General features: G+C 44.6%; 734 protein-coding genes, 54 tRNA genes, 23 pseudogenes and 1 CRISPR repeat array (1 of these 812 cut by a window edge). Of the genes and pseudogenes, 340 read left to right on the top strand and 471 right to left on the bottom strand.

Going from position 1 to position 922746, the window contains the following annotated elements; genetic code table 11:
- A protein-coding gene (locus tag FJQ87_RS09300; RefSeq protein WP_168195169.1) for an FUSC family protein crosses the window boundary here: on the bottom strand, positions 1–845 show its 5' portion. It extends 265 nt beyond the left edge of the window; 845 of the gene's 1110 nt are visible here — the first part of the coding sequence; the start codon lies at positions 843–845; its stop codon lies beyond the left edge, outside the window.
- Between the two features lie 234 nt (positions 846–1079).
- Here FJQ87_RS09300 and FJQ87_RS09305 point away from each other — a divergent pair, with 234 nt between their 5' ends.
- The 8 genes from FJQ87_RS09305 to rnd all read left to right on the top strand — a co-directional run bounded on the left by FJQ87_RS09305 (position 1080) and on the right by rnd (position 11572).
- Positions 1080–2573, top strand: coding sequence for a DEAD/DEAH box helicase (locus tag FJQ87_RS09305; RefSeq protein WP_140932403.1), 1494 nt, complete (start codon positions 1080–1082; stop codon positions 2571–2573).
- 210 nt (positions 2574–2783) lie between these two features.
- Positions 2784–4646 (top strand): TIGR00341 family protein, encoded by a 1863-nt coding sequence (locus tag FJQ87_RS09310; protein WP_140932404.1) that lies wholly within the window; start codon positions 2784–2786, stop codon positions 4644–4646.
- Between the two features lie 156 nt (positions 4647–4802).
- Complete coding sequence (tsaB, locus tag FJQ87_RS09315) at positions 4803–5516, top strand: tRNA (adenosine(37)-N6)-threonylcarbamoyltransferase complex dimerization subunit type 1 TsaB (RefSeq protein WP_140932405.1); 714 nt, start codon at positions 4803–4805, stop codon at positions 5514–5516.
- 360 nt (positions 5517–5876) lie between these two features.
- The gene (locus tag FJQ87_RS09320) at positions 5877–6563 is read left to right on the top strand and encodes a M50 family metallopeptidase (protein WP_140932406.1); all 687 of its coding nucleotides are present in this window, start codon (positions 5877–5879) and stop codon (positions 6561–6563) included.
- A 224-nt stretch (positions 6564–6787) separates the two neighbouring features.
- Complete coding sequence (locus FJQ87_RS09325; protein WP_140932407.1) at positions 6788–7600, top strand: class I SAM-dependent methyltransferase; 813 nt, start codon at positions 6788–6790, stop codon at positions 7598–7600.
- A gap of 2 nt (positions 7601–7602) precedes the next feature.
- A complete protein-coding gene (locus FJQ87_RS09330) occupies positions 7603–8559 on the top strand; it encodes an alpha/beta fold hydrolase (RefSeq protein ID WP_140932408.1) in 957 nt (318 codons plus the stop codon).
- A 157-nt stretch (positions 8560–8716) separates the two neighbouring features.
- Positions 8717–10396, top strand: coding sequence for a long-chain-fatty-acid--CoA ligase FadD (gene fadD / locus FJQ87_RS09335; RefSeq protein WP_140932409.1), 1680 nt, complete (start codon positions 8717–8719; stop codon positions 10394–10396).
- Positions 10397–10450: 54 nt separating this feature from the next.
- Entirely contained in the window at positions 10451–11572 is a 1122-nt protein-coding gene (gene rnd / locus FJQ87_RS09340; protein ID WP_140932410.1) for a ribonuclease D, read from the top strand.
- 70 nt (positions 11573–11642) lie between these two features.
- Here rnd and minE read toward each other — a convergent pair whose 3' ends face one another.
- From minE to minC, 3 genes are read right to left on the bottom strand one after another with little or no spacing between them, the layout of a single operon-like run.
- Positions 11643–11903 (bottom strand): cell division topological specificity factor MinE, encoded by a 261-nt coding sequence (minE, locus tag FJQ87_RS09345; protein ID WP_140932411.1) that lies wholly within the window; start codon positions 11901–11903, stop codon positions 11643–11645.
- A 2-nt stretch (positions 11904–11905) separates the two neighbouring features.
- Entirely contained in the window at positions 11906–12715 is an 810-nt protein-coding gene (gene minD, locus FJQ87_RS09350; RefSeq protein WP_140932412.1) for a septum site-determining protein MinD, read from the bottom strand.
- A gap of 26 nt (positions 12716–12741) precedes the next feature.
- Entirely contained in the window at positions 12742–13407 is a 666-nt protein-coding gene (gene minC, locus FJQ87_RS09355; RefSeq protein WP_140932413.1) for a septum site-determining protein MinC, read from the bottom strand.
- 135 nt (positions 13408–13542) lie between these two features.
- Between minC and FJQ87_RS09360 the strand changes: the two genes are divergently transcribed.
- The 3 genes from FJQ87_RS09360 to FJQ87_RS09370 all read left to right on the top strand — a co-directional run bounded on the left by FJQ87_RS09360 (position 13543) and on the right by FJQ87_RS09370 (position 15355).
- Complete coding sequence (locus FJQ87_RS09360) at positions 13543–13824, top strand: YcgL domain-containing protein (protein ID WP_140934057.1); 282 nt, start codon at positions 13543–13545, stop codon at positions 13822–13824.
- Between the two features lie 62 nt (positions 13825–13886).
- The gene (locus tag FJQ87_RS09365; protein ID WP_140932414.1) at positions 13887–14873 is read left to right on the top strand and encodes a lytic murein transglycosylase; all 987 of its coding nucleotides are present in this window, start codon (positions 13887–13889) and stop codon (positions 14871–14873) included.
- 41 nt (positions 14874–14914) lie between these two features.
- Positions 14915–15355 (top strand): YcgN family cysteine cluster protein, encoded by a 441-nt coding sequence (locus FJQ87_RS09370; RefSeq protein WP_140932415.1) that lies wholly within the window; start codon positions 14915–14917, stop codon positions 15353–15355.
- A 92-nt stretch (positions 15356–15447) separates the two neighbouring features.
- Here FJQ87_RS09370 and FJQ87_RS09375 read toward each other — a convergent pair whose 3' ends face one another.
- From FJQ87_RS09375 to nhaB, 3 genes are all read right to left on the bottom strand, one after another.
- The gene (locus FJQ87_RS09375) at positions 15448–16296 is read right to left on the bottom strand and encodes an alpha/beta hydrolase (protein WP_206194337.1); all 849 of its coding nucleotides are present in this window, start codon (positions 16294–16296) and stop codon (positions 15448–15450) included.
- Positions 16297–16336: 40 nt separating this feature from the next.
- Positions 16337–16870: a disulfide bond formation protein DsbB gene (gene dsbB, locus FJQ87_RS09380; RefSeq protein WP_240778679.1), complete on the bottom strand. Its 534-nt coding sequence runs from the start codon at positions 16868–16870 to the stop codon at positions 16337–16339.
- Positions 16871–16945: 75 nt separating this feature from the next.
- Positions 16946–18538, bottom strand: coding sequence for a sodium/proton antiporter NhaB (gene nhaB / locus FJQ87_RS09385; protein ID WP_140932417.1), 1593 nt, complete (start codon positions 18536–18538; stop codon positions 16946–16948).
- A 287-nt stretch (positions 18539–18825) separates the two neighbouring features.
- On the opposite strand from nhaB, the gene fadR reads away from it, so the two are divergent.
- Positions 18826–19545 carry a fatty acid metabolism transcriptional regulator FadR gene (gene fadR / locus FJQ87_RS09390; RefSeq protein WP_140932418.1) on the top strand — a complete coding sequence of 240 codons (720 nt, stop codon included), beginning with the start codon at positions 18826–18828 and terminating at the stop codon, positions 19543–19545.
- 132 nt (positions 19546–19677) lie between these two features.
- Here fadR and FJQ87_RS09395 read toward each other — a convergent pair whose 3' ends face one another.
- The 4 genes from FJQ87_RS09395 to sodB all read right to left on the bottom strand — a co-directional run bounded on the left by FJQ87_RS09395 (position 19678) and on the right by sodB (position 25274).
- Positions 19678–21213 (bottom strand): SpoVR family protein, encoded by a 1536-nt coding sequence (locus FJQ87_RS09395; RefSeq protein ID WP_140932419.1) that lies wholly within the window; start codon positions 21211–21213, stop codon positions 19678–19680.
- A 9-nt stretch (positions 21214–21222) separates the two neighbouring features.
- Complete coding sequence (locus tag FJQ87_RS09400; RefSeq protein WP_140932420.1) at positions 21223–22491, bottom strand: YeaH/YhbH family protein; 1269 nt, start codon at positions 22489–22491, stop codon at positions 21223–21225.
- A 46-nt stretch (positions 22492–22537) separates the two neighbouring features.
- The gene (locus FJQ87_RS09405) at positions 22538–24472 is read right to left on the bottom strand and encodes a PrkA family serine protein kinase (protein WP_140932421.1); all 1935 of its coding nucleotides are present in this window, start codon (positions 24470–24472) and stop codon (positions 22538–22540) included.
- Positions 24473–24689: 217 nt separating this feature from the next.
- Positions 24690–25274 carry a superoxide dismutase [Fe] gene (sodB, locus tag FJQ87_RS09410; protein ID WP_140934059.1) on the bottom strand — a complete coding sequence of 195 codons (585 nt, stop codon included), beginning with the start codon at positions 25272–25274 and terminating at the stop codon, positions 24690–24692.
- Between the two features lie 223 nt (positions 25275–25497).
- On the opposite strand from sodB, the gene FJQ87_RS09415 reads away from it, so the two are divergent.
- Complete coding sequence (locus FJQ87_RS09415; protein WP_140932422.1) at positions 25498–25839, top strand: Grx4 family monothiol glutaredoxin; 342 nt, start codon at positions 25498–25500, stop codon at positions 25837–25839.
- 110 nt (positions 25840–25949) lie between these two features.
- Positions 25950–27275, top strand: a complete 1326-nt coding sequence (locus FJQ87_RS09420; RefSeq protein WP_140934060.1) for an IS4 family transposase — start codon at positions 25950–25952, stop codon at positions 27273–27275.
- Positions 27276–27359: 84 nt separating this feature from the next.
- Here the strand turns inward: FJQ87_RS09420 and FJQ87_RS09425 are convergent, their stop codons facing one another.
- Positions 27360–28592, bottom strand: coding sequence for a uracil-xanthine permease family protein (locus FJQ87_RS09425; RefSeq protein ID WP_140932423.1), 1233 nt, complete (start codon positions 28590–28592; stop codon positions 27360–27362).
- Positions 28593–28931: 339 nt separating this feature from the next.
- Here FJQ87_RS09425 and FJQ87_RS09430 point away from each other — a divergent pair, with 339 nt between their 5' ends.
- The 3 genes from FJQ87_RS09430 (at position 28932) to FJQ87_RS09440 (ending at position 32442) form a co-directional block, all read left to right on the top strand.
- Complete coding sequence (locus tag FJQ87_RS09430; RefSeq protein ID WP_140932424.1) at positions 28932–30173, top strand: DUF2066 domain-containing protein; 1242 nt, start codon at positions 28932–28934, stop codon at positions 30171–30173.
- A 109-nt stretch (positions 30174–30282) separates the two neighbouring features.
- Positions 30283–30993: a DnaA inactivator Hda gene (gene hda / locus FJQ87_RS09435; RefSeq protein WP_140932425.1), complete on the top strand. Its 711-nt coding sequence runs from the start codon at positions 30283–30285 to the stop codon at positions 30991–30993.
- Between the two features lie 123 nt (positions 30994–31116).
- Positions 31117–32442, top strand: a complete 1326-nt coding sequence (locus tag FJQ87_RS09440) for an IS4 family transposase (RefSeq protein WP_140934043.1) — start codon at positions 31117–31119, stop codon at positions 32440–32442.
- A gap of 73 nt (positions 32443–32515) precedes the next feature.
- Here FJQ87_RS09440 and FJQ87_RS09445 read toward each other — a convergent pair whose 3' ends face one another.
- The 4 genes from FJQ87_RS09445 to FJQ87_RS09460 form a co-directional block, all read right to left on the bottom strand.
- A complete protein-coding gene (locus tag FJQ87_RS09445) occupies positions 32516–34441 on the bottom strand; it encodes a hypothetical protein (RefSeq protein ID WP_140932426.1) in 1926 nt (641 codons plus the stop codon).
- Between the two features lie 122 nt (positions 34442–34563).
- A complete protein-coding gene (locus FJQ87_RS09450) occupies positions 34564–34938 on the bottom strand; it encodes a DUF2069 domain-containing protein (protein WP_140932427.1) in 375 nt (124 codons plus the stop codon).
- 56 nt (positions 34939–34994) lie between these two features.
- Positions 34995–35348, bottom strand: coding sequence for an arsenate reductase (glutaredoxin) (gene arsC / locus FJQ87_RS09455; RefSeq protein WP_140932428.1), 354 nt, complete (start codon positions 35346–35348; stop codon positions 34995–34997).
- Between the two features lie 68 nt (positions 35349–35416).
- Entirely contained in the window at positions 35417–36841 is a 1425-nt protein-coding gene (locus tag FJQ87_RS09460) for a M48 family metalloprotease (RefSeq protein WP_140932429.1), read from the bottom strand.
- Between the two features lie 177 nt (positions 36842–37018).
- On the opposite strand from FJQ87_RS09460, the gene FJQ87_RS09465 reads away from it, so the two are divergent.
- The 5 genes from FJQ87_RS09465 to FJQ87_RS09485 all read left to right on the top strand — a co-directional run bounded on the left by FJQ87_RS09465 (position 37019) and on the right by FJQ87_RS09485 (position 45507).
- Positions 37019–37237: a sulfurtransferase TusA family protein gene (locus FJQ87_RS09465; RefSeq protein ID WP_140932430.1), complete on the top strand. Its 219-nt coding sequence runs from the start codon at positions 37019–37021 to the stop codon at positions 37235–37237.
- 42 nt (positions 37238–37279) lie between these two features.
- Positions 37280–38356 (top strand): AI-2E family transporter, encoded by a 1077-nt coding sequence (locus FJQ87_RS09470; RefSeq protein WP_140932431.1) that lies wholly within the window; start codon positions 37280–37282, stop codon positions 38354–38356.
- A gap of 755 nt (positions 38357–39111) precedes the next feature.
- Positions 39112–40200 (top strand): OmpA family protein, encoded by a 1089-nt coding sequence (locus FJQ87_RS09475; RefSeq protein ID WP_140932432.1) that lies wholly within the window; start codon positions 39112–39114, stop codon positions 40198–40200.
- A gap of 2 nt (positions 40201–40202) precedes the next feature.
- Complete coding sequence (locus tag FJQ87_RS09480; protein WP_140932433.1) at positions 40203–44045, top strand: Ig-like domain-containing protein; 3843 nt, start codon at positions 40203–40205, stop codon at positions 44043–44045.
- Between the two features lie 142 nt (positions 44046–44187).
- Positions 44188–45507 carry an IS4 family transposase gene (locus FJQ87_RS09485; protein ID WP_140930149.1) on the top strand — a complete coding sequence of 440 codons (1320 nt, stop codon included), beginning with the start codon at positions 44188–44190 and terminating at the stop codon, positions 45505–45507.
- Positions 45508–46126: 619 nt separating this feature from the next.
- Here FJQ87_RS09485 and FJQ87_RS09490 read toward each other — a convergent pair.
- The 3 genes from FJQ87_RS09490 to FJQ87_RS09500 all read right to left on the bottom strand — a co-directional run bounded on the left by FJQ87_RS09490 (position 46127) and on the right by FJQ87_RS09500 (position 48718).
- A complete protein-coding gene (locus tag FJQ87_RS09490; protein WP_140930426.1) occupies positions 46127–47554 on the bottom strand; it encodes an IS4 family transposase in 1428 nt (475 codons plus the stop codon).
- Between the two features lie 142 nt (positions 47555–47696).
- Positions 47697–48170 carry a thioredoxin-dependent thiol peroxidase gene (gene bcp / locus FJQ87_RS09495; protein ID WP_140932434.1) on the bottom strand — a complete coding sequence of 158 codons (474 nt, stop codon included), beginning with the start codon at positions 48168–48170 and terminating at the stop codon, positions 47697–47699.
- Positions 48171–48190: 20 nt separating this feature from the next.
- Complete coding sequence (locus tag FJQ87_RS09500; RefSeq protein ID WP_140932435.1) at positions 48191–48718, bottom strand: ACT domain-containing protein; 528 nt, start codon at positions 48716–48718, stop codon at positions 48191–48193.
- A 172-nt stretch (positions 48719–48890) separates the two neighbouring features.
- Between FJQ87_RS09500 and dapA the strand changes: the two genes are divergently transcribed.
- The 7 genes from dapA (at position 48891) to FJQ87_RS09535 (ending at position 58337) form a co-directional block, all read left to right on the top strand.
- Positions 48891–49775: a 4-hydroxy-tetrahydrodipicolinate synthase gene (gene dapA, locus FJQ87_RS09505; RefSeq protein WP_140932436.1), complete on the top strand. Its 885-nt coding sequence runs from the start codon at positions 48891–48893 to the stop codon at positions 49773–49775.
- Positions 49775–50866: an outer membrane protein assembly factor BamC gene (gene bamC / locus FJQ87_RS09510; protein ID WP_140932437.1), complete on the top strand. Its 1092-nt coding sequence runs from the start codon at positions 49775–49777 to the stop codon at positions 50864–50866. Before dapA ends, bamC begins: the two co-directional genes overlap by 1 nt.
- Before the next feature lie 277 nt (positions 50867–51143).
- A complete protein-coding gene (locus FJQ87_RS09515; protein ID WP_240778680.1) occupies positions 51144–52268 on the top strand; it encodes an efflux RND transporter periplasmic adaptor subunit in 1125 nt (374 codons plus the stop codon).
- Positions 52265–55378 (top strand): efflux RND transporter permease subunit, encoded by a 3114-nt coding sequence (locus FJQ87_RS09520; protein ID WP_140932439.1) that lies wholly within the window; start codon positions 52265–52267, stop codon positions 55376–55378. Before FJQ87_RS09515 ends, FJQ87_RS09520 begins: the two co-directional genes overlap by 4 nt.
- Before the next feature lie 120 nt (positions 55379–55498).
- Positions 55499–56416, top strand: a complete 918-nt coding sequence (locus FJQ87_RS09525; RefSeq protein ID WP_140932440.1) for a M14 family metallocarboxypeptidase — start codon at positions 55499–55501, stop codon at positions 56414–56416.
- Between the two features lie 178 nt (positions 56417–56594).
- Complete coding sequence (locus tag FJQ87_RS09530) at positions 56595–57068, top strand: NlpC/P60 family protein (protein ID WP_140932441.1); 474 nt, start codon at positions 56595–56597, stop codon at positions 57066–57068.
- 141 nt (positions 57069–57209) lie between these two features.
- Entirely contained in the window at positions 57210–58337 is a 1128-nt protein-coding gene (locus FJQ87_RS09535) for an agmatine deiminase family protein (RefSeq protein WP_140932442.1), read from the top strand.
- A gap of 165 nt (positions 58338–58502) precedes the next feature.
- Here FJQ87_RS09535 and FJQ87_RS09540 read toward each other — a convergent pair whose 3' ends face one another.
- The 10 genes from FJQ87_RS09540 to FJQ87_RS09585 form a co-directional block, all read right to left on the bottom strand.
- A complete protein-coding gene (locus tag FJQ87_RS09540) occupies positions 58503–58796 on the bottom strand; it encodes a DUF2897 family protein (protein WP_240778681.1) in 294 nt (97 codons plus the stop codon).
- Between the two features lie 49 nt (positions 58797–58845).
- Complete coding sequence (gene kdsB / locus FJQ87_RS09545; protein ID WP_140932443.1) at positions 58846–59583, bottom strand: 3-deoxy-manno-octulosonate cytidylyltransferase; 738 nt, start codon at positions 59581–59583, stop codon at positions 58846–58848.
- 375 nt (positions 59584–59958) lie between these two features.
- The gene (gene can, locus FJQ87_RS09550) at positions 59959–60564 is read right to left on the bottom strand and encodes a carbonate dehydratase (RefSeq protein ID WP_140932444.1); all 606 of its coding nucleotides are present in this window, start codon (positions 60562–60564) and stop codon (positions 59959–59961) included.
- 59 nt (positions 60565–60623) lie between these two features.
- Positions 60624–61433, bottom strand: coding sequence for a M15 family metallopeptidase (locus tag FJQ87_RS09555; protein WP_240778682.1), 810 nt, complete (start codon positions 61431–61433; stop codon positions 60624–60626).
- Complete coding sequence (gene dapE, locus FJQ87_RS09560) at positions 61424–62557, bottom strand: succinyl-diaminopimelate desuccinylase (protein WP_140932445.1); 1134 nt, start codon at positions 62555–62557, stop codon at positions 61424–61426. Before dapE ends, FJQ87_RS09555 begins: the two co-directional genes overlap by 10 nt.
- The gene (locus FJQ87_RS09565; protein ID WP_140932446.1) at positions 62554–62895 is read right to left on the bottom strand and encodes an ArsC family reductase; all 342 of its coding nucleotides are present in this window, start codon (positions 62893–62895) and stop codon (positions 62554–62556) included. The genes dapE and FJQ87_RS09565 overlap by 4 nt, the downstream gene beginning before the upstream one ends.
- A gap of 322 nt (positions 62896–63217) precedes the next feature.
- On the bottom strand, positions 63218–63727 hold the full coding sequence (crr, locus tag FJQ87_RS09570) for a PTS glucose transporter subunit IIA (RefSeq protein WP_140932447.1): 510 nt from the start codon (positions 63725–63727) through the stop codon (positions 63218–63220).
- A 15-nt stretch (positions 63728–63742) separates the two neighbouring features.
- Entirely contained in the window at positions 63743–65494 is a 1752-nt protein-coding gene (ptsP, locus tag FJQ87_RS09575; RefSeq protein ID WP_140932448.1) for a phosphoenolpyruvate--protein phosphotransferase, read from the bottom strand.
- Positions 65495–65628: 134 nt separating this feature from the next.
- Positions 65629–65886 (bottom strand): HPr family phosphocarrier protein, encoded by a 258-nt coding sequence (locus FJQ87_RS09580; RefSeq protein ID WP_140932449.1) that lies wholly within the window; start codon positions 65884–65886, stop codon positions 65629–65631.
- Between the two features lie 40 nt (positions 65887–65926).
- Positions 65927–66316 carry an ACT domain-containing protein gene (locus tag FJQ87_RS09585; protein WP_140932450.1) on the bottom strand — a complete coding sequence of 130 codons (390 nt, stop codon included), beginning with the start codon at positions 66314–66316 and terminating at the stop codon, positions 65927–65929.
- 392 nt (positions 66317–66708) lie between these two features.
- On the opposite strand from FJQ87_RS09585, the gene FJQ87_RS09590 reads away from it, so the two are divergent.
- Both FJQ87_RS09590 and FJQ87_RS09595 read left to right on the top strand, forming a co-directional pair.
- Complete coding sequence (locus tag FJQ87_RS09590; protein ID WP_140932451.1) at positions 66709–67341, top strand: DUF3334 family protein; 633 nt, start codon at positions 66709–66711, stop codon at positions 67339–67341.
- 120 nt (positions 67342–67461) lie between these two features.
- Entirely contained in the window at positions 67462–68685 is a 1224-nt protein-coding gene (locus FJQ87_RS09595) for an RsmB/NOP family class I SAM-dependent RNA methyltransferase (protein ID WP_140932452.1), read from the top strand.
- A 109-nt stretch (positions 68686–68794) separates the two neighbouring features.
- Here FJQ87_RS09595 and FJQ87_RS09600 read toward each other — a convergent pair whose 3' ends face one another.
- The 18 genes from FJQ87_RS09600 to FJQ87_RS09685 form a co-directional block, all read right to left on the bottom strand.
- Positions 68795–69679 (bottom strand): GGDEF domain-containing protein, encoded by an 885-nt coding sequence (locus FJQ87_RS09600; RefSeq protein WP_168195170.1) that lies wholly within the window; start codon positions 69677–69679, stop codon positions 68795–68797.
- 185 nt (positions 69680–69864) lie between these two features.
- Positions 69865–70275, bottom strand: a complete 411-nt coding sequence (gene gloA / locus FJQ87_RS09605) for a lactoylglutathione lyase (RefSeq protein ID WP_140932454.1) — start codon at positions 70273–70275, stop codon at positions 69865–69867.
- Between the two features lie 276 nt (positions 70276–70551).
- Positions 70552–71193, bottom strand: coding sequence for an endonuclease III (gene nth / locus FJQ87_RS09610; protein ID WP_140932455.1), 642 nt, complete (start codon positions 71191–71193; stop codon positions 70552–70554).
- The gene (locus FJQ87_RS09615) at positions 71190–71885 is read right to left on the bottom strand and encodes an electron transport complex subunit E (protein WP_140932456.1); all 696 of its coding nucleotides are present in this window, start codon (positions 71883–71885) and stop codon (positions 71190–71192) included. Before FJQ87_RS09615 ends, nth begins: the two co-directional genes overlap by 4 nt.
- On the bottom strand, positions 71878–72513 hold the full coding sequence (gene rsxG / locus FJQ87_RS09620; protein ID WP_140932457.1) for an electron transport complex subunit RsxG: 636 nt from the start codon (positions 72511–72513) through the stop codon (positions 71878–71880). The genes FJQ87_RS09615 and rsxG overlap by 8 nt, the downstream gene beginning before the upstream one ends.
- Before the next feature lie 18 nt (positions 72514–72531).
- Complete coding sequence (gene rsxD, locus FJQ87_RS09625; RefSeq protein WP_140932458.1) at positions 72532–73575, bottom strand: electron transport complex subunit RsxD; 1044 nt, start codon at positions 73573–73575, stop codon at positions 72532–72534.
- Between the two features lie 2 nt (positions 73576–73577).
- On the bottom strand, positions 73578–76169 hold the full coding sequence (rsxC, locus tag FJQ87_RS09630; RefSeq protein WP_140932459.1) for an electron transport complex subunit RsxC: 2592 nt from the start codon (positions 76167–76169) through the stop codon (positions 73578–73580).
- Positions 76163–76744, bottom strand: coding sequence for an electron transport complex subunit RsxB (gene rsxB, locus FJQ87_RS09635; protein WP_140932460.1), 582 nt, complete (start codon positions 76742–76744; stop codon positions 76163–76165). The genes rsxC and rsxB overlap by 7 nt, the downstream gene beginning before the upstream one ends.
- A 1-nt stretch (position 76745) precedes the next feature.
- Positions 76746–77324, bottom strand: coding sequence for an electron transport complex subunit RsxA (rsxA, locus tag FJQ87_RS09640; RefSeq protein ID WP_140932461.1), 579 nt, complete (start codon positions 77322–77324; stop codon positions 76746–76748).
- Between the two features lie 145 nt (positions 77325–77469).
- Positions 77470–79359 (bottom strand): EAL domain-containing protein, encoded by a 1890-nt coding sequence (locus tag FJQ87_RS09645; RefSeq protein WP_140932462.1) that lies wholly within the window; start codon positions 79357–79359, stop codon positions 77470–77472.
- Positions 79360–79622: 263 nt separating this feature from the next.
- Positions 79623–79698 (bottom strand) — tRNA-Asn (locus FJQ87_RS09650).
- A gap of 39 nt (positions 79699–79737) precedes the next feature.
- Positions 79738–79813: transfer RNA gene (locus tag FJQ87_RS09655), tRNA-Asn, on the bottom strand.
- Between the two features lie 39 nt (positions 79814–79852).
- Positions 79853–79928: transfer RNA gene (locus FJQ87_RS09660), tRNA-Asn, on the bottom strand.
- 39 nt (positions 79929–79967) lie between these two features.
- A tRNA-Asn gene (locus FJQ87_RS09665) sits at positions 79968–80043 on the bottom strand.
- 38 nt (positions 80044–80081) lie between these two features.
- Positions 80082–80157, bottom strand: a tRNA-Asn gene (locus tag FJQ87_RS09670).
- 39 nt (positions 80158–80196) lie between these two features.
- Positions 80197–80272, bottom strand: a tRNA-Asn gene (locus FJQ87_RS09675).
- Between the two features lie 39 nt (positions 80273–80311).
- Positions 80312–80387 (bottom strand) — tRNA-Asn (locus FJQ87_RS09680).
- Between the two features lie 73 nt (positions 80388–80460).
- Positions 80461–80536: transfer RNA gene (locus FJQ87_RS09685), tRNA-Asn, on the bottom strand.
- Positions 80537–82031: 1495 nt separating this feature from the next.
- On the opposite strand from FJQ87_RS09685, the gene uvrB reads away from it, so the two are divergent.
- Positions 82032–84065, top strand: coding sequence for an excinuclease ABC subunit UvrB (uvrB, locus tag FJQ87_RS09690; RefSeq protein ID WP_140932463.1), 2034 nt, complete (start codon positions 82032–82034; stop codon positions 84063–84065).
- A 180-nt stretch (positions 84066–84245) separates the two neighbouring features.
- Here the strand turns inward: uvrB and rrtA are convergent, their stop codons facing one another.
- Positions 84246–84830 carry a rhombosortase gene (gene rrtA / locus FJQ87_RS09695; protein WP_240778683.1) on the bottom strand — a complete coding sequence of 195 codons (585 nt, stop codon included), beginning with the start codon at positions 84828–84830 and terminating at the stop codon, positions 84246–84248.
- A gap of 1 nt (position 84831) precedes the next feature.
- Positions 84832–85509: a 7-cyano-7-deazaguanine synthase QueC gene (gene queC, locus FJQ87_RS09700; protein WP_140932464.1), complete on the bottom strand. Its 678-nt coding sequence runs from the start codon at positions 85507–85509 to the stop codon at positions 84832–84834.
- 136 nt (positions 85510–85645) lie between these two features.
- Here queC and queE point away from each other — a divergent pair, with 136 nt between their 5' ends.
- On the top strand, positions 85646–86314 hold the full coding sequence (queE, locus tag FJQ87_RS09705; RefSeq protein ID WP_140932465.1) for a 7-carboxy-7-deazaguanine synthase QueE: 669 nt from the start codon (positions 85646–85648) through the stop codon (positions 86312–86314).
- A gap of 156 nt (positions 86315–86470) precedes the next feature.
- Here queE and FJQ87_RS09710 read toward each other — a convergent pair whose 3' ends face one another.
- From FJQ87_RS09710 to FJQ87_RS09730, 5 genes are all read right to left on the bottom strand, one after another.
- The gene (locus tag FJQ87_RS09710) at positions 86471–87547 is read right to left on the bottom strand and encodes a PLP-dependent cysteine synthase family protein (RefSeq protein ID WP_140932466.1); all 1077 of its coding nucleotides are present in this window, start codon (positions 87545–87547) and stop codon (positions 86471–86473) included.
- A gap of 166 nt (positions 87548–87713) precedes the next feature.
- Positions 87714–87798 (bottom strand) — tRNA-Tyr (locus tag FJQ87_RS09715).
- A 78-nt stretch (positions 87799–87876) separates the two neighbouring features.
- Positions 87877–87961: transfer RNA gene (locus tag FJQ87_RS09720), tRNA-Tyr, on the bottom strand.
- 29 nt (positions 87962–87990) lie between these two features.
- A tRNA-Tyr gene (locus tag FJQ87_RS09725) sits at positions 87991–88075 on the bottom strand.
- Between the two features lie 32 nt (positions 88076–88107).
- Positions 88108–88192 (bottom strand) — tRNA-Tyr (locus FJQ87_RS09730).
- A 127-nt stretch (positions 88193–88319) separates the two neighbouring features.
- Here FJQ87_RS09730 and FJQ87_RS09735 point away from each other — a divergent pair.
- The 3 genes from FJQ87_RS09735 to FJQ87_RS09745 all read left to right on the top strand — a co-directional run bounded on the left by FJQ87_RS09735 (position 88320) and on the right by FJQ87_RS09745 (position 91570).
- Positions 88320–88802 (top strand): VC2046/SO_2500 family protein, encoded by a 483-nt coding sequence (locus tag FJQ87_RS09735; RefSeq protein WP_140932467.1) that lies wholly within the window; start codon positions 88320–88322, stop codon positions 88800–88802.
- A gap of 75 nt (positions 88803–88877) precedes the next feature.
- Positions 88878–89153 (top strand): DUF406 family protein, encoded by a 276-nt coding sequence (locus FJQ87_RS09740; protein WP_140932468.1) that lies wholly within the window; start codon positions 88878–88880, stop codon positions 89151–89153.
- A 224-nt stretch (positions 89154–89377) separates the two neighbouring features.
- The gene (locus FJQ87_RS09745) at positions 89378–91570 is read left to right on the top strand and encodes a bifunctional diguanylate cyclase/phosphodiesterase (RefSeq protein ID WP_140932469.1); all 2193 of its coding nucleotides are present in this window, start codon (positions 89378–89380) and stop codon (positions 91568–91570) included.
- A gap of 34 nt (positions 91571–91604) precedes the next feature.
- On the opposite strand, the gene FJQ87_RS09750 is transcribed toward FJQ87_RS09745, so the two are convergent.
- Both FJQ87_RS09750 and FJQ87_RS09755 read right to left on the bottom strand, forming a co-directional pair.
- Positions 91605–92066 (bottom strand): YchJ family metal-binding protein, encoded by a 462-nt coding sequence (locus tag FJQ87_RS09750; RefSeq protein ID WP_140932470.1) that lies wholly within the window; start codon positions 92064–92066, stop codon positions 91605–91607.
- A 13-nt stretch (positions 92067–92079) separates the two neighbouring features.
- Positions 92080–92667, bottom strand: coding sequence for a DUF4440 domain-containing protein (locus tag FJQ87_RS09755; protein WP_140932471.1), 588 nt, complete (start codon positions 92665–92667; stop codon positions 92080–92082).
- Between the two features lie 460 nt (positions 92668–93127).
- On the opposite strand from FJQ87_RS09755, the gene FJQ87_RS09760 reads away from it, so the two are divergent.
- Complete coding sequence (locus tag FJQ87_RS09760; protein WP_140934063.1) at positions 93128–93760, top strand: TetR/AcrR family transcriptional regulator; 633 nt, start codon at positions 93128–93130, stop codon at positions 93758–93760.
- Between the two features lie 175 nt (positions 93761–93935).
- On the opposite strand, the gene pyk is transcribed toward FJQ87_RS09760, so the two are convergent.
- Together pyk and FJQ87_RS09770 are read right to left on the bottom strand one after the other, a co-directional pair.
- A complete protein-coding gene (gene pyk, locus FJQ87_RS09765; RefSeq protein WP_140932472.1) occupies positions 93936–95375 on the bottom strand; it encodes a pyruvate kinase in 1440 nt (479 codons plus the stop codon).
- Positions 95376–95613: 238 nt separating this feature from the next.
- Positions 95614–96468, bottom strand: a complete 855-nt coding sequence (locus FJQ87_RS09770; protein ID WP_140932473.1) for a MurR/RpiR family transcriptional regulator — start codon at positions 96466–96468, stop codon at positions 95614–95616.
- A 321-nt stretch (positions 96469–96789) separates the two neighbouring features.
- Between FJQ87_RS09770 and zwf the strand changes: the two genes are divergently transcribed.
- The 4 genes from zwf to FJQ87_RS09790 are packed head-to-tail and all read left to right on the top strand — an operon-like array spanning position 96790 to position 101461.
- Positions 96790–98250 (top strand): glucose-6-phosphate dehydrogenase, encoded by a 1461-nt coding sequence (gene zwf / locus FJQ87_RS09775; RefSeq protein ID WP_140934064.1) that lies wholly within the window; start codon positions 96790–96792, stop codon positions 98248–98250.
- Between the two features lie 8 nt (positions 98251–98258).
- Positions 98259–98963: a 6-phosphogluconolactonase gene (gene pgl, locus FJQ87_RS09780; RefSeq protein ID WP_140932474.1), complete on the top strand. Its 705-nt coding sequence runs from the start codon at positions 98259–98261 to the stop codon at positions 98961–98963.
- Between the two features lie 10 nt (positions 98964–98973).
- Positions 98974–100800 carry a phosphogluconate dehydratase gene (edd, locus tag FJQ87_RS09785; RefSeq protein WP_140932475.1) on the top strand — a complete coding sequence of 609 codons (1827 nt, stop codon included), beginning with the start codon at positions 98974–98976 and terminating at the stop codon, positions 100798–100800.
- A 19-nt stretch (positions 100801–100819) separates the two neighbouring features.
- A complete protein-coding gene (locus FJQ87_RS09790; protein WP_140932476.1) occupies positions 100820–101461 on the top strand; it encodes a bifunctional 4-hydroxy-2-oxoglutarate aldolase/2-dehydro-3-deoxy-phosphogluconate aldolase in 642 nt (213 codons plus the stop codon).
- 583 nt (positions 101462–102044) lie between these two features.
- Here the strand turns inward: FJQ87_RS09790 and gap are convergent.
- On the bottom strand, positions 102045–103055 hold the full coding sequence (gene gap, locus FJQ87_RS09795; RefSeq protein WP_140932477.1) for a type I glyceraldehyde-3-phosphate dehydrogenase: 1011 nt from the start codon (positions 103053–103055) through the stop codon (positions 102045–102047).
- A gap of 1009 nt (positions 103056–104064) precedes the next feature.
- On the opposite strand from gap, the gene FJQ87_RS09800 reads away from it, so the two are divergent.
- The 4 genes from FJQ87_RS09800 to FJQ87_RS09815 all read left to right on the top strand — a co-directional run bounded on the left by FJQ87_RS09800 (position 104065) and on the right by FJQ87_RS09815 (position 106056).
- Complete coding sequence (locus FJQ87_RS09800) at positions 104065–105507, top strand: glyceraldehyde-3-phosphate dehydrogenase (protein ID WP_140932478.1); 1443 nt, start codon at positions 104065–104067, stop codon at positions 105505–105507.
- Positions 105508–105759: 252 nt separating this feature from the next.
- Positions 105760–105835, top strand: a tRNA-Gly gene (locus tag FJQ87_RS09805).
- Positions 105836–105857: 22 nt separating this feature from the next.
- A tRNA-Cys gene (locus FJQ87_RS09810) sits at positions 105858–105931 on the top strand.
- A 39-nt stretch (positions 105932–105970) separates the two neighbouring features.
- Positions 105971–106056, top strand: a tRNA-Leu gene (locus tag FJQ87_RS09815).
- Positions 106057–106173: 117 nt separating this feature from the next.
- On the opposite strand, the gene rnhA is transcribed toward FJQ87_RS09815, so the two are convergent.
- On the bottom strand, positions 106174–106644 hold the full coding sequence (gene rnhA / locus FJQ87_RS09820) for a ribonuclease HI (protein WP_140932479.1): 471 nt from the start codon (positions 106642–106644) through the stop codon (positions 106174–106176).
- A gap of 68 nt (positions 106645–106712) precedes the next feature.
- Between rnhA and dnaQ the strand changes: the two genes are divergently transcribed.
- The 3 genes from dnaQ (at position 106713) to FJQ87_RS09835 (ending at position 108962) form a co-directional block, all read left to right on the top strand.
- Entirely contained in the window at positions 106713–107441 is a 729-nt protein-coding gene (dnaQ, locus tag FJQ87_RS09825) for a DNA polymerase III subunit epsilon (RefSeq protein WP_140932480.1), read from the top strand.
- Position 107442: 1 nt separating this feature from the next.
- Positions 107443–108783, top strand: coding sequence for a TIGR03503 family protein (locus FJQ87_RS09830; RefSeq protein WP_140932481.1), 1341 nt, complete (start codon positions 107443–107445; stop codon positions 108781–108783).
- Positions 108784–108885: 102 nt separating this feature from the next.
- Positions 108886–108962: transfer RNA gene (locus FJQ87_RS09835), tRNA-Asp, on the top strand.
- Positions 108963–109346: 384 nt separating this feature from the next.
- On the opposite strand, the pseudogene FJQ87_RS19030 reads toward FJQ87_RS09835, so the two are convergent.
- From FJQ87_RS19030 to FJQ87_RS09850, 4 genes and pseudogenes are all read right to left on the bottom strand, one after another.
- Positions 109347–109487 (bottom strand): annotated as a pseudogene (locus FJQ87_RS19030) (IS3 family transposase); the annotation flags it as partial.
- Between the two features lie 15 nt (positions 109488–109502).
- Positions 109503–109913, bottom strand: a pseudogene (locus FJQ87_RS19035) (group II intron reverse transcriptase/maturase); the annotation flags it as partial.
- A gap of 664 nt (positions 109914–110577) precedes the next feature.
- Positions 110578–111281: pseudogene (locus FJQ87_RS09845) on the bottom strand (IS3 family transposase); the annotation flags it as partial.
- A 133-nt stretch (positions 111282–111414) separates the two neighbouring features.
- Entirely contained in the window at positions 111415–112014 is a 600-nt protein-coding gene (locus FJQ87_RS09850) for a hypothetical protein (RefSeq protein ID WP_168195172.1), read from the bottom strand.
- A 53-nt stretch (positions 112015–112067) separates the two neighbouring features.
- Between FJQ87_RS09850 and FJQ87_RS09855 the strand changes: the two genes are divergently transcribed.
- Positions 112068–112415, top strand: coding sequence for an IS66 family insertion sequence element accessory protein TnpB (locus tag FJQ87_RS09855; RefSeq protein WP_140932484.1), 348 nt, complete (start codon positions 112068–112070; stop codon positions 112413–112415).
- Positions 112416–112543: 128 nt separating this feature from the next.
- Here FJQ87_RS09855 and hypA read toward each other — a convergent pair whose 3' ends face one another.
- The 12 genes from hypA to nikR form a co-directional block, all read right to left on the bottom strand.
- A complete protein-coding gene (gene hypA / locus FJQ87_RS09860) occupies positions 112544–112900 on the bottom strand; it encodes a hydrogenase maturation nickel metallochaperone HypA (RefSeq protein ID WP_140932485.1) in 357 nt (118 codons plus the stop codon).
- Positions 112900–113916 carry a hydrogenase expression/formation protein HypE gene (gene hypE / locus FJQ87_RS09865; protein WP_140934065.1) on the bottom strand — a complete coding sequence of 339 codons (1017 nt, stop codon included), beginning with the start codon at positions 113914–113916 and terminating at the stop codon, positions 112900–112902. The genes hypA and hypE overlap by 1 nt, the downstream gene beginning before the upstream one ends.
- The gene (gene hypD, locus FJQ87_RS09870) at positions 113906–115051 is read right to left on the bottom strand and encodes a hydrogenase formation protein HypD (protein ID WP_140932486.1); all 1146 of its coding nucleotides are present in this window, start codon (positions 115049–115051) and stop codon (positions 113906–113908) included. Before hypD ends, hypE begins: the two co-directional genes overlap by 11 nt.
- 2 nt (positions 115052–115053) lie before the next feature.
- A complete protein-coding gene (locus FJQ87_RS09875; RefSeq protein ID WP_140932487.1) occupies positions 115054–115296 on the bottom strand; it encodes a HypC/HybG/HupF family hydrogenase formation chaperone in 243 nt (80 codons plus the stop codon).
- Between the two features lie 2 nt (positions 115297–115298).
- Complete coding sequence (hypB, locus tag FJQ87_RS09880) at positions 115299–116081, bottom strand: hydrogenase nickel incorporation protein HypB (RefSeq protein ID WP_140932488.1); 783 nt, start codon at positions 116079–116081, stop codon at positions 115299–115301.
- 83 nt (positions 116082–116164) lie between these two features.
- Positions 116165–118573 (bottom strand): carbamoyltransferase HypF, encoded by a 2409-nt coding sequence (gene hypF, locus FJQ87_RS09885; protein ID WP_140932489.1) that lies wholly within the window; start codon positions 118571–118573, stop codon positions 116165–116167.
- Between the two features lie 8 nt (positions 118574–118581).
- Positions 118582–120330: a NiFe hydrogenase gene (locus FJQ87_RS09890; RefSeq protein WP_140932490.1), complete on the bottom strand. Its 1749-nt coding sequence runs from the start codon at positions 120328–120330 to the stop codon at positions 118582–118584.
- Positions 120331–120497: 167 nt separating this feature from the next.
- Positions 120498–121046 (bottom strand): HyaD/HybD family hydrogenase maturation endopeptidase, encoded by a 549-nt coding sequence (locus tag FJQ87_RS09895; RefSeq protein ID WP_140932491.1) that lies wholly within the window; start codon positions 121044–121046, stop codon positions 120498–120500.
- Positions 121047–121151: 105 nt separating this feature from the next.
- On the bottom strand, positions 121152–121832 hold the full coding sequence (gene cybH, locus FJQ87_RS09900) for a Ni/Fe-hydrogenase, b-type cytochrome subunit (RefSeq protein ID WP_140932492.1): 681 nt from the start codon (positions 121830–121832) through the stop codon (positions 121152–121154).
- 13 nt (positions 121833–121845) lie between these two features.
- Positions 121846–123549: a nickel-dependent hydrogenase large subunit gene (locus FJQ87_RS09905; protein WP_140932493.1), complete on the bottom strand. Its 1704-nt coding sequence runs from the start codon at positions 123547–123549 to the stop codon at positions 121846–121848.
- A 5-nt stretch (positions 123550–123554) separates the two neighbouring features.
- Positions 123555–124694 (bottom strand): hydrogenase small subunit, encoded by a 1140-nt coding sequence (locus tag FJQ87_RS09910; protein ID WP_140932494.1) that lies wholly within the window; start codon positions 124692–124694, stop codon positions 123555–123557.
- 255 nt (positions 124695–124949) lie between these two features.
- On the bottom strand, positions 124950–125369 hold the full coding sequence (gene nikR / locus FJQ87_RS09915; protein WP_140932495.1) for a nickel-responsive transcriptional regulator NikR: 420 nt from the start codon (positions 125367–125369) through the stop codon (positions 124950–124952).
- Between the two features lie 192 nt (positions 125370–125561).
- Here nikR and FJQ87_RS09920 point away from each other — a divergent pair, with 192 nt between their 5' ends.
- The 12 genes and pseudogenes from FJQ87_RS09920 to FJQ87_RS09970 all read left to right on the top strand — a co-directional run bounded on the left by FJQ87_RS09920 (position 125562) and on the right by FJQ87_RS09970 (position 135796).
- Positions 125562–127178, top strand: a complete 1617-nt coding sequence (locus FJQ87_RS09920) for an ABC transporter substrate-binding protein (protein ID WP_240778684.1) — start codon at positions 125562–125564, stop codon at positions 127176–127178.
- Positions 127154–128155 (top strand): ABC transporter permease, encoded by a 1002-nt coding sequence (locus FJQ87_RS09925; protein ID WP_240778685.1) that lies wholly within the window; start codon positions 127154–127156, stop codon positions 128153–128155. Before FJQ87_RS09920 ends, FJQ87_RS09925 begins: the two co-directional genes overlap by 25 nt.
- Positions 128155–128973 (top strand): ABC transporter permease, encoded by an 819-nt coding sequence (locus tag FJQ87_RS09930; protein ID WP_140932496.1) that lies wholly within the window; start codon positions 128155–128157, stop codon positions 128971–128973. Before FJQ87_RS09925 ends, FJQ87_RS09930 begins: the two co-directional genes overlap by 1 nt.
- Positions 128970–129728 (top strand): ATP-binding cassette domain-containing protein, encoded by a 759-nt coding sequence (locus FJQ87_RS09935; protein ID WP_240778686.1) that lies wholly within the window; start codon positions 128970–128972, stop codon positions 129726–129728. Before FJQ87_RS09930 ends, FJQ87_RS09935 begins: the two co-directional genes overlap by 4 nt.
- Positions 129712–130323: an ATP-binding cassette domain-containing protein gene (locus tag FJQ87_RS09940; protein ID WP_140932497.1), complete on the top strand. Its 612-nt coding sequence runs from the start codon at positions 129712–129714 to the stop codon at positions 130321–130323. Before FJQ87_RS09935 ends, FJQ87_RS09940 begins: the two co-directional genes overlap by 17 nt.
- Before the next feature lie 155 nt (positions 130324–130478).
- Positions 130479–130908, top strand: a pseudogene (locus FJQ87_RS09945) (transposase); the annotation flags it as partial.
- Positions 130909–131198: 290 nt separating this feature from the next.
- Positions 131199–131444: pseudogene (locus tag FJQ87_RS18760) on the top strand (transposase); the annotation flags it as partial.
- 100 nt (positions 131445–131544) lie between these two features.
- Positions 131545–131778 carry a hypothetical protein gene (locus tag FJQ87_RS18765; protein WP_240778687.1) on the top strand — a complete coding sequence of 78 codons (234 nt, stop codon included), beginning with the start codon at positions 131545–131547 and terminating at the stop codon, positions 131776–131778.
- Between the two features lie 428 nt (positions 131779–132206).
- Positions 132207–132491, top strand: a complete 285-nt coding sequence (locus FJQ87_RS09955; RefSeq protein WP_140932499.1) for a hypothetical protein — start codon at positions 132207–132209, stop codon at positions 132489–132491.
- Positions 132492–132503: 12 nt separating this feature from the next.
- Complete coding sequence (locus FJQ87_RS09960; protein WP_140932500.1) at positions 132504–134066, top strand: amidohydrolase family protein; 1563 nt, start codon at positions 132504–132506, stop codon at positions 134064–134066.
- A 162-nt stretch (positions 134067–134228) separates the two neighbouring features.
- Positions 134229–134432: pseudogene (locus FJQ87_RS09965) on the top strand (transposase); the annotation flags it as partial.
- Between the two features lie 161 nt (positions 134433–134593).
- Positions 134594–135796, top strand: a complete 1203-nt coding sequence (locus tag FJQ87_RS09970; RefSeq protein WP_140932501.1) for an IS256-like element ISSod4 family transposase — start codon at positions 134594–134596, stop codon at positions 135794–135796.
- Between the two features lie 105 nt (positions 135797–135901).
- Here the strand turns inward: FJQ87_RS09970 and ptsG are convergent, their stop codons facing one another.
- The 4 genes from ptsG to FJQ87_RS09990 all read right to left on the bottom strand — a co-directional run bounded on the left by ptsG (position 135902) and on the right by FJQ87_RS09990 (position 143771).
- Positions 135902–137674: a PTS glucose transporter subunit IIBC gene (gene ptsG, locus FJQ87_RS09975; protein ID WP_140932502.1), complete on the bottom strand. Its 1773-nt coding sequence runs from the start codon at positions 137672–137674 to the stop codon at positions 135902–135904.
- A 46-nt stretch (positions 137675–137720) separates the two neighbouring features.
- A complete protein-coding gene (gene ptsP / locus FJQ87_RS09980) occupies positions 137721–140303 on the bottom strand; it encodes a phosphoenolpyruvate--protein phosphotransferase (RefSeq protein WP_140932503.1) in 2583 nt (860 codons plus the stop codon).
- Between the two features lie 521 nt (positions 140304–140824).
- Positions 140825–142027, bottom strand: a complete 1203-nt coding sequence (locus FJQ87_RS09985) for an IS256-like element ISSod4 family transposase (protein ID WP_140932504.1) — start codon at positions 142025–142027, stop codon at positions 140825–140827.
- 316 nt (positions 142028–142343) lie between these two features.
- Positions 142344–143771: an IS4 family transposase gene (locus tag FJQ87_RS09990; protein ID WP_140932505.1), complete on the bottom strand. Its 1428-nt coding sequence runs from the start codon at positions 143769–143771 to the stop codon at positions 142344–142346.
- Positions 143772–143897: 126 nt separating this feature from the next.
- On the opposite strand from FJQ87_RS09990, the gene FJQ87_RS09995 reads away from it, so the two are divergent.
- From FJQ87_RS09995 to FJQ87_RS10010, 4 genes are all read left to right on the top strand, one after another.
- On the top strand, positions 143898–144500 hold the full coding sequence (locus FJQ87_RS09995) for a class I SAM-dependent methyltransferase (protein WP_140932506.1): 603 nt from the start codon (positions 143898–143900) through the stop codon (positions 144498–144500).
- 135 nt (positions 144501–144635) lie between these two features.
- On the top strand, positions 144636–145043 hold the full coding sequence (locus tag FJQ87_RS10000; protein WP_140932507.1) for a GFA family protein: 408 nt from the start codon (positions 144636–144638) through the stop codon (positions 145041–145043).
- 33 nt (positions 145044–145076) lie between these two features.
- Positions 145077–145574, top strand: a complete 498-nt coding sequence (locus FJQ87_RS10005; RefSeq protein WP_140932508.1) for a GNAT family N-acetyltransferase — start codon at positions 145077–145079, stop codon at positions 145572–145574.
- Positions 145575–145695: 121 nt separating this feature from the next.
- Positions 145696–146163, top strand: a complete 468-nt coding sequence (locus FJQ87_RS10010; RefSeq protein WP_140932509.1) for an OsmC family protein — start codon at positions 145696–145698, stop codon at positions 146161–146163.
- 365 nt (positions 146164–146528) lie between these two features.
- On the opposite strand, the gene FJQ87_RS10015 is transcribed toward FJQ87_RS10010, so the two are convergent.
- The 3 genes from FJQ87_RS10015 to FJQ87_RS10025 form a co-directional block, all read right to left on the bottom strand.
- The gene (locus tag FJQ87_RS10015) at positions 146529–147317 is read right to left on the bottom strand and encodes a DNA-binding domain-containing protein (RefSeq protein WP_140932510.1); all 789 of its coding nucleotides are present in this window, start codon (positions 147315–147317) and stop codon (positions 146529–146531) included.
- Positions 147314–148210: a DUF692 domain-containing protein gene (locus FJQ87_RS10020; protein WP_140932511.1), complete on the bottom strand. Its 897-nt coding sequence runs from the start codon at positions 148208–148210 to the stop codon at positions 147314–147316. The genes FJQ87_RS10015 and FJQ87_RS10020 overlap by 4 nt, the downstream gene beginning before the upstream one ends.
- Positions 148211–148318: 108 nt before the next feature.
- On the bottom strand, positions 148319–148780 hold the full coding sequence (locus tag FJQ87_RS10025; protein WP_140932512.1) for a hypothetical protein: 462 nt from the start codon (positions 148778–148780) through the stop codon (positions 148319–148321).
- Positions 148781–149259: 479 nt separating this feature from the next.
- Here FJQ87_RS10025 and FJQ87_RS10030 point away from each other — a divergent pair, with 479 nt between their 5' ends.
- Positions 149260–151224 carry an LTA synthase family protein gene (locus FJQ87_RS10030; protein ID WP_140932513.1) on the top strand — a complete coding sequence of 655 codons (1965 nt, stop codon included), beginning with the start codon at positions 149260–149262 and terminating at the stop codon, positions 151222–151224.
- Between the two features lie 144 nt (positions 151225–151368).
- On the opposite strand, the gene FJQ87_RS10035 is transcribed toward FJQ87_RS10030, so the two are convergent.
- On the bottom strand, positions 151369–152751 hold the full coding sequence (locus tag FJQ87_RS10035; protein WP_140932514.1) for an L-cystine transporter: 1383 nt from the start codon (positions 152749–152751) through the stop codon (positions 151369–151371).
- Positions 152752–153544: 793 nt separating this feature from the next.
- Positions 153545–154762 (bottom strand): multidrug efflux MFS transporter EmrD, encoded by a 1218-nt coding sequence (emrD, locus tag FJQ87_RS10040; protein ID WP_140932515.1) that lies wholly within the window; start codon positions 154760–154762, stop codon positions 153545–153547.
- Positions 154763–155077: 315 nt separating this feature from the next.
- On the opposite strand from emrD, the gene FJQ87_RS10045 reads away from it, so the two are divergent.
- From FJQ87_RS10045 to FJQ87_RS10060, 4 genes are all read left to right on the top strand, one after another.
- Positions 155078–155854 carry a tRNA-uridine aminocarboxypropyltransferase gene (locus FJQ87_RS10045; RefSeq protein ID WP_140932516.1) on the top strand — a complete coding sequence of 259 codons (777 nt, stop codon included), beginning with the start codon at positions 155078–155080 and terminating at the stop codon, positions 155852–155854.
- Positions 155855–156033: 179 nt separating this feature from the next.
- Positions 156034–157698 carry a BCCT family transporter gene (locus FJQ87_RS10050; protein WP_206194394.1) on the top strand — a complete coding sequence of 555 codons (1665 nt, stop codon included), beginning with the start codon at positions 156034–156036 and terminating at the stop codon, positions 157696–157698.
- 2 nt (positions 157699–157700) lie between these two features.
- Positions 157701–159581 carry a putative nucleotidyltransferase substrate binding domain-containing protein gene (locus FJQ87_RS10055; RefSeq protein WP_140932518.1) on the top strand — a complete coding sequence of 627 codons (1881 nt, stop codon included), beginning with the start codon at positions 157701–157703 and terminating at the stop codon, positions 159579–159581.
- 2 nt (positions 159582–159583) lie between these two features.
- The gene (locus tag FJQ87_RS10060) at positions 159584–160291 is read left to right on the top strand and encodes a 3'-5' exonuclease (RefSeq protein WP_140932519.1); all 708 of its coding nucleotides are present in this window, start codon (positions 159584–159586) and stop codon (positions 160289–160291) included.
- 57 nt (positions 160292–160348) lie between these two features.
- On the opposite strand, the gene FJQ87_RS10065 is transcribed toward FJQ87_RS10060, so the two are convergent.
- Positions 160349–160993, bottom strand: coding sequence for a hypothetical protein (locus FJQ87_RS10065; protein WP_140932520.1), 645 nt, complete (start codon positions 160991–160993; stop codon positions 160349–160351).
- A gap of 232 nt (positions 160994–161225) precedes the next feature.
- Between FJQ87_RS10065 and FJQ87_RS10070 the strand changes: the two genes are divergently transcribed.
- Together FJQ87_RS10070 and FJQ87_RS10075 are read left to right on the top strand one after the other, a co-directional pair.
- Positions 161226–161717: a hypothetical protein gene (locus FJQ87_RS10070; protein ID WP_140932521.1), complete on the top strand. Its 492-nt coding sequence runs from the start codon at positions 161226–161228 to the stop codon at positions 161715–161717.
- A gap of 85 nt (positions 161718–161802) precedes the next feature.
- Positions 161803–162150 (top strand): hypothetical protein, encoded by a 348-nt coding sequence (locus FJQ87_RS10075; RefSeq protein ID WP_140932522.1) that lies wholly within the window; start codon positions 161803–161805, stop codon positions 162148–162150.
- A 40-nt stretch (positions 162151–162190) separates the two neighbouring features.
- Here FJQ87_RS10075 and FJQ87_RS10080 read toward each other — a convergent pair whose 3' ends face one another.
- Positions 162191–163393 carry an IS256-like element ISSod4 family transposase gene (locus FJQ87_RS10080; protein WP_140930175.1) on the bottom strand — a complete coding sequence of 401 codons (1203 nt, stop codon included), beginning with the start codon at positions 163391–163393 and terminating at the stop codon, positions 162191–162193.
- Between the two features lie 117 nt (positions 163394–163510).
- On the opposite strand from FJQ87_RS10080, the gene FJQ87_RS10085 reads away from it, so the two are divergent.
- On the top strand, positions 163511–164209 hold the full coding sequence (locus tag FJQ87_RS10085) for an SDR family oxidoreductase (RefSeq protein WP_140932523.1): 699 nt from the start codon (positions 163511–163513) through the stop codon (positions 164207–164209).
- A 122-nt stretch (positions 164210–164331) separates the two neighbouring features.
- On the opposite strand, the gene FJQ87_RS10090 is transcribed toward FJQ87_RS10085, so the two are convergent.
- Complete coding sequence (locus FJQ87_RS10090; RefSeq protein WP_140932524.1) at positions 164332–165009, bottom strand: tRNA/rRNA methyltransferase; 678 nt, start codon at positions 165007–165009, stop codon at positions 164332–164334.
- A gap of 314 nt (positions 165010–165323) precedes the next feature.
- On the opposite strand from FJQ87_RS10090, the gene FJQ87_RS10095 reads away from it, so the two are divergent.
- Both FJQ87_RS10095 and FJQ87_RS10100 read left to right on the top strand, forming a co-directional pair.
- Positions 165324–166937 carry a phosphoethanolamine--lipid A transferase gene (locus FJQ87_RS10095; RefSeq protein WP_140932525.1) on the top strand — a complete coding sequence of 538 codons (1614 nt, stop codon included), beginning with the start codon at positions 165324–165326 and terminating at the stop codon, positions 166935–166937.
- A gap of 75 nt (positions 166938–167012) precedes the next feature.
- Positions 167013–168068: a GGDEF domain-containing protein gene (locus FJQ87_RS10100; protein WP_140932526.1), complete on the top strand. Its 1056-nt coding sequence runs from the start codon at positions 167013–167015 to the stop codon at positions 168066–168068.
- On the opposite strand, the pseudogene FJQ87_RS10105 reads toward FJQ87_RS10100, so the two are convergent.
- From FJQ87_RS10105 to FJQ87_RS10120, 4 genes and pseudogenes are all read right to left on the bottom strand, one after another.
- Positions 168048–168536 (bottom strand): annotated as a pseudogene (locus FJQ87_RS10105) (IS3 family transposase); the annotation flags it as partial. The gene FJQ87_RS10100 and the pseudogene FJQ87_RS10105 overlap by 21 nt on opposite strands.
- Positions 168537–168616: 80 nt before the next feature.
- Positions 168617–170140 (bottom strand): group II intron reverse transcriptase/maturase, encoded by a 1524-nt coding sequence (gene ltrA, locus FJQ87_RS10110; RefSeq protein ID WP_140932527.1) that lies wholly within the window; start codon positions 170138–170140, stop codon positions 168617–168619.
- A gap of 664 nt (positions 170141–170804) precedes the next feature.
- Positions 170805–171508: pseudogene (locus FJQ87_RS10115) on the bottom strand (IS3 family transposase); the annotation flags it as partial.
- A 494-nt stretch (positions 171509–172002) separates the two neighbouring features.
- A complete protein-coding gene (locus tag FJQ87_RS10120) occupies positions 172003–174744 on the bottom strand; it encodes a bifunctional acetate--CoA ligase family protein/GNAT family N-acetyltransferase (protein ID WP_140932528.1) in 2742 nt (913 codons plus the stop codon).
- 279 nt (positions 174745–175023) lie between these two features.
- On the opposite strand from FJQ87_RS10120, the gene clcA reads away from it, so the two are divergent.
- Positions 175024–176568: a H(+)/Cl(-) exchange transporter ClcA gene (clcA, locus tag FJQ87_RS10125; protein WP_140932529.1), complete on the top strand. Its 1545-nt coding sequence runs from the start codon at positions 175024–175026 to the stop codon at positions 176566–176568.
- A gap of 201 nt (positions 176569–176769) precedes the next feature.
- On the opposite strand, the gene FJQ87_RS10130 is transcribed toward clcA, so the two are convergent.
- From FJQ87_RS10130 to FJQ87_RS10140, 3 genes are all read right to left on the bottom strand, one after another.
- Positions 176770–179562: a methyl-accepting chemotaxis protein gene (locus tag FJQ87_RS10130; RefSeq protein ID WP_140932530.1), complete on the bottom strand. Its 2793-nt coding sequence runs from the start codon at positions 179560–179562 to the stop codon at positions 176770–176772.
- A 471-nt stretch (positions 179563–180033) separates the two neighbouring features.
- The gene (locus FJQ87_RS10135; RefSeq protein WP_140932531.1) at positions 180034–182847 is read right to left on the bottom strand and encodes a methyl-accepting chemotaxis protein; all 2814 of its coding nucleotides are present in this window, start codon (positions 182845–182847) and stop codon (positions 180034–180036) included.
- Between the two features lie 31 nt (positions 182848–182878).
- Positions 182879–184453, bottom strand: coding sequence for an ABC transporter substrate-binding protein (locus FJQ87_RS10140; protein ID WP_140932532.1), 1575 nt, complete (start codon positions 184451–184453; stop codon positions 182879–182881).
- Positions 184454–184835: 382 nt separating this feature from the next.
- Between FJQ87_RS10140 and FJQ87_RS10145 the strand changes: the two genes are divergently transcribed.
- From FJQ87_RS10145 to FJQ87_RS10155, 3 genes are all read left to right on the top strand, one after another.
- Positions 184836–185159: a chemotaxis protein gene (locus tag FJQ87_RS10145; protein ID WP_140932533.1), complete on the top strand. Its 324-nt coding sequence runs from the start codon at positions 184836–184838 to the stop codon at positions 185157–185159.
- Between the two features lie 137 nt (positions 185160–185296).
- Positions 185297–186730, top strand: coding sequence for a putative metalloprotease CJM1_0395 family protein (locus tag FJQ87_RS10150; protein ID WP_140932534.1), 1434 nt, complete (start codon positions 185297–185299; stop codon positions 186728–186730).
- 397 nt (positions 186731–187127) lie between these two features.
- Positions 187128–187463: an FKBP-type peptidyl-prolyl cis-trans isomerase gene (locus tag FJQ87_RS10155; RefSeq protein WP_140932535.1), complete on the top strand. Its 336-nt coding sequence runs from the start codon at positions 187128–187130 to the stop codon at positions 187461–187463.
- A 112-nt stretch (positions 187464–187575) separates the two neighbouring features.
- Here the strand turns inward: FJQ87_RS10155 and FJQ87_RS10160 are convergent, their stop codons facing one another.
- From FJQ87_RS10160 to cmoA, 7 genes are read right to left on the bottom strand one after another with little or no spacing between them, the layout of a single operon-like run.
- Positions 187576–188727 carry a DUF3541 domain-containing protein gene (locus tag FJQ87_RS10160; protein WP_140932536.1) on the bottom strand — a complete coding sequence of 384 codons (1152 nt, stop codon included), beginning with the start codon at positions 188725–188727 and terminating at the stop codon, positions 187576–187578.
- The gene (locus FJQ87_RS10165) at positions 188663–190501 is read right to left on the bottom strand and encodes a M3 family metallopeptidase (protein WP_140932537.1); all 1839 of its coding nucleotides are present in this window, start codon (positions 190499–190501) and stop codon (positions 188663–188665) included. Before FJQ87_RS10165 ends, FJQ87_RS10160 begins: the two co-directional genes overlap by 65 nt.
- On the bottom strand, positions 190498–191451 hold the full coding sequence (locus tag FJQ87_RS10170) for an alpha-L-glutamate ligase-like protein (RefSeq protein ID WP_140932538.1): 954 nt from the start codon (positions 191449–191451) through the stop codon (positions 190498–190500). Before FJQ87_RS10170 ends, FJQ87_RS10165 begins: the two co-directional genes overlap by 4 nt.
- Positions 191452–191453: 2 nt before the next feature.
- Positions 191454–192959: an inactive transglutaminase family protein gene (locus FJQ87_RS10175; RefSeq protein ID WP_140932539.1), complete on the bottom strand. Its 1506-nt coding sequence runs from the start codon at positions 192957–192959 to the stop codon at positions 191454–191456.
- Positions 192960–192968: 9 nt separating this feature from the next.
- Positions 192969–193718, bottom strand: coding sequence for an ATP-dependent zinc protease (locus FJQ87_RS10180; protein WP_140932540.1), 750 nt, complete (start codon positions 193716–193718; stop codon positions 192969–192971).
- 52 nt (positions 193719–193770) lie between these two features.
- The gene (cmoB, locus tag FJQ87_RS10185) at positions 193771–194763 is read right to left on the bottom strand and encodes a tRNA 5-methoxyuridine(34)/uridine 5-oxyacetic acid(34) synthase CmoB (RefSeq protein WP_140932541.1); all 993 of its coding nucleotides are present in this window, start codon (positions 194761–194763) and stop codon (positions 193771–193773) included.
- Positions 194760–195491, bottom strand: a complete 732-nt coding sequence (cmoA, locus tag FJQ87_RS10190; RefSeq protein ID WP_140932542.1) for a carboxy-S-adenosyl-L-methionine synthase CmoA — start codon at positions 195489–195491, stop codon at positions 194760–194762. Before cmoA ends, cmoB begins: the two co-directional genes overlap by 4 nt.
- A gap of 475 nt (positions 195492–195966) precedes the next feature.
- On the opposite strand from cmoA, the gene aspS reads away from it, so the two are divergent.
- The 6 genes from aspS to FJQ87_RS10220 all read left to right on the top strand — a co-directional run bounded on the left by aspS (position 195967) and on the right by FJQ87_RS10220 (position 202117).
- Positions 195967–197745, top strand: a complete 1779-nt coding sequence (aspS, locus tag FJQ87_RS10195) for an aspartate--tRNA ligase (RefSeq protein ID WP_140932543.1) — start codon at positions 195967–195969, stop codon at positions 197743–197745.
- Positions 197746–197804: 59 nt separating this feature from the next.
- Positions 197805–198551, top strand: coding sequence for a YebC/PmpR family DNA-binding transcriptional regulator (locus tag FJQ87_RS10200; RefSeq protein ID WP_140932544.1), 747 nt, complete (start codon positions 197805–197807; stop codon positions 198549–198551).
- Between the two features lie 8 nt (positions 198552–198559).
- On the top strand, positions 198560–199081 hold the full coding sequence (gene ruvC, locus FJQ87_RS10205) for a crossover junction endodeoxyribonuclease RuvC (protein ID WP_140932545.1): 522 nt from the start codon (positions 198560–198562) through the stop codon (positions 199079–199081).
- Positions 199078–199695, top strand: coding sequence for a Holliday junction branch migration protein RuvA (gene ruvA / locus FJQ87_RS10210; RefSeq protein ID WP_140932546.1), 618 nt, complete (start codon positions 199078–199080; stop codon positions 199693–199695). The genes ruvC and ruvA overlap by 4 nt, the downstream gene beginning before the upstream one ends.
- An 8-nt stretch (positions 199696–199703) precedes the next feature.
- Positions 199704–200714 (top strand): Holliday junction branch migration DNA helicase RuvB, encoded by a 1011-nt coding sequence (gene ruvB, locus FJQ87_RS10215; RefSeq protein ID WP_140932547.1) that lies wholly within the window; start codon positions 199704–199706, stop codon positions 200712–200714.
- 209 nt (positions 200715–200923) lie between these two features.
- The gene (locus FJQ87_RS10220; RefSeq protein ID WP_140932548.1) at positions 200924–202117 is read left to right on the top strand and encodes an amino acid aminotransferase; all 1194 of its coding nucleotides are present in this window, start codon (positions 200924–200926) and stop codon (positions 202115–202117) included.
- A gap of 112 nt (positions 202118–202229) precedes the next feature.
- Here FJQ87_RS10220 and yvcK read toward each other — a convergent pair whose 3' ends face one another.
- On the bottom strand, positions 202230–203144 hold the full coding sequence (yvcK, locus tag FJQ87_RS10225; RefSeq protein ID WP_140932549.1) for a uridine diphosphate-N-acetylglucosamine-binding protein YvcK: 915 nt from the start codon (positions 203142–203144) through the stop codon (positions 202230–202232).
- Between the two features lie 167 nt (positions 203145–203311).
- Here yvcK and FJQ87_RS10230 point away from each other — a divergent pair, with 167 nt between their 5' ends.
- On the top strand, positions 203312–204133 hold the full coding sequence (locus tag FJQ87_RS10230; protein ID WP_346763949.1) for a glucosaminidase domain-containing protein: 822 nt from the start codon (positions 203312–203314) through the stop codon (positions 204131–204133).
- Between the two features lie 2 nt (positions 204134–204135).
- Positions 204136–204765 carry a DUF2987 domain-containing protein gene (locus FJQ87_RS10235; protein WP_140932550.1) on the top strand — a complete coding sequence of 210 codons (630 nt, stop codon included), beginning with the start codon at positions 204136–204138 and terminating at the stop codon, positions 204763–204765.
- Positions 204766–204924: 159 nt separating this feature from the next.
- On the opposite strand, the gene ttcA is transcribed toward FJQ87_RS10235, so the two are convergent.
- The 11 genes from ttcA to ccoN all read right to left on the bottom strand — a co-directional run bounded on the left by ttcA (position 204925) and on the right by ccoN (position 215095).
- Positions 204925–205881, bottom strand: a complete 957-nt coding sequence (gene ttcA, locus FJQ87_RS10240) for a tRNA 2-thiocytidine(32) synthetase TtcA (protein ID WP_140932551.1) — start codon at positions 205879–205881, stop codon at positions 204925–204927.
- An 83-nt stretch (positions 205882–205964) separates the two neighbouring features.
- Positions 205965–206900, bottom strand: a complete 936-nt coding sequence (uspE, locus tag FJQ87_RS10245) for a universal stress protein UspE (RefSeq protein WP_140932552.1) — start codon at positions 206898–206900, stop codon at positions 205965–205967.
- A 135-nt stretch (positions 206901–207035) separates the two neighbouring features.
- Entirely contained in the window at positions 207036–207788 is a 753-nt protein-coding gene (etrA, locus tag FJQ87_RS10250) for an electron transport transcriptional regulator EtrA (protein WP_140932553.1), read from the bottom strand.
- Between the two features lie 69 nt (positions 207789–207857).
- The gene (locus FJQ87_RS10255) at positions 207858–208550 is read right to left on the bottom strand and encodes a sulfite exporter TauE/SafE family protein (protein WP_140932554.1); all 693 of its coding nucleotides are present in this window, start codon (positions 208548–208550) and stop codon (positions 207858–207860) included.
- 34 nt (positions 208551–208584) lie between these two features.
- The gene (gene ccoS / locus FJQ87_RS10260) at positions 208585–208866 is read right to left on the bottom strand and encodes a cbb3-type cytochrome oxidase assembly protein CcoS (RefSeq protein WP_140932555.1); all 282 of its coding nucleotides are present in this window, start codon (positions 208864–208866) and stop codon (positions 208585–208587) included.
- Positions 208863–211295 carry a heavy metal translocating P-type ATPase gene (locus FJQ87_RS10265; protein WP_140932556.1) on the bottom strand — a complete coding sequence of 811 codons (2433 nt, stop codon included), beginning with the start codon at positions 211293–211295 and terminating at the stop codon, positions 208863–208865. Before FJQ87_RS10265 ends, ccoS begins: the two co-directional genes overlap by 4 nt.
- Positions 211296–211298: 3 nt before the next feature.
- Positions 211299–211778: a FixH family protein gene (locus FJQ87_RS10270; RefSeq protein WP_140932557.1), complete on the bottom strand. Its 480-nt coding sequence runs from the start codon at positions 211776–211778 to the stop codon at positions 211299–211301.
- A 105-nt stretch (positions 211779–211883) separates the two neighbouring features.
- Positions 211884–212852 (bottom strand): cytochrome-c oxidase, cbb3-type subunit III, encoded by a 969-nt coding sequence (gene ccoP, locus FJQ87_RS10275; protein WP_140932558.1) that lies wholly within the window; start codon positions 212850–212852, stop codon positions 211884–211886.
- The gene (locus FJQ87_RS10280; protein WP_140932559.1) at positions 212849–213025 is read right to left on the bottom strand and encodes a cbb3-type cytochrome c oxidase subunit 3; all 177 of its coding nucleotides are present in this window, start codon (positions 213023–213025) and stop codon (positions 212849–212851) included. The genes ccoP and FJQ87_RS10280 overlap by 4 nt, the downstream gene beginning before the upstream one ends.
- Before the next feature lie 12 nt (positions 213026–213037).
- Positions 213038–213643 carry a cytochrome-c oxidase, cbb3-type subunit II gene (gene ccoO, locus FJQ87_RS10285; RefSeq protein WP_140932560.1) on the bottom strand — a complete coding sequence of 202 codons (606 nt, stop codon included), beginning with the start codon at positions 213641–213643 and terminating at the stop codon, positions 213038–213040.
- A 12-nt stretch (positions 213644–213655) separates the two neighbouring features.
- Complete coding sequence (gene ccoN, locus FJQ87_RS10290; protein ID WP_140932561.1) at positions 213656–215095, bottom strand: cytochrome-c oxidase, cbb3-type subunit I; 1440 nt, start codon at positions 215093–215095, stop codon at positions 213656–213658.
- 269 nt (positions 215096–215364) lie between these two features.
- Between ccoN and FJQ87_RS10295 the strand changes: the two genes are divergently transcribed.
- Positions 215365–215811, top strand: a complete 447-nt coding sequence (locus FJQ87_RS10295; RefSeq protein ID WP_140932562.1) for a hypothetical protein — start codon at positions 215365–215367, stop codon at positions 215809–215811.
- A 68-nt stretch (positions 215812–215879) separates the two neighbouring features.
- Here the strand turns inward: FJQ87_RS10295 and FJQ87_RS10300 are convergent, their stop codons facing one another.
- Positions 215880–217421 (bottom strand): DUF3369 domain-containing protein, encoded by a 1542-nt coding sequence (locus FJQ87_RS10300; RefSeq protein ID WP_140932563.1) that lies wholly within the window; start codon positions 217419–217421, stop codon positions 215880–215882.
- A 143-nt stretch (positions 217422–217564) separates the two neighbouring features.
- On the opposite strand from FJQ87_RS10300, the gene FJQ87_RS10305 reads away from it, so the two are divergent.
- The 4 genes from FJQ87_RS10305 to FJQ87_RS10320 all read left to right on the top strand — a co-directional run bounded on the left by FJQ87_RS10305 (position 217565) and on the right by FJQ87_RS10320 (position 222046).
- On the top strand, positions 217565–217786 hold the full coding sequence (locus FJQ87_RS10305) for a hypothetical protein (protein ID WP_140932564.1): 222 nt from the start codon (positions 217565–217567) through the stop codon (positions 217784–217786).
- Between the two features lie 100 nt (positions 217787–217886).
- Entirely contained in the window at positions 217887–219176 is a 1290-nt protein-coding gene (locus tag FJQ87_RS10310) for a site-specific integrase (RefSeq protein ID WP_140932565.1), read from the top strand.
- A gap of 1335 nt (positions 219177–220511) precedes the next feature.
- Complete coding sequence (locus FJQ87_RS10315; protein ID WP_140932566.1) at positions 220512–220784, top strand: hypothetical protein; 273 nt, start codon at positions 220512–220514, stop codon at positions 220782–220784.
- 59 nt (positions 220785–220843) lie between these two features.
- On the top strand, positions 220844–222046 hold the full coding sequence (locus FJQ87_RS10320; protein ID WP_140929975.1) for an IS256-like element ISSod4 family transposase: 1203 nt from the start codon (positions 220844–220846) through the stop codon (positions 222044–222046).
- A 622-nt stretch (positions 222047–222668) separates the two neighbouring features.
- Here the strand turns inward: FJQ87_RS10320 and FJQ87_RS10330 are convergent.
- The 15 genes and pseudogenes from FJQ87_RS10330 to FJQ87_RS10400 form a co-directional block, all read right to left on the bottom strand.
- Positions 222669–223125: pseudogene (locus FJQ87_RS10330) on the bottom strand (GNAT family N-acetyltransferase).
- A 151-nt stretch (positions 223126–223276) separates the two neighbouring features.
- A complete protein-coding gene (locus FJQ87_RS10335) occupies positions 223277–223885 on the bottom strand; it encodes an HD domain-containing protein (RefSeq protein ID WP_140934071.1) in 609 nt (202 codons plus the stop codon).
- Between the two features lie 69 nt (positions 223886–223954).
- A complete protein-coding gene (locus FJQ87_RS10340; protein WP_140932567.1) occupies positions 223955–224443 on the bottom strand; it encodes a GNAT family N-acetyltransferase in 489 nt (162 codons plus the stop codon).
- Between the two features lie 118 nt (positions 224444–224561).
- Positions 224562–224714 carry a GNAT family N-acetyltransferase gene (locus tag FJQ87_RS19040; protein ID WP_346763950.1) on the bottom strand — a complete coding sequence of 51 codons (153 nt, stop codon included), beginning with the start codon at positions 224712–224714 and terminating at the stop codon, positions 224562–224564.
- Between the two features lie 312 nt (positions 224715–225026).
- A complete protein-coding gene (locus FJQ87_RS10350) occupies positions 225027–225254 on the bottom strand; it encodes a hypothetical protein (protein ID WP_140932568.1) in 228 nt (75 codons plus the stop codon).
- Positions 225255–225273: 19 nt separating this feature from the next.
- Positions 225274–226011: a DNA-binding protein gene (locus tag FJQ87_RS10355; protein ID WP_140932569.1), complete on the bottom strand. Its 738-nt coding sequence runs from the start codon at positions 226009–226011 to the stop codon at positions 225274–225276.
- A 16-nt stretch (positions 226012–226027) separates the two neighbouring features.
- Complete coding sequence (locus FJQ87_RS10360; RefSeq protein WP_140932570.1) at positions 226028–226570, bottom strand: core component of ECF transporter; 543 nt, start codon at positions 226568–226570, stop codon at positions 226028–226030.
- Positions 226563–227243 (bottom strand): energy-coupling factor transporter transmembrane component T, encoded by a 681-nt coding sequence (locus tag FJQ87_RS10365; RefSeq protein ID WP_140932571.1) that lies wholly within the window; start codon positions 227241–227243, stop codon positions 226563–226565. The genes FJQ87_RS10360 and FJQ87_RS10365 overlap by 8 nt, the downstream gene beginning before the upstream one ends.
- Positions 227233–228621 carry an ABC transporter ATP-binding protein gene (locus FJQ87_RS10370; protein WP_140932572.1) on the bottom strand — a complete coding sequence of 463 codons (1389 nt, stop codon included), beginning with the start codon at positions 228619–228621 and terminating at the stop codon, positions 227233–227235. The genes FJQ87_RS10365 and FJQ87_RS10370 overlap by 11 nt, the downstream gene beginning before the upstream one ends.
- Before the next feature lies 1 nt (position 228622).
- A complete protein-coding gene (locus FJQ87_RS10375) occupies positions 228623–230641 on the bottom strand; it encodes a TonB-dependent receptor (RefSeq protein WP_140932573.1) in 2019 nt (672 codons plus the stop codon).
- Between the two features lie 221 nt (positions 230642–230862).
- Positions 230863–231801 (bottom strand): EAL domain-containing protein, encoded by a 939-nt coding sequence (locus FJQ87_RS10380; protein ID WP_140932574.1) that lies wholly within the window; start codon positions 231799–231801, stop codon positions 230863–230865.
- Positions 231773–233776, bottom strand: a complete 2004-nt coding sequence (locus FJQ87_RS10385) for a hypothetical protein (RefSeq protein WP_168195173.1) — start codon at positions 233774–233776, stop codon at positions 231773–231775. The genes FJQ87_RS10380 and FJQ87_RS10385 overlap by 29 nt, the downstream gene beginning before the upstream one ends.
- A 3-nt stretch (positions 233777–233779) precedes the next feature.
- Positions 233780–234472: pseudogene (locus FJQ87_RS10390) on the bottom strand (efflux RND transporter periplasmic adaptor subunit); the annotation flags it as partial.
- Positions 234473–234668: 196 nt separating this feature from the next.
- Positions 234669–234761, bottom strand: a pseudogene (locus tag FJQ87_RS10395) (helix-turn-helix domain-containing protein); the annotation flags it as partial.
- Between the two features lie 1758 nt (positions 234762–236519).
- On the bottom strand, positions 236520–239456 hold the full coding sequence (locus FJQ87_RS10400; RefSeq protein ID WP_140934072.1) for a DUF6701 domain-containing protein: 2937 nt from the start codon (positions 239454–239456) through the stop codon (positions 236520–236522).
- Between the two features lie 1335 nt (positions 239457–240791).
- On the opposite strand from FJQ87_RS10400, the gene FJQ87_RS10405 reads away from it, so the two are divergent.
- The 3 genes from FJQ87_RS10405 (at position 240792) to FJQ87_RS10415 (ending at position 244212) form a co-directional block, all read left to right on the top strand.
- Positions 240792–241607 carry a glycerophosphodiester phosphodiesterase gene (locus tag FJQ87_RS10405; protein WP_140932577.1) on the top strand — a complete coding sequence of 272 codons (816 nt, stop codon included), beginning with the start codon at positions 240792–240794 and terminating at the stop codon, positions 241605–241607.
- Between the two features lie 74 nt (positions 241608–241681).
- Positions 241682–243229 carry a phosphoethanolamine transferase gene (locus FJQ87_RS10410; RefSeq protein WP_206194338.1) on the top strand — a complete coding sequence of 516 codons (1548 nt, stop codon included), beginning with the start codon at positions 241682–241684 and terminating at the stop codon, positions 243227–243229.
- A gap of 59 nt (positions 243230–243288) precedes the next feature.
- Positions 243289–244212, top strand: a complete 924-nt coding sequence (locus FJQ87_RS10415; protein WP_140934073.1) for a putative sulfate exporter family transporter — start codon at positions 243289–243291, stop codon at positions 244210–244212.
- A 547-nt stretch (positions 244213–244759) separates the two neighbouring features.
- On the opposite strand, the gene FJQ87_RS10420 is transcribed toward FJQ87_RS10415, so the two are convergent.
- Positions 244760–244850: transfer RNA gene (locus tag FJQ87_RS10420), tRNA-Ser, on the bottom strand.
- A 106-nt stretch (positions 244851–244956) separates the two neighbouring features.
- Positions 244957–246183: a purine nucleoside transporter PunC gene (punC, locus tag FJQ87_RS10425; RefSeq protein ID WP_140932579.1), complete on the bottom strand. Its 1227-nt coding sequence runs from the start codon at positions 246181–246183 to the stop codon at positions 244957–244959.
- Positions 246184–246300: 117 nt separating this feature from the next.
- On the opposite strand from punC, the gene punR reads away from it, so the two are divergent.
- The 6 genes from punR (at position 246301) to FJQ87_RS10455 (ending at position 249459) form a co-directional block, all read left to right on the top strand.
- Positions 246301–247203, top strand: a complete 903-nt coding sequence (gene punR, locus FJQ87_RS10430) for a DNA-binding transcriptional activator PunR (protein ID WP_140932580.1) — start codon at positions 246301–246303, stop codon at positions 247201–247203.
- Between the two features lie 182 nt (positions 247204–247385).
- Complete coding sequence (locus tag FJQ87_RS10435) at positions 247386–248045, top strand: Bax inhibitor-1/YccA family protein (protein WP_140932581.1); 660 nt, start codon at positions 247386–247388, stop codon at positions 248043–248045.
- 59 nt (positions 248046–248104) lie between these two features.
- Positions 248105–248494, top strand: coding sequence for a sulfurtransferase complex subunit TusD (tusD, locus tag FJQ87_RS10440; RefSeq protein ID WP_140932582.1), 390 nt, complete (start codon positions 248105–248107; stop codon positions 248492–248494).
- A gap of 1 nt (position 248495) precedes the next feature.
- A complete protein-coding gene (gene tusC / locus FJQ87_RS10445; RefSeq protein WP_140932583.1) occupies positions 248496–248846 on the top strand; it encodes a sulfurtransferase complex subunit TusC in 351 nt (116 codons plus the stop codon).
- Positions 248846–249127 carry a sulfurtransferase complex subunit TusB gene (tusB, locus tag FJQ87_RS10450; RefSeq protein ID WP_140932584.1) on the top strand — a complete coding sequence of 94 codons (282 nt, stop codon included), beginning with the start codon at positions 248846–248848 and terminating at the stop codon, positions 249125–249127. Before tusC ends, tusB begins: the two co-directional genes overlap by 1 nt.
- Entirely contained in the window at positions 249121–249459 is a 339-nt protein-coding gene (locus tag FJQ87_RS10455) for a TusE/DsrC/DsvC family sulfur relay protein (protein ID WP_140932585.1), read from the top strand. The genes tusB and FJQ87_RS10455 overlap by 7 nt, the downstream gene beginning before the upstream one ends.
- A 64-nt stretch (positions 249460–249523) precedes the next feature.
- Here FJQ87_RS10455 and FJQ87_RS10460 read toward each other — a convergent pair whose 3' ends face one another.
- Positions 249524–250444 (bottom strand): manganese-dependent inorganic pyrophosphatase, encoded by a 921-nt coding sequence (locus FJQ87_RS10460; protein ID WP_140932586.1) that lies wholly within the window; start codon positions 250442–250444, stop codon positions 249524–249526.
- A 476-nt stretch (positions 250445–250920) separates the two neighbouring features.
- Here FJQ87_RS10460 and FJQ87_RS10465 point away from each other — a divergent pair.
- Positions 250921–252476 (top strand): IS3 family transposase gene (locus FJQ87_RS10465; protein WP_140932587.1). Its coding sequence is split into 2 segments (ribosomal slippage): positions 250921–251383 and positions 251383–252476, totalling 1557 coding nucleotides; the frame shifts between segments, so codons are not numbered across the junction.
- A gap of 239 nt (positions 252477–252715) precedes the next feature.
- Positions 252716–253777, top strand: a complete 1062-nt coding sequence (locus tag FJQ87_RS10470) for a tyrosine-type recombinase/integrase (protein ID WP_140932588.1) — start codon at positions 252716–252718, stop codon at positions 253775–253777.
- A gap of 166 nt (positions 253778–253943) precedes the next feature.
- Here the strand turns inward: FJQ87_RS10470 and serS are convergent, their stop codons facing one another.
- The 6 genes from serS to lrp form a co-directional block, all read right to left on the bottom strand.
- Entirely contained in the window at positions 253944–255230 is a 1287-nt protein-coding gene (gene serS, locus FJQ87_RS10475) for a serine--tRNA ligase (protein ID WP_140932589.1), read from the bottom strand.
- Positions 255231–255247: 17 nt separating this feature from the next.
- On the bottom strand, positions 255248–255622 hold the full coding sequence (crcB, locus tag FJQ87_RS10480; RefSeq protein ID WP_140932590.1) for a fluoride efflux transporter CrcB: 375 nt from the start codon (positions 255620–255622) through the stop codon (positions 255248–255250).
- Positions 255615–256946 carry a replication-associated recombination protein A gene (locus FJQ87_RS10485; RefSeq protein ID WP_140932591.1) on the bottom strand — a complete coding sequence of 444 codons (1332 nt, stop codon included), beginning with the start codon at positions 256944–256946 and terminating at the stop codon, positions 255615–255617. The genes crcB and FJQ87_RS10485 overlap by 8 nt, the downstream gene beginning before the upstream one ends.
- The gene (gene lolA / locus FJQ87_RS10490; RefSeq protein WP_140932592.1) at positions 256946–257578 is read right to left on the bottom strand and encodes an outer membrane lipoprotein chaperone LolA; all 633 of its coding nucleotides are present in this window, start codon (positions 257576–257578) and stop codon (positions 256946–256948) included. Before lolA ends, FJQ87_RS10485 begins: the two co-directional genes overlap by 1 nt.
- Before the next feature lie 13 nt (positions 257579–257591).
- Complete coding sequence (locus FJQ87_RS10495) at positions 257592–260231, bottom strand: DNA translocase FtsK 4TM domain-containing protein (RefSeq protein WP_140932593.1); 2640 nt, start codon at positions 260229–260231, stop codon at positions 257592–257594.
- Between the two features lie 161 nt (positions 260232–260392).
- Positions 260393–260896, bottom strand: a complete 504-nt coding sequence (gene lrp / locus FJQ87_RS10500; protein ID WP_140932594.1) for a leucine-responsive transcriptional regulator Lrp — start codon at positions 260894–260896, stop codon at positions 260393–260395.
- Between the two features lie 173 nt (positions 260897–261069).
- On the opposite strand from lrp, the gene ald reads away from it, so the two are divergent.
- The gene (gene ald, locus FJQ87_RS10505; RefSeq protein ID WP_140932595.1) at positions 261070–262185 is read left to right on the top strand and encodes an alanine dehydrogenase; all 1116 of its coding nucleotides are present in this window, start codon (positions 261070–261072) and stop codon (positions 262183–262185) included.
- A 150-nt stretch (positions 262186–262335) separates the two neighbouring features.
- Positions 262336–263286, top strand: a complete 951-nt coding sequence (trxB, locus tag FJQ87_RS10510) for a thioredoxin-disulfide reductase (RefSeq protein WP_140932596.1) — start codon at positions 262336–262338, stop codon at positions 263284–263286.
- A gap of 348 nt (positions 263287–263634) precedes the next feature.
- On the opposite strand, the gene rplT is transcribed toward trxB, so the two are convergent.
- The 4 genes from rplT to thrS all read right to left on the bottom strand — a co-directional run bounded on the left by rplT (position 263635) and on the right by thrS (position 266767).
- Positions 263635–263994 carry a 50S ribosomal protein L20 gene (gene rplT, locus FJQ87_RS10515; RefSeq protein WP_140932597.1) on the bottom strand — a complete coding sequence of 120 codons (360 nt, stop codon included), beginning with the start codon at positions 263992–263994 and terminating at the stop codon, positions 263635–263637.
- A gap of 17 nt (positions 263995–264011) precedes the next feature.
- On the bottom strand, positions 264012–264206 hold the full coding sequence (gene rpmI / locus FJQ87_RS10520; protein ID WP_140932598.1) for a 50S ribosomal protein L35: 195 nt from the start codon (positions 264204–264206) through the stop codon (positions 264012–264014).
- A gap of 89 nt (positions 264207–264295) precedes the next feature.
- A complete protein-coding gene (infC, locus tag FJQ87_RS10525) occupies positions 264296–264835 on the bottom strand; it encodes a translation initiation factor IF-3 (RefSeq protein ID WP_140932599.1) in 540 nt (179 codons plus the stop codon).
- A gap of 3 nt (positions 264836–264838) precedes the next feature.
- A complete protein-coding gene (gene thrS, locus FJQ87_RS10530) occupies positions 264839–266767 on the bottom strand; it encodes a threonine--tRNA ligase (protein WP_140932600.1) in 1929 nt (642 codons plus the stop codon).
- A gap of 418 nt (positions 266768–267185) precedes the next feature.
- On the opposite strand from thrS, the gene FJQ87_RS10535 reads away from it, so the two are divergent.
- Together FJQ87_RS10535 and FJQ87_RS10540 are read left to right on the top strand one after the other, a co-directional pair.
- The gene (locus tag FJQ87_RS10535; protein WP_140932601.1) at positions 267186–267929 is read left to right on the top strand and encodes an SDR family oxidoreductase; all 744 of its coding nucleotides are present in this window, start codon (positions 267186–267188) and stop codon (positions 267927–267929) included.
- A gap of 26 nt (positions 267930–267955) precedes the next feature.
- Positions 267956–268156, top strand: a complete 201-nt coding sequence (locus tag FJQ87_RS10540; RefSeq protein ID WP_140932602.1) for a CPXCG motif-containing cysteine-rich protein — start codon at positions 267956–267958, stop codon at positions 268154–268156.
- 149 nt (positions 268157–268305) lie between these two features.
- Here FJQ87_RS10540 and FJQ87_RS10545 read toward each other — a convergent pair whose 3' ends face one another.
- Entirely contained in the window at positions 268306–268914 is a 609-nt protein-coding gene (locus FJQ87_RS10545; protein WP_140932603.1) for a riboflavin synthase subunit alpha, read from the bottom strand.
- A gap of 28 nt (positions 268915–268942) precedes the next feature.
- On the opposite strand from FJQ87_RS10545, the gene FJQ87_RS10550 reads away from it, so the two are divergent.
- From FJQ87_RS10550 to FJQ87_RS10570, 5 genes are all read left to right on the top strand, one after another.
- Positions 268943–270310: an MATE family efflux transporter gene (locus FJQ87_RS10550; protein WP_140932604.1), complete on the top strand. Its 1368-nt coding sequence runs from the start codon at positions 268943–268945 to the stop codon at positions 270308–270310.
- Positions 270311–270512: 202 nt separating this feature from the next.
- A tRNA-Val gene (locus FJQ87_RS10555) sits at positions 270513–270589 on the top strand.
- A 36-nt stretch (positions 270590–270625) separates the two neighbouring features.
- Positions 270626–270702 (top strand) — tRNA-Val (locus FJQ87_RS10560).
- A gap of 36 nt (positions 270703–270738) precedes the next feature.
- Positions 270739–270815: transfer RNA gene (locus FJQ87_RS10565), tRNA-Val, on the top strand.
- 249 nt (positions 270816–271064) lie between these two features.
- Positions 271065–272492 (top strand): IS4 family transposase, encoded by a 1428-nt coding sequence (locus FJQ87_RS10570; RefSeq protein ID WP_140932605.1) that lies wholly within the window; start codon positions 271065–271067, stop codon positions 272490–272492.
- 679 nt (positions 272493–273171) lie between these two features.
- Here the strand turns inward: FJQ87_RS10570 and FJQ87_RS10575 are convergent.
- Positions 273172–273699, bottom strand: a complete 528-nt coding sequence (locus FJQ87_RS10575; protein ID WP_276613170.1) for a transposase — start codon at positions 273697–273699, stop codon at positions 273172–273174.
- Positions 273700–273709: 10 nt separating this feature from the next.
- On the opposite strand from FJQ87_RS10575, the pseudogene FJQ87_RS10580 reads away from it, so the two are divergent.
- A pseudogene (locus FJQ87_RS10580) lies at positions 273710–274807 on the top strand (IS3 family transposase).
- On the opposite strand, the gene FJQ87_RS10585 reads toward FJQ87_RS10580, so the two are convergent.
- From FJQ87_RS10585 to FJQ87_RS18965, 6 genes are all read right to left on the bottom strand, one after another.
- Positions 274778–275569: an IS256 family transposase gene (locus FJQ87_RS10585; RefSeq protein ID WP_276613138.1), complete on the bottom strand. Its 792-nt coding sequence runs from the start codon at positions 275567–275569 to the stop codon at positions 274778–274780. The pseudogene FJQ87_RS10580 and the gene FJQ87_RS10585 overlap by 30 nt on opposite strands.
- 233 nt (positions 275570–275802) lie before the next feature.
- Positions 275803–278907, bottom strand: coding sequence for an AAA family ATPase (locus tag FJQ87_RS10590; protein ID WP_140932606.1), 3105 nt, complete (start codon positions 278905–278907; stop codon positions 275803–275805).
- Positions 278897–279436 (bottom strand): ABC-three component system middle component 1, encoded by a 540-nt coding sequence (locus FJQ87_RS10595; RefSeq protein ID WP_140932607.1) that lies wholly within the window; start codon positions 279434–279436, stop codon positions 278897–278899. Before FJQ87_RS10595 ends, FJQ87_RS10590 begins: the two co-directional genes overlap by 11 nt.
- Positions 279420–280730 carry an ABC-three component system protein gene (locus FJQ87_RS10600; protein ID WP_140932608.1) on the bottom strand — a complete coding sequence of 437 codons (1311 nt, stop codon included), beginning with the start codon at positions 280728–280730 and terminating at the stop codon, positions 279420–279422. The genes FJQ87_RS10595 and FJQ87_RS10600 overlap by 17 nt, the downstream gene beginning before the upstream one ends.
- Before the next feature lies 1 nt (position 280731).
- Entirely contained in the window at positions 280732–281784 is a 1053-nt protein-coding gene (locus FJQ87_RS10605) for an MBL fold metallo-hydrolase (protein ID WP_140932609.1), read from the bottom strand.
- A gap of 89 nt (positions 281785–281873) precedes the next feature.
- Complete coding sequence (locus tag FJQ87_RS18965; protein WP_140934074.1) at positions 281874–282098, bottom strand: helix-turn-helix transcriptional regulator; 225 nt, start codon at positions 282096–282098, stop codon at positions 281874–281876.
- 122 nt (positions 282099–282220) lie between these two features.
- Between FJQ87_RS18965 and FJQ87_RS18835 the strand changes: the two genes are divergently transcribed.
- Genes FJQ87_RS18835 through FJQ87_RS10625 form a run of 3 tightly spaced genes read left to right on the top strand, consistent with a single transcriptional unit; the run spans position 282221 to position 284529 of the window.
- Positions 282221–282457 carry a hypothetical protein gene (locus FJQ87_RS18835; RefSeq protein WP_140932610.1) on the top strand — a complete coding sequence of 79 codons (237 nt, stop codon included), beginning with the start codon at positions 282221–282223 and terminating at the stop codon, positions 282455–282457.
- Positions 282450–283673 carry a DUF3596 domain-containing protein gene (locus FJQ87_RS10620; RefSeq protein ID WP_140934075.1) on the top strand — a complete coding sequence of 408 codons (1224 nt, stop codon included), beginning with the start codon at positions 282450–282452 and terminating at the stop codon, positions 283671–283673. The genes FJQ87_RS18835 and FJQ87_RS10620 overlap by 8 nt, the downstream gene beginning before the upstream one ends.
- Positions 283666–284529, top strand: coding sequence for an HD domain-containing protein (locus tag FJQ87_RS10625; RefSeq protein ID WP_168195174.1), 864 nt, complete (start codon positions 283666–283668; stop codon positions 284527–284529). Before FJQ87_RS10620 ends, FJQ87_RS10625 begins: the two co-directional genes overlap by 8 nt.
- An 869-nt stretch (positions 284530–285398) precedes the next feature.
- Here the strand turns inward: FJQ87_RS10625 and FJQ87_RS18770 are convergent.
- On the bottom strand, positions 285399–286121 hold the full coding sequence (locus FJQ87_RS18770; protein ID WP_206194339.1) for a hypothetical protein: 723 nt from the start codon (positions 286119–286121) through the stop codon (positions 285399–285401).
- A gap of 321 nt (positions 286122–286442) precedes the next feature.
- A complete protein-coding gene (locus FJQ87_RS10635; RefSeq protein WP_168195175.1) occupies positions 286443–286934 on the bottom strand; it encodes a hypothetical protein in 492 nt (163 codons plus the stop codon).
- Between the two features lie 154 nt (positions 286935–287088).
- Here FJQ87_RS10635 and FJQ87_RS18840 point away from each other — a divergent pair.
- Positions 287089–287306, top strand: a pseudogene (locus tag FJQ87_RS18840) (IS91 family transposase); the annotation flags it as partial.
- Between the two features lie 253 nt (positions 287307–287559).
- Here the strand turns inward: FJQ87_RS18840 and FJQ87_RS10645 are convergent.
- The 5 genes from FJQ87_RS10645 to FJQ87_RS10665 all read right to left on the bottom strand — a co-directional run bounded on the left by FJQ87_RS10645 (position 287560) and on the right by FJQ87_RS10665 (position 295649).
- Positions 287560–288063 carry a DUF4236 domain-containing protein gene (locus FJQ87_RS10645; protein ID WP_140932612.1) on the bottom strand — a complete coding sequence of 168 codons (504 nt, stop codon included), beginning with the start codon at positions 288061–288063 and terminating at the stop codon, positions 287560–287562.
- Positions 288064–288128: 65 nt separating this feature from the next.
- Complete coding sequence (locus FJQ87_RS10650; protein WP_140932613.1) at positions 288129–289529, bottom strand: hypothetical protein; 1401 nt, start codon at positions 289527–289529, stop codon at positions 288129–288131.
- Positions 289522–292284, bottom strand: a complete 2763-nt coding sequence (locus FJQ87_RS10655; RefSeq protein ID WP_140932614.1) for an NERD domain-containing protein/DEAD/DEAH box helicase — start codon at positions 292282–292284, stop codon at positions 289522–289524. Before FJQ87_RS10655 ends, FJQ87_RS10650 begins: the two co-directional genes overlap by 8 nt.
- A complete protein-coding gene (locus FJQ87_RS10660; RefSeq protein ID WP_240778688.1) occupies positions 292285–294267 on the bottom strand; it encodes a DUF262 domain-containing protein in 1983 nt (660 codons plus the stop codon).
- Positions 294267–295649: a DUF262 domain-containing protein gene (locus FJQ87_RS10665; RefSeq protein ID WP_140932615.1), complete on the bottom strand. Its 1383-nt coding sequence runs from the start codon at positions 295647–295649 to the stop codon at positions 294267–294269. Before FJQ87_RS10665 ends, FJQ87_RS10660 begins: the two co-directional genes overlap by 1 nt.
- A gap of 874 nt (positions 295650–296523) precedes the next feature.
- On the opposite strand from FJQ87_RS10665, the pseudogene FJQ87_RS10675 reads away from it, so the two are divergent.
- Positions 296524–296907: pseudogene (locus FJQ87_RS10675) on the top strand (transposase); the annotation flags it as partial.
- A gap of 21 nt (positions 296908–296928) precedes the next feature.
- On the opposite strand, the gene FJQ87_RS10680 reads toward FJQ87_RS10675, so the two are convergent.
- Positions 296929–298484, bottom strand: a protein-coding gene (locus FJQ87_RS10680) for an IS3 family transposase (RefSeq protein ID WP_140932616.1) whose coding sequence is annotated in 2 segments (ribosomal slippage) — positions 296929–298022 and positions 298022–298484 — 1557 coding nt in all. Because the reading frame shifts where the segments join, the coding sequence is not laid out codon by codon here.
- A 119-nt stretch (positions 298485–298603) separates the two neighbouring features.
- Positions 298604–299706 (bottom strand): IS3 family transposase gene (locus FJQ87_RS10685; RefSeq protein WP_206194397.1). Its coding sequence is split into 2 segments (ribosomal slippage): positions 298604–299442 and positions 299442–299706, totalling 1104 coding nucleotides; the frame shifts between segments, so codons are not numbered across the junction.
- A 7-nt stretch (positions 299707–299713) separates the two neighbouring features.
- On the opposite strand from FJQ87_RS10685, the pseudogene FJQ87_RS10690 reads away from it, so the two are divergent.
- Both FJQ87_RS10690 and FJQ87_RS10695 read left to right on the top strand, forming a co-directional pair.
- Positions 299714–300727, top strand: a pseudogene (locus FJQ87_RS10690) (reverse transcriptase domain-containing protein); the annotation flags it as partial.
- Positions 300728–300807: 80 nt separating this feature from the next.
- Positions 300808–301275: pseudogene (locus tag FJQ87_RS10695) on the top strand (IS3 family transposase); the annotation flags it as partial.
- Between the two features lie 6 nt (positions 301276–301281).
- On the opposite strand, the pseudogene FJQ87_RS10700 reads toward FJQ87_RS10695, so the two are convergent.
- The 3 genes and pseudogenes from FJQ87_RS10700 to FJQ87_RS10710 form a co-directional block, all read right to left on the bottom strand.
- A pseudogene (locus FJQ87_RS10700) lies at positions 301282–301830 on the bottom strand (transposase); the annotation flags it as partial.
- On the bottom strand, positions 301827–302615 hold the full coding sequence (locus FJQ87_RS10705) for an IS3 family transposase (RefSeq protein WP_240778690.1): 789 nt from the start codon (positions 302613–302615) through the stop codon (positions 301827–301829). The gene FJQ87_RS10705 and the pseudogene FJQ87_RS10700, both read right to left, overlap by 4 nt.
- 44 nt (positions 302616–302659) lie before the next feature.
- Complete coding sequence (locus FJQ87_RS10710) at positions 302660–302956, bottom strand: transposase (protein WP_140932619.1); 297 nt, start codon at positions 302954–302956, stop codon at positions 302660–302662.
- A 585-nt stretch (positions 302957–303541) separates the two neighbouring features.
- Here FJQ87_RS10710 and FJQ87_RS10715 point away from each other — a divergent pair.
- Both FJQ87_RS10715 and FJQ87_RS10720 read left to right on the top strand, forming a co-directional pair.
- The gene (locus tag FJQ87_RS10715) at positions 303542–305197 is read left to right on the top strand and encodes a M10 family metallopeptidase C-terminal domain-containing protein (protein ID WP_140932620.1); all 1656 of its coding nucleotides are present in this window, start codon (positions 303542–303544) and stop codon (positions 305195–305197) included.
- Positions 305198–305313: 116 nt separating this feature from the next.
- Positions 305314–306467: pseudogene (locus FJQ87_RS10720) on the top strand (IS3 family transposase).
- Positions 306468–306543: 76 nt separating this feature from the next.
- Here FJQ87_RS10720 and phnR read toward each other — a convergent pair.
- The 4 genes from phnR to FJQ87_RS10740 form a co-directional block, all read right to left on the bottom strand.
- Entirely contained in the window at positions 306544–307248 is a 705-nt protein-coding gene (phnR, locus tag FJQ87_RS10725; RefSeq protein ID WP_140932621.1) for a phosphonate utilization transcriptional regulator PhnR, read from the bottom strand.
- A gap of 9 nt (positions 307249–307257) precedes the next feature.
- Complete coding sequence (locus tag FJQ87_RS10730) at positions 307258–308982, bottom strand: putative 2-aminoethylphosphonate ABC transporter permease subunit (protein ID WP_140932622.1); 1725 nt, start codon at positions 308980–308982, stop codon at positions 307258–307260.
- Positions 308983–308994: 12 nt separating this feature from the next.
- Complete coding sequence (locus FJQ87_RS10735) at positions 308995–310140, bottom strand: putative 2-aminoethylphosphonate ABC transporter ATP-binding protein (protein WP_140932623.1); 1146 nt, start codon at positions 310138–310140, stop codon at positions 308995–308997.
- A 208-nt stretch (positions 310141–310348) separates the two neighbouring features.
- Positions 310349–311389 (bottom strand): putative 2-aminoethylphosphonate ABC transporter substrate-binding protein, encoded by a 1041-nt coding sequence (locus tag FJQ87_RS10740; RefSeq protein WP_240778692.1) that lies wholly within the window; start codon positions 311387–311389, stop codon positions 310349–310351.
- A gap of 250 nt (positions 311390–311639) precedes the next feature.
- Between FJQ87_RS10740 and phnW the strand changes: the two genes are divergently transcribed.
- Together phnW and phnX are read left to right on the top strand one after the other, a co-directional pair.
- The gene (gene phnW / locus FJQ87_RS10745) at positions 311640–312743 is read left to right on the top strand and encodes a 2-aminoethylphosphonate--pyruvate transaminase (RefSeq protein WP_140932625.1); all 1104 of its coding nucleotides are present in this window, start codon (positions 311640–311642) and stop codon (positions 312741–312743) included.
- A 141-nt stretch (positions 312744–312884) separates the two neighbouring features.
- Entirely contained in the window at positions 312885–313706 is an 822-nt protein-coding gene (gene phnX / locus FJQ87_RS10750) for a phosphonoacetaldehyde hydrolase (protein WP_140932626.1), read from the top strand.
- 500 nt (positions 313707–314206) lie between these two features.
- On the opposite strand, the gene FJQ87_RS10755 is transcribed toward phnX, so the two are convergent.
- From FJQ87_RS10755 to FJQ87_RS10790, 9 genes are all read right to left on the bottom strand, one after another.
- Complete coding sequence (locus FJQ87_RS10755; RefSeq protein WP_140932627.1) at positions 314207–316258, bottom strand: PhoX family phosphatase; 2052 nt, start codon at positions 316256–316258, stop codon at positions 314207–314209.
- A 608-nt stretch (positions 316259–316866) separates the two neighbouring features.
- Positions 316867–317169: an AzlD domain-containing protein gene (locus FJQ87_RS10760; protein WP_140932628.1), complete on the bottom strand. Its 303-nt coding sequence runs from the start codon at positions 317167–317169 to the stop codon at positions 316867–316869.
- Complete coding sequence (locus FJQ87_RS10765) at positions 317166–317882, bottom strand: AzlC family ABC transporter permease (RefSeq protein WP_140932629.1); 717 nt, start codon at positions 317880–317882, stop codon at positions 317166–317168. The genes FJQ87_RS10760 and FJQ87_RS10765 overlap by 4 nt, the downstream gene beginning before the upstream one ends.
- 469 nt (positions 317883–318351) lie before the next feature.
- Positions 318352–319461, bottom strand: coding sequence for a response regulator (locus FJQ87_RS10770; protein ID WP_140932630.1), 1110 nt, complete (start codon positions 319459–319461; stop codon positions 318352–318354).
- A 45-nt stretch (positions 319462–319506) separates the two neighbouring features.
- The gene (locus FJQ87_RS18970; RefSeq protein WP_276613139.1) at positions 319507–319629 is read right to left on the bottom strand and encodes a hypothetical protein; all 123 of its coding nucleotides are present in this window, start codon (positions 319627–319629) and stop codon (positions 319507–319509) included.
- A 1-nt stretch (position 319630) separates the two neighbouring features.
- Entirely contained in the window at positions 319631–322903 is a 3273-nt protein-coding gene (locus tag FJQ87_RS10775) for a response regulator (protein ID WP_140932631.1), read from the bottom strand.
- Positions 322887–324203 (bottom strand): urea ABC transporter substrate-binding protein, encoded by a 1317-nt coding sequence (locus tag FJQ87_RS10780; RefSeq protein WP_240778694.1) that lies wholly within the window; start codon positions 324201–324203, stop codon positions 322887–322889. The genes FJQ87_RS10775 and FJQ87_RS10780 overlap by 17 nt, the downstream gene beginning before the upstream one ends.
- On the bottom strand, positions 324200–327685 hold the full coding sequence (locus FJQ87_RS10785; RefSeq protein ID WP_140932632.1) for a CHASE domain-containing protein: 3486 nt from the start codon (positions 327683–327685) through the stop codon (positions 324200–324202). Before FJQ87_RS10785 ends, FJQ87_RS10780 begins: the two co-directional genes overlap by 4 nt.
- A gap of 472 nt (positions 327686–328157) precedes the next feature.
- Complete coding sequence (locus FJQ87_RS10790; protein ID WP_206194340.1) at positions 328158–328757, bottom strand: MarR family transcriptional regulator; 600 nt, start codon at positions 328755–328757, stop codon at positions 328158–328160.
- A 113-nt stretch (positions 328758–328870) separates the two neighbouring features.
- Between FJQ87_RS10790 and FJQ87_RS10795 the strand changes: the two genes are divergently transcribed.
- From FJQ87_RS10795 to FJQ87_RS10810, 5 genes are all read left to right on the top strand, one after another.
- Positions 328871–329158, top strand: a complete 288-nt coding sequence (locus tag FJQ87_RS10795) for a DUF2024 family protein (RefSeq protein WP_206194341.1) — start codon at positions 328871–328873, stop codon at positions 329156–329158.
- A complete protein-coding gene (locus tag FJQ87_RS10800) occupies positions 329159–329413 on the top strand; it encodes a Rho-binding antiterminator (protein ID WP_140932634.1) in 255 nt (84 codons plus the stop codon).
- Positions 329414–329625: 212 nt separating this feature from the next.
- On the top strand, positions 329626–329796 hold the full coding sequence (locus FJQ87_RS18700) for a hypothetical protein (protein ID WP_168195177.1): 171 nt from the start codon (positions 329626–329628) through the stop codon (positions 329794–329796).
- Positions 329797–329804: 8 nt separating this feature from the next.
- The gene (locus tag FJQ87_RS10805; RefSeq protein WP_140932635.1) at positions 329805–330554 is read left to right on the top strand and encodes a hypothetical protein; all 750 of its coding nucleotides are present in this window, start codon (positions 329805–329807) and stop codon (positions 330552–330554) included.
- A 637-nt stretch (positions 330555–331191) separates the two neighbouring features.
- On the top strand, positions 331192–331878 hold the full coding sequence (locus FJQ87_RS10810; protein WP_140934081.1) for a hemolysin III family protein: 687 nt from the start codon (positions 331192–331194) through the stop codon (positions 331876–331878).
- Positions 331879–331931: 53 nt separating this feature from the next.
- Here FJQ87_RS10810 and FJQ87_RS10815 read toward each other — a convergent pair whose 3' ends face one another.
- Together FJQ87_RS10815 and def are read right to left on the bottom strand one after the other, a co-directional pair.
- Complete coding sequence (locus FJQ87_RS10815; protein WP_168195178.1) at positions 331932–332444, bottom strand: tRNA-uridine aminocarboxypropyltransferase; 513 nt, start codon at positions 332442–332444, stop codon at positions 331932–331934.
- Positions 332445–332449: 5 nt separating this feature from the next.
- Positions 332450–332941, bottom strand: coding sequence for a peptide deformylase (gene def / locus FJQ87_RS10820; protein ID WP_140932637.1), 492 nt, complete (start codon positions 332939–332941; stop codon positions 332450–332452).
- A gap of 246 nt (positions 332942–333187) precedes the next feature.
- Here def and FJQ87_RS10825 point away from each other — a divergent pair, with 246 nt between their 5' ends.
- On the top strand, positions 333188–333541 hold the full coding sequence (locus FJQ87_RS10825) for an MGMT family protein (RefSeq protein WP_140932638.1): 354 nt from the start codon (positions 333188–333190) through the stop codon (positions 333539–333541).
- 13 nt (positions 333542–333554) lie between these two features.
- Positions 333555–334304, top strand: coding sequence for a DUF3108 domain-containing protein (locus FJQ87_RS10830; RefSeq protein ID WP_140932639.1), 750 nt, complete (start codon positions 333555–333557; stop codon positions 334302–334304).
- On the opposite strand, the gene FJQ87_RS10835 is transcribed toward FJQ87_RS10830, so the two are convergent.
- Positions 334257–335048 (bottom strand): class II glutamine amidotransferase, encoded by a 792-nt coding sequence (locus FJQ87_RS10835; RefSeq protein ID WP_140932640.1) that lies wholly within the window; start codon positions 335046–335048, stop codon positions 334257–334259. The genes FJQ87_RS10830 and FJQ87_RS10835 overlap by 48 nt on opposite strands.
- A gap of 231 nt (positions 335049–335279) precedes the next feature.
- On the opposite strand from FJQ87_RS10835, the gene fadE reads away from it, so the two are divergent.
- Positions 335280–337727 carry an acyl-CoA dehydrogenase FadE gene (gene fadE, locus FJQ87_RS10840; RefSeq protein WP_140932641.1) on the top strand — a complete coding sequence of 816 codons (2448 nt, stop codon included), beginning with the start codon at positions 335280–335282 and terminating at the stop codon, positions 337725–337727.
- A 260-nt stretch (positions 337728–337987) separates the two neighbouring features.
- On the opposite strand, the gene pssA is transcribed toward fadE, so the two are convergent.
- Complete coding sequence (gene pssA / locus FJQ87_RS10845) at positions 337988–339301, bottom strand: CDP-diacylglycerol--serine O-phosphatidyltransferase (RefSeq protein WP_140934082.1); 1314 nt, start codon at positions 339299–339301, stop codon at positions 337988–337990.
- A 292-nt stretch (positions 339302–339593) separates the two neighbouring features.
- Between pssA and FJQ87_RS10850 the strand changes: the two genes are divergently transcribed.
- Both FJQ87_RS10850 and dacB read left to right on the top strand, forming a co-directional pair.
- Positions 339594–339779: a hypothetical protein gene (locus FJQ87_RS10850; protein WP_140932642.1), complete on the top strand. Its 186-nt coding sequence runs from the start codon at positions 339594–339596 to the stop codon at positions 339777–339779.
- On the top strand, positions 339776–341272 hold the full coding sequence (gene dacB, locus FJQ87_RS10855; RefSeq protein ID WP_140932643.1) for a D-alanyl-D-alanine carboxypeptidase/D-alanyl-D-alanine-endopeptidase: 1497 nt from the start codon (positions 339776–339778) through the stop codon (positions 341270–341272). The genes FJQ87_RS10850 and dacB overlap by 4 nt, the downstream gene beginning before the upstream one ends.
- Positions 341273–341350: 78 nt before the next feature.
- Here dacB and FJQ87_RS10860 read toward each other — a convergent pair whose 3' ends face one another.
- A complete protein-coding gene (locus FJQ87_RS10860; RefSeq protein WP_140932644.1) occupies positions 341351–343096 on the bottom strand; it encodes an acyl-CoA dehydrogenase family protein in 1746 nt (581 codons plus the stop codon).
- Positions 343097–343418: 322 nt separating this feature from the next.
- Between FJQ87_RS10860 and FJQ87_RS10865 the strand changes: the two genes are divergently transcribed.
- Entirely contained in the window at positions 343419–344621 is a 1203-nt protein-coding gene (locus FJQ87_RS10865) for an IS256-like element ISSod4 family transposase (RefSeq protein ID WP_140931638.1), read from the top strand.
- Positions 344622–344712: 91 nt separating this feature from the next.
- Here the strand turns inward: FJQ87_RS10865 and FJQ87_RS10870 are convergent, their stop codons facing one another.
- From FJQ87_RS10870 to aroA, 8 genes are all read right to left on the bottom strand, one after another.
- The gene (locus tag FJQ87_RS10870; protein WP_140932645.1) at positions 344713–345258 is read right to left on the bottom strand and encodes a DUF2058 domain-containing protein; all 546 of its coding nucleotides are present in this window, start codon (positions 345256–345258) and stop codon (positions 344713–344715) included.
- A 91-nt stretch (positions 345259–345349) separates the two neighbouring features.
- On the bottom strand, positions 345350–346051 hold the full coding sequence (gene pyrF / locus FJQ87_RS10875; RefSeq protein WP_140932646.1) for an orotidine-5'-phosphate decarboxylase: 702 nt from the start codon (positions 346049–346051) through the stop codon (positions 345350–345352).
- 26 nt (positions 346052–346077) lie between these two features.
- Positions 346078–347238 carry a lipopolysaccharide assembly protein LapB gene (lapB, locus tag FJQ87_RS10880; RefSeq protein ID WP_140932647.1) on the bottom strand — a complete coding sequence of 387 codons (1161 nt, stop codon included), beginning with the start codon at positions 347236–347238 and terminating at the stop codon, positions 346078–346080.
- A gap of 1 nt (position 347239) precedes the next feature.
- A complete protein-coding gene (locus tag FJQ87_RS10885; protein ID WP_140932648.1) occupies positions 347240–347554 on the bottom strand; it encodes a LapA family protein in 315 nt (104 codons plus the stop codon).
- Between the two features lie 121 nt (positions 347555–347675).
- Complete coding sequence (gene ihfB, locus FJQ87_RS10890; protein WP_140932649.1) at positions 347676–347963, bottom strand: integration host factor subunit beta; 288 nt, start codon at positions 347961–347963, stop codon at positions 347676–347678.
- Between the two features lie 72 nt (positions 347964–348035).
- Positions 348036–349703, bottom strand: a complete 1668-nt coding sequence (rpsA, locus tag FJQ87_RS10895) for a 30S ribosomal protein S1 (RefSeq protein WP_140932650.1) — start codon at positions 349701–349703, stop codon at positions 348036–348038.
- 100 nt (positions 349704–349803) lie between these two features.
- Positions 349804–350499 (bottom strand): (d)CMP kinase, encoded by a 696-nt coding sequence (cmk, locus tag FJQ87_RS10900; protein WP_140932651.1) that lies wholly within the window; start codon positions 350497–350499, stop codon positions 349804–349806.
- 193 nt (positions 350500–350692) lie between these two features.
- Entirely contained in the window at positions 350693–351976 is a 1284-nt protein-coding gene (gene aroA / locus FJQ87_RS10905; RefSeq protein ID WP_140932652.1) for a 3-phosphoshikimate 1-carboxyvinyltransferase, read from the bottom strand.
- A gap of 367 nt (positions 351977–352343) precedes the next feature.
- Between aroA and FJQ87_RS10910 the strand changes: the two genes are divergently transcribed.
- Positions 352344–353534, top strand: a complete 1191-nt coding sequence (locus FJQ87_RS10910; RefSeq protein WP_140932653.1) for an amino acid aminotransferase — start codon at positions 352344–352346, stop codon at positions 353532–353534.
- 230 nt (positions 353535–353764) lie between these two features.
- On the opposite strand, the gene serC is transcribed toward FJQ87_RS10910, so the two are convergent.
- Both serC and gyrA read right to left on the bottom strand, forming a co-directional pair.
- Entirely contained in the window at positions 353765–354856 is a 1092-nt protein-coding gene (gene serC / locus FJQ87_RS10915; protein WP_140932654.1) for a 3-phosphoserine/phosphohydroxythreonine transaminase, read from the bottom strand.
- A gap of 92 nt (positions 354857–354948) precedes the next feature.
- Positions 354949–357636: a DNA gyrase subunit A gene (gyrA, locus tag FJQ87_RS10920; RefSeq protein WP_140932655.1), complete on the bottom strand. Its 2688-nt coding sequence runs from the start codon at positions 357634–357636 to the stop codon at positions 354949–354951.
- A 321-nt stretch (positions 357637–357957) separates the two neighbouring features.
- On the opposite strand from gyrA, the gene ubiG reads away from it, so the two are divergent.
- From ubiG to FJQ87_RS10950, 6 genes are all read left to right on the top strand, one after another.
- Entirely contained in the window at positions 357958–358665 is a 708-nt protein-coding gene (gene ubiG, locus FJQ87_RS10925) for a bifunctional 2-polyprenyl-6-hydroxyphenol methylase/3-demethylubiquinol 3-O-methyltransferase UbiG (protein WP_140932656.1), read from the top strand.
- 2 nt (positions 358666–358667) lie between these two features.
- Positions 358668–359339: an HAD-IA family hydrolase gene (locus FJQ87_RS10930; RefSeq protein WP_140934083.1), complete on the top strand. Its 672-nt coding sequence runs from the start codon at positions 358668–358670 to the stop codon at positions 359337–359339.
- A gap of 408 nt (positions 359340–359747) precedes the next feature.
- Entirely contained in the window at positions 359748–362036 is a 2289-nt protein-coding gene (nrdA, locus tag FJQ87_RS10935) for a class 1a ribonucleoside-diphosphate reductase subunit alpha (protein WP_140932657.1), read from the top strand.
- A gap of 51 nt (positions 362037–362087) precedes the next feature.
- On the top strand, positions 362088–363218 hold the full coding sequence (nrdB, locus tag FJQ87_RS10940; RefSeq protein ID WP_140932658.1) for a class Ia ribonucleoside-diphosphate reductase subunit beta: 1131 nt from the start codon (positions 362088–362090) through the stop codon (positions 363216–363218).
- Entirely contained in the window at positions 363187–363588 is a 402-nt protein-coding gene (yfaE, locus tag FJQ87_RS10945; RefSeq protein WP_140932659.1) for a class I ribonucleotide reductase maintenance protein YfaE, read from the top strand. Before nrdB ends, yfaE begins: the two co-directional genes overlap by 32 nt.
- Before the next feature lie 106 nt (positions 363589–363694).
- Positions 363695–364036, top strand: a complete 342-nt coding sequence (locus tag FJQ87_RS10950; protein WP_140932660.1) for a PBPRA1643 family SWIM/SEC-C metal-binding motif protein — start codon at positions 363695–363697, stop codon at positions 364034–364036.
- A gap of 131 nt (positions 364037–364167) precedes the next feature.
- Here FJQ87_RS10950 and FJQ87_RS10955 read toward each other — a convergent pair whose 3' ends face one another.
- Positions 364168–365571: an endonuclease/exonuclease/phosphatase family protein gene (locus tag FJQ87_RS10955; RefSeq protein WP_140932661.1), complete on the bottom strand. Its 1404-nt coding sequence runs from the start codon at positions 365569–365571 to the stop codon at positions 364168–364170.
- 547 nt (positions 365572–366118) lie between these two features.
- On the opposite strand from FJQ87_RS10955, the gene FJQ87_RS10960 reads away from it, so the two are divergent.
- On the top strand, positions 366119–367432 hold the full coding sequence (locus tag FJQ87_RS10960; protein ID WP_140932662.1) for an IS4 family transposase: 1314 nt from the start codon (positions 366119–366121) through the stop codon (positions 367430–367432).
- Positions 367433–367509: 77 nt separating this feature from the next.
- On the opposite strand, the gene FJQ87_RS10965 is transcribed toward FJQ87_RS10960, so the two are convergent.
- On the bottom strand, positions 367510–369528 hold the full coding sequence (locus FJQ87_RS10965; RefSeq protein WP_140932663.1) for an NADPH-dependent 2,4-dienoyl-CoA reductase: 2019 nt from the start codon (positions 369526–369528) through the stop codon (positions 367510–367512).
- Positions 369529–369690: 162 nt separating this feature from the next.
- Here FJQ87_RS10965 and sppA point away from each other — a divergent pair, with 162 nt between their 5' ends.
- Together sppA and ansA are read left to right on the top strand one after the other, a co-directional pair.
- Entirely contained in the window at positions 369691–371541 is a 1851-nt protein-coding gene (sppA, locus tag FJQ87_RS10970; RefSeq protein ID WP_140932664.1) for a signal peptide peptidase SppA, read from the top strand.
- 353 nt (positions 371542–371894) lie between these two features.
- A complete protein-coding gene (ansA, locus tag FJQ87_RS10975) occupies positions 371895–372905 on the top strand; it encodes an asparaginase (protein WP_140932665.1) in 1011 nt (336 codons plus the stop codon).
- 163 nt (positions 372906–373068) lie between these two features.
- Here the strand turns inward: ansA and FJQ87_RS10980 are convergent, their stop codons facing one another.
- From FJQ87_RS10980 to FJQ87_RS11020, 8 genes are all read right to left on the bottom strand, one after another.
- Positions 373069–373350, bottom strand: coding sequence for a DUF1315 family protein (locus FJQ87_RS10980; protein ID WP_140932666.1), 282 nt, complete (start codon positions 373348–373350; stop codon positions 373069–373071).
- Positions 373347–373664 (bottom strand): zinc ribbon domain-containing protein, encoded by a 318-nt coding sequence (locus tag FJQ87_RS10985; protein ID WP_140932667.1) that lies wholly within the window; start codon positions 373662–373664, stop codon positions 373347–373349. The genes FJQ87_RS10980 and FJQ87_RS10985 overlap by 4 nt, the downstream gene beginning before the upstream one ends.
- Positions 373665–373676: 12 nt before the next feature.
- Positions 373677–374804, bottom strand: coding sequence for a M14-type cytosolic carboxypeptidase (locus FJQ87_RS10990; RefSeq protein ID WP_140932668.1), 1128 nt, complete (start codon positions 374802–374804; stop codon positions 373677–373679).
- Positions 374805–374887: 83 nt separating this feature from the next.
- Positions 374888–376687 (bottom strand): DUF885 domain-containing protein, encoded by a 1800-nt coding sequence (locus FJQ87_RS10995; protein ID WP_140932669.1) that lies wholly within the window; start codon positions 376685–376687, stop codon positions 374888–374890.
- Positions 376688–376903: 216 nt separating this feature from the next.
- The gene (locus FJQ87_RS11005; RefSeq protein ID WP_140932671.1) at positions 376904–377791 is read right to left on the bottom strand and encodes an endonuclease/exonuclease/phosphatase family protein; all 888 of its coding nucleotides are present in this window, start codon (positions 377789–377791) and stop codon (positions 376904–376906) included.
- 90 nt (positions 377792–377881) lie between these two features.
- The gene (locus FJQ87_RS11010) at positions 377882–379189 is read right to left on the bottom strand and encodes a kynureninase (protein WP_240778696.1); all 1308 of its coding nucleotides are present in this window, start codon (positions 379187–379189) and stop codon (positions 377882–377884) included.
- Between the two features lie 60 nt (positions 379190–379249).
- The gene (locus FJQ87_RS11015; RefSeq protein ID WP_240778697.1) at positions 379250–380269 is read right to left on the bottom strand and encodes a tryptophan 2,3-dioxygenase family protein; all 1020 of its coding nucleotides are present in this window, start codon (positions 380267–380269) and stop codon (positions 379250–379252) included.
- A 439-nt stretch (positions 380270–380708) separates the two neighbouring features.
- Positions 380709–381245: an RNA methyltransferase gene (locus FJQ87_RS11020; RefSeq protein ID WP_140932672.1), complete on the bottom strand. Its 537-nt coding sequence runs from the start codon at positions 381243–381245 to the stop codon at positions 380709–380711.
- A gap of 395 nt (positions 381246–381640) precedes the next feature.
- Between FJQ87_RS11020 and cls the strand changes: the two genes are divergently transcribed.
- Positions 381641–383110: a cardiolipin synthase gene (gene cls / locus FJQ87_RS11025; RefSeq protein WP_240778698.1), complete on the top strand. Its 1470-nt coding sequence runs from the start codon at positions 381641–381643 to the stop codon at positions 383108–383110.
- Positions 383111–383193: 83 nt separating this feature from the next.
- On the opposite strand, the gene FJQ87_RS11030 is transcribed toward cls, so the two are convergent.
- From FJQ87_RS11030 to astE, 10 genes are all read right to left on the bottom strand, one after another.
- Positions 383194–383754 carry a prepilin-type N-terminal cleavage/methylation domain-containing protein gene (locus FJQ87_RS11030; protein ID WP_140932673.1) on the bottom strand — a complete coding sequence of 187 codons (561 nt, stop codon included), beginning with the start codon at positions 383752–383754 and terminating at the stop codon, positions 383194–383196.
- A gap of 379 nt (positions 383755–384133) precedes the next feature.
- Positions 384134–385066, bottom strand: a complete 933-nt coding sequence (locus FJQ87_RS11035) for a glycoside hydrolase family 16 protein (protein WP_168195179.1) — start codon at positions 385064–385066, stop codon at positions 384134–384136.
- Between the two features lie 320 nt (positions 385067–385386).
- Positions 385387–385605, bottom strand: a complete 219-nt coding sequence (locus FJQ87_RS11040) for a DUF6500 family protein (RefSeq protein ID WP_140932675.1) — start codon at positions 385603–385605, stop codon at positions 385387–385389.
- Between the two features lie 268 nt (positions 385606–385873).
- A tRNA-Ser gene (locus FJQ87_RS11045) sits at positions 385874–385961 on the bottom strand.
- A 111-nt stretch (positions 385962–386072) separates the two neighbouring features.
- A tRNA-Ser gene (locus FJQ87_RS11050) sits at positions 386073–386160 on the bottom strand.
- 284 nt (positions 386161–386444) lie between these two features.
- Entirely contained in the window at positions 386445–387512 is a 1068-nt protein-coding gene (gene nadA, locus FJQ87_RS11055) for a quinolinate synthase NadA (RefSeq protein WP_140932676.1), read from the bottom strand.
- A gap of 153 nt (positions 387513–387665) precedes the next feature.
- Positions 387666–389429, bottom strand: a complete 1764-nt coding sequence (locus FJQ87_RS11060; RefSeq protein ID WP_140932677.1) for a dihydrolipoyllysine-residue acetyltransferase — start codon at positions 389427–389429, stop codon at positions 387666–387668.
- Positions 389430–389439: 10 nt separating this feature from the next.
- Positions 389440–390417, bottom strand: a complete 978-nt coding sequence (locus FJQ87_RS11065) for a transketolase C-terminal domain-containing protein (protein WP_140932678.1) — start codon at positions 390415–390417, stop codon at positions 389440–389442.
- Between the two features lie 2 nt (positions 390418–390419).
- Positions 390420–391604, bottom strand: a complete 1185-nt coding sequence (locus FJQ87_RS11070; RefSeq protein ID WP_140934087.1) for a thiamine pyrophosphate-dependent dehydrogenase E1 component subunit alpha — start codon at positions 391602–391604, stop codon at positions 390420–390422.
- A 148-nt stretch (positions 391605–391752) separates the two neighbouring features.
- Positions 391753–392799, bottom strand: a complete 1047-nt coding sequence (gene astE / locus FJQ87_RS11075) for a succinylglutamate desuccinylase (RefSeq protein WP_140932679.1) — start codon at positions 392797–392799, stop codon at positions 391753–391755.
- Positions 392800–393032: 233 nt separating this feature from the next.
- Here astE and msrA point away from each other — a divergent pair, with 233 nt between their 5' ends.
- Positions 393033–393515 (top strand): peptide-methionine (S)-S-oxide reductase MsrA, encoded by a 483-nt coding sequence (gene msrA, locus FJQ87_RS11080; protein WP_140932680.1) that lies wholly within the window; start codon positions 393033–393035, stop codon positions 393513–393515.
- A gap of 175 nt (positions 393516–393690) precedes the next feature.
- On the opposite strand, the gene pgm is transcribed toward msrA, so the two are convergent.
- The gene (gene pgm / locus FJQ87_RS11085) at positions 393691–395367 is read right to left on the bottom strand and encodes a phosphoglucomutase (alpha-D-glucose-1,6-bisphosphate-dependent) (RefSeq protein WP_140932681.1); all 1677 of its coding nucleotides are present in this window, start codon (positions 395365–395367) and stop codon (positions 393691–393693) included.
- Between the two features lie 9 nt (positions 395368–395376).
- Positions 395377–395943, bottom strand: coding sequence for a replication initiation negative regulator SeqA (gene seqA, locus FJQ87_RS11090; protein WP_140932682.1), 567 nt, complete (start codon positions 395941–395943; stop codon positions 395377–395379).
- A gap of 242 nt (positions 395944–396185) precedes the next feature.
- On the opposite strand from seqA, the gene FJQ87_RS11095 reads away from it, so the two are divergent.
- From FJQ87_RS11095 to efp, 6 genes are all read left to right on the top strand, one after another.
- A complete protein-coding gene (locus FJQ87_RS11095) occupies positions 396186–396962 on the top strand; it encodes an alpha/beta fold hydrolase (RefSeq protein WP_140932683.1) in 777 nt (258 codons plus the stop codon).
- 261 nt (positions 396963–397223) lie between these two features.
- Entirely contained in the window at positions 397224–397445 is a 222-nt protein-coding gene (locus FJQ87_RS11100; protein WP_140932684.1) for a DUF2788 domain-containing protein, read from the top strand.
- 12 nt (positions 397446–397457) lie between these two features.
- Complete coding sequence (gene ybfE / locus FJQ87_RS11105) at positions 397458–397730, top strand: LexA regulated protein (protein WP_140932685.1); 273 nt, start codon at positions 397458–397460, stop codon at positions 397728–397730.
- A 56-nt stretch (positions 397731–397786) separates the two neighbouring features.
- A complete protein-coding gene (gene fldA, locus FJQ87_RS11110) occupies positions 397787–398314 on the top strand; it encodes a flavodoxin FldA (RefSeq protein ID WP_140932686.1) in 528 nt (175 codons plus the stop codon).
- 87 nt (positions 398315–398401) lie between these two features.
- Positions 398402–399595, top strand: coding sequence for an elongation factor P maturation arginine rhamnosyltransferase EarP (earP, locus tag FJQ87_RS11115; protein WP_140932687.1), 1194 nt, complete (start codon positions 398402–398404; stop codon positions 399593–399595).
- Positions 399596–399640: 45 nt separating this feature from the next.
- Complete coding sequence (gene efp, locus FJQ87_RS11120; protein WP_140932688.1) at positions 399641–400204, top strand: elongation factor P; 564 nt, start codon at positions 399641–399643, stop codon at positions 400202–400204.
- 647 nt (positions 400205–400851) lie between these two features.
- On the opposite strand, the gene FJQ87_RS11125 is transcribed toward efp, so the two are convergent.
- On the bottom strand, positions 400852–402234 hold the full coding sequence (locus FJQ87_RS11125; protein WP_140932689.1) for a Na+/H+ antiporter NhaC family protein: 1383 nt from the start codon (positions 402232–402234) through the stop codon (positions 400852–400854).
- 598 nt (positions 402235–402832) lie between these two features.
- Between FJQ87_RS11125 and FJQ87_RS11130 the strand changes: the two genes are divergently transcribed.
- The 3 genes from FJQ87_RS11130 (at position 402833) to FJQ87_RS11140 (ending at position 406046) form a co-directional block, all read left to right on the top strand.
- On the top strand, positions 402833–404047 hold the full coding sequence (locus tag FJQ87_RS11130; RefSeq protein ID WP_140932690.1) for a pyridoxal phosphate-dependent aminotransferase: 1215 nt from the start codon (positions 402833–402835) through the stop codon (positions 404045–404047).
- An 81-nt stretch (positions 404048–404128) separates the two neighbouring features.
- The gene (gene yfbR, locus FJQ87_RS11135; RefSeq protein WP_140932691.1) at positions 404129–404716 is read left to right on the top strand and encodes a 5'-deoxynucleotidase; all 588 of its coding nucleotides are present in this window, start codon (positions 404129–404131) and stop codon (positions 404714–404716) included.
- Between the two features lie 7 nt (positions 404717–404723).
- Positions 404724–406046 (top strand): anti-phage deoxyguanosine triphosphatase, encoded by a 1323-nt coding sequence (locus tag FJQ87_RS11140; protein WP_140932692.1) that lies wholly within the window; start codon positions 404724–404726, stop codon positions 406044–406046.
- A 130-nt stretch (positions 406047–406176) separates the two neighbouring features.
- Here FJQ87_RS11140 and FJQ87_RS11145 read toward each other — a convergent pair whose 3' ends face one another.
- The 5 genes from FJQ87_RS11145 to FJQ87_RS11165 all read right to left on the bottom strand — a co-directional run bounded on the left by FJQ87_RS11145 (position 406177) and on the right by FJQ87_RS11165 (position 412463).
- Positions 406177–406809, bottom strand: coding sequence for a YchE family NAAT transporter (locus FJQ87_RS11145; protein WP_140932693.1), 633 nt, complete (start codon positions 406807–406809; stop codon positions 406177–406179).
- A gap of 255 nt (positions 406810–407064) precedes the next feature.
- Entirely contained in the window at positions 407065–407973 is a 909-nt protein-coding gene (locus tag FJQ87_RS11150) for a sensor domain-containing diguanylate cyclase (protein WP_140932694.1), read from the bottom strand.
- Between the two features lie 139 nt (positions 407974–408112).
- A complete protein-coding gene (locus tag FJQ87_RS11155; RefSeq protein ID WP_140932695.1) occupies positions 408113–408637 on the bottom strand; it encodes a GNAT family N-acetyltransferase in 525 nt (174 codons plus the stop codon).
- Between the two features lie 91 nt (positions 408638–408728).
- Entirely contained in the window at positions 408729–410780 is a 2052-nt protein-coding gene (locus FJQ87_RS11160) for a S9 family peptidase (protein ID WP_140932696.1), read from the bottom strand.
- Positions 410781–410933: 153 nt separating this feature from the next.
- Positions 410934–412463, bottom strand: a complete 1530-nt coding sequence (locus tag FJQ87_RS11165; RefSeq protein ID WP_140932697.1) for a fumarate hydratase — start codon at positions 412461–412463, stop codon at positions 410934–410936.
- 107 nt (positions 412464–412570) lie between these two features.
- On the opposite strand from FJQ87_RS11165, the gene pabB reads away from it, so the two are divergent.
- From pabB to asnS, 3 genes are all read left to right on the top strand, one after another.
- Positions 412571–414040 carry an aminodeoxychorismate synthase component I gene (gene pabB / locus FJQ87_RS11170; protein WP_140932698.1) on the top strand — a complete coding sequence of 490 codons (1470 nt, stop codon included), beginning with the start codon at positions 412571–412573 and terminating at the stop codon, positions 414038–414040.
- Between the two features lie 109 nt (positions 414041–414149).
- Positions 414150–414737, top strand: coding sequence for a CoA pyrophosphatase (locus FJQ87_RS11175; protein ID WP_140932699.1), 588 nt, complete (start codon positions 414150–414152; stop codon positions 414735–414737).
- 279 nt (positions 414738–415016) lie between these two features.
- Positions 415017–416417, top strand: coding sequence for an asparagine--tRNA ligase (gene asnS, locus FJQ87_RS11180; protein WP_140932700.1), 1401 nt, complete (start codon positions 415017–415019; stop codon positions 416415–416417).
- A gap of 86 nt (positions 416418–416503) precedes the next feature.
- On the opposite strand, the gene FJQ87_RS11185 is transcribed toward asnS, so the two are convergent.
- The 5 genes from FJQ87_RS11185 to FJQ87_RS11205 all read right to left on the bottom strand — a co-directional run bounded on the left by FJQ87_RS11185 (position 416504) and on the right by FJQ87_RS11205 (position 422339).
- Positions 416504–418072, bottom strand: coding sequence for a S8 family serine peptidase (locus tag FJQ87_RS11185; RefSeq protein ID WP_140932701.1), 1569 nt, complete (start codon positions 418070–418072; stop codon positions 416504–416506).
- Positions 418073–418711: 639 nt separating this feature from the next.
- Positions 418712–419914, bottom strand: a complete 1203-nt coding sequence (locus tag FJQ87_RS11190) for an IS256-like element ISSod4 family transposase (RefSeq protein ID WP_140932702.1) — start codon at positions 419912–419914, stop codon at positions 418712–418714.
- 99 nt (positions 419915–420013) lie between these two features.
- Positions 420014–420520, bottom strand: a complete 507-nt coding sequence (locus FJQ87_RS11195; RefSeq protein WP_140932703.1) for a GNAT family N-acetyltransferase — start codon at positions 420518–420520, stop codon at positions 420014–420016.
- 132 nt (positions 420521–420652) lie between these two features.
- Positions 420653–421546, bottom strand: coding sequence for a LysR substrate-binding domain-containing protein (locus FJQ87_RS11200; protein WP_140932704.1), 894 nt, complete (start codon positions 421544–421546; stop codon positions 420653–420655).
- A gap of 73 nt (positions 421547–421619) precedes the next feature.
- Positions 421620–422339 carry a methyltransferase domain-containing protein gene (locus tag FJQ87_RS11205; protein ID WP_140932705.1) on the bottom strand — a complete coding sequence of 240 codons (720 nt, stop codon included), beginning with the start codon at positions 422337–422339 and terminating at the stop codon, positions 421620–421622.
- 151 nt (positions 422340–422490) lie between these two features.
- On the opposite strand from FJQ87_RS11205, the gene gloB reads away from it, so the two are divergent.
- Positions 422491–423255 carry a hydroxyacylglutathione hydrolase gene (gene gloB / locus FJQ87_RS11210; RefSeq protein WP_140932706.1) on the top strand — a complete coding sequence of 255 codons (765 nt, stop codon included), beginning with the start codon at positions 422491–422493 and terminating at the stop codon, positions 423253–423255.
- Positions 423256–423352: 97 nt separating this feature from the next.
- Positions 423353–424909, top strand: coding sequence for a LysM peptidoglycan-binding domain-containing protein (locus FJQ87_RS11215; RefSeq protein WP_140932707.1), 1557 nt, complete (start codon positions 423353–423355; stop codon positions 424907–424909).
- 106 nt (positions 424910–425015) lie between these two features.
- Here the strand turns inward: FJQ87_RS11215 and FJQ87_RS11220 are convergent, their stop codons facing one another.
- The 3 genes from FJQ87_RS11220 to FJQ87_RS11230 are packed head-to-tail and all read right to left on the bottom strand — an operon-like array spanning position 425016 to position 427931.
- The gene (locus FJQ87_RS11220) at positions 425016–425522 is read right to left on the bottom strand and encodes a BsuPI-related putative proteinase inhibitor (RefSeq protein ID WP_140932708.1); all 507 of its coding nucleotides are present in this window, start codon (positions 425520–425522) and stop codon (positions 425016–425018) included.
- Positions 425522–427399: an AsmA family protein gene (locus tag FJQ87_RS11225; protein WP_140932709.1), complete on the bottom strand. Its 1878-nt coding sequence runs from the start codon at positions 427397–427399 to the stop codon at positions 425522–425524. Before FJQ87_RS11225 ends, FJQ87_RS11220 begins: the two co-directional genes overlap by 1 nt.
- Positions 427400–427445: 46 nt before the next feature.
- Positions 427446–427931, bottom strand: coding sequence for a putative 4-hydroxy-4-methyl-2-oxoglutarate aldolase (locus FJQ87_RS11230; protein WP_140932710.1), 486 nt, complete (start codon positions 427929–427931; stop codon positions 427446–427448).
- A gap of 235 nt (positions 427932–428166) precedes the next feature.
- Here FJQ87_RS11230 and FJQ87_RS11235 point away from each other — a divergent pair, with 235 nt between their 5' ends.
- Positions 428167–428481, top strand: coding sequence for a hypothetical protein (locus tag FJQ87_RS11235; protein ID WP_140932711.1), 315 nt, complete (start codon positions 428167–428169; stop codon positions 428479–428481).
- A 164-nt stretch (positions 428482–428645) separates the two neighbouring features.
- On the opposite strand, the gene msrQ is transcribed toward FJQ87_RS11235, so the two are convergent.
- Both msrQ and msrP read right to left on the bottom strand, forming a co-directional pair.
- Positions 428646–429254 carry a protein-methionine-sulfoxide reductase heme-binding subunit MsrQ gene (msrQ, locus tag FJQ87_RS11240; RefSeq protein WP_140932712.1) on the bottom strand — a complete coding sequence of 203 codons (609 nt, stop codon included), beginning with the start codon at positions 429252–429254 and terminating at the stop codon, positions 428646–428648.
- The gene (gene msrP, locus FJQ87_RS11245; RefSeq protein ID WP_140932713.1) at positions 429254–430282 is read right to left on the bottom strand and encodes a protein-methionine-sulfoxide reductase catalytic subunit MsrP; all 1029 of its coding nucleotides are present in this window, start codon (positions 430280–430282) and stop codon (positions 429254–429256) included. Before msrP ends, msrQ begins: the two co-directional genes overlap by 1 nt.
- Before the next feature lie 186 nt (positions 430283–430468).
- Between msrP and rmuC the strand changes: the two genes are divergently transcribed.
- The 10 genes from rmuC (at position 430469) to FJQ87_RS11295 (ending at position 448902) form a co-directional block, all read left to right on the top strand.
- A complete protein-coding gene (rmuC, locus tag FJQ87_RS11250; RefSeq protein ID WP_140932714.1) occupies positions 430469–431950 on the top strand; it encodes a DNA recombination protein RmuC in 1482 nt (493 codons plus the stop codon).
- A gap of 24 nt (positions 431951–431974) precedes the next feature.
- A complete protein-coding gene (locus tag FJQ87_RS11255) occupies positions 431975–433879 on the top strand; it encodes a transglycosylase SLT domain-containing protein (protein ID WP_140932715.1) in 1905 nt (634 codons plus the stop codon).
- A gap of 55 nt (positions 433880–433934) precedes the next feature.
- Positions 433935–434843: a MoxR family ATPase gene (locus FJQ87_RS11260; RefSeq protein ID WP_140932716.1), complete on the top strand. Its 909-nt coding sequence runs from the start codon at positions 433935–433937 to the stop codon at positions 434841–434843.
- Between the two features lie 92 nt (positions 434844–434935).
- The gene (locus tag FJQ87_RS11265; RefSeq protein ID WP_140932717.1) at positions 434936–435961 is read left to right on the top strand and encodes a DUF58 domain-containing protein; all 1026 of its coding nucleotides are present in this window, start codon (positions 434936–434938) and stop codon (positions 435959–435961) included.
- A complete protein-coding gene (locus FJQ87_RS11270) occupies positions 435954–438035 on the top strand; it encodes a DUF3488 and transglutaminase-like domain-containing protein (protein WP_168195180.1) in 2082 nt (693 codons plus the stop codon). The genes FJQ87_RS11265 and FJQ87_RS11270 overlap by 8 nt, the downstream gene beginning before the upstream one ends.
- Positions 438036–438158: 123 nt before the next feature.
- Positions 438159–441635 (top strand): exodeoxyribonuclease V subunit gamma, encoded by a 3477-nt coding sequence (gene recC, locus FJQ87_RS11275; RefSeq protein ID WP_140932719.1) that lies wholly within the window; start codon positions 438159–438161, stop codon positions 441633–441635.
- On the top strand, positions 441632–445363 hold the full coding sequence (gene recB / locus FJQ87_RS11280) for an exodeoxyribonuclease V subunit beta (RefSeq protein ID WP_140932720.1): 3732 nt from the start codon (positions 441632–441634) through the stop codon (positions 445361–445363). The genes recC and recB overlap by 4 nt, the downstream gene beginning before the upstream one ends.
- The gene (gene recD, locus FJQ87_RS11285; RefSeq protein WP_140932721.1) at positions 445360–447255 is read left to right on the top strand and encodes an exodeoxyribonuclease V subunit alpha; all 1896 of its coding nucleotides are present in this window, start codon (positions 445360–445362) and stop codon (positions 447253–447255) included. The genes recB and recD overlap by 4 nt, the downstream gene beginning before the upstream one ends.
- 82 nt (positions 447256–447337) lie before the next feature.
- Complete coding sequence (locus FJQ87_RS11290) at positions 447338–448345, top strand: D-alanine--D-alanine ligase (protein WP_140932722.1); 1008 nt, start codon at positions 447338–447340, stop codon at positions 448343–448345.
- Between the two features lie 308 nt (positions 448346–448653).
- Positions 448654–448902, top strand: coding sequence for a DUF3297 family protein (locus FJQ87_RS11295; RefSeq protein ID WP_140932723.1), 249 nt, complete (start codon positions 448654–448656; stop codon positions 448900–448902).
- 221 nt (positions 448903–449123) lie between these two features.
- On the opposite strand, the gene FJQ87_RS11300 is transcribed toward FJQ87_RS11295, so the two are convergent.
- The 10 genes from FJQ87_RS11300 to FJQ87_RS11345 form a co-directional block, all read right to left on the bottom strand.
- On the bottom strand, positions 449124–449546 hold the full coding sequence (locus tag FJQ87_RS11300; RefSeq protein WP_140932724.1) for a DUF1801 domain-containing protein: 423 nt from the start codon (positions 449544–449546) through the stop codon (positions 449124–449126).
- A gap of 276 nt (positions 449547–449822) precedes the next feature.
- On the bottom strand, positions 449823–450881 hold the full coding sequence (gene ansB, locus FJQ87_RS11305) for an L-asparaginase 2 (protein ID WP_140932725.1): 1059 nt from the start codon (positions 450879–450881) through the stop codon (positions 449823–449825).
- Between the two features lie 509 nt (positions 450882–451390).
- A complete protein-coding gene (locus tag FJQ87_RS11310; RefSeq protein ID WP_140932726.1) occupies positions 451391–452164 on the bottom strand; it encodes a class I SAM-dependent methyltransferase in 774 nt (257 codons plus the stop codon).
- A 192-nt stretch (positions 452165–452356) separates the two neighbouring features.
- On the bottom strand, positions 452357–452731 hold the full coding sequence (locus FJQ87_RS11315; RefSeq protein ID WP_140932727.1) for an MmcQ/YjbR family DNA-binding protein: 375 nt from the start codon (positions 452729–452731) through the stop codon (positions 452357–452359).
- Positions 452732–453020: 289 nt separating this feature from the next.
- Entirely contained in the window at positions 453021–453530 is a 510-nt protein-coding gene (locus FJQ87_RS11320; RefSeq protein WP_140932728.1) for a hypothetical protein, read from the bottom strand.
- Positions 453530–453922, bottom strand: coding sequence for a cytochrome C (locus FJQ87_RS11325; protein WP_140932729.1), 393 nt, complete (start codon positions 453920–453922; stop codon positions 453530–453532). Before FJQ87_RS11325 ends, FJQ87_RS11320 begins: the two co-directional genes overlap by 1 nt.
- A complete protein-coding gene (locus FJQ87_RS11330) occupies positions 453922–455148 on the bottom strand; it encodes a molybdopterin-dependent oxidoreductase (protein WP_140932730.1) in 1227 nt (408 codons plus the stop codon). The genes FJQ87_RS11325 and FJQ87_RS11330 overlap by 1 nt, the downstream gene beginning before the upstream one ends.
- Before the next feature lie 2 nt (positions 455149–455150).
- Positions 455151–455474 (bottom strand): cytochrome c, encoded by a 324-nt coding sequence (locus FJQ87_RS11335; protein WP_240778699.1) that lies wholly within the window; start codon positions 455472–455474, stop codon positions 455151–455153.
- A 788-nt stretch (positions 455475–456262) separates the two neighbouring features.
- Positions 456263–460135 carry an ATP-dependent RNA helicase HrpA gene (hrpA, locus tag FJQ87_RS11340; protein WP_140932731.1) on the bottom strand — a complete coding sequence of 1291 codons (3873 nt, stop codon included), beginning with the start codon at positions 460133–460135 and terminating at the stop codon, positions 456263–456265.
- A gap of 194 nt (positions 460136–460329) precedes the next feature.
- Positions 460330–461352: an isoaspartyl peptidase/L-asparaginase gene (locus tag FJQ87_RS11345; protein WP_140934089.1), complete on the bottom strand. Its 1023-nt coding sequence runs from the start codon at positions 461350–461352 to the stop codon at positions 460330–460332.
- A gap of 152 nt (positions 461353–461504) precedes the next feature.
- Here FJQ87_RS11345 and FJQ87_RS11350 point away from each other — a divergent pair, with 152 nt between their 5' ends.
- Positions 461505–463349 carry an autotransporter assembly complex family protein gene (locus tag FJQ87_RS11350; protein ID WP_140932732.1) on the top strand — a complete coding sequence of 615 codons (1845 nt, stop codon included), beginning with the start codon at positions 461505–461507 and terminating at the stop codon, positions 463347–463349.
- Positions 463346–467341 (top strand): translocation/assembly module TamB domain-containing protein, encoded by a 3996-nt coding sequence (locus FJQ87_RS11355; protein ID WP_140932733.1) that lies wholly within the window; start codon positions 463346–463348, stop codon positions 467339–467341. The genes FJQ87_RS11350 and FJQ87_RS11355 overlap by 4 nt, the downstream gene beginning before the upstream one ends.
- Before the next feature lie 137 nt (positions 467342–467478).
- Here FJQ87_RS11355 and rplY read toward each other — a convergent pair whose 3' ends face one another.
- The 3 genes from rplY to FJQ87_RS11370 form a co-directional block, all read right to left on the bottom strand.
- Positions 467479–467766 (bottom strand): 50S ribosomal protein L25, encoded by a 288-nt coding sequence (gene rplY, locus FJQ87_RS11360; protein WP_140932734.1) that lies wholly within the window; start codon positions 467764–467766, stop codon positions 467479–467481.
- Positions 467767–467883: 117 nt separating this feature from the next.
- Positions 467884–468432 carry a DUF882 domain-containing protein gene (locus FJQ87_RS11365; RefSeq protein WP_140932735.1) on the bottom strand — a complete coding sequence of 183 codons (549 nt, stop codon included), beginning with the start codon at positions 468430–468432 and terminating at the stop codon, positions 467884–467886.
- A 190-nt stretch (positions 468433–468622) separates the two neighbouring features.
- The gene (locus FJQ87_RS11370; RefSeq protein ID WP_168195181.1) at positions 468623–470044 is read right to left on the bottom strand and encodes a L,D-transpeptidase family protein; all 1422 of its coding nucleotides are present in this window, start codon (positions 470042–470044) and stop codon (positions 468623–468625) included.
- Positions 470045–470342: 298 nt separating this feature from the next.
- Here FJQ87_RS11370 and FJQ87_RS11375 point away from each other — a divergent pair, with 298 nt between their 5' ends.
- Positions 470343–470618: an HU family DNA-binding protein gene (locus FJQ87_RS11375; RefSeq protein WP_140934090.1), complete on the top strand. Its 276-nt coding sequence runs from the start codon at positions 470343–470345 to the stop codon at positions 470616–470618.
- Positions 470619–470902: 284 nt separating this feature from the next.
- Here FJQ87_RS11375 and FJQ87_RS11380 read toward each other — a convergent pair.
- The 9 genes from FJQ87_RS11380 to FJQ87_RS11420 all read right to left on the bottom strand — a co-directional run bounded on the left by FJQ87_RS11380 (position 470903) and on the right by FJQ87_RS11420 (position 475374).
- A tRNA-Leu gene (locus FJQ87_RS11380) sits at positions 470903–470988 on the bottom strand.
- Between the two features lie 84 nt (positions 470989–471072).
- Positions 471073–471158 (bottom strand) — tRNA-Leu (locus FJQ87_RS11385).
- Between the two features lie 85 nt (positions 471159–471243).
- A tRNA-Leu gene (locus tag FJQ87_RS11390) sits at positions 471244–471329 on the bottom strand.
- A gap of 42 nt (positions 471330–471371) precedes the next feature.
- A tRNA-Cys gene (locus tag FJQ87_RS11395) sits at positions 471372–471445 on the bottom strand.
- A 24-nt stretch (positions 471446–471469) separates the two neighbouring features.
- A tRNA-Gly gene (locus tag FJQ87_RS11400) sits at positions 471470–471545 on the bottom strand.
- 322 nt (positions 471546–471867) lie between these two features.
- Positions 471868–472416 carry a CDP-diacylglycerol--glycerol-3-phosphate 3-phosphatidyltransferase gene (pgsA, locus tag FJQ87_RS11405; protein WP_140934091.1) on the bottom strand — a complete coding sequence of 183 codons (549 nt, stop codon included), beginning with the start codon at positions 472414–472416 and terminating at the stop codon, positions 471868–471870.
- 46 nt (positions 472417–472462) lie between these two features.
- Complete coding sequence (gene uvrC / locus FJQ87_RS11410) at positions 472463–474295, bottom strand: excinuclease ABC subunit UvrC (RefSeq protein WP_140932737.1); 1833 nt, start codon at positions 474293–474295, stop codon at positions 472463–472465.
- Between the two features lie 17 nt (positions 474296–474312).
- Positions 474313–474957: a UvrY/SirA/GacA family response regulator transcription factor gene (gene uvrY, locus FJQ87_RS11415; RefSeq protein WP_140932738.1), complete on the bottom strand. Its 645-nt coding sequence runs from the start codon at positions 474955–474957 to the stop codon at positions 474313–474315.
- Between the two features lie 326 nt (positions 474958–475283).
- Positions 475284–475374 (bottom strand) — tRNA-Ser (locus tag FJQ87_RS11420).
- Positions 475375–475790: 416 nt separating this feature from the next.
- On the opposite strand from FJQ87_RS11420, the gene FJQ87_RS11425 reads away from it, so the two are divergent.
- Entirely contained in the window at positions 475791–476543 is a 753-nt protein-coding gene (locus FJQ87_RS11425) for a hypothetical protein (RefSeq protein WP_140932739.1), read from the top strand.
- 2 nt (positions 476544–476545) lie between these two features.
- Positions 476546–479404, top strand: coding sequence for a methyl-accepting chemotaxis protein (locus tag FJQ87_RS11430; protein ID WP_168195182.1), 2859 nt, complete (start codon positions 476546–476548; stop codon positions 479402–479404).
- A 162-nt stretch (positions 479405–479566) separates the two neighbouring features.
- On the opposite strand, the gene FJQ87_RS11435 is transcribed toward FJQ87_RS11430, so the two are convergent.
- The 5 genes from FJQ87_RS11435 to FJQ87_RS11455 all read right to left on the bottom strand — a co-directional run bounded on the left by FJQ87_RS11435 (position 479567) and on the right by FJQ87_RS11455 (position 482000).
- Positions 479567–479836, bottom strand: a complete 270-nt coding sequence (locus FJQ87_RS11435) for a helix-hairpin-helix domain-containing protein (RefSeq protein WP_140932741.1) — start codon at positions 479834–479836, stop codon at positions 479567–479569.
- Between the two features lie 35 nt (positions 479837–479871).
- A complete protein-coding gene (locus FJQ87_RS11440; protein ID WP_140932742.1) occupies positions 479872–480537 on the bottom strand; it encodes a DUF4386 family protein in 666 nt (221 codons plus the stop codon).
- 319 nt (positions 480538–480856) lie between these two features.
- Positions 480857–480947 (bottom strand) — tRNA-Ser (locus tag FJQ87_RS11445).
- Positions 480948–481277: 330 nt separating this feature from the next.
- Positions 481278–481368: transfer RNA gene (locus FJQ87_RS11450), tRNA-Ser, on the bottom strand.
- Between the two features lie 541 nt (positions 481369–481909).
- Positions 481910–482000: transfer RNA gene (locus tag FJQ87_RS11455), tRNA-Ser, on the bottom strand.
- Positions 482001–482218: 218 nt separating this feature from the next.
- On the opposite strand from FJQ87_RS11455, the gene FJQ87_RS11460 reads away from it, so the two are divergent.
- Both FJQ87_RS11460 and fabA read left to right on the top strand, forming a co-directional pair.
- The gene (locus FJQ87_RS11460) at positions 482219–483811 is read left to right on the top strand and encodes a S16 family serine protease (protein WP_140932743.1); all 1593 of its coding nucleotides are present in this window, start codon (positions 482219–482221) and stop codon (positions 483809–483811) included.
- 71 nt (positions 483812–483882) lie between these two features.
- Positions 483883–484398, top strand: a complete 516-nt coding sequence (gene fabA / locus FJQ87_RS11465) for a bifunctional 3-hydroxydecanoyl-ACP dehydratase/trans-2-decenoyl-ACP isomerase (protein WP_140932744.1) — start codon at positions 483883–483885, stop codon at positions 484396–484398.
- Between the two features lie 64 nt (positions 484399–484462).
- Here the strand turns inward: fabA and rmf are convergent, their stop codons facing one another.
- The 5 genes from rmf to rlmKL form a co-directional block, all read right to left on the bottom strand.
- Entirely contained in the window at positions 484463–484639 is a 177-nt protein-coding gene (rmf, locus tag FJQ87_RS11470; protein ID WP_140932745.1) for a ribosome modulation factor, read from the bottom strand.
- A 257-nt stretch (positions 484640–484896) separates the two neighbouring features.
- Positions 484897–486795, bottom strand: a complete 1899-nt coding sequence (locus FJQ87_RS11475; protein ID WP_140932746.1) for a DUF3466 family protein — start codon at positions 486793–486795, stop codon at positions 484897–484899.
- A 29-nt stretch (positions 486796–486824) separates the two neighbouring features.
- Positions 486825–488762 carry an ABC transporter ATP-binding protein gene (locus tag FJQ87_RS11480; RefSeq protein WP_140932747.1) on the bottom strand — a complete coding sequence of 646 codons (1938 nt, stop codon included), beginning with the start codon at positions 488760–488762 and terminating at the stop codon, positions 486825–486827.
- 1 nt (position 488763) lies between these two features.
- Positions 488764–488991 (bottom strand): glutaredoxin family protein, encoded by a 228-nt coding sequence (locus FJQ87_RS11485; protein ID WP_140932748.1) that lies wholly within the window; start codon positions 488989–488991, stop codon positions 488764–488766.
- Entirely contained in the window at positions 488984–491116 is a 2133-nt protein-coding gene (rlmKL, locus tag FJQ87_RS11490; RefSeq protein WP_140932749.1) for a bifunctional 23S rRNA (guanine(2069)-N(7))-methyltransferase RlmK/23S rRNA (guanine(2445)-N(2))-methyltransferase RlmL, read from the bottom strand. Before rlmKL ends, FJQ87_RS11485 begins: the two co-directional genes overlap by 8 nt.
- Positions 491117–491526: 410 nt before the next feature.
- Here rlmKL and FJQ87_RS11495 point away from each other — a divergent pair.
- The 10 genes from FJQ87_RS11495 (at position 491527) to FJQ87_RS11540 (ending at position 492636) form a co-directional block, all read left to right on the top strand.
- A tRNA-Met gene (locus FJQ87_RS11495) sits at positions 491527–491603 on the top strand.
- A 37-nt stretch (positions 491604–491640) separates the two neighbouring features.
- Positions 491641–491717, top strand: a tRNA-Met gene (locus tag FJQ87_RS11500).
- Positions 491718–491754: 37 nt separating this feature from the next.
- Positions 491755–491831: transfer RNA gene (locus tag FJQ87_RS11505), tRNA-Met, on the top strand.
- A 38-nt stretch (positions 491832–491869) separates the two neighbouring features.
- A tRNA-Met gene (locus FJQ87_RS11510) sits at positions 491870–491946 on the top strand.
- Between the two features lie 38 nt (positions 491947–491984).
- Positions 491985–492061 (top strand) — tRNA-Met (locus tag FJQ87_RS11515).
- A 38-nt stretch (positions 492062–492099) separates the two neighbouring features.
- Positions 492100–492176, top strand: a tRNA-Met gene (locus FJQ87_RS11520).
- A 38-nt stretch (positions 492177–492214) separates the two neighbouring features.
- Positions 492215–492291 (top strand) — tRNA-Met (locus FJQ87_RS11525).
- 38 nt (positions 492292–492329) lie between these two features.
- Positions 492330–492406: transfer RNA gene (locus tag FJQ87_RS11530), tRNA-Met, on the top strand.
- Positions 492407–492444: 38 nt separating this feature from the next.
- Positions 492445–492521, top strand: a tRNA-Met gene (locus FJQ87_RS11535).
- Positions 492522–492559: 38 nt separating this feature from the next.
- Positions 492560–492636, top strand: a tRNA-Met gene (locus FJQ87_RS11540).
- 481 nt (positions 492637–493117) lie between these two features.
- Here FJQ87_RS11540 and FJQ87_RS11545 read toward each other — a convergent pair.
- Positions 493118–493687: a VF530 family DNA-binding protein gene (locus FJQ87_RS11545; protein WP_140932750.1), complete on the bottom strand. Its 570-nt coding sequence runs from the start codon at positions 493685–493687 to the stop codon at positions 493118–493120.
- A gap of 237 nt (positions 493688–493924) precedes the next feature.
- Between FJQ87_RS11545 and FJQ87_RS11550 the strand changes: the two genes are divergently transcribed.
- Positions 493925–495526, top strand: a complete 1602-nt coding sequence (locus tag FJQ87_RS11550; protein WP_140932751.1) for an ABC-F family ATPase — start codon at positions 493925–493927, stop codon at positions 495524–495526.
- A gap of 55 nt (positions 495527–495581) precedes the next feature.
- On the opposite strand, the gene FJQ87_RS11555 is transcribed toward FJQ87_RS11550, so the two are convergent.
- The 11 genes from FJQ87_RS11555 to FJQ87_RS11605 form a co-directional block, all read right to left on the bottom strand.
- Complete coding sequence (locus FJQ87_RS11555; RefSeq protein WP_168195183.1) at positions 495582–496151, bottom strand: hypothetical protein; 570 nt, start codon at positions 496149–496151, stop codon at positions 495582–495584.
- 235 nt (positions 496152–496386) lie between these two features.
- Positions 496387–497658, bottom strand: a complete 1272-nt coding sequence (gene gabT / locus FJQ87_RS11560) for a 4-aminobutyrate--2-oxoglutarate transaminase (protein ID WP_140932753.1) — start codon at positions 497656–497658, stop codon at positions 496387–496389.
- Positions 497659–497679: 21 nt separating this feature from the next.
- Positions 497680–499122, bottom strand: coding sequence for an NADP-dependent succinate-semialdehyde dehydrogenase (gene gabD / locus FJQ87_RS11565; RefSeq protein WP_140932754.1), 1443 nt, complete (start codon positions 499120–499122; stop codon positions 497680–497682).
- A 26-nt stretch (positions 499123–499148) separates the two neighbouring features.
- Positions 499149–500435: an FAD-binding oxidoreductase gene (locus tag FJQ87_RS11570; protein WP_140932755.1), complete on the bottom strand. Its 1287-nt coding sequence runs from the start codon at positions 500433–500435 to the stop codon at positions 499149–499151.
- Between the two features lie 198 nt (positions 500436–500633).
- Positions 500634–501446, bottom strand: a complete 813-nt coding sequence (locus tag FJQ87_RS11575; RefSeq protein ID WP_140932756.1) for an ABC transporter permease subunit — start codon at positions 501444–501446, stop codon at positions 500634–500636.
- Entirely contained in the window at positions 501446–502342 is an 897-nt protein-coding gene (locus FJQ87_RS11580; RefSeq protein ID WP_140932757.1) for an ABC transporter permease subunit, read from the bottom strand. Before FJQ87_RS11580 ends, FJQ87_RS11575 begins: the two co-directional genes overlap by 1 nt.
- On the bottom strand, positions 502339–503469 hold the full coding sequence (potA, locus tag FJQ87_RS11585; RefSeq protein ID WP_140932758.1) for a polyamine ABC transporter ATP-binding protein: 1131 nt from the start codon (positions 503467–503469) through the stop codon (positions 502339–502341). The genes FJQ87_RS11580 and potA overlap by 4 nt, the downstream gene beginning before the upstream one ends.
- Positions 503470–503614: 145 nt before the next feature.
- Positions 503615–504715: a polyamine ABC transporter substrate-binding protein gene (locus FJQ87_RS11590; protein ID WP_140932759.1), complete on the bottom strand. Its 1101-nt coding sequence runs from the start codon at positions 504713–504715 to the stop codon at positions 503615–503617.
- A 319-nt stretch (positions 504716–505034) separates the two neighbouring features.
- Positions 505035–506390, bottom strand: coding sequence for a glutamine synthetase family protein (locus FJQ87_RS11595; protein WP_140932760.1), 1356 nt, complete (start codon positions 506388–506390; stop codon positions 505035–505037).
- Positions 506387–507157 carry a gamma-glutamyl-gamma-aminobutyrate hydrolase family protein gene (locus FJQ87_RS11600; protein WP_140932761.1) on the bottom strand — a complete coding sequence of 257 codons (771 nt, stop codon included), beginning with the start codon at positions 507155–507157 and terminating at the stop codon, positions 506387–506389. The genes FJQ87_RS11595 and FJQ87_RS11600 overlap by 4 nt, the downstream gene beginning before the upstream one ends.
- 410 nt (positions 507158–507567) lie before the next feature.
- Positions 507568–508116, bottom strand: coding sequence for a cupin domain-containing protein (locus FJQ87_RS11605; protein ID WP_140932762.1), 549 nt, complete (start codon positions 508114–508116; stop codon positions 507568–507570).
- Positions 508117–508328: 212 nt separating this feature from the next.
- On the opposite strand from FJQ87_RS11605, the gene FJQ87_RS11610 reads away from it, so the two are divergent.
- A complete protein-coding gene (locus tag FJQ87_RS11610) occupies positions 508329–509639 on the top strand; it encodes an FAD-binding oxidoreductase (RefSeq protein ID WP_140932763.1) in 1311 nt (436 codons plus the stop codon).
- An 82-nt stretch (positions 509640–509721) separates the two neighbouring features.
- Here the strand turns inward: FJQ87_RS11610 and FJQ87_RS11615 are convergent, their stop codons facing one another.
- Positions 509722–511218, bottom strand: a complete 1497-nt coding sequence (locus FJQ87_RS11615; protein WP_140932764.1) for an aldehyde dehydrogenase — start codon at positions 511216–511218, stop codon at positions 509722–509724.
- A 217-nt stretch (positions 511219–511435) separates the two neighbouring features.
- Between FJQ87_RS11615 and FJQ87_RS11620 the strand changes: the two genes are divergently transcribed.
- The 3 genes from FJQ87_RS11620 to FJQ87_RS11630 are packed head-to-tail and all read left to right on the top strand — an operon-like array spanning position 511436 to position 514719.
- Positions 511436–512773, top strand: coding sequence for an aspartate aminotransferase family protein (locus FJQ87_RS11620; protein WP_140932765.1), 1338 nt, complete (start codon positions 511436–511438; stop codon positions 512771–512773).
- 30 nt (positions 512774–512803) lie between these two features.
- Complete coding sequence (locus FJQ87_RS11625) at positions 512804–514285, top strand: CoA-acylating methylmalonate-semialdehyde dehydrogenase (RefSeq protein WP_140932766.1); 1482 nt, start codon at positions 512804–512806, stop codon at positions 514283–514285.
- A 59-nt stretch (positions 514286–514344) separates the two neighbouring features.
- Positions 514345–514719 carry a cupin domain-containing protein gene (locus FJQ87_RS11630; RefSeq protein ID WP_140932767.1) on the top strand — a complete coding sequence of 125 codons (375 nt, stop codon included), beginning with the start codon at positions 514345–514347 and terminating at the stop codon, positions 514717–514719.
- Positions 514720–514782: 63 nt separating this feature from the next.
- Here FJQ87_RS11630 and FJQ87_RS11635 read toward each other — a convergent pair whose 3' ends face one another.
- From FJQ87_RS11635 to FJQ87_RS11645, 3 genes are all read right to left on the bottom strand, one after another.
- Positions 514783–515403, bottom strand: coding sequence for a 2OG-Fe(II) oxygenase (locus tag FJQ87_RS11635; protein WP_140932768.1), 621 nt, complete (start codon positions 515401–515403; stop codon positions 514783–514785).
- 194 nt (positions 515404–515597) lie between these two features.
- Positions 515598–516632: a porin gene (locus FJQ87_RS11640; protein WP_140932769.1), complete on the bottom strand. Its 1035-nt coding sequence runs from the start codon at positions 516630–516632 to the stop codon at positions 515598–515600.
- Positions 516633–516673: 41 nt separating this feature from the next.
- Positions 516674–518011 carry an FMN-binding protein gene (locus tag FJQ87_RS11645; RefSeq protein ID WP_140932770.1) on the bottom strand — a complete coding sequence of 446 codons (1338 nt, stop codon included), beginning with the start codon at positions 518009–518011 and terminating at the stop codon, positions 516674–516676.
- Positions 518012–518203: 192 nt separating this feature from the next.
- Here FJQ87_RS11645 and FJQ87_RS11650 point away from each other — a divergent pair, with 192 nt between their 5' ends.
- The 4 genes from FJQ87_RS11650 to FJQ87_RS11665 all read left to right on the top strand — a co-directional run bounded on the left by FJQ87_RS11650 (position 518204) and on the right by FJQ87_RS11665 (position 523357).
- Positions 518204–519319 carry an FAD:protein FMN transferase gene (locus FJQ87_RS11650; protein ID WP_140932771.1) on the top strand — a complete coding sequence of 372 codons (1116 nt, stop codon included), beginning with the start codon at positions 518204–518206 and terminating at the stop codon, positions 519317–519319.
- A gap of 149 nt (positions 519320–519468) precedes the next feature.
- Entirely contained in the window at positions 519469–521289 is a 1821-nt protein-coding gene (locus FJQ87_RS11655; protein WP_240778701.1) for a PhnD/SsuA/transferrin family substrate-binding protein, read from the top strand.
- Entirely contained in the window at positions 521286–521927 is a 642-nt protein-coding gene (locus FJQ87_RS11660) for a response regulator (protein WP_140932772.1), read from the top strand. The genes FJQ87_RS11655 and FJQ87_RS11660 overlap by 4 nt, the downstream gene beginning before the upstream one ends.
- A gap of 110 nt (positions 521928–522037) precedes the next feature.
- Positions 522038–523357: a sodium:proton antiporter gene (locus FJQ87_RS11665; protein ID WP_140932773.1), complete on the top strand. Its 1320-nt coding sequence runs from the start codon at positions 522038–522040 to the stop codon at positions 523355–523357.
- 129 nt (positions 523358–523486) lie between these two features.
- Here the strand turns inward: FJQ87_RS11665 and FJQ87_RS11670 are convergent, their stop codons facing one another.
- The 5 genes from FJQ87_RS11670 to FJQ87_RS11690 form a co-directional block, all read right to left on the bottom strand.
- Positions 523487–524476: a TIM44-like domain-containing protein gene (locus tag FJQ87_RS11670; protein ID WP_140932774.1), complete on the bottom strand. Its 990-nt coding sequence runs from the start codon at positions 524474–524476 to the stop codon at positions 523487–523489.
- Between the two features lie 160 nt (positions 524477–524636).
- Complete coding sequence (locus FJQ87_RS11675) at positions 524637–525464, bottom strand: CLCA_X family protein (RefSeq protein WP_168195184.1); 828 nt, start codon at positions 525462–525464, stop codon at positions 524637–524639.
- A gap of 70 nt (positions 525465–525534) precedes the next feature.
- The gene (locus FJQ87_RS11680) at positions 525535–527811 is read right to left on the bottom strand and encodes an acyl-CoA dehydrogenase (RefSeq protein ID WP_140932775.1); all 2277 of its coding nucleotides are present in this window, start codon (positions 527809–527811) and stop codon (positions 525535–525537) included.
- 413 nt (positions 527812–528224) lie between these two features.
- Positions 528225–528626: a DUF4156 domain-containing protein gene (locus FJQ87_RS11685; RefSeq protein WP_140932776.1), complete on the bottom strand. Its 402-nt coding sequence runs from the start codon at positions 528624–528626 to the stop codon at positions 528225–528227.
- A gap of 59 nt (positions 528627–528685) precedes the next feature.
- Entirely contained in the window at positions 528686–529684 is a 999-nt protein-coding gene (locus tag FJQ87_RS11690; RefSeq protein ID WP_140932777.1) for an EAL domain-containing protein, read from the bottom strand.
- A 102-nt stretch (positions 529685–529786) separates the two neighbouring features.
- Here FJQ87_RS11690 and FJQ87_RS11695 point away from each other — a divergent pair, with 102 nt between their 5' ends.
- Positions 529787–531055: an IS4 family transposase gene (locus FJQ87_RS11695; protein WP_140933972.1), complete on the top strand. Its 1269-nt coding sequence runs from the start codon at positions 529787–529789 to the stop codon at positions 531053–531055.
- Positions 531056–531063: 8 nt separating this feature from the next.
- On the opposite strand, the gene FJQ87_RS11700 is transcribed toward FJQ87_RS11695, so the two are convergent.
- Positions 531064–531729 carry a GGDEF domain-containing protein gene (locus tag FJQ87_RS11700; RefSeq protein WP_168195185.1) on the bottom strand — a complete coding sequence of 222 codons (666 nt, stop codon included), beginning with the start codon at positions 531727–531729 and terminating at the stop codon, positions 531064–531066.
- A gap of 581 nt (positions 531730–532310) precedes the next feature.
- Between FJQ87_RS11700 and FJQ87_RS11705 the strand changes: the two genes are divergently transcribed.
- The 6 genes from FJQ87_RS11705 to FJQ87_RS18975 all read left to right on the top strand — a co-directional run bounded on the left by FJQ87_RS11705 (position 532311) and on the right by FJQ87_RS18975 (position 538024).
- The gene (locus tag FJQ87_RS11705) at positions 532311–533699 is read left to right on the top strand and encodes a lytic polysaccharide monooxygenase (RefSeq protein WP_240778705.1); all 1389 of its coding nucleotides are present in this window, start codon (positions 532311–532313) and stop codon (positions 533697–533699) included.
- Between the two features lie 571 nt (positions 533700–534270).
- Positions 534271–534552, top strand: a complete 282-nt coding sequence (locus tag FJQ87_RS11710; protein WP_140932780.1) for a J domain-containing protein — start codon at positions 534271–534273, stop codon at positions 534550–534552.
- Positions 534553–534631: 79 nt separating this feature from the next.
- Positions 534632–535132, top strand: coding sequence for a hypothetical protein (locus FJQ87_RS11715; protein WP_140932781.1), 501 nt, complete (start codon positions 534632–534634; stop codon positions 535130–535132).
- Positions 535132–535887: a hypothetical protein gene (locus FJQ87_RS11720; protein WP_140932782.1), complete on the top strand. Its 756-nt coding sequence runs from the start codon at positions 535132–535134 to the stop codon at positions 535885–535887. The genes FJQ87_RS11715 and FJQ87_RS11720 overlap by 1 nt, the downstream gene beginning before the upstream one ends.
- An 8-nt stretch (positions 535888–535895) precedes the next feature.
- Entirely contained in the window at positions 535896–536789 is an 894-nt protein-coding gene (locus FJQ87_RS11725) for a hypothetical protein (protein ID WP_140932783.1), read from the top strand.
- Positions 536790–537028: 239 nt separating this feature from the next.
- On the top strand, positions 537029–538024 hold the full coding sequence (locus FJQ87_RS18975; RefSeq protein ID WP_140932784.1) for a HAMP domain-containing sensor histidine kinase: 996 nt from the start codon (positions 537029–537031) through the stop codon (positions 538022–538024).
- A gap of 56 nt (positions 538025–538080) precedes the next feature.
- On the opposite strand, the gene FJQ87_RS11735 is transcribed toward FJQ87_RS18975, so the two are convergent.
- From FJQ87_RS11735 to FJQ87_RS11805, 15 genes are all read right to left on the bottom strand, one after another.
- Positions 538081–538671 carry a HupE/UreJ family protein gene (locus tag FJQ87_RS11735; protein ID WP_140932785.1) on the bottom strand — a complete coding sequence of 197 codons (591 nt, stop codon included), beginning with the start codon at positions 538669–538671 and terminating at the stop codon, positions 538081–538083.
- Between the two features lie 162 nt (positions 538672–538833).
- Entirely contained in the window at positions 538834–539289 is a 456-nt protein-coding gene (locus tag FJQ87_RS11740; protein ID WP_140932786.1) for a YaiI/YqxD family protein, read from the bottom strand.
- 124 nt (positions 539290–539413) lie between these two features.
- Positions 539414–539959: a cell division protein ZapC domain-containing protein gene (locus FJQ87_RS11745; RefSeq protein WP_140932787.1), complete on the bottom strand. Its 546-nt coding sequence runs from the start codon at positions 539957–539959 to the stop codon at positions 539414–539416.
- 187 nt (positions 539960–540146) lie between these two features.
- Entirely contained in the window at positions 540147–541169 is a 1023-nt protein-coding gene (pyrD, locus tag FJQ87_RS11750) for a quinone-dependent dihydroorotate dehydrogenase (RefSeq protein WP_140932788.1), read from the bottom strand.
- 64 nt (positions 541170–541233) lie between these two features.
- Positions 541234–546075 (bottom strand): NAD-glutamate dehydrogenase, encoded by a 4842-nt coding sequence (locus tag FJQ87_RS11755; protein WP_140932789.1) that lies wholly within the window; start codon positions 546073–546075, stop codon positions 541234–541236.
- 259 nt (positions 546076–546334) lie between these two features.
- Positions 546335–548653, bottom strand: coding sequence for an MMPL family transporter (locus tag FJQ87_RS11760; RefSeq protein ID WP_140932790.1), 2319 nt, complete (start codon positions 548651–548653; stop codon positions 546335–546337).
- A gap of 41 nt (positions 548654–548694) precedes the next feature.
- Positions 548695–549732, bottom strand: a complete 1038-nt coding sequence (locus tag FJQ87_RS11765) for a YCF48-related protein (RefSeq protein ID WP_140932791.1) — start codon at positions 549730–549732, stop codon at positions 548695–548697.
- Between the two features lie 48 nt (positions 549733–549780).
- Positions 549781–551145 (bottom strand): DUF1329 domain-containing protein, encoded by a 1365-nt coding sequence (locus FJQ87_RS11770; RefSeq protein ID WP_140932792.1) that lies wholly within the window; start codon positions 551143–551145, stop codon positions 549781–549783.
- Between the two features lie 13 nt (positions 551146–551158).
- Entirely contained in the window at positions 551159–553198 is a 2040-nt protein-coding gene (locus FJQ87_RS11775) for a DUF1302 domain-containing protein (protein ID WP_140932793.1), read from the bottom strand.
- 602 nt (positions 553199–553800) lie between these two features.
- Positions 553801–554016: a DUF2835 family protein gene (locus FJQ87_RS11780; protein WP_240778707.1), complete on the bottom strand. Its 216-nt coding sequence runs from the start codon at positions 554014–554016 to the stop codon at positions 553801–553803.
- 26 nt (positions 554017–554042) lie between these two features.
- A complete protein-coding gene (gene pepN, locus FJQ87_RS11785; RefSeq protein ID WP_140932795.1) occupies positions 554043–556595 on the bottom strand; it encodes an aminopeptidase N in 2553 nt (850 codons plus the stop codon).
- A 68-nt stretch (positions 556596–556663) separates the two neighbouring features.
- Complete coding sequence (gene prc, locus FJQ87_RS11790) at positions 556664–558712, bottom strand: carboxy terminal-processing peptidase (protein WP_168195186.1); 2049 nt, start codon at positions 558710–558712, stop codon at positions 556664–556666.
- 25 nt (positions 558713–558737) lie between these two features.
- Positions 558738–559367, bottom strand: a complete 630-nt coding sequence (gene proQ, locus FJQ87_RS11795; RefSeq protein WP_140934095.1) for an RNA chaperone ProQ — start codon at positions 559365–559367, stop codon at positions 558738–558740.
- 271 nt (positions 559368–559638) lie between these two features.
- Complete coding sequence (locus FJQ87_RS11800; RefSeq protein WP_140932796.1) at positions 559639–560106, bottom strand: GAF domain-containing protein; 468 nt, start codon at positions 560104–560106, stop codon at positions 559639–559641.
- A 41-nt stretch (positions 560107–560147) separates the two neighbouring features.
- On the bottom strand, positions 560148–560447 hold the full coding sequence (locus FJQ87_RS11805; protein WP_140932797.1) for a YebG family protein: 300 nt from the start codon (positions 560445–560447) through the stop codon (positions 560148–560150).
- Between the two features lie 224 nt (positions 560448–560671).
- On the opposite strand from FJQ87_RS11805, the gene FJQ87_RS11810 reads away from it, so the two are divergent.
- Genes FJQ87_RS11810 through FJQ87_RS11820 form a run of 3 tightly spaced genes read left to right on the top strand, consistent with a single transcriptional unit; the run spans position 560672 to position 564531 of the window.
- Positions 560672–561271, top strand: coding sequence for a paraquat-inducible protein A (locus FJQ87_RS11810; protein WP_168195248.1), 600 nt, complete (start codon positions 560672–560674; stop codon positions 561269–561271).
- Positions 561264–561905: a paraquat-inducible protein A gene (locus FJQ87_RS11815; protein WP_168195187.1), complete on the top strand. Its 642-nt coding sequence runs from the start codon at positions 561264–561266 to the stop codon at positions 561903–561905. The genes FJQ87_RS11810 and FJQ87_RS11815 overlap by 8 nt, the downstream gene beginning before the upstream one ends.
- Entirely contained in the window at positions 561874–564531 is a 2658-nt protein-coding gene (locus FJQ87_RS11820) for an MlaD family protein (protein ID WP_140932800.1), read from the top strand. Before FJQ87_RS11815 ends, FJQ87_RS11820 begins: the two co-directional genes overlap by 32 nt.
- Positions 564532–564600: 69 nt before the next feature.
- On the opposite strand, the gene FJQ87_RS11825 is transcribed toward FJQ87_RS11820, so the two are convergent.
- Positions 564601–567165 (bottom strand): Calx-beta domain-containing protein, encoded by a 2565-nt coding sequence (locus FJQ87_RS11825; protein ID WP_140932801.1) that lies wholly within the window; start codon positions 567163–567165, stop codon positions 564601–564603.
- A gap of 424 nt (positions 567166–567589) precedes the next feature.
- On the opposite strand from FJQ87_RS11825, the gene FJQ87_RS11830 reads away from it, so the two are divergent.
- Positions 567590–568390: a glycoside hydrolase family 16 protein gene (locus FJQ87_RS11830; protein ID WP_140932802.1), complete on the top strand. Its 801-nt coding sequence runs from the start codon at positions 567590–567592 to the stop codon at positions 568388–568390.
- A 49-nt stretch (positions 568391–568439) separates the two neighbouring features.
- Here the strand turns inward: FJQ87_RS11830 and FJQ87_RS11835 are convergent, their stop codons facing one another.
- The gene (locus FJQ87_RS11835) at positions 568440–569666 is read right to left on the bottom strand and encodes a nucleoside recognition domain-containing protein (protein WP_140932803.1); all 1227 of its coding nucleotides are present in this window, start codon (positions 569664–569666) and stop codon (positions 568440–568442) included.
- A gap of 68 nt (positions 569667–569734) precedes the next feature.
- Here FJQ87_RS11835 and rsmF point away from each other — a divergent pair, with 68 nt between their 5' ends.
- On the top strand, positions 569735–571171 hold the full coding sequence (rsmF, locus tag FJQ87_RS11840; RefSeq protein WP_140932804.1) for a 16S rRNA (cytosine(1407)-C(5))-methyltransferase RsmF: 1437 nt from the start codon (positions 569735–569737) through the stop codon (positions 571169–571171).
- A 231-nt stretch (positions 571172–571402) separates the two neighbouring features.
- On the opposite strand, the gene FJQ87_RS11845 is transcribed toward rsmF, so the two are convergent.
- From FJQ87_RS11845 to apbC, 9 genes are read right to left on the bottom strand one after another with little or no spacing between them, the layout of a single operon-like run.
- On the bottom strand, positions 571403–572191 hold the full coding sequence (locus tag FJQ87_RS11845) for a YchF/TatD family DNA exonuclease (RefSeq protein WP_140932805.1): 789 nt from the start codon (positions 572189–572191) through the stop codon (positions 571403–571405).
- 46 nt (positions 572192–572237) lie between these two features.
- Entirely contained in the window at positions 572238–572564 is a 327-nt protein-coding gene (locus tag FJQ87_RS11850) for a PilZ domain-containing protein (protein WP_140932806.1), read from the bottom strand.
- 8 nt (positions 572565–572572) lie between these two features.
- Positions 572573–573496 (bottom strand): DNA polymerase III subunit delta', encoded by a 924-nt coding sequence (gene holB, locus FJQ87_RS11855; RefSeq protein ID WP_240778709.1) that lies wholly within the window; start codon positions 573494–573496, stop codon positions 572573–572575.
- Positions 573490–574119, bottom strand: a complete 630-nt coding sequence (tmk, locus tag FJQ87_RS11860) for a dTMP kinase (RefSeq protein ID WP_140932807.1) — start codon at positions 574117–574119, stop codon at positions 573490–573492. Before tmk ends, holB begins: the two co-directional genes overlap by 7 nt.
- Entirely contained in the window at positions 574116–575123 is a 1008-nt protein-coding gene (mltG, locus tag FJQ87_RS11865; protein ID WP_140932808.1) for an endolytic transglycosylase MltG, read from the bottom strand. The genes tmk and mltG overlap by 4 nt, the downstream gene beginning before the upstream one ends.
- Positions 575117–575908 (bottom strand): aminodeoxychorismate lyase, encoded by a 792-nt coding sequence (gene pabC, locus FJQ87_RS11870; protein WP_140932809.1) that lies wholly within the window; start codon positions 575906–575908, stop codon positions 575117–575119. Before pabC ends, mltG begins: the two co-directional genes overlap by 7 nt.
- Positions 575909–575910: 2 nt before the next feature.
- A complete protein-coding gene (gene dcd / locus FJQ87_RS11875; RefSeq protein ID WP_140934097.1) occupies positions 575911–576492 on the bottom strand; it encodes a dCTP deaminase in 582 nt (193 codons plus the stop codon).
- 29 nt (positions 576493–576521) lie between these two features.
- A complete protein-coding gene (gene udk, locus FJQ87_RS11880) occupies positions 576522–577160 on the bottom strand; it encodes a uridine kinase (protein WP_140932810.1) in 639 nt (212 codons plus the stop codon).
- A 10-nt stretch (positions 577161–577170) separates the two neighbouring features.
- Positions 577171–578283 carry an iron-sulfur cluster carrier protein ApbC gene (gene apbC, locus FJQ87_RS11885; protein ID WP_140932811.1) on the bottom strand — a complete coding sequence of 371 codons (1113 nt, stop codon included), beginning with the start codon at positions 578281–578283 and terminating at the stop codon, positions 577171–577173.
- A 224-nt stretch (positions 578284–578507) separates the two neighbouring features.
- Between apbC and metG the strand changes: the two genes are divergently transcribed.
- A complete protein-coding gene (gene metG, locus FJQ87_RS11890) occupies positions 578508–580529 on the top strand; it encodes a methionine--tRNA ligase (RefSeq protein WP_140932812.1) in 2022 nt (673 codons plus the stop codon).
- 149 nt (positions 580530–580678) lie between these two features.
- Here metG and FJQ87_RS11895 read toward each other — a convergent pair whose 3' ends face one another.
- Positions 580679–581179 (bottom strand): malate synthase, encoded by a 501-nt coding sequence (locus FJQ87_RS11895; RefSeq protein WP_240778711.1) that lies wholly within the window; start codon positions 581177–581179, stop codon positions 580679–580681.
- A gap of 125 nt (positions 581180–581304) precedes the next feature.
- Between FJQ87_RS11895 and FJQ87_RS11900 the strand changes: the two genes are divergently transcribed.
- Positions 581305–582834 carry a DUF3612 domain-containing protein gene (locus tag FJQ87_RS11900; RefSeq protein WP_140932813.1) on the top strand — a complete coding sequence of 510 codons (1530 nt, stop codon included), beginning with the start codon at positions 581305–581307 and terminating at the stop codon, positions 582832–582834.
- A 23-nt stretch (positions 582835–582857) separates the two neighbouring features.
- Here the strand turns inward: FJQ87_RS11900 and FJQ87_RS11905 are convergent, their stop codons facing one another.
- A complete protein-coding gene (locus FJQ87_RS11905; RefSeq protein ID WP_140932814.1) occupies positions 582858–583610 on the bottom strand; it encodes a Nif3-like dinuclear metal center hexameric protein in 753 nt (250 codons plus the stop codon).
- A gap of 223 nt (positions 583611–583833) precedes the next feature.
- A complete protein-coding gene (locus FJQ87_RS11910) occupies positions 583834–584286 on the bottom strand; it encodes a glycine zipper 2TM domain-containing protein (RefSeq protein ID WP_240778919.1) in 453 nt (150 codons plus the stop codon).
- Positions 584287–584354: 68 nt separating this feature from the next.
- On the opposite strand from FJQ87_RS11910, the gene aat reads away from it, so the two are divergent.
- The 3 genes from aat to infA all read left to right on the top strand — a co-directional run bounded on the left by aat (position 584355) and on the right by infA (position 586097).
- Positions 584355–585065, top strand: coding sequence for a leucyl/phenylalanyl-tRNA--protein transferase (gene aat, locus FJQ87_RS11915; RefSeq protein WP_140932816.1), 711 nt, complete (start codon positions 584355–584357; stop codon positions 585063–585065).
- Complete coding sequence (locus FJQ87_RS11920; RefSeq protein ID WP_168195188.1) at positions 585055–585762, top strand: arginyltransferase; 708 nt, start codon at positions 585055–585057, stop codon at positions 585760–585762. Before aat ends, FJQ87_RS11920 begins: the two co-directional genes overlap by 11 nt.
- 116 nt (positions 585763–585878) lie before the next feature.
- Positions 585879–586097, top strand: a complete 219-nt coding sequence (gene infA / locus FJQ87_RS11925; RefSeq protein ID WP_026959988.1) for a translation initiation factor IF-1 — start codon at positions 585879–585881, stop codon at positions 586095–586097.
- A 205-nt stretch (positions 586098–586302) separates the two neighbouring features.
- Here the strand turns inward: infA and clpA are convergent, their stop codons facing one another.
- Both clpA and clpS read right to left on the bottom strand, forming a co-directional pair.
- Positions 586303–588561 (bottom strand): ATP-dependent Clp protease ATP-binding subunit ClpA, encoded by a 2259-nt coding sequence (gene clpA, locus FJQ87_RS11930; RefSeq protein WP_140932817.1) that lies wholly within the window; start codon positions 588559–588561, stop codon positions 586303–586305.
- Positions 588562–588609: 48 nt separating this feature from the next.
- Positions 588610–588918, bottom strand: a complete 309-nt coding sequence (gene clpS, locus FJQ87_RS11935) for an ATP-dependent Clp protease adapter ClpS (protein WP_140932818.1) — start codon at positions 588916–588918, stop codon at positions 588610–588612.
- 193 nt (positions 588919–589111) lie between these two features.
- Between clpS and cspD the strand changes: the two genes are divergently transcribed.
- A complete protein-coding gene (cspD, locus tag FJQ87_RS11940; protein WP_140932819.1) occupies positions 589112–589318 on the top strand; it encodes a cold shock domain-containing protein CspD in 207 nt (68 codons plus the stop codon).
- Between the two features lie 81 nt (positions 589319–589399).
- Here the strand turns inward: cspD and FJQ87_RS11945 are convergent, their stop codons facing one another.
- Positions 589400–591622, bottom strand: a complete 2223-nt coding sequence (locus FJQ87_RS11945; protein WP_140932820.1) for an NADP-dependent isocitrate dehydrogenase — start codon at positions 591620–591622, stop codon at positions 589400–589402.
- A gap of 321 nt (positions 591623–591943) precedes the next feature.
- Between FJQ87_RS11945 and FJQ87_RS11950 the strand changes: the two genes are divergently transcribed.
- From FJQ87_RS11950 to FJQ87_RS11975, 6 genes are all read left to right on the top strand, one after another.
- Positions 591944–592579, top strand: coding sequence for a pseudouridine synthase (locus FJQ87_RS11950; RefSeq protein ID WP_240778920.1), 636 nt, complete (start codon positions 591944–591946; stop codon positions 592577–592579).
- A gap of 3 nt (positions 592580–592582) precedes the next feature.
- Positions 592583–593038 (top strand): NUDIX hydrolase, encoded by a 456-nt coding sequence (locus FJQ87_RS11955; RefSeq protein ID WP_140932821.1) that lies wholly within the window; start codon positions 592583–592585, stop codon positions 593036–593038.
- 256 nt (positions 593039–593294) lie between these two features.
- Positions 593295–594407 (top strand): tRNA 2-thiouridine(34) synthase MnmA, encoded by a 1113-nt coding sequence (gene mnmA / locus FJQ87_RS11960; RefSeq protein WP_140932822.1) that lies wholly within the window; start codon positions 593295–593297, stop codon positions 594405–594407.
- A 6-nt stretch (positions 594408–594413) separates the two neighbouring features.
- On the top strand, positions 594414–595031 hold the full coding sequence (gene hflD, locus FJQ87_RS11965; protein ID WP_140932823.1) for a high frequency lysogenization protein HflD: 618 nt from the start codon (positions 594414–594416) through the stop codon (positions 595029–595031).
- Positions 595032–595061: 30 nt separating this feature from the next.
- A complete protein-coding gene (gene purB, locus FJQ87_RS11970; protein ID WP_140932824.1) occupies positions 595062–596429 on the top strand; it encodes an adenylosuccinate lyase in 1368 nt (455 codons plus the stop codon).
- Between the two features lie 92 nt (positions 596430–596521).
- The gene (locus FJQ87_RS11975) at positions 596522–597652 is read left to right on the top strand and encodes a cupin domain-containing protein (RefSeq protein WP_140932825.1); all 1131 of its coding nucleotides are present in this window, start codon (positions 596522–596524) and stop codon (positions 597650–597652) included.
- 126 nt (positions 597653–597778) lie between these two features.
- Here the strand turns inward: FJQ87_RS11975 and FJQ87_RS11980 are convergent, their stop codons facing one another.
- On the bottom strand, positions 597779–598228 hold the full coding sequence (locus tag FJQ87_RS11980; protein WP_140932826.1) for a DUF4826 family protein: 450 nt from the start codon (positions 598226–598228) through the stop codon (positions 597779–597781).
- 276 nt (positions 598229–598504) lie between these two features.
- Here FJQ87_RS11980 and FJQ87_RS11985 point away from each other — a divergent pair, with 276 nt between their 5' ends.
- The 3 genes from FJQ87_RS11985 (at position 598505) to FJQ87_RS11995 (ending at position 601442) form a co-directional block, all read left to right on the top strand.
- Entirely contained in the window at positions 598505–599536 is a 1032-nt protein-coding gene (locus FJQ87_RS11985) for a Glu/Leu/Phe/Val dehydrogenase (RefSeq protein ID WP_140932827.1), read from the top strand.
- A 164-nt stretch (positions 599537–599700) separates the two neighbouring features.
- Positions 599701–600717, top strand: a complete 1017-nt coding sequence (locus FJQ87_RS11990) for an IS110 family transposase (protein ID WP_140932828.1) — start codon at positions 599701–599703, stop codon at positions 600715–600717.
- 374 nt (positions 600718–601091) lie between these two features.
- On the top strand, positions 601092–601442 hold the full coding sequence (locus FJQ87_RS11995) for a hypothetical protein (protein WP_140932829.1): 351 nt from the start codon (positions 601092–601094) through the stop codon (positions 601440–601442).
- A gap of 65 nt (positions 601443–601507) precedes the next feature.
- Here the strand turns inward: FJQ87_RS11995 and FJQ87_RS12000 are convergent, their stop codons facing one another.
- A complete protein-coding gene (locus FJQ87_RS12000) occupies positions 601508–601951 on the bottom strand; it encodes a PliI family lysozyme inhibitor of I-type lysozyme (RefSeq protein ID WP_140932830.1) in 444 nt (147 codons plus the stop codon).
- Between the two features lie 170 nt (positions 601952–602121).
- Here FJQ87_RS12000 and FJQ87_RS12005 point away from each other — a divergent pair, with 170 nt between their 5' ends.
- Positions 602122–603324, top strand: a complete 1203-nt coding sequence (locus FJQ87_RS12005; protein WP_140932831.1) for an IS256-like element ISSod4 family transposase — start codon at positions 602122–602124, stop codon at positions 603322–603324.
- Positions 603325–603362: 38 nt separating this feature from the next.
- Here the strand turns inward: FJQ87_RS12005 and FJQ87_RS12010 are convergent, their stop codons facing one another.
- From FJQ87_RS12010 to ppsA, 3 genes are all read right to left on the bottom strand, one after another.
- Positions 603363–603782 carry a MarR family transcriptional regulator gene (locus tag FJQ87_RS12010; protein ID WP_140932832.1) on the bottom strand — a complete coding sequence of 140 codons (420 nt, stop codon included), beginning with the start codon at positions 603780–603782 and terminating at the stop codon, positions 603363–603365.
- Between the two features lie 207 nt (positions 603783–603989).
- Positions 603990–607052: an FAD-binding and (Fe-S)-binding domain-containing protein gene (locus tag FJQ87_RS12015; protein ID WP_140932833.1), complete on the bottom strand. Its 3063-nt coding sequence runs from the start codon at positions 607050–607052 to the stop codon at positions 603990–603992.
- A gap of 179 nt (positions 607053–607231) precedes the next feature.
- Positions 607232–609601: a phosphoenolpyruvate synthase gene (gene ppsA, locus FJQ87_RS12020; protein ID WP_140932834.1), complete on the bottom strand. Its 2370-nt coding sequence runs from the start codon at positions 609599–609601 to the stop codon at positions 607232–607234.
- A gap of 125 nt (positions 609602–609726) precedes the next feature.
- Here ppsA and FJQ87_RS12025 point away from each other — a divergent pair, with 125 nt between their 5' ends.
- The 4 genes from FJQ87_RS12025 to FJQ87_RS12040 all read left to right on the top strand — a co-directional run bounded on the left by FJQ87_RS12025 (position 609727) and on the right by FJQ87_RS12040 (position 613310).
- On the top strand, positions 609727–610539 hold the full coding sequence (locus FJQ87_RS12025) for a pyruvate, water dikinase regulatory protein (RefSeq protein WP_140932835.1): 813 nt from the start codon (positions 609727–609729) through the stop codon (positions 610537–610539).
- A gap of 225 nt (positions 610540–610764) precedes the next feature.
- Positions 610765–611838: a 3-deoxy-7-phosphoheptulonate synthase gene (locus tag FJQ87_RS12030; protein ID WP_140932836.1), complete on the top strand. Its 1074-nt coding sequence runs from the start codon at positions 610765–610767 to the stop codon at positions 611836–611838.
- Between the two features lie 175 nt (positions 611839–612013).
- The gene (locus FJQ87_RS12035) at positions 612014–612436 is read left to right on the top strand and encodes an acyl-CoA thioesterase (RefSeq protein ID WP_140932837.1); all 423 of its coding nucleotides are present in this window, start codon (positions 612014–612016) and stop codon (positions 612434–612436) included.
- Positions 612437–612650: 214 nt separating this feature from the next.
- A complete protein-coding gene (locus FJQ87_RS12040) occupies positions 612651–613310 on the top strand; it encodes a response regulator transcription factor (protein ID WP_140932838.1) in 660 nt (219 codons plus the stop codon).
- A 6-nt stretch (positions 613311–613316) separates the two neighbouring features.
- On the opposite strand, the gene FJQ87_RS12045 is transcribed toward FJQ87_RS12040, so the two are convergent.
- The 5 genes from FJQ87_RS12045 to FJQ87_RS12065 all read right to left on the bottom strand — a co-directional run bounded on the left by FJQ87_RS12045 (position 613317) and on the right by FJQ87_RS12065 (position 621603).
- On the bottom strand, positions 613317–615218 hold the full coding sequence (locus FJQ87_RS12045; RefSeq protein WP_140932839.1) for a monovalent cation:proton antiporter-2 (CPA2) family protein: 1902 nt from the start codon (positions 615216–615218) through the stop codon (positions 613317–613319).
- Positions 615215–615817 carry an NAD(P)H-dependent oxidoreductase gene (locus FJQ87_RS12050; RefSeq protein ID WP_276613140.1) on the bottom strand — a complete coding sequence of 201 codons (603 nt, stop codon included), beginning with the start codon at positions 615815–615817 and terminating at the stop codon, positions 615215–615217. Before FJQ87_RS12050 ends, FJQ87_RS12045 begins: the two co-directional genes overlap by 4 nt.
- A gap of 119 nt (positions 615818–615936) precedes the next feature.
- The gene (locus FJQ87_RS12055) at positions 615937–617202 is read right to left on the bottom strand and encodes an APC family permease (protein WP_140932840.1); all 1266 of its coding nucleotides are present in this window, start codon (positions 617200–617202) and stop codon (positions 615937–615939) included.
- Between the two features lie 100 nt (positions 617203–617302).
- Positions 617303–618112, bottom strand: a complete 810-nt coding sequence (locus FJQ87_RS12060; RefSeq protein WP_140932841.1) for an alpha/beta hydrolase-fold protein — start codon at positions 618110–618112, stop codon at positions 617303–617305.
- Positions 618113–618183: 71 nt separating this feature from the next.
- The gene (locus tag FJQ87_RS12065; RefSeq protein WP_140932842.1) at positions 618184–621603 is read right to left on the bottom strand and encodes a PAS domain-containing hybrid sensor histidine kinase/response regulator; all 3420 of its coding nucleotides are present in this window, start codon (positions 621601–621603) and stop codon (positions 618184–618186) included.
- A gap of 185 nt (positions 621604–621788) precedes the next feature.
- On the opposite strand from FJQ87_RS12065, the gene acs reads away from it, so the two are divergent.
- The 3 genes from acs (at position 621789) to FJQ87_RS12080 (ending at position 625980) form a co-directional block, all read left to right on the top strand.
- Positions 621789–623744 (top strand): acetate--CoA ligase, encoded by a 1956-nt coding sequence (gene acs / locus FJQ87_RS12070; RefSeq protein WP_140932843.1) that lies wholly within the window; start codon positions 621789–621791, stop codon positions 623742–623744.
- Between the two features lie 201 nt (positions 623745–623945).
- Positions 623946–625670, top strand: coding sequence for a DEAD/DEAH box helicase (locus FJQ87_RS12075; protein ID WP_140934102.1), 1725 nt, complete (start codon positions 623946–623948; stop codon positions 625668–625670).
- Between the two features lie 52 nt (positions 625671–625722).
- On the top strand, positions 625723–625980 hold the full coding sequence (locus FJQ87_RS12080; protein ID WP_140932844.1) for a GrxA family glutaredoxin: 258 nt from the start codon (positions 625723–625725) through the stop codon (positions 625978–625980).
- 76 nt (positions 625981–626056) lie between these two features.
- Here FJQ87_RS12080 and FJQ87_RS12085 read toward each other — a convergent pair.
- From FJQ87_RS12085 to FJQ87_RS12190, 22 genes and pseudogenes are all read right to left on the bottom strand, one after another.
- Positions 626057–627186: pseudogene (locus FJQ87_RS12085) on the bottom strand (DcaP family trimeric outer membrane transporter).
- A 264-nt stretch (positions 627187–627450) separates the two neighbouring features.
- Positions 627451–627526, bottom strand: a tRNA-Lys gene (locus FJQ87_RS12090).
- A gap of 37 nt (positions 627527–627563) precedes the next feature.
- Positions 627564–627652 (bottom strand) — tRNA-Lys (locus FJQ87_RS18705).
- A gap of 37 nt (positions 627653–627689) precedes the next feature.
- A tRNA-Lys gene (locus tag FJQ87_RS12095) sits at positions 627690–627765 on the bottom strand.
- 37 nt (positions 627766–627802) lie between these two features.
- A tRNA-Lys gene (locus FJQ87_RS12100) sits at positions 627803–627878 on the bottom strand.
- Between the two features lie 37 nt (positions 627879–627915).
- A tRNA-Lys gene (locus tag FJQ87_RS12105) sits at positions 627916–627991 on the bottom strand.
- Positions 627992–628154: 163 nt separating this feature from the next.
- A tRNA-Lys gene (locus tag FJQ87_RS12115) sits at positions 628155–628230 on the bottom strand.
- Between the two features lie 37 nt (positions 628231–628267).
- Positions 628268–628343, bottom strand: a tRNA-Lys gene (locus FJQ87_RS12120).
- A 37-nt stretch (positions 628344–628380) separates the two neighbouring features.
- Positions 628381–628456, bottom strand: a tRNA-Lys gene (locus tag FJQ87_RS12125).
- A 37-nt stretch (positions 628457–628493) separates the two neighbouring features.
- A tRNA-Lys gene (locus FJQ87_RS12130) sits at positions 628494–628569 on the bottom strand.
- A gap of 37 nt (positions 628570–628606) precedes the next feature.
- A tRNA-Lys gene (locus FJQ87_RS12135) sits at positions 628607–628688 on the bottom strand.
- Between the two features lie 37 nt (positions 628689–628725).
- Positions 628726–628801 (bottom strand) — tRNA-Lys (locus tag FJQ87_RS12140).
- 37 nt (positions 628802–628838) lie between these two features.
- Positions 628839–628914 (bottom strand) — tRNA-Lys (locus FJQ87_RS12145).
- A 259-nt stretch (positions 628915–629173) separates the two neighbouring features.
- The gene (gene ybgF / locus FJQ87_RS12150) at positions 629174–629944 is read right to left on the bottom strand and encodes a tol-pal system protein YbgF (RefSeq protein ID WP_140932845.1); all 771 of its coding nucleotides are present in this window, start codon (positions 629942–629944) and stop codon (positions 629174–629176) included.
- 17 nt (positions 629945–629961) lie between these two features.
- The gene (gene pal / locus FJQ87_RS12155) at positions 629962–630498 is read right to left on the bottom strand and encodes a peptidoglycan-associated lipoprotein Pal (protein WP_140932846.1); all 537 of its coding nucleotides are present in this window, start codon (positions 630496–630498) and stop codon (positions 629962–629964) included.
- 31 nt (positions 630499–630529) lie between these two features.
- The gene (gene tolB / locus FJQ87_RS12160; protein ID WP_140932847.1) at positions 630530–631858 is read right to left on the bottom strand and encodes a Tol-Pal system beta propeller repeat protein TolB; all 1329 of its coding nucleotides are present in this window, start codon (positions 631856–631858) and stop codon (positions 630530–630532) included.
- A 9-nt stretch (positions 631859–631867) separates the two neighbouring features.
- Positions 631868–632890, bottom strand: coding sequence for a cell envelope integrity protein TolA (gene tolA, locus FJQ87_RS12165; RefSeq protein WP_140932848.1), 1023 nt, complete (start codon positions 632888–632890; stop codon positions 631868–631870).
- Positions 632887–633327, bottom strand: a complete 441-nt coding sequence (gene tolR / locus FJQ87_RS12170; RefSeq protein WP_140932849.1) for a protein TolR — start codon at positions 633325–633327, stop codon at positions 632887–632889. The genes tolA and tolR overlap by 4 nt, the downstream gene beginning before the upstream one ends.
- On the bottom strand, positions 633324–634016 hold the full coding sequence (gene tolQ, locus FJQ87_RS12175) for a protein TolQ (protein WP_140932850.1): 693 nt from the start codon (positions 634014–634016) through the stop codon (positions 633324–633326). The genes tolR and tolQ overlap by 4 nt, the downstream gene beginning before the upstream one ends.
- Positions 634006–634404: a tol-pal system-associated acyl-CoA thioesterase gene (gene ybgC, locus FJQ87_RS12180; RefSeq protein WP_140932851.1), complete on the bottom strand. Its 399-nt coding sequence runs from the start codon at positions 634402–634404 to the stop codon at positions 634006–634008. The genes tolQ and ybgC overlap by 11 nt, the downstream gene beginning before the upstream one ends.
- Before the next feature lie 128 nt (positions 634405–634532).
- Positions 634533–636587, bottom strand: a complete 2055-nt coding sequence (locus FJQ87_RS12185; RefSeq protein WP_240778921.1) for a prolyl oligopeptidase family serine peptidase — start codon at positions 636585–636587, stop codon at positions 634533–634535.
- Positions 636588–637360: 773 nt separating this feature from the next.
- Positions 637361–638239, bottom strand: coding sequence for an OmpA family protein (locus tag FJQ87_RS12190; RefSeq protein WP_140932853.1), 879 nt, complete (start codon positions 638237–638239; stop codon positions 637361–637363).
- A 138-nt stretch (positions 638240–638377) separates the two neighbouring features.
- On the opposite strand from FJQ87_RS12190, the gene rnt reads away from it, so the two are divergent.
- The 3 genes from rnt (at position 638378) to FJQ87_RS12205 (ending at position 641475) form a co-directional block, all read left to right on the top strand.
- Entirely contained in the window at positions 638378–639103 is a 726-nt protein-coding gene (gene rnt / locus FJQ87_RS12195) for a ribonuclease T (protein WP_140932854.1), read from the top strand.
- 379 nt (positions 639104–639482) lie between these two features.
- The gene (locus FJQ87_RS12200; protein WP_140932855.1) at positions 639483–640802 is read left to right on the top strand and encodes a Na+/H+ antiporter family protein; all 1320 of its coding nucleotides are present in this window, start codon (positions 639483–639485) and stop codon (positions 640800–640802) included.
- A gap of 97 nt (positions 640803–640899) precedes the next feature.
- Positions 640900–641475, top strand: a complete 576-nt coding sequence (locus tag FJQ87_RS12205; protein WP_140932856.1) for a TspO/MBR family protein — start codon at positions 640900–640902, stop codon at positions 641473–641475.
- A gap of 55 nt (positions 641476–641530) precedes the next feature.
- Here FJQ87_RS12205 and FJQ87_RS12210 read toward each other — a convergent pair whose 3' ends face one another.
- The 3 genes from FJQ87_RS12210 to upp all read right to left on the bottom strand — a co-directional run bounded on the left by FJQ87_RS12210 (position 641531) and on the right by upp (position 643329).
- Positions 641531–641776, bottom strand: a complete 246-nt coding sequence (locus tag FJQ87_RS12210) for a Rho-binding antiterminator (RefSeq protein ID WP_206194342.1) — start codon at positions 641774–641776, stop codon at positions 641531–641533.
- 230 nt (positions 641777–642006) lie between these two features.
- Positions 642007–642498 carry a hypothetical protein gene (locus tag FJQ87_RS18775; protein ID WP_206194343.1) on the bottom strand — a complete coding sequence of 164 codons (492 nt, stop codon included), beginning with the start codon at positions 642496–642498 and terminating at the stop codon, positions 642007–642009.
- Between the two features lie 204 nt (positions 642499–642702).
- Positions 642703–643329 (bottom strand): uracil phosphoribosyltransferase, encoded by a 627-nt coding sequence (upp, locus tag FJQ87_RS12220; protein WP_140932858.1) that lies wholly within the window; start codon positions 643327–643329, stop codon positions 642703–642705.
- 362 nt (positions 643330–643691) lie between these two features.
- Here upp and purM point away from each other — a divergent pair, with 362 nt between their 5' ends.
- The 4 genes from purM to asnB all read left to right on the top strand — a co-directional run bounded on the left by purM (position 643692) and on the right by asnB (position 648264).
- The gene (gene purM / locus FJQ87_RS12225) at positions 643692–644729 is read left to right on the top strand and encodes a phosphoribosylformylglycinamidine cyclo-ligase (protein WP_140932859.1); all 1038 of its coding nucleotides are present in this window, start codon (positions 643692–643694) and stop codon (positions 644727–644729) included.
- Entirely contained in the window at positions 644729–645373 is a 645-nt protein-coding gene (gene purN / locus FJQ87_RS12230; protein WP_140932860.1) for a phosphoribosylglycinamide formyltransferase, read from the top strand. Before purM ends, purN begins: the two co-directional genes overlap by 1 nt.
- 124 nt (positions 645374–645497) lie before the next feature.
- A complete protein-coding gene (locus FJQ87_RS12235) occupies positions 645498–646244 on the top strand; it encodes an HAD-IIA family hydrolase (RefSeq protein WP_140932861.1) in 747 nt (248 codons plus the stop codon).
- Between the two features lie 358 nt (positions 646245–646602).
- Positions 646603–648264, top strand: a complete 1662-nt coding sequence (gene asnB, locus FJQ87_RS12240; RefSeq protein WP_140932862.1) for an asparagine synthase B — start codon at positions 646603–646605, stop codon at positions 648262–648264.
- A 163-nt stretch (positions 648265–648427) separates the two neighbouring features.
- Here the strand turns inward: asnB and FJQ87_RS12245 are convergent, their stop codons facing one another.
- Positions 648428–649747: an IS4 family transposase gene (locus tag FJQ87_RS12245; RefSeq protein ID WP_140932863.1), complete on the bottom strand. Its 1320-nt coding sequence runs from the start codon at positions 649745–649747 to the stop codon at positions 648428–648430.
- Between the two features lie 221 nt (positions 649748–649968).
- Here FJQ87_RS12245 and FJQ87_RS12250 point away from each other — a divergent pair, with 221 nt between their 5' ends.
- Positions 649969–650598: a DUF2238 domain-containing protein gene (locus FJQ87_RS12250; RefSeq protein ID WP_240778715.1), complete on the top strand. Its 630-nt coding sequence runs from the start codon at positions 649969–649971 to the stop codon at positions 650596–650598.
- 121 nt (positions 650599–650719) lie between these two features.
- On the opposite strand, the gene FJQ87_RS12255 is transcribed toward FJQ87_RS12250, so the two are convergent.
- The 3 genes from FJQ87_RS12255 to FJQ87_RS12265 all read right to left on the bottom strand — a co-directional run bounded on the left by FJQ87_RS12255 (position 650720) and on the right by FJQ87_RS12265 (position 652878).
- Positions 650720–651070 carry a VOC family protein gene (locus FJQ87_RS12255; RefSeq protein WP_140932864.1) on the bottom strand — a complete coding sequence of 117 codons (351 nt, stop codon included), beginning with the start codon at positions 651068–651070 and terminating at the stop codon, positions 650720–650722.
- A 15-nt stretch (positions 651071–651085) separates the two neighbouring features.
- Positions 651086–651793: a DUF445 domain-containing protein gene (locus tag FJQ87_RS12260; RefSeq protein WP_140932865.1), complete on the bottom strand. Its 708-nt coding sequence runs from the start codon at positions 651791–651793 to the stop codon at positions 651086–651088.
- An 80-nt stretch (positions 651794–651873) separates the two neighbouring features.
- Positions 651874–652878: a 2Fe-2S iron-sulfur cluster-binding protein gene (locus tag FJQ87_RS12265; RefSeq protein ID WP_140932866.1), complete on the bottom strand. Its 1005-nt coding sequence runs from the start codon at positions 652876–652878 to the stop codon at positions 651874–651876.
- A 167-nt stretch (positions 652879–653045) separates the two neighbouring features.
- Between FJQ87_RS12265 and FJQ87_RS12270 the strand changes: the two genes are divergently transcribed.
- On the top strand, positions 653046–653402 hold the full coding sequence (locus FJQ87_RS12270; RefSeq protein WP_140932867.1) for a glutathione S-transferase N-terminal domain-containing protein: 357 nt from the start codon (positions 653046–653048) through the stop codon (positions 653400–653402).
- Positions 653403–653587: 185 nt separating this feature from the next.
- Here FJQ87_RS12270 and FJQ87_RS12275 read toward each other — a convergent pair whose 3' ends face one another.
- Positions 653588–654277 (bottom strand): energy-coupling factor ABC transporter permease, encoded by a 690-nt coding sequence (locus tag FJQ87_RS12275; protein WP_140932868.1) that lies wholly within the window; start codon positions 654275–654277, stop codon positions 653588–653590.
- A 97-nt stretch (positions 654278–654374) separates the two neighbouring features.
- On the opposite strand from FJQ87_RS12275, the gene FJQ87_RS12280 reads away from it, so the two are divergent.
- A complete protein-coding gene (locus FJQ87_RS12280; RefSeq protein WP_140932869.1) occupies positions 654375–654803 on the top strand; it encodes a hypothetical protein in 429 nt (142 codons plus the stop codon).
- Positions 654804–654827: 24 nt separating this feature from the next.
- On the opposite strand, the gene yqfB is transcribed toward FJQ87_RS12280, so the two are convergent.
- The gene (yqfB, locus tag FJQ87_RS12285) at positions 654828–655145 is read right to left on the bottom strand and encodes a N(4)-acetylcytidine aminohydrolase (protein ID WP_140932870.1); all 318 of its coding nucleotides are present in this window, start codon (positions 655143–655145) and stop codon (positions 654828–654830) included.
- A gap of 186 nt (positions 655146–655331) precedes the next feature.
- Here yqfB and FJQ87_RS12290 point away from each other — a divergent pair, with 186 nt between their 5' ends.
- From FJQ87_RS12290 to FJQ87_RS12330, 9 genes are all read left to right on the top strand, one after another.
- Positions 655332–655526, top strand: coding sequence for a DUF2986 domain-containing protein (locus tag FJQ87_RS12290; RefSeq protein ID WP_140932871.1), 195 nt, complete (start codon positions 655332–655334; stop codon positions 655524–655526).
- A 357-nt stretch (positions 655527–655883) separates the two neighbouring features.
- Entirely contained in the window at positions 655884–656360 is a 477-nt protein-coding gene (locus FJQ87_RS12295; RefSeq protein ID WP_240778922.1) for a L,D-transpeptidase family protein, read from the top strand.
- A gap of 7 nt (positions 656361–656367) precedes the next feature.
- The gene (locus tag FJQ87_RS12300) at positions 656368–656934 is read left to right on the top strand and encodes a VOC family protein (RefSeq protein ID WP_140932873.1); all 567 of its coding nucleotides are present in this window, start codon (positions 656368–656370) and stop codon (positions 656932–656934) included.
- 4 nt (positions 656935–656938) lie between these two features.
- Positions 656939–657547 carry a DUF938 domain-containing protein gene (locus tag FJQ87_RS12305; protein ID WP_140932874.1) on the top strand — a complete coding sequence of 203 codons (609 nt, stop codon included), beginning with the start codon at positions 656939–656941 and terminating at the stop codon, positions 657545–657547.
- A gap of 51 nt (positions 657548–657598) precedes the next feature.
- On the top strand, positions 657599–658444 hold the full coding sequence (locus FJQ87_RS12310) for a D-hexose-6-phosphate mutarotase (RefSeq protein WP_140932875.1): 846 nt from the start codon (positions 657599–657601) through the stop codon (positions 658442–658444).
- A gap of 250 nt (positions 658445–658694) precedes the next feature.
- Positions 658695–662321: a YdbH domain-containing protein gene (locus FJQ87_RS12315; RefSeq protein ID WP_168195189.1), complete on the top strand. Its 3627-nt coding sequence runs from the start codon at positions 658695–658697 to the stop codon at positions 662319–662321.
- Positions 662318–662503 carry a YnbE family lipoprotein gene (locus tag FJQ87_RS12320; RefSeq protein WP_140932877.1) on the top strand — a complete coding sequence of 62 codons (186 nt, stop codon included), beginning with the start codon at positions 662318–662320 and terminating at the stop codon, positions 662501–662503. Before FJQ87_RS12315 ends, FJQ87_RS12320 begins: the two co-directional genes overlap by 4 nt.
- Positions 662504–662515: 12 nt before the next feature.
- On the top strand, positions 662516–662833 hold the full coding sequence (locus FJQ87_RS12325) for a YdbL family protein (RefSeq protein WP_140932878.1): 318 nt from the start codon (positions 662516–662518) through the stop codon (positions 662831–662833).
- Between the two features lie 312 nt (positions 662834–663145).
- Positions 663146–664231 (top strand): AI-2E family transporter, encoded by a 1086-nt coding sequence (locus tag FJQ87_RS12330; protein WP_240778717.1) that lies wholly within the window; start codon positions 663146–663148, stop codon positions 664229–664231.
- A gap of 229 nt (positions 664232–664460) precedes the next feature.
- On the opposite strand, the gene yejK is transcribed toward FJQ87_RS12330, so the two are convergent.
- Positions 664461–665489, bottom strand: a complete 1029-nt coding sequence (gene yejK, locus FJQ87_RS12335; protein WP_140932879.1) for a nucleoid-associated protein YejK — start codon at positions 665487–665489, stop codon at positions 664461–664463.
- A gap of 72 nt (positions 665490–665561) precedes the next feature.
- Between yejK and FJQ87_RS12340 the strand changes: the two genes are divergently transcribed.
- The 3 genes from FJQ87_RS12340 to FJQ87_RS12350 all read left to right on the top strand — a co-directional run bounded on the left by FJQ87_RS12340 (position 665562) and on the right by FJQ87_RS12350 (position 667840).
- The gene (locus FJQ87_RS12340; protein ID WP_140932880.1) at positions 665562–665780 is read left to right on the top strand and encodes a YejL family protein; all 219 of its coding nucleotides are present in this window, start codon (positions 665562–665564) and stop codon (positions 665778–665780) included.
- Between the two features lie 63 nt (positions 665781–665843).
- Entirely contained in the window at positions 665844–667625 is a 1782-nt protein-coding gene (locus tag FJQ87_RS12345) for a DUF3413 domain-containing protein (protein ID WP_140932881.1), read from the top strand.
- 138 nt (positions 667626–667763) lie between these two features.
- Positions 667764–667840 (top strand) — tRNA-Pro (locus tag FJQ87_RS12350).
- A 134-nt stretch (positions 667841–667974) separates the two neighbouring features.
- Positions 667975–675262: direct repeats of the CRISPR family, unit length 28 nt; unit sequence TTTCTAAGCTGCCTGTGCGGCAGTGAAC.
- Positions 675263–675416: 154 nt separating this feature from the next.
- On the opposite strand, the gene cas6f is transcribed toward FJQ87_RS12350, so the two are convergent.
- From cas6f to FJQ87_RS12410, 12 genes are all read right to left on the bottom strand, one after another.
- On the bottom strand, positions 675417–676055 hold the full coding sequence (cas6f, locus tag FJQ87_RS12355; protein WP_140932882.1) for a type I-F CRISPR-associated endoribonuclease Cas6/Csy4: 639 nt from the start codon (positions 676053–676055) through the stop codon (positions 675417–675419).
- Positions 676056–676064: 9 nt separating this feature from the next.
- Positions 676065–677084, bottom strand: a complete 1020-nt coding sequence (gene csy3, locus FJQ87_RS12360) for a type I-F CRISPR-associated protein Csy3 (RefSeq protein WP_140932883.1) — start codon at positions 677082–677084, stop codon at positions 676065–676067.
- Between the two features lie 11 nt (positions 677085–677095).
- Positions 677096–678160 (bottom strand): type I-F CRISPR-associated protein Csy2, encoded by a 1065-nt coding sequence (csy2, locus tag FJQ87_RS12365; RefSeq protein ID WP_140932884.1) that lies wholly within the window; start codon positions 678158–678160, stop codon positions 677096–677098.
- Positions 678157–679689, bottom strand: a complete 1533-nt coding sequence (gene csy1, locus FJQ87_RS12370) for a type I-F CRISPR-associated protein Csy1 (protein WP_168195190.1) — start codon at positions 679687–679689, stop codon at positions 678157–678159. Before csy1 ends, csy2 begins: the two co-directional genes overlap by 4 nt.
- Entirely contained in the window at positions 679676–683023 is a 3348-nt protein-coding gene (cas3f, locus tag FJQ87_RS12375) for a type I-F CRISPR-associated helicase Cas3f (protein ID WP_140932886.1), read from the bottom strand. The genes csy1 and cas3f overlap by 14 nt, the downstream gene beginning before the upstream one ends.
- Positions 683020–684009: a type I-F CRISPR-associated endonuclease Cas1f gene (cas1f, locus tag FJQ87_RS12380; protein ID WP_140932887.1), complete on the bottom strand. Its 990-nt coding sequence runs from the start codon at positions 684007–684009 to the stop codon at positions 683020–683022. The genes cas3f and cas1f overlap by 4 nt, the downstream gene beginning before the upstream one ends.
- A gap of 135 nt (positions 684010–684144) precedes the next feature.
- Positions 684145–684978: a WYL domain-containing protein gene (locus FJQ87_RS12385; RefSeq protein WP_206194344.1), complete on the bottom strand. Its 834-nt coding sequence runs from the start codon at positions 684976–684978 to the stop codon at positions 684145–684147.
- Between the two features lie 324 nt (positions 684979–685302).
- Positions 685303–686175, bottom strand: a complete 873-nt coding sequence (locus FJQ87_RS12390; RefSeq protein ID WP_140932888.1) for a class II glutamine amidotransferase — start codon at positions 686173–686175, stop codon at positions 685303–685305.
- Positions 686176–686456: 281 nt separating this feature from the next.
- Positions 686457–687818 (bottom strand): carbohydrate porin, encoded by a 1362-nt coding sequence (locus FJQ87_RS12395; protein WP_140932889.1) that lies wholly within the window; start codon positions 687816–687818, stop codon positions 686457–686459.
- Between the two features lie 283 nt (positions 687819–688101).
- Positions 688102–689283, bottom strand: coding sequence for a mannonate dehydratase (gene uxuA, locus FJQ87_RS12400; RefSeq protein ID WP_140932890.1), 1182 nt, complete (start codon positions 689281–689283; stop codon positions 688102–688104).
- Positions 689284–689480: 197 nt separating this feature from the next.
- Positions 689481–690227 (bottom strand): GntR family transcriptional regulator, encoded by a 747-nt coding sequence (locus FJQ87_RS12405; protein ID WP_140932891.1) that lies wholly within the window; start codon positions 690225–690227, stop codon positions 689481–689483.
- A 119-nt stretch (positions 690228–690346) separates the two neighbouring features.
- Positions 690347–691324, bottom strand: coding sequence for a TRAP transporter substrate-binding protein (locus FJQ87_RS12410; protein WP_140932892.1), 978 nt, complete (start codon positions 691322–691324; stop codon positions 690347–690349).
- Positions 691325–691598: 274 nt separating this feature from the next.
- On the opposite strand from FJQ87_RS12410, the gene FJQ87_RS12415 reads away from it, so the two are divergent.
- The 6 genes from FJQ87_RS12415 to FJQ87_RS12440 all read left to right on the top strand — a co-directional run bounded on the left by FJQ87_RS12415 (position 691599) and on the right by FJQ87_RS12440 (position 698035).
- On the top strand, positions 691599–692084 hold the full coding sequence (locus FJQ87_RS12415; RefSeq protein ID WP_140932893.1) for a TRAP transporter small permease: 486 nt from the start codon (positions 691599–691601) through the stop codon (positions 692082–692084).
- A 26-nt stretch (positions 692085–692110) separates the two neighbouring features.
- Positions 692111–693418, top strand: a complete 1308-nt coding sequence (locus FJQ87_RS12420; protein WP_140932894.1) for a TRAP transporter large permease subunit — start codon at positions 692111–692113, stop codon at positions 693416–693418.
- Between the two features lie 19 nt (positions 693419–693437).
- Positions 693438–694910 carry a fructuronate reductase gene (locus FJQ87_RS12425; protein ID WP_140932895.1) on the top strand — a complete coding sequence of 491 codons (1473 nt, stop codon included), beginning with the start codon at positions 693438–693440 and terminating at the stop codon, positions 694908–694910.
- A gap of 16 nt (positions 694911–694926) precedes the next feature.
- Positions 694927–696363, top strand: coding sequence for a glucuronate isomerase (uxaC, locus tag FJQ87_RS12430; RefSeq protein ID WP_140932896.1), 1437 nt, complete (start codon positions 694927–694929; stop codon positions 696361–696363).
- Positions 696360–697316, top strand: coding sequence for a sugar kinase (locus tag FJQ87_RS12435; protein WP_140932897.1), 957 nt, complete (start codon positions 696360–696362; stop codon positions 697314–697316). Before uxaC ends, FJQ87_RS12435 begins: the two co-directional genes overlap by 4 nt.
- A gap of 74 nt (positions 697317–697390) precedes the next feature.
- Positions 697391–698035, top strand: a complete 645-nt coding sequence (locus tag FJQ87_RS12440) for a bifunctional 4-hydroxy-2-oxoglutarate aldolase/2-dehydro-3-deoxy-phosphogluconate aldolase (protein WP_140932898.1) — start codon at positions 697391–697393, stop codon at positions 698033–698035.
- A 134-nt stretch (positions 698036–698169) separates the two neighbouring features.
- Here FJQ87_RS12440 and FJQ87_RS12445 read toward each other — a convergent pair whose 3' ends face one another.
- The 10 genes from FJQ87_RS12445 to FJQ87_RS12490 all read right to left on the bottom strand — a co-directional run bounded on the left by FJQ87_RS12445 (position 698170) and on the right by FJQ87_RS12490 (position 708984).
- Positions 698170–698433 carry a hypothetical protein gene (locus tag FJQ87_RS12445; protein WP_140932899.1) on the bottom strand — a complete coding sequence of 88 codons (264 nt, stop codon included), beginning with the start codon at positions 698431–698433 and terminating at the stop codon, positions 698170–698172.
- A 91-nt stretch (positions 698434–698524) separates the two neighbouring features.
- On the bottom strand, positions 698525–700015 hold the full coding sequence (locus FJQ87_RS12450; RefSeq protein WP_140934106.1) for a hypothetical protein: 1491 nt from the start codon (positions 700013–700015) through the stop codon (positions 698525–698527).
- A gap of 282 nt (positions 700016–700297) precedes the next feature.
- Entirely contained in the window at positions 700298–700702 is a 405-nt protein-coding gene (locus tag FJQ87_RS12455) for an NUDIX domain-containing protein (RefSeq protein WP_140934107.1), read from the bottom strand.
- Between the two features lie 119 nt (positions 700703–700821).
- A complete protein-coding gene (gene phaC, locus FJQ87_RS12460; RefSeq protein WP_140932900.1) occupies positions 700822–702603 on the bottom strand; it encodes a class I poly(R)-hydroxyalkanoic acid synthase in 1782 nt (593 codons plus the stop codon).
- A 50-nt stretch (positions 702604–702653) separates the two neighbouring features.
- Entirely contained in the window at positions 702654–703001 is a 348-nt protein-coding gene (locus FJQ87_RS12465) for a phasin family protein (RefSeq protein ID WP_140932901.1), read from the bottom strand.
- Between the two features lie 31 nt (positions 703002–703032).
- A complete protein-coding gene (locus FJQ87_RS12470) occupies positions 703033–704238 on the bottom strand; it encodes an acetyl-CoA C-acetyltransferase (RefSeq protein WP_140932902.1) in 1206 nt (401 codons plus the stop codon).
- Positions 704239–704250: 12 nt separating this feature from the next.
- Positions 704251–704991 (bottom strand): SDR family oxidoreductase, encoded by a 741-nt coding sequence (locus FJQ87_RS12475; RefSeq protein ID WP_140932903.1) that lies wholly within the window; start codon positions 704989–704991, stop codon positions 704251–704253.
- 465 nt (positions 704992–705456) lie between these two features.
- A complete protein-coding gene (locus FJQ87_RS12480) occupies positions 705457–707415 on the bottom strand; it encodes a RecQ family ATP-dependent DNA helicase (protein WP_140932904.1) in 1959 nt (652 codons plus the stop codon).
- Between the two features lie 234 nt (positions 707416–707649).
- The gene (locus tag FJQ87_RS12485) at positions 707650–708408 is read right to left on the bottom strand and encodes a class I SAM-dependent methyltransferase (RefSeq protein ID WP_140934108.1); all 759 of its coding nucleotides are present in this window, start codon (positions 708406–708408) and stop codon (positions 707650–707652) included.
- A gap of 210 nt (positions 708409–708618) precedes the next feature.
- Positions 708619–708984: a GFA family protein gene (locus tag FJQ87_RS12490; RefSeq protein WP_140932905.1), complete on the bottom strand. Its 366-nt coding sequence runs from the start codon at positions 708982–708984 to the stop codon at positions 708619–708621.
- 64 nt (positions 708985–709048) lie between these two features.
- On the opposite strand from FJQ87_RS12490, the gene FJQ87_RS12495 reads away from it, so the two are divergent.
- Complete coding sequence (locus FJQ87_RS12495) at positions 709049–710476, top strand: IS4 family transposase (protein WP_140932906.1); 1428 nt, start codon at positions 709049–709051, stop codon at positions 710474–710476.
- A 213-nt stretch (positions 710477–710689) separates the two neighbouring features.
- Here FJQ87_RS12495 and FJQ87_RS12500 read toward each other — a convergent pair whose 3' ends face one another.
- On the bottom strand, positions 710690–711061 hold the full coding sequence (locus FJQ87_RS12500) for a DUF3192 domain-containing protein (protein ID WP_140932907.1): 372 nt from the start codon (positions 711059–711061) through the stop codon (positions 710690–710692).
- A 345-nt stretch (positions 711062–711406) separates the two neighbouring features.
- Between FJQ87_RS12500 and umuD the strand changes: the two genes are divergently transcribed.
- Together umuD and FJQ87_RS12510 are read left to right on the top strand one after the other, a co-directional pair.
- The gene (umuD, locus tag FJQ87_RS12505) at positions 711407–711811 is read left to right on the top strand and encodes a translesion error-prone DNA polymerase V autoproteolytic subunit (RefSeq protein WP_140932908.1); all 405 of its coding nucleotides are present in this window, start codon (positions 711407–711409) and stop codon (positions 711809–711811) included.
- Positions 711799–713055, top strand: coding sequence for a Y-family DNA polymerase (locus FJQ87_RS12510; protein WP_140932909.1), 1257 nt, complete (start codon positions 711799–711801; stop codon positions 713053–713055). Before umuD ends, FJQ87_RS12510 begins: the two co-directional genes overlap by 13 nt.
- Positions 713056–713338: 283 nt before the next feature.
- On the opposite strand, the gene gltS is transcribed toward FJQ87_RS12510, so the two are convergent.
- The 5 genes from gltS to cobB form a co-directional block, all read right to left on the bottom strand.
- Complete coding sequence (gene gltS / locus FJQ87_RS12515) at positions 713339–714565, bottom strand: sodium/glutamate symporter (protein ID WP_140932910.1); 1227 nt, start codon at positions 714563–714565, stop codon at positions 713339–713341.
- A 596-nt stretch (positions 714566–715161) separates the two neighbouring features.
- Positions 715162–715770 carry a hypothetical protein gene (locus tag FJQ87_RS12520; protein WP_140932911.1) on the bottom strand — a complete coding sequence of 203 codons (609 nt, stop codon included), beginning with the start codon at positions 715768–715770 and terminating at the stop codon, positions 715162–715164.
- Positions 715771–715963: 193 nt separating this feature from the next.
- On the bottom strand, positions 715964–716344 hold the full coding sequence (locus FJQ87_RS12525; RefSeq protein WP_140932912.1) for a VOC family protein: 381 nt from the start codon (positions 716342–716344) through the stop codon (positions 715964–715966).
- 75 nt (positions 716345–716419) lie between these two features.
- Positions 716420–716911, bottom strand: coding sequence for an AAA family ATPase (locus FJQ87_RS12530; RefSeq protein ID WP_140932913.1), 492 nt, complete (start codon positions 716909–716911; stop codon positions 716420–716422).
- A 46-nt stretch (positions 716912–716957) separates the two neighbouring features.
- Complete coding sequence (gene cobB, locus FJQ87_RS12535) at positions 716958–717680, bottom strand: Sir2 family NAD+-dependent deacetylase (RefSeq protein WP_140932914.1); 723 nt, start codon at positions 717678–717680, stop codon at positions 716958–716960.
- 235 nt (positions 717681–717915) lie between these two features.
- On the opposite strand from cobB, the gene fur reads away from it, so the two are divergent.
- On the top strand, positions 717916–718347 hold the full coding sequence (fur, locus tag FJQ87_RS12540; protein WP_140932915.1) for a ferric iron uptake transcriptional regulator: 432 nt from the start codon (positions 717916–717918) through the stop codon (positions 718345–718347).
- 130 nt (positions 718348–718477) lie between these two features.
- Here the strand turns inward: fur and FJQ87_RS12545 are convergent, their stop codons facing one another.
- The 11 genes from FJQ87_RS12545 to sdhC form a co-directional block, all read right to left on the bottom strand.
- On the bottom strand, positions 718478–719044 hold the full coding sequence (locus FJQ87_RS12545; protein ID WP_168195191.1) for a hypothetical protein: 567 nt from the start codon (positions 719042–719044) through the stop codon (positions 718478–718480).
- Between the two features lie 249 nt (positions 719045–719293).
- The gene (locus FJQ87_RS12550; RefSeq protein WP_140932917.1) at positions 719294–719809 is read right to left on the bottom strand and encodes a GNAT family N-acetyltransferase; all 516 of its coding nucleotides are present in this window, start codon (positions 719807–719809) and stop codon (positions 719294–719296) included.
- 15 nt (positions 719810–719824) lie between these two features.
- Entirely contained in the window at positions 719825–720724 is a 900-nt protein-coding gene (locus tag FJQ87_RS12555) for an AEC family transporter (RefSeq protein WP_140932918.1), read from the bottom strand.
- 55 nt (positions 720725–720779) lie between these two features.
- Positions 720780–721652: a succinate--CoA ligase subunit alpha gene (gene sucD / locus FJQ87_RS12560; protein WP_140932919.1), complete on the bottom strand. Its 873-nt coding sequence runs from the start codon at positions 721650–721652 to the stop codon at positions 720780–720782.
- Positions 721652–722818 carry an ADP-forming succinate--CoA ligase subunit beta gene (gene sucC, locus FJQ87_RS12565; protein ID WP_140932920.1) on the bottom strand — a complete coding sequence of 389 codons (1167 nt, stop codon included), beginning with the start codon at positions 722816–722818 and terminating at the stop codon, positions 721652–721654. Before sucC ends, sucD begins: the two co-directional genes overlap by 1 nt.
- 90 nt (positions 722819–722908) lie before the next feature.
- Positions 722909–724093: a 2-oxoglutarate dehydrogenase complex dihydrolipoyllysine-residue succinyltransferase gene (odhB, locus tag FJQ87_RS12570; RefSeq protein ID WP_140932921.1), complete on the bottom strand. Its 1185-nt coding sequence runs from the start codon at positions 724091–724093 to the stop codon at positions 722909–722911.
- Between the two features lie 15 nt (positions 724094–724108).
- Complete coding sequence (gene sucA, locus FJQ87_RS12575; protein WP_140932922.1) at positions 724109–726946, bottom strand: 2-oxoglutarate dehydrogenase E1 component; 2838 nt, start codon at positions 726944–726946, stop codon at positions 724109–724111.
- A gap of 312 nt (positions 726947–727258) precedes the next feature.
- Positions 727259–727966 carry a succinate dehydrogenase iron-sulfur subunit gene (locus tag FJQ87_RS12580; RefSeq protein WP_140932923.1) on the bottom strand — a complete coding sequence of 236 codons (708 nt, stop codon included), beginning with the start codon at positions 727964–727966 and terminating at the stop codon, positions 727259–727261.
- A 12-nt stretch (positions 727967–727978) separates the two neighbouring features.
- Entirely contained in the window at positions 727979–729745 is a 1767-nt protein-coding gene (gene sdhA, locus FJQ87_RS12585; protein WP_140932924.1) for a succinate dehydrogenase flavoprotein subunit, read from the bottom strand.
- A complete protein-coding gene (gene sdhD, locus FJQ87_RS12590) occupies positions 729746–730093 on the bottom strand; it encodes a succinate dehydrogenase, hydrophobic membrane anchor protein (RefSeq protein WP_140932925.1) in 348 nt (115 codons plus the stop codon).
- Positions 730087–730482 (bottom strand): succinate dehydrogenase cytochrome b556 subunit, encoded by a 396-nt coding sequence (sdhC, locus tag FJQ87_RS12595; protein ID WP_140934109.1) that lies wholly within the window; start codon positions 730480–730482, stop codon positions 730087–730089. Before sdhC ends, sdhD begins: the two co-directional genes overlap by 7 nt.
- A 451-nt stretch (positions 730483–730933) precedes the next feature.
- Between sdhC and FJQ87_RS12600 the strand changes: the two genes are divergently transcribed.
- The 4 genes from FJQ87_RS12600 to FJQ87_RS12615 all read left to right on the top strand — a co-directional run bounded on the left by FJQ87_RS12600 (position 730934) and on the right by FJQ87_RS12615 (position 739833).
- The gene (locus FJQ87_RS12600) at positions 730934–732220 is read left to right on the top strand and encodes a citrate synthase (protein WP_140932926.1); all 1287 of its coding nucleotides are present in this window, start codon (positions 730934–730936) and stop codon (positions 732218–732220) included.
- A 254-nt stretch (positions 732221–732474) separates the two neighbouring features.
- A complete protein-coding gene (locus FJQ87_RS12605; RefSeq protein WP_240778923.1) occupies positions 732475–733536 on the top strand; it encodes an efflux RND transporter periplasmic adaptor subunit in 1062 nt (353 codons plus the stop codon).
- A 25-nt stretch (positions 733537–733561) separates the two neighbouring features.
- On the top strand, positions 733562–736789 hold the full coding sequence (locus FJQ87_RS12610) for an efflux RND transporter permease subunit (RefSeq protein ID WP_140932927.1): 3228 nt from the start codon (positions 733562–733564) through the stop codon (positions 736787–736789).
- On the top strand, positions 736786–739833 hold the full coding sequence (locus FJQ87_RS12615) for an efflux RND transporter permease subunit (protein WP_140932928.1): 3048 nt from the start codon (positions 736786–736788) through the stop codon (positions 739831–739833). Before FJQ87_RS12610 ends, FJQ87_RS12615 begins: the two co-directional genes overlap by 4 nt.
- A gap of 99 nt (positions 739834–739932) precedes the next feature.
- Here FJQ87_RS12615 and FJQ87_RS12620 read toward each other — a convergent pair whose 3' ends face one another.
- Genes FJQ87_RS12620 through FJQ87_RS12635 form a run of 4 tightly spaced genes read right to left on the bottom strand, consistent with a single transcriptional unit; the run spans position 739933 to position 745349 of the window.
- A complete protein-coding gene (locus FJQ87_RS12620; RefSeq protein WP_140932929.1) occupies positions 739933–740109 on the bottom strand; it encodes a Trm112 family protein in 177 nt (58 codons plus the stop codon).
- Positions 740099–741097, bottom strand: coding sequence for a tetraacyldisaccharide 4'-kinase (gene lpxK, locus FJQ87_RS12625; protein WP_140932930.1), 999 nt, complete (start codon positions 741095–741097; stop codon positions 740099–740101). Before lpxK ends, FJQ87_RS12620 begins: the two co-directional genes overlap by 11 nt.
- A gap of 2 nt (positions 741098–741099) precedes the next feature.
- On the bottom strand, positions 741100–742920 hold the full coding sequence (msbA, locus tag FJQ87_RS12630; RefSeq protein ID WP_140932931.1) for a lipid A export permease/ATP-binding protein MsbA: 1821 nt from the start codon (positions 742918–742920) through the stop codon (positions 741100–741102).
- 32 nt (positions 742921–742952) lie between these two features.
- A complete protein-coding gene (locus tag FJQ87_RS12635; protein WP_140932932.1) occupies positions 742953–745349 on the bottom strand; it encodes a DNA internalization-related competence protein ComEC/Rec2 in 2397 nt (798 codons plus the stop codon).
- A gap of 32 nt (positions 745350–745381) precedes the next feature.
- Here FJQ87_RS12635 and FJQ87_RS12640 point away from each other — a divergent pair, with 32 nt between their 5' ends.
- The gene (locus FJQ87_RS12640; RefSeq protein WP_140932933.1) at positions 745382–745909 is read left to right on the top strand and encodes a DUF2062 domain-containing protein; all 528 of its coding nucleotides are present in this window, start codon (positions 745382–745384) and stop codon (positions 745907–745909) included.
- Positions 745910–746001: 92 nt separating this feature from the next.
- On the opposite strand, the gene lolE is transcribed toward FJQ87_RS12640, so the two are convergent.
- Genes lolE through FJQ87_RS12655 form a run of 3 tightly spaced genes read right to left on the bottom strand, consistent with a single transcriptional unit; the run spans position 746002 to position 749166 of the window.
- Complete coding sequence (gene lolE, locus FJQ87_RS12645) at positions 746002–747240, bottom strand: lipoprotein-releasing ABC transporter permease subunit LolE (protein WP_140932934.1); 1239 nt, start codon at positions 747238–747240, stop codon at positions 746002–746004.
- Entirely contained in the window at positions 747237–747926 is a 690-nt protein-coding gene (gene lolD, locus FJQ87_RS12650) for a lipoprotein-releasing ABC transporter ATP-binding protein LolD (protein WP_140934111.1), read from the bottom strand. The genes lolE and lolD overlap by 4 nt, the downstream gene beginning before the upstream one ends.
- Before the next feature lie 19 nt (positions 747927–747945).
- The gene (locus FJQ87_RS12655; RefSeq protein ID WP_140932935.1) at positions 747946–749166 is read right to left on the bottom strand and encodes a lipoprotein-releasing ABC transporter permease subunit; all 1221 of its coding nucleotides are present in this window, start codon (positions 749164–749166) and stop codon (positions 747946–747948) included.
- Positions 749167–749364: 198 nt separating this feature from the next.
- Here FJQ87_RS12655 and FJQ87_RS12660 point away from each other — a divergent pair, with 198 nt between their 5' ends.
- From FJQ87_RS12660 to FJQ87_RS12670, 3 genes are all read left to right on the top strand, one after another.
- The gene (locus FJQ87_RS12660; protein WP_140932936.1) at positions 749365–749955 is read left to right on the top strand and encodes a hypothetical protein; all 591 of its coding nucleotides are present in this window, start codon (positions 749365–749367) and stop codon (positions 749953–749955) included.
- A 65-nt stretch (positions 749956–750020) separates the two neighbouring features.
- Positions 750021–753479, top strand: a complete 3459-nt coding sequence (gene mfd / locus FJQ87_RS12665) for a transcription-repair coupling factor (protein WP_140932937.1) — start codon at positions 750021–750023, stop codon at positions 753477–753479.
- 119 nt (positions 753480–753598) lie between these two features.
- Positions 753599–754525, top strand: coding sequence for a peptidoglycan binding protein CsiV (locus FJQ87_RS12670; RefSeq protein ID WP_140932938.1), 927 nt, complete (start codon positions 753599–753601; stop codon positions 754523–754525).
- A gap of 183 nt (positions 754526–754708) precedes the next feature.
- Here the strand turns inward: FJQ87_RS12670 and FJQ87_RS12675 are convergent, their stop codons facing one another.
- Both FJQ87_RS12675 and FJQ87_RS12680 read right to left on the bottom strand, forming a co-directional pair.
- Positions 754709–755179, bottom strand: a complete 471-nt coding sequence (locus FJQ87_RS12675) for a hypothetical protein (RefSeq protein ID WP_140932939.1) — start codon at positions 755177–755179, stop codon at positions 754709–754711.
- A 44-nt stretch (positions 755180–755223) separates the two neighbouring features.
- Positions 755224–756009: a helix-turn-helix transcriptional regulator gene (locus FJQ87_RS12680; RefSeq protein ID WP_140932940.1), complete on the bottom strand. Its 786-nt coding sequence runs from the start codon at positions 756007–756009 to the stop codon at positions 755224–755226.
- Positions 756010–756256: 247 nt separating this feature from the next.
- Here FJQ87_RS12680 and FJQ87_RS12685 point away from each other — a divergent pair, with 247 nt between their 5' ends.
- The gene (locus FJQ87_RS12685; protein ID WP_140932941.1) at positions 756257–757147 is read left to right on the top strand and encodes a DMT family transporter; all 891 of its coding nucleotides are present in this window, start codon (positions 756257–756259) and stop codon (positions 757145–757147) included.
- A gap of 34 nt (positions 757148–757181) precedes the next feature.
- Here the strand turns inward: FJQ87_RS12685 and FJQ87_RS12690 are convergent, their stop codons facing one another.
- The 4 genes from FJQ87_RS12690 to FJQ87_RS12705 form a co-directional block, all read right to left on the bottom strand.
- Positions 757182–757892, bottom strand: coding sequence for an exonuclease domain-containing protein (locus tag FJQ87_RS12690; protein WP_140932942.1), 711 nt, complete (start codon positions 757890–757892; stop codon positions 757182–757184).
- Between the two features lies 1 nt (position 757893).
- Positions 757894–759747, bottom strand: a complete 1854-nt coding sequence (locus FJQ87_RS12695; protein ID WP_140932943.1) for a DUF294 nucleotidyltransferase-like domain-containing protein — start codon at positions 759745–759747, stop codon at positions 757894–757896.
- Positions 759748–759894: 147 nt separating this feature from the next.
- Positions 759895–761613 carry a sodium:solute symporter family protein gene (locus FJQ87_RS12700; RefSeq protein WP_140932944.1) on the bottom strand — a complete coding sequence of 573 codons (1719 nt, stop codon included), beginning with the start codon at positions 761611–761613 and terminating at the stop codon, positions 759895–759897.
- Between the two features lie 10 nt (positions 761614–761623).
- The gene (locus FJQ87_RS12705) at positions 761624–761890 is read right to left on the bottom strand and encodes a DUF4212 domain-containing protein (RefSeq protein ID WP_140932945.1); all 267 of its coding nucleotides are present in this window, start codon (positions 761888–761890) and stop codon (positions 761624–761626) included.
- Positions 761891–762302: 412 nt separating this feature from the next.
- On the opposite strand from FJQ87_RS12705, the pseudogene FJQ87_RS19045 reads away from it, so the two are divergent.
- From FJQ87_RS19045 to FJQ87_RS12720, 3 genes and pseudogenes are all read left to right on the top strand, one after another.
- A pseudogene (locus tag FJQ87_RS19045) lies at positions 762303–763442 on the top strand (thioesterase); the annotation flags it as partial.
- Positions 763443–764559: 1117 nt separating this feature from the next.
- A complete protein-coding gene (locus tag FJQ87_RS12715) occupies positions 764560–765987 on the top strand; it encodes an IS4 family transposase (RefSeq protein ID WP_140932605.1) in 1428 nt (475 codons plus the stop codon).
- A gap of 599 nt (positions 765988–766586) precedes the next feature.
- Positions 766587–768521 (top strand): radical SAM protein, encoded by a 1935-nt coding sequence (locus tag FJQ87_RS12720; protein ID WP_140932946.1) that lies wholly within the window; start codon positions 766587–766589, stop codon positions 768519–768521.
- A gap of 108 nt (positions 768522–768629) precedes the next feature.
- On the opposite strand, the pseudogene FJQ87_RS18855 reads toward FJQ87_RS12720, so the two are convergent.
- Positions 768630–768860, bottom strand: a pseudogene (locus tag FJQ87_RS18855) (hypothetical protein); the annotation flags it as partial.
- Positions 768861–769084: 224 nt separating this feature from the next.
- On the opposite strand from FJQ87_RS18855, the gene FJQ87_RS12725 reads away from it, so the two are divergent.
- A complete protein-coding gene (locus FJQ87_RS12725) occupies positions 769085–770821 on the top strand; it encodes a methyl-accepting chemotaxis protein (protein WP_240778720.1) in 1737 nt (578 codons plus the stop codon).
- A 179-nt stretch (positions 770822–771000) separates the two neighbouring features.
- Here the strand turns inward: FJQ87_RS12725 and FJQ87_RS12730 are convergent, their stop codons facing one another.
- Positions 771001–771210, bottom strand: a complete 210-nt coding sequence (locus tag FJQ87_RS12730; RefSeq protein ID WP_140932947.1) for a hypothetical protein — start codon at positions 771208–771210, stop codon at positions 771001–771003.
- 377 nt (positions 771211–771587) lie between these two features.
- Entirely contained in the window at positions 771588–771797 is a 210-nt protein-coding gene (locus tag FJQ87_RS12735) for a cold-shock protein (RefSeq protein ID WP_012156476.1), read from the bottom strand.
- An 849-nt stretch (positions 771798–772646) separates the two neighbouring features.
- On the opposite strand from FJQ87_RS12735, the gene FJQ87_RS12740 reads away from it, so the two are divergent.
- On the top strand, positions 772647–773924 hold the full coding sequence (locus tag FJQ87_RS12740; RefSeq protein ID WP_346763951.1) for an NCS2 family permease: 1278 nt from the start codon (positions 772647–772649) through the stop codon (positions 773922–773924).
- Positions 773925–774087: 163 nt separating this feature from the next.
- Here FJQ87_RS12740 and FJQ87_RS12745 read toward each other — a convergent pair whose 3' ends face one another.
- Positions 774088–774552 carry a hypothetical protein gene (locus FJQ87_RS12745; protein WP_140932949.1) on the bottom strand — a complete coding sequence of 155 codons (465 nt, stop codon included), beginning with the start codon at positions 774550–774552 and terminating at the stop codon, positions 774088–774090.
- 125 nt (positions 774553–774677) lie between these two features.
- On the opposite strand from FJQ87_RS12745, the gene FJQ87_RS12750 reads away from it, so the two are divergent.
- Positions 774678–775853, top strand: coding sequence for a sugar transporter (locus tag FJQ87_RS12750; protein WP_140932950.1), 1176 nt, complete (start codon positions 774678–774680; stop codon positions 775851–775853).
- 98 nt (positions 775854–775951) lie between these two features.
- On the opposite strand, the gene FJQ87_RS12755 is transcribed toward FJQ87_RS12750, so the two are convergent.
- Positions 775952–776791 carry a 2OG-Fe(II) oxygenase family protein gene (locus tag FJQ87_RS12755; protein WP_140932951.1) on the bottom strand — a complete coding sequence of 280 codons (840 nt, stop codon included), beginning with the start codon at positions 776789–776791 and terminating at the stop codon, positions 775952–775954.
- Between the two features lie 141 nt (positions 776792–776932).
- Complete coding sequence (locus tag FJQ87_RS12760) at positions 776933–777364, bottom strand: MAPEG family protein (protein WP_140932952.1); 432 nt, start codon at positions 777362–777364, stop codon at positions 776933–776935.
- 221 nt (positions 777365–777585) lie between these two features.
- Here FJQ87_RS12760 and FJQ87_RS12765 point away from each other — a divergent pair, with 221 nt between their 5' ends.
- A complete protein-coding gene (locus tag FJQ87_RS12765) occupies positions 777586–778299 on the top strand; it encodes a tRNA (adenine(22)-N(1))-methyltransferase TrmK (RefSeq protein ID WP_140932953.1) in 714 nt (237 codons plus the stop codon).
- Positions 778300–778351: 52 nt separating this feature from the next.
- Here FJQ87_RS12765 and FJQ87_RS12770 read toward each other — a convergent pair whose 3' ends face one another.
- From FJQ87_RS12770 to smc, 6 genes are all read right to left on the bottom strand, one after another.
- Positions 778352–779179 (bottom strand): SDR family oxidoreductase, encoded by an 828-nt coding sequence (locus FJQ87_RS12770; protein WP_140932954.1) that lies wholly within the window; start codon positions 779177–779179, stop codon positions 778352–778354.
- A gap of 170 nt (positions 779180–779349) precedes the next feature.
- A complete protein-coding gene (locus FJQ87_RS12775) occupies positions 779350–780558 on the bottom strand; it encodes an HD-GYP domain-containing protein (protein WP_168195193.1) in 1209 nt (402 codons plus the stop codon).
- Between the two features lie 215 nt (positions 780559–780773).
- Positions 780774–781250, bottom strand: a complete 477-nt coding sequence (locus FJQ87_RS12780; protein WP_140932956.1) for a DUF2919 domain-containing protein — start codon at positions 781248–781250, stop codon at positions 780774–780776.
- A gap of 146 nt (positions 781251–781396) precedes the next feature.
- Positions 781397–783412 (bottom strand): NAD-dependent DNA ligase LigA, encoded by a 2016-nt coding sequence (ligA, locus tag FJQ87_RS12785; protein ID WP_140932957.1) that lies wholly within the window; start codon positions 783410–783412, stop codon positions 781397–781399.
- A gap of 61 nt (positions 783413–783473) precedes the next feature.
- Positions 783474–784466: a cell division protein ZipA gene (zipA, locus tag FJQ87_RS12790; RefSeq protein ID WP_140932958.1), complete on the bottom strand. Its 993-nt coding sequence runs from the start codon at positions 784464–784466 to the stop codon at positions 783474–783476.
- Between the two features lie 17 nt (positions 784467–784483).
- Positions 784484–787921, bottom strand: a complete 3438-nt coding sequence (smc, locus tag FJQ87_RS12795; RefSeq protein ID WP_140932959.1) for a chromosome segregation protein SMC — start codon at positions 787919–787921, stop codon at positions 784484–784486.
- A 181-nt stretch (positions 787922–788102) separates the two neighbouring features.
- On the opposite strand from smc, the gene cysZ reads away from it, so the two are divergent.
- Together cysZ and FJQ87_RS12805 are read left to right on the top strand one after the other, a co-directional pair.
- Complete coding sequence (gene cysZ, locus FJQ87_RS12800; RefSeq protein ID WP_276613171.1) at positions 788103–788867, top strand: sulfate transporter CysZ; 765 nt, start codon at positions 788103–788105, stop codon at positions 788865–788867.
- A 160-nt stretch (positions 788868–789027) separates the two neighbouring features.
- Positions 789028–790131, top strand: coding sequence for a S41 family peptidase (locus tag FJQ87_RS12805; RefSeq protein WP_168195194.1), 1104 nt, complete (start codon positions 789028–789030; stop codon positions 790129–790131).
- A 28-nt stretch (positions 790132–790159) separates the two neighbouring features.
- Here FJQ87_RS12805 and FJQ87_RS12810 read toward each other — a convergent pair whose 3' ends face one another.
- The gene (locus tag FJQ87_RS12810; protein WP_140932961.1) at positions 790160–791311 is read right to left on the bottom strand and encodes a beta-ketoacyl-ACP synthase III; all 1152 of its coding nucleotides are present in this window, start codon (positions 791309–791311) and stop codon (positions 790160–790162) included.
- Positions 791312–791528: 217 nt separating this feature from the next.
- Here FJQ87_RS12810 and cysK point away from each other — a divergent pair, with 217 nt between their 5' ends.
- Positions 791529–792497 carry a cysteine synthase A gene (cysK, locus tag FJQ87_RS12815; RefSeq protein WP_140932962.1) on the top strand — a complete coding sequence of 323 codons (969 nt, stop codon included), beginning with the start codon at positions 791529–791531 and terminating at the stop codon, positions 792495–792497.
- Between the two features lie 41 nt (positions 792498–792538).
- Here cysK and FJQ87_RS12820 read toward each other — a convergent pair whose 3' ends face one another.
- On the bottom strand, positions 792539–793231 hold the full coding sequence (locus FJQ87_RS12820) for a TetR/AcrR family transcriptional regulator (protein ID WP_140932963.1): 693 nt from the start codon (positions 793229–793231) through the stop codon (positions 792539–792541).
- 234 nt (positions 793232–793465) lie between these two features.
- Here FJQ87_RS12820 and FJQ87_RS12825 point away from each other — a divergent pair, with 234 nt between their 5' ends.
- Positions 793466–794428 (top strand): TDT family transporter, encoded by a 963-nt coding sequence (locus FJQ87_RS12825; protein WP_140932964.1) that lies wholly within the window; start codon positions 793466–793468, stop codon positions 794426–794428.
- A gap of 78 nt (positions 794429–794506) precedes the next feature.
- On the opposite strand, the gene yfcC is transcribed toward FJQ87_RS12825, so the two are convergent.
- The 3 genes from yfcC to FJQ87_RS12840 form a co-directional block, all read right to left on the bottom strand.
- Positions 794507–796045 carry a putative basic amino acid antiporter YfcC gene (gene yfcC, locus FJQ87_RS12830; protein WP_140932965.1) on the bottom strand — a complete coding sequence of 513 codons (1539 nt, stop codon included), beginning with the start codon at positions 796043–796045 and terminating at the stop codon, positions 794507–794509.
- A 156-nt stretch (positions 796046–796201) separates the two neighbouring features.
- Positions 796202–797629, bottom strand: coding sequence for a sodium/pantothenate symporter (gene panF / locus FJQ87_RS12835; RefSeq protein WP_140932966.1), 1428 nt, complete (start codon positions 797627–797629; stop codon positions 796202–796204).
- Positions 797626–797865, bottom strand: a complete 240-nt coding sequence (locus FJQ87_RS12840; RefSeq protein ID WP_140932967.1) for a DUF997 family protein — start codon at positions 797863–797865, stop codon at positions 797626–797628. Before FJQ87_RS12840 ends, panF begins: the two co-directional genes overlap by 4 nt.
- Before the next feature lie 183 nt (positions 797866–798048).
- Between FJQ87_RS12840 and ycaO the strand changes: the two genes are divergently transcribed.
- Positions 798049–799803, top strand: a complete 1755-nt coding sequence (gene ycaO, locus FJQ87_RS12845; RefSeq protein WP_140932968.1) for a 30S ribosomal protein S12 methylthiotransferase accessory factor YcaO — start codon at positions 798049–798051, stop codon at positions 799801–799803.
- 353 nt (positions 799804–800156) lie between these two features.
- Positions 800157–801065: a LysR substrate-binding domain-containing protein gene (locus FJQ87_RS12850; protein WP_140934114.1), complete on the top strand. Its 909-nt coding sequence runs from the start codon at positions 800157–800159 to the stop codon at positions 801063–801065.
- Positions 801066–801173: 108 nt separating this feature from the next.
- Here FJQ87_RS12850 and FJQ87_RS12855 read toward each other — a convergent pair whose 3' ends face one another.
- Together FJQ87_RS12855 and focA are read right to left on the bottom strand one after the other, a co-directional pair.
- Complete coding sequence (locus FJQ87_RS12855; protein WP_140932969.1) at positions 801174–801671, bottom strand: CBS domain-containing protein; 498 nt, start codon at positions 801669–801671, stop codon at positions 801174–801176.
- A 1-nt stretch (position 801672) separates the two neighbouring features.
- Complete coding sequence (gene focA, locus FJQ87_RS12860) at positions 801673–802539, bottom strand: formate transporter FocA (protein WP_140932970.1); 867 nt, start codon at positions 802537–802539, stop codon at positions 801673–801675.
- 772 nt (positions 802540–803311) lie between these two features.
- Here focA and FJQ87_RS12865 point away from each other — a divergent pair.
- The 3 genes from FJQ87_RS12865 (at position 803312) to pflA (ending at position 808422) form a co-directional block, all read left to right on the top strand.
- Positions 803312–804796: a DUF3360 family protein gene (locus FJQ87_RS12865; protein ID WP_140932971.1), complete on the top strand. Its 1485-nt coding sequence runs from the start codon at positions 803312–803314 to the stop codon at positions 804794–804796.
- Positions 804797–805339: 543 nt separating this feature from the next.
- Entirely contained in the window at positions 805340–807622 is a 2283-nt protein-coding gene (pflB, locus tag FJQ87_RS12870; RefSeq protein WP_140932972.1) for a formate C-acetyltransferase, read from the top strand.
- Between the two features lie 62 nt (positions 807623–807684).
- Positions 807685–808422 carry a pyruvate formate lyase 1-activating protein gene (gene pflA / locus FJQ87_RS12875; protein WP_140932973.1) on the top strand — a complete coding sequence of 246 codons (738 nt, stop codon included), beginning with the start codon at positions 807685–807687 and terminating at the stop codon, positions 808420–808422.
- A gap of 12 nt (positions 808423–808434) precedes the next feature.
- On the opposite strand, the gene yfbV is transcribed toward pflA, so the two are convergent.
- Positions 808435–808878: a terminus macrodomain insulation protein YfbV gene (gene yfbV, locus FJQ87_RS12880; RefSeq protein WP_140932974.1), complete on the bottom strand. Its 444-nt coding sequence runs from the start codon at positions 808876–808878 to the stop codon at positions 808435–808437.
- Positions 808879–809051: 173 nt separating this feature from the next.
- Between yfbV and ackA the strand changes: the two genes are divergently transcribed.
- The 3 genes from ackA to FJQ87_RS12895 all read left to right on the top strand — a co-directional run bounded on the left by ackA (position 809052) and on the right by FJQ87_RS12895 (position 813518).
- Positions 809052–810251 (top strand): acetate kinase, encoded by a 1200-nt coding sequence (ackA, locus tag FJQ87_RS12885; RefSeq protein WP_140932975.1) that lies wholly within the window; start codon positions 809052–809054, stop codon positions 810249–810251.
- Positions 810252–810328: 77 nt separating this feature from the next.
- Positions 810329–812467: a phosphate acetyltransferase gene (gene pta, locus FJQ87_RS12890; RefSeq protein WP_140932976.1), complete on the top strand. Its 2139-nt coding sequence runs from the start codon at positions 810329–810331 to the stop codon at positions 812465–812467.
- Positions 812468–813092: 625 nt separating this feature from the next.
- On the top strand, positions 813093–813518 hold the full coding sequence (locus tag FJQ87_RS12895) for a hypothetical protein (RefSeq protein ID WP_140932977.1): 426 nt from the start codon (positions 813093–813095) through the stop codon (positions 813516–813518).
- A gap of 446 nt (positions 813519–813964) precedes the next feature.
- Here the strand turns inward: FJQ87_RS12895 and FJQ87_RS12900 are convergent, their stop codons facing one another.
- Positions 813965–814873, bottom strand: a complete 909-nt coding sequence (locus FJQ87_RS12900; RefSeq protein WP_140932978.1) for a class I SAM-dependent methyltransferase — start codon at positions 814871–814873, stop codon at positions 813965–813967.
- Positions 814874–815166: 293 nt separating this feature from the next.
- On the opposite strand from FJQ87_RS12900, the gene FJQ87_RS12905 reads away from it, so the two are divergent.
- From FJQ87_RS12905 to FJQ87_RS12915, 3 genes are all read left to right on the top strand, one after another.
- Positions 815167–816096: a TIGR01777 family oxidoreductase gene (locus tag FJQ87_RS12905; protein WP_140932979.1), complete on the top strand. Its 930-nt coding sequence runs from the start codon at positions 815167–815169 to the stop codon at positions 816094–816096.
- 223 nt (positions 816097–816319) lie between these two features.
- Positions 816320–817699: an RNA-guided endonuclease TnpB family protein gene (locus FJQ87_RS12910; protein ID WP_140932980.1), complete on the top strand. Its 1380-nt coding sequence runs from the start codon at positions 816320–816322 to the stop codon at positions 817697–817699.
- Positions 817700–817873: 174 nt separating this feature from the next.
- Positions 817874–818728: a PA4780 family RIO1-like protein kinase gene (locus FJQ87_RS12915; RefSeq protein WP_140932981.1), complete on the top strand. Its 855-nt coding sequence runs from the start codon at positions 817874–817876 to the stop codon at positions 818726–818728.
- Positions 818729–818921: 193 nt separating this feature from the next.
- Here the strand turns inward: FJQ87_RS12915 and FJQ87_RS12920 are convergent, their stop codons facing one another.
- A complete protein-coding gene (locus FJQ87_RS12920; protein WP_140932982.1) occupies positions 818922–821378 on the bottom strand; it encodes an FtsX-like permease family protein in 2457 nt (818 codons plus the stop codon).
- Entirely contained in the window at positions 821375–822097 is a 723-nt protein-coding gene (locus FJQ87_RS12925; RefSeq protein WP_140932983.1) for an ABC transporter ATP-binding protein, read from the bottom strand. The genes FJQ87_RS12920 and FJQ87_RS12925 overlap by 4 nt, the downstream gene beginning before the upstream one ends.
- 61 nt (positions 822098–822158) lie before the next feature.
- Here FJQ87_RS12925 and FJQ87_RS12930 point away from each other — a divergent pair, with 61 nt between their 5' ends.
- From FJQ87_RS12930 to FJQ87_RS12945, 4 genes are all read left to right on the top strand, one after another.
- Positions 822159–822716: an arylesterase gene (locus tag FJQ87_RS12930; protein WP_240778924.1), complete on the top strand. Its 558-nt coding sequence runs from the start codon at positions 822159–822161 to the stop codon at positions 822714–822716.
- A gap of 78 nt (positions 822717–822794) precedes the next feature.
- Positions 822795–823877: a DUF481 domain-containing protein gene (locus FJQ87_RS12935; RefSeq protein ID WP_140932985.1), complete on the top strand. Its 1083-nt coding sequence runs from the start codon at positions 822795–822797 to the stop codon at positions 823875–823877.
- Between the two features lie 242 nt (positions 823878–824119).
- A complete protein-coding gene (locus FJQ87_RS12940) occupies positions 824120–825169 on the top strand; it encodes a DUF3083 family protein (protein WP_140932986.1) in 1050 nt (349 codons plus the stop codon).
- Positions 825170–825412: 243 nt separating this feature from the next.
- Positions 825413–828052, top strand: coding sequence for a parallel beta-helix domain-containing protein (locus FJQ87_RS12945; protein ID WP_140932987.1), 2640 nt, complete (start codon positions 825413–825415; stop codon positions 828050–828052).
- Between the two features lie 136 nt (positions 828053–828188).
- Here FJQ87_RS12945 and FJQ87_RS12950 read toward each other — a convergent pair whose 3' ends face one another.
- From FJQ87_RS12950 to FJQ87_RS12965, 4 genes are all read right to left on the bottom strand, one after another.
- Positions 828189–829190, bottom strand: a complete 1002-nt coding sequence (locus tag FJQ87_RS12950; RefSeq protein WP_140932988.1) for a helix-turn-helix transcriptional regulator — start codon at positions 829188–829190, stop codon at positions 828189–828191.
- Positions 829191–829498: 308 nt separating this feature from the next.
- The gene (locus FJQ87_RS12955; protein ID WP_140932989.1) at positions 829499–830527 is read right to left on the bottom strand and encodes an IS110 family transposase; all 1029 of its coding nucleotides are present in this window, start codon (positions 830525–830527) and stop codon (positions 829499–829501) included.
- Positions 830528–830641: 114 nt separating this feature from the next.
- Complete coding sequence (gene sohB / locus FJQ87_RS12960) at positions 830642–831661, bottom strand: protease SohB (protein WP_140932990.1); 1020 nt, start codon at positions 831659–831661, stop codon at positions 830642–830644.
- Between the two features lie 155 nt (positions 831662–831816).
- A complete protein-coding gene (locus FJQ87_RS12965; RefSeq protein ID WP_140932991.1) occupies positions 831817–834297 on the bottom strand; it encodes a VolA/Pla-1 family phospholipase in 2481 nt (826 codons plus the stop codon).
- A 261-nt stretch (positions 834298–834558) separates the two neighbouring features.
- Here FJQ87_RS12965 and FJQ87_RS12970 point away from each other — a divergent pair, with 261 nt between their 5' ends.
- Entirely contained in the window at positions 834559–835296 is a 738-nt protein-coding gene (locus FJQ87_RS12970) for a YciK family oxidoreductase (RefSeq protein ID WP_140932992.1), read from the top strand.
- Positions 835297–835330: 34 nt separating this feature from the next.
- On the opposite strand, the gene FJQ87_RS12975 is transcribed toward FJQ87_RS12970, so the two are convergent.
- The 7 genes from FJQ87_RS12975 to FJQ87_RS13005 all read right to left on the bottom strand — a co-directional run bounded on the left by FJQ87_RS12975 (position 835331) and on the right by FJQ87_RS13005 (position 841026).
- Complete coding sequence (locus FJQ87_RS12975) at positions 835331–835918, bottom strand: pseudouridine synthase (protein ID WP_140932993.1); 588 nt, start codon at positions 835916–835918, stop codon at positions 835331–835333.
- A gap of 115 nt (positions 835919–836033) precedes the next feature.
- Positions 836034–836954 (bottom strand): exo-alpha-sialidase, encoded by a 921-nt coding sequence (locus tag FJQ87_RS12980; RefSeq protein ID WP_140932994.1) that lies wholly within the window; start codon positions 836952–836954, stop codon positions 836034–836036.
- Positions 836955–837192: 238 nt separating this feature from the next.
- Positions 837193–838065, bottom strand: coding sequence for a 23S rRNA pseudouridine(2605) synthase RluB (rluB, locus tag FJQ87_RS12985; RefSeq protein ID WP_140932995.1), 873 nt, complete (start codon positions 838063–838065; stop codon positions 837193–837195).
- A 15-nt stretch (positions 838066–838080) separates the two neighbouring features.
- A complete protein-coding gene (gene scpB, locus FJQ87_RS12990; RefSeq protein ID WP_140932996.1) occupies positions 838081–838665 on the bottom strand; it encodes an SMC-Scp complex subunit ScpB in 585 nt (194 codons plus the stop codon).
- A gap of 7 nt (positions 838666–838672) precedes the next feature.
- Positions 838673–839467, bottom strand: a complete 795-nt coding sequence (locus FJQ87_RS12995) for a ScpA family protein (protein WP_140932997.1) — start codon at positions 839465–839467, stop codon at positions 838673–838675.
- 72 nt (positions 839468–839539) lie between these two features.
- Positions 839540–840160, bottom strand: a complete 621-nt coding sequence (locus FJQ87_RS13000; RefSeq protein WP_140932998.1) for an L-threonylcarbamoyladenylate synthase — start codon at positions 840158–840160, stop codon at positions 839540–839542.
- Complete coding sequence (locus FJQ87_RS13005) at positions 840157–841026, bottom strand: PHP domain-containing protein (RefSeq protein ID WP_140934115.1); 870 nt, start codon at positions 841024–841026, stop codon at positions 840157–840159. Before FJQ87_RS13005 ends, FJQ87_RS13000 begins: the two co-directional genes overlap by 4 nt.
- A 375-nt stretch (positions 841027–841401) precedes the next feature.
- On the opposite strand from FJQ87_RS13005, the gene FJQ87_RS13010 reads away from it, so the two are divergent.
- From FJQ87_RS13010 to FJQ87_RS13060, 11 genes are all read left to right on the top strand, one after another.
- Positions 841402–842979 carry an anthranilate synthase component 1 gene (locus tag FJQ87_RS13010; RefSeq protein WP_140932999.1) on the top strand — a complete coding sequence of 526 codons (1578 nt, stop codon included), beginning with the start codon at positions 841402–841404 and terminating at the stop codon, positions 842977–842979.
- Positions 842976–843572: an aminodeoxychorismate/anthranilate synthase component II gene (locus FJQ87_RS13015; protein ID WP_140933000.1), complete on the top strand. Its 597-nt coding sequence runs from the start codon at positions 842976–842978 to the stop codon at positions 843570–843572. Before FJQ87_RS13010 ends, FJQ87_RS13015 begins: the two co-directional genes overlap by 4 nt.
- On the top strand, positions 843562–844635 hold the full coding sequence (gene trpD, locus FJQ87_RS13020) for an anthranilate phosphoribosyltransferase (protein WP_140933001.1): 1074 nt from the start codon (positions 843562–843564) through the stop codon (positions 844633–844635). The genes FJQ87_RS13015 and trpD overlap by 11 nt, the downstream gene beginning before the upstream one ends.
- Positions 844632–846020, top strand: coding sequence for a bifunctional indole-3-glycerol-phosphate synthase TrpC/phosphoribosylanthranilate isomerase TrpF (trpCF, locus tag FJQ87_RS13025; RefSeq protein WP_140933002.1), 1389 nt, complete (start codon positions 844632–844634; stop codon positions 846018–846020). The genes trpD and trpCF overlap by 4 nt, the downstream gene beginning before the upstream one ends.
- Before the next feature lie 13 nt (positions 846021–846033).
- On the top strand, positions 846034–847236 hold the full coding sequence (gene trpB, locus FJQ87_RS13030; RefSeq protein WP_140933003.1) for a tryptophan synthase subunit beta: 1203 nt from the start codon (positions 846034–846036) through the stop codon (positions 847234–847236).
- On the top strand, positions 847233–848033 hold the full coding sequence (trpA, locus tag FJQ87_RS13035; RefSeq protein ID WP_140933004.1) for a tryptophan synthase subunit alpha: 801 nt from the start codon (positions 847233–847235) through the stop codon (positions 848031–848033). Before trpB ends, trpA begins: the two co-directional genes overlap by 4 nt.
- Positions 848034–848301: 268 nt before the next feature.
- Complete coding sequence (locus tag FJQ87_RS13040; protein ID WP_140933005.1) at positions 848302–848847, top strand: septation protein A; 546 nt, start codon at positions 848302–848304, stop codon at positions 848845–848847.
- Positions 848847–849146, top strand: a complete 300-nt coding sequence (locus FJQ87_RS13045) for a YciI family protein (RefSeq protein ID WP_140933006.1) — start codon at positions 848847–848849, stop codon at positions 849144–849146. Before FJQ87_RS13040 ends, FJQ87_RS13045 begins: the two co-directional genes overlap by 1 nt.
- On the top strand, positions 849146–849955 hold the full coding sequence (gene xthA, locus FJQ87_RS13050; protein WP_140933007.1) for an exodeoxyribonuclease III: 810 nt from the start codon (positions 849146–849148) through the stop codon (positions 849953–849955). The genes FJQ87_RS13045 and xthA overlap by 1 nt, the downstream gene beginning before the upstream one ends.
- Before the next feature lie 268 nt (positions 849956–850223).
- Positions 850224–851189, top strand: coding sequence for an ABC transporter substrate-binding protein (locus FJQ87_RS13055; RefSeq protein WP_168195195.1), 966 nt, complete (start codon positions 850224–850226; stop codon positions 851187–851189).
- A complete protein-coding gene (locus tag FJQ87_RS13060; protein ID WP_140933009.1) occupies positions 851189–852553 on the top strand; it encodes a diguanylate cyclase in 1365 nt (454 codons plus the stop codon). Before FJQ87_RS13055 ends, FJQ87_RS13060 begins: the two co-directional genes overlap by 1 nt.
- Here FJQ87_RS13060 and FJQ87_RS13065 read toward each other — a convergent pair.
- Entirely contained in the window at positions 852550–853194 is a 645-nt protein-coding gene (locus tag FJQ87_RS13065; RefSeq protein ID WP_140933010.1) for an MBL fold metallo-hydrolase, read from the bottom strand. The genes FJQ87_RS13060 and FJQ87_RS13065 overlap by 4 nt on opposite strands.
- A 265-nt stretch (positions 853195–853459) precedes the next feature.
- Between FJQ87_RS13065 and FJQ87_RS13070 the strand changes: the two genes are divergently transcribed.
- Complete coding sequence (locus FJQ87_RS13070) at positions 853460–854437, top strand: rhodanese-related sulfurtransferase (protein ID WP_140934116.1); 978 nt, start codon at positions 853460–853462, stop codon at positions 854435–854437.
- Between the two features lie 180 nt (positions 854438–854617).
- Here FJQ87_RS13070 and FJQ87_RS13075 read toward each other — a convergent pair whose 3' ends face one another.
- The 10 genes from FJQ87_RS13075 to fabB all read right to left on the bottom strand — a co-directional run bounded on the left by FJQ87_RS13075 (position 854618) and on the right by fabB (position 869373).
- Positions 854618–856579 (bottom strand): DNA topoisomerase III, encoded by a 1962-nt coding sequence (locus FJQ87_RS13075; protein WP_140933011.1) that lies wholly within the window; start codon positions 856577–856579, stop codon positions 854618–854620.
- A gap of 267 nt (positions 856580–856846) precedes the next feature.
- The gene (purF, locus tag FJQ87_RS13080; RefSeq protein WP_140933012.1) at positions 856847–858361 is read right to left on the bottom strand and encodes an amidophosphoribosyltransferase; all 1515 of its coding nucleotides are present in this window, start codon (positions 858359–858361) and stop codon (positions 856847–856849) included.
- A 39-nt stretch (positions 858362–858400) separates the two neighbouring features.
- Entirely contained in the window at positions 858401–858889 is a 489-nt protein-coding gene (locus FJQ87_RS13085; protein ID WP_140933013.1) for a CvpA family protein, read from the bottom strand.
- A gap of 126 nt (positions 858890–859015) precedes the next feature.
- Positions 859016–859672: a cell division protein DedD gene (gene dedD / locus FJQ87_RS13090; protein WP_140933014.1), complete on the bottom strand. Its 657-nt coding sequence runs from the start codon at positions 859670–859672 to the stop codon at positions 859016–859018.
- A gap of 1 nt (position 859673) precedes the next feature.
- On the bottom strand, positions 859674–860960 hold the full coding sequence (gene folC / locus FJQ87_RS13095; protein ID WP_140933015.1) for a bifunctional tetrahydrofolate synthase/dihydrofolate synthase: 1287 nt from the start codon (positions 860958–860960) through the stop codon (positions 859674–859676).
- 1 nt (position 860961) lies between these two features.
- Positions 860962–861744, bottom strand: coding sequence for a tRNA pseudouridine(38-40) synthase TruA (gene truA, locus FJQ87_RS13100; RefSeq protein ID WP_140934117.1), 783 nt, complete (start codon positions 861742–861744; stop codon positions 860962–860964).
- Between the two features lie 103 nt (positions 861745–861847).
- On the bottom strand, positions 861848–865639 hold the full coding sequence (locus FJQ87_RS13105) for a FimV/HubP family polar landmark protein (RefSeq protein WP_168195196.1): 3792 nt from the start codon (positions 865637–865639) through the stop codon (positions 861848–861850).
- Between the two features lie 250 nt (positions 865640–865889).
- A complete protein-coding gene (locus FJQ87_RS13110; protein WP_140933017.1) occupies positions 865890–866906 on the bottom strand; it encodes an aspartate-semialdehyde dehydrogenase in 1017 nt (338 codons plus the stop codon).
- Entirely contained in the window at positions 866907–868061 is a 1155-nt protein-coding gene (locus tag FJQ87_RS13115) for a 4-phosphoerythronate dehydrogenase (RefSeq protein WP_140934118.1), read from the bottom strand.
- A 100-nt stretch (positions 868062–868161) separates the two neighbouring features.
- A complete protein-coding gene (fabB, locus tag FJQ87_RS13120; protein WP_140933018.1) occupies positions 868162–869373 on the bottom strand; it encodes a beta-ketoacyl-ACP synthase I in 1212 nt (403 codons plus the stop codon).
- Between the two features lie 144 nt (positions 869374–869517).
- Between fabB and mnmC the strand changes: the two genes are divergently transcribed.
- Complete coding sequence (gene mnmC / locus FJQ87_RS13130; RefSeq protein WP_168195197.1) at positions 869518–871482, top strand: FAD-dependent 5-carboxymethylaminomethyl-2-thiouridine(34) oxidoreductase MnmC; 1965 nt, start codon at positions 869518–869520, stop codon at positions 871480–871482.
- Between the two features lie 129 nt (positions 871483–871611).
- Here the strand turns inward: mnmC and FJQ87_RS13135 are convergent, their stop codons facing one another.
- From FJQ87_RS13135 to prmB, 5 genes are all read right to left on the bottom strand, one after another.
- Positions 871612–871884 (bottom strand): YfcL family protein, encoded by a 273-nt coding sequence (locus tag FJQ87_RS13135; protein WP_140933021.1) that lies wholly within the window; start codon positions 871882–871884, stop codon positions 871612–871614.
- Positions 871885–871897: 13 nt separating this feature from the next.
- Complete coding sequence (locus FJQ87_RS13140; protein ID WP_140934119.1) at positions 871898–873016, bottom strand: ATP-NAD kinase family protein; 1119 nt, start codon at positions 873014–873016, stop codon at positions 871898–871900.
- An 87-nt stretch (positions 873017–873103) separates the two neighbouring features.
- A complete protein-coding gene (locus FJQ87_RS13145) occupies positions 873104–874282 on the bottom strand; it encodes an MFS transporter (RefSeq protein WP_140933023.1) in 1179 nt (392 codons plus the stop codon).
- Complete coding sequence (aroC, locus tag FJQ87_RS13150; RefSeq protein WP_140933025.1) at positions 874279–875376, bottom strand: chorismate synthase; 1098 nt, start codon at positions 875374–875376, stop codon at positions 874279–874281. The genes FJQ87_RS13145 and aroC overlap by 4 nt, the downstream gene beginning before the upstream one ends.
- 105 nt (positions 875377–875481) lie before the next feature.
- Positions 875482–876426: a 50S ribosomal protein L3 N(5)-glutamine methyltransferase gene (gene prmB / locus FJQ87_RS13155; protein WP_140933026.1), complete on the bottom strand. Its 945-nt coding sequence runs from the start codon at positions 876424–876426 to the stop codon at positions 875482–875484.
- 169 nt (positions 876427–876595) lie between these two features.
- Between prmB and smrB the strand changes: the two genes are divergently transcribed.
- The gene (gene smrB, locus FJQ87_RS13160) at positions 876596–877120 is read left to right on the top strand and encodes an endonuclease SmrB (RefSeq protein ID WP_140933028.1); all 525 of its coding nucleotides are present in this window, start codon (positions 876596–876598) and stop codon (positions 877118–877120) included.
- Positions 877121–877245: 125 nt separating this feature from the next.
- Here the strand turns inward: smrB and sixA are convergent, their stop codons facing one another.
- Positions 877246–877731, bottom strand: coding sequence for a phosphohistidine phosphatase SixA (gene sixA, locus FJQ87_RS13165; protein WP_140933029.1), 486 nt, complete (start codon positions 877729–877731; stop codon positions 877246–877248).
- 220 nt (positions 877732–877951) lie between these two features.
- On the opposite strand from sixA, the gene FJQ87_RS13170 reads away from it, so the two are divergent.
- Together FJQ87_RS13170 and FJQ87_RS13175 are read left to right on the top strand one after the other, a co-directional pair.
- Entirely contained in the window at positions 877952–880756 is a 2805-nt protein-coding gene (locus tag FJQ87_RS13170) for an insulinase family protein (protein ID WP_140933030.1), read from the top strand.
- Between the two features lie 353 nt (positions 880757–881109).
- Positions 881110–885375, top strand: coding sequence for an EAL domain-containing protein (locus tag FJQ87_RS13175; protein ID WP_140933031.1), 4266 nt, complete (start codon positions 881110–881112; stop codon positions 885373–885375).
- Positions 885376–885448: 73 nt separating this feature from the next.
- Here FJQ87_RS13175 and FJQ87_RS18980 read toward each other — a convergent pair whose 3' ends face one another.
- Positions 885449–885580 carry a hypothetical protein gene (locus tag FJQ87_RS18980; protein ID WP_276613141.1) on the bottom strand — a complete coding sequence of 44 codons (132 nt, stop codon included), beginning with the start codon at positions 885578–885580 and terminating at the stop codon, positions 885449–885451.
- Positions 885581–885768: 188 nt separating this feature from the next.
- Between FJQ87_RS18980 and FJQ87_RS13180 the strand changes: the two are divergent.
- The 3 genes and pseudogenes from FJQ87_RS13180 to FJQ87_RS13190 all read left to right on the top strand — a co-directional run.
- A pseudogene (locus FJQ87_RS13180) lies at positions 885769–886679 on the top strand (transposase); the annotation flags it as partial.
- A gap of 55 nt (positions 886680–886734) precedes the next feature.
- Positions 886735–887937 carry an IS256-like element ISSod4 family transposase gene (locus tag FJQ87_RS13185; RefSeq protein WP_140929975.1) on the top strand — a complete coding sequence of 401 codons (1203 nt, stop codon included), beginning with the start codon at positions 886735–886737 and terminating at the stop codon, positions 887935–887937.
- 33 nt (positions 887938–887970) lie between these two features.
- A pseudogene (locus tag FJQ87_RS13190) lies at positions 887971–888120 on the top strand (DDE-type integrase/transposase/recombinase); the annotation flags it as partial.
- A gap of 103 nt (positions 888121–888223) precedes the next feature.
- On the opposite strand, the gene istB (FJQ87_RS13195) reads toward FJQ87_RS13190, so the two are convergent.
- Positions 888224–888970, bottom strand: coding sequence for an IS21-like element helper ATPase IstB (gene istB / locus FJQ87_RS13195; RefSeq protein WP_140933032.1), 747 nt, complete (start codon positions 888968–888970; stop codon positions 888224–888226).
- Positions 888971–888980: 10 nt separating this feature from the next.
- Positions 888981–890519 (bottom strand): IS21 family transposase, encoded by a 1539-nt coding sequence (gene istA / locus FJQ87_RS13200; RefSeq protein WP_140933034.1) that lies wholly within the window; start codon positions 890517–890519, stop codon positions 888981–888983.
- A gap of 305 nt (positions 890520–890824) precedes the next feature.
- Here istA (FJQ87_RS13200) and FJQ87_RS13205 point away from each other — a divergent pair, with 305 nt between their 5' ends.
- The gene (locus tag FJQ87_RS13205; protein ID WP_240778721.1) at positions 890825–891265 is read left to right on the top strand and encodes a PIN domain-containing protein; all 441 of its coding nucleotides are present in this window, start codon (positions 890825–890827) and stop codon (positions 891263–891265) included.
- 214 nt (positions 891266–891479) lie between these two features.
- Here the strand turns inward: FJQ87_RS13205 and FJQ87_RS13210 are convergent, their stop codons facing one another.
- Positions 891480–892682 (bottom strand): IS256-like element ISSod4 family transposase, encoded by a 1203-nt coding sequence (locus tag FJQ87_RS13210; RefSeq protein ID WP_140929975.1) that lies wholly within the window; start codon positions 892680–892682, stop codon positions 891480–891482.
- A 246-nt stretch (positions 892683–892928) separates the two neighbouring features.
- On the opposite strand from FJQ87_RS13210, the gene istA (FJQ87_RS13215) reads away from it, so the two are divergent.
- Both istA (FJQ87_RS13215) and istB (FJQ87_RS13220) read left to right on the top strand, forming a co-directional pair.
- A complete protein-coding gene (gene istA / locus FJQ87_RS13215) occupies positions 892929–894431 on the top strand; it encodes an IS21-like element ISSba11 family transposase (protein ID WP_140930934.1) in 1503 nt (500 codons plus the stop codon).
- Positions 894421–895167: an IS21-like element ISSba11 family helper ATPase IstB gene (istB, locus tag FJQ87_RS13220; RefSeq protein ID WP_011839978.1), complete on the top strand. Its 747-nt coding sequence runs from the start codon at positions 894421–894423 to the stop codon at positions 895165–895167. Before istA (FJQ87_RS13215) ends, istB (FJQ87_RS13220) begins: the two co-directional genes overlap by 11 nt.
- Positions 895168–895243: 76 nt before the next feature.
- Here the strand turns inward: istB (FJQ87_RS13220) and FJQ87_RS13225 are convergent, their stop codons facing one another.
- Both FJQ87_RS13225 and FJQ87_RS13230 read right to left on the bottom strand, forming a co-directional pair.
- Positions 895244–896869, bottom strand: coding sequence for an MCR-4 family phosphoethanolamine--lipid A transferase (locus tag FJQ87_RS13225; RefSeq protein WP_140933035.1), 1626 nt, complete (start codon positions 896867–896869; stop codon positions 895244–895246).
- Positions 896870–896928: 59 nt separating this feature from the next.
- The gene (locus FJQ87_RS13230) at positions 896929–897597 is read right to left on the bottom strand and encodes an IS256 family transposase (RefSeq protein WP_276613142.1); all 669 of its coding nucleotides are present in this window, start codon (positions 897595–897597) and stop codon (positions 896929–896931) included.
- Positions 897598–898052: 455 nt separating this feature from the next.
- Here FJQ87_RS13230 and FJQ87_RS13235 point away from each other — a divergent pair, with 455 nt between their 5' ends.
- The gene (locus FJQ87_RS13235; protein ID WP_140933036.1) at positions 898053–898508 is read left to right on the top strand and encodes a hypothetical protein; all 456 of its coding nucleotides are present in this window, start codon (positions 898053–898055) and stop codon (positions 898506–898508) included.
- 477 nt (positions 898509–898985) lie between these two features.
- Here the strand turns inward: FJQ87_RS13235 and fadJ are convergent, their stop codons facing one another.
- Both fadJ and fadI read right to left on the bottom strand, forming a co-directional pair.
- A complete protein-coding gene (gene fadJ, locus FJQ87_RS13240) occupies positions 898986–901109 on the bottom strand; it encodes a fatty acid oxidation complex subunit alpha FadJ (RefSeq protein WP_140933037.1) in 2124 nt (707 codons plus the stop codon).
- 5 nt (positions 901110–901114) lie between these two features.
- The gene (gene fadI, locus FJQ87_RS13245) at positions 901115–902425 is read right to left on the bottom strand and encodes an acetyl-CoA C-acyltransferase FadI (RefSeq protein ID WP_140933038.1); all 1311 of its coding nucleotides are present in this window, start codon (positions 902423–902425) and stop codon (positions 901115–901117) included.
- A 265-nt stretch (positions 902426–902690) separates the two neighbouring features.
- On the opposite strand from fadI, the gene FJQ87_RS13250 reads away from it, so the two are divergent.
- The 11 genes from FJQ87_RS13250 to FJQ87_RS13300 all read left to right on the top strand — a co-directional run bounded on the left by FJQ87_RS13250 (position 902691) and on the right by FJQ87_RS13300 (position 915657).
- Complete coding sequence (locus tag FJQ87_RS13250) at positions 902691–903647, top strand: MoxR family ATPase (protein WP_140933039.1); 957 nt, start codon at positions 902691–902693, stop codon at positions 903645–903647.
- A 2-nt stretch (positions 903648–903649) separates the two neighbouring features.
- Complete coding sequence (locus FJQ87_RS13255) at positions 903650–904582, top strand: DUF58 domain-containing protein (protein ID WP_140933040.1); 933 nt, start codon at positions 903650–903652, stop codon at positions 904580–904582.
- Between the two features lie 4 nt (positions 904583–904586).
- Positions 904587–905093: a DUF4381 domain-containing protein gene (locus tag FJQ87_RS13260; RefSeq protein ID WP_140933042.1), complete on the top strand. Its 507-nt coding sequence runs from the start codon at positions 904587–904589 to the stop codon at positions 905091–905093.
- Positions 905087–906070, top strand: a complete 984-nt coding sequence (locus FJQ87_RS13265) for a VWA domain-containing protein (RefSeq protein WP_140933043.1) — start codon at positions 905087–905089, stop codon at positions 906068–906070. The genes FJQ87_RS13260 and FJQ87_RS13265 overlap by 7 nt, the downstream gene beginning before the upstream one ends.
- 2 nt (positions 906071–906072) lie before the next feature.
- Positions 906073–908277, top strand: coding sequence for a VWA domain-containing protein (locus FJQ87_RS13270; protein WP_140933044.1), 2205 nt, complete (start codon positions 906073–906075; stop codon positions 908275–908277).
- Positions 908271–909965: a BatD family protein gene (locus FJQ87_RS13275; RefSeq protein WP_140933045.1), complete on the top strand. Its 1695-nt coding sequence runs from the start codon at positions 908271–908273 to the stop codon at positions 909963–909965. Before FJQ87_RS13270 ends, FJQ87_RS13275 begins: the two co-directional genes overlap by 7 nt.
- Positions 909966–910157: 192 nt before the next feature.
- Complete coding sequence (locus FJQ87_RS13280; protein ID WP_140934121.1) at positions 910158–910721, top strand: sigma-70 family RNA polymerase sigma factor; 564 nt, start codon at positions 910158–910160, stop codon at positions 910719–910721.
- Entirely contained in the window at positions 910714–911415 is a 702-nt protein-coding gene (locus tag FJQ87_RS13285; RefSeq protein WP_140933046.1) for a DUF3379 family protein, read from the top strand. The genes FJQ87_RS13280 and FJQ87_RS13285 overlap by 8 nt, the downstream gene beginning before the upstream one ends.
- 190 nt (positions 911416–911605) lie before the next feature.
- The gene (gene putP, locus FJQ87_RS13290; protein ID WP_140933047.1) at positions 911606–913054 is read left to right on the top strand and encodes a sodium/proline symporter PutP; all 1449 of its coding nucleotides are present in this window, start codon (positions 911606–911608) and stop codon (positions 913052–913054) included.
- 469 nt (positions 913055–913523) lie between these two features.
- On the top strand, positions 913524–914777 hold the full coding sequence (locus FJQ87_RS13295; protein WP_140933048.1) for an outer membrane protein transport protein: 1254 nt from the start codon (positions 913524–913526) through the stop codon (positions 914775–914777).
- A gap of 169 nt (positions 914778–914946) precedes the next feature.
- Entirely contained in the window at positions 914947–915657 is a 711-nt protein-coding gene (locus FJQ87_RS13300) for an SIMPL domain-containing protein (RefSeq protein ID WP_140933049.1), read from the top strand.
- A 125-nt stretch (positions 915658–915782) separates the two neighbouring features.
- On the opposite strand, the gene FJQ87_RS13305 is transcribed toward FJQ87_RS13300, so the two are convergent.
- The 3 genes from FJQ87_RS13305 to FJQ87_RS18860 all read right to left on the bottom strand — a co-directional run bounded on the left by FJQ87_RS13305 (position 915783) and on the right by FJQ87_RS18860 (position 917019).
- A complete protein-coding gene (locus tag FJQ87_RS13305; protein WP_140933050.1) occupies positions 915783–916280 on the bottom strand; it encodes a GNAT family N-acetyltransferase in 498 nt (165 codons plus the stop codon).
- Entirely contained in the window at positions 916277–916549 is a 273-nt protein-coding gene (locus tag FJQ87_RS13310; RefSeq protein ID WP_140933051.1) for a DUF1778 domain-containing protein, read from the bottom strand. The genes FJQ87_RS13305 and FJQ87_RS13310 overlap by 4 nt, the downstream gene beginning before the upstream one ends.
- Before the next feature lie 314 nt (positions 916550–916863).
- Positions 916864–917019, bottom strand: a complete 156-nt coding sequence (locus FJQ87_RS18860) for a helix-turn-helix domain-containing protein (RefSeq protein ID WP_240778722.1) — start codon at positions 917017–917019, stop codon at positions 916864–916866.
- Positions 917020–917094: 75 nt separating this feature from the next.
- On the opposite strand from FJQ87_RS18860, the gene tnpA reads away from it, so the two are divergent.
- From tnpA to FJQ87_RS13340, 5 genes are all read left to right on the top strand, one after another.
- Positions 917095–917544 (top strand): IS200/IS605 family transposase, encoded by a 450-nt coding sequence (tnpA, locus tag FJQ87_RS13320; RefSeq protein WP_140933052.1) that lies wholly within the window; start codon positions 917095–917097, stop codon positions 917542–917544.
- A 200-nt stretch (positions 917545–917744) separates the two neighbouring features.
- Positions 917745–918851 (top strand): efflux RND transporter periplasmic adaptor subunit, encoded by a 1107-nt coding sequence (locus FJQ87_RS13325; protein ID WP_168195198.1) that lies wholly within the window; start codon positions 917745–917747, stop codon positions 918849–918851.
- A 7-nt stretch (positions 918852–918858) separates the two neighbouring features.
- Positions 918859–922077: an efflux RND transporter permease subunit gene (locus FJQ87_RS13330; protein WP_140933054.1), complete on the top strand. Its 3219-nt coding sequence runs from the start codon at positions 918859–918861 to the stop codon at positions 922075–922077.
- Position 922078: 1 nt separating this feature from the next.
- A complete protein-coding gene (locus tag FJQ87_RS13335) occupies positions 922079–922303 on the top strand; it encodes a DUF2892 domain-containing protein (RefSeq protein ID WP_140933055.1) in 225 nt (74 codons plus the stop codon).
- 4 nt (positions 922304–922307) lie between these two features.
- Positions 922308–922685, top strand: coding sequence for a rhodanese-like domain-containing protein (locus FJQ87_RS13340; RefSeq protein ID WP_140933056.1), 378 nt, complete (start codon positions 922308–922310; stop codon positions 922683–922685).
- Positions 922686–922746: the final 61 nt, after the last annotated feature.

Here is a 922746-nt window from a genome sequence, read left to right on the forward strand (position 1 = left end):
AAGGTAAACATCAACTGATTAAGTTGTAACTGCGCTGCGCATGCCGGCGCTAATTGCTGCCATTGAGTTTCAGTTAAGGTTTGCAGGCTATGGAGCATACGTTTATGAGCTTCGGTGATCTTGGCGAAATGCTCGTTTTTTACGCCACTTTCTTTAATGGCGTGGGGCAAGATGCTGATTTGCTTGGTTAGTAGGGTTTTAAGCTCAGCTAACAACACGCTTGCTGCCGCGCTAGTTTGTTGATTGGTGATTTGTTCTAGCTGAGTTTGACGTAACTGGGTATGCGCTAAGTGCGCTTGATAAGCCTTGGCAGCGCTTTGCAAAATTTCGGCATTGAGCACATGAAAATGATGCAATGCCCGAATAGGAAACAACACACGACTGGCAAGCATGGCAAGCAGCGCGCCCCAAATCACATTGAAAGTACGCTGCCAGGCAACGTCTAGATTTCCAGGTCCTGCGGTGGCCACTAAGGTAATAGTTAACGCACATAGCAACATGGCATAACTGTATTTACCGCGGGTAAAGTAAATGCTGGTGGCTAACATCAATAAAAACAGACTGGTGTGGAGCACCATGTCGCTATTAGGCAATAAATACAAAGATAAACCTAAGGCTGCGCCGGACAAGGTACCAATAATCCGCTGCTTGGCTTTACTTAACACTTCACCTAAGTAAGCGACTGAGCCCATCACCATGATAATGGTAATTAATGCCCATACGCCGTGAGGCACTTGGGTGAAGGTTATGATGAGCATGGCAAGTGCTGTGGTAAAGGTTACCCTAAAGGCATGAAACCAGGCTGGATAGCGTAAAATTAGAGGTTCTAAGTTAGGTAACGTCATGAAGAGGCTCATCATTTATCGTGGGTACTGCGTCTATCCAATAGTAGCAATAACTGTTAAACCAAGTGCTATTAAATAAAATGAATCAAAATTTATCCGCGCTTTTTCATTAACAAGAAAATCAACAGAGGAAGCCATGGCGCTATGCTGATATAATCGTTAAGCATTTTGTCATTAGGTCGACATAGGTCGGCATGACTGACTTAATTTTCTTCTTTCTTTTCAGAGATAACCATGTCATTTACACAACTTGGATTAAGCCCAGAAATTACTCGCGCCCTGAGCGAACTTGAATATAGTCAACCGACTGAAATTCAAGCTCGAGCCATTCCAGAGGTGTTAGCCGGTGAACATTTAATCGCGGCAGCCCAAACTGGCACAGGTAAAACGGCGGCGTTTATTCTGCCATTACTCCAAATGTTTAAAGATTTACCGGCGATTAGACCTAAGCGTATCCGCGCCTTGGTATTAACCCCGACCCGTGAATTAGCATTGCAGATAGCCAATAACATCAACCAATACAGCCGCTATTTGTCACTCACCAATTTAGCCATGTATGGCGGCGTAGATTCACTGCCGCAAAAGAAAGCGCTGATTAACGGCGTTGATATTCTGGTGGCAACCCCTGGGCGCTTACTGGACATGTATACTCAGCGCGCTGTGCATTTTGATGAGCTAGAAGTCTTAGTATTAGATGAAGCCGATAGAATGCTGGATATGGGCTTTATTGATGACATCAATCAGATTTTAGATAGATTGCCGCAAAACAGACAAAACCTGCTGTTTTCTGCGACTTTATCTAAGCAAGTGCGTCAATTAGTTAAAACCGTAGTGGCGCATCCCAAAGAGATTGCTATTACTCGTAAACAAGCCAGTAAAGACACCATTGAGCAGTGGTTGATCACGGTTGATAAAGATAAAAAGTCAGCCTTATTAAGCCACATGATCAAAGAAAACGATTGGCAACAAGCGTTAATCTTTATTGAAACTAAGCAAGGCGCGGCCAAGTTAGTGAGCCAGTTAGAAAAGCGTGGCATTTATGCTGAAGCCTTTCATAGCGGCCGCAGTCAAGCCTCGCGCGAGCAAGTATTAGCCGACTTTAGCGCTGGTAAAGTGCCATTTTTGGTGGCGACGGGTATTGCCGCCCGTGGTATTGATATCGCCGAATTATCGCGAGTAGTTAACTATGACTTACCGCATCAAGCCGATGATTATATTCACCGTATTGGCCGCACCGGCCGCGCTGGCTTAAGCGGTGAGGCGATTTCATTTGTCTCTATGGATGATTTTAAGAACCTGTGCAGTATTGAGCGCCGCTTAGAGCAGTTAATTGAGCGCCGTGAAATAGAAGGTTTTGCGCCGCGTAAAGTAGTGCCTGTCTCGGTGCTGAATTTTGAGCCGAAAAATCAGGCGCCGCGCAAACCTAGTGCCAATCAAGAACGCCCAGTGCTGTCTGAATCTAACGGTACTCGCTCTAAAAGAATTACCAAGACCACAGGTCGCCAAGGTAAACCGGTAGCTGCGGCTTCAAGCACGCCTTATGCAAACAGCAATGAGCGTCGCAGTAACCCATGGGCAAGTACTCAGGCTGAAAGCGCTCGTCCTGAGCGAACCCGTTCTGATAAGCCGCGCCCAGCAAAGCCGGCTACGCCATCATCTAGCTCAAGCAATAACAGTGCTGGAATGAACCCATGGCAAGCCGCCAGCGATAAGTTTACTAAAGAGTAAACTTAAGTTTGCGCGACTCGTAATCACAAACACCGCCCTGTAGGCGGTGTTTGTTTTTATAAGGCTTTATGACAATAGGCCAGCTAAGCGCCAATCACATGCCAACAACAGGCTTAAACCATTAATTAACCTCTTGGTAGCATTGTTGCCTCAACAGCCATAACTCTTCATAATGACTTATTAGTTAGCTACTTAATGACGAATATACCTATGTCCGACAGTTTTTTATTGTTTAATGCCGATGACAAACAAGATGTTACTCATAAAGTATTACCTTGCTTTGACATAGATATTTTACCCAAAGCATGGGTTATCGAAGAGCCTGCAGAGTTTCCTCCTGAGAGCCGCGTGTATGCCTATGTTGATGATCAATTGGCACCGAGTATTATTGAGGCGGCCGTGGCTGGTGGCTGGCATTTAGCCATTTTACCGCACCCTAACGCCAATCATGCTCGGCGCGGTTTTTGTTTGCAAAACAATCTTGAAAAAGCCGTCAATGGGGCAAAAGCCGCTAAAGCTAAAAAAGTCGATGTGCTGCGTTGTAACGGTCAAGTGGTGTTAAGTTCTGTGCTGCTCGGGCGCGGTTTTAACTTACGCCCAGGGGGGCAAAGTAGCCTCTGGCAAGAGCGTTTAACTAAGGCGTGGGATAACATTATTCATGTCAATAACTTATTGCCGCAGCGCTTTACCTTTACCACGGCCAATGACAGCAGTTTTACCACAGCAGCCATTGGGGTGGTTGTGGTTGAACACGCCATCGGATCTATGTTGTCGCGTAATATTTTGCCCGACACCCATATTAATGATGGCATGTGTCACGCCATGATTTTAGCCCCCAGAAGCGTGATGGAAATGATTAGCTTTTTTATCACAGCGCCATTTAATCGGGTGATGAAACAACCTGAGTTTCTGGGGTTAGTGAAAACCAAAGCCCTCACAATCACCAATGGCAAAGTAATGAGCTTTGATATTGATGGCCGTAATCAAGAAGCTGAGCAATTGGTATTAGAAACCGATTCGCGCAGCCTTAACTTGTTAGTTGGCGATTCACTGCCCGTATCTGACAGCGCAATTAGCAGTAAAGAGCAACGTAAAATCGACCGCTTGCCCGCTGGTGAAGCAATAATGGCGATGGCTGCGAAACATCTGCCATTAATCGCGCACGCTGCCACCGAAGAATTTAAGGACTTGTATCAACTGCTTCGGGAAAATGCGACGGCGTCCCCAGCGTTTTTAACCTTAATGGTGCTTTCAACCTTACTTGCCACCATAGGTTTGTATGCGAGCTCTGCCCCTGTGATTATTGGCGCTATGATTTTAGCGCCCTTGATGGCGCCGATTATTTCATTGGCCATGGCGCTCACTCGCCAAGATACCAACCTTTTAACCGGGAGCTTAAAAACCTTAGGCACAGGCTTAGTGATGGCGCTTGGCTTTTCGAGCTTTGCCTGTTTTATTATGCCGATGGAAGTGATTACCCCTGAAATTGCCGCCCGTTTAAGTCCGAATTTATTAGATTTGGGGGTGGCAGTAATATCAGGTATAGCTGGGGCTTATGCGCACGCACGCATAGATGCCGCCAAAAGCTTAGCTGGGGTTGCCATTGCTGTGGCCTTAGTACCGCCACTGGCGGTTACTGGTATTGGTCTTGGTTGGCTTGACCTGCATGTTGCTTGGGGTGCGTTGCTGTTATTTTTAACCAACTTAGCGGGTATTGTGTTTGCAGCGGCCATTACCTTCCTCGCCTTAGGTTTTGCGCCTTTTACGCGCGCTAAGAAAGGCTTGGGCGTCGCCTTGATTGCCGTGGCTGTGGTCAGTATTCCATTGGTGTTCAGTTTTATGCGTTTATCTGAAGAAGCGCGCATAGTCACCAGCTTAGAAGGGGAAAGTGTTGGTGATGTGACGCTGCGCCATATTAAAGCGCGCGCGGGCAATCCGGTGGAATTGTCACTGCAACTGGTCTCGCCTGAGGCATTAACCAGTAGCGATATTGATGCCATTAAAGACGTGATTGAGACCCAGCTTAAGCGTGACGTTACCCTAGAAGCGCAGATCATAGTGCGTCGCCAATAACATCAATTTGCCGCTTTTATTATTGTTAACTCGTTAAATACAGGTTTTCGCAAGTGCTTAACCTAGCAAAAGGCTGCAAGCGCTGCCGCGCCTCATAGTTTGATGATATGATTGCAGTATACCGGGTGATGATGCCCAAGACGGATGTTGAGATACATGACTAGACTTTTTTCTGCTTTACCACCAAAAACTATTCTTGCGCTAGATACTTGTACCGAAGGATGCTCGGCGGCATTACTGATTAACGGTCAGCGTATAGCACGTTTTGCTGATGCTCCAAGAGAACATAGCCAGCGGTTATTACCTATGGTGGATGAATTATTGGTTGAAGCTGGCATTCGATTGGCGGACGTTGACGTGATTGCCTATGGCCGCGGCCCTGGCAGTTTTACCGGTATTCGTATTTGTACCAGCATGACCCAAGGCTTAGCTTTAGGGGCTGACTTACCTGTAGTAGGTATTTCTACCCTGCAGACCATGGCGCAGCAAGCCATTGAAAAAAATGGTGGCACTCATGCGCTGGTGGCTATTGATGCCAGAATGAATGAAGTGTATTGGGCTGAATTCGTGGCTGAAAATGGTGTTGCCGTATTAATGGGCACTGAGCAAGTGAGCGCGCCAGAGATGGTGACTTTAACTGCGGCTATTGAAGACACCCAAGTGTGCGGTACAGGTTTTAGCGCCTATCCACAGTTAAGCGAGCGTTTTGGCGTACCGGCAGAAACTGGGGTGTTATTTCCTGAAGCTCAATATATGTTGCCACTAGCCCTTAAGGCTTGCGAGCAAGGGTTAGCAACCAGCGTCGATGATTTAGCGCCTGTGTATTTACGCGATACAGTGGCGTGGAAAAAGTTGCCTGGGCGCGAATAATTAATTTCAGTCATAGCCAGCCATACTTGCCAGTGAGGCATAGCTAGTGAGGCATAGTTAGTGGCGCTAAGTAAGTGGTGCTAAATAAGTGGCGCGTTAAGGAGGATTGAATCATGTTATCGCTTCAATCCTTATTTTACATAGGTCAGGCGCGCCGCGTTAGCTTATTGACCGCCACAGCTTTAGCCCATTTTATCCATTTTCCTATACCTGCTATATCCCCAATATCCCTTGTATCCACTTTGTTCACTTTAGGCTTAATATCCTGCCGCCATCTAATATTTGATGTCCGTTCAACTGTTTTGTGTCCGCTTAGTTCACACTTAGGATCAGCAGACTCTTTACTCGGACTTGACCTCAATGGCTATTAGTGTGGTGCCTAAATACGCTGTAGTGTCACGCGGCCGCTTTTTAGTGGAATTAGGCGTTGCATTATTGCTGGCCAGATTACCTATTATCGGCGTGCCATTTAACTGGTTAGAAAGTTATTTTCATGAATTGTCACACGCCTTAATGACAGTGCTAACCGGCGGGCAGGTGAGTCATATTCAATTATTTGTTAATGGCGCGGGCTTTTGTTTTAGCCACGGCGGCGCCCCGATATTAATTGGACTCAGCGGTTATCTTGGCGCCTCGTTATGGGGGTTGCTACTGTATCAACTGACCTTATGGCCTAAAGGCATTCGTTGGTGTTATAGCCTAATGTCGCTATTAGTGATTGGCAGCGCAGTATTATGGGCGCGTGATAGTCTCACTTGGCTTATTTTAGTGCTCTTAGCTGGACTGTTTATTTTACCCAGTCGCTTTGCCAATGCGGCGTGGTTATTAATGAAACTGCGCATTATCGCGTTAGTGGTGATGCTAAACGCCATTTTAAGCCCGCTAGTATTGTTGCAATACGATGGTCAAGGAGATGGTCAGCTGTTAGCAAGTCTTACTTGGGTGCCAGCCATAGTGTGGGTGTGTTTGTGGATTAGCGTGAGTATCGCCGCTGTCTATTGGTGTTGGCGGCGAATTGGGGCATTTAGGGGGAAAGGCTCAGCCTAAACCTACGCCTAAACCCTAAACCAAAACCCTCTCGCAACGCTTGCAAGGCAAAGCCTTGTTTATTAGCGCCCATCAGCAAGTCCATTTGTAGTTAGCTACATACATGCTATGCACTAAATATGGCGAACAAATACCGCGCTTGGGATTTGCAAAATGTTTGCAAATTCGTGCGGGCTTGTTAGTTTAGTGGCGGTTAATTCATCTTTTCTACACAGGACGTGCTCATGAAATTGCTTAAGACTTTAATTGCCGCCACCTTGGCGTTAACCTTGTTCCCCGCGAGTGCCAATGATGCCATTAATGCGGCTGTGAGTAGTGACTTTAGGCAAGAGGCTAACGCTGCCCGTGATGGCGCGCGCCATCCTGCGCAGACCTTAAGTTTCTTTGACATTTCACCTGAGATGACAGTGATTGAACTCTGGCCTGGGGCGAGTGTGTGGTACGCCGAAATATTAGGGCCACTATTGGCGCAAAAGGGTCAATATATTGCGGCGAACTTTAATACTCAAGGTACAGCCAATAACAAAAGTGAGGAGTTTTATCAGCAAGCGGGTAAAAAAGTTGAGCAATGGCTTAGCGACAATAGTGCTACTTTAGGTAAGGCGAAAACTGTCACCCTGCAACCCCCTGTGATTGAACTTGGCGCCGATAATAGTGCTGATAGAGTGCTGACTTTTAGAAATTTACATAATTGGCAAATGGATCAGCAGTTAGATGCCGTATTCGCCGCTGTGGCCAAAGTGCTTAAACCCCAAGGGATTTTTGGGGTGGTTGAGCACAGAGCTAACCCTGGCATGTCAATTGACACTGGCTATATGCTGCAAGATGAGGTTATCGCCTTAGCGGCAAAACATGGTTTAGTGTTAGTGGCCGCCAGTGAAATAAACGCCAACCCTAAAGATACTAAAGATACTAAAGATTATCCTAAAGGGGTGTGGACCTTACCGCCGCGCTTAGCCTTGGGCGAGCAAGATAAAGATAAGTACCTTGCCATAGGTGAAAGCGACCGCATGACTTTAAAATTCGTTAAAAAATAACTATGTCGATACCTATCTGGCGAGCATCTGCTCGCCTGCATCCAGATGAAGTAAGTTTAACTCTGCCACATATCACACTTGCCGGCTGTTATTGGCGCGGTAAATCTGGCCCAGAGTTGAGTGTTGCCGCACTTGGGCAAGAGTGCGCTCAAACCAATATGAAGGGCGAGGTGCTGCTCATTGCCTTACATGGCTGGTTAGATAATGCCCATAGCTTTTATCCGTTAGCTCAGTATTTAGATGACTATCCAATCCTTGCCATCGATTGGCCAGGGCATGGCTTATCGCAGCATAGAAGCCTGGGCTATCCTTTGCACTTTTTTGATTATCTTTATGATCTTGCAAAGGTTATTGAGCATTGCCGCCATCAATTTACCCATATTGTGGTCATGGGGCATTCTCTTGGTGCCATGATAGCGAGCACCTATGGCGCGGCGCAAACAGACACTCTAGATGCCGCCATTTTACTTGAAGGTTTGCTGCCCATGGCAGAATCTAGTCAGCATGCCAAGGCGCGTTTACAACAGAGCTTATCTGCCCATCAAAGTGTCACTAAACCCATAGGTTATCAAAGTATTGAGTCAATGGCGGCCGCGCGCAGCAAGCTTACTGGTCTGTCCAGTAAATGGAGTCATCTGTTGGTGACAAGAAATGCGGTAGAATGCGCAGGAAAATTTTATTGGCGCACCGATCCACGCTTAAAGCGGGATTCCCCATGGCGCATGACGATAGAGCAACGCGAGCAGATTTTAGCCAACACTGAGTTACCTATGCTTTTAGTGCAAGCCGAGCAAGGGTATCACCAACTGAATGCGCAATTAGCCGAGGCTAAGCGCTGGTTTCCGCTGTTGGAGTCATCTTGTTTGCCAGGCTGTCATCATTTTCATATGTCTGCTGCTGAACTTGTGGCGCAAAAAATTAGTGATTTCATCCGCCAACATTTTGAAACCCCTCACTAATGTTTGAGGGCTAGGCAGCTTGTTAAATTTGTGTGATGATGATCAACATTAAAACGACTGTATGATTTTACCGTCGTCATAATAACAAATAGCACTCGGTGGATCTCAAGGCGCCTAGTAACGCCTCTCACCGACGATTGATTAGGAGATACATTTAGTGAACCAACCTTGGATTCATCATTTACCGGCCGATGTGCCTGCGAATATTAACCCTGAAGTGTATAGCTCTCTGGTCGATATGTTTGAAAAATCAGTTCACACTTATGCTGATCAAAGCGCCTATGTGAATATGGGCGCCAATTTAACCTACCGTAAGTTAGAAGAGCGTAGTCGCGCCTTTGCCGCTTATTTACAAAATGAGCTAAAGCTTGAAAAGGGCGATCGCGTGGCGATTATGATGCCCAACTTGCTGCAATATCCGATAGCCTTGTTTGGTGTGCTGCGCGCAGGTCTAGTGGTTGTCAACGTTAATCCACTGTACACGCCACGTGAGCTTAAGCATCAGTTAATCGATTCTGGCGCTAAGGCCATAGTGGTGGTTTCTAACTTTGCCCGCACTCTTGAAGAAGTGGTTGATGAAACTCCAGTAAAGAGCGTCATCATTACTGGTCTTGGGGATTTATTAAGCCCACCTAAACGCACCTTAGTGAATTTTGTCGTCAAATACATTAAGAAATTAGTCCCTAAGTATTCGCTGCCGCACGCGATTTCAATGCGCCAAGCGCTCACTAAAGGTCGCCGGATGCAGTATGTTAAGCCTGTACTTGGCCTTACCGATCTCGCCTTGCTGCAATATACAGGTGGCACTACCGGTGTCTCTAAAGGCGCTATGCTGACCCATGGCAACGTGGTGGCTAACGTGTTGCAAGCCGATGGCGCCTATTCACCAGCATTAAAAGATGGCGAAGAGACAGTGGTTACTGCCTTGCCGCTTTATCATATTTTCGCGTTTACCGTAAATGCCATGCTGTTTTTAAAGAAAGGCGCGAACAATGTGCTGATCACCAATCCGCGTGATATTCCTGCTTTTATTGACGATCTTGAGTCGCACCCATTTACTGCCTTAACCGGGGTCAATACCTTGTTTAATGCCTTAGTGAATAATCCTAAGTTTGCTGAACTAGATTTTAGTAAACTGAAATTATCCATAGGTGGCGGTATGGCTGTGCAGCGCGCTGTCGCTGATAAATGGCAAAACATTACTAAAACCCGATTACTTGAAGGTTATGGCTTAACTGAAGCCTCACCATTAGTGACTTGCTGTCCTTATAATCTTGATGGTTATAACGGCTCCATTGGTTTCCCAGCGCCTTCAACTGATATTCAAATTCGCAGTGAAGAAGGGCAAGTATTGCCACAAGGCGAGCGCGGCGAATTGTATGTCAAAGGCCCGCAAGTGATGCAAGGTTACTGGCAGCGCCCAGAAGAAACGGCAGAAGTCATCGGCAGTGATGGTTATTTAGCCACAGGCGACATAGGTTACATGGATGAAAAAGGTTTCTTCTTTATCGTCGATCGCAAAAAGGACATGATTTTAGTGTCTGGCTTCAACGTTTTCCCCAATGAAGTGGAAGATGTGGTGGCCATGCATCCTAAAGTGCTAGAAGTCGCCGCAGTTGGCGTTCCTCATGATGTTAGCGGCGAATTAGTGAAAATATTTGTGGTCGCTAAAGATAAATCGCTGACCGAAGATGAAATCATCAAGCATTGTCGCCATCTTTTAACGGGATATAAGATCCCTAAGCTGGTAGAATTTAGGGATGAATTGCCTAAGACCAATGTGGGTAAGATCTTACGGCGACAGCTTCGTGATGAAGTGCAGCCTAAGGCTCACTAGATTGGCAAAACCGGCAATAGCCGGTTTTTTCTTTTCCGCTAACAGGAGTGTGTTTTGTTAGATTATTTGTATATCAGTGACCAAGTCAGTATCGATGCTTTAGTGGCACAATATCGTCATGCCCCATTACTGGTACTAGACACTGAATTTGTTCGCACCCGAACCTATTATGCCAAGCTGGGTCTCATTCAGGCCTATGATGGTAAGACGTTAGCGTTAATTGACCCGATTGCCGTGCCAGATTTATCGGGCTTCTGGGCGTTATTGCAAGACACTAACATAGTGAAATTAGTGCATTCATGCAGTGAAGATCTAGAAGTGTTTGCCCATTATGGCCAGTGCCAACCGGCGCCATTATTTGATAGCCAATTAGCCGCCGCGTTAAACGGTATGGGCCATGGACTTGGCTACGCTAAGTTAGTGCAATCTTGCTTAGGGGTTGAGCTTGATAAAGGTGAGTCGCGTACCGATTGGTTAAAGCGTCCCCTCAGTCAGGCACAATTACAATATGCCGCCAATGATGTGTATTACTTATATCAGTTGTATCCGCAATTATTGGCGGAATTGAATAGTAAACAGCGACTTGACTGGTTATTTGAAGAAGGCCAGCGCTTAACCCAAGGGCGATTAACGCCAACGGATCCGCAATTAGCCTATCTTAAAGTCAAGAATGCCTTTCAGCTGAGTAGTGAAGAGTTGGCGGTATTGCGTGACTTAGCCGCTTGGCGTTTACATCGCGCCATTGAGCGTGATTTAGCCTTAGGCTTTGTGGTGAAAGATCATGTGCTCTTAGCCTTGGCTAAACGTCAGCCGAAAACGCTGGAAAGCTTATTAAGAATGTCTGAGCTGACTGACCATGAAAAGCGTGTCTTAGGGCAAGGGTTAGTCAATATCATCAATAAGGTCGATTTTAGCGATTGCCCTGAGCCGATTGATATTCTAGCGCTGCAATCTGGCTATAAACCTGCATTTAAAGCCATTAAGACTGAGTTGCTGCAAGTGTGCGAGGCGCATCAAGTGCCAGAGGAGTTACTGGCCTCAAAGCGTCATATTCATGAATATTTAGCCTGGATTTGGCATCATAAGCAATTGGCTGAGCCTTTGCTGCTGCAAGGCTGGCGCGCGCAATTATGCGCTGAGAGCTTGCAACAAGTGAAAGTACAGTTTATTCGCTAAGTGCTTGATACTTGGCTGCTAAGTTTGAAGTAAACTGGCATAAAAAAAGGCGCATTAAGCGCCTTTTTTATTAGTTTTTATCGGGCAAGGTGACGTTTAACTCTAATACTGAGAGGTTTTCGTCATTTTGATCTAACTGAAAACTGACTTGCTCGTCAGAGATAGTGATGTATTTACGAATAACATCGATAATCTCTTGCTTCATTTGTGGGAAATAATCTGGCATACCACGATCTGAACGTTGGTGGGCCACGATAATTTGCAGTCTCTCCTTGGCGGTTACCGCGGTATTCGCCTTTTTACTGCTTTTGAAGTAATCGAGTAATGACATAGTTAGCTACCAAATATACGTTTCAAGAAGCTTTTCTTGGCTTCAGTGACAAATCTAAGCGGGATATCTTGGCCAAGTAAGCGGTTAATAGTGTCGGCATAGGCCATGCCAGCATCACTTTGATCATCCATGATGACAGGCACGCCAGAGTTTGATGCTTTTAAAACCGCTTGCGACTCCGGAATCACTCCCAGTAACTCGATGGCCAGAATTTCTTCAACATCTGACACACTGAGCATTTCGCCTAATGCCACTCGGCTTGGCGAATAGCGGGTTAATAGCAGGTACTCTTTAATCGGCTCTAAGTTTTGCTCAGCGCGGCGTGATTTACTTTGCAGCATGCCTAAGATGCGATCAGAATCGCGCACTGAACTCACTTCTGGGTTAGTAGTGACAATGGCAATATCGGCATAATACAGGGCCATCATGGCGCCATTTTCAATGCCAGCAGGAGAATCACAGATGATGTAATCAAAATCTTGCGATAATGCATCTAATACCTTACCGACGCCTTCTTTGGTTAAGGCTTCTTTATCACGAGTTTGCGATGCCGGTAAAATAAACAACTTGTCACAACGCTTATCTTTAATGAGCGCTTGATTAAGATTCGATTCGCCATTGATAACGTTAACGAAGTCGTAAACCACTCGACGTTCACATCCCATGATCAGATCAAGATTTCGTAAACCGATATCAAAATCAATAACAACGGTTTTATGCCCAGCGAGAGCTAGTCCTGTGCCAATCGCTGCGCTGGAAGTGGTTTTGCCCACCCCACCTTTGCCGGATGTGACAACAATAATTTGTGCCATGTATTTATCCTTTATTTGCCTGCGTCCTACACAGGTATTGATTCAACTATCAGTGATTCGCCATCAAGACGAATACAACCGCTTTTAATATCGCTGTACTGCTGCAAGTTTTCTGATAACCAATATTGCCCAGCAATAGAAACTAATTCAGCTTGTAGATCATGGGCGAGAATAATGGCATGGCGATCGCCATTGGCGCCTGCCATTGCCTTGCCTCGCAAGCTGCCATAAATATGGATATTGCCATCAGCAATGACTTCAGCCCCATTACCGACAGCGCCAAAGACAATTAAATCGCCGTCTTTGGCATAAATTTGTTGGCCAGAACGAACATTCTGTCTGACTATTTTGGTGGTTCTTGGCGGTGGCGGTGGGCAAAATGCATCTTTACCGGCTTTAACTACCGCCACACCTAAATCTTTAGCTTCTAGATTATGGTTATTAGAAGCTGCACTTATACCAACGATAATAAAATCATGCGCCCGAATAACGTTAAATAAACTGCTTAAGTCGAGGGCATGAGCCAATGGGTGACTTAAATTAACTATGATGGGCGCTTGCGCAAAAAACTGCGGAGCTTGAGCCACTTTAGCCGTTAATTCATCGGCTAATTGATTCAAGTCACTGCTATTTATATAGAGCACCGAAAAAGTGAAAGTCGAGCCTTTTAATTCCAGGCTAGGTGTCGGCATCAAGATCGATTGCTCCCAAAAAACATTAGCTAGGCTAAATTTCTAGCCTTGCATTATAGCTTTATCATTATGATGTCATGTTATAGTGTGGGCCTTAGCCTGACAAGGTTTGTTAAACTGGAATTTAATGAAAATATGCTCTGTGCCGTATATAAAAGCAGCCGTAAGGCCGATAGCTATCTCTTTGTAAAAAAAAGGGATGATTTCAGCGATGTTCCCGCTGAATTAATGACAATGTTTGGAACTGCTAAATTAGTCATGGTCATGTCACTTGATAAACGCGATCATTTGGGGATGGCTGATATTCATAAGGTTAGAGAGCAGTTAACTAGCAAAGGATATTATTTACAGTTACCGCCGCCACCAGTTGATTTACTTAAAGAATACAAGCAAGGCCTAGCGCCAGCGAGTGACTAATAAAAGCGAGTATCTCGACTAGAATTGGTTAAAGGTACTCATGTTGATAACAAGGATGTTTAATGAAACTATATGTGCGTGCAGCAGTGTTATTAATTGGCATCACATCTGGAGTTTCTGCTAATTCACAGGCAAATCAGCCTGCTGAACAACAATTCTCATCGCATCTTGCGCAGTTAACATCGGCGGTATTAGCTGACCCTCGCCATTCATTAGATAGCCGCGCGTTAGATAAGATCATGGTGGGTATTAAGCCTTACTTCCGCTACTCGGTAGCGCCTGCGCAGCAAACCACTGTTAATCTTGATACTTATCTTGCAACTCAAGTGCCTAATCACAAGGTTGAACGGGGCTTAGCCTTATTGCAAGAGCACCAAGGGCTGCTAGATAAAATCGGCGAGCGTTTTGGGGTGCAGCCAAGGTTTATCTTAGCGCTCTGGGGCATTAGGTCTAATTATGGTGAGCAAGCGGGGCAGTTTCCGGTGTTAACTATATTAGCCAGTCAAAGCCAGAGCGATGAGGCGCAGCAAGCAAGCTTTATCGATGCTGTGGTGGCATTAGCGCAATCAGGGCTAAGCCCGCAAGATTTTGTGGGCAATAGAGACGCGCGCCTTGGACAAGTCGCTTTAACGGCATCGCAATACTTATCCCATGGTGTTGATGGCGATGACGATGGCAAAGTTGATATTTGGCAAAATCATGCCGATATATTCGCGACCATAGCCAATATACTCAAGCAGCAGGGTTGGCAGCAAGAAGCCACTTGGGGACGCCAAGTGCAATTGCCCGTGGATTTTGATTTAAGCCAAGCGCAAGCACCGCAAGCCTTTAGTTACTGGCAACAACAAGGCGTGCGCCGTTTTGATGGTACTGACTTACCAAACGTCGATAGCATACGCGCTAATGTAATAGCGCCTGATGGTAAAAAAGGGCGCATTTATCTGGTGTATGACAACTATCGAGCCATCAATGCATGGCTTGATAATCACTATGACAGTATTTCAGTGACCTATTTATCAGAGCGGATCAAGTTTCCTCAACTAAAATAGTGTAAACTAGCCGACTTTTCTCAAGTATCAAGTGGTCATGTATGTCGTTTTGGAAGCAAAAAAAGCTAGCTGAGTTTACCCATGAAGAGTGGGAGTCTCTGTGCGATGGCTGTAGTAAATGTTGTTTGAACAAACTTATCGATGATGAGACTGAGCAACTCTATTATACCAATGCGGCTTGTAAGCTTCTTAATACGGCGTCAGGCGGCTGTCAAAAGTATGCCGATCGCTTTCAAGAAGTGCCTGAATGTACTCGCATTACCCCTGAGAATATTGCTGAGTTGACTTGGTTACCGGATTCTTGTGCGTATCGCCGTATTTATCAAGAACGTGATTTGCCAAGCTGGCATCCGTTATTAACTGGTTCAAAAACCGCCATGATTAATGCGGGTATGTCAGTGTCTGGTAAAGTGGTTTGTGAAAGCAAAGTCATAGATATTGAAGATCATATAGTGCTTTGGCCATTGCAAGACGTTGAATAACTACTCATTTTGGACTAGCGCCGCCGTTGTATTTATCGCGACACAGATAAACAGGTAACGAGTTAGCCCAATGCCAAGTGCCATAAAAATGCCTAGCCTATGCGCTGGGCTTTTTTATGGCGACAGGTTTGTAGCTCTTGCTGAGTGACTACCTGCGCGCCGATAAACTGCTCAATTAATTCACGAATTTTATGGGTTAGCCATGGCGGTCCATCATCTGTCATGTCATTGTGTTTTGCATCGATTAAGGTAACAACACATATAGCTTGGGACTGACTATTTGTTTTTGTGGGCAATACACCCTCATCCGCCGCAAAATCACTGGCTCTAATCGATAATATGTTAATGGCTGTAGTCGTTGGCAATGGCATTCTGCGATGATCTAAGGTGATCAACCGACTGATATAGTCATTTGGTTGGTTGGCAAGCCATGCAGATATATCGCCGCCATTGGAATGTCCTACTAACGTCAGATGGTCAAAATCAAACTCAGGCAGGCGCTTTTTCAACGTATCTCGCACAAAAGTTAAGGTTTGCGCGCCGCGTTGCCAATTTTCCTGACGGGTGACAAAAAAGTTACCTTGGGTGGCGAGCATAGGGTCGCTGGCTAATTCATGGGCTATTTCAACTACTAAGTAGCCTTGCTGATTAAATAGCTGGCGAATAAAGGTATATTTAAGATGAGGTACGCCGTAACCGGCACTGATAAACACCACAGGGCAGGGCTTGAGTGCACTGCATTGTGATGCGCTCTGCTGCGAGTGATGCAAAGGTTTAGTAATATTAATCGGGATAATGCGCTCTCGACTGCTATCAACTAATTGCTGTTGGTTAAGGCCAACATCAGCCTCAACCACAACCTCTATATCCGCACTATAAGCTCTTGCACTATAAACATAAGAACCAGTGATAAATAGCAGGGCTATCAATACTTTTATCATATGCATTCCTTTGCCTTTTTATATCAGTAGGATTTTTACATCAGTCTGAGTGATGGCTAGTAATATTTGCCCTGTATAACGGCTTGGCCATAATGACCCAGGCGATTAAATAGAGACTGAAACACACTTGCATCCACTGCGCCATGCTTAACCCTAACATGCTCCACACTGAATCTGTGCACATGCCCGTTGGCATAAGAACGGCTGGGAACCAGTCATGCAGCGGCATGAAACTTGGGAAGTTAGGTAAAAAATCACAAGTGGCAAAAGGGGATGGGTCTGATTGAATCGCGACTAATTCGGTCGCAATTTGTAATCCCCAGCCAGCACTCACCAGCCAAAGTAGGCCGCCTACGATTCTCACTGTGCGCACTGGATAAATAATATTAATTAACGCCGCTACACCTATGCCAAATACGGCGAGGCGAATATAGACACACATGACGCAAGGCGTGAGTCCAAGACCATATTGAAAAAATAAGGCGGTGATTTCAAGGGCGAGGGCCGTTAGGCCAAGGATGGCCCATGAACGACGAGAATGGCTAAATTGGGTTAGCTGGTTTTCGGTGATCACAACAACTCCTATCAATAAAAAACGCCCTGAGATCAGGGCGTTTGACTTTACTCGATAGTTATTAGGGCGGTCAACTTAATGTGAGGCAGCGCCGCTATTCATCACTTCTTGCACACTATGGTGAATTAAGAAGTTATTGTCATAAAAGTACTGAGTCATCTCCACTAAGAAACCTGTCTCAATGGTCACTAGGCCAACGACAGACAAGATGATGGTATATGGCAGCGCCATCCACACCATGCGTCCGTAAGATAAGCGGATGAGTGGCGCCAAGGCTGAGGTTAATAAGAACAAGAAGGCTGCTTGTCCGTTCGGTGTAGCTACCGAAGGTAAGTTAGTCCCAGTGTTAATAGCAACCGCTAATAAGTCGAATTGTTCACGGGTAATTTGACCATTTAATAAAGCAGCTTTCACTTCGTTAATATAAACAGTACCCACAAACACGTTGTCAGACACCATAGATAACACGGCATTAGCAATGAAGAACACCACTAATTGTATATTACCTTCAAAGCTCAGAGCCCACTGAATAACAGGCGCAAACAATTGCTGGTCAATAATCACGGCCACAACTGCAAAGAATACGGCCAATAATGAGGTGAAAGGCAGCGCTTCTTCGAAGGCTTTACCTAAGGCATGCTCATCGGTGACGCCATTGAACGCAGTACACAAGATAATGACAGTTAAGCCGATTAAGCCTACAGAGGCTAAATGCATGGCTAAACCTACCACTAGCCATACACCCACTATGGCTTGCACTATCAGTTTCATGTTGTCGCGATTAGTGCGGTGAGCATCTTCATGGTCGGCGTATTCACACAAAATTTTATGTACTGCTTCGGGCAACTGGGCGCCATAACCGAAGATTTTGAATTTTTCAACGGCCAAGCAAGTCAATAAACCCGCGAAAAATACAGGCACTGTCACAGGTGACATGCGAATAGCAAACTCAGCAAAGTTCCAATTAGCTTGCGCTGCAATAATCAGGTTTTGCGGTTCCCCCACCATAGTGCAAACACCACCTAAGGCGGTACCAACACCAGCATGCATTAATAAATTACGTAAATAACCCCGAAAGGCTTCTAATTCATTTTCATGTTCATCTAAGGTTTGGTTGTTATTTTGTGGCTGGTCATGGCTTTCACCAAAAGACATGCCAGAGGCAACCTTGTGATAAATGCTATAAAAACCAACGGCAACGGCAATGATTACCGCGATAACGGTCAATGCATCTAAAAAGGCTGATAAGAAGGCGGCGGCGGCACAGAACATTAGCGATACCGCTGTTTTGCTGCGCACCTTAGTGATTATCTTAGTGAAGCCAAATAGCAGCAACTGCTTCATGAAGTAAATGCCGGCGACCATAAACACCAGTAATAAAATGACCTCGAGGTTGGCTTCGATTTCATGCATGACTTGGTTAGGCGTTGTCATTCCTATAATGACGGCTTCTATGGCAAGTAAACCACCAGGTTGTAATGGGTAGCATTTTAATGCCATGGCCAAGGTGAAAATAAACTGTATAACTAATGCCCAACCAGCAACAAATGGGTCGAAATAAAACAGGATCGGGTTAATTAGTAAAAATGCGAGGATTGTTATCTTATACCACTTAGGCGAACTGCCTAAAAAGTTTGAGATAAACGCCTGACTTAAGGTCACAGGCATGGCTTCCGTACTCCTAAATAATTTAAATATAACTAGCGGCTAAACATGTGTTTGTTATCGCTAAATTCTAACGTAAAGTGCAAACTAATGTCATGTCAATGACGGGATAATTAGTCTAAACCTGATCTATACAACATAATGGCAGTATTTTAAAGATAAAGCCCATTTATCATAATTGTTAACTTTTAATTTATGATTTTTATGCATTTACGCTTTGGGTTTTCATTTTTGTCCCTTCTGGTATGATAAGCGCCAATATTAATGCAAGACCAAAGGATAGTGGGCTGATGATTATCGAAGCCAAAGGACCTGCAAGTTTTGCAGAAAAGTATATTGTGCGATCCATTTGGGAAGAAAAATTCCCACCTGGCTCAATATTGCCAGCTGAACGTGAGCTGTCAGAACTGATAGGTGTGACTCGCACCACGCTTCGAGAAGTATTACAACGTTTAGCGCGTGATGGTTGGTTAACTATCCAACATGGTAAACCGACTCGTGTTAACAATGTCTGGGAAACCTCAGGTCTTAATATTTTAAGTACCATAGCAGATCTAGACCCCGAAGGTTTTCCTACCTTAGTCGACCAATTACTGTCTGCTAGAACCAATATCAGCGCCATTTATTTCCGTGGCTGTATTCGCATGAACCCTAAGATTGCGACCGAAGTCTTGAGCGGTATTCATGAGCTTGAAGATACGGCTGAGGCTTATGCTGAATTTGACTATCAATTGCACCATACCATGGCGTTCTCTTCTGGTAATCCATTGTATGTGTTGATCCTTAATGGCTTTAAGAAGCTGTATAGTGGCGTTGGCCGTTATTATTTCAGCAGCAGCGAAGCGCGTTTATTAGCGCTAAATTTTTATCGCAAGCTGGAAATGTTAGCCCAAGAAAGCAACTATATGGATGTGCCTATGTTGATGCGCCATTATGGTATGGACAGTGGCAAAATGTGGTTAAAGCTTAGAGATGATATGCCTGCTGATGTTGCTCAGGAGCTGAAATAACTACCGATGAACTACCCTAACAACCACTAGACTCAGTGTTATGTTAGACAGTTATCTTGAGTGGACTTATCAAGAAAATGCCCCAAAATGGGGCATTTTTTGTATTTGCAGTTTTCGATTAGTCTTAAGCCATTATGGCTGCGAGCGATGGGGCTTATCAGAAATCGGGCAACTGGCAATGATTTGGCGGCTACCATCGTCATTATGTTGCTCAATTCTCACGTCAAACTGCCACAACCTATGCAGATGACGCACCACTTCTTGGCAAGAATCCGCTAACGGAATACCTTGATGAGGCACGTATCTTAAGGTGATTGACCTATCTCCCGCGACATCCACTTGGCAGACCTGAATGTTGGGTTCCAAATTCGACAAGTTATATTGCTGCGATAAAGTATGACGGATATCACGATAACCTTGCTCGTCATGGATGGCCGACACAGATAAAAACTGTTTATTGGTGTCATCATGCACACCAAAAAACTTAAATTGGCGAATTAAGCGTGGCGATAAGTACTGGCTGATAAAGCTTTCATCTTTAAAGTTTTCCATGGCAAAGTGTAACGTCGTTAACCAATCGGTATCGACTATGTCAGGAAACCAGTGCCTATCTTCATCGGTCGGTTCTTCACAAATCCGTTTGATGTCCATAAACATATTAAAGCCTAACGCATAAGGATTAATGCCACTGTAATAACGGCTGTTGTAGGCCGGTTGCGCGACTACACCTGTATGGCTTTGCAAAAACTCCAACATAAAGCGGTCTGTCACTACGCCATCATCATAAAGATGATTCAATATGGTGTAATGCCAAAATGTCGCCCAGCCTTCGTTCATGACTTGAGTTTGCTTTTGCGGATAAAAATATTGCGACATCTTGCGCACAATGCGCACTAGCTCGCGCTGCCATGGCTCGAGCAGCGGGGCATTTTTTTCCACGAAGTATAAAATATTCTCTTGTGGCTCAATCGGAAAGCGTTGCTTCTGGCGGCGCTCGGTCTTGGAGCTATCGGTTTTTGGTATAGTGGTGCGCCATAAATCATTGACCTGACTTTGCAAATAGGCTTCGCGCTCACGTTGACGCGATTGCTCTTCTCGGAATGATATTTCCGCCGGGCGTTTATAGCGGTCCACACCATAATTCATTAAGGCATGACACGAGTCGAGAATGTCTTCAACCGCACGCACGCCATGGCGCTCTTCACATTCGGCGATGTAATTTTTAGCGAACACTAAATAATCTATGATGGAACTAGCATCTGTCCAAGTTTTAAATAAGTAATTATTTTTAAAGAAACTATTGTGACCATAGCAAGCATGGGCAATCACCAGTGCTTGCATAGTAATCGTATTTTCTTCCATTAAGTAGGCAATACACGGGTTGGAGTTGATCACAATTTCATAGGCTAGCCCCATTTGGCCGCGTTTATAACCTTGCTCGGTTTGAATAAAGCGTTTGCCAAAAGACCAATGGGTATAACCTATGGGCATGCCAATGCCGGCATAGGCATCCATCATTTGTTCCGCTGTGATCACTTCAATTTGGTTGGGGTAGCTGCTTAAGCCGTAATGAGCGGCAACTCGTTTAATCTCTTTTTGATATTGCTCGATTAAGTCAAAGGTCCATTCAGGGCCATCACTTAACGGTGTTAGCATTGTTTTAGTCATAAGCCCCCCTTAAACCGCTTGTTTCTTAAATAATTCTCGAAACACTGGGTAAATATCTTCTACTTGTCGAATATGCTGGACCGCCATATTGTCGTAGCTTTGTTGCAGCGCTTCATATTCACGCCATAAGGTTTGATGCGCCCGATTAGTGATTTCGATATAACTGAAATAACGCACTAATGGCAGGATGTTATCTTCTAATAAGGTTTTGCAACCTGGCGAGTCATCAGCCCAATTGTCACCATCCGAGGCCTGGGCTGCGTAGATGTTCCACTCATGAGCTGGGTAGCGTTCTTGCTGCACTTCATACATGAGTTTAAGAGCGCTTGATACTATGGTGCCACCGGTTTCTTGTGAGTAGAAAAACTCATGTTCATCCACTTCTTTGGCTTGGGTGTGGTGGCGGATATAGACCACTTCTAAGTTCTTATAAGTTCGAGTTAAAAATAGGTATAGCAAGATATAAAAGCGTTTAGCCATGTCCTTAGTGGCTTGATCCATTGAGCCTGATACGTCCATTAAACAGAACATCACGGCTTGACTGGTAGGAATTTCGCGTTTGGCAAAGTTATTGAACTTCAAATCGAAAGTATCAATAAATGGCACTTTATCAATGCGTTGTTGCAGTAGAGCTATTTCTTCTTTCAGCGCTAAAATCTTCTCAGCTTGTGAGCCTGGCGTGTTTTCTAAGGCGGCAAGTTGCTCAATGAGTTCATTGAGTTGGCGTTTACGCCCTGAAGTCATAGCAATGCGCCGCGCCTGCGAGCCGCGCAGTGAACGCACTATGTTGATGTTGGCTGGCACGCCGTTATTGGTAAAGCCAGCGCGATAAATCTGATATTCCACTAATTTATTGAGGCGGTTTTTTTGTAAATTGGGCAGTTCTAAATCTTCAAACAATAACTCCAAGTATTCTTCTTGGGATATTTGAAACACAAACTCATCTTGGCCTTCGCCAGAATCTGAGGCATCACCTTTGCCGCTCCCTTGGCCACCACCGCCTTGGGGACGTTCAATTTGATCGCCGCGAATAAATTGGTCATTGCCCGGATGCACGCGATCACGCACGCCACCTTTACCTTGATGAAAACTTGGCTCAGTAATATCGCGGGTCGGAATACTGATTTTTTCGCCTTTATCCACATCGGTGACGCTGCGGCGGGTGACGGCCTCACTGACTGATTTTTTGATTTGGTTTTTATAGCGGTCAATAAAACGCTGGCGGTTGACTGTGCTTTTTCCTTTAGCATTTAACCGTCTATCGATGAAATTAGCCATAGCGCACCTCCCATAGGCTGGAGGGGACTAAGCCCCTCCAGTAGGACTAAGATGATTTACGCACTCTGAGATACCACTCAGACAGTAAACGTACTTGTTTCTTGGTGTAGCCTTTCTCCATCATGCGATTGACAAAGTCATCATGCTTACGCTGATCATCGGTCGATGTCTTAGCGTTAAAGGAAATGACAGGCAGTAAATCTTCTGTGTTGGAGAACATTTTCTTCTCAATCACAGTGCGCAACTTCTCATAGCTAGTCCACTGCGGATTATTGCCTTCATGATTCGCCCGTGCACGCAGCACGAAGTTAACGATTTCATTCCGGAAATCCTTAGGGTTTGAAATGCCCGCTGGCTTTTCAATTTTCTCCAGTTCAGAGTTAAGCGATGAGCGGTCAAATAATTGGCCAGTTTCTGGGTCGCGATATTCTTGATCTTGGATCCAGAAGTCAGCATAAGTGACATAACGGTCAAAAATGTTCTGGCCATATTCTGAATAAGACTCGAGATACGCGGTTTGAATTTCCTTACCAATAAACTCCACATATTTAGGAATGAGGTAGCCTTTTAAGAACTCCAAGTAACGCTCCGCGGTGTCGCTTGGGAACTGGGCTTGTTCAATCTGGCGTTCAAGTATGTAGAACAAGTGCACTGGGTTGGCGGCAATTTCAATGCTATCAAAGTTAAAGACTTTCGATAGAATTTTGAAAGCAAAACGGGTTGATAAGCCCTGCATGCCTTCATCAACGCCGGCATAATCGCGATACTCTTGATAAGACTTAGCTTTCGGGTCGGTATCTTTTAAGCTTTCACCATCATAAACCCGCATTTTTGAAAACAAGGAAGAGTTTTCTGGGGTTTTTAAGCGTGATAGCACAGTAAATTGTGCCAAGGTTTCTAAGGTGCCAGGGGCGCAAGGCGCTTTGACCAACTCAGAATTGACCAGTAATTTTTCATAGATACGAATTTCTTCAGAGACTCGTAAGCAATAAGGCACTTTGACTATGTAGACTCGGTCTAAGAAAGCCTCATTGTTCTTGTTGTTACGAAATGCTGACCACTCAGATTCATTCGAGTGCGCCAAGATGATGCCGCTATAAGGCAGTGCGGATAAACCTTCGGTGCCGTTATAGTTGCCTTCTTGAGTCGCCGTTAATAGGGGATGCAGCACTTTAATCGGCGCCTTAAACATCTCCACGAATTCCATTAAACCTTGGTTAGCGCGGCACAAGGCGCCTGAATAGGCGTAAGCGTCGGCGTCATCTTGGGAGTAATGTTCAAGCTTGCGAATATCGACTTTTCCCACCAAGGCGGAAATGTCTTGGTTGTTTTCATCCCCAGGCTCAGTTTTGGCGATGGCAAGTTGATCCAAAATTGACGGATACACCTTCACCACTTTAAAGCGACTAATATCACCACCAAATTCGTGTAAGCGCTTGACCGCCCATGGCGACATAATGGTTTTTAAGTAGCGTTTTGGTACTTGATATTCATTGGCTAAAATCGCGCCATCTTCATCAACATCAAATAAACAAAACGGATGGTCATTGACTGGGCTACGCACACCATCAGCACTTAAAATGTATACAGGTACTTTTTGCATCAACGCTTTGAGCTTTTCGGCTAATGACGATTTACCGCCGCCGACAGGGCCCAGTAGATAGAGGATTTGTTTTGATTCTTCAAGCCCTTGGGCTGAATGTTTTAGATAAGCAACGATTTGCTCTATGGCTTCTTCCATGCCATAAAAATCTTTAAACGCTGGGAACCTTGAAATCAGACGGTTAGAAAAAATGCGGCTAAGAATGGGATCTTTTGAAGTGTCAATCACTTCAGGATCACCAATGGCCATTAGCAGGCGTTCTGCTGCTGATACATAGGCACTGCGATCGTTTTTACAAATATCTAAAAACTCCTGCAAGCTATACTCTTCGTCGAGCTTCCTTTCGTAGCGTTGTTGGTAGTGCTCAAAAATGCTCATATTGACCCCCTGAAGCGCTGACTTAACAATACGATGATTATCATCCCATCCCTTAGTTAAGAATAGACACTATATTTACATAAAGGTCAAAAATATTTAATAAAAACAACGACAAATAGTTGCAAACGCAACAGTTGCAAACGCATTGTCGACGCTGTTAATAAACGCTAACCATAAAAAAGGAGCTCTAAGAGCTCCTTATTATCAAGGCTGATGATTAGCCTTGCAGATTCTCGTTTACAAAGTTCCAGTTCACTAATTTCCAGAAGTTAGCTAAGTAATCTGGACGCAAGTTACGGTAATCGATGTAATAAGCGTGTTCCCACAAATCAACGGTCAGCAGAGGCGTTACACCAGCTTGAGTTAGTGGGGTAGCAGCGTTGCTAGTGTTAACAATGGCTAAACTACCATCAGCATTCTTAACTAACCAAGTCCAAGAACTACCGAAGTTGTTAACAGCGCTATCGTTAAACTTAGCTTGGAATTCAGCAAAAGAACCGAACTGCGCCTTGATAGCGTCAGCCACAGCACCTGTTGGTTCGCCGCCAGCGTTAGGGGCTAAACAATGCCAGTAAAAAGTGTGGTTCCATACTTGAGCGGCGTTGTTAAATACACCAGCAGTAGAAGTCTTAACGATTTCTTCTAAAGTTTTGTCAGCAAAATCAGTCCCTTCAATCAAACCATTCAGTTTGACTACATAGGTATTGTGATGCTTGCCATAGTGATATTCTAAGGTTTCTTTAGAAATGTGTGGCTCAAGTGCATCCATAGCGTAAGGTAAAGCGGGTAAGGTAAAAGCCATGCGATTCTCTCCGTGGATTGTATTGGTCATTATCTTGACCGTGCTGATGTCTCTATTGTACTGATTAATTGTGTGAAGTGAATCATCAATTTACCGATTGGCTAGATAGTCATCATCGAAATAAGCCATTAAGTAAAAGACTTACAATCTGTGGGATTTTGTTCTTGGATGGCTTAGCGTACAATATTGGATAAGTTCAGCATGTATTAACTTAGGAACAAGCATGGAAACCGTAGAAAAGATTAAGCAACAAATTGCCGAAAACCCAATCATTGTTTACATGAAAGGGTCACCTAAATTGCCAAGCTGTGGTTTTTCATCTCAGGTTGCACAGTTAATGATCAATATGGGTGAGCAGTTTGCTTATGTTGATATTTTACAGCATCCAGATATCCGCGCCGAATTACCAAAATATGCAAATTGGCCAACCTTCCCACAACTGTGGGTTGAAGGTGAATTAATCGGTGGCTGTGATATTTTGACTGAAATGTACCAAAAAGGTGAGCTGCAGACGTTAGTTAAAGACGTTGCCGCCAAGTACAAAACCGATGAGCCAGAAGCTTAATCGTTAATAAAAAACCCGCATTTGCGTAATGCCGATCAGTTAAGACAGATCGCTTGACGATCTCACTGAAAGGATCAAAATCCGATGACCCCATGTCATCGGATTTTTTTATGCAACTTTCAGAAGCTTTGGCGCGTACTCATATCAATCGCCATACCGAATTCACCTGTCTGGCCGATGTGCTTGAGCCTGATTTAATTCAGTCGTGCCTTGATTCTCATGGTGTTGCCAGTTTACGGCGACGTAAGTTACCTATGGATGCCATGATTTGGGCGGTGATTGGTATGGCTCTGTTCAGAGGCGAGTCCGTCCGCTCTCTCATCAATAAGCTTGATATCGTCTTACCTCAAGAGGTGGATTACGTGGCTCGCAGCGCTGTTACACAAGCGCGCAAGCGGCTGGGCTCTGACGTTGTTCAGGATGTGTTTAAGCGAAGCGCCAAGACTTGGCATGAGAGAGCAGAGCATCCACATTGGTGTGGACTCAACCTCTACGGTGTCGATGGTGTCGTGTGGCGAACACCTGATAGTGAGCAAAACAACCAGGCCTTTGCCAAAACCGCCAACGCTGCTGGTGATGCTGCCTATCCTCAAATTCGTATGGTTTGCATGATGGAATTAAGCAGTCACTTGGTATTGAACAGTGCCTTTGATTCTGTTGCTGTCAGTGAAATGAATTTAGCCGCCGAACTGATATCCAGCATACCCAATAACAGCCTAACTCTGTTTGACAGAGGCTTCTATTCGTTGGGGCTTTTGCACGCTTGGCAACAGGCTCAACCTAACAGCCACTGGCTGCTGCCGTTGAAGAAAGGGACACAATATGAAGTGGTACGCTCTTTAGGAAAACACGACCAATTGGTGCAGTTAACCACCACACCTCAAGCCAGAAAGAAATGGCCTATGCTGCCTGACAATATTGAAGCTCGCTTACTGACGAAGACGGTAAAAGGTAAGTTGGTTGCCATTTTGACCTCATTAACTGACCCCTTGCGTTATCCGGGGGCTGAGATAGTGGATTTATATGCCCATCGATGGGAGATAGAAGTGGGCTATCGGGAGATGAAGCAGCATCTGCTGGAGAGTCGCTTTACGTTACGCAGTCAATTGCCAGAGCTGGTTATCCAAGAATTGTGGGGGGTACTGTTGGCCTATAACCTCATCAGATACAAGATGGTGTTGATGGCTAAAAGCTTACCGTCGTTACATCTGAACCAATTGAGCTTTAGAGATGCGTCGAGTTATATCATTTTAAAACTGACTCAGCTGTCATCTCAAACGCCAGGGAATGTCCCGAGAGATGTTTTGGACATAGTGCGTAATGCAAGGCAGTTCAAGCTTGATGGGAAACGGGATAGGGCCTATCCACGTGCGTTAAAAATGAGTAAAAACAAGTATCCCATTAAGCCTAAGAAAAATGCCGTTCACACTAAGTGAACGACATTACGCAATTGCGGGCTTTTTTGATGCACTAATCGCCAATGTAGTAGGGATAGTTGCCGACTTTATAATGCACTAGTTTTACTGCGCTTTGCTCTCCACAGTAAAGTGCGCTGGCAGTAATAGATTCATTAAGATAGCTACAATACCGCACAAACTAATGCCGCTCAGGCTAAACTCGCCAATACCAAATGCCATACCGCCAATACCAAAGACTAAGGTCACGCCAACAATACATAAGTTGCGCGGAATATTAAGATCAACTTGATTTTTAATTAACGAGTTAAGCCCTACGGTCGCAATCGAGCCAAATAATAAGCACATAATGCCGCCCATCACAGGCACTGGAATGGTTTGCATCATGGCGCCTAACTTACCCACAAACGCTAACACTATGGCGGTAATTGCAGTCCAAGTCATCACCACAGGGTTAAAGTTACGGGTCAGACTAATAGCACCGGTGACTTCGGAATATGTGGTGTTGGGTGGTCCGCCAAAACTTGCCGCCGCAATTGTCGCGATACCATCGCCCATTAAGGTGCGATGTAACCCTGGCTTTTTCATGTAATCTTTTTGTGCCACGTTGGAGATAGCTAAGATATCACCTATGTGCTCAACCGCTGGGGCAATGGCCACGGGGATCATAAACATGATGGCTTGCCAGTGAAATTCTGGGGCTACGAAGTGGGGGATAGCAAACCATGGCGCGGCAACGACGGCACTGAAATCGACAATGCCAAAATATAAGCTCAGTAAGTAGCCGACGGTAATGCCAGATAAAATAGGCATTAATTTCAGTATGCCTTTGGCAAATACCGCCACCAAAATCGTGGTGAGTAGTGAGGCGATAGAGATAAATAAGGCTAAGTCTTGTTGCACTAACACGCTTGAGCCATCGCCAGTTTTACCTAAAGCCATATTGACGGCCGTAGGCGCTAAGCCTAAACCAATCACAATGATGACCGGGCCCACAACTACAGGTGGTAATAGTCTATGGATAAAGGTAACGCCATTGATTTTAACGGCAGCGCCTAGAAGCACATACATGCAGCCGGCGGCCATTAAGCCGCCCATAGTGGCAGGTATACCCCAAGTTTGTACGCCGTAAAGAATGGGCGCAATAAAAGCAAACGAGGAAGCGAGGAAGATAGGTACTTGGCGTTTGGTCACTAACTGGAACAATAAGGTGCCAAATCCAGCGGTGAACAGCGCCACGCTAGTATCAAGCCCGGTGATCAGTGGCATTAGCACGAGCGCACCAAATGCGACAAACAGCATTTGTGCTCCTTGTAATGGTAGAGTGTACTTACTCATAAACGGTCTCATTATTGTGATTCATTATTGAAGGGAACATTAATATTTGAGCAATATTGAATCGAATAGGGATCTTTTATACTGAGGAGGGCGCTCCACAACACAATCAATGCGATTCGATGCTTGTATGCATGAAGGCTTAGTTAAGCTACGTGCAAAACCCACAGATTTTATCATGAAAATTAATGATTAAATTTTGATTAATTTGGGGTTTATCACACTAATGCTAATGAAAGCGTTATTCGAGAACTTCAAATCATCCAAGGGGATAGGATCGCGAACTTAAGTTTCTGTGGTACACTTTGGCCATTATATTGTCATTGGGATTATTGCGGATAAATGCGTAAATTATTTATTCTGTTCATCGTTTTGAACACTTATGTGTGGTCAAACTTTGCTAATGCGGTGGTAGTTCAACAACTTAATCAGGCTGTTGTCCCTGTCACTGATAGAAGTGTGGATGCCCGCAAAGTGGCCTTAGCGGATGCACTTAAACAAGTCATCATCAAAAATACTGGCAATCCTAATGCATTAACTAATCCGCTTGTTCAGGCGCAAATTAACGATCCCGATGCGATATTGCGCCAATTTGGTTACCTGCAAATTGAAGGTCAATTAGCTGTGATGGCAAGCTTTGATGAACGCAGATTAATATCGTTATTGCGCGAAGCTAATGTGCCGATATGGGGTAAGCAACGCCCCCTCATTTTAATGTGGCTGGCCAATGATGATCAACAAGCGACACTGGACCCGCGCCGACTGGTGGGCGATGAAAGTAGCTTAACCATACGCAAAGATTTTAAGCAGCAAGGCCAAGATGCTGGCGTGCCATTATTATTCCCAGTGCTTGATTTAGACGACATGATGTTAGTGAGTGTGACCGATGTGGCTGGCGGTTTGACTGGCAATATTGCGCAAGCATCACTGCGCTATGGCGCCGATTACTTTGCTATTACTTCTGTGTTGGCTGATGCTACGGGTTGGAAATATCGTCTTGCTTTATATAAGCAGCCAAGCGCCGATGAAACTCAAGGTGCCATAGTGCCTTTACTGTCTGATAGTGGTAGTGCGGTCACTGAGCTTGAAGCCAGTCAAGCCATCATAAGTAAAATCAGTCAGTTCTTAGTTCAACGTTATGCGGTTGCAGATAATGGCGAGGGCACTCGTTTGCAATTGCAGGTGGGCGGCTTATCTAACTTGGAAGATATGCATAAACTGCAAACCTATCTGCAGCAACTGAGTGTGGTTAAACAAATTACCTTAAGTGAGCTCAAGCCTTCAGCGGCGATTTATCAGATAAGCTTATTCTCTAATGAGCAAGATTTTCAGCGCTTATTGGCGTTAGAGGCTCGCTTGTCACCTGTGAGCCCATTTAAAACCACAAACTCGCCAGCCAGTGTTAATGCTCAAGTTGATATGAATGTGGCAGGGGATGTGAATGCTGCAGGGACTAATACTCAGACCGATGTAAATACCGGAGTAAGTATGGCGCCATTAACCGGTGCCGCTGTTACCCCTGTGCCAAATCCGGTGGCAGCGCCTAACGAAGCGCTAACGACCTTGTACTATTTGTGGCAATAATCACCGCTTGACGTTCAAATCGACGTCAAACTAGGTGAAATTGATATTTTATCCGGCGTACGTGGTAAACTGTACGCCTTATAACGGCTCGGTGATTGAGAATTTTTGATTGACACAAAACTCACCTATACAGTTATCTTTACCGGTACATTTACCGGATGACGAAACATTCAACAGTTATTATCCTGCCACCGGCAACGATGAACTGATCCAAACCCTGCAAATATCTGCGGCCGGGGAAGGCGCTCACATCATTTATTTATGGGGGCCTATCAAATCTGGTCGTACCCATTTGTTGCATGCCGCTTGCGCTTACGCCAATGATAAAGACAGGCGTAGTTTTTATTTACCTATGGGAATTCATGCCAGTATCTCTCCAGCCTTGCTTGAAGGTTTAGAGCAGCTTGATTTGATTTGTATCGATGATGTTGATGCTATTGCAGGCCACCCATTATGGGAAGAGGCTTTATTCGATTTATATAATCGTGTCACTGAACATGGTCGTTGCTCCTTAATAGTGAGCGCCGCTAAGCCCATTAGTGACATAGGTATTTTACTGCCAGATTTGTTATCGCGGATGCAGTGGGGCATTAACTATCAATTGCAACCAATGGCCGATGATGAAAAGTTAGCAGCATTGCAGCGCCGTAGCGCTATGCGTGGCTTGCATTTGCCTGATGATGTTGGTCGTTTCTTGTTAAATAGAATGGCGCGCGACTTACGCACCTTGTTTGATGTGCTTGATAAGTTAGATAAAGCCTCAATGATCCATCAGCGTAAATTAACTATCCCATTCGTGAAAGAAACGCTTCGCCTCTAATCTATGCTATCTAATCAATAAAAAGCACAGCCGAGGCTGTAATGCCGATCAGTTAAGACAGATCGCTTGACGATCTCACTGAAAGGATCAAAATCCGATGACCCCATGTCATCGGATTTTTTTATGCAACTTTCAGAAGCTTTGGCGCGTACTCATATCAATCGCCATACCGAATTCACCTGTCTGGCCGATGTGCTTGAGCCAGATTTAATTCAGTCGTGCCTTGATTCACATGGTGTTGCCAGTTTACGGCGACGTAAGTTACCTATGGATGCCATGATTTGGGCGGTGATTGGTATGGCTCTGTTCAGAGGCGAGTCCGTCCGCTCTCTCATCAATAAGCTTGATATCGTCTTACCTCAAGAGGTGGATTACGTGGCTCGCAGCGCTGTCACGCAAGCGCGCAAGCGCCTGGGCTCTGACGTTGTTCAGGATGTGTTTAAGCGAAGCGCCAAGACTTGGCATGAGAGAGCAGAGCATCCTCATTGGTGTGGACTCAACCTCTACGGTGTCGATGGTGTCGTGTGGCGAACACCTGATAGTGAGCAAAACAACCAGGCCTTTGCCAAAACCGCCAATGCTGCTGGTGATGCTGCCTATCCTCAAATTCGTATGGTTTGCATGATGGAATTAAGCAGTCACTTGGTATTGAACAGCGCCTTTGATTCTGTTGCTGTCAGTGAAATGAATTTAGCCGCCGAACTGATATCCAGCATACCCAATAACAGCCTGACGCTGTTTGACAGAGGCTTCTATTCGTTGGGGCTTTTGCACGCCTGGCAACAGGCTCAACCTAACAGCCACTGGCTGCTGCCGTTGAAGAAAGGGACACAATATGAAGTGGTACGCTCTTTAGGAAAACACGACCAACTGGTGCAGTTAACCACCACACCTCAAGCCAGAAAGAAGTGGCCTATGCTGCCTGACAATATTGAAGCTCGCTTACTGACGAAGACGGTAAAAGGTAAGTTGGTTTCAATTTTGACCTCATTAACTGACCCCTTGCGTTATCCGGGGGCCGAGATAGTGGATTTATATGCCCATCGATGGGAGATAGAAGTGGGCTATCGGGAGATGAAGCAGCATCTGCTGGAGAGTCGCTTTACGTTACGCAGTCAATTGCCAGAGCTGGTTATCCAAGAATTGTGGGGGGTACTGTTGGCCTATAACCTCATCAGATACAAGATGGTGTTGATGGCTAAAAGCTTACCGTCGTTACATCCGAACCAATTGAGCTTTAGAGATGCGTCGAGTTATATCATTTTAAAACTGACTCAGCTGTCATCTCAAACGCGAGGGAATGTCCCGAGAGATGTCTTGGACATAGTGCGTAATGCGAGACAGTTCAAGCTTGATGGGAAACGGGATAGGGCCTATCCACGTGCGTTAAAAATGAGTAAAAACAAGTATCCCATTAAGCCTAAGAAAAATGCCGTTCACACTAAGTGAACGGCATTACAGCCGAGGCTGTGCTTTTTGATTTAATCAATTCATCCTGCAATACCAGTTTTACTCTCTAGCGTTAGTAGTTAGCGCCTTTGATAGTTAAGCCTTGGTGGCGACCATGGACATTTACTTCCGGTAAGCGCAGTGGCGATGCCATGCTGCGATTACTTGGCGCTATGGTATTTGGTGAAATGGCAAGATTCGCGGCCCAGCTGCGACCTGGCGTCATTAATATTGGCTCAGGTAAACTGCTGATCAATTTGTCACCAGTTTGTTCTGGCAGCATAGCATCAATCACAAAAGCGGCGCGGCTTGCTAAGCTATTATCGCCAATCCGGCCTCTTTGGCCCCATTCCACCACAATACTGTCTGCGGTTAAACTGGCCGGTTTGTCTGTTACGGCCACATCCCTTAGTACGCCAAGGCGATAGCTCATCATCGCCTCTTCAAATAACATGGCTGCATCTTCGCGTATGGTAGAATAATTGTAAAAATCATTGGCAACATCTTGATTGAAAAACCCGCTGATATCTGCCGGTAAATATTGCTTTTGCGCCGCGCTAACGCTGGCGCCTCTAAATCTTACTTGAGCTAAGCCTTGCATCGCATCACTTTGCAGTGGGTAGGCTTGGGTCAACACACTGCTGACTAAAGTGCCTGCGTCGTTGCGGGCATTATAAGCATCAATAAAGGTATCTCCAACCAACTGCTGATGCACGCTGCGCGGGAAAAAATCATTGGCATGAGCCAGTTCATGGTAAAGCAGCGAGGCAAAATCCGCTTCAATATCCGCTAAACTTCGCGATTCTCGAACATTGATAGGGATATTACTGCTCGCGTATTGGTTGTTTTTAACGTAACGCCATGGCATATAAAACTGCAGTTCATCGCCAAAACCTGAACGATAATCTGGCGCTTCGTTGATAGTATCGCGCTCACTTGGCGTTAACCATAAATCACTGGGGTCGAGATAAATCGCGCCTGTGACTACCCAGTAAAAAGATGGCCTAACATCATAACTTATGATGATGGCACTGACCGATTGCAGTAGATTTACAAAATCACTGTTAGGGTCCATTTGCCTAAGAAATAAGGCAAAATTATCACCCATCCAAGGGTGTGACACTAATACCCGCTCTAAAATCGCGTCAATATTGTTGGCATTTGATGTTTGGCCAATTAACGGCAAGCGCGCGATAGTGCAAGTGTTTACTAAGCTATTGGAGTAAATGCAGCTTTCTAGCGCTTTTTGATAATTAGAGGCGCGATAAGCATGCACTCTGGCGACGGGTTCATCAAAATAACTGGAGCTGATGGTAGGCTCTTGGGTTATTAAGGCATAAGCTCGGTCGGTATGCACTTGACCATTGACGCTCGCTTGTACTTTTAGCACGCTTAAGGTATCAGCATTAACCTGTGGTGCAGTAAACAAGGGGCGAAGGGGCTGCGACACATCAAGTCCTAGATCTGGGCCACTTTGAATACACCAACTGACTTGGGTTGGCGTTGCTGCGCCATCTAAACGAAAACTGACATTATTACCTTCAACTACTTGATGATCTAACCGCGCTAATAACGCTGGGGTTTCATCAATAATTTCTATGGTGACTTGTTCAATGCTGGTATTGGCGCCTGGTAATTCAATGCTTACTTCAAACTGATAACTGCCTGCTTGTGTGGCTTCAAAGGCTAATACTGGGCTAGTGGGGCTTAATAACGTTAGGGCAGGGCCTGCAATTTGGCGCCATTGGTAACGCCATTGTTGACTATGGCTTTTGGATTGAATGATGAGGCTATGATTTTGATTGCGATAATAATTAGCTTCTGTGAGTAAGCGATATTGGCTGCGATCGATTGCTGTCACGAGCGATAAGGGCGCCTCACAGCGAGTCAGATTATCGATAGGAGGCTGTGGCGGAGCTGGTTCGGCAGAATCCGAGCCACAGGCTGAAACGAACAAACTGGCCAAGAGAGCAAGATAAATATTAGGGTTCTTATCCATAAAGCCTCGTTAACAATAGTCGTTTTTTTTGTTACGAAACGACTATAACACGGCTTGTTTATCTTAAAAACTACTCAATTGAAAAGGTTGGCAACGCTACCGAGTGCAATTGCCAACCCCATTTAGGCTTTATGTTTTTTTAATCCTAAGCCAAGTTCTCGACCCTTTAGGCGCGCAAACAACGAAAAAGTGATTAAACAAAACATGAGTAAGGCACTTTCTATGCTGGCAAATATTCTCAGTTCTGGGCTTACCCACCATAACGTTAAGCTGTGCAGTAGGTATAAGCACAAGATAAATCCTGCCCAAGCGAAGGTATAAGGTCGCCCTTCAATGATCCCTTTCATGGGGAGCAATATAGGCAGCAAACCAATAAGACTAAACCAAGGAGAATAACCATTGCCCGCAAAAGCGGCGCTAATAAAATAGTAGCTAAGTAGTATTATCAGGCCGGCATAGCCAATGCGGCTTGCCAGTAATAACCCTTGGGTCGACATAAAACCTCCATTTAAAACATGCGACTAGCGAGTGCCAATGATGAACTGCAGCCAACTTACGCTAACAAGGTCAGTAATTGCTCTGGCGGACGGGCGATAATAGCGCGATCGTTGACAATAACAATCGGGCGCTCAATCAGCTTGGGATAATCCACTAAGGCTTGACGCAATACGCTCTCATCATTGCTATCAGCCAGGGCTAACTCTTTATATTCAGCTTCTTTGGTGCGCATCAACTGACGCGCACTATCAAATCCTAATAATGACAAGAGCTTAGCTATATCTGCGAGAACGGGCGGTTGCTGCAAATACAACACCACCTCAATATCACAATTATGCTGTTCTAGCAGCGCCAGCGCTTCGCGACTTTTTGAACATCTAGGGTTATGATAAATAACAACTTTGCCCATACATACCTCTCCTAATTGGGAAGGCGCAGTCTAGCATTTTGTGATCTATCCCGCTATTTGAATTCATCCTATTTAAATTCATCTAAGGTACGCTCAAGCTGCTTAAATTGCCGAATTCTGGCGTCAATCCGTGCTTGCTCTAAAGGATCATTGACCGCCGCGCGATAAGCGTAATTTAGCTGATCGATAGCACCTGCATAATCGGCGACTAAACCTAAAGATTCTGCGCGGGTATAAAACTCCATTGCTTTGTTATTTAAGTCTTTATAGGCTTGCGTTAACAACTGCAGCGGCAAGGCATTCTTTCTATCTAGAAAGATCATTTCTTGCAGCAACGGAATGGCTTTAGCAGGTTGCTTGGCTTCAATATAGGCATTGGCTAGGTTAAGAGTCACCACTTGCGAGGTCGGTTTTAAGGCGCGCTCAGCAAGCAACATCGCAATGGTTTGATCAAAAGCTTTACGCTGCAACAATAAATCCGTTTTGGTATCTAGATAAAAGAGGTTGTTGGCATCCTTGGCCAAGAGTCCATCTATGATGGCTTCGGCCTCCTGGTACTTTTTATTACGAAATAGCGCCAAGCTTTTGCCATAAAGCGCGGCTTCTTTTACTTGATAGCTGTTCTTTTTCAATTGGTCGTTAAACATAGTCAGCACAGCATCATCGCTGTAACTTGAAAATCTAACCTGTACCCGCGCGCGCGCCAATTCGTAATTTAAGCTCACAGGTAAGCGCACTGGTGCATATTGAGCGGCGCGGCTGCGCGCTTCTGAAATCCGCGACTCTGGTAAGGGGTGGGTTAGCAACATTTGCGGCGGTTTAGTGGTAAAGCGATAGCGAGTGGCTATTTTATTAAAAAAATCGGCTGCGGCTTCAGGGTCAAATCCGGCATCAACCATGACTTGGGTACCAATACGGTCAGCTTCTTTTTCATGTAAGCGAGTGAAGTTGATAGAGCTTTGCTGCGACATGGCTTGCGTGGTCATTAATGCCGCCATACCGGCTTGAGGCGCGGCAATGGCTAATAGAATGCCGCCTAAAATACCAGCCACAGTGGCAGGCGTTGCTTTTTGCTGCGCCTCAATACCGCGGGCTATATGACGCTGCGTTACGTGAGTGATTTCGTGGGCGAGCACTGAAGCTAACTCACTTTCATTATCAGCATTTAAAAATAGGCCGGTATGAACGCCAACATGGCCGCCAAAGAAGGCAAAGGCGTTAATTTCATCATTATTTAATAAGAAGAAATAGAAGGGCGTTTTAACGCCTGTGGCATTGGCCACTAAACGATTGCCAAGTTCAGTCAGATACTGACTCAATACCGGATCGTTAATCACAGGGGCCGAACCGCGGATAATCCGCATGTAAGTGTCACCGTAAAGTTGTTCTTTTTCTAAACTGAAGGTATTAATCGCCGCAGTGCCGAGTTCTGGCAAATTTTGGCTGTCAGAAGTTAATGTCTGATTCGCCGATGCGACAGCAAAATTGGACATAGCCAAGGTCAGACTTAAGACTGAGGCGATACAGGTTACCCTTAGGTGATATGGCAGTGACTTAGGCAAGATGATCCTTATTTTTCTGTGATTTATCTTCTGCGCTAGCGGTGCAAGTCTTGTGCATCCGAGGGCAAGTTAGCATAATAGTCTGCACTTATAGAAGGCAAGCGGATTATGGAATTTATTGACTTAACTGACCACCGTTGTCCATACCCGTTAGTGACAGTAAAAATGGCACTAAAACAGATGTCTGTGGGAATGCAGTTGCACGTTTTGTTATCAGACAAGCAATCTTGCAAGGATGTTCCCGCTTATATAAAAAAACAGGGCCATACAGTGAGTACAGCCCCTACAGAGTTGGGATTTTTGGCGGTTTGGATCACCAAAGCCTGATTTATTCTCACTCTTTACTCAAAAGTTTTGATGGAAGTAACAATGCTGAGTTTTGTCAATAATTGGTATAAAGATCGTTTCAGTGACCCGCAAGCTGTCACTCTGGTATTTATATTAGTGGTGCTGGCTTCATTAATTTATTTCGGTGGCGGCTTACTGGCACCTATTTTGGTGGCATTAGTACTGGCGTTTTTGCTGGAATGGCCGGTTGCACAAATGAGTCGGCTTGGAATTAACCGCGTGGCTGGGGCTTCATTAGTCTTAGTGTTATTTATTGGACTAATGGTGTTACTCACCTTCGGTTTGCTCCCAAGCTTATGGCGCCAAGGCGGCGCATTACTGACCGAACTGCCGCGCATGGTCGATAAAGGCTTGTTATTAGCTGAATCGCTCGTGACTCAATACCCACAATATATGTCATCCGAGCAACTAAGTAGCATGATTGACTCAGTCAGGGCCTTACTTGATACCCAGCATTTGCTTGATTTTGGTAAGCATTTATTAGGTTATTCGGCCTCTTTATTGGTGTGGATGGTGTACGCGATTTTAGTGCCGTTATTAGTGTTTTTCTTTTTAAAAGATAAACAAGAGTTAATTAATGGCGCCAAGCGTTTCTTCCCCAATAATCGCGAATTAGCGGGTCAAGTCTGGTCGGAAATGCACCAGCAAATCTTCAATTACATTCGCGGTAAAGTGATTGAAATTGTGATTGTAGGTATCGCCAGTTACATCTTTTTTGCGGTCATGGATTTACGTTACGCGGCGCTGCTTGGAGTATTAACCGGTTTATCTGTGTTAATTCCTTATGTTGGCGCCACCTTAGTGACCTTACCGATTGCGCTAGTGGCTTTTTTTCAGTGGGGATTTAGCGCTGAATTTGGTTATTTAATGTTAGGGTACGGCATTATTCAAGCCATAGATGGTAACGTGTTGGTGCCCGTATTATTCTCTGATGCCGTGGACTTACACCCGGTCATGATTATTGCCGCGGTATTAGTGTTTGGCGGCCTGTGGGGCTTTTGGGGGGTATTTTTTGCAATTCCGTTAGCGTCACTCATTAAAGCGGTAATCAATGCTTGGCCTAAATCAAGCGTGAACACTAAGGTCAATGCGCCCTAAGCTGAACCGAAATAACCGCAATAAGAGTAATAGCATAAAACAAAGGCGCCGATGGGCGCCTTTACTTTATGCGCATCATAAAGGCAACTTAGGCGTTGAATTCGCAGGTATTAAATTGGCGAACACTCATGCTCAATTCTCGAATGAATGATCCAGACTCCATTCATTGCTCTATATGAGTACAAGGTAATAGCGATATAAGTGCTTTATATTTTAATGTGGCTGACATAGCGTTTTATATAAATGACCGGATTAATCTGGCAATAACAATGCCTCATTGCACTCTGTTATTGTGCGCTGCTATATAAGGGGGAATGCTGAATGTCTCGAGTAAATGGCAGGCTTCTTTCATTAAAATCAATTAATGTTAATTATTCCTCTGTCTTGGAATAAGATTTCCGAATAATCATCTGTGAAATGTTTTCATACAAATATTTTTCAACGAAAATTAAATGGATATTTTATGGCTAAAACCCTGAGCAGATAAGCAGTAGCTTAAGTGAATGGTGATATTTGATATTGATTTTGGCCATGATGACTCAGTGCACTTAAGTATTTAATCTTGCTTATGGCTTTAGTCTATTGTTAGGATGCGGGTAATTAATCTTTTAGTAATCGCTCTTTATTGGGCTGAATATGGAGTAAAGGTGTTGCTATAAAATGGCGTTAGAAATACATCATGACCACTCTATAGCTGTAGTTTTACTATAAATTCATGCCATTGGACTTTTTACTTAATTACCATGGATGACAATATGTTGCCTCATCGAATACTCAGTCGGAGTAACCTTGCAAAACAGTGTATCCTGCTTGCTTTATACGCTAGTGGCTCAGTCTACGCCGCCGAACAATTAACTCCACAAGCGTTTAATTCAGCTAATTATCCTGCGAATGTACAAGGCCCAAATACTTTGCCTACTAGCTATTTCTATATGGGCGGTGAGTTAGGCATTAATCATTATCAACATGGCTGCGACTCTGGAAGCCTGGATTGCGATAAAAACGCGACCATGGCAGGATTTTTTGCGGGTTATCAGTTTAATCAATATCTTGCCCTGGAGGCTGCCTACATTGATTTAGGTAGCGCTAAGGCCGCTTATTTAGAAGGCGGCAAAAACCAAGCCTACGAAGGCACTATGCAGGGGGTTAATTTATCTGCCGTGGCGTCAATGCCAGTGTATGAAGATTTCACTGTATTTGCCAAGGCTGGGGTATTTAATTGGTATGGTGAAAACAAAGGCCCTTTTGCAACTTTAAAGGCCGATGACTGGGCGCCATCTGTGGGCCTTGGTATGACTTATCAAATCAGTGACGCTTGGCAGGCAAGGATGCAATACCAGTATTTTCATCATCTCGGTAATGATGATATTGGCGGCACTAACGCTCATGCCACCAGTGTAGGTATTAGTTATCAATTTGGCCGCGCTCGACCTGAAATCATCACTCAGATTGTCACTAATACCGTTATCACTGCTGCGCCCACAGAATTAGAGCCAGTGACTTTCCCGGTATTATTTGATTTTGACAGTAGCAAACTGTTATTTGTGGATTCACTGCAGATTGTGGTTAAGCGCTTAACTCAATATCCAGACGCTAAGGTTGTTTTACAGGGGTTTAGCGATAGCCAAGGTGAGCGCGAATATAACTTAGGATTAGCGGCAGAGCGCACCGACGCTATTAAGCAATATTTGCTGGAGCGTGGCGTTAAACCTGAGCAAATGATTACTGAAAATTACGGCGAGCAATATCCGGCCGATACTGCCATCAGCGAAGATCAAAAGTATTTAAATCGTCGCGTGCAAGTAGTATTGCCGTCAATGACCTTGCAACCGCAGGAACAATAATAATGACTTATCTCTCTCAAATTAAATTCGCCTTATTATCCATCTTGCTGTTATTAAGTGGGTGTGGTGATGGCAGTAATTCAGGTTTCCCTAGTGGTTGTGGTAACGCGGGTAATTTATGTGTTAGCGCCTTAACTATTAGCCCTAATGCCTCTGGAATATTAGTGGGCGGTCAACAAAGTTATCAAGCTATGGCAACGTTAACTGATGGTAGTGAAGTTAATATTACCGATAAAGTGACTTGGTCCGTGGATAAGCCTAATGTCGCGACCTTAATGGTTGCTGGTAATAATGTGGCTGCCACTGGGGTTGCTGATGGTGTTGCCACTGTAATCGCTCATTATCACGACTTACAAGCGAGCGCCGAACTGGTGGTGGGCGCTATTAGCGTGAGTATCATGCCATCGACGAGCACCATACTGACTAACATGGAGCAAAGTTATCAAGCCTTTGCCATTTTTTCTAATGGCTTACAGCTAGATGTTACGCCGCAAGTGACTTGGCAAAGCGCTAATGCCGCGGTTGCGACTATTAGCGTGACCGAAGATGGCGTACTGGCCAAAGGTGTCGCGGAAGGCGTGGCCTCTATTAGTGCAAGTTATCAAAATAAGTCGATTTATGCGCAGCTTAATGTAGTTAATAGTACTCCAGAAACCTTAGTGATAACCCCTGCGAGCGATGTGCTGCCAAAAGGAGCCGCTAAACAATACAGCGCGTTTTTAACGACTAGCAGCGGTGATGTGATTGATGTGACGACTAAAGTCACCTGGCAAGTTGCCAATAGCGCGATAGCGAGCATAGATGCCGATGCCTGGTTAAGCACACTATCTGTCGGCTCAAGCCAAATTTCAGCCACCTTGGTGTATAACGCTAAGACGTTGACGGCTAGTTCCAGCTTAACAGTGAGTAATGCGCAGCTTAGCTCAATTGCGATTACGCCAGTGGATGGAGTCTTTCCTGTTGGCAAAATGGGGGTTTATCACGCTCGGGGCAATTTCTCTGATGGTAGTGTGATTGATATTACCCGCGCATCTACTTGGGCGATTGCCAATCCCAAGGTTGCCAAAATCATAGCTACAGGTATTTTTGCCGGCGATACTATCGCCACCGCTGCAGGAAAAACCAGTGTCAGCGCCACTTTTAATAACATGACAGCCTCCACCAGTTTAGAAGTCAGTGACGCGAAACTGGTTAATATCAGCATGAACCCGCAAAATGTTACCGCGCCGCTCGGAACCAAAGTCGCTTATAGCGCTTATGCCCGTTATTCCGATGGCTCAAAGCAAGACATTACTAAATTGGCCGTTTGGAACAGTAGTGATACCAGTGTTGCGGCCATTGAATTTAGCCGCGCATTATCTGGCGTCACGAGTAACCTAGCCGAAGGTCAGACCGATATTTCTGTTAGCTTTGGCGGGCTTAGTCAGTCAACGCCGCATACAGTCAATGACGCTGTGATTGAGTCCTTACAAATTACTCCACAAAACCCGAGCGTACCTGTGGGCGTAGACGGTCAATTTACGGCGATTGCTTATTATTCTGATAAGAGCACGGCCGATGTCACCGATAGTGCCAACTGGCTAGTGGATGATTACAGTGTGGCGGCGGTTATCCCCAATGGGGTTAACGCAGGTTATGCCAAAGCCTTAAAAGAAGGTACCACACCATTAGTGGTTACATTTGCGGGGCAAACGGCAAGCACGCTTATAACTGTATCGGCCGCGACCTTAGAGTCTATCTCGTTAACGCCAACCATTGCTGAAGTTCCCGCGGGCACCACGCAGCAATATCAGTTATTCGGTGTGTTTTCTGATGGTAGTAATCATGATTTAAGTGCCTTTGCTCACTATCAAACCAGTGATAGCGCGTTAGTCACTATTGATAGCAATGGCTTAGCTAGCGCTCATCAATACAATGTTAAACCTGTTACAGTAACGGCAAGCTATAACGGCTTGCAGGCAAAGGCGACACTTAAAGTGACCGCAGGTTTACTTGATCATATTGAAGTGACGCCAGCGACACAGAACATAGCCATTGGCCATAAAGGGGAGTTGCAAGCCCGCGCGTTTTATTCTGACAACACTAGCGCCGATATTACTGCGCTGGCCACTTGGAGTGTGAACGATGGCAATGTGGCTTCGGTTGATAATACCCAAGCGAATAGCGGCGCTGTGTTGGGGATTAGCCAAGGTGTGGTAACAGTCACTGCCAACTTTGGTGGCAAAACCGCCAGTAATACTACGACGGTAACAGCGGCCGTGCTTGAAAGCGTGACTATTTCGCCAGTTCAAGCAACGTTGGTCGCAGGTTTAACTCAGCAGTATGCGCTTACAGCGCAGTTCTCTGATAACAGCAGTATTGATGTGACTAAGCTCAGCGCTTGGCAGTCGAGTGATGTCGCAACCGCTGCGATTGATAACTCGGGGCTTGCGCACACTTATAAAGATGGAAGCGTAAGTATTACTGCTAGCTATCAAGGGCAAAGCGCTAGCGCCAATTTATCTGTGCTCGCGGTTACCTTAACTGAGCTTAAGATCACCCCTGAAAATCCCAATGAGCCAGTCGGCAGTCAGGGGCAGTTCAGCGCCACCGGCTATTTTAGTAACGGTTTAACGGCTAACGTTACCCGCGGCGCCACTTGGAGCTCATCGGACTCAAGCGTGGTCAGCATAGTTGCCAGTGGCACGAAAGCCGGCCAAGCCAGTGCTGATAAGGTCGGGACTTCGACTATTAGCGCTAGCTTTGGCGGCGTAAGTGATACCAGCTTAGCGACAGTCACACAAGCGGAGCTGGTGAGCATAGTTATCACCCCTGGCATAGCTAGTGTGATGCAAGGCATGCAATATCAATTTAAAGCAACCGGCATCTATTCAGATAATGTCAGTAAAAACATTACTAATGCTGTGAATTGGCAAACATCTGATGCGAGCGTCGCTAGCATCACCAGCCAAGGTTTAGCCAAAGGCGAAAACAAAGGCACTACTGAGATAACGGCTAAGTATCAAGGTAAGCAGGCGCGCGCGACCTTAGTGGTGGCTGTGCCTGTGATCACCCGCTTAGACGTCATCCCCACGTTCACTGAATTACCTATAGGCAGCAGCATGTATTATCAAGCCATTGCTTATGATGCGACAGGGCAAGATTATGATGTGAGCAAGGCTGCTGATTGGCGTATGGTCAACCAGACTATTGCCCATGTGGATAATACTGTGGCTAATGGCGGCTATGTGACGGCATTATCTAAAGGGACAACTCAGATAGTGGTGAGTTTCGCTGGCAAGTCACAAACCGTGAGCGTACAAGTAACGCCAGCAGAAGTAACATCATTGATAATAACGCCAAGTGATATCACGATTCTTGATGGTGAAACCCAATTCTATGTGGCCACCGCGCAGTTTAGTGATGGTAGTAGTTTAGTGGTGACTAAGGAGAGCAGTTGGGTAAGTACCAATCCTGAGATTGCGACTATCACCACTAATGGTAACGCTATCGCCGCAGCTAAATATCATGGTGTCACTAATATTCAAGCGACTTATCAAGGTATTACGGCGCAAACAAGCTTAACAGTACAAGAGCGGGAAATTAAGGGCGTACAAGTTATTCCCCATGTTAAGTATCTTGACGTCGGTGAACAGTTGCAGATGAAATGCATGGTTGACTATGTAGATTACTCGGTTAACGATTGTACGGATGAAGCTTTGTGGACCATAGGTGATGATACTATTGCCCATGTTGAGCCTGAAGGCGGCTTAGTCACAGCCATAAAATCGGGGACGACTCGGGTGTTTGCCACCTACAAAGGCGTATCGAGTAAAAGTGATGATGGACAAGTGTCGGTAAGATAAGCCTCTTAAATTTGTTATTGCTAATAATGTGTTGTTGATAATAAAAGGTCACCTTAGGGTTAATGCCGATCGTTTTAAGTAGTTGAACGATCTTTCAAGGGCTTCATAATCAGCCGCAACCTAAGTTGCAGCTGATTTTTTTATGTCTGAATTTTCTAAAGAGCTACTCGTTACCGCTGAATTTTTCCAAGCGCAAGATATTGATGTATTCGCCAAACATGTTCCCATGGATTGGGTGGCTGAGGCTGTGCAACAAACTGGCAGGGCCTCGCTTCGAACCCGCCGTTTCCCTGCAGAGCAAGCTGTTTGGTTGGTTCTAGGCATTGGTTTGATGCGTAACCGCTCGATTCAGCAAGTCTGTGATACGCTCTCACTGGCATTTCCCGACTCCAAGGGGGAGCTCCCGCCACTGGCGACCAGTAGTATCATCAAAGCCAAAGAAAAGTTGGGTTCAGAGCCCATGCGTTATCTGTTCAAAACAACCGCTGCACAGTGGGAAACACAGTGCGAATTTGATGAGATAGCGGGATTGAAATTGCTCAGTGTTGATGGGACGTATTTTAAGACGCATAACACTGAAGAAAACCATCACTTTGGCTTTGCACAAAGCACGGCTTCTTTTCCCTCTGTGCTGGCGGTCACCTTAATGTCTACTCGTAGCCACTTACTTTCTGATGCGGCTTTCGGGCCTGTTACCCACAGTGAAATTCACTATGCACAGCAATTGGTTGGCTCAGCTCCCGAGAATTCGCTCACGTTGTTTGACCGTGGGTTTATGTCTGCCGAATTGCTCATCAGCTGGCAAGAAAGCGGTGCAAACACCCATTGGTTAACCCCGATAAAGTCTAAGACCCGCTATCAAATTATCGAGTCATTCTCAGAGTATGACCATCTGGTTGAGATGCCGGTATCACCCCAAGCTAAACAGCAAGCGCCTTATCTGGGGGAGAGCTGGCAAGCCCGCCTTATTCTTATTCCGTCACCCAAAGGTGATATCAAAGGGTTTATCACGTCCTGCCTATGCCCCAACAGCTATCCAGTGAACGATTTACTCAAGGTGTATTGGCAGCGATGGGAGATAGAGAGGGGTTATAGTGAGCTAAAGCAATATCAACTGGAAAATAAACCAGTCCTGCGCAGTAAGAAGAAGGATGGGGTGTATCAAGAATTATGGGGGATCTTAACGACCTACAATATTGTTCGGCTAGAGATGGCCGCAATGGCAGTGCAGCATAAAGTTGAGCCACAGAGGATAAGTTTCATTAATGCCCTGTTTTTAATACAGGATGAGTTTGGTTGGAGTGACAGAGGGAGTCCGGGAGCGATCCCACAGCACTTAAAACGACTGAGGGAAAATGGCAAAAGGTTGATTTTACCCCCAAAGAGGAAGCGGCCCAGCTACCCGCGTGTGGTGCTAAAGAAAACAGTGAAATATCCAAGTAAAAATGCCACTCGCTCTTAAGCGAGTGGCATTAACCTTAGGGTGGCCTTTTTATATGGAATAAATTTAAATGAAGATGTTATTTACCGCGGCTAAAAATATAAGCCAATACAGATGTTTTGAATATACCAATTTTGATTGTTAGGCATTAACTAATGTAATGCTTTAGAAATATACTGGCCGCGGCACTAATAGTGACTCAGTCAAAGACTTGTTATGTTAAATTCTTAAAAAAGCAACGACCCATAGAATAGCGGCATAATGTAGTGACCGGATTAGGGAGCAGGGCGAGAGCAGGAGTGTTTGGTTTTTGCTCACACCGTTAATCCCAGCCAAAATTACTTGCTCTAAATAGTTACTTTTCATTGCTGCCAATCAATGGCAATTTCCGTAGATATGTGAACGCCAATGGATTGATACGCTCAATACGTTGGAGATATTTCAATTTAAAAACAATTGCTTACAACTGTTTTGGTAGGGTGGCTATCAGTTCGGAGCTAAGGATTTTTATCGGTATATAGCTAGGCTTTGTAAGGGGGAACAAACTCGCGCGAATAAATTAAAGGCGCCCATGGGCGCCTTAGTTATTTGTCTGTATTACTTGCCGACTTAACTATCAGCCCTGTCTCTTGATCAGATCTCATAGCGTTTCTCCGGCTTCAAATAGGGCTTTGGCTAAGCGATACCCCTTTACCTGAGCCTGAAGATCATCCCATCCCTCCCAAATCGTGGACCAGCTGGCCATTCCCGTGCGCTTGCTATCATTAAAGCCTCCTAGTTTGGCCAAGGATTGATAAGCCCACTTCATATTTGGGGCTTCTTTGCCTTTATGTCCCCTTGGCTTGTAGAGCTGCATCAGTACTCGCCATTCATCATTCTCTAAGACATTGCTGCAGCTTTGATTTTCCATGCTTTGCGCTGCTTCGATTTGCCCTCTTTTTCTCAGATAAATTGGCAGGCTCATCACTTCCCGAAGTTGCAGTAGCCGCACACCAATAAAGCAAAGTATCGAGGCCGCTCGCTCAAGGTTGTCTGGCGATGTCATGCGTAACCTTTCAACCCCCGCGCCGGTTTTCCACGCCTTATGAAAGTCCTCAATGCGCCATCTAGTGGTATAAATATCAATCACATGAAGTTGCTGCGCCAACGTGTCAATCGGCTCACTGGTCAGTAGCATCCAAGATAGTCCATCTTCACCTTGGGGAGGATTGAGCTCTTGTGCGTACACCACATTAATCGCATGCTGCTGACGATTATGTTTGATGTTAACCGCACTGGCTTTGAGGGTGAGTTTGGCTGTTCGCGAGGGACGATTCTTGCTTTTCCCACTGGCTTCCTTTATGCCTTTTTGTGGGATGGCGATGGTGTATCCGCCGGTAACGGGATGACTATCCATGTGCTCAAACAGCTTAGCCTCGTATTCTACTAGGTTTCTTGCATGTTTTGCCCGCACCACAAACCGTTCACTATGTGATTGTTTATCCGATAAATAATGCATGATATCCGCTTCTCTATCACACACTGAGATCACTCGCGACATGTGAGCCTGCAAGCGTTGCCGCGTAAAATAGGATGCATCGGCCCATTTACCGCTCTCTTTTTCATCGGCCTCGTTGGGATTATCAGGTCGACACCACCAATCTTGGTGGATCAAGCCCAAGGTCCGAGAAGTATGGCTATCCAGTAGCAAGACAGAATGAACCCACCAACCACGAGACTTATCGGTAGGTTTGCCTAATTTCCCTAATTCAGACGCCACACTGTGCTTATAACTCAGGGCTGTCGTGTCTTCGAGAGCAAGTATTTCATTTATATTTTCAATCGCTTGGGCGGTGCGAGCAAAACCGGCGGCTCTGATCATAGATGGGCTAACATTATCATTGCGGATCAATCGATAGGCTCCTTCGAGTTTGGCATCTTCACCATTACAAGATCTGGCAACCGATTTACCGCTGCCAACCGCCATGTGTTCAGCGACGACGGTTAACCTTGCCGCTCGTCGTTTATCACCTAGCTCAGCATGATGAAAGTGATCATATGCCCATTTGTTCGGGTTAAAAATTGACATTAAAAATGATGAAGTGAGTGAATTTGCATGATCTGATCATCGCCAGTCAAGAAAGTTCCATTTTTTGCTAATAATTTGTGTAGAAGAGACAGCTATCAGCCTTCACTGTTGGCGTTAACATCACTATTAACGCCGCGGTTAATTAAGCCTGCGCTGATAATTGCTGCAATACCACTTGATGGTGATCTTTGGTTTTGAATTTATCAAAGACATGGCTGACTTTGCCATCTTGGCCAATCAGGAAACTTAATCTATGAATGCCGTCATACACTTTGCCCATGAATTTTTTCTCGCCCCATACGCCAAAGGCGTCAGCGATTTGATGATCTTCATCACTGACTAAATCAAAGCTGAGTTGATACTTTTCGCTGAATTTTAAAAGCTTAGCTACAGGATCTGGGCTAATGCCAATTACGTTTACATGTTGCTGGGCTAATTGCGGTAATACCTCATTGAGTCCACAGGCTTGCACTGTGCAACCTGGCGTCATGGCTTTGGGATAAAAGTACACTAACACTGGGCCGTGACTGAGCTTATCGCTTAAATTAATCGCGGCTCCGTGTTGGTTAGTTAAGGTAAACAGGGGGGCCATATCGCCTGTGGTTAAGGTATTCATTACTTGTCCTTTAATTAGGTTTAGTTGCCTTGCATGCGCTTAATTGTCAGTATTAGCGACATCTCTTGGGCTAAGAGTTGTAACTGCGACTCTAATTTATCGAGTTCAACTTTTTCAGGAATATTAATAGCGAGCGACATTTTTTGAGTCACATTTCCTGTGTCTGAATCCGAGCATGAACGCAGTGAAGCAATATCAAGGCCGCGTTCGGCGAGAAACTCGGTAATACGTTTTATTGAGCCGCGCTCATCTTTACCTTGAAAATTAACTTCAATTCGCGACACATAATTTTGCGGAATATGCTTGCTCGTGCGCTTCATTATGGTCAGTAAATCTAACTGCACACTGAGCTCAGGTAAGCTGGATTCTATTTTAGTAATCGCGCCCCAAGAGCCTGCCATCATCATGATCAGGGTGAACTCATTGCCAAATAATGCCATGCGGCTGTCAATAATGTCACAGTCACAATCGGCAGCAAGCCGTGAGAGTTTGCTGACCAGACCAGGCCTATCAGCACCCATGGCTGTGACGACCAGATAGTTGGTCATGGAATCTCCTCGAATAATTCATCATTTTTGTAAGCAAAACCGAGAATTGAGCGGATTTGCTAAGGGAACTAATGCTACCATAACTTATCCTATTTTATAGCCTTAGCAGTGCTTGTCATTCGCTAAGTGCATTAGTACCATAGCCTTTGCAATTTTCTTGGGGACAAGTCAGATGATTAATGGAAGTATTGTCGCATTAATTACTCCTATGTTGAGTGATGGCACAGTGGATTATGCCAGTCTTGAGCGACTCGTAGCATTTCACATCGAACAAGGAACCGATGCCATAGTGGCTGTTGGTACCACAGGGGAATCAGCGACGTTACCGGCCGATGAACATGTTGCTGTGGTAGCGCAAACCGTTCGTTTTGTGGCGGGTCGTATCCCAGTGATTGCCGGTAATGGCGCCAATGCCACGGCCGAAGCGATTTCGTTGACTAAAGCGTTAGCCTCCACTGGCGTTGATGCCATGCTGGGAGTCACGCCTTATTATAATAAGCCGACTCAAGCAGGGTTAGTGGCGCATTTTAAAGCCATTGCTGCTGTAACTGATATTCCGCAAATTCTTTATAACGTGCCAGGGCGCACTGGCGTAGATTTATTGCCAGCGGCCACGAGCGAGTTAGCTAAAGTGAGCAATATTATTGGCCTTAAAGATGCCACTGGCCAAGTGTCACGTTTGCCACAACTGCGCGAGCTATGTGGCCCAGACTTCTTATTATTCAGTGGCGATGATGCTACCGCTTGTGAGTTCATGTTATTAGGCGGTAATGGCGTAATTTCTGTGACTAATAACGTGGCACCAGCGCAATTTAAAGCTATGTGTGACGCTGCCTTAGCGGGTAATGCTGAACTTGCCAATCATTTAGATGCGCCAATGCGCGGGTTATATTCGTCACTCTTTTGTGAAGCTAACCCTATCCCAGTGAAATGGGCTGTTGATCGTATGGGCTTAATTAGTCATGGTCATTTACGTTTACCGCTAACCCAACTTTCTGACAATTTCCACGAGGAAGTTGTTAATGCAATGATAAAAGCCCGAATAGAGGTTCTTTAATGTATAAACCCTTAACCAGTGTGCTGTTGTTAAGTCTGATTAGTGCTTGCTCTAGTCCCTTAGATAGACGTCATGCCAATGGCACTGATGACTATGTCAGTGCGCAAATTGTCCCTATGCTGACTGTGCCTGCGCCGTTAGTTACGCCGCGCTTTAGCCGTGAGTATGACATCCCGGCGCTCAGTGCCAAGGTTGACCCTAACATGGTGGGGCTGGCTTTAGATATTCGCCCGCCATTGCAAATTTTGCCTATGGCAGAAGGTACGCACGTTGAAGAGGGCGCTGACACCATTAAAGTTGTGGTGGAAAGCATAGATAATAATGTTGATTTAAAACAAGAAATCTTTAGCACCCTTAAAGAGTACTTAACACTTAAAAATATAGGTATTGCCGCTGAAGATTTTCAAGCCGGTAAGTTAGATACCGATTGGATTGAAAATAGTGAAGTGCTAGATACCAGTTTTTTTGGTAGCGATAAGATTTATACCTTAAAACAAAGATACCGTTTTGATGTTGAAGTGCGCTCGCACGGCCGTACCGGTTCATTGGTGATTAGCCTGATTGATCATGAAGAATCTTATGATGGTGATATTAAGCGCATTGAGTTAACGGCAGCTGATAAACAGCGCTACACCATTGATATGCTTAACTCTGCCGTGGCTTATCTAAGCCTTAAGCGTACTGAAGCGGCGCAAGCTAAGCGTGTGGAGCAAAGCCAAGGCATTGAAATTGGTTTAGTGGAAGCTGAACATGATTACTTCTTAGCTAAGGCCTCTTACGATTTAGTGTGGGAACGCCTGCGGATCATTCTGCCAGAAATGGGCTTAGAAATTGCGGATATGGATCGCTCTAAATCCTTGTTCTTTGTTAACTTTGACAATGAATCAGGTTTCTGGAGTTCACTGTGGGGCAATAACAGCCTGCCGCTGAAAAAAGGCAGTTATCGCGTGCAGTTATCAAACGCTGACGATCCGCAAGAAACCGCCATTAAGCTTAGCGATATCTCTGGTGAGCCATTAAGCAACGACATGATGGAACAGATTTATCAAGGCTTCTCTAAGATGATGTCTGAGAAACGCAAAGTCCGTTAATGTGCCTTATATCGCCGTTGATTATTGCGACATAGGAATGCTTAAGCCTTATTTAAAACGCCCTGATGGGCGTTTTTTTTTGGTTTAAAATCCACCACTTAGTTTTAGTGAGGCTTAATTGTAAGGATAAGTAAAACAACTTGATACCAAGGTGTTAACGGTTACACTGGCAGCAATTCCAAGTGCAAACCGTTGACGACTGAATTTTTACTCCGTTCTGTAGCGCTGCACTTAACGCACAAAAACACAGTACAGTAGATGCCCAATGAAAAAAATAATGTCACTTGTGGTAGTTGCAGCAGCGATTGCTGGCGCCTTGTGGTTTAGTCAAGGTCCGGCGCCATCAGAGTCGCCGCCCAAAGGCGCGAAATTAACACCCAATGTGGTGGTGGCTAATGTCACATTTGTAAATGTCCGCGATGAAGTGGAAGCCTTAGGCAATATCGGCGCGAATGAATCAACCACTATCACTTCAAAAATATCCGAAGTGATAGAGCGTATTTATTTTGTCGATGGCGAATATGTCAAGCACGGCCAACTGTTAGTGCAATTGCGCAGTGCAGAGCAGCAAGCCCAAGTGACTGCCGCCAAAGTTAAACTGAGCGAGCAAACACGGGAATTAGCCCGAATTAGCACCTTAGTGACTAATAAAACTGTGGCGGAATTAGAGCGCGATCGGCTGCAAAGTTTAATTGAAACCGCCAAGGCTGAACTGGATCAAGCCTTATCCGCACTTAATGAACGTGAAATTCGCGCGCCATTTTCAGGGCGCTTAGGTCTGCGCAATGTTAGCCAAGGCGCCTTGGTATCACCTGCTACCGTCATCACCACCTTAGATGATATCGCTCAGGTGAAACTTGATTTTACCGTGCCAGAGCGCTTCATCCCGCTATTATCCAAAGGCCAAGTGATTGAAGCTTCTGCGGTGGCATTTGATAACGAGCTATTTACTGGCAAAGTTACCCTGATTGATAATCGCGTTAATGCCAATACTCGCGCGGTGACGGTGCGAGCCATAGTGCCCAATCCCGATGGTAAGTTATTACCCGGCATGCTCATGACGGTTAAATTAATTAAGGAGCAGCGCCAAGCCATTATGGTGCCAGAAGGCGCGATTATCCCACAGCAAGACCGGCATTACGTTTATCTCGTGAACAGCCAAGGCGTGATTGAACAAAGACAAGTGAAGCTAGGCCTGCGTCAACTCGGCGCAGTAGAAGTGATAGACGGTTTAGCGCAGGGTGAAGTGTTAGTCACGCGCGGCATACTCAAAGTGCGCCCAGAGATGGCGGTCGAGGTGCAAGCGCAAGAAAGCTTTAGCGCTGTAAAAGGTGACACTAACACGCCTGAAAAACCGAGTGTAAAGGGCGCGGTTAAGACTCTCGGGGAGGCTGCGCTATGATGTTGACCGACATTTCAGTCAAGCGCCCAGTATTAGCCTCGGTAATTAGCATCCTTTTGGTACTCTTTGGCTTAATGGCCTTTGATAGATTACCGCTGCGCGAATACCCAAGTATCGACCCACCGATAGTTTCTATCGAAACCACCTATCGCGGTGCCAGTGCCTCAGTGGTTGAAAGCCGTATTACACAAGTGATTGAAGATAGGGTGAGCGGTATTGAAGGCGTGCGCCATATTAGCTCATCGAGCAGTGATGGCCGCTCGAGCGTGACCTTAGAATTTGATGTTAGCCGAGATATTGAAGCGGCGACCAATGATATTCGCGATAAGATTGCAGGCTCCCTTGAAAGCTTGCCGCAAGAAGCCGATGCCCCTGAAGTGCAAAAAGCCGGCAGTAATGATGACACTATCATGTGGCTTAATTTAGTGGCCGCCAACATGGATACCTTGCAGCTCACGGATTACGCTAATCGCTATTTAGTCGATAGATTGTCTGTGGTTGATGGCGTCGCCCGTATTCAGTTAGGTGGCGGCAAAGTGTATGCCATGCGTATTTGGGTCGATAGACAAGCGTTAGCGGCGCGGCAACTGACAATTAGCGATATAGAAAATGCACTTCGCAGTGAAAACGTGGAACTGCCCGCAGGTTCGGTGGAGTCGCAAGACCGTCATTTTAGTGTGCGCTTAGAGCGCGGCTTTCATACTCAACAAGACTTTGCCAATCTAGTGTTAAAAGAAGGCAAAGATGGCTACTTGGTGCGTTTAAGCGATGTGGCGCAGGTGGAAATTGGCTCGGAAGAAGAGCGCATTATGTTTCGCGGTAACCGTGAGTCCATGATTGGCCTTGGGGTATCTAAGCAATCTACCGCCAATACCTTAGATGTTGCCAGACAAATTAATGCCTTAGTGGATGTCATCAATCCAACCTTACCGCCAGGGATGGAGATTAAGCGCTCTTATGACAGTTCGGTGTTTATTGAAGCCTCGATTAACGAGGTCTACAGCACCTTATTTATGGCCATGATCTTAGTGATAGTGGTGATTTATCTGTTCCTTGGCAGCGTGCGCGCCATGCTCATTCCTGCTTTAACTGTGCCAGTCTCCTTGCTGGGCACTTTTATTGTGTTATACGCCTTGGGTTACACCATCAACCTTATTACTTTGTTGGCCTTGATTTTAGCCATAGGCATGGTGGTGGATGATGCCATTGTGATGCTGGAAAATATTCATCGGCGCATTGAATTAGGTGAAAGCCCGTTAAAGGCCGCTTTTCTTGGTGCTCGAGAGGTGTCATTTGCGATTATTGCCACCACCTTAGTGCTGGTGGCTGTGTTTATGCCTATTACCTTTTTACAAGGAGATATTGGTAAATTATTCAAAGAGTTCGCCGTTACCATGAGCGCGGCGGTGATTTTCTCGAGCCTAGTTGCCTTAACGTTAAGCCCTATGATGGGCTCCAAGATATTAAAGCCCGCATCTCATGACTCCAAGCTGATTAAATCGATTGATAGCCTGATGTCTACCCTTGAAAATAGCTATCGCCAGCTATTGTCGCGCCTATTTAAAGTACCAGTGTTTACGGCAATCATAGTCATAGTGGCGATTGCGGCTAGCGTTTACTTGTTTAAACACCTACCTGGTGAATTTGCGCCGAAAGAAGACCGGGGATCGTTATTTTTAATGGTCAACGGCCCGCAGGGCGCGAGCTTTGAATACATGAAAGAATACATGGATGAGATTGAAGAGCGTTTAATGCCGCTGGTCGATAGCGGCGATATTAAACGCCTGCTCATTCGCGCGCCGCGCGGTTGGGGCGGTAGTGCCGATTTTTCTGGTGGTATGGCGATTATCGTCTTAGAAGATTGGGGGCAACGTAGGCCTGCTAACGCCATTATTGGCGATATTCAAACTCGCCTTGCGGATCTTACTGGGGTGCAAGCTTTTCCTATGATGCGCCAAGCCTTTGGTCGGGGTATGGGTAAACCGGTGCAATTTGTATTGGGGGGCGGCGATTATCAAGAAATCGCTCGTTGGCGCGATATTTTACTGGAGCACGCGGCTAAAAACCCTGGGTTGGTTGGGCTTGATCATGACTATAAAGAAACCAAACCGCAATTTAGGGTGGTCATTGATAACGAGCGCGCCGCCGCCCTTGGGGTGAGCGTATCCCATATCGGCAGAACCTTAGAATCTATGCTGGGCTCGCGCTTAGTCACGACTTTTATGCGTGATGGCGAAGAGTATGACGTGATAGTCGAAGGGCGCCGTGATTTACAAAATACCGCCACAGATCTTACCAATATTCATGTGCGTTCAAGTCGCACCGATGACTTGATCCCGCTATCTAACTTAGTGGAAGTGACTGAATTTGCAGATGCTTCCGATCTTAAGCGCTATAACCGTATGCGCGCCATTACCTTAGAAGCTAACTTAGCGCCAGATTACAGTCTCGGTGAAGCCTTAACCTTTATGAATGAATTAGCCGCCACTCATTTACCCGCGCAGGCCATTATCAGTTACAAGGGGCAATCTCTTGATTATCAAGAGTCGAGTTCAGCCATGAATTTTGTGTTCATCTTGGCGTTAGCGGTCGTGTTTTTAGTGTTAGCGGCGCAGTTTGAGAGCTTTATTCACCCGTTAGTGATTATGTTAACTGTGCCGTTAGCTACCTTAGGCGCTTTATTAGGGCTGTATTTTTCTGGGCAGACCCTAAACATTTACAGCCAAATCGGCATAGTCATGCTGGTGGGCTTAGCGGCTAAAAACGGTATTTTGATTGTGGAATTTGCCAATCAGTTGCGTGATAGGGCAGTGCCTTTTGAAGAAGCCATTTTGCAAGCCTCGATGCAGCGATTAAGACCGATTTTAATGACAGGCATTACTACGGCCGCCGGCGCTGTGCCCTTAGTGTTATCCGCCGGCGCAGGCGCCGAAACTCGCTTTGTGATTGGCGTTGTTGTGCTTGCAGGTATTTGTGTGGCCACAGTGTTTACCTTGTGGGTGGTGCCTGTGGCTTATGCCTTTGTGGGCCAGTATGGCAACTCACCGCAACATGTTGCCCTTAAGTTAGAGGCCGAACTTGCTGACGAAAACGGCGTGGTTGAAAAGTAAATATCACTAGGCTTAACGCCGTCATCACACTTAATCAGCAATGAATTTTGGCATTTATGATTGTCCCTTGGCCGCTCTATGGGTATGCTCAGGGACAGTTTTTTTAAGGAATTCATTTATATGACTCAAGTGTTTTTTTATCCTATTGGTACTGTCAATATCCCTTGGGGCGCCGCTGAGCGCCAAGCTTGGCTAGCGTCATGTCAAATTAAACGCGCGTATAAAGACGTGCTTGATGAAATAAGTCAATTAGGTGCAGACTTTGACTTGATTAATTATGGCGCTCTGTCCATTGATGTTGAGCGCTATCCCTTATGGGCGATTAAGAGTCGCCACTGGCAAGCCGATAAGCCGTGCGTACTGATCACCGGCGGCGTTCATGGTTATGAGACTAGTGGTGTCCATGGCGCCTTAGCATTTGTCGCCGAACATGGCCTGAGCTATGGCACTCAGGTTAACTGGTTAATGTTCCCATGCATCAGCCCATGGGGTTATGAAACCATTAATCGTTGGGCGCCCAATGCCGTTGACCCAAATCGCTCATTTAGCCAAGACAGCCACAGTGAAGAAGCTAAGGCGGTGATGGCGCTTTTGGCACAATTAGGTCATGAATTTACTATGCATATTGACCTACATGAAACCACAGATACCGATGAATCTGAGTTTCGCCCAGCATTAGCGGCGCGCGATGGCAAAAACACTGAGCCTGGCACTATCCCAGATGGTTTTTATTTAGTGGGGGACAGTGAAAATCCTCAGCCTGATTTTCAAGCGGCCATCATTCAAGCGGTACGCGCCGTTACCCATATAGCTCCAAGTGATGAACACGGGCAGATTATTGGCGCCGATGTTGTGCAGCCTGGCGTGATTAATTATCCGGTGAAATCCTTAGGGCTGTGCGCTGGCGTAACTAATAGTCTTTTTTGCACAACCACCGAAGTGTATCCAGATAGCCCAAGTGCTACGGCCTTAGAGTGTAATCAAGCGCAAGCGGCTGCCGTTAAAGCTGCCATAGATTTTGTGCTGGCACGCCGTTAAGTCGTTAACCTGTGGAGACTGTCATAAGCACGCATTAATGCGTGCTTTATTTTTATCTGTCATAGTAGACTTAAGCTTGTTAACCTACTGAAAATAATCTGATAACCCTTAACCTCTCTATCTGTGGTATTAGCCATTAGATAAGGGTATGGAATGGCTCAAGGTGAAGATGGACTCGATGAAAAAAATATTAATAGTTATCTTAGCCTTAGGTCTTGGCGCATGTGCTAGCGCACCAGAACCTAAGCCTAAGCTCAAACCCGTAGCGCCAGTATCAGTATGGAATGATAACAATATTTCGCAGTTGCATTCAGAGTGGCATGGGGTGCCTTATCGATTAGGCGGCGGCACTAAAAGTGGCATAGATTGCTCAGCTTTTGTCTCAGTTGCCTATGAGAAAATGGTCGGCATGACCTTACCGCGCACAGTGCGCGAGCAGCAAAGATTGGGGCATACAGTGCCGCGTAATCAACTGCGTAAAGGGGATTTAGTCTTTTTTAAGACAGGTAAAAGCACTCATCATGTGGGAATTTATGTGGGTAGCGATAACTTTTTGCATGTATCCACCAGTCAAGGCGTGAAAATTTCAAGCCTGCATAATGTCTATTGGGCATCTAAGTATTGGAATGCCAAGCGAATTTCACGCATCTAGCGGCATAGATATCATGGCCTGTTAGCGAGTCACTAAAGCAAGCATTCGCCCGCGAGTGCTATGTTTGCCACTAGTCCTTACATTTATCCCTTCGCTTATCCTAACTCGCTACTTTCAATCACAGTTAAGGAGGCTCATAGCATGGCCACTCGGCGCCGCTTTATTCAATCACTCGGTATTATCAGTGCGGTCACTATGTTCTGTGGCCCAAAGGAGTTGTGGGCTATGAGTAACAACAAGGCTTGGTTTATGCCAGATGAGAGTGCGCCGCACTTACGTACTTGGATGGCTTTTGGCGCGAGCCGCAAAATTTGGGGCAAAAAGTTATTGCCAGAAGTGCAGCGCAATTTAGCGACGATAGCGCTTACCATAGCTAAGTTTGAGCCAGTATCTATGCTAGTGCGCCAGTCAGACTTTGCTGTAGCTAAGCAATTAATGGGTGATAAGGTTGAGTTAATAGTATGTCCCCTTGATGACTTGTGGATGCGCGATATTGGCCCTGTATTTGTGCTTAATGATAGTGGCTATGAAGCAGCCATTGATTTTAACTTTAATGGCTGGGGGAAGAAGCAAGATTTTGATGTAGATGCGGGTGTTGCCGCTTTTGTGGCGGATAACGCTGATGTGGATTTAATAACGACTCAGTTAATCCTTGAAGGCGGCGGTATTGAAGTTGATGGTGAAGGTACCGCTATTATTACGCAAAGCTGTGTGCTTAATGATAATCGCAATCCAGCATTGAGTAAGGCGCAGGTTGAGGCTGAGCTTAAACGTCTATTAGGACTGGATAAAATTATCTGGTTACCAGGCATTAAGGGACGGGATATTACCGATGGTCACACGGACTTTTATGCAAGATTCGCGCGCCCTGGCGTAGTTGTGGCGGGATTTGATCCAGATGTTGAGTCATTTGATCATGCCGTTACTACTAAAAACATTGAGATTTTACGCGCTGCGACGGATGCTGCGGGACGCAAGTTAGACGTAGTAGTATTGCCCGCGCCGCAAGATATTCGCGAAACTTATGCTAATGATGATTTTGCCGCAGGTTATATCAATTTTTATGTGTGTAATGGCGCTGTCATCGCCCCTGAATTTGGCGATGTTAAAGCCGATGCGCTGGCATTTAATGAATTACAGCGATTGTTCCCTGAGCGCCAAGTCGTACAAATCAACATAGATGGTATAGCGGCGGGGGGCGGTGGTATTCACTGCACTACTCAGCAACAGCCCTCAACAACAGCCATCAGTAGCAAGCTTGATGAGTAAGCTAAAGGGATAATAAGCTAATTCAACACCTTAACATTAAGCTTAAGCCAAAAAACATAAAGCCCCGAACGGGGCTTTATTGGATACGGATGTCGGTCAAGCGGCTATCGAACGGTTAGCGAACGACTAGCTAACGACAACCAATGGTTCGCGGATAAGCAGTCTTTAGTGGTTTTGCTTACCATCAACTGACTTAGTGCCATCTTTGCTAACGCCGTCATCTTGGGTCGCGGCGTCCTTGTTGTCAGCGTCAGAGTTGTCAGTCGCTTTTTTTTCAGTCACTGCCTTTTCGGTATCGTTTTCAGGCTCATTGGGGCGCAGCAAGTTAACTTGCGTGCCCTTAGGCTTATGTCCAAATTGGGTCATCTTGAATTTGGCACTGTATTTAAGTACGGCGAGATTGCTAGCAATAACACCTATCACCAGTGCAATAATTAAAATGACTTCCAAATCAGACATAGTTCATCCTATTTACCAACATCTAACATCCAGATTAATACTTGCGATATTAATCAATGGCTAACAGTTGCTCACACTTGCGAATATCCGCTGGAGTATCCACTTCTGGCGAATCAAAAGCGCCAATGGCGATTTTGATTTTGTGGCCATTTTCAAGAGCGCGCAGTTGCTCTAATTTTTCCAAATCTTCTAAACGGCCGACAGGCAAGGTCGCGAAGGTGTGTAAGAAACGGCGGGTATAGGCATAAATACCTAAGTGCTTATACACAGGATAGTCGTTGGTGTCGCGGCCATAAGGAATACGATTGCGCGAGAAATAAATGGCATGGTGCTGATTATCAAATACCATTTTTACCAGCATAGGGTCGTTACGCTGCTCTTCACTGAAAATTTCAACGCCCAAGGTGGCCATTTCAAATTCACCTGGATTGGCGTTAAACAGGCTAATTAGCTGCTCAATACAGATAGGGTCTATCATAGGCTGATCGCCCTGTAGATTGATGATCAGCTCATCTTCTGCAAGATTCAGAATTTGCGCTGCTTGCTCTAATCTATCGGTACCTGATGCAGCATTACTGTCGGTCATCACGACCTTGCCGCCAAAGCTTTCTACCGCTTGTTTAATGCGCTCATCATCAGTGGCCACATAAATATTATCTAATCCTTTGGCTAATGAGGCGCGCTCGTAAACGTGTTGGATCATAGGCTTGCCGCAAATAGGGGCCAGAGGTTTACCTGGAAAACGACTTGAGCCGAAGCGTGCAGGAATTATCAGTGTGACTGCCATACAAATACCTTTGTACTGAATGAAAGGACAATAATGCCCTGTAAAAATTTGCCCAGAGCGTAAACTGCTTTGCGCTCTGGCGCAAGTAGTGCGGGATTACATTCGCAGATAGAAAGACTTAACTCTTTCATCTGTGATCTTGCTCTCCCAACCATACCACAGACACAGAATTAGCCATATTGCATGAGATAGGCGGCGCTTTGCATGTGTAACCATTTTTCTATGTCGGTACTACCAAACCCTAGGAGCACGGCTGTTGGTAAGCTTAAGTTGGGCTTACCTTACCGCGCCAATAAAAAACCTGCACTAGGCAGGTTATTAGAACACGCGAATAAACATGAAATCACAGTCAGTTAATGGCTTAGCAAGCACCCGTTAGAGAGTTTGTGCGCTATCGACAGTCACATCTAAATCTGTCAACAAACCATTGTCTATGCCATAAATCCAGCCATGTACACTGACTTCTTGGCCGCGGCGCCAAGCATCACGCAATATCGATGAACTGGCAACGTTAGTCACTTGTTCAATCACATTGAGCTCACACAGACGGTTAACTTGCTGCTCTGGACTCAAGGCTTGGATTTCGTCTTTATAAATGCGATGAATATCGCGAATATGACCTAACCAGTTATCAATTAAGCCTAAGCTAATTGGGCTTAATGCGGCCTTAATGCCACCACAGCCATAATGACCCACCACCATGATGTGTTTTACTTGTAATACTTCCACGGCATATTGAATCACAGATAAACAGTTAAGATCAGTATGGATCACCATATTAGCGATATTGCGATGTACAAACACTTCACCAGGTAATAAGTCGATGATCTGGTTTGAAGGCACTCGACTATCAGAACAACCTATCCATAAATACTGCGGGTTTTGTTGCTGCGCCAGTTGTTCAAAGAAGTTTGGATGTTCTTTACTCAGGCGTTCAGACCAACGTTTATTATTATCAAATAAGGCTGTTAATGACTTCATTGTTCAACTTCTATCAGTGAGTTGGCTCGAGTATAACACTCGTATTAGTGTTAGCTGGTTTAACCATTGGGACCGTTGTTGAGCCTTAGTGACGCTGGAATTGGCGCAATTTTGCGAACATAGTGCGCAACTATGTGCTCAAGTTTGGGCAAAATCGCTGCTTTAAGACAAATATCGTGCTGGCTTAATACTTGGTATAAAGCGTGGCTTGAGAACTGACGTAATAGCAGCGTCGATTCTGGCGCATAACTTATGTGCCAAGGCTCAGGGCTGACCCCCGACAAACCTTGCTGAAAGGGTAAGAAAAAGCCAAATTCATGGGCGTGCTGCGCTAACCATTCACTTAATTTGGCGCAAGGACCGCCGGCGTTATATTCGCTCTGCACTAATTGCAGCTGCTTAACATCAAGGGTGGCGGCATCATAAACATCGACATCGCAGCCCCAATGATGACGTGATGCCCCTGGTAACGCTGACCAAAGTAATATGGTATCAACTAGCTCATCATCGGTTAAATCACAGTAGTTAAGCGGCTGTTCATTGGCATCAAGTAACGGCCTTAAGCCGCGCGCCTTATTATTCCAAATGGTTAGCTGGCGCTCAAAACTGCGATAGCCAGAGCAGGGCATTAGGTCTATGCCATCGCTTGCGGCTGAGGTTTTCATGGTGCTAAATGCTTGCGCGCAGGCTTTTGATAATTGCACCCCAAAGCAGGGCGTGAGCCATGAAGGCTCAGTTAATGCTGGCGATAAATCGTTGTTCATTGCCAAATTATTATTAATTGCCAAGCCATAGAGGCGATGATCACTGCGCAGTGCCTCATGGTTTGATGAATTATCGCCGCTCTCAGGCGCTGAGATTATCGACACAGGAGTTTTTCCAGTAATCTTTGATACACAAGGGCTAATTGCTCAAGATCATCGACATTAACGCATTCATTGACCTTATGAATGGTGGCATTGACTGGCCCTAATTCAATAACCTGCGCGCCCGTAGGTGCAATAAAGCGACCATCTGAGGTTCCGCCTGTGGTTAAGGCTTGGGCTTGGCGCTGACACACCTCAGAAATAGCATCAAGGGTTGCGGTTAACAGCGGCCCATCGGCAGTTAAGAAAGGTAAGCCATTGAACACCCAATCAATACTAAAATCGACGCCATGCTTAGTCAGTACTGCTTCAAGCCGTTCAATTAATTGCTCAGCCGTCACTTCGGTGGAATAGCGAAAATTAATCATGACCTCTAATGTGCCAGGAATGACATTGGAGGCACCGGTGCCGCCATTGATGTTAGCGATTTGCATGCTGGTGGGCGGAAAGAACTGATTGCCGTTATCCCAAGTGATCCCAACTAATTCATTGATAGCTGGCGCCATTACATGAATAGGATTGAGTGCTAAATGCGGGTAAGCCACATGACCTTGAATGCCCTTAACCGTGATATTGGCAGTTAAACTGCCACGGCGCCCATTTTTAACTACATCACCAAGATGCGTAGTTGATGAAGGTTCACCGACTAATGCCCAAGTGATTTTTTCATTCCGCGCTTCTAGAGTTTCTATGACTTTCGGGGTGCCATTAATAAACGGGCCTTCTTCGTCACTGGTGATTAAAAAGGCAATCGAGCCTTGATGATCGGGATACTCTTTTATGAAACGCTCGGTCGCGATAATCATGGCGGCTAATGAGCCTTTCATATCGGCGGCGCCGCGCCCATAAAGCATGCCGTCTCGCACGGTTGGAGTAAAAGGTGCGCTATGCCACTGAGCCACTGGGCCGGTCGGTACTACGTCAGTGTGGCCCGCAAAACAAAAGACTGGCGACGTATTGCCACGGCGTGCCCACACATTGGTGGTATCGGCAAAAATCATAGGTTCAATGGCAAAGCCGCACTCACTGAGTCTGTCAGCCATTAATTGCTGACAGCCTTCATCAAGAGGTGTGATAGATGGTCGAGCAATTAATTCTTTCGCTAACGCGAGAACATCTTGTTTCATTGGGCAAACCACTCTTGGTAAGAGGCATCACTAAAACCGACTAACACACCTTGCTTGGTATCTAGCACAGGGCGTTTTATCAAGGTAGGGTTATCAAGCATCAAACGTAACGCTTTGGCTTGGTCGATATCTTGTTTATCTTCAGGGCTTAGGGCGCGAAAGCTAGTGCTACGTTGATTAAACAGGACTTGCCAGCCTAAGGCATCGACCCAGCGACTTAAGGTGTCTTGGGTCAGTGGTTGCTCGCGATAATCGATAAACTCCATGGATTGACCATGAGCTTCCAACCATTTGCGTGCTTTTTTTACTGTGTCACAATTTTTGATGCCGTATAACATAGGGTATTCCTCGATAAGCAAATTAACTTATTGTGACCATTAATAACTGCTGACTCAAGGGTTAAGCTAAGCTGTTAACAAAAAAGGCTATAAATTTAGCGGCTTGTAGTAGGACTCAGTGGGGACTTGGAGGATGTTGCTGGGCTTATTGCTTACGCTTAGCTGATTGGACTAATTATTCGAGCTTAACTGAATGAGAGCGGTTAAGCACCTCTAGCGCTAGGCATTGGCGTGGACACAGGGATTATTGGCTGACAAGCCATACAAGATGTCAGCAAATTATGTGTATCGGCCAATGTAGCCTAATTGCAATTGAAACGGATTAACTAAATACGTGGAATATGATGGTTTTACCTGCTTTGACTTGACCTTCGCTGCACTGGATATAATCAACATCTTCCATATTGGCAACGACTACAGGCGTGAGCAAGCTTTCGACCTTGCCGTCAATTTTTGAAAAATCCACCGATAAAATCGGCGTGCCGACTTCCACTTTAGCGCCTTCTTGCTGCAAGCGCTCAAACCCTTTGCCACCTAATTCAACCGTACCTATGCCAACATGCACAAATAACTCTAAGCCTTGGGTCGATTCAATACTGAAGGCATGATTACTGTCAAATATTTTTCCTATGGTGCCTGATATAGGGGCACACACTAACGAGCCTGTTGGTTGAATAGCTATGCCATCACCGACAATTTTATCGGCAAAGACTCTGTCTGGAACCGATGATAAAGCAACCAAGGTGCCATCCATAGGCGCAACGACAGCTATGGCACCGGCAACAGGGGTATGGCCTGCTAACATTCTACGGAACCGACTGAAAAATCCCATTATTGATCCTTTTTATTATTGTGACAGGTTGCTAAGGCCTGCTTGGTGATTGAAATTATTCAGACAAGCAGTCAAGGCATTCAAACTGGGTAATGATAACGCTGAACTGGCTAAATCTCGACAATCCTCGAGTCGTAAACTTAAGATATTCGACTTTATAGCGCCAAAGCAATCAAGACTGACAGAAAACTCGCTAAATCCCATTCCCATTAACAGCGCCGTGGCTTGAGGGGCGCTGGCAAGCTCACCACAAATTCCGCAATCCACCCCAGCGTGCTGAGCTTGTTGTAAAATGGTGTTCATCAGTGCTAACAGGGCGGGGTTGAGTATTGGGAACTGCGCACTTAACTGTGGGTGACCGCGATCGGCGCCGTGTAAGTATTGATTAAGATCGTTAGTGCCTATGCTAATAAAAGCTAATTTGGGTAAGAGTGCCGGTAACATCATTGCTGCCGCTGGCGTTTCAATAACAAGCCCAAGCCTAAGCTCGCCAAAGGGGTGCTTGAGAGCAGTTAATTGCGCTTTGGCAAGTTCAAGGCAATCAAGTAAATCATCGAGCTCTTCAAATTGCGACAGCATAGGAAACATGACACTTATGGGGCCAAAATGGGCGGCGCGCAGTAACGCCCGCAGTTGCGGCATTAATACCTCTTGATGCCTTAAGGTGTAACGTATGCCGCGCATGCCTAATGCCGGGTTATCTTCATGCCCGAGGGAGATGGCTTTTAAGGGCTTATCGGCGCCAACATCTAAGGTGCGAATAGTGAGCATAGCGCCTTGCAAACTCATGACCGCCTGATAGTAAGCATCAAACTGCACGGTTTCATCAGTAAGCGATAAGGCATTAATAAACATTAATTCAGTGCGTAGCAGGCCTATGCCTTCGCTTTGCAGCTCACGGCTATTATCAATATCTTGCTGATTGCCGACATTGGCGCGTAATTTTATGGCGTGACCATCTAAGGTTTGACATGGAATAAGGCGCTCATGCTCATAACGTGCTTGATTGGCTAGTTGCGCGGCTCGCCACGCAATATTGTCCTGTTGTCGCCAGTCTTCAGGCTCAATAATCAGCTGTTGATGCTGACTATCTATCATGATGTTTTGACCTGAGCTCAGGCCCTCGGCGATAAAATCGCAATTAATTAAGCAAGGAATGCCAGCGCTTCTGGCCAAAATAACTGTGTGGCTGGTTAAGCCGCATTGGCGCAAAACTAACCCCATGATGTTAGTTAAGTCCAACAACATGAAGTCCCCTGGGGATAGGTCTTGGCAACATAAGATGACCGGACTTTCAATGTCAGTAATATCTGTAGTTTGCCCCGATAAATACAGACACAGTCGTTGGCCTAAGGCGCGAATATCATGGCTACGAGAAGCAAGATATGGGTCAGCAATCGCCGCAATTTCAGCCGCGTGGGTCGAATAAACATGGTCAATGGCCGCCACTGCGGTTAGCTGGTATTGCTCAATGGTATCGAGTACGCATTGCTGCATATCTTCATCATCAAGCCATAACAAGGTAGCTTCCAATAATTGCGCTTGAGTCTGTAATTTCACGCTATCAAGCGGTAACTGCGATAGGCGTTTTTCATAGATAGCGATTAAATGAGCGATAGCATCCAGAAAGCGTTGTTGCTGCTGCGGAATATGAGCACGCGAAGCTAATGAACCTAAAGTTTGTTTAGGTAATTGCTGTAAATACACTAATGCCGGCCCAACGGCGACACCACTACAGACACTCATCCCAGTGACACTTCGGCTCATAGGTTCTCCATCATAAAAGCATTAAGGTGGCGATTTATCATTATTGTTATCATTACGCCTGAATGTCGTCTTATGCTTAGACATTAATTACTTGGACATTAGGCTCTTGGGTCATGGCGGACGGTCACGACCATTTATTCGAGAGTATCCAGTAAGGCGATTAAGTGCTCAACGGCGAGCTTTGCGTCAGGGCCATGAGCTTCTATGGTAATGTCACTGCCATGAGACAGCCCAAGGGTTTGCAGTTTAAATAAACTTTTAGCGCTGGCTTGCTTGCCTTGACTGTGCACTAGTATGTCGCCACTAAATTGCTTGGCGGCTTTGACAAATTGCGCCGCAGGTCTGGTATGTAAGCCGTGCGGGATCAAAATACAGGTAGTTTGTTTATACATGGATACATTTTATCTTATGGCTATGTAAGGAACCTTGGCATTATTGTTCATATTCAATGATCTGATAACCTTTCTTTTTCAGTGCTGCGACCGCGACAGCTAATTTGTTTTCTTTTATTAAAATATAATCAGTATCAAAGGTCGATATTGAAAAAATACTGACCTGGGCATCTGCTAACGTGGCTGCAATGCGCGCCAGTATTCCCGTCATAGAAAATCCTAATGGCCCCATGACTTCTAAGCAACACCAACCTTGCTCTTGTTCTAGGCTATCAAGTTCAACATCAGCGGGGACGACAATTGATAATTCTTCTTGGGTTTTACCAATAAAAAAAATGTCTTGGGTTAACACGGCTGCAGGAATAGTGGTGAGTGGGCTGAAGCTATGCACAGTATATTGCTGACAATGAATGGCTAAGGTCATTCTCATGGGCTTCGCTCCTGCAAGCTAATGGTGGTATTTGTCTAATTAACTATGCCGACCTGCGGCAATAAGACATAGACCCGTATTTTTGTTCATGCTTACTATTACAGCAGTCCACACTAGCATGTTTATCTGAATCCTTGGTGACAGCCATAGGTCATCAAGCAATATTATTTACATTATGGCTGATTTAAGCATAAAAATGGTTGAAAGGTGATTGTTTTAGTGAAAACAAATGAGAGTAGCCATTAAGAGGTAATTGTTTGATTGTTAGCGTTTATTATCAATTATTCTCTGGCTGTGGCGTGGGTGTGTTTGGCTGTTATTCGGTACTGATTTGCAATTTTGGCTATTGAGATACAAGCTTAAATTAATTATTAGAACACAAGGAAGTTATTATGCACCCAGTCGAAGCCGCTCCTTCGAGTCGTAAAATTGTCACCTTTGACGATATTCTATTAAAGCTATGCCACAGTATGCAAAGCGTCTTATCAAAAGCCTCCAACAGTGAGATCAGTCATTCTGGAATGGTGCAAGTGATACATCAAACTCGATTACGTCCAGATTTAGGCTGTTTTTCTATTTTTGATGGCGGCTTTTCAGGATTAGTGGTGCTTAATTATACCGCGGATGCTGCGGTGGAGTTATACCGCAAATATATGCTTAATATGGGTATTCCAGAAAGTGAACTCGTGTTTTCTCACACCTCTGATGAAGTCGGTAATGTGTTAGGTGAACTCACTAACCAAATATTGGGTGATTTCATTTTGACTGTCTCGAAAGAATTAAAAACTTCGATTGGTCAAAGCCAGCCCAAAATGTTAACCATCAATAAAGAATTAACAGTCTCAATTGATGCCAATCTAGATAACCCTATCTTTAGGCGCGTATCCTTCAGAACGGCAGATTATCATTCTTTTTATCTTGAATTTGCTATGGATAATACTGAGTTCTTGCAGCTTAAAGATGAAATAGATGAAGAATTTGATCCTGATAAGTTAATGGAAATACACGCCAGCCAAGCCAGTTAATCGCAAATGCCATCAAACAGCCTGACTCAAGTGTTTTGGTGGCATTAAATCGGCTTTTCTATTGCGCATATTAGCCTAAGCACCTATGATCCGACGGCTTTTCATTGCCGGTAACCCTGAATGACCCATACACCATTAAATGCCGTCCAAGCCAATATGGCGACGACCATCCTCAGCAGTGTGCTGCAGGATAATAAACCTTTAGATCGCGCTTATTCGTTAGCCTTTGCTAATCAGCAAATGGCCCCTGCACAGTTGGCCCAAATTACGCGCTGTGTTGGCGAAATTATGCGCCGCTTAAATCTGTTCGCCTTCTTAGTCACAGGTTCAGATGAATTTGAGTTAGCTGAACTTGGCAATGCCAGTACCCAACTTGTGAGTGCGTGGCATTTATTGCATGAACTGCCGCTACCTAAATTCCCTTATTGTCGTCCCCTTGATGAAGATGATTTTGCCCAGCGTTTAGCGCTAGCTAAAGAGGACTTGGTGTTGTGGGATGGCTGTCCTGCTTGGCTTGAAGCCTTCGGCGTACAAAGCCTTGGTGATGCATGGCCAGCAGAGCGCCAAGCATTGGCACAAGGTGCTAAACGTTTTATCCGAGTGAATTTATTAAAATGCACTCGCGCCGAGTTACAGCAGAAATTAGCTGGCGAAGGCATTGAAACTCAATTTGTTGAAACTGTTGATAGCAGCTTAGAAGTGCTTAATGATTCGGCTTTGTTTAAATCACAAGCATTTAAAGACGGTTGGTTTGAGCAGCAAGATGCCGGCTCGCAATTAGTTGCCGATGCACTTGATGTAAAGCCCGGTATGCGAGTGATTGATGCTTGCGCTGGTGCTGGTGGTAAAACCTTGCATTTAGCTGCGCACATGCAGGGTAAAGGCCGTTTGTTGGCCATGGATGTCGAGACTTGGAAACTTGATAATCTCAAAATCCGTGCTCGTCGCGCCGGTGCTCATAATGTTGAAACCCGATTAATCATCGGCAGTAAAACCATTAAGCGATTGAAAGAGTCCGCCGACCGTTTGTTATTAGATGTGCCGTGTTCAGGCCTAGGGGTACTTAAACGTAATCCAGATACCAAATGGCGTGATGCTCAAGACCGCTTACCTGTGTTGATGGAACTGCAAGCCCACATTATTGATAGTTATAGCCGTATGCTTAAGCCTGGTGGCGTGATGGTATACGCAACATGTTCAATTATGCCTTGTGAGAACCAAGAGCAAGTGCAGTTGTTTTTAGCTAATCATCCAGAATTTAGCTTAGTGATGGAAGAAACCATTCTGCCATCAGTGTCAGGTTTTGATGGATTTTATCTGGCTAAACTGACTAAAAACGCATAACGCATTTTCGCCTAATCAATACTTATTTATCCGTTGATTAGGCGATTTATCCTCATTCTAGTTGTATTCGCTGTGCCTGTTTATTTCTCCTTAGTACACTGTCTATGATTTAACTTGCCTCTTGCTGCGCGCGATGAATAACGCGGTTGCGACCATCTTTTTTAGCCTGATATAAGGCGTTGTCACACGCTTTAATCCACGTTTCACAATTCTCATCATTATACAGTGCACCGACACCCATACTGCAGGTAATTTGCTGGTGGAGTTTAAGCAGACACACCTCATGAGCACTGGTTTTTAGTTGCTGGGCGCGGGCGTAGGCTCTAGGTTGGTCGCATTGGCGCATAATAATCAAAAATTCTTCACCACCATAACGATATAAAATTTCATTGTCGTCGAGATTCGCCATCAAATGCTCAGCAAAGGTTCGCAGTACCTTATCCCCAAATAAATGCCCTTGTTGGTCATTTATCTGTTTGAAATGGTCAAGATCCATCATCACTAGACTCGAAGGAACTTGTTTGTTGAGCCAAGCTTGGCGAGCATTTTCTAAATTGGCATACATGGTTTTACGATTGCGGGCACCAGTGAGATCGTCGGTGGTGGCAAATAGATAGAGATTATTTCTTTGGTATTCTAAGACATAAGCCAAAATGGCTAAAAAGGTGAGGGAGGTCATTCCTGAAATTAAAAATCTGATTGAACCCCATTGATTATCACCGGACCAGCTTCCGAGTAAATTAATCAATAAGAATACGAAGGCGATTAAGGTAGCGATTTTCAGATTGAAGATGAAGAAGTATATAGGCAGCAGAGCAAACAAATAGATAGCTGTTTCAGGTATTTGATAACTGCTGTAGGCCTGCATGATGCTGGCACAGATGAGTGATACTTGCTTTTGAGTAATAGTGCCTTGATGGCGATAATCTTTGAAAAATGAATAGCATAGAATGATTAAGCTTGCGCCTAACATCACTACTAAAGCGACATCCATTAAAAACAGCCTAAGCACCAGAAATAGTGAAATTAGAAATATGGCTATTCCTTGAAACCACAAAGAGGCAGTTCTCGGCAAATAGGTCAAGATATCTGGCGCAGGCAAAGACATGTCCTTATGGTCAATACATGTCTTTATTTTAGTGGAAAAGCCAGAATTCTTCTGGCTTTTTGCAATAAGGCTTAGCCAAGACCGTGAGTAGCTGAGCTCATTTGAATAAACTCGATTTTATAGCCATCCGGATCTTCAACAAACGCAATATGGGTATTGCCACCGGCTACTGGTCCTGGTTCGCGGGTTACTTTGCCGCCGGCGGCTTTAATTTGCTCACATCGTAAATAAATGTCGTCATCGCCAATAGCCAGATGGCCAAAACCTGTGCCTAGATCGTATTCACTGGTGCCCCAGTTGTAAGTTAACTCGACAACTGCGGCGCCGCTCGCTTCAGTATCAAAACCAACGAATGCTAGGCTGTATTGATATTGGCTATTTTCCGAAGTACGCAGTAATTTCATCCCTAATACTTGGGTATAAAATTCGATACTACGCTCAAGATTTCCCACGCGGATCATGGTATGCAGTAGTTGAGACATCAATTATTCCTTAGAGTATGTTTTTGGTTGTTATATCAACAGTGTGAAATGTCGCTAAGACTGTCGTTGTTAATGAAATTTAATTAAATTGTGGTTATTTGTTTTGAAGAACTATCATTTATGAGTTATTGTTTTTATTAACGAAAGGGAGGTAGTGTATGTCAACCGAGTTAAAAATGTCGTTAGGGATCACGGTCGTGGTTGCGTTAATCCTCAGTATATTTTTTACTATGTTATTTTTATAAAAATAAACCGCGCCAATCAGCGCGGTTTTTGTTATTCCTCGGGATACACCTTGTCGTTAAACTCACAGAGGTCTTCCACTAAACAACTGCCGCAGCGCGGTTTTCTGGCTATGCAGGTATAGCGCCCATGCAAGATTAGCCAGTGATGCACATCCACCATAAACTCTTTTGGCACCACTTTCAGCAGTTTATGTTCAACTTCATTGACGTTTTTGCCTGGGGCAAAGCGCATGCGGTTACATACTCTAAAAATATGAGTATCCACAGCAATCGTCGGCCATCCAAAAGCGGTATTTAATACCACATTAGCGGTTTTTCTACCTACGCCAGGTAAGGCTTCTAAGGCATCTCTATCTTCCGGGACTTGGCCATTATGTTTATCAATTAACATTTGGCAGGCATTCACTACATTCACTGCCTTGGTATTGAATAAACCAATGGTTTTAATGTAGGTTTTTAGGCCTTCACCCCCTAATGCCACTATCGCCTCTGGAGTATTAGCAATCGGGAACAGTTTATCTGTGGCCTTATTGACGCTGACATCCGTAGCTTGTGCTGACAAGGTTACAGCCACTAACAATTCAAATGGACTGGAGAAGTTGAGCTCAGTTTCAGGCTTTGGGTTGTTATCTCGAAAGCGCGTGAGGATTTCTCGCCGCTTAAGTGCATTCATACTTTGGTCACTCGGGCGCGCGTAATACTGGTGTCTGTAACCACTTGCGCTTGTTTTTGTTCAAGTTTGCTGTCGATGATATTTTTGCCAGCGATTAATAGTCCCATGGCTAAAAACGCCCCAGGTGGCAACATTGCCAGCAAAAATGGGGTTTCCACTTGCCATAAATGTATGGTCAAGTGCTGCGCCCAAGGACCGAGTAATTGCTCAGCTCCTGCAAATAAGGTGCCTTGGCTTAAGATTTCGCGGCAGGCGCCTAACAAGGTTAGAACTAAGGTAAAACCTACACCCATCATTAGTCCATCAAAGGCGGCATGACCAACGTTATTACGTGAAGCAAAAGCTTCAGCGCGGCCAATAATGACGCAGTTAGTCACAATCAAAGGTAAAAATATGCCTAAGGATAAATACAAGCCGTAGGCATAAGCGTTGATCAGTAACTGCACTGTGGTCACTAAGGCCGCAATAATCATCACAAACACAGGTATGCGGATTTCTTTTGGCACCCATTGGCGGATTAACGACACCAGAATATTAGAGCAAACCAACACCACTAAGGTGGCTAACCCTAAGCCAAGAGCGTTAGTGACTGTAGCTGTGACCGCAAGTAATGGGCACAATCCCAATAATTGCACTAAGCCTGGGTTATTTTTCCACAGTCCTTGCCAGGCAATCTCAGATAATTTAGTCATGGCTTACCTCACATTGGCGAACTTGGTTAAAAATAGCGTCTTGATTGGTATCAAAATAATGTATGGTACGGCGTAATGCACCAACGTAAGCCCTAGGCGTAATAGTCGCGCCAGTGAATTGATCAAATTCACCACCATCTTTTTTGACTCGCCATTTAGGATCATCTTCCCCGCTTACCATTTTGCCGATAAATGCATTGAGCCAATTAGATTTTTTAATCTCGATTTTATCGCCAAGCCCTGGGGTTTCTTGATGATTTAAGGTGCGAACGCCAAGCACCTGACCTTTAACATCTACCGCCACTATGATTTTAATTGCGCCGCTATAGCCATCGGGGGCAATAGTTTCCATGGCAATTGCCGTAGGCTTGCCATTTAACGTGGCGATATAAGCCGGCATGGGCTCATTAGTACCAAGGGCGGGTGATGATAATAATGTACAGGCTTGCGACAAGTCATTGTCATGCCAATCGGTAGGTATGATTTGCTCTAATATGCTCAGTAATTGACGTTGCTGTTGCAATAAAATGTCATCTTTAGTGACATAGTCAACCAGACTCACGACTGCCGTACAAACTAAAGCAAACAGGCCTAAGATAGCGGCATTTTTAGCCATGGATTTTTTCACAACTCTGCTCCTAAAGGCTTAATGGCCACTGCGATGTCCATAAGCACGAGGGCGGACATAATAATCAATAAACGGGGCGCACAAGTTGGCCAGTAATACCGCAAAGGCCACGGCATCGGGATAACCACCAAAACTGCGAATAAGGTATACAAGCAAGCCTATCAAGACACCAAAGATAATACGTCCACGTGGGCTACTCGCGGCAGTGACCGGGTCGGTAATGATAAAAAACGCAGCGAGCATAGTCGCGCCAGAGAATAAATGGTACCAAGGCGTGCCGTGAGTATCAGGACCCATAACAAAGCCCATGGCACTGAACAAGGTTAAGCTGGCCAAAAAGGCGACCGGTAAGTGCCATCGAATGACCTTAAGCTTTAACAGCATTAAGCCGCCAGCTAAGTACATAGCATTAACCCAAAACCAACCCACACCAGCGCCATTGGCAAAAATGGATTTTGACATGGACTCAGTGACGGTAAGACCCATAGATAAATCCGTTTTTAAGGCATCAAGAGGGGTTGCCATGCTGATGCCATCAAAACCTAGGCGATAAGCACTGATATCCGTTTGCAAGAAGATAGCTTGTAAACTCGATAAAATATCGGGGATATGAGCGGCAATAGGTGCTGGCGCTACCCAACTGGTCATTTGCACTGGAAATGAAATCAGCAATAACACATACGCGGCCATGGCTGGGTTAAAGACATTGTTACCCAGTCCACCATAGACGTGTTTAACCATTAAGATGGCAAACAAGGTACCAATCACTATTAGCCACCACGGAGCTAAAGGCGGTATGGCGACGGCTAATAAGAAGGCGGTAACCACAGCGCTGTAATCGCTCAGCGCAGTTTTGATACTGCGGCCACGCAGTTTCATCACTAAGGCTTCAGCGGCGATGGCAACAACGACTGCTATGGCTAATTGGATGAGTGTGCCCCAGCCAAAGAAGACGCATTGGGCAATTATGCCCGGGAAGGCGCACATTAACACCCGCTGCATCACAGTTGAGGTGTGCAACTTATTAATGATATGGGGTGAAGTGGCAATTTTAAACGCCATAATTAATCCTTGTTCTCATCGACAGAGTGTTGTTTTTTGGCAAGAGCCTTGGCTTTCGCTTTGGCCACGGCGGCGGCCACTCTGGCTGCTTTATCATCACGTGCATCTACAGGCTTAGCTTCGGTAGCTTCAGTTTTGGCAACTTCAGTGAGTGATGCTTGGTTTTCAACGGTTTGATGCTCAACGAGTTGAATTTCAGCTGCTTGAGTCTCAATAGCTTGATTTTCAATAGACTGAGTATTATTTGCCCCAGTGCCAGTGCCAGTACCAGTCGCATTAGCACCGGCTAACTCAGCAGCCTTAGCCGCTTTCTTGGCTTTAGCGCGCGCCACGGCCGCAGCAACTTTCGCTGCTTTGTCGTTGGCAAGGCTATCTTCAAGGTGCGCGTTAGCTATGGCATTTGATGCCGATGATGCTAATTCTGGCGCTGGCGCCATATTCAGTTGTTCGTTAGAAGAGTCTTGCTCAGCGGCGAATGCGGCTTTCTTAGCTTTAGCGCGGGCAACGGCAGCCGCAATTTTAGCGGCTTTAGTGTCAACTGAGTTATCAGCACTACTTACCGTGTTAGTAACAGCCTCAGAGTTGGCATCAACACCAGCATCAACGGTCTTGTTTGCGGCAAGTTCAGTTGGACTTGTTGCTAGACTCTTTGCTTGGCGCAGCGTGTCGCTCTCATTCGCAGTTGAGTTCGCCATGGCAGCTTTTTTAGCTTTAGCGCGGGCGATTGCGGCCGCGACTTTATCAGCTTTGCTTTCTGCTTGAGTCACAACGTGATTGTCGGCATCATTTTGCAGATTACTTGCAGCAGCTTGAGCCTTATTCTGGTGATTTGATTCCACCAAAACCGCACCATTTACTGAACTGGCAGCTGCTAATGCCGCTTTTTTAGCTTTGGCGCGCGCGATTGCGGCACTGACTTTATCAGCATTGCTAGTACTCGCTGGCTCACTTGTATTTGAGCTTGTGCTGACATTGACTCTTGCATTGGGGCTTGGCACAAGCTTTGTGTCATCGTTTGTAAGCGCGACTATCTTAGCTAAAGGTTCAGCGGCTTGCGCTTTTTGCGCCTGCTTAGCTTTCACTCTTGCCATAGCCTCAGCAATGGCATCTTTCTCATTGCTTGACATAGTCTGCTGACGCTTAGCACTGGCTGCTTTAGCCTTAAGCTCACGGGCTTCTTTTTCTGCCGCTAAGCGCTTGTCTCGGGCCTCAAAGCGCTGTTTAGCGCGCTCCGCTTGCTCTTTTTCATGGGCCACTTTTTTAAGTGCCGATTTAGCAATGCGGAAATATTCCACAAGGGGAATATCACTTGGGCACACGTAACTGCAGCAACCACACTCGATACAATCGCGTAAATTAAAACTGCTGGCTTTGTCATACTCTTCAGCTTTACTGTGCCAATAGAGCTGTTGTGGCAGTAGCATAGCAGGACAGGCTACTGCACATTCGCCGCAGCGAATACAGGCTTGCTCAACCGGGGCCATCATTTCTTGTTGCGCCGGTAATAAAATGCAGTTGGTGCCTTTGAGCACAGGCACTTGGGTGACAGGCAAGGTATAACCCATCATAGGGCCACCTATGATCACCATTTGCTCTGCTTGAGGGCGGAAATTGAGCTGCTGCAATATATCGTGCACGCTCATGCCAATAGGTACCCAATAATTGGCAGGTTCTGATGCTTGTTGTCCCGTGACTGTCACTACGCGCTCAATGAGAGGCTTACCCTCGCTCACGGCTTGATGGATAGCAAAACAGGTACCGACATTGTGAATTAGCATGCCAAGCTGCGCAGGGATAGCGCCTGATGGAATTTCTTTGCCAGTCAGAAGTTGCACTAGCTGCTTTTCACCACCAGATGGGTATAAGGTTGGCACCACTGTCACGCGGGCTAATGGGCTTGGCAGTGTGCTACTCGCTAAGGCTTGCTGCATAGCAGCAATAGCCTCGGGCTTATTATCTTCAATAGCAATAACAATGCGCTGCGGCTTAAGTAACTGCTCAATAATGGCGACACCTTTCATGATGTCGTCGCTGTGATGGCGCATTAACGCATCATCGGCTGTGATATAAGGCTCGCACTCCACGCCATTAATAATCACTAGCTCAATTTTACTGACAGACGCTAATTTTATATGGCTAGGAAAGGCGGCGCCGCCTAGGCCCGCAATGCCTGCTTGCTGAATTTTTGCAAGGATTTCATCTGTGCTAAGTGCAGCAGGATTGGCCGCTTGATAGTTAACGCTAGTATCCAAGCCATCTGAGTCAATCACGCAGGTGAGTACGGGTAAACCTGAGGCATGATTACTTGGGCGCGGCTCAATAGCACTGACTACACCCGATGTAGGGGCGTGTACGGGCAGATAGAGCTGGCCTTGGCCTTGAGTAAGACTTTGGCCTTTACTGACTTTGTCACCCACGCCTACCGTAAGTACAGCGCTGTCATTCACTTGTGGAATAGGAACCAAAAAACGTGATGACAAAGGTAAGTGTTTGAGGAATGTCGCTGGCGCAATATCTTTCATTTGCGGCGGATGAATACCACCATGAATTGGCCAGACAAACCCTTGATCAATTTGATCTAACATAGTCAACACGGCTTATCCTCTTCGATAAATTTGACCGGTATTTGTGATGAAATTTGATTTAGCTTCCAATCCCAATTATTTATGCCCTGAACCACTGGGATCATATCGATACAATCAACTGGGCAAGGCTCTACGCATAAATCGCAACCAGTACAATCTTTGCTAAGCACGGTATGCATTAATTTGCCGCTACCGATAATGGCATCCACAGGGCAGGCTTGAATGCATTTGGTGCAACCAATACATTCAAGTTCGCGGATAAAAGCGACTTTTTTGATGGGTTCTGCGGTGGTAGCACTCATAGGTTCAGGTTCTACGCCCATGAGTTCTGCTAATTTTTCCATGGTAGCACTGCCACCAGGTGGGCAGCGGTTGACTTTCTCACCGTTAGCTATGGCTTCAGCATAAGGGCGACAGCCAGGATAACCACATTGGCCACATTGAGTTTGCGGCAGTATGGCTTCAAGTTCATCAACAATAGGGTTGCCTTCGACTTTAAATTTTTGGGCGGCAAAACCTAAAATCAGACCAAAAAGCATAGCCAGCAGGGTCAATAAGATGACCGCAACAAGAATAGTGGACATATTACTTAACCAATCCAGTGAAGCCCATAAAGGCCAGTGACATTAAACCTGCGGTGATCATGGCAATCGCGCCGCCGCGAAAAGGAGAGGGAACATCGGCCGCGGCGAGTCGTTCACGCATAGCAGAAAACAGGATTAACACTAACGAGAATCCTAATGCAGCGGAAAAACCATATACGGCAGATTGTAAGAAGTTATGCTTTTCATTGATATTGAGTAATGCCACCCCAAGTACTGCGCAATTGGTGGTGATCAAAGGCAAGTAAATTCCCAATGCTCGATATAACGAAGCACTGGTTTTTTGCACTAGCATTTCAGTAAATTGCACGACGACAGCGATCACCAGAATAAAACACATGGTGCGCAAGTAGCCTAATTGAAATGGGTCCAGTAAATAGGTGTTGACCAAATAGCTAAGAATTGACGCCAGTGTCAATACAAAAGTCGTCGCCATTGACATGCCTATGGCAGATTCGAGTTTGCTCGATACCCCCATAAATGGACATAAACCGAGGAATTTAACTAACACGAAGTTATTGACTAGCACAGTACCAATCAACAACAGTAAATATTCGCTCATCGCAATATAAATTTTTAGGCTGGGAATAGCACTATTATCGGTGGTTTGATCCTGATTAACAACCGATAGAATGCAGGGTTAAAGCAATTGAAGATGATAATATCTTCATTTTGTGGCATTTATTCCACCATCCAGCCCACAGTGACTAAGGCGTCTTATCAAGGGCTAAGGGTTTGGCAATATAGTAACCCTGCAGTCCATCCACCAATAATTGCTCGAGTGCTAATTTTTCTTCTTGGACTTCTACGCCAGTAGCAATGATTTTGACATTGAGTCGTTTGGCAATATCGACAATCATTTTGATAAAGAAGCGATTGCTGCTGTCCAAGTGTACTTGATTGCTAAAACTACCATCGAGTTTGACAAAGTCTGGGCGTAATTCTTGAAAGAATTTAAATGAGGTAAATCCCATGCCAAAACGCTCAATAGAGACTCGCGCTCCGGCGCTATGTACGGCTTTGACAAAATGAGCGCTTGAAACCAGATTTTTCTGAATGCCGATTTCATTAACTTCGATAACTAAGCGCGCGGCTATTTCTGGATAACGGTTTAGAGTGTCTTTAAGCCAAGCCACAAAGTCAGGTTGTAACACTGAGTTGCCGCTGATATTAACCCCGTACCAGCCAGTAAGTAATGGGTCTTTTATTAAGCGCTCTATTACCATTTGAACTATGAGTTTGTCCATTTCAAGGTTTTTACCATGACGTTCGGCCATGGCAAACACAGTGGTTGTCGGTAATAACTTGCCATTGCTGTTATAAAAGCGCGCCAATAACTCGCGATACATATCAACATTGTGACGACAAGGCTGAATAGACTGTTGATAAAACTCAATATTGCGGTGATCTAACAAAGACTCTATGGCTTTTTGCCAGCGATTATCACCTTGTTCTTCTAGGTCATCTTGATGCTCAAGGGTATGGAATTGGTTTGGGCCCAATGTTTGCGCAATGCTGATCGCAGAATCAGCCAAGGCCAACAGTGATGCCGGGTTGGATTGCTCGGTAAAAGGCACTATACCCATATAAGCAACGCTATCTGAGCCTAATTGTTGCTGATAATCATCAAATTGATGCTTCAATGAAGTAAATATTCTCGGGGCGTCTTTTATCGAAAGATCCGGGATAAACATAGCAAAATCAGCGCTGCTTATTCGAAAACACTGACTAAAGCTAAATTCTCTTAACGAATGCTTGATGGTTTTACTGATGGTAACTAAGTATTCATCACCGGCCTGACGGCCATATAACTGATTGATAGCACCAAGTTCGGTGGCTTTAACCAGTGCGAGAGTTCCTAGTTGCGACGTGCCAGCGCTCGTCAGTTGCGCTAATGTTTGAGTAAATTGTTGGCGATTACCAAAACCTGTAATCGTGTCTTGCAATGATTCTTGGTTTAATTGTTCGTGTTTGCTAACTAGGTTTTTATGATGAGCTTTGATATCAAGTCTTAATTGCTCTAATGCCTTGGCCAGAGGCTTGCATTCACCACCGAGTTTTGATGCTTGTAGTGGCGGATAATTATCGGCAATGAGTTGCGACATATAAGTTACGCTGTAAGCAATGCTGTTTTTTATTCTCGATTGTAACCATAGCAAGCTAATGACGAGGAACAGGTACATTGCCAGTAGCATCAAGGTTTGCGTCATTATATTGGTTTCAATGACACCATACCAAGAGCGAGTATCCGCACTTAATTGCAAACGGGCATTGGATAATTGAATATCTTGGGTAATTTTTACTGGCAGTAAATGCTGCAACCAATGCTGGCTTTGATGTAATTCGCCGAAGGTATAGTTTTGCTGTGGGTTTAAGTCAGTGATGTATTGAAAAAATTGTAAGGGTTGAATGGCATTAATCGTTGCGAATAATTGCTGGCCATCACCTTGATAGTCTTTATATTGATGAACGAGTTGCACAAACTCAGTTTGATGTTGGCTAGCACTGACAGTTAATTGATTTTTTTGAAGCCAAAACTGAGCCAATATTCCTATAGCAAATGTAATAAATAACAATAATTGATATAGCTTGGTCATGACCCGTCCCTGAGTTCTTCATATATTACCAATATAAGATAACGCATTTATATACATTGGAGAAGAAGTATACGGAATTGGGTTATAGAAGCATGACTTAACTCTGTTCTTGGGCGTATTTATGATCTGAAAATTAAAATAGCAAGATTGAGATGAGGAATAATGAAAATTGTGGGTATATGGCCTATCAAAATATGACAAAAGGCGTATATCTAAGGGATATTAACAATAATCGGGGAGGGGGTAACGCTTTAGCGGTGAAGTGGCTCCCCAGACTGGACTTGAACCAGTGACATACGGATTAACAGTCCGCCGTTCTACCAACTGAACTACTGGGGAATCGATTTACTTCATTGTTCTCATTTAACCACAGAGAAGTGGCTCCCCAGACTGGACTTGAACCAGTGACATACGGATTAACAGTCCGCCGTTCTACCGACTGAACTACTGGGGAATCGTATTACTTCATTGTTCTCATTTAACCACCGAGAAGTGGCTCCCCAGACTGGACTTGAACCAGTGACATACGGATTAACAGTCCGCCGTTCTACCGACTGAACTACTGGGGAATCGCATTACTTCATTGTTCTCATTTAACCACCGAGAAGTGGCTCCCCAGACTGGACTTGAACCAGTGACATACGGATTAACAGTCCGCCGTTCTACCGACTGAACTACTGGGGAATCGTGTTACTTCATTTTCTCATTTAACCACCGAGAAGTGGCTCCCCAGACTGGACTTGAACCAGTGACATACGGATTAACAGTCCGCCGTTCTACCGACTGAACTACTGGGGAATCGTGTTACTTCATTTTCTCATTTAACCACCGAGAAAGTGGCTCCCCAGACTGGACTTGAACCAGTGACATACGGATTAACAGTCCGCCGTTCTACCGACTGAACTACTGGGGAATCATGTTACTTCATTTTCTCATTTAACCACCGAGAAAGTGGCTCCCCAGACTGGACTTGAACCAGTGACATACGGATTAACAGTCCGCCGTTCTACCGACTGAACTACTGGGGAATCGTTTTTCAACAGCTTATTGATTTAGCAACAAGCAACAAAAGTAGGCAAGACATTTATTTATAATAAATGATGGCTCCCCAGACTGGACTTGAACCAGTGACATACGGATTAACAGTCCGCCGTTCTACCGACTGAACTACTGGGGAATCGTTTGCGACTTCTCGTTGAGAACGGAGCGCATAGTAAATCGCTCAGCCACATGAGTCAACTCGCGTTCCTAAAAAAATGCCAAATAGTGAATCAAGTGTTTATCTTACAAACAATCGGGGATGATATTTAGTCATTGCGGGTTAAAAAAGAACGATTTAGCTATGGCTTCACTTTTGAAAATGGCTCGTTTTTTTAGACGTGTGACCATGATTAGCTAAATTTTTCAGGATAATGACTCGACTTTGGCATCATACGCTTAAGATTGGCGGCTAAACATTGATGGTTTTTTTAGCAATGCTTGCTAGTAGCTTGATTTAATTTGTGCACATTGGAGTTTTAAACCTGCTTAATAGTTAGTTTTTAGCCGCACAGGCACTTCGCGTTGGCAAGTTCCTAAGATGATTGCGTAGATCTTATTCACTCAATACATTAGCTAAATACTCACTATGGAGATTGAATGACTGAGCATGGACTAATGGCCGTTATGGGGAGATTCGCTTGTGTTGATTAGCATTTATGAAACTAAGCTATTAGTGGCAGGTCACAGGTTGACATTGATGACCTTAATTAATCATAGCTAACGCTAGATGAAATTTAGCAACAGGCTAAAGGGCAAGTTGCAAAAAACACAGCATAAAATGCTGATATACAGATTTCGTACTAACTATCGGTCTGAATACTGAATTTATCCCTTGCCGCTTTTTGTACTGCCATGTGCTGAAGAGTCGCAATCCCAGGGCATGCTTGCTTTATGTTTCAGCTTGCAATTGCTAGTATGCGTAAGAGGGAATACTCAGTCTGTCTGCGGCGTGCTTAGGCAACTAAGCTAACATCAGTAGTGCTGCGTTTGGCCGATTTCGTCGTTTTATTTAATGTCTACTTAACTCGGCTCTAACTGATTTGATTCGAAGGCTTTGATTCAAGGTGACCGAATTTATCACTGTGCAATATCACGCTACATTCACGGCTCGCAGCCATAGCGAGTAGGCAAGCAGCTATCAATTCAGCCAATAGTTTTATCTTGCAGGCTCAGCAATGTGAGTCAGTCGGTACGAATAGTTACGGCTTAGATTCAAATGTCATAAAATTACAACTTTTGCGATGCCTCACTCTTATTCGCTGGTGCGAGAGCAAACCCTTATGAGTCAAGGTTCCCAATCACTTATCCACTGTTTCTGTGGATAAACTTGTGGGTTACTGAGTATAGTACCCCGCAAAGTCCGATCTAGACTGGGTTGGACTTAAAATGTCCAAATCTAATTGCATTTTTTAAATGTGTTTATAAACAGTGACTTAATCATGGCGCTTTTGGCTGATAGATAGGTTGCCGAATGTCGCAACTTTGTAATAATTGCTCGTCATTTGTTTGTGAATTAAATTGTTATTTTGTTGGGTTTTTTAGCATAAATCACTGCGATAAGTTGAAACTAGTACTAATGTGCCAGTGTAGTTTCAGTAAAAAACCACTAACGGGTAAAAAGAGAGGATACAGTGTCAAAGTTGTTTGAACTGGTTGCGCCTTATCAAGCGGCAGGCGATCAACCTAAAGCGATCGCTCAATTAACAGACGGGCTCGAAAGTGGCTTGGCTCACCAAACTCTATTAGGAGTTACTGGCTCAGGTAAAACTTTTACTATGGCCAATGTCATTGCCAATTTAGGTCGCCCGACTATTATCATGGCGCCCAATAAAACCCTCGCGGCGCAGCTCTATGGGGAAATGAAAGAGTTCTTTCCTAATAATGCCGTCGAATATTTTGTCTCTTATTACGACTATTATCAGCCCGAAGCTTATGTGCCGGCGTCTAATACTTTTATCGAGAAAGATGCCTCGGTCAATGCGCATATTGAGCAAATGCGTCTCTCTGCCACCAAAGCCTTATTAGAGCGGCGTGATGTGGTGCTGATTGCCTCAGTGTCAGCGATTTATGGTCTGGGTGATCCTGAGCTGTATTTAAAAATGCTGTTGCACCTGCGCCAAGGTGACACTATGGGGCAGCGCGATATTTTAAAGCGCCTGACTGATTTGCAATATAAGCGTAATGACATGGCGTTTGATCGTGGCACTTTTCGGGTGCGCGGAGAAGTGATTGATATTTTTCCGGCAGATGCTGAAAATCACGGCGTTCGTGTCGAATTATTTGATGACGAAATTGAGCGCATCAGCGAATTCGATCCTTTGACGGGCCAAGTCAATCGGCGTTTAGCTCGCACCACTATTTATCCCAAAAGTCATTATGTGACGCCAAGAGAAACCATACTGGCGGCGACTGAGCTGATTAAAGTTGAACTTGTCGAACGTAAAAAGCAACTACTCGAAAACCACAAGCTTATTGAAGAACAAAGAATTTCTGAGCGAGTGCAATATGACATCGAGATGATGGTGGAGCTAGGTTATTGCTCTGGCATTGAAAATTATTCACGCTACTTATCTGGGCGTAACCCGGGTGAAAGTCCGCCGACCTTGCTGGACTATCTACCTGCCGATGGCTTGATGATCATTGATGAATCTCATGTCACAGTGCCGCAAATTGGTGCCATGTATAAAGGCGATAGATCGCGCAAAACCACCTTAGTAGAATATGGTTTTAGACTGCCATCGGCACTGGATAACCGGCCGTTAAAGTTTGAAGAGTTTGAGGATTTAATGCCGCAAACGATTTATGTGTCAGCAACGCCCTCTAAGTATGAGCTTGAAAAAAGTGGTACTGATATTGCCGAGCAATTGGTGCGGCCAACGGGATTACTCGATCCCGAGCTTGAAGTTAGGCCAGTCGGTACTCAAGTGGATGATTTGTTATCCGAAGCCCGCAAGCGCATCGCCATTAATGAACGGGTGTTAGTCACTACCTTAACTAAGCGGATGGCCGAAGATTTAACGGATTATTTGGATGAACATGGCATTCGGGTGCGCTATTTACACTCAGATATAGATACAGTGGAGCGCACTGAGATTATTCGCGATTTAAGATTAGGTGTTTTTGATGTATTAATTGGCATCAACCTATTACGCGAAGGCTTAGATATGCCAGAAGTGTCGCTGGTGTGTATTTTAGATGCTGATAAAGAGGGCTTCTTGCGTTCTGAGCGCTCGTTAATTCAAACCATAGGCCGAGCCGCCCGTAACATTAACGGTAAAGTGATTTTATATGCTGATAGGATCACTGACTCTATGGCTAAAGCGATGGGAGAGACTGAGCGGCGCCGCGAAAAACAGCATGCCCATAACATTGCCAATGGCATAGTGCCAACGAGTTTAACCAAGCGCATTACTGATGTGATGGATATGGGCGATGGCAGTGAGGGCGATGATCGCCGCAATCAGACGAGTCAGCGTTATTCAAGAGCTAATCGCCCTGGAGTCAGAGCTTCCGATTTACCGAGTCGCAGCGTTAAAGACATCAGTCAAGAGATTGAGCGGCTAGAGAAACAAATGCATCAACATGCGCGCGAACTTGAGTTTGAGCAAGCGGCGAGTGTTCGCGATCAAGTGCAGTTATTAAGGCAACAACTGCTAAAAGCTTAATGTTTGAATTGTTTGTCGCATAAATTGAATTATTCAGTGTAAGGCGTGAATGTAATTGCTGAGTAACCGCTCCCCAAACCATTTTTGGGGAGCAGTTGCCTAGACTAACAATATCGCTAAAGGGTTAACAGCGGCGCTTTTTAAATGATTATTAAATGACGTTTTATCATAAGACAGTTCTTAAAAGGGCGTTTTTAAAATGCCTTTCTTAAAAGGTAATAGCAGCCCTAAAAACAAGCCTGCAATCGCGCCAATCAAATGGGATTCATCGGCAACTCGGGCGCCAATCAACTGACTCGACAAGGCTTGTGGGCCTAATGTTTGCTCCGCGATGATTTTTGCCGCCAGTGCCATCAGTAAAATCACTCCCCATTTATCTTTTCGCCGCAAGTCTTGCACTACGGCATAAGCAAATAAGCCATGCAAAATGCCACTTAAGCCGACAAACCCTAAGGTAGTGGGGTAAAACCAGAATAAGCCAATGCCTTGAATTAATGACAACAGCAAAAACAAAGTCCATAGGTTTTTTAGGCTTAAACGCCAAGGAAACAGCGTCATAATAATCACTAGCCCAGCGAGATTCATCGCCAAATGCCAAGCGTTGGTATGCAGTATGTTAGCGCTGAATATCTGCCACCAAGCGCCCGCTGCAACGCTAGAGCGCTGATAGCTTAACTGGTTAGGATCGATAACATAAGTCAGCAGCATTAAGCAGGCTAAGGATAAACAAAATCCCCAGTGATTATTTAAGCGCTTATGCTCCATCTTACTTAGGTAAACTGGCTAAGATTTCAGGACTATTGGCTTGGTATTGAGCTAAGCCCTTGCTTCTGAGTAAGCAGGCTGGGCATTCTTTACAACCCGCGCCGATAATGCCGTTATAACAAGTCAGGGTATGATCGCGCACTAATTCTAGCGCGCCCAAACTGTCGGCTAGTGCCCAGGTTTGCGCTTTATCTAACCACATCAGCGGCGTAACTAAGGCTAACTCTCTATCCATGCCTAATACTAAGGCGTTAGCCATAGCTTGAACAAAGTCATTGCGGCAATCTGGATAGCCAGAGAAATCGGTTTCGCATACCCCAGTGATCACAGCCTCGGCGCCCAACTGATAGGCATAAATGCCGGCTAAGGTTAAAAATAAAATATTGCGACCAGGAACAAAAGTATTAGGTAAGCCGTTATCCATGAGCTCATTAGAGACGGCAATGGAATCACGGGTGAGGGCACTGATGGCAAGCTCATTGAGCATAGTCACATCCAGCACTTTATGGCTGGCGACACCTAATTGGGCTGCTAAGGTTTTAGCCACTTCAATTTCTTGACGATGGCGCTGGCCATAATCAAAGGTAATGGCGTGCACTTGTTGGTACTTTTGCTGGGCCTGAATAAGACAAGTTGTTGAATCTTGACCACCACTAAAAACCACCACGGCTGCAGACATAACGAAAACCTTACTATTAAATAAAGACGATATTGTAACTGACTGCGGCAGGATTTAAACCGAAACTTGACGCTAAGCTTGTAGTTACAGCCTAACTTAGTTATAACAGCAGCGCTGTTTAAGCCGGAGAAAAGAAGTGCAGTATCCAGTTAATGAAGTATTTGAAACAATTCAGGGTGAAGGCTTTTATACCGGTGTTCCCGCCATTTTTGTGCGGTTACAAGGTTGCCCTGTGGCTTGTAGTTGGTGTGACACCCGTCATACTTGGGAGCGCCAGCCAACGTTAGAAGTTAAAAGAGATGTGGTTATTGCCGTCGACGGGGTTAAAGGCCATTGGGCTTGGCATGACGCCGCCAGTTTGTTGGCCGCATTTAGTGCTAAGGGCTTTACTGCTAAACATGTAGTGATCACCGGCGGTGAGCCGTGTATTCACGACTTAACTGAGTTAACCCAAACCTTGCATGATGCGGGGTACCACTGTCAAATTGAGACCAGTGGCACTTATACCGTAGCGTGCGCGGTCGACACTTGGGTCACAGTTTCGCCAAAAATCAACATGAAAGGTGGGATGGCGGTTCTGGCGCAAGCGTTAAACCGTGCCAATGAAATTAAACACCCGATAGCACAGCAAAAGCATATCGATCAACTCGATGAAGCGCTTAATGGCATAGATATCAGCGCGAAAGTTATGTGTTTACAACCTATTAGCCAACAGGCTCGGGCTACTGAGCTGGCCATGGCGACTTGTATTGCCCGCAATTGGCGCTTATCGGTGCAGACTCATAAGTATCTGAATATTGATTGAAGCCCGCCAATCGCTTGAGTATTAAATGCCATAGCCGCTTGGCTTGACTGCATGCTTTACTGCTATAGATAAAAAATCCGAGTCGCTTAATTGGCCTCGGATTTTTTGTGGCATTTAATTGGATTGGCGCGGGTTTATTGGCTGTTAAGCCGTGCATTATGGGCAAGTGGTCAGCGACAATTGACCATCTTGGTTAAATTGAACCAGTTTATCTGCATAAGCTTGATAACAACCTATGTTGGCGGCAATCCAATCCTTATCAAAATAAGTATCTAAATAGCGCTCACCCGAATCGCAAAGTAGGGTCACTATACTGCCGTGCTCGCCGCGTTGCTGCATATCACTTGCTAACACTAAGGCACCAAATAAATTGGTACCGGTCGATGGTCCAGTTTTGCGGCCAATCACTTGCTCTAACCAATGAATCGTTGCTATCGCCGCCGCATCGGGGATTTTGAGCATAGCATCCACCACTCCGGCAATAAATGAAGGTTCCACGCGCGGGCGACCTATGCCTTCAATCTTACTGCCGTTCTCGCTGGTGATTTTGGCATTGCCTGTGTTGAAATAGTCAAAGAACACCGAGTGCTCTGGGTCAACCACACATAGCTTACTATCAAGTTGTTGGTAGCGAATATACCGGCCTATGGTTGCTGAAGTGCCGCCAGTTCCTGGGCTCATCACTACCCAAGTCGGAATAGGGTGCGGCTCCATGGTCATTTGACTAAAAATAGAATTGGCGATGTTATTGTTACCGCGCCAGTCGGTCGCACGCTCAGCATAAGTGAACTGATCCATATAATGGCCATTAAGCTTTGCAGCTAGGCGCTCCGATTCGGCATAAATCTGATTACTGTGATCCACAAAATGGCATTGGCCGCCATAGAATTCGATTTGTTGGATTTTTTTCTTAGCGGTACTTTTGGGCATAACGGCAATAAAGGGCAGGCCAAGCAATTTAGCAAAATAGGCTTCTGAGACCGCTGTGCTGCCAGAGGAGGACTCTATGACAGTCGTGCCTTGTTTTATCCAGCCATTACATAAGGCGTATAAAAACAGTGAGCGGGCGAGGCGATGCTTTAAGCTGCCGGTCGGGTGGGTACTTTCATCTTTTAAATAAATATCTATATGGGTTAAACAGGGAATGTCTAACTTAATCAGATGAGTATCTGCGCTGCGTTGGAAATCAGCTTCTATCTTAGCTATGGCTTGTTTGACCCAAGTTTGCGTCATAATCGGACTCTTGACTGAGGGATAGTCGAAGCAAAGATGATAAATAACTTTAGTGGGTAAGTATATGTAAGATAACAATGAGAACAGTGTAAGTAGTTATTGGGGGTATAAAGAAGGTAACGAAAAATGATCTTGAATGTCTTGAATGACAACTAGGAGGTTTAGATGGTGGAGGGAGAAGGATTCGAACCTTCGAAGGCTGAGCCGTCAGATTTACAGTCTGATCCCTTTGGCCACTCGGGAACCCCTCCATATCTAAATTGTTATAACTTGTTGTAGCAACACTTCTTGGCCAGAAGTGTTATTCGTTCAATGAGCAAACGAAAAAATGGTGGAGGGAGAAGGATTCGAACCTTCGAAGGCTGAGCCGTCAGATTTACAGTCTGATCCCTTTGGCCACTCGGGAACCCCTCCACGAGTAAACGCTAGATAATAAGAAAGAATGGTGGAGGGAGAAGGATTCGAACCTTCGAAGGCTGAGCCGTCAGATTTACAGTCTGATCCCTTTGGCCACTCGGGAACCCCTCCCTTTCTTATTGTCTGTTGTTTGCCGCAATTGATGGTGGAGGGAGAAGGATTCGAACCTTCGAAGGCTGAGCCGTCAGATTTACAGTCTGATCCCTTTGGCCACTCGGGAACCCCTCCTCTCAATTGCGGGCTGAATAGTATTCATAAAGTTTAGGCTTGTAAAGTGCTTACATGCAATTAATCCTTAAGTTATGACTCAACTGGTCGATTAAGTATCAACGGCTTGTTTTTGTGGTGTTTTTTTATGCTGATTGATGTCAATGTCATCAACGAGTTAGACCTAGGTAGTCGCTTAAATTTCGCCATCGCCGCGCAGAGGCGGGGGGAATTTGCGTTATTACTGAGTTTACTGTCGGCTGATATTCGCGATATGGCACAATTTGGCCTCAAGAAAGAACAAGGGGAGGCGCAATTACGGCGACAATTTGATGTTAGTGAACCGCAAGCCTTAGTTGTTGATATGACGAGAATGACAGGTTGGGATCATAGTCAAAGTTTTTTTAACGATTCAATGGCAGGATTTAGATTACGCCACAGTTTATTGCCTGAGCCGTTGTTATTTGCTGGTCATTGGCCTGGTGATTTACTCGATGTATTAAATAATTGCAGTCATACGGTTAAACAACGCAGCCTTAATCAAGAAACTGAGTCAACAAACGTACGAGAAGTGCCACATTTATGTGATCAACTGCACGCGCAGCGATTAATGATTAATTCTTCGCTATAAGTTAAGGCTTATGCTTGGAGACTCGCGCTAGCCCTCTTATAATAGCTAAGTCTAAATTTAGCATAGAGAAATGGTATGAAATCTATTCGTGAAGCTCAATTACAATCGGTCAATGATACTTGTACTGATTGCGGTAGTTATATTGATATCGGTGCAGTGATTGATGCTGATGATAATCACTTGGATATGATAGTGACTGAAGAGCGCGCAAAAGTATTAGCCGACAGCGCCAAAGCCCGTTTTGCTGATGTAGAAATTAACATGGCACCACAAGATGATGCCGTGAAATTAAGTTTAACCTTTGGCATCAGCGCTGAAAAAATGATTTTCCAGTTACAACACGGACTATAACCATAATTGTTTGGTCATCTGTAATCATAGTCGCGTGATTAACAATAATGAGTCATAGGTTGCTGCCTTGTTAGCTTCTTCGTGACTCTTTTTTATTGGTATTTTTACGTGCTGCGTATAAATAGGAAATTGCACTCGCAGAGCTATTACTCAATTAATAAATAGCTAATAGTCAATTTAATAATCATAAGTCAGACATACTGACATTTTATGTAGGGATAAGAGTGGACACTCGTCATTTTCAGTTATTACTGGGGTCAGTGGTTAACTCAACAGCTAAGGCGAAAGGTGATTTTTTAGCCGTAGCGGAACTAATTGCTGACACTTTAAGCCAAACCTTGGCGGTAGACTGCCTAACTATTTGGCGATTAGATCAACTGCAATCAGTGCAACAGCCTATTTGTCAGCGTTTTTTAAATCAAACGCTGCCATTTCCATGCGCATCCATTCGACCTAACGACTTAGCGACTATCCCTGCTTATTTAGACTATTTACTGCAACATTGTTTTATTAATGCCAGTACCGCCAATTTTGATGATCGAGTATCTGAGCTCTATGGTCAATTTTTAGCGCCACGCGCGATAACATCGACGCTTGATGTCGCGGTAAGAATTAATGGTCATTTAGAAGGGATCATTTGTCTTGAATCTTTAGTGCCTGGCGCTTGCTGGCAACAGGAAGAAATTAATTTTGTTAGTCAATTAGCCGACCAGTTAGCATTAACGTTAGCAACGCAGCAAAGTTATCAGCAACAAGACTTATTAACTCAATTTCGCAGTGCGTTAGCGCAATCCGATCAAATTACCTTGTTGGTGGATTTAGAAAACCTAACCATCAGTTATGCTAATTGTGTCTATCTCAACTTTCCAGGTTTATCGAATGCAGTGATAGATGGCAAAAGTGTGACTGACACTGAGTCATTTAAACAGCATCCTGCCATCATAAAGCAAGTTATTGAGAATTTACGCCAAGGTAAGCACGCAGAAGGTGAGTTGGCATTAACCTTAGATGCGAAAAAGTGTTATTACTTTGCCTATCATGCGAGTCCGTTTATTACCGAACAAGGTCAGTATGTCGCTTTAATAACCGCTAAAGATAATACCCACGACATATTTATTCGCTCAGAACTTGAGCGCCTTGCATGGCGTTGCAGTTTAACGAATTTATATAATCGCTCACATTTCAACCTTGCGCTTGAGCATTGTCAGCAAGGTTATTTGATTTTAATCGATTTAATCGGTTTTAAACGTTTTAATGATACTTATGGCCATGAACAAGGCGATGATTTATTAATTGAAACCGCGCGGCGATTAACGACTTTTGCCGATAATTACGGCGCAAAACTGATTGCTCGAGTGGGGTCAGATGAATTTGCCATCGTTATTGATGATAATAACGCCATTGATATCGAATCTGTGGCGGCAAGTTTATTAAGCCATTTAAGTCAGGTCATTTATATTGGCTCAGAACAAGTTAACCCAAAGCCGGCGTTGGCTGTGGTTAATTTAGGTGATATGACCCACAGCATGTCTCCCATAGCTTGCGTTGATATTGCCGTGCAACATGCAAAAAATAAAGTGGGTTTAGCTATTCAATTCTTTAGTCAAAGTCTGTTGGAAAACTTTCAGAAGGCAGCGGATATAGAACGCGATTTACGCCTTGCTATTTGCAATCACCAATTTGAGATGTATTACCAGCCATTAATGCATTTACAGCAACAGCGTTATATTGGCGCTGAAGCTTTGCTGCGTTGGCATCATCCGACTAAAGGCACTGTGTCTCCTAATTGCTTTATGGCAATAGCCGAGCAAACAGGGCTCATTATTGAAATTGGTGCTTGGGTATTGGCCTCGGCATGTAAGCAATTATATCTATGGCAGCAACAGGGCCTAGATTTATGCATGCACGTTAACGTGTCAGCTCGGCAGTTTTTCAGTGGCAATTTATTTGAGCAAGTGTGGCATTTAATAACTCGTTATCAATTACAGCCACAACGTTTGATTTTAGAAATCACTGAAACCGAGTTAATGGAAGACATTAAGTTCGCCACTAAATTATGCGAAGAGTTGACTGATATCGGCGTAGGTCTTGCTATTGATGATTTCGGTACTGGTTATTGCTCGATGCGCTACCTTAAGCAGTTCCCCATTAGTAAGTTGAAAATCGATCAGTCTTTTATTGCTGATATTACTAGCAGTCACGAAAGCCGTGAGATAGTCAGTGCCATTATCGCCATGGCAAAGGCATTGAATATTTCATTGACGGCAGAAGGGGTGGAAACCTTAGCGCAAGAAAAATTCCTTATGGATAACGCATGCCATCATGCGCAGGGATATTTATACAGCCCTGCGCTGCGACAAAAAGACTTTATGCAGTTTATTGTTCAGCACCAACAGGCTTATGCAGTAAATGCCTAGTTGTTGGCGTTGTAAAACCCAGCAAGGTTGATAGTTAACGCCAGCAGCATTGTTTACTTTTTTTACCACTTAAGCAGACACAAGGATCGTTTCGTTTCGGGAAACGTGTCGCTAAGTGATCGCCATCGGTATAAAACCAGCGTTGATTGACGAGTTCAAAGCGCGAGCGTTCATGAATGGCATCTATTTCCCCATCACTGCGATACCAGGCACTAAAAGTCACAGTGGCGCGTGTCGCTTGCTGCTCTTCTTGTTCAATCTCAAGGCTTAACCACTCTACAGGATCTTGGGCTAAACGCTCTAAAGTGAGATTACCAAGGAAATCTTTATGGGTGGTCGCTAATAAATAGGGATATTGCTGGCGGGCAAAAGCACAAAAACGTGAGCGCATTAGTTCAACTGCGGACTCGGCATAGCGAGTTTGCATATGCAGTGGTTGACAGCAAGCGCTATAAGGTTTGCTGCTACCACAATTACAACGGGAAATATCTGACATTATCTTGGCTAAACTAGGGCTGAAATTGGCGGCCATGATACCAGTTTTGCTGTTGTGTTGTCTGGTAATACAAACTGGAATCGGCGCGTAAACTTGCTTCGGTTTGTATTAACCATTGTTGTTGCTGCAAAATAAATTGCAAAACAAACTTACCCGCAAAATGGGTTGGAGCATCACCGGTTTCTGGTGCCGGAATATAGCTCACCAAATAATAGCCATTATCAGTAATGCTGCCCGTTTGGTATTGGCGCATGAGTACGCGAAAATCAATTTCTACCTTGGCATTTTTTTGGGTGACTTTATTAAAAAAATCTTGGTAATGTGCGCTGATAGCCTGTTGGCCTATCATGATAGACGTACTGCTATTTTCTGGAATGAATACAGCATCTTGCGTATACATAGTAGCGACAGCCTTAGAATCTAAACGCTCAAAGGCTTGGGTTAGGATCTGATAATGCTGATTAAGCTTATCATCTAAGTCAATAGTGCTGGCATTTACTGGTGACGCTCCCTGCTCGGTTTGTGCATAAGTTGGCAAAAAAAACAGCGCACCAATTGAGAAACAAGTTAAATACAACAACGACTTAGAAAGATATTTCATGGATAAACTGGTAAATGGCAATCATGCGTTCACTATAAACAAGCTGAGCAATACTTGATAGCGTTAGAGTATTACAAAATGTGTAATACCTCTGGTTTTGCGCTATTTAAGCGTGAATAGATAGTATTTCCGTATCATGTAGGTGCTATTTGGGCAGATGATGGCATCTCCTGCGCTTAACTGCGGGCGAATATACAAATAGTAAAGACTTGTCTTCAACATTCGCTGCGATATTTGCAAGATAATTATGCCGCAATAATTGCAAAATGAGCGCAGCACAATAAACGGCAAATGCATTCACTATGAGTGTTTGAAACGGATAACATTATCAGCTTAATTTGTAGGCACACCTAAATAACGATAAAAGCGCTGTGGAAGCACCTTAACTGCTATCTAATGTTTGACAACTTGTTAACCAATGTTTAATTTAAACGCGTGTTTAAATTTGGGGAGCAAAATGATGGTCAGTCGAACCGATACCAAAACCAGAATATTAGATGCGGCTGAAAAATTGTTCGCAGAACGTGGCTTTTCTGAAACATCGCTTCGGCTTATCACCAGTAAGGCTGAAGTTAATTTAGCGTCAGTTAATTATCATTTTGGTTCCAAAAAAGAATTAATTCGCGCTGTGCTGGCGCGCTACTTAGATGTTTTTATGCCCAAAGCGTCTGCGCAAATTGCCTTATGCCAGCAGCAACATGACAACGCTAGCTTACGGCAAATATTTACCTCGTTAGTTCGGCCATTATTAGATCTTAATAAATTACGGGAAGAAGGCACCACTATCTTCTTGCAGTTGTTAGGCCGCGGTTATATTGAAAGTCAGGGACATCTTCGTTGGTTTATTACCACTCACTATGCGGAACACTTGCAAAGTATTGTGGCTGCCATCTCTAAAAGTGCGCCGCATATTCCGCCTGAAGAAATGTTTTGGCGCTTACATTTCACTTTAGGTACGATTGTGTTCACTATGGCGTCAGCCGATGCCCTGCGTGAAATTGCTGCCGCTGATTTTGATGAGAAGATAGATATCGAAGGCGTATTGCTTCGGGTCATTCCGTATATGGCTGCCGGTGTTGCTGTCACCACTTAAGATGAGATGGTTGTTTGGATGTCTTTGCCGGTGACTGGGTTTATTGACTCCTGCAGTTAAATGAGGCGAGCAAATTGAGCAACCAAACATGACCTCATCACCACTTAACATACTGCAGATAATAAAAAACCCGCCGATTGGCGGGTTTTATTAAGCCTTAAGGGCTCTAATTACTTTAAGCTACAATCAGCACTTTACAAGTGTTGGTGCCGCCGACAGTTTCCATGGCATCACCTTTAGTCAGTAATACCATATCGCCAGACACTAAATAACCTGCAGCCGTTAATTGCTCAAGGGCAACGCGATGCACTTGGCCATCAGTGGTAGTTGTTGAGTCAAAGTACACAGGTTGCACGCCGCGGTACAGTGCCATTTTTGCTAAGGTGGTGTCATGACGAGACAGACCGAAAATTGGCAGTGATGAGCTAATGCGTGACATCAGTAATGGCGTAGCACCTGATTCGGTTAAGGCTATGATAGCTTTAACACCTTCCAGATGGTTGGCTGCATACATGGTTGATAACGCGATGGTTTCTTCCATAGAAGTGAAACGAGAATCTAAGCGGTGCTTAGATGATTTTACGCTTGGGTGCGACTCAGCGCCAACACATACGCTGGCCATGGCCTTAACGGTTTCTTCTGGGAAGTCACCAGCCGCAGTTTCAGCCGACAGCATTACTGCATCGGTACCATCGAGTACGGCGTTTGCTACGTCCATCACTTCAGCGCGAGTTGGCATTGGGCTGGTAATCATCGACTCCATCATCTGAGTCGCAGTGATCACAACCTTGTTCAATTGACGTGAACGACTGATGAGTTTCTTCTGCACAGCAACAAGCGCAGCATCACCAATTTCAACACCCAAATCACCGCGAGCAACCATGACAACATCAGAGGCTAAAATCACATCATCCATAGCTTCATCAGTGGCAACGGCTTCGGCGCGTTCAACTTTAGCTACGATTAAGGCATTGCTACCGGCTTCTTGCGCTAAGCGGCGAGCATAATCTAAATCAGCGCCGCTGCGTGGGAACGACACAGCTAAATAGTCAACCTTGATGGCTGCCGCTGTTTTAATGTCAGCGATATCTTTTTCAGTTAAAGCAGCGGCAGACAGTCCGCCGCCTTTCTTGTTGATGCCTTTATTGTTTGATAATGGGCCTGCAACAACTACGCGGGTTAATACTTTACGACCAACGACTTGCTCAACTTCTAACTGCACGCGGCCGTCATCCAGCATGAGGATGTCACCAATCTTGACATCATCAGGCAGGGCTTTGTAATCGATACCGACTTGGTTTTCGTCGCCTTCACCTTTGCCAAGCTCGGCATCTAAGACAAATTGGTGGCCAAGTGGCAAATGAACTTTTTTGTTGTCTTTGAAGGTAGAAACGCGAATTTTTGGGCCTTGTAAATCGCCAAGAATGGCTACGTGAACGCCTAAATCACGAGCGATAGCACGAACTTGTTCAGCACGTAATAGGTGATCTTCTGCTGAGCCATGGGAAAAGTTCATACGTACGACATTGGCGCCAGCAGCAATAATGCGGCGTAAGTTGTCATCACGATCGGTGGCTGGGCCTAGGGTGGTTACTATCTTGGTTCTGCGGAACATATGTCACTCCGGTGGTTTCTTAAATTAATAAAAACTTCTGAATCAATAGTATCAGACTCAAATCCAAAATGTAGTAAAATTACATCAGTTATATGACGGCCGTCAGGCTTGAAATTGTGACGCAGCGCTAATTTTAGTTAGGTAATAGTGTTTTGATGTCAAATTTTAGCTTGGACCATAAAAAACCGCGAAGTCACGGCGCGGTTTTGTTGTTAATCATTACAGCATTGAATGTTGCTTAAAGATGTTGATCAATATGAATACGAGATTCTTTTAACGCTTCTTTGACACGCTTTAAACTGTCGCGAAAACGTGGGCCGCGGCGTAAGGTAAACCCAGTGGCTAACACATCAATCACCACTAATTGCGCTAACCTCGATGCCATAGGTAAATACATGTCAGTATCTTCTGGCACTTCTAGGGTGACTGGCAGAGTGCATTCATTGGCAAGCGGTGAATTACGGGTGGTAATGGCAATGACAGCGGCGCCATTTTCACGGGCAAGTTTTGCCATATCGACGAGCGAGCGAGTGCGGCCGGTGTGGGAGATTAATACCACCACATCGCCTTCGGCACTATTAATACAGCTCATGCGCTGCATTAATACATCATCAAAGCACATGACTGGCACATTAAAGCGGAAAAATTTATTTTGAGCATCGTGAGCCACTGAGGCTGATGCGCCTAAACCAAAAAATGAGATTTTTTTCGCTTGGGTTAAGATATCAACAGCTTTATTAATGGCGGCGATATCTAGGCTTTGGCGAGCGGTATCTAAAGAGGCCATCGAAGATTCGAAAATTTTAGTGGTATAAGACTCAGGTGAGTCATCTTCTTCGACATGGCGGCTGACATAAGGCGTGCCATTGGCCAAGCTTTGCGCGAGATGTAATTTAAAATCAGGGAAACCTTTGGTATCTAAACGGCGACAAAAACGGTTAACCGTAGGTTCGCTGACATCAGCCATCTTAGCGAGCGTGGCTATGCTTGAATGAATAGCGGTTTGTGGTGATGCCAGGATAACTTCTGCGACTTTACGTTCTGATTTGCTAAAATGACTGAGGTTTTTTTGAACCTTTTCTAGTGTATTCATGGGCCAGTATCCGCTTGAATTTCATTTATGTAATTTTATTTTTTCATGACGGTCAAAATTGGCAGGATTATTTTGTTTTACTTTCAGAACAGCAAGTTTGCCAAATAGTTGTAGTCGTCAATAGGGCTTGCTGACTCAGTGAGTTAGCAAGGAAAAGCATATCAGATAAGTATGGTAACTGACCAGTTGCGCTATGCCTGATTATTGAAAAAATCTTGGTGCAAATACTAAATTCTGTTGTTATATTACAACAAAACAGTGGGTTTCCTCACAGTTTGATTTGGGAACTCGGTGACTTAAGGAGAGTTTGTTGCAATGAGCATATCAAAATCCACCAAAGCTTGTGACTTCGTGTTATTTGGTACCAAAGGTGATTTAGCTCGACGTAAGCTGTTACCGTCTTTATATCAGCTAGATAAAGCTAAGCTGCTAAATGCCAATACCAGAGTTATTGGTGTTGCTAAAGATGATCTCAGGGACGAAGATTTTATTGAGTTAGTCAAAACGGCTTTAACAACGTTTGTTAAAGAGCCTTTATGTGAAGCTACCTTGGCGCGCTTTATTAAGCGTTGTCATTATATCGGCACTAATTTTACTGAGTCAGAAGGGTATAAAGCCTTTCATGACCTGCTGCATCCTGACCATGTGATGGTCAACTATTTCGCGACCCCCCCTTCAATTTTTGGCGATATCTGCCGAGCCCTTAACGAACAAAACTTGATTAAGCCTGATACCCGTGTGGTGTTGGAAAAACCGATTGGCTCGGATTTAGCATCATCAAAAGTAATTAACGATCAAGTTTCTGCCTACTTTAATGAAAATCAGGTGTACCGGATTGACCATTACTTAGGTAAAGAAACTGTACAAAACTTGATAGCACTGCGTTTTGCCAACTCGTTATTCGCCTCTAAGTGGGATAACCGTACGATTGATCATGTCCAGATCACTGTGGCAGAAGAAGTGGGGATTGAAGGTCGCTGGGGCTATTTTGATAAAGCCGGCCAGATGCGCGACATGATCCAAAACCATTTACTGCAAGTCTTGACCTTAGTAGCCATGGATCCGCCAGTGAATCTTGATGCCGATTCGATTCGTGACGAAAAAGTGAAGGTATTAAAGTCATTGCGACCTATTAATACCGACAATGTCTATGAGAACACAGTACGCGGTCAATATACCGCTGGTTTCTTAAAGGGCAGTCCAGTGCCAGGCTATCTTGAAGAAGATGATGCCAATGTTCATTCCAACACTGAAACCTTCGTCGCGCTGCGAGTCGATATCGACAACTGGCGTTGGGCTGGCGTTCCTTTTTATCTGCGCAGCGGCAAACGTATGCCGTTCAAAAGCTCAGAAATTGTGGTGTATTTTAAAAACCCACCACACAACCTATATCGCGCCAGCTGCCGTAATCTGCCACCGAATAAATTAACCATTCGTCTGCAACCTCATGAAGGGGTTGAAATTCAAATGATGAACAAGGTGCCAGGTCTTGAGCAAACCACTCGCCTGCAAACCACTAAGCTCGATTTAAGCTTCACCGATACTTTCAAAAATGAACGTATTGCTGATGCCTATGAGCGGTTATTGCTCGAAGCCATGTTAGGTAATCAAGCATTATTCGTGCGCCGCGATGAAGTGGAACAAGCATGGAAGTGGGTTGATGGCATTATTCAGTCGTGGGAGTTGAGTAATGAAAAACCAAAATCTTACCCTGCTGGTACTTGGGGACCTGTTGCTTCGGTCGCGTTAATTACCAAAGATGGTCGTTCTTGGGACGAGTGAGGTCAATCATGATAGCTGAAACCGTATTTAAGTCGTTTGATTCAACCGTTGAATTAGAGACTCAGTTAGCTAAGCGCATCGCTAATCAATTGCAAGATGCGGTTGATATTCGCGGCCGCGCCAGCCTCGTGGTATCGGGCGGTTCAACACCATTAAAGTTGTTTGAGCGTTTAAGCGAGCAAGCCATTGATTGGAGTGATGTCTATATCACGCTAGCGGATGAGCGATGGGTTGAGCTGTATGATAAAGATTCAAATGAAGCCTTAGTACGTGCCAATTTACTGCAAGGTTTGGCATCAAATGCCAAATTCTGCGGTCTAAAAAACATGTACACCAGCCCGGAAGAGGGCGCTGCCATGACGAGTGAGTCATTAGCGCATTTTCCGCGGCCATTTGATGTGGTGATTTTAGGCATGGGCAATGATGGCCATACCTGCTCTTGGTTCCCGTGCGCCAAAGAGGCTGAACTTAGCCAAGCGCTTGAATCAAGCGCCATGTGCTGCGCTGTTAATCCAGTGAGCGCGCCGCATCCACGAATTACTTTGACTCGCGCCGCTGTACTAAATAGCCGTCAGATTTATTTGCATTTAGTGGGCGACAGTAAACTTTCAGTGTATCGCCAAGCGCTTAGCAGTGACGATATACACGCCATGCCAATTCGCGCTGTTTTGGCACAACACAAGACTCCAGTAGATGTGTACTGGAGTGCTTAAGGAGGCAAGAATGCACTCAGTAGTATCCGCGGTAACCGATAGAATTATCGCCCGTAGCCAGCAAACTCGCGCTACCTATTTACAAGCGTTAGAAGAAGCCAAGGCTCGCGGTGTACACCGCTCGAGCTTAAGTTGTGGCAACTTAGCCCATGGTTTTGCGGCCTGTAGCCCAGCTGAAAAGCATAGTTTGCAGCAATTTACTAAGGCTAACATTGGCATTATCACGTCATATAATGACATGTTGTCTGCCCATCAACCGTATGCTGATTATCCGCAGTTATTGAAAGATGCCTGTCAGGAAGTCGGTAGTGTGGCGCAAGTTGCCGGCGGCGTTCCGGCCATGTGTGATGGCGTGACTCAAGGTCAGCCTGGCATGGAGCTGAGCTTACTCAGCCGTGAAGTGATTGCGATGGCAACTGCCGTTGGTTTGTCGCACAACATGTTTGATGGTGCTTTGCTGCTGGGTATTTGTGACAAGATAGTTCCAGGTTTATTGATTGGCGCCTTAAGTTTCGGCCATTTACCGACCTTATTTGTGCCAGCAGGCCCAATGCGCTCAGGTGTTCCGAATAAAGAAAAAGCGCGTATTCGTCAGTTATTTGCCGAAGGCAAGGTCGGACGTGATGCTTTACTTGATGTTGAATCAAAGAGTTATCACAGTGCTGGTACTTGTACCTTCTATGGCACCGCGAACTCTAACCAGTTAATGCTCGAAGTCATGGGCTTACAGTTACCTGGTTCATCATTTGTAAATCCTGATGATCCACTGCGTATGGCGTTAAATAAAGCGGCAGCACGTCAAGTATGTCGTTTAAGCGAAATGGGCACTCAATACACGCCAATTGGTCATATTGTCAGTGAAAAATCCATTGTTAACGGCATTGTGGCATTACTGGCAACTGGCGGTTCCACCAACTTAACCATGCACATGGTAGCTGCTGCTCGCGCTGCTGGCATTATCATCAATTGGGATGATTTCTCGGAATTATCAGATGCCGTGCCTTTACTGGCGCGAGTGTATCCAAATGGTCAGGCGGATATTAACCATTTCCATGCTGCAGGCGGTATGGCGCTATTAATCCGTCAATTACTGGATGCTGGCTTATTGCATGCCGATGTTAAAACTGTGGCAGGTGATGGCCTTGAGCTTTACACCATGGAGCCTAAGTTAATTGACGGTGAGCTCACTTGGGTAGATGGTCCGACGTCATCATTAGATACCGATGTGATCGCAAGCGTTGATAAAGCCTTCCAAAGTAATGGCGGTTTAACCTTAATCAAGGGCAACCTTGGCCGCGCTGTGATTAAAGTATCAGCAGTGGCGCCTGAGCACAGAGTTGTTGAAGCTCCAGCCGTAGTGATTGATGATCAAAATCAATTAGAAGCCTTGTTTAAGGCTGGCGAATTGAATCGTGATTGCGTGGTTGTTGTTAAAGGTCAAGGGCCAAAAGCCAATGGCATGCCAGAGCTGCATAAGCTGACGCCGATTTTAGGCAGTCTGCAAGATCAAGGCTTTAAAGTGGCACTATTAACAGATGGCCGTATGTCTGGCGCATCAGGCAAAGTTCCTGCCGCCATTCACTTAACGCCTGAAGCCCTTGATGGCGGCATGATCAGCAAAATTCAAGCTGGTGATTTAGTGCGTATTAATGCCAATACCGGTGAATTATCACTGCTGGTTAATGCAGAAGAGTTAGCGGCCAGAGAATGTCAGTTACCGACTCTGCGTCATTACAGTTTTGGTATGGGACGCGAATTATTTGGCGCGCTGCGCAGTAATCTGTCTAGCCCAGAAACCGGTGCTCGTTGCACTCAAGCCATAGATGAAAAGTATTAATTCCAGAGGACACAAAGCAATGCCGAGCAACAATTGGACTTTACAACCACAAGATGTCTTTTCTCGCAGCCCGATAGTGCCTGTGATGGTAATTAATAAAATCGAACATGCTGTGCCATTAGCCAAAGCTTTAGTAGCGGGCGGGATCAGCGTGTTAGAAGTGACGTTACGTACACCGTGCGCGCTAGAAGCCATTCGTAAAATTGCTGAAGAAGTGCCAGAAGCCTTAGTGGGCGCGGGTACCATCTTAACTGAGCTGCAATTGCAGCAAGCGGTTGACGCAGGTTCGCAGTTTGTTATCACTCCAGGCGCTACTCCTGCGTTACTGAAAGCGGCTATGGCTGGAACTGTGCCATTAATTCCTGGTGTTGCCAGTATTTCTGAAGTGATGGCGGGTATGGACTTAGGTTATACCCACTTTAAGTTTTTCCCAGCGGAAGCCTCAGGTGGCGTTAATGCCCTTAAAGCTTTTGCCGGTCCATTAGCTGATATTCGTTTTTGCCCAACGGGCGGCATTACGCCTAACAGCTATCGCGATTATCTGGCATTAGCCAATGTTGATTGCATCGGTGGCAGCTGGATTGCACCAACAGATGCAATGGATGCCGGTGATTGGCAGCGTATTACTGATTTATGTAAGAGCGCATTAGCGGGTCTGTAAATCAAGACGCTTGCAGGGCTAGCTCCTAGCTTGGTCATTGCAAGCTAATGGCTAAGTCATAGATGCACTAATAATCCGAGTTCTCTAGTAGAACTCGGATTTTTTATCGGTTTTTTTAGGTGTGGAATAAGGTTTTAACAAGGGTTAACTCATCAAGCTTGCTTGTTAGCTGCTGGAGCTTACTCATCGATTAGCAAAGTATCATCAAGCAACAAGGCTATGTCATTGCTGCATAGTTAGCGATAGTGTGTTTAAGGTTGTCTGAAAGGTGGCTCGGTTGCATGGCAAAGTGTTAACTTGAGGTGAACAGGCTTAATGCTAACGGGTTAATAAGCGAGATGATTGATAAGCTTGAGCAAACATTAGCTTTGAGTTGAGGCAAGGGGCGAGATAGAGAGGTTGTTCTGGTTTAATTGCGGTTGAGTTAAGGATAGAGCCTGTATGCACCAATAATGCCAGCGTTTACAGCGTTGGATTTACATCTATAAAAACCGCGTGCGACAGCTATAAAAAATGCCAATCAGCTTAACTGATTGGCATCATAGCCTTAAAAGGCTTTATGGATTTAATGAACTAGGGCTAATTACTTAGCGTTCATCAATGCCACAGTATTGTCTAACATGCGGTTGCTGAAACCCCATTCGTTATCATACCAAGACATTACTTTAACTAACCGACCACTGACGCGAGTCTGAGTGGCATCAAAGTTAGAAGAGTAAGCATTGTGGTTGAAGTCGATAGATACCAGTGGCTCTTTGTTGATAGCTAAGGCTTCAGACAATGGGAACTGCTTAGAAGCACGTTCAACGATGGCATTTACTTCTTCAATCGTCGTGTCGCGAGCAGCGATGAACGACAAGTCAACCAAAGATACGTTAACAGTCGGTACGCGTACCGCTAAACCGTCAAACTTACCTTGCAGTTCTGGAACCACTAAACCTACGGCAGCAGCTGCACCAGTTTTAGTTGGGATCATAGACATTGCAGCGGCGCGAGCACGACGTAAATCAGTGTGGTACACATCTGATAAACGCTGATCGTTAGTGTAAGCATGAATAGTGGTCATTAAACCAGATTCGATACCTAACTCATCATTTAACGGCTTAACAAAAGGTGCTAAACAGTTAGTGGTGCAAGATGCGTTTGAGATCACTGTCATATCAGCGGTCAACACATCTTGGTTAACACCGTAAACTACAGTAGCGTCAACGTTTTTGCCTGGAGCTGAAATGATAACTTTCTTGGCGCCAGCGTTCAGGTGTGGTTGTACAGCTTCTTTAGAAGTAAAGATACCGGTACATTCGTACACTACATCAACGTTTAATTCTGCCCATGGCAGTTTGGCTGGATCGCGCTCTTGGAAAGTCAGGATTTTATCCTGATTAACATAAATCGCTTCTGCATCGTGTTCAACTTTAGCGTTGAAACGACCATGCACAGAATCGTACTTAGTTAAGTGAGCATTAATAGCAGCATCGCCAAGATCATTGATAGCAACGATTTGAATTGGGTAGTTTTTTTCGCTTTCGTATAAAGCGCGTAAAATATTACGACCGATACGGCCATAGCCGTTAATTGCAACGCGGATAGTCATCTCATATCCCTCTGGTGATTAGAAAATACTTCTGGTTGTAAACTTACCAAATTAGTGGCGATGGTCAAGCTAAATCCACCTATTTGTGGCCTAATTGGCATTAATGAGGTAATTTTTTTACAAAATGATGACTAGCCCTCATATTTGGCAATCAATTTAGTGCTTTTATCGACGCCAGTTCGTGCGCTAGATCACACTGCGTTTTTTCTATTCTTGGGCTCATCCGAGCTTTTGTCGTGGTTATTACGGTTTTGACATAGCGTCTTTCAGCGCCGCCGCATATAACTTAGGCTCGATTACCTATTATTTATTACTGACTATTTATTAGTTACAACTAGGTCTTGTTAGTACTTTGCGTTAATCATATTCCCAGATATAGGCCGTTACAGCATTGGCATAAGCGCCCAAGTTAAGGCGAGGGGAGGCGCGAGGGTTTTGTTAAGAATAACTGTGCCTGGACACTTAAGTGAAATGCTATCTGCAGCCTTATAAGCATGATTCAATGAGTGTTGTGATAGTCAGTCTCACAGTTTTTATCGTGTCTTGCTGATGATGGCTCTGTGGTGCTTATGCTGTATTAATACTGCTAATGCAGCATTAGTGGCGTTTAAAACACCATTAGCAGCGTTCTGGCGTGATTATTGCCGTAAAAATAGCAATTTTTTTGAGGATTATTCTTACAGAACCTGCTTGAGCTTTGGGGTGTTTTCGACGCACTCACCCATCACTCGGGTTAGATTGTTGTAAACATTACAACATATAGGTGCAAACCCGCATGTAATGCGTATTTTCACTAATAAAATTACATATTTAGCCATAATATCTTGCTGGATTGCCACTCCTGAATTCATTACACTATCGGCGACCAAGGATAGGCTGTAACAGTCACGCAACCTGTTTCTGTACCCTTAGCCACCGCATTACGCGCATTAAATAACGCTTGGTTTCTTCTCTGCTACTTTAGCTATTCATCTAAGCATTATAAAAAGTGAGATTAAAGGATCTGTCAATGAGCGCTGATAAACATCTACAAAGCTGGCAAGAACGATTTGAATTAGCCGAGGCCATGCAGCCTCTGTTAGGTAAGCTTTACCGTAATCAAGGCGTTGAAGTGGTTGTCTATGGACGACCATTACTCAGTGCGTCAACCATAGAGATTATTAAGGCTCACCGTTTAGTTCGTCGCCATGTGGGCGATAAATTACGCTTACGCGAAAGTTTTCCTTTTTTAGAAGCCTTAAGCAAGTTAGACGTTAAACACTGCAAGGTTGATATCGGTAAATTAGCGGTTAAATATTGGCGTAATCATCAAGATATCGATGAAATTGAAGCGTATATGGCCCATGAGCTCAAAGAAGTGATCCACCACACGGGTGATACCGCACCAAGAGATGTGGTGCTGTATGGTTTTGGTCGTATCGGCCGCTTATTAGCGCGTCTGTTAATTGAACGCAGTGGTAAGAGTAACCGTTTACGCCTGCGTGCCATTGTATTGCGCGGCGGCCGTAAAGGCGATTTAGAGAAACGCGCGAGCTTATTGCGCCGTGATTCAGTCCATGGTCCATTTAACGGATCTGTTGAAGTCGATACTGATAACAATGCCTTAATTGCCAATGGTACTTATATCCAAGTGATTTATGCCGATGGCCCAAGTGAAGTGGATTACACCAAATACGGCATTGAGCGCGCACTCGTGGTTGATAACACGGGCATTTGGAAAGATGAAGCCGGGTTAGGGCAGCACTTAGCCTGTCCTGGTGTAGAAAAAGCCTTGTTAACTGCGCCAGCCAAAGGTGACATTAAGAACATAGTCTTTGGCGTCAATGAAGATGATATTCTGCCTAATGATCTAATAGTGTCAGCTGCGAGTTGCACAACGAATGCTATAACGCCGGTACTCAAAGCAATTCATGATGAGTTTGGGATTGAGAATGGCCATGTGGAAACTATCCACTCTTATACCAATGATCAAAACCTGATTGATAACTACCACAGTGCCGATCGCCGTGGTCGCAGCGCGCCATTAAACATGGTGATTACAGAAACGGGCGCTGCCAAGGCAGTGGCTAAAGCATTGCCTGCCTTAAAAGGGCGTTTAACCGGTAATGCTATCCGCGTACCTACGCCTAACGTGTCGTTGGCGATATTAAGTTTAAACCTTAATCGTGAAGTCTCTAAAGACAGCGTCAATGACTATATACGTCATGTGTCTTTGCACTCAGGCTTACAAAATCAAATCGATTACACTGAATCGACGGAAATCGTATCTAGCGACTTAGTGGGCTCACGCTACGCTGGTGTGTTTGATTCGCAGGCCACGATAGCTGAAGATAAGCGCGTGACTTTATATGTATGGTATGACAATGAATTTGGTTATAGCTGCCAAGTAGTAGGCGTAATGCAGAAGATGTTAGGTCTGCAATACCCATCATTACCCTTAGGTGATGATTAATTAGGTAGTAAAGGGTTAACCAACAATGCTTAACGCGAAACCAATAACGTTTTAGGGTCTTAGTTTTGCCATTAGCCGCATAGAAAAAGGCGCTCTGAGCGCCTTTTTTGTTTGCTTTGACAGCAGTTTGCTGGATAATTCGGCATTCAGTTCGGGATTGCAATTTTATTGGGTATTTACGATTGACTGGTGAGTCGATTCAGGTAGAATGCGTCTCGTAGTCAAGGGGAAGCTCCTGATTAACAAGTGAATGCGGCATTAGCTCAGTTGGTAGAGCGATACCTTGCCAAGGTATAGGTCATCGGTTCGAACCCGATATGCCGCTCCAATCTTTGATTGGGTCACAATTTGGCGCGATGGCAGAATGGCTATGCTGCGGATTGCAAATCCGTCGATCTCGGTTCGACTCCGGGTCGCGCCTCCACTCATTTGAAACCTAATGCTTAGGCGTTAAGTTAAAAATGCCCGAGTGGTGGAATCGGTAGACACAAGGGATTTAAAATCCCTCGCTGAATAAGCGTGCCAGTTCAAGTCTGGCCTCGGGTACCATCTTTAGATGACAAAAAAGCCTCAACTATGTTGGGGCTTTTTTGTATCTGTAAATTACTGTGTAAATGATAAAAAAAAGCGGCCGTAGCCGCTTATATGAATAGAATCGTTTAATGATTACGGGTTATAGCCTTCATCAATGTCTTGAGGCTTAGCCTCAGCGGCTTGGCGAGCTAAAATGTCGCAGCGTTCGTTTTCAACGTGACCCGCATGGCCTTTAACCCACTGCCAGTCGACGTCATGAATTTGTCTTGCGGCATCAAGGCGCAGCCATAGGTCGACATTTTTAACCGGCGCCTTGTTCGCAGTTTTCCAGCCTTTAGCTTTCCAACCGTGGATCCACTGAGTGATCCCTTGGCGCATATATTGGCTATCGCTGGTGAGCACAATTTTGCAAGGTTCTTTTAAGGCTTCTAACGCCACAATCGGCGCTAATAGCTCCATACGATTATTGGTAGTTAATTGATAGCCATGTGCCAGCTCTTTGGTGTGCTGGTTGAACTTAATGACAATCCCATAACCACCGGGACCTGGATTACCTAGGCACGAACCATCAGTAAAAATATGAACAAGTTTTCGTTGAGGCATCTGCTTGCTATGATAAGAAATCTTGAGTCGATTATAACCCCATCCCTTGATAGAGGCTGCAAGTTATTATGAATATTATCTCCAGTGCAAGTCGTCAGATTATTCTGGATACCGAAACCACAGGTATGAACCAAGGCAGTGGTCCTATCTATAAAGGTCACAGGGTAATTGAGATTGGTGGCGTGGAAATGATCAACCGTAAGCTAACGGGGCGTCATTACCATCAATATATTAATCCACAGCAACTAATTGATATTGAAGCGATTGGTGTTCACGGCATTACCGATGCGTTTGTGGCGGATAAACCTAAATTTGCCGAAATTGCGGCAGATTTTCTAGCTTTTGTGGATGGTGCGGAAATCGTCGCTCATAACGCGTCGTTCGATATTAGCTTCCTCGATCATGAATTATCCATGCTGCACCCGCAAGGGCCAAAAATCGCCAGCATGTGCGGCGTGCTCGATTCACTGGTTATTGCCAAGTTTTTACACCCGGGGCAGAAAAATAATCTAGATGCCTTATGTAAGCGTTATCATATAGATAACAGTCGTCGTGATTTACACGGCGCCTTACTCGATGCTGAAATTCTGGCAGATGTTTATCTTGCCATGACAGGCGGCCAAACTAAGCTGGAATTATCTACCGAAGAGCCTGGCCAAGAGCGCGGTGATGTGATGCGTCTTAGTAAAACGCGCAATGCACTTAAAGTTATCTGCGCCGCTGCCGATGAACTAGCTATACATGAGTCCCGTCTTGACCTAGTGGCCAAATCAGGGAAATGCCTCTGGAGAGGGTAATTTGCAAAAATCACAGGGATGCTTGTTACTGGGGCTAATGTTCTTTGTAGCCCTAACAGCCAATGTAACCAAGGCGCAGGAGACGAGCAGCGCAGATAAGGATAACTCTGCGCCACTCAGTATTATTGAGCCAACAGCCACCGCAGGCCTGAATAATCGATTTCGCATCGATTATATGGTTGAAAACATTACTCTACTCATCAAACGTCGCTATCAATCTGTGCCAGTGATCCTGCTCTTACCCGATGGTACTAAGTGGTATTCCGACCGTCATCCCGATACTGTGCACTGGGTTGATGGTATTGCCAGCGACATTATCGTCATTAAAAACCCTATGCCCGGCCCTTGGCAGGTATTAGGCCATGTCAATCAAGGTTCAAGCATTGAAAAACTGTCTGAATTGTCAGTAGAAGTTGACCCGTTACCTGAACCCATTTTTCAAGGTGAACGCGTTAAGGTTACCGCGCGCTTACTCTCAGGCGAGAAACTAATGACTATGCCCGGCATGGATTACTTGATTAATTGGCAAGCTAAGTTATTGAGTAATCAGCAAGCAGGCGATGAGAATTTTGCCGTTGGTACTTACAAGGCGGGTGGCTATCTTGATAATGGCGAAATGCTCGATGAGCGCCCAGATGATGGCCTATTTACTGGCGATCTCAATTTAAATCAACCTTGGGGTCATTATACCTTTCAGGTAATGGCCAGAAATCGCATCCTTGAGCGCGAATTTAATATACCGCTTAACCTGTTGCCGCAGCCTGTAAAGGTCACCATTGTTGAGCCGAGCGATACCGTAAATGGACAATGGCGAGTTAATATCTTTATTAATGAAGAACATGTACGCGCGCCTGAAACTCATGTGGAACTTACCGTTGTTGGACCATCTGAGCAATGGCCATTACCCCTAACCGTGCTGGTGCCTGGTAATAATCTGATGGATATTCCTAAAATGCCAGGCCCTGGGGGATATCGCATTGAAGGCAGTATTGCATCCACTACTGTTGGTGGGCGCGAAATTGTGCTCACCATGAATGAGCAATTTTTTTCCATAGCCGATCCTGTGCCAGAAGGACCAAGTTTGGCAGACATTGCTAAAGAAGAGGCAAAAATAGCCGATGCTCAAACTTTGGCGGCGCGCAGTAATGCACAGTTTTGGATTATTACTATTAATGTCATTTTATTAGTGCTTGGCATTATTGGTCTAATCGTCTGGCGAAAGCGGCAAACCATGGCAAAAGCACTGGCATCAGCGGAACTCAATATGTTGAATCAGCCAGCGACCAATGCTAAAAGCAGTACAGGCGCCAAAGACATCAAGCTTGCTGGTAAAACCGCCTAGTCATGAGTTGTAGCCTGAGTGGTTAAAATTTAGCTAAACAGTTAATTGTTATCAAAAAAAATATTGACCTACGCTAAAGTTATTAATAATATCAAGGGCATTGGAGCGGTAGTTCAGTTGGTTAGAATACCGGCCTGTCACGCCGGGGGTCGCGGGTTCGAGTCCCGTCCGCTCCGCCAACATTTAAGAAGCCCAAGCTATTAATTAGCTTGGGCTTTTTGCTTTTCTGCTTTTGCATGTCTGCGACCACTGTTCGTGACCGTGACCATTTCGTGACCAAAACCCCTGTTTGACCGGGTGTCATAATGCCGGATCGCATTTATTGATTATAGACGGCGTAAAACTTCTAGACCTTCTTTTTACCCCCCTAAAAACGGCGTGATTATTAACCTCCCACGCTCCCGACGGCGAAGTTCATTGTGCCTTAATGTGACGTTTGAAGCGCAATACAGTAGAAAAATCCAGCGTTGTGACAGCTGTGGATGCTGATTATTTGGACAATGCGATTGGTGTGAAACATGAATATACCGCGCACTAATTGAATTGAATAGCAAGTGAAGTGGTCAAGTTTTATTGGCCACTAACTTAGAATCTAATGCATATCTTTGCTCAGATTCATTTGGTGTTAGACCTGCATTGTAATGATGTGGCCTAACGTTGTTGTAATATCTAATGATGTAATCATTGATGTGATGCTTTGCTTCAATAAAGCTGCGGTGTTCTGGTCTAAAGCCATAGGACAACGAATGAAAATCATTTTCCCATATCGGCTCCATTGCCATGAGCATGGCACGTTGAACTATTCTATCCCTAAGCGTTGGTATACCTAAAGGACGTAGCTTTCCATTGGCCTTGGGAATATAGATCCGTCTAGCAGGCATCGGTTGATAGTTACCTGACAGCAGATCATCTCTGATCTCATCAAGATAACCAGCCAAATAAGCCTGTATATGAATCTTTGTTATTCCATCAACACCAGGCGTTTTAGCACCTTTTGAAGAAAGCGTTACTTCAGCCGCTTGGCGAAGCCAATGCGGGTGACTGATAAGGCGCAGCAGTCGATTAACGCGACGCGTTTTATCGGTTGCTGTCCATGTTGCTAATTTACGTTGCTGTTCGCTGATTATCAAAGGTCTTCACTTCATTAAGGTCAGGTAATTTGCTGACGCAAATCAATTAAACTGTGTCCCTTCGCCATGTAATGGGCTTTCCCCATCTCAGACTACTACGAACACTCCGCCAGCTTGTTTGTCATCAGGGTCATGCTCCCTTAGCATTCAAAACAAACCTTCCCCGGTTTATCTACCTGAACTCAAACATATTGGGGTGGATGCCGATCGCAGTCTTTGACCTTATCGTACTGTAAGGTGATGATGCTTAAACGCAGAATTGTGATTTAACGTTTATCCATTAATAAGTACATATTTATTACTCATTAATTCGGCAATAGTGCCCATACGTTTAGCACTATTGCAGCACCATATTGCCTGTTAATTCGTGTAGGCAATGGCGACGTTTCAGCCCATAGATGCGGGTTAACCGGTTCATGTTCTTCATCCGTCCAATACTTAGTCTAGAGGAGCATCTTGGCTTAACGAATTCGCCTCACTCCCCGTTGTCAGCGAGTTACATCACCTTATCAGCATACGATAAGTCACTGCCGCTCAGACTCAACTATCTGCACAACCAGATAGTGCCATAAACAATGTAGCTCCTGCCGTAGTGTTCATGTATTTCAGATAGACTCGTGGTTCGTTAAAGCATTCCATGCTAGTGCTGAACTCCGGGCATACCGTAGGTTACATCGCCACACCAAACCGTATTTGGCTCAACAACATCAAATTGTCTATTGAGTAAATTGGGGATGTCTGTGTATTCATTTCCTGATTTTTTATAGCGATGCTGTGGCTGCTGGCAACTCACCAGTCCTAACTTTTTCATCAAGCGGCCTGCTCGATAGCGACTTAATTGCACATCTTGCGTTGTCGCTATGGTTGCAATAGTTCTGGCTCCTGCAGAGCCTTCACTTTGCTCGTGTATATCCTTAACCTTTGTTTCCAAGAGAACTTGTGCTGTGTTCATTGTTCTATCGCGCTTAAGCCAGTAACGATAACTGCTACGGTGAACTCCAAATACATCACATGAAACTGAGATAGGATAACGCCCTGCTTGATGGATTTTCTCGATTATCGAGAACTGTTCAGCGAGTCCGACATCAAGAGAGCGGTAGCCTTTTTTAATATGTCTTTTTCCATTTCAATGCGCGCGATTTTTTTCTTTAGCTCACGAATTTCAATCTGCTCAGATGTCATTGGCGAGGCATTGGGAGCTATGCCTCGACGCTCAAGTTTTAACTGTGACACCCACTTACTGACAGTTGATTTGCCAACGCCCATGGCTTTTGCTGCTTCCTCTTGTGTATAACCTTGATCAAGCACAAGCTGTGCGGTTTCAAGCTTAATTGCAGCAGTATATGTTGCTCGTGTTTTATTCGTCATTTTGCCACCCAATGTATACGCCCTAAGCATAATATTTGTTTCTTAATGGATGGCCAAATTAACTATGCCACTTCAGTTCGCCCAATCAGTAACAAATGAACGGTGGTATAAACGTCTTCGATAGCATTGACCCTCACTGCCACTGTTTGATGTTTTCAGGATTAAATAGGATGATTGCTAAGCGGTGAAATAGTATTCTTAGGCTATGTGAGGAATAACGATTAAGGCCACGTTGGATTAATTGTTCTTCCTTGGCATGACGAAGATACAAGTAGCCGAGTCCCTCTGGAAATGGTTCTTGTCTTTTTAACGCTAAGCGATCAATAACGAGTTCCTTATGCATATTCCAATGAGTAAGTCTTTTATCTTTGGGGTATTGAAGCAATAATTGCCAGCGGCGCCACGGAAATAGTTGACTGACTACTTGCATAAAACGTTTAAAACTATTGGTGTCTGTAAATCGAATACCAGCTCTAGAACTATTGCTGTTTAATAAGCAGTATTTGATTGCCCAAGTGAGCTCACTTTTCTTTGCCTTATCATCTTTCATTGTTTGGCAGCCGATTAAAGCATTGGCCACATCCTTACGTTCTTGAACACTTATTGGTTCTGCCGGCAACAATTGATGGCAACGACTCTTGGGAAACAACCTAGATTTTCCCTTACTAGTTTTTAGTTGTTGTAATGCTTTAGCTGAATTGTGCGTAACCGTCCAGCGAACCACACCTCGCATCGTTAATCTGATTATTTGAAAATATCTGCTCATTGATAAATTTGGAGCAGGTGATGACAACTCACAAAACAAGTCAGCAGTGGCGACAGTTACTTTTACAACGCAATACTTTTAGTGGCACTAATATCGAATTTTGCCAGCAACATAATGTCTCGATTACCACCTATTATAAACAGCGCGCTTTACTGGGTAAGCAACAGTACCAGCCAAGCGTGTCAGAGCAAACATCTCACGCTACTCAATCACGCTTTATACAACTAAATAACCGCTTGTTAAATTCTCAGTTTCCTCATCATCCTAATCATTTAATTGGGTGTGATATTCCAAACGATGCGCGACGTCGAGCGGAAAGCGTTGCTAAGATATTAATGGGTTTATTTAAGACTGGAAGCAAACAATGAAGATGTGATGGCATAAATTGACGGGGTATTACCATCCTTAGTTTACCCCAGCCAACGATAGCTAATCTGTTTAATGTATTTGGATACTTTGCAGACGATCTTACATATTTACGTATGAATCTATATGCCTAGCCATTATCAGCCATATCAAATTCAAGCTGCATTAAATACATATCTTCGCCATCAGTCACTTGGGTGTTAAAGCTGCCGCAGTGCGGGCAAATGATGGCGCGCTCAGAGGGGAGCGAGTCGGTGTTGCAATCGCGGCAATGCAAGGCTAAGGGCTGAATGTGCATTTCAAGCTCGGCCTGTTGGCACAAGCTATCTAGCTTAAAAGTATCAAAGGCGGTTTGCAGTAAGCTAGGTTCAATGCCACTAAGGACGCCAACTTTAATGCTCACCCGAGTAACTGCAGGCGCCTGATGCTGCCTAGCTAAATTGTCGCACTGCTCTAGCAGTGCGGTCACTATTGAGTATTCGTGCATTAACAAATCCTTGGTAATAATTCGCCTTGGGGAACATCAAGATAGCGGCTTGATCCCCATGGAGTATTTAATACCACTTTACCGCTATGCTCAGTTTGTCCGTAGCCAATGATAGCGGCCTGCTGGCATTGCGGCTGTTGGCGCAAAATTGCCAGCGCAGTTTCGGCCTGCGCTTGCGGTAAGGCCAGCACAAAGGTACCTTCATTGGCTAAATCGAGCGCTTCAAAGCCAAACAATTCACACATGCCTTGCACTTCATCGGTAATCGGAATATCCGCTTCGGTGACTTGAATGCCAATATTTGATGCCTGCGCCCACTCATTAAGTACTGCGCTTATGCCGCCGCGAGTAGCATCGCGCATGGCATGAATATCAAGGCCCGCTGCTAGGAGAGCGCTAACTGCTGGCCATAACGTAGCGCAATCAGAGGTGAGGCTCGATTCCAGCGTTAAGCCTTCACGCGCCATTAAAATAGCGGCGCCATGGCGACCAATATCGCGCGACACAATAATGGCATCGGTGGCGCTTATGTTATGGGCGGAAATACCTTCTTGTTGGACATGGCCAACACCTGTCGTGGTAATAAAAATGCCATCGGCAGAGCCTTTAGGCACTACTTTAGTGTCACCGCACACTATCTTAGCGCCGCTGACGCTAAGCTCTGTGGCCATAGATTCAACAATTAAGCTGAGATCATCATAGCTAAAGCCTTCTTCGATAATAAAACTCGCGCTCAGGTACTCAGGTTTGGCCGCCATCATAGCTAAATCGTTAACTGTGCCTGCTATGGCTAATTTACCTATGTTGCCGCCGGCAAAAAACAGTGGCGCCACGGTAAAGGCATCGGTAGTAAAGGCTACGCGGCCATTAAGCGTCAGTAGGGCGGCATCTTCTTGTTGGCATAATAAGGGGTTGTTAAATGCCTTAAAAAATAGCTGAGTGATCAGCTGATTCATTTCTTGGCCACCGCCGCCGTGGCTAAGTTGTATGGTCTTGCTGCGTTTGTTATTTGTGATCATCAGCTTGTCCTCGCGCCGTTATGCCGCCATAGCGATAGTAGGCATTACAGGCGCCTTCTGAGCTTACCATGCAGCTACCTAGTGGGGTTTGTGGGGTGCAGCCGCGGCCAAAGACTTTGCATTGCTGTGGCTTAGATAATCCCCGTAAAATATCGCCACACTGACAGGCTTTATGATCTTCAATTAGCTCTGTGGGCAGGTGAGACGCAAACTGTTGTTCGGCGTCTCTGTGGCTAAATTCAGGGCGTAACTGCAAAGCTGAGTTAGCTATGGGGCCAAGCCCGCGCCAGCGAAACTCTGGCCGCACTTCAAAATATTTATCGACCAAAGCTTGCGCCGTGAGATTGCCATCAAAGCTTACTGCTCTGTGGTACTGAATGGCTAATTCGGCGCGCCCAGCAACTTGTTGACGGGTAATCATTAAAATTGATTCCAGCACGTCTACAGGCTCAAACCCAGCGACAACAACCGGGGTGTGATACTTATCGACTGCGGCTTGATAAATCTTGGCGCCTTGAATTACGCTCACATGTGATGGGCCAATAAAAGCATTAACTTTAACTCGCGCATCACTCATCACAGCATCTATGGCTGGTGGTACAAGCACATGATTGATATGAAACAGTAAATTATCTAGCCCTTGGGCTTCGGCTTGGGCTAGTAACACAGCAGTCATGGGCGTTGAGGTTTCAAAGCCAATGGCAAAAAACACGACTGTTTTATCTGGGTTTTCACTCGTTATGGTCAAGGTATCTAGGGGATCATAAATCGGGCGGATTTCGCAGCCTTGAGAGCGATATTGCGCCAAACTGCCGCGGGAACCTGGCACGCGTATCATATCCCCTAAGGTCACGAGAATGACATTATCAAGACTCGCTAAAGCGGCGGCGTGATCTATACGCTCTTTAGGCATAATGCGCACAGGGCAACCTGGGCCATGAATAAATTGAATATTGTCCGGCAATAGCTGCAATAAGCCATATTTCATTATGGTATGAGTGTGGCCGCCACAGACTTCCATAATATGCAGCGGGGCGCGCAATTGACGCGCCTCTTGCTGGATCTCTGCGGCTAAGCGCTTAATGGTTTGCGGATCGCGAAAACCGTCATACAGGGATTTAAGCTCTAACATGCTTATTCCCCTTGTTGCTCAAGTTTATCTATGATTTCGCGATATAAAGCTAGGCTTTCCATGGCCGCGGCTTTATCAATTTTATTCATCACAAAGCCAATATGGATCAAGACAAAATCGCCAAACTCGAGTGGCTCACTGAGTAAGTGGCTGCTGACTCTGCGCTTTACTCCCATGGTATCGACGGTAACGCTGTGATCTTCTGCGTGGATCTCAACGACTTGTGAGGGGATAGATAAGCACATAGTTAGATCCCGCCCGCTGGCGCTGTTTCAAGATTGGCCGCTAACCACTGGGCAAGAGGTGCCATGGACGCGGGATCTTTTACTGAGATACATAAGATCTGTGCGTTTGGATTGAGTTTTTTTACCGCAAGGCTTGCTTGCTCGATACTGAAATCAAAGTGCGGTAAAAGATCGCATTTAGTGAATAACACGAGATCGGCGCGGCGGAACATCACAGGGTATTTCTCAACCTTATCATCCCCTTCAGGGATAGACACTAATACTATGTTTTTATGGGTGCCGACATCATAGCTTGCTGGGCATACCAAGTTGCCCACGTTTTCCACAAACAGAATATCAAGGGGAGCCAATTCAACATGGTGTAAGGCACCATGTACCATAAAGGCATCAAGATGACAGGCGCTACCGGTTTGAATTTGAAACGCTTCAATGCCTTTAGCTTTGAGGCGATCGGCGTCACGACTAGTTTCTAGATCGCCTTCGATCACAGCGTATTGCAACGGGCTGTAGTCTCTTAGATGTTCAAGTAAGGTGGTTTTGCCTGAGCCTGGGCTGCTCATTAAGTTAAAGCCTGTCACTTGATGGGCGGCCAGATGATCGCGGTTATGGGCCGCTTCAATATCGTTTTTATCCAGAATTTTATGAATAACAGCTAAGGTTTTGGTGTCATTTAGCTGGGGATTGGTATGCAAATTAGTATCACCATGATGATGACCGTGGGAGTGGCCGTGACTATGACCTTGATCTGGGTGACGCGTCAGTGAACAACCGCAATCTTTACACATACAATACCTCTATTCTTGGGTAGCCACGCTTACTGGCCTGATGATTCATTGATTTACGCCTTGATAGGCCTAAACCTTAATATTTATTGATTAAGAGCATCTTGCATCAATGGCTGATGTATCCCTGCCCATAATTGACCGAATGCTATGCCGCCATCATTAATGGGAATATCGCCACTTGGCAATAACTCAATGGCGACCTCAGCCAGCGCTTGGCGGGTGAGGCTGAGTAATAGTGGATTTTGAAATACGCCGCCACATAGCACGAGTTTACGCCCTGGATAGCACTTAGCAATATTGGCAACTAAGTTAGCGAGCGCCTGCATAAAGCCCAAGGCTATTTGCCCTTGGCGCTGAGGCGTTAAAGGTTTGGCTTGTACAGCTTGGATGATAGCGAGCAATAACTGCTGACTATTCCATTGGCTGCAGGCGTTGGTACTTGTATTAGCTGCGTTAGTTGCATTAACCGGAATTATCTCAATCTCCCACTGGCAATCTGCTGGTAATGGCTGCAACTGTCGCTGGAATTCTTCGGCAAGTTTAGTGAGTATCATACCCGCCTGCGCTTCAAAACTTGGCTGGTGGATTTCACCTAATAATAAAGCCACTAGATCAAATAAGCGCCCAGCGGAACTGGTGCGGATGCAGCGGCTGTGATTGCGCCACAATTGGTGCAAGTTAGCCAGTTGGCTTGCCGATAATGTTTGCAATGCTTTGATGGGTAAGGCTCTGATTTGCACAAGACTCATGTGCTCAAACAATAAGGCGGCCAGTAATCGCACTGGCTGCTGAGTCGCTTGCTCCATGCCTATCATAGTTAAGGGCGTGAAGTGGCCAAGCCTTTGATAACTTGTTGGCGTGCACTCTAATAATTCACCGCCCCATAAACTGCCATCATCCCCAAGCCCTGTGCCATCAAAGGCAAAGCCTAATACTGGCTCAGTGACTTGATTGATGGCCATAACACTTAATACATGGGCATGATGATGCTGCACGGCTAGTGTTGAGCACTCGCTCGTTGCCGCATTGGCTAAGCGACTGGTGTGATAGTCAGGGTGGTGATCGTGACAAATCTTAGTCGGGGCTATGCGGTATAACTGCTGCAAGCTTGCCAAGGTGCGATCAAAATAGCTTTGCGATGCCAAGCTGTAGAGATCGCCCACATGGGGGCTTAAGATCATTTGCCCTTGATGGCGCAGGGCTAGGCTATTTTTTTGCTGCGGCCCTAATGCTAAACAGGCGGCATTCGGGCGATCGTTTGCATCTGCAATCGTATGGTTTTCAAGTGGCATACTTAAAGGCGCAAAGCCGCGGGCGAGGCGGATCATTTGCCTTTGATTGTCTATGACTTGGATGATGCTATCATCGCAACCATTGATGATGTCGCGATCATTATCTAGCACTTGATCAACCACATGGGCTAATTGGCTCACTATGGCTGCGCTAGACGTAATAATCGGTTCACCAGAAATATTGGCGCTGGTGGCCACCAGTGGCCGCCGAACTTTAGCGAGCAGTAAGTGATGCAACGGCGTATAAGGCAAAAAGATCCCAAGTCTGCCAAGACCGGGCGCTATGTTAGCGCTAACAGCAAGCTCTGGCTCACTACTTGGTAGCCGCATTAATAAAATCGGCCGCTCAGGACTTTGCAATAGCTGCCATTCCATGTCATTACCGCTCACTAGGCTTTTAGCCATAGTGAGGTTGGCGGCCATGATAGCTAAAGGTTTACTGGGGCGATGCTTGCGATCGCGCAGGCTTTGCACTGCATTGGCATTGGTGGCATCACACATTAAATGAAAACCGCCAAGGCCTTTAATGGCAACTATCTTGCCTGCTAATAGGGCGCTGGCCGCGTCATCTAATGCTTGTGCGTCATGACTGAGTGCCTCGCCAGTATTGGTCAGCAAACTGAGCCTTGGCCCGCACTTAGGGCAGCTAATAGGCTGGGCGTGATAACGGCGATTGAGTGGGTCTAGATATTCAGCGCGGCACTCACTACACATGGCAAAGTGCGCCATGGCGGTATTGGGTCTGTCATAGGGCAAGTCCTTGATTATGGTGTACCTAGGCCCGCAGTTAGTGCAGTTGGTAAAGGGATAATTAAAATAGCGACTGTTAGGGTCGCTAATATCGGCGCAGCAATCGGCGCAGCAGGCTTTATCTGGGGATATGCTCACGCTAATGTCATCACAGTTATCACTGCGGATAATCCGAAATTGCGCGCTTGTTTCATCGAGGGCGGTATTGACTATCTCGATAGTTCGCTGCTGCCAATTATCAATGCGCGCCAGTGGCGGCGGCGCCAGTTGCAGTTTCTGGGTAAATTGCTCAATTTGCGGCCGCTCGCCTTGGACTTCTATGGTTACGCCAGCGCTGTTATTAAGCACAGTGCCACTTAGGCCAAACTCAAGGGCGTAGCGATAGACGTAAGGGCGAAACCCTACGCCTTGCACTATACCGCTGATGTGAATGCGCTGACGCGTGATCATAGCAGTCCTTAGCGGCGACGCTGTTTTAAGTACAAGGCACCGGCGGCGACATTGGCGCCACTAATAGCTAAACGGCGATTCACTAGCAGCGGATAATTTTTACCAATGCGCAGGGCAAGTCGTTGGCATAACAGGTTATTGGCCATTTCATCGCCACTAAGCGCCACGGCATCTACGCCCCATTTTTGATCTAAATGCTCAACCCAATTAGCTAAATAGTCGGCCAGCGAGTCATGAAAACCATAGGCAATTTGGGCGATAGAGTCAGGATCTGCCAATCTAAACGCCATCACAGAGGCTAAGGTTTTACCCCAGTTAATACTTAACCCTTGCTCAGTCGTGACTAGCGGAAAATCAATGCGCGGCGAGTTATTGCTTGGGTGCGATTCGGCGCACGCTTGCAAGGCCGCACTTAAGGTGGCTATGTCGCCATGGCTTAAATTAGCTGTGATATATGGGCTAAGTTTGTCATCTAAATCCAGCAAAATAGCACTCATGGCCATCAGTGCGCTTAAGCTATCGGCTTGCGCTAATTGATAGCGAGCAAGCCTGATTAAGGTCTGCGGGAAATGTTGCTCAAATTTAGCTAATAAGCTTGCGTGCTGCCCTTGCTTGAGTTCAGCTAACAGTTCATCCCCACGACTTGGCAGGCTTGGCAGCGCTAAAAATGGCTGAATATTGGCATCTTTATCTGTGTATACCATTTGGCCATTGCTGCGGGATGAAAAATACAAGCCTAAGGTGTGATGATTTGGCCGCAGGCCATGCTCTAACTTAACCCCCAGCAGCGCCGCTTGTGCTAAGGACTGTGGGCTGGTGACTTGTAAGGCATCCTTAACGCTATTGCTAGCGCAAGGCTTGCAGCTAATGACTTGTTTATGCCAATGGCTGCCTATTCCTTGTGCCCAGGTAGCATCATGGCGTGGCATGGGAGCTGATTCAAACTGGCAAGGGGAATTAGCGCTAATTTCACACCAAGCGCCATCAATCCAAGTTAAGGCTAAGCGCGGCGCGGCGGCGTAAAGATAGACAAAATCTACCCCAAGTTGACGCAAGGCTTCGCTAATAATGATGGTCTCGCGATCATAACCGAAACCTAAGGCGTAAGCAGGCAGCGGCAAGCGCGAATTATCTATAGCACGCGCCTGTATCAAAGGTTTTTCAAGGGCGGATAAGGCTAATACTTGATGGGCCGTCAAGCTAAAAAATTGATGTGTGGTATTAGGGTTACACACTAATATGCTGGGTGCATCTGTATCTTTGGCCATGGCATTTAGGGATAACTGACTGCCATCACTTAAGCGAATGCTATCGCCACTTAATAAGGTGCGGCATAAGTCTTTGACCACTGAGCTATTAAGCTGACTTTGCTGCCACGCTTGCTCGCCACGACATACAGGGCAAGCTAAATGAATATTGCCAAATTCGGCGGCTTGATTATCACCAAAGGCGCTATGGCAGTGCCGGCAATAATCAGGGGTATAGCCCGATATTGCTAAAGCTTGCTTTTGGCCACAGCCTTTATCAATCACAGTGATTTTTGTGGCGGTAAGCCAAGCTGACATTAAAAAATCACCAGCTATATCATCGGCTAGTTGTTCGATGTCGGCTTGATGCCCGCAGGCCTCTAACTGGTAAACATTACCTGTAGCCGCAATGCTGATATCAAGCTGGCCTTTGGCTAAATAGTGATTGGCCATCAGGGCATAAAAGGGCACTGGGCGGCTGCAGGTTAACTCAAATCTGACTGTTTTCATCTGGCCTATGTTACTCATAATGCTTAAAAATGCTGACGGCTAATGCCTTGCGGCAGGTATTTAACCTGGCTTGTATTTAGCGACTATTCACTATTTACGGGCTTAAATTCTAAGGGCTTAAATACTAAAGGCTTAAATTCTACGAGCTTACATTCTTTAGGTTTACATCAATGGCTAATCACATGGCGCTTATAAGCATCTGGGATCAGCTGATTGATATCTATGTTGGCGCGGCGATCACATCGCACGCCTATGGATTGTAAATGCTTGATTAAGCAATTTTCCATCAAAGGAATCGCGGCATAAATTTTTGGGGTTAACCCTAAGTGCATAGGTTCAATCACTGTAGGGGTAATGCCAAGCACCATAGTTTTAGGGCGATCGCCCATCATTTCCATCATGATCAAGGTTTGCAGCATTTCTACTTCATGGGCGCTGCCTTGCCAATCGATTTCTGGCGGCGCTTGGTCAAAATCAAAGAAATACACTTGTCCTGGTGCCACACCTGCGGCATTGACAGTATCAACTACCACCAAGTGATCATACTTAGCTAAGAGTGGTGTTAAACCTTGGGCTAACGTGCCGCCATCCATACAATCAATCTGATGTTCGTCACTGCTTAAGTGGTAGTTTTCACTGATGTAATTGACAAAGTGCACACCCACGCCTTCATCGGCGTACAAAACATTACCTATGCCTAGGACTAATATTTTCATGTAAGTTTCCTCATACCAATCCTTAGGTCGTCAACAATTAACAAGCTCAAGCCTGAGAACAGGATTGAGCTTGTAGGTTTACGACTTAATTAGGATTAGTCAGTGTTAATGCTTGTTATCGCTCGTCGGGTGGTAGTCATAACCTGAGACTATGGAGTCAACCGAGTTATGTTTAAAGCGAATGCCCATCCACACTGCCATATACACATGGATCACCACAAAAATGATGAAAGCCCAAGTGATATAGTGATGCCATACACGCACTTCCGCTAAGCCGCCCATCAGTTGGGTTACCCACATGGCTGGCGTCCAGAGTGCGCCGCCTAAGCCTTCGTGGTACACGTTAGCGTATAACACTAAGCCTGTAACACACATAAAGACAGCTGCTAAAGTAATTCCTAAGTAGACGACAAATTGCAGCGGGCCATAGACACCTGTGTGCGGCTCATGCCCCATCCATAAATAGGATTTAAGCTGACCTATCCAGCGCTTAGCACTGATCACATCTTTAAAAGAACGCCGCTCGATATCGCTCTTACTAAAGAAGAATAGATAGGCGCGGGCCACAGTTATGGCAACCAGTACAAAACCGCAGATAAGGTGGACGACACGGATCCAACCTTGCACTAAAACATCGCTACTACTTGGCATGGCCAAAAATGGCCAAGCGATATAGAAACCTGTGATCACTAAGGCGACAATTGCCAGCGCTCTGAGCCAATGAAATGCCCTGATAGCGCCAGAAAAAATATGCTGCCTGACATATAACACTGTTTGAGTGGTCATAGCTTTCCCCTAGTTACAGTGCGCTCGGGTCGAGGCGAAACTCACTGAGCGATTGCCCTTTATAATCCATGACATGCACTGAGCAGGCCATGCAAGGATCAAACGAGTGGATCACGCGGATAACTTCCAAAGGTTTTTCTGGTTCGGAAATCTTAAGGCCAACGAGCGATGCCTCATAAGGACCGACTTTACCATTGCCATCAATGGGGCCAGCATTCCAAGTCGTAGGTACCACAGCTTGATAGTTTTCGACTAAACCGTCTTTAATGCGGATCCAGTGGCTTAATAAACCGCGCGGCGCTTCTATCATGCCAAAGCCTTGGTACTCTTGGTTTGAGTCCATGGTTGGCTGGATATAAGTGCTTTCGTCGGAATTGATATTAGTCACTAAGGCATCGAAAGTACGCTGGCCATAACGAGTGGCGATTAAGCAATGCAGCATACGAGCGGCGGTGCGGCCTAACGTAGTAAATAAGGCTTCTTTAGGTAAACCTGTGCGCGCTAAGAACTCATCGACTACAGCAACGACTTCCGGCGTGCCTTTGGCATAGTTAACTAAGATCAGCGACAAAGGCCCAACTTCCACAGGCTCACCATGATAGCGCGGTGATTTCACCCAAGAATATTTACCAGCGTCATCCACAGTTGGCAGCTTGCCATAAATGGTATCGCGCTCAATAAACGGCGTGTGCTCAGGAATGGTGGTGCCTTGCCAAGGATGCTGCGGACCACTGGCGCTATACCAAGAGTGAGTCACGTCTTCTTCAATCTTCATCGGGTCGACATTCTCGACTTGAGTCAGATCGCCGTTACGGATTAAGCCTTGCTTGAATAAGAACTCGCCATTGCCAACCTGCATGCTTTCGGTGGCCATAAAGTTACGCACATTAACGCCGCCAAGGACGCTGTCTTCACCTTGGTAGGCCTCTGCCGCCATAATTAAATCAGGGTAATAACAGCGCTCAACAAAGGCTTGCAGATGGGCATGTTTTTGCGCCCATTCTTGTAAGCGCGCAGGGCTTAACATGTCACGCACTGAAGTAATACCGCCCACGACTATGGATTGTGGATGCGGGTTTTTACCACCGAAAATAGCCATCATTTCAGCGGCAATACGTTGTACTTCTAAGGCTTTTAAGTAGTGGCTTAAACCAATTAAGTTTTGCTCAGGCGTAAACTTATAGGTCTTGTTACCCCAATAGGCATTAGCAAAGGGGCCAAGCTTACCTGACGCCACAAAGCCTTTGACTTTTTCTTGAACAGCGCGCAGTTCGCCTTCGCCAGCAGCCATAGGGACATCTGAATATTGCATCGCCACTTGCGCCGCTTTAGCCGGATCAGCGCTTAAGGCTGAAACTACGTCAATCCAGTCCATGCCTGCTAGCAGGTAAAAGTGCACTATGTGATCGTGAATGTGCAGGGCGTCTAGCATCATAGATCGCAAGTATTTCGCGTTTAATGGCACTTGCGCGCCAATAGCGTTTTCAACTGCCATGGTGCCGCATAAATAATGCGAAAAGGTACACACACCGCAAATACGTTGCACTAATAAGCCAACGTCATAAGGCGTGCGGCCTTTAAGAATGATTTCTAAACCGCGAAACAAGGTCGAAGAGGCCCAAGCCTTTTGCACTACATTATTTTCATCGAGTTCGACTTCTATCCGCAGGTGACCTTCGATGCGAGTGATAGGATCGATAACAACACGTTTGCTCATAATCTTTATTTATCCTCGTAGGTGCCTGCAAATAAACTACCAATGGCGTGAGCGCCAATTCCCACTGCTGTAACACCTAAGATCACAGCGCCGACTGTATCTGCGGTAGCATCTAAGCCGTGCAAGAGTTGCCGACCCAGAGGTTTTTCAAAATCGGCCATGTCGTCCCAAAAATTCGGTTCAGAGCAACCAATACAGCCGTGACCGGCGAGCACTGGCCAGCTTGTGTGGGCATTAAAGCGCTCGGTTGGGCAGTTGTTATAGGTGTATGGACCTTTGCAGCCAACCTTGTAGAGGCAGTAACCATCTTTGGCGGCTTGATCGCCAAACTCTTCCACAAATTCACCGGCATCAAAGTGACCACGACGTTCACAGTTATCATGAACGCGTGCGCCATAGGCCCACTTAGGACGATTGAACATATCTAATGCCGGCAATTTACCAAACATTATGTAATACATGAGTGTGCCTGTGATGTTGACTTCACTTGGCGGACAACCGCCAAGGTTGATCACAGGTTTATCAATGACAGCTTGCACACCTTTAGCACCCGTTGGATTGGGGGCTGCAGCTTGCACGCCGCCAAAGGATGAGCAAGTACCGACAGAGATAATTGCTGCAGCACCTGCGGCCGCTTCTTTAATCAAGGCGAGCCCAGTCTTAGCGTGGGGGCCAATGGTTAAAAACGCGCCATTGTTAGCGGTAGGTACGGCGCCTTCAACCGCTAATAAATACTGGCCATGATATTGCTTCATGGCGTGCTCAAGGTTTTCTTCGGCTTGCATACCTGCCGCCGCCATCAGCACTTCTTGGTATTCAAGCGAAATGTAATTAAAAATGAGGGTCGATACATCTGGGGTAGTGGCACGTAGCAGGGATTCACTGCAACCTGTGCATTCCGCCAGATTCAACCAGATGAGCGGTACTCTATCAGCCACTTCAGCGGCTTCTGCCACTAAGGTGCTAAATGGCAGCGGCAGTGCGAGCATAGTCGCAACAGTTGCGCTCCATTTCATAAAGTCACGACGGGTAATGCCATTTTCGGCCAATGTGTCTTGCAGACTTACTGTTTGGCGGGCGGGCAACTGCTTGAGTGCTTCGATGCGAGCTTTACCTAACTCATACAGGGCAGCATGTGTATCCATGGGGTAACCTTATGCTTTTTGTTCGGTTAATGAGCGAAATTTAATTCTCTTAAAATAAGCTTACATAAAGTAAGGGTAAATAATGGTGATCATCGTCGCAATTACGCAACAACTGGTGACCTATATTGATTTGTAAATATTTTTTAGCTGCGGTTCCCCAATGATTTGGCTGGCGTTTGAATTTACTTTATTGGTTAATGAAGTAGTTAATCTGTGCAACTAACAGGTGAAACTTAAGAGTGATGGCAGTTAATGTCAGTCGCTTGCCAATGCTCCCGCTTGGCTAAGGCGCGCGGTTTTTACGCCTTTTAGTGCCATAAGTTGGCTGACGAGTTGATTAAGGCGCTGGGCTTGGCCTTTGATTATGATGGTTTCTAAGCAGTGGTGATGGTCGATATGCACATGGGTAGAGCATAAAATATTGACTAAAGCATCATGCTGAATGGAGATCAGTTTATCGGCTAAACCGCGCTGATGATGATCAAATACTAAGGTCAAGACTCCGACCACATCTTGTTGGCTATTATTCCATTGTTTATCGATTAACCTGTCTCTAAATAAATCCCGTATATATTCCGAGCGAGTTTGATAGCCTTTTTGCTGCTGATCTTGATCCATTTCCGTTAGGAGAGATTGCGGCAAAGAGACTGAAAAGCGGATGGTTTCATCTGACATTAGTATGTCCATGGCTGACAATTTAGCTATTGATACTAACGTAAATGGTGACTGTTTAGGCAGGGCGAAATATGCGATCTCCGTCATAGATTAAGCAATGTTCAGTTTAATTCCCGTGAGCCAAAGCAAAATATACGGCAGTATTACTCAAATTATTTAAGTAATACTGAGCTTGATATGACATGCAAGGGAATGACATCTAGGCTGGCGCAAGGGCTAATGACAGGGCTCATGGCCATGGGCACATTAGTGGCCAGCAGCAGTATCAATGCCACAGATATTGGCGCTACCACTAGCATTCCAGAGCGGTTAGTGCTGTCATTAGGAGCTGAGCCTGATAGTGGTTTTGACCCAATTTTAGGTTGGGGAAAATACAATCATCCATTATTTCAATCAAGCCTTTTTAAGCGCGATGCAGGGCTTAATTTGCAGCCTGACTTAGCCAATCTGTGGCAGTTAAGCGCAGATAAGCTGACGTGGACCATTAATTTGCATGAGCAATTGCAATTTTCGGACGGCTCCCGATTGGATGCTGACGATGTAAAGTTCACCTTCGATACCGCCAAAAATAGCGCTTCAGCCCACGACCTTACCCAGTTGCTTGAGGTTGAAGTGGTAAGCCCCACTGAGCTTAAGTTTCATTTGGCGAGCGCCGACATTAATTTTATTGAACCTTTGACTCATTTGGCTATAGTGCCAAGTGATAGTTATCGCGCCGATTATGGCAGCCATCCCATAGGCTCAGGCCCGTATATGCTAGTGCGCTGGGATAAAGGGCGGCAATTATTAGCTAAGGCTAATCCCTATTACGCGAGGCCTGCGCCGACCTTTGCGCAGCTTGTCATAGTGTTTGCCAATGAAGATAACCGCTTTACCCAAGTACAAGTCGGGCAGCTTGATGTGGCTGCTATCGCGCCAAGATACGCCGCCCATTTGCCTAAAGGCTATAAGTTATGGCGCATGCCAAGCGTTGATAATCGCGGTATTGTCTGGCCTATGCAGCCAAGGCATGAGCTTGCTCATACCGGCGAAGTGCAAGGCAATGATGTCAGTGCCGATGCGGCGATTAGGCAGGCCATTAATCTTGTGGTTGATAGACAAGTGCTAGTGGATCAGTTGCTCGATGGCTATGCGCGCCCCGCTTATTCGATTGCCGATAGCTTGCCTTGGAGCTTACCTGTGAGCTCAGCTAATGATGACGCCACAGCCACTCAAGATCGTTTACAGCAAGCGCAATCCATCCTGAGTGATGCCGGCTGGCAGCTGCGTCAGGGCGTACTAGTCAAAGATATTCAAGGCAAAGCCGTAAACGCCAAGCTGACTTTGCATTATTTAGCGCAAGACAGTGTGCGCGAGCAATTGGCTCTAACGGTGGCGCAAATGGTGGCGCCCCTTGGGATCATCATAGAGCCCAAAGGCGGCAGCTGGGACAGCATAGCGACTAAGATGCATCAAGATCCGGTATTGATGGGCTTTGGCAGTTTAAGTGCGAGCGAAGTGTATTTTACTCATCACAGTCGCTATGGTGGCCAAGATTTTTATAACTCAGGTTTTTACGCCAACCCTAAGGTTGATGCGGCGTTAGACGCGGCGCGCTCAGCCTCATCTTGGACAGCCTCATTGCAAGACTGGCAATTGGCGCAAGGATTAATTAAAGATGATCAACCTTGGACCTGGTTAGTCAATTTAGATCACTTATATGTGACCAAAGAATGCATAGATTTAGGGGAGAAGGCGATTGAGCCCCATGGTCACGGTTGGCCATTAATTAATACCATTAGCCAATGGCACTGGACGTGTCAGCCATGAGTTTGCCAAGGGCGCGTATGGCGCTATTGGCAGCGGCGCGCTTAATGTTAGTCATGGTACTAGTGTTGTTGCTGGTGTGGCTGTTGTTAAGTTTGTCACCTATGGATCCACTGCAGGCTCATTTAGGAGGCAATCTCTTTGGAGTGTCGGCGCCGCAAAAATTGCATTTATTGCAGCAGCTTGGCTTAGATCAATCGGTCGCTGCGCGCTTGCAGGCATGGGGGGCGCAATTATTAGCTGGCGACTTAGGATTTTCGAATCTTTATCATCAAGCTGTGACTGAGGTGATTAGCGAACGCTTGCCTTTGTCCTTGTTGTTGCTTGGTGTTAGCTGGTTAGTGAGTTTAGTTTTAGGTTATGGTTTAGGCCTAGTGTGTGGCCTGTATGAAGGTTCGCGCTTAGATACTTGGCTTGTCAGAATTGCTTGGGTGATGTCGGCCATTCCATCTTTTTGGCTTGGAATGCTAATGATTAGCCTACTGGCCGTGAGTCTGCAATGGCTGCCAGTGTGCTGCGCCGCGCCCATAGGATTAAGTTTTTCAGAGCAAAGCGCTGGGCAAATGCTGCAGCATTTATTGTTGCCCATATTAACTATTTCGTTAGTGCATATGGCGCCGATTATTTTGCACACCCGCGCCAAAGTGATCGATGTGATGGCTAGTGAATATGTAGGCTATTCTGCGCTGCATCAAGACTCGCGCTCATCGATAGTGAGCTTTCATGTGATTAAAAACTCACTGGTTCCTGCCTTGATTTTGCAATGCGCCAGTATTGCTGAACTTTTTGGCGGCTCTATGTTGGCTGAAACCTTATTTTCTTACCCTGGACTTGGACAAGCCTTAGTGAAAGCTGCCTTGGCGCAAGATACCGCCTTGTTTATGGCGGCGACGGTTATTTCTGCTTTGTTAGTGTTTGGCGGTAACGCCCTTGCTAATCTTTTAGCCATTGGCTTAACCGCAGGGGATGAGTCACTGTGATGCTTAGGAGTCAACCGTCTCGCTTGTTCACGCCAAGGTTAGTAGCGGCATTACTGGGGTTTACCTTAGTGTGCTTGTTGGCTTGGTGGTGGCCATTATCTGGCAGCGATCTTAATTTACTCGTTAAGAATCAAGCCCCAAGTTGGCAGTATTGGTTTGGAACCGACTGGCTTGGACGCGATGTCTTTAGTCGCACTCTAAATGCCTTAAAAACTAGTCTTTGGGTTGGTGGCCTTGCTGTGGTGTTAAGCACTAGCTTAGCCTTAGTGCTTGCTATGCTGACCTTAGTCCATGCCTCAGGCCGTTATTTAGTGGACTTGCTGGTGGACGTGATGATGTCGCTGCCGCACTTATTGCTCATGGTATTATTGTCTTTGGCCATAGGTGGCAGTGAACAAGGGTTAATTGTCGCTGTGGCTTTGAGTCATTGGCCTAAGCTTACCCGATTATTGATATTTGAAATGAAAGCCATAGCGGCCACCCCTTATTATCAGTTAGCTCAGCAATTTGGCTGCGGTCAGTGGCAGGTTATTTGGCGCCATATGCTGTCGCATATTTTACCGCAAGTGTTAATAGGTAGCTTATTACTCTTTCCTCATGCCTTAGTGCATATGGCAGCACTTACCTTTTTGGGGTTTGGTTTAGATCCTTTATATCCCACCTTAGGCGGCTTGTTATCTCAAGCCAGTAACTATTTACAGAGTGGCCAATGGTGGCTTGGGCTGTTTCCGGGCTTAGTTTTGCTGTTGGTGTTATTAATCTTGGCCTACATTGCAGATTGTTTGCATCACAGGGTAAGAATTGGGGGCGTGTTATGATAACTACTCAGCTTCAGCCATGGGCTCAGATGGCGCCGCTCATTGTTGATAACTTAACTGTGAGCGCGGTATCAACTCTTGGCCAGCAAGGGGGGAAACGCTTATTAGCGCCAGTGAGTTTGACCTTAACGCGCGGTGAATTAGTCGGCATTATTGGCGAAAGTGGCAGTGGAAAAAGCTTATTAGCTAAGGCATTAATGGGCGAGGCGCCGCCAGGTTATCGCTTAGAAGGACAGGTGAGTTGTGACCAGCAGCAACTGGCCTTAGCCGCGCAAGATAGCCGAGTGCTAGATCCGCTGCGCCGCGTACTGCAGCAATTAAGGCGGCGTTTACCTGCAGGGCACAATGACAGTCACATAGCGGGCGCTGGCCTTGATGCTAAATTATGTCAGTATTTCCCCCATCAATTATCAGGAGGCATGGCAAAACGAGTGCTGTTTGCTCAAGCTCAGTTGCAGCAGCGGCAATGGCTTATCGCTGATGAGCCTTGTACTGGCTTAGATGTTAAGGCCGCCGATAAACTTTATCAGCAACTGCGCGCTTTAGCCGATGATGGCCGCGGCGTGTTAGCCATTAGCCATAATTTGCGTCAATTAGTGAATGTGGCCGATAGGTTAGTGGTGCTTAAATCCGGCCAATTGGTTGAAATTATCCGCCCGCAAGCCATTTTTATGGGGCAGGCGAGCGCTTATACCATGGCGCTGTGGCATGCCTTGCCTGAAAACTGGCGGAGGTTGAATGCCAAAGTCGCTTAATGCCTCAAGGCTAGGTTTGTACAATGGGACGATTTTGTATCGCAACCAGAGTGTGGCATGCCCAAGCGTGAGCTTGACTCGGGGTGAGGTGGTTGGCCTGCGCGGTAATAGCGGCGTTGGTAAATCAAGCTTAGCTCGGGTGCTGGCTGGCATAGAAACCCGCTTTAGCGGTGAGCTTGTGTGCCCTGTGGTGGGCAAAGGTCAAGCCAACCCTGTGCAATGGCTCATTCAGCAGTCTGAGTTAGCTTTTAATCCCAGATTGACTCTAGGGGCGAGCTTAGATGAGGCGTGGCGCGGTCAAGATTATATGGCGCTGCTAGCTGACTTTGAGATAGAGGCCAACTGGCTTACTCGGCGGCCACAGCAATTATCTGGCGGGCAGTTACAGCGGCTCAATTTAGTGCGCGCTTTGCTGCCAAGCACTGAGTATCTCTTGTGTGATGAAATTACAGCTCAGCTTGATATGCTCACTCAGCAGAAAATCTGGCAAAGCTTGATGAGTTTGGCTCAGCGCCGCCAACTGGGATTATTGGTCATCAGCCATGATGATTATTTAATCGATGCTGTATGCCAGCGCCAAATCCACTGGCTATAGCGTCAGATATCGCACGTTGCTGTGGCAAACCACAAAATTTAGTCGATCAAAGTGGCGTTATTAAAATAATCAGTGAACTAATTTGCATTGCCGTGTTCGGATTTCTGGCTCACGTTCTGGGTGGATGAAGCTGCAGTAAAAGTGTGGTACTGCCATGTATCATCCATCAGATCTGTTGCTCACTTAAATATGTTGCGTCAAAGTATCAAAAAACCTTTATGGCAGATCTTAAACTTGTCTATCGCGCCAAGACACTGGAAGCCGCAGCATCTCAGGATGATGTGAAGAAAAAATTGGGTGGACAGTACCCGATAGCCATCAAGTCCTGGAGTAACAAATGGGTGATCCTCTCAGCTTACTTTAAATATCCATACTATATCCGCAAGGCCATTTGCACCACGAATGCTATTGAGGCTGTACACCGGCAATTTAGGACACTCACCAAAACTAAAGGCGATTTCATGAATGAAAATAGCATGCTGAAGTTATTGTGCGCGCATATTTTTCGCCTCGAAAAATGGACCATGTAATCCAAAATTGGGGCCTACGTTATCTCAATTGCCAATAACCTGTTTTGGTGACTAAAAAAGCTTTGTAACCATTTTAGGTTGTACTTAATCTACTGCAGACTTATGGGGTGTTCATATTTCAGCGAGTTGAACAATGGTAAATTCTGGTCTTGTTGTAGCAGGATGGCAATCAGCACCAGAGTTGTAACCCGTTGTTAGCCATCAATAATGTTAAGTTTGCTGTTTCCTGATACAGGAACAAACAGCCAAGAGTGTAAGGTGAATTGGCGTTGTTGCCTAAATAAATGAACCTTCCGTCTCAGATACGATTAGATCCTGTGAATACTACACAGAAACCGCTATTAGATGGGCAAATCCAAGCATCGCATCACCAATTGCTCGGGATATAACAAGGCGTTGACTAACCGGGTCTCACTGACTTTTGGGATAGACGATCAGACAATCAACCTCTGGTGCAGCACTGAACATCATGGTAGTCGAGGTCGGGGATTTCAGTACAGTGACACGGCGATAGAAACCGCCTTGATGCTCAAAGGTTTGTTTAATCTCCCCTTGCGAGCGCTAGAAAGTTTTCTCAACTCAGTGTTTAGTTATCCTAGGCCTTACCAGTTCTTTTGTTTTTTGTAATCGGCATGAGCAGGCATTAAATCATCGTAGTGTTACCAGACGTGTCAGATATCCTTTACTTAGCATGTTAGCTCTTAAAAAACGTAATCAATATCAGACTCGGCATACCGCAGCTTCCTTGTGGCTTGCCGCTGGACAGTTAGGGCATGCAAATACCAGTATATTGTTTCGGGTTTACTCTCGTTATGTTCCGATTTTACTAGGGCAAGATGGCGCAGTATTTGAGCGATTAATTGGTAGTGATTCAGAAGAATGTCATCAAAATGAGTATGACATCCATAATCAACGTTTCCGATGACATTGCATGGGCGAGTTTAGATAGAGAGGTATGGCGAGAAGGCGTTGTGGTCTTTTCATTGCTTGCGTCGAACATTTTTACTGTCACTTTCACCTGACCATATGGCAGGGGTGGCACGGATTACCGACATCAGTTTTAAGTCAATTAGTATTATTTTACCAACTTGCTGCAACGCTGCGATTCTGAACGATCTAGGTATGCTCAAATAGGCTATGGGCGATTAAATGCGGTTCGGCTGTGAATTAGGTTATTTTCCCCATTTTCTGCCACCTAGTTAACACTTACATGGAAATCATACTTTTTGTTGATAAACATAATGTTAAGTAATGCTGGGTGTGGTGTAACATGGCTTGTATTGATTGTTATTGCCTCAATAAGGAAGTTGTCTGTATGTTTAAAAAACTTTATTAGTTGCTTTATGTTCCAGTGTGCTCGGTACTAGTTGGGCACAAACCACTTCTTTGCAGAATTTAGGTGGGCAAATTGCCGATGCCGCTGATGGCACAACGATTTATTTGTCCCGTGAATTTATCACCATGAATCCGCAGCAAAGCACAGCTCAAGCGGTTGCTGTCAAAAATGGTAAATTTATTGCCGTGGGTAGCGAAGCCGAAGTAAGAAAAATCGCCGGTAGCAATGCTAAAATTGATAGCACATTAGCCAATAAAGTCGTCGTTGCTGGCTTTGTTGAGCAGCACGTGCATCCGGTGTAGGCTGCATTAACGATGAACTCTAAGGTGATCTCCATTGAAGACTGGGATGCCATCGATGGATTTTCTCCTGCGGTGCGCGATCCAGCAGGTTATGAAATTCGCCTGAAAGAGGTGCTAGAGGAATTTAACGCCGAGAAAAATGACCCGAATACTCCCTTTATTAGTTGGGGATATCATCACTATATGCACGGCGATAATATGTCTCGGGCTTATCTAGATAAGCTGGCACCTGATTTTCCTGTCATTATTTGGCACCGCTCGTGCCATGAGTTCTTCCTCAACACAGCAGCACTAAAGCTCACCGGCATCACTGAGGCGCAAGTAGCTAAGATGTCTGAGAGTGCCCAAAAGCAGTTAGACTACGCCAAAGGGCATTTTTTCGAGCAAGGTGCGATGGCCGTATTGGGCAACTTGACTCCGTATATGGCAACGCCAGAAAAGTTCAAGCAAGGACTAGAATTTACCGAGAAATACTATCATCGCAACGGCATTACCTTAGCCGCCGAACCTGGCGGATTTTTCTCTAAACCCCTGCAAGATATCATCAACTCGGTGTATGGCGACGATGCCACACCGTTTAATCACCTGTTTATGGCCGATGGTAAAACCTTCGCGGCACGTAACCCAAGCGATGCTGCAGCCTTGATTAAGGACACAGAGCAAGTTATCGACTGGGGAAAAGGTCGTACAGCTTATATGCCTAAACAAGTTAAATTGCTCTCTGATGGAGCAATTTATAGCCAACTGATGATGAAGGACGGATACACAGATGGCCACCACGGTGCTTGGATTATGGATCCGCCAGTCCTTGACTATGCCTTCCAGTCTTATTGGGACGCCGGTTACCAAATTCATGTGCATAACAATGGCGATGCCGGATTGGATGTTTTACTTCAATCACTAGAAAAAGCCGTAGCACGTAACCCACGCCAAGATCATCGAGCTGTGCTGGTGCATTTTGGCTTTGCCCACCCCGAGCAAATCAAGCGCTGGATTTGCTCGGGCGGCATTGTGAGTTCCAACCCGTATTACGTCACCGCGTTGGCAGGTCCGTATGCAAAAATGGGCATTGGCGCAGATCGTGCGCAATTTATCACGCCTAACGCCGAAGTGCTTAAAAATGGCGGCTCGTTATCGTTTCATTCTGATATGCCAATGGCACCGGCTAAACCGCTGCAATTGATGTGGGCGGGTGTTAATCGTCTGACATATGAAGGCGATGTGGCAGGGCCTACACAGAAAGTCTCGGTTGAAGCTGCGCTGAAAGCAATCACTATCAATGCCGCCTATTCTATCCAACAGGAAAAGACAGTCGGCTCAATTGAAGTGGGCAAAGATGCCAATTTGACGATTTTGGAACAGAGTCCCTTCGATGTCGCGCCTACTCAGCTTAAGGAAATCAAAGTCTCGGGAACCATGCTAGAAGGGCGCATGCAACCTGTGGATCAAGCAGCGAAAGTACAGCCCAAAGTAACAGGCAAAGCAGGACTTAACCCTGTGGCAGAGATGAATGAACTCAACGAAGTAGTACACAATAGTTTGTATTCGCAATTGAGTCACAAACATGCTCATTAGCCTTTAACGGCTTAGTCGTAATATGGCATAAACACCCATCTTTATTTATTACTTAAAGATGGGTGAAGGCTAGATGGGCAACGCGCTCTTCTGTTTTGTACCTTGCTCATCGCTGTCACACTTTGCCTTTACCACCCAAAGGACATTTTATTTTGAGACCATATGATCAATAAATTAAGAGTTCGAAATGAGTTTAAAAAATCACATAAATGTTATCCGCAAACATTCAAAGACGAAGCTGTCTTAATGGTGCTAGCACAGGGCTTTAGCATTGCTGAGGCAGCAAAGTCTTTTGGGGCTAGCACAAGCCTGCTTTATAACGGGATGGAAAAACACCAAGCATTGCTACAAGGTATCGCTCTAGAATAATTTGAACGTGATGTGTAGTGGAAGGGAAAGTGCACATAGGTATCTAAGAAACCTCAAGATACGGCCTGCGTATCTTGAGGTTGTTTTACCGTTACTTAACAGGTAGTGTTCATAATTCTGTGTCATTTCAGTAAAATATTCAAAAACAGGAATGACACATGACCCAACCTTTTAACTTCGAACAAGCCCTTAAAGATCTGCAGTCAGGTAAAAGCCTCACAGGTAAAGACAGCATTCTTGGTCCACTGATCAAGCAACTCACTGAAGCGGCTCTCCAGGCTGAGCTTGAGCAGCATTTAGCGCATGATCCTCTGCCTAATCGTAAAAATGGCAAAGCCCCTAAGACCATTAAGCATCCGTCCGGTAACTTTGAGTTAGACACCCCTAGAGACCGCAATGGCACTTTTGAACCTCAGTTGATTAAGAAAAATCAAACTACGCTAACCGATGAAATCGAACGTAAAGTGTTATCGATGTTCAGTATAGGTATGAGCTATCGCGATATTAATCAACATGTTGAAGATATGTATGGGATCAATGTATCTAACGCAACAGTCAGTGCTATCACTGATAAACTCATCCCCGAACTTAAAGCGTGGCAACAGCGCCCATTAGATAGCCATTATCCTATCGTTTGGCTTGATGCGATACATTATAAAGTCAAAGAGGATGGGCGTTACGTCAGTAAAGCCGTTTACACATTGTTAGCGCTTAATATGAAAGGAAAAAAGGAAATTTTAGGGCTTCATTTATCCGAAAATGAAGGCGCTAATTACTGGCTATCCGTACTGACCGATCTTAATAATCGTGGTGTAAAAGATATTCTTATCGCCTGTGTTGACGGCTTGACCGGTTTCCCTGAGGCGATAGCCAGTATCTTCCCTAATACGGAAACACAGCTATGTGTTATCCACCAGATCCGCAACTCAATGAAGTATGTCGCCTCAAAACATCAGAAAGCGTTTATGGCTGATTTAAAGCCTGTGTATCGAGCCGTGAGTAAAGAAGCCGCAGAGATGGCATTGGACGAACTGGAGGCCAAATGGGGTGATGCTTATCCGTTGGTAATCAACTCTTGGCGTCGCAAATGGCATAATTTGTCCCATTATTTTAGGTACCCAGAACATATCAGGAAAGTGATTTACACGACCAATGCCGTTGAGGCGGTACATCGCCAATTTAGAAAGCTCACCAAAACCAAAGGTGCTTTTCCTAATGAAAATAGCTTGTTGAAGCTACTTTATGCAGGCATATTAAACGCCTCAGATAAATGGACCATGCCAATCCACAATTGGAGCCTTTGTTTATCTCAGTTAGCGATTTATTTTGAAGGGCGTTTAGATAGCGTGCTAGAAATTTAAAAATTAGCCTGACACAGAATTTTGAACGCCCTCACTTAACAGCCTAGAGAATAGGCTGTTATTGGCTAGCGCTTGTCGATTTTGACTAGTTGATTTTGCGCGGCATTACTTTGCTAACTTGTTTGCTAAATTGTGTAAGTTCTCATTTAACACGCTGGCTAAACCTGCAGTATTCTTCCCTAAAATCAACTGTACTAAGTTGGGGTTTAATACCAATACGGCTTCAATGCCATGAGCTTGCAGGGCGCTGCTGTCCAATAGACTGGCATCTTGTACTTCTAGTCGCAGACGATTATCGGCAATGGCGCGGCATGAACTCACTTTACCTAATAGCGGCAGAATGGCGAGCGCTTGCTCTCTGTCTTGTGACGAGATATCTAACTTAGTGGTTTCTACCGTGGCAACCGGCGCACTTGCTTGGTATCCACCAGATGCGAGCATTTCATCGATTTCAGTGCGTGACACTTCGGCGATAGTTCCCACAATCGCTTGCACCGCATTGCCAGAAATCAACACGCCACTGGCACCTAACTGTTTCAGTCTGGCTTGATCGACTTTGCTGGTATCGCGCACATCCATGCGTAAGCGAGTAATGCAAGAGTCGACATTGGTTAGGTTTTCAGGTCCACCAAAGGCTTCAATAAAGTTACGCGCTCTTTCTGTTCCTTCGGCTGAGACTGTCTCAACTTCGTTGTCCATACGCCCTGGCGTTTTTAAGTCGAACTTCAAAATTAAGAATCTGAAGACCATGTAATACAGCGCCGCATAAACTAGGCCTAATACTACAAGTAACCAGATTTTTTGTGATTGACCAGATAACACCAGAAAATCAATTAAGCCGTGGGAGAAAGACGTGCCATGCACTATGCCAAACATGTTCACTAACACATAGGCAAGGCCTGCCATCAGTGCGTGCACGATATAAAGTAAAGGTGCAGCAAATAAGAACGCGAATTCAATGGGTTCAGTGATACCCGTTAAGAAGGCGGTTAATGCCGCAGATACCATGATACTACCGACCATGACGCGATTTTCTGGGCGAGCAGTATGCCAAATAGCCATGGCTGCAGCTGGTAAGCCAAACATTTTGAACAAGTAACCGCCGGCCAACTGACCAAAACCATTACCCGCAGCGCGACTCGCTTCATCAGCTTGTAAATAACAGGTCAGAACGCCAGTGGCTGGTTTTCCTAAGCTATCAACACAATTGCCGGCTTCAAAGAAGAAGGGGACATTCCACACATGGTGTAAACCCGCTGGAATTAATGAACGCTCTACCAGACCATAAATACCAAAAGCTAATGTGGGGTTTTGATAGGCGGCCCAATGGGAAAACACTCCGATAGCATTTCCTATCGGTGGCCAAATAAAGGATAAAATGACGCCTGTAAATATTGCCCCAAAGCCAGTAATAATCGGCACACTGCGCTTGCCTGAGAAGAACCCAAGGTAAGACGGCAATTGAATTTTAAAGAAACGATTAAAGGTTGCGGCCGCAATGGCGCCAGCAATCATACCGCCAAACACGCCAACATCTGTGCCAGGTTCAAGCACGCCAATGGTTTTAATCATGATGGCATAGCCGACTAAGGCTGCCATGGCGGCAACACCATCATTTTTAGCAAATCCTAACGCAATACCTATGGCAAACAGTAATCCCATATTACTAAAAATGGCATCGCCAGCTTGCACCATTAACACATTGACGATATCGGGGATGACACTAAATCCCGCGCTGCCTACGCCTAATAGAATACCGGCTACTGGTAACACAGAAACCGGCAACATCACCGATTTGCCTACTTTCTGTAGCATTGAAAATGCGCCGCTCATTATCGCCGTCTTCGGCTTAGCGGCTTGTATTGTTGTAGTTGTCATAATTTAACCTTATAAATTTCAACAGTTAACCCGGTGAACAACGCTGTTATATTTCGCCTTTAACGGCCAGTAGCGTATTAGGTTCACGCATTAATGCTCGAACATCGTTGGCATCTGCGCAGCTCATGGCTTTTGCGGCGATGGCCTGACAGGCTTGTTGATTTAATTGCCGTACCTGATGCTTTACTTCGGGAATAGAAGGCACACTCACCGACAGTTCATCAATACCTAAGCCGACTAAAATAGGGACAGCATCTTTCTCGCCTGCCAGTCCGCCACAAATACCGGCCCACTTACCTTTGGCATGGGCGGCTTTAACCGTCATGTCAATGAGGCGTAATACCGCAGGGTGCAGTCCATCGGCGATGGCAGCTAACTTAGGGTGGCCCCGATCAATCGCTAAGGTATATTGGGTTAAATCGTTGGTGCCGATAGAGAAAAAGTCAACGTGCTCGGCTAATACATCGGCCATTAAGGCCGCCGATGGCACTTCAATCATGATCCCAATTTGAATGCCGCTAATGTCGATAGCCAATTTCTGCGCTTCTTCTTTAACGACTTGTTTGGCCAACTTAAGCTCAAACAAAGAGGCGACCATAGGGAACATAATGCGTAAGTTACCCGCATCCGCCGCCCTTAATAGGGCGCGCACTTGTTGGCGTAATACTGCAGGTTTATCTAAGCCGACACGAATACCGCGTTCACCAAGGAATGGATTATCTTCTTTAGGTAAAGGTAAGTAGGCTAAGGGTTTATCGCCGCCGACATCTAAGGTACGCACCACAAGAGGGCGCTCTCCTAAGGTTTGTAGTACCGCGCGATAAGCTTGTTCCTGTTCGGTTTCTGATGGCGCAACCGCTTGATCTTGATAGAGGAACTCAGAGCGCAATAGACCAACCGCTTCGCCGCCCATATCGACTAATTTTTGGGTATCGCTGACTTTAGCAATGTTACCGGCAATCTCAAATCGCACCCCATCTAAGGTCACTGCAGTGTCATCTTTTTGCGCCAAAGCTAAGGTTTTTTGCTGCTCAGCGGCATCTTTAGTGACTTGAAGCTGGGCCATTTCTGCGTCAGTCGGGGTCAATAACAGATAGCCCTTTGCGGTATCAAGCAACACCTCGGTGCCGTGCAAACTCATGACCTTAGCTTCAACACCCGCCATAGCAGCAATTCCCATGGCTCTTGCTAAAATCGCGCTGTGGCTGGATGAACCGCCTAAGGTGGTGCAAATGCCTTTAACAAAGGCGGGATTAAGTTTTGCGGTATCTGAAGGGGTTAAATCTTTGGCTACCAGAATAGTATTTTCAGGAAGTACAGCTGGAATTGTGTCTTGTGACAATCCTGCCATGATCCGTGAAACGCGATTACCGACATCTACCAGATCTGTTGCTCGCCCGGCGAGTAAAGGGTTGTCCATGGCTGCAAGTTTGTCGGCTTGGCGGCAAATGCTCTTACTCCAGGCATAAGGCGCTGACTTACCTTGCTGTAATTCAATGATACAGTTGTCGTACAAATCAGGATCTGAAATTAACTCTTGATGGGCCACAAAAATATCGGCTTTTTGCCCCATATTCTTGCTATGCAGCTCGGCAACCAATTCAGCTAAGGTTAAATTGGCTACTTTCATTGCATTATCAAGGGTTTGTTGCTCAATCTGTGCATCTTTGGCAAAGGTGTCAAACTTTGGGATTTCAGCTTCAATCACATATAAACGCCCCTTCACTTGACCTGGGGAGGCCTCAACGCCAATCAACTGACGTGGATCTTGACTCGTTTGCAGCAGCAGTGACGGCTCGGAAAATGGATCAAAGTCGCTTTTTACATCTTTAGTCACCACAGAAGCATCTGCGCCTTCTTCACCTAAGCCTGCCATAATCGCTGCGCTCAAGGCAGTAATGGCCGCTTGATGATCTTTACCTTTGGCAAGAATAACAATCTGCTCGCCACAGGCGATATCTAACCCCATGAGGCCAACCACACTGCGAGCATTGGCTTGTTTGCCGGCTTTTTCTATCATCACATCACATTGAAAGGGCTTAAGAGCTGTGACAATGGCTGCGGCAGGTCTGGCATGAATACCGGTTGGATTGATAACAACTAGTGGCTCTGAGCTAATCATGTCATCTGACTTAGTGACGGCACTCGCGGCCGCGGATACTTCGGCAGTAAATAACAGATCTCCCACGTTGACTAATTTTTCAGTCGTAGGCGTTAACGTAATAATTCTTGTCATATCAGTGAGTAATATCACGGTACGCAAGCTTTTTACACTACAGCCCACTTTATCTAAATCAAGCTCAATGAGTGGCGTCTTAGCTTTTACCGCATCACCCACAGTGACTAATGCCTTAAAGCCTTCGCCTTTCAATTTAACGGTATCGACACCTATGTGAAGTAGGATTTCAATGCCTGCGGCGGTTAATAAGGTGACGGCATGTTTAGATGGGTGTATTTGAGTGATAGTGGCATCACATGGGGCGTGCAATATGTTATTCGTCGGGTCTATCGCTAGACCATCGCCCACCATTTTTTGTGAAAATGCGGCATCAGGCACCTGACTCAGTGGACAGCTAATACCCGAGAACGGGGCCAGCAACTGAATCGCGGTTGAGGTATTTTTATTCATTAGAACTCCGTATTAAACACCTAACTACATAATATAAATGTATTTTATTTATTGTGGTGAAATGCTAGTGACTGACATTTGCACTTGCCATTCCCTTATTGACCTGATGTTTAGTCATAGTAAGAGAATGCCTTAACTAGGCCACTGCTTATCACTCCTTGATGAATAGGGGGAGTAGTCAACTTAGGTTTGTCACTGATGCAAAATTATCGAATTAATCTCTATCTGACGGACTTTAAGTTAACCACTTGTATTGAATGAAAATTACCATTTCAGTGATCTGCGTGATAGTCAGAAAAACCATAATTGAGACATAACAACACATAACCCATAGGCAGAGGTTGTTGTTTAACCACTCATAAGTAAAAGTAGGGCAAAAGTATGAGTGTGGTGGCCGATTCTACCAACCGGATTAAAGTATCAAGGGTAGCTTGGGATTTGCCGAATATAGCGAAGACATGTATCAATTTTACTTTGAGCTTGGGGAGGAGGGCGTTCAAAATTCTGTGTCAGGCTAATTTTTAAATTTCTAGCACGCTATCTAAACGCCCTTCAAAATAAATCGCTAACTGAGATAAACAAAGGCTCCAATTGTGGATTGGCATGGTCCATTTATCTGAGGCGTTTAATATGCCTGCATAAAGTAGCTTCAACAAGCTATTTTCATTAGGAAAAGCACCTTTGGTTTTGGTGAGCTTTCTAAATTGGCGATGTACCGCCTCAACGGCATTGGTCGTGTAAATCACTTTCCTGATATGTTCTGGGTACCTAAAATAATGGGACAAATTATGCCATTTGCGACGCCAAGAGTTGATTACCAGCGGATAAGCATCACCCCATTGGGCCTCCAGTTCGTCCAATGCCATCTCTGCGGCTTCTTTACTCACGGCTCGATACACAGGCTTTAAATCAGCCATAAACGCTTTCTGATGTTTTGAGGCGACATACTTCATTGAGTTGCGGATCTGGTGGATAACACATAGCTGTGTTTCCGTATTAGGGAAGATACTGGCTATCGCCTCAGGGAAACCGGTCAAGCCGTCAACACAGGCGATAAGAATATCTTTTACACCACGATTATTAAGATCGGTCAGTACGGATAGCCAGTAATTAGCGCCTTCATTTTCGGATAAATGAAGCCCTAAAATTTCCTTTTTTCCTTTCATATTAAGCGCTAACAATGTGTAAACGGCTTTACTGACGTAACGCCCATCCTCTTTGACTTTATAATGTATCGCATCAAGCCAAACGATAGGATAATGGCTATCTAATGGGCGCTGTTGCCACGCTTTAAGTTCGGGGATGAGTTTATCAGTGATAGCACTGACGGTTGCGTTAGACACATTGATCCCATACATATCTTCAACATGTTGATTAATATCGCGATAGCTCATACCTATACTGAACATCGATAACACTTTACGTTCGATTTCATCGGTTAGCGTAGTTTGGTTTTTCTTAATCAACTGAGGCTCAAAAGTGCCATTGCGGTCTCTAGGGGTGTCTAACTCAAAGTTACCGGACGGATGCTTAATGGTCTTAGGGGTTTTGCCATTTTTACGATTAGGCAGAGGATCATGCGCTAAATGCTGCTCAAGCTCAGCCTGGAGAGCCGCTTCAGTGAGTTGCTTGATCAGTGGACCAAGAATGCTGTCTTTACCTGTGAGGCTTTTACCTGACTGCAGATCTTTAAGGGCTTGTTCGAAGTTAAAAGGTTGGGTCATGTGTCATTCCTGTTTTTGAATATTTTACTGAAATGACACAGAATTATGAACACTACCTTGGGGAGTGGTAGGGGCTGGCTCTCGGTATTCTGGAATCGTTTGTTAGCTATCCGCCGAACATGATTTCGCACTTAGAGTTTGGTTATGAACTGGCTATGCTAATTCAATGTGTACCTGATGTCGTGAGGCGTATGATATGTGTTGTTTATGATATTGTTTTTAATGTTATTTTTAATGTTGTTTTTAATATTATGCGCCATGCGTAAAAATAGTTATTGCGTACCGCACACACTTGGGCCTGTCTCTTGATCAGATCTCATAGCGTTTCTCCGGCTTCAAATAGGGCTTTGGCTAAGCGATACCCCTTTACCTGAGCCTGAAGATCATCCCATCCCTCCCAAATCGTGGACCAGCTGGCCATTCCCGTGCGCTTGCTATCATTAAAGCCTCCTAGTTTGGCCAAGGATTGATAAGCCCACTTCATATTTGGGGCTTCTTTGCCTTTATGTCCCCTTGGCTTGTAGAGCTGCATCAGTACTCGCCATTCATCATTCTCTAAGACATTGCTGCAGCTTTGATTTTCCATGCTTTGCGCTGCTTCGATTTGCCCTCTTTTTCTCAGATAAATTGGCAGGCTCATCACTTCCCGAAGTTGCAGTAGCCGCACACCAATAAAGCAAAGTATCGAGGCCGCTCGCTCAAGGTTGTCTGGCGATGTCATGCGTAACCTTTCAACCCCCGCGCCGGTTTTCCACGCCTTATGAAAGTCCTCAATGCGCCATCTAGTGGTATAAATATCAATCACATGAAGTTGCTGCGCCAACGTGTCAATCGGCTCACTGGTCAGTAGCATCCAAGATAGTCCATCTTCACCTTGGGGAGGATTGAGCTCTTGTGCGTACACCACATTAATCGCATGCTGCTGACGATTATGTTTGATGTTAACCGCACTGGCTTTGAGGGTGAGTTTGGCTGTTCGCGAGGGACGATTCTTGCTTTTCCCACTGGCTTCCTTTATGCCTTTTTGTGGGATGGCGATGGTGTATCCGCCGGTAACGGGATGACTATCCATGTGCTCAAACAGCTTAGCCTCGTATTCTACTAGGTTTCTTGCATGTTTTGCCCGCACCACAAACCGTTCACTATGTGATTGTTTATCCGATAAATAATGCATGATATCCGCTTCTCTATCACACACTGAGATCACTCGCGACATGTGAGCCTGCAAGCGTTGCCGCGTAAAATAGGATGCATCGGCCCATTTACCGCTCTCTTTTTCATCGGCCTCGTTGGGATTATCAGGTCGACACCACCAATCTTGGTGGATCAAGCCCAAGGTCCGAGAAGTATGGCTATCCAGTAGCAAGACAGAATGAACCCACCAACCACGAGACTTATCGGTAGGTTTGCCTAATTTCCCTAATTCAGACGCCACACTGTGCTTATAACTCAGGGCTGTCGTGTCTTCGAGAGCAAGTATTTCATTTATATTTTCAATCGCTTGGGCGGTGCGAGCAAAACCGGCGGCTCTGATCATAGATGGGCTAACATTATCATTGCGGATCAATCGATAGGCTCCTTCGAGTTTGGCATCTTCACCATTACAAGATCTGGCAACCGATTTACCGCTGCCAACCGCCATGTGTTCAGCGACGACGGTTAACCTTGCCGCTCGTCGTTTATCACCTAGCTCAGTATGATGAAAGTGATCATATGCCCATTTGTTCGGGTTAAAAATTGACATTAAAAAAGATGAAGTGAGTGAATTTGCATGATCTGATCATCGCCAGTCAAGAAAGTTCCATTTTTTGCTAATAATTTGTGTAGAAGAGACAGCACTTGGGCAGTGCTAAGTTTACAGGAGGGGGGAGTGAGCGCAGAAAAAATAGCAACAGCTTACAATCAAATTACTCATCGGTGGAATAGTGATGAATTTGATATGAGTAACGGCATATTACAGCACCAAAAAGCCATCAGTTTTGTTAAAAATCGCGGCAAGGCATTAGATGTTGGCTGCGGTTGCACTGGGCGTTTTATTGATTTGTTATTGGATGAAGCTTTTATGCCGGCAGGTATCGATATTTCACCAGCAATGCTCAAGATTGCGAGGGCAAAGCACCCCGACATTCACTTTATTCTGGGGGATATTGGTCAATATGAATTATCCGACAAATATGATTTCATTACCGCTTGGGACAGTATTTGGCATAGCCCTTTGGCAGAGCAAAAGTCATTGATTACCAAAATAGTGGCAAGCTTGAATATCGGCGGCGTGTTTATCTTTTCATTTGGTGGTACCGATACTGCAGACTCTCACTCGAACCATTCCATGGGGCCAGAGCTGCACTATTCATCCCTAGGTGTGAATGGTTATTTAGCATTATTCATTGAGCTTGGATGTGTTATCAGGCACTTAGAATTTGATCAGTATCCAGAGCTCCATACTTACCTTGTGGTAGAAAAAGCCGAATAAGGGCTTTAACCTGGCTGTTAATGAATGAGTGGCGTACACCCTCGACATCAGCAATTTTCATGACTGTGATTTCGGTAAACTCAACGTTTTGGCAGCGAGCCAAAGGCGGGCGATAGGTGCGAGTAAGGATCTAATATGGCTTTAAATCTAACAGAAGTTGATGGGGTAATGATCAACGCCAAACACACAGCGACTTGTCATTGTGGTTCGGTTGAGTTTGAATTGGATTTGCCAGAGGGGCTGGTGGATTTACGCCGTTGTGATTGCTCGCTTTGCCGCAGGCGAGGGGCGATTGCGGCATCAATTCCGCTGTCGGCTATAAAAATTATCAAAGGGGCTCAGCTGTTAACCCTCTACCAGTTTAATACCCATACCGCTAAGCATTATTTTTGTCGTAAGTGCGGTATTTATACCCATCAACAACGCAGATCAAACCCGACCCAATATGGTTTTAATGTTGGGTGCTTGGAAGGCATTAACCCGTTAAAAATACCCAACATACCCACCTATGATGGTGTTAACCATCCTGCTGATAGTAAATAATGGCGCAATGGATTTTTTAGGAAAGTAGACATTATGGTCATTGAAGTTCGACGCGCTGAGCCTTCAGATGCTAACGCAATCAAAGATATTTACGCCTGCACCAATGCTTATACCGAGACGTTGCAGTTACCGCTACCTTCTTTAGCGCTGTGGCAAAAGCGTATTCAAGCGGGTGCTGACCATGTTTATGCTTATGTCGCTGAGCATGATACTGAGGTGGTGGGACATGTGGTTTTTGAGCTCTGTCCTAACCCAAGACGTCGTCATGTCGGCACCTTTGGTATGGGCGTCACCGACAGCGCTCAAGGCTTAGGTGTCGGCAGCGCCTTGCTAGCTACCATTATCGATTTAGCAGATAACTGGCTCAATCTAAAGCGAATCGAGTTGACGGTTTATGTGGATAACGCGCGAGCCATCCATTTGTATAAGAAATTCGGCTTTGAAGTCGAAGGAGAGTCGAAAGCCTATGCCTTCAGAAATGGGCATTATGTTGATGTTTACCACATGGCTCGAATCGTAGCGCACGTATAAAGAGCGCCAACAACTGCGTAATCAAGGCATGGCATTTCTGGAGTCAATGACGAGCGTAGATAGTGCTGAACATGCCAATAGTTCTAATAGGGCAAGCAATATATCAGTCACGGAGGGGTAAATGTCACAACATTCAGCCAAGGTCAGTTGGCAGCGCAGCGATGGCGAAGCTTTTACAGATAATCAGTACAGTCGCGCTCACACTTGGGATTTTGATGGTGGCGCCAGCATATTAGCCTCAGCATCACCCCAGGTTGTTCCTTTACCGTTATCTGTTGCCGCGAATGTTGATCCAGAAGAAGCATTTATTGCGGCATTATCAAGTTGCCATATGCTGGTGTTTTTATCGATTGCCGCCAAGCAAAGATACCTTGTTGATAGTTACACCGACCATGCCGTTGGCACTTTAGGTAAAAACAGCAAAGGTAAAACTTCAGTGACTCAGGTAGTGCTAAGGCCTCTCGTCAAATTTGGTGGTGCTAAGCAACCAAGCTTAACGCAGCTTGAAAAAATGCATCATGTGGCGCATGACAATTGTTTTATTGCTAACTCAGTTGAAACCCAAGTAGTAACAGAAATTATCCGCTGACAAAGGCTTTAAGATGGGCAAAGTTAAGGTTTTCATTTCTAGGGCTAAAGTGGATATGGCGCTGCGCTTGAATCTAAGTGCTTGAATCTAAGTGCTTGAATCTAAGTGCTTGAATCTAAGTGCTTGAATCTAAGTACTTGAATCTAAGTACTTGAATCTAAGTGCTTGAATCTAAGTACTTGAATCTAAGTACTTGAATCTAAGTACTTGAATCTAAGTACTTGAATCTAAGTACTTGAATCTAAGTACTTGAATCTAAGTACTTGAATTTAGTGCTGGGATTAAGTGCTTGAGGCTCTGCCAATACTTCCGCTCAGAGTGACTTTCAAGACTTATGTGTCATCAATGGTTTGTTTTAACAAAGATTATTGGTCGTTCAACCCTATGATAAGCCCCATGTCAAACCAGGCTTGTAAGGCGATTAATACTTGCTGCGCCGCGTGCTCGGCATCGAAAAACTGCATCATCAATTCACACTGCTGCGCGAAATTAAGCCCTTGGATAAACCCCATCAGTAATTGGTATTGGAAAGGGAGCAGGGACATAAATTCGGTTAAGCGCGAGTCGCCGCGCCACAGTAACCAATAGCGACTAGCGCTATAGTCGGGTGCCGTTGGTGCTTGCTCGGCTTTGATACTTTGCCAAGCTTCCACGGCATTACTTTGGCATTGGAAAATTTGCATACTGGGATGAAACCGCAATTGGCATGTGGGCCAGAGCTCCGCGGGTAATTGCTGTAAATCACTAAAGCTTAGTCTTAGCGCATCTCGCGCATCAAATGTATTAAGTAAACGGCGCTCAAAGGCGGCGATATCCGTTAAAATAGGATGCTCAGCAAAAGGCGGCTGTTGAGTTAAAAAGCGTGGTAAATCATCGCAAAAATCGCGCAATGACGGCACGCTTGATGGGTGCTGCTGGATGTAAAGGCGCGCCATGTCATCAAATAAGTCATCGCCTAAATAGAGGCCAAGTATTTCATGATCTGTTTCTATGGTTTCGATTAAGCGTAGCTGGTAGGCATTACGATAAATAGCCATTCTGGTCTCTGCCGTAATCTTGCCTTGCTCCACTATGTGGCTTTGCAATGTTGCGGCGTCACCTGTATTTAAATAATCCATAAAGCTATGTTGCAACTCGCGTAATGATGCACTCATGCACTGAGTCCTTGTGTTGGTGTCGCAGGTATCGGATCAAGAGTGCGTGTGGCTAGATCGGGGAATTGCTGGGCGGCGAGGCGTGATGCTTGTTGCAACTCATGTTCTAATGCGGGGAAGGCGGGAATATTGCCATCTCGTTCTATCATAGTGCTCACTAAACCAAAGCGTTGCAAGGCTTGCTGGTATAACTGCCACACTGGCTCTACAACATCTTGATCATGAGTATCAATCACATAGTCGCCATAATCACTGTGACCGGCGAGATGAAACTGCTGCACCCGCTTAGGGTTTATTTTATTGAGGTACTCAAGGGCGTTAAAGCCATGATTACGGGCGCTGACGTAGATATTATTTATATCAAGCAAAATCAAACAGTCAGCTTGTTCTGCTAATGCATTTAAAAATTCCCACTCATCCATACTCGAATCTTGATACGACAAATAGCTAGAGACATTTTCGAGTAAAATTCGCCGTCCCAAAAAATCTTGCACTTGGCTCACGCGCTTTGCAACGTGCTCTATGGTTTCTTGGGTGTAAGGTAGCGGCAATAGGTCATGGCTATTTTGGCCATGCACTGAGGTCCAACATAAGTGATCAGAAATCCATTTAGGCTGCACCTCGTTGGCAAGTTGTTTAAGCGCCTTGAGGTAAGCCATATCTAATGAATTGGTGCCGCCAATGGACATAGATACGCCATGCATCACCACTGGATAACGCTCGGCAATGGCATGCAAATAATATTTAGGTTTACCGCCTGCCACCATAAAGTTTTCTGACAGCACTTCAAACCAATCCACATGTGGCTGATGCTGCAATACATGCTCAAAATGGGCGGTGCGCAGGCCTAAGCCAAACCCTAAAAAATCATAGCCAAGCGGATCATTTGCCATGTGTGTCCTAGATTTACTAAAAAGAAGGGACATCCGATAAGTTTGCCTTTATGTCGTCTGAGTGACTAAAGGCAAACCGTACCGAGCTTAATACTTAGTCAATGGGGATTACGAGCTAGTTTTACCGCCAATGTCTGCGCAAGATTTTGCGGGTGCTTTAACAAAACCTTTGCCTTTACAACTAGCATGACCGCCACAGGCGTTTTCCGCAGTTTTACAATCATTATGGCCTTTACAGGTATTGACGCCATAACATTGCACTAAGTCAGCTTTTGCTATTTCGCCTTTCCAATCATCTTTTACGCTGCCGCCCACATCCGCACACGCCTTGCTTGGCATGGCAACAAAGCCTGTGCCTTTACAACTGGCTTTACCGGAACAGGCATTGTCAGCCGTTTTGCAATCATTGTGTCCGCCGCAGGTATTCACGCCATAGCAATGCACTAAGTCCGTTGAGTCTGCGGCAGCGGCCACTTTCTCAGTGCTTTGGGCATGGGCCATTTGCGACATACCAGCCATTGCCATAGCAAGAGCGGCTCCGGTAAATACTTTTTGCGCTGTTTTATTCATCAAATCTTCCTCATTAACTGCACCAAGTGTTGGTAGTGTAATTTTAGCTATTTGATATGAAGGCTATTTTTGCTTAACGCGTGCAATGAACCGCTGCAAAGAAAGCCAAGTCCTTACGCACCCACAAGATGCAGGTGACATATAGACCTTAGGCTATGAGCAAAACTTTCGTGTAATAACAAAATAATTTTATGACTGTTACTTTTTAATGGCTTAAATTGGAGGGCGATATGTGCAGGTCAAATAACGCGCGCTATTTAGCAATCAAATTTTAGTATTTAGGCATAAGGCAGTGAACAAGTTGAACGGGTAAATTTAAACACTGAGGGTTAGCCGCCACGGATTAATCTGATGTATTTCAAACTATTCCAAGTGAGTGACATAGTGTAAGGTGGCTGTTGTTAACTTAATGTTGTCATTTGGCCGGTAGCGAAAGAGACCTTAAATGTGCATGTGGATAGAGTTGTTTGGAGGCATCAATGTTGTCAGCGTTATCAGTTCGCTTAGCTCAATCTCGTGTCGGTCCGTTGGGAACGATTTTCATCTTCTGTTTATTGGTGTTGTTGATTTCAACTTTAAGCCGGATTGGTTTGGGGTTATGGCAAGCCGAACGCGTGGCGGCGATGGATGGTTGGCCTCATTTATTAATTCAAGGATTACGAGTTGATATTGCCACTCTTTGTTGGCTATGGGGAATTGCTGCCCTCGGCAGCGTAGTATTTGCAAGTAACAATGTTATTGGTCGGATGTGGCTGGTGGTATTACGGCTTTGGCTGACGTTGGGTTTATGGGCCATATTATTTTTAGAAGTTTCGACCCCTGCATTTATTGAAGAATACGGTATTCGCCCCAACCGCTTATATGTGGAATACCTGATTTACCCGAAAGAAGTGTTGTCTATGTTATGGGCGGGTCGCAAGTTAGAGTTGATATTTGCTGTGGTATTAAGCCTGGCAACCTTGTGGGGCGGCTGGCGACTAAGTGGCAGATTAACCCGCAATTTACGCTTTCCGCTTTGGTACTGGCGCCCGGTATTAGCCGTTATGGTGGTGGCGGTCACCTTGCTTGGGGCGCGCTCAACGTTAGGCCATAGGCCGCTTAATCCTGCCATGGTTGCATTTGCCGATGACCCGCTAGTAAATTCGTTAGTGACTAACTCTGCCTATTCGCTCGTTTTTGCTATCAAACAAATGGGGAGTGAAGAAGATGCTGCCAAGATATACGGGCAATTAGAGTATGCCGACATTGTTGCCACTATTAGGCAAGAAAGTGGCCGTCCCGCTTCGGCGTTTACCTCCACCGAAATACCGTCATTAAGTTTTAATCAAGCAAGCTATAGCGGTAAACCCAAAAACTTGGTTATTTTGCTGCAAGAAAGCCTAGGTGCCCGTTTTGTCGGCAGTTTAGGGGGCTTACCTTTAACCCCCAATATCGACGAACTCTCACAACAAGGGTGGTATTTTGATAATTTATACGCTACAGGTACTCGCTCGGTGCGTGGCATTGAAGCGGTAGTGACAGGTTTTACGCCAACGCCAGCCAGCGCTGTGGTTAAATTAGGTAAGAGCCAAACTGGGTTCTTTACCTTAGCCGCATTGCTTAAAAAACATGGTTATACCACTCCGTTTGTCTATGGCGGCGAAAGTCATTTTGACAATATGCGCAGTTTCTTTTTGGGCAATGGTTTTAGCACTATCGTCGAGCAAAAAGATTATACGGCACCAGCATTTGTTGGCTCATGGGGAGTGTCTGATGAAGATTTAATGCGCAAGGCTAACAGCGAGTTTAGGGCACTCCATGCCCAAGGTAAGCCGTTTTTTAGTTTAGTGTTCAGCTCAACTAATCATGATCCCTTTGAATTTCCAGATGGCCGCATCCAGCTCTATGAAGAGCCAAAACAAACGCGTCATAACGCAGCCAAATATGCCGATTATGCTGTGGGTGAATTTTTTAAACTCGCCAAACAATCTGACTATTGGAAAGACACGATTTTTATTGTTGTGGCCGATCATGATAGCCGCGTTGGTGGCGCGGATTTAGTACCAATATCGCGCTTTCGTATTCCTGGGCTAATTATTGGGGAAAACATTACGCCAAAGCGCGATCAACGAATAGTGAGTCAAATTGATTTACCGCCAACGTTATTGTCGTTAATGGGCATTTCCGATTATTACCCTATGCTTGGGCGCGATTTAACCCAAGTAAGCCCCGATTGGCCAGGGCGCGCTATGATGCAATACGATAAAAACTTTGCCCTGATGGAAGGCAACAGCGTGGTGATTTTACAACCTGAAAAAAGCGCCAAAGGATTTCAATACGATAGCAAGACACAGAAGCTCAACGATCATGCGCCCGCTGTCGCAGCGTTAGAGAAAAAAGCGGTCAGTTGGGCTTTGTGGGGCAGCCTAGCTTACGATCAAGGACTGTACCGTCTTGCCAATTGATACTTAAAGCAGTTGATCGTTATGCTTGGATTGTTAGATAGGGTGTTTAGACAGTCGAGCTTTAACTAAAAAAATGGCTGCCATATATGGCAGCCATTTTTATTGAGATAATTACTGGTGTGCTATTTGAGATAGCGAGCGCGCTTAACTCAGGGCTTTTTTGTCTAAACCATTATCTAGGTCATTATCAACATCATCACTACTGAGCTTTAGCACCCGACTGGTCACAGTACCGGCGGTCATTGAGCCGCTGACATTGATGGCGGTGCGACCCATATCAATTAATGGCTCAATCGAAATCAGTAAGCCAGCTAAGGCGACCGGCATGCCCATGGTCGATAACACTATGATGGCAGCAAAGGTTGCGCCGCCGCCAACACCAGCAATACCAAATGAACTTACAGTCACAACTAATACTAAGGTCGCGATAAACATAGGGTCTAGCGGGTTGATACCAACCGATGGCGCTATCATCACCGCTAGCATGGCAGGATAAAGACCCGCACAACCGTTTTGACCCATGGTGGCACCAAAGGAGGCCGAGAAGTTGGCAACCCCTGGGTGGTTCTTTAAGCGGTTGATTTGCGTTTCAATGTTCAGTGGCATAGTGCCAGCGGATGAGCGCGATGTGAAAGCAAACATTAATGCTGGCGCGGTTTTTACCAAATAATCCCAAGGTTTTACGCCAACTAAAGCGACTAACACTAAGTGCATCACCAAAATGATGAATAGGCCCACGTAAGAAGCGATAACAAAGGTCATTAAACTTTGAATAGCCGCTAAGTCTGAGCTTGCCAGTACTTTAGTCATCAAAGCCAGCACGCCGTAAGGGGTTAGCGCTAACACTTTACGAACCATCACAGTGACTAAGTTTTGTGCTACTTCCATAAAATGGGTGAAGCTTTTACCTAATTCAGGTTTAGTTTGCGTGAGAGTGACTGCTGATAATCCCATAAAGATGGCAAATATCACTACCGCTATGGTAGATGTCGGTCTTGCGCCAGCGAGATCGGCAAACGGGTTACCTGGGAAGAAGCTTACTATCATATCGGCAATAGATAAGGTCGATACTGAAGCTAAGCTTGCCTCTAGCGCATTACCGCGAGCAAGTTCTTGGGTGCCTTTAACTATGTCATCGGCATTAAGATGAAACAGACTGGCAATGGCAACCCCAATTAAGGCCGAAACAGCAGTGGTCGCTAATAATACGCCAATACTTAAGCCCGAAATTTTGCCAAGTGACGAGGCATTTTGCACTTTTAAAATTGCGCCAATAATCGACACTAAAATAAGCGGCATAATGATCATTTTCAGCAAGCTAATATAGCCAGCCGCTATGATGTTGATGTATTCCAAGGCGCTTTCAATATCGGTTGCGCTTAATAAGCCCTGCATGGCAGCGCCATAAATCACGCCCATCAGTAAACCGACAAATACCGATTTAGATAATGACTGACTGCGCTTATGGTATTTAGCCAAGGCGATAAGTAATACTGCAAAAAAAACTAAGCTTAATATCAGAGTCATAAGACTTCCTTCAAGGGCAATCTATCCCGAGCATTATGGTTGTAACTATTGTGGGATTGGTTAATCAAAAAGTTACTTTATCACAGCTAGTAATGACAGTCCTTAACATCAAGGGCTTGATTTACTTACATCTGTATAGAGAATCTAAGGATTAAGGTGACTAATATGGCAGGCATTATAAATTACCAAATCAACTAACGCTTATAACTTACAGTTCTATAATAGTGTCGTAAATCCATATGTTATTAAGTTGTAGTCTTGGGCGAGCGTTCGCTCATTAATAGCGTGCAAAAAATAGCAACAAGGCGCGTTTGTTGATGACTAGCTGATGAGTAAGTGTTTGAAAAGAAGTAGCTTTACTTTGTTGGAATTAAGGCGGCTAACCAGGTTCTCATAATATGAATAATGTGGTGTTAATAAGATGTTGGCGCTCGTGGTGTAATGGCATTGCGTGACTGCAGAAATATTGCACAACTAGTTTGATGGGGGAGTTAGACTGCTCGATGTAAACAGCATGGCTAACGTCAAGCGGGTTTACTTAAGGGATGAACTTGATGAATCTAAACATTGAAGAGGAGGTGTAGGCGTAACTCAAGCAACTCAAGTGACTAAAGCAATGAACTAACTATAACCAAAGCAATTAACGATAAGCCAAGACATCAAAGTAGCTCGCCCTTAATCAGAGCGAGCTTAGATCATCTGCATCTAGTGTTGGCAGCTTAGCTAATACGCCATGGCTAATGCACTATGGCTAAAGTACTATGGCTAAAAGGCTTAGCTGCAAGATTAGCGTTTACAGCAAATTAGCATCAGTGATCTGATTATCTTGTTCGCAATTTTTGGCCCATGTTAATGCCAAAATCACTAACACCACCATCACAGCGCAGAGTAAACCAATACTAAATTGTCCATGCATAGGCACGAGTGACATAGCTAATGCCGCTAATCCGGCGCCAAAGTTCTGTAATCCCCCTAACAAAGCGCCCGCAATACCAGCTTGACGAGGGAAGGGCTCAAGAGCCGCCGAGGTTAAGGTTGGGAATAAAACCCCCGCGCCGCAGAAAAATAGAACAGAGCCGACTAATAATGTCCAGCCAATAACCCAGCCAGATAACCCAGGTATAAGTAAAAATAAGGCGCCAGCGCCAAGTAAGGCGATACCACGGTTAGTCAGTTTGCGCATCGAGCTAGTTCTTGATGCCATAAAGGCACCAACTAAGTAACCAGGAATAGGCGCCACGAAATACAGACTCACCCACAGCGGTGACATTTGTAATGACTGACCATATAACACGCCAGCAATGGCTTCAAATGCGGCAATACCAGCAAAGGTAGCGACCAAGGACAACACATAACCGCGAAACGGTTTATGGTTTAACACCAGTGCGTATGATGCTAATACAGGGCGCTTTTCACGGCGATTTTCAGGTAACGATTCTTTAAAACCAAACAATAAACACAGCCACACTAAGGTACCAAAGGCGGCCAAGCAGTAATAAACGGCATGCCAATCAAAATAAGTGGTAGTTACCGAGCCTAAAAAGGGGGCCACTAATGGCAAAAACACCACAGCCATAGAGACATAGCTATTAAAGGTTTTGAGTTCATCACCAAAATAATAATCACGTGGAATGCTGCGACTTAAGGCACCAGCCGCCGCAGTACCCATGCCTTGCAAGGTCGATGCTGCTATCAGTAACCAAAAGGTTTGGCTATTGGCCGCAATAATAGCGCCCACCACAAATAAGGCTAAGCCGAATAATAGGGGCAGTTTACGGCCAATACGGTCTGAAATTGGGCCATAAAGAAATTGAAACAAACCATAGGCCAATAAGTAACTGGCCATAATGGCTTGTAAACCCGACGCACCTATTTGCAAACTGTCGCCAATTAAGGGCAGGGCGGGCACAAAAATGGTTTGCGCCATCTGTCCGCAGGCCACCATTAACACTAACATAATTAAAATTTGGCTCATGGCGGGCTGAGCATTGGACGACAAGGGGGAAGACATGAATTCACCGAATAATATGGGGTTGAGATAATTCGCGCATTCTAACCGTTGAAAATACAAGTTCAAGGGCTGCAGGGCTTATTAATCAAGTATATTTTTTACTAGCAGGCATTAGTTTTTTGTAGATAAACAGCCCGTAAACTTAAGCTTACACTTAGTGAATATAAGGTTGCTTAGGTTTAACTCGAGTAGCTGTGGGTTAATGCTATGTAATGTATTACTGGTGCTAGCGAGTCCTTAATGCACATGGGTTTGCTTGTCGAAACTAGCTGGAGCGAGTAAACTCAGCGCACTTTTCTTGTCATTGAATTCAACATGCCCAGCTCAATCATTCCCCATGCAGTCCATCATCTCTATCAATATCGTTTATCGATTGCGACTAAGGCATTTGCGGCGCGAGGCCATAAATTAGTTCGTTGTCCTTTGTGCTTGTTATCAGTGACTTATTGTACTTGTGCGTTACGTAAGCCCTTATCTAGTCAAGCATCATTTATGCTGCTTATGTATGACGGTGAAGTGTTAAAGCCAACTAATTCTGGGCGTTTGATTGCTGACTTAATTCCAGAGACTCACGCATTTTTATGGTCACGAACTGAGATAGACCCCAAAATACTGGCATTGATAAATGATCCCGCTTATCAAGCTTATGTGGTTTTTCCGGGCGAATATGCCGATAAGGGCCAAACCATAGTCAATCGCATTGATATGCCAAGCTTAAATGGCAAACGTCCACTTTTTATTATGCTTGATGGCAGTTGGCGCGAAGCGGTTAAAATGTATCGTAAGAGCCCGTATCTGCATGGATTACCGTTGCTTTCGTTCGATGCTAATCAACTGGCTCGTTATGCCTTACGTAAAGGGCAGCATGATTTTCAGTTTGGCACTGCAGAAGTGGCTGTTATGGTGTTAGATGCCATGGACGAAGCGGCTAATGCCTTAGCCATGAATGCGTGGTTTGAATTGTTTGTGGAAGCCTCGCTGCTTGGGCGCAATCGTCGCCCTAAAGATAGCCTGACGCCTTTTAGTGAGTATGTGGCTAACTTTGAACTGAGCTATCAGCAAGCTCAAATCACAACCCACAGTAAGCTTTAGCAACAAGCTTGATGAAAATTAATAAAGTAACATTAACCTAACGCTCAGCTTTAGGGTGATCAAGCTCACAGTCATGGTCGTTAGTTTGATGTAATCTACCTTTTTGATAATGACAGTCGCTACGGCGATTGTCTTTTCTAAAGGAGTAATTTTTGTCAGATAAGAGTCTTGAAGAAATCATGTCACCGGATGGTGACGTTAATCCCATAGATACGGACTACCGTATTGGTCAAGATAATATCGCACTCACAGTGGGTCCCTTCGGTTTAGATTTTCATAATCGTGTTTTTATCATCTCCGCCTTGTTAAGTTTAGTGGTGGTCATCATCACCTTAGTATTCCAGTCCACCGTTGAGCCAGGGTTTACCTTTATACGGCAGTGGATCACCTCGAATTTAGATTGGTTCTTTCTCTCAACCGCCAACATCATCTTACTGGTCTGTTTAGGCCTTATCTTTTCGCCACTAGGGCGAGTGCGCATTGGTGGCACTGAAGCTTTGCCAGATTATGGCTACTTAACCTGGTTTTGTATGTTATTCGCCGCGGGCATGGGCATAGGCTTAATGTTTTTTGGCGTGGCTGAACCTATCAGTCACTTTAATAGTGCTGTAGCGGGGCAAACAATTAGCGCAGGCGTAAGAACTGATTTTGCGCCGTTAGCGGGCGCGCTGGGCGATAGCCAGCAAGCGCAACAGTTAGCCATGGCGGCCACCATTTTGCACTGGGGCTTACATCCTTGGGCCATTTATTCCATGCTCGGCTTAAGTTTGGCTATTTTTAGCTTTAACAAAGGCTTACCTCTTACTATCCGCTCAATTTTTTACCCTTTGCTCGGCGAGCGAGTGTGGGGCTGGCCTGGGCATATCATAGATATTCTTGCGGTAGTCGCGACCTTATTTGGGCTGGCAACATCCCTTGGCTTTGGCGCCTCGCAAGCTGCCGCGGGCTTACATTATTTGTTTGATGTGCCGCTTGGGGTAAAAACACAAATTGTATTAGTGTTTTTAATCACAGGCTTAGCTCTGGCATCCGTGTGGGCTGGATTAAACGCCGGCGTTAAGCGTTTATCTGAAATTAACATGGGTCTGGCTGCCTTATTGTTAGTGTTCGTCATTGCTGTGGGGCCAACCCTTGCCATAGCCACAGGTTTCTTTGAAAACTTAGGCGCGTATTTAACCTATTTACCTGACTTATCCATGCCATTTGCGCGTGATGATTTAGGTTTTATCCATAGCTGGACTGCCTTTTATTGGGCGTGGTGGATCTCTTGGTCGCCTTTTGTCGCCATGTTTATTGCGCGGGTATCGCGTGGTCGCAGCGTTAGGGAGTTTGTCACCTGCGTCTTGCTTATCCCATCAAGTGCCTGCGTATTGTGGATGACTGTCTTTGGTAATACTGCCATTGATTTAGTGGTTAATCATGATGTTAAGCGCTTAGTGAGCGCTGAATTGCCGCTTCAGCTCTTTACCATGTTAGATGCCTTGCCGTTAGCCAATATCACCTCTGTTATTGCAATTATTTTAGTGGTGATTTTCTTTGTGACGTCAGCAGATTCAGGTTCGCTAGTGATAGATACCATAGCGGCAGGTGGCAAAACGGATGCGCCGCGAGCGCAGCGGGTATTTTGGTGCAGTTTTCAGGGCTTAGTCGCCATCGCCTTAATTTTAGGTGGCGGTCTGGCGGGATTACAGGCCATGACAGTATCGGCGGGCTTACCTTTTGCCTTGGTATTACTGGTCGCTTGTGTATCTCTTATCAAGGGATTAATGAGTGAGCCTCGGCCACCGCAAGAGATAACAAAAATAACACCTCCTACATCTAAACTGCCCAAGGTTAGGACATAACCGTGACTGTTGAAATCGCTGAAGTTGCAGATTTTATCTGCCAGTTTGCCCCGTTTGATCATTTATCAACCGAGATCATTGCTGAAATATCTCAGCATGTAGAAGTGCAATATCATCGCCAAGGTTCAGTGATCCTTGAGCTTGACCAAGAAATTCACCATTTATACATGGTGCGCTCAGGCGTGGTTGAGCTGTATCGCAATAGCGGCAAGTTACAGCATAGGCTCGCCAGTGGTGATATTTTTGGGCAAAAGGGCTTATTACTCAACCATAGGGTAAAAATGCCGGCAACAGCGAAAGAAGACTGCTTACTCTATTGCATTGATGCTGGCATGTTTGACTGGTTACTTAAACATGACGCTGAATTTGCTAGTTTTGTTGAGATAGAAAGTCGAATACGCTTGCAGCAAGCCGTGTCCAAATTTGAAGAAAATAGTTTTACCGGTGTTAAGGTAAAAAGCTTAATCACGCGTGAATTAGTGACCTTAACCCGCACGGATTCCATCACCTGCGCCGCGCAATTAATGGCGGCCCAAGATGTGTCGTGTTTATTGATAACCGATCCGGATAAACCAATCAGTGATGCCGATAATGATGACCAAGTGATTGGCATGATCACAGATAAAGACTTCAGAACTCAGGTGGTGGCTGCTGGCATAGACTCAAGCCTTGCGGTTGACACCATAATGACCACAGGACTTGTGCAAGTAGATAGTAACGCTTATGTATTTGAAGCCATGATGATCATGCTTAAATATAAGCTCAAGTATTTACCCATAGTGAAAGCGCGGCGCACCATAGGCATTCTGGCAATGTCGGACTTAGTGCGTTACGAGTCGCAGTCAAGCTTGTTACTGGTGCAATCTATTTGGCAGCGGCAAAGCCGCGATGAGTTAGCAGAAATGCGGCCACTCATGTTGGAATGTTTTAGCCGCTTAGTGGAACAAGCTGCCAATTCACACATGATAGGTAGCGCCATGGCGGTGATTGGGCGCAACGTCATACAAAAACTGATTGATTTATTTGAGCAAGAGCATGGCTGCGCCCCGGCGCCTTTTGCATTTATGATCTTAGGTTCTATGGCGCGTGATGAACAGTTACCTGTGACAGATCAAGATCATGCGATAATTCTGGCCGATGATATTAGTGATTCACAACGTCTCTATTTTAATCAATTGGCACAATTTGTGAGTGATGGCATGAGTCAATGCGGCTTTAGTTATTGCCGCGGCGGCATTATGGCCACCAATCCCAAATGGCAAATGACTTTAGCACAATGGGAAAGTCGCTTTTGCCTGTGGATAGATAACCCAAGCCATGCCTCCTTGTTAGATGCCAATATCTTTTTCGACCTAGATTGCGTGTACGGCAGGCAAGATTGGGTCGATGAGCTTAATAGCGTGATTAGCCGCCGGGCAAAACGCAATAATCGCTTTTTGGCGGCTATGGCGTATAACGCCTTAAATCGCACCCCGCCGTTAGGGTTTTTTAGGGGATTTGTAATGGAGCAAGATGGTCGCCATCGCAATATTATTAATCTTAAACGCCGTGGCACTGCGCCTTTAGCCGATCTTATTCGCGTGCATGCATTAGCCGTTGGCTCGCGCGCACAAAACTCGTTTGATCGCTTAGATGACATTATTAGCGCTGGTATTTTACCCAAAGGGCGAGGAGAGGATTTACGCGCGGCAATGGAATGCATTTCACTGGTGAGAATTCGCCAACAAGCGTTAGCCATTCGCAGCGGCGAAGAGTTAAATAATGATGTGTTGCCAGATAACTTGTCAGAATTTGAGCGCCGCACCTTAAAGGATGCCTTTCAAGTATTATCTCACGCGCAAAAGTTCTTAAAGTTTCGCTATCAGCCCAATCGAAGTCTTTAACTATGACTATTAAGGTAGCCAGCAGTTGGGATGAGTATTACCAGGCGCGAGCGATGCAAACGCAACATCTGCCCATTGGCGATTTTTTTGCCGCGGGATGCGTGCCAAGTAGCAGTCATTTAGCCGATGTAGATTTTGTGGCCATGGATTTTGAAACCACAGGGCTCTCCCCCAGTAACGATGATATTGTTAGCATTGGCTTAGTACCCTTTACTTTACGCGGTATTGCATTAGCAAAGGCGCAGCATTGGTTACTTAAACCACAAGTGCCTTTAGATCATGAGTCAGTGATAGTGCATGGCATTACCCATAATGAAATCGGCAATGCTCCTGATTTACAAGATATTTATGCTGAAGTGCTGCAAGTCATTCAATCCAAAATTGTGGTGGTGCATTATCGCAGCATAGAAAGGGAGTTCTTAGACCAAGCGCTGCAGCTGCGTTTAGGTGAGGGCGTGCGTTTCCCTGTGATTGATACTATGGAACTTGAAGCCTTAATTAATCCACCGCCGGCGCCTTGCTGGTGGCGTTTTTGGCAGACGAACAATAGAGTGTCATTGCGCTTAATGGATAGCCGCGAGCGTTATCACTTACCTAGATATCAGCAGCATCATGCCTTAACCGATGCTTTAGCCACGGCAGAACTGTTTCAAGCGCAAGTGGCTTGGCATTATCAGCCTGACAATGCCATTAGCACTCTCTGGTGTTAATGGTTTTTTATGTTGATTGTGCGCCCTGCAGATTTGGTATGTTGCGGGCGGACACCATTAACAACCATGATCGTAAATAGTCGTAGCAAAGGTGAGCGGTTCATTAGTTTTGGGCTGTAAAGCCGCCGCTGAAGTCGCATCCACCTTAGCTTCAATATTGGTGGATATATTTGTGGTGGTTGTATTGGTGGTGATAGGGGCTTCAATATTGGTTTGGGCGTAAATCAACATACATTCTTGCCACCAGGCATTATCTTTCATTTCTGTCGGAAAAATCACTGCATGCGCATGGGGGCCGCTGCCAGCTAAGGCCAAGGTCATGCTATCGGCCAGTGGAATAAAACACACTTCATTGGCTTGGGTTAAATCGCCGCAGCTCAGCGAGCCATCGCTATTTTTGCTTAAGCCATTCATAGGAATATTCATGGCCGTCAATAACGACAATGGCGTTGGGTTTCCTCGATAGAAACTATATTCCTGCCCCTTTAGCGTTATGGTGCCTGTGCCATTAGGTAAGGCCGCAATTTGTTGGGCTTCAGAGAGAATTTGATACGTGCTATTAAAGAGTTGCTGATATTCAAGCAAGATCACTTGGCGGTTTTTATGCCAGCCCACTAAATAGAACAAGGCTGAAAACAGCACCATGACCACCAGCAAAGGCAAAATAAAGCGGATAGCATTATTGGAACGTGCAAGTTGCATACTTGATTCCTGTTATTTGCGCTGGGGCAAAAGTGGTTGTGGGACTGGTATCAATTTGATCTTATCTATATAAGCATAAACCTTTACGTATAAATAGCAGCGCAGAGTAAGCTTGTCTTAAAATTAATGAAGCGAGCATATAAAAACGTAAGGATTTCAAATACAAACTTGCTTAGACCAGCTAAGTAGAACATAATCCAGCGTTAAATGGTATAACCATACAAAGGTGAATATGGATTGGCAGTATCACGGCGAAGCGCCAAAGGCTGGTCGAAAGTTATTATTAGTGCTTTGGGATGAAATCCCATTTGCCTTGCCGTTAATGTATCGCTACATGACCAAAGACTATTATCGTCGTAAGCCAGAATGGTTTGAATTTACGTTAACCAATGAGCAATCATTAAGTGGCTTACCTCTGTATGCCAACTTAAATGAGTTGATGAAATCGTTACTCGAACTCAGACGCCAAGGTGATGAGCAGCAACATGCCGCGTTAGCGCAAGTTAACTTATTACTGAATCAATACTTTAGCGATCTTGGTTGGCGAATGGTGCGCCGCGAATTATCACAGATTAAAAAGCGCCAGAAGAAAGGGCATATTGAAGTCAGTAAAGATATTATCGAAAAGCTTAAAAGCTATATGGTGAGCTATCAGTTTGATAGTTTTGATGATGCTATCGATAATTTGTTATCGGTAGAAGTTAATGCTATTGAACTTGATTAATGGCAGATGCCAATTAGCTGTTTATACTTTATGAGTAGTTGAGGATTTTAGCTGCGCCCCAGGCAACTTAAACAAGGAGTTAACTATGTCAGCCAATGTGCTACCGCAAGATCAAAATCAAGGACCGTTGTCAGTATTGTGTCGCGTTGAACCCGGTTGTTTAGGCCCTAATGGTATTGATCATATTGAAGAGTTTTGTTTGCTAGCCAATCGCGCCATTCCACAAATGAGCTCAAACATTGCACTGTGGCAATTTACGCCAAGGTATGATAAATCATTGCCTGAATTACAATATTTACTCAACAATAAAGTATTAACTTCCGCCCAAGCCGAGCGTTACTTAGAGTTGCATCATTATGAACTTGATGATTTTGAAGAAAAACTGCATGAAAGGTTATCAAAGCTAATTAATCAATATTTAGCTAGGCAGTAATTACTTGGAGGGCGTTCAAAATTCTGTGTCAGGCTAATTTTTAAATTTCTAGCACGCTATCTAAACGCCCTTCAAAATAAATCGCTAACTGAGATAAACAAAGGCTCCAATTGTGGATTGGCATGGTCCATTTATCTGAGGCGTTTAATATGCCTGCATAAAGTAGCTTCAACAAGCTATTTTCATTAGGAAAAGCACCTTTGGTTTTGGTGAGCTTTCTAAATTGGCGATGTACCGCCTCAACGGCATTGGTCGTGTAAATCACTTTCCTGATATGTTCTGGGTACCTAAAATAATGGGACAAATTATGCCATTTGCGACGCCAAGAGTTGATTACCAGCGGATAAGCATCACCCCATTTGGCCTCCAGTTCGTCTAATGCCATCTCTGCGGCTTCTTTACTCACGGCTCGATACACAGGCTTTAAATCAGCCATAAACGCTTTCTGATGTTTTGAGGCGACATACTTCATTGAGTTGCGGATCTGGTGGATAACACATAGCTGTGTTTCCGTATTAGGGAAGATACTGGCTATCGCCTCAGGGAAACCGGTCAAGCCGTCAACACAGGCGATAAGAATATCTTTTACACCACGATTATTAAGATCGGTCAGTACTGATAGCCAGTAATTAGCGCCTTCATTTTCGGATAAATGAAGCCCTAAAATTTCCTTTTTTCCTTTCATATTAAGCGCTAACAATGTGTAAACGGCTTTACTGACGTAACGCCCATCCTCTTTGACTTTATAATGTATCGCATCAAGCCAAACGATAGGATAATGGCTATCTAATGGGCGCTGTTGCCACGCTTTAAGTTCGGGGATGAGTTTATCAGTGATAGCACTGACGGTTGCGTTAGACACATTGATCCCATACATATCTTCAACATGTTGATTAATATCGCGATAGCTCATACCTATACTGAACATCGATAACACTTTACGTTCGATTTCATCGGTTAGCGTAGTTTGATTTTTCTTAATAAACTGAGGTTCAAAAGTGCCATTGCGGTCTCTAGGGGTGTCTAACTCAAAGTTACCGGACGGATGCTTAATGGTCTTAGGGTTTTTGCCATTTTTACGATTAGGCAGAGGATCATGCGCTAAATGCTGCTCAAGCTCAGCCTGGAGAGCCGCTTCAGTGAGTTGCTTGATCAGTGGACCAAGAATGCTGTCTTTACCTGTGAGGCTTTTACCTGACTGCAGATCTTTAAGGGCTTGTTCGAAGTTAAAAGGTTGGGTCATGTGTCATTCCTGTTTTTGAATATTTTACTGAAATGACACAGAATTATGAACACTACCATTACTTGATTTATAGCTGTATTAGTTCAGACTAAATCTTTTTTCCTGCTAAGGGATAATATGGTAGCTCCAATTCGGCATTTGTTGATCACAGGTGCAAATCGAGGCATAGGATTAGGTTTAGTACGCCTTTATTTGCGAGCTGGCTGGCAAGTCACAGCGGCTTGTCGTTCACCAGAGCGCGCGGCGTCACTGTTGCAGTTGGCACAAGACTATCCCCTAGAAGTTGTTGAGCTTGATGTTAAATGTCACGGCGCGATTGCACAATTAGCCAAGGATATTCAAAGCCCTGTTAATGTGCTCATTAATAATGCGGGCATTTATGGACCGGATAACGTTAGTTTTGGCCATACCGATGCGGATCTTTGGCAAGAGCTATTTGCGGTTAATGTTATCGCGGCGCAAAAAATGGCTGAAGCATTTTTGCCGCATTTAACCGCCGCCAAGGGCGCCATTATTGCCAACATGTCATCAAAAATGGGCAGCATAGCGGACAATAGTTCAGGTGGTGGTTATCTGTACCGATCATCAAAAGCGGCATTAAATGCGGTGGTTAAAAGCCAAGCCATTGATTTGCAACATGCCAATATTGCATCCATTGCCTTGCATCCTGGTTGGGTGCAAACCGATATGGGCGGGCCGAATGCGCTGATTGCGGTAGAAGAATCTGCTCAAGGCTTAAAGCAAGTGCTTGATGGGTATCATGCTGACATGAATGGCCGCTTCTTTGATTATCAAGGCCAGCCGTTACCTTGGTAAACCTGTATTCGCTGTGTAGCTTCTGTACTCATTGCTAGTGATTAGAGACTAAAAAGGCCCAATGCTAGGGCCTTTTTTTATGCCATTTATTTAGATGTTATCAATGAGATAACGCCTAACGATTAGTTTATCTTCTTGAGTAGATCATTAAGTAACTGGTGCGCCATATTGACATCGCGCTGACCTAAACTGCTGAGATGATCAAGTAACCACGGATGCAATTTATCTTGCTCAGTTACAGTAAGCTTATCCAGTAACAATTCACCTTTCTGCTTTAAGGCTTGCAGTGAGCCATGTGAGGCTTCAACACTTTGCAATCCTATCATGCGGCTCACTTGCGATAAGGCGTAGCTATAGACCATTACCGCTTGGGCTAAATTAAGTGATGGATAATCATTGGCAAGCGGCACGTAGGAGAAGCGATCACACAATTGCAACTCTTGATTGGTTAAACCCGATGATTCGCGGCCAAAAACTAAAGCAGCCGAGGAGGTAGGAAATAGCTCAAGCTCGCTGGCCAATTGCTCTGGGGTTAAATAGGTTCGGCTTTGGCCGCGCTCTCTTGCAGTCGTTGCTATTAATAAATCAAATTCAGCGCGAATGGATTCTAAACTTGGGGCCACTTCAATACTTTCGAGTATGTCTTGAGCGCCATGGGCTAACCACTGAGCTTCGGGTTGTAAATGCTGCTCAGAATTGATAATGATTAATCGTGAGAATCCCATGGTTTTTATCGCACGAGCCGCGGCACCAATATTGCCAGCCCTCGCAGGTTCGACTAACACAATTGCAAGATCCATAGATTAAATTTCCGAAAATAGGTGTAACAAGGCAGTTGGCTTGTTATGGCTAACAAAGAGTAAGGACTGCATTTTACGGATTTTTGCCGCTGGATAAAGAGAAGTTTCAAATAGAGACAGTGTGATGCCTAAGTTAGCTTTACAACTCAATGGTACGCATGTTGACCTTGAAGATTATCAACAGCATAGCTTGAGATTAAACTTGTTTTACAAGATTAATATCTCTCCAGATTTCATTGATTAGCCTAGTCAATTGCACTAGATTTCAACTGTTTCAAATTATTAACATTTAAAGTTTGGTCTTGGAGTGACTCTTGTCGAAAATAACAACAATACCCCCAGTACGTTTTTTGGCGATTCTTGCCTTATATTATGTCGCCGTATTTAATCTGCCATTGTGGATATTTGTCCAACACGGCTTAGAAAAACAAGGCCAATTTAGCCTGTGGTTTGTCGTATCTTTACCTATTTTTTTATGGGCGGCGCTCGCCTTTATTTTTAGCCTAGTGAGTCCTCGACCTTTACTTAAAATCATCTTTATTCCGTTAACCTTATTATCCTCCATCGTCTTTTTTGCTGGCTGGAAATTAGGGGTAGTGTTTGATTACGGCATGATGGAAAATATTTTTCAGACTAATCCTGCTGAAGCATCTATGTACTTTAATCTCGCATCCATGCTGGCTTTTGCGTTATCGGGAGTATTACCTGCCTATCTAATTTGGAAGCTTAAATTTACTGTTCAACCCATAAAAACCGCAGTGAAGCACAGAGCAATATTTATGCTGAGTTTGCTGGTGATTATTGGCTTAATTGCGGCGTGCTTTATGAAAAGTTACCTGGCCTTTGGTCGCAATAACGATGAAATTAAGCGTTTAGTGGTACCAACTTACTTTATTGGCTCACTCGCTAAGTATATCAATCGTACTTATATCGAAACGCCTTTGCCTTACACCCAACTCGGTGTCGATGCCAAAGTAACTTCGACTAAAGCGACGCCGAATTTAATGGTGCTGGTGGTCGGCGAAACTGCCAGAGCGCAAAACTCTGCCTATTACGGTTACAGCCAAAACACTAACCCTTATACCGCCAAATACCCATTACAAGTGTTTGCCGATGTCAGCTCTTGCGGCACAGCAACGGCGGTATCTTTACCTTGCATGTTCTCGCGCTTTAACCGCGAGCAATACAACGCCCGTAAAGCCAAAGCCCAGGACAATGTGATTGATGTATTAGACCATGCTGGCGTCAATGTGCTGTGGATGGATAACGACAGTGGTTGCAAGGGCGTATGTAGCCGAGTGAAGCGTGTGACTATTTCGCTGGATAGCGATCCTGCCTTATGTAATGGCACCAGTTGTCTTGATCAAGTGTTAGTCAATGCCCTCGATAACGCCTTAACTGAACTCACAGATAATAATACTTTGATAGTGTTACATATCATGGGTAGCCATGGGCCAACGTATTATCAGCGCTACCCTGAGGCGCAGCGCCATTTCACCCCAGATTGCCAGCGCAGTGATATTCAGAACTGTGAGCATGAAGCCTTGGTCAATACCTATGATAATACCTTGGTGTATACCGATTACATTTTAAGTGAAGTGATCAAACGGCTTGAAACCGTTAAAGGTTACGACACCGCCATGCTGTACTTATCTGATCACGGTGAATCCCTCGGGGAAATGGGCTTATATTTACATGGCACCCCTTATGCGGTGGCGCCCAAAGAGCAAACTCACATTCCCTTGTTAACCTGGTTTTCCAAGGCATTTTTGCAGGAGAATCATTTATCGTTAGCCTGTATAGAAGAGCAAGCTAAAACAGGTCATTTTTCTCATGACAATCTGTTTGATACTCTGTTAGGGTTATTTAATATCAGCAGTGAAGCCTACCAACCCGCACAAGATATGCTTGCGGTATGTCGGCAGTAACAACTAAGATTTAACTAAGGCAAGCATGGGGTCATGCTTGCCTAGCAGGGATGAATTGATCAACAGGACTTGAACATGCCACTGAATGCTATTGCCAATAATAATGATAATGCGACCACACTGTTGCGACAGGTGATACCGCAAATGACAAGTCTCAGCATTCCAATTACCCCAAGAAATTATGCGGTTTGGTATGAATATTTTTCTGGTAAAAACCGAGAGCTAATTACTGCGGTGAATCATTATGTCAATAATGACCTCACTTTTACCGAAGAGATTAATAACAGACTGTTTCAGCAGTTTATTGAAGAACAGCCCACCGACGCTTTAGTCAAAACCCATGAAGTCACCGAGCAAATCATCACGGCCTTGATGCAGTCCATCACTAAGGCCTATTCGGGCAATCGTCATTTCGGTCAGGTGCTGACTAAATACAGCGAAAAAATGCAAGCGGCTGCCTCAGTCGAGTCACTCAATGACATGGTCACTGAGCTGTTAGGCCATGTCAATGAAGTCGTGACTGCCAATGCTACTTTGCAGGCCAATTTGACAGAGATGCGTGAGGAAGTGTCGTCACTCAAATCAGAAATGAGCCACTTAGAACAAGCGAGCCTCACCGATGCATTAACCTCCTTACATAATCGCCGCGCCCTTGAAAGCCATATGGCTATGTGCCTAAATAATCATAAAAAGCATGGCGTTAATTTCTCTATGCTAGTCATAGATGTGGATTTTTTTAAGAAAATCAACGACAGTCATGGTCATCAAGTGGGCGATAAGGTGTTGTCTTATATTGCAAAAATGCTTAAGTCAGCCGTTAGGGGCGAGGATTTTGTTAGCCGCTTTGGCGGTGAAGAATTTGCGGTTATCTTGGCCAATACCGATTATAAATCGGCGTTAATTGTGGCTGAAAGTTTGTGTCAACGTATCAGCGCCAAAGCCTTAAGTGTCGGTAAAGATAGGGAATCTATCGGACATGTGACTGTGTCTATCGGCGTATCTCAAGCTGATATTAGCGATGATAACGACGCCTGTTTTGCCCGCGCCGATCAAGCCCTCTATCAAGCCAAGCATTCCGGTCGCAATTGCGTAAGAGGCGAAATGAAGTGGTCAAGTTTTATTGGCCACTAACTTAGAATCTAATGCATATCTTTGCTCAGATTCATTTGGTGTTAGACCTGCATTGTAATGATGTGGCCTAACGTTGTTGTAATATCTAATGATGTAATCATTGATGTGATGCTTTGCTTCAATAAAGCTGCGGTATCCTGCAGTTGGTATCCATTCCACCTTAAGACTTCTGAAAAATCGCTCCATTGGGGCGTTATCCCAGCAATTTCCACGTCGAGATAAGCTTTGTGTTATGCGATAGCGCCATAAGCGCTGTCGGTATTTTCGGCTTGTATAATGGCTACCTTGATCGCTATGGAATATCAATCCTTGCGGGCGACCACGGCACTCATACGCCATATCCAGCGCCTTTAATGTCAATGTGGTATCCGGTGAATACGACATAGCCCAGCCGATAACCTTGCGGCCAAATAAATCTAAAACAACTGCCAAGTAGGCCCAACGGTTGCCAGTCCAAAGTAGAGTAAGAGGCAGAGCGTAGTCGAACTATTTCTCTGCTTCTCCTCTCCGAACCGTACGTGCACCTTTCAGCGCATACGGCTCTCCGCTTAATTGTGGCTAACAGCCATGGCAACATCGCTATAGCGAGACATGACAGTATTTCTAATTTCATCTCTGAGGTAGGAGTTTGCTTCTGGTGATCGCCATCTAAAGGGTAATTTAGGGCTACTCACTAATCTAAATAGTGACGCGCCACATAAATTTCCACGATTGCTTTTACCAAATAACACCCATGTCGTTGCCTGATTTGGTGTTGGACGTTTGATCCATGTCATCATTAACGATTTAATAGAACAACGATATTTTCTAGCCAACCACTTAGCGAGTTTCCAGAAAATAATACGATCAATTTTGCTGTAAACTTTCGCGGTGTAATCAGTATGTCGATAAAATTGTGCCCAACCCTTAAGTTTGCGATTGAGTTGTTCCACTTTGTCTATCTTGCTACAGCTATGATCCCCTGATAAAGCCTGACTCAATGAATGAGAAAATGCTTTGGCTTTACCGTTTGGAATACCAGTCACCACTCGCATATTTCCCTTAGGTCCACGCTTTCGAATGATCCTATGTCCGAGAAATATAAAACCGTCATTCACATGTGTAATATGAGTTTTATCCATATTTAACGTGAGTTGCAGCTTACCTTCTAGGAAGTGTCGACATTGGTCACAAATTGCCTCTGCTTGTTGTTTATTGCCTTTGACAATCACTAGAAAGTCATCAGCATAACGGCAATAAGCAACGGCAGGTTTCCATTGTCTGTTTTCCTCAACCGCAGGTTTTCGCTTGATTTTGATACTGTGGTTCCAGTACCAGCGGTCTTTACGGGCTTTCTTGCTCAAGTAACATTTATCCAAATATTGATCGAACTCATTAAGCATTATGTTTGACAATAACGGAGAAATTACACCACCTTGTGGTACGCCTTCGCTTGTTGCACAAAATAGGTTACGTTCAATGTGTCCAGCTTTAATGAAGCGCCAAAGCAAATCATTAAATCGACGGCAGTTGATCCGTTTACGAACACATTTCATCAATAATCGATGGTGAACTGTATCAAAATAGCTTGATAAGTCTCCTTCAATTATCCAGCGACCTCGAGGCTCATTGGATTCGGTCATTTGTAGTTTAACCGTGCGAATGGCGTGATGGACACTGCGCTCTGGTCTAAAGCCATAGGACAACGAATGAAAATCATTTTCCCATATCGGCTCCATTGCCATGAGCATGGCACGTTGAACTATTCTATCCCTAAGCGTTGGTATACCTAAAGGACGTAGCTTTCCATTGGCCTTGGGAATATAGATCCGTCTAGCAGGCATCGGTTGATAGTTACCTGACAGCAGATCATCTCTGATCTCATCAAGATAACCAGCCAAATAAGCCTGTATATGAATCTTTGTTATTCCATCAACACCAGGCGTTTTAGCACCTTTTGAAGAAAGCGTTACTTCAGCCGCTTGGCGAAGCCAATGCGGGTGACTGATAAGGCGCAGCAGTCGATTAACGCGACGCGTTTTATCGGTTGCTGTCCATGTTGCTAATTTACGTTGCTGTTCGCTGATTATCAAAGGTCTTCACTTCATTAAGGTCAGGTAATTTGCTGACGCAAATCAATTAAACTGTGTCCCTTCGCCATGTAATGGGCTTTCCCCATCTCAGACTACTACGAACACTCCGCCAGCTTGTTTGTCATCAGGGTCATGCTCCCTTAGCATTCAAAACAAACCTTCCCCGGTTTATCTACCTGAACTCAAACATATTGGGGTGGATGCCGATCGCAGTCTTTGACCTTATCGTACTGTAAGGTGATGATGCTTAAACGCAGAATTGTGATTTAACGTTTATCCATTAATAAGTACATATTTATTACTCATTAATTCGGCAATAGTGCCCATACGTTTAGCACTATTGCAGCACCATATTGCCTGTTAATTCGTGTAGGCAATGGCGACGTTTCAGCCCATAGATGCGGGTTAACCGGTTCATGTTCTTCATCCGTCCAATACTTAGTCTAGAGGAGCATCTTGGCTTAACGAATTCGCCTCACTCCCCGTTGTCAGCGAGTTACATCACCTTATCAGCATACGATAAGTCACTGCCGCTCAGACTCAACTATCTGCACAACCAGATAGTGCCATAAACAATGTAGCTCCTGCCGTAGTGTTCATGTATTTCAGATAGACTCGTGGTTCGTTAAAGCATTCCATGCTAGTGCTGAACTCCGGGCATACCGTAGGTTACATCGCCACACCAAACCGTATTTGGCTCAACAACATCAAATTGTCTATTGAGTAAATTGGGGATGTCTGTGTATTCATTTCCTGATTTTTTATAGCGATGCTGTGGCTGCTGGCAACTCACCAGTCCTAACTTTTTCATCAAGCGGCCTGCTCGATAGCGACTTAATTGCACATCTTGCGTTGTCGCTATGGTTGCAATAGTTCTGGCTCCTGCAGAGCCTTCACTTTGCTCGTGTATATCCTTAACCTTTGTTTCCAAGAGAACTTGTGCTGTGTTCATTGTTCTATCGCGCTTAAGCCAGTAACGATAACTGCTACGGTGAACTCCAAATACATCACATGAAACTGAGATAGGATAACGCCCTGCTTGATGGATTTTCTCGATTATCGAGAACTGTTCAGCGAGTCCGACATCAAGAGAGCGGTAGCCTTTTTTAATATGTCTTTTTCCATTTCAATGCGCGCGATTTTTTTCTTTAGCTCACGAATTTCAATCTGCTCAGATGTCATTGGCGAGGCATTGGGAGCTATGCCTCGACGCTCAAGTTTTAACTGTGACACCCACTTACTGACAGTTGATTTGCCAACGCCCATGGCTTTTGCTGCTTCCTCTTGTGTATAACCTTGATCAAGCACAAGCTGTGCGGTTTCAAGCTTAATTGCAGCAGTATATGTTGCTCGTGTTTTATTCGTCATTTTGCCACCCAATGTATACGCCCTAAGCATAATATTTGTTTCTTAATGGATGGCCAAATTAACTATGCCACTTCACACTCATATTACCCCTTCCCGTGAAATTTTTTGAATGGGAGCTAGTATATGTATGAAAAACAAAATTGCTATTGTTAGTAATAACTTATAAGCAATTATTTGATCAAAACATTTATTCTCCATCTAAGTAAAATTTCATCAATAGCTTACTGCTTGAACACTGGATTTTTCGATTTTTCATATAATTCAACCAGTGCAAAATGAGTTCAGTAACGAAAGAGTCGATGTCTTATTGAGATGGTGTTTTACAACCAGCAGCTGATAGCTATTTAGTAATGTCTAGACATGATGTAGGAGGTTTAATATGTGATGTAAGTGTATGTTATTGAAAGTAATAAACAAAAAAGACTCATATGGTGACCTTCAGTCGCTCACTCACAGAGTCTCTTGCTCAATTATTGACGCAACAATATAAGCCACTAATCACTCAGTGGCTTATGCATATGAATGAGCCTGTCTTCTAAATCAAAGGTCACGCTAAAGCCTAAACTTTTGGCGAGGTTAGCCATGTTGCGATTTTCTATCATGGTATAGCCGCTGATACTCTTGGTTTGCTTATTAGTGAAAAACACAATTAACTTTTCTAGCAATAAGCGGCCTATGCCTAAGCCTTGATAATCACTGCGCACTGCCATGGCAAATTCGGCATCGGTATTATCAGGGTCGATGGAGGCTCGCACCGCACCTAAGGTAATTTCCTCCCCATGCTCGTCGGTATCTATGGCGATAAAGGCCATTTCGCGGGCGTAATCAATTTGGGTAAATACGGCCATTTCTTCATGGGTCATGGCGGCGCGTACGCCAAAATAGCGCTTATATCTATCTTCTGCCGACAAGGAATTATCAAAGATTAAATGCTTAGGTTCATCTTCTGGCAATATCGGCCGTAACATCACGCGCCGGCCATTTTTTAAGGTGTGCCATTGCTCTAATTCTTTTGGATATGGCTGAATGGCTAGGGGCTCTATTGGGGTGTTTGCTTGTGGATAGAGCTTGATTAACACATCTAAGGCGGTGATCTGTTTGCCAGCCGCTAACACGGGATTGAGATCAAGGGATTCAATTTGCGGGCAATCAATGATCAAAAGCGAGATTTTGGTGAGCAATACACATAATGCTTGCCTATCTAACCCGAGCGGTAAGTGCCTATCGCGCAGCTTATTGGTCTTTAATGCCTGAATGACCATGTATCTCGCTAATGCCATATTCAGTGGCGGCAAAGCGACAGTGGCATCGCGGGTGGGTGACCATTCTGAGCCACCTTCACCAAGACAAATAGCAGGGCCAAAAATGGGGTCGGTAATCACAGCTAAGCGCAGTTCTTGCGCGCCCGCGGTGAGCGCCATTTTTTGCACTAACAGCCCATCAATATTGGCATTACTGTCTATGGCTTTTACACGCGCTTGCATGGCGTCTGCCGCTTGGCGCACTTCATCGCTGGAATTAAGGTTTAGCATGACGCCTTGCACATCAGATTTATACATGATTTGCGGCGATTGAATTTTTAGGGCTACCGGAAAACCGATGGTTTGCGCATGTTGGCAGGCCATATCGACATCACTGGCCGCTAAGGTAGTAATGGTATCTATACCGTAGGCCGCTAATATGCCAGTGGCATCATGGGTTTCTAGGTTAAGTTTGCCCGCTTGCTGCGCGGCGGTGATGATGTCTCTAGCATCTTGAATGCGGGTTGGAATGTTTTCAGGAATGGATTGCGGCACTTCTTGCAGCAACTTTTGGTTACGCCTAAATTCCACCAAATGCATTAATGAACCAACCGCGCCTTCTGGAGTGCGATAGGTGGGAATGCCTGCTTTAGTGAAAATCTTACGGGCTTGAAAGGCGGCATCTTCCCCTGACCAATTAGTTAAAATACTGACTTTATGGCTATTGGGGTGACTTGCCAGCAAGCTCACCACCGCATTGGCTATCTCAGTGCTTTGGTTTAAGGCCGAAGGCGAGTGCAGGAGCAAAATGGCATCAGCCAGTTGTAAATCAAGCATTACCCTTAGGGTATTGATATAGCGCTTGGCATCGGCATCGCCGCCAATATCGATGGGATTATGGCGCGACCAATTTGCCGGTAAAATCGCATTCAGTTGATTGATGCATTCATCACTTAATTCCGCGGGCTTACCGCCGCGTAAAATTAAGCTATCGAGCGCCAAAATCGCAGGGCCACCGCCATTACTGATAATGGCTAAACGCTCGCCGCGCAATCTATTTGGGTGAATTAAGCTTTCAACGGCGGCAAATAACTCAGGTAAGTCCAAGACCCTTAGCATACCGGCGCGGCGAAACACGGCGTCATAGACAATGTCATAACCAATCGGTCCGCCGGTGTGGCGTCTTGCGGCGGCTGCGCCTTCAACGCTGCGCCCTGATTTAATCACTAAGATAGGTTTATGTTTAGCGCAGGCTCTGGCAGCGGATATAAAGCGCTGTTTATTTTTGACTGAATCTATATACAGCATCACAGCATGGGTAGCGGAATCGCGGGCTAAGTAATCCAGTAATTCGCCTACATCAATATCACATGTATCCCCTAATGAGATAAACGCACTAAAGCCGATGTTCTTATGATTAGCCCAGTCTAAAACTGTGGTACCTATGGCGGATGATTGCGACACAAAAGCTATGTTGCCTTTATTGGCCTGCGCGTGGGCAACGCTGGCATTAAGACCTAGGTAGGGCAGAATAATCCCTAAGCTATTGGGGCCTAAAATGCGCATGTTGTAGCGTTTAGCTACATTCACAATATCGGCAATAGAGGCATTGGTTTGATTGGTGTTATCGCCGTTATCTTCGTTATCACTAGGCTTGCCGCTGTGGTCATAACTCTCATGGCCTATGTCGCTTGCCATGATAATGGCCGCCTTACAGCCTATTTGCGCTAAGGTTTCAATCAGTTGAAATACGCGGCTACCACGGGTGCAGACTATGGCGAGATCAGGGATGATAGGTAAATCCGTGATATTGGGATAAGCTAGAATGCCGTGTACTGCGGTGGCATTTGGGGTGACTGGCATCACAGGGCCATGAAAGTTATTGGCCAATAAATTCTTAATCACTAAATAGCCTGCGCTTTGGGTGCGATTTGACGCCCCAATAATGGCAATGGCGTTGGGCTTAAAAATACTGCGTAGGGTCGGTTGACTCATGTACTCTTCATCCGTTGAAGCTGATTGAAAGAGTGTACCTGAGGCCACTTAGCTTGCACAGGTTTTGCGCGCATTGGCCTTGAGTTACTTTAGGTTTAGCAGCGACTTAGCTGTGATGTAGCATCGCTTTAGCGCGGTAGCAGCGAAGGCACAAAGGAGGGGGTGCCTCATGAGTTTAGCTGTGCCATCATCTTATAAATTAAGCGTTTTTAATCAAGCGAGGCAGGGCGCCAATGCTATAGTTGTACCATTGCCAACCCGTGCAACAAGGCCACTCAATTGGAACCAAATATCAAATTCAGACAGCAACCGACCCGAGTTGTTCGGCGATTTATCGCCAGTCATAAAAGCCCCATCATCATCTTGTTGCTATCAGCTCTCGTCGGTATTGGCGCTGGCTTGTTATCGACCTTATTTGATATCTGTATTGATTGGATTGCTGATTTTCGCCGTGAAATGCTTTCACAGCAAACCGGTGTGATTTCCGATGTCACTATCGGTGTGGCGGTATTAGTCTCCAGTGCACTGTTAAGTATGTTTGGTTTTTGGTTAGTGCATCGCTTTGCGCCAGAAGCATCTGGCTCAGGCATTCCGGAAATTGAAGGCGCGCTCGATAACATGCGGCCAGTGCGCTGGTGGCGGGTTATCCCTGTGAAATTTTTTGGTGGCATAGGGACTATTAGTGCGGGCTTAGTGCTTGGCCGTGAAGGCCCGTCGGTACAAATGGGTGGCGCGGTTGGGCGCATGTTCTACGATATTTTTCGGCTCAAAGATGATGAAGGGCGTCACACCTTGGTGGCCTCAGGCGCGGCGGGTGGCTTGGCGGCGGCCTTTAATGCGCCGTTAGCGGGCATTATGTTTGTGATTGAAGAAATGCGGCCACAGTTTAGATACAACTTGGTATCAGTTAAAGCTGTCATGATCTCAGCGGTAATGGCGACCATAGTGTATCGCAGTCTGCAAGGACAAGAGGCCATGATTAGCTTGCCGACGTACGATGCGCCGCCCTTATTATCCTTAGTGTTATTTTTGCTATTGGGATTAGTCTTTGGTGCTTTTGGCGTGCTGTTTAACTATCTAGTGGTATCGATTATGGATAGTTTTGAGCGCTGGCATAAACATGAGCAGCGGCGCTTTCTTATTTTAGGGGCAAGCCTGGGTGCCTTCTTTGGTTTAATGCTGTTATTAGTCCCAGATATTACCGGTGAAGGCGTAGAGCTCATTCCTGCTGCTGCCCATGGCAATTATGCCTTAGGGGCGTTAATGGCATTATTTGCCATACGATTAGTGACTACCTTAATGTGTTTTAGCTCAGGCGCGCCAGGCGGCGTATTTGCGCCTATGTTAGCCCTTGGCACCTTACTTGGTACCTTGTTTGGCTTATTATGCCAACATTGGTTTCCATCCTTAGCGCTGGAAGCTGGCATGTTTGCGATTGCGGGCATGGGCGCCTTATTTGCAGCCACAGTGCGCGCGCCCATAACTGGTATTTTGTTGGTGATTGAACTGACTGAAAATTATGATTTGATTTTACCTCTCATCATTACTTGCCTTGGCGCGACTATGATGGCGCAGTTCCTAGGTGGCCAGCCTATCTATTCACAATTGTTAAAGCGCACCTTAGCTAAGCAAGCCGCTCAAACCGAAGCGACTAATCTTGATGACACTAATATTGATGCTGCGCGTGCTGATACAAATATCCCTGCGGACAATACTTCTGATATAGACAATAGCGCGACAACTACAGATAAAAGTGATGCCATTGCGACAGTCGCCGGTGGCGATAAGCCTGAAAGTAACAAGGACAGTGTGTCCAATAATTAATGCACAAGATTAACGCGTGGGTGCATTTAACCGTTAATGGTTACTATGCATCACTAAATGCTTAATTAAGCCTGTTAACGCAGCTAATGACACCCTGAATACGCGCTGAGTGTATGGCTTTTATGCAACCCACTCGCGGAAATAACCTCAACAATAAAGCCCCAAATCTAGGGGCTTTATTGTTGAGTCTTAATGTCCTAATTAACCGCGCATCTTTTGATTATTAAGTAAGAAGAATTCCAGCAATTTAGTCATGTCTTCGGCTTGAGTGAGCAAGGTTTCACTGGCAATGGCAGCTTGCGCCACCAGCCCAGCATTTTGCTGCGTCATCTCATCCATTTTGGCAATCGCATTATTAACTTGCTCTATGTCTAGGCTTTGCTGCTGCGCGCCGACGCTAATTTCATTCATGCTTTCTTGCACTAGGGACACGGTTTCAACAATCTCTTGTAAGGTGCTGCCCGTTTCACCGACTAATTGCGCGCCAGTGACCACCTTGTCATTACTATTACGAATTAACAGCTTAATTTCTTTAGCCGCGCTGGCAGAGCGCTGAGCTAGGTTTCTTACTTCACCGGCGACAACCGCAAATCCGCGGCCTTGTTCGCCGGCTCTGGCGGCTTCTACGGCCGCATTTAAGGCTAATAAATTGGTTTGGAAGGTGATTTCATCAATCACGCTAATGATGTCGGCAATTTTATCGCTGGCCTCTGTGATTGAGTTCATAGCAGTAATGCTGCGAGTCACCACTTCACCACCAGATTGCGCTTTAGTGCTGGCTTCTAAACTAAAGCTATTGGCGACCATGGCATTATCGGCGCTAAATTTGACCGTGGTGGTGATTTTGCCCATGCTGGCCGCGGTTGATTTTAATGAACGCGCTTGGGCTTCGGTGCGGCGACTTAAATCGCGATTGCCGGTGGCGATTTCATTGGTTGAATAAGAGATAGTTTGTGCTGACGTTCTAATTTGTTTAATGACTTGCGTGAGCTTATCTATGGTGCGATTAGCATCATCTTTCAGATTTTTAAGCCGTCCTTGATAATCTTGGGTGACTCTGACCGAGAGGTCGCCACCCGCCATGGCTGCCAGAATGCGCTGAATATCGGCTAATGCATCTTCAACTGTCATGGTCAGTTGGTTCAAGCCATTGGATAAGTTGAGGAAAAATCCTTGTTTACTCTCTAAAGTTAACCGGCGGGAGAAATCCCCTTTAGCCGCGGCCTCCATGACACCACCTATCTCTTTTTCTATGGCAATTTCGGCGGTTCTATCGGTCAGTTCGCCGACTATTCCGAGGCGATCACCTTCATCGTCAATAATAGGGTTCACGTTGAGGCCAAAATATTTATTACTCATGGCAAACTCAAAATAGTGATTACCAGAGAGACCATTGAGCACTCTGCGCTGATGCTGTGGATCTTGATGAAAGATATCCATAGAGCAACCGATAATCGCGTTGGGATTAAAGTTAGGGTTTTGGAGCCCCGCAGCAGTCTCTTTAATCACTTTCGCCGCCGCGCGATTGACATAAATAATCTTGTATTCGTTATCGGTAATGATGGTGTTAGTCGATACGTTATCTAAAGCTTGCCTTACCCGCGCATTCTCTTCACTGACGATTTTAGCCTCCGCCGCCATTAACCTGCGTTCTTTCTCATTGTGCTGAATATTATCCAGTGACTTATTGGTGGCTTGTTTGATTAAGAGTAAATCGCCTTTAAAGTCAGCCTCAATTCTATGGTTAAAATCGCCTTGGGCGAGTTTCGCCATCACTTGCGATATCTCAGAGACCGCCGTTTCACTGGTGGCAATTAACAGGTTAAAGTCTTTAGCGCATTGGCCGATTTCATCTTGACTGGTGACATCAAGACGCACGGCATAGTTGCCTTCCGAGGCGACCTTTTTAAGGGCGTTAGATAAACGCATGACAGGTTGAGTCACTGCGCGGGTAACGGTCGAGGCTATCAATATGATAACGAGAGTAGAGCAGCCAAAAATCAGCCACACTAACTGACTTAAGCGATTGACAGCCGCAAACGCTTCTTCGGCATTGATTTCAGCAATCAATGCCCATACGACATCGCCCACTTGCACCCAAGTATAGGCGGTAAGAACTTCAGTTCCGGTGTAATCGTGAATGAGCTTAGTGTCCGTTTGCTGTTGCAATGCGGCAATAGAGGCCTCGGTTTTTACTGAGGCGGTTTGGGGATTGGCAAAGGAGGCGATGACGCTACGCTTTTGGGGCTCCAGCAACGAGTCAGATCGCATTAAGTAATCTGGCCCGACTAAATAAGTTTCACCGCTAGTACCCATGCCATTGCGTTGGCGCATAATCTGATTAATGGCTGGCAAGGAAATTTGGATGACAACGACAGCTTGAATGCTGCCATCTGCATTTGTGACGGGTGCCCCGAGAAAGGCCGCTGGTTGATTATTGTTGATACTATAGGGCCTAAAGTCTTGAAACGTGACGCGACCTGTTTTCATCACTTGTTGCCAAATCAGACGAAGCGGATTGTTGACGTTTTTATCAACGGATAGATTTTGGCCAAGGTCGGTTAGTTTATTGGCTGTGTATATGACATGACCTGCGGTATTACTAATAATGTAAATATCGCTATAGCCATACACTTTGACGTAATTGAGCAGATTGCTGCCGTGCTGTTGCCACAGGTCCTGATATTCAGCGCTATCGATGGCGAATGGTTCACTCGCCTTAATGGCTTGCTCGGCGCCATAGAGATTAAGCTGCTTATTGATGTTATGAACATCTTCACTCCCCGCCAGCAGTTGAATATCACTCATGGCGCGTTCAACATAGTCACCCACTTGCTGTTTTTTGATTTCACGCATACTGACCAATTGCGCAAACACTTGTGCGGTTAAGGCGTTGGTTGAGTTCTGTAATGACAGAAAAGCCGTGATACCAAGAGGAACTAAGCCGATGACGAGTAGCAGGATCAACAATTTAGTGCGTAAGGATATATTCAATCTGCCACTCCTTTGGCTTGGGCTGTCACTTAGTTATCAATCGTACAGTGACATGGGACTCAATTATTTTTAGTTAGTTGGTGTGAATAGAAAGTGGCTTGATTAGTGGTTGCTATTAAGTCGATGTTAACCTCGGGTCTCACTGCATCACTGCATCACTGCATCACTGCATAACAGCATCTCGCTTATTCAATGAATATCTAATCTATAACATCATGGCACAGCTACATTCGTACTTATGACTTAAGAATAGTCTAGTCAAGTTATTGTAAATCTGATCTTTTTTGTCATCGGCTCGTTTTATCATAAATATTCACCGTATTGCATAACGGTCTCAAAAATCTCGGGGGTTATACTTTTAAATATGCATAATCACGTTTTTATATTCATTTTTGTTCGATTGGTGCTCACGACAATAGCCGCTGATAATCCGTCGGGTGAACCAGAATGAGCGCTCACATTTCCCCCTAGTTATCGACGGCTTCTGTTCGGTTCCGTGTGTTCATTGAGTAAGAAAAACTCGACCATTTGCGTCAAATCTTCCGCCTGAGACAGTAAGGTTTCACTGGCAGTGGTTCCTTCTTGCACTAGCGCGGCGTTTTGTTGGGTCATATCATCCATGCGGCAAATGGAGGCATTCACTTGTTCAATGCCTATGCTTTGCTGCTGCGCCGCTATGCTGATGTCGCTCATTTTCTCGCGCACTTGTTCGACCATTAAAACTATCTCTTTTAAGGTGCTGCCGGTTTCTGTGACCAAGGCGGCGCCGCTGGCAACTTTGCTATTACTGTTTCTAATCAAACCTTTGATTTCTTTGGCTGCGCTGGCAGAACGTTGTGCTAGGTTTCTTACTTCGCTGGCGACCACGGCAAAGCCGCGACCTTGTTCACCCGCTCTCGCGGCTTCAACGGCTGCATTGAGCGCAAGGAGATTGGTTTGGAATGCAATTGCATCTATCACGCTAATGATGTCAGCAATCTTATCGCTGGCATTGGTGATTTCATTCATCGCGGCAATACTGCGATTAACCACATCGCCGCCAACTTGGGCCTTAGCACTCGCTTCGGCACTGAGGGCATTGGCTACCATGGCATTTTCAGCACTGTGTTTAACCGTCGCTGTCATTTCATCCATGCTAGCCGCCGTGGCTTGCAATGAGCTGGCTTGGGATTCAGTGCGTTTACTTAAATCACGGTTACCGGCGGTGATTTCATTGGATGAGAAAGAAATGGTTTGGGCATTAACACGAATATCGCGTATGACTTGGGTTAACTTCTCAATGGTACTATTGGTATCTTCTTTTAATATGCTTAATCGACCTTGATAGTTTTGGGTGATTCTAGCCGTTAAGTCACCGCGCGCCATAGCCCCCAAGATGCGTTGCATGTCTGCGAGTGCATCTTCAATAGTGGTGGTGAGGGTATTTAAGCCACTGGAGAGGTTGAGGAAGAAGCCTGCTTTATCTTCTAAGGTTAGGCGCCGTGAGAAGTCGCCTTTGGCTGCGTATTCTATGACGTTGTCGATTTCTTTCTCTATGGCTAATTCTGCGGTTCTATCTGTCAGTTCCACGACTATGCCTAAACGGTTACCCTTATTATCTAAGATAGGATTAGCCGCTAAGCCGAAATGCTTATTGGCCATTTTTATTTCGCTGTAATGGCCTGTGGTGAGCTTATCCAATAATTGGCGTTGGTGGGCAGGATGCTGGTGGAACATATCGATTGACTGGCCAATGATGGCGGTAGAGCGAAAGTTGGTAATGTGACGACTAATGTCTTCTTCGACGTCTTTTAGCATCTTATTAGCCGCATGGTTGATGTAGATAATCTTGTATTCATTATCAGCAATTAAGGTGTTGGTTGAGACGTTATCAAGTGCCTGTCTGACTCTGGCATTTTCTTCACTGACCTGCTGCGCGTTTTTTTCTATTATTTTGCGCTCATTTTCCAGTTTCTGGACATTAACCAGTGATGAGTTAGTGGCGACTTTTATCGATAATAAGTCACCTTTAAAATCAGCTTCAATGCGATGACTAAAGTCACCTTTAGCCAGTTTCTCCATTACTTTAGTGATTTCAGTGACAGCAGTTTCACTGGATGAGATTAAGCGGTTAAATGCTGACGCACATTGACCAATTTCATCTTTACTGTCCACTGGTATACGTATTGAGTAATTACCATCGTCTGCCACTTGTTGGAGTGAGTTTGACAATCGGATCACGGGTCGAGTCAATGACAGGGAAAAACTCAACGCGAGCAGTAAAATGATAGCGGTCGATAATCCTAAGGTTAACCATACAATGTTACTTAGTCTTGATACTGGGGCAAATGCTTCAGCAGCGTCAATTTCTGCCACTAATGCCCATACTAAATCGCCGACCTGAACCCAGGTATAAGCGGACAATACTTTGTTATTGTTGTAGTCAAAGATTACCTTAGAGTCGGTTTGCTTTTGTAACCCAGCGTTACTTGCTACCGTGTTAACACTACCCGTTGCTGGATTGGCGAATGAATTGATGACACTGCGCCGCTCTGGATCTGGAAATGAGTCTGAACGCATTAAGAAGTCGGGGCCAACCAAGTAAGTTTCACCTGTGGCGCCCATGCCATTACGCTGCAGCATAATATTGTTAATGGCATCAATAGATATTTGAATCACGACTACGGCCTGAATCGTGCCCTCTAAGTCTTTAACGGGCGCCCCCATAAAAGCCACTGGGCGATTCTCTAACGGGCTATATGGCATAAAATCTTGAAATTGAATGCTATCTTGCTCAATCACTTTACGCCAAAGAGTGCTTAACGGATTGGTTTGGTTGCTTTCAAGTGAGAGGTTAATACCGAGATCACTGGCTGATTTAGCAGAGTAGATCACATGGCCAACATCCTTACTGATAATATAGACATCAGCATAACCAAAAATATTGACGTAATTTAGTAAGTTAGCTCCATTTTCTTGCCAAATCTCTTGGTACTCATAAGTATCTATATTGAAGTTATCTTGTGGGCCTATTTCTTCATCAATGGCATACAAGGTTAGCAAGCGATTAATTTTGCGTACATCTTCACTGCCAGCCAGTAATGTTATGTCATTGACGACGCGCTCAAAGTAAGAATCTATCTGATTCTTCTTCACTTCTCGCATGCTAAGCAGTTGAGCAAAAGCTTGGGTGGTCAGTGACGCGGTAGAGTTTTGCAATGCCAAGGTTGCAATGATCCCTAAGGGCGCTAAGCCGATAAGCAAGAAGATAAGCAATAACTTGGTTCGTAATGATAAGTTTTTCACGGCATATCTCCCTTGATTAGCGCTTACTTAGCTACTTAATCGACCAATGCTGAGACGACAATTCAATTTCCCATAAAGGGATGCTTGCCATCTTGTAAGGCGAATATTCAACATGTCTATTTACTGCAAAGACGTTATTCGGCGCGGGGACGAATAGCATGTAAGCGTTGTCGTAAACGTGATGCATAATATTTTTGGAAACATCAGTAAATTCAGGGGTATTAATGCTCGCTTTAAACATATCGTCGATATAGCCATCAAGCTTAGGGTCGGGGAAGATGGTGCTCCAATTGTTATGGGTGCGATATACCAAAAACGCCGACCAAGGGTGGTTGAAATACCAATCATCATCGCCCCATACTAGTAAATCCCATGCTTGGGTATTGTTACCGGTACGGGTAGACAGTAGTTGCTCAAAAACCACTTTTTCACTGCTGGTAATTTCAAAGTCGAGCTCAACCCCTACCTTACGTAAATCCCGAGAAACACCTTTCCATAAGAACATGAATCTATCTTGAGTTAAGACCTTAAGTTTAATGCCGTTAAGCGTTTCAGTGAGTTGCTCTCGGATGCTCTCGGGCGGCATCACCTCTGAATATGGCTTAAGTTCTGTTACTACATCTTTAACCCCAGGGAAATAGGGGGATGCCAAGGTAGGCTTAGTAACCCCTTCACCTTCGTAGTATTTATCGAGTAATTTCTGTTGGTCTATGGCTTTATTAAGGGCGACTCGTACCTCTTTTTGCAATAACTTAGGATTACCATTAATCAGATTAAAATGTATGGCAATGTTATTGGTCGACGGGGCAGAAACTAGCTTCACAAAGGGAGAGTTGTGCACATCGCCCTTGGCTGAAAATGGGATCGGCATAATATCGAGTTTATCGTTATTATCTAAAGCCATCTGCAACGCTTTTTTGTTGTCCAGTTCAGTGTAAACCGTCACAGTTTCAATTTTTGGGTACTCAGGATTCCAATAGTTAGGATTCGCTTTTAATACGACCTGAGGCGTTTGCCTATCACCTTCTACAAACCCTTCTGTTAATACGTAAGGGCCGAGTCCATAGGGGCCTGCCTCCGCTAAATTCGGACAGGTTTGTTTGCCATTCCAGCCAAACTTTTGTAAATAAGCATCGGTATAAAATTGTAGCCAAATAACATCATTTAAAAATTGACCGTATTTTTCATTCAAATAAAAGCGCACGGTGAAATCATCCACCTTCTCAGCGCTTTTTAAGACTTTATCAATCTTGGTGAACAAAAATGGTTTCTTCAAAAAGTAGTTCACATTGCTGATCACAGCGTCGGCATTAAATGGCGTGCCATCTTGAAATTTAACGCCACGGCGCAAAGTAAACTCATAGGTAAGATCATCAATTTGTTGATGGCTGGTGGCCATATCATATTCCCAACCTTGGTCGTTATTAGCTGGGCGTATTAATGCGCTATTAATGGCATGGGAAATATAGATATAAGGCAAGCTTGGTATAAATACTTTGAGGTGAGAACCCGCCACGGGCTCAGCCTGAATCGTCGGGCTAAGGGTAAACATTGAAAGGACTAAACAGCTAAGCAGATTTTTCTTCAAAAAACTAACGTTAGTCATTGTGGATATCCTTATCGCAATAGGTTTACAAGTGCCTGTGGCCTCCCGCTATAAATTGAGTGTAGTCAGATTCTTATGAAACGCATATGTCGATAGTGGTAGCTTAGTATTAGCACTTAAAATCAATGGCATTTTTGGTTGTTGCGTCAAAAACTAGTGTGAGCGAGGCGTGATATTGAGGCTATTCAACCATTTTACGCGGTCTAAAAAGTGGTTATGAAAGAGCAACTGCAGCGCCAAACGGCTGAGGACAACGTAGAAATATTTATGGATGAATGCCTTTAGACGCAAATGGTATTAGCTACGGCTTGTCGCGTTAAAAAAAATTGTCATACTGAAGTTAAGTTGTACCTAGTGTTTATCCAACAGCCAAGGAGCGGTTATGCAAATTCCATCTGCTACACAGTCGGGTGTCTCTGGCTTACAAAGTGCTCAGTCTGGATTAACTCAAGCGACTGTCGATGTAGCAAAACCTGAACCTAGCTCGCCAACATCTAATCCAACCAGCTCATCCACATCGGCCAGTAATTCGAGTTCGGCGACTAATAATACCGCTAACCTTTCAAGTGCTGAATCTCGGCAAACCGCAGATACAGTGTCTGCTCTGACTAAAGCGTCACAAGCTGAAAATCAAGCGGCGGCATCCGCTGAAGTCATAGAAACTGATGATGAAGCCATAGGTAGTGTGATTAATATCCGAGTGTAATCTTGGAGTGTGATTGGTCATTTCTATGTAAGAATTTGATTGAGTTATTGGATTCAACGATCTGATTAATTTCTTCTAGTTGCTAATAGCTTATTTACTGGCTAACCCTATATAAGCTTAATTGAAGTTAAATCATCATGTTGATTGGAAAGCTACCTAGCTCTGAAGCGGTTTCATCTACTAAGGTCGTGAAAGCTGTAAATGCAATAACGGCTACGCCTGTTAGCGCGACTGATTTAGCTCGTGTGGCAAGTCAATCGTCAGCTTCAATTGATACCGCCACCGGGCATAACGCCGCGACTCATTATCAATCGGCTAATTTTGAAGCCGCTAATCTTGAGTCATCTAAGCGTGAATCTTCAACGTTAGCGTCACCTAAACATGCCACAACACCTCCCATGGGCGGGGACTCAAGTCATCAGGCACATTTCTCGACTGATTTAACCAATGCGTCATCATCCATTAGCTTACGTTCTGGTGCTAAAACTCTTGATGCTTTTATTAATAGTCGGGCAAATGCTGGATTAAATTCCCGTGCACATGTATTTGCTGCAGCTTCGAGCACGTTATCAACGGCCAAATTAAGTGTTGATGAATCGCCGCTGGTGGCCGGACAATCTGATAAAGGGACTATTGATAAAGGGACCATCGATAAAGTCAGTCAAGATACGCAAGCATTGGCTCCTCATGTAAGTGTTGTTCATCATGCTGATAATCCCGAGAGTGCTCAAGCTCATAGCGCTATTGCTACCAATCATGCGATAGCTGCCACAGACCCTTTCAATGGTTCCTCTAATACAAGTAATACAGCAGCAACGGATGAATATAGTGGCCTTGATAGAAGTCACGAGGAGAGCCCAACAAATGATAACGCTGCAGAACCTGAAGACAAACATACCAATCATGATGAACATGAGAGCGATGAACATAACCCATCGCGGGCTTTAGCTGAGCTTGCACAAGCCGAATTAATTCAATTGCAACAAAGAGACAGCGAAGTGCGCCAACACGAGCAAGCGCATGCGGCTTTAGGCGGTATGCATGCTGGCGCGCCCAGTTATCAATTTGAACAAGGCAGTGATGGTAAGCGTTATGCTGTTGAAGGTGAGGTTGCCATTGATGTGTCAGTTATTACTGGCGATCCGCAGGCGACCATTAAAAAGATGCAACAAATTCATGCGGCGGCGTTAGCACCCATGGAGCCGTCCATGGCGGATATTCAAGTGGCTAATCTTGCTATGCGTAATATGCAGCAAGCGCGGCAGCAATTGGCTGATGAGCGTGAGCAAGCATCTCGGGCTAAGTTTGAAGAGGCGTTTTCTGATAACACTGCATTTGGAAAAGCTGAACGCAGTAACTCTATAGCCGAGAAAGCAAAAACTCAGACTCAGGATCACGACTCACAGTTAGCGCCGCAAGAGAGATATAGCTTAACGCCGCCGAGTGCGACCTTAGCTATCAAGGGATCCGCTACAGCCAATAGTGATGACTCGACATCAGTATTGATTGAACAGCAGCGGCGTACTAATAGTGAGTTGGTGGCTTTGAGATTAACTAAGCGCGCAGGTTGATTACACCAGTTTTTGCTGGTGGCTTTAATGGGGATAATGGCTGGTGGTCATTTGTGGTGAAAATAATTCACTAGTAAAGCACCAAATTTAATGCGCTTTGAGTGATTCTGGTGAAAAATGCATATTTACTAACAGATAAATTCAATCAAGTTCAGCTCAACTTAGCTTAGTGCCATTCAGTTTAGTTCAGTGTAAAACCATGCAATATAACATCTAACATCCACCATTTAGCTATCAGCACTTAGTCATCATAAGTTTGAGATCTAATGCCAATCTTGGCGCCGTTAAATTGTGCGATGGCGCGCATTTTTCCTGTTGCGGACGTCCAAGCCATGAGGCTAAAGTTTTGCTGTGATATTATGGCGCATCAAAAGTAGTGTTTATACAGAGAAAATACATGAACGAATTAGTGGTTAACGACTTAGTTGTTGGTGATGGTAAAGAAGTCGTCAAGGGCGCTTTGATCACCTTGCATTATACCGGCACTTTAGATGATGGCACTGTGTTTGATTCATCGCACAAGCGCGGTCAAGCGTTCCAATGTGTGATTGGTACTGGTCGTGTGATTAAAGGTTGGGATCAAGGCATGATGGGTATGAAGGTTGGCGGTAAGCGTCAATTGAACGTACCAGCCCACTTAGCTTATGGTGAGCGTCAAATGGGCGCACTTATTCCTGCTAATTCCAATCTTAACTTTGAGGTTGAATTGTTTGAAGTATTGACTCGCGATTAAGTAAGCCCTAGCAATAACACGCGTGTAATATAAAAAAATCGAGCCAATTGGCTCGATTTTTTAATGGGAAAGTATTGAATGGATTAGATTCAGTGGCTTGGCTTGGCTTGGCTTAGTTAGCTACTGTCACCTGTTTAGGTAATAGCTTTTTAGTGACCTTGAGTTCCGCAAGTTTTGGCCCTGGATGCAAACGCTCTGGCCAGTTAAACAGCATAATCGCCAGTACGTTTCTATGCTCACCCGAGGTCAGATCTGGATTGCCTCGAGGCGATGGGATCACCTGTAAATCTGCTTGATAACGCGCCGCGATGGCCGCTTTTGTTTTTGCTACCACAGGGTGATTATCTTGGCCTGCGAGTAAAAAGCTGATCCCAACCTCAGTGATAATATCCGCCGTTGCGTCAGTTAAAATCCGCTCAATATTGGCGTCAAAATAAGATAAAATCCACGCAAACTCTTTAGCATCAACATCTTTTTGATAGTAACCACTGGCCGCAAAAATGAAATGAGTCATGCCATATAACTTATTTCTAAATTGCGCTTTAGTTAACTTGGCATCGTTTGCCGCTGGGTAAACTTGATTAAATGCCTGTTTATAAACATCAACATAATCACCAACCCCAAGTTGCTTGGCCCAATAGACATAGTTTATTAGCTGCGCCGCCCAAGATTTAATCATGGCTGGATCAGTTAAGCCGGTTTTTAAGTCCGTGGCTTTTAGGGCATTAATCAGTTCTTGATGACAAGGGCCTTGTAATCCAAATTCATCAATGCGACTGGCAGTGCGCAGTAAAATATCGGTATAGAACAAGAATTCAGGGAAGGGCGCCAATGCCTTTTGGCGCGCCTTCGCCCGCGGGCCCTTACCGAGTGCATCAATGGCAAGCTGCGACTGCTCAGCGACAAAGGTCTTATCTTTGAGCTTACAAGCATAGAAGCTTTGATTTTCGCTAATTACAAACAAATCGGTTAACGCTGCATTGGCATATTTGTCATTGCCAGTCATGCGATACATTCTGATCCCGTAATGACCTAATACCCGCGGTGGTAATTGATATAAGTTATCTTCAAGATGGTGTTGAATGCTTGTGGCTATGTGCTGCCATTGCTGCGCTTGTGCGCCAGCGTCCACCGTTGGCGCGACTTGATGCGCCGATTGTGGCCGCGTTTCAAGCTGCGACTTATCTTGCGCTAAGGCGTTATAACTTAGAACACAAAGACAAAGTGCGCTTAGGGTGCGTGGATGAATGAGCATAGTTAACATGATAAGAACTCCCTATGGCGAAATTCCCAAGGGAAGCTGCCGGTAATAATGGTGCCAATCTGGTGGTTAAGGGCAAGTGCTGCGGATTAATCACTAATAATTGCGTAATCGCCATGTCTGCCTGTTGTCGGCAATCTTGACTGGCTTGATAAAGCTGCTGACTCATCGCCTGCGCCCACAATTGACTGAGCTGATGCGCCCCTGTGGTAATACTCGAAAACCCGTAATAGGCAATATCAGCGTTCGGCCACGCCTCGCCAAATAAGTCAGTAAATAGCGATGCTAGATTAATATCATCGCCATAAAACTTAAGTGCCGCCGCCGCTTGAAATAACTGCCAATGGGCTTGATAGCGAGTCAAGGTAGTGTCCCTAGCGCCAGCTCTGAACCAAGTATCCGCTACTGGCTGCAGCAGTTGAATAAGCCACTCTTTAGCGAGTAAATCGCTATCGCCAATAAGTTCATTATGATTATTGAGACTAAATTGACTGCTGGCACTAATAGTTACTATCGCCTTAGCCAGTTGCCCTAACAATTGCGATACCTGACTTAGGCTATTGACTGAACTTGGATAACTGAGCACTACCTGAGCGTGCGCGCTTGGCCGTGCGGCTAGGCTAATAATATGCATTTGCGCCGGCGCGTGCGATTTAGGGGGAGTTGGCTCTGGTTGAGCATCATTATGGTAAAGCTTAAGTATGCCTAGCAGATGGCGCTGATAACGGATAGCCCAGCCGTGCTCGGTTGTTTCTATGTCAAAGCCCAAGGTTTGCAATTTTTGCCGCCAAGCATTGAGCAGTATATCGCTGGACATAGCGCTTAATGCGGTTTTAGGCTGTTTAGCTAGGGCTTGATATAAGCTCCAAGGCGCCACGGCTAAAGTGCGACTTACTTGCGCGCTATTGACTAGTCCTGAGATAAATTGCTGACGCTCAGTTTGGCTTGCCAAATGAGTGCCATAGAGCTGTAAATCATTAAAGTTGTCGTGTTTTTGAAGATTTGCTTGTTGCTTGCGGATAGCTTGCAAAGCCTCTAACGCTTCTTGGTTACGCGCCTGCGCCCGTAAATGATACGCCGCCCATAAGCCTTGGCGGCACTGCGCGTTAGGCTCATTAAGTAAGTAACGCGCCAGTTGGGCGGTGGGAGGCACACTATCATTTTGCCAAGTAAGGCAATTAGCCCCGGCTATTGATAATGAAAAATCTGAGCTTGCTAGATGATATTGAATACTGGCGTCAATGCTTGCAACTAACCCTTTTTGCTTTTGCGCTAATTTTTGGCGATTAAGCGCCGCTATGCGCGTCGCAAACTGCTGGATATCTAAGTTTTGCGCGACTAAAGCGCGTGGCAGCCAAGCTTGTACTGGCGCGCTATTGATAATTGTTTGCAGGCGGTCGGCCAATAGAATTTGGCAGCGGGTTAATAGTGGGCGGCGATTGGCGCTAAGTGACGGTTGGTCACTAAGAGCAAGCCTAAAATAAAGAGTGCTCAAGGGTTTGAGCACATCATCAAGTTGCTGCGCCGCAAGATTAATATTCTTATCTAACATTAATGGTGCTGCCGGCGTTAATAAGGACTCGCAAGATGGCTTAGTTAAGATGCTCTTATCTAAATCATAAATTGCTGATGAGGCGGTTGCTGATAAAGATGATTCTGGTGCGGTTGTCGCGAGTAAAGAAGGATTTACTGAGCTTGCGGCTGCTAAGGTCGATAACGACCCGCAGCACACAAGTAGGCTCGCTAGCCTAAGACCAATAAAGACTGCTGGCCTCATGGGGTTGCAGTACCAAAATGGGCTTTAGCGTAAGCGACACGCTCTTCAACTGATAAGGGTTTACCTCGCAGCGATTCAACATGCTGCAATCTTGGCAAAATACCTATGCCATTAGCGATTTGAATGGCAAGACCTGGACGGGCATTGAGCTCTAACATCAAAGGGCCGCGATTTTTATCCAGCACCATATCAGTGCCAAGATAGCCAAGCTCACTCATTTCATAAGCGCTTGATGCGGTATGCAGCAAGGTATCCCAGTGCGGCACTTGGATTTTAACCAAATCAAGGCCCGTGTCTGGATGGTGCACAATCGGCTGATTAAACTGCACCGCGCGAATGCCGCGACCGGTGGTAATATCAAGACCAACCCCTACAGCGCCTTGGTGTAAGTTAGCTTTACCATCAGAGGCGCTGGTTGATAAGCGCAGCATCCCCATGACTGGGTAACCTTTAAACACGATTAAGCGAATATCAGGTACGCCCTCATAGCTAAAGCCATCAAAGACAGGGTCAAATTGGATAAGCCCCTCAACAATCGCTACATCGGATTTACCGCCCAGAGAAAACAAACCGCTCAAGATATTAGAGGCGTGTCTGTCTATCTCGTTTGGGGTCACTTCCTGACCACTTGGCTTATAAAAGTGGCCATTAGCCACTTGAGTGATCACTAAAATCCCTTTGCCGCCCGAGCCTTTTGATGGCTTGATCACAAAGCCATCGTGACCAGCTAGCATGGCCGGAATACTCGCAATTTGGTGCTGCTGGGCAATTACGCCGATGAGATCAGGCACGGCAATATTATTCGCCAGCGCCAATTGCTTAGTAATCAGCTTGTCATCAACCCGTTTGTAAAATTTACGCGGGTTGTAGCGCGAAATATAATCAATATTGCGCTTGTTCATGCTAAGCACGCCCGCGGCTTTGAGCTTCCATGGCGAGGTGAACATCATAGCTATTCTCCAGCCAAAGGCTTAAAGCGTTTTAATTCCAGCACTTTATAACCAGTATATTGGCCCATTATCAGCACCAATGCCAAGATCACTAAATGAATGCCTAAGAAGTTAAATACCCAATGTTGCACCCATGCGGCGCTCATCGCTAAGTAAGCTAAGGTGGCGACTAATAAGCTGCCGCCGCCTTGAATAACAACTTCTTTCGCGCCTTCTTCTTCCCATAAAATCGACATGCGCTCAATGGTCCATGCCAAAATAATCATAGGGAAGAAGGTAATGGTCAGGCCTTCACTTAAACCGAACTTAAACGACAAAATAGTAAAGAGCCCTATGATGCCTATCACCACAATAATGACCGCGGATATTCGCGAGATCAGCAATAAATTGAGCTTAGATAGGTATGAGCGGATCATTAAGCCAAAGGCAACCACGAGCAAAAAGCCCACAAGGCCAGTTAATAGCGTGGTTTGAATAAAGGCGAGGGCGATTAATACTGGCATAAAAGTACCAGAGGTTCTAAAGCCGATAATCACTCGTAAAAACACTACTATTAATACGCCGACCGGGATTAACAAGATGCCTTTAAACAGGTTTTGCTCTTCAAGCGGCAATGAATAGAGTGAAAAATCCAGATCGTTAGCATTGCGCATCATATCAATAGAAGTGGCTAGTGCGCTGCGAGTATCTTGCAGCATAGAAAAGCTAACTTGAGAATTGATACCACCCACCACATCTAACACTGACTTTCCATTGCGCTCCCACAGTAACATGTCATCGCTGCGACCTTGGGTGCCAGCGACTACATCAAATAGATACCATTGACCGTCTTGGTACACTTCAGCCATAGGGCGTAGTGATTGCCGGCGGCGCTGATCTTCTAATTTAAGCGCGCTGACTTCATGGGCCGCTATGCCTTTGTTTTGCAATAAGCGCACAAATAACTGAGTCGCTGAGTTATTGGATAATAATAACTCCATGTTCTGCGTGCGTTCTTTTGCGCTAATGGCTTTGAGTAACTGTTGGGCGAATGAAAGATTACTAGCACTGCGTTCCCAAGCGGAATCTGTCACTTGCTTAGCCGCGGTTAATTCAGTGGCTGGCCATAAGAAAGGCTCTGGGGTTGGCGGCGCAATATCGGTAAGAATCTCAGTTTTACCAGTAGGCACTAAGGTTAAACGATAATATAAGTCTTGCGTGCCTATGGCTTGGCGGCTAGACCAGATCACCCGTCTTTGGCCTTGATTTTCACCAATGGTCATGCCGTAACCTGGCGAGCTAGCATTTTGGGCTAAGACTTCAAAGGCTGGATCTTGAGGTAAACTAAAAGAGACTTCAGCAGGCTCGCCAGTTCCTTGAAAACTGACTTTGGCATCCACCGCCCAGCTTTCGATTTGTTTGCCTGGTAAAAATGGCACCTTGTGTTCAATGCCGCGATACACACTAGAGCCAATGCCTGTAATTAATAGCAGAGCTACGAGAATATAAAATGGGGTACGAGATTGCATCCGTCGTCCTTATTTAGCGTTTTTAGTCGGAGATGGAATAGACTTGCCATGTAAAAAGGCTTGGCTAACATCGACAACCGCAATATCTTTCATGAACTTACGTCCCAGCAGTAATTGATATTCAAGACCGCTGCGGTTATTGAGGTTTAATGAGGTTTGCGCTTTATAAGCGCCAATCTGCAAATGGGCCGTAATGACTGGGCGTCTGTCATCATTACTGGTGGCTTCATCGCCTTTAATGCGTACAAAACGCTCCACCTTAGATTCAAAAGTTTTTAATGGTGCATCACCACCTTCAACATTGACATCAAAGCGCACCCATTGCTGACCATCACGCTCAAACAAGATGATGTTTCTGGCATCCAGTGACGAAGATTCAGCCCCAGTATCAATGCGAGTATCAAAACCTGCTTGCAATTCATCGACAAACACAAATTCAACTTGGCCAAGAATAATCTTTTCGCCAATGCTGTCTTCTGGGCAAGTGGCAGGTTCAGTGACTATCACAGGCGGGACCTCAGTATTGATGCTGCCAACTTGATTTTTTAAGTCGCTTAAATCTTGATGAAGCACATCCATCCGCTGCTGCTGGCCTTGGCAGGCGCTGTTAATCGCCGCCACTAACGCCGCTTGTTGTTGCTGCAAATTGGTTGCTAATTGCGTTTCAGTCAGCGCTGGAATTTCTGGTTGCTTGGCCGTCATGGCACAACCCGATAACACTAATAAGCTGGCGGCGAGGGTGATATTGGTTTTTATCATAGCGAGGGTTCCATTAACTATGTTGTGCATGCTTAACAGCACATTAAAAGGCTCACGCCGTCTGTAAATTACTCGCTAACTTGCGGGCAATTATGGTCGCGCGTTTTGGCGCTGGATAGCCTTCAACGGTTCGAGTCATATCATCGCTAGCGAGATAATCGACCAAGGATTCATTCGGCATCCAGTCAGTGCTGCGCTGCTCTGCTAATGAGGTCACATCTAAATTGACGCAGCGAACATCAGTAAAGTCACATTTTTCGAGCCATAAAGTTAAGGCCGCAACTGAAGGTAAAAACCAGACGTTATTCATCTTGCCATAACGATCGCTTGGTACCAACACAGTATTTTCATCGCCATCGACCACTAAGGTTTCAAGCACTAGCTCGCCATCATTACGCAATTGGTCGCGCAGTTGCAGTAAATGATCGATGGGCGAGCGTCTATGGTACAAAACGCCCATAGAGAATACGGTATCAAAGGCATCCAGTGGTGGTAATTCTTCTATGCCTAGTGGTAATAAATGCACGGGCTTATCTGAGCCTTCTAAACGCTTAACCGCTTCAAACTGGCATAAGAATAAAGGGGATGGGTCAATGCCAACCACGCGTTTGGCGCCAGCGCCCAGCATACGCCACATGTGATAACCACTGCCGCAGCCAACATCAAGCACAGTGCGGTTTTTTAAGGGTGAAATATGGGGTAATACCCGATCCCATTTCCAGTCTGAGCGCCACTCAGTATCAATGTGAATACCGTGAATATGAAACGGACCTTTGCGCCATGGCGAAAACATACGTAACAAGTTTTCGAGTTTTTGCTGCTCGCCGGCCGCTAACTGCTGGCCTGAGCCAATAGTGACACTCTCTATGAGATCAACAGTATCTGGCGCTGAGAAGTTAAGCTTATGCAGCACTTTTTCCCATTTAGGCAGATTGCCATGCTTATGGTTGCGTTGCCATTCGCCTAAAATGGCAGGCAAGGTTTCGAGCCAATGTTGTAAATTAGAATCGGCAATTTGTTTATAGAAGCTACTGAAACTTATCACTTAATGGCCACCATGGAAGTAAAGTTAAAACACTGGAACCACGGACTAAAATGACTAAAACCTGTGGTAAGTAAACGCTGTTTGTGAGTTTCTATGGTGTCTGGTTTCATCACATTTTCCAGAGCACTGCGCTTTTGACTGATCTCAAGCTCACTGTAACCATTGGCGCGTTTAAAATCTAAATGCAGTTCATCGAGCAGTTGCTGAGTGACTTCATCTTCAAATCTGAGCTTTTCAGAGATGACCAAGATAGCCCCTGGTTGCATACCTTGATAAATAGAGGCAATTAAGGCGTCTCTGTCTTCTGGCGGTAAAAACTGCAAGGTGAAGTTTAAGATAACCATGGAAGCGTCGCTAAAATTAACATGACGAATGTCGGCGCACAGTAATTCCACTTCAATATCGCTGCGATAGGCATTGAGGTTTTCTTGGCATCTGTCCAGCATTGATTGGCTGTTATCGACCGCGATTATTTTAGCCTGGCGGCCTTCAATTTTACGGCGAACGCTTAACGTGGCAGAACCTAATGAACAACCTAAATCATAGACTTGACTGTTTGGCGTCACAAAACGATCAGCGAAATCGGCGAGGGTATTGATAATTTGGCTATAACCTGGAACTGAGCGACGGATCATGTCATTAAACACACCAGCGACCCGGCTGTCGAAGGCAAAATCGGCGATAACGTCGGTTGCCTGCGCATAAATAGTGTCTTGAGAAGAATGCATCTCATACTCAATAGTTATGGATAAGTGCTTATTTTAGCGAATGCTCGGCTTTAGCGGCAAGCGCAGTGCGGCTTATTTACCAGATTTTACCTGATTTTTAGCGTGAATCGGCTCAGGCACTTTTCGCGCAACAAATCATTAACTGTATTGCTGCGTTTTTATTAAGACTTTCTTATTAAGGATTTGCTCTGATTGCAATTTGTTAACCTTGGGTTTGCGCAGCCTTTCGATAATGTTAACGCGATTGTCTGCGATTACGGCAAAGCGGGCGTGATTCCAGTAGGACTTGCCAAGCAAATGACGAGGATGTGGCACAGAACTGAGTAATTATGAGCAAATTCATTCATAAACTGCTTGTTAGTTCACCGACTAACCTAGAAGGACTTTGGTAATCGAGATAATTTCTCTATAATGCCAGTCTTATTTTGTAATCAGTTTTTCCACTTGCCGGTCACCGGATAAAGGATAGAGTTAGATGCGCACTCATTATTGTGGAGACGTCAATAAGTCTCATCTTGGACAAGAAGTTACCTTAGTCGGTTGGGTTAACCGCAGCCGTGATTTGGGTGGCGTGATCTTTTTAGACCTGCGTGACCGCGAAGGCTTGGTCCAAGTTGTTTATGATCCAGATTTAGCAGAAATTTTTGAATTGGCTAGCAGTTTACGTAGCGAGTTCTGCGTACAAGTTAAAGGTCTAGTTCGTGCTCGCCCTGATTCACAAATCAAGGCCGACATGAAAACGGGTGAAATTGAGATTCTGGGTAAAGACTTAACCATTATCAATGCTTCTGCACCGCTGCCACTGAGCATGGATAACTTCCAAAACAACTCAGAAGAGCAACGCCTTAAGTATCGTTACTTAGATCTACGTCGCCCAGAAATGGCTGACCGCTTGGTTTTCCGCGCTAAAGTGACCAGCGCTGTGCGCCGCTTCTTAGATAGCAATGGCTTCTTAGATATTGAAACGCCGATTTTAACTAAGGCAACGCCAGAAGGCGCGCGCGACTATTTAGTCCCAAGCCGTACTTATAAAGGTCAGTTCTTCGCTCTGCCACAATCACCACAGTTATTTAAGCAATTACTGATGATGTCTGGCTTTGATAGATACTATCAAATCGTAAAATGCTTCCGTGATGAAGATTTACGTGCTGACCGTCAGCCAGAATTTACCCAAATCGATATCGAAACTTCATTCATGTCATCTGAGCAAGTGATGGCTAAGACTGAAGAAATGATCCGCGGTTTATTCTTAGAGCTGATGAATGTTGATTTGGGTGAATTCCCACGCATGACTTGGCACGAAGCTATGCGTCGCTTTGGCTCTGATAAGCCTGACTTACGTAACCCGTTAGAATTAGTGGATGTGGCTGATTTACTGCAGGGTGTTGAGTTTGCTGTATTTAAAGGCCCAGCTGAAGATCCAAAAGGTCGCGTTGCTGTTATTCGTGTTCCTAATGGCGCGAGCTTAAGCCGTAAGCAAATTGACGATTACACTAAGTTTGTTGGTATCTACGGTGCCAAAGGCTTAGCTTGGATGAAAATCAATGATGTAAGCCTTGGCATGGAAGGCATTCAATCACCAGTACTTAAGTTCTTAACCAAAGAAATGGTTGATGGCATCATAGCTCGCACTGGTGCGACTGATGGCGATATCCTGATGTTTGGCGCTGATAAAGCTAACGTAGTGGCTGAAGCTCTGGGCGCATTGCGCTTGAAGTTAGGCGAAGACTTAAACTTACTGCAAGGTGAGTGGCGCCCAATGTGGGTGGTTGACTTCCCTATGTTTGAAGAAGCCGATGGCCGCTTATATGCCGTTCATCACCCATTCACTGCGCCAAGCGGTGTTACTGCAGAAGAATTAGCGGCCGATCCTGCTAATGCAGTATCAGATGCTTACGACATGGTACTGAACGGTTGTGAATTAGGTGGCGGTTCAGTGCGTATCCATCATCAAGACATGCAAAGCACGGTATTCCGTATTTTGGGCATTGAAGATGAAGAAGCGACTGAAAAGTTTGGTTTCTTATTAGAAGCCTTACGTTACGGTACGCCGCCGCATGCTGGTTTAGCGTTCGGTTTAGACCGTTTAATCATGTTGATGACTGGTGCTCAGTCAATCCGTGATGTGATGGCTTTCCCTAAGACTACCACTGCTGCGTGTCCGCTGACTAATGCTCCTGGTTATGCCAATCCACAACAGTTGGTTGATTTAGGTATTGGTGTGCTGCCAAAGGCCGATGCGAAAGACGCATAACTAACCCAACACCGAGGCTGATGCCTCGGTTTGTTTTTATAGGGTCTGAGGAGAACACTATGGCCGGACATAGCAAGTGGGATAACATTAAGCATCGCAAAGCGGCGCAAGATGCTAAGCGCGGTAAACTCTTTACTAAATTTATTCGAGAACTGACCGTCTCTGCCCGCGAAGGTGGTTCAGATCCCGATGCCAATCCAAGATTACGCGCCGCCATAGATAAAGCCTTATCTAATAACATGACGCGCGATACCGTTGAGCGCGCCGTTAAACGTGGCGCTGGTGAAACCGATGGCGCCGCCTTAGAAACCATAGTTTATGAAGGTTATGGCCCAGGTGGCACAGCCGTGATGGTTGAATGCATGACAGATAATCGCAATCGCACTGTCTCTGCCGTTAGAAATGCATTTTCTAAATCCGGTGGTAACTTAGGTACCGATGGCAGTGTTGCCTACCTCTTTACTAAGCTTGGCGTGATTTCATTTGCTGCCAGTGTTGATGAAGACGCTCTGATGGACGCGGCGCTTGACGCTGGCGCTGATGATGTTGTGACTCATGACGATGGCTCGGTGGATGTCTTTACCCAGCCAGAAAATTTTGGCGCGGTAAAAGATAGTTTAGATGCTGCAAACTTTGACGCCATCAATGCCGAAGTTACTATGGTGCCAGCAACTAAAGCTCTGCTTGATGCCGATAGCGCGCCGACATTTTTGCGATTGATAGATATCCTTGAAGATAATGATGATGTGCAAGAGGTGTATCACAACGCTGATATCAGCGATGACGTCATGGACACGCTAGTTTAAGGGAGCTTATGGCCATCATATTGGGTGTTGATCCAGGTTCAAGGATCACAGGTTATGGCGTTATCAAGTGCGTCGGTCGGCAACAAATCTATTTGGGCAGCGGTTGTATCCGCACTTCATCCGATCAATTACCTTTGCGCCTAAAGCAAATTTTTGATGGTCTTACCCAAATCATTAGTCAGTTTCAGCCCGATGAATTTGCCATTGAAAAAGTCTTTATGGCAAAAAATGCCGATTCCGCGTTAAAACTAGGGCAGGCGCGTGGCGCCGCCATAGTCGCGGCCATGAATGGTGATTTACCGGTTGCTGAATATACCGCCACTCAGATAAAAAACTCGGTAGTCGGGACGGGCCGCGCCGAAAAAGCACAAGTGCAGCATATGGTGACGGCCTTATTAAAATTACCAGCGGCGCCGCAAGCCGACGCCGCAGATGCATTGGCAGTAGCCATGTGTCATTATCACACCAATCAAAGCTTGGTGGCCTTGGGCGGCCGAGCGAGTTCACGCAGCTATGGAAGATATAAATGATAGGTCGACTGCAAGGAGTCTTGTTAGAAAAACAAGCACCAGATGTATTAATTGACGTGAACGGCGTAGGTTACGAAGTTCAAATGCCGCTTAGCTGTTTTTATGAGTTACCTGAGCTGCAACAATCTGTGGCCATTTATACCCACTTTGTCGTGCGCGAAGATGCGCAGTTGCTTTATGGCTTTATTAATAAGCAAGAGCGCGCCTTATTTCGTTTGTTGATTAAAACCAACGGTGTTGGCCCGAAATTAGCGTTAACCATTTTATCTGGTATGACGGCCAGTGAATTTGTGCAAAGTGTTGAGCGCGATGATGTTGCCACCTTAGTGAAGTTACCTGGGGTTGGTAAGAAAACTGCCGAGCGTTTACTGGTTGAAATGCGCGACAAGCTTAAATCGTTAATGGCTGCATCCACGGGCAACGAAAAAGAGTTTGTGTTGCAGTCTAACTTTAAGCCTGTACCGCAAGCTAACAGCGCTGAAGAAGATGCCATTGCCGCGTTATTGTCACTTGGCTATAAGCCAGCGCAGGCAAGCCGAGTGGTGAGTCAAGTCATGACGGTTGACATGGACAGTGAAACCCTGATTAAAGCCGCCCTTAAGGCCATGTTATAAGGTTTGATATGATAGAAGCCGATCGCCTCATTTATCCTGCAGCGCAAGGACAACAAGAGGAAGTAATTGACCGCGCTATGCGGCCTAAACTATTGAGTGAATACACAGGCCAAAATGAGGCCCGTGGTCAATTAGCCGTGTTTATTCAAGCAGCTAAAAATCGTGGCGAAGCCTTAGATCACATGTTGATCTACGGCCCACCAGGTTTAGGCAAAACCACCATGGCGATGATAGTTGCCAATGAAATGGGCGTGAATATTAAATCCACTTCTGGGCCTGTGCTGGAAAAAGCAGGCGATCTCGCGGCATTACTCACTAACCTTGAAGAAGGCGATGTGCTGTTTATCGATGAAATTCATCGATTAAGCCCAGTGGTTGAAGAAATCTTATATCCAGCCATGGAAGATTATCAGCTCGATATTATGATAGGTGAGGGCCCAGCGGCCCGTTCTATCAAGCTGGATTTACCGCCTTTTACCTTAATTGGCGCGACCACGCGCGCAGGCTCATTAACTTCGCCGCTGCGTGCCCGCTTTGGTATTCCACTGCGGCTTGAGTTTTACAATGTTGATGACTTAGCCACTATTGTGAGTCGCAGCGCGCGGGTAATGGGCGTTGAAATGGATACCGATGGCGCTAAAGAGCTCGCCAAACGTGCCCGCGGTACGCCGCGAATTGCCAACCGCTTATTAAGACGCGTGCGCGATTACGCCGAAGTTCAGCATGATGGTGTGATTAATGCCTATGTGGCTGAACAAGCGCTTAACTTACTCGATGTTGATGCTGAAGGCTTTGATTTTATGGATAGAAAATTACTGCTAGCCATAATCGATAAGTTTGGCGGTGGCCCAGTAGGGCTTGATAACCTCGCCGCTGCCATTGGTGAAGAGCGCGAGACCATTGAAGATGTACTCGAGCCTTTCTTAATCCAACAAGGCTTTGTGCAGCGCACCCCAAGAGGGCGTATAGCGAGCGATCGCGCTTACATGCATTTTGGCTTAACGCGTCCGCAAGCATAAATTCAGTCTAGTCAATATCATGGATAACTAATTTAACTAAACCGGTGCTAAAGGTTTCATTTCATAATGAATAATCTATCACTGGTTTTTTTGAAGATTGGCTAACAATGAGCCGCATTTATCATAAATCCACTGTTAATAGCTGAGTTTATTAATGTTTTCAGTTAGCATTGCTCGTCGTTTCATTACCATTACATCAGGAACGTAATATGATTTTTACTGAGGTTAGTTTAGCTCCCGCCGATCCTATTTTAGGACTTACCGATATTTTTAAAGCCGATGCACGCGCTGCCAAGGTAAATTTAGGTGTTGGTATTTATAAAGATGAAGCGGGTAACACGCCTGTGCTTGCCAGTGTGAAACGCGCCGAAGAGCGTTTGTTATCACAAGAAACCAGCAAAAATTATCTCGGTATTGAAGGTGTACACGCTTATAACTCAGGCGTATTAGGCTTATTATTTGGTAAAAATAATCCGTTAATTAGCTCTGGCCGCGCATTAGCGGCGCAGGCGCCAGGTGGCACTGGGGCATTAAGAATCGCGGCTGAGTTTTTACTGCGTAATACCCAAAGTCGCACTATTTGGGTATCTAATCCAACCTGGGCAAATCATAAGAATATTTTCGAGACCGCAGGACTGGTAGTCAAAGAATACGCTTACTACTGCGCAGAAACTCATTCAATGGATTTTGATGCTTTAATCGCATCACTTAGCAAAGCTTCGGCTGGCGATCTCGTATTACTACACGGCTGCTGTCATAACCCAACGGGTATTGACCCAACGCCAGCACAGTGGCAACAAATTGGCGAATTGTGCGCGGCACGCGAGTTAGTCCCCTTATTTGATTTTGCCTATCAAGGCTTTGGTGCAGGTATTGAAGAAGATGCAGCGGGACTGCGCGCCGTGGCGGCACTTGTACCTGAGCTTGTGGTAGCGAGCTCATTTTCTAAAAACTTTGGCTTGTATAACGAGCGCGTTGGCGCTGTGACCGTTGTTGCAGAAGATGCTGATACTGCCACTCGTTCATTTAGTCAAATTAAGCGCACTATTCGCGCGTTATATTCTAACCCGCCAGCCCATGGCGGCTTGATTGTCAGCACCATCTTAGGGGATGACGAACTGACCGCGCAGTGGCAGCAAGAACTGACCGAAATGCGTGAACGCATTGCTAGCATGCGCACCTTGTTTGTCGATAGCTTACAAGCCTTAGGTGTTAACCAAGATTTCAGCTTTATTCGTGGCCAAAATGGCATGTTTAGTTTTTCAGGCTTAACGCCAGCGCAGGTTACGCGCTTACGCGATGAGTTTGGCGTATATATCGTGGGCTCTGGACGCATCAGTGTGGCAGGTATGACTAAAACCAACATGCCTGTGATATGTGCTGCTATTGCTAAGGTACTATAAGTGCATGACCGTGGCTAATTGATACCAGCCTAGCTTGCGCTTAAATTGCACCAATAAAAAACGAGCCTGATGGCTCGTTTTTTATTTGTTTATCAGGAACTTAATCGTGAGCTTAAGCGGCTTTACTTGCTTGTCCTACCATCAATGAAAGTATTCGATTGAGGCACAACTGCAAGGCTTGTCTATCATGGCGCCCTGGTTGATTAGGGCTTTCTAACGACATTTGCACCAGTTTATTGTCTACATACTCACTGCCATGACGCAGGTAATAATCGATGCGGCCTTGACCAATAAAGCGCTCGCAATAGTTGATTTTATCTTGAAAGCTTAATTGATTGGCACTCGATTGCTCATGGCAAATATTATCCACGAATACGATTTTTGCTTTGGTGTTAGTAAGCGCCGCAGCAATGCTCGGGACTAGCAGCGGCGGCATTATGCTGGTGAAAAAACTGCCAGGGCCTAATATCACTAAATCGGCATGATTAATGGCCATCACGGCTTCGCAAGTCGCACTTACTTGCGGCTCTAATAATAAATGCGCCGGCGGGGTTGGCATATTATCAATGTTAAGCTCGCCAAAGACACTCTGCTGCTCGTCGTTAAGCGCAAGCAAATGGGTAGGTTGCTCTGACATTGGAATAAGCTTAGGGCCAATATTAAGCATATGACGAATGAGGTTAACGGCTTCAAGCGGCCTAATGCAGAGTTGATCTAAGGCATGCAGCATTAAATTACCGAGATTATGGCCGGTTAACTCATCATCCCCCTTAAAGCGGTACTCAAACAACAATGAGCCCACTGACGGTTGATTGGCCAGTTGCGATAAGCAATTACGCAAATCCCCCCAAGCGATGCAATGGTGATTTTGCCTCAGTCTGCCCGTTGAGCCGCCATTGTCTGTCGTGGCGACTATGCCAGTTAATTGTTCATTTAGATAAGACATGCTTGCCAATACTCGGCCTAATCCATGGCCACCACCGATAGCGACCACAGCAGGTGTGGAGCTAGTTACCGCAATTGACATCAGGAGTTCCTCCGTGAGATCCCATAAAAATTGAAACAAAATATTTAGCCATTTTAACTCAATAATTGGCATAAAGCGGCTTAAATTGGTGAATTAAGATAAATACTTTATAATGCGCGAGATTTTAAACTGTCGATGCGACAATAAAGATGATAAAAGGTAAGTGATTGAATAAAAGTATATTTACAACAACTCTGCTGGCGATTAGTGTGGCTATCGTCATGATTCATGGCATGCGTACCTGGTTGATCCCCGCAAAAAAAACTGAGATTGTTCAAGAAATTCAAGCGCCTGTTGCCGTTAAAGGCAATGAGGTCGAAGCGGCCACCATTCCCGATTTCGCCAGTATTTTAGATGTAAAAGCTAAGAAAAAAGCTTTCTTTGACTATTTACGTCCGGCCATAGTGCAGCAGAATGCTGTTATCAGCCAAGACAGACAAGCTGTTCTTGAACTGAAGCAGCAACTTGATGAGGGCAATGCGCTCAATGAAACCTCCACTGAGTTATTAAATGAGATAGCAGCTAAATATCGCTTCACATTCCAAGAGTACACTGAGGTCAGTGTGCAGAAGTTATTGCGCCGCGTTGATGTGATCCCTGAAAATATGGTGCTCATTCAAGCCGCCAATGAATCGGGTTGGGGTAACAGCCGTTTTGCCCGTGAAGGTTTTAACTTCTTTGGCCAATGGTGTTTTAGTGCTGGCTGCGGTTTAGTGCCAAAATCACGCACCCCTGGGCTTAATCATGAAGTTGCCAAATTTAGTTCAATGGATGCGTCAGTCACTTCTTATATGAGAAACCTCAATACCAATGCTGCGTATCATACCTTTAGAACATTGCGGGAAAATATCCGTCTTAAAGGTGAGCAGCCAAAGGCGAGCGACTTAGTTTATGGTTTGATGAATTATTCTGAGCGCAAAGGTGACTATATTGATGAGCTTTTACTCATGCTGGAACATAACCAGTCGTTGTTAGTGAATGTAGGATAATCATGAAATACCCAAAAGGATGTGCCAGCTTGTGCGGGATGTTAACTTTATTAAGCCTCAGCGCTAATGCGGCTGAGGTGTCATTAAGTTACGAAGATTTTTTCTCTCGTATCAAACAAGCTAATAAAGCGGATTTACAATTAGTTGAATTAACCTTTAGCGTGCCAAAAACAGAGACTTGCGTCTTAACCTCGGCGGCACTCGTAACGCCAACTGAGCAATTCCCAGTGACTTTTACTGGCGATCAACGCCTGTATTTGCCGTTTGATCCTAGGTTAAAGCAAGACAGAGCCGTACTCACTTTGCAGTTAGCAGGAGATGCGGCCGCTTGCGGTATTGCAGTGCAAACCCGCGAGAAATCAGTCAGCAAAGAGTATAGCCAAGCGCGTTTGACACAGGTTTATGCCGAAATGGATAGCCTACAAGCTCAGCTAAAAGGCTTTCCTATGAGCTGGTTTCATGACCCCATTAACGGTATACAGTTTAGCTTTGATGGCGGTGCGCAGGCCATATTAAATGGCCGCAATTTAGGGGAAGCGCAGCAGTGGCGCTTTTCTAAGGCGCAGCTTGATGACGCGCAGTCACTCAGTTTTTCTATTGCACCTAGCGTAGTAAGCCCCTGGGTTAACTAGTTCAACTGACTCAACTAACTTAAGCAAGCGTATTTACTTCATAACATTTGCAGTGCAATAGTCAGTTGTAAGAAACAAAAAAGGTCAGCAAATGCTGACCTTTTTATTGCTTAGAATTAAGCTAACATCATAAAATTAATGTGCAAACACACGTTAATGTTATGGCGTAAATACGCTAACTACATCAATCAGTTGCTCATTTTGACGCTGGCGCAGGCTGGCCGCATCTAAATCAATATGGCCTGAATTGCTAATGTCCATAAAATCAAACGCAGGTAAATCGGCTTCTGCGACTTCGCCTGAAAGCTTAGCATTTGGATCACGAGTTAAACTCAGAAAATCAAACTGATTGCGATCAACACCTTGCGATGGCGCCGTGTTTTGCATTGCGGTAAATATGGTTTCAATACGTCCAGGGAACTGCTTATCCCACGATTTAAGCATATCTTTTACCGCTTGGCGCTTGAGGTTCTCTTGCGAGCCACACAAGTTACACGGAATGATAGGGAACTGCTTTAACTGAGCATATTCAGCGATGTCTTTTTCACGGCAATAGGCTAATGGTCGAATCACCATGTTTGCGCCATCGTCAGACAATAACTTAGGCGGCATGGCTTTCATTTTGCCACCAAAAAACATGTTCAAAAATAACGTTTCTATGATGTCATCTCTGTGATGACCTAAGGCTATCTTAGTGGCGCCTATGCGCTGCGCAAAACCATATAAGGTACCGCGACGCAAACGTGAACATAGGGCGCAGGTAGTTTTACCTTCTGGCACCTTGTCTTTAACGATTGAGTAGGTATCTTTTTCAAGGATATGATAAGTCACGCCTAAGGTATCAAGATAGGCTGGTAAAATATCTTCAGGGAAGCCTGGTTGCTTCTGGTCAAGGTTAACAGCAACCACTTCAAAATTGATAGGTGCTCTGGCTTGGAGATTTAATAAAATATCCAGCATGGCATAACTGTCCTTGCCGCCAGAGAGGCAACACATCACACGATCGCCTTCTTCAATCATATTGTAATCGGCGATAGCAGAACCGACTTCACGACGAAGACGCTTCTGTAATTTGTTTAAACGAGTGATTTGCTTCTTGATTAATTCTTCTGACATAAAAAAAGCGCCCGACAGCTAAGTTACAGGGCGCGTATTATGCTTTTTTTTACCAGCAGGGTAAAGCGCTACTAACAGTGCGTTTAATTTGGTTGCAGTGGCGAGTGATAACCTTGTGGTTTTACCGCTAATAAGTCGCAGTTTAATGAGTCGATGACATGCTCAGCGGTATTACCAATTAAGGCAGCAAATAAACTGGTGCGACCTATAGTGCCTAAAATCACTAATTCAGCATCTAAGGTTTGCGCCACATGGGGAATGACATCCTCAGGCAAGCCTTCTTCTACATGGCAATTAGCCAAGGCAATTCCATAATGATGGGCTAAATGTTCCACCCGCGATTGATGCTGAGTTTTCACTGAATCATTAAAGGTTTTGGCATCAAAATCAGGTAATTCAATGGCAAGATTAATGGGCGTACCAGGGTAGGCGTTGACTAAATGCACCTGGGCATCAAATTGGCGCGCTAATAATAAGCCTTGCTCGATAATTTTATGGTTAAAACTGTCAGTATCGTTTTCTTCGGTATGACTGATATTGACCGCACACAGGATTTTACCTTGGGTAATCCACGCATGCTCTTTCACCATCAGCACTGGCATAGGCGCTTTGCGCATTAAGTGCCAGTCGGTGGGGGTGAAGATGACAGATTTTAATTTATCGTGGGCATGGGTGGCCTTGATAATTAAGTCAAACTCATTGGCAATAGCAAAGTTAATGATGCTTTCAAACGGACGGTTATGCCACACCACTTCAGAGGCGATATCAATCCCTTGTGCGCGAAATGGGCTGAGCAGGTCATCAAGCCATGCAATGCGCTGATTAATCACGCCTTTACGCATAGCTTCACGCTCAACATTGGATAATATCGAGGTCATCTCATAGGACAAGTCAAAGATGGACAAAAACACGGTAATTGACGCGTGATTACGCTGTGCTAAAGCCACGGCCCTATCAAGCGCTGCTTGCGCATCTTTAGTGGGGTCGATGACAACTAAAAGCTTATGATAATCCCTCATAACATTTCCTTATAGGTTAGCATTAACCTCATCTAGGTGAGCCGCACCACGCATATCACCTAACCATTAACGAAACTAATCACTTATTTTTTATGAAAAAGTTCATGAAAGCATTCATGCAACAAATCCAAATAATCAACCAATCAATCTAGCGGTTCCAGCCAATTGTGCCAGTTGAGTGAAGTCTAGGATAGTAATATATTTGCCTTTAACTTCAATGAGCCCAGCCTTTTGAAAACGCCCCAATAAGCGACTAATCGTCTCAACGGTTAAGCCAAGATAATTACCAATATCGCTGCGCGTCATAGTTAAGCGAAACTCTTTTGGTGAAAAACCGCGACTGGCAAAGCGTCTTGCAAGATTACTGATAAACGCCGCTAAGCGCTCTTCAGCATTCTTTTTGCTGAGTAATAAAATCATGTCTTGATCACTAATGATTTCATTACTCATTAAGCGCATGATTTGCTGGCGTAATTTAGGCATAGTGCCTGATAACTCATCTAAAGTAGTGTAGGGGATCTCACACACCATAGAAGTCTCAAGCGCTTGGGCAAAACTTTGATGCATTTGGCTGTTAATGCCATCAAAACCAATGACATCGCCGGCTAAATGAAAGCCAGTAATCTGCTCATCACCTTGTTCAGTAATGGTATAGCTTTTTACTGTACCAGAGCGAATGGCAAATAATGATTTAAGCACATCGCCAGATTTAAAGATTTGCTCACCTTTTTGTACCGGCTTTTTACGCTCAATAATGTTGTCTAGTTGATCCAGCTCATTGTTATTAAGAGTAAAAGGGATACACAATGCTCCCATGCTGCAATCATGGCAATGAATTGCGCAGCCAGGGTTGACCAAACGTCGTTGTTTATTCTGCTCTACAGTCATACTCACTCTCAATCTTAGCGGACGCCATTATGGTAAACCATTCGGTCAGCATGGGCTAGTCGTGCCGGGTTAATGGCTCAATTGTTGGATAGCGATATATAAGGTCTGTACCCCAAAGGCTATCAGTAGTAGACCTGAAAAAGTCTTTATTGATTTTGATTGTAACCAGTGTGCGAGCTGATTGGCGGCCATGCCAGTTAATAGCATGGCCGGCAAGGTGCCAACCCCAAAGGCGAGCATGAGCGCGGCGCCTGTGCTCGTTTGCCCTGATGCTACGGCCCAAGTTAGCATGCTATAGACTAATCCGCACGGTAACCAGCCCCACACCATACCGGCCGCGAGGGCTTTTGGCAGGGTATTGATCGGTAACAAATGTTGTCCTAACGGCTGTATGTAGCGCCATAAATATTTACCTAAAGCTTCAATATTCAGTAAACCGTTAAACCAGCGCGCAAAATACAATCCCGTCAGTATCATCATCAGCCCCGCAATTAGGCGTAAATACACCAAATAGGAATCAAGAGCAACAAGTTGCCCTAATCCTTGCGCAAGGCCTGCGGCGAGTGCGCCTGCCAAGGCGTAAGATAATAAGCGTCCACCATGATAAGCGCCTTGAAATTGTAATTGCGTTAGCATCTGTGATTGCTGCGCTCGCCTAGGCACTTGGCTTGATAGGGCGCCAACTAGGCCGCCGCACATGCCAAAGCAGTGACCTGCGCCCATTAACCCCACTAACATGGCGGCCGCTACGCTTAACTCCATTCATTCATCTCCACTATTTTATTGCCGCAAGCCGTTACTGCGGCTTAGATGAATGCTGGCTTAAGCTGTTATCTTGCACAGTGCCAACGGGTAATTCATCATTAAGTGGCGCTTGTGTTGTAGCCGCTATCGCTTCACTGGCGGCACTAACGTTAGTGACCTTATTGCTGCGCTGCGGCTCGTCATCAAACAATATCGACATGCTTTGCCGCTCAAGATCATCAAATTGGTCACTTTTTACGGCCCAAAAAAAGATACCCACGGCAATGAGCACAAACAGCATAGCAATCGGGATTAACACGTAAATAATGTTCATGGACGGATCCTTAATAATCGCAGGCTATTAGTCACCACGATTAATGAGCTAAAAGACATGCCTAAGGCGGCAATGTAGGGATATACGTGTCCGGTCACAGCTAAAGGGATGATCAATACATTGTACCCTAATGCCCAATACAGATTCTGATAGATAATGCGATAAGTGGTCTTAGCTAAGCTTAAGGCCATTACAAAGCGAGATAAGTGATCCCCAAGCAAAATAGTATCAGCGCTATTTTTCGCGATGGCACTGCCGCTGCCCATAGCCACAGATAAATCTGCTGCCGCTAATACTGGCGCATCATTAATGCCATCGCCAAACATAGCCACTACCGCGCCTTGTGATTGTAATTCATGAATAAGCGCTAATTTGTCCTGCGGCAACATGCCGCTATGGGCCTGCTTAATGCCAAGTTGTTGCGCTAAGGCTTGCACTTGCTTGGACTGATCGCCACTGGCAATGCTGACATCTATGCCAAGTTCTTGTAATTGCTTAACGGTTTGCGCGGCATCGCTGCGCAATTTATCGTTAAACACTAAACAGGCCAGAGGCTTACCATCACAGCTTAACCACACCACTTGTTCGAGTAACTGAGTCGGCGCCTTTTGGTACCAAGCGGGCATTGATGGTACTGATTGCGCGTCAGATGCGCATGCAAACCCATAATGCCCCACACGATATTCATGTCCTTGATAGTGACACAAGATGCCCATGCCGACGTGCTGAGTGATGTGTTCAAGCGCTATTTTTTGGCTAAACATGCTCTGACACGCAATCGCTATGGGATGCAAAGAACCTTGCTCTATATTAGCAATCAGATTAAGCAGCTCGCTCTTATCGGTATTAGGCGCATGTTGGCAAGACACTAAGCTTAACTGGCCGCAGGTGAGGGTACCGGTTTTATCAAACACCACATGGCTTAAGCGCGGAAAAGTTTCAAACACACTGGCACGGCGAATAATGATACCAAGTTTAGTGAGCTGTCCGGTTGTGCAAGTCACGGCCGTTGGCGTTGCCAAGGCTAATGCGCAGGGACAAGTTGCTACTAACACAGATAAGGTCACCCAAAACGCATCGGTGGGCGATAAGAATGACCAAGCAATGTAAGTGAGCGCGGCAATCGATAAAATTATTGGCGAAAATATCCCCGCCAGACGATTGGCGGTTTCTGCGATTTTGGGTTTAGTGTGGGACGCTGACTCTTGCAGGCTAATAATTTTAGCCACCAACTGCTCTTGGCCGATAGCCGACACTGTTACTTCTAAGGTTTGGTCTAAATTAATGGTGCCTGCAAACACGGTATCACCGACAATCTTAAGCACCGGGGTTTGCTCGCCGGTGAGCATGGACTCGTTACAGCTTGAATGCCCATGGCGAATAACGCCATCGGCTGCAATGCTATCGCCGGGTAACACTTGAATAATATCGCCAACCACTAACTGCTTAGCCGCTATGTCGCGATAACCATCAGCCAATACCAGTCTTGCGGTTAAGGGCACCACTTTTTGTAAATTACTGGCGCTAACCGACGCAGTTTGTAGGGCTTTTTGCTCTAAGTAGCGGCCAAGCAGTAAGAAAAAGGTAAACATGGTGACAGATTCAAAATAAACCTCACCCGTACCATTAATGGTGGCAACCACGCTTGAGATATAAGCGCCTAAAATGGCAATGGAGACAGACACATCCATATTAAGGCGGCCAGCGAGTAGCGAGCGCACGGCACTGAAATAAAACGGCGCCGCCGAGTAACACACGACAGGCGCTGCAAAAATCAAACTGACCCAGCGGAAATAATCGCGGTACTCAAGTTCTAAATCGGTAAAGAAATCTGAATAAAGGGCTAAGGCAAACATCATGACTTGCATGGTGGCAAAGCCTGCTAAGCCTAAGCGCAGTAAAAACTGTTTACTTTGGCGCTGACTTTTAAGCTCTTCAGCTTCTAAGGTGAAAGGCGCGGCTTGATAACCAATGTTGCTGAGTTCCTGCAAGATTTGGCTCATGCTGATGTCATCGGCCTTAAACAGGATTAAAGCTCTTTGGGTGGTGGTATTGACAGAAATTCGTACAATCCCGGGCAGGGCACTTATCTTATGTTCAATCAGCCAGGCGCAGGCGGCGCAGGTAATTCCATCGAGTGTCAAGGTGACTCGACTGGCATTATCCTCAGTCGAGACAAACTCTTGCTGCACTTCGGCTAAATCATAAGCGCTAAAGCTTAAGAGTTCATCGGGCACTAAGCCGCGCTGGCTGCTGCCAGGTTCGGTGCGATATTGATAATAACTGCTAAGACCGGCGTGGATAATAGTCTGAGCCACAGCTTCACAGCCAGGACAGCACATAGGTCTGTCATGGCCATCAATTATCACACTAAAAGAGGTACCAGGAGCAACAACTTCATGGCAGTGGTAACACTTAGACTGGGACATAAATTAGTTCAACCAATATTCGCCATTATTGGCTAATTGCAGACGTTGTTGTATGCGCCATTTAGCATCATAACTTTCAAGGCGAACTTCCCACGCGCCATTGACCATATCATCCATAGTCACGCGATAAGCGCCACTGGCATCACTGGTCGCCATTAATTGCAGGTCACGTTCGGCAATAGTTGGATGATAGAAACGGACGTTGAGGGCCGCGCGATATTCAGGGCCACCGTGCTGGGTGATGATTAATTGCTCATTGACCACTTTGAGATTAAATTGCATGCCTAATTGCTTGGCCTGCTGAATTTTACCGAGATCCATATTAATCGCCTTACCGGCTTTGTAATAATCTTCGGCCACTAAAGAATCTGAGTTATCAATTGCAATTTTCATGGTGATTAAGCTGGCGACCACAACTGTGGCAGGCAACAAAATGAGAAACCAAGGCCAGAACTGCTTATACCAGGCTAGTTGTGTGCTCATTACTCTACCTATTATTTGTTTTTGTTATTTTACCCACATAAGTGTGAGTTTACACTGAAAAAAAAGGCTCCGAATTAGATCGGAGCCTATTGATTTCAAATATATTTACTTATTAGACAAGCTGTAAACATAAGCGGCAATTACATGCACCTTATCTTCACCTAAAATGTCTTTCCAAGCAGGCATCACACCATGACGACCAAGTACGATACTTTGGTCAATCGCACCGCGACTGCCGCCATATAACCAGATATCGTCAGTCAGGTTCGGCGCACCAATTAACTGGTTACCTTTACCGTCCATACCATGACAGGCAAAACAGCCTTTCATCCAACTGGCTTGGCCTTGAGCCGCTAATTCAGCTTTATGTGGGCGACCAGATAAGGACACCACATATTCCACTAACCCTGACAGCTCGCCGTCAGTAATAGGTAAGCCGCCTTTAGGTGGCATCATGCCATTGCGACCATTGAGGAGCGTGGTCTTAATGGTATTGAGATCGCCGCCATAGAGCCAATCAGCATCGGTCAGGTTAGGGAAGCCTGTGCTACCACGAGCATCCGAACCATGACATTGTGAGCAGTTTTGTAAGAACAAACGGCCACCGACTTTCAAAGCATCCGGGTTCTTAACTAACTCTTCCAGTGGCGTGTTGGCGTAAGCTGCGAAGATAGGGCCAAATTTAGCATCGGCACTAGCCACTTCACGGTCATACTGCACTAACATGCCAGAGGCTTTCGCCGCTTCAATGGCTTGCTCAGATTCAGCTTTAATGCCTTGCTCAGTACCAATACCTTGGTTCGAACTGGTCCAGCCCAATAGGCCTTTATAGTTACCTAAACCAGGGTAGAGGGCTAAATAGGCTAAGCCGAATACCACTGTGATATAAAACATGTAACTCCACCACTTTGGCAGCGGATTGTTGATTTCTTCAATCCCGTCAAAGCTGTGGCCCATTGACTTACCTTCGTCAATGCCGGTGTTATTTTTAGAGCATGCACGCAATAATAATACACAACCCGCAATCACGATTAAGGTGAGAACAGTGATCCATATGCTCCAGAAGCTACTCATTGCTTTTGCTCTCCTGAGTCCTTCATTTTCTGGATTTCTTCATCAGAAAAAACCAGATTAGCTGCGTCTTCAAAACTTTTTTTCTGACGCGAGCTATAAGCCCAAGCAAATATACCGACGAAGGTCAGCATTACAACAATAGTGATGATCCCCTGTAATGTGCCGTAATCCATATAGTTGCCTCCTTATTTGAGTGCATGACCCAGTGATTGCAGGTAAGCAATCATGGCTTGCATTTCTGTTTTTCCAGCAACAGCCGCTTGTGCTCCAGCAACATCAGCGTCGGTATAAGGCACGCCAAAACCACGGAAAATTTCCATTTTGGCAGCAGTCTTATCACCGGTCAGTACGTTATCCATCAACCAAGGGAAGCCTGGCATGTTGGACTGAGGTACCACGGCACGTGGATCAATTAAATGAACTTCGTGCCAGTTATCGCTATAGCGACCACCAACGCGCGCCAGATCAGGACCAGTACGCTTTGAACCCCACTGGAACGGATGATCCCATACAGATTCACCCGCCACCGAATAGTGACCATAACGTTCAGTTTCAGCACGCAGCGGACGGATCATTTGGCTGTGACAGTTATAACAACCTTCACGGATATAAATGTCACGACCTTCAAGCTCTAACGCTGAATAGGGACGCAGACCTGCCACAGGCTCTGTGGTGTCTTTTTGGAACAGTAGCGGGGTGATTTGCACTAAACCACCGATACTGATAGCTAACACAGTCAGAATACCCAGCAAGCCGATATTCTTTTCAATCATTTCATGATTAAACTTCATCGTTCCGCCTCCTTAAGCAGCTTGAGCATCAGACAACTCTGGCAGAGTGTCTTTGTCAGCTTTAACAGTACGGAATACGTTGTATGCCATGATGAGCATACCAGTGACGAAGAAACAGCCACCTAAGAAACGTACGAAGTAGAATGGGTAAGACGCTTCTAAGCTTTCAACGAAGCTATAGGTCAAAGTACCGTCAGAGTTCACTGCGCGCCACATCAAGCCCTGCATTACCCCAGAAATCCACATAGAAACGATGTAAAGCACAGTGCCCACAGTCGCTAACCAGAAATGGACATTCACTAATGAGGTCGAATACATACGGCCATGGCCATAGATCACTGGAATTAAGTGATATAACGAACCAATAGAGACCATAGCTACCCAGCCAAGTGCACCAGAGTGTACGTGACCAATAGTCCAGTCAGTGTAATGCGACAAGGCGTTAACTGTCTTAATCGCCATCATCGGACCTTCGAAGGTCGACATGCCGTAGAATGACAAAGACACCACTAAGAAGCGCAGTACAGGGTCAGTTCTAAGCTTATGCCAAGCGCCTGATAAGGTCATGATACCGTTAATCATACCGCCCCAAGATGGTGCGAATAAGATTAATGACATCACCATGCCTAATGACTGAGTCCAGTCAGGCAGAGCGGTATAATGAAGGTGATGCGGACCTGCCCAAATGTACAGTGCTATCAATGCCCAGAAATGAACAATCGATAAACGGTATGAGTAAACTGGGCGACCGGCTTGCTTAGGCACGAAGTAGTACATCATACCGAGGAAGCCTGCAGTCAATAAGAAACCTACCGCATTGTGGCCATACCACCACTGCACCATGGCATCAACGGCGCCACCGTAAAGTGAGTAAGATTTCCACAAGCTGACAGGGACTGCCATAGAGTTAACTATGTGCAGCACAGCGACAGTGATGATAAACGCACCGAAGAACCAGTTCGCCACATAAATGTGGGATGTTCTGCGTTTTACTATTGTACCGAAGAAAACCACAGCATAAGAAACCCACACTAAGGTAATGGCGATATCGATAGGCCATTCCAATTCAGCGTATTCTTTACCGCTGGTGATGCCTAAAGGCAAGGTGACTACTGCTGAGAGGATGATGGCTTGCCAACCCCAAAACGTAAATGCGGCTAACTTAGGTGCAAATAGTATGGTTTGACAAGTACGTTGTACTACATAGTAGGACGTGGCGAATAGGGCTGAAGTTCCGAACGCAAAAATCACCGCATTGGTATGAAGAGGTCGCAAGCGACTATACGTCAACCAAGGGGTGTCAAAGTTCAGTTGTGGCCAGATCAACTGAGCCGCAATCAACACACCGATAGACATACCAATAATACCCCACATCACTGTGGTTAATGCAAATTGGCGGACAACGGTGTAATTGTAATCAGCGCCTGTTAACGGCTGGGAATGATTCATTATTATGCTTCCACTGCTTATTACTTTTTACATGGTTCTAAAGTGAGGTTAAATCTCACCTATTTAAATAGCGGCAATAATGAGTTTTCGAAGCGAAAACATCATTGTTATCACTAAGCTTTACCGGATAACTAGCGCATTAGATCACGGCTTGCAGATAATACTTGAGCTATATCAAAAAAGATACTCGATAAACCGCTAAAACTTTGATCTTGGTCAAATTACGCCATAGAATGTTACCAAATTGGATCCCTAGGTTAATGTGTAACCTTATGTTGCAAAGTCGTGATGTTATCAGTGGTTTAGTCGCAATAGTCCTGCTCGCGGGCTGTGGTGAAAATGAGTCAGTTAATACACTTGTTGCGAATGATGATGAGTTGTTGTGTGACTTTAACGCTAGCGAGTGCGAGCGTACTTTTGGACCTGACAAAATACGTTTACAGCTAACGCCAAGCTCAGCGCCCAGTGAAAAACCTATTACCGCCACCCTAGTTACCGAGCAGCCCTTGGGAGAGTTGAGCGCGGTAATTGAAGGTCGCGATATGTTTATGGGCACTATCCCAGTTTTTTTCACTGAGATAGCTAAAAACACCTATCAAGCGACGTTTACCTTTGGCAGTTGTAGCAGTGGTTATATGGTGTGGCAGCTAAAAGTTGGCGCCAAAAACTCCCTTGAACAAGCCACGTTTGAATTTAAAGCCGACAATGTCACTAATTAAGACTGCGGATTAGCGCTTGGTGACAAATTACGGCTAGTTAACCTCAGCTAGCCGTAATCACAAGCCAGTTAAGTGTTATGGGTGATAACATGAATGTTTTCTATCAAGGCACTCACCAGTAACGGGTCAAAGTGTTTGCCACTATTAGCACGAATGTATTTGATTGCTTCATCGCGCGGCCATGCCACCTTATAGCTACTGTCGTGGGTTAAGCTGTCAAACACATCGGCGAGCGCCATAATGCGCGCATGTATACTAATGTCTTCCCCAACTAAGCCTTGTGGATAGCCACTACCATCGTATTTTTCATGATGTTGACTTGCCAGAATCGCGGCGAGTTTCACCATGGGCTTATCGGAAAAACCTAAAATGTCGCTGCCGAGCTGCGCATGTTGTTGCATGGAGTGCCATTGACTGTCATCTAGACCGCCTTTTTTAGTTAATAGCTGCTCATCAATCAATAATTTGCCTATGTCATGCAAGGGCGCGGCATGTTTGAGTAAATTGGCTTCAAATTCTGGCATACCGATTATTTTAGCCAGCTGATAACTTATTTCAGCCACGCGGCGAATATGACCCGTGGCATTAGGATCGCGCCGCTCAATGAGATAGCTAAGATGAATAATGATTTCCGATTGTGATTGCTCAAGTTCCTTATTGATTAATAGATTATCAAACGCGATGCCGACATTAAGCGCAAATAAATCAATCAAACGCTTATCATCATCACTTAGAGTTGCCATCGAATCTATGTAAAATAAATTGACCGGGCCCGAGCGGGAAGGGAAATAGCCGACGAAGTAATCCTCACCATACAAGCATGATTTTTGTTCCATCGCTTCGATTAACAATTTCTCTATGTCTTTGGGGATTTTTTGGCTAGTTAAGTCTCTGAACTTGCCCGTGCCAGCTATCACAGTTAATTTGGCATTATCGCAAATGGCATCGAGGCAATTGTTCGTGAGTAATAAGGCTTCACTGTCGATTTCAAGTAGGCTAGCTAATTGATTAAGTAGGCCATCGCTGAATTTTTGCATCGAGCGCAGTTCATACAAACCTGAGGTTGAGCTGATGACACGCTCTAATCCTTGGCGCTGCTTTTGTTGCTGCAAGCGCGCTTTATCAATTTCAAGCAAATCACGATAAGAGCGCAGGGCAGAGAACACACAAGTGGTTAGTTTGCGTGAGTCTAGTTCAGCCTTGGCTTTGTAATCATTGATATCATAATTAACCAACACTTCTTCTTCGGGCGCTTGCCCTGGTTGGCCGGTACGTAAAATTAAACGTACCCGTTTATTGCCCAAGGTGTGGCGAATCCATTTAATCAGTTCAAGCCCAGCATGATCGCTTTCCATCACCACATCAATAAAAGCAATGGCAATATCAGGATGAACACTTAGGATTTCTTTGGCTTGCTCGCTGGTATAAGCATTAATAAATTCAATGCCTTGGTTGTCAAGTTTGAAGCGCGAAAGGGCAAGTTTAGTAACGGTATGAACATCAGGCTCATCATCGACCACTAAGATTTTCCAGCGGTTGGATTCATCTGTTGTTTGTTCAGAGCGGCGCCGTAAGAAAAGTGGAGTTTTCATGGCTAATTGAAATGGCATAACAACAAGTCCTTTTATTATTGATTCATCCTATCGTCAGTGTAGTTCAATCCTGGGCTGGCTTCTTGGTAAACACAGGATTTCAGTTGAATCCACAAGTGATATTGATTATCATTTGCAAACGATCGCAAGGAGTAACCCCTATGATTTCAATTGAATTAGTGACAGATAACCCGAATACGCCCGCAAGGCTGAATGTTGGCATATCAACTGCCACATTAGCGCGACTGTTATCACAAGGGCATGTGTGTGTGGCAGAGCTAAGTGCGCTGGATGCACAAACTAAGCAGCAATTATGGCAAATGTGTTTGCAAACCTGTAAACATGCCATAGATTGCGACGCCCTTAAGCAAACCGCGCAGTAATCACTTAAGCCTGATAGAAGGGGTTAGTCAGCCAATTGTGATTAAAAGGCAGCAGCGCCAATTAAGTATGAGGTATAATCTTGAATTTTCGGGGCTTTCAATGATTTATCCTCCTGTGATGCCGCTATTTGAAACGGCGCAATTTTTTATGGCGGGTAATAGCCATGTCAATGCTCATGTCACTCGTTTATCGCTTAACGCCATAGATGAAGCTCTGCTTGTCTATGAACATGCCCATGATTGGTTAAGTGAGCAGCTTAACCATGAGAATAACTTCAAAGCCTATCGCAGTGAATTGACCTGCTTTTTGCATTGGTGTTTTGATGTTCATCAAGCATCGCCTTGCTATTTTAGTCGGCGCGATATTGCCCAATATGTTAATTACTGCCAGTCACCGCCTAGTGATGTGATAGGCCATGTCACCTTGGCGCAATTTAAACAAGATAAAGCCAGTGGCGAGCGTTTTCCTAATCCTGCATGGCGCCCATTTGTGGCTAAAAAAGTCGGCGGCGTTGAGCAAGCTTATCAATTAAGTGAAAATGCGCTCAAAACCAAAATTGCCATTTTATCCTCCTTTTATACCTACTTGCTAGGTGAAGAAGCGTGCGACCGAAATCCTGCACAAATCTGGATGAACCACAGCCGCTACAGCCGCAATCGTAACTTTGCCTTGCAAGAGGATGATGATTTACCTGCATTTACTGAGCTGCAATGGTCTTATGTTATGGCCGCAGCCGAAAAGCTGGCGAAAACTGACCCTAAAACCGGTGAGCGCAGTTTGTTTCTGATTAGTTTGCTTTATGCCTGTTACCTCAGAATTTCAGAAGTATCTGCCCGCGCAGGTTTTACCCCTGTGATGGGGCAGTTTCGACGTAATACCCAAACCGGTGTGTGGTCTTTTCATGTGCCTATATCAAAAGGGGGCAAACGTCGCAGTGTGGCCATTTCCAATGCCATGATGCAGGCGTTAAGCCGTTATCGGTTATCACTGGGATTATCTCAATTGCCAACGGCTGGCGAAGACACGCCTTTGTTTATTCGCCACCGCGCCGCCGCCCGCGGCAGAGAAGCCGGTGTACTGAATGCCAACTTAGGGATCCGCCAACTGCGCGAAGAAGTGCAGCAAGTTATCAACTTAGCAGCCGAGCAGGCTAGGGCGGATGATTTAGATGAAGATGCGAGGCAGATAGCCAATATGAGCGCCCATAACATTCGTCATACTGGTATTACGCACGACATTAATATTAACCGTCGGCCACTGTCCCATGTACAGGCCGATGCCGGCCACGACAGTATTGATACCACCTCTAAATACTTGCATACCAGTCAAGTCGAGCGTCACCAATCGGCCTATGGCAAAGTCATGGATAACCTGGCGGGAATTGATTGAGAAGGGCGATAGGGTGAAGTGGTTGATCTTATTGCCGTTGCTTTCCTTATTACTGCTATTGATGTCCGTGCAGCCTAATAGCTAAGTTACAAGTTGGGTAGGGCATCTAAGCTTGCAAACTTAAATTTACGTTATTAATTAAGATAGTTAAGTCGGGTAACCATGCTAATATCCCACGATTATATGATTGTTAACTCTGTGATTGATTAATAGTGTGTACAAATGGCAGGGTGGTTGTATCACTGAGTAAAATTGTTAATTAGTGGGAAGCTTGAAGCTATTTATAAGGTGAAACAGCGCAAAATTACTAATCTGATTATTCATATTCAAAAGCGCAAGTGACATGTAATTATCAACTGTTGAAGATGTGCTTATGGCAACCATAAATCTGTTGTACTTAGCAAAGGTTATCGTATCAATAAGAGTGACTTCATAAAAAATAGCTTTACGTTTTAAAACACAGTTACCCTTTAATGCCGATAATGCTATTTATCGGCATTAAGCATGAAAGGTATTCCTTGGATGGAAATAACACACAATCCTGCATAGATAAGCCATGACTAATTTTACTGGCTTGGCTTAGGAGTTTTGCTGATTTAATAGGAACACATAGCGTTGTGGTCATTATTTATTGGTATTAAATCTCGAAACATTTGCCGCTTGATATAGTCTTGCTATGGGTTGGCATTAAGGGTTGGCATTAAGGGTTGGCATTAAGATGCAATTTAGATTGAAACCACAGTATATAAGGGTTTTAGCCAAGTAAGGCCGCCATCGTATAGCAAACAAGACCTGTATAAAACGTACCTTAGTAAGCCAGCATTTAATGCTACTTACAATGATTGTTTGCCATGTCTTTAAGTGGAACCAGCAATTGGTTCTGCATGTTAAGTAACTTACGTAACACCAATCGATGAACTATATAAAATGGTTAAACATTTATCGTGAGACATTAACAGAAGCCCTAAACATTCTTCATGATTTCACTGGGAAGTTAGTAGTTGCCAAAGCTTGATTTGTACAAAAGCGCCCATAAATTTTATAAACGATCAAACTTGCAAATAATCATAAAGCACTTTATCTTGGTGTCTCAGTTGGGGATTACTACTATATATAGTGGTATAGCTCATCATGAATGGAACCAAAGCACATTAACACTCCACATGTTAATGAGCCTTGGTCACAAGGAAGTATATCGTAAGCGATTTACTTGTTTTACTTAGAAGGTAAACGGGATTCCGTTGTCGACACTATAGGATATAGCATTAGTATCGGCAACACCCTAAACAAGTAATTAGCTATATCTTTAATAAAAGTTGTTTAGGAATAAAAATTATGACTAACATAAATATGGCTCACTTAAGAGAGCGTTCGACGTCAGGTGGATATATCAATTTTGCAGTTTTTGATGCAAAGTCAACAAATGGTAATAATGTAGGTTTACTTTCTGTATTGACTCAGGCTGCAATTAATGCAGGTTATAAAGTTGATCAATCAGCGCTTGCTTATAGTTCTGGAAATAGAATAATGTTCGAAGGCAATCCAAATTTAGTAAAATACCTTTCGAAAAACTGGCGTCCTCACTGGACTCATAAAATTTCAATTTAATAGGTAGTGTTCATAATTCTGTGTCATTTCAGTAAAATATTCAAAAACAGGAATGACACATGACCCAACCTTTTAACTTCGAACAAGCCCTTAAAGATCTGCAGTCAGGTAAAAGCCTCACAGGTAAAGACAGCATTCTTGGTCCACTGATCAAGCAACTCACTGAAGCGGCTCTCCAGGCTGAGCTTGAGCAGCATTTAGCGCATGATCCTCTGCCTAATCGTAAAAATGGCAAAACCCCTAAGACCATTAAGCATCCGTCCGGTAACTTTGAGTTAGACACCCCTAGAGACCGCAATGGCACTTTTGAACCTCAGTTGATTAAGAAAAATCAAACTACGCTAACCGATGAAATCGAACGTAAAGTGTTATCGATGTTCAGTATAGGTATGAGCTATCGCGATATTAATCAACATGTTGAAGATATGTATGGGATCAATGTATCTAACGCAACAGTCAGTGCTATCACTGATAAACTCATCCCCGAACTTAAAGCGTGGCAACAGCGCCCATTAGATAGCCATTATCCTATCGTTTGGCTTGATGCGATACATTATAAAGTCAAAGAGGATGGGCGTTACGTCAGTAAAGCCGTTTACACATTGTTAGCGCTTAATATGAAAGGAAAAAAGGAAATTTTAGGGCTTCATTTATCCGAAAATGAAGGCGCTAATTACTGGCTATCCGTACTGACCGATCTTAATAATCGTGGTGTAAAAGATATTCTTATCGCCTGTGTTGACGGCTTGACCGGTTTCCCTGAGGCGATAGCCAGTATCTTCCCTAATACGGAAACACAGCTATGTGTTATCCACCAGATCCGCAACTCAATGAAGTATGTCGCCTCAAAACATCAGAAAGCGTTTATGGCTGATTTAAAGCCTGTGTATCGAGCCGTGAGTAAAGAAGCCGCAGAGATGGCATTGGACGAACTGGAGGCCAAATGGGGTGATGCTTATCCGCTGGTAATCAACTCTTGGCGTCGCAAATGGCATAATTTGTCCCATTATTTTAGGTACCCAGAACATATCAGGAAAGTGATTTACACGACCAATGCCGTTGAGGCGGTACATCGCCAATTTAGAAAGCTCACCAAAACCAAAGGTGCTTTTCCTAATGAAAATAGCTTGTTGAAGCTACTTTATGCAGGCATATTAAACGCCTCAGATAAATGGACCATGCCAATCCACAATTGGAGCCTTTGTTTATCTCAGTTAGCGATTTATTTTGAAGGGCGTTTAGATAGCGTGCTAGAAATTTAAAAATTAGCCTGACACAGAATTTTGAACGCCCTCATTTAATACGTGTCACTTGATACCAAGCGTTCTTAATAGGGGCGCATTTTTGCCCGAGTCTTCCCCATATTCCCACCCCTAGGGCTGCGCACAATGTATATTATGTTAAATTGGTTCTATGTTTAATTCAGTACATCAGGTCCTGTGCCTTCTAAGCTTTTATTTTAGTTATTATGATTTAAAGCCTGCTTTATGAGTTCATAGTCATAACTTGTTATTTCATAAGGATTATTGTCTGGATCTTTGAAATAGACAGACCAAGATACATCATGATCATTATGGTGAACCTCGATTCCTAGATCTTTTAAATGTGAATACCATTCTATGTATTCTTTGCCAGACACGGAAAATGCGACCACTGAAGCTTGATTGCGGACAGATTCAAATAATGCAAGATGAATGCTGCCTTCATCGTTGGTAATCGTTAATGGACCGCCATTTTTTGCCCAAAACGCTAAGCTCTTTTCCCAATGTAACCCAAGAACATTGTTATACCATTGCTCAGATAATTCGCGATTAGCTACGTAAATATGAACATGATCAATTGATTGAAGTTTTGGTGCAATAATTGAGTCCTTTCCTTTGTTTGTTATCTGAATTTGTCTGCCAGTATTCTAGTCATGAAATGGCTATGAGGATCCGCTTGATAATCTGCAAATGGTTGGCAATATGTGAAGCCAAATTTTTCGTATAGGTTTCTAGCTGGCGTGAAGAAATCTTGAGAGCCGGTTTCTAAACTGACTTGCTGATAGCCTCTGTCTATTGCCGTATAGTAACTTGGTAGCAACGCCAGACTTACGGGCAGAATTTGCAGTTCGCATCGATTTAAGTTCAATATGCTGCGAACTTAACTCCTTGATAGCAAGGCAACCTTGCAATTGGCCATTCATCCAAGCGCTAAAAAAGGTAATTTCAGGGGCTTTTAGTGCAGCAACATCTAACGCATGAACGCTTTCTGCTGGCGATGTGGCATACATATCGGCCAAGTGTTCGTTAAGTAACAGGATAACTTCATCAGTAGCTAAATCATCGATTTTGATTTCCATGCTGCATAATTTCCCTTTTATTTTAGATGGTTAGCCTAGATTGTTAGTGTCCTATAGGTTCTTTATTAACCCATTCTGAGTCAAATTTGCGTCAATGCGATTAAAATATCCACGACACAACAGCCCTATTCTGCCGTTTATTCACCTAAAGCTACATTTCTAAACCGAGTTGCGTTAAATAAGCTTTCATAAATGCCGTTCTCTTATTGGCTTCAATCTTGGCGGCAGCCGTATTCATGGTGTCAGCCAGCTTAAATAGTTTGGTATAGAAATGATCGATTGTGTGCAAGCTGTCATTGGGTTCACGTTCAGTACAAAATGGGTCATGCGCATCATACAAAGCTCTACCTAGCATGCTACTGACTTGGATACAGCGAGATATTCCAATAGCGCCTAAGGCATCAAGTCTATCGGCGTCTTGAACTATCTGTGCTTCCAGTGTTTGGGCTTTAGCACTAGTACTTAAACCGCTGCTGTTTAAACGGCTGGCGCTAAAGCTATGAGCCACAATCGCATGCTTTATATCCTGATGATATTGCTTTGGATAACCAATATTAACTAAAAATTCCAGAGCCTTGTCTGCCGCAATCAGTGAGCTTTTGGCTCTATCTGGGTGATCCTTAGGGTATGTAAAGCAATCATGGAGATAGGCCGCTGGTACGACAACGTCAAGTTTAGCCCCTTCAATGGCGCACAAGTATTTGGCTGTTTTAACGACACGCAGCACATGGTTTAAGTCATGGGCTAAATCTTGCTTCATTTCTGCTTGAATGAAGGCCACACATTGATGTTCATAATCTTCTAGCACACAGTTTCCTTCCCTTGTTAGTTAGCGACTTGTTTCAATCACATTCGGCATGACTTTCTCCATCAGGAAGTTATCCAGTGTTTGACCACAAATGGCCACGGTTTGTTGTTTTACCAGCGTAAAACCAAACTTCTCATAGAAGGGCCGCGCCGTAATGCTAACCTCTGATTGGAAGCGAGCGATCCCTTGTAACTCACCTACCCTTAGCAAATGTTCCATTAAGCAGCGTCCAACGCCTTTACTTTGATGCTCGTGATGACAAAAGAAATGATCAATCAATCCATTGTCTTGAAGGTCGGCATAGCCTACTATCACACCTGCAATTTCAGCAACAAAAGGCGAGAGTGCATTCATCTTTTGCTGCCATATCTCAGCGCTAAATTCATTCGAAGCCCAGGCTGCTACTTGTGCTTGGGAATAGTCACGGATATTTATCTTACGAACAGCGTGATAAAAGAGTGACCACAAAGCTGGAGCATCTGATTCTGAATATTTTCTAATGCTTATCATGACCTTTCCACCGCTGTGTTAACTAGGCCTACTTGGGCTGGTTCATTATGATAAGTTAGTTTACAGCGTCATAAGCAAGAGTGGATAAGGCTTTCTTAACGATCGACAGGTGAACGCTCTATAACGTTAAAGCCCTTATGTTGGTAAAACTTAGCGCCAGCGGATTTTGCTCATTAACGTCGACCTTATATGCACCCTGCTCTTTAATCGCATGGTTTGTTAACATTGTGCCTATACCTTGTCCGCGAGCACTTGGTGAAGTGAATAACATTTCAATATTACCTTAATGACACCGCAGAATTCTTGAATATCTCCACAGCTATTTTTAACGCAGCGTAAATCAAGTGCATCAAAATACTGCTCCAACGCCTGTAAAACATCTTCTGCTAGAAAATGTTCTGTTAAGGGGCACAAGGTCAATGACTGAGATAGCTGGGACTTACTGAAAAGGTTCTGGAAAAAATAGCGAAAGAGTACTGGAAATAAGTGCTGAAAAATAACAAATGGGTTATCAGATAACATAAAGGCAGCATGTTACCTGATAACTCTTTATTGAATGCAGACATTGATATTTAGTGCTGCATTAACTAGCGCCATTGGCCTTCATGGCTAGGCACTCAAACCTTGTTGGCATCCAGCGCCGATACTGGCAGTTATAACAAGAGCGTAATTCATCATCAACTTGTTCATCTTCATCATCAGCGATAAAGCGACTGCACTGCTTTGCGCTTTGCTGCGCCAGTAAATATTGGCCAAGACCTGCTGTAAATATCCAGCGACCGCCTTGTAATTCAAATGCTTGTTGGGTCATAGGCTTCACCTCTAATCTCTTAGTACGCTTGAAGAGTTTGTTTACCAGCGTTAACCCAGACGCCAGCGCGCCTTTCAACGAGAAGCACAAATTCATGCTCAAGATAGACAGCTTTTACTTTGCCTTTTAGCTGCACTTGTTCATCAAAATCAACGCGTTGGCCATCTGTGCTTATGACGCTATCAAGCCCAGTTTGTTTGACAATATCATCAACTTTGACCATTAAAGCGACATCATCTGCCTGCCCTAATTTGATTTTACCCTTAACGCGGCCATCACTGCCCATTAGGCGTAGTCCGAGCCCAGCTAAGGCGCCAATCACCCCTTGGCCTGTGCCGCCATGCTCAGTCAGTGAAATGTTCAATTGCCGCGCTAAGGCATAAGCGGCCTCTTTAGTGATCACTTCTTCTTTTGCCCGGCGGCCAAAATCAATCAAGGCTGCGGCATCAAATTCACTTTCCATCTCAAGAATAGCAAGCCCAGGGTCGGCGGCTAAGGCTGACTCAACCAGCAAATGCGCACTCGCATGTTGATGGATTTGCGCCAGCGTTAATGGTGAATTGAGTGCAAAGCACATTGCACTGTTGTGGGATGTGTAGGGAATATCTGGGTGCACAAATAATTGATGGCGCGTGATAAACGAGGCGCTGCCGCCACTAATAGCAACTAAGCGTTGGGCGATTTCTTCGGCAATTTCCCCTGTGCCTTTAGTGCCTATATCATCGGTATCATCGATACAAATCAGCCAATTTTTCATATGTATTCCTAAGTGGTTAAAATTTATCAAGGCGAAGTAGGCCGTGAGCTTGTAATCTCGCTAACACTGGTGGCACTAACAGAGCTGCCAATGTGGCAAAAAATCCGCCTTTAAGTATGCTAAAGCCCCATTGAATGAGCACTGCATCGATGGCCATTCCTGCCAATATGTTGGTGAGTGCCACTTTTAGCCCCCATGCAATACAACCGGCAATCCCGAGGATCACGCAGCGCCAATGTATGTTCATTGCCAAAGGTAAAACTAATGCCACCAGATCCATAGCTACTGCTGGCAAGGCAAACTTAAGTAAAATCATCGGCCCGCCCTTGCCTACTCCTAGCGCCATAGCGACAATGCCAGCAATCACGCCGCAAGCCGTCATGCTGCCAAAACGCCTAAGCACGCCATAGCAAATAAGATAAAAAAAGCACATTAAAAACATACTGTGGCCCGACAAGCCGAGCTTTAGCCTTAACATTCCGGTTAAAGCCACGAGCAAGGTGGCACAAAAGCCAATAAAGAGAGAGTCTTGCAAACTCAAGGTGATTTTTTTAGTCATAGTTGTCTCGTGGTGAATGCCAATGGGTTGGCTGCGCGCTTACACCAAAGTGGCGAGTTTGCGCGGCAATGGCCATTTGGCGTGATAATTTAAGCAGCTGAATAAGTACAGGAAATAGCACGCAGTACACTAACTCAGACCAGTTTTTAGGGTGTCGCAGTGCTTTGGGCGTAATGCGCGCGCCACGCAAACACTGGATTTGATAGATTTCTCGAATTTCATTAGCCATGTAAGGCAATAAATGTAATGAGGCAGCAACCACAAAGGCCCATTTAGTCGGTAAAAAACCACTTAATACGGCGCCGATGCGCTCGGGCGCTGCGGTAATACACAGCCACCACCCGGGAATAGTGGCGAGCATAATGCGTGCAACCACAAGTGCGCCTTGGGTTAATTGCGATGAACCATAAAGCAGTAAATACAAGCTTAAGGTGATGCCAAGCTGCACCATAGCAAGCTTAATCAGCCCCCAAATGCTGGCGCGGCGCAGTAAGCCGTGGATCACTAGCAAGCCGTTAATCACAGCCAGTGGCCAGAGCAAAGCTGTCGGCAGTAAAAAGGCGCAGGCTGATAACACGCAAACCAACAGCAAGGATAACGCGCAGATAACTGTTTGCGCGCGCTGGCAGCGCCAATACTGCCGCAGACGTTGATATTGGCCGCTACAGCGCATAAGAATTACCTTCCTGCGTGATAGCTTCATCTTTTAGCGCTGCAACTAATTGGCCTTTGCGTAAGTTCAACTGTCTTGAAATTGCCTTATGGTTAATCTCTCTATGGCTAGTGAGTAAAATGCCGCAGCCTTCGGTGCTTAAGCGCTGCAGTAAATACCATACCTTGGCCGAATAATGTTTATCCATGCCCGCGAGCGGATCATCTAATAGCAGTACTTTAGGCTGCAAACAGGCCAATGATGCCAAGGCCACTAAGTGCTGTTGGCCATAAGATAAAGTGTGGGGAGAGCGCTGCGCTAAGCTCAGTAAATCTAAGTCTGTTAACCATTGCATTGCCCGCTCTTGCGGTAATGCAAAGCGCTTTAGGCTAAATTGCAATTCTGCTAGCACTGTAGTTTCAAATAGTTGCCGACTTGGCCGCTGCATTAATAGCCCGAACTGGGCGCCAAAAATGCCAAGCTTAGGCACTTGCCCTAATACGGTAAGCGGCAAATCGGTTTGTAAATTCAGCATTCCTGCCATGGATTTTAATAGGCTGGTTTTACCTGAACCGTTAGCGCCAACTAGGCTAACTATCTCGCCTGAACGTAAAATGAATCCCTTCGGGCAACTAAATAGGCATGAGTGAGTATCGAAGGCAAAATCAAAGCCATCAGCGCTTACGACCTGATCCCATATGAGTGTTGGCTGCTGTTGATGGTCTTTGAACGCTGGCTGCGTAATGTCTTCAGGCTCGTTATTCTTATATGCCCCTTGCCATAATTTACCGGCTTCAAGATGCCAATGATGATGAATAATTTCAGCAAAAGCTGTGGTGTTATGTTCAACCAACACCAGCGCCATGCCTGATTGCAATAACTGTTGCAGTACCACTAATAGCTCGCACACTCCTTGATCATCTAATTGCGCCCAAGGTTCATCGAGCAAGAGTAACTGCGGCTCGCATACTAATTGGGCGGCAAGCATTAAGCGATATTTTTGCCCAAGGGATAAGGTATTGACTGGAGTATTAACGCTAACCTTTAAGCCCACTTGCGCGAGTGCCACTTGCACTTTAGTTAACATCTGATCAGACGGTATGCTGAGATTTTCTAAGGCAAAAGCCACCTCAGCCCCAACGGTTTGGCGCAGGAGCTGAGTTTGTGGATCTTGCATGACTAATCCAGTGATGAGATTGGGCGCGCGCGTAATCTCACCTTCATAAGGGCTATCATGCGCGCCGGCCAAGAGATTGAGCAGGCTCGATTTCCCCGAGCCTGTTGGGCCACTCACACAATGGCACTGGCCTTTCGCAATCGTTAAGTTAATTGCCTGCAATACCGGTGGCAGCAAGCGGTTATATTTGATACTAACCGCATTTAGTGTGAGCAGTGCCATGCTAGATTTGCCAATTCACACCAACAAATACTTGGCGTCCTGCTTGTGGCAAGGCTTCGCTCTGATAGTAATTTTCATCAAGCAAATTGGTTGCCCGCAGATACACTTCCAACTTGTCACGGATTAATGGCTGCACTAAGTTCACATCCACTAAGGTGTAGTTACCCAGTGATTGCTCTTGATACAGGTTTTGACCGTTAACTTTCAGTTGCGTGGCATACACTTGATCCAAAATACGCTCAACATTGAAGTGAATTTGAGTTTCTAACGGAAATTCATAACTGAGCTGCCAGCGTAACTGATGGCGTGGTCGATATTGCAAAGTATCTATGCCAGTCGTGCTCTCTACTTCTTCTGCATCGAGGTAGCTATAGGAAAAGCTCAAATCTAAATGCTCTATTTCACGATTATTCGCCTGGAAATCTACCCCTTTAAATCGATAGCGACCCATGTTTTGGTAAAAACCTTTGGCGTCTTTAGCTATGTAATCTTTGGCATCTGTGTAATAGCCATAGAGGGAGAAATCTGTGCTGGCAGGCAAGTCCTGCTGTAAACCTAATTCAACATGCTGTGATTCTTCCGCCTCTAAATTGGGGTTGCCTGATTGCTGCGAATATAAGTTCACCATCAATGGGAAGCGCACTTTACGCGCAACACTCATGCTTAAGCGTGAATCTTCAGCTACTTGCCAATAGCTCGACGCCATAGCTGAGTAGTTGCTATCTGAGCCTTCGTTAGCATCAAGCGAGTGATAAGCGCCGCCTAATGTGAAGCCGTACTTATGTTCAGATTGATACTGATATTCAGCCGCTAACGTATACAACCAAGCAGAATCATTGATGCTCTCATTGCCACCTGAGCCGTTACCGCTGCCCGAGCCATTACCACCACCTGAGCCATTACCACCACCTGCGGCTTTATCTTTTTTATAGGTCTCAGACACTGATTTCCAGCGTTGATTTTCAGCAATAACTGAGGTGGTCAGTATTCCCGCTGTCTGCAAATTAGTGATCAGTTGCAGATTGAGACCTTGAACAACTGAGCGTCCATCTTGTGACTTAGTCAGTGCTTGATAAGTTTCATCAGCATAGGTGGTTTCTAAGCTATCGCTTTGATTGTGATAGCCAAATCCGCGCAAGGTAAAGGTCTCATCAAATTGATGGGCTAAACCTAACTGGAAGGTGTGAGCGTCATAATCATCGGTGCGTTCAAATTTGGGCTTAGCGCTACCAGTGCCATCACGCGGCGGTTTGCCCCATTCGCCGCTCGTTAGCGCCATGTTAGCAATTAACTGAGTCTGATCTGATAACCAATAACTGCCTTGTGCATAGATATTGGTGGCTTTTTTATCTGAGTTTGCCCGCACATCGCCATTTTGGAATTGCGTTGGGATAAAATCTCCCGACATAGGGTAACCATCGGTTTGTTGATGGCTAACACTAACCAGCCCTTGCCAATTGTCACCGGAACCTGCGGCGCTAATATCGCCATTTAAGGTATCTTGTTTGCCAGTCTCAATGCTGCCTGCTAACGCTGGCGCGGAGCCGCCCTGCTTAGTGATAATATTGATCACGCCGCCAGCGCCACTTGGGCCATAAAGGACAGATGTCGGGCCGACAGAAACCTCAACCGAAGCTATTTGGCTGGTAGGTATCATGCTTGGGTCAAACTGACCATCTTCAGCGCTACTCATAGGCACGCCATTGACTAACAAAGTCACATGACGAGTTTTAAAGCCGCGAATATCCACTCTAGGAGTACCATCGCCACCGACTCGTACATAAACACCAGGCACATTGTTTAAGACTTGATCTAGCGTTTGCGCCCCTGACGCCTGTATATCATCTTGGCTAATAGTCCAATGGGTCGTTGCCATATCACTGGCTTGACCACCGTCGCCGTAAACGACAATCACATCTTGAATATTCATCAAAGGATCGCGATTGATTTCACTCGCGTGGACGTTAAAACAAAGACTAACAGCAAGGGATAAGGATGATACTTTAAAAGCGGCTTTCATATTGTTATAGGGCACTAAATGTAAACAGTGCTGCATACTAGGGGATTTTGAGTAACCGCCTCAACCCAAAAACCAGTAAAAGCCACCTTAGGTCAACTAAATGCCACAAATGGGAAACAAAAATGATATTAGTGGGACATAATGTCTAAGCTTACTGGCTTTTTGTCTAACTGATTGTTTATCTTGATGAAACATAATGCTGGTCCAGTATGAGCGGTACATCACTTGGTTAGGAAAGCTTGGTTTTTATCTCCAGCAGCCCGCAGTTGCTCTGGCTGATGGGCATTGACTCTTGCAACATGTTGCTCTGCGGCGACCACAATATTATTAAGTACACCACTGAGCGCTGAATTATTGACGAGTTTCTCATGGGAACCTGCGGCCCAGACCTTACGGCGTATATTTGTTGGGTTAGACAGCAGCAGCGTCGCTTGCTCACGAGATATCGGCTTACTGAATAAATAACCCTGACACTCATCGCACTTAAGAGTTTGCAATACCTTAAGTTGTTCTTCTGTTTCTACCCCTTCAGCGATTACATGTAATCCTAGGCTATGAGCCATGGCAATAATGGCGCTGATAATTGCGGTATCGTGGGCGTGGAAAGGAAAATCTTGTAGAAATGATCGGTCAATTTTTACGATATCAATAGAGAAGCGTTTTAGGTAGCTTAGCGATGAATAGCCGGTACCAAAATCATCTAGCGATATGCGTACGCCAGCCGAGCTTAGCCGAGTGATAATTGAAACTGCGGTATCTATATGATGAATTAACGCTGACTCGGTAATTTCTATGGTTAGTGATCCTGGGAGAATACCGATTTGCTCAACAATTCCGATAATGTGATCCGCAAGTTCGGCGTTACGGAGTTGAACAGCCGATACGTTGATTGCTATTGACAGGTGCTCATGCCCGCTGGCTTGCCATGCATTTAATTGTCGACACGCGGTTTCTAATACCCACCATCCGATAGCCTCAATCAAGTCGGTATTCTCGGCAATCGGAATAAAATTGTCAGGTGTGACTAGGCCAAGCTCAGGATGGCGCCAGCGTATTAAGGCCTCAAAACTGGAAATTCGTCCGGTACTCATATCGATAACAGGTTGGTATTCAAGAAATAACTCTCCGCGTTTAACGGCTCGGTGTAATTGTCCTTCCATGCGTATCTATGGTAATATCGCCGCCGCTTAGCACTCCCAATGCTGCATGAGGAAGTTTAGTGCTGCCAGCTGGAACCTCTCGGATTATGGTTGCGGGTATTGCTACCCCTAGTCTATCGGCCAGCATTACTTCTATGGATAACGGCTTGGTGCGTAACAGCCCGACGCTTTTCTGCGATATGACAGCGCGCACCATAGGTTGTTTATCTTGGATGATATATCCCAGTACATCACCTTGATGTACAAATTGGCCGCGCAATTCATCAGGGTCATTGAAAACGAAGCGGCCTGCGGCAGGGCTGCGAACCAATAAGCCTTTTATGCGAGAGTTTATCTGTGCTAGTTCTGCGCTAACCGCATCGATATCAGTTGCTATCATATCTCCACGAACGCGGCTCTCCTTTCGTTCTGACGCTTGCTGTGTTTTGAGCTCATTTAACCGAGCAAACAGGGTTTTTTGACTAGTGATTAGCGTCTCATCTTCGAGCTCAAACAGTATCTCGCCGGGGGTGACATACTTGTCGGAATGAACGAAGGTTTGTTTTACAAAGCTGTTGGCCACACTCAGCACCCGGCTATTATCACTGGCAGCGACAACGCCTTGCGCCTGGGTTATTAAGGGAACAGGGATCATCAGCAAGCCACAAACAAGCATGATACCTACTGCTAATACCACAAAACCACGCGTCCTTTTGGCTTCCAGTCGTTGACTGGTGACAAGAAAGGTCAGCGTTTGGATGAGGGGTCTTATCAGCTGAATAAAAATGGCCCAGCAAGCCAAGATAACGCCAATAATCAGAAACTCACTGGACAGGTATATGGCAATCCCGACTAAGACAAAGAGTCGATAGAGCGGAGACGCTAATCCATAAAAAATGAACCAGCCTCGTTCGCCATCGGCGGTGACTGGAGAGCGAGAGTCAGTTAACTTGAGAAGGTATTTTTGAATAAGGTAAAGGTAAAAACAACCTGAACGGGAGGCAAGATTAGGAATTTCTAGCATATCTTCAAGCACATAATAACCATCTAAGCGCAGTAAAGGATTGCCGTTAAACAGCAAGGTGGAAATGCTGCCTATCATGGCCAGATTTAAGGCGGTCTCATGGATAATTCCAGGTTCAGTCAACAGCCAAATAAAGAGTCCGAAAGCCGCCATCAGCATCTCAACCGCTATACCTGCCGCCGCAACCATAGCCCGCCTTTTTTTATCACGAAACGCACAAGACGCAGAGGCATCAACATAAGGAACCGGCATAAAAACTAAGAGCGTTATGCCGGTTTCGTGAACTTCCCCGCCCCAAGCTTTAACAGCCATGCCATGGCCTAATTCATGGAAGATTTTAACGACTGGGTAAAGCAGCCAAAATGACAATACTTCAGAAGTACTAAGCGTTTTAGCACTGATAGCCGCACTGATTTCTGAGATGTTGGTTAATGCCACCAGCACAGCAAACAAAATAATCCCAAACCATATTGCCAAGCCTGTGGGTGAAAAAGACAGTCGAGCTAAGGGGGCTAAACGGTTAAGCAACCGATTAGGATCAAACAAGGGGATACGCAGCGATAACGGATTGCTAAGAGTACGCCGACGCTGGCGCTGCGATTGTGAATAACGCTTGAAAACATCTTCAGCTGTGTATGGCAGTCCGTCACGAAGTACTTCAGCGCTGTGCAGCTGCGCCAAAATTTGCAAGATATCTTCAGGGGTTAGCGCTTGAGTAGCATCAAGAGACGCATTGGCCAGATGCATGATTTCCTGAACCGTAAAATCACCATTGAGGCGACCAATAACCTCAAATGCCGTGGCATTAAAACGGTTAAATCGACCCGATGATTCATCATGTAATAAATACCAGCGCTCAGAGCGATAATCCTGAACCAGAATACGCACGTGTTTGCGCAAACATGGTTTTAGTTCTGCAATATGTTGCCAGAGTTGTGAAGTTTGAGACGTGAGCGCAGTCTTAGCAGCCATAGATTACCAACCTAGCGACCACGCCCATAGGCGCAAGCGATTAACAGAGGAAGCCGTCCACACTTTTAATATACTAGCGCGGCCTATATTAATTTTGGCAATGCCCTGCATGCCGGGGCGTAACCCTGCTAATTCGTTAGTTATTTCAGTCTCTACTCTAAATTGATTGCTGCCTTGTGCGGCAATAGACAGAGGTAAAATACGTGAAACCGCTAATTGAATTGATTCATCCGGCAACCGTGCCAGTCGTAAATTGGCTATTTGCCCAGAGGCTATGTTAGAAACCTCGTGATCATTGACTTGTAATGCAACGCGGTAGCCTTCAGCGGGGACAATCTCAAAAAGTAATTGCCCCCTTTCTATGGGGGCGCCTAATGCTCGACTCCAATCACCACTGATCAGTAAGCTGTTAAAAGGTGCGCGTAACTGAGTGTGTTGAAGTTGTTCTTCAATTTGATGTAGCTGCGCATCAGTTTGTGCAATTCTGGCAATCAACACACTGACTTTCGATCTATCCCTTATGGCAAGAGCCTCTTGATACTCTTTCGAGTGTTTCTCTCGCTCGCTTAGCCATTTTTCTTGCTGCAGCAAGAGATCGCGGTTATCCAGTGTTGCAAGGATTTGCCCTTGAGTTACGCTGTCGCCAGCTCTCGCGCTCACTGTCGCTATATAGCTGCTAAACGGCGCCACGACGGCTTGCTGACTTGAGCCCTCAACGGTTGCCCCTTAGTGCCTGTGTTATGTAATACAGTTTTCCAGCTTGGCTGAGATTTGATTTGTCGAAGATGAATGACAGGCGCGATATGTTCCGCCAATAGGTTTAGCTGAAAGATAACCTTACTATTGAAGTGATTGGTTTTTTCACTGAATAAAGTGATAACGCCCACCAGCGAATTATTTTAGCTATATGTGCTATCGAAAAGCCCTGTTCTAAAAGCACGGAAATCTGGTATCGTCTTGCTACAGTCAACTGTTGATAATTCATAGTGATACTCTTTTACTTTGGCGAGATAAAGCGTACCACTTTCAGCAGTTGGCTTCTTCTACACCTCAATTAGAGTGTCGCAGTTATTATCTGAATTTTGGGGTAGGCAACATAATCGAAGACGGCATCGTTATTGCCGACCTCTTTTTGCGCAATCCCCGCGCCGCCCTTGATGGTTTTTATGGCAATGGATTGTAATGTTGAGGATGGTTGGCAAGAGTCCGGCCAAAGTGCTGCCGCTTTGGTAGAACTGATGTCGTTTTTGTGGTTAAAAAAAGGCCGCCGTGATTGACGTCAGAAATCATTCGGCACTGCCAATCAAGCCAGTAGCTAATTTCTTGTGAATTAACCGAAGTGATCTCGGTACTACCCATGTTTAAATCAAGCATTGATTATTCCCAAATATAGCCTCGAAGTGCGCCCTCGCCGGTTAAGCCGCTAATGGCTGAAATCCCCTTAGCGACTTACACTTCAAACACGTTTTCGGCTGCTCAATAGTTCATGTTCTTCTGAGAAAACTCGATTAATTCATCACTCACTAACATTAAAGCCGATGTGATATGTAAGTTTGATTCGCCGTTATCGTTATTTAATGAGTCTTATTGTCTATTAATAGACCTGTCTTACGCTTAACTATGGTTAAAATGGCACCCATAGCCTATTGACCAAATAACGCAGCCACCTCTCACCAAAAGGCTATCGGCCATTGATTATTACGGGTCTTTAATCAATGGCGATGGCATTACAAGTCGTTTATTTCGTCCTTATTCAAGTATTTTAGGTTTTCGAATATTGTTGCTTTGGCAGTCATTAGCATTTGGGGTGACATAGTTAAGCTTTCTTCAGCTTAAAACGTGCCAACATTTGCTTTAACTGCTCAGCCTGTTGAGACAACTGTACCGCTGCACTCGCGCTTTGGCACGATAAGACACATCAAGGCAAGAACCAAACCGTATCCGGTTAATATTTTAGTCCGAAACGTCAAGTTACTTAATAAGGTATTATTCATCCTTAACCTCTAATCATTCAAAACCAGCCGTTCTTTAGCCAACGGTTAATTTTAATCCCTGGGTAGATACATCCAATAGGGATTACCTATTGGTATGAGTAGCTTAAGTATTGACGAGAATTTGGCGATAGAGGTATTTTTTTAGACTTTTTAACTAGGTAACCGTTTATGTATAGCAATGGCGAGGATACATATTTGTAAAAGCAGCAACAGATATGCTGTTAATTGAAGGATTGAAGCGGTTAAGAGCAGATCAACGTTATTCTGTCTATTCCTCCTTGACCGTTTAGCCTGTCAACGTCAACAGGCTTATTACCTCTGTGGCTGCCGCATCAATGCGATTTAACACGTTTACATTCGGCCACAAGTGATGCCAATAGGATGACTGGTTAGTGGATATTGGCCTAGGTTAACCTCCCTAAAAACAAATCACCTATCAATGCTGAATTACTTGGCCAATACCAATGAACGTAAGATGCCAACGTTTTATGGTGAAGATATACAGCCTCATGCATGTGTATGTTCCCGCTATGTGTCGCCGTGGCAGTGACTGGCCAGTTAATCTCAGAAGTGGAGTAATGAAAACAATGGGCAGCAATATTCCACACGTAATGATCATAATCAGCTTCATTGGCTCGAAACATTCATACTCATATTCACCAGAGGCTAACTGCCCTATCCATGGTCATCCCACGCTGTCATCTTTTATATTGCTGATTTTTTAAGTCAACATTGATTTGATTTAAACACTAATTGACTTCGCGCCAGTATATTATTTTGTCACTGCCACGATAACTGCCAAAATACGCACTCGCCCGTGGTTCAGATAGCTGAGTTGCCATTGTGCCATCCCAATTCCAGTACCATTCTAGCCATGTTGGAACATCCAAGGGGGCAGTAACTTGGCCGCGGTATGGCGTTCCACTGGCTGCAAATGTTTGCCAGAGTAATTGCAATTGGCCAGCTTGAAATTTGTCGACGCCGCTGCGTCTAACACTTTGCCCTGTGACTAAGGCTGGGGAAAATTTGTAACCAAGGTTAGGAGCATCAAGCTGTGAAGCTAAATCATATACAGCGGTTGTGCAGTTATCAGCAGTATTTATGGCCCAATCGTTCCCATTCCAATATTCGGCGCGAACTGGCATCGCCAGAATGACATTCTCTGGCCCATAGGTGTTATCCATAACCACGCGCCCATGCCTAAGTGTCTGATTGCTAATTTTCTTTGCATTGCAGTTAGTGCAAATGCCTACTGACGCGGCGTCCATGTCTGCATCCGCTACATAGGAATAGATTTTATTGGGATATGGATCGTTATCTTGCACTTGTACACCTATATCCAAAAACTCGAAGGGACCATCTTGATACACATTCGCTGAGACATTAGGTGGCATACGACTAACATTGGCTTGGTGACTTACCCCCACCACTGCCTCTCCTTGAGCCCAACTTGATGAATTAACAGGTAAAGCACTTAAACGTGATAGAAGGTCGATACCGTTGTTATTGTTCTCTGCCACCAGTGTTGCCGTCGCAAACGAAAATGGTGGGAAATAGTTTTTCGTCACCTCTCCAGCAACATTTTGCGCACTAATTTTCATTGCCATAGGAAATGGCTGATCCATATAGCTAAAATTGCCACAGGCGGGAGTGACAGAGGTGTCACTCACTCGAAAATGATCTGGGACAAAACGGCCAAGATTGGAAGAATGTGCTGTAGGAATATTTAAATGAGTGGCCGAACCAAGGTAATTTTTTTTGGCCGTTGCTGCAATTTGGAAGACGCCAACCTCGCTAATCGATTGATTATTGATGGTATTGAGATTATTCCTTTGTGCACTATGGTCGTAAGATGTTACGCCTAACTTGCCATTGTCTGCGCCACTTGCGAGTGTGGGAGCAATGACTTTACTCGCCAGTGTCATCTGTGAGTCGCTGTAGTTGGGGGTGCTCAAATTGCCAACACAAAAATCGCTATCATTATCTGTTTGCCAAGCCATGGCTTGCACTGTCATACCAAAGGTTTGCCCAGCTTTTCGATAGGCATTACAGGTTTTATCAGCACTTGAGCAATTGGCATGAGTTTCAACAGGTTTAACACACAATCCCGCTGGGACACTGACAAACTGATCGCTACCCACCATCACTAGCCCCTCGTTATCGCCGATGCCATCGAGCCTAGCATTGAGCGCTAACTTTCCTGCATCAGGATAATTAACCTCAACCGATGCAACCCCTTTAGTAAACTTAAGCGGTATAGCAGTACGGCTGGATTCATTTTTAGCGATAAATATTGGCGCGGATGTGCTCGCAGTGCCTTTGATTGTGATGGCTTGTTGCCAATCAGCTGGGATAGATGATGGAGTAATATAACTACTCCAAAAACCGACATTTTTAGTCGCATCACTAAATGCAGGCACACATTCTAGGCTTGAATTGGATTTTCTGACGGCAGAAATAGTAATAGTGGTCGGCTTATTAGCCAGCTTATCAGGGACATCAAAAATAAAACCACTTTCGGCAAATGCTAAGGTACAAGATGCGGAATTTAAACTTCCAGAGCCTTTACGACAAAGAGTATTTCCTCCAAATAATGGATTAGAACTACTCACCCCAATAGTGACAGTTGGCGTAACCACATTATACCGTAACGCAGCCGTAGCGATGCCGTTATTAAACGTTAACAGGTTGGAGTTAACGCCATTGACAAACCAAGCGCCATTTTTATTGGGGTTCATAGAGAGTTGCGCGGTAACGGGGGCAGTAAACAGTTGGCTGCAGTCAGCATTAGCGCAGGCTCGAACCGCCATGGTTTCAGCTTTACAAGTCAATGGTGATGCTGAGTAATCAAACTCAAAGTGATGCACTTGTAGACCAGGGGTTTTATCATTAATGCGACTAATATCGTTCATTTCAAGAGAATTACTAGTTACCCTGCCATTGATAATTGCATTTTTATTTAGTGTTAATTTTTTATCACTGTATACCAATCCATTTAATACAGAGTCAGGATGTAGTTCAATATCGCTATAACCGATAATGAGAGCGGAAGCAGTATTGTTTTCATTGAATTTAGCGCCAGTTAATTCAAATTTTTGCTCAATAAAAATACGAACATTACCTTGTAATATTACCTTGGCACCTTGGTTCAAGATGAAACTCTCTACCCAATAGTCGCCTTGAGGTAAAATAAGAGTTGCTCCCTTACCTAACTCGAGTTTCTTAAATCTATACTGATTGTAATTTGCCGATAACGTTACAGTGCAAGTGGAATAAATAGAAACAGTTTGAAACTGATTTTTCCAGCTACCACCAATAGTTAATTGCTGGTTACGACAATGTTCTTGACTATAACTACCACCCGAGCCATTGCTGGGTAAGAAATCGTTATTGCCAAATAATTTTAATCCCCGAATATCCTTACCTGTAATGGTGCATTGCCTAAGCCCGCCCTTATTATCATCACAACTTGTGATTAAAAGCCCATTGTCATGGTTACTAGAACAGTAGTTCAATGCAGCGCCACCAGTGCCATAAATGGTCGCTTGATCATTTATTTTTAATTGTTCGGATGATACGCCATGACATGAATCATCATTATTGCCATGGTGACCTTGCGCTACTTTGGGGAAAAGCTCACTTTCATTGACTACGTCAAATGCAATTACTGATGAAGAAAAACTCATTGTAAAGACTGCAGCAATGCCACAAAAAAATTTACTGCGCACGGGTATCTTCCTTAATATTGCTGCGAACACGGGCATCGCTGCTTTCACGCTATATTTGTAACCATGAATGCTTACTAAGCACGATTGTTTAAATCAAAATTCACAGGCTAAAATGGCTAATAAGACGATATCTTCCTGTCGTTTTGTTGGCTGTTTTTTGCACTTAAGCTTTGTGAATATGTTGGTGTTGCAAGGTAAATGCAGTTAAATGTTTAGTTAACATGAAAGCTAGTTGTTCTAACGTTGCATCTTAGGCTGTGATAATTAATGCCTATAAATAGAGTAAAAACCAATGTGACATAAGTGACTTTTGTATTGTGTTAATAGATGTTTAATTTAGAGTTGACGTGAGAGGCAATCGCATAAGTAATTTCAAAAATGATACATTCTGATAATGCTGCACTAGGCTTAGCTATCAAATATGAAAGCGCCCCCAACGTCCATTGTACAAATCAACATACAATCACCACCACTTAATTAGCAATGCCGATGTTGGCTAACTGCGCCACAAACCATATGTTACATTAGGTTACACCTAATTAAATACCTGTACAATATTGATAAGTTTGATATTGATTTATGGTTACATTATTTGTGACGGAGTCTACTGTTTGGTCATTGTTTGTCTGGCTTTTGTGATGGGCTCGGTGTGTTTTGGTAAGTTGTGTTGATTTGGCTGGCAGTGTTAGTGTGGCGATATATAGCTCTTTGTTGCTGCCGCTTGTAGACCATTAAATTATTCTGCCTATTTTTATAGGCAATATAAATCAAGTAGAATGTGATGAAAATTGTTGTGTTTAACAAAATTCAACCCTTGTGTTTGTTGTCAATCTAAAAGCCTCTCTAAATTAATACAAGTCTGATTATTCTTCATGGGCGGAGTATTTTTCATGCGAATGTTAACCTGATTCACCGGCCATAACCTTGGATCTCACATGGATGCAAACTAGTCGTTAACAGCGAGGCTAAGCGATGACATCAGCTCGCTAAACGGCTTGCCTAAAGCTTGATACTTGATGCCTGATGTATATGGCTTAGGGGCTTCTTGGTTTGAGCAATTGCCTAATCTTGAGTCGCTTTATGTACTAGTGCAATGAGTGCTTAGTTAGCTGTAATTATTACTAACTGTCAGCCACTTACCATCGAATAAAGTTAAATAATACAGTGCAGTCAGCCTAGGTGCTCTATAGTCATAAGTGGGTGTTAGGCTTAGTGTATTTAGGTGCAATAACAAGCATTAACGCCAAGTTGTTACTAAACCAAGAGACTGACTTTTACGGATAAGGATGTCAATTGCACATATCAGCTAAGCGTTTAGCACACTTGTTAGTTCTGGCTATCCTAGTGCTGCCATTAGGGCTACTTATCCTACATCTCGCTTTTATGGTTAAAGCCTCGCAATCAACTGAAATCATCAGCTGCCAGCAAGTGTGGGCACATCGCGGCGCTCACACAGAACACCCTGAAAACAGTTTAGCGGCCTTTACTGCTGCTTTTGAGCAAGGCACTCGAGGGGTTGAACTTGATGTGCATTTTGATAGTCAATCTAATCAGTTTGTGGTGAGTCACGATGCAATAGCCCAGCAAGCACTAGCTAATGCATTAACCTTGGAAGCTGTATTTGCCAAGCTAGGCGGCGCTGGTTACTACTGGCTTGATTTCAAGAATCTGGTGGATTTATCACAGATACAAAGGCTGCAAGCCTTGGCCGAGCTTGAACAGCTTATCAAAGCGTTTGATGTGCCCAAATCGCACCTCATTGTTGAGTCCATTGCTATCGATGGTTTAGTTATCTTTACTCAGGCCGATTTTATTACCAGCTATTGGCTAACTCTCAATGATGAGCTGTCACCGCTCAGTTATGGGAATTATGCTTTTAGGATAAAAGCCAAATATCTGCTCGGGCAGTTTCGCGTTATTTCAACGGATATTAATAATTATACCGATAATTTTGGCATCCATTTTCCGCAGATCCCAACCTTATTATTTACTGTGAACGAGCCATCATTAATCAATGCATTATTTACTGAGGCGCGGGTGCGTGTGATTTTAACTGATCACGGCGCGCCTGCGACCTTTGATCTTTGTCAAGGAGCGATAGCCAAATGAAACTCAGGCCGTTGAAGCTAATGCCACTCACAAATTTCACTTCGCCATTGCTGCTTTTTAGCGTTTGTGTTGGTATGAGCTTAGTGATTAATCATGACAAACTTGCGCTTTCAGAAGTGAAAGGCATTATTCATTCACTCGGGTTAGCGATACTGTGTTTTGGGTTATTAAGGATTGCGGCTCGTGTATTGTTAGTGCGGATATTATTAGCGCTATTAATAGGATTAGAATTCTTTTTACAACTGACGTACCAGACATCCATGTCTGTCAGTATAGTGATGAGCTTATTGAATGCCCCTATGAGTGAGGCTGTAAGTTTCATTAACCAATATGGATGGGCGTTGCTGCTTGCGCTTATTTCTATGGGCTTATTGATTACTCTGCCGATACGCCCAAGCCCGCTTCTTACCGTCACGAGTTCAGCCCTTGGTTTAGGGTATTTGTTGATACCCCTGTTATTGCAGCTTCCTGGTATTTACCGTGATGAGTTTTATGTCGATTACCTGAATAAAGGTACCTCTCGCGGTCATTCAACCACGTTTAGTCAAATCGAATATAGTTTACATAAGTTGTCGCCGCGCTTTCCTATGTTTACCAGTGTTATTGCTCTCTTAGACAGTGCCACATTTCTTGGCATGCAAATCGATAGCCATTCTTCATGGCAACAAGTTAGCCGTGGTGATAATGCCCCGCATTTATTGGTATTAGGTATTGGTGAATCACTACGAGCCGCCAATTTAAGTCTTTATGGTTATGAGCGAAATACCACGCCGCAATTAGCGTCGTTACAACGCAGTCAAAATTTACAGGTATTTAATCAAGTGTATGCCGCCGGAACCAATACATGGAACTCAGTGCCTGCGATTATGACTCATAGCCAAGACTTGCCAGATATGTCTAAATCTATTATTCACTTAGCTAAAGATGCCGGGTATGAAACTTTCTGGTTATCTAACCAAGCGGCCTTAGGTCAATGGGATTTCTCTATTACGAGTTTAGCCAATCAAGCCGACCATCAATTCTTTGTGTCAACCGATGCTGGCGGCAGTCAATATGATGAGGTGCTAATTCCAGAGCTGGCGTCTGCAATCGCAAGTAGTGACAAACCCAAACTGATTGTTTTACATTTTTATGGCTCGCATATGACTTTTAGTGACCGTTATCCAGCAAAATTTGCGCATTTCAATTCAGCTAACTCAGAGCTCGACCAATACGATAACTCAGTGCTTTATACCGACTATATACAACAGCAGATTATTAATTTAGTGACCAAGCACAAGGGGCAGTATTTATATTTTGCCGATCATGGTCTAGGTGAGCCTAACGGTCCTATTGCACTAAAGCACGATGTGAGAACGCCTCCTGATATCGACTCCTTACGGGTGCCTATGTTCACCACGCCTAGTATCACTAATCACTTAAATTCGGCGCAAGCCGTGCCGCTATTTCATTTTGAATGTATTTTCACGCGCTGGGCAGATATTAGCGCCAAGGAGATTAGTGATAATAATTTCTGTGAAAAGGCGATTAATGCTGAACATTTGACTTTTCTTGATGCCAATATGAAAGTGCAAACGCAGCTATTGCCAGCGAAACTAAGTGCTAAATTAACCCTAAAGTGACAGGCTATTCTCTATAGGTATAATGGCGCATTTGTGATGTAACTGATAATAGGTTTTTGATGCGCCCTACTTGGCAATTTTGGCTGTTTATAAGCTTGTGCGGACTGTGCTTGCTCCCTTGGATTAATTCTCCCATGGCACTAATGCTTGGATTCGTTGTCGCTAATTTAGGTTGGCTGCCACGAGAGCTTGATATTGCTGCTATTACTAAAAAATTATTGTCATTATCTATTATTGGTTTGGGGTTTGGCATTCACTTAGAGCAAGCCATTCAAATTAGTCAGCAAGGATTGCCTTTGATCTTAGGCTCGATTGTTGCGACCTTGATATTAACCTTAGTATTTACCCGCTGGCTTGGCCTTGATAAAAAAACTGGCTATTTAATTGGCTCTGGTACTGCTATTTGTGGTGGTTCAGCCATCGCTGCCGTCGCTCCAGCCATTAATGCCAAAAGCGAGCAAATAGCCATCGCCCTTGCCTGCGTATTTATTCTTAATGCATTAGCCTTATTTATATTCCCTGTGATTGGTCACGCCTTAGCATTAAGCCAGCAAGATTTTGGTTTATGGGCTGCTATTGCCATTCATGATACGTCATCCGTTGTGGGCGCTGCCTCTGCCTATGGCGAGGAAGCCTTGGTTACTGCAACCACAGTGAAATTAGCGCGGGCATTATGGATAATCCCTTTAGCCTTAGTGAGTTCAATGATTTTTAAAGGTAGTAATCGCAGCTTTTCTATTCCCTATTTTATTTTATGGTATCTCGCAGCCATTGTATGGTGTTACTTCATACCTCAAGGCGCGCCTGTATATGAGTTTATTTTTGAGGCTGCAAAGCGCACCCTCATTTTATGTTTATTTCTGATTGGTGCTGGCATTACGGTTGCCAAAATAAAGCAGGCAGGTGCTAAACCTATGTTACTTGCCTGTATCCTATGGGTCTTTATTGCTTGTGGTTCTTTGTGGGTGATTTTAGCTGAGTGATTTAGTTGAATGATTTGGCTAAGTGATTTAACTAAAAAATGACTCTATAGTGCTGATTATGATGCCGTTGAATTTGGCCACATAAAAATTATCAATAGACTCATAAAACCAACCAAAGCGATTAAAGCACTGATTAAGCCACTAGTGAGCATAGTGCCCGCAATGCTAAGTAAGGTCACAGTAATAATGAGATAATTCATAGGGCTTGCTCCGAGTGCTAAAGCATGAGTATGCAAGCCCTTAACTGCGCCGCCAAATAACCAAATGCGCTATTTTATAACTAGCAAGAGTGATATGAGTAAAAGTTGAAGCACCAAGGTGCCAGCTAACACTCATAGCGATAAAGCATGTGTTGCTGTATGTGTTTTAGAGTTTTTAGTTCTTGACGTTAATCATAGGTGCAGAGCTTATAAGCGCTAAATGAACAAGTATAAATAGCGCAAATTTATATTTGGGACGTGAATGAAGAATGTAATAACTATTAATGGTTTGAAAAACACATACAAAAAAGGCCGCTGATATAATCAGCGGCCTTTTTCATGGAATTTGGCGGAGGAGCAGGGATTTGAACCCTGGATAGGCTATAAACCTATGCCGGTTTTCAAGACCGGTGCATTCAACCACTCTGCCACCCCTCCGTTGATGCGCATATTACTGAGATCACTTAGTGCTGTAAAGTCTTAAATGATAAAAGCAAATCAACTGCCCAAACTCTGCGCGACTTGATTGTTTGTCAATCAAACCTTAGTTGGCGGTGTTATTCTCAGCGCTAACCATAGCCTCAACGTCTGAGATTTTTGAGTCTTTTTGCAATAAAAAGCCCAGTAACACGCCAATGGCACAAATCATTATGCCCCAGCCAATGGCTACTTCGCCAGCAGATGCCCATGTAGCTACTATGGTTGATGCGCCAAACGCCAAGGCTAATTGCAGGAAGTTCTGCACGCCAGCGGCCTTAGTGGCATCTTGAGTGAACTGCTGCAGAGCATTGTTAACCACAATTGGGTAAATACCGCCGCTAGACGCTGCCAGGATAGAGAAAGTAATTAACAGTGGGAAAATGCTGGCAAATTTAAACACGACTGTGCTTAAAAAAATCACCAGAACACATAAGCCAAACTGTGCCAGTAAGATCTTCAGCGTAGTATCGCTACCAAATTTGCTAATCAGCGTCTTACTCGCATAACCACCGACAATGAACATAATGGTTTGCGGAATGAAGCTTAAGCCAATTTCTGCTGCGGCGTAACCGTGTTGTTCCATCACGATTGGCCATACAGTCAGGTAAGAGAAGAACGCACCACTACAGGCACCAAAAATGATAACACTACCCAAAAACTTAGTGTTTTTAAGAATGTCGATAAAACCTGTAGCGCTGTGAGTTTGCTGCGGCGCAGTTTTATCTCGGCCAGGCACTAAGATAAAGGTCATGATTATGAGCATGGCAGCAATAACAGTGAGCACCACAAAAATGGCGCGCCAACCTAAATTGTGCTGCACAAAGGCACCTAAAATCGGTGCCAAAGCTGGTGACAAAGCCACAAGCGGCATGATGTTACTGAAAATACCTTGGGCTTCATCAGCATCATATTGCTCAATGACCAAGGCTTGCCAAATAACAGCGGCACTACAAGCACCTAATGCCTGGCAGAAACGGGCGATATTTACCGCCATCATGCTATCGCTGTTGGCGATGGCAATAGACGCTGCACCAAATAAGGCTAAACCGCCAAACAAGGCATTACGTTTACCAATCTTGGCCACTAATGGTCCATAAGCCAATTGACCACACGCTAAACCCGCTAAGAAAGTGGTTAATGACATTGCCACTTGAGTTGGTGTGGTATTAAAGGTAGTTTCAATAGCATTAAATGCCGGTAAGTACATGTCTGTAGCAATAAAGCCCAGCATACTGAGCATCGAAAGATAGAATAAAAACATGTAAAATTTGATACTGTTAGTTTTTTTCATACGAGATAAACATCATAAAATTAGAGATCATGCATTCTATAGCCTTGCTAAACAGGGTTGAAGCATTTATTTTTGATGCAAGCCATCAAAAATTTTCACAGCACAAGGATGAACTCAATGCTATCTGAACAGGCATTTGAATTAATTGATATTGTTGCCAGACATGGAAGCTTTACCGCGGCAGCCCACCGCCTCCATAAGGTGCCATCGGCGGTGAGTTATGCCGTTAAGCAAATCGAAGATGAAATGGGTGTAAGTTTATTTGTTCGCCATCATCGTAGTGTCAGTTTAACCCCCGCCGGCGAGCATTTTGTTAAGCAAGCAAGACGCATGTTGAGTGATATTAATAACCTTAAACGCGATACCCAAAGTGTTGCCAATGGCTGGCAACCAACCTTAGCGATTGCATTAGATAACATAGTAAGAGCCGATAGAATTAGCACGTTAATAGCTGATTTTTATAGACAATTTTCTGACGTCGAACTCATTATTCGTATAGAAGTATTCAATGGTGTATGGGAAGCATTGGCCACTGATAGAGCCGATATTGCCATTGGTGCCACCACGGCAATACCTGTGGGGGGCACCTTTAAATACAAAGATATGGGCGAAATTGACTGGGCATTTTTGGTGAGCAAGCAGCATCCATTGGCAGGTATTCATCGCCCTTTAACTGACGATGAACTGCGCCCTTACCCATCGGTTTGCCTTGAAGATACCTCGCGTGAAATCCCGAAGCGCGATACTTGGCTCTTGAATAATCAACGGCGTTTAGTCGTTCCAGATTGGATCCGCGCGCTTAATTGTTTTAGTGGCGGATTGGGTATTGGCTATATGCCAAGGCACCTAGCCAGTGTGTTTATTGAAAAAGGCATAGTACTGGAAAAACAGTTAGTTAATCCGCGTGGGATCAGTCAATGTTGTTTGGCATGGAACGCTAATGCGGTATCGCCGGCAAAACAATGGGTACTCGACTATCTGGGCGATGGCGATAAACTCCATAAAGAATGGTTAACCTGATTTTTAGTCATGATGGTTTGAAAGGCAATGACACTGAAATGGAATTTATAGCGCAGATTATTAAACTAAATTTATCTAATATCCACAGTCTTACATTGACCTAGACCGCCACTAGGTTATTATTTTTACATAGGCAATTGGTAAAAAACTCAATTTTTAACCTGTTTTAATCGGAGCACATCATGAATCAACAAACTGTCTACAGTAGCAGTTTATCGACACTCGAAGTCAACAAGCTACTGAAGAATACTTATATGCTGTTGGCCATGACTTTAGCTTTCTCTGCTGTTTGTGCTGGGATAGCAATGGCGTTGGCCATCAGTCCATTAATGTCAATCGGCCTGTCACTTGGTGGTTTAGTATTATTATTTGTCACCTTGAAAAAAGCGGATACTGCTAGTGGCTTGTTATGGGTGTTTGCCTTTACTGGCATGGAAGGCGCATCTCTGGGATATATTCTTAACCACTATGTCGGCATGGCTAACGGTCCTCAGTTGATCATGCAAGCATTAGGCTTAACATCGGCCATCTTTTTTGCCCTGTCAGCTTATGCTGTAACCACTAAAAAAGACTTTTCGTTTATGCGCGGCTTCTTATTTGCCGGCTTAATAGTTGTTGTGGTTGCGATGCTGATTAACATCTTTTTAGGTAACAGCATGGTGTTTATGGCGATGAACGCTGCTATCGCCTTATTGATGACAGGTTTCATTCTTTACGATACTAGCCGAATTGTGAATGGTGGCGAAACCAACTATATCCGTGCCACTGTTTCTTTATACCTAGATTTCTTAAACTTATTTATGGCGATTCTGCACTTACTTGGGATCAGCAACGACGATTAATGCTTAACGACTAATACTAGGATAAAATGGCTCCTTCGCGAGCCATTTTTTATTGGGTTATGAGTAAATTAATAATACAAGTGAACGGCAATGTTTATGGCAGTGTGCCAGGTTTTCATGCCTACCGTTTTACTGAAGCTGCTATTAACGCTGGCCATCAGATTGTCTGCGTATTTTTTTATCAAGATGGCGTGAGCCATGCAAATGGCTTAACTTCTCCGGCGAGTGACGAATTTAATTTGCACCAAGCTTGGGAGTCATTGGCGACTAAGTATCAAGTGCCGCTTGTTAATTGTGTGTCTGCAGCGCTGCGCCGCGGCGTAATCAGCGCAACTGAGGCCCGAGAATTAGCACAAGCACATTTTAATTGTTCACCATCTTTCAGCATGGGTGGTTTAGGTGAGTTAGTCACGGGGATAGAAACCGCTGACCGTTGGGTAAATTTCTAACATGAAAAAAATATGTGTGATCTTCAGACGTGGCCCGCATGAGGGTGGTCGTGAAGGCGTAGACTTAGCATTATTAAGTGCCAGTTTTGATCAACAAGTCAGTGTTGTGTTTTGCGATGAAGGTGTCTTACATCTGTTACCTGATCAACAACCGCAGTTGATTGGCCAACGAGATTATTTGGCCACCTTAAAGGCACTGCCTTTATATGATGTTGAAATCGTATTGGCGTGTAAGTTGTCACTCAGTGATTATGGAATGAGCCGCACTGACTTAGCCATTGCTTGCCAACAAGCAAGTGCCGAAGAGATTAGTCAGTTATTAGCTGACTCTGATGAAGTGGTGGTGTTTTAATGATCTTACATCATATTCAAACATCACCCGCAACAGACAATGCACTTAAGTCTTGCTTGCGTTACCTTAAAAAAGGCGATGCGGTATTATTATCGGCCAGCGCCGTCAATGCCCTACTGCTTCGTCAATATGTGATGGCGTTATCGCCGTTTAAAATTTATGTATTGGAAGACGATGTAATAGCCCGCGGTTTAAGCCATAGACTCGATAAATACGAACACATAAATTATCAAACTATGGTCGATTTAGTACTCCAGCATCAAAAGGTAATTACGTGGTAAATAGCATGGTATTTAATGGTGCAACCATTGAATTGGATAAGCAGGGTTACTTGGTCAATGTTAGCGATTGGAGCGAGTCATTAGCACCAATAATTGCGACAGCAGAAGACATTGAATTGACTGAATCTCACTGGGAAGTTATTCATTTCGTGAGAAGTTTTTATTTAGAATACAACACTAGCCCTGCGATTCGGGTGTTAGTTAAAGCTCTTGGTCAAAGCCTTGGCGAAGACAAAGGTAATTCTAAATATCTATATACCCTGTTTCCATTGGGGCCAGCAAAACAAGCGACTAAAATAGCTGGCTTACCAAAACCGGCAAAATGCATCTAACAAAAAGCCCTACTTAGTAGGGCTTTTTTATATGGTAAATCAACTGTATGAATTACAGAATAATTTAAGCAAAAGCTGATTGCAATTGTGGAACAACTTGCTTCTTACGGCTCAGTACACCATCTAACCACACGCGGCCATTTTCGCTGGCTTTGCCATAAGCTTTATGAGACAAGTGCTCATCATCAGAAATGATTAACATTTCTGAGCCTTCTTTCATAATGTCAGTCAGTAATAAAATGACACTATGACGTTGGCCTTCTTGCTTTAATAAGGCAATATCCGCTTCCAAATCAGCTTTGATTGTATCAAAGACAGATAAGTCGATAACTTCTAATTGGCCAATACCAACTAAATTACCGTTCATATTAAAGTCTTTAAAATCACGCATGACAAGTTCGCGAGCTGGCGTGCCTTCGACCGCTGATTTCACCAAGAACATTTCCATGCCCAGGGCTTTAAAATCTTCAACGCCTGCAATTTCAGCTAATGCTTCAACGCAGCGAATATCAGCTGTGGTGCAGGTTGGTGATTTGAAAATAACAGTATCACTTAAGATGGCACATAACATAATGCCGGCGATATCCTTAGGAATGGCCACACCATAAAAGTCATACATCATTTTGATGACCGTGTTACTACAACCTACTGGACGGATCCAACACTCTAATGGTGTAGAAGTCGTTAAATCACCTAATTTATGGTGGTCAACAATACCAACAATAGTCGCTTCAGCAATATCATCTGGCGCTTGAGTGAGTTCAGAATGATCAACAATATACACCTGCTCACCAGCATAATGCTGTTTATATTCAGGCGCTTCAACACCAAAACGTTCTAAGATGAATGCTGTTTCAGGAGAAATATCACCTAAACGAGTGGCAACTGCAGCTTCACCAATTTGGTTTTTTAAATAAGCTAAAGCGATAGCGCCACAAATTGAATCAGAATCAGGGATCTTATGTCCCACTACAAAAATGGTCATGGTTTCTTTCTCACAGTAAAATTTTCAGCATTTTACCAAACATTATCCCAAAATACATCCAGCTAGAGATTGAAGTGCTTGATTCATTACTAATACTTTAGGATAAGGGATTGATATTAAAACTCACAACAACCAATTATTATGGGTAACCATTTAATGTGATTGTCATTTGATGGCACACTCTGTGATAGATAAATCAAATTGAGCGCTATGGTTTATCAACTAATATCAATGACTGATGCTGGTAAATGTCATCTATTATTAGCAATGAATTATGAATAACCAATCTATTGGCATTTAGTGAGTTGGTTTTATTCACGATTTTTTGCGGTAAACATAGGATTGTTTTTGGTACTAAAGAATGAAACTAGCCGTTATTACACAAGTTAGTCGCAAGCCCTCCCCCTGTGTCAGGATTGTTGTCACCCTTAAATAATCATTATTTTTAAAGACAGGGTGCGGCAAAAGAGAACGATATGGCTCGGTATTCACCAGAACGTAAAGAGGCGATCCTTAAAAAATTATTACCGCCTCACAATTTAACGGTCGCAGAGGTTGCTCGGGAAGAAGGCATTGCGGTGCAAACCTTGTATCATTGGCGAGATATTGTCAGAAAAGAAGGTCGCCCCGTGCCAGGTAAAACATTAACAACTGATGACTGGTCAGCTGAAGCTAAGTTTGCGGTACTCATTGAAACAGCCCCGCTATCGGAAGCCGAGTTAAGTCAGTATTGCCGTGAAAAAGGCTTGTTCCGCGAACAAGTACAGCAGTGGAAACAGGATTGTTTAGCTGGTTTTCAAACCTCAGAAGTACAAACCAAAACCATTAAACAGCAGGCCAAGGCTGACAGAGCCGAAATCAAATCATTGCAACGAGAATTGCGCTACAAGGAGAAAGCGCTGGCTGAAGCTGCTGCGTTACTGGTGCTCAGAAAAAAGCTCAATGCGCTCTGGGGGGACGACAGCGAGGAGAGCTAACTCCCTTGCCTGAGCGCATAGAATTGATTGCCTTAATTCAAGAGGCGTATATCAATGGTGCTCGCCTTTACAAGGCTTGTGCTGAAACTGGACTCAGTAAACGCACTTATCGACGTTGGTATCGAGCAGGCCAAGTGCAAGCCGATTTAAGACCAATAGCGGCTCGACCAGAACCGGCAAATAAACTCGAAGCACATGAGCGACAACAGATATTAAGTGTGTGTAATCAAGAGGAGTATGCCAGCTTACCACCGTCGCAAATTGTGCCGACATTATTAGATAGCGGGATTTATATCGCCTCAGAATCAAGCTTTTACAGAGTGTTACATGCCAATAATCAACTTAATCATCGTGGTCGCACCCAGATTGCTGTTAATCGAAGTAAACCGTTAAGTTATCGGGCTGATGGGCCCAATCAAGTGTGGTCGTGGGACATCACTTATTTGGCTTCAACCGTCAAAGGCCAGTTTTATTATCTGTACATGTTTGAAGATATTTACAGTAGAAAAATAGTGGGTTACGAAGTTCACGAACAAGAATGCGGTGAGTACGCAGCCGCGCTAATCCAACGCTGCATGTTACGCGAGCAATGTTTTAATACGCCATTAGTGCTGCACTCTGATAATGGGGCGCCGATGAAGTCACTGACCATGAAAGCCAAGCTAGAAGAACTCGGTATTACGGCATCATTAAGTCGGCCGCGGGTGAGTAACGACAACCCCTTTTCAGAGTCGTTATTTAAAACCTTAAAATACCGACCACAGTGGCCAAAATCGGGTTTTAGCAGTTTAGCTGGCGCAAGAGAATGGGTTGAGAAGTTTGTGAAGTGGTACAACGATGAGCATAAACACAGCCAGCTCAATTTTGTCTCACCAGGACAACGTCATGCTCAGCTAGATAACGCGATTTTAGCCAAGCGTAAGGAAGTGCTTGAAGCGGCAAAGGCAAGAAGACCGACGCGCTGGTCTAAAGACGTGAGAAATTGTGAGGCGGTTGGAGCCGTGACCCTAAACCCAGATAAAGCACCAATAGAAGGCGTAATAAATGCAGCTTAATATTTAAGCAAAGAGTGACAACTATCTTGAAAAACACCGCCCTCACTATCTGCATGACAACTTAGGTTTTATTTAATGGCTGATTAGTGAAAACCCAAGCACAAACTTATCCATTGAATTTAGTACATATATTAGCGCTAATGACTGCTAATGACAATTAACAGTCATTAGCGATTAGGTTATAATAGCCCCATAAATTAAGCCTTTGCGCACCCCTTTAGTTATTAAGAATCCTCTGAATGTCTAGCAATTCACAAGATAAATGGTTAACCACAATTCAAAATAAAGGCAGTAGCCAAGATATTGCTGTTGATAATCAACATTACTTTAGCCAAAAAAACTTACCTGCTGAGCTGATTGCGAGGATCCAACAAGCTGAACAAGAAACCTTGTCGGCAAAGAATGAAAACACTATGCGTAACTATCGTCTATATTGGCGACAGTTTACCGAATGGTGTCAGCAGTTTGGGGTTAGCTTCATTCCTGCTGATCCACAAATTGTACTTGCCTATCTGCAAGCGCAAAGTGAAAAGATTACTGATCGCGGCTTTCACTTAAGTCCATCGACACTACACAATATGTTGGCGGCAATTAATTATGCTCATGATATTAATCAACTGCCCTCGCCGACCAAGTTAAAACAAATTCAAGAATATCTTGATACTATCAATCGCAATCGCCGCCGAACTACTATGGATAATCAAAAGCGCGCCATTGTCGATTATTACTTAGAACAATTGATAGCGACTACTGCTGAAGAAATTGCACCGCGGCGTCGGGCGCGCGATCTTGCCATCATTTTAATGGGCCGCCAAGGTGCCTTTCGCCGCTCAGAGTTAGCTGACTTGACCCTAAATGATCTTGAGTTTTTACCCGACCGAATTATTGTGACGTTGCGATTTAGCAAGGCAAGTCAGGATGGACGGCATAAACACAGCAAAGAATTATTAAAAGATGAAAAATATAGCTGCTATCAAGCCCTACTCGATTGGATAGAAATCGCCGGATTACCGAAGCGCGGCAATATACAATTATTTCAGTCGATTACCCGCTGGGATAAATTAGCGCGGCCAAGAGCCAAGCAAAATAAACCGGTTAATTTTAGCGGCCAAGAGGTTTATCGTATTATCAAAAAACGCTGCCAAATAGCACAATTAGATGCCGAATTATTTGGTGCGCATAGTTTACGCAGTGGCTTGCTGACTCAGTGGGCGCGTGATGGAAAATCTATCTTTGCTATGAAACAGCGTAGCGGTCATAGGTCAGTAACATCGGTTGACCGTTACGTACAAACCGCATAAAAAAAGCCCGCGATAGCGGGCTTTCTACATCAAACATTGTTAATAATCAGAACTACGGCTTCCCCTAAAGTGGCAATCACAATACTTAAAAATACTGAGATTGCTGCCATATAGGAAATCCATCTTAACGTGGATAATCCCTGTGCCATAATTCCTTAAAAACTGTTTAGCCTAATTTTTCTAAACCGCCCATGTATGGACGCAACGCTTCTGGAACAGTAACTGTGCCATCTTCATTTTGATAGTTTTCAAGCACAGCAACTAAGGTGCGACCAACGGCCAAACCTGATCCGTTCAAGCTATGTAATAAGGCTGGCTTATTATCTTCTTTTGATCTGAAACGCGCTTGCATACGACGAGTCTGGAAATCTTTCATGTTGCTGCAAGAAGAAATTTCACGGTAAGTATCTTGCGCTGGTAACCATACTTCGATGTCATAAGTTTTGCTAGAACCAAAACCCATGTCGCCAGTACACAGCACCATAACTCGATATGGTAAGCCAAGCTTTTGTAACACTTTTTCAGCGTGACCCGTTAACTCTTCCAGTGCCTGGGCAGAATCTTCTGGCTTCACTAATTGCACCATTTCAACTTTGTCGAATTGATGCTGACGGATTAAGCCGCGAGTATCTTTACCGTAAGAACCTGCTTCACTACGGAAACATGGAGTGTGAGCGGTCATCTTAATTGGCAGTTCAGCTTCATCAACAATAGTGTCGCGCACTAAGTTGGTTAACGGTACTTCAGCCGTTGGGATTAAACTTAAGCCTTGGCCTTCTTCGGTCGCAGGCTTAGTGTGGAATAAGTCTTCGCCAAACTTTGGCAACTGACCAGTTCCCATTAAACTGTCGGCATTCACCAAGTAAGGAACATAAGCTTCAGTGTAACCATGTTCAGTGGTGTGTAAGTCCAGCATAAACTGGGCTAATGCACGGTGCATTCTTGCCACTTGACCTTTCATCACGATAAAACGTGAACCGGTAATTTTCACGGCATTTTTGAAATCTAAGCCGGCAAGTCCTTCACCTAAATCCACATGATCTTTTGGTGTAAAACCTAATTGAGTTGGCTCGCCCCAACGACGAACTTCAACGTTGTCATTTTCATCTTTACCTTGTGGTACAGATTCATCTGGCAAGTTTGGCATGCTCAAGGCAATGCCGTTCAGCTCTTCAAGTAAGCTAGCTAATTCAATTTTACTCGCATCTAACTGCGCACCTAAATCACCGACTTGAGCCATGATAGGCGCAACATCTTCGCCACGCGCTTTAGCTTGGCCAATAGATTTAGAAATAGCATTGCGTTTCGCTTGAAGTTCTTCAGTGTCAACCTGTAAAGATTTACGCTTTTCTTCAAGAGCATTTAAGTGAGCGACGTCAAGGATAAAACCGCGATTAGCTAAGCGTTCAGCGGTAGTTTCTAATTCATTTCGAAGAAATTTAGGATCTAACATAATTTATATTCTTAATATTATACGCGGGAGAAGATCAACTGTTGCCCTATGTAAACTGCACCTAAGCACAGCCCGAGGTTCAACAATATGTTTAAGCCAGCTTTAAACCATTGAGCCTGATTTATCAGCAGCATAGTCTCATTCGAAAAAGTGGAGAATGTGGTTAATGCTCCAAGGAAGCCCACACCGACCAAAGCTTTTAGTTCAGGACTCAAATGAGATACCTGACCGTAAGCGTAGACACAACCCATGATAAATGAACCCAATATATTGACTAACAGTGTACCAAAAGGAAAACCGCTACCAAATAGCTGGATCATCATAATTGAAATAAAATAGCGAAAAACTGCACCAAAAGCGCCGCCACAGGCAATTAATAAGACATTAGTCATAACGTTGTTGTTTACTATCCTTATCCCATTGTTTTAATGTGCGCAATTTCTCAGCAATGCGCTTTTCAAAACCGCGCTCAGTGGGAGCATAACACTGCGCATTTTTTAATACTTCAGGGAAGTAATTCTCACCACTGGCGTAGGCATTGTCTTCATCATGGGCATAACGATATTGCGCGCCAAAGCCTAAGTCTTTCATCAAATGCGTGGGTGCATTGCGTAAATGCAGCGGCACAGGTTCTTGACCCGTTTGTTTGGCTAATTCGCGCGCAGCACTAAAAGCAACATAAACGGCATTACTTTTAGGTGCCGATGCTAAATATAAAATGGCTTGGGCTATGGCGCGTTCACCTTCTGCAGGTCCTACCCGATTGAAACAATCCCATGCATTGAGTGCTACTGTCATCGCCTGCGGATCGGCATTACCAATATCTTCGGAGGCAATGGCAAGTAAGCGCCTTGCCACATATAAAGGATCGCCGCCACCTTCTAAAATTCGGCAAAACCAATATAACGCCGCATCGGGAGCACTACCGCGAATAGATTTATGCACCGCAGAAATTAAATCATAAAAGGCATCACCGCCTTTATCATATTGCGCGATTGGCTCGCCGGCCACTTGAGCCAGTGTTTCTATGGTTAGTTCACTGCCATCACTAGCAAGATCTGCCATTAGCTCTACTAAATTAAGCGCTTTACGACCATCACCGCCGGCAACTATGGCCAGTTGCTGGGCGACATGATCTGATAAAATTAACTGACGCTTGCCTAAACCTCGTTGTTCATCGGTTAGGGCTTGACGCACTAATTGCTCAATATCTGCATTCGACAATTTATGAATAAAATAAATTCGAGCACGCGACAATAGCGCATTATTGATTTCAAACGAGGGGTTTTCTGTGGTGGCTCCCACAAAAATGACTGTACCATCTTCAATATAAGGCAAGAAAGCATCTTGCTGGCTCTTATTGAATCTATGCACTTCATCGACGAATAATAACGTACGTTGGCCGCGCGATTGCGCCACCATTTTGGCTTGCTCAATGGCCGCGCGAATTTCTTTGACCCCTGAAGATACTGCAGAAATGCGCTCCACGTGGGCATTGGTATAATGTGCGACCAGTTCAGCTAAGGTGGTTTTTCCTGTGCCTGGTGGGCCCCAAAATAACATGGAGTGAGCGCGACCCGCTTCAAGCGCCAGTCGTAACGGTTTATCTGGCCCTAAAATATGGGTTTGGCCCACATATTCTGCCAGAGTGCTTGGGCGCATTCTGGCAGCTAACGGCCTAAAATCCGGCGCAAAATCAAAACTGAAACTAGACACTATTGACCGCCAACAACCGCTTTGCGCTGATCATCTATATCAACGCCATCCGGAATAGCAAAGCTAAACTGCTGACTGTTATTGGCAGCTAATACTTGTTGATTGGACAACTCAAACTGGCTGTTGTTGCCTTGATTATCGAGAATAGACAAGTTAACTAATTTATTGCCCTTAATGCACAAGTTAACGTTTTGCACTTGTGCATCGAGTTGAATTGGGGTGATTTTATAACAATCACCACTCGCCGCCACTTGATATTGACTCCATACTTTCTCGTCACGAGAAACCAAAAGCGCTAATGGCGATGCCGTAAGGATTTCCTTGGCATCCAAAATAGTCACTTCTTCAGCAAAGGGGTTATAAATCCACACGCCATCATTATTCGCCACAATCAAAGATTCATCGGGCGCAGTCAAATGCCAATTGAGTAAATTCGGCGTTTGCATCGCAAGGGTGCCGCTTCCTTGTTGAATGACTTTATCATTCACATCGGTAACTTTTTGGCTAAAGTCAGCTTGCAGTGACTGCATGTTCGCTAATTTTTTTTGTAAATCCGTACTATCAGTGGCAACGCTTGCCGTTGATACTGCGGCTAATGTCATGCTGAGGCACAACGTTTTAATTGCATTCATACAAACAACCTCATTAATGTCTTGGTGGCGGTGGCGCCAATACTTCACGGTTGCCATTATGGCCTTGGCTACTCACAACCCCTTGAGCTTCCATTTGCTCAATAATACGCGCAGCGCGGTTATAACCAATCTTAAATTTGCGCTGAACACTCGAAATAGATCCGCGGCGAGTTTCGGTCACAAAAGCAACGGCTTCATCATATAAAGGATCTATATCTTCTTCGGCTTGCGAGGTTTCACCTGGCAATAGTACTTGCTCGCCATCGCTTGAGCCTTGCAGAATTTCATCTATATATTGCGGCGTTCCGCGAGCTTTCCAATCGGCAACTACTTTATGAACTTCGTGATCGTCAATAAAAGCGCCATGGACACGAGTGGGTACGCTGGTACCCGGCGGCAGGTATAACATATCCCCCATTCCCAGCAGATTTTCAGCGCCTTGTTGATCTAAAATTGTGCGCGAGTCAATTCTTGATGACACCTGAAAAGCAATACGCGTAGGAATGTTAGCTTTAATCAAACCTGTGATCACATCAACCGAAGGTCTTTGAGTTGCTAAAATCAAATGTATGCCGGCGGCGCGTGCTTTTTGAGCAATTCGGGTAATAAGTTCTTCAACCTTTTTACCGACTATCATCATCATGTCGGCAAATTCATCGACGACCACGACAAGTGCAGGCAATTTTTCTAACGCCGGCGCTTCATCGAGCATAGATTCGGATGACTTCCATAGTGGATCTGGAATTTCTTGGCCGTGCTCTTTAGCATGAGCAATTTTAGCGTTGTAACCCTTGAGGTTTCTTACGCCCATGGCCGACATTAATTTATAACGACGCTCCATTTCACCTACGCACCAACGCAGTGCATTGGCCGCATCTTTCATATCAGTCACGACTTCACACAATAAATGCGGAATACCTTCATACACTGAAAGTTCCAACATTTTAGGGTCAATCATGATAAAGCGAACATCTTCTGGCGTTGATTTATACAAAAGACTGGTGATCATGACGTTAACACCAACCGATTTACCTGAACCCGTGGTACCTGCGACTAATAAATGCGGCATCTTGCCTAAGTCGGCAATGACAGGTTCACCAGAAATATCCTGTCCTAAAACCATAGATAGTGGCGACTGACTTTGTCTAAACGTGTCACTATCTAACACATCCCGCATAAACACGGTTTCGCGGAATTTGTTAGGCAATTCCAAACCCACATAAGCTTTACCTGGAATAACTTCAACAACACGAACCCGCTCTGCTAATAATGAACGTGCTAAATCGTTAGCTAAGTTGGTGATTTTAGATGCTTTAATACCAGGCGCTAATTCAAGTTCAAATCGCGTGACCACAGGTCCCGGAAATACCCCAACTACTTGCGCTGAAATATTAAAATCAGCGAGTTTCAATTCAACTAACCGGGCAATTTGTTCGAGCTCTTCTTCAGAAATCGGATTTTTGGAGCGATTAGGAACATCTAATAATGAAATACAAGGCAATGGCGTCGAAGGCCGAGGTGGCACCACTGACTGGCCATCGATAACCACTATGCCATCAACAATTTTGGCCTGTTTAGCGGGTTTTATTGGGCTTTGATAGACATCATCAAGTGCATCAACAATATCTTCTGCATTGGCACTCAAGTTATCGTCTGCATAATCATTCTCACTGTTTGGCTTAGGTGCATCAGGCTCGTCATCCCAAGGCGTATCACTGTCTAATGCGCTAAATCCAACGTCGAAAGTGTCATCTTTATTGTTAGCTTGGCTATAAGAGTGTGTGTCGGCATCAAAGTTAGGTTCTGCATCATGTTGAGTAGGATCATCAAAGCGTAAATGGTCATCATCAACGAGTGGCTCACTGTCTACATCTTGATGTTTGCGCTCGTAAGTCACCTGATTTTTGACCATTTGATCATAATCAAAGTCTGGCTTATCGTTGCTATCATCACGTTGCGAAGACACTTGCGACTTGAACTTTGCCACTAGCGACATAAAACCTTTGGTATCTTCGGAATCGCGATTAGACGCTAACTTTTCTGAAGCTAAGTAGCTTGGTAGCTGGCGCAGCTGTTCAAAGCACCAGATACTCCCCTGCCCGACCCACTCAACAATTGTCATTAAGCTAATGCCTGTCAGTAACGTAAAACCTGCGCCGACGAAAGACAATAAAAGTAAGGTGGTACCCAGTGGATTGAAGTATGGCAACATGGCACCGACGATGACATCACCACAAACGCCGCCTGCAGAAAATGCATAGATATCACTAGCGTTCATGCTTGCTAACGCCGCAATACCCATGATCACTAATAGAAAACCTACTAAACGTAAACCCACAGAAAAGTAGTCAATTTCTAATAAACGATAAGCACGCTTAAATAGCAGCCAGCCGGTTAAAGCCACCATAATAGGGACTAAGTAGGCGGTATAGCCAAAAAAATAAAACAGCACATCGGCAATCCAAGCACCAACTGCGCCGGTGAGATTATTAATCTCACCTTGAAAATGAGTCTGACTCCAACCAGGGTCCGCAGGATCAAAACTGGTTAAAGATAACAGGATAAATGCAGCGAAGATGCAACAACAAAGTAAGGCGCCTTCAAGTAAACGCTGCAAGCCGGATAAAGTGTATGATTGTGTTCCCTGAGACAAAGGATTTTTCCATAAACTCGCTAAATATAGATAGTGTAAAGATACCAGAATGAAACTCAAGATACAGCGAAAACACGCGTTTGGAGGCATTAAAGCGCATTTAACCAGCGGAAAATAAAAAAAGGCCCCTAAGGGCCTAATTTGTCTATGCTTGCAAGTGGTTACACTTCCAATAATGAGTTTATAGCAACGCGATTTGTTTGTTTAACTTCTTCCATAACGACATAGGTACGAGTATCAGATACCGCAGGAAGTTTAAGTAATGTCTCGCCTAACAAGCGGCGATAAGCAGACATATCAGAGACTCGAGTCTTCAATAAATAGTCAAAGTCACCAGAAACCAAGTGGCATTCTTGAATATCATCCAGCAATTGCACTGCACGATTAAATTTATCAAACACTTCAGGCGTATCTCTAGTTAAAGTAATTTCTACAAACACTAGTAAAGATGCGCCTAAGTAATGAGGATTAACCAATGCGGTGTAGCCATTGATATACCCTTGCTTTTCGAGCCTTTTTACTCGTTCCAAACACGGTGTTGGACTTAAACCAACGCGTTTGGACAGTTCAACATTAGAAATCCGACCGTCAATTTGTAACTCATTAAGGATGTTGCGATCAATACGATCAAGTTCCTTTACAGGGTTGTTCTTATTATTTGGCATATTCTTAACCTTGTTTTATCACTAAAACAACATTTTATTTCGTGGATAAATAAAGTTCAGCAGCATAATCTGCACAATGAGTAATATACTAGAACTGCCTGAAATAATCACGTCAGGGCAACACAAAATAACAAATTTATATAAAAAACAGGTGTTTTACATAGAGGCTTACAATGATAATTGGCGTACCTAAAGAAATTAAGAATCATGAATACCGTGTCGGTATGGTTCCAGCAAGCGTGCGTGAGTTGATTAACCGTGGGCATAAAGTCATCGTTGAATCTATGGCAGGTTCAGGAATTGGCTTTACTGATAAAGACTATCTTGATGTTGGTGCACAAATAAGCACTAAAGCTACGGATATCTTTGCTCAAGCTGACATGATAGTGAAAGTGAAAGAACCACAAGCAGCTGAGCGCGCTATGCTGCGCCATGATCAAATCCTTTTTACTTACCTGCATTTGGCACCCGATTTACAGCAAACTAAAGAGTTACAACACTCTGGCGCCGTATGTATTGCCTATGAAACAGTGACTGATAATAAAGGTGGCTTGCCTTTATTAGCGCCAATGTCTGAAGTAGCCGGTCGTATGTCAATTCAAGCGGGCGCCATGGCATTAGAAAAGTCCCGCGGCGGCAGCGGCATGTTACTTGGCGGTGTGCCTGGGGTTGAACCTGGCAAAGTCGTCATTATCGGTGGCGGCATGGTCGGGGCTAATGCGGCGCAGATGGCCATTGGTCTTGGCGCAGATGTTGTTATTTTAGATAGAAGCCTTGATGCATTACGACGCTTGAACTCACAATTTGGTAGTCGAATCAAAGCTGTATATTCAACGGCTGATGCTATTGAACGCCATGTGTTAGACGCTGATCTTGTGATTGGTGGCGTACTTATTCCTGGCGCCGCCGCGCCAAAGCTCATTAGTCGCGACCTAGTTTCACGCATGAAACCTGGTAGCGCTATTGTTGATGTGGCGATAGACCAAGGCGGCTGCGCTGAAACATCGCACGCAACGACTCACCAAGATCCCACTTATATCGTTGATAATGTAGTGCATTACTGCGTGGCTAACATGCCAGGCGCTGTTGCGCGCACATCAACCTTCGCACTTAACAATGTGACTTTACCTTTTATTACTAAACTTGCTGAACTCGGGTATCGTAAAGCCTTATTAGCCGATGAACATTTATTGAAGGGCTTGAATGTGATGCATGGTCAAATTACTTGTGATGAAGTAGCGCATGCCCATAATTTACCTTTTGTTGAGCCAAAGACCCTACTCAACTAATTGAAACGCTTAAATCTAAGCCGGCTTGCCGGCTTTTTTTATGCACTTGCTGTAACTATTAGCTCAATCGGTATTTATCAAGTTCCGTTGCTTTACCCTGCCACTAAAATTCCCTACAATCTCAGCCATTCATTAGGCCCGGAGAATACAATGAGCCAAGCCAGACACGTCAATTTATTAATATTAGGATCAGGTCCTGCAGGTTATACCGCTGCAGTTTACGCTGCTCGCGCCAATCTTAAACCTGTCATGATCACAGGTATGCAGCAAGGTGGTCAATTAACCACTACGACTGAAGTTGAGAATTGGCCTGGTGATGCGGATGACTTAACCGGTCCAGCATTAATGGAGCGCATGCAAAAGCATGCTGAGAAATTTGATACTGAAATTATTTTTGACCATATCAATGAAGTTCAACTGACTGAACGCCCGTTCAGATTAAAAGGCGACAGCGGCGAATATACCTGTGACGCACTGATCATTGCAACCGGTGCTTCGGCTCGTTATTTAGGTCTAGATTCTGAAGAAGCATTCAAAGGGCGCGGCGTATCAGCGTGCGCGACTTGTGATGGTTTCTTCTATCGCAATCAGAAAGTGGCGGTTGTCGGTGGTGGTAATACTGCCGTTGAAGAAGCACTGTATTTAAGCAATATCGCCAGCGAAGTACATTTAGTGCATCGCCGTGATAGCTTCCGCTCGGAAAAAATTCTGATTAACCGTTTGATGGAAAAAGTAGCTAATGGCAACATTATTCTGCATTTAGATCAGACATTAGAAGAAGTGGTTGGCGACAACATGGGCGTTACTGGTGCCAAACTTAAAAGCACCAAAGATGGCAGCATTAATGAGCTAACTGTTGCTGGCGTATTTATCGCCATCGGCCACAGCCCAAATACCAGTATCTTCAATGGCCAACTTGAGATGAACAATGGTTATCTTAAAGTTCAAAGCGGCTTAGAAGGTAATGCCACGCAAACCAGCATTCCTGGTGTATTTGCCGCTGGTGATGTAATGGATCATATCTATCGTCAAGCCATCACTTCTGCCGGCACTGGTTGTATGGCAGCTTTAGATGCTGAACGCTATCTTGATGCCAAATAACAACGGCAACTAAGTCATCTATTAACGAGTGCTTGCACTCGTTTTTTTTTCATCTCAAATTCCTAGATACATTCCCCGAAAATCCCCCATCAAATACGGCCCAGCTATATCAGTACTTGTTTAAGGTTTTACTTTTCGCGCAGTTTATTACCGACTGATTTGAATGACATGTAGTAACTAGTTACTCAACTTTCGTTTCGAAGAATTATAGATGCTGACGTTTGAATTAATGCTGACTTAGCGCTGAGGCTAGCGATGATATTTGAGGGACTGTGATTAGAGTGGCGGTTTAAAATCTAAAACGAAAAAAGGGACCTAAGGTCCCTTTTTAAGGAGAATCAAGACTAATTACTTAGTCAGAGCTTCTTTTGCTTTTTCAACTAAAGTTGCAAATACAACTTTATCGAATACAGCGATGTCTGCCAAAATCTTACGATCGATTTCGATAGACGCCTTCTTCAGACCGTTGATGAAACGGCTGTAAGACAGACCATTTTGACGAGAAGCCGCATTGATACGTGCAATCCACAGTTGACGGAATTGACGTTTTTTCTGGCGACGGTCACGGTAAGCATATTGGCCAGCTTTAGTTACAGCTTGAACTGCAACACGGAAAGTACGGCTACGAGCGCCATAATAACCTTTAGCTTGCTTTAAAACTTTCTTGTGACGAGCACGAGCGGTTACACCACGCTTAACTCTTGGCATTTATTCTATCTCCTGAATTAAGCGTAAGGCAGCTGACGAGCGATCATCGGCATGTCGGCTTTTGAAACTAAACACTTAGCACGTAAGTGACGCTTACGCTTGGTGCTCTTCTTGGTCAAAATGTGACGTAAGTGTGCTTGCTTGCGCTTGAAACCATTGGCGGTTTTCTTAAAGCGTTTTGCAACACCCTTGTCTGACTTCATTTTAGGCATTTCTAAAACTCCGCATTGGGATGTTAATGAATAGCAAGGCGAAAAGAGAGTTGATTTCTCGACTCCCTTTTACTTTTGGGAAGCCCTACTTATTTCTTTTTCGGTGCTAAAACCATAACGGCTTGTCGACCTTCCATTTTCGGGAAGGATTCAACCACAGCAACTTCGTCCAAATCTGCTTTGATACGGTTCAAAAGATCCATACCTAAGCTTTGGTGTGCCATCTCGCGACCGCGGAAACGCAGCGTAACTTTCGCTTTGTCACCATCTTCAAGAAAACGAATCAGGTTGCGTAGTTTTACCTGATAGTCGTTTTCATCAGTTCCAGGACGGAATTTAATTTCCTTAACCTGAACCTGTTTTTGCTTTTTCTTCTGTTCTTTAGCTGATTTTGCTTTATCAAACAGAAACTTACCGTAGTCCATAATGCGACATACTGGCGGTTCAGCATTCGGGCTGATTTCAACCAGATCAACACCTGACTCATCGGCCAGACCCAGAGCTTCTCTAATTGTAAGAATACCAAGCTGCTCGCCGTCAATTCCGGTTAAACGAACTTCGGCTACACCAGTGATTTCTTCATTGATGCGGTTTGGGGCCGGCTGACGCCCTGTTTTTTTGATCTTTATGACCTAATCCTCCAACAGATTGAGACTACGGAGCGAAATTTGTTGCTTAACTTGTTCTGCAAAATCGTTCAATTTTATTTTGCCTAAGTCAACCCCATCTCGGGTTCGCACCGCTACTTCCTTATTTTCTATTTCTTGATCACCAACGACCAATAGATAAGGCACACGTCTTAAAGTGTGTTCGCGTATTTTAAAGCCTATTTTCTCATTCCTCAAGTCCGTAATAGCACGAATGCCCTGATCTTTGAGGAATTTACAGATTTCTTCTACATAATCGGCTTGTTTGTCAGTGATATTCATTATCACTGCCTGAACAGGCGCCAACCATAATGGGAATTTACCTGCGTACTCTTCAATAAGAATACCGATAAATCTTTCTAGCGAGCCTAAAATGGCGCGATGGATCATTACAGGAGTTTGACGACTGTTGTCTTCGGCCACATAAGTAGCACCCAGACGACCAGGTAACGCATAATCGAGCTGTACAGTACCACATTGCCACGCGCGATCCAAACAATCATGCAAAGTAAATTCGATTTTTGGGCCATAAAAGGCACCTTCGCCCGGCAAAATCTCGAATTTAATGTTGTTGTTGGCTAATGCTTGCTTTAATGCTTCTTCAGCACGGTCCCACATTTGGTCATCACCAATGCGTTTTTCTGGACGCGTTGACAACTTAACTACGATGTTTTCAAAACCAAAGGTAGCATAAGTGTCGTATACCATCTGAATACAGGCACTCACTTCTTGCTGTACTTGTTCTTCAGTACAGAAGATATGTGCATCATCCTGGGTAAAGCCGCGTACGCGCATTAAACCATGCAGAGAACCTGATGGCTCATTACGATGACAGCAACCGAACTCAGCCATACGCAGTGGTAAATCGCGATAAGACTTTAAGCCTTGATTGAAGATTTGCACGTGACCTGGACAGTTCATCGGCTTGATCGCGTATTCGCGGTTTTCACTACTAGTAGTGAACATAGCTTCAGAATATTTATCCCAGTGACCAGAACGCTCCCACAAGACGCGATCCATCATTAATGGACCTTTGACTTCTTGGTAGTCGTATTGGCCTAATTTTTGACGAACAAAGCTTTCTAAGCCGAGGAATAAGCGCCAGCCATCATTATGCCAAAACACCATTCCTGGCGCTTCTTCTTGCATATGATACAAATCAAGCTGCTTACCAATTTTACGGTGATCGCGCTTAGCGGCTTCTTCCAGACGGGTTAAATAGCCTTTTAATGCTTTTTTATCTGACCATGCAGTGCCGTAAATACGTTGCAGCATTTTATTATCAGAATTACCGCGCCAGTAAGCACCAGCAACACTCATCAGTTTGAAGTTTTGGCAAAAACGCATGTTAGGCACATGAGGACCGCGACACATGTCGACATATTCTTCATGATGATATAACGCTGGTGTTTGGTCACGACCAATGTTCTCGTCCAAAATGGCCATTTTGTATGGCTCTTGGCGATCATCAAAAGCGTCTCTAGCTTCTTGCCAGCTAACTACACGCTTAACCACATCGTAATTGGTCTTGGCCAAATCAAGCATACGCTTTTCAAGGGCGTCAATGTCTTCCTGAGTCAGTTTATGATCTAAATCGATATCATAATAGAAGCCATTATCGATGGTCGGACCGATTGCCATGGTCGTTTCAGGCCACATCTGCTTAATAGCATGACCTAATAAATGCGCACATGAGTGACGTAAGATCTCAAGACCTTCGTCATCTTTAGCGGTAATGATGGCAAGTTCGGCATCGGTTTCAATTAAATCGCAAGCATCTTTCAATTGACCATTAACACGGCCAGCGATACAAGCTTTAGCAAGACCAGGACCGATGTCGGCAGCGACATCCATGGTTGATACTGCGTGGGCAAACTCACGTTTGCTGCCATCAGGAAGGGTAATTACAGGCATGAAAAAATCCTTGTCCAGTGGTGACCCGTACGCAGGGCCACTTGGTGATTATAAAAAGGTGAAGCAAAGCACTTCAAATAAAATACTTCGTAATTAAAGACAGTACTTGAGCCTTTAGCATAACGAAATAAGCCGAAAATTTTACGCCAACTGCCCCCATGGGCGCAAGCCAAAACCTTAGTCTTATGGCTACACGCACACTTACTCTATGGCTAATGAGAGTAAACCAAGCAATTTACGCCCGGTATATAGCAAAATCCTCGGCCCTTTTATTAACCTTGGTCGTCACAAATCAAGCAGTATAAGCAGTTACTAAGCGAGATAGTCGTCATCAAGATACCAAAAGAGGCTTGAGCTTAATCTGCTGTTACTGTCTACTGCAGCTAGATTTTGGTGTAAACGAAACAAGGAAATGATTATGGATAGCAGATATTGGGCTTTTATTAGTGGTTCTAGCCAACGAATTGGTGCCAGTATGGCCCGCCATCTTCATGATTTAGGCTATAACATTGCTTTGCATTACTTTTCTTCCGCTACTGCCGCCACCGCCCTTGCCCAAGAATTAAATCAGCAGCGAGCCGATAGCGTTAAGCTCTATTGCGCCGATTTATCTGACATTAACTCAATCAACCTACTGATTGCTGAATTACAGCAAGATAAACTCGCCTTTAAAGTGCTGATTAATAATGCTAGTCAATTTTATCCAACGGCATGGGACACCTTTGATGCCGAAAAAGCGCAGCAATTGTTGCAAGTCAACATGCTCACGCCTTGTATGCTCGCGTCGGCTCTGCATAGCGCATTGGCGCAGCATCAAGGTTGTATCGTTAATCTTATCGATATTCATGGTGAGCGCCCATTAAAAGGTCATGGGCTATACTCTATGACGAAAGCGGGTTTACACATGGCAACGCTTTCTATGGCGCAAGAGTTTGCCCCAGAGATTAGAGTCAATGGCATAGCGCCTGGCGCAATTTTGTGGCCAGAGCACAGCCTCACGGAGGCTCAGCAACAAGTGTTAGCAGAAATTCCTATGGGTCGCACTGGCGCACTGGATGACATTAATCAAGCCTTAACATTTTTGCTAAATAGCCCATATATTACAGGTCAAATAATCGCGGTTGATGGTGGACGTAGTGCTACTGGTTATCGCGGCGCCTAATGCAGTAGTTGTTATTGAGGTGCAAGATGAAACTAAAAAAACAAATCATTTCCTGCCCATTTTGTGGCCACCACTTGCACATTGAACTTGATGCGAGTGCCGGCGATCAAGATTACTACGATGATTGCCGCGTATGCTGCAACCCCATTCACTTACGCCTGCATATCGATGAAGCTCGTCGCACCGTAGAACTGCATGTGGATTCAGATGACGAGCAACTGTATTAGCCGTCAGAGCATCATCATTAGCTGTCACGGCTCATCAGATTATTGAAGCCGACAATACATTTATCACTGTGGCTGGCATAACTACTGACACAAAGCTGTGATGCGATTAACACCCGCGATGGTTAATCGCATCAAGGTTGGCGCATTTACTATTGCTTTGCGCTTAAGTAGCGCTCAACCGTGTCGACAATCACCTGAGTTTGGCTGTCAATTTCAAGGTTAACTGCATCCCCTACCCTTAATAAACCAAGATTGGTTAGTTTTAAGGTTTCAGGAATAAGATGCAGCATAAAGGTATCTTCAGTCACAGCACCAACAGTTAAGCTGCAGCCATTTACGCCAATGAAGCCCTTATAGAAAATGTACTTCATCCATTGCTTAGGTACTTGTATTTGAAGGTTATAATGCTCGTCATTCACGTTAACATGAATGACTTTAGCTTGAGTGTGAACATGGCCGGATAAAATATGGCCGCCAATTTCACTACCAAAGCACAGCGAACGTTCAATATTGATTGCGTCACCAGATTGTAAATATGCGAGATTGGTCACATGCAAGGTCTCTTCCATGACATTACAAAAGACCCTAAGATCACTTATCCTAGTGACCGTTAAACACACGCCATTATGCGCCACACTAGCACCCGTAGTTAATCCCTCGATGAGTTCTGGTGTCATAGACACTTCTAACGTATGAAGTCCGGGCTTTTTATCTATCGTCACCACCTCACATGTGGCTTGTACAATACCTGTAAACATTTTTAACCTACCGATTAAAGGCAATTTAATGAATCATTCCGGCTATCAGGCCAAACGCTTAATACAATTGGCATTGCCAGTGCTTATTGCTCAAGTGACTCAAACCATGATGGGCTTTATTGACACCCTGATGGCCGGCCGTGTCAGCGCCGTGGATATGGCTGCCGTAGCTGTGGGTACCAGCTTATGGTTACCCGCTATTTTGTTTGTTCAAGGCTTGTTAATGGTGTTTACGCCTATTTTTGCGCACCATCATGGCGCAAATAACACCCAAGCTATTCGCCCGTTAGCACATCAAGCGGCTTATATTGCCATTATTGGCAGCATAGGTGTGATGTTATTTTTAGGCTCAGCCCGGTTTATTTTAAGTTTTATGAACTTAGAACCAGAATTGTATGAACTGACCATAGGTTACATCAATGGTATTTTATGGGGCGCGCCGGCTTTTGTGCTTTATCAAGTACTTCGCGGCACCGCCGAAGGCATTTCATACACACTGCCGACCATGGTCATAGGATTTATTGGCTTGGCCGTTAACATTCCGGCTAACTACATCTTAATTTATGGCCATTTCGGTATGCCAGCTATGGGCGGCGCGGGTTGCGGTATCGCCACGGCATTAGTGTTTTGGGCTATGTTCATCAGCATGGCTATTTATATGCAGGTGCATAAACGCTTTAAAGACATTGCCATGTTCAAAACCTTCTACAAGCCGAACTTAGCCAGCATGATGAGTATGACCAAGTTAGGTATGCCGGTAGCTATGTCGATGTTTTTTGAAGTGAGTCTGTTTGCCATTATTGCTTTATTACTGGCGCCTCTTGGCTCCATTGTGGTGGCTGGCCACCAAATTGCCTTAAACTTCTCATCTATCGTGTTCATGCTGCCGCTATCGATTGGTATTGCAGTATCTATTCGAGTGGGATATTACCTGGGGCGCGATCAGCTAGAAATCGCCGCTAAAGTTACTAAGCTCGGCTTAGGCATTTCATTTGGCTTAGCCTTGTGTACCGCTATCGCCACCGTTATCTTCCGCTACGATATTGCAGAGCTTTACAATACCAACCCAGAAGTAGTGACCTTAGCCGGTAGCTTAATGCTATTAGCCGCGTTATATCAGTTATCTGATTCTGTGCAAGTGGTCGCCGCTGGCGCACTGCGTGGCTATAAAGATACCCGCAGTGCTTTTTATATCACCTTGATATCTTACTGGGCGATAGGCATGGGGCTAGGTTACACCTTGGCTTATACCGATTACCTGGTACCACAAATGGGCGCCCATGGTTTCTGGATTGGCTTAATTGCTGGCTTAACCTCAGCCGCGATTATGTTTGCCATCCGTTTGAAAATCATTCAAAAGCGTGGTCACATCCAAGAAGCTATTCAAGCGGCATAAACCGTTGTAACTGGCTGCAAAATCACCAGTTTGTGCAGCCAGTGAACATTTAGCGCAAACTTGTAATTTTTTACTTGCATGCGCTAACCTAGCAACCTAATATATCCCTCGTCCCAAGGCATCTGTGAAAAAGAACTTGTGATGAAATCAATATGATAGTGAGTTTTCTCACTTCTTATTGATGACTAAATTTGAAGACGATACACCCGTAGCTCAGTTGGTTAGAGCACTACCTTGACATGGTAGGGGTCGGTGGTTCGAGTCCACTCGGGTGTACCACTCTCAAATAAAGTCTAAATAGTAAATTCAAACGATACACCCGTAGCTCAGTTGGTTAGAGCACTACCTTGACATGGTAGGGGTCGGTGGTTCGAGTCCACTCGGGTGTACCACTCTCTCACAGAGTCTAATTAGTGAAATCAAACAATACACCCGTAGCTCAGTTGGTTAGAGCACTACCTTGACATGGTAGGGGTCGGTGGTTCGAGTCCACTCGGGTGTACCATTTCTTGCTGTAACTCTCTATAAAACCTCATTTATTACCTTCTTTAATTCAAATTCATTTGTTACCTGCTGTGCCTCAACATTAAACATTCGTGCCAAAATCTAAATAATTGCCAACTAATTAACCTTGTTCGTCCAGGACACCAACTGTATTCCCCCTGTCTCTTCTACACAAATTATTAGCAAAACATGGAACTTTCTTGACTGGCGATGATCAGATCATGCAAATTCACTCACTTCATCATTTTTAATGTCAATTTTTAACCCGAACAAATGGGCATATGATCACTTTCATCATGCTGAGCTAGGTGATAAACGACGAGCGGCAAGGTTAACCGTCGTCGCTGAACACATGGCGGTTGGCAGCGGTAAATCGGTTGCCAGATCTTGTAATGGTGAAGATGCCAAACTCGAAGGAGCCTATCGATTGATCCGCAATGATAATGTTAGCCCATCTATGATCAGAGCCGCCGGTTTTGCTCGCACTGCCCAAGCGATTGAAAATATAAATGAAATACTTGCTCTCGAAGACACGACAGCCCTGAGTTATAAGCACAGTGTGGCGTCTGAATTAGGGAAATTAGGCAAACCTACCGATAAGTCTCGTGGTTGGTGGGTTCATTCTGTCTTGCTACTGGATAGCCATACTTCTCGGACCTTGGGCTTGATCCACCAAGATTGGTGGTGTCGACCTGATAATCCCAACGAGGCCGATGAAAAAGAGAGCGGTAAATGGGCCGATGCATCCTATTTTACGCGGCAACGCTTGCAGGCTCACATGTCGCGAGTGATCTCAGTGTGTGATAGAGAAGCGGATATCATGCATTATTTATCGGATAAACAATCACATAGTGAACGGTTTGTGGTGCGGGCAAAACATGCAAGAAACCTAGTAGAATACGAGGCTAAGCTGTTTGAGCACATGGATAGTCATCCCGTTACCGGCGGATACACCATCGCCATCCCACAAAAAGGCATAAAGGAAGCCAGTGGGAAAAGCAAGAATCGTCCCTCGCGAACAGCCAAACTCACCCTCAAAGCCAGTGCGGTTAACATCAAACATAATCATCAGCAGCATGCGATTAATGTGGTGTACGCACAAGAGCTCAATCCTCCCCAAGGTGAAGATGGACTATCTTGGATGCTACTGACCAGTGAGCCGATTGACACGTTGGCGCAGCAACTTCATGTGATTGATATTTATACCACTAGATGGCGCATTGAGGACTTTCATAAGGCGTGGAAAACCGGCGCGGGGGTTGAAAGGTTACGCATGACATCGCCAGACAACCTTGAGCGAGCGGCCTCGATACTTTGCTTTATTGGTGTGCGGCTACTGCAACTTCGGGAAGTGATGAGCCTGCCAATTTATCTGAGAAAAAGAGGGCAAATCGAAGCAGCGCAAAGCATGGAAAATCAAAGCTGCAGCAATGTCTTAGAGAATGATGAATGGCGAGTACTGATGCAGCTCTACAAGCCAAGGGGACATAAAGGCAAAGAAGCCCCAAATATGAAGTGGGCTTATCAATCCTTGGCCAAACTAGGAGGCTTTAATGATAGCAAGCGCACGGGAATGGCCAGCTGGTCCACGATTTGGGAGGGATGGGATGATCTTCAGGCTCAGGTAAAGGGGTATCGCTTAGCCAAAGCCCTATTTGAAGCCGGAGAAACGCTATGAGATCTGATCAAGAGACAGGTATTCCCCTACTCGTAATACTTGTGCCTAACTGAAAATGTTGGTGCCGAAATAGCACGTATCGAATTGAGAGTTAAACAACCGCCCTTTTCTCCTAGAGATTTATCCATTTTTAACTGATTAGCTGGCATTTTACGCCTGATATGATAAATGACTGACTGTGCCCACTCGGTGCCAGCCATTTATATCCGCTATTCTCATCAAATTAACATGGAGCATTATCCATGGTTAGTACGCATATTTTGATATCGAGTTTGAGGAATAATCTAAAATGGAGAAAACAAGCTGAGAATGATTCTGGCCGAAAAAAGACTCTAAGTTGAATCGATAATTCATTCCTGCCAGCCCATTAGGATTAGCAATCTATCTACTGACTACAAACCAATCAATGCCCATCCTCACCAGTAGGAATGAATATAACTGCGATATAAATAGGTATTGTAGGGATTTGATTCATTCAAGACTGAAAAGTCTCGCCGAGATATACAGGACTAAACGAATCATTTTGATACTTGAATAAATCAGTCTATTCTGATTCTCTAGCTCGTTTTTGGACAGTTATTAGTTATTTCTGTTGCATCAATCTAGTGAAAATGGATTAGTTTTTGTATGGAAAACAGCCTTTTTAGGAGGGCGTTCAAAATTCTGTGTCAGGCTAATTTTAAATTTCTAGCACGCTATCTAAGCGCCCTTCAAAATAAATCGCTAACTGAGATAAACAAAGGCACCAATTGTGGATTGGCATGGTCCATTTATCTGAGGCGTTTAATATGCCTGCATAAAGTAGCTTCAACAAGCTATTTTCATTAGGAAAAGCACCTTTGGTTTTGGTGAGCTTTCTAAATTGGCGATGTACCGCCTCAACTGCATTGGTCGTGTAAATCACTTTCCTGATATGTTCTGGGTACCTAAAATAATGGGACAAATTATGCCATTTGCGACGCCAAGAGTTGATTACCAGCGGATAAGCATCACCCCATTTGGCCTCCAGTTCGTCCAATGCCATCTCTGCGGCTTCTTTACTCACGGCTCGATACACAGGCTTTAAATCAGCCATAAACGCTTTCTGATGTTTTGAGGCGACATACTTCATTGAGTTGCAGATCTGGTGGATAACACATAGCTGTTGTAACCCTCCCTTAAAATCAGAATGTTTTAAATAGAGTTTTCCATTTACACTAAACCAAATGGAGAATCACATGAAAAAGACACGTTTTACAGAAAGCCAAATCATCAACATCCTCAAAGAAGGTGAATCAGGCGTCTTTACTGTGCCTGAGTTATGCCGCAAACATAATGTAGGTCAAAGTACCTATTACAAATGGAAATCGAAATACGGTGGGATGCAAGCCTCTGATTTAACCCGTATGCGTGAATTAGAAGCCGAAAATGCCAAGCTTAAAAAGATGTTTGCAGATGTCAGTTTGCAAAACATGGCGTTAAAAGACATTGTTGAAAAAAAGCTATAAAGCCAGCAGAGCGAAAGGTATTAGCCCACTATGCCATTCATGAATATGGCCTAGGTGTTGTGTTGGCTTGTGATGCGATGAGTATCAGTCGTTGCACATTTTATTATCAATGCAAACGCATCGATGACAAGGATATTATTTCGGCAGTATCAGACTGAAAAGCACAGAGCTTATGGGTTTCGAAAGATATTTAAACGGTTACGCTTACTTGGTCATAAATGGAATCATAAACGTGTGTATCGCGTTTATTGTGGTTTAAAACTTAACTTACGACGTAAAGGCAAAAAGCGCTCACCCTCTCGAGAGCCAGAGCCTCTCGCGGTACCAGCAAAGGAAAATGAATGTTGGTCAATGGATTTTATGAGCGATAACCTGTTCTCAGGGAAATCATTTAGAACATTTAATGTCATTGATGACTATCATCGTGAAGCTTTAGCTATAGAAGTAGACTCAAGTTTACCTGCACAGCGGGTCATACGTGTGCTGGATAGAATCGCAGTCTATCGCGGTTACCCAAAGCGTTTGAGGCAAGACAATGGTCCAGAGTTTATTTCACATGCACTTGCGATTTGGGCTGAACAACACGGCATCAAGTTAGATTTTATTAAACCAGGTAAGCCGACTCAAAATGCTTATATTGAACGATTCAACCGCACATACCGAAATGAAGTGTTGGATTGTTACTTGTTCAACAGCTTGACTGAAGTAAGGGAAATCACAGATAGTTGGCTTGAAGAATATAATTATGATCGGCCACATGAATCACTGAACGATCTACCGCCCAAGCTATATGAGCGGTTAAATAAAGAAAACTCTCTTAAAATATGATCGATATAAGGGAGGGTTACACTGTGTTTCCGTATTAGGGAAGATACTGGCTATCGCCTCAGGGAAACCGGTCAAGCCGTCAACACAGGCGATAAGAATATCTTTTACACCATGATTATTAAGATCGGTCAGTACGGATAGCCAGTAATTAGCGCCTTCATTTTCGGATAAATGAAGCCCTAAAATTTCCTTTTTTCCTTTCATATTAAGCGCTAACAATGTGTAAACGGCTTTACTGACGTAACGCCCATCCTCTTTGACTTTATAATGTATCGCATCAAGCCAAACGATAGGATAATGGCTATCTAATGGGCGCTGTTGCCACGCTTTAAGTTCGGGGATGAGTTTATCAGTGATGGCACTGACTGTTGCGTTAGATACATTGATCCCATACATATCTTCAACATGTTGATTAATATCGCGATAGCTCATACCTATACTGAACATCGATAACACTTTACATTCGATTTCATCGGTTAGCGTAGTTTGATTTTTCTTAATCAACTGAGGTTCAAAAGTGCCATTGCGGTCTCTAGGGGTGTCTAACTCAAAGTTACCGAACGGATGCTTAATGGTCTTAGGGGTTTTGCCATTTTTACGATTAGGCAGAGGATCATGCGCTAAATGCTGCACAAGCTCAGCCTGGAGAGCCGCTTCAGTGAGTTGGTTGATCAGTGGACCAAGAATGCTGTCTTTACCTGTGAGGCTTTTACCTGACTGCAGATCTTTAAGGGCTTGTTCGAAGTTAAAAGGTTGGGTCATGTGTCATTCCTGTTTTTGAATATTTTACTGAAACGACACAGAATTATGAACACTACCCTTTTTAGTGGAAACCATGACCACTGCAATACTGATATTAATCCAATTTTTAATAAGACAAAGAATAGTTTAGATAGATCAATAGTTGTAAGTCTTACTTATATATTTTGATGAAATGATAATAAGGCTCAGAGAGGTTTATCTAAGCCTTATGTAAACAAAATTTGTTATCTAAATTAACTTACCAGTGGATTTACTGAAACAACAACTCCAAACTTTTCCAGTTTGAGGAACTTCGAACCAAAGATTTCTGTAGGAATTTTTCGTTGAAGCAAACCAAAGAAATTTTCATCATGGGTAGATATAATGAGCTGCTTGTTAAATTGCAAACATATACTACGTAAAAGGTCTATCGTTGAAAGAACGTTAATCGAATCCATTGATTGGATAGGATCATCGATCAAAATAACATCGATAGAGTTTCCTTTATCATCTTTTGCATGAAGAGCATTCGCAAGAAACACGCTCAAACTTAGAATGTTCGTTTGAGCTGCACTGAAAAATAGAATTGGGGATATCATTCCACCTCTCTCATCGCTTACCAAAATATTTAAACTTGGCCTATCTGAATCAAAGCTAACTTTGAACTCCACTTTTTTGAATATAGGATGTGGATCTATTTTTCTGTAAATAGAGTTGATTAAATCTTCGAAGAAAAAACTATTAATGAGTAATTCTAATTTTTTTATTACGATTACCCTCTCTTTATGCAATACATCTTCAACTTGTTTTCTTTGATCTAATTTTAGCGTCAATATTTCCAACTCATTCTGAGTAGATATATGTTTCATAAAAGGCTTGAATGATATTATAAGGTTCAAGAGTAATTCGATGGCATTTTGCTTTTTTTCTAACGCCTTAGTATTAATTAGGCATTCTTCGGCCTTAGTTGTTAGTAGCGATTGTACTTGTTCAATGGATTCAGTTCGAACGTCGATAAGATTATATATGCTTCCATAAAATCCATTAACGGCTGTATGAGAATTAGCGAGGGCAATCTCTAGTATTTCCTTTTCTTTATTTAAGTGTGAAGCGTCCACCCAAGTCCCATCAGTAATCATTTTTTGCTGTAAGTCATGACACTGACCGACTAGGGATTGACATGAAGCTACGCAACCTTTTACGGTCAATTCGAGTTCACCTTGTTTCTCTCTAAAATGCGACTTGATATCTTTAACAGCAACAGAGTTTTCATTTAAATACGCTAACATTGATAAATAAACATGATCACTAATTTTAGTCGTAACTTCAGATTCTAGCTGGCTCTGCTTTATATTTTTTGATTTAATTAGTTCTGTTTTATCTTGAATTTTCGCAGCTAGATCTTTTTGTTGCTTTATAAGGTTCAGTCTTTTTTCTGATAATTGATTAAGCTCGGCCTCAGTTCTAGTCAAAAATTCTTGCTTCGATAGCCCCCAAACTGACTGTATAAGTTCAGTATTTCTTTCTTGTAATTTCTTTAGTTTATCCTCAAGTGCAGCCTTTTTTTGCTCAGCTTTAATAAGCTGTTCTTTTAATTCACTTAATTTAATGCGAAGGGTGGATAGTTTATAAGCCTTAGCTTCCAAAGCCTGTTTAATTATCTCTTGAATTTCCTCATTAAGTTCTTTCTGGCGTAACGTAGATTCTATAATCTTGTTGGAATTCTCTCGACTAAGTTCAGACTCTAGACTCTGGCTCTGAACTTTATTGATTAGTTCGTCTGATGATAAATGTTTGTTAGTACATAAAGGGCAAGTATTGGAAGGCTCTATACTAAGATAATTCAAGCCCATTGAAATTAGTTTAGTATGTAAATCCATCTGCTCAGTTAAGGATTTTTGTGTACTCTTCAAAGTATTTTCATGTAGCTTCAACAAATCAACTTCAGCATGACACTTAGCGAGATGTACAATTTTTTCTAGTTCAAAAAACGAGGTTCCAACATTTTCAGCTAGTAAGGAAGTAGTTGTCAGCTTTAACTTGGATAGTTCATTTAGCTCAGTAGTAAACTTCTCTTGTTTAATTGTGTCATTCTGTATTTCAGTCTGTTTATTTTTAATGTCCTGATATAAATAATTGTACTGTTCTGTATTGCTCGATATATCAGCATAAACTATATCGCAACTATCCTTCAATTTTTTAAGCTGTGAAATTTTAGCATCATCTTTTTTTAGTTCTTCAGTGGTAACTTCTTGATTTTTCTGAAGACCTGCCAAATCAGAGTTTAGTTTTGAAAACTCCTCTGTAAAGTCATTTTTATCTTTAGCTATTTCCTTAAAACGAGATTCTATTTTTAAAAAATGATCCGCACTTTCTGCCAATTTGATTAAACGTTTAAGTAAGACATTCGCCTGTTTCTGTTCCTCTACATTTTTTTCGTGAGAATCGTACAGTTCTTTATATTGAGCAGCATCAGCAATACATTTTAAAATGTATTCAAGCCGAAGTTTTTTCACGGCATTATTATCTACATGTAACTTTATTTCAGGTATTTTACTTAAGTGCTCAGTCAATAAGTTAAGTATTTTATTATTAGTATTGAGTGATGTGTTCAGTTCATGCTGACGTGATATAAGACTATCATTAAGCTTATGAACTTCATGAGGTGAAATTGTTTCATCAGGCAATACAATACTCTCACCCAAAGAGTTAAGTTTAGTTGCAACTGAATTGAACCGTTCAAAAATCGAAATATCAATAGGTTGCTTTAATTCTGTTTGCAAACTTTTACGTTTTTTTTTGAGAATAGTTAACTCGGTATTATTATCGTTTATGAGAGCAGTCAACTCCTTACGAGCCGTATCTATATTGTCACCAAAACAGTCCATGAACTTGGAATAACGATCTTGCGGTTTTTCTTCTCGAAGAAACCCCTCAATTTCGTCTTGACTTAGTATGGCACGTCGAAAGAAATCATTTTCACCAACACCTAGAGACATATCGTTCTGAGTCTTGCGTATCTTAGGTAGATTGCGTGAAAATACATTCAGATCATTATTTGTGGATAATACGACAGTTGTGGGCGTTTTTGGATCTACATATTTGTTACGTAAGATTTTAAGTCCTTCATCGGGGTTCTTTGTCGATTTAGCTTCATTACTATAATTTCCAAGTCTTTTTACACGATTTGTAACTGCCCATTCAACTGCATCATAAAAAGAGCTTTTCCCAAAACCATTCGGAGCATAGATCGCCACAAAATCAGCTGGCTCTCCAGAACTATTAGTGAAATCAAAAGTTCCATCTGTCTTTGTCTTGTAGGCTCTAAAAGCCTCAATCTCAACTTTTTTAATTTTCATCGCTATTCAAACTTTTAATTATTTTGTCAACCATAAATGCTCTCTTTTCTTTGGATTCATTTTTAAAATCCAAAGGAGCACCACGATAATATTTTCCGAAGTCTGTTGAATTCTCTTGTACAAGGCTAGGTTGAGTTTCGAGTTTTAGATCCGAACCAAACAACTGTCTCTCTAATTCAAGAATCAACTGATCTATATCTATATTTTCTTGAAGTCCATCTAGCACTATTTTCCGAGCTGAGAACTTATTATTTTCGATTTCGTATTTTTCCCATACAGAAATTCTTTCAGCGGAAACAAATGCCAAATACATATTCCAAGCATCAAAGCCACCTGAATGCTGGTGATAGACAGCCACCATATTTTGAATGGCGCGCCAATTTCCTATTATTTCTTGTGCAGTTTCACATACACATACGATGCAAGAAATAAAAGAAAGGCGATCATCAGAGCGGAGCATATGAAACTGGATATTTTCATACTCGACAGATAAAAATTCCAAGTCACTTTCTTTATTTAATAATTTCACTTAGCTTTTCTCTCAACAAATTCGTTGACTCGCCCACTTGTAAGTTTAGATATTCATCTTCAACATCTATTACGCACCTTTTTCGAAGACCTTCTAAGTGGGTTAATTTCAAACTCTTAAAGATCTCATTTTCAGCTAAATTAATAACTGGGAATGGCCCTTCGTTTGGCACAACAGAGATATTTTGTATAACTTTTTCTAATCGTAATGCTGACGGTAATTCTTTCGCAGTAGATTCAGGTGAAGCAATTATCAACGTTCCATCTTTATCTAAAAGCCTACGAGCGATTTTGAGAAAATCCTCCAAGCGACTAATCCAGTTAGTAGCGTCACTTGTATATACTAATCGACGTTTCCGCCCTAAATCTTTGAGATAGGTATCATCTGCCTGATTTGAATCGTCAATCAATATACTAATCACTAAGAACTCTAAATATGCCACCCATAATTTATAGCTTTCGAGTTCACTAGTATTTGTAGAATCGACCAATAACTCTGTATGATATTGCTCCAATACTTTATACGGTGGAAGCAACCCCTTCAAAATTAGATGGTCTGCCGCACCTACAAGTTCTCGTTTAAGGGCCGCTACATTGTTTGGGTCCTCAACATTAAATGAGAATATCTTGTCCCGCATATTTGAAAAGCATTCCAAATAAGCAGGGATCATTGGCGCAATTGAATGCGCAGTAATGATTTCTTCAAATCTTGCAAGACTGTGGCACTGAACACGACCGTACAGTTGATCCTGCCCTGTGCCATCCATTTGAAATTCAACACCTATGAGCAATGGTGTCTCATCTTGAACATGGTAAACGCCACCACCTGACATACCTTTGATAGTAGCAGTTGCTGGTATACCATCTAAGTTCATAATAACTAGTTCATTAGCAACACTGGCCTTATTACCGGTATGTTCTTTAATCGGGTTTGGAGAATTCCTCTCAGTTTCTGGGAACCCTACGAGAGTAAGTGTGGCACGCTCGATCAAGTCTGAAGCTGGAAGACATTTCTGTACTATTCGCTCCTGATATTCAACCTTTAAAATTGCAAAGTCATGACGGTGAGGCTCTGCATTTCTCATCTCTTTTGAAGGTAGATTCTGGGTAAACACGGCTAAAACGGTAAGTGGGTTATTCTGGTAATCATGGACAACTAGGTCATCCTGTTTTTCAGGAATGACATGAGCAGCAGTAAGAACATAAGAATAATCTTGAGTCATAGCATTAACCAGTACGCCACTACCACCATTCACTTTAACGCAGTAAGACTGCATGATTTCAGAGACTGTCATATTAAAATCTTATAGCCTCATCAAGTGCCTCTAAACGAGTGGCATATTCTTCTCTCTCGCTATCTAGAAGTAATGATTCAATCACATCGTTATAATTGAAACAAATTTGCCCATTTGTTTCTTTGATGATCCTAGCAATGGTTCTTTTATTTGGCAGACCATGCCTCGAACCATTGGTCGAAATTATGTAACGAGATGATCGTAATAGAGAAAGGAATTCAGAACTGGTATTGTATTGGCTACCGTGATGTGAAACTTTAACAAGATTAAGATCAAGTTTATTTTGCTCATTAAACCCTAAACCTCTAAGGCTCTCGACTACAACTTGATCGTGTGCATCCCCAAGAAAGAGCATCTTTATTTTGTCGATTTCTAGTAAAAATGCAATTGAACTCCCATTGTAAATGGATGTATCTGACTCAAACTCATCAGCCGCCCAAATTTCTTCTAGAGAAAGCTGGTAATCATTATCGTGGGCTGATGTTGCACCTGACTCTTCCTCAGAAGGCCATTTATGCAATAAACGCTCTAGCTGGTTTTGACTAGGAGACAGTACAGTCAATTTGAACGGGCCAACGCTATGAACTTGCCCAGCCTTAATGACAGGAACACGCTTACATCCAATTTCATCAAGCAGTGCCTCAAGTTCTTTCCCCTGCTTCACACTTGTTTGAGGGGAATCGTCGGCTAGTAAAATATTGTTTTCCGGAATCTCAGGTGCATTAAAATGCTGTGTAATTAAACGAGATGAGTTGAACCAAATAGATTTAACGAGTTTATTTAAGTAATCAGGTGTTTCGAATGCCTTAATCAAGCCATGAATGTGATCGTCATCAATATGGGTCAATACCGCTAGATCAATGTGTTGTCCTTTATTTTTGAGTTCATCTAATACCTTGCATAGTGCTCCGTCATAACGTTGCCTCGGCCCATATTTAAAAGTTGTTGATGTTCCTCCATCAATTAAAATATTGACGGCGCCTGAAGCCCCCTCGTGACTTACTAAAATACAATCTCCATGATTTGCTTCAAGTACACGAATAATAGTACTCACAGTTATCTCCTGTAGTGGTCAACCTTTTCTGGCGACGGTTTTGTACCCAAGCCACGCCCTGCCATAACTCACTAATAAAACATTTTAAATCAGTCTTTTACGTAAGATATTACATCTTCAACGTTGCAATCAAAATAGACGCAAAGTGAATTGATTGCCTTGGTTGTCGTCGAATATTTATAACTAGGGTTCATCATTTTCGACAATGCGCTCCTATTCACTCCCGCAGAATCTGCGACTTCTTGAAGAGTAATTTTTCGCCGTTCTTTAAATTCTTTTTCAGCAATTAACTCTTTGATTTTGAATCTAATCACTTTAACAAACCCCCAAACAAGTAAAAACAACTCAAAAATGTTCCTTGCAATAACAATCAACAAAGACTTTAATGTTCCTTGTAAGACCTGAGCGAGTCAAATAGGAATGCTTCGAGGTTTATATGCAACAAACATTACTTAATGCGAAAGAACTATCTCAAAGAATAAAGTTTAGTCCGGGATATATCAACCACGTATTGAAAGATAGCGTGTTCTTTGAAGGCGTTCACTACATCAAACCGTTTGGCGGCCGGAAGATTTTTTACATCTGGGAAGCAATTGAGCTCGAGCTTTTTAGAAAAAATCAGCAAAAAAAGCTCATTATTCCAATGGCCAAAGGAGGGATTTGCAATGGGTAACATTAGGGCTCGCGATGGTAAGCTGTTTTTTGATTTTACCTACCAAGGTATCCGCTGTAGAGAGCAAACAGCTCTCCTTGATACCCGTATCAACCGATCAAAATTAACCAGTATCATGAAGACTATCGACACTGAAATTCGATTAAATCGATTTGTGTTCAAGTCTTATTTCCCCTCAAGCTCAAGATGCAGCCGATTTGATGAACAAGACATATCAGTGCAAAGATATTTGGCTGAGGAAGTTGAACCTCAAACCGTGCACATTCTGTCTAACATCCCTACTTTCAAAGATTTTGTCGATGATTGGATTTCAGAAAATAGGATTCAATGGAAAAAAAGCCATCTTAAAAATGTCCTTATGATTATTGATAACTATTTAATCCCAGAATTTGGCCTGACCAGGCTTAACGATATTACTCGGCCTAATTTGATTAAATTTAGAGCCGCCATTTCAGAACCTAGGTGTTCAATCACCAAAGACAAACTCAGTAATGATTGGATAAACCATGTAATGACGCCCTTGCGAGGCATTTTAAATGAGGCTGCATTTCGCTTCGACTTCCCGAGTCCTTTTATCAATATCAAGCCGTTAAGGATCCATAAAACGGTGATTGAACCCTTCTCACTGACTGAGGTTAAGTTGTTTTTATCGCAGGTTCGTGATGATTTTCGGGATTATTATATTGTTAGATTTTTTACAGCCATGCGAACCGCTGAAATCGATGGCTTAAAGTGGCAATTTGTTGATTTGGAGCGTAATGAAATCATCATTCAAGAAACGCTGGTAGACGGCAATGTTGAGACACCAAAAACATCAGCCTCCTATCGCAGCATTCAATTGTCACAACCTGTGGTTGAAGCATTAAAAAGGCAACAACAAGTCACAGGTGATAATACTTATGTGTTTTGTAATGCCAACGGCAAACCTTTAGAACACCGCAATGTCACTAAACGCGTTTGGTATCCTGCGTTAGATGAAATGGACTTGAAGAAAAGACGTCCTTACCAAACAAGACATACTTGCGCGACTTTATGGTTAGCCGCCGGCGAAAACCCTGAGTGGATAGCCAAACAAATGGGCCACAGCACCACCAAAATGTTGTTTGAAGTGTATAGCCGTTATGTACCCAATGCGACTAGGCAAGATGGTAGTGCATTTGCTCGACTCATTGAACATGTTAAATTTGATGCCATTCAGGAGCATTCATATGAATAAGCCAATATTTGTGTGGATAAAAAGTCTCAAATTCAGTGCTAATCTCCCCACCGCCAACTGTGAATTAATTTCATCAAACAGCCTAGTTAATGCGATTACATCAGCAGAAATCGCGAGAAATTGTCAAGCGAGCCACGGCTTCGCACAAATGATACTGTCGCACGATTATCAAGGAAATACGGTGATTTGCGCGATAAAAGCCATATCAACTAAATGCACTGAACAGCAATATATTCAAATGGTGAATTCTGTTCATGACCACAGAGATATTTTGGTCGGTCGATTTCTTAGACTGCTTAGCTACGTCACTCTTAATGAGCTTCAGCCGTTTGTCGATTTCATTCTCAATAAAGATGAAATCCTTAAGCTATTCATGAATTCTGAAGCCAGCTATAAACATCACCATAGCTACAAAGGTGGTCTATTTGAACATAGTATCGAAGTAGCCGAAATGACTTACCAAAATGCCAGACACTTAGGGCACTCTAACGTTGAATGTCAGACAGGTCTTATCGCGGCACTATTTCATGATATTGGCAAAATTTATCCGGCACTAAACACCAACAATGTTAAGTACTGCCCTGGCCCGCATGAGAGCTATGCTTTTGCCCTATTAGCGAAACCATTAGGTGAACTAGGAACATCAAACAGCCGTATTTTTTCTATGTTAAGTGATCTTTTAGCGGTAAAGCCCTATGGACATAAGACCCGATACGCGATTGAGCACATATTAAAACTTGCGGACAGAACCTCAGCTGAGTCCAATTTTGCTAAATCGCAATTTAAGGCACTACCCGCTGATTACTATTTCACGAAAGTTAATGGCGATTTAATATACCGCTTAAACAATCAGTAACAGGGATTGATTCAACTGAGTCCGATTAAATTAATAACCTGGTTGTATTGTCCCGATGTTGATAATGAGTTTTGCTTAACCAGTGAGTTCTACGCTATCAGAACAGACCTGGAGTTTATGCCACAACACCAAGTAGGATTGGCAAACACTAGTGAACTGGTCAATTTTTACTTGAACAACAAATTTAGTTGTCGGTATATGGCGTGTTTTCTGTCTCACCTCGAAAACAAGGCAGGCTACCGCCTGTAGTTAGCGCTTCTACCATGCGAATGTTTAGGTTTAACACTGTTGTTGTAATTACTGTGAGTGACGGATCCCAAGCCGCTAAACTTTTGGTGAGTATACGCTTGTAGAGAAAGTTATTAGTGATAGCTATCAAGAAGTTGTGATATATCTTGTTAATTTATACATTATATCTTGTGCCAAGGTACGCACTATTTCACGAACAATTTAGCTTAACATTTGATGCGTATTTAACACACCAAGATAATCACTCATCTTATGTACCTAGTGTTCTGCGGTGATAAAACTGGCTGTGCATAGCTCAAATCTGCTCACTCCCAGGTAATGCAATATTCAACACATTGCTATTACGGCGATTATTGACACTATCAGAGATAATCATTGAGCTCAGCGCCCTCGGTAATACTCCCATTTTCAAGTGCACACTTTCGATAACATTCAATGACAGTATTGCCAAAGATAAATTTTGCTTCTGTGATAATAATCTGCCGTTCTCTGTCATTAAAAATACGATTATTTAGAGGGCTACAATTCTGACATAGGGGCTACCCTACAATAAGTGTGGATTAGCTGTGATCACATAATTGTTAGTAGCCATGCCTAACAATAAAAACTATCAATATCAATCACTTCAACAAATTTATAGACACTGTAACCGATCTTGCTATTTCAGAGACAATCCAAGTAGGAGCAATCATAAATAGCAGCATTTCGACCATGTAGGGCTTACTACCTTCACCATAAACCCTAACAGATAAATCCTTAACCAGCGCACAGTATTCTTGGAACGCAATTTTATGAGATATGTACTCAACATTACGACCAGAAAGCCTGAATATCGTTTGCATATCATACTTTACTAACTCAAGATTACGCCCAACAGGTTGAGGGAACATTGATTGTGAATTGGCATAGTTGAACAACAACCAGTTTAAGGAGTAGATAACACGGGAGTCATAAACAGCATATTTATCTGGCTGCATGAATGACGCAATCTTAGACACAGATGAAATTGCATCAAATGTCTTTTTAGTCAACTTACCCTTGTTAAGTTCAGTGATAAAATCATGGATTCTTTTGTCATTCCTAGCGTGTCGCTTGAACGCCTTAATACCGCCCCAGTCATGAACAACCCAATAGTGACTATCAAGCAATTGGTCATCGTTTATAATGCCGTGAAAGTTATCTTTCAAATAAATGTTTCTGCCATAACCGCTCGTAATATTTTCAGGAATGTCCATTGGGGAGTAATCAGGGAAATACCAGTCAAAACGCTCAATTGGACAATCCTTAGAAATCTTAGCAAGAACACTAACAAGCGGATTAATATCAAAAAAATGTTTAACCATTATTACCTCAATAAACCACTTGAAGGTACTGAGTAGCGCAAGATTGACACATTTCCTTACTGTGCATGTGCCCTCTAACCTTATAACTGAAACAGGTTCGGCAATAACCAAAATGCTTGCTTCTTAATAGCCTTGCTATCTCCACATTCAGGCGACAGTCAAGAGGGAGTACCTTATAGACAACCCAATCTAATGTTGGTGTATGAGGTCCTTCCCACTTAATTGATGCGAACTCAATTGTTAACGACAAGTCATTCTTAATTACACGAACACTCTCTTTAACGGTGTCAAACATTCTTGAAACATCTAGGTTACACATGGCTAATCTTTTACTCCCTGCTGCTTGAAGTAGCTGAAGTCAAAATAGTGCTTTTTGTCTTTGACCAGGCACTTCCCAATTGTTCCATCAGCGCAGCGCTTTAACGGTATCGAGTTTCTATCAATTAACTCAGAAAGCTTGCCCATATAAATAGTGTATGTTTCTGTGTCGAACTGAACGGCCATCCAGCATGCTTCAGCGTCAAAAGCATCCTCAGCTACCTTTGCCAGAACTCGACAATCGTCACCAAGGTTATAGGTACTATTAAGGGCACCATTACTTTGGTACATATTCCGAGCTTTGACACTGATAACTTGCTTTTGCCCGTCAATCTCACCATAAAGGTCAGCGTAAGGGAAATTCATCTTTACGTCATTGAGGTTTCTTATCTTGTCGTAGCACTGGTCAACAAGGGCTTTTACAGCGAACAACTCTCCCAACTCTCCCAGTGATTTCTTGCGTTGGTACTCTTTTGTGCCCTTAACCATAGCCATACAAACTCCTGTTGGCTGATAAATACACTGCTATTACAGCCGTTAACAGCATTCATCACAAGCTCAGTAGTATGTAATAAAATAGGGTTATTACTCAACAAAGAGAAGCCGATAATGGAAGGTAGGTGCGGAAAAAAGAGAGTTTTGCCTGCAAATACGGCGAGTACGGGACTATGGTTTACTGCGAGGTAATGTCTAAAAACTACGGAAACGAATCCAACAAATGCTGACTGTCGCATGAGCGGCTTTCACGCAATACCAGTGGTAAAACGTGCCTTAGACGTGCGCTATTGCCCTTGTTGCCACCTCGCGATGCATTTCATGGGCATTCATATGCGTCATCGTCCGGCAGGGGTTAATATCACCGCCTAAGGCGAGAAGTATAAGGATAACGGGTTAATCCAACAGAATGAAGACTCGATAACGGCTTAATGAACAAGTAATAAAAATATTAGCTCATTCACTAAGGACGAGTCATGCCTGCATAAAAAGCTCTTTCAAAATACGACCTTCGCCAGCACAAATTTTCAGTCAGCCCTTTGCCTAATAAAGTGTCAATAACCAGCATCGGGCTTGATCAACACATTGGATAAAGTCGAGGCTACGCGCGGCCTATCCTTATTTGTTATGGCTCTGGATTTGAGAGATACTCTGCAGCAACCCAACCTTTAACCCCATTACCTTCAATAAACACCCACCTACCGTTTGTTTGAATAACTTCAACTTTATCACCTGCGGCCAATTGACTGATAACCATTGAGTTAGTCGTTGGTTCAGCCCTTACACGTAAGCTTTTTATTTCAACAGTACTAAACGAGTTGATTGAGTCTGAAGGAGAACCCCAAAAGTTGGCTACTAATAAGAAAAACACGATGGCTAGAAGCGTTTTTCCTAGTAAAAAACTACCCTTATCAGTGTTTGACGTGACTTCGTTCAGCCTGCCGCTATCCGTAATATTCTGACTATATGACAGGCCAGATCCGGGAATTCCAACAGTCGCTTTAACCCCATTTTTGCCAATATTTAACGTAGCACCAGGCTTTCCGATTGAGGTACTGATACCACTTTGACTAATGTTGACATGAAGCCCAGGTGCAATTTTTATACGTTTTCGAAATTTGAATCCCATAATTTCCTCTAAACAGCAGAAGCTGAACATCGTGTGAGCTAAAACTTCCCGATTTGATTGATTTGTTAGTCTTTTATCAGCTTAATCACACGCCAACTAGAGACTCCTTTCTTTGGATCTTTATCAAAAATCTTTATTGCTTCAACATACTCTTGATCATTGAAACCGCTCAATAAATAAGGAGGCACGAAAGCATCATCAACAAAGCCAAAGCCCTTGGGGTTCAACTTAAGAACACCTTCAATTAATTTCACACACTCACTTTGTTTTGATTCAACCTTGTGTGCCTCCATTACTTCTAACTGCTGTCCGTCATTAGCAAGTTTTAACTCTAGCCACGTTCCTACCTCTGGTAATTCTTTGCCAAAAAACACGCCTTTTCTTGCGCTTAATTTTTTATTTAAATCAAGATATATACTAAATCCCTTACCTGAACGATGATGAGAATCAACAATACCGACAGCCACTTCTAACTTCTTAGTTGCATATTTAAGAGCATCATTTGCTCTGGCTTTAATGACTTCATAAAAGTTAACTGATACAAAAACTGAGGCATCAAACCACCCTTGCTGAATAAGCTCTTCATGCTCTGGCTTTATTTGCCAACCGTTTGCGTTATATATTTCTATTAATTTACTCAACGCTGCCGATGCAAAATCGAACTCTTGTCTATTGGTAAATGACTGAGCTAACCCATAATACATTGGAATACAAAAAGGAGGTTCGTGGGCTTCTAAAATCCCTCTGCAATAACAAGCTATTGCGGCCTTGGGCTCCTGGTCAATATAAGTATCAGCTAAAGCACCCCAAGCCCATGATTCAGACATTTTTTGTCGTAGAACTGATAAAGCGGCTTCTCTTGCCTCATCATATCTACCCGCACTAACCAAGCATTTAGAAATATCAAATTGAAGCCAAGTTTTGTTTCTATCAAGGGCATTATTTAGCGCATAATTGAGTAAATTTAATATACCATCTAGGTTCAACACCCATTGTTTATGATTTTGTAACCACGCTTTACTCGTTTGCCTTGATAACCTAACTAGTAAACTTGGGTATTCTCCCTTTTCTGTTTGATATGGCTTTAAATCGGCTTGTTGATAAAGATTAGAACCATAATAAGTTAACATCTGGATATATGACTGATAGTGCTGTCCACAGCCCTTAAATAGATTGAAAAATCTGAAATCTAGTTCTTTACATGGAACGGTTAAATTGAGTAGTCCAATACAATTGATCCACGAATTAACTATATCCTGCTCATTGACATTTGGGGCTTTATTTTGCCTAGTTAAAATTGGTTCTTGAATCGCCTTTATTGCCGCATAACAAACCCAAAATAAGGCGGTTCTTAAATATGTATTTCGTGGTTCATTTTGAAAAACCACGTAACCACAGTTCCATGCTTCAACAAAATTGCCTTGCTGCTTGAGTTCACGAATTTGGGCAAATACTTCACTACTCATTTAAAGCTTCCTTAAAAAGACCTACAACCTCTTCAGAAGTCGCTTTTTCCGGCATTATTTTCGATACTAATCCAGTTTTTACGACCCAAGTTTTTAACTGAATAGCCTCATTATCATTCGCGCAAAGAACTTGCATCTCCCAGTCACCTGAACGCTTCGCATCAACTACTTCGAAACCTAATTCTTCCACAAAATTTCGTAGTGACTGTAGAGCCGTATTTAGCCTGCTTTCAGCGAAAGCTATTTCACTTGCTAAAAGTGTTTTTAACTCTTCGCTTAAACTAGGCTCTTTTGTCTCATCAGGAAAAGCTAATGTTTTGACTTTAATACTCTTGTCATAAGTAAATCTAACACGAACTTTCTTACCTGTACTGTGCTCAAAAGTATAAAGCTCTTGATAGCTATGCTGCTTTAATTCACTTATTCGCCACGAAGAGTTACTCAAACAATTTGATACGGAAAAATAAATTGCTTTAAGCTCAACTACATCAGTATTCATACCAACGGGGTAATTGAACCTTTCTAATTCTGCTTGATCAGGAATTTGATAGTTAAAACCTTTCCTTACAGGAAACATTCCAATTTTACAATTGTTGTTTGGAATAAATTGGGTCTGATATAGCGGAGTTAATTTAGGGTATTTGAGCAATGTCAAACCATTTTCAGCTGACATACTTGCTGTATATAAAAACCTAAAAAATCCGTCATTGGTAATAGAGTAACCGCTAGGACCTCTGCTAGCATCTAAGTAAACTAAATTCCATTGTCTTCCTTGCGCTCTATGCACCGTCATAGCGTATGCGTATCGAATCCTAGCCGCATTTAATAGAGGACTATGAGCAATATGATTTTGTACTAATTCAGAATACTTTTTCTTTTTTGATCGATACTCATCAGATTTCTTGTCATTGATGCAGTCTAATTTACCTTTGAGCACTTTAAATGCTTCGACAGCTTGTTCTCTTGCTTTAATGCTTAGCACTAACATTTGGTCAGTACTTAATTCCGGCTTATCCGCATGTAAATAATCAATAATGTAAGAAACATTAACATCACCTAAGCTTGGCACTCGGCAATTCAAATAACCTATACGCACAACTGTCGGCATATCACGGCCTTTTAATGGCAACTCAATGGTATCAATCTTATCATCAACCGAAGTAACGGTAGCTATTTCTCCTGAGTGTACCCAATCATTGCTTGGCTCGATTTCAGTGTTGCTATTGAGCGGATTGTTAACTCGAGCACTTGCATGGAAATCAATGAGATCTCCGGCATTTAGAACATAGGGGTTGGCTTGTTTTAGAACTTTTTGCTTAGCGGCAAAATTTATTTTCTGAGCCATATTATTCAAAGCTGTTAAATAAACACCGTGATAACGCCCTGATGTTATATCAGTACCAATTTTTGGACTATTTTCTACCTGTGATACGACTTCACTTTCTGCATCAGGCAATTTATTAAAATGTTTGAGTTGCATCTGTTGCGCAATTTCAAACTGAAAGTCATGTAATTCTTTAGGCTCTGATTCTATCTGTTGTACTAAAAATGCTTCTTCTATGGTTAATTCTTTGTCACGAATAGCCTGACTTGATAACAAACATTGGTCTAAGTCTCCACGAGATAGTTGATATGGGTCGCCAACCAAAAGTAATTTGGGCGAATTATTCTCAAACGCAGTTAATAGATCATTAACCATATGACCTGACCCAAAAATTACGTTGTCCATGTCATAGTAACTATTGCTGATTAAATGCGACTCAACAACAACCAAAACTTTGTCTTTAACTTGTTCACCAGTAAGGATCACAGGATGCTTAGCTAACTCAACGCCATTTGATTTTTTTACTACTCCATCACTCTTACTGCTATAGAGTACTTGATATATTGAGGAAAATTCGCCAAGCCCCATCTCGGTATACTTATTCGCAATACGCGCATTCGGGGCCAAGAGTAACAGACTTTTATTTCTATTCTCTATTCGTTTAATTATTTCTCTAACTAAGGTTCGCTTACCTGTGCTAGACATGCCTTTCAAAACAAAGACACATATATCAGACGTTAACCATCGTTCTGCCTGTTCTAAGACTGCTTTTTGAAACCCGGTAGGCGTAAATTCAGTTTCGAATGAGCTTTCAGGATTAACAGATATCGCTCTGGTAACAGGCTTACCATCAGGGAAGTATTCCGGCGCAGAAAAAGCATCAGCAATCATATTAAGCTCATGCAAAGATATATCAATCTCTGCGCTTGCTATACCGTCAATTGTTCGAATAGCTTTACTTAAGTCACATATATGAAACCAGCTTTTAATTTGTTGTGGTATCTGAGTATCATCTATCTCTATTGGTTGATCAAACATCACCAAACCAGCTATGTGACCGAGGTTTAGTTTAGATTGAATTTCAATATGTCCATTTTTTATGTAGTCGAGTAGAGCAAACTTATTACTGCGAAGCTGTAAAAATGGATTTCGACTGTTACCGCCTTTAACAACAACATCGTCACAGTACCACGGCCCATTTTCTGAAAATGAAATCTCTCCACCAAAATGTTTAAAATCAATAACGACGATCGCATTGTTCTTAATGATTAGCGCATCAAACTCTTTGCCTGCAAAAAAAAAGTTACCGAATAAATACAGCTGATCATCACGGCCTTCCCATTCAGTCTGAAGCATATCGTGTAATACATTAAAGGCATGATTCTCATGGCTATGATTAAACGGGCCTCCTCTAAACGATTTAAACCCCATCTAAAACTCCATTTTTGAGTAATGTATTTCTAACAATGCCAACATGTTATGCTGATGTTTCTCTATTTCGAATGCAGCCCATTGGTTATTTGATTGTGTGTACGTTGCAAAAATATCTTTCAGCTTCAACGCGTCGTAACGCGGCTTAGAGTCAAAATCTGCTTTTTTCTTTGCCACCGTCTGGTTACTGTATGAAGAGTTTTCACTGGGGCTTAACAGCACTAAATTACCAAAAGCGTTTAATGGGTTATTGTCTAGCTGACGATGATACTCTTCATTTTGAGGGTGAACGTGCTCCACAGAGTTTTTTGAGGTAATGCGGTAATTTTTAAGCTTCTCGTCTGTTTTATCTCCTTGCTTCCATAGCAAGTATTCCAGTTTTTGAAACCAGTATTGTTCAAACCGTGTACCTAATGGGTCGGCAAAGTAAACTTTTTGTTTATTCCATTCGGCAACTTCAGGGCACATCCCCTTGGCAATCTTAAAGCTGGCGTCTTTTTGAGTTTCAAGAGTTAATGACAGGTTGTTGTCCAATTGCTCTAAGGCTGCCAATACCTGTACTTCATTCATATCAGGCTGCTCAATTAGGCTGCCCAGTAATGCCGTTAGCCAATAATGAGCTGAGCGGTCACCGGTAAAGTTACGAACAGCCTGCAACTGCACCAAATTACTTAGATCCTTAGCTGTACGATTAATGTAGTATTTTCCGCTTGATAACGAGCGGTTGATATTGGTTAAGCGTAAATGGGGATCTTGCCTGTCATCGTGTTCAACCCATTTCACCACCCAAGTATCGAACTGGTAACGCACTTGCCACAGTAGTTCGATAAAAGCTTTAATTTCGTTTTCATCCTGTTTTACCAGAACATCAAAGCATGCCAAAAGATTACCAGCTTTAATCCGTGGCTTTAGATCATTCCAACCATTTCGAGCACAGAATATTCTCAGAGCATGAATTAACAATAATTCAAAATTGATAATGGAGCGGCAATACACAGTTTCGACATCTATATTGTCAGTACCATCAGATTGCACCGTCTCTTTTACATTGTCTGTTGCATCACCGGCATTAACTTCTGCCAGTAGCAAAGCCACCGTTTTACCCGTGCCTAACTCTGTGTTATGCGTATTTTCCTGTTTAATAAAAGCTGCACTTAACGCCGACAAATCCTTGTAGTAAAGAGAATTCCAATCTACGTTCTCAAACGCCTGTCGTAGGTTGCGCTCAAAGTAATTGTCTAGATGCTCACAGGCTTGCCAGATCGTGCTATACAGTGACTTTTTGGTTATTATTTTCTTTAAAAGCCGGGCTTTTAGCAGATCGACTGGATCTAATTGAATACCCGCGGTATTCATGCTGGAGAACATTCGATTCAAATCCATGGCTATCGGCACGATATTATTTACCCATACCACCTTTGTGAACAGGTAGTCGGCAAAAGCCCTAAGATCGAAGCCGTCAACTCCCTTTAGTTTTTCAGCATATTGATGTAGCACATTCAAATTGGCTGCTAAGGGCCTTAAGTATTCATCTTGCTTAACCTCCTCATCACTTGGCCGCAACAAATCATCTAATCCAGCAAAGCAACCGAGCAAGTTGCTTACCGATTCACGAATTTCAAAACCGAGACGCGACTGCTTGCCAAGCACTGAAACTTCAGCCAAGGCACAAGGTATTTTTGAAGCTCTAAAAGCAATAGAAATTAGCATCAAGGTGGTCGTGCGCTGTTGGCCATCAATCAGCTCGTACACATCATGCGTTGCAGTATCACGACGGGCAGAAAGCGCACTGCCAATAAAGTACTGAGCCTCTTTTGATTCAAACGCCGTTTTTATGTCTTCGAACAGTTTCACTGCATCCTCATCTGTCCAGACATAAGGACGTTGGTAGCTTGGGATGAGGAAACCCAACTTACGTTCATGTACTTGCTGTAACGTTAACAGTTCTGTTTCAACTTGATTAGGAATTGACGATGACATCATTACAGCCCTCCTGCCACTTTACGCGTTAAAGCCTGAGCGAAGCACTGCTCATAATCCTCTACAGCCAAGAGTAATTCAAAGAACTGACAAACCTTGCTCATATAACGCTTTTTAACGCTATTACTATCGAGGTTGCTGCCATCGACGGTGAGGGTAAAGCTATCAAAGTATTTGAAACACTGCTCTGGCGTATAGCTAAGTGCTACCCAGTCTAAAACCGGAGTTTCTCTAACAAAGGCATAAATTGAATTTTCACGCACGGCTTTCTGGTTACTAACCCGACGAGAATACACCACTCGAAACAGCTTTTTGGCCGCGGCTTCCAACTGCTTCTCACCAAATTGGCTTATGTATTGGAGCAGGCAGGCTTTGTATAATCCTTCTAAATAACCGCAGCCTTCCAAACCTTTTAGCCAAGCTATGAAAGCGTTATACCCTGGTAAACCGGGCAAATCAGGCCTTTCCCAGTAATGTTGATACAGGCTTTGAAAGTAGCTTAAATACCGAATGGTGTTTACACCGGCATTTAGCGGCTGACGTAATTCGTAGCCTTGCTGATCCAGATGCTGGCGAACCTCACCAGCCAAGCCAAGCTGGCGATATACGCGCCCAAACGCAATGTCCGTACCCTTAGCTGTTTGCTCTGCAAGCTCGGATACAATGGTATCGCGAAGCTTTTTTTTCTGTTGGTGTGAAGGCAACTCTCGCATATTGATCTTTTGCCAATAGCGGCCCTTTAACAGTGCACCGACGGTATCATCCAATTTACCCAACCCTTCCCATTGTTTAGCAAATGTTTTTTGATACATACTACTGACGGCACGAAGATGATGCGCCTTAATAATATCGGTACCAGCCAAACGGACTCCGCCGGTATTTTGCGTTTCAAAAAAGCGATAGGCGTCATCTTCTGTTTGGGTAATAACCAGGGTAAATTGCAGCTTATGAAAATCCATCAAGCTTTGCCAATAAGCTGTATTTTCACTAAAACAGCTTTGCAGCCATTTTAGGTTATGCTTAATTTGCTGCAGGCTTGTGGGATGTTCATATTCCAGCGAGTTGACCAATGCCAAGTTCAGGCCTTGTTGTAAGCTGGCAATCAGCACCAGCGTTGTAACCCGTTGCTGGCCATCAATAATGTTCAGTTTCCCGTTTTCCTGATGCAGGATCAAACTGCCGAGATAATAAGGTAAGTCTGATAACTGCTCTTTTTGGGCTCGAATATCTGTTAAAAGCTGCATAAGCTGTTGCTCTTGCCAGCAATAAGGGCGTTGATATTCAGGGATAGATAATTGACCAACAATTCCTTTTCCATCATCACTAGCTGACAGTTTGCCCGCTAAAATTTCAGCTGCTGTACACGTTAAAACCCTAACCGTCATTCTTTATCCTTTATCTTAAACTTTAAGTGACGTATTTAAGCGTCTTCCAGACCCATCTCGGCCGACTTGTTTTCAATAATGAGCAAGTTGCCATCTTTGTAGAACGCCAGTAAATCTGGCGTCCAGCACAGAAGGAAAATGCGCAACACCATCAATCTCCACTTGAATAATCAACAATTCTTCAACGAGTGTGAAAGGCTTATTTGCCAAGTGCAGCGCTGAGCGAGTAGAAAATTGAAGATGCTTGCGCTCGAAAAGCGCAACTCACGTGTGATTGCCTGTAATCGCGTAATGAGCGCAGACTGTGCAAGATAAAAACAACAAGAAAAAAACACAGTTGGCATGCTGCCGATTAGGTTGCTACAACGGCTTCACTATAAATTTAAAATTCTATTTTTATGTAACGTCAAAATGGCCGCTACATTGCTCGATTAACTTGTTCTGGCCGGTGCAATGCTCAAGTTCGTGACACCATAAAGTGCCTAGCGGTTACTCAGCCAAAGCTGATAATCAAAGCCAATCAACTCATGCTCAGTTGAACAATCCACACACCATTGGCGAAACAAATAGCTTGCTAATGTTTACGTTTAACACTGGTTTTGTAATTACTGCGAGTGACAACTATCTTGAAAAACACCGCGGGTCCACGCCTCTAAACTTTAGGCGAGTATACGCTTGTACAAGAAGTTATTAGTGATAGCTATCAAGAAGCTGTGATTTATCTTGCTGATTAATACATTATATCTGGTGCCAAGGTACGCTCTATTTCCCGAACAATTTAACCTCACAATTGTTGCAAAATTGACACATCAAGATAATCACTAATCTTATGTCTCTAGTGTACTAAGGCGATAATGTCTGGCGACATAGGTAAGATTGTCAGTTCATAGGTCAAGGTCCGTCTGCACTGCAATATCTGTCTCGCTATCTTTACCGGGACGTTTTACCCGACAGCAGTATTTGTCGTCATGTCGATAATCAGGTGAGTTTTACCTATCAAGACAGTCAGACTCGCTGCCAACAAGTACGCCGCTTGCCCGCGGTCGAATTTCTGTGGTTGGTACCGCAACATGTATTACCTAAAGTATTACGGCGAGTGCGGAACTATGGCTTACTGCAAGGCAACGCCAAAAAGCTAAGGCAACAAATTCAACTGATGTTGGCTGTCGCGGGAGCCGCTTTCCCCGCAATCCCAGAGGTCAAACGTGCCTTAGCCGAGCGCTATTGCCCATGTTGCCATCGGTGTTTTTCAAGATAGTTGTCACTCTTTGCTTAAATATTAAGCTGCATTTATTACGCCTTCTATTGGTGCTTTATCTGGGTTTAGGGTCACGGCTCCAACCGCCTCACAATTTCTCACGTCTTTAGACCAGCGCGTCGGTCTTCTTGCCTTTGCCGCTTCAAGCACTTCCTTACGCTTGGCTAAAATCGCGTTATCTAGCTGAGCATGACGTTGTCCTGGTGAGACAAAATTGAGCTGGCTGTGTTTATGCTCATCGTTGTACCACTTCACAAACTTCTCAACCCATTCTCTTGCGCCAGCTAAACTGCTAAAACCCGATTTTGGCCACTGTGGTCGGTATTTTAAGGTTTTAAATAATGACTCTGAAAAGGGGTTGTCGTTACTCACCCGCGGCCGACTTAATGATGCCGTAATACCGAGTTCTTCTAGCTTGGCTTTCATGGTCAGTGACTTCATCGGCGCCCCATTATCAGAGTGCAGCACTAATGGCGTATTAAAACATTGCTCGCGTAACATGCAGCGTTGGATTAGCGCGGCTGCGTACTCACCGCATTCTTGTTCGTGAACTTCGTAACCCACTATTTTTCTACTGTAAATATCTTCAAACATGTACAGATAATAAAACTGGCCTTTGACGGTTGAAGCCAAATAAGTGATGTCCCACGACCACACTTGATTGGGCCCATCAGCCTGATAACTTAACGGTTTGCTTCGATTTACAGCAATCTGGGTGCGACCACGATGATTAAGTTGATTATTGGCATGTAATACTCTGTAAAAGCTTGATTCTGAGGCGATATAAATTCCGCTATCTAATAATGTCGGCACAATTTGCGACGGTGGTAAGCTGGCATACTCCTCTTGATTACACACACTTAATATCTGTTGTCGCTCATGTGCTTCGAGTTTATTTGCCGGTTCTGGTCGAGCCGCTATTGGTCTTAAATCGGCTTGCACTTGGCCTGCTCGATACCAACGTCGATAAGTGCGTTTACTGAGTCCAGTTTCAGCACAAGCCTTGTAAAGGCGAGCACCATTGGTATACGCCTCTTGAATTAAGGCAATCAATTCTATGCGCTCAGGCAAGGGAGTTAGCTCTCCTCGCTGTCGTCCCCCCAGAGCGCATTGAGCTTTTTTCTGAGCACCAGTAACGCTGCAGCTTCAGCCAGGGCTTTCTCCTTGTAGCGCAATTCTCGTTGCAATGATTTGATTTCGGCTCTGTCAGCCTTGGCCTGCTGTTTAATGGTTTTGGTTTGTACTTCTGAGGTTTGAAAACCAGCTAAACAATCCTGTTTCCACTGCTGTACTTGTTCGCGGAACAAGCCTTTTTCACGGCAATACTGACTTAACTCGGCTTCCGATAGCGGGGCTGTTTCAATGAGTACCGCAAACTTAGCTTCAGCTGACCAGTCATCAGTTGTTAATGTTTTACCTGGCACGGGGCGACCTTCTTTTCTGACAATATCTCGCCAATGATACAAGGTTTGCACCGCAATGCCTTCTTCCCGAGCAACCTCTGCGACCGTTAAATTGTGAGGCGGTAATAATTTTTTAAGGATCGCCTCTTTACGCTCTGGTGAATACCGAGCCATATCGTTCTCTTTTGCCGCACCCTGTCTTTAAAAATAATGATTATTTAAGGGTGACAACAATCCTGACACAGGGGGGGATCAACTGCCGTCGATTTAATTGTAACCATCCCTTATATAGATCATATTTTAAGAGAGTTTTCCTCATTTAATCGCTCATACATCTTGGGCGGTAGATCGTTCAGTGATTCATGTGGCCGATCATAATTATATTCTTCAAGCCAACTATCTGTGATTTCCCTAACTTCAGTCAAGCTATTGAACAAATAGCAGTCTAATACTTCATTTCGATAAGTCCGGTTAAATCGTTCAATAAATGCATTTTGAGTTGGCTTACCAGGCTTAATAAAGTCTAACTTGATACCGTGTTGTTCGGCCCACATCTCAAGTGCATGTGAGATAAACTCTGGCCCATTATCTTGTCTTAAGCGCTTTGGGTAACCACGATAGGCTGCGATTCTATCCAGCACTCGTATGACCCGTTGCGCTGGTAAGCTTAAGTCCACTTCTATCGCTAAAGCTTCACGATGGTAGTCATCAATCACATTAAAAGTTCTGAACGACTTTCCTGAAAACAAGTTATCGCTCATAAAATCCATTGACCAGCATTCATTTGCCTTTACAGGAACGGCTAGTGGCTCTGGCTCACGTGAGGGTAAACGTTTTTTGCCTTTACGTCGTAAGTTAAGTTTTAAACCACAATAAACGCGATACACACGTTTATGATTCCATTTATGACCAAGTAAGCGTAACCGTTTAAATATCTTTCGAAAACCATAAGCCCTATGCTTCTCTGCGATGCCTGATACGGCCTCAATGATGTCATTATCATCGATACGCTTGAGTTGGTAATAAAATGTGCAACGACTAATACTTAGCGCATCACAAGCCAACACAACACCTAGGCCAAATTCATTAATGGCATAGTGGGCTAACACCTTCCGCTCTGCTGGCTTTATAGCTTTTTTTCAACAATGTCTTTTAACGCCATGTTTTGCAAACTGACATCTGCAAACATCTTTTTAAGCTTGGTATTTTCGGCTTCTAATTCACGCATACGGGTTAAATCAGAGGCTTGCATCCCACCGTATTTCGATTTCCATTTGTAATAGGTACTTTGACCAACATTATGTTTGCGGCATAACTCAGGCACAGTAAGGGCGCCTGATTCACCTTCTTTGAGGATGTTGATGATTTGGCTTTCTGTAAAACGTGTCTTTTTCATGTGATTCTCCATTTGGTTTAGTGTAAATGGAAAACTCTATTTAAAACATTCTGATTTTAAGGGAGGGTTACATAATGATTTGCTTTGGCGCTTCATTAAAGCTGGACACATTGAACGTAACCTATTTTGTGCAACAAGCGAAGGCGTACCACAAGGTGGTGTAATTTCTCCGTTATTGTCAAACATAATGCTTAATGAGTTCGATCAATATTTGGATAAATGTTACTTGAGCAAGAAAGCCCGTAAAGACCGCTGGTACTGGAACCACAGTATCAAAATCAAGCGAAAACCTGCGGTTGAGGAAAACAGACAATGGAAACCTGCCGTTGCTTATTGCCGTTATGCTGATGACTTTCTAGTGATTGTCAAAGGCAATAAACAACAAGCAGAGGCAATTCGTGACCAATGTCGACACTTCCTAGAAGGTAAGCTGCAACTCACGTTAAATATGGATAAAACTCATATTACACATGTGAATGACGGTTTTATATTTCTCGGACATAGGATCATTCGAAAGCGTGGACCTAAGGGAAATATGCGAGTGGTGACTGGTATTCCAAACGGTAAAGCCAAAGCATTTTCTCATTCATTGAGTCAGGCTTTATCAGGGGATCATAGCTGTAGCAAGATAGACAAAGTGGAACAACTCAATCGCAAACTTAAGGGTTGGGCACAATTTTATCGACATACTGATTACACCGCGAAAGTTTACAGCAAAATTGATCGTATTATTTTCTGGAAACTCGCTAAGTGGTTGGCTAGAAAATATCGTTGTTCTATTAAATCGTTAATGATGACATGGATCAAACGTCCAACACCAAATCAGGCAACGACATGGGTGTTATTTGGTAAAAGCAATCGTGGAAATTTATGTGGCGCGTCACTATTTAGATTAGTGAGTAGCCCTAAATTACCCTTTAGATGGCGATCACCAGAAGCAAACTCCTACCTCAGAGATGAAATTAGAAATACTGTCACGTCTCGCTATAGCGATGTTGCCATGGCTGTTAGCCACAATTAAGCGGAGAGCCGTATGCGCTGAAAGGTGCACGTACGGTTCGGAGAGGAGAAGCAGAGAAATAGTTCGACTACGCTCTGCCTCTTACTCTACTAAAGACAGGTGAAGGCTGGATGTATTTGGCGGTGGTGATGGATTTATATTCACGCCGGATTGTGGGGTGGCACATAGACAAACGCATGACCACGGATTTGATATCTAAGGCATTAATGAAAGCTTACAACCTGCGCCGACCGGCAAGAGGGTTGGTATTTCACAGTGACCGAGGCTCGCAATATACCAGTAAGCAATTCGGTAGGCTGCTCTCGAGTTATGGTATCCGAGCCAGCATGGGTGATGTTGGCGCGTGTTGGGATAATGCCGTTGTTGAGCGTTTCTTTGGTAGCTTAAAACACGATTGGATTTTTAAGGTTAGTCAACCAACAAATGAGTTTATGAAGTCGGATGTGGCCGCTTATATGAGGTATTACAACTTAGAGCGCCTTCATTCAGCTAATAATGATTTATCACCAGTAGAGTTTGAAAATTCTCAACAAAAGTGTCCAGTTTGAGTTGACCAGTACAGTGTAAACGGCTTTACTGACGTAACGCCCATCCTCTTTGACTTTATAATGTATCGCATCAAGCCAAACGATAGGATAATGGCTATCTAATGGGCGCTGTTGCCACGCTTTAAGTTCGGGGATGAGTTTATCAGTGATAGCACTGACTGTTGCGTTAGATACATTGATCCCATACATATCTTCAACATGTTGATTAATATCGCGATAGCTCATACCTATACTGAACATCGATAACACTTTACGTTCGATTTCATCGGTTAGCGTAGTTTGATTTTTCTTAATCAACTGAGGTTCAAAAGTGCCATTGCGGTCTCTAGGGGTGTCTAACTCAAAGTTACCGGACGGATGCTTAATGGTCTTAGGGGTTTTGCCATTTTTACGATTAGGCAGAGGATCATGCGCTAAATGCTGCTCAAGCTCAGCCTGGAGACCCGCTTCAGTGAGTTGCTTGATCAGTGGACCAAGAATGCTGTCTTTACCTGTGAGGCTTTTACCTGACTGCAGATCTTTAAGGGCTTGTTCGAAGTTAAAAGGTTGGGTCATGTGTCATTCCTGTTTTTGAATATTTTACTGAAATGACACAGAATTATGAACACTACCTTATAAAACATCTCAATGTATTGAAAAATATTTAACCTAGCTTCTTCTTGTGTTTTGAACTGAATACGTCTGACTTTCTCTTTCTTTAAGTTACTGAAAAAGCTTTCTGCGACAGCATTATCCCAACAATTTCCACGCCGGCTCATGCTTTGCTCAATATTTAATGTCGCCAGTAATTTCTTGTATCGACGACTCGTGTATTGGCTGCCTTGATCAGAATGAAGCCTAACTGTGTTAGTTGGTTTTCGCCGCCAGTAAGCCATCGTTAACGCATCGAGCACTAAATCATCTGTCATTCGATTCGACATCGACCAACCGACAATGTTCCTGGCATACAAATCCATGGCGACAGCCAAAAACAAGAACCCTTGGTGCGTGTGAATATAGGTAATATCGCTTACCCACCACTGATTAGGCTCTGCAACGTTAAACACTCTCTTAAGCTGATTCGGCGCAGCGGTGTGAATATCTCCGCCATAGTGCACTTTGGGTTTTTTATACCCTCGTTGCGCACTGATCTTTGCACGCTGCATTAACCTCAACACGCGGTCACGGCCACACTTAATGTTCGCCTCAACCAAATCAAGATGGATATTACGATAACCGTAATGTCCACCGTTTTCTAACCAAGATTGTTTGATGCGATCTGTTAGTTTTTTATCACTAATATCACGCTGACTATTGGGCGCTTTTAGCCGTTCATAGTTGCCACTGGGATGCGTGTTCATCGTTTGGCACAGCAAACGAACTGGATAAGTCTCACTTCGAGATTTTATGAACGGCTAACGTTCTTTGACTCGACGGCAAAGAACACCGCGGCCTCCTTTAGGATATCCCTCTCCTGTTGCACACGTTTTAATTCACGCTGAAGCTGAGCTATTTGAGTGTGTAAATCTTGTTCATTTTCACGTTGTTTTGGGGGTTTTGAGAATGTTTTGGTCCAAACATATAAGGTTTTAGAACTGATCCCTAAACGCTCAGATACATCGTTGACAGAATAACCGTGCTTAATCACTTGATTGACGGCTTCTTGTTTAAATTCATTGGTATAACGAGTGCCTTTACTCATGGTTGACCTCTTATGGTTTAAGTTACAATTTTTACCATGAAAAGTATCTACAAGTCTCAGGCCTTACCATATTAGGTGTATTAGTTATTAGGTGTCTTAATTATTACACGACGGGATAGCCGTGGCTAAAAAATCAGCTATTCCCTTCATTTAGTTGCAATTCATCGAAGAATTCTAAGAATTTTACCTTTCTACGAATAATCCACATTCTGCCGAGCAAAAACTGAGTGCAACCACGCCAGCTTTTGGAAAGTTTCGTAATGATGGCTGACTTAGTTATTAGAACTCCCCGGCTAAACTTATCGCCTAACCTATTAATTTTATTGATAATAACCATTGCTTTTATATAGATATTCAAAAATACAAGCTAAGTTTATGTTTTTAAATGGTAAATACTACAGTCCGTTAAAACTCTTTACAGCCAAGGTTAATGGCATGTATTGTTTTTGTAAAGTTGTGTGAGGTGTAAAGAAAAATATTACTGGTATTAATATTGCTATATACGCCACGTTGCCTTCTTGGTGTGACATTAAAGTAGCATCAAGAATTAAAAATCTTATAACTACTAAAAAAGAGAGGTAAAACATGATCGGACACAAAATAAATAAAACGACACTTGCTTTATGTATAGCCATGGGCGCTTCATTTACTTCATCAGTTGCTTTGGCTGATGTACAAAACAAAAGCACTGACGCTTTGGTTGTACCTAGCGACATGAGTTTAGACCCTTATGCAGGCTATTATTGGGGAACAAAACCAATTGCTGGTTTGCCACAAGTGATTGACCAAATTTGGACTGGTTATGTTAATTCAGCTAATGCTGGCGTAATTACCTATAACTTCCCTAAAGGAAAGCATTTAACAGGGCTTTACAACAACCCTAAGTATGGTTTCACTGCTGGTGACGGCTTGAATGGCTTTTCAGAACTGCAAAAAGGGAGTGCCCGCAAAAGCATCCAATTGTGGGTTGACTTAATTGCACCTCGCTTTTTAGAGCGTGGTAATCAAGGAGCGGATATTCAATTGGTTAACAGTGACGATCCTGGTCAAGCCTATGCGTACTACCCAGAATACGGTTTTACCAATGCGAAAGGTTGGAAGTTTTTTGGTGATGTATTTGTTGCATCTCCTGATTTGAACTGGACCAATAATTGGCTAACCTTCGGTGGTTACGGCGTCACAACTGTTATCCATGAAGTCGGTCACTCTTTAGGGTTAAGTCACCCAGGTAACTATAACGGTTCAGGTGCCATTGACTACGTAACCCAAGCTGATTACGCACAAGACAGCAAACAATATTCAATTATGTCTTACTGGAGTGAAGGCAATACATCTTTTCAACCATGGGGTCGAATCGTTGATTGGTCAACAGCATGGTTCTATAACAACCCACAAACGCCATTAGTGCATGATATTTTAGCCGTGCATCAAGCATATGGCGCCAACCCAAATACACGTAGTGATGATACTGTTTATGGTTGGAATTCAACCGCTGGCAATGAAGTTTATGATTTTTCTCAAAATTTATTCCCATGGTTGTCAATCTATGATGCTGGCGGTAACGACACCATCGATATGTCTGGTGCCAATGCCAGTGTTTTCATTGATTTAACCCCAGGAGCATTCAGCTCCGGCGCTTCCGAGGTTCCAAGCGAAGCAGTAATCAATGCTAAAAGACAAGCAATTAATGACATGACAGGTATCTCTTTACCTATGGTAGCTGATGGTTATAGTGCTGGTAGAAATGCTCAAGTAACTGGTGCTCACGAGCCTGTTTTAGCCGCTGAAACAGATGTTAGCGGCCTAGGTGTTACATCACACGACAACCTTTCAATTGCATACGGTACTATTATCGAGAATTCAATTGGTTCAAGCAAGCGTGATTACTTAAAAGGTAACCACGTTGCTAACGTATTAACAGGTAACGACGGCGATGACGTATTAAACGGTTTTGCTGGCGCTGATACTTATGTAGGTGGCGAAGGCGCAGATACATTTGTATTCTCTAACATCGAAGTAGGTGACATGATTGCTGACTTTGTTAGTGGTGAAGATATGATTGTATTATCAGCTACAGGCGTTTCATTTAGCTTTATCGATGGCGCTGAGTTCAGCCAAGTAGCGGGTGAACTTCGCTATACCGACGGTATGTTAATGGGTGATGTAGACGGTGACGGCGCTGCTGACTTATCTATTGACTTAAACGGTGCTGCACTTGCTGGTGCTGACTTAGCATTATAATTGTTTTGCCCTACCGCTAAAAAGGCTCCTTCTGGGGCCTTTTATTGTCTTAAGTGATCTGATCCAATACTTTTGGACACCACGCTAAGTGAGTAAAATGACTTAACGAGGTGAATATGACAATCAAAAAACCCCGCAAGACCCACACTGCTGAATTTAAAACTGAAGCCCTGAAACTAGCCGAACGTGTCGGTGTTGCTGAAGCTGCTAGGCAGCTCAAAATCTACGAATCACAACGTTATAACTGGCGCTCTGCCATTGAGAAGAAATCGACAACTAGCCAGCGCGAAGCCGAGCTTGCTGCTGAAGTTGCCAAGTTAAAACGCCTGTTAGCCGACCAAGCTGAGGATTTAGCCATCCTAAAAAAGGCGGCCACCTACTTCGCGAAGAATCAAAAGTAGAACGATTCGAATTTATGCTCGAACACCAGCACCAGTTTCGCCTAAAGCCAATGGCGACAGTGCTTGGCGTGACGCGAAGTGGGTATTATTCCTAGCGAAAATCAAGCAAAGAGCCGAGTACACGCTTGCTCAAACAGCACAGCCGTGATGAGCAAATCAAAGCTATTTTTGTCCAGAGCAAGGAACGCTCTGGCGCTCGGCGTATTCAAGTCGACCTCGCGGAAGATTACGAGCGCGCTAATTTGAAAACCATTATGAACAGCATGACAAGACAGAATTTAGTGGCTAAAGCAGCCCGTAAATTCAAAACAACCACTGACAGCGATCACCAGCTTTCGGTAGCGCCAAATCTGCTGGAGCAGAACTTCGATGCCAGCGGCCCGAACCCAAAATGGGTCGGTGATATCACGTATCTGATGACAAGCGAAGGCTGGTTGTATCTGGCGGTGATTATCGATTTGTACTCGCGCGCCGTGATTGGCTGGTCGATGAGTAATCGCATGACGGCTAAACTGGCTTGTGACGCGCTGACAATGGCACTGTTTCGTCGTGGTTTTCCAAAAAAAGTGATTATTCATAGTGACCGAGGCAGCCAATATTGTTCACATGCGTATCGAGATCTGATTGAAAAAAATCAGCTTATCCAAAGCATGAGCCGCAAAGCCTGCTGCAGGGACAACGCCTGTGCAGAGAGCTTCTTCCATTCACTGAAAGTTGAGGCCATTCAGTACGAGCCGATCATGGACCGGGAAACCATGAAGCACACAGTGTTTGAGTACATAGAAGTTGATTACAACAAAACCAGAAGGCATAGTTCACTTGGCTATTTAAGCCCTGAGAATTTTGAATTGAAAATAGTGCTTAGTTAAGTGTCCAGAGTTAGCGGATCAGATCAAAAAAAAGTTGACCACTACGTTAACTCTAGTCTTGTTAAATCTAAGCGGGTTATCGGCTTAGATTAGCTACTGACTCTATGTTGATGGCGTCATGGCGCCAATATTCAATGTCGCAATCAATTAACTGGCCCGCGTGGTTGTAATTAACACGCTCAACTACCATAGCGGGCGTACCTGAGGTGGCGCGCAGCGCTTGGGCAAGACTTCCCATTAATGAACTGGTAAAAATACGGTAACGAACCGATTGATACATGCAGTCATAGTGATCGCGATAAATGTCGGTTAACGAGTGCGCAAGATCATGGCTTAACAGTTTAGGAAACATATCAGCTCGAATATAGTGAGTGACATACACCACAGGCCGGTCATCGAGATACCTAATTCGATTGACTTGATAAACATCAGAAAACGATTGCAGTTCTAACAAGCTAGCCGCCTGCTTGTTAGCCAACACTAACTTAGCACTGACTAATTCGGTTTTCGGCTGACGACCTTGCGTTAACGCCATATTGGTAAAATTTAGCGTTTGCGTTGGATCATACCTAAGCGGCGCCGGTGAAATAAACCAGCCCCGCCGATCCTCGCGATAAATTCGCCCTTCGGCCTCTAACAGGGACAAAGCTTCGCGCAAAGTAACGCGCGTGGTATCAAATGTTTCCGCAAGTTTTCTTTCTGCCGGCAATTTCTGCTGCGATGTCAGTTTGCCGGCATCCATTTGCTCAAGGATTGCATCTTTGATTTTGAGATATTGCACTAAGTATCCTTATTTATTTCGCCATGCTTGCGTATGGTTTGCTAACCATGTCGCCACCGGCCATTGAATTAGCTTGGCGCTCACCGCAGAAAGCATAATCATCACGGCCATTGCCGCGGCAGCGCCAGTTTGGCCGGCATCATCCATATTAAGAACAGAAACCGATGCCGGAATAGTCTCAGTGGAATACAAGAATACTACCGCAGAAGTCGTAGTAAGTGCATTAACAAACAAGTACATAGCTATGTCAAACAGCGCCGGCATACACACAGGCAGAGTCACTTTATAAAACAGCTGCCACTGCGGCATTTTTATCGACGCTGCCGTAGCTTCAATTTCTGCAGGTAATTGTTTGAGTGCAGCCAGCGAAGTCATATGGCCAACAGTGTAATAGTGAACCACAGTGCTAATCACAAGCAACGCCATGGTGCCATAGAGGGGACTTAAGGCATTGCTGGCATCATTAAAATAGAAAATATAGCCAAGCCCCAAGACCATGCCAGGTACGGCCATAGGTATGATGCTCATCATTTGTAAGCCGCTGCGAACAAGGGCAAAGGCTCTACCCTTTTCTATGGCGTAAGCTGCGATGAAAATAAGTGTTGTGCCAAAAATAGCGGTCCAGAACGCCATTTCAAGAGAATTAAAAAATGGGCTCCAGCCATAAGTGCTTATTTCGCTAAAGTTGTAGTTGTTCAGTGTCAGCGCTTTATCCCATGGCCAGAAAGTCACCAAGGAGCCATAAACTGCCATGCCCAAGACCACCAGCACCATCAGCGATACCAAAGAGCAATACACAAAACACACATAATCACGCACTTTACTTGGGCTTGGCTGGTAAATAACAGAGCGCGTATCCATTAAGCTCTTTTGTTTGTTCTTCACGTAGCGATCGGCCACGAAAGCCAAGATGGCTGGAAACAGTAAAATCATCGAGGTCACAGCACCCATGGCAAAGTTTTGCTGACCTACCACTTGTTTAAAAATATCCGTTGCCAACACATTGTCGTTACCACCAATCACTTTGGCGACACCAAAATCTGTGATAACTAAGGTAAATACTACGATTAACGTACTGATTAATCCGAACTTTGCACTTGGCAAAGTCACAATAAAGAAGGTTTTAAGTGGTGACGTTTTTAACGCCTGCGCCGCCTCATATAGCCGTGCATCAGAGGTTCGCATCGCTGTGCTTAATATCATCAAGGCATGGGGAAATGTCCAAAAGATCAGGCCAAGACTGATACCCGTCAAACCATATACACTTCCATCGCCTATCCATGATTTAGCCACACCTTGGTTACCAAATAGAAAGATAAGACTTATCGCAGGTAATAAGGATGGCGCTAAGATAGGTGCCGTTCCCAACGCTTTAAACACCCCTTTAAACGGCATGCAAGAACGGGTAAGCGCGAACGCATAACCAAAAGCCGCTAAAGTGACAATAGTTGTTACTGTCACCCCCAAGGTCAGGGTATTGGAGATGGAGGTCCACACATTGGGGGACGCTAGGTAATGCACAAAGTTGCTTAAACCGACAAAGTCACCGTCTGAGTTTTGAAGGGCTTTTTGTAGCATGCTCCACAGTGGCAGCAATAAAAACAGCACCAGTAGACAAGTGACTCCGAGCAAAATTGGAAACAACACCACATTATCTTTACTGACACGGTTGAATAGTGACATTGGCCGGTTTGGGGAGGCTAGTGTGTTCATAGTCATTGTTTTAGCTTCCATGTGATTAGCCCTTTATGCCACATTTGGCAAAAGTGTCTTACTAATTGACTTACTGAGTCCCTGACAGAGTGTCTTACTTGGCGCCATATAGCCACGCAAGCCTTGTTCAGCTAGTTGAATATAACGAGTCTCACCGCGCTTAAGTCCTAGCTCCATGGCTTGCTCAACAGACACATCCACCATGATGAGCTGCGAATGATTACCTTCTAGCAAGTGACAATCAACGCGGTAAAAAGCGCCGAGAAATTCAGTGGCGACTATCTTCACCGGGATTGTGTTGAGCGATGCTGACGTAAAGCGAATTTGCTCTGGACGCACCGCAATATCACATCTATCGCCGTCAGTAAGGGGTAGGTTTTCAAAAGTCGGTTTGGCAATCAAGGACTGCGCGATACGCACTTGAGTATCACTTACCACAGACATAGGAATAAAGTTCATGGTACCGACAAATTCCGCCACAAAACGGGTTGCAGGTTGTTGATAAATTTCAAGCGGCGTACCTACTTGCTCTATCACACCATGATTCATCACTACTATGCGATCGGCCATCGACAGCGCCTCATCCTGATCGTGAGTCACCATAATAGTGGTGATGCCAAGCTGACGTTGCAGACGACAAATTTCTTCTCGAAGATGCACCCGCACTTTAGCGTCAAGTGCCGATAAAGGTTCATCCAATAACAACAAGCCAGGAGACAGGGCTAAAGCGCGCGCGAGTGCCACTCGTTGCTGTTGGCCGCCTGAGAGTTGATTAGGAAATTTTTCTGCTGAAGTGGGTAGCCCTATGGTCTCTAGCCACTGTGCTACTTTTTGATACGCCAGCTTTTTTGCCATGCCTTGATTAATGAGCCCGAGTGCAATGTTTTCTTTCACGCTCAGATTTGGGAATAAGGCATAAGACTGAAAGACTATGCCAAAGTCACGTTTTTCTGGCGGCAAAAAGGTGATTTCTTGATTGGCTTGGTAAATGGTGCCAGAACTTGGCAGGTCAAGACCGGCAATGGCACGCAGCAGTGTGGTTTTACCGCAACCTGACGGGCCAAGGAAACAGACAAACTCACCTTTTTCGATGCTTAATGAAATTTGTGTTAATGCCGTGAACGCGCCAAATTGCTTCGCCACGTTATCAATATGAAGGTAGGCTTGATGATTAGTCATATACAGACTCCTAAGTGGTGTAGACCAAAATCTAAAGGAGTATTGTTTCAGTAAGATGACAACTAAGTAGCAGTTTAATGACAGCCCATTAGGCAACTATACGGGCTACTAGACTGGTAACGGATCAGGCTAATAAACAGGGCCATGAAACCAAAAGAGAGAGCCTAGGCTCCCTCTATCTATCCATACCCCCATAAACTGACAATTATTACTTAGCTTGTGACTTAGCTTGTGACTTAGCATCGTATTTTGACGACCAGGTTGCCAGCACTCGGGTTCTGTCGTTACCCATCTGAGTCAAATCTAACGTTGCCATGGCATTTTCAACATCGGGGTAATGGCTGACAGTGGCGCTAACGTCCTGATGAGCCACTATTGGATAAGTTTCTACATACAATTCATTGGCAGCTTTTGATATTGCCCAGTCAACCACACGTTGACTCGCGGCATTAGCCTTAACCAAACCTACGCCATCAACATCCCAGCCAATGCCGTTTGGAACAATCACGTCCATTGGCGCGCCTTGGCTCTTTAACTTAGCCGCACGTACCGCCAGAGATATACCAATCACCACTTCCCCCATGGCCGCTTGCACACAAGGTTTAGAGCCTGAATGGGTATACTGGGCAATATTAGTGTTGAGCTTATCCATATAGGACCAGCCCTCAGCTTCACCAAAATGACTTAACCAAGCGGCGACTTGCATGTAGCCAGTGCCGGACGATGCTGGATTTGGCATGGAAATATGGCCTTTATAAACATCTTTGGTCAAATCATCCCAGGTCGTTGGTTTGGGAATGTTAAGTTTTTTGCCGACAATTTCGTTGTAACAAATCGCGTTAAACACCCCAATGTTGCCATACCAAGCCTTCTCTTGCCCAGCATCAACCAATTGACCACGTAACTGTTCCACCCCGACTGGAGTGTAAGGTTTAATGATGCCCTCATTTTTAAGCAGCGCTAAGGATGAGCCCGCTAGCCCCCATACCACTTCTGCCCGCGGATTTGATTTTTCTGCTAACAATTTTGCCGTAATGATCCCGATTGAATCGCGAACCCACTGGATCTTGATGTCAGGGTTGTCTTTTTCAAATGCCGTTTTGTATTTCGCCAGTAAATCGGTTTCAAATGCGGTATACACTGTCACTTGCTGCGCGCTAACCGCTTGGGTTGACATCAGTGCAAACATTGCGGCGATTGACGCTTTTTTCATCGATACTTTCATCGTCTTGATCTCCTTAACCATCATAATTCTTCCAATCAGCGATTCTGGTATGAACCAATTGGTTTATACCCTAGTTTGTGAATATGACGTTTTCATGACCGCATTATTGAATTTAACGCCTTTATTCCCCGTTGATTTGGTGAACTGTTTGTCAAATAACCCGCATATTAAAGTTTTATGAATTTGGCCATGAGGCTATTTACCGATGAGAATCGCCCCTGTTACAGTATTTTACGCAAATTGGCATAGACCAAAAATCGGATGGATACTTACAATGAAAAATGAATACCTACTACTGACGCCAGGCCCACTGTCTACATCAGCCACTGTCAGACAAGCCATGTTGAAAGATTGGTGTACATGGGATGACGATTACAACAAAGACATAGTTGAGGTTATTCGTACCAAGTTGGTAAAACTTGCGACTTCATCACAGGATTACACCAGCGTGCTGATGCAAGGCAGCGGCACAGCTTCAGTCGAAGCGACTATTGGCAGTGCCATCAATGCCGATGACAAGTTGTTAGTGGTGGACAATGGTGCCTATGGCGCCCGCATTGCCGAAATTGCGGCCTATTTGCATATTCCATGCACTGTGATTGCCCCAGGGGAAACCGCACAACCGTCACTCGAAGCCATTGAAACGGCTTTGGTTACTGACCCAGCGATTACCCATGTTGCCATAGTGCACTGCGAAACCACCACGGGCATGCTCAATCCCATAAAAGCGGTAGCATCACTTGCAAAAAGCCATGGCAAGGTTGTCATTTTGGATGCTATGTCGAGCTTTGGCGGTATTCCTATGGATATTAATGAGCTTGGCATCGACTTTATGATCAGCTCTGCCAACAAGTGTATTCAAGGTGTACCTGGCTTTGGCTTTGTTATTGCTAAGCGCAGCGAAATCGAAAAGTGTAAAGGCCAAGCCCGCTCATTGAGCCTAGATCTTTACGCCCAGTGGCATTGCATGGAAACCAACCATGGCAAGTGGCGCTTCACATCACCAACTCACACAGTACGCGCGTTTTATCAGGCGTTAATCGAGTTGGAACAAGAAGGCGGCATTAGCGCGCGTCATCAACGTTATCAAACCAACCAAACAAGCTTAGTGGCCGGTATGAGAAGCCTAGGTTTTAAGCCGTTGCTGGATGAGTCACTGCATTCTCCTATCATTACGTCGTTTTACTCGCCAAGCCACAGTGACTACCAGTTCAAAGCCTTTTATGAGCGACTGAAAGCGCAAGGATTTGTGATTTATCCTGGCAAAGTATCAAACGCGGATTGTTTCCGTATCGGTAACATTGGTGATGTCCACCCAAGCGATTTACAAGGCTTAATCGTTGCCATCAAAAACGCCATGTATTGGCAAGTGAAATAGCCAAGCGCCTAGTATGGCTAAAGCGCACCTAACCCGCTCTGCACTAGTGTGACGCTAATGCGGCGCGGGATTTGGAGCAAAAAAAGCCAAGGCTTGCCACCCATTTACTTATCTGTGATATCAAATTTTTAAGGAAAACACATGACCTTACCTACATCATCTATCCAAGCGGTTATTTTTGACTGGGCTGGCACCATAGTTGATTTTGGATCATTTGCCCCAACCAGTATTTTTGTTGAAGCCTTTAAGCAAGGCTTTGATTTTACGCTGTCATTAGAAGAAGCCCGTGGCCCTATGGGGTTAGGTAAATGGGATCACATTCAAGCGGTTGGCCGCATGCCAAGTGTTGATAAACGCTGGAATGCCCAATTTGGCCGCTCAATGACTACAGCAGACATAGATGCTATTTACGCAGCGTTTATGCCGCTACAAAAAGCCAAAATTGCCGACCATGCAGAACCGATTCTTAATGTCATTGAAGTGGTTAACGGACTGAAAGCACAAGGTATTAAAATTGGCTCTTGCTCTGGTTATCCACGGCAAGTCATGGATGTCCTCATTCCTGTGGCTGCCGACTATGGCTACAAGCCTGATTGTATTGTCGCCACCGATGACTTACCGCAAGGTGGCCGTCCTGCGCCATTTATGGCACTAAAAAACGTGATTGAACTTAGCGTGACCAATGTTGCTGCCTGCGTCAAAGTGGATGATTCCGCGCCTGGGATTTATGAAGGCCACAACGCTGGCATGTGGACTGTTGCCCTACTGCTTTCAGGTAACGAAGCTGGACTAACCTTGGCTGAGTATCAAGCAGCAGACGAGGCCGCTCTAAATGTCGCCCGTGAAAAGGCGCGCGCTAAGCTGATGGAATGTAGGCCTCATTACCTGATTGATACTATCTCAAACCTTCCTGAGGTCATGGCCGATATTGAGCGTCGCATGCTAGCAGGCGAACGCCCTTAGTCACATGTCCTTAGCCACACGTTCTTAGTCACAGCTAAAGTTCCATAAGAGTCACTCATTAAGCTCAGTGACATCCATTCTGTGACTTAACCTGTGACTTAAAGCTTGGACATAACACCTGTGACACAAAGCCTGTGATATATAAGCCAGTGATATATAGCCAAGCCATCGACATCGATGGCTTTCACACTTAAGCGTTAACGCGGATGTAAAATTAGCGCTCTTCAATCAACAGTTTGCAATTAACCGTTTGCAATCAATAGCTACTGCACTTCTAATCATTACCGGACATCTGAGAACAGTTAGCTTCTTGATAATAGTACCGCGACTCAAACAATAAGTACCATAGCTATAGAACCACGCCCGCAAGCTAATCCACCCGCGCCACCAGCACCATCAATCAATGAGCAATCAATACGGAATAGATCAGACTCAATTGGGTGCAGACCTTTCTTAAAGCAAAAAAGCCCTATCAAGGGCTTTTAGTTACAAGGTTTAATTTACACACCGATTTCAGCGCCATCATCTTTACGTATCATAACAGTCGCCGAACGCGGCCGAATGGTAATCCCAGCGGGTGTGGCTTCACTCGCTTTAGCAGCATATGGCCAATTAGCAGGGTGCTGAATATTGATAAATAAGCTTTTGTAATCTGGCGTCATAGCAAAACCTGTCACTTCACTCTCATTAGGGCCGACAAAGAAACGCTTAAGCTGCACCTGCGTGCTGGAACTAACGACTTGCTGTTTTCCATTAGCATCCACTAAGGTCGATGGCACAATCGCCAGCATTTGATCATTAGTGTATGACGTTAATTCTTCCGCGCCATTATCGGTTTGAACCCATAAAATACCGCGCGCGTCGAACGCTAAACCATCAGGGCTGGCAAACTGATTTAAATCATCTAACCCAGACAAGTTAGTTTGCGCATCTGCCGCACTTGGCGCTCCAAATACAAAAATATCCCAGCTAAATTCAGTGGCGTTATCACCCTCATCCCAACGAATAATATGGCCAAATTTGTTATTTAAACGAGGGTTAGCAGGATTAGTGCTGTCTTTGCGTTTGGTGTTATTGGTTAAGGTTAAGTAGACACTGCCAGTCACAGGGTCGACCGCTACCCACTCAGGTCTATCCATTGGCGTGGCACCGACTAAATCAGCCGCGCCTGCCGTATTTAAAATAATCGCGGCTTGTGAATCAAAATGACTGGCTAAATTGCTGCCATCTTGGGTAATGGCATCAAGGGTGAGTGGTAACCATTCACCCGTACCATTGTCGTTATATTTAGCCACATATAATGTGCCCGCGTTCATATACTTATCCCCAGTCGCTAAGCGGTTACTAGTGTTAGCATCTACAGGGTCCCATACCGCATCTGATACAAATTTATAGATATATTCAAACCGCGCATCGTGGCCGGAATAAAACGAGATAGCTTGGCCTGCCACGACATGGCCAAAGACACACCCTTCATGCCGAAAGCGCCCTAACGCCGTGCGTTTAACCGCGCGAGAATTGGGATTATAAGGATCGATTTCAACAATATAACCATGGCCATTAGCTTCGTTACGGTAATCTTGACTGGCATTAGCAGCTTCTGGCGTAATGTTAAAGCGGGCGAACTCATCAAGGCGCTCATCATCAGCTCCAGCTAAGTGCTCCCACCCATAACGACTAGTTGCTGTGGCAATACCAATACGAGATTGATCCGGCGTGAGTGTCCCTTTATTGAGAAAATATTCCGGCCAGTTTTCTTCACAGGTTAAATAAGTGCCCCAAGGCGTGCTGCCATTGCCGCAATTATTAAGGGTGCCACGCCCTTGGCTACCATCTGGTGAGTAGCGTGTTTCTAAATAGCTGGTATATGCTAAGGGGCCTGTAAAATCCATCACACTGGCCCCCGTAAAACGGCGGTTATGAGCATCGTTCGCCACCACTTCCCACCAGCCATTATTGAGCTTAATGCGAACCACAGAGACACCATGGGCATTAATTTCCTTACGAATTTCATCAATAAGGCTGCGCTTGCCATTAGCATCAAAGGTGGGGCCGTTTGGATGCAGCGCAACCTCATCAATATACTCATGGTTAATACACAATAAGCCATCATCTCCCGCATCATTTAATGGGAAAAAATGCATACCGTCATGATGCATACCGACCGAATTGGCTTGATCTTCACTGCTATTAGTACCGTCTGCCTTCCAAGCTGATGCTTTTGAATTAAGTGGCGTTCCCCAAGGCGCTAATACATAAGCTGAATATCCAACCGGCACAGCGACTGCATCGGTTTTAGAACCATCAATTGAGTTAAACCCTAGTACCGCCGAACTTTGCGGTGGTAAGGTTGGGATTGTTGGCGGCGTTATCACGACTTTATCATTAGCACCGCAAGCTGTGAGTCCCATACTGGTAAATACTGTCATAGCACTGATCCCAAGGCCACCTTTAATAAATTTACGCCGAGATACATGCTGTTCCAGCACTTGTTCAAACGGCATATTATTACTGAGATTAAAACGGCGCGGATCAAATGTGGCTTTACTCATAATGCATCCCTTAACAGCGTATAATTTATTATTGGCGAGAAATAAACTTACTTATAAAGCTAGTTTATGAGGTCAAGGTAAGCATTGAATGTGACATTTATGGGTGAATTTGATGACATAAAAATGGCAAATCAACACCAGCATTGCGCTTTCCCATCAATCCTTGCAACGAGATTTATTTCAACACTATCAGTGCGTTAATTATGGGAAATTGGGTTGATAGGCTAAATTTAATTCAGGGATAAGCTAATAAATAGCTCGTGAGTTAGGTGCTAAAAACATAATAGAACTGCGGCATTCGATAAATAATCTAATCCAAGTTGCAGTATAAATTGGCTTGGTAGATCAGCAAACGGTTAAGTGAATATGCTAGATGAATGGCTAGTTACCAAGATTTAGCGGCTATTAATAAGTATTTTCAATTTTAGTCATGAGGTAACGGTGTCGTATGACAAGAGTCATTATTCATCGGATGAACAAGCGAATTAAGCTTTCATTAAATGCTATTCATAACAAGCCATCACAGCACCGCTTAGGGTCTAGTTATAATGGAAATGTAGACACCCATAAAAATTGCATTACATTGATTTTAAAGTGTTTGTTGTCATTCAATGAATCATGAAAAACAACCCCATGCTTACCAAAGTGGTGAGTAAGACATTGCGTGTAGTGTAAGCAAGGATAGTGGCAACAACGGCACATATTAAATAGCTGTTATCCAAGCTAAAATCGAGCGTACCTTCTTGTATAAACACAATCGGGGCGAATATGGCCGTGAGTACCGCAGGCGCCGAGTAACTGAGAAAGGTTAACGTATTCTTACTTAATCGTACCGGTAGTTTAGGTTCAAGAAACAGGTATCGGCTGGCAAAGACCAATGCCGCCATGGAAATGATAGTTAACCAAATCATGCGTTCTCTCCCGTGAGTTTGGCGTAAAGTGCACCGCTCGCCATACCCAGTAGCGCCGCTATAATTAACCCACCTTCGATATTCATAAGTTCGCACACTAGACTTGTGACTAAGGACATCAACACACACAAAAGAAAGGATGGTTTTTTCACTGATGGAACGACTATGGCAATAAACGTGGCCGCGATAGCAAAATCTAGTCCCCAACTGTCTAAATTCGGTAAACTTTGCCCCGCCACTATTCCGGCGGCGGTTGCGATATTCCAGCCTAAATAAAAACTAAAGCCACCGCCAAATGCAAACCAAGGGTCCAACTTATGTTGATTACCTTGATTGCTAATGGCAAATAGCTCATCTGTGAGTAAAAAACCTAAGGTCAGTCGCCATTTAAGGGGCATAGGACTTATCTGTTCACGCATGGCCATGCCATAGAGAAAGTGCCTTGATGTGATAAGTAAGGTGGTGATTAAAATGCTAGTTAACCCAATCCCAGATTTAATCATACCAACCGCCACTAATTGAGCCGCGCCTGCAAAAACTAAGGCTGACATAGCTTGGCTTTCAAACGCTGATAATCCAGCATCGAGTGCAAAAGAGCCTGCAAGGATCCCCCAAGGGATCACCGCGATAGTAAGCGGGAGTATCATTAACGCGCCTTTAAAAAAAGTATCAAGTTTACTGCTGGTGACTGTCTGTTCTGATTGAGCTTCCATTCGTCGGTCGACCACAATAGTAAGTGCGTGACAGATAAATTAACGCATTTAGCATTTGTTAGCTTGTACAAATTTACATTTGAATTCATTAGCATATTGAAGAAGTTTCTAAGATGCCATGCTTTCGGGGGGAATACTTTACTCACAGAGCGTTACTTGATTCCGCGGCAGAAATTACCTGCATGGCCGATAACAGCACATAGCCACTAGCCTAGCGACTTGAATGCGTTAATTAACGCAGATAATGAATAGCTATGGCGTCATCATGACTGCTTTGATTTAATTGCACTAGGCTGCCCGATTGCATTCATCAAGCAGCATGATTGACTGCCTATCATTTTCATAATAAATGTTGAGCTACAACAGTTATGTTTAACAATTTAAGTGTTGAACGAGCCAAACATATGATTCAACAGCGCCGTTTGCTTACAAGGCTATTGCTGTCAGGCAGTTCAACGGCTGCAACACATTAAAAAAATTCGACACCATCGGTCACAACTTGCTCCTGCATGAGCTCCAAACCTTCAGGCGGAGTGTGCAACTCGTTTATCAACTGGCGCAGTGATTCACTGTTATTGTTGAGCGCCAGAAATTCTTGACTGATACGCTCACTGTAACCATCAAGCACTGCGTTTATCCTGTCTTCTTCCTCTTCATCCAGCCCAGTAATAATCCCCAGTGACACTATGGTATTTTTGATTTCTTCATTCATGGAACTGAATAACTCCATCATTTTATCCATGGCTTCAGCGTTTTGAATTTCGATATTGGCGACTTGGGACAGCAGTTTTTCCTCAATCAGTACCGACTTAATACCGGCTTCCAGCGCATCCATGAAGATAGCTATGGTATCTATCATTTCCCCGACGTTACGAGCCAGCAAGGTTGCATGATCCCAACGGAAAATGGCCCTGTCATTACCGAACGAATGGATGCGCTCGATTTTGCCCGACATTTGCAGGATTTCATCTTCCAACTGACTGACATTGTAGTTAGTGGACAATAATTTTATGCCGTTGCCTGTGTCGATTTTCAACACGCACGATAACTCGATTTCATTAGCAATGCGGAAAAAACAATGGGTCAGAGTATCCATGTTGAGCATAAACAGGCTGGCCTGTATAAAGCGGCTAATACTCTGAATTTTGGCAGCCGAGGTCTGTACACCCAGCACCAGTAGATGCGTCATGCGCAGATCTTGATTAACAGATTTACGCAGTTGAACCTGTTGCTGCACCTGACTCACTTTGAGCTTGAGCTCGTCGACATCGAAGGGTTTATTGATGTAATCATTACCGCCCGCGCCATAGGCAGCCAAGCGGTCTTCCAAAGACTGATACGATGACAGGAAAATAATAGGTGTGGTTTGAGTATCTTGTCGGGCTCTTAACTGGCGGCAGACCTCGTAACCATCTATGCCTGGCAGGTTGATATCAAGGATCACTAGATCAGGCTGACATTCACCGATTAACTCAAGGCCTTGTTCGCCGCTCCCTACCAAAGTAACTGCGTATGCTGACAAGATGTTTTGCAGCATAAGTTGTGAAGTACGGTCGTCCTCGATGATCAGTATATTCATGACTATCTGCCTTATTCCTTAAGAGTCTCATTCAATCCAGTGACATCAATTATTCATGACCATATACAGTGCCGCAAAACCTTGTAGTAAAGATGGCGTGGCTTGCTGGCTATGGTGTTTTTTCTGGCTAATCCGCCCTTGGCGATATCGCTCAATGCCATTATTCATATTAGCGCAAGTGTCTTTGATGCAATGAGCTGCCTTGTTCTGTCTCGCTGGCAGCAAGTTGACAATGAGCCGGCAACCATTCACTCAGAGCGCGTTGTAATTTAGCGGGATCTATGGGTTTGGCGATATAATCACTCATTCCCGCCCCAAGACATAGTTCACGATCGCCTTGCATGGCATTGGCTGTCATAGCGATGATGGGAATTGCATGGTTTTGAACCTGTGACTGCTCATCGCGAATATGCCGACTGGCTTCATAACCATCCATCACTGGCATCTGACAGTCCATAAACACTAAATCATAAGCGGTTTTCGTAAGGGCAATTAACGCTTCTTGGCCGTTATTGGCCACATCAATACGCACTGCAAATTTGCTCAGCAGTCCCTTAGCCACCAGCTGGTTGGTCATATTGTCTTCCACTACCAATACTCGGGCATTAAATTGAGGCAGTTCACGTCCTGTATGCTGGCTAGCCGATTCGACGCTCTCTGGCGTGATCCGCGCGACTTTTAGTAACTCGTTGTAAAGCAAAGACTGCTCTATAGGCTTATTGTGGAAGCCGTCAAACCCTGCAGCCTCGAACTTTTGCGCATCGCTGCGTTGACCCGAAGTATTGAGTAACAGTAAGCGGGTAGTGTTAATGCTAAGGTCAGCTTTAATTGCCCTCCCCAGCTGCAAGCCATCCATGGTGGGCATTTGCCTATCAATGATGGCAATTGTGTAAGGGTCGCCCTCATTAGCGGCATCATGCAAAGCAACCAGCGCGGCCGCGGCATTATCAACCCAAAGGTGGTCTATTTGCCAATGGCTCAGTAACTGCTCCAACAATCGACCATTCGTGGCATTGTCATCGACTATCAATAGCTTTTGTGCGGTCAAATCTGTTCTGACCGGCTCAGGAGGCTGAGCCTTAGCGCGCGCGAGATTAAGGGTAAACCAGAAGGTAGAACCCTTGCCCAATACGCTTGTCACGCCAATTTCACCGCCCATCATTTCCACTAATTGTTTGCAAATCGCTAATCCTAGCCCTGTACCACCATACTTGCGGGTCGTGGAGCCATCGGCTTGGCTAAAACGATCAAACAGCCCTCTTTGCTGCTCTTCGCTCAAGCCTATACCAGTATCTGTGATGTCAAATCGTACCCAAGAATGGGTTTCACTTTGTTGCTGCACGCTGTAATAAACAGCCACTTCACCGCGCTCGGTAAACTTAATGGCGTTGCCCAGCAAGTTAGTCAGTATTTGGCGCAAACGACCGGGATCGGCGCAAAACCATTGATGAAGTAATGGGCTTGCAGGTGAAATCAGCTCTAAGTTTTTATCATGGGCTTGCAGTGCAATCGCCTTGCTCAATTCACTTATCATCTGTTCAAAATCAAAATCTATGGCTTCAAGCTCAAGTTTGCCGGCTTCTATTTTGGAAAAATCGAGAATGTCATTGAGTAAGGTCAGTAAAGACTCGGCGCTGCTTTTGACTGTTTTGGCATAGTTATGCTGCTCGGCATTAAGGTTAGTATCCAGTAGCAGATTGTTCATCCCTATCACGCCATTCATCGGAGTTCTAATTTCATGACTCATGTTGGCCAAAAATTCGCTTTTGGCACGGTTAGCCGATTCCGCCTCTTCCTTAGCCATTTGGATAGACACTTCGGCTAATTTGCTCGCGGTGATGTCGGTGCGGATGGCAATATAACTTTCGGGCTTATTGGCACTGTTCATGAAGGGAACTATGGTGGTATGGACCCAATACAAATGACCATCTTTGGCCTGATTGCAAATCTCGGCATTCCAGGTGATACCACGGCTAATGGAGCGGTACATATCTTTAAAAAATTGCGGATCGTGATGACCTGAATTTAACAGACGATGATTTTGCCCCAATAGCTCAGTTTCACTAAAGCCACTAATTTCACAAAACTTATTATTAACAAAGGTGATATTGCCCCTGACATCTGTGATGGCGACAATGGCATGTTGGTCGAGGGCAAACTTCTGTTTGGCTAAGTCTGCGAGCGCTTTTTGAGTTTCAAGATGACTCGCTTTTAGTGACGCTTCATATTCAAAGCGTTTTTGATTCATCACGTTAAATGCTTGTGCTAATTCTTCAGTTTCATCGTTAGCCGTTATCGTGATTTTTTCATTAAAATTGCCACCTGCGGCTATTTTCACAACGGCTTTAAGCAACATTTGAATGGGATAGCTGATTTTTCGTGATATATAAAATGCAGTCAAACCGGCGATCACCGATATCAACAAACCAATTAACAACAGCTTGATTTTTAATTGCTCTGCGGCGGCAAAAGCCTCGGCAACATCCACTTTAACTACAAAGCCAAAATTCAATTCCGGGATAGCGCGCCAAGCGGCTAAAACCTTGTCACCTTTATAGTCGACAGAAAGCCCAGAGCCTCTCTCTCCTTGGACAGCTCGTTGCAGTGGCACAGCTAAGGCACTGCCAATTGGGTAACTTAGATTAAACGCCGCAGACGCTGAACGTCTTAACGGCGTAATAACCGTGGCATAATTGTCTTCAAGCTTACCAATAACCACTTCACCAGTTTGTTTAAGGCCTGAATAATCGGCAGATAAATCATTGTAGCGATCGGTATTCACTTGAAACGCCAACACTCCTATCAGTGCTTCCCCTTGAAAAACTGGCGCGGCAATAAAGGCGCTATGTAACTCAATGCCCGCTTTGTTGGTGCTAATGGGTTGGGCTTGGGGTTTGGCTTGATCTTGCTTCAAATTCCATTGCGAGGGCGAATAAGGTTTGAATTCACTGGTTTTGGTTTCAAGTAAAGTCGCGGCATCATCAAAAGACTCAGCCAGTAATGTGTCTTTATACGCGCCAGTTTTCAAGTTGGTTGCAAAATCAGTTTCATGGGCGATGCTAAACACGACATCCCCCTCTGGATTGATGAGAAAAATATCATAGCCCCCCATGCGGGCTAAAATCTGCGAAAAACCATCACGATAAAAAGCATCAGTTGTCTTATAGTCATCACTATCAACCCCGAGCTTAAAGCTCGCTGACAACTTAGATAAGGCTTCTGCAGTCCAGGGATTTGACGCAAAACTCGACAAGCCTTCCTCATGATTTTCAATATGATCATAAAATTGCATGGCTTTATAATCAGCAATACTATTTAAGGTGTTTTCCACCTCACTTTTAAGCGAGCCAACCGCATTATCGGTCGCGATATAAGTAAGTAGTCCAACAGAAACCGTGGTGAGCAACACAAAGGTGAATGAGATTTTATTTTGAATGTTCAAAATATTGCCCCTCCATTGTTGTCATTGGTGCTGAACTAACCCTTGGTGGCGCGGCCCAACTTTCCCCCCAGCCTTGATATAAGGTGTTTAGATATTCATTCCACTGCTCAATGGTTTGGTAAGAGGGAAATGGCAAAGGTCTGATAGGCTTTTGTTGCGACCACACAATATCAAACTGACCATCTTCACGTATTTGGCCGATATAAAGCGGTTTCCACAGATGATTATTAATAGCGCTAATAATGACGTTACCCTCGGGGGCGTCATAGCTCACGCCTTTCAAGAATTGTCTAAGTGTGGACGGGTCAGTGGTGTTGGCGGCTTGAACAGCGCTCGACCATAAATAGACACCAACATAGCCGGCCTCCATCGCAGCATTGGTCGTTCTACTCTCACCGTACTTGTATTTAAAACGCGCCACAAAGGCTTTGTTAACAGCGGAAGGCAAGCTTTGAAAGTAGTTCCAGGCACTGTAATGGCCCGCCATGGCTTTGATATCTAAGTGAAGCAGTTCGTCTTCGGCAATACTAAAGGACATGACTGGGATATTAATGTTCTTTTGATTTAATTGTTTGAAGAAAGGTAAATTACTGCCGCCATTAATGGTATTTAGAATAATATCCGCGTTGCTGCGCAAAATAGCATCTGTCATGTCATCGCTATTCATATCTCCTAACGGGATATAATATTCGCCTACGACTTCAGCCCCTAAAGCAATCAGCTGTTTTTTAATGATCTTATTTGCCGAGCGCGGAAACACATAGTCAGAGCCCGCCAGAAAAACCCGTTTACCATGGTTTTCCACACTCCACTTAACGGCGGGCATGATTTGTTGGTTAGGCGTAGCGCCGGTATATATGATGTTGGTCGATTGCTCCAAGCCTTCGTACTGGACGGGGTAAAACAGCAGATGATCATGTTTTTCCACGACATGTTTCATTTCTTTGCGACTTGCTGATGTCCATCCACCAAAAATAACCGCCACCTTTTTTTGGGTAATGAGCGCCTCGGCCTCCCGCGCAAAAGCCGGCCAATCTGACGCGCCATCAACAACAACAGCTTCTATCTGGCGCCCTAATAGCCCGCCACTGGCATTAATTTCATCAATCGCCATTAAGGTAGCATCGACTACCGACTTTTCACTAATCGCCATGGTGCCCGTTAATGAGTGCAACACCCCGACTTTGATTGTTTCTGACTTTTCAGTACAACTTGCCACCATAATGCAGCATAAAGCACAAAAAAATAGGGTCGTAATAGTGCGTATGACGGCACTCGCTGCCGGCAAAGAGTGGGTCATGTCTGCGCCTCGTCCATAGCGATTTTCAATGCTGCAAACGCTTGTTCGAGTAACGGCATGGCTTCCCAACACGTGTCGATATCCCGAGCTTGCTCCATAGTTTTAGCTATGTCACTCAATACCATAGCGCCCACATTCGCGCACGCGCCCTTGATCTGATGAGCTTGCGCGGCGGCCTGTTTTAGGTCGGCAGCGATAAGTGCAGCTCGCAACTGAGCAATCTGCGCTGGAATATCAGCGAGAAAAGCGTCCACCACTATTTTAATCAGATTTTTATCATTCATCAGACGAGCACTAAAGGCTGGGAAGTCAAACACCGGTTCCTGTTTTATTGCCATGGCTTGAGAGCCACAGTCTGGTTCTAGTTCTTTAGTAACACGCGGCTGGCAACGAGCAGGAAGCCATTCACTGAGGGCTCGTTGCAGTTTGGCGGGATCTATGGGTTTAGCGATGTAATCGCTCATGCCCGCCGCGAGGCATTGTTCTCTATCGCCCTGCATGGCATTAGCTGTCATCGCTATGATGGGCACACTTTGATTTTTAACCTGTGAGTGCGCATCACGAATATGCCGACTGGCTTCATAACCATCCATCACCGGCATCTGGCAATCCATAAACACTAAGTCATAAGGGATCTGTGCAAGGGCGGCTAACGCCTCTTTGCCATTACCTGCTACATCAATACGCACCGCAAACTTTGCTAGCATGCCCTTGGCCACCAATTGGTTAGTAGCATTGTCTTCTACCACCAACACTCGCGCATTAAATTGTGGCAGCTCGCGACTTATATGCTGAGTCGCTAGTTCAATATTAGCTGGTGTTATTTGCGCAACTTTCAGTAGCTCGCTGTAAAGCAAAGACGGCTCTATGGGCTTACTGTGGTAGCCGTCAAACCCTGCGCCCTTAAACTTTTTCGCATCGCCGCGTTGACCTTGGGTATTAAGTAGCAGTAAACGGGTGGTGTTAATGCTAAGATCTGCTTTGATTGTCCTGCCTAACTGTAATCCATCCATAATGGGCATTAATCTATCAATGATGGCAATCGTATAAGGGTGGCCACCGTTAGCGGCGCTATGCAATGCAATTAATGCGGCCGCCGCATTATCAACCCGCTGGTGGTCTATTTGCCAATCACTGAGTAACTGCTCTAGTAGTCGCCCATTAGTAGCATTATCGTCCACTATCAATATTTTTTGAGTCTTCAAATCGGAGCTAACTGGTTCAGAAGGCTGACTCTTAGCCCGCGCAAGATGAAGAGTGAACCAGAACGTCGAACCATTGCCAGGCGTACTTTTTACACCGATTTCGCCCCCCATTAATTCCACCAGTTGCTTACTAATCGCTAAGCCTAATCCTGTCCCCCCGTACTTGCGGGTAGTGGAGCCATCAGCTTGGCTAAAACGGTCAAATAGGCCTATTTGCTGCTCGGTGCTGAGACCAATGCCGGTATCTGTGATGTCAAATCGTACTAACGCATGGGATTCACTTTGTTGCTGCACGCTGTAATAGACCGCCACTTCACCGCGTTCAGTGAACTTGATGGCATTTCCTAACAGATTGGTGAGTATTTGGCGCAACCGGCTGGGATCGGCGTTAAACCATTGATGATGAATTGGGTTGGCAGGTAAAATCAGCTCTAAGTCTTTCTCATGGGCTTGAAAGGCTATGGCCTTACCCAATTCACTTACCATAAGTTCAACATCAAAATCTATGGCTTCAAGCTCAAGCTTGCCTGCCTCTATCTTAGAAAAATCAAGAATATCATTGATTAAGGTCAGTAAATACTCGGCACTGCTTTTGACCGTTTTGGCATAGTTATGCTGCTCGGTATTCAGATTGGTATCCAATAGCAGATTATTCATACCTATAACGCCATTCATCGGGGTACGGATTTCATGGCTCATGTTAGCCAGAAATTCACTTTTGGCTCGGTTGGCAGATTCAGCCTCTTCCATGGCCTTTTGGATGGACACTTCCGCTAATTTACGCTCGGTAATATCTGTGCGGATAGCAATATAATTTATTGGTTTATTATTACTATCCATAAAAGGCACAACCGTCGCTTCAACCCAATAAAGCTCGCCATTTTTAGCTCGGTTACACACCTCATCATGCCAAACTCGGCCATGGGCTATGGTCTTGTACATGCGCTTAAAGAAAGCGACGTCATGAACACCTGAATTAACTAGGCGGTGATTGTTACCGAGTAATTCATCTCTTGAATACCCGCTAATCTCACAGAACTTGTCATTGGCGTAAGTGATGGTGCCTTTAACATCCGTAATGGTCACAATCGCGTGTTGATCTAAGGCAAATTGCTGTTCGATAAGCTTTTGAGAGGCTTGCTGCGCTTCTAAGGTGGTTAGCTCTAATTCTTTATTACTCGCTTGCAAAGCGCGGGCTTGCTGTTGTAACGCTTCTGTCATCTCGTCGGCATAGGCCAGAGCCTTGCGATTTTCCCGAGTTAATACAATAAAAAGGCCAAGTATCAACGCTTGTATTAAGATACCCGCCGCCAGAATAAAGTAAGGTTGGTTAACATCGGCCTGCTCACGGAATTTAAGGTTAGACTGCACATCAAAAGTCCAAGTACGGCCATATATCTCCTTGGTTATCGTCTTGGAATACATAGCATCGGGGTCGATACTATTTATGCCGTCATTAGCCGTATCCTCATAGAGTAAATCCCCTGAATCTGTGATTTTGACGCTGACTAAGCGATGCTGCTGCGATAACGCCCCTTTCATCAGTTTAAACATAATAAATGGCGCGTAAGTGACGCCAATAATCGCTTCACGCCGCTGTTCTATGGTCTCGGGTCGCTGTCCATTTTTATAAAAAGGCGCATAGAGTAAAAATCCCGGCGTTTTATGGGCATCTTGCACCAGCACTATGGGGGCGGTGAGCTGCGCCATACCTGTGTCTCTCGCCTTTTGCACACCTATGTAGCGATTGGTTTCAAAGGCAACATCTAAACCCACAGCTTTACGGTTAATGCCAAGCGGCTCAATATAAGTAATTGGCCAATACTCATTTTGTTCATGAATTGGGTGAATCGTGAAACCGGGACGCAGCGCAGTTTGCTGCTGCAAATACTCACCAAGCGCATTTTTTTTGATGTTATAGATAACGCCAATGCCGTTAATGCCTGGGTAGGCTTTGTCTATGCGCAAACTGTCGGCGTAGCGTTGCCACTGCGCGGCGGTGGTCTGGCCGTCAGTCACATCAAGATGAGCCACGCCGCCCCACAGCGCGTCTTCATACAGCTGCATGCGTTCTATTACCAGTTCGATCAGATTTGCCGTTTCACTGCTAAAGCGCTCTTCTAATTTTTGAGTAGTATTTGCGTCCTCAAATTTCCAGATGGCGATAGTTAACACTAGCGAAGCCACAATAATCAGCCAATGGCTCCAATGTAATTTGCTCGCCTTAATGAGTTTAGAGCGCGAGCGCTGGTTAAGATGTGGCGATGTTGGTGTCATTTCAATGCCTCAATCCCTTGATGGTTGCATGTCATAATTTCAACTCCAAGTCAGTGTCAATGCTCGGTTGAGTGCCTGCCTCTTTAGTGCATTGGCACTGGTACTGCCATGGGGAATAAGATTGCAATTAGCTGAAACAAGAAGAGTGAAGAATAAAAAGGTCGCGGCGGTAATATATAAGACATTTATTTTAAAGTCCTTTTCTCAAATAAAAGTCACTAAAAAGTGTTAACAACTTAAGGTTAGACTAGTTTTGCCGTTCTGCTTATTTTATACATAGTTACCATCACTAATATCCAATAATGGAAGACTGGAGTTAACCCTTTGCCTGTGCGCGCGCCGCTTGATTCAACACTGAGTTTAAACTGAGTCGAGCAAACTCATTAACCGCGGGACACCATCAATCACCTGATAACTGGCGTGCATCAAAAAGGCTAAATATGTCCCTAACTCTCATCATAAAAGTGGTGGTTCACTTGCCATGCTTATTTTCACCGATTAAAGATTCGCACTCGTCTGCGTTAACTTGATGCTCTCTGCATATGCGATCAATCATTGCCATTGGCAGCGCTTGCTTAGTCAATCCGCAAAAAGGCCTAGCGGCTTGAGTCTCATGAAACCGGCAAGATTGGCATACTCCAAAACTATTTCTGTGCTCATTTTTTTGCAGAGTGCTGAGCAATGTATGCAGACCATTAGTCAAGTGTGACGAAAATTCAGGTCCCAATTGTGTCAACGCAAGCTTGAGAGCATCGGCTGCACTCAGTCGTTGACTGATGGCTTTACCTTCATCAGTTAACTGCAAGTGGACGATTCTCTTGTCCTGGAGATCTTGCTCTCTATACAGCCATTTTCGCTCTTCTAGTACTTTTAATGACTGAGATACCGTTCCTTTGGTCAACCCCAGATAATCAGTCACTCCCATCAGAGTATCTGAGTAATGATTGCAAATACTCAAATAGCGTAACGCGCTTAATTGAATGGCTGGCACCTGAGATAACACCTGGTCATCACGCTGCCAACTGCGAATGAGACTGTTCAATCGTTCTAAATAATCAAAGAATTCTGCCACTACAATTGTCCTATGGGTCGTACGTTAAATATAGCCTTAGTATAGCTTGACTTTGTATCGAGTCGAAACTAATCTCAAAATTAGTTTCGACTCGATACTTTTTTCGAGGTCAAATGATGAAGATTCAGGTTTTCGATACCCATGTCACCACTACCACAGGCCGTTACTTGCATTTTGGTGTGTTAGTAACACCTGAGGAAAGCGCTAATGCTGAGCGCTATGCGACACAGTTTTTAGCGCAGCAAGGAGTGATATTGCAAGATATCCACCAGCAATCCTGCAGTTTTTGCCACAACGAGATTGCCTCAGCAGAAGTAGTCGCAGCCATCAGTCAGCATAAACATTTTATTCTCAAGCTTGAGGGGTGTTCACCAGTAGCGCCAACCTTGGAGAGCTATTAAATGCTGGATTGCCACTTACATGACCACATCGAAATTATGTGCATGCATCATGAAATCGTATTGGTTTATCTGATGGATGGTAGCAAAGTCGCAGGAGTGGCTAAGGACACCCGCTGCCAATCACAGCAAGAGTTTTTACAACTCGTGACTGACCAAGGTTTGCTGGAGGTGCCATTGCTCGACATAGCTATGGTAGAAATTAAACCGGCTTCAGCCCAGCCACACAAAATTTGGTTTAAGAAAGCAATAAATTAACTAAAATATCTTATAAAAACAGTGGCCAATAAAGGAGAGTGAGAAAAAACTCTTTCGTTGCCGTCAAGGCCAGCGCAGAACTTTGGCAACAACACGCATCAATTATGCAGTTAGTGGCGCCTTAACGATGAAAGCTATTACGTTTTCTATACGTTTACACTGACGTTTTGCCATGGCGCTTGCACCATGTGTGTAGTGTTATAGAAACTATTATGAGCATGATAGATAACAGTAAATACCAGATTTTAGCAGTACATTTAAGAGAAAAACCCTCGTTGGTTGCAAAGGCACAAACGCAGGGAGTGAATTTAGTTCCTGCACTCGTTGTTGATGGCAAAGTACTGCACATTAATGTCAGTGCACCGATTTTCGCGTTAGCGTGAGGTCATTTATGAAAAAGTTAATGTTAGTTGCGCTAGCCTCGGCATGTATTGGTCAGGCTGCGGCTCATAATCCTGGTGGTATTCATGCCGTAAAATCCCTAACTAAGGCAGATTTTGACATTGTCCATACCCGAGTCTTTAAGGAAGGGACAGATCTCGTCTTTGAACAAGTGGTATTAGGTACGGCTGGCAAGGAGAAACCGAGCGGCAATGGTGGCAAATTCGCGGGAGCCGAAGTGTTAAGTTATGTATGGCCAACAACCTTGGACTCATCTGTCATAGGTTTTGATGGCAAGAAAGGCATTGTTGCGCTCGTGATGACGACCCACCCAGACTTTGATGACACCCCATTATATGATGAGAATAAGGATGGTAATCCAGCCAATGATGGCGATGACTGGCATTCACATTGGGTAGTACTTGTCAGTGATGAGCAATGTGGTGCCAAAGGATTAAAAGTCCGTGATATTGCCGAGGGTGACAAACCTAAGGTGCCTGCAACATGGCCGGGAGTCCCCTTGTATCTTGACTCGCCAGGATATGCATTTTCATTTGATAAAGACACGCTTGCAGTAAAAGTACCACTAAAGGAAATTGGATTTCCCACTAACTTCAATTATGACGGCGTAACCGCAGCCCTAAAAATTAATGCCAATATGCATCAGCCGTTACTTTGTGTAACTGAAGTGTTTGATGTTGCCTCGGGTGATTTATCATTACCCGCCACTTGGCCAGAGCAAGCTAAAAAGCTCAATTAGAGGAGGATGGTATCTCGCGGTATGACTTAGAGGTAATAGTTAGCGCGCCTTATTCTGGGGTGTCGATTTAATTCACCCCAGGAACAACTTAAAGACAACGCCGTCCTCCATCCTAGGCCGGCTTCCGCTTTGGCAATATATCAACCAAACAACAATTATTAGCAAAATATGATGAAAGTCAGGACTGGCGTACCAACCTAAGCCATCGCACATAATTAGGTATTGTTACGCCAGTGCTCGTCTAAAACAGGAATGTTTTAGTTTAATGAATAAGCACCTGCCTACGTGGTGTAACAAATCAAGCCGATGGCTAAAAATAAGTTTTTCTCTGACAATTAGCACCACTAACGTTTACGCAGTCCAATACTCTACACACTGTCCATGATGTCGACAAAGCTATGCAAGGTATTACGCCACAAGTTATGTCTACGTATTTAGCATAAAACAATCCCTAACATCACTAACAACCAGTCCTACCGCAACACTTACCACCTACGATATTCTAAGCCATTGCGTATCAATTTAAATTCAGTGTACACGTGTACGCCATTTGGGTTGTGCATTGAAAAGCGCACTGATAGACTGAAGTCCAATGAGTCCACAAGATGTCTCTGGCTAACACATGACAATAAAAACCATGCCCAATAAACCAATAGCAACCAATGCAGGCTCGACCCACCTTTGCAAGACACTTGCTGCGCCCTACTCCTCATCCGAGGAAATGGCCAATAGCATTAGCCATGGCGTGGGTGTGGTTGCTGGTGTCTTAGCCACGCTATTCATGCTGCTGAAGGGCTATTCAGTGTTAAACCTTGTGCAGCTGCTGGGGGTATTAGCTTATGGCCTCAGCATTGTTTTACTATTTCTATGCTCCACTTTATATCACAGCGTTAAAGATGCGGACTTAAAGAAGAAACTAAAACTGGCCGACCACTGCGCCATTTATTTACTGATAGCAGGCACTTATACGCCGCTGATGTTAATTAGCCTGCAATCTGCTAGCGCCGATTATATTTTACTGGCGATATGGGGCTTGGCCTTAGCGGGGATAGTCTTTAAGACCTTATTTATTCATAAATTTGAAAAGCTAAGTTTGGTCTTATATTTAATAATGGGCTGGCTGTGCGTGACTGTTATGCCGGAATTAATTGCCAGTATGTCGGCGCTTGGATTTGGATTGTTACTTGCTGGTGGCTTATTTTACAGTGTTGGCGTGGTGTTTTATGCCAGTAAACGCATTCCTTATAACCATGCAATTTGGCATATATTTGTATTATTGGGCGCCTTAAGTCACTTTCTGTGCGTGTATCTCACTGTCATCTAATGATTAAGACGTAAACCCTTAATCAAAAAAGCACAAAGATAAGTCGCTATGACTTATCTTTGATTCATCTGCTCAAAAACCTGCTGGATGATATCTGCATTATCAGGTTCATTCAGCTGCTTAAATAATGCAATCACGCATTCAGCGGTTGAGAGCCCTGATGGCACTTGATTACGCCTAAGGGCATATTGCGAAGGCTCAGTCGGTAATAGCGGATACAAAGATGCTTGTTGTAGATATGGGCTTTGACGCCACATCTTGCGCGCTTCTTGCCAGGTGGCATCTATCAGCACTAGCGCAGTGCACTCAAGCGTGCTTACAAAATTAGCATGTTTGCATGAATTAGCATTAGTATCTGCATCCATCAGGCTGGTGTTGGTTATTTCTGAACTCGGAAATACCAAACGCGCTTTACCACTGGCTAAGTCATTCACTAAGGCTTGATCTGGCGCTGTGCGTGACCACAAACGGCGTTCAGACCGCAGGGGCAATGCATTAATAACCCATTGCCCGGTATTGCTGACCCGCTCGAACTCGCGTTCGTGGGTTAATAAGATAATGTTCAAGCAGACTATTTAAGCTTGCGAACTTTTTTCAGTGCCATTTGCTGCTTTAACTGCGACAAATGTTCGATGAAAATTTTGCCACGCAGATGATCAATCTCATGTTGCAATACAATCGCTAAAAACTCATCGGTATCTATGACCAGTTCCTGACCTTCACGATCAAGCGCGGTTACTTTGACGCGTTGGAAGCGTTTAACTTTGGCATAAAAAGTAGGCACAGATAAACAGCCTTCTTCGCCTTCGTATTCGCCGCTTTGTTCTACGATTTCTGGGTTGATAAGCACCAATGGTTGATCGCGATTTTCTGATAAATCAATCACAATCACTGCATGTGGGCTACCGACTTGAGTGGCGGCTAAACCAATACCATCTTCGGTTTGATATAAAGTGTCTAACAAGTTATCGATAAGACCAGAAACTGCATTAACATCAGTGACGGTAGTGGCCGGACGCTTAAGGCGCTCATCTGGGACTCGTAAAATTTCTAAAACTGCCATTTTCTATTCTCTTGCATGTGCCATTTAACGCGGCCGTTATAATCTGGCGGCATTATCTATGAAAATGCACTAAATGGCCAAACACAATCACAGATTGCAGTAATCGATGGTTTTTTTGCGTGGATTTTCATCAAGTCATTCGATTCCAATTAGCCATGGCTGGTACTCATCCGGTGCTAACCCTTGGTTGCTTATCATAACGTTGATGTTTAAGCTATTGCTCAGCAGATATCACGAGGTCAACCTGTGTTGAATAACAGCAAACCATTAAGCGATATTGAACGTATCCAAACTGTGGTGAAAATGATCCCCGCTGGGCAAGTATCCACCTATGGCCGCATTGCTGATTATGCTGGCCTGCTGCACAAGGCTCGGTATGTGTCTTATGCGTTGGCGCAAGCAAGCCATGACTCACTGCCTTGGCACAGAGTGATTAATAGCCAAGGAAAAATCGCGATTGCAAAAGGAAATCCCTCTTATTTCAAGCAAATAGAACTTTTACGTTTAGAAGCTATCCAAGTTAATCATGGCCGAGTTAATCTCAAGCAGTACCTTTGGCATCCGGACGCCGCCACACTCATTTTTTCATTATCTTTTTAGAGGGCATCCTACGATGAAATCCCGCATTTTTCTTGGTCTATCGCTGCTCTGCCCTATGGTTAGCGCCAGTGCTAGCGCCAGTATCGACCCTGTCTTAGTCCCGCAGCAGGCAGAATATCAAGTCAATTATGGTAATATTGAACTGGGCAAAGCGCGCTATAACTTAGCGCCTGCGCAAGATAATCTTTATCGTTATCAATTTGATAGTGCACTGTCGTTAGTGGGTTTAAGCGATGTGCGCACTATTGTGAGTGAATTTTCAGTCTCCCCCACTAATCCGCGCCAATTAGTACCGGTTCGCTATTTTCAAGACAGAAGCGGCACAGGGCCAGACTATCAAGAACAAACCGCCTTTATTGGCGATTTAAGCAAAATCACCACGCGCTATAAAAAAGAGAAATTCGATTTTCCATTTGCCAGTGATATTTATGATCCCATGATGGTGCAGTTGCAGTTTCGTATGGATTTAGAGGCCGATAAAAAACCGCTTGATTATAAGATGGTGAAAGAAGGTGAAGTCGATGATTATCAATTCACCATTATCGGCAAAGAAAGAATGAAGATAGCCAGCGGCACCTATGACACTATCAAGATTGAAGTGGTGCGCGATAGCACTAAGCGCCAAACCTTTTTTTGGATGGCGCCCGACTTAGCCTATTTACCAGTGCGTCTTACACATTATGAAAAAGGCAGTAAGCAGTTAGATATTATGCTGCTAAGTTACCACTTCGCTGATGTGGCAACACTCGCCGCGCCGGAATAAACACCACTGCCCAGACGCTAATGTCTGCCAATGCTCATTATCCGTCAGCGGCCGCGTGGCTATCACAGAAACCACATCGTTAGGTGTGGTTTCTTTATTAAAATCAATCACCACATCGGTATCGACTAATCTTGCCTCCCCAAATGGCGCCTTGCGAGTAATAAAACATAGATTATTACTGCAAAAACTCAGCAAATAATCCCCATCCGACAGCAACATATTAAACACGCCTAAGGCGCGCAGTTCATTCGCTAACGTGGCTATGTAATCAAATACTGCTCGTATCTCAGGTGGCGCTTGATAACCAAACTTATCCACCAGACTATCTAAAAGCCAACAAAAGGCGAGTTCGCTGTCAGTGTTGCCCACAGGGGTAAATCGCAAAGGGGTTAACTTGTCTTCGTAGTCAGTCAATTGACCATTATGGGCAAAAGTCCAATTGCGTCCCCATAACTCACGGCTAAACGGATGGGTATTGACCAAACATACGGCGCCGCGATTGGCTTGACGTATGTGACTAACCACCACTTCAGCTTTAATCGGGTAGCGTTTAATCAGTGAGGCAATTTCAGATTGGCTGCTCGGGCAAGCATCTTTAAAGGTGCGACTACCCTTACCTTCATAAAAGGTGATACCCCAACCATCAACATGCGGGCCTGTGATGCCACCACGTTCGGCTAATCCAGTGAAACTAAACACTATATCCGTTGGCACATTAGCGCTCATGGCCAATAACTCGCACATAAAATCTCCTTAACGACTCAAGCCCAATCGCAGTGTAACCCGCATAAAACCGAGTTTACACAACAAAGTTTCACAAGCATTTAAACAATTGTTTAAATGATCTTGTATTCTTAATGATGAAAGTTTAACTTTTAGCCACCATTGAGGTCAGACCACAAGCAGAGCTTGTGAGTTGGACCAAAGTTTTAACCTGCAAGTTATGTTGGTAAATTTAGTCGAAAGGAGATTTACATGACTACCTCGATTTGGATCCTCGCGCTAATTGCCGTAATGGCGAGTGCGGCTTACCTCAGAGTCACTCTGATGTCGGCCACGCTAGCTATTGCTGTAGTTATGATTGTTGGTACTAGCATAGATGTTATAGGTTGGTACTCATGGCTAGTCTTTGCTGCCATTAGCTTACCTTTGAATGTCTCATCCTTCAGAGAAAGCGTTATCAGCCGGCCTCTGCTAAAAATATATCGCGGTATCATGCCTGAAATGTCACGCACCGAAAAAGAAGCGATTGATGCAGGAACCACCTGGTGGGAAGCCGATTTATTTGCGGGTAATCCGGATTGGAAAAAACTCCATAACTATCCAGTGCCACATTTATCTGTAGAAGAACAAGCGTTTATCAATGGCCCAGTTGAGCAAGTGTGCGCCATGTTAAATCAACATCAAGTGTCTCACCAGTTAGCCGACTTACCGCCTGAAATTTGGCAATACTTAAAAGAGCACGGCTTTTTTGCCATGATCATTAAGAAAAAGTACGGTGGTTTAGAGTTTTCAGCGTTCGCGCAATCGCGGGTACTACAAAAGCTCTCAGGTGTCAGTACTGAGCTGGCCTCAACCGTAGGGGTACCGAATTCATTAGGCCCTGGCGAGTTACTGCAACACTATGGCACTGAAGCGCAAAAGAATTATTATCTGCCGCGCCTAGCTAAAGGTGAAGATATCCCTTGTTTTGCCCTCACAAGCCCAGAAGCAGGCAGTGATGCGGGCTCTATTCCTGATGTTGGCATAGTGTGTAAAGGCCAATGGCAAGGTAAAGAAATTGTGGGTATGCGCTTAACATGGAACAAGCGTTATATCACCCTAGCGCCAGTTGCGACTGTATTGGGGCTCGCGGTTAAATTGCACGACCCAGAAAAGTTATTAGGTAATGTACGAGAGCTTGGTATCACCTGCGCCTTAATTCCCACCAACACCCCAGGGGTTGAAACCGGCCGGCGCCATTTTCCACTCAATTGTATGTTCATGAATGGTCCGACGCGCGGCCAAGACGTATTTGTACCGCTGGATTACATTATTGGTGGCCCAAGCATGGCCGGCCAAGGTTGGCGCATGTTGGTTGAATGTTTATCCGTAGGTCGCGGCATCACCTTACCTTCCAATGCCACTGGTGGCGTTAAGACGATGGCGTTAGCAACCGGCGCTTACGCCCGCATTCGCCGTCAGTTTAAGCTGCCAATTGGTAAGCTTGAAGGCATTGAAGAGCCAATGGCGCGTATTGGTGGTAATGCTTATTTAATGGATGGCGTAACCAGTTTAACCACTACTGCCATTGATTTAGGTGAAAAGCCTTCCGTTATTTCCGCCATAGTTAAATATCACTTAACCGATAGAATGCAGCGCTCAATTATCGATGCTATGGATATTCATGGCGGTAAAGGCGTGTGTCTTGGCCAGAATAACTACCTTGGCCGTGGTTATCAAGCCGCGCCCATTGCCATTACCGTTGAAGGCGCCAATATTTTAACCCGCTCTATGATCATTTATGGACAAGGGGCTATTCGCTGCCATCCCTATGTATTAACGGAAATGGACGCGGCCTTTAATCCAGACCCACATCAAGGACTGAGTGATTTTGATGCTGCCATTTTTGGCCATATTGGCTTTACCATCAGCAATTTAGTCAGAAGTGTATGGTTTGGGATCACAGACTCACGCTTCAGCAATAGTCCTTATAGCGATCAAACTAAGCGGTATTATCAGCACCTTAATCGCCTCAGCGCCAATATGGCTTTGTTAAGCGATTTAGCCATGGCAACCCTAGGCGGCAATTTAAAACGCAAAGAGCGGATTTCAGCACGCCTTGGTGACATTCTAAGTCAAATGTATTTGGCAAGCGCCGCCCTTAAGCGCTATCAAGATGAAGGCCGTCAGAAGGCTGATTTACCCTTGCTACAATGGGGCGTGGAAGATGCATTATTTAAAGCGCAAACGGCATTAGATGAGTTATTAGATAACTTCCCTGCTAAATTGGGCTTAGTGCTGCGTCCTTTAATCCTGCCTTTTGGTCGCCCATTTAAGCGCCCAAGCGATGTGCTTGATCATAAAGTCGCCGTCATCATGCAAACCCCAAGCGCCAGTCGTGAGCGTTTAGGTGCTGGTCAATTTTGGCAAAACTGCCCGAACAATGCCGTTGGCATTCAAGAGCAAACCTTGAGAGATATTCTGAAAGCTGAGCCCTTATATGAGAAAGTCTGCCAAGCTAAAGGCGAAAAACTGCCCTTCATGTGGCTAGATAAAATTGCCGCAGAGGGTAAAGCGTTAGGCATATTGAAAGACGAGGAAGTGGAACTGTTAGTTCAAGCAGAAATTGGCCGAATGGCATCGATTAATGTCGATGATTTTGACCCGCAGGAATTAATGGCCAACAACCTCAGCAATGAGCGCGCCCACCAGGCAGCCTAGTCAATAGCGAGTCATTGGCGAATTCAGCGCCAGTTACACGCATTTAAAATGCCGGTTAACTCCGGCATTTTTTATGAGCCAAATTTTGGCCTCACACTTAACCATAAAAAAATAGCCCTCATCCGAGGGCTATTTTTATGATGGTAAGGCAATGATTGACCTAAAGGCGCTTGCGACAAAACAAGTCAACTAAAGCAAGTAACTAAAGCAAATAACTAAAGCAGTTCAAGTAACTTAAGTAACTGATTAAGTTAAGCTGATTACAAAATGCGTTTTAGCAAAAAACCAGCTTTAATACGGTTAATGCGAGTCATCAAGGTTTTTACTGGCGCAGGATACTCATCAATAGTATCAATCTGGCTGTAGTGATATAAGCGCTCAGTGTGAGTCAAAATGAACTCTTGCTCAGCTTTAAACTTATCAGCCCATACCCCTTGCTCGTCACTCAGCAATAAGCCGTTTTCGAGATCCAGTGCCCACGCTCTTGGGTTCAGGTTAGAGCCTGTCAGCAAGTGGCGCTTATTATCAACACTTAAGCCTTTTAAATGAAAGCTGTTGTTCTCATGCTTCCAGATATGGATATTAAGCAAACCATTATCTATGGCCCATTGCTGCTTAGTGACAAACTTTCGCAGTGATTGCTCGTACAGATAAGGGACGCCGCCAATAGTGTTGAAAGGCTTATCTGGTGAGATATAAAAATCATTAGCCGTTTTATCACCTACGACTATGTCGAGGCGCTTGCCATTGCGTAAATGCTTATTCAGCGCCCGCACTAAGGCCAAAGGTGGATTAAAGTAAGGCGTACAAATAAAAGCCGACTGCTCACTTTGATCTATCATCGCTAAGATGGCGCGGTTAAGCTGATTGTTTTTGCGACCTAGGCCAATGAGTGGCGTAACCCGAGTCCCAAATTTTTGCGGTGTGAATTGATAACGAGCCGCCCCTAAACGCTTTTTAAAATTGCGGATGTCAACTTTAGCTGGTAAGACTTCATCACTTGGCTGCTGCGTCAAACTTGATACGGCAGGATCATTGACTAGGCTTGATAACATCAATTCGCGCATGCTAGTCGCAAGCTCAGGCGATTCAATCACATAGTAGCGGTCAAAACGATAGCGATCGAATTGTTGCAGGTAGATGTTATTGAGACTCGCACCGCTATACAGTACGGTATCGTCAATCACAAAACCTTTAAGGTGTAATACGCCCATGAGTTCACGGGTTTTAACCGGAACACCTAAGATATCAATTGGATGCTCTGCCAACTGGTTGACTCGACGGTAACGTAAATAGTTACCACTATCGCCTTTATGACCAATCAAACCACGACGAGCACGATGAAAATCAACAAACACCTTAACGTCTAACGCCGGATTTTGTTGTTTAGCCGCCATCAGCGCATCAAGAACCTCACGCCCAGCTTCGTCGTCTTCAAGATACAAGGCGGCCAAATAAATGGCATGCTTTGCACTGGCGATACGCTGGAGCAACTCATTCTTAAATAGCTTTGGTTCTAATAACCAATGCAAAGATTCTGGTTCTAGTCTTATCCCACCAAGCTTACTCAGCAAGGCTTCCTCCTTAAACAAAATAAATGGCAAACTTATCGTGTCGGTATCGATTGTGGAGAATTTCATCAAATTGCCAATATAAACAATAAGGTGAGAAATTACCGACTTAGTTAACAATGGGCAAGCGTTTTCGCCCGAAACTCAGATAAATGCCTAAAGCTGTGCATCATAGCAGTTAAATCCTTCACAGAAAATCATGCTTATGTTGGTTAACCACATTTAATAAACCTTGCCCCTAGGCTGTGACCAGCACACTTGTTACAATCAAGCATCACATTTTTGAGACTGTTTTATGACTAAATCTGCATTGTTATCGGCATTATTAACCTTAGTGCTGACCTTAGTGGCCGCTTATGGACTGTTCCATTTTAAGAGCCAACTTGGCTTGTTTATTGTTCCTATCTTTATGTTATTAGTCTTTATGGTGACTTTTACCTTGCATCGTTTGCTTGAATCAAAAATGCCGCAAGATGTATGAAAATCATTACCTTAGCAGTACTCAGCGCGTTAGCCTTTAGTAGTCACTCTTATGCGAGTGACTTACCGTCTTTAGGGGATGCTGTCACTCAACATAAGTCCCTCACGACTCATAACGCGCTGTGGCTGTTATGGCCTGACAAGCAAATACAAACCGTAAATGCTAATCAACTATTAATTCCGGCGAGCACCCAAAAACTACTAGTGACAACCGCGGCAGTGCTCGCTCTAGCGCCAGATGTAAGCTTTGATACTGAGCTCACCGTCACAGGCTCACTAGAAAACCATGTGCTAAACGGCAATATTCATATCAACTATAGCGGCGATCCTAGCTTTTCCCTTGATAAGCTCCATCAATTATTATCTGAGCTCTCGCGCTTAGGCATTAAGCACATTGCTGGCGATATTATTTTATCCCACCAACAACTGCACTTACCTAGCTATCCTGATGAGCGAGCGTCAGGCTGGTTGTGGGATGAATTATCTATTTGTTACGCAGCCCCCGTCAGTGCCTTTAACATCAATGGCAATTGCCAACAGGCAAGCTTAAGCGCGGCAGGATTATCAAGCAGCATTACAGCCATAGCCCCTAACATCCTTGAACTCACCAGCACGGCGCAATTTAGCGATAACGCAGAGTGTGTGCTGCGAGCAAGCCAAATCGGCGTTAATAAAACTCAACTTAGTGGCTGCATAAACGCAAGCTCCACCGTTAACTTGCGCCTTGCCATTGATTCGCCGCAAGCGGCCAATCAAGCACTTATTCGCCAATGGTTAATTGCGCAGAAGATTACCTTAAACGGTGATATTAGGGCGCTACAACAACAACACGAAGTGAGTCAGGCTACATCAGTCGAGCTCACGACTGGCAACACTAGCCTAATTGCTAAAAAAATCATGCCATCGCGCAGCCTACAAGAGCTGATACAACAATGCTTACTGGATTCAAACAATTTAATTGCGGATTCACTACTCAAACAATTAGGCCAGAAAACATATCAAGAATGGAGTTTCGCCGCTGGCGTTAAGGCCATGGTGAGTATTTTACAAGACGCAGGAATTACCCTTGATGGCGCTAGCTTTGAAGATGGCTCAGGCTTATCGCGCTATAACCAAATGACAGCCGCGCAGCTTGGACAAGTGCTGCAATTAATTAATAGCGACCCCAAACTTGCGGTGATTAAACGCAGCTTACCCATAGCGGGTAAGTCAGGAACCCTGAGATATAAATCTGGATTCACCAAGGAGCCTTTAGCGGGCGTGGTAGCGGCCAAGACCGGTGGTATGGCTGGTGTGAATAATTTAGCGGGATACTTAACAACCTCACAAGGTGAGGTAAGTTTTGTCATTCTAGAAAATGGGGTACCTGGTACCAACGCCATTAAATCACAATCATTCCCAAATACGCGTAAGGAACAAGTTAAGCCACCCGCAGCATACTTGTCCTTGGCTCCGACAGTTTTAAAGCAAGTACTGCAGCAACAGAGCCATTAACGACAATGCGGACTCGATAGTCCGCATTGCATTATGAGCTTAACAAGCATCAAATTTTTTGATGATTGAATTAACTACTTAAAACCATTCAGCCAAAGGCGCCATAATGGTGTGCTCACCACTATTGACTTGCGCTAGATGGTAATCAGATTTAGCCAGTAACTTATTGATGTAAAAATCGGCGATCGCCTGCTTTCTTTGTTTAAACGATAAGGTTTCACTGGTCGCTAACGCGCTCATTTTCAACCAGTAGTAGCCGTAAATCGCATAACCAAAAGCATCGAGATAATCAACCGCCACGGCATTAACTAAATGCGGTGACTCAAGTTTTTGCTGATTAATCACTATGCCACTTTTAATCAGTGCCTGCAGTCGCTCTTTTACCGCTAATGCATGAGTTGCATTAACATCGAGCGCATCAATTTCTTGTATGACTTCATCAATAAATTGCTGCAGCGTTTCAAGATTATCACCCAGAACTTTCCGTCCGAGGAAATCCAGGGCCTGGATACCATTGGTACCTTCATAGATTTGGGCAATTCGGGTGTCTCGCACCAGTTGTTCAATACCAGACTCTCGAATATAACCATGCCCACCAAAGACTTGCTGCGCCATAATAGCCACATCTAAGCCTCTATCCGTGAGGAAGGCTTTAGCTACCGGCGTTAATAGACCTACATAGCGTGATGCTTTGGCTTTAATGGCATCATCTTGGCTAAATTTTGCTAAATCAAGCTGTTGACCAGTATGCAGGGCTAATGCGCGCCCGGCTTCGGTTAAACTTGCTATGGTAAGCAGCATGCGACGCACATCACCATGAACAATAAGCGGCGCTTGCTGATCGCCCCCCCCTACTGCTTGGCCTTGTAAACGCTCTTTGGCATAAGTGCCCGCCATTTGATAAGCCGCCTGCGAGCAGCCTAATCCTTGAATGCCTATGGCCAGACGCTCATAGTTCATCATAGTAAACATACACACTAGGCCGCGATTGGCTTTACCAATCAAAAATCCGCGAGCATTGTCATAATTCATCACACAAGTGGCCGAACCTTTAAGCCCCATTTTGTGTTCGATTGAACCTACGGTAACACCATTGGGACCCGCTATCGACTGGTCGGAATTAACAGTAAACTTAGGCACTAAAAACAAAGATAAGCCATTAGAATCTGGTAACTTAGCTAACACTAAGTGAATGACGTTTTCAGTTAAATCGTGATCGCCACCAGTGATAAAAATCTTACTGCCAGTGATCAAATAACTATCATCATCCTGCGGCTCAGCTTTAGTTCGAATGTTTCTTAAATCAGAACCCGCTTGCGGCTCTGTCATATCCATAGCGCCTGACCACTCGCCTGAATATAACTTAGGTAAAAACGTCTGTTTCAATTCATCTGTGCCATGGGCATGAATGCATAATGCCGCGCCAGCCGTTAATGAGTTATATAAGGTAAAGGCGTTACAGGCACCGTAACCCATCTCATCCACAAGCAAGCCCAACATTTTTGGCATTCCCATACCGCCAAAATCCAGTTCACCACATAATCCTATCCAGCCGCCGTCAACAAATTCTTGATAAGCCTGTTGATACCCCTCAGGAGTGATTACTTGGCCGTCAGCAAAGCTGACACCTTGTTCATCGCCACTACGATTTAATGGATAAACTAAATTTTTACTTAAGTTGGCAGACTCATCTAGGATAGCTAACGCTGTATCCATATCGATATGTTCTGCTAAAGGCGCAATCTCCGCCCACATTTGGCGAGCATCAAAAACCTTGTCTAACAGAAAACGCATTTCATCAAGCGGAGCTTCATATGGATACATGACTGATTCTCAAAAAGATAATTTTAAACACTTGTTTAATTTACCTGCTATTAACAGACAAATAAAGCCTTGGCGCCACTTAAATAAGAGTTTGTGATTGTTGTTAGCTAAATTTATTCGGCAGGCTTTTTACTTTATGAGCCAAGACTGGCTAAGGGCCAATTTATCTAAGAAAGACTGGAAAATGCTATGACGGTAATAGTGGACTTGGTGATTAAGTAGAGAGAATGAAAACTCTATAAGGGACAATATTCGCAGAAAAAAGGGTAGTGTTCATAATTCTGTGTCATTTCAGTAAAATATTCAAAAACAGGAATGACACATGACCCAACCTTTTAACTTCGAACAAGCCCTTAAAGATCTGCAGTCAGGTAAAAGCCTCACAGGTAAAGACAGCATTCTTGGTCCACTGATCAAGCAACTCACTGAAGCGGCTCTCCAGGCTGAGCTTGAGCAGCATTTAGCGCATGATCCTCTGCCTAATCGTAAAAATGGCAAAACCCCTAAGACCATTAAGCATCCGTCCGGTAACTTTGAGTTAGACACCCCTAGAGACCGCAATGGCACTTTTGAACCTCAGTTTATTAAGAAAAATCAAACTACGCTAACCGATGAAATCGAACGTAAAGTGTTATCGATGTTCAGTATAGGTATGAGCTATCGCGATATTAATCAACATGTTGAAGATATGTATGGGATCAATGTATCTAACGCAACAGTCAGTGCTATCACTGATAAACTCATCCCCGAACTTAAAGCGTGGCAACAGCGCCCATTAGATAGCCATTATCCTATCGTTTGGCTTGATGCGATACATTATAAAGTCAAAGAGGATGGGCGTTACGTCAGTAAAGCCGTTTACACATTGTTAGCGCTTAATATGAAAGGAAAAAAGGAAATTTTAGGGCTTCATTTATCCGAAAATGAAGGCGCTAATTACTGGCTATCCGTACTGACCGATCTTAATAATCGTGGTGTAAAAGATATTCTTATCGCCTGTGTTGACGGCTTGACCGGTTTCCCTGAGGCGATAGCCAGTATCTTCCCTAATACGGAAACACAGCTATGTGTTATCCACCAGATCCGCAACTCAATGAAGTATGTCGCCTCAAAACATCAGAAAGCGTTTATGGCTGATTTAAAGCCTGTGTATCGAGCCGTGAGTAAAGAAGCCGCAGAGATGGCATTGGACGAACTGGAGGCCAAATGGGGTGATGCTTATCCGCTGGTAATCAACTCTTGGCGTCGCAAATGGCATAATTTGTCCCATTATTTTAGGTACCCAGAACATATCAGGAAAGTGATTTACACGACCAATGCCGTTGAGGCGGTACATCGCCAATTTAGAAAGCTCACCAAAACCAAAGGTGCTTTTCCTAATGAAAATAGCTTGTTGAAGCTACTTTATGCAGGCATATTAAACGCCTCAGATAAATGGACCATGCCAATCCACAATTGGAGCCTTTGTTTATCTCAGTTAGCGATTTATTTTGAAGGGCGTTTAGATAGCGTGCTAGAAATTTAAAAATTAGCCTGACACAGAATTTTGAACGCCCTCGAAAAAAGTATATCGATAGTGACCGAGTCAATTAACAAGGCCACTATCGCAACTATGATTACCAGATTAAATCGTCAGGGATAACATAATCGGCATATGGATCATCTTGTTCGATAATCTCTTGAGTATTGTTCTCTTTAGTCCACAAATAACCGCACCACTCAGGCACTAATAACTGCACTCTTTCAGCCAATTTGTGCGGTACTAAGTAACTTTTATCTTCATAGCGCACAATACCTAACTGCCCTCTTAACAACGACTGTTGTAAGGCTTCGGTCAGATAAATCGAGTAAATTTTTGTGCCTAAGGTAAAGTTAAATTTAACGTCACCGCTCGTAGGAATAGTTAACGCTGAGCGCGTAAATTCAGTGATTAAACTTCTTACCTGACCTTGAGCCTGCGCCTTAGCAAAACGCTCTTCGTTTAAGGCTTTATCTTTCGCCGCTTGCGCTAACTTTTGTTCAGCCACTTGTTGTTTAAACTCAGAACTGCCATCGTCAACTTTGGCTTTCTTTTGCCGTCTTTGCTGCGTTTTAACATCACGCGCTTTTTGTTTACTGGCAAGACCTGCCTTTAACAGCTGTTCTTGTAATGCATTTGCCATATTAAGACCTTACTTGAATTTAGACTTTGTTCAAAAATGCTAGAACTCATACATCAACAGACACCTCGTAAGTTCGAGATATCGGTCAAGTTTAGCCTTTATACAAAGAGTGATGAATACTGTGCAGCATTTGCAAAGGATCGGCGGCCTGAGTAATAGGTCTGCCAATCACTAAATAATCCGAACCGGCAGCGATGGCTTGTGCAGGGGTCATGATGCGATGTTGATCGCCCTTATCACTGCCCTCAGGGCGTATGCCTGGGGTGATTAATTTGAAATGAACACCTAATTGCTGGCGTAACACAGCGGCCTCTTGTGCCGAGCATACGACACCTTTAAGCCCTGCTTCTTGCGTCAATTTAGCTAAGCGCAATACATGCTCTTGAATTGGCGTATTAATGCCTAATAAGGCTAAATCTTGCTGACTGGTAGAGGTTAAGACAGTAACAGCAATCAAGATTGGCGCATTATCACCAAAAGGTAATAAGGCTTGTCTCGCTGCTTGCATCATGGCTAAACCGCCACTGGCATGCACATTGGTCATCCACACACCTAAGTCTGCGGTAGCAGCAACTGCCTTAGCGACTGTATTAGGAATATCATGAAATTTAAGATCCAAAAACAAATCGAAGCCACGACTATGGATATCTTTAACCAACTGCGGTCCAAATAAGGTAAACATCTCTTTACCTACTTTTAAACGGCACATTTCAGGGTCAAGTTTATCAATTAAACTCAATGCAGCATGTTTATTGTCATAATCTAATGCTACTACAATAGGCTTCGCGGTCATTCTAACTCCAAACTAAAGCGATTTTATTATTCACCATCCAATCCTTTAATGCGGCTAATGCTGCCCCAGTGCTTACATGAAGGACAGTGCCAATAGAGCGCGTGGGAAGGAAAGCCACATTCTTTACAACGAAAGGATGGTCGGGTTTTTATTTGCTGCTCAACTAATTGAGCAAGTAGGCTCAAACTTTGTTTAGCTTGGCCATGTTCTGCTTGCTGCAAATGAATTTGCATCAAGTGTTGGAATCCTTTCATGGTGGGATGGTGATAAAGAGTATCTAACACTAACTTTTCAGCATGTTGTATATCCCCTTGTTCCTCCAACCACTGCGCTAAAGCAATGACAGCACTCGCGCCCGCGCCTTTCTCAATTGCTTGCAGTAATAAGTCATGAAAGCCTTCGCTATCTTGCTCAGCAATATACACTTCGCGTGCCAGTGCTAAGGCATCGGTAAATAACATCACATCAGCATTAAGCAATTGCAATAATACCTGCTTACACTGACGCAATTGGCCTTCTTGCTGATACAGCCGAGCTAAGGTGATGAAAGCGCGACCACACGCCGAGTCTTGTTTAACGGCTTGCAGTAAATACTTAATTTTTTTGTCATTATCAACTTGTTCCTGCGCTAATTCACAATAAAAATGCGCAATCACAGGTTTAAGAGTTTGCTGACGTTTACGTGATAATTTCCGTGTAACATCAATGGCTTTTTGCCATTCTTTAGTGATTTGGTAAATTTCAATCAGTAAGGTTTCAGCTTCTTCACTATGATCCTCCTGACTCACTAACTTAAGGAAAATCTCTTCAGCCCGATCGTAAAATCCGGCCGCATGATAATCTTTGCCCAATTCCATCATGGCTAAATCTTGCTGATCTTGGGGTAAATGAGGTCGAGCAATAAGATTTTGATGGATGCGAATAGCGCGGTCGACTTCGCCACGTTTACGAAACAAAGACCCCAGAGATAGATGAGTATCGATAGTGTCGTCATCAACATCTAACATACTGATAAACAGATCGACTGCTTTATCCGATTCGTTAGAAAGCAGAAAATTTAACCCAGTAAAATAATCATGGCTTAATTTTTTGTTCTGCTGCTGCTCTTTTTGCCGCAAGTTGCGCTGTCCCATGTACCAACCATAGGCGGCAGCAATTGGCAAAAGTAAAAATAATAGCTCTAACATATCAAACCTGTTTGTCCGAGATAACGGCGTTCTCGGTGCCAACAGCAGACGTTCCTAATTTCAATTGGACTTCTAACTGAGTGACTTGCTTACGCAAGCGACGGTTAGCTAACTTGTGCTTAGTCAAATGATAAAATGCGACTAACCAACTGGTCAAAAAACCCATTAAAAATACACAAGCCAATACCACAGGAAGATGAAACTCTCCCCGAGCGACAAAATAGCTAATAGTTACCATCTGGTCATTACTCGCGCCAAACAGTAACCCTAAGGTAAAAAGAACCGCAATAAAAACAGCAACTACAAATGATCTCACGCTAGACTCCTTAACGTGTTTCAATAACTTGATTATCCAAGAAATTGACGGCCCTGACCAGTAATGCTGTGCAATAGATATAAAAAAGCCTCCATAAGGAGGCTTTTTAAATAATCAGTGATTATGAGTTAGGTGCATCAACACGTTCACGCAACTCTTTGCCAGGCTTAAAGTGCGGTACATATTTGCCTTCCAATTCAACAGATGTTCCTGTCTTAGGATTACGACCAACACGCGGCGCACGATAATGAAGCGAAAAACTACCAAAACCACGGATTTCTATACGATCACCGCTTTCAAGTGTTGAAGCCATTTGCTCCAACATTTCTTTAATAGCACTTTCAACTTCTTTAGCCGACAGTTGCGACTGCCTGCTGGCAAGTTTTTCGATCAGTTCGGATTTAGTCATCCTAGCTACCCCTATTATCAAGCCAAATTACAGTCGCCCAACGGGAGCGTAGTGCTCCCGAACCACAGGCGATTATTTACGAGCTGCTTTGAAAGCTTCAGCCATTGCATTACTAATAACAGCATCATCTTGTTTGTTCAAGTTAGCCATTACTTCTTTCTCTTCAGCTTCGTCTTTCGCTTTGATAGACAGGCTGATGGTGCGGTTCTTACGATCCACGCCCATGAACTTGGCTTCAACAGCTTGACCTACTGTGAATTCCTCAGAAGCATCTTCGATACGTTCACGAGAAATGTCAGCTACACGGATGTAACCTTCAACAGAATCAGCCAATTCAACAGTCACACCTTTAGCGTCAACAACAGTAACGGTACCGTGAACGATAACGCCTTTCTTCTTGTCAGCTAAGTATGCATTGAATGGATCGTCTTCAGTCTGCTTAACGCCCAGGCTGATACGCTCGCGCTCAGGATCAACAGACAGAACCACTGCAGTGATTTCGTCGCCTTTCTTGTATTCGCTTACTGCGTCTTCGCCAGTACCGTTCCAGGTAATGTCAGACAGGTGAACCAGACCATCGATACCACCGTCAAGACCGATGAAGATACCGAAGTCAGTGATTGACTTGATCTTACCAGTTACTTTATCGCCTTTAGCGAAACGGTTTGCGAAATCATCCCATGGGTTAGTCTTACACTGCTTCAGACCCAGAGAAATACGACGACGCTCTTCATCGATGTCCAGAACCAGAACTTCAACTTCATCACCTAAGTTAACAACTTTAGATGGGTGAATGTTCTTGTTAGTCCAATCCATTTCAGAAACGTGTACCAGACCTTCAACGCCTTCTTCGATTTCTACGAAGCAGCCATAGTCAGTCAGGTTAGTCACACGGCCTTTCAGCTTAGTGCTTTCTGGGTAACGCTTGCTGATTTCCAACCATGGATCTTCACCCAGTTGCTTCAGACCCAGAGAAACACGAGTGCGCTCACGATCGTACTTCAGTACTTTAACATTGATTTCATCACCAACGTTTACGATCTCAGATGGGTGCTTAACACGCTTCCAAGCCATATCGGTGATGTGCAACAGACCGTCTACACCGCCTAAGTCTACGAATGCACCGTAGTCAGTCAGGTTCTTAACGATACCCTTAACAGCTTGACCTTCTTGCAGGTTTTCAAGCAGAGCATCACGCTCAGCGCTGCTTTCAGATTCGATAACTGCACGACGAGAAACAACAACGTTGTTACGCTTCTGATCCAGCTTGATTACCTTGAATTCCAGCTCTTTGTTTTCCAGGTGAGCAGTGTCCCGTACAGGACGGACGTCAACCAGAGAACCAGGCAGGAACGCACGGATACCGTTTAATTCAACGGTGAAACCGCCTTTAACTTTACCATTGATGATACCAATAACAGTTTCAGCATCTTCATAGGCTTTTTCCAGAACGATCCAAGCTTCATGGCGCTTAGCTTTTTCGCGAGACAGTTGAGTCTCACCAAAGCCATCTTCAACGCTGTCCAGAGCTACATCAACTTCGTCGCCTACAGCGATTTCCAGTTCACCCTGTGCGTTTTTGAATTGCTCAGCTGGGATTGGGCTTTCAGATTTCAGGCCCGCGTCAACCAGTACCATGCCGTTCTTGATCGATACTACAGTACCACGAACGATAGAGCCTGGACGGAATTCCAGTTGTTGAAGGGATTGTTCAAACAGATCAGCAAAAGATTCAGTCATGTTTAATTAACTTTAAGTAATAAACCACGAGTCAACCATGAACGTGGAGTCAGTAATATAATTCATCACATCCTTATGATGAATACCTCCGATACCCGCGTTAAAGGCGCGTATCAGATAATTTTTCAACAATATGTTTGATAGCAATATCTAACACTTGTTCGATACCTAAACCGGTAGTATCAATAACCAACGCATCTTCTGCGGGTACTAACGGTGCGACAGCTCGATTCATATCACGCTCATCGCGCTCTATGATTTCTGCCAAAAGGCGATCGATATTACCATCGAAGCCTTTGTCCTGCAACTGATTATAGCGTCTTCGAGCACGCTCTTGTGCAGATGCAGTTAAATAAATTTTTGCGGGAGATTCGGGGAAAACAACTGTGCCCATATCTCGACCGTCTGCCACTAGACCTGGTGAGGTTCTAAAAGCGCGTTGGCGACGCAATAATGCTTCACGTACGCGAGGAAATGCGGCCACTTTAGAGGCTGCATTGGAGCACTCTTGGGTTCTAATGTCATTGGTGACATCTTCACCTTCGAGAACGACTTTAATGCCGTTGCTTCCATGCCCGGTTTGAAATTGCACATCAAGATGAGCGGCCAATAATGTGATGGCTTCTTCATTATCAAGTTCAACATTATGATGCATAGCCGCCAGTGCTAATACTCGATAAATTGCCCCACTATCCAGTAAGTGCCAACCTAATCGTTGTGCTAATAAGTGACAAATAGTACCTTTACCAGCACCACTTGGCCCGTCGACTGTAACTACAGGCGCTTGTTCTGACATATAATCCTCCAAAATTATCCACCCCTTCCCTGGTTTACTCACACCACTAGAGATATTCCCTGAAATGAGCGCGCAGCATTATATACCAGTTGACCGCAAAAGCTTGGGTAAATTTCAAAATGCGCCGTCAAATGATCATAAAACTTGCAGATTATGCCTAAAACCCTTGTATTTCAGGCACAAATAATTGTGATTAACTGCTGGTTAAACGCGCAAACTCGTTAAAATAGTCAGGAAATGTCTTGGAGGTACATTCTGGATCGTTAATGGTGATACCTTCGTTGGCAAAACTCAGCAACGAGAAGCACATTGCCATGCGATGATCATTATAAGTATCTATATTCGCAGTAGTTATCTTGGCAGGCGGTGTGATGCAAATATAGTCTTCGCCCTCTTCAATCAGCGCGCCAACTTTTCTTAATTCACACGCCATTGCCGCTAATCTGTCAGTTTCTTTTATGCGCCAATTATAAATATTGCGAAGACAGGTGGTTCCTTTCGCAAATAAAGCTGTGGTTGCTATGGTCATGGCAGCATCAGGAATATGATTCATATCCATATCAATAGCATGTAGGTTCGATCGTTTTGCAATAATAAAATCATCGCCCCACTCTATATCTGCGCCCATGGCAGCTAAGGCATCAGCAAACTTTATATCGCCTTGAATCGATAAACGCCCTACTCCTGTAACTTTAACCTCTCGTCCTGCAATCGCGCCCGCTGCCAAAAAATAAGACGCGGAAGAGGCATCCCCCTCAACTAGCACTTGCCCTGGTGACACATAGGTTTGCCCTGATAACACAGTAAAACGCTGATAGTTATCATTAGTGACAGTTACCCCAAATTTTTTCATTAAATCCAAGGTGATATCTATATAAGGTTTAGAGACTAAATCGCCGACTATGTTGATGATAACTGTCTCTTTGGCAAGGGGCGCAACCATTAGTAAGGCAGTTAAATATTGGCTTGATAAACTGCCGTCAATGGCCACGTTTCCACCATTTAGGCCTGTTGCTGTAATTTTTAGTGGTGGATAACCTGGACGTTTGAGATATTCAATATCAGCGCCTAACGCCCGTAAAGCGTCCACTAAATCGCCTATAGGGCGCTCTTCCATGCGCGGCTCGCCCACTAAAGTAAATTGCCCTGCGCCCAAGGTTAATGCCGCACATAATGGGCGCATGGCGGTACCAGCATTGCCTAAGAACAATTCTTGCGCTTGCTGACTATTAATACTCCCGCCTAAGCCCTTTATCTCGCATACGGTATTATTATTGCTAAGCGTAAAAGGTACGCCTAACTGGCGTAACGCATTTTGCATATGACGAATATCATCTGAATCAAGCAAGTTTGTAAGTCGTGTGGTACCACTGGCTAACGTTGCTAGCAGCAATGCCCGATTTGAAATACTTTTGGAGCCTGGAATATTGATTTCACCGGTAATGTCTTGAACTGGGGCTAAAAAAAGTTGATTCATAGAACTCTCATCTACTGGTACGGGTTAAAGAATTGTCCTTAGCGAACAGAGTTAATGACAAAGTCCTAATCAAGAGTACTCAGCCTATGCTTAAGTTACTTAACTAGCTTGATCATTCAAGTGATTTTTTATCTTGTTCGTCATTTTGGCGCGGATTTCATCAAGGCCCCCCATTTTTATGGCTAAAGCCATGGTTGCGCGTCGATAAAAGCAGATCTACTAATGATTTTGATGGCACTTTGCTTGTTACAAGCAACACAAATAAACAGCCAACGTCTGGTTGTTTGTTACTCTTGAGTCACTTAGGATAAGCACAAACACTGTGAGCCCAGCAAAATATCATCATTCAAATAAGGTAGATGGAACTATGTTTAACGCCCTTACACCAATGCCCGCCGATCCCATACTTGGCCTCTTAACTCAATATCGCCAAGATCCCAATCCGCTTAAGGTAGATTTAGGCGTTGGTGTTTATAAGGATGAAGCTGGTAACACCCCTATTTTGGCTACGGTCAAAATTGCAGAGCAATGGCGCACTGATAATGAACAAAGTAAGGTCTATATCGGCCCAACAGGCTCAGCGCCATTTAATCAATTAATGACTGAGTTAGCCTTGGGAAATGATCATAGTGCTCTCATGGCTAATCGCATTCGTACCGTGTCAACCCCAGGGGGGACAGGGGCGTTAAAAGTTGCTGCCGATTTAATTGAGCGTTTACGCCCAGGCGCAACCATCTATGTTAGTGATCCCACCTGGGCTAATCATACCGGTTTATTTGCTACTGCTGGCTTAACGGTTCGCACTTACCCCTATTATGATTTTGCCAATAAAGGCATACGTTTTGAAGACATGTTGGCTGCGTTAGAGCTTGTAGGCGAGCAAGATGTGGTATTACTGCATGGTTGCTGTCATAACCCCAGCGGCGCCGATTTAACCAACGAGCAATGGGACAAAGTGGTTGACGTTGCCCGTCGCCGTGGCTTTCTGCCATTAATCGATTTAGCTTATCAAGGCTTTGGTAGCGGACTTGATGAAGATGCTTATGGCGTGCGTAAAATGGCTGCGGCGGTTGATGAAATGCTGTTATGCACTTCATGCTCAAAGAATTTTGGCCTATATCGCGAGCGGATTGGTAGCTGCAGTATTATGGCTAAAACGTCACAAGCTGCCGATACGGCCTTATCTATCATGCTATATGTGATCCGCTGTATTTACTCTATGCCACCGGCTCATGGCGCGGCGCTAGTTGAGACTATTTTAGGGTCGCAAGCATTATCAGCGCAGTGGCAGCAAGAAGTCGCAGTGATGCGCGAGCGAATTAATGGCAACCGTGAGTTACTGGTAGCAAAATTGCACCAGCTTCAAACCGCAAAAGATTTCAGTTTCATCGCAAATGAAAAAGGGATGTTTAGCTTTTTGGGGTTAACGCCTGTGCAAGTGAAGCAATTAACTGCAGACTATAGCGTCTATATGGTCGACTCTAGCCGCATTAGCATTGCAGGTATCAACCAAAGCAACATTGATTATCTGGCTAAATCTATTACCGCTGTGTTGTAGTGAATAACTAACTAGGTTTGAAGTTTGAAGTTTGAAGTTTGAAGTTTGAAGTTTGAAGTTTGAAGTTTGAAGTTTGAAGTTCAATACGAAACCGCTAATCCATAAAAATAACAACAAAAAAGCGAATGATAACATTCGCTTTTTTTATGGCTTTAACTTAAGGTCCTAAATGTCGTAGCCGCTTATATTAACGGCTGCGACTGATATTGACGCTAGCTGTTGATGTAGTTTTAAGCCTTATTATCGCTTGCAAAGCGCGTCATAAATTCAACCAAAGCCTCTACCCCAGCAAGCGGCATAGCATTGTAAATACTCGCGCGCATCCCACCTACGATTCTATGACCTTTAAGTGCTAACAAGCCCTGAGCTTGCGCTTGTTGTAAAAACGCGGCGTTGAGTGATTCATCATTCAATGCAAAGGTCACGTTCATGCGCGAGCGATTAGCAGGAGCGACACGGTTAATGTACAAGTCAGAATTGTCGATACCCGCGTAAAGGCACTGAGCTTTGGCTTCATTGACAGCCTCAATGGCGGCAACACCACCTTGCGCTAACAGCCACTTAAATACTTCGCCAGCTAAATACCAGGCATAAGTCGGCGGCGTGTTATACATGGAGTCATAATCACGGGCTAAGCGATAATCCATAATGGCGGGTTGCGCCAGCGCAGGTAAGGCTAATAAATCACTGCGAACAATCACAATGGCAAGGCCAGATGGACCAATATTCTTTTGCGCGCCAGCGTAGATCAAGCCATAGCGACTGACATCAATACTGCGTGACAATAAACACGATGACATATCAGCCACCACAGGCCATGGGCTGTTTATTTCATCAAAAATTTCGATACCATCAACGGTTTCATTAGGGCAATAATGTAAATAGCGATACTCATTGGTCGCATCAAAGCTTGGAATAATAACTTGTTTACGGCCATTTACTTCTTCAACTACAGGGATAATATCTATGGCATCAGCCCCTGTTAGGGTTACTGCTTCTGCAGCGGCAGCATCTGACCACTGACCTGAGACCAGATAACAAGCGCGGCCATTATTGCCAAGAAAATTATTCACAACAGCTGAAAATTGACCACGACCACCACCATGCATAAACAACACATGATAGTTATCTGGAATAGTGAGTAACTGGCGTAAATCCGCTTCCGTCTGTTTTGCCATGGCAATAAACTCAGGGCTGCGATGGCTGATTTCCATGACAGACACACCCAGTCCCTGCCAATCACACATTTCAGCTTGCGCCTTTTGCATCACAGTTGCAGGCAACATGGCTGGCCCTGCACAAAAGTTATAGATGGGATCCAACTCAGCTCTCCTTGTTATTGATAGCAATGATTATTTTATTAATGAACAACAAATTTTATGATAAAAAAGGCGTCCCATGGGACGCCTAATTATTACTCTTCGTGGCTGATATCGACTTCAGCGTCGGTATCTGGCGTTTGTACTTCTTCGCCATCCACATCCTCAATCACATCTTCTTCATCGAATTCTGATTGCGGGATTTCATCAATACGTTGTAAGCCAACGACTTGCTCTTCATCGGCGACACGGATAATGCGTACACCTTGAGTGTTACGACCAATCACAGATACACCAGAAGCAGGAGTACGTACTAAAGTACCCTTGTTGCTGATCAACATGATTTCATCGTTATCACCGACTTGAACAGCACCAACAACAGCGCCATTACGCTCGCTCACCTTAATCGAGACCACGCCTTTAGTCGCACGGCTCTTAGCAGGGTATTCGCTCAATGCGGTACGCTTACCAAAACCATTCTCGGTCACAGTTAAAATATCGCCATCGGCCTTAGGCACAATCAGAGATACTACTTTTTGACCTTCTTCAAGACGGATACCACGAACACCAGTAGCGGTACGACCCATAGGACGGATCGACAGCATTTCTTCGCCGGTTTCTGGGTCAATCTTCACTTCGCCAGTTTCAGAGTCGCGGGCTTTCTCGTTAAAGCGTACTACCTTACCTTCATCAGAGAACAACATAATGTCGTTACTGCCATCGGTAATGTCGACACCAATTAACTGATCACCATCTTTAAGATTAACGGCAATAATACCGTTAGCACGTGGACGGCTGTATTCAGTTAACGCTGTCTTCTTCACAGTACCGTGGGCGGTTGCCATGATGATGTACTTGTCTTGTGCGTATTCACGTACTGGCAGAATAGCAGTGATACGTTCGCCATCTTGCAGCGGCAGAATATTGATAATTGGCTTGCCACGAGCAGTACGGCTAGCCAGTGGTAATTGATATACCTTCAACCAATACATCTTACCAAAGTCAGAGAAGCATAAAATGGTATCGTGGGTGTTGGCCACTAATAGCTTTTCAACGAAATCTTCATCTTTCACTTTAGTCGCGGCTTTACCTTTACCACCACGGCGCTGAGCTTGATAGTCAGTCAGTGGTTGATACTTGGCATAGCCTAAGTGCGATAAGGTAACGACTACGTCTTCTTCGTTGATCAAATCTTCAAGGCTAATATCGATAGCAGAAGCGTTGATTTCTGAGCGGCGCGCATCACCAAACTGCTCTTTAACTTCTAGCAGTTCTTCTTTAATCACTTCCATCAAACGCTCTGGGCTGCGCAAAATCAGTAATAATGCAGCGATGATGTCTAACAGCTCTTCGTATTCACTTAATATCTTTTCGTGTTCAAGACCCGTTAAGCGGTGCAGGCGTAACTCAAGAATCGCTTGGGCTTGCTGTTCAGTCAGATAATATAAGCCATCACGAATACCGTATTCAGGCTCTAACCATTCTGGACGGGCAGCGTCATCACCAGCCTTTTCTAACATGCCTTGCACATTACCCAGTTCCCAACCTTGGCTAATTAACTTAGCTTTAGCGTCTGCTGAGGTTGGCGAGGCTTTGATCAGGGCAATGATTGGATCTATGTTAGCTAAGGCAATGGCCAGCGCTTCCAAGATATGAGCGCGATCACGGGCTTTGCGTAATTCAAACACAGTGCGGCGTGTCACCACTTCACGGCGATGCAGAATAAAGGCTTCTAGCATTTCTTTCAGGTTGAATAACTTCGGCTGACCGTTGATCAAGGCCACCATGTTAATACCGAAAGACGTTTGCATTTGAGTCTGTGAGTACAGGTTGTTTAATACGACCTCGCCCACTTCACCGCGCTTAATCTCAACCACAATACGCATACCGTCTTTATCAGACTCGTCACGTAAGCCGCTGATCCCTTCAATCTTTTTATCTTTTACTAGCTCGGCGATTTTTTCAATCAAACGGGCTTTGTTCACTTGATACGGAATTTCGTGAACTATGATGCGCTCGCGACCGTTTTCATCGGTTTCCACTTCAGCGCGTGAACGCATGATAACTTTGCCACGGCCAGTACGATAGGCTTCTTCAATGCCTCGACGACCGTTAATGATGGCAGCAGTTGGGAAATCTGGGCCTGGAATATATTCCATGATTTGCTCAATTGGCAATTCAGGCTCTTCGATTAACGCAAGACAAGCACTCACAACTTCATTGAGGTTATGTGGCGGAATGTTAGTGGCCATACCTACCGCAATGCCTGATGAACCATTGATTAATAGGTTCGGAATGCGGGTTGGCATCACTTCAGGAATAAATTCAGTGCCATCATAGTTAGGCACAAAATCGACAGTTTCTTTCTCAAGATCGGCCAGTAATTGATGCGCTAACTTATCCATACGGATTTCGGTATAACGCATTGCTGCTGCGGCGTCGCCATCAACAGAACCAAAGTTACCTTGACCATCAACTAAGGTGTAACGCATGGAGAAGTTTTGGGCCATACGTACAATAGTGTCGTAAACAGCGATATCACCATGAGGGTGATATTTACCGATCACGTCACCAACTACACGAGCAGATTTTTTATAAGGTTTGTTCCAGTCGTTTTTCAGTTCACTCATGGCAAACAATACGCGACGGTGAACAGGTTTTAACCCGTCACGCACGTCTGGCAATGCCCGGCCTACGATGACGCTCATGGCGTAATCCAGGTACGATGTTTTTAATTCGTCTTCAATATTAATTGGCGAAATAGATGAAGCCAGATCAGTCATAAACTGCTCGTTCCCCTGAAAATAATGCTGGCCCGAGTTGACACCCAAAATGGCGCAGCTTTAAACATGATTTGGCATTCTAACACAGTTATTTATTGCCGCCAGACCTAGCTTGCAATCAAATGGGATATCACAGCGAAAGTGCTCAAAAAGGCTGCAATCGAATAAAAGCAATACCTTAGGCGTTATTTTTTAGTCAGTCATCAACGGCGGCTTTTATGGATAATGATGAAATCTGTCACAATGCCTTTATGCTTTAGTGTTTTCGCGTCACAAAAGCTGAGTATAATGGCGTGTCACTTTTATTCGGATGGGAAGTCCATGGAAACCAATCAAAATGTAGATCTTAATGAAATTGCCAAGTTTGAACGTATGGCGGCTAATTGGTGGGACCCAACGGGTGATTTCAAACCATTACACCAATTTAATCCATTGCGATTAAATTACATTGACCTCAATAGTCATGGCTTATTTGGCAAGCAAGTATTAGATGTGGGCTGTGGTGGCGGCATTTTGTCTGAAAGTATGGCGCGCCTTGGCGCTAAAGTGACTGGCATTGATATGGGCGAAGAGCCACTTGAGGTTGCTAAGTTACATGCGCTGGAAATGGGCGTTAGCGTTGATTATCAACGCATGACAGCCGAGCAGCACAGTTTAGATCATCAGCAACATTATGATGTCATCACTTGCATGGAAATGCTTGAACATGTGCCAGATCCGCAATCTGTGATTAAAGCGTGCTGCGACATGGTTAAACCTAATGGTTATGTGTTTTTCTCAACCATTAATCGCAATATTCGCTCCTATATAGAAACCATAGTTGGTGCTGAATATGTGCTAAGAATGCTGCCAAAGGGCACCCATGAACATAGCAAATTCATTCGCCCGTCCGAATTAATTGCCATGATAGACAATACCGATTTGATTTGTGAAGGCTGTAGCGGGGTAACCTACAATCCAATCTCTGGGATTTTCCGCTATACCGACAGCTTAGAAGTTAACTATATGCTGGTATGCCATAAGGCTTAATGGTGAATTGTCCTCAGATAAAAGCAGTGCTGTTTGATTTAGATGGCACCATTGTTGATACCGCGCCCGATCTGGTTGCGGCTTTAAACTTAGCATTAAACGATGCAGGTTTAGCGCCGGCACCCTATCAGCAAGTAAAAAGCGCTGCGTCGCACGGGTCAATGGCATTAGTGAATGCGGCGGCGCCCCATCTTCAGCAAGGTGAAAAACTTGCCATTCAGCACGATTTATTACAGCACTACCAGCGCATTAATGGCCAATACAGTGAGTTTTTCGAGGGTATGGAGCACTTAATCCACACTTTAACCACGCTTGGGATACCGCAAGGCATAGTCACTAATAAACATGCGCGCTTTAGTCGTCCCTTGTGTCAGCACTTAAATCTGACCGTAACTATGCAAGCTATTGTCAGTGGCGATTCCTGCCTGCAGCCTAAACCGCATCCAGCGCCTATGTTACTAGCTGCGTCACAACTTGGATGCCGACCCGAACACATTCTTTATCTTGGCGATGCCGCGCGGGATATGGAAGCTGCGGTTAATGCCGGCATGATCCCGGCGCTCGCCTTGTGGGGCTATTTAGGTGATGAGGATCATCACTCGTGGCCGAGCCGATTACAGTTTAATCACCCTCAAGAACTCGAGCATTTTTTACAACTAAACCTTAGCCAATAGCGATCATTTTTAGATCAGCTCAAGCGCTCGGATTGGTCATTTTAGTGGCGGTTAATTCGCTTTAAATTTTCGGCTTTTTTTCGGGGTTTTAAAGTTATTCACCGCACAGTTCAGCAATAATTCAGGTTTAGGGTTAGTCACCACTAACCCCAAATTCTACCCCCACCTTATCCACAAGAAACCCCCAACTTATAGTGCTTGCAAATAGCCATTAACCTCATTATCTTGTACCTCAAGTTCCAAAATACACCCATATGTTGTGTGTTCAGTTAAAAAGACACCACAAGATAAATACTGGATTTTTTTGTCCTGTAGTAGTTTTCTCCTCGGTTCTGAACGGCAAATGGATTTGTTTACCTCGCAACAATATATGTATTTTATTAATCAAAATTTCAAGGCTAATCGTTAATGAACAGCAATATGACAGTCACAAAACGCAGTGGTGAACGTGAGAACATAGATCTCGACAAGATCCACAGAGTGATCACCTGGGCAGCAAAAGGACTTCACAATGTCTCGGTATCTGAGGTGGAACTACGTTCTCACCTACAGTTTTTTGACGGCATTCCAACGGAAGCCATTCATGAAACCATTATCAAGGCCGCCGCAGATTTAATCTCTCCAGAATCGCCTGATTACCAATTTTTGGCAGCGCGTTTGGCCATTTTCCATTTGCGCAAAAAAGCTTATGGTCAATTTGAGCCACCTAAGCTTTATAACCATATCGTTAAGCTGGTTGAGCTCGGTAAATATGACGCTCACATCTTAAATGACTATAGCCGTGAAGAAATTGATATCCTCGATGGCTATGTGGATCACTGGCGTGACATGAACTTCTCCTATGCTGCCGTTAAGCAGCTTGAGGGCAAGTATTTAGTTCAGAACCGTGTAACAGGAGAAGTTTATGAAAGCACTCAGTTTTTATACATACTGGTTGCTGCCTGTTTATTCGCTGAATATCCAAAAGAGACTCGCTTAACTTACATCAAGAGTTTTTATGATGCGGTATCGACTTTTAAGATTTCACTGCCAACGCCAATCATGTCAGGCGTGCGCACTCCTACCCGTCAGTTCAGCTCATGTGTACTGATTGAGTGTGGTGATAGCTTAGATTCAATTAACGCCACTGCGTCATCCATTGTTAAGTATGTTAGTCAGCGCGCTGGTATCGGCATTAACGCCGGCCGTATTCGCGCCTTAGGTAGTTCAATTCGTGGCGGTGAAGCTTTCCATACCGGTTGCTTACCTTTTTATAAGTATTTTCAAACTGCGGTTAAGTCATGTTCACAAGGTGGCGTTCGCGGCGGCGCAGCGACCCTCTTCTACCCTATGTGGCACTTAGAAGTGGAATCCCTACTGGTACTTAAAAACAACCGCGGCGTTGAAGAAAACCGTGTTCGTCACTTAGACTACGGCGTACAAATTAACAAGCTGATGTATACCCGTTTAGTTAAAGGCGAGCACATTAGCCTATTTAGCCCATCGGATGTACCTGGCTTATACGACGCTTTCTTTGAAGATCAAGACGAGTTTGAGCGTTTATATCTTAAGTACGAGCAAGATGCTGCTATCCGTAAGCGCCAAATTCGCGCGGCTGACTTGTTTTCATTGATGATGCAAGAGCGTGCGTCTACTGGTCGTATTTACATTCAAAACGTCGATCATTGTAATACCCACAGCCCATTCGACTCAAAAGTAGCGCCAATTCGCCAATCAAACTTATGTTTGGAAATTGCGTTGCCAACTAAGCCAATGACCAATATCGATGATACCAATGGCGAAATCGCCCTGTGTACCTTATCGGCATTAAACTTAGGCGCGATTGAAAGTCTGGATGAGTTAGAAGGGTTAGCTGATTTAGCCGTTCGCGCATTAGATAACTTGCTTGATTATCAAGATTATCCAATTAAGGCCGCTGAATTGGCGTCAATGAATCGCCGAACTTTAGGTATAGGCGTCATTAACTTTGCCAATTATTTAGCCAAGAATAACTTAAAGTACTCTGATGGCAGTGCTAATGCCCTCACCCACAGAACTTTTGAAGCTATTCAGTTCTATTTGCTTAAAGCATCTATGTTATTGGCTAAAGAAAAAGGCGCTTGTCCATTATTCCATGAGACGACTTACTCTCAAGGTATTTTGCCAATCGATACCTACAAGCGTGATTTAGACGTTATTTGCAGCGAACCATTACACCTTGATTGGGAAAGCTTACGCCAAGACATAGTCAAGCATGGCTTACGTAACTCGACCTTATCAGCGTTAATGCCATCAGAAACTTCATCGCAAATTTCTAACGCGACTAATGGTATTGAACCACCACGAGGCCTTATCAGCGTTAAAGCCAGTAAAGATGGACAGCTGAAGCAAGTAGTGCCTGATTTTGACCAATTACGTGATAAGTATGAGTTGTTATGGCAAATGCCATCGAACGAAGGTTATCTGCAATTAGTCGGCATTATGCAAAAGTTTGTTGACCAAGCGATTTCAGCCAACACAAACTATGACCCAGCTAAATTTGACAGTCACAAGGTACCGATGAAATTGCTGTTAAAGGATTTGCTCACTACCTATAAACTCGGTATTAAAACCCTGTATTATCATAACACTCGTGATGGTGCTTCTGATAAATACGACGACATCTCTAGCGTTGAAGCTGAAGATGATGGTTGTGCCGGTGGCGCGTGTAAAATTTAACTTTATTTGCTAGATGGGGCCTTAACGGCCCCTTTGATTGGGATCCCTATAATGGCTTACAGCACTTTTTGTCAAACTCCGAATGATGCGACTAAAGAACCTATGTTCTTTGGCCAACCTGTCAACGTTGCCCGTTACGACATTCAAAAATATGAAGTTTTTGAACGCCTGATTGAAAAGCAGTTATCGTTTTTCTGGCGTCCTGAAGAAGTCGACGTTAGCCGTGACAACATAGATTTTGGTAAATTGCCGGATCACGAACAACATATCTTCTTGTCTAACCTTAAGTACCAAACCTTATTAGACTCGATTCAAGGTCGTTCGCCAAACGTGGCATTTTTGCCCTTGGTATCACTGCCAGAGTTAGAAACTTGGATTGAAACTTGGTCATTCTCTGAAACCATTCATTCACGGTCATACACTCATATCATTCGTAACATCACCAATGATCCAGCCAAGATCTTTGATGATATTTTGGTAAATAAAGAGATTTTAAAGCGCGCTGGCGATATTTCTGATTTTTACGATACCTTAATTCGTCAAACTCAAGCCTATGAATTGCATGGTGAAGGCACTCACCTGATCGATGGAAAAGAAGTCACCATCAGCAGACGTGCACTCAAAAAATCACTGTATTTATGCATGATGGCGGTGAACGCCCTTGAAGCTATTCGTTTCTATGTCAGCTTTGCTTGCTCATTTGCCTTTGCTGAACGCCGCTTAATGGAAGGCAACGCTAAAATCATTCGCTTAATTGCTCGTGATGAAGCGCTCCACTTAAATGGTACCCAGCATATTATTAAACTGATGCAAGCGGGTAAAGATGACCCTGAAATGGGTGAAATTGCCATTGAATCTATGTCTGAATGCTATGACATCTTCCTGCGCGCCGCTGAACAAGAAAAAGAATGGGCTAAGTATCTGTTTAAAGATGGCTCTATGATTGGTCTTAATGAGCAAATTCTTTGTCAATATGTGGAATTCATCACTAACGAACGGATGCGCTCAGTGAACTTACCGCAGCCTTATGCTGAACAGTCGAATCCACTGCCGTGGATGAAAAACTGGTTAGAAAGTGATGCGGTGCAAGTTGCCCCACAAGAAGTTGAAGTATCATCCTACTTAGTAGGACAAATCGATGCCGCCCTCGATGACAAAGACTTCCTCGACTTCGATCTTTAACAAAGATCCTATTATCAGCCTTCAAGGTCAGCCGACGTTATTATTTACCTCGGCGCATCAGACCTTGTTGGCTGCGCTAGAAGCTAAGCAAGTGGCAATTTTTTCTGAGTGTCGCAGCGGCTATTGTGGCGCGTGTAAGACGCGGGTGTTAAGTGGTCAAGTAGACTATATTACCCCGCCATTGGCGCAATTACGCCCCGATGAATGCTTGCCTTGTTGCTGTCGACCGCTCACGAATGTCAATCTGGATTTATCCAGTGTCGGCGTCAAAGTTATTCGTAAACGCCATTATCCAGGCCTTGATTTATGCAAACTGTCCAGTGCTGACAAGCGTAATAAAATGGTTTCAGAAGGTATCGACAAGACTTAATAAATGTCGATTATTGCAGCAAGTTAACTTAGAAACCGCGATTTTCATTCCCCAAATGGCCTTTTTATAGTATAAGCATCCTCATTATTGTTCGAGTGGAACCACCATGTCTGATAAATTCTTTTTTAAAGGCCGTAAAACGCCTAAGCCTCAATATGGCGAAAGCGGTTATAACACCAAGCGCACCTTAAAACCTGGCACTGACGTCAATCCATTAGTGTTAGTGGTTGCTGATGAAGCAAGACAGCAACAAGTTCAACAACTGTTGGATGAGCATAAATTAATAGGTTTAATTACTATTGATGCAACTCAAGCTGAAGATATCCGTCAGTTAGATGTGATTATCAACAAGCCTACCACGCAAACAGTTGATGCCAAGCCTAACCGTAATGAGCCTTGCCCATGTGGCAGTAAGCAAAAATACAAAAAGTGCTGCGGCGCTAACTAATAAAAAAGCATTGCCTCGGCAATGCTTTTTTATTGGCATCCTTTAAAAGTGAATTTATCTATAAGCCCTCCAAAGTAGACAACAATAAAAAGCCCAGCAACGGCTGGGCTCATTTCCAAATAGCTATTACATTAAAGTTCGATATCAATCCACACTAAACGATGATCTGATGATACATCCTTGCCTTTGCCATATCTCCCAATGCGTTCATCATTGACTAACTTGTAATTGTCATCAGAACTGATTGGCCAAAAGATGCCGGAATCAGTGACATTGAGATCAACCGATGGCGTCACATGATCGACTCGTAAGCCAAAGGTACTGGTGATCATCTCAGGATACGGGGACGATGCAATATCTTTGCGACATTCACCGCTTGATAAACATTCTGGGCCGCCAAAGCTCTTAGGAGCATAAATGCCAGTGCTAGCGTAGTGATTAACTTTAGCGTGGTTTAATAAGGCGCGAATAGCCGTTAAATCGCCATCACCATTTTCTGGATCAGCGTTTAAATCACCCAGGACGACAAACGATTCGCCATTAGCTAAACCACCTACTAAGCCTTTATCATCATAGATATAAGCGCCCTGTTCACCACCTGCCACATAATCTACCCAAAAACGGACCTCATCAGCATTTTTAACGACGTTATAAGGCGCTTCAACTCCTTTATCAAACACAGGTGGCGTTGGATGAGACATCAATAAATGAATGGTTTTATCACCACTAGCAGTTTTAATCGTTACAGGAGCATCAACATGGTTTTTAGACGATAATGGGATCTGTTCCCATTCATCCTTGCTATACCAAAAATCATCAGCACACCAAGTGGCAGTATTATCAGGCTTACAATTAACAGCAATGTTCTTAGCGCCAGTCATATCCTTCCATTTAAATTCCTGGAAAGTTCGAACCTTATCATGCTCAATCGGATATTGTGATAACAAACCGAAAGCATATTGACCGTGGTAAAAACCAAAGCCCCAACCGTCACCTGGGCTAGTAGTTTTGCCATCATTATCTAAATCTAAACCAGAAGCTAAACCCGTATTGGTGGCATAATTGCCAGTGAATGGATAATTAATTGGCAATAAATCAGCTTTTCCACCAGCGCCAAGGCTACTTTGTGGTACCGCTAAATAATTTATACGAAAGCCATTTAACGCTTTCATATCTTTGCCAGAACCATCGTTATTAAACTCAGCCGCCATTAATACAGCCGGTCGTTGAGTTTGAATAATCGCTGCCACGTTTCGTATTTGAATAACTTTCGCAGCAACAGCCATCTCCGCTTCAGTTAGGTTCTTTTTTAAGTAACCTTCGACCAACTGCTGTTGTTTGGCTGGAGCTATGGCCATTTCTGCAGCTAACTCTTGATAACTCGCACGATCGAAAGATAGATTAAATGCACCAATTCTGAGGGTTTGTGATTCAGTGTCTGGTGTTGTCGGGTAGTAATTATTTGTTTCGTCGTTACAACCCGCAAGAAGTGCAATAGTGATGGCTGCCGCAGCAGTAGATTTTAAGAATGTCATGTTATCAACCTGATTTATATTTTTTATAGGGTAATATTTACAATAAATATCAACGCCATAATAAACATGCCGAAAACCTTACACCATGACAACCAACACAAATCCAACCAAGCGAATATTAAATAAGCTAAATTAATCAATTAAATTAACTCGGTTACACGATTAAATATATCTCAACATTTGCCTCAATCTGTAACAAACAGAAACAACGACAACTGTTTTATTACAAGAACACTAAGCAAGTCATATTGATAATATGGTAAAAAATAACAACAACTCGTAGCTACCAGTATTTTAGGTATATTTTATAAAAGCCAAACTAATAACAAAATAAACATCCCAAAAATAATTTATTACAAGGCTTCAACTACCAATCATTGTTCACCAAGAAACACAAACTCATTTTGCTTACCAAAAAAAGCAACTAACTGAAAAATAGTTAACTAAAAGCCCAGAATAATGACTTAATGCCGATCGTTTTAAGTAGTTGAACGATCTTTCAAGGGCTTCATAATCAGCCGCAACCTAAGTTGCAGCTGATTTTTTTATGTCTGAATTTTCTAAAGAGCTACTCGTTACCGCTGAATTTTTCCAAGCGCAAGATATTGATGTATTCGCCAAACATGTTCCCATGGATTGGGTGGCTGAGGCTGTGCAACAAACTGGCAGGGCCTCGCTTCGAACCCGCCGTTTCCCTGCAGAGCAAGCTGTTTGGTTGGTTCTAGGCATTGGTTTGATGCGTAACCGCTCGATTCAGCAAGTCTGTGATACGCTCTCACTGGCATTTCCCGACTCCAAGGGGGAGCTCCCGCCACTGGCGACCAGTAGTATCATCAAAGCCAAAGAAAAGTTGGGTTCAGAGCCCATGCGTTATCTGTTCAAAACAACCGCTGCACAGTGGGAAACACAGTGCGAATTTGATGAGATAGCGGGATTGAAATTGCTCAGTGTTGATGGGACGTATTTTAAGACGCATAACACTGAAGAAAACCATCACTTTGGCTTTGCACAAAGCACGGCTTCTTTTCCCTCTGTGCTGGCGGTCACCTTAATGTCTACTCGTAGCCACTTACTTTCTGATGCGGCTTTCGGGCCTGTTACCCACAGTGAAATTCACTATGCACAGCAATTGATTGGCTCAGCTCCCGAGAATTCGCTCACGTTGTTTGACCGTGGGTTTATGTCTGCCGAATTGCTCATCAGCTGGCAAGGAAGCGGTGCAAACACCCATTGGTTAACCCCGATAAAGTCTAAGACCCGCTATCAAATTATCGAGTCATTCTCAGAGTATGACCATCTGGTTGAGATGCCGGTATCCCCCCAAGCTAAACAGCAAGCGCCTTATCTGGGGGAGCGCTGGCAAGCCCGCCTTATTCCGTCACCCAAAGGTGATATCAAAGGGTTTATCACGTCCTGCCTATGCCCCAACAGCTATCCAGTGAACGATTTACTCAAGGTGTATTGGCAGCGATGGGAGATAGAGAGGGGTTATGGTGAGCTAAAGCAATATCAACTGGAAAATAAACCTGTCCTGCGCAGTAAGAAGAAGAATGGGGTGTATCAAGAATTATGGGGGATCTTAACGACCTACAATATTGTTCGGCTAGAGATGGCCGCAATGGCAGTGCAGCATAAAGTTGAGCCACAGAGGATAAGTTTCATTAATGCCCTGTTTTTAATACAGGATGAGTTTGGTTGGAGCGACAAAGGAAGTCCGGGTGCGATCCCACAGCACTTAAAACGACTGAGGGAAAATGGCAAAAGGTTGATTTTACCCCCAAAGAGGAAGCGGCCCAGCTACCCGCGTGTGGTGCTAAAGAAAACAGTGAAATATCCAAGTAAAAATGCCACTCGCTCTTAAGCGAGTGGCATTAAGAATAATGACTGGGCTTCATTTACTAACATATGTTCAATTATTAAGACAATGTTAACTCTTATCTAGAGTGCGATAGCAAGTTCTGCCCCTTGCCTAATCGCCCGCTTGGCATCGAGTTCAGCAGCAACATCAACCCCACCAATAAGATGCACAGGTAAGCCAGTTTGCTGCATGCTTTCGACTAAATCACGATTGGATTCTTGCCCTGCGCAAAGCACAACTTGGTCTACATCTAGCACTTGCGCTTTACCATCAATCTCAATATGCAGGCCCTCTGCATCAAACTTAAGGTAATTAACCCCAGTAAGCATCTTAACCCCATGCTGCTTTAACACGGCGCGGTGCACCCAACCAGAGGTTTTACCTAAGCCCTCGCCCATTTTAGTGGTCTTACGCTGCATTAAGGTGATTTGCCTTGCGGGCGCTTCTACTATGGGCGTCATAATGCCGCCAGCATGTTGATAATCAACATCTATGCCCCATTCTTGATACCAACGCTTTGGGGTTAACGTCGATGAGTGGGGTTCACCCAAGAAATGGGCAATATCAAAACCAATGCCACCAGCACCTATCAGTGCGACTTTATTACCAGGTTCAACATTGCCATTTAATAACTCTTGATAAGTCACCACAGCTTTAGCATCAAAACCGGGTAATGTGAGTTTTCTTGGGCGAACCCCTGCGGCAATAACGATTTCATCAAAGCTTTCCGATTCAAATGTCGCCACGGTTAATGGCGTATTGAGTCGTAACTCAACTTGCCATAATTCAATTTGCTTTAAGAAGTAGCGGATAGTCTCGTTAAATTCTTCTTTGCCTGGAATCTTACGCGCAAGATTAAATTGCCCACCGACTGTTGAACTGGCTTCAAACAACACCACTTTATGGCCGCGCATAGCGGCATAAACAGCAAAAGCCATGCCAGCAGGCCCCGCGCCCATGACGGCAATTTTTTTAGGCTGAGTTGCCGGAGTAAAATTAAGCTCGGTCTCATAGCAAGCGCGAGGATTAACTAAGCAAGTAGCGCGTTTTAAGGCAAAGGTATGGTCAAGGCAAGCTTGATTACACCCGATACAGGTATTAATAAGCTCACTTTTACCAGCAGCAGCCTTATTGACAAATTCAGGGTCCGCCAACATAGGTCTTGCCATCGATACCATATCCGCCTGACCAGACGCTAAAATGCCTTCTGCAATTTCGGGGGTATTTATCCGATTGGTCGCAATTAATGGCACACTCACATGTTGCTTGAGTTTTTCAGTCACCCAAGCAAACGCGCCGCGAGGCACGCTGGTGACAATTGTCGGAATACGCGCTTCATGCCAACCGATCCCGGTATTTATAATGGTCACACCCGCTTGCTCAAGCCATTGGGCTAATTGCACCACTTCATCCCAACGCGAGCCGTTATCGACTAAATCAAGCATGGACAATCTAAAGATGATAATAAAATCTTGGCCTACTTTGGCGCGAATCGCGCGAATGATTTCAAGTGCCAAGCGGCAACGATTTTCAAAACTGCCACCCCATTCATCTGTGCGCTTATTAGTGCGAGCACAAATGAATTGATTGATTAAATAGCCTTCAGAGCCCATGACCTCGACGCCATCGTAACCGGCGGCGTGGGCAAGTTTGGCGCTATTGGCATAATCCTTAATAGTGCATCTCACTTGCCGCGCTGACATGTCCCAAGGTTTAAACGGATTTATCGGCGCTTGAATACGGCTCGGTGCTTGACTAAAAGGATGATAAGCGTAGCGACCAGCATGCAGAATTTGCATACATATTTTACTGCCAGCGCTGTGCACTGCATCCGTGACTAGCTGATGTTTACTGACTTGCCAGCCAAAACTTAACTGCGAGGCGTGTGGGGCTAAACGCCCTCTTAAACTTGGCGCAATTCCCCCAGTGACTATGAGACCGACACCACCTTGCGCCCGCTCACGGTAAAATGCCGCCAGTTTTTCAAAACCACCTTTTTCTTCTTCTAATCCAGTATGCATTGAACCCATTAATACTCGATTTTTGAGCTGGGTAAAACCGAGATCTAACGGGGCTAGTAAATGTGGGAAATGCGCCATTCAAACACCCTTTTAAAACACATGATTTAACTGAGCATACCTTGTGTCAGCGGTAAGCTCAACAGTTTGACACATTCTGGTATAAACCTATTTACAATTGAAATTAACCAAAAATGGCAATTTAAGTTAGCATTAGACTATCGGTTATTAGAGGAGCGGCAAATGTCTGCACAACCTTCATTTATCAGGCGTTTTTTCAGAGCAATTTGGATAAGTATTAATGCAATTCGTAAAATTATTTTAAATCTCGTGTTCTTTGGAGCATTAGTATTAGTGTGGGCTTTGCTGAGCTCTGACAGTACTATTCAATTAGAAGATAACACCGCCTTAGTACTCAAAATCGAAGGTTCTATCGTTGATCAAAAGCGCTATATCGACCCGTTTAGCGCCTTATTACAAGAAGGCAATAAAGATAAGAGTCATCAAGAAATCATCTTAGCCGATGTTATTTACGCCATAGATACCGCGGCCACAGATAAGAAAATCTCAACCTTAGTGATGGATTTATCAGATCTTAACAATACAGGGATCAGTAAATTACATGCCGTGGGTGATGCCATTAACCGCTTTAAGGCCGAAGGTAAGTTTGTCACTGTGATAGGTAACTATTTCAGTCAGCAGCAATATTTCCTGGCAAGCTTTGCTGATGAAATAGTACTCAACCCCCAAGGCGCTGTCGCCATTGAAGGTTTTAGCTTGTATAGCTTGTTTTATAAAAGCGCACTAGACAAACTTAAAGTCCAGACCCATGTGTTTCGAGTTGGTACTTATAAGTCTGCGATTGAGCCTTTTATTCGCGATAACATGTCAGAAGAAGCTAAAGAAGCCAATCAGTCGCTACTCAATAATCTTTGGCAAACCTATGCCAAAGTTGTAGCGGAAAATCGCAAGATTGAGTCAAATCAATTAGCCCTGAGCGCTGAGGACTATTTAGCACAACTGAATAAAACTGATGGCGACAGCGCTAAAGTGGCACTGGCGTTAGGCTGGGTTGATAAACTGCAAACTTTAGATCAATTCCGCCAAGGGCTGATTGCTAAGGTTGGCCAAGATAAAAGCAGCGATAGCCATACTTTCAAACAAATCAGTTTGGAGGACTACTATCAGCTAATCAAACCTCTGCCTATTCCCTCTAGCCAAGAGAGGGTTGCTATTATCGTTGCCAAAGGTCAAATTCTTAATGGCAATCAAGAAGCGGGTGACATTGGTGGTGAGAGTACTGCCAAGCTTATCCGTAAAGCTAAGTATGATTACCAAATCAAAGCCTTAGTGTTACGAGTTGATAGCCCAGGCGGCAGCGCATTCGCCTCGGAGCAAATTAGACAAGAGCTATTATCCTTTAAAGCTGCCGGCAAACCTGTGGTAGTCAGTATGGGTTCCTATGCCGCATCGGGTGGCTATTGGATATCGGCAGACGCTGATTATATCTTTGCCAGCCCTAGCACAATCACAGGCTCTATTGGCATCTTTGGGCTATTCACTAGCTTCCAAGATTCTCTTGCAAGCCTTGGCATATATACAGACGGCGTCGCAACCAATGATTGGGCCGGGTTAAGTCTCACCAGACCTTTATCTCCCGCGGTTGCTGCTGTTATTCAGCGCAGCATAGATAAAGGCTACCAAGAGTTTTTATCTATCGTTGCTACTGGCCGCAAAATGAGCATAGAAGCCGTTGATGCCATAGCTCAAGGCCGAGTATGGACAGGTGAAGAAGCTGTAGGTTTAGGGCTAGTCGATAAATTAGGGGACATGGATAATGCTATTCTTAAAGCCGCAGAACTTGCCAAACTTAAGCAATATGACACCCAGTTAATTGAGCAAAGCTTGTCCACCGAGCAACAAATGCTGCAACAATTATTTGGTACAGTTTCAGTCTGGCTGCCGCCAATACAAAGCCACTCAACCCAGATGATGCAGTTATTAGCGCCACTGGAGCAAACCATGACTCAATTGCGCAATTTTAATGACCCTCAAGGTCAATATTTACTGTGTGAAATGTGTCAGATTAACTAACAATCTCGGCGCACTGGCACTAAGCGTCTGAGCACCTAAGCGTCTGAGCGTCTAAGTGCCTGAGTGCCTGAGTGCCTGAGTGCCTGAGTGCTTATCAGACGAGTGTCACCAAAAGCCTGCAAATGCAGGCTTTTTTATTGTGATGAATCATTCGTTGTCTAACAATCTAGCCATATTATCTGGAGCACTGTGAACTAACCCCAAGCCTTTGAGCCGAAAATATTGTCACTAACTCACTATCGTCCAGATAGATAGCTGCAAAATCGCCATGAAGATCTACCTAGCAATCAATGTTTTCCTTAACGGCCGAGAATTTTGTATAATCTGCGCACACCTCTTTTAATAATTATCCTATGCCTAAAAAATCCATTTATGTTGCATATACGGGCGGCACTATAGGGATGCAGAAAACCGAACAAGGTTTCGTTCCGCAATCCGGTTTTTTCACCCAGCATATTCAAACTATGCCCGAGTTCTTTCATGATGAAATGCCGGAATTCACTATCAGTGAATATGCGCCCTTGATAGATTCTGCCAACATGTCGCCAAGTCACTGGCAACGCATTGCCAACGACATTAAAGCTCATTACGATCAATATGATGGCTTTGTTATCTTGCATGGCACCGACACTATGGCTTATACCGCCTCAGCCTTATCCTTCATGCTTCAAGGCTTAGGTAAGCCTGTGATTGTGACTGGCTCACAAATTCCTTTGGTGCAACTGCGCTCTGACGGCCAAATCAATTTCCTTAATGCCTTATACATAGCCGCTAACTTTCCTATTCCAGAAGTATCGTTATTTTTTAATAACAAATTATTTCGTGGTAATCGCAGCACTAAGGCCCATGCGGATGGCTTTGATGCCTTTGCGTCCCCTAACTTCCCCTTGTTGATGGAAGCTGGTATTAAGATTGAACTCAAAGCCGGTAAATTGGGAGCTGAGCCCAGCAATGTATTAGATGTGGCGCAAATCGATACCCAAGCCATTGGCGTAGTCACCTTATACCCTGGCATGCCAAAAGAAATCATCAACAATATGATCCAGCAGCCCGTTAAAGCACTCATTATGTTGACCTTCGGTGTGGGGAATGCGCCTGAAGATAAAGCATTTCTTGATGTGTTAACCGAGGCCGATAAGCAAGGCATAGTACTAGTCAATCTGACTCAGTGTTTTCAAGGCCGCGTCAATATGTCGGGCTACGCCACAGGCAATGCCTTAGCACGCGCAGGCGTCATCAGTGGCGCAGATATGACTGTCGAAGCCGCATTAGCCAAATTGCATTATCTATTATCGTTAAACTTAAGTGCGAATGAGATTAAACGGCGGATGATGCAAAACTTAGTCGGTGAATTAACTGAGTAAAAGCAGCTAGACAATTCTTACACTCAAAATAATAAGGCCAGTCAGTAAGCTACTGACTGGCCTTATTTTAGGTAACTTGCCTAACTCTTATTGCCTAACCCTTATTGCCTATCACTTATTTTTATTGCTAAGCATGCTGAGTAATACAGCTCAAGCTTAGCCATTAAATATCGTTATGACTAAATTCGGCAATGCTGTCACCGCGAAACTGCTTTTTAAGCTCAGATTTGGACAATTCATTGAGCTGCCCATGTTCATTAATCGTGAGATGATCTGTCTGTTGTAAATGACGCGCTTGGTACAATAATACCAACTGCAAACTGTGCTCACGCTGCGCTTCGGTTAATAGCGAGCCATCTTCCCATTTACCTATCTCGGTTGCCGTCAGCAATCGCTGATACACTTCGTTAGGCATCTGTTCAATCAAGGTTTCTACATCTTTCATATACTATTCCGCTTATGAATTACCAAACGAATCCGCACGAATAAATAGCCAACAAAGCCAAAAACAAAACAAGCCAGCGCCACATTAGCGCGCCAACCTGTGGCTACTTCACCATTCCAAAACCATAACACCATGCCTAAGATAAACAAAGTCATAGCTATAAAGCCTTGCGTCATTAAGCGCTGAGACTGTTTGATATGTTGGACTCGTTGCAACGAACCGAGATCCGCTTGCAAATTAACCTGACAATGGGAACATTGCTTGGCTTTATCTGAAATTCGCTGCTTGCAATTTGGACATAGGATAAGTGCCATACGCTGCCTCGATTAACGTAACTTATCAACCACTGCCAACATAGCTAATAGCGACGCTTCACCTAAATGAACGCAGCGCTCAGGTGACCACCCCACAAAAGGATCGGCAAGGTTATCATTGTCTTTAAACGGCATTTCTAAGGTGTTAGATAAGCAATTAAAGGTTTGGGCGACCCAATTTGAACCTATGGTTAAATTCGCCAGACCCGGCTCATCCTTGTCATAACCAAATTCAGTTTGAAAATCTGGACTGGCCATTAATAACGCCGAAGTAAAGGCTTGTTGCAACTCATCTAAACGACTATCCCACGCCGGAACACCCTCACAGCCTGCTAGAAACACATACGGCAGGCCTTCATCACCGTGGACATCATAAAACAAGTCAACGCCCGTCTCTTTCATCTTATTAACGACGTAATAAACTTCTGGGCTGGAATCAAGGCTAGGGTTAGCCCACTCACGGTTAAGATTAATGCCCTTGGCATTGGTACGTAAATGACCGCGCACGCTACCGTCTGGGTTCATATTGGGCACAATATAAAAGTTAGCTTTATCTTTTAATGTCTTAGCTACTGGGCAATCTTGATCTAACAGGCGATTGAGCAAGCCTTCCACCAGCCACTCAGCCATAGTTTCACCCGGGTGCTGACGCGCCGTGATCCAAATATTGGCTTTGCCTTCATCCTCATCACCAATCTTTACTAAGGTCATATCGCGACCATCTAAGGTTAAGCCTAAATGCTCCAAATTCACTTCTGGATGCAACTGCACTTGGCTCAGTAAATCTAAATGACGCTCGTAGCTATAAGGGGCAAAGTAAGCAATTTGAATGGCATCGCAATCAAGCTCAACTTCTAAATGCAGCACGCCATCTTTATATTGGCATGGCAGTCTAAACCAAGTCTGGCGGTCATAACTCGCCACGGCTTGATAGTTCTCCCAGCCCTTAGGATAAGATGATTGACCAGCGTTAACGATTTTCAAATCATATCTATGGCCAACCTGACCTTCAAAACGGAAATTAAACCACTGATAAAACTCGCCGCCAACATCGTGGCGAATGGCTAACTGAATATCATCGGCATCATCGAGTTTAATGACCTCAATATTACCTGAATCAAAATTTGCACTAATACGCATAGGGTTTCCTTCAACAAATAATTCAGACCTAGCAGCCAAAGCTCCAGGTCTACTCTGATGACTCACTAATGACAGTTAGGAAATTACTGCTTATTTATCATTAGCTCACGAATATATTTCACTGGCGCGCTGCCATAACTTAACAAGTTCTCGTGCCACTCTTTAAGCTTGAAAGCCTCGCCTTGTTGCTGCTTCATTTCCTCTCGGAAATCATAAATCTCACGATAACCTGCATAGTAACTGGTTAATTGTACTTGACTTAAGGTCGCTCTGCGCCATTTTGATTCGGCTTCGGCGCGTTGCTGATAAGCTTCATTAATCAGCAAATTCAGTGCCGCTTGGCGCTCCATTCCCAGCACTTGGATGCTGTAGTCCAGAATAGTGTTACAAATAACCCGTAAATTCCACTTGTAATACATTAACCACATTTCAGGTTCAAAGTTGCCATAGCCTTCTTCAAGCATCATGCGCTCGGTATATACCGCCCAACCTTCCACCATAGCGCCGTTACCAAACAGGCTTTTAACTAACGACGGTGACTGATTTGAATACACTAACTGCGCATAATGCCCAGGAATGGCCTCGTGGATATTAAGAATTTGCAAAATCCAGTGATTGTATTCCCGTAAATAACTCTCGGCGGATTCTGCGTCCATGGCAGTCAGTGGCGTCACATTATAATAAGTGTTGCCGCTTTGCTCATAAGGCCCTGGGGCACTAATGGATGCGCCCGCAAACCCGTCCATGTATTCAGGGGTTTTACGCACTAACAAAGGTTTAGAAGGATCTAAGCTGATTAACTCTTTGCTGTTAACAAAGGCCACTAACTCAGGTATTTGTCGCTCGACTTCAGTAACAAAATCTTCCGCCTTAACATGCTTAACCGACAAGTGATCAATCAATTGACGCACAGCTAATTGCTTATCACTCGGCATTGCCCCTTTAAAATATTTAGGCCATAAGTCCGTGGTGATTTTTACCATCTGCTGCTGAATTTGCGCTTTTTCGGCCACCGCCTTTTGATAAAGCTGCGCTGCAGTCATGCCCGATTGAATATCAAAGGCAAACTTTTGCTCGTAAAAATCGGCGCCAATTCTAAAGTCACGAGCCCCCTGTTGCGTTAACTCGGTCTCGAGCGCCTTTAACCAATCAATATGTTGCTGCACCGCCAAGTTGGCAGCTTGCAATCTCACTTTAAACAATGCCTTTTGCGCATTAGTTAACGCGGAAGCATCAACTTTGGACAGTAAATCATCGGAGAAGACTGAAAATACGCCCTGATTTTGCAAAATGGCTAATTGTGTATGCTCTAAGGTCGGATCTTTAATGTTGTCTCGCGCCGCTGCGTAGTAAGCGGGCACACTTTGCAAACGCTCCAGCACGCTCACTAGACGCTGCTCTAACGGCGCAAAATTCTCATTAATTATCTGCGCAAAACCACCAGCGACGTTATATTGCGAAGGATCCCACTGCCAAGATTTAAATTCATTGATTTCCCATTGCCATTGTTTAAGCAAATTTTCTATCAACAAGTAATCCGTGCGCTCGTTGGCTGACAATAAGGCGGGATTAAAGCGCTGCAATTCCAGTAATTTAGCCTTAACAAAGGCCGAATGTAGAGCGCGACTGTTAGCACTTGGCACTTCAAGCTTGCCATCGTATTGATGAAAGCCAGCGTACAAGGCCCACGTTGGCGCTTGTTGCCACAGTTGCTCAATAAATGATTGACTAAAGGCAGTAAACCCCTGCTGCTCAGCGCCTAAGCTTGATAACTTCGCAGCTTGTGCCTCTGCAGAATTATTGGATGCCAGCCCATTATTTTCAGCTGATTGACAAGCCACTAGCCCTAGTGACATAGCGAGTATGAGTGCAGATTTTTTCATTATTATTCCTTGCTAAACGCTTTGTGGGGAAACAGCGACTGCCGATTGCCGACCTATCTTTGATTGCTGCAGCTTTAATGGAATCCCTCGCCAAAAAGCTCTCGCGCATTGAAAGAAGTCAGATGCTGTCATTTGTGCTCACAAGTAAACCACAATCCCCAAAAAGTGTCAGCCGAACATCATCATTTGTTACATTTACTCAAAACTAGCTACCTATTAGTTAATGTTGGCATCAAGCTCCTGGCTGTTTGTAAGCTTATCAAGCGTAAAGCTTGCTGAAATCGGGTTGTGATCTGAGCTAAGAATGTTTTCAACCGACACTGACGTTAAGGTTAAACCACGATAATAGAGATGATCTAAGGTATGACCAAAGACGCGCGTTCTATGATCATCCAGCGGCACGGCTTCACTCAGATTAAACTTTTCAATAAATTTCAGCACCATAGTTTGCCTAGCTTGGCGCCAAGTATTGAAATCACCAGCAATAATTAATGGTCCTGTATGGGTTTCAATGGCATCGGTTAAGGCCATTAATTGTGAATGAAAGCGTTTATTGCCCCATTCAAAATTAATGGAATGAATATTGATAACCAGCAAGGTCTGGCCATTAGACAAGGCATAATGAGTGACCAGTGCTGACTTAGGTAAGCGGATCCACGGCTCCTTAGCGAGCCAAGCACAAGATTCTAGCGCTGAGGCTTTAGCTATATTCATCACGCCATTAATGATATTAAAGCCGCTGAATGCTCGCGCCATCACAACTTCACTATGGGTTTTAGCTAAAAATGATTTGAGCGTTGGCGTTAAACTGGCTTCTTGCAATAACAGTAATTGATTGGCAGTCACCATTTTGGTGAGTTGTCCCTCCCATTGCGGTTTCTGCTGTTTATAAATATTCCACACCCCAATGCTTAACTTGCCCTGCTCATCCAGCGGCGTCACCATATCATTCACCACACACTGATTAACAAAATTGGCTTGCTGACCGTCAATACGAGCCGCGGCCGTTGTCGCAAATTGCTCGAACACATAACTAAAGGCAGTAACCCCTGCAATACTGACTACCGCTGTTAATACAATAAGCCTGCGCCACACTTTCTTCATGATTGAAAACCAAGATTTTTCTTGAGTATAACTGCCAACAGCCAAAGCTCGACTTAATAAATATTCATGAACAATAGCGCCATAAAGCCATTAACCTTCACTAACTTGCTTGGCGACATCTTCAATCACATTAAGAGCCTGTTCAAGCTGACTTTTAGTCACATAAGGCGCGGGGCCTAAGCGTAAATACTGCCCGCGACTATCTGAGCTTATACCGCGCTGTTTAAGGGCCTCGACCCAAATATCAGCCTTAGGGGTAACGAGTGATATAAAACCGCCATTAGCACTGATTGAGTGCGTTGGCAGATACAATACTTCCGGCGCCAACGCCATAGAATCAATGCCTTGCCATAACAACTTGATTTGCTGCTGATTGATATGGCGCAGCCTAATGTCACTTAGTTGTTGCTGCTTAAAAAAATCAAACACAACAGCTGCGCGGTAGTGACTGCAAGGATCATAGGTCGAACCGGCAAATGCCGCTTGCCCGCAGCCGTAATTAACCTCACCGACCGCTTGATTTAACACATCAAATTCAGCAAACCAGCCGGTAATGAGTGGCCGGCCATGATAATCTGGCGGAATACGCAGCATGCAGTTACCTTCCCCGGCCTGACAATACTTGTAGCCGCCCGCCACAATAAAGGCTGACTCTAACTGCCATAATTCCAGATTAAAGGGCACTACATTAAGCGCATGATAAGCATCTACAAGGCAAGGGATCCCAAGACTTTTAGCGGCTAAGGCCACGCGCCCCACATCACTAAAGATGACGCTGGTTTCAAAAAACACAGCAGAAACCATCACTGCAGCGGTAGCAGCATTAAGCTCATCTATAATGCGGCTCGCTAAGGTTTCAAGTGGCGCCACAGGCACACTGATAATATTGATATTCAACGACCTTAAGCTGTGCAATTGCCGCCGTAGTGAATGAAATTCGCCATCAGTGGTGACTATATTGATTGGCTTTGATGCTGACTGTTTGGCAGCTTTACTCCAGTTCAAATCCGATAGAAAACGTAACATGAGTTCATGGGTCGAAGCCCCTAAGGCGATTTGCCCATGAGCCTCACCTAATAAGCCTCGATAAAACTGACGCACCCGCTCGGCCTGTGTAAAAGCCAAGCCCCATTTATCATCAATATGACAAGCTGCATCCTCAAAACACTGCAACATGCCATGTTTGGTAATATCTGGCCAAGCTTGATGGGAGTGACCTGTGAGTAATATCCGCTCTGACACTTTAAATGCAGCATAATGAGGCGCCAGCTGACAAGCTAACTCATTAAAGGATTCTGCTACGTTTACACTTGTAGGCACACCATCTGCCTTAGCTACTGACTTAGCTACTGACTTAGCTATTGGCATAGGCATTTGTTTAGTCACGGGTTTATCCATGGGTGTTTCCTTGGCAGTGAGGATTTTCATATAACTCATATGATTCTTTAAGAGCCGAGCTTACAAATGGGTTCTTAATGCAAATAGTTCAGGGAAAAAACTGATATCTAAAGCTTTCTTTAAAAAACCAACCCCAGATGAGCCGCCAGTACCGCTTTTATTGCCAATAATACGCTGCACTGTGTACATATGTTTAAAACGCCATTGCTGAAAACTATCTTCAATGTCGATAAGCTTTTCTGCCAATTCATAACATTCAAAATAGCGTTCAGGTTCGCGGTAAACCCTAAGCCATGCTTGCAACACACTATCATGGGCTTGATAAGCCAAACTCACATCGCGCGTTAGTACGCTGGCATCGTCTAACAATCCATGACGATTAAGTGATTGTAAAGTCACGTCATACAAACTTGGGCTATGCAAAACGGTAGTTAATTCTTGATAAATCTCAGGCCGGTCTTGATGCACTGTCAGCAGGGCTGCATTTTTATTACCCAGTAAGAATTCAAGTTTTCGATAACCGCATGACTGAAATCCCGATGAATGCCCTAAGGCATCACGAAACTTAAGATAATCCACCGGGGTTAAGGTGGATAAAATCGACCAAGATTGAGTTAACTGATTAAAGATATGCTTAACTCGCGCTATCACCTTAAATGCATGGCCTGCGTTACCCGCTTGTATATTAGCAATCGCGCAGCTGACTTCATGCCCAGCCAGTTTGAGCCACAACTCACTGGTTTGATGAATAATAATAAACAGCATCTCATCATGCTCTGCGCTTAAGGGGTGCTGCGCACCAAGCACTTGTTCAAGATGAAGATAATCACCATATGACATCTCATCCTTAAAATCCGTATGGATATTAGTTTCAAGCTCACGATTATTCGTTAGTGATGAGTCAACCTTAGCACTCACGGGTTCTGTGGATGACTCAGATGATGGCTCAGATAATGAATCAGATACTGGCTGATGGTTAGCATCGCGATTGGAATGGCTATATGGGCAAGGCACTGGCGACTCCCTCAAAATTGATGCTTTGGCTAACGCTAGCACTGATAAATCACCACTATAAGCCAAAGCATGCTGTTAACTCCTGTCTTCATACTAATCAGCCCATAGGCCAACAGCAATCCTTAGCGCAGAGCTAATAACCTCACGGCTGTAAAGCTACGCTAACAACAATAACTAACATAGGTACGAATGATGGCGAGGTAAACAGGAATAGTCACAAAGGATATAAAGCTAAGTAGCCTTAGTTAACTTAGATTACTTAGATTATTGGGTTAGCTTAAATTGCATAGTTAACTTAGTTAGATAGCTTGGATAGCAAGTTTAAGTGACCGCTTAGGATATCGGGAGATGTTGACGGGTAACGTGCCAAGGCCGCCAGTCTACTTTGGAGGAGTAATACCATATTGGCATTAAGAGCATACAGAGATTAAAACCATACAAGCATTAAGACCAGTTAGCGTTAATGCTTACTGATCTTAAGCAAAGAGATGCTAAACGCCGCCATTTACTTAGCGAAGTTAGTGGTAGATTTTACTTTTACGCGGTTATTGGTATCACGGCTCCGTTTAATGAGCTCATCACTGCCTTGCTTATTGGCCTTAGCCATGCGGTCATAAAGCAAAACATTAACCGAGGCCGCCAAATTCATGCAGCCTTCTGTCGGTACATACACTACAGCATCAGCCTTATCGATAACCGCTTGGCTAATGGTGCCATCTTCGGGACCAAAGATATAAATAGCTTTGGCCGGATGCTCAAAATCCGGCAATGCTTGCGCGCCCACGACTAAATCGACACAAATAATCTTAACGTCATCAGCAAGACCTTCCAATAAATCGGTCACAGCCATTAACGGAATATTTTCGCGGGCACCTTGGGTGTCAGTATCATATTGAGTGTAATGAGCCGCTGCATACTGATAGCGCATACCGGTATAACGCACCTCTTGCGCACTATAACAGCCAGCTGCACGCATGACTCCGCCCACATTGGTAGGGCTTTTAGGGTTGGTTAGACCTATGATGATGTGTGTATTAGCCATATTGACGCTTCTTCTGCTATGCAGCCCACAAAAAAGCGGTCATTCTTACTAACTAAGGCCAATAAAACAAGCATTACCGCCATAATTTATCCTGTACACTAACAAGCTGTAATGCTTAATGGGTAGTAGTAACCTTAGCTGCTTAGCCTTGTAGCCACAGGGTTAATGACCATCATTACGCTTGAAGCATTGATGAGCTTGAAGCAATAATGATTTTATTTGATTATGATGACTTAAAAATTTGAGCATAATCATCATAACTACTTATTAGATAATATTTTTTTAACATGAAGTATTTTCATTGCAAGGTACACTAGCCGTATATTCAAGCGGCCTGATGATGAATAAGGCGTTATTTACCTAGAGTGAGTGTAACTAAGTTGATGAGTGTCACCATGGAAATGAGATTAGAAGAGCTATATCGCTTGCTAACCATAGCCGGCATTATGCTGTATTGGCTGGTGATCGCAGGTGTCACAGTGCGAATTGTCACCAAACGCCGCGCCATTGGCGTTGCGCTCGCATGGATGCTGATTATTTTCGTGGTGCCCGTTGGCGGCATTATCGCCTACTTACTGTTTGGTGAATTAAACTTAGGCCGCAAACGCGCACAACGCGCTCGCGCCATGTTTCCCCCTTATGGTCAATGGTTTGCAAGCTTACATAAATGGCGTTTATATCAACCGCAAACCTTAAGCGCCTTTAGTCGCGAAATTAGCCATTTGTGTGAACGCCGCTTAGGCATACCGGCGCTGGCTGACAATCAGTTACAACTGATAAGCACGACCGATGCTATTTTAAAGCAATTAATCATAGATATTCATCAAGCAAACAGCAGCATTTCCATGGAGTTCTACATCTGGCACCCAGGCGGCCTTGCCGATGAAGTGGCTAATGCCTTAATTCAGACGCACCAGCGCGGTGTAAGCGTAAAAGTGCTGCTGGATGCTGCCGGTAGTGGTGCGTTTTTCAAGAGTCACTGGCCACAAATGATGAGAAATGCCGGTATACGGGTTAACGCTGCCCTGCCGGTATCGCCATTTCGCATGTTCTTTCAACGTATTGATTTACGTATGCATCGCAAAATTGTGGTCATAGATAATCGCATTGCCTATACAGGTTCGATGAATTTAGTCGATCCTGCTTTTTTCAAGCAAAATGCTGGCGTTGGCCAATGGATAGATGTGATGGTGCGGGTAACTGGCAGCAATGTGCCAGTGCTGCACTCAATTCATGCTTGGGACTGGGAAAGTGAAACTGGCGAACGGGATTTGCCTGCCATACCTGAACTCAATGCCCATCATGACGATGCCATTAAAGACATGGTGCAAGTGATCCCATCTGGGCCTGGCATGCCTGAAGCTATTATTCAGCAAGTATTGCTACAAAGTATTTATCAAGCGACTACCAGCATTTCTATCACCACCCCCTACTTTGTGCCGAGCGAAGTCTTATTATTTGCCCTGTGCTCTGCGGCGCAGCGCGGATTAAAGGTCACCTTGATTATTCCCGATAAAAACGATTCTATGATGGTTGAATGGGCTAGCCGCTCATTTTTTAGTGAGTTACTTGATGCTGGCGTGCACATTCATAGGTTTCAAGGCGGTTTGCTGCACACTAAATCTGTCGTATTTGATGAACAATTTAGCCTGATAGGCACGGTTAACTTAGATATGCGCAGCCTTTGGCTTAACTTTGAAGTGACCTTAGCCGTAGATAATCTTGAATTTACTCAATCCTTGGTAGCACTGCATGATGGTTATCTCGACCACTGCATTAAGGTTAATCGTAAAGAGTGGAAAAATCGGCGTATTCACAAGCGCTTTATGGAGCAATTTTTCTACTGGTTTAGCCCCTTGTTATAACTAAGAATCTAAGGCTTAGATCCCCACCAACAAAAAAGCCTGCAATTGCAGGCTTTTTATTAGCGTTTAAATCTTAACACAGGCTAAGCTTCCGGATTAGGCTCAGGTTTAGGATTCGGATTATAACGGCCTGAACTGATAGTTACGTCACCCGTTAAGTTATTGTAAATCATTTCGATAGTTTCTTTATCCTGCTGAATGAGCTTAACGCCACGATAAATGCAAGTATTATCATCGTAGGTATAACCAACATCAACGTCAGCCGTCGCTAAATTCTTATCTTCCACATAGGCTATTGATACATCGGTTTGTGTCAACCCAAACCACACTTCTTCACAAGCAGTAAATTGGTGAGTTTTTGTGTTAGAAGTGGAATAGGGATACCCAGTTTCGGTAGAAGATACATTGCCATCTCCAAAATTAGGTAAGGCTGCAATTGCACCACTATTACCGCCCGTTAACCAACCAGAATGATACATCTTTACACCACTTTCAAAGGCCGTAAATTGCCCCATCAGCGCTGACTTAATCGCATCATCTTTCAAATCGATAAATTTAGGAATGGCAACCACAGCCAAGACCCCAAGAATAATAATCACTACCACTAATTCAATTAGAGTAAAACCAGATAACCGCCGACGCATACTATGAGTCCTATCTACAACGCTCGTTTTTCAGCCGCGATTATACTCCGTTACATTTCCAAAAATAACGTCACGACCATAGAAGACTTAATTATTCATTAATTATATCCAATAATTAATCTACATTATTTTCAGCAAGAACCAGAATTTACACAATGCAAACTATTGATACTATTAAGCAAATAAAAGTTAACCGCAAAACCACAAACCTAGCCAAAGCCAATTAACTGTATATACAATCAGCATCACAGTTATTTAGCAAAAATATGTCGGGAAGCGCGGGAATATAGCTATAGAGAAACCAAATAAATTGGGAGAGTTCAACGCCTGCTTAGTGTAAATACTTCAGCATGTTAGCTAGCGCAATGTCATCATTCACTTAAGGCAAACGCGTAACCTTGCCCGCATCGTTTAATTGATAAACCCGCACATAATCAATCAGTAATTTAGCGGGTAGCGGCGCGCTCACCTGCTGAGCCGTTTGCGCTTCGGTAAAAGTGCCGCCCACGGCGAGATTAAAAATAAGGTAGAAAGGTTCTAGTAACTCACTGGCATCAGCTGGGATTGCTATCGGGCTGGCATACATATCATGCTCTTGGCCATCGTCGACAATAGTAAAGCGAATATGGCTAGCACCCCAATATAAGCGGTACACCACAAATCGCTCTGCCAGCGAATGTTTAGCCACATAAGCATTATCGTTTTGCCAAGCTGTCATGGCCGCGCAGGTGGGATTATCACTGGCACACGCAGCATCAGCATGAAAAATGACATTACTGCCCACATAATGATTACTATCAGCATTAGGGTGCTGCGCCATGGTTTTAGCTTGTTGATGCTGCCCCATTTCCATGATGTCGATTTCACCATTCTTAGGCCATGACTTATTATTCGCGCCAAGCATCCAAGCTGCAGGCCATAAACCGTCTTTCACAGCGGGGCTTTGCATTCGAATTTCCACCATGCCAAACTGCAAGTGAAGGCCTTGTTTGCTATCAACTTTTCCAGAATAAAAGGCTGGTAACTTACCACTAGGTCCGCGCTCAGCCTTTAATACTAAGGCGCGATTACCTGGCTCATTGGCAATATCTTCAATGCCGACATTATCTTGACGATAGTATTGCAATTCTTGGTTGCCCCAGCCACATAAGTCTTGCCCTTGATGACAACCATTACCTTCACTCACTTGCCAAAGAGTGGTATCAAGGTGATTAAAGTTTTCTTCAAACAGTAATTCACCAATTTCAGGAACCGTTTGCGCTTGCACGCTTAAGCTTAATACCGAACTTAAACCGATATGAATCAACCACAAATATCGAACTCTACCTAAGCACATCGCATACCCTAGCCGCTAAGACATATTTCAATCATCTTAGCGCGAGCAAAGCGAAGCAAACAGCATAATGTTCAAGCGATTAACGTTAAGCCTCTGCGGGCGTTAGCATTAACCTTATGAATGACAAGGAAGGAGATTAAACTAAGATTTGAAATGACGAGATTAGTAAGTCACTAAGATCAAAGCTGACTTTACTGTAGTGCCATAGCTTTCACTATCAAGCAACTGTGCTACTGAATCTATTTGCAGATTAAATAACATATTTGCACTAAGGTGTTGTATTTGCCGCTGGTAAGTTAAACGTCAGATTGAACCAAGCTTTTAATTTTAGAGGCTTTTTCAAAGTGATCTAACCTATGAGTTTCAATCCACCATCTAGCAACTTCCATTAAAACTTCTGGTTCATCATTTTTATTTTTAAAAAATGCATAAAAAGAGACGCCAACATCCAGCCCTTTCATCGCTATCTTTTGATCACAAACTTGGATGATTTTTTGTCTTAGTTCTTTTCTCAAATCGACCTCGCCAACCAAAAATTAGTCACTAAGCGCTGTAACTATCAGATTTCTACTGTATCACCAATGAATTATATCGCTGTATTTTTATAGCTAATGCTTGCAAGTGATTGATGAAAAGTAACAAAAAGGGATTTGATAAGATGGCCAATCAATTAAGGCCACGGCATATAATATGTAGTTGCAAAATGATAGTTGCTTAGCCATAAGAACCTAAAAACAGACAACAAAAAAGCCGCTGATAATCAGCGGCTTTTTTGTTTCAATATGGCGGTGAGGGAGGGAGTCGAACCCTCGATACGTTACCGTATACACACTTTCCAGGCGTGCTCCTTCGGCCACTCGGACACCTCACCAAATTGTTTGTTCTTACTGTCTTTCTTTTATCAGTTGTATTTAAACTTTTAGTTTTTTTAACTGATTACCTTTCGGCACTAGCCGCAAACACAGTGCAACTAGTTAAAATATGGCGGTGAGGGAGGGAGTCGAACCCTCGATACGTTACCGTATACACACTTTCCAGGCGTGCTCCTTCGGCCACTCGGACACCTCACCAATATTGTTCTCAGAATAAGATGTAATGGATATCCACAACTTCACTAAGGCAACGGAGCGGTACTTTACGCAAAAGTGCTGTGGTTATCAAGGGAAAAAACCGCTAACGCGCCCGTTTGCCCGCAGAATGAACAATCTAAGATAAAAGAGGCAGCATACTGAATTATCTGCGCTTTTTTAATACGAAAAACCCGCCAATGGCGGGTTTGGGATTAGTGCTCTGATTAGGTGTTAGAAGCAGATCCGCAGTCACGCGGCACAGTCTCTAAACTCCTTAAACCCAGTTACGCGTTACCTTTAATTTTGACATTAAGTTCCGCGGCAAAATTAAGCATACGATCGAGTGGTAATTTGGCGCGCTCACGTAAACTTTCATCCACAAAAATCTCATGAGATGACTTATCAGTATCAGCCAGCGCTGATTTAATGGCTTGCAAACCATTCATGGCCATCCATGGGCAATGGGCGCAGCTGCGGCACGTAGCGCCCTCACCGCCCGTAGGCGCTTCAATTAAGGTTTTACCCGGCGCGGCTTGCTGCATCTTATAGAAAATGCCCTTATCGGTAGCCACAATAAAAGTGTCATTGCTCATGGTTTTAGCCGCATTGATCAATTGGCTGGTAGAGCCCACAGCATCGGCCATTTCCACCACACTGGCGGGTGACTCAGGGTGCACCAACACGGCAGCATTAGGATACTGCATTTTTAACCGAGCCAATGCTTGGGCTTTAAATTCATCATGAACAATACATTCGCCCTGCCATAACAGCATATCGGCGCCAGTTTGCTTGGCAATATAGCTGCCTAAGTGTCTATCTGGGCCCCACAGAATTTTTTTGCCTTCGCTATCTAAATGCTCAACAATTTCAAGGGCAATACTTGAAGTCACTACCCAATCAGCGCGTGCTTTTACTGCCGCAGAGGTATTGGCATACACAACAACGGTATGATCCGGGTGGGCGTCGCAAAACGCACTGAAGCTTTCTATCGGACAGCCCAAATCAAGCGAGCAAGTAGCTTCTAAGGTTGGCATTAATACCGTTTTTTCTGGGCTTAAAATCTTAGCTGTTTCGCCCATAAACTTAACCCCAGCCACGATCAGGGTTTGCGCTGGATGATCGCGGCCAAAGCGTGCCATTTCTAACGAATCAGAAACGCAGCCACCGGTTTCTTCGGCTAAGGCTTGGATTTCTGGGTCAGTATAATAATGGGCAACCAGTACCGCATTATGCTGGGCAAGTAAGGATTTGATCTCAGCTTTATAGGCTGCTCGTTGGCTATCATCCAAGGGCGCAGGCTTGGGCGGAAAACGAAAATCTATGCTAGGAAGAGTAAAAGCTGAGTGTTCCATAAAAATTCCAACGTCAAACAAGTGTCCTGATTATAAAGAAATGCGATATATGAAACAAACCTTTCTGCTGCGACTTAAGCATCAAAAAAGGCGCCGTAGCGCCTTCAATTGAACTCAGATAAACAATAATGCTGTTAACTTCCGACCGAGCGATTAGCGCATTGCCATCAACATGGTTTGCGGTTGCTCAAGGTACGACTTCCACAAGTTACAAAAACGCGCCACTGTGCCGCCATCAATCACTCTATGATCGCCAGACCAGCTAATCTGCATTATTTGCCTTGCCTCTACCTCGCCTTTAGCATTAAAGCGCGGCAAGGCTTGTACCCGCCCTAAGGCGACAATCGCCACTTCTGGCTTATTGATAATAGGCGTAGCGACAGTGCCACCAATGGCACCAATATTAGAAATGGTAATAGTGCCTTGTTTTAAATCATTAGGGCTTACTCGACCGCTTCTGGCGTCATCCGTTAAGCGGGTAATATCACGGGCGATATCAATAATCGATTTAGTTTGTACTTGCTTAACATTGGGTACCAACAAGCCAATTTTGGAATCCACCGCCATGCCAATATTATGGTCAGTTAAATAGGTAAGCTCAGTGCAATCATTATTTACTCGGCTATTCATGAGCGGAAATTGTGTAAGAGCAAGCGACATTGCCTTCATAAAAAACGGCATCATAGTCAGCTTATAATCTGCTGCTTGGTATTGCTGCTTCATTGCTTGACGCAGTGCTATGAGTTCAGTTAAATCAAGCTCTTCACAATAAGTAAAGTGCGGGATAGTCGCGACAGATTCAGCCATTAAGCGTGCCATCACGGCCTTAACCCCTTTAATGGCTTCAGTGCGATGACCATTCGTGGTCAGCGCATTAACACTTAACGCGGTTTCAGGCGTGGTTGAGGGTGGCGCAGCGTTAGCACCACTAGTAACTTCGTTAACCATAGCAAGCGGCGCTGTTTGGCTTGGTGAATATGGCGCTTGATGATACTTTTCAACATCCTCTTTATACACGCGCCCGTGTTTCCCTGAGCCTGTGACTGCCGCTAAATTAATATCTAAACTGCGGGCTAATCGCCGTACAGCTGGGCTTGCTAATGCTTTACCTAGCGCTATATGTTGCGCTGTCTTTAGTTCTATTTGTTGCTGTGCTGTGCCCTGCACTGCTGAGCCCTGCACAGCTATTACAGACGGTGCACTTGGCGCTTGTTGAGTGAAATTAGCCGCCTGCGCTAACGCATGTGGTTCAGATTGAGTTTTAGGTTGTGCAGGCGCTACTTTTTTGGCAACGGCAATGGCATATAAAGGCGAATGCACTTTAGCTAATTGCCCTTTACGATAATAGAAATGGCGGATTTGACCGTCACTGAGCGCAGGGATTTGTACTAAGGCTTTATCTGTCATGACATCACAAATAGGCTCATCTTCCTTGACCCAATCGCCTTCACTGACTAACCATTCCACCAATTCGCACTCGACTATGCCTTCGCCTATATCTGGCAATAAAAAATCTTCCAACGTGATGGATGACTCACTATTAACGTGTGCGCTTTGGCTCGCCGCATTTTGATTTGTATTGACCGTGCGACTACAAGCAGCATTATTGCCAGCAATCTCAGCTTGTTTTTCAAACCCTGCTTCGGTGTTAACCGCGGCTTGGGGGCTAATCACAGTCTGGCCTTCAACATTAATGGCATACAAGGGCTGGTGCACCTTAGCGAGCTCACCTTTAGCGTAATAAAGCTTAGAAATCACGCCTGCGAGAGGCGCTGGAATTTGCACTAAGGCCTTATCTGTCATGACATCACAAATAGGCTGATCTTCAGCTACCTTATCACCCACAGCCACTAGCCATTCGACGAGTTCACATTCAACCACGCCTTCGCCTATGTCAGGCAAAATAAAATCTGTCATCTTGATTTCCCTAATAAGCCAAGCTGGCCTTGATAGCTTCAAAGGTCTTTAAGCTATCTGGCATATATTCTTTTTCATGGCATAACGGATATGGCGTATCTAAGCCGCACACACGCGCTATGGGTGACTCTAACGACAAGAAACATTCTTGTTGAATAGTGGCAGCTATCTCGCCAGCAAAACCGCCGGTTAATGGCGCTTCGTGATTGATTAACAAGCGCCCTGTTTTACGCACAGAATCTGCAACTGTATTAACATCCCAAGGCGCCAGAGTTTTTAAATCAATGACTTCACAAGAAATGCCTATGTCAGCGGCCATGGCCGCAGCTTGCTCAACAATTTCCATTTGTGCGCCCCAAGCCAGAACCGTGATATCAGTGCCTGGTGTCACAACTTCAGCTTGTCCTAGTGCTATGGTATAGGCATGCTCGGGCACATCACTCACCGATGCGCGATATAAACGTTTAGGTTCAAAGAAGATGACAGGATTAGGATCGGCAATGGCTGCTAACAGCAAGCCTTTTGCCTCATAAGCATTGCGCGGCACGACCACTTTTAAACCAGGGGTATGAATAAAATAAGCTTCGGGTGATTGCGAGTGATAATGACCGCCAGCAATGCCGCCGCCGTATGGCGTTCTAAAGGTTAAACCACCGACATTAAACTCATTGCCACTGCGATACCTAAACTTGGCCGATTCATTCACTATTTGATCGAAAGCTGGGAAAATGTAATCAGCGAACTGAATTTCGGCCACAGCTGTCATACCGACTGAGGCTAAGCCATTGGCAAAACCGGCAATACCTTGCTCGGTGAGCGGCGTGTTAAAGCAGCGCGCCTTACCAAAGCTGTCTTGCAGGCCAGAGGTAGCTCTAAAAACTCCACCAAAATGCCCCACATCTTCCCCAAACACCACCATCTTGGCGTCAGCCGTCATCGCTGTCATTAAGGCCTGATTAATGGCCTGTAACATATTAATTTGCGCCACAGTTACAGCCTCCCTGCCGTTTTTGGATACGATTTTGGATACTTAGCGATATGTTGCTTGAGACTATCGAGCTGTTGCTGCAAGTTAGCACTTGGCGTGTCGTAGACATCATTAATTAATTCATCGATTGCTGGGGCGGGGATTTTCTCTGCCACTTTCACCGCGGCAAGCACTTGCTCGCGATAGGCTTGAGTCATGGCTTGATCTTGCTCTTCACTCAACCACCCTTTACTCAATAACCATAATTTAAACCGCTGCACTGGGTCGTGCTCGCGCCACTTAGCCTCTTCTTCCCGTGAACGATAACCGCTAGGATCATCGGATGACGAATGCGCGCCTAAACGGTAAGTCATAGCTTCAATCAATACCGGCGCAGTATGTTTTAAGGCATAAGCCCGCGCTTCTTGAGTGGCGGCAAGCACAGCTAACATATCATTACCATCCACACGTATAGTGCGAATTCCATAGCCTAAACCGCGACTAGCAATACCGTCACCGGCATACTGCTCAGAGGTAGGGGTCGAAATGGCGTAACCATTATTACGACAAAAGAAAATCACTGGCGCTTGATGCACAGCCGCTAAGTTCAAGCCGGCGTGAAAATCGCCTTCAGAGGCTGCGCCCTCACCAAAGTAGCAAATAGCCACGTTGTGCTTGCCTTGCATTTTAAGGCCATAAGCCACACCGCTGGCTTGCGGAATTTGCGTGCCAAGGGGGGAAGAAATGGTCTGGTAATGCAACGCCGCACTGCCGTAATGAATTGGCATTTGCCGACCTTTGCCCAGATCTTTTTCATTGCTAAACATCTGATTCATAAATTGTTCAGTGGTAAAACCACGAAAGCGAATCGCGGCGTGCTCACGATATTGCGCCAAGATGACATCATCATCGGCTAACGCCGCAACACTGCCAACAACCGCCGCTTCTTCGCCAGTGCAGGTCATGTAAAAACTGATACGACCTTGACGCTGGGCGGCCAGCATCCGCTCATCTAATACCCGAGTAAATACGCACGTATCATAAATTTTCATCGCAAGCGATTTTTCTATCACAGGCGGCGTAGCGCCATCATATAAAATACCGTCAGCTTGCAGTAGTTTTAAGATGGGATAAGTGACAGTGCTTTCATCAAAAAAATTCACTCTATGAGTTACCGGGCTGGCGGCTTCTTTCTTCCGTGTTACCATATTGTTTGCTGCTCTTTGGTCGGCGAAATCAATCGCTTGAATGATAAAGTTAACGCACAACCAAAACATTACGTTAACGTAAACTGTGGATCAATCCATTCACACCTGAGTCACTTAATTGTTAACAGCTTGATGTGTCTCAAATAGTTTACAGCCACTGCACATCCTGCGCGGGTTGCAAGCAAATCAAGGCGCGCTGGCCTTTAGGAACATCCGCATTGGGGAACACTATTACTTCAAATTGAGCTTCAACGACTACCGCTTGCTCATTATCAAACGCTAAGGTTGCGCCTTGCTCAAACCGGCTAAAATTGCATAAGTCTTTGGCAAAATTTAAGCGAAATCCATCATGCTGTTTCACTATGCTGCGACTGACCTGATAAATATTCATTTTGGATAAATCAAACTCATGATGAGTGCTAGCGACTGACTCACTAATAATGGCGCGGGTCGCATAGTCAAATTCAGCAAACTGACGTAAATCGTTCTGCCCCATAGGCAGCACCTTGCCAAGTTCTATGGTAAAAGCGTGCGCGTCAAATTCATGGGCAGAGAAATAACTAAAGGTGGTGGTTGGGCCATTATGCAGCAGCACAGTATCTATACCTGCTTGCTGTAAAAACTGCAGCTGCGCTTGATAATAAGGTTTGCTATCTGGATAAGGATAAATGGCAAATTGAGGATGAACTGAACCGCGAATAGCTGTGTGAAGATCATAATGCAGACGGTTACGCTCACCACTGGGGGCTTTAGCGTAAAAGCGACGAACATAACCTTCGAGCGCTTTGGCGCGGTGACGCTCTTTATTGACAAGACCCGGTTGACGCGAATGCTCGCCGCTAAATAAACGGTTTAGATTCTCTTCAACAATTCGAGTGCTGTGGTGGATCGCCTGCGGATTACCAAAGATAAATAACACCCGCTGCGCAACGGCTAATGTGCCATTCACAATATCGGCAATCATTTTATTACATAACTCAATCGGCGCAGTTTCGTTACCATGCACGCCACTTGAAAGCACTAGATCCGTGTGCGTTTGGCAAGTGACCGCTGGCTCAACCAGCAATACTCCGGTATCCCAAATACTGATGCGAGTTCCATTTTCTAACGTCACCGGGCCTTCAGCGCCCAGATAATACGGGTTAGCTAAGGTAATGGCTAAAAAATCATGAAAGGTCCGTAAGGTCTTTAACATGTTACATCCCTTGTATAATTATTAACTTATTGATTTAATTTCCTGCGAGAATACTAACACAAACTTAATGACTTTCGGGAGCCATCACGCAAAAACGCGTGATAAACCTAGAACCTAGTTGAAATTTTTCTCAGGTAGATGTATTGCAATTCATCTAACGCTTGCGCACTATCTAGCCATCTGGATGGTAAACCCACCACACATCAACACAATTAATTAACAAGGAGCCGGGTATGGCGCGTGCAACCTTTGGAGCAGGATGTTTTTGGGGCGTGGAATATTTTTTCAAGCAAATCGATGGCGTTAATCAAACTCGTTGCGGTTACATGGGTGGCAAGATAGAAAATCCAGAGTATCAACAAGTTAAAACAGGAACTAGCGGCCACGCCGAAGTAGTAGAAGTCGAATTTGATCCACAGCTAGTCAGTTTTGAGCAGTTACTCGCGATTTTTTGGGCTAACCATAACCCCACCACACTCAATCAACAAGGTGGAGATATGGGCAGTCAGTATCGTAGTGTCGTGTTTTTTCACGATAAACAGCAGAAACAACAAGCTGAAAGCGCTAAGTTTCAGCTAATGAAAAGTGGCCGGTGGGGAAGCCGCCAGATAGTCACCGAAGTGGTGCCTGTGTGCCATTTTTACCCAGCTGAAGATTATCATCAAAACTATCTTGAAAAAAATGAACTACCCAGCTGCCACATTTATTATGGTTAATTTGGGCTAATGCCTCTAACTCATGCCTGATGACGAATGGTGAGTGGCTTGCACAGCGCCCAAGCTGAGTTAATTAAGTTGAGTTGAGTTGAGTTAGTGTAAATACAGCGCAAAAAAATTGGCGCCATCTCAACGATGGCGCCAATCATAATTATCCATCCAAACAATGGCTCAATTAACCTTTAAGCGCATTATCCATGATGATTTTAGCTTCTTGTTGCAGTTGACTTAAATGCTCAGCACTCACAAAACTTTCAGCATAAAGTTTAAATAGTGGCTCAGTACCCGATGGTCTGGCGGCAAACCAACCATTGGACGTGGTCACTTTAAGTCCGCCGATGGCTGCATTATTGCCTGGCGCATGGGTTAGCACAGCTGTGATGTCATCGCCTGCGAGTTGGCTCACAGTCACGCAATCACTACTTACCTGACTAAAACGCGCCTTCTTCTTAGCATTAATTGGGCTATCGATACGCTGATAAACGCTAGTTCCTAACGCTTGACACAATTCATGGTAACGCTCAGCCGGCGTTTTACCGGTAACAGCTATGATTTCAGCGGCTAACAGTCCTAAAATGAAACCATCTTTATCGGTGCACCACGTTTGGCCATTGCGCTGCAACATACTAGCGCCCGCGCTTTCTTCACCACCAAACAAGATACTGCTATTGGCTAAGCCATCAACAAACCACTTAAAGCCCACTGGCACTTCCAGTAATTGCCGGCCATGCGAGGCGCAAATTCTGTCGATCATAGCGCTAGACACTAAGGTCTTGCCCACAGCCGCAGTACTTGGCCAATCAGGTCTATGACTCAGTAAATAGTCGATGGCAACCGCTAAAAAGTGATTAGGATCCATCAAGCCGCCAGTAACACTAGCGCCATCTGGACACACTATGCCGTGGCGATCAAAATCAGGATCGTTGGCAATACATACATCAAATTGGTTACGTGCAGGCACTACGCCAGCCATTGCCATGTTTGAAGAGCAGTCCATGCGCACTTTGCCGTCTTTATCTAACGGCATAAAGCTAAAGGTCGGATCGAGCTTGTCATTAATCACTGTAATGTCTAAGCCGTAATGCTTGGCAATCTTTGACCAATAATGTATGCCTGAACCACCGAGTGGATCAACGCCAATACGTACCTTGGCTTTAGCAATGGCTTGCATATCAATCACATCTTGTAACTGACTGATATACGGCGTGTACAAGTCACGATATTCAACACCGCCAGCACTGATGGCTAAGTGATAGTTTACCCGTTTAACCCCTTGCATTTGCTGCTGCAAATACAAGTTAGCTTTAGCTTCAATCCAAGCGGTAGCATGGCTATCAGCTGGTCCTCCATGGGGCGGGTTATATTTAATGCCGCCATCAGAAGGTGGATTGTGCGATGGCGTGATTATCAAGCCATCCATCAAATCGCTATTGCCATTCTCAAGTGCTTTTACATTGCGGTTATGGGCAACTAAATAGCGCGACACCACAGGCGTTGGCGTAAAACCATCATCTTGTTGAGCAATTACCACCACTTGGTTAGCCACTAATACTTCAATCACAGAACGAAAGGCGGCGCGCGATAAGGCGTGTGTATCTATGCCCACTAACATAGGCCCTAGCAGCCCCTGTTCACGGCGATAATCCACCACGGCCTGGGTGATAGCCCAAATATGCAATTGATTAAAGCTTGAATGCGCAGCGCTGCCTCTATGCCCCGAAGTGCCAAAGGTGACACGTTGACTGGCGTCATCCGCACTTGGCACGCGCGTGTAGTAATCAGCCATTAAGCTTAGTAAATCAATTAAGTCTTGCGCTTGTGCGAGCTGACCTGCTCTTGGATGTAATGCCACGGGGACTCCTTAAATCAATGCAGATATCTGCTGCGCTTGCTCTTCATCGCAGCCTAAATGCAGTAACACTTCTAGCAAAATATTTTGCTTTTTAGCGGTACTATTGTTGGTAGTAACCCAATAACCACTCTGGCCAATTTCTTTAGGGTTGGCGGTTTTACTGGCATCTAACAAGGCTTCTTTACTGACCGCAAAATACAAGCGGCCACGGCCTTGCACCTGTAATACTTGTGAGAAATGCGCAGGATACAGGCTGGCTAATTGCTCAAGCACATATAAGAAACGACCCACAGCCCCTTTTTGGGTGGCTAATGCATTGGCATCCACTACGTTTTCAGCACTAATTTTACCAAGCTTAGGGCTTGGAGTCGGCAGTTTGATTTCTACCTTTTCCTTAACAGGAACTTCTAAACTTGGCTCACTGATAGTTTGTGGCTCAATTAATTGTGATGATTCAGCAACCGTAGAGGTGATTTGCAATAAACGTCGCAATATATCGGAGGCACTTTCGCCAATGCGTTCCGTTTTGCTGGCAATAAAGCGGTATAAATCTTCATCTACCTCGATATATTTCATCTTTAATCGGTTCCTTGGTACAACAACGATCGCCTAAGCGCAGCTTGCGATCGCAAAAAATAGTAAGTGGCTCAGTCTAAGTGACTTATTAGCAAATGATAAGACCTAAGTGAGCAAAATATGCGGTCAATTGCATTAGCTGGCGAATTACTGCGCCACCTGAGCTCGGTTATGCTGACAAAACTTGTCAAATGTCCCTTAGCTAGTCAAAATGCGACGGCAGTCACAATGGAATTTTTATTATGCATTTTCAGGTTGCTGGTGAAGGTCAAGATCTTATCTTGATCCACGGCTTGTTCGGCAGTTTAGATAATCTCGCCAATTTAGGTAAGAGTTTAACTCAGGATTATCGCGTGTTTCGCGTTGATGTCGCCAATCATGGTGACAGTCCAAGTTTAGCGCCGATGAATTACCCGGCGCTCGCAGCGCAACTAATTAGTTTTATGGATAGCCACAATATCCAAAGTGCGGGCTTAATTGGTCACTCTATGGGCGGTAAAATCGCCATGGCGACAGCGCTAACCGCGCCTGAGCGCGTAAGCTCATTAGTAGTCGCCGATATTGCTCCTGTGGCTTATCCCCCGAGGCATAATGAAATTATTGCGGCGTTATCGAGTTTAGATGTCAGTCACATCACCAGTCGCCAGCAGGCCATAGCGCATCTGCAAGCCGCTGGTATTGATGAAGGCGTCATTCAATTTTTACTCAAGAATTTGCGCCGCGCTGACGTTGGCTTTTGCTGGAAAATGGATTTAGCCAATATCAAAAATCATTATGCAGAAATCATCACTTGGCCATATCACGAGCAGCAATATACAGGTCCCAGTTTATTGATACGCGGCGGCGATTCTGATTATGTAATACCAGAATATCGCGATGCGATTATTAGCCAATTTCCCACCATGCAAGCTAAAACCATTATGGCCACAGGCCACTGGCTACATGCGCAAAAACCTGAGGCTTTTAATCGTTTAGTGCAGCGTTTTTTAAGTGACAATGGCACTATGACTAACTTCTAACGACAGCCACAAAGATTGCCCAGACTTGGCGCTATTGCTGAAGATGACCTGAGTATGTAGGCGCAGGTCACATGCCATTAACGAGCGGTCTTGCTTGATAATTGAGCGCATTTATTGCTCGTCAGGTTTAATCACCCGTTGGAGTTAGAATAATAACCACAAAGCAGCTCTTAAGCGTATGCCAGTTCCTTGAGCTCGCTGAGATAAATATGGTATATTCCCGCCCTCTTTTGACCAAGGGTGTGGTTAACAAGGATTGATATGCTTGCTCAATATATGGAACAATTCGAAACGTTAGGATTAAACCTCTGTTTCGCAGCATTATTCTTCTTTATCGGTATGGCGATTAGGGACGTGCTGAAGCAAGGCCAAGTCCCTAAATTTGGTCAATATATCGTTTGGTTGGTATTGTTCCTTGGCTGTGCTGGCTTTATTGTCAAAGGTATTATCCAGATTAGCTGGGAAGGCTCGGGAATAGGTTAATTTAAAAGCAAAATGGCAAAAGAAGCATTAGATAGAACGACCATTGACCTGTTTGCCAATGAAAAACGTCGCGGAAGGCCGAGAACGAATCCCCTGCCCCGCGAGCAGCAGCTTAAGGTCAATAAACGAAATCAAATCCAGCGGGATAAAGCCAACGGATTAAAACGAATTGAGTTAAAGGTGTCACAAGATTTATATGACGCCTTGAACGAACAGGCTTTGGCCAGTAATATCAGCCGCAGCCAGTTAATCGAGTTAATCTTGCTTGAGCAAATCGACTGCTGACATTTTTAGCACCACGATATAGTGACATCGCGAACTGAACAATTAAAGGAAAGACAATGGCAACTGTAGGTCTTTTTTTCGGTAGTGACACAGGAAATACCGAAGCCGTAGCCAAGATGATCCAGAAAAAACTGGGTAAGAGCATGGTTGATGTCAAAGACATCGCTAAGAGCACCAAAGAAGAAATCGCTGAATTCGATTTACTGTTATTTGGCATCCCAACTTGGTATTACGGTGAAGCTCAATGTGATTGGGATGATTTTTTCCCTGAACTTGAGCAAGTAGACTTCAATGACAAGCTAGTAGCCATTTTTGGTTGCGGTGATCAAGAAGACTATGCAGAATACTTCTTAGACGCCATGGGCATGGTAGGTGATATCGTCCAAGCACGCGGCGGTATTATCATTGGTCATTGGCCAACTGAAGGCTATGATTTTGAAGCCTCTAAAGCCCAAGTGGATGACAAGCACTTTATTGGTCTGGGTATTGATGAAGACCGTCAACCTGAGCTGACTGAAAGCCGAGTAGATGCTTGGGTTAAGCAAATTTATGAAGAAATGTGCTTAGCCGAATTGGAAGACTAATCATACTTCCCTCTTGAAAGCGGCTTAGATGGCCGCTTTTTTGTTTTACTGCGATTTGCAGCCATTGCCTTAGTCGATGAATCCAACATGTCCTTAACACCTAACCCCAAGCATTGGGATATTTTTTGCGCTGTGGTCGATAACTACGGTGATATTGGTGTGACTTGGCGCTTAGCTAAGCAACTTGCCCATGAATACCAACTAGATATTACTCTGTGGGTGGATGACTTACATAGTTTCTCTCACATTTTACCGACATTAACCCCGCAAGCGGCTACACAAGTATTTAATAATGTCACTATTAAGCAATGGAATCAGCCATTAGATTTGCCCTATGTTGCGGGTGACGTGCTGATTGAAGCCTTTGCCTGCGAACTGCCAGAAAGTGTTAAAGCACAGCTATTAGCCCTTAAACAAACGCATCTGGCTAACCCACTCTCACCACCACCGCCATTGTGGCTTAATCTTGAATACTTAAGTGCTGAATCTTGGGTAGAAGGTTGTCATGCATTACCATCGATGCAAGCCAGCGGTTTAAAGAAGTACTTTTACTTCCCAGGCTTTACCGATAAAACTGGCGGGCTAATTTGTGAGCATCATTTATTTAATGAACGCGAGCGTTGGCAAGCTGATAGCCATAATAAAATGGCGTTATTTAGTGAACTTGGTTTGAGCGGTATCCATGCGGATGATTTCATTATCAGCGTGTTTAGTTATGAAAATCAGGCGCTGCCGGCCCTTTGCGAGCTTTGGCAAGATGGCGCAAACAAGGTTCATCTACTCATCCCCAAAGGACGCAGCTTAAATAGCTTAAGTGCATGGTTAGACACTGCCATTGATGACTTAGTCCCCGGCGAGCATATTGAACGCGGCCAATTAAGCGTCCATATCTTGCCAATGACAGATCAGCAAGGCTATGACCGTCTCTTATGGAGCTGCGACTTTAATATAGTTCGCGGTGAAGATTCATTTTTACGGGCACAATGGGCAGCAAAACCCTTTATTTGGCATATTTATCCGCAAGAAGATGACTATCATCTCGTAAAATTAGAAGCTTTTATGCAACTTTACTGCGATAATCTGCCTCCAGAAATTGCGGGTTCTTGGCGAGATCTAACGCTTTCCTTTAATCAAGAACAGCAATCAGCGGTAACTTACCACTGGCAACAACTTAATCAGGCCAATTTGCCCTTGTTACAGCATGCTAAACAATGGCCAATTGACGCAATAAACACAGCAGATCTTGCGTCTAGACTAGTGAATTTTGTCGAAAGTCGTTAAGATACAGGGCTGTAATACCAAAGCCAAAATATAGGAAATTTAGTAATGAAAACTGCTCATGAAATCCGTCCAGGTAACGTGATCATGTTAGATGGCAGCCCATGGGTTGTACAGAAAACTGAAACAACTCGCTCAGGCCGTAATGCTGCTATCGTAAAGATGAAGTTAAAGCACGTGCTGATCGATTCAGGCACCGAGACCACCTTCAAAGGTGAAGACAAGATGGACGTTATCGTATTAGAACGTCTGGATTGTACTTACTCTTACTATGCTGACCCTATGTATGTATTCATGGATTCTGAATACAACCAGTATGACGTTGAAGCTGATAACATGGGCGATGCTGCCAAATTCATCGTTGACGGCATGGAAGAAACTTGCTCTGTAACCTTCTACGAAGGCAAAGCAATTTCTGTTGAAATGCCAACAACTATCATCCGAGAAGTAGGTTATACCGAACCTTCTGCCCGTGGCGATACTTCTGGCAAGGTAATGAAGCCTGCTAAGATCATCGGTTCTGACTTAGAAATCATGGTTGCTGATTTCGTTAAGACTGGCGACATGATTGAAATTGACACTCGTACTAGCGAATTCAAAAAGCGCGTATAATTCGAGTCAATATTTAAAAGCCAGCTTATGCTGGCTTTTTTATTGCCTTATTTTTGTAGATTGCTGTATTTTTCGTGCCACCACGCCCTATTCCCCCCGAATGAACTTAGCATACCGTTACCTCAGCAATCTAGTTAGGCCAATACCACTCGTATGGCTAAATTTGAATTGCTAGATTCAAATGGCTTAACTTGAATGAGATATAAACTGCCATCATTCACTATTGCCCTAACTTGCTGTATTCAAAAACAATGAACTTGTTTTCCAGTACTCGCTACCCAGCATGTAAACTTCTGATATTAATCTGCGCGCCTTAAATTAGCACTTCAGAGATAGGCCTCGCATAACATTTCCTCACTTGAACACTATTTTAGCGATAAGAAAATAAGCGATAGGTAATTCAAACATGGTTAAATCATTAATATAAATTTATATTCAAGATATATAAATAGTAGGTTAGTTTTATACCTTGCCGTTTACTCACATCAGTGTCACTGACATTAATTTCAAGAAAATTGGTTTTGTACAATTTAGTATCGTAAAAAAATGTTGTATAAATTACAACCAATACAAAAACCAGCACCACAAAATTTAAGCAAAAAAAACGGCTCGCTAGGAGCCGTTATATTAAGCAGAGCTTATCTGTATTAGGCTAATAGTAAGAAGCCAATACAAGCAAATGCGGCACATATTAGCGTATAAGGTAATTGAGTTACCCCATGGCTAACCAGGTTACAACCTGAACCTTGAGCGGCTAATACCGTTGAATCTGAATAGAAACACGCTTGCGAGCCAAATGATGATGCTGATAATAATGCACCTATCACTAAGGGAATATTGGCATCTACCGCTTGAGCTAACGGCATCACGATTGGAATTGATACCGCAAAAATACCCCAGCTAGAGCCTGTCGCAAAGGCTAATAACGCCATGGCAATAAATACTACGGCCGGTAATAATTGTGGCGTCATAAACGGGCTTAAGCTTTCAATCACGTATTGCGGCAGCATTAATTGATCGCAGACATCTTTAAAGATGAATGCCGCAATTACTGTGCTTATGGCTGGCAGCATGCTCTTGAAACCATCAATCATCTGCTCCATCATTTCAGCTAACGTCATCAAGCGCTGCACTGCATAATAAGGCAAAGTCACAGCTAACGTGGCTAATAGCCCCATCCAGACGTCAATGCCGAAATAAACGGTAAAGCCCACCAGCAACAAAATAGGAACGAAGAAGTTATGCAGTTGCCCTTTGGCATCGGCATTTTCAAACTCTTCTTCCATGGCCTTAATGGCATATTCATCAGAGGTTTGTACTGAATCAAGATCCATTTGCGCAAGCGCTGGGTGCCCTTGAGCGGCTGCCAGTTGGGCTTTTTTCATCGGTCCAAAGGCTGGTACTATCCCTAAGATAACTAACAACACCATAGCCACAGCAAACCAGGCATACAGCATATAAGGGATGGCTTGCATATAGACACTAATGGCCTGACCTTCAGGTGCAATACCATTATCGACGAGTAAACCACCAAAGAATACCGCCCACGTTGATAACGGCACTAACACGCAAATTGGCGCAGCGGTTGAATCCACGACATAAGCTAACATCTCGCGTGAGATTTTAAACTTATCAGTCACGCGTTTCATGGTAGAACCAACAGTCAAGGCATTAAGATAATCATCAATAAAGATAATTAATCCTAATACGAAGGTCATCAGTAATGAGGATTTCGGGCCTTTAGCAAATTTAAGCGTTGCCCGGCCAAATGCCATGGCCCCCCCAGTTCTCACCAATAACGAAATAAGCGCGCCAAAACCGCCACACACTAAAATTAACCAACCTATGGTTTCATCGCCCATCACGTTCAGTGAAATTTTAGCAAAACTTGGCAATATCTGTGCTGGGTCAATTAATGACAAGCCAACTAAGGTACCAATAACTAAAGCTAAAATTGGACGACGTAGCCAAATGGCTAACACTAAAACCACCGCGGGTGGAATAAGACTTAACGCTGTCACTTCAGACATGCACTTAGGTCCTCAAATAAACGCCTGAAATAGGCTAAGGTGAGTAAAATACAGCGTAATATCGCTGTTATTTCTGCTTTCAGTGGGGCGTAGCTTGATTCAGATCAGAATTATCCGATGCTGCAATTGTCAGCCTTATAAAACATCGCGCAAAAAATAAAACGCATTGACGATTGAGTCAATATTTAATTAATAATTGCTGATAATATTTTAAATATAATGCCTGCTGAATATAAAGTGCCACTAGCTGATTGTGAGATAGATCGCACTTTGTCGCTGTGCTATTTATAAGCAACTACACAGAGGTTAATTTATATTCGGCCAAATATGATCAAGTCAACTCAACCAACGGCAAAGTTGCTTATTAATTAGTCAGCGACCTAATAATATATCTGTGTCTTCCGCCCATTATCACCAACAACTATTTTACATTTTGTCGATAATAATGTTTGCCTTAAGCATGAATGGATGGCAGCAGAATATTTTACTATCTGCGCCACATAAAACCGCTTAAATAATCAAAAAACACTTTCAACAGGCTAAGAATTTAGTTAATGTGCTGAAATTATAATTAAATCTGGCATGCGGCGAGGTAACCATGCGTCCCATCATCAAATCCAACAAATTAGATACGGTTTGCTACGACATTCGTGGCCCGGTTCATAAAGAAGCAAGACGGCTTGAAGAAGAAGGCCATCGCATTCTAAAACTCAATATTGGTAACCCTGCCCCGTTCGGATTTGAGGCACCAGAAGAAATCGTCCGTGACGTGATCTTGAACTTACCGAGCGCCCAAGGCTACTGTGAGTCAAAAGGATTATTTAGCGCCCGTAAAGCGATTGTGCAGCATTATCAAGCTCAAGGTATTCGTGGCGTCGATATCGAAGATATCTATATTGGTAATGGCGTGTCGGAGCTTATCGTCATGGCCATGCAAGGCCTGCTGAATAGCGATGATGAAGTATTAATTCCAGCGCCTGATTATCCGTTATGGACAGCGGCGGCCAATTTAGCTGGCGGTAAAGCCGTGCATTATCGCTGTGACGAAGAAGCCGATTGGTTTCCTTGTTTAGACGATATTAAGGCCAAAATTAGCCCGCGCACCCGCGCCTTAGTCATGATTAATCCCAATAACCCAACTGGCGCCGTGTATAGCGAAGCCATGATTTTGGAATTGATTGAGATTTGTCGCCAGCATCAGCTAATTTTATTTGCCGATGAAATTTACGACAAAATTTTGTATGACGGTGCCAAACACATTCCAGCCGCCAGTTTGTCCGATGATATTTTAACTGTCACCTTTAATGGCTTATCTAAGTCTTATCGCGCCGCCGGTTTCCGGGTGGGTTGGATGATGTTAACTGGTAACTTAAAGGCTGCTCAAAGCTATATTGATGGCTTAGATATGCTTGCTTCCATGCGTTTATGTGCCAACGTGCCTAATCAGTACGCCATTCAGACCGCATTAGGTGGCTATCAAAGTATCAATGAACTGATTTTGCCAAGTGGTCGCTTAACCGTGCAGCGCGATGTGTGTATTGATTTACTCAATAGCATTCCTGGCGTTAGCTGTAAAAAGCCTAAAGGCGCCCTATACGCCTTCCCTAAACTTGATATTAAAAAGTTTAATATCAGGGATGATGAGAAGCTGGTGTTGGATTTACTGCGTGATCGCAAAATCCTCTTAGTTCATGGCTCAGCATTTAACTGGCCAGAACCTGATCACTTACGCGTAGTCTTCTTACCTTGGAAAGAAGACTTGCAAAAAGCTCTAACAGAATTCGGTAGTTTCTTAGGTAATTATCGACAATAACAAACAGCGACTTCGGTCGCTGTTTTGCTATTGGCTGCTCGCTGCGATACTCTGCAATTAACAGACTAGATAAGGATACCTATGAGCCATTTCTTTGCCCACATGGCCAGAATGAAGTTAATTCAGCGTTGGCCATTAATGCACAATGTCCGCACCGAAAACGTGCAAGAGCATTCACTTCAAGTCGCTATGGTGGCCCACGCGCTAGCCGTGATCAGCAATCAATACCATCAAGCGCAATTTGACCCTTACCGCGCCGCCACTATCGCCATTTACCATGACGCCAGTGAAGTACTCACGGGCGACTTGCCAACACCGGTTAAGTATTTCAACAAAGATATTGAAGCTGAATATAAAAAGATTGAGGCCATCGCCGAAACCCATTTACTCAATATGCTGCCGGAATTACTCCGCCCAGATTTCGAATCTTTATTAGTCACTAGCCACATACCGCCTGAATACAAGGCCTTAGTAAAATCAGCAGATACCTTATGCGCCTACCTTAAGTGTTTAGAAGAAAGCCGCGCCGGTAATGATGAATTTTTTACTGCCAAACGCCGCCTTGAAGAAAGATTGACCCAAGACCCTTTACCTGCGGTGCAAGACTTCATTCAGTTATTTATTCCAAGCTTTAGGCTCAATCTCGATCAAATTAATCAGATGTTATAGGAAGCGTATGGAAATCTGGCAACAAAGACGTTTAGATGAAGATAAACAAAGACGTTTTGATCAACGCAGCCCCTATCAGCGTGACCGCGCGCGCATTTTGCACAGCGCCGCCTTTAGGCGCCTACAAGCCAAAACCCAAGTCTTGGGGGTTGGCATGAATGACTTTTACCGCACTCGCCTGACCCACTCGTTAGAGGTATCCCAAATAGGCACAGGCATTGCGGCGCTGCTGCGAACTAAGCGCCCGGAATTAAACCATTTATTAGGGGATGATGCGCTAATTGATGCCCTGTGTTTGGCCCATGATATTGGCCATCCACCGTTTGGCCATGGCGGCGAAATTGCGCTTAATTTTATGATGCGTGACTTTGGCGGTTTTGAAGGTAACGGCCAAACCTTAAGAATTTTAACTAAGCTTGAGCCTTATACCTTAGATGATGGTATGAATCTGTGCCGCCGCACCTTACTGGGGGTACTTAAATATCCAGTGCTTAACAGCGCTATTCCAAGCCTAAGCCAGCCATCTGCCATCAAACCCTTTGCTCAAGTTAAAGCCAGCGATTGGTTACCCAACAAGGCGCTCTATGATGATGATGCTGATATCCTTGAGTGGATCCTATCCCCCCTAGCTAGTAAAGATATTGAGCTACTGCAAACCCTGCGTCCTAAAGCTAATGGGCAACTGCGCAGCGTTCATAAATCCTTAGATTGCAGCATTATGGAACTGGCCGATGATATCGCTTATGCCGTCCATGATTTAGAAGATGCCATTGTGATGGGGATAGTGAACCAAGCGCAGTGGCAAGAGCAAGTGCAACCTGTGATTGCCTCAAGCCTGGATGAGTATATTCGTGAACATTTAAGTGGTGTCACCCAAGCCTTATTTTCTAATACTCATCACTTACGCAAAAACGCCATTGGCATACTAATTAATGCCTTAGTGACTGCCATTGATATTAATGACAACCCAGAGTTTTCCTGTGAATTATTACGCTATAACGCTTGTCTATCGGCGCCGTTTGAGTTGTTACTTAATTGCTTAAAAACCTTTGTATCTGTCAATGTGGTGCATAAGCCTGAAGTGCAAATGCTGGAATACAAAGGCCAACAAATGATCATGAAACTGTTTGAAGCCTTTCAATCAGACCCCATGCGGCTGTTACCCACCAATACCCGCGCGCGTTATCAGCAAATGGATGCCAACCACGGCAACTCAACGCGCGTCATTGCCGATTATATTGGCGGCATGACAGATGATTTTGCCACACGTCTTTATCAACAACTGTTTAGCCCGTATGCCGGCAATATTCTGGATTTTGGCCCAGAGTAACGCTGACGGAAACAGTGAATACATTAATAATTCGAATTTTTATTAATGAATTAGCATAAATTGTACCCATAAAAAAACGCGCCTCTAGCGCGTTTTTTGTATTTTTTTGTATAGTGGCTTGCTTAGCTTGTTAACCTAACAAACTTGGGAACATGCCCTTAAAGCCCGCCGCTATCACTTCAATACCAATAGATAGCATTAATAGACCCATTAAACGGGTGATGACGTTAATACCGGTTTTACCCAAAATCCGATAAATAATCGAGGCCAAGCTAAAGAGTAAATAGCTCAGTAAGCCAAAGATAATCACAGTCACAAACATGCCGAGTACATTCATTAAAGTATTGTGCTCAGCGGCAAAAACTATCACAGAACTAATGGCGCCAGGGCCTGCCATTAATGGCAAGGCTAAAGGCACAACGGCAACGGATTCCATCGCCGAAGATTCTCTATCTTCTTCTTGGTTGCGTTTAACTTCACCAAGCTTACCTTGAAGCATAGACATAGCTATGATGGCAATCAGGCTGCCACCTGCAATTCTAAATGCCGATAAACTGATACTAAACATGTTCAAAATATGTTGGCCAGCCACTATGGTCACTAGCAGAATCACGACCACCGCAAAGTTAGCAACTTTAGCCGTATGCTTGCGATCCACATTGTTCTGATGACTAGTTAAACTCACAAAGACAGGTAATAACCCCACAGGGTTAATAATGGCCACTAAGCCAAGAAAAAATTTAACGTAAAGAGTGATATCCACGAGTGTTTCCTTTGACGATAGGCAGCCGTCAATTGGCGATGGCTAATAAGGCGGCTACTCTACCTTAATGAGGTTAGACACTGAATAGCGATTTATTGTGATAGCTCACACTTTGTAAAAATATCAATTTTTAATGCTTAAGCACGTACCTTCATCTAGCGATTAACTGTGATACCTCACAATTAACTAGAGATATTAATCATAGCGCTTAATTAGACTGATAAACGAGTTCTGAGCAACTTGCCATCGAGCCAACTAGCTTCTAAAACGATTCTTGCCATGCTCTTTAGCTTCATACATAAGCTGGTCGGCCTTATGTAGGCAAGATTCAAAATGGGCGTCGGTATCTTCCCACTGAGTAATACCAACGCTTACCGTAATACCTATATCCACAGAATCACTTATCTTAATTCTAAATTTTCGCAGCTCCGCCAGTAAGCGTTTAATTAATTGACTGGCTAACAACACCTTAGTGTTAGGCAGCAACAAACCAAACTCCTCCCCCCCAAGTCTTGCTATGGTATCTTCTTGCCTAAGCGCCGACTTTAATAACTCAGATAACACCACTAACACCTTGTCACCGGCGGCATGACCATAGATATCATTAATCCTCTTAAAGTTATCAACGTCCAATACGCACAAGACAAAGGGCATAGTTTGGCGTTTACTGCGCGCGCATTCTCGCTCTAAGGCATTCATAAAGTAACGCCGATTGACTAAGCCTGTGAGTGAGTCTGTCATCACCATGTGCTGCAGTTCTAATTGATGGGTTTGCATATCAGTAACATCGGTAGCAAAGCCCATAATGCCAATCACCACATTGTGATTATTAATAATGGCTTTCTTTTTTACGGAAAAATGATGGGTCACATGATCATTAAGACTTTGAATGCTTTCCATTTGCTCAAGATCTTCACCGAGTGCTAGCACGCGGTCATCATGAGCCGAGATAGTTTTAAGGCAGCTTGAGTGGAGAATATCTTCATCGCAAAAGCCTAACTGCGCATCCGCTGCAATCTTAAGATACTCGCGGCCAAGACGATTGATATAGACATAGCGCCGCGCCATATCTTTAACAAAAATAATCATGTCGGAATTATCAGCCACCAGCGTAAGTAATGCTTGGTTGATATCTATTAACTGCTCATCCGTGGACAATTTCATTGGTACTCTAACCTGATTATTTTATTAATATGATGAGTATAGCCAACCCATTGCATTTGCTGATGACAATGCCGATGAAACATCACTTATATAACAAGGGCTTTAATGAATGCTTGCGCTCTTATCATTTAAATCATTACTAACGAGGCACATCCTCTTTTAGCATTTTTTGCAGCAAGCTTAAGTTAAGCCATCGATCGAACTTAAAAGCCACTTGGTTAAGCTCACCCGCCGAGCTAAACCCTTGCCCTTGATGTAAACCAATACTGGCAAGATTGTCGCTATCAATAGCCGCTATCATGGTATGCATGCCCGCGGTTTTAGCTTCAGTAATCAAGGCTTGCAGCAATAAACGGCCAACGCCCTGTCCTTGATGTTCCGCATCAACATACAAGCTATGCTCCACGGTAAAGCGATTGGCGGCATAGGCACGAAAATGGCCATAAGAGCCAAAACCTAGGAGCTGCGATGCTGCCAAGGCGACGACTATGGGTTGCTGCTGGCTACTTTTAGTAGCAAACCAAGCACTTAACCAAGCATCATCTCTTGGCGCTAAGTCATAGAGGGCGGTGGTATTAATAATGGCGTGATTCATCAGCGCTAAAATTGCCGCGCTATCACGCGCTTCATTGGCATAAGCCAAGGTAATTGTTGTTGATGACATTAAGATTTCCGTAGTCACTGCGCCCTTAAAAGGAAAGTACATAGAGAACTATCCCATAGATAAAAAAGCCTGCTAATGCAGGCCTTTAGGATTATTTAGCTGTGTAGGTATTTAACCAGCCAAGCACATTGCCATACCACTGTTCCAGATTTTCCGGCGATAAAATCCAATGATTTTCGCTTGGATATATGAGTAATTTGGATGGAATATTATTGCGCTGCATATAAGTAAACGCCGCTAAGCCTTGATCATAAGGCACCCTGAAGTCTTTCTCACCATGGATAACCAGCATAGGGGTTTTCCAATTTTTGAGATGATTGACTGGGTTAAACTTCTCATACAGCGCCTTGTTCTGCTCGTACGGGCCACCAAATTCATACTCAGGAAACCATAATTCTTCAGTAACATGATACATAGAGCGCATGTCAAATAAGCCCGCGTGATTCACTAAACACTTAAAGCCATTAGGCCAGTTGCCTTGGATCCAGTTCATCATATAGCCACCATAACTGCCACCTAAGGCGCAGGCATTATTTTTGTCTAACCAAGGTTGCTGCTGGGCGACGCTCTCTAGACCTTTTTGCAAATCTTCCAGCGGCTTACCGCCCCAATCTTGACTAATGGAATCGGTAAACGCTTGGCCATAACCGGTGGAACCATGAAAATCGACCATCACTACGCCATAACCAGCACCCGCCCACACTTGTGGGTTCCAGCGATGGCTAAAGCTATTACCAAAGGAGCCTTGTGGGCCACCATGGACTAAATATGCAATGGGGTACTGTTTTCCAGCCTCAAAATTGGCAGGTTTTAACCAGTAACCATAAACAGTTTCGTTATTCCAACCTTTAAAATTGAACTGCTCAAATTCACCAAATTTGAGGCTGGCAAGCTTATCTTTATTCACAGCGGTAATGCGTGACACTTGATTAGTGCCTAAATCTAATGAATAAATGTCGCCCGGTTCAACTAAGCTACTGCGACTAAACACTATAGTTTCTGGGGTTAGCGCCACTAGGCGACTACTCCCTTCGCTATGCAAAGGTTTAACATCGCCAAATTGGGTATTCACTTCAAAAATGCCAACCTGACCTAAATCTTGCGCCGTTACATATAAGCTTTTACCGTCTTTAGAAAACATTAACGAATCAGGGCTTCTATCCCACAGCGGCGCCACTTCTTTTTTCTCACCAGTCACAGAATCAAGCAACATAATGCGGTAACGGTCTGCTTCAAAACCCGGTTTACTCATGGCTAAATAAGCAAGATAACGGCCGTCAGGCGAATAAGTTGCATGGGCATCCCAGGCCTTATTATCAGCGGTGAGGTTTTTAGCGGTGCCACCAGTCACAGGCACTTGCCATAAATCATAATTTGTCGTCCACGCTTGATCTTTACTTGGCGCTTTAGCGGTATACACCAAGGATTTATCGTCGGGCGTAAAGGTCACTTCTTCCATGCCTGAAAATGGCTTTGGCGGCGCTTCAGTATCAAGCCCTGCAGTCACGTCCACTAATTCACCAAGACCTGCAGCCGTTAATGGCGCCACAAACAAATGATTACGGGCATGATCGTGCCAAGTATCCCAATGGCGCACCATCAACTGAGTGTATTCTCGCCCCGCGTTTGGCTTATCAGCCTGAGCCGTAAACTTATCTTTCGAGCAGGTTAAGGTCTTACACTCAGGAAACACCCGAATTTGCAGGGCCACTTGATTGCCAGAATTATCTAATTGAAAACCATCAATATCTAACGGCAGTTGTGACACAGGCTGAGCTTCACCGCCTTGCAGTGACAGCCTAAATAACTGACTGGTGCCATTGCGATTGGCCAAGAAGTAAATTGATTGATTATCTGGGGCGAATGCCACTGAATGTTCAGTGCCTTTAGTGGCGGTTAACTGAATGGCTGGCGCATCAGGTTTAGTGACGTCCACCAAATACAATTCAGACTCTCGGTCACCGTTAGCATCCATCACATTTAAGCCATACACCAAGCGACTACCATCACTTGCCACCGCCACTGAATGCTGTTTATTCAACTTAACTAAGTCTTGCACACTAAATGGCTTCAAACTGCTACTGTGAGCCAGCTGCGCACTACTGGCCAAGGTTAAGGCCAACAATAATTTCGAATATTTCATTTGTTCTTCTTATTTAAGTGATTACCGCGCTAAAGCTTTACTGCGTACAAGCAAGCACAGTTTTTACTTGCTTGTACGTCGCAAAGTTAGCTAAGCGCGTGACTAAGATTGCTCAAGTTCAAATAGCTAACCAATTGAATAAATTAATTGGCATTAAGACTTATTAGCGCCAAGGTTCACTTTCCACTGGGCAGGCCCTGTGTCATGAACATTCACCCCTAACGAATCTACAGCGACTGTGACTGGCATATCGGTGACATCAAACTCATAGATAGCTTCCATGCCGAGATCGGCAAAGGCCACCACGCGCGCATGTTTAATCGCTTTAGAAACTAAATATGCGGCGCCACCCACAGCCATTAAATACACGGCTTTATGAGCTTTAATGGAAGCCACAGTCGCAGGTCCGCGCTCAGCCTTACCTATCATGCCCATCAAACCAGTTTTATCTAACATCATGTCGGTAAATTTATCCATGCGCGTCGCGGTTGTTGGGCCAGCAGGTCCCACCACCTCATCACGCACAGGATCAACTGGGCCAACGTAATAAATAAACTTACCATGAAAATCAACGCCATCAGGCAAAGCTTGGCCAGATTCAATTAACCCTTGAATACGTTTATGGGCAGCGTCTCGTCCGGTTAGCATTTTACCGCTTAGCAATAAGGTATCGCCGCTGCGCCACTGCTCCATCTCGGCTTGAGTCAAACTATTAAGATTGACGCGGCGAACATTTTCCCCGACTTCCCAAGTTATTTGCGGCCAATCAGCTAATGATGGCGGCGTGAGCGTGGCAGGTCCTGAGCCATCAAGATGAAAATGCACATGCCTTGTGGCGGCGCAATTGGGGATCATTACCACTGGTTTTGATGCGGCATGGGTTGGCGCCGATTTAATTTTGACATCAAGCACAGTAGTTAAGCCGCCAAGGCCCTGCGCGCCTATGCCTAAGTTATTGGCACGGGTAAAAATATCTAGTCGCAGTTTCTCTTCGGTCGTCACGGCGCCGCGCGCTTGTAACTCATGAATATCCACGCTTTCCATTAAGGCTTCTTTGGCTAGTACCGCAGCTTTCTCTGCCGTGCCACCTATACCTATGCCAAGCATACCTGGTGGACACCAACCAGCACCCATAGTTGGCAGCGTTTTTTCAACCCAAGCGGCGATATCATCGGAGGGATTAAGCATGGCCATTTTAGCTTTGTTTTCACTGCCGCCGCCTTTAGCAGCAATCATGACTTCAATATGATGACCAAGAACAGATTCAAGATGCACCACTGATGGGGTATTGTCTTTGGTATTGACCCGCGCGCCGGCAGGATCTGACACTATCGATGCCCGCAGTGGATTATCAAGATTGTTATAAGCGCGGCGCACGCCTTCATCGACCATTTGCTGCACCGTCATATCCGTCTTGTCCCATTTGACGTCCATACCGATTTTAACGAAAGTCGTGACTATGCCAGTGTCTTGGCATAAGGGACGTTTGCCTTCGGCAGACATGCGGGAGTTAATGAGAATTTGCGCCATGGCATCCTTAGCGGCAGCGCTTTGCTCGCGCTCATAAGCCAAGTTCATAGCATCGATAAAATCTTTCGGATGGTAATAAGAAATGTATTGCAGGGCATCAGCAATGCTATCGATAAAGTCTGCTTGCTTTATTAGGGTCATCTCGCGCTCCATCTAGGTTAACCCGTCACAGGTTAACTATGTCATTATAATTATTCCTCGGCTTATAATACCCGCAGTTAGGTTTCACGACTAGATCACAATATACATAAGGTGTTTACATGTTTGCTAACCGTCAAGTATCGCCAGCAACACTCGCATTAGGCTGGCAATTGACCAGTGCTGAAATATTTTCACAGTTGCAGCACTTACCTTGGGCCATGTTGCTTGATAGCGCTAACGCCAAACACATAGATGCACGCTTCGACATCATCTGCTTCGAGCCTATCGCCACTTTGCAGCAACAAGCGGATGGCTGTTATTTACGTGAACATATTTCACTGCTGGCAGTTAATAGCTCGCAACCAAATTCCAAGTGTAATACTCCCATTAGCGAGCCTGAGTTTATTAGCCAAGATCCGTTTGCAGCGTTAAAAATCGTGCAAGCGCGCTTTTTCCAAGAAGCGCAGCCATCGCACTTACCTTTTAGTGGCGGCTTAATGGGCACCTTAAGTTATGATTTGGGCCGTGAAGTTGAGACTATCCCTTGCATTGCTGCTGCTGATATTCACTTACCGACTATGGCCATAGGCGTGTATCCCGCGGCGCTTGTTTTTGATAATCAACATTCAAGCTGGAGCTTAGTGCATGCCTTTGGTCATGATGCCTTACAAGCTACACTGACTTGGCTGCAAGGACGTTTAGCAAGCGATTGTTCGACTAATGCGCCCGCAGCGCCTTTCAAGCTCACGGCGCCTTGGGCAGCGCAAATGACACCAAGCGAATACACGGCTAAGTTCGAGCAAATTCAAGCCTATTTACATAGCGGCGATTGTTATCAGATTAACTTAACTCAGCGCTTTAGTGCCCCGTATCAAGGCGATGAGTGGAGTGCTTATTTACGCCTACGCGCTGCTAACCAAGCGCCGTTTTCGGCCTTTATCCGCTTACCTGAGCAAGCCATTTTATCCATATCCCCTGAGCGTTTTATTCGGTTGCAACACGGATTAGTGGAAACTAAGCCGATTAAAGGTACCTTGCCGCGCCATAGCGACCCGCTGCAAGACAGCGCCAATGCTACCCGTTTAGCCAATTCAGAAAAAGATCGCGCTGAAAACTTAATGATTGTCGACTTACTGCGTAATGACATAGGAAAAGTTGCCAGCGCAGGTAGCGTGCGAGTGCCAAAACTGTTTGATATTGAAAGCTTTCCAGCCGTGCATCATTTAGTGAGCACAGTGACCGGTGAATTAGCCCCTAATTATCAGGCCGCAGATTTATTAAAGGCATGTTTTCCTGGTGGCTCGATTACTGGCGCCCCCAAAATTCGCGCTATGGCCATTATTGAGCAACTCGAGCCTTCGCGGCGCAGCATTTATTGCGGCTCGATTGTCTATATCAGCCAAGATAACAAGATGGATAGCAGCATTTGTATTCGCACCTTACTTGCCGAAGATAGTCAGTTATATTGCTGGGCGGGCGGCGGCATAGTGGCAGACTCAAAAGCGGCGAACGAGTATCAAGAAAGCTTTGATAAGGTAAGTAAAATATTGCCACTACTTGGCGATATGCCTAAGGCCACGCCTTGTTAATCTTGTAAAAGATAACTGACTCACGCGGCCAAGCGCTTACACCAAACAATGACTCTGAATTATGGCCTCAAGCTATGGCATTGAAGTGACTGACAATAAAGGATGATACATGCAGCTAGCTGAACTAAAAATGCGCTTTTTACTGCAATCAGTGACTGCTGCGCGCGTGTTGCCTATGCTTGCCCCGCCAAAAAAGTTAGTGCAAGCGGCGGTATTAATGCCCTTTTTTCAAACAAGATCAGGCGCGCAGTTACTGTTAACCCGCCGCGCAGCCCATCTTAATGCTCACCCAGGCCAAATTAGCTTTCCAGGGGGCAAACATGAAGGGCGCGACGGCGATTTAATTACGACGGCGCTGCGCGAAACCCAAGAAGAAATTGGCATCCACACCGAGCAAATTGAAGTATTAGGCTGCTTGCACAGCAACCATACCTTAAGTGGTTTTAGTATCACCCCTGTGGTTGCCATTATTCATGGCGCTTTTACGCCAACACTTGATAAAAATGAAGTGGCTGAATGCTTCTCTGTGCCATGGCAGCATTTAATGCAAGCCCAGCACAGGCATACTGCCAAGTTTCGCCGCCAAGGCCAAGACATGACTGTGGGGTTTATCCCCTATCAAGATAAATTTATTTGGGGCGCGACCGCGGCCATGATAGATCAATTAGCCCTACAGTTAGCTGATGCGGTTCAGTAACTCTATTTCTAACTCGCCCTATTGATTAAGTAACCTTGATTAGCTAAAAGTGCGTTATCAAGACGTCGCAATCGCGAGTCAAAACAAGGGTTCGTCAGTACAAGTTACGTAAAGCCATCCCTAAAATTTGCCAGCGCAGTGACTAAGCGTCTAAATTTCTACCAATATCACGCTATTTGTCGGCTGCAGGGCTTTTTACCCTTGAGAAAACCCTGTATCAAGGTAATATAAGCGTCCAAAATTGTTAATAACGTCTTTTCGTTGGAGAACTAAGCAACAATGAGCATTGCATCTGTCGCTGCTGTATTTAAAGGGGAATTTGCTGTCGGTTCGCAAGTCACAGTTCGTGGCTGGGTGCGTACTCGCCGTGATTCCAAAGCCGGAATTTCTTTTCTGGCCGTCTATGACGGTTCCTGTTTTGATGCCATTCAAGGTGTAGTGCCAAATAGCTTAGAGAATTATCAAGACCAAGTGCTGAAATTAACTGCAGGTTGTTCTGTAGTAATGACGGGCGAAGTGGTTGAATCTCCAGGCGCTGGCCAAGCTTATGAATTGCAAGTGACTGACGTTAATGTCACTGGTTGGGTCGATGATCCAGATACTTACCCAATGGCAGCAAAGCGTCACTCAATCGAGTACTTACGTGAATTAGCCCATTTACGCCCACGCACTAACTTAATTGGTGCTGTTGCGCGCGTTCGTAACTGCTTATCTCAAGCCATTCACCGTTTCTATCACGAGCAAGGCTTCATTTGGGTATCTACCCCGCTGATCACTGCCTCTGATTGTGAAGGTGCTGGTGAGATGTTCCGCGTATCGACCTTAGATATGGAAAACTTACCTCGCACTGATGCGGGTAAAGTAGACTACGACCAAGATTTCTTCGGTAAAGAAGCTTTCTTAACGGTTTCTGGCCAGTTGAACGCTGAAACTTATGCGTGTGCCTTATCTAAGGTTTACACCTTTGGCCCGACTTTCCGCGCTGAAAACTCTAACACTAGCCGTCACTTGGCTGAGTTCTGGATGGTTGAACCTGAAGTTGCCTTCGCGACCTTAGATGATGTTGCCGGTCTTGCTGAAGCTATGCTTAAGTACGCATTCAATGCCGTATTAGCTGAGCGTCGTGACGATTTAGAGTTCTTCGCCCAACGTGTCGACAAGACAGTGATTGAGCGTTTAGAGTCTTTCGTGAGCAGCGACTTTGCACAAGTTGACTATACCGATGCGGTAACCATTCTTGAGAACTGTGGTAAGAAGTTCGATTATCCAGTGACTTGGGGTATCGATTTACAGTCTGAGCATGAGCGTTACTTAGCTGAAGAACACTTTAAAGCCCCTGTGGTAGTGAAAAACTATCCAAAAGACATTAAAGCCTTCTACATGCGCTTAAACGATGACGGTAAAACCGTTGCCGCTATGGACGTATTAGCTCCTGGTATCGGTGAAATCATCGGTGGTTCACAGCGTGAAGAGCGTCTTGACGTGCTGGACATGCGTTTAGCCGAAATGGATTTATCACAAGAAGATTACTGGTGGTATCGTGACCTGCGTCGTTATGGCACAGTGCCACACGCAGGTTTCGGTTTAGGCTTTGAGCGTTTAGTGTCTTACGTAACTGGCGTATCTAACATCCGTGATGTTATCCCATTCCCACGTGCGCCGCGCAGCGCCACTTTCTAAGCGCTATTACTAGCCATTAAGAAAGTACAATAAAAAGGAGCCCTAAGGCTCCTTTTTTGTTATCTAACGTTTGAGTCTTTAAATGATTATTTACCTGAGCACCCATTAGTGGTGAGGTAAACATCTGCTAGCTGCGCGTTGACAATACCGTAACCAAAATAGTTATCTTTGCCGATGGCTCCGGCATCCATTGCCGTTGCTTTTAACGCGTTTCGTATTTGTGTACCTGTACATTCTGAATGGTTAGACCATACCAGTGCGGCAACACCTGATACCGCAGGGGTTGCCATAGAAGTGCCACTCATAAAACCGTAGTCACTCGCAGCAATAGATACTGATATATTTTGTGCGTTCAATAAGGTTGCTCTGTCTTCTAGCGCAGCCCCCACGGCGGGGATAGTTGTCGCATTAGTATCACCCAAAGTGGCGTATAGCATGCCAGATACGTTGTTAACTATAACCGCTGCAACACCCCCAGAATTTTGACAGTTCAGCACTTTGTCGTGGAATGAAATTGCGCCACGATCAATAAGACACACCTTACCGTTGGCATTTGTATCAATAGCTTGCGCAGTACCCATATAATGAGCGTTCGATGCGGTCACAACCCCTAGATTTTCCATCGCTGACGAAGCTATTGCGGCACTATCTGCCGTCACAGCTGCCGCAGTGGCCATGCCTACTGGGTATGTAGATAAGGTATTTACACCACCGGCCGTGACTTCAACACAAATACCATCGTCGTTTACCGCTCTTTTACCGCGTCCACTTAGGCAGGTTGGGAATTGCGAAAAACTAGCAATATTGTTATTGGCATCATTAGCACCAATCATCATCACCGATGGGTAACCTGCAGGATAGGAACGCACTGAATTACCATCATTACCCGCCGCGGCGAGCACTAAACCACCTGCAGCAGTAAAATCATCAAAAGCCTTCTTCTCAGTCCTATTGGTGCCACCGCCGCCTAAGCTCATGCTGATGATGTTTGCGCTGGCGTTACGACACTTGCTGGCCGCGTAAGCTAAATCAGATGAGTACCCCCAACCTGATGCATTAAACACTTTGACTATGTGCAAGGCTACGCCTGGTGCCATACCTATCACGCCCACGTCGTTGTCTGCCGCCGCTATGGTTCCCGCAACGTGAGTACCGTGCGGGCCACCATTGTCATACCAGTTACCCGTGCCAGAATCGTTATCACCTGTGATATTATTCCAAACAAAATCTGGGTTTGAAGCATCTAAACCTGAATCAATGACACACACTTTCATGCCTGCACTTGGATTAAAGGTCACTTCATTCGCGCGAGACTGATAAATAGCATATGGGGTAATTTGTGTTGACATGGGGTCACCCACATCATCCTTATACAAGGCTAAGGGATAGCGACGAACGTCTTCTTCAATGAGGGTGATGTGTGGGTTTTTAAGTAAGCCTTTAACTTGTGCTAAATCTTTGCCAGTAAAGGTGGCTGCAAAAAACGCGTCACCCTCTAGCTTAATGTCACCGCCTAATTTTTTTGCTAATGCTTTAACAACACCTTGATGCCCCGCTGCCACTTCAATGACATAACGATGGTCATCCGCTTGCACTTGGGTGATAACACCAACAGATAACACCATAATTCCGCTTGCTATTCGTGTTAGCTTCATTGTTTTACTCCATTAAGTTCAACGTTATCAGTCCTAAGTTGCATCAAATGTTTACGAAGCTTTTATCCGAAAGACTTAGGTCGTATGAGTTAGCAACCTCCCAAACATGGGGTCTGCATCCTAAGGCTAATTCACAACTTACCTCTGTAATTAGCCACCACTGTAAATATAGATGCTCGAACCATAAGTTGCGCTGTGACCATTTCGGCCTGCTAAGCCATTCAAGACCCATTCAATGCCATATTAACTCGGCTAATGATGATAAAAAGTTTTTCAACCAAAGAGTTGATAAAGCAGACTTGAGTGTTTAAGTCTTTCGTAACAAACGATTGTTTGGGCGGTACTAACTTAAACCATGGCAGTGAAACCATTATCACTATGGGAATATTCGCTCTAAGGTGCGGTGAAATGATCTATGCGGCGGTAACAACAAGATCACTACAGCTATCAAGTAGAGCCTTCAATGCGGTTAAACAATCACAACTGGGTAGCGTTAATTTCTTTGTTATGACTGTCATTTCTAGGAAAGAGATTTGGAGTGTACTGGTCAGTTTTAATTGAGCAGTACAAAGCGTAAGAAGTAAGGCTCAATGAAACTGAAAAATCGAGGGCGTTCAAAATTCTGTGTCAGGCTAATTTTTAAATTTCTAGCACGCTATCTAAACGCCCTTCAAAATAAATCGCTAACTGAGATAAACAAAGGCTCCAATTGTGGATTGGCATGGTCCATTTATCTGAGGCGTTTAATATGCCTGCATAAAGTAGCTTCAACAAGCTATTTTCATTAGGAAAAGCACCTTTGGTTTTGGTGAGCTTTCTAAATTGGCGATGTACCGCCTCAACGGCATTGGTCGTGTAAATCACTTTCCTGATATGTTCTGGGTACCTAAAATAATGGGACAAATTATGCCATTTGCGATGCCAAGAGTTGATTACCAGCGGATAAGCATCACCCCATTTGGCCTCCAGTTCGTCCAATGCCATCTCTGCGGCTTCTTTACTCACGGCTCGATACACAGGCTTTAAATCAGCCATAAACGCTTTCTGATGTTTTGAGGCGACATACTTCATTGAGTTGCGGATCTGGTGGATAACACATAGCTGTGTTTCCGTATTAGGGAAGATACTGGCTATCGCCTCAGGGAAACCGGTCAAGCCGTCAACACAGGCGATAAGAATATCTTTTACACCACGATTATTAAGATCGGTCAGTACGGATAGCCAGTAATTAGCGCCTTCATTTTCGGATAAATGAAGCCCTAAAATTTCCTTTTTTCCTTTCATATTAAGCGCTAACAATGTGTAAACGGCTTTACTGACGTAACGCCCATCCTCTTTGACTTTATAATGTATCGCATCAAGCCAAACGATAGGATAATGGCTATCTAATGGGCGCTGTTGCCACGCTTTAAGTTCGGGGATGAGTTTATCAGTGATAGCACTGACTGTTGCGTTAGATACATTGATCCCATACATATCTTCAACATGTTGATTAATATCGCGATAGCTCATACCTATACTGAACATCGATAACACTTTACGTTCGATTTCATCGGTTAGCGTAGTTTGATTTTTCTTAATCAACTGAGGTTCAAAAGTGCCATTGCGGTCTCTAGGGGTGTCTAACTCAAAGTTACCGGACGGATGCTTAATGGTCTTAGGGGTTTTGCCATTTTTACGATTAGGCAGAGGATCATGCGCTAAATGCTGCTCAAGCTCAGCCTGGAGAGCCGCTTCAGTGAGTTGCTTGATCAGTGGACCAAGAATGCTGTCTTTACCTGTGAGGCTTTTACCTGACTGCAGATCTTTAAGGGCTTGTTCGAAGTTAAAAGGTTGGGTCATGTGTCATTCCTGTTTTTGAATATTTTACTGAAATGACACAGAATTATGAACACTACCGAAAAAATCACGAGTTAGCAGTCCCTTTAAACCTTAAGTTAATCAAACTAGATATTGGTAAAGGTTGTTTTGCGCCCCATATAATTCCATTGTGTGTTTAAAACCAAAGCCGATTTTTTTAAGCAATTGGTTAGAGCGGATATTATCTGGAAGGGTGACAGCTAAAACTGTCGCTAATGCGCAAGTTTTCATAGTGACGGTTAAGGTTTTTTCAGCGGCTTCACTCGCATAACCGTTACCACAAAATTGCGTCAAAAACGCATAACCTAAATCTGGATATGCAAGTTCGTCTCTTTTTAATACCCCGCACATACCTATGGGAGTGTTATCACTGCTTAGCGTAACTAAATTAAGCCCAAACCCATGTTTATCATAACTCGCCATCGGGCCATGTTTTAGATAGTTAATGGCATCATCTGCAGTACGTACTTTTTTGTCCGCAATATAACGAATAAAGGATTCTTCATTGAGTAATTGAATAATAAACTCAGCATCACTCAATTCAAACTGTCTAATAATCAACCGCTCGGTTTCACATACCACTTTCATATGAATATTTCCTATCTTAAAAATACTGACGCTTAGTAAGCACAAAAACCTTGATGATTATTTGCAGCGCTCAGTGCTGAACTAATACAACCCGCTAAAACCCGCGGCGCTGTCAGCGTGAATAATGACTATTTACTGTATTTGCCACTGCTGCTGGCAAAAAGCGTCGAATTGGCTGGCAAGGCCGGTCATTTTACGGCTTTTATGATGAATCCGATAAAAAGAGCGTTTAAGGTTCATATCGCTAATACGCACCCGCGCTAATAGACCAGCATTAATATCATCATTAACGATTAAGCCTGATAACACCCCAAGGCCACCGCCTTGCTTTACGGCTTGTTTAATGGCATCTGCGGTATTAAAGCTAAATGATAATTGCGGTTGCACGCCCTTTTCCAGCATGTTATTGACAAACACTTCGCGCGTACCGGAGCCTGATTCGCGCAGCACCCACACTTCTGCAGCTAATGACGCAGCGCTGACTTCTGTATTGGCAAAAGGATGATTAGGCGCGCAAAAAACCACTAACTCATCCTGCTGCCATTGACTGACATGTAAGCGTCTATCTGGGCAATGCCCTTCGATATACCCCATTTCGCTGTGACCTTCCAAAACGGCATCGATCACTTGTTGAGTGTTACCTATGTGTAGTTGGCAATGCACTTGCGGATGCTGCAATTGAAACTTTACGCTGGCCCCCGCCAATAAGTAATTACCTAAGGTGGAACTGGCACTCAATCTAAGGTTACCCGAGAGTAAATCTGCATCAGGATCAAAGCTTTGCTCGATTTCGTCAACCCTATCTAAAATATCTATGGCTTGGGGTAATAATTGCTCGCCTCTGGCATTGAGCTGTAAACGGTTGCCTTTACGGATAAACAGTTGGCAAGCTAATTGACGTTCAAGCTCGGCCAATGACATAGACGTCGCAGGCGCCGATAAGCTTAGTTGCTGCGCGGCGCGAGCCACTTGACCACTGCGCGCGACAGCCACAAAAACGGCCAACTGTTTCAAACTAATTTTCACTCAAGCTCCTTGGGATGACTGCTTTATATCTCCATTGACATCGTGCAGTTTTGGCTATGTTGTTATTACTTTTTTATTCTTTTTGCCGCGGCAAACGGCTCGCTGTGGTAGCTGCGCTCCATTGGCGACGTTTTACTTTTTGTTTGTTACGAATGGGCGTTAACGGTGAGTCGATTTTACGCGCCACTAATACATAAATACTGCCAGCGCCAGGTAACCATGATTTAAGAGAGTCTTGCCAGAAGGAATACTCTTTTAGTGGACCGATTAATGGGTGATATAAACGCCTTTCATCGGCGACTAATTGATAGCCTAATAAATGCAGCCAGTCTTTTACCCGCGACGGTAAATAAAAATGGCCGCACCAAGGGAAATCTCTTTGATATTTAGGCAGCATTTTACCAAAAAACAAGGGGCTTAAAGGGTTAAACCCTATGATGAATAAATAGCCGCCACTGATGAGTACCCTATCGACTTCACGCAAAATGCGGTATGGATTAGTTTCAAACTCAAGTAAACACGGCAAAATTGCAGCATCAATAGTAGCGGCTTTAAAGGGTAAGTCACTGCAACTGGCAATCACGCCGCAACCTGGTTCGCCAGCTAAGGTGATTTGATGATTGATGCGACAGCTTGAGCTATCTAAGTCACGCGCTAAGTGACCAAGTTTGAGCAAGTGATAACCAAATACTTTCGGCCACCAAGGGCTAAGCGCACTATTAATGTGCTGCGCCAACACGTCACCATGGCTGAAATCGCGCCAACTAAAGGGATGATGATTATCAGCTGTCACAGGTAGACCTCTTAAAAATCATAATACTAGCCTTATCCTTGTTGTCTTATTGGTAAGTACCTTAATCCGTGCTTGCCGTGGCAAGCTGTACTTTGCGGTTAAGCCGTTAGTTGTGGCATATTGGCGACACCTTTTTTGAGGAAGACCCATTATGCTAACGCTTACCCCCATTGCTGCACTCTCAGATAATTACATTTGGTGGCTACATAACTCAAGTGAACAACTCAATTATGTGGTTGACCCAAGCACAGCCACTGAAGTCATTGAGCAACTATCACAAGGTGGCCAAGTGCTGCACGGCATTTTAATCACTCATCATCATTGGGACCATACCGGCGGTATTGACGCCTTACTGGAATATTATGGCGATATTCCTGTTTATGGCCCAAGCCCTAGTGTTGCCAGTGTGACGCATCCCATCACAGCAGGTACTTATGCATTAGCTGGGCTTGGTGATGTGACAGTTTTTGCCATTCCGGGTCACACCTTAGACCACCTAGCCTACTATTTTGCGCCATTTCTATTTTGTGGTGACACACTTTTTAGCGGTGGCTGTGGACGTTTATTTGAAGGCACTGCCGAGCAAATGGTGCAATCTCTTAGCCAACTTCAGGCCTTACCTGATGATACCTTAGTGTGCTGCGCCCATGAATATACCTTAGCAAATCTTAAATTTGCTATGGCCGTTGAGCCTGATAACCAAGAATTAATTGATTATCAGCAATGGGTTATTGCTCAAAGAGACGCAGGACGCATTACTTTACCCAGCACGATAGCCAGAGAGAAGGCTATCAATCCATTTTTGCGCTGTCATAAAACCAACATTCAACAAACAATTCTCACACACCAAACACAAGTATCTGATGGAAATGTGAGCTACTTTGCCCTTTTGCGCCAATGGAAAGACAAGTTCTAAAAATTACTATACTATGCCCCCCTCTTCAGTAACAAGGAAACACAGAAGAAACACTTAACTTATTGAAAAGTAGTAGATTAGAGGAAAGCTCCTGTACATGCGCCTATCAAAAATTATGTTAGTAGTGGGAATTGCCCTGCTCACTGGCTGTCAATCATTCGACAACACAGAAGCTGAGCTGCCACAGGCGAAAGTCACTAGAGCACCAGTTACGCCAGAAGAAATTATCGTAGAAACCACGCCAGAACCGGTTGTTATCACGGATGTATGGCAACGAGTGCGTGAGCAACTTGATTTTCCGATCCCAGATGAAAAACTGGTGAATCAATATCGTGATTGGTATATCAAACATCCTGAGCATTTAGCTACAATCTCAGAGCGTGCCAGTCCATTTATGTTCATGATTGTTGAACAATTAGAACAAAGAAATTTACCCATGGAATTGGCGTTACTGCCAATTGTCGAAAGTGCATTTGATCCTTTCGCCTACTCCCATGGTGCGGCCTCAGGTTTGTGGCAGTTTACTTCACCTATGGCTAAGCATTTTGGCTTGTCAATGAATTGGTGGTATGACGGTCGTCGTGACGTGCCAGCGGCCACTACCGCAGCCTTAGATATGCTTGAGTATCTTCATGGTAAGACTCATAACAACTGGTTATATGCTATTGCCGCATACAACACAGGTGAAGGTCGCGTACTCAATGCCGTTAAGCGTAATCGCGCTAAAGGCCAATCGACTGACTTTTTCTCGCTGAGTTTACCGCGAGAAACTGAGCGTTATGTGCCGCAGTTACTCGCATTAGCCGACGTGATTAAAAATGCTGACAAATATGGCATTAAATTAACACCGATTGCTAATGAACCTGTGCTTGAAGTGATTGATGTAGGTAGTCAAATTGATTTAGCGTTTGCCGCCGATCTTGCCGATATGTCAATTAGCGAGCTGCACAAGTTAAACCCAGGCTATAACCGCTGGGCAACGGCGCCCGAGGGTCCACATACTTTAGTGATCCCAGTGGAAAAGTCTGATGCCTTTAAACTGGCATTAAATGACACTGAGTCGACTGAACGCCTAAATTGGTTACGTTATAAAATTAAGGCCGGTGATAGTTTAGGCATGATTGCCAAAAAGTATCACACTAGCGTTGATGTTATTCGCTCAGTAAACAATATCAAAGGCAACAGCATAGTCGATGGTCGCCATTTGTTGTTACCTGTGGCGGCTAAATCGCCTGAACTGTATTCATTCTCAGCCGATCAGCGTTTAAAGTCGAAGCAATCGACAAAACGCGCGAACTATAAGCAAGAATATACAGTCAAAGCCGGTGATTCTTTTTGGAAAATCGCCAACAAGCACAACACTAGCGTCGCTAAACTGGCAAGCTGGAATGGCATGGCACCGAAAGATGCCTTACGTCCAGGTAAAAAGTTAGTGATTTGGACCAATAAGGTAAGCCAGCAGCAAAGCGATAGCGCTGTGATGCGCACAGTAAATTACAAAGTAAAAAGCGGTGATTCACTGGCTAAAATTGCCAGTAAATTCAACGTTACTGTGAGCGAGCTGACTCGTTGGAATAATTTGCAGAATAAGAAGTATCTGCAACCTGGTCAAATGCTAAAGCTACATGTTGATGTGACTAAGATGAGTGTCTAATCCTATTGGGATGTCACAGATACAGTACTAAAAAAACGGGGCCTCAGGCCCCGTTTTTGTTGGTGTTGTTAATTTTTTAAACCGTGTAATTGATTACTGGCCGCAACTATTCAATCTTAACTCGAGTCACCGCCATAGCGGCATCCCCCGTTGTGACTAAACGGCCATTAAAGCTGGCTTGCCACTGCATTCCAGGTTTTGCCTTAGCTAACACCTCTGCGGGCACAGTAAACTTAACTTCGCGTACGCCGCCTGCGGCCACCGTTGATTCACGCATCGCTTGGGTAAACATATAGCTTTCTGACCAGCGCCACAGCACTTGGCCATTGGCCGCCACTAAGGCCAAATCACCATTTTGCCCCGAATTAAAACTCAAATACACTGGGCTTGCGGTAGGATTCGTGACTGTCAGCACCCAAGTATCTGCCTCTTGAGTTAACGCCCCCTGCAAAACACCTAAGTTCATACTTGCCTCATCTTGTAAGCGACTGCCTTGATGCCCCCCCAAGTGATGCCCAGAAGAGGCAGGATGGACGCCAGCACACGCATTGATGCTCATAGCTATCGCGGCGACTCCAGCTACGTTAATCATTACCGCTAACCCAGTTTTCATTAAAAGACTCCAAGTTTATCGAGTAACTTATTTTTAAGCTTATCTTCAACCTTTTTAACTTCATCTTTCACTTTATTGTTTAATAACGCCTTAGTATCTAAAGCAAATTTAGGCTCAGTAAAGGTGCCAGTAATAAGTAATGGAATGCTGATACCCGAGAGTTCATCATTGCTGCCCTGTCCTTTGAGGCTGCTAACCACTTTAGTGGTTAACTGATAATGCAAACTTTCATTAATGATATTGGCATCGCCTTGGCCGCTTACGCGAATAAGTGGCGACTGCAACAGTAAATCTGGATTATTGGCTATGCCATTAGCTAAGGTAAAGCTGCCCGCTAAGCTCGAAAAGTCGGTTTTCTTTTCAGCCTCCTGGGTTTGCAAATCGCCTTTAAGTGCCGCTTGCGCTTCACGGATCATGTGCGGAATGTTAACGCCATAAAGTGAGCCATCAGTAAATTCAAACTTACCTTTAGCTTGCAGATTTTTCTTTAAATTATCTGGAATTAAACTGCGGCCATGGCCAGATACTTCAAAGGCAGTCGCGCCCGCTAATAAATCAATATCCGCAAGCTCAGTTAATAACGGCCGAATTTGTACGCCAGTTAATTGCTGAGAAAAGCGATAACTTGGCACAGACTCACGGCCATCAAGACTAGCATTCATGCTAAATTGACCTTGATATAATTGCGCGGTAAGCGACGTTAAATTCGCCACGCCCTTATTAATATGTGCCTCTAACTGCCATGCACCAGTCGTGAACTTATCTAGGGTTAAGCCCGCGATACTGACACTGGTTTTAACATCGATATTGTTAAGCCCACTTAAATCTGGCTCGCTCACCACCTTAGACTTAGCGCTAGCATTGTCACTATTAGCAGCACTTCCTGCGTCATTAGTCGCGCCGTCGGTTACAGGTATCCAAGGGGTGAGATTAATCGCATCAAACTTGAAATTAGATACAATTTTAGGCACGGCCTTGGCGTAGTTAACGGCGACTTTACCCTGACCATTAATATTGTTGGCCACCAGCTTGGTTAACACCATATCTAACTGCTTAGCGTTTAAATCGACTGCTATATCTGTTACTAAATTAGTCTTAAGTTCGCCATTAGGTATGCCTGCGCCCACCAGCACAGTTTGAATATCAAGCTCACTAATTCGCGCTAGGCTGTAATCTTGGTTGACCCACACTTTACCATTAGCGTTTGAGGTGACTTTCATATCTGGCATATCAGCACTAAAGGCTAAGCTGATAGGCGTAGCGACTTCAGGAATAAAATGCCCCAAGGTAAAGTTATCTAAGCTAAACACTTGCTGGCTATTATCTTTTTGATTAATCATATTAATCTTGGTATTAGCGATACTAATACCACCAATTTCAAGACTCGCCATGGAAATACCCGATGTTGGTCCAGCATTTTCTACATCAGCTTTTTCGGTGGCTGCTTTTTCGGTAGCAGTGTTGTCAGTGCTGGTGTCAGTCGCGCCGTCGCCCAAGCCACTAAAACTAGTTTGGCCATTTTTAGCCGTCACTAGGTTAGCGGTTAAACCATCAACACGAATTTCAGCAATTTGAATGCTTTTACTAAATAGCGGCATAAGCGCTACTGCAACGGTTGCTTCCTGAATTTGCACCATGGGCTCACTGGACAAACCTTTAGGGTTAGCAAAACTCACCCCACCTAGGCGAATGCCGACATCTGGATAAAAACTCCAACGTAAATCATCCGCAATCGTTAATTGTCGACCGGTAGCCTTTTCAACTTCGGCGGTTAACTGCCCCTTGTAATCATTAATATTGAAGAAAACACTCAGATAAATCACAGGCACCAATATGATAATGGCGACTATGACCAACAACCATTTAAGCAGTTTCATAACTCACTCCCTGATAAAAAGAAAATAACGCTTGAGTTTAGCTGAATTAACTCAAGCTAAGCGGTTGGTTGCAGATTAATATTCCATTAGGATCTGCGTATAAATACATACCTGGGCGAATAAGAATATTCTCAATCGTGACATCAACATTGATGTCACCCTTGCCTAATTTCTCGGTTTTTATAGGGCATGCTGCTAGCGCGCACACCCCTAAGGTTAACCCTGAAATCGCCACCACATCACGCACGGCGCCATAAATCACAATCCCGGCCCAGCCTTGCTCCGTCGCATTAGCCGCTATCATGTCACCCAATAACGCGCGGCGCAGCGAACCTTGTCCATCAACCACTAATACGCGGCCAAGACCTGGGGTTGCCAATAATTGTTTAACCATAGAATTATCTTCAAAGCATTTCACTGTGACTATTTCACCGCTGAAATTTTTGCTACCACCGAAATGCTGAAATATAGGCGGCAAAACAGTCACTGAATTTGGATACTTATCGCAAAGATCTGGCAGAAGATCGTACATGGTCGCCCTCACACAAATTAACAAACAAGACGCAACCAATGTAACAAAAGCAAAACATGAGGAGCAAGTAATAAGTCGTTAATACCAATAAAATTCTTGAGCATCGAAGAATTACGTTTATAATGAAATTGAAATAAGCTCTTAATACCTATTTTTTGCCTAAGTTAATATTCTTACTTTTAATAAATAGGTAACTAGATACTCTGTTCAACAGTACCCGCATTATTGGAATTGTATGTCTAACAAATTTGATTTACAGCGTGCCTTAGATGCACTTGATGAATATGGCTATGACAAAAAACACTCAACGGATCTTGAGCAAGCGCGCACTAAGCCTCAAATGGAAAAATACATTAACAATCTAGACTACAGTCTTAAACGCCTGCAGTTACTCCAGCAAGTCGTTAATGAAGCCGTCGATAATAAAATTAATGCCCAGAAGCAAATCGAGCAAGTACAAACATTTAAAACTAAAATAATTAATCTATCGCGTGAATGGAATATGTCATATCAAGATGTGCTTGCACTCTTAGCGACCCGCAGTAAGTAATTATGGCGTCAATGATTCAACGGTAATAAATTAATCCGCAATCATTCAAGTGTAACAAAAAAATCACGCAGCTAATATCTGCGTGATTTTTTATCTCTATTTTAAGGCTATTGTTAGTGCCTTATTATTCACCTTGTATGACTTATCGCTTGTGTAGACTTTGCTTAAACCTTGCTTAATATCGCAATCCCAGGTTTGGTCCTGATGGCGAGCAGCAAGAGTATGGCAAGTAAGTACCACAAGGGCTCTTGCCAGCCCGATTTAAGCGACCAATAGAAATGCCACACAGCCAGTAAGGCCACTAAATAAATACTGTTATGTAACGACTGCCAACGCCGCCCCATTTTTGTCTTAAGAGCGCTCACTGAAGTTATGGCTAATGCCAATAACAATAACCAGTTAACCACACCTAATAAGATGTAAGGTCTTGAAAGTACTTCATCAAAAAATAGGCGCCAATCAAATAATAAATCAAGACTAATGAAGGCTAATACATGCAAACTCGCATAAAAAAATACATATAAACCAAGCAAACGCCTAACATTCATTAATGCCGCAAACTTTAATCGCTTCGCCAACGGACTAATCAATAAGGTAACAATTAAACAGTTAAGCGCGCCAATACCAGTAAAGTGGATAATATATTCCACTGGATCGCCGCCGGCATTATTAGTCGCGACTTGCAGCATTAATAACGCGATAGGAATAATAGCAATAAGGTGCAAGGTAATTTTTAAGCAGAGCAACTGCTGATAAGACAATCTCACCGCCATCAATAAAACCTCGATAAATCCATGTTGGCATAAATATCAGCCACTTGTTCTTGATAGCCATTAAACATCTGGGTCGCTATGCGCTTAGCACCAAATATTCCACCTTCAGTAATACGTCTTTCACTGCCTTGAGACCAGCGCGGATGATCGACATTAGGATTCACATTAGCAAAAAAACCATATTCATCAGGTGCTAACTGGCTCCACGTGGTAGGTGGTTGACTTGAAGTCACCCGAATTTTCACAATAGATTTAATACTCTTAAAGCCATACTTCCACGGCACGATTAAGCGAATAGGCGCGCCATTTTGTGGCGCTAAAGTATTACCATATAAGCCTAACGATAATAAGGTTAATGGATTCATGGCTTCAGCGAGTGTTAGCCCTTCAACATAGGGGTAATCTATGCCGCCGCCCAGAGCCCTATCTTGTTGACCTGGCATTTGCTTGGGATCATACAAGGTTTCAAACGCCACATATTTGGCATTGGCATTTGGCGCCGCCGCGGCAAGCACATCCGCCAGTGGAATACCAATCCAAGGAATGACCATGGACCAAGCTTCTACGCAGCGCAGTCGATAAATTCGCTCTTCTAGACCAAAACGTTTAATGAGCTCATCAATATCAAATGTCAGGGGCTTATCCACCTCCCCTTCAATCACTATTTGCCAAGGGGTAGTAATAAGCCCTTGGCTATTTTGCTGCGGGTCAGTTTTATTGGTGCCAAATTCATAAAAGTTATTGTGGGAAATGACTTTATCAAAGGGCGTCAGAATTTCATTTGACTCAGCACTTTTGACGTATTGCAACTGCTTGAGTATCGCGGGCGGCGCATTATCTTTACCTGTAAACGCATCAAATAGTCCAGCATGCACAGAGGGAGAAACACTGCTAGCGAGCGCGCCAAAGCCTAAGGCTTTAATTATGCTACGTCTTTGATTAAATACGGCTTCTGGTGTCACTTCATTTTCTGATAGTTGCCAACTATTGCGTTTAACTATGCCCGGTATAAATCGAGTTGTTGTCATAAAACATCCTATTTAGTGGCGCCATTAGCAACCACAGTTATCACGATTAACTGCACCTAGCGAGTAGACAGGCAAACTCATGACAAAATTTCCTGCTTAAATAATTGGCAACCACACCTGCGCTACTTGCCGCTAAGCTCATGAAATGACACTCTAGACACATTTTTAACCTCTTTGGTCTTTTTCATGGATTTTTTGTCTTTTTTTAGCTTACCGCAATGGATTGTTATCTGCGCCTTAAGCTTGGTCAGCCTGATGTTAGGCGCTTTGTTTAATCAAAAGAAAACTCGCAGCCATTGGCAAGCCATGACAGATCAATTAACCTTTGAGCAACAACAGGTCAATCAGCAGCTACAACAAGAATTAGATCAAGCAGATACTCAAGTTGATTCACTGCAACAGCAAGCAATGCAACAGAGGCTGCAATTAGATCAATTATTGGGGGAATTGGGCAATCAGCGTGCCAAAGCCGACCAAGTGCCGCAATTACAACAAAGCTTGAGTGACAAAGATTATAAGCTTGATGAAATTCGCTTAGCCTTATCTAAGCAATACGCTGAAAATCAGCGTTTAATGGCGCAGTCTACTGCCGAAAAACAAGCCCTTAATGACAAAATTGCCTTACTTGAAAGCGCCGAACTGCGATTAAAAGAGCAATTTGAGCAACTCGCTCATCGCATCTTTGAAGAGCGCAGTGATAAGTTAACCGAGCAAAATGCCAGTCATATGGGGCATATCTTGGCGCCATTAAAGCAACAGTTAGAAGGCTTTAGGCAACAAATTAATGAATCCTACCAGCATGAACAAAGTGAGCGCTCAGCCCTAAAGCATGAGCTTAACCAATTGGCGCAGCTGAATCTTAAGATGAGCCAAGATGCGATTAACTTAACCCGCGCGCTTAAAGGCGATAATAAGCAGCAAGGCAATTGGGGCGAAGTGATTTTAGAGCGGGTCTTGTCTGAAAGCGGTTTGCGTGAAGGCCATGAATACGACACCCAAACGGATTTAAAAAACGATCAAGGCCAAAGATTTAAGCCTGACGTGATAGTGCATTTGCCCCAGCAAAAAGATATTGTTATTGATGCAAAAATGTCACTGGTGGCCTATGAGCGTTACTTTAATAGTGATGATGAGTTAGTGCAGCAACAGGCGCTAAAAGAGCATTTATTGTCGATGCGCCAACATATTCGCGGCTTAAGTCAAAAAGACTATCAGTTGCTGCATGGCATCAAAACCTTAGATTATGTGTTGATGTTTATTCCGGTGGAACCTGCGTTTTTATTAGCACTGGATAAAGATCCGAGTATTATTAATTTCGCGTTAGATCATAATATTATGTTAGTCAGTCCCACCAACTTATTAGTGGCGCTGCGCACGATTCAAAATATTTGGCGCTATGAATACCAAAATCAACATGCGCAGCAAATTGCCAAGCAAGCTGGGCGAATCCACGATAAATTATGTGGTTATGTAGAAGAAATGGATAAATTGGGGCGTACCTTAGACACGGCTCAAAAAAGTTATCAAAATGCCATGAGCAAATTATCGACAGGTAAAGGCAACTTAATTCGCCAAGCTCACCAAATGCAGCAATTAGGGGTAGATACCAGTAAACAGCTCGACCGTCACTTGCTTGAAAAAGCATTACAACAGGCCAATGAATCATAATCAGCCACACAGGGAGGTGACACTATGATAAAAAAATCCTTAGTTTATTTAGTCTCGATAGGCTTATATGCCTGTATCGTGCAACCAGTAAGTGCTGCCCTCACTGAATCGCAAAAAAATTATGTGGCCGCAAGAGCGGCCCTTAAAAGTGGCGATGACTACAGCTATCAACGGCTTAAACGCCGTTTAGCTGATTACCCGTTGGTGCTTTACCTTAATTATCATGAAAAAATTGATCATTTAGATGGCCTAAGCGCGTCACAATTTGCGAAGTGGTCAGCTCAATTTGAGGATTCGCCCTTATATCAAGGGGCAAGGCATCGTTTTTTAATGTCCGCCGGAAAACAAGAGCACTGGCAAGATTTTTTAAGCATTAGCCCAAGTGCGCCCAATAGCATTGAACTGCAATGTTATTACTATCAAGCTCAGCTTGCTAAGGGCGATAAGCAAGCAGCCTTTGACGGCGCCAAAACGCTATGGCTTTATGGTGCGTCGCAGCCTAAAACTTGTGATGAGTTATTTAGCAAATGGAGTAACGCTGGCGAGCTTAGCGAAGCGTTAATCTGGCAACGCATGCTGCTCGCCTTTGATGCCAAGCAATTAGGCTTAATGAGCCACTTAGCTAAATCCATGAAGTCCCATAAAGCGCAGGCGCAGTTACTCATTGATGTCTATGGCGACCCTAAGCAGCTGCGTCATACTCAAAAATTTAAAAAATCCGACCCTTTAGTGGCTGATGTCGTCACTATTGGCTTACGAAAACTGGCGCAAACTAATTTATCTAAAGCCTTTAGCTTATATCAGAGCTATCAACAAAAGGGGCTGTTTTCCAAACAGCAATCGCAACTGGCAGCTCACGCCTTAGTGCGCCGCGCGCTCATTAATCAAGATGTTGAATACCTAAGCCGCATAGATTCACTGCTGCCCATGATAAACAGCGATGATGTCACTGAAATGCGCCTGCGCTGGGCCATTAGAGATAACGACCTTAAGTCTCTGACTCAATTTCTTCCCTTACTGAGCCCAGAAGCGCAGCAAGAGAGCCGCTGGCAATATTGGACGGCGCGCAGCCGTAACGATATTGAGCTATTAAAAAAACTTAGCGCCCAGCGTAATTTTTACGGTTTTTATGCCGCCGAGCAGTTGCAGCAAGATTATCAAATGGCTCATAACCAGTTGCCAGCACTTAGCCAGCAGCAGCAAAGAGAACTGCAGCAAACCCCAGGCTTTTTAAGAATGCTGGAGTTTAAAGCCTTAGATAAAAAGGGGTCGGCACGCATCGAATGGGACTATTTAATCCAAAACTCTGATAACGGTCCAGCCTTTGGCCAATTGGCTATCATCAAAGGTTGGCCAGAGCTTGCGATTCAAGCGACCATTGCCGGTAAGCATTGGGATCATCTGGCGCTGCGTTTCCCCATCGCCTTTAAAGACAGCATGCAAGCTGCCGCACGCCGTCATCAAGTGGATTTGTATGAGATTTTAGCCATTGCGCGGCGCGAAAGCGCCATGTTCCCACTAGCGCGCAGTAGTGCCGGCGCCATGGGGTTAATGCAAGTCATGCCAGCAACGGCTAAGCAAACGGCTAAGCGCTATAGCTTACCCTACAGCAAAGACACGCAGTTACTTGAGCCCAAGTACAACGCTAACATTGGCACTGGATATTATAAGTATCTGTTAGAGAAGTATAATGGCAATCGCGTTCTAGCCATTGGTGCCTATAACGCCGGTCCTAGTCGCATTGCTAGCTGGTTAGCCCGCGCTGACGGTCAATTAGATACCATGGCATTTATTGAAAGTATTCCGTTTAAAGAAACCCGCGAATACGTGCAAGCCGTGATTTCTTATCGAATTATTTATGAAGCGTTACACTCAAATGGCAAGGTGGCGCCATTATTTACCGACAGTGAGATGCAATTTGCCTATTAATCTTACCTAACGTAAAGGCTCACTAATAACCTCAACTAAGACAAGGAGTCTCACTGTGAGTAATTTGCTTAATGGCTTAATTAACCAATTACAGCAAGTGTTATTAGGGAAACCGCAGCCGATAAAATTGGCCTTAGCGTGTATTTTAGCGCGAGGCCATTTATTAATCGAAGACTTGCCAGGCATGGGTAAAACGAGTCTGGCGCAAGGGATTGCGTTAAGCCTTGGACTCAGTTATCAACGCATTCAATTTACCAGTGACATGCTGCCTGCTGATATCTTAGGTGTGACCATTTTTGATAGGCAAGATAGTCAGTTTATCTTCCATCCGGGCCCGATTTTCCAGCAAATGATCTTGGCCGATGAAATCAACCGCGCCAGCCCTAAAACCCAAAGTGCCTTGTTAGAGGCCATGGCCGAACATCAAGTAACCTTAGATGGCAAAACTCACCGCCTGCCCTCGCCTTTTTTTGTGATAGCCACTCAAAACCCCAGTGAACAAGCCGGCACCTTTATGTTGCCAGAATCCCAGTTAGACCGTTTTATGATGCGCATTTCTTTAGGGTATCCAGATAATCACGCCGAAATGCAAATGCTGCAAGCCATGGCGAGTAATGCCCATCAAACCGAACTTGCTCAATGCTTAAGCCCGACCCAGTTAGTGGAACTGCAGCAACGGGTTGATAATGTTACTGCCTCAGATGCTGTGCTGCGCTACTTATTAGCCTTAGTGCATGCCAGTCGCCACAGCGCTGATGCAACCGGATTATCACCGCGCGCAACTAAGGCGTTATTGCAAGCCTCCAAAGCCTGGGCGATGTTAGAGAACCGCGATTATGTGCTGCCAGATGATGTACAAGCCGTGTTTGTAGCTGTGGCCCAGCATAGAATGCGTAGCCGCAGTGATTTACAAGGCGATAGTCACTGCCTGCAGATACTTAATCAAGTCAATCCCATCCGCTAATGGATTGTTGACACAATCAATACAAGCAGTGGTGCAGAATAGATGGGCGGTGAATAGTCGCGAATAGTCTTTGGCCATTTAAGGATAGGTAAATGATGAGCGGTGGCAGATTTTTCAACACACAGGCGCGCCAGCAATTACTCCAGCGCTGGCTTAATAAGCGCTTGCCGGCGGCAAACCATATCACCTTAAATCATCACAGCATTTTTATTCTGCCCACGTTTCAAGGCCTGTTGTGGGTGATTATGGTGTTATTACTGTATTTGTTTGGCACAAATTATCAGAATAATTTGATCATAGGTCTTGGTATTTTAATGCTAGGGCTATTTGTTACTTCCATTTTATTGTGTTATCGCAATCTGGCAGGAATAGATTTAAGTGCCAGACCCATAGGCGAAGTTTATCAAGGCAATACCTTAGGCATTGCCATAGGCTTAAGCGCGCGCCAAACCTCCTACCATTTGCAGCTTAGTTACCATAATAAACAATCAGTTACCTTAGCGCAGTTAACTACAGATAGCCAAGATGTGTATGTCCCCTTTAATGCTGTGCGCCGCGGGTTTATTGAGCCGCCGCGTTTAACCTTGGTAAGCGCCTTTCCCTTAGGCCTATGCCGCGCTTGGACTTATGTAAATTTAGCCAATCCCTTGTGGGTATTTGCAGCTCCTATTGCAAGCACTCTGTTATCGGCTCAATTCACGCCGGACAATCAAACGGGCAAAGGGGCGCCGCAAACTGGAGCCGATGAATTTATTGGCCTTAAAAACTATGTGGTGGGCGATGCACTTAACCGTGTGGCATGGAAACAATGGGCGCAAAAAAATACCATGCAAGTTAAGCAGTTTCATCAGCCCCAAGGCTTGCCTCAATGGTTAATCTTGCCTGAGGTTTATGGCGCGGCGCGGGAACTTGCCATTTCCCAGCTCACTTTTAAAGTCAATGAACTCATAGCGCAAGGCATTAGCGTTGGCCTAGCACTGCCACGCCAACGCTTGCCCCCCGATGATAGTGAGGCTCATAGACTCCGCTGCTTACAAGCCCTCGCCGCGTTGCCGCTAGCAACAGAAACTAGTGCGGAAGCAGCGACTCGCCTGAAGGACAATGGCCGCCATGAGTGAGCAATTGATCCCACGGCGCAGTCAGCTTTGGCTGCTGATTGTAAATATTGCCGTGTTATTGCCCTTAAGCCCTCATGCAACGTCTTGGAGTTTGGGGATTTGCACCATTTGCTGGTTGTGGCGCCTTGGCATTTATTTTGGCAAGGTGGCTAAACCGCCACGCATTTTAGTATCAGGCTTAGCCCTTGGCGCCGCCGCAACCTTAGCCTTAGTCGCTACCGATATTGGCGCGCTCAATGCCTTAATTAACTTATTAATCTTGGGCTATGCCCTTAAATACATTGAAATTCGCCAGCAGCGCGATATTCACACCATAGTGTTAGCCGGCTTCTTTTTAGTGGCCTTAAGTTTTATTGATAATCAGTCCATGGGCGCAGCGCTCATTATGCTGATTATTGTGATGCTAAATTTAGCGGCGCTCATGAGCCTCTATATTACTCATATTAGTGTTATCCATGCTTTTGGTTTTATTGGCCGCTGGTTGTTATTAAGTGCGCCGCTCGCCTTATGTTTATTTTTAATACTGCCGCGCTTACCGCCGTTATGGTTAAGTCCGCAGCTAAATACGACGGTGACGGGGCTATCCAATGAAATGGCCCTTGGTGATATTACTGAGCTCACCCGCTCTAATGAGCTCGTTTTTAGAGTGAGTTTTGATGCACAGATCCCAGCAGTCGCAACGCTTTACTGGCGCGCGCTAGTGTTAGAAGATTTTGATGGTGAGCGCTGGCGCCAACAAGCGCACATCCAACAAGCCGAAGCGCAAGTGGCGACAGACTTACCCGCAAGAAGGCCTGATTTAACTCTGCCAGAGCGCCAAATCATAAGCTATGACATCATCATGGAGCCAAGCCAACAAACTTGGTTAGTGGGTTTAGATACCGCCTTTAGTCAGTCAGACCATGTGGTTAATACCTATCAATATCGCCTCTTGGCTAAACAAGCCGTGAATCAAACCATGCGTTATCGAGTATCAAGCGTGAGTAACTCCCCGATGGGGCTTGATTTAATAGCCTCTGACTATCAAGCCAACTTATTGCTCCCCACTGAGCACAAGGCATTAGAGCAAAACATTCTAAATCCACAAACCGTGAGCTTAGGGCAAGAATTTGGCCGACGTTTCCCCGATCCCAATCAGCGCCTTAAAGCCATGCAGCAATACTTTCAGCAGCAGCCATTTTTTTATACCTTAACCCCGCCGCGCCTTGGCGCCGCACAAATCGATGACTTTTTGTTTACCAGTAAACAAGGATTTTGCGGCCATTACGCCTCAGCGCTTGTGTATCTTGCCCGCGCCTCAGGCATGCCGGCTCGAGTGGTCAGTGGTTATCAAGGCGGGATAGTGAGCCCTGATAAAGACTTTGTCAGTGTCTATCAATACATGGCTCATGCCTGGGTTGAAGTGTGGATTCAAGGTCAAGGTTGGGTGCGCGCCGACCCTACGGCTATGATAGCGCCTGAGCGCGTGCTTGATGGTTTTGATGCACTGTTTACTCCGCAGCAATCCTATTTAGCGCAAAGCCATCAATTTAGCCAAAAACTGCAATTACATCCTTGGTTTATCGCGCTGCAATCACAATTTCACATGGCCGATTATTACTGGAGCCAATGGGTGCTGGGCTTTGACAATGACAAGCAGCTAAAGATACTAAACCAACTGTTTGGCACAGTATCTGCGCTGAAAATCGGCGCCTTACTGCTGGCAAGTTTAGCTATAAGCTTAATTTTATTGCTGTTAGTGCCAAGTTTGAGTGTTAATAACCGCCGCCACGATGCCTTAGCGCGTCACTATCGCCGCTTAAGTGCCTATCTGCATAGCCATTACGGCTTATCGGCCGTGGCCACGCCCAGAGAAGTGCATCAAAGTATTAGCGCGCATCATCCCCATCTTAATGATTTAAGCCTCAGCCTTTACCAAGATTTTATTTATGTGCGTTATCAAGAGGCCGCGCCTAAGGCAGAAACTAACACTCGTAAAGCGCTAGAGCGCAATTGCCATGGCTTGATCCGTAAGCTTTATTGGCGATTAGTTTTTTATCGCTTACGCCAGCATCTATTAAGTGTCATCCGTTAACCATCAGGCGAAGAGCTAAAATATTCAGGCCTTAGCTCAATAAGCCAGCATAGTTAAGTCATTCAGTTGAATGGGGATTATCAAAGGCATAGAATGACTTTTTTATTCTAGCGTGAGCACCTTATGCTGCATCTTATCCAGTCGAATCAAATGGAATTGCTCGCTGAACAATTAGCGAATTTATTGACACTCGACAGTGGCGCCTCGGCATTAAGCCAAGAGCAAATCTTAGTGCAAAGTCCAGGCATGTCGACTTGGTTAAGATTACAAATTGCCAGTCATAATGGCATAGCCGCAGCGCAAGAGTTCCCCTTACCTTCAAGCTTTATTTGGCAATTGTGCTATTTGCTGCTTGAAGATGTGCCAGAAGAAAACCCTTTTACTAAAGCGGCCATGACCTGGAAGCTAATGGCGCTATTGCCAAGTTATTTAGATCAGGATGAATTTGCGCCGCTGCGCCATTATCTTGGTGATGGCAAGCCCTTAAAGCTGTATCAACTTAGCGCTAAAATCGCCGATATTTTCGATCAATATTTAGTTTATCGCCCCGAGTGGATTTTAGCCTGGGAAGAAAACGATCCCTTAGCAGCCCCTAACATTAGCGCTGAGCATGCATGGCAACCTTTGCTGTGGCGCGCATTAGTGGCTTATAACCGCGATACCTTAGGTCAAAGTGATTACCACAGAGCAAACTTGCATCAAGCGCTGATCTCACGCTTAAACGCAGGCACTCATAAGGCTAAATTGCCGCCGCGTTTTTTTGTATTTGGCATATCGTCCATGGCGCCGCAAACCTTAGATGTGATTTACGCCCTCGCCAGTCACAGCGATGTATTTATGCTTAATCTAAGCCCGTGTGAGCATTATTGGGGCGATATTGTCGACCCGAAAGCGCGGGCGCGCATGGCACTCACCTATGCCAATAAAAAGCAGCTTCCCGCCTTATGGCAAGACAGCTTAGAAGTCGGCAATCCGTTACTCGCTAACAATGGCAAGATGGGTCGCGAGATGCTCGACATGCTCCTTGAACTTGAGCCCACGCATATTGCTTGGCATGAAGCCTTTAAAGCATCACCTCACAACAATATGTTGTCCGGGCTTCAAAACGATATTTTGGAAATGTCGACCTTAGGCACCTCCTTGTGCCCTGAGGTTGAGCAATACATCAATATTCAGCGGCGCCGAGAATTAGCACCTAACGATCATTCGTTAGTGCTGCGCAGTTGTCACAGCCCACTGCGTGAAATCGAGACCTTGCATGATCATCTATTAAGTGAACTGGACGCTGACCCAAGTCTGAGCCCGCGGGACATAGTAGTCATGCTGCCCGATGTGGCCGCTTACGCTCCTTATATCGATGCTGTTTTTGGGGCTAAACAAGGCCATCACTTTATTCCTTATGCCATTAGTGATCGCGGCGCCGCGCAAGAATCACCGCTGATTAATAGTTTTTTAAATTTATTACAGCTTGATACCAGCCGCTTTGGCCTCACTGACATTATCAGCATTTTAGAAGTGCCAGCCGTGATGGCGCGCTTTGATATTCATAGTGATGAGCTAGAGCGCCTAACCTTGTGGCTGCAACAAGCAGGTATTCGGTGGGGACGCGATGCCGATAATCGCGCTGAGCTTGGCTTGCCTGCCTTTGACAAACATTCATGGGCCTTTGGTATTCGCCGCCTTATCTTGGGCTACGCCTTGGGCGATGATGCCAATATTTATCTTGGCGATTTACCTGTGGCTGGCATTGAAGGTCAAAATGCGCAGTCGCTGGGTAAACTCTTAGATTTTATTGAAGTACTCGATGGCTTTCGCCAGCAAATGAATCAAAACGGCGATGCCATTAGTCGCATCCAATGTTTGCAGCAACTGCCCCTAGATTTATACCTTGCCAGTGATGATGACGATGCTGATTTAAAGCAGATTCAAACGGCGCTAGATCAATTTAGCCACCAAGTATTACCTTCAGGCTTTGACGGCGACTTGCCCTTAGCCGTGATTCATCAATGGTTTAATAGCGTGTTAAGTGAATCACGCGTAGGGCAACGTTATCTTGCTGGCAGCGTTAACTTTTGCACCTTAATGCCTATGCGCTCCATCCCATTTAAACGGGTATGTATGTTAGGCATGAATGATGGCGTGTATCCACGGGTCCAGCATCCTGTAGGCTTTGATTTAATGGCGCATTTAGGGGCCAAGCGCGGCGATCGCTCGCGCCGCCTTGACGATCGCTATTTATTCTTAGAAGCCTTGTTATCGGCGCGTGAGCAACTGTATATCAGTTATGTCGGTCACAGTGAACGCGATAACAGTGAGCGCATTCCATCCATGTTAGTGTCTGAGCTGATTGAATATTGCCAGTTATGCTATCGCCCAAGTGACTGCATCCCGAGTGGCAAGCAAGATACTGCCACCTTAGTGCATGAAGGCAACCATGCCGCTAAAAAACTCCTTAACAGCATATTGCGCGAGCAACCGCTGCAACCTTTTGATCCTAAGTTGTATCAAGTGCCAGCAACTCGCAGCGCCAGCGATTTAACCGATTCAAATAATGGCAGCAATGGCCTCTCGCAAAGTTATGCGGCGCAGTGGTGCCCAGCGCCAAGAGAGCTTAATGAGCCGCAGCATTTTATCAATGCCGCCATCGAGCAAGAACAAGCACAAGCCAGTCACCTTGAATTGGCGACCTTAATTCGTTTCTTTAGAAACCCGTGCCAGTATTTTTTCCAGCACACCCTGAAGGTGGATTTGCGATTAGACATAGATAGCCAAAGCAATGATGAACCTTTTGAATTGAACCCTTTGCAGCGCTATCAGGTGCAGCAAAGCCTGCTTGATAGCGCCTTAGCCAATCCCCAAGGTGAAATTGATGCCAGTCTGATTGATGAGTTAAAAGCGGCTGGCCAATTACCTATGGCGCCGTTCGATCAATTAACCTTAACTCAATACCAAAAGGATATTGGCGCCCTCATTGAACGCAGTCTGTTTATGCGCGCGCTCTTGCCGACGCCAACCCCGATAGATATTGAGCTTCATTGTGACAAGGTTATTCTTGAGGGGCGAATTGAGGATGTTTACCCCAAAGGGCTTATTAATGTGCGCCCTGGCACCACTAAACCTAAAGACTTATTACGCTTATATTTGCGTCACTTATGCCTTAATGCCAGTGGCTATCATACCGATGCCTACCTGTTAGATGTTGGACATTTCCATCACTTAGCGCCGTTAACCGCTCTGCAAGCATTAAATTGCTTAAATGAGTTAATCGAGGCTTATCATCAGGGTCTGCGTTTGCCATTAGCCTTTATGGCACAAACCTCTCTAGCCTATCAAGAGTGTGATAATGCTCTGAGCCATCAAGAGAAACTCGATGAAATTGAAGCTGTGTGGCTCAATGATTCCGGCTTTGGTGATGGCGCCGACCCGCATAATGCCCGGGTATTTACATTCCCCGATGATTTTACTGATGGCTCTATCAATACTAAAGCCGCCCCTTGGAGCTTTGCCCAAGTGGCCCACAGGATATATGCCCCTATGTTGAGCCTCTATCACACCGACACCTTAGCCAAACTCGACGCTTTTGTGGGAGATAACGCATGACAGCCACAGCATTAGATGCACTCACCCTGCCGTTATCCGATAGACGCTTAATTGAAGCCAGTGCGGGTACAGGTAAAACCTACACAATTTCAGGTTTATACCTAAGATTATTGCTTGGCGATAATGGCCGCGAGCCCTTAAGCTGCGAACAAATTTTGGTGGTAACTTTTACCAATGCCGCCACGGCAGAGCTTAGAGACAGGATTAGAAATCGAATCAAGCTTTGTTATCAGCGCTTTATTGGGCTGGATGTCGATGATGATTTTATTAATCGCTTGTATCACAGTTACCCAAGCGCCGATATTACTCTGGCGCTGCGCAGACTCGATCTTGCGCTTAAGAGCTTAGATGAAGCCGCCATTTTTACTATTCATGGTTTTTGTCAGCGCATTTTATCCGACATGGCATTTGAATCGGCGCTGCTATTTGAATCTGAGTTCACTTTAGATGACAGCCAATATTTGCAGCACAGTGTGCGCGATTTTTGGCGCCATGCTTGTTATCAATTACCGGAATTACTGGCAAGCGCCATAGAGGGTAAATTTAGCCAACCTAATGATTTATTAAAGCAACTGCGGCCACTGATTGGTGCCAGCCAAGCCAAGCTTAATCGCCAAGTAAAGCCCTTTGATGAGGTTTGCCAGGCATTAACTCAACAAGTAAGTCGCTTGCGCCTTGAATGGCCACGAGTGCGCGCCCAAACCGAAGAACTACTGCATAGCTTACCACTCAATGGCGTAAGTTACGGTAAAGCCGATGATGGTTTCCCAAAACTGGCCGCCATGCTAGCCAGCATGGATAACTGGTGCTTGTATGGCGCAGGCTTACCAGCGCCTAAGTTATTAGATAGCTTGTCATTATCAAATCTTAAACTTAAAAAAGGCGGCAGTATTCCACTCGATAGTGAGCTGCCCATCTTAGGTCAAATTGAGCGTTTGAATGAAACTATCAATGGCTTAATTCCCGCATTCTTAGTCAAAGCGCGCGCTCAAATTAGTGCGCGCACCCAGGAATTAAAGCAGGAGCGTAACTTATTAAGCCCTGATGACTTACTGCTGACCTTAGCCAATGCCATCATAGGCTTAGACTTGGCTATGTGTCAGAGCGCTAATGCCGATGAATCCAGTGATGAAAGTGCCCATATAGCCGCTAGTCTGTTGGCACAGCAAGCTATTAGTCAGCAGCTCACCAGCAGCATAGCTAAGCGTTTCCCGGTAGCCTTAATCGATGAGTTTCAAGACACAGATCCGCTGCAATTTGCTATTTTTTCGGGCATTTACCCAGCAGTTGCTAGTGAGGCGCAGCAGCATACCTTATTGATGATTGGCGATCCTAAGCAAGCCATTTACGCCTTTCGCGGCGCCGATATTTATACCTATATCAGCGCGCGCCAACAAACCGCTCATCATTATCATCTCGATACTAATTATCGCTCGAGCCTTGCTATGGTAAGCGCGGTTAATCAGTTATTTACCCAAGTGGATGACCCATTTATCAGTGACACCATCAGCTTTGATGAGGTCAAGGCCGCCGATAAGGGCAGTAAAGCGCTGATTGAGCCAGAATCCTGCGCTGCCTTGCAACTGCGCTTACTGGCTGAAGATCCCGACAAAGGTCTTAATAAAACCACGGCCAGAAAACAATTAGCGGCCGATGCCAGTAATGAGATAGCTAGGCTACTTAATTTAGCCTCAAGTGGCGCGGCGACTTTGGTGGCGAAAACAGATAAATCAAGCCCACTCAAAGCTAAAGATATTGCGGTATTAGTGCGAGACAGAAATGAAGCGAACGTCATGCGTGATGCCCTCACGCAGCGCGGCATTGGCGCGGTCTTTTTAAGTCGAGATAGCGTCTTTGATACCGATGAAGCTCGGCAAATGGTGCTAATTTTGCGCGCCTTAGTTGACCCGCGTGATGAGCGCGCTATTCGCGCCGCCCTGGCCTGCCCGCTGTTAGGTTTTAGCGCTGACAATATTCATGAATTTAATCAGTCTGAAAACATGCGCGCGCAGATTTTAGAGCAGTTTTTAACTTTGCATCAATTGTGGCTGCGCCGCGGCGTGATGCCAGCGTTACTGAATTTAGCCGACTCATTGAATTTACTTACCCGGCTGCAGCAAGCAAAAGATGCCGATAGACAGCTCACGGACTTTAGGCATTTAGCCGAATTATTACAGCAAAAAGCTGCTGAGCTTGATGGCATGAGCGCCCTACTTAACTGGTTTGAGCAAGAAATTTCCTTGCATCAAGGTGGTGAAGAGCAGCAGTTAAGGTTAGAAAGCGAGCAAAACTTAGTACAAATTGTCACTATCCATAAGAGTAAAGGGCTGGAATACCCAGTGTGTTTCTTGCCATTTGTGAGTCTGGCGCGAGATCAATCGCGCCGCCCGGCGCCTATGCTCTACCACCAAGCGCAACACCTTATCTGGGATATCGATGGTAGCGATGACGGCTGGGAGCTAGCCAAACAAGAAACCTTAGCGGAAGATTTACGCCTCTTGTATGTGGCGCTCACCCGCCCTGTGTATCGCTGTTACTTGTATGTGGCTAACCATTGTCGCATCAGTAAAAAAGGTGATGTCACCAGTTTCTTAAAAGATACCGCCATAGGTTACTTACTTGGCATTAGGGCTAAGGATTGTCGTTATATTGATATTGCTAATAGCGTCAACGCATTAGTGCACAGTGACGCAACTGATTCAGATACTAATCAGCCAATTGACCTCATAGCTAAGCACGAGATTAATCCGCTGCAGGCAGAGATTAAGCTGCAAACAACAGCCAGCACAGACATGCAAACCTTGGCCGCCAGAACGCCAAAAGCCAGATTTAGCATTTCATGGCGAGTAGGCAGCTATTCAGGCTTAGTCAAACACTTGCCCCATGAAAAAGTGCAACCGGGCGCCGATGATGAAGCCGATAACAGCATAGCGATTTTAGAGCCTGATGTTATCACCCAAGATAATCGCTTTAGTTTTGAGCGCGGCGCCAATGCAGGTTCATTCATGCACTCGGTATTGGAATTAATCGATTTTATTCACGCAGAACGCGATCTTAGCAAGCACTTACCAGAAGCCATGAAGCAATATCAAATTGATACGCGCTGGCAAGACGTGCTTTATCACTGGTATCTAGATATTTTGCGCAGCCCATTAGCACTAAGTGATGGCACCAGTCTGCAATTAAGCGAATTAACGCCTAAACACAAGCTAGTAGAAATGGAGTTTTACCTGCCAACGGTTGCTATTAACGATAGAACACTGGCAAGTTTACTTAAACGCCATGGTTATGGCGGCGAACTCAGGTTTGATAGCTTCCAAGGCATGCTCAAAGGTTTTATCGATTTAACCTTTGAATATCAGGGTAAATATTTCATTGCCGATTATAAATCTAATCATTTGGGGGACAGTAGCGAACATTACTTACACCCCGCCATGGCCAGCGCCATTCAAAGCCATAGATATGATTTGCAGTACTTAATTTACACCTTAGCCCTGCACAGATACCTAAAGCTAAGGCTTAAGGATTATGACTATGAAACCCATATGGGCGGCTGCTTTTACTTATTCTTACGCGGCATGACTGCCGAGCGTCCTGGCGCTGGGGTATTTTTCGATAAACCGCCATTTATCTTGATTGATGAATTAGATGCGCTCCTGCGCGCGCAGCCTCAACAAGCCAGTGCGACCAATAGCGCCAGCACGAATTCACAGGAGATAAATGTATGATTGAATCTTGCCTGCCCATTAGCGCCTTACTTAAAGAGTGGCAACGACTGCGGCTGTTAACCGCGCTCGATCGCCACTTTGCGCTGCAAATGGCGAAAATCCATCACAACCATAGCGATGAATTATTGCTGTTTTGCGCCTTATTAAGCCGTCAGTTATCAGCGCAGCACCCGTGTTTAAAGCTTGATGAATTGGACTTTACTAATCCACTCGCTGAGCGCCAACCTAGCTGCCAGATAACAGTCAGTATTGACGAGTGTCAGCAGCGCTTATTAAGCTTTGCCCCCGTAGGTCGGCCTGGTGATGACAAACCATTAATTCTCGATGGCAATAAGCTCTATTTAAAACGCTATTATGATTTTGAGTGCCAAGTGGCCGAAAAATTACTGGCGCTATCAAGCCAGCATTACCCAAGCAATGATGCGAGCATACAAGCCTTAAATGCGCTATATCCAAGTGGCAATGAGCTTGACTGGCAGAAAATCGCTACCGCAACCGCCTTTAGCCAGCAACTAGCCATCATTACTGGCGGCCCTGGCACAGGTAAAACCACCACAGTCACTAAGTTATTACTGCTGCTGTGCGCGCAAGATGAATTAACCATTAAGCTAGTGGCACCTACGGGTAAAGCGGCGGCGCGACTCACTGAATCCATCAAGGCCTCAAAACGGCGCTTAGCCACTGAACTAAGCACACTTGATGGCATTGATATCAATGCGTTAGAGCGTATTCCAGAAGATGCTTCAACCCTGCACCGCTTACTTGGGGTATTACCAAACTCGCATCAGTTTCGACATCATCAAGCTAACCCCTTGCACCTTGATGTGTTAGTGGTGGATGAAGCCTCTATGGTGGATTTACCTATGATGCAAAGATTACTGAGCGCTCTACCAAGCCATGCGCGCTTAATATTACTTGGGGATCAAGACCAGTTGGCCTCAGTAGAAGCCGGCGCTGTGCTGGCTGATATCTGCGCTGGCCTTGCCGTCAACCATGGCTGGCAAATGCGCTACAGCCCAGCATTTGCAGCAAATTTAAGTGCCATGACAGGCCATGATATGAGTGGCTTAGTGAGTCACAATTCTGGCCTAGGTGATAACTTATGTATGCTGCGCCATAGCCATAGATTCGTGGGTGATGCTGGCATTGGCGTCTTAGCCAAAGCGGTCAATGAATGTGATAAACAAGCGATACGGCGCGCTTGGGCTCATAACTACAGCGAGATCACTTGGCTTGATGATCAGCAGCAAGGACTTGAGCCGCTAAAAGAATTAGCGGTTGAGCAATATCGCGACTATTTAATCGTGATTAACCGCGCCGACGTTAGCCCAGAAGATATGATTGAGCGCTATAACCAATTTCGGATTTTATGTGCCACCCGCGCCGGCGACTATGGGGTCGAGGGCATTAACTTGCATGTGACTCAAGCATTAAAGCAAGCGGGCTTAATTCGCCCCGAGAATGAGTTTTATGCCGGCCGCCCCGTCATTATTCAAAGCAATGATTACAACTTAGGCCTATTTAACGGCGATATTGGCTTGATTTTACCCGATAGCAGTCAAGGTTCAATGCGCTTAATGGCGCACTTTGTTCAAGCCGATGGCAGCATACTTAAGGTCTTACCGGCGCGCTTGCCTAATCATGAAACTTGTTTTGCCATGACAGTGCATAAAAGCCAAGGCAGTGAATTTGCCCATGTGGCATTCGTGCTGCCGCCCAATCCAAGCCCGGCTCAAAAACAATTACTGACCAAGGAGTTAATTTACACCGCCATCACTCGCGCTAAATTAGCTTTTACTTGCTTAGGCACCCAAAGAGTGTTTGAAATGGCAAGTATGCAAAAAACCGCCAGAGCTTCGGGCTTAGCGGCACGCTTATGGCCTAGTTTTTAACCAGTCACACCAGAAACGCTTGCCTAGTGCGCACTTGCCATTAAACTGTGGCGTTAATGTGCATTTAGGCAGTGGAGAAACGATGAGCTCAATGAATCTATTATTATTATGTGGTGGCGGTGGCAGTGAACATGCCATTTCTCTGATGTCTGCGGCTTACGTTAAAGCCACGCTTGAATCCATTGCAGGCGCCAATGTGCTGCAACTTGAACTTGCCAGTGATGGTAAATTTCACACCTTAGATGGTCTGCCAGCGCAATTAACCGCAGATCACCAAGTCGTGTTTACCGAGCAAGATAGACCAAACTGGCACATAGATTATGCCATTCCTTGTATTCACGGCTATCCAGGCGAAACCGGCGATATTCAATCATGGTTTGATTTAATTAAACTGCCCTACTTTGGTTGCCAAGGCGAAGCCAGCATTAATTGCTTTAATAAAGTGACCGCTAAAATGTGGTTTACGGCCTTAAATATTCCAAATACCCCGTGGCTATTTTTAGATGAGCTCAATCAAGACGCCATTGAAAAAACTCAAGCGGCACTTGCCAATTGGGGCTCAGTGTTTGTTAAAGCCGCAAGCCAAGGCTCATCAGTCGGTTGCTATAAAGTTGAAGATGCTAGCCAAGTCGCTGATGTTTTAGCTAAGGCTTTTAGCTTTAGCCCTTATGTTATTGTGGAAAAAACCATAGTAGCGAGAGAGCTTGAAGTCGCTGTGTATGAATATAACGGCGAAGTAGTGGCAAGTGTACCGGGCGAAATTGTATGCGCGTCTAACACTTTCTATAGTTTTGAAGAAAAGTACGACAGCAAAAGCCAAGCCGTGACCCATGTGGTTGCGCCTAATTTGTCGGCTGAAACTAGTGAGTTAATTCGTCAATATGCCATTAAAGCGTTTAAAGGCATGAAATTACGTCACTTATCACGCATCGACTTCTTCTTAACCGCGGATAATGAAATCTTACTCAATGAAATTAATACCTTCCCAGGTATGACCCCGATTTCTATGTTCCCTAAGATGCTTATCAATAATGGCCATGATTTTGCGGCCATGCTCGAAGGTAATATTCGTAGCCAATTACCGGGTTAATGATTGCCATTAACCCATAACATCAAGAGTGGTGCTCATTATCGCCGCTCTTGTTTATTGGCTTAAGCTCGCTGCTTTATCTAACTGCCGCTAGCAGTAGCTAGCTGAGTGTTAGCTTCTATCTAGAACCAAGTTTAACTTGCCACTCCATTAGGCCACTAAAGCGCCATAACTCAGTCATATTTCACTCAAGAGATTGCCATAGCTATCAGCCTTAGTGGCTAAACGCACATTTATCACCGACATGCTTGAGCATCGCGCCCGCTTTGCCTACAATAGCGAAAATTTTTTTCATCAAAGAAGCCATTATGAACGACACTACAGCTCGCCCAACTTTACCAGACAGATTGTCAGTTAATCCACGTAGCCCACACTTTGTTGAAGCTATTTTTGAATTCGACATTGGTATTCGTGTTAACGGTAAAGAGCGTTTTGATGTTGAAGAATATTGCATCAGCGAAGCTTGGGTTAAAGTTCCAAGCACTAAAGCCTTAGATCGCCGTGGACAACCACTGTTGATGACCATTAAGGGTCCTGTTGAAGCTTTCTATCGCTAAAACAGCTTAACTGTGGTCAAAGCTTAAGCTTTTGACCACAGTGTTATGTTGCTACGCTCGCCATTACTGCTACACATTATTTTCTCTCTCAATTAAACTCAATTAGACTCAATTAATTTATAATCTCGCCGCCTGAGTATTATCCTAAAAGCGATTAAACATCAGGGTTAAAATACAAGCGCATCGGTTACTGCCAGTAATGTGTCAATTAGGCTGAATACTTAAACTGAATACTTGGCCTGCATATAAGCCACCGACTCACGAATTAACTGCGCTAACACCTCAATATCTAACTGCGCCAATGTATTGAAATATAAACATGACACACTGGTTTTATGCTTACCAAGCTTGTCTAGCAAAGACAGATATTCACTAAAGCCTGGCATGATATAAATGGTCATATTTTGTTTACGTGGTGAAAATGCGATGAGCGGCCAATCGCCATGTTGGCTACTGCGCTCACTTTGATAATGATACTCACCAAAACCTATCATATTGCTCCCCCATAACACAGGCGCAAAACCCGTGACACGTTCAAACAATGCGACTAGCTCAAGGCTATCTTGCTGGCGCTGTGGATTCGTTAATTGATTTATCCATTGCAGCACATTGGCATCTGACTTCTGGGTTGTTAATTCCGCCATATCACTCTCACGTTCATATCAACACTTATCATTTTTTAAGTTTAAATCATTACAAGCAAAGCCTTGTTATTTTATTTGAACGAGCAGTTTTTATGATCTAACGCCAATCCCAGCGGTATTACCGCCCCATCTGAAATAATCGCTAACTAGAGTGAATTCCTTAATTAATTGATACCAAACCCTATTAACAAGCTAGACCTATAATTACCCCCCCTAAAATTAAACATAAGAAAGCCCCGCGATTTGGCGGGGCTTAAGCAATCATTCCATTAGCAGTTAAAACTGTTGGAACCAACGCTGAATTTGCTGTGGATCTTTAGTTTGAGTTAACGACAGCATTAATAAAATGCGCGCTTTTTGCGGGTTAAGATTACCCGCGGCAATAAATCCATATTTAGCGTCATCAATTTCAGCATCTAAGGTAGTAGCGCCCGTTGGAACTCGGCTTGAGCGCACCACTAAGGTACCTTTCTCACTGGCCGTAGCTAAGGTATCAAAAATAGAATGGTAGATATTACCGTTACCAACACCGGCACTTACTATTCCGTCAAAACCAGCCTCAATCATAGCTTTCACTGGTAAATCCGTTGCATTGGCGTAGTTATACACTATGCCGACCTGAGGCAATTTATCAAGCTTGCTCACATCAAACGGCGTTTGCGTGGTGTGTAGACGCTCTGTCTTGCCCATGTACTCAATCTTGCTGTTATGAACAACACCCAGTGGGCCTAAGTTTGACGCCGCAAAGGTATGCACGCCGGTGGTATTGGTCTTAGTGATATCGCGGGCGTTAAGCACAGTATCATTCATTACCACCAGCACGCCGCGGCCTTTAGAATCAAGATTAGCAGCCGTAGCCACGGCGTTATAGAGATTCATTGGTCCATCAGCACTCATGGCCGTAGAAGGACGCATAGCGCCAACCAGCACTACCGGTTTATCGCTCTTAACCGTTAGATTTAAAAAGTAGGCGGTTTCTTCTAAGGTATCTGTGCCATGGGTGATCACTATGCCATCCACGTTTTTATCCGCCAGTAACACATTAATGCGCTTAGCTAAATCAAGCCAAACTTTATCATTCATGTCTTGTGAGCCAATTTTGACTAACTGCTCGCCTTGAATATCAGCCAACTGTTTCATCTCAGGCACAGCCGCAATTAAGCTACTTATGCCTACTTCACCAGCTTGATAGTTAGACTCTGTGGCTGATTGCCCGACCCCTGCAATCGTGCCTCCGGTAGCAATAATCCGTACCTGTGGAAGCGCCTGTGCCGTCGATGAAATACATAACCCTAAGGCTACCGAGAGCAAGAGCTTACGCATTGGAAAATTCATACTTACATCCTTTTTTTATATGAGTTGCTGTTAGTGTGAACTATTAACTAATTAAAACCGTGACTATTCTCACCAATATAAAATATTAACTATCACTTTCCACATTATTATTTAAACAGCATCATCTACAACAGGCCAAGCTTTAATAGCAACCACTGCAATAGCGGTATTATTTAAATCACACTATTCCCGATATCAACGTCAAGCTCTAACAAATATCAAAAGTGAGGCATCAGTTCAAAAACATGCCCACCTATAAATAATTAGCGTCTGGATTATTTATTTCAATTGTTTTAAAACAAACGCAGAGAATGACATCTAAATAAATATAGTAACAAGAATTGCAATTGTAATTTATCTTGTTAATGGCTAGCCTTAAACACTCTTTGTCATTACTTAGCTTTATATAATGTTAAGTAATGACTAGCTTACTGCTATCATTGAGATAAAAGGTTTAGTTTGATAAACCTTTTACTCAATCGACTTATCGTAAATTAAGCGTTCTAAATTTACGCCAACTTTCGCGCTTTAACGGAATAGAGTAAAGGCACCTGCTGCCCTTTATATAACAACTGATATCCAAGGTTTGGCACAGATTCTAGCCCTTCAAAGCAAGGATAGGGGCTATAAGCATGCTCAGCGAACGATTCAATCGTTAGGCCTGCGGCAATTAAAGCATTAAGCACTTCACTAATAGAATGCGACCAAGTGATCACAGTCGATTTAATGCCATCGCAGTTTTCGGTATAAGTACCTTCTTGCTCAACGTCCGGCTCACTGCTTGGGAAATAGGAATATCCCGAAAGTAAATTATGAAAGGTATGAAATTCAACTAAATGAAACTCACCGCCAATGGCAAGTGCGTTGGCTATGGTGTGAGCCCAATCATTTAAGTTTGGCAGCCAGCATAAAACACCATATGACGTAAAAACTATGTCGAATTGATTGACATTGTCTCGGCCAAATTGCACTAAATCGCTATCAATAAAATTGGCCGTGAGTCCCAGAGCCTGTGTTAACTCTTTGGCATGAGAGATAGCCACCGCAGATAAGTCAACACCTGTGACCTTGGCGCCTAAACGAACCCAGGACAAGCTATCTTGACCAAAATGACATTGTAAATGCAGTAATGATTTGCCTTGAACATTGCCCAGTTGTTTTAGCTCTACTGGGTTAAGCGAGCAGCGACCATTTTTGAAAGATTTGACATCATAAAACTCAGATTTCAGGTGCAATTTGGTTCGCTTATCCCACGCTTGTTTATTTATACTCAAATAATCCATGGTTACTCCGCTATGCTTGGCCAAGTTGCTAGCAAATCTAGCAGCTATTTAGCAAAATTGCAGTGAATCGCCGCTTGAGTTGCCAAACATATTAGCTGACGTCTGGAACAAGTAATTAATATGAGTCTTTTAGGTAGGGATAAATAGTGCTTAAAGAGTTAACGCAATCAGAGTTAACCTTTACGACTTTAGCTAGCTCTTCAATGCTTGATGTAAACCAAGCTCTTGTTGCTTGGCTTTAGTTAATCCCAGTGACACTAAGCGATGGGATTCAGTTAGGTAATAACGTAAGTCTTGATCTTTATCCGCTGCAATATCTAACTGCTGTATCCATTTCATGCCGCGACTGGCGAAATATGGCGCAGGAATGTAACCTTGGCACTCACTTAAAAAATAAAAATTTTGCTCTGAGGTTTTAAACGTATATGCAGGATGTTTACCTTTACTCCAGCTGCCAATAGCAAAGACTTTAGCATCGACTTTCCACACATGTGAATTGCCCCATTGCATCACATAAGTTGTTGCCGGCAAGGAGGCACAAAACTGATTAAATTCTTGGTAATTCATAATAATTCCTGCTGTTTATACCTTTAAATGACCACTCGAAAGCAAGTAAGCTGGTTTTTAATTCAGCAAACATTAATTCAGCAAGCATTGTTTTAGTCAATATTGATGGTTAACTTTAGCGGTTAATAGCCCAGAACTGATAGTCTCTAATATTCTGCTTTACCTAGCAGCGATGGGGAGTTTTCGTTTATCACTTTATCTCAGGATAAGTTACCAGCATAAAAAAACCACTCAATGAGTGGCTTTTGGGGACTAATAATGAGCAAACATGTTCAGCCAGCGAATATGTTTAGTTGCTTAAATGCAATATCGGCTGCTGGCTATACCATAAGGCGATATTTTTAATATCAGCTTCGGTTATCGCCATGACTTGAGCTTGCATGATAGCGTTAGCGCGCTGGCCTGATTTGAATTCCAGCAATTGCTTCACTAAATAGGCAGGCTGCTGGCCGTACAAACTTGGGTAGCTAGTCGCCATAGTCAACATGCTTTGGTTGTGACAAGCAATGCATTGACGCATAGCGATATGAGCGCCCTGCTCAGCATCCGCTTGATGTTCAATGATGGCAGCAGGCACACTAATAGATAACTTAGCTAAGGCTTGGTTATAACTGTCATGGCTATAGCGTTGAAAGCCAGGCGCGGCTTGAGCCTGTACTGCTTGGCTATCACTCTTTGGCATTGCCTCTTGCGCTAACACAGTTAACGGTAAGCAGAGTAAGGCTAAGCCCAGACATTGGCGCATTACATCACTCATCACGCGGCTGCTACTTTTGCGATTAACACTAAAGCGCATCATTATTGGCTCTCCTTAGTGGGCATGGCTGGTTGCTGCTCGGCAATCAAAGGCAAGCGGCGAAACTTAGTCATGTCCATTTCAGTCTCACCATAATGAGTCGCTAAATAATCCAATACTGGCTCCCAAGTATCAGATAAATCCCACAAGCCTTGGGTATCAACCATCCACTGAATGGTTTTACGCCAGGTATCTTTACTGCCTGAGTTTTGCGGGATGATAAGGCTGGTATGGCATGCATTACATTGATAATTCACCATTTCCCAACCCGGCGCCATGATTAATCCCGAGACGGGGTCTATGCCATATTCAGTGGGTGTTTGTGCTTGCGCCAATACAGGCGCCAGCAGTAAACACGCAGCGCTAATGGCCACTGTGCATGCATTAATTGTCATTAAACCACCCTTACTGCTATGCGATGACAACCATTGAACATATAACCTTTAGGGTTCCACTGTGGCTGCACTACTGGCTGTGATACACCATTAGAATCTGTGGCGCGTGCCCAAATTTCATAGTAGCCCGCTTGTGGCAAGTCTAAATCGATATCCCACTGCTGCCATGCGGTATGGTTAGCAGGCTTAGTTAAATTGGCTTTCTTCCAAGTGGCGCCGTAATCGTAACTCACTTGCATATCAACCACTTCTTGCATACCTGCCCACGCATGGCCGCGTACTTGTAAGCGTTTGCCTAACTTAGCTTCAGTGCCGGTTTGCGGATGGGTGATGATGGATTTAACAATCATTTCTTGAATGACGTTAAAATCTTTATCAGCCACTTCTTCGCCTGGTGCAATCGGGTATTTAGGCACGCTGTAAGCTGGGGTTTTCATTTTTGAGCCGTCATGCACCTTGTTACGAATGCTAATGCCGGTGGCGGCTTTATTAGAAACTGATGCTGGACGCCCGCCAAACACTATGCGCAGTGGATAGCCATGCATGTAAGGAATATCAGCGCCATTCATTGACCAAGCAATCAGGGCATCATCATTCAGCGCAGCCGCAATCGGCACGCCGCGTGAAATGGCCTCACCTTTGCCACTTAAATGTAAGTCAGCGCTATGATGGCCGGTATAGACGGCATCAGGCTTAACGCCGCAATCATTTAACACATCGCGCACTAACACCCCAGTCCACTCAGAGCAGAATACCGCTGAGTTATTCCACTGATTACCTTTGGTATTTGGGAAAAATTCTGAACGGCTATTGCCACCGCATTCCAAGGTCAATTTTAAGGTATGGGCTTTGAACTTAGACTTCAGCTCATCAATGGTATAGGTCTTTGGGGTTTCACAGGACTCACCATCAACGCTAAACGTCCAAGTCTTAGGGTTGATTTTCGCAAAATCAGGTAATTGGCCATTCCAGCGAATAAAGGCAACATCGGCAGGCGTGTTGACTGGGTCGAGCATAAATTCTGGTGGATAAGCATTGACTGGATTGGTGTTTAATAACTTGAAATAACTTGGCAGCTGATCTGCCCGGCTCCAAGTTAATGAGGCGATATCTAACGGCACTAAGCCCAAAGGACGATTGGCGGCATAAACCCAATTAATCGGCAACATAGCGCCAACGGAAGTGGCTAATGCGCCTTTAAGGAATGTACGTCTATCGATTGCCATGTTTATTGTCCCTTGCCTTGATTAAAATAGTTGGCCATTTTTTGCATGTCTTGTTCTGATAATAATTTGGCCACTTTTGACATAGTGCTGTCACTGCGTTGATCTGATTTAAATGCTTGTAACTGCGCCACTATATATTGGCGATTCTGCCATTTAAGATTAGGGATAGAAGTGAATTCACTTGCCCCATCTATGCCATGGCAGGCAACGCACATATTGAGCAGATGTTGATACTTGCCATCCTCTGCTTGAACATTGGCGCTTACGCTCAGCCATAAACAGCTGATTGCGGCCAATATCATGGGGATGTTGCGGGTGATCGTCATATTGACACCTTAAAGCCTGATAAAATATTGATAATCAGTCCGACTAAGATCTGCCTATCAGCTACAACTCCATCGCTTCACTGAACTTGCCATCAACCAGCGTTAGCGCAAATCAATCGGCAAAATAATGAAGTCATTGTTAAGCATCGAATGCTAGCTAGATTCGATCTTTCAGCAGGTCGTATACTAAACACCTAGCCACCTGATGAAAAGCACAAAACAAGCCAAAATAGGCCATAAATCACACACTTAAGTGTGAAAAAATCAAAAAAATTATAAAAACAAACACGCCAATTAAAAGCTCACAACAAACACAACCACAGAGGCCAATCTGCATCAAAAGGTATCAATCGAGTGCGGTCGCAAAAAATAAGAAAGTGCGAGCAAGGCAGCAAGTTAGCTGCAGGCAAAAGTGCGCCAACCTCGCTTTCCATGGCGAGTCCGGCGAGTAGCTTTATCATATTAACTAAGGTTACCTGAGCACTTGTGAGCCAAATCAAGCTCTTGATATGGGAAAGCGTGCAAGCTTATAAAAACGTGGATGGACAGCTTTCAAAGTAAAATCAATTGAGATTGGCTTAAGAGAAATGGGTTTAAACGTATAGGAGACACATGATTAGCTAGGCTTGCCAGCTAATCATGCGGCTATAGATAGACAACATAAGGCTATAGTTATCAATAAGCTCTGGTTTTCAATAGCGCGCACCTAACCTTATATTTCTTATGAACAAAAAACAGCGGCTCGATGTAGCTCATTGACACTGAGCTACATCGAGCCTAACCATGAATTACAAACTGGCTAATTGGTTCAAAATCCGTTTTTCAGAAATTGGCATGCTAGTGCCGAGCACCTGCGCAAAGCAAGACACTCGCAATTCCTCAATCATCCAGCGCACATCTAGCATAGCTTCTGGCACAGGTAGCGATTTAGGTAGCTTGGCCAAAGCGGCTTGATAAGCCTCAGTCACTCGATTAACTACGTGCATATGCAAGCGGTCACGATTAGGATCCACAGGCAATTTCTGCAAGCGATAATCTATGGCTTGTAAGTAACGCACTATATCCCCAAGGCGCTGCCAACCAGTATCGGCCACAAAACCGCGATACACTAAACTGTCTAATTGCTGTTGAATGCCACTCATAGCAAAGGCGATATCTAAACTTATTTTGCCTTTTAAACGCTTCTTAATGCCATTGTATGCGGTGAGCACTTGCTCGACTTTGAGCGCTATGGCTTCCGCCGTCGGATTTAAATCGGCGCGCACTAATTCACGAGCTTGTTCAAATTCAGCCGCAGTGCGAATGGTTAAACCTTGCTCATCTAACAATTGCTGCACCGCCGCATCAATAATGTCATCAATCAACAATTGCACTTGGCCAAAAGGATTAAAGTACATAGCAAGCTTGGCCTTGTTGGGTAAGGCTTGCTGCAAGTGTTTCACTGGCGATGGCATATTAAGTAGCAGTAAGCGTCGTTGTCCCTGACTATGCTGGCGCAGCGCTTCGTGTTCATCATCAAATAATTTGATAGCAACACTCGTTTTATTGTCCACTAATGCCGGAAAGGCCTTAACTTCATACTGACCACGGCGGCGCTGATATTGCTGCGGTAAATCACTGAAGGTCCAACTGGTGAGCTCAGTTTGCTCAATACCCACATCGGCGACAGCGCGAATCGCTTTAGCCACCACCCCTTGCAAATTGGCTTTAAGGGTATCAAATTCACGCCCGTTAGCGACTACCTTGCCATTATCATCTTCAATCACAAAGTTCATGCGCAAGTGCTTGGTTAAACTTGAAACATCGAAGTCATCAGCACTGATTTTAACCCCGGTCATGCGAAGCAATTGCTTGCATAACGCATCAAGCAAACTGAGATTAGTCTCCGTCATGGCCTGCACTGCGGCTTTGGCATAATCTGGCGCGGGTACAAAGTTGCGGCGTAAGGTTTTAGGCAAGGATTTAATCAAGGCCATGCACTTTTCATGGCGCAGGCCAGGCACTAACCAATCAAAGCCCACATCATCAATCTGATTTAGTAATGCCACAGGAATATGCACAGACACACCATCATCTGCCGCACTAGGCTCAAATTGATAGCTCAACGGTAAACGTAAATTGCCCTGATACCAAAAATCCGGGAAATCCAAGGCCGAGACTTGATGATCCCCCTTTTGCATCAGCATATCGGGATTAAAGTTTAAGTAATCCGCTTGAATGGCTTTTTGCTTTTTCCACCAGCCATATAACTTAGGCGCATTATAAATGCCCTCTGGAATGCGCTCGTCATAAAAGCCCACCAGCACTTCTTCATCCACTAAGATGTCGCGGCGGCGCGATTTATGCTCAAGATCTTCAATATCAACAACCAAAGCGCGGTTATGGCGGAAGAAGGCTTCTTTGGTTTGCAATTGTCCTTCGGCCAAGGCGCTGCGAATAAAGATTTGTCGTGCTTCGACTGGGTCAATGGGACCATATTGCACGCGGCGACGATTGACTATGGTTAAGCCATACAGCACTTGATTTTCAAGGGCGATAACACTGCCCTGTTTAGCTTCAAAATGCGGCTCAAGATAATTCTTTTTAATCAAATGGCCAGCCAAAGACTCTAACCATAACGGGTCGATTTTGGCGCAATAACGGGCAAATAAGCGTGAAGTTTCAGTAAGCTCTGCCGCCATTATCCATTTCGGGCCTTTTTTTGCTAAAGGCGAGCCAGGGAAAACAAAGAAGCGGCGATTACGAGCGCCTAAGTATTCATTGTTGTCATCTTTAAAACCTATATGACTCAACAGACCGCTTAAAATAGCTTGATGCAGATTGTCATAATTAGCCGGCTCGGTATTTAAACGCCATTTAAGCTCGTGCACGCTTTGCTTTAACTGCGCGTATAAGTCTTGCCATTCGCGCACCCGCAAATAGGCTAAGTATTCTTGCTTACATTGTTTTCTAAATTGACTGGCCGATAACTCGTTTCTATGGGTACTTAAGTGTTGCCACATATTGACCCATGCCACGAAGTCAGAATCTTTATCGACAAAGCGTTTATGGGCTTCATCACTGGCCTGTTTTTTGTCAATCGGCCGCTCTCGGGGATCTTGAATCGACAAGCCTGAGGTAATCACCAGCGCTTCATGCAAACACCCCAGTTTATTGGCTTCTATCACCATACGCGCTAAACGGGGGTCGAGAGGAATATGCGCCAGTTGCCGCCCAAGTGGGGTTAAAGATAACTGCCCTTGATGGTCATTTACCGCCTGTAATTCTTGCAGTAATAACAAACCATCTTTAATAAAGCGTTGATCTGGCGGTTGAATAAACGGGAATGCACTAATATCGCCCAAACCGATAGCAAGCATCTGCAAAATGACTGACGCTAAATTGGTGCGTAGAATTTCAGGATCAGTAAATTCTGGTCGGCCTAAGAAATCTTGCTCGGCATATAAACGAATACAAATACCTGGGCCGACACGACCACAGCGACCTTGTCTTTGATTGGCGCTGGCTTGAGAGATAGGTTCAATCGGCAAGCGCTGCACTTTTGTGCGATAACTATAACGGCTGATGCGCGCCGTACCTGGGTCAATCACATAGCGAATACCTGGTACTGTTAACGAGGTTTCGGCCACGTTGGTGGCCAGCACTATGCGCCGCCCACGATGGGATTGAAATACCTTAGATTGCTCGCCATAAGAAAGACGCGCGTATAAAGGCAGCACTTCAGTATCACGGTATTTGCGCTTTAATAATTCGGCGGCCGTGTCACGAATTTCACGTTCACCGTTCATAAAGATTAAGATGTCGCCAAGACCTTCGGCCACCAATTCATCCACAGCCGCAAAGATGCCATCGAGTAAATCAAGATCCGCATCTGTGTCTTGCACTAACGGGCGATAGCGAGTTTCTACTGGATAAGTCCGGCCCGAGACTTCGATGATAGGCGCATTGTTAAAATGGGCCGAGAATTTTTCAACATCGATAGTTGCCGAGGTGATGATCACTTTAAGATCTGGGCGCTTAGGTAATATTTTCTTTAATAAACCTAAAATAAAGTCGATGTTAAGACTGCGCTCATGGGCTTCATCTATGATGAGGGTATCGTATTGATTGAGGAACTTATCACTGGTGAGTTCCGCGAGCAAGATACCGTCGGTCATCAGCTTAATATAAGAATCTGACTGAATAGCATCAGCAAAACGTACCTTGAAGCCCACCACATTACCAAGTGGACTATTCAGCTCTTCTGCCACCCGGGTCGCCACACTTCGCGCCGCTAATCGCCGCGGCTGAGTATGACCAATCAAGCCACGGGTGCCGCGTCCTAGTTCTAGACAGATTTTTGGTAACTGAGTGGTTTTACCTGAACCAGTTTCACCCGCGATAATCACTACTTGATGGGCACTAATAGCCGCTGCGATTTCATCACGTTTTAGTGAGACAGGTAAATTTTCAGGAAAATCAATCTTAGGTCGATTAGCTAAACGTTGCTGCACTTTCTCAAACGAAGCTTCGGCCTCTAATGCTAATGCCGTCATCACGTCATCAGATGCTGCGGTTCGCTGCTTATTGAGACGACTTAGACGCCGGCGAATACGCGCAACATCGGTCTGAAAACACTGGTTTAGGAAAGCGTTGGATAGTGGGTGGTTATCGGAAGTCAAAACCTAATTCCATTGCTAGGAAAAATCAGTCGATCCTAGCAGGGAATCAGGCTAATTGGTATGGTTTGTCATGGGATCAATGCATTAGCTAGCGCTTCTCCCCATGCGCCCCCTTAATCTTGCTGACTTTTACAGCAAAGGGCGAGTTGATACGGTTACCAAAGCCATCTAGTTAGCATTTACGCCCGCAGCGCTTATTCTTGCTGCCAAATCAGCACTTGCGCATCTTCATTGTTTTTACGCGTCGCACGGTACATACCATCAGTATTAAATGGTGTGGCAATATTGCCGCGGTGATCAATAGCTATCACGCCACCCGTGCCACCGGCTTTAATCAGGCGTTTATTTATCACTTGATCAGCGGCTTGGACAATTGATATATCTTGATACTTTACCCGCGCGCAAATATCACCTGCGACTTGATAACGAATAAAATACTCACCGTGACCAGTAGCAGACACAGCGCAGACGCCATTTTCAGCATAAGTACCAGCGCCAATCACAGGTGAATCACCAATGCGGCCAAAACGTTTGGCTGTCATACCTCCGGTTGAGGTGCCGGCGGCCAAATTACCTTGTTTATCCAGTGCTACTGCGCCAACCGTGCCAAATTTATCTTCTAAGGTGAATTGATGGATACTGGCCTGATAATTCTTGTTGTGCTGCTGATCTTGTTTAATTTTTTCTATGGCATTTTGCCATTGCAGCTTGCGAGCATCGGTATCAAAATAATTGGGTGTGACTGTGCTAAAGCCTTGTTCAAGTGCAAATTCCTCGGCGCCTTGACCTGCCAGCATCACATGGGGTGAGTGCAGCATTACCGCGCTCGCTAATTTGATCGGGTTAGCAATATTAGTAACGCCTGCCACTGCGCCAGCATTCATGGTTTTGCCATCCATAATGGCCGCGTCCAATTCGTGACCACCTGCAAAGTTATACACAGCGCCTTTACCGGCATTAAATAGTGGATTATTTTCAAGAATAATAATCGCCGCTGTGACCGCAGCTAAACTATCGCCGCCTGTGGCTAACACATTGTGGCCAGCATCGACCGCTTCTTTTAACGCGGTTCGATAAGCTTGTTTTTGTTCTGCGGTTAATTTGTCAGCAACGATAGTGCCAGCGCCGCCATGAATGGCAATGGCAAAGGGTTTGTCTTCGGCCATCACTGAGCCTGATAACAAGCTTGCAGCCATGGCCAGCGTGGTAAATCTCATACATCCATACTTCATTGAGCTTTATCCTTATCATTAGATTCCCAAGGTTTTATGACATAATTTAACCATTTAGCCAACCTCTATGCTTGCTTGCTCAAAGGATTATGGCGACAATACAACTCAGGATTCGCCTTAGGATGACGTATCTCAGTATGAGAATCTTAGCACTGTGTCTTTTCGTTTTTATTTGTGGCTACTCAGCCGCCAGTCATGCCGACGATACCAAGAAAAACAAGTGGCTAACCATTGAGGTTAATGGCGTAAATAAAGCGCTACGTAGCAACATTGAAGCCCATATCGGTGAACTGCCGACCTCAGCGGTGCAGCGCCGCGCATTTATCTTCAACCTTGAAGACAATATTAAAGCTGCGCTTGAGTCTATGGGGTTTTATCATGGACAGATAAAGCAAGAGATGGCGCAACCGCCTAAAGGCGCTTGGCACTTAGTGTTAAACATCACCCCAGGTGTTGCCACCAAAATATTATGGGTGGATGTGCTGATGGAAGGCGAGATGCTCAAGGATCCAGCCTTTTCCCAGTGGTTAGATAAAATCAGCATTCTGCCTGGCGATCGCCTTAATCAAGGCAACTATGAAAATGTTAAGTCACAATTACTTGGCTTAGCCCTATCACGCGGCTATTTTGACGCCCGCTATTTGCAATCAAAAATTACTGTAAATCGCGATTTAAATACTGCCACTATTACCTTGTCTATGAACTCAGGTGATCGCTACCTCATTGGCGATATTCATTTTGTCGGTAGTGATTTGCGGCCGAAATTGCTCGATAAAATGATCCCGTTTCCGAAAGACTCCCCCTATTCCACTGCGCGTATGGGTCAGCTTAATCGTGATTTATTAGACAGTAATTATTTCTCGGGTATTCAAGTCGTTCCTGTACTTGAAAATACCAAAGATGGCGTTATTCCTATTCGGGTCGAACTCACCCCAAAACCTAACAACACCTTGAATCTAGGTTTAGGGGGGGATATAGGTAATTCCGCGGATAACAAGTTTGACCCACGCGTGAGTGCCACCTGGACCACGCCGCAAATTAACCGCTTAGGCCATTCACAAACCACCACTTTAGAATGGTCTCCTGATCGCCCCAAATTTTTAACCACCTATAGCATTCCCTTGAGTCATCCAGTGAACGACAAACTGCAAATCAAATTTGGCATTACCCGTGATAAGTACGGTGTGACTCAAGAATTTGACCAAGATAAGTCTGACTTTGTGAATACTGGGCAGTTGGAGTCCACCAAATACCAATTTGGTTTATTGCGTCAGCAAAAGTTAGATAACAACTGGCTACTAGGTTATTCCGTTGAAGGGATAAGAGAATTTTACGATCAAGCCGGCATTGAGTACGACCCAACCTTCGTGATGTTCGGTATAGGTGCCCAGCAAACCGTGCGCAGCGATAACAGCCTAGATCCTAAAAATGGTTATCGTCAGACCTATTCGATTCAATATGCCGATCCGTCATTAGGCTCAGCGATTCGCTTACTGCGCCTGCAGGCTAGCGGTATTTTGGTGCATACCTTTTTTGAAAAGCATAGATTTGTCAGTCGCATTGATTTAGGAGTCGATTTAGCCCGTGATGACGATCTGGCCATGATCCCGCCATCATTACGCTTTTTTGCGGGCGGCGATCAGAGTATTCGTGGTTATAGCTATCAAGAACTGGGGCCCTATTTGGAATATACAGGCAGTAATGGCGTCCTTAATCGTGAAGTCTTCGGTGGCCGATATTTGATGGTCGGTAGTCTTGAGTACCAATACTATTTGACGCCAACGTGGCGATTAGCAGCCTTTATCGATGCGGGTAATTCCTTTGATAAGGATCAATTTACCCCAGTAATTTCTGTAGGCCCGGGGATTCACTGGATATCACCAGTGGGCCCTATCAAATTAGATATTGGTTTTGGTCTTAAAGAAAGTGAAACTCAAGACCAACCTTGGCGAATTCACTTAACTATGGGGACAGTGCTATGAGTCAAGTCCCTGATGAACCTAATGCCGTCCAAACTGATAAAACTGAGACGCAAACGGCTCTACCAACCAATGGCGCCAAAGACGCCCAAGCTCAGACAACTAAGCCCAAACGATCGCGCTCCAGTCGGTTTTGGTTATGGGTACGCAACAGCTTAAGACTGGTCATTTATATACCGCTATTGCTATTAGTACTCGCGGCGCTACTTATCGGCACCCCTTTTGGTAGCCGGGTGAGTGTAATGCTTGCAGACAAATTTGTGCCAGGGCTTGATATCAGTTATCACAGCGGCACGCTTAACCAGGAAATTAGCGTTGAGCATGTCCATTGGCAAATGCCAGGGATAGATGTCAAGACGCAGAGGCTCAGCCTTAACTGGGACCCTTTATGTTTATTTAACCGCCAAGTATGCGTCAACGCCCTTGATGTCGCTAAAGTCACTGTGGCCATTGATACCGATGCCATTCCCACGGGTGATGCCACTGAGACTAACGCTAGTGATGAGCCTGATACCTTACTCACTTTGCCTATTAGCATTAATCTAAATCGCAGTGAGCTTAATGATATTAAGATTCGAGTCAATGACATGCAGTTTAATAGTCATCGCCTTGAGCTTTCGGCCTTATGGCCTGATGCTGTGATTGAAGTGAACCATCTTTATAGCGATGGCCTAGAAGTTATTATCCCGTTGGCGGCAGACTTAGCCGACTCAACAGCAACAGAGACAGAGACAGCAACTAGCACAGAGGCTAAGCAAGAGAGCAAGACCGCGGCACAAGCGAAACCTGAAGCTAAGCAGCCTGAAACTAGCACTGACAAACAACATCCACACAAAGATGATAGCCCTTGGGCTCTTGCCCACATGCCACACTTATTTATTCCAGTCGCTGTGGATGTGCAAGATTTACGTTTAGATAATTCAGCCTTACGCATTGGCGACCGCCAAGATGTATTTAGCGTTATTGAACTGATAGCAAGCCTTCGCGGCACTGAGCTTAGCGTCGATAAACTTGATGCCGAGCACAGTTATGGCAAATTAAGCGTAAACGGCCACATGAGCTTTACTCACACTTGGCCACTAAATTACCAAGCACACTTAACGCTCAATCAAGGCAGTTTTTTAGCCGACATGCCGCCATTAAGTGCTGATGTTGCCGTTAAGGGAGACTTTAGCGAGCTTAATACCGATGTTAGCGTCACAGGTGAACTCGCGGCAAATTTGCGGGGACAAATTAACTTACAACAGCCAGAACTGCCTTTTAGTCTGCATGGTCAAAAGATAGATTTACATTGGCCTTTAGTAACACCCGATTATCAAATTAAGTCGGGTGCTATCTTAGTCAGTGGCAACTTAAACTCACAATTAGCCGCAGTATCAGGCTTTGTTGATAGTCCTTTTAGCCCAACCTTAGTGCTTGCGGCCGATATGCTGCATGAAAATGAGCAACTGACGATTAAGCAGTTAAGCATGTTGCAGGAACTCACCAGCGTTCACCTTAAGGGCGAGCTTAATTATCAACAAGAGTTAACTTGGAAAGCCAACCTCGCGATTGCAGGTTTTAACCCAGCGTCTATGACCTTGCCTTTATCTCAACCACTGCCAGAAGGTCTATTGGCCCTGAACTTAGATACTCAAGGATTAGTGGATGGCGATAAATGGCAAGCCAGTGTTACTAATACCGAAGTGAGTGGCACCCTCAAGCAAGAACAAGTCAGTGCTATGGGGAATATCAGCATAGATAACAACTTATTTATCATCGCCGATAATTTTACAATCGATGCCTTAGGCTCGCACTTATCGCTTAATGGTCAGTTAGCTAAAGAGTGGCGCCTAAATGCCGAACTAGACGTCCCAGACATGTCAAAGTGGTCTAATGATGCCGCTGGTAAACTGCATGCCAAAGTTGATTTAACCGGCACCGAGGCGGCGCCTAAGCTAGTGGCCAGCGCTGACTTATTAAATGCCAGCTACTTAAGTAATAGTTTGGCTAAGTTAACCCTCGATTTTAACGCTGTACTTAAACAGCAGCGGCAATATACCTTAGCTATCAAGGGGCAAACGGCCAAAGCCGGCGCCATGGAAATAAGCGAGCTAAATCTTAATAGCCAAGGCAATAGTAAAGACCAACAGACTGAACTTGATGTTAAAGGCACTGTCGATGTTGACACTAAAATCATCACCAACTTCAACGAGGCCAAGCAATATTTAACGGGGCAAATGACGGCGTTCAATGCCACTACCCCGCTTGGTCGGTGGATTTTAGATGATCCCGTCAATCTCAATTGGTCGCAAACAAAAATGCTCGGTCAATTTAGCCCTTTGTGTCTTAAGCAAGCCAATAACCAAGTGTGTTTAAGTACTGAGTCAGGGGTGGGTGCGCGCGGTGATACTCAGTTAAGCTTTAGCGGCGCCCCAGGTGAAGTACTTAAACCTTTGTTGCCTCCAGGCCTTGAATGGCAAGGACTCGCGCGATTAGTCGCCAACGCCGCGTGGTCACCCAATACTAAACCTAAGGCACAATTAGTACTGCAGTTACCTGAAGGCCATTTAATTGTCTCACGTCAAAATGAGCAAAATGTGGATGTGCCCTATCAAAAGGTAGAAATAGCGGCCGAGCTTAATCAGCAACAATTAACCACCAGATTGCAAGCCAGCGCAGGTCAGCAGATGAGCATAGACAGCGCTATTGATATTGCAGTTACCCCAGATAGGAGCTTGACCGGCCATTTAACTATCGAGCACGGTGATTTATCCACTTGGCTGCCCTTTATTCCACAATTGGCCATATTAAAGGGCGAAGTGACGACCCAAATTGCCATTGGTGGCAGCTTGGCACAACCGCAACTCACAGGTAACGTGACGATTAATGGCGGCGCGATTGCAAGTAATGCTAACCCGACGTTAATTGAAGACGTGAATTTTAGAGTCAATTTTGAGCGCCAACAAGCATCGACGTTTGCCACTTGGAGGATGGGGCATGGCGCTGGCAGGCTAGATGGTGATGTCGATTGGACCACAGGTGAACCGCTTGGCACTATCAATATTCATGGTGAAAAACTTGATGTGATTGCGCCGCCTTTGGCGATTTTACAAGTGTCACCTCAGTTAGTGCTAGAAATGAAACCAAGTAATCTGCATCTCAAAGGCAAGGTCACTATTCCATCGGGCGCCATTACCATAGTGCAATTAGCCCCTGGCGGCGTAGCGCTATCAAGTGACGTGGTATTTAATGACTCAACGTCTGCCGAGCAGCAGCAAAGTGCACCTTTCCCTTTCAGTACCGATCTTAATATCCAAGTAGAGCCCAATGTTGCCATTCAAGGCTTAGGCTTAAAAGGCAATCTCAGTGGTAACCTTAATTTGCAGCAACAAGTTAATCGGCCACCGTTTTTATTTGGTGAAGTTAAAGTTGTCAACGGTAGTTATCGCTTCCTTGGGCAAACACTGCAAATTAACGTAGGGGAATTGCAATTTACAGGCCCCGCAGATGTGCCCAACCTAAACATTGAAGCGATTCGTGCCATTAAAGAAGAAAACGTGACAGCGGGCGTGCGCATTACCGGTACGGCCAAAAAACCTGTGGTCACGCTATTTTCTAACCCACCAAAAGAACAGGCTGAAATTTTATCTTACATCATCAAAGGCAGCGGCTTTAGTAATGGTGACGATAGCAATGATGCCCTGATGATGGGCGCAGCATTAGCCCTTGGTAATCAACTCGGCGGCGGTGCCATGTCAGAAATTGGTAACACAGCCACTAACCTGATTGAAAAGTTTGGTTTTAATAATGTGCAGCTAGATACCAATGATGATGGTCAAGTTGCCATCAGTGGCTATATTGGTGAAAAGCTCATGGTCAAATACGGTGTCGGTGTGTTTAACCCAGGCTATGAACTCACAGTCAGGTATTACCTATTAAGCCGACTTTACCTCGAAACGGTATCAGGTACGCTTGGGCAGTCGTTAGATATCTATTACAGTTTTGATTTTTAACTGTATTTTGAGTGAGAGCTCTCGCCTGCGGCCTAGGTTTGGATAGGCGCGATTAACGCCTTAAAGCTAACCGGGCTATATTGCAGACATAAAAAAAGCGCCTTAGGCGCTTTTTTTATGTCTATCCAAAGTTGCTATTAAGCAAATTTGAAGTCAACGTGCTCGATCAGAGGCTTATATACGTGACGTTGGATATCTTGTACACGTACTTTAACTTCTTTACCTTCCAGAACGATAGTCAGTTCTGAAGTGTAGAAACCTTCGCTAGCTTGCGCATTGATGATGTCTTTATGAGCAAAAACGATAGAAATTGCTTCATAACCAACGCCATAAATTACGGCAGGAACCAAACCAGCGTGACGCAGGCGGCGGCTCGAACCTTTCCCTGTTTCAGTACGGGTTTGTGCTTGAATAGTGTAAGACATAAGTTTCTCACTTAAATAAAAATAAATTACGTGTCAGTATTTTCGACCAATACTGACCCAAATAAAGCGCGCGGATATTACCATGCCAACGCGCCAGAACACAAGCGTAATCAGGCATCACCACGAACGCACTGGCCCGCAGTCGACATGCACAAAACCAGATCGCGGATAAAAACCTACCCCGCCGAGCTTCAACGCTTTGGCGGCATCGCGAATATCACCTAAGGGAGTACCTGGAATGGCCAGATCAATCGCCATTCCGCGCGTATGATAACTGTGTTTAGCCACCCCTTTGCTTTTGGAAGCCAGCATGGCATTGGTTTTCAGCGAACGATAACCAGAAATAACTTGAATTTCTTTATTGGTGTTTAAGCTCATATGCAGCTTAAACAAAATGTCATAAAGACGCTGATCCATGGCAAACACATCATTGGTACGATGATCCCTTAATAAATGGTTAAAACCGTCCATGACTTGCGACTGATAATCGCCATTGACCCAATAAGTACCAACATCGCGTTCGCCTGTATGAAGATTATAAAGACTCAGTTTACGAACATCTGTGGTTGAGCGACTTGCCAACACAGGTGTCGGCAAAGCACACGCCAACGCAGCGCCCCCAAGACCTAACAAAAACTTTCTTCTTATATTGCAAAAATTAGACAATGTGTTACTCCACTAAGTCAACATGGAGAAAGAAGCTATCGACTATTGCGACTAAGATCAAGTTCTAGACTGGATAAAATCTGCGCAGATTTAGCAAAATCAAATCAATCAAAGGCTTACTTAAGCACTTAGTTTTTACCTGCGCGCATTACTGACAAACATTGTGGTAAATAAGCGCTAAAGAAAAGAACTATAAACTGACTTTCGCGGTAACATCGGACAAGCGCGTGTCGTTGGTAAACGACTGCATGTCGTAGATATCGGTTCTAAATTGGGGCAAACCAGGGCCCGTCATCCATGCAGTCCAATACACTAGATGCACAGGTACATTATTCTTCAAACTAAACCACTGAGTCTTAGTGGCGTCTCTTTGGGTTAATGACTGCCATTGGCGCGAATTAAACATTTGTTCGTTAGCAATCCACTGCGCCAACTCATCAATTTTATCGACCCGAATACAACCTGACGATAACGCCCGCATGGATTGCTTAAATAAATGTTTGTCCGGAGTATCGTGTAAATAAACATTAAAGCCATTATTAAAGTGCAGCTTATATTTACCTAGTGCATTACTACTACCAGGTTGCTGGATCAGCGAATAAGGAAAGTTACCATTCGCTTCAGCTTGCAACATTTGTGCGTCCAAATTCATGGGGTTACCATTAAAATCAAACACATCAAAATTTCGTTGTGCCAGGTAACTGCCATCTTTGCGAATTTTTGGCAACAAGTCATTGCGTACTATGCTGCGAGGCACTCGCCATGCTGGGTTCACGACTATGTTAGATACTAGACTAGAGAGTACAGGGGTTTGTCTGTCACTGCGGCCAACGATGACCTTAGAGGTCAAGGTTGCTTCACCTTTATCCACTAACACCAATTCAAAGGCTGGAATATTAACAAGCAAATAAGTCGGTTCTAGGTTGCGTAAATACTGAGTTTTCATCACAAAGTTATACGCCAGTAACCGAGCACGCTGATAAGGCGTTTGATTAATCCAATACAGAGTTTGCGGACCAATCACACCATCACTACTTAAGCCATGGCGCGCTTGAAACGCTTTAAGCACACCGACCAATTCTGGTGTTAATTGTGGATTGACTTCATCAACAATAATGCCCTCGCCTTGATCATCTCCTAGTTGCTTGAGCCGTTTAGCTATCGGAATTAAGCTCGCATGCTGATCGCCAGGACGGATCACATGCTCATAGTCAATCGTGGGCCAAGGGTCTTGGCTATGTAGCCACAGTAGAAAACGAATACGATTAGTAACCCATAAGTAATCTTTGGCACGTGGTTCAATAGCAATCGTTTGCGCTAATAAAGAAGCTTGGCTTGGCATGCTTTCTGTCAGTTGCCAAAAATCATATAAGCGCTTTAATATCTGACTGGCCTGTTGCTCGATGGCCTTGAGATCTTGGCCATTGAGGAGTATCAGTTCTGCTTGCCAATCCTTAGTGTCATCTGTCAGGGCCACTAAAGTCACATGCTGCAGCAAGGTATTGCGTACCAGTTCAATATGGTTGTTACTACCATCGAGAGCAACCGCATTAAGGTCTTTAGCATCAAGTGCTTGCTCAGCGTAAAGCATGGCTGGCCACAGGCTTGACATTGTGATTAATGCCGCCAAAAATCCAAGCGTCCGCCGCACTCTCATCATGTTAATCAGCGAGTAAACATACTTGTCACCAAGCATTCAACACTCCAATAATTACTGCGAATTTTAGTCGCTACTAGTATGACAACACAGCCACTTAAGTAAAACACGACAACACAAATATAACGGCAAGATACAAGCAAATTTACAACCGCTGAAATATACCGCATTTACCTGTATTAACGTGAGCTTATGCTGGAGAGTGTTGCTAGTGACTGGTATATAAGTAACAAATTTCTTTATCTGATTTATGATGAACAGAAGTCAATTGATCAAGCACATGGCCAGCAAACAAGACTGCAGTCAAGCCGCCGCAAAACAGCAACTAACTCATATTTTAGCCACTATACAACAAGCACTAATGGAAGGCGAAAAAGTTTATATCCCGCACTTCGGCACTTTTGAGCTGAGATACTTCTTAGCGAAACAAGGCCGTAACCCACAAACCGGCGCTAAGATTGACATTGCTGGCGCTAATCACCCCAGTTTTAAGCCCTCTCCCGCATTAAAAACGTTAGTTAACAGCTAAGTCACGTTTTTTCCTCAGCATGTCTAAGCAAGGAGGCTCATATAATTAAGCACTTTTTTTGCCCTTAATCATAAAAAATTGAAGGAGAGTTAAGATGACTGCTGACTTGAGGGGAAATGATGAGCTATGACGTCATGGGATCATTAATGCAGAGTTGATAGTGCAAGCCCGTAGGTGGGTGCAGGTACCCGCCTATGTATCCATCTCTTTAAAAGACAGATAGCTAAACTGCAGATAAACAAAAGCCCCAACATTACTGTTGAGGCTTTTGTTTCATCTAAAGATGGTACCCGAGGCCAGACTTGAACTGGCACGCTTATTCAGCGAGGGATTTTAAATCCCTTGTGTCTACCGATTCCACCACTCGGGCTTAGCTTTATCTGCAACTAACATTGCAAGTAAACTAATTGATTATTAAGTGTTTCAACTTAATTCGCGAACTCATCGCTTTATATGGTACCCGAGGCCAGACTTGAACTGGCACGCTTATTCAGCGAGGGATTTTAAATCCCTTGTGTCTACCGATTCCACCACTCGGGCTTAGGTTTAACTGCAATTTACACTGCAAATAAACTTAACTGTTATTAAGTGTTTCAACTTAATTCGCGAACTCATCGCTTTAATATGGTACCCGAGGCCAGACTTGAACTGGCACGCTTATTCAGCGAGGGATTTTAAATCCCTTGTGTCTACCGATTCCACCACTCGGGCATTTGTAAATGAACGCCTATTGGCATCCACTTTCAAATATTGTGGAGGCGCGACCCGGAGTCGAACCGAGATCGACGGATTTGCAATCCGCAGCATAGCCATTCTGCCATCGCGCCATTTTTTGTGCACCAATCTAAGATTGGAGCGGCATATCGGGTTCGAACCGATGACCTATACCTTGGCAAGGTATCGCTCTACCAACTGAGCTAATGCCGCATTTTGAGCCTTAACTTCCTTAGCGATTCATAAGCCGTTGACTTAATTATCTTTTCTGCTAGGTCGCCCCTGACTACGAAATGAATTTTACCTTTTTCCGCGCAAGAGTCAACGAAGAATATTAGATATTTGCACCGACTGCGCATTAAGCGATCAACTTGCTAAGAAATCAACCATGATGCTGAATAATAAAGCAAATAATCAACTCAAAACTAACGGTAAGATTGAAGACTACTATGAATGGCAGCCAACCAACCTGCCAAAAAAAGCTTTTTCCTACCTCAAATAACAAAAAAGCGACCGTTAAGGTCGCTTTAGTTGATTACTCTGCTACTAAATCTTTCCAAGCGGCGAGTAAATAGGTCATCATTGACCAGAAGGTTAGAATTGCCGCTATATAGAGTAGGCCATAACTGAAGTAGATAACCCAGTCATTGGGTTTCCATAATAAGCCAATAATCGACAACATCTGCGCCGCCGTTTTATATTTGCCTATCCAAGAAACAGCCACTGTTCCGCGTTTACCAATTTCTGCCATCCACTCGCGCAGGGCTGAAATCACGATTTCTCGACCAATCATCAATAGCGCAGGAATCGTCAACCAAATACTATCGTAGTCTTGCACTAATAGTACTAAAGCAGTGGCAACCATGACTTTATCAGCAACAGGATCTAAAAATGCACCAAATCGAGTTGATTGTTTGAGCTTTCTTGCTGCATAGCCATCTAACGCATCGGTTAATGCCGCAAACCAGAAAACAAAAGCAGTTGCGAAAGCAGCCCATGTAAAAGGTAGATAGAAAAGAACAACAAAAACTGGAAGTAAAAAAACCCTAAACCACGTCAGGGCAATAGGTATATTAAACGGCATCATTTAACCAATTTGTCCAAGGCAACGTCATCTTGCCTGAAAAAACTTACCCTCGCAACGAATCATAGACAGTTTGTGCCATTTCTATGCTAATCCCAGGAACTTTAGCTAATTGTGCGACGCTAGCACTCTTAACCTCTTGTAATCCTCCTAAAAATTGCAGTAATGCTTTACGTCGTTTAGGGCCAATACCGGCAATATTTTCTAAGGTAGATGTATTACGCGTCTTTTGGCGCTTATTCCTGTGACCAGTAATCGCAAAGCGGTGCGATTCATCACGAATATGCTGAATAAGGTGTAAAGCAATAGCATCACCATCCAGTGAAAAGCTTTGCTCGTTATGTCCCCAAATAAGGGTTTCAAGCCCAGGCTTGCGACTCTCGCCTTTCGCAATTCCCATCACGAGTGGTTTAGTCGGCAAGTTGGCAAACTTAGCATCTATGATGGCTTGCGCTTGACGCAGTTGCCCAATACCGCCATCGATAAATACGATATCAGGGACTATGGCTTCTGCCGTTTGTTTATCAAAGCGCCGAGATAAGGCTTGCGACATAGCGGCATAATCATCACCAGGGGTAATTCCTTTAATATTAAAGCGGCGATATTGCGAGCTTTCAGGTCCTTCACGATTAAACACCACGCAAGAGGCGACAGTGCTCTCCCCCATGGTATGACTGATATCGTAACATTCAAGGCGCGCTAACGGCTGAGTTAAGCCCAAAGCAGCTTCTAGCGCGACAAAGCGCTTTTCAATGGTATTGCGATGTGCCAATTTAGTTTGCACCGCATTACTGGCATTGGTCACAGCCAAGCGTAAATAGCTGGCGCGCTCTGCCCGCACGCGAGTCTTAATAGTGATTTTTTTATTTAACGCTTGGGCAATGGCTTGTTCTAGGGCGTTAATTTCTTCAAATTCATGACTTATGATCACTTCATCGGGAAAACTGCGCTGCGCATCGGTATTTAAATAAAACTGCAGCATAAAGGCGCTCAGTACTTCATCCAATTCGGTTTGCGCCGGTACCTTAGGAAAGAAACTGCGGCTACCTAAAATCTTGCCATCGCGAATAAAGAGTAAATGAAAGCAAGCGACGCCATGTTCATATTGCACGCCGATAATATCAAGATCGCCCTGAGTCGAAGACACTTCTTGTTGCTCAGACACTTTTCTTAAGGCTTGAATTTGGTCACGTAACCTAGCCGCCTTTTCAAAGGCTAACTCTTGCGCAGCGCTTTCCATTTGCGCCACTAAATTGGCCACCACTTGCTCATTTTTACCCCGTAAAAATAAGGTAGCCAACCTAACCTGCGCCTGATAATCCTCATCTGAGATTTTACCTACACACGGCGCACTACACCGACCAATTTGATATTGTAAACATGGGCGTGATCGCGACTGATAAAAGACATCGGAGCATTGGCGAATTGGAAATAACTTTTGCAGTAAATTTAGGCTTTCACGAACCGCCCCACCATTGGGATAGGGGCCAAAATATTCACCCGCTTCACGCTTGGCGCCGCGGTGATAGGTCAAACGTGGATGGCGATGGGCTGAGAGTAAAATATAGGGATACGATTTATCATCTCGCAGCAATACATTGTATTTAGGCATGTATTGCTTAATGTAATCGTGTTCAAGAATGAGGGCATCGGTTTCGCTATGGGTTAACGTCACATCAACATTAGCAATATGACTGACTAGCGCTTGCGTCTTAACATGACCGACTTGCTGGCGAAAATATGAACTCAAGCGCTTTTTAAGATCTTTTGCTTTACCAACATAGATGACAATACCTTTGGCATCATACATGCGGTACACACCCGGTTGACTGGGTACGTCACTTAAAAAACGCTTAGCATCAAAAATTGAATTGGGCATTACGCCTCGACAATGAGTTAAAACTGACCTGTGTCGAGCATTTTATAACGAATCGCCAAACGAGTCAGCTCAACATCACCACTAATACCAAGCTTGGCAAACAAGCGATAACGATAGCTGTTAACCGTTTTAGGGCTAAGATTCAGCTGCTCCGAGATATCACTCACCTTATCGCCATTGGTTATCATCATCATGATTTGTAATTCACGCTCAGATAAACTCTTAAATGGGTTTTCATCGGTCTGATTAAACTGACTTAAGGCCATCTGTTGGGCAATTTCAGGGGAAAGATAGCGTTGACCCAGTGCAACTTGGCGAATAGCTTGCAGCACTTCAGGCGGCTTAGCCCCTTTAGTTAAATAACCACTGGCGCCAGCTTGCATGACTTTAGTTGGGAAAGGATCTTCGGTGTGTACTGTCAATACTATGATTTTGGCATGGCTTTGATGGCGTAAAATCTTACGCGTTGCCTCAAGCCCACCAATACCAGGCATATTCATGTCCATCAGGATCACATCGGCTTCGTTATTTCGACACCAAAGTACCGCGGCTTCACCCGTACCGACTTCGCCAACAACTTTAATACCTTTTTCGTCTTCGAGGATCCTACGAATACCCGTTCTAACCAGGTCGTGATCATCAACTAGCAATACAGAGATCAATTGAGTGCACCATCAGACATTTTGTTGTTCCGCATGCTGGCTAATTTAGCCCATACTCCGAGCGATGAAAAGCAAATTCAATCGATTTAACTTAATGAATTAGATAAAAATATCTAATTCGATTAAGGATCACTCAAAAGCATGGTAGAAAATTCATGAGTGACTATAAATGCAATTAATCTGCTTAAGTTATCACGCTACTCATTATTAACTATTACTGATAAAGAGTTTCAACTATTAGTCCAGCGTAACACTCGCTCGCTAAATAGTTAGCAAATTTTCCATAGCAAAAAGCCCGCAACTTTCGTTGCGGGCTTTTCTGAATTTGGCGGAGGAGCAGGGATTTGAACCCTGGATAGGCTATAAACCTATGCCGGTTTTCAAGACCGGTGCATTCAACCACTCTGCCACCCCTCCGTTGGTGCGCATATTACCTAGGAGGGATTAGGCTGTAAACCATTAATTAATAACTCTCAGCTCAAGTGCTCAAAAGCCCAGCAGATGCATCAAAATTAAGACAAAGTGTTCAAATAACTCGCACAACTCCCCATAAGCAGTTATCTAAAACGAGATCTATCTGGAATATACATTGGCAATTGACACTAAATAGTCGCGCGCTCAGTTATTGCAAGGGCCATAACAATAACCCTAATTATGAACTATTTAGTCACATCAATAGTTGCATCAAGAGTTGCATCAAGAGTTGCATCAAGAGTTGCATCAAGCATTGTCTAGACTAATCTTCTAGATAGTGATGGTTAATCTAACACCATCGTTTGTTTCATCATGTGGACAGATAACTGTCCAGAGTTAGTCCCTTAGCAAGGATGCTTATGGAAAACATTGTTTGGTTTAATCGCCATGTTGCCAACAAATGCGCTCCCCGCCTCGGTGGAAGCGCTGATCAACCTTTGTTAACGCTACTGCTATTTGCATTAGTTATAAGCCCTGCTATTGGCAGCGAAATATCCAGCACTACTCAAGATGTGGCCAGTAAGAGTATTAACCTGGCTAACTCAAGCGCGGCGGTAGTTTTCCCATATGCTAATGCTGCCACTGACATCAATAATGACGACACGCTTGTAGTATCAGAACTTTATGGCCCAGTGATACCAAGCAATAACTATGCATTAGTTATTAATATCGACAAATTAATTAATGACTTTGCCCAGCGTCACTTACCCCCGACAGTCATCCAGCAATTTCCTAGCGAAGCCGAGGTTAATACCAATATCCAAGCACAGGATGTGTTTGTCGCCACCCAAGTACTCAGTGACAAGCTTGATGAATTCGGCAAACGCCAAGGCCAATTACCCATGGCACGCATTCAACTACAGGCAACGACCGCTATTCCTGGGGATGTCTATTTACAGTTAGGTATTTGTTTAGACAGCTTAATTAGCGCCATGGCCACCTTAGAAACCAATGTAGCACTGGGTGATTACTATCAAATTAAGCAGATGACCGACCTAAAAACCCCATCCGAGGTCTATGAAAAAATCTTAATAATCAATGAAAAAATCACCCTAATCTTAGCCGCCCTTGCAAATCCCCCCCTGCAGATAAACATGAGTATGGATAAATGAAGATGCAAATACCCCAATTTACCATAGGTAGAAAGTTAGCTATTGGTTTTAGTTCGGTATTACTGGTGATGTTTGCAGCCATTATTTACTCCAACGGCCGCTTAATTGAACTAGATAAAGCCCAAGATACCTTAGTGACTCAAACATTTTCCAACGATGTCGCCGGACTCACTTTACAAGCGGAAATTAGTAAATCCTTGGCAATCATCCACGCCTATCTCATTTTAGGAAAACCTGAGTTAAAAGACCAGCGCCAAGAGGGCTGGATTAACATCGATAATTTATTAGCCCAGCTTAGTGCTGCGGCGGTCGATAGTCCAATCGAGGGCTTTAAAGAAAAAATTAGTAATTTAAAAGAGTTACTGAGCATATATCGCAGCGCACAAGATGAAGTGGAAGCTGTAGCTCATACCGAAAATGAGCAGCCCGCCATGAAGATCTTCAAAAAGGAATTTATGCCGCAGGTAGACGAGGCGCAACGGGCATTATTTGAGCTCTCTCGCTTAGAAGATGAGCTCCCTGCTACCCCAGTTCGAAAAAAATTACTGGGGCTGTTTGATCAATTAAGCTCCAACTATTTAATGATATTAAATTCCGTTGGCTCTTATTTAATGACAGGCGATGTTAAATTCCAGCAAAAGTTTGAGCAATACTGGCAAAAAAACAGTTTGCTGCTCACCAATAATCAACATTTAACATTTTTGACTTCCTTGCAGCGCCAGCAGCTAACTAGCTACCAAGATGCCAGCCAAAAAATGAAGTCATTAGTCTCTAAAATGTTCGCCATTAGAGCAACGACTCAATGGAATATGTCACAACATCTGTTAGCACAGAAAACTAAGCCAGCTGCAGATAACGCGCTGCTCGTGGTTAATGATTTAATTGCCCTGCAAGTTAAGAATGTTGAACAAGAAATTAACGACTTAGGCGAATTAACTGCATCTATCATCACTATCTTACAAGCCTCAGGCTTTTTCGGGCTAGTGCTTGGCATCTTTATCAGCGTCGTTTTTACCCGTTCAGTGGCATTACCCATACTTAGGGCCAAAGCCTGTGTCGAAAATGTCGCTAGCACGGGTGACTATTCACTGCGCCTAGATATCAACACTAAGGATGAACTAGGACAATTAGCGCAATCCTTTAATAGTTTAATGAATGAAACTAAGCATGGCTTATCTGAGTTCAATCACGTCATGGCTCGCATCGTCCAAGGTGATTTAAGCGTGCGCGTACAAGGCGATTACAGCGGCGATTTATTAGCTATTAAGCAAGCAACTAATGCTTCGCTAGAAAATATTGAACAATCCGCTCATCAAAAAATGACTCTCGAAGCTAAATCATTAGTGATTGCCAATGAGAATGCTCAGGTGCGCCAAGCACTAGATAGCGCATCCAACAATATTATGATTGCCGATGGCAATAATGAAATTATCTATATCAACCATGCAGCAACCGCAATGCTGCATTCAGCTGAAGCTGATTTTGGCCGCGATATCCATAATTTTGATCCCAACAATGTGCTTGGCTTATCCATCGATAAATTCTATCGTCAGCAGCAAGTTAACCTATTACAAAATATTACTACGGCTCATCTCAGTGAATTAAAAGTCGGAAATCGGATTATGGCAATCAATGCCATGCCTATGTTTGATACTCAGCGCACTCGTATTGGCACTATGATTGAGTGGCGTGATCGCACCGATGAAGTAGCCATTGAATACGAAGTAGATACCGTCATAGCCGCGGCTGCCTTTGGTGATTTTAGTAAACGCATCAATATGGACAATAAGAATGGTTTCTTCTTCACCTTGGCTAAAGGCCTCAATAATCTATCGGACAATATTGAAAACTCCATTGTCGATATGCAAAGCATGTTAGCGGCCATGGCCAAAGGTAATTTAACCCTACGAATCGATAAAAATTATGGCGGCCGTCTAGGTCAGCTCAAAAGCGATGCCAACCAAACCGTTGAGAAACTGACTGAGGTGATCCTTAAAATTCGTGAAACCGCCGCTACCATTTCTAATACCTCAAGAGAAATTGTCACCGGCAACCAAAATTTAAGTCGGCGTACTGAACTGCAAGCATCATCCCTGCAAACGACGTCATCGAGCATGGATGATATGACCAAAAGTGTGAAGCACAGTGCTGAAAATGCCTTAGCCACCAAAACATTAAGTACAGATGCTCGTATCCGTGCCCGAGAAGGCGGTACCGCCATCACCCGTACCATCAGCGCGATGAAAGAAATTAGTCATGCAAGTAATGAAATCGCTGAAATTGTGGGCGTTATTGATGAAATTGCCTTCCAAACAAATTTATTAGCGCTTAATGCGGCAGTTGAAGCGGCGCGCGCGGGCGATCAAGGACGCGGTTTTGCGGTTGTGGCGGGTGAAGTGCGTAATCTTGCTCAACGCTCAGCAACCGCCGCCAAAGAAATCAAACAACTCATTCAAGCCAGTAATAAGAAAGTCGCCATTGGTGAATCACTAGTGAATGAATCAGGTGTCACCTTAAATGAAATTGTGACCATGATTGAAGCCGTTGGTGACAAAATGGAAGGCATAAGTGATGCTGCCCAAGAGCAAAGCCGTGGGATTGAGCAAGTGAACACCGCCGTAGCGCGTATGGATGATATGACCCAGCAAAATGCGGAATTGGTTGAAGAAGCGTCAAGCGCCAGTGAGAGCATGTGGGCGTTATCGCAAGAAATGACCGAGATGGTCGCTTTCTTTGAATTATTAGAAGACAGAGTCAGCCATACACCCCCATCGGCCCCGTATAAGCCAAACGCCGATGGGATTGATTACCACTTCTTTGACAATAATAATAGCGACGACTGGGAAAAGGAATTTGCTTAACAGCCAAGTTAATTAACCACAATCGCAGCGACGCTCATCACTTTATTGATAACTGTCGCTACGATTATTATATAATTAGTTCATCTCATCGCTCGCCCAGCACCTAGGTCACTATCGGCATCTACGCCCTTTCCTGCCGTGCTCTTTGGCTGTGTCATTCTACTAAGATAATAGCCTTTTACGCTCAGCACTAAACTCCCACCATTTTTGCGCCGGCCCGCCGTCCATATAGCTAACCGCAGCCATAAAGATATCGAGCGTACAGGGATCATGACGGCTATTAGTTAACTGACACAAACGAACATAGAGTTGGTAAGGATCTTGGCCGATTAAATCCTTAGGTGAATGAATGCCAATAGTTCGCAAGTCCTTAATGGTGGCAGGGCCAACATTGGGAATATCGGCAAACTGCGCAATATCTCTATGGGTCATAATAAGTCACCTAATTGTTAGAAGTTAAGCCGTATTTAAACGCCAGCACTGCGCAGCATCAATATACCTATCCAACTAAACCACACAATTTGTCCGAGACCAAAGATGGCGCCTAAATCACTTAAAGGCGGCGCTAGAGTAAGAATACCAGCGACTCCAACCACCATGCCTAAGTAGCCTAATAACCTAGGTAGCGCGCAAGAACGCAGCACCGCGACACTAATGAGCAGTACCCACAAGCCACCAACAATTTCAACGCCGCCGCCAAGACCTTGCTGCACAACACCGATGGCGGCCCATAAAGCGACGGCTTGCTCAATATCCATGGCATACAGTTTAGCGACTGTATCTAAGCCGATACTGGTAATCATACCGCTAGCAATAACTAGACCCGCCCAAATGAAACCAAACACTGTTGCTATGGGCATCAAGGCACTATCACTACCCCTATCATTACTTTTAGCATCGCCTTGTAAACGTTCATGCAGAGCTACCGCTAGCACTAGTCCGAAAATGACATAAATAAATAGGATCCAGCTTTGAAAGATGATGTGTTTATCAAGAATAAAGGAAAGTTTCTGAGCTTGGCTCCAACCATCAGTATTGCCTGGGTTTAGTATCGTCCCCATCACCACAAAACCTATGATGTAAGCAAGCGCTTCAATGAGCGCGGCAATGCCGCCCACTTTCTGTAATGTCATCCTATGCTACTCATCTGTGATGTTTTATAGATAGTGATACAAGAAATCAGGCTATGCCAGTTGTGACGAGGTCTCAACGATAAATTGAGCTATTCATTGGTAACTGTTTGTAAGTGGCTATTCGTAAGTGCCGTAGGCGTAAGTGACTACTTGTAAGTTACTACTCGTAAGTGCCGTACGCATAGTTAAGTAGGTGCCATAAATATAGCGGTGGCGATGCCCTTAGGACTGTAGTCATTAGCGCCAGCAAAGTGAAAGATTTATCAAACACTGAAAACGAAAAAGGCCGCTGATAATCAGCGGCCTTTTTCATTGAATTTGGCGGAGGAGCAGGGATTTGAACCCTGGATAGGCTATAAACCTATGCCGGTTTTCAAGACCGGTGCATTCAACCACTCTGCCACCCCTCCGTTGGTGCGCATATTACCTAGGTAGGCATATGCTGTAAATATTTTTTTTAAAATAATGAACCAATTGAACAGTTTACAAGCAATCGCTGATAAATATCGTTAAAAAACAAGCGTCATGAGCAATAATTATGTGCCTCTTTAAATGGATATACCGAATGTTACCCAAAGAGTCAGCGTTTCGCTCTGGCGGCTTAACATACCTAGAAAGGGAAAAATGACAAAAATGTAAAGACAACAGCAAACTTAAGAGGCAAGTTTCAAGGCACACACGCTTATAGACAACAGAAACAAAAAAGGCCGCTGATAATCAGCGGCCTTTCTCATGGAATTTGGCGGAGGAGCAGGGATTTGAACCCTGGATAGGCTATAAACCTATGCCGGTTTTCAAGACCGGTGCATTCAACCACTCTGCCACCCCTCCGTTGGTGCGCATATTACCTAGGTCAGCGGAGGCTGTAAACGCTTATTTTAAAATAACGAGTCAATTGAACAATTTGCATTCAACTCTTGCTCATTGTGGATAAATAAACCTCGTAACGGTTAAAAATTAAACACGACAAACTCAAATAGCAACAATGAAAACTCAGTGTTCATGAATCTGTGGGCTTAGCCTGTTGGGATGCATCGGCTTGCACGAGTAAGACGACACCAATAGCTTAGGTGATTGGCCTTAGCGACTTACTGCTCCGCCTAACCTAACAACCAAGTCTCTAAGCTTTACAGCCAGGGGGATAAGGTTTAACAGCAAAAACCACGTGCAAAAGCTCAGCTCATGTGATTAACAGCATCACTTAACAAGCAAGATATACTCAGAGGTAAATACTCTAAGGATTGCTAGCAGGGGAGCGACATAGGGACACAATTGAAGGATAGCAAACACTGTGCAACAGACAAGGCCATAAACGCTCAAAATCCACAAACAAAAAAGGCCGCTGATAATCAGCGGCCTTTCTCATGGAATTTGGCGGAGGAGCAGGGATTTGAACCCTGGATAGGCTATAAACCTATGCCGGTTTTCAAGACCGGTGCATTCAACCACTCTGCCACCCCTCCGTTGCTGCGAATATTACGGGCTCAGGCGTTGGCTGTAAAGCGATTATTGCCACGAACAGCACTGATAGCACCAATATTAACCAGATTGCGCATTTTGCCGCCTCAAAAACTCATAACTTCATCCTCTGACTAAGATTTTTAGTGCCAAACACAAACTGTGACGTCATTAAATCTGACTCTATGGTAGTATTTGTTAATGACATCTAAGTTGACTAGTTATGAATCCAACACTTGTACTCGCTACCAACCTTGAACCTCACTTTCATTCAGCATTGTCTGAAAAGAGTAAACTCTCAGATATTTTACTCGGCCAAACTCGATTAGTGTCGACCTTTACCTTAGCCAGCCAATTAGAGCAGCAGTACTTGTACATTGCCGATTACGTGGGTATGGACAGACAGGCGGTGTTTCAGGCCATAGCCCACCAAAACAAGCAAGAATTTGAGTATCTCCACGGTAATATTCGCCGTAGCCATTTGTTTGGCAAAAACAAACAACAACCAGGGCTATTGAACTCAGATAAGCTAGTGTTTATTTGCGCTGAAAGTTTATTGCGGTTTGAAAATTTATGGCATGGCTTAATTCAAGCACTGATCAACCATAAGATTGACTATAACAACGGCGAACAAGATCAAGTTAACTGTCAGTTAGTGCTGATAGGTAATAGCCAACTATTTGCTGAGTTAACCTATCACGACCCTAAGTTCACTCAATTATTCCCGTTATTGGCTGAATCTAATTCAGAGCTTGATCTCAATCAGCATAATGCCGCGGATTATTGCCGATTCTTGCAAGCCCTCGCCGCGCGTAAAAAGCTGACGTTGCAAGCATCAGCGCTGCAACCATTACTTAAGTATTCGTCGCGTCAATGTGAACACCAAGATAGATTAAGTCTTAATATGGTGCAGTTCTCGCAATTAATGCTGCAAGCAAGCGTATTGGCACAAGCCACAGAGTTAGATGCTGCTGCCATTAATCAAGCTTTGGCCGAGCTGCACTTTCGTCATAATTCTTCTGAGCAATATTCAGCCCAAAATTTTGATGATGCTTTCATAGTGTTAGAAACCGATGGTGAAGTTGTTGGCCAGATTAATGGCCTGACAGTTATCGATAGCCCAGATTTTAGCTATGGCGAACCCGCCAGAATTACTGCATCAGTTCATTATGGTGATGGTGAAGTCGCCGATATTGAGCGTAAATCAGAGCTTGGCGGCAACATTCACGCTAAGGGTATGATGATCCTATCGGCTTGTCTTTATCGCGTATTTGGCCGTGACGCCCCGCTCCACCTCAACGCTAACATAGTGTTTGAACAATCTTATCAAGAGATTGATGGTGATAGCGCTTCCTTGGCTGAATATTGCGCGCTGATGTCCGCCATTGCAGAGCGTCCTATCATCCAAAGCATTGCTGTTACTGGCGCGCTCGATCAAATGGGTAATGTTCAAGCTATTGGGGGCGTTAACGAGAAAATCGAAGGTTTCTTTAACCTCTGTAACAGTCGTCAACTGACTGGCCGTCAAGGGGTTATGATCCCTAAAGCCAATGTGTGTCAGTTAAATTTAAAGCCTGAAGTGATTGATGCCATTAAACAAGGTCAGTTTCAGCTCTATCAAGTTGAACATATTGACCAAGCTGTAGAAATATTAATGGACATGCCTGCAGGCGTTGCCGATGAGGATGACAACTACCCAGATGAAACCCTCTATGGCCTAGTGCAGCAACGTTTGGACAAATTAGCAGGCCATGACGATGACCCGCTGACTTGGCGTGAAAAGTTCAAATTGTTGTTTGCTAGTCGCAACGATTGATCTGATCGGAGTTGTTTAGCGTACACGTGTTAGCTAATCTGGGCGCAACAATTATAGGAGTACCCATTTCAATGACTAACGCTAGCAGTTTCAGCAAACAACAACTTATCGCCTGCGGCTATGGTGACATTTTTGGTGCAGATGCCCCACGTCTGCCCATAGACAACATGTTGATGATCGACAGAGTTATCAAGATCAATGCCGATGGCGGTGAATTTGGCAAAGGCGAACTGATTGCTGAACTTGATATCAACCCTGATCTGTGGTTTTTTGGTTGTCATTTTAATGGCGACCCTGTCATGCCTGGCTGCCTAGGTTTAGATGCCATGTGGCAACTGGTTGGTTTCTTCCTCGCATGGGAAGGCGCTAAAGGCAAAGGTAGAGCCCTTGGCGTAGGCGAAGTCAAATTTACTGGTCAAGTATTACCTACTGCTAAAAAAGTCACCTACAAGCTTACCATTAAGCGTAAGGTGTATCGTAAGCTGATTATGGGCATTGCTGATGCGACTATGGAAGTGGATGGTCGTGAAATTTACAGTGCCACTGACTTAAAAGTGGGTGTGTTTAGCGATACTTCGCAGTTTTAATCGCGTTAAAAGAATCATCCATCTACAGCGTAAAAAAAAGCCCTCGTCGAGAGGGCTGGTAAGCTTACTTCACAAGTAGACCATTATGTCGGTCTTCAATCCCTTCCCGCCAGCCACCAAGCCATTGGGACTTTGAATCAAGATTCGCGTAAGGACAGTTTTCTTTTGAACGTCCACCAACTCCAGCCTGAAAACCTTTTGAAAAAGCTCTGTCCAATCGATCTCTTTTTTGTCTTTTCATGTAAGCGTCCTCGGTTCCATATACAGACGAAGCATGCGCTTCACTAGTATGAATAGAACTTTTTTTAGACGAGATCAATCGCAAAATTTGGGTATTTTAGCCGCGAAATATTAAGGTATTGAGATCATTGCCTAAAAAAAATCGACGCTAGGCGTCGATTTTTGATACAAACTGTCAATTGTGATTTATTTAAGCTTCATTTAAGCGTTATTTAAAGCAGAGTTAAATCTGCCTTAAGCTCAATGTACGGCTTTAGCTTAGCTAAATTTACGACGTAACCACAGAAGTGGCAGTAATGCCAATGCCCAAATCATAGCACCACCTTTGCGCTCATACGGTACATCCGTGCCATTATCATCAACTTCGGTACAAGCTACACCGCCAGCCGCTGGAGTTAATACTACCGAGCGCGGTAAATAAGAGGTCACAGGCTCGCCATAACCGTTAAGTTCGAATAATGGACCGTTAGTTCCTAGTACAGGGTCGCCTTTAGCATCCAGTTTGTACTTAGGCTTACGCACAAACACTGTGCCAACGATAACGCCATCATCATTAATACTCACAGCATCCACTAATTTGAAATCAGCGCTATAACTCAGCTCTTTACCATTACCATCCTTAACCACAATCGGATGACGAGCCCACTTACCATCAGTCTGGCTATAACCTTTAGACTCACAGGTTAACTGCTTATTGAGGTTAACAAACTCGCCTTTGCCGTCATTGCCATTCATATCAAAATAAAAAGCTTCTTTCGGCCGTGGTAACTCTTTTTCATAAGTGGTTTCAATATAACCAACCACTATGCCGTTATTGTTAATACTCTTTGGCTTACTCGATAAATCAGAAGTAAACGGACGGAAATCATTCGGGATAACAATAGTGTTTGTTGTACTGTCATCAGTAGCAGTAGTATCGAAATAAAAGAACTTATCGCGAACATAACCTTCAATGTAGCTCTTAAAACTACCCACCAAAATACCCTTATCATTGATATCTGTGGCAATCGAGTTAAATACGTCATTGTCACGCACTGGCACCCGATGATGCACGTACTTACCAGTATCTAGAGTCCAGTAAGCAGCGTCATTTCTCAGGTTTTTAGTATCACCATAGCGATATGTATGTGAGCGCCCAACCACAGTTCCTTCACTATTAATACCAAGGCCTTGGGCGGTAAAAATAGTATTAGTGTCAGTTGTTTCTAAGCCTAAAGGTAATATAAGCGCATCACCTGCAACAGCAGAGCGTTCGGCATTTAATTGCCATACGGCTGCACGCAACTGATATTGAATACCACTTTGACCATTAAGATCTGGAAATTGGTATTGCTGAATACAAACTTCTTTTGGCATAGTGGTGCTTGTACTAGTCAAGCATAAATCTAAATTATCAGAAGTAGCTTTATTAATGCCGGTACTGGCAAAACCTGCCACTAATCCTGAGTTATTGACAGCGGCACCTATTGATAACCCGCCCAGTTCAGCAGTTTTACCATCTTTTACATACTGGGTATAAGGCGGTAATAGTGGCACTTCTGCGCCTGCGGCATTAACAGCTACACCGCGCTCTTCATATGCGCGGTAATACCATAGCTTTTGGGTCGTTGAATCACCGACATACGGCTTAGTCTCTTGCTTTGCTGACATACTGCCGACTTTGACACCGTCATCAGCAATCGCAAATAACGACACATCCACTGAATTATCTGGTGCAGGTGCATTTTCATTGTCAGTTGTTGCTGTCTGGCCATTAATCTTTAAAAAAATGGGTGTCCAAGGCGCTGGGCTCGAGTTACTTTCGGCCTTGAAGCTGAAGTTGTTAGCTAAGATTGGCTCCAAAATGGAGTAACGAATTTGCTCTGATGGAGCAATGCCGTTGTCTTCATCAAGAATGCCGCCATCTTCGATGTCGCCATCACTGAGTTTTTTACGCCCCTGTGATAAACCCACCATTTGCAGAATACCATCAACTGACGCAACACCAGTGCCATAACCGTTACGAGTACCAGTTAAGCTACCATCAATGTCAGGAGATCCATCCGGCTTATAGATGATGTTCTGGATTTCGTATACCGGCGCCGCATTCACACTGGCAATTGTGCTTAATACGGCAATCGCTACTCCAGATAATGCAACTTCCAACTTCAACTTCATGTTTTTATTATCCTGTCGTTATTGTGATTTTACTTCATCGACTCCAGCGCTTCCCAACGCTCAAAGCAAATCTCAAGTTGTTGTTCTTGTTCAGTCAAACGCGCAAGTGTGTCATTAACGACATCCTGAGCTTGATTGTAGAAATTGGCTTCGCTAATTTGCTGTTGCAATTGCTCAATCTTAATTTCCAACGCTTCCATTAACTTAGGCAGTTCATCCAATTCGCGTTGAAGTTTGTAAGATAACTTCTTAGCGGGCGCCGCCGCTTTCACGGGTTCTGCTGCGGTAGGTTTGGTTTCGATTACATTTTCTGTTTTTAATTCCGAAACTTTTGCACTTGAGTCTTCGCTATCGCGATAAAAGCTCGCGCCTTGTTCAACGGCATCTTGGTAACCACCCACAAACTCCGCCCAACGACCGTTACCGGCATACCACCAACTACTGGTCACTGTATTGTCGATAAAGGATCTGTCATGACTGACGATTATCAAGGTTCCCTGATAATCAGTTAACATCGACTCTAACAGCTCAAGTGTCTCAATATCTAGATCATTGGTTGGTTCGTCAAGTACGATTAAGTTAGCAGGGCGTAATAATAACCTCGCTAATAATAAGCGGTTTTTCTCGCCACCCGACAAAGCTTTCACTGGCGTACGAGCACGCATTGGTGAAAACAAGAAGTCTTGCAGGTAACTAAGAATATGGCGGTCTTGGCCATTGACGGTAACCATTTGCTTACCTTCACCGACGTTTTCTTCAACGGTTTTCTCTGGATCTAAGGCTTCGCGATACTGGTCGAAATACGCAACTTGTAGCTTAGTACCACACTTAAGTTCGCCCGATTGTGGCTCTAACTGTTCCAACAATAACTTAATTAAGGTCGACTTACCGCAACCATTCGGGCCAATCAAAGCAATACGGTCGCCACGCATGACAGTCGTGCTAAAGTTATTAACCAAGTTTTTGTCCGGCAGGTTGTAGCATAATGATTTAACATCAAACACCAGCTTACCGCTGCGATCATTATCAGACACCGCCATATTGACGCCGCCTTGACGATTAATCCGCTCTAAACGCTCAGTGCGTAACGCTTTTAAGGCGCGCACGCGGCCTTCATTGCGGGTACGACGCGCTTTAACCCCTTGACGGATCCACACTTCTTCATCAGCTAACTTCTTATCAAAGTTGGCATTATGCTCAGCTTCAACCCGCAGCCATTCAGCCTTACCGTCTAAATAAGTTTGGTAATTGCCAGGCCATGAAGTCACAACACCGCGGTCTAAGTCAACGATGCGTGTCGCCATCCGCGAAATAAAGCCGCGATCGTGCGAGATAAATACAATGGCGCCTTTAAAGCCAAGTAAGAATTGCTCTAACCATTCAATGGTATCAATATCTAAATGGTTAGTTGGCTCATCGAGTAACAGTAAATCTGGCTCACTGATCAAGGCGCGGGCTAACGCCACTTTACGCTGCCAGCCGCCGGACAATTCCGACAGCGCTGTGTCTGGGTCTATGCCTAAACGTTTGCAGTGACTATCAATTCGACTGTCTAACTGCCAACCGTTTAAATGGTCAAGCTGCTCTTGTAAACGCTCCATTTGCTTAAGCATTTTTTCCATTTCATCGGCATCAACTGAACCAATGCGATGTGAAATATCATGATACTGCTCAAGTACCTTACCGACTTCTTCTAAGCCATCAGCGATATAACTATATACAGAGCCTTGCTCTTGCTTCGGCGGATCTTGCTGCAAGCGGCTAACTTTTACATCATTAGCTATGTTGAACTCGCCTTCATCCAGCAATAAATCACCGCACAGCACTTTTAATAATGTCGACTTACCGGCGCCATTACGACCCACAATACACACGCGTTCACCCGGCTCAATAGTAAATTCAGCCGCTTTCAATAATGGGGTGTAACCGTAGGCTAACGAGCCTCTATTAATACGAACCAGACTCACACTACTCTCCTACAAAGGCGACGACAGCCGCCAAATCAAATGGCCACGATAATTCTTGTGAACTATCACGGCGAGCCAACACTGGAATACTGATGCCATAACGCGCCACTAATGCTTCATCATCGCAAATATCTTGCAACTCAGCTTTTATGTTGGCGCTGGCTAATAAGGCTGCTGCTTGCTCACACAAGTGACAGCCATCAGTGTGATATAAAATCCACTCAGGCATGAGTGATTAACCAGACATTGTGAATTTGGGCGTTACGCTTATAGTCCATAGGCAATAAGGCTTCATCCATGTTAGTTGCGACTAAACCAATTTTGGTTAAGGTCTCAATATCTAACTTAAACTTACGCTTATTGTTTGAGAATATAATCTCGCCGCCTGGACGCAGTAACTTCTTAAGATCAGCCAATACATTGACATGATCGCGCTGCACATCCCAAGAATCTTCCATACGCTTAGAGTTTGAGAAGGTTGGCGGATCAATAAAGATCAAGTCATAGCTCTGTTGGCAGTCTTTAACCCACTGCAAACAATCAGCTTGCTCGAAATTATACTGACGACCCATCAAGCCATTGAGCACAAAGTTATCTTTAGCCCAATTTAAGTAAGTGTTAGACATATCGACAGTAGTGACCGACTTGGCGCCGCCCTTACCCGCATGCACTGACGCCGAACCTGTATAGGCGAACAAGTTAAGCACATCGCGATCTTTAGCTTTTTGCCCCACTAAACGACGGGTCAATCTATGATCCAGGAACAAACCAGTATCAAGATAATCCGTCAAGTTCAGCTTGAACTTACAGCCATATTCAGTGGTGATTAATTCGAGCTTATCTTTATTAAGATTCAGCTTTTGATACTGACTCACACCCTTTTGACGCTCACGGGTCTTAATGATGATTTTGTCGGTATTCACGCCAGAGGCCATCGGCAGTGCTAACAGCATGTCTGTCATGCGGCGCTTAGTGATGTTTTCTGGAATATTGGCAGGTGCGCTATATTCTTGCACGACTACATAATCAAGGTATCTATCAATGGCAGCATTGTATTCAGGAATGTCAGCATCATAAATTCGATAGCTATCAATACCCTCTTTCTTAGCCCACTTTTCTAACGCTTTAATATTCTTCTTTAAGCGGTTTGCAAAAGGCAGAGCGACAGTGCTGATATCAATACCATCAAGGCTCACCACTTCACGGCGAGTACTATTAGCATGCAAGGTATATAAGTTAAATACACACTCGAGCGCGCCGTTAAACATCTTCATCTGTTTATCAGCTTTAAGCTTCATCGATGATACAAGTTCAACATCGCTACATAACATGGCAACTTTCCAGCCACCAAAATCACGTTTAAACTTATCACCCAACTGATAATACAGTTGCAGTAAGCCCGACATATTGCCTAATCGCTCACCATAAGGCGGGTTAGTGACAACATAACCAGTCTCTGCCGTTGGCATTACGGTTAAAGCATCGGCACGGTTAAATTCGATTAAATGTGACACACCCGCGTGCTCAGCATTGCGCTTAGCCAAAGCCACCACGTGACCATCAATGTCAGAACCCGTGAATTGAATTTTACACGCAGTTAAGCCCGCGCTAGCGCGCTGCTCTGCTTCGTCCTTCACTAACTGCCATGCAGCAGGACGATGGGCACGCCAATGTTCAAAACCAAAACGGGTACGATTAATCGCAGGAGCTACATCAGCAGCCATTAACGCCGCTTCAATCAGTACAGTACCGCTACCACAGAATGGGTCCATTAAGGTCTGCTGATCATGCGCCCAACCACTGCGATGTAACATATGTACCGCTAAATTTTCTTTCAACGGCGCTTCACCAGTGCGGTCACGATAACCACGTTGATGCATAGCAGGGCCAGAGAAGTTCAAACCTATGGTAATTTGATTGTTGCGGTAATGCGCATCGAGGCGGATATCAGCGTCAGTGCGGCTAACATCAGGGCGACGATCGCAATCTTCACGGAAACGGTCAACCACGGCATCTTTAATCTTTAAGGCGCCGAACTGAGTGTTATTAATGAAACCACCCGTGCCATGGAAATCGATACTAAAGGTACGGCGATAATCAAAATGGCTCGGCCAGTCAATACAATAGGCAGCATCATAGAGTTGTTGCGCTGTCTCACATGGACCTTTATAGATGATCAAGACTAAGCGACTGGCCAAACGGCTCCACATCACAATTTGATAGGCTTGTTCAATGGAAGCAGAGAAATAACAACCCGCGACACTCTCTCTAACTTCAACAGCACCTAATGATGTTAATTCGCCCGCTAAGGCATACTCAAAGCCCTTTGGGGCTGCGGCAAAAAATGAATACATGTAATACGCTACGACGCTACCAAAATAAACGCGCATTATACATGGTCATGGCTATAAATGATAAACCTTGCTGCATCCTAACTCGCTTTTTCTTCTATATAGACAGTACAACTACCGTTACATGGCAAAGACACAAGGTTTAATCGTGATGTTGAGCCTAATAGATGTCGTGCGGCAACTCGTTGACTCATAATGCTAACCTCGTAAAAACATCCAACATGCGGTTAAATTACGCGCATCGCCTGATATAACAACAAATCGTTTAGTGAGTAGGCAGGTAAACCCAACTTAATGGAATAGTCCTTGCATTAGATAGGATGCATCGCTATAGTTCGCCTCGTTCTGAAGCAGCAGCGAAATTAACCAGTTACTTACTGCTAAATACGTTGTGTTTAAGAGCAACAATCGGACGCGGGATGGAGCAGCATGGTAGCTCGTCGGGCTCATAACCCGAAGGTCGTAGGTTCAAATCCTGCTCCCGCAACCACTTCCTTATGATGAAGTAAAACTGATAAACAATCGGACGCGGGATGGAGCAGCATGGTAGCTCGTCGGGCTCATAACCCGAAGGTCGTAGGTTCAAATCCTGCTCCCGCAACCACTTCCTTATGATGAAGTAAAACTGATAAACAATCGGACGCGGGATGGAGCAGCATGGTAGCTCGTCGGGCTCATAACCCGAAGGTCGTAGGTTCAAATCCTGCTCCCGCAACCACTTCCTTATTAAGAAGCAAAACTGATAATACAATCGGACGCGGGATGGAGCAGCATGGTAGCTCGTCGGGCTCATAACCCGAAGGTCGTAGGTTCAAATCCTGCTCCCGCAACCATTTCCTTATTAAGAAGCAAAACTGATAATACAATCGGACGCGGGATGGAGCAGCATGGTAGCTCGTCGGGCTCATAACCCGAAGGTCGTAGGTTCAAATCCTGCTCCCGCAACCATTTCCTTATTAAGAAGCAAAACTGATAATACAATCGGACGCGGGATGGAGCAGCATGGTAGCTCGTCGGGCTCATAACCCGAAGGTCGTAGGTTCAAATCCTGCTCCCGCAACCACTTCCTTATTAAGAAGCAAAATTAATAATACAATCGGACGCGGGATGGAGCAGCATGGTAGCTCGTCGGGCTCATAACCCGAAGGTCGTAGGTTCAAATCCTGCTCCCGCAACCACTTCCTTATTAAGAAGCAAAGCTAATAATACAATCGGACGCGGGATGGAGCAGCATGGTAGCTCGTCGGGCTCATAACCCGAAGGTCGTAGGTTCAAATCCTGCTCCCGCAACCACTTCCTTATTAAGAAGCAAAACTAATAATACAATCGGACGCGGGATGGAGCAGCATGGTAGCTCGTCGGGCTCATAACCCGAAGGTCGTAGGTTCAAATCCTGCTCCCGCAACCACTTCCTTATTAAGAAGCAAAACTAATAATACAATCGGACGCGGGATGGAGCAGCATGGTAGCTCGTCGGGCTCATAACCCGAAGGTCGTAGGTTCAAATCCTGCTCCCGCAACCACTTCTTTACTGAAGTAAAACTTACCTTAATACCCTCTTAATCTGCTATTTTTTACCCCTCAATGTTACCTTCTGAATATCTCTCGTTAGTCACAATCATTTTTTGAATTATCCCCTACTCTTTTGCCATGATTTTCCATCGCAGTTTAATCACTTTTTACTCATCTCATTCATTGGCATATTAATCAGCATCATCTTAGCGCTTAATTCTTGATAACGGCTCAACCGAATTAAGGGCAGGACATCGAAATGTTTTACCCCTGGAGTTAATCAAGCTCGCGATCAACCTAGCCCTTGCATTTGGATGATGCCCCCTACTCGTCACAGTAACACTCTCATTAACCGGCAAACGAGAACGGCGGACTAACCTCATTGCAGTAACATCGAATTAATCGTGATATCCCATCATCACCGCCATAAAAAAACCGCCCTCTGGCGGTTTTTAAACGTAACGCATGAAGCGCTCTTTAATGATTTAATACTTAGCTGCGACCCCAAGGATTATTATCATTGCTACCACTGCTAACGTTATCGCTACTACGGCGATCGTCGCTATGGCTAGAACGTTTAGTATCACCATTACTCGAGCGACTTCTGTCTGCACCTCGAGCATTCGAACGTGGCGCACCCGCACCTGAACGATGAGATTGATTCGCACCGCGACCAGGGTAGGCCTTGTTGCGGCCATTAGCTTGATAATCTTCCTCAGCCTTAGCCTGCATCTCAGCAATCATCTCGAAGGTTAATGGCAATGCTGGCTTTGGGATCACGCCATCAACAAAACCACGCTCACGCGGCTTTAACACATATTGCGCAGCCGACGGTCTTGGCATACGTCTAAAGCGATATAGATAGAAATTTTCTAGCTTTTCACGCGCCCATTCTGTTTTCTTTAAAAACTTAACGCTACTCTCAATGCTAGGGTTGGCTTTAAAACATTGCAGTTTCACCGCGGCGTAGAGAATTGGCCAGCCATAAAAATCTACCACTTCAGTCAATAATACCTCTAACTTGAGGCCGTGCAGCGGATTGTTTTGTTGTTGTTCGATCATCAAAGTGTCCAAAAAAGTAATATCAACTCAGTCACTCATTAGGAGTTACCGCAGTTATTATGGCGTATCATAGCAAATACTAAAGCTCCTTGCCCATTTAAGCTTGCCACAAAATGCCTGTCTGCTTACATTATCCGCCCAGATTCTGTATACTTCTGCGCTTTGCATTTATCCACCTTGCATGTCTTCGCTGGAAGTTCGCTTTCGCATACCTGCCTTATACCTGAGAATATTGTCTTGATATCAACCGCTAACATTACTATGCAGTTCGGCGCTGAGCCGCTTTTTGAAAACATTTCCGCCAAATTCGGTCATGGCAACCGTTATGGTTTAATCGGCGCCAATGGTTGCGGTAAATCCACTTTCATGAAAATTCTTAGCGGTGCACTTGCTCCAAGTTCAGGCAATGTGTCGGTTACACCTGGGCTTAAAGTCGGTACCTTGAGCCAAGATCAATTCGCCTTTGAACAATACTCTGTGATTGATGCCGTGATCATGGGCGATGCTGAGTTATGGAAGGTCAAACAAGAGCGTGAGCGCATTTACGCTAAAGCCGACATGACCGAAGAAGATGGCATGGAAGTGGCTGAACTTGAAGTACGCTTTGCTGAAATGGACGGTTATAGCGCTGAATCACGTGCAGGTGAAATCCTACTTGAGGCAGGTATTGCTGAAGAATTGCATTTTGGTTTAATGCAGCAAGTCGCTCCTGGTTGGAAACTGAGAGTCCTGCTGGCTCAAGCCCTGTTTGCTAATCCTGATATTTTGTTACTCGATGAACCGACTAACAACTTGGATATTCACACCATTTCATGGTTAGCGGCAGAACTGAACAAGCGTAAGTGCACCATGATCATCATTTCCCATGATCGCCACTTCCTCAATTCTGTTTGTACTCATATGGCTGATATCGACTACGGCGAGCTGCGTATTTATCCGGGTAACTACGAGTATTTCTTAGCGCAATCAAGCTTATTGCGTGAGCAATTACTGGCGGGCAATGCCAAAAAGAGCGCTGAAATTGATGAATTACAAGACTTCGTCAACCGTTTCGGTGCTAATGCTTCTAAAGCTAAGCAAGCGAGTTCGCGCGCTAAGCGCATGGACAAAATTAAGCTGGATGAAGTTAAATCGTCTAGCCGCGTGACTCCATCACTGCGTTTTGATGAATCAAAGAAAATGCATCGCCAAGCCTTAGTGCTGGAAGATCTTAGTCATGGTTTTGATAATGAAATGCTGTTTACTGGCGGCGATCTTATTCTAGAAGCCGGTGCCAAACTTGCCATCATAGGTGAAAACGGCGTGGGTAAAACTACCCTATTACGCTGTTTAATGAACGAATTAACTCACAATGCTGGCATTATCAAGTGGTCGGAAAATGCCGCTATCGGTTATTGCCCACAAGATAGCAGCCTAGATTTTGATAATGACTTGAGTTTATTCGACTGGATGAGCCAATGGCGCACTCCTAAGCATAATGATTTAATGGTGCGCGGCATGTTAGGTCGTCTGTTATTTACTGAAGATGATGCTAACAAGAAAGCCAAAAACTGTTCAGGTGGTGAGAAAAACCGTCTGTTATTTGGCAAGTTAATGATGATGGACATTAACGTTCTCATCATGGATGAACCAACAAACCACATGGACATGGAAGCTATCGAAGCCTTAAACCAAGCGTTGAAAGTCTTTGAAGGCACCTTAATTTTCGTGAGCCATGACCGTGAATTCGTATCATCACTGGCGACACGCATTATCGATATCAAAGATAAGCAGTTAATTAACTTCCAAGGCACCTTTGACGAATATATGGCAAGCCAAGCAGCCCTTGCCTGTGTTTAAACCTAAGTGTTAATGGCTTAAGTAAACCTATGATTGGCGAGTCATACCTCGCCAATCATAATAATGACGCTGATTGACATTGAGTAATGAGTGCCACTACTTGATTATAATCAGCACTATTGAGTGCCTCGGTTGGCTTTAATGGCGATGAGGTAAATGGTGTAACCTTTTCAACGCCTTGCATTATAGACATTGGCTCAAACATGGGCATCAGCGACCTAAGAATGTCATAGACAGGCACAGTTTCTAATATCTGCCAATCCCAATGAACTACTTTACTATCCTCGCTTAAGCCATGATTAAAGGTATCTTCAAGATCAGCGCTAATCTCATTTCGAATATCAATAAAGCGTAATTGGGTAAGCTCTGGGTACCAAGTCAATAATTCATCACAGAATTGATTCATTAACGCTTCTGCGCACAAAACCTCACTCAAGCTCCCCGAACAAAACTGTAAATTAATCACCGTGGCGTCATTGCCGCGCGCCACAAAATAACAATGAAATTCGCCATCAGGATGCAGCAGCTGATATTTAATCGCGACGAATTGTGGATATGTCTGCATGCAAGAGACTGAAGATGCCAGCGCTGCCCGAACCTCTTGCCAACTTAAGAATGAAATCATGTATTTATATTCCAACAATGCACGAACTGAAAGTTCATAGTAACCATAAATTCAACACTTAACTCAACAACCAATTCAACAGCAATCGCGAGTTAATTAGCATGATGTCAGTCAATACGCATAAAACACCACAACCAGCCGAAGCTGGTTGTGGTGTTTATAACTGATTGGGTCGTCAAGCTTACTGACTAAATACAGCTAAGCATGCTTAATACAAAAGCATGAGCCAAAATTATCAGCCGTTAAGCTCAGCAAAACACTCAGCAATAATCCCAAGGCCTCGCTGTAAATCACAATCGCTGACCGTTAACGGCACTAAAATACGCAATACGTTGCCATAAGTACCACATGACAGCAAAATCAATCCTTTAGCGCGGGCGCTAGCGATGATTTTGGCGCAATATTCTGGCTTGGGCTGACCTTGCTCAATCAGTTCTAGCGCCACCATAGCCCCTAAACCGCGGACATCGGCAATCATAGGATATTGGGGCTTTAGGGCGCTTAAGCTGTGCTTGATTTGCTGACCAACCGCATTGGCGCGGCTCAGTAAATCTTCCTCGTCAAAGGTTTCCATCACAGCCAAGGCCGCAGCGCAGGCTAATGGATTGCCACCATAAGTGCCACCAAGACCACCTGGGCCAATGGCATCCATGACTTCTTGTCTACCGGTAATACCCGCTAACGGAAAACCGCCAGCAATCGATTTAGCAAAAGTGGTAATATCGGCGGCCACGCCCATTTGTTCCATCGCAAAAAAGGTACCAGTACGTCCAGCGCCAGTCTGCACTTCATCGGCCACTAACATAATGCCTTCGCGATCACACAAGTCTCGCAGTGCGCGCATAAAGCTTGGGGACGCCGCATAAAAACCGCCCTCACCTTGGACTGGCTCAAGAATAATGGCGGCTATGTCACTTGGCTCAGCATCATTTTTAAAAATTCGCTCAATCGATGCCAATGCATCAGCATCACTCACCCCGTGCAGCGCACAAGGGTATTGCGCCCGAAACACGTTGGCTTGCATCAGCCCCATGCTCTTACTGTAAGGCGCCACCTTGCCAGTCAACGCTAATGTCGCCATAGTGCGCCCATGATAGCCAGAGGTAAAAGCAATCACACCCGCGCGCTTAGTGTAAGCGCGCGCGACTTTGATGGCATTTTCCACGGCTTCTGAGCCGCTGGTAAATAGCGCCGATTTCTTAGGGAAATCTCCCGGGACCTTACTATTCAATTTTTCACATACCGCAATATACGACTCATAACCCAGCACCATAAAACAGGTATGCGAAAAGTTATCCAGCTGAGCCTTAACCGCGGCGACAACCTTAGCGTGTAAATGGCCGGTATTAAGTACCGCTATGCCACCAGCAAAGTCCAGATACTCACGCCCTTCGACATCCCAAACTTTTGCATTAAGCGCTTTATCTACATAGATAGGGTGAATTTGGCCGACACCTCGGGCCACGGCCGCTTGACGTCTTGTCATTAATTCATTGTTAGTTGTCATGACTTTTTCCTTGTAAGCGGCTTAGATAGCTAAGCATAGATATTTCATTTCAAGATATTCTTCAATACCGTATTTCGAACCTTCGCGGCCAAGACCGGATGATTTAATCCCGCCAAATGGCGCCACTTCGGTAGAAATTAAGCCGGTATTAATGCCAACCATGCCGTACTCTAAGGCCTCTGCCACTCGTTGAACCCGGCTAATATCCCGACTATAAAAATACGCGGCTAAGCCAAACTCGGTGTCATTGGCCTGGTTAATCACATCAGCTTCATCATCAAATTTAAATAATGGCGCTAACGGGCCAAAGGTTTCTTCTTTGGCTACCAGCATATCGCGAGTTACCCCAGTGATTATGGTGGGCTCAAAGAAGGTGCCTTCTAATCTATGGCCACCGGTAACTAATCCTGCGCCTTTATCCAAGGCATCTTGCAAATGCTGCTGCACTTTTTTAACGGCGTTATCATCAATTAATGGACCTGTGGTGACTCCAGCATCCTTGCCGTTTCCAAGCTTTAGCTCAGCAACCGCATTGGCAAGTTTGGTGGCAAAGGCATCATAAACCTTAGCTTGCACATAAATCCGATTGGCGCACACGCAGGTTTGACCAGCATTGCGAAATTTAGAAATCATGGCGCCAGCAACCGCGGCATCGAGGTCGGCATCGTCAAACACGATAAAGGGCGCGTTACCCCCAAGTTCAAGGGATAATTTTTTGATGGTTGGCGCGCATTGCGCCATCAGCTTAATCCCCACCCCGGTTGAACCAGTAAAAGATAATTTACGAACCAAGGGATTAGCACAGAGTTCATCGCCTATGGCTCTAGCATCACCAGTTAATACGCTCACCACCCCCGCAGGTACGCCAGCTTCGTGAGCCAGTTGCGCTAAGGCAAAGGCACTAAATGGCGTCTGGTGCGCAGGCTTTATCACCATGGTGCAACCGGCGGCGAGCGCGGGCCCGACTTTACGAGTGATCATGGCGGCAGGAAAGTTCCACGGCGTAATTGCCGCGGTAACCCCAACAGGCTGCTTAATCACAGTAATGCGCTTATCAGCTTGATGGCCTGCGATAGTATCACCATAGATACGCTTGGCTTCTTCACTAAACCATTCAATAAAAGAGGCGGCGTAAGCAATTTCACCGCGCGCTTCACTCAAAGGTTTGCCTTGCTCAGCCGTCATTAGCTGCGCTAAATCTTCTTGATGAGCCATGATAAGCTCAAACCAACGCCGTAAAATGGCGCTACGCTCTTTCGCGGTTTTAGCTCGCCATGCAGGCAGCGCCGCATTGGCCGATTCAATCGCGGCGCGAGTTTCCCACAGGCCCATATTAGGCACAGTGCCAAGCACCTCGTTGGTGGCAGGGTTAGTCACGGTAATAGTGGCGCCAGTATCACTGTCACGCCATTGGCCATTGATATAACACTGCTGATGAAATAACGCTTGATGATTGAGCTTCATGTTCACTCCTAAATATTGGGTGTAAATTACACCCCTAATTTATCTCGTAAGCTGTAATACCATGCCCCTATGGCCGAAAACGGTACACGCAGTACATGGCCACCAGGGAATGGATAATGAGGAAGTTGCGCGAAGGCATCAAAACGGCTGGCATGTTGATTGATAACTTCACTTAATATTTTTCCTGCTAAATGGGTATAAGTGATGCCATGACCACTGCAGCCTTGGGAATAGTAAATATTGGTGCCAATACGGCCCATTTGCGGCAAACGCGATAAGGTCAACAGAAAATTACCTGTCCAGGCATAATCAATTTTCACCTTGGCTAACTCAGGGAAGGTTTTCAGCATTTTTGGCCGAATAATCGCTTCTATGTTGGCGGGATCGCGCGCGCCATACACCACCCCTCCACCATAAATTAGGCGGTTATCGGCTGATAAACGAAAATAATCCAACAGGTAGTTACAATCTTCAACGCAGTAATCTTGGGGTAACAGGCGCTTAGCTACATCACTATCTAAAGGTTCTGTGGTAATGACCTGTGTGCCACACGGCATAGATTTAGCCTGTAACTCTGGCAGTAAATTACTTAAGTAAGCGTTACCCGCCACCACCACAAATTTTGCCGTCACCTGACCACTTGCAGTGTTAACGACGGCAGGGTCACCTTGTTTAATATCAAGTACCGCCGAATCTTCATAAATCTGGCCGCCAAGCTTAAGTACGGCTTGCGCTTCCCCTAAAGCCAAGTTTAATGGATGAAAATGCCCTCCCGACTTATCAAGTAAACCGCCTTGATAAACATCAGTCGCCACCACTTTAGTAATGGCATCTTTATCCAGTAACTCTAACCAGCCCACATGGCCATGACGTTCCCACAAGGCTTTTTGCTGCTCTAAGTGATGCATTTGTTTAGTGTTTAACGCGGCAAACACGCCGCCGTCTTTAAGTGAGCAATTAATTTGATAGTCTTTGACTAAGCGGCGGATAATCCGCCCGCCTTCAAAAGCCATTTGTCCAAAAATACGTGCCTTATCTTTACCTAAGCTGCGCTCGAAACTATCAATATCGCGACTAAAACTATTCACAATTTGACCGCCATTTCGACCTGAGGCACCAAAGCCGATGCGTGCAGCTTCTAGCACCACCACGCTTAAGCCAGATTCGAGTAAATGAATGGCCGTCGATAATCCGGTATAACCCGCCCCAATAATGCAAACATCCGCTTGTATGCTTTCGCTTAAGCTTGGTTGTAATGTCACAGGATTAGCCGACGCGGCGTAATAAGATGAAGTATGTGCAAGTGCTGTCATGATACCTCTGTGCCCCAGTTTTATATGTATATTATTTTTAACACTGAGTTCACATTACACCTGAAAAAGGCTAAAAACTAGCCTACACACTAAAAAAAACGCCTTAATGTAAAATATCTTAAACATTAAGGCGTTTATCAAAACAGCGAGCCAAGAGCCTATAAGCGTACTCTAGGACTGATTCATTGATATGCAGACTTAGGGGTTCATTTTAAGTTTTTTATCGGCTCTGACCGCCATATACCAAGAAATGAAGGCAATTAACGCAACCACCAAAATAATCAAGGTAGCTAACGCATTGATTTTAGGTGAAACACCAAGACGCACCGACGAAAACACCACCATAGGCAAAGTCGTCGCCCCAGGGCCAGAGGTGAAACTTGCAATCACTAAGTCATCCAATGACAAGCTAAAGGACAACATCCACCCCGCCGTCAGTGCTGGCGCTATCATGGGCACAGTAATTTGCATAAAGGTCTTAAAGGGGCCGGCGCCTAAATCCATCGCCGCTTCTTCAATGGACATATCCAGCTCACGTAAGCGCGACGATACCACTACCGCCACATAAGCAGCGCAAAAGGTCGAATGGGCAAGCCAAATAGTCATGCGTCCACGCTCAAGCGGCCAACCGATAAGATCGGCCATATGCACAAATAGCAGCATTAGCGACAAACCCGTAATGACTTCAGGCATAACCAAGGGTGCAGTTATCATATTGGACAAGGTTAATTTGGTCCAAGAACGACGATAACGAGTCATCACAAACGCTGCCATAGTGCCAATAATCACTGCCATCGAAGCGCTATAGAAGGCAATTTGGAGACTGACCCATACGGCATCCAAGATTTGCTTATCTTTAAATAACTCGAAATACCATTTAGTTGAAAATCCGCCCCACACAGTTACTAGCTTAGAATCGTTAAATGAGTAGATGATAAGAATTAGCATGGGCGCGTATAAAAATATCAAACCCAGTACCAGCATAATGGTAGAAAAGCTCAATTTTTTCATCAATTTTGCTCCAGGGATTTAGACTGATAACGATGGAACAAGGTGATAGGAATAATCAAGAGTAACAGCATCACTATGGCGAGCGATGACGCCACTGGCCAGTCACGGTTATTGAAGAATTCTTGCCACAACACCTTACCTATCATTAAGGAATCTGGACCCCCTAATAATTCTGGAATAACAAACTCACCGACCGAGGGAATAAATACCAACATTGAACCCGCTATCACCCCACCTTTGGATAAAGGCAAAGTAATTTTCCAAAAGGTATTAATTGAGCGCGAGCCAAGATCTGACGCGGCCTCCAGTAAACTCATATCAAGCTTCACTAAAGTCGCGTACAGCGGCAAGATCATAAAGGGTAAATAGGCATAAATAATGCCGATATAGACGGCGATATTGGTATTAAGAATTTGCAGCGGCTCGTTAATCACGCCAAGCCACAATAAGAAACTATTAATAACACCTGTATTACTCAATAAGCCCATCCAGGCATAAACCCGGATAAGAAACGAGGTCCATGAAGGTAGCATCACCAGCAGTAATAATACGGTTTGCATTTTTGCTGGCGCCCGCGCTATGGCATAGGCCATAGGGTAACCTAATAGTAAGCAGCCAATGGTGGCAATAGACGCCATTTTTAAGGAGTTAATATACGAGATGTAATACATGGAATCGTCGAGCAACAGCAAGTAATTACTAAAGTTCAGTACGACCTGCAATACATCATCATTAATATAAAAACTGGGTTCATACGGCGGGATCGAAATGGCGGCCGTCGATAAACTGATTTTAAAAACGATGGCAAATGGCAGTGCAAAAAAGAGCAGCAACCACACATAGGGCAAGCCTAAGGTAAAATAACGCCCTTTAAAAAAGCGAGATAACTTCTTCATGAGCGTAACACCACGCCACTGGTGTCCTCCCAGCTGATATACACCTCATCATCCCAAGTGGGATTATCTGAGCGCCGCTCACGGTTAGTCATACTGCATTGTACGATTTGACGATTAGCAAGCTTGATATAAAACACAGATATACCGCCAAGATAGGCAATATCATGCACCACCCCTTTGGCCCAGTTATATTGGCCTTGCGGCTGCTCACGGGTAATTAAGGTTTTCTCTGGGCGAATAGCCAACCACACGTGTTTGTCATTAACGCTAGTGGATACCCCATAACCCACATAAAACTGGCAATTGAGCAGACTCGAATCAATCACTACGTGGTCGACCTCATCCACACTAATATCGCCTTCAAATAAATTCACTGAACCAATAAATTCAGCAATCATGCGACTGTTTGGACTTTCATAGATATCCATAGGGGAGCCAATTTGGGCAATCCAACCATCGGACATCACAGCGATGCGCTCTGCCATGGTCATAGCTTCTTCTTGATCATGAGTCACCATCACGCAGGTCACACCCACTCGCTCAAGAATTTCGACCACTTCCAATTGCATCTGGGTGCGCAGTTTTTTATCCAGCGCCCCCATAGGTTCATCAAGTAATAATAATTTGGGCCGTTTTGCCAAAGAGCGCGCTAATGCCACCCGCTGGCGCTGCCCGCCCGATAACTGATTAGGTTTACGCTTGGCATATTTTTCCATATGCACAAGTTTGAGCATTTCTAACACCCGCTCATCAATTTCTTTTTGTGGCAATTTATCTTGCTTGAGGCCAAAGGCAATGTTTTGCGCCACCGTCATATGCGGAAATAACGCATATGACTGAAACATCATATTGATAGGACGCTCATAGGGAGGTAAATCGGTAATATCTTGACCATCTAGATAGATGCGGCCAGCACTGGGTTTTTCAAAACCTGCCAGCATGCGTAATAAGGTCGACTTGCCTGAACCTGAACCGCCTAATAATGCGAAAATTTCACGTTTATTGATGGTCAAGGACACATCGTCAACGGCCCTGACATCATCGAATAACTTACTGACCCGATCTATTTTTAGTAACACCTCGGCATTCGCCTTAGGTTTCGTCGGTTGGTCTGTAGTAGTTGCCATTTATATTCTCCGCACACTGAGTATCGCAATAATGCTGCTAAGGTCAGTAAAATGAATCAGTGAAAAACCTGTTGGTTTCAAACAAAGTGCTTAAGTACTTAACTGTTTGCCTAACGATGTGGGCAGCAAGGCTGCCCACACACAGTTACTTACCTGATTTAACATTGCTCCAAATTCGCGTCATCGCGCGTTGCGCTTTAAGGCTTCGCACGTCTTGAATATAGAGTTTATCTTGGAGTTCTTTGTTGGGATATATTTGCGGATCGTTAAGAATTTCTGGTTTCAATAAGTTATTACTACTAGGGGTTGGATTGGCATAGGCCACATAATTAGACACACCGGCAATCACTTCTGGACGTAATAAATAATTAATAAGCTTAAGCGCATTGTCTTTATTGGTGGCATCACTCGGAATTGCCAACATATCAAACCACAGGTTGGCACCTTCTTTAGGAATAGTATAAGCAATTTTCTGACCTGTGCCCGCTTCATCAGCGCGCGCCGCGGCTTGGAACACATCGCCAGAGAAACCATAAGCCACACACACATCGCCATTGGCCAAATCAGAGATATAGCGCGATGAATGGAAATACGTCACATAGGGACGGATTTTTTGTAATACTTCACCGGCTTTTTTAAAGTCTTCAGGATCATTACTGTTGGGATCTAGGCCGAGATAACCTAAAGCTTGCGGGATAATATCATCTGCTGAATCAAGCATGACCACACCGCAACTTGCAAGTTTTGAAGCGTATTTAGGATCAAAAATTAACGCTAATGAATCCACCGGAGCATCTTCACCTAACGCCGCTTTGACCTTGTCGACATTGTAACCTATGCCATTGGTGCCCCATAAATATGGCACACCGAATTTATTGCCTGGATCAGATTTTTCTAACAGCTTCATCAACTTAGGATCTAAGTTCTTATAGTTAGTCAATGCTGATTTATCGATAGGAATAAAAGCGCCCGCGGTAATTTGCTTAGCCAAAAAATGATTAGACGGCACGACTATGTCATAACCCGAACGGCCTGAAAGTAACTTAGCTTCTAACACTTCATTACTGTCAAACACATCGTATATCACGCGAATACCGGTTTCTTTTTGAAAATTAGCTAAGGTATCTTCGGCCATATAATCTGACCAGTTATACATTCTGACCACTTCCTCGGCTTTCGCTGTTGTACCTGCCAACATAGCGGTGATAAGTAGCGCTACCGATGTTATTTTCATCAAGGGCTTCATGATTTCTCCTTTACGTATTCAGGGGGATCCCCACAAAGTAGTGCTAATGCCAATGAGATTATCCCAAGCGAATAAACTAGGTTGGCCTAACACCACAAGCTCGCAATCAATAAGTTAAGCGGACACAAGGTCGCAATGTTGTACTCCATCATTCTTGCCAGCGAAGAATGCTTACCCCACTGGCACATGAAGAATGTTACACACAACCAAAATTAACAAATTACCTACGACTTCGCTACCAAAGATGTTAATTTGATGGGAAATCAATCTATTACCTGCAAAGTTTATGCTTCACAAGCGACAACTCAATCGGTAAGCATCACACAGTTAATAACAAGAAATTTCGCTCCCATGCACTCACCACGCGTCTAAAGTTTTCGAGTTCTGCGCGTTTAACCGCAATAAATCCCTTGGTAAAATCTTCGCCTAAATATTTACGGCAGTAAGAACTTTCCTCCATCACAGCTAACGCTTCTTCGAGGGTTAATGGCAGCGCCATACTGGCGCTATTACGGTTTTCATTGGCTCGGCCCTGCACTGGTGGTGACGGTTTAAACTCTTCCACCATGCCGATATAACCACACAATAAACTGGCAGCAAACGCCAGATAACAGTTGGCATCAGCCCCAGGAATACGGTTTTCAATGCGGCGATTTTGTGGTGAAGACTCTGGAATTCGCAGACCACAAGTGCGGTTTTCTTCGCCCCACTCCAAGTTAATTGGCGCTGACGTTCCAGGTAAAAAGCGGCGGAAAGAGTTAACATTAGGCGCTAATAACGGCACAATTTCAGGCATACAACGCTGTAAGCCGCCTATGTAGCTATAAAATTCAGGGCTCATAGTGCCATCTTCACGGGTGAAGATATTTTTGCCCGTGGTTTTATCAATAATGCTCTGATGCAAATGCATGGCACTACCAGGCTCATCGGTCAGAGGTTTAGCCATAAAGGTCACGCACACATCATGCTTTAAAGCTGCTTCACGTAAGGTGCGTTTAAATACAAACACTTGGTCAGCAAGATTAAGGGGGTTGCCATGACGGAAGTTAATTTCCATCTGCGCAGTGCCTTCCTCATGGGTTAAGGTGTCTATATCTAACCCTTGAATTTCACACCAATCATACATGTCTTCAAATAGTGGGTCGTATTCGTTAGCCGCATCGATGGAATAAGACTGACGCCCAGATTCTGCGCGGCCGCTGCGGCCAATAGGTGGTTGCAAAGGTAAATCAGGATCGATTGAGCGCATGGTTAAATAAAATTCCATTTCAGGCGCGATGACAGGCTCCCAGCCTTTTTCTTCATAGAGCTTCAATACTTTTTTAAGCACATTGCGCGGGGATAACTCAATGGGATTACCCATTTTATCGAAAGTATCATGGATAACTTGCGCTGTGGCTTCAAGCGTCCACGGCAACATAAACACCGCATCTTCATCAGGAACACAAATAAAATCGATATCAGCATGATTTAACAGACTGTAATAATCTTCATCATCAACATAATCGCCCGTTACGGTTTGCAGTAACACGCTTTCAGGTAAACGCATGCCCTTTTCATCTAAAAACTTATCTACCGGCGCAATTTTTCCACGGCAAATACCGCTCATGTCGCTTATCACACATTCGACTTCGGTAATTTTTTTCTCTCTCAAAAAAGTTTCTAACTTACTCATTTTATTTGATTCCTTTGTTGAACTCTGGCATTACAGGCGGCGCTAAATTGCTTGAAAATCGCCTGGTAAAACGGATTATTGGCAATCTGCCATTCAGGGTGAAATTGCACCCCTAAAGCAAAGTTACGGGCATTATTGACAGTAAAGGCTTCGATTAAGCCATCACCTGCGTATGCTTCTGGCCGCAATCCTAGGCCTAATCTGTCCACCCCTTGAGTATGGACCGAATTAACCTCTGCCTCGGAGCGGCCAAAACTCTCAAAAAGTAATCCTCCAGGTTCCAAAGTTACTGTATGGGCGACACCGTATTGCACCGCTAGAGGCGCGGTTTTATCTTCACGGTGATCATGTAAGCCACTCACTTCATGAACTTTCTGATGCAAACTGCCACCAAAGGCCACATTCATTTCCTGAAATCCACGGCAAATAGCTAGTACCGGCACCCCCATGTCTATGGCTAATCTCAAGAAAGGCAACGTTGTTGCATCACGCAATGGGTCGTGCAAAGTGCCTGGGGAGCTCGGAATTCCTTGATAATGATGTGGCTCAACGTTAGACGGTGAGCCAGTAAACAGTAAGCCATCAACCAGATTGAGTAATTCAACCATGGGCATATCTGCCCCTAAACTTGGAATTATGATTGGCCAAGCTTCTGTTCCATCAATAATGCCGCGCAAATATTTATGTCCTGTGGTCGCAAACTCTTGCAAACCTAATGGCTGATTGCATGCTGTTACTCCCACAAAAGCGATCGTTCTTTCAAACATAAATACCGATAATCCTTAAATTCGTTGATCACTAACAACAATAAGTGTGCGTTTTTTTAAACACTACACCTAAAATTTTAGGTAAGCAAGAAGTTAATGGTTGGTTAAATTCGCAATTTCAAATTTAAGCTAACTCACTGTTTTTAAATAAAAACAGCTTGCATGGCATGTACTAACAAAATGAAACGTGGCTTAAATAGTTGAATTACCGTAATAAATTTGTCATTCAAAATAGGGAGGCAAAGCTTGGGCTAAGGCGCTTTGATGATGTTTATTATTTACAACTAAACTACAACTGCGAGGTACCTTGGTAGCAGAACCTACAGGCTTGGGGAAAATGATACACATAAGGATGTAAGCAAGCGTGGCAAAACAGCGAAGTAACATTGAGGCTATTGATAGCCTCAATGTTAGAAATTGGCAGGAGTGGTGGCGCTAACTAACTGACAAGGCTCATCAAAGGGATTACGAAAGCGATGCAATAACTCGCTATTAAAATAGTAACTATCGCCTGTACTAATAATAAACACTTCACCGCCAACAGTTAACTCTAACTTACCAGCAATCACTAAGGCGGCTTCTTCCCCTTGGTGCTGAAGCATTTCTTCGCCCGTATCAGCGCCTGGTGGATAAGTCTCCCACATCATAGACATAGCGCGATTTGGATAATCACGGCCAATCAATTTAAATTCCAGCGGGCCAGGGCCAATATCTAACAATTCTTGTTGGCGATATACCACTTTAGGTTCAGCCGTTTGCGCTTCTTCAATTGAGAAGAATTCGACTAATGACATAGGAATGCCGGCTAATACTTTTTTTAACGAACTGACCGATGGGCTAACACTATTCTTTTCAATCATTGAAATAGTGCTATTTGTCACCCCGGCGCGCTTAGCCAACTCGCGCTGCGATAAACCCGTTAGCTTTCTAACTAGCTTAAGATTATGTCCAATATCCAAATGTCTATTCCTCCCTTTCAATGGCGCTTAGCGCAAACCTAAGTGTACTGCCTGCCAATGCCAAGCTTCTTTACATTAACTAAACACAGATTTGGATTGTATTCTAGTCTACATCCATGTTAAAAAAAACGAACACTTAATTTTTTAACAGCACTGTTACACCAATAGACTTAGGTTGGATTGCTTGCTACAAGTTATGCTACGGAGCTCTCATGTTAACCAAAACCGCTGTTCATTCTGATAATTATCCCGCTTCCCTTTATGTTGCCACAGTTAATAAACACGAAAATTATCCGATATTACAAGAAGCTATCGAGGTAGATGTCGCAATTGTTGGCGGCGGCTTTAGCGGCATAAATACTGCGATTGAATTGGCTCAACAAGGATTTAGCGTTGCCTTATTAGAAGCGCACCAAATCGGTTGGGGAGCCTCAGGGCGTAATGGCGGGCAACTTATCCGCGGTATTGGCCATAATATTGAACAGTTTCGCTCTCAAATTGGTTCCGAAGGAATTGATGCCATTACCCGTATGGGCTTTGAAGCTGTCGATATTGTTAAAGAGCGCATAACGACTCACAATATTGATTGCGATTTACGTTTGGGCTATTGCGATCTCGCGCTTAAACCTAAGCATATGGATGGCATTCAAGAAGATTATGACGATCTTAAACGTATGGGCTACCGTCATAAACTTAAGATTTATGATAAAAGTGCCATCCATGAAGTGATAGGGTCCCGCCATTATCTAGGCGCTATGAGCGATATGGGCAGTGGTCATTTGCACCCATTAAATCTTGCCCTAGGCGAGGCAGCTGTTGCTAAACAGTTGGGCGTGCAGTTATATGAACACAGCGCCGCGTTGAGTATCACTAAGGGAGCTAAACCTGTGGTTACCACAGCGCAGGGACAAGTCACTTGTCAGTTTTTGGTGCTAGCAGGAAACGCTTATATAGGCCATAAACTTGAGCCGTATATTGGCGGTAAAATATTACCAGCCGGCAGTTATTTAATGGCAACTGAGCCGTTAACCTCAAGCCAATGCGCAGACATAATTCCGCAAAACATGGCCTTTGCCGATTTGAGTATCGCCTTAGATTACTTCCGCTTATCGTCAGATAACCGCCTGATCTTTGGGGGGCTTTGCACCTATTCAGGCAAAGATCCTAGTGATATTAGCGCCAGCTTACTACCTAATTTACGCAAAGTATTTCCGCAGTTACCTCCCCTTAGAATCGATTATGAATGGGGCGGTATGATAGGCATAGGGGCTAACCGCTTACCACAAATTGGCCGCTTACCCGACACTCATAATATTTACTTTGCTCAGGCCTATGCGGGCCACGGCGTTAATGCCACTCATATGGCCGCCAAGCTCATTGCTGAAGCACTCACTATGCAGGCACAACGCTTTGATATCTTTGATAGCATTAAACACATGACGTTCCCAGGTGGTCCTGCCCTGCGCTCACCGTTACTTGCCGCAGGTATGCTATATCATCGTTTACTGGATAAGCTGTCATAACAACAGCCAGACTTGCTGGCTGTTGATTGGCTTAGTCGATAATAAGGCGCACTCGCTCTTTTGTGGGTATCAAGCTTGCAAGTTACAAGGCAATCCAAGTGGCTTTGATTTCAGTGTATTTATCAAAAGCATGCAATGATTTATCACGGCCATTTCCCGATTGTTTATAGCCGCCAAACGGCGCTGTCATATCGCCGCCATCATAATGGTTAATCCATACCATGCCGGTGCGTAAGCGTTTAGCGGTTTTATGGGCTTTAGATAAATCGGCAGTCCACACCCCCGCAGCAAGGCCATAAATTGAGTCATTGGCGATAGCAATCGCTTCTTCCATGCCATCAAAACTAATGACAGATAAGACTGGTCCAAATATTTCCTCTTGCGCAATGCGCATCTTATTGCTCACATCACTAAATAAGGTCGGCGCGACATACATGCCGCCAGTTGCAGCCAATTGCTGCTCGCCGCCACAAACTAAACTCGCGCCCTCTTCTTTACCGACCTCAATAAACTTAAGTACCGATTGCAAGTGCTGCTTATCAACTAATGCGCCGCTCGTGGTGTTAGGATCAAGCGGGTGACCGGGTTGCCACGCCGCAAACTCAGCCTTAATGAGCTCAATCACTTGATGACGTACACCAGATTCCACCAGCAAACGGGAACCTGCGGTACACACTTCGCCCTGATTAAAAGCGATAGCTGAGGCTGCGGCCGCCGCGGCGGCTTTTAAATCCGGCGCATCATTAAAAATAATGTGCGGGCTCTTGCCGCCAGCCTCTAACCACACCCGCTTCATATTAGATTCGCCGGCATAAATCATCAGCTGCTTAGCAATCTTGGTGGAGCCAGTAAATACCAAGGTATCCACATCCATATGCAGCGCCAAGGCTTTACCTACCGTGTGACCAAAACCTGGCAACACGTTAAGAACGCCTGCGGGAATGCCGGCTTCTATGGCAAGTTGCGCCATATAGATTGCCGTTAATGGCGATTTCTCAGAAGGTTTGAGCACCACGCTATTGCCTGCTGCTAAGGCTGGGCCTAGTTTCCAACAGGCCATCAGCAAAGGAAAATTCCACGGCACAATAGCCACGACAACACCTATAGGCTCTCGAGTAATCATGCCAATTTCGTTATCTGCGGTTGGCGCAATTTCATCATAGATTTTATCTATGGCCTCCCCTGACCAGCGCAGTGCCCGCGCCGCACTTGCCACATCAACGGCTAATGAATCACGAATAGGTTTACCCATGTCTAAGGTTTCGAGCAAGGCTAAGGTCTGTGCGTGCTGCTCTAATAACTGGGCAAAGCGGATCATCACTTGTTTGCGGCGAACCGGTGATTGCTTAGCCCATACGCCGGACTCAAAGGCTTGGCGACAATTACTCACCGCATGCCTGGCATCAGTGTCGGTACAACTAGCGACTTTCGCTAACACCTGACCATCAATGGGGCTAATACAATCAAAGGTTTGCCCTTCTGCTGCCCACTGATATTTGCCATCAATGAAAGCGCGACCATTGATTTCTAGCTGCTGCGCCTTTGTTTGCCAATCTTGCATAGTAAGCGGAGTACTCATGTCATTCCTCGTCGTGATAGTTGTCGTGTGGTTGCGCCGCGCAGACCAAGTCATGCAGCCAATGTAGCCGTTGCCGACACATAAATTCAATATTTTTTACAATTACACTGCAAAATAGCCCAATAAATCACACAATGATCTTCCATGTTCGATATTTTTGACATAGCATGCTTTTTGAACAGCATTTAACATTTCAACAACAGTTACAGGTGGGTGTATGTCAGTGGAATCGCAACACACTAAGCCGCTAAACAATCTCAGTCATTATTGGATGCCGTTTACCGCCAATCGCCAATTTAAGCAACAGCCTCGGCTGTTAGCACAAGCTGAAGGTATGTTTTATAGCGATATTCATGGACGCTCGGTTTTAGATGGGACTGCAGGCTTATGGTGTTGTAATGCGGGCCACAGTCGCCGTCAAATTACTGAAGCGGTTAGTCGCCAACTCAGTACCTTAGATTACGCGCCGTCGTTTCAAATGGGTCACCCGCTCGCTTTTGAACTGGCTGAGCGCCTAGCCAGTATGGCGCCAGCCGGCATAGATAAGGTCTTTTTTACCAACTCAGGTTCAGAATCCGTTGATACTGCGTTAAAAATGGCCTTGTGTTATCACAGAGCCAATGGTCAAGCCACGCGCACTAAGTTTATTGGCCGCGAACTTGGCTACCATGGGGTTGGCTTTGGTGGCATTTCAGTGGGCGGCATAGGCAATAATCGTAAAGGTTTTAGCCCACAAATTCTGACTGGGGTCGATCATCTTCCCCATACCTTAGATATCACTCATCAAGCGTTTAGCCGCGGCTTACCACAGCACGGCGCCGACAAGGCTGATGCGCTCGAAGCGTTAGTGACCCTGCATGGGGCTGAAAATATTGCCGCGGTTATCGTCGAGCCTATGTCTGGCTCTGCTGGGGTAATTTTACCGCCTGTGGGCTATTTACAACGCCTAAGGGACATTACTAAGAAGCATGGCATCTTATTGATTTTTGATGAAGTGATCACAGGCTTTGGCCGTATCGGTGGTAATTTCGCCAGTACTTACTGGCAAGTCACGCCAGATATGATAACCACAGCTAAGGCAATTAATAATGGCACTATTCCTATGGGCGCCGTGTTAGCCAGTAGTCATATTCATGATGTCTGCATGCAAGGGCCTGAACATGTGATTGAGTTTTTCCACGGCTACACCTATTCAGGTCACCCTGTCGCCGCAGCAGCCGCGCTCGCCACCTTAGATATTTATCGTGATGAACAATTGTTTGAGCGCACCGAAACCTTAGCAAGCTACTTTGAAGATGCTGTCCATAGTCTTAAATCCTTACCTAATGTGATTGATATTCGCAACACCGGCTTAGTGGCAGGGATTCAACTAGCGCCATCAAGTAGCGGCATAGGTAAACGCGGTTATGGCATTTTTGAGCATTGCTTTTATAACGGCGCATTAGTGCGCGCAACTGGCGATATTATCGCGCTATCGCCACCACTGATTATTGAAAAACCGCAAATTGATCAACTGGTAGACACCTTAGCGAACGCTATTCGTGCGCAGCAATAATTGACTTCAACGCTTTCGGGAATTAGTTCTATGACACCAATGACTCATTATATCAATAGCCAAATGACTGGCCCAAGCGCGCGCCAACAAGCGGTAATTAACCCAGCGACGAACCAAGTGATTGGTCAAGTGTCACTGGCAAGTGCAGCGGAAGTCAATGCCGCTATCGCCAATGCCAAGGCGGCTTTTCCTGCGTGGTCACAAACTACGCCACTTAATCGCGCGCGGGTATTATTTCGCTTTAAAGCCTTAGTCGAGCAGCATATTGATGAATTAGCACAATTAATTACTACTGAGCACGGCAAGGTGCTGGAAGATGCCAAGGGCGAAATCACCCGCGGCTTAGAAGTGGTGGAATTTGCTTGCGGCATTCCGCACCTTTTAAAAGGTGAGCATACCCAACAAGTGGGTTCTGGCGTCGATGCTTGGTCGGTAAATCAAGCCCTTGGCGTAGTGGCCGGAATTTCGCCATTTAATTTCCCGGTAATGGTGCCCATGTGGATGTTCCCTATCGCCATTGCCTGCGGTAACACTTTTATTATGAAGCCGTCAGAAAAAGACCCAAGTCCGGTGCTGCGTATCGCGCAATTACTGACGGAGGCGGGCCTTCCTGCGGGCGTATTTAACGTAGTTAATGGCGATAAAACCGCGGTTGACACGCTATTAACCCATCCAGACATTGAAGCCGTGAGCTTTGTGGGCTCAACCCCTATTGCCCAATACATTTACAGCACAGCATCGGTCCATGGTAAACGCGTTCAAGCCTTAGGCGGCGCTAAAAACCATATGTTAGTTATGCCAGATGCTGACCTTGATTTGGCTGCTAATGCCTTAATGGGGGCGGCTTATGGTTCTGCTGGTGAGCGCTGCATGGCCATTTCAGTCGTGCTGGCCGTCGGTGATGTGGCCGATAAACTCGTGGCGCAATTAGTGCCGAAAATCGATGCGTTAAAGGTCGGGGATGGCAGCCATCACGGCATAGAAATGGGGCCGCTCATTAGCCGCGAGCATCTCGATAAAGTGTGTGGCTATATCGATAATGGCGTGCAGCAAGGCGCAACCTTAGTACGCGATGGTCGGCACTTGAGTCTGGGGGACGGTCATTTTGTTGGTGCGAGCTTGTTTGACCATGTCACTGCGGAAATGACTATATATCAGCAAGAAATTTTTGGTCCAGTGCTCGCCATTGTGCGCGTGGCCGATTATGACAGTGCACTCGCGCTAATTAATGCCCATCAATATGGCAATGGCACAGCCATATTCACCCAAAACGGCGAATATGCACGTCATTTTTGCGATGCCGTGCAAGTCGGTATGGTTGGGGTTAACGTCCCTATTCCTGTGCCTATGGCATTTCACAGTTTTGGTGGCTGGAAACGCTCTTTGTTTGGCGCTTTACATATGCATGGCCCCGATGGCGTTCGCTTTTATACTCGCAAGAAAGCCATTACCGCTCGCTGGCCTAAGCCGCACCTGAGTCAAGCTGACTTTATTATACCGACCATGAAATAACTCTCTCTAAGCTTGGATGATAGGATGCCAAGGCTTAAGACGACTGTGGAGATGCAAGGATGAAAATACAAGATATTCAATTGCTTTCAGGGGCGCCTAAGGAAAGCTACTCAGCTGCCATCGCGGCCGAAAAGCGCTTAGATGGTGCGCCTATCCAAACCATAGATAGTTTTTATAACAGCCCATGTCAGCAATTTCAGTGCGGCTTTTGGCAATGTGACCAAGGCCATTGGCAAGTTAATTACACTGAATATGAATACTGTGAAATAGTCGCAGGAATGAGTGAAATTATTGATACAGATGGCAATAGTCTAACTGTGACTGCTGGCGATCGCTTCGTCATCCCCGCAGGCTTTAGTGGCAGTTGGAAAGTCACTGACTTTTGCAAAAAAGTGTATGTAATTTTCGAACCTAAGCTTGCCGCTAGTCTTTAGCCCAAACTAGCTTAAGAAGGCGTTATTAACCACAGGACGTTAACGTCCTGCGGTTATTTCAATCTAATATCCGTGCTGACTATTACTGACACGAAACCAACCGGCAATGCTAAAGCGGTCAACATTGGTCGCTGACACTTCGTGGGGGAAGACTTCACTTAAAAACACCACCCATTTACCAAAGGTCGGGCTGATAGTTTCAATCAATTGATCTTGCTCATCATAGATAAGTAATTCGCCTTGATCTTCTGCCTGCCAATTCGGATTAAGAAACAATACCGAGGTCAAAATGCGATTTTGACTTCCTTTCAAACTATCGATATGTTTTTGATAATATTGACCTGGCTGATAAATCGCATAATGACTTTCAAATTCATTCAGCCCTAAATACAGGCGGCGATTAATGGCTAATCTTAACTGCGACATTAAGTCCAAATACAAATTATCTGTGTCACATTCTGGCGTTAACCACAAAATCTTATCACCGCGAATTGACGCCTGATGTTGCTGCCCCGCGCCCCGACCTATGGCGGCATGCTTAAAGCCATCGGACTCAACGCCCATTTTTGTCAATAACGCCTGGCAAACATCATGGGGGATTTCACTGTCAAACACATGATACCCCCGTACACTCAACTGCTCAGCCAATTCATCTAATACAGTTTCTGAAAACGTAAAGCTCATAACGTGACACTCATCAATAAGCACAACTCACATCGAATCAAGGCTATAGGAAACTAGCAGAGCGACCTGGTTAGCATGGCTATATACCAAAAAGGTATGATGGCAGGAGTGTAAAACGAATTTTTTGAATTAGCTAACAAAAGGGAAAAATGATGTGAAAATTTAGCACGTCCTTGTGCTATGGGGACAAAGCGTTAAAAATCGTACCTAAAACCTAGGCTGACTAGGCTGTCGCTAAAATCTTGATGCTGTTTTACGTGAAATTGGCCAAGCTCTGTATGAATGCGCGCGGCGCGACTTATTTTATATTCGGCGCCAAGAGCCCACTGGGTAATCACCGGGGCTTCATTCACGCTATTGCCTTTACTCTGATATAAACGGTTAGCAATGGCGCCAGTGCCTGAATCATCATACCCTCCCTCAGCCTTTAGCAACCAAAGGCCTAGGGCATATTTAGCGCTCACAATGAAGCCTGTACCATGACGTTGCTGCCACTGAGCTGCCGCTTGATTAACTAGTTCAGAATGTTGCACCATAGTACCAAGGGTTAAGCCATCCCATTGATATTGGGCAACACCTCGATATGCGCGAATATCTTCCATGCCATCACTATAGGCAGCAGCTAAATACAGATCGCTATTGTTAAAAGACTTATCGCCATAGGTCACGGCCACTTGGTAGTTACCAAGCTCACGCCGCTGTTCGCCAACCTTATAATAATTATCTTCCAGTAAATAACTGACGCCAAGTTGTACGTTTTGCCATACAGGTGACTTATAAGCCAGTGAATCGCCCCAGCGTTTATCGCCAGCAAATAATCTGTCATGTTTCATGACATAGATATCCATGACGTCAACACCACCTTTGGCCATTTTAAATACCGGATCGATACGGCCAATCGCTAATGAACCATAGTCTTGATGGCAAATGCCTAAATACGTCGGCCGCGATGAAAATGGGTTACTGGTTTTATCTTGACTGCCGCCATTTACCCCAACTTCAATTTGATAAAAGATGTCGGTTGTTGCTGATAATTCACTACGGCCTTTAACCCCTAAGCGGCTAAAGTTATTTTCAAGTACTAGTCCCTGTTTGTTGTTATGGGTAGCACTGCCACTGTCAGAAGAGGTTAACGAGTAATCAAAACGCCCATAAAATTGATAATCATTGGCCAGTACCGAGGGCGTGCACAAGGCCAACGACAGTGCACTAAAACATAAAGCTTTCATAAAAACACATCCAAAAATGGGCGCCAAAACGCCCTACAATATTATTGCTGCGCGGTGATCACGCCATCTTGGCGCATTTGCTGATATAAGCTATTAGCGAGCAATAGATAATTATCCCAAGCATCAGAGCGCTTAGTAAAGCCGGTTTGGGCATAACTGCCGCTATCACCGGCTGCTGGTAAGTCATTAATATCAAATAATGAACCGCCTTGAGTCAGATGATCTGCTAACGCGTCAATCATGACGTTAAAACCAATACGCGCAGGCTCAACATAATTAATCGAATCGTATTTAGACTGGCGGTAAAAGGCTTTTTGCGAGGCATCTCTAATATCTTTTTGGTGATCAGCAAAGATTTCATCGTAATGAGCCGCGGTAATGTTACCCGTTTGCTTACTGACTACGATACGCAGCATGGCGGTTACCCCAGTCCAGCGGCCTTTCGCATCATTAATTTTCTGTGCTTGCTGATATAATAATTGGTCACTGCTACCTTGCTGAATGCGGCTGTGAATTTTAGCGGTCAAGGGGATCATTGATTGCTGAATACTGTTAGAAGCGCCAGCCACTATATCCAGTTCAAGATATTGTAAACGGTTAGGCTCGGATAATTTATTGGCAAGCTTTGGATCAAACTCAGGATTTTTATCAAAAGTGAGCTTATTTTTCTCCATCATCAGCTTTTCCATGGTTAAGGCTGACTGTACCCAAGCCGTACCTTTTTGCTTACCCATAGAAAAATTGTATTCAGACATACGCTTAGGTACGTTTTGATAAAGACGAGTGTAATAGTTTGGGCGCCCACTTTCTTGAAATTCAGCCAACAACACATCCGCAGAATTAGCACTATCAACCACCACTAACATGCTGCCCATATGCCCTTGGCGGAAACGCGCTTCTTCGTAGTAATAGTCACCTTTCACTATGCCAAGCTGAGGCTGAATCGACCACTCTAAATCAAACTTTTCGGCACTCTTATTAGCGCGGGCACCCACACTTTGAAATTCAGGTTTGCTGCCATCGGCGCGCGGAATATCATTGACCGCCTTTAAAATACCATTGGCTGAATAGGTGGCGCCCGAGATAGCATCTATCCCTTCATGACCATTGTTGGCTACCACTTCCTTCAAGATACGCTCAGCATTGAGGTATAACGACTCAGTTTCTTTGTGCGATAACGTTTTGAGCGCGCTAATGTTACCGTTAATGACTGTGGCTTCAAGCGTGATTTCGCTCTTTTTGCCTTTGCCACTGACTTGATAAACGCCATCAACATACTTGCCCTGCACTGACTGACTGGCACAACCTGCCAACGCTAAACCAGTTAAGGACATGGCGAGCACTAACCCACACTGTTTGAAATTAATCGTGTTGTTCATCGATGTTGCCCACTAAATAATAGATTTATGGGCAAGCATAAACAGCTCAGCCGTTTGAACAATTGCGGAAAACCGCAGTTCTAGGGGGCAATGATCATTTCTTTGAAACTGCTAACACTTTAGGGATAGCTAACAAGCCAGAGCCTAATATTCATGGTACAGCTATAAATAACGCGACCACAGAGAGATGTAATGCCCTACTTTATATTTATCATCATTAGCCTAATGAGTATCTTCAGTCATTCTCATGCCGATGAATTTATTCCTTATCAATGTGAAGGCAATGCCAGTTTTGTTTATGACCAAGGTAAAGGGACTATGACTACCTTAAATTATTTTGGTACGTCCATTACCATTGATATTTATCATGATGATAAACAGCAAGCATTATCCGCCTTATGCCATGGTTTACATGTAGTGCAGCAATATCATTATTTAGGGTCTAACTTTTCAACTTACCCATATTTTACCAATATTAAAACCATTAATAATGCGCCTGATAAACTGCATCAAATTGACCCAAGGTTAACCGAGTTATTGCATGCCAGCATTGAATGGCATCAACTCACCAATGGCCGATTTAATATCGCCATCGCTCCCGTATTGGCGGTGTGGCGCCAAGCGCGTAATGTTTGCTTGAAAGAAAATGATTGCCAACTCCCCATGCGGCAAACGCTTGAGGATGCTGCTAAACATATTGATATTTCAAAGATAATCTTAGATGCCACTCATAACACAGTCCAAATGCAAGCTGGCATGCAGTTAGATTTAGGCGGCATAGCGAAAGGATGGATGGTAGAAAAAGTCTATGACAGACTCCGCGCTGACGGCATCACATCATTTATCATTAATGCTGGCGGTAATATTCGTCATTTTGGTATACATCCTAGTGGCCGACAATTTATTACGGCTATTGAAGATCCGCTCGCCAGAAAATATAACAATAGGAATGGTATCAATAATAGTGTTTACCATGAATATATTACTGCGCAAGATATTACCTTGGTATCAAGTGGTAATTATTTAAATTATTTCACTGTCGATGGCAAAGATTATCACCATATTATTGACCCCACGACCCTTTATCCTAAGCGTGACGGCATTAGTGTCTCAGTGATTATGCAGCGCAATACGTTATTAGCCGATGTGATTTCCACCAGTCTATTTTTAATGCCAGTGGTCGAAGCTCAAGTGTGGCTACAAGACATTGGCTTAGATAAGGATGTCGAAGCGATATGGTATCTTGATGATTATGGCAATAAGTTTGAAACCGCGGGCGTGGCCAAGTTGCGCGCACAATATCAATAGGCTAACACCTCATCGACATTAATCAGTAGGATGACCCTCAGTATATAAGTGAAGCGTGATCTTACTCACTGAACGCACATATCACTGAGCTTTGCGCAACATTAGTCGGTGATAATAGCCACTGTTACCTTTTCTAAAGCGATATTGCCTTGTTGAATGTCTTTATCATAGGTTTTAGCCTGCTTGCATTGCTCTGGCCTTGCCAAATCAATGCGGCTTCCTATTCTCCGGATGCTATCCAGAGTCCGAGCCACTTTATTAAGCTGCGCGATACAAAGACCAATACTCACGCAACTATCCGTATCGGCGTGATGGCCTTTGCTGATCCCAGTAAAATCGAGCGGCGCTGGCAAGACACCGCCTTATGGCTTCAACAACAATTAGGCCAACCCATTGATATTATAGCGCTCACGCCGATGGAGCTAGATAACGCCATCACCAAAGCTAATATTGACTTTATCATAGGCAATGCCATGACGACTGTGGCCTATAAAAAAGACTATGGCACCAGTCATTTATTAACCTTAGTGAATAATTTAAGTAATAATCCAGAAAGGGCGATGGGGTCAGCTATCATCACCCGCGCTGATCACCCGCTTAATCATTGGAAAGAGTTAACCCAGCAACGAGTAATTTCGAGCGATCCGCGCGCCTTTGGCGGTTTTCAAATTTTTGCCGCTACCTTAGCTAGTCGCCATATGGATGTGTATCGCGACATTAAACAGTTGAAATTTGTTGGCTTTCCACAAGCAAAGCTGCTCGATAAATTACTGCAACATCAAGCCGACGTCGCCATTTTACCCGCTTGTATTCTAGAGTCTGCGATAAAGCGCGGCGCAATACCTCAAGGCGCGCTTAAGGTGCAATTGGTCCATGAGCAAACCGATATGGCTTGCCAAGTATCAACACCTTTATACCCAGATTATGCCCTGTCAAAACTTGGCGGCACCAGTCATCAACTAGCCACTCAAGTGGTACGGGCATTATTAGCCATAACGCCACAAGATAGCGCGGCGATTGTCGGCCAATATCAATATTGGGCCGCGCCGGTTAACGACAGTGAGGTGTTTCAGTTACGCCAGCAACTAGCCCAATGGCCGTTTGTTACCAATTGGCAGCGTTTAATGTATAGCGCCATCCCTTGGGTATTAGTTGCCATACTGGTGTTATTGCTTGGATACTTACATCACTTACGGGTCAAGCGCTTAGTAGTGCGCCGCACGTTAGCTCTGAGTAATGAAGTGGCCGAGCATCAATGTACGCAAGCTCGGTTATTAGATCAGCAGCAACAGTTCTACCGTGCCCAGCGGGTATTACTCACAGGAGAAATGGCCTCAGGCATTGCCCATGAACTGAAGCAGCCATTAGCTGGCATTCGTTATTTAGCCCAAGGCTGTGTTTATCGCCTAATAGACTCTCAGCCAGAGTTACAGCAACCGTTAACTAAAATCATTGCCCAGGTCGATAGGGCTCAAACGACCATTAATCGACTGCGAGCGTTTTGTCAGCAAAGCAGCCATTATCAGGCCTGCGATCTAGCGCACATCATAGATGATACCTTGCAACTCATGGCGCCGGACCTTAAGGGATGCCAGGTACACTGGCAGCGCCCTAGCGATGATTACCCGATAGTGGCTGATGCCAGTTTATTGCAACAGGTACTGGTTAACCTCATTCGTAATGCGCTGGATGCTATGCAGAGCCTTAAGTCGAGGCAGTTAACTATTGAGTGCCAACGCTTGGCAGATGAATACCAACTCTGCATCCGCGATATTGGTACAGGCTTGACATCCGCAGCCTTAGTTCGGCTATTTATGCCATTTGAAACCTCTAAAGCTCATGGTTTAGGCCTAGGGATGGTGATTTGTAAACGCATCATAGAAGAACATGGCGGCCAAATTATTGCCCATCAAGCTAACCCAGGCTTAGTCATCCTCATTCACTTACCCCATAAGGCTGCCGCGCTATGACCCCTTTATACCTAGTTGATGATGATCAAGATGTATTAGATTCATTAAGCTGGATGCTTGAAGGCATGGGATTCGCTAGCCAAAGTTTTACCTGCCCCGCAAACCTGCTTTCTGCCGTAGATATTCATGCGCCTGCGGTCATGCTGCTTGATATTCATATGCCGGGAATGGACGGCATGGCCTTACTGCAACACTTAGTAAAGCTGCAAAGTCCGATTCAAATCATCATGCTCACCGGCCATGGCAATATTGCTATGGCAGTGCAAAGCATGCGTGTTGGTGCGCTTGATTTTCTAGAAAAACCGGCGGACGGCGATAAGCTTAAACCTCTGTTACTTCAAGCCATGCAAGTCAGCGAGCAAGCGTATGCCGCGCACAATCAACACCAACTACTGCGCGCGCAACTCAATAGCCTAAGTCCCCGCGAGCACCAAGTGATGACCTTAGTGCTTGCGGGCAAAATGAATAAAGTCATTGCTAGCGAACTTGAACTAGCCCAACGTACCGTTGAGCTTCATAAGCAAAAATTACTGCAAAAAATGCAAGTAAGTAATGCCGCTGAACTAGCATGGCAGCTAGCTAAGCACCAACTAAGGGCTGAAGATCAATTGCTTGTAGCTGGGGAAGAACTCAAATGATGATAAAAAATTAACCAAACTTGCACTATTTTTGAGTGGTCTGAGGCCGATAGCCTACATTAAGATGTAATACTGTTTACGCCCGTTACTCTTACCCTTAAGGATACGGCATGTCTGTCTATCATATTTTGTGCTACTTTGGCGCTGCTGCAGTGCTGATGGCTTATCTCAATAGTAAATTAGGAAAATTCCAACCGACAATCGCCATCACAGCTGGCGCTATTATGTTGTCATTACTGTTGGTGTTCACTGGTCGATTCCATATCTTTGAATTCAAAGCCGTCGCCGCCCATGTCATTAATGAACTAGATTTTCAGCACTTTTTACTCGAAGGTATTCTTGGCTTTTTGTTATTTGCCGGTGCTATCAACATTAAGCTTACCAACCTTAAAGACCAAAAGTGGGAAATTACTGTGCTGGCGTTGTTCGCCACCTTAGTCTCTACTTTTTTTATTGGTTTTGTGTTTTATGGTTTTTGTCAGTTAATTGGCTTACCGCTGGCGCTCGTCTATTGCTTGTTGTTTGGCGCTCTGATAAGCCCTACCGACCCTATCGCTGTGCTTGCCATAGTCAAAAAGTTACAAGCGCCCGAGCGAATCTCAACCCAAATTGAAGGCGAATCGCTATTCAATGATGGCTTTGGCTTAGTCATATTTGTGACCCTATTTACTATTGCCTTTGGTGATATCACGCCAACAGTAAGTAGCGTCAGCTTGTTATTCCTGCAAGAAGCGCTTGGCGGAATTCTTTATGGCCTAGTGTTAGGCACTTTAGTGCATAAACTCATTTGTCATACTGCTGATCCTTCACTAGAGCAGCTATTAACCTTACTCATTCCCTCCGCAGGTTATGCCCTCGCCTCCTCGCTGGGTGTCTCAGGCCCACTGGCCATGGTCGTCACTGGCATCATTATCGGTAACTGGACTCGCAGCCAAGGCTTTAGCCCTAAGACCAGTGATAACTTAAATCACTTTTGGGAATTGATAGAAGAGTTCTTAAATTGCCTGTTATTCCTGTTGATAGGGTTATTAATGCTGACCTTTGCGTTTCACCGCGAAGACTGGTTGTTAATGGCTTTTGCTATCCCGTTAGTATTAGTTGGGCGCTATCTTAGTGTTCGTCTTTCTTACCTAGGTTTTAATCGCTTTCGCCGCTACAACCCTATGGCAGTTTCGATTTTAACTTGGGGCGGTTTACGCGGCGGTTTAGCCATCGCTATGGCTATGTCAGTGCCTGCTGGCATTATGGTGTTACCTGAAAAAAATATTGATGTTCGTGAGATCATGCTGGTGATGACTTACGCGGTCGTGGTGTTTTCTATCTTAGTGCAGGGCTCAACCATCACGCCGATGATCACTAAGGCTAAGCGCTTAGACGCCGAAAGTCACCAAGCAACATCAAGTGATAACGCGGGTGGGCGTGTTCAATGAGGAGTAAAACCAGACTCGTCATTAAGAGATTAGGTAACTGCTTTACTTAAATCATGATTTTCTCAATAAAAAAACGCAGCCTAGGCTGCGTTTTTTATTGCAAGTGAGTGAGTGACTCACTACGAATGTTTACTCAATACCCACAATCAACCATGGCTGACCGTCTTGAGTTAAGTCACGCTGTAAGTGCCAGATATCCTTGATATCTTGCGTTACACCTTGTGGTGACTCTTTAAACTGACCGTAGAAATACAAGCTAATTTGCGCGTGCTCATTGTTATAATCGGCACGAACAATCTCAGCATTCACTGACAACACTTGCGTGTAAAGTTCAGTTGGCTCATCCGCTCGAGCTGTCACTAATTCAGAGAAAATGTCAGCTGCGACATACTCTTCAATTTTAGTCAGATCATTGCTATTCCATGCCTGCTGCAAGGTTTCATAGTGACTGATAGCGCCTTTAACGAAAGCGGTACTGTCAAAACCTGCTGGCAGATTCATAGGCACATCGGCAGCATTAGCATCAACTTCAGCGCGGAACCATGGACGTGGCGCATCAGTTGCCCCATGAATAGGCGCAGCTTCAGGCGCGCTGTAAGCGTGCTGCTGAGGTTGTGGCTGTTGTGGCTGTTGATAAGCATTGTTTTGCGCTGGCGCTGAATTTGGCGTTGACGCCGCATAAGCTTCACGCTGATAACTGCCTTGGCTTGGCGCGGCTTTACTTTTGCGCAGCATCTTAAACAACATCACGGCGCCAAAGATCAATAAGGCAATGATGGCCATGTCCATCATTTGTAAGCCTTCAAATGCACCACCAGCAAATAAGGCGGCTAATAAACCACCGGCTAATAGGCCGCCCATTAATCCGCCAAACATGCCCTTCTTAGAAGAACCTGCAGTTTGCGCAGCATTTTGCTTAGCGGCAGCAGGCTGGCCAGCGGGAGTCGCTTGGCCTGGTTGTGGGCTAACAGTATCGGTTTTTTGCGGTTGCTGTTTGGCAGGCGCAGTTTTATAACTGCTACCAAATTTCTTACCACCACCAAATTTTTTGGCGTCGGCATAAGGAGATACCAGCACTACGGCGAGCATCAAGGGGATTAGGGCTAAAAGTTTTTTCATGTTTATCCTATAAATCAGAATGATAACTTTGCGCAAGTCAAGCCAGCATACTATTGGCCTAAGCGTGATCAAGTCAATGATCACTATTAATGAGTGTGCGCAATCAGGCTTAAATTAACCTGAGTTTTCAGGGTTTAAGTGATTAAGTTTACGCTTATGATTAAATACCTTGTTTAGATAAGGCGCGACCTAGCGGTTCAAAATAGGCAAGGAGTGCGCGAGTAATTGCTACTAAATGCTCATCATCAGGATAAACCCCGGCATCAACAAACTGCCCCTTGCGCGTACCGTTCACTAAATAAGGATTGGCGATCCGGTTATCAAACTCGAGCGCCGCTTCAAAGGCACGCGCCATCAATTCCGTTGGCTGCGAAAAATAATAGCGTCCTAAACGCTTATCTAATTGCTTGGAGCGCAGCACCAAGGATGATGGCTCTGCACCCTCTTGCATGACGATGGCAAATAAGGCTAATAGCCTGTCGTTCAGCGGATGCTCAAGACTTAGTAAATCTTGCTGCCAGCAATCACTGGCAAATGGCTGAACGGCTTGGTTACGCAGCGGTAAATCATAGGCTTTTGGGGCAATATAATGATCAAAACCATGCCAAAACTCATGGGCTAAGGCTCCAGCGCCTGCGTGTTTTGCCAAGGCTAGCTCTCGGCTTAAACTATTATAATGCGCCTGTACGCCTTGGCGGCCGCCACTGCCAAAGGCCAAACTTAAACTTTGGCGCAGCCCTATGGCCTTGGGCGGTAAATTAAGTAAGTAGGCAAGATCAGCAAAGGCATCAAAGATGATTGGCGCGGCTAGAGTTGCCTCATCTTTCGTCACCCAGCGCCCAAGCTTTAGCCTATCGAAACCAAACGTCTGCTGAATATCGGCAAACCCGACTATCTCCCCTTGACGAAAATCAGGACCACGCCGCCGGCAAGCTAAGCGGCTAAAAAAATTCTGGGTGCTGAATGCTTGAGGCGTTTTAGGAGACATAAAAAAAATGAGCCAACAAAAGTTGGCTCATTATATTCATCATATCACGCTACACAAGCCATGCCGCTATTTAGGCTGCTGCAGAGGCTTTATGCTCATGCGGGCTTAATAAATTTAAATCAAAATCAAATTCATCAACGCGAATTGCAAGTTCACGTTTGTGATTATAACTGATGAGCTGTTGATGCTCGGCGGCATTAATCACCCCAGAAGCTAATGCGGCATCTAATGTCTCAGAGAATCTCACCCCAGCTCTAATCGTCTTTTTACGCAGCGCAATCTTAACCCGCGCCAGTAAATCCAAGCATTCCATCTTCGCCAGATAAGCTTGCTCATTGATGTCATTACCATCCCCCGCTACAGGGCGAATGAGCTCGGTAAGCTGCGCTTTAATTTTGGTATTCATTTGCGCGGCTTCAGCTAACTCACGCACTAAATCATCAGAAATCTTAGGCATCTTAGCTGAGTAAGTTAAGGTGATGAACTTCATCAATTGGCGGGTTGGCGCCGATGGGAAGTTATCTAAGAAATCTAACATGGCCTTTTCTGCCTGCGCTAAAGACCAACGCGTAGCATAATGAAAATACGGCGCGGCTTCGGTGCGATTAGCATCCAGCACTTTGGTTTCGTAATAGCGAATGGAGGCCATCGCCGCATACAAGTAGCTCATGACGTCGCCAAGACGCGCTGACAGCATTTCAGCTTGTTTCAACTTGCCGCCTAATACCAGCAAAGAGAAATCGGCATACACAGCAAGCTTTGCGGCTAACTGATTAACGGCTTTTTCATAAGGGACCACTTCAGCTAAGCGCCTATCTTGCTTAGCCAAGAAAGGCAATAAACCGAGTTTAAAGGCGCGTAAACTATTACGAACACTATAACTGACAGTCTTAGTTAATATGCCATTAAAGGTGCTGTCGGCATCTGACGCCTCACTGTGAATAGCTTCTACCATACTTTGCAGATATGGATGACAGCGCATCACGCCTTGACCAAAAATCATCAAGTTACGGGTGAGAATGTTGGCGCCTTCCACAGTAATGGCAATAGGCTGAGCTACATAGCCTGAAGCCAAAGTATTTTGTGGCCCGCATTGTATGGCTTTACCCGCTTGGATATCCATGGCGGAATTAAGCACATCACGACCAATTTCTGTCATGTGATATTTAGCAATAGCCGTAACCACTGAAGGTTTCAGGCCTAAGCCCAAGCCTTCCGTAGTAAGCACACGCATAGATTCTTGCAGATAGGTTTTACCGGCAATATCAGCCAACTTTTGCTGAATACCTTCAAACTTACCAATGGATAAGCCAAATTGTTCACGCACGGCAGCATATTCAGCCGAGGACTTAAATGACGCCTGCGCCACACTGACGCCAAGCGCAGGTAACGAAATTCCGCGACCAGCCCCTAAGCAACTCACTAACATTTGCCAGCCACGACCGATGTTCTGCTGGCCACCAATAATAAAGTCCATTGGAATAAAGACGTTATCACCACGAGTAGTACCGTTGTAAAAACGTATTCCCATAGGGTCATGGCGATTACCTAATTGCACGCCTGGATGACTTTTGGGAATAAGTGCGCAAGTAATGCCTAAATCATGACTACTGCCTAGTAAACCGCTTGGGTCTTGTACCTTAAAAGCTAACCCCAGTACCGTCGCAATCGGGGCTAAAGTGATATAGCGCTTATCCCAAGTTACCGATAACCCTAAGGTTTTCTCGCCGTTATATTCACCATAAGTCACTATGCCGATATCAGGGATACCACCAGCATCAGAGCCAGCTTCTGGGCTAGTTAACGCAAAACATGGGATATCATCACCAATGGCAAGCTTAGGTAACCAGTAGTTACGCTGCGCCTCTGTGCCGTAGTGCATTAATAACTCACCAGGGCCTAAGGAGTTAGGCACCATAACGGTTACTGCCACTGCTGAACTTTTAGCGGCAATAGTTGCCACTATGGTGGAGTTAGCATATGGACTAAATGCTAAACCGCCATATTGCTTAGGAATGATTAGTGAGAAGAACTTATTAACTTTGAGAAAATTAAGTACATTCTCAGGTAAATGTTCACCACTTTGAATCGCAAAGTCATCCACTAATGCCAGCAGTTCCATCACTGGGCCATCGAGGAAGGCTTGCTCTGCCATGCTTAACTTGGCATCAGGAATGGCGCGCAGGGCTGAAAAATCAGGTTTACCTTGATAAATAGAACCTTCAAGCCAGACATCACCAGCATCTAGCGCTTCCTGCTCTGTGATAGAAATGCTGGGTAAAATTTTCCTTAATTGGGTGCGTAAACTCATATCCATTACTCGTCTGACCAGGGAACATACATTCATATTACGTCACAAGTACCGATTATGATCAACAAATTTAAACAAACGTTTGATTTATTTTTTACTTTACCAGTTCACCCGCAGCGCTATGCGAACTAAGAGCCCCGCCAAATAAAACTAATGCATTGATATAAATACTATTTACATCAAATTAAGGCATATCTAATACAAGATGTAACACAGGGCAGAGTAATACTGGTTTAGATTAAGCACGTGGGATCGGTAATATCGTATGGCTAGATTTAGGTGTGGCTGCGGCAAGAATTTACATGATAATGATTATTTGAGATTTAAAGATTGTGCTTGAATTAGCACCAGATGGATCACTTTGTAGAATACCAAGGGGAAAGGCTGACTTGGCATATTGCCAAGTCATAGTAGCAAAAACTTAAATGTTCGCTGCAGCTTGCACGTGTTTATTCAACGTCTGTAACCTTCTCTTCATCAAGAGTGGTAACTTCTGCGTCAGTGGACTCTTGCTCCATCAGCACCATTTGGCCACTACAGTCATAGGCATTAGCCATCATGGTCACTGACCCTAAGAAACCTAACGGTTGGTAAAGATATAAGGTATCGCCGCCTAATGCTGCGGTTTTAATGCGCATTTGGTTAAGTGTTCCCCACACCATGTTTTGATCGCTATGTAACCAGAAGTCATAAAAGTGACCTTCACTGCCAAGCACAGTATCAAGATACTGACATTCAGCAATACTATAGTGATTATCCCATATCACTTTGACATTATTAGAGTTTTCAGTTGGAAAAGTTATGCAACCCGTTAGCATTAACGGCAATAGTGCAGCAATTAGATATTTCATAGATGCCTCAGATTAAAAAATCAGCGCATCGTAGAACAAAAAACCTAGCACTCCAAGCCTCACTCTTTCAAACAGCGATCAAGATCATCAAACGCCATGGCACTTGCGGCTAAATTACGATTAGGTTTAGAGAACAAATAGCCTTGAAACTTACTGACTCCCATGTCTTTCAACCACTGATAATTATCACGGGTTTCTATTCCCTCAACGGTGAGGGTAAAGCCTAAGCTCGTCCCCAAGGTTAATAAAGCATTGATGAGACCAATCAAGGCATCCTGCTGATAATCCTTCCTCATAAAACTTGCATCTAGTTTCACTTCTTCAGGATGCAATCGCAAAATCAAATCTAAATTGGTAAAGCCAACCCCAAAATCATCAATCGATAAACGTACGCCAGTGGCTAAAATCGCTTGACATTGCTGCGCGGTAAAACAATTAGCTTGTTGCTCGGTAATTTCAAATAACAAGCCGCGGCGCTGACTTGGCGAGAGCTGACTCAAGCGTTGTAAATACTCCACTTGGCAAAAAGATGAGGGAAAAGCGTTAACCGAAAATTCAATGTCAGGTCTGAGTTTATGTTGCTCTAATACTTGCTCAAGTACCCAGATATCAAGCAAGTAAGCTTGATCTCGATTTTCAATTTCAGTTAATAAGGCCACATGATCAAACGGTAAGCCGTCTAAGCGCAGTAACGATTCAACACAAATAGCTTCGGAATTCACATCCCATTGCTGCTGAAAAACAAGATATAAGTGCTGTGTCCACTGCTGTTGACACTTAATAAAATCAAACAAAGCAAAGGTATTATCTATTTGCTTTTTTACCTGAGAGTCCAATTGGACGACTTGGCTTGAAAACTGCTTTTTACTAAGGTACATGCACATATTGGCATATTTTAATGAGTCATCGAAACTGAGTTGCTCTTGGTTATCAACGCAACCAATACTCATGCTTAGGGTTTCGCTCAGGCCGCCAATAGTATATCTATGCTGCTGGCGGTTAAATGCCTCCAGTTTACAGATAAGTTGCAATGGATCACGGTTATTAACCACCATCATAGACAGGATCTTAAGAGTTAACGCTTTTATTTAGATAGAAAAATGGCCTTATTTGTGATCTGATAATTGTCGCCAAACAAACCATCAAACACAAAAAGGCCAGTGTTGATTATCTCTCTTAAAAAGCAGTTTATGCAATTCTTTAGCGCTCACTTTCTTCAAAAAACGGCAAAAAATATTGGCCTCATGAAACGATGTCGAGCGATTTTGCCCGAACAACTTGTACTCAGTCTGATTTCGGCGCTCAGTAAGGGGAATTGTACTTCAATTGCCGATCTGCTCAGGCAGTTCAACGGGATGTGTCTGACCGAAATGGATAATGTGGCTTACAAACCTTTTCACAATCAGCTCAGAAAAGAAGCTTTTCCTCTATTCATGCGTCAGTTAGTACAGTTTGCTATCGCACAATTTGCCCGGCAGCAATGTGCTCAATTACCCGATAAGATGTCTTGTTTTAATGATGTGTTGCTCCAAGATGGTAGTTCTTTTCACGTTCATAGGCAGTTGGCATCTGTTTATCCAAGCCGCTTTAAGCGTAACCCTGCAGCGATAGAGTGCCATATGACCATGTCTCTCAAAACCTTTAGTCCTACTGCAATGACGATTAGTGCCGACACGGCTTCGGAGAGAGATTATCTTCCTAAACCAGCAACGATGGACAACAAATTGCTGCTAGCAGATGCAGGTTACCCAGACTTTGATTACTTTGCCGAGCTTGAGCGGCATGGAGGGTTCTACATTTTTCGGGGAGCCAAATCCCTCAACCCGACGGTCATCGAAGCGAGGAACTGTAAAGGTCGAACACTGACTAAGTTGGCAGGCAAAAAACTCAAAGAGATTACGCGCCGCACCAATCGGACAGAGGTGCTTGATTTGGCGGTTTGTAGAGGCAATCAGACATTTCGGGTAATAAGACGCTGGTTTGCCGAAGAACAACGATTTTGCATTTGGCTTACTAATCTGCCACGAGAAACCTACTCTGCAGATGATATTATGGCAATTTATCGCTGTCGCTGGCAGATAGAGCTGATGTTTAAAGAGTTGAAATCTCATACTAACTGGCAGCGATTTGCTACAGCACAAAAAGCCATCGTTGATGGCTTAGTCTGGGCCAGTTTATTGGCATTGTGCATTAGACGCAGTACGGCACTGCAGATAATGCCTTCAGTTTCGTTATTCAAGGCTGCAAAGAATGTTGATGTGTGGCTGCTGCCCATATTTGAGTGCATTAGCCACAAATCATGGTCAGAAATAATAGATAAGATTGATTGGGCGATCCGTTATATAACGAAGAACGCCCCAAAAGCACAACAGAGAAAATCTAAGAAAGACATAACGTTAGATGGAATTTATGAACAGCTTAATGCTTAAGGTTCAGTCTATGTAACCACCATAAACTCATCACCGGACAACCTAAACACATATTCTTCATTAAAATCGGATTGTAATTGCTTAGATACCTGCTGCAATAATTTATCACCAAACTGATGGCCGTACTTATCGTTATAAAATTTAAATTGATTAATATTAATAAACGCCATCGAATAATGGCTATTCACTATGATTTGCTGCAATTTGTTAAGACCGTTACGATTCCAAAGTCCGGTAAGACTATCGCGCAGTGACGCCATTTTAAGCTTATTAAGGTCTTGGTGTAACCTAAGATAATTAGCACGGATCACTAAATAAAATGTTTCACCTTGGCTAATCACTTTATCAATAAATGACAATTCTTTAATGATGCGGCCATCTTTAGTGCGATTGTAAAGATAACCGCTCCAATGACCATTGAGTTGCAGACTCGAATACAAATCGCGGAACGTTTTTATACTGGTCTTTTGACTTCGAAATACGCGCGGGTTTTGACCTATGATTTGCTTGGCACTGTAGCCAGTATTAACTTCAACCTGCTGATTGACATATACTATCTTAAAATCACTATTAACGACTAACACCCCATAAGGTGCATTAGCCAATGCCCGAGAGACTTGGACATTCACTGCTAATTCACTTTCTATATATTGACTGTTTACAGGTAAATTCAAAAGGTCTCCAGCCAATGCTAGTTTCAATTATGCAGTAGCGGTACAATACCATAATCGAGATACTCATGCTTAAATGAAACTAAGAGCGTGACCCTAGGTCGAAGTTATTAATTGCGAAATTTATAATTTCACATTATAAAATTCACCAGATAACATCACTTTGATTAACTACTGACAATTACCAATGTTCTCTCCCCTAGTAACCTCTGAGTTATCACTCATAGACTCATCTAATCGCTAATTGCTGCTCTCATTTAACTGCGACGCCATCAATTAACGTGATGCAGCTCAAGTTATTAAGTTGCTAAAACCCCCTAACAGCACTACGCCTTAATACCAACGAAGCCACACTTAAACCACCACTTTTTAGTAAATCACTGTTAAAAATACAAATGCATCAGTTTGCATCACCGAAAAGTGTGACAACTTGTATCACCAACTCACCACCTGTCACGTAACACGCTGACACCAAAGTAAAAAACACCATTTCTTGATTTAAATCAATAAATTTGCATGTCATCAAAATGAAATATTACATTAGTAGTCTCAAATTTTGATTTAAGATATTTAAAGGTAAATTCTTGAAAAAACTATTATTAATCTCAAGCATAACAATGCTGAGTGCGTCTTTTCATTCGCAAGTGTCAGCCCATGGCTGGGTTGAGTTTCCTGCGGCGCGCCAAGTCATATGTTCGCAAGACGGTGGGCACTGGTCAAATAATGGCCAAGACATTCCTAACCAAGCCTGTAAAGCGGCTTATGACATCTCTGGAACATACCCTTTTGTGCAAATCAATGAATTTGCAGCGTTAACCAAAGATTATCGTGATATTGAAGCGGTTAAACGTCAAGTACCTAATGGCGAGCTGTGCTCTGCTGGTGCTAGCGCTAAATTGGGTATGAGCAATCCTTCAAGCGAATGGCAAAAAACTAAGATTAAGCTTGATAGCAATAATCAAATTTTATTGACCTTCCATGCTTCTGCGCCCCACAACCCGTCATTTTGGGAGTTTTATTTAACTAAACCTGATTACGACCCAAGCCAAGCATTGACGTGGGATGATTTGGAACTGGTCGACACCGAAGGCAATGTGGCGGTTAGCGATGATCGTAAATATCGCATCAAGGTGACTTTACCTGCAGATCGTAAAGGCGACGCCATTTTATACACTCGTTGGCAGCGTGATGACCCAGCCGGTGAAGGCTTCTATAACTGTAGTGATATTAACTTTAGTGCCAATGGTACTGATGGTAACGGTGGCGATATTGTCGACCCAGAAGATCCAACATTCAATGAGCTAGGTTATTACTTGCCACAAGGCTACCCAACGCCAAATGTTGATGATTATGTGAGTTTCCGTGGCTTTAATAATAATGGCCAAGAGCAACTAGAAGAGCGCTTATTAATTACTGCCAACAATCAAGATAACTGGCCGGAATTATTAGCCCTGAAAGTCAACGATAAGCATAAAAATAAATGGTTTATCGGCGTTTGGCATGCAGAAATGCAGCACTATATGTACGACCGCCAGCAGCCTTATGCTAACAAGGTATGGAATAACGACAGCAAAGCAAGTTATGCCTTAAGTATCGTCCATGCTGAGCCGCCAATTGATCCACCAACGCCGCCACAACCAGGTGATAACTGGAATAAAGATACCACCTATAACGATGGTGATACTGCCATTCATTTAGGTAAACATTGGCAAGCCCATTGGTGGACTAAAGGCGATGAACCAGGCACTACCGGTGAATGGGGTGTATGGCGTGAAATCAACGGCACTACTCCGCCTTTACCACCTGAGCCACCAGTTCCTCCAGTCACAGGTGACGAGTGGAAGGTGGAAGCGACTTACTCTGAAGGCCAACAAGTGACCCACAATCAAGTACTGTGGCAAGCCCATTGGTGGACTAAAGGCGAAGAGCCTGGCACTACCGGCGAATGGGGGGTGTGGCGCGCGGTTAAATAACCCCCCACTCACTTAACTCGCACTTAGCAGGAATACAGGCGTTAACTTGTATCCTGCTAAGTTTATTCAAAACCAGCGAGTTCTATATCAAGCAACTCGTTTTACTCCCCATTACCCCTCGCTTAGCAACACAGTTCGAATGAGAACACCTACAGATTCATCAGTGAGCTTGACCCACCATGTCATACGCACTAAGCGCATAATCGCCAACATCAAATGGCTCTTTTACATCAGCATTTTTAAGTGTTCCGTTTTAATCTATCGGTTGTTAACACCAAGGATTAGTGCCAAACATATCCGGCTTAAGTTTGCGGCAATCAGCGCTTATCTGGTATTATCACTCGGTTGCGTTACATGCTAGTGGCCTTGCTTACTGCGCTGAACACTAGCCGCACATAAGAGCATTAACTCTCGATTAGACAATCAGGCAGCAACGCCAATACTCGCAATAGCATGACGTTCAATAGCACCTTGATTGATGGGCATGATTAATCATCACCGATCTAAGTGTTAACCCCGTCGTTCTAACTACGAGCAACGCAACTTTTACTACTTGCCTACAGGTATCACTATGATCAACCACTTTAGCGTATTGGGGATCAAACCCTCTGCCAAAGACGATGACATTAAAAAAGCCTATAAACGGCTCTCCAATAAATACCATCCAGATAAACTCATCAGTGCCAGTGAAGATGAAAAGCAACTGGCAGTAGCGGCTTTGCACCGCGTACAGAAAGCCTATGATGTGCTGTCAGATCCTAAGCAACGCAGCGCCTTTATTCGCGATTTCAATAACGTCATTGTCACTGACCCAAGCGCGGCCATGCGTGAGATCTGGGACGGTTTTTATTAACCTTGATTGACCACTTGGCTTAACACAAGTTGGCTTATTTAAGTCATCTTGCATTTAGATAACTTCACCTGAGTTTGTTATGGCAACTACATTAAATATGGCTCGTGTTAACGAGCTTAAAGATAACGCATACGACAACATTGAATCGTATAGCGATCCAGAAACCCCAGAAGCACTGGCTCAATTTTCGAAGCAAATTAAGCAGATATTATTAGCTGATCCAGCTATGTTAGATTCTGTACCAGAATATTTACCGGTCGCCTTGTTCAATCAAGTGAAATTTCCAGCCGAAGCTAAATTGCAATGGGCTTACTGGATTGAACACAGCATTTTGCCGACTTGGGATGAGTTTAAAACCAGTATTGCCTTTAATAACGTTGACTTACCTTTAGTGTTAGCGGTTAAAGACTATAGCGTCAGTTTATTAGTTGAAAGCTGCGCTGTGCTGTATTTATTGGCTCATGAACCAAAAGTAGCAGCACCTGCGCCTGTCGCTGATGATCATGACGATGATGATGACGATTACAACGAGCGTGATGAAGAAGGTTATTACGATTTCTATGATGATGAGGAGCGTTAATGAATAGTCTGATTGCAATTACCGTCGCCGAGATCAAAGAACTTGCTGATGTCGAGCCAAGACAAGCTAGCAAGCGATTTGAGATTATTGCCAATACCATGAATGACGAGCAATTAGTCGAAGTCATTGAAAATATGGATATTGTTACACTGACGCAAATCAATAGTCATCATGATATTTCATGCCCATCTATCATGTCGGAATTGATGAGCCCAGAACAGATTCGTGACATAGTGTGTCAGCAACCTTTGTATTGGGAAGAGCAAATTAAGTCCAATGCAGAAGAACTGATCCAACATACGTTTGATTTTTTAACATACTTGATCCGCATTCAAGAAAGTGAAGAAAAACAAACAGCGATTTTAGAGTGCATCGCTGAAGATCCTGCGGGGCTATTCTATCTATCGATTCCCTTCATTGAGCTGGTATTAGCGCCAAGCAGTGATGATGACGCACCAATTATTGATGTATTTGATGATGAAGATGATGGTGAAACCGTAGGTTACTCAGACCGTTCGGAATCCGAAGAAGCTTTTAGCCTAAGCATCGATGATCCGCGCAGCTTACTCGCACTTATCCGCGAGCTTGCGCCAGATGTTGAAAAAGCCATTAAGAACTTACTGCGCAATGAAAGTTCTAGCTGGCAAAATATCATCAACAAATTTGTCAGTGAATTGGTTTTACAAGCGAAAGAGAAAAACCAGGTGACCGACGAATTCGCTGAAGTTGACGATATGTTCAGCTTTTTAGATTAAGGATTAGTATGCAACTGGTATTACGCGATCCTAATCAAGGGCCATTTTTATCTAAAGTTATCGCCTACGGCCGAGACGAACAATTACTGTCAGATGAAGAGTTAGCGCAAATCAAAGCCAAGGCTATGTTGATGAGCCTAAAATTGGCCGACAAGTTCTATAACAAATACAAAATGCATTTGTTAGAACAAGCAGCATTTGACGTCATTGGCGTCGTGAGCCTTGGCCTAATAGCGCTGACCGAGCGCAATGAGTCTCGAGCTTTGAGCTTGCTGCAACAAAATGATGGCGTGGTGAAATCCTTCCAGAAAGGTTGGAGCATGCTAACGGTTGTAAGCCAGTTTAAACAAAATGGTAAATCCATCTATGGCGACGTCGACAAAAATCTGATGGAACAAGTTTCTTGCCCACCCGATAGTGACGAATGGCAAGGTTGGCAAAGTTATCAAGATGCGCTGAGCGATCATCAAAGACAGCAAGCTATTGCGGTTTTACGGCAGCATTTTTACCATATTGGCAGCTATGACCCGTTAGAGTGTTTAAATCTTGAAGGCGTATTAGCAGAAGCTGTGTTATACCGTATTTGCTTTGGTGATATCAAAGTCAGAGAAGACCTCAAACGCAAAATCGGCCAAATTGAACTTAATCCAGCATGGTTTGCTGAAGATTATATTCAAGTGGCTACCGACAAAGCCTTAGCCTTGTTGCCTGCTGAATCGGTTGCCATTATCAAGGCTGATTTAGGTAAGCATTTCAATGCCGGAATTTTGCGCACCCTGCAATTTGCACAGCATTATCGAACGCTATTATTAGCGGATGCTAGTCCAGAAAAACTCGAGCGGTTTGAGTATAAAGAAGGATTGCATGGGCTGTTAGGTTGGCCAGTCTATTTGCAATTCTAACGCTTATCATCAGCCTAGTTAGCACTAGGCTGATGCTTCTAGACACTAATCATTTATCTTCCTGTTTTGCATTCACCCGCGTCAGTTATTTACGGTGAAACCGTCAACCACAACTAAATCGCCGGATTGTTCATCTAAACCATCACCTTAGTCTAAACTTAATAGGTATTTGCTCGCCTAGCATAAAACAAGATTTCAAACTTCATGGATGTGTATATTAACACTAAGGATTAGTCTGCATGCCTAGCCGTTTATTCTACCGCCTTGCGCTGCTGCTCATCATCGAGTTATCTGCAGCCTTGTTATGGATTGGGTTAGCGTGGCCTATAGACGGGTTAGTCGTTATTTTATTGTTACTTGTGAGCATTCAGTACTTATGCATGCGCAGCTCGACTAAAAAAGGGGCAACCAACACTAATCAGTTGATGCCGGATAAGAGTCATTCATTGGCTATACAGCAACCACCTTTGCCTCAACCATCATTAATCAGCATCATAGATAAAGCAGTACATGAAATTAATACTCCTTTAGGGACAAGTCTAATTACTGTGACTCACTGCCAAGACGCTCTTGAACATTTAGAAAAAATCATCACGACTAATGAACACAACCTCAATGAAATTACTGACTACATAAGTGAAAATAAACAATCTTTGGCCTTAATGCATAACAATTTGTTGCGGTTAAATGATTTGATAAAGAACTTTCATACTGTCAGTCATAATCATGACACTCTGCATGCCGAACGCATTCATATTGCTAGTCATATCGAGCAAATTGTCAGCGATATGCGCCCACAAATTGGTATGCATAGCATTAATGTCGATTGTGATCAGCAAGTTTGGTTCAGCTTAAGCCCAACGATATTGTATAACATCATCAATAACTTACTTCTTAATGCGTCGAGACACGCGTTTGATGATGGCACGCTCGGTAATATCTTGCTGGCCGTTAGTATCGATGAAGAACAACAGTTAACTATTCTTTGCCAAGATAATGGCTTAGGTATGACAGATGAGATTAAATCGCAAATATTTACCCCTTTCTTTACCACTAAACAAGGTTTAGGAGGGTCTGGATTGGGCTTAGCCATAGTTCATGGTGCACTCATGTCGATTCACGGCACCATACGCTGCGAAAGTCAGCCGTATCAAGGCTCGAAATTTATTATTAAAATTCCAAGCCTAGAAACTCATGCGCGCGATTTTACATTAGTTAGACAGCAAGTGTCTTAAATCTCCCGACTAAGCGATTAAAGTTTTAGATGGTGATAATCTAGGCAACCTCTCAATTAATAACTCATGATTAAGATGATGCCAGCAAACAAAATAATGCCACCGACTCGCACCCGAATATGCTTGGACGACTTTTGCATAAAGAATTGCGCCGATAATTCACCACTAAGATTAAGAATAAGACCCGTTAATACTATGCCTGCAAGGTAAAACTCAAGTTCACCGCTATTAGCCAAGACCCTGCCATAACTATAACCATGACTCAATGCAAAGAAGCCTACTATGCCGGCTGCCACTAAGGTAGAAAACCTCGTACCATCGCAAATTAAAATGCCCATGACCACCACAGATAACAAGATCCCAGCATTGGCCATCGCCAGTGATAAATGGGTGTAAGAGAGGAAGGTGCCTATGACCATAAGGCCAGTAAAGGTTAGAGGTACAAACCAAAGCGCCCGCCCGCCAAGCTGCGCCGACCAAATCCCCACAGCTAGCATCATCAATATTGTGGCAATAACAGTGGAGGATATAGACGTACTATGAGCAACAAATTGCCAACCATCGGTCACTACGGTTAAATAAGTGAGCGGGATCAGCGCCAATAATAATAAAGTACTAAGAACTTTCTTGGTCGAGGTTATGAGCATAGTTCACCCCATATCACTGTTATTTAAGAACAAAGTTTATACCTCCACCATACTCCCTTCACTCATAAATAAGTTGATCACCATCAAGAATTCGCTACAAATCACACACATATAAAATCAATACATTAACAGCATTAACCATGAATACACCTTGCTATTAGGTTATGGCTTATTTGCGTGCTGATGGAGATATTTATCTAACTGGCCGGCAAAAGCTTGCTTGTCTTTTTGATTGATGGCATCGGGTCCACCGCTTTGAATGCCACTAGCGCGCAAAGTATCGAAGAAATCACGCAGATTAAGGCGCTCACCAATATTGTCCCGTGTAAATAATTCACCGCGCGGGCTTAAAGCAAGCGCTTGTTTGGCAATAACATCGGCGGCAAGTGGGATATCACTGGTAATCACCAAGTCCTGAGGTTCACATAATTTGACGATTTCATTATCCGCCACATCAAACCCACTGGCGACACGGATAGTATGTAAGAAACGACTGGGAGGAATTTTTAGCATTTGGTTGGCAACAAAATACGTATTGATTTGCGACCGTTCAGCTGCGCGGTACAGCATCTCTTTAATCACTACCGGGCAAGCATCGGCATCAACCCAAATTGTCATAACGACCACCTTTTCATAGTTAAGGCCGTTATTATTAAAGATACATGCGCTTATGTAAACCTGTTAACCAGCTAAGTTCACACACCAAAATAAACACCACTAGCAAGCTGATAATTACGCCAACTTAAGCGGCATAAATATCACAATAACGCATTTCAACCATCATGGGATGAAGGCGATTATGCATCACTTTAATAACATCAAATCGGTGTAACACCTTCTGCTCAGATAATTCACAAGATTCATCAAGCAGCATGACAGAGGCGGCCTGTAAACTGGTATCCACGATTAATACTTTAGCGCGTATGTTAGTTGTAGTGACTAACTCAACGACTTTACCAACATCAGAAAATACGCATTGCTGACTTGCATTAAAAAACCATGATTTAGGCATTTGCGGAGTTAACAGATATTTAGCGGCAGTCCCATTCAAACCAATTTGCACAATAAGTGCATCAGTGAGTGATAACTGACGTTTCATGCTATCGATTAATTCAATGTAATATCTGGCTTGCGCCATAGTAAATGGCTGCAGGTATTTAGCATCAGGGATCAATTGCTTGATAGTGTAAGGTGTCAAAAATTCCATTTCTGCACCTAAATGAGCACTTAGAACTTGGTATTGATCGTTATATCCCCAAAGCCAATCCTGTTGCGGCAAGAATAACATAACGTAACCTATATCTTATGTTGTTTATATTTCAGCAAATAATAGTATGCTTTTTAAGCAATATCAAAATAAAATTGTCAAACTGTTATTGATGATCAACCTTATAAATAGATCGTTGTTAGCTTATCAAGCAACAACAACGATCTGGTTAGGATCATTATCACTGTGAGCAATAATTATACTTATATTACTTATTCTTTAAATACTGTTCTGTAATATCGTTAATTAACTGCGGTCCTTGATAGATAAAGCCTGAGTAAATTTGTACTAAACTGGCACCTGCATTAATTTTATCCATGCCATCTTTGCCTGAGTTAATACCACCAACGCCTATGATAGGCATATGTCCACTCAAATGGTTATGTAATTTGGCAATCACTTTTGTGGCTAATTCCGTTAATGGTTTGCCCGATAAACCACCGGTTTCATCGGCATTAAGTAAGCCACTCACGCCATCACGAGTTAAAGTGGTATTGGTCGCAATCGCGCCATCAAATTTGTTTTTGATCAAAGATTCAGCGATCTTTTCGATCTCTTCATCCGATAGATCGGGAGCGATCTTTAAAGCAATTGGTACATATTTTTTAAATTTTTTGCTTAATTCTATTTGTTTATCTTTTAAAGCTGAGAGTAGTTCATCTAATAACTCACCATACTGTAAAGTGCGAAGCCCCGGAGTATTCGGTGATGAAATATTGACCGCAATATAGTCAGAGTATTGATACACTCTTTCCATACAAATCAGATAATCGTCCTTACCCTGCTCGACTGGAGTATCTTTATTTTTACCAATATTAACCCCAACGACGATATCAGATTTCTTGGCTTTTAAGTTTTCGACTAGATTATCAACCCCTTTATTATTAAATCCCATGCGGTTAATAATGCCTTTAGCAGGCTTTAAGCGGAACAATCGCGGTAAATCATTACCTGGTTGCGGTCTTGGGGTCACAGTGCCGACTTCAATATGACCAAAGCCCATTGCAGCAAAAGCATCGATAGCCTCACCATCTTTGTCCATACCTGCCGCTAATCCGACTGGATTGCTAAAAGTAATACCCATACAGGTAACTGGCGCTGGTGCAATGTGCTGACGGTACAAAGCATCGAGTGGCGAGTTAACGGTAGTACGCAAACTCGTCATAGCCAAATGATGAGCACGTTCCGGATCCATTTGGAACATGATTTTTTGCGCTAATTTATAAAACATGACTTCTCCTAGACCTAAAAAAAGCCCCGGCAAATGCCAGGGCTTTAGATTGATTATTATGAGTTTACTTTTGCCCTTCACAATGAAGGATGAGTAAGTTCAGTTCTCTTAATGCCACTGAAAACTTCGCGAATTCATGGGTTCGTGTCGTTTTAAAATCAGCAAGCATGTGGAACCAACGCTCCAGTAAACCTTGATTTTGTTCAATCCACTGCCGAATAATCGTATCTGCCTCGCAAACATCAGTACAACTTCCAAGAACTACCGAAGCTAACGATCTTTGCTGCCAATCAAGTTCTTCACGGAAAGAGGCCCTAGCCAATGCTTGCCAATGGTTAGCCACAGGTTGAGCACTGATTTGTTCTAAGAACCAATGCAGTTCTAACTGTGCACCCAGTTTGAAGTAAGTTTCAGAGACTAATGCCACTGGCTTATTTTCATTTTGAGCAATTTGAGCAATGTCTAGTGACGAAAATAATGTACTCATTTTAGCAATAAGGTTTGCCACTGGCTCAGTGACGCCCTCACGCAATAAGGCATTCTTTTCCTGTTCCAGGGCTTCAATTTCTGCAGTCACCATGTATTTATTGACATTGCTCGTCAACTCAACAAATACCGGACGGTAGAAGGCAATATTCTGCTCTATGCTCATGGAGCGGTTACGATGGCGTAGGAACCAACGACACGCTCGGCGCATATTGCGACGCAATTGGAACAGCATCTCACCTTTAACAATCGCAGGAATGACACTATTTAGTGCTGCGATGTTTTGAGTTAGTTCTTCAAGACCAAAGACTTCACGGGCAATAGTATAACAAATAGCGGCATCGGCAACTGAGGCGCCTGTCTCATCTTGCATACGTTGCACAAAATTAAAGCCCATATCATTGACTAATTCATTAGCAAGACTTGTGGCAATAATTTCCCCGCGTAACGGGTGCTGCGCCATACGTTCGCTGTATGTCTGTTGCAGCTTTTTCGGGAAATAAGCAATTAATAACTTACTCAAGAAACTGTCATCAGTAATTTCAGGCGTCACCAATTGTTGCTTAAGCACCATCTTGCCGTACGCCACGAGCACTGATAATTCAGGACGAGTCAAAGGCAAATTCTTCGCTAAACGCTCGGCCAATTCATCTTCACTCGGTAAGAATTCCAACGCTCTATCGAGCTTGCCTTCTTTCTCAAGATATTGAATGAATCGAATTTGCTCCTTAAGCTGATCAGCACCATGCACTTGCGTCACAGAAATAGTGCGAGTTTGTGAGCGACAATCGTTTATTACAATTTCACCCACTTCTTCAGTCATCTCTTCAAGCAAGCGGTTACGTTGCTTCAGAGTTAACTCACCATCGGCGACCAAGGCATTGAGTAAGATCTTGATATTAACTTCATTATCTGAGCAATCAACACCACCCACGTTATCCACGAAGTCAGTGTTTAGGCGTCCGCCCTTGCTCGCGTATTCAATACGGCCCAGTTGCGTACAACCTAAGTTACCACCCTCACCAATGATCTTGGCATTGACCTGAGCACCATTGATACGCAAGGTATCGTTAGCACGATCGCCAACATCAGCATTGGTTTCACTCGATGATTTAATATAAGTGCCAATACCACCATTCCAAATCAAATCAACTTTAGAGGTTAACAGTTCTTTGATTAACTCAGTCGGCGTAATAGTGGTTTTTTGAGTAGCCAGCAACTGCTGAATTTCAGGCGTTAAGCTAATCGCTTTGGCGCTACGCAAGAAAACCCCACCACCTTTAGAAATCAGTTCGCTATTGTAATCACTCCAGCTTGAGCGCGGTAAGTTGAATAAACGCTCTCTTTCTTTAAAGCTTTTTGCCGTATTAGGCATAGGGTCAATAAAGATGTGCATATGATTGAAGGCGGCCACTAGGCAGATATGCTCTGATAACAGCATGCCGTTACCAAACACGTCTCCTGCCATATCGCCGATACCAATACAGGTAAAATCAGTGGTTTGACAATCAATACCAATTTCGCGGAAATGGCGTTTAACCGATTCCCAGCCACCTTTAGCAGTAATGCCCATTTTCTTATGGTCATAACCGTTAGAGCCACCTGATGCAAACGCATCACCTAACCAAAAGTTATATTCCAGCGAAATAGCATTAGCGATATCAGAGAAGGTCGCGGTGCCTTTATCTGCTGCGACAACTAAATAAGCATCGTCACCATCATGACGCACCACATCTTTTGGCGGCACTATGTCACCGTTTACAATATTATCTGTGATATCTAATAAACCACGGATAAATAATCGGTAACAGGCTTGACCTTCAGCCAGCGTAACGTCCCTATCAGCATCCAACGGCATTTGTTTACATACAAAGCCACCTTTGGCGCCAACAGGCACAATCACAGTATTTTTAACTTGCTGGGCTTTCACTAAGCCTAAGACTTCGGTTCTAAAGTCTTCACGGCGATCAGACCAACGCAAACCACCACGGGCAACTTTACCACCGCGTAAATGCACCCCTTCAAATCGTGGTGAATAGACGAAGATTTCAAATTTTGGCAGTGGTTTTGGCATTTCAGGAATTTGCTCAGGCGCAAATTTGAATGAAATATATGGCTTAACCTCACCGTCCTTCACTTGATAGAAGTTGGTACGCAAAGTGGCATGAATCAAATCTAAATAACGACGAATAATGCGGTCATCATCCAGACTAGAAACTTCATCAAGACGTTTTTCGATCTGCTCAGATAGCTTGTCTAAACTGCGGCTTTTTAATTTAGGATTAAATTTACGAGCAAACATGCTTAGCAGTAATTCGGCAATATCCGGGTAACGGCTAAAAGTTGATTCTATATAAAACTGCGAGAAAGTCGCATCGATTTGGCGCATATACTTTGCATAGGCGCGTACCACAGAAACTTCACGGCCAGATAAGCCAGAGGCTAATAGCAGACGGTTAAAGCCATCATCTTCAAGCCCTTTATTCCATACAGAGCTTAACGCTTGCTGGAATCTATCCTGACTATCAACCAAATTATCCGTACGACCACTTTGAATCGTCATTAAGAAGTCTAAAATCCAGAAGGTTTGGCCATCAGTAGTTTTGACTTCATAAGGGCGTTCATTAATGACTCTCAAGCCAAAGTTTTCCAACATGGGTAGAACGTCAGATAAATGAATGGGCTCATCTTTATGGAATAACTTTAAGCGAACTTTATTATCATTTAATGCCGACTCTTGCGGCTGATAAAATAACATGCCGAGTTTATGGCCATCATCTAATGACTCAAGTTGCTGCATATCGACCACAGCAGCACTCGGTAATACATCTTCTTTATAAGAACGTGAAAATGCATTTAAATAGTTTTTATTAAGGCGATTACCGGCATCATCACCTAAGGCGGTATTCAGCGCGATATAAAGTTTATCTTCCCACGATTTAGCGGCTTCTATGAGATTATTTTCAATCGCTGACACATCAACATCCACATTGTTATTATCAACTTTAACGATATAGTGCGTTCTAGCTAAGGTTGACTCAGAAAAGTAGGTAGTAAATTCTACCGGGTCAGAGCTTGTAAAGTGTTTGGCTAAAATTCGCTGAGTATCTTCTCTAAGCTTGGTGTTATATCTATCTTTCGAGACATACACCATGCACGAGAAGAAACGACCAAAGCCATCTTTACGCACAAATAATTTAAGCTTATCGCGGTCCTGCATTTGCAGAACGCCGTGTGCGAGATGCGATAATTCATCAACACTGGCTTGAATTAACTCATCGCGCGGTAAATTTTCTAAGATATTTAACAGGGCTTTATAATCATGAGACCGTTGTGCTAAGCCCGATTTACTCATCACTCGCAGCACTTTATCCGCGAGCATAGGGATTTCCCTAGGGCTTCGGTTATATAAGGTCGAGGCGTATAAACCTAAGAATCTATCTTCACCTATCACATTGCCTTGCTTATCAAAACGCTTAACCCCTACGTAATCAACGTAGGCTGGGCGGTGAACTCGACTCTTAGCGCTGCTCTTAGTTAAAATCAGTAAGCTGCTATCTAACGCTTCACGACGGGCGGTATCTGATAAAGTAGATAATAATAAGCCTTGCTCAGGCTGATCTTTACCAGGCTTTTTCATCAAGCCAAGACCTGTATCCACATTCGGTATTAATTCAACATCACCTTTGACCCGTTTTAAGGTGTATTGGCGATAGCCAAGTAAAGTGAAGTGATGATTTTTGAGGTACTCAAGGAAGTTAATTGCTTCAGTGAGTTCCTGCTGTGGGCCAGGGAAAGGTAACTGTGGCAATTCCTTGATGGTAATAGCCAATACGTCTGACATCGCTTGCCAATCATTGACAGAAGCTGCGACATCAGCAAGCACTGAATGAATTTCTTGTTCCAGTGCCTTGATTTCTTTACCATTATTTTGACGATCAATTTCTATGGTAAATACAGCGACTTTTTCTGCGTCATGGCGGCTTTCAGTGATAAACCCAATGTAAGAAACCGCATCATTAGCGCGTTCTATCGCCAGCGGCGTATGCAGCATAATATGAGCAGTAATTCCTAAACGATTGAGCATCATCCCCACAGAATCGATTAAGAAAGGCATATCGGGAGTAATCACTTCAATGATCGAGTGAGCTGATTGCCAACCATGCTTAGCTTGGCTTGGGTTAAACACTCTTATATGTGTTTGACCTAGAGTCGTTTTATTAAGGGCATTCCACAAACTGAGCACAGCACCATACAGGTCACTGTCATTTCGCATATTCAAATCATCTTTTGACATGTTTGAATATAAGCAAATAGCCAGTTGTTCTACTTGCTTGGCTTGAGTTTGAGGTACTTTTGAGTGGATAAGACTGACTACATTTTCCAGTAGTACTGAAGGCATTGCATCTTTCAGAGCCATGTTGCTGAATCCTTAAGCGTCTATGGCAGCGCTTTATCATTATATGGATGCTTCGTTTTTGGCGCCGGCAACGAAAAAATGTGACCGGAGTCATCGCTCGAGTGTATTACTAAATCCTTTGTATTTCGAGGTAAATTTTAGTGGTAGATCCTGTCAATTACTAGTTTAGGACTTGGTTAAAATGTATAAATGCAATTATTAGCACATTTAATAAATAACTATTCAACAACAAAAAAGGAGCCTAAGCTCCTTTTTTACATCAAGATGATTGTTTTCGCCAGAACAATGAGGCTAGCGCCGGTAACACAATAATGGCACCGATCATGTTAAACACGAACATGAAGGTCAACATGATCCCCATATCCATCTGGAACTTGAGCGCTGAAAACACCCAAGTACTCACACCTATGGCTAAGGTTAAACCGGTGAAAATAACTGCACTACCTCGCTCTAACAAGGCTTCGTAATAAGCTTGTCTGACAGGCATACCGGCTCTTAACTTAGATGACATAGTAGATAAAATATAAATGCCATAATCAACACCTATACCAACACCTAAGGCAATGACAGGCAAGGTACTGACTGTTAAGCCAATATCTAATAATGTCATTAACGCCTGAGCTAATGTCGACACCACAAATAACGGTAAAATCACCACTATTGTGGCCTTTAATGATTTAAAGCTCAGCAAACATAAAATGAATACGGCGAGATACACATAAACCATCATAGGTATTTGCGCTTCTGACACGGCTTCGTTAGTCGCTGCCATCACGCCCACAGGGCCTGATGCTAAACGAAATGTCAGTTTGTCATTATTCATTTGCGCCGCAAGGGCTTTCACCTTAGCAACCACTACCTCAATAGTTTCCGCCTTATGATCATCTAAAAATAGATAGATAGGCATCACAGAACAATCACTATTAAGTAATCCTGTGGTTGATGGAATTTGCCCAACGGCTTGCACTAAGCTTGCCGTGGTGCGCGGTAATACCTGCCATTTAGCATTGCCTTCGTTGAAACCACCATTGACTTGTTTGGCAACACTTGCCAATGAGGCGGTGGAATCAACCCCTGGAGTATTGGCAGCAAGCCACTGAAATTCATCGATTTGATTTAATACTTCATGGTAAGTACAAGCTTCTGGAAAGGCTTCAACTATCACAGTCATTACATCAGTCGTCACACTGAAATGATCAGTAATGAACAAGGTATCTAGGTTATAGCGGGAATCTTGATGCAGCGCCGGCGCACCAGCGTGCAAATCACCAATTTTCATGCGGTTTGAGTAATCGAGCCCAAACCAGAATAAGGCAATGGTGGCAAGCACAACCGCCACTCCCACTTTAGGAGTGGCGAAAATTGACATCTTATACCAGAGAGCCTGGGTCTTGGCGGTTTTTTCAATATTTTGGCTGGCAGACGATGGTGACAAATCAAACAAGGATATCAGCAATGGCAATAACATTAAGTTAGTGAAAATAATCACGCCAACACCTAAAGATGCTGAAATCGCTAATTCACGGATAATACCGATATCTATGGCTAATAAGGTTACAAAGCCAACGGTATCAGACAGCAACGCCACGCCGCCAGGGATCAATAACGTACGAAAAGCTAAGGTGGCAGCAATTTTAGTACTAAAGCCTTCATCAACTTTGCTGTGTACCACGTTAATAATTTGCACCCCGTGACTCACGCCAATAGCAAACACTAAAAACGGCACCAGAATCGACATGGGATCAAGCCCAAATCCAATCACAGTCAATAAACCTAACTGCCAAATCACGGCAATTAAACTACAGAACAAGGGCAGAAGAGTTAAGGTCATCGAGCGGCAGAAAAACCATACCATCAAGGCTGTAATAGCAATGGCTATCAAGAAAAACAACAATACCCCTTTTGCGCCATCGGCTACATCCCCGGCCATCTTAGAAAAACCTATGATATGAATACTAATATCTTGGTTTTCAAACTTGGCTCGGAGCTCAGTTTCGAGCTTAGCGGCAAAGGCTAAGGTATCTAAGGGTTTACCTGTATCAGGGTCAAACTCCATCAATTGCACCGTCACCATAGCCGCGCTGTAATCTTTGGCTATCATGCGACCAACAATGCCCGCCTTTTCAATATTGTTACGAACTATCTCAAGTCCTTGAGTATCATTGACATAGTCTGCTGGAATAACCGGCCCTCCAGCAAAACCATCTTCCACCACTTCAGTAAAACGCGTAGAGGGTGAAAATAGAGATTTCACCTGCGCGCGGTCAACGCCGGGGATAAAAAACAGCTGATCATGTACCTGCTTTAAGGTATCAAAAAACACTGGATTAAAGATTGATCCCTTACGGTCCGCCACGGCGACCATGATGCCATTGGCACCACCAAAATCCTTTTGGTGTTCCAAATAAGTCTGCATATAAGGGTGTTTTAGCGGGATATTTTTGACAAATGCCGCGTCCATTTTGAGTTGTGTCGCTTGATAGCCTAAAAATAGGGTGATCACAGCAAACATCAAGATGACAGCAGTCCGATTTCTAAACACAAATGACTCTATGCCATTGACCAATTTATCTAACATAGTTAAGGCCCTATTATTATTGTTTTATCCATGCGCACCCACTAATTAGTAGCTGTTTTAACCACCCCACCGCTACCAACCGTCCACCATTGTCCTAGGCGATCACTTGCCATATCAATTAAGCTTTCGCCTTGGCGACCAGTCAATAACTGAGGCTTAAAATTTGCGTCCAAATACACCCTATTACCCGCATTAGCCATGATATATAAACCGCCTTTATCATCACTAATTAGACCATTAATACTAGAAGTAATAGGTAATTCAACAGTTTGCCAATTGGCTAAATTCATATCTGCTCGGAACATATTACCGCGCAGTCCGGCTACCCATATTTGATTGCCATGCTCAACCACGGCAAACATAGAACCTTCATAGCCAAGTTCCAGCGGTGTAAAGGTTTTACCTAAATCGGTACTCACTGCCACTAAACCTCGCTCCCCCACAAGCAGCAAACGTTTATCAGATAACTGAATAATGCGATTGAAATGAGGCAACATAAACATGATTTCTTGATCGTACGCATTAGCATCTGACGCTTTTAACTCAGCTAAATAGTCTCTGTCTTCTACTAGCAATAACTCTTGATGAAATTCATTCACCCAAGTTTTACCCCCATCTTCTGTGCGGTAAAACAGTCCGTAAGCGCCAATAGCAACACCTTGCGTTTCATTAAAAAATAACACATCCAGTAACGGTACTTCTTGTTCTGGCGATTGGCGCTGGACTTGCCAAGTTTTGCCACCGTCTTGGGTATGGATAATGGTGGCATCATGTCCAACCGCCCAGCCATGGGTGTCAGAAATGAAACTCACTTTAGTCAGTAAGCTTTGGGTAGGCGTGGGAGCTTGTTGCCAAGAGTCATTAAATACCAGCACATGGCCGCGTTCACCGACGGCAACCAGTGAGGTTCCAACCTTTTCGATATCAAGTAATAAGGATGTGGGTGCTAAGGGCTGAAGCTGAGATCGCAGTGTAGAGCCGGATTCACTCTCAAGAGCAGCACTGGTCAAACTTGTAGTGGATAACCAGATAAACAAACTACCGAGGGAGAGACTCGTGCGAAGCGTGTGATACGACATACATACTTCCTGTGAAAATGGGGGCAAATGCCCCCAACTAATTAAGAATTAACGGATGCCTGAGCGGCGTAACGCATCTGGAGTAAAGTTAGCTTCAGTAAGAGTGACACCAAAGTCATACATACCACCTTCGTTATCTAAACCAATGGCGAGATAACGACGAGTCTGCAGATCATGGAAGACTTCTAAGGTACTCCAATGAGTAGGCACTTCGTAATAGTTCAGACCATGGGCAAAGGCAACGCGATATAATTCATCACGGTTATCGTACATATCGGTAGCAGATACTTGCCATGAGTCTTCATCGATATAGAACACCCGAGTCTTATAGACATGACGCATGCCGTCTTTAAGCGTGGCTTTCACTTCCCAAACACGGTGTTTTTCCCATCTCACATACTCAGGATTAATATGACCTTGAGTCAGAATATCCTTGTACTTGAGCTTATCTGAGTGCAGTTTGTAATCGTTATAAGGGATTAGAATTTCTTTCTTACCCACTAATTCCCAGTTATAGCGCGACGGTGAGCCGTTAAACATGTCGTAATCATCTGTGGTACGTAAACCATCAGACACTGTGCCTGGGGTATCAAACGATACGTTGGGTGCTTTACGAACGCGGCGCTGACCTGTGTTATAAGTCCAGGCCTGACGCGGCAGAGCTTCTTGATCCATGGTTTCTTTTACAAGCAATGCAGTGCCTGCTAAGCGCGCCGGTTGAGTCACGACTTGTTTGAAGTAAAACAAAGTGTTGCTTTCAGCTAGTTTTTGCGCCGTCATTTCTGGGCGTGAGTATTGGAAACTCAGCTCTTCACTTAATTCAACCAAAGAGAAATCGCCGCCCTTAGTTGGCGCAGCTTGATTTCGCTCAGTGGTAGCATCAACGCCGCGATAGCGCAAAATATGGTTCCAAATGACTTCTAAACCATTGGCTGGAATTGGAAATGGCACGCCAATGGCTGCGCCACTGAGGCCATTGCCACCACTGATAAGTTCAGCCCCTACCGCGTTGGCTAAAGTCGCGTCATACACATATTGTGGATAGGCTGCGCTACGGTGAGTTGGGTATACATTCATCTTAAAAGTGTCAGGATAGAGCTCAAGCATCTTGAGTTCACCTGGGGTCAGTAAATTTTTATACTGATCTTTATTAGCATTCGTCACGGTATAAAGAATGCTATCACTGGCATAAGGGTCTGGATGATGATCGCCTTTGTTATAACCCGCAATCGGTTTACTAATACCGCCATCCCAGGCAGGAATAGAGCCATCAGCATTACCAGCACGCTCGGCCCCCATAGGTGTTAATTCTTTACTTAACTTGGCAGCATCCGCTTCTGACACTTTAGCTTGAGCTGCAGACATCCCAAGTGCCGCTAAAATCGCAACAGATAACAGGGTTACTCTTTTCATTATTATTGTCCCTTTAGATAGAGTATTTAACGTTAAACGAGACATAGTCTCTGTCTTCTAACAAGTTGGTGGTACCAACGCCACCAAAGAATGCGTTATACGAAATATCCGCACTCCACTTGTTTTGATAATCAAAGTTAAGACCCATACCAACCGCCTTTTTACCTTCAGTAAACAAGAACATAGGGTCGGGAGTGATACCATTGACATCATGAGAGAAAATGGTGCGCGCCGCGAGATTCACACCAGAAAAGACGTTAAAGAAGTCAGCCTTACCCACTAAGCGATATCCCCACGCATGCGCGGTCGGAAATGGGTTAGTTTCAGGGCCATTATGCAAGGCTTGAATAATGCCAGGCATGTTCGGATTACCACCTGAACGACCGGTACCTGGGCCATTGAGGCGTAACACATCATGATGAGGCATATCATGAATCCACACCCCACCCACTTCTGCTAATGCCGTTAAGTTATCTGTCCATAACGCTGGACCAAATAAATGGGTAAAGGTCATCTGCACTTGCGTGGTATCACGCAGAATATAACCTTCAGCATAGGCACCAGGGTCAACCACACGGTACTGAGAAATACCATCTAAATCAGGGCGTAAACCTGCATTAGCTAGTTGCTGCGGCATAGCGGCGAATAACAATTCAACGTCATCAATTTGCAGTGGCTCATCTTGGCGGTGAGCAATTTCACCCGCCACCGCAGTATCACCTACTAATGTGTTGAAACTAAGGCCATAAAGTTTAATGTCTTCTGGATACACAACTTGCGCTTTGGAGAACGACTGTAATCCTAACAGCGTATTGCGATCGATATTACCCGCTTCGCGACCAATAATTGCCAAATCTTGCAGTAAAGCACCTGTCGTAAAGTTAGACGCTGTACCACTAATGAGTGGTCTGCGACTGTGATAATTCATGTAATACAGACCAAATTCGGTTTCAGCTAACTGCGGTGCGTAATAGCCAAGTTTGACACCAAATTGTCCATCATCAGACGCTTCTTGCTCGTCATACACTAACGTTGCTTTGGTTGGATAAGCCAATGCCATGGCCACCAATTGCTGAGTTGGAATAGTTTGGCCAGACGCTATCATGGCGCCCAGTTTATTGTATTCGCTAATCAGAAAATCAAGGTCGGTATCAGGATTGGCGTTAAAGCCAAGCTGAGCATTTTGTGAATAACCACCAAAGCCCGCAAAATCTGTGGTAGAGAAAAATGAACCAGGAGGCGGAACCCAAATTGGCTTCCACTCATACTGGTAGAAAGCCTCGACAGATAAATTATCGGTCAAGCCTAATGAGGCCCACAACATACCTTGAGGGCGGAACGCTTCTTTCAGTTCAGCGCCTGGCGCGTTGAGGATATTTAAATCTACAGGGTTAATTTCACTGATACCATGGGCAATTAACGTGCTTTCGCCCCATGACACGACTTGATTACCGACGCGCACTGATAAAGGATTTTGGCCATCATTTAAATCAAAATCACCATAAACGAAGGCGTCAAGTAAACGAATATCTCGACAAATTACTTCTGACGCTTGTTTATCTTCACAAGGGTCAAATTCTTTACCTGTCAATGGATTCGAATAACCATAATCCCCTTGCTCTGTCTTGTTATCATAAAAATACATGCCACGGACAAATAATCCGTAGTTTTTATATTTAAGAGAAAGTTCGTGCAGGCCTTTAGCAATTTCGGAGGTGGTATCGCCTTGAGCATAAAGAAGGTTACTGAGATCGTTGTTACTGGAGTAAGAGCCTGCTTGAGCCCAAATTTGCTGAGATGAATAAATGGTATTACCGAAGGCAGAATAGCCATCCCACTTAAACTGTGGCTGATTGACCTTACCAATCAGATCCCAGTTTCTGTCTTCAACTCGCCAACTGGCACCTACTGTCCAGGTTGAGTCAAAGGTGCCTTCCACCTCGCCCCAATTAAAAGCAAAAGCATTGGCCTGACTACTTACCCCTGCTGCCAAAGCTGACGCTATCCCCAATGCCAGCACAGTTTTACTAAATCCACCCTTCATTATTCTCATCTCGCGTATCTCCATAACCTGCTCGACTCTTTGTTATAGGAATTTGAAAACTAACATTATGCTAGCCTGCAGATAACATCATTGTTACAGGTTTTTTGTGATATGAGCAAGGTCATTAAAGTAAAAATTACAAAGCGAATTGAGGACTTATCATCTATTTAGAGGATGAAATTATAAAAAGGATTTGAATAATTAGTCGCATGGCTGTTACGCCAGACACAACCACAAGCTAACCCATTAATTAATAATGGATTAATGGAAAACTTACTAGATTCAAGCGCGAATCAACACTAAATCAGTCGTTTGAAGTAATTACTCTAATTAATTAATAATTTTAAGTGTTTAGCCTAAGCTGTTAAAACTCGCAACTAAGTGCTAGGTGTAAGATCTTAAGCAGCTTTTTAGCTACATTCTTGCCGATAAGGACATAATTATTAACAAATCATGAACGTATTTGAGTTTGCAAGGAGTGACAGTTTAAAAATTGTCATAAGCCACTGGTGAAGATTAGCAAGATAATCTTAAAGGAAGTCTTAGCGAAGGCGGCAGATCTTGGTCAATAATCTCTGCCGTTTACCATAATTTGCTACTGTTACAATTAGTTAAGACAATTTAGTTAGGCTCAGTAAGCGCCCGTCTTGATCCAATTGCAATTCAAAGTTGCCTTTAAGGCCAGAAGCCGTTACAAAGCGCCTAAAATGCCGAGGATGAATCCATAGTACCTGTCCTTGATAACTACGAACTTCAATTCTATCTATATCGCCGCGATAGAAAGGTAAATACTCAGCATAGTTAAATTGCATACTGAAACGAAACAAGCGCTCATCCATAAGCTATTACTCAGTTAAGAGGCTAACGCTCTAGAAATTTTCTCGAACAAATCACGGGATAGATCAGGCAATTGTGATAATTGCACTAAACAGGCCTTAATGCTTTGCTGCCTTTCATCATCGAAACGTGAGAACTGAATTAACGGTGTGATCATGCGCGCCGCCGTCTGTGGATTAATCTTATCAAGTACCGCTAGTTGCTCAGTCAAAAACTGATAACCGCTGCCATCGGCTGCATGAAAGTGTTCAGTGTTAGCAGCGGCAAAAGCCCCTATTAATGAACGCACTCGATTAGGGTTATTAATGCTAAATGCTGGATGCTTAAGCAAAGCGCGTAACTCAGTTACCACTGTCGTAGCTGGGTTAGTAGCTTGCAGCATAAACCACTTATCCATCACTAACGGTGTAGATAGCCATTTATGTTCAAAGTCAGTCATTAACTCATGACGACACTCAAGCGCACCAAGATTTGCCGCTGTTAACGCGCCTAATGCATCTGTCATTGAACTGGCTTGTTGGTATTGGGTCAATACGCATGCATCCGCTTGTTCGCTAAATTGCGCCAAATTCACTAGACAGGCATTTTTTAACGCTCGCATCGCTGCAGTAGTGCCAAAACTTGCGGCACGCCAGCATGCCAATAACTCATCTTCTAAAGCTAAAATAAGCTGTTCTAACACATAAAAACGAGCAGCAATTAAATGCTCTAAATTCACCTTATTCACTTGTTCGATTAAGACGTTAAGTGATGGAAAACCTAATATTTCAGCCAATAGTGCGGGATCTAGTGTGTCATCTAAAATAAGACCTCTAAAGGCATCACACACTTGTGATGCCAAATTCATGCTCTCACCTCTTTCAAGGCAAGCCACGTTTTCCCAAATGGTGCGGCTTAACATAGTCACAGACGCATCCCAGCGCGCCACTTGACTACTTGCATGGCACATTAAATGCGCCAGTTGGCTATTGGTATACTGATAATCAAGACGTACAGGCGCCGAGAAATCTTGCAGTAATGAAGCCACAGGTAAGGCTTTTATGCCTGAAAACACGAAGGTTTGCTGAGCTTGTTTCACATCTAATACTTGATTGACTAACGATTGACCCGCGCCATCAAGTAATTCCAGTGAAAATGGGATATGCAGTATTTCAGCATTAGGCTGATTAGGAATCGATTGTTTGATAGTCAAACGATATTCCTGTTGCTTAGCATCAAACTCATCGGTGACTTGCAGTAATGGCGTACCCGCTTGACGATACCAAGCACTAAATTGGCCTAAATCAATGTTGGAAGCATCACTCATAGCCGCGACAAAATCATCGCAAGTCACTGCTTGGCCATCATGGCGCTTAAAATATAAGGCCATTCCGGCTTGGAAATTCGCTTCACCTAACAAGGTGTGCATCATGCGAATAACTTCAGCACCTTTATTATAAACAGTGACTGTGTAGAAGTTATTCATTTCAATCACAGACTCTGGGCGAATAGGATGCGACATTGGGCCGGCATCTTCTGCAAATTGCTGGTTTTTGATAACGCGGATAGCCTGAATACGATTAACCGGACGACTGCCAACATCTGAGCTAAATTCTTGATCCCTAAATACAGTTAAGCCTTCTTTTAAGCTTAATTGAAACCAATCACGACAAGTAACACGGTTCCCCGTCCAATTATGGAAGTATTCGTGCCCAACTACGGATTCAATTCCGTGATAATCAGCATCGGTCGCTGAACTTTCATCGGCCAACACATACTTGGTATTGAAAATATTGAGGCCCTTGTTTTCCATCGCGCCCATATTGAAAAAATCAACGGCAACTATCATGTAGATATCAAGGTCATACTCAAGATTAAAACGACTCTCATCCCAAGCCATCGACTTTTTAAGGGATGCCATCGCATGATGGGCCTTATTTAAATTACCTTTATCAACAAACACCTGCAACGCAACATTGCGACCAGATTGAGTAATAAAGTTATCAGTCAATTGATCGAAATCGCCCGCAACTAAAGCAAACAAATAACTCGGTTTAGGAAATGGGTCTTGCCATTTAGCAAAGTGACGGTCAGTCCCCACTAAGCCTTTTTCCAGTAAGTTACCGTTACTGAGCAAGAAAGGTAAGCTTAATGGTGCATCAATGCGGACATTGTAAGTAGCTAGGACATCTGGACGGTCAAGGAAATAAGTAATACGTCTAAAACCTTCGGCTTCACACTGAGTGCAATAAGCGCCATCGGATAAATACAAACCTTCAAGGCTAGAGTTGCTACCGGGATCGAGCTTAGTCACCACACATAAGCTAAATTGCACTAAGTTGGTACTAATTCGCAATTGGTTATTGTCTTGCTGATAGGCAATGGCGTCACCGTTACAAGTCACTTCAATGAGGGTTAATCCTTCGCCCTCTAACACTAATTCAGTAGCTTGAGGATTCAATCGAGTGATCTCACTCGTGGCTGTAACTAAGGTATTGGCGCCATCAAGCTTAATATCTAACTCAAGATGAGAAATGGTGAAATCAGGTGATTGATAATCTTTGAGGTATTTTGCTTGTACTTGAGACATAAGTATCCCTATTAACTTTTAAACCATAAAAAAACGCGCCTTTAGCGCGTTTTTGACTGTAAAAATATTTATTTGCTCGCCTGCTTAGTTAAGCTCTCGGCATCAACCATGTCTAAGGTAATAAAGACGGTTTCATCAAGGAATGGATCGGGTAATTCTGCCGCATCCTCCTTGTCATCGTCCATGCTAGCTAAAGGTGCCAGCCCTTGTAACTTGCGGCGAGCATTGGTTCTATCTAAGCTTTTTTGCTCGTCTTTTTCACGAGAAGCAATTCGCTCACTCTCCACTAGAGACACAGTTTTTTCATTGTGATGCAATTTAAAATCAGCAATGTCCGCATAGATATAGGCAAACTCAGGATCTTTGGCAATTCGTTGTTGATGCTTAACATCTAACGCTGTCACCAATGTTGGTGGCACTAAATCCACACTTGAATATTGTGCGACTGGCACACTATCCCAAGGCAAGGCATTATCTTCTTCCGCTTCACCAAACTCACCGGGTTCTAACGCAGAAGGGAACGCAATGTTTGGGGTTACGCCCTTAAGCTGAGTACTACCGCCATTAATGCGATAAAATTTAGCTATGGTGTACTGCACATGACCCACTGGCTTTTCATACAAATCGTAAATTCGGCCTAGGCTCTTATGCTGCTGCACTGTGCCTTTACCAAAAGTGGATTCGCCCACAATTAAAGCGCGGCCATAATCTTGTAACGCGGCAGCAAAAATCTCAGAAGCTGAGGCACTATAGCGATCAACCATGACTGTCAGTGGGCCATCATAATAGGTCTTGCCATCGGTATCTTGGTTAGGCGTAACTTGGCCACTGGCATCACGGATTTGAACCACAGGGCCCATATCAATAAATAAACCCGTCAGTAAGGTTGCTTCGGTTAATGCTCCGCCGCCATTACCACGCAAATCTATGATGATACCTTCGACTTTGTCTGCCGTTAATTTTTGCAGTTCTTTGGCAACATCTTGCGATAAATTCATGTAAAAGCCAGGAATAGCAATGACACCAATTTTACGATTAGCATAAGCGCCATCTTTCGGCACGATGACTTCAGACGATGCGGCTCTATCTTCTAATCGCACCTTGTCACGAACTAAAGTAATTTCATAGGTCTTGGCATTTGAGCCGCCTTTTTGCGGCAAGATTTGTAACTTAACTTTTGAGCCCTTAGGACCTTTAATTAGTTCAACTACATCATCTAAACGCCAGCCAATAACATCAACTATTTCTTCACCTTCTTGGCCAACACCCACGATTTTATCTTCTGGCGCTAACTTAGCGCTGCTAGCCGCAGGACCACCCGCGACTAATGACTTAATCACAGTATAATCATCAGTCATTTGTAACACGGCGCCAATACCTTCAAGGCTTAAGTTCATTTCCATTTGGAAACGCTCAGCGTTGCGAGGTGATAAATAGCTAGTATGAGGTTCTACAGCGCGTGAAAACGCATTCATTAACCCTTGGAAGACATCTTCACTTTGAGTTTGTGATAAACGTTTGATGGCATTGTTGTAACGCTTCGACAGAATGTCGACAATTTCAGGCCAATTCTTGCCTGTGAGCTTAAGATTGAGCGCATCATATTTAACGCGTTGACGCCATTGCTCATCTAACTCTGCTTGAGTTTTTGCCCAAGGCGCATCTTCACGATCGTAAAGATAAGTATCACCCGCAACATCAAATTTCATTTCAGTGTCGAGTAATGATAAGGCATACACAAAACGCTCATAACGACGTTGCTGTGTGATTGAGTACATGTTGAATGCAGGGGCCAAATCACCCGACATTAACATATCATCGAATTGTTGCGCGTAAGGACTAAACTTGTCCACATCGCTTTGTAGCAACACATTTTGACCGAAGTCGAGTTGCTTTAAGTAACGGTTAAAGATTTGCTCAGAAAAAGCATTATCCAGTTGAAAACGGTGATAATGAGAGCGACTGTAAAGATCCGTAACTCGTTTACTCGCCACTTTATGTTGTGGCTCTTGCTGGAGCTCGGGTAACTCGCTGACTTGAATTACTGGGGGAATAGCCCAGGCCGAAAAACCAATTAACGCAGTGGCTATCGACACGGCTAGTGACATTTTTCGCATCAACAAGTTACTCCTTAGCTATAGGTTACAGCGAGACGTGCTCAGAACGAACCTTAATGGTCATTCCTGAATCCAGCTGAACTTGTACATCCTGTTTATTAATGTCGATGATAACACCTGCAACAGGGACCATTCCTAATTTGACATTAACGCGTTGTTTTGGCTTTAATTCGCTTAACTGGGCTGGTACGAATGGCTTTTCAACCTTCACTGGACGCTCAGTTTTTGGCTTGCTAACAACAGGCTTAACTGTTTTAGGGCGAGGCTTACGCGCAGGCTTAGCTTCTTCCTTTTTAGCTTTAGCTTGAGCTAAACGCTTTTCTTTAGCACGATCTTGGCTTTCTTTTAAAGTGGCTTGAGCATGATCAATATGCTCTTGCTCTAACTCACCACAAGCATTGCCATCTAAATCGACACGTACCGCACCTAACTTGATTGCTTTCAGGTAACGCCAGCTACTAGTATAGCGTCTCAGAGCCGCCCTTAACTGTGTTTTACTGACTTTAGAATCATCAGCCAACCTTTCTGCCAAATCTTGAAACAATCCGATTTTTAGAGGCTTAGCTTCACCCTCGGCGATAAAGCACAAAGGAAATGTTTCATATAAATACGCCAAAATGGCATTGGTGTCGGTCAACTTATCTGTTGATTCCATCATTACTTCCACGATTTTATTAAGGACCCCAAATTCGCATAATGCGACTGGGTTGTTCATCTTATGTTAGGCTAAAAGCCAAACGCCATACATTCAATATCAATTACTTGAGCTCAAGTTAACCCATAAAAGCGGCAAGACTCAAGCCCAAATGATTCATTGAGCGGCAACAATCTAAAACTTTTAATGTTTACCGCTACTGCTGCTGCCTATTATAAAGCGGATGACAGCGAAAGCGACCCTGTTTTACATCAAAGCGGTCATAGATTCATCAAATAGGCGAAATATTCAGATGTTGCTCCAAAGTTTCGACTAATAATGTCAACCCTAGCTGATCAAGCTCACTAAATCGCTCAAACTCAGGGCTATCAATATCAAGTACCGCAAAAACTTGTTGTTGATAATGGATTGGCAGCACAATTTCGGCATTACTGGCGCTATCGCAGCTAATATGGCCACTAAACTCATGTACATTGGCTACCCGTTGCACACTATCAAGTGCTGCAGCTGTGCCGCATACACCTTTGCCCCAAGGAATACGGGTACAAGCGACTTTACCTTGAAATGGACCTAATACTAATTCATCACCTTGGCGCAGATAGAAACCCACCCAGTTAATTCCAGGCAGTGACTCATTTAACAAGGCTGACATATTGGCCAAGCAGGCAATAACATCGTGCTCGCCATCCAATATCGCTGTGAGCTGACGATTTAACTGGTTATAACAAATCGATTCCATAGTACGCCTTGTAAATATGTAACGAGTTATGTAGTTAACTCTTATGAATTAGACTCAGCAACCACCTTCGCCGTTTTAGCTTTAGTTTTAGGTGTTACCTTAGTTTCTACCGGACTAATGCCCTTGAGTATGCCATTGACCTCATCCTTATTGGTAGCCAAGTAGAAGGATAATTTTTCGGTCACTTCTTCGCTTAAACCAAGCTCTGCCTTGTCGATAAAGCGATTGAGCAGCTCAGTGATATCCAGCATCTTATCAAAAGCATCGGCTTCTTTTTTCGATGTGAATGTCATCTTCTCTACCCCTTCTCTTACCACGACAAATTGCGTAATCACCGCCATGAAACAACCTCACTGTTTATTTATACAGTCATTAGCTTCTCATAGTGATGATTATGATTCAATCATCTGCCGAATTTTTTTAACCCAAATGGCTAAAATGCTGACATAATTCACCACTTAACTGTGTTGTTATCTCAGGAAATGAAGTATTTAAGCCTATGGATAAGCCTGAATCTGCGAACCACCACCGAAGCCGTCATTACATACGGCGTCACTCTGATGCCATGGTGTTATGTGGTTCATGTGATTTAGCCGTGCAAAAGCGAGCGCTGCCTTCGGGAGTGAGAGCTTTATGCCCGCGGTGTCACACAGCGCTGTACCATACCCCTTACTGCTCGATTAATGGCATGCTTGCCCTATGCTTGACGGCGATTATTCTGTTTGCTCCTGCTAATATGCTGCCAGTATTAGATTTACAGTTTTTAGGCTCTTATCGTACTACGACTGTTATCGAAGGCGCTCTTGCTGTCGCTTCCCAAGGATTTCCTATTGTAGGCTTGGCCGTATTAGTGGCCGCAGTGGTCGGCCCTGGCTTATTAATTTTATCGATTTTATTGCAAATCCTTATTGTCAAATACGCCCTTAATACCCGTATTGGTAAATGGTTACTTAAATGCTTGTTGCAGCAGCAAAGCTTACTATCGCAATTAAGCATGTTAGAAATTTATGTTATCAGCTTTTTAGTGACTGCATTTCAATTGTCTGATTTTGCTGACATTCATTTCGATCTAGGCACCTTTTGTTTTACCATGTTGTTTCTTTCAGTATTATTCTTGATGCGTGAATATGATCTTGAGCATATGTGGAGTTACCTCGATGAGTAAACAGCTCCAAGGCCAAGATATTGAACTGTGCTTATGCCCAGTGTGTAAGAAAAGTAATCGTATTAGCAATGGTAATTGCCAGCGCTGTGGTGCTGAACTTAGTTTTAGGCGCTATTCAAGCCTGCAACAAAGCTGGGCCTTGTTGATTACTGCGGCCATTTTATTAGTGCCGGCCAATATCTACCCTATTACCATAGTGACTAATCAGGGACGTATTGCCTACGACACCATTTTTACTGGCATTCGTCATTTAGTGCATCAAGATTTATGGCCAATTGCCATCATAGTTTTCACAGCCAGTATTGCGGTTCCTTGGCTCAAGATTATTGGTCTTGCTATTTACCTGAGCGCCATCACTTTTAGATTACCGTTACCTAAAACATTATTGATGAAAGGATTTCATATTATTGAATGGATAGGTCGATGGTCGATGCTAGACCTTTTTGTTATTTCACTTACCGTTGCCTTGGTCAACATGGGGCAATTACTGGATGCGCAACCTGGCCCTGCGGCGACCGCGTTTGCATTAGTTATTTTGCTAACCCAACTTTCTGCCAAGGTTTTAGACACGCGTTTACTCTGGGATCGACTGGATATACACAATGAAGCAAGTGCAACCACCGAAAATAGTTAAAAAGAAGCTGTTCTCTCCCATTTGGTTATTGCCATTAGTGGCCTTAGCGCTAGCCACTTGGCTTGGCGTACAAAGCATACGTCAATCTGGGATTGAAATTCAGGTGCATTTCCCGAACGCGACTGGCATAGATGTCGGTAAAACTTTAGTTCGTTATGAAGGCCTAACTGTAGGAAAAGTAACTGATATCGCCATAGATAAAAACCTGCAAGGCGTTGAAGTAAAGATATTAATGGATTCACGCTCAGAAGCAATTTTAACTGAACATACCGATTTTTGGTTAGTGACTCCTAAAGCTTCTATTACCGGCATCGAAGGTTTAGACACCTTATTTTCGGGCAACTACATTGCCATCTTTCCAGGAAAAGGCAAAGCCAGCACTGAATTTACCGCGGTGGCCGAAGCGCCGCCGATATTACCAGGTAAAGAAGGCAAAATTATCCACTTAGTGGCCGATAAATTAGGATCCCTTGATGTGGGTTCTTCAGTGTTTTATCGCCAAATTCCTGTGGGCAGCGTGGTTAACTACCGCTTAGTCGACGCTGAGAAAATAGCATTTACCATTTTCGTCAAAGAAAAATATGCAGACCTCGTAAGAACCGACTCACGCTTTTGGAATGTCTCAGGTATTAGTGTTGATGCATCACTCACTGGACTTAAAGTGCAAAGTGAAAGCATTGCCGCGATATTAGCGGGGGGCATTAGCTTCAGCACTGGTGAATTAGATAAAGTTTCAGACAAACAGACCTTTACGCTTTATCCTACTGAAGATAAGGCCCGTGGCGGTCAAGAGTTTACCTTAGATATAGCCCAAGCAGATCAAGTACATAACGGCACAATTATTCAATATTTAGGACTGGCCGTTGGTGATATCACAGGACGTGAGTTAGTTAAAGATGGCATTAAATTGCACGCCCGCATTTTTACTGATTATCAGCACTTATTAGGGCCAGACAGTCAATTTTATTTAGCGGGCGCCGAAGTATCACTCTCAGGGATTAAACATGCATCACGTCTGCTTACTGGCGATAATATTATATTAATTCCAAGCAGTGGCAGCGTAGCTCAATCTGAACATCAAAAAAATCCGGCTAAGCACAACACGCAGCTACATTTTCCCTTATTGGCCAATGCGCCAGAGCTTGCTCAAGATAAGCAGTTTGAATTAGCTGCTACCAGTCCGTCCAATCTTGATATTAACATTGGCGCGCCGCTGCAATATAAAAACTTCACTATCGGTGCTGTCACGGGCGTAGAGCTCAGTCGCGACTTTAGTCAAGTAAATTACCGCGTACAAGTGCAAGCGCAATATCAAGCATTGTTTACTCAAGCGAGTTACTTAGTGCCGCGGCCATTAGTGGCTGTGACTGCCTCACTTAGTGGTATTCAAGTTGACACCGGCGATATAAGTAATGCGCTAACTGGCGCGTTAGAATTGGTATCTGTAAAGGCTAAGCCTTTAGCCTCTGGCGCTCATATCAAGCTATATCCGAGTGTTGCCGCGGCCGAAAAAGCTAAGCTAAGCGCGCAGCAAACAAGCGTAAAATTAATCGCCACTAATGCCGCAGGCCTAAGCACTGGTAGTAAAGTCTTCTATAAAAAAATGACCATAGGTGAGGTTACCGCGGTGACGTGGCAAGCGGATGATTCATTTACTATTAACCTTGGCATAGATAAGCAGTTTAGTGATCTTATCGATGAACGCAGTGTATTTTGGCAAAATAGCGCCATTGCGGTGGCGGCTAATTTACAAGGCATAAATGTTGATGTAGCGCCATTAGGCGGGCTAGTCGAAGGCAGCCTTTCCTTAGGCCGTCTCAAGCATCCTAGACTCAATAAAGCATTAGCTCTTTATCAAAATCAAGATTTAGCGTTAGCGCAAGCAGAGTTAATCGCTATCACCTTCCCTGCCGATGGGCGCTTAAAAGCTGGTGCGGAGGTGCGCTATCAAGGTTATCGGATTGGCGCAGTCGAGCAAGTGAATTTAAGCCAAGACTTACAAACCATTGAGGCAAGTGTTTATCTTGATGGTAAATATGCAAAACAATTTAAAAGCCACAATAGCCAATATGTCATAGTAGATGCGCAAATTTCACTGCGTGGCATTAAAGCGCCAGAAACCTTAATTACTGGCGCTTATATCAGCGTGACCCCAGGTAACGATGCTAAGCTCAGCCAGCATTTTAAAGGTGAAATACAAGGCCAAATTTATGCCAATACCCCAGAAGATTCACTTAGGCTGACCTTAGTGCGTAATCATCTCGGTTCCATTAACCAAGGCACAGGTATTTTTTATCGCGGTGTTGCTGTCGGCAAAGTGGCAGGATTTGAACTGGCCAATAATGGTCAAAGCGTCAATATCTTTATTGAAATCAATGAAGCCTATCGCTCCATGGTTAATCGCAGCAGTCGCTTTTATGACATATCAGGTTTTAACATGGATGTTGGCCTGTTTTCAGGGGCACAAATTGCCACATCATCCCTTGAATCGCTCATTGCTGGCGGCATAGCATTGGCGACTGAACAATCGACCCAATCCCAAAATCAACTGCAATCCGGTGATAGTTTACCTTTGTACGATAAAGCCGAGCCACAATGGTCAAGCTGGCAACCTAGCCAACACTAAGCCATTATCGAAAATAAAAGCCTGCAATTTGCAGGCTTTTGTGTCATTTATTACATTGTAATGCGGTTATTAATAGCAACCGTTGGAGCAATCAACCCAAGGATTACTTCCATACTGCACTCGATGAGCACCGCGTACATTCACTGTAGTGCCATTATAAGTCGCAGTCGCCCATGCCGCAGTACCATTATTAATCCAAGGGGCATGCTGTGAGTCCACCGCATAGATAGTATATTGACCGTTATAGGTATGTGTGGCGTGTAGCGAGCCCCCGATGTAAAACCTAATCACGGTTCCATAAGGCATACCTGCGAAATGTCCCTTAATACCGCGGATATATTGTCCATTACAGCATCCGTGACTGCCTTCCCAATTGACTTGTGAGGTAGCAGCAGCTTGACGTAATTGATCGATAGGGGTGATTTCATTGTCTAAGATATTAGCGTTATTGCTGGTTTCACCTTTAGTATTAACGCCAGCATTGACTTTCATAGTGAAACTTTCAGTTCCTTCATACTGATTGTCATCAATGGTCGGGATAGTCACAGCCACTGACGTTTCACCTGCCATTATTTTATATTCAGTATTAGCGAAGTTGTAGTCACTCGCTGTTGCACTACCCGCGACTACGCTGACGTTAACTGTGGCATCACTTGATAAAGCTTTCTCTAGATGAATAGTAAACTTAGCAGGTTCACCCTCGGTAACGTTGTCGGCTATTGCCTCAACCGTAAAGCCAACTGCGGGTTCGGGATCATTATCTGTGATATAGACAGCTGCGCTTTGTGAACCAGAGGTATTAGTTTTGCCCGCCACATTAAGGGTAAAGCTTTCTTGAGGTTCAAATTCATTATCATCCAGAGTTGGGATCTCAATGAATGCCGATACTTCACCTTTAGGAATGATCAGATCATAGGTAGCAAGCGTATAGTCCTCTGTATTGGCGCTTCCGGGAACCGCAGATACAGTGACGGTCGCATCACTGTTTAACTCTTTATCAAGCACAAGCTCAAATTTTGCTGTTTCACCTTCATTTACGTTATCGCTAATAGCATTTAAGGTGAAACCGGTTTCTTCAGGATCAACAATACATTGACTGGATGGGTCAGTGATGGTCACTTCATCTTTAAAATAATCAACACCGCGCCCCACTATCCAAGATGCAAAAGAAAAGTTTTCTTTGCAATCGACTACATCATCATTAAGCGCTTGATAGCGAACCGTTAGCTCACTAACCCCTACCGGCAAATTAAGCACTTTAAAATCGAGTAAATCTAAATCATAGCGATAATCTGCATCAGCCGCAGAATAAGACACTGTAACTAATTGATTGATGTCTTCAGCCTTTTTGGCCGTTTGATTAATAAACTGAATATGCATAGGCGTATGCCTATCTGTGGTTCTAATCAGTTCAATTTTACTTTCAGTATATTGGCCTTCAACCATAGTAGGAACAGCTGTGGTCATCAGTTTAATATACTGACCGTCTAAGCTCGGATCCTTACTTCTATCAATTAATGTTGTTACTGCACTATCAAGATCGCTTTGATCTAAATTCATCCATGCTTGTAACTCCATTTGCTCGTCCGGATCTCGGCCATCAACCAAGGTCAGAGCTCGGAAAGTGACTGCGCTGGTACCTATTGGTAATAACAAGGTCGCAGAGCGATTAGCATCAACAACCTCAGTCCAGGTGATACCACCATCATAACTTACCGATAGTAAGCTACTAAAATCAACTTTGGATTTAGTGCCATTGGCAGCAAAAGCAATATTCAATCCTTGCTCCGCCGTCGTTTGACCCGTTAAGCTAACTGTGTAATCAACAACATCGCCCTCATCCACTTGTGACTTATTAGCCGTAATCGAGGAGACGCTGATGACGGGAGCAACCTCACAGACACTAGTATCAAGAGCAAGATCGTTTAAACGCGCATTAACTGTTGATAATTCGCGTTTTGATTTACTGGCAAGGTCATACTCAAATATCTTGGACTTATCCTGTAAGGTTCTTGATAAAATCAATTTGCCAGCGCCGCCAAACTCTGCACCATTCACATGATGTATCCCATGCTCGGCGAACGTGGTCACAGTTAAATCTGTTAAGTTAACGGTAAAAATGCGTTTTTTACTGACCAGATATAATTGATTATCCACAAAGGCAATATCGCCCATTTGCGTATCTACATTTAATGGGAAACCTGACAGTTTACCTAAATGTGTGGCTTCTGCCGTATCAGTATTAAAGGTATATAAATCTTTGCCTTTCGATCCATAAAGAGTTTGGCCATCTGGTGAAAAAGTTAATCTAAAAACATGCTGAGTATTACCGACAACATGATGACTACCGTCATCTAAGTCCACATACACTAAACTACTTACCCCATTAGGCTTAGCCAAGGTGACATAATAAAGACGGTGTTCATTAGAAGAATAAGCTAACGCTGCAGAATTACCTAAACTGACAACACTTGAATCCACAGCGGTGAAAGATTGATTTAATTTAAATAATTTTGCAGCGCCACGATTGTTCACCCCGTACATATCACCAATACAGGTGAGAGGGTCCGCCGCATAGGCAACAGAACTCGCCATCATTCCTGAGATTAAGGTTCCCAAAAACAGTTTGTTCATAAAAAAGTATCCCAATATAAATAATGAATTAAATTAACCACAAGGTTCTGATAGTTAACAAAATACTTGGCTATATACGGGATGAAAATACAGACGAGAGTCAACTCAACCCGAGATTTAACTAATCCTTCAGGCCAAGATGAATCCATTCAGCAGATATTCATAACACTAAGCAGTACAGCTCTGATAATTTCAAATCAAGTTGCACCCACACAAACATGTTACGCAAATGTTGCGCCCGCGTCAACAAATTGACACTGACTTTTTACGCGAACAAATCTTGGTATCGGCCTTTAGCGGAAAGATGCTACCGTTGATGAGTTACGCCTATAGTGAGACAGACTCTTAACGATTAGATTTTGAAAACATCAACCTTGGCTGGAGCAGTAACGTGCACTTATCTACACTAGCGGGATTAGTACTTATGGCTGGCTTTAACAGTGATGTTGGTGCAGACGCCAACATCAATGAGAATATTAACCCTGCGAATAAGTCGTCAGGCATACAAGTATTTGAAGATTTTAATCAAGCAGGGCAACCCAAGCATCAAGGCATAGAATGGCACTATCGAGCGCAATTGGCAGAGGTTAATGAATGGTCTGATATCATTCCTGGTGATGGTTATGCCTACCTGCATATCAATGCCGCCGATAATTTGCCTGAACCTGATATTACTTGGCCATTTCAAATGCTGATCATTAACCACTTAAGTCCAGGGCAACGTATAACCATTCGCGCCAAAAATATGGTACTTGAAGGTGTTGCCAGCTTTATTTTTACTTATTCCGAACAAGGACAATTATTGGATGAAATTGATTTAGAGATCACAGGTTTTGATGAGGTCTATGGCAAGCAAAGACAAGATAAAAACCTGCAATCGTCATCTGCAATTGCTGCGGATGTTACCGATGTACGTATGAATGTATGGAATCGCGCCAAACTCACTTCTGACGTGGCGCAGCGCGCCATCAACCAGCCAATCATGAATAGTAAAGCCCAAGCCATTTCCCATCGCGATGGGAAGTTTCATGAATATCAACTGGATTGGTATCCAGAAAAAATCGAATATTTCATTGATGGCGTACGCCAAGGTGGCTTTGAAGGACAAATACCATCGAGCCCAAGCGAACTTAACATTGGCCTGCGCCATATGGCGTGGACGGGAACCTTACCTCATAAGCCTCAGGTGCTAGTCATTGATTGGATCAAAATTATGCCGCTGTAACTCAAACTAATGACTCGGTATAGCCGCCGAATTTACCCCATTAAACTCACTAGCCATAAAACCAATAGCACACAATTATCGCCGCTGTAATGCCTGCAGCATCCGCTATTAAGCCACAGCTTAATGCGTGGCGGCCATTACGGATCCCGACAGAACCAAAATATACCGCTAACACATAAAATGTGGTTTCGGTACTGCCTTGGATAATTGCCGCCAACCGACCAGCAAAAGAATCCACCCCATATTGCTGCATAGTTTCGAGCATCATAGCGCGAGCACCAGAGCCGCTTAATGGTTTCATTATGGCCGTTGGCATAGCATCAATAAAACGCGTATCCATACCAAGCCCAGTCACAACCACAGTTAAGCCCTGTAGAAATAACTCTAATACGCCAGATGCGCGTAGTAATGCAATTGCCAATAACATGGCGAGTAAGTAAGGAATTAGCGCTACCGCTTGATTAAAACCTAATTTGGCACCTTCAATAAATTCATCATAAATCGCGACTTTGCGCCACGCGCCAACTAAAACAAACGCAAAAATAAGCCCAACTAACACGCCATTACCTAAAATAGACGACGCTGTGCCTAAAGCGTCGGCACTTAACGTGAGCAAATAAGCAACCGCTGCGCCCCCGCTGGCAAATAACAGTCCAGCGTACATTAATGCCATACCTGTCAATAATGGTAAGCGCTGAACAATTGCCACCGTTAAGACACCCACCAAGGTTGAACAAGTCGTGGCTAATAAAATGGGTAGAAATATATCTGCAGGATTGGCCGCGCCTTGTTGAGCGCGATATAAAAATACGCTTACTGGTACTAAGGTAATGGATGAAGTATTTAGTACTAAAAAAAGTATTTGTGCATTAGTGGCAATATGTTTGGTTGGATTAAGACTTTGTAAGTCTTCCATCGCCTTTAGGCCTAAAGGCGTCGCGGCATTGTCTAACCCTAAAAAGTTTGCCGTCAGATTCATGGTCACACTACCAAAGGCAGGATGACCTTTTGGCACGTCTGGCATTAATTTGCCTAATAAGGGTTCAGTGATTTTAGCAATGGCAGCTGTCATGCCCCCTTTCTCGCCTATTCGCATCATGCCCATCCAAAATGACAAGATGCCCACTAATCCTAAGCAAATGGTGGCGGCGAGTTCAGCGCTCTTAAACATGGCTTCGGTGACATTGGCCAAGACCTGGTATTGACCTTGAAAAAGCTGCCACACAATGGCCATAGCCGAAACCGTAAAGAAAAATAACCATAATCGGTTTAACACTATCAAATCCCCAGCAAAGCCAATAGAGCATGATATAATCACGCCAGCATTTTTTTATAAATTTACTTATGGTTCAATTAAATCAGAATTTTATCAATCACATTTCGGCTCATCTTCCACCCCATCTTACCTTAGATGAGCTTGTTGATTACTGTGGTCGGCCGCTTAGACGAGCAATTCGTGTCAATAGTCTAAAAATAGACTGTGATGATTTTATCACGCATATGCAGGCAAAAGGCTGGCAATTTGAACCCATACCTTGGTCTGAAACCGGATTTTGGATCACAGGCCAAGACGATGATGCCTTAGGCAATTCAATTGAACATCAGGCGGGTTGGTTTTATATCCAAGAAGCCAGCTCAATGTTGCCGCCGACGGCGCTCAAACAAGCTATTGAAAATCACGCCAAAGTACTAGATATGGCAGCAGCCCCAGGCTCAAAGACGACCCAGTTGGCCGCGTTAATGGCCAATGAGGGTATCTTGGTAGCCAACGAGTATTCATCTAGCCGCGTGAAAGTATTAGCAGCCAATATTACCCGTATAGGCGTGTCGAATGCCTTACTTACTCACTTTGATGGCCGAGTATTTGGTGAATATCTATTTGAGCACTTTGATGCGGTATTGATTGATGCGCCTTGTGGCGGTGAAGGCACCATTCGCAAAGATCCCGACGCATTAAAAAACTGGGATTTAGCAGATGTGATGGCGATTGCTGAGACTCAATTGGCATTAATAGAATCGGCATTTTTGGCTCTAAAACCCGGTGCCGAATTGGTTTATTCAACCTGTACTCTTAATCGCCATGAAAATCAGGATGTTTGTCACTTACTTAAGCAAAAATATCCCGATGCGGTTGAATTTGTTTCGTTAATTGATTTATTTGATGGCGCGGATAGATCCTTAACAGAAGAAGGCTTTTTACACGTTTGGCCGCAAATTTACGACAGTGAAGGTTTTTTTGTCGCTAAAATCCGTAAAAAAATCAGCGTCAAGCGCGTATTACCTGAACCTAAACGTCAAAAGAACTTTCCATTTACACCTATTAATGCCAAAGCCTTTGAGCCACTTTGCCAATACTTTAGCCAACAATTAGGTATTAGCCTATCCAAGCAAGATAGCCTATGGATGCGCGATGACGAGTTTTGGTTGTTTCCAGAAGGCGCTGAAGACTTTATTGGTAAAATGCGTTTTCAGCGTATGGGTATTAAACTCGCCGATGCCATTAAATCTGGCTATAAGCCAAGATATGAAGCAGTGATGACCTTAGCCAATGACTTAAGCCGAATTATTAATATTAACGCTGAGCAAGCACAGCAATATTTAATGGGTCGCGATGTTCATTTTGACGTAATTGATAACAAGAGTCCGCAGGGTGAAGTCATTGTATGCTTTGAAAGTCGCCCCTTAGGCTTAGGCAAAATGATTAAAACCAAGCTTAAAAATCAATTGCCGCGAGAATTAGTCAAAGATAAGGTGACTATTCTTGCTAACATAATTAGCTGAATTGGCCGATAAATTGGAGAAATATTTTAGTAACGATATTTTCCACTTATATTTGTCACTATCAAAATTGATGACTACACTCAAGTTATTCTTGATGAAGACATTCGTTTAGTACCGATAGCGCAAGGCTCCGAATGAGCCGTTCCCCTAGGCCCGAAACAACCGGAATAGTTTTGGGCCTTTTTTTATGTGCTTTTTGAGTAATCTGGAGTGTGCAAAGATATTTCGCTTTTAGCGACCGACTAACTTTGCCGCTTGAGAGAACAAATTGAAGAAGTTGTTGGTGGTATTTGCCGCCAACTCTTGATAAGACTCCCCTCTTAATTCAGCCACAAACTCAGCAACATCACGCACAAAGGCAGGCTGATTTTCTTGGCCACGATGTGGCACTGGGGCTAAATAAGGAGCATCAGTTTCAACCAACAATCTATCTTTAGGGATTTTACGAATAACCGTACGTAAATCGCCGGCATTTTTGAATGTCACTATGCCAGACACTGAAATATAAAAACCTAGATCTAACGCAGCTTTCGCCATGTCCCAATCTTCTGTGAAGCAATGCAATACCCCACCGACTTTATCAGCATTACCTTGGCGTAAAATCGCTAAAGTGTCAGCTCTTGCGTCACGAGTGTGGACAATCAAGGGCTTATTCACTTCCACCGCTAACGCAACTTGTTGCTCAAAACATTGCTGTTGTATGGCTTTAGTATCATCGGCATAAAAGTAATCTAAGCCTGTCTCACCTATGGCCACAACTTTAGGTAATAGTGCATTAGGCATCATAGTAGCGACATCTAATCCATCTTTAACATCTAAAGGATGGACACCACAAGATAAGAATACATTGTCAAAGTCTTGAACTCGTTGACACATTTGTTCAAAGCCTTGTTGGCGAACATTGACACAAAGAAAATAATCAACGCCACGGGCTTTGGCATCGTTAAGTAATTTGGCAAGACTTGCCTGATCAGGAGCCGTTTTCAGGCGATCTAAATGGCAATGGGAATCGATAAGCACAGCAATACCTAATATAACGTAAAGGGACGGCCGCAAGTCTACTGAGCTACATGGTTGAGGTCAATTGGCTACTACCAAGGTCGATTGATAATAAAGTATCAAAATTATGTTTATGCATTTCGGCATTATGCAGAAGTTTAATTCCCACACCAGTAGGACGCCCGCCCGAAGCGCCAATCGGATTAATCCATACCACTACGCCAGGGCTTTCGTAGATTTGAGGGTTGCCTGGTAAACGATAACTGACTGTCAGCCTATCACCTAAACCATAAATCACTTTTGTTTCGAAAAACAAACCCATGGGTTTAATAAAAGGCATATATGCCTTATAAGCTTGTTCTCGCGATTCAAAATTCGCTGACAAATCGAGCATGCTTGCTCCTAGTAATCCATTACCTTCTTGTATTCTAGGACAAAGTCTTGGCATAAGGCGAGTGAATTAATGGTCGGCATAGACAATAGTTGCTGATTAATGCGCATTAATCGGCCTGCAAGTTCAGCAAGCGCTGCGCGTTGTACCAGAGTCAGTTGTTGGTTTTTAAGTAAGCTTTGGCGTATCACCAAATAAAAAACGCCAATAGCATCCAGCATGTGCTTATCTATGATGCCTTGCAAAGTCGCATTGATATGCCCGTGTGACAGTGCTTGCTGCCAGCCTTGGCGCAAACTCAGCAATTGCTGGTAACGACCATCGGTTAGCGCTTGTGCTAATGCTAGCGGCCCGCCAACTATGGGCAAACACCAGCAAGGATCGCTATCAAGCGTCATATTTTCAGATAACCAATCACGCACTTGCTGACGATTAGGCTCTTGCACCAAAACGCGCTGACAACGACTGCGAATGGTTGGCAATAGCTGACCAATACGATTGGTTTGCAGCAGTAACAATGTCTGCGCACCTGGCTCTTCTAAGGTTTTAAGCAAAGCATTGGCAGCCGCGGTATTCATACGCTCGCAAGCAAAAATAATCGCGACCCGAAAACCTGCTTGCTGCGCCGTTTGCGTTAGGCTTTGACATAATCCTCGAATCTGATCGACTTTAATCTGATTGCCATCGGCATAGATTTCATAAAAATCAGGATGATTACCGGCCTGTTGTAACTGACAGCTTTTGCATTGTCCGCAGGCCCCTGACGCTTGTACATTAGTGCACAACGCCATTTGCGCAATGTGACGCATTAACTCTTCAGCACCAAAGCCGGCATCAAGTCCTAACAGCAACGCATGCGGTAACTTGCCTTGTTGTTTCGCAGCACTTAACGATACCAACGCTGGCTGACACCAAGGCAACATTGGCGTTAGCATAAATGCTGCTCTAGTGCGCGGCGAATATCTTTATGCACTGAGGCTATCTCTTGACTGGCATCAATAACTATTATGCTTGGGTCTGCTGCGGCTAATTCAAGATAAGTAGCGCGAGCCCGCTGAAAAAAGGCTATGGCCTGCTGCTCGATTCTATCTAACGCGCCACGTTTAGCGGCGCGCGCTAAACCGAGTTCTGGGTCGATATCAAGATATAGGGTTAAATCAGGGCGAAAATCACCTAAAGTGACATCGCTAATGGCCTTAACTAACGGCATTAAACCGCGACCACCGCCTTGATAAGCCAGGGATGATAAATTATGTCGATCCCCCAGCACCCATTGACCTTGTGCTAACGCAGGGCGTATGACATTGGCAATTAATTGCGCGCGCGCAGCATACAGCAATAAGCATTCGGCTTCATCACATAAGGGGTCGTTTGGGTGAGCCTCTTTCACCAGCTCGCGCATTTTTTCAGCCAGCGGCGTGCCACCAGGCTCACGGGTACATACTGGCTCTTGACCAGCAATCTGGGTAATCACGTCTTTCACTAAAGCGATGGCGCTGGTTTTACCTGCGCCTTCTAATCCTTCAATCACGACAAATTTTGCGGCAGTTTGGTTCATTTCTTTCTCTGATATTCGTTAACAGCTCGGTTATGTTCAGCCAAGGTTTTAGAAAACACATGACTGCCATCATTACGAGACACGAAATATAAATAGTCGACATCCGCAGGATTAGCGGCGGCCAATAAGGACGCTTCACTCGGTGCGGCAATTGGCGTTGGTGGTAAACCATCAATGCGATAGGTGTTATAGGCGGTTTTTTCTCGTAAGTCTTTGCGAGTAATATTGCCCTGATAGTTATCACCCATGCCATAAATGACCGTAGGATCCGTTTGTAAACGCATCCCTAATTTTAAACGGTTTGCAAATACCGCAGCTATCCACTCGCGCTCACTGGCCTTAGCCGTTTCTTTTTCGATAATGGAGGCCAACGTCAGCAATTCATAAGGCGAAGTTAACGGTAAATCGGCGTCACGATTAGCCCAAGCGTTGTCTAACACTTGCTGCATCTTATGATAACTTTGCTCCAAAATTATTTCGGCATTATCGCCAGCACTGTAGTGATAAGTATCTGGATAAAATAAACCTTCAGGACTACGAGTATCCTTGGCCTTAGTTAATACCGCCTGGAATGGTGATTCGCCTACCGTCAGGCGACTCTCAGCTAAAGTTTGCTGCCACTGTTTTAATGCTTGGCCATCAATTAAGCTCACACTAAAGCGCTTTTGCTCACCGCGGTTTAATTTAGTAATGAGTTGACTTAAACGCATGTCTGGCGTGATTTCATAAACGCCTGATTTTACTAAAGCTAACGCGGGATCGAGTCTCACTGCGACTTTAATCGGCCACGTTGCGCCGCGCAGTAACCCATTAGTGCGCAGTTCATAATCTAAACTGGTTAAATTACTGCCAGCGCTAACCACTAGTTCTTGCGGGGCCTTAACTATCAACGTCTGAGCTAAATATTGATGCACTTGGTTATAAGCCCAGTAACTACCAATAAGCCCTATCAATGTCAGCGATAACGTGCCCGCCAAAATACCTATCATTATTTTTTTTAGCATAAGATCTGTTGTCTGAGCCGTTGAGTTGCCTCAAAACGGCAAAAATTAAGTTGATCGATTTGAATAATATCGACAATACCGAAAAGACTATTGGTGGTAAATACATGCTCAGCTAACTGTAACTCTGCACGCCTGATGGGCCGAGTTTCAAGCGCAAAGCCCATATTAAGCAACGCCAACATGACTTGGCTGCGTGCCACGCCAGCAACACCAGCATGACCGTGACTCGGGCAACACACCTTGCCGTTAATCATTAAGAAAATATTACCTATGGAGGTTTCGATTAAATGCTCTTGGTCATCAAAAACTAAATAATCATCCACACCCGCGGGCAGCTGCTCTTGCTTGATCAAGACTTGTTCTAAACGGTTTAAGTGTTTAATGCCAGCTAACAATGGCTGACGACCTAAACGCACACGGCTAGTACTAAGACGAATGCCATTTGCTTGCCAGGCATCATAATGTTCGGGGAGAGGATGGAAACTCATTCTGATAATGGGATTCGGATGAGCGCTTGCTTGATAACCGCGCCCACCGATACCACGACTCACATGTAGCTTTATGCATCCACTAGGCTGCTGCGCTAAATGGATAAGCTGCGCACGAATATCATCACTAAAGGTTAAGGTAAAACCTAAACGTTCAGCCCCATCAGATAAGCGGGCTAAGTGTTGCGCTAACCATAAAATTCGCCCGTGCAGAACCCGCATGGTTGCAAATAAACCATCACCATAGGCCAATGCACGATCGACCAAGATGGACTCTACAGGCTTATCCTCAAGCATGATTAATCCTGACTGATCCTGCTGGCGACAGCATCTTGCTGATCTTTATATTTAGCATTGGTGCGCTGATTATAAGGACGAGCCACAGCATGATTCAAACGCTCAAAATTAAGCGCACCTATCACCATGTTAGGGCGTAACGCCAACGGCAATTTACCTGAATTAAAAAATTCCAACACTATCTTGCCAGACCAACCGGGATCAATGCGATGCGCGGTCACATGCACCATTAAACCTAAACGTGCTAACGATGAACGACCATCCAACCAACCAAGAATATCCGCAGGCAATGTCACACTTTCATGAGTCACAGCTAAAGCCAATTCCCCAGGGTGTAAGAAAAAAGCAGCATCAGGAGCAATATCAATGGGATCGCTCATGACTCTATCCATAGCTTGCTGAACCTCAGCCCGCGGACCGCTTAAATCAATAAAAGGCGCGTTATGAGCGTTAAATACTCGAAACGAATGACCAAGGCGCACATCCACACTGACGCCACTAATTGCATCCGCTGCAGGTCTTGGCTCAATAATAATGTCACCATTATCTAAAGCCTGTTCAATTTCGATATCGGTCAAACGCATAATGCCTTTCACTCCCAAAGGGATTGTCGTTATCGGGCCAATAAATGCTGAATTCTGGCCTTTAAAATGTCGGTTGCAATACGGTTTTTACCGCCACGAGGAACGATAATATCGGCATATTGCTTTGACGGTTCAATAAACTGTAAAAACATTGGACGTACTGTCTTTTTGTATTGGTCAATGACAGATTCCATGGTGCGGCCGCGTTCTTCAACATCGCGAGTTAAGCGACGTAAGAAACAAATATCCAGTGGAGTGTCCATAAATACACTCGCATCCATCAGTTGACGCAAACATGGGTCAGTCAGTAATAAAATACCTTCCAAAATAATGACCTTTTTAGGGGTCATGGTCATCACTTGCGGTAAACGTGTATGCTCAGTGTAAGAATACACAGGAACATCAACGGCTTGGCCCGCTTTAAGCGCGGTTAAGTGTTGACACAATAACTCATGATCTAACGCTTTAGGATGGTCATAGTTGGTCTTTACGCGCTGGTCCATCGACAAATGACCTTGATCACGATAATAAGCATCTTCATTGATCACACCGATTTGATCGGTGCCTAAGTCACGACATAACTCTTTATAAATGGTATTGGCAATAAGACTCTTACCAGAGGCTGATGCCCCAGCAATTGCGATAATGACACACTGCGACGAATTCATACTTTACCCTTTACTCATCATCTTCAACACTGATTGAAACCTGCGCTTGACGTTGCAATGTCGCAAGGCTCGCCCCCACTTTGCGGGCGATTTCCCGGTAAATTCCGGCGACATCACTGTCAGGGTTAGCCACCATAATTGGTGTGCCTTTGTCCATGGATTCTCTTAACGTTAGCTGTAGTGGCATAGATCCTAGCAACGGTAAGTTATAGCGCTTAGCTATCTCACTGCCGCCGTCGGCGCCGAATGGATGATCTTTGTGACCACATTCAGAGCAAACATGGAAACTCATATTTTCCACTACCCCTAATACTGGAATATTCACCTTTTGAAACATAGTGATGCCTTTTTTGGCATCCATTAAGGCAACATCTTGTGGGGTGGTCACCACCACGGCGCCACTCACTGGCACCTTTTGCGATAATGTTAACTGAATATCACCCGTTCCTGGTGGTAAATCTATGACCAAGTAGTCTAACTCAGGCCATAAAGTATCATTCACTAATTGAATTAACGCTCCAGCTGCCATCGGACCACGCCACACGGCAGCTTGGTCGTCCACCAGCATAAAGCCTATCGACTGCGCCGTAATGCCATGCGCCGTTGCCGCCGTCATCGATTTACCATCGGCAGACTGCGGTCTAAAGGAGGTCACTCCAAGCATGAGCGGAATAGATGGCCCATAAATATCGGCATCCAAAATCCCGACCTTAGCGCCTTCACTGGCTAAGGCTAAGGCCAAGTTAACGGCTGTCGTCGATTTACCAACGCCACCTTTGCCTGAAGCTACTGCAATAATTTGCTTTATCTGTTTTAAATTGGAATCTGGCGCCTGAGCATAGGCTGGCACTTGGAAATCAATCTCACATTCCACTTCATCGATTTCATCCAGTACAGCTAACGCCTTAGTTAAACTCATCACGCGTTGCTGATAACTGCTTTGACAAGGATAACGGTAGACTAAGCCCAACTGTAATCTTTTCCCTGCTAAAGCAAGCCGCGTGACCATGTTAGCCGCCACAAAACCTTGATTAAGATAAGGGTCAATTTGTTGGTCAAGAATCATGAGAACTTGCGAGAGCAAGGGTTCAGCGATACGAAAATCCGGTAATGTAACAGACATCTAGTGATCCCAATGGCGGGTTGTCATGCATCATGTTTGGTCAATTAGACCGCAAATGCTATCAACCTGAACTAAATTTCCAATAAATTTGGCCAAGTGTATCAGATATTGGCAAAAACATTAGTGTAGAAATACCCCAGTTAGCGTTTGTCTTGATGAAAATATGCTGTAGTTCGGTTAGTATCTACCTCATTAAGTCCTGATAAGCTGAGTTTTAAGACAAGATGGCAAATTCAACCCGTAAGATTTTAGTGACCAGTGCATTACCTTATGCCAATGGTCCAATTCACTTAGGTCATATGCTGGAATATGTTCAGACCGATATTTGGTCTCGTTTCCAAAAAATGCGCGGCCATGAGTGTCATTATATTTGTGCTGACGATGCCCACGGCACGCCAATTATGCTCAAAGCCCAACAACTGGGTATTGAGCCTGAAGAAATGATTGCTCAAGTTCAACAAGAACACATGCAAGATTTTGCTGATTTTAATATCGCTTTTGATAACTATCACAGCACTCATAGCCCTGAGAACCGTGAATTAGCCAGTGAAATCTATATTAAGCTGCGTGACAATGGTTATATCAAAAGTCGCACCATTTCTCAGTTATTTGATCCCGAAAAATTGATGTTCCTGCCAGACCGCTTTGTTAAGGGTACTTGCCCTAAGTGTCGCGCAGAAGATCAGTATGGCGATAACTGTGAAGTTTGTGGCGCCACTTATAATCCGACTGAAATGATCAACCCTAAGTCAGTGGTTTCAGGTGCGACTCCAGTCCTTAAAGAGACGGAACATTTCTTCTTTGACTTGCCAGCCTTTGAAGGCATGTTGAAAGAATGGACTCACTCAGGTTCACTGCAAACTGAAATGGCCAATAAGCTCAACGAATGGTTTGAGCAAGGATTACAACAATGGGACATCACTCGTGATGCGCCTTATTTCGGCTTTGAAATCCCAGATGCGCCGGGTAAGTATTTTTATGTGTGGTTGGATGCCCCAATAGGCTACATGGGCTCATTCAAAAACTACTGTAATAAACGTAACGACATAAACTTTGATGACTTTTGGGCAAAAGATTCAACGGCTGAAGTGTATCATTTCATCGGTAAAGACATTGTTTACTTCCACAGCTTATTCTGGCCTGCCATGTTAGAAGGCGCTGGCTTACGTAAGCCTAACAGTGTATTTGCTCATGGTTATGTCACAGTTAACGGCGCTAAAATGTCTAAATCTAAGGGCACCTTTATTAAGGCGCGTACTTATTTAGATCATTTAGACCCAGAGTTTTTGCGTTATTACTACGCAGCAAAACTGTCTAATCGCATCGATGACCTTGATTTAAATCTTGAAGATTTTGCTCAGCGTGTCAATTCAGATCTAGTGGGTAAACTAGTTAACTTAGCCTCTCGTACCGCAGGCTTTGTGACTAAGCGCTTTGATAGCAAATTAGCCGCCATCAGCGATATGTCACTCACCAATGAGTTTTTAGCTAAACAAGAAACTATTGCTGAATTCTATGAAGGTCGTGAGTACGGTAAAGCCATGCGTGAAATCATGGCATTAGCTGACATAGCCAATGCTTATGTTGCCGATGCCGCGCCATGGCAATTAGTCAAGCAAGAGGATCAGCAGCAACAAGCTCATCAAGTATGTTCTAATGCACTGAACTTGTTCCGTATCTTAGTGACTTATCTCAAACCTGTATTACCACGCTTAGCGGCTGACGTTGCAGACTTTATGAACCTTGAACTGCGTTGGGATAACCTTAATGCCGACTTAGCGGGTCATGAAATTAAGACTTTTAAAGCTATGATGCAGCGCGTTGATCTTGAAAAAATCGCAGCTATGGTTGAAGCCTCACAAGAAAACTTACAGCCACAGGCACCAGCCACCGGTCCTTTGATTGATGATCCGATTGCGCCAACCATCAGTTTTGATGAGTTTGCCAAGGTTGATTTACGCATTGCGCGCATTGTCAAAGCTGAACATGTCGCTGAAGCTGATAAATTACTGCGTTTACAGTTAGATATTGGTGGTGAAGTTCGCCAAGTATTTGCTGGCATTAAATCCGCTTATGCTCCAGAAGATCTTGAAGGCAAGCTGACCGTCATGGTCGCCAATTTAGCACCAAGAAAAATGCGCTTTGGTTTATCTGAAGGCATGGTGTTGGCCGCAGGCCCAGGTGGCCAAGATTTATGGATCTTAGAGCCCCATGAAGGCGCAGAACCTGGCATGAAAGTGAAGTAAAGCCAATCAAGGCTTTTACATAGGCTTTGACGCTAACCGTTTAACATCCTAATGTAAAAAACAACAATGCCAGTCATCACGACTGGCATTTTTTTCGTCTCTTAAACCATGAGTTTCTGGCAAACATCCATGTTTAAGAAAATTAGCTGTTATACCAAACAATAATCTTCGCCATCTTTGGCCGTGTATTGCTTGGCACTCGGTTTAATACCTTTGGTCTGAGTTTGTCCATGTAATAAGCTCACCCAAATATCACAGCCCTCACCGACTCGAGTTTGTAGCTGAATATCTTCGATGTTAGCAAGATCGCTCTGTCCCACTAAGCCTGCACTATCAAAACTTAATTCAACATGCACGGCACCGGTTTTTAATAAAATCGCACTAGGCGCTTCTTTATGACCGCATAATGCTACAAATTGTTGCGGCGCGACTAAACCACAGTGACTACCGTCTGCAAAACAAGCCAACAGGTGTTGATAGTAAACTAAGTAGCTAACGACCTGCTGATGACTTGAGCGAGTTAATGGACAATGAACATCTAAAAAGGCCTTAGCTTGAGCAAGTTTATCTTGCGAGGTTACCGACATGGCTTGACCGCTGCGCGATGAAACTCTTGATTGCGTTTGTTCTGAAGTTATTGTTGTTATCATGACCATATCCTCACCTTAAGTTGCCAGATTTTATTGTTACACGAGCTTTTGCTTGCTTAATTTGAAGTCTACGCCAAATTTCGCTACAATTTCACAATAAAAATTTTACAATGTGAATTTTACAAATGAAGACATCTACCAGCTTGATTCGTCAGTCACATTTCTTAGGGACTAAAATTCGTAACTTACGTAAGCGCAATCACCTGACCATAGAGGACTTATCATCTCGCTGTATCCGCGTTAACCCCAATGCAGCGCCTTCAGTGTCTTATCTGTCTATGATTGAGCGCGGTAAACGAGTACCTAGCAACGCTATGCTTGAAGTGATAGCCACCGTCTTTCAAAAAGATATCCATTGGTTTTTAGATGATATGCCGCAAACCAGCGACATCACGCCTAACAAGGGTCGCAAAGGTGGTATTACAGGCATGGCATTAGAGCCTAGTTTTTTATTTTCACAAGACATTCTACAAATCGCTATTCCAGAAATGTTATCGCAGACAGGTATTAGTGGGCGCCAATTTGCACATCTATTAATTCGTGCCCATCAAGAGCACAATCAAAATCACTTTCCCGATATTGAAAGAGCGGCTGAATCCATAGGACTTAAAAATTTAGGATTAAGTGTTGATGAGTTATTTTCGCTCTGTATCGCCCAAGGACTTTACATTCGTTGGATTGAGCATGCCTCGCAGTCATTAGGCAATGAGTTAGGCCTACGGTCACAACAGATAATGACCTCTTATTTTGATCCGCCTCATACCTTATGTATCAATCCTTTATTAAAACAGTTTCCAACCCGCCTTAAATACGATTTAGCCGTACATATTGGTCATAGGGTGTTACATAACAATGAATCGAGTCCAAGCGTATTATATGTAGGCCGTAACCACTTACTTGAAGATGATGATAGCCAAACCTCATTGACTCCTAACGCTCAAGACATTTTACAAGCATGGCGAGATTTTGAATCGAGCTTCTTTGCTGGCGCATTATTATGCCCGAAAGTACCCTATCGCCAGTTACTAGACCGTCATGGCTATGAAATTAATATCCATGAAAAAATCGGTGTTTCAGCGTCTGTTGCCATGCGGCGAATGACGGTGGCCTCACCTTACCCTCACTGGCATTATTTTGATGCTTATGCACCTGGGAAATTAAAAGCTGTGTATCGTGGCAATGGGATCCCGCTCCCTTGGGGTAATATGCGAGAGGTTGCCGATCCTTGCCAACACTGGGCAGTGTTTAGAATGATTAACGCCGAAGCTAAAGGCTCAAGCGCCCAAATTTCTATTTTAAATGTTGATGATAAACCAAGAATTTATTGCTGTGAGTCATTACGGGTACAAGACATGGTGGGAAATCAGCACGTATTGTGCGCTGGCATTGATTTAAACCCTGCCATCGATGCGCAATCGGGTGATAGCCAAGAGATGGCCGCAGAATTACAGCGCTTATGTGTTGAACGTGGTGGCGAGAGTGTCATACCTGCCACCATCAAACGCAAACTCACCTCAGTGGCTAAGATACTCAATATAAACTGGATAGAAAGGGGCATAAATACCCCTGCAAAATTAATCTGTTCCAGGGGGAATGTCTGCCCTCGCCAACCGAGTTGCTATCATCAAGGTCATAATCAGTGCCAAGATGACTGACAATCGAAGTGAAAGCCTATGGATTAGACTGGGTTGTTAATATCAATAAAGACATGTTCAAGACCAAAGGTAGCGGCTAAATGCTCGCCTAAGGCCTCAATGCCATAGCGCTCAGTGGCATGATGGCCCGCACCAAAATAGACGATATCGAGCTCATTGGCGGTGTGGAAGGTGCGCTCAGATGCTTCACCACTGATGAATGCATCAACGCCAAAACGTGCCGCGATATCAATATAATCTTGCGCGCCGCCAGTGCACCAAGCGACTGTTTTCATCGCTTTTTGATGATCACCAAGCACAAGTGGTGCTCTAGCTAACCGCTCGCTAATATGCTCACCAAAGGCGACCGCAGACATTGCACTTGGCAATTCACCTTTCCACACTAATCCCTGAGCAACACCACTAATTGCCGCCATATTAGTTAAACCTAACACTTGCCCAAGTCTTGCATTGTTACCCAAAGTGGCATGACCATCTAATGGCAAATGATAAGCTAATAAATTGATATTGTTATTTAACAGACCTTGTATGCGCTTTTGTTTAATGCCAACAATACACGGGTCTTCGCCTTTCCAAAAAAAACCATGGTGGACCAAAATCGCATCGGCCTTTTCAGCAATCGCTGCGTCAATTAACGCTTGGCATGCCGTCACACCAGTAACGATTTTTGAAATTGTCGCCTTACCCTCGATTTGCAAACCGTTAGGCGCGTAATCTTGATAATTGCTGACGCTGAGGAAGTCTTGTAAGTGATCCAGTAACTCTTGACGATTCATAGTGATAAACCTTAATAACATTAAGCTTAGTGTACTAATAAAACGCCTAGGTTTCATTATTCATCAGTCAAGCCCACACCTGCCACTATTGAATATTTGACTGGAAAATGCCGCTATCCATAAATCCACAATCGCCTAGGACCCAGGTTTCATAGAAAGAAACCATTAATATAGCCAGCATCAATGGCCTCCATGCAAGATTATTCTCTTGGCAAAGTGCACATTACATTGCGATATCCACACGCACAGAGGATGGAAAATACACGACTCTCACTCTATCACCAGTAGCCAATGGCATTGCAGGATCAGGAGTCTGAATGACCATCACTTCTTGACCATCATCTTGCTTAATAAGTAATTCAATTAGCTGATAAGAGACGGTATAAGATTGATTTTGCTGATTGGCTAAACCGCCTCCAATCAATGCTCCTAACACAGTCGCCACATCTTGTCCGCTACCACCGCCAAATTGATGACCAATCACACCACCTAATAACGCGCCACCAAAGGTTTTCCAGCCTAAGTGACTATCTTCCACCAGCTCACTTTGCGTTATCAATCGTTTAGATTGAATATCACCGTAAACAACTTTATTGACTGGGAGGGCTTGATCCCTTTGGTACACACTTTGCCCAAATGCTGCAAAACTCATCCATAAAACTAAAAGAATGAACATTCTAGGTTTCAACATAAGCTAATTTCCGCTAATTTATAATAAAGTCACCAAGGCTCGCAGACCTAATAGTGAACACCCTGTCTTATCTTGATCATCAATTAAGCTCTTTCCCTTCTCCAGAGCAGGCATTAACTGAACCTAATGGTTTGCTAGCTATCGGAGGAGATTTAAGTTGCCAACGTTTACTTAGCGCCTATTACCATGGCATTTTCCCTTGGTTCAATCAAGATGATCCTATCCTGTGGTGGTCTCCCGATCCCAGAGCCATTTTTATCCCCGGCGAGATACATATTAGTGCCAGTTTAAAAAAATCCCTCAAAAAACAATCCTGGCGTTTTACCATCAACCATAGCTTCAGTGATGTCATCAACGCATGCGCAGCCCCAAGAGCTCAGCAGGCTGGCACTTGGATAAGTGAGCAGATTATTTCAGCTTATGAGCAATTGCATCATCAAGGACGTGCACATTCATTTGAGGTCTGGCAGCAAGACAGATTAATTGGTGGTCTTTATGGGATTAATATCGGGCAAGTTTTTTGTGGTGAATCTATGTTTCATACTGAAACCAACGCCTCAAAAGCCGCTTTAATCATGCTGCAACAACATCTATTGCGCTTTAACTGCCAATTAATAGATGCGCAAGTAATGAACCCACATCTGCAATCCTTAGGGGCAATAACGATTAAACGCTCCGAATTCTTGCAGCAACTGTATAGATTAAGGCAAACCACTATATCTGCAGAATGCTGGCAACCGCAGGAGATTACTCTTGAACTCTGAAACCATGACTGTTCCCATAGGAATAAGCCAAATCTTTCCCTGCAGCTACCTAGCGAGCCAACAAGAGCAATTATTAGTTATCCAGCAGTCTGTCACCCCACAATTGTATGAACGTTTGATGGCGCTAGGCTTTAGGCGCAGCGGTCAATCTATCTATCAACCAAGGTGCCCTCAATGCTCCGCATGCCAACCCATACGAATCAATAGTCAACAATTTACGCCATCATCGAGACAGAAACGTAATGCCCGTAAAGGCAGTCACCTTAGTTGGCAAATCAAGCATACCCCCTGTGATGATCATTATTCACGCTATGAAAAATACATCCGCTTACGCCATGCAGATGGTGCCATGTTCCCTCCAAGCCTGGAGCAATATCAGGATTTTTTAATCTGCAATTGGTTAGAGCAGTTATACATTGAACTCTATGACGGTGACAAATTAATCGGGGTCGCAGTGACTGATTGCACTATGAATAGTTTATCAGCGGTTTACAGCTACTTCGATCCTGATTATGAAGCCTTATCTCCAGGAAATTTATTAATATTAAAACAGTTAGCCATAGCCAAACAGTTAGCAAAAGATTACGTTTATTTGGGTTACCAGATAGATGCTAACCGCAAAATGTGCTATAAACGCCAATTCCGTCCGTATGAAATACTGACAACACAGGGATGGGTGACGTCGGCAGAAATCTGATGTTCCGACGAGAGCCACAAGTGGCTTCTCCTGCTCACGCAGCGCTTTACAGCAGCGGCTTTTTGCGGCATGATACGCCCGTTTTTAATATTCGAAGGCTATGGGACAATTAATTAATGGCGAAAGAAGACAACATTGAGATGCAAGGCACCATTTTGGAGACCTTGCCAAATACAATGTTCCGCGTAGAACTGGAAAATGGTCATGTTGTGACCGCACACATTTCAGGCAAAATGCGCAAAAACTACATCCGCATCCTGACCGGCGACAAAGTTACCGTTCAGTTGACTCCATATGATCTGAGCAAAGGTCGTATCGTCTTCCGCGCACGTTAATTTCTACGCCACGCCTGCGAAATATCGTATTGTTAAACCCGGTAAAACCGGGTTTTTTTATTGCATCAGCAGGTTGGTAAAACAGTTGTTAAAATACGCTGTCATAAAAAAAGGTCGCCGAAGCGACCTTTTTTATTACCTATAATATTAGCTAGGTATTTACTCGTGAACTAACTATTGCCCATACAGGGACATATGCTAAAACTTATGCCGGGACTAAGGCTTCGACTTTTACTACAATCTCACCATTGATGGCATCTACAAACGCGGTGCCACCGGTCTCTAATGAACCGAATAAAATCTCATCCGCTAATGGGCGCTTGATTAATTCAGTGACCACACGAGCCATTGGACGAGCTCCCATGGTCTTATCGTAACCCTTTTCAGCTAACAGAGTTCTGGCTTCATCGGTTACTTCCAGTGTCACACGTTTATCATCAAGCTGTGCTTGCAACTCCACTAAAAACTTATCAACGACTTTAGCTATGATGGCCATATCGAGATGGTTAAACCACACTATCGCATCGAGTCTATTTCTAAATTCCGGTGAAAAGACCCGGTTAATTTCAGTCATCGCATCTAAAGTGTGATCTTGTTGCTGGAAACCAATGGACTTACGAATGGTTTCGTGCACGCCTGCGTTAGTGGTCATGACGACTGTCACATGCCTAAAATCAGCTTTGCGACCGTTATTATCAGTCAGCTTACCGTGATCCATTACCTGTAATAGCAGGTTATAAATATCCGGGTGTGCCTTTTCAATTTCATCGAGCAAAATCACACAATGAGGATTCTTGATCACGGCATCAGTAAGCAAACCACCTTGATCAAAGCCAACATAACCAGGAGGCGCACCTATCAAGCGTGATACCGCATGGGATTCCATATATTCTGACATATCAAAACGGATAACCTTCAGATTTAAGCACTTGCCTAACTGATTGGTGACTTCCGTCTTACCAACGCCTGTGGGACCGGCAAATAAGAAGCTGCCGACAGGTTTATTTTCGTGACCTAAACCGCTGCGAGAGAGACGAATAGAAGCACTTAACGTTTCAATCGCCTTATCTTGACCAAATACTACCATCTTAAGATTTCGCTCAAGATTCTTCAGCATTTCTTTATCAGACATTGAAACCGATTTTTCAGGAATTCTGGCCATGCGCGAAATAATATATTCAATCTCAGCCTGCCCAATCGTTTTCTTACGTTTACTCAATGGCAGCATCACCATTCTAGCGCCCGCTTCATCTATCACATCAATGGCTTTGTCCGGTAAGTGACGGTCATTAATATGCTTAGCTGATAAGGTCGCGGCACTTACCAACGCGGCGTGGGTATAACGCACACCATGATGCTCTTCATACTTACTTTTAAGGCCTTGTAAAATCCGCGTGGTTTCACTAATGCTTGGTTCATTAACATCAATTTTTTGGAAACGTCTAGCTAGAGCCCTATCCTTTTCAAAAATACTTTGATATTCCTGAAAAGTGGTCGAGCCCATACAGCGAAGTTTACCACCAGATAACAACGGTTTAAGTAAATTAGAGGCATCCATTACGCCACCAGATGCGGCCCCTGCACCTATAATGGTATGAATTTCGTCGATAAATAAAATGGCATGTTTATCAGCCATTAATTCTTTTAATAAACTTTTAAAGCGTTTTTCAAAATCACCGCGGTACTTGGTACCCGCGAGTAACGCACCAAGATCTAGCGAATACACAGTAGCCTTTGCCATAATATCTGGCACGTTCTTATTGACTATCTGATACGCCAAGCCCTCAGCAATCGCCGTTTTACCCACTCCGGCTTCACCCACTAACAGTGGATTATTTTTACGGCGGCGGCATAAAATTTGAATCGTGCGTTCAATTTCCAGATCGCGACCAATCAAGGGATCGATACTACCCGCTAACACCGCTGCATTCAGATTGCTAGTAAACTGCGACAACATACTGTTATCTTCAGACTCTTCCGATTTTTCTTCACTGGCAGGTTCTTCATCAAAATTCATGTTTTCATCTTGCTTGTTAAAGCCATGAGATAGGAAATTGACTACATCCAGACGACTGATATCGCTGCGACGTAAAAGATAAACGGCTTGTGATTCTTGTTCAGAAAAAATGGCGACTAATACGTTAGCACCAGTCACTTCTTGTCGACCAGAAGATTGCACATGAAATACTGCACGTTGCAGTACCCGCTGAAAACCGAGCGTTGGTTGAGTTTCGCGCCCTTCTGTATCTGATTGCGGGATCAGAGGAGTGGTTTGTTGGATAAATTGCTCTACATCGAGACGCAACTTATCAAGCTTAGCACCACAAGCGACTAAAGCTTCTTGAGCAGCTGGATTATCAATTAATGCCAGCAACAAATGCTCTACGGTCATATACTCATGACGCGCATCTCTGGCTTGCTGAAACGCCAGGTTTAAGGTGACTTCAAGATCTTTGTTCAGCATACGCACCCCCTAAAAAAATGCCAAGACTTGTGCGGTTGACTACCAGATTTACGCTTTCTCAAAAGAACACAGTAACGGATGATCATTCTCTCTGGCAAATTGATTTACTTGCATCACTTTAGTCTCCGCAATATCAAAAGGATACATACCACAGACTGCTTTCCCTTGGTGATGAACTGTCAGCATAATATCTGTCGCTTTTTCATCAGTTAGGTTAAAAAACAACTTCAACACCTCAATGACAAAATCCATTGGGGTGTAATCATCATTATTCAGGATCACCAAATACATAGAAGGTGGTGTAACTTCAGCTATTTGAAGTTCCTGAAGCTTTTCAATATTTCCAACTTTTCCCATATTGCAATATTAGCCTCTAAAATTGGTTGCGACCAATTGATAAATAGAAATAAAACAATTGTTATTCAATTGTTAACTTTCGCTTGACATCCAACAGGCCTGCTTTCATTCTGTTACTTAGGCGGAGAAAAAGGAACCGCTTACTAGGTTTTACTATTTTACTGGGAAGTAGACAATAGAAGGAAGTGGAAGTATGGCTAGCGGAACTGTTAAATGGTTCAACAACGCCAAAGGATTCGGGTTTATTTGTCCGGACGCAGGCGGTGAAGATGTATTTGCGCATTACTCAACAATCACTATGGAAGGCTATAGAACTCTAAAAGCAGGCCAACCGGTTGAGTTTGAAGTGGAGCAAGGCCCAAAAGGCATGCATGCTTCAGCAATATCACCTGTATTATAAGCATAGGTGCTTCCTCTTCACTGAGGAATGAACAGATAAAAAAGGCAGGTTGTCCCTGCCTTTTTTATTATTTTAAATCAATCAAATAGATAATAGTTGATTGAGAATAGCACTAGGGCGCATCACAGCATTGGCTTTATTATCATCAAGACGATAATAACCCCCTAAATCTACGGCTTTGCCCTGAACACTATTAAGCTGCTCAACAATCGCCACTTCATTATCCAATAACGCTTGGCTTAACACATTAAAATCACTGGCTAAATCAGTATCATCCGTTTGTTGAGCCATGGCCTGCGCCCAATACATAGCAAGATAAAAATGACTGCCGCGATTATCAATATCACCGACTCTGCGCGTAGGTGACTTATTTTGTTCAAGGAAGCGGCCGATAGCTATGTCGAGCGCTTTTGCCATAATCAGCGCCGAAGGGTTATCTGTGGTTTGACCTAAATGCTCTAATGAGGCTGCTAACGCTAAAAACTCACCGAGCGAATCCCAGCGTAAATGGTTGTCTTGCACTAACTGCTCAACATGTTTAGGCGCGCTGCCACCAGCACCAGTTTCAAACAGACCACCACCATTCATTAACGGCACAATAGACAGCATTTTAGCACTGGTGCCTAGTTCTAAAATGGGGAACAAATCGGTGAGATAGTCACGTAACACGTTGCCAGTAACTGAAATGGTGTCTAAACCCTCTCTAATTCGTGCTAAGGTCTGCAAAGTCGCCGCCACTGGCGCTAGAATTTGGATATCTAGCCCTTTGGTGTCGTGCTCTTTAAGGTATTTTTCAACCTTTACAATCAACTGACTATCATGAGCGCGTTCGCTGTCTAACCAGAAAATCGCGGGAGTGTGTGACAAGCGCGCACGGTTAACCGCAAGTTTTACCCAATCGCGAATAGGAGCATCTTTTACCTGACACATGCGCCATACATCACCAGTGTCAACACTATGCTGCATAAGCACTTGCCCTTGACTATCAATCACTTTAACCACACCCGCTGATTGCATTTCAAAGGTTTTATCATGGCTACCATATTCTTCCGCTTTTTGTGCCATTAAGCCCACGTTTGGCACACTGCCCATAGTGCGCGGATCAAAGGCGCCATGCTGCTTACAAAAATCTATGGTGGCTTGATAAACACCGGCATAGCAGCGATCTGGGACCATAGCTTTAGTGTCTTTTGGTTGACCATCAGGGCCCCACATTTGACCAGAAGTGCGGATCATCGCTGGCATAGAGGCATCGATAATCACATCACTAGGTACATGCAAGTTGGTAATACCTTTATCGGAATTAACCATTGCTAGCGCAGGCTGCTTGCGATAAACCTCAGCTAAATCGGTCAAAATAGCGTTTTTGGTTTCTGTGTCTAAGGTTTCTAACTTGCTATATAAGTCACCAATACCGTTGTTAACATCAACGCCAAGCTGCTCAATCACACCGGCGTACTTGGTCAGTACCTCTTGATAAAATACCGACACCGCATGACCAAAGAATATTGGGTCAGATACTTTCATCATGGTCGCTTTAAGATGCAAAGATAACAACACATCTTGCTCTTTAGCCTTGGCGATTTCTTGCTGATAAAACGCGATTAACTCACGCTTACTCATCACCGCGGCATCAATGATTTCGCCAGCAAGCACCTTTACTGGCGCACGCAAGGGTTGCTGCTTACCTTGGTGTTCAAAAATAATTGAAACTGAATCATCCTTGGTCAGCGTAACCGATTGCTCACTGCCATAAAAATCGCCGGACTGCATATGAGCCACATGAGTGGCAGAGCTTGATTGCCAAGCGCCCATGCTATGCGGATGTTTGCGCGCATAATTTTTTACAGACAAAGGCGCGCGGCGGTCGGAATTGCCTTCACGCAATACGGGATTAACCGCACTGCCTTTAATCTTGTCATAGGTTTTCTTGATGGCTTGTTGCTTGGCATCTTGCGGATCATCAGGATAATTAGGTAATTGATAGCCTTGTTGTTGTAATTCTTTAATGCAGGCTTTTAATTGTGGTTCAGAAGCACTGATGTTGGGCAGCTTGATGATATTGGCTTGCGGTAACGTCGCTAATTCTCCTAACAGGGCTAAATCATCAGGTATTTGCTGCTCTGGCGATAAATACTCAGCAAAATTAGCAATAATCCGACCAGATAAGGAAATATCGCGAGTCTCAATGTGAACACCGGCTTTATGAGCAAACGATTGAATAATCGGGAGTAATGAATATGTCGCCAATGCTGGAGCTTCATCGGTCTGGGTATAGATGATTGTCGGTCTTGTTACGTCCATTTTACGTCCTACTTTATTATAATGATTTCCTGAGGGCGGCGACATAAAGCACTTGTTAGCTTTCTTTACGTTTGGCATTCATTGCCAACCAACCGCCCGACGTTACTTCACAAAAAACATTAAATATCAACTAAAGTCACAATTACAGCCCACATCATAGAGCATTCAAGACAAGATTCAAATTCCACTCATCATCAATCACAAGTAAACTATTAACAAACCGAATGACGATAAATCGCAGTGACAGTCTCAAACTCTTGGAAAAAACGCATCAATAAGCCCGCAACTCAGTCGACTAAACGATCCCTGACGACAACCAACGTGGGTAAAGCGCGCGCTACTGCTAAAAAACCGCGGCGGCCACGAGCGGCCAATCCCATCATAGTGTTATTCAATAAACCCTTTGATGTACTTTGCCAATTTACCGATGAAAACGGCCGAAAAACATTAAAAGATTATATTGATATTGCTGATGTCTATGCGGCCGGGCGACTCGATAGAGACAGTGAAGGCTTGTTATTACTCACCAATGATGGACTACTACAGGCAAAACTCACCCAACCCAATAAAAAAACATGGAAAACTTATTGGGTACAGGTTGAAGGTGAACCTACTGATGATGCGATTAACGCTTTGTGTCAGGGCGTTGAACTTAAAGATGGCATGACCTTACCAGCCAAAGTTAAGCTGATAGCAGAACCCAATATCTGGCCAAGAACACCTGCGGTGAGAGAGCGCAAAGCCATCCCCACTCGATGGCTGGAAATTAAAATTTGTGAAGGTCGCAACCGCCAAGTGCGCCGTATGACGGCACACGTAGGGTTCCCGACATTAAGGCTGATTCGAGCTGCCATTGGTGAATATCATTTACAGGATTTAGCTAACGGCGAATTTCGCGTCTTAACTCATAACGACACTGATGCGGGCATTAACATTAATGCCAACGTTAAAGGTTAACTCATGACAGAACGCTATCGCCCCAATGTGACTGTTGCCTGCGTCATTTATTGCCAGCAGCACTATTTAGTCGTAGAAGAAATAATTGATGGCGAGCAGCGATTTAATCAACCCGCAGGCCACCTTGAAGCTCATGAGAGTCTCGAGCAGGCCTGTTGCCGCGAAGTGTTTGAAGAAACGGGGCTTAAGATTAGTCCAAGTCATTTAGTCGGTATTTATCAGTTCAGTGCCAGTCCTGAACTTGCTTTTTTGCGCTTTACTTTTGCGCTTGAACTCACTGAGATGACAGTGCCTGCGCCGCAAGACTCACAAATTCGCGCCGCCCATTGGCTTGATTATGCCAGCATAGTGGCACTTAAGGATAAGCTGCGTAGTCCCTTAGTACTCAAATCCATCGATGATTTTCGCCAAGGGCAACACATCGACTTATCGCTCCTTAACTGTGATGACTTAGTCTAATCCTTATGTCCACATCATGTTTAACAGCCAACACTTAGCGCCAAAGATATTGCCCGAACACTGAGCTCGGATATCAGAACAGCGCGCAATAGCCGTTGCCAGCAAAGCATGCTAGAATACGCCACCGTTTTTATTGGCTTTAACCACTCATTTGCGCCAGTCAATAAGGCTTAAGTTTCACCGTAAACGTAAGCACTAGCGCTAAGATTAATGCCACTAAACTTTGTTTATTGATTTATTTTTCAGGTTTGATTTCATGACAGAAAGCACTTCAACAAAACCCCTTAAAGTCATTGTCGGTATGTCCGGCGGTGTTGACTCATCGGTATCTGCCTATCTTCTGCAGCAACAGGGTTATGATGTCGAAGGCCTGTTTATGAAGAACTGGGAAGAAGACGACACCGATGACTATTGCGCCGCCACTGACGATCTTAAAGATGCGCAGGCCGTGTGTGACAAACTTGGTATTAAGCTTCATACCGTCAACTTTGCCGCTGAATATTGGGACAATGTTTTTGAATATTTTCTTCAAGAATATAAGGCAGGTCGTACGCCTAATCCCGATATCATGTGCAATAAAGAAATCAAATTTAAGGCATTCTTAGAGTTTGCTGATGATATTCTTGATGCCGATTATATTGCCATGGGTCACTATGTACGCCGCCATGATAGCCAAGGTCATACCCAGATGTTGCGTGGTGTTGATGGCAATAAAGATCAAAGCTATTTCCTATATACCTTAAACGAGCAGCAAGTCGCTCGCAGCTTATTCCCTGTGGGGGAATTGGAAAAGCCTGAAGTACGCCGTATCGCTGAAGAACAAGGCCTAATTACTGCCAATAAGAAAGACAGTACGGGAATTTGTTTTATCGGTGAACGTAAGTTTAAAGATTTTTTAGCGACTTACCTTCCAGCCCAACCAGGCAATATCGAAACCCCAGAAGGCGAAGTCATTGGTCGCCATGAAGGCTTGATGTACCACACCTTAGGCCAGCGTAAAGGCTTAGGCATTGGCGGCATGAAAAACAGCAATGATGACCCTTGGTATGTGGTCGATAAAGATGTTGAGCGCAATGTGTTAATCATAGGCCAAGGCCATGAACATCCGCGTCTGATGTCTGTTGGTATGGAAGTCAACCAACTGCATTGGGTCGATAGCAAAGGTCCTAGCGATGGTGCCCGTATCAGCGTTAAGACCCGTTATCGCCAGCAAGATGTAGCTTGCCAAGTACAGATATTGGATGAAGGCCGCATTATCGTTCGTTTCGACCTCCCAGTGAGTGCCGTTACCCCAGGACAATCTGCTGTGTTTTATGATGGCGAAGTTTGTCTTGGTGGCGGCATTATTGACGCGTTAATTAAAGAATAAATCACAGTGAGTGACGCCATCATGGAACGTATTCAGGCCTTTGCGGGCCTGCTTCAAGCGGTCGCAGAAGTTCAACACTTATCTCGCCACGGTGAATCCGATAAAGAGATGTTGGCCGCCAGCCTCAACAGCATTTTGGTCACCAACCCAGAGTCGGTGGCCGATGTCTATCCCGATAAATTTTCACAGCGCCGTGGCATGCAGCTCATTCAGAGCCAATTAGGTGAGCAAGGCAATAAAGATGTCGAGCTTACACGCTATTTAATCGGCATTTTGGCATTAGAGCGAAAATTAAGCCGCAATCCAAAAGCCTTAGGCATGTTGGCCGAGCGGATTAATCAAGTCGGAAGACAACTTCACCATTTTGCTATTACTGATGAGCAGGTTATTGCCAATTTAGCCTCGATTTACAGTGATATCATCAGCGAATTAGGGCCTAAAATACAAATAACAGGTAACCCTAACTGTCTGCAGCGTCCCTTGGTGCAACAGAAAATTCGTGCCCTACTCTTGTCAGCTATGCGTAGCGCTGTGTTATGGCGACAACTCGGTGGCAAACGTCGCCATCTAGTCTTTGCCCGCAAAGCGATGGTTAATGCGGCAACCCAATCTCTTTCCCTTTAATGTTTATTTAGGTTCACCAAGGAGCTTTTCATGGAACTATCCGCACTAACTGCTATCTCCCCTGTAGACGGTCGTTATGGTAGTAAAACCGCCTCACTTAGAGGGATTTTCAGCGAGTTCGGTTTGACTAAATACCGTGTTCAAGTTGAAATCAACTGGTTAAAGCTGTTATCAAGCTGCCCAGAAATCACCGAAGTTCCGCCGTTCAGTGAAACCGCGTTATCCCTGTTAGATGCGATTAAAGATAACTTTAATGAAGCTGATGCGCTGCGCGTTAAAGCCATTGAAGCCACGACTAATCATGACGTTAAAGCGGTTGAATATTTCATTAAAGAAAAAATCGCAGGCAACGCTGAATTAGTCGCCATTGATGAATTCGTTCACTTTGCTTGTACCTCTGAAGACATTAACAACTTATCTCACGGCTTAATGTTAACTGAAGCCCGCGAGCAAATTGTTCTGCCTTATTGCCAACAATTAGTTGACGGTATCAAGAAGTTAGCCAAAGACTACCGTGACGTGCCATTAATGTCGCGCACCCATGGCCAGCCAGCGACCCCATCGACATTGGGCAAAGAAATGGCTAACGTGGCAGTGCGGTTAGAGCGTCAAGTGAAGCAAATCAAAGCCGTTGAAATCATGGGTAAAATTAATGGTGCCGTCGGTAACTACAACGCCCACATTTCAGCATACCCTGAAGTTAACTGGCATGAACTGTCAGAGCGCTTTGTCACCAGCTTAGGCTTGCATTGGAATGCTTATACCACTCAAATTGAGCCGCATGATTACATTGCTGAGTTGTTTGATGCTATCGCGCGCTTTAACACCATCTTAATCGACTTTGATCGCGATATTTGGGGTTACATTGCTCTGGGTCACTTCAAGCAAAAAACCATTGCTGGTGAAATTGGCTCATCAACCATGCCGCATAAAGTTAACCCAATCGACTTTGAAAACTCTGAAGGTAACTTAGGTATCGCCAATGCCATTATGCAGCATTTAGCCGCTAAGTTACCGCTGTCACGCTGGCAGCGCGATTTAACTGACTCAACTGTCTTACGTAATTTAGGCGTAGGTATTGCCCATGCGTTAATTGCTTATCAATCAACGCTAAAAGGCATGAGCAAGCTTGAAGTCAATGAAGCGAACCTGCGTAACGAGTTAGACCATAACTGGGAAGTACTGGCTGAACCAGTACAAACAGTAATGCGTCGTTATGGCATTGAGAAGCCATATGAAAAACTGAAAGAGTTGACTCGTGGTAAGCGCATTGATGCTGAGCAACTGGCTCAATTTATCGATGGCTTAAATCTGCCTGACGCAGTTAAAGTTGAATTAAAAGCTATGACACCTGCAAACTATATTGGCCGTGCAGCACAATTTGTTGACGAGCTATAATAGAGTGTCCTAACCCATTGGCGGCAACCTTAGGGTTGCCGTTTATGTTTTTCAGTGCCAGTTCTTGGCCTCTTGTATTGGTAAATCCATCTATGTATCAACTCCATCTCGATAAAGCTGACTTCCTGAGTCAATACTGGCAACAACAACCTACGGTCATTCGCCAAGGGTTTACTAATTTTGTTGATCCCATCGAGGCCGATGAACTGGCTGGTTTAGCGATGGAAGAAGAAATTAGCTCACGACTTGTGTTTACCGAAGGTGACAATTGGCGCATACAGCAAGGTCCTATCACTGACTTTAGCCAGTTAGGCGAGCAAAATTGGCAGTTATTGGTGCAGGCTGTTAATCATTTTGCAGAGCAAACTCACCCGTTTTGCGACAGTTTCCGTTTCCTGCCTGATTGGCGCTTTGACGATCTGATGGTGTCATTTGCTATGCCAGGCGGCGGGGTTGGTCCACATATTGATAATTATGATGTATTCATCATTCAAGGCAGTGGCAGCCGTCGTTGGACCGTAGGTCCTTTAGGTCAATATCAACAACGCAACAATGATGCCAACAGCCCATTGATTGAAGATTTTGAGCCTATCATAGATACAGTGTTGGCTCCTGGAGATATTTTATACATTCCACCAGGATTCCCGCATCGTGGTTTCACCCTCGAGCCATCCATGAGCTACTCCATGGGCTTTAGAGCGCCATCACAGCAAGAATTGTTAGGTGAACTCGCGGACTATATGCTTGATAACCATTTAGGCCAGCAGCGCTTTGTGTCAAAAAGTGAAACCTTACCAGCCGCTATCTTAAGCGAGCAGCAGCAACAGGGGATCATGCAACTAGTTGCTGATTTAGCAGCCGATCCGCGTCAATATCAATCAGTGCTGGGACGCTTACTTAGCCAAAGCCGTTTTGATCTTGATATTAACGAGATGGAGCCTGAACTCACTGAAGATGAACTCGATGATGCCATCGCAGATGGTGCAACGCTGCAGCGCATTGGTGGCTTAAAGGTATTATTGCTTGAACATGATAATCAGTTGCGACTGTTTGCCAACGGCGATATTTTCCCATTGCCACAAGCGACTCCAGAGCAATTGAGTCAATTGGCCGAAGCTCGCTGTTTAAGCGCTGAGCAACTGACCTTACTGTGTGAGCAAGATGCGATTAAAGCCTTATTATTATCTTGGATAAACGCTGGCTATTATTATTTGACTGAATAATAACATGGTGGATGCTAAAGCTTGCTGTTAATGCAATGCAGACCCATTGAAATCAACATCACTGCCAACCTACATAAAAAGACAGAAGCCTAAGCTTCTGTCTTTTTTGTTATATAAAGCAATAGACTAAGCCCATAATGCCTCATCGTTTTGCATCAGATATAAGCTCTGGGCTCTTGAAATCAATAAGTTGGCAAATTTAGCTTGGGTTTTATCGCGCACAGCGCCCGAGCGAATGAGATTCTCAGCCTTTAATTGCCAATTGAGTGAAAAATGACGTAGCACTTCGCGGGGATTGGCCGCTGCGCCAACTTCAACCACATCCGTAGGTAAGTCACCAGAAATAACCCAGTAGGTTTTTTTAGCCGGTTTAGCGGTTTCCATTTTCCATACAGCAACATAAGGCGCAAGGTAGCGACTCTGATCGACCAGTACCTTACCCGGAATAATGCCTTTTTCGGCTAAAAATCGATTGGCCTTTTGAAATTGTTCACGGACCCAAATTTCACGCTGTTGCTCTAACGCTTGTTGTTGCTCAGGCGTTAATGTTTCCGGAACCGCAGATTTATCAGTCATCACACATTCCTTACTGCTTTTTATTTTGATAACAACATACTGCCTCAAGCCAGCGCTTGCCGCAACAAAACAGACACAAGCAAACCTCATTTAATCGGGTAAATAATCAAGTCATTGATGAAGTTGTTAATGCTGTATAAATATGGCAAGTAAAGTTGCCGAAAAAAGCGCCAAACACTTATCTCTGGGCTTGGTGCGACATTAGCAAAATGTTATCGTTAAGCAAATTCACAACAATCGTCTATCTGTAGGCATTCCACCACAGGGGTATTATCAGTGGCTGTTTTTAATCATGTTTCTTATGATGATCATAAAGAAGTCGTTTTCTGTCACGACCAAGCCAGTGGCTTAAAAGCCATTATTGCCGTTCATAACACTAATCTTGGTCCAGCCTTTGGTGGCTGTAGAATGTGGAACTATCAAAACGATGATGACGCCCTTAATGACGTCTTGCGTCTTTCCCGTGGCATGACCTATAAAAATGCCTTGGCCGGATTGGCTATGGGTGGCGGTAAATCTGTGATTATAGCTAACCCTAAGATCACCGACCGTGAAGCCCTATTTAAGGCTTTTGGGCGTTTTGTTCATAGCTTAGGTGGCCAATATTATTCGGCTGAAGATGTTGGTGTTAGCCCGAAAGATATTATGATTGCCCGTCAAGAAACACCCTATGTAGCTGGGTTAGAAGGTAAAAGCGGTGACCCTTCCCCCTTTACTGCACTTGGCACTTATTTAGGTATTAAGGCGGCCAACAAGCATAGAAATGGTTCCGATAGCTTGGCTGGACTTAAGATTTCAGTCCAAGGCATAGGTCATGTGGGATACCATCTGTGTCGCTATCTGCATAACGAAGGCGCCAAACTGATTGTGACAGATATCAATCAAGCCGCGCTAGCGCAAGTAGCAGCAGAATTTGACGCTAAAGTTGTCGCTCCGCAAGATATCTATCATCAAGAAGTGGATGTGTATTCACCTTGCGCGCTCGGTGCCACTCTAAATGATACGACCCTGCCATTGTTGAAAGCCGGTATTGTGGCAGGTTGTGCCAATAATCAATTGGCTGAATTACGCCATGGTGAACAGTTAAAAGCTATGGGTATTCTTTATGCTCCAGATTATGTAATTAATGCTGGCGGGATTATTAATGTCTCCTTTGAAAATAACTATGATGCCGCGCTATCAACGGAAAAAGTGAAGCAGATTTATCAAACCCTAGAAACTATTTTCGTTCAAGCAGACGCACAAAACCGTACCACTAATTCTGTAGCCGATGAAATGGCACGTAAAATCATTAACGCCGCCGCTTAAGTGTGAACGCGTGTGATTAATAGTCTTTAACTTTCTAGTCCTTTAAGTTAAAAACACTATCTAGCGCTTCGATAATGGCCATAGTAAACCTATGGCCTTAATTAGATGGTCCGCCTCACCCCTAAGCTAAGCTTAGGGTTAGGCAAACAAAGAGGCGAACCATCATGTCTACTATTAAAGTAATTGGGATCGATTTAGGCAAATCTTCTTTTCATCTTGTTGCTCATGACTATAGCGGTCGAGAGCAATTTCGAAAGCATTTATCTCGCGCAAAACTTATTGAGTTTTTAGCTCAAACACCCGCAACAATCATAGCCATGGAGTCATGTGGTGGCTCACATTGGCTCGCTCGAAAGTGCCAGTCTTTTGGGCACGAAGTTAAACTCATTCCTCCGCAGTACGTTAAACCTTACGTTAAAACTAATAAAAATGATTACATCGATGCTGATGCAATAGCGGAAGCATCAACACGCCCATCGATGCGCTTTGTTGGTGTTAAAACTGAAACTGCTCAGGTTATCTCAGTGATCCAACGTATTCGTTCTAGTTACGTAAAAGAGCGTACCGCGTGCATGTCCCGTATTGGAGCTATCTTGCTTGAATTTGGTATGAGCTTCCCTAAAGGGCATAGCAAGATGAAGAGCCTATTTCAATGGCTTGCTTATAGTAAAGAATCTATTCCTCAGATGTTAATGCAGGAGTTGATTGAGCATCACCAATACTATTTACAGCTTAATGAGCGTATTGCAGGTCAAGATAACAAGCTGAAACAGCTTGTCGAGCAAAATGAAGATGCTCAACTGCTTAAATCTATCCCAGGTGTGGGAAATTTAACAGCGAGTCAGTGTTTAGCGGATATCTCCGATGTGGGTCACTTTAAAAATGGACGACAGTTAGCCGCCTGGATAGGGCTTGTCCCACATCAATACTCAACTGGCGGCAAAACCACGCTTTTGGGGATAAGTAAGCGCGGCAACAAAGCGTTGAGGACGTTATTCATCCATGGTGCACGGTCGATTTTATCAAGGCCAGAGGTTGCAGTCGCTGTTTTTGGTGAATGGATTTTGGAGTTAAGAGCCAGAAAGCCATTTAACGTAGCGGTTGTCGCTTTGGCGAATAAGTTAGTGCGGATAGCGTGGTCAGTGTTATCGACCAAGCAAGCATTTGAAGTAAGAGTTTAAGCCGAGTTTGCAGATGATAAAAAAGATGGCAGAACGGTCAGACCACTAGATTGAAGACCTGACATAAAAAACAGCAACGCAGTATGCTTTGGGCTTTTTGAGGACAATCTAGCGCGGAACTCATCGTGGAGCGGGTGGTAGCACCTAATGAAGACTCCGAATACATTAGCGCAAACCAACCTCGTTATCGAAAATATCATTTGCAATAACGAGGCGGACCATACATTTTTATGTCTTGCTTGCCACAACACACGGCCATAGTGGTTCTATCAACATTGCCCTAGTGCCGCTTCAGAATAAATATTTCACAATCATGGCGACCGACTCAAGTCTTTGCTTGAATTAAATCAATACCTAAAAGCTAAGGATTGCGTATGGTTTACTTTGATTATTTTATCAATCAACAAGCACTGAAAATTGAGGCTAGCAATTGGTGTGGACTTGAAAGAGTACTGCTTAATGGCAAAGTAGTCTCATCAAAATTTAATTTCACGAACCAAAGCCAACACAATTTTGAACTCTTAAACGGCCAACAATGCTCATTGACCTTACACCTTGACCCCGTTAGCCAGCAATTGCGTTGCCGGATTTATAAAAACCAACATTTATTAACTAGCTTAGTCCCAAGTGCTGAACATCTTAAAATGAGTCAAAAGCAAACCAAACAAGTCATGGTCATCAGCTCCTTACTCGTACTGTTGACCATGATGTTACTCATGCCATGATATTAAATTTGCTATGCCACTTGCCATCTTGTGGAAGTGGTTTAGTGGTTTAGTGGTTTAGTGGTTTAACATAGCTTAAGCTGCTTACCATCAATACATACTTGGTAGGCTTGACTGTAGTTACCACTACCCGCCGTAGACGTTGTAATAGTTAATTGTGACTGGGCAGCATTAAGGGCCGTTTTAGTAATGAAGCCATCGCGGCTAATCACCAATCCTGATGCTAAGTCCCCGACATTAAGATCTTGATATAAAATCACAGTCATAGTTCCAATCGAGCGAGGCTCATACTGACCTTCACTGACCACCACACTCATACCATTATTCAGCGGCATAGATTGAGAAAAATAAGCCGCTTCAGTATTTGACTCACAAGGTGTGACGCTTACGTCTGTTGCCGCTAAAGGTGCGCCGCTCAACACAGCAATCAAGCCAAAAAATACTCCCCGAATTGATGAAGAAATAGGAGATACTTTACGATCAGGTTCTATTTTGCACAGAGATAACATAATCGACGTCCATGTTGATAGTGAAATGATTGAAATAAAGCTTAGGCGATAAAGAAGTAAAGGTGACAAAGCAGAAGCTCAACTAATCATAGCGATAGATAAACGCTACGCTGGGTAGTGTTCATAATTCTGTGTCATTTCAGTAAAATATTCAAAAACAGGAATGACACATGACCCAACCTTTTAACTTCGAACAAGCCCTTAAAGATCTGCAGTCAGGTAAAAGCCTCACAGGTAAAGACAGCATTCTTGGTCCACTGATCAAGCAACTCACTGAAGCGGCTCTCCAGGCTGAGCTTGAGCAGCATTTAGCGCATGATCCTCTGCCTAATCGTAAAAATGGCAAAACCCCTAAGACCATTAAGCATCCGTCCGGTAACTTTGAGTTAGACACCCCTAGAGACCGCAATGGCACTTTTGAGCCTCAGTTGATTAAGAAAAATCAAACTACGCTAACCGATGAAATCGAACGTAAAGTGTTATCGATGTTCAGTATAGGTATGAGCTATCGCGATATTAATCAACATGTTGAAGATATGTATGGGATCAATGTATCTAACGCAACAGTCAGTGCTATCACTGATAAACTCATCCCCGAACTTAAAGCGTGGCAACAGCGCCCATTAGATAGCCATTATCCTATCGTTTGGCTTGATGCGATACATTATAAAGTCAAAGAGGATGGGCGTTACGTCAGTAAAGCCGTTTACACATTGTTAGCGCTTAATATGAAAGGAAAAAAGGAAATTTTAGGGCTTCATTTATCCGAAAATGAAGGCGCTAATTACTGGCTATCCGTACTGACCGATCTTAATAATCGTGGTGTAAAAGATATTCTTATCGCCTGTGTTGACAGCTTGACCGGTTTCCCTGAGGCGATAGCCAGTATCTTCCCTAATACGGAAACACAGCTAGGTGTTATCCACCAGATCCGCAACTCAATGAAGTATGTCGCCTCAAAACATCAGAAAGCGTTTATGGCTGATTTAAAGCCTGTGTATCGAGCCGTGAGTAAAGAAGCCGCAGAGATGGCATTGGACGAACTGGAGGCCAAATGGGGTGATGCTTATCCGCTGGTAATCAACTCTTGGCGTCGCAAATGGCATAATTTGTCCCATTATTTTAGGTACCCAGAACATATCAGGAAAGTGATTTACACGACCAATGCCGTTGAGGCGGTACATCGCCAATTTAGAAAGCTCACCAAAACCAAAGGTGCTTTTCCTAATGAAAATAGCTTGTTGAAGCTACTTTATGCAGGCATATTAAACGCCTCAGATAAATGGACCATGCCAATCCACAATTGGAGCCTTTGTTTATCTCAGTTAGCGATTTATTTTGAAGGGCGTTTAGATAGCGTGCTAGAAATTTAAAAATTAGCCTGACACAGAATTTTGAACGCCCTCTCACACTATTTCAGTGAGCGATTGATTTTACTTAATAAAGCAATTAATTGAGTTTGCTCTTCTGCGGACAAACTTAGTAAATATTTTTGATTCACTTTGTCAGCCTCATACACCAAATCTTGCTCAAGCGCTTTAGCTTCAACGGTTAAAAATATTTGAAAGGCGCGACGATTGTCGGCTTCTTGATGACGAGTGATGTAGCCCAGCAGCTGCAACTGATCCAATAAACGCGTCATCGTATAGTTGGCGACATCGCAGCGTTTCGACAGCTCAGTTTGACTAATACCTTCTTCCTGCCATAAAGCGAACAGCACAGGCCAAAGCTTAATATCTAATTGATAGCGTTTTAAGCGCTCATCCAATTCATGTTGAAGAGCCACATTAAGGTGACTAATCAAATATCCAAGGTGTTCATAATGCTTCAAAAGTCACCTCCTATCATGTTGCGGCTAACGAGAATTGTCGTTACCAACCAGACCTACATTAGCCAGACAAGTCCTGTGCCCTTACTTAATACTATCAGCTTGCCCGCAATAAACTAGCTGAGATTTTCATTTAGTTTATGGCTTAGCCGCGCCATTTATTTTGCTCTAATGATTCCATAAGCTTGTAAAAAGCTAACTATTACAGCGTTAGCACAAATCCAATAACGCCTCGATTGGATGCCTTGGTCTAAAGTGGGCAAAACGTTTCACTTGGCTACGGCATGAATAGCCAGAGACCAAGATTTGTTCCGCGGGTATTTCAGCTAGGCTCGGCTGCCAAGAAAGGCTGAATAAGGTTTTGGAGCGGTTGATATTCACCAGTTCATGGCCATAAGTGCCTGCCATACCGCAGCAACCTAAATTTTTAACCGTGAGATTGGCACCAAAATGACTAAAAATTTGCTGCCATTGTTTACCAGTTTCAGGCTTTGCCGTGGACTCAGTGCAATGGCTCAACCATACGAAACTCGCTGTTTTTGCTAACGCTTCTTTATCTGTTTTAGATAATAACTTGCTAGGGGTTTTACGGGTAGCCAATACCGTCATTAGCCATTCATTGGCTAGCAACACATTAAAATCACCACGCTTAGCACCTAGGACTTGGCGATATTCATCGCGATAACAAAGCACAAGCGCCGGATCAACCCCGATTAATGGCATACCTAGTTGCGATAACTGGTTAAGAAAATCTGCGCTGTTTTGAGCAATCTTGGCAAACTTTGATAAAAAACCTTTGATATGCGCAGGCTTGCCGTTGGGGGTATATGGCAGTAATACCGGCTTAAGCCCAAGTTTTTCAATTAACAATACCAAGCGATACATCAGCTCAGCATCATAAAAGCTATTAAAAGGATCTTGCACAATAAGCACATAATGATGGCGATCGCGTTCAGCTATGGCTTGTAAATCTTCTAAGTCATACCCTAAACAGGCGTGCCCTTGCAGGCGGTTAACAAGATTAGGTGACGATAAATCTGGAGTATCAACATAACCCAATGTCTGCTTTATCAACCAGCGGCTAACAGTGTTATTGCTTACGGCGTTAACAAGCTTAGGTGTTTTCGCCAGTTCAGCAATGCCATCTTCAAGCCCTGCTACCAGATAATCTTTTAGCGGCCGCTGATATCTTTGATAGTAGATATTAAAAAATTCAGCTCTAAACTTAGGGACATCCACTTTTACAGGGCATTGACTAGAGCAGGCCTTACAAGCCAAGCAGCCTTGCAAGGATGCCATGACTTCATGGGAATAATCGTATTCTTTATGTTTGGCTAAAGAATTACGCCAGCGCGTCCATAAAGGCAAAGGCTTGGCCTTAGCTAATTCAATAACATCAACACCTTGTAACTCAAGTAAGCGTAACCATTCACGCATTAATCCAGTACGGCCTTTGGGCGAATGTATTCTATCGCCAGTCACTTTAAAGGATGGGCACATAGGAGATAAATTGCTGTAGTTAAAGCATAAGCCATTACCATTACAATTCATCACATCAGGATAAGCCTGTTGCACTGCGATAGGGATCTGTCTATCAAAGGTGCCACGCTTAATACTGTCGATATTATATTTAAGCGCTCCAGCGTCTGGTGGATTCACTAATTTGCCAGGGTTAAGCTGATTGTTGGGGTCAAACCAACCTTTAATCTGACGCAATAAGCCGTATAACTCGTCACCAAATACTGCTGGGCCATATTCTCCCCGCACGCCTTTACCGTGCTCCCCCCACATTAAACCGCCGTATTTACGGGTCAATGCGGCCACTTCATCCGACAAGGTTCTCAGTAGGGCTTCATCATTAGGATCGCACATATCAAGCGCTGGGCGCACATGCAAGACACCGGCATCCACATGCCCAAACATACCGTATTCTAAATTTTTACTGTCTAATAATGCCCTAAACTCCAGAATGAAATCCGCTAAGGATTGCGGCGGTACAGCGGTATCTTCGGCAAAGGCAATGGGTTTACGCCGCCCTTTGGTAGCGCCCAATAAACCCACAGCTTTCTTGCGCATACTATAAATTAATTCAACGCTGGCTAAATCATCACAAGATTGCCATCCAAGCACCCCAGGATTGTCTTGCTGTAGCAACTGTTCAAGATGCTTGAGTTTGGCCTCAACTTGCTCTTTATCACCGGCAAACTCCACCATGTTAAGCCCCATGATGGTTTTACCTTCAACCTCGGTAATTAAGGAGGCAATTGAGTGCCAAATGATATCTTGGCGCGCAAGATCCAGCACTTTAGAGTCTATGGTTTCAACCACTGTGGCACGAGCATTAACTAAGGTTGGCGCATGCCTTAATGCAGACTCAAACGAATCATATTTGATATTGACCAGCAAGCGGCATTTAGGCAGTGCCGTTATGTTTAATTTAGCTTCCGTGACAACGGCCAAGGTACCTTCAGAGCCGGTAATGACTCTTGATAAATCAAACACAGTTAACTCATCATTCCATACATGTTTTAAATCATACCCCGTCAAAAAACGATTTAATTCCGGAAACTGCTGCAGGATAAGATTACGCTGCGCTTTACAATGATTTGCTATATTACGGGCTAATGTCTGAGCGATAGGACTGTCTAATTGCTCTATGTAATCAGGGAGCGCAGTTGCAACTATAGGCGATGTATTAAGCACAAATCCATCGCTTAACACGGATGTTAAACCCAGCACATGATCTGAGGTTTTACCATAAACCAGAGAGCCGGCACCCGATGCGTCAGTATTGATCATGCCGCCAATAGTGGCGCGATTGGAGGTAGATAGATCTGGACTAAAGAAAAAACCATAGGGTCGCAGTACATCGTTAAGTTGATCTTTAACTACCCCAGCTTGCACTCTAACCCAGCCTTCGTTGACATTCACTTCCAGCACTTGATTAAGGTAGCGCGATAAATCCATCACTATGCCGTGGGTCAGTGACTGTCCATTAGTGCCAGTGCCGCCGCCACGCGCACTAAAATAGACCTTAGCGAACTGAGGTTGCTTGGCAAGCATTAATGCACGTTGAATATCTTGCTGATTTCTCGGATAAATGACCGCTTGCGGTAAGAATTGATAGACGGAGTTATCCGTCGCCTGCGCTAATCTAGCCGCATAGCTATTATCGATGTCACCGCCCCACTCGCTTGCCAATGCCGTTAAATAGACACTAAAGATGGTTTCTTGGGTGTGTTCGTGAGTAATTCTTGGCAAAGGTTTGGTCATAACGTCAGTGTTAACCTGTGATGTCAGTAAAAGCGCCCGCAAGCACAGCGCCGTTTAGGCTTAATAGTTAACCTGTTATCGCACATGGTCGCAATAATTTACCAACAAAAAAGCCGCAAAATGCGGCTTTTTATAAAAATAATCAATAATTAGCTGAAGTTAACTCGCGAGCTTATTGATTATTTGGCACTTCCTGCTAAATACAACCAAGTATCTATCACGGTATCAGGGTTAAGCGACACGGTATCAATACCTTGCTCAACTAACCAAGCAGCAAAGTCGGCATGATCCGATGGGCCTTGACCACAAATACCAATATAAGCGCCTTTGGCCTTCGCGGCTTTAATTGCCATAGACAATAACACTTTAACGGCCTCATCACGTTCATCAAATAAATGACTGATAATGCCAGAATCGCGATCTAAACCTAAGGTGAGCTGAGTTAAATCGTTAGAGCCGATAGAGAAACCATCAAAATGCTCGAGGAATTGATCAGCCAATAAAGCGTTCGATGGTAATTCACACATCATAATGACACGTAAGCCATTTTTACCACGCTCTAAACCTTGCTCTTTAAGCAAAGCAATCACTTGCTCAGCTTCAGACACAGTCCGCACGAATGGGATCATGATTTCGACGTTAGTCAGACCCATATCATGGCGCACGCGCTTAATTGCTTCACACTCTAATGCGAAACAATCGCGGAACGAATCAGAAATATAACGACTCGCACCGCGGAAGCCCAACATAGGGTTTTCTTCTTCTGGCTCGTATCGGTCACCACCGACTAAGTTAGCGTATTCGTTAGACTTAAAGTCAGACATACGCACAATCACTTTTTTCGGATGGAAAGCTGCGGCGATAGATGCAATACCTTCAACCAGACGAGCAACATAAAATTCTACTGGAGATGAATAACCTGCAATCATCTCAGTAATTTCTTCTTGCAACTGCGGCGTTTGCGTATCAAATTCCAACAAGGCTTTAGGGTGGATACCTATCATACGATTGATGATAAATTCCAAACGCGCCAAGCCTACGCCTTCATTTGGTAAACGGGCAAAATCAAATGCACGGTCTGGATTACCGACGTTCATCATGATTTTCATCGGTAAGCTCGGTAAATCATCCACCCGATTAGTGATAATTTCAAACTCTTGCTTACCTTCATAAATGAAGCCGGTATCGCCTTCAGCGCAAGAGACTGTCACTAATTGGCCGTGCTTGATGCGAGAGGTGACATCACCACAACCCACGACCGCTGGCACACCTAATTCACGGGCGATAATCGCCGCATGACAAGTACGACCACCACGGTTAGTCACAATAGCGCTAGCGCGCTTCATGATAGGCTCCCAATCAGGGTCTGTCATGTCAGTGACTAACACATCACCAGGCTGAATTTGATCCATATCAGCAATCGATTTCAATACCTTAGCAACACCACTACCGACTTTATGACCAATAGCACGGCCTTCAGTAATGACCGCGCCACGGGTCTTTAAGTGGTAACGTTCAATCAATTGCACATCTTCACGGCTGCGAACAGTTTCTGGACGCGCTTGCACTATGTACAGCTTGCCATCGTTACCGTCTTTCGCCCATTCGATATCCATAGGACGACCATAATGCTCAGCAATAATCACAGCTTGCTTAGCAAGTTCCATCACTTCCGCGTCAGTGATTGAGAATTGACGACGCAGACTCGCATCCACATCTTCAATCTTGACTTGCTTACCGTGAGAAGCATCGTCCGAATACACCATCTGGATAAGCTTACTACCGATATTACGGCGCACTACAGCTTGATGGCCAGCTTTTAAACTTGGCTTATGCACATAGAATTCGTCAGGGTTAACCGCGCCTTGTACGACCATTTCACCTAGGCCGTAAGATGAGGTAATAAATACTACATCTTCATTGCCAGATTCAGTGTCGATAGAGAACATCACGCCCGATGATGCTTTGTCAGAACGCACCATTAATTGGACGCCCGCTGACAAGGCAACACCGTGGTGCTCATAGCCTTGATGAACGCGATAAGAGATGGCTCTGTCGTTAAACAAAGAAGCAAATACATGTTTTATCGCAACAATAACTGCGTCATAACCTTTAACGTTTAGGAAAGTTTCCTGTTGACCTGCAAACGAGGCATCAGGCATATCTTCTGCAGTGGCAGAAGATCGTACAGCAAAAGAAGCATTGTGGGTTTCAGAAGCGAGTCGAGCGTAGGCTGCTTTTACTGCCTCTTCTAGTGTCGACTGGAAAGGGGTTTCGATGATCCATTGTCTGATCTGTGCACCGACATTTGCCAATTCTTTGACATCGTCCACATCCAGTGTGTTTAGGACATCATATATCTTCTGGTTAAGTCCGCTTTGTTCCAGGAATTCGTTAAAAGCAAACGAAGTCGTGGCAAAACCACCGGGGACTTGTACGCCTGCATTTGCTAAGTTACTGATCATCTCACCAAGTGAGGCATTTTTGCCACCCACTAGATTGACGTCACCCATGCCTAATTCCTGATACCAGAGTACATATTGCTGCACAGTTCTATCTCCGCATGTTTATTTCGTTGGCCCCTTCACACCGGGGCACGGACATTTTACACTCCATGACAATTAGCGTAAATGTATAATTTTGTTTGTAATTTTATTACTACAATGAGGTCAGAATGTCGCGTAAAGTATTTTATATATCAGATGGGACGGCGATCACAGCCGAGATTTTTGGGCACGCAGTACTTTCCCAGTTTCCTATTACATTTGATGCACTTACAATTCCGTTTGTGGAGACAGTTCAGAAAGCAGAGTCGGTGAAGAAAACAATCAATGATAGTTTTATTACCACAGGTGAACGCCCTTTAGTGTTTCATTCCATCGTAAAATCGGAAATTCGCGACATAATCTACTCCAGCGAAGGCCTAGATTATGATTTTTTAAACACCTTTGTGGCACCACTTGAGCAACAATTAGGCGTTCAAGCAACACCAGCTATGCATCGCACCCATGGTAAAAGCAATAAAAGCTATGACACCCGTATTGATGCGATTAATTACGCCATGGATAACGATGATGGCCAAACCATGAAAAACATGGATAACGCCGAAATTATCTTGCTTGGCGTATCGCGCTGCGGCAAAACGCCATCTAGCTTGTACTTATCCATGCAATTTGGCATTAAAGTCGCCAACTACCCTTTCACAGAAGATGATATGGATAGCTTACGATTACCTGAAGATCTTAAACGTAATAAACATAAGTTATTCGGCTTAACCATAGAACCCAGCCGTTTACATGAAATACGCCAAAGTCGTCTTGAAAATAGCCGTTATTCATCGCTGCGCCAATGTCGTATTGAAGTCAAAGAAGTGGAAATGCTTTATAAAAAGGAACGCATTCCTTTTTTGGATACCACCAATCAATCCGTTGAAGAAATTGCCGCCAAAATTTTAGATATGACAGGAATGAAACGTCATATGTTTTAGCATTTCACTCAATATTGAATGATAGGTATAAATCAGTCGTCGCGCGTAAAAGCTAAATTTACGCACGATGGCTCTAACAGATACTTGTCATTGGCAGCGATTAATCGAAATAAATTGAATGCCTGCCTAAAATTCAAACAACTGAGACTGTGCATGACTGTGATATTCGTTATAATCCTGCGCAATATGTTTTAAATTGACTTGCTTTCAAGTCTGGTAAATTGAATGACCACTAAAACTGACGAACTACGCACATCTCTACTTTGTAAAGTTATTTCCCCAGCTGAACTGGCGACGGAATTTCCTTTAACACAAGGCGCAGCTGATTATCTGCTTGCGCAACGTCGTGAAGTTGAGGCCATTTTATCTGGAGCCGATCAGCGTTTGTTGGTCATAGTAGGCCCATGCTCGATTCATGATACTAAAGCTGCGCTGGATTATGCCGCGCGTTTAGCCAAGCTACACCATGAATTGAAAGACGATATCTGCATATTAATGCGCGTGTACTTTGAAAAACCTCGCACTATCGTTGGCTGGAAAGGGTTAATTTCTGATCCGGATCTCGATGGCAGCTTTAGCCCTAATAAAGGTCTTAAACTCGCACGTCAATTATTGCAGCAAATTACTGAGTTACGTTTGCCAATCGCCACTGAATTTCTAGATATGGTCAATGGCCAATATATCGCTGATTTAGTGACTTGGGGCGCTATCGGCGCACGCACCACTGAAAGCCAAGTCCACAGAGAAATGGCTTCGGCCTTATCTTGCCCTGTCGGCTTTAAAAACGGCACAGATGGGAATATCGACATCGCTGTTGATGCAGTGAGAGCAGCGCAAGTGCCACATATTTTCTATTCGCCTGATAAAGATGGCCAAATGTCAGTTTACCGTACTCACGGTAATCCATATGGACACATCATTTTACGCGGCGGCAAGCAGCCTAATTACTTGCCATCCGATATCGAGTTTATTCGTGAGCGTTTGCATAATGTGGGCTTAACCGAGCGAGTAGTGATTGATTTTAGCCATGGCAATAGTCAAAAACAGCATTTGAAACAACTTGATGTTGCTGATTCCATCATGGAGCAAATGCGTCACGGCAATACCGTCATTGCTGGTATCATGGCAGAAAGCTTTATTGAAGAAGGCACTCAGAAAGTTAAACCTAATAAGCCGTTAGAGTATGGTAAGAGTATTACTGATGCGTGCTTACATTGGGCCGACTCTGAAGTGTTACTGCGTAAACTTGCAAGAGCTTCTCGTGATCGCATCAATTTACTCAAGCAAGCGGAAGTTTAACGTTAGAACCCACTGATAAACTTAAATTAATGCTTGCTAAAAACCCCTGTTAATCAGGGGTTTTTATTATCTTATATTCGTCGAACCTTAGGTTTATCACGACCCATTCATCACTCAAACTGACTATTTGCTTTATACTGGCACTCTTTTTTATCAGTACCAATAAGGCCGCAGTATGCCATTGACGCAAGTTCGCACCGGTTGCTCTAACGCGATTGAACAACGTATTAATCAATCTGAATCGCGGGTCATTAAAGCCGTGTTTCCTTCCATTACTAACCATCATAATACCCTCTTTGGTGGTGAAGCCTTAGCGTGGATGGATGAAACAGCCTTTATCGCCGCCACTCGCTTCTGCCGTAAAAACTTAGTCACAGTAAGCACAGATAAAATCGATTTTAATAAACCTATTCCTGCTGGCAGCTTAGCTGAAATTATTGCTAGGGTTATTCATGTTGGTAATACTTCGCTTAAGGTTGAAGTGAATATCTTTATTGAGGATATGTATAGCGATCATCGTGAGCACGCGATTCGCGGGGTATTTACCTTTGTTGCCATGGATGAAAACCGTAAACCGACAAAAGTACTGGCGGAATAATTACACTTAAATGTTTGTTTAGTCTTAGTCATCGTATGAGTGTGCAGAAGAGGACATTAGCGCACTCATAGCTACCAGCTCTCCACTCGATCTGAAGAGTCACGCTTTTAGTTATCAATTAAAATCTAAATTTGCTCAATTTTTTTATGTTATCAAGGATCTTTTCTGTTACATTAAAATCACCTTCGAGTGCAACCATAACTAATATAAAGCCATGAAGCTTGAAAACTTAACTATCATTATTGCCGATGATCACCCGTTATTTCGCAATGCGCTGCGCCAAGCGTTAACGAATGCTTTTGCAGATACTCAGTGGTTTGAAGCAGACAATGCCGATGCATTACAGCAATTGTTAGATGTATCGCACATCAATTACGACTTAGTATTACTCGATTTACAAATGCCTGGCTCCCATGGCTATTCCACGTTAATTCATCTTCGCAATCACTTTGCTCACATACCTGTAGTCGTGATTTCCGCCCATGAAGACAACCTCACCATTAGCCGCGCAGTGCATTATGGCAGCTCTGGATTTATTCCAAAATCCGCGTCAATGGAGACCTTATGTGAAGCCTTAACCGCGATTTTGGATGGCGATATTTGGCTGCCAGCGGGCGTAGAGTTACATGCCATTACCGATGATAATCAAGACCCTATGGCCAATAAACTCGCAGAACTCACGCCACAGCAATACAAGGTGTTGCAAATGTTTGCCGAGGGGTTATTAAACAAACAGATAGCTTATGACTTAGGGGTGTCAGAAGCGACGATTAAAGCTCACGCTACCGCCATTTTCAGAAAACTCAATGTCCGTAATCGCACCCAAGCCGTTATTGCCTTGCAACAACTTGAGCGTGATAAAGTAGATATTTAGTTCACATTAATGATTATCGCTTGGCGCCTGATAATCCTTAGGGGGGGGAGCCCACGACCGATGCGGCCCATGGGGCTGCTCAACTTCAGATAAGGTTTCACTCATAGCGACTTCCAACTGTAAAAATAAGTCCTTAAAATCAGTACTATATTTGTCATCCGCTGAAGATTTACGCCACAATTCAAACAAGAGCTTTTGATGCTTAGCTTCTAAACTCGCAAAGGTCAGCTGCTTATTTCTCGCTTGAAATGGATGTTCACCCAAACTAATTAGGCTTTGCTTGGCCATTTCTAAGGCCGAATAATAAGTTTCAGAAACCACAAAATCAGCGCCAGCCAGTTTAAGCCGATAGCCATGACCGCGGTCATAGGCTCGCACAAATACTTTTATATGTGGATAGGTCATTTTGACATATTCCACTAAGCTAACGGCTTGCTCCTTGTTATCTATGGCCACCACTAATAATGCGGCCTCGTCTATGCCAGCTGTGTGTAACAGGTCAGGGCGGGTGGCATCACCAAAAAAGCTCTTCATATTAATTCGCCGCATTAGATCCACTTGCTGCGCCTGATGATCCAATACCACAGTAGAAACACCACTTGCCACCAGCAAACGATTGATTATTTGTCCAAATCTACCTATACCAGCAATAATCACTTTACCTTTGATATCAATATCATCAGCATCACGTTGATTAGTATTATCTCGATACTTGGGTAAAATATACTTGTCATATAAGACAAATAGCCCTGGGGTTAAAAACATTGAAATAGCCACCACCAAAGATAGTAGCCCACCAATATGGCTATCGATCACTTGCTGCTGCTGGGTAAAGGCTAATAACACGAAGCCAAATTCTCCCGCTTGCGCCAAGCTTAAGGCAAATAACCAGCCATCAGATTGACGCACGGAAAACAATCTCGCCAGCACTAATAACACTAAGGCTTTAATGACTATTAAGCCTAAAACAAGCAGTAGCACTAAGAAAAATTCTGAAAACAATAAGGAGAAGTTAATATTAGCGCCAACTGTCATAAAGAACAGCCCTAATAACAAGCCTTTAAATGGCTCAATATTTGACTCTAATTCATGTTTAAATTCAGAGTTGGCAAGCACTACGCCAGCTAAAAAAGTCCCCAGTGCTGGGGATAAATTCACTAGGCTCATCAAAGCGGCGATACCGACAACTAGCATAAGTGCGGTCGCAGTAAACACTTCTCTTAACCCCGCACTCGCCACAAATTTAAACAATGGTCGACTAAGGTAATGACCACCTATCACTACCACAGCAATTGCGCCAACCACAACGCAGGTATATGCCCAACCAGATAGACCCGAGACTATGGATAAACTCGGCGAAACCGCCTCTTGAATATTACTATGATGTCCAAATTCGGCCACAGCCAATAATGGCAACAGCGCTAACATGGGGATCACAGCAATATCTTGAAATAGTAATACGGAAAATGCGCTGCGGGCACCATGGGTTTGACTTAGGCCTTTTTCACTAAAGGTTTGCAATACTATGGCGGTTGACGATAAGGCCAAGATTAAACCAATAGCGAGCGCCGTTTCCCATGCTAAGCCAAAGAATAAGCCTCCATAAGTTAGCGCAATAGCTGTTAGTACTAACTGTAGCCCGCCAAGACCAAGTAACTTATGGCGCATTTGCCATAACATTCTAGGTTCCAGTTCAAGCCCAACCAAAAACAACATCATCACCACACCAAATTCTGCAAAGTGTTGAATCGTTTCAGTTTCTTGCCCAACCAATCCAAAAATTGGACCGATAAACACCCCTGCAATAAGATAGCCTAGTACCGAACCTAGGCCCCAACGCTTAGCTAAAGGCACAGTAATCACTGCCGCGAACAAATAAATAAATGCTTGTATAAAATAATCCGTCACTGTGATTTATCCTTCAACCCAGCCAACACTTCGCTAAGGTTTGATGCTTGCCCGGCATGATTTACGCAAGCGATTAAAAATTCCTGCCAATGATGTAAATGACTCGCTAAGCGTTGATCTTCTTTGGCAAGCCCTGCGCCATATAACACTAAGGGTTGATGATATTGCATTTGGGTTAAGCGTGCTGTTTGTTCAATAGGGAGTAAGTAATTGGCTATTGGATAGTGGTTATCGCCTGTAACGCTATAAGCACTCGCTTGAGCTCCTGCCGAAATGGCGCAAATAAGCTGTTTACCCACTAATGAATTTCCCCCCTTACCGTAGGCAAAACCGTATTGCAAAATCAAATCTTGCCATTCTTTTAACAACGCTGGCATTGAATACCAAAACAAGGGAAATTGAAAAATAATCACTTGATGATCAAGTAAGCGCCGCTGCTCAGTCACAATATCAATATGAAAATTAGGATATAAAGCATAAAGATCAATCGCTGTGACGCCATTAATAGTGGACGCAATATCAAACATAGGACGGTTTATTTCCGACCTATGCATAGCTGGATGGGCGCAAATAACCAATACGGAGGATGTTAATGACACAGAGGGTTCATCCTTGCTAGTTTTTATGGAAAATTGAATGACATTCAAATAGCTTAATTTATGACTGCACTAAATTTATTACGGCACTCAATTAATCAGTGCACTGTGAGTCGCGCTCATTAATCATGGCTATGGCGCACTCCACCCAACCAAGCGCTCACTAATAAACTCATCCCTAAAATAATCAACGCTGTATATTGGAAAGTGATAATAAGATTGTAAATAAACATCACCATGATCAATACCATCAGGCTGAAACCTAATAGCAATAAGATTTTATTGGCATGCAACACCAGTCTAAGGCGCCAAGCACAAATAAACACAGCTAAATAACACAGCAGAAATGTCGCGCTGGCAACATAAGCCAGAGAGGCAAGATCAACAAAATTGGTCAATATCAAAGTCACTGCTAACACCAAATACATACCGAGGCTAATTGAAGCACCCCCTTTTTTAAACATCTTAGGCAGCAATCTTTGTTCCACTAAATCATCACTGACATTAAATAACGCAAAGATATTGGCTATGACCGAGGATGCCGTGGCAATTAAGGCCGCAAGTAGCACCATAATAAAACCTGCATTACCTAGTACGGGCTCCGCGGCTTGAGCAACTGCAGTATCAGAGTATTTTAATAATTGCGCAGGTGATACATTACCAAGCACCACCAAAGACAACAAGACGTAAACAACCATGACTAATAAGATGGCTAACATAAACGCCCGTGGCATTGTTTTTTCTGGATTTTTAACATCGGCAGCGGCATTAGCCATCATGCCATAACCTGAATAAGCAAAAAATGCTAAGCCTAAACTCGCTAATAGATTGACCATAGGCGCTGCTTGATGAACAACCAATTTATCCGGTTGCAATTGCCAACTGCCAGCCACCACAAACACCGCCAAAATGGCGAGTTTAATGGCTACTAACCACAATTCCACCCGACCTACAGCTTTAGGGCCGATAACATTAAGCCAAGTTAAAATAATAATACCAGCCGTTGCGATACTATCGCCAAGTACCACACTTTGCGACTCATGGGCAAATCTCGCGCCATAAGCACCAAACGCCTTAGCAACCATAGCAATCGTCAGCACTAAGGTTACAAAGAATAAAATGGCTAAGGCATTGGCCAGGCGTTGTGACGGTAAACCAATTCTAAAATAATAATTTACGCCGCCTTTATTCGGAAAATGAGCACTTAAGCGCGCATAAGAATAACCAGAGAGAACGGCTGCAATTCCGCTAATGATGAACACTAGGGAGGTTTGGGAACCCACTGCCATGGAAATTTGTCCTAATAGAGCAAATACCCCTGCCCCTATCATTGAACCTATGCCTAAAGCCGCGACACTGAATACTCCAAGTTGCTTATGAGAATGCATCTAACTCACTAATTGTTATTCGCAAGGATCTGCAAAGGATAGTCCAAATCAGCTAGGCAGATAATGAATATTGGGATAGCTTGACATGAAACATTCACCATCAACTGTAGAGCCGATGAAATTGCATATGTGATTCAATTACTGACATGGTAAACCAATGACTAGCGTCATAATTAAGATGCATACGGTAATCAAGTGGATAACCAATTTTTCTTGCTTGTTCAATCAAAGACGCAGTGCCTTGCATATCTTGTTCTGGATCCAATTCTGCTTGCGATATCAATACCGGCCGTTGATTCACAGCAAGCGCTAGTAATTCACAGACATCGTATTGACGCCAACTACCATTTTGCTCACCTAATGATTCGTTAAGGATTTTACGAGTTGAAAAATTGTTGGCTGGACAAATAATCGGATTAATCGCTGAAATGGCTTTATACCGTTTATGCTGACTTAAGCCCACCACCAGCGCGGCATGGCCACCCGCCCCAATACCACCAATGGCGCGATAATCTTGCACTTGGAAATGACTTTCAATCACTTGTGGCATTTCTTTATGAATGAAATCGAACAACTGATAATGCTGTTGCCAAGGACACTTAGTGGCATTGAGATATAAAAATGGACTCATGCTTCGACCAAGCAGACTCGAGGCAGGAATACCCGCAAGGCTGACTACCACCATTTTATTACGCGCAGCTAACGATAATAACTGACCACAGCGCATAATATCCTGATCATCTTGACCGCAATCAGCCAGCCAATAAAGTACAGGTAAACGTGTCGTTTCAGCGCTAGCAGGTAAAAAAAGGCTGAAGAAAACATCAGTTTCAAGGCAGTCGGCATGATATCGATAGCGCTTGAGTTTACCGCCACAGCAAAAATAATTACTCAGATTTTCCAGGATCATACGCCCTCCAAAATCTAAGTATGGTTGAGTTTTTATCTCTTGCCTGAAAGCTTAAATTGAATATCTGCTAGCTATCTTTGCACTAAGCTCGATATCAAGGCGCGCAGCGCCGCGGGTTTAACCATCTTGGCCATGTAATGAAACCCTTTCGCGCGGACGTCATCAATTAAGTCCTGACTGGTATTAGCGGTAATTAATACCCCTTGAATATCGACGCCATAATGGGCACGAATGGCGTCCATAGCATCTAACCCATTTTCGCCTTTATCTAATTGATAATCGGCAAGTACAATGTCAGGATCTATGCCTTTTAAGCCTAAATTGATTTTAGCCTCTGCTAAATTTGGCGCGCATACGACTATGCACTGCCAGCGCGACAATAAACTACTCAGCCCGGCCAAAATCGCTTCTTCATTATCGATGCATAACACTTTAACGCCGGCTAAGGTCGGCATTAACGGCCTAATGATTACTGGCGCCGCTACTTTATCTTGACTGCCAAGAGGTACCACTACCGAGAACATGGAACCTGAACCATAGACTGAACTCACTTTAAGCTCGTTATTAAGTATGATACTTAAGCGCTTAGCTATGGCTAAACCTAACCCTAGGCCGCTCACTTGTTCACTGCCACTTTGATTTAAGCGCTTAAATTCCCTAAAAATGTCTTGAATATACTCATGTTCAATTCCGCAGCCAGTATCTATTACTTGAATTTCCACGTTATCACCTCGGCGACGGCATCCCAGTAACACTTTACTACCGCGAGCATAACGATAAGCGTTAGTCAGAAAATTCTGCAAAATACGCCTTAGTAAAGCGATGTCGCTATGCACCACTAACGAGGATTTAACTAGAGTGAAATCAATATGGCAGTCAGCCGCCATAGCACTAAATTCTACGCCCAAGTTATCGAGTAAATCGGCAATGGCAAAATCCTGACGGTTGACTTCAACCGTGCCGGAATCAAGTTTTGAAATATCGAGCAAATCGGTCAGCAGTTCGCCTGCAATTTTAAGAGATTGATTAACATGTCCCACTGTTTTGCGCGCTTCATCATCCAGCGCCGAATATTGCGCTAACGAGGCGGTAAATAAGCGCGCAGCATTCAGAGGCTGCATTAAATCATGACCAACGGCGGCCAAAAATCGACTCTTAGAGGCATTGGCTTGTTCTTCATGGGCTTTGGCCGAAATTAGCTCAGTGTTGAGCAAGGCTAATTCCCGAGTACGCTCAGATACCCGCACCTCTAACGTTTCATTCATTTCACGCAGTGCCTGCTCTTGATGGCGGTATTGAGTAATGTCAGTAAAGGTCATCACAAAGCCGCCATTAGGCATAGGATTGCCTTGTATCTTAATAACCCTGCCATCTCGGCGCTTACGCTCTGAACTATGCGCTGAGCCGTCTTTCATATGCTGCATCCGAGTGCTCACTTGCTGCTCAACATCGCCAGGTCCACAATATCCCCGCGAAGCGTTAAAGCGAATGACGTCACTAATTCCCATTCCGGTTTTTAAAAAACCCTCTGGGTATTGATATAACTCCACATATTGTTTATTCCACGCCACTAAGTTGAAATCTTTATCGACCACACTCATGCCTTCGTAAGCATGCTCGATGGCGCCTCTTAGCATATCTTGGCTAAGAATAATTTTAGTAGAAGCGTCATCCACCAAGTTCATCACTTCATCTAGGCCTAACTCGCGTCCTTCTAACACAGTATCCATCACCAGCGCCGCGCTAGAAGCACCTAACACCCGTGCCAACATGTGTTCGGTATGTTCCACTAAGTTATCGGGGGCTGCTTTGTGCCAACTATCGGGACTCACAGCATCCGCAGAGAAGCGACTAAAACTTTCATAGGCTTTAGTGGGTGATACAAAGCGGCTCGCAAGGATCAATAAGTCTTGCTGCGAAATTATCACTTGGCGTTTAGTTTGAGTGCGCTTGAAATTATTAGGACTCACAAAGCTACTGGCCTGAATACGCTCAGCCACGCCAGCTCTAAACCACAAGGAACCTAAAATATAGCCGCCAGCATTGGCGATAAGCGCCCACAAGGTATCACTGACTTCAGGAGTAAAACTGTCAAAGGTTAAGGCTGAATTGATGGCCAATTGATGGGCATTCATGCTATCGATTAAGATAAATCCCCAGAGTGTAAAACCTGTGGCAAGTCCGAGAAAGACACCTTTGCGGTTGCCTTTTTTCCAATATAAACCGCCAATAACAGCGGGAGCCAATTGGGCGAAAGCGCCAAAAGACAACATTCCCAGACTGGATAAACTGTCACTATCACCTAGCCATAAATAATGGATATAGCCAAGCATTAGGATCAGCACGATGGAAATTCGGCGGCTTTTAAGCAGCATTTGTGAAAACTGACCAAAACTTTTTTGATTAATACCGCCAGTGCGTAGCATCAGTGGCAGTAACCATTCATTACTCATCATGGTACTGATAGTCACTACAGCCACAATGACCATGCCCGTTGCGGCCGATATGGCGCCAAGCAAGGCAATAACTGCCAACCAAGACATGTCATGTTTAAGCGGTAAATTAATCACGTAAGTATCAGGGGCAACGCTCGCCCCAAGTAATAAATTACCAGCCAGCGCGAGCGGCACCACAAAAATTCCAAATAAGACTAAGTAAGCAGGGAAAATCCAGCGACTACGCCTTAACATGCTATCGCTTTCACATTCAACGACCATCACATGAAATTGCCGCGGTATGCATAAGAAAGCAGCCATTCCCACAATTAACTCAGGCAGCATATTACCGATATTAAGGCTAGAACCATGGATCAAACCTTGCGCGCTGGCCTGGCGCCAAATATCACCTATGTCGTTGAACATATAAAAACTAACGACTAGCCCAAGTAATAAAAACGCCGCGAGCTTAACCACGGACTCAAAGGCAATGGCAAGCATCATCCCAGGGTTATGTTCGGTCGCATCCAATTTACGAGTGCCAAATAAAATCGCAAATATGGCCAGCAGCGCACTAATCACCAAAGGAACCAATACATTATCGCTGGGTGCCTGGGTTTGAAATAATGCCAGGCTGGCAACCATCGCCTTAAGTTGCAAGACGATATACGGCATGATGCCAATCACGGAAATTAAGGTAACGAGCGCTGCTAATTTTTGGGACTTGCCATAGCGAGCGGCAATAAAATCAGCAATTGAGGTGATGTGCTGCGCTTTAGAGACCAACACCATTTTGCGCAAGAGACCAAAACCAAAAGTAAAAATTAAAATTGGGCCTAAGAAAATGGGAATGTAAGACCAAAGATCGTTGGCGGCTTGACCGACAGTGCCAAGAAAACTCCACGACGAGCAATAGACAGCAAGGCTCAAGCCATAAATGATTTCTCTGATCCGCAGTGGCAACCGCCCGACTCGACGCTCACCTGTGTACGCTAAGACGAACAGCAAACACACATAGCAAATGGCAATTACACCTACGGCCAACGTCAAGCTCATGTCATTTTCCTTGGAGAGAGAATCGCATCGATTGTGCGGTAAAAAGCGAATAAAATCTAGTCAACAAACGTTTGCAACAGGCTAAAAAATAAAGGAAAAATGGCACTAGACCAAGGTCTAATGGAGTTGAGCCGCAGTGCATTGGATACTCAAACTACATTTAACACCTTTAAAGGGAAGCCCTTATGAGCGCGCCGTCACTTTACCCAGTCCCCGCGGACATAGCTGCAACAGCCCATATAGATCAAGTTAGCTATAAAAAGATGTATCAAGAATCTGTGGTTAACCCTGAAGGATTTTGGCGTGAACATGGTCAACGAATTGATTGGATCAAGCCATTCACTAAGGTGAAGAATACCTCCTATGATGATCATAATTTATTCATTAAATGGTTTTATGACGGCACACTTAATGCCTCGGCTAACTGTTTAGATAGACATCTAGCAACCAAAGGCGACACCACCGCCATTATTTGGGAAGGTGATGATGCCAGCGAGCAGCGCAAGATTACCTATGCCGAGCTTCATACTCAGGTATGTCAATTTGCCAATGCGCTACGCAGCCAAGGGGTACGAAAAGGCGATGTGGTGACTATTTATTTACCTATGGTGCCTGAAGCCACAGTCGCTATGCTGGCTTGTGCCCGAATAGGCGCCGTGCATTCAGTCGTCTTTGGTGGCTTTTCTCCTGATTCAATTGCCTCACGTATCATTGACGGTAAATCCAAAGTCGTCATCACCTCAGATGAAGGTTTGCGCGCTGGCCGAAAAATCCCACTCAAAAGCAATATCGATGAAGCCCTCAATAAAGTTGATGTGACTAGCGTTGAGCGCGTGATTGTTCTTAAGCGCACTGGTGGTGACATTCAATGGCAAACAGGCCGCGATGTGTGGTGGCACGAGTTAACGGCTACCGCATCAACTCACTGTATTGCTGAAGAAATGCACGCTGAAGACCCATTGTTTTTGCTTTACACTTCAGGCTCAACCGGCAACCCAAAAGGCGTGTTACATACCACTGGTGGCTACCTTGTATATGCTGCTATGACCCATGAATATGTCTTCGATTACAAAGCTGGCGAAGTGTACTGGTGTACCGCGGATATTGGCTGGATCACAGGTCATACCTACATGGTCTATGGACCACTGGCTAATGGTGCCACTATGCTGATGCATGAAGGAGTACCTAACTATCCAAATCCAGCACGATTAGGTGAGATAATTGACCGCCACAAAGTCAATATCCTCTATACAGCCCCCACCTTAATTCGTTCATTAATGGCCGAAGGTAAAGAACAATTTGCCAACTTTAGCGGCGCAAGTTTACGCATTATGGGCTCTGTCGGTGAGCCAATTAATCCTGAAGCTTGGCGCTGGTACCATGAAGTGATTGGTCATGAGCATTGCCCGATTGTCGATACTTGGTGGCAAACCGAGACAGGCGGTATTTTAATTACACCTCTGCCTGGTGCCACAGATACAAAACCTGGCTCCGCTACTCGCCCCTTCTTTGGCGTGCAACCGGCATTAGTCGATAACATGGGTAACCTGCTTGAAGGCGCCGCAGAAGGTAATCTGGTGTTACTCGACTCTTGGCCTGGACAAATGCGCACTGTGTATGGCGATCATGAACGCTTCGTGCTGACCTATTTTAAAACCTTTAGAGGCATGTACTTTACAGGAGATGGCGCTAGACGTGATGAAGATGGCTACTACTGGATCACTGGCCGCGTCGATGATGTGATTAACGTCTCTGGCCATAGATTAGGTACTGCTGAAGTTGAGAGTGCATTAGTAGCACACGAATTAGTAGCCGAAGCTGCGGTTGTGGGCTATCCCCATGATATTAAGGGACAAGGTATTTACGCCTATGTCACGCTCACCAGAGATAGCGAGCCTAGTGAAGAACTACGCCAAGAGTTACGCCAATGGGTGCGTAAAGAAATCGGCGCGTTAGCAACGCCAGATTTAATTCAATTTGCGCCAGGATTACCAAAGACACGTTCAGGTAAGATCATGCGCCGCTTCCTGCGCAAAATTGCTGCTAATGAAGTCACTAACATGGGTGATGCCTCTACCTTAGCGGATCCATCTGTCATAGATAGCTTGATTGATACGCGCTTAAACCGCAGCGATAGCTAAGCAAGTGCCTTTATAACTCCCAAATAACCTATAGAGCTCGTACTACAAAAAAGGATAAGTCATCGACTTATCCTTTTTTATTAGCTCTCATTTTTAAGGCGGTAAGTTATACCTGTCACCCAAACATACTGAGACTTCACTCATGCGCGTCTCATGCTACAATCGCTCATTATTTTTTGACTATTATTGCTCTTGTCTTCCATACAACTTCGAGATTATCAGCAAGCGTCCGTTAACGCTGCCATTGAACACTTTCGCCGCTCATCCGGTTCAGCCGTTATCGTCTTACCGACTGGAGCGGGTAAAAGCATAGTGATTGCAGAATTAGCTAAACTCGCTAAAGGGCGAGTATTAGTGTTAACTCACGTTAAAGAGTTAGTGGCTCAAAATGCAGAGAAAATCAACCTACTGACTGAACGCGCAGGTATTTATTCTGCCGGACTTAACAGCAAACAGACCCAGCACAAAACTGTGGTAGCCAGTATTCAATCCGCTTGCCGCGCACTTGATAGTTTCAATGAGCCCTTTAGCTTAGTGATCATTGATGAATGTCACCGTATAAGCGATGACAAAGACAGCCAATACCAAGCATTTTTACATCATCTGCGTAGCATCAATCCCAATATTAAAGTGCTTGGACTCACAGCGACTCCCTATCGTTTAGGCCAAGGTTTTATTTTTCGTCACCATTATCATGGCAAAGTCGGCAATCCCGATGGGGCGATGTTCGAGCAATGTATTTTTGAGTTACCACTGCGTCCCTTGATCAAGCAAGGCTATTTAACGCCGCCGAAGGTATTTGACGCCATTGAAGCTCAGTACAATTTCACTCAAGTAGAGCGCAATAGTGACGGCTATTTTAATCAACAGCAGGTCAGTCATATTCTCAATACCAGTGGCCGCGCAACCACAGCCATAGTAAAACAAATTAAGGCGTTAGCAACCGAACGTAAGGGCGTGATTATTTTTGCGGCCACAGTAAAGCATGCGCAGGAGATAATGAAATTACTCGGAGATGAAACCAAAGCGATTGTGACTGCAGATACGGATAATGCCAGTCGCGATACCTTGCTCATCGACTTTAAAGCTCAGAAAATTAAATATTTAGTCAATGTGTCAGTATTGACCACAGGCTTTGATGCGCCGCACGTGGATTTTATTGCCATATTACGCCCAACTGAATCTGTGAGTTTATATCAACAAATGGTGGGACGAGGCTTACGATTAGCACCAGATAAAACCGATTGTTTAGTCATAGATTATGCAGCCAATGGTTTTTCACTATTTTATCCAGAAATTGGTCGCCCTAAGCCTGATAGTCAATCGGTTCCCGTACAAGTCATCTGCCCTGCTTGTGATTTCGCTAATACCTTTTGGGGTAAAACAGATGGTGACGGCGATATTATTGAGCATTATGGCCGCCGATGTCAGGCATCGAATGATAATCAGCAATGTCAGTATCGGTTTCGCGCACGTATTTGTCCTGACTGCGGCGCTGAAAATGATATTGCCGCCCGTCAATGTCATCAATGCCAGTCAGTGTTAGTTGATCCTGATACTCATTTGAAACAAATTCTAAAAAAACAGCAGCATCATTTATTTAAAGTGCATGAAATGCACCTTGAAGTTAACCCTACGGGCTTAACTGTGCGCTATCTAGATATTGATGGCAATGACTACTGTCGCCGCTTTAGTATGCAAACACCTGCGCAACTACGAGCCTTATATGCCCTCTTTATCTATCCTCATAGCCGCACTCCCGGGATCAAACCACCACGCTACCAACAAGCACAACAAATTGTCAGTGACCAACATACCTTTAGAGCACCCGATCTCCTCTTATTGAAAAAAAATAAAAAAGGCTGGGATCTGCAACAAAGCTATTTTGACTACCAAGGCAAGTATCAAACCCATAGCTCACTTTGACACTGAGCTTAGCTGTGATATAACACCACAAACCTAGAATGAAGGAGTTGTAATGAACGTTGTTATCTTTGGTCGCCCAGGCTGCCCATACTGCGTTAGAGCAGTTCAATTAGCCGAAACATTGGCCGAAAAACGTGACGATTTCGAGTTTGAATACATAGACATGTATGCAGATGGGATCAGTAAAGCAGATTTAGAAATAACGATTGGCAAGCCTGTAGCAACAGTGCCGCAAATCTTAGTCGATAAAGTTCATGTCGGTGGCTGCACGGATTTTGAACAGTACGTTAAAGATCAGCAATTACTTTAATGTAAAAACGGAGGCTTAGTGAAAACACTTAAGCCTCCGTTGTGAGGGCGTTCAAAATTCTGTGTCAGGCTAATTTTTAAATTTCTAGCACGCTATCTAACGAGCCATCATATCCACTTTCTTGGCTGTTGCTCGCATACATATATTCAACCCCCACAGTTAATGGTTTTATTGGCGAATATAATAAGTTTATATTAGCTGAATAAGCCTCTTTATTGGCCGCACCACCGGTATATTCCAGCTGATTATCCGCTTTAAATCCAGACACTGTCACACTGCTACGCCACTGCTCATTCCACCAATGACGATAAGCTGCAAATCCGGCATACGATTTAATCGTTTCAATATCACCGCTATTATTCACCACACCGCCATTAGCAAAATTGAGAGCTAAATAACGGCCTAAGCCATCGCCATAGGTCGCGGTAAATTTAAAATCATCTTTACCAACGGGAACCACGCCAGAAAAACTGACGCCATAACCTAAGGTATTATCGTCAAGGTTTGCTTGATCTATTTTAAGTTGACGGGCAATACCTGCTAACGCAAATTTAGCGCCGCCTGAACTTTCAAAGTTATAACGAGCAACGGCATCGGGGATAACACCAGAACCGCTGGTAATACGTGGGCCACCGCCATTAGGGGTTAATGTTGTCTCTGGGTTTTCGAGGGAGAACTGTAACGCCCCATGGGTATAACGAACTTGAGTTTGACGGACAAAAGGCGTGCCATCCGCTGCACCCACAAAGTCTAAATTTTCCGGTAATGCCGCTGGATTTTGAAATGTCGTCCACGTTTGCCCAGCTAACCAATTGTCATAGCTAATATAGGCTTGACGAAGCCTTGGAGAATAACTGTTCGAGACGCGCTCATTACCACTGTCATAAAATCAAGTTCAATAAAACCTGTGATCTTATGACCATCAATATCATTCACTGCTTGAAAGTTAAATCTACTCTCACGAGCGTGAAAATCGACAACTTGTTTACCATTACCAGGAACACCATAAATAGTGCCAGGCACATAGAATTGTCGAGATAAATCACCTGAATCCGGTGCGCCGTTACTATAATCACTGAACATTGCGACTGCTTTAGCGTATCCGCCGAATGTCACCTTAGTATCCTCTAACGTACCAGCCTGTACCGCTGAACTGAGCGATAATAACCCTAGACTTGCAACGTCAGATAACAACCCTTTATTCATAGTGCCTCCTCATTATTATTTAATAGAGGCCACTCTGAACCAAGTAACTAATTTACTATATTAGCAATAAGTATATTAGCTAAAAATCTACCGGTGATTTTTGATGGATATTGGAGTGCAAAACATTGATAGATTGCAATAAGCAGTCAGATTCTATTGGAATTTAAGCAGTAGGATTCAATAATACGAAACTAATTGAATAACGGTAACAATATGCTGAAGATAAATCAGATTGAATCTTAGATTTCGAGTATAAGCAAAAGATGGTGGGTCGTGAAGGATTCGAACCTTCGACCAATTGGTTAAAAGCCAACTGCTCTACCGACTGAGCTAACGACCCATACAGTGCCTACTTATTTAACCACTAGTAGAAGAAGTGGTAGTTCGTAAAGGATTAAAACCTATCAACCGATTGGTTAAAAGCCAACTGCCCTAGCTTTATAAAAAGCGACTGAGCTAACGACCTATACAGTGCCTACTTATTTAACCACTAGTAGAAGAAGTGGTGGGTCGTGAAGGATTCGAACCTTCGACCAATTGGTTAAAAGCCAACTGCTCTACCGACTGAGCTAACGACCCATACAGTGCCTACTTATTTAACCACTAGTAGAAGAAGTGGTGGGTCGTGAAGGATTCGAACCTTCGACCAATTGGTTAAAAGCCAACTGCTCTACCGACTGAGCTAACGACCCATACAGTGCCTACTTATTTAACCACTAGTAGAAGAAGTGGTGGGTCGTGAAGGATTCGAACCTTCGACCAATTGGTTAAAAGCCAACTGCTCTACCGACTGAGCTAACGACCCATACAGTGCCTACTTGTTTAACCACTAGCAGAAGAAGTGGTGGGTCGTGAAGGATTAAAACCTATCAACCGATTGGTTAAAAGCCAACTGCCCTAGCTTTATAAAAAGCGACTGAGCTAACGACCTATACAGTGCCTACTTATTTAACCACTAGTAGAAGAAGTGGTGGGTCGTGAAGGATTCGAACCTTCGACCAATTGGTTAAAAGCCAACTGCTCTACCGACTGAGCTAACGACCCATACAGTGCCTACTTGTTTAACCACTAGCAGAAGAAGTGGTGGGTCGTGAAGGATTCGAACCTTCGACCAATTGGTTAAAAGCCAACTGCTCTACCGACTGAGCTAACGACCCATACAGTGTCTACTTATTTAACCACTAGCAGAAGAAGTGGTGGGTCGTGAAGGATTCGAACCTTCGACCAATTGGTTAAAAGCCAACTGCTCTACCGACTGAGCTAACGACCCATACAGTGCCTACTTATTTAACCACTAGCAGAAGAAGTGGTGGGTCGTGAAGGATTCGAACCTTCGACCAATTGGTTAAAAGCCAACTGCTCTACCGACTGAGCTAACGACCCATACAGTGCCTACTTATTTAACCACTAGTAGAAGAAGTGGTGGGTCGTGAAGGATTCGAACCTTCGACCTTCGACAATTGGTTAAAAGCCAACTGCTCTACCGACTGAGCTAACGACCCATACAGTGCCTACTTATTTAACCACTAGTAGAAGAAGTGGTGGGTCGTGAAGGATTCGAACCTTCGACCAATTGGTTAAAAGCCAACTGCTCTACCGACTGAGCTAACGACCCATACAGTGCCTACTTATTTAACCACTAGTAGAAGAAGTGGTGGGTCGTGAAGGATTCGAACCTTCGACCAATTGGTTAAAAGCCAACTGCTCTACCGACTGAGCTAACGACCCATCGTTGAAAGGCTTAGATACACCTTTCGTTTCTCATTTTGACCTTCGCCGTTCTGAGGGCGCCTATAATACCGTTTTCAGAATCCCATGCAAGCCTAAATTCCTATTTTCTAACTGTTTGCAGCAAAAACAGTCTAACAGTTTATTTTTTATATGTTTAGCATCTACATTAGTTAATAAATATAGGAATTTGCCACAGAAGTGATAAAACTTATTCAGAATTATAACGAAAAATCGCAGCCCTAGAGCTGCGATAAATTTATAAACCCGCTAACTGTTGAGCGGCAATTCTTGCCGCCGACGATTCGGGGTATTCTTTACGTACTTGAGTATATAAAGTTTTTGCTAAAGCAGCTTGATTGGTTTTCTCTGCAATCAACCCAAGCTTCACCAAACTATCTGGGCGCTTGTTCGAATCAGGGAATTTAGTCACCACAGTATCAAATGCGACTTTGGCTTCATTCAGCTCAGCTTTATTAAATAACAACTGCCCTAACCAATAATTAGCATTCGCCGCATAAGTGGATTGCGGGTAAGTCGCAATGAACTCTTTGAAGGCCGGTATTGCCTGATCATATTGACGCTGCTTTAACACCAGATTGACCGCATTTTCATAACTTGCCGTTTCGCTAAGCGTAGTGGTGTCATTAATCACAGTCTCAGTGGTTGCCGGAGCCACGACTTTTGGGGTAGCGACTCCAGTAGGTGCAATGCTCGCCACAGGTGGTGCTACAGGAGCTTGTTGTAACTTAGCAATATCATCATAGAGCTGACGCTGGCGCTGCAACATCTGCTCCGACTGATAGTTTTGCTGCTCAATCAAGCCTCTAAGGTCTTGAACCTCTTGCTGTAAACGGTCAACTTGTTGCTGTAACGCAAAGTCAGTTTGTTGTTTAGCTTTAACCACTCGCTCAATTCGCTGCAAACGTTGATCGCTCGAACCCGAACTTAAATCTTCCACAGGCGCAGGTGCGGCATAAGCAACACTTGAATTGACACAGATCAAAGCGGCAATTAACGACTTTTTCATTGCACTCATCCTTTGTCTTAATACACCATTACCGCACGGCGGTTTTTGCTAAAGCCATCGTCAGTGCTTGAGAAATCCAATGGTTTCTCTTCGCCATAGCTCACGATAGACATTTGGCTTGGTTGAACGCCCATACCTTGTAAGTATTTAGCGGTCGCTTGAGCACGACGCTCACCCAGTGCAATATTATACTCTGGGGTGCCACGCTCATCTGAGTGGCCTTCAATCAATACGCGTACATTTGGATGAGCGACTAAGTACTCACCATGTGCCTGAATGATTTCAGCGTATTCTGGTTGAATGTCACTGCGGTCGAAATCAAAGTAAATAATGTTTTCTTTACGCAGGTTTTCCATTTTCTGTCTTTGCTGCTCTTCTGGGCTCAGCATAGCGCCAACACCACCAGTTTGAACACCGTAGTTATCAGCACCAGTCTCGTAGCCACTGCCTTCTGAACCGCTTGATTCCAGATCTGAGTCAGTAGAGCTACAAGCACCTAATGTCAGTAACGGGATACTTACAGCCATAGCTTTTAACAGAGTAGTTAATTTCATTAATTATTCCTTGTTGTCAATTATTATTCATTCAAAGAAACGGCGACCAAGAAGGCGATTTAACGTCCCCTTCTCCCACCGGTAGCCTTGCCTTAAATCTACCATCCATGGACACTGCCGCTAATAATTGGCGACCATTATGTGTCGTGCCATAAATGACCATGCTGCCGTTTGGCGCCACACTTGGTGACTCATCCAAACGAGTAGATGTCAGAACTTGCATAAAGCGAGTATCTAAATCCATTCGAGCAATATTGTATTTACCATTGGTGCGGTTTACAAAAACCATACTGCGACCATCTGGAGTAATAGTTCCACCTAAATTCCACTCGCCTTCAAATGTCATACGGTTCACTTTGCCTGTGGCCAAATCTACCTTATAAATTTGTGGACGGCCACCGCGCTCAGAAGTAAATAATATCGATTGACCATCAGGGAACCATGACGGCTCAGTATCAATAGAGTAATGATTAGTGACTCGCTTGACTGCGCCTGTGGCTATGGTAACGGTATAAATTTCAGGTTGGCCATCTTTAGATAAAGTCACCGCTAACTGTTTACCATCCGGAGAGAATACTGGCGCACCGTTAATACCAGGGAAACTAGTGACCTTTTTGCGCTGCTGACTATAGATGTCTTGCACAAAAATCTCGGCTTGCTTGTTCTCGAAGCTCACATAGGCTAATTGACGACCATCAGGTGACCAAGAAGGTGACATTAATGGCTCAGGTGAGCGCAGTAACATCTGTTCGTTATAGCCATCATAATCAGCAATCATTAACTGATATGGTGCCGACTGTTTATGATTAACGACCACATAAGCAATACGAGTTAAAAACGCGCCACGCACACCGGTCAGTTTCTCGTAAACAATATCGCTGATCCTGTGACCATATTGACGAAACTGCGCTTCGCTAATGACGGTTTCACGGCTATCCATTAATAAATCTGCTTTGTTTAAATTAGCGCCAGACTGCTGCATCTGCGCTTTTAACAAATCAATCAGCTCAAAACTCACGAGGTACTGATTATTACCATAAGGTTTAATCGCCCCAATGAGCAAAGCCTCTGCGCCAACGTTTGCCCATAAATTCGGCGTAAACTCAGCAATTTGACTAATGTTTTGCTGCGGCAAACTGCGTACATCTAATGGTTTAAAACTGCCACTGCGGGCCAAGTCAGCAGTCACTACATCCGCAATCGCTTGTGGCGCTGGCCCTTGTCCCTGCCACACAAATGGCATAATGGCGATAGGTCGCGAGGCATCCACCCCTTCAGTAATCACAATATCTAGTGCAGCTTTGGCTGGAGATACCAGCAAAAGCGCCCAGAGAACAACTAGTTGAGAAAAACGTTTCATTAGATTCCCTTACTGAAATTCCGGCTGTACTGTCAAATTAATTTCTTTCATCTTGTTATACACATCCGCTTGTGATGATACAGGTAAACGCCCTGCTTTATTAATAGCGGCCTCGGTTGCTCGACATACTTGAGGGTCTCCCCCGACTGTCTTACTGGCCGTTACAAAACCATCATTGGCTAAACGCAAATAAACCGTACAACTCTTGCCTCGCATACTATCATTCACCGCTAAATTGCGTTGAATGGTAGCTTTGATCATAGAGGTAAAGCGATCTACCTCTGACATCACTTGGCGATTACGCGTTTGTGATAACGATGCCTGCTCTGCTGCTAATGCATCTTGCATCTGTTGCTCTTGCGCTAAACGGGCGGCTTCATCAGCCTTACGTTTCCGCTCAGCTTCCAATTGCTTTTTACGCTCAGCCTCAGCTTTTTTGGCGGCTTCTTCTTTTTGCTTACGCTCAGCTTCGGCTTTTTTAGCGGCAGCTTCTTCTTTCTGCTTACGCTCAGCTTCAGCTTTTTTAGCGGCAACTTCTTGCTCTTTCTGCTTTTGCTGCGCTTTGGCTACAGCCTCTTCTGCAACTTTGCGCTCAGCTTCTTTAGCCACTCGCACAGCTTCCGCTTGTTTAGCTTTTTCATTCTCTTGTTGCTGCTTTACTTGAGCCGCTTTTGCTTGCTGCTGCGCCAACTGAGTTTCTTTTTCCTTTTGAACTCGTTCTTGCTGCAACTCTTTTATCTTTTGCTGCTCACGCTCACGTTCTTGTCGAGCTAATGTGGCTTGCTTTTCTAAGTCTCGTTGCCTTTGTTGTTGCTCACGTTTAGTCGCTAACTCTTGCTGTTTTATTTTTTCAACCTGAGCCGTGACTTGTTTTTGATCTATCATGACAGCTTGTAGCGCTTGCGTGCTACTTGGCGGGGGTAAGTTAGGTTTGGTCTCAAACTTAACCCCAATAATTAAAATCACAATAACCGTAATATGTATGCCCGCCGACACTACCATAGGTAATCTCAGACTAGATTTCGAGGTCACTTACTTGCCTCCACGGGATCTGTCATCAAACCTACTGCAGGTACACCTGCCCCTTGTAACGTTACCATTAACTGAATCACTCGTTCATAGGGAATATTTTTATCCGCTTTTACCACAATCGGCCGCTTCGGCTCTAACTGGATAATCGCAGCAACTCTTATCGCTATTTCTTCTAAATCCAGTGGCTCGCGATTTTGACTAGCGCCAATATCTAAAAAGTACTCACCATCAGCATCAATTGAAGCCACGACAGGCGGTTTACTGTCAGCCGGCAGCGTTTCCGCTTTACCTTGTGGCAGCTCAACCTTTACCCCTTGGGTCACAATCGGCGCCGTCACCATAAAGATGATAAGTAGTACCAACATTACGTCGATATAAGGTACCACGTTGATCTCAGCAACGGGGCGGCGCCGTTTACGTTGATATGCTTGCATCATTGCTGACTGTCTCGCTCGCTGTATGCTTTACGATGTAAAATACTGGTAAATTCTTCCATAAAGTTGGCGTAAAGCATTTCCAGTTTTTCAACTTGGGCAGTAAAGCGGTTAAATGCAATAACGGCTGGAATTGCGGCAAATAAGCCCATGGCGGTTGCAATCAAGGCTTCTGCAATACCTGGCGCCACCATGGCTAATGTCGCATTTTCTACCGTACCAATGGCGATAAAGGCGTTCATAATCCCCCATACAGTACCAAATAGGCCTATGTATGGACTGGTTGAACCTATGGTCGCCAGCAATGATAAATGACTTTCAAGTTTTTCGAGTTCACGGTTTAAGCTCACGCGCATGGCGCGATAAGTACCATCCATCACAGCTTCAGGCACACGATTACTGAGATTGCGCAATTTCGAGTATTCTTTAAAGCCACTGACAAATAAGTTAGATAAACCCAGTTCAGGCGTGTCGCGGCTCGACATTTCTTGATACAAACGGCCAAGATCAACCCCCGACCAAAATTTGTCTTCAAATTGCAACGACAGTTCGCGCGTCTTCGCCAATAAGGCGCGACGTTGGAAGATCACGCCCCATGAGGCAATCGACAACACTAACAAAGTCAGCATGACGAATTTAACCAAAAGGCTGGCTTGTAAAAACAACCCAATAAACGACATATCAGCGTGCACTTAACAACTCCTGCTTAATAAATGATGGAATACCTTGGGGGCGCATTTTTGATAACTGAACACAGACAACGACTATTTCTGCCTCGCAATAACAGGCTTGTTGATCATCACACAATCGCTGCATAAATTTAATGGAAGTGCCTGACATTGAAGCCACTTCTGAATGCACTGTTAATTTCTGTTCAAAACGCGCGGCGCGTTTAAAGTCCATTGATACGTGCTTGACTACAAATGCCATATCTTCATTCAGCAATTGAGTTTGCGATATACCAATGTTTGCGAGCCATTCGCTGCGGGCCCGTTCAAAAAATTTAAGATAGTTGGCGTGATACACAACACCACCGGCGTCAGTATCTTCGTAATAAACGGATATAGGCCAAATAAACATAAATAAAATACAAAATATTAGGATTTATTGCGGCCTACTATACCTGTCCAACTTGCGCTTGTGAATGGTCACAGATAAAAGATTAACGCGCTGGGAAAAATGCTATTTTCCCAGCGTTTACAACTAAATCACTTCAGCTCAGTAGGTAAGATCAAACCGAAGTTATGCCATAAGAAAGCATAGATATCGACTTGTTCAGCAATGTTCATTGCCGTGGGTTTTCCGGCGCCATGACCGGCATTCGATTCAATCCGCATAATAATGGCATCATTGCCCTGCTGCTTAGCTTGCATCATGGCCGCAAATTTAAAACTGTGTAACGGCACCACCCGATCGTCATGATCCGCTGTCATCACCATAGTTGCTGGATACGAACGTTCACTGACATTGTGGTACGGGGAATATGCCAATAGCGTAGGGAACTGCTCGTTAACATCGCTGCTGCCATATTCACTGACCCATGCCCAGCCAATAGTGAACTTTTGGAATCTCAGCATATCGAGCACGCCAACAGCGGGTAATACCGCTGCAAATAGCTCAGGGCGCTGAGTTAAAGCCGCGCCCATTAATAAACCGCCATTACTGCGACCATAAGCGCCCATTTTATCAGCAGAGGTATATTTCTCATTAATCAGATATTCCGCTGCCGCAAAATAATCATCAAACACGTTCTGCTTTTTATCTAACATCCCGGCTTGATGCCAATTTTCGCCATATTCAGCGCCGCCCCTTAAGCTTGGCACCGCATAAATACCGCCTAAATCCATCCATGCTATGTTGGCAGGGTTAAATCTTGGCGTCATTGAAATCGCAAAGCCGCCGTAGGCATACAACATGGTTGGATTAGCGCCATTTTTAACGAGTCCCTTTTTATAGGAAATCATCATAGGTACTGAGGTACCATCTTTACTCTTATAAAATACTTGTTCAGAAACATAATCATTAGGGTCAAAGGCGACTTTTGCCTCAGCCACTAAGCTCGATGTTTGCTGTTTAAAATCATACTTATAAACACTTGGGGCTTGGATGTAGCTGTTATAGCTGTAATAAAAATAATCATTTGCGCGCTTACCATAAGGACCAGCAATGGCGCCTTTTCCTGGTAATTGCAGTTGCTTACGCATTTGACCAGACAAACTATAGATAGTCACTTGGCCTAACACGTCATGCAATGAACTCACCACTAAGTGATCATTAATAATAGCGACGCTAGCGATAGGATCGGATGATTCCTCAATGATAGTTTGCCAATGTTGACGCTCTGGTTGATTGATATCGATGGCGATAACTTTGCCATTAGGGGCGTCAAGATCGGTTTTAAAGTAAAAGCGCTCGCCATCATTGCCTAAGAAAGCATATTCAGCGTCAAGCTCAGGTAACAACTCCACAAAATCCGCATTGGCCTTTTTTAAGGGTTGGTAAAAGACGCGATTACGCGGATCGGTTCCTTGGGAAATCGACAGTAGTAAATAGTCACCATCATCAGATACTTCTGCGCCAAAGCCCCACTCTTTATTATCCGGGCGCTCATACACTAACTTATCATCAGCTTGAGAAGTGCCAATTTTATGGTAATAGACCTTTTGATTAAAATTGACGTCGGCTAAGGCATCGCCACCTGTTGGCGCATCATAGCGCGAGTAATACACGCCTTGATTGTCATTATCCCAACTGGCACTAGAAAACTTAATCCACTCTAAGTTGTCTGCCAGTTTCTTACCGCTGGCGACATCTAAAAAGTGCCAGGTTTGCCAGTCTGAACCGGATTTCGACACGCCATACGCTAAGGTTTTACCATCACGGCTTACGGCAACGCCAGATAACGCCACGGTACCGTTCGTAGATAATTGATTCGGATCGAGCAATACCCGCATTTCACCATGCTTAGGGGTAACAAACAGTACCGATTGTGACTGCAAACCATCGTTTCTAAATTGAAATTGATTATCGCCATGCTCAAATGGGGCGGCAATTTTCTCGTAATCCCATAACTCAGTAATACGCTGGCTAATCACCTGCTTATTCGGGATAGCGGCGAGATAATCATTTCCAAAGGCTTGTTGGGCGCTCACCCATGCACTGGTCGCAGGCGTGTTTTCTTCTAAGTGGCGATACGGATCGGCCACTTGCACGCCATGAATAGTATCAACTATGTCCTCGCGGCTGCTGAGCGGATACGTCATAGTGCTGGCGGTATCAGTTGAGGTTGATGGTACTTGCTGACAAGCCGTTAATCCCACGGCAAATGTCAACGCTAAGACACTCGGTCGGTCCCACAAAGGTGATTTCATCTTGCATCCTGTATTATGCTAATTCGGCTCTTCAAGGCCGGTAGTTAGGGTTACTTGAGCGTATTGGCTACACAAAAGTGTACTGAGTGCTTAGCTACATTTAACTAACGCAGGTCACAGTCACAAATCAACATCAAACCCGCACTTAAGTCGCACTTTGGCATTACTATACTAAGCGTCATGCTGATAGCAATAACAGTTTTGTGTCATAAAGTGTTTCACTAAAGGGCTACCGCGACAACCAACTTAACATTAACGCAACCAAGCACGAGCGCGACAAAGCTTACTTATGCATTAAATCTGAGTAACTACTTAGTTTATTGTTATAAAAGCGACTTTAGTGAACAAGATCACCTTTGCAGGCATTAGTTTTTCTAATGTTCTTAGCCAATTTTTCTTGCTTGTTGTATTTATTCAGAACCGTACAATGACGCCAGTTTTCAGGAAGTGTCCATAGGCTTATGGATATTGGAAACGAAGAATCTTGATTAATGGGTGTGACCCGTTAATGTTATGTGGTTCTTATGCTTGACTTCCTTCCTTCAATTTGTTGATTGCAATACTAATTTTTGCAGCCCGCTTAGAAATAAGTGGGCTTTTTTTATCTGCAACATTCATAAAAAAACCTTGCATGGCAAGGTTTAGTCATCACAATTGACGCCCGATTACGGCTTACTTATCCTAATGACCACACGGCGGTTGCGCGCCCGCTCTTCACTAGAATCGTTATTTGCGACATGACGCCGCTCACCGTGGCCCAAAGTAGAAATACGTTTGGCCTCAATACCCTGTGCCACAAAAAACTTTTTAACTGTCGAGGCGCGTGACACTGACACGTTATCATTGATGCCGCGACCACCAAAACTATCGGTATAAGCATCCACTAACACTAAATCAACCTTAGGATCGTGCTTTAAATACTCTTCAATGCGAGCTAATTGCTGCTTTGAAAAAGCGTTCAATTCGGTGCTGTCAAATTCATAATTGAGCACAGTAAAAGCAATATCATCGAAGCTATAAGGCAGTAATCCCGCCAAGCATTGTTTAAATTGGCGATATTTGTACTTAAAGTTGGCCGCCGACAAGCCGACGGCGACATTGTTATTATCATTGTGCCAATCGGCATAATAAAAGGTCGGCTCCATCCCGCGTTCAAGTTCGGTTAGCATATTCCACGCCGCCGTTTTGGGCACTTCGCCATTAAAGTATCTGTGGTAAGTCAGCTGTGAAATTTGCTTGGGCTGTAACCCTGGGCGCCACGACGGCGGGCGGCTCATTAATTTGGCCTTAGTGGCTTCATCCGGTTTATTCAACATGTCCAAAGTGAATAACAGATTGAGCTCTTTACTCGCTTGACTAGTAAACACAGCTTTACCATAAGCTGGGATTTCATGCTCAAGTCGACATTCAATCGGCGTGCTGCGGCTTAGCATCCAAGTCGATTCATCGAGACTCGCCACATAATGCCTAAGTTCACTGTTCGCCGGAAATGATAGCAATACGGCCAAGGCTATGGGCGCAACTATATGGGCGTTCACTCTCATGTAATAGCTCCTAAAATCACTTACATTGGACTATCGGCATATTTTTTCACTTCTTTAGCTTAAAATTTGGGCATTTGCGCATGACACTCAAGGCCTCTTTGCGCATAATAGCCCTCCGTTTTTTTATCAGGCTTTACTATGAGTGATTCGTTTGACGCAAACTTACTTAAAAACCGCTTTCGTGGTTACTTTCCCGTTGTTATTGACGTCGAAACCGCCGGTTTTAATTCCAAGACAGATGCACTCTTAGAAATTGCTGTCACCATGCTCGCTATGGACAAAGACGGCCAACTCAGCATTGATAAAACTTTGCATTTCAATATTGAACCTTTTGAAGGCGCTAATTTAGAACCTGAAGCCTTAGCGTTCAATGGCATAGACCCTACCAATCCGTTACGTGGTGCTATTAGCGAGAAAGAAGCCTTTTTAACTATCTTCAAAGAAGTTAAAAAAGCGCAAAAGGCTGTAGGTTGTCATCGCAGTATTATTGTGGCGCACAATGCCGCTTTTGATCATGGCTTCGTTTCTGCTGCCATTGAGCGCATTGATTTAAAGCGTAGCCCTTTTCACCCGTTTGCGACCTTAGATACCGCAACCTTGGCGGGCTTAGCTGTCGGTCATACCGTGCTGGCTAAGGCCTGTAAAATGGCAGGCATTGCCTTTGATAATAAAGAAGCGCACTCAGCCTTGTACGACACTGAGCGCACGGCCGAGCTATTTTGCTACATAGTTAATCGTTGGAAAGCCCTTGGCGGTTGGCCGATGCCGGTTGCCGATGCTGAAGCTGATGTGGAAACTGAAGTTGCCATCGAAGCTCCTGCTGACACTGCTGCTACCACCACGGCAGATCATGCGGCGAGCTAAGCGCACGCAAACAGCTTATAAGTCATATTGATGACCTCCTGCGGCTTCGGCTGCGGGAGGAATTAAAAACCGCCGTGCCGTCATAAAGCGCCCCGCCCGATTCATGGCACAAACTACAGTTGCCCATTGCCATCCTCCACAACAATAAGCCGCAATAATAAGCAGCAACAAGCCGCCACAGTCAGCCCGCACCACACCAGTTCACAATAGCAAAACACCTTAATCACATACCGCGCGCACACTTTACAGACAATTATCATCAACAGAACTGTCAGTAATAGTTATGTTGAAAATTATCAAACTAGCCATTGAAATGCTGGACAGTCAGGCATCTTGCCGTCAAGATTAACTTTTTTAGCGCTAACAATAAGAAATTATCATGAACTCAGTCGTTATTGCAGTTTGTTTAATGCTAGCCCTCAGTCTAGCGCGAGTTAATGTGGTAATCGCATTAACCATTAGTGCCTTGGCTGCTGGTTTAATTGGTGGATTAGATGTACATCAAACCATTTCAGCCTTTAACACAGGTCTAGGTGGCGGCGCGCAAATCGCCCTCAGTTATGCCCTCTTAGGTGCCTTTGCCGTAGCTCTGTCCCACTCAGGCTTAACCACCTTAATTTCCCATAAAGTCATTCGCTCATTAGGCCATGCGCCCTCCGCCAAAAATACTAATGTGGTGCGTTGGACCTTACTGCTGATTTTATTGGCGATGGCTGTGTCATCCCAAAATATTTTACCCATACACATCGCCTTTATTCCTATTTTGGTGCCGCCATTACTGCATGTAATGACCAAGCTAAAGCTGGATAGACGTTTAGTAGCCTGTGTGCTGACCTTTGGTTTAGTGACTACCTATATGGTGTTGCCAATCGGTTTTGGTGGCATATTCCTTAACGATATCTTGTTAGCTAACCTTAATAGCAATGGCTTGAATGCCACCTTGGCGCAAATCCCAAGCGCTATGATGTTGCCAGCCTTAGGTATGTTCACTGGTTTATTGATTGCCATCTTCATTAGTTATCGCCGCCCGCGCGAATACAATGAGCAGCAAGTATTAACCGCAGAGCCTGAAGAAAAAATCCATCCTAAAAGTATCGCCATTGCTCTTGTCGCGATTATCTCGACTTTAGCCGTGCAGCTTTACACGGATTCGATGATCTTTGGCGCCTTAGTGGGCTTTATGATCTTCTCTACCAGTGGCGCCCTTAGGCATGTAGCCGATCAAGACATCTTTAACCAAGGTGTGCGCATGATGGCTAACATTGGCTTTATCATGATTGCCGCGGCAGGTTTTGCCGCTGTGATTAAAGCCACAGGTGAAGTGAGCTCCCTAGTTGATGCCATTGAATTATTGATTGGTGACAACAAGCCTATGGCGGCGTTACTGATGTTAGTGGTGGGCTTATTGATTACTATGGGCATTGGCTCATCATTCTCAACCATTCCTATTATTGCCACCATCTATGTGCCATTGGCGTTAAGTTTTGGCTTCTCAGTGCCAGCCACTATTGCCTTAGTCGGCACAGCAGCGGCGCTCGGTGATGCGGGCTCGCCAGCTTCAGATTCAACTTTAGGGCCGACCGCAGGTCTTAATGCTGACGGCCAGCATGATCATATGCGCGATAGCGTGATCCCAACCTTTATCCACTACAACATTCCGTTACTGGTGTTTGGCTGGATAGCGGCCATGGTGTTATAAGCGCCAATAGATTGTAGATATACCTCACGGGAGCCTTTGGCTCCCGTGTTGCTTTAAGGTAAGTTAAGGATGCAGTTACCTAACATAAGGATATGAAATGACACCATTCTCGGCGCGTAAGCAAGTGGTAGGCTTCATCGCTTGGTTGCTATTAAGTTATGGCGCCTCCGCGCTCGGCGCCATTGCCTCTATTCAAGCTAAAGCCTTTTATGCTGAACTGTTGCAACCAGCATGGGCGCCGCCCGCTTGGGTATTTGGCCCCATGTGGACCACTTTATTTACCTTAATGGCCATTGCCGCCTGGTTGGTATGGCGTCAACCAAGTGGGTTAAGCATTGAGCCACATGCGCTTGCACAAGATGCACAGCCCCCCCACAGCCTTAACGCAACAGCGCAAATACAGGCGCGCCATAAACGCTTAGCCTTAGGGTTGTTTGTGGTGCAATTGGGAGTAAATGCGTTGTGGAGTTGGCTATTTTTTGCGTGGCATTTAGGCCTGTTCGCCTTCGTGGATATCTTAATGTTACTTGGCCTAATTCTGGCCACCTTAATGGCCTTCTACCGAGTCCATAAAGTCGCTGGCTTTTTACTACTGCCCTATTTTCTCTGGGTCAGTTTTGCTGCCATCCTGAGCTACTTTTTGTGGCAGAATAATCCAACACTACAGGGCTAATGCACAGACTAAGTTTGAAAGTGAGATCTAGCCCAAGCGCTAGCTTGGGCTTTAGTTAAGCGTCAAAACTCACGCGCGTAAAATGCGGATTATCGACAGTCACTTCAAGGATGGCTAAGGTATCTAATACCACTAAGCAGTCGCTGCCATTGACCTCTACCTTGATGCATTCTTGCTTAGCCAGATTACGCACAGTATCTAGCGCAACACCTGCAATCACCTCAGTATTTTTGAGGGTGAGTTTTACTGGATAACGGTATAAACAGACGATTTCAATATAATCGTACTGATGGCAATTCATATAAACCATCCTTAGGCTGCGCCTATGTTTAGCGTTAGTGGCCAAGGTCAACGAGTGATTAAGCTAACCTTCAGCATCCGATTTAGCAATCAGGGTGTAGTACAAACTAACTTAAAGAAGCCAAGATTTAATGTATATAGATGTATTTGCTTTAACTCTCGCTGGGTTCGCTACCAATCTCTTGATTGATAACGTCATTTAACCAACTATCGCGCCTTAGTCCCCCTTTGTTAGCCACCGTAAATCACGGCCTCTGGTATTTGATATTGCTCGTAATCATTGACCTTGATGAGCCATTCATCGCCGTTCTTAGTGGCTGTAACTGTGGAATCGGCGGCGGTGACCTTATCTCCAGTAAAGCTTAAGATACGCTCGAAACCACCAGGCGGCGTGATATGAACCTCGGCATGACCTGATTTACCGCGAATAACCCCAAAATCACACTGCGCGGCACCAAGCTTTGTATCCCCCATGGCACAAGTGATTTTACCCATCGCGTGATATGGCGTGTTTTCGACCTTGGCATCATGCAAAGGTGCATCGCTTACAAATCCCGCCTTGGCATTTTCAGCTTGGGTTTTGTTGAGATCACAACCTTGCAATTCAGAAACCTGCGTACAGCCTGAACGCTCAAGCTGCTGCCGGTATTTATCATTGATAGCATCGGCAGAAAAACTTGATAAACCAGTAATCACAAGCACAGATATCAGTTTGATGTTCATTTGAAATGTCCTTATTTCAAGTCATTAATTATGAGGTTGCCAGATTGGCTGCTGCCATTTAACAGCTAGGTTAGATATTGAGTCTATAAAAGCACATAGGCTTACGCTAATGCTAGAGGATTTTTGAATAACAAAAAAGGAGCCTATGGGCTCCTTTATTCAATGCGTTAGCTAGCTAGTAATAGCTAAAACACGGCAAGTAACTTACTTAGTACCGAAAATCTTATCACCCGCATCGCCTAAACCTGGCAGGATATAGCCTTTTTCATTTAAGCACTTATCAATTGAGGCAGTGTAAAGCTCAACGTCTGGGTGGGCTTTTTCAAGGGCAGCAATACCTTCAGGCGCAGCGACTAATACCAAGGCTTTGATAGAAGTACAACCACGCTTCTTGAGCAGATCTAAGGTAGCGATCATAGAGCCGCCAGTTGCCAACATAGGGTCAACCACTAAGGCGATACGCTCATTCATGTCGCTAGCCAGCTTCTCGAAATATGGCACTGGCTCTAAAGTTTCTTCGTCGCGATAAATACCAACAACTGAGATACGCGCGCTAGGAATGTGCTCTAGTACACCGTCCATCATGCCAAGACCCGCACGTAAAATAGGTACTACAGTAACCTTTTTACCTTTGATTTGATCGACTTCAACAGGACCGTTCCAGCCATCAATAGTGACTTTTTCAGTTTCAAAATCAGCAGTCGCTTCGTAGGTCAGCAAGCTGCCAACTTCCGCCGCCAGTTCACGGAAACGCTTAGTGCTAATATCACCTTCACGCATCAGACCAATTTTATGGCGAACCAGTGGATGTTTAACCTCGACAACTTTCATTGTTTTCTCCTGCTTAATTTTTATTGTCAAGCTAACCAGTCAGCTTGACTCTTCAATGCGCTGAAACTCGCTATTACTGCATTAGTACGCCTGAGCTTAAGGCGTTGCAACGTTTTAAAAAGCAAATTTGGTGGATATTAGACAATTTGCCTGTAGGAATAAACATAAACTTGGTCAATATCGCAAAATCGTGAACCAAGTCGACATTATTCACCAAACCGCAATAAAAACAGGCTGATTTTGCATAATTTGCATAATCAGCGTTCGCCACAAGGGAAAGTGCGCGGGTATTATGCCCATGAGCAAAATGCTAGAATGCCCGCATAAGAACACTCTTATCACTTGTACCCAAGAGGATCGCCGTGAGCACCCCGACCCCACTGAGTTATAAAGATGCCGGTGTAGATATCGACGCCGGAAATGCCCTAGTCACTAACATCAAATCTGCCGTAAAGCGTACCCACAGACCCGAAGTTCTCGGTAATCTTGGCGGTTTTGGCGCCCTGTGTGAACTCCCCACTAAGTATAAGCAGCCTGTGCTAGTGTCTGGCACCGATGGTGTTGGTACTAAATTGCGCTTAGCGATTGATTTCAAGAAGCATGATACCGTTGGCGTTGATTTAGTCGCTATGTGTGTCAATGACTTAATCGTTCAAGGCGCAGAACCTTTATTCTTTTTAGATTATTACGCCACGGGTAAATTGGACGTTGCGGCAGCGACAGCTGTCGTTAATGGTATTGCCGATGGTTGTCAGCAATCTGGCTGCGCACTGATTGGTGGTGAAACCGCCGAAATGCCTGGTATGTATGAAGGTGATGACTACGATCTGGCAGGTTTCTGTGTCGGTGTAGTAGAAAAAGCTGATATCATTGATGGGTCTAAGGTCACAGCGGGCGATGCCTTAATCGCTTTGGCCTCAAGCGGCCCTCACTCTAACGGTTATTCGTTAATCCGCAAAGTGTTAGAAGTGAGCCAAGCCGAGCCCCAACAATTGCTTGCTGGCAAACCGCTGATTGAGCACTTGTTGGAACCAACAAAAATTTATGTAAAGTCGTTATTAGCATTGATCGAGCAATCTGACGTTCACGCCATGGCACACATCACTGGTGGTGGCTTTTGGGAGAATATTCCGCGCGTATTGCCAGACCACTGCAAGGCCGTAATTGACGGTAAATCTTGGCAGTGGCCAGCAATATTTAACTGGATTCAAGACGCTGGTAATATTGAGCAATACGAAATGTACCGCACCTTTAACTGTGGTGTAGGTATGATAGTCGCGTTGCCAGAATCAGCAGTGGATGAAGCGCTCTCTCTATTGTCTGCCCACGGTGAAACTGCTTGGCGTATCGGCACCATTGCCAAGCGCAATAACGACGAAGAGCAAGTGGAGATCCTTTAATGGAATCATGCTGTCGCATCCTGGTACTCATTTCTGGCCAAGGTACTAACCTTCAAGCCATTATTGATGGTTGTTTTGATAATCTCAATGCCGACGTTATCGGCGTCATCAGTAACCAAGCCGATGCTTATGGTTTAGTACGCGCGCATCAACATGAGATTGATACTAGTTGCGTACTGGTCCATGACGATGAAAGCCGCGAACAATACGACCAGCGCTTAATGGTGGCGATTGATAAATATCAGCCTGATTTAATCGTGCTGGCTGGTTTTATGCGGATTTTAGGTGAAGAGTTGGTGCTTAAATATCAAGGACGTATGATCAACATTCATCCGTCATTGTTACCTCGTCACCCAGGGCTGAATACTCACCAGCGCGCTATGGATGCAGGCGACACTGAACATGGCTGTAGCGTTCATTTTGTCATTCCAGCCTTAGATGCCGGCCCAGTGATTTTGCAAGCCAAAGTACCTGTGTACCCAGAAGACAGCATTGAAGTGCTAGCTGAGCGTGTCCATGAGCAAGAACATGCCATTTACCCATTAGTGGTTAAATGGTTCAGTCAAGACCGCCTGCGCCTCATTGATGGCCAAGCTTATCTTGATAATAAGCTCATAGGTGTTAATGGTTACGCGCCAGACTAAACTCCTCGACTTGAAAAAAACGGCCTTTATGGCCGTTTTTTATGCCCATTTTCAACCTAAATTCATTCCCTCCGCTGGCTAATTCCTCTACATTGACCATAGGTTTATTTACCGGAAGTGACTGATGAAAAGTGTTATTTGTGATATCGATGGCGTGCTGTTGCACAACAATCGTTTAATACCTGGCAGCGACCGCTTTATCCACCGCTTGCTTGAACAAGGAAATCCGCTCGTTATTCTGACCAATTACCCAGTACAAACCGGCAAAGATTTACAAAATCGACTGGGAGCCGTGGGCATTGAAGTCCCAGAAACCTGTTTTTATACCTCGGCCATGGCCACCGCCGACTTCTTGACCCACCAGCACGGCGATAAGGCCTTTGTCATAGGTGAAGGCGCCCTCACCCATGAACTCTATAAAGCCGGATTTACCATTACCGATATCAACCCTGATTTCGTGATTGTGGGTGAAACCAAATCTTATAACTGGGATATGATCCATAAAGCAGCGCGCTTTGTGGCTAATGGTGCGCGTTTTATTGCGACTAATCCTGATACCAACGGCCCAGATTACAGCCCAGCGTGCGGCGCATTGTGCGCCCCGATTGAGCGCATCAGTGGCAAAAAACCTTTTTATGTGGGAAAACCCAGCGCTTGGATTATTCGCTCGGCGCTTAACAGCATAGATGCTCATTCAGAAAATACCGTGATCGTGGGTGACAACATGAAAACCGATATTTTGGCAGGCTTTCAAGCTGGACTTGAAACTATTCTGGTTACATCTGGCGTGAGTCAACTAGCTGATATTGATAAAGAACCTTTCCGGCCGAACCATGTGTTTGAGTGCGCGGCCGATATTGACGTAGTTTAAACAAGCTTAAACTTAGCGAGTCACTAGTGTTTGCTGTGTCATGCCGACACAAACGTTCAAAAAGAAGCCGATTAGCGGCTTTTTTATGTTTAAGCAAAAAAATAAGCCTAAGCATCAATTCATTAAAACACCCGCAAAAACCAAACCAGCAATTACACAAGCAACAATAAAACAAACGAAATAATGAATATACGCAAATCAAAGCACGCAGATAACACGCTCATATTCAGCTAAAACACCAAAATAACGAACAAATCACAAAAACGACATTTGATCATCTCAGCAGTCGGTGGCAGACTCTAGTTATCGACATTATATCAACGCCTTGATATTAAATTACTTTGAGCTGGAGTTCGCCATGTGTTCTATTTTTGCCATTCTTGATATTCAAACTGATGCTGATAGCCTGCGCCCGATTGCGTTAGAAATGTCAAAACGCCTACGTCACCGCGGCCCCGATTGGTCTGGAATTTATCAAGACGATCACGCTATTTTGGCCCACGAACGTTTAGCCATTGTGGACATTGAGCATGGCGCTCAGCCACTCTATAGCCAAGACAACAGCTTAGTATTAGCGGTAAACGGTGAGATCTATAACCACAAGCAATTGAAAGCCGATCTCGGCGATAAATACAGCTATCAAACCAACTCAGACTGCGAAGTTATTTTGGCGTTATATCAAGAATATGGCTGCGAATTCTTAGACATGCTCAACGGAATTTTCGCCTTTGTGTTATACGACAAACGCACAGGTAGTTATCTGATTGGCCGCGATCATATGGGCATTATCCCGCTTTATACTGGCCATGATAGCGCTGGCAACATGTATGTTGCCTCAGAAATGAAAGCCTTAGTGCCAGTATGTAGCCATGTGGCCGAGTTTGCTCCAGGTCAATATCAGCAATCAGGCCAAGCGCCAGTGCGCTACTACGTGCGTGATTGGATGGAGTATCAAGCAGTTGCTGACAATGCAGCTAGCAGCCAAGAAATCAGGCAAGCGCTGGAAGCGGCGGTTAAACGCCAATTAATGTCTGACGTGCCTTATGGTGTGCTGCTCTCTGGCGGCTTAGATTCATCGGTCATTTCAGCCATTACTCAAACCTATGCTAAACATCGCATTGAAGATAACGATGCATCGGATGCTTGGTGGCCACAATTGCATTCATTTGCCGTAGGTCTGCAAGGCGCGCCGGATCTAGCCGCCGCGCAAAAGGTCGCGGCCGCCATAGGCACAATTCATCACGAAATCCATTTCACTTTCCAAGAAGGTTTAGATGCTATTAGTGATGTTATCTATCATCTAGAAACCTATGATGTCACTACCATTCGAGCCGCTACACCTATGTATTTGATGGCGCGTAAAATCAAAGCCATGGGGATTAAAATGGTGTTGTCGGGTGAAGGCGCCGATGAACTGTTTGGCGGTTACCTGTACTTTCATAAGGCACCTAATGCTGAAGCCTTCCATGAAGAGTTAGTGCGTAAACTTGATAAACTGCATCTATTTGATTGTCTGCGCGCCAACAAAGCGATGGCCGCTTGGGGATTAGAAGCGCGTGTGCCTTTCTTAGATAAAGAATTTATTGATGTTGCCATGCGCACTAACCCGCAAGCCAAGATGTCTGGCAAGGGCAAGATAGAGAAGCATATTTTGCGTGAAGCCTTTGCTGATGCACTGCCAGAATCTGTGGTATGGCGTCAAAAAGAGCAATTCAGCGATGGCGTGGGCTACTCATGGATTGATGGCTTAAAAGAAGTAGCAGCAGCCAAAGTGTCTGATAAAGATATGGAAAACGCTCACTTCCGCTTTCCTTATAACACGCCAACCACCAAAGAAGCCTATTTCTATCGTGGTTTCTTTGAGCAGCATTTTCCACTGCCAAGCGCCGCAGAAACTGTGCCTGGGGGGAAATCAGTGGCCTGCTCAACTCCTGAAGCATTAGCGTGGGACGTTAGCTTGCAAGGCATTATAGATCCGTCTGGTCGCTCAGTACGTGAAGTGCATACCGCAAGCTACTAATGCCAAGTAACTAATGCCAAGTAACTAATGCCAAGTAACTAATGCTAAGCGACTGATGCCAAGCGACTAAGGCTTAGGTGATTAAGTGCTAGTGATTAGCTAGCACCATAAAGACTGCTGTTAACAATAACCAACGCCCTGATTAGTTCATAATGCCACTCGCTTAAGAGCGAGTGGCATTTTTACTTGGATATTTCACTGTTTTCTTTAGCACCACACGCGGGTAGCTGGGCCGCTTCCTCTTTGGGGGTAAAATCAACCTTTTGCCATTTTCCCTCAGTCGTTTTAAGTGCTGTGGGATCGCTCCCGGACTCCCTCTGTCACTCCAACCAAACTCATCCTGTATTAAAAACAGGGCATTAATGAAACTTATCCTCTGTGGCTCAACTTTATGCTGCACTGCCATTGCGGCCATCTCTAGCCGAACAATATTGTAGGTCGTTAAGATCCCCCATAATTCTTGATACACCCCATCCTTCTTCTTACTGCGCAGGACTGGTTTATTTTCCAGTTGATATTGCTTTAGCTCACCATAACCCCTCTCTATCTCCCATCGCTGCCAATACACCTTGAGTAAATCGTTCACTGGATAGCTGTTGGGGCATAGGCAGGACGTGATAAACCCTTTGATATCACCTTTGGGTGACGGAATAAGGATAAGGCGGGCTTGCCAGCTCTCCCCCAGATAAGGCGCTTGCTGTTGAGCTTGGGGTGATACCGGCATCTCAACCAGATGGTCATACTCTGAGAATGACTCGATAATTTGATAGCGGGTCTTAGACTTTATCGGGGTTAACCAATGGGTGTTTGCACCGCTTCCTTGCCAGCTGATGAGCAATTCGGCAGACATAAACCCACGGTCAAACAACGTGAGCGAATTCTCGGGAGCTGAGCCAACCAATTGCTGTGCATAGTGAATTTCACTGTGGGTAACAGGCCCGAAAGCCGCATCAGAAAGTAAGTGGCTACGAGTAGACATTAAGGTGACCGCCAGCACAGAGGGAAAAGAAGCCGTGCTTTGTGCAAAGCCAAAGTGATGGTTTTCTTCAGTGTTATGCGTCTTAAAATACGTCCCATCAACACTGAGCAATTTCAATCCCGCTATCTCATCAAATTCGCACTGTGTTTCCCACTGTGCAGCGGTTGTTTTGAACAGATAACGCATGGGCTCTGAACCCAACTTTTCTTTGGCTTTGATGATACTACTGGTCGCCAGTGGCGGGAGCTCCCCCTTGGAGTCGGGAAATGCCAGTGAGAGCGTATCACAGACTTGCTGAATCGAGCGGTTACGCATCAAACCAATGCCTAGAACCAACCAAACAGCTTGCTCTGCAGGGAAACGGCGGGTTCGAAGCGAGGCCCTGCCAGTTTGTTGCACAGCCTCAGCTACCCAATCCATGGGAACATGTTTGGCGAATACATCAATATCTTGCGCTTGGCAAAATTCAGCGGTAACGAGTAGCTCTTTAGAAAATTCAGACATAAAAAAATCAGCTGCAACTTAGGTTGCGGCTGATTATGAAGCCCTTGAAAGATCGTTCAACTACTTAAAACGATCGGCATTATGATTAGTTCAGGGCTTTTTTATGGCACAAGATAGGGCTACATGAGTGCTAAAAAAAATAGCAATAAAAATTCAATACGCAAGACACTGTAAATCCAATAGAATTAATTATGACCAATTGTTCACTACTGAGAGTAAGTATGCCAACAGCCACCAAGATGACCCCAGCAGCCATTGCTTGGATGCTAACCTTCATGATTGTATTCATTTGGTCAGCCTATCAACCCTTTGACCGCTTTACTTGGGTGTTGGAAGTCGCTCCCGCTGTGATTGGCGCTTTAGTGTTGATAAGCACTCGCCAGCGCTTTGCATTAACGCCGTTACTGTATGTCTTAGTGTTGCTGCATTGCATCATTTTACTGGTGGGCGGTCATTACACTTATGCTGAAGTACCATTATTTGATTGGATAGCAGAGCTCACTCATTCAAGTCGCAATAACTATGACAAACTGGGCCATTTTGCCCAAGGCTTTGTGCCTGTCATGCTGGCTCGCGAAATTTGCTGGCGCCAACAAGTGTTTAGCACTAAGGCGTGGGGCAATTTCTTTATCGTGTGCTTTACCTTGGCATTCAGTGCCTTTTACGAATTGATTGAATGGTGGGTAGCCATTGCCACAGGCGAAGGTGCTGACGCGTTTTTGGGTACCCAGGGCTATATTTGGGATACCCAATCAGACATGGGATTTGCCTTATTTGGCGCCATCATGGCGTTATTACTGTTGTCAGCATGGCATGACAAGCAACTGCAACAGCTGCAGGTTCAGAGCTAATATAGTGGCTTGAGGGCTGACGTGTTCTTACATGTCAGCCCCTAGATATCAGGACTTAGATATCAGGACTTAGATATCAGGCCACTTATATCAGGCTTTAGATATTTGCTACCAACTTAAGTTATTGGCTCCACACAGCAAACTCATTGCCATTGGGGCACAGAAAATGAAATCTGCGCCCGCCAGGGAAACTAAACACCGCTTTAGTGATTTCACCACCCGCATCAATAATCGACTGCTCGGTTTTAGCTAAGTCGCGGCTATAAAGCACGATTAACGGGCACCCTTTGGCTAAGTTAAAACACAAGGCATCTTCATAAAAGCCGCCATCTATGCCAACCTGATTAAAGCAGCAATATTTAGGACCATAGTCGGTAAACTGCCAGCCAAAAACTCGAGTAAAAAAGGCTTTGGCCAAGGCCATATCACGCACCGGAATTTCTAAATAGTTAATACTATGATGTTGCGCCATATGACCTTAGCTCCTTTAGCTTTGAATAAGTCCGGCGAATAACCCCAGCACGCCACCAAACACACCGCCCCAGATCACTAACCAACCTAAGTGAGCGGCAATCATCTTTTGCACCATGACCTTGACCATTTGTGGTGTCAGTTCATTCAGGCGTTGTTCGATAATCTCTTGAATTTGTGCTTTGAAACCACTCATTTTTTCAGGCTGTTCTAATTCATTGATTAATAACTGCTGAAAGTTGTCACTGGCGGCTATTTCAGTCAAGGATGCCTGCATTTTTTCAATAAAAGGTTGGCGTAGCGGCACTAATGCCTCGTTGCCGCCAAACATGGCCAGCATGCCACCAAATGAAGATTGTTCCACTGTGGTCACTAAGGCATCAAAGGCTGGGTTTAAATCAACCTTAGCAATCACGCCCGTTAAATTGAGCATGGAGGCAGAACCCGCGCCTTTTGATAAAAACTTATCGATATTCTCATCAGTGAAAAACTGCTGCATCATCAATTCACTAATGGCGCGCTTAAACTCTTCAAAGCGCGCAGGTATTACGCCTGAGCCATAAAGGCCTGGCACTTTTTCAAATAACATATGCACAGCAAGCGCATTCGTTACCGCCCCAGACAAAGCAAATAAGCCAATGCTTAGCAATATAGCTTGCTCGCTGACATAACCAATAACTGTCAACAACAAGCAAATGAGATTGGTAATGGTACTTTTAGACAAAATCTTGTCCCTTCAATAAATAACATAGGGCATATTGTAGGGATTTTACTTGCACTAACAAGAGGCTATATCAGGCAGTTCTATCCCCATGTCCTTGGTCGCTTTCTTAATTCACGATAATCAAACGACAGCACATGAATGCGCTCAATCGGCACGCCAGCTAAAAATATCCGCTCTTGCCCACGCAACACCATCTTAGGTTCACCGCAAATAAAGACTCGAAATTGCCGAGAGAATTGATGGCGCCCAGCCACAAGTTCTATGGGATCAGCTAAACGCACCCGCTTGCCATCCACTTGCGATTTCTCGCTTTCAGCGCCGACACAGGCCTGATAAAAAAAGGTTTTATGCATCAACATACGTTGCAAAAGATATTTATGCTGATATAAATCATCCAAATTGCGGCCATAGTGATATAAATAAATCTCCCCTCTATGCCCTCTTTCTAGAGCCTCTTCGGCAATCCCCACCACAGCCCCAAGTCCAGTACCGCCGCCAATTAACACTAAGATATCATCGGGTAATCCTGGGTAGTAATGACAGTGTCCCCAAGGCCCTTGCAAGAATAATTCATCGCCGTTGTTAGCATGATAAAACAACCAATCACTGAATTTACCATTGCGCTTACGGCGAATGTGGAACTCTAAAGTGTTATCTTGGGCTTTAGCTATGGCAAAGGTTCGCCCTATGCCATTGTTTAAACGAAGATTGACCGACTGCCCGGCGAGGTAGCGCTTAGGGCCACTGACGTCGAGCACCAGTTTTATGACGTTTTCACTCAAGAAGGTTTTCGCAATAATGGGCGCCGCTATATACAGCTGTTCTGAATTACCGGTTTCTAAGGCTAAACCGTGGGAAGGAATGCACTGACAGGCAAAAATAAGCCCTTCTTGCTTATATTCAATTTCAAGGCCGCGCTGAGCCATTAACGCTAAATCGCCGCCCACGTATTTTAATAAACAGCTGCGACAGCGTCCTTTGCGACAGGAATAACTCGCAGGATACTCATGGCGTAACAATGCATCGAGCACAGTCTCACCACTTCTAGCTTCAAATGTCTTACCATCTAGGTAAAAAATACTCATGGATATGACCTTTTCATGACGGGGTAGGCTCCAAACAAGCGAGTGCTGCTCTATTGAGTGTATTCAATCACCCAACATTCACAAGTACATCAACGCATTGGTTAAAGTCCTGTTCGCTTCCTTAGGTCTCAGGTAGACTACGGCCAAAAAACACAGGGAGATAATGGGTGAAGTTAATCAGATTTTTACTCGGCAAGTTGATTTTATTGGCAAATGCGGTTTTTAAGCCTAAAAAAATTAGCCGCAGCTTAGATGCGCAGCAACAGATAGATAAGGCTACCGCCGCCTTAACCTTATTCCAATATCCAGCGTGCCCATTTTGCGTTAAAGTGCGCCGCCAAATGTATCGCCAGCAACTGAACATTCGCCTTGAAAATGCTAAGCAAGCGAATGTGGCTGCAACCTTGACTGAGCAAGGCGGTAAATTGCAAGTGCCATGCCTACGCATTGAACAAGGCGGCCAAGAGCAATGGTTATACGAGTCTGGCGATATCATTAAGTATTTGCAGCAACACTACGCCTAACTAGCTATTGGCTTCAATCAAGCCTCTGTGCTTTAGCCTTTAACCGCTAAGTCAGCTGATTTGCCTTATGCTGTTTTGCCTTATAGAAAACAGTGCCAAGCCTTGGCACTGTTTTCAGTGAAACCTCCCCCCCCCTCATTGACATCTGCTTGGCTGTTTATGGCCACACAGCCTATAAGTTCCGGTCATTTTTGCCATAAATAGGTTCTATCACAGTAGTCATATAACCACTGTGGGCGGTACACCACGATTAAAGTAATCACCATGCCATTAAGCAGTGCCTCGGGGAACATTAATAGCGGCGCCACTAATAAGTAATTATCTATGATGTCGCTTAAGGGGATATCGCTTGAGAGCAACAGCCAGCCAGACCACAGCAGCATGTGCACTAAGATGGTGAGGGCTGAATTTAAAAATGCCCCGCAGAAAATGTAGATAAATAAATGGTGCGGCAATAAGTGAAAACATCTGTGATAAAGCACAAAACTAAACCATAAAGGCAAACACACACCCACTAAGCTATAGGCAAAAAATTGCCAAGGTTGCTCTAATACCAGCAGGCTAAACATGAGGCTTGGGATAATTAATGCAAAGGTCGCTAAACGCCAACCAAACATCAACATACACGTGGTTAGCGCCAAAAAATGCAGATGCAATTGTGGATGTATGCTGGCATCCAGTGCCCATAATCCAAAAATAACTAAAGTGCCCCCCCATAAGCGCTGGCGCAGCCCAGCATTGCCCTTAAGCTGGTAGACATCATCCTTCGGCCACACAATAACCAGCCACACCAGCCAAGTCACGGCGGCAAGTACATCGCTTAATTGCCAGTGCCAGTCAAGAGATGACCAGAGCGTTTGCCAGTAATTAAGCATTTATGAGCCCCTTGACGATGACTTAGCAAAAGTTAATGAAATTCAATAGTTTTGCCGTTAAACTCATGGCTATTATTGATATTAGGCTAACTTAATAATGACGACATTACCGCTAAAATGGCTATGCATAGCCGCCGCTCTGACTGTCAGCGGCTGCCAATCATCGTCAAGCTTGCTCGAAGATTATGCTGGCAAGATCCGCGATCAAATGCAAACTCAAATTGGGAATGATGGCACTAAGGTATTTGTTTATACATTGAAAATTACTGAGCCGAGCTCAAACCATGAGTATATAAAGCCCACCAGCCGTAAAGAAGCGCTGATCATGGCCAATAATGCCAAAGAATTACGGGATTTAGTCACAGAACAAACTGAACTCGGTTTAGAAAAAACCTTGGAAATGACCCAGTATTGTCGTGAAGGTTACATAGAATTGAATCGTTTAATAACAAGCGATCGCGGGGAAATCCGCGGTGAGTGCAATGAAAGCGCCACCACCGCCGATAGAGAGCAATATAGCCGTTAATCCCACACTAGTGGGGCATAGCCACTAGCGCGGTGTTAAGCAGCGAAATTCGATTTTATAAAATTGATCAAGCCCTGGGTAAATCTCGCCAATGACCTGATGCAATTCTGCTAAGGTCATATTCTCAGCATCCGCTTCTACATCAGTCAGTTGGGCTAAAGTAATCGGGCTCACAGCTAAAATCTCAATATCACAAAACCAGCGCCCAGCTTCAAAGGTTGATACTGGCAAAATTTGCCCAACCGCGACATGGGATTCCGCTTCATCGCGAAGAGTAATTATCTTAGCGCCGCTTAATATATCGGCTTCAAAACGCTCAAAAAAAGTAATGGCAGTTAACATAGCTAGTATCCAAAAATTGCGGATGGCGAGTATACGTCAAGTCGCAGGGGAAGATCACTGTGTTTACCACGGCGGATTGACGCTAATTTTTTGCTAAGGCGGCCAATTTTAGATACACTCGCCCGCCTTGGCGAACAATAGTCATACTAGAGCTATTGGTTCAGTCCCAACCGCGTAATTGAGCACATGAATAAAAAGCAGAAAATCATCAAGAAAATGGCTAAGCGTACTAAAGCACGTGAAAACCAAAAAGAGCATCCAGTCCAAGGCGGCCTGAAAGCTAAATATATCTCTAAAGCTGAGCGCGCCAAAATGGAAGCGGCGCAAGCTGTCGCGACTGATGCGCCAGTTGAAAACTCGACCCCAGTCAGCGAAGACTAAGGGTGAGTGACAGCCCTCTTGGTTCGGCATGTAAGTGCTGAGCCAAGAGGATTAGTTTGACCTAGTACTACCTCCCCAAATCTACACTCCCAATCGATAGATTGAACGCACCCCACGTTTAAACATCAGCGCAACTCCACCACTAAGTACCCAAGACGCCCGCACTAAATAGTGCAAGCAAGGCTATACCTCGCTCACCATGGCATTAAATTGAGATAATTCCTTACGATAAAAAAAGCGCTTAATGGCATCATTCAGTATGATGAACAAAAGCTTATAATTGCGTATGATAGGCTTTTGCTAATACATATAGGGAATGAGTTTGTGGATAAACCATGGTTCAGCGTTGCCACTAGGATAGGGTTAGCGGTGACATTATTGATAGCTAGTCATGCAGTCTCAGCAGCGATTGCGGTTGATCTCGTCAAGGTCACCAAATCTGCCAATAAAATGCAATTGCTGCATCAAGGTAAAGTTGTCAAAAGCTACCACGTTGCCTTTGGTGATAACCCTGTGGGTCACAAACTCAATGAAGGTGATGAGCGCACGCCAGAAGGCCGCTATATTTTGGATTATAAAAAAGCCGATAGTGCCTTTTATCGCTCAATTCATATCTCCTACCCTAATGATGCCGATAAAATTCGTGCCCGTGCCTTAGGCTTAAGTGCCGGCGGCCTTATTATGATCCACGGCGAGAACCCCAACTCCAAATTATCGCCACTAGAGCAACAGCAATATAATTGGACCAACGGTTGCATTGCTGTCACCAACAAAGAAATGGATGAGTTGTGGCGAATTCTGGATGTTGGAACCCCCATAGAAATTTACCCTTAAGGAAGTTATGTCGTTTAAGCAACTACTGCAAAGCTGGCCCGCCTTTAGCCAGCAAATCACCGCCTTTAGTCAAGAGCTGGGACTTGACTCCTTAACGCTGCATTGCGATCACGCGGCGCTGCGCGTCAATGATTTTGATAAGGCGTGCCAGTTACATTTAGATGTTGCCAGCCAAGGCGAAATCTTATCCAACAATGTCATCAATGGCCGGCCAATCATTATCATTAAGTTAGATGAAGGCCTGCCATTTAATCAGCAAACAATTGATTGTATTGAACTGCCATACCCTGGTGAAAAACAATATCCCGCTGAAGGTTGGGAGCACATCGAATTAGTGCTGCCTTGCCAAGCCACCACCACTCAAGAGCTATGTGAAGCCTTGATTGCGCGAGTGCCAAGTATTGCCCCCATACTTAACGGTGAAACCGCCATCAAGGTGAAATTGAGCTCGCCGCAAGGAGAACACGAACGCTTAGCCAATCCCACCATAGCGTTTAAGCAAGGTAACTTGTGTATTAAGGTTCATCCGGCCAGTATCGAAGCTGTGATTTTATCCGAACAAGCGCTGGATTAAGCGAATGACACTGCCCTTCTCGCAAAGCTGTGAAAATAATAAAGCGCCCATATTAGCCGTGATTGCGCCTATGTTAGGCCATTGTACTGCTGTGCTAGAAGTTGGCAGTGGCACAGGTCAACATGCCGCATTTTTTAGTGCCGCCTTGTCCCATATTCAGTGGCAATGCACAGAGCAAACTGAGTATATTGATGGCCTCACTCGCCGTGTAGAGCATGAGCTACGCATAGCACAGGAAGATCGTAACAATCTCCCTACGCCTTGGGTGTTAGATGTCAATCACTGGCCGCCCATGGCGACTGTCGATGCGATTTATAGCGCCAATACTTTGCATATTATGGACGAGTGCAGTGGTCAAACCTTTATTCAGCAAGCCGCGGCACACTTACCCGCGCAAGGGCAATTGTTAATTTACGGCCCGTTTAAGCGCCATGGCGCCCACACTTGCGAGTCGAATCAACAATTTGATCAATTTTTACAACGCCGTGATCCAAGTAGCGGTGTGCGCTGCTTAGATGAGGTTTCACAACTAGCTCAGTCATACGGCTTAATGTTACAGTCAATACACTCATTGCCTGCCAACAATTTATTAGTGCAATTCATTAAAACTTAAGCGCTTCTTTTTTTTGCCTCAGCTAATGCACATGATTATTAAGGACAATTAATGGCTTCAATCACAACTAAAACCCATGCCAATGGCTTAGAGTATGTCGATATCGACACAGCTCTGTGTAGCGCTCGTATTTTTATGCAAGGCGCGCAAATTGATCAGTTTCAACCTAAAGGTCAAGCGCCGATTTTATGGGTATCGAGCGCCGATGATTATCAAGCTGGCAATGGTATTCGCGGCGGGGTACCTGTTTGCTGGCCGTGGTTTGGCATGAATACCACGCCAAATTGGCCACAACACGGCTTTGCCCGCACGCGCTTATGGGACTTGCAAAGTGCTGAAGTAGAAAAAGACGTTGCTAAGCTTACTTTTGTATTAACTATCAGTGAGCAAGATAAGCAGTATTGGCCCCACGACACCCAAGTGTCTATGGTGTTTGAATTAAGTGAGCGCTTAAAAGTGAGCTTAATTAATCACAATACTGGTCTTGAAACTGTCTCCTTCACCCAAGCGCTACATACCTATTTTGCCATTGATGATATTCACCAATTACAAGTCAGTGGTTTTAGCGGCTCTGAGTATATTGAATTTGCTAAGGGACCTTATCAGCAGCAAGGCGATACTGTGAGCTTTGATAAAGAAACCGACCGAGTTTATACCAAGCTTGGGCCACAGCAATTACTGCATACCCCCAATGGCACTATCGTCGTTAAACGCGAAAATAGTCAATCGGCCGTACTGTGGAATCCATGGATTGAAAAATCCACTTGGTTGAGTCGTTTTAATGATGATGACTATTTAACTATGGTCTGTCTGGAAGCCGCTAACGTGTTAGAGGATAAAGTCATATTGGCCGCTGGTGAAACTCATTGCCTGACGACTGAAATTTATTGGCAATAAGCGATACACTTAACTGACAACGCGGCGGGGTTACCTTAGGTTGACCCCGCCGTATGCTCAGCAGTCATTCATTGACATAGTTTATCAATAACACCCATATCGCTTTTAAAGATAGTGCTTTTACAGATAGAGCCTATGCAGATAAAGTCTACATAGATAAGTAGTTACCAACTGCCATCAATCTAAAGCTACATCTAAGTCATGGGGCATAAGTCATGGGACATAAGTCATGAGGCATAAGTCACGGGCCATGAAACCGCACGCAGATAACAACCCGCCTTCCACATCTGCCGGTGCCGATACTCAGGCCGCAACTCCTTATGCTCCAGTTAAAACACGCCGCGCCGTACTCATTACCAGTCTGCTCATATTGGTGTTGTTAAGCCTAATACTGTGGGCTTGGCTTAAACGCGATACCTGGTTAAGCGCCTTAATTAACCATGAATTAACCCCCTACGCTATCCGTTTAACGTCCTTGCAAGGCAGTGATATTCATTGGCGCGGCGGCTTAGTATTGACTCTCTCATCAAGCACTATCCATATCGACTTACCTGAGCAAGCTTTCACGCCCACCAGCCCTCAGGCTATGAATAATGCAATCAACAATTCTGCTATCGCTAATCCTATCAACTACCCTATCGACAGCATTATCAACATAGATAGCAGTCACCCTAGGTCCGATACGGCAATTGTCATTAGGCTTAATGAGCTTGAACTCGATTTAAGCCAAGCGCGGCCCCGCGTTAGCGCTGCCAATATTGTTATCCAGGCGCCTGCCAAGTTAAATCAAGCCATGGTTACTGAGGTAATGGCACGGTTTCAAACCAACACCTTAGCATCACAATCAGCACCACCCCAGCCAACAGCCTTATTGCCATTGCCATTGCCATTGCCATTGCCAATCGATATTAAGGTTAATCAAGCTCAGCTTGGCCTAGGTGAGCTGACTTTAATGCTCGATAAACTCGAAGTCACAGATGATGCACTCACCCTTAATCTCATGGTAAAGCCGATGGCTAACGCCAGTAGCAATGAAGCAGCGCCTTCAACCCTGAGCCTAAGGTGGCAACAACACAAGGGGCTAGCTTTAGAGAGCAACCTATCCTTTGCCAGTCTGTTAGCGCAAGTTAACCTCTTAATCCATCAAGGCAGCTTCCCTGAATATTTGCAGGATAATAACGCCCTTAGCGCATTGCGCCCTTGGCTGTGGCAAGGTGATGATGCGCGCCTCGAAGGTGTTGCGAGCGTTATGCTGACGGGCCATGCTGACTTAAACCAATGGTTTGGGAGTAATGAGCCTAGCATCACAGGCCAACTGCAATTAAGCGAGCTTAACTATCGCCTTGATAGTGAGCTCCTCACAACAAAATTAGCTGAGCTATTGCCGCCCTCACTCATGCAACCAAAGACGCAGCCAGCTTATCCATCAACACCAGCATCAACACCTGTAAGCGGTGATGTTCTATTTTCAATAGCAAAGTTCAGCGGCCAGATATCGGCGCAGCAAGAATTAGCCTCTGCTATTGATTTAAAAAGCATGGATTGGCAAATTGAGCCCGCAAGTGTGCAACTGCTATTGCCACGAGCAATAGATAACGCCTTAGCTTTGTGGCTACAACAGCATATGGTGCCAAAGTTACATCAGCAGCTCCCGACAGAATGGCAATGGCTCGCCACTAGCCTCCCCTGGCTAGACATAGCCGCTAGCATCGCCGCATGGCAACTAACATGGGACACCCCAATGACAGGTGTTGGAATGAATCGCGTGAGTGTCGATGACATAAGTTTGCAGCAGCTATTCGCCGCCGACACCAACGCCGATACAAAGTCTCACGCTAACACTAAGTCTCACGCGCACACCAAGGCCGACGCCAACAACACAGCTGCTGTCATGGGCAACACTAGTGCTAGCCCTAATAACATCAAATCCGAATTTAGGCTAATGACTAAGCTGTCACAACTGCGCTGGCAAGCCCCGCAGTTAAGCGCTAATTATCAGGCAGAGGCAAGCCTTAACCATTGGCAGATAGCGCATAGTGCGCCGTTAACAGTTAAGGCCCTGATATCGCCGCTGCAAATGAGTATTAACGGTACATTGGGTGCGACCATAGCAAGCAATTTTGCTCCGACACCAATAAATTCAACGCCAATAAATTCAACGTCAATAAATCCTGTGCCAACAAGCCCGGTAGCAATAAACCCAATAGCAATCAACTCAGTGCCCACAAGCCAAGCATCAGCCAGCCAAACTCAAACCGCAATTAACTGGTGGCATAGTCAAGCCATGATGGCCTTAGAGCTTAAAATTAATGAGTTAGACATACTTGATAAGCGCTTACTTACCCAGGATAAGGTCAGTGGATTGGAATCGACCCAATTTAGCGTTAAAGGTGAAGAGTTTCATGCTCAGGCTAAATGGCAACTGAACCTGCAGTCGCAAGCCGCAGTTAGTTTATTTCCCAATTATCATAGAATTGATTTAGGCCCAGTGATGATTGAAAAACAGCTTAAACATCAAAAGCAAGGCTTAGTGCCACGCTGGCGTTTAAGCCTACCATCGAGCCAATTGATATTATTGCCCGCTGCTGACACGGGCAATAACGCTAACGCCAATCTCAACCCCTATCCGAATGCGAAATTAACCCATCAATTTGAGCTGGGATTAGTCACAGAGCAAGTGCTATGGCAAAGTTATGCTGAGATCTTTCACCCGCAACTGTTATCAACGACTGCGCCGCGCCAACAACATAAAATTGTCAGTCAGCATGCCATTAATCATCTTGGCCTGCATGCCAGCATTGACTATCACAGCGGCGCGCGCACCCGATTAAGCAGCCAAGCCTTGTGGCAATTAGATGCACTGAGCTTATCAAGTCAGCAAGCACTTAACATCAATCCCGCCCGTAACGAGTGGCAAGTCACTGGCGATTGGCAGCATCAATCCAGCCTTAAACAGTGGCAGCCATTATTGAGCCGCGCTAGCCGTGAATTAATCAACAGCTTACAAGGCGATTTATCCTTTACTGGCGCGTTTACTTGGGGCAACCACACGCCTTATCAACCCTTCACCAACACCTTTGCCATCGAGCTTAATCACATCAATGGCGCTATCGCCCATGTTCCTATCGATAACGCCACGATTAAGCTGCCGTGCACGCTCCATGGTGCGCTGCAACCGCTATTTAGTGCCAATATCGATTGCAATATCGCCCTCAGAGCCAGCGCCATTAATCCTTTCACTGTGATTGAAAACATTGATTTTAGCGGTAAGCTAACCGCGAATCTTGGCGGCCTTGATAGCAATCAAGCCAAAGCTGAATTACAAGGGCAAGGCCAACTGTTAGGTGGCGATGTCATCATCCCGTCGGTGGTGGTCACCAATCAACAGCAAGCCAGTTTATACCTACTGCTACAAGACTTAGATTTAACTCGTATTATGGATAAACAGCGCTTGCAAGGAATACATGCCAGCGGCCGGATTGATGGCGTCTTGCCAGCATTTTATCAAGATGGCAAGGTCAGCATTAACGGCGGACGCTTAGCCGCGCGCCCCCCAGGCGGTGAAATTAGCTTGCAAGATAATGAGAAATTTCAGCAACTAGCAAGCAGCGAGCCGCAACTCGCCTTTGCCTTAGATGTGCTTAAACAGCTAAATTACCGCGAATTATCCAGTAGCTTTGAGATGGATAATCACGGCGAAGCGCAATTAAATATTCACTTAGAAGGGAGTAGCCCCAGTTATCAGCGCCCGATAGTATTCAACTATCATCAAAGCGAAAATATGCTTAAGCTGATTGAGAGTTTGCAAATAGGTAATCGACTCGAACAAGAGTTGCAACAAAAAATCAATGCTGAACCCAGCAAGGAGCTCCAATGAAACTGCACCTGCCACTGGCTGCTGCCACCCTATTATCGCTCGTGGCTTGTAGCCCGACGGTAAAAATCGAGCCGCCCGATAAGCCCATCACTATTAACCTCAACGTTAAAATCGAACACGATATTAAAATCAAGGTCGATAAACAGCTCGATGACTTATTAAAAAACGACCAACTCTATTAGTGCGAGGATAATATGAAAACAATGTGCAGCGCCTTGTTGGCGTTAATGATGAGTTTTTCGGTGTGGGCGATGGATTTAACCGAAGCCAAAAGTGAAGGGTTTTTAGGTGAGCAGCGCAATGGCTACCTAGGCGTAGTCAACGCCAACGCTGCCGCCGAAGCTATTATGCAGCAAGTGAACGCAAAACGACTGGCCGCCTTTAGTAAGATTGCCAGCCAAAATGGGATCAGTGTTGATGATGTTGCCGCCCTTGCCGCTCAAAAAGCCATTGCCTCAGCCCCTGCCGGCACTTATGTGCAAACCAGTAGTGGTCAATGGCTCAAAAAATAATCTAGCATTGCTAGCGTTTGCAGCCTTTAGCTTGCCTTAAAGGCTGCGTTGATTTATCTCGCCAAGCGATTTGAGCCTTGCCAACACGGCATGACTTGACGGTATGACTTGGTCAGTCCGTTAACGGCAGTCATCGTGATTAAGCGGGGCCTAAGTAGCCCAAGTGCCCGACGTTTTAGCAAACCGCCAAAGCTATGCCCATAAGGGATGCTGAACTAAAATCAATTAGTTAGATTTTATTTGTCGCCGCTAATGACTCGTGTTTTAATCCAAGCTTAACCTTTTTCATCCCCCCATTTTGGAGCCACGGTTTTGATAAACAGCCTAAAACTGCAACCCCGGCATATGGTATTAATGCTGGCCTTAGCCGTTGCCACCTACGCCTGTTACTTATTAGTGGCCCCTTATTTGGGTTCAATAGTTCTGGGCTTTATTGTGTCATTACTATTTTTGCCTGTGCATAGCCGTATTTTCAAGCTCATGCCTAACAGCCCCAATATAGCCTCTAGCCTATCTTGCACCTTACTGACTGTGATGGTGCTAATCCCCTTGTTATTGGTGGCTATTGCCATCGTTGATCAAGGGGTAAATTTTATGAGTAACGCCTATCACTGGTTAACGGGCGGCGGCGCTAAAGAGCTATTAAGTCATCCTTGGGTGCAAACGGGTTTTGAATTACTCAACAAATGGTTGCCGTTTGATACCATTAAACCTGAGGAATTTGCCCAGCGCGCGGCCAGTCTAGCCACGGAAATGAGCAGCACCTTAGTGGGGGCTAGCACCAGTATTGTGGGTAACCTGACAGACACTATTTTAAGTTTCTCATTAATGTTATTTGTGCTGTATTTCTTCCTGCGCGATCAAGAAAAAATCATAGATAACATCCGCCATATCATCCCACTGTCACGCTCACAAGAAGACCAAATTCTTAATGAAGTAGAATCCGTGGCTAAATCTGCGGTATTAGGCTCGTTTTTAACGGCCTTAGCCCAAGGGGTGCTCGGCGGTATCGCTATGGCATTGGCGGGATTCCCTGGATTATTCTGGGGCACCATGATGGCCTTCGCCTCATTCATTCCCTTTGTCGGCACCGCCATGATCTGGCTTCCCGCGTCGATTTATTTATTCCTTATTGGTGAATGGCAATGGGCGGTGTTCTTAATTGCTTGGGGCATAGTCGTCATAGGCTCAATAGATAACTTCTTGCGTCCTTGGCTAATGCAAGGCAATACAGGCATGAGTACCTTATTGCTGTTTTTCTCATTGCTCGGCGGCCTGCAATTATTTGGCTTAATTGGCTTAATTTACGGCCCGATTATCTTTGCCGTCACCTTGGTATTGTTTAGATTGTATGAAGTGGAATTTGAAGGTTTTTTAACCCAACAAGACAATGATTAGCGCCAAGTGAGTATTAGGGTTTAAATGTGATAAGCACTTACCCCAGCAAGAATAACAACGCCGACTATCACAGTCGGCGTTATTTTTTCAGCAACTTTGGCGCAGCTATCTTTTAGTGAACAAGGTTATTGAGCGCCTTTTAATGGCGACTGAACAAAAAAATAGGGCAACCCGTGCCCTATTTATTCAATGTCGATAGTTTTTAGTCTTAGCCGCTCACTATCAGTGATTAGCCTTTATTGTTGCGTCTATCGAGCTGATCTTTAAGATTGGCTGGCACACCTTTAATTAATAAGGTGTCAGAAATGGGGTCGTAAATGACGCGATCACCTAAATGGCCACCATCGAAACTGAGAGTGATCCCGCCGCCTGTGCCTGAAAACTTTTTCAGTTGGCGCAAGGTAGCTTTATCAGCTGGGAAGGAATCATCAAGTTCATAATCGCCAGTGCTGGCAAAATCATAAAATGAATCCATGCCAGAATCAGCCAATTCATCGGCCAAGTCTTTCATGTCAATGTCATGACCCGTATCAAAACGCTCAGCGCAATATTCAAATACCTTATTACGGCATTCTTGCTGCTCAACCTTAGTTAACTCACTGCCAGCGACAAAATCTTCCACCGCATTCATCAGCGATTTGTTTTGTGCCTTAGGATTAACCCCTTCCACACAGCCCATAAAATCAAGGAAGAAGTCAGCCACTTTACGACCCGCACGGCCACGAATAAACGAAATATACTTTTTAGAATCCTTATCCGTTTGCCATTCGGTTAAATCAATCCGAGCCGCCAACTGCATATTGCTTAAATCTAAGTAATCAACCTGAGTTAATTCCATATCATCAAGCACTGTCATTGACGATTTAGCATTGAGTAAGGCGACAAATAAATACTCAGTCGCGACATTGGCGTAACTGGCAAGCAGTAAAAAGCCACCATGACTGAAATCGTATTTAGATAATTCTTGTTGTAATAATTGCCCAGCTGCCGAGCTAAACTCGACAAATCCGGTCTCGCCTTGGCGATAGCTGGCGAGTTTTTCAGCAAACTCTGGGTTGGCTTCACCATCATTATCAGGCACACCAAAATAACCAAAACCTTTGCCGGCTTTGCTGGTGTAACTGCGGTGCAGCTCTTCTAGCATCTGGGCCACAGCCTGTCCGTTTAATAACGGCTGCGGACGTAAACGACAACTCAGTTGGCCTTCGCCATCCTGGGTAATTTCATGAATAATTGCTTGATCGATCTGAATACTCATAAGCCTGATAGTGATAGCCGTGTAAATCGGCTATTATATGCCGCTATACCGTTTTAAAGTGAATTATTTTCTATGGCTATTCAATCAAAATACACCAACATCCAAGTAGAATCTCTGATCGCCGAGCTTATGGCCGTGATGGATAAGCACCAAGCACCGACCGACTTACGTCTGATGGTGTTAGGCAATTGCGTGACTCACGTGTTAGAAACTCAAGTGGCAGCAAAAGCGCGCAGCACTGTGGCTGAGCAATTTGCCAAAGCGTTAGAAAAGTCAGTTAAATCAAACTAAAACTGGCGACATAACGCAATTACAGCATAAGATACACAAGCAAAATAAAGATCTTGGAGCATCATGGTAGAGCGACAAAAACAGCTGGTGCGAGATAAAGTCTCCCGCCTAGTGAACTGGGGACACTGGTTCGCTTTCTTTAACGGCATACTGGCGATGATCATCGGCAGTCGTTACATTGAAACTGTTGGCAGTCCCGATACCTGGTTAGGCTGGGTCTATCTGGCTATTAGCACCATAGGCCATTTCAGCTTCCTCGCCTTTATTGTGTATCTTGTGCTGTTGTTTCCCATCAGCCTGTTATTACCCTATTCCAAGATATTACGCGGCTATAGCGCCATTGTGGCCACCTTATGCTTATGTATCTTGTTATATGACACTGTTATTTTTGATGACTATGGTCTGCACCTTAGTCCGTTTGTGTTTGATTTAGCGTGGGTTGACTTACATTCTCTACTCAAAGGCACCAGCTATATAGTGACGCCTATCGCCATTTTAGCGCTGGAATTAACGGCGGCGAATTTCTTATGGAAGCGCATAGTTAAAATCCAAAAGCGCCATATTGGCCCTAAAGTAGTGACCTTAGTCGGACTGTGTTTTATCGCCAGCCATGTGATCCATATTTGGGCTGATGCTACCGATATCACACCTATTACCCGTTACGATCAAACCTACCCCTTGTCATACCCTGCCACCGCTCGCACCTTTATGGCGCGCCACGGCATCGAAAATGACATCCGAAATCGCAATGTGAAACTAGATATTCAGTTGCACTATCCAGCGCAAGCCTTGCAATGCGATGTGACCACTAAACCTAATATCTTATTGATTACTATTGATGGCCTACGCGCAGATTTTGTTACGCCAAGCACTATGCCATTTTTAAGTCAGTATGCGGCTAACAATATTGATTTTACTGACCATTACAGTGGTGGCGTTGATTCTTCTAGCGCTATGTTCTCACTGCTTTATGGCTTACAAGGCAGCTATTTAGACGCCGTTGAATTTCAAAATATGAGCCCGCTACTGACCCAAACCTTAAAGCACGCAGGTTACCAGCTCGGATTGTTTGCGCAGGCGCCAAGCCTGAATGCCCCAGAGCCTAAGGCCATATTTAACGACTTTAGTCTGCATCAAAGTGACTCAAACACCAGTATTGCTGATGCTGACTTGCAATCCCTTAGCGCGTTTTCGGCTTGGAAAGCCAAAGAAACTACCCCATGGTTTGCCTTAGTGGATTTAGCATCGCCAGAAAGCTATGACACACCCGTCGGTTTTGTTGGCATACCAACAGTGAGCCCACCGACGGAACTAAAAGCCGCGGAGCGAGTGTTATTCAATCAATACCGTCAGTCACTTAACTTTATTGACCAGCAATTAGCGGCGCTGTTACCCAGCATCAATGACAATACCTTAGTCATAATTACTGGTATTTCTGGCAAGGTCTTTAGCCTAAATCAGGATGAAAACCGCGAGTTATCACCTGATAATGTCAAAGTGCCGATGATCATCCACTGGGCTGGCAAACCTGCGCAGCAAATTAGCTATGCGACCAGTCACCATGGCTTAGTTAATACCTTGATGCAGCAAGTATTAAACTGTGATGAAGCAAGCTTGCAATACACTTCTGGGCGCAAACTATTAAGCCCGAATCAAGACCCATGGATTTATATTGGTGATAACCGAATTTTTGCGATTTACCAGCCAGCTGAAATCACCATAATTAATCGTCACGGTCAATATTCTATCTACGACAAAGCTTATCAGCAGCAATTACATAAGAAACTGAGCGCGCCAGAGCTTATCCAAGTGATGCGCGAAGGCCGACGTTTATACAAACATTAAGGTCAGTTTTAGCTGAGATTAATTGCGGCGGCAAAATAGCCAGTTAACTGAATTTATTGCATTTTGTTCTTGCACTGCTATCTGGCTCTTGCTAAAGTTCTTGCCATCAGTTGCGGCTTAGCCCACTGATTTGGTTTTCGGTATGTAGCGCAGCCCGGTAGCGCACTGTCATGGGGTGTCAGGGGTCGGAGGTTCGAATCCTCTCATACCGACCAAATTCTTGTGAAAAGGCTCACTTACTAGTGAGCCTTTTTGCTTTCTAGCGTTTGTGTTTATTACCGCAATGACTCCCAAAAAATTACTGAGCGACAGTGAAGCGGTACTTTTCCTCGGACGCTAGCCACTTCTTTTTCTAAGCTGCCTGTGCGGCAGTGAACGATGACTTGCGGGCTGGTCGACTACTTAACCTTTTCTAAGCTGCCTGTGCGGCAGTGAACCCGAGAAAAGGCGCATACACTAGCTACGGAATTTTCTAAGCTGCCTGTGCGGCAGTGAACCTGCTAGCGGTGGCGTTGTTGTTTGGGTGGTTTTTCTAAGCAGCCTGTGCGGCAGTGAACTATAATGACGAGCCAACACACCACCCACAGCATTTCTAAGCTGCCTGTGCGGCAGTGAACTGTAAGATAAGTCAACATAGTTTGCAAAAAAATTTCTAAGCTGCCTGTGCGGCAGTGAACGATGTTGATCGCATTGGCGCGACAATGTGTTGTTTCTAAGCTGCCTGTGCGGCAGTGAACTACGGGGCTAAACGAAATGGCAATGTTGGTGATTTCTAAGCTGCCTGTGCGGCAGTGAACTTGAGTTATCAATGTTCCCCAAATCAATTCGTTTTCTAAGCTGCCTGTGCGGCAGTGAACTTAACAGGCGCAATAACAAGGCATCCGAACTCTTTCTAAGCTGCCTGTGCGGCAGTGAACTTACATCAAAGCAAACATGGCCAATCTCATTTTTTCTAAGCTGCCTGTGCGGCAGTGAACCGTGTTATAAGTGACTGTGGCGTTTTCACCGATTTCTAAGCTGCCTGTGCGGCAGTGAACAGACCGGTACGGCAGCCAATGCGGCTAAGCTGTTTCTAAGCTGCCTGTGCGGCAGTGAACGCAAAAACATCCAGCTATCAGCCATCTAATGATTTCTAAGCTGCCTGTGCGGCAGTGAACAGGCCATAAATCAAATGCGCATGGCCATTTTCTTTCTAAGCTGCCTGTGCGGCAGTGAACGCTACCCTGTTATTTTCCAGTTAGCATTAAAATTTCTAAGCTGCCTATGCGGCAGTGAACAACACCATTTAATTGGTTTTAATTTAATACAATTTCTAAGCTGCCTGTGCGGCAGTGAACTGTTTTGAAAATTGATTTCTACGCTGCTAATGTTTCTAAGCTGCCTGTGCGGCAGTGAACGGACTCACCGACTTTTATCGTGCGTAAGGTGTTTTCTAAGCTGCCTGTGCGGCAGTGAACTTAACGGCGGATACATGACGGAAGAAGTTAGCTTTCTAAGCTGCCTGTGCGGCAGTGAACTTATTGCGTGACTGCAAGCTGCGCTGTGATGTTTTCTAAGCTGCCTGTGCGGCAGTGAACCCACCAGTTGATGACTTAGCGCTATCATCAATTTTCTAAGCTGCCTGTGCGGCAGTGAACTTATCGCTATGGCGCAGAAAGACCATCTAATTTTTCTAAGCTGCCTGTGCGGCAGTGAACTTAAGGCGGACGCTGCCGCTAACTTTCTCATTTTTCTAAGCTGCCTGTGCGGCAGTGAACATTCATATTGAAGTTGCCGAGCGCGAACAATTTTTCTAAGCTGCCTGTGCAGCAGTGAACTTGGTAAATTCACATTTAAGGGATGGAGTGAGTTTCTAAGCTGCCTGTGCGGCAGTGAACAAGTAATCTGGCAGGGGAGGTGCGCCCTTTTCTTTCTAAGCTGCCTGTGCGGCAGTGAACCAACCAATAGCACTGCGATATCAGGCTTGATTTTTCTAAGCTGCCTGTGCGGCAGTGAACAAAGAAAACTATCCAATGGTACAGGTGGTTACTTTCTAAGCTGCCTGTGCGGCAGTGAACTTGTAGTCGTGAACTTCACGCATTAATTGCAGTTTCTAAGCTGCCTGTGCGGCAGTGAACATTTAGCGAAGTTTTGGAAGTTGTGCCAATCTTTTCTAAGCTGCCTGTGCGGCAGTGAACGCGATTCAGGGGCTTTAAAGAGTTATTCTTGATTTCTAAGCTGCCTGTGCGGCAGTGAACAGCATCGAAGATATGGAACAAAGCGACATAGTTTTCTAAGCTGCCTGTGCGGCAGTGAACGCGAGGTGCTGACGCTTTGCCATCCTCACCGTTTTCTAAGCTGCCTGTGCGGCAGTGAACAAAACACTCGCGGGTATGGATGGATTGGTATTTTTCTAAGCTGCCTGTGCGGCAGTGAACATTCATATTGAAGTTGCCGAGCGCGAACAATTTTTCTAAGCTGCCTGTGCAGCAGTGAACTTGGTAAATTCACATTTAAGGGATGGAGTGAGTTTCTAAGCTGCCTGTGCGGCAGTGAACAAGTAATCTGGCAGGGGAGGTGCGCCCTTTTCTTTCTAAGCTGCCTGTGCGGCAGTGAACCAACCAATAGCACTGCGATATCAGGCTTGATTTTTCTAAGCTGCCTGTGCGGCAGTGAACAAAGAAAACTATCCAATGGTACAGGTGGTTACTTTCTAAGCTGCCTGTGCGGCAGTGAACTTGTAGTCGTGAACTTCACGCATTAATTGCAGTTTCTAAGCTGCCTGTGCGGCAGTGAACATTTAGCGAAGTTTTGGAAGTTGTGCCAATCTTTTCTAAGCTGCCTGTGCGGCAGTGAACGCGATTCAGGGGCTTTAAAGAGTTATTCTTGATTTCTAAGCTGCCTGTGCGGCAGTGAACAGCATCGAAGATATGGAACAAAGCGACATAGTTTTCTAAGCTGCCTGTGCGGCAGTGAACGGCTGGGGTTAAAGCCTTTGGGCTATTATTATTTTCTAAGCTGCCTGTGCGGCAGTGAACTTTGGAATTTCAGTGCATCTACCGCTTATTACTTTCTAAGCTGCCTGTGCGGCAGTGAACGTAAATGTGACCTCCGTTGCCGTTCCTAATTTTTTCTAAGCTGCCTGTGCGGCAGTGAACGCGAGGTGCTGACGCTTTGCCATCCTCACCGTTTTCTAAGCTGCCTGTGCGGCAGTGAACAAAACACTCGCGGGTATGGATGGATTGGTATTTTTCTAAGCTGCCTGTGCGGCAGTGAACTAAGCTGCCGCCATACCGCGCCTTAGCCGTGTTTTCTAAGCTGCCTGTGCGGCAGTGAACGCGCATCACTAAAGCTATGCATCCGGCTGGTATTTCTAAGCTGCCTGTGCGGCAGTGAACACCATTGTTAATGACCCGGCTGATTTTCTATTTTTCTAAGCTGCCTGTGCGGCAGTGAACGGCGACATGGCCGCTTTAATCTCAGGGCTGGCTTTCTAAGCTGCCTGTGCGGCAGTGAACATGCGCAATCGCGGCGTTCGTTATGACTATACTTTCTAAGCTGCCTGTGCGGCAGTGAACAGCAATGAAGCGACCATGCTCGGCCATCTTAATTTCTAAGCTGCCTGTGCGGCAGTGAACTTGATTTAACAAACCTGATGACACTTCCTCGCTTTCTAAGCTGCCTGTGCGGCAGTGAACGACGAGGAGAGGCGCACCAAGGCGAGACTTCATTTCTAAGCTGCCTGTGCGGCAGTGAACTGCCGGCGCGTTCAATCATTCACGTTGGCAATTTTCTAAGCTGCCTGTGCGGCAGTGAACTCCTCTGCAATCGTCATAGCGGCCCCACAAATTTTCTAAGCTGCCTGTGCGGCAGTGAACAGAATTTCCACGGCCTTTTGCAACTCTCGACATTTCTAAGCTGCCTGTGCGGCAGTGAACTCGCCTTCTTCGCGATCATCGCCATAATCACATTTCTAAGCTGCCTGTGCGGCAGTGAACATTTTTTAGCAATCCATTCTCCAAATCTACGCTTTCTAAGCTGCCTGTGCGGCAGTGAACCGTTATATACTGATTTCAGTTAACAACAATCATTTCTAAGCTGCCTGTGCGGCAGTGAACTTTGAATATGTGTCATCAGTGGCACTTAGCGATTTCTAAGCTGCCTGTGCGGCAGTGAACACAATAAAAAAAGGAAGAACAGTGGCTGCATTTTTCTAAGCTGCCTGTGCGGCAGTGAACGGTTCTTAGGGAGGCGAAGCTTCCCTGAGCAATTTCTAAGCTGCCTGTGCGGCAGTGAACATGCTTGCGCTGAAATAGCCCAGCGTTACATTTTTCTAAGCTGCCTGTGCGGCAGTGAACCGAAAATCCATTGGGGCTTAGTTAAATATGGCTTTCTAAGCTGCCTGTGCGGCAGTGAACATACCAGCTCACGAATAAAGCCTCTTTCTTGATTTCTAAGCTGCCTGTGCGGCAGTGAACGGGTGTTTGCTGGCTTCCGCAATAGTGTCAGCTTTCTAAGCTGCCTGTGCGGCAGTGAACTTTAAATCAGCAAAATTAACATTGTTTGGGATTTTCTAAGCTGCCTGTGCGGCAGTGAACTCTGAGAGCTTTAGCGGCGATTTTCAGCTCATTTTCTAAGCTGCCTGTGCGGCAGTGAACACTCACTCAGCTCGATAGTTTCAGCCTTGCTTTTTCTAAGCTGCCTGTGCGGCAGTGAACATCGACAGTTGAAGTAACATGCTGGAATCGCATTTCTAAGCTGCCTGTGCGGCAGTGAACTCAAACCTTGAAATGGCCGCCGCTGAAATCCATTTCTAAGCTGCCTGTGCGGCAGTGAACGTTTCCGCTGTAGATTATTTCCATTTCGATACTTTCTAAGCTGCCTGTGCGGCAGTGAACTTTTGTCTTTGGCACACAATTACAATGTAGTATTTCTAAGCTGCCTGTGCGGCAGTGAACCTTAACTGGATCTTGCCCCCGTCCTGCTCCAATTTCTAAGCTGCCTGTGCGGCAGTGAACGCACCATTACCGCGCGGATCCACAGTCCAGGTTTTCTAAGCTGCCTGTGCGGCAGTGAACATATAGACGTCACAGTGTACGCCACAGCAAACTTTCTAAGCTGCCTGTGCGGCAGTGAACTTCTTCTGTAACCAAGGCGGAGTTGTGTTCTTTTTCTAAGCTGCCTGTGCGGCAGTGAACAAAAGTTCGCACCACGCGCCAATCCCGCCGACTTTCTAAGCTGCCTGTGCGGCAGTGAACGTCATTTGAATTTATGTACGGTCGCAATGGTTTTTCTAAGCTGCCTGTGCGGCAGTGAACAGCGGGAGGGCTCCCGCGACAGCGAGCTTCTATTTCTAAGCTGCCTGTGCGGCAGTGAACCAGCGATTAAAAACCGAATCATTCGAACAGAGTTTCTAAGCTGCCTGTGCGGCAGTGAACAAGATAAGTTAAATCCATCTATATGTGATATATTTCTAAGCTGCCTGTGCGGCAGTGAACTTATATCGCCAGCCTTCATTCTTGTCGTCTTTTTTCTAAGCTGCCTGTGCGGCAGTGAACTGAGTTGTCACTTCCCCAACGCTAATTAGAAATTTCTAAGCTGCCTGTGCGGCAGTGAACTAAAAAATCATCGTGAGATTTATCGGCAGGAATTTCTAAGCTGCCTGTGCGGCAGTGAACGTGTACAGATTCGCAGTTGTTTGAGCTTTAAATTTCTAAGCTGCCTGTGCGGCAGTGAACACTAGATTGATTATGTTACATAATCAAATGGATTTCTAAGCTGCCTGTGCGGCAGTGAACTGTTTGGGTTGTTACTGGAAAATTAGGTTCTGTTTCTAAGCTGCCTGTGCGGCAGTGAACATCAGGCAATTATCACTTGCGAAATTCACCATTTTCTAAGCTGCCTGTGCGGCAGTGAACCCAAGAATAAGCAATATATTCAATGCAAAATTTTTCTAAGCTGCCTGTGCGGCAGTGAACTATCTATTAGTCTATGCTAAGCGTGACAGCGTTTTCTAAGCTGCCTGTGCGGCAGTGAACACCTTTTAAGGGCTTTTCAATTCGCCCTTTGGTTTCTAAGCTGCCTGTGCGGCAGTGAACCTCTGAATCTTGCCCGACTTGCGGTTGCGAATTTTCTAAGCTGCCTGTGCGGCAGTGAACGGGAGCTTATGTATGACCTTACAGTACTCAATTTTCTAAGCTGCCTGTGCGGCAGTGAACATGCCCTGCTCGACTATTGCAGATGGGAGTTTTTTCTAAGCTGCCTGTGCGGCAGTGAACCACAGGAACGTATCAACGCTGCCGAGGCGCTCTTTCTAAGCTGCCTGTGCGGCAGTGAACCGAATGGTTATTGAAATGCAAAGCGCCAGCAATTTCTAAGCTGCCTGTGCGGCAGTGAACTTCAAAAAATGATGGCTAACGATCCGATATTTTTTCTAAGCTGCCTGTGCGGCAGTGAACTCATACGATGCCCTAAGCGATCACTCGCGCATTTTCTAAGCTGCCTGTGCGGCAGTGAACACTCCAATATCATGTAATAGCTGTTCGAAAAGTTTCTAAGCTGCCTGTGCGGCAGTGAACCCAAAGAGAAAGCCCAGGCATTAGAGTCCCTGTTTCTAAGCTGCCTGTGCGGCAGTGAACTTTTTTTGAAAGCCCCTAGCTCTTAATCTTGCTTTCTAAGCTGCCTGTGCGGCAGTGAACTCACGGATGGATTGTTGAGCTTGGCCATCAAATTTCTAAGCTGCCTGTGCGGCAGTGAACCAAACAGATCGCTACCGTCGTGGCGATAGTGTTTTCTAAGCTGCCTGTGCGGCAGTGAACCTTATGCACGTCCTTGGACTTAGCTGTTGTGGTTTCTAAGCTGCCTGTGCGGCAGTGAACACGCGAGTACCAGCATTGAGTTTGATATCGGTTTTCTAAGCTGCCTGTGCGGCAGTGAACGCATACGAAGGCATTACCCATTGCGGGCCATTTTTCTAAGCTGCCTGTGCGGCAGTGAACGTAGTCGAGATGTTGACGGGCGTTTATGGCTATTTCTAAGCTGCCTGTGCGGCAGTGAACACTTATCCCCGTAGGCCGTAACCACTTGTTTATTTCTAAGCTGCCTGTGCGGCAGTGAACTGAGTCAGAACAATATAATATTTTGTGGATTATTTCTAAGCTGCCTGTGCGGCAGTGAACGCTGGGTTTATCATGCATCTCACCGACTCAACTTTCTAAGCTGCCTGTGCGGCAGTGAACGTTTTTAAGCAGTACATCATCCAGTTCGTGAATTTCTAAGCTGCCTGTGCGGCAGTGAACAGCCATACCAGAGGCAACCTTGCGGAACTCTTTTTCTAAGCTGCCTGTGCGGCAGTGAACTTTAGCGCCAATCAATTGCTGCTTAACTTCATTTTCTAAGCTGCCTGTGCGGCAGTGAACAAGCATTGCGATTAATCGCTGTTTGGGCTCAATTTCTAAGCTGCCTGTGCGGCAGTGAACTTCCAATCCGATGACGCGAAAATATTTTTAGTTTTCTAAGCTGCCTGTGCGGCAGTGAACGCTAACATTGCCGAAGCTTCAGCTTGCAAAGCTTTCTAAGCTGCCTGTGCGGCAGTGAACCTTTGTTGATGTTATTACATGGCACCCGTATCTTTCTAAGCTGCCTGTGCGGCAGTGAACAATAGAATAAACTAATAAAAATAAGCTGCAACAGGCTGTTAGGGTAAAAATCATCTTTTTACCTTGTTAAAACTCACCTATTGCAACCACTTGTATTTAAAGCACATTTTTAAAGAGCAAAAATAATGGGTAAAAACTTCCATTTTCGTTCAATTTAAAAGTGCGGTACGGTAGCCAATACTGACTGTCCATGCGTTTTGCTGCTCAAACCATAGCAATCAAAGCTACCATCTTGCGATGTACTTTGCTGCTCCATCTGAATAAAAAGCGGGAACTTGCTGTTTTTTTCAGGTGAACGTTGCTTAGTTTGCTGGCTATGCAAGTAAATAAACGGCAAAGAGCACAATGCTGTCGGTTTGCTTTGTTGCAAAGCCGCCAAGCATTCCGCCAGCGGTTTGTCGGATTTTGCTGCCCATAGTGCGGCTTTTTGCTGCATATCCCGCTCTATTCGTTCGGGTGATTTCACCTGCTGGCGTACAAAGCTTACGTAAGTTACATCGCTTGGTACGGGTTTGATCCCTTTGATGTGCACATAGTCTTCTAACCGAGTTAACCAGCGGTGGATATCCAACTTTTCCAGTGTCGCTGGCTCTTTTGCAAAGAGACGCAACTTACTGCCAAGCGGGAATTGCGCTTGACGATAATCAGGAAAACCGACCGCAACCAGAGATTGGTTGCTCGCCACTTTGTGCTCCACCAAAGCAATATGAACCTGTTGAAAGACGTTTTGCCATATGTAGCCAAGGTTAACTTCTTGATCTGGCAAGAGTTGAAGCTCAATATAAAAATTCATAGTGGCTCCTTAATTGTCTGCGTCGCCATCGCCTGCACTTTCACCAAATACACCGCCGCGGATTAACATTGCTGCTACAAAGTGCTTATTATCTGTCACCAGTTGAACACTATCGTCAGCTTCGTTCAACCACGCTAACAATAAGGTTTTGAAGTCATTACGACTCGAACGATATGCAACACCACGTTGTGTAACTGTCCCATACGCTTCAACTGCGATAGGGCTAGTTGCATTTGGATACCAGTCGTCAATAGTTCTAAGTGCGTTGCCTATTTTCTCGCAGTGCATTGCTGCTTGGCCATTTAAGTTGAACAAATGTCGACTTTTAGAACCTTTGGGTGAATTCAAAACCATTTCTTGAGAAGGCCAAACTCGTTGCTGATCACCTAATTGAACAAATGCATTTATTTTTAGTAATATATTTTCAGCGCCGCCCAAACCTTGGTGAATTAGATTGGCTAACGTCTCTAGCTCAGGGTTATCACTGGTTGTTTGATGTAATGAGAAGTCATAAGCGTTAAATACAAGCGGCTTATCAAGGCTTGAATGGGAAACAATTATTTTAGCCCCCAAAGCACCTACACGATTACGCCATAAAAATCGACCATTAGCGATGTTATAAGCATAACGGTTTGCCAATTCACCTAACCCTGTTTCTACATAAGCAGAAATCTTTTCTCTGTATCTAGCTTCAAAATTTGTATCGTTACAAACCGATGGTTTCGCGAGCCCGGCTATAACACGTAAACTAAAACTGACCTTTAACGTATCATGATTGTGATGCAACGCGGCATCATCTCCCCACGATAGATTTGCTTCTGTTATTTGTTTTTGTAATTCTTCTTCATCATTTAGCACTTCCTGACTAAAGTTACTTTTGACCGCTCGATTACGGCGCTCAAAAAGCTTTATCGGAGCCCACTTTTTGTCATCACCCGTGTCACACCAACACCCAGAAAACATCAAGGCATCAGAGGGTTCTAATTTACGATCAAAAGCTAAAACGCTGGGTACATTTGAAATTGTCATTTTTGTATTCCTTACCAATTATTTAGTGCATCTTCAAAATTAAGAGTTTGTATTACTTCATTAGTTTGAGTTGAATCAGAAGCTTGATTATCAGGCTCAACTGCGTTTGAACCTTGCCAACAAAGATACCACTGCCCATCATGGTGATACCTCCACATAGCAGAATTTATTGAGGTTAGAGAATGTAGCCCCTTCCATTCGCCGACTGAATGAATAGCTTCAACAAAACAGCTTGACGTAGTGTTATCTCGCGTATTTGCAACTTTCCCAGCTTCATAAACTTGGCTAATTGCCTTATAGCCTGTCATTAATGGAACTAAATAACCATTTTTTGGTTTAGGCTGATAATTCCAGTCTGCATCAGTCTCCATAGCTGGTTCGGTTTGACCTTCAGCCAGCTTTGGTACCGCTTTACTTTTTAATGCGCAAAAATCTAACCAAGCATCAAACAAAGCGGGTTGAACGTCTTCTGAATAATCGTTAGTAGCTAACAAGTTTTGATAGTACTCTTCTAAATCAGCACTACGATCAAGCAATACAAAACCTGGCATAGCTAGTCGTTTAATTTTTTTTAGCATCATGGCTTGTTGTTCGCTTGTACTTGCCGACAACAATTTAGCCTGCTTGATATTCAAAATAGAACCACCAGCTAAACGCAGCTGGTAACAATAATCTACAACTGTTCGTTCGAATTGCTTGATCAGCTCGTCTGTCAGTAATAACTGCTTATCTAATTCAATTACCAGACTGACGGTTAGGTTCATTTTTCCTTCTTCGATTACAGGTACTTTCTTACCATTTTTGTTTTTTCCAAGAACTGGCGGGTTACGACTTTGAATAAACTCAAAGTCTGCGTATTGCTTGGGTTGATAAACTTTATTTTGATACGTGTTTGATATCGCTACACAACCGCTTAGAGCGGTATCATATTCGCCACCAAACTGCTGTGAAATTTTCCTGCTTAACGCATGCGTAAAACCTAAAAATCCAGTTATTGCTGGAAAGCCCCATGTAAATCCCGCGATAGAATTAGCATTCTGTACTTCAATATGGCTTAACACCAAATATTGGCTCATAGTTCAACCTCCTTTATTGCGAAAAATTCCTTGAGGTCAAGCAAAAAGCAATCAGCCCACAATGCTGCCTGAATGGGTGTAAGCTTTAGTTGCTTATTTTTGTTGAGCTGTTGATTCAGCCAACGGCCAAAATCTTGACTAATTTTATTTTGCCAATCGTTATTTTTTTTGAGGTCTAAAGCAGCTTCATCATCACGCCAAGGTTCAAACAAAACTTGATACTCTATGTCTAATTTACTAGTTAGCGTCCAACCGATGTCTGATTCAGAATTATTAACTGCCTCAATAAAGTTGAAGAATTGACCATTAATTGCACTCAGCTTTGCTAAAATTGCGGCATTTCGTTTGGGTTCACTCACACTCAGCTCTTTGTTTTTAAGTAAGAGTAAGTAGCTAGATAATTCACTTATTTCATCCCATAACTCATAGGCGAGTGACCTAGAAAATATCGATTGGTGTTCCGAATAGGAAGGTAGCTTTGCATTCCATTGTGGCGGTAATGCAGCCATTAATGAAATACGCCCTCCTCGCTTACCGTTTAACGAAGAAGCATTTGAGTGATTCGAGCCAGTAACATGCAAACTAGCTTTGTTAGGATAAGTAGCAACTACTTGATCTGAATATTTTTTATTACCCTTCTGTTCAAAGGCCGTTTTGAAAGGTTCATCCCAACGCTTCTTGTGCTCTAAATGTAATTCATGAGCCAATGACGATGAGATTAATGGTAGCAATAGGTGATACTCATCATTAGCAATTGGAAAATAAACTTGCTTGGATAGAAAATAACTTTGTTTACTAGAACTATCAAACGCCTGTTTAAATTGATTGAGCCAATTATCAATTAAACTTTGATTTTCCGTAAATAAACTAAAAAATGAACCATCTCCCTCTTTAATCCTGTCTAGTAAGCTCACACCAGCCACACTCAAATTTAATACATCCGCAACAGGAAGTGACGCAGCATTAGATGAAGCTGTATCAATCGCAAGAGATTTAAGTGTGTTAGTAGATAAATATTTGTTATTTATATCTGTCGTAGCATCAAATATACTGGAACTTTTACTACTTGAATGTGTGAGCTTACCAACATGTGTTGCAAAACTAATATCTTTAGCTTTTTGCGCCCAATTATTCAACCACTCAACAGGTTCGTGATCTTTTGAATTTTTAATTACAAAGTCAAAAAGCTCTTGTTTTAAATTAATCAATAATGGATCGGTTAGAACTTCACCACTCCATTTTAAAAGATCTTCTAGTTTTTTCCTTTGAAACTCTAGAGCAGTTTGTTCCTTAGATTTTTTTAGCTTTTTTATCTCTGCTTTTAATGTTTTAACCTTATCTGCTGGCAGCACTTTTTCAAGTTGAATAATGACGCACTCAACTATTGCTCCATTGGTAACTTTTCCTTGTTTATTTCTTTTAATCTTCGATTTTAAAAATGCTTCTTCTTTTGAATCTCTGCGTTCTGCCAAATAAACTATGAATTTATCAGCAAGTGCACTCGAAATGTCTTGCTCACTCAACTCCATATTCATCTCCTTTTAAATTTTGATAAACACCCAACACTGGGTGACATTGCCATTGATCCCCGTTATCAGCATTTAATATTCTTAACGACAAATGCGTAAATTTTTCCAATACTGTACTCTCAACCATGCTTAGCCGTTCACTTAATAATCGTATTTCTTCTTTTAAATCAAAATTTCCCCAAACCCTATTACCAACCGCCATATTCATTTCTTCAGGTTGTTTGGCAAAATCATCGGTATTTAAAAATTCTGCTGGTGATGACTTAGGTACTTTCTTTTGCCAAACGGGTTTGCCGCTTCGGTTAAAAGTTATTTTGTAGTCCGCTGTTGGTTCGGATTTTCTAAAAGGCTGAATACGCTGAATTTCACCACACCAGGTCGCTTCATTTTTCCACCACTGGGCCGCACAATTTTGCTCATTTGCACTCCCTTCTAACCGCAAACTCTGTGAAAAATGCTCTAATTCATTGAATACCAGAAATTTGGGTTTATCGCCTGTTTGTTTAGGTTTTTCAAAATGTGGAGAGCTTGTCAGCGTTTTAATTCTGGAGATTGCTGTGACTTGTTTTAATTCAGTTTCGCAGTTCAATTCCAATAAATCCCGATGTGCATATAACAAGGGTTTAGCTTCAAAACCTGGTTTTTCGAAACAAGGAGATTTGCCTTTTAAACCCTTGTAGTTTTTTGACAATATATGAATGTTTTCAGTTGCTGGTATGCTTTGTCGATGTCTTTGCACACGTCCTGCTAATTGAATAATTGAACGCATTGAACTTGGCTCGACGACTGCCCAATCATAGTCATGATCACGCCCTACCTCAGCAACCGCAGTTGCTAGCACAACAAAAATATGATTATTTTCGACTGATGTTTCGACTAACTCTTTAAAACCACTGTTATTTAGCCAATCGGCTTCGTCATGTCGTGTTAATGCCTTATCAAGTTGCTTTTCTATTTTTGAACGCTGCAACAATGGAAATTGACTGTGATAGACACAGTAGTGGATAACATAATCACTTGGCGCATCTTGTGCAAATAACCATTTTGCTATTGCAACCAATGGCGATATATTGGCCAAACGCACTAAGCCAATTGATACATTCTTGCTCTCAACCTTCACGGAATGTTGTTCATGTAGTGCGATAATGGATTGCCTGATTTGCTTTGCCATTAATTGACTTGGCAACAATTCTAGAATTGGTTGCATTGGAATGATTGCTGACTTGCGCAGCGGTTTTGTTTTAGTGGTAAGATTCTTTATACGTTTTTCAACAAATTTATTATGTGTTTCTTGATACGCTTTTACATCTGAAATGATTGCGGAACTTGGCTTATTAAATTCATCAAACCAAGCACAGCAAATTTCCGTTGTTTCTCCTTGCTCGCCATTCACTTGTGTGTAATGTTTGCGACCAGCTTGATAAGCTGTAAAAAGTGATTTTGCTAAGGCGGGTGAAATGGTGGCAGTAGATAATAACACTCTTGAGCCGAGCATACCTGCCCAATTAACTAACCTGCATAGCGCGGGCAAATCCTCTAAACCGAAGTCGTCAGGTTCATCTAGCACCAAATCCGAAGATAGCAACCGGAGCATTGGCGCAATTTGGCGACCACCGCGAACACCTTCGGTTGCTGGCATTAAATAATCTATGGTACTAACCAATACAGGCGCCTGTATCAACTTTAACATTTTAGGGTCATGTTTAAGCCACTTGGCTAATACTCCAGTGTACTCTGGTAAATTTTCTTTAAGTGCAACTTCATCTTTTAACAAAGGTTCGGCAGAGCCGCTACCATAGCTTTCTTCAATACTCATTTCTGGTTGGCGAGATTGCTGGTGTAAATCTTTCACTACTTGAGAGCCGATTAACACTGCAAGTTCGTCTTTATTGAGTTTTAAATCCTTCTCTAAAGAGTCACCTGTCTGTAGGGTTAGTGTTCTTAAACCGAGCGCAATGCTAAACCTGCAATTCGTTTCTCCTGAGACACCATACATGATCCGAGCATTAGCACGTGTCTTCCCCTTACCTGTTGAGGCCATGCTAACACCAAAAAAACCATATTTTTTAGAGTCTTCATGCAATGATTTAGAAAGTTCATAAGCATCATCTTGCCAACCAAAACTATCTTTATATTCTTTCGGCACTTTTCTTGATAGCTCTTTATTTCTTATCAATGCAGGCAAATCATCACGTAGTTGAGGCAAAACTTTTGCAATTCGCTTAGCGTGATGTCCGACGGCTATATTATGCTCGTCAAGCTTCTGTTTTCGGTACTTTTGTCCGTTTTCATCTTTATCTGTGTTGGCATATGCATGATAGTTACGATCTTGCCATTCTGGCGTTGTATCTTTGAGGGATGAATAATAATGATCGGCCAACATGAGTGAGAGTCTAGATAAGTGCATCGTAAAATGTTGGTTAAACCAACCTGTAAAACAACGGTCTTCTTTTAATATTTCTTTAGCAACAATACTGACTTGTGTTTGCCATTGAGCACTTTTAAATGGTGTCCCATATGGAAAACTCCAATTTTCTTCGATGTTTGCTTTAGACCAATCAGTGTTTAAGCATTGAGGTGAATTCCAACAAGCTTCAAATAACTTTGATAACCATAATTGCGAATTTTCAAATACTGGCGGGTTATCCCCTCCTTTTGGGTACTGGGGTAACTTGTGATGTGAGACTATTAGCCATGCAACCAACTTTGCCAAAGGCGGTAGGTATTCAAAAGGATTCTTAGGGTTCTTAGCAATTCCATCTCTTAGCCCATTTAAATTTTCAAGTACAAATGACTCTGTACTATGATTAATGTCTGCTAGTCTAGCCAACCAAGCTTGGTCGCTATCCTCATTAACAAAGGCCTGAAAAATTCTTAATGACACCCATTCATGTCGATATGGCTCATAAGCTATTCCTTGACTACATGATATGAGCTTCTGTTGAAACAAAGCAATTGCTTTCCCTACATCATGAAAAAAGCCTGCCAATTGAGCCAACAACGCAATGACATTGGTATTTAAATAAAAATGTTGTTTTGGGTTCAAATCAGCAGAAGTACTATTCACTGGCACATATCCCTCACTATTAAATTTCTTATTGTTACCCACCACCCACAAAAACTGGCTGCGCGAACGGGAGCGGATCCAGTGGCAACTAACAGCAGTGCTGCGGCTGGCGGTTTGGCGAAGCATTTTTTTCACCGTGAGTAACCCTTCTTCGGTAATGAGGGTTTGCCAGGTGTTATCGCCAATCCGGTTGGCGAAAGCATCCAGTACACGGCGGGTTTTCTTGAGGGCGTTTTTCTCGCATTGACTCACAAAGGTGACCATCATAATTGGTGTGCCTCGCGCGCTTCATCCTCTTTGCCTTGCAGTGCGACGTGTTTCACTGTGTCGAACATATAATCGAGCGCTTTGTGTTCGATGAAGGCTTGCAGAATTTGTTGGCGAAACTCTTGTTCGCTGGCGTTCTCTTTGGCGCAAACAAAAGCCCACGGCAACACAATGGCATCTTTAATTAAGTCCGCGACATCAAATACCAAGGCACCACGGCGGGTTTTGCCATGCATGACGGCAAAGCCGTGCGGAATGCCAAGCACCCACAGGCAGCTTGCCGCAAGCCCATAGGCTAAATAGTTGCCGTGATTGAGAAAATCGTTGGCTTTGTCGGTGTATTTTTTATCCGGCTGATGCTGACGCGTAAAACCGTCTTTGCCAGTATTATGGGCAGCGTATTTGTACAGGGCTTTGGTGAGTTGCGCTTCAGTGAGGAGCAGATCGGCTGGTTTACTCGCGGCTTCAGTACGTTGGTGAAAGATATCAAGGGATTGCTTTATCACTTCATCTTGCAGATTAAACTTCTCAAGCGCTAATTCTCGGTCAGAACGCCAAACTCGCTGCAAGTAATCAATCCGTGCGTTTTGAAATTGTTTGGCGGCGGCCAAGCGTTTTTCATCATCAAACCAGAATGACAGCCAGCCTTGTAAGTATTCCGTTGGGCGATATTCGCTCTGCGGCGTGAACCATTCCACCTCGCAAGCCGTGTGCAGTGGCGTACCGCCACCGCCACAAAATCCGACTAATACGCCAGCCTGTGAGAGCATGCGCATTGCAGCTTGAGTAATGGAGGTGCCGTTGCCGAGCATGAGTACGGTGGTGTTGGCAATCGGAATATTGAAGTAAAGATTCTCTTTGTCTGCTTCGGTCAAATAAAGCACGCGACCATCTTTTTGCATCACGCGGCAATATTCGAGGTAGTAGATATTGGCTCGCTTTGAGTGCAATATAGCTTTTAAGTCCGAGGGTGAAAAATTATCCATAATCAGTATTCTGCCGTTAATTTAGTCATGGCGCTGCTTGCCAATTTAGTGATAAAAAACTGACTAACAATCCTGTAAAAATCCTCAGGTAAAGTCACTTGACCTTCCCTGCCAATTGAAGGGCGTTGATGCAGACTAATCATCAAAAAGCCAAGGTTTAATGTCAGCTCGGTTAACCAGTACCAATTGCTGAGCTTCAGGGGTGCCATCAAGATATTTAGGGTTAATTTGCAGATCTTGCAGCAGGTAGTTAGCCAACGCGGCACGCACAGGGATCACCAAACGGCCATGCTGCATTTGATAGTCATGGGCAATCACCGCTTGCTGGGCGGAACTGAGTCGAGGATCAGGGCTAATGATTAATTCAATCATGGTATGCCACGCAATATCCGCGTCAATTCCGTGGGTAGATGCTTCTAGTAATTCAACTTCACCACGGCAGCGACTTAATACGAGATCGCGGTAATTTCTTGATTTTTCGCAATACCCTCTGACATGCCAGCGTAAGCCTGTTTTTACAAAGGTGTGCGGATGAAAAATTCGGCCATCCCAATCAGGATTCGATAACGACACATAACCTACTTCCAACCTTAATTGATGTGCGATGGCATGAGTCAATGCGGCAATGACTCTGGGGGAAACTTGCCGAGAGGGAATGGCTAAGACAAAAGTGCCAAGTTGAGTGGACGGCTGCGGGCTTACATTGAATTCTTTAGTGACTAACCAATCTAAGTAGGTTGCTAACTCACAGTGGATCAGCTGAGGCTGGGCCTCTGAGGCAAAACAATAACCGAGTTGTTGCTTATGTAAACTGTCAGGAAAACGGTGCTGATACTCTTGAAAGTCTTGATAGGCTTGTTGACGAGTGATGCCAAATTGTCGCTGTAAATCGGTATTGCGGGCATAGCCCTGCCAATAGGCCAGCATTTCCATAAACATTAATCGGCGTTCTGCAGCGGTGATCTTCATTGTCAGCTTGCCCCCTTCCTTAAGAGCACATGCAGTCAGAAGCAACAAAAAATTTAACCCATCGCCATGATAGAAATTTGCTGTTGGACTGTTGTCAGTGACTGGTCATCAAGCTAGCCCAAAAAACGTACCGCGACAATCGCTCTCGCCAATCACGAGTTATTAAACAAGTATTCCGTGAAGTTGTTCACAATTAACCTCTGACTTTATTATGAAATGACCATTTCCCATGCCAGTGACTCATACCGCAAGAAAAGCGTAATAATAGGCTTAAGAGGAGTCAAAACCGCTCAAATCGCAACATTGCGGTCCTAGCGCCATGATTCACAGGCTTTGATGGCCCACAGGGATTGGCCGTTGACTGATACGTAAATCTTCACTGACAATCACGATATGATTACGCATGACCTTGTGCCATTGCTCACTGTCTTGGGTTAAGGGTTCGGAGCTGACGATCACGCAAGCTTCGCTGGTATCAGTACTGGGGCGTAATTGGATTTGCCCCTGATCGCTGACTAATTGGCCTTGGCCAATAAACAGTGACGCCGGTCGGGCGCTGGCCGATGTAGCAAAGCGAGTCACTAAGGTATTAACCCCATCAGTCACCGCAAAATTCAATAAGGCATTGTTATTGGCGCCGCAACTTGTGCGGATTTGCATGATTTTATCTATGGTCGCCACCATTGCCGCTTCAAGATCGCTTACCGTAGCTGCCGGGTTAAATTCTAATTTATCCATAAAGAGCGCAAAGGCGTATTCAGAGTCAGTGTTGCCCTTGATTAAGCTAAATGCCCTATCAGATAAGCTATTAAGCAAGGTGCGCCGAAAGCAATCAAACTGCTCTAAACAGCCGTTATGCATCCATAGATACTGCATATGTTGAAATGGATGACAGTTAGCTTGGCTGACCGGCATACCGCGGGATGCATCACGCACATGGGCAAAATACTGTTTAGTGTGCAACTTGCTCGCAATCATAGCTAAGTTGCGATTACTCCAAGCGGGGTCAACATTCACAAAGGTGGCGGGAATGGGGTCATCATGCAGCGGATACCAGCCTAAACCAAAGCCATCAGCATTGGTGGGCACAGTGCGCTTTTGGGCGTATTTACTTTGGCTAACCAGTGAATTAGACGCTTCAAACACTAAGGGCGACATTACAGTCGCAGGACCTGAATAGGTTAAAAATCGGCACATAGCGGCTATCCTCACATCCTTGTCATCTGTTAATTAAAGATGGATTTAGCAGGAAAATAAAGGGCCAGCATTCGAGCGGATTGACTAAGTGATGATAAGTGTGGATACAGAAAATTTCGTCAATGATTAATCAAAAAAATCCCTGATCTGAAGCAAAAATTCAGTCAGGGAAAGGTTCAAGGATAAATGTGCAATCCATCCGAACTCAAGCAGCGCAAAGGTGGTCATACTGACGAGATTAGCGCCTTCCCCACTCTTGGTAGTAGAAGGCGCGGCAGCACTTAGAACCAAGTCTCTACTTGGGCGCCAAATATAAAGGCGTCATGTTGCTGGTCATTGTAGCCGCCGATATTACCGACATTGTAATCCCCAGTGGCCTTAGCAAAGGTGGCAAACAAGCGGATTTCAGGGCGAGCTGACATCATAGACTTGAGCTTTAACGTTGGCGCTATGGTAAAGGTGGCTAAACCACCTGAAGTGGATTGCACACCGTTAGAGAAATCACTCCAGTTGTAGCCAGCCTCAAACTGCATCGCAAAGTTTTCAGTCACGTAATATGCTGGACGCGCGCCAACGCTGTACCAAGTATTTTCATGGCCATCAAACAGTTGATCTTGCTTGTGCTGCGCTAATACGACGGTGTTTACTTCCCAATTTTCAAACTGAATGCGGCCATCAATCGAAGCACGATAATTTTGACCATCTTTGTTCGATAAATTGGTATCACCAATACGGCCTAACATTGCCGCCGAGGTGCCCTGTGCATATTGCACTGCATACTTAGTTTGGCCTTCGCCTAAACCAAAGAAACTTGGTTGGGTGTAATGGATCATGGCGCTCACGCCCGTTTCTGCAGCCGTGCTTTTATGTTTGGTGCCAAAAGTATCAGTCACTTGGAAAGTCACTGGCGTACTATTGGATTGCACACTTGCGGTCAACCACCAGTTACCTATAGTGTATTCAGTACCCAAGGTCAGGATTTCAGGGCGCGCACCATCTTGATATTGAATGGTGGTTCCATCGCTCGTGGTATATTTTGTATCGTTATCGGCTTCATGGGCAACCACGAAGGCATCAAACTTACCCTCACCTAAATTCAAGCCGCGCACACCCACACCTGGTGAGCGGATTTCATATAACTTCAAATCTAACATATGAATATCGCGGCTGAAGTTAACGCGTCCGCCCCAAAAAATTGCTTCTGGCGCGAAATCCAAGTTGCCCATTTCGACATAGGCTTTTTCCATAAAGTTAGCTTCGCCCTGACCATCAAATGGCCAGCGACGTGCATCTCTATCTTCATACACATAACCAATATAGGCTCGAGCCCACGCGCCCGATTCGGACGTAAAGCCCTTGCTTAAATTCCATGCGGCATAATTACTTTCACTGCCACCTAAGCGATAAAAACCATCGGTGTGAGCCGCTTTAATTGGGGCATTACCTGCAGACGAACCATTTTCATTAACCGCAAAACCAGCGCGCATATAACCATGGAATTGAATATCATCAGCCACTGTATTTAATTGTTGTTGTAAGGCGGCAATATCTGCTGCATTTTTTTCGATTTGATTTGCGCTGACACACGCAGAAGAAAATGCAAGACCAATGGCTATAGATAATAATGACAACTGCTTATTCATGACACATCCTTTATGAAAACAATAAACACAACTGTTATGATTTTATTTAGTGCAACAATGGGGTTGCAATAGTATTTGTCGCCGCAAGATTTACCGAAATAAACATAGCACCTGTTTTATTAAATTCAGCAAACAAACAGCATTAGACAAATTTGAGGTACGCTTTAAAACAACGCACAAGCATTAAATTATATAGATGCAATAATTGATGATATAACAACTAACTATTAATAAACGTCAAAAGAAAAGGCTGCATTAGTTACCTAAGCAGCCTTTATCACAATTAAGCAAATAACGCGCGTTTAATACCTAACTCTAAACCGCGAACTTCTGCTAAACCTTTTAAGCGGCCAATACAAGAATAACCTGGATTAGTTTGCTTCTTTAAGTCATCAATCATTTGATGACCATGATCTGGGCGCATTGGAATAAGACGGTTATCACCGGCCGCTTGACGGCGCGCTTCTTCTCGTACAATTTCCAGCACTACCTTGTACATATCTACATCACCGTCCAAATGCGCCGCTTCATGGAATGTTTTTGGATTAGCTTCACGCTTAGTTGAACGCAAATGCGTAAAGTAAATACGTGGGCCGTATTGCTTAATCATATTGACTAAATCATTGTCACCACGCACACCGTAAGAACCAGTACACATGGTAATGCCGTTCATCGCTGATGGCACAGCAGTGGTTAGCCACTCTAAATCTTCAATTGTTGATACAATTCTTGGCAAACCTAAAATTGGGCGCGGTGGATCGTCAGGGTGCACCGCCATACGCAGGCCGTATTGCTCACAAATAGGCATTAATTCATTTAAGAAATAAGCCATATTGTGGCGTAAACAGTCTTTATCTATGGCTTGATAACGGTCAAGCTGAGCTTGAAATTCTATTAAGGTGTAACCTTCTTCAGCGCCTGGCAGACCTGCGATAATAGTCGCTGTTAAGCGCACAATTTGCTCTGGGGTCATGGCATCAAAATAAGATTTCGCTTCCGCTTTTTCGGCGTCGCTATAATCATCACCAGCGTTAGGACGCTTTAGTATATGCAACTCAAAAGCGGCAAAAGCAATTTGATCAAAGCGCAGCGCCCGTGAGCCATCTGGTAACACATAGGCTAAATCGGTGCGAGTCCAATCCAGCACGGGCATAAAGTTATAACACACAGTATCTATGCCACACTTAGCTAAATTGATCAGAGTCTGCTTATAGTTATCAATCCATAATTGATAATTACCGCTGTGGGTTTTAATTTCTTCATGGACAGGGACACTTTCAACCACAGACCAAGTTAAGCCTTTCGCTTCAATGATTGCCTTACGCGCTAATATTTCTTCTACCGGCCAAACTTCGCCATTGGCAATATGATGTAGTGCATTAACAATACCGGTTGCGCCCGCTTGTTTAATATCATCTAAAGAAACTGGATCTTTCGGTCCATACCAACGCCATGTTTGTTCCATGATTATTTCCTACCATTATATTTACGATATAAAATTAATAATATGTGCGAATTTTATTTATCAACAACCAATAAGTCACCCGCTGGATAGTTCATTGCAGAAAGACTTAATCACTGAGAAAATTGCATTTAAATAATTTGATAGCAGTGGCCAATTATCTGTGGCCACTGTTAATTATTACTAGTTACTTTTCATTGCTACTCTTTAATGTCGACTGGATAAGAATCAAATAAATAACCATCAAAATCTGGATCGTCAACATCGGATAATTCCATTAAACGCAATTTCACATTTTCTAAATGTTGCCACATGGCTTTTTTAGCGGCGTGCGGATTACGACGCATAATGGCATTTAAAATAAGTTGGTGATCGCCAATCCAATCATTCTGATATTGGCTATCAGAAATGCGCGTATGTAACTTTTGCCACATAGGATTATTATCACGCCATTGCCACGACTGCTCCACCAATTCTATTAAGGTGCTATTTTGAGTCGCCGCCGCGACCGCCAAATGAAATGCCTTATCGCCCTCACCTTCGCTCTGGCCAGTCAAATCTTGCTGCTCTAACACTAAGGCTTTTTTCATGGCGCTAATATCAAAGGCCGTCACTTGTCTTGCCGCAAATTCAGCAATATTACTTTCTAGTAATTGCCGCGCCTGCAACATTTCAAATGGGCCTGCAACATTCATAGGCGTCTTAGACTCTTGCTCGGCGCTGCGTAAATTAAGCACATACACACCCGAGCCTTTACGGACTTCAATTAAATTTTGTAGTTCGAGCATAATTAATGCTTCGCGCACTAACGTTCTGCTGACACCTAAATGCTCAGCGATTTCCCGTTCGGGTGGAAGGCGCTCACCAATTTTGTATTGACCATCAAGCAGTTGTTGCTTTAATAACAATCCAACTTCTTGGTAGGCTCTTTTAGGTTCAACATTCATAATAATTCTGATTTCTAACCTTTAACTAAGTGATCTATAGGAGTCAGTCAGTACTCTACTCCGCCAACAGCGCTCAGGGTAATAGATATAGATCACTTTCACCTAAAACTTTGCCGAGTTTATTCTGCTTTAATGCGCTCAATCATCTGATGCAGTGCAGGATTATCGGTTTGAATTTGCTGATACATAGGAGCTACCGCAGCGGCAAACGCCTCTTTGTCTGTGCTCACAAAGGTTACACCTAATTTTTCTGCTTTAGCTTGCTCAGTTTGTTCCGCTTTAGCCCATAACACTTTCATTTTTTCAGCGGATTCAACGGCCACTGTCATTAGAATTTGTTGGTGTTCAGGGGTTAATTTAGCCAGCGACTTAGTTGAAATCACCAGTACGTCCGGCACCATAGTATGTTCATCAATGCTGAAATACTTAGATACTTCACTGTGGCGGCTCAAGCTAAACGAGGGTATGTTGTTTTCAGCGGCATCGACTACCCCTTGTTGCATAGCGGTATATAACTCACCGTAGGCTAATGGCGTTGGGTTGCCACCTAAGGATTTAATCATGGCAATAGCGGTTGGGCTAGGTTGCACCCGCACTTTCATGCCTTTTAAATCTTCAGGCTTAACAATTGGCTTGTTGGAATAAAAACTGCGAGCACCGGCATCGTAGTAAGTTAGGCCAACAAAGCCTTTATCTGCTGTAGAGTTAAGAATTTCTTTGCCAATTTCGCCGGACTTAATCTGATAATAGTGATCTTTGTCACGAAACAAGTAAGGCAGGTTAAACGCCGAATAAGCAGGACCAAAGGCTTCTAATTCCGCAGCATTACTTTTCACTAAATCTAGGGCGCCGTTTTGCATCAGCTCCATGGATTCTCTTTGGTTGCCCAATTGTGCATCGGGATAGATACGGATCCTAACTTCGCCATCAGTTTGATCTCTAACGTCTTTTGCCATATCAGTCATCACTTGATGTACCGCATGATCACGGCTGTGGTTATGACTGAGTTTCAAAGTGGTCGCTGCTGTGACGCCTGTGGCTGTCATAGCAAACACGCTACCGATTATTGCACTTAACAAGAGTTTACGGGCCATCATCCTATCTCCATATTGGTATCCCAATCCACGGGAACAACCTGATTCGCTAAAATAATGACCAGCATTGGCACATTCGTCAAAACAAAATGTCAAATTGGTTGACCAGCATCACACATTGGCCATCATGAGCGTTAACTTGGTCACATTGTGGCTTTACTCACTGTTTTATGCGGCTATCGCTGCCTATAATCCGTACCGAACGTAATTCCTCCAATAAATTGGTACCAACAACAACGATAATTGGTTGACCAGTTGAAAGTTAAGGATCGATGTCATGCAAACTGTTGTCAATGCTGTCAACCGAGGGCTCGCGCTCTTTACTATCTCGCTGTCATGCTTCTTAGTCTGCTGCGTGATCTGGCAAGTTATTTCACGATACATTCTCGGCGCACCAAGTACTGTGACCGATGAATTAGCGCGTTATCTATTTATGTGGGTGGCCATGATTGGCGCCGCCTATACCACAGGTCAAAAACGCCACTTGGCGATTGATATTATGACCATGCACCTCAAAGGACTGCGCAAAACTATTGCAGAAGGCGTAATTCAAATCGCCATCGCCCTCTTTAGCGCCATTGTTTTAGTGTATGGCGGTATGACGTTAACGCTCAATACCTTGGCCTCTGGGCAAGTCACGCCGGCGCTGAATATGTCCATGGGGTATGTATATTTATGCTTACCTATCAGCGGCATCTTAATGATTTTCTATTCGCTCTACTTCCTAACAACCCTAATTAAACAACCGCAAGCGCAGTCATAAATCGCTTACATAACAAGGATTAGATTATGGATTGGCAAATTATTCTCACTCTGTTTGGAAGCTTTGCTGTGCTGTTACTGCTAGGCATTCCAGTGTCCTTCGCCATTGGTTTATCATCACTACTAACCATTGGCATGACTTTGCCGTGGGATACCGCGATTACTGTGGTGGCGCAGCGCATGGCCGTTGGCCTAGATAACTTTGCGTTACTGGCTATCCCGTTTTTTATTTTGGCAGGTAACATAATGAATCAGGGCGGCATTGCCACCCGTTTGATTAACTTAGCCAAAATCATGTGTGGCCGCTTACCTGGCTCATTAGCTCATGTGAATATCATGGCCAACATGATGTTTGGCTCAATCTCTGGTTCTGCCGTGGCATCAGCCGCCGCAGTAGGTGGCACCATGGCGCCATTACAGAAAAAAGAAGGTTACGATGAAGGCTTCTCCGCCGCGGTAAACATTACCTCGTGCCCCACTGGCTTATTAATTCCGCCGAGCAACACCTTAATCGTGTTTTCACTGGTGTCTGGCGGCACCTCGGTCGCCGCCTTGTTCCTTGCCGGTTACATTCCAGGCTTAATCATGGGCTTAAGCTTAATGTTAGTGGCAGGCATTATTGCTAAACGCCGCGGTTATCCGGTTGCTGCGCGTCCAACCATGGCGCAAGCCTGGGACATTACCGTTAAAGCCCTGCCTTCATTGCTATTAGTGTTTATCATCATGGGCGGCATTATCGGCGGCATTTTTACTGCTACCGAAGCCTCTGCCATCGCCGTGGTCTACACCTTTATACTCGCTGTGCTCATCTATAAAGAAGTGTCATTTAGGCAGTTACCTGGGATTATTTTAGAATCAGCGGTAACCACCTCTATCGTATTACTCCTGGTTGGTGCTTCTATGGGCATGTCTTGGGCAATGGCGAATGCTGACATCCCTTACATGATTGCCGATGCGCTGTTAGCTGTGTCTGAAAACCCCTTGATGATCTTGCTACTAATCAACGTTATTCTTTTGATTGTTGGCATCTTTATGGACATGACGCCTGCGGTACTAATCTTCACTCCTATCTTCTTACCTGTGGCTTTAAATATAGGCATAGATCCGGTGCACTTTGGCATCATGATGACCTTTAACTTAGCCATTGGCATTTGTACTCCGCCGGTGGGCAGTGCCCTCTTTATTGGCTGCTCAGTCGCCAAAATTTCTATCGATAAAGTGATTAAACCTCTGCTGCCTTTTTATGGTGCTCTGGTGCTCGCGCTTCTGGCCGTCACTTACATTCCCCAATTAAGTCTATGGCTGCCTGGTGTAGTTCTTGGCTACGGTAACTAACAGTTAGGAAAACAGAAAAATGAAAACAATTGCCAATACTCCATTAGCAGCAACAGTAGTAACGCCGAATTTTGACCGTAGTCAGCTCAAAAGCCGCATAGTCCATTTAGGCTTTGGCGCCTTTCATCGCGCTCATCAAGCGCTGTATACCAGTGAGATGTTAGCTAAGACTCAATCGGATTGGGGCATATGTGAAGTTAACTTATTTGGCGGCGAAGAATTATTAGCCAGCCTAAAGCAACAAGATTATTTATTTACCGTGGCAGAAAAAGGCAGTGATGCCAGCTTACTTAAAATCGTGGGCGCAGTGACTGAAGCGCTGCACCCTAAGCTTGATGGTATAGACACCATTCTGGCCAAGATGGCTGAGCCACAAGTCTCGATAGTGTCATTAACCATTACCGAAAAAGGCTATTGCGCTGACCCTGCCAGCGGCCAGTTAGATATTAACAACAGCTTAATCCAACATGACTTACAGCATCCCAATGCACCGCAATCGGCCATTGGTTACCTAGTCACTGCCCTTAAAATGCGCCGCGACGCAGGTTTGCAGCCGTTTACTGTGATGTCGTGTGACAATGTTCAAGAAAATGGTCATGTAGCCAAAGCCGCTGTGCTTGGCTTTGCCAAGGCTTTAGACCCACAACTGGCCGAATGGATAAATGACCATGTGACCTTCCCTTGCACTATGGTTGACCGCATAGTACCGGCCGCTACCGATGAGATGTTTGCCCAAATTAATGAGCAACTTGGGGTAGTAGATCCATGCGCTATCGCTTGTGAGCCATTTAGACAATGGGTGATTGAAGATAAGTTTGTTAACGGTCGCCCTAACTGGGATGTCGTCGATGGAGCACAATTTGTGGATGACGTGATTCCTTTTGAGCAAATGAAACTGCGGATGCTCAATGGCAGTCACTCCTTGCTGGCCTATTTAGGGTATCTCAGCGGCTATGAACATATTGCCGATACCATGACTAATCCAGATTTACGTCAAGCAGCCTTAAACATGATGCTGTTAGAGCAAGCGCCGACCTTAAATATGCCTGAGGGCACAGATATTGCGGCTTATGCGCAGCAGTTAATTGCCCGCTTCACGAACCCAGCGCTTAAGCACCAAACTTGGCAAATCGCCATGGATGGCAGCCAAAAACTGCCACAGCGCATGATAGATTCCGTCAAATTTCACTTGGCGCAAGGAACTCACTACCGTCATCTGACGTTAGGCATAGCAGGCTGGATGCGTTATGTCAGTGGTCAAGATGAGCAAGGCAATAGCATAGATGTGCGCGACCCAATGCTGGCGCAATTTAAAGCCATTTATCAAGAACATGGACTCAATGTCAGCGTAGTGAAGCCTCTGCTTGCTATCGACGCTATTTTTGGTCATGAGATTAGCCAAAACCCAAGCTTCGTTCATGCCGTTGAAACGGCCTACCAGCAATTACTGGACTTAGGTGCTAAAGCCACAGTTCATGCCTTAGCGCGCTGATCATCAAGGACTTATCATGAAATCATTTTTAGGCGACGATTTTTTACTGCAAAACACCACGGCAGAAACCCTGTATCACACCTATGCCGCTAAGATGCCGATTTATGACTATCACTGTCATTTAAATCCTGCTGATATTGCCAACAACCGCCGTTTTGACAACTTAAGCCAAATTTGGCTGGCGGGCGATCATTACAAGTGGCGCGCCCTGCGCACCGCGGGGGTGAGCGAGCGCTTAATTACTGGCGATGCGAGTGATTATGACAAGTATCTGGCGTGGGCGAATACTGTGCCTAAGACCATAGGTAACCCACTGTATCACTGGACACATTTAGAGCTGCGCCGTCCATTTGGGATTACCGATACCCTATTTAACCCGCAATCAGCGGAAACTATTTGGCACAGATGCAATGAGTTGTTAGCCACTGAAGAATTTAGTGCGCGCGGCATAATGCAGCAGATGCAAGTTAAGATGGTGGGCACTACAGATGACCCAGCAGACAGCTTAATTCATCATAAAGCCATTGCCGCTGACAGCAGTTTTGATATTGAAGTGGCGCCAAGCTGGCGACCTGATCGCGCCTTTAAAATCGAGCATGACGGTTTTATTGACTATATGCATAAGCTCGGTGAGTCGGCCGACATTAACATTCAGCGTTTTAGCGATTTATGTGATGCGTTAAGCCGCCGCTTAGAGCATTTCAATCAACATGGCTGCCTTGCAGCAGACCATGGCATTGAAATAGTGCGTTTTGCGCCTATTCCTGCCGAAGCGAACCTTGATGCCATGTTAGCTCGTCGCCTCAACGGTGACACCTTAACTGACACCGAAGTAGCGCAATTCTCAACCGCCGTGCAAGTGTGGCTCGCCGAGCAATACTGCAAGCTTGGCTGGGTAATGCAACTGCATATGGGGGCGCAGCGCAACAATAATAGCCGCATGTTAGTGCGCCTTGGTGGCGATGCGGGCTTTGACTCCATTGGCGACCAAAGCTATGCCCTGCCGCTATCGCGCTTACTTGATGCTATGGATAAGAGCGATAATCTGCCTAAAACCATCCTCTATTGCTTAAATCCTAAGGACAACGAAATGTTGGCCACCATGATAGGTAACTTCCAAGGCGAAGGCATAGCGGGCAAGATTCAATTCGGTTCAGGTTGGTGGTTCAACGATCAAAAAGATGGCATGCAGCGCCAAATGCAGCAATTAGCCCAATTAGGCTTACTAAGCCAATTTGTAGGTATGCTCACCGATTCACGCAGCTTACTGTCTTATACCCGCCACGAGTATTTCCGCCGCATTTTATGTAACTTGCTTGGTCAGTGGGTGCATGACGGTGAAGCGCCCAATGATATGGCGTTATTAGGACAAATGGTGGAAAACATTTGTTATCACAATGCCAAGCAGTATTTTGAGCGCCCTCAAGTGGCCCACTTAGGAGCACAAGCATGAAACGCATAGCGCTCATTGGCGAATGCATGATTGAGCTTAATGGCGCGCCGTTTGGCGCCATGATGCAAACCTTTGGTGGCGATAGCCTAAACAGCGCTATTTATCTAGCCAGAGCCAGCCAAGGCAAAGTTAAGGTGCAATATGTAAGCGCCTTAGGTCACGACCCATTAAGCCAAGGCATGCTGACTCATTGGCAGCAAGAAGGAATCGATACCCAGTTAGTACTGCAAGATGAAACGCGCCAGCCCGGCTTATATCTCATTCAATTGGATGAGCAAGGCGAGCGCACCTTTATGTACTGGCGAAATCAGTCCGCGGCCCGCTATTTGTTGCAGCATCCTGAGTTTGCCAAGGTTGCCAAGAGCCTAGAACAATGCGATGTGATTTATTTAAGCGGCATTAGTTTAGCGATTTTACCTGACGCTGATAAAGAGGCGCTAATTGCGCTGCTGACACGCCTCAGCCAACAAGGTTGTGAGCTGGTATTTGATACCAACTATCGCCCTAAATTATGGTCAAGCCCAGAGCAAGCTAGGGCGTGTTATGAGCAAGTGTTGGCCATTACTCACTTAGCGTTAGTTACAGATGATGATGAACAACACTTGTGGGGCGATCTTGATGCCCATGCCACCTTAAGCCGCTTACAGCAAGCAGGGGTTAGCAAGGCTGTCGTAAAAATGGGGGCTCAAGGCTGTTTATATCAAGACTTTAGTCAAGCACCGAGCGCTGAGCTGATCCCAACTATCCCTGTGAGTCATGTCGTGGATACTACCTCGGCAGGAGATGCCTTTAACGCTGGTTTTTTAAGTGGTTACTTGCAAGCGCAAACCCCTAAGACCTGCGCGCTCATGGGGCATGCTCTGGCGGGCTGCGTTATTCAGCATAAAGGCGCGATTATCCCAAAAGCGAGCACTGACAGCGTGATTTCTCAATTTGGCCTGCTCACGCGCTAGCCCATTGTGTGCATTGGTTGAGCCGGTGCACCTTATTAAATACACAGTATTGAATGAAAGATTAAGGAAAGACAATGCAACAATTAATACAGCAAATGAGCGAATTACAAGTTATTCCAGTCATCGCCATTGAAGATGCCCAAGATATCATTCCATTAGCTAAGGCACTGTATGATAACGGCTTACCTGTGGCAGAAATTACCTTTAGATCCGATGCTGCGGTTGAAGCGATAGCGCTGCTGCGCGCCGCTTATCCAGATATGTTAATTGGTGCTGGTACCATTTTAACTGCCGAGCAAGCGCAAGCCGCTAAAGATGCTGGTGCTACTTTTGCTGTATCTCCAGGGTTAAACCCAAATACAGTTAAAGCCTGCCAAGCCATAGATTTGCCTATCATTCCAGGCATAAACAATCCAAGCAGTATTGAGCAAGCGTTAGAGCTTGGTTTAACCGCCCTAAAATTCTTCCCAGCAGAAGCCTCTGGCGGCGTTAACATGCTGAAATCATTACTCGGGCCATTTAAGCAACTTAGCATCATGCCTTCGGGTGGCATTAATGCCAATAACATTAATGACTATCTCAAGATAGATAATGTAGTGGCGTGCGGCAGTTCATGGATTGTCGATAGTCAGTTAATCGCGAACAAGAATTGGGATGAAATTGGGCGTTTGACTCGCACTTTAGTGGCATCACTGCCCACTAAAGCCTTAGCGGCCTAAGCATTTATCTAGTTCTAGACTCAGATACGCCTTATTCACGGCTGCAGGCGAGTAAAACCAATTGACGCTCCTCGGAGCGTCAATTTTTTAAGTGTTAATGAGCCATAGCCGCTTCAACACCATTAACATAGCGATTAATTACAAGGCACAGCTTTACGCAAACTGTCTTTAGTCCAAATAATTTGCCCATCCGGGGTAGTACCATCTTCTTTCCACAGCTCGCGAGTTTGTAAGCAATAAGAACCCGCGTCTGTCACAGTGGCTTCTGGATCGTTAGGCTTAGTCGCACCAATGAATAAAAAATCGGCTTGAGTTACCGAGTAAGCGGGGGCAATCGCTTTGCTTGAGCAAGCCGACAAACACAGCACTATGCCGCACGATAACAACACTTTGTACATACAATTCCTCTCCCATTAAGCAACGCCGTCATTGGCTACGCGACTATAACATAGCGCTCCATTTTTGATCGACAGTTGTTAACTAAAATTGTTACATATAGGCTTTGGTAAAAGCTTGCTGTGATTGCTTAATATAACTGCGGGCATTTTTGGCGTGTTGCTCCCACACAGAGCGATCATGAGGATCGGTGAACGGGTTTTGCTCCGCGGCAATCGAGCGTTCAAAGCGGTCGTAAAAGGTCAGCATGGCCGAGGTTATCTGATTAAAGCGCTCTTTGAACTCTTGAAACTCTTCCATTTTTTCCGTGGTTTTAACCATGTATTGCACTAATTCAGCATTATTGTTGGCCGCCAACAGCGCTTCTGCCCGCGCACTAATATTAGCGCTAGCGTCATTCATCACCTGCAATCTGGCCACCTCATCTTTACTCATGACTTTACTGTAATTTTCAGGCGTCCTGGCAATGCTGGCATGCTGCAAATAGCTACGCAGCTGCTTATCTAAATCTTTGCGAAAACTATCTAGATTCTTTTGCATGCTAACTAAATCATTATCTAAGGCGGTGACTAATTGCAGCTCTTGCTCAATTTCTGTCATAAAGCGCTCGGCCTGTTGATAAATTTTCAAGCCATTGTCTCTGGCAAACTTTTTATCACTGCGATTTAAATCGCCATTTTCATAGTTAGAGCGGTCAAAGGTCGCGGCTAAAAACGATTTGAACGGTTCAGCAAATGCGGAATAAGCGCCAGCACTGACCACATTTAAGGTGGCAGTGGCTAAGTCACCAAAGGGTTTAACCATAGAGGTTAAGCGCGCCTGCTGAATGGGTGACGCCACCCTTTTGGCATCCAACAATACCGACCTAAAGGTGTTGTATCCCAATGGGTTGGACATTTTGTTGCGCTCAGATGTGGCGAGCACAAAGGTAATGCTGGAATAAATGGCATTGGCGTATTCAAGGTATTGTCTATGGCTTTCAAGCATGGCCGCGTAGTTTTTGCCTAAGGTGCGAAATGACTCGCTCTGGACATCATAGTTTTTATCTTGTTTAAGCTGCTCTAAAATGCCGCCAATGATTTTTTGCTCATTTTTTTGCAACGCAATATCTAAGCTAATTTTATCTAAGCTCAAGTCATCAAGGCTCAAAGGGCCATTGATGGCCTCAATATCCAGACGAATATATTTACGGCTAGGTTCATCAATAGATACGCGGTGGGCTAAATAATCGCTACTGCCGGCCATCACATCGAGCAGTGCTACGTGTTGCCACTTAGCATCTAGGCTCAAGGTTGATGAAGTTAATACATTGATTTTATAGTGGCTGTTGCTAGTTTGCGGTTTAATCCAAAACTCTAACAAGCCAGCTTCTGCGATAGGCTCGCGGCTCACTATACTGCTGCTACCTTCCTGGCATAATAAGGCGCCCTCACCGCTACGCGCCTCTGCCCCATTAAATTGGCAGCCCATGATAAAAGCCCATGGCTGAGTTAACGGATTGCCTTCAAAATCACTGGCAAACACTAATTGATTCTTTTGCGCGTGAGCATGACTGCTCATCAATAGGCCAATGAATAGCCACATCGGCACGAATCCAAGCTTGCATTGCCCAAGTTGCATCAGCCTAATTAACGGCTTAGAAACTAACAGCAAACCACTGGCCGCTTTGGTGCCCATAATCGCCTCATATAAGTTAACTGCCAAATACATCAGCGCTGCGACGTTGAACTAGGCCTTCAGCCGATTAGTTAAAGCGCGCCATTTTTGTTAACAGATTAAACCAGATATGGGCATTAACAGCCATAGATTTTAACTTGAATGCAACGCCAATTGCGAGTCAATGGCCAAGGGTTATTAACACTCTGCCTAAAACTTGGCGCTCACGACTGTGCCAGTAAACGCTAAGCAGTCATAAATGCGCCGCTGCTGCACCGCTGACAAGCGACTGATAGCCTGAAACTCATAGTCAGTATGCTCACTACTTAATTGGATTATCGCGTCATCACTGAGCTCACAGCGAAAGATAAATGCCTGCGAATTAAAAGCACTATGGTAATACACCCCAGTTAACTGCTTGATGGTGACCTGACAACCAAGCTCTTCTAAGCATTCGCGCGCCAAGGCTTCATGGATAGTTTCCCCAGGTTCTAACGCACCGCCGGGTAAGCCCCAGGCTCTATCACCGTAATTAGCTTTAACCATTAACACGGCTAAGTCGGCGTTAGTGATCACCGCATGGCTGCTCAGCCTAAAGGTATCGTCAAATGCCATCATGCTCCTGTTAGCTGTTTAGATTGATATTAAAATGGCGGCCTCCAATAAATAAGGGCACCTAAGTGCCCTTATTTAGCGTGCTCCGTCTAGGTGCACTTGAATGCCATCTGGCGCAGCTATTGAGTTTCTTCTTCAATAATCGGCAGCGTTTGGCGTACATAATTGCCAGGCGCATCCATCAATGCAGGATACTCCACATGGCCGATAGCTCTAGCATCACACTCGGTTGCATCACTTTGCGCGGCTAACCAAGTATGCCAATGAGGCCACCACGATCCACCTTGACGCTCAGCCCCAGCTAACCAAGTTTCTGGATCGCTACTCATGTCGCTATTAGTCCAATAGCCATACTTATTTTTAGCGGGCGGATTAATGATGCCTGCAATATGGCCTGATTCACCTAATACGAAAGTGATATTGCCATTTAAGTTTTTGGCGCCGCGATAAGTGCCTTGCCATAACGCAATATGATCTTCACGGGTGGAGATAAAATAGCTTGGGATAGTGATTTTTGATAAATCAATATACACGCCACCCACTTTAACACCGCGTGGATCTATCAGTTTATTATTAAGATACAGCTCTCGTAACATGAAATTATGAGTCGGCGCCGCCACGTTGGTGCTGTCACTATTCCAGTACAAGAGATCAAACTCCATTGGGCTCTTACCTTTAAGATAATTCTCAATGTAATAATTCCAATAGAGGCTATTTTCTCTTAACAAACTGAAGGTAACACTTAAGCTGCGGCCATCACAGTAGCCTTTTTTCTGGGATTCCACCGCTAGCGCGCTAATCACAGGATCATTGATATAAGCGCCAATTTCGCCAGGCTGAGAGAAATCGAGCAAGGTAGTGAAAAAGCTCATGGACTTAATTCGCGCTTTCATACGTTTGGCGCGGTAATAAGCTTGAGTCATAGCAAGCACAGTACCGCCAATACAATAACCTGTGGCATTGACTTGATGCTCACCGGTTATAGTTTCAATCGCATTGATAGCTTCTACCACGCCATGGGTTACGTAATCTTCCATATTGACATGAGCCTGAGCTTTGCCTGGATTACGCCATGAAATTAAGAATACTGTTTGACCTTGATCCACCAGCCATTTGACCATGGAATTTTGTGGGGTCAAATCCATAATGTAATATTTATTCACAAACGGCGGCACGATCAACATAGGTGTGGAAGCCACCTTGTCCGTGGTCGCTTGATATTGCAGTAATTCAAATAATTCGTTACGCATCACCACTTTGCCAGTCGTAGTCGCAACATCGCGGCCGACTTGGAAGGCGTGCTGGTTGGTCATGCGAATTTTCAGCACATCGGCACTGGCTTCAATATCTTCTTGCAGTGTGCGCAGGCCAGCGATTAAGTTTTCGCCATTTTTTTCTAAGGTCAGTTTCAGTAATTCAGGGTTAGATAAAATGAAATTACTTGGCGATAAGGCATTGATGGCTTGGCGACTAAAAAATGCCAAACGCTCTTTGGCACCACTTTCTAAGCCTGTGCTGTTTTCGATAGTGTCTAACCACATGCGGCTAAACAGCAGATAAGATTGTCGAATAAAACTAAACCAAGCTTCTTGCTGCCAATCAGGGTGTTTGAATCTGGCATCACTAGGATCGCTTGGGATCACTTCTTCAGCTTTGTCATTAAACGCCACTTGCTGCCAAATTTGCAGTTGTTGTTCAAACCACTGTAATTGGGTGAGTAACATTGACTCGGGTTGCTGGCTAGTATGGGTGGCAAATGCTTGCCAATCTTGGCTTCCGAGTTGTCCTAACGCCTGATTCAACGCTGATTCTGAGCTGGCTGGGCTTTGTTGCCATTGTTGCCAGAATGTCTGCTGTTGTTGCCATTGCTGCAGATATCCGGCGAAGGGAAAAGCAAACATATTCAATCTCCTGATGAAAATAGGGGCACAGCAAGCTGTGCCCACAGTAATTATGCGCCAGTAGCTTTTTTCACATTGGCACTAACCAGGCTGTCGAATTCTTGCTTAAATTCTTTGGCAATGGCTTGAGTTTGGTTGCTGTCGTCTTGCAATTGCTTTGATAACTTGTTTAACACGCTCATTTGCTGAGTGTTAAAGGCCATCAGACTAGTCACGTCTTTTACGTTGCTTGCCGCTTTCAGTTGCGTCAAGCCAAGCTCAGTGTAAGCTTGCATTGCATTCATTTGCAGCTTAGTCACTTGTTCAACATGATCAGCCAGAAGCAGATTAAAACGGTTAAAAGGAGCCAAAGTTTGCTCGGTTTGATCGCTGAACATCTTAAACATATCTGTGTACATAAGTTCTCCTAGAGTGAGTGAGGGTAAAGGATTAACAACGGCGTAAAATGAGGGCTGTCCCCATTCCACCGCCAATACAAAGTGATGCCAGACCATATTGACTCTGGCGCTTATGCATCTCGTGGATCAAGGTCACGACAATGCGATTTCCTGAGGCCCCTAATGGGTGCCCCAGCGCAATTGCGCCACCATTGACATTGGTACGTTCTAACAAGTGTTCAACGCTAAGTTGGTGCTGTCTGCCAAGCAGAGTCACAACCCCAAGGGCTTGCGCCGCAAAGGCTTCATTCAGTTCTAATAAATCGATATCACTTAAGGTCAATTGCGCTTTATTAAGTGCTTGGTTGACAGCATCCACAGGCCCCAATCCCATGACCGCAGGATCTAAACCAATTTGGGCATAGCTCACGACTTCAGCCAGCGGCTTGCAGCCTGAGGCCAGCATGGCTTTTTCAGACATAAGCACTACAGCGCTCGCGCCATCATTAAGACCCGATGCGTTACCCGCTGTGACTGTGCCCTCTTTCTCAAAAGCAGGTCTTAGTTTGGCTAAATCAGCCAACTCGCAGCCTTTTTTCGGGTATTCATCATCAGCAAATGACACGGTTTGACGTCTATCAACCACATCAAGCGCCACGATTTCATCAGCAAATCGGCCTGAATTGAGTGCAGCTTCAGCACGGTGCTGGCTCGATAGCGCATAGTTATCTTGCTGCTCACGGCTAATGCCTAATTCACGCACGATATTTTCAGCGGTCACGCCCATGTGGCATTGATTAAAGACATCAGTTAAACCGTCGGTGATCAATAAATCTTTAACGGTTAAGTTGCCCATCTTTTGGCCTTGACGCAGACTTGCTGGCGCGGCAAATGGGATTTGCGACATAGCTTCAGCGCCCGCGGCAACAACGACATCAGCATCACCACTGCGAATATGACTAGATGCATCCATAATGGCTTTCATGCCACTACCGCACACCATGTTAAGACTGTAGGCAGGTACTGACTGTGGAATACCTGCATCAAGAGATGCTTGACGGCCAGGTCCCATGCCTTGATCGGCGCCCATCACATTGCCCAAGATCACTTCTTGCACGCTAGTAGGGGCGATATTTTGACTTGCCAGCGCGCCGCGAATAGCGCCGCCCGCCAGTTTAGCTAACGACACATTGGCCAAGCGGCCACCAAAAGATCCAATGGCGGTGCGTTTCGCTGCCACGATATAAACTTTACTCATGCGACTAACTCCTTATTGCATGTACTGGCCGCCGTTCACCGACAAGGTTTCACCTGTGATATAGCCAGCTTCATCGCTGGCCAGAAATGCCACGCAAGCAGCAACTTCTTCAGGTTTAGCTAAACGCTTTAACGGGATTTGGGCAGTAATGCTATCAAGGACATCAGGCCGCAGCGCGGTCACCATTGGCGTGCCGGTATAACCTGGGGCAACCACGTTGACTGTTACACCAAAACGGGCAGCTTCTAACGCCAAAGACTTAGTAAAACCTATCATGCCCGCTTTTGCCGCGGCGTAATTGGTTTGACCATATTGGCCTTTGACACCATTAATGGAGGAAATATTGATAATGCGACCATTACCTTTTTCGCACATAGCGGCAAACAATGGGTGGGTCACATAGAACAAGCTATTGAGGTTAGTATCCATCACTTCCTGCCACTGCTCGACAGTCATTTTGGCAAATACTTTATCGCGGGTGATGCCAGCATTATTGACTAACAAATCTATCGTGCCTTCTTGCTGCATAACTTGTACCAAACGCTCTGAACACATGCGTGGGTCGTTAACATTCAGCTCCAACAATTGCACTTGATTGTCAGTAAATCCATGCTCTCTATGCCATTCTTGCGCTGATTCACGGTTACCAACCTGGTAGGTCGCAATCACTTTGTAATTTTGTGCTACCAATTTCAATGTAATGGCAGTACCAATGCCACCTTTTGCGCCTGTGACCAATGCAAGCTTACTCATGCTAACTCTCCTTTTAGCTAATTCGATGCAGATACTCTGCTGATGATTCGAACTTTGGGATCCAATCCTAATGACACTCTCTATATTTAAGCGCGCCTTGCGGTTACCTAATTTAAGCCGTTTGAATATCTAGTTTAAAGAGTAATGATATTTGTTATGCCAAAGCTTTCGCCTAGGCTGAGTTAACAAATAAACTGATTGTTATAGTGATATAAATAATAGGGATAATCACTCCAACTTTTGGATGATTTTTGGTCAACTTACAGGAATGATAATTCTCAAAAAAAGCAGTAAGGACTGTACCTGCTGTAATAAATACAACAGGTCGTTAAGATAAGGATGTTGGAGGTTGGATTTGGCCACTAGCCAAATCCTAAGTTTACGACCGGAAATAGATAACTAGAGGCTGATGGTTCGAGGGTTATGACCCGACGTTTATAAATTGAGATTTTTGGCTGTGATTTATCAATGACGCCAAGCGCCGAGCATAGCTCTAATGTCGGCAAACGGATAAGCGCCATATCGGCCAAAGCCAGGCATTTTACTGGCCTTTAATTGGCTTGTCAGTGGCGTGGCAATTCCGCATAAAAATCGTGCTATCGCCCCTGTGGTAAGCACCGTGTTGGCAAGTTGCGCCGCTAACACTAATGGCTGACAATCGCGCTCGATATCACTTAGCACTAACGGGGCTAATGGCGCAGGTGACGGTAACTGCGCAATCTCGCCGCGGCAAACCGAGCAATGACCGCAGTGCTGCGGCGCTTTAACATCGGCAAAATAATGCGCTAAACGCTGACTTAAACAGCGACTCGTGGCAAACAGATCCAACAAGGCATGCACTCGTTTAATTTCAGCCATTTCTTTAGTAATAAACAATTGATGCAATTGCTGCGCTAAGTGCTCAGCCTCACTTCCTTGGCAGCGAGCAAGTTGGTGCACCTGATACACTTCGGTCATCTGCTTACTTTCAAGCACTATCCACCCCTTGTCGGCAAAGTAATCAAGGGCGGTCACAGCGCGCGCGCGGATTGATTGGTTGATTTGCCATAAGGCATCAAAATCGACCGTATGCCAAGTGCGTGATTTTGGCGAAGCGCTGAACAAGGCTTCAACAAAGGCACGACGCTCACCGCTAAAATTGCTCATAATCGCCTCAACCGAGATTAAGGTCTTAAAGCGGTAATCAGCGAAATAACTGTATTTAGGCTCGATGACGCCTTGCAACTCTAAATACACTAACAAGGTTTTCAGCGGTAATTGCCTGACGTTAGTATCACGCGATAAGCGCGTCATCATCACTTCCCACTGCCCTTGCGCCCCTTGCTCGGCAATCTCTTTAATGACTGCGCTAATGGCCTCTACATCTGGGGTGTCACCATAGACAAAGTTTTCAAGCACATTGAGCCCTTGGCGATTAGCGAGCACTAGACAACGCGACAATTGACCATCGCGCCCAGCGCGGCCAATTTCTTGACTGTAATTCTCAATGGATTTTGGCAAGTCATAATGGATAACTGCGCGGATATCGGCCTTATCCACTCCCATACCAAAAGCGATAGTCGCCACTATGCAATCAAGCTGACCTTGCATAAAGCGGCTTTGAATATCTTGTCTAATGCCGCTGTCCATGCCGGCATGATAAGCGCTGGCATTTACCCCGGCTTGAATTAACGCCTTAGCCACAGTTTCAGCGGTTTGCTGCAAGGTGACGTAAACAATGCTGGCCTGTGTTGGCGCTTGTTGAAGCAGCTGGTGTAATTGCTGTAATTTATCGCTCTCATGACAAGGCAACACGGTAAAATCAAGATTTGGGCGATAGAATCCGGTGATCACTATGTCTGACGGCGCTATGTTAAATTTAGCGCTCATGTCCTTAATCACAGGTTCAGTGGCGGTGGCGGTTAGCAGTAATACTTGCGCGATATTAAGTTGTTGGCAGTACAAAGGCAGTTTTAAATAATCGGGGCGAAAATTATGGCCCCACTCAGAAATACAGTGAGCTTCATCCACCACCAGCAAAGACACGGGCACGCTTCCAATAAACTGACGAAAACGCTCATTTTTAAGGCGTTCCACCGAGATCATTAAAATCTTAATGTCCCCTTGTTTGACCGCCCGCATAATATCCCGTGACTCATCATAACTTTGTGATGAGTCAATCGAAGCCGCTGCTATGCCTTTCGCTTTAAGAAAATCGAGTTGGTCTTTCATCAAGGCTAACAGCGGCGAAATAACCAAAGTAAGATGTGGTAATTCCAGCGCTGGCAATTGATAGCATAAGGATTTACCCGAGCCGGTCGGAAAAATGGCGGCGCTTGAACGCCCGGCTAACAAGGTTTCAATCACTTGCTGCTGACCGTGACGCAAACTCGTAAAACCAAAGACGCGTTGCAGTGTCGCTAAATAATTAGGGGGGGTATTCATTATGGATCCAAAATGCCGGCGCAGTATTAAATCAAGAGTTTACACGCCTTAAGCTAAGTGGGCACGAGTTTGACTATGTTATCCGTTATGCCGCGGCTACAAGCCGCCCATAAAAATGTATGGTCCGCCTCTTTGATTGCCTCATCCCTAAGCTTAGCTTAGGGATGAGGCGGACCATCTAATTAAGCCCGCCGATAGGCGAGCTCTCAACCGTTAAGCTTTATTTTGTAGTCGTTATTTTTTGGTACACACAAACACGGCATTTCCAGACTCGCCATCCCAAGGGATGATGCAATCGAAATCATGCTCAAATATCTGCACCTCAAAATACGGTTCAAGTAACTCACTCAGCTCACCAAAGGTAGTTGCCACCATAGGATGCTGATCTTGCCAAGTTTCACTGATGCTGGTTTCAGTGGTGATTAATGGCGTGCGGCTAATTTTAAGGTGTAACGCTTGAGCATCACCCATGCCACTGTATTGCCAGCTAGACTCAAATTCAAACTGATGTTGCTCAAAGTCTGTGTGATGACGAATAAATAAGTTATTGTTTATTTTATCTTTATCAACGGAGTTAAAACAAAATACCCCACCATCATTGAGCGATGCATGCACTTTTTGAATACAGGCTAATAGTCGCTCGGTATTGCCGCTGTAATGAATGGAATATAAAAAACAGGTGATCAAATCTTGTGAGTGCTCAACGGTAAAATTTGTCATGTCTTGCACACTGAACTGCGCTTCTGGGCAACGCGCTATGGCCAAGTCAATCATAGGCTGATTAATGTCTAGGCCACTGGATTGATAGCCAAAATCAATAAAATGACGGATATGCGGCCCGGTGCCACACGCCAAATCTAAGTGCTGTTTACCTTGATTACCAAATAATTGATGCAAGCGGGCAATGCTATTACTTTGCGCGTGATAATTGATATCACAACACATTAAATCGTAATAACCGGATAAATCTGTATAAAGCGCATTGGTGGACATCATGACGAAATAGAGTGCTCAAGCCTCACTAGGGGCGCGCATCATATATCAGTTTACCTAGAACTAAAAATAGATTCGCAAGACCAAGAATAACGCCTAAGGGCCTCGCCGCATTAAGGCCGGCGGATATGGCTTATACGGGTTATCGCCCTCTAGCGGCCTTTTCTCACCATGGTTTTGACCCGCTGACTAAAGCTTTTTGCCAGAACACTAATGATCGTGCTGCGGCGCGCCGTCACTGATTGGATAATAATCGCCCTTCTCGGCCACAAAAATATGCTTACCGATAGTGATATGGGTTTTATCTTCGATAGCCCCCAAAGCCACGCCTATCCACTGATGTTTTTGAGTGTCTAGTGGGTCAAAAAACAAACTTGAGCCACAATGGCGGCAAAAGCCGCGCCGCACCTTAACTGACGATTGAAACCATTGCAGATGCTCAAGGCCGGTGATAGTCAAGGCACTGCGCGCCACTTCAGTGCTCGCCAATACATGACCCGTCCATTGCCGACATTGACGACAATGGCAAATATCGGCAGGCCCTAATTCTGTCTCTTCTACACAAATTATTAGCAAAAAATGGAACTTTCTTGACTGGCGATGATCAGATCATGCAAATTCACTCACTTCATCATTTTTAATGTCAATTTTTCACCCGAACAAATGGGCATATGATCACTTTCATCATGCTGAGCTAGGTGATAAACGACGAGCGGCAAGGTTAACCGTCGTCGCTGAACACATGGCGGTTGGCAGCGGTAAATCGGTTGCCAGATCTTGTAATGGTGAAGATGCCAAACTCGAAGGAGCCTATCGATTGATCCGCAATGATAATGTTAGCCCATCTATGATCAGAGCCGCCGGTTTTGCTCGCACCGCCCAAGCGATTGAAAATATAAATGAAATACTTGCTCTCGAAGACACGACAGCCCTGAGTTATAAGCACAGTGTGGCGTCTGAATTAGGGAAATTAGGCAAACCTACCGATAAGTCTCGTGGTTGGTGGGTTCATTCTGTCTTGCTACTGGATAGCCATACTTCTCGGACCTTGGGCTTGATCCACCAAGATTGGTGGTGTCGACCTGATAATCCCAACGAGGCCGATGAAAAAGAGAGCGGTAAATGGGCCGATGCATCCTATTTTACGCGGCAACGCTTGCAGGCTCACATGTCGCGAGTGATCTCAGTGTGTGATAGAGAAGCGGATATCATGCATTATTTATCGGATAAACAATCACATAGTGAACGGTTTGTGGTGCGGGCAAAACATGCAAGAAACCTAGTAGAATACGAGGCTAAGCTGTTTGAGCACATGGATAGTCATCCCGTTACCGGCGGATACACCATCGCCATCCCACAAAAAGGCATAAAGGAAGCCAGTGGGAAAAGCAAGAATCGTCCCTCGCGAACAGCCAAACTCACCCTCAAAGCCAGTGCGGTTAACATCAAACATAATCGTCAGCAGCATGCGATTAATGTGGTGTACGCACAAGAGCTCAATCCTCCCCAAGGTGAAGATGGACTATCTTGGATGCTACTGACCAGTGAGCCGATTGACACGTTGGCGCAGCAACTTCATGTGATTGATATTTATACCACTAGATGGCGCATTGAGGACTTTCATAAGGCGTGGAAAACCGGCGCGGGGGTTGAAAGGTTACGCATGACATCGCCAGACAACCTTGAGCGAGCGGCCTCGATACTTTGCTTTATTGGTGTGCGGCTACTGCAACTTCGGGAAGTGATGAGCCAGCCAATTTATCTGAGAAAAAGAGGGCAAATCGAAGCAGCGCAAAGCATGGAAAATCAAAGCTGCAGCAATGTCTTAGAGAATGATGAATGGCGAGTACTGATGCAGCTCTACAAGCCAAGGGGACATAAAGGCAAAGAAGCCCCAAATATGAAGTGGGCTTATCAATCCTTGGCCAAACTAGGAGGCTTTAATGATAGCAAGCGCACGGGAATGGCCAGCTGGTCCACGATTTGGGAGGGATGGGATGATCTTCAGGCTCAGGTAAAGGGGTATCGCTTAGCCAAAGCCCTATTTGAAGCCGGAGAAACGCTATGAGATCTGATCAAGAGACAGGCCCTAATTCGCCCTCAATACTAAAATGCACTTGTCCACATAAACACCGACCTTGATACATATTGCCTCACTTATTGGTTAACCTTGGTGTCCCGCCCTGCCTACTATGGCTACCACTACTCGCTAGGCAAGCCTTACGCGTCAGCATAATGGAATGAGTGAAGTGACTTACCATTTGCTGACCGACCACAGATATTAAAGCTTAGCGGTTGTCACTTGGCTATAGGCCGTATTACCCCAACCAATAAGGCTGCCATTATTAAACACTAACGGCGTGCATTCATCTAAGGTGGTTTTACCATCATCATGGCGCCTTTGGGTTCGATAAAATAACACTTCCACTTGCGCCGCGCCGTCAGGATAGGCTTCACTAAAATCCGGTGAGCCTAACATTTGTTTCACTACATCAAGCTTCATTCCCACGCCTAAATTAGCCACATGCTGCCGATTCAACTTTTCTTGTTTTTGCCAACCTGTGTCTTCATCACTACCGACGTTGATGACACAAGCACTTAAACTCACACTCAAGAGAGCAACTAAGACTAGTGGTGATTTTTGATGATTCATTATTGATATCCTTGAATAAATGGTTAATCGCAATAAAGAGAACATCAAATAGCAAATCTAATGCCAAAATTTAAACCACTGATTTTAAATGTAATTATTAAGCCCCCCAATCACCAGCCTTTAGACATTCACTACTTGGTGGTTTTAGTTACTTTGTGGTGAACAGCACAAAACCGCATTATCAACGCGCAGTTCATTTTTAAATTCAGCAATAAATTCAATTAATCGTGCTTATATTTATGATGACAATAACCTTGACCTTCATCCTTAAGCCTCGGGATTAACGCTTGCTATCTCTCTGTAAACTGCTAGCATAACACTGTATATAAAAACAGTTACTCTATTATGAAAATCATTCCTATCTTTGCTCGCGCTGGCATTACCGGCTTTGAAAGCCCAGCCGAAGAATACCGCCAACTAGGGCTTAAGCTCGATGAGTTACTCATTCAACATCCAAGTGCCACCTTTTTAGGCGTAGCCGCAGGTCACTCGATGGAAGGCTTTGGCATTTTCGATCGGGATATTTTAATTGTCGATCGCCACGTTAATGCCCAACACGGCGACATCATTGTTGCCAACTTTAACGGTGAATTTGTGTGTAAACAGCTAGATAAACAGCGGCGCATGTTGTTATCAGCGAATCTCGAATGTCAGCCCATGGAAATTCATCAGCACGATCAGTTTTCCATTGAAGGCGTGGTCACCCGTTCTATTCGTTGCCATCGGCCCTGCAAGCTATGTACGGACTAATTGATGCTAATGCGTTTTATTGCAGCGCTGAGCAAGTTTTTAATCCCGCATGGCGCAATAAGCCCATCATAGTGCTATCAAATAATGATGGTTGTGTGGTCGCGGCCAATCGCGCGGCGTTGAATGCGGGCATTAAAAAATTTGTGCCCTACTTTGAAGTGCGGGAATTGTGCCAAAAACAAGGTGTGATTGCCCTATCGTCCAACTACGAACTCTATAGCGATTTATCGAGCAAAATGATGCAAGTCATAGGCCGTTTCGCCCCTGAGCAATTCGTATACTCGATTGATGAATCCTTTGTATCTTTTAAGCGCAGTTACCCCGCCATTCCTTGCTTAACGACTCACGCCCAGCAAATTAGACGCACTGTCTGGAAGGAATGCCGCCTGCCCGTGTGTGTGGGTATAGCCCCAACGCTGACTTTAGCTAAAGTTGCCAATCATGCCGCGAAAAAACTTGAAGGCTATCACGGGGTATGCGTACTTGATAATGACCACCAACGACGGCAGATATTAACACAAATGGCAGCAGCCGATGTTTGGGGCATTGGTCGTCGCATCAGCAAACGCTTGGCATTAATGAATATCCACACAGCCTATCAACTGGCCAATATGCCCGCAGGTCTCGCCAAAAAGCAATTCAGTATTGAAATCGAACGCACTGTGCGTGAGCTCAACGGCGAGGAATGCAAACAATTTGCGACTGCCAGAGCCGATAAGCAGCAAATTTTTTCAACCCGTAGTATGGGTGAGCGCATCACAGCACTTGAGCCATTAAGACAAGCCTTATGTAAACACACAGCCATAGCGGCTGCCAAAGCTAGGCGTCAAGGTTCGCTATGTAAGGTCATGACTATTTTTGCAGCGAACTCTCCTTTTGATGATAAGCCCGTGAGTCTACACAGTACGATTCGCTTTACCTGCCCAACTCACTGCAGTGTCGAAATGACCCAAGCCGTGTTTAAAGCCGCCATTGAGCTTTTTCAGCCAGGCGTGCGTTATTACAAAATTGGCGTAGGTTTACTGGATTTGATTGATGAGCATCAAGTGCAATTAGATTTATTTAACCCACCTAAGCACAACCCAGCCCTAATGCAGGTATTGGATGGCCTTAATGGTCGATATGGCGCTGATACCTTATTTGTCGCCGCCCAAGGGATTAACCCTAAATGGGGAATGCGCAGGCAATTACTCAGCCCGCAGTACACCACCCGCTGGCAGGATATTCCAGTCATCAGCTGTTAATCAGTTAACTCTCTATAACTAAGCCTAACCGTCGTTATCACTTCGCCACCTTTAATTAGCGCAGTGTTACAAGCCATATTCACGAGCTACAAGCCATAGTCGCAAGCGACACGCCTAAAAAGCCCCCTCACGCATAATCGCGACCGCAAGACCCATTGCAGCAACACGCGTTTAATGAGCGCCAGCACAGCTTTAGCTTAGACAGCATGATGACATACGCCAGACTGCAAATGCCCTAAAACAAAACAGGGGCCTAAGCCCCTGCATTTATCTAGTATTGCGCTTATCCCAAGAAGGATAAATAAGCTTGCAATATGATGAGATTGACTATGTCGATGAAAAACGCGCCGACAATAGGCACCACCATAAAGGCTTGGGGTGATGGGCCATAACGATTAACGATTGAACCCATGTTCATTACCGCCGTAGGCGTTGCCCCTAAACCAAAACCACAATGACCACCAGCAATCACGGCCGCATCATAATTACGTCCCATCACTTTAAAGGTGACGAAGTAAGTAAATATGCCAATGAAAGCTGATTGCGCCGCCAAGATAATCAAAAATGGCACGGCTAAATCAAAAATATTCCATAATTTTAGGCTCATCAAGGCCATGGCTAAGAACAATGACAAGGACACTGTCCCTAAAATATCAATCGTTTCAGTATCTATGGTTTTGAGCTTAGTAACCTCAAACAGGTTAGTGATAATCACACCCATAAATAACGCATAAACAAAGTCAGGGATCATTAACCAGCCAATGTTAAAGCTAGCGACCCACTGCTCCATGTACTTAGCGCCATTGATACAAATCAATAGAATGAACAGCACTTCGATGACTTTTCTCGCCGTTACCTTATCTTCTTCGTACTCGTTATAAGTCACTACTTCAGGATGCTTAGTACGAATGCGTTCAGCGCTACCGTATTCAGATTCTAATTGATGCTTATCAATCAAGCGCTGCGCCACTGGGCTACCGATAATGCCACCTATGATTAAACCAAAGGTAGCTGATGCCATAGCGATTTCTAAGGTGTTATGCAGTCCATACACTTCTTCTAAGGTTTTAGCCCACGCAGCACCCGTGCCGTGGCCACCCGATAAGGTAATTGAACCAGCAATTAAGCCCATTAAGGGGTCAAGACCTAAGGCGGTGGCTAAAGACACACCTATGCCGTTTTGGATAATAATCAATAATGACGCTACGCCTAAAAACAAAAATACTTTGGCGCCGCCTTTGAGTAACTGAGTGTAATTAGCCGACAAACCGACTGTAGCAAAAAACATCAGCATAAAAGTCTTTTGTAATGGCAAATCGAAGCTTAAGTCTATGCCATTAAAATGAAGGGCTGTAATGATACAAGCCACAACTAATCCGCCCACTATGGGCTCAGGGATATTAAATTTCTTGAGAAAAGGTAATTTGACTTTAATCAGGTGCCCAATAAACAGCACACTGATGGCAATCATAAATGATTCAAGCGCACCAATGGAAAAAACATGGCTCATAGTTCCTCTCTTTTTTATGTGTTTGTACTAGCTCATCCTCCTTGACGATCTAATAACGACGACATCCATATTCACAATTCACTTACACTTTGGGTTAAACCAGCCAGCGGGCCTATCGCATCCCGCAACACTTCAGCAGAAACTAAAGAGGCACTTATGCAAACAGAATGTCAGCGCAATGACAATTTATCTCAGCGAAAATCAGGCGTTCGTCACAACCCAAGAAAATAAACATGTCAAATAGACCAATAAAATAGTAGTCAAGCATAAAAATGAATACTTTGGATTGAGCATTATGAAGAAATAACAATCACTTAATTGTAGGATATTTAAACAATATGATGTACTGCAATAGAAAGACAGCTAAGACAAATATGAATAAAACTCAAAATAGATAACATAAACAACACAATTGCGGTGAGTGGTTGTAATTAAATAATGATGCCTTTAGTGGTCGCCAACCAACCTCCACCCATAGGTATAACTTTTAGGGTATTTCAGCGCTCATTCACGGCCCAAATAATCGCCAGCAATGCCATCATGCCATGTCACCTCAGGCCTTCACCACTTGGCTAACTACACGCCTAATTAGACGCCTATCTCGCTCCTTCACTATATAAGTGAGAGTACTGTTTACGGTGGCAATTGAACAGATATTGACGCAGCAACTGCGCATGGTCACCTTCAGAGCGAATTTTAAGCACATTGACGCCACCAATATCAGTTCTAACTGATTCGACGGGTAAATCAAGGCGTGAGCCTGATGGCAATAACAGATGAATAAAGCGCGAATGACACACATCATAGCTATCACTAGCATGTAAGGTGCGCACAGCTAAACCTGTACTAGATAGAGATAACACTTCAAGGGGCATAAAATTGCGCTCGCTATACGCAACCAATTCACCGGCTTGGGTCAAGCGCCAGCTGCGTTCAATGCCCTGAACGTCAATCACTTCAGGAACACCTAAACGCGGTTTAAATTGGCCTAACTCGTCGGCATCTAACTGTAATGGAAACCACAGTTTATAAGGACCAATTTCAGCCAGTAACGTGAGGGAGGCTTGCGCAAATACCGCCGATATCCCTTTAGGAATGTCCGCCAAAATCATAGGAATGGAGGTCGATTTACTATCATCATCGATAGCAAACAACTCACTAAAACATGCAAGTTCTTCGTTAGAAAAACTATGGTTAACTGTCACAACCGTCTCCGCTCGCCATTAAAAATATCGAGACTAAGCTAGCATAGGAATCTGTAACATTCAATTAACCATGGTTTTGAAAAATAAACAGTAACAACGCCCGTTGCCTACACTAAAACGGACGCGTTATTGCTTAGGATTAAGTGACCACCTAACACTCAAGGGTTAAGATCAAACTCAAATCAAAATGACATTAGCCTTGGCGATATAAGGCACATAATTTATTGCCATCGGGATCGCGTAAATACGCTAGGCATAGAGGTCCAAACGGGGTTTCACGCATTCCAGGAGGCTCTTCACAAGAAGTGCCACCATTAGCAACGCCTGCTGCGTGCCACGCATGCACTGCCTCAACCGAGGTTGCACTAAAACCTATGGTACTGCCATTGCCATGACACGCCTTGTCACCATTAATTGGCTTAGTGATAGCAAACACCCCATTGTCATTACGATACACGCAGCGGCCTTTATCATCGATATGACCTGCGCCATAACCTAAGGTCGCAAACACGGCATCGTAAAACTTTTTTGAAAGCTTGATATCGTTAGCACCCAACATAATATGACTGAACATAACATCTCCTTGTGTATCGTTGATCAGGGGTTAAATAGCAATGAAGGCTTAGCTTACTCGCGATGAGCAAACCATTCATTCATCGGCTTGAAATTGGCGCGCCATACGCTCAATGTCTGCCAAGCTTACACCATGGCGATTACGCTCGGCACACACTTGTTGATGCGCTTTATCCATGGGATTGCCGATTAACACAGTGCGCACTTGATAACCTAAGGCGCGAGCGGCAGTATCATAAGCCATATATTCCCACTGGGCTAAGTTAGTGTTATCACAAATCACAGTCCCTTGCTGTTTGGCCAAGGCCATAATGAACTGGGTGAGATTTCGTTGATGATACTCAGCTAACTTAGTGCGATTAAAGCGATACACGCCATTGGTGATAAAATAACTGTCGGTCGAACACAGGCCATAGTGGCGAATAAACTCAGCCATTGCTGGTGATTGGGCGGCAATAAATGCCTCAACCCAATAAGATTTACCACTGCCTGGCAGGCCGCGCATAATAATCGCAATACGTGGCAGAGCAGTATCCTCTGGCGGCTTAAGAATATCGGTCAATCTCATTACTTACATCCATCACTAATCATGCAAAATACCAACGCAGCGATGATTAGTCATGAGCTATGGATTGTCCAGCTAAAATAGCGTTCACCAGTGCAGGTACGCGCTCACTTGCCTTGCCTTGCCAATGGTATTGAAACTGGCAATGAGGATCCCGCGGCGCCAAATTCACATTCACGGTTAACGCGCCCACTTGATTGGCGATATCCACAAAACCGGCGGCGGGATAGACAGAGCCAGAAGTGCCAATCGCAATAAACACATCACACTGACTAAGGGCCTGATGGATTTTATCCATACCTATAGGCATCTCACCAAACCACACTACATGCGGGCGCAATTTTTGCGCTGGGATACAACAAGTACACACATTGTCGGGCCCTAAAGCTTCGGTCAGCATAAATGTCTGCTGGCTACGCGGACAGCGCCCTTTACTTAATTCACCATGCATATGCAGTAACTTACGACTGCCGCCCTTCTCATGGAGATTGTCGATATTTTGAGTCACCAAAAACAACTCCACTTGCTGTGACTGCTCAAGAGTTGCCAGCGCCACATGGGCCGCATTGGCACTAATGCCCTCATTAATGAGCTGTTGCCAGCGGGCATTATAAAAATCTTCCACTAATGTAGGGTTTGCCGCGTAACCTTCAGGGGTCGCGACATCCTCAATGGGATGCGATTCCCACAAGCCGTCCTCATCCCGAAAGGTTTTTACTCCAGACTCCGCGGAAATCCCCGCGCCAGTCAAAATAACTATGCGTTGATACATAGGCCATTCCTTCGATGCTAACCAATAAAATCCACTATCAGTATGCCGCGAATAGCGCCAATTGAACAATGCCACCTAAGTCGCAGAGCCCATTATCCAGAGCCAGCTTAAGCGCGCCTTCAAGGAATCATGGATAAAAGAATAACAAAGGTTTAAGTTTGCAGGCCAAGCACATATAATGGCGAGCATACATGACAAATGAGCCTTTTTCGGTTCTGCAATCAAGAGATTTATAATGACAGATGGAAATTTAGCGCTGAAGAAAGCGGGTCTTAAAATCACCCTGCCACGTGTCAAGATCCTGGAATTGATGCAAGCACCAGAAAATCAACACATCAGTGCCGAAGATCTCTATAAAAAGTTATTAGAAATTGGCGAAGAAATTGGTTTAGCCACTGTCTATCGTGTACTGAACCAATTTGATGATGCCGGCATAGTAACGCGTCATCACTTTGAAAGTGGCAAGGCAGTATTTGAATTATCCAGCCAACATCATCATGATCATCTCGTGTGTCTGACTTGCGGCAAAGTTATTGAATTTTCTGATGAAATGATTGAGCGTCGTCAACACGAGATCGCTACTAAGCATAATATTAAGCTGACTAACCACAGCTTATACTTATACGGCGTATGCACTAACGATGAGTGCGATCATGCCGACAGCTAAGCAAGCATCTAGCCACTAGACGCTCGCGAACGCAGTCACTAAAAAGCCCTACTCTTAGGGCTTTTTTCGTTTTTGAAACTATCACCCTTGGACTCATAGCGGTGGCGGCAAGATTTATTAGCAGTACATATCAGCTTTGGCGCAAAGCACGCTTAATGTCTGATATTGACGGATCCCCCGCATAAGGCTGCCATTTGCGCTCAGACGCATCATCACCATAAACCGTACGCAGGCGATATTCGCCGTCGCGGTATTCAAGCACTCGCACATTACCCTTAGGGGTTTGAAAGTAATTGGGCGCATTACCTAACACCAAAAAAGCATGATCTCCAGGCCCTGGCAATTCGCGACTTTGAGTGATGAGCTTAGCGACACCTTGGTTAGGATTGCTGCATTTAACATGGGTGTGCACCACAAACTTGACCTCACGAGTATCAAGCTCAAAGCTGCAACTGTGATTGTTGCATTGAGTAGGCAAAATCACGCTGCCATCATGCATAATCGCTCGGGCTTGTTCTTGGCGCTTATTAGGTTTGAAACTCGCCAAAATTGCCATAGCTTGTTTATCCATAGCCGGAGTGGCTACCACGTTAGCCGCAATGGCGCTGTTAAGTGATTTACGCTGAAATCCGGACGCCAAAATTTGAAAACTGGAAAAAACTATCCCTGTCACCAGTAGAAAGACTGCTATTTGCATATTTTCTTGGTGAATCTGTCTGTATTAAAAGGGCGCGAATTGTAGAGGTGAAACGCTGCACTGTCTGTGATATAGATCAGCGTTAGCTAATGTAAGTAGCAGGGATTTGGATGATGGCTGTAGATCGGGTGGGACACATTTTTTATCTAGCTGATAAGAAACAGCTTTGAGTGCGATTATAAATCTAACAAAAAGCCCTAATGCTAGGGCTTTTTGTTGCAGTAATTAAAAGGTGTTATCAAGCCGTCTTTATGATGAGCTATCTAAGCGCTTATAAAACTGATTCACCTTATGCCCCATAAAGTCTTGTTGTTGCTGCAAGGTCATGCCGATATGCTTGGCAACGCGCTCAGAGCCTATATTGCCGGGCAAAATCAAGGCGATAAGCTCCTTAATTTTAAAGCGCGGATGACAAATATCCGCTACCGCTTTGGCAGCTTCGGTACCTATGCCCTGCCCCCAATATTCGGGAAAATAACGATAACCAATTTCTACCTGTTCAAATTCGGGTAAGTATTTGGGGCCACAAAAACCTATCACCTCACCGCTGTCTTTAAGCTCCACCGCCCAGCGGCCAAAGCCGTGTTTGCGATAGTCAGCATACACCACATGCTTAAGCAGGCTTTCAGCCTGAGCAATGTCAGTAAAAGGAACCGTAGGAATATAGGTAAGCATTTCAGTGCGGGCATTCATCATAAATAAGGCTTCAATATCGGCTTCATTAAATTGGCGAATGATCAGGCGTTCACTGGTGGTCACTAACATATCTTAGGCTCCGAGCTAAGTGAGTAAAGATAACCAAGATGCCACAGACAAGGCCGATAAACCACTAGAAATCACTACGCTGCTAGCGGTGATATCTGCGTCTTGTTGTAATTTCACCGCGATTAAGTAGGCATTAACCCCAAGTGGTGAAGCGGCTAATAACACAGTCACAGCAATATCAAGTTCACTTAACCCCAAGGCGTGGCCACAAGCAAACACCATGGCAGGTAACAGCAGTAATTTAACTAAGGCTAAACCAAGCGCGGGCACCCAACTGGTGTTTAGGCGGTAATAATGTAAATTTGCGCCAAGCACAAATAAGGCGCAGGTAATGGCTGGGGTTGCCAGCATAGATAATGACGCCTTCGCCACACTTGGCATAGGCACAGCCAAAACATTGGCCAGTAAGCCTAAACCAATACTTAAGATCACTGGATTTACGAATAAATCCTTAAGCGCTTGCCTGCGCCCCCCTTGCCCGCCAAACGCCAAGGTTAAACTAAATAAGATGGCGCTATGAAAGGTGATGATAATAAACACCCGCGCCATTTGTGCCTCACCAAAGGCGGCCACTATCACAGGTAATCCCACTAATAAACAATTGGAATAACTGCCACTTAACGCCATCACAGCACACTTGGCCCAAGGGCGCTGTAAATACCAATGGCCAAAAGCCAGCACCACTAAAAAACAACTCACTACTGGGATATAAAACGCGAGCAATACAGTAGCATTTAAGCTTTGTGATAATGGTACTTGCCACATAGTGCTAAACAGCAAAGCGGGAATACACAAATAAAAAGCAAACTGACTAATACCATTGATTTGCTCGCGGCTAAACCACTGACTGCGACTTGCACCATAGCCAAGAATGGCAATCACTAACAATGGCGCAATAATAGAAACAACCGACATTATGATAAAACCCAATAAAAAAGGCGCCCGCAGGCGCCTAATTAACGATTAAGACTTACCAACCAGTACGTTGACGTAAGGCTTTGCCGATATCGGCTAATGAGCGCACGGTAGTAACACCAGCCGCTTCTAACGCTGCAAACTTGTCAGCTGCTGTGCCTTTACCGCCAGCGATAATAGCGCCAGCATGACCCATACGCTTACCTGCTGGTGCAGTAACACCGGCAATGTAAGACACCACAGGCTTAGTCACGTGAGCTTTAATATAAGCCGCAGCTTCTTCTTCTGCAGTACCACCAATTTCACCAATCATCACAATGGCTTCGGTTTTAGGGTCGTTTTGGAACATTTCCAATACGTCGATAAAGTTAGTACCTGGAATTGGGTCGCCGCCAATACCTACGCACGTTGACTGACCAAAACCTTCATCGGTAGTTTGCTTTACCGCTTCATAGGTTAAGGTGCCTGAGCGCGATACAATACCGACTTTACCTGGCTTATGAATGTGACCAGGCATAATACCAATCTTACATTCACCGGGAGTAATAACGCCTGGGCAGTTAGGGCCAATCATGCGCACGCCCGTTTCTTCCAGCTTCACTTTAACGTCCAGCATATCTAATGTTGGAATGCCTTCAGTGATACACACAATTAATTCAATACCTGAATCAATGGCTTCTAAAATGGCATCTTTACAATATGGCGCTGGAACATAGATAACTGACGCAGTCGCGCCAGTAGCCGCTACCGCATCTTTAACGGTATTAAAGACTGGCAGACCTAAATGGGTTTGACCGCCTTTACCAGGAGACACACCGCCTACCATCTGAGTGCCGTAAGCAATCGCTTGCTCAGAGTGGAAAGTACCTTGGCCGCCAGTAAAACCCTGACAGATCACCTTGGTATTTTTATTAATTAATACAGACATTATTTGCCCTCCGCAGCGTTAACTACTTGCTGAGCCGCGTCAGTCAGACTGGTCGCTGCAATGATATCAAGACCCGATTCGGCTAACACACCACGGCCTAATTCGGCATTGGTACCTTCTAAACGAACCACAACCGGTACTTTCACGCCCACTTCTTTCACTGCGCCGATAATACCTTCAGCAATCATGTCACAACGCACGATACCGCCGAAAATGTTTACCAGAACCGCTTTAACGTTAGAGTCAGATAAGATGATCTTAAAAGCTTCAGCTACGCGCTCTTTCGTCGCGCCGCCGCCCACATCTAAGAAGTTAGCTGGCTTGCCGCCGTGCAGGTTAACCATGTCCATGGTACCCATAGCTAAACCGGCGCCGTTAACCATACAGCCGACGTTACCATCTAATGCCACATAGTTAAGTTCAAACTTAGCCGCATGAGCTTCACGGGCGTCATCTTGTGATGGGTCGTGCATGTCACGGATTTTTGGTTGACGGAACAGAGCGTTACCATCAATACCAATTTTACCGTCTAAGCAATGCAGATTACCGTCAGTGGTAATGACTAATGGGTTGATTTCTAACAAAGCGAAATCATAACGGCTGAACATGTCAGCTAAACCCATGAAAATTTTAGTGAACTGCTTCATTTGGGTTGGATTTAATCCAAGTTTGAAGCCAAGGTCACGCGCTTGGAAAGCTTGAGCGCCTACCAGCGGATCGATAATGGCTTTGTGGATCAGTTCAGGTGTCTCTTCAGCCACCTTTTCAATATCCACACCACCTTCAGTTGATGCCATAAACACCACACGGCGGCTAGCACGGTCAACTACCGCGCCTAAATACAGCTCGTTGGCAATATCGGTGCAGCTTTCAACTAAAATTTTAGCCACTGGCTGACCCGCTTCATCAGTCTGATAAGTGACTAGGTTACGACCTAACCAATGCTCAGCAAAAGCGCGGATTTCTTCTTTATCGCCAGTCACTTTCACGCCACCAGCCTTACCGCGGCCACCAGCATGAACTTGACACTTAACTACCCACACTTTGCCACCTATGTGACCTGCGGCTTCAACAGCTTGCTGAGGAGTGTCACAAGCAACACCTTCAGAGACTGGCAGGCCGTACTCGGCAAACAGGGCTTTCGCCTGATACTCATGCAAATTCATGATGCTCTATCCATATACGTCTTATCAATTCCAATCACTCACACCGAGTGACCACGAGAATCCCGCCCGAAGGCGGGGGCGCTGTGGATTTTACAAATCCAGCAACAAGCGAGTTGGGTCTTCGAGGAATTCCTTAATGGTTACCAAGAAGCCCACAGATTCACGGCCGTCAATGATGCGGTGATCGTATGACAGAGCCAGATACATCATAGGTAGAATTTCTACCTGTCCATTAACCGCCATTGGGCGATCTTTAATGGCATGCATGCCTAAGATAGCGCTTTGTGGCAAGTTTAAAATCGGGGTCGACATTAAAGAACCAAACACGCCACCGTTAGTTAAGGTGAAGTTACCGCCAGTCATATCTTCAACTGTCAGTTTGCCATCGCGGCCTTTAAGGGCTAAATCACGCACAGCCTTTTCAATCTCAGCCAAACTCATGCTGTCACAATCGCGCAGCACAGGCGTTACTAAGCCTCTTGGAGTAGACACCGCAATGCTGACATCAAAATAGTTATGATAAACAATATCATCACCATCAATTGACGCGTTAACTTCTGGGTAGCGCTTCAGCGCTTCAGTCACGGCCTTGATATAAAACGACATAAAGCCTAAACGTATGCCATGACGCTTCTCAAACACATCCTGATATTGCTTACGGATGTCCATGATAGGCTTCATGTTAACTTCGTTAAACGTAGTCAACATAGCGGTTGAGTTTTTCGCTTCCAGCAAACGGCTAGCAATGGTTTTACGTAAACGCGTCATAGGAACACGTTTTTCACTGCGCACACCTAAAGGTGCCACTGGCGCTTTTACCGCTGCAGCAACAGGCGCGGCTTTTGACGCTTGCTTAACAAAGGCATCAACATCTTCTTTAGTGATACGGCCACCCACACCTGTGCCCTTGATATCAGCGGCATTCAATGAATGCTCAGCAATCAAGCGGCGCACAGATGGGCTCAGGGCATCATTAGCATCAGCGTCTACCGTCACAGCTTCGGCTTGAGATTTTGACACTTCTTGACCAGCCACAATACTGGCCACAAAGTTGGCAATCACTTGCTGACCTAAAACCGTATCGCCTTCTTGTGCCAGCAGTTCAGACAGTTGACCGTCTTCTGGGGCAACCACTTCCAGCACCACTTTATCGGTTTCAATATCCACCAACTGTTGATCGCGACTCACGCGCTCGCCCGGCTTAACATGCCAAGTGGCAATTGTCGCATCAGCCACTGATTCCGGCAGGACTGGGACTTTAATTTCAATACTCATGCAACCTTATCCTTATTATAAATGTGGCAATGACGGTAACTTTAATGCGCTGACGACTAATGCTTCTTGCTGATGGGCATGCAATTCTGGATATCCACAAGCAGGCGCGGCCGAGGCTTCACGGCCGGCATACGTCAGGGTTGAGCCCGCTGGAATGGCGGCCCAAAAATGGTGTTGACTGCAATACCAAGCGCCCTGATTTTGTGGTTCTTCCTGACACCAAATAAAATCAGTCACATGGCTATAGCGTTGTAATTCCGCCTGAATTTCATCATGCGGGAACGGATATAACTGTTCAATACGGATAATGGCAACATTAGTAAGCTGCTCTTTACGGCGGCGATCAAGTAATTCGAAATACACCTTACCGCTACAGAACACTACGCGATCGACGCCTTTTGGATCAAGATCATCAATTTCACCAATAATATTTTGGAAGTGACCATTAGCCAGTTCTTCTAAGCTTGATACGGCCATGGGATGACGCAGCAAAGACTTAGGAGACATAACCACTAATGGACGACGCATTGGCCGCACCACTTGTCGACGCAGCATGTGATACACCTGCGCTGGCGTTGATGGCACGCACACTTGCATATTATGGTTGGCGCACAGTTGCAAGAAACGCTCTAAACGGGCGCTCGAATGCTCAGGGCCTTGACCTTCATACCCATGGGGCAACAGCATAGTTAAGCCGCATAAACGACCCCACTTTTGCTCACCAGACGATAAGAACTGGTCAATCACTACTTGAGCACAGTTAACGAAGTCACCAAACTGCGCTTCCCAAATGGTTAAGCCCGTAGGTTCTGCGGTGGCATAACCGTATTCAAACGCCAATACTGAGGCTTCAGATAATACTGAGTCAGTAATGTTAATGGCGCCTTGGTCATCACTTAAGTGACGCAGCGGTAAATAGGTACTGCCATCGGTTTGGTTGTGCAGCACAGCATGGCGATGGAAGAAGGTACCGCGACCTGAATCTTGACCGGTTAAGCGCACGCGATTACCTGAGGTCAAAATGGTGGCGTAAGCTAAGGTTTCAGCAAAGCCCCAATCGAGGAGTTTCTCGCCATTGGCCATAGCTAAACGGTCTTGATAAATCTTATCAACCCGTGCGTGCATAGGATGATTGCTTGGTACATAACTGATGCTGTGCGCCAGTTTAGTCAGCTTATCAAGCGCATATTCTGGCGTATAAGCTACGTCCCAATCATTACCTATATAAGGTGACCAATCGGCATTTTGTATGGTCATAGGGCGCCACTCGGGCACCACGCAATCACCGTGATCTAAGGCGTCGCGATAATTGTTCACCATAGCCGTCACATCATCGGCCGCTAAGGTTTTTTCAGCAATCAGCTTGTCAGCATAGAGCTTACGCGGGGTTGGATGCTTCTTAATTTTTGAATACATCAGTGGCTGAGTCGCACTTGGCTCATCAGCTTCGTTATGGCCATGACGGCGATAACACACTAAATCAATGACGACATCGCGCTTAAACTCGTTGCGATAATCTACCGCCAATTTAGCGATAAAGGCCACAGCTTCAGGATCGTCAGCATTCACATGGAATATCGGTGCCTGCACCATTTTGGCGATGTCAGTACAATATTCTGTCGAGCGAACGTCTTGATGATTAGAGGTGGTAAAGCCTACTTGGTTATTGATAACAATACGGATACTTCCACCCACTGAGAAACCGCGGGTTTGCGACATGTTAAATGTCTCTTGCACTATGCCTTGGCCAGTAATGGCTGAGTCACCATGAATGGTGATTGGCATGACTTGACGGCCATCGCTGCAACCACGGCGGTCTTGACGCGCGCGCACTGAGCCCATCACCACAGGGTTAACAATTTCAAGATGCGATGGGTTAAACGCCAGCGCTAAATGTATATCACCGCCAGGAGTTGAGAAATCGGCCGAGAAGCCTTGGTGATATTTCACATCGCCGCTGCCTAAGCTGTCGTTATGCTTACCCGCGAACTCATTAAATAATTCTGCAGGACGCTTACCGAGCACGTTAACTAATACGTTAAGACGACCACGGTGCGCCATACCAACCACGATTTCTTTGGTACCTGATTCGCCAGCGCGATACAAAATCTCACGCAGCATAGGTACTAGTGCATCGCCGCCTTCAAGGGAGAAGCGTTTAGCACCTGGAAATTTGGCGCCTAAATATTTCTCTAGGCCTTCTACTGCGTTTAAGCCTTGTAGAATGCGAACTTTATTGGCTTCATCAAGAGAAACTCGGCCTAAGGTCGGTTCCAAATATTGCTGGATCCAACGCTTCTCATCGGTATCGGTAATATGCATATATTCCGCACCAATACTGCCGCAATAGGTTTGCTTGAGCGCTGCCACCAAGTCTTTGAGCAACATGGTTTGGCCGCCATGGGCAAAAGAGCCAGTATTAAAGCTGCGCAGTAAATCGTCGGCATCTAAACCGTGATGCTGTGGGTCGAGTTCTTTCACTGACTCACGCTGCCATAATCCTAATGGATCGAGATTAGCGTTTTGATGGCCACGGAATCGATGCGCATTAATAAGTTGCAGTACTTTAACTTGCTTAGCATCTAATTGCGGATCAGACACCATGCTACCGCCGCCCACTCGCCGCTCTTGGGCCAATGATTTGAAATATTCTCGCATTTTAGAATGAGAGATTTCTGGGGCAGCACTGCCGGAACCGTTGACCGGAGGGAGCTTATCAAAAACCTCACGCCAATCGTCGGTCACTGATTGGGGATCTTCTTGGTAGGCTTCGTACATCGCTTCAATATAAGTGCTGTTAGCACCACTTAGATGAGACGAGTCGAGCCAAGCTTTCATGACGCCTTGGTGCATTGCTATTCCTTTCAAACTTTGACCCTCAACTGCAAACTGACTGCCGGTGTTTTTGCGATAAGGTCACATCTGAGTCCTTGGAAAACTTGATGTCCTATTCAACCAACTCCGCCTAGGCATTGCGTATTAGGTGCATACACTTGCTTAGCCATAGTATTTGGGAGTATTTCGATGAAATTATTCCCTGTCACTACCGTCTTATAACCCAGAATGACGGTATTTTGATAGCCATTATATAAAAGAGTCATCACCAATATGATGATGACTCTCAAAGAGTTAGGCCATTATAATTGTTAGCTCAGTAACTTGCATCTAAACCGCCCGTTGCAGCAGCATTGATTTGATATGACCTATGGCCTTAGTCGGATTTAATCCTTTAGGGCACACATCCACACAATTCATAATGCCATGGCAGCGGAACACGCTATAAGCATCATCAAGTTCCGACAAACGCTGCTCGGTGGCGGTATCGCGGCTATCAATCAAGAAGCGATAGGCATGCAATAAACCGCTCGGACCCACGAACTTATCAGGATTCCACCAGAAAGATGGGCAGGCTGTTGAGCAACACGCGCACATAATACATTCATACAAACCATCTAAATGTTCACGTTGCTCAGGGGATTGCAGGTTTTCGCGGGCAGGTTTTTGACCATCATTGATAAGATACGGCTTAATCTTCTCGTATTGCTTGTAGAACTGAGATAAATCAACCACCAAGTCGCGAACTACCGGCATGCCAGGCAGTGGGCGAATAATCAGTTTCTTACCCTTGAAGGTTGATACTGGCGTAATACAAGCTAAGCCATTCTTACCATTCATGTTAATGCCATCAGAACCACACACGCCTTCACGGCACGAGCGGCGAAACACCAAGGTGGTGTCCTGCTCTTTAAGCTTCATCAAAGCATCTAGCACCATCATATCTGTGCCGTCTTCCACCGTGAGGCTGAAATCCTGCATATGTGGTTTAGTATCCACATCAGGATTATATCTATAAATGGAGAATTCCAATTTCATCCTGATAGCTCCTTAGTAAGTACGCTTCTTCGGTGGGAAGGCTGCCCGATGAATCGGTGCCATATTGACTTCACGACGCATCATTTGGGTAGTGACAGGGTCAAATAAACTGTGACATAACCAATTGTCATCATCACGCTCAAGATAATCTTCGCGTGAATGAGCGCCGCGGCTCTCTGTGCGATAGTTAGCGGCATAAGCCGTCGCAATCGCGGTCGCCATTAAGTTATCCAGCTCTAAACATTCGATGCGCTGGGTATTAAATTCCCGTGAATTGTCCGACAGTTTGGCATTATCTAAACGCTTACTGATGGCTTTTAATTGCTCTAAGCCTTCAGCCATGGCATCGCCACTTCTGAACACCGAGAAATTTAGCTGCATACACAGTTGCAAGTCCTTACGGATTTGCGCTGGGTCTTCACCGTCTTTATTACTTTCCCAACGATTTAGGCGTGCAAGCGATGCTTGAATTTCAGCATCAGTGGCCGCTTTAGGATTAGGCGTTTGATCCAATACCTTACCTAAATGCTGCCCTGCTGCGCGGCCAAAGACCACTAAATCAAGCAATGAATTACCGCCTAAACGGTTAGCACCATGCACAGACACACAAGCAATTTCACCGACCGCAAGCAAGCCAATGACATCTTGCTCGCTGCCATCTTCATTCTTACGAATGACCTGACCACTCACTTTAGTCGGAAGACCGCCCATCATGTAGTGACAGGTTGGCAATACTGGGATTGGGCCATCAGCGGGGTCAATATGCGCGAAAGTACGAGATAATTCACACACGCCTGGTAAACGCGCTTCTAAGGTTTCTTTACCTAAGTGATCGAGTTTCAGCAAGCAATGGGGGCCTAACGGACCATCTAAGCCGCGACCTTCACGGATTTCAGTCATCATGGAGCGGGCAACAACGTCGCGACCCGCTAAATCTTTGGCATTGGGTGCATAGCGCTCCATAAAGCGCTCGCCGTTTTTATTGAGCAGATACCCGCCCTCACCGCGGCAACCTTCAGTCACTAACACCCCAGCACCAGCAATACCGGTTGGGTGGAACTGCCACATTTCCATGTCTTGCATTTGCACGCCAGCGCGCATTGCCATGCCAACACCATCACCTGTATTGATATGAGCGTTGGTAGTTGAGGCATAAATACGGCCTGCACCACCTGTGGCTAAAATAGTAGCCTTAGCTTTGAAATAGACTATGTCGCCAGTTTCAATTTCAATGGCAGTACAACCCACAATCGCGCCGTCAGCATTTTTAACTAAATCTAACGCGTACCACTCTGAATACACATCGGTTTTATGCTTAACGTTTTGTTGATACAAGCAGTGCAACAACGCATGACCTGTGCGGTCTGCAGCCGCTGCCGTGCGCGCCGCTTGCTCGCCACCAAAGTTACGTGACTGTCCACCAAAGGGACGCTGGTAAATCGTTCCGTTTTCAAAACGCGAAAATGGCAAGCCCATGTGCTCAAGCTCAATAATGGCTTCAGGGCCGGTTTGACACATAAATTCGATGGCGTCTTGGTCACCGATAAAGTCGGAACCTTTAACGGTATCGTACATATGCTCTTCCCAATGATCTTCATGAGCATTACCTAAGGCGACAGTGATGCCACCTTGAGCAGAAACAGTATGAGAGCGGGTTGGGAATACTTTAGATAACAGCGCGCAGCTCTTACCTTCTTTAGATATTTGCAACGCCGCTCGCATCCCTGCGCCACCGGCGCCGATGACGACTGCATCAAATTCACGAACTGGAATATTCACTTAGACACCCCATACAATGATTAAGCCAGCGGCTAAATAGGAGAATGCAGCCACGACAAAGACAAATTGCAACACTCCGCGCAGCGCAGTGCATTTAATGTAATCGGTCAATACTTGCCAAGTACCAATCCAGGCATGGATTAATAACGCGACTAAAGCGACTAAGGTATAAATCTTCATGGGTAGGGTCGAAAATAAGCCGTGCCATACCTCGAAGGTTAAAGGCGCCGCTAACGCTAAAAATCCCACTAGAAAAATGGCATAACTGGCTAACACGACCGCGCTGGCACGGATCATGATGAAATCATGAACGCCACTGCGCCCAAAGCTTGCAGCGTTAGTTACCATATCCATACTCCTGCTAACACAGACAAGACTGCCGCGATAACAAACACCGCTTTGGCAGAAGCTGAGCCTGAATCCAGCTCTTCCCAACGGCCAGTGTCCATCACTAAGTGACGAATACCCGCCAACAAGTGATAACCAAGCGCAGTGAGAATGCCCCAGATAATAAATTTAATGAAAGGAGAACTAAACCAAGCTTGAACCTCAGCAAAACCTTGGCTAGATGCAAGCGATGCATTTAACAGGTAGAGCAAAATAGCAATGGCAAATAGCATGATCACACCGGAAATACGGTGCACGATTGACGCAATAGCAGTCGCCGGAAAGCGAATAGTCTGCAAATCTAGATTGACGGGTCTTTGGTTTTTCACGTTCTGCTCACTCAGCTCCATTGAGCAATTTTTATTATTCATATCGCACAGAAAATTAACATACATTCAAGCAGTAACATCAGGGTGTAATGTTGCTTCTTGATTAGCTGCATGACTCTATACGAAGCTCCAAAACAAACGCATTACCTATTAAAAACATTTTACCCAAGGTGTGAATATAATGATATTTAAATGGGGTTGTTTGCAACCTTTAAAGGTGCCCAAAGTATACTCTTGCGAAATGTCAAATACAAACATCACACAATGAATAATCAAATAAAACTATCGAGTTAAGCTTGAGTAATGTTGACAACTCCTTACCCCGCTTGACATTATCGAGGTCGATATACCAAGGTCTAACAAATTAAAACACTTATTTAAATTGAATTGTGATATACATTAACTGTGATGTAATATGTGCTTGACATGCCGCACTCAATATAAGAATGAAGTAAGTTAAGGAGAACGGGGTATGGCTGATCTAAAAGCCAAATTGGAATTACCTGGAAACGAGTCAATCGAACTTCCAGTGAAACATGGAACTGCTGGCTTTGATGTCATCGACATCAGCAAGCTGGGATCTAAAGGGTACTTTACTTTTGACCCAGGTTTTCTCGCTACAGCCTCCTGCGAATCAGCAATTACCTATATCGACGGCGATTTAGGTGTATTAACTCATAGGGGTTATCCCATAGCGCAATTGGCCACAGAATCGAGTTATCTCGATGTCTGTTACTTATTGTTATATGGAGAATTACCGACTCCTGCTCAATTTAAAGATTTCTCTCATACCGTCAAAAACCATACTATGGTGCACGAGCAAGTTTCTTTCTTATTTAGAGGCTTTCGACGTGATGCGCACCCTATGGCTATGTTGTGTGGTGTTACCGGGGCATTATCTGCTTTCTATCAAGACTCATTAGATGTTAATGACCCAAGCCATCGCCGTATTGCCGCTTATCGATTAATCTCGAAAATGCCGACAATCGCCGCTATGTGTTACAAGTATCATGTAGGCCAGCCCTTTGTTTATCCGCGCAATGACTTAAGTTATGCCGGTAACTTCTTATCTATGATGTTTGCTGTGCCTTGTGAAGAGTACAAAGTAAACCCCATTATTGAACGCGCTATGGACAGAATTTTTGTGCTCCATGCCGATCATGAACAAAATGCATCGACCTCAACCGTACGTTTAGCGGGCTCTTCTGGGGCAAACCCATTTGCGTGTATTGCGGCTGGTATTGCCTCGCTATGGGGACCTGCTCACGGCGGCGCCAATGAAGCTTGCTTAAATATGCTTGAAGAAATTGGTTCAGTTGATCGCATTCCTGAATTTATCGCCCGCGCTAAAGACAAGGACGATCCATTCCGCTTAATGGGCTTTGGTCATAGGGTCTATAAGAACTTTGACCCGCGCGCGAAAGTGATGCGTGAAACCTGTCATGAAGTATTAGAAGAGCTGAAACTCAACGACCCATTACTTGATGTGGCCATGGAATTAGAGCGTATTGCCTTAGAAGATGATTATTTCGTCTCTAAGAAGCTCTACCCTAACGTTGATTTTTACTCAGGCATCATAATGAAAGCCATGGGTATTCCAACCAGTATGTTCACAGTGATTTTCGCCCTGTCGCGCACTGTTGGCTGGATTGCTCACTGGAAAGAAATGCTTGACCAACCAGGGCATAAAATTAGCCGTCCACGGCAATTATATACAGGTGAAGTTGAGCGTTCGTTTGTCCCTATGCATAAACGCTAGCTTTCCCCCTTGATTCAAAAAGCGCCATTTGGCGCTTTTTTTATATTTACAACAAGCTAGATGTTGGTCAAAATCGCCAAATTAACAACAAAGTCGCTACATTTGACATAAGCTATTCATTCGTGTTGTTGCTAAAAAGACATAAATACATGGTTTTAATGGATTTAATTATTGGCATAGTTCCTGCTTATTCAATGCCAAAATTGACTAAAATGGATATCAACATGAATTTACAACAGCTTGTTCAACGCAGCATGTTACTTACTTGTGTTATCGGCCTGATTGCGTGCACCGAAGCGCCAAAAGAAGAACAAAAAAAAGATAAGGCCGTGCCAGTAGAAACTATGACGGCAACCAAAGGCGATATTTCATCATTTTACAATACCACCGCCACCCTTGAAGCACCGCAAGAAGCCAAGGTACTGACACGAGTAGCTGGCCTCATTGCCAATATCAAGGTTGAAGAAGGCATGTTAGTCGAAGAAGGACAATTGCTCGCAAGCATAGATGCTGAGCGTCAGCAGTATGAATTAGATAGAACCAATGCCGAAGTGCTGATCATTGAACAAGAATTACAGCGTTTAAAGCAGATGAAAAATCAGGAATACATTAGCGCCGATAACCTTGCAAAACTTGAATATAACTTGCAAGCCGCTAAAGCGCGTCGAGATTTATCAGCCTTACAAGTCAAAGAAAGCCAAATCCTGTCACCAATTAAGGGAGTCATTGCCGCTCGTTACGTTAAGCAAGGCAATATGGTGCGAGAATTTGATCCGCTATTTCATATTGTTAGCCAAGCAGAACTGCATGGCATCGTCTATTTACCTGAGCAGCAACTGAGTCAGTTACAACTTGGGCAAGAAGCCCTATTAGTGGCAAGCCACAGCCCCAATACTCAGATAGCCGCCGATGTGCTGCGCATCAGCCCTGTGATTGATAGTAGCAATGGCACCTTTAAAGTAACCTTACGAGTCAAAAATCCCGACGGTCAGTTAAAAACCGGCATGTTTACTAAGGTGTCGATTAAATTTGATACCCGCAACAATGCCGTATTAGTGCCATTTAATGTGGTTATTCAGCAAGATAATCAGCAAGCCATTTATGTAATTAACGACAATAAGGCCGCTCGTCGGCAAGTGACCTTAGGCTATCGTCAAGGCGATACCGTGGAAATTATTAAAGGCATTAACGCGGGTGATGTCGTCGTCAGCCGCGGCCAGCACAACCTTAAAGATCAATCCTTGGTGGAACTCTTAACCCCAAACGTCTCTGATGCCATGGCAACCTTGCCTGTGACTAATCAAGCCAATCACTAATTAGACCCCATCAAGGATACTTGCCATGTCGATGATACGCACAGCGGTCAAACGCCCTGTGGCTGTGTGGATGTTAATGCTAGCTATCATGCTGTTTGGCATGGTGAGTCTAAGCCGCTTAACTATCCAACTATTGCCAGATTTAAGCTATCCCACTCTCACTATCCGCACCCTCTATGATGGCGCGGCGCCGGTGGAAGTGGAGCAATTAATTTCAAAACCCATTGAAGAATCGGTAGGGATAGTTAAAAACCTTAAGCAAATTCGCTCCATTTCACGCTCAGGCATGTCCGATGTGATTTTGGAATTTGAATGGGGCACCAACATGGATATCGCCAGCCTAGATGTGCGCGAAAAGTTGGACAGCATTAGCTTACCTCTTGATATCAATAAGCCATTACTGCTGCGATTTAACCCAAACCTAGATCCGATTGTGCGTCTTGCATTATCGGCAGATGGACAAACGCCAGCGGAACTTAAATCCCTGCGCACTTATGCCCAAGAAGATCTCAAGCGTCAACTAGAAGCCATTAACGGCGTAGCCGCGGTGCGTTTATCGGGTGGCTTAGAGCAAGAAGTGCATATTCGCTTAGATCAACATAAGCTCGCCCAGCTTAACTTAACCGCCGAGCAACTGCAGGAGCGCATTCGCGGCGAAAACATTAACCTTTCAGCAGGTAAAGTCACCCAAGGCGATAAAGAATACTTAGTCAGAACCCTCAATCAATTTGCCGATATTGAACAACTGGCCAATGTTATCGTTTATCGCGATCAGCAGCGCCTCATTCGCCTAAAAGACGTGGCTGAGGTCATTGATGCCCATAAAGAGCGCTCGGACATTACCCGCATTGCCGATAAAGAATCCATTGAGCTTGCCATCTACAAAGAAGGTGATGCCAACACGGTAGAAGTGGCCGCGCGCATTAAGGCGCTCACCAGTCAATGGGATCAAAAAAGTAAACCTCTCACTCTGATTTACGACCAATCGCGCTTTATTGAAAGCGCTGTGAGCGAGGTCACCAGTGCCGCCTTTATCGGTAGCCTGCTGGCTATGTTAGTTATCTATCTATTTTTACGCGATATTGTCGCAACGTTAATCATCTCTGTGTCTATCCCATTTTCTGTGATTGCCACCTTTAACATGATGTATTTCTCCAATATCAGTCTTAACATTATGTCCCTTGGCGGCATAGCCCTAGCGGTAGGTTTATTGGTAGATAACGCCATTGTTGTGCTTGAAAATATTGATAAAAATAGACAACAAGGCTTAAGTCGAATGGATGCCGCAATTAAAGGCACTCAAGAAGTGAGTGGGGCTATTGTCGCCTCAACCTTAACGACCTTAGCCGTGTTTGTGCCGCTGATATTTGTTGATGGTATTGCTGGCACCTTGTTCTCAGATCAAGCCATTACTGTCACCTTTGCCTTACTTGCCTCGTTAATGGTGGGCTTAATTGCAATCCCCATGCTGGCATCTCGAGAAGGCTTTAGTGCCCTGCCCGCGTTGTTAACGCCCGTAGATAAAGTTAAACCACAAGGCAAGCTTGCCAAATTAAAGCACTATAGCGCCACCTTATTTATGTTTCCTATTCACTTATTATTTAAATGGTTACCGCAGCTTTTATTAACCCTGACGTTAACAGTCACCCGAGTCATATCTTGGATGCTGGGCTTATTAATGCGGCCGATATCCTCAGGCTTTAATTTCTTCTATGAGCAGTGTGCCCGCCTGTATCGACATTTACTCACTAAGGCGTTAAAGCGTTCTTGGCTGACATTAGCGCTGACCATATGCTTACCGCTCTCGACGTTATTATTAATTCCACGCTTAGGGATTGAGTTAATTCCGCCCATGAATCAAGGCTTGATTTATGTCGATATTTTATTGCCTCCAGGCGCCGATGTTGAGCAAACCGATAAAGTATTAGCGCAGTTAAACCAGAGTATTAGTAGTGAATTAGGCGTCAGCCATGTGTTTTCACAAGCAGGCACGGGCGGATTAATGACTTCAGATACCCGCCGTGGCGGCGAAAACTGGGGGCGCTTACAAATTAGCCTTAAGGATCCTAGCGCCTTTAATGCCATCAGTAATAAGTTACGCGAGCAAGCCGCCAGTATTCCTGAGCTGGAAGTACAAATTGAAGCGCCTGAGTTGTTTAGCTTTGATGCGCCGCTACAAATTGAACTGATAGGTTATGATTTACAGCAGTTACAACAAGCCAGTGAACTGTTAGTCGGCCGCTTAAACACTTCAGCTCGCTTTACTGACTTGGCCAGCAGCCTCAAAGATGGTCAACCTGAGCTTAGTATTCGCTTCGATCATGCTCGCCTTGCGCAACTGGGAATGACAGCGCCACAAGTGGCTGACACTATTGCGCGTCAAATTGGCGGACGCGTTGCAAGTCAGCTCACCATTAATGATAGAAAAATTGATATTTTGATCCGCTCAGAGCTTGAGCAACGTGACAATATCGCCGATATCGAGCAGATGATCATAAACCCGGGTAGCCCTCAGTCATTGCCATTGCATGCCGTGGCCGAGGTTAGTTTAGCTACAGGTCCTTCCGCCATTAATCGCATTAGTCAGCAAAGGGTGGCGATGATCACCGCGAATCTTGCCTATGGCGATTTGCGCGAAGCGGTCAATGAAGCCAGAGCCCTATTAAATGAAGCTGATGTCCCAGCCTCACTGCAAGTAAGATTTGGCGGCCAAAATGAAGAAATGCAGCAATCATTCTTATCGCTAAAGATTGCTATAGCCCTTGCCATCTGCTTGGTATATCTAGTGATGGCATCTCAATTTGAGTCCTTACTGCACCCTTTGCTTATCTTGATAGTAATTCCACTGGCCATTGCTGGCAGTGTGTTAGGCCTATTTATCAGTGGCACTCATATAAGCGTGGTGGTGTTTATTGGCTTTATTATGCTCACGGGCATAGTCGTCAACAATGCCATTGTATTGATAGATAAAATTAATCAGCTGCGCGAAGCGGGTGAAGAAAAGTTAGCCGCCATTACACTCGCTGCCCATTCGCGCTTGCGGCCGATTTTAATGACCACATTAACTACCGCCCTAGGTTTATTGCCTATGGCTCTTGGCATAGGTGAAGGCAGTGAAGTACGCGCGCCCATGGCCATTACTGTGATCTGCGGTCTATTATTTTCAACCTTGCTGACCTTAGTGGTTATTCCCGTGCTCTATCAAGTATTTGATAGAAAAAATTATCAGGTCAATCGCGTGGTGCAATCATGAATCTCACCCGTTTAGCCATCAAACGCCCAGTCACCACAGGGATGTTTTTCTTATCCATCATACTGTTTGGCTTAGTGGCCAGTCGTTTGCTACCGCTGGAATTATTTCCAGGGATAGATATTCCACGGGTATTTATTGAAGTGCCTTATAAGGGTTCAAGCCCTGCAGAAGTTGAGCGCGAAATTACCCAAGTGCTGGAAGAGTCGTTAGCGACCATGAGCGGCATTACCGATATGGAGTCTGAATCCAGTCAAAACGGCGTTAATATCGAACTCAGCATGAAGTGGGGCGAAAATGTCGCCACTAAGGCCTTAGAAGCGCGCGAAAAAATCGATGCCGTGCGCCATTTATTGCCGCGAGATGTGGAGCGGGTGTTTATTCGCCAGTTTTCAACCTCTGATCTGCCGATTCTCACGATACGGATTGCCAGTGAAGGCGATTTATCCAATGCTTTTGATTTATTAGATAAGCAACTGCGTAAACCCTTGGAGCGCCTTGATGGCGTATCACAAGTCACCCTCTATGGCGTTGAGCAAAAGCAAATTGAAATCAGGGTCGATGCCATCAGTCTTACCCGCGCTGGTATTTCGCCCTCAGTCCTCCAAACTCGCTTAACGGCAGAAAACTTTGTCATTAATGGCGGCAGTCTACGCCAACAAGGGCGGGTATTTCAGGTGTCTCCCAAAGGCGAATTTACCTCGTTAGCTGACATTGAAAATATCACTTTAAACGATAAGTTACGGCTAAAAGATGTGGCGATAGTCAGCTATGCCCTGCCCGAGCAAGATGAAGGCCGCCATCTTGATAGACGCTTTGCCGTGGGTCTTGATGTGTTTAAAGATTCTGGCTCTAACTTAGTCGCGGTATCCAATCGTGTTATCACTGTAATTGAGCAGGTGAAGCAAGATCCGCAATTTGCAGGGGTACGCCTCTACATCATGGAAGATCAAGCCGATGGCGTGAAGTCATCCTTAAGTGACTTACTTAAGTCTGGTGTTATGGGGGCACTGTTATCTTTTGCCATTTTATACATGTTCTTGCGGGATTTACGCTTAACCTTAGTAGTGGTTATTTCTGTTCCTGTATCCATTGCCATGACGCTCGCCGCCATGTATGTGCTCGGTTATAGCCTAAATATTTTATCTATGATGGGCTTACTGCTAGCCGTAGGTATGTTAATTGATAATGCCGTGGTGGTCAGTGAATCCGTCCTGCAAGAGCAGGAGCACGATCCTACTAATAACAATGCCGTATTTGATGGCGTCGAAAAAGTTAGCCTAGCGATCTTAGCCGGCACCTTAACCACCGCCATAGTATTTTTACCCAATATTTTTGGGGTCAAGGTGCAGCTAACCATCTTCCTTGAACATGTCGCCATCGCAATCTGCATTTCATTACTGGTGTCATTATTAGTGGCTAAAACTCTACTGCCGTTACTACTCACAACACTTAAATTTAAGCCGCAATCACAGCAATTAAACCCGAGAGCCATGCGCTTTTATCAGCGAAGCTTAGCTTGGCTGCTGGCTCGCCCCAAACTCGGCGCTGCGATTGCGTTTGCACTATTAGCTTCAACGGCAATACCGCTATCTATGGTCAAACAAGATCAATCTGATGGTGAGAGTAATGGTCGGCTCTACATCAACTATCAGCTAGAAGGCCGACATAATTTAAATGTTACTAAGGCCATGGTTGAACGAATGGAAGCTTATTTGTATAAAAATCAACAAGCTTTTTATATTGAGTCTGTCTATAGCTTTTATGCACCTGATAATGCCCAGTCGACCTTAATCCTTAAAAAAGACATCCCCATTGCCATGGAAGAACTTAAGGAGCTTATTCGTAAAGACTTCCCACATTTTGCTATCGCGAATCCTCTCTTTGGTTGGGGTGATGAACAAAGTGGCGTGCGCTTAACCTTAACTGGCCGTTCAACCACTGAGTTATTACGTTTATCAGAGCAATTATTGCCAAGTATTCGCAGCCTTAAAGGACTCACCGATGTTCGCTCTGAAGTCAATGGCAGTCAGCAAGAAGTGCTCATACTATTATCCAATGAAATGGCAAGTCGCTTAAATATCCCAGTATCTGAGCTAGCATCGTTAGTGGCAACGGCCCTGAGAGGCACGCCACTACGCTCTTATCGTCATGATCCCAATGGCGAAATTAGAATTGAGCTGGCTTATGATAAAAAATGGCAACAGTCGTTAGATGCACTGCATTCTCTGCCTTTAGTGCGCCAGCAAAATCGCACTTTTAGCCTTGGTGATGTCGCTAACATCACTATAGTGCCGCGCTTTGATACCATTCGCCATTTTGATAGAAAAACGGCGCTATCCATTGGTGCCAATCTTAACGATATTACTATGGAGGAAGCGGGTGAGAAACTAACGACCTTGATGGATAGCATGACATTACCAGAAGGTTACAGTTATTCACTGCGCGGCGGCTTTGAGCGCCAGGATGAAGATCAAAACATTATGGTGGTCAATATGGTTTTGGCTATCTTAATGATTTATATCGTGATGGCCGCGCTGTTTGAATCGCTATTACTGCCAAGCGCTATTATTACCTCCATCCTATTTTCCATCACAGGAGTATTTTGGGCGCTATTTCTTACCGGCACGGCGATGTCTGTGATGGCCATGATAGGAATTTTGATTTTACTTGGGGTGGTGGTCAATAACGGTATCGTCTTAGTAGATCAAATTAATCAACAGCGGCCTGAGCTTGACGCCCTGTCCCAAGCTATTACCGATATATGTATATCCCGCTTACGCCCTGTCTTGATGACAGTATTCACTACGATATTAGGCTTAGTGCCGCTTGCCCTGGACGACACACAAATCGGCGGTGGTGGCCCGCCCTATGCTCCTATGGCCATTGCCATCATTGGTGGTTTGGTATTTTCAACCGTCACTAGCTTGTACTTAGTGCCCTTATGTTATCAGGCGCTGTTTAGATTACGTCACCGTTCGGCCATTGCTTTTGGCCGCAGTAAGCAAACGGCGATTAACTTAACTCCTTGGATTAAAGAGCGCTAAGCCATAGTTGTCGACATCAATATGGCTTGAGTTATCAACGCCAAAAACAAAAAAGCCATGAATACTCATGGCTTTTTTATTGGGATGACAACAGCTGGCTTAATCCGCTTGCAGTGGCGTGGCTCGATTCGCAAGCAATACTGGGATGCCTTCAGTGATTGGATACACTAAACGATCAGCCTTACAAATCAGCTGTTCATGCTCTTTATCAAATTCCAGTTTACCCTTACATACTGGGCAGGCCACTATATCGAGTAATTTTTTATCAAACGCCATGATAATTTCCTTTCTTGGTTGCTACGTCAGCCAAGCGACTTAGCAAACGGCTATCAAATTCGGGGGTTAGCTTGGCATTGACGGCCAAATAACACCAGTGGGGTTTTGCAAAATCGCGACATTTAACCGCATCTTTTTCTGTCATCACTAAGGGCAAGCCGCCACTTAAGTTATCGAGTTCTTGCTCCACAAAAGCAGCGTGATCGGCAAACGCTTGTTGCTTAGTCAGCTGCAAACCTTGCTGTTTGAGACTAGAAAAAAAACGTTCTGGGTTGCCGATAGCCGCCATGGCAACGACCGACTTACCCGTCAAAGGCTCGCAGATGTCACCATTTAAGTGATATAAACCGCCGCTAACTAAGCTCATTGGGTATTCTTGTGGCTGCGCTTTACCATTGGCAATAATGAATTCTGCATCAGCTAAACGCCACGGCCCTTCACGCAGGGGCCCTGCCGGCAACAATAGGCCATTACCCAAACGGCGATCGCCGTCAATCACTATTAACTCAATATCGCGCGCTAAACGGTAATGCTGCAGGCCATCGTCACATAAGATGACATCCACATCGCCCCGTTCAAGCAACAAGTGCGCAGCGGCAATTCTATCGGGCGCCACTACCATAGGTACACCAGAGCGGCGCACTAACATGGCGGGTTCATCGCCGACATCACTGGCATTGGCATCGCGACTCACCCATAGCGGCTGGGTTAATTTCACGCCGTAACCGCGCGAAATGACACCAGGCTTGTAGCCATTGGCCCGAAGCAATTCGATAAGATAAAGTACGGTCGGCGTTTTACCACTGCCACCCGCGGTAATATTACCTACCACTATGACAGGGACGGGCAAACTGACAGCTTGCTTCACCCCTAAGTTAAATAAGGTGCGACGAACACTGGAAATGACGCCAAACACCAGACTTAACGGCCATAACAGGTATTTAGCCCAATGCTGGCCATACCAAATATTGTGAACCCAAGCTTGCATGGTTAATGACCAAACTGCATTTGATACAAGTTGGCATAAATGCCTTGCTCGGCAAGTAAGCTCTGATGCGTGCCCTGCTCGACTATCTTGCCTTGGTCGATAACTAAAATCTGATCGGCGCTTTCAATGGTCGATAAACGGTGCGCAATCACTACCGAAGTACGGTTATGGCGCAGATTATCCAGACCTAACTGAATGGCTTTTTCTGATTCAGTATCAAGCGCTGAAGTTGCTTCATCCAAAATCAATACCGGAGCGTTACGCAGCATGGCGCGCGCTATCGCAATTCGTTGACGTTGCCCGCCAGACAGTAATACGCCATTTTCACCTACCTGCGTATCTAAGCCTTCTGGCAATAACTCAATAAATTCCATGGCATGGGCTAAGGTCGCGGCTTCAATAATTTGCTCACGAGTGACTTTACCCGGGTAAGCATAAGCAATGTTATTGGCAATACTGTCGTTAAACAAAGTCACTTGCTGTGACACTAATGCCACCTGATTGCGCAGCGATTTTAAGCTGTAATCATAAATACTGACATCATCGAGGCGAATATCGCCCTGCTCTAAACCAGTGTAAAAACGGGTAATTAAGCTGGCAATGGTCGATTTACCTGAACCGGAGCGGCCAACCAAGGCTAAAGTTTGCCCAGGTTTCACGCTAAATTCAATGTTATTTAACGCCAGTTTTTCTTGGCCTGGGTAGCGGAAATTCACTTGATTGAAGGTCAGCATGCCCTGAGCGCGCTCAACTTCATAGGTACCAGGGTCGGCTTCTGGCTCGGTATCTAGCAGGGCAAAGACTGTGGTACAAGCCGCAATACCGCGCTGGAATTCAGCGTTTACTCGAGTCAAACTCTTAATGGGTTGCAGCATGGCGAGCATGGCGCCCAAAATTGTCGCGAAAGTACCAGCGGTAAGTTCTGACTGCATGCTATCAAGACTTGCAGCATAAAGTACAAAGGCCAGCGCAAACGAGCCAATCACCATAATGGTCGGTTGGCTGATGGCCTGAGCCACGGCTAACTTCATATTTTGCTGACGATTGTGATTATTGATTTGCGCGAAACGCTGCGATTCAGTCTCTTGGCCACCAAAGGCTAATACGTTTTTATGGCCTTTAACCATTTGCTCAGTCGTGGCAGTCACATTGCCCATAGTCGATTGAATATGACGTGATACTTGGCGAAAGCGGCGGCTCACTATGGTCATGACTAAGCCCATTAACGGGCCAATCACTAAGATACACAGAGACAATTTCCATGAGTAATAGAACATTATGCTCACCATACCTATGACAGTCACACTGTCACGTACGATGGAAATTAATGCACTGCCAGAGGCTCTAGCGATTTGTTCAGTATCAAAGGTGACACGTGAGATAAGATTACCTGAGTTTTCTCTATCGATATAACTCACAGGTAAACGTAAATAATGCTCAAACACTTGCTGGCGCATGTTCATGATGAGCTGCGCGCTCATGTAGGAGATACTATAAGTGGAAACAAAGTTGGCTAGCCCTCTAAGGCTAAATAATCCAATGACCACTAAGGGCGCGTAGGTGAGAATATTATTACTGGCCTTAAAACCTTCGTTACGCACAAAGTCTAGACCACCACTGAGCCCGCTTGGCACAGTGCTCGCCGCCTGCTGCGCGAAGCCTTGATCAATAAAAGGTTTGATAAACGCGACAAAGGTTGCGTCAACCAAGCCATAGGTGATCAGTCCACAAACAGACAGAATAAACATTCCTTTCATTGGCGTCAGATAGCCAAGAAGGCGCTTAAATACGATACTTACTTCGTTCTTTTCCGCGTCAGTCATGAATACACAATAATAATGGCAAAGCAGGCATTCTACTGCACATCTTGGCTGTCACCAAATCCAAACACTGAGTTATACCAAAAAGGTGACATTTGTTGGCGATAACCTGTGATTGTTACCTCCCTTAATAACGTAAAAGTCAGTTGCCCTGTGTGCCCTGTCATTAATTGCATAGCCTCAATGTTAGCGTAACGACTAACGACTTTTGGATGGGGAAAACGGTAGATATTATTAAAACCTGCGGTATATACCACATAGCTTGGGTTTACTGCGGCGATAAATTGAGTGCTGGATGAGGTCAGGCTGCCATGATGCGGAGCAATTAGAATATCGCTCTCTATACTCACGCCGGCACGATACTCTAACATACTCAGCTCAGCGGCTTTATCTATATCGCCCGTTAATAATAGGCTGCGCTGCTTATCACTAATTCGCACCACGCAAGAGCCGTGATTTCCAGCCATGGGCTGTGGCGGCCATAAAAACTCTAAAACGAGTCCTTGCCAGATAATATCGGCGCCGCGACATGGCATCGCCTTGGCCCAGGGTAAATCGGTAATCAGTGTCAAATGGCTGAATGCCGCCATAATCGCAGCAGCGCCCCCGGCATGATCGTTATCTTTATGGCTAACAATAAGGTAATCAAGGCTTAGTCCTTTGGCGGCAAGTAACGGCAAGATTTCACTACTGGCATAACTAAACTCACCAAAATTAGAGCCAGTGTCATAGAGCAGAGCATGCTTCCCTTTTGCCACAATCACAGCCGTGCCTTGCCCTACATCCACCACATGAATTTGCCAGGATTCAGCCTTAGGGGGGATGCTCGGCTGTGATACCAGCTTAGACAAAGCAGGTTCAAACAACGAAGTTCCTATCAGTGGCAGTAAAGCAACTAGGCTTGCGTAACGCCAATAGCCGCGGCAGTAATAACTGCAAACTCCAGCTATGACGGCCAAGGTTAAAGGCAGATGCCAATGAAGAGGCACAGACCACCAAGTACCACTAAAGCTATCGCTTACATTTAATAACTGGCTAAAAGGCCACAAACTCGCATTGGCCAGTTGCAATAACCCAAGCCATGGCAAGTTTGAACCAGCCACAGAGAATATGGCAAAAAAGCCTAATTGCAGTAATAAGCTTACTAAGGCCAATAGCCCCAAAGGGATAACTACTAGCGAAAACCAAGGCACCATCAAGGCATTCATCACTAAGCTTGATAAGCTCACGCCATCAAACAAGAATAATTGCAGTAAAGATAAGACTAACGTCAGGCGCCATTGCACAGTCCAAAAAGCGAGCACAGCCGTTTTTATTTTATCTAAGCGACTAATATTAATGGCATTACTGGCAAGTTGCTGACCTGAAACTGTAACAAGAATGACAGCTACAGCGACGAAAGATAACCATAGCCCTATGCTGAGACTTGCCATGGGGTCAATAATCAGTACCACCACCAGCGCCCATAACCAGCGCTCCCATGCACTGGAATAGCGCCTAATCAGCGACAGCCAGATTAAGATAATCAACATGACGAGCGCCCGCTGCGTCGGTAATGCTAAGCCGCTTAGCCAGGCATAACCAAAAGTCACCACCAGTGACAGGAGTAAGCCAAGACTAATCGCCCCGCCACTCTCACTTGGCCACAGCCGCCGACAAATCAGCATAGCAAGCCAAGCTGTCCACAAGGCCACTACCGATAAATGCAATCCTGAAATGGCCACCAAATGAGCCGTGCCGGTTTGCCGAAGTTGCTGCCACTTTGCTTGAGTGATGCCTTGTGTGTCACCAATGAGTAATGCCGCTAACAAGCCATGCTCTGACACTGTAACAAAGGAGGGTAATAACGAAGCGATTAACTGCCCCCGCCACTGAGTGCTTGGCGCCAAACGCGCACCTGCGACCACATTACCTTTAGCGATAATATGCTGGCTTAGCCACAACTTTTGACGATTTTGGCCGCCTTCATTTTGAGCGGAAGTCATAGGTTTGAGCTTAATATCAAGCCGCCATATATCACCGATGCTAAGGCTTGGCGGCGCATTACGCCAATAGAGACGCAATAATTGCAGCGGGTAGCCAGCATGATTATTTATGGCCACATCAAACTTAGTGTTGGCATTGGCTTCATGAGTCACGGCAACAATAGTGACATCCATGAGTAACTGTTGCTGTTGGTGCGCAATAAGCGAAAAGCTGGTTTCTTGGGCGATAGCGCTAATTTTGCCTTGGCCTGTTAAGTCAAGCATGGCATTAGCGTAAACACTGAAGTAACATATACCTAATAACGCAGCGCTTATAAACCATAAACGCCACCAAATACAAAGGCCTGCGATGAGCAACAACCCAAGTATGACCCATACGTTTGGGAGCGTAGGCCAAAGTAAATTGGACAGGATGCCGAAACACAAGCCGGCTATAACTGAATTCATCACAGCTTAAGTAAAGACAGTAGCCGCCACTCATGCCAAAAAAATTCATCGCCAAATGGATGCCGAATCCTGAAACATTGAAAGACCACAAACACTTAAAAATGTTTGGGGAAAGGCTACATAATCAAAACTTGTGGTCGCTCAATCGTCATTCTGCTCCAGGCGCCTTTGCTGTGGGTCTCTTTGTCGCTTGGATCCCTATACCATTTCAAATGGTGCTATCTGCAGCGCTCGCCATGGTATTTAAGGTTAATATTCCTATTGCCGTTGCGCTCGTCTGGCTCACCAACCCCTTTACTATGCCTTTATTGTTTTATGTGGCGTATTTGCTGGGTTCACAGATTCTAGGCCAAGAACCCCAGGCCTTTCATTTCGAGGCGAGTCTTGCGTGGTTACAGGCCAGCCTTAATACCTATGGGCCTGCCCTCATTTTAGGCAGCGTAGTGCTCGCATTTGCTAGCGCACTGTTTGGTTACTTGACCATTAATAATCTGTGGAAATACTCGATTATGTTTAAATGGCAGCAGCGTAAAAACAGAGGCAAATCTAAGCAGACTTAAGCCATTAAATAATCGCAATATTGAATCAATAAAAAGGCCTCGTTATCGAGGCCTTTTTATTGTGTCTTACTTAGTAGTAGCGCTATGCCGCTCTAGCCATTTAAGGCCGTCGCAGGCAGTACTTTACTGGCGCGCCACGCAGGATAAAGCGTCGCAATAAAGCTCATGATTAACGCGATAGCGACCACTAAATTGACATCGCCCCACTGCAATTGTGATGGCAAACTATCAATAAAATAGATATCACTTGCCAGCAATTTAACGTTAAATAACGATTCAATTCCATTCGATATTGCGCTCAAATTCAAGGCTAGCAGCACGCCGATACTGCCACCAATCACAGTACCAATAACGCCGCTCATGAGTCCTTGCACCATAAAAATCGACATGATTTGGAAGCGCCGACAGCCCATGGTCATCAAGATGGCTATTTCGCTGGTTTTATCACGCACCGCCATGACTAAGGTGGAAACAATATTAAAGCAAGCCACAGCAATCACTAGCGCCAACACTAGATACATCAACATACGAACCAATTGAATATCTTGATATAAATGCCCTTGCGTGCGAGTCCAATCACTCAAATACAAATACTGTGTCTGCTGATAACCCAGCTCGCGAATTAACGATGGTGCGGCAAACACGTTATCAGTGCGGATCCGCACTCCAGAAACATTGTTGCCAAGCTCCATCACTTGCTGAGCATAAGCCATAGAGATATAACCTAAGCTTTGCTCGATTTCGCCGCCAAAATCAAAACTGCCCGCCACCACAAAGCGTAAGCTGCGCGCCTGCGCCAAACCTTTACCGCCTTGATTAGGAATATATAGGGACAAGCTATCGCCGAGCTTAAGCCCAAGCTTATTCAGTAAACTTTGGCCGAGCACTATATTATTGCTGTCGGTATTTAAGGCCTGCCAACTGACATCTGACATGTATTTGGCAATATCTGACACTTCAGACTCATACTTGGTATCTATGCCCGTTAAATTAATCCCTTGAAAGCCTGATCGTTTTTGAATTAAACCTTGAATTTTCACAAACGGCGCACTGGCTGTAATGCCCGCAATTTGATTAGCCTCAGTCATTATCTGTGACCAATTAGCGATAGGCGCCTCAGCACCAATGAGCTCCGCTTGGGGCACTACCGCCAGAAACTTATCTTCCAGCGCTTTTTCAAAGCCATTCATGGCCGAAAGCAGCACTATCAGCACGGCCACGCCAAGGGCAATACCGACAGTGGACGCCATTGAAATAAAGCCAATAAAGCCATTGGCTTGACGGGCTCGATAGAAACGCCAACCGATACTTAAGCCAAGCATAGCCTTCATGCTTGGGCTCCATTGACCAGTACCCCATCTTGCATCATGACTTGTCTGTCCATGCGCGCGGCCAGTTGAGCATCATGAGTGACGACCACAAAGGCAGTGCCAAGCTGCGCGGCTAATTCACGAATTAACTGATACACGGCTTCGCCGCTTTTCGCATCTAAGTTACCGGTCGGTTCATCGGCTAATACGACTTTAGGATCGTTGACTAAGGCTCTTGCAATTGCCACACGCTGGCGCTCACCGCCCGATAACTTATCGGGCGTATGTTGCAATCTGTGCTCAAGCCCTACCCGCATTAATAACGCCTGAGCTTTAGCATGCGCCTCTTTAGTTGAAAGGCCGGCAATCAGCGCTGGCATGGCGACATTTTCCAGCGCCGTAAATTCTGGCAATAAATGATGGAACTGATAGATAAAGCCCATGTCTTGATTGCGAAGCTGCGCTTGCTGCTGACTCGTTAAAGTCGCTATCGATTTACCCGCCAAAAACACTTCGCCTGAACTTGGCTGCTCAAGACTGCCCATAATATGCAATAAGGTACTTTTACCTGAACCTGAACTACCCACTATGGCTAGCTGCTCTGAGCGCGCGACAGTTAAGCTCACGCCTTTAAGTACTTGAGTTTCTACACTGCCATCGACAAATGTTTTGCTGACATTGTCAACGCGCAATACCACAGATCCCATGTCATTTTCTCTTGTTTGCTTATTCATGTCGTAACACCTGAGCTGGCTGCACCTTGGCGGCGCGCATGGCTGGATATAAGGTCGCTAATAGGGTGATGAGCAAAGTGCCCAAGGTAATAATCATGAGTTGCCACGGCGATAAAATTACCGGTAATTGCGTGCCGGCGCCTAAGATGGATAAGCCTAAAGATGACATAATCGAGTTAAGATTTAAGGTGATTAATATCCCAACCGATAAGCCTAACCCTAAGCCAACTAAGGCATTAAGCGACCCTTGCACAATAAAGATTGCCATAGATTGCATGTGACTTATGCCTTGGGTTTTAAGTACGGCAATGTCAGCGGTTTTATCGACCACCATGATGACGAGTGCTGAGACGATATTAAAGGCGGCCACTGCCACCACTAAGCTCAGCATTAAAGACATCATGGTTTTTTCCATCTTAACGGCGGCAAATAAATGGCCGTAGTCTTGACGCCAATCACTGACGCTGGCATCGATATTATCTTTCGCTAGCAATGTCTTAATCGTATCGACTAAGCTCGCCGCTTGAAACGGATCGCTCAAATATAAGCGATAACTACTAATGCCATCAGACGGTAAGCGCATTAAGCGTCTAGCATCTTGATAATTGATATAAGCCACATGAGCATCGACTTGCGAACCCATTTCAAACACGCCAGCCACAGTAAATTTACGCTGTGACGGCACAGGCCCTAACGGTGAATACACCACGCCATCGCCAGAAATAACGCGCACTACATCATTAGCTCTAACCCCAAGTTGATTCGCGAGTACTGCGCCTAACACAATGCGATATTCCCCCGCCACTAAGCTGTTTAAGGCGCGAGTATCACCAATACCTGTGAGGTTAGCTTGCTTTGGGTCAATGCCATAAATTTGAATGGCGCGAATGCCATCATTGGCTTGGATCATGGCTTGCGTAGCGGCATTAGGTGCCACATCAATCACAGCAGCTATGTTCATTAACTGCTGCGGCAAACTAGTAGGCAAATTTTGTTCGGGAGCAGCATTAATGACGAGCTGCGGCACAGCGCCTAAAATGCGTTGTTTTAATTGCCCTTCCAGACCATTCATCACAGAGCCGACTATGATAAGCGCCGCCACCCCAAGAAAAATCCCCATAACAGCAAATAAGGTTATAAACGAGGCAAAACTATTGGTTTTCTTGGCGCGCCAATAGCGCCAGCCAATCAGACAGGGGAGTCGCAAATTCATCACAGGTAACAGCAATCCATGGGCAATAAGGCAGCCAAGATAATAGGCTTTACGCTTAAAGAAATAAAGACTTAGCCAGTAATCACCGCCCTTTTTGCCAACTTGAATAAAAAAACCGCTATTTTAGTTAAAAACTTGCTTAATTTATTAACAAGCACAAATAATAACCTTAAGGTTTTCCAATAAAATGAGTTAACTATGTCTGAAGAACATCTATTTTTTAGTGTTGCCAGCCGCTTTAATGTTTATCTGTTGCCGTGGACAGAGACTCTGCCCGATGATGGCGCGCTTAAACAGATGCAATCACCCAGCGTGCAACTCATTAGCCAAGCCAAAGCCCTTGAGGCCTCATGCATGGCGCAGCTGCGACAAATGGAACTTGAGTCCAAGGCTATTATTGATTACTTAAAAGTGCAGGCGCGCAAAGTCGATTTAGTGCTGCAATATGTTCTTGAGCAACAAATCAAAGAGGGTGATTGCTTTCAAGGCAGCCATTTTGGCGGTTCGGGCTTAACTATCATCAGTCTTTACCCTATGAACGTTGGCGAGTTTTTTCGCACGACGTTCTCAGTGCAAGAAGAGCTCATTGCCATTTTATGTATCACTCATGTAGAAAGCTGCACTCCTATTGACGATTTACCTGACCACTGGCAAATCAAGCTCAGTTTTGAGCGCATATTGCATGAAGATGTCGAGCAATTAGTACAAGCCAGCTTACGTTTACAACAAAAACAACTGCAATTGCGCCGCCAGCAATTAAAACCACCTCAGATAGATACAGATAAATAGTGGCACCTTAACAATCAAGGCTCTACAATGAGCCATCTGATTAGCCAAGCAACAGATTTAGGCACATGAGCGAGTTTTCTTTGTTATCCGCGCCAGCAGCACTAGCCATGCCGGCCATTCGTTATCTTAATGTATCGACTGGCGTTGCCCGCGCCTTAACCTTAGCGCGATTAACTCAAGCCCATCAAGGCTCAAGCGTTATCATTACTCCTGATACGCCAACGGCGCTAGCCCTAGAAGCCGAGCTCAGTTATTTGCTCCCGGCCGCCAACGTGGTGCTGTTTCCCGACCGAGAAACCTTGCCTTATGACAGTTTCTCACCACATCAAGACCTAGTGTCACAACGCCTTGCCGCCTTATCCCGCTTAGCGTCAGGCGATGCCACCCTTTTGATAGTGCCTATCACCACCTTAATGGTGCGCCTGCCACCTTGCCAGTTTATGACTGCCAACGTCATGGTATTAAAACCAGGTGACAAGTACAGCCTACAAACCATGCGCCAAGCCTTAACCGACACTGGCTATCATTTGGTTGACCAAGTGTATGAACATGGCGAATTTGCTATTCGCGGCTCTATTTTAGACTTATTTCCAAGCGGCGCTCGCGAGCCCATTCGTATTGAATTGTTCGATGATGAAGTGGAATCTATTCGCTACTTTGACCCAGAAACTCAGCGCTCAAATGAGGCGCTGCCTGAGTTAAGCATGCTGCCGGCCAAAGAATTTCCAACCGATGCCAAAGGCTTAGAGCTGTTTCGCCAGCAATATCGCCGCCGTTTTGAGGTGACCAGTAAGGCGCCAGAATCTGTCTATCAAATGGTGAGCCGCGGCTTAATGCCAGCAGGCATTGAAAACTACTTGCCATTGTTCTTTGATGATACCGCGAGTTTATTTGATTACTTGCCCGCCAATAGCCGCTTAATTACCTTAGGCAATATTGATGGCGCCTGTCGTCATCATCTGCAAGAAATTAATAACCGTTTTATTGACCGCAACATAGATAGTCAAAGACCACTGTTATCTCCTGAAGAACTGTTTTTATTGCCTGAGCAAATATTTGCCCAATTTAAGCAATATCAGCGTTTTGCTTTGGAAAATGATCATCCTAAAGCCATGCAAGCCAAGGCGAGCCCAGTTCCTGATGTGGCGGTTAATCACAAACTTAAGCAGCCACTGCAAGCCTTAGACACTTTTTTAAAGCAGTACCCAGGCCGAGTACTCTTTAGCGCCGAATCCGAAGGGCGCCGTGAAGCTCTGCTGGAACTGTTCGCCAAAATCAATGTAAAACCGGGTCTTTTCCCGCACCTTGAATCTTTTATCAATAGTAAGAGCCAGATAGGTCTTATCGTTTCGCCCTTGTCTCAAGGCTGCGAGCTCAACGATAGTCACGTGACTATCATTTGTGAAACTGAGCTATTTGGCGCGCGTATTTCGCAAAAACGCCGCCGCGATAAGCAAAAGCAAGTCAGCCAAGATATGTTGGTTAAGAACTTAGCTGAGCTAAAAGTGGGCCAAGCGGTAGTGCATCTTGATCATGGTGTCGGCTTATATCAAGGACTGGTTACCTTAGATGTCGGCGGCATTAGCGCTGAATATTTACTCCTAGAATATGCCAACGCCGATAAATTGTATGTCCCAGTATCATCTCTGCATTTAATCAGCCGCTTTAACAGCACTGACCAAGACAATTTAGCCTTAAACCGCTTAGGCAATGAAACTTGGAGTAAAGCCAAGCGTAAAGCCATAGAGCGCATACGCGATGTTGCCGCGGAATTACTTGATGTCTACGCTCGGCGTGAAGCGCGCGGTGGCACCGCCTGCGACCTGGATGAACAAGAATACGCCCAGTTTTGCGATGGCTTTCCGTTTGAAGAAACTGTCGACCAAGAAAGCGCTATCAAGGCCGTGCTTGCCGATATGTGTCAGCCTAAGACCATGGATAGATTGGTGTGTGGCGATGTGGGCTTTGGTAAAACCGAAGTGGCCATGCGCGCGGCGTTCGTGGCCGTCAACTCTGGCAAACAAGTGGTAGTGTTAGTACCCACTACCTTGCTCGCGCAGCAACATTACGAAAACTTCAAAGACAGATTTGCTGATTGGCCCATTGAAATTGAAGTCATGAGCCGTTTTAAAACCGCTAAAGAGCAGCAGCAAGTACTGGAGCAATTAAGCCAAGGCAAAGTCGATATTGTGATTGGTACCCATAAACTGCTGCAAGCCGAAGCTAAGTTTGAAAATCTAGGGTTACTGGTTATCGATGAAGAGCACAGGTTTGGGGTGCGTCAAAAAGAGAAAATCAAAGCGCTGCGCGCCAATGTTGATATTTTAACCCTAACCGCAACCCCTATTCCACGCACCTTAAACATGGCCATGTCAGGCATGCGCGATTTATCCATTATCGCCACCGCCCCAGCCAAACGTTTAGCGGTAAAAACCTTTGTGCGTGAGTACGATAAAGCCACTGCCAAAGAAGCCATCATGCGTGAAATCTTGCGTGGCGGCCAAGTGTATTATTTGCATAATAACGTCGAGTCCATTGAAAAAAGTGCCCAAGAAATTCGTGATCTAGTGCCAGAAGCGCGCGTCGCAACAGCCCATGGCCAGATGCGTGAACGCGAACTTGAGCGGGTGATGAGTGATTTTTATCATCAGAAATTCAATGTGTTAGTCTGCACTACTATTATCGAAACTGGTATCGATGTGCCGAGCGCCAATACCATCATTATTGATAATGCCGACCATTTTGGCTTGGCTCAGCTGCACCAGTTACGCGGACGCGTGGGACGCTCGCACCATCAGGCCTACGCCTATTTAATGACGCCGCATCCTAAGCGCATGACCACAGATGCGAGAAAACGCCTTGAAGCCATTGATGCCCTAGAAGAATTGGGCGCAGGCTTTATGCTCGCCACCCAAGACTTAGAAATTCGCGGCGCCGGTGAATTACTGGGCGATGAGCAAAGTGGTCATATAGGTAAAATTGGCTTTAGCCTGTATATGGAGCTGCTAGAAGGCGCGGTTGAAGCCCTGAAAAAAGGCAAAGAGCCGTCACTGGCTAACTTATTAGCCCAGCAAGCTGAGATTGAACTGCGTATTCCAGCCTTACTGCCAGAAGACTATGTCGGTGATGTTAATATGCGTTTGTCGCTGTATAAGCGCATTGCCAATGCCAACACGGCAGATCTGCTGGATGAGCTCAGAGTCGAACTGATTGATAGATTTGGATTATTGCCAGAGCCGGCTAAAAACTTAATGGAGCTCACCCTCTATAAGCATCAAGCCACTGAGCTTGGGCTTAAAAAGGTTGAATGGCACGCAAACGGTGGCAGCATTGAATTTGGTGAACACCATTCCATAGATGCCGGCTTCATTATTAGCCTGTTACAAACTCAGCCACAAATATATCGAATGGATGGGCCTAATAAGCTAAAGTTCAACATACCAGCGCCAACGGCCAAAGATAGATTAGCGTTAGTCAAACAAATGCTCGAACATTTTAGTGGCCATCAAATGGTGCAGCGCTAAAGCCAGCCATTAGGCAATAAATAGCTAATGGCTGCGCCTATTCATGGCAAACTAACGCAATGCCAATAAAAAGTGTCAACTCGACTTGGCACCCATAAACCAGTGTGGAGAAGTGAAACGTGTTGCCTACCCCAGTAAAAAGCGTGGTAATGGTATTATTGACGAGCATGGCCATGGGCTTTGCTCCAGCCACTTATGCCAAAGAAGCTTGGTTTGAAGTTGAGGTGTATCTATTTAGCCGCAACGTCAATGCCAATGACATCCAAGAGGCATTGCCTGAAAAGGCCGTTGTTCCAAATACCAGTAACAGTTTGAATCTAAAAACTGAAGCCGGACAAGCGGGCGTGCACAATAGCAACAAAGCTTACTTATTAGCTGGCAACGGTCAGTTCTCCCAATACATAAATAGTATTAACCGTGAGCGCGGCACTGCGGGTTTGCTGCATCTCACCTGGCGCCAAAACATGCAATCACGCCCAAGTTCAACCCCAATTCATTTATTTGGTGGTAGAGACTTCACGAGTCAGTATGATCTTATGGGTAATAAAGTAATGGCTGGCGGCGATTTAGCCCTTGATACCCTTACTGTGCAAGATAGTGCGCAAGATGGCCCTCAAGTGCAAAGCGGCGCCGTCATCACAGCTGGCAATGGTCAGGTCATCAACCAAGCCGAAGTGCTACCCATGGGTATTGCGCCACAATTGCAGCCTAATGTGTGGCAACTTGATGGTAATTTATTGATATATTTAGATCACTTTCTTTATATCGAAACCAATTTAGTGCTGCGGGTTGAAGGCGAGAAGATTAACTTGCAAGAAGCCGTGCATAGCTTTAGTAACCAAGATGCTAGCGTAATGGAAACCAGCAGTGCTAACCCATTAGCATTTAGCGGTAGTGTGAGCGGCAATAATGCGCCAAGCGCGGTACCCTCGCCTTACCTTTATGCCGTCCCAATGAAGCAAAATCGACGCGTGCGCAGTAATGAACTGCATTACTTTGATAACCCACGCTTTGGCATGTTAATTCAAATCCGCAAGTTAAATTAACGAGTTAACATCTAATTTATTCGTAAATTGTTGTCATCATGCCCTTTCGATGCGCTTGCCAAGGTATCAGGGCTGATGACCAACTTATCCACTTGCCAGGTTATAAATGGCACTTTATAAAAAGCCACCTCAACCCCCAGCAACAGCCCCATCACAGCCAACTCAAGCCAAAGCCAACTCAGCCTAATCGACAGTGTGCGACTGGGTTTGGCGCCAATGAATACTATGGCCGACTCGCTGCGCTAATAATTGATTAAGCGTCATAAAATCAGCAACCTCTAGCGCTGCGCCACTAATGCACTGCCACACAAATTGATGACAATTATTATCAAAGACATGGTAATCGCGATAATGATAAATGGCGGCGATAGCCGCATCTATGGCAGCCGTTTCAATAATGAGCTGGCCGATATCATTAGTTGCGCAAAAGATACGTTCACCACTGCGATGAGCTAAAAATCGCGCCCGAGACACAGGTCTAATTAGGCCCGAGCCATGCAACTCAATAATGCAATCATCACCCACATAAATACCGCTATGCTCAATCACGCCAAATACGTGGCAACACACCACAGCGCCAGCCTTTAACATCACAGGCCGTTGCTCACTGGTCATTTCGCTAGGACTAAGGGCGATGGGATAGCATAGGGTCATAATTAAGTTCCCTTTCGATAAACAATCCATGAGGGGCAAAGCCGTTAGTCATGCCCAAGTTGGCGGCGGTATTGCTCTGGCGATGACTGCGCATATTTCTTAAACATCACAATAAAAGGTGATGTTTGGTTATAACCTAACATCAAGGCGACATCCTTGATAGATAGCCCTTCACGCAATAACTGTAATGAATAGATAAATTTATGGCGCTGCCTTAACTCAGTAAAACTCATGCCTAATATTTCTTGGCAGCGGCGCGCTAAGGTGCGCTCACTGGTATGAAGTAATGCGGCCCATTGCTTAATGCTATTGCTGTTGGCAGGTTCACTATCTAAGGCTGCCAGCATAGGTTGCAATAATTTATCTTGGCTTGAAGGTAAAAACTCTGGCATGACTGGGCTTTTAATCAGTTCATCGACTAACACTGCCACTAAGCGCTTATCCGCATCGGTACTGGCTAAGGTAATTTGCCGTAAGCGCAAATCATTAATAATGGCTTGGGTTATCTCTGAAATTGCCAGCAAACAAGGTTCAAGCGGTAACACATCCGTCTTAGCGGCAATAATGTTCATGGCGCAGTAATGAATGCCGCGGCGAGTATAGCTTTGATGTTCAACACCAGCGGGTACCCAAATAGCAAACTGTGACGGTGAAACTAACCTTTGCCCCTTGGCATACAGCTCCATAGTGCCAGCGCTGATAAATTGCACTTGGCCCCACTCATGCTGATGACTGGGAGTGACTGTATGGGGTAAAAAATCCTGAAAATTAAAGAAAATCTCAGCATTGGCTACAGGTGCAATTTTTAGGGGATGGTAAACTGTTTTCACTAGGCTCTAACCTCAATAGCATCTGATGCTAATTGCCAGCTTAATACTAAAAAAGTGCTGATGGCGAAACTCAAGACTCAATGCCAGTTGCGATTACGCACTAACAAGGTGATTTAGATCACACAAGTTCGATGCTGGCCGTCAAGCCATTCAATTTGGCTGATTAGCGATATTTGTATCATATCAGACCGTGGATAATAGCGCTTCTTGCAAATACCGAGGTTACACTCGCCGCATTAGGTCTCTCATGTTGTATTTATTTCCCTTGCTCGCCGTTACTATTTGGGCTGGCAACGCCATTGTTAACAAGCTATCCGTTGGCCTCATAGATCCTCAAGCCATTTCTTTTTACCGCTGGTTTTTTGCCATGGTGTGCTTAACGCCGTTTGTGATAATGAAAGTCTGGCGTAATCGTGATCAAATCAAGCCATTACTGCCAAAGTTAACCACATTGGCCCTGCTTGGCATGGTGCTTAACCAAAGCTTGGCGTATTTTGCAGCGGCGACCACCAGCGCGACGAATATGGCACTCATCACCTCATTGGTACCGATTTTCAGCTTATTTTTAGCCATCCCCCTGCTTAAGCAAAAACTGTCACCGCTCGCCGTTGTTGGCAGCTTGCTCTCATTGTTTGGCTTAGTATTTATGCTAAGTCACGGCAACATAAGTCAATTGTCCATAGGCGTGACCCAAGGTGATTTATTGCTGCTGATCAGCGCCTTAGTGTATGCGCTTTATGGTGTGCTACTTAAACGCTGGCAACTGCCATTAGCCACTTGGGAGTCGGTTTACATGCAAGGCATGATAGCCGTCGTGTTGTTAACGCCGTTATTGTTTATGAGTCCAAGTCTTGCCATCTCGCAAGAGTCGGCGCCATTAATTATGTACGCCGCTATTGGCGCATCGTTAATTGCACCTTGGGCATGGATCAATGGTATTGCTAAACTTGGCGCCGATAGCGCCAGCGTATTCTTTAACTTAATGCCGATTATCGCCGCAATATTAGCAGCCATCATTCTCAATGAAAGCTTAGGGATTTATCACTATATCGGTGGCAGCTTAGTGATTGCCGGCGTACTGCTAGTGCAAATGAAACCCAAATTGGCCGCTAACGCTAAGCTTGCTTGTGCTAAGTGATAACTCACAGCGCAATCGCTTGATATAACAGGGTTTAAGCCGAGACCAATAAGTGCTGCCATTGGGTCGGTTTGGCAGAGGCAAGCTGAGCGAGTAATAGCTCAGCGCAGGCCAATGCGTCCATAAATGCGCTATGTGCGGGATAAATAGGTAAATGATAACGGGCGCGGCAGGCCCCTAATCGTAAATCATCGCTGCCAATGGCTTGTTGCCTTAACTGGAATCTTTGCTGCTCGAACGTTAGTGTATCTATGGCATGTAAGCATAAGGGCTCGCCCCATACTTGCTTGCCATGATGGGCAAGAAACCCTAAATCTAACGGCGCGTGATGCGCCACCAGCAAGCGCCCGTGGGCGGCGGTAATTAGCTGCTCAAGGCCAGATGTTAAGCTAATGCCCTCTTGACTGACACTATCGACAATTCCATGAATACAGGCGCTTTGGCCAATATGACCATCAATCGCTAAGATGCAGCTGCCCGCTGTGGCGAGCGCAATTTTGCCCTTATCAATTCCCACCCAGCCGATACTGACGATTTGATCTTTATTGGCATCAAGTCCAGTCATTTCTAAATCAAACACGAGCAAAGGTAAATCGGCCATAGCCAGAGACGCTAAGGGCACTTGGCTGTGGTAATACTCTTTCAGTAAGCACGATGTGGTGCTCGCCGCTGCCCGCTCTAAGGTATTGGCATAGCGCCGCTGCCAAGGTGAGCCCATGGATAACCACTGGTGAAACCATGCCATGTTATAAGCTCCGTAAAAACGCTAAGCGCAGGCCAGCTTGCGCATCATCCACCACTTTAAAGGCATCTTGCAGTTGATGGCGCATTAAGCTTGAAATATCCCCAGGTTTTAGAAAATTGGAGAGACTCTGCTGCTTAGCATATTGCTGGCCTTGATTGGCTAAGCGCAAATGGGCAATAAACTCTTGGGCATCGGCTAAATCTAGGGCTAAACGGCGTGATATAACGCCTTGATTCATCAGCGCTTGCAAGCGTTTCGCCGTATTAACTTCAGTGCAGCCCACACTTAAGGCGTACACCCGAGCAATATCTGTCACGAGAGCATTGCCTCTGTGCTTTAAATCCATGCCTTTAACTTCCGAGCCATCACGCTCCAGCACAAATTTACGAAAGAAACCTAATGGCGGGCGCGTTTGTATGGCATTGCCAGCCATACCCGCTAAGAAAATATCATTGCCTTTGGTGACTGCCAGCACCTTGGTTTGCAATTCATTAAACAGCTCAGCGGGTCCATAGACTGAGCGCATATCAAAAAAGATACTGGCGTGCATTAATGCTTTAGGCTGCGGACTAATGACCCATTGCCGAAAATGGGCTTGCCAAGACTTAAGTGACATTCGCCACTTAGGGTTTTGCGCCATAATGTCGCCCGGGCAATACACAAAACCACAGGCATCTAAACTGCGGCACACATTGACGCTTAAGGTTTTGAAATACTCAGCGGCAGCAGCATCGGGTTCATCACTTAACAGCAAGGCATTGTCTTGATCAGAACACGCCACTTGGTCTTGCCGCCCTTGAGATCCAAAAGCTAACCAGCAGAATGCCATGGGCGGCGTGCCTAATAATTCACAATTAAGTTCAATTAAGCGGCGCGTCAGCGCATCTGTGACTGAGGTTAATACTCGCCCTATCTCATCGGCTCTGGCATCGGCACTGATTAATTTTTGCAATAATTCAGGAATGCGCCGACTTATCACAATCAGCTTATCTATGGCGGTTTGGCGATTAATTTCACCAATTAACAGCAAAGGCTGCGAGCCTTGCGAGCGAATAATGTCTGAACTAGTTAACATGCCAACCACTTGCCCTTGCTCCACCACAGGCAAATGATGCAAGTGCTGCTCACTCATAATACTCATAGCTTCAAACACTAAGGTATTGGGCGAGATAGTAATAGGCGCAGGCGTCATGATGTTAGCGAGCGGCACACGACCATCTAAGCCTTGAGCTAAGACCCGATTACGCAGATCACGATCAGTGACTATGCCCACCAGCGCGTCGTTATCGGTAATCACCACTGAGGATACTCGCGCCTGACTCATGGCTTTAGCGGCGTCGGTCACTTGGCTATGCAGCGCTATGGTTAATGCCGGACGCGCCATTAAGGCGCCAATGCGGCTAGTTGTACTTTGATCTTTAGCCTTGAATCTGGCCTGATTGCGTAGACGCTTGGCATAAGCGCGGGTGAAAAACTTAGCGAAATCGCGATTATCAGATTGCAGCTGATTAAAAGTATCGCCATCAAGCTCATACACTAAGCTATCTTCTAAAATCGCCACATGGTTATCACTGAGCTCCCCCGATAATAGCGCGGGGAAACCAAAGTAATCGCCCTCACCTAACCTATCAAGTAACTCGCCTTGGGCATCTTTCACTTCAAAGGCGCCGCTGCGCACTATATGTAGGTTTAAGCAATCAGGGGATAACATCACATGGCGTTGATTAACGCTGTAATAGCTAATTTGTAAGCGCCGCGCTACTTGCTCGCATAATTCACGGGATAAACCATCAAAGGGGACTAAGCCATGAAGAAACTGGACGATAGGCTGTAATTCACTGGCATTTAGCGGCATGGGCGACTCAAGTCAATAACTCGTGTGATCACTATAAGTAAGTCATTAATTCACTTATATAAGACTTAAGTGCAAATTGGCATAAAAAAAGGCGCCCGTAGGCGCCGATTGGAAACTAACACTTAAGTTGCGTGCTTAAGTTTGTGCTTAGTGATCTTGCGCTTCACCTGCACCTTTAGGGAAACGGATAGATTCAATCATCTCACCAATTTCAGTAGGAACTTTAGCTGTCATTTTCATCACCACTAATGCCACAGTAAAGTTAACTACCATACCGATAATACCTATGCCCTCTGGCGAAATACCTAGGAACCAGTGTTCAGCATTATTCAGAGTTGGGTTCATAAACTTAAAGTAAGCGATATAGCCTGAGGTAAATGTCAGACCTGTCACCATACCTGCAATTGCCCCTTCTTTGTTCATGGTCTTAGAGAAGATACCCATGATAATCGCAGGGAACAGACTCGAAGCCGCTAAACCGAAGGCGAGCGCTACGACCGCCGCGACAAATCCCGGCGGATTGACCCCAAAGTAGCCTGCCACCACAATGCCGACAGCAGAAGCAATACGGGCATAGGTAAGCTCTTGTTTATCAGACATATTCGGCGCTAAGTTTTTCTTTAACAAGTCATGGGATACTGAGGTTGAAATCACCAACAATAAACCTGCAGAAGTTGATAACGCTGCCGCCATACCACCCGCGGCGACGAGTGCAATCACCCATGCTGGCAGTGATGCAATTTCTGGCGTAGCTAATACTATGATGTCGTTATCGATTTTCATCTCATTACGTTCACCATTGGCATAGAACATCTTGCCATCAGCGTTTTTATCATCCCAAGAAATAAGACCTGTCTTTTCCCAGTTTTTAATCCAAGCTGGCGCTTCGCTATGCACAACACCCGCTTGATCTGGACCATTAATAGTCTCAATCATATTAACGCGAGAGAAAGCTGCTAATGCTGGAATGGTGGTGTACATGATAGCTATCATCAGTAACGCCCAGCCTGCTGATGAACGCGCATCTTTAACTTTAGGCACTGTGAAAAAGCGGACAATGACGTGAGGTAAACCTGCAGTACCTACCATCAAGGCCGCAGTGATAGCAATCACGTCAATCGTTGACTTAGTACCCTCAGTGTATTGGTTAAAGCCTAATTCTGCTGATAAACCATCAAGCTTATCCAGTAAATACACGCCTGTGCTATTACCTGCCGCATCGACAAGTTCAGCGCCTAAACCAACTTGTGGGAACACATGGCCAGTCATCATAATAGAGATGTAAATGGCTGGTACCATATAAGCAAAAATCATTACGCAATATTGAGCGACTTGGGTATAAGTAATGCCTTTCATGCCGCCTAATACGGCATAAAAGAACACCACCGCCATACCTATATAGACACCGGTATCAATTTCAACTTCTAAGAAGCGCGAGAACACGACCCCGACGCCGCGCATTTGGCCGGCAATATAGGTAAAGCAGATAAAGATGGCACAAACCACAGCCACAGTTCGCGCGGCTTGCGAGTAATAACGCTCACCGAGGAAATCTGGCACAGTAAATTTACCAAACTTGCGTAAATACGGCGCCATACACAAGGCCAGTAATACATAACCACCAGTCCAACCCATGAGATACACGCTGCCGTCATAACCAGCAAACGAGACGATACCCGCGAGTGAAATAAAAGACGCCGCTGACATCCAGTCAGCCGCAGTAGCGGCACCATTCATAATCGGATGCACGCCGCCACCCGCCACGTAAAACTCTTTGGTTGAGCCAGCCCGCGCCCAAATCGCAATCGCGATATACAGCGCAAACGAGCCGCCGACAATCAGATAAGTTAAGGTTTGTAAATCCATGGTGTCGTCCTCAGTCTTCTTGCACGTTATATTTTTTATCGAGGTTATTGGCCATGGCTGCGTACACAAAAATCAGCACGACAAACACGTACATGGCGCCTTGCTGTGCAAACCAGAAGCCTAACTTAAAGCCCATGAACTGCACTTGATTTAAGGTATCGACTAACATGATGCCGCACACGTAGGACACCACGAACCAAATCGCCAGCAAACTTAGCACCAGTTTGAGATTCTCATTCCAGTAGCCTTTTGCCTTATCATTATTTTCAAAAGCCATAGTGACTCCCTTGTTGTATTCAAAGTTCATCTCCAATCTAACAAGTGAGCAACATGCCACAATCAAGACCTTAGTCTATGAGTTGGTTGCGCCAAACAAGCAGCTTCAACTAACATCATGTTTTTTAACGAATAAGTGTCATTTTTAACGCAAGTTAATTCACTTACCCCTAAGCCAACTTAGACTAATGTCGAAGGCCATTAGGACTTGAAATGCTATGTCACCAGGGGTTAGGCCTATGTGTGACGCATAAACGGCGCTTTACACTTGTAAGTAGTTAATTTTAAAAATGTTAAATTACCAGAGGATTAGCCTCTAGCTGGGCTGATAGGGTTCGCGTATAATTTGGCCACTTTGGCTGCCTAGCAGCCCTGCCGTTGGCCGAGCGTGGCCATAAATGATGTAGACTTAGATGAGCCTGAAAAAATTTACCCAGTACAAGTTGCTAGTCGTACTCTTGTTGTTGCTTTGTATGTTTTTTCCGGTGATCCCAGATAAGGCTTACCACCTTCCCGCGCCTGATATTGCCAAACAAAACTTTCATGTCATTGAATTTAACGACCAAGGCCAAGCCCATGATGATAACCAGTGGCAAGGGCTAGCGGCGCGTATCGCCACCCCTAATCCGAGTGCGCCGCCTGAGTTATTGATATTTGTCCATGGCTGGCATCATAGCGCCGAGCCTAATGATGATAATTTTGTGGCCTTTGAGCAGTTTTATCAGCAAATGGTTGCCGCCGACCCTAAGCGCAACTTAATCGGTTTATACATAGGCTGGCGCGGCGATTCAGTTGACCCGTTTTGGCTGGATGGTTCCACCGATGCTACTAGCTGGATTGAGCCATTGGATTTTCCCACCATATTACAGCGCAAAAGCGTGGCCAAACTCATAGGTAAACAAGGGTTATCACAGTTATTAGATAAGCTTGATGCGTTAGTGGCCGCCAATACATTGCGCCGCTATAGCGTTATTGGCCACAGTTTAGGCGGCGCTATGGTGCTGCATGCCAGTAAAGACAGAATTAAAACGGCCATTGATAATCAGCAAGATAACCCTAATTTATTCTTACTATTAAACCCAGCCGTGGCCGCCAAAGACTATCGGCCATTAGACACCTTATTAAGCGTAGACGGCCAAAAACCTAGCATGGTGGTACTGCAATCCAAAGGCGATTTTGCCGTGAAAGAAGCCTTTAATTACATTAAAGATGGCGAGCGCGCCTTAGGTAATTCGTGGGCTATTACACATGATATTGATAAGTGTTCGGGCGGCAATTGCGATAAACCTATCTCAATGCTGGCAGCCCTACTGGCTCATGATCAAATACCAGGCTGCATGATGATTTTGCCGCAATCAGGCTGGAAGATTCGCGCGCGCCTGCAAGCGCGGCGCACAGTGCAAACCTGTCCTGATGCCAACAAACAAGCCGTATGGGTACTGGCGGTATCTGATGAGATTGTCTCGGGCCACAATGGTATTTTGACTCAAGATCACTCCAATGCCTTAGCTGAAGTCATGAATATGATTGATTTATATAAGAATGAATTGCCCGCTGATGCTATCACTACCACTGAACTGCATACCGCAGTGGATGCTGCCATAGAAGCCGTGGCCGAGCCTCTTGAAACCACAGATGATGCAGCCACTAACACGCTAACAAACAAGGCTATAGATGCCATCGAGCTAACAACCGAGGCAACAGAACTGGCGCCAACAGTAACGAAAGCGTTAACGCCAGAAACCACGCCCATTGCCGAGCCGGCGCTTGCGCTTGCGCCCACAAGCGTGGCTCAAACAGATATTGAGATTGAAGCCGTGCAAACGCCAGTCATGCAATCCCAAGCTAGCGATATAACCAACATGGCAAAAGAGGTGGCAACCCCTGCCAATACACCCATCAACAAGCAGGAAAATCTGCCACCCAGTGAACAGGCAACTCAGAAGGTTGGCGAACAACACAGTGAGCAGCTTGATAAGGCAGAAACTAAGCCTGCTACGCAATCAGACACTCAGCCCACAACCGGAACCAACGCGCAATTAGCCACCGAGCTTAAACTGCATTTACAACAAAGGTCACAATTGAAACCTGTGCCAAAAGCTGCTGTAGATATTGAAACAGAAACAGAAACAGATGCAGTGCCGAAAACTGACAGCGCCGCCGAAGTGGCGCCACCCAAGTCACCCGAGCCTAAACCAAACCATTAGATAGCGCTATTCGTAAAGGTGTTCAAAGTAAGCGCTTCAATGTGCAGCCAAAGGTACAGGCAACGCCTGAAGTTCAGTCAAAAAGTGCAAGCGTTTACCAGAGCCAATTAATCCATTCGCAGCCAACCATCAGTAATTACATACATCTAGTGACATCAGCGCCGGTTGTGAACTTAGGCTTGCTAGCGTGTTTGCATTAAGTAATTGGTGATAACCAAAACAAGCGCCAGCGCGCCATAAAGCACTATGACGCCCATTTGCACAAAGAAGGCAGTAATGCCACCTTAATCTCCGCCGAAGGCGGCAAAGTAGCAAGACATTGCCCCACCAAGAACCACAAGTATTGCGCCTCCTACTCGATACACTAGGCCCTGTCTCTTCTACACAAATTATTAGCAAAACATGGAACTTTCTTGACTGGCGATGATCAGATCATGCAAATTCACTCACTTCATCATTTTTAATGTCAATTTTTAACCCGAACAAATGGGCATATGATCACTTTCATCATGCTGAGCTAGGTGATAAACGACGAGCGGCAAGGTTAACCGTCGTCGCTGAACACATGGCGGTTGGCAGCGGTAAATCGGTTGCCAGATCTTGTAATGGTGAAGATGCCAAACTCGAAGGAGCCTATCGATTGATCCGCAATGATAATGTTAGCCCATCTATGATCAGAGCCGCCGGTTTTGCTCGCACTGCCCAAGCGATTGAAAATATAAATGAAATACTTGCTCTCGAAGACACGACAGCCCTGAGTTATAAGCACAGTGTGGCGTCTGAATTAGGGAAATTAGGCAAACCTACCGATAAGTCTCGTGGTTGGTGGGTTCATTCTGTCTTGCTACTGGATAGCCATACTTCTCGGACCTTGGGCTTGATCCACCAAGATTGGTGGTGTCGACCTGATAATCCCAACGAGGCCGATGAAAAAGAGAGCGGTAAATGGGCCGATGCATCCTATTTTACGCGGCAACGCTTGCAGGCTCACATGTCGCGAGTGATCTCAGTGTGTGATAGAGAAGCGGATATCATGCATTATTTATCGGATAAACAATCACATAGTGAACGGTTTGTGGTGCGGGCAAAACATGCAAGAAACCTAGTAGAATACGAGGCTAAGCTGTTTGAGCACATGGATAGTCATCCCGTTACCGGCGGATACACCATCGCCATCCCACAAAAAGGCATAAAGGAAGCCAGTGGGAAAAGCAAGAATCGTCCCTCGCGAACAGCCAAACTCACCCTCAAAGCCAGTGCGGTTAACATCAAACATAATCATCAGCAGCATGCGATTAATGTGGTGTACGCACAAGAGCTCAATCCTCCCCAAGGTGAAGATGGACTATCTTGGATGCTACTGACCAGTGAGCCGATTGACACGTTGGCGCAGCAACTTCATGTGATTGATATTTATACCACTAGATGGCGCATTGAGGACTTTCATAAGGCGTGGAAAACCGGCGCGGGGGTTGAAAGGTTACGCATGACATCGCCAGACAACCTTGAGCGAGCGGCCTCGATACTTTGCTTTATTGGTGTGCGGCTACTGCAACTTCGGGAAGTGATGAGCCTGCCAATTTATCTGAGAAAAAGAGGGCAAATCGAAGCAGCGCAAAGCATGGAAAATCAAAGCTGCAGCAATGTCTTAGAGAATGATGAATGGCGAGTACTGATGCAGCTCTACAAGCCAAGGGGACATAAAGGCAAAGAAGCCCCAAATATGAAGTGGGCTTATCAATCCTTGGCCAAACTAGGAGGCTTTAATGATAGCAAGCGCACGGGAATGGCCAGCTGGTCCACGATTTGGGAGGGATGGGATGATCTTCAGGCTCAGGTAAAGGGGTATCGCTTAGCCAAAGCCCTATTTGAAGCCGGAGAAACGCTATGAGATCTGATCAAGAGACAGGGTAATCAGGTAATCAGGTAATCAGGTAATCAGGTAATCAGAAATGCTACAGCATGAGTCTATATCTGTAAGCAATATTGACGTAGATGTTTATAACTATTATTGGGTAGTAACCATCGTCTATCTGCAAATTAATGACCTATTGCCTAGCATGAACATGCGGTGGTGATATTCCAGTAACGCCTAGTTACTTTAGTGACACTTATTGCCTAACTTTAGGCATTGCTCACCCTAACAAGTAAAACCATTTATTTAATTAATCTAACAAATAATTAAAGAGATAAATATAAAAACTAACGCTAGCACTCATGAGGCATAAACAAACGATAAAGCCAGAATTCAGCTAATAACTGCGCCGCTCTATGTCAGAGGCTGTTCAATATTCAGGTTAACTTAACCGCGCAATGCGGCTTAACAGCTAATGCGCCTTCGCACAACAATAACGGAACTGTCACTCACCACTTTGAAGTAGTCGCCCTAAGGCGGATTTGCTAGAATCCCCCTCATCTTTTTGGCAAGCGTATCGATTGCCACACTCAGCTCGTACTGGGTATGCAAGTTTTACTATTTAAAGGCAGGCTATGACCGTTCTTCTAATGACTCCCCCAATGACTCAGCTCAATACGCCTTATCCGGCGACTGCGTATTTGACGGGTTTTTTACGCACTCAAGGTTATGAGGCGGAGCAGCGAGATCCGGCGATTGAGCTATTTCTCGAAATGATGACAGCGCCAGCGCTGGAAATTATGCGCCAGCATGTTGAGCAAAATTTTGAGCATTTTGAAGATGATGAGTTGCCAGCGGTAATCGCCCAGTTTCTACGCGAGTTTGACCGCTATCAAGTCGCGGTAGAGCCTGCCATTCGCTTTTTACAAGGCAAAGACCCAAGCTTGGCGCTGCGGATTAATTCGCGCCGTTTTTTACCCGAAGGCCCAGCATTTGACACTATTGCGCAAATGGAAGCTGTTTCTGGTGATGTGCTGCAAGCAGCCTTTGGTAATCTTGGGGTTCAAGATAAAGCTAAGTATCTGGCCACCTTATTTATTAATGATTTATCCGCTGTGATTACTCAAGGCGTGGATCCGCACTTTGAGGTCAGCCGTTATGGTGAGCAGCTCGCCGCCGCGAATCCTAGTTTTGATAATCTCTACGATACCTTGATGGAAGAGCCAAGCTTTAGCGCTGAAATTCTAGAGCAACTGGTTGAAATGTATCTTGAAGATACCCAGCCAAGTGTCATCGCCTTAACTGTGCCCTTCCCTGGCAATATGCTAGGCGCACTTAGAATAGCGCAAACCTGCAAGGCCATTAATCCAGAGATCCCAATTGTCATGGGCGGCGGCTTTATTAATACCGAGCTTAGAGCCCTTAAAGATCCGCGCGTATTTGAATTTGTTGATTTTATTTGTCTAGATGATGGCGAGCGCCCTTTTCTAACCTTGCTTGAATACTTTGCTGGCGAGCGTGAAATTGATGATTTAGTGCGTACCTACTTCCTCGCGGCTGATGACAATGGCGAAGCGTATGTGCATTTCAATGAAAATCCAGAGCTTAGTGATATTGCGCAAACTGAAGTTGGCGCCCCGATTTACGATGGCCTGCCCCTAGGCGATTACTTATCCTTATGCGAAATGCTAAATCCCATGCACCGCATTTGGAGCGATGGCCGCTGGAATAAACTGACCATAGCCCATGGCTGCTACTGGCGTAAATGCAGCTTTTGCGATGTCAGCCTTGATTATATTGGCCGTTACGATGCCGCAGGCGCCGATATGCTGGTTGATAGAATTGAGCAATTAATTGAAGAAACTGGCGAAACCGGTTTTCATTTCGTCGATGAGGCGCTGCCACCTAAGCTATTGTTTGCCTTTGCTAAACGCCTAATTGAGCGCAAAGTTGTGATCAGTTGGTGGGGCAATATTCGCTTTGAACGCACCTTTAGCCCAGCGCGTTGTCAGTTGCTGGCAGATTCTGGCTGCATTGCCGTGAGCGGTGGCCTTGAAGTCGCGTCAGATAGATTATTAAAGCTGATGAAAAAGGGCGTGAGTGTCGAGCGTGTAGCGCAGGTCACTAAAGCCTTTAGTGATGCCGGCATCTTAGTGCATGCCTATCTCATGTATGGTTTTCCAACTCAAACCGAGCAAGAAACCGTTGATGCGCTTGAAATGGTGCGCCAAATGATGCAGCAAGGCTGTTTTCAATCGGCTTACTGGCATAGATTTGTGGCCACGGTTCACAGCCCTATTGGTAAAAATCCCGAGCAATTTGGCATTACCTTAGCGCCGCGCCCTGAGATTTTATTTGCTGAAAATGACGTGGAATTTTACGACCCCACAGGCACAGATCATGACATGCTTGGCGATGGCCTCAGAAAGGCCATTTATAACTACATGCATGGCATTGGCTTTGATCAACCTATGAGTTTTTGGTTTGATAACAAAGTCACGCGCACGCAAATGAAAAAAGATTTTATCGCCAGGGCGATTACTAATCTAATCGACAGCAATGAGCAGTAATCAATAGCCATGAGTGATTGTTAATTGCCATGAGTGCTAATAAACAGGGGTGAACAGGTGAGTTAATGCCACATCCATCAGTTGAAACCGCAAATGAATAAAGCCTTAGGTTGCACCGAGTGACAACCTAATGAGCCCTTTGAGCATTAGAGCGGTTTCAATGGTGGCATGACTGAACTGCAAGCCTCGATTACAACACAGTAATGTTCTTTGCAATGCCAAGCTTTGATGGCCGACACGTCACACGAACCAGTAACCACCGCGGTTCACTAATGCTTGGCGGTTATGGTGCCAGTGAGTTATTTTGCGCAGCGATCCCGCACGCTGTCTCTCTCGAATTTATGCTTACGGCAACAGATCACTGTGTTAGCAGATGGTTCCTTCGATTGACGCGACAAGCCATTAATATCCTCAAAACGGCTCATTGAGTCGTTTTTCTGACATCGAACGCTGCTGCCACGCTCTGATATTAAAAGTTTTTTTCATTTTAAATGAGTTAATTAAAACTATTACCGTTAGCATTTGTCCACTACGCTTAATCCATAGCAACCCATGGATGAGCAATGATGAATACAAAAACAATAATGACTGTGGTATTCGTGGCGATCGCCACAGCAGCATTGATAACTGGTGGCCTCAGTATTAATGTAAACCAAAAAATTGATGACTTTGGCAAGGTGGCTAATATCCGCTACCAATCTTATCAAATTGCCGACGAACTGCGTCAATCCTCAGATGATCTCACGCGCTTAGCGCGCACCTACGCTCTTACCGGCGATGAAAAATACGAAAAAATGTACATGGACATTCTGGCTATCCGTAATGGCGAAATGCCAAGACCGCAGCAATATCATCAAATCTATTGGGATCTTGTACTTAATCATGGCGACAAGCCTAAAGCCGATGGCAGTCCAGTGGCGATTAAACAAGAAATGAAAAAATTAGGCTTCTCGGACACTGAGTTTGCACTACTTGAACAGGCGCAAGCCAATTCTGATGCCTTAGTGGCGCTCGAGGTTAAGGCGATGAACGCGGTCAAAGGTATCTTTCAAGATCCCAGCAGCCAAACCTATAGCATTCAAGGTGCACCTGATTTAGTGATGGCCAAAGACCTATTACACAGCAATCAATACCATGTTGAAAAAGCGAAAATCATGACCCCCATAGATGATTTTTTTACCGCGTTGGATAACCGAACTTCCGAACAATTTACTAATAATTTTAGTGGGTTACAAGGGGCGTTATACTTGGCTCAATCGGTGTTAGCTATGATGTTCGTCATTGCCATTATGGGCTACCTATTGATCAATCGACGCGTGGTTGCGCCACTAGTCGCCACCAGCAAGCAACTGCATGATATTCAAGAATCTAAAAATTTAAACCAACGGATCACAGTCGCTACCGAAGGGGAAGTCGGAGAGATTATTACCCAAATCAATATCTTCATTAGTTCACTGGCTAATTCATTATCGACAACAGAGCTGGCAGCCAAATCAATTGCTTTGTTGGCCAAAGAAACTAAGCAATCCATTGTAGAGTCGCAGCGGAGTTCCTCACTGGTGGCCAAAGAAGTGGACACGAGTCGGATAGCCGTAGGCGACATGACGCAAACCATGGATGGCATCAATCACTTCACACTCAATGCCAAGCAACGTGCGACCGAAAATCAACACAAGGTTGTCGAGGGTCAATCCACCTTAAAGCATGCCATTGACGCCATGTTGGTATTAGATAAAGAGTTCTCGCAAACCGAACAGGCTATGGAGCACTTGGTCGATGAAAGCAGCCAAGTGACTAAGGTGTTAGGGGTGATTAAATCCATTGCTCAGCAGACAAATCTGTTGGCGTTAAATGCGGCAATTGAAGCGGCGCGGGCTGGTGAGCAAGGACGCGGTTTTGCGGTCGTGGCCGATGAAGTGCGCTCGTTAGCACAAAGAACCCAAGACTCAACGTTAGAGATTGATGGCATTGTCGACAGTTTACTTAATCGCACGAATCAAGTGTCTTGCTCTGTTTCCCAAGCCGCGGGCATGATGCAAAATGCTGGTGCTGAAATGAAACGTATTTCAGCGGTATTTGATGACATTAATGACTCCACCAATGCTATTCATAACTTAAACAGTGAAATTGCGGTATCCATTGAGGCGCAAACCCAAGTATCTAAAGAGATCAGTGCGAGCATGAAGGTGGTGGGAAATCATTCTCAACAAGTGTCAGCCATCATCGACAAGATTGATGCGGCCTTCAATGAATTGGAAAGCCAAGCCAATAGCTTAAGTCGAAACGCCAGTCAATATTAGCGCTAGCGAGATGGTTTAGCTGACATCTCCCTACTGGCGGTGAGATAAGTGATGAATGCTTAATGGCAGCAAGCGATTCAAGAGCGCATATTGTTATTGTTTTATCGTGAATGGCTGGGTTGTCACTTTGTTGTCAAAAAGACGGGCGTTAATGATAGGGGCTTACCCAAGTTGCTTTACTAGTGAGTAGCCGAAAAGTGACCGATAAGCTCGTTATCACCATTGATTATTTGACCTTGGCAGGTTTCATCACAATAGATAAAGTCTATATCTCTGTCTTCGACATTACCCTTCACTAGCACATGACGCAAAAGTACATCACCATTGAGTTGATGGATTAGTGCATCCCAAGAGATGTTATTTTTAAAAATATTAAAACTTACTCGCATTTATTACCTTTTGTTTTTTAGTTTATACAGTTTTGATGGTTGAAACGTCAGTCGTTTTAAACCAGAGAGATGAGACATCATTAATGATGCAGAATAATAATTAATACTTAACATCAGTCATAAACTTATTTTAAGTGTTAATTATCAAAATATAGCGAACGCTTAGAAAGCGTATTGATATATACAACAGGCAGATAAGAGAACGTTATTATTTTCGCAGATAAAATATAAATGTGGAGTAACGTTTTATTGTTGCAGTTGATTGTTAAGGTAGATGAGTTATCGATTACTTGATTAACTCTGGTCTTAAACGTTAGTGTTTTGCAGGCTTTTTGAGTGACGTAAATGGCATACACCATTTACGTCGACTTACGAAATTACAGCGCGATTACGTTAGCTGCTTGCAGGCCTTTTTGACCTTGCTCTACTTCGAAAGATACTTTCTGGCCTTCAGCCAAAGTTTTGAAGCCGTCAGAAGTGATTGCACGGAAGTGAACGAATACGTCAGCACCGCCATTGTCTTGAGTAATAAAACCAAAACCTTTCTCTTCGTTAAACCACTTTACGATACCAGTTGTATTAGACATTATGTGTCCCTTATATTTAATTAAAAAATTTCGCAAAATGCGATGCACTGAAAAATTGAATTATTTAATGTGATGATGAAGATAAGGGAAAACTGAGGATAACAACAATAACGAAGGAATTCTGAGGTTTTACTTTTTACTTATGTTTCATTAATCACTCTCAATAGCAGAGCGAGGCAAATATTACTCTATAATTTATTTTTGTCCACATATATTTTCAGTGTTAAGCATAATCGTGGCCGAGTGACTGCTCTGCGACAACCCCAAAACACAAGTTCTGACATAGGGTTGTCATCGCCAGATGACTATTACTGGCTACTGGGTACTGAGGCTATAGACAGTGCAATTGTCTAAATTGGCGTTACAAAAGTTATCGTGCCTATTATGCTTCGTACTCTTGTATGCTTCATACCAAGGCATGCGTTACCAGACTCCCAATGGTGAAAAGGCGTTCTAATCCCATATGCACCGTCCCAATTCGGTACTTTTATTACAAATTGGGATAAAAAGTGACTTTGCTCCACTTTTTTAAAATCGGCCATATTCCAGTAACGGTTTTTTACGTACCCGTTCTCTTTTAATAGAGCTTTACAATTAGCTTCAACTGGCTAGCGGGCTATTTTGATAGGAAACAGTGACATTGATCACGCATTAAGTCACCATGATCGAATTTTACATCCACTTGAGGTTTAATTAGCTAAGATCCACTGGCTTATTGCCGGTGGTTTTTTTTTTAAACCGAGCTAACCCTTCATGCAACTTCCGCAAAGTTCCTCCGTTAAGAACGCACCAGACGTAAATTACCAACCTACGTCTAGATTTGGCCAATTACTGAACCGTATATTCGCCTTGAGCGCAAATCGCACCTCGCCATCAACCGAAGTGGTCGCCGGTTTCACAACCTTTATGACCATGGTGTACATAGTATTCGTTAACCCGCAAATTCTAGGGGCCGCGGGCATGGACACCAAAGCTGTGTTTGTGATCACCTGTTTAGCGGCAGCGCTGGGCAGTATCTCTATGGGTCTGATGGCTAATTTGCCGATTGCCTTGGCACCAGCCATGGGTCTGAATGCCTTCTTTGCGTTCTCAGTCACCCTCGGCATGGGCGTCAGCTGGCAGGTTGCTATGGGCTCGGTATTCTGGGGCGCCGTAATTTTTGCCCTAGTGTCAGTTGTTGGCTTACGTCAATGGCTACTGGAGAATATTCCTGCGGGTCTAAGAACCGGGATCCCAGCCGGTATTGGCTTGCTGATTGCGCTGCTCGGCTTTAAGAACAGTGGGTTGGTGGTGGCCGATCCTAATACTTTGGTAAAAGTGGGTGAATTGACCTCATTGCCTGTGGTGCTGGGCTCTTTAGGCTTCTTTATCATCATTATCCTGGCCTACCGTGGCGTCAATTCGGCTGTGCTTATTTCAACCTTAGTGGTTACCCTGTTGGCGGCTTTGTGCGGTGATGTACAGTTTAGCGGTATCGTCTCTATGCCACCGGCCATCGGTCATGTCTTTGGTCAACTGGATCTGAGTGCCATTTTGGATATTGGCCTAGCTGGGGTGATCTTCTCCTTCGCACTCGTGAGCATGTTTGATAGCTCAGGCACCATGATTGCTGTGACCGAGCGCTGCGGCATCAATGATGACAAGGGCCGCTTCCCGAATATGGGCAAAGCGCTGAAAGTAGACTCACTCACCAGTGTGGCCGGCGCCTATATGGGCACCTCCAGTGTCACTGCCTATATTGAAAGTTCCTCTGGTGTTGCCGTGGGCGGCCGTACAGGCTTAACCTCAGTCGTGGTGGGTTTACTGTTCCTTGGGGTGATCTTCTTGTCGCCACTGGCAGCTATGGTACCTGCCTATGCCGTAGCCGGAGCACTTATCTACGTTGGCGTGATGATGACCGCCGGCCTGACCAAGGTAAAATGGAACGATCTGAGCGAAGCGGCTCCCGCTTTTATCACTGCAGTGATGATGCCATTTACCTTCTCGATTACCGAAGGTATTGCTGCCGGCTTTATCAGCTACTGCGTCATCAAAGCCGGCTGCGGAAGATGGCGTGACATTCACCCTTGTGTCGTCGTGGTTGCAATACTGTTCTTGATTAAGTTCATCTTTATCGATGGCCATTAACAGCTTGCTTTAAACGCATACAACCACGCCGCAGGCCTTAATGCCAGCGGCGTGGTTGTATTTGTAGGTAAATGTAAGGCTTACTTGGTTGGTAAGCCTAAGGGTCCAACTCTTGGACTCGGTCGCGACTACACGCAGCCTATCCTTATTTAGTTTTAAGCAATTATTTACCGACTTTATCTACAGCTTTCTTTGCTAAATCTAGTAGTTCAGATGCTGGTAAGTCTTTCTTTGGATTTGACTTTTCCAATGTTGAGCTTGGATTGAATTCGATTGTGTTGATCGTAGTTATTGCTAATTGCACAAGAAGTGAGTCTTTTGCATCACTTTCAGCAAGTTTTTCTATTTGTCGCTGATGACCAACAAAGGTTTTAGTTACAGCTTCTTTATGTGCGTATTCTTGTTCAAGACGCTTATTTTGCGCTTGTTGCTTGCTAGCAAAAAGGGCAAGCCATATCAATGGACCAAAGACCATTAACCGTTTGCCTAAATCATACAAATACTGTGAGCCTTGGGTTGAAATTGAAACTGCATCCAAGCCAAGATAAATCATAAACCCAATAGTCAAAATGAATAAAAAAGCCCAACAATTTTTAATACCACTACGAATCCAATATTTCGTTGCCAATAAGAAATCAAAAACCAAAAACTTTTCACTCGCTCACACAATCAAGATTAATGCGCGCTTGCTCTCGCCTTGATGATTATTTGCGCCTACACTGGCCGACTTTTCTCTACTGGATGAATGGCTTAATGAAACAAGGTTTCAGCGCGTGGGCGCCGATCATTTTACTGGCACTGACCGCTTTTGTGTTTGTCTCGACTGAATTTGTGCCTGTGGGCATTTTAGCGGCCTTGGGGCAGAGTTTTGGCATGAGTGCGGTGGATGTCGGCCCAATGCTAACGGTTTACGCAAGCGTAGTCGCCCTCGCCTCCTTGCCGGCTGTGCTGCTGTTTGCCCGTTTCGAGCGTAAAAAGTTATTGCTGGGATTAATGGCCATCTTTGTAGTTAGCCACGCCATTTGCGTGTTTGCGCCAAGTTATGACGTCTTATTATCAGGCCGTATCGGCATAGCCTTTACCCATGCGTTATTTTGGGCCATAGCGCCAGCGCTTGTGGTGCGTCTCGCCCCTAATAATCAAGGCGCTAAAGCCTTAAGTATTTTTGCTACTGGCGGCGTATTGGCGCTAGTGCTAGGTATTCCACTCGGGCGCGTGATAGGTCAGTTGATTGGCTGGCGCAGCATCTTTGCCTTAATCGGTCTATTTACCTTTATCATGATGTTACTGCTGTGGCGCGGTCTACCTAAATTGCCTGCTACCCATGGCGGCAACTGGCGCAGTTTACCGAGCTTAATCAAAAATAAAGCACTGATAAGCTTGTTTGTATTAACCGTGTGTTTAGTGACGGCTCACTACAGCGTTTACACCTATTTAGAGCCGCTCTTGCAAGAACATTTTGGCTATTCTGCTGGCATTACTACCTTAGTGTTGCTGATATTTGGCGCGGCGGGCTTAATCGCTAGCGTGCTATTTAGCCATTTCTATGGCAATCACGGCCAGTCATTAATCATAGGGGCCATAGCCGCCATAGGTTCGTGCATGGCTATGCTTCCGACAGCGGCGCAAAGTCTCACGCTACTTGTGCCCTTGTGCATTATTTGGGGCACGGCCTTAATGTTATTGTGTTTATCATTACAAGCTAAGGCATTGAAATTAGCCCCAGAAGCCACCGATGTCGCAATGGCAATCTATTCTGGCTTATTTAATGTCGGTATTGGTAGCGGCGCGCTAATTGGCAGCCTAGTGGCGATTAACTATGGGGTGCAAAACAATGGTTATTGGGCAAGCGGCTTAATCCTTATCGCTATTATTCCATTGAGTTATTTTATCAAATTAAGACGCCAGCAAGTCGCTCATGCCATGTGATGCAATCTAGTGTGTAATGCTATGTGAAGAGATGCGGCTTAAATGAATAGAGGCTGCGGCAAGTATTAAAAAATACTTGCCGCAGCCTCATTAATAGCTTAAATCAGCCCTAGCTCGCGCAGGCGCTCCATTAAGTAAGAGTCCGCCGTATAGCGCTCAGATAGCACTACCTCAGGCTTAGGGTGTAAAAATAGCGGCAAAGATAAACGTGAATGCTGACTACGCTCACCACTTGGATTAATCACTCGGTGTGTTGTCGATGGAAAGTATCCACCCGAGGCTTCTTGCAGCATGTCGCCGATATTAATGATCAAGTTACCAAAATCACACGGCACATCTAACCATTCCCCATTTTTAGCCAGCACCTGCAAACCAGGCTCATTGGCCGCCGGTAAAATAGTTAATAGATTAATGTCTTCATGGGCAGCAGCGCGAATAGCGCCAGGCTCTTCCACACCTGTCATTGGCGGGTAATGCAAAATACGCAGTAAGGTTTTGTGGCTATCTTTAATCATCTCAGATAACGCCATGGATAAATTGGCCTGCACTGCTGCTGGCGCATAGGCCTCAACCCAAGCTAATAACTCGGCGGCAAAGGCGTTGGTGCGCTGATAATAATCAAGAATTTGCTCAGACAATTCAGGCGGGACCTTGCCCCACGGATAAACATGAAAGTACTCTTTAATGTCTTTAACGCTATGGCCTTTAGCGGTTTCTGACACGCTAGCAGGAAAGTAACCATCTTGAGTTGCTGGTGAAAACTCAAATTGATATTTGCGTTCTGAATTAAAAAACTCTTGCCATTGTTGATAAATAGATTCAACTAATTCTTGCGGAATAGGATGGTTTTTAAGAACCCCAAAGCCAGTTTCATGTAAGGATTTCACGAATAGCTCAGCGGCATTGTCAGCTTGATAATCGACTGTTTCCAATGTCATAAATGCTCTTTGATATTATTAAAATGAGGGCGATTGTAAAGCTAAACCCTAACAAGGCAAGCGCAATTAGGCGCTTGCGGTTAAGTGCTTACTATCAATATGAGCTAAGCCAATGAAGTTGCTAAGTAATTACTAATATTGCTAGGCCATGGATTGCGTGGCCAGCGTGATTACGCACAGCAGTAATAGCGCTATGTTGGCCAGCATTGCCAGTAAGTAGAAGTAACTGCGCGGGCTGGGGTTTTTCTCTGTGGCTATCACGTAATACAGCCACATATGCACAAGGCGCGCTAACGCCATGACCCAAATCAGCGCGGCCGTCGCGGCCGCATTGGTGCCGACTAAGATCGCTAACAAGGCGCAGCCCAGCATAGGCGTGATATTTTCCAGTGAATTAGCAAAGGTGCGGTTTGAGCGAAACACAAATGATGCGTGACTTAAAGAGGCATCGATTTTACCTGGGATGGCACCAGGTTGTGATGCCTTACTAAAGGCGGCAACTAAGGCTTGCACCAATAAGGTGGCTATCAATACAACTATGCCCCAAAAGGCCCAAGTGTAAGCACTAAACATACGATTTCCTGAAATAAAAGAGGATGGCATTAACGGCAATAAGCACATAAAACTTAAGCATATAAAACTTTAGTGCAGCCGTAGTTCATAACCTAAATTAGAGCCAAGATATCAATGCATTAGGTTAAGAGCAATCAGAGTGTTTCAGCTAATGCCATTGTGATGGCAAGAAACGGCGAATATCATTACAATACGCGTTTTTTGTCGCCAAAGGCTTGCCATTGAAACTTAGTAAACGCTTACATCAACTCGATGCTATGGTCGCCAATGATTATCAGCATGTGTGGGATTGCTGCTGCGATCATGGATTTTTAGGCGCCGCGCTATTAACGCGCCAAGCCGCGCCCCACATTCATTTCGTTGATATAGTGCCAAGCTTAATGGCGCAACTGGATGAGAAACTGCAGCGCTTTTACCCAGACAACCGCGCTTACCAAACCCATTGTTTAGATGTGAGTCAATTACCGCTTGAAAGCTTCCCAGGTAACACCTTAGTGATCATTGCCGGCGTTGGCGGCGAGTTAATGTCGCGCTTTATTGCTGATATTCATGGGCGCCATCCAGAGATTACTATTGACTGGCTGTTATGCCCGACCAATCAGACCTTTCATTTGCGTAGCCACTTAATTGATTTTGGTTTTAGCCTTAATGATGAAGTGCTGCTTGAAGAAAATCAGCGTTATTATGAAATCTTGTCAGTAACATCTACAGGGGCATTAGCGCCCGCGCGCGACAATCAGGCTATAACCGCCATTAGCCCTGTGGGTGCTAAGTTGTGGCAAACTATCGAACTTACCTCTAAGCACCAAACTCGGTTAGCTGAGCGCTATCGCGATAATTTGCTCAAGCATTATCAGCGCGTTAACCAAGCCAGCGATACTGATGTTGGTCATATTATTGCTGCCTATAAAAATGCGCCGCTAGCGCAATGCTAATGGCGCGCGTTTGTTTGCTCTTTTGTTTTAGAAACTGCTGCCTTAGATGCGTTTAGCAAAAATCTAGCATGGCCCGTAACTCAGGATGCTGATAGCGAAAGCCTAACTGCTGACAGATTTTATCGCCGCTAACACGTTTACTCTTGATGCTTGCCGCGCTAAACGTAGAAAACTCAGGCGGCGTTAAGCCTAAATGCTTAGCCGCATACTGATAAAAGGTTTGTTTATTAAGATGCTCTGGCGCGCACAGATTATAAATGCCACTGCAATGAGGCGTCTTAAGTAAACAGATAACCCCAGCAATGCAATCATCAAGATGCACTAGATTGACGGCCAAGTGACCATCGGCAACTGCGGTTTTACCCGCAAAAAATCGCCCAGGGTGGCGCTTAGGGCCAACGAGCCCAGCAAAGCGCACTGTGCAGGCATTGGGGAAATCACTAAATAATTGCTCTGCGGCAACAAACACTTGCGCCCTCGCCTCAATCGATGGCGCGCTGGTTTCATCCACGTCGGCATCTGGGTACACACCTGTGGTACTAATAAAAATTACCCGCTTATTACCACTATGGATAATGGCTTGGCGCAAACTGCGTAACTGCGCTAAGTAATCCTCACTACTTTGACCACCACGAAGCCCTGGCGGAATATTAATTATTATGGTGTCAGCATCAAGTAGACCTTGCTTATTGGCTACCACCAATGACTCAGTCTGAGCTAAATCCAACACAAAACCTGCAATGCCTAGCTCTTGTAACTGCGCCGCGCCTTGCTCGCTTCGGCGCGTGCCCGACACTTGCCAGCCTTGCTGAGTTAATGCTTGAGCTAATGGCAAACCAAACCAGCCACAGGCAATAATTGCCACTTTGTTATTACTCATAGTTATTATCGCCTCGAGAATTGCCACTAAAAATAATGATTATCAGTAAGATAGTATCAAGTCGCTAATGATGACGACACTAGATTAAATCATTAGCAAGCATTTATTAAATATGAGGGATGAGGGATTAACTGACATTAGCAATGAAGTTAAGTTTTGCATTCAAACATTCACTTAACGGCAGCGGTGAAGTAATAACTGATGGCCGCATCGGCCTTCAGCGCTTTTATGGCATTTTCAGTGAGGGATTCAAGCTTAATGACTTCTTCAATGCGTAAATTGGCGCTCGCCAGAAATTTAAGCCCAGCGTCTGTACCATCAATCTCGCAGCCCCAAACAGCGGGTGTTTCCACGTTCGCTGACGTCATCAATACCTTACCTATGGAACCATCAGATAAACGCACTAAAGTACCAGGCGGATATTGACCAAGCACACTCTCTAAGGTTTGCATAAGCTCATTAGCATGCTTGCCGGCGCTATGGTTAGATAAATGCCCAAGTGCGTCTTGGGGGGAGCCCATATTATCGCCACCTATTTGATGATCATACTCATCAGCCAAGGCCACTATTTGGGTGAGTAACGGAATATCATTACCCTGTAAGCCATCAGGATAACCACTGCCGTCAATACACTCATGATGGTGGCGCGCAATATCGCACACTCGCTCATCAAAGCGCGCAGGGCTATCGACTAGCTCGTGGCTAAAACGAGTATGCAGTTTCATCAGCTTGCGCTCGTCATCACTCAAACTAAATAGACTGGCGCGCAGGGAGTCAGGCAGAGTTAACAGGCCAATATCATGAAATAAACTTCCAAGTGCCAAGCACTTAAGATCATCAATGGGTAAATTTAGGGCGCGGCCAATGCTTAAGGCTAATACCGCCACAGAGCTTGAATGCTGAGTCACACTAATTTGACTGTCACCTAAGTCCACTAAGGCTAACTTTGCCGTGGGGTGCTCTTGTAAATGATCAATCATTTCAAGGGCTAATTGCTCGGCTAATTTAATGGCACCTTGAGGATCATGACCTAATAGACTGTAGGTCATACGAGTATCATTAACCGCATGCAAGAAACGCTGCTGACTAAGGCGAATGGCTTTACGTGTTTGAAATTGCTGACTATGGGAATGAGGCACAAGTAAGTGATGATTATCGCGGTTCGAGTCTTCAGTAAAATCTGGTTCAGCCAGCGGCTCGCCGGCAATCAAATACACAAATTGGCAGCCTAAGCCGCGGATCATTTCTATCTGCAGCGCAGAGCTCAGAGTAATGCGATTTATCCAGAATGGATTATCTTGCCAAGATAAGGGCAATTTGACGGTTAAGCCAACTTGTAACCTATTCAGGGGGATTTGTGGCAAGTGCTCTTTGGCCAATCTAAGACACTCCTTTGTCACCTCAGACTGAATCACGTGAGTCTGAGATCTTTCTACTTCACAGCTATCTAATTCACTATAGTTAAGCCTGATTGAAATCGCGCAGGCATTATGTGTGTAACTTGGCAATAGTCGCGCTAAAAGCAATCAAGCCATGCCGCCCTAGTTGATAAAAACAGCCAGCATATAAGCTGGCTGTTTTATGGAAATACGATTTAAGTCGTTAGCGACTCTGAAGGCCACTCGTCTAAATAAGCTTGTAAATGCTTAGACTTAGCTAAGTAAATTGAGCCCCAGAATAAGGCTAAGCCATCTAATGCCGTCATCCAATGGAACACCATAAAGGTATGATCAATGCGAGTGGCTAATTGCCATGCTTCTAGCACTAGCATCATCATCAATAACCATTTAAATAAGGAAAACGGCGTTTTGAGCCAAGTGGGCTTACGGCGACGTTCTGCCAACACCAGCACAAACAACAACACAGCGCCAAGACCAGTCACCAGTGACTGAATAAAATCCATTTGTAATGGATAGAATATTCTCACTAACCCTGCGCGATCCGCCGCTTGTGTCAAAGACATGACCCAAATAACATAACCACGACCTAGAAAGGCCAGTAATAAATAAAGTAAGAATGGCGGCGCCACTCGGCCATGGTCATCACGCCAGGCGATTGTTTGTAAATCCAATTCAGTCTCCTCTGTTCATGACATAAGATATGGCGATAGGACCTACATACACAAGGGCTATTAAATAAGATTCACCTAATGAAATAACTCAATTGCAAAAAAGCCTGCTATTGCAGGCTTTTTTTAAGATGATTAATTAACATAGTTCATCTTTCAAGCTCGGCAAAGAATGCCAAGAGCTGTGTTTCGTCCCAAACTTCAACCCCAAGCTCTTGAGCTTTCGCAAGTTTTGAGCCTGCCGCTTCACCTGCTACCACGCAATGCGTGTTTTTAGACACACTGCCAGCTACTTTAGCGCCTAAGGCCTGCAACCTAGCTTTAGCATCATTGCGGTTGAGTTCAGTTAAAGTGCCGGTTAATACCCAAGTCTGGCCTTCAAGTGGCAAGGCACCAGCTTCAACCTCAGCAATTTCTGGCCACTGCACGCCAACAGCAATGAGCTTATCAATCACTTCTATATTATGCGGCTGCGCAAAGAAATGATGAATGTGCTGAGCTACTACCGCGCCCACATCTGAGACGGCGAGCAGTTGCTCTATATTGGCGTGCTGCACTGAGGACAACTGACGAAAGTGCTGCGCTAAATTAGCCGCTGTGGCTTCACCCACTTCGCGAATACCTAAGGCATACAGGAATTTGGCTAAGGTGGTATTTTTAGCTGTATTAATGGCGGCCACTAAGTTAGTCGCAGACTTCATGCCCATCCGATCAAGCATGGTGATCATAGAGGCATTAAGGTGAAATAAATCCGCTGGACTATGCACTAACTCTTTATCAATTAGCTGCTCGACCACTTTATCGCCCATGCCATCGATATCAAGGGCTTTACGAGAGGCAAAATGTTTAATGGCTTCTTTACGTTGGGCTTCACAGAATAAACCGCCACTGCAGCGCGCTACGGCTTCGCCTTCTACACGCTCCACCAGCGAACCACAAACAGGACAAGCCTCGGGGAATTCAATGGCGCAAGCATTAGCTGGACGCTTGTCAGCCACCACGGCCACAATTTGCGGGATAACATCGCCAGCACGGCGAATAATCACAGTATCGCCCACCATGACGCCTAAACGGGCAATTTCATCCATATTATGCAAGGTGGCGTTCGATACTGTAACACCGCCGACAAACACAGGTTGCAAGCGGGCTACCGGCGTTACCGCGCCAGTACGACCGACTTGGAAATCAACGCCTTCCAGTAAGGTCATTTCTTCTTGTGCGGGAAATTTATAAGCAATGGCCCAGCGCGGCGCCTTAGCCACAAAGCCTAAGGTTAATTGCTGCTCTATATCATCAACCTTAAATACTACGCCATCGATATCAAAGGCTAAGCTTGCACGGCGCTGCATTACATCTTGATAATAAGCAAAGACTTGCTCAAGGTTATCCGCCAGTTTCACTTCATGGCTTACAGGGAGTCCCCACGTTTTTAACTGCTGCAACTGCTGATAATGCGTCATGGCCAGAGGCTCAACGGCATCTTCTACCACGCCAAGGGCATAGGCATAAAAATCCAGAGCGCGGGACGCAGCAATTTTACTATCAAGCTGACGTAAACTGCCGGCAGCGGCATTACGTGGATTAACAAAGGTCTTATCACCTTTCGCTGCCGCCCGTGCATTTAAGCTCTCAAAGGCAGCTTTTGGCATAAACACTTCGCCGCGCACTTCCATTAACTGCGGATAGTTTTCACCGCGAAGGCGCAGCGGAATAGAGCGAATGGTGCGCACATTTTCAGTGATGTCTTCACCAACGCTACCATCGCCGCGAGTAGCTGCGCGCTCTAACACGCCATCGCGATACAATAAGCTTACCGCTAAACCATCAAGCTTAGGCTCACAGCAAAAACGCACATTACCGACTCTATCGGTCAAGCGTTTATAAAAGCCAGTAAAGTCCGCTTCATCAAAGGCATTATCTAGGCTGAGCATGGGCTTAAGGTGAGTCACTTGGGTGAACTTAGCAAGCGCGGCGCCACCTACTCGTTGGCTCGGGGAATCTGGCAGTACTAACTCAGGATGGGCTTGCTCTAAGGTTTTTAACGCTTGCATTAAGCGATCATATTCAGCATCTGGGATTGATGGCGCATCATCCACATAATAGCGAATGTTGTGTTGGTTTAGCTCGGCGGTCAAAGCCGCAATTTGTTGTTTAATCGCTTGCATTGTCGTATCCATAAAACAAGAAGGCCGCGCGAGCGGCCTTTGTTAACTGAGTGTGCTCAACTTACATTTGGCGGCGGATGCGTTGAATATAAGCTTGCTTAGTATAATCATCCCATGGCTGACGGCTACCATCGAGCACTTGAGCATCCAAATCATCAGCCATTTGCTCTGCGGAATTGAGCATGATCTGGAAGTTAATTAAGGCATCACCGTGACAAGGCAGGGTCATAAACAATACCACGCCATGAGTGCTAAATTGCTCCATGGTATCTGGGTCAAATATGCCAGGCTTAAGCATGTTCGCCATAGAAAATAACACCTTGCCATTGCCGGCATTATCTTGATGACGATGGAAAATGTTCATATCACCATATTTAAAATTCAGAGCCAGCAAGCAAGGTAATAATTCGGCGCCGTGGATTACTTGGCCTTCTTTAGCTACTAAGTGCAATACCAATACATCAACCGGATCGCCTAGCGGCGCATCATCTTCAATAATTTCATCATCAAAATCATCAAAGCTGATGTCAAAATCATCTTGATAAGAATTGTTTTGATAAGCATCGGCAAGCTCAGCGGCACTTGGCGCAGCACTGAGCGGCTTAGATGGCGGCGTACTGTGACTTGATTGCGAGGCTGATCCAGCAGATTGGTGCGATTGAGGTTTATCTTGCCCCATGCTAGGTTCGCGGCGCTCACGACTGACTTTGATGCTTGGCTCAGACGCTAGGTTGACATCATCGCTTGAAGCTGTAGCAGGTCGGACACGTTGCACTGGGGTATGACCCTGTGTTTTCGCTGGGCGAGCTGGAGTAGATTCTGCATCACTGTCATCAGCGTGCACTTTACGCACGCGCACCTCACCAATGCCATCGGCATCAAAACCATCACGATCAAGGCTTTTACTATTAGATTTATCTTTATAAACCTTTGCCGTCGGGCTGTCACGCAGTGGCCTTGGCCGCTGCTTACGAATCGACCATAAACCATGCACTAGCACCGCGATGATGGCTATCGCGCCCAGTATTGCCACGACTAGTTGAAAGTTTTCCATGTATTACCCTATTGTTTTTATCCGGCGTCGGCCATCGCCACCGCTTCTTCAATATCAACCGCCACTATGCGCGACACTCCAGGCTCATGCATAGTCACCCCTGTAAGTTGATCAGCCATTTCCATCGTAATTTTGTTATGGCTAATATAAATAAATTGCACTGTTTGCGACATTTCTTTCAATAAACGGCAAAAACGTTCGACGTTTGCATCATCTAATGGCGCATCTACCTCATCTAGCATACAAAAAGGTGCTGGATTGAGCCTGAAAATTGCAAAAACCAATGATAAAGCGGTTAGCGCCTTTTCACCACCCGAAAGCAGGTGAATTGTACTGTTTTTCTTGCCAGGTGGTTGCGCCATAATCGACACCCCAGTTTCCAGCAGGTCATCATCAGTTAATGCCAAGTAAGCACTGCCGCCGCCAAACACTTTCGGGAACAAGCGTGAGAAGTCACCATTAATCTGATCAAAGGTCTCTTTAAAGCGACTCTTGGTCTCTTTATCAATTTTGCGAATGGCTTCTTCTAAGCTTGCCATGGCAGTACGTAAATCATTATCTTGCTCGTCCAGATACTGCTTACGTTTGGCTTGTTGGTCATATTCTTCAATGGCGGCTAAGTTAATGGCCCCAAGTAACCCAATCTGCTGACGAATATCATCGAGTTGCTGCTGCCGTTTCGGGATGCTGATGTCCGATGTTATCTCACTATCAAGCGCAATCTCGGCTTCTTGCAATCGGCTTAACTGCCCTTGCAATTGCCCTTGAATACCTTCGCGCTTTAATTGCTGTTGATTTAAACGTGCGCTTAATTGCTCTATCTTGCCAATGACTTGTTTTTGCTGCAATAGTTTTGTATCAATCTCGGCCTGTAAACTGGCTAATTGCGCCCTAACTACCACAATTTCACTCTGTAATTGTGATTGTTGTTGCAAACATGCCTGATGCTGCTGCTCTAATTCCGGTAAATGACTTAATGCCGAGTCTTGATTAGCCGATTTTGCATAAAGCGCGGCTATCTCAGCGCTGACTTCATTTAAGCGCTCAGTTAAGGCCTGCTGACTTTGCTCAGACAAGGCCACTGCGGTTTGATGCTGCAAACTTTGACTATGGGCTTGCTGCGAACTGTGCTGCTCTTGTTGCCATACCAGTTTACTTTGCTGCCACAAATGCTGGTGTTGCTCTAACGCGCGCTGCGCTTGCATAAGTTGCTGCTCTTGATAAATAAGCTGCTCACTGAGTGCATTGCCATCAAGATCAAAGCGCGCCAACTCGTCATCTAATTCCGCTAATTCCTGCTGCAATGACATCTGCAAGCCTTGCTGCTGCGTCCATTGATCTTGCTCTTTATCAAATTGACTCCGAGCATGCAGACAATCTTGCGCCAACTTTTGTTCTACTAATTGTTGCTGCTGCACTTGTGCTTGCAAATGCGCCACTTGCGCATCCTGCAAGCGCTTAGCATCATCAAAATGCTGTTGCTGCTGTTTAAGGACGATTAACTGCTGCTCGCACTGCGCAATGCACTCATCTAACTCATGGGCTTGCGCCATTAACTGCATAGGTTGGCTGTGAGTTTTGGCATTAAGACAAAAACCTTGGCCGATTAACTCGCCCGCTTGCGTCACGTAGCGCTGGCGCTGTTGCTCGCTGGCAGAAAGAGTGGCTAAGCGCGCTAAGGCATCCGCTTTATTGAGGACAAATTCAAGGTTAGTGAGCCAAGGCGCTAAATTGACCTGACTACTTAGCATGCCAAAGTCTTGGTTTTTAGATAACTGAAAACCTATACCATCAGTGTTAGGCGCGACATCGTCGGACGAGATATCTAGCCCATTAAGCACACCTTGCTGCAACACCGGCTCCAACACTAATTCGGCGGCCTTCTCCCAACCACTATCAACCTGTGTCACCTGCCAGACGCTGACATCATTACCCGCAGGTTTGGCCTTAGCCAGCAACTGCGCGATTAAATCGCTACGGCTTTGCAGGGCCGCAAGTTTTTGCTGCTCACTGCTTACCTTGCCGTTAACAGTGACTAACTGCTGTAACGCCGCGCCTTGCTTGTACTCAGCATCTTCAAGTTGCTGAGCAAGTTCAGTGCGTAATTCCTGCTGCAACGTGAGACCTGCGCTCAAGCTCTCAATACTGCTCGCTAGCGTTTGGCTTTGGCTTGTGCCTAATTGCTCTATTACGGCCGTTAATGCGCGCTGCTTTTCAAGGCGATGCTGCTCTTGATAACTGCGTTTATTGGCCGCTAATTGTTGCTTTAACTGCAATTCGCTCAGTGAATGCTGCCATTGCTGCTGAGTGTGAGTGGCGCCTGCCAAGGCTTTTTCGGCAAGGCTAACGTCTTTTTCTAGACTCAGCAGTTGGGTTTGCTGTTGTTCACTTAACTGATGCAGGCTTTGCTGCTCAGCCATTAATACTTGATGACTCGTTTGCGCGGCTTTTGACTGCTGCAGCCATAAATCGCGATTAGCGTTAAGCTCAGCTAAACGCTGTTTATCTTGGGAATGTTGACGCTGCTGGAATTCAAGTTGAGAGCCTAAGCGCGCAAGTTCGGTCGCAATCCGAAAATTGTCCGCCACTAGTTGCTGCTCTTGACGCTCAACCTGCCCTTTAGTGATATTAAGTTCCGTCAGGCTCAATTCAAGCGCTTGCCATTGAGTCTTAGCCGCGGCGACCTCAGTTTGGCTTTCAAGTAACAACTGTTGGTATTGCTCGGCTTGCTCAAGTAGTCCTTGGTATTGAATTAACAATAACTCAGCTAAGCCTTGCCGTTCTTGACGTTTAAGTTCGCGATAACTAAGTGCGGCCTCTGACTGCGCGGCCAACTTTTCTAACTGACTACCTAGCTCATGGCGGATATCGGCAAGACGGTCTAAATTCTCGCGGGTGTGACGGATACGGGTTTCGGTATCGCGCCGGCGTTCTTTATAGCGCGAAATACCGGCAGCTTCTTCAATAAACACCCGTAATTCTTGCGGCTTAGATTCAATCAGCCGTGAAATGGTGCCCTGCTCAATAATGGCGTAACTACGCGCCCCTAGACCTGTGCCTAAAAACAGCTCAGTAATGTCTTTACGGCGACATTTTTGACCATTAAGAAAATAGCTAGATTCGCCTTGTCTATCGACTTGACGCTTAACGGCAATAGATTGATAGCTGGCGTATTGTCCGCCTAAACGTCCATCGGGGTTATCAAACACTAGCTCAACCGATGCCACAGATACTGGCCGGCGACCACTTGAGCCATTAAAAATCACATCTGTCATGGATTCGCCGCGCAAATGTTTAGCCGAACTTTCACCTAGCACCCAGCGCACCGCATCAATCACATTGGATTTGCCGCAGCCGTTCGGGCCAACAATGGCCGTGAGTGGTTTTAAAAAAGGGATCTTGGTGGCATCAACAAATGACTTGAATCCAGCCAGTTTAATTGTATTCAGTCTCATGATTTAGGTCATTTCGCTGGCAGAACAGACAATAAGCTTCAAAAAGAAGAGGCGACCTATCACTTTACCAAACAGCGCAGCATTTTGTAACGCTTTTTATTGGTGGAAATGACAAACAAACTTGCGTCACAGCGGCGTTAACCGTCACAATCAAGCAAGTGTTATCAATGGAGATTTCCCTGTGCGTGTGCAAACGGCTAAAAGTGGCGTTAATTATTTTATGCAAGGATTCGAGTTAATCCGCCAACCTGGATTGCGAACCTTTGTCATTATTCCTTTGCTCATCAATATTCTACTGTTTGCGGTCGGTTTTTATTTTGGCCTTGGGCATTTAAAGGTGGTGTTTGCCGATTTAGCGGCCTGGTTACCTGAGTCTCTCAGCTGGCTTAATGTGATTTTATGGCCGCTGGCGGTGTTATCTCTGGTGGTCGTCATGGCGTTTACCTTTAGTGCCGTGATGAACTGGCTGGCGGCGCCGTTTAACGGTTTGTTAGCTGAGAAAACCGAAGCCTTACTCACAGGTAAACCGCTCAATACGGGGGGAGCCATCGATACCGTCAAAGATGTGCCTCGGATGCTAGGACGCGAATGGATAAAACTGAAATACTATTTACCGCGGGCCCTGGTATTGTTGCTGCTCTTCTTAGTGCCCTTGATTGGCCAAACCTTAGCCCCGGTAATGTGGTTTTTATTTAGTGCATGGATGATGGCGGTGCAATATTGCGATTATCCGTTTGATAACCACAAGGTATCGTTTCAAGACATGCGTTTTGCCCTGCGTCAAACCAAAGGTAGCAGTATGAGTTTTGGTGCTACTGCTACCCTGTTTTCCATGATACCTATTGTTAACTTTATTGTGATGCCGGTAGCCATCTGCGGTGCCACGGCGATGTGGGTGGATAAATACCGTCCTGCTTATTGCAATTTAAGTATCAGTGAAGACTAGCTTACGGTTCCAAGCCTTAGTGAAACCTTGCTTCGGCTTCGGCTTCGGCTTCGGCTTGGGCCGCCATAGATTGTTAACCGATTGTTGCCGTGCTAAATTAAAAATCATCACCTCTAAAGTACGTCACATGACATTTAAATACTGGGTCACATTTCTCACGATGGCAATTATCACCGGCTGTCAACATCCGACCGGCCAAACGAGCACAGTTTCAGCGGCGCAAACATGCCAACAGGATCTGAAATTTTTACCGGATTTTTTACTCACCAATGATACTGGCGCACCCAACCACTTTGCCCAAAAGGGGCACGAGCACTTTGACAAAGCATTGCAACACGCACTCACCCAAGCCAACACAATTACTCAGCTACCTCAATGTCAGGGGATTATTGCCGATTACTTACGACAATGGCGCCCAGGTCATTTAGGCATTGTTTCCTTATTACCAGAAGACGCCAATACCACAATCCCTGTCAGTGGTAACAACCAGCTAATCGTAAGCGATGCACCGCAATTGACCATACTATCTTCGCAAACCTTGTTGTTGACTTTACCGAGCTTTGCTTGGGAATATCAAGCGCCAATTGAAGCCTTACTCAATGACAATCGTACCACTTTTGATAGCCATCCCTATTGGATCCTTGATGTCCGAAGTAATGGTGGTGGCAGTGATAGCAGTTATCGTCAGTTGTTATCCAGGGTCCTCCACAATCAATCCGTGAGTCATGGCGCCGAGTTTTTGGTCACCCGCGCCAATATCAAGGCACAAACTGATATATGTGTGGCCCAAGCCGATAACCTGGGGTGCCAGCAATTTATTGAGCCCGTGGTCAGTGCCATGAACCAAGCGTCCAATGGTGACTATGTGCTTCCAATAGGCCGTCACGCGCTAAGGTATCATCTATCTCAAGCCAATAACGTCGCGCCACAACGGGTAGCCGTGCTAATTGACCGCCAATGTGCTAGTTCATGTGAAGAGTTTTTATTAGACATCCGCCAAGGTTTTAATGTGAAGTTAGTTGGCAGGCGAAGCTACGGCGCCCTTGATTACTCTAATATGCGGCCGACGATCCTTCCTTCGCAGGCCTTTGAGTTATATTACGCCACCAGCCGCTCTACCCGTTTGCCCTATTTGCCGGTCGATGTCGCTGGGATTCCCCCGGATATTTATTTACCGCTAGCCTCTGTTCAAGGCTTTGAACAAGAAGTAAAAGCCACTCAGCACTGGCTCGAAACCGGGAAATTTCAACCAACCGATGAATAGAAACATGGTACGTAATCGCTACATCCCATTACACGGCGCGCAAAATGACACTGCCAATTGAGTAGCCAGCACCAAACGAGCATAACAAACCCAAATCATCGGCCTGTAAATCATCACGATATAAGTGCAGCGCAATAATCGATCCTGCCGAAGCCGTATTGGCATATGTGTCTAGCACCACAGGGCAGCGTTCGTGAGTGACGTTATCGCCCAGCAGTTTTTTCGCCACAAATTGATTCATATTGATATTGGCTTGATGCAACCAAAAGCGCTTAAAATCTTCGGGTTCCAGCTGCAGTTGTTGTAACTGTTGCTCAAGATGTTGATAAATCATGGGCAATAATTCTTTAAATACCTTACGCCCTTGCTGACTAAATAAATTACTGGCGCTGTGCTCTGTCTCAGGGCTGCAGCGATTCATCAAACCAAAGTTACTGCGGATATTGCTTGAGTATTGAGTGGCAAGTTTAATGGATTCAATCAGTAAGGGCCGCGCTCGCTTGATATGCGAAGGCGCTGGCTTATTCACACTGTCAGTTCCATGCCAAACCTCAAGGACTAATGCGGTCGCAACATCACCAAAGATAAAGTGACTATCACGATCGCGCAGATTGATTTGCGGAGTACAAATCTCAGGGTTAATCACTAGCACCTTAGTGGCTTGGCCGGAGATAATAGCCGCTTGGGCATTGGCGATAGCAAACGTCGCCGACGAACATGCCACCTGCATATCGTAAGCCATGCCTTGGCACCCAAGATGGTGCTGAATTTCAATGGCAATAGCTGGATAGGCGCGCTGCGCATACGCACACGCCACTATCACTAAATCTATGTCACTGGCATCACAATCTGCATTAGCAAGTGCCTCTTGCGCGGCAATAGCCCCCATCTGCGCTTGCAGGCTGAGTTCATCATCAAGGCGCGGCGCAATGAGCGGCATCAGTACATTGATATCTAGCATGCCCTGTTTTTGAATGACATGGCGCTGCTTAATACCTGAGGCTTTTTCAATAAATTCACTCGACGACATGGCTAATTCAAGCTCAGTGCCGGCGGCAATAGCCTCCTTATGCTCTTCATTGAAGGCTTGGGCATACTGATTAAAACTTGCGACTAACTCATCATTGGTGATCACATCGCTTGGAGTGTACAAACCCGTACCACTAATCACTATTTGCATTGGTTTTTCCTTGTCAGAAGTTTGAATTACGATAGCAAGACGGCGCAAAAGAAGACACAGAAATCATCAAGCAGCTCTTAGTGCTAGTGGTGACAGCGTTTTATCAATAACAGCAATTCATTTTATAACTAAAAGAAATATACAAGAGCAAACAGTCACTTCACTTTAGCGCCAGCCTAGCTATGCTGAACTCAATCAAATCGAAGGAGTCAGTTACATGAGTAAAATTTTTGAAGACAATTCACTGACCATAGGCCATACACCTTTGGTACGCTTGAATCGAGTGAGCAATGGTCGCGTACTGGCTAAGATTGAGGCAAGAAATCCAAGTTTTAGCGTTAAATGTCGTATTGGTGCCAATATGATTTGGGACGCTGAGCAAAAAGGTTTATTAACGCCAGGCAAAGAACTGGTTGAACCAACCTCAGGTAACACAGGTATTGCATTAGCCTATGTGGCGGCAGCGCGTGGTTATGCCCTGACGTTAACTATGCCAAGTACTATGAGTCTTGAGCGCCGTAAATTATTAAAAGCCTTAGGTGCTAATTTAGTGTTAACCGAAGGCCCTAAAGGCATGAAAGGCGCGATTGATAAAGCTGAGGAAATTCGCGCTGTTAATCCAGAAAAATATGTACTGCTAGGCCAATTTGATAACCCAGCCAACCCAGAAATTCATGAGAAAACCACTGGGCCTGAAATTTGGCACGATACTGATGGCGCCATAGATGTGTTTGTTGCTGGAGTGGGTACAGGCGGCACAATTACAGGTGTAAGCCGCTATATTAAACAGACTCAAGGCAAAGCGATTGTTAGTGTGGCGGTAGAACCTATCGACTCACCTGTGATCTCTCAAGCCTTAGCTGGGGAGCCGCTAAAGCCTGGCCCACATAAAATTCAAGGCATAGGCGCAGGTTTTATCCCTGGTAACCTCGACCTATCGTTAATTGATAGAGTCGAAGGCGTCAGTAATGATGATGCCATCGCCATGGCACTGCGCTTAATGAAAGAAGAAGGCATTTTAGTGGGTATTTCTTCTGGCGCCGCGGTAGTTGCTGCCAATCGCATTGCTGCCCTGCCAGAATTTGAAGGTAAAAACATAGTAGTGATTTTACCGTCTGCGGCCGAGCGTTACTTAAGTTCAGCCTTATTCCAAGGCCAGTTTAGTGAATTAGAAACTGAGCAATAATCTAGCCACAAAATTGCTAATAATAAGGGGCCTAGTGCCCCTTATTTTATTATCTCATTGAAAAATAATTGTAGATTTTTACTCGCATCGTCAGCTTTATCTTGCTCATCAATAAGCAGGTAATATTCAAAATGGCGAATGAGCGCCACTAATCCGTGAGCCCGTAACCGCCCTTGCTCTACCCCTATGTCGTCAAAAAATCCACCTACGCTATCGAGTATCATGTTTTCCAACATAACAATCGCCTTGGCCAGCAAGGGCTTTTTGATGGCCTCTTCATAGAAAATTCGCTCAATTCTGCGGGCATTAACGTCAGCGGCCTTATCATAAATATGGTTGAGCACTAATAAAGAGAAGTGATCGACTAATGATTTAGCCTCAACAGGCTTAGGCTCGCAAGTTTGGTGAGCGCTTGCAAATAATTGGTAAGCAGCAAGTTTCACTTTTTCACTACGCGCCATGGCAAGCTCGGCAAAGTGCATTAGCGAGTCATGAATAAGCATTTGAATGTCTTCAAAATAATAGGTTGTTGCTGCGAGTGACACTTGCGCCACTTCAGCCACGGCGCGGTGGCGCACACCACGAATACCTTCATTGGCTACTATGGTTAAACAAGCATCAAGAATCGCCATACGAGTGGCAATGCCATCTTTACGCCGCGTCTGACGCCCCAGATAGGTAAATTGGTAGTCACTATTGCGTGCGGCTGATGTGGCTAATGAGTCATTGTCCATGCGTGCATCTCCCTGCCCCAAACAAAAACAAAAACAAAAACAAAAACAAAAACAAAAACAAAAACAATCCTGTAACAATCAATAAGACTACACAAGCTAAACTAGTGATAAATCACGCTTTCAGTCACTCATTCAATTTTATTTAATCTTTAAGTTTGGTTAATCAAATATTATGACGAGCTCAATTCCCTTATAATAGCGTCAGCTTCTCTTATCAGACCTTGAGGTCCTTTCATGCAACACAGTTGGCATCAAAAATTAGCATCGTTACCTAGCCCTATGGCCGGACTTGCCCTTGGGATTGCCAGTCTTGGCTGGTGCTGGGAATCCATGTCATCACAATTAAATAGCCAAGCACAAATTGTGAGTGCGGGCATTGCTGCTGTCATGTTGCTGTTATTAACTGCAAAATTCCTGTTGCACCCTAAAGTGTTAAAAAACGAATTATCTCATCCTGTCGTAGGTAGCGTTATTCCTACCTTCGCTATGGCATTAATGGTGATTTCAAAAGCGGTGGGAATATTCTCTGTCACCATTGGCTTAGGCTTATGGCTGTTTGCTATTGCGATTCATTTAGTCTTTTTAGCGGCATTTGCTTACTATCGCGCCATCGATTTTAAACTAGATCATATGGTGCCTAGCTGGTTCGTACCGCCTATTGGCATCATAGTAGCTGCGGTGTCTTTTCCTGGACAAGGCTATGGTACCTTAGCCGAAATCATAGTGATTTTTGGTATGCTGTGTTACTTAGTGATGCTGCCTATCATGCTGTATCGCTTGATTTTTGGTACTCCTATTGCCGATGCGGCCAAGCCTACTATCGCGATTTTAGCCGCGCCAGCCAGTCTGTCGTTAGCCGGTTACTTAACTATTACTAGTCAGCCATCGATTGCCATTGTCGGCCTACTGCTTAGTATTGCCTTGCTGATGACTGGCGTTATTTATCTGGCCTTTTTCCACTTAATGAAATTGCCTTTTAGCCCAGGTTACGCAGCTTTTACTTTCCCTATGGTGATTGGCGCCACGGCTTTATTTAAGACCTCAGCTTGGTTAACCCACTTTGATGCTATGTTACCTCTTAGCCATACAGTGCATCTCTTGGCTGTGATTGAGCTAGTGATAGCGACCGCTGTGGTAAGTTATGTCGCCCTGAGATACGTCATGCATTATTTCCCTAAGAATGATCATGCGTTTTAAATAAATGACATTCCTTAATTTCCCATAAAAAAACAGCGCATGATGCGCTGTTTTTTTATTTATTGATTTTGCCGCTAGTTAAGCAAAACCAATATAGTGACCAAATAATACTGTCACGCTTGAAAGCACTAATAAGGCCAACATAAAGCGCCAAATGAACTTAAGCCAATCACCCCAATCAACACGGCACACACCTAACGTTGCCATTAAGGATGCTGAGGTTGGAACTAAAATATTGGTAAAACCATCACCCAATTGAAATGCTAATACTGACACTTGACGGCTAACGCCCACAAGATCGGCAAGTGGCGCCATCAAAGGCATAGTGAGTGCCGCTTGACCTGAACCTGAAGTCACAAAGAAGTTAAAGGCCGATTGGAATAACAACATAAACCAAGCCGATAACGCATCAGGTAACTGGCCAATGGCTGAACCAGCTGCAGACAATATGCTATTAAGTACACTGGGTTCGGTGGCTTTACCGCCGCCTAACAAGAGCAAGATACCCGAAGCACAGCCCACTAAAATGGCAGGTTCTATCATGGTGGCGGCGCCTTGCTTAAAGCTTCTAGCCATTTGATTGATGGTCATGCCGTTAAGTCCAAAGAGCACGCCCACTAACCCCACGGCTAAGCCCATAGTAAAGAATTGGCTCGCAATCTCAGGAATAAACCAAGCATGGGCAACCACGCCCCAAACCACCCAAGCTACGGTGGCGATAATAACGCCTATCACTAACCAGTCGCCTAAACCAAAGCGGCTATCGAGCGAACAGTGACTTTGCTGCTCCCGGAAGAAAGCATCTGAGTGATAGCTGTAAGATGAAGTGGGTGACTTTTGAATACGACTCGCATAGCGCATGGTAAATATGATACCAAACAAGGTGAATAGCACCCACATAGGGACGCGGAACTCACTGCCAGATAATACCGGCACGCCGGCAATACCTTGGGCAATCGCCACGCCAAACGGGTTCATCCACGATGAGGCAAAACCGACTTGAGTGGCCACATAAGTCACCATAACCGTAGTAATGCCATCGTATCCCAAGCGGATCATCAATGGACAAATAATGATGGCAAAGGCAATAGCTTCTTCACCCATGCCAAATACGGCGCCGCCTAAAGAAAATAAAGTAAATAAGGCGGGAATAAATAACTTTTCATTGCCACGAGTCTTATCGATAAGGCGTAAAATACCGTTATCTATGGTACCTGTCGCCATGACTATGCCAAATGAACCGCCTATCACCAACATAAACATGATGACGCCAATAGCGCTGCCCCATTTAGAGCCAGAAGTCAGTCCTTCAAATGCAAAATTGAAAAAACCAACATCACCACCACCGGCAAACAAAGACACAGGGGCTAATTTAGGCTCGCCATTGTCATCGAGGGCATAACGGAATGAATCGGGATCAACGACTTGTCGAGTTTTCTCAACGCCATCCATCACATAGTGGGCTTCTTGTGTTTCAAAAGAACCGATAGGGATGAGGTAAGTCATTATGGCTGCGACGATTGCCACAAAAAAGATGATGACCAAGGTATCTGGCATTTGCCAGCGACGAGTGCTGCTGGTGCTTGCGCTCGCCTCAATGGATTGTGTCAAAGACATGGGGGGCACCCTTTATTATTCGAAGAGGATGCAATATAAACTAATTTTTACGTAGAACCCAGACCACAAAGGTTATCTGGGTCACAACAGATGCATATTTATGCAAACACTTGCCATTAATTATGACTATTAGCGCTAGTTAATGACGATGATTGCTTAAACTATGGCTTGGCGGCGACAGTACCCCTGATAGGCAACCACGGTCAACATAGCCACTAAAGACAAGAGTAATGCGGGCACAATCGCGTGCACATTATATGGCAATGGCCCAAACTGAAATGCCAGCAAGTAACTAATGAGTCCTGTCGCCATAGCTGCTAACGCAGCTTCACCACTAATGCTTGGCCAGCATATACCCGCGACAATCGGCCATAAGAACACAGATTGCAGCGCGCCAAAGGCGGCTAAATTCAGCCAAACAATCATATCAGGCGGCTTTAATGCCCACCACGCGGCAAGCAAGGTAATGACTACCATAGCCACGCGCGTCAAGGTTAATTGGCGCTCACTTGACATAGTCGGGCGAGTTTTAACGACGGCATCACGCACTAAGGTCACTGCAGACTGCAGCAACATAGAGTCTACCGATGACATCACCGCCGCAATGGGAGCGGCTAATAACAAACCCGCGACCCAAGGCGAAAATAACCCTGCGATTAACTTAGGCATAATTTCATCGGGAATGGTCAAATCTGGATAAATAGCGCGGCCAAAGAAGCCACATAAGTGCGGTAATAAAGTCATTAATAAACTAATGGCCGTGCCGTACACCATGCCTTTACGCAGCGCCTGTTTATCTTTTACCGCTAATAAACGCACCACGGTATGGGGTAAACCTAAGGTGCCAAAACACACCAACACCCAAAAAGATAACATCATAGGCCAACCTAGTTGTTGCTCGCTGCCCCAAGGTGACAATAATGGGCTCTGCTGTTGATTTAAGTTAGCGAGCATAGCCGGTACATCGCCTTTAATCAGTAGCGTTACCAGCAATACCACTATGCCAAGCGTCATGACTATGCCTTGCACCGCATCGGTTGCCGCCACAGCGCGAAAGCCACCCGTTAAGGTGTAAGCTAACACTGTCACCACAAAAATGGCTAAACCTAGCTCATAACTGATACCGCTCACGCCAGCAAACATGCGCGCACCACCAATAAATTGCACTGTGATCATGGCGATAAAACCCGCCACTAAGCTCACAATCGCAATGCGGCTTAACCACGGACTATTAAATCTATGATCTAACCATTCAAGTAAGGTGGAGTGACGATCTTTTAAGGCTAAAAATTTTGGCCCAAGCACGCCTAAGGTCAACATGGCGACAGGCACTTGAATGAGTGCTAACCACACCCAACCTAAACCAATTTTATAGGCAGCGCCGGGGCCGCCAATGAAAGAGCTCGCGCTGGTATAAGTAGCCACTAAGGTCAAAGCGACTAGCGGGCCATTAAGAATACGGCCACCAATAAAGAAGCGATTGGCTTTATCGGCCACTAACCCTGTTTTCATCTTACTGGCAATAATGCGGCTGATATAAAGACTAAAAATGAGATAGATAACTACTGCTATTAAGGCTGTCACAGTTCATTTCCCCCATGGTTAGTATCAGCAGATTGATGATTAATGGCCGCTAATGCCGCCAATAATAACAACGGCGCCGCGACACAAGAACACCAAAACCACAGCGGCATACCGAGCCAACTGCCACGTTCACTGAGAAATAAAGGTCCAAAGGCCCACACCAGGAAATACCCTAGGGCCAAGCATAAAATAATGACGGCCGGTGTGACTCGTTTCGCTAAGGAAGAGGAAAACATACACTCGCACTTTTGTAGAATGCTTGAAAACGCGCGATTCTAGACCATTTGGCATCATTTGTCATGATTGCGCGTTAGACAAAAGCCCATGGCAAACAAGTATCATTCCACTTTGATGATCTTCTCGATACAATGGCCGCAATTGTGACGTGGTACACGTCACCCTATGCCAATGAGGAAGTCATGAATCACACTTATATCCCTGGTAAAGATGAAGCCTTAGAAGTTTCAATTGCCACTATGCAACAGCGCTTAGTCGAACTTGGATTCGATATCGAAGAGGCCTCTTGGCTTAATCCAGTGTCATACGTTTGGTCTGTGCATATTCGCGACCGTAACTGCCCAGCATGCTTTACCAATGGTAAAGGCGCGAGTAAAGATGCGGCCTTGGCCAGTGCATTAGGGGAATATTTTGAGCGTTTAGCCTGTAACTATTTTTTTGCCGACTTCTATTTAGGCGAAGAGATAGCCAATAGTGAGTTTGTGCACTATCCCAATGAAAAATGGTTTGCCGTGACTGATGATACCCGTCCTGCAGGTCTGATGAATGAGGCCTTGTGGCAGCATTACGATCCAGAAGATGAAGTCACTATGGCAGGCTTAGTGGATTTACAATCAGGTAATATGGAACGCGGTGTATGCGCCCTGCCATTTACTCGCCAATCGGATAACCAAGTGACTTACATACCGATGAACATTATCGGCAATATGTTTGTGTCTAACGGTATGGCGGCAGGTAATACCGCAACGGAAGCGCGCACTCAAGCCTTAAGCGAGTGTTTTGAGCGTTATATTAAAAACCGCATCATAGCCGAATCTATCAGCCTGCCTGAAATTCCCGCTGATGTAGTTAACCGTTTCCCGAAAGTGGTAGCGGCTATCAATGAATTAGAACAGCAAGGTTTCCCTATCACCTGTTTTGACGCTTCATTAGGCGGCGAATACCCTGTGATTTGTGTGACCTTATTCAACCCAGACAATGGCGGTTGTTTTGCCTCTTTTGGCGCCCATCCACGCTTTGAAATTGCGCTGGAACGCACTGTGACTGAGTTACTCCAAGGTCGCAGCTTAAAAGATTTGGATATCTTCCCATCACCATCATTTGATAATGATGAAGTATCTGATCACACTAACCTTGAGACTCACTTTATTGATTCATCAGGCTTAGTGTCTTGGGATTTATTCCGAGCAGATAGCGATTTTGACTTTGTTGATTGGAACTTTGAAGGCAACACTGATGAGGAATTCCATCAGTTATTGAATAAATTCCATGACTTAGGCGCTGAAGTCTATATTGCGGATTACAGCCACTTACAAACCTATGCGTGCCGCGTATTAGTGCCTGGTTATTCAGAAATTTACCCTGTGTACGAGTTAACTTGGGTCAATAACAACCGCGCTATGGCACTGCGTCAGCAAATCCAGCAATGGCTTGATGTTAAGCAAGATGCCGCCTTAGCTGCTGAAATTATCGATAGCTTAGATGCCTTAGATGTTGATGAATTCCAGCCGCTCGATCAGCTGTTAGGCTTAGGTGTTGATGCTTCATCGCCATGGAGCACTCTGCGCGTTGGTGAATTACGCTGTTTGTTATCCTTAGCCGCCGGTGATTTAGAATCGGCACTGGAATGGGCTGAATGGACCACAGGCTTTAATGCCGGCGGTATTAGCAGTGATCTGCAACGCCGTTTGCGTTTTTATCATGCCGTACAAGCCATTTTGAACATTCAATTGGCCGATGGCGATGTTAATCAATACCAAGCAGCCTTTAAGCGCATGTTTGGTGAACAAGACTACGCTGCGGCATTTGCTCATGTTAGCAATACTGCCCAAGGCTATGATTTGATGCATATTCGTCAGTTAACTGAATTCACTAAGCATCAAAAACTGCTACAAGCCTATCAAAAGTTACAAGCGGCTAAAGCCAACTGGGCTTAAGCACACTGGCTAGGCACGTAATTGCCTAGCTTTGAGTCACTAATGGCTTAATCGCTCATCAACACACCAACCATGACGGTTGGTGTGTTGTTATAAAACCTATCTTATTCTCCCCTCTTTATCAGTAATGTGTCATCCACTCATCTCGGTTCATGGCGAAATATAGCCCGCAGTAAACTAACCAAGCGTGTCACAGTGAGAACTTAGCCTTTAGGTAACTCAGGGATAACTCACAAAATACGTTTTTGATACGTGAGGCCACTCGTAAAAGCTAACACTGCTGCCTTTGACCTATTGAGTCCAACCCCTAGCATGACTACCATGGGGTAATCCCTAACAGCATGAGATCTAAAGTGAAATACTCGCTAAAACAAATTGAAGTTTTTGATGCCATTGCCAGTCAAGAAAGTGTAAGCGCCGCCGCACGTAAATTGATGATGACGCAATCTGCGGTGAGTATGTCGCTATCTCAATTAGAAAACCAACTCGGCCGCCCGCTATTCAGTCGCCAAGGTAACCGCTTAGTGCTCAGTCACTGGGGTCATTGGCTGCGGCCTAAGGCGCGCAGTTTACTCAATGATGCCCGTCAAATTGAAAGCGGCTTGCATGATCAACAAGTGATTAGTGGTGACTTGTCCATTTGCGCCAGTCAAACGGCGGCAGAGCACTTAATTCCTGAGCTTATCAGTAAAATTGATAGTGACTTTCCACAATTACATATCCGAATAGACGTAGAAAATACGGAAACTGTGATCCAACGTTTGCTCAACTATGATTTTGATTTAGGTGTGATTGAAGGACGCAGTGATGATACCCGCATTACGTCAGTACCCTGGATAGATGACCACTTAGTGGTCGTTGGCGCCCCTGAACATGCGTTTGCTCATCAGGCTCAAGTATCACTCGAACAGTTAGCCGTCGCTAAATGGGTGTTGAGGGAACATGGCGCTGGCACGCGCCGCATCTTTGATGGCGCAGTACATGGCAAGATAGATAAGCTCAATGTGTGCCGTGAATACGAACAGGTCAGTATTTTAAAGGCTTTAGTCAAAGGAGGAAGTTACTTAAGTGCACTGCCTTGGCTTGATGTCATGCAAGATATTCAACGCGGTCAATTAGCCTTACTCCCAACGCCAAGCTTAGATATGCACCGCAGCTTAAGCTTTGTGTGGCGCAGTGATAGTACTAACAACCCACTGCGAGATTGTGTCCTCGCCCAAGCTAAGCGCCTTGCCAAACAAAAGGCTCAATCTACGCCTTAACCCTGTCCTATGAGCTCAGAGATAGCCTCTGACGACAATAGCAGACACAAAAAAGCCGCGATCATCGCGGCTTGTTTCATTGGGTGTAAATATTGCTAGCTACATAGCTTAGCTTGCACGCTTAGCCAGTAATAAATCGGCTAAAGCGGCGCGGCTCACCACCCCTTTAAGACTTGAGCCTTCAATCACAGGCAATACTTCAGCGTGCTGGCTACTGGCTTTACGTAAACGCTGCTCAAAGGTTAAATACGGACTAATCAACATGCCGTTATCATTGACATTAAATAGCACTTCTTTGTTCACCACTAAGGTTTCTATGAGCTGATTAACCTTAAGGCAAGGTCTTACCGCGGTAAATTCAGCGCACATTAAATCAGCCACAGTCAAACTGGTCTTACTGCTATATTCCTCTGACCATAAGCCCCGCATTATATCTTGCAGACCAATAGTGCCCGCTAAGGTTCCCGCTTTCATCACTAGTGCAATATCAACACCTTGTTGACGGCAAGTACCTAGAGCTTCAAATAATCCCGTTTCAGGAGACAGAGACACGGTATTAGTTTGCATTATGTCGGCCACGGTTAAACGTGCTAAGTAAGATTCCATCTTAATGTCCTTTTATTTGTAATAATTTTGATTGTTGTTCAATTACCCAGTACCCGAGCGCCACAATAACGCCGCCGCCGACTATGTTGCCAAGCGTCACAGGAATAAGGTTGTTGATGATAAAATTGGCAAACGTTAAGTCTTGATAGCTCATGGCACTAATGCCAAGACCATCGAAAAAAGCCGCAGGGGCGAACTCTGAGATAACTATGCCTAACGGCACCATGAAGAGATTGGCTATGCTGTGCTCAAAGCCACTGGAAACAAACATGGCAACTGGCAGCATTAATAATGTGGCACGCGCTAAGGCCTCTTTGCTGGCAAAAGTCATCCAGACCCCTAAACACACCAACATGTTGCATAAAATGCCTAAGGCAAAAGCCTGCCACCAGGTATGCTCGAGTTTATGCTGAGCAATATTGAGTGCATTAAGCCCCCATTGCCCATGGTCAAGTTGATGCATACCGCCTACCCATACGAGCAGTAGAATTAAGCTAGCACCAAATAAATTCCCCACATAAACCCGAGCCCAACACAGTAATAATTGCTTAGCCGTTACGCGTTTGTGCACATAGGTCAGCGTGCTAAGTACAGTGCTGGTAAACAGTTCAGCGCCGCAAATAACCACTAGTACTAGGCCTAAGCTAAACGCGAGACCGCCCGTTAACCGCACTAAGCCCCAAGGTGCTCCTTCTGCCCCAGTTGTCACTGTGATGTAAAACACGAAAGCCAGCGCAATAAAGGCGCCTGCAAAAATGGATAATCCTAAAGATTGACTCGCAGATTTCACCACTTTGGCATAGCCATATTGCTCGGCTAATACGCATAAGCTGGGTTCTGGGGGGCTCGGTACTGGACTGATTGTCATTGAGCCTCCACCAAGGCGACAAACGTCAATGACCGACCGCTTAATAACCTCATTATCATTCTCCTTATCTAATTATTATTCATCTAATGGCAAAGCCGACTTAACAATAGCCTGAGATAACCACTTGTAATAAATAGGTAATATTTGTTGCGGCCATCAATAAAATTGATAACTTTTGGCAGGTATTATGCGGTTTCACTCGTGCTGGCTTAGCTAAATCAGGGGTTTTAGCGCGTAAAGCTAAGCGCAATGATTGACTATTATTAATCTTGTGAGCAGCTGTCTGCGTGTATTGCGTTAATAGATATGGCGCAACTTAAGTAGCAGCTAAACAAGTAACAAGTATAATCATTATTTATCAGATACTTACCAACTTGCATTCAAGAAAGTAACGGCCGCAATAAGCTAAACGCAAAAACAGTGCCGCAAGTCACCAGTTAAGCTTAAATAAAGATGAACTTGTTAACTGGGTCGCAATTCGCCCAATCGACACCATCAAAAAAACTGATAGCACCTACAAGGACATATCAGCGTGTGATAATATTTAAAGGTAAATTGGTCTGACCAAATTAATCGGGTAACACGGATAGGATGTGGGCGCACTGCAGTCAGAAAATTGGGCTGCGACTTAAGCTAAAGTTTTAGCTTTTATCGTCACTGTCAAACAACGCCAGTATTCAACGTTTACCGTTGAAGTGGTTAAAAACACGGACTTACTACCCAAGTCAACAACAGAATTTTTTTGCTGTACTTGTCGGAGAATTGACAAATTATGACTAACACAGTCACCCCACCTGATGCTAAAGCTGAGCAAACAGGCTCGTATCAGGAGATGCATCGTCCATCGTCTGATTTTGAGACTCGCAGCGAATACTTAGATCATGAATTAGAAATCATGAAGCCAAGACGCTGGCGTTTAAACTTACCCGGTCGTGACTTTCGTTTCGAATGGGAAGATCTGGTCCCAGCATTAGCTGGAACTATTGGTATTACCGTTATGTATAGTGCGGTAATGTCATCCTATGCCGCGGCCTTTGGTTTAGGTGCCGACTTCGTTATCGAAAACGTACGAGTAGAGATGTGGGTATCTGCCCTGATCTTCTGTATTTTCGTGTCGGGCTTCATGAATCCTCGCGCTAACCTTGCTGGTAACCATGGCCCTATGATCCCTATGATCGGCATGATTGCTATGTCAGGTGGTCACCCATTAGCATTAGCTATTTTGATTGCCATTTTTGGTATGACACTTAGCTTAGTGAAAGGCGGCTCGCGGCTAGTTAACCTCACCAGTGAAGGGGTGGCCGGTGGACTCTTGGTCTACTTAGGTATTATGGGCGCGCAAAGCCAAATCAATAACTTAATCGATTGGGCTGAAGGCCTGAAGATGGGTTATGTGGCGTTTGCCGTACTGTTCCTAAACGTGGTGCTTTATGCTTACCTAGCCAAAATTGGTAAGCGTTGGTTAGCCATCCCTGCCTGTAGTGCTTTAGCCGTAGGTGTTGCGTTAGCTTTAGGCGCCCCGTTCCATTTCACGACTGAGCCAGGCTTACCTAACCTCAACCCAGTATACTGGTGGGGTTCAACCGAAACCGGTTGGAAATTAGGTTTACCAACCACTCAACATTTCTTAGCATCTTTACCTTTTGCTATCTTAGCTGTTGCTATGTGGTCTCCTGATTTCTTAGGTCACAGAATCTTCCAAGAGCTGAATTATCCTAAGAAAGCTAAAGAAGTATTGATGGATGTTGACGATACTATGGCGGGCTGTTCAGTGCGCCAGTTCGTAGGTACAGCATTTGGTGGTGGTAACGTAACATCAAGCTGGGGTACCTATATGATCCCTGCTGCTATCGCTAAGCGTCCTATCCCTGCGGGCGGTATTTTGCTGGGTATCATGTGTATTGTGGTTGCCACTGTCGGCTACCCAATGGACATAGCGGTATGGGCTCCGGTAATGAGTATCGCATTGCTAGTAGGTGTATTCTTACCTCTGCTTGAAGCGGGTATGCAGATGGTTAAATCTACTGCGTCTTCACAAACCGCGGGGATCTGTATCTTTGCCTCTATGGTTGTGAATCCAGTATTTGGCTGGGCATTAACTATGCTGTTAGACAACAATGGTCTGATCGGTGATAAAGAACGCGCTAAGCAATTATCAACCGCTGATCGCTTGATTATCCCAGGCTTAGCCTTTGCCGTATGTTTGGCTGCTATGCTGGCTGTGGGCATGATCCGCGGTATTCCTGCACTGCTCTAATCGCTTGCTGTTAATCGCTTGCCCCTATGGCACCTGTTTTACAGGTGCCATTTTTATAAACACCTATCCTCTGCTTAAATTTGTGACTAACATCACAGTCAAACCCTCGTTAAACCTCAAATTACTGCCAACTCAAAAAAACCTTTAAAAACATAGCGTTGCGCACGCATTTGTTGTGGTCGTTATTTTGTGCACAAAAAAACGTTCTCAAGTTAATGGTAGTTATGCCAGAAAATTGTTAGCTCGGTAACAATTTTATGATCTGATGCTGCGAAAGCGCACGGTTTAAGATGCGAGCCATTTTCTACTATGCTAATATGCTTTGGACAATTGGTCTTACCAATTTGATAAGTGGTGGTTTTCTTGATAGTCCACTTGTCTGTAATTTATTCCTTTGGAATAAGCTTACTCACTTCGCCTCGACATTCTATTAGGCAAACGCCTCAAGGTGTAGTGAGTGAAGGACTTAGTGCTGAACTGACTTTGGTGAAGGTGCCACGGCGGTTTCAGTAACCTTGATATCAACAAGAAGGTATTAGTACGATGACTGATAAAACTGATCTGTTTGCAAATGCGTGGGAAGGTTTCGTTCCTGGCGATTGGAAATCGGAGGTCAATGTACGTGACTTTATCCAAACTAACTACACCCCTTATGAAGGTGATGAGTCTTTCTTAGCCGGTCCTACCGAAGCCACCACAATTTTGTGGGACAAGGTTATGGAAGGCATTAAAGAAGAAAACCGCACTCATGCTCCAGTGGATTTTGATACTGACGTAGTATCTACCATCACTGCCCATGACGCTGGTTACATCATTAAAGATCTGGAGACCATCGTTGGTCTGCAGACTGAAGCGCCATTGAAGCGCGCCATGATGCCTAACGGCGGCGTACGTATGATCGAAGGATCATGCAAAGCTTACGGTCGCGTAATTAACCCAGAAGTTAAATACGTTTACTCTGAACTGCGTAAGACCCACAACCAAGGTGTATTCGACGTATACACTCCAGAAATCCTGGCTTGTCGTAAGTCTGGCATCCTGACTGGTTTACCTGATGCATATGGCCGTGGCCGTATCATTGGTGATTACCGTCGTGTTGCTCTGTACGGTATCGACTTCCTGATGAAGGATAAAGTGGCTCAGTTCACTTCATTACAAGCTAAGTTCGAAGCTGGTGATGATCTGCAAATGACCATGCAGTTGCGTGAAGAGATTTCTGAGCAGCACCGTGCTCTGGGTCAAATGAAGAAAATGGCTGCCAAGTATGGTTTTGACATTTCTCGCCCAGCGACCAACGCTCAAGAAGCTATCCAGTGGACCTATTTCGGTTACTTAGCTGCTATTAAGAGCCAAAATGGCGCAGCTATGTCATTAGGCCGTACTGCGACTTTCTTAGACGTGTTCATCGAACGCGATCTGAAAGCAGGTACCATCACTGAATCGCAAGCTCAAGAAATGGTTGACCATTTCGTAATGAAACTGCGTATGGTTCGCTTCCTGCGTACCCCAGAATACGATGAATTGTTCTCTGGCGACCCAATTTGGGCGACTGAGTCAATCGGCGGTATGGGTTTAGATGGTCGTACTTTAGTGAGCAAGAACAACTTCCGTTTCTTGAACACTCTGTACAACATGGGCCCAAGCCCAGAGCCAAACATCACTGTATTGTGGTCTGAGCAATTACCACAGGGCTTTAAAGAGTACTGTGCTAAAGTATCTATCGATACCAGCTCTATCCAGTACGAAAACGATGACCTGATGCGTCCTGATTTCGAATCTGACGATTATGCGATTGCTTGTTGTGTAAGCCCAATGATCGTGGGTAAGCACATGCAGTTCTTTGGTGCTCGTGCTAACTTAGCCAAGACCATGCTGTATGCAATCAACGGCGGCGTTGATGAAAAACTGAAGATCCAAGTAGGCCCAGTGGCTGACAAGATCACTGACGAAGTTCTGAACTTTGACGATGTGTTCTCACGCTTAGATTCTCTGATGGATTGGTTAGCGACTCAATATGTGAGCGCGCTGAACGCTATTCACTGGAGCCATGACAAGTACAGCTACGAAGCTGCCCTGATGGCACTGCATGACCGTGACGTACGTCGCACTATGGCTTGTGGTATCGCTGGTCTGTCTATCGCTGCTGACTCACTGTCTGCAATCAAGTTTGCTAAAGTGAAGCCAATCCGTGATGAAGACGGTATTGCTGTCGATTTCGAAATCGAAGGTGATTATCCTAAGTTTGGTAACAACGACGCTCGCGTTGATGATATCGCTTGTGACTTAGTTGAACGCTTCATGAAGAAAATCCGTGACAAGAAGATGTACCGCAATGCAGTACCTACTCAGTCAATCCTGACCATTACTTCTAACGTAGTATATGGTAAGAAGACTGGTACTACTCCAGACGGTCGTCCTTCAGGCGCGCCATTTGCTCCAGGTGCAAACCCAATGCATGGCCGTGATGAAAACGGTGCTGTAGCATCTCTGACTTCTGTTGCTAAACTGCCATTTGCTCACGCTCAAGACGGTATCTCTTATACTTTCTCTATCGTGCCAAATGCTTTAGGTAAAGATGACAGCCAACGTCGCACTAACTTAGCTGCGCTGATGGACGGTTACTTTGCTAACAACGAAGTACGTGAAGGTGGTCAACACTTAAACGTAAACGTTCTGAACCGTGAAACTCTGGAAGATGCAGTAGCACATCCAGAAAACTACCCACAGCTGACCATTCGTGTGTCTGGCTATGCGGTACGTTTCAACTCTCTGACTCCAGAGCAGCAACGTGACGTTATCACTCGTACTTTCACTAAATCTTTATAAGATTTAAGTAGTTAGACGATACGGCAGTGCATCCGCACTGCCGCTTTTTATCAGGAGACCCTATGACAATCACAGGACGCATTCATTCCATAGAATCTTTCGGCACCGTCGATGGTCCAGGAATTCGCTTTATTGCCTTTTTACAAGGCTGCTTAATGCGCTGTTTGTATTGCCATAATCGTGACACCTGGGATACCCATGCTGGTAAAGAAGTCACAGTCGAAGATTTGATGAAACAAATCCGCGCTTATATGGGTTTCTATACTAATGGTGGTGGTGTAACAGCCAGTGGTGGCGAAGCCCTACTGCAGCTCGATTTTATCAATGAATGGTTTAAAGCCTGTAAGGCTGAAGGTATCAACACTTGTCTTGATACTAATGGTATGTTGCGCAAATATACCCCGGTTATCGATGAACTACTCGATAACACCGATCTGGTAATGCTTGATATTAAACAGATGAATGATGAAAAACACATTGATCTGACCAAAGTAAGCAACCAAAGAACATTACAATTTGCTGAGTATTTGGCAAAGAGACAACAAAAAACTTGGATTCGTTACGTAGTCGTTGGTGGTCATACTGATGATATCGAGTCGGCTCGCGAATTGGCCGAGTTTATTAAGCCCATGAGTAATGTCGAAAAAATCGAATTACTGCCTTATCACGAGTTGGGTAAGCATAAATGGGATGTATTGGGCGATGAATATCAGCTCAATGATGTTTCGCCGCCAAGCAGCGAAACTATGGAAAAAATAAAGGCCGTTTTTGTTGAAATGGGCCTTAATGCGATCTACTGATTAATGCTTAACTTAGAGTTCTTCCCAATACTTGGGTTCTAAGCGCTCAAAAGCAAGTTTTAAAATATTTGCCATGTCCTGATAACGGGCATTGGCACCTAAAGGATGGCAACTGACACCCAGGTGTTGCAGTTTAGCCGACAGTTGATTGCCCCAATCTAATAAGGTTAACGGCAACGGATGTTGAGCTCGCCATCCTAACCAAATCAGTCCCTGTACTGGTAGGCTGAGAAAAAATAGCGTCATGGCTAAGGTTTGTGGGAATACATCCCAACCTAACAGGTAAAGCTGACTGAACATGACACCTATGGCCAATGCTGGTGTTACCGGCAAGGCCAACTGAGTCGCTCGCATGACGCGGTACTCGGGAAAGTAGTAACCCAATTGTCTGACCATAGGCCAAGTCTTCATATAATGACGACCAAGTCGAATGGTTTTGAGTAGTGAAGTGCTCAATGAATAGACACCAAAAAACTGAACCTGTTGTTACCTTAGCATAGCAAAGGGCTAGACCCAAACGCTGTCAAAGAAACACAGTAACTTCGCCCATAAGGGCATACGGTGCTCCGAAGTCATTCGGAGTCAGTAGTCGAGTGGTAACACTCATTCAATGGTATAAAGGTTTTAACATGTCCAACAAATTGGTTTTGGTTCTTAACTGCGGCAGTTCTTCACTGAAATTTGCTATCATGGATGCAGCAACTGGTGATGATCATATCTCTGGTCTGGCAGAATGTTTTGGTTTAGAAGATTCTCGCATCAAGTGGAAAGTAGACGGTGCTAAGCACGAAGCACAATTAGGCGCCTTCACCGCTCACCGCGAAGCGGTTGAGTATATCGTTGACACTATTTTGGCTGCGCACCCTGCTCTGGCTGCTCAAATCCAAGCTGTAGGTCACCGTATCGTTCATGGTGGTGAGAAATTCACTCAGTCTATGATCATTGACCAGGACGTTCTGCAAGGCATCGAAGATTGTTCTTCACTGGCTCCTTTGCACAACCCAGCTCACCTGATCGGTATCCGCGCTGCTATGGCTTCTTTCCCAAGCCTGCCACAAGTTGCCGTATTTGATACTGCTTTCCACCAGACTATGCCAGAGCACGCTTATATCTATGCTCTGCCATACAAGCTGTACCGTGAAAACGCTGTGCGTCGTTATGGTATGCATGGTACTAGCCACTTATTCGTAAGCCGTGAAGCCGCTAAAGTGCTGAACAAAGATATCACTGAAACCAATGTTATCTGTGCTCACTTAGGCAACGGCGCTTCTGTTACTGCTATTAAAGGCGGTAAGAGTGTTGATACTTCTATGGGTATGACTCCATTAGAAGGTCTGGTAATGGGTACTCGTTGTGGCGATATCGACCCTTCAATCATCTTCCATTTGGTTGAGCAACTGGGTTATACCGTTCAAGAAGTTAACGACATGCTGAACAAGCAGTCTGGCTTACTGGGTATTTCTGAACTGACTAACGATTGCCGTGGCATCGAAGAAGGTTTTGCTGCTGGTCACAAAGGCGCGACTTTAGCCTTAGAGATCTTCTGCTACCGTTTAGCTAAGTATATTGCTTCTTACACTGTGGCTTTAGGCCGTTTAGACGCAGTAATCTTCACCGGTGGTATCGGTGAAAACTCTGATCTGATCCGTGCCAAAGTGTTAGAAATGCTGTCTATCTTCAACTTCAACGTTGATAGCGATCGCAACAAAGCTGCACGCTTTGGCAATGGTGGCATCATCACTAAAGATGAAGGCACTGTAGCTATGGTAATCCCAACTAATGAAGAGTGGGTTATCGCTGAAGATTCAATTCGTCTGATCACTAAGTAATCAGTCAATAACAGGCCGCTCAATGAGCGGCCTGATTGGTTTGCACACTGCAAAACCATACACTTATTGAGGTTTTTATGACTCGTAAAATTATGCTCGTCCCAATCGGAACTGGTGTTGGTCTGACGTCTGTCAGCCTCGGCATGGTCCGTGCTTTAGAGCGCCATGGCGTTAAAGTTCAGTTTTTCAAGCCAATCAGCCAGTTACGTTCACATGACTCAGGTCCTGAGCGTTCAACTACTATCTTAAGCAAATCTCCAACGGTTAACCCACTTGAGCCTTTCGACATGGAACATGCCGAAGCCTTAATCCGTGCTGATGAGCAAGATATGCTGATGGAGCAAATTATTGCTCGCGCCAGTGAATGCGCTGCTAATACTGAAACTCTGATTGTAGAAGCTTTAGTACAGACTCGTAGCCACTCTTTTGCTGATGACGTTAACTACACCATGGCTAAGGCTTTGGATGCAGACGTTATTTTCGTTGCTACTCCAGGTAACGATAGCCCAACTGCATTAATGAACCGTTTAGAAATCGCGTTCAATGCCTGGGGCGGCAGTGAAAACAAGCGTATTATCGGCGCTATCATCAACAAGATTGGTGCTCCGGTAGATGATGATGGACGTACTCGTCCTGATTTGACCGACATGTTTGATCGTGAAGCCCCTGCTCACTTGGAATCATGTGATTTATTCCAACTGCCAAGCAAGAGCCCACTGCGCATTTTAGGTAGCGTTCCATACAACATCGATTTAGTGTCGCCACGCGCCTCTGATTTAGCCAAGCACTTACGTGCTCGCATTATCAGTGCTGGTGATATGAACACTCGTCGTTTACGTAACGTGACTTTCTGTGCTCGTAGCATTCCGAACATGGTTAGCCACTTCAAGCCAGATTCACTATTAGTGACTTCTGGCGATCGCAGTGATGTGATTGTTGCAGCCTGTTTAGCGGCCATGAATGGCGTTAAAATTGGTGCCTTATTGTTGACTGGTTCTTATGAGCCAGAGCCACAAATCATGGCATTGTGTGAGCAAGCATTTGAAACTGGTCTGCCAATCTTCCTGACAGATACCAATACTTGGCAGACGTCGCTGAATATTCAACGTTTTGATCACGAAGTACCAGTAGATGATGCCGTGCGCATTGAACTGGTTCAAGAATTCGTGGCTGGCCACGTTGATCAAGCGTGGATCCAAAGCGTTACTGAAAATTCTCCACGTGAGCACCGTTTGTCACCACCAGCTTTCCGTTACAAGTTAACTGAATTAGCACGTGCTGCCAATAAGACTGTAGTGCTGCCTGAAGGTGATGAGCCACGTACCATTAAAGCCGCTAGCATCTGTGCTGAGCGCGGTATTGCTCGTTGTGTACTGTTAGGTAATCCTGATGAGATTAAGCGTATTGCTAAACAGCAAAACGTTATCTTAGGTAAAGGCGTAGAAATCATGGATCCAGAGTTGGTTCGTGAAAACTATGTTGAACCTCTGGTTGAACTGCGTCGCAGCAAAGGCATGACTGAAGTGGTTGCTCGTGAGCAATTACAAGACAACATGGTACTGGGTACTATGATGTTAGCTCAAGGCGAAGTGGACGGTATCGTTTCTGGCGCGGTAAACACCACAGCCAATACCATTCGTCCGCCACTGCAGTTAATCAAAACTGCACCAGGTTCAAGCTTAGTATCATCTATCTTCTTTATGTTGATGCCTGATCAAGTGCTGGTTTATGGTGACTGCGCCATTAACCCAGATCCAAGTGCTGAACAGTTAGCTGATATCGCTATTCAGTCAGCTGAGTCTGCTCAAGCCTTTGGTATCGAACCAAAAGTTGCCATGATCAGTTACTCAACTGGTACTTCAGGTACTGGTAGTGATGTTGAAAAGGTACGTGAAGCGACTCGTATTGCTAAAGAAAAGCGTCCAGATCTGATCATCGATGGCCCACTGCAGTATGACGCTGCCGTGATGCCAAACGTTGCGCGCTCTAAGGCGCCTAACAGCCCTGTTGCTGGTCAAGCCACTGTATTCGTCTTCCCAGACTTAAACACTGGTAACACCACTTATAAAGCTGTACAACGTAGTGCTGACTTAATCAGTATTGGCCCTATGCTGCAAGGCATGCGTAAGCCAGTAAACGATTTGTCTCGTGGTGCTTTGGTAGACGATATCGTTTACACCATCGCTCTGACTGCGATTCAGGCTAACCAAGCGTAATTCGCTTTAATGGTTACCTAAAAACGTCGACTTCGGTCGGCGTTTTTTTATGGCTGTAATCTGGGATTATTGTCGGACTATAAAGAAGATAGGTCACTACACGTTAATAAAATATGCTGCCGATATGCGCTTATAACACGCTATCAGTACTCACTTAAAAGTCATAAAAAACCAGCCAAGACCAATAGTAGTGCCCATGAGTATCAAAAGGTAGATTAGCTTTAAACTTAGCAATATAGCCCACTAAAATAAGCTAAATAGATGATAATTGACGGTATTTATACAGAAATGTGATGGAATTAACGACAACATTGACGTGGCGCAAAAAACAACCACAAAGATAAGCCACTTAAAAACAATGACTTAGTTTAGTTATCCTTAGTCATCCACATAGTTACCCACAGATTCTGTGGACAAGTATTTAGACTAGTCTTTTAGCATTGCTGTTTTTACTAGTCACTGTCAAGTGTAATGATGGGATCTCAGTGCGATCGCTCGCTATTTCAGCGCCAAGGATTCGGCTATACCAAATTACAACTCATATGAGTAAATGTTCAACTGTTCTTGACATACATAGATCTAGATTTTATACCTAAGTGATTATGCTAAGAGGATAAATGGACTTATGCGCATTATTCTTCTAATAATTATCTTGCTCATTAATGGCTGTGGACCGGATCCAATAGATGGTTCCAATACGCCAGAAAGTGCAGTGTTAGGCTTCTTTCAAGCAATTTACATAGATAATAATGTTGATGGCGCCAAAGAGTTTGTTACCCCTGAATTAGCTGAGTTATTGCAGCACTACTACCTAGCCAGTCAAATCCAGCGTCATGTATTTTCACTACCCATGACCCAAGTTAAGCTAAAAATACTAGAGGTTGAATTAGACTTCTTACGAAAATCCAGTGATGTCACGACTGTTATCATTAAGTTTGATGGCTTGAAAGGGGGTAAAGTCTGGGTAGATGATCGCAAAGTAAAAATTCGCAAAATCAGAGGTCGTTGGATAATCACAGATTTTATCGCCGAAACTAATGTCCGTGGTTAAACTCTTGCACATACAACATGATTAGCCAATGAGTATACCCAGCATACCTAGTGGTAATCTCATTTATTGAACATAAAAAAACGCAACCTTAGGCTGCGTTCTTTAATATCATTGCTAATTAAGCTTCTTCATCAAACTCGACCGGTATAGAGCCCATCACGTCGTCTTTCACTTGATAATAAGCTTCTTGATATTCATTAGTTTCCATAACTACTCCGTAGGGTCAAGGTCTAAGACATGTCTATGTTTGACATTTTGTCTCTTGTTGATGGCTGCATTTAGCAGTATCTAGACTGAGTATACCCAAAACCAATCAGTAATTACAGAAAACTTTCATTTTCGTTTGACCAGAAATACCAATATCAATAACTTAGCTTCAAATCCAGCTTAACAACCTTGATTACCTTGAAAGACTTTCAGAATTTACGCCAGAATTTTCTAGCCTTTTAACTCGTCACTTTGTATCGCAACACCTTTAATGACTTGTCTTCATCAACGTCAGCATAAACCTCAGGGTTAGCTAAACGCTCAATCCAAGTGAGCTGCGGCGCGGCTTCTTGCACTTGTTGCTGTAAAAAATCCATCGATAATTCCGGAGCGTTGAGGCAAAGTAATAATTCAGCATCTTCGGCTAATAACTCAGGCAAGCGTCTGAGCAAACGGACATAGTCTTTCGTAGCAACAAAACTGCCCTTTTGATTGCTTGGCGGGTCGGCAATGATCACATCATAAGGTCCTAACTTTTTAAGCTTGCCCCAAGATTTAAAAATGTCGTGAGATAAGAAGCGACTGAGCCCAGCAAAATCATTTTCACTGTGATTTTGTTTACCAATCGCAATGGCGCCTTTACTCATATCAATATTAATCACTTCACTAGCGCCACCTTTTAATGCCGCCAATGAAAAACCACAAGTATAAGCAAACAAGTTGAGTACTTTTTTACCTTGGCTGTGTTCGCTTACAAATCGGCGACCATTGGCCATATCCAAAAAGATGCCATGATTTTGACCTCTATCAATATGCACTCGATAACGAATACCCGCTTCAGTGATCCAATGCGGATATGGCACTTGACCAAGGATCACTTGAGTGATGCTTTCAAGGCCTGCCCGGCATTGATACACTAAATTAAGCTGGGTATCGAGCTGCCACCACAATTGAATTTGCTCAATATAACCATCTAATTCTTCGACAGTTAATGGCTTAAAACTAGTTAATAAAATGACAGGTTCAAACCAGTCGAGACAAATATGTTCAAGGCCAGCAACCTTGCCACCTCGGCCGTGAAATAAGCGACGACTATTGTCATCTAAAGGCAATGGTATACTCGTTAATACAGGTGATAACAGGTGCATGGGTTCATCTTTTGTCAGGCAATTAGGTGAAACGAAATGGTCATACTTACAAACCTTAACTATCAGCTACACAAGAAAGTGTTACCTTAGAGTCTGAGTTACGTGCAAATACTACCAGTTTGATGCTCTTAAAATAGAATGTAGATAATACCATTGTCACTTAGCGCAGTAACTATTCTCATAAAATTAAACACGCTAAGCATTGCCATTTTTCATGACAACACGTATTAATTTCAAACAGATAATAATGAACAACTGACCAACAGCGTTTTGCTCACAAGGAAGACTGGATAATGAAAATACTCATCACTGGCGCGAGCGGATTTATTGGTCGCCATTGGCTCAACGCATTAGCTGATGAACATGACATTGTCATCGTCAGTCGCCAAGATGCTAATAATATTAAGGGCCTGCCTCTTGGGCGCATCAACATAGTCAAGCTTGAAGCATTAACTCATCTCAACGACTTTGATGTTATCTTAAATCTTGCTGGCGAACCCATTATTGATAAACGTTGGACAGCCGCGCAAAAAGAAAAGATTTGCTACAGCCGCTGGCATATCACTGACACTTTGGTGAAATTGTTATCTATATCCACGCCAAAACCTCGAGTCTTCATTAGTGCCTCAGCTATCGGTGTTTATGGCACCTGGAATACTAAACCACAGGATGAAACGACCCCCATCCGTGGGATTAGCGAGCAAAACCCCAGACAAGTCGATTTTGCCCAGCAAGTGTGTAGCACTTGGGAGAAAAAGGCCTTCGCGGCGCAATCGGAACTCACCCGAGTATGCATTATTCGAATAGGCATAGTCCTTGGTCATGGAGGTGCCTTAGCCAAAATGAAATTACCCTTTACTTTAGGTTTAGGCGGCAAGATTGCCTCGGGTAAACAAGGCATGAGTTGGATTCATATCGATGATTTAACAGCGTTAATGCTACGCTGTTTACAGGATCCTGATTTCAGCGGTATTTATAACGGCACGGCCCCTAACCCTGTGAGTAATAATGATTTTACGCAAGCGTTAGGCAAGCAATTACAGCGTCCAACATTATTTGCTGTTCCGGCATTAGTGTTAAACGCTTTATTCGGTGAAAGTGCTAGCTTACTCACGCAAGGCCAATATATTTTGCCAACGCGTGCCATCAACCAAGGTTTTCAGTTTAATTATCCGACCATGGCAACAGCCTTAGCACAAATCTATAGTAAAAATATCCGCTAAATAGCGACTCATTGAACATGTTGCCCGCGCAATCTCGCTCGTTTACGGGCGAGTCTAGCGGGTGGTAATTTCTCTAGAACTTTTTCAAGGACTTGGACGTTCTAATCGCCTTTTTGCTAGAAGGCGTATTCTGGTTTTCTATGTAATGCTTAACAACATCAAGAATTGACAACTTTAAGCGCAGTGTCATAACCTGAGTACAGAATACGACAAAGGAAACACAATGTTCACTGGCATTAAGCTACGCGCTAACCCTACATCAGACCAAAAGCTGGTATTAAGCCAGTGGATGGGCTGTGCGCGTAGTATCTGGAATGCCAAAATCGATGAGGAAAGGTACTACAGGACGTTTGTTCGTAAGTATTACCCGATTGGTACTTACGCGCCGATTGATCAGAAAGCTTATCAATTCAAGTCAAAAGAGTTAACGCCGTGGCTGTATAAATGCCCTAGCCAGATTATCCGTAACAGTGCGGTTAACTGGTATCAAACTTACCAGAAGTTCATGAAAGGCGGGTGTGGGAGACCTAAACGCAGGTCTAAGAGTGATCGTGGCAGCATCCATTTAACTCGCGAGGTGTTCCGTTTCGACCGTTGCGAAGATGGAAACCTGCGTCTATTTATCGGCACAAAGACAAATAATATTGGTTACTTGTCGTTTAAAGCGCATAACAAGTTCGAGATCCCGAACTCGCTGTATGTGCGCAAAGAGCGTGCTCAATACTATGTGTCTTTCTGCTATGAGAATGGCAAAGACGAGTCGGAGCTATCTAGCAATTCTGAGGATTTAGCATTTCTGCAAGGCTCAACAAAAGAGTATCTGGAAGAACACACTATCGGTGTAGATCGTGGTATTGCAATTCCTGTTCATGCTGGATCAATGACGTTCGATTTCTACGATAATCAGAAAAACAACATGACCAAAGCAGAACGCTATATTAAACGACTGCAACGTAAACTGGCACGTCAGCAAAAAGGCTCAAGTCGTCGCAACAAAACTAAGCATCGCATTGCTACTCACCATGCTAAAAAAGCGAATATCCGCAATGATTTTGCGCACAAGACAAGCCGCTCGCTTGTCGATAGCAAAGCAAAGGTTATTGTTTTCGAGGCACTAAGTACCTCACGCATGACGCGCAAGCCAAAGGCAAAGCAAAACGAGCAAGGCCGCTATCTGCCAAATAAAGCCAAACAAAAAGCCGGACTAAACAAGTCCATCCTAAATGTTGGCTGGCACATGATAGAAACCTACACCAAATACAAAGCTTACCAAGCGGGTAAAGCTGTATTCAAAATTCCCGCCCCGTATACCAGTCAGGAGTGTGCTAAGTGCGATCACACTCATCCCGATAACCGAAAATCACAAGAACTCTTTGTGTGCGGCAAATGTGGCAATACTGACAATGCAGATAACAACGCATCACTGGTCATTAAGAAACGGGCAATTAACCTAATTTTAGACACTGGAACGGTGTTGTCTGATGATGGGGTTCTAAGAACCAAGTCAGATAGTGGACGTGGAGGCAATCGTAAGACTGGCCGAGCCAAAAACTCGACTAGCAGTGTCCAACGAAGCGTCAAAAAAGAAAAGTTAGCAGCTTAGGCAGTTGTCTTGGAAGCTCGCTGCTTTAGCTGCGAGTAGTTCACTTCCTTCTATAATAGAAATTCGATACTATTTGATAATGAAATGACCGCTGACATTAGCTGTCAGCCAATTTTTAGTTAAAAAAATAGCTTCAATATATCTTCCAAGGAGTAACTAAGGTATAACGGCGCAATGAAAATACCTAAACGCTTACAACCGTTAGTGGATGACGGTTTGGTTGACCAAGTGATCAGCCAACTGATGAGTGGCAAGGAAGCCACGGTTTATATGGTGCGATGCGGCCAAGATATCCGCTGCGCTAAAGTTTATAAAGAAGCCAATCAGCGCAGCTTTAAGAAAGCGGCTCAATATCAAGAGGGCCGTAAAAGTCGCAATAGCCGCCGTGCCCGCGCGATGGAGAAAGGCTCTAAATATGGTCGTGATCAGCAAGAATCCGCTTGGCAAAATGCCGAAGTAGATGCTCTGTTTACCTTAGCGGATGCTAACGTTAGAGTACCAACCCCTTACGGTTGCTTTGATGGCGTGTTATTAATGGAACTCATCACAGATGCTCATGGCGATGTTGCCCCGCGTCTTAATGATGTCAGCTTCCCTGAAGAACAAGCCTTAAGAGACCATGCCACAGTCATGCAAGATATAGTGCGGATGCTATGCGCAGGTCTTGTTCATGGCGACTTATCTGAATTTAATGTGCTGGTCGATGAGCAAGGGCCTGTCATTATTGACTTGCCACAAGCGGTTAACGCTGCAGCCAATAATAATGCTAAAGCCATGCTCAAACGTGACGTCAATAATATGACCCAATATTATGGTCAATTTGCGCCGCAGTTATTGACGAGCCAATATGCCGATGAAATTTGGAGCTTGTTTGAAAAGGGTGAACTATTCCCTGATTCAGTTCTAACCGGTCATTTTGATGCTCCGATTCATGAAGCCGACGTTTCAGCCGTGCTTGATGAAATTAGAGCCGCATTTGATGAAGAGCAAGAAAAACGTGAGCGCATGAAAGAAGCAGAAGAAGTTTAATTCTGTTTTTTTGGTTAATGACATAGTTACTTAGCTACTTACTAATAACGCCATTAACTGCACCTCTTTTAAAAGAAAGGGCATAAAGATTAAATCTTTATGCCCTTTTGTATTCAACGCTCTGTATTCATATTCAAACTGCTTGATTTGCCCCATCACTTTACTGAGACACCAGCTTGCTGGTATTTAAGACTTAAGCTGTAAGTAATTGCCGACAATTTTTATTAAGTAATTGCCGGCAGCGCCATAATCCCAGTAATGCAACCAAGGTAGCACCAAATAACGGTGCTAATAACCACCAGCTTGGATGCCAAATAACATTTAACTCAAACACCTGAGTCTTTAATAGATATAAAGTAAATTCAGCCACTATCGTCGCTATCACACCTGAAATGGCGCCCAATAACGCGAACTCTAATGCGGTTGCCATTTTCAGTAACCGACCACTGCCACCAAAGGTGCGCAGTACAGCCAATTCACGTTGCCGCACCGCCATTCCAGCTTCGGTTTGCGCAAACAGTACTAAGCTGCTGGCAGCCAGCACCAATACTAAGACTAGGCTTAATGACACAGACACTTGGTCGACAATACCGCGCAGCTGCGACATCATGGCGCCAACATCGATAATGGCTAAGGTTGGAAACTCTTGAATGAGCGCTAAAATCTTATCCTTCTGACTATCATCAAGATAAAAACTAGTCATAGCGGTATAAGCAAACGGCGCCAAATCTTGCTGGTGAAACAACATAAAGAAATTAGGCTGTAAACTTTCCCAACGCACTAATCGAATACTAGTCACTTTGACATCAAGCGCCTGATTATCAATGCGATAACTTAATACATCACCCAGCACGATACCTAAACGTTCAGCCACTTTTGATTCAATCGAGACTTCACCAGCATGCTGATGGTACTCGCCCGCTATAATCTGATTATGCGCAGGCACATTCGCCTGCCAACTCAAATTAAGCTCTCTATCAATGCCCACACGACCAGCATCACCTTGCTTAGCCATGGCCGCAGAAATCAATGACTCGCCATTAATAGCAACCAATCTTGCGCGCACCACAGGATATACATCCCCTAGCGTCATTTGCTGGTCAGTAAAAAATTGCTGAAGGCGCGCTTCATCCTCTGGGGCAATATTCACTAAAAAGTAATTAGGGGCATCGGCTGGTAATTGCGATCGCCATTCACTCAATAAATCATTACGCAAAGCAAGAATAGTGAGGAGTAACACTAACGCGCTTGAAAAACCGACTAATTGCACCACATTTTGGCGCGCACGACGCCTAAGTCCAGCCAGGGCTAATTGTAAGGGATTGGAAGTCCGTATTCCCACGCCATGGCCTAAGCGAACCATCAACATACCTAAGAGAGCCAGTAATGTCCCAAGTAGCCCGCCGCCAGCCAATACCGATAAGGTTAAGGTTAATGAGCCACTGTAGAGATAGCCTAATAAGCCCATAGCTAACATGCTCAGTACTATATGCACCCAGTTACCCAGCGCTAGACCTTGCAAGTCGGCCTGAAAGACTCGTAGCGGCGGAATTGCCAACAATCGCCACAATGGATAGACACAGAACATAAAGGCGCTGATTAAGCCTGTGAGTAACCCTAGTGCGGCCGGACGCCACCAGCTTGGGCTATTGGATGCCAGCTCTGCTGGTAGCATCAAGCTCACGGCGTTATCTAACATTAGCCCTAACAATAAGCCTGCAATAATCCCCGCAAGACTAACTAGCAGCAGATGTAAGCCAAAGATATGGCGAATTTGCTGACTGCTGGCGCCAAAAGTTTTTAGCATAGCGACAACATCGTAATGGCGCTCACAATAGCGTTGCGCGGCAATAGCTATCGCCGCGCAGGCTAGCGCGATACCAAGCAAGCTGGCTAATAGTAAAAACTGCTCCGCGCGATTAATGGCTTTGGCAATGGGGGATTCTGATGAAGTCACGTCACTTAATCGCTGCGAGTTATTCAGCAGCGGCGTAACATAATCTTCAAACGCTTTAAGGGCGTCACTGTCTCCAGCAAATTGGTACAAGTAATTTACGCGGCTGCCTGGTTGCACCACTTGGGTAGCCTCCACATCGCTCATAGCGATTAACACTATGGGCGACTGCGCAAAAGGATTAAAACCGGCATCGGGCAAACGCCTGATTTCTTGCGTCAACCTAAACTCAGTTAAGCCCAACTCTAATGCTTGCGGTTGGCCTAATAGGCCGGCTAAGCGCCCTTCAAACCACATTTCACCACTTTGTGGTAACTGCTCAGTGTTACCTGATGTCAGCTCAATCTCACCTTTTAGCGGATAATGCTCATCAACGGCGCGCACTGTGACTAATTGAAATTTATCATCATGAAACAACATGGAATTAAAAATCATATTAGTGGCAGAGCTCAAGCCTAAACTTTTGGCTTTGTCTAACCATGCAGCCTCGATGGCTTGCGGCGAATCTAAAGTTAGATCGGCGGCAATGAATTCACTGGCCTGAGTGCGAATAGCGCTTTGCAAGCGTTCACTCACGCCCGCTAAGCCACTAACTGCCATTACCGCTAAGGCGATTGCCAAAATAATCAGCATTAGCTGACCTTGGAGCAACTCACGGCGAAATAAGCGCCATGCTAGCGGAGCACTATTAGTCATAGCGCCTCCGCCAACACAACCTGCGCTGTTGTTTCTTTTATTGCCGTCACTTCCGTTAATTGACCATCTTGCATCAATAACTGCCGCTGACAGCGGCGTGCTAGTTTTTCATCATGAGTTACCAGCACTAAGGTGGTATCGCTGTGCTCATTCATGGCAAAGAGCATATCGGCAATTTTCTCACCGTTTTGCGCATCTAAGTTACCTGTGGGTTCGTCGGCAAATAACACTTTGGGGCGACAAATAAAGGCTCTAGCAATGGCCACTCGTTGCTGCTCGCCGCCAGATAATTGTTTAGGTAAGTGATTAATGCGATGAGCTAAGCCCACTTTTGTTAACAAGGCTAACGCTTGGCTTTTGGCATCCTTAACCCCAGCAAGCTCAGCCGGCAGCATCACATTTTCAAGGGCGTTTAACGTATCAACCAATAGAAATGACTGAAAAATAAAGCTTAACTTATCTTTTCTGATTTTAGCTTTAGCTTCTTCATCTAAGCTCGCCAGTGAAATACCATCTAACATAATATCGCCGCGACTTGGAGTATCCATAGCCGCAAGTAAGCCTAATAAGCTTGATTTACCTGACCCTGATGGACCAATAATTGCGATAGTTTCTCCACACTTGACTTCAAGATTGATGCCCCGCAGGATAGTTAACTCGCCTTCTTGGGTATGGACAGTTTTTTCAAGGTTGATTGAGCGAATGATATTATTTTCCACACTAAAGTCCTTATGTTCTTGGCTGCAGCAGTCACTGCTGTTATCTATCACTACGTTAGCTATCGCATCATCAAGCTATGGCGCCACGGTATTGATTTTAGGCGATAGCTTAAGCGCCGCTTATGGCATATCAGAAGAGCAAGGCTGGGTGCAATTACTCCAAGATCAACTCCCGCAGCATCAAATAATTAATGCCTCAGTGAGCGGCGAAATCACCAGTGGTGCCCTTAGACGTTTACCAGCCATATTGGCGGCCCAAGATGTCGATGTGATTGTCATCGAACTTGGGGGTAATGATGGCCTTCGCGGCTTTGCACCACAACAATTAAAAGAAAATCTTACACAATTAATTCAGCTATCACAAAAAGCCAACGCTAAGGTATTACTGACTGAAATCATGGTTCCTCCTAATTACGGCCCTAAGTATGCGGCGCAATTTAATGCCGTATACCATCAATTAGAAGGCAGTGAGCAAGTGACCTTAGTGCCATTTTTTATGACTGAAATCGCCCCGCATCCTCGGTTAATGCAAAGAGACAGCCTACATCCTAATAGCGAGGCACAGCCTCTTATCAGCGCGTGGATGCTGCCTTATATCTTAGATAGCATTGGTGATTGATTTTTTAGCATTTGACGATAGACTATTGCGTTTTTTGCGGCATGACATAGTCATGTCCGCTAGTTATCGGAGAATGCTATGCGCATTCAAGCTTTATCCCTTTGTATCATGGCAGGCAGTATGGCGATTGCCGCGCCTGTGTTGGCCACGACCGAGGAAGCTCGCACGGATCTACTTCAATTTCCGTCTAATACTAAGTATGACTGGGTTAAATTAACCTCGGATGAAATCCTAAGAGGTGACATCAAGAACCTCTATGATGACAAATTGCTCTTTGATAGTGATACTCTCGATGATTTGTCACTCGATTGGGAAGACATTTTATGGCTGCAAAGCGCAGGCACTGTTAGCGTTGGTTTTACTGACTTAACCACTCGCACAGGCAAACTCTCCATTCGTGATGGTAAGGCTTATATTGATGGGGTTGAGTTTAACCCTAACGACATCATGACCATTATTGCAGGTGAAGATACTGAGGCTAATTACTGGTCAACCAAGATCACCTTAGGTGCTAACTTGCGTTCAGGTAACACTGAGCAACTTGATTATTCTGCCATAGCGAAAACCACTCGCCGCAGCACAGAATCCAGATTCAAAGCCGATTATATTGGTAACTATAGCCGCAGCGAAGGCGACAGCACAGCCAATAATCATCGCCTAAACAGCACCTTTGACTGGTTTATTTCTAAGCGTTTTTATCTGCGCCCAGTGTTTGCCGAAGTATATAAAGACCCATTTTTAAACTTAAACTATCGAACAACTGTAGGTTCGGGTGTGGGTTATAACATCATAGATAACAGTAAGACTGAATGGAGCATCTCAGGTGGTCCAGCGTACTCTTACACCCGCTATGACCATGTAGAAGCCGACCAAGCGCGCGCAGAATCGTCAGCATCAGTAGTTCTCGACACTGTCTATGACACTGAAATCACCAAGGATATTGATTTCACTGCACAATACCGCATGCAGTATGGCAATCAAGAGTCAGGTGGCTATACTCACCATGCCGTCAGTACCTTATCCGTTGAACTGACTGACATCTTTGATTTAGATTTATCTTTCGTGTGGGATCATACCCAAAACCCTAGAGCCAATAGCAGTGGTGTGGTGCCAATGCAAAATGACTATCAAGTCATTATTGGTTTTGGTATCGACTTATAAGTCGCATTAAACAAAATAAGCTCACCTAGGCGTAAGGGATACTTGTTGGTGGGCTTATTTTTTATCTAGATACTTATTTTTATCGAGATAACAGGTCACGGTTAACGCATGCTTAATTCACGCCCGCAATGCGTGCAATTCCACCAACATCTTAGCTAAATAGTGTATTTATGAAGCAAATCAATATTTCCATCGTTAACTATTGTTAGGCTCTTGTGTAATGACAATTACAAGGAGTAAGTATGTCGTCTCGTCATTTACAAAAAGCTTATGTGCCCATTGATACCCGTACTGTGCAATACATTAGTGCCGAGTTTCTCTATTCAGACACGGTCAAGCAAGCTTTTGCCTCGCTAGAAGCCATGACAAACGTCATTTTATCACTCGCGGATGACAATGAGATTTTAAATTGCCATGTGATAGCCAATGATAAGTTGCCATTAGTCAGGCATAACAGTGAATCTTACTGCATTGAAAATGATCATCAGGTGTTTATTTTCTATAACCCTAATTGTCATGAAGCCAGAAAACTGATTCAAACGCCCAAGCAAATCCCGCGTAAAATTCGTATTGTGTGTTTAGCCACAGGCACAGATATTCGTTCTTCCTCAGCGCATTTTCATCGTCAAGTGCAGCGCCTCGTCAGCCAATTTAAGCAGTCCTGCGGTCTGACTATTGATATTAAAATTCGCGATCACCAGCATTTAGCCTATGACATGTTTGCTAGCCATAAAGGCAACAAGCAAAGCTTTGGTTATAAGTTTCGCGCCTTACCTATGCGCTATCAGGCGCGCGAATGTCAATTGCCAGAAGTGTCTAATAGCCGCAACTTTATTACGGTAAGCCTACCGCTCACGCGCCGCTTAATGACGAGCTTAGATAGAGAGCACGACTACGCCGCCTTATACCAAGCCTTAGAAGATAAGTTTGCCACCGCCTTAAGTCTTAGCCCTATCAAGCATGCCGCCATGATTGCCAATGGTCAATTAGGCTTAGTGCGTAACAGTAAATTTACTGACCAACAAAGTCAGCATGACGTGGTGATGTTAGGCTTTGATCCGCGCGCCAATCACTTGCAACTACAAAGCCATTGGCAAGCCGACAAACTGGTCGCCACGGCTGAATTTATCTTAGTTGCCAGAGCCGATGATCAGTTTGATAGTTGTTACGGCCGCTTCATCAATCAAGTGGAATTATTGCTGCAGCAATTTGCCAATGAGATTGGCCTCAATCAACATCAAGATGAGTTAATGATCCGCTTCCACCAGCATTTAAGCTATATAGTTCCATAAGAGTCTTCACAGGTGCAGTAAGTGGCTTTTACTGCGCCTTTCTAAGCTTTTACGTGGCGATCTTGCACCTCAGCACCTGCTGCCCTATTCAACCTCACTCTGGTTATCAATCTCCCACGTCTTAGTTCGCCTAGCTCCCCAAATTTAATTGTTAATTAAATGTGGCCAGATTTCACATTGAATATTAAATGCGTCAATGCAATCTTTTGCTAATACAAATAACAATGAAAAGCAGGAGATGCTATGTCCAACAAGATGCCTCAATGGTTATTGCCAAGTGTATTGTCAGTCGCCATCGCCCTATCACTCTCAAGTTGTAACAATGATGATAATCCTCCTCTGGTAGAAGTGACGCCACCCACAGTCGAACCCGAGACCCCCTTTCCAGCAGGCGCGATTATCATTGAAGCTGGTGACAACTTAACTTCGCGAATTCAAGCCGCATTAATCAATGCCCAAAGTGGTGATGTCATCGCCTTACCTAAAGGCGAGTTTATGATTGAATCCACCTTACTCTTTGATGGTGACGTGGATGGTGACGGTAGCTTTGCTAAAAACATTACCATCACAGGTTATGGCAAAGATAAAACCATACTCAACTTTGCCAATGCAAAGTCAGGCGATGGTATTTTGGTTGAAAACGCGCGCAACATTATCATTCAAGATCTCGCCGTCAACGAAGCTAAAAACAACGGCATCAAGCTTAAAAATACCAACGGTATTATTTTGCGCCGAGTTGCCACTATTTGGGACGGTGCGCTGGATAAAGACAACGGCGCTTATGGCTTGTACCCAGTCGAATGCGAAAACATTCTGATTGAAGACTCTTATGTGCGCGGCAGTGCCGATGCCGGTATTTATGTGGGTCAATCCCAATACATTGTAGTGCGCCGCAATATAGCCAAAGAGAACGTCGCGGGTATTGAGATTGAAAACTCGAAATATGCTGATGTTTATAACAACGAAGCCATGGGTAATACCGGCGGCGTGTTAATTTTTGACTTGCCCATAGGTAACCAAAGATACGGCTCAAGCGTGCGGGTATTTAATAACAAAATTTACGACAACAATACCCCCAATTTTGCCAATGCGTCAGCTAATCCCGCCGGTGTTCACATAGTGCCACCCGGCACTGGCTTAATTGTGCTTTCTACCGCGGATGTAGAAATCTTTGATAATACCATTACCGGTCATGACACCTTAGGGGTCACAGTTAGCAGCTTCTTTATCGCTGAGCCTGATATTCAAGCCTTTGTTGGCACTTATGGTCAACCCGGTCAAGCCATTAGCGATGGTTGGCGCCCAACCCCGCGCAACATTTATTTGCACGATAACCTCATCACAGATTACGGCACTAAGCCTAACGGCTATTTAATCAAGGATATTATTCAGGCCTATGTTCTGACCCATGGCAATATGCCCGGCATTCTTTACGATGGTTTAGGGGAATTACTGTCTAACAATGGCACGTCTGCCTACTTAGGTTTAAAAGAATTACCCTTTGCTAGCGATGGCAGTGACAATGTGTGCGCGCAAAATAATGGCGATGTTTCCATTGGTCAAATGTATTCCAACGACAATACCGATCTTAATATTGCCAACATTCTCTATGAGCGCAAAGCGACTAACTTACTTAATTGCGCGCAGGTGAGTTTGCCCGTTCATACCGTTACCTTTGGCGATAAAACCTTTGGTTGCGGCGTGGATGATGATACCAAAGGGTGTGATGGCGGTAATGTCGTTGGCGGTGGGGGTAGCATAGGTGAAGGTGAAGGCGGCTTAGTCGGCGATGGCGATTTATCTTTATGCACTAGCGCCGCAGGTCAAGTGAATTGGAATGCCTTACTTGGAGCCAATTGTCCAAAACTCTCTGATTACCAACTGTTTGCCGATAAATCCAACCCAACCATTAACCCACAATCAAGCGGCATGCCTTATTGGTTAAACACTGAGTTGTTTACTGATTACGCCAGTAAGTATCGCTTTGTGTTTGTGCCTAATGGACAAGCCGCTACCTACTCTCAAAATGAAAGTTTTGATTTCCCTGTAGGTACTGTGATTGCAAAAACCTTCGCATTACCGCAAAACACGGCTAATCGTGGTTTTTCCAATGAAGAGCTGATTGAAACGCGCTTATTAATCAAACGCGCCACAGGCTGGACGGCCCTACCCTTTGTGTGGAACGCCCAAAAATCTGATGCGATGTTAACAAAACCTGGGGCGATTCAGGCGAAAACTATCACCCATGAAGGGGCAAGTTTAAGCTTTGATTATGTGGTGCCATCCACCAATCAATGTAAGCAATGTCATCAATTTAAACCCAGCAGCGATGCTAACTCAGTGTTTATGCCCATAGGTCCAAAGGCGCGGCACTTAAACAATACTGTGGATTATGGCGCTGGTGCAGTAAACCAATTAACTCACTGGCAAAGTAGCGGTATTTTGAGTCAATTACCTGATTTAGCTCAAGTACCTAAGCAGCCAGTATTTAAGGATAGTGATGCGGCTACAGTTAGCGCATTATCTGATAGTGAATTGATGGCCACAGCTAAAGGCTATTTGGATATCAACTGTGCCCATTGCCACCGTCCTGAAGGTAACGCCTCGAATACAGGTCTTAAATTGGAATACTGGCGTCCCTATGACGGTGAAAATGCCTTTGCTCATGGCACTTGTAAGTCCCCGGTTGCTTATGGCGGCGGCGATTTAGGTTATGACATAGTGCCTGGCAGCCCAGATAAATCCATTATGCACTTTAGAATGGACTCGACTAATCCTGGTGACAGAATGCCAGAAATTGGTCGCAGCTTAAGTCATGATGAAGGTGTGGCCTTAATTCATGAATGGATTAAGCGCTTACCAGCAGCGGCTTGCTCTCAGTAAGTAGCCAAGCTAATAACCTCAGACCAAGTTAGCAAACGCTAGCTTGGTCTGAACTTTTAATAGAGGAGCTTAAACAACAACCTTTAGTCACTTGCTAGCATGCTCTAACCGTTAACGATTAACCAAGCCACGACTATTATTGGCGGAAATAGCCTGGCGGCAACCCTAGCCAATGCTTAAAGCTCTGCCTGAAATGACACACATCCGAGTATCCCATTTGTTCTGCAATCTCACTCACACTTAATTGCCCTTGAATGATCAACGCGAGCGCCGTTTGACTTCGCACTAAATCGAGCAACACCTGATAACTGCAATGGGCGTTAGCTAAGCGCCGCCTTAAGGTGCGCTCACTCATATTAAGCGCCGCGGCAACGGTCGCAAAGGCAGGCATGCAGGGACTTGCATCCCTAAGATAGTTAATCACTTGCTCGCTAATGGAATCGCGCGCAGCCCCGTCATCAACACTGAGCGCACTCACACCGGTACTCACAGGTAAAGCTAACCACGACTTAGCGATACGCCATTGGCAAATATCACTGTTAAACCGGATATCTGCTGCTAAATCTTCGCCAATAGTGATGTCGTTTGCGCTACATGATAATTCAATAACGCTGAACTGCACTGGCGCGAGCGTTAGCTGGCGCGCCACTGTCATTAATGCGGTTACGCTCAACACAAATAGATCGCAATAGACTTCTTTGGCTAAACCGCTGGTATTAAGCCAACGAATCGAGAGAAAATCGCCATTATCTTGCACCACAGAATCAGAAAAACTGCCCACTAACTGCGGGTTATTGATAATTAAAACCAAGCAGTCAGATAAATTTGCGCACCCACTTAAATGCGGTAACAGTAAATCTAAGTCTCTAGGTTGATATTCCTGACCAATTAAAGCGCCAGCTGAGCGTCCAAGCCACAGTCTGGCGTAATGCATAGCTAAGTGCACTTGCCAGACGTAAACCTTGGTTGAACTGAGTAATTGCGAACGACTTAAATTAAGCTCTTCAAACAACTCGGCGAGCTGACGCTTAGGCTCAGGCTCAGGCAAATACTTGTTTAAGGATGAAATAATCCTTCTGAGTTCATATGCAGGATAAGCCTGATCGCCGACCGTCGCTTGCGCCTTATAACCAAACATAAAAAATCCTTACCAAACCACATTAACACTAACTTAACAAAGGATGGTTTGAATACAAGAAGCTTTTGACACTCCATAAAAAATGTATGGTCCGCCTCGTTATTGCAAATGATATTTTCGATAACGAGGTTGGTTTGCGCTAATGTATTCGGAGTCTTCATTAGGTGCTACCACCCGCTCCACGATGAGTTCCGCGCTAGATTGTCCTCAAAAAGCCCAAAGCATACTGCGTTGCTGTTTTTTATGTCAGGTCTTCAATCTAGTGGTCTGACCGTTCTGCCATCTTTTTTATCATCTGCAAACTCGGCTTAAACTCTTACTTCAAATGCTTGCTTGGTCGATAACACTGACCACGCTATCCGCACTAACTTATTCGCCAAAGCGACAACCGCTACGTTAAATGGCTTTCTGGCTCTTAACTCCAAAATCCATTCACCAAAAACAGCGACTGCAACCTCTGGCCTTGATAAAATCGACCGTGCACCATGGATGAATAACGTCCTCAACGCTTTGTTGCCGCGCTTACTTATCCCCAAAAGCGTGGTTTTGCCGCCAGTTGAGTATTGATGTGGGACAAGCCCTATCCAGGCGGCTAACTGTCGTCCATTTTTAAAGTGACCCACATCGGAGATATCCGCTAAACACTGACTCGCTGTTAAATTTCCCACACCTGGGATAGATTTAAGCAGTTGAGCATCTTCATTTTGCTCGACAAGCTGTTTCAGCTTGTTATCTTGACCTGCAATACGCTCATTAAGCTGTAAATAGTATTCGTGATGCTCAATCAACTCCTGCATTAACATCTGAGGAATAGATTCTTTACTATAAGCAAGCCATTGAAATAGGCTCTTCATCTTGCTATGCCCTTTAGGGAAGCTCATACCAAATTCAAGCAAGATAGCTCCAATACGGGACATGCACGCGGTACGCTCTTTTACGTAACTAGAACGAATACGTTGGATCACTGAGATAACCTGAGCAGTTTCAGTTTTAACACCAACAAAGCGCATCGATGGGCGTGTTGATGCTTCCGCTATTGCATCAGCATCGATGTAATCATTTTTATTAGTTTTAACGTAAGGTTTAACGTAAGGTTTAACGTACTGCGGAGGAATGAGTTTAACTTCGTGCCCAAAAGACTGGCACTTTCGAGCGAGCCAATGTGAGCCACCACATGACTCCATGGCTATGATTGTTGCGGGTGTTTGAGCTAAAAACTCAATAAGTTTTGCGCGAGATAAATGCTTTCGAAATTGCTCTCGACCGCTATAGTCATGAGCAACAAGATGAAAAGAAGATTTGCCTAAATCGATCCCAATTACTTTAATAGTAGACATGATGGTTCGCCTCTTTGTTTGCCTAACCCTAAGCTTAGTTTAGGGGTGAGGCGGACCATCTAATTAAGCCTGCACAAGGCAGGCTTCAATCACACTCTCATGTTCACATTATGATTAATGAGTTGACTGATTTTTCTCGGCCAACTTATTAAAAATGGCACTTACAGATAACGAAGCCCCATGGGCAATCTTATCGGCCAGCTTTTTCTTGATTTGATATCTAACCTTGATAACTGTTTTGTTGCGCGCTAGGCCTAACAACACATCATCACTAGTACTGATTTTATCCACCAGCCCTAATGCTAACGCCTGCTGGCCGTACCAATGCTCACCGGTTGCCACGACACTCAAATCCAATTGCGGGCGATAATTGCTCACGAAGGTTTTAAATAATTCATGAGTGGCTTCCAATTCTTCTTGGAACTTAGCGCGACCTTCATCAGTATTCTCACCAAATACAGTTAAAGTACGTTTGAAATTACCGGCAGTGTGCTGCTCATAATCAATGTCGTGCTTCTTTAATAACTTATTAAAATTAGGTATTTGCGCTATAACGCCAATCGAGCCCACAATGGCAAAAGGAGCGGCAATCACAGTATTGGCCACACATGCCATCATATAACCACCACTAGCCGCGACTTTATCGACGCAGATAGTTAATGGGATATTGGCTTGACGAATTCTATCAAGCTGGCTTGCCGCTAAACCGTAACCATGCACCATGCCGCCGCCACTTTCAACGTTGACAATCACTTCATCTGCGCTAGTCGCTATGGTTAAAATCGCGCTAATTTCTTCGCGCAAAGAAGCCACTTCATTAGCATCAATGCTGCCTTTAAAGTCAATCACATAGACGCGAGAAACTGGCTCTTCATCCACTTGTTTATCTTTGGCTTTTTGCTCATCTTTTAATTGTTTTTCATAGGCTTTTAATTGCTTCTTATTGAGCAGTTGCTCCTGCAGGTGATGCGTTAACTCCTGCAATTCTTCGCTGATATTGGTTAAGCGTAATTCACCAGCCTGAGGCCTTTGTCTTACGGCGCTGGCTAACACTAAAATAACTATGGCGCCAATGGCAACGACAACTGTGACAGCCTTGGCCAAAAATAGGCCATATTCATAAATAAATTCCAACACTTACTCCAAGCTTATGGACGCCAAATACCCTTGGCAAATTCAATGACGCTTATTCTAACAGCCGTAATCATTGCCGCCAATGATTGCCGCCCCAAAAACAAAACCCAGCCATTTGGCTGGGTTTATATAGCTACACTCGATTAAGTCAGCAATTAATCACATGACTTTAATAACACTGAATTTCGAACTATTGTAGTGGCAGTGCCCACAGCCGCAGATTTCGCAAAACTGGCCACTTGCGATTGCATTTCAACGGTTGCTGCCAGCGCCGAGCCATCGGTCACCCCAGCGATTTCTCTCGGACTAACGATTGAACTGTGATGACCTTTTAAGAAGCGCGCGACGCCACTTCCCACACGAGTCGAGTCAATACACTCAAGGCCTAACGCGCTAATTAACGGCTCAGTTCCAGAAAGCGGGAAACCTTCAACCTTGTTAGGTAACACTTGATCTGGCAAGTTAACGCCATCACCCGCCACTTCAATTAACTGCACAGGTAACTTAGTCGCCATTAAACTAGCCGCTTGGTTAATCGGATCAGCGCTATCAACCGCTGTTTGCACCGCAAAGGCGAAGGTTGGGATAAAGTTGGCATACACTTGTTTTACTAACGCATTGTACTCATCCGAACCAGGCGCGAAACCTGAGGTATTTGCTGCAGTCACTAAGGCTTTAAAGGTTTCACTGGCTGTGATGTTATTAAACAGCACTGGGCCAAAAGTCGCAGAGCCTGCAAATGAACCGGCTAAACCGCCACTTGGCGCTACTAATGAGGCAGATTTTAAAGCGTACGCGTTAGGTAATGCCTGACCGGTAGCCGGGTTAACTAAACCGGTACTGGCGTAATTAGCAAAGGTGGTACCAACTATACCGCCCAAACTTAAACCTTGAGCACTAATACCTGACACATCAAATATTTGTGGCTGGTTGGCATTAGCTAAGGCACCTGCCAAACCAGTTAAGGCTAAACGCACACCTAAGTGATCGGATACCGCTTGGCGGAAGTTATCTCGCACACTTAAGGTACTGGCGATATTCACAAATACCAGCGGATTACCTTTAGCAAATGCATTAGGTTTACCAATCACAGCACCAAAAGATGGATCTGTGGCTGATACTTCATAGCTACCGCCAGTGCCAACATCTTTATCAGCATCAAATGAGCGCGACCCATGCAGTGGCATATCAATCGCCACTAATGCAACGCCATTGGCAGCATAAGTACCGGCATAGGCTAAGGCCATTTCTTTACCACCGCCGAGACCATGCATGGCCATAGTCGTCGGCCAGCCTTTAGTTGGCGGCACAAAAGGTATGCCTTGCGCTGCATAAAACGCTGCCAATTTTGCCGCATTTGGCAGGGTTATGAGCACAGGGATGTCTTCATAACCTTTGATTTTAACGATAGGGTTAAACTTAGTTAGATGCTTAGCAGCATCTGCAGGCTTACCGCTATCGAGCAACCAAGTTTTACCGGCAAGTAAGCTTGGGTTAGTTAACGCCGCTTGCGGGTCGACTCCTTGAGCTACTGCTTGGGCTGCAAAGTTTTCATTACTTAAGGTCTTAGCTTGCAGCGCTAATAATACAGCGACAGGGCTATCACCTTGTGCCTGCCAGCGACCATTGATAGTCGGCTTATTAGTGGCATCTAAGCACTTAACCGAAGAGCAATCGCCATACACAGGCAAAGTAATCACCGCAGAATAGACATCGGCTAAGTTAGCTGTCACATAGGCTAGGTCCTGTGATGGTGCTATGCCTAATGCGGTGGCTACTGTGTAACCTGCGGGTGTAGGCAGCACTTTAAACTTTGGCTTATAGGGGTCTTGGCTGGCCATTAATAATTTATTGGTTTCGTAAACATTGGCCACCGACTGAGTGGTAAATAAGCCAGCATAACTAATCTCTTCCGCATCAACGCCACCAGCTTCCGCGATTCCTTTTTCATAGCTATTAACTAGCCCTTGCAGCAACAGCTGCGATGGGGTTTCGAGCGGATTGGTATCAATATCAAGCTTTAGCAAAGCATATGTATTTGAAGCAGCGACAGATTGACCATTTGAGTCTTGTACTAAACTGGTCACAGCATACACATAAGACTGATTTGGTTTTAATGGTTTGAGCGGGACAATCGCAATAGTGTTGCCAGAGGCAGTACTTACGAAATCCACACCAAACACAAGCTCTTCACCGATTTTACAAGCTGACACTGACAGCGCATCTTTACATTCAGGATCTGATGATAATGCGCCGCCAACAGTCGCTTCGTACATCACGACTGCGCCAGGTTGCATCACAGACGTTGCATCTAAGGTGGTGGTAGTTCCAGCAGGCGGGATCACTTTAATGCTAATAGGTGACGTAGTGGACCAGCCGTCTAACGCCCCTAAAGCGATTTGTGGATCAACATAATTTCCCGTGGCTTCACCAGGAATGGTAAGAGTGCCGTCAGTGGTGCCACTAAACAATAAGTCATTAGGTATTGGTAAAACGGCATTAGCGGGATCAAATGCGATTTGAGATACTGGGATTAACGGCTTAGTCGTTTCGGTTAAATCATCATATGTATCGCCACCACATCCTGTGAGTCCCAGTGCAGATGCAATTGCAACACTCAAAAAGAGTCTTTTCATCTTTCATCCCCAAATCTTGTTGTAATAATTTTGTTTTCCTCAGGAAATTGGTCACAATAGTCGAGAACCATGACCAACAGGACAAAAAACGTCCTGAGCTACAAATAAAGCTAACGTAAAAGTAATGACTTAGCTACATTTTTGTCACACTTAACCATAGCTAAAATGGGATTTAATCATTCATTTGTTTTAAACGCATGATAGAGGCCAGCTAAATGGCCTGTGATGATAGGCTTTAGCGTTCTAGGGAAGTATCAATATATGTTGGAATATCAAGCTAAGAGTGACGCTTTACAGGGAAAAATTATTTTAGTGACAGGTGCAGGCGATGGCATAGGTAAAACCGCCGCCATCACTTTTGCGCGTCATGGCGCGCTCGTTGTTCTGCTCGGCAAGACCGTTAGCAAATTAGAAGCTGTGTATGATGAGATTGAAGCCTCTGGTGGCCCAAAACCTGCCATAGTGCCATTAGATATGAAGGGCGCCACCGAGCAAAACTATAAAGATATGGCCGAAACCATAGCTGAGCAGTTTGGTAAACTCGATGGTCTGTTACATAACGCCAGTTTGCTTGGGGTGCTCGGTCCGTTTGAGCATATGGACATGGGTGCATTTAACGACGTTATGCAGGTCAATGTCACCGCGCAAGCTATGATGACCAAGGCACTCCTACCTGTGATGAAGCTGGCAGAAAAACCTTCTATCGTATTCACCTCAAGCGGTGTCGGTCGCCAAGGCCGATCTTATTGGGGCGCATATGCCATTTCTAAGTTTGCAACCGAAGGCATGATGCAAGTATTAGCCCATGAATTTGATGGCACGCACCTTAGAGTAAATAGCATTAATCCAGGTGCAACCCGCACGAGCATGCGCGCCAATGCTTATCCGGCTGAGAACCCTGCAACCTTAAAAACCCCCGCAGATATTATGCCGACCTATTTGTACCTGATGACAGATGACAGCGCAGAGGTTAACGGTCAGGCCTTTAACGCGCAGTAAATTCGCCAAGTGATACTTAGGTTGTTTTTCTTAACTAATCAGCCCTTAGCTCACTTGCAATCTTGATGGCTTGCACTTCACCAACGTGCAAGCCATCAATAGAAATCGCACCAATACGCACCCGCACTAATCTTAAGGTTGGAAAACCAACCGCCGCCGTCATCTTGCGCACTTGCCGATTTTTACCTTCTCGCAAAATCAAGGCCACCCAACTCGTTGGCCCATGGCGCTCATCACGAATTTTATGACCTCTGGCAGGTAAATTTGGACATTCATCGAGTTTGCGGACCCGGCATGCTTTAGTCATATAGATTTCGCCTTTGACCTTAATAGTCACACCAGCCTCAAGCTCAGCAATAGCCTCTGCACTAATGTCGCCATCGACTTGGGCGAAATATTCTTTTTCAACATCAGCGCTGCGCACATTATGGCTAGTCATGCCATGAGTGGTGAGTAGTAACAATCCTTCGGAATCATGATCTAAGCGGCCAATGGTCATAATGCCAGCGGGAAAATCAAATAACTCACCTAGGCGTTTTTTATTTTTACGTGGTTCTTGGAGAAACTGACTTAAATAACCAAAGGGCTTATAGAGTTTGAAATCTTGATGACTAACTGACATAGGAAACTAATGACAATAATGCTGGGACGCGCAGTATACAGATTCAGTCGACAAGTTGCGATGCGCGCATCGACCTCTTAACCTTAGCCACTTGCGGTATATTGCAAACCACTGACTAACTTAGCGATATTTTCGCGAAATAAATACAACTATGACCTTCATGGGATGAGTAATAACTGAGGGATAAACAATCATTTTCCAGCACGACGCCGGCATAACTGGTGTCACCGCCAGAAGGCATAGTTAAGCATTCTGTCACCTGCCCTGTCACTTTATCTATCTCGATAAGAGAGGTACGAGTGTTATCGTTATACAGGCGCACTATGGCCAATAATTTATCATGCCAGCTAAATAAGGTAGGTCCCCCAACGCGGCAAGTGAGTTCCAGCCATTGCCAGTCAAGATACGGCGCTGGCGCGCAGCCAAGTAACGCTGATCCTCTATCATCATAGGCAGGGTCACGCCGCAGCAGTACATACAAATCATCTTCCACAAACAGCGGCGCCGCTTCATTGACATAACCTTGGTTATTTAAAGGGGCCATGGCGCAGGTAAAAGTATCGCCATCAAGACTTGTATATAAGCGTATGTCTCCTTCTGGACCACCGCGATAAGCGCCGCCAACTATGAGATTTTGCGCAGCATTAGCAGCGCATTTCCACAGCCAGTAATTATCACTCACGATTACGCGTGGTGCACTCACCCCTTGCGAGGTCACTGTCCAACTTAAGCTTTGCAAACGTTTGTCGGCATCGCACTGTGGGCGTCTATCAACAGCTGCGGCATTAAGGTAAAGCGTATTATTAAAAATCAGCCATTTACCATCACGAAGGTCACATTCAGGTTCGCTAACTTCTGCAAACTTGTGCCACTTATTACCATCACTCGACACCAGTATGACTAGCTCGGCAGTGTCCGACACATGGGCGATAGCACTGCGAAACACACAATAAAACTGGCCTTGATAGCGGCATAAGTCAGTAAAGGCACTATGGGGAGATTTATCCCAAATCTTTTTATGTTTGATGATCTTCATGCTCTGTCCTTGTGCATGTGATGAACCAATACTTATGGCAACTAGCGATGACGACCTACAGTCGTCATGAATATGATTATGGCTCATAACTGCTTGAACATATTCATGAATTATAGCACCATTGTTAGTAAGCAGAATACTCTGATTAATGGCTGATAAAAATAAGTAAATCTCAGCTAAAAAAATAGGCCGCTAATGCGACCTATTATTCTGAATGCGAGCGATTAGCTACACATTGTTAGCCACGCTGACGCGAAGGCTTTGGCTTACCGCCAACAACTTTATGCTTATGAACGGCACGGCGAATTTTAGCGCTGCGCACTTTAGCGCGGGCTACACTGTGCTTATCTGAACCCAGCATACTGCGGGTTTCAACGTCCATACCGCCTAGTTGACGCAAGTAATTCACTTGATCCAACGGCAGTTCCATCCAACCACCGCGAGGCAAGGTTTTAGGCAGTTCAATCATACCGTAACGAATACGGATAAGACGGCTTACTTGAACTTCTTGAGATTCCCATAAACGGCGAACTTCACGGTTACGACCTTCACGCAGACCAACATGCCACCACTGGTTCAGGCCTTCGCCACCCGCAGCTTTGACATGATCAAACTGTGCTGGACCATCTTCTAACATCACGCCATTGCGTAAACGCTGAACTGTGGCTTCGGTCACTTCACCAAAGGTACGCACGGCGTATTCACGCTCAACTTCATTCGATGGGTGCATTAAGCGGTTAGCCAGTTCACCATCACAAGTGAACAATAACAAACCTGAGGTGTTGATATCCAAACGACCAACAGCAACCCAACGACCATCACGGATCTTAGGTAAACGGTCAAATACGGTTGGACGACCTTCAGGATCTTTGCGCGAACAAATTTCACCTTCAGGCTTATGATAAGCCAACACTCGACAAATCAAATCGTCAGCCGATTTCATTGACACAGTACGGCCATCGATACGAATTTTAGCATCGGGTTCAACGCGATCGCCTAAACTGGCAATCTCGCCGTCTACGCTAACTCGACCTGCAGCAATCCATGCCTCCATCTCACGACGGGAGCCATGGCCTGCACGGGCCAAGACTTTCTGCAATTTTTCACTCATTAGTTTCGACTCTTCTTATGACTGTGGCGGATTAGTCTCAATCGTAGATCTATGACTAAATAATGCCGCCAACGACTCGGCATCCGTTAACGGAGGTAAATCCGCAAGGGAGTCCAAGCCAAAATAGGCTAAAAATTCAGGGGTGGTCGCATATAATGCCGGCCTACCGGGCACATCTTTATGCCCAATGCCCCTGATCCACAAACGATCAGATAAGGTTTTAATGATCTGGCTTGCAACCGCAACCCCTCTTATCTGTTCAATTTCGCCTCGGGTAACTGGTTGGCTGTAAGCAATCACAGCTAAGGTTTCCAAGGTGGCGCGAGAATACTTAGGTGCTTTTTCTTGAGTCATTAACTGTAGAAATGGCGCTAATTCTTCTCTGGTTTGGAAACGGTATCCGCCGGCAACTTTTACCAATTGCACGCCCCGTTCCTGATAATCTTGTTCTAATACCACTAATTGCTCGCTAATACGTTCGCGAGACACACTTAAATCACGCAATAATCCTTGGCGTAACTCTTTAATCGTTAACGCTCGTCCTTGTGCAAATAGTCCCGCTTCGAGCAATTGTTTTAATTGAATATCACTGATCGGCATAAATTAATTAACTAGCTCTGACATAGATTTCAGTCAATGGAGCTGCTTGCATTAACTCCACCAAAGATTCTTTTACTAGTTCCATCAAGGCCAAAAAGGTCACCACTACGCCCGCGCGCCCTTCATGGGGCTGAAACAAGCGCGTAAATGGCACGAACTCTTCACGAGTTAATTGTGCCAAAATTTGGCTCATACGTTCACGCGTCGATAAATGTTCGCGCTGCACGTGATGGCTCTCGGTCATTTGAATGCGTCGATAGATTGTTGAAAACGCTCTTATCAAGTCACTCAAACTCACGTCCGGTGGCACAATTTCTGCTTCGGCGGCGGTTAATGCCGCAGTGGCTTGAAAATAATCACGCTCAAGCCTTGGCAAGGCATCTAAATCATAAGACGCTTGCTTGATGGTTTCATAAGCTTTCAGTTGCTTTATTAAACGTGTCCGAGGATCTTCTTCCTCATTATTGTCATCTGTTGCTATCACCGGCAGCAACATTCGCGATTTAATTTCCGCTAAGGTCGCAGCCATCACTAAATAGTCAGCCGCCAACTCAACCCGAGAGTCGGTGAGCAGGGTAATATACTCAAGGTACTGACTAGTGATTTTGGCGATAGATACATCGACTACATCTAACTTATGCTTACGGATCAAGTATAAGAGCAGATCAAGTGGCCCCTCAAACGCTTCTAAAAATACCTCAAGCGCTTCAGGTGGAATAAACAAATCTGTCGGCCACTCTTGCACAGGTTCGCCGCGAATAATGGCCAAAGGTAAACTATGTTGTACCGTTAGCTCCGGCATGCGCTGCTCCATAATGGATCTCTTGCCATAATTTCAGCAAAACGCGGTATTATACCTGTATTTTTATGGCTATTAAAGGAATGCCGATAGATCGCCCGCGCCTTCGCGCAACACTTCCATTTCACCTTCAGACAAATCAATCACGCTGGTAGGTTTTTCACCTAAATAACCACCGTGTAAAATCGCATCAACCTGATGTTCTAAAATATCGCGGATATGTTCAGGATCAGATTCTGCAAACTCTTGGCCAGGCATCACTAACGAGGTCGACATCAAAGGCTCACCTAAAGCCTCTAATAAATCACGAGCAATAATATTGTCAGGAACGCGAATACCGATAGTCTTTTTCTTATCATTTTGTAAGCGCTTAGGTACTTCTTTAGTCGCTTTAAAAATGAAAGTGTAAGGTCCTGGAGTGCAGCTTTTTACTACCCGATACGCTTGATTTTCGACTTTGGCGTAGATAGAGATTTCAGACAAGTCGCGGCACATCAAAGAAAAATTATGGTCATGCTCGATATGACGAATACGCGAGATACGAGTCATGGCATCTTTATCACCCAATAAACAACCTAAGGCATAACCTGAGTCGGTTGGGTAAACAATCACGCCACCGCTGCGTAAAATGGCCACTGTTTGGCTAATTAAACGAGTTTGCGGGTTTTGTTCATGTACATAAAAAAATTGGCTCATGATCTGTCCTTCCATAAAGGCGATTGCCAAACCCAATTAAGGCCAGCAGGTAAAAATAAATTACGGCCAAGTTCAACCCAGCCACCGACAAAATGAAAATCACTTCCCACTGAGGTCAATAATTCATGTTTATGGCTCAAGGCCACAAGATTGGCTCTATCATCAAGATTTTGTTGGCCTAATACCACTTCCATGGCATCGCCACCCGCGTCTTTAAACTCTGTGACTAAGCGGCGCAGCCATTTACCCGATAATTGATAGGCACTGGGATGCGCGAGCACAGCCAAACCACCGGCTTGATGGATAATATCGATTGCACTCGCCATGTCGCCCCAGTTATTAGGCACATAACCGGTTTTACCTTTAGCGAGGTACTTCTTAAACACCCCTGCGTTATCGGTGGCATAGCCTTTTTCAATCAGAAAACGCGCAAAATGACCACGACTAATCACGGCGCCATCAGCAAATGCTTTGGCGGCGTCATACGCGCCCTCAATGCCAACTTTGGCTAAGCGCACACCAATTTCTTGGGCTCGTTGATCCCTAAGCACAGCTTGGTTATCTAAAAAGTCTTGCAACTGCGGATTGTGGATATCGATATTTAATGCCACAACATGAATATCATAACTGTACCAGCGAGTAGAAATTTCAGCGCCATTGATGAGCGTTAATGGTTGTTCCAACGCTTGATTCGCGGCGTGAGCCGGGATCATCGCAGCGACAGAATCATGATCGGTAATCGCCAACATATGCACGCCCTTTTCTGCCGCACGTTGCACAAGTTGCGCAGGCGTTAAGCGGCCGTCAGAGGCGGTAGTATGGCTATGGAGGTCGACCACTCGGGTCACAGCAGTATTTTCATTCATTGGAGTATTGTAATGGATGCGGGCAAAAAACACCTTAAATAAATGGGTTATGAGCATAAGCTCACGTCGATACCCGTGCATGATTATGATGACATTTTATCATCATTGCATTTTTTCCATTGACATTGAGTCACAAAACTAGTTTTCTATAGACAACTAAATGACAGGAATATCACTTTATTATGACTTTTACAGCACAAACTAATACCGTTTTTGGTTGGTGGCTTTACTCACATTCGCGGGTAGAGTTGGCTGTGCACATCTAAATAAAGTGTCGCTCCAATAAAGAACCCGCCCACTGCGGGTTTTTTTATCAGCAAATTTCCCGCAAAGACACCTTGGCTAGTTTAGATAAGCAATTACGGGAAAGAAAAAATGACAACGACAACCCCCTTTATCCAATGCAAGCGTGCGGCCATTTGCTATCAAGCCGACCCTTTGTGCCTTTATCAGGCGCTAAATGCTCATAGTCGCCACAACCTGTTACTGGAATCTGCTGAAGTCACCACTAAAGCGAATCTTAAAAGCTTATTGTTGTGTGACAGTGCCCTTGAAATTCGCTGTCAGGGCTATCAACTCGAATTCACGGCGCTAAGTGACAATGGCCAGCAGTTACTGCCACTGATTGCTGAGTTTTTTACGCGGCCTGCTCAAATGGCCAAGTTACCATCCTCAGCAAGCTCAAGTAATAAGTTAATAGTGACCTTATCGCCGCCAGTAACGCCTATGGATGAAGATGCGAGATTAGTCGCCAGTTCCCCCCTTGATGGCCTGCGTTTTTTCATTGCCGAACTTAAACACTACTGCCTTGATGCCCAAAGCAAAGCGGCGCTGTTTCTTGGTGGCGTGCTGGCTTATGATTTAATCGCTACCACTGAAGTGCTGCCAAACGTGCCCACGGGCGCTAATCATTGCCCAGATTATTTGTTTTATTTAGCCGAGCAATTAATTGTTATTGACCATCAAACCCAAAGCGCCGAATTGCAAAGCTTTGGGTTTAGTAACACGCCGAGCATTGCTGCTAGCATCAAAGATAGGCAGCAAGCCCTATGCGCCATAGCTAATGATTATCACCCCGCCCTCTTTGGCCAAGCGCAAACTGCGGATGTGTCAGTCAATGTCAGCGATGAGCAATTTTGTCAGCAGGTCGATGCCCTTAAAGAGCACATAGTCGCTGGCGATATATTTCAAGTGGTGCCATCGCGCAGCTTTACTTTGCCATGCGCCAATCCCATCGGCGCTTATCGGGCACTGCGTACGACCAATCCAAGTCCGTATATGTTTTTTTTCCAAGCACCCGATTTTTGTCTGTTTGGCGCCTCACCTGAAAGCGCATTGAAATACCAAGCATCATCAAACACGGTTGAGGTCTACCCAATCGCTGGCACTCGTCCACGCGGTAAAGACGATAACGGTCAAATCGATGCCGACTTAGATAGCCGCATTGAGCTTGAATTACGTTTAGATAAAAAAGAGCTAGCTGAGCATTTAATGCTGGTTGATTTAGCACGTAATGATATTGCCCGAATTAGCCAAGCTGGCACGCGAAAAGTAGCTGAATTACTCAAAGTCGATCGCTACTCCCACGTCATGCATCTGGTGAGTCGCGTGACAGGCCAATTACAACATCAACTTGATGCCTTACATGCTTATCAAGCCTGTATGAATATGGGCACCTTAGTTGGCGCCCCTAAAATTCGCGCGGCGCAATTAATTCGTGAAGTCGAACAAGGCCGCCGCGGCAGTTATGGTGGTGCGGTAGGTTATCTAAACGGTCAAGGCGATATGGACACTTGCATTGTCATTCGCTCAGCCTTTGTTAGCCAAGGACTTGCCCATATTCAAGCGGGCGCTGGGGTAGTATTTGATTCAGACCCTCAGGCAGAAACCACGGAAACCCGTCAAAAAGCCCAAGCTGTGATTAATGCGGTACAACAAGGAGGTGGCTTATGAAAATTACCTTACTCGATAACTTCGACTCATTTACCTACAACTTAGTGGATCAGTTTCGCAGCCTAGGTCATCAAGTTGATATCTATCGCAATGATGTTGATATCAATTATTTATGTCAAAAGCTTGCCGCTACCGATGAACAACAAGTATTAGTGTTATCGCCAGGCCCAGGCGCGCCGCATCAAGCAGGTTGTATGGCAGCCTTGATTGCTCGTCAAGTAGGTAACATGCCCATCATCGGCATTTGCTTAGGCCACCAAGCCCTGATTGAGCATTATGGCGGTAAGGTTGAGCGTGCGCCGCAAGTGGTTCATGGCAAGGCAAGCTTAGCGACTCACAATGGCCAAGGGATATTTGCCAACCTCCCTAACCCTTTACCGATTGCTCGCTATCACTCGTTAGTGGCAACTGTGGTGCCGCCATGCCTTGACGTTATCGCAAGCGCCGATGATTTACCTATGGCCATTTATCATAGGAAAGATCAAGTGTTAGGTTTTCAATTCCATCCTGAATCGATTTTAACCACTAAGGGCGGCTTATTATTGACCCAAGCGTTAGCGTACGTGAGTAAGGAGAGTCATCATGGCCATTAATGTTCAGCCGTTACTGGATACTTTATTTGTGCAGCAATCATTAAGCCGCGTGCAGAGTCAGGCATTATTTGGCGCCATTGTTGCGGGTGAATTAAATGACAGCCAAATCGCGGCGGCGCTGATCGCCTTAAAACTTAAAGGCGAGAGCTTAGATGAGATCAGTGGCGCGGCGGATGCCTTATTATTAGCCGCGACACCATTTCCACGCCAAGCTGAGACAATGACTGTCAGCCAGCCATCTTGCCAGCCTGGTTTACTGGATATTGTGGGAACCGGTGGTGATGGCTTTAATACCATTAATATTTCTACCACAGCAGCCTTAGTCGCCGCGACCGCGGGCGCCAAAGTTGCCAAACATGGCAATCGCAGTGTCTCGAGTCAATCGGGCTCGTCTGATCTATTGGCAAGCTTAGGGCTTAATCTTACTATGCCGCCTGCGATAGCGGCGCAGTGCTTAGTCGATGTGGGGGTATGTTTTATTTTCGCGCCTCAGTATCACGCCGGGGTACGCCACGCAGTGCCAGTGCGCCAGGCCTTAAAAACTCGGACTATTTTCAATATCTTAGGGCCATTAATTAATCCAGCGCGCCCAGATTTTATGCTGCTTGGCGTGTATTGCCCAAGTTTGCTGCAACCTATTGCCCAATGCTTACAAACCTTAGGGGTTAAGCGCGCTATGGTAGTGCATGGTTCTGGCTTAGATGAAGTTGCCATTCATGGCCCTACCGATGTCATTGAAGTGACGCCAAATAGCTTAATCAGTTATCAGTTAACCCCTGAAATATTAGGCATAAACACGGCGCCACTCAGCGCATTAACGGGCGGCAGCCCAATGGAAAACGCCAACATTACCCGCACTATATTGCAAGGTCACGGCCAACGCGCCCATCAAGATGCCGTGGCAGTCAATGCTGGCTGCGCCTTATATGTCGCGGGTATTGCCCCAAGTCCCAAAGATGGCACGGCCATGGCGCTCGCTATTTTACAGACATCAAGAGCGTGGGAGCGCTTGGAGCAACTCATTGAAACATCAAACGCCGCCATTAACGAGGTGCAGGCATGAGTAATATTTTAGAAAAGATAGTCGCCACTAAGCATCAGCATATTGCTCAGCTGCAACTAGCGTACCCAGAAGCCACGCTTGCGCCTAAGCGCTCAACTCGCAGCCTTTATCAAGCATTAAGAACCAAGCCTGCGAGCTTTATTCTGGAATGCAAAAAAGCGAGCCCATCAAAGGGCTTAATTCGTGCCGACTTTGATATCAAAGCCATAGCCTCTGTTTATGGTCGCTATGCCGCGGCCTTATCCGTCCTCACCGACGAGCAATGGTTTCAAGGCAATATGGCGTATATTCCTGAGGTCAAAGCCTTAGTTAGCCAGCCCATTTTGTGCAAAGATTTTTTTATCTCGCCATACCAAGTAACACTTGCCGCCCATCAAGGCGCCGATGCCATTTTATTAATGCTATCGATTCTTGATGATGAGCATTATCAAGCATTAGCGAGCCTTGCCGCACAATTTAACTTAGATGTATTAACTGAAGTCAGTAATAGCCAAGAGTTAACGAGAGCCATTGCCTTAAAAGCTAACATCATAGGCATTAATAATCGTGACCTGCGCGATTTAACCACTGACTTAGCGACGACTGAGCAATTGGCACCGCAAATCCCAGCGGACACTGTCGTCATTAGTGAGTCAGGCATTTATTGTCATCAAGACGTGCGCCGCTTAGCACCTTTAGTGCAAGGCTTTTTAGTTGGTAGCTCGTTAATGGCGCAAGCCAATCTTGATCAAGCCTGCCGCGCCTTGATTTTTGGTGAGAATAAGATTTGCGGTCTTACCCGTAGCCAAGACTTAGCGGCAGCGGCTAGCGCTGGCTGTCTATACGCAGGCCTGATATTCGCGCCAAGTTCACCGCGCGCGTTAACCTTAGATGCAGCAATAGCCTTAGCGGAGTTTAACCAGCAATTAGCTCAGCCGCTTAAATTAGTCGGCGTGTTTGTTAATGCGGACATTGAGCAAATGGTGACTTATGCCAAGACACTTAAACTCACGGCCATTCAACTGCATGGCGATGAATCTGAGCTTGTCATCACCCATCTTAAAGAGCAGCTAGCAGCGCAGCAACTTGACTGTGAGTTGTGGCAAGCCTTAGGAGTTGCTACCGATATAGAGCACTTTTCACCAAGCCCACAAGTAGCGCGCTTAGTGTATGACAGCCGAGTAGCGCAGCAATTTGGTGGCACAGGCACGCCTTTTGATTGGCAGCGATTATTACCTGCCAAAAGCCGCGCCATGTTGGCTGGCGGCCTTGATGCTGATAACGCACTTAACGCGGCAGAAGCGGGATTCCTTGGCTTAGATTTCAATTCAGGGTTAGAGAGCCGCCCCGGCATTAAAGATCCCAACAAAATTCAGGCAGCCTTTAGTCAGCTGCGACAGTATTAATAGCGAGGTTACTATGAAGCAATTTACCCTAAACCCTTATTTTGGTGAGTTCGGTGGCAGTTTTGTGCCGCAAATTTTAATGCCTGCTCTGCATCAATTAGAGCAAGCCTATTTAAGCGCCATTGACGATCCGGCCTTTAATGCCGAATTGATGGATTTACTGCACAACTATGCCGGCAGACCAACAGCCTTAACCCTAACCCGTAACTTAAGCCCTAACCCATTATGTAAAATTTACTTAAAGCGCGAAGACTTATTGCACGGCGGCGCCCATAAAACTAACCAAGTATTAGCGCAAGCATTGCTGGCTAAACGCATGGGTAAAAAAGAAATCATTGCCGAAACCGGCGCGGGTCAACATGGGGTAGCCACAGCGTTAGCCTGCGCACTGCTTGGGCTTAATTGCCGCATTTATATGGGTGCAAAAGATGTGGAACGCCAATCGCCCAATGTGTTCAGAATGCGTTTGATGGGAGCCACAGTTATTCCTGTGACCTCAGGTTCTGCCACCTTAAAAGATGCCTGCAATGAAGCTATGCGCGACTGGTCTGGCAGCTATGAAAAGGCGCATTACCTCTTAGGTACGGCTGCTGGCCCGCATCCATTTCCAACCATAGTGCGGGAATTTCAGCGCGTGATTGGCGCCGAAACTAAACGCCAAATTTTAGAAAAAGAAGGCCGTTTGCCTGATGCCGTGATTGCCTGTGTTGGCGGCGGCTCCAATGCCATCGGCATGTTTGCCGATTTTATTGACGAACCGCAAGTGCAACTAATCGGTATTGAACCTGCCGGTAAAGGCATAGACACCCATATGCACGGCGCGCCGCTGCGCCACGGTAAAACCGGCATATTTTTCGGTATGAAAGCGCCCTTGATGCAAGATGAGGAAGGCCAGATTGAAGAGTCGTACTCGATTTCAGCCGGCTTAGACTTCCCATCGGTCGGACCACAGCACGCCCACCTTGCCGCCATTGGCCGCGCGCAATATGAATCGGCCACCGATGATGAAGCCATCGCTGCGTTCCAGCAATTAGCGCGTTGTGAAGGTATTATTCCAGCGCTGGAGTCTGCCCATGCCTTAGCCTATGCCATTAAACTAGCCGCTAATGCCACCACTGAGACCTTATTGGTCGTGAACTTATCAGGCCGCGGCGATAAAGACATATTTACTGTGTCAGACCTATTAAACCCATCTGCACCAGGAGAGACATTATGAGCCGCTACCCAGCCCTGTTTAGCCGCCTTGAACACGAGCAACGTGGCGCCTTAGTGCCTTTTGTGACCTTGGGCGATCCAGGTAAAGAGTTATCCCTTGAAATTATTGAATGTTTAATTAGCAATGGCGCCGACGCTCTGGAATTAGGATTACCCTTTTCAGATCCACTCGCCGATGGCCCGGTGATCCAAGGCGCTAACCTGCGCGCGCGCGCGGCAAACGTTAAAATGAGTGATTGCTTTGAGATGATAAGCATTATTCGCGCGCGCCACCCAAGCTTGCCCATTGGCCTGTTAATTTATGCCAACCTAGCTTATGCCAATGGCTTAGATAGTTTTTATCAACAAGCCCATAGTGCTGGGGTGGATTCAATCTTAATTGCCGATGTGCCTATGCAAGAAGCCGAGCCTTTTGTCGCGGCTGCCAAGCGTCATCAACTTGACCCTATCTTTATTGCGCCGCCCAATAGCACAGATGCCGATATTGAAGCGTTAGCCTCAATGGCTAGCGGCTATACCTATTTATTATCAAGAGCTGGAGTGACTGGCGCCGATGTTGCTGCCAATATGCCCATCACAGCCATAGTCGATAAGCTCAAGCACTTTAATGCGCCGCCACCATTATTAGGGTTTGGCATTAGCCAAGCTGAGCAAGTGCAAGCCGCCATTAAGGCGGGCGCTGCTGGCGTCATTTCAGGCTCAGCTGTGGTGAGCATAATTGCTAAGCATCAACATCAGCCAGAGATATTATTGCAAGAGATGGCGGCATTTATTCAATCGCTAAAGGCGGCGACCTAACTAGGATAACCGGCCTAATTAACAATGATGTGAGTAAAGATCAGCCCCTAGCGCGGGTTCACGACGAGTAGTCCACTAGCGCCAGTTCATATCATCATTAGCAAAGAGTAACATCTAGCAGTGTTACTCTTTGGCTAACACTTAATGCGCTAATTTCCTCCCACCAATCGTTAAACTTTGAATCTTACTGTGATTATGCCAGATTGGTCTAAGACTCAAGCCATGCTACACTCGGCGCATCTTTGTTACTGGTAAACATTAATTTTATATGAAGCAACTTCTTGATTTCTTTCCACTTGTTGTATTTTTTATCGTTTATAAATTCGTTGATATTTATGCTGCTACAGGCGCCTTAATTGGAGCCACCGCCTTACAACTGGTTTTAAGCTATTTGATATTCAAAACCGTTGAGAAAATGCACCTAATCACTTTTGCCATAGTAACCATATTTGGCACCATGACTTTGGTATTTCATGATGATGCCTTCATTAAATGGAAAGTCACCATAGTGTATGCATTATTTGCCATCGCCTTAATCGTGGGGCAGTTTATCAATAAGCCCATCCTTAAAAGCATGCTCGGCAAAGAGATGCAAGTGGCCGATAGCGTATGGGCAAAAGTCACTTGGTACTGGGTCGCCTTTTTTACTGCCTGTGGCCTAGTTAACATTTATGTCGCTTTTTGGTTATCGCAAGAATTTTGGGTCAATTTTAAAGTGTTTGGCTTAACCGCCCTCACCCTGATAAATACCGTAGTGACAGTGATTTACCTCTACAAACATTTAAGTGAAGAACAACGTAAGGAGCTCAAATAATGTGGTATATGATTTCAGCCGAAGATCACCCGAACACTTTAGATAAGCGTTTAGCCGCGCGCGCTGAGCATCTTGCTCGCCTGCAATTGCTGTGCGATGAAGGTCGATTATTAATTGCCGGACCACATCCTGCCATTGATAGTGAAAATCCAGGCGATGCTGGCTTTACTGGTTCATTAGTCGTTGCTGAGTTTGCAAGTGTAATTGAAGCTCAAGCCTGGGCCGATGCCGACCCGTACTTTGCGGCAGGCGTCTATAGCAAGGTCATCGTCAAACCTTACAAAAAGGTATTGCCTTAATGAAAATCGTGTCTTTCAATATCAATGGCCTAAGAGCGCGCCTGCATCAACTGCAAGCCTTAATTGATAGCCATAGTCCTGATATCATCGGCCTTCAAGAAACCAAGGTGCATGATGAAGCTTTTCCAGTGGCTGATGTGGAAGCCATGGGTTATCACGTCCATTATCACGGCGGTAAGGCCCATTATGGCGTAGCTATGCTATCAAAAATGGCGCCACTTGAAGTGCAAAAAGGCTTTGTAACCGATGAAGAAGAGGCTCAACGCCGCTTAATCATAGGCAAATTCCAGCAAGAAAACGGCCGCGTATTGACTGTGATTAATGGCTATTTCCCCCAAGGTGAAAGCATTCACCATGAAAGCAAATACCCAGCTAAGCGCCGCTTTTACCAAGATTTAATGGCGCATCTAAATGAGCAGTGCTCAAATGCTGATGACATTGCTGTGATAGGTGACATCAATATTTCGCCGCTAGATTTAGATATAGGTATTGGTGATGTCAATGCTAAGCGCTGGCTAAAAACCGGTAAATGCAGCTTCCAACCTGAAGAAAGGCAATGGCTGGCGACGCTAATGGACTGGGGCTTTGTCGATACCTTTAGACAAGTACACCCAAGTACCAATGAGCGTTTCTCTTGGTTTGATTATCGCAGTAAAGGCTTTGATGATAATCGCGGTTTACGAATCGATGTGATTTTAGCGACCCCAAGCCTAGCGCAGCGCTTAGTCGCGGCAGATATTGACTATCCACTAAGAGGCATAGATAAGCCCTCAGATCACGCGCCGATTTGGAGCGAGTTTAGTGCATAACTCATAAAGGAAACCGCTCGGTTTCCTTTTTTTAATGACAATACTTGTTAATTAGCATTTAATGTCTTAAGTTCAATCGGATAGATTTTTTCACACTACTATTTTAACAAGCATGATTTACTGCTGGTGAGCTAGGTTAACAGCCTAGTTAAACAAGCTGTTAAAAAAGTCGTTAAGCTAGGTCTTAACTTAGCGATTAAGATTAATCACCAAGGTAAACGCTGTAACCCGAAGTGCAGGATGCACTGGAAATTCAAGGATGAAATTAATGCCTGTTACCAGTTCAAAATTTATTTGGATAACTATTGGATTTTATTGGTTAATATCAAGTATTGCCCAGGCTGACCCCATCAAGATTGCCGTCTCGTTATCGCCGCTATCAACACCTGTCATCATAGCTAAACAGCAAGGTTTCTTTACCCAGTACGGAGTAGATGTAGAGCTGCTGACCACCATAGGTGGCAATGCTTGCCTTGAACGCTTGCTCAATAATGAAGTGGATTTAGCCACCACTTCTGACAGCGCCATCATGTTTATGAGTTTTAGTCGCCAAGATTTTAGAGTCTTAGCCAATATCTCAAGCTCAGATAACGATATAAAACTTTACACCCAAGATAACAGTGGCATTCATGCGCCCAAAGATCTCATCAATAAAAACGTTGGGATTGTCAAACATTCCGCCAGTGAATACTTGATAGATCAATTACTGCTATTGCACGGGCTTGAGTCATCGCAGATTAAACGTCGCTATTACTCAGCCGATAAGCTTGCCAATGCCCTACTCACGGGAGAAGTAGATGCGGTCTCAATTTGGGAGCCTTATGGCTATCGCTTACAAGCCAATAACCCCAGCGTGCGCTTAGCCTTCGATACCCAAGTATTAAGCTTATTAAGCTTCAGTCTTGTCACCCAAGAAAAGCTTGCCAACAGTCTACAGTGGCCTGCGATATTACAAGCCATCAATGCGGCTAATTTATTTATTTTAAGTAATGAGGCCGAAAGTCAGCGAGTGGTGCAAGCCTTCCTTGGGGTCGATGCCAAGGAATTAACCAGCCTGTGGCCCGATTATCGATTTAGATTATCAAGCAGTGAGTTTTTACTCGCGCAATTAAAAAATAGCGCCCATTGGGCCCTGACCACCGGCATAGTCAGTAGCACAATAATGCCTGATTTTGACCAGATTATACATTCCCAAGCCTTAGATACTCAGCGCTTAATCACAGATGAACTCTAATGAAAATTGTCCAACAACTACGGCTATTAATCATATTTAGTCTTGGCCTCACCGCCTTAGTATTAGTCGCTATCGTTAAACAAGTGCAAACCGAACAAGAGTCGAATGTTCGGCTCGAACAAATTTTAAGTTTAAGCAGTGCCATCGACACCTTAGCTTTTGATTTATGGACCTTAAAAAACTTCAGCGATAATAAATTAATTACCGCGAATCTGCTGGAAATTAACCATATTGAGCAAGCGCTAGCAAAAATCCCTAAAGATGACCTTGTCATACGCAACGACATCACTATTCTTGAGCGCGATATTACCCAGGTTCGAAAATTGCTCACCCTAAGTCAGCAAAATGTTAGCCTCGGCGAGCAGAGCCAGTTAATTTTGCTCTCATCATTGACCATTGCCATTCAATCGCTGCGCGAAAGCTTGTATCACTATAAGTTGCACGTCATCAATCAACACAAACACTTGCAATTACAACTCATGTATTTAAATGGCGGGGTTTTGCTGGCGTTTGCCTTACTCATTAGCATTGGCGCAGTCTTGCTATTAAAACGCTTTGAAGCTGGGATACAGGCGCTCACCACGGGAGTACAACAAGTTGCCTGTGGCGAATTAACCACACCTGTCACTAGTGACTACCAGGACGAACTTGGTTTTCTTACCAACCATTTCAATGAAATGCGCAAAAATTTACAGCAAACCACTATGTTAAAGGCTGAATTGGAAATTGAAGTAAGTCGCCAAACTCACGCCTTGCAACAACAAGCGAAGCAATTGCAATATGTGGCTGAACATGATGATTTATGCGGCTTATTATCAAAAAACACCTTTGAACGCTTATTTACTATTGCTCTTGAGCGCTGCCAACGCGATGGCAAAAAAGGGGTGCTGATCTTTATCGATCTCAATGGTTTTAAAGGCATTAACGATACCTACGGCCACCAATGTGGTGATATGGCCCTGCAACAATTGAGTTCACGCTTACAAATAAAGCTGCGTAAATCGGATCTTATCGGCCGCTTTGGCGGTGATGAATTTGTGCTGTGGCTTGATAACCAAGCCAAGGTCGAAGCCTTGCCAGCTCAGCTCAACAAGCTTGTGACGTTAATCGAGGAACCAATGGAGCTGAATGGCATTAAGCTCACACTCGGGGCCAGCTTAGGTGTGAGTCGCTATCCAGAAGATGGCACTCACAATACTGAATTGTTACGAAAAGCTGATAGCGCTATGTACCATGCCAAAAACAATATTGAGGCCGGACAATTGAGCGCTATCGTGTTTGCGAGTCATACCCTTAACGATAATGTAACCAATAACGTCTTTCCGTATCCGGTCGTTAAAAGGCAGACTAAACGGCAAAATTAGTCCAGTAGCTGGTCGGCCACAAATGGATTGTGCTTACGTTCTTCACCAAAGGTAGAAATGGGGCCATGACCCGGTACAAAAGTAACATCTTTGCCCAAAGGCCATAATTTTTTGGTAATAGAGTGAATGAGGTCGCTATGATTAGAGCCAGGGAAATCAGTGCGACCCACTGAGCCTCTAAATAACACATCCCCTACCCAAGCTAAGCTCTCACCTTGATGATAAAACACCACATGGCCTGGGGTATGGCCCGGGCAATGCACTACTTGCAATTGCTGATGACCAAGCTCAATCTCATCGCCATCTTCTAAATAGCGATGGGGCGCAAACGGCTCTGCCGCCGCAAAACCAAAGTTTTGGCTTTGCTGGGCCAAATTATCCAGCCAAAAAGCATCGGCCTGATGTGGGCCTATAATCTTAACGCCTGTCATATCGCTTAACGCTTTGGCGCCGCCCACATGGTCGATATGACCATGAGTTAACAAAATCATAGTTAAGGTCAGCTGCTCTTTTTCAATGCGCTGCATTATGCGGTCAATATTACCGCCGGGATCAACCACTGCCGCTTCTTTAGTGGTTTCACACCACATCAAACTACAATTTTGTTGAAAAGGAGTAACTGGGATAGTGACGTATTTCATCGGCTATTTCTCACTGAAGTCCATGTGAAGATTATGCCACTAACATAGCCGATATTCTCGTTTGTTTGTTTGATCTTGAATAACTCAGTCAGTAAATGGTGAACTCCCCCCCATTAACCACAGCCAAAAGCAAACTCATTTGAATACCCACAATTTTACTGTCTATTTAGCAAGCATTAGGTGGCGTACACTGCGCGGCGGTAATATTACCAATATCAATGGATTTGCACTGAAGATTAAGCTTCAGCCAGCAAGAGAGGATGTTATGTCAGTTGTCGTTTGCGCTTTATATAAATTTGTTGCCCTGCCTCATTTTACTCAAATACAGCGGCCATTACTGGCAACCTTAGAGCGACTTCACATCAAGGGCACCTTGCTACTGGCAAGCGAAGGGATTAATGGCACGGTCGCAGGTACCCAAGCGGCTATCGATGCCTTGCTTATCTGGCTAGAGTCGCAATCTGGGCTTGAGAACATCAGCTATAAATGCTCGTATCATGACGACATGCCTTTTTATCGTACTAAGGTCAAACTTAAAAAAGAAATAGTCACCTTAGGGGTTGAAGGCATAGACCCATTAAAAGTGGTAGGCACTTATGTGAAACCACAAGACTGGAATCAATTGATTGATGACCCTGAAGTCATAGTCATAGACACACGTAACGATTACGAAGTGCAGATTGGTACATTTGCCAACGCCGTTAACCCTAAAACCCAAACCTTCCGCGAATTTCCTGAGTTTGTTAAAAACAACCTAGATCCCGCCAAGCATAAAAAAGTGGCTATGTTTTGCACCGGTGGAATTCGCTGTGAAAAATCAACCGCCTATTTAAAAGAGCAAGGCTTTGATGAGGTCTATCACCTTGAAGGTGGCGTCTTAAAATACTTAGAAGAAATTCCGCAGCAACAAACGCGCTGGCAAGGTGAATGCTTTGTATTTGATAACCGTGTGGCAGTGACTCATGACTTAATCAAAGGCCAGTACGATCAATGTAACGCCTGCCGCATGCCAATTACTGAAGCTGATAAACAGTCGCCACACTTTGTACAAGGGATAAGCTGCCCACATTGCATCACCAACACCAGTGAGCAACAACGCACCCGTTTTGAAGAACGCGAACGTCAAATTCACTTAGCCAAACAACGTGGCGAAGCCCATATCGGCAGTGAGGTAAAACAAATTATCCACGCTCGACGCAGCGCCAAACTCGAACAAAAAGCCAATAACCAAGCCGATAATTAACGCTAGTCTAAGTGGATCCCTCAGCGAGTAAAATCTATGAGTAATCCACGCATCAATCACCATTAATAGCTAGCGTTTAGCCAAGGCCAAGCCGTAGACAACAGATCCAGAGATAAGCCGCAACTTCATCTCAGAGTGAAATGTTACAAGGTCAATCTCCAAATCCGCGGAGCATACCGCTTATTTTGCCTTAGGCTTGAAATTCGCTTGAGGCTTGGCCTTATTGGTTGTTTTGGCTTTGCCTTTAAACGCCCCTTTGGGTTTATAAGGCGTGCCCTTGCCTTTTAAACCACTAAAGGTCACGGATTTCACTTCATCGATTAATACGCCAATGTTTTGGGTAATAGGATCCATAAAATGAGCGTATTTAATCTCTCGCTGACTAATGGCTTCTAACTGTGATTCCCAGTGCGCCGTCATATCAGGAATAGTCATGCGCTTAGGGAGCGAGCAAATAAGCTCAGTGCCAACCTCGGTCGCTCGAATATCTTTGCCTTGGCGAGTTAAAAACTGACGTTTAAATAGCAGTTCAATAATGCCTGCTCGCGTGGCTTCTGTGCCTAACCCATCGGTATCGCGTAACACCTTTTTAATGGCCGGATCGGTGACATGGCGCGCAATACCTGTCATGGCCGAGAGTAAGCTAGCATCATTAAAAAATTTAGGTGCTGTCGTTTGTTTTTCGACTAAATCGGCTTGCTGACAATGAACGCCATCGCCAATTGCCACCTGTGGCAAACTGATGGCAGAAAACTCACTTTCGCCTTGAGGATTGGGTTTAGTCGGAAATAACACTTTCCAGCCTAGGGCAACCACATCCTTTTGTTTGGCAATAAATAATCCACCGGCGACTTCAGTATCTATTTGTTTATCCACGTATTCAAAATGCGGATAAAACTGAATTAAATACTGGCGCGCTACTAGCTCATAAATGTTGTTTTCGGCGCTAGAGAGGCGGCTTAAATCTGTGGCTTTCGCGGTCGGGATTATCGCGTGGTGAGCACTGATTTTACTATCATTCCACGCCTTAGATTTAAGGCTAACATTGGCATTGTTAGCCGCATCTTGTAAAGCTGCGCAAGAATGGCGGATGGCGCTAATGACTTGCGGCACATCATTTAAATGCTCTTTTGGTAAATAGCGGCAATCAGAGCGCGGGTAAGTGATGAGCTTATGGCGCTCATACAATTGCTGACAAGTATCAAGCACGCTTTGAGCACTCATGCCAAAGCGTTTGGCGGCATCAATTTGTAAGGCCGATAAACTATAAGGCAGTGGTGGCGGCGTGGCTTTTTTGGCTTGAGTGACATTGACTACTTTGCCCGTTTGCCCTTGTACCCGTGAAATCACATTCAAGGCTAATGCCTTTGATAACACCCGATTATCTTCATCCATATAAGGCTCACAGGCGACACTCGGGCGCCATTTGGCCTGATAAGACTCATTGCTCGCGGTCAAGAAAGTTGCCAGTACTTCATAAAAAGGTTTAGAGACGAAATTAGCAATTTCAAGATCGCGGTGAACGATTAAGCCTAATACAGGTGTCTGCACGCGGCCGATAGATAACACGCCGTTATAGCCTGATTGTCGCCCTTGCAGAGTGCATAGGCGCGTCATATTAATGCCATACAGCCAATCAGCGCGAGCTCGAGCTAACGCTGAGGTTGCTAAGGGAATAAAGTCAGTATTTTTTCTTAGATTATTAAGCGCCTTTTTAACTGCAACTGGATTTAAGTCGCTAATTAAGCAGCGCAATACTTCCGCTTTTTTGGCTTTAGATACGCCACAATGATTAATGACTTCATCAATCAATATCTGCCCGACCCTATCTGGGTCGCCCATGTTGACTAACACATCAGCGTCTTTAATGAGTTTCTTGACCACAGTAAATTGCTTTTTAGTGTTAGCCTTAACCACCAATTTCCATTCAGTGGGTACAATCGGCAAATGCTCTAACGCCCATTTTTTATAATCTGGGTTATAGGCTTCAGGCTCAGCTTGTTCCAATAAATGGCCAATACACCAAGTGACTACATCGCCATTGCCGGCCTTGATATAGCCATCATGTTGTTGATGGGGTTTAGGTAGCACATCAACCAATGCTCGGCCTAAACTGGGTTTTTCTGCAATAAATAATCTCACACTGACTTACCTGCTCTAAAGCTCACGATATTATCCAGACGGCGGCGTTAATTGGCTTGGTAACCCCGAATGAGTTCAGCCATGGGCTCAAGAAGATGGCAGTCAAACTGCCAATCAGTACACCCATAGTGACCTTAACAACACCGCCACCGAAGCACTGGATAAATTTACAGTAACTTTAGCGTTTGCTACTAGTTTCGGCAAGAAAAAAACCACAGCCAAGGCTGTGGTTTTACTTAAGTGACTAGCAATGCTGCAATTTATCCCTTACGGGTGGCAGACATTATGCAATTCAAGGTTAGTGCCTAGATCTTTATTGCGGGTAGTCTTGCTGTTGTCATTACGCTGCGCGGTTAATTGATCAAGGTAAGCTTGGTCAACATCGTTAGTAATGTAGATACCATCAAATACTGAGGTTTCAAAACGGGCAATGTCCGGATTTTCTTGTCTAACGGCGGCAATCAAATCGGGCAAATCTTGGAAGATAATGCCATCAGCGCCAATAATCTGGGCAATTTCATCGGCATCGCGACCATGAGCAATCAGCTCATTAGTGGTTGGCATATCAATGCCATAGACATTAGGGAAGCGAATTTCAGGGGCGGCCGAGGCAAAATACACCTTGTTAGCACCCGCTTCTCTTGCCATTTCAATAATTTGCTCTGAAGTAGTACCGCGAACTATCGAATCATCCACCAGCAACACATTCTTACCGTAAAACTCGGTATTAATCGCATTGAGCTTACGACGGACTGATTTTTTACGTTCTTGCTGACCAGGCATAATAAAGGTACGGCCAATATAGCGGTTTTTAACGAAGCCTTGGCGATAAGGTAAGTCCATTTCACGAGCGATTTCGAGCGCGATATCACACGAGGTTTCTGGAATAGGAATGACCACATCAATATCATGCTCATACCATTCTTTCTTAATCTTCTTACCTAAATAAGTGCCCATGTTAACGCGACTCGCGTATACCGAGACTTTATCTATGGTTGAATCTGGACGTGCAAAATACACATATTCAAAGATACATGGGCTGTAACTTGGGGCTTCTGCGCATTGGCGGGTAAATAGGCGGCCATCTAAGGTGATAAAGATGGCTTCACCTGGAGCGACATCGCGTATTACTTCAAAACCGACAGCGTCCAAGGCCACACTTTCAGAAGCCACCATGTACTCAGTGCCTTTGGCAGTTTCATTTTTACCTAGCACTAATGGCCGAATACCAAAGGGATCGCGAAACGCCAGCAAACCTTGACCGATAATCATGGCCACTACGGCATAGGCGCCGCGGGTTTGTTGATGCAAGTGAGCCACAGCAGAAAAGACTTCATCTTCAGACAAAATCAAGCCTTTAGTTTGCTGCAGTTCATCCGCCAATAAGTTAAGTAACACTTCAGAATCTGAGGTGGTATTCACATGGCGACGTTTTTTAATTAAGGATTCAGACAGTTCGAGCGTATTGGTTAAATTGCCGTTGTGAGCGAGGGAGATACCAAAGGGGGAATTAACATAAAAAGGTTGCGCTTCCGAGGCACTGGAACTGCCTGCGGTTGGGTAACGTACGTGCCCTATGCCTGCACTGCCTTGTAGTCTCTGCATGTGTTTAGGTTCAAACACATCACGCACCAGACCATTAGCTTTGCGTAAACGAAAGGCGGAGCCATCAACAGTCACTATCCCTGCAGCATCTTGGCCTCGATGTTGTAACACAGTCAAAGCATCGTAAATCGTTTGATTAACCGCCGACGAGCCAATTATTCCAACAATACCACACATGGGTAAGTATCCTCATTGTAAGATGTTCAAATTCTATTTTTATAATGTAGGTACAAAGCTTGAGGTGCTTTCCAAGTAGTTAAAAAACCACTGAATGACTACCCCAAATTCGGGCACGAGTACGGATTCCTTCCACCAAATGGCAGACGGAGCGCCGGTAAACGCATCCATAAAAAACAATATGGCACTAACAATCAAGGCGCCGCGTAGTGCGCCAAAACATAATCCTAAGACCCTATCGGTTCCCGATAGGCCGGTTTTTGAGACTAACTGACCCAAGATATAGTTAACGAACGCACCGACCATTAAGGTGCACACAAACAAAATGGCAATGGCGACACCATTGCGTAAGAATTGGTCCTGTAATTGGGTGAGATGAGCAGCTAGCGGTTCATAAAACTCACTGGCGACAAAGAAGGCAACAAACCAAACCACTAAAGACATGGCCTCTTTGGCAAAGCCACGGATCAAACTGATCAATGTCGATAAACCAACGATGGCGATAATGGCGTAATCAATCCAAACCATAAAATATGCTATCCGATACAGCAATTGAAGTCGGCGGGATAATAACAGAGACGGTTAGGATTCTCACCCCCAGAAAATGTATTATCCGTAGGGGAAACAATCCCCTATTGCCGACACTAACGATGATTAACCTTGAATGGGATCGTAATTAACGATTCGCCCCTTAAGATCAGTCAATTTATGAACCCGAGCCTGCATGCCAGAAAGCTTATCTTTATTAATTTCGGGTCCTACAAATACCTTAGTTAACTGCCCATCCACAGGTTTAGCGGGATAGGTATAAGTCGGGAAACCCGCTTTACGCAGCTGCGCGACTAAGGCATTAACATTGTTTGCATTAGCAAAGCTACCCAGTTGCAGCGTCCATCCAGCTTTGGCGCTAATTGACGCCGTTTGCGTTTCAGGCTTAGGTTTTGGCTTAGCTTCTGGTTTTGGCTCGACCTTAGGCTGAGGTTTTGGCTCAGGCTTAGGTTGCGCCTTAGCTTCTGACTTCACTTCTGGCTTTGGCTCGGGCTTAACTTCTGGTTTAGGCTCAACTTTAGCCGCCGATTCGGTTTTACCTTCAAGGCTTGACTGCACTGGCGCTTGGCTAAGATCTACCGGGGCAATACTTGCCACTTCAAATGTTGCCGGCGGCGTTTGCGTTTTTGGTCGCAGCGGAATTTCAGCAAAGGTTTCTTGCTCTTGCAGCGGCTTGCCATCCAACATATCTGGCAAAAAAATCACTCCAAGTGCTACCAGCACTATTATTCCAACCAGTCGATTATGAAACTGAGTAGACAAACTATTTCCCTTCTAAAACGTTACTAAACGCAGCCACGGTATAAAACGACCCGAACACTATTACTGCATCCCCAGCTTGCTGGTGCTCGCCAATGGCTTGCCAAGCACTGGCCATATCAGCAAAACAGTGAGAAGTTTCAGTGGCTAAATATTGTTGTAAATCTGACGCCTTAGCGCCTCTGGCATTATCAATGGAAATAAGGTACCAGTTGTCAATCACAGGCGCGAGACAATCCATCACCCCTTTAATGTCTTTATCTTTAAGCATGCCGCATAAGCCAATAATGCGCTTAGCACCGAGCTCAACTAACTTATGTGCCAAGTAACGGGCAGCATGTGGGTTATGAGCCACATCCACATAGGTCAGCGGTTGCTTGCTCACGCATTCAAACCGCCCAGCTAACTTAGCGTTTAATAACCCTTGTGAAATATGGGCAAACGCTAAATCAGGCATAAGTTGCTCAAGTGCTGCCAGCGCAGTGGCCGCATTAGCAAGCGGTAATTGCGGTACCGGTAAACCTTGCCATTGCCACACAGGGCCTTGGTAATCAAAAGTTTGGGCTGGCTGATTAACGCTAAAACCATGGGGTTGATAATGAAACGACTGCCCGACTTGAATAAATTGGGCGCCAATATTGTTAGCTACCGCTAACACCGAGGCAGGACAATCGGGATCGCCGCTAATGGCAGGTTTGCCTGCGCGAAATATGCCTGCTTTCTCTTTACCCACTAATTCGCGGGTATCGCCTAAATACTCTTGATGATCTAAATCAATAGCGGTAACCACGCTCACATCAGCGTCAATCAGGTTAGTTGCATCTAATCTGCCGCCTAAGCCCACTTCTAAAATGATCACATCGAGCGCTTGCCGCTTGAAAATCACTAAGGCAGCTAAGGTGGCAAATTCAAAGAAGGTCAGTGATAACTCAGCGCGGGTGCGTTCAATTAATTGAAAAGCTGCAATTAGCTGCTCATCACTAACATCGACTCCATTAACGCTAATGCGCTCGTTATAGCGCAATAAGTGCGGTGAGCTATACACACCCACGCTGTAACCAGCCTCTTGCAAGATACTGGCTAGCATGGCGCAAGTCGTACCTTTACCATTGGTACCCGCCACAGTAATGACCTTGCTTGGCGTTAACGTCTTAACCCCAAGGCGCTCTGCCACTTGGCTAATACGGGTCAGTCCCATGTCGATTTCAGTGGGATGCATAGCCAAAATATAATCAAGCCAAGTGTCAAGACTACTATTGGCAGCAGGGCTCTGTAAGCTATTTGTCGTCATATTAATCCGCCAAAAATAATGGCCCCATGGCCGGCTTAGGCAACTCATAATTAGGGTAAGTCACATCCACTAAATATAAACCGTGGGGTTTAGCGGTAGCGGCGGCTTTACTGCGATCTTTTAGTGCCAATAATTTGCCGAGATAATCAAGGTCTTCTCTGCCATAGCCGACTTCTAACAACGAGCCTACTATGTTGCGCACCATATGATGTAAAAAAGCGTTGGCGGCAATATCAACAATAATGAAGGCGCCATGACGACTCACATCCACACGATGAACATTGCGAAACGGTGTTTTTGACTGACACTGAATGGCTCTAAAACTAGTGAAGTCTTGCTCGCCTAAAATGTACTGCGCCGCTAAGTGCATACGCTGCTCATCAATTTGACCCGCATACTGACTCACACCATAGCGCAAAATGCCTGGACGCAAATTATGGTTATAAATCACGTAACGATAACGCCGTGCAGTGGCTGAGAAGCGTGCATGAAAATCATCATCCACTTCCATGGCCCAGCGCACAGCAATGTTATCGGGTAAATGGCTATTGACCCCTAAGGTCCATGCCCCTAAATTACGCACCGCTTGGGTATCAAAATGCACCACTTGACCAGTGGCGTGCACGCCGGCATCGGTGCGGCCAGCGCATTGAACTAAAATAGGTTCATTGGCAATCACTGATAAGGCGCGCTCGACTTGCGCTTGCACTGAATCCACTTCCGCTTGGCGCTGCCAACCGTAAAAACCACTGCCATCGTATTCAACCCCTAAGGCTATACGCATCATCATCTCTCTACTGCAAATTTGCGGCAAATATACCATAAAGGCCGCACAGGCTCTGCATAAAAAAACGGCGCCTAGTGGCGCCGTTCATTACTCTTGGGGCTTAGCCTAATTTAGCTAATAACTTTTTAGCTTCTACTTGCTGCTGCTCGTTACCATCGAGCTTAACTTCGGCAAGTAACGCCTTTGCACTATCGGCATCTTCAATCTCAAGGTAAGCACGAGCGAGATCGAGTTTGGCATTAACTGCATTTTCTTCATCATCAACATCAATTAAATCAACACCATTGAATAATTGCGTCACTTCGCTCATCACCATTTCAGGCTCGCGATACCTGTCAGCAATATCTTCTGGTTCATTGGCTTCATTGAGTAAACGGTCAATATCTATATAGCCGTTATCACGCTGAAAATTCGATAAATCATTATCATACTTAGCTTGATTGCTACTCTCTTTCGCATCTAACGCCGCCAACGCCTCTTCAACGGTTAACTTTGACTTGCCTGGGTTTAATGCCAGTAAGTCAAAGTCACTATCAAGCTCTGTGATCGCATGTAAATCGACATCAGCACTGCTATCAAAATCTACACTCGCTTTTAGATCACTTGCAAAATCGGTATCTATGTCGATATGACTATCAAGCGCGGAGCCGATATCAAACACCGCAGGTTCTGCATGCTCAGTAAATTGCGCCAGTAAATCATCATCGGACAGAGAATCCAGCGGGTCTAAGGCTTCTTGGTCTAGGTCTGAGACGTATAGGTCAAAATCTGGCTCAGCACTTGTCTTAGCATCTAGAGGAGCATGACTCACAGCATCTGAATGACTATTGCCATCGGTTTTAGCGACAGCTATAGCGGCAACGGGTGCAACAACAGCAGCGATTTCGGTAGCAACGTCAAATACGTCGTCAGTGGCCAAGTCTGCGGTAACCTCAGTTGCCATTGCCGGCGAAATGCTAGGTTCGATAGCCTTAAGGGGTAAAGTATTGAGATCTTCCGTATCGAGATTTAACGCCTCGCTATCTAAAACGTCGATATCTGAAATAACCGGTTCTAAGTGTCCGGCATCACCCGCAAAATCAATCTCAGTATCATAAGCCGCGAAATCAAAACTGACGTCATCGTCACTGATAGCAATAATGTCAGTATCTAAGGCTGCAAAGGCATCGAGTTCTGTATTCACTGGCAAGCCAAGCTCTGGCTTAATGCCAGAATCACTCAGGTGGCTGCTATCAATATCAGTGTTGGTATCAATGTTATTAAGTTCATCCTCAACTGGCGTCGTCAATGGCTGCGCTTGAATGTCAGCAATACTTGAGTAAGTGAACTCCTCTTCTGGCAACAGTAAATCGTCTTCAAACACAGCGAGTTCTTCTTCGAGTGCTAGTGCCTCTGGGGCGACAAATTGCGGTGCTAATTCTGTTGCTAAATTTAACTCAAGCTCTGAAATCAACTCTGCTTCAGCTAAATCATCCACATTATCTGTGACCAATAACTCTGACTCATTGACCACCAATGGTTCATCTTGCGTACCGACCAAAGATGCCATAGCAGGTTCATGCTGAGATTCGAAGTGTGGGGCTTCTAGTTTATCAGTATCATTATCTAGGTTAAGCGCAGTGCTAGCATTGTTGTCATTGACCTCATCAGCCGTATTCAGATCTGTTGAATCTAAGTCTGCTGAATTTAAATCTATAGCACTGTCACCAATCGAGTCTAAACCTGACTCATCAACATTAAGCTCTAAAGTATTAAGTTCAGGCGCATTCATGTCATCAAGACTATCAGTCGCGAGCAGGCTCACTTCTGTATCAAGTGAGTCGAGTTCGATGTTTGAATTTAGGTCTAGCCCAGTTACATCAGGTTCAATCAGCGCCTCTTCTACGGCAACCGATTGCACTAACAGCATCTCTAATTCGTCAGCATCATCATCGATGTTAAGCCCTGACTCACTAACCACATGTTCATCAATAGAATTTAGGTCTAGCTCAGTTACATCAGGCTCAATCAGCGCCTCTTCTACGGCAACCGATTGCGCTAACAGCATCTCTAATTCGTCAGCATCATCATCGATGTTAAGCCCTGAGCCACTCGCCACATGTTCATCAATAGAATTTAGGTCTAGCTCAGTTACATCAGGCTCAATCAGCGCCTCTTCTACAGCTACCGATTGTGCTAATAGCATCTCTAATTCGTCAGCATCATCATCGATGTTAAGCCCTGACTCACTCGCCACATGTTCATCAATAGAATTTAGGTCTAGTTCATCAAACTCAGGCTCAATCAGCGCCTCTTCTACGGCTACCGATTGCGCAAATAAATCTTCTAAGATATCGCTATCGGCATCAACATCTAATGATGTAACACTGTCCTTGCTGTCTTCTGCATCTAACTGGCTGAACAAATCATTTAAATCATCTTGAGAAATAGTTTCACTCGGCGATCTTGGTGGCGCGCTAATAAAATCAGCCTCTAAGTCAGCTAATAATGCACTCTCGGCGTCATCATCAAGGGATACTGCGTCCAAATTAAGTTCATCGCCAACATCGTTAGTGGCATGAGTAACATCATCCTCTTCTGGCATTTCTAAGCTAGCTAATAACGCGTCTAAATCAGTCTCACTGCTATCTAAGCCCGCAGATTGCTCGCCCATAGCTTCAGCCCATAAGTCATCTAAGGACTGACCACCATCGCTTGCTAAATCAAACTCATCATTACTATCAAGGCCATCAGTACTCAAACTTACTTCAGGGGCTAAATCAACCGTATCAAGTTCGAGCAAGCTATCAAGGGAGTCATCATCAAGATGTACACTGGGCTCATCAGCAGCCACCTCTGTTGGCGCTGCGGCAACGACTGCGGCGGTAGCAGCGACTAACGGCGCAACACTGGCGGACGCTGACACTGGCGCTTGGCGCCTACGCAGCAACAAACCAATCATCAGTAACAATAAGATGATAATTGCAGCACTTACGCCGCCTACTAACCAAGGATTATCTAACAGACTTGGCTCAGCATCTTTAATCGGCACTGTGCTTTGCTGCTGCTTGAGCATTTCAATTTCGGCGTTCAGCACTGCCACTTGCTGACGACTTGCCATCAATTGCTCTTCAAGTGCCGCGATGGTGGTGCTTAATTCTTCCAACCTAACTTTGAGGTTTTTATTATCTAAGTCAGACACCAGTTGTTGATCAAGCGCTCTTGCCAGTTCATCCGTCAATGCCAAATTCTTGGCTTGATTTTCTTCCAAGCTTGCAATCATTTTGACTAATTCACTATTAGTCACAGCAGTGCCACCTTGGGATGCTGGTACAGCTGGATTTGCTGCTGGCTCTGAAGTTACTTGGGATGGCTGAGAGTTAACAAGTACTGGGACAACGGGTGGTGATACTGGCTGCACAACCACAGGTGGCGGTGATACTTTAGCGCGGCTAGGTTTAGGAGCCTCTGCCGCATTATTAGCATTGCTGGCGGTGAGATTATCAAATTGCTGCTGCTTTTGTTTGCGGGTTAAGCGACTCCAATTGACATCATCTTGCTCAGCTCGGCTTTTGGCACGCTCAGCAGGAATGGCGGCCATATCGGCGCCACTTGGGATAGTTAACAACATGCCCTTTTCAAGGCTATTGAAATTATTGCTAGCAAACGCATGCGGGTTGGCCTCATAAATAGCGGCCATGACTTGATAAACACTTAAACTGGGATCGGGACGCATCTTAACCGCTATGCCCCAAAAAGTGTCAGACGCAGACGTTGGGCCATACTGTTTAACCATTTGCCGTGTTTGGCCTTCAGGCCCAGTTAATCGCAGCGGCTCTGCCGCTTGCACTGTCGTCATTACCAAAGGCAACGCCAACAACACAGGTCGCCATGCATTAAACCAAGTTGCCATACAAAAATTCATCCATTCATCCCTTAGCAGCGCTAAACATCATCCCACCAAACAATTATCTTAGGCAATTGTATTTATTGAAATTACTATAAACTAGAAACCCGCGCCGAGCTAGTCTGGCACGCAATCGCCGTGGCTCTGGCCGCGGATGATTACCGTCCGCAGTTGCCTGATATTGCCTGGGTCAAACAGGTATAAAAAAACCTGCAAAATGCAGGCCTTTTTTACGTTTAACTAGTCAGTGACGTCATTAATAGTAATCACGTACTAAAATTTCAGCAATTTGAATACTATTTAATGCAGCACCTTTGCGAATATTGTCAGACACTACCCACATATTGATGCCGTTTTCATGGGAAATGTCATTGCGCACTCGCCCCACAAATACCGCATCAGCCCCCGCAGCATCAGTCACAGCTGTTGGGTATTCACTGTCAGTTTCAAACAGTTCAACGCCAGGGGCATCTCTTAATACTGACTTAATCGCTTCAGCGTCAACGCTTTGGACAGTTTCTAAGTGAATGGCTTCTGAATGACCATAAAACACCGGAACGCGCACAGCGGTTGGATTCACAGTAATTTGGGTATCACCCAAAATTTTCTGAGTTTCCCACACCATTTTCATTTCTTCTTTGGTGTAGCCGTTATCTAAAAACACATCGATATGCGGCAACGCATTGAAAGCAATTTGCTTATCGTACACTTTTGATTCTGCTGGCAAGCCTTGCAGTAAACGGGCGCACTGCGCTGCTAACTCTTCAATGGCTTCTTTACCTGTGCCCGACACAGATTGATAAGTCGCGACGTTAATGCGGCTAATACCAAAGGCATCATAAATAGGCTTTAATGCCACCAGCATCTGGATGGTTGAGCAATTAGGATTGGCAATAATATTGCGATTACGGAAATCAGCAATAGCATGCGGATTCACCTCAGGGATCACTAATGGAATATCCGCGTCATAACGGAAATGTGAGGTGTTATCTATCACCACACAACCGAATTCAGCGGCAATAGGCGCCCATTTGGCAGACACATCACCACCTGCAGAGAAGAAACCAATCTGCGCCTGACTCCAGTCAAAGGTTTCTACGTCGAGGATTTCTACTTGTTTACCGTGAAATTCAACGGTTTCACCAGCACTACGACGGCTAGCCAGCGGAAAAAGTTTGGCTACTGGGAAATTGCGTTCCTCTAAAATCTCGATCATGGTTTGACCGACAGCTCCGGACGCGCCCAACACTACAACATTAAATTCCTGCGACATTTATTGACTGACTCCTGCAAAACCTAAACGAGTTAACCAATTTAACTTACAATCCCCTGTCGAGGCTAGCGCCAAAGCACTAAATTCACGCCTATGACGATGATTTTTTCTCATTTGATCAAATCCATTGATATGTTGGACCTGTTGTCTAAACATTCGGTCATCATCCCTAACATCATAAACCAAGCGCGCCAGCGCTAACATTTGGCGCTGATGCGCTAAGCTCGCGCCATTAAGATGAGTATCATCTTCTAGCATCAACTGTGAAAAGCTTAAGGGCAGCAGTAAATCCTTAAGTGTGTGTGCCACAGGCTGCCTTAACCATTGACAACAGGCTTGATACAAGTGATAGGTGCCACGCGCTTTTCCCTCAAGGCTGTAACCGGCAATATGCGGCGTCGCTATGCTGACCCAAGGAATGAGCGCCGCCAAAGGTTCAGGCTCATTTTCCCACACATCTAACACTAACGATAAATCGCCTCCTTGCTCCATATGCTGTAATAAGGCGTGATTATCTATCACGGCGCCGCGGCAACAGTTCAATAACCAAGTGCCAGCCTTAAGCTTTGATAATCGGTCTTTATCAAATAGGTAATGAGTAGGATATGGGCCCGTGGTGGTTAAGGGCACGTGCAAGCTAATAATATCGCTGACCGCTAATGCCTCATCCAAGCTCACATAAGCGCGGCTATTATCAGTCGGTGCTAGCAAAGGATCGCACAATACATAGTTAACACCATAGGCCTCAAGACATACAGCCAAGGCCGAACCGGTATTACCTGCACCAATAATTGCGACGGTTTTATCTGTCAGCAAGCAGCCATGTTGCTGGGCTAATTCGAGCATGCTGATAAAAGCATATTCACCCACAGCGGTGGCATTGCACCCTGGAGCATTGGTAAATGTGATGCCGCAAGTGTCTAAATACGCTGCATCGACATGCTCAGTACCTATGGTGGCACTGCCGATAAATTTAAGCTTAGGCGCCGCACTTAACAGCTGAGCATTGACTTCAGTGACAGAGCGCACCAATAACATATCGGCATCTATTAATTGCTCCGGCTGCAATTGCCGACCATTCACCAGTGTTACTTCACCTATGCCGGCAAAGAGTTCGTTAACGAACGGCATATTTTCATCGGCGATTATTTTCATCATGTATCCCTACTTCTGTGTATTACGCCATTGTAGCCCGAGCACCAATGAAAAAGGGAAGCCTAAGCTTCCCTTTTTTAGTCAATCCGCTAAATACTGATTACTTATATCTGCGCATTACTAAGCTTGCGTTAGTGCCGCCGAAACCAAAACTGTTACTCATGACGGTATTCATCATTTTCTCAGTGTATTCAGTCACAATCGGCAAACCTACGGCTTCTGGATCTAAGGTCTCAATGTTGGCGCTCTTAGCAATAAAATTGTTTTCGAGCATCAACAAGCTATAGATAGCTTCGTGAACACCAGCAGCACCTAAGGCGTGCCCTGTGAGCGACTTGGTCGATGCAATCGCTGGCATCTTAGCGCCAAACACTTCTTTTAACGCTTCAAGTTCACGCATATCACCAACCGGAGTCGAAGTGCCGTGGGTATTGATATAATCCACGTCAGTATCAACATCGGCTAATGCCATTTGCATACAGCGCACAGCACCTTCACCTGATGGTGCAACCATGTCATAACCATCAGAGGTAGCGCCATAACCGATAATTTCGGCATAAATCTTAGCGCCACGCGCTAACGCGTGCTCTAACTCTTCAACCACAACTATGCCGCCGCCGCCAGAAATCACAAAACCATCGCGGTTGGCGTCATAGGTGCGAGAAGCACGCTCTGGAGTATCGTTATACTTAGTTGATAAGGCGCCCATAGCATCAAAGCCCATGGTTAACGTCCAATCAACTTCTTCAGCGCCGCCAGCAAACACTATGTCTTGCTTACCCAATTGGATAAGTTCAGCGGCATGACCAATACAATGAGCACTGGTAGCGCAGGCCGAACTAATCGAGTAATTCACGCCTTTAATCTTAAATGGGGTCGCCAAACATGCACTGGCAGTGCTCGACATAATACGCGGTACAATATAAGGACCGACGCGCTTAACACCTTTTTCTCTCAAGATATCTGCCGCTGCTACTTGGTTTTGTGATGAAGCGCCGCCGCTTCCTGCCACTAAACCTACACGCGGATGAGAATACTGATGTTCTTCTAAGCCAGCATCACTGATGGCTTCTTTCATAGCAATATACGCGTACGCCGCAGCATCGCCCATAAAACGTAAGGCTTTACGGTCAATGTGCTCGCTCGTATCTAACTTAATATCACCCCACACTAAACTGCGGAGTTTCATTTCTTCAAATTGTGCAGAGCGAGTAATGCCACTTTTTCCAGCTTTAAGGGACTGCAATACCTCAACGAGGTTATTGCCGATGCTAGAAACTACACCCATACCTGTGATAACGACTCTTTTCATTGCTAACTATCCATTCCGTAATGTCAGGACCAAATTCTGCTGAGCCAATGGTATCGCTTTTAGATCACTTAAGTGGTCAGCTTTCCATAAATACAGGTAAAATGATGCCAATATAGACTAATTGAGTACCGGAAATTGCCCCATTTGGACCGCTCCCCGTCATCGGCATCAACAGCCAATACCAACATAACACAGCAAACCAATAGTGTAACAGTGAATGCTTGGCTGGGGTTACCCATAACACCTGAACTATGGTTAACCCAATTAGAGCGCGCTCAAAGTCAGTGTAACGCCGCACCATTACCCCCTGCGTCCATGGCCACAGCTTCATCGCAAGCTTGCCATTTATTGTTAGTGTTAGGCCCTGCCGATATCAAACAATTGGCATTAGGCCATTGGCAACAGATGGATGGTCCCTATCACGCGTTAGCTGATTACTTATTGCAGCAATTAACCGCCAACACCTTAGAGGCCGCGCAAAGCCAACGTTTTGAATGGCAACAAGGGAAAGTGCGCCTTGATGTGCATTATTTGCCAGCGCCTGAGTTATTGCGCCAAATAATGACGCCAACGCAGCAGCGCGTGAGCCGCTGGTTTTGGCAGCAAACGGATACCAACTGGTTACAAGCCTGCCATTTATGGCAATTAGCGCGTTTAAGTGAGGATGATGCGGTAATTTGTTATCAAGATAATTTACTCACAGCCCCACTCACCCAAGCCAATTTACCGCAGTTTAGGCTAGAGCTTGTGAGCGCTACTGACGCACAAATGATGACAAGTGAAGCGCCAGATGCGTTTAGCCTTGAGCAGCGCCAAGTATTGCGCCGTCAACATCAAGCGCAGCTTGGCCATGTGCCCATAAATCCAGGATCTGGCCGTATTGCAATTATTGGTGGCGGGCTTGCCAGCGCACAATTAGCCTACAGCCTAGCCTCGCGTCAGCGGGCATTTAGTCTATTTTGCGAAGATGAACAATTAGCTATGGCAGCTTCTGGCAATCGCCAAGGCGCCCTTTATCCGCTATTAACTCCAGAGCACGACTTACTTAGCCGTTTTTATCAGCATGGATTTCTACTCAGTCGTCAGCGCTTAGCGCAAATACATGGCTCATATCCTGTCAGTCATGAGTTTTGCGGGGTGTTACAAACGCCCCATGACGCGCGCTCTGCCGAACGCTTACAAGCATTGGCCGAAGCCAACTTCCCCGCGCAGTTAGTGTCAGCATGCTCAGCTGCTCAGGCCAATGCCTTAGCTAATATCGCGATAGATAATAACGGCCTATGGTATCCAAACGGTGGTTGGATAGCGCCAGCAGAGCTAACTGCGGCCTGCATGCAGGCTGCTGGTGATTTTGCCACTGTGCATTTAGGCCATAGCGTAACTGACATTCAGCATCGCCAAGATGGCTGGTATCTAAATGTGGGAAATCAGCAGCACGGTCCGTTTGAGCAACTGATCTTGGCCAATGGCACAGGCATTAATCAGTTTGCCGATACTAAAGCGCAAGCCTTAAGTCCTTTTCGAGGCCAAGTGAGCCATGTGCCATCCACGGCAACATTAACAGCACTGAATACTGTGCTATGCGCTAAAGGCTACTTCACCCCATGCCATAACAAGCATCATTGTTTAGGCGCCAGTTATATCAAAAATCCAAGAACACTGGATTACAGCGACAGTGAACAAGTGGCTAACTTAGGGCAACTACAAACCAGTTATCCAAACCAAACCTGGGTTGATGATGTCGATATTAGCGAGCAAGATGCCCGCGTCGGTGTGCGTATGGTTAGTCGCGATCACTTTCCCGTAGTAGGTTTAGCGACCGATGTGGAAGCGCTCAAGCGTTTAGAGAGTGATCAGCATTTTAGCCAAGGCGATAAACAAGCTATGGCTGATTTTTGGCAGCAACAAAACGCGCCAACCATTAGCGGCTTATATTTACTCGGTGGGCTTGGTAGTCGCGGTTTATGTAACGGTGCACTGGCCGCAGAAATGCTCGCCAGTCAGTTGTGTGGCGAGTTTCTTCCTTGCCAGCAAGCCATGGTTGAAATGTTAATGCCAAATCGCTTATGGCTAAGAAAGCTTATTCGTGGCAAGCAAATAAAATGGTAACACCTTAACGAAAACAACCGCCCTATTTCTGAGGGTTTTGGGCTTATATAGCCTTAAACACCTTGAAACTTGAGGGCGGTTGTTATCATGTAAAGCGAGCTAGCTGCGGGAGCTCGCCAAACTATCGGCTTAGCAAACCATTAATTGCGCAGACAGTTCAGTCCATGCGTGTTGCACTAACTGGTAATCATTATCTTCCAATTCGCGACTGGCTAATTTTAAGCTGTCTTGCATTTTAAGCTGCAAATGACTGAAGTCCGCAACGCCTGCTTGCTCTAATTGCGCTAAAGCAACTGTGACATGACCTTGCAGATAACCGCTTGCAAATAAGGCATCATCATCGCCTTGAGCAACAATGGTTTCTACCCAATGATTCAAGATGTTATCGTATTTTTCCAACATGGTACTTCTCCGCTCATTCTGGATTAGCCACTGGGTACATCACGTAATCGCGATAACCTGTGGTCACTTTATAAAAACCAGCAAGGGCTTGGTCTAATTCTGGGTCGCCACTATCCACGATTAATGGCCGTCCTTCAAGTGCTTTTAACTTAGTTTTGGTCGCCACTATGATGATATTCTCTCGCCCTACACGGCGAATTAGCGTTGGCGATAACTGCTGATTGCCGCGGCCTAAAATATGGCCCTGGCCACCAATTAAGGTAATCACTAACTTTAAGGGCTTATCATCACTAAGCGCTAATAGTTCAGCCGCGGTTGTATCCGTCATTACCAGCGTTTTATTCGCAATCACATCCACACCGAGCAAGGTATTATCAAGCCCAAGCTCTTCCATGATAAAGGCCACAGTGCTGCCCGACCCCATGATGAAATACTCATCCTCCATGGACTCAATCACATCGGCAGCGATATCCGCTAATACCAGTTCATCGCATTCCTTACCGCCCATCTTAACCGCTTGCACGTATCTGGGTTCGGCCGGTACTCGCATTGAGCCAAAACGCTGCGCGCGCACTTGGCCGGCGCGAAACGCTTGCTCATCAATATCCATGACATCAGCGTCCAGCAAGTTCACTAATTGACCTTGCAATAACATGGCAACGACTGTGCCTGCGGCCTTTGGAGTAATACCGTATACTCCAGAGTGAATTTTCACCCCAGCAGGCACACCTAAAACCACTTGCTGTGGACTGATGCTTGCCAGTACATCACGGGCGGTGCCATCCCCGCCCGCAAACAAGATGAGATCTGGCGAAAATTCTGCCATTGCCGCAATTAAACTATGGCTATCGTCTGCGCTGTAAGCTGGCTTAGCTTGGTAAATCACTTGATAGCTAAAGCCCATGTGTTCACATAACTCGGCGCCTAGTTCGCCACTACCAGTAATAATATGAATATCATCTTGATAGGGCAGTAACTGAGTTAACGCCTGCGTCATTCGCGCATTCGCCATAGGTTTGGCGCCAAGAGCGAGCGCTTGCGCAGCCACATTGTCACTGCCTTTTAAGGCCACGCTACCACCTAAGCCTGCTAACGGATTAATTAATAGGCCTAACATAAACTGTCGCTTCATCATTCATCCACTGACTGATTGCTTAATTGATTGCTTGGCTGCTTGAACCACTGCATCTCTATTTAATTAACACCTAAACTCACTGACTTATGCCGCCACTGCGTCTGATGCTTTAAGGGCTGAGCCCGGCTTATGAATAACATATAACGCCAATAGTGAAGCCGCGGCGCACATAGCCGCAAATACCCAAGTCCAAACCGCGCCGCTACCATCGCCCCAGATAAAGCCGCAAATCCAAATTCCCATGGAGCCGCCTAAGCCAAAACCTAAGCTGGCATATAAAGCCTGCCCCTGACTTTGATGCGATTTATCAAAGGCTTGATATACAAACTGAATAGATGCCGCATGCACTAAGCCGAAAGTGAAAGAGTGTAATAATTGACTCACGGTCAGCCATAACACTGACTCTACCGCCACGGCTAATAACAGCCAACGGATAACCGTCATCGCCGTGCTCACTTTGAGTAAGGTGATCACACTAAAACGTGCCAATAACTTAGGCGCGAACATAAACATGACAATTTCAGACACGACACCTAATGCTACAAAGATACCGGCGATGGATTCGGTGTAACCCGCCTGCTTAAGATAGAGCACAAAAAAGCCATAAAATGGGCCGGCGCTCATTTGCAGCAGCATAGCCGCAATTAAAAACCAGATGATGGAGCGATTAAATGCCAACGCCTTGGTTTCACCGCGATTAACCGTTTTGGTTTCATTGGGCAATGGCAAGGAGCACAGCAACATGCCAAGAAATAACCCCATGCCGATATAAGGCAACACCTGCGGGCCAAAGGCTTCAATGGCAAAACCGCCAGCAACCACTAAGCAGATATAACCAATACTGCCAAAGCTGCGAATAGCGCCGTAACGATACGCTTTATCGCCTAAGGTTTCTAAAGTGATAACCTCTAGCTGAGCTAAAATGGCATTCCAAAAGAAGGTATAGACGGCCAAGCTAATGGCCATATAGGTAAATGAACCGTCATAAAAAAAGCTGGTGTAACTAAAGGCCGCCACTAGTGCGCCCATCTTAATTAACTGCGCTCTCATACCCGTTTTATCAGCGACTCGCGCCCACACATTCGGGGCGATAATCCGAGTGCCCATCACAATGGCGAGCAGAAAACCAATTTGCTGCGGATTAAACCCTCTGTCGTCAAAAAATACGCCAAGGTATGGCACCATAATGCCAAGAATGGCAAAAAAGAAAAAATAGCAGGCGGACAACCAAGCTAATGACGCCTGCGGTCGAACTTTCATCATTCACACATTCCTAGCACGGGAGTGGTAGATATCACTTGCTGATTTTGCGCCCGGTGCCGTAATAAATGATCCATTAAGACTATCGCTAACATGGCCTCAGCAATCGGTACGCCGCGAATACCAACACAAGGGTCATGGCGACCCTTAGTCACTACCTTAGTAGCTTCACCATGCACATTGATGCTATCGCCTTCTACGCTAATGCTCGAAGTTGGCTTTAATGCTAAATGCACTACCACAGGTTGCCCTGAGGATATGCCGCCAAGAATGCCGCCAGCATGATTAGACTTAAAACCCTCTGGCGTCATTAAGTCGCGATGCTCTGAGCCTTTTTGCTCAACCACGGCAAAGCCATCGCCGATTTCGACCCCTTTAACAGCGTTAATCCCCATCATGGCATGGGCAATATCTGCATCAAGGCGATCAAACACAGGCTCACCTAAGCCGACCGGCACACGGGTCGCGACCACTGTGATTTTGGCGCCGATGGAATCCCCTGACTTTTTCAAATCGCGCATGTATTCATCTAAGGTATCAAGCTTAGCGACGTCCGGGAAAAAGAATGGGTTGTTTTCAATCTCGTGGCGGTCAATCTGCTCGGCGGCAATCGGGCCTAATTGTGACAAGAAACCATAAATCTCAATGCCATAAGCCTGTTTAAGGTATTTTTTGGCAATGGCGCCTGCGGCGACTCGCATCGCAGTTTCACGAGCAGAAGCCCGGCCGCCGCCGCGATAATCGCGCAAGCCGTATTTTTGTTGATAGGTATAATCAGCGTGGCCTGGGCGAAACAGCTCTTTAATGTTGGAATAATCTTGGCTGCGCTGATCAGTGTTTTCTATCAGTAAACCAATTGAAGTACCTGTGGTTTTACCTTCAAATACGCCAGAGAGAATTTTAACGGCATCATCTTCGCGCCGTGCTGTGGTGAATTTAGAGGTACCAGGGCGGCGCCTATCGAGGTCATGCTGCATATCCTCAACACTTAAGGCGAGTCCCGGTGGGCAACCATCGACGATACAACCAATTGAGGGGCCATGACTTTCACCAAAGCTAGTGACGACAAAATTCAATCCTATGCTATTTCCTGACATCTTAGCCTCTCTATTCCATGCTGATTATTCTAATTTTTGGTTGAAAAAAACGACACCCAAGTGTCGTTTTTTAGCGCAGAAAGCTTGATTCACACTGAGTGCAGATTATGCCCTGTCTTTATAGATGGCGAACAGTGATTCATTTTCAACTAACTGCTCACGAGTTAATACGAACACACCATCACCACCGTGATTGAAGCTTACCCAAGTAAATGGGACTTCAGGGTATTGCTCAATCAAATGCACCATAGAGTTACCCACTTCAACCACTAACACACCGTCTTCAGTCAGGTAGTCAGCAGCATTGGCCAGAATACGCTTAGTTAAATCTAAGCCGTCATAGCCAGATGCTAAGCCTAATTCAGGCTCATGATGGAACTCAGCAGGCATATCCGATAAATCTTCTTCATCCACGTACGGCGGATTAGAGACGATTAAATCGTATTGTGGACCCGTTGGGATAGCGGCGAATAGGTCAGATTGGATTGGGAACACGCGCTCCATTACCCCTAAACCTTCAATGTTGATTTGGGCAACATCTAACGCATCTTCACTGATATCCAGAGCATCGACTTCAGCATCTTCAAATTCGTACGCACAAGCAATCGCAATACAACCACTACCAGTACACAAGTCTAAGATACGGCTGACTGGTTTATTGCTAATCCAAGGCTGAAAACCATTGGCAATCATTTCACCAATAGGTGAGCGTGGTACTAACACACGTTCATCAACAAAGAAATCAAGACCGGCAAAGCGGGCAACATTGGTCAGATATGGCACAGGCACACGCTCGCGTACGCGGCGTAAAATCAGTTCCACTATCTTGTGTTTTTCACTGCTAGTTAAATTAGCATGGATAACTTGCTGGCCGACTTCATCAGGTAAATGCAGGGCATGGAAAACTAAAGATACAGCTTCATCCCAAGCGTTATCAGTACCATGACCGTAAAAAATACCTGAATCGTTAAAACGACTCACAGCCCAACGCAACATATCACCTATGGTTCTAAGCTCAGTAACGGCTTCATCCACAAAAATTTTATCCAAAACACACTCCAACATTAATTCTCTGGCGCTATTGTAACTGATGCAGTTAAAGAAGGCATAATTCTTAGTGCTAAATTGGCCAGCGCCTAAGATTTGGGCTTGGGGTTAACATTAGGTTACACTAGCCCTAGCAAGCCTATTTCTCATTTAACCAAGCACAAGTATTTCCATGACGATTGAACACACAGACGTGACACTATTTGCTGAGTTAATGGCCGGCGTCAAACCCTTGAGCCAAGATAAGCGCCATTTTGGTACGCCAGTAAAAGCCAAAACGGTACTGGTGAACCATAAGATAACTCAGGATGCAGCAGGACTCTTTTCCGACAGTTACCAACCCTTGTTGCCAAGTGATGGACCTATGCGTTGGCGCGCGCCGCATACCGATAGCTTTGAATTAAAGCGCTTACGCCGCGGTGACTATGTCCCTGAATTATTGTTAGATATGCATGGGATGCGTCAAGCTGAGGCCAAACTGGAATTAATCGCTTTGATTGAGGCTTGTATTGCTGAGCACAGTCACGCTTGCTGCGTAATGCATGGCTATGGGGCGGGGATTTTAAAACAGCAAATTCCACTGTGGCTAGCGCAGCATCCTAAAGTGTTAGCATTTCACCAGGCGCCTAAGGCTTGGGGGGGCGACGCAGCCTTACTGGTATTAGTCGATATTGGTCATCCGTGTGAGTTTCTATAGCGACTAGACTAGCGCTTAGCCCTAGACGCCATCATAACGCATGGCATCTTGGTGGTGTGGTATTCATAGATAGCTAAAAAACCCATGAGTAAACATAAGCAAGCTTAAGTTAAGGAAAAGCAAACTTAAGCACGGCTAGTCGCTGCCATGGCCGTAGGCACATTCATCCATTGAAAACTCACATGCTCGGCATGCTTATCTAATAATGCCACCGCAGAAGTTGCAAATAATGGTGGTTCATGACCTGCAACCAGTTCACTCACCAAGTATCCCAATAATGGCATATGGCTAATCACTAGCACCTTGTCGGCTTTATATTGCTCGGCATAAGCCAAGATAACATCGGCGGCATAACTTGGATTGGCATCGGGTGTTAAATCATTAAGCTCAATGCAATGGCGCGGGGCTGGGATTAACTCTCGAATTTCATCCCATGATTGCTGCGCCCTTAAGTAAGGACTTACTAATACAAGATCGAAGCGGGTATTATCGACTTGTAAGCATTTAACCATAGAACGAGTTTCATAACGGCCGGTATCGGTCAGCGTTCGCTCTTTATCGCGCGAGGCATTAAAACTAGCTTCACCATGACGCATCAAAAATAACTGCATACTTCACTCTTGCATTTTCAAACGTGAATGAAGCCTCATTGTATCTAGATTATCTTGGGAGTGACACTGTAAATTAGTCGAGTATGGCTAAAGCAGTTAGCGATTTCAGTCCCAATAGTGCCACTATTATGCGATTTAACCCGCTCATTAAAACAAATTAGCCAAAAGACATTTGCCAAACCCTTCAGTGCCAATCAAGATATAAGTCAGACATTTAATCATGGAGCGTCTCTTGCCCATAGCGCTGACTCAAATCCACACCAGCAAGCATGATAGTCGTCAATATGCTTATCTTACCTTAGCCAATCAGCTGAGGGTTTTGTTAGTGTCTGATATGCAAAGCAATCAAGCGGCTGCATCTATGGCTGTGAATGTTGGCCATTTCGACGATCCCAAACAACGCCCTGGCATGGCTCATTTTTTAGAGCATATGCTGTTCCTAGGTACCGAAAAATTTCCAGATCCCGCTGAATATCACCATTTTATTAATCAACATGGGGGTAGTAATAATGCTTGGACTGGCACAGAACACACGAATTTCTTTTACAGTATTCATCAAGATCAATTAGCAGAGTCACTTGATAGATTCAGTCAATTTTTTATTGCTCCAGCCTTTAATGTGGAGTTCGTGGATAGAGAACGCCAAGCGATAGAATCTGAATTTAGCCTCAAATTAAAAGATGACATTCGCCGCATCTATCAAGTACAAAAAGACAGCGTTAATCAAGACCACCCTTTTAGTCATTTTTCGGTGGGTAACCTAGTTACCTTAAGTGGCGAAGCGCAGCTACTGCGACAAGAACTGATTGAGTTCTACTGTAAAAATTACAGTGCTAACTTAATGACCTTGTGCATAGTGGCACCGTTTACACTCAGCCAACTTGAGCAACTCGCTGTGGAATATTTCTCAGCGATTAACAACCATAACCTCAGCAAACACTATCCTGAAGTCGCATTAATTACGCCAAATGAGCAACACCGTCAAATTGAAATAGTGCCATTAAAAGATCAAAAACGCTTAACCTTAAGTTTTGCCTTGGAAGGCATAGATAAGCTGTACGCCACTAAACCGTTAACCTTTATTAGCCATCTACTAGGCAATGAAAGTTATGGCAGCTTGTTGCATTGCCTTAAAGAAATGGGCTTTGCAAGCAATCTGTCAGCAGGTGGCGGCGTCAATGGTTATAACTTTAAAGATTATTGCATCAATATTCAGCTGACCGATGAAGGCTTTGAGCATATTGATGACATTATCACTTTGTGTTTCGAAGCAATTCTATTAATAAAAAAACAAGGATTAGAAGATTGGCGTTATCAAGAGCGCTCAACCTTACTAACACTTGCCTATAAATATCAAGAACCCGTGCGTCCGCTCGATTTAGCCAGCCATCTTAGTATTAATATGCAGCACTACCCTGCTGTAGATACCATATTTGGTGATTATCGTATGGATGGTTTACAAATAGCTGAAGCCAAAGCCTTGTTAGATAAACTATCGCCAGACAATTTAAGAATACAGCTAGTGGCACCTGGGCTTGAAACCGATCAACAAGCACCGTGGTATTTTACGCCCTATAAAAACACTGCGATTTCCAGTGAGCGCTTAGATAAATGGCAAGTCGATAAATGGTGTGAGCAATTGTCTTTACCCCCGGCGAACCCGTTTATTCCTGATGATACTGAACCAAGCCATGAAGCCAATATCAGTGCTGTGCCCAAGATAATTGCCGAAGGTAAAGGCTATCGTTTATGGCATAAAAAAGATGATGAATTTAATGTGCCTAAAGCGCATATCTTTTTATCGTTGGACTCAGAGCAAGCGAGTAAAACCGTCACTCACGCAGCGCTCACCCGTTTTTATGTAGAAATGCTACTCGATGCACTCACCGAGGATACCTATCAAGCAGAAGTCGCAGGTCTTAGTTATCATATTTATTCCCATCAAGGTGGGATCACTTTGCACTTGTCAGGATATACAGGCAAGCAAAGTAAACTATTAGAATTACTGATAGAAAAAGCGCGTGAACGTAATTTTTCACCCACTAATTTCGCCCGCATTAAAGAGCAATTAATTCGCGGTTGGCAGAATCAGAGCCAGGCTAAGCCAATTTCACAGTTGTTTACTAGCATGGCCGTGACCTTACAGCGCTGTTCTTATGAACCGCACAAAATGGCTGAAGCATTAAAGCCTATTGGCTTAGAGCATCTGCACAATCATATAGTACTGTTTTATGAGAAGTTACATTTAGAAGGGATGATTTATGGTAATTGGTTAGCGAAAGAAGCACAAAATCTGGCGTTACACCTAAAACAAATTCTGACCTTAGTCAGCTTGCCAAGCCATGAAACACGGCGCGAACTAATTAACCTTAAAGGACGCGGCACTCTGTATCGTGAGCTTTGTATCGATCATCAAGACAGCAGCATAATTGTGTATTATCAGTCTGAATTTAGCGACGAGCATTCGATGGCGATTCTCAGTCTTTTGAATCACAGCATGTCATCTAACTTTTTTCACGAACTGCGCACCGAAAAACAATTAGGTTATGTGGTCGGCACTGGTTATTTACCCCTGCATCGCCACCCTGGGATCATTTTTTATATTCAATCCCCCGCCACTGGCCCAGTTAAATTACTGCAAGCCATCGATGAATTTATCGCAGATTTCACTTATGCCATTATGCAAATCACCACAGAACAATGGCAAAGCACTAAACAAGGGCTAATTAACCAAGTCATGGAGCATGACGCCAACCTAAAAACACGCTCGCAACGCTATTGGGCAAGTTTAGGTCATAAAGACTATCAATTTAATCAACGAGAAAAAGTAGTAGAACAAATCGATAAATTAACCCGAGCTGATTTGATTAGCTTTATTGTCAATCACATGCGCACTAAACATGCCGATAGACTTATCTTGCATTCCACTGGCCAAGCTCATCAGCAGCAGCCAAGGTTTAGCTCCACTAATCAGATAACTGACTTAACACATTTCAAAGATCACAGTCAGCTATTTTTGCTATAGCTATTATGAATACTCTTGTGACTGTCTATACAGGTAAACAAGTTTACGACTATGCTCGCCTTTCGAGGCGGGAAGTCTAAATAGACCATTTATTTAAAATTTATACATATTTATTCGATTAAGCGAAAACCATCACACTCTTCACTAAGGCTAGTAATAACGGCTAAGCCTATCGACAAGAACAGCATTAACTGCCGCCAATACGTCTATCACAGCGAAAACTAAAACAAGCAGATCAAACTTTTGATTGAAATCTATCCGACTCAGTCGTAAGTGGGGTTTACAAGCGCCATGAGTTCTGGAAAAGTGGTAAGACTAAAGCATTACTATGGCAAATAAAAACAATACCTTATATGCTAAAAAACATCTTTCTAGGCTTGCTATTCATTTTCGCATCCCTGCCGAGCACACTTGCTTGGAGCTTTGAACACCTTCAAAATTCGCACCTTCCCTTTATGCTTAATGCTAAAAAATTTAGCATTGCAGAAGGCTTGTCTGAAAGCGCGGCATCATCTGTCGCGATAGACGCTGAAGGCCACCTATGGATAGGTACGTTTAATGGCCTTAATCGTTATAATGGTAATACCTTTAGTCATTATGTGGCTTCTGCCACCTCAGGACTATCTACCTCATTTATCCGTAGTTTACTTAATGATTCAAGCAATCGTTTATTAGTCGGCACCAATCATGGCTTAGTAATTTATGACAGCAAACAGGATAAATTTACCGCTATCCCTATCGTAAATTTTGCCGTCGGGCATATTCATGAAGATAACGGACAGATTTTTATTTCAACGACGAACAAAGTGTTTAGTTTAAGTCAAGACTTGAGTAAATTAGTTGAAGTATTACACCTAACGAATGACGAAAACATTCTCACATTTGAATTAGTCAATCAAGGCATAGTATTACGTACCGATAATGGCAACACCTATTTATCAAAAAACAATATCATTACCCCGCTTGGTTATAGTAAACAAATTGAATCCTTTAAGGGCAAAGCTATATTGGTAAGAGACAATGGTTTATTTGATACAAACAACAAATTGATATCAAACACACAAGACATAGACTCTCTCGTCGTAAAAAATAATATTATTTATGCCATATCAAAAAAGAATATTTTATCATCAATAGATGGCGTCAGGTTTGATGAATTAGGGATTCTTCATAACGATATACCTATCATCGCCAAACCTAATTTATTTGCTACAGATGACAAACTAATCATAGCTACTGTAAACCAAGGTTTTATTCTGATTGATAAAACCGCTAACATCATTAATCGCGTCAAAGTTAGAGCCGATAGTGTATGGGATATAGCCAGTAGCAATAATAACGACCACAGTATTTTCATTGCCTATGAAAATGGCGATATCATTCATTATGATAAGTTTGGTCAAGCAGTTCACACTTACGTCACCGGTATACTAGGCGCTAAATCCATCGCAAATGAAACCAACTATATTTACCTAAGTAGCTTAAAAGGTCTATTTAAATTAAATAAAATCACAAGCAACATAGAAAAAATTGCCGATGGCCAGTATACGGTAATATCAAAATCAAGGCTTAATGGTGACTTGTTAGTCGGTGACATTAGCGGTTACATCACTAAGGTCGATGGCAATGATCAATTCACCACTGTACTTGTTAGTAATGGCTATCCAATTTTCAACATACACCTAGGCAACGACTCAGCGCTGATCTCCACTCAAATAGGCATTTACTCATTAAACCAACATACTAGTTCGCATATTATCAAGGATTCTTTTGCCATTAATGCGGTCACCATTAACCAAGAAATTTATTTTGGCACTGAATCTGGACTAAAGCATTACAATGGAAAAAATATCACTTATATCCACAACAATAAAAAATCTATTTATTCTTTAGCGGCAATTGATGAATATGTCATCGCAGCATCGGTAAGTGAAGTCATTATCTACAACACTAAAAACCACAATAAGACTATCATAAATAGATATAATGGTGCGCAAGACGAGTATAATGCACAAGCAATATCTACAGTTAACAATTCTATTTTGCTCGGTGGTAACCATGGCATAGACTTAGTTAACCCGGCCAAAGCTGAAAATTACTTTAAATCTATGCCAACGCCAAGAGTCGCCTTTAACGACTTACTCATTTTCAATAAATCTCAGCGTGTTGGCAGTGAATTTTTAGCTAGCACTATTAATCATACCGAAGAGCTTAAATTAAAGTATTCTGACTATCCATTTACTATCAACTTTAGCGCGATTGGCCGCAGCAATAATCAATTTACCTTCAAATATAAGTTATCAGAGCTGTCCGACCAATGGATAGAGGCCAATAACACCCACTCGGCAACGTATACTAACCTCTCGCCAGGTAAGTATGTATTTAGTGTATATGCCACTGATAATCAGACACAAAACATTGGGCCTGAAAAATCAATTATCTTAGTGATTACGCCACCTTGGTGGTTATCAACCTCTGCCAAATTAATTTATTTAGTAATTGGCTTACTGATCATCGCCATCATCTTAAGAGCATTTGCCAAAAGAGCCGCCATTCAAAAGCAAATTGCACAGAGTGAAGAACGCCTTAAGCTGTCACTTTGGGGCAGTGGTGATGAAATGTGGGACTGGGATATAGAAACCGGACATATTTTTCGTTCTAATATTTGGGGAACGTTAGAATTTCCTCGCGATGGTCGCCGCTCAGGCACTATTGGAGAAGACAGTAATATTCATCCGCAAGATCAATCTAGAGTAAGTGAGGCACTAAATCAGCATTTTGATGGCAAAACCGATCATTTTGAAGTGGCTTATAGAGTAAAAGGCAAACATGACAATTGGTTGTGGATCTTAGATAGAGCCAAAATTGTGGAAAGAGATCAGTTTGATAATGCTCTTCGAATGACGGGTACTATCAAAAATATCAGCATATTCAAGCAAGCTGAAGAACAACTCAAGTTGTTCGAACGAGCCATAAAGAATATCTCTGAAGGTATGTTTATTTTAGATGCGCACTATTGCTTTGTGGAAGTGAACGAAGCCTGCTGCAATATTACTGGTAAAAATAGGCAGCAATTGATTGGCCAACCTCTAAGTTTTGACGCCTACCCAAAAAGTTATTCAGCACAAATTAAAGCATTATTACGCAACGATGGTCGTTGGAGCGATGAAATTGAATCAATACGCGGCGATGGCAATAGTATTTTAATCGAGATCACGATTGACGCTATTAATGATGAACAAGGTGAATTAAGTCATTATGTAGGAGTATTTTCAGATATTAGTCGCCGTAAATACCAAGAAGAAGAATTAAGAAAACTTACCAACAATGATGTACTCACGGGCTTACCTAATCGCGCTAACTTACAAGTCAGCCTGCATAACTTAGTCAAGAAAGATCAGCATCATACTTTAATGGTACTAGATTTAGATAAATTCAAAAAAATCAATGACTCACTAGGACATCAAGTAGGTGATCAGTTGTTATGCTTAGTCGCTAGCCGCTTAGTACTAAGCTTACCTAGTACTGCTAGCATCTATCGATTAGGGGGGGATGAGTTTGCTGTATTATTAGATAACCACGTAGATATCAGTAGCTGCGCCAATATAGCCTCTCGTTTGATTACGGCATTCATTGACCCTTTCATTATCAATCAAGAACCTATGGTCGTCAGCGTCAGTATTGGCATAGTATTTTATCCTGAAGATGAGCAAGACGAGCAAGCATTATTAAGGAAAGCGGATATTGCTATGTATCATGCCAAATCTGCGGGTGGCAATCGTTACCAGTTCTACTCTGAATCGTTAAACCTTCATGCTATCAAACAATTAAAAATGGAAAACCTCATCAGAAAAGGATTGCTGCACAATTATTTTGAAGTCTATTATCAGCCAAAAGTTGATGTAAAAAACCATATGCTTAATGGTATGGAAGCCTTAGTCCGTCTCAGGGATCCTGAGTTTGGGTTAATCCCACCAAGTGAGTTTATTCCTTTAGCAGAGGAAACTGGCCTTATTGCTGAAATCGGCGACCTAGTGCTTACAAAAGCATGTTTTGCTACTCAGCATTGGCGCGAACAAGGCTTATTTAATGGCCGTGTTGCCGTCAATTTATCGTCACATCAATTTGCATTAGCTGATTTACAACAACGAATTGAGTCTATTTTACAATTTACACACTTACCGCCTCACCACCTAGAAATTGAAATTACCGAAGGGACCGTGATTAAACAGCCAGAAAAAGCCATTAAAGTCATGCAAGAACTGGCTGAAATGGGGGTGCATTTAGCCTTAGATGATTTTGGCACTGGCTATTCATCTTTGTCTTACCTTAAGCGCTTTCCTATTCATACACTCAAAATTGATAAAGCCTTTATTGATGATATTACCAACTCAGAACGTGACATGAAGATGGTTGATTCTATTATCACGATTGCCCACAATATGGGATTGTTAGTGGTGGCTGAAGGTGTTGAAAACGCTTCACAGCTAGCCATATTAAAATCACTTAATTGCGAAGAAATACAAGGTTATGTATTTAGCAAGCCGTTAAAGGAAAGCGAATTTCAACAACTTTTAACAGATCTTCAAGAGGAAAAGCAACTTCAGCTAGTCAGCTAAACTAATCTAGTTAATTTTCTCAGGTTTATCCAAAAACCAACGAACAGGTAAGCTAGTGGTTAACATAAGTTATTTACACTATCAGGATTTTTTTAAGAATAGCGTTCCATTGATTGACTGAGTGCAAGGCGGATTTGACTTCATCAAATTTGTTTACACTTGGCAATTCATTGGCTGTGATTAGTTGGTAATCTTCTGTGAGCATTATGGTAAAGCCTCTGTCTTACTTGATAAGATTGCGAAGCTTGTTAGTCTGGTCACTGGTAAAGTCATTGGTTTGCTCAAGGGCTTGGCCAAGCGGTAGTGTTCATAATTCTGCCCCCTGTGTCAGGATTGTTGTCACCCTTAAATAATCATCATTTTTAAAGACAGGGTGCGGCAAAAGAGAACGATATGGCTCGGTATTCACCAGAACGTAAAGAGGCGATCCTTAAAAAATTATTACCGCCTCACAATTTAACGGTCGCAGAGGTTGCTCGGGAAGAAGGCATTGCGGTGCAAACCTTGTATCATTGGCGAGATATTGTCAGAAAAGAAGGTCGCCCCGTGCCAGGTAAAACATTAACAACTGATGACTGGTCAGCTGAAGCTAAGTTTGCGGTACTCATTGAAACAGCCCCGCTATCGGAAGCCGAGTTAAGTCAGTATTGCCGTGAAAAAGGCTTGTTTCGCGAACAAGTACAGCAGTGGAAACAGGATTGTTTAGCTGGTTTTCAAACCTCAGAAGTACAAACCAAAACCATTAAACAGCAGGCCAAGGCTGACAGAGCCGAAATCAAATCATTGCAACGAGAATTGCGCTACAAGGAGAAAGCGCTGGCTGAAGCTGCTGCGTTACTGGTGCTCAGAAAAAAGCTCAATGCGCTCTGGGGGGACGACAGCGAGGAGAGCTAACTCCCTTGCCTGAGCGCATAGAATTGATTGCCTTAATTCAAGAGGCGTATACCAATGGTGCTCGCCTTTACAAGGCTTGTGCTGAAACTGGACTCAGTAAACGCACTTATCGACGTTGGTATCGAGCAGGCCAAGTGCAAGCCGATTTAAGACCAATAGCGGCTCGACCAGAACCGGCAAATAAACTCGAAGCACATGAGCGACAACAGATATTAAGTGTGTGTAATCAAGAGGAGTATGCCAGCTTACCACCGTCGCAAATTGTGCCGACATTATTAGATAGCGGAATTTATATCGCCTCAGAATCAAGCTTTTACAGAGTATTACATGCCAATAATCAACTTAATCATCGTGGTCGCACCCAGATTGCTGTAAATCGAAGCAAACCGTTAAGTTATCAGGCTGATGGGTAGTGTTCATAATTCTGTGTCATTTCAGTAAAATATTCAAAAACAGGAATGACACATGACCCAACCTTTTAACTTCGAACAAGCCCTTAAAGATCTGCAGTCAGGTAAAAGCCTCACAGGTAAAGACAGCATTCTTGGTCCACTGATCAAGCAACTCACTGAAGCGGCTCTCCAGGCTGAGCTTGAGCAGCATTTAGCGCATGATCCTCTGCCTAATCGTAAAAATGGCAAAACCCCTAAGACCATTAAGCATCCGTCCGGTAACTTTGAGTTAGACACCCCTAGAGACCGCAATGGCACTTTTGAACCTCAGTTGATTAAGAAAAATCAAACTACGCTAACCGATGAAATCGAACGTAAAGTGTTATCGATGTTCAGTATAGGTATGAGCTATCGCGATATTAATCAACATGTTGAAGATATGTATGGGATCAATGTATCTAACGCAACAGTCAGTGCTATCACTGATAAACTCATCCCCGAACTTAAAGCGTGGCAACAGCGCCCATTAGATAGCCATTATCCTATCGTTTGGCTTGATGCGATACATTATAAAGTCAAAGAGGATGGGCGTTACGTCAGTAAAGCCGTTTACACATTGTTAGCGCTTAATATGAAAGGAAAAAAGGAAATTTTAGGGCTTCATTTATCCGAAAATGAAGGCGCTAATTACTGGCTATCCGTACTGACCGATCTTAATAATCGTGGTGTAAAAGATATTCTTATCGCCTGTGTTGACGGCTTGACCGGTTTCCCTGAGGCGATAGCCAGTATCTTCCCTAATACGGAAACACAGCTATGTGTTATCCACCAGATCCGCAACTCAATGAAGTATGTCGCCTCAAAACATCAGAAAGCGTTTATGGCTGATTTAAAGCCTGTGTATCGAGCCGTGAGTAAAGAAGCCGCAGAGATGGCATTGGACGAACTGGAGGCCAAATGGGGTGATGCTTATCCGCTGGTAATCAACTCTTGGCGTCGCAAATGGCATAATTTGTCCCATTATTTTAGGTACCCAGAACATATCAGGAAAGTGATTTACACGACCAATGCCGTTGAGGCGGTACATCGCCAATTTAGAAAGCTCACCAAAACCAAAGGTGCTTTTCCTAATGAAAATAGTTTGTTGAAGCTACTTTATGCAGGCATATTAAACGCCTCAGATAAATGGACCATGCCAATCCACAATTGGAGCCTTTGTTTATCTCAGTTAGCGATTTATTTTGAAGGGCGTTTAGATAGCGTGCTAGAAATTTAAAAATTAGCCTGACACAGAATTTTGAACGCCCTCGCTGATGGGCCGAATCAACTGTGGTCGTGGGACATCACTTATTTGGCTTCAACCGTCAAAGGCCAGTTCTATTATCTGTACATGTTTGAAGATATTTACAGTAGAAAAATAGTGGGTTACGAAGTTCATGAACAAGAATGCGGTGAGTACCCCCTGTGTCAGGATTGTTGTCACCTGCGTATTTCGGTGATTCCGAACAGTGATTCCGGAGTTATCCGATCACCTATAAACCGTCTTTTTTATAACTGTATTTTTACGCTAAGTGATCGGATTGGTCTAGTTTTCTCATCGACTCTCCTGTTAATTCAATTCTGTGGCTGTTATGTAATAACCGATCTAATAGTGCATCTGCAATAGTTGGACTCGGGATCAGTTTGTACCACTCACTGGCCGGTATTTGGCTTGCTATGATGGTACTTGATTGCTGGTAACGTATTTCCATTACGTCCAATAAATCATTGGCCTGACGTGCCGTTAATGCTTCCATGCCCCAGTCGTCCAGTATTAGCAATTTGCGTTTAGCCAAGGCGTTAAGCTGCTGGCGGTATGAACCGTCGACCCGACCGAGTTGTAGCTCATCCAATAACTCTCCGAGCCGATAGTAACGTACGCTCTGGTGTTGGTTACAAGCTTGCGTGGCTAGTGCGCAGGCAAGATAGGTTTTACCGCAGCCAGTTGCCCCTGTTAGGATTATGTTTTGGTTGTAGTGCAGATATTGGCCATTGAGTAAGGCGGCAATTTTATCTTTACGCAGCCCTCGATTGGCACGGTAGTCTATGTGGTTGGCTCGTGCATCAATACGTAATTTAGCCTGCCTTGTTAACCGTTGTACTTTAGTGTTATCACGGCAAAGCAGTTCATGTGTTGCCAACAAACTCAGTCGCTCTTCAAAGCTCATATCCATGTACGTATCGGGTTGTGATTGTTGCTGCTGCAACGCCTGGGTGAAGTGGCCAAGCCGTAATGCGCGTAGTTGCTCATGTAATGTCGCTAAACTCATATGGGGTTCCTTATTGGTAATAATGTTGGCCGCGGATGTTATGGTGGGTCAGTGCAGGCTGTTCATCTGTAACACTTGCGACTGAGCATTGCTCTTTGTTATTCATAAGCAGATTTGTTATCACTTTCAGGTACGGCTGCTCCAGTAGCAGCGACATCTGGCTCGCGGCTTCGAGTCGTTCGTTACTGTACTTTTTGGCCAGACTCAAGATAGCCAAGCAGCTTTTAACTGCCTGCTCCGGATGTTGACGATGCTCAAGCTGGAAGGCGATAACCGCTCTGACGCCGCTACCAATGCTGTCAGCCCAACCCAGTAACCTTTCACTACTCCAGCGCTGTTTGGTGTGCGCATCAGGCATATGCTCTTTAACGGTGGTGAAGCCTCCGTCCTGATGTTTTCTGGGGTGCTGTGCCACGATATTCCCTTGGTAGTACACACAGATGATTTGCGTGGTAGCCTCAATGGTAACGGTATGGCTCACTAGATTATGGGGAACCGAGTACGCGTGTTTCGCATAAACTATGTGATAATCCGGCCCGACACGGGCTTGTTTACTATCGATGTACTCGTAAGGGTAAGCAGGTAACGGCATCAAGGCAGGCTTATCAAATTGGCTGTAGAGCTCGTAACGAGAACCAGGGTGCACCCGTTGTTGACGATGATTAAGATCATGTAACAGTTCACGGATCCGCTGATTTAAACTGCTAAGCGTGTAAAAGTGTTCATGGCGTAAACGCATTAGGATCCAGCGCTCAACAATTAATACCGCATTTTCAGCCTTTGATTTGTCCTTTGGTTTATAAGGCCTGGCTGGCATGATAGCGGTACTGTAATGACGAGCCATGCGGGCATAATTCTCATTGATAACCGGCATGTAACGATGTGCTTTGGTTACCGCAGAACGCAGATTATCTGGCACGAGTAAACGCGGAATGCCCCCCAAGAACTCGAATGCACGGACGTGAGCCATGATCCAGTCTTCAAGTTGCTGAGAGCGTCCAGCCTCAACATAGGTGTAATTAGAAGCCCCTAAGGTAGCAACGAAGATTTGCGCATAATATCTGACTTCGCCAGTATCAGGATTAAGAATGGCGACAGTAGGGCCACAGTAATCAATAAATAACTTATCACCGGCAATGTGAAGCTGCCGCATACTACGCTTCAGACTTTTTATCCAAGTTTGATAGTGTTCACAATACTGCGTATAGCCATAAGCTGTGGCAGTATCCACATCCCGATATTCCTGCCATAACAGCAGTTTGGTCATACCTTTACGCTTTAGTTCCTGGTGCATCAACGTGTAGTCAGGTTGGCGCTTATGCCTAGAGGAATTTTTGCCTTTATAGACCGCTTGTTCGAGTTCGGTGTTACTGGTGTCATTGGGTAACGGCCAACCTAAACCGCTGGCGGCAAAGCGTGAGAGGATTTCGCTGACCGTGGCGGGGCCAATAGCGCAACACTTACTGATGTCTCTTAAGCTGAGCCCTGCATCAAAGCGAAGTCTCAAAATATCTTTAATTTTGCTCATATCTGTTCTCTTTCTAGCCATGGTTAGCTTTTCCTAAGTACATTAAAATTAGGACGAGCTTACCAGTTGATTTGGTTATAAAAAGAACGGCATTTCGGCATTCCGATCACCGGTTCCGGCAAACCGAACAGCGATTTCGGAAAATAGCTAAAAATGATCGGATAAAACCGAAACAGGTGATCGGATTAAACCGAAATGAGTGATCGGATTAGACCGAAATGAGTGTTCGGATTCATCCGAAGCATGCAGTCACCCTTAAATAATCATTATTTAAGGGTGACAACAATCCTGACACAGGGGGGACTGAGCAAATCCATGATGAATGGATGCGTAATGTATTGCTGAATAATCCACGCATCACAGAAGCAATGTTAGAACGAACGAAACAACTGATTAATGAAAATGTACCTGATTGCCTTATTGAAGGGTATGAGCCGTTAATTAAAGGATTAACACTGCCTGATATGAATGATAGGCATGTGGTTGCTGCGGCTTTAAAAGGGCACGCAGAGGCCATCATAACGTTTAATCTTAAGGATTTTCCTGAGTCAGAACTCAATATACTTGAACTATCAGCTATCCATCCTGATGAGTTTTTGTGCGACATGTTTGAGTTAGATCCAAGCTCTTGTATCAAAGCTGCTCAACAGCAAAGAAGTAGCTTAAAGAATCCCGCGATGACAGTATCAGAGTTTTTAAATTGCTTACAAAAGCAAAAATTACCGGTTTTTGTTTCGAAGCTGAGACCATTTGAATTAATGCTATGAACCTTACCCTTCGATGAATCAGACTTACCTAGAATGATTCACGGGCTCACTTTGGGACAAAAAAAAGCCCCGAAGGAAGATAGTTACGGGGCAAAATCGGTATTAAGTATTTAATGAGAGGATGCTGGTCATTATTTATACGCTTTACAACATGAACGATATGCTATCGCTAGCATTAAATGAGGGCGTTCAAAATTCTGTGTCAGGCTAATTTTTAAATTTCTAGCACGCTATCTAAACGCCCTTCAAAATAAATCGCTAACTGAGATAAACAAAGGCTCCAATTGTGGATTGGCATGGTCCATTTATCTGAGGCGTTTAATATGCCTGCATAAAGTAGCTTCAACAAGCTATTTTCATTAGGAAAAGCACCTTTGGTTTTGGTGAGCTTTCTAAATTGGCGATGTACCGCCTCAACGGCATTGGTCGTGTAAATCACTTTCCTGATATGTTCTGGGTACCTAAAATAATGGGACAAATTATGCCATTTGCGACGCCAAGAGTTGATTACCAGCGGATAAGCATCACCCCATTTGGCCTCCAGTTCGTCCAATGCCATCTCTGCGGCTTCTTTACTCACGGCTCGATACACAGGCTTTAAATCAGCCATAAACGCTTTCTGATGTTTTGAGGCGACATACTTCATTGAGTTGCGGATCTGGTGGATAACACATAGCTGTGTTTCCGTATTAGGGAAGATACTGGCTATCGCCTCAGGGAAACCGGTCAAGCCGTCAACACAGGCGATAAGAATATCTTTTACACCACGATTATTAAGATCGGTCAGTACGGATAGCCAGTAATTAGCGCCTTCATTTTCGGATAAATGAAGCCCTAAAATTTCCTTTTTTCCTTTCATATTAAGCGCTAACAATGTGTAAACGGCTTTACTGACGTAACGCCCATCCTCTTTGACTTTATAATGTATCGCATCAAGCCAAACGATAGGATAATGGCTATCTAATGGGCGCTGTTGCCACGCTTTAAGTTCGGGGATGAGTTTATCAGTGATAGCACTGACTGTTGCGTTAGATACATTGATCCCATACATATCTTCAACATGTTGATTAATATCGCGATAGCTCATACCTATACTGAACATCGATAACACTTTACGTTCGATTTCATCGGTTAGCGTAGTTTGATTTTTCTTAATCAACTGAGGTTCAAAAGTGCCATTGCGGTCTCTAGGGGTGTCTAACTCAAAGTTACCGGACGGATGCTTAATGGTCTTAGGGGTTTTGCCATTTTTACGATTAGGCAGAGGATCATGCGCTAAATGCTGCTCAAGCTCAGCCTGGAGAGCCGCTTCAGTGAGTTGCTTGATCAGTGGACCAAGAATGCTGTCTTTACCTGTGAGGCTTTTACCTGACTGCAGATCTTTAAGGGCTTGTTCGAAGTTAAAAGGTTGGGTCATGTGTCATTCCTGTTTTTGAATATTTTACTGAAATGACACAGAATTATGAACACTACCCATTAAATTGTATTCATTATCAGACTGCCTTTTCGCCGCACATTAAGAAAATTAATCATCTGTTCATGTATTCAATAATCAGTATTCACCATTATGTATTGCGCGACAATTACCCTGACCGGTTCAGCGACAATTAGAATGGCCGGTTGATCTGATACATTCTGGACAAAGATTCTAAGGGAGTTCTTTGTGCCAGGTCATCGAATTACAGATCAACAAATAAGGCTATTTATGTCTAAACGAAAAGATCACCTTCAAGTTACTGCGGCGAGCAAAGCTGGCATTTCGGAACGCTCTGCAAGACGAATTGAATCCGGCCAGCGACAATTAGGCCCATCAAAACCTCGAAACTACCGTACTCGTACCGACCCCCTAGAACTTGTATGGGACCCCGTCGTTTTACCACTCCTACAACTTTCTGACACTATTACTCCTGTTGGCGTGTTTGATTATCTTTGCGAAGAATATTCAGATGTTTTCGCTGTAACGCTAAGGCGAACCCTTGAGCGACGTATTCAAAAATGGCGACAGATAAATGGCCAAGATAAAGAGGTTATTTTTCGCCAAGTTAAAGAATTCGGTCAGTTGGGGATCATGGATTTCACTTGGGCGGATTTCATTGTCACGATTAGAGGAACAACTCTTAAGCATCGATTTTTTAACTATCGATTACCTGCAAGTGGTTGGAGTTACGTTCAAGTCGTATACGGCGGAGAAAGCTTCGTAGCTGTTGCTACAGGCTTACAAAATGCCTTTGAACAATCAAATGGTGTTCCACAGGAAGTCAGAACGGATAGCTTGAGCGCTGCTTATAAAAACCATTCCAACGAAACATTATTTACTGAACGATTTTCAGAATTATCGATTCATTATGGTTTCAAACCTTCTAAAAATAACACCGGCATTGCCCATGAAAATGGTGCCATTGAAAGCGCCAACAATCATCTAAAAAACCAAATCCGACAAGCTTTGGCTATTCGAGGTTCAAGTGACTTTGATAGCATTGACGAGTATGAAACATTTATTGATGACGTCGTCCAAAGACGTAATCGCCGTATTATGGCACTTCTCATCGATGAGCAACGACAATTACAACCCTTACCTAAATTTGAAAGTGTTAATTACGAAATTTACCCAGTAAAAGTATCGAGCACCAGTACGTTTCAGTTAAAACGAGTGACTTATTCAGTACCATCCAGACTCGTCGGTGCAACATTGCGCGTGCATCTTTTCGATAAAAAATTAGATATCTATTGCCATGGAGTGCACACCGCCACGCTCACTCGCGTACATACGTCAGCAAATAATCGCGGTCATCAAATTAATTATCGTCACTTAATCGGTGCACTAGTGAAAAAACCTCGAGCATTCAGGGGGTGCCAATGGCGAGACCAATTGCTTCCAAATGAAGACTATCGCCAAATATGGAAGAATGTCGATGCTCTACTAAGTGCTGATGAAGCAAGTCTTTATATGGTTAGGTTACTCAATATCGCCAGTAAATCAGATCGTGAAGAAGCGGTAGGAAGATTCGTTCTCGAAGGGATAAACCTAGGGCAACGGCCAAACATAGTTGACTGTGAAGAACGTTTTTTAAAAGACGAAGAGTGGGAATTTAACCCTAAAGTACAACAACATAGCTTAGCGTCTTATCAGCAAATTCTTGACGAGGTGAATGAATATGTCAGTTGAAACGTTGCCTATTATTCTCAAAGAGCTTCGGCTAGTGAGCTTACTTCCACATTGGCAACCGTTGGCTGAGAAAGCACGAGAGCAGCATTGGCCGGTGGAGCGTTACTTAGCTGAATTATGCCAATTAGAACTCAGTTGCAGAGAACAAAAGCGATTGCACCGAGGCTTAAAAGAAGCAACGTTACCAATAGGTAAATATCTTGATACCTATGATTTTAGCGAGGTTGAAGGCTTATCCAAGAAGCAAGTCTGGCATTTAGCCGATAATGCTGAGTGGTTGAAAACAGGAGATAATATCTTGCTGTTCGGTGCCAGTGGTTTAGGTAAAACACATATTGCCGCTGGACTTGGTTATCGTCTTGTAGAGCAAGGGCATAGAGTTAAATTTATGAGTGCGAGCCTACTTGTGCAGCACCTGCAAAAAGCGAAAGAAGAGCTGAGATTGCCAGAAGCCCTAGTCAAATTGGACAGATTTGCAGTGTTAATCTTAGACGATCTAGGCTACGTGCAAAAAAGTACAGAAGAAACTAGCGTCTTGTTCGAGCTTATCGCGCATCGTTATGAAAGATATAGCCTAATAATAACCTCAAACCAATCATTCGAAGATTGGGATAAGTTATTCAGTGACACCGTGATGACCGTAGCTGCAATCGATAGGCTGATCCACCACGCGAAAATTTTGCAATGCAAAGGAGAAAGCTACAGGCGAAAAGAAGCCCAAAACAAACTAAATTAAACCGAGTCTCAACCGGCCAAGTTAATTGTCGCTGGATCGGCCAAGCTAATTGACGCGCTATAATTATGGAATAACCCTAATATCTACAAGGTGCAAAAATATCGAGTTGGCTCTGATAGACAGTGGTTTTTACATTCATAAGTCCTAGCAAACTGTCGAACAAATTGTCGTGGGAAAAGCCGCCCTGTTCTGCTCGCTGTGCAACACAAGTCATGTTCAACTGATTATCTTGGCTAAAGTCATTAGATACCCAAGCCAGCATTGGTACGCTAGTTTGTTCTTTCGGTGCAATACTATAGGGCGCACCATGTAAATACATGCCCTTTTCACCCAAAGACTCACCATGGTCAGAGAGATACAGCATTGCAGTATCGAACATATCCTGCTTACCTTTTAATTTATTCACCACTTCACTGAGAATAAAATCCGTATATAGAATAGTGTTGTCGTAGGTGTTAATCAGTTCTTCTTTACTGCAATTCTGGATATCACTGCGCGGACAATCCGGTATAAATTTACGATGCTCTGGCGGGTATCTAAGATAATAAGTTGGTCCATGACTACCAATGATATGCAAAAAAATTACTGTATCTTGACTTGGTGCTACTGCCAGAATTTTATCTAATTTGTTGAGCAATACTTGGTCAAAACAATATTGGCCAGAACACAGCTTCGGATCACTCTTCAAATCTATCGTGAGATTTTCAACCTGATCACACACACCTTTACAGCCAGAATCATTATCAAACCACTGTACTTTTATACCACTATGACTTAACACATCAATCACTGTGTCTTGAGCATTAGCACGGCGAGGATCATAGTCTGCCCGCCCCATTCGTGAAAACATACAGGGTAGAGACACCGCCGTGGCCGTGCCGCATGAGCTAGTATCGTTAAACGCAATCAGCCCCTGATTTTGGGTATGAGCATTGGTTGGCTTGTTATATCCATAATATTGATAGCTCATTGAGCGCGCAGTTTCACCCACAACAAACACTAATAAGTTAGGTTTAGTGTTCGGGTTACGACTGGCATTCTTCGCATCTAGGCCAAGTTGTTGGTATTCCATGGGCGTCTGCAAATAGTGCTCATTGAGATATTTAGATGCACTACTGACAAAATAGGTAGGGACAATGTAACGCCTTAACTCACTGTTTTTTCGACCAAATGCAGCATAATCTTGATAGTAAAAAAAGGCGACTATCCCAATGCCAACGAACATTAGCAGCATAAAGGCTAATTTATGCAATAACTCCTTAAAAAAGGGCTGATAATGAATATCGGCCTTATAAATAAGATATGACGGTAATAGCCCAGTCAGCAGTAGATTGGTAATTGATGCAAGATTTACATACATCAATGCTTCAGCAGGATGTGTTTGAAACGTGTTTTCGATCATGCCGTAGTCAAATACGACATTGTATTGATAGGCGGCAAAAAATACACTTGAGGAAAGTAACGTCAATACAATGAAAAAGGGCTTCAGCAGGTATTTGACGGTAAAAATTGAAAACAAAAAACTCAGCGCAAATGTTAAAAATAGCGGCATAGATGCGATGAAAAGGGGATCGACTTCTGGTTGTTTTTCAATTCCTTTTCGCACTATACCAAAGAGAGGTAGATTGAAAATGGCAACATAAAACAACGCAGTGATGAAAGTGAATTGGTTAACCGATAACGTCTTAAATCTAGAAATCACAAAAATCCCTTTTTTGTTAAAAAAACGAGGGCGTTCAAAATTCTGTGTCAGGCTAATTTTTAAATTTCTAGCACGCTATCTAAACGCCCTTCAAAATAAATCGCTAACTGAGATAAACAAAGGCTCCAATTGTGGATTGGCATGGTCCATTTATCTGAGGCGTTTAATATGCCTGCATAAAGTAGCTTCAACAAGCTATTTTCATTAGGAAAAGCACCTTTGGTTTTGGTGAGCTTTCTAAATTGGCGATGTACCGCCTCAACGGCATTGGTCGTGTAAATCACTTTCCTGATATGTTCTGGGTACCTAAAATAATGGGACAAATTATGCCATTTGCGACGCCAAGAGTTGATTACCAGCGGATAAGCATCACCCCATTTGGCCTCCAGTTCGTCCAATGCCATCTCTGCGGCTTCTTTACTCACGGCTCGATACACAGGCTTTAAATCAGCCATAAACGCTTTCTGATGTTTTGAGGCGACATACTTCATTGAGTTGCGGATCTGGTGGATAACACCTAGCTGTGTTTCCGTATTAGGGAAGATACTGGCTATCGCCTCAGGGAAACCGGTCAAGCCGTCAACACAGGCGATAAGAATATCTTTTACACCACGATTATTAAGATCGGTCAGTACGGATAGCCAGTAATTAGCGCCTTCATTTTCGGATAAATGAAGCCCTAAAATTTCCTTTTTTCCTTTCATATTAAGCGCTAACGAGGCTGTCACCCTCTTTCCTTATAGTATCCAAGTGAGAGTCTATACCTAATTCTTGGTTAGCTTCTTTGGTGTAATAATCTCAATCATATCGAATACAACACTTGTGATGTCCACTAAGTGGTCGATGACTTAGTCCATTGAAATATTCATCAATAGTCTCATCAATCCACTAGTCGATTAATTAGTAAAACATGTTGTTCATAGGCAAAAATCACTATTAAAAAACGCTTTTAAAGTCAGCGCATATGATTTAGCTCAGGCTATCATCACCTAACAGCACTGAGCGCCTATATAAAATCAATATAGCTTAGCTACGGCCGCAGAATGCCTCTCACTCCATTAAAAATTAACTTTAACCACTTACACTAATTTAAGTCCTAGCACGCATCTGAATTGGCATACAAAATGCAAATATATCTCGCTGTCAATAAAAACAACTTAAATCAACACGAGAGAAAACAACGATGATTAGAAAGATAGTATTAAGCTTGTCAGTGCTAGCAACTTCTGTGTCTGCTTCAATTCAGGCTCCAGTCGCAATTGATTTATCCAATCAAACTGCCGCTCTGCCTTGGGTACGTTTCACTGAAACCGAAACTGCCGCTCTGCCTTGGGTACGTTTCACTGAAACCGAAACTGCAGCACTGCCTTGGGTGCGTTTCACTGAAACCGAAACTGCCGCTCTGCCTTGGGTGCGTTTCACTGAAACCGAAACTGCCGCCCTGCCTTGGGTACGTTTCACTGAAACCGAAACTGCCGCCCTGCCTTGGGTGCGTTTCACTGAAACCGAAACTGCCGCTCTGCCTTGGGTGCGTTTCACTGAAACCGAAACTGCCGCCCTGCCTTGGGTACGTTTCACTGAAACCGAAACTGCCGCCCTGCCTTGGGTACGTTTTAATGACAGCACAGACATTGCATAAACAGCAGAGCACAGGAAATCCCATGATTACCGTGATAAAAAGAGCACTTGGGTTAAAAAAGGCTCCCCGGAAAATGGTGCAACTACCTGAAGGTTTACAGCGTTTAGAAGTCATTCCAGCCAAACGTTGGTGGAACTAGTGGTGCGTTAGTCAACATTCATAACAAAGCAAGATAGGGAGCCATGCTCCCTATCTTTCAAATAAACTACCTCTTTTATTTCATATCTTAGTGCCTTACAGCCCCTTTCCTCTAGCGACACTCTGTGCGCTCTAGGTATCTTGCAATACCTTTTGTCACTCTGACTTTGTCTATACCTAGTGCATTAAGCATACGGTGCATCAATGACACTTAAATATTAAATGGATAACCTAGGAATCAATTTGCCGCTAAAAATAAAAAAGCGGCCAGTGATGGCCGCTTTTTGAATAATCTAATCAACTAGTTAATGGTTATAACGTCATTGGCAGTGAATACACTTAAAAGAAAGTGCGGCTGTCTTGCGCCATAGTTTTTAAGCGAGGGCATGGCGCGAAACGATCGCCAAAGGTTGCTTGGTAAGCTTCTAACTTCGCCACTACGTTCGCAATACCTAAACTATCCATGTATCTAAATGGACCACCTAAGAATGGCGGGAAGCCGATGCCAAAGATGGCGCCAATATCACCATCCCGCGCCGAACTAATAATGCCTTCATCCAAGCAACGAGCGGCCTCATTCAACATTTGAATAACGCAGCGCTCAGCTAAGCTCGTCATTTCCATATCGGCGCTCGGTTTAATACCGAGTACCGCATACACAGATTCATCGACTTGCTTAGCTTTTTTAGATGACTTAGCACCATAAACATAAAAACCTTTCTCATTTTTGCGCCCTTTACGGCCATCATTAATCAGGCGATCAAATGCCGCCGGCGCCATAAAGCGTTCACCCAGTTCAGTCGTTAAAATGGGAGCAATCTTAGCGCCGACATCTATGCCAACCTCATCTAATAAGGTCATAGGTCCAACAGGAAAACCGAACTTAACTAAGGCTTTATCAAGGTGTGCCACGCTTTGCCCTTCAAGCAACAATTGCGCAGCTTCATTCATATACAAGGCTAAGATACGATTGACATAGAAACCGGCGCCATCTTGCACCACAATCGGAGTTTTGCCTTGCTTACGCGCAAAGGCCACAGTAGTGGCAATGGTTTGTGCCGACGTGCCTTTATGGGCAATGACTTCCACCAGCGGCATTTTTTCTACTGGCGAGAAGTAATGTAGACCAATCACATTTTCTGGACGGCTAGCCACGGCGGCAATTTGGCCAATAGGTAGCGACGACGTATTAGAGGCAAAAATAGTCTCAGGCCCGCAATGAGCTTCAATATCTTTAACCATTTGATGCTTAAGGTTTAAGTCTTCAAATACGGCTTCAATCACAATATCGGCATCTTTAATCCCAGAATATTGGGTGGTGGTGGTCATCAAGGCCATTATTTTATCGCGAGCGGCGACCGTCATATGACGACGTTTTACTGGCTTCTCAGTTAACTTGTAGGCATAAGCCAAAGCATTACTTAAGCCCTGCTCGTTAATATCTTTCACTCGCACTGGCACTTTGGCTTTTGAGGCTGTCACTGAGGCAATTCCGCCGCCCATTAAGCCGCCACCTAACACCACGGCTTTCATGACTTTCTTAGGTGCTATACCATCAACCTTGATTTCTTTTTTCATTTCAGTCATGGCAAAAAATAACGCTCGCATGGCCGCTGATTCTTTGGTCATCACCAAGTTGGCAAAATGGCTGGCTTCAAATTCAAGCCCTTTGCTCATGCCTTTATCCATGCCTTGGCGCACGCAATCAATAATTTTGGCGGGCGCAGGATAATTGCCTTGGGTCTTTTTTATCACTTGCTTATGCGCTTGCTGAAAAATGATATTGCGGCCAATACTATTGCCTTCTAATAACTTTTCCACCAAGGTTTGTTTGATTGGCTTACGCTTCTTTTTACCCGCAAGCGCCATGTTGATGGCGGTTTGAGTCAAAATAGTGACAGGTACTACATCATCCACCAGCCCCATAGTAAGCGCTTGCTTAGGGCGAATTTGCTTACCCGTCAGCATCATATCTAATGCTTTTGCTATTCCCACTAAGCGCGGCAATCTTTGAGTGCCGCCACCACCAGGCAATAAACCTAGTTGCACTTCTGGGACGCCTAACTGGGTTTTAGCATCGTCACTACACACCCGTGAATGACATGCTAAGGCAAGCTCTAAACCACCACCTAAACACGGGCCATGTATCGCAGCGACCACGGGAATATTCAAACCTTCCAGAGCGGCAAACACTTGATGACCTTCCTGTGATAAGGCTTTGGCATCAGCATAGGTTTGGCAGTTATCTAGCATGCTGATATCAGCGCCAGCCACGAATGAATCTGGTTTACCAGAGACTAATACCAGCCCTTTAATCCGGCTATCTTGCTTAATCTCTTCAATAATTTCGTTAATTTCAAAGGCGAATTCAGATTTAAGGGTGTTCATGGTTTCACCCACAACATCCATAGTCAGTAAGGCAATGCCGTTATCTTGGCGGCTTAATGTAAATGTGTTTTCCATGTGTGTTACTCCACCTCTAAAATCATTGCCACGCCAAGACCACCGGCTGCGCACGCTGTCGCTAACCCCAAACCGCCACCACGGCGCTTAAGTTCATGACACACTTGCGTGATAAGACGCGTGCCTGTTGCGGCAAAAGGATGGCCGTAAGCTAACGAGCCGCCCAGCACATTAAACTTATCCATATCTATCTCACCTATGGCGCGGTTTAAGCCTAATTTATCTTCGGCAAACTTCTTGGAGGCAAACATTTTCATATTGGCTAAGGTTTGCGCGGCAAAGGCTTCATGCATTTCGATTAAGGTTAAATCTTCAAGCTGCATGCCGGCGCGCGCTAACGCCAATGGCGTGGCATAAGATGGGCCCATTAACATATCTTGCCACACGTCAATGGCTGTAAAGGCATAGCTCTTGATATAGCCGATTGGTTGATAACCTAACGCTTTAGCGCGGCTTTCTGTCATCATAATGATGGCTGAAGCGCCATCAGTTAAAGGCGTACTGTTGGCGGCGGTCACTGTGCCATGACGGCGATCAAAGGCGGGTTTTAATTTGGCATAAGAGCTTAACTGCGAGTCTTGACGGATATTGTTATCTATATCAATAAACTTTTTAAAAGGTGGCACATGCGCCGTCATCACTTCTTGCTGTAATACCCCGGAAGCCCAAGTTTGGGCCGCTAAGGTATGCGAGCGGTGCGCTAATGCGTCTTGATCTTCACGGCTTATATTATGGGTTTTTGCCATTTGTTCAGCGGTTTGCCCCATGGACAATCCGGTTGAATATTCAGCCACTGCGGGCGGTACTGGCAGTAAATCTTTTAAGCCAAGGCGGCGGAAAATAGCCACTTTATCACCAAGGCTGCGCGCTTTATTTAAATCAACTAATGCGCGCGCAAACTTTTTTGACACACCAATAGGGAGCACTGACGAGGAATCTGCGCCGCCGGCGATACCCACATCAATATTGCCCGCTAACATCGACTCACACACATTGACGGCAGATTGAAAACTAGTGGCACAGGCACGGCTAACTGAGTAAGCATCGGTGGCGACATTCATGCCCGTACCTAGTACGATTTCACGAGCAATGTTTGGCGCTTCAGGCATTTGTATCACTTGGCCATACACAAGTTGCTGCACTAATGCAGGGTCTAACTCTGCCCTAGCAATCATCTCATTGACGACCATTTTGCCCATATCTAAGGCCGATACACCATGAAAGGCGCTCGCCTGTTTGGCAAATGGCGTACGCAGACCTGCGACTATGGCGATACGCTCGCCGCTGCGCGTGGTCAAATCTTGTCTAGCATGCATGTGTCATCCTCTTGTTATTATTTTGTCCGTCTGCTGCTGAGTGCTGACAACCCACTTAACAGGTCTGACCAATAAAAGTGTGATCAGATTCTAACTATTTCCATCTAGGTTTAAAACACTTGTTTGTTTATTATTAAAATTTACCTACTTTGTGCAACTTTTTCCATGTAAAACAATTAATAGATACACGAGTTCCAATTTCATCGAAACTATTTACACTGTCGTTTGTCTATATCTGCCATCTATAAGTGAATGAGTACCTTTTATGCCAATTAGTCGATTTCATTCTTTGCGCCATTATCTCAATCAACAAGTATTGGGCCAGCCAGATCTCACTGAAAACTTATTAACTGCGCTGATTGCCGATGGTCATTTACTGGTTGAAGGCCCTCCAGGTTTAGCCAAAACTCGCGCCGTAAAAGCCTTATGTGAAGGCGTTGAGGGCGATTTTCATCGCATTCAATTTACCCCAGATTTGCTGCCTGCCGATTTAACCGGTACCGATATTTATCGCGCTCAAACCGGTCAATTTGAATTTGAAGCCGGTCCTATTTTCCATAATCTGATCTTGGCCGATGAAATCAACCGCGCGCCTGCCAAGGTGCAATCCGCCTTATTAGAAGCTATGGCTGAAGGACAAGTGACTGTGGGTAAGCACTCCTACCCGCTACCGGAATTGTTTTTGGTGATGGCCACTCAAAACCCGTTAGAAAATGAAGGCACCTATCCACTGCCAGAAGCGCAGCTTGACCGTTTTTTAATGCATCTCAACCTTGATTACCCCAGCGCCGAAACTGAGCTGAAAATTCTACGATTATCCCGTAACGAGGCCTTAAGCGATCACCAGCTAAAAGTGGAGCCTATTGCGCAAGTAGATGTATTTGAAGCCAGAAAAGAAGCATTGGAGCTCTATTTAGCCGAACCGTTAGAGCACTATATTGTGGATATTATTAACGCCACCCGTAAACCTGCTTTGTATAGTCAGGAACTGGCAGGCTGGTTAGAGTACGGCGTGAGTCCGCGTGCCAGTTTAGCGATTGAGCGCTGCGCCCGTGCCCGCGCTTGGTTGCAACAGCGTGATTTCGTCTCGCCTGAAGATATTCAAGCGGTAGCCCCTAATGTGTTGCGCCACCGTTTGCTACTTAGCTATCAAGCGCAAGCCGAAGGGGTGACACGCGATCAGGTCATTGATCACTTATTGTCAGTGGTAGCGGTACCTTAGATATGAATTTACCTTCGTCCATGCCATTGTTTGCCGATGGCATTTCGCTCTGTGATAACGAATTACTTGCCTGTCAGCGACAAGCAGCAGTCGTAAGTGAACGACTGGGGCGTGCCCGCGCGAGTTTATCCGGGCATCGCAATAGCGCCATTAAAGGCCGTGGGATGGAATTTGCTGAGGTACGTCATTATCAGCAAGGCGATGATGTCCGCACTATTGATTGGCGCGTAACCGCGAGAACTGGCCAAGCCCACACTAAGTTATTTGTGGAAGAACGTGAGCGCCCAGTCATTATCCTGTTGGACTTGAGCCATAGCATGTACTTTGGTTCCAGTTTATTGCTGCAAGCCGTGCAAGCCGCCCATTTAGCCACAACCTTAAGTTGGGCGGCCATTGGTCACGGTGATCGCTTAGGCGGCTTAATAGTGTCGGAGCATCAGCATAAAGAGCTCAAACCTCGTAGTCGTCAAGCGGGGATATTACCTTTTATCAATACGATAACTAGCATGCATGCTGAGCAGCTGCAGCAGTTTAGCCACACGCCAGCCGATCCTGATCACTTAACCCGCGCGTGTGAACGCTTAGTGCGCTTAGCAAAACCCGGCTCATTGATTTACCTCATCAGTGATGGTTTTAACATGACCCCAGCTTGCCAAGCGCCGTTAAGCTTAGTACGCCGACATTGCGATTTAGCCGCGTTTATCATTACCGACCCACTGCGCCAAGGCGAGCTAGCGCTGCCGCCACAATTTCAATTACCCGTACGCGATCATAATGTTGAGCGTTGGCTTAATCGTCCCAGTTACGAGTTATGGCTAAGGCAGCAGCTACAGCAACAACAGCAATATGTGACTATGTTGCGCGGACTAAAAATCCAGCCACGATTTATCGACGCCGGACTACCGTTATCGCAACAATTACCCAAATTAGGATAAGACAGTGAGCAATGTCGCTATGGCCAACTCACCCTTGGCCTCACTCCAAGATATCCAACTGCCGCCTGAGATTGGCAGTTGGCCACCAGCAATCGGCTATTGGTTAGTACTGGGTGTAATTATCATCCTCTGCCTAGCGTTAGTGTTATGGATGAAGAAACGGCAACAGCAGCGCCGCGCCCGCAAGCAAGCCTTAGCGTTACTTGCCAAACTCAAACGCGAGCAGCCGGACTTTAGCAATCAAGTCAATATATTACTAAAGCGTGCCGCCATGAGTTACTACCCAAGGCACAGTCTTGCCAGCCTCAATGATGAGGCGTGGTTTACTTGGCTTGATCAAGATTTAGCCAGCCATAGGCGTGGCCAATGGCAGCCCTTATTAGGTCAGCGCTTTAGTGGCAAAGCACTCACTGACGCTCAAACCTTACAGCTACAAGCATTGGCTCAGCACTGGCTAGTACAAGCCTTGCCGCCAACTCGCGCGCAAAGTCAGAGGAAATTAGTATGTTAACCCTCACTTGGCCTTGGATATTTTTACTTTTACCTTTGCCCTTATTGTTACTACGTAAGCAACAAGCTGTCACTGGCGGTGAACTGCAATTGCCAGGCGTTGCCACTATGACGTCAGCGCCAAGCCAGCCAAGCACGGTTAAGGCCAGCTTACCCCTCTACTTAATCTGGGTTTTGCTGCTCATGGCATTAGCGCGTCCTACTTGGTTAGGTGAGCCTATCCCCTTACCCACAGATGGCCGTGATTTAATGGTGGCGGTAGATTTATCTGGCAGTATGCAAATTGAAGACATGGTAGTGAACAATACTCTGGTGGATAGATTCACCCTTATTCAGCATGTATTAAGCGATTTTATTGAACGGCGCCAAGGCGATCGCATCGGTTTAATTCTGTTTGCCGATCATGCCTATTTGCAGGCGCCACTCACCCAAGATAGACGCAGTGTTAAACAATACCTGCAAGAGGCGCAGATTGGTTTAGTCGGCAAACAAACCGCCATAGGTGAAGCGATTGGGCTTGCGGTCAAGCGCTTTGAGAACCTAAAAGACAGTAATAGAGTGTTAATTTTACTCACAGATGGCAGCAGTAATGCCGGTAATATTGAGCCATTAGCTGCAGCTAAAATCGCGGCCAAACGCGGTATTACTATTTACACCATAGGCATAGGCGCTGAAACTCTTACCCGCCGTGGCATTTTTGGCGCCGAGCAAATTAATCCATCCGCCGATTTAGATGAGTCAACCTTAGCAAGCATAGCGTCTATGACTGGCGGTCAATATTTTCGCGCCCGTAATCCTAAAGAACTGGAGCAAATTTATAACGCCATTGAAAAACTTGAGCCCGTTAGCCGCGATGCGCAAAGTTATCAGCCAAAAACTGAACTCTTTTATTGGCCATTAGCCATGATGCTGTTGGTCGGCGTGTCTCTCGCCTTATGGCAAGTCAACAAGCCCAGCCGTTATGTGGAGAGTAAATAATTATGCTGCATTTTATTCGACCTGAATGGCTATTGAGCTTGCCATTAGTGCCATTCTTACTCGCTTATTTATGGCGCGTGCAGCGCAGCGCGTCGGTCTGGAATAATTATATTGCCAGTCATTTGAGTCGGTTATTAGTGTCCCCTGCCACAGCGACCCGTAAGAAGTCACTCGTGTGGTTAGCATCGATGTTACTGATAAGTATCTTAGCCTTGTCTGGGCCTGCCATCACCAAAGAAGCCACACCGGTTTTTGCCGCTAATCAAGGCCGAGTGATAGTTTTAGACATGTCTAACTCGTTATTTGCCGACGATTTAACCCCAAATCGCTTAGCTCAAGAAAAATTTAGAGCCACTGATTTGATTAAAGCATTCACTCAAGGCGATACCGCACTTGTGGCCTACGCGGGTGATGCATTTACCATCAGCCCATTAACCAGTGACAAGCAAACCTTACTCAATTTATTGCCAACCTTAACCCCGGAGATTATGCCAGTCCAAGGCTCTAACATAGCTTCAGGCATAGCCTTAGCTCAACAGTTACTCAAGCAAGCTGGCTATCAAGATGGCGATATTATTGTATTTAGCGATGGCATTAATCGGGAGCAATATGAACAAGCGCAACGAGTACTCAGTGGCAGCCACAATCGCTTGGCCGTGATGGCCATAGGCACAGAAGCCGGCGCCGCCATTCGTTTTCCTGATGGCCAATTGCAAAAAGACAATCAAGGCGCAGTGATCATAGCCAAAACTGACATGGGATTACTGGCGAAGTTGGCCGCAGCGAATGATGGCTTATTTGTGCCTATGAGTGTTAATGGCGCAGATGTGCAACAAGTGATTGACTGGTCAAAGGTGACCCATAACGCCAAGCTTACCGATATTCAAGGTGAGCAGTGGCAAGATCTTGGTCCTTATATCGCCCTATTATTGTTATTGCCCGTGTTGCTAACCTTCCGGCATGGGATATTGGCCAATGCCGTCTTCGCATGTCTGTTATTAACCTCAAGTGTCATCGCGCCGAAGGCACAAGCCAGTAGCTGGGATGATTTATGGCACACCCAAGATCAACAAGCGCAAGCATCTTATGCCAAGGGACAATATCAACAAGCTGCCGATACTTTTACTGACGCTAAGTGGCGCGGCGCCGCTTTATATCAGGCGAAAGAATATGAGCAAGCACTCGCTGAATTTAGTAAAGATAACAGTGCCAATGGTCTTTATAATCAAGGCCATGCCTTAATGCAGCTCGAGCAATATGAGGCCGCTAAAGAGCGTTACCAGCAAGCCATTCAGTTAGCGCCGGATTTTACTGAGGCTAAGCAAAATTTGGCACTGGCAGAAAAATTGCTCCACCAACAGCAACAGCAAGAACAAGAACAACAACAACAGCAAGACTCGCAATCTGGCGAGTCCGGCCAAGATCAACAGCAAAACAATCAGGGTGAAGACAGCCAGCAGAACCAAGAATCCTCAAGTGCTGAACAGTCAAATGAGCCCAGTGGACAACCAAACTCTGGTTCAAATTCTGACTCAAACCAAGCATCGAAGCAGTCATCATCACAGTCTGAAGCAAATCAAGAGGCGAGCAGCGAACGCGAGCAGCCAACCCCTGCTGACGACACCGCAACCCCAGCACATCAAGATGCTGATAAGAGTCAGTCACAAGGGGGAAATGATGCTCAGTCAGATGAGAAATCTGAGCAAGCTTCTGCATCAAATCTTAATGAGCCTAAGCCTGATGAGTCCAATTCTAATGAGCCCAAGCAAGATGAATCTACCCCTGATGAATCTAAGCCTAATGACTCAGATGAACAGCAACATGAGCCAAGCAATCAAGCGCCCATGCTGGCAGACCCTAACGATAGCCAGGCTAAGTCGCCAACCAACGGTGACACTAGCTACGGGAAAGAAACAGAGGCAACACATGATAAGTCACAGCCAAGCTCAGCAGATGAGTTAGCCGCAGGCAATAGCCAAGCGGCTCAAAGCGCAGCAAATGAGGCTGCCGGCAATACAGAAGGGGCTACAGCAGGTATGCCGTCAGCAACCACTGACCCACAAAGACCGCCATTACCCGCGGAGATGCAGCGCATGCTCAACGCTGTCAGCGACAATCCCCAGATCCTGCTACGCAATAAAATGCAGCTTGAATATCAAAAGCGCCAAATGCAAGGCAACACCAATAAGGAAGCACAACAGTGGTAAATACCAAATCCCTATTTTTCTTGCTGTGGTTAATCCCCTTTTTCACCCATGCGCAGGTGACACGATTATCCGCAGAAGTGGATCGCAATCCAGTCATGCAAAATGAATACTTTGCGTTAACTATCACAGCTAACGATGATACCGCCAATAACGCGCTCAATACCTCAGCCTTAGCTAAGGATTTTATTATTGGGCGAACCAGTGTCAGTCGCAGCACTAAAATCATTAATTTCGATGCGAGCAAGGAAACCCGTTGGCAAATTTTATTAGCGGCCAAACAAGTCGGCACTACGACTATTCCAGCCTTTAGCATTGATGGCATACAAAGCTCACCGATAACCCTTGAGGTGGTTGCTGATACGCCAAATGCAATGCATAACCAAGATGTCATGTTAAAGGCAAAGCTATCGAAATCTGAGCCTTATGTTGATGAACTAGTTACCTATCAGGTTAAGTTGTATTTAGCTAAAGACTTACAGCGCGGGGTAATTAGCGCGCCGGAAATTAAAGGGGCGCAAGTAAAGCAGTTAGGTGAAGACAAGGACAGCACTGAGATAGTTAATGGCATACGTTATCGGGTCATTGAACGCGTTTATGGTATTACCATAGATACGCCTGGCAAAGTCACCTTAGTTGGCGCCAAGTTTAACGGCGATATTATCAATCAAAATCAATCCACTAACTTATTTGCCTTTAATGAAAGTCGCCCAGTGCAAGCCAGCGCAGAAGATAGCACCTTAGACGTATTAGATGTGCCAAGCGACTTTAACGGTCAATGGTGGGTCGCAGATTTAGCCATGCTGTCGGAAAAGTGGGATGATCAACAGCCATTTGAAGTGGGGGTTCCAATTACTCGTACCTTCACTCTGGTTGCCTCCAACGCCGAAGATTACAATCTCCCTAGCCTGAATGTTAAGGCGCCAGCTAATGTGAAGCTCTACCCTGAAAAACCTGTGCGCCAGAGCATTTTACGTGAGGGACGCTTAATATCACAGCTAACGCAAACGGTTGCTATGGTGCCAACGCAGCCAGGCCCTTTAACCTTACCCGCCATCAGTATTCCTTGGTGGAATCCGCAGTTAACACGGGTTGAATATGCCACGCTGCCAGAGCGGCAGATTGATGTTGCGCCATCAGCTATGGCCACTAGCACACCATCGGCATTAAGCAGTAACCTAGGTAATTCATCAAGCAATGCCATCAATAGTACAGATGGTGATGAGAGTGTGTCAGTCAACTCGGCACTGACACAATTGAATAATAGCAGCCTATGGCCATGGCTAAGTTTAGGCTTTGCCATCCTATGGTTAATCACCCTATGGGCCTGGTGGCGCGCGCGCAAAACATCATTCAATGCCGCGCCAGCGCACTTAACTCACAGTCAAATGGCGCCAACTCAAGCTAATGAACAGGCGCTCAAGCGCGCCTGTGAGCAACAAGCCATTGGCACCATAATGACGTTAGTGCCCAGTGTCTGCAGTGATAAGTTAGGGGTTAACCTATCGCTAGTTGAACTAGCCGGATACGCGCCCGCAGTGGCGGCAACCTTAGCTCAGTTACAACGCCACGCCTATGGCCAAGAGGAAAATCACGATAGCGCCGCATTATGCACACAGCTATTAAAAGAGATTAAGCAGTTAGCGCCTGCGAACCTGCAACGCTCTGAATTAAGTGCACTTAATCCTTAGCCCTTGCCCCTTAATTTTAGAGGTTAACGCATAACATAAGCGGTGCTGCCCATGTTGTGCGTTAACCTGCTAATCCGCTTAAGATTGCTATCCTTTCAGCCATCGCCTCTATCTCAGTTAAACACAAGCATACCCATTGCCTCTGCTCACTTTTAGGTTAAGCTGATATTATCGCCGCCTGCATGAATGACTATGTTCACAAAACTTCGAAATAAAATTCAGCCAAGTACGGTCAATAATGACATGCTGAATAAACAAAAACGATACGACGCCCTAGTGAAGGTTTTGCATGCCGATATATTTCGTTATGCTTACTGGCTTTGTGGTGATCGACATGTAGCCGAAGACATCACGCAAGAAACTTTCTTGCGTGCGTGGAAGTCATTAGATGCCTTAAAAGATGAAAAAGCGGCGAAAGCTTGGCTTATCACCATTTTAAGGCGTGAGAATGCACGGCGGTTCGAACGCAAACAGTTTGACTATACAGATACTGAAGAAGGTCAGTTAGAGGACAATATCAATCTAACCCTCGAGCAGAAAATGGAACAAACCTTATTGCGCCGTCAAATCGCTAAGCTAGAGCCTGAATATCGTGAGCCATTATTACTGCAAGTCATCGCAGGCTTTACTGGCGAAGAGATAGCCCAGGTTCTTGAATTGAACCAGAACACTGTATTGACTCGCTTATTTCGCGCGCGCAATCAATTAAAAGATCTTCTTGAATTTAACCAGATAAGAGATGTGAACAATGGATGAATTACACTTTCGTCGGCAAGCGGTCATTGACCCACATTGCCAAGATGAAGACTTTATCCAAGCGGCGACTCATGCCGATAAAGCCGATTTTTTGGAACAAATGCAAACACTCGATAGCAAAATACATCGGGCGCTAGCTGTCCCCCCACCGCCATTACTGGCAGACAAGTTGCTACTTAATAGTCAGCTAAAAAGCCACGCAATCGTAAAACGAAGAATGGGAATGAGCTTTGCTATCGCGGCCTCCATAGCTTTTATCAGTGTGATGACCTTGAGCTTATTAAGACTCGCGCCCATTAATTTAAGTGAACATGCCTTAGCTCATACGCATCATGAGACCAAAGCGCTACAAAGCGAGTCGATTGTGCCTATCGCTATGGTCAATGCAAAGTTAGCGCAACTATTCCCAGGCAGTAGCGAACATTTTGTCACAACGCCCGGGGATATCTTATACGCCACTTATTGTGACTTTCAGGGCGTTAAATCGCTTCACCTAGTATTACAACAAGGGGATCAAAAGGTTACCTTATACATAGTGCCTAAAGACGAGCGTTTTCAGTTAGCTAGCAACTTTAATGATGATGACTATATCGGTGCTGCGTACAGTACTCCAAATGCTTATATGTTACTGGTGGCCAATAACCAACAAGCATTAATCACCACCCGCTCACACATAGAAACCAGCTTTATCTAATACTGGAATGGCTTACCTTGTTTGCGAAGGTAAGCCATATTCTGCTAGCATATCAGCAAGCTATAATTTATCTACTGATGGATTATCCATCACTCACCCGCGTAAACCTTGATTAAAGATCTTTGACCAAACAGTTTTGCTGGAGTTGGTCATGCACTAGTGTCGCTAATAATAATGAGAATTCCCCGTTATGACTGTTGAACTACCTATTTTAATTACTTTTAGTGCTTATCTCATCCTCATGCTTGGCATAGGATTTTGGGCCTATAAAGCCACAGATTCGGTTGATGACTATATTCTGGGTGGCCGCAAGATGGGGCCCGCCGTAACGGCCTTAAGTGTTGGCGCATCGGACATGTCTGGCTGGGTGTTGCTCGGATTACCTGGCGCTGTCTATCTTGGCGGGTTATCAGAAGCTTGGATCGGCATAGGCTTAATCATGGGGGCCTTACTCAATTGGAACTTAGTGGCTAAACGCCTGCGAATTTATACCGAATTTGCGAGTAATTCATTGACCTTGCCTGACTTTTTTGAAAACCGTTTTCAAGATAATAAAGGCTTACTCAAGTTTGTTTCCGCCATTACTATCTTATTATTTTTCACCTTTTATTCAGCGTCAGGTATGGTTGGCGGCGCCATTTTATTTGAAAAAGTCTTTGGCTTTGATTATGTCACGGCGCTAATCATAGGCTCAGCCATCATAGTATCTTATACCTTTATTGGTGGTTTTTTTGCCGTCAGCTGGACTGACTTTTTTCAAGGCTGCTTAATGTTACTGGCCTTAATCATAGTGCCCGTCACTATTTTTACTGAGCCACAAGCCATCAATAATCTTAATCAACTCGACCCGAGCTATTTCAGTCTGATTAATGACAATACCAGTCTCTTAGGTGTTGCCTCATTATTAGCTTGGGGACTCGGTTATTTCGGCCAGCCCCATATTTTAAGCCGCTTTATGGCGATTGAAGATCATAAGGCGATTCCGTTATCACGCAATATCGCCATGATTTGGATGGCGTTAGCCTTAATCGGAGCCTTGGCCGTAGGTATTAGTGGCCATATTTATTTCAGTAACACCTTAGCAAGCCCTGAAACTGTCTTTATTCAATTAGTGCAAGTGGCCTTTAATCCTTGGGTCGCAGGTCTACTGATTGCGGCTATCATGTCGGCCATTATGAGCACCATTGATTCACAGTTATTGGTGTGTTCAAGCGTAATTACTGAAGACTTTTATTTAAAGTGGCTGCGCCCAAAAGCAAGTGATAAAGAATTGCTGTGGGTTGGCCGTGCTGGCGTGTTAGTGATTGCCATTATAGCCACAGTACTCGCGCTCGATCCTAAGGCAAGCGTACTTGAACTGGTGAGTTATGCGTGGGCTGGATTTGGTGCCGCCTTTGGTCCTGTAGTATTACTGGCCTTATTTTGGAAAGACTATAGCCGTGATGGCGCAGTGGCCACGATTTTAGCCGGTGCCATTACTGTGGTGATTTGGAAGCAGTTAAACGGAGGTATTTTCGATGTTTATGAAATTATCCCAGGATTTATTGCAGCAACCATCACTGGCTATCTTGTGAGCCTTATCTCTAAACCTAACACTGCAACACTAGCGCAGTTTGAACGCTTCAAGCAGCAGTTATAACGCTTTTAAGAGCCTCATTAACGCGTTATTGCAGTGCTTATCTAGCGATGGCATTAGCCTTTCCTTGGGAGTTAAACGCCCCTAACGGCTTAAACCTAGAGCAAAATTTAGGGCAAGACCTAGGCTAAAAAGTTAATTTATCGCCAAAAACGCAAAATCATTGCATTAAAAAAGCACAGTCAGCGACTGTGCTTTTTATTTATTGTAACGCTATGTTGATGCCATCCCAGCGAACTAACTTTCCCAACCCAAAGTACCAGCTCAGAATAAAATACTCAAATAACAACAACTTACACAAAACAGCATCTCGCGACCAAAATAAGCAAAACCTAAAATTATACAGCGACTTAACTTTTTATTAACAGCCATTTATCTCTGGTCGGAGTTGTGGCATTAGTCACCAGTCCCTAACATACAGCCATTAAAAAGGCAGAGTATCGCACTGTGCCAATAATAAGAGATGATAATAATGAAAATGTTCAACAAGACTCTATTAGCCACAGCAGTGACTTTACTCAGTGCGCAAACCATGGCCGCAGGCTTTCAATTAAATAGCCAATCAGCCACAGGTATTGGTCGTGCTTTTGCCGGTGATGCTGTTATCGCTGATAATGCATCAGTGTTGGCGCGTAACCCATCAGCCATGGCCATGTTTGATGAGAAATCTTTGTCCGTTGGTTTAACCTATGCGGATGTAAGCGTAGAAGTCAGTGATGCGAGCTGGAATCGTGGCCCATCGACTGAGTCTTATAGCCATCAGGACAATGCTGCGGAAGCTAAAGTCATTCCAAACGCCTTCTATATTCAGCCTATCAATGACACCTTCGCCGTTGGTTTAGGCGTATTCTCCAACTATGGCACAGGTACTGATACGACTGATTTGGCAGGCAGCAACAAGGCTCCTGGCGATTTGATCGGTAAGACTGAAGTTACTACCGTGAATTTTAATGTCAGTGTCTCTGCTCGTATTAATGAACACTGGAGTGTTGGCGCCGGTTTAGACATTATCCATGGCGAAGGTATCTTGACTCGTCAAGGACAGATTGCCTTTTTACCAAATGTTAAGACTGTCGATGTTGAAGCCGATGGCATCGCATTGGGCGGTATTGTTGGTGTCACCTATGAAATCAACGACAACAATCGTTTTGGTTTAAGCTATCGCTTTAGCCCTGATATGAAAGTTGAAGGCACCTTACAAAAGCTGAATCCAGCCACCTTTGGCATGGCTGATTATGATGAACTGACAGTTCCGATGGCGGATATTGCTCAATTTGCAGGTTTCCATCAGTTGACCGATAAGTTTGCACTGTCTTATACCGCGCAATGGACTCAGTGGAGTAACTTTAGCTCAGTCGATTTACACAAGGGTAGCAACACTGAAATCCTGAAAGAATACGGCTGGAAAGACTCATGGTTCTTGAGTGTTGGCGGTACTTATACCCTTAACCAAGACTGGACCTTACGCGCCGGTTACGCCTTTGACCAAGGCGTAGTAGATGATATTCAGTCTATTTCAATCCCAGATTCTGACCGTCAGTGGTTATCAGTAGGTGCAACTTATAACCTAACCAATAAGTCCACCATAGATGTAGGTTTTGCCCACGTTATGGGTGAAGAAACTCAAGTGACTGAGCAATCTTTAAATGGCATTAATGGCACCCTGAGTGCAATTACCAATACTGGTGCCAATTATTTCTCTATCCAGTACAGCCAAAGTTTCTAATCATTTAGGATTCATTGGATTACGAATCTAGACATTAATGAAATCTCAAAAGCCGCGAATTCGCGGCTTTTTTTATGGGCAAAATGTACAAATGCTGCGCAACTAGATACAGTGAAGCCACTTGAAGCAATCAAGGCATCACTATCGATAATCTAGGGGCAAGGACATAATGAAAGATATTATTGCAGCGGCACTACTAGGATTGGGAATTTTTGCAGGTCTAGTTGGACTTGGCTATCAAGCCAGTACTAGCCTCATCGCCATGAAAACCTTAGATAGAAGTGTAACGGTAAAAGGGCTTGCCGAAATGGAAGTTAAAGCCGATGTTGCCATTTGGCCTATCCCATTTAGCGTCGTTGATAACGATCTCAGTCAACTCTATCAAAATGTCAGTAAAAACAGTGAAATCATAGTGGCCTTCTTGAAAGAACAAGGCTTTAGCGATGCTGAAATTACTAATACCATGCCATCTATCGATGATAGACAAGCTCAGGGCTATTCAGACCCCAATGTTCGCTACCGCTATGGCGCTAAAGCCACCATATCTGTGTACTCCACCGATGTCGACAAGGTGCGTAAAGCGCAGCCATTAATTTTAGCCTTATTGAAAGAAGGCATTACCTTCGCAACCGATGGTTACGATAGCAAGGTGCAATATCTCTACAATGATCTCAATACCATTAAACCTGAGATGATCCAGCAAGCCACTAAAAATGCTCGCGAAGTCGCCGACAAGTTCGCTAAAGACTCACAATCCCAGCTCGGTAAAATTATGCAAGCGAGCCAAGGGCAATTCACTATTACCGATCGCGATAGCAATACTCCTTACATCAAGCAAGTGAGAGTGGTATCGACTGTGACTTATTACTTGATTGATTAAGTAGAGAAATGACCCCGTTGGCAGTGACTTAACTGACGTCATTAAGTCAATTATCTTGGGCGATCTAGTAACGACAACATTTGATAACAAACTGTGGGCTTAGTTAGCGTAAGGCTAGCGGTTATTTAGCCTAAACTTGCTCTGATATCATCGATGGTGATGAAGAGTTTGTTCTCTGAATGTTGAAACGCTTGAAATCCATAACGTTCATAGAAGTATTTTGCGCCATCTTTGGCGTCAACGATAACTACAGGAAAGGCGACGCTGTCACTAGCCGCTAATAGCTTTCGGAGTGCGTCGATAAGCACCCACTCGCCAAAGCCTTTCCCTTTATATCGGTCATCGACAGCTAAACGAGCAATGAGACCACCTGAAGTAGACGATTGGTGCTTCTTCTGTAACTTATCGGGCAATGCCTTTAAGTCAATTGGTGTCATTGTTAGCGTGTAAAAACCAATAATATGTGAGTTGTCGTGATCATCTTCCAAAACGAAAGTTCTGGTGTTGTCTTTCTTTGCTTGCTGACTAGCCATTACTTTTAAATAATTATTGAGAGCTTCGACTCCACAGTTGAATCGGTTTCTATCGTGCTTATCTTTATCTAGAAGCACCGTATTCATCATTGAATTTTACTCTCGTAGCGGTCAGAAGCTATTTTCAATTTAGGATTAGGTGTTGCAGGGCGGTCTAAGGCTTCCATTAACAACATAGCGTCAGCTTGGCTCAGTTTTAGAGCTTGCTCACGATCGATTACTTGTTTGGCTTTTTCAATTGCAGCACTTAAAACAAATGAATTAATACTGGACATGCCAGCAATAGCAGCAGCTTTTGTAAGTAAATCTTGTGTGTCGACATCAACTCTAGCGGTGATGCGAGGCAAAGTAGTAGCCATAATGTTATCTCCTGTTGTGTCAAAATGTCACATGGATATTATGGTCTTAAAGTGTGTAATAAGCAATCGTTGTGTCACTTTGGCACGCGAGCTAAATATTTATTGACCACGCTCTTTGCGCACATACAGCGAGTTCGGGATCTCGAACTTGTTATGCGCTTTAAACGACAAGTAACCAATATTATTTGTCTTTGTACCGATGAATAGACGCAGGTTTCCATCTTCGTAACGGTCGAAACGGAACACCTCGCGAGTTAAATGGATGCTGCCACGATCAGCCTTAGACTTTCGCTTAGGTCTCCCACACCCGCCTTTCATGAACTTCTGGTAAGTTTGATACCAGCTAACCGCACTGTTACGGATAATCTGGCTAGGGCATTCCAGATACTACGCGCACAGCCCATCCACTGGCTTAATACCAGCTTTTGGTCTGATGTAGGGTTAGCGCGTAGCTTAATGCCAGTAAACATTGTGTTTACTTTGTTGCTTTCTGTACTCAGGTTATGACACTGCGCTTACAGCTGTTAATTTAGTATGAGGTTAATATGTATGAATGGCGCACAGGCAGAAACTGCCATTTTAAGAACAATGCGCACCTAGTATTTGTGACTAAATACAGGCGTGGTGTGTTCACCAAAGAGATGCTGGATAGAACGAAAGAGATAATGGAAGAAACGTGTAAGCAGATGAATTGTGAGCTTTTAGAGTTTGGTGGCGAAAATAACCACATCCACATGATGATCTCGATTCACCCAAAGGTGGCGGTGTCTAACCTTGTCAGCAAGCTAAAAGGAAAGTCGTCATACATGCTTAGACGCGAATACTGGGATCGCATTAAAACCATGCTTTGGGGTAATCACTTCTGGTCTCCGAGCTACTGTGTCGTGTCTTGCGGAGGGGCGAGCCTTGATGTTGTTAAGCAGTACATAAAAAACCAGAATACGCCTCCTAGCGAAAAGGCGATTAGAACGTCCAAGTCCTTGAAAAAGATCTAGAGAAGTTACCGCCCGCTAGACTCGCCCGTAAACGAGCGAGATTGCGCGGGCAACATGTTCAGAGGATTAATTAACCACCCTCTGATGCAATCAATCCATTATATTTTTCTAATGGATTGATTGCAGTCTGCCTCGCATTCCATTAGAATTTTTGCATAGATGATGTTTGTCTCTGCTTTTCAATGGAATTGAGGTCAATAATGAATATGCGCCGCACTGCCTTACTGGCGGTAATGCTCAATGTTAGTGCATTCCCCCCGCTACTTTTCGCTCAAAATAATGATGCCATTGGCAATGAGCCCATGCTCAATCAAGAAATAGTCAATGACCATTTCGCTAAGGATCTCATCACTATCGCTCCAACGCTGGTCAAGCAAACCTTAGCATTAGATGCCACCATTGAAGCCGTAAAAAATGCAACTGTCTCAGCCCAAACCTCAGCGCGTATTTTAGCCATTAATTATGATGTCAATGATAGGGTTCCTGAAGGCGCAGAATTACTGCGCATGACCAGCAAAGAGCAAGGGGCGGAATTAACTCGAGTTGATGCTGAACTTGCCAGTGCCAAAGCTATCAATATTGAAACTCAAGCTCAGTTGCAAAGGCTTAAACAACTGTTTCCACAAGGCGCTGTATCACAAGGTGACATGGACAAAGCCATTGCCAATGCTAAATCTGCCACTCAAGCCGTCAATGCAGCGCAATCTCAGGTCGATAAAGCCATTGAAAATGTCAAATACACCCAAGTATTTGCGCCATTTTCAGGGATAGTCACGGCTCGTCATGTCGAAATGGGTGAAACCGTGCAACCTGGGCAAGCACTGCTGTCTGGTTATTCAAATCAAGCCATGCGCGCTGTGACTTGGGTTCCTGAGCGTTACCTAGCAGCATTAACTCGCGAGCCTGCGTTTACCATACGCCTAAGTGATGGCCGAGTGTTATCTGACATCACAGCTGAGATCAGTCCCTTTGCTGATCCTAAAAGCCACGCTTATATGGTGCGCTTAAGCCTGCCATCACAATTAACCAATCTCAGCCCAGGAAGCTCGGCTAAGGTCAGCTTTACCCGCCATCAAGCAGAGCAAATTCAGATACCAGAGACTGCCATCTACCATCTAAATCAACTCTCAGCGGTATATCTTTGGCAACAAGGTAAATATTTACTGACACAAGTACGCTTAGGTGAAACCCACAATGGGCAAGTGCAGATACTCTCAGGCTTAAGCGCAGGGGATAAGATTGCTATAAACCCTTATCAAGTATTAGTGACAGGCGCAGCGTCACCAAGCCAGCACCAGGCGCAATAGGTATCTCATGGAAGCGAACTCTCAAAAATTAGGCATAGCTGGGCGCTTGGCGGCAGCTTTTCAAACAAACCCTATGACGCCGTTATTAGCATTGCTTGGGCTACTCATGGGACTTTTTGCCATTATTGTCACCCCCAAAGAAGAAGATCCGCAGATAGATGTGACTTTTATTGACGTCTTTATTCCTTACCCAGGCGCAACCCCAGAGGAAGTGCAAAACCTAGTCACCTTGCCTGCTGAGCAATTAATTTCAGAAATTAAGGGCATAGACACCTTATATTCAATGTCACAAGCCGACGGCGCTATGTTGATAGTGGTTTTTGAGGTGGGAGTAGCTCGCAATGACGCCATAGTTGCTCTTTATAATCAGCTTTATGCCAATATGGATCGCCTGCCAAGGCAAGCTGGAGTTGGTGAGCCACTGATCAAACCGCGAAGCATAGATGACGTTCCCATAGTGAACATCAATCTCTTTTCCCACGATATGAATGTCAGTGCCGAGCAATTAACCCAAGTCGCTACCGGCTTAAAAACTCAGTTAAAACGCATTGCAGGCACGGGCGAAATTAGCTTAGTCGGCCAGCAAGAGTTAGTGCTTAATATTCGGATTGACCCCATCAAACTTAATGGCTTTGGCCTCAGTATTGAAAAAATACAAGCCAGCCTTAACGATAACAACCATGCGTCGATTCCGGTATCTTTGGTACAAGATAATCAAGTCATTAAGGTAAAAACTGGTCAGTTTTTACAATCAGAGCAAGAAGTCGCCGATATTGTTGTGGCCGTAATCCCATCAAGTAACGGCCCGCAGCCTATCTATTTAGGCGATATTGCATCGATACATTTAGGCGCCGATATCAGTGATGCGAATGTGTGGTTTCAAGATAATAGCGGCAGCTTTCCTGCTGTAACTATCGCCATCGCCAAACAAGCGGGGGTCAATGCGGTTGATTTAGCCACCACTATTACTGATGAACTCGCCTTGATGCATAACGTGTTAATCCCACATAACATCGAAGCAGTGGTTAGTCGTAACTATGGCGAATCGGCGGCAGAGAAATCAAATACGCTGATTTATAAACTGATGTTTGCCACTATGGCGGTGGTCTTACTCGTACTTATGACCATGGGAGTGCGGGAATCTGTGGTGGTAGGCGTTGCTATCTTAATCACCCTTGCTATGACGTTATTTGCCAGTTGGGCATGGGGTTTTACGTTAAATCGTATCTCTCTATTTGCTTTGATTTTTTCTATCGGCATTTTAGTCGATGATGCCATAGTAGTGGTTGAGAATATTCACCGTCATATGGCATTAAGTCATGCGCCGATGACAACACTCATCCCCAAAGCTGTAGATGAAGTTGGTGGTCCAACAATTCTGGCAACCTTAACTGTCATAGCCGCCTTACTCCCCATGAATTTCGTGGGCGGTTTGATGGGGCCTTATATGAGCCCTATTCCCATCAACGCTAGTATGGGCATGTTAATCTCTCTGGCAATAGCTTTTATGGTAACTCCTTGGCTCAGCGGTAAGCTTCTGCGTCACGCCCCAGTATTAAAGACACCAGCCACCGTGCCACCGCGCCTTGAGACCCTAGTTAAGCAACTACTTAGCCCGTTTATTATTGGCCAGCATGCCAAAAAAAATCGCCATTTATTTAGCACCGCCATTATTACCTTGATTGCCATTGCCTTAAGTTTACCTGTGGCCAAGTTAGTGGTGATGAAGATGCTGCCCTTTGATAATAAGTCTGAGTTTCAAGTGATGCTCGATATGCCAGAAGGCACCACCCTAGAGCAAACCCAAAAGGTACTCAATGGGTTATCCCAACACTTATTAACGATGAGCGAAGTAAGCCATGTGCAGACTTATGCAGGCACAAGCTCGCCAATGAATTTCAATGGTTTAGTTAGGCATTACTATTTACGCAGTACGCCTGAGCTTGGCGATATTCAAGTTAACTTACTGCCACTGGCGCAAAGAGAGCGTGACAGCCATACCATAGCCGCCTCAGTGCGGCCGCAATTAACTCAGATAGCCAAGCAGTATGGTGGGCGCATTCAAGTGGTAGAAGTGCCACCAGGGCCGCCGGTGTGGGCGCCAGTGGTTGCTGAAATATACGCGCCGAGTGTTGAGCTTAGAGAGCAAGCGGCTATGGCAATGCAGACTCTGTTTGAACAAACCCAAGACATGGTTGATATCGACATCTTTTTGCCAGCACAGCAAGTTCAGTGGCAAGTCAGCATAGATAGACAAAAAGCCAGCAGCTTAGGTGTCTCTTACGCTAGCATTGTTGACTTAGTGACGACCTCCATTGGTGGGAAAGATGTCGCAAGCTTGCATCAAAGCCATCAACAAACTCCTATTCCTATTAGGCTTGAGCTTAAAGAGTCCATGAAAATGGATTTAGATCAGGTATTAAATCTGACCTTGCCTAATCAGCAAGGGCAAGCGGTGGCGCTAGCTAATGTCGTGACTATCCAAAAATCCAAAATAAGCACGCCCATCATGCATAAAAATATGATCCCTATGATAATGGTTACTGGCGATATGGCGGGCGAGCTTGATAGCCCGCTCTATGGCATGTTTGATATGGTTAGCCGCATCAAGGAGCCTCAGGGTTTAGGCTACCAGCAATCATTTGCTAGCCAGCCGTCAGGCTTAGATAGTGTGAGTATTTTGTGGGACGGTGAGTGGAAAATTACCTACGAAACCTTTCGAGATATGGGCATTGCTTATGGCATCGGCATGATAGGCATTTACCTACTGGTGGTAGCGCAATTTCGCTCTTACCTAGTGCCGTTAGTCATCATGGCACCTATTCCTTTGACCATAATCGGCGTCATGCCGGGACATGCGTTATTAGCGGCGCCATTTACGGCCCCGTCTATGATTGGCATGATAGCGCTCGCGGGCATCATAGTGCGCAATTCAATTTTACTGGTCGACTTTATTAACCATGAATTAGCCAGAGGCATTCCTTTAGATCAAGCCGCGATTCATGCCGGTATGGTGCGCGCCAAGCCGATTCTATTAACCGCACTGGCCGCCATGATAGGCTCATTGTTTATCTTAGGCGACCCGATTTTTAACGGCCTAGCGGTGAGTTTATTGTTTGGCATTTTAGTGTCGACCTTACTCACGATTATCTTAATCCCAGTACTATATTTCAGTTTAATTAACCGCTTCCCAGCCATAGCTAAACGCTATATTACGGAGAAATAACATGTCACTCGAAAAATCTATATTCGTGTTTGCAGGTTTCATGGTTTTGCTATCTTTAGTGCTAACACACTGGGTAAGCTCGCATTTTATCTGGCTTACTGCCTTTGTCGGTGTTAATTTAATTCAAAGTGCTTTTACCGGCTTCTGTCCAGCGGCCATGGTGATGCGCTACTGTGGTATCAAGTCAGAAGCTGAGATAACAACTGCTAAGCTTGCAAAAGGATAAGGAAATGCAATTTTTAAAAGTAATTACAGGTTTTGCTGTCACGCTGTTGGCTGTGTTAAGTCTACAAACTAGCGTACAAGCCGCGGATGAGGACAATCAAGCTTGGCAAATGATCCAAGATGGCGCGTTAATCGTCGATGTGCGCACCCCGGCGGAATTTGCCGAAGGACACTTAGCGGATGCGATTAATATTCCTGTCGATCAAATCGCCCAAGTTTTTGCTGAGCGTGATATCGCCAAAGACACTGAAGTGGTTTTATATTGCCGCAGTGGTAATCGCAGTGGTAAGGCGCAGCAAACCTTAATAGAGCAAGGTTACACTCACACCTTTAATGGCGGCGCCTTAGAAGAATTACAACGCACAGCGCCCGCGCAGCAATAACTGCCTGCCCACTTGCCAACCGAGCAAGCATCAAACAATAACGGCCGCAATTGCGGCCGTT

This window comes from Shewanella sp. SNU WT4 (assembly GCF_006494715.1).
GTDB lineage: Bacteria > Pseudomonadota > Gammaproteobacteria > Enterobacterales > Shewanellaceae > Shewanella.

Coding starts and splice junctions, on each gene's coding strand:
- FJQ87_RS11735 (WP_140932785.1), bottom strand. CDS start 538,671: ATGCTCATAACCTCGACCAAGAAAGTTCTTAGTACTTTATTATTATTG.
- FJQ87_RS09440 (WP_140934043.1), top strand. CDS start 31,117: ATGCAACTTTCAGAAGCTTTGGCGCGTACTCATATCAATCGCCATACC.
- FJQ87_RS10860 (WP_140932644.1), bottom strand. CDS start 343,096: ATGTATCCATATGAAGCTCCGCTTGATGAAATGCGTTTTCTGTTAGAC.
- FJQ87_RS18835 (WP_140932610.1), top strand. CDS start 282,221: ATGCAACAAACATTACTTAATGCGAAAGAACTATCTCAAAGAATAAAG.
- FJQ87_RS09735 (WP_140932467.1), top strand. CDS start 88,320: ATGCTGATTGATGTCAATGTCATCAACGAGTTAGACCTAGGTAGTCGC.
- ruvC (WP_140932545.1), top strand. CDS start 198,560: ATGGCCATCATATTGGGTGTTGATCCAGGTTCAAGGATCACAGGTTAT.
- gabD (WP_140932754.1), bottom strand. CDS start 499,122: ATGAAGCTCAATCATCAAGCGTTATTTCATCAGCAGTGTTATATCAAT.
- FJQ87_RS11710 (WP_140932780.1), top strand. CDS start 534,271: ATGATCAACCACTTTAGCGTATTGGGGATCAAACCCTCTGCCAAAGAC.
- FJQ87_RS10540 (WP_140932602.1), top strand. CDS start 267,956: ATGAAACTAAAAAAACAAATCATTTCCTGCCCATTTTGTGGCCACCAC.
- pflA (WP_140932973.1), top strand. CDS start 807,685: ATGACAATCACAGGACGCATTCATTCCATAGAATCTTTCGGCACCGTC.
- FJQ87_RS12345 (WP_140932881.1), top strand. CDS start 665,844: ATGGTAGAGCGACAAAAACAGCTGGTGCGAGATAAAGTCTCCCGCCTA.
- FJQ87_RS12700 (WP_140932944.1), bottom strand. CDS start 761,613: ATGGATTTACAAACCTTAACTTATCTGATTGTCGGCGGCTCGTTTGCG.
- crr (WP_140932447.1), bottom strand. CDS start 63,727: ATGGGATTTTTCAGTCGGTTCCGTAGAATGTTAGCAGGCCATACCCCT.
- FJQ87_RS13185 (WP_140929975.1), top strand. CDS start 886,735: ATGACCCAACCTTTTAACTTCGAACAAGCCCTTAAAGATCTGCAGTCA.
- FJQ87_RS13335 (WP_140933055.1), top strand. CDS start 922,079: ATGTCACTCGAAAAATCTATATTCGTGTTTGCAGGTTTCATGGTTTTG.
- edd (WP_140932475.1), top strand. CDS start 98,974: ATGCACTCAGTAGTATCCGCGGTAACCGATAGAATTATCGCCCGTAGC.
- FJQ87_RS11310 (WP_140932726.1), bottom strand. CDS start 452,164: ATGGATTATTTGAGTATAAATAAACAAGCGTGGGATAAGCGAACCAAA.
- FJQ87_RS13170 (WP_140933030.1), top strand. CDS start 877,952: ATGGAGCGTCTCTTGCCCATAGCGCTGACTCAAATCCACACCAGCAAG.
- cspD (WP_140932819.1), top strand. CDS start 589,112: ATGGCTAGCGGAACTGTTAAATGGTTCAACAACGCCAAAGGATTCGGG.
- FJQ87_RS12250 (WP_240778715.1), top strand. CDS start 649,969: ATGCCAACAGCCACCAAGATGACCCCAGCAGCCATTGCTTGGATGCTA.
- FJQ87_RS11225 (WP_140932709.1), bottom strand. CDS start 427,399: ATGAAACTGCTTAAATGGTTGTTGGTCATAGTCGCCATTATCATATTG.
- FJQ87_RS10850 (WP_140932642.1), top strand. CDS start 339,594: ATGACTAAATCTGCATTGTTATCGGCATTATTAACCTTAGTGCTGACC.
- FJQ87_RS11580 (WP_140932757.1), bottom strand. CDS start 502,342: ATGAAGAAGTTATCTCGCTTTTTTAAAGGGCGTTATTTTACCTTAGGC.
- FJQ87_RS11625 (WP_140932766.1), top strand. CDS start 512,804: ATGACACCAATGACTCATTATATCAATAGCCAAATGACTGGCCCAAGC.
- FJQ87_RS10910 (WP_140932653.1), top strand. CDS start 352,344: ATGTTTAACGCCCTTACACCAATGCCCGCCGATCCCATACTTGGCCTC.
- FJQ87_RS10470 (WP_140932588.1), top strand. CDS start 252,716: ATGTCTAGCAATTCACAAGATAAATGGTTAACCACAATTCAAAATAAA.
- FJQ87_RS10140 (WP_140932532.1), bottom strand. CDS start 184,453: ATGACTAACGTTAGTTTTTTGAAGAAAAATCTGCTTAGCTGTTTAGTC.
- FJQ87_RS11060 (WP_140932677.1), bottom strand. CDS start 389,429: ATGACAGATTTTATTTTGCCTGACATAGGCGAAGGCGTGGTTGAATGT.
- FJQ87_RS11150 (WP_140932694.1), bottom strand. CDS start 407,973: ATGAAATTGTCCACGGATGAGCAGTTAATAGATATCAACCAAGCATTA.
- uspE (WP_140932552.1), bottom strand. CDS start 206,900: ATGAGGGATTATCATAAGCTTTTAGTTGTCATCGACCCCACTAAAGAT.
- earP (WP_140932687.1), top strand. CDS start 398,402: ATGTCCTTAACACCTAACCCCAAGCATTGGGATATTTTTTGCGCTGTG.
- FJQ87_RS11810 (WP_168195248.1), top strand. CDS start 560,672: ATGGTGTTATGTGGTTCATGTGATTTAGCCGTGCAAAAGCGAGCGCTG.
- rluB (WP_140932995.1), bottom strand. CDS start 838,065: ATGAGTGAAAAATTGCAGAAAGTCTTGGCCCGTGCAGGCCATGGCTCC.
- FJQ87_RS10120 (WP_140932528.1), bottom strand. CDS start 174,744: ATGAGTCAACCGACCCTACGCAGTATTTTTAAGCCCAACGCCATTGCC.
- sucD (WP_140932919.1), bottom strand. CDS start 721,652: ATGTCTGTATTAATTAATAAAAATACCAAGGTGATCTGTCAGGGTTTT.
- ccoP (WP_140932558.1), bottom strand. CDS start 212,852: ATGAGTAGCTTCTGGAGCATATGGATCACTGTTCTCACCTTAATCGTG.
- FJQ87_RS10025 (WP_140932512.1), bottom strand. CDS start 148,780: ATGAATAAAACAGCGCAAAAAGTATTTACCGGAGCCGCTCTTGCTATG.
- FJQ87_RS12955 (WP_140932989.1), bottom strand. CDS start 830,527: ATGTCTACTATTAAAGTAATTGGGATCGATTTAGGCAAATCTTCTTTT.
- FJQ87_RS12555 (WP_140932918.1), bottom strand. CDS start 720,724: ATGTCGGTTGTTTCTATTATTGCGCCATTGTTAGTGATTGCCATTCTT.
- FJQ87_RS13280 (WP_140934121.1), top strand. CDS start 910,158: ATGTTCACAAAACTTCGAAATAAAATTCAGCCAAGTACGGTCAATAAT.
- FJQ87_RS10625 (WP_168195174.1), top strand. CDS start 283,666: ATGAATAAGCCAATATTTGTGTGGATAAAAAGTCTCAAATTCAGTGCT.
- FJQ87_RS13300 (WP_140933049.1), top strand. CDS start 914,947: ATGAAAGATATTATTGCAGCGGCACTACTAGGATTGGGAATTTTTGCA.
- FJQ87_RS11185 (WP_140932701.1), bottom strand. CDS start 418,072: ATGAAGCTAACACGAATAGCAAGCGGAATTATGGTGTTATCTGTTGGT.
- FJQ87_RS10965 (WP_140932663.1), bottom strand. CDS start 369,528: ATGGCGCATTTCCCACATTTACTAGCCCCGTTAGATCTCGGTTTTACC.
- aroC (WP_140933025.1), bottom strand. CDS start 875,376: ATGTCAGGAAATAGCATAGGATTGAATTTTGTCGTCACTAGCTTTGGT.
- FJQ87_RS11460 (WP_140932743.1), top strand. CDS start 482,219: ATGAATCCAACACTTGTACTCGCTACCAACCTTGAACCTCACTTTCAT.
- phnX (WP_140932626.1), top strand. CDS start 312,885: ATGACCTTACCTACATCATCTATCCAAGCGGTTATTTTTGACTGGGCT.
- cas3f (WP_140932886.1), bottom strand. CDS start 683,023: ATGATGGTCACCTTTGTGAGTCAATGCGAGAAAAACGCCCTCAAGAAA.
- FJQ87_RS11595 (WP_140932760.1), bottom strand. CDS start 506,390: ATGAGTAAGTTAGAAACTTTTTTGAGAGAGAAAAAAATTACCGAAGTC.
- FJQ87_RS11740 (WP_140932786.1), bottom strand. CDS start 539,289: ATGACAATTTGGGTTGATGCCGATGCTTGCCCGGTAGTGATTAAAGAG.
- trpD (WP_140933001.1), top strand. CDS start 843,562: ATGGCCATTAATGTTCAGCCGTTACTGGATACTTTATTTGTGCAGCAA.
- FJQ87_RS10710 (WP_140932619.1), bottom strand. CDS start 302,956: ATGAGTAAAGGCACTCGTTATACCAATGAATTTAAACAAGAAGCCGTC.
- FJQ87_RS09760 (WP_140934063.1), top strand. CDS start 93,128: ATGGTCAGTCGAACCGATACCAAAACCAGAATATTAGATGCGGCTGAA.
- FJQ87_RS09405 (WP_140932421.1), bottom strand. CDS start 24,472: ATGAGCATTTTTGAGCACTACCAACAACGCTACGAAAGGAAGCTCGAC.
- FJQ87_RS13105 (WP_168195196.1), bottom strand. CDS start 865,639: ATGGCAACTTGGTTTAATGCATGGCGACCTGTGTTGTTGGCGTTGCCT.
- FJQ87_RS09645 (WP_140932462.1), bottom strand. CDS start 79,359: ATGACCAAGCTATATCAATTATTGTTATTTATTACATTTGCTATAGGA.
- FJQ87_RS11070 (WP_140934087.1), bottom strand. CDS start 391,604: ATGGTAACACGGAAGAAAGAAGCCGCCAGCCCGGTAACTCATAGAGTG.
- acs (WP_140932843.1), top strand. CDS start 621,789: ATGAGCGCGCCGTCACTTTACCCAGTCCCCGCGGACATAGCTGCAACA.
- FJQ87_RS10665 (WP_140932615.1), bottom strand. CDS start 295,649: ATGACGGTTAGGGTTTTAACGTGTACAGCAGCTGAAATTTTAGCGGGC.
- FJQ87_RS12000 (WP_140932830.1), bottom strand. CDS start 601,951: ATGTTATCTCTGTGCAAAATAGAACCTGATCGTAAAGTATCTCCTATT.
- pyk (WP_140932472.1), bottom strand. CDS start 95,375: ATGTTCCGCAGAACCAAGATAGTAACCACCCTAGGCCCAGCCACCGAT.
- rplY (WP_140932734.1), bottom strand. CDS start 467,766: ATGTCTTACACTATTCAAGCACAAACCCGTACTGAAACAGGGAAAGGT.
- FJQ87_RS10300 (WP_140932563.1), bottom strand. CDS start 217,421: ATGCCATTTCAATTAGCCATGAAAACTCCACTTTTCTTACGGCGCCGC.
- pabB (WP_140932698.1), top strand. CDS start 412,571: ATGTTTGCTAACCGTCAAGTATCGCCAGCAACACTCGCATTAGGCTGG.
- FJQ87_RS09305 (WP_140932403.1), top strand. CDS start 1,080: ATGTCATTTACACAACTTGGATTAAGCCCAGAAATTACTCGCGCCCTG.
- FJQ87_RS10355 (WP_140932569.1), bottom strand. CDS start 226,011: ATGAAAAATTGGCTGATTTGTATCGATGATACCGATGATATAGGCACT.
- prc (WP_168195186.1), bottom strand. CDS start 558,712: ATGCGAAAAATGTCACTAGCCGTGTCGATAGCCACTGCGTTAATTGGT.
- FJQ87_RS12545 (WP_168195191.1), bottom strand. CDS start 719,044: ATGCAAATAGCAGTCTTTCTACTGGTGACAGGGATAGTTTTTTCCAGT.
- FJQ87_RS11645 (WP_140932770.1), bottom strand. CDS start 518,011: ATGAACAACACGATTAATTTCAAACAGTGTGGGTTAGTGCTCGCCATG.
- FJQ87_RS09790 (WP_140932476.1), top strand. CDS start 100,820: ATGCCGAGCAACAATTGGACTTTACAACCACAAGATGTCTTTTCTCGC.
- FJQ87_RS12275 (WP_140932868.1), bottom strand. CDS start 654,277: ATGCTTAATTACTGGCAAACGCTCTGGTCATCTCTTGACTGGCACTGG.
- focA (WP_140932970.1), bottom strand. CDS start 802,539: ATGACAATCAGTCCAGTACCGAGCCCCCCAGAACCCAGCTTATGCGTA.
- FJQ87_RS11375 (WP_140934090.1), top strand. CDS start 470,343: ATGAACAGAAGTCAATTGATCAAGCACATGGCCAGCAAACAAGACTGC.
- FJQ87_RS12905 (WP_140932979.1), top strand. CDS start 815,167: ATGAAAATACTCATCACTGGCGCGAGCGGATTTATTGGTCGCCATTGG.
- FJQ87_RS10585 (WP_276613138.1), bottom strand. CDS start 275,569: ATGACCCAACCTTTTAACTTCGAACAAGCCCTTAAAGATCTGCAGTCA.
- FJQ87_RS11555 (WP_168195183.1), bottom strand. CDS start 496,151: ATGATTTCATTCTTAAGTTGGCAAGAGGTTCGGGCAGCGCTGGCATCT.
- FJQ87_RS18860 (WP_240778722.1), bottom strand. CDS start 917,019: ATGTTTACTGGCATTAAGCTACGCGCTAACCCTACATCAGACCAAAAG.
- tmk (WP_140932807.1), bottom strand. CDS start 574,119: ATGAACCAAACTGCCGCAAAATTTGTCGTGATTGAAGGATTAGAAGGC.
- rsxA (WP_140932461.1), bottom strand. CDS start 77,324: ATGAGCGAATATTTACTGTTGTTGATTGGTACTGTGCTAGTCAATAAC.
- FJQ87_RS11345 (WP_140934089.1), bottom strand. CDS start 461,352: ATGAGATTTACCACGCTGGCCATGGCTGCAAGCTTGTTATCAGGCTCA.
- FJQ87_RS11620 (WP_140932765.1), top strand. CDS start 511,436: ATGTCAGTGGAATCGCAACACACTAAGCCGCTAAACAATCTCAGTCAT.
- pgsA (WP_140934091.1), bottom strand. CDS start 472,416: ATGCCGTTTAATATACCTATTGCCCTGACGTGGTTTAGGGTTTTTTTA.
- FJQ87_RS11745 (WP_140932787.1), bottom strand. CDS start 539,959: ATGTTATTCTTGCCGCAACAGGATTGGCTTTGGGGATATAACGATCAA.
- istB (WP_011839978.1), top strand. CDS start 894,421: ATGTCAGTTGAAACGTTGCCTATTATTCTCAAAGAGCTTCGGCTAGTG.
- FJQ87_RS12805 (WP_168195194.1), top strand. CDS start 789,028: ATGGCAATTATCACCGGCTGTCAACATCCGACCGGCCAAACGAGCACA.
- FJQ87_RS13000 (WP_140932998.1), bottom strand. CDS start 840,160: ATGAGCCAATTTTTTTATGTACATGAACAAAACCCGCAAACTCGTTTA.
- sucC (WP_140932920.1), bottom strand. CDS start 722,818: ATGAATTTGCATGAGTATCAGGCGAAAGCCCTGTTTGCCGAGTACGGC.
- FJQ87_RS11320 (WP_140932728.1), bottom strand. CDS start 453,530: ATGATGCGCTTTAGTGTTAATCGCAAAAGTAGCAGCCGCGTGATGAGT.
- FJQ87_RS12895 (WP_140932977.1), top strand. CDS start 813,093: ATGCGCATTATTCTTCTAATAATTATCTTGCTCATTAATGGCTGTGGA.
- FJQ87_RS12510 (WP_140932909.1), top strand. CDS start 711,799: ATGTACGGACTAATTGATGCTAATGCGTTTTATTGCAGCGCTGAGCAA.
- FJQ87_RS13270 (WP_140933044.1), top strand. CDS start 906,073: ATGCTGCATTTTATTCGACCTGAATGGCTATTGAGCTTGCCATTAGTG.
- FJQ87_RS09525 (WP_140932440.1), top strand. CDS start 55,499: ATGACTCAAGTGTTTTTTTATCCTATTGGTACTGTCAATATCCCTTGG.
- FJQ87_RS10760 (WP_140932628.1), bottom strand. CDS start 317,169: ATGATTTGGTTAACTATCATTTCCATGGCGGCATTGGTCTTTGCCAGC.
- FJQ87_RS13285 (WP_140933046.1), top strand. CDS start 910,714: ATGGATGAATTACACTTTCGTCGGCAAGCGGTCATTGACCCACATTGC.
- FJQ87_RS11235 (WP_140932711.1), top strand. CDS start 428,167: ATGTCTAACAAATTTGATTTACAGCGTGCCTTAGATGCACTTGATGAA.
- FJQ87_RS10830 (WP_140932639.1), top strand. CDS start 333,555: ATGAAATCCCGCATTTTTCTTGGTCTATCGCTGCTCTGCCCTATGGTT.
- FJQ87_RS10460 (WP_140932586.1), bottom strand. CDS start 250,444: ATGACCATTTTTGTAGTGGGACATAAGATCCCTGATTCTGATTCAATT.
- metG (WP_140932812.1), top strand. CDS start 578,508: ATGGCAAATTCAACCCGTAAGATTTTAGTGACCAGTGCATTACCTTAT.
- FJQ87_RS12005 (WP_140932831.1), top strand. CDS start 602,122: ATGACCCAACCTTTTAACTTCGAACAAGCCCTTAAAGATCTGCAGTCA.
- FJQ87_RS12035 (WP_140932837.1), top strand. CDS start 612,014: ATGCCATTGACGCAAGTTCGCACCGGTTGCTCTAACGCGATTGAACAA.
- ihfB (WP_140932649.1), bottom strand. CDS start 347,963: ATGACTAAATCCGAACTGATCGAAAAACTTGCCAGCAGGCAGTCGCAA.
- FJQ87_RS11155 (WP_140932695.1), bottom strand. CDS start 408,637: ATGTCATCAACAACAATTACCTTGGCTTATGCCAATGAAGCGCGTGAT.
- FJQ87_RS09750 (WP_140932470.1), bottom strand. CDS start 92,066: ATGTCAGATATTTCCCGTTGTAATTGTGGTAGCAGCAAACCTTATAGC.
- xthA (WP_140933007.1), top strand. CDS start 849,146: ATGAAAATCGTGTCTTTCAATATCAATGGCCTAAGAGCGCGCCTGCAT.
- clpA (WP_140932817.1), bottom strand. CDS start 588,561: ATGCTGAACAAAGATCTTGAAGTCACCTTAAACCTGGCGTTTCAGCAA.
- tolB (WP_140932847.1), bottom strand. CDS start 631,858: ATGAAACGTTTTTCTCAACTAGTTGTTCTCTGGGCGCTTTTGCTGGTA.
- FJQ87_RS11020 (WP_140932672.1), bottom strand. CDS start 381,245: ATGGCTAATACACACATCATCATAGGTCTAACCAACCCTAAAAGCCCT.
- FJQ87_RS10100 (WP_140932526.1), top strand. CDS start 167,013: ATGCCACTGAATGCTATTGCCAATAATAATGATAATGCGACCACACTG.
- cmk (WP_140932651.1), bottom strand. CDS start 350,499: ATGTCAGAACAAGCGCCTGTAGTTACAGTCGACGGGCCAAGTGGTGCT.
- FJQ87_RS11125 (WP_140932689.1), bottom strand. CDS start 402,234: ATGTCTGAAGTGACAGCGTTAAGTCTTATTCCACCCGCGGTGGTTTTA.
- FJQ87_RS12445 (WP_140932899.1), bottom strand. CDS start 698,433: ATGTACAAAGTGTTGTTATCGTGCGGCATAGTGCTGTGTTTGTCGGCT.
- FJQ87_RS12320 (WP_140932877.1), top strand. CDS start 662,318: ATGAAACTGCACCTGCCACTGGCTGCTGCCACCCTATTATCGCTCGTG.
- FJQ87_RS10780 (WP_240778694.1), bottom strand. CDS start 324,203: ATGACCCACTCTTTGCCGGCAGCGAGTGCCGTCATACGCACTATTACG.
- zipA (WP_140932958.1), bottom strand. CDS start 784,466: ATGGAAAACTTTCAACTAGTCGTGGCAATACTGGGCGCGATAGCCATC.
- tnpA (WP_140933052.1), top strand. CDS start 917,095: ATGTATGAATGGCGCACAGGCAGAAACTGCCATTTTAAGAACAATGCG.
- ubiG (WP_140932656.1), top strand. CDS start 357,958: ATGGAAACCAATCAAAATGTAGATCTTAATGAAATTGCCAAGTTTGAA.
- nth (WP_140932455.1), bottom strand. CDS start 71,193: ATGAATGCACTTAAGCGGCGAGAAATCCTCACGCGCTTTCGAGATAAC.
- FJQ87_RS12440 (WP_140932898.1), top strand. CDS start 697,391: ATGCAACAATTAATACAGCAAATGAGCGAATTACAAGTTATTCCAGTC.
- FJQ87_RS09875 (WP_140932487.1), bottom strand. CDS start 115,296: ATGTGCTTATCTATCCCCTCACAAGTCGTTGAGATCCACGCAGAAGAT.
- lolD (WP_140934111.1), bottom strand. CDS start 747,926: ATGGGATCTGTGGTATTGCGCGTTGACAATGTCAGCAAAACATTTGTC.
- FJQ87_RS11160 (WP_140932696.1), bottom strand. CDS start 410,780: ATGAAATATTCGAAATTATTGTTGGCCTTAACCTTGGCCAGTAGTGCG.
- FJQ87_RS12280 (WP_140932869.1), top strand. CDS start 654,375: ATGACGACATTACCGCTAAAATGGCTATGCATAGCCGCCGCTCTGACT.
- msbA (WP_140932931.1), bottom strand. CDS start 742,920: ATGACTGACGCGGAAAAGAACGAAGTAAGTATCGTATTTAAGCGCCTT.
- FJQ87_RS12825 (WP_140932964.1), top strand. CDS start 793,466: ATGCAACACAGTTGGCATCAAAAATTAGCATCGTTACCTAGCCCTATG.
- FJQ87_RS11900 (WP_140932813.1), top strand. CDS start 581,305: ATGAAGACATCTACCAGCTTGATTCGTCAGTCACATTTCTTAGGGACT.
- FJQ87_RS09465 (WP_140932430.1), top strand. CDS start 37,019: ATGGAATTTATTGACTTAACTGACCACCGTTGTCCATACCCGTTAGTG.
- FJQ87_RS12600 (WP_140932926.1), top strand. CDS start 730,934: ATGGCTGATCTAAAAGCCAAATTGGAATTACCTGGAAACGAGTCAATC.
- FJQ87_RS09905 (WP_140932493.1), bottom strand. CDS start 123,549: ATGAGCAAACGTGTTGTTATCGATCCTATCACTCGCATCGAAGGTCAC.
- FJQ87_RS13045 (WP_140933006.1), top strand. CDS start 848,847: ATGTGGTATATGATTTCAGCCGAAGATCACCCGAACACTTTAGATAAG.
- ptsP (WP_140932448.1), bottom strand. CDS start 65,494: ATGAGCCGAAGTGTCACTGGGATGAGTGTCTGTAGTGGTGTCGCCGTT.
- FJQ87_RS10090 (WP_140932524.1), bottom strand. CDS start 165,009: ATGGATCTTGCAATTGTGTTAGTCGAACCTGCGAGGGCTGGCAATATT.
- FJQ87_RS10265 (WP_140932556.1), bottom strand. CDS start 211,295: ATGTCCCAGTCTAAGTGTTACCACTGCCATGAAGTTGTTGCTCCTGGT.
- nrdA (WP_140932657.1), top strand. CDS start 359,748: ATGAACAGCAATATGACAGTCACAAAACGCAGTGGTGAACGTGAGAAC.
- FJQ87_RS09480 (WP_140932433.1), top strand. CDS start 40,203: ATGACTTATCTCTCTCAAATTAAATTCGCCTTATTATCCATCTTGCTG.
- FJQ87_RS09960 (WP_140932500.1), top strand. CDS start 132,504: ATGAACTCTAAGGTGATCTCCATTGAAGACTGGGATGCCATCGATGGA.
- FJQ87_RS12760 (WP_140932952.1), bottom strand. CDS start 777,364: ATGTTTAGTGCTTACACTTGGGCCTTTTGGGGCATAGTTGTATTGATA.
- FJQ87_RS12605 (WP_240778923.1), top strand. CDS start 732,475: ATGTTACTTACTTGTGTTATCGGCCTGATTGCGTGCACCGAAGCGCCA.
- FJQ87_RS10370 (WP_140932572.1), bottom strand. CDS start 228,621: ATGGCACTGCTCACACTAAATGCGGTTAGTATCAAATATAACCGCTTG.
- FJQ87_RS11130 (WP_140932690.1), top strand. CDS start 402,833: ATGCGTCCCATCATCAAATCCAACAAATTAGATACGGTTTGCTACGAC.
- FJQ87_RS11660 (WP_140932772.1), top strand. CDS start 521,286: ATGACCCCTTTATACCTAGTTGATGATGATCAAGATGTATTAGATTCA.
- udk (WP_140932810.1), bottom strand. CDS start 577,160: ATGAATTCGTCGCAGTGTGTCATTATCGCAATTGCTGGGGCATCAGCC.
- FJQ87_RS11905 (WP_140932814.1), bottom strand. CDS start 583,610: ATGAATCGTCAAGAGTTACTGGATCACTTACAAGACTTCCTCAGCGTC.
- rmf (WP_140932745.1), bottom strand. CDS start 484,639: ATGAAAAGACAAAAAAGAGATCGATTGGACAGAGCTTTTTCAAAAGGT.
- FJQ87_RS12265 (WP_140932866.1), bottom strand. CDS start 652,878: ATGAGTATTTTTTACCTAGATGGTAAGACATTTGAAGCTAGAAGTGGT.
- fadI (WP_140933038.1), bottom strand. CDS start 902,425: ATGCATGCTAGACAAGATTTGACCACGCGCAGCGGCGAGCGTATCGCC.
- tusB (WP_140932584.1), top strand. CDS start 248,846: ATGATCTTACATCATATTCAAACATCACCCGCAACAGACAATGCACTT.
- FJQ87_RS12425 (WP_140932895.1), top strand. CDS start 693,438: ATGAAAACAATTGCCAATACTCCATTAGCAGCAACAGTAGTAACGCCG.
- FJQ87_RS11975 (WP_140932825.1), top strand. CDS start 596,522: ATGTATCAACTCCATCTCGATAAAGCTGACTTCCTGAGTCAATACTGG.
- FJQ87_RS12255 (WP_140932864.1), bottom strand. CDS start 651,070: ATGGCGCAACATCATAGTATTAACTATTTAGAAATTCCGGTGCGTGAT.
- FJQ87_RS11650 (WP_140932771.1), top strand. CDS start 518,204: ATGCCCTACTTTATATTTATCATCATTAGCCTAATGAGTATCTTCAGT.
- rrtA (WP_240778683.1), bottom strand. CDS start 84,830: ATGGAGCATAAGCGCTTAAATAATCACTGGGGATTTTGTTTATCCTTA.
- FJQ87_RS10415 (WP_140934073.1), top strand. CDS start 243,289: ATGCGCCCTACTTGGCAATTTTGGCTGTTTATAAGCTTGTGCGGACTG.
- FJQ87_RS10865 (WP_140931638.1), top strand. CDS start 343,419: ATGACCCAACCTTTTAACTTCGAACAAGCCCTTAAAGATCTGCAGTCA.
- FJQ87_RS12675 (WP_140932939.1), bottom strand. CDS start 755,179: ATGACCCTATGCTATCCCATCGCCCTTAGTCCTAGCGAAATGACCAGT.
- FJQ87_RS12975 (WP_140932993.1), bottom strand. CDS start 835,918: ATGTCAGTTAGTCATCAAGATTTCAAACTCTATAAGCCCTTTGGTTAT.
- FJQ87_RS09310 (WP_140932404.1), top strand. CDS start 2,784: ATGTCCGACAGTTTTTTATTGTTTAATGCCGATGACAAACAAGATGTT.
- FJQ87_RS12935 (WP_140932985.1), top strand. CDS start 822,795: ATGCGCATTCAAGCTTTATCCCTTTGTATCATGGCAGGCAGTATGGCG.
- FJQ87_RS12025 (WP_140932835.1), top strand. CDS start 609,727: ATGTCGCGTAAAGTATTTTATATATCAGATGGGACGGCGATCACAGCC.
- msrA (WP_140932680.1), top strand. CDS start 393,033: ATGGCGCGTGCAACCTTTGGAGCAGGATGTTTTTGGGGCGTGGAATAT.
- gltS (WP_140932910.1), bottom strand. CDS start 714,565: ATGAGCCATGTTTTTTCCATTGGTGCGCTTGAATCATTTATGATTGCC.
- FJQ87_RS12325 (WP_140932878.1), top strand. CDS start 662,516: ATGAAAACAATGTGCAGCGCCTTGTTGGCGTTAATGATGAGTTTTTCG.
- FJQ87_RS12485 (WP_140934108.1), bottom strand. CDS start 708,408: ATGTCCACCAATGCGCTTTATACAGATTTATCCGGTTATTACGATTTA.
- FJQ87_RS09445 (WP_140932426.1), bottom strand. CDS start 34,441: ATGGATAAGAACCCTAATATTTATCTTGCTCTCTTGGCCAGTTTGTTC.
- mltG (WP_140932808.1), bottom strand. CDS start 575,123: ATGCTAAAAAAAATAATGATAGGTATTTTGGCGGGCACGTTATCGCTG.
- astE (WP_140932679.1), bottom strand. CDS start 392,799: ATGTTAAAGACCTTACGGACCTTTCATGATTTTTTAGCCATTACCTTA.
- uvrC (WP_140932737.1), bottom strand. CDS start 474,295: ATGCCCAATTCAATTTTTGATGCTAAGCGTTTTTTAAGTGACGTACCC.
- cysK (WP_140932962.1), top strand. CDS start 791,529: ATGAGTAAAATTTTTGAAGACAATTCACTGACCATAGGCCATACACCT.
- FJQ87_RS11230 (WP_140932710.1), bottom strand. CDS start 427,931: ATGTACGATCTTCTGCCAGATCTTTGCGATAAGTATCCAAATTCAGTG.
- FJQ87_RS10010 (WP_140932509.1), top strand. CDS start 145,696: ATGTCACAACATTCAGCCAAGGTCAGTTGGCAGCGCAGCGATGGCGAA.
- FJQ87_RS12865 (WP_140932971.1), top strand. CDS start 803,312: ATGACTAACACAGTCACCCCACCTGATGCTAAAGCTGAGCAAACAGGC.
- FJQ87_RS12640 (WP_140932933.1), top strand. CDS start 745,382: ATGCCAAAAAAATTCATCGCCAAATGGATGCCGAATCCTGAAACATTG.
- infA (WP_026959988.1), top strand. CDS start 585,879: ATGGCGAAAGAAGACAACATTGAGATGCAAGGCACCATTTTGGAGACC.
- pta (WP_140932976.1), top strand. CDS start 810,329: ATGACTCGTAAAATTATGCTCGTCCCAATCGGAACTGGTGTTGGTCTG.
- FJQ87_RS10035 (WP_140932514.1), bottom strand. CDS start 152,751: ATGACTCTGATATTAAGCTTAGTTTTTTTTGCAGTATTACTTATCGCC.
- trpCF (WP_140933002.1), top strand. CDS start 844,632: ATGAGTAATATTTTAGAAAAGATAGTCGCCACTAAGCATCAGCATATT.
- emrD (WP_140932515.1), bottom strand. CDS start 154,762: ATGTCTTCCCCCTTGTCGTCCAATGCTCAGCCCGCCATGAGCCAAATT.
- FJQ87_RS12205 (WP_140932856.1), top strand. CDS start 640,900: ATGACACCATTCTCGGCGCGTAAGCAAGTGGTAGGCTTCATCGCTTGG.
- yvcK (WP_140932549.1), bottom strand. CDS start 203,144: ATGTCAATTGCGGTAACTAGCTCCACACCTGCTGTGGTCGCTATCGGT.
- upp (WP_140932858.1), bottom strand. CDS start 643,329: ATGAAAGTTGTCGAGGTTAAACATCCACTGGTTCGCCATAAAATTGGT.
- FJQ87_RS12770 (WP_140932954.1), bottom strand. CDS start 779,179: ATGAGTAATAACAAAGTGGCAATTATTGCCTGTGGCTGGTTTGGTTTG.
- gabT (WP_140932753.1), bottom strand. CDS start 497,658: ATGACAACTAACAATGAATTAATGACAAGACGTCAAGCGGCCGTGGCC.
- yejK (WP_140932879.1), bottom strand. CDS start 665,489: ATGAGTATTCAGATCGATCAAGCAATTATTCATGAAATTACCCAGGAT.
- FJQ87_RS11715 (WP_140932781.1), top strand. CDS start 534,632: ATGGCAACTACATTAAATATGGCTCGTGTTAACGAGCTTAAAGATAAC.
- yqfB (WP_140932870.1), bottom strand. CDS start 655,145: ATGTTAACTGCCATTACTTTTTTTGAGCGTTTTGAAGCCGATATATTA.
- FJQ87_RS11475 (WP_140932746.1), bottom strand. CDS start 486,795: ATGAAGTTGAAGTTGGAAGTTGCATTATCTGGAGTAGCGATTGCCGTA.
- FJQ87_RS10805 (WP_140932635.1), top strand. CDS start 329,805: ATGAAAAAGTTAATGTTAGTTGCGCTAGCCTCGGCATGTATTGGTCAG.
- bamC (WP_140932437.1), top strand. CDS start 49,775: ATGTATAAACCCTTAACCAGTGTGCTGTTGTTAAGTCTGATTAGTGCT.
- FJQ87_RS11165 (WP_140932697.1), bottom strand. CDS start 412,463: ATGGAGCGCGAGATGACCCTAATAAAGCAAGCAGACTTTATCGATAGC.
- FJQ87_RS12530 (WP_140932913.1), bottom strand. CDS start 716,911: ATGAGATTGACCGATATTCTTAAGCCGCCAGAGGATACTGCTCTGCCA.
- FJQ87_RS10550 (WP_140932604.1), top strand. CDS start 268,943: ATGAATCATTCCGGCTATCAGGCCAAACGCTTAATACAATTGGCATTG.
- FJQ87_RS12390 (WP_140932888.1), bottom strand. CDS start 686,175: ATGTGCCGATTTTTAACCTATTCAGGTCCTGCGACTGTAATGTCGCCC.
- FJQ87_RS09330 (WP_140932408.1), top strand. CDS start 7,603: ATGTCGATACCTATCTGGCGAGCATCTGCTCGCCTGCATCCAGATGAA.
- FJQ87_RS10255 (WP_140932554.1), bottom strand. CDS start 208,550: ATGGAGTTAAGCGTAGCGGCCGCCATGTTAGTGGGGTTAATGGGCGCA.
- FJQ87_RS10305 (WP_140932564.1), top strand. CDS start 217,565: ATGATTTCAATTGAATTAGTGACAGATAACCCGAATACGCCCGCAAGG.
- FJQ87_RS12920 (WP_140932982.1), bottom strand. CDS start 821,378: ATGACTAATAGTGCTCCGCTAGCATGGCGCTTATTTCGCCGTGAGTTG.
- FJQ87_RS11100 (WP_140932684.1), top strand. CDS start 397,224: ATGCTTGCTCAATATATGGAACAATTCGAAACGTTAGGATTAAACCTC.
- FJQ87_RS11850 (WP_140932806.1), bottom strand. CDS start 572,564: ATGCTCGATTTGTCAGCGAATTTTGAATCGCGAGAACAAGCTTATAAG.
- FJQ87_RS10705 (WP_240778690.1), bottom strand. CDS start 302,615: ATGAACACGCATCCCAGTGGCAACTATGAACGGCTAAAAGCGCCCAAT.
- cls (WP_240778698.1), top strand. CDS start 381,641: ATGGAAATGAGATTAGAAGAGCTATATCGCTTGCTAACCATAGCCGGC.
- FJQ87_RS11980 (WP_140932826.1), bottom strand. CDS start 598,228: ATGACTGATAAATCTGCGGTTCCGGAAACATTAACGCCTGAGCAACAA.
- FJQ87_RS10765 (WP_140932629.1), bottom strand. CDS start 317,882: ATGGAAGCTCAATCAGAACAGACAGTCACCAGCAGTAAACTTGATACT.
- FJQ87_RS11190 (WP_140932702.1), bottom strand. CDS start 419,914: ATGACCCAACCTTTTAACTTCGAACAAGCCCTTAAAGATCTGCAGTCA.
- FJQ87_RS10980 (WP_140932666.1), bottom strand. CDS start 373,350: ATGAAAGATGTAGAAACCTTGATTGAACAGATGCCTAACGAAGTGTAT.
- FJQ87_RS12305 (WP_140932874.1), top strand. CDS start 656,939: ATGACACTGCCCTTCTCGCAAAGCTGTGAAAATAATAAAGCGCCCATA.
- recC (WP_140932719.1), top strand. CDS start 438,159: ATGCTGCATCTTATCCAGTCGAATCAAATGGAATTGCTCGCTGAACAA.
- truA (WP_140934117.1), bottom strand. CDS start 861,744: ATGCGTATAGCCTTAGGGGTTGAATACGATGGCAGTGGTTTTTACGGT.
- pepN (WP_140932795.1), bottom strand. CDS start 556,595: ATGTCTCAAGTACAAGCAAAATACCTCAAAGATTATCAATCACCTGAT.
- FJQ87_RS13250 (WP_140933039.1), top strand. CDS start 902,691: ATGCCAATTAGTCGATTTCATTCTTTGCGCCATTATCTCAATCAACAA.
- ansA (WP_140932665.1), top strand. CDS start 371,895: ATGCCTAAAAAATCCATTTATGTTGCATATACGGGCGGCACTATAGGG.
- FJQ87_RS09460 (WP_140932429.1), bottom strand. CDS start 36,841: ATGTCCAATTTTGCTGTCGCATCGGCGAATCAGACATTAACTTCTGAC.
- FJQ87_RS11680 (WP_140932775.1), bottom strand. CDS start 527,811: ATGAATGTATGTTCCCTGGTCAGACGAGTAATGGATATGAGTTTACGC.
- FJQ87_RS11615 (WP_140932764.1), bottom strand. CDS start 511,218: ATGAGTACTCCGCTTACTATGCAAGATTGGCAAACAAAGGCGCAGCAG.
- mfd (WP_140932937.1), top strand. CDS start 750,021: ATGAGCGAGTTTTCTTTGTTATCCGCGCCAGCAGCACTAGCCATGCCG.
- FJQ87_RS09910 (WP_140932494.1), bottom strand. CDS start 124,694: ATGGATACACATGCTGCCCTGTATGAGTTAGGTAAAGCTCGCATCGAA.
- FJQ87_RS13065 (WP_140933010.1), bottom strand. CDS start 853,194: ATGAAATACGTCACTATCCCAGTTACTCCTTTTCAACAAAATTGTAGT.
- recD (WP_140932721.1), top strand. CDS start 445,360: ATGATTGAATCTTGCCTGCCCATTAGCGCCTTACTTAAAGAGTGGCAA.
- trxB (WP_140932596.1), top strand. CDS start 262,336: ATGAGCCAAGCCAGACACGTCAATTTATTAATATTAGGATCAGGTCCT.
- FJQ87_RS11610 (WP_140932763.1), top strand. CDS start 508,329: ATGTTAACCAAAACCGCTGTTCATTCTGATAATTATCCCGCTTCCCTT.
- ccoO (WP_140932560.1), bottom strand. CDS start 213,643: ATGAAGTTTAATCATGAAATGATTGAAAAGAATATCGGCTTGCTGGGT.
- FJQ87_RS09450 (WP_140932427.1), bottom strand. CDS start 34,938: ATGTCGACCCAAGGGTTATTACTGGCAAGCCGCATTGGCTATGCCGGC.
- FJQ87_RS10235 (WP_140932550.1), top strand. CDS start 204,136: ATGAAATACCCAAAAGGATGTGCCAGCTTGTGCGGGATGTTAACTTTA.
- purF (WP_140933012.1), bottom strand. CDS start 858,361: ATGTGTGGTATTGTTGGAATAATTGGCTCGTCGGCGGTTAATCAAACG.
- csy2 (WP_140932884.1), bottom strand. CDS start 678,160: ATGAGCCAATATTTGGTGTTAAGCCATATTGAAGTACAGAATGCTAAT.
- ccoS (WP_140932555.1), bottom strand. CDS start 208,866: ATGAACATTATTTACGTGTTAATCCCGATTGCTATGCTGTTTGTGCTC.
- FJQ87_RS12940 (WP_140932986.1), top strand. CDS start 824,120: ATGTCGTCTCGTCATTTACAAAAAGCTTATGTGCCCATTGATACCCGT.
- FJQ87_RS12750 (WP_140932950.1), top strand. CDS start 774,678: ATGAAACAAGGTTTCAGCGCGTGGGCGCCGATCATTTTACTGGCACTG.
- FJQ87_RS09895 (WP_140932491.1), bottom strand. CDS start 121,046: ATGAAAATATTAGTCCTAGGCATAGGTAATGTTTTGTACGCCGATGAA.
- FJQ87_RS12980 (WP_140932994.1), bottom strand. CDS start 836,954: ATGAAGATCATCAAACATAAAAAGATTTGGGATAAATCTCCCCATAGT.
- FJQ87_RS09935 (WP_240778686.1), top strand. CDS start 128,970: ATGATAACTACTCAGCTTCAGCCATGGGCTCAGATGGCGCCGCTCATT.
- FJQ87_RS13235 (WP_140933036.1), top strand. CDS start 898,053: ATGATTAGAAAGATAGTATTAAGCTTGTCAGTGCTAGCAACTTCTGTG.
- FJQ87_RS10075 (WP_140932522.1), top strand. CDS start 161,803: ATGTCAGCCAATGTGCTACCGCAAGATCAAAATCAAGGACCGTTGTCA.
- FJQ87_RS11295 (WP_140932723.1), top strand. CDS start 448,654: ATGAACGACACTACAGCTCGCCCAACTTTACCAGACAGATTGTCAGTT.
- cybH (WP_140932492.1), bottom strand. CDS start 121,832: ATGACCACTCAAACAGTGTTATATGTCAGGCAGCATATTTTTTCTGGC.
- FJQ87_RS12900 (WP_140932978.1), bottom strand. CDS start 814,873: ATGCACCTGTTATCACCTGTATTAACGAGTATACCATTGCCTTTAGAT.
- csy1 (WP_168195190.1), bottom strand. CDS start 679,689: ATGGAGTTGAGTGAGCAAGACATTTCGAGTGCACTTGCTGATAAATTC.
- scpB (WP_140932996.1), bottom strand. CDS start 838,665: ATGCCGATCAGTGATATTCAATTAAAACAATTGCTCGAAGCGGGACTA.
- FJQ87_RS10020 (WP_140932511.1), bottom strand. CDS start 148,210: ATGGCAAATGATCCGCTTGGCTATGATTTTTTAGGGTTTGGCTTAGGC.
- FJQ87_RS12500 (WP_140932907.1), bottom strand. CDS start 711,061: ATGAATCATCAAAAATCACCACTAGTCTTAGTTGCTCTCTTGAGTGTG.
- FJQ87_RS12810 (WP_140932961.1), bottom strand. CDS start 791,311: ATGCAAATAGTGATTAGTGGTACGGGTTTGTACACTCCAAGCGATGTG.
- FJQ87_RS11350 (WP_140932732.1), top strand. CDS start 461,505: ATGAGAATCTTAGCACTGTGTCTTTTCGTTTTTATTTGTGGCTACTCA.
- dapE (WP_140932445.1), bottom strand. CDS start 62,557: ATGAAACAAGATGTTCTCGCGTTAGCGAAAGAATTAATTGCTCGACCA.
- FJQ87_RS09565 (WP_140932446.1), bottom strand. CDS start 62,895: ATGTTATACGGCATCAAAAATTGTGACACAGTAAAAAAAGCACGCAAA.
- FJQ87_RS10590 (WP_140932606.1), bottom strand. CDS start 278,907: ATGAAAATTAAAAAAGTTGAGATTGAGGCTTTTAGAGCCTACAAGACA.
- FJQ87_RS09400 (WP_140932420.1), bottom strand. CDS start 22,491: ATGGCTAATTTCATCGATAGACGGTTAAATGCTAAAGGAAAAAGCACA.
- lpxK (WP_140932930.1), bottom strand. CDS start 741,097: ATGCAAGCTTGGGTTCACAATATTTGGTATGGCCAGCATTGGGCTAAA.
- FJQ87_RS12475 (WP_140932903.1), bottom strand. CDS start 704,991: ATGAGTAAGCTTGCATTGGTCACAGGCGCAAAAGGTGGCATTGGTACT.
- FJQ87_RS13055 (WP_168195195.1), top strand. CDS start 850,224: ATGCCTGTTACCAGTTCAAAATTTATTTGGATAACTATTGGATTTTAT.
- istA (WP_140933034.1), bottom strand. CDS start 890,519: ATGGCTAGAAAGAGAACAGATATGAGCAAAATTAAAGATATTTTGAGA.
- sppA (WP_140932664.1), top strand. CDS start 369,691: ATGTCTGCACAACCTTCATTTATCAGGCGTTTTTTCAGAGCAATTTGG.
- FJQ87_RS12660 (WP_140932936.1), top strand. CDS start 749,365: ATGTCTGAAGAACATCTATTTTTTAGTGTTGCCAGCCGCTTTAATGTT.
- ptsG (WP_140932502.1), bottom strand. CDS start 137,674: ATGACAACTACAACAATACAAGCCGCTAAGCCGAAGACGGCGATAATG.
- FJQ87_RS12080 (WP_140932844.1), top strand. CDS start 625,723: ATGAACGTTGTTATCTTTGGTCGCCCAGGCTGCCCATACTGCGTTAGA.
- FJQ87_RS10060 (WP_140932519.1), top strand. CDS start 159,584: ATGACTATTAAGGTAGCCAGCAGTTGGGATGAGTATTACCAGGCGCGA.
- FJQ87_RS11265 (WP_140932717.1), top strand. CDS start 434,936: ATGATGAGCGGTGGCAGATTTTTCAACACACAGGCGCGCCAGCAATTA.
- umuD (WP_140932908.1), top strand. CDS start 711,407: ATGAAAATCATTCCTATCTTTGCTCGCGCTGGCATTACCGGCTTTGAA.
- FJQ87_RS10955 (WP_140932661.1), bottom strand. CDS start 365,571: ATGACATTCTTAAAATCTACTGCTGCGGCAGCCATCACTATTGCACTT.
- FJQ87_RS10635 (WP_168195175.1), bottom strand. CDS start 286,934: ATGGCTATGGTTAAGGGCACAAAAGAGTACCAACGCAAGAAATCACTG.
- ttcA (WP_140932551.1), bottom strand. CDS start 205,881: ATGTCAGAAGAATTAATCAAGAAGCAAATCACTCGTTTAAACAAATTA.
- FJQ87_RS09600 (WP_168195170.1), bottom strand. CDS start 69,679: ATGGATGTCGCTTTAGTAGTGATGTTAGGCGCAAGCTTAATCATTCTA.
- FJQ87_RS11270 (WP_168195180.1), top strand. CDS start 435,954: ATGAGTGAGCAATTGATCCCACGGCGCAGTCAGCTTTGGCTGCTGATT.
- FJQ87_RS10755 (WP_140932627.1), bottom strand. CDS start 316,258: ATGAGTAAAGCCACATTTGATCCGCGCCGTTTTAATCTCAGTAATAAT.
- gloB (WP_140932706.1), top strand. CDS start 422,491: ATGCTAACGCTTACCCCCATTGCTGCACTCTCAGATAATTACATTTGG.
- FJQ87_RS10570 (WP_140932605.1), top strand. CDS start 271,065: ATGTCAATTTTTAACCCGAACAAATGGGCATATGATCACTTTCATCAT.
- lolE (WP_140932934.1), bottom strand. CDS start 747,240: ATGAAGGCTATGCTTGGCTTAAGTATCGGTTGGCGTTTCTATCGAGCC.
- FJQ87_RS12735 (WP_012156476.1), bottom strand. CDS start 771,797: ATGTCTAATACAACTGGTATCGTAAAGTGGTTTAACGAAGAGAAAGGT.
- FJQ87_RS13295 (WP_140933048.1), top strand. CDS start 913,524: ATGAAAATGTTCAACAAGACTCTATTAGCCACAGCAGTGACTTTACTC.
- potA (WP_140932758.1), bottom strand. CDS start 503,469: ATGGCAACTACTACAGACCAACCGACGAAACCTAAGGCGAATGCCGAG.
- FJQ87_RS11955 (WP_140932821.1), top strand. CDS start 592,583: ATGACAGAACGCTATCGCCCCAATGTGACTGTTGCCTGCGTCATTTAT.
- msrP (WP_140932713.1), bottom strand. CDS start 430,282: ATGACAACAACTCGATTTATACCGGGCATAGTTAAACGCAATAGTTGG.
- FJQ87_RS10995 (WP_140932669.1), bottom strand. CDS start 376,687: ATGAAAAAATCTGCACTCATACTCGCTATGTCACTAGGGCTAGTGGCT.
- FJQ87_RS13325 (WP_168195198.1), top strand. CDS start 917,745: ATGAATATGCGCCGCACTGCCTTACTGGCGGTAATGCTCAATGTTAGT.
- FJQ87_RS13330 (WP_140933054.1), top strand. CDS start 918,859: ATGGAAGCGAACTCTCAAAAATTAGGCATAGCTGGGCGCTTGGCGGCA.
- yfcC (WP_140932965.1), bottom strand. CDS start 796,045: ATGTCTTTGACACAATCCATTGAGGCGAGCGCAAGCACCAGCAGCACT.
- FJQ87_RS10155 (WP_140932535.1), top strand. CDS start 187,128: ATGAACGAATTAGTGGTTAACGACTTAGTTGTTGGTGATGGTAAAGAA.
- sdhC (WP_140934109.1), bottom strand. CDS start 730,482: ATGGAGCTGAGTGAGCAGAACGTGAAAAACCAAAGACCCGTCAATCTA.
- FJQ87_RS10410 (WP_206194338.1), top strand. CDS start 241,682: ATGAGCTTAGTGATTAATCATGACAAACTTGCGCTTTCAGAAGTGAAA.
- FJQ87_RS13005 (WP_140934115.1), bottom strand. CDS start 841,026: ATGAATGAAAATACTGCTGTGACCCGAGTGGTCGACCTCCATAGCCAT.
- FJQ87_RS10160 (WP_140932536.1), bottom strand. CDS start 188,727: ATGTTAACTATGCTCATTCATCCACGCACCCTAAGCGCACTTTGTCTT.
- def (WP_140932637.1), bottom strand. CDS start 332,941: ATGGCAGTTTTAGAAATTTTACGAGTCCCAGATGAGCGCCTTAAGCGT.
- FJQ87_RS12385 (WP_206194344.1), bottom strand. CDS start 684,978: ATGAAGATCACCGCTGCAGAACGCCGATTAATGTTTATGGAAATGCTG.
- ald (WP_140932595.1), top strand. CDS start 261,070: ATGATAATTGGCGTACCTAAAGAAATTAAGAATCATGAATACCGTGTC.
- FJQ87_RS10050 (WP_206194394.1), top strand. CDS start 156,034: ATGTCACCGGATGGTGACGTTAATCCCATAGATACGGACTACCGTATT.
- FJQ87_RS12635 (WP_140932932.1), bottom strand. CDS start 745,349: ATGAATTCAGTTATAGCCGGCTTGTGTTTCGGCATCCTGTCCAATTTA.
- tusC (WP_140932583.1), top strand. CDS start 248,496: ATGAAAAAAATATGTGTGATCTTCAGACGTGGCCCGCATGAGGGTGGT.
- FJQ87_RS10795 (WP_206194341.1), top strand. CDS start 328,871: ATGATGAAGATTCAGGTTTTCGATACCCATGTCACCACTACCACAGGC.
- FJQ87_RS10770 (WP_140932630.1), bottom strand. CDS start 319,461: ATGAATATACTGATCATCGAGGACGACCGTACTTCACAACTTATGCTG.
- FJQ87_RS10000 (WP_140932507.1), top strand. CDS start 144,636: ATGGCTTTAAATCTAACAGAAGTTGATGGGGTAATGATCAACGCCAAA.
- FJQ87_RS12715 (WP_140932605.1), top strand. CDS start 764,560: ATGTCAATTTTTAACCCGAACAAATGGGCATATGATCACTTTCATCAT.
- FJQ87_RS09415 (WP_140932422.1), top strand. CDS start 25,498: ATGGAAACCGTAGAAAAGATTAAGCAACAAATTGCCGAAAACCCAATC.
- rsmF (WP_140932804.1), top strand. CDS start 569,735: ATGGTTCAATTAAATCAGAATTTTATCAATCACATTTCGGCTCATCTT.
- ruvB (WP_140932547.1), top strand. CDS start 199,704: ATGATAGAAGCCGATCGCCTCATTTATCCTGCAGCGCAAGGACAACAA.
- efp (WP_140932688.1), top strand. CDS start 399,641: ATGAAAACTGCTCATGAAATCCGTCCAGGTAACGTGATCATGTTAGAT.
- FJQ87_RS11990 (WP_140932828.1), top strand. CDS start 599,701: ATGTCTACTATTAAAGTAATTGGGATCGATTTAGGCAAATCTTCTTTT.
- FJQ87_RS13060 (WP_140933009.1), top strand. CDS start 851,189: ATGAAAATTGTCCAACAACTACGGCTATTAATCATATTTAGTCTTGGC.
- FJQ87_RS12725 (WP_240778720.1), top strand. CDS start 769,085: ATGATGAATACAAAAACAATAATGACTGTGGTATTCGTGGCGATCGCC.
- FJQ87_RS10435 (WP_140932581.1), top strand. CDS start 247,386: ATGAATCAACAAACTGTCTACAGTAGCAGTTTATCGACACTCGAAGTC.
- tsaB (WP_140932405.1), top strand. CDS start 4,803: ATGACTAGACTTTTTTCTGCTTTACCACCAAAAACTATTCTTGCGCTA.
- FJQ87_RS12705 (WP_140932945.1), bottom strand. CDS start 761,890: ATGGCTTTTGAAAATAATGATAAGGCAAAAGGCTACTGGAATGAGAAT.
- FJQ87_RS09925 (WP_240778685.1), top strand. CDS start 127,154: ATGGCACTGGACGTGTCAGCCATGAGTTTGCCAAGGGCGCGTATGGCG.
- FJQ87_RS09370 (WP_140932415.1), top strand. CDS start 14,915: ATGTCGTTTTGGAAGCAAAAAAAGCTAGCTGAGTTTACCCATGAAGAG.
- punC (WP_140932579.1), bottom strand. CDS start 246,183: ATGAAAAAAACTAACAGTATCAAATTTTACATGTTTTTATTCTATCTT.
- FJQ87_RS12995 (WP_140932997.1), bottom strand. CDS start 839,467: ATGCCGGAGCTAACGGTACAACATAGTTTACCTTTGGCCATTATTCGC.
- aspS (WP_140932543.1), top strand. CDS start 195,967: ATGCGCACTCATTATTGTGGAGACGTCAATAAGTCTCATCTTGGACAA.
- FJQ87_RS10350 (WP_140932568.1), bottom strand. CDS start 225,254: ATGACCCAACAAGCATTTGAATTACAAGGCGGTCGCTGGATATTTACA.
- FJQ87_RS09580 (WP_140932449.1), bottom strand. CDS start 65,886: ATGTATAAACAAACTACCTGTATTTTGATCCCGCACGGCTTACATACC.
- rlmKL (WP_140932749.1), bottom strand. CDS start 491,116: ATGTATTCATTTTTTGCCGCAGCCCCAAAGGGCTTTGAGTATGCCTTA.
- FJQ87_RS11820 (WP_140932800.1), top strand. CDS start 561,874: ATGAAGCAAGTGCAACCACCGAAAATAGTTAAAAAGAAGCTGTTCTCT.
- FJQ87_RS10960 (WP_140932662.1), top strand. CDS start 366,119: ATGTCTGAATTTTCTAAAGAGCTACTCGTTACCGCTGAATTTTTCCAA.
- smrB (WP_140933028.1), top strand. CDS start 876,596: ATGACGATTGAACACACAGACGTGACACTATTTGCTGAGTTAATGGCC.
- FJQ87_RS11590 (WP_140932759.1), bottom strand. CDS start 504,715: ATGAAGCCCTTGATGAAAATAACATCGGTAGCGCTACTTATCACCGCT.
- FJQ87_RS12615 (WP_140932928.1), top strand. CDS start 736,786: ATGAATCTCACCCGTTTAGCCATCAAACGCCCAGTCACCACAGGGATG.
- ybfE (WP_140932685.1), top strand. CDS start 397,458: ATGGCAAAAGAAGCATTAGATAGAACGACCATTGACCTGTTTGCCAAT.
- FJQ87_RS10545 (WP_140932603.1), bottom strand. CDS start 268,914: ATGTTTACAGGTATTGTACAAGCCACATGTGAGGTGGTGACGATAGAT.
- FJQ87_RS09615 (WP_140932456.1), bottom strand. CDS start 71,885: ATGACTAAATTATCTGAGATTGCCTGGCAAGGACTGTGGAAAAATAAC.
- can (WP_140932444.1), bottom strand. CDS start 60,564: ATGAAGTCATTAACAGCCTTATTTGATAATAATAAACGTTGGTCTGAA.
- cas6f (WP_140932882.1), bottom strand. CDS start 676,055: ATGAATTTTTATATTGAGCTTCAACTCTTGCCAGATCAAGAAGTTAAC.
- FJQ87_RS11315 (WP_140932727.1), bottom strand. CDS start 452,731: ATGAATTACCAAGAATTTAATCAGTTTTGTGCCTCCTTGCCGGCAACA.
- phaC (WP_140932900.1), bottom strand. CDS start 702,603: ATGTTTGCTTTTCCCTTCGCCGGATATCTGCAGCAATGGCAACAACAG.
- trpB (WP_140933003.1), top strand. CDS start 846,034: ATGAAGCAATTTACCCTAAACCCTTATTTTGGTGAGTTCGGTGGCAGT.
- FJQ87_RS09395 (WP_140932419.1), bottom strand. CDS start 21,213: ATGACTAAAACAATGCTAACACCGTTAAGTGATGGCCCTGAATGGACC.
- ansB (WP_140932725.1), bottom strand. CDS start 450,881: ATGAATTTTCCAATGCGTAAGCTCTTGCTCTCGGTAGCCTTAGGGTTA.
- FJQ87_RS12480 (WP_140932904.1), bottom strand. CDS start 707,415: ATGAATACCCCCCCTAATTATTTAGCGACACTGCAACGCGTCTTTGGT.
- FJQ87_RS13010 (WP_140932999.1), top strand. CDS start 841,402: ATGACAACGACAACCCCCTTTATCCAATGCAAGCGTGCGGCCATTTGC.
- FJQ87_RS11440 (WP_140932742.1), bottom strand. CDS start 480,537: ATGACATTACAGAAAGTGGGCGGCATTGCCGCGCTCATTGAAGCGCTT.
- FJQ87_RS09970 (WP_140932501.1), top strand. CDS start 134,594: ATGACCCAACCTTTTAACTTCGAACAAGCCCTTAAAGATCTGCAGTCA.
- FJQ87_RS10340 (WP_140932567.1), bottom strand. CDS start 224,443: ATGATAAGCATTAGAAAATATTCAGAATCAGATGCTCCAGCTTTGTGG.
- FJQ87_RS12300 (WP_140932873.1), top strand. CDS start 656,368: ATGTCGTTTAAGCAACTACTGCAAAGCTGGCCCGCCTTTAGCCAGCAA.
- bcp (WP_140932434.1), bottom strand. CDS start 48,170: ATGAATACCTTAACCACAGGCGATATGGCCCCCCTGTTTACCTTAACT.
- gap (WP_140932477.1), bottom strand. CDS start 103,055: ATGACTATCCGCGTTGCAATTAACGGCTATGGCCGTATCGGTCGTAAT.
- FJQ87_RS11685 (WP_140932776.1), bottom strand. CDS start 528,626: ATGAAATATCTAATTGCTGCACTATTGCCGTTAATGCTAACGGGTTGC.
- FJQ87_RS10315 (WP_140932566.1), top strand. CDS start 220,512: ATGACTAACATAAATATGGCTCACTTAAGAGAGCGTTCGACGTCAGGT.
- FJQ87_RS10990 (WP_140932668.1), bottom strand. CDS start 374,804: ATGCGTATTAGTGCAAATTTTGATTCAGGTAATATTGAGGTCATTAAA.
- FJQ87_RS13205 (WP_240778721.1), top strand. CDS start 890,825: ATGCGTAATGTATTGCTGAATAATCCACGCATCACAGAAGCAATGTTA.
- FJQ87_RS10985 (WP_140932667.1), bottom strand. CDS start 373,664: ATGGCACTTATCCTATGTCCAAATTGCAAGCAGCGAATTTCAGATAAA.
- FJQ87_RS10070 (WP_140932521.1), top strand. CDS start 161,226: ATGGATTGGCAGTATCACGGCGAAGCGCCAAAGGCTGGTCGAAAGTTA.
- msrQ (WP_140932712.1), bottom strand. CDS start 429,254: ATGGCGGTGAGATTGTCTTATCAGCAGTTGCTCTGCTTAAAAATTACC.
- rmuC (WP_140932714.1), top strand. CDS start 430,469: ATGGATTTTTTGTCTTTTTTTAGCTTACCGCAATGGATTGTTATCTGC.
- FJQ87_RS11775 (WP_140932793.1), bottom strand. CDS start 553,198: ATGAGAATAATGAAGGGTGGATTTAGTAAAACTGTGCTGGCATTGGGG.
- FJQ87_RS18975 (WP_140932784.1), top strand. CDS start 537,029: ATGCCTAGCCGTTTATTCTACCGCCTTGCGCTGCTGCTCATCATCGAG.
- uxaC (WP_140932896.1), top strand. CDS start 694,927: ATGAAATCATTTTTAGGCGACGATTTTTTACTGCAAAACACCACGGCA.
- FJQ87_RS13110 (WP_140933017.1), bottom strand. CDS start 866,906: ATGTCGCAGGAATTTAATGTTGTAGTGTTGGGCGCGTCCGGAGCTGTC.
- FJQ87_RS10375 (WP_140932573.1), bottom strand. CDS start 230,641: ATGAAAGCCGCTTTTAAAGTATCATCCTTATCCCTTGCTGTTAGTCTT.
- FJQ87_RS09500 (WP_140932435.1), bottom strand. CDS start 48,718: ATGACCAACTATCTGGTCGTCACAGCCATGGGTGCTGATAGGCCTGGT.
- FJQ87_RS11175 (WP_140932699.1), top strand. CDS start 414,150: ATGCAGCTAGCTGAACTAAAAATGCGCTTTTTACTGCAATCAGTGACT.
- FJQ87_RS09940 (WP_140932497.1), top strand. CDS start 129,712: ATGCCAAAGTCGCTTAATGCCTCAAGGCTAGGTTTGTACAATGGGACG.
- FJQ87_RS11430 (WP_168195182.1), top strand. CDS start 476,546: ATGCAAATACCCCAATTTACCATAGGTAGAAAGTTAGCTATTGGTTTT.
- FJQ87_RS12245 (WP_140932863.1), bottom strand. CDS start 649,747: ATGTCTGAATTTTCTAAAGAGCTACTCGTTACCGCTGAATTTTGCCAA.
- FJQ87_RS10170 (WP_140932538.1), bottom strand. CDS start 191,451: ATGATGTTCACCTCGCCATGGAAGCTCAAAGCCGCGGGCGTGCTTAGC.
- FJQ87_RS09595 (WP_140932452.1), top strand. CDS start 67,462: ATGACCCATACACCATTAAATGCCGTCCAAGCCAATATGGCGACGACC.
- FJQ87_RS11335 (WP_240778699.1), bottom strand. CDS start 455,474: ATGACGATCACCCGCAACATCCCCATGATATTGGCCGCAATCAGCTGT.
- FJQ87_RS10030 (WP_140932513.1), top strand. CDS start 149,260: ATGTTGTCAGCGTTATCAGTTCGCTTAGCTCAATCTCGTGTCGGTCCG.
- ybgC (WP_140932851.1), bottom strand. CDS start 634,404: ATGTTTATTTGGCCTATATCCGTTTATTACGAAGATACTGACGCCGGT.
- dcd (WP_140934097.1), bottom strand. CDS start 576,492: ATGCGTTTGACCGATATCGAAATTGAACAGGCTTTAGATAATGGTGAC.
- FJQ87_RS13265 (WP_140933043.1), top strand. CDS start 905,087: ATGTTAACCCTCACTTGGCCTTGGATATTTTTACTTTTACCTTTGCCC.
- FJQ87_RS09740 (WP_140932468.1), top strand. CDS start 88,878: ATGAAATCTATTCGTGAAGCTCAATTACAATCGGTCAATGATACTTGT.
- FJQ87_RS11690 (WP_140932777.1), bottom strand. CDS start 529,684: ATGATGGTGGTTAATAACCGTGATCCATTGCAACTTATCTGTAAACTG.
- FJQ87_RS10950 (WP_140932660.1), top strand. CDS start 363,695: ATGTCTGATAAATTCTTTTTTAAAGGCCGTAAAACGCCTAAGCCTCAA.
- FJQ87_RS12915 (WP_140932981.1), top strand. CDS start 817,874: ATGAAAATACCTAAACGCTTACAACCGTTAGTGGATGACGGTTTGGTT.
- FJQ87_RS09930 (WP_140932496.1), top strand. CDS start 128,155: ATGCTTAGGAGTCAACCGTCTCGCTTGTTCACGCCAAGGTTAGTAGCG.
- rsxB (WP_140932460.1), bottom strand. CDS start 76,744: ATGTCCACTATTCTTGTTGCGGTCATCTTATTGACCCTGCTGGCTATG.
- FJQ87_RS11010 (WP_240778696.1), bottom strand. CDS start 379,189: ATGGATAAACCCGTGACTAAACAAATGCCTATGCCAATAGCTAAGTCA.
- FJQ87_RS11770 (WP_140932792.1), bottom strand. CDS start 551,145: ATGAAAAGAGTAACCCTGTTATCTGTTGCGATTTTAGCGGCACTTGGG.
- FJQ87_RS11255 (WP_140932715.1), top strand. CDS start 431,975: ATGATAAAAAAATCCTTAGTTTATTTAGTCTCGATAGGCTTATATGCC.
- mnmA (WP_140932822.1), top strand. CDS start 593,295: ATGACAGAAAGCACTTCAACAAAACCCCTTAAAGTCATTGTCGGTATG.
- asnS (WP_140932700.1), top strand. CDS start 415,017: ATGAGCATTGCATCTGTCGCTGCTGTATTTAAAGGGGAATTTGCTGTC.
- kdsB (WP_140932443.1), bottom strand. CDS start 59,583: ATGGCAGTCACACTGATAATTCCTGCACGCTTCGGCTCAAGTCGTTTT.
- rplT (WP_140932597.1), bottom strand. CDS start 263,994: ATGCCAAGAGTTAAGCGTGGTGTAACCGCTCGTGCTCGTCACAAGAAA.
- FJQ87_RS09365 (WP_140932414.1), top strand. CDS start 13,887: ATGAAACTATATGTGCGTGCAGCAGTGTTATTAATTGGCATCACATCT.
- FJQ87_RS09375 (WP_206194337.1), bottom strand. CDS start 16,296: ATGATAAAAGTATTGATAGCCCTGCTATTTATCACTGGTTCTTATGTT.
- FJQ87_RS12405 (WP_140932891.1), bottom strand. CDS start 690,227: ATGAATGTTGAACCTAAAAGAGCCTACCAAGAAGTTGGATTGTTATTA.
- FJQ87_RS18775 (WP_206194343.1), bottom strand. CDS start 642,498: ATGAACATCAAACTGATATCTGTGCTTGTGATTACTGGTTTATCAAGT.
- pabC (WP_140932809.1), bottom strand. CDS start 575,908: ATGCTTGAGGATAAGCCTGTAGAGTCCATCTTGGTCGATCGTGCATTG.
- FJQ87_RS12840 (WP_140932967.1), bottom strand. CDS start 797,865: ATGTTTTCCTCTTCCTTAGCGAAACGAGTCACACCGGCCGTCATTATT.
- recB (WP_140932720.1), top strand. CDS start 441,632: ATGACAGCCACAGCATTAGATGCACTCACCCTGCCGTTATCCGATAGA.
- FJQ87_RS11815 (WP_168195187.1), top strand. CDS start 561,264: ATGAGTAAACAGCTCCAAGGCCAAGATATTGAACTGTGCTTATGCCCA.
- rpsA (WP_140932650.1), bottom strand. CDS start 349,703: ATGACTGAATCTTTTGCTGATCTGTTTGAACAATCCCTTCAACAACTG.
- rnt (WP_140932854.1), top strand. CDS start 638,378: ATGAGTGATTCGTTTGACGCAAACTTACTTAAAAACCGCTTTCGTGGT.
- FJQ87_RS11635 (WP_140932768.1), bottom strand. CDS start 515,403: ATGAGCTTTACGTTTTCAGAAACTGTATTAGATGAATTGGCTGAGCAG.
- FJQ87_RS12495 (WP_140932906.1), top strand. CDS start 709,049: ATGTCAATTTTTCACCCGAACAAATGGGCATATGATCACTTTCATCAT.
- FJQ87_RS19040 (WP_346763950.1), bottom strand. CDS start 224,714: ATGTTATTCACTTCACCAAGTGCTCGCGGACAAGGTATAGGCACAATG.
- FJQ87_RS09520 (WP_140932439.1), top strand. CDS start 52,265: ATGATGTTGACCGACATTTCAGTCAAGCGCCCAGTATTAGCCTCGGTA.
- FJQ87_RS10280 (WP_140932559.1), bottom strand. CDS start 213,025: ATGGATTACGGCACATTACAGGGGATCATCACTATTGTTGTAATGCTG.
- FJQ87_RS11370 (WP_168195181.1), bottom strand. CDS start 470,044: ATGTCAAGCCTGTGGCCAGCCATGCTTTACGCTGAGCAAGCACTTGAT.
- FJQ87_RS13140 (WP_140934119.1), bottom strand. CDS start 873,016: ATGAAGCGACAGTTTATGTTAGGCCTATTAATTAATCCGTTAGCAGGC.
- FJQ87_RS12685 (WP_140932941.1), top strand. CDS start 756,257: ATGTTGTATTTATTTCCCTTGCTCGCCGTTACTATTTGGGCTGGCAAC.
- FJQ87_RS11755 (WP_140932789.1), bottom strand. CDS start 546,075: ATGGCTCTGAAAGATGCAATGCCTTCAGTACTACTGGAAAATGTAGTC.
- ptsP (WP_140932503.1), bottom strand. CDS start 140,303: ATGAATAAAAATACCTCAACCGCGATTCAGTTGCTGGCCCCGTTCTCG.
- holB (WP_240778709.1), bottom strand. CDS start 573,496: ATGCTAACGCCAATGTTGCCTTGGTGTCAGCCAGCGTTGGTATCGTTA.
- fur (WP_140932915.1), top strand. CDS start 717,916: ATGACAGATGGAAATTTAGCGCTGAAGAAAGCGGGTCTTAAAATCACC.
- FJQ87_RS13135 (WP_140933021.1), bottom strand. CDS start 871,884: ATGTTGGAAAAATACGATAACATCTTGAATCATTGGGTAGAAACCATT.
- trpA (WP_140933004.1), top strand. CDS start 847,233: ATGAGCCGCTACCCAGCCCTGTTTAGCCGCCTTGAACACGAGCAACGT.
- FJQ87_RS10150 (WP_140932534.1), top strand. CDS start 185,297: ATGTTGATTGGAAAGCTACCTAGCTCTGAAGCGGTTTCATCTACTAAG.
- FJQ87_RS10810 (WP_140934081.1), top strand. CDS start 331,192: ATGCCCAATAAACCAATAGCAACCAATGCAGGCTCGACCCACCTTTGC.
- FJQ87_RS18770 (WP_206194339.1), bottom strand. CDS start 286,121: ATGGTTAAACATTTTTTTGATATTAATCCGCTTGTTAGTGTTCTTGCT.
- FJQ87_RS09800 (WP_140932478.1), top strand. CDS start 104,065: ATGAGCGCTGATAAACATCTACAAAGCTGGCAAGAACGATTTGAATTA.
- cobB (WP_140932914.1), bottom strand. CDS start 717,680: ATGTATCAACGCATAGTTATTTTGACTGGCGCGGGGATTTCCGCGGAG.
- FJQ87_RS11670 (WP_140932774.1), bottom strand. CDS start 524,476: ATGAAAAAACTTTTAGCCCTAATCCCCTTGATGCTCGCCGTAGTGCTG.
- FJQ87_RS11485 (WP_140932748.1), bottom strand. CDS start 488,991: ATGCCTGAGTGGATTTTATATCACACTGATGGCTGTCACTTGTGTGAG.
- asnB (WP_140932862.1), top strand. CDS start 646,603: ATGTGTTCTATTTTTGCCATTCTTGATATTCAAACTGATGCTGATAGC.
- FJQ87_RS11330 (WP_140932730.1), bottom strand. CDS start 455,148: ATGGCAATCGATAGACGTACATTCCTTAAAGGCGCATTAGCCACTTCC.
- FJQ87_RS09990 (WP_140932505.1), bottom strand. CDS start 143,771: ATGTCAATTTTTAACCCGAACAAATGGGCATATGATCACTTTCATCAT.
- minD (WP_140932412.1), bottom strand. CDS start 12,715: ATGGCACAAATTATTGTTGTCACATCCGGCAAAGGTGGGGTGGGCAAA.
- queC (WP_140932464.1), bottom strand. CDS start 85,509: ATGTCTGCAGCCGTGGTGGTTTTTAGTGGTGGTCAAGATTCAACAACT.
- FJQ87_RS12965 (WP_140932991.1), bottom strand. CDS start 834,297: ATGAAAAGACTCTTTTTGAGTGTTGCAATTGCATCTGCACTGGGACTC.
- FJQ87_RS10270 (WP_140932557.1), bottom strand. CDS start 211,778: ATGAGCACACAACTAGCCTGGTATAAGCAGTTCTGGCCTTGGTTTCTC.
- uxuA (WP_140932890.1), bottom strand. CDS start 689,283: ATGGAACAAACATGGCGTTGGTATGGACCGAAAGATCCAGTTTCTTTA.
- FJQ87_RS12755 (WP_140932951.1), bottom strand. CDS start 776,791: ATGACATTGGAAACAGTCGATTATCAAGCTGACAATGCCGCTGAGCTA.
- FJQ87_RS11665 (WP_140932773.1), top strand. CDS start 522,038: ATGTCTGTCTATCATATTTTGTGCTACTTTGGCGCTGCTGCAGTGCTG.
- gyrA (WP_140932655.1), bottom strand. CDS start 357,636: ATGACTGATCTGGCTTCATCTATTTCGCCAATTAATATTGAAGACGAA.
- FJQ87_RS11760 (WP_140932790.1), bottom strand. CDS start 548,653: ATGTTAGATAAATTGGTCAATGGCATAGAGTCATTTGTGTTTAGAAAT.
- FJQ87_RS10045 (WP_140932516.1), top strand. CDS start 155,078: ATGCCCAGCTCAATCATTCCCCATGCAGTCCATCATCTCTATCAATAT.
- FJQ87_RS10145 (WP_140932533.1), top strand. CDS start 184,836: ATGCAAATTCCATCTGCTACACAGTCGGGTGTCTCTGGCTTACAAAGT.
- FJQ87_RS10400 (WP_140934072.1), bottom strand. CDS start 239,456: ATGAGTTTTTCTTCATCAGTAATTGCATTTGACGTAGTCAATGAAAGT.
- FJQ87_RS12910 (WP_140932980.1), top strand. CDS start 816,320: ATGTTCACTGGCATTAAGCTACGCGCTAACCCTACATCAGACCAAAAG.
- FJQ87_RS12015 (WP_140932833.1), bottom strand. CDS start 607,052: ATGACCAAACCTTTGCCAAGAATTACTCACGAACACACCCAAGAAACC.
- FJQ87_RS09530 (WP_140932441.1), top strand. CDS start 56,595: ATGAAAAAAATATTAATAGTTATCTTAGCCTTAGGTCTTGGCGCATGT.
- FJQ87_RS12055 (WP_140932840.1), bottom strand. CDS start 617,202: ATGCATTCTCATAAGCAACTTGGAGTATTCAGTGTCGCGGCTTTAGGC.
- tusD (WP_140932582.1), top strand. CDS start 248,105: ATGAGTAAATTAATAATACAAGTGAACGGCAATGTTTATGGCAGTGTG.
- FJQ87_RS12465 (WP_140932901.1), bottom strand. CDS start 703,001: ATGTACACAGATATGTTTAAGATGTTCAGCGATCAAACCGAGCAAACT.
- FJQ87_RS13255 (WP_140933040.1), top strand. CDS start 903,650: ATGAATTTACCTTCGTCCATGCCATTGTTTGCCGATGGCATTTCGCTC.
- fadJ (WP_140933037.1), bottom strand. CDS start 901,109: ATGGAAAACACATTTACATTAAGCCGCCAAGATAACGGCATTGCCTTA.
- FJQ87_RS11720 (WP_140932782.1), top strand. CDS start 535,132: ATGAATAGTCTGATTGCAATTACCGTCGCCGAGATCAAAGAACTTGCT.
- FJQ87_RS11600 (WP_140932761.1), bottom strand. CDS start 507,157: ATGTTTGAAAGAACGATCGCTTTTGTGGGAGTAACAGCATGCAATCAG.
- FJQ87_RS18970 (WP_276613139.1), bottom strand. CDS start 319,629: ATGAATAATGGCATTGAGCGATATCGCCAAGGGCGGATTAGCCAGAAA.
- FJQ87_RS12185 (WP_240778921.1), bottom strand. CDS start 636,587: ATGACGTATCCGCTCAGCAGCCGCGAGGACATAGTTGATACTATTCAT.
- FJQ87_RS09485 (WP_140930149.1), top strand. CDS start 44,188: ATGTCTGAATTTTCTAAAGAGCTACTCGTTACCGCTGAATTTTTCCAA.
- FJQ87_RS10085 (WP_140932523.1), top strand. CDS start 163,511: ATGGTAGCTCCAATTCGGCATTTGTTGATCACAGGTGCAAATCGAGGC.
- FJQ87_RS18700 (WP_168195177.1), top strand. CDS start 329,626: ATGAGCATGATAGATAACAGTAAATACCAGATTTTAGCAGTACATTTA.
- sucA (WP_140932922.1), bottom strand. CDS start 726,946: ATGCACCAAGGCGTCATGAAAGCTTGGCTCGACTCGTCTCATCTAAGT.
- FJQ87_RS12450 (WP_140934106.1), bottom strand. CDS start 700,015: ATGTGGCTATTCATTGGCCTATTGATGAGCAGTCATGCTCACGCGCAA.
- FJQ87_RS11435 (WP_140932741.1), bottom strand. CDS start 479,836: ATGACCCATAGAGATATTGCGCAGTTTGCCGATATTCCCAATGTTGGC.
- FJQ87_RS12030 (WP_140932836.1), top strand. CDS start 610,765: ATGACCACTAAAACTGACGAACTACGCACATCTCTACTTTGTAAAGTT.
- FJQ87_RS10650 (WP_140932613.1), bottom strand. CDS start 289,529: ATGAGTAGTGAAGTATTTGCCCAAATTCGTGAACTCAAGCAGCAAGGC.
- ruvA (WP_140932546.1), top strand. CDS start 199,078: ATGATAGGTCGACTGCAAGGAGTCTTGTTAGAAAAACAAGCACCAGAT.
- FJQ87_RS10365 (WP_140932571.1), bottom strand. CDS start 227,243: ATGCGCTGTAGCGGCCAATATCAACGTCTGCGGCAGTATTGGCGCTGC.
- FJQ87_RS11570 (WP_140932755.1), bottom strand. CDS start 500,435: ATGACAGCACTTGCACATACTTCATCTTATTACGCCGCGTCGGCTAAT.
- FJQ87_RS12950 (WP_140932988.1), bottom strand. CDS start 829,190: ATGTTTGGTTATAAGGCGCAAGCGACGGTCGGCGATCAGGCTTATCCT.
- FJQ87_RS11215 (WP_140932707.1), top strand. CDS start 423,353: ATGCGCCTATCAAAAATTATGTTAGTAGTGGGAATTGCCCTGCTCACT.
- FJQ87_RS13115 (WP_140934118.1), bottom strand. CDS start 868,061: ATGAAAATAATCGCCGATGAAAATATGCCGTTCGTTAACGAACTCTTT.
- FJQ87_RS12720 (WP_140932946.1), top strand. CDS start 766,587: ATGACCGTTCTTCTAATGACTCCCCCAATGACTCAGCTCAATACGCCT.
- FJQ87_RS09590 (WP_140932451.1), top strand. CDS start 66,709: ATGCACCCAGTCGAAGCCGCTCCTTCGAGTCGTAAAATTGTCACCTTT.
- FJQ87_RS13070 (WP_140934116.1), top strand. CDS start 853,460: ATGTCAGTTGTCGTTTGCGCTTTATATAAATTTGTTGCCCTGCCTCAT.
- FJQ87_RS10320 (WP_140929975.1), top strand. CDS start 220,844: ATGACCCAACCTTTTAACTTCGAACAAGCCCTTAAAGATCTGCAGTCA.
- FJQ87_RS13015 (WP_140933000.1), top strand. CDS start 842,976: ATGAAAATTACCTTACTCGATAACTTCGACTCATTTACCTACAACTTA.
- FJQ87_RS12970 (WP_140932992.1), top strand. CDS start 834,559: ATGTTGGAATATCAAGCTAAGAGTGACGCTTTACAGGGAAAAATTATT.
- ycaO (WP_140932968.1), top strand. CDS start 798,049: ATGAATCACACTTATATCCCTGGTAAAGATGAAGCCTTAGAAGTTTCA.
- FJQ87_RS11575 (WP_140932756.1), bottom strand. CDS start 501,446: ATGAAAAAATTGAGCTTTTCTACCATTATGCTGGTACTGGGTTTGATA.
- FJQ87_RS12690 (WP_140932942.1), bottom strand. CDS start 757,892: ATGGCATGGTTTCACCAGTGGTTATCCATGGGCTCACCTTGGCAGCGG.
- purN (WP_140932860.1), top strand. CDS start 644,729: ATGGAATCATGCTGTCGCATCCTGGTACTCATTTCTGGCCAAGGTACT.
- fadR (WP_140932418.1), top strand. CDS start 18,826: ATGATTATCGAAGCCAAAGGACCTGCAAGTTTTGCAGAAAAGTATATT.
- yfbR (WP_140932691.1), top strand. CDS start 404,129: ATGAGCCATTTCTTTGCCCACATGGCCAGAATGAAGTTAATTCAGCGT.
- FJQ87_RS11290 (WP_140932722.1), top strand. CDS start 447,338: ATGAGCTCAATGAATCTATTATTATTATGTGGTGGCGGTGGCAGTGAA.
- pal (WP_140932846.1), bottom strand. CDS start 630,498: ATGAAATTAACTACTCTGTTAAAAGCTATGGCTGTAAGTATCCCGTTA.
- FJQ87_RS10735 (WP_140932623.1), bottom strand. CDS start 310,140: ATGACTAATCATCAAGCCTACCTTCATATTGATAACGTGGCGAAGCAA.
- FJQ87_RS11765 (WP_140932791.1), bottom strand. CDS start 549,732: ATGTCGTATCACACGCTTCGCACGAGTCTCTCCCTCGGTAGTTTGTTT.
- FJQ87_RS10360 (WP_140932570.1), bottom strand. CDS start 226,570: ATGACTAAAAAAATCACCTTGAGTTTGCAAGACTCTCTCTTTATTGGC.
- nadA (WP_140932676.1), bottom strand. CDS start 387,512: ATGGAACACTCAGCTTTTACTCTTCCTAGCATAGATTTTCGTTTTCCG.
- FJQ87_RS11640 (WP_140932769.1), bottom strand. CDS start 516,632: ATGAAAGCTTTATGTTTTAGTGCACTGTCGTTGGCCTTGTGCACGCCC.
- FJQ87_RS12525 (WP_140932912.1), bottom strand. CDS start 716,344: ATGTTCAGTCATATTATGTTGGGTGCTAACGATATCAAGCTTTCAAAA.
- hypA (WP_140932485.1), bottom strand. CDS start 112,900: ATGCACGAATACTCAATAGTGACCGCACTGCTAGAGCAGTGCGACAAT.
- FJQ87_RS12040 (WP_140932838.1), top strand. CDS start 612,651: ATGAAGCTTGAAAACTTAACTATCATTATTGCCGATGATCACCCGTTA.
- FJQ87_RS12435 (WP_140932897.1), top strand. CDS start 696,360: ATGAAACGCATAGCGCTCATTGGCGAATGCATGATTGAGCTTAATGGC.
- FJQ87_RS10015 (WP_140932510.1), bottom strand. CDS start 147,317: ATGAGTGCATCATTACGCGAGTTGCAACATAGCTTTATGGATTATTTA.
- FJQ87_RS18980 (WP_276613141.1), bottom strand. CDS start 885,580: ATGCTCACAGAAGATTACCAACTAATCACAGCCAATGAATTGCCAAGT.
- FJQ87_RS11910 (WP_240778919.1), bottom strand. CDS start 584,286: ATGTTCATTCTTTTAGTTTTATGGATGAGTTTTGCAGCATTTGGGCAA.
- FJQ87_RS11005 (WP_140932671.1), bottom strand. CDS start 377,791: ATGAAGAAAGTGTGGCGCAGGCTTATTGTATTAACAGCGGTAGTCAGT.
- FJQ87_RS12695 (WP_140932943.1), bottom strand. CDS start 759,747: ATGCCGCTAAATGCCAGTGAATTACAGCCTATCGTCCAGTTTCTTCAT.
- FJQ87_RS10380 (WP_140932574.1), bottom strand. CDS start 231,801: ATGGAAGGACAATTACACCGAGCCGTTAAACGCGGAGAGTTATTTCTT.
- folC (WP_140933015.1), bottom strand. CDS start 860,960: ATGACGACAAATAGCTTACAGAGCCCTGCTGCCAATAGTAGTCTTGAC.
- thrS (WP_140932600.1), bottom strand. CDS start 266,767: ATGCCTGTAATTACCCTTCCTGATGGCAGCAAACGTGAGTTTGCCCAC.
- FJQ87_RS12235 (WP_140932861.1), top strand. CDS start 645,498: ATGAAAAGTGTTATTTGTGATATCGATGGCGTGCTGTTGCACAACAAT.
- FJQ87_RS11800 (WP_140932796.1), bottom strand. CDS start 560,106: ATGGAATCGATTTGTTATAACCAGTTAAATCGTCAGCTCACAGCGATA.
- FJQ87_RS09710 (WP_140932466.1), bottom strand. CDS start 87,547: ATGACGCAAACTTGGGTCAAACAAGCCATAGCTAAGATAGAAGCTGAT.
- FJQ87_RS09490 (WP_140930426.1), bottom strand. CDS start 47,554: ATGTCAATTTTTAACCCGAACAAATGGGCATATGATCACTTTCATCAT.
- nrdB (WP_140932658.1), top strand. CDS start 362,088: ATGGCTTACAGCACTTTTTGTCAAACTCCGAATGATGCGACTAAAGAA.
- FJQ87_RS12730 (WP_140932947.1), bottom strand. CDS start 771,210: ATGCGAGTAAGTTTTAATATTTTTAAAAATAACATCTCTTGGGATGCA.
- FJQ87_RS11425 (WP_140932739.1), top strand. CDS start 475,791: ATGGAAAACATTGTTTGGTTTAATCGCCATGTTGCCAACAAATGCGCT.
- FJQ87_RS12410 (WP_140932892.1), bottom strand. CDS start 691,324: ATGATGGCCCGTAAACTCTTGTTAAGTGCAATAATCGGTAGCGTGTTT.
- FJQ87_RS10655 (WP_140932614.1), bottom strand. CDS start 292,284: ATGGGGTTTAAATCGTTTAGAGGAGGCCCGTTTAATCATAGCCATGAG.
- FJQ87_RS12420 (WP_140932894.1), top strand. CDS start 692,111: ATGGATTGGCAAATTATTCTCACTCTGTTTGGAAGCTTTGCTGTGCTG.
- cas1f (WP_140932887.1), bottom strand. CDS start 684,009: ATGGATAATTTTTCACCCTCGGACTTAAAAGCTATATTGCACTCAAAG.
- FJQ87_RS09475 (WP_140932432.1), top strand. CDS start 39,112: ATGTTGCCTCATCGAATACTCAGTCGGAGTAACCTTGCAAAACAGTGT.
- lrp (WP_140932594.1), bottom strand. CDS start 260,896: ATGCCAAATAATAAGAACAACCCTGTAAAGGAACTTGATCGTATTGAT.
- FJQ87_RS12065 (WP_140932842.1), bottom strand. CDS start 621,603: ATGAGCTTGACGTTGGCCGTAGGTGTAATTGCCATTTGCTATGTGTGT.
- FJQ87_RS10785 (WP_140932632.1), bottom strand. CDS start 327,685: ATGACACCAACATCGCCACATCTTAACCAGCGCTCGCGCTCTAAACTC.
- seqA (WP_140932682.1), bottom strand. CDS start 395,943: ATGAAATATATCGAGGTAGATGAAGATTTATACCGCTTTATTGCCAGC.
- FJQ87_RS12820 (WP_140932963.1), bottom strand. CDS start 793,231: ATGGACAATGACTCATTAGCCACATCAGCCGCACGCAATAGTGACTAC.
- FJQ87_RS13085 (WP_140933013.1), bottom strand. CDS start 858,889: ATGGTTTGGATTGATTACGCCATTATCGCCATCGTTGGTTTATCGACA.
- nikR (WP_140932495.1), bottom strand. CDS start 125,369: ATGTCAGATGAAACCATCCGCTTTTCAGTCTCTTTGCCGCAATCTCTC.
- fabA (WP_140932744.1), top strand. CDS start 483,883: ATGACTAACGCTAGCAGTTTCAGCAAACAACAACTTATCGCCTGCGGC.
- FJQ87_RS09890 (WP_140932490.1), bottom strand. CDS start 120,330: ATGAAAACAGTCAGATTTGAGTTAACCTGCAGCCGCCCAGTGCCCTTT.
- yfaE (WP_140932659.1), top strand. CDS start 363,187: ATGACAAAGACTTCCTCGACTTCGATCTTTAACAAAGATCCTATTATC.
- FJQ87_RS09320 (WP_140932406.1), top strand. CDS start 5,877: ATGGCTATTAGTGTGGTGCCTAAATACGCTGTAGTGTCACGCGGCCGC.
- pyrD (WP_140932788.1), bottom strand. CDS start 541,169: ATGTTTTATAAATTAGCGCAAAAAATCATGTTCCAAATGGATCCGGAA.
- phnW (WP_140932625.1), top strand. CDS start 311,640: ATGAAAAATGAATACCTACTACTGACGCCAGGCCCACTGTCTACATCA.
- FJQ87_RS09770 (WP_140932473.1), bottom strand. CDS start 96,468: ATGAATACACTAGAAAAGGTTCAAAAAAACCTCAGTCATTTTAGCAAA.
- odhB (WP_140932921.1), bottom strand. CDS start 724,093: ATGAGTATTGAAATTAAAGTCCCAGTCCTGCCGGAATCAGTGGCTGAT.
- FJQ87_RS11945 (WP_140932820.1), bottom strand. CDS start 591,622: ATGGACGTAACAAGACCGACAATCATCTATACCCAGACCGATGAAGCT.
- FJQ87_RS10620 (WP_140934075.1), top strand. CDS start 282,450: ATGGGTAACATTAGGGCTCGCGATGGTAAGCTGTTTTTTGATTTTACC.
- istB (WP_140933032.1), bottom strand. CDS start 888,970: ATGAGTTTAGCGACATTACATGAGCAACTACGCGCATTACGGCTTGGC.
- minC (WP_140932413.1), bottom strand. CDS start 13,407: ATGCCGACACCTAGCCTGGAATTAAAAGGCTCGACTTTCACTTTTTCG.
- aroA (WP_140932652.1), bottom strand. CDS start 351,976: ATGAATCAACTTTTTTTAGCCCCAGTTCAAGACATTACCGGTGAAATC.
- FJQ87_RS10645 (WP_140932612.1), bottom strand. CDS start 288,063: ATGGGATTCAAATTTCGAAAACGTATAAAAATTGCACCTGGGCTTCAT.
- FJQ87_RS10165 (WP_140932537.1), bottom strand. CDS start 190,501: ATGAGGCCAGCAGTCTTTATTGGTCTTAGGCTAGCGAGCCTACTTGTG.
- FJQ87_RS11325 (WP_140932729.1), bottom strand. CDS start 453,922: ATGACAATTAATGCATGCACAGTGGCCATTAGCGCTGCGTGTTTACTG.
- FJQ87_RS13340 (WP_140933056.1), top strand. CDS start 922,308: ATGCAATTTTTAAAAGTAATTACAGGTTTTGCTGTCACGCTGTTGGCT.
- clpS (WP_140932818.1), bottom strand. CDS start 588,918: ATGGGAAAAGTTGGAAATATTGAAAAGCTTCAGGAACTTCAAATAGCT.
- FJQ87_RS13040 (WP_140933005.1), top strand. CDS start 848,302: ATGAAGCAACTTCTTGATTTCTTTCCACTTGTTGTATTTTTTATCGTT.
- FJQ87_RS12855 (WP_140932969.1), bottom strand. CDS start 801,671: ATGGAATCTTACTTAGCACGTTTAACCGTGGCCGACATAATGCAAACT.
- ligA (WP_140932957.1), bottom strand. CDS start 783,412: ATGCAAGCGATTAAACAACAAATTGCGGCTTTGACCGCCGAGCTAAAC.
- FJQ87_RS10005 (WP_140932508.1), top strand. CDS start 145,077: ATGGTCATTGAAGTTCGACGCGCTGAGCCTTCAGATGCTAACGCAATC.
- lapB (WP_140932647.1), bottom strand. CDS start 347,238: ATGTTAGAGCTATTATTTTTACTTTTGCCAATTGCTGCCGCCTATGGT.
- FJQ87_RS10065 (WP_140932520.1), bottom strand. CDS start 160,993: ATGCAACTTGCACGTTCCAATAATGCTATCCGCTTTATTTTGCCTTTG.
- pgl (WP_140932474.1), top strand. CDS start 98,259: ATGATAGCTGAAACCGTATTTAAGTCGTTTGATTCAACCGTTGAATTA.
- sdhD (WP_140932925.1), bottom strand. CDS start 730,093: ATGGTAACTAACGCTGCAAGCTTTGGGCGCAGTGGCGTTCATGATTTC.
- FJQ87_RS09540 (WP_240778681.1), bottom strand. CDS start 58,796: ATGTCTGATTTGGAAGTCATTTTAATTATTGCACTGGTGATAGGTGTT.
- FJQ87_RS11825 (WP_140932801.1), bottom strand. CDS start 567,165: ATGAACAAACTGTTTTTGGGAACCTTAATCTCAGGAATGATGGCGAGT.
- fabB (WP_140933018.1), bottom strand. CDS start 869,373: ATGAAAAGAGTCGTTATCACAGGTATGGGTGTAGTTTCTAGCATCGGC.
- putP (WP_140933047.1), top strand. CDS start 911,606: ATGACTGTTGAACTACCTATTTTAATTACTTTTAGTGCTTATCTCATC.
- apbC (WP_140932811.1), bottom strand. CDS start 578,283: ATGTCTGTTACATTACCGGATTTTCGTATCGCTGAACCCTTGCTCTCG.
- FJQ87_RS13305 (WP_140933050.1), bottom strand. CDS start 916,280: ATGATGAATACGGTGCTTCTAGATAAAGATAAGCACGATAGAAACCGA.
- FJQ87_RS10180 (WP_140932540.1), bottom strand. CDS start 193,718: ATGATAAAAACCAATATCACCCTCGCCGCCAGCTTATTAGTGTTATCG.
- FJQ87_RS09850 (WP_168195172.1), bottom strand. CDS start 112,014: ATGCGAGGTGTGGTTCGCTGGACGGTTACGCACAATTCAGCTAAAGCA.
- FJQ87_RS12470 (WP_140932902.1), bottom strand. CDS start 704,238: ATGAGTAAAGTTTATATCGTGGCAGCGAAACGCACCGCCATTGGATCT.
- gloA (WP_140932454.1), bottom strand. CDS start 70,275: ATGTCTCAACTACTGCATACCATGATCCGCGTGGGAAATCTTGAGCGT.
- FJQ87_RS10715 (WP_140932620.1), top strand. CDS start 303,542: ATGATCGGACACAAAATAAATAAAACGACACTTGCTTTATGTATAGCC.
- FJQ87_RS10835 (WP_140932640.1), bottom strand. CDS start 335,048: ATGTGCGAGTTATTGGCCATGAGCGCTAATGTGCCAACGGATATAGTG.
- hypB (WP_140932488.1), bottom strand. CDS start 116,081: ATGTGTAAAGATTGCGGTTGTTCACTGACGCGTCACCCAGATCAAGGT.
- lolA (WP_140932592.1), bottom strand. CDS start 257,578: ATGAATGCAATTAAAACGTTGTGCCTCAGCATGACATTAGCCGCAGTA.
- FJQ87_RS11545 (WP_140932750.1), bottom strand. CDS start 493,687: ATGATCGAACAACAACAAAACAATCCGCTGCACGGCCTCAAGTTAGAG.
- dacB (WP_140932643.1), top strand. CDS start 339,776: ATGAAAATCATTACCTTAGCAGTACTCAGCGCGTTAGCCTTTAGTAGT.
- rnhA (WP_140932479.1), bottom strand. CDS start 106,644: ATGCCTCAACGAAAACTTGTTCATATTTTTACTGATGGTTCGTGCCTA.
- punR (WP_140932580.1), top strand. CDS start 246,301: ATGCTATCTGAACAGGCATTTGAATTAATTGATATTGTTGCCAGACAT.
- FJQ87_RS12290 (WP_140932871.1), top strand. CDS start 655,332: ATGAATAAAAAGCAGAAAATCATCAAGAAAATGGCTAAGCGTACTAAA.
- tolR (WP_140932849.1), bottom strand. CDS start 633,327: ATGATGCAAGCATATCAACGTAAACGGCGCCGCCCCGTTGCTGAGATC.
- rpmI (WP_140932598.1), bottom strand. CDS start 264,206: ATGCCTAAAATGAAGTCAGACAAGGGTGTTGCAAAACGCTTTAAGAAA.
- fldA (WP_140932686.1), top strand. CDS start 397,787: ATGGCAACTGTAGGTCTTTTTTTCGGTAGTGACACAGGAAATACCGAA.
- cmoA (WP_140932542.1), bottom strand. CDS start 195,491: ATGCATTCTTCTCAAGACACTATTTATGCGCAGGCAACCGACGTTATC.
- FJQ87_RS11830 (WP_140932802.1), top strand. CDS start 567,590: ATGGCTGGCTTTAACAGTGATGTTGGTGCAGACGCCAACATCAATGAG.
- FJQ87_RS10220 (WP_140932548.1), top strand. CDS start 200,924: ATGATTTTTACTGAGGTTAGTTTAGCTCCCGCCGATCCTATTTTAGGA.
- FJQ87_RS10870 (WP_140932645.1), bottom strand. CDS start 345,258: ATGGCAAATGCATTACAAGAACAGCTGTTAAAGGCAGGTCTTGCCAGT.
- FJQ87_RS09985 (WP_140932504.1), bottom strand. CDS start 142,027: ATGACCCAACCTTTTAACTTCGAACAAGCCCTTAAAGATCTGCAGTCA.
- FJQ87_RS10535 (WP_140932601.1), top strand. CDS start 267,186: ATGGATAGCAGATATTGGGCTTTTATTAGTGGTTCTAGCCAACGAATT.
- fadE (WP_140932641.1), top strand. CDS start 335,280: ATGACTACCTCGATTTGGATCCTCGCGCTAATTGCCGTAATGGCGAGT.
- FJQ87_RS10385 (WP_168195173.1), bottom strand. CDS start 233,776: ATGGCTGCTAAGACTGCGCTCACGTCTCAAACTTCACAACTCTGGCAA.
- FJQ87_RS09585 (WP_140932450.1), bottom strand. CDS start 66,316: ATGAGAATGACCTTAGCCATTCATTGTCAGCAATATACTGTGCATAGC.
- FJQ87_RS12340 (WP_140932880.1), top strand. CDS start 665,562: ATGGCTATTCAATCAAAATACACCAACATCCAAGTAGAATCTCTGATC.
- FJQ87_RS12945 (WP_140932987.1), top strand. CDS start 825,413: ATGTCCAACAAGATGCCTCAATGGTTATTGCCAAGTGTATTGTCAGTC.
- FJQ87_RS09515 (WP_240778680.1), top strand. CDS start 51,144: ATGTCACTTGTGGTAGTTGCAGCAGCGATTGCTGGCGCCTTGTGGTTT.
- FJQ87_RS11195 (WP_140932703.1), bottom strand. CDS start 420,520: ATGAAAGTGGTATGTGAAACCGAGCGGTTGATTATTAGACAGTTTGAA.
- FJQ87_RS09755 (WP_140932471.1), bottom strand. CDS start 92,667: ATGAAATATCTTTCTAAGTCGTTGTTGTATTTAACTTGTTTCTCAATT.
- hypF (WP_140932489.1), bottom strand. CDS start 118,573: ATGATCACGCGTCAGCGCATTCACATCAGCGGTATAGTGCAAGGCGTA.
- minE (WP_140932411.1), bottom strand. CDS start 11,903: ATGTCATTACTCGATTACTTCAAAAGCAGTAAAAAGGCGAATACCGCG.
- FJQ87_RS13210 (WP_140929975.1), bottom strand. CDS start 892,682: ATGACCCAACCTTTTAACTTCGAACAAGCCCTTAAAGATCTGCAGTCA.
- FJQ87_RS10200 (WP_140932544.1), top strand. CDS start 197,805: ATGGCCGGACATAGCAAGTGGGATAACATTAAGCATCGCAAAGCGGCG.
- FJQ87_RS12580 (WP_140932923.1), bottom strand. CDS start 727,966: ATGAAATTGGAATTCTCCATTTATAGATATAATCCTGATGTGGATACT.
- nhaB (WP_140932417.1), bottom strand. CDS start 18,538: ATGCCTGTGACCTTAAGTCAGGCGTTTATCTCAAACTTTTTAGGCAGT.
- FJQ87_RS10740 (WP_240778692.1), bottom strand. CDS start 311,389: ATGATGGTTAAGGAGATCAAGACGATGAAAGTATCGATGAAAAAAGCG.
- proQ (WP_140934095.1), bottom strand. CDS start 559,367: ATGGAATCAACAGATAAGTTGACCGACACCAATGCCATTTTGGCGTAT.
- FJQ87_RS11355 (WP_140932733.1), top strand. CDS start 463,346: ATGAGTCAAGTCCCTGATGAACCTAATGCCGTCCAAACTGATAAAACT.
- FJQ87_RS13145 (WP_140933023.1), bottom strand. CDS start 874,282: ATGATGAAAGTTCGACCGCAGGCGTCATTAGCTTGGTTGTCCGCCTGC.
- crcB (WP_140932590.1), bottom strand. CDS start 255,622: ATGACTAATGTCTTATTAATTGCCTGTGGCGGCGCTTTTGGTGCAGTT.
- csy3 (WP_140932883.1), bottom strand. CDS start 677,084: ATGACAATTTCAAATGTACCCAGCGTTTTAGCTTTTGATCGTAAATTA.
- FJQ87_RS09920 (WP_240778684.1), top strand. CDS start 125,562: ATGACATCTAGGCTGGCGCAAGGGCTAATGACAGGGCTCATGGCCATG.
- FJQ87_RS10080 (WP_140930175.1), bottom strand. CDS start 163,393: ATGACCCAACCTTTTAACTTCGAACAAGCCCTTAAAGATCTGCAGTCA.
- FJQ87_RS11805 (WP_140932797.1), bottom strand. CDS start 560,447: ATGGCGGTGATTACGCAATTTGTCGTGGTAAGAGAAGGGGTAGAGAAG.
- FJQ87_RS10310 (WP_140932565.1), top strand. CDS start 217,887: ATGATTTATCCTCCTGTGATGCCGCTATTTGAAACGGCGCAATTTTTT.
- FJQ87_RS12395 (WP_140932889.1), bottom strand. CDS start 687,818: ATGAATAAGCAGTTGTCATTATTATCTATAGCCATTGGTCTTGCATTT.
- FJQ87_RS09855 (WP_140932484.1), top strand. CDS start 112,068: ATGACAACTCACAAAACAAGTCAGCAGTGGCGACAGTTACTTTTACAA.
- dapA (WP_140932436.1), top strand. CDS start 48,891: ATGATTAATGGAAGTATTGTCGCATTAATTACTCCTATGTTGAGTGAT.
- FJQ87_RS10730 (WP_140932622.1), bottom strand. CDS start 308,982: ATGGAAGCTAAAACAATGACTATGAACACACTAGCCTCCCCAAACCGG.
- FJQ87_RS09360 (WP_140934057.1), top strand. CDS start 13,543: ATGCTCTGTGCCGTATATAAAAGCAGCCGTAAGGCCGATAGCTATCTC.
- FJQ87_RS10660 (WP_240778688.1), bottom strand. CDS start 294,267: ATGATGTCATCGTCAATTCCTAATCAAGTTGAAACAGAACTGTTAACG.
- etrA (WP_140932553.1), bottom strand. CDS start 207,788: ATGACTGTAGAGCAGAATAAACAACGACGTTTGGTCAACCCTGGCTGC.
- FJQ87_RS11300 (WP_140932724.1), bottom strand. CDS start 449,546: ATGGCGGAATTAACAACCCAGAAGTCAGATGCCAATGTGCTGCAATGG.
- FJQ87_RS09420 (WP_140934060.1), top strand. CDS start 25,950: ATGCAACTTTCAGAAGCTTTGGCGCGTACTCATATCAATCGCCATACC.
- FJQ87_RS12455 (WP_140934107.1), bottom strand. CDS start 700,702: ATGGCATTTGACGATACCTTTAGGCTGAGCAGCCATGCGGTGATCACT.
- FJQ87_RS12210 (WP_206194342.1), bottom strand. CDS start 641,776: ATGAATTGCCATCAGTACGATTATATTGAAATCGTCTGTTTATACCGT.
- FJQ87_RS13310 (WP_140933051.1), bottom strand. CDS start 916,549: ATGGCTACTACTTTGCCTCGCATCACCGCTAGAGTTGATGTCGACACA.
- FJQ87_RS09430 (WP_140932424.1), top strand. CDS start 28,932: ATGCGTAAATTATTTATTCTGTTCATCGTTTTGAACACTTATGTGTGG.
- FJQ87_RS11995 (WP_140932829.1), top strand. CDS start 601,092: ATGGTTTACTTTGATTATTTTATCAATCAACAAGCACTGAAAATTGAG.
- pflB (WP_140932972.1), top strand. CDS start 805,340: ATGACTGATAAAACTGATCTGTTTGCAAATGCGTGGGAAGGTTTCGTT.
- dnaQ (WP_140932480.1), top strand. CDS start 106,713: ATGAATATTATCTCCAGTGCAAGTCGTCAGATTATTCTGGATACCGAA.
- FJQ87_RS09535 (WP_140932442.1), top strand. CDS start 57,210: ATGGCCACTCGGCGCCGCTTTATTCAATCACTCGGTATTATCAGTGCG.
- FJQ87_RS11030 (WP_140932673.1), bottom strand. CDS start 383,754: ATGCGTCGGCGGTTATCTGGTTTTACTCTAATTGAATTAGTGGTAGTG.
- serS (WP_140932589.1), bottom strand. CDS start 255,230: ATGTTAGATCCTAAATTTCTTCGAAATGAATTAGAAACTACCGCTGAA.
- purB (WP_140932824.1), top strand. CDS start 595,062: ATGGAACTATCCGCACTAACTGCTATCTCCCCTGTAGACGGTCGTTAT.
- ackA (WP_140932975.1), top strand. CDS start 809,052: ATGTCCAACAAATTGGTTTTGGTTCTTAACTGCGGCAGTTCTTCACTG.
- FJQ87_RS11725 (WP_140932783.1), top strand. CDS start 535,896: ATGCAACTGGTATTACGCGATCCTAATCAAGGGCCATTTTTATCTAAA.
- FJQ87_RS12190 (WP_140932853.1), bottom strand. CDS start 638,239: ATGAGAGTGAACGCCCATATAGTTGCGCCCATAGCCTTGGCCGTATTG.
- rsxD (WP_140932458.1), bottom strand. CDS start 73,575: ATGGCGTTTAAAATTGCCACTTCACCCCATATCATTAATAAGTTGCAC.
- FJQ87_RS09425 (WP_140932423.1), bottom strand. CDS start 28,592: ATGAGTAAGTACACTCTACCATTACAAGGAGCACAAATGCTGTTTGTC.
- FJQ87_RS09470 (WP_140932431.1), top strand. CDS start 37,280: ATGCTGAGTTTTGTCAATAATTGGTATAAAGATCGTTTCAGTGACCCG.
- FJQ87_RS12060 (WP_140932841.1), bottom strand. CDS start 618,112: ATGATCCTGGAAAATCTGAGTAATTATTTTTGCTGTGGCGGTAAACTC.
- smc (WP_140932959.1), bottom strand. CDS start 787,921: ATGAGACTGAATACAATTAAACTGGCTGGATTCAAGTCATTTGTTGAT.
- FJQ87_RS11095 (WP_140932683.1), top strand. CDS start 396,186: ATGCATTTTCAGGTTGCTGGTGAAGGTCAAGATCTTATCTTGATCCAC.
- hypD (WP_140932486.1), bottom strand. CDS start 115,051: ATGTTAGAGCTTAAATCCCTGTATGACGGTTTTCGCGATCCGCAAACC.
- FJQ87_RS11220 (WP_140932708.1), bottom strand. CDS start 425,522: ATGAAAACTGGGTTAGCGGTAATGATTAACGTAGCTGGAGTCGCCGCG.
- FJQ87_RS12315 (WP_168195189.1), top strand. CDS start 658,695: ATGAAACCGCACGCAGATAACAACCCGCCTTCCACATCTGCCGGTGCC.
- FJQ87_RS12310 (WP_140932875.1), top strand. CDS start 657,599: ATGGCTTCAATCACAACTAAAACCCATGCCAATGGCTTAGAGTATGTC.
- FJQ87_RS12655 (WP_140932935.1), bottom strand. CDS start 749,166: ATGAATTTGCGACTCCCCTGTCTGATTGGCTGGCGCTATTGGCGCGCC.
- FJQ87_RS12200 (WP_140932855.1), top strand. CDS start 639,483: ATGAACTCAGTCGTTATTGCAGTTTGTTTAATGCTAGCCCTCAGTCTA.
- FJQ87_RS10800 (WP_140932634.1), top strand. CDS start 329,159: ATGCTGGATTGCCACTTACATGACCACATCGAAATTATGTGCATGCAT.
- FJQ87_RS12550 (WP_140932917.1), bottom strand. CDS start 719,809: ATGTTAGTGACCACCAGTGAACGCCTGATCATTCGCCAATTTAATGAA.
- FJQ87_RS10295 (WP_140932562.1), top strand. CDS start 215,365: ATGTTGCAAAGTCGTGATGTTATCAGTGGTTTAGTCGCAATAGTCCTG.
- pyrF (WP_140932646.1), bottom strand. CDS start 346,051: ATGACCGCGAAGCCTATTGTAGTAGCATTAGATTATGACAATAAACAT.
- FJQ87_RS11895 (WP_240778711.1), bottom strand. CDS start 581,179: ATGATAACAACAATAACTTCAGAACAAACGCAATCAAGAGTTTCATCG.
- FJQ87_RS11675 (WP_168195184.1), bottom strand. CDS start 525,464: ATGTCTCCTAAAACGCCTCAAGCATTCAGCACCCAGAATTTTTTTAGC.
- sodB (WP_140934059.1), bottom strand. CDS start 25,274: ATGGCTTTTACCTTACCCGCTTTACCTTACGCTATGGATGCACTTGAG.
- FJQ87_RS12620 (WP_140932929.1), bottom strand. CDS start 740,109: ATGGCGTTTGATAAAAAATTACTCGATATAGTGGCCTGCCCAGTATGT.
- FJQ87_RS11140 (WP_140932692.1), top strand. CDS start 404,724: ATGGAAATCTGGCAACAAAGACGTTTAGATGAAGATAAACAAAGACGT.
- arsC (WP_140932428.1), bottom strand. CDS start 35,348: ATGGGCAAAGTTGTTATTTATCATAACCCTAGATGTTCAAAAAGTCGC.
- FJQ87_RS10175 (WP_140932539.1), bottom strand. CDS start 192,959: ATGCAATCTCGTACCCCATTTTATATTCTCGTAGCTCTGCTATTAATT.
- FJQ87_RS18765 (WP_240778687.1), top strand. CDS start 131,545: ATGTTAGCTCTTAAAAAACGTAATCAATATCAGACTCGGCATACCGCA.
- FJQ87_RS13175 (WP_140933031.1), top strand. CDS start 881,110: ATGCTAAAAAACATCTTTCTAGGCTTGCTATTCATTTTCGCATCCCTG.
- FJQ87_RS10600 (WP_140932608.1), bottom strand. CDS start 280,730: ATGACAGTCTCTGAAATCATGCAGTCTTACTGCGTTAAAGTGAATGGT.
- FJQ87_RS10335 (WP_140934071.1), bottom strand. CDS start 223,885: ATGAAGCAAGATTTAGCCCATGACTTAAACCATGTGCTGCGTGTCGTT.
- FJQ87_RS09325 (WP_140932407.1), top strand. CDS start 6,788: ATGAAATTGCTTAAGACTTTAATTGCCGCCACCTTGGCGTTAACCTTG.
- FJQ87_RS12610 (WP_140932927.1), top strand. CDS start 733,562: ATGTCGATGATACGCACAGCGGTCAAACGCCCTGTGGCTGTGTGGATG.
- FJQ87_RS11630 (WP_140932767.1), top strand. CDS start 514,345: ATGAAAATACAAGATATTCAATTGCTTTCAGGGGCGCCTAAGGAAAGC.
- sixA (WP_140933029.1), bottom strand. CDS start 877,731: ATGCAGTTATTTTTGATGCGTCATGGTGAAGCTAGTTTTAATGCCTCG.
- ybgF (WP_140932845.1), bottom strand. CDS start 629,944: ATGAAAAAGTCGTTAATTGCCGCTTTGATCTGTGTCAATTCAAGTGTT.
- FJQ87_RS12415 (WP_140932893.1), top strand. CDS start 691,599: ATGCAAACTGTTGTCAATGCTGTCAACCGAGGGCTCGCGCTCTTTACT.